The organism is Pseudomonas sp. G3-39 (genome assembly GCF_054790485.1).
The window spans coordinates 1,890,983-2,813,728 of record NZ_CP186497.1 but is presented as its reverse complement, the minus strand read 5'-3'; the positions used below and the strand labels follow the sequence as shown (position 1 = coordinate 2,813,728).

The following is a 922,746-nucleotide window of genomic DNA, read 5'->3' as shown; positions in this document are numbered from 1 at the left end:
ATCTGCTGGAATGGGGCCGCCTGAGTCCGTACGGCGAGTTCTTCGACATCCAGTGGCACTCACCGGACCCGTTGATGGAAGGCCAGTTGCTGTTGCCGTTTCTCGGCAGCGACTACGGTGGCGCGCTGCAGGAAGGCACGCTGAAACTGCATTTCGATGCGCAGCAAGGTCGCTTCCACGTCGAGCATTACGAGCATCACTTTCCGATCTGCCCGAATGACTACGGCGAGTTGCTTAAACCGGTCGAAGCGCTGAAATCCCTGGCCGATCGTTTCAGCGCCCTGAGCTACCAGACCGACGCCCATGCGCTGGCGATGCCGCTCAAGGCTGAACTGAAAGAGCTGGCAAGCGATCCGCAAATTCTCGCCGCGATCGAGGAAAGTCTCGCGCATTACGACTCCACGACTGCAGAAGGCTTCGACAAGCTGCACCAGTTGCTCGAACGCCAGAGCTACCGTCTTGCCAGTTGGCGCACCGCCGCGGACGACATCAACTGGCGGCGCTTCTTCGACATCAACGAACTCGGCGGCCTGCGCGTCGAGCGCCCGGCCGTGTTCGAAGCGACCCACGGCAAGATCTTTCAGTTGATTAGCGAAGGCCTGGTCGACGGTTTGCGTATCGACCACATCGACGGTCTCGCCGACCCGCGCGGTTACTGCCGCAAATTGCGCCGGCGCCTCGATTTGCTTGCGCCGGGTCGGCACTTGCCGATCTACGTCGAGAAGATACTCGGCGAAGGCGAAACCCTGCGCACCGATTGGGCGGTGGATGGCAGCACCGGTTACGAGTTCATGAATCAGCTGTCGTTGCTGCAACACGACCCCGATGGCGAACATGTACTCGGCGACCTCTGGCAGCGACGCACCGAGCGTCCGGCGGCGTTCATCGAAGAAGCGCAACTGGCACGCCAGCAGATCCTCAACGGCTCGCTGGCCAGTGACTTCGAAAGCGTCGCCCAGGCGCTGCTGCAAGTGGCCCGGGATGACCTGATGACCCGCGACCTGACTCTCGGTGCGATCCGCCGAGTGTTGCAGGCGCTGATCGTGCATTTCCCGGTGTATCGCACTTACATCAATGCGCTGGGTCGCGCGGCTCAGGATGAACAGTTCTTCCAGCAGGCCATGGACGGCGCGCGGCAAACGCTGGGCGAAGGCGACTGGCCGGTGCTCGACTGCGTCGCGGCCTGGCTCGGTGGCACGCCCTGGCGGCAAAAGCCGCGCGGGCGCTCGCGCAAGATCCTCAAGCACGCTTGCGTACGCTTCCAGCAACTGACGTCGCCGGCAGCGGCCAAAGCCGTGGAAGACACCGCGTTGTATCGCTCGGCGGTGCTGCTGTCGCGCAACGACGTCGGCTACAACACCGAGCAGTTCAGCGCACCGGTCAGCGACTTCCATGCGGTCAATCAGCAACGCCTGGATGCGTTTCCCGACAATTTGCTGGCGACTGCGACCCACGACCACAAACGTGGCGAAGACACCCGTGCACGACTGGCGGTGCTCAGCGAACGCAGCCACTGGTATGCCGAACAGGTCGAGTTGTGGCGCGCCCTCGCCCGGCCGCTGCGCGACGATGATCAAGTGCCGTCGTCCGGCGATGAGCTGATCCTGTATCAGGCGTTGCTCGGCAGTTGGCCGCTGCAATTGCGTGATGACGATCAGGCGGGTTTCAGCAACTACGCCGAGCGCATCTGGCAGTGGCAACAGAAAGCCCTGCGCGAAGCCAAGCTGCAAAGCAGCTGGAGCGCGCCGAATGAAACCTACGAAAACGCTGCACAGACGTTTACCCAGCGCCTGCTCACCGGTGACGAGGGCGAGCTGCTGCGCGCCGCGCTGAGCAAGACCGTCAACAGCATCGCGGCGGCCGGCTCCCTCAACAGTCTGGCGCAAACCTTGCTGCGCATGACCGTGCCGGGGGTACCGGATCTGTATCAAGGCAACGAGTTCTGGGACTTTAGCCTGGTCGATCCGGACAACCGCCGGCCGGTGGATTACGCCGCGCGCGCGCAAGCTCTGGACGGACACGCGCCGCTCCCGGAGCTGCTGGCGAACTGGCGTGACGGGCGCATCAAGCAAGCGTTGATCGCCGAGGTGTTGAACCTGCGCGCCGAACACGCCGAGCTGTTTCGCCGGGGCACGTATCAGGCCTTGGAGGTGCTGGGCGAGCAGGCGCACAACGTGCTCGCATTCGCCCGTGAGCACGAGGGCCGCTACGCCATCGTGATCGTGCCGATCCGCTGCGCGACGTTGCTGGAAAACAGTGCCGTGCCACAGGTGGATGCGCTGCGCTGGGGCGATACACGGGTGGTTTTACCGTTCGCCGCCTCTGACACAAACCTGAAGGGACTTTTTCACAGCAGCGCAGTCACAAAAAACAGGGAGCTGAACGTCAGCGCCGCGCTGGGGGATTTCCCGGTCAATCTGTTTACCCAACTCTTTACGTAACGACGAGTTCAGTTCAGGAGCATTGCGATGAGTACCGACGATAAACGCATCCGCGAGTTTGCCTATCAGATCTGGGAATCGGAGGGCAAACCTGAAGGTCATGAAGCGCGTCATTGGGAGATGGCGCGCAAACTGGCCGATGCCGAGGCCCTCGCGCCGAAGAAGTCGCCAAAGGCTGCGGGCAGCAAAACTGCCGGCAAGACTGCGACCGGCAAAGCCACCGAAAGCAAGACCCCGGCGGCCAAGCCCAAGGCGCCTGCCGACGCCAAAGCCAAGCCTTCCAGCGCCGCCAAAGTGATTCCACCGGGCGAAAAAGCCGCCGAGAAAAAGCCGCGCGCCCCACGCAAGCCCCCGGCCAACTGACACACCCGGATTATTGAACTGAATGATCGTGTGGCGGGTTCGCTCGCCACCGAGGACTCACTCGTCCTCAAGAAACATACAACCTTCCTGTAGGAGTGAGCCTGCTCGCGATAGCGATGTATCAGGCGAAATCGCGATTGAATGTCAGACCGCTATCGCGAGCAGGCTCACTCCTACAAGGTTTTGTATCAGCCGAGAATTTCCCCGATTTGCAGGAGCAATCATGACCCGTCCAAAGAATGCCGAGCCCGCAGCGCACGCTGAACCTTCGAGAATCCGTGAAGGCCTGCCCTTCCCGCTCGGTGCGACCTGGGATGGTCTGGGGGTTAACTTTGCACTGTTTTCCGCCAATGCCACCAAGGTTGAACTGTGCATTTTCGACGATGCCGGCGAAGTCGAACTCGAGCGCATCGAACTGCCGGAATACACCGATGAGATCTATCACGGCTATCTGCCCGATGCCCATCCCGGGCTGATCTACGGCTACCGCGTGTATGGCCCGTATGACCCGGCGAACGGCCATCGCTTCAACCACAACAAACTGTTGATCGACCCGTACGCCAAACAACTGGTCGGCGAGTTGAAATGGTCCGAGGCGCTGTTCGGCTACACCATCGGCCACCCCGACGCCGACCTCAGTTTCGATGAACGCGACAGCGCGCCGTTTGTGCCCAAGTGCAAGGTCATCGACCCGGCGCATACCTGGGGCAACGACCACCGCGTCAGCGTGCCGTGGGACAAAACCATCATCTATGAAACCCACGTACGCGGCATCAGCATGCGTCACCCTTCGGTGCCGGAGAACGTGCGCGGTACCTTTGCCGGTCTGATGGTCGACGACGTGCTCGAACACATCCGCAAACTCGGCGTGTCGAGCGTGGAATTGCTGCCGATCCATGCCTTCGTCAACGACCAGCATTTGCTGCACAAGGGCATGACCAACTACTGGGGCTACAACAGCATCGCCTTCTTCGCCCCAGACCCGCGCTACCTGGCCAGCGGCAAGATCGCCGAGTTCAAGGAGATGGTCGCGCACCTGCACGAGGCCAATCTGGAAGTGATCCTCGACGTGGTCTACAACCACACCGCCGAGGGCAACGAGCAAGGCCCGACCCTGTCGATGCGCGGCATCGACAACGCCTCCTACTATCGCCTGATGCCGGACGACAAGCGCTATTACATCAACGACTCCGGCACCGGCAACACCCTCGACCTCAGTCACCCGTGCGTGCTGCAAATGGTCACCGACTCGCTGCGCTACTGGGCCAGCGAGATGCATGTCGACGGCTTCCGCTTCGACCTGGCAACGATTCTCGGGCGCTATCACGACGGTTTCGACGAGCGTCACAGCTTCCTCGTCGCCTGCCGTCAGGACCCGGTGCTGCGTCAGGTGAAAATGATCGCCGAGCCGTGGGACTGCGGCCCCGGTGGCTATCAGGTCGGCCACTTCCCGCCGGGCTGGGTCGAGTGGAACGACAAATTCCGCGACACCGTGCGCGCGTTCTGGAAAGGCGACGACGGCCAGGTCGCTGACTTCGCCAGCCGCATGACCGCGTCCGGCGAGATGTTCAACCAGCGCGGGCGGCGGCCGTACTCGTCGGTGAACTTCATCACCGCGCATGACGGTTTCACCCTCAACGATCTGGTGTCGTACAACGACAAGCACAACGAAGCCAACGACGAGAACAACCAGGACGGCAGCAACAATAACCTGTCGTGGAACCACGGCGTCGAAGGCCCGACCGACGACCCGGAGATCAATGCGCTGCGCCACCGGCAGATGCGCAACTTCTTCGCCACGCTGCTGCTGTCGCAGGGCACGCCGATGATCGTTGCCGGTGACGAATTCGCCCGCACGCAGGACGGCAACAACAACGCCTATTGCCAGGACAGCGAGATCGGCTGGGTCAACTGGGACTTGAGCGAGGACGGCAAGGCGCTGCTCAAATTCGTCAAACGCCTGATCAAGCTGCGTATGGTTTATCCGATCCTGCGTCGCGGGCGCTTCCTGGTCGGCGAATACAACGAGGACATTGGCGTCAAGGACGTCACCTGGCTCGCGCCGGACGGCACCGAGATGACCACCGAGCACTGGCATGACGCGCACAACCGCTGCCTGGGCATGCTCCTTGACGGTCGCGCGCAGGAAACCGGGATCCGCCGCAAAGGTGCCGATGCGACGTTGCTGCTGGTGGTCAACGCCCATCACGACATCGTCAACTTCAGCCTGCCGGAGGTGCCGGAAGGCAGTTTCTGGACCTGCATGATAGATACCAATCAGCCGTCGATTCGCGGTCAGGAACGCTTCGAGTTCGGCCATGAGTATTCGGTCACCGGGCGTTCGTTGCTGCTATTCGAACTGCAACGCGAAGAAGAAGACTGATATGGACCTGCACAGTTATCTGGCGCGCCGCCCGCCGGACTATCACGACACCGCCGCACTCGGCCATTGCCTGCGGGCGCTGGTCGAGGCCGGTCTGGATCAGTTGCCGTTACCGGGCAGCGGCCGCACGCTGGAGCGTTTTCAGCGTCTGGCTGAAGTCGGCGGACATGATCTGGGCTTGTGCAAACTCTACGAAGGCCACACCGACGCATTGGCGATCATCGAACAGCTCGGTGGTTCGCCCACACCGGGCAGCACTTGGGGCATGTGGGCGGCTGAACCACCGCAGGCTCGGGTGCAGGTGCGACCGGCCGGGCACATGGTGCGCCTCGACGGGCGCAAGGCCTGGTGCTCCGGGGCGGCGGTGCTCAGCCATGCGCTGCTCACCGCGTGGGACGCCGAGGACCGTCAGCAACTGGTGGCAGTAGCGCTGGATCAACCGGGCGTGACCATCACCGATCAGGGCTGGCAGGCGGTCGGCATGGGCGCCACAGGCAGCGTCGAAGTGTTGTTCGACGGCGCTGAAGCCCAGGCCATCGGCGAACCCGGCGACTACCTGAATCGTCCGGGGTTCTGGCAAGGCGGGATCGGCATCGCGGCGTGCTGGTACGGCGCGGCGCGGCAGATCGCCGAGGCGCTACGGCAACACTGCGCGCAACGTCAGGAGCCGCACGCCCTCGCCCATCTCGGCGCAGTCGATACGGCGTTGTATGCGGCAGCCAATGTGCTGCGCTTCAGTACCTTGCACATTGATGCGCATCCCGAAGCCGATGCCGAACTGTTGGCCCGGCGCGCCCGCGCCGTGGTCGAGCAATCGGCTGAGCAAGTGATGCGCGAGACCGGACGGGCGCTGGGTGCCGGGTCGTTCTGCAAGGACCGGCACTTCGCCCGGCTGATCGCTGATCTGCCGGTGTTCCTGCGCCAGAGCCATGCCGAGCGTGATCTGGCGGCCCTTGGCCAAGCGCTGGCTGAACACCCCGAGGAGGCCTGGACGCTATGAATGTCGCCAATAAACCCGATCCGATCATCGGCCACCAAGGCACTTCACTGCTGCAATGGCAACATTCGCGGCACCTGGCGGCACTGGACAGCGTCGATGTCCTCAGTCTGGTGCCACCGGGCGCGCGGGCGGTGATCGTCGCCCCGCACCCGGACGACGAAGTGCTCGGTTGCGGCGGAATGTTGCAGTTGCTGGCCGCCGCCGGGCGTCAGTTGCAACTGATCTCGGTCACCGATGGCAGCGCCAGTCATCCCGGCTCCGAGCGCTGGTCAGTCGAACGCCTGAGCGTGGTACGGCCGCAGGAATCGGCCGAAGCCCTGCGCCGACTCGGCGTGCCGCTGCACCGGATGAAATGGCTGCGCGGAGGGTTCAGTGATAGTCAGGTCGCCGCGGATGAGCCGTCGCTGGTCGCGTTCATCGAACGCCACCTGCGCCCGGGCGACGTGGTGTTCAGCACCTGGTGCGAGGACGGCCACTGCGATCACGAAGCCGCCGGCCGCGCCAGTATCGAAGCCGCGCGGCGGGTCGGCGCCACTTGCCACGAATTGCCGGTATGGACCTGGCATTGGGCCTCCCCCGAAGACGCCTCGGTGCCATGGCAGCGCGCACGCAAGATTCTGTTGTCCGCCGAGCAAGTGGCGCGCAAACGCCATGCGGTGCATGCGTTCGCCAGCCAACTGGAAGGCGACCCGCAAGCCGGGCTGCAACCGGTATTGGCGCCGTACGTGCTGGATCGTCTGCTGCAACCGTTCGAAGTGGTGTTCCTATGAGTGTCGATGATCGCTACTTCGACGGATTGTTCAGCGCTAACGATGATCCCTGGGCGTTTCGCGAGCGCTGGTATGAACAGCGCAAACGCGCGATCACCCTCGCCGCCCTGCCCCGCGCGCATTATCGGGCGATCTTCGAACCCGGTTGCGCCAATGGCGAACTCAGTGCGGAACTCGCCGAGCGCTGCGACCGCTTGCTGTGTTGCGACACCGCCAGTGCCGCGGTGAATCTGGCGCGTACCCGGTTGAGCCTGTTTGACCATGCCGAGGTGCGCCAAAGTCGCCTGCCCGGTGACTGGCCGGAGGAAAAATTCGACCTGATTGTATTTAGCGAAATCGGCTACTACCTCGATGCCCAGGATCTGACAGAAGTGATCCGCCGCATCAGTGAATCCCTGACGGCTGACGGGCAATTGCTCGCTTGCCACTGGCGCCCGCCCATCGATGGCTGCCCGCTCAACGCGCGGCAGGTACATGACCTGATTCACGAGCAATTACCGCTACCGCGTCTGGCGCTGCATCAGGAGTCCGACTTTATCCTTGAAGTCTGGAGCCGTGAGCCGCGCTCGGTGGCCGCACTGGAGGGCCTGCGATGATCGGCATTCTGATTCCCGCGCATAACGAGGAAGATCTGCTGGAACAGTGCCTGACGGCCGCCGTGCGCGCCAGTAAACACGGGCTGCTGGCCGGCGAGCCGGTCGAAGTGCTGGTGGTGCTCGACAGCTGCACCGATCGCTCGGCGCAGATCGTCAGCGGCTTTCCGGTACTGAGCCTGCACATCGACGCGCGTAACGTTGGCCAAGCACGAGCCGCTGGCGCGCAGGTGTTGCTGGAACGTGGCGCGCGCTGGATCTCCTGCACCGACGCCGACAGCCGTGTGGCCGAGGACTGGCTGGTGGCACAGTTGGGGCTGGGTGCGGACGCGGTGTGCGGCACGGTGACCGTTGAACATTGGGATCCGACGTTCGACGAAAGCGCGCAAATCCGCTATCACAGCCACTATCAGGCGCGGGACGGGCATCGCCATATCCACGGCGCCAATCTCGGGGTCAGTGCCGATGCTTATCGCTGGGCCGGGGGATTCGCCCCCTTGACCTGTGATGAGGACGTGCAACTGGTGCGGCAACTGGAATTGCTCGGTGCCGACATCGCCTGGAGCCATCGCCCGCAAGTGCATACCAGCGCCCGTCTGGACAGCCGTGCACGGGGCGGATTCGGGGACTACCTGCGAAAATTGGTACAGTTAGACATAAAAAAAGCGGATCAGATTGATCTGTGACGCGACGAACCGGTTTTCATGAGCAATACTCTGCTGCGCGGCAATCCAGGGTTCGGAGCGTCGCACAGCAATCCATTCGCCTTCACGGGTCGAGCGCACCTGCCTTTCTACGGTGCAGATTCGATTGAGGGCCTGACTCGACAAGGACGTAGCACCCATGAAACCGTTATTCCTCAACGAAAACCCGCCGCCGGTACAGATCTGGAACAGTTCCCCGCAGTTGGACAACATTCCCGTCATCAACACCCATAGCCTCGTTCCCCCCGGTGCTCGCGCCGTCGTCGTCGCCCCGCATCCGGGTGATGAAGTGGTGACCTGTGGTGGGCTCCTGCAATTGCTCTCCAGCCTCGGTCATCCGCTGCAACTGCTGTCGATCACTGATGGCAGCGCCAGCCATCCCGGCTCGCGACAGTGGTCGGAAAAACGCCTGAGCGTGTTCCGTCCGCAAGAGAGCGTCGAAGCCCTGCGTCGGCTCGGCCTGCCGATGCACAGTCTGAAATGGGTGCGCGGCGGGTTCACCGACAACGCGCTGCTCGAGCGCGAGACGGAAATCAGCAGTTTCATCTCACGTTATCTGCGCCCCGGCGACGTGGTGTTCAGCACCTGGCGCAACGACGGCAACGACGACCACGAAGCGGTCGGACGTGCCAGCGCCAAAGCGGCAGCGCAAGCCGGAGCCACCTATCACGACGTGGCGGTCTGGGCCTGGCACTGGCCGGAGCGCGAGCAGAGCCTGATCCCCTGGGATCGTGCACGCAAACTGCGCCTCGACACCTGGACAGTGGCGCGCAAAAGCCACGCCACCCACGCCTATGCCAGCCAGCTCAAGGGCGAACCGGCGATCGGCATCGCGCCGATGCTGCCGCCGGTGATCCTGGAACGGATGCGCCTGCCCTACGAAATTGTCTTCATCTGAAACACCCATCCCCTGTGGGAGCGGGCTTGCTCGCGAAAGCGTCGGTTCAGACACCTGTGATGTTGAATGTGCCGGCCTGTTCGCGAGCAAGCCCGCTTGTGTCTGAGTAAGGGGATAAACTCTGGGGTGAGAGGGGTGGATGGCAAGCTGTGAGTCCGCGGTGCTTGAAGCACGAGTGGGAGCAAAGCTGCCATCCACCTTTCTACTCTGGCCCCTAAGCCCGAACAGTTGGACGAGCGCCACTCGAATCACAAGCGTGGGCAAAGCCAGAGCACTCTCACTTCTGAGTGTAAGAGGGTTTTGCCATGATTTCCTGGGTCGGCATCGATATCTCCAAATCCAATCTGGTCGTCTGGGTTCAACCACAGAAAGACGGCTTTGAAGTTCCCAATACCGTTGAAGGCTTTGATGTGCTGGTCGCGCGTTTAGGTCAGTACACGGTTGGCCGCGTGTTGCTGGAAGCCACAGGCGGCTATGAACGCAAGGTCATGGCGGCATTGCAGCAGGCAAGTTTCAGCGTGTTGAGGATCAATCCTCGCCGGGCCAGAGCCTTTGCCGTAGCAATGGGCAAGAACGCCAAAACCGATCCCATCGACGCGGCGGTTCTCGCCGATTTTGCCGAAGCGCTGCATGCGTCTCGCGAAAAGCCCATCTCGCCTGAGCGTGAAGCCCTGCGCGAGTTGATTCAATTACGCGAGCACTTCGTCCAGCAGCGCGACGACAACAAGCGTCGACTCCAGCAGGCCCAGTTGCCTGCGGTTGTAGAGGCGATCAAGGACCATATTCGCTACCTGCAAACCCAGATCAAGCAGCTCGGCAAAGCCATCGATCAAAGCATGCGTGAGCTGGATGCGGAAAAAGCCGATCGGCTTATCTCTGTCAAAGGCATCGGCACTGTGGCGACCGCCAGCTTGCTGGTTTATCTACCCGAACTCGGCGAGCTGGATCGCAGGGAGATCGCCGCACTGGCGGGAATCGCCCCCTACAACGACGACAGTGGAAATCACAGCGGGAAACGTCAGATTTACGGAGGGAGAGCGCGCGTCAGACGTGCGCTTTACATGTCGTGCTGGGTCGTTATCCGTTGCCAGGCCGACTTCAAGGCCCGTTATGAATCCTTAAGAGAACGGGGCAAGAGCGCGAAAGTCGCGCTCATCGCCTGTATGCGAATACTGCTGATCAGACTGAATGCCATGCTGCGAGACGGCACAGAGTGGCGGTGACGAACGGTGGTAGTAAGACAGTTGCTCCCACATTGATAGGCGGCGAGCAAGTGGCCAGGGCTCACGACCGTTCATCGCAAATACGTCCTTACCTGTAATTTCTGACAGTAGCCAGAGCCGTCATCTTCAGCGCTGAATAACTCCCTGCCCTTTGTCTCCCGACAGTTCGCACGGAGTTCCGACCATGCTCGTTCAGCCCAGGATGAAAATCTCTGCCCCCCATTCACTGCTGGACCCGATAGTGCTCGGGCGCCTCCTGCCTTCTGGCCAGTGGGGAATCAACCGGGCGGCGGTGTTCACTTTTCCCGACCTTGGCCTGCTGGTCGTGATCCCCGTCTGGGCCAACAAGGCTGTCGGCGACACCGTCAAGCTGCTGCTCAATGGCCGTGAGGTCGACGGGCGTCCCATCGTTGACGAGGCCGAGCTCAAGCAACCGACCCTCTTGTGGGTGGCTCCCCGTCATCTGCAGACCGCTTCTTACGAACTCACCTACGAAATCAAACAGCCCAATCAAAAAGAAGAGCGTCCGGACAAGCCCCTCAACCTCTTCGTCAAACTGGAACTCCCCGGTGGCCAGGACATCGACCCGGGCCCTGGTCACTCCAACCTGTACATGTACATTCCCCCGGAAATCGTCAACGGCGGGGTGGACAAAGACGTTGCCGAAGCGGGAGTGCCGATTGTCATCAGGTCCGCGTCCGGCAGCGGCTTGCCTTACCCTGACATCGCGAAGGACGACGTCATTCATCTCAGTTGGGGTGGCTTTTTTGAGTATTCCACACCGGTGACCCAGGCGCAGATCGACGATCCAGCGGCAAACCCGATATTGATCACGGTCTCCAAAGCCACCATTGAGCTCGTCGGTGACACCGACGACTCTGGTCTGGCGGTCACCTTCAAGGTGCGCGATATCGTCGGCAATGAGTCGGAAGACTGGTGCAAGGCAACCCGCATCGTCGTCACCACCGGCATCGACCGGCTGAGCGCGCCTATCGTTCAGGAGGCTGTCAACAATGAACTCGACGTCGATAAACAGGGCAACAACGATATTACGGTCGTAGTCACGGCCACCCGGCCAGGCTTCGAGCTTAATGACATCATTCACTTGACCATGCTCGGCACCACCGTGGATGGCGAAGAGGTCAGGGTCACCGCCCTGCCCCAGACCGTCGACAATATCCCGCATAACTACGCGTTCAAGCTGTCCATTGCCGACGTGCGCAAACTGGTCAATACCCAGGTCACTTTCTCTTATCAATTGGTACGCAACGGCAGCAGTCTTCCCCCCTCCAAAAGGCAGTTTGTACATTTCAAAGGCGCTGCCCACCGCCTGGCCGCACCGATCATCGAGGAAGCCGAGGGAGACTTCATCGATCCCACGACGACACCCATCAACGTCCGCATTCCGTTCGATCCGGCCATCGAGTACGGCATGGGCATTGAGCTGTTCCTGTTGGGTAAACGTCCGGACGGCAGCACCTTCCTGCCTGAGTTGAAGTGGCACATTCCGGAGGAGGATGAAGTCGAGAATCCCGAAGGTTTTGTCATCACCGTCGATGACTACAACCTCAAGCTCCTTGACGGCGGAACCCTGAAGGGGTGGTACGACCTGCTGATAGCCGAGGGCGACGAGATCCTCAGACGGGAATCGCTGCACACGAAATTGCTCAATGTGGGTGAACCGAAATTCGAGCTGGACGCACCCATTGTCCTCGGGGTGCAGAACGGCTTCCTCGACCCGGCCACATTGCCCGGCGGTACCAGTAAACTGACCATCCCCAGGCCTGTGGTGAAGCCATGGGTAGCCAACGACGTGGCCACCTGGAAGTGGGTGGGCGACATCTCCGGCGAGGAACCCGGATCCCGCACATTCAATGCCGTAACCGCCCAGCAAGACTGGGTCATCAACCTGGACGCCGCCTTCGTCGCCCAACACATCGAACCGAACCGCGGCAGCAAGATCACCGTCCGCTACCAGCTCTGGCGCCATGCCACCGATGAGACCAGCCTTTCGAACCCATTGGTGTTCACCGTGGGCGTCGCGCTGGAACTGCTGGCCCCCTCGATCAAGGAGAACAACGGCGACAGCGCACTCAACCCGCTGCTGGTCAGGGACACCTTGACCATCGTGGTGCCGGACAACAGCGCGTTGCTGCCAACTGATGAAATCATCGTCACCTGGACTGGCGCACAGGGTACGCCCGCAGGCGGTTCGCACACCTCTGTTCCTCGGCCGCTGGGCAGCAACCGGGAGTTTGCGATTCCGAATAGTGTGGTCGCGTTCAACCTGAACAAAGATGTGAAGGTGTCCTACGTCGTCATCCGCGACGACAAGCCGCTGCCGTCCCTCGTCTTTGATTTGACTGTGTTGAGCATGCCGCAGAATGAACTGCTCAAACCGATCATCAAGGACGCGGATAACAACGGCGAAGGCCCGGAGTTCAACGTAGGGAATCTGACCAGCAATGCCACCTATCGCATGGGCGTCTGGCCGTTGATTGCCACAGGCCAATATGTCTGGCTGCGTCTGAGAGGGACGAACGCGGATGGCAGCGACTACAACCTGCAGATTCATACGGCACCAGGCTCATACGTCACTGATCAATGGATCAATCAAGGTTATTACGAGCGAAGCATCGCCTTTGCAGGCTTGAGAAACCTTAAGGATGGCAGCCCGCTGACCATGGAGTTCAAAGCCGCGTTCGGCAAGAGCACGGATGAGAGCGAGGCGGTGGCCTTCTCCGTGCGTACCTACACGGTTGTGACCCGGGGAGATCTGGATCTGGAACAACCCACGATCAAGGAGAACAACGGCGACAGCGCACTCAACCCGCTGCTGGTCAGGGACACCTTGACCATCGTGGTGCCGGACAACAGCGCGTTGCTGCCAAACCATGCAATCAGCGTCACCTGGACTGGCGCTGACGGCACGCCGGCCGGCGGGTCGCACACCTCAGTGCCGCGTGCGGTAAGCGAAGGGCTTGAGTTTGCGATCCCCAACAGCGTGGTGGCGTTCAATCTGGGTAAGCAGGTAAAAGTCTCCTACGTCGTCATCATTGATGGTCATCCAACACCGTCCCGGGTATTTGACCTGACGGTGCAAGCAATGCCGCAGAGCGCGCTGGCCAGCCCCACCATCGAGCAGGCCGACAACGACGGCGCCGGCCCGGAACTGCATACCGGCAACCTGACCCAAGCTTCCGTACGCATGGGTGACTGGCCGCTGATCGCCCTCAACCAATACGTCTGGTTGCGCCTGCGCGGGATCAAAGCCGACGGCAGCGCCTACCTGCGCGAGATCTGGAGCGCACCGACGGCCTTCACCACCCCCGACTGGATTGCTGACCGGTTCTTCACTGCTCCGCTTCCAGCCGATGAGCTCAACGCTCTGCAGGATGGCAGCGGCCTGGCACTGGCGTTTAAAGCGGCGCTTGGTCAGAGCACGGTCGAGAGTGAGGCGGTGGAGTTTCCAGTGCGTACTTACACGATCAAAGCGTTTGAGGATGTGCGGCCAGAAATTACCCGTGTGGAAGACTCCAAAGGGGAAGAAATTCTCCCGGGCGCCACGACCGTTGACACTTCTATCAAGCTTAAAGGGAAAGGAGCTAAAGGTCAGAAAGTCCTGATCAAAGACGGCAACATCGAGATAGGCATTGCCGACGTCGATCCACAGAGTGGTGACTGGGAGTTCCCGGTGACGGGGCTGAGCGCCAACACCCATAGTTTCACCGCTACTGCGCGGTATGGTAATGAGGAGGTATCGCTTCCGCGGATCGTGGTCGTGACCGCTCCTACCGCGCCAACTATCACTCGGGTGGAAAACTCCAAAGGGGAAGAAATTCTCCCGGGCGCCACGACCGTTGACACTTCTATCAAGCTTAAAGGGAAAGGGGCTAAAGGTCAGAAAGTCCTGATCAAGGATGGCAATATCGAGATAGGCATTGCCGACATCGATCCACAGAGTGGTGACTGGGAGTTCCCGGTGACGGGGCTGAGCGCCGACACCCATAGTTTTACTGCCACTGCCCAGTACGGCAGTGGGGCTGTATCGGGGCCGCGAGTCGTGGTCGTGACCGCTCCTACCGCGCCAACTATCACTCGGGTGGAAAACTCCAAAGGGGAAGAAATTCTCCCGGGCGCCACGACCGTTGACACTTCTATCAAGCTTAAAGGGAAAGGGGCTAAAGGTCAGAAAGTCCTGATCAAGGATGGCAATATCGAGATAGGCATTGCCGACATCGATCCACAGAGTGGTGACTGGGAGTTCCCGGTGACGGGGCTGAGCGCCGACACCCATAGTTTCACCGCCACTGCCAAGTACGGCAGTGGGCAGGTGTCGAATCCGCCGAGGGTCGTGGTAGTGATTTCGGAGTTAATCTTGGATACTTCAACAGTTACATTAAATGGGAGAATTATTTCGCAGCAAGGCGTGGTACCTCAATTGACGCGTTGGGGGGGCTACATCCCCCCCAATACGAGAGTCGAACGTATAGCAACTGGAGGAAGACCTCCATATACATACACTTCCTCGGCACCACAAATTGCATCTGTTCTAGGCGGTAGTGTTGAAAGCGAAGGAAATGGTAGTGCGACAATCACCGTAACGGACTCTTCAAGCCCGCCTCAAAGAAAGTCTTTCATCGTTAATGCGTCGAATGTAATCCGACTCATCCAGTCTCCACAACCAATACTTGGCCCCGATTCAATACAGTGGGCTGCTAGCATAGGAGGAACTCCTATTGCCCCTGGATATGCTTCCGCGGTGGACGTTGATCTCTTTCTTTCCATGTTCTCGATGGGTTTCCATATTAGCTACCACGTGTGCGCCCCGTGCACCACAAGTTTCCCCCAGCCTGGAACTATGCAAGTGCTAGGCGACAATGCGCTCAGAGCGTTTTTGGACTGCTGGCCTAATGCACAACCGCAAAATAAATTTGCTTTATGCTTGAAAGTGGTTTAACGGCTGCTGATCTGGAGTAGCTTCATGTAAAAATATCAATGAATGATAAGGTTTTTACGGGGGTGATAGTGCTTGTCGAGGTATTTACTGTTTTGGAGGGCGTCGATGAACTGTATTTGATTTTTGAATAGTATTGCACTTGCTTTATCCTGAAGCTCAGTGCGCTAGGCAAATCTACTTCCCCCGATACCCTACGAGAGATACGTTTTCGTAGGGTGTTTTTTTGGAAAAGCCTGAGCGACATGCAGGTTGGCTTTGTGTCGGGATCTCTTGCCTTAAGAAACAGCTCGTTAGGTTATGCCGTAAAATTCAAGCTGTCGTTAGACTTTGCCAAATTTGAAGAAACGGCCAATCGATACCTTCCCAACTACCTGCTAAACCCCATCAATACCATTCTCCCAGAACTGGGTGGGCTGGCGTACCACCATAGATAAGGGTTGGATTTATTTAATGACAATCGCGAGCAAACTCACACCTACAAGGGATCTTTGCCGGTCACATAACCTGTGACCAACGCAGATCCACTGTAGGAGTGAGCCTGCTCGCGATGAGGCCATTACTGCTGTCGGCTATTCCTTGGGCACAACATTATCCAGCGCCTGATTCACCGCCAACTCCCCCAGCATCACTACCTGCGCAATGCCCAGCGCTGTATTGCGACTCGGCCCATCCAGCGTGCCGGCAAAGTCACCGAGCATCACCGTGGCCGAGGCCAGGGATTCGCAGGCGTTGGCCAGCAGGGATTCGGTGTCGGTTTGCGGGTTGACCAGGAACATGCTGCTGGGGGTGTACGGCGTTGCCATGATTTGCGCGGGTGCGAGGTAATGGTCGAGGGCGCGTTCGGCGGCTTCGTGGAGTTTTCTGGAGTTGAGGGATTCGTAGGGTGATACCGAGTCTGTGGCCGGCGGATTGGGTGGGGTTTCGGACATCAGCTGGAACTCCGATCAAGGTACTTTGGAAGAATGACTCCCTGTAGGAGCTGCCGAAGGTTCGGGCCGCGTTCGGACGATCTTTTGATGTTGCTTTTAAAAAACAAAATCAAAAGATCGCAGCCTTCGGCAGCTCCTACAGGGGGACCGGGCAGTTAGTTCGGCACGCGGCGGCCGTCCAGTACCCGGTTGACCATCAGTTCACTGAGCATGATCACCTGATGCAGCATCAGCATGGCCCGGCGCTGTGGGTGGTCGACGGTGTCGCCGATGTCGCGGGCCATGTCGCTGGCGGCGGCTAACGATTCGCAGGCTTCGACGAGCAAGGTTTCTTCGTCCACGGTGGGGTCGATGAGGAAGATTCTGTTCGCCTTGCATGACGAGGTTGAAGGGATCGAGATCTTCAGGGCGCCGGGGTTGAGGTAGAAGTTGATGGCGCGGTCGGTTGCCGCTTTTATCTTCTGCGGGTCGAGGGCCGGGTCGTACGGGATCGGGTCGATGTCTGGGGGGTTGGGTGTGGCTTTGAACATAAATATCTAATTCCTGATTGAGGGCCGCGACCGTTCTCTACTAAAAGAAGGGTGGCGGCTGTGCACAGGTTAGTAGACCGGAGGAATTAGCAAGACCGGCGCGCTCGAGAGCGCCCTGCGCACAACCACCATCGAAGTGCAGGCAATAGATACGCCTGGCTCAATGGGACTCATGCACTTACTAAAACCATACGGGCTACTAAACCCGACCACCGATGGGCAGTGGCAGGGAAACGATATAGCGCAGGGTATGGTCGTGTAAGCCGGCGGATTCTGGCGTACGCGTAGGTAACGGCGCAAGGCGTTGTAGCCGTTATGGCGTAACGATTCGTGTACTTTAAACGTGGTTGCGGGGGTGCGTTTATTGTGTGTGGAGAACCGGGATTGCTCCTGTAGTTTTGATGGTGCCTGGCAGGCCGCTTTCGCGAGCAGGCTCGCTCCCACAGTTGGAACGAGTGCATTCAGTTGGGAGGTTGGTCGGCTTGTGAGCCGTCATCGCTGGCAAGCCAGCTCCCACAGTTTGACCGAGTGCATTCAGTCAGAGATTGGTCGATCGGGAGGCCGCTTTCGCGAGCAGGCTCGCTCCCACAGGTTTCCTGACGGCTCTGGTGATTTGTATTACGGCCTGAGGCATCTGGAAGGAACTGCCCGCTTCCAGACCAGTCGCATGAACAGGAAGCCGTTTTTTCAGAGGAGTGAACGTGTCCAGCGATCCCAAGCGTCACGCCGTAGACGCACCCGTCATCCATCGCCTGCGCGTGTTGACGGTCAACACTCACAAGGGTTTTACCGCCCTCAACCGGCGCTTCATCCTGCCGGAACTGCGCGAAGCGGTGCGCAGCACCTCGGCTGATCTGGTGTTTCTGCAGGAGGTGGTGGGCGAACACGAGCGCCACTCCAATCGCTACCAGGAATGGCCGCAAACCTCGCAATACGAATTTCTCGCCGACAGCATGTGGAGCGATTTCGCCTACGGGCGCAACGCGGTGTACCCCGATGGCCACCATGGCAATGCCCTGCTGTCGAAATACCCGATCCGCGAATACCGCAACCTCGACGTGTCGATCACCGGCCCCGAGCGCAGAGGCCTGCTGCACTGCGTGCTGGACGTGCCGGGCCACGCCGAAGTCCACGCGATCTGCGTGCACCTGAGTCTGCTGGAAAGCCACCGCCAATTGCAGTTGCAGCTGCTTTGCCAGTTGCTCGAATCATTGCCCGACGATGCGCCGGTCATCATTGCCGGCGACTTCAATGACTGGCAGCTGCAGGGCAATGCCGCCCTCGCCCGCCGCGATTACCTGCACGAAGCGTTCGAACGCCACCACGGCCGCCCGGCCAAGACCTACCCCGCGCGTTTTCCACTGCTGCGCCTTGACCGCATCTACCTGCGCAATGCCAGCAGTCACGACCCGCAGATCCTCGGCAACAAGCCGTGGACGCACTTGTCGGATCATTTGCCGCTGGCAGTGGAAGTGCATTTGTAAGCACAGACAATGACTTGGATATGTGCAGAAAAACAAACGCTTGCAGCGCCTGATTTAGCTGTACCGCTCATCGTGCAGTTTCTTGACGCATGGGCATCACTCTTCTTATCTCTACCTTACTACCCCCGGAATCACTAACCGGGGCGACCCTTCCGGCACTCGCGAAATCGAGCGCCGCGGTTCGCCCCGCTCCATTCGGTCGCCCCTCGTTCGGGGTAGGAGAGACGCCAGAAAAGAGATCCCGCATGCGCTTGCAAGGTAGACCTCCATGAAAAGCTCATTCACCCCACAAGAGATCAAAGTGACGTTTTGCACAGTATCGAGTTCGATTCTGCTGTGCTCATCCATGGAGGCGCAGGCCGGACCTGCGGCGGATGAAACCACTCCCTGGTATCACCAGGACATGCCCGGTCTGACCCTGCCGGCGACCGTTGTCACCCCCGAGCCACAACGCCTGAGTCCACGTCCCGATTTGCGCGGCACCGACCTGATCACCGAAGATCTGGCGCCAGCAGCCTGGGACCGGTTGTACGGACAAAGCGCCCGGCAAGCGCAAACCGACGTACTTTCGCCAGGTTTTGCCACGCCCGGCAACGGCGACTTCAAAGGCCCGCCCGTGCTCACCGTGCAAAGCGCCAGCGGTCACACCCAGACGCTCGGCCTGATTGGCGGATACAACCAGATCCAGGCCAACAGCGCCGGCCTGATCAACAGCCGCGCCCTCGCCGATCCGACCACCGACACCCTGAACCTGCAAGGCCAGAGCCTCGGTGCTTATTACCGACTGACTGGCGCGCAGGGCTGGCATGTCGACCTGTCGGCCAGCGGTGGCCGGGTCAGCGGTTTCAGTCGCAACGAACAAGGCGCGCGCCAGGCCACCGAAGGCAGTGCGATGACCTTCTCGGTCGAAGGTGGGTATCCGATCGGCCTGGGCGGCAACTGGGTGGTTGAACCCCAGGCGCAATTGATCAATCAGCGCATCACCCTCGACACGCCGTACGCGGGTTCCGGCAATGCTTCCTCAACGGATCTGTCGGCGTGGAGCGGCCGCGTCGGCGCCCGCCTCAAAGGCAGTTACGATGTGAACGGTCTGCCGGTGGAACCCTACGTGCGTACCAACCTCTGGCATACGGTGTATACCGGCAACACGGTGACTCTCGATCAGGTCGACAAGATCAGCAGCAGTCGCAAGTCATCAACGGTCGAGTTGGGATTGGGGTTGGTGGCGCGAGTGACGCCGGCGGTCAGCCTGTATGTCAGCGCCGATTACAGCAGCGACGTGGATGACAATGACTTGAACGGGTTGATTGGCAGCCTGGGGGTGCGGATGCGTTGGTGATTTCGGCTTGAGGGGCGATGGCCTCTGAGCTGAAGCCATCGCGAGCAGGCTCACTCCTACAGGGAGACGCATTCCAAATGTAGGAGTGAGCCTGCTCGCGATGACAGCGACGCGGTTGCGGATCAACCCTCCGGCTTGAGAATCAACACCGCCAGCGGTGGCAGATTCAGCTCCAGCGACAACGACTGGCCATGGCTCGGCACCTCTTCGGTAAATGCCCCGCCGCCATTGCCATAGTTGGACCCGGCGTAAGTGTCGGCATCACTGTTGAGCAACTCCGCCCAGCGCCCGGCAAACGGCACGCCGACCCGGTACGACTGACGCGGCACCGGAGTAAAGTTGGCCACCACCAGCACCGGTTTTCCGTCCTTGCTCCAGCGCAGCCACGCGTACACGCTGTTGATCGCGTCATCGCCGATCAACCACTGGAAACCCTGCGGCGCATCATCCTGGTCGTGCAGCGCCGGCTCCTCGCGGTACAAACGGTTGAGGTCGCCGACCAGTTTCTGCACGCCTTTGTGTTCCGAGTATTGCAGCAGGTACCAGTCCAGTTGCTGATCGTGATTCCACTCGCGCCACTGGCCGAATTCGCAGCCCATGAACAACAGCTTCTTGCCCGGATGGGTCCACATGAAGCTCAGATAGGCGCGCAGGTTGGCGAATTTCTGCCAGCGGTCGCCGGGCATCTTGTCGATCAGCGAGTGCTTGCCGTGCACCACTTCATCGTGGGAGATCGGCAGGATGAAGCGCTCGGACCAGGCGTAGACCAGACCGAAACTCAATTCGTTGTGATGGTGCGCGCGGTACACCGGATCCTGCTGGATGTAGTGCAGCGAGTCGTGCATCCAGCCCATGTTCCATTTGTAGGCGAAACCGAGACCACCCTGCTGGGTGCTCTGGCTGACGCCCGGCCATGCGGTGGATTCCTCGGCGATCACCAGCGCCCCCGGGGCCTCCAGCTCGACCACGTCATTCAAGTGCCGGAGGAAATCGATCGCCTCGAGATTCTCGCGCCCGCCGTGACGGTTCGGTACCCATTCGCCGGCCTTGCGCGAATAGTCGCGATAAAGCATCGAGGCCACCGCATCAACGCGCAGACCGTCGATGTGGAAATGCTTCAACCAGTGCAACGCCGACGCCAGCATGTAGCCGTGAACTTCGGTACGCCCGAGGTTGTAGATCAGCGTGTCCCAATCTTGGTGAAAGCCTTCCAGCGGGTTGCCATATTCATACAACGCCGTGCCGTCGAACTGCGCCAGACCGTGAGTATCTGTGGGGAAATGCGCCGGCACCCAATCGAGGATCACGCCGATATCGGCGCGGTGACAGGCGTCGACGAACTCGCCGAACTGCTCCGGCGTGCCGTAACGGGCGCTCGGGGCGAATTGCGAGAGCAACTGATAACCCCATGAGCCGCCAAACGGGTGCTCCATGATCGGCATCAGTTCGATGTGGGTGAAACCCAGTTCCTTGACGTAAGGAATCAGTCGTTCGGCCAGCTCGGGCCAGGTGTACTGGCGAGCGACTTCGCCCAGATCGTCCAGTTCGCACTGCCACGAGCCGGCATGCAATTCGTAGATCGACAGCGGCGCTGAATGCTTCTGCCGTTCACGTCGGCCGTTCATCCAGTCCTGATCCTGCCAGTTGATCTGCAGCGGCGCGGCGACTTTCGACGCGGTGTCCGGCGGCAGACTGGTGGCCAAGGCCATCGGGTCGGCCTTCAGCGGCAGGATGCCGTGAGCGCCGAGGATCTCGTATTTGTACAACTCCCCTGCTTGCAGGCGCGGAATGAACAACTCCCAGACCCCGGACGGATGGCGCAGGCGCATCGGATGGCGGCGACCGTCCCACACGTTGAAATCACCGACCACCGACACTCGGCGAGCATTCGGCGCCCACACGGCAAAACGCACACCGTCGACGCCATCGACCGTGGTCAGTTGCGCGCCGAGGCAACTGCTGAGGTCGCGATGATTGCCTTCGGCGAACAGATACAAATCCATTTCGCCGAGCAACTGGCCAAAGCTGTAGGGATCTTCCGCGACCTGTTCGCCGCCGGCCCAACGAGTACGCAGCAGATACGGCCGCGCCTGATCGAAGTGACCGACAAACAATCCCGGCGTTTCGGTGGCTTGCAGTTCGCCGCGTTCTTCACCGCTGTCCTTGTCCAGCACTTCGACTTTCAATGCACCCGGCAGATAAGCGCGGATGAACTGCCCATCGGCACCATCACCGTGCGGGCCGAGAATGGAAAACGGGTCGTGGTGTTCAGCGCGCACCAGGGCGTCGATGTCCCGCGCCGCCGGCAATAACGCTTCTTTAGCGTGACCCTGTTCCTTGTTCGAGAAACTCATGACTACTCTCCACCAAGATCGGAAAAGGGTTTAAGCCCCGTCAATAACCCATACAAACCGTGCAACGGCACGGGCAGCCACGTGGGGCGATTTTCGGCTTCATAGGCCACTTCATAGGCCGCCTTCTCCAGGCCGAACAGCGCAAGCGCAGCGTCGGCACCTGCAGGATCCTGCCAGGCATGATCAAGACTAGCTGCCGCTTGGCGATATGCCTGAACAAATGCCTCGCGCGCCTCACGCAGATAGCGCTCGGCAACGCGATGGCGGGCCGCTTCCGACTCTGGACTGTGATCGACGTTGTGCACGTTGATCGTCATCGCCGCCGCGTAATCGAAGGAACGCAGCACGCCGCTGACGTCCTTGTACGGACTGTGTTTGCCACGCCGTTCGTGCAGCGGCCGCGCCGGTTCACCCTCGAAATCGATCAGATAGGCATCGCCCTTGATCACCAGCACCTGCCCCAGGTGCAGGTCGCCATGCACGCGGATCCGCAAGCCGCCCACAGCTTTCTGCGCAAGTTCCTGCACATGGCCGAGGATGACTTTTTTGTTGTCCAGCAGCCGCGCGACCATTTTCTGATCCGCCGCGCTCAGATGACTCTGATGCTGCTTGAGCAACTTCAACGCATGCTCGACCTGCGCCGCAACGTCCTTGCCAGTGGCTTGGGCGTCCTTGGCACTGGTGGTTTGCGGGGCGAAGTCAGCGTTGTCGCTTGGTGCCGCCAGTACTTGGTGCATTTCGCCGAGACGCTGGCCGAGCATGCCGGCAAAGTCCTTAAGCTCGCCGAGGGCGTTGTAATGCTGCTCCTGCTCGGACATCGCGTCCGCCAGCTCATCACGCAACGCCCGTTCGAGGTTGTTCTGCGTCCATTCCCAGGCATCGCCCTGATTGCTCAGATAGCCTTGGGCGATCATCAGCAGGTTGTCTTCGCCCGCGCCATCGCGGCGGATCACCGAGCCGAGCAGCGGCGAGATGTTGGCGAAACCGGCCTCGGTCAGGTACGCGCTCATTTCCAGTTCCGGGTGAACACCCGAGGCGACCTTGCGGATCAGCTTCAGCACCAGACTGTTGCCGATCACCACCGAACTGTTCGATTGCTCGGCCGACAGATAGCGCACTTCGGATTCGGCACCGAGGCCGAGTTTGTCCAGTTGCGCGGTCGGCGCAAAACGAATCTCGCCCTGTTCGGAGTTGAGCACGGTGTTGCTCTGCATGCCTTGCAGCACCGCGTGCACAAACGTTTCGAGGCTGAACGCGTCAGTGATCAGACCCACCTGACGCCCGCGACGAACCCGCGACAATGCCAGTTGCTGCGGCAACGCCGGGCCGACCTGATCTTCGGCGATGAAGCCGAACGGCAGTTGATAGCGGCTGGTCTGCCCGGCGCTGGTGACTTCGATCTCGCTGAGCAACACCGGATGTTGCGCATCGCCGAAGCGCACGCCATAGGCCAGATTGACCTGCTCAATGGCTGCGTCCTTGCCGGCGAACCAGCGGCGGTTCTGCAGCCAGCTCGGCAGGATGCTCTGCTCCAACGTGTTGCGGGTCGGCGTTTCGAGCAGTTCTTCCATGCGTTTTTTCAGCACCAGGGTGGTGAAGTCCGGCAGGCTCTGCGCCGGTTCCACGTGCCAGCTCGGCATCTGGTTTTCCGCAGCCAAGGCGAACCAGTAGAAACCATACGGCGCCAGGGTCAGGAGGAAATTCAACTGGCCGATCGGCGGGAACGCATTACCGCCGAGCATCTCCACCGGGACCATGCCGACGTAGGCCGACAGATCGAGTTCCGCCGCCTGCGCGCTGCGCGAGACGTTGGCCACGCAAAGAATTATTTCGTGCTTGCCGTCGGCGTCGGTGAACTCGCGGGTGTAGGCCAGAATCCGTCGGTTGCTCGGCGAAAGCATCTTCAGCGTGCCACGCCCGAACGCCTTGGACTGCTTGCGCACGGCGAGCATGCGTCGCGTCCAGTTGAGCAGCGAATGCGGATCGCCGGCCTGGGTTTCGACGTTGACCGACAGATAACCGTATTGCGGGTCCATGATCGGCGGCAGCACCAGACTGGCCGGATCGGCGCGGGAGAAGCCGCCGTTGCGGTCGATCGACCATTGCATCGGCGTACGCACACCGTCGCGGTCGCCGAGGTAGATGTTGTCGCCCATGCCGATTTCATCGCCGTAATACAACGTCGGCGTGCCGGGCATCGACAGCAGCAGGCTGTTGAGCAACTCGACGCGGCGACGATCACGCTCCATCAACGGTGCCAGACGCCGACGAATGCCAAGGTTGATCCGCGCGCGGCGGTCAGCGGCGTAGTAATTCCACAGGTAGTCGCGCTCCTTGTCGGTGACCATCTCCAGCGTCAACTCATCGTGATTACGCAGGAAGATTGCCCACTGGCAGTTGGCAGGAATCTCGGGGGTTTGCCGCAGAATGTCGGTGATCGGGAACCTATCTTCCTGAGCCAGCGCCATGTACATGCGCGGCATCAGCGGGAAGTGGAAGGCCATGTGGCATTCGTCGCCATTGACGCCTGCGGCATCGGTATCGCCGAAGTACAGCTGGGTGTCTTCCGGCCATTGATTGGCCTCGGCCAGCAGCATGCGATCCGGGTAATTGGCATCGATCTCGGCACGGATCTGCTTGAGGACATCATGGGTCTCGGGCAGGTTTTCGTTGTTGGTGCCGTCGCGTTCGATCAGGTACGGAATCGCGTCGAGGCGCAGGCCGTCGATACCCATGTCCAGCCAGTAACGCATCACCGACAGCACCGCTTTCATCACTTGCGGATTGTCGAAATTCAGGTCGGGCTGGTGCGAATAGAAACGGTGCCAGAAGTACTGACCGGCGACCGGGTCCCAGGTCCAGTTGGACTTCTCGGTGTCGAGGAAGATGATCCGCGTGCCGTCGTACTTCTGATCGTCATCCGACCACACATAGAAGTCCCGCGCCGCCGAACCGGGCTTGGCCTTGCGCGCCCGCTGGAACCACGGGTGCTGATCCGAGGTGTGGTTGATGACCAACTCGGTGATCACCCGCAAACCCCGCTTGTGCGCCTCGGCGATAAAGCGCTTGGCGTCGGCCATGGTCCCGTAGTCGCTGTGTACGCCGCGGTATTCGGCGATGTCATAGCCGTCATCGCGACGTGGCGACGGGTAGAACGGCAGCAGCCAGATGGTGTTGACGCCGAGTTCGGCGATGTAATCGAGTTTGGCGATCAGGCCGGGAAAGTCGCCGATCCCGTCGTTGTTTGAGTCGAAAAACGATTTGACGTGAACTTGATAGATCACCGCATCCTTGTACCAGAGCGGGTCTTTGATAAAGGTGGCTGCCTTGGGTTTCTTCGCCATGTGAAACTCCTGTTCAATTCTGGAAAAACCGTGAGCCGATGACCTGACTCGAAAACGCTGAGCAACCTGTGGGAGCGAGCCTGCTCGCGATTGCGGATTAACATTCAGCAAAGATGTCGCCTGCAAAAACGCATTTCGCGAGCAGGCTCGCTCCCACAGGGAATCGGTGTTCAGGCAGTAATCCGCCAAATCCCGAACGGCTGGTAAGCCGGGTCAATCCGCATGAACTGATACTTGCCATGCCAGTCCCAGCGATGCCCGTTCATCAAGTCCTCACCGTGGGTGGTCGCGTCGTCGGGCAGGCCCATCTCCCACAGCGGCAACTCGAAATTGGCTTCCTGCACGTTGTGCGGATCGAGGCTCACCGCCACCAGAATGAAATTGCTGCCGTCAAAGCTGCGCTTGCCGAAATACAGAATGTTGTCGTTCCACGCGTTGTAGATTTTCAACCCCAGATGCGTGTGCAGCGCCGGGTTCTGCCGGCGGATGCGGTTGAGCTGGGCGATTTCGGCAATGATGTTGCCCGGCGCATTGAAGTCGCGGACGCGGATCTCGTACTTCTCCGAATCGAGGTATTCCTCCTTGCCCGGCACCGGCGCCGCTTCGCACAACTCATAACCGGAATACATGCCCCACAGGCCCGAGCCCATGGTCGCCAGCGCCGCGCGGATCAGAAACCCCGGCCGCCCTGATTCATGCAGGAACGCCGGGTTGATGTCCGGCGTGTTGACGAAGAAGTTCGGCCGGTAGCATTCACGCCACGGCGACTCGTTGAGTTCGGTGAAATAGGTCGCTAGCTCCGACTTGGTGTTACGCCAGGTGAAATAGGTGTAGCTCTGGCTGTAACCGACCTTGCCCAGCCGCGCCATCATCGCCGGTGTGGTGAACGCTTCGGCGAGGAAGATCACTTCCGGGTGCAGCGCCCGCACATCGGCGATCAGCCATTGCCAGAACGGCAGCGGCTTGGTGTGCGGATTGTCGACACGGAAGATCTTCACACCTTCGTTGACCCAGCCGACGACGATATCGCGCAGTTCCACCCAGAGGCTGGGGATCGCATCCGGCGCATAGAAGTCGACGTTGACGATGTCCTGATATTTCTTCGGCGGGTTTTCCGCGTATTTGATCGTGCCGTCCGGGCGCCAGTTGAACCAGCCCGGATGCTGCTTGAGCCACGGGTGATCCTGCGAACACTGGATGGCGAAATCGAGGGCGATTTCCAGGCCATGCTCAGCGGCAGCGGCCACCAACCGGCGGAAGTCTTCGCGGGTGCCGAGCTGCGAGTGAATCGCCTCATGGCCACCCTCCTCGCTGCCGATCGCGTACGGACTGCCCGGATCATCGGGACCTGCGGTCAGGGAATTGTTGCGGCCCTTGCGGTGGGCGCGGCCGATCGGGTGAATTGGCGTGAAGTACAACACGTCGAAACCCATGTCCTGAATCATCGGCAGCCGCGAGTGCACGTCGTTGAATGTACCGTGACGCTTGGGATCGTCAGTAATCGAGCGCGGAAACAGCTCGTACCAACTGGCAAACTCGGCCAGTTCCCGTTCGACATCCACCGGGAATTCGGCGCTCAGGCTCAGATAGGCACGGTGATCGGCCTGCGCCATCAATTGCGCACTGCGCGAGTGCAGAAACAGCGCCACCTGCTCGGTTTCGAGCAGGCCGGACAATTCATGATGCAAGGCGGCGAGTTGCTCGCTGAGCTGACCGTCGCTGCGCTCGGCGGCCTGCTGCACCATGCTGCGGCCTTCCTGCAGTTCGAGCGACACCGGGACGGCGGCGTTGTGCTTCTTCTCCAGTTCGTACTGGAAACTAGCGAAATGGTCGATCCACGCTTCGATGCAGTACAGATAGCGACCCTGGCGGTCCGGACGAAACTGCCCCTGCCAACTGTTATTGCCCAGCTCGTTCATCACCTCGCTGTGCCAGCTCTCTTCGCCCTCCGCACGCCAGCGGATGCGCACCGCCAGCTTGTCATGGCCGTCGGCGAAGACCTTGCTGGTGACGATCACGTCACGCTCGACAATCGACTTCACGGCAAACTGCCCGCCATCGAGGGTCGGCATGGTGTTTTCGATCACGATGCGCGGCAGCAGCAACGCCTGCGACAGCGGCATGTGAGGGTTGTAGCTCTGCTCTGAAGGTTTTTCAGCAGACATCGAGCATCTCTCCTTAACGCCCCAAGGACGCTCTTGTGCCGGAACAGTGTTCACAATGAGGCACCGGCCCCGACTTGAACTCACTTAGGTTCCGAGCGACCGGCGCGGGGAAAAGTTCACAGGGATTTGTCTGGACAGAAAAGCGGATCGAATTCATCACACGGTGGTCAATCCACTTAAGCACTTCTCACGCCATGTGCCACACGGAGGTCTACAGATGAACATCCCGATCCCGGCCGAAACGCCTGATCCGAACATCGACAAACCCACCCTGCCCGAGACCGAGCCACAGCCGATCCCCGAGCAGGAACCCCCAGGCACCACGCCACCGCCGAAGGAAGAGCCGCCGACGACGATGCCACCGGTGATCGTCTAAGCACCCAGCCGATCGTTCCCACCATCATGGGAACGATCGGTTACAGGTGCTGGTTTTTCTCCCCATCCTTCTCAAACATCCTGACCACCCGTGGCATCACGCTGAAAATCCCCAACGCCAACAAAGTGCTGAGCAGCGCCGTCGCTTCCCTGCCCAACCCGGCCGCCACGCCGATCGCCGCCGTCATCCACAACCCGGCTGCCGTGGTCAGTCCTTTCACGTGCCCTTCGTCACCTTCCTGATTCTTCAAAATCGTCCCGGCACCGAGAAAGCCGATCCCGGCGATCACTCCCTGCAACACCCGGCTCATCGCATCGGATTCGGCCCCTGAGGTCTGCGGCACCAGCACAAACAGCGCCGCCCCCAACGCCACCAACATGTGCGTGCGCACCCCGGCGGCCTTGCCCTTGTGCTCCCGCTCGAAACCGAGAATTCCGCCCAGCACCGCCGCCATCAACAGGCGCACGGTGATGCGCGTCAGTTGCGAGGCATCGCCGACATCGGCGAACTCCGCTTGCAGCGTCACCCACACTTCATGCCACCAGGCGTTCATCGCTCCCTCCTTTCTTATTGGTCGTTAGTGGATGGACAGCAGCGACCATTAATCAGTTGCGCAGAACGATCGGCAAAGCGCGCGCCCTAACCTTTCAGGTACTCATGAAAAAAGGACAGCCTCATGCCCGTTCGAATCGATGAATCCAATCCCGAAGCAAAAGTGTGTTTTTTCACCGTCGAAAATGGTGAAGAAATTCGTATCTGCGACACGCTGGAAGTCAAAACCGATAGCGAAAAAGCCATGTCGTTCGTTGAGATTGAAGGCCGGCGCGTTTACATCACCGAAGCAGAGGCGGATGCCTTGACCGTCGCCGGCGCGAAAGACGGTCGCAAGCACCTGAAGGCCGACGAGAGTGATTCGGTGATTTGACTGACCCGGATCAACATCCGGCGCAGACGCCTGCGATAGGCGTTTGCGCCTGCGCCTGCGGGCTGCTTCAAGTTGTCGCAGGATGTGTACCAAACGCCATCTGATACGCTTTTTATTCAAATAGCTGAGTCTGTTATGCAAACAGATCGGCGCTCATAGTTCGTCCGCCTGATGGAGGCTGATGAGCGAATGACCATGAGCGAACAAATCCCCGTCCGAACCGTAGAAGCAAGCCCCACCATAAAAAATGTGCCTGGTCGCCCGATGAAGGCGAAGGCCGGCTCCACCGACAATCACATCCACACCCGCAGTTTCACCGGCCTGTTCCGCACCTTGCGCATCAGCGGCGCGGGCGTTCTGTTTCTGCTGTTCTTCGGCACCGTGTGGCTGAACTGGGGCGGTCGTCAGGCCGTGCTGTGGGACTTGGCCGAAAGCAAATTCCATATCTTCGGCGCGACCTTCTGGCCACAGGATTTCATCCTGCTCTCGGCGCTGCTGATCATCGCCGCGTTCGGCCTGTTCGCCATCACCGTGTTCGCTGGCCGGGTCTGGTGTGGCTATACCTGCCCGCAGAGTTCGTGGACGTGGATCTTCATGTGGTGCGAAAAAGTCACCGAAGGCGAACGCAACCAGCGGATCAAACTGCAAGCGGCGCCCTGGGGCCTGAACAAACTGGCGCGGCGCGCGGCCAAGCACACTCTGTGGCTGGCGATCAGCGTGATGACCGGGCTGACGTTTGTCGGCTACTTCACGCCGATCCGGCCGCTGGCCGAAGAGCTGTTCACCCTGCAGATCGGCGGGGTCAGTCTGTTCTGGGTGCTGTTCTTCACCGCCGCCACTTACATCAACGCCGGTTGGCTGCGCGAAGCGGTGTGCATGCACATGTGCCCGTATGCGCGGTTCCAGAGCGTGATGTTCGACAAGGACACCCTGGCGATTTCCTACGACGTCGCCCGTGGCGAAAACCGTGGCCCGCGCAAACGCGACGTGAAACCCGCCGAAGCCGGCCTGGGTGATTGCATCGATTGCCAGTTGTGCGTGCAGGTCTGCCCGACCGGCATCGACATCCGCGACGGCCTGCAGATGGAATGCATCGGCTGCGCGGCGTGCATCGACGCCTGCGATTCGATCATGGACAAAATGAGCTACCCGCGCGGCCTGATCCGCTACAGTTCCGAACGCGAATTGCAGGGTGGCAAGACCCATCTGCTGCGACCACGGCTGATCGGTTATGTCGCGGTGCTGCTGGTGATGATCGGCGCCCTGGCGCTGGCCTTGGTCGAAAGGCCCATGGTCTCGCTGGACGTGACCAAGGATCGCGGGCTGTTCCGCGAGAACGGTCAGGGCCAGATCGAAAACATCTACACCCTCAAGGTCATCAACAAGACCCAGCAGCGCCAGGACTACAACCTGAGCCTGGTGGACGGCGACGGCTTCCAGTTGCAGGGCAAGACCGAACTGAGCCTGGCGCCGGGGGAGATTGTCGATGTGCCGGTGTCGGTGGCGATGACTACCGAACGTCCGGCCAGCAGCTCGCAGACCTTGAGCTTCAAGATCGCCGACAGCGACGAGCCCGAGATTTATAGCGTGGCGAAAAGCAGGTTTGTGGCGCCGATGAATCGCTGATCCCTTAGACTGCGGCGCGGCCATTCGCGAGCAGGCTCGCTCCCACAGGGTTTTGTGGACACTGATATCCAGTGTGGGAGCGAGCCTGCTCGCGAATGAAGGCACCGCGGTCTTCCAGAATGAACCCAACCCGGACCCAAGATGAAACGCTACGAAAAATTCGCCGACGACATCGCTGAACTGATCCGCTCCGGCGTGCTCGGCCCCGGGCAACGGGTGCCGTCGGTGCGCTACGCCAGCCAGACTTACGGGGTCAGCCCGTCCACGGTGTTCCAGGCCTATTACCTGCTGGAACGTCGCGGTCTGATCCGCGCGCGGCCGCGCTCCGGTTACTTCGTCAACACTCACGCACCGAGTCCGTTCTCGGAGCCGGTGATCAGCAGCCACGTCAACGACTCCACCGAAGTCGACGTCAGCGAACTGGTGTTCTCGGTGCTGGAATCGATCAAGGACCCGAGCACCGTGCCCTTCGGCTCGGCGTTCCCCAGCCCGACCCTGTTCCCATTGCAGCGCCTGTCGCGTTCGCTGGCCAGCGCCGCACGGGAAATGGACCCGCGCATGGTGGTCACCGACATGTCGCCGGGCAATCCGCAATTGCGCCGGCAGATCGCCCTTCGCTACATGGTCGGCGGGCTGATGCTGCCGATGGAAGAACTGCTGATCACCAACGGCGCCCTCGAAGCGCTGAACCTGTGCCTGCAAGCGGTCACCGAACCGGGCGATCTGGTAGCCATCGAAGCCCCGGCGTTCTACGCCAGCCTGCAAGTGCTGGAGCGCTTGAAACTCAAAGCCGTGGAAATCCCCGTGCACCCGCGCGACGGTATCGACCTCGGCGTGCTCGCGCAGACCCTGGAGCGCCATCCGATCAAGGCCTGCTGGTGCATGACCAGTTTCCAGAACCCGATGGGCGCGACCATGCCCGAGGCGAAGAAACAGGAACTGGTGGAACTGCTGCGCCGGCATCAGGTGCCGCTGATCGAGGACGACGTCTACGCCGAACTCTATTACGGTCAGCAGGCACCGAAACCGGCCAAGGCCTTCGACACGGAAGGGCTGGTGATGCACTGCGGTTCGTTCGCCAAGAGCCTGGCCCCCGGCTACCGCATCGGCTGGGTCGCCGCCGGGCGTTACGCACAGAAAATCGAACGGCTGAAACTGATGACCTCGCTGTGTGCCTCAATGCCGGCGCAAGCGGCCATCGCCGACTACCTGCAACACGGCGGCTACGACCGCCATCTGCGCAAACTGCGCTACGCCCTGGAAGAACAGCAAAGCGCGATGCTCGCAGCGATTGCCCGCTATTTCCCGGCGCAGACCCGCGTCAGCCAGCCGGCGGGCGGCTACTTCCTGTGGCTGGAACTGCCACCGCAGATGGATTCCTTGAAGTTGTTTCAGATGGCATTGGCGCAGGGGATCAGCATCGCGCCGGGGCCGATTTTCTCGCCGACCCAGCGGTTCAGGAACTGCATTCGCCTGAATTACGGCAGCCCGTGGACCGAGGATTCGGAGAAGGCGATGGAGACGTTGGGGCGGATTGTGCGGTCGTTTTAGCTCAAAATCCGACCGACGGTAGGTAAAATAGGAAAAACCTAGTATTTCTGACAGTAGATAAAACGCTCAGGTCAAAATAGGCTGAAGATGAAGTTAAGTTGATCGGCTATTACCAAGCTCACCTCCAGTGACAATAAACTTAACATTATCTAGAGCAATTTATGCCAAGGAGTTCCCAATGAGCGAAAAAAGCTACCTAAACGACTACACGAATTTTCACTACAGATGGCTAAGTACGGCCGGCGAGAATGGCTACGTCGTAGACGACAAAGGAAAAATGGCCTTAGGGGTTAAACTAAGGCGATCAACTGAAGGACAATCCTTCCATCTCGACCTAAGGAAAAAGTTCCCTGACTTTTTCAAAAAGGAAGATATAACGATCACATTCAGAATGTCCGCTCCAGAAGGGGTTGAAATAAAAGAGTTTACGCTTCGCGCCATTGGAGGTAACCAGAGAGTTCATATTCCCTTTCCTCCCTCGGATGGGAAATGGCATCAAGTGCAGGCACGCTTGCCAATCAACGAGAGCGACTTGAAGGAACTTTGGATCCAGATGGATACGGCACCTATTTTATCTGAGCAGGTACTTGTCGGATTTAATGACATCCATGTAGTTCAGCATTAACAACTTCATATTAGAGTGAGTGCGGAATGTAACTTTGATCTTCCGCACCTCACTCAATCCGCCTCAACAATCGGATTTTTCCCTTTCAACTCCATCTCACTTTTACAGGCTCTACCGCCCTCCCCCCAGATCAACAAACGTCCCGGTCGCATACGAAGCCTTATCGGAAAGCAGCCAGATAATCGCCTCCGCCACTTCATCCGGCCGCCCACCACGGGCCATCGGAATCGCCGACTCAAGTTTGCTGACCCGATCCGGATCACCGCTCAATGCGTGGAAATCGGTGTAGATATAGCCCGGCCGCACCGCGTTGACCCGAATCCCCTCGCCCGCCACTTCCTTGGACAGACCGATGGTGAAGGTGTCGAGCGCACCTTTGGACGCGGCGTAGTCGACATACTCGTTGGGTGAACCCAGACGAGCGGCGACCGACGACACGTTGACGATGCTGCCACCCTGCCCGCCGTGTTTGGGCGACATGCGCAGGATCGCGTGCTTGGCACAGAGGATCGGGGCCAGAACGTTGGTCTTCATGATTTTGAGGATGCGGAATTCGGACATTTCATCGACTCGCGACTTGTGCCCGACGGTACCGGCGTTGTTCACCAGCGCAGTGACTCGCCCCAGCTCGGTATCGACCCGCTGAAACAGCGCGATCACTTCATCTTCGATGCTGACATCGGCGCGTACCGCAATGGCTTGCGCCCCCAGCGCCCGCACTTGCTCCAGCACGCTTTGCGCGGCTTGCTCATCCGACTGATAGTTGATGCAGATCCGATAGCCCTGCCCGGCAGCCAACAACGCCGTTGCGGCGCCGATTCCGCGCCCGCCACCGGTGATTACCATGACTTTATCCATGCTGGCCCTTCCCCCCAATGCACACGTAACAGTCGGGTTGAAGAATAACCGCCATTGGGCGGTTTTGCATGGGCTCTGTTAAAGACAAAACCCTGCATGGGACCGAGATGTTTTTTGTGGCGAGGGAGCTTGCTCCCGCTCGGCTGCGAAGCAGTCGTGAATCCTGCCGACACGGTACAACCGATAGAAAAAGAGGCCGCTTCGCGCCCCAGCGGGAGCAAGCTCCCTCGCCACATTCAGACAGCCGCCTGAGTCTCTCCACGGGTAATGTTCTGCATAAACGTATCTGCCGGCATCGGATGGCCCAACAGATAGCCCTGCAACGAATCACAGCCCAACTGCGTGAGGAAATCCTGCTGCACGCCGGTCTCCACCCCCTCGGCAACAATGCGCAAACCGAGTGCCTGGCCCAGCGCCACGATCGCCGAGACGATGGCCGCGTCATCGCTGTCATGCTCCAGATCGCGGACAAAACCGCGGTCGATCTTCAGCTCGTTGGCCGGCAAACGCTTGAGGTACATCAGGCTCGAATAACCGGTGCCGAAGTCGTCGATCGACAGGTCGACGCCCATGTCGGACAACTCCTGCAACACCTTCATGCTCGCATCCGCGTCGCTCATGGCCGTGGTTTCGGTGATCTCCAGGGTCAGGCTGTTGGCCGGCAGGTGGTGGGTCGCCAGCGCCTTGGCCACGCTCTGCACCAGCCCCGCGTGGCAGAACTGCAAGGCCGAGAGGTTCACCGCAATGCGCCAGTCGGTGTAACCGAGCACGTACCATTCGCGCATCTGCCGGCAAGCTTCATTGAGCACCCATTCACCGATGGCGATGATCAGGCCGGTCTTCTCTGCCAGATCGATAAATTTGTCGGGCAGCAACATGCCCTGGGTCGGATGCTGCCAGCGCAGCAGCGCTTCGGCACCGACCGGACGACCACTGATGGCGTCGAATTTGGGCTGGAAATACAGGCTGAACTGACTGTGTTCCAGCGCGGCGCGCAGATCTTGCAATAGCTGCAGCTGCTTGCGCGCGTTGCTGTTCATCGAAGCATCGAAGAAGCTGTAACCGTTTTTGCCGCTGCCCTTGGCGTGATACATCGCCGCGTCGGCATTCATCAGCAGTTCCTGGGCGCTCAGGCCGTTGCCCGGGTACAGGGCAATGCCGACGCTGGCAGAAATCTGCAAGTCGTGCTCGGCCACGCGGAACGCCTGACCGAGCAACCCGACCTGACGCGCGGCCAGCCCCAGAGCATCGTCGGGTTCGCTCAGACGCACCAGCAGCACGAACTCGTCGCCGCCAATTCGCGCGAGCGTATCCTGACTGCGCAGATCTTCGCGCAGGCGCACCCCGACTTCACGCAGCAACTGGTCACCCATGTGGTGGCCGAAGGCATCGTTGACCGGTTTGAAACCGTCCAGATCGATAAACATCAACGCAAAACAACCGCCCTGCTCCTCGACCTTCTTCATCGCCTGATTGATCCGGTCGTCCAGCAGCATGCGGTTCGGCAGGCCGGTCAGAGTGTCGTGCAATGCCAGTTGCGTCAGTTCACGGTTGGCCAGGGTCAGCGAATGCGCCAGATCGGCGGTACGCGCTTCAAGGCGCGCATCGAGAATCGAAGTGAGCAAGGCGATCGACAGCACCGCGAGCGTGGTGATCAGCACCAGATTGTCGAGGCCGTTGCCCTTGAGGCCGTCGAGCGTTGCACCGCAGAAACTGCCGTCAGGAAATTGCGCGGCGGCCATGCCGGTGTAGTGCATGCCGACAATCGCGATGCCCATGATCACTGCCGCACCACCACGAATCAGACGCACATAAGGCGAGTGCTGGCGCAGGCGGAAGGCGATCCATAACGCCGCCGCCGAGGCCCCGACCGCGATCAGCAATGAGGCGCCGAACAGGGTCGGGTCGTAATCGATGCCAGGCGTCATGCGCAGCGCGGCCATGCCGGTGTAATGCATTGCACTGATGCCGGCGCCCATGACCAAAGCGCCAAAGGCCAATTGCCAAATCGGCAGTTTCGGCTGGCTGACCAGCCACAGGGCAAACCCGCAGGACAGCACGGCAATCAGCAGCGACAGCGCGGTAATCGCAATGTCGTAGCCCAAGTCGATCGGCAGCTTGAAGGCCAACATGCCGATGAAGTGCATCGACCAGACGCCGACCCCCATCGCCAGTGCACCGCCGGCCGTCCAGAAATGCACTGCGCGCCCACGGGCGCTGGCGATGCGCCCGGTCAGATCGAGCGCGGTGTAGGACGCGAGGATCGCCACACACAAAGAAATGAAAACCAGGGTGAAGGAATAACTACCGATGAGCATGAAGATTCTCGCGACCACCCGCGCCGTACTGCGTCCATTCTCGGCCGGGCAAATGCGGCGATTGTACTGATTGCGCAGAAGAACGCACTGACAAAGTAATCATTTTGCCATCAAGCCGATGAAACGCTTGTTTGATGGTTTTGCGAGGCTCTGGCCCGGGCCTCGTTCCCAGGATTCCGGCAATCAGCGCGATTGATGTGGGAGCGAGCCTGCTCGCGAAAAAGCCAGCACGTTCATCGCAGATATCGACCGAACTGACGGCTTCGCGAGCAGGCTCGCTCCCACGGATCAGCGATTGTCGCTGACATCGAGTTGTCCGTCCCAGCCACCGCCCAGCGCCGCAATCAATTGCACGCTGGCGATCAAGCGGCTCTGCAGAATGTTCAGCACAGTCCGCTCGTTGCTCAGCGCCGTGGCTTGCACCACAACCACATCGATGTAGGCAATCAACCCGGCCTTGTACTGGTTCTGGGTCAGGCGCAGCGAGTCGCGTGCAGCATCCAGTGCTTCCTGACGCACCGCCGCCTCGTCTTCATACACCTTCAGTTGCACCAGATAGTTTTCCACTTCGCGGAAGCCGTCGAGCACGGTCTGGCGATACTTGGCGACGGTCTGGTCGTACGCCGCCTCGGTACGGTCAACCTCGGCCGAACGAATACCACCGTCGAATATCGGCAAATCCAGTTTCGGCCCGACCGACCAGAAACGGTTCGGCAGCGTTAACAGATTTTTCGAGGTACTGCTGCTGTAGCCGCCGCTCATGCTCAGGGTCAGGTCGGGGTAATACGCGGCTTTGGCTACGCCGATATTGGCATTGGCGGCGATTACCGAGCGCTCCGCCGAAGCGATGTCCGGACGCCGCTCCAGCAGTTGCGAAGGCAGACTCAAGGGAATCTGCGGCAGATTCGGAATGTTCTGGGTTTCAGCGATGCTGAATTCGGCCGGCGCCTGCCCGGTGAGCACGGCGATGGCATTTTCAAACTGCGCCCGCTGCCAGATCAGGTCGACCAGATCGGCCTGAGTGGTTTTCAACTGGGTCTGCGCCTGCGCCACCGCATCGCGCCCGGATATCCCCGCGCGGTACTGGTTCTGGGTCATTTGCAGGGATTTTTCGTAGGCCGCGACGGTGGCTTCGAGCAGGCGCTTCTGCTGGTCGATGACCCGCAGTTGCAAGTAATTCTGCACCAGCTCCGACTGCTGGCTCAGGCGCATCGCGGCCAGATCGGCGAAGCTCGCCTGGGCGCTGGCCTCGTTGGCTTCCAGACCTCGGCGCAATTTGCCCCAGATATCAGCCTCCCAACTCACACCCAATTGCGCGTTGTAGGTGTCACGAATGCCGCTGGCGGAACTGCTCAGGCTCGAACTGCTGCTGCCGGTGCCCTGGCTGGAACGGGTCTTGCCCACGCTCAAGTCGACACTGGGATAAAACGCCCCACGGGCACTGCGCACCAAAGCCTGGGCCTGACGGAACTGAGCTTCGGATTGCGCGACGGTCTGGTTGGAACTGTTGAGTTTTTCGATCAGGCCATTGAGCTGCTGATCGCCGTACAACTCCCACCAGGCGCCGCGCGCCAGCGAGTCGCTCGGATTAGCCTGACGCCAGCCTTCGGCCTCTTTGTATTGCGCGACCTCGGCGGTCTGCGGACGTTGATAGTCCGGGCCGACGGCGCAGGCACTGAGCATCGCCACGCACAGCGACAGGCTCAACAGGCGCGAACCGCGCGCAGTGGCCAGATTGAGAAGCGAACGGTCAGTCATAGCGGAGTTTCCAGAGCGGCGTCAGTACGCACGCCGCGCCACTTGTTGAAGCGGTGGCGCAGCTTGTCGAGATAGAGGTAAACCACAGGCGTGGTGTAAAGGGTCAGGACCTGGCTGAAGATCAGGCCGCCGATGATGGTCAGGCCCAATGGCTGGCGCATTTCCGCGCCCTCCGCCCGGCCAAGCAGCAACGGCAAGGCGCCGAGGATCGCCGCCAGGGTGGTCATCAGAATCGGCCGCAGCCGTTGCAGGCAGGCGCTGCGGATCGACTCCAGCGGCGACAGGCCCTGATGGCGTTCCAGTTGCAGTGCCAGGTCGATCATCAGGATCGCGTTTTTCTTCACCACCCCGATCAGCAGGAACAATCCGAGCAGGGAGATCAGGCTGAACTCGCCGCCCAGCGCATAGATCGACAGCAATGCACCGACCCCGGCCGACGGCAAGGTCGAGAGAATCGTCAACGGGTGAATGTAGCTTTCATACAGCACACCGAGCACCAGATACACCGCGAGCAGCGCACCGAGGATCATGAACGGCTGACTCTTCTGCGTCGCGGCAAAGGCATCGGCGGTGCCGGCCATTTTCGCGATCACGTCTTCCGGCAGACCGACCTTGGCAATCGCCCGCTCGATCGCGGCACTGCCCTGCTCCACGGTCACGCCTTCAGCCATGTCGAACGCGATGCTTTCCGAGGCGAACTGGCCTTCGTGGCTGACGCGGTCGTCTTCCAGGCTGTTTTCGTAATGGGCGATGGTCGACAACGGAATCCGCGCACCGTCAGCGGTAATCACCTGCACCTGATTGAGCGTCACCGGATCCTGCGCGTATTTCGGATTGACCTCCATCACCACCTGATACTGGTTGAGGCTGTCGTAGATCGTCGAAATCTGCCGCTGGCTGTAGGCGTTGTTCAGCACCGCCGTGACCATGTTCATGTCGACCCCGAGGCGCTTGGCCTGATCGCGGTCGACAATCAACGTCACCTGCTGCGCGCCGCGCCCCTCGCGGGCATCAATGGCGGTCAGCTCGGGCAGTGCGCGCAGCGCAGTCACCACTTTCGGGTACCACTCGCGCAACGCCCCCAGATCGCCGCTTTGCAGGATGTAGCTGTATTGCGAGGTGGTCTGCTCGCGACCCCCGCCGAATTGCAGATCCTGATCCGCCATCAGCATCAACTGGGCGCCGGGCACCTTGGGCATTTCCTTGCGCAGGCGTTCGATGACTTTCTGCGCCGACAGGTTGCGCTCCTTGATCGGCTTCAGGCGTACCAGCATGAACGCGTTGTTGGTGCCGTTGGTGCCGCCGATGAACCCGGCGACGCTTTCCACTGCTTCGTCCTTGAGCACGGCACGGCGGAAGGTTTCCATTTTCGGCTGCATCACGCTGAACGACAGACCGTCGTCACCCCGGACGAAACCGATCAACTGGCCGGTGTCCTGCTGCGGCATGAAGGTCTTCGGCACCACCACGTACAGCGCGACGTTGACCCCGACCGTAATGATCAGGCTGAGCAAAGTCAGACGGCGGTGGCGCAGCACCCAATCGAGGCTGGTCGCGTATTTGCCGACCATCCAGTCGTTGGCGCGGCGGCTCCAGCGTTGCAGGCGGTTTTCCTGGCCCGGCGTGTGCGGCTTGAGCCAGCGCGCGCAGAGCATTGGCGTCAGGGTCAGCGAGACCACCAGCGAGACCACGATGGCTGCTGCCAGGGTGATGGAAAACTCGCGGAACAGGCTTTCGACAATTCCGCCCATGAACAGGATCGACAGGAACACCGCCACCAGCGACACGTTCATCGACAGCAAGGTGAAACCGACTTCCTTGGCCCCGAGGTAGGCAGCCTTCATCGGCTTGACGCCTTCGTCGATGTGCCGGGAGATGTTCTCCAGCACCACGATGGCATCGTCCACCACCAGTCCGGTGGCCAGAATCAGCGCCATCAGCGACAAGTTGTTCAGCGAGAAGCCATAGAGGTACATCACCGCAAAGGTGCCGACCAGCGACACCGGCACTGCCAGCGTCGGAATCAGCGAGGCGCGGAAATTCCCGAGAAACAGGAACACCACCAGAATCACCAGCGCCACGGCGATCAGCAGGGTCATTTCCGCTTCGTGCAGCGTGGCCTTGATCACCGGCGAGCGGTCCATCGCCAGGTTCAGTTTGACGCTGGCCGGCAGCACCGCTTGCAACGCCGGCAACTGCGCCTTGATCTCGTTGACCGTCTCGATGATGTTGGCACCGGCCTGGCGGTTGATCACCAACAGCACCGCCGCGTCATCGTTGAAGAAACCGCTGTTGTAACGGTCTTCGACGCCGTCGCTGACTTTGGCCACGTCTTTCAGACGCAGGGCCGCACCGTCCTTGTAATGGATGATCAGCGACTCGTAATCCTTGGCTTTCTCCAACTGGTCGTTGGCCTGGATCTGCCACAGGCGCTCGCCGTCTTCGACCGAGCCCTTGGGCCGGCGCACGTTGGCCCCGGCGATGGTCTTACGCACATCGTCGAGCGCCACGCCGTACTGGTTCAGCGCCTGCGGTTCAAGTTCGATACGCACCGCCGGCAGCGAACTGCCGCCGATCTGCACTTCACCTACGCCCTGCACCTGGGACAGGCTCTGCGAGAGGATGGTCGAGGCCAGGTCGTAGAGCTGGCCTTTTTCCAGCACATCCGAGGTCAGCGACAGCACCATGATCGGTGCCTGCGACGGGTTGACCTTCTTGTAGGTCGGCATGCTGCGCATCCCGCTCGGCAACAGGTTGCGTGAAGCGTTGATCGCCGCCTGCACTTCCCGCGCCGCGCCGTTGATATCACGGTCGAGGTCGAATTGCAGAATGACCCGGGTCGAACCCTGGCTGGAGCGGCTGCTCATGGTGTTGACACCGGCAATCGCCCCGAACGAACGCTCCAGCGGCGTCGCCACCGTGGACGCCATCACCTCGGGACTGGCGCCGGGCAGACTGGCCTGGACCACGATCACCGGGAAATCCATTTGCGGCAGCGGCGATACCGGCAACAGGCCGAAACTGACACCGCCCAGCAGCATGATCGCCAGACTCAGGAGCATGGTCGCGACCGGGCGCTTGATGAAAGGACCGGAGAGGTTCATTGACCAAGATCCTTACTTTCACCGTACTCCCCTGTAGGAGTGAGCCTGCTCGCGATGAGGTCGGCACATTCAATATCGATAGGGACAGACACACCGCTATCGCGAGCAGGCTCACTCCTACAAGGGGTATGTGTACGGATAGTCATACCGATACCTCTTCGGCATTGGTCTTGCCAAAGCGCCGACCGAGACGGTCGAAGTACAGATAGATCACCGGCGTGGTGAACAGGGTCAGCACCTGACTCACCAGCAGACCGCCGACCATCACCAGACCCAGTGGTTGACGCAACTCAGCCCCGGAACCAGTGGCGAGCATCAACGGCACGGCGCCGAACAGCGCCGCCAGAGTGGTCATCAGAATCGGCCGGAAGCGCAGCAGCGCCGCCTGATAGATCGCCTGCTCCGGCGCCATGCCCTGGGTGCGTTCGGCGTCGAGGGCGAAGTCGATCATCATGATCGCGTTCTTCTTGACGATACCGATCAGCAGGATGATGCCGATGATCGCGATCATCCCCAGGTCATTGCCGCTGAGCAGCAACGCGAGCAAGGCGCCGACCGCCGCAGACGGCAAGGTCGAGAGAATGGTGATCGGATGAATGTAACTTTCGTAAAGCACGCCGAGCACGATGTACATGGTCACCACCGCCGCCAGAATCAGCAGCAAGGTGCTCGACAGCGAGGCCTGAAACGCTTCGGCCGCACCCTGGAACTGGGTCTGCACGCCAATCGGCATGCCGATGTCCTGCTGCACCTGTTCGATGATGTCCACCGCATGCCCCAGCGCCACGCCGGGTGCGAGGTTGAACGACATCATCACCGCAGGGAACTGACCGATGTGGGTGATCGCCAGTTGCGCCTGACGCTCCTCGACATGGGCCAGGCTCGACAGGCGCACCTGCGCACCGTCAGTGGTCTTGACGTGAATCTGATCCAGCGCCGCCGGGCCGATCTTCTCCCCGGCCTGCGCCTGCAGCACCACGCGGTACTGGCTAGCCTGGGTGTAAATGGTCGAGATTTGCCGCTGACCGAAGGCGTCATACAGCGCATCTGTGATGTTCTGCACCGAGACACCGAGGCGCGAAGCCGCATCGCGGTCGATCACCAGATAGACCTGCAGGCCTTTATCCTGCAAGTCGCTGGCAACGTCGGTCAGTTCCGGACGCTGGGCCAGGGCCTCGACCAGACGCCCGCTCCACTGGCTGAGCAGTTCGGCATCCGGTGAGGACATGCTGAACTGGTACTGGGTGCGGCTGACCCGATCCTCGATGGTCAGATCCTGCACCGGCTGCATGAACAGGCGGATACCGACCAGTTTGTCCAGTTGCGGTTGCAGGCGCGCGATCACCTCCGTGGCGCTCAGGTCACGCTGGCCATGCGGCTTGAGGTTGATCAGCAGGCGACCGCTGTTGAGCGTGGCGTTGTCGCCGTCGACACCGATGTAGGACGACAGGCTCTCCACCGCCGGATCTTCGAGAATCACCTTGGCCAGCGCCTGCTGGCGCTCGCCCATGGCGGCGAAGGAAATCGACTGCGGCGCCTCGGAAATGCCCTGGATCACCCCGGTGTCCTGCACCGGGAAAAAGCCCTTGGGCACCACCATATAAAGGAACACGGTCAGCGCCAGCGTACCGATAGCCACCAACAGGGTCAGCGGCTGGTGTTTGAGCACCCACTGCAACTTGCGCCCGTAGGCGGCGATCATCCAGTCGATGAAGCCGCCGCTGGCCCGGTAGAAGCGGCCCTGCTCGTGGGCTTCCGGCTCACGTTTGAGCAAGCGCGCGCACATCATCGGCGTCAGAGTTAGCGAGACCACCAGGGAAATCAGGATCGCTACCGCCAGAGTGATGGCGAACTCGCGGAACAGCCGCCCGACCACGTCAGCCATGAACAGCAGTGGAATCAGTACCGCGATCAGCGACAGGGTCAGCGAAATCAAAGTGAAACCGATCTGTTTGGCGCCTTTCAGCGCTGCCTGCATCGGGCTATCACCCTCCTCGATGAAACGCGCGATGTTCTCCAGCATGACGATCGCATCGTCGACCACGAAACCGGTGGCGATGGTCAGCGCCATCAAGGTCAGGTTGTTGACCGAGAAGCCGGCCAGGTACATCACGCCAAACGTACCGATCAGCGACAGCGGCACCGCAACCGACGGGATGATCGTCGCACTGGCACGCCGCAGAAACAGGAACGTCACCATCACCACCAATGCAATGGCGATCAGCAGTTCGTGCTGCACGTCGGTGACCGAAGCGCGGATGGTCTGGGTGCGGTCGGTGAGCACGGTAACGTCGAGACCGGCCGGCAGGTTGTCGGTGATGCTCGGCAGCAAGGCCTTGATCCGGTCGACCACCTCGATGACGTTGGCGCCCGGTTGACGCTGGATATTGAGCAGCACTGCCTGATTCTGGTTGGCCCACGCGGCGAGACGTTCGTTCTCCGCACCGTCGACGATTTCCGCCACATCCTTCAAACGCAACGGCGCGCCGTTCTTGTAGGCGAGGATCAGGTTGGCGTAGTCCTTGGGCGACGTCAGCTGGTCGTTGGCGTCAAGCATCGAGACCCGGGTCGGGCCGTCGAAGTTACCTTTCGGCTGGTTGACATTGGACGCGCCGATCAGGGTGCGCACGTCTTCCAGGTTCAGGCTGTTCGCCGCGAGGGCTTCCGGGTTGACCTTGATCCGCACCGCCTGCCGCTGACCGCCGGCAATGCTGACCATGCCGACACCGCTGATCTGGGCGATCTTCTGCGCCATGCGCGTATCGACCAGATCATTGAGTTTGGGCAGAAGCATGGTTTTCGAGGTGATCGCCAGGGTCAGCACCGGGGTGTCCGCCGGGTTGACCTTGTTGTACACCGGTGGTGCCGGTAAATCGGTTGGCAGCAGATTGGTCGCGGCGTTGATCGCGGCCTGCACCTGCTGCTCGGCGACGTCCATGTTGATGTCGAGGCTGAAGCGCAGGGTCAGCACCGAAGCGCCGCCGGAGCTGGTCGAAGCCATTTGCGTCAGGCCCGGCATCTGCCCGAACTGACGTTCGAGCGGTGCGGTGACGGCACTGGTCATCACGTCAGGACTGGCGCCGGGGTATAGGGTCATGACACGAATGGTCGGGTAATCGACCTGCGGCAAAGCCGAGACCGGCAGCAGGCGATAGGCAATCAGGCCGGCCAGCACAATGGCCAGCATGCTCAGGGTGGTGGCTACCGGACGGAGGATGAACAGCCGCGAAATGTTCATGCGCCCTTCTTGGCCTTGTCAGCCGCGGCAGCGTCCGGCGCACTGGCGGCGGGTTTGCCCTGCAGGTGCCCGGTCGGGGTGGTCGGCACGTCATTGCTGTCGTTGACCACTTCCACTTCGCTGCCTTCCTTGAGGCGGTCGGTGCCTTCCAGCACCACGCGATCGCCCGCGGCGAGGCCTTCGGTGACCACAGTGTTGGTGCCGTCACTGGCGCCGATTTTCAGTTGGCGGATGGTGACTTTCTTGTCGCCGTCCAATGCGTAAACGAACGTGCCGTTGGTGCCGAACTGAATCGCCGCCGACGGTGCCAGCACCACGCCTTTGAGGGTGTCGGCCAGCAGATGGACGTTGACGAACTGATTGGGGAACAGCGACTGGTCGCGGTTATCGTAACGGGCCTTGAATTTCAGGGTGCCGGTGGCGACGTCGATCTGGTTGTCGAGGCTTTGCAGCACGCCGCTGGCCTGGATCTTGGTATCGCCGCGATCCCAGGCCTCGGCCGGCAGTTTGGCGCCGCTGTGGTAGCGCGCCAATACGGTTTCGAGACTGTTTTCCGGCAAGGTGAAGACCACGCTGATCGGTTGGGTCTGAGTGATCACCGCAAGGAACGTGGTGTCGTTGGCGGCGACGAGGTTGCCGACGTCGACCTGACGCAGACCGACGCGACCGGCAATCGGCGCGCGGATCTTGGTGAATTCGAGATTGAGCTTGGCGTCGTTGACCGCTGCCTGATTGGTCTTGACCGTGCCCAGGTACTGGCCGACCAGCGCTTCGGCGGTGTCCAGGGTCTGCTTGGCGATGCTGTCTTCCTTGTACAGACCGCGATAACGCTCGACATCGACCTGAGCGTTTTTCAACTGCGCCTGATTCTGCAGCAAGGTGCCTTCAGCCTGGAGCAAGGCGTTCTGGTACGGACGCGGATCGATCTCTGCCAGCAGGTCGCCAGCCTTGACCATCTGCCCTTCCTCGAAGTTGATCTTCACCAGTTCACCGCCGACCCGGCTGCGCACATTGATGGTGTTGAGCGCGGTCACCGTGCCCAGTGCCTTGTAATACAGCGGGAAGTCCCCCGTGACCGCCGGCGCCACCCGCACCGGAATCGGCCCGGCCGCGCCACCGAAGCCCGGCCGCATCATCCCCGAACGTCCGGCATGGCCGCTCGCAGCCTTGTCGGCGCCCTCCTTGTGGGCCGAACCGGCGGGCCAGAATTTCCAGCACAGGACGGCGATGACCAACAGGACGAGCAGGCTGATCAGCCAGCGACGGGAGTTGCGAGGGGACGATTGCATGGATTGATTAACCATTGGGCGCGTGGGCTTCTTTTACGGGAGGCTGAACGATAAGCACTGATCGGATTTAAGCAAAGCAGCTTTACCGGCAATTTACCTTCAACTTACGTTTCAAGGTGTGAGGCAAAACACTGATACACAAATGAAAACGGCCTGGACAGGGCCAGGCCGTTAACAATTGTAAAAGCGCTTATTTCAGAACGGCGAGTGCTGCGTCGTAGTTCGGCTCTTCAGCGATTTCCTTGACCAGCTCGCTGTGCAGCACGTTGTCGTTCTCGTCCAGCACCACCACGGCGCGGGCGGTCAGGCCTTTGAGCGGGCCTTCAGCGATGGCTACGCCGTAGTTTTCGATGAATTCGGCACCGCGCAGGGTCGACAGGTTCTGCACGTTTTCCAGGCCTTCGGCGCCACAGAAACGGGCTTGGGCGAATGGCAGGTCAGCCGAGATGCACAGCACCACGGTGTTGGCCAGTTCGTTGGCCTGAGCGTTGAACTTGCGCACCGAGGTGGCGCAGGTCGGGGTATCAACGCTTGGGAAGATGTTCAGCACTTTGCGCTTGCCGGCGAAGTCTTTCAGGGTGACGTCGGACAGATTGCCGGCAACCAGGGAAAAGGCTGGCGCCTTGGAACCGGCTTGTGGCAACTGGCCGTTGACTTGAACCGGGTTGCCCTTGAGGGTGACTTGAGCCATGACTTTAGTCCTTCTTAACGTGGTTATTGAGCATGCAAGAGGCCGAAGTTAACCACGAAATTGTCCGACGACCTATGCCCTGACTGAAAATTGTCAGGGGCCTGCGCAAAAAATTGTATACAACCCCGCCCCCCCCTGTAGGAGCTGCCGAAGGCTGCGATCTTTTGACTTTATCTTTTCATCAAGATCAAAAGATCGCAGCTTCGTTTCACCGACAGCTAAAAGAATTGGTCAGTCGGGCATGGATCGGATGATGTCGGCTAGATCATCCTTGGTTATTTCATTGGCCTTGATAGCAGCGGCAATATCGGTTTTGGAGAGCGGAAACCGTTTGAAAATTTCTTTCAAGGTTTCCTCATCAACATTGGCCAGCCAGAGCGGATCTATAAATGAACCACCATACTCAGGCTTCATGGGTACTTCTTCGTGTGCAATTGCACCTTTATGATTGAGATACACTACATAACGGTCGTGCCCTTCAGGAAAGCTTTTATCGTGATAAAGGGTAGTACCCAAAGGCAGGACATAGTAATTCTCGTCGCCATTTGGCCCTTCAATCAGCAACGGTTCTTTAGTTTTGATCATTTTCATATTGTGCCCCTTCGCAATATCGCCAAAAATCAGAAAAGCCAAAAAAATCGCATTGACGGATAAAACTGCCACCAGCCATAGGCCAAGACGTCTATTTGTAAACATTTTTCTTATCATAGGGGGCCTCGGTATTCGCTTCGAGCATGGCTTGTAAATCCGCAGGCATGAAAATACCGTCCTTCGGACTACTTTGCGTACGCGCTGCCTGTCTTTCGATGAAAGAAAGACCTCGCATCTCATTGAATTTCCCCGGGTTCTGCACAATTGACTTTCCCGAAACCTTTGCTCCTGCAATTGTCACGGTTGTGCAGTTATTCGTAGTCGGATGATAGTTCGATGGCAAGACATACCGAGCTGATGAGGCAGTCTTTTTTCGCTGTTCTTTTTGCTGGGCGACAATACCGTCGAAATGAGCGATCACAGCCTCGGCTTTTGCATTTTCCAAAAAATAAACAAAACCTGTTGTTGTACGCCCCAAACTGTTTTCACCAGAGATATACGCTTTGAAGGACGTCCAGACGTTCAACACGCCTTCGCCCTCGCTATCGAACGTGCCCCAGGTTTTTCCATAGCGACCAAAGTCATAAGTAATGTCTTTGCTACCGACCACCACGTGTAAAGCCGCGTGCCCGAAAGGATGCTCTTCTTTATCGCGGGTGTAGGGACCACCCACCAGCACTTCCATATACGCACCGGATACGACCACCTGATTGGTTTTCGTGGTTTTCCCTGATGCGCCTGTATTTTTTGCTGCCTGGGTTGTGCTGGTAGTTTTAGTAGACTGAACCATTAAAGATGTTCCGTATCTTCAAGTTTCGGAAACTTTATGCTGCAACTCCCCCTGGGAATATTTGCAACATGCACAAAGCCATTTTCGTCGAGGACGCCAGTCATCAAGGTTCCATCGGGAAGCGTCAATTCATACGCCTCGTTGGCTACAGGTTCATCTCTTTCATTAAGCAACTGAAACTCGACGAAAGTCTTTTCTTTCAGAAACTGCGAGAAGAAGCTGGCGGGAGCACTACCAGAATCACCGACGAAGGTGTCGGGTGATCCAGCAGTAATCGTCGCTCCACACGCCGTTTGGGAACCGACATGGGCAACGTCCTTTCCCAACCCAAAAACATGGGGGGCGCCCGTTGTTATGGGATTACTGCCGTGAATCGGGCAGGAATAGATATCTCCTACCAAAGCTACGGGAGTCGAGTTAACAAAAATAGGACTTGATCCAGTGCTGATATTTCCACCATGACTACCTGGATCTCCGAGTCTTGCGACTGGCTTTCCTGCCATCGTTTCTCTCCATTGAATATCACGACCTGCGGATGTTACCCGATCTTGTTTTGGAAAACAGGGTATCCATGGCACCTCCGGACTGGATAGAAAATACGACCGGCTAGAGTCTTTTTTGGTTGGTCGTTGACCGTTCCAACGCGCGGTAAAGGAATGTAACAAGAGAGCTCTGTGCGCCAACTCACGAATCTGACGCAGAGCGTCAAGGGCTGCATTGCTTTGCTGCGCGCGGGAAGGGTCATGATCAATCAGTCTTTAAGTTCTACGTGATCCAGTGCTTGATTTACCGCTAACTCGCCCAGCATGACGACCTGAGCAATGCCCAGTGCTGTTTTGCGCTGGGAGGTTTCCAGCGAGGCAGCGAAGTTGATGAGCATCACGCTGGCCGAGCCGAGTGTTTCGCTGGCGTTGGCTAGAAGAGATTCGGTGTTGTACCTGGGATTGGCGAGGTACATGGACTCCGGCTCGTTGGCGCTAGACATGATACGGGCGGCGGGATTGAGGTAGTAGTCGAGGGCGCGGTCGGCGGCTTCGTGGAGTTTTTTACTGTCGACTGAGGCGTAAGGGGTTGTGGTGTCGGCGCCTGATTCTGGGGGGGGTTGGGTGTTGGTTTTTTCATGGTGTAACTCCACTGAATAGTCGGAGCTGACCCCTTCGGTTTCCGGACGAAGAGGTGGCAGCTGTACGCAGGTTGGAAACCCGGGCAGCGGCGACCCGGACGACCCGAAGGTCCCCCGCGCACAGCCGCCATAACGGAGTGCACACATTCGAAGTGCGCAAGGATACGTTATGAAAGGCGTGTACGCGCCACTAATACCCATCGGGGTTTCCAGTCCCGGTCGCTGAATTGGCAGCGACGAACACAGGCTAAAGACCCTACGTCCGACGGACAACCTGAAAACCTTGTGGGAACGTTCCGCAAAATCGAAACAACGTTTAAACATTCTGAATTGAAATACGCACGGGGAGCTGCCGCAGGCTGCGATCTTTTGATGTTGGTTTTTAACGACAAGATCAAAAGATCGCAGCCTGCGGCAGCTCCTACCTTGGCAGTGCAGCGTGTCGGATTGCGTTTGTTAAAACGCCGGACTGCATCTTTTATTCAGAGACGTGTCGATTCACGCCCTGCCCGTTCGACTAAGCAGTGAATCAACCCCATTCCCTGGAGAAACCACCATGCGATTCATGATCCTTGTCAAAGCCAGCGCCGATTCCGAAGCCGGCATCATGCCCAGTGAAGAGCTGATCACCGCCATGGGCAACTTCAACGAAGAACTGGTCAAGGCCGGCATCCTCATCGACGCCGATGGCCTGCACCCGAGCAGCAAAGGCGCCCGCGTGCATTTCTCCGGCGACAAACGCACCGTCATCGACGGCCCGTTCATCGAGACCAAGGAGCTGGTAGCCGGGTACTGGATCTGGGAAGTGAAGTCGAAAGAAGAAGCCATCGAATGGGTCAAGCGCTGCCCCAATCCCATGCCGGGCGACTCTGATATCGAAATCCGCCAGATTTTCTCTGCCGAGGATTTTGGCGCCGAGTTCACCCCCGAAGCACGGGCGCAGGAAGAGCGTGTTCGCGAGCAAGCAAAGAAAAATGCCTGATCCCATGCCGGGTTGAATTTGAAATTGCCATCGTGGGCAAGCCACGCTCCCACAGGTATTGAGTCGGTCACAGGATTTGTGAGCGCTTCACCTGTGGGAGCGTGGCTTGCCCGCGAAAGCGTCATCACTGACAACACACATTTAATTGATCAGTTCACCACTCGACTGCGAAGCCGTACACAAAACCAAAGAATTAATCCCTTCGACTGGCTAACTCCCCATTAGCTGCTAGCGTCATTCAGACGTGTCCTACAGGCTTGATAAGAAAGGGAATAGGTCCAACGGCCGAGAAGCGCCGGGACGTCCATGCAGTAGCCACCAGGGAAACGGGGATCATGTCGAAAAAATTGGGGATTCGCGCCTTGCTGCTGGCGAGTTCGCTGGCGCCTGTATTTTGTGCCCTGGCGAATAACGCCGAAGAGGCCAACAAAAGCAACAACCCGCTGAACCTGGCGCCCGGCGCCAACCTGCAGGATTACTACACGCCGAAGCTGTTCGACAGCAACCTGCACACCAACGATGCCTTGCTGCGCGGTACTTTGCCGATTGCGCCCAACGATTTCATCGGAGTACCGCAGCTACTGCGCGCAACGATGCCGATCAGCACCCGCCCCGATCCGCACGGCGGCTACAGCACGGGGATTGGCGACCTCAACCTGTTCGACATTTTCCTGCTCAAGACCGACGGCGTGCAGTTGGGCATCGGCCCGCAGATCACCGCGCCGACCGCTGCCGAGGATGAACTGGGTACCGGCAAATGGCAGGCCGGCCTCGCGGCGGTAGCGATCGATTCGTCGCCGCGCGGTCTGCTCGGTGCGCTGGTGCAGTACCAGAGCTCGTTCGCCGGTGACCACGACCGCGCGCATGTCGAAACGGCAACCCTGCAGCCGTTCATCATTCATAACCTGGAAAAAGGCTGGTACCTGCGCTCCACCGGCACCTGGACGTTCGACCTGAAGAACAACACTCACTACATCCCGATCGGCCTGGGTGCGGGCAAAGTCTGGAAGTCCGGGAGCAATATTCTCAACGCCTTCCTCGAACCGCAGTGGACCGTCGAACGCAAAGGCGATGGCGTGCCGCAATTCACCCTGTTCGCCGGGATCAACGTGACATTCGGAAAATAAGGACATCGCCATGCACATCGCTTTACGCGCTGCCGGTTTCAGCCTGATGACCCTGTTCGCCAGCTGCGGCGTCGGTGCCCAGGAGCTCGACACGCGTATCGGCAAGATCGCCATGGAAGGCGAACTGCCGGCCCATGAGTCGATTGCCAGACTCTACGCCGAGCTGGATTTCCAGCAGGCGACCCAAAGTTACCTGTGGGCCTTGCCACTGGTGTCCTACGCGCAGTGGCAGGAAGAGTTTCGCGACAAGCTTGGCGCACGCAACGGCGATCTGATGGTGCTCAACAGCTACGAAGACAAACTCGGCGTGATCACCGCCAACGCCACCACGCCGTACATTCTCGGCTTCGTCGACCTCAGCGAAACCGGGCCGCTGGTGATTGAACTGCCACCGGGACCGACCGCCGGCGGCATCGGCGATTTCTGGCAGCGGGCGATCATCGACATGGGCCAGACCGGCCCGGACAAAGGCCAGGGCGGCAAATACCTGGTGCTGCCGCCGGGCGCGGAGCCACCGGCCGATGCCGACAAGTATTACCTGGCCAAATCGGAAACCATGAACGTGCTGGTGGGCTTCCGGGTGCTGGATCCGGATCCAGCCAAGGGCAAGGCGCTGGTCGAGCAATTCAAAATGTACCCCTACGCCAAACGCGCCGAGCCGAGCAAGACCCGCCTGCTGTCGCCTGACGGTAAAAAGTGGTCGGGCACCCAGCCGCGCGGCATCGCTTACTGGCAGCGGCTGCATCAGATCATCCAGAAAGAACCGGTGAATGAACGTGACCGCTTCTACATGGCGATGCTCGCCAGTCTCGGCATCGAGAAGGACAAACCCTTCAACCCCAACACCCAGCAGCGTCAGGCCCTGGAGTCCGGCGCGCAGGTCGGTGAACTGATCGCCAAGGCCAACACCTTTGCCAAGCGCTTTCCTGACGCGCAGTACTGGCCCGACCGGCATTGGGACACGGTGCTCAACATCGCCGAACCGTCGCAACGCGTGGCCTATTACGACCAGTTGTGGGAACGCAGCGCCTGGTTCTACGAAGCGGTGACCAATACCAAAGGCATGGTCTCCAAGACCCCGGGCCTCGGCCAGACCTACCTCGGCGCCTACACCGATGCCAAGGGTGACTGGCTCGACGGTGGCAAGACCTATCGCCTGCACGTCGGCGCCAACCCGCCGGCCAAGCAGTTCTGGTCGATGACCGTGTACGACATCCACAGCCGTTGCCTGATCGACAATCCGCAGCGCAAGGCCGACCTGTCCTCGCGCCAGGATCTGAAGAAAAACGCCGATGGCTCGGTGGACCTGTACTTCGGCCCAAGCGCACCCAAAGGCTTCGAGAACAACTGGGTGCAAACCGTGCCCGGCAAGCACTGGTTCAGCTACTTCCGCCTGTACGCGCCGACCGAAGCCTATTTCGACAAGAGCTGGAAACTCGACGACATCACGGTCGTGCAATGAATAAGGACGCCGCATGAACACACGCAATCTATGGCTGACCGGTATCACCCTCGCCCTGAGCTGTAGCGCCTGGGCCGATTTCAGCGCCAGCCCCGAAGAAGCCCGAGGCATCGCCAGGGAAGCCTATCTGTATGGCTTCCCGGTAGTGGAAATGTACAAGACTCTGTACACCCAGGCCGTGGACAGCAAGAGCCCAAACTTCAAGGCACCGTTCAACCAGATCGGCAACACCGCCAAGGCCTTCACCGCCAAGGACACCGCGTTCGTCACGCCGAACGCCGACACGCCCTACTCGTTCGTCTGGATGGATCTGCGTAGCGAGCCGTTGATCCTGACCTTGCCGCCGATCGAAGAACACCGTTACTACTCGGTGCAACTGATCGACGCCTACACGCAGAACTTCGCTTACCTGGGCACCCGCAGCACCGGTAATAACGGTGGCCACTTCATGATCGCCGGGCCTGACTGGCAGGGTCAGCAACCGATCAACATCGAGCGGCTGGTGCGCAGCGAAAGCAACATCGCCTACGCGCTGTACCGCACGCAGCTGTTCGACGAAAAAGATCTGGGCAAGGTCAAGCAGATCCAGAAAGGCTACAAGGTCGAGCCGCTGAGCCACTACGTAAAACAGAAGGCCCCGGCGCCGGCGCCGAAAGTCAGTTGGCCGAAACCGACGCCGACCATGAGCGAAACCCCGGAGCTGTTCCGCTACCTGAACTTCATGCTCGCCTTCACCCCGCCGCAGGATGTCGAAAAAGACCTGCTCGCACGCTTCGCCAAAATCGGCATCGGCGCCGGTCAGCCATTCGACCTGAAAACGCTCAGCACCGAGCAACGCAAGGCCCTCGAAGACGGCATCAGTGACGCCAAGGCCGAATTCGCCGCGTTCAAGAAAGACAAGGTCGACACGCACGAAATCAGCAGCGGTGACCTGTTCGGCACCCGCGATCACCTCAAGGGCAATTACCTGTATCGCTACGCCGGCGCCAACATGGGCATCTTCGGCAACTCTGCCGAAGAGGCGAACTACATCGGCTATTTCGTCGATAAGGACGGCCAGCCGGCCAACGCAGCGAAACACGACTACACCCTGCATTTCGACAAAGGCGCCCTGCCCCCGGCCGACGCTTTCTGGTCGCTGACCATGTACGACGGCAAAAGCAAGTTGCTGGTGGCCAACCCGCTCAATCGCTACCTGATCAACTCGCGGATGCTGCCGGATCTCAAGCTCGATGCCGACGGCGGACTGACCCTCTACGTGCAGCACGACAATCCCGGCAAGGACAAGCAGGCCAACTGGCTGCCGGCACCGAACGGGCCATTCTACGGCGTGTTGCGCCTGTACCTGCCGAAACCGGAAGTGGCCAGCGGCGAGTGGAAGATGCCCTTGCTCAACCCCGTCAACTCAAAACAATAAACGGAGCCAGTGATGGTCAAGCCTTACGTTGTGCGTCCGCTGCTGGCGCTGTGCATGATCGGCAGTACTCAACTCTATGCAGCCGAGGGTGGCGTGGGCCGGCCGATCACCGGGCAACAGGTGTATTCCAACGCCGGGATCATCCCGCCCGAACCGGGCTGGGTAGTCTCGGTCACCAGCATCTGGTACGACGGATCGCTCAAGGGCAGTCGCGGCGCGCCGATTTCCGGTGAAGTCAGTGCCGGGATCGACATGAAAGTGTCCTACACCATGACCAACCTGACGCACATCTGGGACACCGGCAAAGGCCCATGGAATTTTGCCTCGGCAATCGGCGTTCCAGTGCAGTACACCGACATTGACGCGGCGATCACCGGTCCGCGCGGACGCACCCTCGGCACCAGCGATTCCGGGACCCAGTTCGCCGACGCGCTGGTCACGCCGATTGCCGCCGGCTACCACTTCGACGAGCTCAACCACATCGCGTTCTCCCTGCCGATCTACGTGCCGACCGGCGCCTACAACGACAATCGCCTGGCCAACCCGGGGCAGAACAATTACACGTTCATGCCCACCGTGGCCTTCACCCATCTGGACGGCAAGGGGGGCGAGTTCACCCTGTCCAGTGGCCTGGAGTTCTACACCGAAAACACTGCCACCGATTACCGCAACGGCAACATCTTCACCCTCGATGCCTTGTGGACTCACGGCTTCGGCAGTGGCTGGAGCGCAGGTCTCGCGGCCGGTTATATCCAGCAAGTCACCGACGACAAGGGCCAGACCGCCGACAGCCTGAATGGCTTCCGTGGCCGCTCCGTCGGCGCCGGGCCGGTGGTCGCCTGGAGCGGCAAATTCGCCGATGCCCAGGCCAACATCAGTGCGCGTTGGGTGCCGGAGTTCGACACCAAGAACCGCCCTGAAGGCAACGGAATTGCCGTCAACATGACCCTGGCGTTTTTCTAGACCGGCCACAAAGGACTGTCCCATGACCACACTCACCGACCTCAATGCCCTGCAAGCGAGCATCGCCGAAGCCGTACTCGGCCAGGATCAGGTCATTCGGCAGATCCTCCTTGGCCTGCTGGCCAACGGGCATTTGCTGCTCGAAAGCCTGCCGGGGCTGGCCAAGACGCGCACGGTCAAGGCGCTGGCCACGCATCTGGACGCGAAGATGAGCCGCATCCAGTTCACCCCCGACTTGCTGCCCTCGGACATCACCGGCGCCGAAGTGCTGCATCAGGTCGCCGGGCAAAACGAGATCCGCTTCCAGCCCGGTCCGCTGTTCGGCAATCTGATCCTCGCCGACGAGATCAACCGCGCCCCGGCCAAGGTGCAGGCGGCGCTGCTGGAAGCCATGGAAGAACGGCAGATTACCGTTGCTGGCACCAGTCACGTGCTGCCGGAACTGTTCATTGTGGTCGCCACACAAAACCCGATCGAGCAGGAAGGCACTTATCCGTTGCCGGAAGCGCAGATGGACCGGTTCCTGATGAAGGTGTTGCTGGATTACCCCAGCGCCGATAACGAGAGCCAGGTACTGCGCCTGTTGCGCGCCGAGGAGTTTGCCCAAGGCGCGAACACCGCGCCGGGCAAGGGCTTCAGCCTGTCACAGGAAGTGATCTTCGCCGCGCGCAAGGAGGTCAGCGCGGTGCATGTATCACCGGCCATCGACCGCTACCTGATCGACCTGATCAACGCCACTCGCCACCCGGCCGATTACGATGAAGACCTCGGACGCTGGATCAGCATCGGTGCCAGTCCCCGGGGCGGCATCGGCCTGGATCGTTGCGCGCGGGCCGACGCGTGGTTGCAGGGCCAGGATTTCGTCTCGCCGGACAACGTGCGCGCCGTGGTGCATCCGGTGCTGCGCCATCGCCTGCAATTGAGCTACGACGCGGTCGCGGATGGCGTAACTGCCGATCAGGTGCTCGACCGTTTGCTGGATAAAGTGGCGATTCCGGCATGAACACGAACGGTCTGGTCTACGTGTCTCTGGCGCAATTGATGGCGCTGGAGTTCAAGGCCCGTGACCTGAGTTTTCTGGCGCGCCAGCCCCAGGGCAGCATCCTTGCCGGAAACCATGCCTCGCGCCTGCGTGGCCGTGGTTTGAACTTCGATGAGCTACGCCGTTATCAGACTGGTGATGATTTGCGCCACCTCGACTGGCGCGCTTCCCTGCGTACAGGCAAACCGGTGGTTCGCACTTTTACTGAAGAGCGCGACCGCCCGGCATTGATCGTGGTCGATCAGCGCATGTCGATGTTCTTCGGCTCGCGACGCAGTTTCAAATCTGCCCTCGCCGCTGAACTCGGCGCACTGGCAGCGTGGATGGTGTTCAACGCCGGTGACCGGGTGGGCGGTCTGGTGTTCAACGATCAACGCATCGACAGCATCGCGCCGTTGCGCAGCCGCAAACGGGTCGAAGCCCTGCTCAGCCGCGTGGCGCAACAGAATCAGGCGCTGAACGCGGCCAATCCCGACGCCGAAGACGAGGATCAGTTGGACAAGGCCTTGCAGCGTTGCCTGGCGTTGGCCGGTCACGACCATTTGATCTGCATCGTCAGCGACTTCGCCGGGGCGGGTGAACGCACCTTGCAATTGATGCGGCAACTGCGCGCGCACAACGACGTGATTGCCCTGCAAGTCTACGATCCACTGGCCTTGAAGCTGCCGAGCGATGGCCGGCTGCTGGTCACCCAAGGCCAATTGCAGGTGGAACTGGCTGTCGAGAAACGCAGCGTGCATCAGCCATTGGGCGATTACCTCGGTGGCCGCCTTAAGGACGTCGCCACCCTGCTGCGCCGCAGTCAGGTGCCGCTGATGATGTTCAGCACCGCCGAAGAGGCCCACGCGCAATTGCGCGCCGAGCTTGGCAAGTCTGCCGGCCCACGGCGATGAACCCGAATATCCCGGACATCGGCCAGCTCAAGGAGCTGAGCCTGCCGGTGCCGGTGAGTTATGCGCCGCAGACCTGGGGCTGGTGGCTGTTGCTGGCGTTGTTGGTTGTGCTGGCGTTGATGGTTGGCGTGCGGCGTTATGTGCAGTGGCGACGGGATCAGTATCGGCGCGAAGCGCTGGTGCGGCTGGCGCAGTTGCGTGAGCGCAGTGATGATCTCAATGCCCTGCGCGAGTTGCCCGAACTACTCAAACGCGTGGCCCTTTCGATGCCAACCCAATCCCGAAACAGGAACACAACCCCTGTGGGAGCGGGCTTGCTCGCGAAGGCGTCGGCACATCCAACATTGATGGCGCCTGACACAGCGCTTTCGCGAGCAAGCCCGCTCCCACAGAGTCCTGCGGCGCTGGGGAGAGATGAGTCGCAAGGGCTGGCGCAATTACGTAGGCGCAGCGCTGATCTCAATGCCCTGCGCGAGTTGCCCGAACTGCTCAAACGCGTGGCCCTTTCGATGCCAACCCAATCCCGAAACAGGAACACAACCCCTGTGGGAGCGGGCTTGCTCGCGAAGGCGTCGGCACATCCAACATTGATGGCGCCTGACACAGCGCTTTCGCGAGCAAGCCCGCTCCCACAGAGTCCTGCGGCGCTGGGGAAAGATGAGTGGCAAGCCTTTCTGCAGCAGCACTGCAAAACCAGGCTGCCCGACGACTTCAGCGCACAACTGGCCCTACTCGCCTACGCCCCCGACGCCACCTTGCGCGCCCTCCCCGCCGAACAGCGCCAGGCGCTGTTCGACACCTGCCAACATTGGGTGGAGCAGCACCATGTGGCAGCTTGATTACCCGTGGTTGTTGCTCCTGCTGCCATTGCCGTGGCTGACCTTGCGTTATCTACCGGCGTATCAGGAGGCGCGCAGCGCCGTGCGCGTGCCGTTTTTCGGCGCCATGAGCCGCGCCGTCGGGGAAGCGCCGAGCCGGGTCGGCAATCGTCAGAACCCCTGGCAAATGCTGCTCAATCTTCTGGTGTGGACGTTGATCCTGCTCGCCGCCGCGCGCCCGGTGTTCGTTGAAAAACCCATCGAACGCCAGCAACCGGTGCGCGACCTGATGCTCGCCATCGACATTTCGCAATCGATGGAGACTGAAGATTTCAGCAATGCCGATGGCCAGAAAATCAATCGCCTCGCCGCCGTCAAACAGGTGGTGCAAGGCTTCATCGCCAAGCGCAAGGATGACCGCATCGGTCTGATCGTGTTCGGCAGCGGCGCCTATCCGCAGGCACCCCTGACCCTCGACCATGCCAGCCTTGCGCTGTTGCTGGCCGACACTGGTATCGGCATGGCCGGGCCCAACACCGCCATCGGTGATGCCATCGGATTGAGCCTGAAGCTGCTCGACCAGGCGCACGAACAGCAAAAGGTGCTGATCCTGCTCACTGACGGCAACGACACCAGCAGCGCGATCACCCCCGACCACGCCGCGGAAATGGCCGCCAACAAAGGCGTGGTCATTCACACCATCGGCATAGGCGACCCGACGGCGTCCGGCGAGGCGCAGGTCAATCTGCGCGGGCTGCAACAGATCGCCCAAACCACTGGCGGGCAGTTCTTCCGCGCCGAAGATCGTACGGCACTGGATCAGGTCTACAGCACCCTCGATCGCCTCACGCCGCATCAAGTGAAAACCCTTAGCCATCAGCCGCAACGCGAGTTGTTTCATTGGCCGCTGGGCGCGGCGCTGACGCTGTTGGCGCTGTATCACCTCGGTGCCCTGCTGCGCCCGCGCCTGGCGCTGGCCCGCCAGCGGCAGGAGGCCTGAGATGGAGATCAATCTCGGTGACTTGCATTTCCTGCGCCCGCTGTGGCTGCTGCTCGCACTGTTCGCCGCGCTGCTGCCACTGCTCTGGCGCCGCAGCCGCGACTTGCAGCGCCGGCTACGCAACAACATCGCCGAACATTTGCTGCCGCACCTTTTGGTCACGCCAAAGGATCAGCAGCGCCTGCGCCCGGTGCACTGGCTGTGCGCGGTGTTGGCCCTCGGGGCGCTCGCCGCGGCCGGGCCGACCTGGGAGCAGGATCGCCCGGACTTTCTGCAGAATCGCGCGCCGCTGATCGTCGCCGTGGATCTGTCGCCATCGATGGACGCCAGCGACGTGCCACCGACGCGCCTGGAAGCGGCCAAGCACAAACTCCACGACCTGATTCAGCGTCGCGCCGGCTCCCGCACCGCACTGATCGCCTATGCCGGCAGCGCGCATCTGGTGTTGCCGCCGACCGACGATCCGGCGTTGCTCGACACCTTCATTCAGGCGCTGGGCACAGGCCTCATCGACAAACCGGGCAAGGACGTTAGCGCCGTCATCGAGCAGGCCAAACGCCTGCTCAGCGCCGAGCAAACCCCGGGCAGCCTGCTGCTGATCACCGACGGTGCTGACGTTGCACAGCTCGATGGTCTCGACAAACAACTCGACGACAACCAATTGCAGGTACTGGTACTCGCGGTCGGCAACGCGGATGGCGGCGTGATTCAGGGCGCCAACGGCCAGCCGGCAGTCGACAGCAACGGGCGTCCGCTGCTAGGCCGTTTCGATCCGGCGGCACTCAAGCAATTGGCCGCCGCCCTTGACGCGCCGCTGGGCAGCCTCACCCTCGACGACGATGATCTGGACTGGATCGAGCTGCACGCCCAACAACATTTCCAGAGTGCCAGCGCTGAACAGCAGCGATTGCACTGGAAGGACGCCGGTTACTGGCTGTGCTGGCCTCTTCTATTGTTGGCGCTGCTCGGTGTGCGCAAGGGCTGGAGCATCAACTGGGTACCGGCGCTGCTATTGGCCACAAGCCTTGGCTGGCCTGCCGCACCCGCCCAGGCCAGTGCACTGACCGACGCGTTCTTCACCCGCGATCAGCAAGGGCGCTGGGCCGCCGAGCATGAGCATTGGCCGCAAGCGGCGGCGCTGTTTGTCGATCCGTACTGGAAAGGCGTCGCGGCCTATCATGCGGCGGACTACGACCTCGCACTGGCGACCTTTGCCCGGCTGGACACGGCGCAAGCGTGGTTCTACCTGGGCAACATTTACGTGCGGCGCTTCAAGTTCGATCAGGCGATTGCCGCCTACACCCAGGCCTTGCAGCGGCAACCGCAGTTCCCCGAAGCCACGGCCAATCTGGCGCTGGCGCAGGCGTTGCTCAAGGACACCGACAGCGCCGAAAAGAACGCCCCCGAGACCAAACCGGACGAAGTGAAATTCGACAAGGCACCGGGCAAGGGCCAGAGCAAAAAGGTCGAGACCGAACAGGCGACGTCCGATGCGTTGTGGTTACAGAACCTGAGCACCTCGCCGGCGAAGTTTCTCAGGCAGAAGTTCAGTTTGCAGGATCAGTCGGGGGCCAGACCATGAACCGGGTTGGCTTCATCGCTGGCAAGCCAGCTCCCACAAGGTTTTGCGCTGTTAACTCGATTGGCGAAAACACAGACACCCCCTGTGGGAGCTGGCTTGCCAGCGATGAGGCCAGATCTGCCAGCAAAAAAATCTGCACCTTGCTCATGACCGGCTTGCTCAGCCTGAATGCCTCTGCCGCCGAACCCCAACTGAAAATCCAGGCCCACCTGCAACCCGCCGAAGGCGCGATGGTCGGCGGACTGCTCGAGCTGCAAGTCGACGTGCTCACCGACACCTGGTTCACCAGCGCCGCCACCCTGCCCGAGCTGAAACTCGACGGCGCCCTGGTCACGCCGCCGGACGGCCAGGCCCAACACCTGAATCAGACCATCGACGGGCAATCCTTCAGCGGCTTGCGCTACAGCTACCAGATCACCCCGAATGTCGCCCGCCGCTTCGAGATTCCGCCGTTGACGGTGAGTGCGACACCGGGTCAGGCCAGCACAGCGATCAGCGCACACAGCCAACCGTTGCACTTCAGTGCCGCTCAGCCACCCGGCTTCAAACCCGGAGAAACACCGCTGGTGGCCAGCGGTGTGCGCCTGAGCCAAAGCCTGACCAACTCGGCAACCCCGTTGAAAACCGGTGACAGCATCACCCGGCAACTGATCCTGCAAGCCGATGGCGCACTGGCGATGGCGCTCCCGGTTCCGCCATTGGCTGACGTGGCCGGGCTGAGTCGTTATCTGCAGACCCCACAAGTCACTCACCTGGATGACGGCCGCGGCAACGTGCTCGGTGGTCAGCGCATCGACGCCGTCACCTACCGCATCGACAAGGCTGGCGCCTACACCCTGCCGGCCATCGCGGTGAAATGGTGGGACGTCAAAACGCAGCAGAGCCGCATTGCGCACGTGCCGGCAGTGACCTTCGAAGCCGCAGCCAACAGCGCCTACAAACCGGTGTTTTCGATCACCGACGATCTCCAGCAGCTCGGCCGCAACAACCCGCATTTTTCCACGCGCTGGTTGCTGTGGCTGGCGCTACTCGCCGTGTGTATTGGCGTCGGTTATTGGCTGCGTCCGGCGCTGATGCGCGCCCGGCACCAATGGCAGGCGCGCAAGCACGCGCGGCAACTGGCCTGGGAGCAATCGGCGGACTTCGCCTGGCAGCAGATCAACCCGCAACTGCAGGCTCAACCGGCGCAATTGAGCGCCTTGTATCTGTGGCTGCGCCGCAGTCGCCTCGGGCTGCAACTGGTGAATGCCGGCCCGCGACTGCAAGGCCTGTTGCGCGGGCTTTATGGACGTGATCCACAGACTGCACAAACACTCGCTCAACTGCATGAATCGTTGACTACGCTTCACAGTCAGGCCGCCCAACAGCAGCGCAAACCGGCTCCGGCCCTGCGCCCGCTCAACCCCGTTCATGAAAGGGATTTCCCATGACCCATCCACCGCAGCAGCGTCAACGTTTCAGCCTTGCGCTGGTGTTTGCGCTGGCATTGCCACTGCTGGCCCAGGCCAGCGAGCCACTGCCGTCATGGAACGACGGCCCGGCCAAAAAACACATCATCGAGTTTGTGCAAGCCGTCACCGATCAGTCCGGCAAAGATTTCGTCAAACCCGCCGATCGCATTGCCGTGTTCGACAACGACGGCACCCTGTGGAGCGAGCAGCCGATGTATTTCGAGTTGCTGTTCGCCCTCGACGAAGTCAAGCGCAATGCGCCGCAGCACCCGGAATGGCAAACCACCCAGCCATTCAAAGCCGTGCTGGAAAACGATCATCAGGCCCTGGCCGCCGCCGGCATGGACGGGATTATCAAGATCTTCGGCGCCACCCACACCGGCATGACCACCGAGGCTTTCGACGATTACGCCAAGACCTGGCTGAGCCAGGCTCGACATCCGAAAACCGGCAAGCCCTACACCGAGATGATCTTCCAGCCGATGCTGGAAATGCTCGACTACCTGCGCAGCCAGGACTTCAAGACCTACATCGTTTCCGGCGGCGACACCGGCTTCATGCGCGCCTTCGCCGAGAAGGTTTACGGCATCCCGCCGGAACAGGTGATCGGCACCACGTTCGTCACCGCGTTCCAGTTCAAGGACGGCCAGGCCTCGATCCTGCGCACCCGGAAACTGGCACACAACGACGACGGCCCGGGCAAACCGGAGAGCATTGATGCAGTGATCGGCAAACGGCCGATCCTCGCGTTCGGCAATTCCGACGGCGACCTGCAGATGCTGCAGTGGACCGCCGCCGGCCCCGGCAAACGCTTCATGGGGCTGGTGCACCACACCGACGCCAGACGCGAGTGGGCCTACGACCGAAAATCCGATATCGGGCGACTCGACAAAGCCCTCGACGAAGCAAATTCCCGTGGCTGGACCGTGGTGGACATGGCGACCGAATGGCGCCGGATCTACCCGTTCGAGCCACCGGCAACCGGGCAGGTGCAATAAGAAAAAGCGTGATGCAGGACTGCAAGAAACGTAAGTCGCAACAACGACCCCCGCGATAAGGAGCAAGTCAGATGACTCGCATACGCAAGTGGCTACCGAAACTCGCCCTGGTGGCAACCTCGGTGATGGCGCTGTCGGCAACGGCCACAGCGGCTGAGAAACCCAACATTCTCGTCATCTTTGGTGATGACATCGGCCAGACCAACATCAGCGCCTACTCCATGGGCGTGGTGGGCTACAAGACCCCGAACATCGACCGGATTGCCAAAGAAGGCATGATGTTCACCGACTATTACGCGGAGAACAGCTGCACCGCCGGACGATCCTCGTTCATCACCGGCCAGACGCCGCTGCGTACCGGCCTGTCGAAAGTCGGTGCGCCGGGAGCGACGGTGGGCCTGCAAAAGCGCGATATCACCATCGCTCAGGCGCTCAAGTCTCAGGGATACGCCACCGGTCAGTTCGGTAAGAACCACCTTGGGGACAAAGATGAATACCTGCCGACCAACCATGGTTTCGACGAGTTCTTCGGCAACCTCTATCACCTGAACGCCGAAGAGGAACCCGAACGCCCCTACTGGCCCAAGGATGACCCGGACTTTGTCAAAGCCAACTCGCCACGGGGCGTAATCCACAGTTTCGCCGACGGCAAGATCGAGGACACCGGCGCGCTGACCACCAAGCGCATGGAAACCATCGACGACGAAACCACCGCTGCCGCGCAAGCGTTCATCGAGAAACAGGCCAAGGCCGACAAGCCGTTCTTCGTCTGGATGAACACCACGCGCATGCACCTGTTCACCCACGTGCGTGACTCGATGAAGGGCCAGAGCGGCATGCCCGGCAACGAATACGCCGACGGCATGCTGGAACACGACGGAGATGTCGGCAAATTGCTCAAGACCCTCGACGACCTGAAAATCGCCGACAACACGATCGTGGTCTACACCACCGACAACGGCCCGAACCAGTTCTCCTGGCCGGACGCGGCGACCACACCGTTCCGTAACGAGAAGAACTCCAACTGGGAAGGCGCCTACCGTGTACCGGCGATGATTCGCTGGCCGGGCAAGATCAAGCCGGGGGAAGTCTCCAACGAGATGTTCTCGGGCCTGGACTGGTTCCCGACTTTGCTCGCTGCTGCCGGTGACACCGAGGTGAAAGACAAGCTGCTCAAGGGCTGGGCGCCGACCTCCGGAGGCAACAACTTCAAAGTGCATCTGGACGGTTACAACCAGTTGCCCTATCTGACCGGCCAGCAACCCAACGGTGAGCGTAAGGAGTTCTACTACTTCAACGACGACGGCATGCTGGTTTCAATGCGCTTTGGCAACTGGAAGGCCGTTTTCGCCGAGCAGCGAGCGCCGGGTGGTTTTGCGGTGTGGAGCAATCCGTTCACGCCCTTGCGCGTGCCCAAGATCTTCAACCTGAGAATGGACCCGTACGAGCGGGCCGACGTGGTTTCCGATCAATACTACGACTGGTCGACCAAAAACGTTTACCTGGTTGCCGTTGCGACAACCAAGGCAGCGCGCTTCCTGCAGACCTTCATCGAGTATCCGCCGAGCCAGAAACCGGCGAGCTTCAGCATCGACCAGATTCGTGCTGCGGTGGACGCGAAGATTGAAGAGAAAATGAAAGCGGCACCGGCTGCACAGTAAGACCGTTGAACTGCCGCCCGCCCTCATTGGCGGGCGGCCCTGTTTCCAATCTGGGATCGTATCGGCCCATTCGCGAGCAGGCTCGCTCCCACAGGGGATTTGTGGTGGACACAAGTCCAGTGTGGGAGCGAGCCTGCTCGCGAAGAGGCCGGCACCGACACAGCATTTTCCGAATTGAAATAAGGCAATCCGCATGTCCTCACGTATCGCCAGCAAGCCGTCGGCCATACCCACCACTCAAGCCGCCACCCCGGCGCTGCTGATCCCCGCCCTGCTGTTGTGCATCTCCGGCGCCGCCGCGCTGGTGTATCAGGTGCTGTGGATCAAGCAGTTGTCGCTGGTGGTCGGCGTCGAGGTTTACGCCATCACCACCGGCATCAGCGCGTTTTTCGCCGGGCTGGCCATCGGTGGCTGGCTGTTCGGGCGCTGGGCTGATCGCTTGCAGCAACCGGTGCTGCTCTACGCCGGGCTTGAAGTGTTGGTGGCGATTCTTGGCGTTGGCGCCACGGTTGCGATGAGCCTGGCGGCGAGCCCGTTTGCCTGGTTGCAAGGTCATATCAGCCTTCTCGCCTGGTGCTTGCCGTTCACGCTGGTGGGGATTCCGGCGGTGTTGATGGGCGGCACGCTCCCGGTATTGGTGCGCTCGCTGGCGGCTGACCCGGGCAAGGCCGGCGGTCAGTTGTACGCAGCGAACACGTTGGGCGCGATTGTCGGCACCTTGCTCGCCGCGTTCGTGCTGATCGCCACCCTCGGCGTGCGCGGCAGTGCGCTGTTTGCCGCAATGCTCAATCTGCTGGCCGCAGCCGGTGCGCTGTGGTGGCAGCGTCAACAGCCGACGCCGGTGGCGGCTGCGGTCAAACATCACACCGAGAAAGCCGCGGACCGCACCGCACTGTGGCTGTACTCCATCGCCGGCGGCGTGGCGCTGGGGTATGAAGTGGTCTGGTCGCAGTCGATCGTGCAGTTCATGAGCACCCGCACCTACGCGTTCGCCGTGGTGCTCGCGACGTACCTGACCGGGCTGTTCATCGGCAGCGCCCTGCTCGCCCGCCGCGTCGAGCGCATTCGCGATCCATGGGGCGTGTTCGGTCTGTTGATTGCCGGTGCCGGGCTGATCGCCTTGCTGGAAATTGCCCTGCTCGGGCGCTGGCTGGTGTTGGCCCAGAGTCAGGCCGAGAGCTGGCTGCTGGCCTTGGGCGCCAGCGAACTGGCCGGTATGAGCGCACGTTTCGCAGTGGCGGCGCTGAGCATCGTGTTTGTGCCGACGCTGTTGCTCGGCGCGGCGTTTCCACTGGCGCTGCGCTTGAGTGTCGGTCGTGAGCGGGTCGGCCGCGATGTCGGGGCCGTGGTTGCGTTCAACACCCTGGGCGGGATTGTCGGGGTGATGTTCTGCGGTTTTCTGCTGATCCCGCCGCTGGGGCTGGTGCGCACGCTGGGCTTGCTGGCGATCATCGCGGCCGGCATCGGCTACGTGGCCGTGCGCAAGGGGCATCACGTCAAAAAAGGCCGGCGTCAGGCGGTGGTCGCGCTGGGACTGGTATCGGTGGCGTTGGCCGTACTGACGCCAGTGGACAAACTCGCCAGTCTGCTGCCCGGTGCGCGTAACGGCACGCTGGCGTTCTACGAGGAAGGCCGTGGCGGCACCGTGGCGGTGGTCGCTCAGGGCCGTGGTGAGAACAGCTTCCACCGCCTGTACATTCAAGGCGTGTCCAACACCGGCGACGCCATGCCGTCGCTGCGCTACATGCGCATCCAGGCGCTGCTGCCGTTGCTGATCCACAACGGCGAACCACGTTCGACACTGGTGATCGGCTTCGGCACCGGGATCACCGCCGGTGCGATGCTGCGCTATCCGGGGCTGGAACATCGGGTGGTCGCCGAGCTGCTGCCATCGGTGGTCAAGGCCGCGCCTCTGTTCAAAGGCAACTTCAACGCCGCCAGCGATCCCGGGGTCGATGTGCGCCTGCGCGATGGCCGTCAGGAACTGCTGCGCAGCCCGCAAACCTACGATCTGATCACCCTCGAACCGCCACCACCGTCGGCGGCCGGCGTGGTCAATCTGTACTCGCGGGACTTCTATCAACTGGCAGCCAGTCGTCTTGAACAACAAGGCATCGTCGCGCAATGGCTGCCGTTGCCGACCCAAAATATTGATGACTCTCGCTCACTGGTGCGCAGCTTTCTCGACGTGTTCCCGTATGCCTCGCTGTGGACCAGCGAGTTCCACGAGATGCTGCTGGTCGGTTCGCTGCAACCGATGGAGCTGGACGCGGCGAAAATCACCGAGCGCTTCCAGCAGGCCAGCGTACGCAGCACCTTGCAAGATGTCGGGATTGGCTCGGCGCCAGCGTTGCTCGCAACCTGGGTCACCGACCGCGCAGGCCTTGAACGCTTTGCCGCAAACGCCCCGGCGGTGACTGACGATCAGCCCCGAATCGAATACGCGCCGTGGGTGCGCAGCAAGGAAATCACCCGGGTGCTGCCGGCGCTGCTGGATCTGTATGTGCCGCCGCCACTGGTGAATGCCGATACCGGGTTCACTGAGCGAATGGAGACCCACCGCCAGCGTCTGCTGCAGTTCTACCGCGCGAGCCTGCATGCCTACAACGGCGACCGCGATGCCTGGGGGCGGGACATGAGCGAAGTGATGCAGAGCGACGGCGGCAATCCATACTTCCGCTGGTTCGTCGGCAAATGAGCAACGGCTGAGGACTTTTCGACGCGAAACAGGTAGGGTGCGCAAAATCAAATTGCCATCACTGGGTCGCGTCGCAGGTTTTCATGGAGTTGTATACGCAATGAGTTGCTGGACCGTCCTGGGCCTGACGCCCGACGCCGATACGCGCAGTATCAAACGCCAATACGCTGCCCTCCTCAAAAAGACCCGTCCGGACGACGACGCCGAAGGTTTTCAGCGCCTGCGTGACGCGTATGAGCAGGCCCTCAACTACAAAGAATGGGCACAGTTCAACGACGACCAGCAGGATGACGACGGCAACTGGGACCTTACCGGTCTGACGGTAGTAGAAGTCGACGCGTTGCAGCAGGTGACGCGTTCGCTGGCGGGCATCAGCCTCGACGAACTGGTCCAGCGTCATGCGATGGCCGTTCAACAGGGTTGCGCGCATATCCTCGAAGACACTGTCCTGCAGCACTGCATCGAGCATCCCGATACATCGGAATCTCTGGTGGACTGGGCGATTCCCACATTTCACTGGTTCAGTGCCTGGCAGCGCCTTGAACTGGACGAGGAATCGATCACGCTTCTGCTCGCTCAGCAGCGCGAGCGTATCGCTCGCCCCCTGCGTGACGCCCTTGAACTAGAGGACGACGAAGATTTTCTGCAGGCGTACAAGTCTCGCACGCAGTACCTGTGGCTCGAAGCAGAAGTGCACCGGCAATGGCTCAACCTGCTCCTCAGTCAATTGCTGCTGGATAGCCGTTACTGGTCCTCAAACCTTTTCGAACAGGTATGCGCCGGCCAGGGCTGGCACCCAGGCCCAACCAACCGTTGCCCCGAGAGTGAATGGACGCGCCTGCTCGCCCGTCATGAAGCGCCGATTTTTCTCGCGCGGCAGCGCCAGCTTGCCGAGGCACCGCTCGCCACGCCTGAACACCGCGCCGCGCGCATGCTCCTGGGCAACGGCCCCTTCAATCAACGTCGCGCTCTGGCCCGACGCCTGCGCGAAGAAGACTGGGCGCAGTGCCGTAAGTTGAGCTCGGCGCTGTACGCCAATAACCCACAGGTCTGGGCGGAGATGCCCGGTGGCACCGCGTTCTTCTGGCGCGACTGGGAATTGAGTTTCAACGATTGGCCGACATACGTGGGTGTCGTGCTGGCTTGTCTGATCGGCTATTTTACCCACTTCATCCCGCAGGGCCTGCGCGTCAGCGGGCTGATCAACATTGTCATGATCACGACGGTCGTATTTGCCGTGATCGCAGCCGGGCTCAATTGGCTGGTGCATGACCTGGCCCATCGCTGGTGGTTACTGGATGACCGGCTCAGTGCACGCATTCGCCTGGGCTTGCGCTCCGACTCGCCGCCGTTCGGAGTTCTGCGCGACCTCATTCCCTGTGCGCTGATGGCAGCCGCACTCAGTTGGCTTTTCGGTCCGATCGCTGGCGTTGTATACACCGCAACCCTCGCAGTTTTCGGGCTGGTACGGCGGCGCCAGGTCAAACCGCAGGTCTCCTGGGAGCAGAGCAGCCCAATTCTGAAAATCTGCCTGACGAGCCTGGGGATAGTGGTTCTGGTCGTTGTGCTGGGTGTCATCAACGTGATCGCCAGCCAAGGCACGGTCAACCGTAATCAGGGGTTGCAACCCTGGACTGAACGTTCGTGCAGCCGTATGCCGGCGACCACCACCGAATGCAACGCACCGGCCACCGTTGAGCAGTGGTACGGCAAGGAGGCGCGACCGTGAAAAACGCGAACTTGTTGTTCCCCATTGGTCTGGTGATCGCCGTTGTCGTGATGGGATTGATGGGGGCCAGTCGGCCCTTCTCACAACTCGACCTCTGGCTGGACGGACGCGATGCGCCGATCACCGCCCAGGCCAATGCCCTGAGCCCGCTCATCAGCTGCGTCAACCGGGTCGACGTGCAATGGCGAGTGGCTTACGACCGTTACAAGAATCCCCAGCCGCCTCAGCCTCACAACCAGCAATGGATGCTTGGCCTCAAGGATTTCGACGACAGCGATGCGTTGAATGTGCGTGACATACAGCGCGACGTCTGCTCTCAAGGCCTCGCCGAAAAACTTCAATTACTGGCCTACCAGCCCGAATTGGCGCGAAAGGCAACTGAATACGCCCGCTCGCTGAATACACTCGCGACGGTGATTCCGGTCGGCCGGATTTACAGGGAAGCCAGCTTTTCGACCGGGTCGCAAAACCCGGCGGCCATCATTGTCGAATCTGCATTCATCGAGTCCGCTGCGAGCGGTTACATCAAGGCGTCAACGGCCCTGAGAGAAGCCTTGCTGCCACTGGACGCCGCGCAACGCCCCGAACAGCTGAAACGGATGGAAGCGCGTCTGGGCAAGGATATCCATTGGTATTTACTGGCATACATGATCCAGGCCCGAGAAACTATCGACTTGCTCGATGAAGGCATGAGAAACCGCACACTGACGCCACAATTGCTGGCCGACACCACGGCAAAGCTGCAGCAGGCATGGGATCGTCGGGCACCCTTCCTCGTCTCGCAAAACAACGCGTTCAGGACGAAGACGGACGCGGCGCGGGATCTGTGGTTCCACATCGGCGAGCCAGCGACCCGCTATCTGGCGGCGTTGAAAACACTGCACAAGGACTGGCAGGACCACGCACCACCGCAGCAACTGAGCGACGACTTCCACGCAGTCAACCGGAGTTACGACGGTCTGCTCAGTCATTACAACCGCCAGGCCCGAGCCGAGTTCTGATGAAACACGCACGGGATCGTTCGCCCTGAACGATCCCGCTGGCGGATCTTACTTCGACTTGAGCTTGAGATAGGACTGATGCATGTCCGCCGCCCAGCCATCGATCACCGCTTTGACGTCATCGGCTTTCATTACCTGAGTGTCGTTTGCCAATGGTTTGCCAGTGCCCTTGCGCACAACCTGGGCCACAACCTTATTGCTGCCGCCGTCGAGAAACACCGCTTCGGTGGCGAGTGTGGTTTCCTGATCGCGGATACCGCTGGCCGTGCTGACCGCTGCCGCAACCAGCGCAACCGGGATGATTTCATACGGTTTGAGGCCTTCGGTCTTGCTGCTCACGGCAGTAATCGCCGCACGTACCACGATTACACCGGGGCCAGGGCCGTTGGCCAATGGCAAGGACTTGCTGATTTCGCGCTTTAGCGCTTGATCGTAGTAGCTGGTGATGCCGTTGAGAGTCTGTTGCGGAATCTTCACCGTCGCTTGCGGCTTGGGATAGAGCTGGGTCGGCTCGACGTAGACGCTGGTAAACCGGTTGATGTCGAGCTTCGGATCGACCCAACGCATTACCTCGGCACCGGACGGTGATCTGGCTTCCCGGAGCTGGCTGTAGTCCTTGAGAAATCCGGAGTACTGGTCAGGCTCGACAACCTTACTCGAACACCCCGCCACTCCAAGCGTGGCGATGCAGAGGGTGCTCATCATCAGTGCAAGCTTCATGCTGTAACTCCTGTCAGAAAGCCGAAGAAATTGCTTGGGGGAGTTACAGTTATAGCCAATGCCCGCGGATTTGCCCTGCAAACATTGAAGATTCACACGTGGTTGCGCAGTTGATCACAACCGCCATTTGACAGACAGCGACTCATCCGGCAAAGCTGCATCGAGCTTGAACGCATGCCAGCAGGCCAATGCATCTGACCACGGAAGTCGTAATGCCCAAGCATAAAAATAAAGTCGTACAGCCTGATCCTGATTCATCCCGACAGCCCCTTTCACGTTACCTGTTCCCCCTCACCATCGGCGTGCTGCTGGCCGCAGTGGCGGGAATTGGCTGGTTTCTGTTCAGCCCCGCGCCCGCGCCGTACACGGCCCCGCCGATCAGCGCGGCGGCGCCTGTCGTCGCCAGACCGCGACCTCTGGCGCGGCAGCCCGCGACCATGGTCGATGAGCAACAATGCCAGGGCTGTCACACCGAGCAGGTCAAGGACTGGCAAGGCTCGCATCACCAATTGGCGATGCAGGCCGCGAATGCCGAAACCATGCTTGGCGACTTCAATAACGTCACCTTCAAGGCCGAAAACGAGACCACCCGTTTCTCACGCAAGGGCGACGAGTTCTGGGTCAATACCCCCGGCATCGATGGCAAGAACGCTGACTTCAAAGTGGCCTACACCTTCGGCATCGCCCCGTTGCAGCAATACCTGATCGAGGTCGGCGAAGGCCGTTTACAGGCGCTCGGCGTGGCGTGGGATACCGAGAAACACCGCTGGTTTCACCTCTACCCCGGCCAGGGCGTGAACTTCAAGAATCCGCTGCACTGGAGCAAGCCGAGCCAGAACGCCAACTTCATGTGCGTCGAGTGCCACACCACCGGCTTCAAGCGCAATTTCGATGCGGCCAGCAACACGTTCAACAGTCAGTGGAACAGCCTTGGCGTCGGCTGTCAGGCCTGCCACGGTCCGGCCTCGAATCACCTGCAATGGGCGCAGAAAAAAGACGACCTGATCCACAAGGGTTTCGTCGTCGACCTCAAGGACAAGAACGCCAGCGTCGAGATCGAAACCTGTGCCCGCTGCCATGCACGCCGGGCGCCGCTGGGCGATGGCTACACCGTCGGCAAGCGCTTGATGGACGACTACCTGCCGAGCACCCTCACCCGCGAACTGTATGCGCTGGACGGCAAGATCAAGGATGAAGTGTTCGAACACGGCTCGTTCCTGCAAAGCAAGATGTTCGACAAGGGTGTGCGCTGCAGCAACTGCCACAATCCGCACAGCACTGAACTCAAGGCGCCGGGCAACGCCGTGTGTCTGCAATGCCACAACACGGCGGGCAAGACTTCGGTCGCTGGCGTCGCCGGCAAGGGCCTGCAAGCGAAGAACTACGATTCCATCGAACACACCCGCCACACCCCGGGCCAGCCCGGCTCGCAGTGCGTGAATTGCCACATGCCCGGCAAGTTCTACATGGGCAACGACTGGCGCCATGACCACAGCTTCAGCATCCCCAACCCGGAACGCGCGCAAAAACTCGGTACGCCCGATGCGTGTCTCAGCTGCCATCAGGGCAAGGCCGGTGACAAGGTCAGCGCACAGTTCAAGTTGTGGAATGCCTCCGCCTCGACACTGCAGACACCACGCTATGACGAAAGCCTGTGGCTGATCCGCAACGGCCAGCCGGGTGCGGCGGACGCCTTGCATGAGCAGTTGCAGCGCAGCGATCTGCCGGCGATTCAGCGTGCGACGTTACTCGCCGAACTGCCGCTGTACCCAAGCGATCAATCGCTGAAACTGGCCACCCGGGATCTGCAGAATCCGGCGCCGCAGGTTCGCGAAAGCGCAGTGCGGGCGATCAGTGCCTTCCTGCCACCCATCGAGCGCGCATCGTTGTTGACGCCACTGCTCGGCGATCCGGTGAAAGCCGTGCGCATCGTCGCGGCGCGTGACCTGCTCAGCGTCGCGCGCAACAACGGCCTCGGCGCCGCGCAGGACAATTGGGACGCGGCGATTGCCGAGTATGAGGCGGTGCAGAACAGTCTCGCGGAACGGGCCGAGGCCAACCTGAACCTGGCGATGTTGTATCAGGCCAGTGGCCGCGCATCCGAAGTCGAAGGGTTGCTGCGCACGGCACTCAAACGCGATCCGGATTTCTACCCGGCACTGGTGACGCTGGTGCAATGGCTGGAGGCCAATGGCCGAGGTCAGGAAGCGCAGAGCCTGCTGGACGACAGCCTCAAGGCGCACCCGGAGGCTGCGTTGTTGCAGCACACCCGTGGCCTGTCCTTGATCCGCGCCGGCAAGACTGCCGGAGCCATGGGCGCGCTGCACAAAGCCGCGCAACTGGAGCCGCAGAACGCGCAATACGGTTACGTGCTGGCGGTGGCGTTGCACGACAGCGGCAAGGTGAGCGAGGCGTGTGCTGAGCTGGAGCGTTTGCTCAAGGTGCAACCGGCGAACCGCAATGCGCGGTTGTCACTGATCCAGTACTACCTGGAGAACGGCCAGGAGCCGAAGGCGCAGGTGCTGTTGCAGGGGTGGAAGAAGATGAACATGGGGGATCCGGCGCTGAAATAACCGCTGATCCCTTGTGGGAGCGGGCTTGCTCGCGAATGCATTCTCTCAGCCAACATCAAGGGTGACTGATGTACCGCATTCGCGAGCAAGCCCGCTCCCACAGGGTCAGTGATTGGTCCCATACACTGAGTGTTACCAGGACGACGTCGCCCCGCTCTTCAACGCCATCTCCCGGCGGCTGTTGGCGCGCATCGCCTTGATCAGCGACACCGAGCCCACCAGCAGAATCGCCGCGCCGAACAGGAAGTCGATGTTGTACAGCTGGAAGTCCTGCACCGGCCCTACCAGCAGCACCCGCACCACGGCAATCGTCACCAGCGTGGCGAGGAAGTCGATCCCCGGCTCGTCGCGATAGAACACGTGCAACAGCGGCAGGCACAGCACCAGCAGGAACAACAGCACCACGACCTTGAACGAGCCTTTGCGCTCGACGCTGAACGCGCATTCGTGCGGGCCGTAGGCCTTGTAATCCTCGTCGCGGATCATCGAGTTCTTCTCGTTGATGTACTCGACGCGGTTGTATTTCTGAATCGGCGTGAAGGTGTTGGACATCTCCATCAGCGTGGTGATGTTCTTGAAGCGCAGGTCGATGCGCTCGCTGCCCTTGAGGTAATACAGCACCGGTTTGTAGCCGTAGCGATAGGTGTCGAAGGGGAATTCGGTAACCTGGCCCTGGACGCCGATGGGCCGTGGCTCAAGCTCGGCGTAGGCGCTTTTGGTCGGTGAGGCGAGGTTGCGGCTCAGCGGCTGAACCTTGACCTGTTCGAGGAAGATCGGCGTCACGCCGTACGACCACTGCAACGGCTCCAGGCGCAGACGCAGTTCGTTGCGACCCAGATCGTAGCGGTTGAAGGTGCGTTCGGAGACCACCAGCGAGCCACTGAGCATGAACTCGCCGCGCAGGTTGTTGGTGACGCGCAAGGTCAGTTGATCCTTGCCCAACAGCGCCGCTTCGGTGGACGGCGGCGCGCCGCACCACGCGGTGCTTTCACCGGCACCGCCCAACTGGCCGTCACGGTTTTCCTTGAACACATAGAAGTAACTGGCCCACAGCGTCAGCATCAACAGCAACGCCGTGAGGCCCAAAATCTTTTTGCCCGCACTCACTACCCAGACTCCCTTCTTCGTTCCGTCGTCCAGCCGAAAACCCGCTGGCGACGGGGACTCTACCAAAAGGCCAGCATCGACCCAAGGAAAAATCCGGGAATGGTGCGGGATGTAAGGGTTTCCCCTGTATAGAAGGGGCCGCTAGACAATTGTGGTGAGGGGATTTATCCCCGACCGGCTGCGCAGCGGCCGCAGAACCAGCCAACAGGTTTTAGCTGAAGAAATGCTTCGGCAGATTTTAGGTCTGCTTCGCAGCCCATCGGGGATAAATCCCCTCACCACAAAGTATCTATCAAGCAATGGATATTCAGCGTCTGCGGAACAGCGGCCGCGGCTCGATCACCGAGCGGCCGTACAGCACGCTCATGCCGGCCAGTCCCTTCAGCGCATCCTCAGCCGATTTGTCCTCGCGCACCGCAAAGCTGTCGAACCCGCACTGGCGCATATGGCTGAGCTGATCACGCAAAACATCACCAATCGCGCGCAACTCGCCAGCCCAGCCAAACCGGCTACGCAGCAGATACGCCTGACTGTAGGCGCGACCGTCACGAAAGCTCGGAAAATCCAAGGCAATCAGCGGCAGCGAGGCCAGCCACGGCACCACGCTTTCAACTTCATCGTCCGGCCCCAGCCACACCGCGTGGGTCGAGGGCGATTGCAGCCAGTGCGCCAGCGGCAGGATCAGCAACCCTTGCGGCCTGCCCTGCTCCGGCTCGCGAACCAGCGTCCATGGGTCGTCCTCGATCAGGCGTGCGACACCTTGCTCCAGACGCAGCAGATTGTTCATGCCGACGCCTCCAGCACTTTCGGGTAGACGCGTTCCTTGAAAGGCTCCAGGCCAATGCGCGCCACGGTGTCGACAAACAGTTCCTCGCTTTCGCGGTATCGCACAAAAGTGCCGATGATCCGCTCGATCACCTGCGGCACTTCGGCCGCGCTGAACGATGGGCCGATGACTTTGCCCAAGGCGCTGTTTTTGCCCTGCGCGCCGCCAAGGGTGATCTGATACCACTCGCTGCCGTTCTTATCGACGCCGAGGATGCCGATATTGCCGATGTGGTGGTGGCCGCAGGCGTTCATGCAGCCAGAGATGTTCAGGCTGATGTCGCCCAGGTCGTGCAGGTAGTCGAGGTTGTCGAAACGCGCCTGAATCGCCTGGGCAATCGGGATCGACTTGGCGTTGGCCAGCGCGCAGAAATCGCCGCCCGGGCAGGCGATGATGTCGGTCAGCAGGCCGACGTTGGCGCTGCCCAGATTGCGCTCGCAGGCCAGTTGCCAGAGTTCATACAGATCGGACTTCTGCACATCGGGCAGGACAATATTCTGTTCGTGGGCAATGCGAATCTCGCCGAAACCGAAACGCTCCGACCAGTCGGCTACCGCCAGCATCTGCTGGCCAGTGACATCCCCCGGTGGTGCACTCAGACCCGGTTTGGTCGACAGCACCACGCTGGTGTAACCCGGTTTCTTGTGCGGCTGCACGTTGCGCGCGACCCAGCGGGCGAACGCCGGGCTTTCGGCCAGACGCGTGCCGAAGTCCAGATCGGTGTCAGCCAGAGTGTGATAGATCGGCGGCACGAAGGCACTGGCGACCCGCTCGTATTCAGCCTCGGTCAGCTGCGCCGGGCCGTCCTTGAGGTGTTGCCATTCTTCCTCGACCTCTTTGGCGAACGCCTCGATGCCCAGCGCCTTGACCAGAATCTTGATCCGCGCCTTGTACTTGTTGTCGCGCCGGCCATGGCGGTTGTAGACCCGCAGGATCGCTTCGACGTAGGACAGCAGATGCTGCCACGGCAAGCCTTCGCGAATCTGCAGACCGAGGATCGGCGTGCGCCCCAACCCGCCGCCGACGATCACCCGCAGCAGCATCTGCCCGTCTCGCCCCGGATAAAGATACAGGCCGATGTCATGCATCATGATCGCCGCACGGTCCTGCTTCGCCGAGCAGATGGCGATCTTGAACTTGCGTGGCAGGAAGAGGAATTCCGGGTTGATCGTCGACCATTGGCGGAGGATTTCTGCCAACGGGCGCGGGTCGATCAACTCGTCCGCCGCGACCCCGGCGAAGGCTTCGGTGGTGATGTTGCGCACGCAGTTGCCGGAGGTCTGGATCGCGTGCATGTTGACCTGCGCCAGGCGTTCAAGGATGTCCGGCACCTGCGCCAGTTCGATCCAGTTGAATTGCAGGTTTTGCCGCGTGGTGAAGTGGCCGTAGCCGCGATCGTAATCGGCGGCGATGCTCGCCAGCGTACGCATCTGTTCGGCACTCAATGTCCCGTAGGGAATCGCCACCCGCAGCATGTACGCGTGCTTCTGCAGGTAGAGGCCGTTTTGCAGACGCAGCGGCAGGAACTCTTCCTCGCTCAACTCTCCAGCCATGAAGCGCTCGACCTGATCGCGAAATTGCACAACGCGCTCGAACACCAACGCCCGGTCGTAATCATCGTATTGATACATTCAGCGGCTACCCCATCAGGTTTGATCCCAGATCAAAACTGTGGGAGCGGGCTTGCTCGCGAAAGCGGTGTGTCAGGCAACTGACTTGTTGACTGACACACCGCTTTCGCGAGCAAGCCCGCTCCCACAGGATTTTCCCCTGACTATGGACGAGCAGCGCAGCACGCAACAGATTCACCTGAAACGATAAAAACCATATCAGGGCGCGGCAGAACGCCGCAGGCAGCACTTCAATCTGATCCGTACAAATGAAAGATTCCTGAGCCTGTTTTGTTTCCGGCGCTGTTCCTACAGTGCAGCTCGTGCCAGACCGGGTGGCCTGGCAAGACTTTGCAACCGTGGAAGAACTGACCATGAGCACAGCAACAATCGGACAGGCGTATAACTACAAGGTCGTCCGCCAATTCGTTATCGCGACGGTTTTCTGGGGTGTCGTCGGCATGGCGATGGGGGTATGGATCGCCTCGCAACTGGTATGGCCGGACATGAACCTCGACCTGCCCTGGACCACCTTCGGCCGCTTGCGGCCATTGCACACCAGCCTGGTGATCTTCGGTTTCGCCGGCAGCGCGCAATTCGCCGCCAGTTACTACGCGGTGCAGCGCACCTGCCAGGTGCGCCTGTATTCGGACAAGCTCGCGGCCTTCACCTTCTGGGGCTGGCAATCGGTGATCGTGATCATGCTGATCACCCTGCCGCTGGGCTACACCACCACCAAGGAATACGCCGAGATCGAATTCTCCGGTGCGGTGTGGATGGCGGTGGTCTGGGTCGCGTACGCCATCGTGTTTTTCACCACCGTGGTGCAGCGCAAGACCAAACACATCTATGTCGGCAACTGGTTCTTCGGCGCTTTCATTCTGGTGATCGCCATGCTGCACGTGGTCAATCACCTGTCGATCCCGGTGGACTGGTTTAAATCCTATCCGGTGTATTCCGGGGCGACCGACGCCATGGTGCAGTGGTGGTACGGCCATAACGCGGTGGGTTTCTTCCTGACCACGGGCTTTCTCGGAATGATGTATTACTTCGTGCCGAAACAGGTGAATCGCCCGGTGTATTCGTATCGGTTGTCGATCGTGCATTTCTGGGCGCTGATCACCCTGTACATCTGGGCCGGCCCGCACCACTTGCACTACACCGCGTTGCCGGACTGGGCGCAGTCGCTGGGCATGGCGATGTCGCTGATCCTGCTGGCGCCGAGCTGGGGCGGGATGATCAACGGCATGATGATCTTGTCGGGCGCCTGGCATAAGTTGCGCACCGACCCGATTTTGCGCTTCCTGGTGCTGTCGCTGGCGTTCTACGGCATGTCGACCTTCGAAGGCCCGATGATGGCGATCAAAACGGTCAACGCCCTGTCCCACTACACCGACTGGACCATCGGCCACGTTCACGCCGGGGCCTTGGGCTGGGTGGCGATGATCACCTTCGGCGCGACGTATCACATGGTGCCGAAAGTCTTTGGCCGCGAGCAGATGTACAGCACGCCGCTGATCAACCTGCACTTCTGGCTGGCGACCATCGGCACCGTGTTGTACATCGCCTCGATGTGGGTCAACGGCATCACGCAGGGCCTGATGTGGCGAGCGATCAACGAGGACGGCACGCTGACCTACTCGTTTGTCGAGGCGCTGCAGGCCAGTCATCCGGGGTTCATCGTGCGCTTTGCCGGCGGGGTGTTCTTCCTCAGCGGCATGCTGCTGATGGCCTACAACGTCTGGCGCACGGTGCGGGTCGCCGACGTGGCGCTGGCACGCAGCCAGGCACAGATCGCCTGAGGCAGGGAGCCGCAGAGGATGGATATTTTCTTGAATGTGCTGGGGGTGGTGTTTCTGTGGCTGGCGGTGGAGTACTGCCTGCGCCATCAGACTTCAGAGAGCCTCGACGATGCGAGCATGGTGCCGTTTGCTGATGATCCGGAGGTGGCACGGCGGGTTGAGTTGGCCACCGGTAAAACCGTGAAAGCCGTGGCGCCGGAAGAGGCGAAACCGGGCTGGATCAACCTCGAGATGTAACCCCACCACCGCCCCTTTGTAGGAGTGAGCCTGCTCGCGATTGCGGTCATTCAGCCAACTGTATGGTGACTGATATACCGCTATCGCGAGCAGGCTCACTCCTACAGGGGACTTGTGCAAATCCTGAGATCTAGGCGCGATCGCGCGGGATCAGGCTCTGCAACTGCTGTGCGAGAAAATCCGCATCAAACACAAAGATGTCGGGATCCTTCAGGCCATTGGTCTTGCGCCATTGCCACTCGCCGTTCGGCAGCCCGACCAGCGAAATGCTGCCATAGCGCGCCGCCGTCAGGCCCATCACCGCCAGGGAGATTTGCCCGGCGCTGCCCATCACGTCTGGCACGAATTCCACCGGTTTGCCGGCAATCACGATGCTCAGTTTCTCGGTCTTGAAGGTCGAGGTTTCCACCGGCGTGCTCGGCCCGAATGCGACGTAAGCCTCGCGGCTCACCTCCAGCAGGTTCGGTGCCTGCACCGGTTCCAGCCATTGCTGGATCTGGCCGAACAGCTCGGTGATGCGGCTGGCCCACGCCTGTGACTGCGTTTCGAACAGTTGCTTCTTGTGCGCTTCACTCTCGGCATAGTGACGAAGCATTTCGCCCAGTTGTTGTACGTCGTTCATCGGTACGTTCCTCGGGGAGAGCCTGCGATAGTCGATAGTGACAGATCAAGGCGCCGGCGTACGTTAAACCTCGATCGCCGGCACCGGGACACTTGGCAACAGGATCAACGGTACAGTTGCTTTGTACTGGCATCCGTCATTGAACCGATGGACACTCGGCCAGAGCCCGACTTTTCCAATACGGGCCATTGTTCGAGGAATTTCAATGCGCACCATCGGCCTGATCGGCGGCATGAGCTGGGAATCCAGCGCGGAATATTATCGTCTCATCAATCAACAGGTTCGTGACCGGCTCGGCTCGCTGCGCTCGGCGCAAATCCTGATGTACAGCGTCGACTTCGGCCCGGTCGAACAGGCGCAGCACGCCGGGCGCTGGGACGATGCGGCGGCGATTCTGGTGGATGCCGCGCGCAGGCTCGAGGCCGGCGGCGCCGAATGCGTGGTGCTGTGTACCAACACCATGCACAAGGTCGCGGCGCAGATTCAGGCAGCGATCAGCATTCCGTTCCTGCACATCGCCGAACCGGCGGCGCAGGCAGCATTGGCCATCGATGCGCGCACGGTCGGTCTGCTCGGCACGGCGTTCACCATGGAGCAGGATTTTCTCAAGCAGCGCCTGATTGCGCAGGGTCTGACGGTACTGGTGCCGGACGACGCCGAGCGCAAGGACGTGCACCGGATCATCTACGACGAATTGTGCGTCGGGGTGATCAGTGACGAATCACGCAAAATCTATCAACAGGTGATCGAAGCGCTGACCGCGCGCGGCGCCCAGGCGATCATCCTCGGCTGCACGGAAATCGGCCTGCTGGTCAAACCCGAACACAGCGCCCTGCCCCTGCTCGACACCACCGAGCTGCATGCGCAGTCGGCGGTGGCGTTCGCTCTGGGCAACTGACTCCCACAGGATTTTTTGGCTTATCGACGACGCAGACGGGCCATGCTCAGGGTGTCGACCCATTGCCCGTCGCGCACGGCGTAGTCACGAAACAGGCCTTCGTTCTCGAAGCCGAACTTGCGGTAGAGACCGATGGCCGCCTGGTTGTCGGCGTACACCGAGAGTTCGACCCGGTGCAGGTTCATCCAGTTGTCGGCGACGTCCAGCGCCGCCGCCAGCAGTTTCGACCCGACACCTTTGCCCTGCCAGGCCACGGCGACCGCCATGCCGACACTGCCGGCGTGGGCGCGGCGGATCCGCGAATAGTTTTCCAGCCCCAGATTGCCAATGACCACACCCTCATGCAGCGCCACCAGTTGCATCACCCGTTCGTTATCTGGCGCAAGGCGTTTGCGCCAAACCTCAGTGGGCTGAAACGGCATCTGCAGCACCTGCCGGGTCACGGCCGGATCGTTGTACAGCGCGGTGATGCCCTCAAGGTGCGACTCATTGAAGCGTTCGATTTTGATGGTGGGAGCGTGGTCGGGCATGGCAGATCCTTCCTGGATCGATGGGTGGCCGCTTACTCTAAACCGTTGAGCCTCTGGCTGGCGAATATCAAAATGTGGGAGCGGGCTTGCTCGCGAAAGCGGTCTGAAATTCAACATCTCTGTCACCTGACACACCGCCTTCGCGAGCAAGCCCGCTCCCACAGGGGATTGGGGGTGTTGGCAGAATCGGATCAGGTCTGGAACCATTCCTGGCGTTCGTTGAAGGTGTGCTGGATCAGTTCGACCAGGGTTTGCACTTCGGCGACGTCCCGGGATTCAGCATTCACCGCCAGCCACGCCTGTAGCTGCATCGGCTCATCAAACAACCCCGGCAACGCCACCAGCCCCCGGTCGAAACGACTCATGTACGCCGGCAATAAACCAATGCAAGCGCTGCAACGGATCATTTCCAGCATCAGTTCATAAGACTGCATCTGCACCACGCCCGCCAGACGTTGTTCGACCAGTTCATTCCACGGCCGGAAGCTGTCGATCTGCCGGTCGTGCTGCCATTGCACCAGCATGAAATCGCTGAGGTCGTCGGCACTCGCCGGGCGCGCGGTGACCCGGGAATAGCGTTTGGCGATGTGCGGCAGGTAATCCAGACGCGCCAGGGCCTGCGGCTGACTGGTGGTGAAAGTCGGGCCGGGGCTGGGGGTTTCGCCGTGGGCCAGCCACAGCACCACGTCGGCACTGACCGCGCGCAACGCCAGTTCGCTGTCCAGCGCGATGATCTCCAGGCGCACGCTGGCATTGCGCCGCAGCAACGCGATCAGGTCGCGACCGAGGATGTCATGCAGGATCGATTCGGCCACCGCCAAACGCACCAGTGGCTGCTCGACCACCGGCAGTTTGCGTTCGTGGGCCAGCGCCACCAGTTGCGCCTGCAGTTGCTGGCCCTCGCGGGTCAGGCTCAGGGCGCTGCCCTGAAAGCTGAACAGCGAGTGCTGCAGCTCCTGCTCAAGCTGCGCCAACTGCTTGCGCAGCAAAGTCGAACGCACGTTGAGGCTGCGCGCGGCCTGCATGAAGCAGCCGCAGCGGGCACTGACCAGAAAATATTGCGCGACCTCGGCATCAATGGTCGCGGCTTGCGCCAGCCATGGTTCGCGCTCGCCCTGTGCCCAGCGATAGTCGGGGCTACCCTGTCGTCCTGCGGGTTCGGTGAATGACATCGATGACTCCCTGTCGATCTTTGTTGGTCTTGAGTGCACCACAATCCACTGTGGGAGCGAGCCTGCTCGCGAAGGCGCCAGCACATTCAAAAATTACGCTGCCTGACACACCGCATTCGCGAGCAGGCTCGCTCCCACAAGGTGGGTTATTGGTTGGTTTCGAGGACTTTGTTCAGCTCAACCCCATCGATACTCAGCGTCGCGGTATTGAGCATCCCGTCCAGATACGCCTGAGCAATCTGCTCCTGCCGTTGCGCACGCAAGGCCTGGGTCAGTTGATCGCGCAGTTCGTCGAGGGTCGCAGTACGTGCCGGTTGCTGTTCGGTGAGTTTGATCACATGGAAACCCGCCGCGCTCTGCACCGGCTCGGACACCGCACCGACCTTCAATTTCGCCACCGCACCCCGTACCTCCGGCACCAGTTGCTGCAACGGTTGCAGCCCGGTGTCGCCGCCACGTTCGGCAGTCTGCCGGTCCTGCGAATACTGAGTCGCCAGCGCGGCAAAATCCGCCGGCGTGCCCTGGGCTTTCTTGCTTAGCTCGGTCGCCTGCTTGCGCACGGCTTCCAGGCTCTGGGCATCCGGCACCGCGAGGAAAATCTGGCTCACCCGATACAACGCCGGCGTCTGCCAGTTGCCCTTGCCAGCGTCATACGCCTGCTGCAACTCGGCCGTACTCGGGTAGTCCGCCGGCACCGTGCTGACCGAGCGCAGGTAATCGCGAAAGACGATCTGCTCAGTGGCCGCGCGGGTTTGCCGCACCACGTCCGGACGCTGCGCCCAGCCCTGAGCATCGGCCTGTTCCAGCACGACTTTCTCCGCCAACCGCGTACGCAGCCAGCGCTCCAGCGCTTCACGGTTGCCGCGCAATTGCTCGCGAGTCGCCGGCGGGACGGTAGCCAGCAGCGCCTGCAATTCCTGCGGCGTCACCTGCTGATTGCCCAACCGCGCTACCGCAGGCCCCGCAGCAACCGCCGCCAACGGCGACGATTGCTGGGCGGCGACCGGGTCAGCACCCGGTCGCAGCACCAGCGCCACGGCTACCACCAACAGCGCCACTGCCCCGGCGCCGATCACCATGGCAGGCTTTTTCACAGCGCGACTTCCTCTTGCTCAGCGGTAGCGACTTTGGCTGTCGAAGCTTGCGCGGCCTGGCTGAAGTCACGCAGGTAGACGATGAACTCCTGCAACAGGCGATCCCACAACTCCAGATTGCCGCGCAGGTGATCGCTGCTCACACCGGCCGCCAGCACCACGTCCATTTCCATCACCAGAAACTCGCCCTGCAACGACAACCGCGCAAAACGCCGGGTGGCGTTCCACTGTTCGGCCACGCCCTGTGGCAACTCACCTTGCACCCGCAGCGCGCAGCTGAAAGTGAAATCGACGTAACTGCCCTGCTCCACCGCCGGGTTGCCGAAACGCACGGCATAACCGATGCCCTGACTGGCGCTGAGCAACTGCACGATGCCGTTCTGTTCGGTCTGGTTGACGCGATAACCGGCGGCTTGCAGGACGTCGGTCAGGGATTGTGGGGATACGTGGCTGATCAATTGAGTCATTGTTTCTTCCTTGTTTAACAGGCTTTTTAATCAGTGCGAGAGCGCAGCTTGCGGCGCGTCGAATTGAGTCTTGTAAAGCTCGTCACCAAACCCCTGGGCCAGCTCATCGAACTTGACCCGGGCGCTGCCCGCAAAGGGCTGGCGGATCTTCATCACCTCGGCCACATCGATGTTTTCGTAGGCGCTGAGGATCTGCTTGGCGACGCCATACATCTGCTGATTCTTGACTGAACATTGCTGCACTTGTGTGTCACGTTCAGCCAATTGCGCTTGAAGCTTAGACCGTTCTGCCTCTTTGGCACGGGCCATGACCAGCAACTCGTCGTAGGCTTTCTTGAACTTGCCGACCTGTTCGCTGCTGGCGGCGACTTGCGCTTGCGCCTGGTTGTGCAGGTTCTGCTGCTGGCCGGCCAACTGCTCGGCGACGCCTTTGGCCTTGGCCAGTTCAGCGGTCAATTGCTTGATCTGCGCCTGCGCGGCCTTGGCCTCGTTCTGCGCCGCCAGTTGCGCGGCGCTGGCCTGGGCCTGCTGACTTTGCAGGGCCTGCAACTGTTGAGTGGTGCTGCGCAACTGGGTACGCAGACGCTCCTCCATGCCTTCGGCGTGCGCGCCTTGTGCGATGAAAAAACTCAGCCCCAACAGAAAAACTCGTGCGTGCATGACCGTACTCCCGGCGCCTTAGAAGCGCGTGTTGATCTCAAGCTGCAAGACATCGATGTCGAACGGCGCGCCGTACACCGCCTCGGTGCTCAGCCAGCGGCCGGTGGCGTAGACGTTCTTCGCCAGACCGTAATTGCCACCGAGGAAATAGCCCTTGGCGTTGGTGCCGCCGAGGTGGAACGAGGAATCGTTGAAGCCGTCGGGCAAGGCGTCCGGCTGGATGTACTTGTAGCCGGCGAACATATTCCAGTCGCCCTGCTTCTTCAGGTCCAGCGCATTGCCGAGGGTGAACTGCACCATCCACGCATTGGCGCCGCTTTCGATGTCGCCGTTGCTGTCGAGGTTGTTGACGATCTGCCCCTCGGCGCGTTTGCGCATGTCGCCTTCGTCGTAACCGAGGTTGTGGATGTAGTTGCCCTGGCTGCGCAGCTTGAAGTCCTCTGGCAGATCGGCGTCCCACACCAGGTTCAGGTCGAGCAGGTTGAACTCCGACGCCAGGCCGACAAACTGCGGCTGCGGTGTGGTGGTCGGGTTGGCCGGGTTCGGCGTGATGTCGCGCAGCAGGAATACGCTGTTGCCCTTCTGCATGAACGCCGCACGGCTGCCATCGGTGTCGCAGCCCGGGGCGCCGGCCCACGGTTCGCAAGGGCTGGAGCGTTGGCCTTGAATGTCGTCGAAGCGGTAGTAGGCCAGCGCACCTTTGAGGCGGTTGTTGCTGTTGATCGCCCACTTGGCGCCGAGCTGCGCGCCGTAGAGCCACTTGTTGTCGCTTTCTTCCTTGTCGAAACCGTTGCTGGTGGTGGTGTCGTTGGTGTAATCCACCGGGAACGCACCAACGGTGCCGAACACGCCCCAGTCGCGGTTGAGCTTGTGGTCGAAAATCGCCGCCACGCCGTCGAAATTCAGGTCGTTGGAATAGAGCATGTCGGTGGACATGAACGGGTTGGCGAAGCGCCCGCCGGTCAGGGTCAGCTCATCCGTGGGTTTCCAGTTCAGGTAGCCCTGATCGAGCCAGATATCTTTCTTGGCGAAGCCGCCGCCGAGGTTCTGCGTGGTCGACACCGGGTTGTTGTCCGAGCCGGTGCCGATGCGGATGCCGGCGGTCCATTCCGGCGAAATCACCGCTTTCATGCCCAGGCGGGCGCGCAGGCGGAACTGGTTGGTGCGGTCTTCACGGGTGTTGAGCAACGGCGGCAGACTGGTGCTGCTGTTGGGGTTCACGTCGTATGGGCCGTTGTTGTTGAGTTTGGCGAAATCGACGATTTCGTTGCTGTTGCTGCCCGAGTAGTAGCGCGATTCATCGCGCAGGCGGATGTCGCCATCGAAGCTGATGCGCGAAGCCCAGTCCGGGAAGGTGTTGGGCGCCGCCCAGTTTTCCTGCTTGGCGGTGGCCATGACTTCGGCCTTGACCTGATCGCGGATCTGGTCGCGCACCGCGGCGGGCACGTACTGCACGCGCACATCGCCCGGTGCCGCCACCGGTCCGGCCGCTACCGCTGTCGAAGCCGCTGCCTGCTTGGCCTGGGCGGCTTCGTTCTGCGCCTGGGCGATCAGCGCGTCAGCCTTGTCCTGTTTCAGAATGCCCTGCTCGACCAGCAAGCGGATCAGATTGATCGTGGCGTTCTCCGAGGGCGCAGGCGCTGCCGCTGCCTGACCGACCAGGGTCGCGATGACCATGCCGACCGCCAGGGACAATCGATTCACGTTGGAAATCATCTGCACACAACTCCTTTTCATACAGCTTTATGAATTCGGTTAACCCGGACGCCGTCCTTGCAGGGACAGGCGCACAGGCAAGGTGATGGAGGCCGGTGGCCGTTCGCTCAGATGGGGCGCGTTACGCAATGCGGCCAGCACCTGGGTATCGATCTCGGGCTTGCCGCTGGACTTGACCAACTCGACCCGGGTGATTTCGCCGACGCTGCTCAGCCACACATCGGCCTGCAGCGAAAAAACCAGGTTGCGCAGATCGGAGTTCTCGCGCAGCAAGCGCTGAAAAGTGAACGCGAGGAACTGGCTATAGGTGCCGGTGCCCAGGCGTCCGCCACCCGCACCGGCCATGCCGCCGCCCTTGCCGGCGCCGATGTTGAAAGCGTCGTTGCCACTCTGCGCGTCACCGTCCATTTGCATCGGGTTGGCCAGATCGTCTGCTGGCGATGGCGGCGCCTCTTCCTCGGGCTTGACCTCTTGCGGCTCGGGCGTGGGCTCGGGCTCGACGACTTTTTCTTCCACCGGGGTTTCCGGCTCCGGTGGTTTTTCCGGAGGTGGCGGCGGCGGTGGCGGCAACGGAATGATCGTCGGCACCTTCGGCGCTTCACGGCGCACGCCGCTCATGTCATTGGCCCACTGCCACAGGAACCACGCGGCGAGCGCGCCGAGCAGCAGCCCGGCGCCCCACTTTACAAAGCGCATCGGCGACCTTTTCACCGGCAGCGGCTCGATCGGAAGTTGTGCGGTCATCACTCAGCCCTGCGTCGGTTTGCCGGTCACCAGACCGACCTGAGACAGTTCGAGCCGGCGCAACAGATCCAGCACTTCAATGACCTTCTGGTACTGCACCGTGGCGTCGCCGCGCACGATCACCGGGAAGTCCGGGTTCTGCGCTTTCTCGATACGCAGGCGTTCCTCCAGCTCGGCCAGGGTCACCGGGTAGGCGTCGAGGAACACCTGACCGCCGTCGTTGACCGAAATCGCCTTGGTCTTGGCCTCCGACAGCGACACCGAGGCGCTGGCCTTGGGCAGGTTGATCTGGATCCCGGAGACCTGCGCAGTGGCGGTGAGGATGAACATCACCAGCACCACCATCAGCACGTCGACCAATGGGGTGATGTTGATGCTGTCCACCGCTGCATCTTCGTCATCGTCGTGGGAGGCATTTACGGACGCCATGGCAGTGCTCCTCAGGCCGGTACGGAGTGGTTGGCGTGATGGCCGCGCTGATGCGCCGCTTCGCTGGACTGGCCTTCGCCGTGCATCTCCGCCAGACGCGTGATGAACTCGTCGACGAACACACGCATGTCGGCGCTGACTTCCTTGTTGCGGGTGATCAGGCGGTTGTAGCCAAACAGCGCCGGGATCGCGACGAACAGGCCCATGGCGGTGGCCAGCAAGGCTGCGGCCATACCCGGGGCGATGGCGTTGATGTTGACGTCGCCGGCCATGGCCGTGCCGAGGAACACCACCATGATCCCCAGCACGGTGCCGAGCAGGCCGATGTACGGGCCGCCGGCGATAGCGTTGGACAGGGTCGAGAGTTTCGAGCTGAGGGCCTGGTTCTCACGGGTACGCACGCCGTCCATCGAGCAGCGAATCGCTTCAATCGTCGCTGCCGACACCGAAGAGGTATCGGCGCCCTGCTCGCGGCGGGTACGGATTTCCTTGACCGCCACCGCGTACAGGCGCCACAGCGGCGAATGCTGCAGACGCTGGGCCAGTTGCGCGTCGTCGGCGAACATCTCCAGACGGGTACCGACCTTGGCGAACTGCTCGCGGAAGTCCTCGTTGGCCTTGCTCACGCGGCTGAGGGTGCGGTTCTTGCGCAGCATGATGATCCACGACTGGAACATCATCAGCACCAGCACGGCGATGATCACCCAGGCGTCCACCGGCACCGCGTTGAGCAGGAAACCGAGGCTGCCGAAGCCGAAACCGGACTGTTCTTCATCGACACCGTAGGCCACCAGTTTCGACTCGGCGCCTTGCGAGGTCGCATCAGCCAGCAGCAACGGCGCCGGACGCGCGACTTTCGACAGGCGCAGTTCGTCGATGGCGCCCCCGAACGGCTGGTACGGGCCAGCGGCCAGATCGCCGCCAATCGCCATAACCGAATTGAACGCCGGCATCGCCTGAGCGAGGGTCGCACTCTCAAGACCATTGATGTACAGGCTGACTTTCGAACCTTCGGCGGTCAGCGCAACATGCTGCCATTGCCCCGGATTCAGCGGCTGAGAGGCCACGGCGCGCTGGCCGTCGATCTCCACAAACGGCACACCTTGATTGACCCCGACCAGCAGACTGTTGGCGCCTTCACGGCGGGCCAAGATCAGTTGCTCGCCATTGGCCTGATCCAGACGCAGCCAGGCGCTGAAGGTGAACGCACTGCCAGCGCTGTGCTGCAACGATGGACTGGCCTGCAGCAGCAGCGGCTGACCGCTGAACTGCAAGGCGCGCCCGACCACGCCGTCAATCGCCGCGCCAGTGGCGCTTTGTGCGGTGTTGCCGTAGGCGGTGGTGTCCTTGGCCGGCGTGCCGGTGGCGCCGTCGAAGTGATACAGCGCGGTGTAATTCGGATCGAAGGTCAACTGGCCGTTGCCGGTGGCCGGGGCCTTCTGATTGCCGTAATACATCCAGATGTCCTGACGCTGGCCGCCCTCGACATTCGGTACATCGACCCAGATCAGCGCCATGCCCATCAGCGCGTCGAAGCTTTCGATCTGGTGGTTGAGCACGGTCTTGTCATCGGCGGCAACGAAGCGCAGGTCCGAGCCGTCTTCCTTGACCCCGTCGAAGGTGAAGTTGCCGGTGTGCAAGCGCACCAGAAGCGCGGTGCGACCGAGGGCCTGATTGATCCCGGCGCCCTGCGGCGTGGTGTCGACGGCGATCTGTTTGCGGTAATGCCAGTCGTCCTGCCACCAGGCCTGCGCCGTGGCCGGGAGCACGAAGCCCAGGCAGATCAACAACGAAAGAATGAGGCGCTGCATGAACGTGCTCCTTTAGAAAGTGGCTTGAAGGTTGAAGTGCAGGCGCGACTCCTGCTTCGAGGTGTTCGGCCCTTCGAGTAACGGGTAGCCCCAGTCGAGGCTGCCGGACAGCCATTTGCTGAGGCTGGCGCGGGTGCCGAGGCCGACGCTGGCCAGGGCGTAACTGGCGTCCTGATCCGGCAGTTCGTCGCGCAGGTACAGTTGCGCGCCTTCGGCAAAGGCGTAGAAGCGCCATTCCTGCATCCAGCTGCCGGCGTATTTCGCCAGCGACGGCGTGCGCAGTTCCTGACTGAGCAGCACGCCGTCATCACCGGTGCGCTCGGCCGCCAGATAACCGCGTACCGAAGTCGCGCCGCCGGCGGAAAACTGTTCGTTGGAGACCAGTGGCCCCGACGCCAGCTGGAACGCGCCTTTGCTCGCGCTCTGCCAGTCGTTGTCGAAGGTCCAGGTGAAGTTGCTGTCGCCCTTGAGCACGGCGAAACTCGGGTTGGCGCGGTAGCGTTTGTAGTCGAAGTCTTCGTCGGAGCTGCCGTAACCGAAAATGCTGCGGGTGGCCGCCACCAGGCTCAGACCGAGGCCGAGCTGGCTCTTTTCGGTGTAACGGAAGCCGTTGTAGGCGAAGGTGAACGGCGCGTATTTCAGCGGCACCTTGTCGCTCTCGCCGGACAGCGTCAGGCGCTCGTCGAAGTCCTTGAAGTCGATACCTGCCGACAGCGAGTTCGACCAGTTGCCGCTGGACGGCAGCGTGTAGATCGCCGACACGCCGTAGGAGTGCCCCTTGCCCAACACGTTACTGCCGCCGATGGTGGCGACGTTGCTGTCGGACTGATAACCGGAGAACTGCACGCTCCAGCGCTCGCTCAGCGGCGCGGTGTAGGAAGCCGACCAGACCTTGGCGTTGTCGGTGTCTTGCGGCGCGGTGAAGTACGTCAGGTTGATGCTGTGGCCGAGTTGCCAGAGGTTGTTGTAGCCGAGGCTGGTCACGGCGCGCAGCTTCTCGGTGTCGGCGCTGTAGTCGTTGTTGAGGCCGACGCTGGCGCTCCACGGGTTCTGGTCCTCGACCTGCAAATCGACGTCCATGGTGCCGGGGCGTTGACCTTCGCGCACCAGCGGCATGACCTGGCGGCCCGGGGTCTTGTTGAGCTGCGCCAGTTCGCCCTGTACCTTGGCGAAGTCCGGCACCTCGCCTTCTTTCAGCGCCGGGACGTTGTCGCGGATGTCCAGCGGCGAATAGTGTTTGGCGCCGACCACGCGCACCCGGCCGACCTTGGTTTCGCTGACTTGCAGATAGACGATGCCGTCCGCTACCGCTTGCTCCGGCAGTTCGACGAACACCGATTGGTAGCCGCGTTCCTGATAAGCCTTCTGCAAGGCATCGCGGGCGCCTTCGATGTCAGTCATGGCTTTTTGCGGGCCGAGAAACGGGTACACCGCCTCTTCAATTGCCCGGGCGTCGAGCACGGTGTTGCCGCGCACGAAGTATTCGTTGACGTCCACCAGACGTTGCGGCGCTACGCTTTCGGCGGCCTCTTCGGCGAATGCCGGTTGCGCGCCGGCCGTCACCAGCAGCCAGCCCCACAGCGCCAGCCGTGACGTGAAAATCTGATCCACACTACCCCCTGAATTCGCGATGACCTGGTGGCGCTGTCGCGCGCCTTGTGTGTTGCGTCAGTTGCTGACTGTCGAGGCACCGCTGTGCTTGCCGAGCCAGGTGTGCAGCAGCGCGAAGTTCAACGAGAACTCGGGCATTTGCAGCAAAGCACCGCAGAACACTTCGCCGATGATTTTCTGAATGAGCTGCACCGCACGCGGGTTGTTGAGCAGCGTGGCGATGTCGCGACTGAGGACGTTGAAGCTCCAGACTTTCTGGTTCAGGCCAAGACCGACGAACCAGCGGAAGAGCAGGTTGTAATTGAGTTGCTCATACAGTTGCTGCTCGCTGGGCACCGAATACAGCAGTTGCAGGAGCAGGATGTGCATGACGGTTTGCGCGGGGATGAGCATGCCGGGCTCGGCATTGAGCTCGTGCAACAGGCCTTGGTGGGCGTCGAGCAAGTCGTCGATCTGCGGGCGCAGCAATACCAGCGAATGGCCTGGCGGAATGTAGCTGGAGACCTCTTTCAAGGCGCCCTGCCAGTCATCCTGCGAGACGATCCAGACCCACGGCGCGCCGTAGCGATACACCGAAACCGGCTTCTTGCGCGCGGCCTCGACGATCTTCGACAGGCGCTGATCGAGTTCCTGCATGCCCACTTTCGAGTAGCGTTCCATAGTCCCCATTGCCTCACTCCCGGCGTCCCGCCTCGGCTTGTGAAAAGCGCCCCGTTGGGCCCCTCAAGCGCGTTACATAGGCATGACCGGACTGGCTATGTGCTACCGAACTTTTGTCATAAAAGCTTCATTACAGAATGTGGGAGATGGCGCGGGATGTCAGGTGTACATCAATCTAATGTAGGAGTGAGCCTGCTCGCGATGGCGTTGGATCAGCAAAATACAGTTCAGCTGACAGGACGCTATCGCGAGCAGGCTCACTCCTACAGAGGAAATTTGTGGTGGCTGCGGGTCAGGTGTAGACCGGCCAGGTGTCGACAATCTTGCCGCCACGCACTGCCAGCAGATCACCGAATAGCAGCAGCACGGCTTCAGTCTGGGCCGGGCGCAGGAACACTTGATCTTCGATGGTCAGGCCCACGGCGTTGGAGCCGTTGACCATCTCCTGATTCGAGCTGCGTCCGTACACACCATTGCTCTGTAACCCCGGCGGCGATTCGAACTCGGCCATCCAGTTGCCGCCATAGATGAAATAAGTCTGCCGCTGATTCGGGTCCCACCACGAAAACAATTTGGAATTGTCATCCAGCGCCGGAATGTTCACCGCCCCCGTACTCTTCAACACAGGCGTGGCGATGTAGGTCGCCGGCACGTGGTCAACCAGAGAAGGCAGGTCGTAATGCGTCGGCTTGAGCATCGCCGTGCCCACCGAAACCTCGGTGCTCAACTGCTCGTTTTCATGGATGCGATAACTCGGGCTGCCGGCGGTGTTCAGGCACAGGTTGTCATTCCACAACGTCGGATACTGCTGGCGGGTGAAATCGACGCAGCGCTGATAAATCACCATCACCTTGGCGAACAATTCCTCTGGCGATCCGAGAATCCCCGGCACGCCCATGCCCACAAACGGGTCGTAGCCCATGAACCCGGCGAACTGCAGATGCTGCGGGTTGGCGCTGATCAGCGCGAGCATCTGCCCCAACACATTCACATCACTGACCCCGCCGCGATGCAGGCCGACATCCAGTTCGATGTTGATGCGCATCCGCGTGCCCAGCCCTTGCGCCAACGCCAGGTATTGCTGCAGCCGTACAGGCCCGTCGAGCAGCCATTGCAGTTGCCTGGAAGGATCGAACGGGCCTTTGTGAGTCTGATAAAACAGCTCGGCCGAACGCACCGGCAACGGCTTGCCGAGCAGGATGTCGGACTGGGGAAACGTGACGGCGTCGTGATTGAGGAACGGCTGGTGAAACGACATGAGTTTTTGCGTCCCGGCCCGTTGCGCGATGTAGCTCAACAAGCCCGGCGACGGCAGGGATTTTTCCACCAGACGCAAATGCTTGCCGCCGCGTTTGACCGACTGCATCACCACGTCGATGTTGTGATCGAGGCGATCCAGATCGATCAACAACACCGGGCGCATCGGGCCGTTGTCCTTCAACTCTTTATTCAGCGCGCGAAAATACTCGCTGTACGGGCCGCCACGGTCACTCGGTCGCAGCCAGGCGCCCACGCCCACTAACAAAGCGCCGACACCCAGCGTGCCGAGGAGAAAATTGCGTCGATTGACCGCCATCAGCTCACCCCCAGAATCGACGACAGATGCGCATTGAGAAAGCGTCCGCTCGGGTCCAGCGCCTGACGCACGTCGACAAACTCGCGCCAGCGCGGGTACAGCGGTTGCAGATTCTTCGCGTTGAGCGTGTGCAATTTGCCCCAGTGCGGGCGTCCGTTGTACTTCCAGAAGATCGGCTCGACCGCGGCGAAGAAGTTGTGATGATCCATCTGGTAATGCTGGTGCACCGAGATCGAACAGCTGTCGCGGCCCTCGAACATGCTCAGCGGAATGTCGTCGGCCTTGACGTAGCGGTACTCGATGGGAAACCAGGTGCGCAGGTCCTTGTCCTGAATCAGCTTGAGGATTTCACGCAGACACGCCGGGCCGTGTTCGGCGGGCACCGAGTATTCCATCTCGTTGAAGCGCACGGTGCGCACGTTGGCGTAGATGTCGAACGAGTCGCCGACCCGGTCATCGAAACTTGCCATATGCCGCAGGCTGTTGAGCAGCGTGCGGCGCAGCTCGGGGAAGTCGCTGCCGTATTTGTCGATCTTCTCGATCAGGGTCACGAACTCATTGCCGCCCTCCTCTTCGGGCGGGATCGGCGGCGTGGCCGGGTCGCTGGTTTCGTTGAGGGCGATGGACAGCGCGTAGTCGGAATGGGTGACCACGAGCATTTCCCAGTGCTGGTTTTCCCGGGTGTTTTTGTCGAGGTCTTCCAGCAGCTCTTCGGTCTTGGCGATCCACTGGCGTTCGCGCAGGCGGTAGGCCGGGCGATTTTGCAGACGGATTTTCGTCGCCACGCCCAGTGCCCCAAGGGATACCCGCGCGGCATTGAACACTTCCGGGTGGCGCTGACTGTCGCAGTCCAGCACCTCGCCGTTGGCCGTCACCAGTTGCAGGCCGCAGACATGCGCCGAGTACGACTGAAAGGTTTTGCCGGTGCCGTGGGTCGAGGTGGAAATGGCCCCGGCGAGAGTCTGGTAATCGATATCGGCCATGTTCTGCAGGGCCTGGCCGACGTCCTTCAGCGGCACGCCCATGCGCGACATTGGCGTACCGGCGGCGAATTCGGCCTGCAGGGTGTTCGGATCGTGGTCGAGCAGCCCGGTGAAGTAGCTCAGCGACAGCAAAGTGCCGTCGGTGGGCACCAGTGCGCTGAACGAATGCGCCGAACCGACCGGGCGGATTTTGCCCTGGGCCTGACGAATCGCAGCGCTTAGTTCATCAAGATTCTTCGGCGCCAGCCGCGCCGCCGGCAGGCAACTCTGCCCGCCCGACCAGTTGCGCCAGGGAATCAGTCGCGGGGCGCGCAGCAACTGCCCCAGCGCGGGATTGGCCGCCAATGCGCTGAACGCGCCGACGATACTTGCCCGTTGCAACAACTGACGCCGTGTCAGATCCATGCTCATGCGCGCGCCCTTATTGTGGGAGGGGCTGGTCGGCCATGAAGCCGATCAGTTGCAGGAATTGCTCTTCGCTGCACTCGACGCACTGGCCCATTGGCGGCATGCCGTTGTAGCCGTTGATGGCGTGGTCGAGCAGCGTGTCGGCGCCCTGGCGGATGCGTGGTTCCCAGGCTTTTCGGTCACCGGTCAATGGTGCGTTGGCGGCGGGATTGGCGTGACAGAGCTGGCAGCTGTTGGCGTAGATCTGCGCCAGTACCGGGTCGGTGGGAGTAGCATTGTGAGTGGTCGCCGGCGGTGCGGATTTTTCGTCGCAGCCGCACAGCGTCATGAATAGCGCCAGCAGTAAAGTGAGTGGGATTGCCCGCATAACGATCCTCGAGGGTGGCATCGCTTTTTGTTGTGATCACACCTTAAGGCAGGCACGGCAGCGGGTTGAGGGCATTGCCGGACAACGATGGGGGCAAACGGGGCCAGTCAGGATTGAGCTCGGGCTCGGACAACACCACAAAACCTGTGGGAGCTGGCTTGCCAGCGATAGCGGAGTGTCAGCCAATGAAAGTCGCGGGAGTGCCGGCCTAATCGCTGGCAAGCCAGCTCCCACAGGGTAAACGGCATTGCTGATATCCCTCTGTTCCGCCTCTCTGCGTGACATTCGCGTGACATTCACGGGTTTAAATTCCCGCGCATTCAGGCGTATAACCTGTAAAGACTTTTTGATCTGTATACGGACATCAACACGGGGTAGCGACATGACCACAGCAAACATCCTTGGCAATCTGTTCCCTTCTGTCAGCGACATCCCGGAAAAATACCGCCTCGACGGTCAGGTCGAGCAACGCGAATACCTCGTCGATGGCCAACTGCGGCGCTGGGACGGCCCACTGGCCACGGTGCGCAGCCCGGTGTATCTGCACGGCGAAAACGGCGATGAACAAGTGATTCTCGGCAGCACCCCACTGCTCGACGCCGACACCGCCCTCACCGCCCTCGACGCCGCCGTGCGTGCCTACGATCGCGGTCAGGGCCTGTGGCCGACCATGCGCGTGGCCGAGCGCATTCAGCACGTCGAAGCGTTCCTCGGCCGGATGCGCCAGCAGCGCGAAGCCGTGGTCAAGCTGCTGATGTGGGAGATCGGCAAGAACCTCAAGGACTCGGAAAAAGAGTTCGACCGCACCTGCGACTACATCGTCGACACCATCAATGCACTGAAAGAACTCGACCGCCGCTCCAGCCGTTTCGAACTGGAACAGGACACCCTCGGCCAGATCCGGCGCGTGCCGCTCGGCGTGGCACTGTGCATGGGCCCTTACAACTATCCGCTGAACGAAACCTTCACCACGCTGATTCCGGCGCTGATCATGGGCAACACCGTGGTGTTCAAACCGGCCAAGCTCGGCGTGTTGCTGATCCGCCCGTTGCTCGAAGCGTTCCGCGACAGTTTCCCGACCGGCGTGATCAATGTGATCTACGGCAGCGGCCGCGAAACCGTCAGCGCGCTGATGGCCAGCGGCAAGATCGACATCTTCGCCTTCATCGGCACCAACAAGGCCGCCAGCGACCTGAAAAAGCTGCACCCGAAACCACACCGCTTGCGCGCCGCGCTGGGCCTGGATGCGAAGAACCCCGGCATCGTCCTGCCGGAAGTCGATCTGGATAATGCGGTCAGCGAAGCGGTCACCGGTTCGCTGTCGTTCAACGGCCAGCGCTGCACCGCGCTGAAGATCCTGTTTGTGCACGAGGACGTGGTCGACGCCTTCATCGAAAAATTCAACGCCAAACTCGCCACCCTCAAGCCGGGCATGCCATGGGACAGCGGCGTGGCACTGACGCCGCTGCCGGAGTCGGGCAAGGTCGACTACCTGCACGGTCTGGTGGCCGACGCGCAGAGCAAGGGCGCACAAGTGGTCAACCGGAATGGCGGCGAGAGTCGCGAGTCGTTCTTCTACCCCGCCGTGCTGTACCCGGTGACGCCGCAGATGCGCGTGTACAACGAAGAACAGTTCGGCCCGGTGGTGCCGATCGTGCCGTACCGTCACCTCGATACCGTGATCGATTACGTGCTGGAATCGGACTTCGGCCAGCAACTGAGCCTGTTCGGCACCAACCCGGTGGCGATCGGCCGACTGGTCGACACTTTCGCCAACCAGGTCGGGCGGATCAACCTCAACGCCCAGTGCCAGCGCGGCCCGGACACCTACCCGTTCAACGGGCGCAAGAACTCCGCCGAAGGCACGCTGTCGGTACACGATGCCCTGCGGGTGTTTTCGATCCGCACACTGGTGGCAACCAAGTTCCAGGACAGCAACAAGGACCTGATCAGCGAAATCATTCGCGGCCGCGATTCGAGCTTCCTGACCACCGATTACATCTTCTGACGAGGACTTTGCACTGAGCACCTTCAGCACCCAACGACTGCCACCGCTGCTGCGGCGAATCCTGCGTCCGTTGCTGGACCCGTACCGCCGCTACCAGCACGCCCGATTGATTCACGCGGTGCGGGTAGCGCTGGGGCTGCTGGCGACCATCCTGCTGACCACCGGCATCAACCTGCCCCACGGCGAGTGGGCGTCGGTGACCATGCTGGTGGTGATCGGCGGCCTGCAACACCACGGCAACATCGGCAAGAAAGCCGCCGAACGCGCCACCGGCACCCTGATCGGTGCCGGCGTCGGTCTGCTGCTGGTAGCGCAACAGGCATGGCTGGGCCTGCCGTGGCTGACCTACTTTGCCATGGCGGTGGTCTGCGGGTTCTTCTCCTATCACGCGATCGGCAAGGGCGGCTACACCGCCCTGCTCTCGGCAATCACCGTTTTCATTGTCGCCGGACATGGCGACAACCCGATCACCGATGGCTTGTGGCGCGGGGTCGACATCCTGATCGGCATCGCCCTGGCCCTCGCATTTTCCTTCGCCCTGCCGTTGTACGCGGTGTATTCGTGGCGCTACAACCTGGCTGATGCCTTGCGCGACTGCGCCACGTTGTACGGGCGGATCATTGGCGGCCAACCGGTCAGCGCCGATGAGCATCTGAAGCTGATGGGTCGCGTGACCACGGTGATGGTGCAACTGCGCTCGCTGATGCCTTCGGTGTCCAAGGAGGTAAAGATCTCCATGACCGAACTGGACGCGATTCAACGCAACCTGCGGATGTGCGTCAGCACTCTGGAGATCCTCGGCAACACCCGCCCGGATGCCAACGACCCCGAAGCCATGGCGCACCTGCAATCAGCGCTGCGGGCCGAACACCGGGCGATCCGCATACAGTTGATCGGCATGGCCCGGGCCTTGAAATCCGGCGCCACGCAACGCCTGCAGCGCCCGCTGGAGTTGCCTGACGCCAGCCTCGACACACCGGTCTACAGCACGCTGGACGGTTACCGTTTGCTGACCCGACAACTGGCCGCGAACATTGGTGAGCTGCGTCAGCGTCTGGCGATGACGGCGCCGCGCTGGAACATCTGAATCAACGGAAAAATCCATGTAACAAAGCCGATATCATCACTACAATGCGGCTCACAACGGACGTGTACATGGATGCAAAATGCAGTTCAGGACGAATATCAACGCGTTACGCGCGCTCGCCGTTTTGTCGGTGGTGCTGTTCCATTTCAAGGTGCCCGGGTTCGCAGGCGGATTCGTCGGCGTAGACGTGTTCTTCGTCATCTCCGGGTTCCTGATGACCGGCATCATCGTCAACGGCGTGCAACAGCAGAACTTTTCCCTCCTTGGTTTCTACGCCTCCCGCGCCCGCCGCATCATTCCCGCCCTGCTGGTTCTGTGCGTTGCGCTGCTGATCTTCGGCTATCTGTATCTGCCGCTGGACGATTTGCGCCAGACGATCCGCACGATCAAGAGCAGCCTGCTGTTCAGCTCGAACTTCAGCTTTGCCGAAAGCGGCAATTATTTTGCGGCACCGCTGCATGAAAACTGGTTGTTGCACACCTGGTCATTGTCGGTGGAGTGGCAGTTCTACCTGCTCTATCCCGTGTTGTTAATGGGACTGCACCGGTTCTTCGGTGCCGATAAAACCCGCTTTGCCTTGCTGGCCGTGGCGCTGATTTCGCTGCTGGCGTCCATCGTTGTGACCCGCTTCAACCCGACGTTCGCCTTCTACATGCTACCCACCCGCGCCTGGGAAATGATCGCTGGCGGGCTGGTTTTTATGTTTCCCCTACGATTGAGCCAGCGCGGCGGCGGGATTTGCGAAGGGCTCGGCCTGCTGGCGATTGCCGTCAGCGTGCTGAGCTTTTCTGAAGCGGATCTGTGGCCGGGCTACCTGGCACTGGTGCCGGTACTGGGGACGATGCTGGTGATTCACGCCAACACCCAATCCGTGTTCAGCACAAGTCCTGCGCTGCAGTTTGTCGGGAGCATTTCCTACTCGGTGTACCTCTGGCATTGGCCGCTGGTAGTGCTGCTTTACCTGTGCGGCCTGTTGAGCAGTTGGCCGCACGTGATCGGCGCAATCATTGCCTCGTTCGCCCTCGGCACCCTGTCCTTTTACCTGGTGGAATCGAAGGTGAGGAAAGGTACGAGCGCCACTCGAACAGTGATCAAGTTCGCGTCGCTGACGGTAGCGGTGGTGGCCGTGTCGGCAACGACGTCGTCGCTGGTCAAGCAACACCCCGACTGGCGCCCGGCACTGGTCGAGCTCGGCCAGCCGGAATACACCAGCAAGCTGTATCCGCAGGAGTGCTACCCGAATGCCTATGCGGCGGCGGATTGCAAACTGGGCACGGGTGATGTGTCGGTGATTCTGTACGGCGACAGTCATGCGCAATCCACCGCAGCGGCGGTGCAGATGGAAAATCCTCAGGCGGCGCTGTCATGGTCACGGGGCGGTTGCCCGACCCTGGCGCACTTCGCCATGCACGACAAGACTGTCGAAAGCCAGTGCCGGGGCTTCAATCAGGAAAAGCTGCAACAACTGAAAACCGCGTACGCCGGCGTGCCGGTGGTGCTGTTCAGCCGTGCGGCGCTGTACGCGGATTCAGGGCGGGAAAACAGCTATCGGATTTCCTTTCCTGAGCGCCAGACCGCGTTTGCCGAAGCCTATACCGAAGAGTACGTCAGCACGGTCTGCTCGATCGCTGAAAACCATCCGGTGTATATCGTCAAACCGATCCCGGAGATGCCCTTCAGCGTCTACAAAGGCCTGAATCTGAATCAGCGATTGTTCCGGCAAACCACGGACATTTCCCTGCCGTTGCAGGCATACGAGAAACGCAACCGCATCGCCATCGCAACCATCGAAGCCGCCGCCAGCCGCTGCAACGCGACGGTGATCGACCCGACGCCGTACCTGTGCCCCAACGGCAACTGCATGGGTTCCATGGACGGCGTGCCACTGTACTTTGACGACAATCATCTGGTGGATGCCGGCAATCAGCAGCTCAAGGGCCTGTTCAAGGATCTGATCAAACTGATTTGAGCTGGCGCCGGACTTTCAGGCCCCAGCCCTGTTGCATCCCGGCGGCGGCCAGCAGAATTGCTGCCACCCCGATCCATTGCAGGATCTGCAGGCGATGGCCGAAGGCGAACCAGTCGACGAAAATCGCCGCAATCGGGTAGATGAAGGACAGCGCACCGGTCAGGGCAGTCGGCAGTTTCTGGATCGCGCCGTACAGCAGCACGTACATCAGGCCAGTGTGGACGATGCCCAGCGTCACCAGACTGGCCCAGGCTCCATTGGTTTGCGGCAGGCCGTTGAAGTGCGCGAACGGCGCGAGCAACAGCACTCCGGTGCAGACCTGGATCAGCGCGATCAGATGCGGCGGCGTGCCAGTCAGGCGCTTGATGATCAGCGCCGCCATCGCGTAGAGCAACGCCGCCCCCAACGCCAGCGCAATCCCCAGCAGATATTCGCTACCGCCCTCGCCCTGCCCGCCATGGGCACTGACGATCGCCAGCATGCCGAGAAAGGAAATCGCCAGCCAGAACAGCTTTTGCAAGGTGATTTTCTCGCCGAGAAACAGCGCCGCCAAACCGACCAGCATGAACGGCTGCACGTTGTAGACCGCTGTGCCGATGGCAATCGAGGCCCGGGAATACGAGCCGAACAACAACACCCAGTTGCCGACAATCGCCACCCCACTGAGCACCGCGAGCAGGAACGTGGTGCGGGTCAGAATGCCCGGACGCAAGAAGCCGAACGCCGCGCATATCAGCAGCAAGGTGCCGGCGCCGAACACGCAACGCCAGAACACCACATCCAGCACCGGTTGCCCGGACACCAGCACGAACCAGCCGATGGTCCCGGAAATCAGCATGGCGGCGGTCATTTCCAATGAACCACGGCGGATTGTGTTGTCCATCATCGATCTCCCTAAGCGTTTGACGAAAGCGTGGCAAAAGTATGCCAAGCCGACACCCGGCGTCTCCAGCGCAAAAAGCAGGCTAAACTCGAATTCTGCCTTTTTTATCGCGGGTGGTTTCCCGCAAATGCCTAATACCGGAGTTGCTCTATGACCGACGATATTGACCAGATCCTCATCAGCGCCTTGATGGAAGACTCGCGCCGCTCACTCAAGGCATTGGCGCAGATCAGCGGCCTGTCCTCACCCAGCGTGGCCGAGCGCTTGCGCCGCCTGGAGGAACGCGGCGTGCTCAAGGGCTATACCGTCGAGATCGACCCCAAATGCTTCGGCTATCAGCTCCAGGCCATCGTCCGGGTGCGGCCACTGCCGGGTCAACTGCAGGAGGTGGAGCGGCAGATCATGTCGATCCCGGAGTTCACCGAGTGCGACAAGGTCACCGGGGAAGATTGCTTCATCGCCCGATTGCATGTGCGTTCGATGGAACAGCTGGACACCCTGCTCGACCGCCTCAATACGCTGGCCGAAACCAACACCGCGATCGTCAAGAAAACCCCGGTCAAGCGCCGGTTGCCGCCGATGGCATGAGTGCGTTTCGCGCAGGATTGGCGTAGATTGAGATTTTTCCGGCGAAGGATTGGCGGTAATGAAATTTCAGGCATTGATGCTGTTGGCAGTATTGCTCACCGGGTGCGGAACGGTGCAAACGGTTGCGTTCAACGACAAGTTTTCCGTGAACCAGCTGAAAACCAAGAAAACCTACTGTGGCGCCGTCCCACGCATTTACAGCGGTGCAACCTACGACTTCTGCATGCTGCACGCCGAAAAGCCGGATGACGTCGACGCGTTCAATTACAACAACGCCTCCCTTGGCCTGGTGGTCGATGCAGCAGTTTCGGGTGTGCTGGATACGTTTCTGCTGCCCTACACGATTTACAAGCAACAGGCCGATGGCAGCATCGTGATCAACTGATTGAAAACCTCCAGACGCCGAGACGTCTGGAGGCTGCTGCACTTTACTCAAGCAATTGCTGCAAACTTGGGTCACGCATGACTTTTTGCTGAGGCTGCGAATTGTCGTCGCCTGTCTTGAGCATTTTCAACTTGAGGTTCTGAACCTTGGCGCAGGCGTTCTTGCCATCGGCGTAGATCCCGCTCATGTCACATTTCCATTCGAAATAATTAACCAGACCGCCTGACAGTTGCAGACTGTAGTCCGTGCTCTTGGTGCCTGGCGTGAACGGATGACCCGCCGGAATATTCTGGAACCACTTCATCCATTCCGCAGAACCCGGGCTCGGTATTTTGTCCTTGGGCTGGAAGGTGGGATTCATGATCGCCACCTGTGGCGACTCACCCGTGGCGTGGCAGCTCAGGCAGGAACTGTTGGGGTTGTCTACAGGCCCGTTGAGGCGACCGTTCCAGCCCAGGTGGGTGGGCGGCAGTTCTTTGGTATTGGCGTTGATTGCCGTCTGCTGCAATGCCGGGTTGATTCTGGTTTCAGTCGGCGTCGGATTGGTGAAGTCATTGCCGGTTTCTTTCGGATCGTTACCCCACATGATCCCGACCGGAACGAGATTGTCCCAACCGGCTTTGCCGGTTTTAGCCCCGTTGTACTGGAAGGTGCCGAAAATCCAGCCGGTGTCGCTCATACGGGTATCACGCACGGCGATGTCCATCTGAATGAGCGCAACATCTTTGATCTTGCGATTTGCGGACGTGAAAGTTTCAGTGATATAGCCTTGCCACAACACCGGGTTGACGAGGAACGGTACGGTGGTGCGATCAATATCGGCAAACAATGCCTTGCAGACTACGGTGCCATTGGAAAAGCTTTTGGGTTGCGAAGTGAAGCCAGGATCCGGGTTGTTCGGATCTTTCCAGACCTCGCCAATGGTGTAGGCGCCAATGTCGTTGTAAATGCCCACGGCGTAGGTCTGGCCACTGGCGATCTGCGTCTGTGCCAGTTGTTTGACCGGAATCTGCGCTTCCTTGGTCAGACCATGAATACCTTCACGCCCCAGCGGGCCATAGTGCTGCCAAGGCATGTGGTACCACTGACGCAGCTTGTTCTTCTGTACATTCCAATCGACCTCGACATTGCCTTCCAGGCAATAGTGTTTCACCTCCTCCATGTAGGCACGCCAGGTTTCAAAGTTGTTGTCGGGTTTGGCCGGAAGTTTTTTGAAAAAATCCGGCAGCGCTCCTTGGGGAGCTTGGGTCGGGTAACTCTGGCTGAGTTCGAACAACGGGCCTGAATATTGGCTGGCGGGTGGCTGATAGCCAAAATCGGGGTAGACACCGGCAAGAGTCGAGGCACTGAACAGTGCTGTCGTGATAGCCAATACGGCACGCTTTCCTTGGGGCTGGTTCATCGATGATCTCCTTGATTGGGACAACGCCTGCAGCGACCCATGAATCGAGTCCGACCACCAGGGCCTCCATTATTTTTTTGATAATCAGGGACTCGGCTTGCAGGCCGAGAGCAACTCACGGTTGAATCTGGGTAGGCTGGTTTGGAGGACCTCCTGTTTTCCGGATGAACGAATACGACAACCCGGGCGAAGCTACGGGCTTGAACAGAAGAAGAAAAATGGGATGCGGGGGCTGTAGAAGGTGTTACTGCATGCCGACTCCTGTCGACCGCCTGCCGTTCTTCCTTGTCTTAGGTGTAGGCCAATTCCATAAAGGCGCCATGATTTCTTGAAAAAATCTCGGCCAAAGGCCACTACGCTTTCGCACGGGCAACAAAAAACCCGCCGAAGCGGGTTTTTTGTTAATTCACAAATAGCGATCAGTCGTCGCGGCTCATGATGCCGAAGATCTGCAACAAGCTGATGAACAGGTTGTAGATCGATACATACAGGCTAATGGTTGCCATGATGTAGTTGCGCTCGCCACCGTGGATGATCGCGCTAGTCTGGAACAGAATGCACACCGACGAGAACAGCACGAAACCGGCGCTGATCGCCAGTTGCAGGCCGCTGATCTGGAAGAACATGCTCGCCAGCGTTGCACCCAGCAACACGAAGAAACCGGCGGTGATGAAACCACCGAGGAAGCTCATGTCCTTGCGGGTGATCAGCACATAGGCCGAGAGACCACCGAACACCAGCGCGGTCATCGCGAATGCCGAACTGACCACTTCTGCGCCGCCCTGCATGCCCAGGTAACGGTTGAGGATCGGGCCGAGCAGGAAACCCATGAAACCGGTCAGCGCAAAGGCGGACACCAGGCCCCACGCGGAATCACGGAGTTTGTTGGTGAGGAAGAACAGCCCGTAGAAACCGATCAGCACCACGAAAATGTTCGGATAGCCGACGCGCATCTGCTGGGCCACGAAAGCCATCACACCGCTGAATGCGAGGGTGAGCGCCAGTAGACCGTAAGTGTTGCGCAGGACGCGGCTAACCTCTAGCTGCTCAGCCTGCACGCTGTTGTGAACTGCGTAATCCTGTTCGCGCATGGCGACACTCCTGTTGGTTTGAAACGTTCAGTGGCAAAGATCATAACAGACGCTCTGTAACAAGCCATGCACAGAGTTTGACAGTGTGTTTCATTCAGGTATTATGGCGCCCGCAACGCAAACGGAGGTGTGGCCGAGTGGTTTAAGGCAACGGTCTTGAAAACCGTCGACTGTAACAGGTCCATGAGTTCGAATCCCATCGCCTCCGCCATATTTGATACGAAAAAGCCCTGATTATTCAGGGCTTTTTCGTATCTGGCATTCAGGAAATCAGCTCCGCTCTCTATGGATCGTTTCCGCATCTTTTCGGCTATTTCCGCAACCCTTCCCTTCCGACATCACTGGTTCGACCTTGACACATCTGAAAATGTGGACGTTTTCAATGGACAGCTTTTGGCCAGAAACTGCCGGCCTCGTTGAATGTGTTACGTCGGTATTCGGTATTTATCGCAATCCCTTCGACTCGAACAATTCGATTAGCCAATCGACGAAGACCCGTACGCGTGCGCTGAGGTGACGGTTTGGGGAATAGACGATGTAAATGGGTTGGGCCTGACGAGGTCTGATTCGGCTACGAGCCATTGATCGACAACCCGCGGGCTATTTCTTCGCCCACGGTGCCTACGCGCGCACCCGTGTAATCGAGGCAGGAGCCTTGATCAAACTGCCTGACGACATCTCCAGTGAAGAGGCTGCGGGCCTGCTGGCGAAGGGGCTGGCCGCCTGGGCATTGCTCAAACGTGTCCACCCGGTCAGCCCCGGCGAAACGGTGGTGGTGCAGGGAGCTTCGGGTGGAGTCGGCTCAAGTGGCCAGGTGGGCGAAATCCATCGGCGCCAGGGTCATTGCGACGGTCGGCTCGGCAAGCAAGATCAGTACTGTCAAAAGGTGGGGACTGGACCATGTGCTGCATATCGCCGAGCCCCGATTGGCCGAGCCGATTTGCGCACTAACCGCGGGTGTCGGCGCAGATGTGGTGTACGACCTCGTGGGGCGACAGACGCTCGATTCCTCCATCGAGGCGCTGCGCGCGGGCGGTGTTCTGGTCCATGCCGGCAACGCATCCGGAGCGGTGACAGCCGATACACAGCGGTTGGCCGCGCGCAGCATCCGCTATCAGCAACCGGCTACCCCGCAGTACGTCACCCCACAGAACCAGGATGTCGCGGCATCCGAGTTGTTCGAGCGCTACGGGGAAGGTGCATTGGGGCCGCTGACGCTCACACGTTATCGGTTGGAGGAGGCGGCTGAGGCCCATCACGCGATTATCCAGCGCAAGCACAGCGGCTCGATCCTGCTGATGCTCTGACCGTGCGGCATGAGAGCCTCAGGGCCGGCACAAACCGTCCTTGGTAGCATGGCGCCCGGACAATTGGAACAGATGGACGCGCTGCTGCCTGCGGCAAACCCGCTGCGCTTGAGCAGCAATGGCAAAGCAGAGGCATTGGCCCCCTGATCTGCCGCCAGGCGCCCTTGGTAGTCGTTCCATCGACCATCTGATCCCGCACCAGCTCGCAACAACGGCGCCGATCAGTCCTGCGATCAGTAATTCCAGCCTGTCGAACTTGTCGAGCAGGCGCGGCAATAACTCCATGCGCTCGACTCCGTTTGCATGATGGAAACTAAAACCTCTACAAACGAATAGTTCACGTATAGATAAAATCACATTAAATGTGAGCAAAATCATCAATTTAGGAATTGTCAGACGATTCATTGAATTTTCTCTAACAGCAAAAATCACTATCTCATGAGCCAAAAAGGAGCGGTAACCCGTGAGTTCGGTAGATATTTTTGTGATTGAGTACAAGCTCCATGGAAGACCGAAGTCTTTTGTCATCCGCACCAAACTGATGAACAACGCAGAGGCTTGGCAGTGGGCGAGCTGCGACGCGGGTATTGCTCCGATACCCAAACCCGGACGCCCTCCTCTCAAGCGGTTCACAAAACCCATGGCAGAACGATTTGGAATCGCCGACGTAAAGTGGCGGGCCACTACTGCCGTCACCTGGGAGGACATCGGAGCGACGCAAATGGAGAAATAGTGAATCGCAGGAAGCGCTCTACATGTCGATAGAGCGCAGCTCAAACGAATGGGAGGACACATGAGATCCAGATTCATAACCACATCCGATTGGTACGCAGCGACCGGGCGCAGTAATGAACTGTTTCAAGAGGCTGATCGACTCAATGCCATCGCCTACGAACTGCTAACCCATGCGGCCGACTCCCCCGAGGCAATGGAACGCTACAAAGACGCCAGAGATGCCGCGGATGCCAAAACGCTGGAAGGCAAAAAAGCTTGGGACGAAGCGAGAGGGAGACTTGCCAGGCGTCAGTAAAAAAGCCCGCGCTGGGCGGGCAAAAGGGAATCCACTCGTTCAGGCCCCAGATTCAGGGTCGCTGGCGGGTATGCCGCGAGGCTCCTTCACGTCGCCGTCCTGGAAATCTGTTGTGCCAGTCGTCACAGACACCGGGGCACTTGCGCCACTCCCCGCTTCCGGGTGTTCTGCAGATACAGCGTTTGTCGCGGCTACTTCTGTCATATCTTCATCAACGGGTGCTTCGTCATCCGGCGGTAGCGGTACCGCCGAATCTTCAGGCCGAGGATCATGACCTGTTTCATTGTCAGTCGAGCGGGTCACTGCCTGTTGCGATTGATTGCCTGGTGCATTCTCGTCGATTTCCATAATGCCTCTCCGATCGGTGCACGGGAGTCCGTGCTTAAACGTGTGAGGAGTCAGGTCGCGACAAGTGCCGGTCATTGGACGAATGGCTGATCCGAGCGGCTTTATGCAAAAGGTCCTGATAGGAACGCTCGTCTTTCCGAGCTGTCGCCTGAGACCTTCTCAACCTCAACAACCTAATAGAAAAATTGAATTAGCAGCCTGATCACCCGGTCAAGAAAGATGAACGCAGTAAATCTGACGAGGTAACAGCAATGACTATCCAAGCAGAGACACTGGTACAACTGACCGAAGCGCTGCAGGAGCGTGGAATGACGCTGGTTTCAGATGTTCACTTCACGCGGGCGCCGTACCGCTACAACCATCGCCGGATCTGCATCGTCGAGTGACCATGCTCGCTGCCGGCGTTCTGGACGAAGACTCCAGCGCAGGCGCCTTTTCCCGCCGCGCCGCTTTTCTGCTGGTTCGGGATCCGAGCGGATCCCCCGGTGCACGACCATCCAGCGCAGGCATGGGATCAATTGAAATGCCCGCTACGGCGCTAATCCATTCCTTATAAGCAGCACTTTGACGCGAGAGCGCTTCATCCCACTGCGAGCCGGAAATCTCACCCACAACGACCAACATCATTAATTGCGTGGTCGTAGCATCGAGTTCGACCAGAAGGACGTGGGCGCGGAATCTGAAGTTGTCTGACGGAATCATGACTGTGCTCTATAACGGAGGCTGTCCTGGAGCCGGAGGGAAGATGGATTCTTGCCGGAGTTTCACGCAAAAACCTGTACATGCATGATTCTTTTGTACATCCGATACGCGGCAAGTTTCATCACCGAAACCGCAATCGACGAACTTTATCCGGCAATTTGCCAGCTTGTCGTTGTGCGGCGGGCGGGGAATGCGCAGGCCCAACGGCTCTGTCAGCGTAGGTAAGCAAAAGCCGTGATCATTCAAGGCTTTTCGCTTCCTACAGGCATCAAGTCTGTTCAACCTTTGCAGATCGTCTGGGCCTGATCAGCCCTTGCTGTGCTCCGGCGACGAAGGCCCTTTGGTAATGCCGCGCGGCCCCGACACGCCCCAGATCACCACGCCCAGCAACGGCACGAGGAAGATCAGCGCGGCCCAACCGGCCTTGGTCGCGGACGACTTGTCGCTGCGCATCACGCTGTTGAGTGCCCAAAGGTCCAACAGCAGGAGCAGGACCGCAGCGGCGATCCACAGATATTCGCTTTGCATGATGTTTTCCTCCATGTTGCTCTGAAACGCCACGGCATGCTTAATTGCCGTGGCGTTTTATATGGAGCGCTTCAACCCTCATTTTTTTTCGAGGGTCGCCGCCTGATTACCGCCCTGTTCGGCAATCTTCGTCAGCTTTTGATCGGCGCCCTTTTCTTCTACTAGCGTGGCTTGTAGCAAGGTGACGGCATCCTCGAGTTTCAGGTGTTTGGCCATCGCGATCAGCGTGCCGTAGCTGGCGATTTCGTAGTGCTCGACTTTCTGCGCCGCACCGATAAGCGCCGCGTCCAGCACCGCGCCTTTTTCGATTTCGTCGAGCAGCTCCTTGGACTCTTCGACCAGTCCTTCCATGGCTACGCACTTCATGCGTTTGAGTTTCAGCCCGGCCAGTTCCACCAGTTGGTCGATGCGTTCGATCTGGCCCTGGGTTTCCTCAAGGTGCGAGGTGAAGGCTTCGGCAAGCAGCGGATTGGTCGCGGCGCGCGCCAGGCGCGGCAAGGCTTTGGTGATTTGCTTCTCGGCGCTGTAAACGTCGGAGAGCTCATGGATGAACAGGTCTTCAACAGTTTTTCTAGCCATTTCTAACTTCCTTCTGATGGTTGGATAGTGTTCTGGGCGAGACGTTCAGCGTGTCCGCCAATGTGGCTTTCATTACAGGTGACTCACCCTGCCGAGCAGGTGTTCAAAGCATTTTTCGATTCATGGATGAAGTGTTATTGGTTCAGCTCAAAGCGGTATCGAGGAACATCATCACGCCGAACCCCAGCATCAAACCGAGCGTCGCCGGCGTCTCGTGACCATTGCGGTGGGTCTCGGGGATGACTTCGTGCGACACCACAAAAATCATCGCCCCCGCCGCAAGCCCCAGCGCAATCGGATAGCCCAAGGCAAAGCCACTCGACACGCCCAGCCCGACCACCGCCCCCAGCGGCTCCATCAAACCGGAGCCGATCGCGATCAGTGCAGCACGCCAGGCTGAGATCCCGGTGACGCGTAAGGCAAGCGCAACCGCGAGACCTTCGGGGATGTCCTGTATGGCAATCGCGGTGGTCAGTGGCAGTCCGACTTTCATGTCGCCATTGGCAAAACTGACGCCGATGGCCATGCCCTCCGGCAAGTTGTGCAGGGTGATCGCCAGGACAAACAGCCAGACGCGGTTGATGCGTTGTGCATCGGGCCCGCGTCTGCCGATCTGCTGATGTTCGTGAGGCACGAAGCGATCAAGACCGACCATCAAGCCAACGCCCAGGGCCAGGCCGCATACGACCACGCAGGCTGCCAGCAACGGATTGCCACACAGCGCTTGCGCGGCCTCGATACCCGGCAGGATCAGCGAGAAGGAACTGGCGGCCAGCATCATGCCGGCGGCGAAGCCGAGCATGATGTCCTGAGTGCGTGAGCTGATATCGCGCAGGATGATCGCCACTACAGCACCCAACGCGGTCGCACCGAATCCTGACAGGCCACCCAAGGTGGCCAGGCGCAGGTTTCCCTTGTCTGCGCCGACCAGCGCGGAGTAACCGCTAAACAACAGGAGGCCGCTGACCAGCAGCAGCGTTGCCCAGAACAACATGCCCGGCCAACCGCCGCTGGACGCCATGCTCCAGCCGTTGCGCTGCGGCGTTGGCGTCGACGATGAGCTGAGTGACATGTCGCCTCCTAGCGTCCGATAGAGCGTTTGCCGCTGGAGTCGAGCACGGATTGGCGCAACGTCTCGGTGATATGCTGCGCGGTTCGATCAAACGACGTGACGCTTGCGTTAAACCGACTGGACAGCGACTGCGCCAGGTCGCTGCTGGAAACCCCGGAGTTCTGATTCATGTGCGGTACCTCGGATCTTATCGATTGAAAAACCGCACGCCGTTGCGGCATGCGGTCCCGGTCATCACGCGTCGGGTTGCCCCTGAACATCCGCGCCCAGATCGGCGCCAGTGATCGGGTTGCTGTCCGGGTCGGACATGGTTCGCGCTCTCATATCCAGCAGCAGCGCCTCTTCCTCGGCACTGAGCTGAACGCTGGCGCTGCCGTCGCCGCCATCCACCGCAGGCTCTGGACTTTCCACGAACTCCCAGTCATCGCCCTGGTTCCAAGGACCGCGCGTGCTGCCCTCTCCTTGGGACATGTTGAAGTACACGTTGGTGAACTCCGGCATGCCGGGTTGTTTGCCCTGCGGGAAGTTTGGCTGGATCGCATGAAGGGCTTTTTCGAAGGACAACTGGTGCGCAATTTCGCGGGTCATCAGGAAGCCCAGCGCTTCCTTGACGCCGGGATCGTCAGTGACGTTCATCAGCCGTTCGTAGACGATTTTTGCCCGGGCTTCGGCGGCGATGTTCGAGCGGAAATCCGCTGTGGGTTCACCGATCGTATCGACATACGCAGCCGTCCATGGCACACCGGCCGAGTTGGTCAGCGGCGCGCCGGCACCGTACAGCAGACTGGTTATGTGCGAATCGTTGCCGGCCCCGTTGATGGCCCGGTACAACTCCCCCTCTTCTTCCACGCCTTCGGCCACTCGGCCTTTGGCGCCCTTGTTGAGCATGACGATGATGGAGCCGACGATTTCGAGGTGACTCAGCTCCTCGGTGGCGATGTCCATCAACAGATCCTTGCGACCCGGATCATCCTCGGCCAGCGCTTGAGTGAAGTAGCGCGAGGCTGCCGCCAGCTCGCCCTGGGCGCCGCCGAATTGTTCGAGTAGCAAGTTCGCCAGTCCCGGATTGGGTTCGGCAACACGCACGGTGTATTGAAGTCGCTTGTTATGTAAGAACATGACAATTCCCTCAGGCTGTGTGAGATGAGATTCGTTATAAATTGCGTCACACAGTTCTGAATCGATACCGCGAACTAAAATTTCATTTTTTTGATCAAGGGCGACGAGTGGCAAAACTGGAAAGTTCTATTTATTGCCAACTTGCTGAATCAATGAACAAATGGGCACTGCTTCTAACGTTCCAAAATTATTTCTATCGATAATATTCACCTCGAGTTGTACAAAAGCAAATTCACTGTACAGGAATAAGTCAGTAACTATGGCCCTTTGCCTTGATTCCGAAGTTTAAAATTTCGAAAAAATCAGGATGCAGACATGCCGCTTTCTTTCGATCCGCGCTTCAACGATCTTCTCCAGCGCCTCATTCTCATGGCTCCGCCCGTGGGCCAAATCAATCTGGACATGCTCGATTCCATTGAGCCTGAGGCGATTGTCGACCCGGACGAACTGGTTGCGACAATCATCGAAGTCAGCACCCGACTCGCTGCAAAAAAATCTGACGCGCCCGACCATTTTGTAGAACTATTGCTGAAGCTGGAAAGGATTAATGCGCTGCCTCATGACAAGGCACAGCACTTCACTGATCGTGTGCTGGCGTATAGCAGAGACAATTGATAAACACGCAAAGACAAGTCGAAACCGAGACTTTTTAATTGCACTCGGATAGACCTGCCTTGCGACTTATGAAGGCTATAAACAAGTCACCCGCAATTAAGCCTGCCAAGTGATTAGTCAAGTCTCGTTGGGAATCACCGAAATCTTCCCATTACGCTCAATGATCGCAAACTTGATCTGCTCAATTCGTTCGATACCCTGACTGGAACGCGCGGCTTCCATGACATCCGCCTCGATCAGCCGCGCATGCCGCAAACGCCGGTGCAGCAGTTTGCCGTTCTCGACGATGATCGTCGGTTCGCCGTCGATCAGCCGCGACACCCAGCCCGACCGCTGTTTGAGCAGAGAGAAACGGACGTCGATGGCGATCAGCGTCACGATCACCAGCATCGCGTTGGTCAGGGAGAAATCATCGCCCAGCAAAGCCTGCTGCGTGGCCTCGCCGATAATCATCAGCAGGACGAAATCGAAGGTGGTCAGGTCCGCCAGCGAACGCCGGCCGGCGATCTTGAACAGCACCATTAAAGCCCCGTACATCACCGCCGCACGCAGTACCGAGTCCATGGGTCACCTACGGAAAAATGAATTGAGAAAGCGTGACGCCGCTGGAGCCTGGCGTACTGATGTGGCTGCGATACAAACCCAGGCCGTCGCCGCGCAAGCTCAGGTAAAGACTCACCTGGCCTTGCCTGTCGGCCTGCAGCCAGAAGCGCATGCCATCGGCCGCACTGCGACTGCGCAGCGGTTCCGGTTGCAGAGTGTCGATGCTGAAGCCCTGCAGCAGATCACCGGCCAGCTCAAGCTCCACCGTCGCTTCCGGCGCCGCTGTGAGGCTGATGCGCATTGAGTTGGTCGAACCGTTACGGTGGAACATTTCATACTGCACCCGGACGAGGCCATCCTCGGAGCGTACGTCGCGGCTGCTGATCAGGCCTCTGGAAAACAGCCCCGCCATGGCCAGCACCATCAGCAGCACCAAGGCATACCAGCCGCAGCGCTCGAAGCGCCAAACCTTCAGTTGATAGGCCATGTCTTCGCGAAACGGCACGTCCCGGCTGCGCAGATCAGGGTGGTCGGCATCGTCAGTCATCAACCGGACTCCTCGTCTCCTGAAGTGCCGCACGGTGAAATTGCTGTATACCCTGCAGCGCGTACTCCGTGGCCTGGTTTTGCACCTCACAGCGACTGCCGGAAAAACGCATTTGCCGAGAGTAGACAAACTGCCCGGCTGCGCACTGAAAGGCCCAGGCGAAGCACACCGTTCCGGCAGGGATACCGTCGACGTCCTCCGGGCCGAGAATGCCGGTGGTCGCCACCGCCACATTCGTCGTGCTGTCATGCAACGCTCCCACCACCATCTCGCGGGCGACCTCGACGCTGGTCAGGTTGAAGCGCTCGATGGTCTGCGGGTTGACGCGCAACAGGCGCTGTTTGGCCTGCGGCGAGTACACCACGTAGCCACACTCAATGAATTCACCACTGCCTGGCACCTCGGACAATAACGTCACAATCATCCCCGCCGTACAGGACTCGGCGGTGGTCAGGAGCAGTGAATGTTCGCGCAGATAATCAACAGTCGCTTCAGCAATGGACATGGCAGACTTCCAAAAACAGAACTGTCCGGTTGACCGTGGCTAGCGTGTTTGAGTTTCGCTCGCTTATCCGCAAGCGCGATCAATTGTTCGACTCGGCCGCCTTGTCTTTCTGGATCTGCAGCGACGCCTTGCTTTTGTCGCCGTCCTTGTTCGGCGCATCATTGGAACCTTCGAAACAGCCCTGCAACAGCAGCATTGAACAAAGCCCCAGACAGGCACAGATGGTTTTCATGATCTTCTCCCGCTCGATGATCCTGTGGCGAGGGGATCTCGCCACAGGTCTGCTTGCTTACACGGCCGGCACCAGCGGCGCCGTGCCGTCCGCCTCGGCTAGCGGCACATCGCTGCGGCCCGGGGTCAGGATGACCTTGCGGCAGTCTTCCTGTTTTTTATCAAAGATCTTGTAGCCCTCGGCCGCCTGCTCGAGTGACAGCCGATGGCTGATGATCGCGTCCGGTTGCAGGCGCCCGGTTTCGATATACCCCAGCAGTTCGGGCAGATAGCGCTGCACATGGGTCTGGCCCATCTTGAAAATCAGCCCCTTGTCGAAAGCATCACCAAACAGGAAGCCGTGGATAAACCCGGTATACACCCCCGGCACACTGACCGTGCCACCACGGCGCACCGCTGCGATGCACTGACGCAACGCCTTGCCGCTGCTGCCTTCGAGCTTGAGCGTGGCCAGCACGGTTTCGGTGGTGCTGCCCTTGGCCTCGAAGCCCACCGCATCGATCACGCCATCCACCCCACGGTTGCCGGGCGTCTGGCTGATGATGGTATCCGCCGGGTCGTCGTCCTCATCGAAGTTGATCGGGATCACGCCGTAGGTGCGCTGCGCATAGGCCAGTCGGTAGGCATGGTGATCGACCATGAAGATGCGCTCGACGCCAAGCATGCGCGCACACGCCGCGCTGAGCAGGCCGACCGGTCCGGCGCCGTAGATCGCCAGACTCGAATCTTCGCCGACGCCGGTATTGATCACCGCTTGCCACGCCGTCGGCAGAATGTCGGACAGGAACAAGACCTTCTCGTCTGCCAGCGTTCCCGGCACCTTGAACGGCCCAGTGTTGGCCTTCGGCACTCGCACCAGCTCGGCCTGACCGCCCGGAACCCCGCCGTACATCCGGCTGAAACCGAACAGCGCCGCCGGCGGTGGAATACGCTTTTTATTCATCGCCGCGCCCGGCCCGACATTGGTGGTTTCACACGCTGCGTACAGCGCATGCTGACAGAAGAAACAGTCGCCGCAGGCAATCACAAACGGGATCACCACCCGATCGCCGCGTTGCACCGCCGTCACGGCCGAACCGGTTTCCTCGACAATGCCCATGAACTCATGGCCGAAGATGTCGCCGTGCTCGACCGTCGGGACCTTGCCCCGATACAGGTGCAGGTCCGAGCCGCAGATGGCCGTGGCGGTTACTCGCAGGATGATGTCATCGGGTGCTTCAAGAATCGGATCCGGCACGGTTTCGACTCTGACGTCGTGGGCGCCTTGGTAGGTCATAGCTCGCATGGTGGAATCCTCTGACGATGGAAGAATTGAAGAACAGCCTCTTCAAGTTCCGAAGGACTCACCCAGCGCGAGTTCACTCTGTTTTGCATATTTCTGGATCAGTGGGAAGGCGGCACCCGGACTTTGCCACTGAACACTCGGAAGCAATAGGTGTTGTAAATCAGGGTGACCGGCACCAGCAGCGCGAACCCCACCAGTACGAATATCTGACTGTTGCGACTCGAGGTCGCCGCTTGCAAAGTCAGGTCGGGCGGAATGATCAACGGGAACAGCGCGACCAGCATCAAGCCGAACGCCAGAACAAAAACGCCAAGCGCGGCAAACAATGGCAGGCAGTCAAAGCGGCTGCGAAACCCTAGGAAAAAACCTATCAGCAACGCGGCAGCGGCGAAGGCTGCCGGCAATCCGATCAAGGGCGAGATCAGGCGCTCGGCATATTGCGCATGCAGCGTCGATGTCCACAGCACCAGCACAATCAGCAGCCCGACCGTGACCCACGCCAGCACCCGCGCCTGACGTGCCGAGCGCTGCTGCAGTTCATCGACGGTGCGCCAATACAGCCAGCAGGCACCCAGCCACGTATAACCGCACACCAACAGCAGACCGCAAAACAACGGGAACGGACCGAGCCATTCCCAACCAGTGCCGCTGTATTGCCCGCCAGCGTGCGGAACGCCCTGCACCAGCGTACCGAGCACCACCCCCTGCGCCATGCCGGTCAGCAGCGAAGCGCAGAGCAGGCCGGCATCCACCAGACGTTTCATCCGTGCGCTCGCGGCGTGATCACGAAACTCCAGGGCCATCGCGCGCAAGATCAACGCCAGAAACATCAGAATGAATGGCAGATACAGCGCCGGCAGCAGAATCGCGTAGGCCTGCGGAAACAATGCCAGCAACCCGCCTCCCCCGAGCACCAGCCAGGTTTCGTTGGCGTCCCAGATCGGCAGGATGCTCACGGCCATGGCGCGTCGGTGATCGCGGCGGCGAGTCAATCCCAACAGCACGCCAACCCCGAGGTCAGTGCCGTCGAGCAGCACATAATTGATCACTGAGAACGCCAGGGCGCCGGCGCACAACAGCGTGATCGCGTCAGTGTCCATGAAAACTGTTCCTCAGGAGCGCCCGATTTCGTCGGGCAGGGTTGGCTGCGGACCGGGTTCGCCATGGTGCGGTGGCTCGCGCAACAGCCGCAGCAACACCCACAGCCCCACCGTGAAAATCACCAGATAGAAACCGAGGATCAGCCAGGTTGAGCCGAGCACCTGCGCCCGCGATACCGAGGACAGGGTATCCTCGGTGCGCAGCAGCCCGTAAACGGTAAACGGCTGCCGGCCGACTTCGGTCACCATCCAGCCACTGAGCATCGCCAGAAACCCCGCCGGGGTCAGGAACGCGCTCGCCCATAACCAGCGCCGCGAAACATACAATCGCTGGCGCCAGCGCAGCACCAGACTGACCACCCATTGCGCGAACATCAGACATCCCAGCCCCACCATCAGTCTAAAGGCGAAGAACACCGGCGGCACCGGCGGAATGTCCTGCGGCGCAAATTCGTCGAGCGCGGCGATGGTGCTGCTCAGGTCGTGGCGCAGGTACAACGACCCGATACGCGGGATCGCCAGCTCCCAGTGATTGCGGTGCTCGTCCATGTCCGGCCAGGCGAAAATCCGCAGCGGCTCGCCAGCGCCTTGCACCGGGCGCGTCCACGAGCCTTCGATGGCGGCGACCTTTTGCGGCTGCAGCTGCAAGCTATGGCGGCCGTGCAGATCACCGACCACGATCTGTACCGGCGTCAACAGCGCGATCACCCACAACGCCATGGACAATTGCACCCGGGCCCGCGGGTTATGCGCAGCCTTGAGCAACTGCCAGGCGCTGACGCCAGCGACGAATGTCGCGGTGCCGAGAAGCGCCGCCAGCGTCATGTGCGCCAGGCGATAGGGAAACGAAGGGTTGAAAATGATCGCCCACCAGTCCGCTGCGTGAAAGCGCCCGTTCGCGTCGAGGGCGTAGCCGGCAGGCGTTTGCATCCACGAATTGGCCGACAGGATCCAGAACGCGCTGATCAGCGAGCCGACCGCCACCGCGCAGGTGGCGAAGAAGTGCAGACGCGGGCCAACCTTCTTCATGCCGAACAGCATGATGCCGAGAAAACCGGCCTCGAGAAAAAACGCCGCAAGAATTTCGTAAAACATCAACGGCCCGATAATTTCCCCGGCCTGCGCCGAAAGCCGCGACCAGTTCAGCCCGAACTGGTACTCCAGAATCAGTCCGGAGGCCGTGCCGATCGCCACGGTCAAGGCAAAGACCTTGAGCCAGTAGCGGAAAATATCCAGATAGACCTCGCGCCCGCTCCTGAGCCACAAGCCTTCGAGCACCATCAGGAAATTCGCCAGGCCAATGGTGAACGCCGCCAGCACAATGTGGAAACTGATAGTGATCGCAAACTGCATGCGCGCGGCCATGAGTGCGGTATCGGCGGTTTCCATAGCACTTGCACCTCGCTGGTCAGCCTTGCTGCGCAATACCCACCGAAGCACCTGCCAGAGTGTTCCGGTCGAAGATGTCGACCATTTATCATGCACCGGAGCGTTTAATGCCGACCAGCTAAGAAGCAGAAAGGCTAAAAGATAACCTGTGGCGAGGGAGCTTGCTCCCGCTGGACTGCGCAGCAGTCCCTGCTCTTGAGACAAAGAGGGGCCGCTTCGCGGCCAGCGGGAGCAAGCTCCCTCGCCACAGGTACAGCGTTCATACTTAACTGACTGGCATTAGTCAGAGCGCTGTCTTTTCGAACCCTTCGTTAGGGTCTAGTCTTAGACCCGGCTTCGCCCGACGCCAGACGCCTCCGCCTGATTCAAGGACAATGATGAGACTGCACGAGTTCATCCTGACGCATATCGGACAGATTCTCTCTGCCTGGGAGCGCTTGCCCGCTCCGTGGAAACCGCTCTGCCGCCTATGGATTCCAAGGGTTTGCGCGATCATTCGGAGCACATCCTGAGAGCCGTCGTCGAGGATATGCAAAGACCTCAGAGCGAGCGGCAGCAGATCGCCAAATCACTGGGCCATGGTCCCGATACGGAAGGCGATTCACCGGCCCAGCCCCATGCAATGACGCGGTTTGTCGCGGGGTTTTCCATGGATCAGATGATGTCGGAATATCGCGCGCTGCGCTCGAGAGTGCTCAGGTTGTGGCTGGCCCAACAGCGCGTGGATGACGAGCACGATGTGCAAGACATCATCCGCTTCAATGAAGCAATAGACCAAGCGCTCGTGGTGTCGATTGCGAGATACGGTGAAGCCGTGGAGAGCACGCGCAAAACTGTTTTTGGCGTACTCGGTCATGATCTGCGATCACCGCTTGGGGCTGTATTGATGGCTAGTGACATGCTGCGTAAAAACGCCAATATGACTGACAGGGATCGGAGGCTGGCAGAGCAAATCAACGCGAGTATAAGCAGAGCCAATCACATGGTCGGCTATTTGCTGGACTTGGCTCGCTCCAATCTTGGCGCGGGCATACCAGTGAATCCAGAAGATACTGATCTATCGATTGTGTGCGCATCTGTTATAGAAGAATTACGCACCGCGTTCCCTCAGGCGAAGATGGTTTCGAATGTGAGTGAACGAGTCCGGGGCGGTATGATCCGTCGCGCATCGAACAAGTCTTCACTAATTTGATCAGTAATGCGGTCAGACATGGTGACTCGCTGCAACCTATACATGTGACCTTGTCTCAAGATGACGATTGCTCAGTCTTCAGCGTGCAGAATCGCGGCGAACCTATACCTGCGGGTTAATACCCCATCTTTCGATCCCCAGGCCCGTTACTCAAGCTATGCAGCAACCGAAAAAGGATCGACGGCCGGCTTGGGGCTGGGGCTGTTCATTGCGTCGGAGATCGTGACAGCCCACCGAGGAAAAATCGGAGTGGTTTCAACTCCTGAGCAGGCACCATCTTTAGGGTTCAGCTCCCAATCATTTAGTGATCCATCTCACTCTCTCTAGCGGGAAGCTCGTCACCGTCTACAGTCAAGTTTGACCCTCATGCCCCCTTCACACCCGCCTCCCCTTGGCGGGTTTTTTTCGCATATGACACCCAATCTCTGCTAATAACGCTCATTCGTGTGGAAGCTATTAGTCGATAGCTGCCACTCACGAACGGCGGCTTTCGGCCAATAGCTGCCTGTCACGATTAGCCCGGTTGTCGCGATCAGCCGATTTAGAACGCACTGCTCAGAGGTGTTTCCCACACCCGTTGAAGGTGCCCACTAAGGGCGCCTTTCTTCAGCTCTATCCCCAATGTGGCCAGACTTAAAGCAAGTCTTCAAGCTGCATCGTCAAAATGATTTTCCCGACGTTTTCGGAAGACTCCATCCGGCGATGCGCATCGGCAGCCCGTGCTAGCGCAAAGGTGCTATCGACAACCGGCTCAAGGCTTCCGGCACCCTCGAAGCGATCAAGCCAGTGCTCGCGGAAGCGCTTGATCATGGCGTGTTTCTCCGGTTGCGTGCGCGACTTCATGACCGTACCGATGATTTGCAAGTGGCGATAAAGAATGTCCTCCAGCGCCACCGTGACGTTGCCGCCACCGCCGAGAATCCCCACCTGAATGAGGCGGCCGCCGCGTGCAAGGGACGCGACGTTGCGGGCGAAGTAGGGCTCACCGATAAAGTCGATGATCACATCGACGCCGCGACCCTGGGTTTTGTCGGCGATCACTTCAGCGAAGTCCTGCGTCTTATAATCGATCGCCACGTCAGCGCCCAAATGCTCGACACGCGCCAATTTGCTGCCTTCGGTCGTCGCATACACCGTGGCGCCGGTGGCGTAAGCCAACTGCACAGCGGCAGACCCGACGCCGCCTGCGGCCGCGTGAATCAGCACCGAATCGCCAGCCTTGAGTCGAGCCAGGTGCATCATTGCTTCATGGGCCGTGACGAAGACCTCGGGAATGGCTGCTGCGTGTACATAGTCAAGCTGCGCGGGGATGTGCATCGCCATGCGGTAATCGATGCGTGCCAACTCGGCGTAGGCACCGCCGCCGACCACGCCCATGACTCGATCTCCGACCTCGAACCCTGTCACCGCGCTACCTTTGCCGGTCACTTCGCCGGCGATTTCCAGGCCGATAATCAGCGAGTCACCGAAATTTGGATGGCCGTACCCACCGGTCCGGTGAGTCAGATCCGCACGATTCACCCCGGCGGCATAGACACGCACCAGCAGGTCGTTAGGACGCACTTCAGGATTGGCAACTTCTGCGAGTTCCAATACGTCTGCTGCACCAAATTCTCTGATTTTGATGGCTTTCATTCAGTTGTTCTCCGTTTCGCTGAACGTGGCGTTGGCAATAGCAGACGCAGTGATGGCGCCAGGGAAGCCAACGTAGAACGCCAGGTGCGTGATGGCTGCCGCCAGTTCGTCTTGGGTCACACCGTTGCCAGCCGCACGGCGTAAGTGGGCAGGCAACTCTTCCGAGTGCCCAGCGGCAATCAATGCCGCCACGGTGATCAGGCTACGGTCGCGCGGGGAAAGCGCCGGGTCACTCCAGATCTGCGGATAAAGCGTCGAGTCGACGAATTGCGACAGCTTTGGCGTGAACGCGCGCGCGGCTTCGCGAGGACTGCTGAAGTTGAGCTTGAACATGGGCGAGTTCCTTAAACCTGGCTGATGAATTTGTGGGTGAGATAGTGTTCGATGCCTTCAATGCCGCCTTCGGAGCCGTGACCGCTTTCTTTCATGCCGCCGAACGGGAGTTCGGTCGCGACGATGCGGTATTGGTTGATGCCGATCATTCCGGCCTCCAATCCGTCGGCGACGTCAATGGCCGTGCGCGCGCTGGAGGTAAAGGCGTAAGCCGAGAGTCCGTAGGGCAGGCGGTTGGCTTCTTGCAGTCCATCGGCCAGTTCATCGAACGGCATCAGCACGGCGATGGGGCCAAAGGGTTCTTCGTGCATGACGCGGGCGTCCATCGGCACATCCGCCAGAACGGTGGGCTGGAAGAAGTAGCCTTCGCCGGACAAGGCCTCACCACCGACCAATACCCGTGCACCTTTCTCGACGGCATCGGCGACCAGCTCTTCCATTTTTGCCAATTGCCTTGGGTTGGCCAAAGGTCCAACCTGAGTATCCGGATGCAGGCCGTCACCGATTCTCAGGGCTTGGGTCGCCGCGACAAAGTGATCGGCAAAGTCTTGATAGGCGCCACGCTGGATCAGAAACCGAGTGGATGAAATGCACACCTGCCCGGTGCCGCGAAACCGGTTGGCGACGCCTTCGATAGCGGCTTTTTCAATGTCGGCATCTTCGAACACCAGCACCGGTCCGTGCCCACCGAGTTCAAGGGTGATGGGCTTCACGCCTTCGGCAGCGCGTGCAGACAGCAGGCGCCCGATCGGCACTGAACCGGTGAAGGTCACTTTGCGAATGATCGGCGAGGCGATCAAATGGCTGGACACTTGATCCGGCACGCCGAAGATCACTTGCAGCACACCCTTGGGCAATCCAGCATCGTCGAGTGCACGCGCCAGGGCCAGTGCTGTGGAGGGGCTTTCTTCACCGGGTTTGAGAATGACGCTGCAACCGGCGGCCAGCGCTGCCGAGAGCTTGCGTGCCGGGGTGATGGCCGGGAAATTCCACGGTGTAAATGCGGCCACTGGGCCGATGGCCTGGCGTTTGACCAGTTGCAACACGCCTGGACGGTTGGCCGGGACCACACGGCCATCAATACGCCGGGCGCTTTCGGCGAACCATTCGAAATATTCCGCCGCGCGGGTCACTTCATCCAGGCTTTCATTCAGCGGCTTGCCTTCCTCCAGGGTCATCTGCGCGGCAATCTGCGGCGCACGTTCGAGGATCAGGTCGGCGGCACGCTTGAGGATTTTTGCGCGGTTGTCAGGCACGGTCTGGCGCCATTGTTCGAAGCTCAGGCGAGTCACTTCAAGGGCGTGATCAAGGTCGTCTGCGGTGGCGAGAGGGACGCGGCCGATTTCCCGGCCGGTTGCCGGGTTGACGACGGCGGCAGTATCGCGCCCATCGGCGCTGATCCATTCACCAGCTATGAAAAGATAAAGCGGGTCGTAGGAGGTTTTCATGATGTGGCCTTCAGTTTGGTTGTCAGAGATTCGTAAGAAACCCGGCGCCTGCTCAGGCGGCCTGTGCAACCAAGTCTATGGAAGGAGGGCCCGTTGATTTAGTGGGGCCGAAGGGAATCATTGTTGTCGCCAGAGGTAATATCGAGTGGCGGGCCGAACGTGTAGCATCCCGAAAAAATGCGCGTTATCACGGGTGAGCGTCAGATTTACAGGAAGGTCGCGATGGATAAGCTTTCGAACATGTCGGTGTACATAAAGGTTGTCGAGATGGGCAGTTTCACGGCCGTGGCCAATCATCTGGACTCAACGGTCGGTAACGTATCGCGTGCTGTTTCCGCGCTGGAAAACGTGCTCGATGCGCGCCTGTTGCAACGCTCGACCCGACGCCTGTCGGTCACCGATGCGGGGCGACGGTTCTATGAGCGTTGCACGAAAATTCTGGCTGACCTGGAGAGTGCCGAAGCAGAAGCCAGCAATGCCGCACTGGAGCCTCGGGGAACACTGAGGGTGCATTGCGTTCCCGGACTAGCCCGGCATCTGGTCACCGGGGCCGTGCTGGAATACCGCCAGCAATTCCCGGAAGTGACCGTGGATTTATTGCTCTCGCAACGCATGCCTAACCTGTTGGAAGACCAACTGGATGTCTCGATTCTGATCGCCCGCGCGCTCCCCGATTCGGCGTATGTCAGCCAAAAGATCGGTGTCAGCCATTGTGTGCTGGTGGCGTCGCCAGAATACCTGGCTAGGCATGCGGCCCCGGAGACACCTGAAGACCTGCGTGATCATCAGTGTCTGCTATTGGGCACCGTGGACTATGTGCGGGATGAGTGGCAGCTTAAGAGTAAAGCGGGGGACGCGACATTTGTCCCGACAGGTCCAAGTTTCAGCGTCAACGATATGGATGCGATGGCGCTTGCCATTCGAGAGGGGGCGGGGATTGGCTTGCTGGCCGGTTTCACGGCCGTCGACGATTTGCGGTCCGGAAAGCTAGTGCGGGTTTTGCCTGAGTACCATACCTATGAGCGCAACGTGTATGCCGTCTATACCTCTCGGCAGTTTGTCGATGCAAAAATCACCCGCTTTATCGATACGTTGAAAGATCGGGTTGGCAGTCAGCTGGCAGCCACGGCCCAAGCACTGATCGATTGAAACACTGCTTGGCAAAAAGGTATTTGCGCCTCGATGAGACCACTCTCCGAGGCGCAATGATGGGCGAACATCTGACTTAGCCTTGGCTACAACGGCCCATGACGTTATAGGCCAGTACGTGCTGTTTGCCTTGTGAATCCTGGTAGGTCATGTGCGTCGGTACGACTGCGCAAACATCTGGCACCGGGTCTTCAGAGATGACCTTGGCGACATCAAGGTGGGTGCCATAACCGTATTGCTCGACAGGTTGAGTATTTGCAGCGCCGTCCTGTGCCGCTACCACAGAGCTGAAGCCCAAGAGTGCGACGATGATCATTGCCGTTTTCATAATGAGATTTCCTAAAGTAAGTGTGATGTTGCTGGCAGGACGTACTTTAGGTTTGAGGGTTTTCTGGAAACAGGAGCGAATCAGGGAAAGACTTTTCTAAATTCCGAACACAATGAGGGGATGTCTGACGTAAAGGCATTCGTCTGTGACCGTCCGCTATTGGCCGAAAGCAGACGGCCAAATAGCCAGCTTCTTGGCGTCGTTGTCACGGGACAGGTCCACAGATACTTTTAGCATTCACTCAATGCAAATCCGAAGTCGTCACTGGACACTTGAGCGGCTTCGTTAAGCCGCTGGCGTAGTGCAGCAGTCAGCTGTCGTTCGACTTCCCATGGATCCGACAGGGCGGCTAGCTGTGGTGCCAATTGTGGCGACAGACTCATCAGCGAATGATTGAGCGAACGTGCCGTTTCAAAAGCGGCTTTCCGCACAAAGCTGATTTCCACCAGTTCTCCCTGCGCTTTGCGAAACTCCATCTCAGCCATACGCGCCAGGTAATGCTCGCGATGCGCTCGTGCTTTCTGAAAGTCCGGGGTCTGCCCTTGCGCGGGATCAACGGGCGGGGGCGCAGCCATGTTAGTCGACTCGGATTGTGCAGCGACGTGGCTGTACACATCACGTTGAAGCCGCTCCTGTTGGTGGCGAGCAGCGACGGCAGTCTTGCTTGGGTCAGCGGTATCGCGGATCAATGCTTCGGTGGCCAGAACGTCGACCTGCTTGCCATTGGGAGACAGGACCAGTCGACCATTTTCCTTCAGCCAGGTGATGTAACTCGGTGACCGTCCGATGTGCGCAGCAAAGGCGCTCTTTGACAGGTACGTAGCTGTGCTCATAAGCCCTCCTTTTCAGCGGCTTTTCAATGAATCCTTTCAAGATTTCAGTGGATTGAAATTTCAGTAAGCTGGCGGGTCTCCCACTAACACGATCCCGCGGGTTTCCGACCCCGTGTCCTTTGGAAATCCCCAGGGTCCCCGACGCCGTCTGGCGGACCGGACCGCAGATCCTTGCAACTCGGCTAGTATCCGATGGCGATCCGTCAGCAGGAGAGAAGTCATGCAAATGATTGCCGTGTATTCAAGGGCGATAATCGCTATTGGCTACGATGCTGGCACGAAACAGATGAGGATCAGCTTTCATCAGGGACACTCCTACGATTTCTTCGATGTACCCTTAGCCATACACAACGGGTTGATATCCGCTGTATCCAAGGGCGCCTACTACAACCAACACGTACGTGATCGTTATCAGCGCTGAGCTGCCCCTGCCGTTTGGAAAGACGGACATCCCTGCGCGCGTTTCAGCTAGAGAGAATCCGAGAGTTCGATAACCCGTGTAGGGGGCGGCCCTTGGGGAGGACCCGTGAAATCTGCGCCCTACCCGGCCTGCCCGGCTCATGCCTTCGGCTCGGCCTCGCTCAGGTCCAGCCGCTTGGCCACCCAGCGTTCGTACAAGCCGATGGCGACATCCGCGCCGGCCATTGCGGTCAGGCAACCCAAGGCGCCCGCTGTCCAGATCGACAGGCCCGCACCGAACAGCAACATCATCGCTGACACGCCGCAGACGATGCAGGCACCGGAGCGAAGTGCGAGGCGGCGCAGTAACGCCCAGCCCCGTGCTCCGTCCTTGTCAGCGCGCCACATCTCGCCGGACACGCCGCCTACCAGGGACAGGGCAATCACCAACCAGATCGGCATCTCTGCCAGCGCCTGTTGCTCGTTCGTCATTGCCCTGCCCCTTAAACAAAAAGACCCGGCGCTATGGCCGGGTCAGGTGGTGGGTGGCCTGCCGCGCTTTGCGCTCGCACCCATCGAAGATGGCCCCTTTTTACAGGTCGATTCTGGTGGCAGCAAGACCGTTTTAATGCCATCCGGTGAATGTGTGGCTTACGTCCGGTGAACGGCTGGCGAATGTCGGTGAATATCTATCCCGGCTTTCTTTTGCTGTTATGGCGTCCCATGCGTCCCACCTCTCTAAAACAAGGTGGGACGTCTGAAAGCCCCGCAGATTGGGGCTTTGCCCCACCGTCCTACTTTTATCTCTCTTTTCTCGTGTATAGAAAGAAATTTAAAAAGCACGCGTGCGCGTAAACGCGCGTACCTGTACCCGCTACGCACACACGGGCGGGAGGCATGAAAAAGGTGGGACGGTGGGACAGCCCAACAACGACGCGGCCTGCGCCCGTCCCACCACCGCAAAAAGCGGTGGGACGGAGGCAGGCCGGTGGGACGGCGTGAGTCAGAGTAATGCCCACGATCAAGCCGCTTCCCCCAGGAGGAAGTGCTCGACCACGATGTGAGCGTCATGCAGGCGCTGGTAGTAGAGATTACGGGTGCAACCACTCTGAGCCAGACGCGCAGTCAAAGGCGCATCAGGCTGGAAGTAATGCACCTGGACCACCGTCATCAGCTCGGGATCCAGGCGTTTCTTGACGATCCGCTCGATGTCCAGAGAAGCCTCCAGCGGCACCCTGCTCCCACGCCTGCCTCGCACCAGCTGACCACCGCTCTCCATCATCATGGCGACCATGTTGCCGCCCGAGTAGCCGGCGGCTACCTCATCGCTGTGCAGCTCCTGCGCCCATTGCTTGAGAGCCATATCGATCGCTTTAATCATCGAAGCACGGCTCCTCGAACTCAGGTTGTTCTAGCGCAGGCGCCCTGCCCCAACCCTCTGGCTTCTTATACGCCCATGGCCGCTGGCCGCTCTTGCTCAGGGCGCCCAAACGGAACCGTCGCCAGCCCAGTCGATGCAAGATCGCACCCACGCGCATCTGCTCTGGTTTGCCCCAATGACCGGGATCGAGCTTGAGCGCCTGACTCATCACCTCACTGCCGGTGGTGGTCTCGCCGATCTGCGACTCTTCAAGCCAGGTCAGGATGGGCGTTTCCCATTCGTCCACCACAAAGCGTTCGTCCTGTTCCTCGCTGAACATCGGCGCTTCCTCACGTGTTACCCACCAGAGGTCGCCGGCCTCAAAGCAAAACATCGCTTCGGCCCACAGTTGGTCGCGGATCTCGCGCAGCAACGCCACGTCGACCTTGGTACAGGCCACCGGCCAATACCGGCGGTTGCCGGTGGCGTCCTTGAGGTACTCGTCCTGGTTGGTGGTACCGACGAAAACACACTGGCGTGGCACGTCCAGCGTTCTGCGGCCATAGCTTTCGCGGTAGGTGTCAGTCGATGCCGAGAAGAACTGCTTGGCCTTGGTGCTCTCGGCCTTGTTGAAGCTGTCCAGCTCGCCCAGCTCGACAATCCACTTACCGCGGATCGCCTGGAAACCATCCTTGTCGCCAAGGGCAAACGGCGTGTCCATGAACCACTCTCCGCCGAGCACGCTCATGGCGGTCGACTTACCGGCGCCTTGTACGCCTTCGAGGATCATCACCGAGTCAGCCTTGCAACCGGGCTTCATAACCCGAGCCACGGCCGAGATCATCCAACGCTTGCCGACCTTGGACGTGTAATCCGTTGTCTTCACGCCCATGACATCCGTCAGCCAACGCTCCAGGCGCGGCACGCGATCCCATTCGAGTTTTTTCAGGTACTCGCGCACCGGGTGAAAGGCGTGGTCGTGGGCCACGACGCTGACGGCTTCGATCACGTGCGACGACTTCACACGCAGGTTGTACTGCTGCGCGAGCCACTTCATCACGCGCACGTCGTCGATGTCGGCCCACTCGCCGGTGCCACCGCCATAAGGCGCAGCACGCAGCTTGACGATCTTCGAGCTGAAGGCGCAGTAGCTGATCACCCCGACCCAGCGTTCGTCGTGAGCGAGGATCAATTCGACGTTCTGCATGTGCGCGATCAGCGCGCCGCTTTCACTGCGAGCGAGCTGATCTTTCCAGCCACCGGCAGCCGGTGGACGGACCACTGCAAGCACTTGGCGGCGCACCGCGTCGAGGCCTTCGGCGACGTGCAGGTCGTTGAAGTCGGTCCACTTGTCGTGACGCTCGACCGAGAAGATCGGCGCAACGACCTGGGCACCGACGATCAGCGCGGCGTTGCTGGCCTTCTCCTCACCCGGGTTCCACGCATCACCGTTGGGCTTGGTGGTCTTCCAGTCGTCATCGCGGCAGATGATCAGCGGGCAACCGGCGAAGCGCTCGCGCATGACCTTGCACACGGCCAACAGGTTGCCCGCATCGAAGGCCACCGCCACAGCGAGCGACGTCGCCATGTGCAGGCTGGCGCCGGTGGCGTAACCCTCACAGACCAGCACCGGTTCGCCCGGTACCGGATGCGGACCGAGCAGGTGGAATGTGCCCTCCTTCGCCATGCCGTAAGGCCAGTAGGATTTGTCGCGGCCGGTGTCTTCCTGCTTGTTCGGGAAGATCACTTGCAGGCCCATGATCTGATCACGAGCGTTCTTCATCGGCACCAGTACCGCACCAGTGCGCGGCGCGTAACGGACATTGATACCAACGATCTGCTTGCGGCCCAAGTAGTCGCTGCGGCCGGTGGTCGGCATGCGCTCGAACAAACCCTGCGCCCTTTTCGCGGCCCGCCGCGCAGCGTTACTCGCGATTTCGGCGGCGCGGCGCTTGGCTTCTTCCTGGCGAGCGCGCATCACTTCGCGCTCTTCCGGCGACATGCGACCGGCCTTGACCTTGATCTTTTGCGTCTCGCCCGAACGCCAGTCACCGAAGGCGCCGAAAATCAGGGTGTCGCCCTTCTCCGTGCGCTGCTCGTGGACCACGTACCAACCGTTCTTTTCCTTGCCCTTGTCCTGCGATGTCTTGCAGCGAGTCAGTTTGCCGAACACCAGCGGTTGCGCTGGATCCAGACCGTAATCGGCGAATTGCCCCAATACCTCATCGAGCATGCTGAATCCCCCGCTCAGAGAGGGATTGGCAGCTGATGCACTGCGAGCAACCCGGTGAGGCCAGGCGACGGGCTTCCGGAATCGGATCGTCACAGGCTTCACAGAACAGCAAGGAATGGGCAGCGCTTTCGGCCTTGGCAGCGCTGCGCGCCGCCATGACCTGATCGATGCGTTCCTGCACCAGATCATTGGCGAAATCGGCGATGTCAGCCACGGTCAGCACCTCGCGTCGTCTGGTTGACGTAGGTGGCGCGGTTGAACAAACCCAGCAGCCCTTGAATGCCCCTGAACACCTGCAGGCGAATCGCCGCCAGTTCCTGGTCTGTGACGACGCCGTCGCCGATGCTCTTGGCCCAGGTCTCGGCCAGATCGGCGACCTGGCGGAAGTATTCGGCGATGCCGGTGGTCAAGGTCTCGGGCATGTCGTTGGTATAGGTGTCGGCCAGCTCCTGCCAGATCGTGTCGCCGACCAGCGCATGCACCGCATCCAGAATGCGGCGATCCTTGGTCAGTTCGAGGATCTCGCCGAATTCCTGAATGTTGATGGAGTGGCTCGGGTGGGTCGGCGACAGTTTATGTTGCAGCGTGGTCGGGTTACGACCGGTCGTGGCTGCGATGGCAGCAGCGCCGCCCGGGTAATCGCGAGCGGCGTGGTACAGCGCTAAATCGAGCGGCAGGATTTCCCGCTGCGCCCGTTCCAGAGAACTGAGAGCGATACGGCTCATGGCATTAATCCTAAAAGTTGCCAGTGCCGCGCGACAGAAGTTGGTGATACATTTGCCGCGTGGTCTGGAGAGGCCCAAACGCCGGTAACCCTTGCAGGGGACAACCGGCACCGTGCCGGGGCGAACAATCCGTTGTTCACCCCTGGCGCAACAGCTGCCAGCTCTGTGGTAAGAACGGCAGCTACACCAAGGCTTCCGAGCCTTGGAAGCGCGATGAAAGTCGGCGGCATGTGGTGTGCTCGCCTTCTGACATCGCGACCCGATAGCATTGTGGTGATGCTATCGGGAGAAACTGGGCGACCCTTGGGTCGCCTTTTTTCTATGCAGCTTGTATTTCAGCGTCGGATTCGGCTGGGAATATCTCGGGTAAATCCGGCCTAAGCTGATGAGGTAGCAGCGCTCCAGAAAGTGCTTTCGATAGATGTCGAACCTGTGCGACTGGAATACCTCGCCGACGCCAATTAAAGAATCTCTGAGGGCTGATTTTGCACTCTCGCGAAAGCTGGGAAGGGCTTTTGCCGGAGGCCTCAGCAACCTGCAGTACTAAATCGAATATCTGAGCAGGTGTACTCATGACGTTATCCATACCAAACAATTTGAACGGCAAGACCAAACAATACGTTTGTTATCATCTGAATGCAAGCGCTGTAACATTCTGTTTATGAGTAAACAAACGCAAAACCTCAAAGGCCAACGCTTCCGCGAAGCGCTCGAAGACTCCGGATTGACGGGGGCCCAGCTCGCTCGAATTCTCGATCTCGAGAACGACCAGAACATCACGAACTGGAAAGCTAGGGGCGTCCCCGCATACATGGTCGGCGAAGTTGCGCTGACACTTGTCGTGGAGCGCGAGTGGCTAGAAGGGAAAGATGTACCAATGCGGACCAAGAGCACTGAGCGAAGCCCATTACGCCGGGCTGCTAACGATTCGCCGCTTTACGTGCTGGAGCCAATGGCTCCTTGGGACTCAGAAACACCAATAGACAATGACGAGGTGGAGCTAAGGTTGTACAAGGAAGTGGAGTTATCCTCTGGACCTGGAAAGGTTGCGCGTACAGAGGTTCAGGAGATCGCTGGGCCCAAGCTTCGTTTTTCACGAGCTACGATGAGGACTTGCGGAGTAGATCCCTCAAACGCTGTATTTGCCACCAACAGCGGGAACAGTAATCACCCACTGATTCTTTCGGGAGCGACAGTCGGCATTGATACGGGAATGACGCGAATCGTTGACGGCGAAATGTACGCAATCGACCACGACGGGCATTTTCGGATTAAGTTTCTTCAACGTACTGCCAACGGCATCAAAATGAGGAGCTTCAATTCACAGGAATACGCTGACGAAGACTATGACTTCGATCAGATCATGGCTCAACGGGTGGTAATTCTTGGCCGCATATTTTGGTGGTCATCAATACGTCCATTGAAAGGCCCCTCTCTGATCTGACACCAAACAAAATGTGTTGACCAAAAACCAAACAGATTGTTTACTTGCCTCACTCTCCAACCACAGTGAGGCATCACCATGCGCGCCACCGCATCCCTACATGTCCATCCTGCATGCGTCAGCAATCGCAAACTGATCGAACAGCTGCAGCTCGCCACGGGCTGTCTGGTCGTCATTCATAACAGCAAACCAAAGCTTGTCGCCAAGTCCTGCCAGCCCTCTCCTATCGATCCGAACGGTGGAGGGCACGCAGCATGATCAAGTACAAGATCGACAACCGCACGCTCCAGTTGCTCAACGCCCAGGTCAACCTGACCGAGACCTTCAACCACGTCCTGCGCACAGCACCGAAGCGTGAATGCCTGGCATTCCGCCTGAAGGCAGAACGCGGCACCGTGGAAAGCACTTTTGTCGTCGAACTGGGCAGCGAACGCCACACGCTAACCCTGCCAAACGACAAGAAGATGCACCTCAAACTGGCCGATTTCATTGAAGAGATTGCCAACGGTCCGTTCGACGCGAGCAACTCCAGCGACCTGGTGCATCTCCCGCATGCCGATCGTCAATACGGTCGCTTTGAAGTCCAGGACAAGCAGCGCGTGTTCGAACTGGTGCACACCGGCGGCGTGCTGAGCCTTGACATGGGCTTTGAACTTCCCCTGCATGTGGCGGTGCATCGCACTCATACACGCCGCGGCGTCACCGCCATCTTGAGCATCGGCAACAAGAGTCCGCATACGCGCTGCTTCACTTTGTACGACCCCGATGCCGAGATCTACGCAAGGCTCATTGAGTCCATCAACCACCTTGCTGCAGCGGCCACTCCTGCTGCGCACGCGGCATGAGGAGGACGATATGGAACGCACCCTCGCCCAAGCAGCCACACAACTCGGCCTCACTCGCCCCAAACTGATTGCTCTCATGCGGAAAAAAGGCTTGCTCAAGGGAAACCTGCCGGCGGACCCGAAGCGCGACAAAGCGTACCTGCGTGTCAAGGACAGCCCCTGGTATGACGAAAAATGCGGAATGCAGTACAGCCAGTCGACCCGCGTCATGCAAGCCGGCATCCGCTGGCTGGCCGAGCAGTTGGACATCGATCTTCCTGCCATCCCGGCAGATCGCCGTGACGTGGCCTAGGGAGTACGCCCGCCAGATCGTTGCCATGCGCACACGCGAGGAGCGCAACGCCGCGCTCCTCGAAGTGCCCGAACATCTGCGCGAGCTGACAAGACGCCACTGCCTGAACGCCTGGAACCACCCAGCACGACAACAACGCAAGGAGGCTCGACAAGGCCATGAGTAACGCTGCACAGAATCCGCTTCGCCTGCATCCGGCGCCAGAATCGACCACCGTCGAACTGCTCTATCGAATCTTCGGTGACGTCCTGATCCCGCTGGAAAAAGTACGCGAGCAGTACTTTCGCAACCTCAACGAACAGTCGTTCGTGACAGAAATCAACAGCGGCCGGATCCAGCTCCCGATCACCACGCTGGACACCAGCCGCAAGGCCCTCAAATACGCCCACATCCGGCACGTCGCCTCGCTGATCGACATCCGCGCCTACAAGGCTGATGAAGACATGCAGCGACAGCACGACGGACAACGCCCTGTTGCCCCCACACCACTGACGGCTGTCACCACCAGCCAACGACAATCCCAGGAGCACACCACATGATGACCCCAATACAAATCGGTGCACTCATCACCCTGATAGTTCTGGCCGCCCTGTTGCTTTGGGGCGGTTACATCATGGGCCGTAGTGATGGTCTCGAGACAGGTCTGCGCGAGGGCGAAGACATCCAGCGCGCAGCAAGCGCCAAAACCATCCGCGAGCTTCAAGCCCCCCTGCAGTTCATCCGGGCCGATCACACGCGTCTGGCACACACCTGTAAACGACTTGAAGCGGGTCCGCTGTTCGGCCCGGCCGAGCACCAGACGTTGATCGCCATCGGCGAGCTGCTACGGATCGCCGCCGAAACCTTCAGCGCCTTTCGTACCGGCAAGAAGCTTGAGCGTGATGCCCGCTCCCTGCGCGAAGAGTTGCTTAGGATGGCTGCGCAGCTGCAACCAGGAATTCAGGACAACAAGGTCGGACAACCGCTCTCCGGCGCCGCGCAAGTCACTGTGGAGGCCGCGTGAATGAGTTGGCTCTTTTCGCAGGCGCTGGTGGCGGAATATTCGGCGGCCACCTCCTCGGCTGGCGCACCGTCTGCGCCGTTGAGCGTGATGCCTACGCCGCACAGATTCTGGCGCAACGACAAACCGATGGACTGCTCCCGCCTTTCCCGATTTGGTCTGACGTGTGCAGTTTTGACGGACGCCCATGGCGAGGCCTTGTTGACGTGGTTTCGGGAGGATTTCCTTGTCAGGACATCTCGGTCGCGGGCAACGGCCTGGGTATCGCCGGAGAACGCTCAGGACTGTGGCGGCAGATGGCACGAATTACCGATGAGGTACGACCGCGCTACGTCGACCTGGAGAACTCACCATTGCTTGTGGGAAGAGGACTTGCCGTGGTGCTCGGTGACCTTGCCGAAATGGGGTATGACGCGCGATGGGGTGTTATCGGAGCGGCTGACCTCGGTGCCCCTCATCAGCGGGATCGGATCTGGCTCATCGCAGAAGACACGCGTCAGACGGTGGCCAACACCGGTGGCGAGCATGGCAAAGGGATCCTCCCCTGCCGCACTGACTCGCCGATCAGGGGCAGACCGATCGAACGATCGCCTGGATCACGCCGTGATGGCATTGGATGGTGGTCATCTGAACCCGGAATGGGCCGAGTGGCTGATGGGGTGGACCGACTTAAGGCCATTGGCAACGGACAGGTTCCAATCGTGGCTGCAAGCGCATTCGAAGCGCTCTGTATTTCTCAGTAAGGAGGCCGCGTGAGCATCCAACGATCAACATCAGCGTCGTAAGCCGACGAGAGCATTCAACGTCACCAGATCCCCTTACAACATACAAAAGCAATGCAGCAAAGGAACAATATGGAAATTTATAGCGAAACTCTTGCCGAGGACGAGCTCGTTGCAATCACCGGATATCAACGACCCTCATTGCAACTTGAATGGCTCAATCGAAACGGTTGGAGATATGTGCTCACAGGGGCCCGTCGTCCCGTTGTCGGTCGCGTATATGCTCGAATGAAGTTATCTGGTGTAAAGCCTTCATCTGAAAATATTGCAGCTGAAGTCTGGTCACTCGATCTCGCGCGCGTGGGGTGAAAATGCGACCACGAAAGGCATCAAATCGAGATCTACCACCTCGTATGATAAGACGGGTCAGGTCGTTGAAGAGCGGCGTTGAATGGATCGGCTATTACTACGACGGGAGAGATGATCACGGTAAACGGAAAGAAATACCTCTTGGTACCGACCTAGATGTTGCGAAGGCGGAATGGGCGAAACTCGATTGCAAGCCAATTCCGCAGCAGAACACCCTGCTCGGGAAAGTTTTTGACCGATACGAAGCCGAGATCATTCCAGGGAAAAAGCCTCGAACCCAAAAGGATAACTTGCTTTCACTGACACAACTTAGGAAAGCATTTAGTGAAGCACCTATCAATGCGGTGACACCCCAGGTGATAGCCCAGTACCGCGACAAACGGACCGGGAAAGTCCGGGCGAATCGCGAGATCTCGCTGCTCTCGCACATCTATAACATCGCTAGGGAATGGGGTATCACTGACAAGGAAAATCCAGCCAGCGGTGTGCGCAAGAACAAAGAGAGACCACGTGATTTTTACGCTGATGCAACGATTTGGAATGCCGTCTACGGTGTCGCCGCGCCAGAACTCAAAGACGCCATGGACCTGGCCTATCTAACCGGCCAACGCCCTGCAGATGTCCTATCCATGCGCGCTACGGATGTCACCGAAAGCTTTCTGCAGGTTGCCCAGGGCAAGACCTCAAAAAAGCTCCGCATCCGCCTCGATGCTGGCGAGTTCATTAACGGTTTGGGTGAGCTGATAGAAAAGCTGCTGACGCAACGGAAGGCGCGCGCAGTGCGAAACCCTTACTTGATCATTACGGAGGATGGTCGCCGCGTGACAGCGCCAATGCTTCGCCTACGGTTCGACTACGCACGCAATGTTGCTATCGCGAAAGCTCTAGAGGACGAAGATGCGCAACTCGCTTCAAGCATCCGACAGTTCCAGTTCAGGGATATCCGGCCGAAGGCAGCCAGTGAGATTGACGATCTTGGTCATGCCAGTCGACTGCTTGGGCATACCGATAAACGTATAACAGAAACAGTTTATCGACGCGTCGGTGAGATCGTGAAACCCACACGATGAACCCAGCATCATCAGTTGAATTCGCTCAGGAGCGCTCCGACCGCTGACCTAGAATTTAAGAGCTGCTCACAGTGGCATACAGCTCTCGGCCAATTGCTCCCAGTTGAATCCGGCAGCAACAGGCCAAAAGCAGACTTTCCGTGCATCCATATTCGGCAAAGCTCTTGGCGGTACGGGCCTCGTAGAAAGCACCCGGAAAACAACTTTTTCAAACGCGTCATTTTTAGGTGGAACCAATAGTGTCACTTTGATAGCTTCCATACCCGTAGTTCGCCCCTTAAACAGGAAAGTTTTTTCAAGAAGGAATCATGGGCCCACAATACGAACAAAAGTCGCTATCTCCATTGGCGAACCTTATCGTTGATCGCGCGATCGAGAACACCAACCGAAAACTGATCGCCGGCTTTCGCAACAAGAAGAACTCCCGCCCGAACGCCAAGACATCCGATCCTTTGCAGGCCGGCAAAGACACCCTTGCCGCCACGTCGGCGAAAAGTGCGATGGATGTTGCTAATCGGGGGGTAGCGTGGAAGGAGATTCTGCTCAAAAGCTTGTCAGCGGGAATCGGTTCACTTGCTACCTTGCAGTTCGATGGAGAGATCGATCTCAACGCTGCCGACACCTCCAGTACCAGTCAGCTGCCCGAGAAGCCAGGCGTTTATGTGGTGTATGACATGAGCGGCAAGCTGGTCTATATAGGCGATAGCACCAACATGCGACAGCGTTGGCAGGACGGACACCTGAACGACCATCGCAATGGCAACAAAAAGGGCGAACCGTACAAGCTTTCCGAGCAACTGGAAGCGGGATGCAAGGTGAAATTCGTGACCATGGACTCGGCCGAAACAGCTGCTGCCTTGGAAGCACACCTCATCAAGACTGAAAACCCGCCCATCAACAAGCGCCAGGAACTGCATCAGGAACAAGGCATTCGCAGCAACATCGAAGCCAAAAAGCTCAAAGATACCCTGGGAAATGCCACTGACGTCGCTCTGGGTGCTGGTAAAGAAGCACTGAAAAACTCAGGCTGGCAGTTGCTAGAACAACTGACTTCAGCCGCGATCATGGCCGTTAAAGACGAACTGGTCGACGTGTTCATGGGTGGCGCTGCTCGCCTAAAACAGCGCGTGGAGCGCTTCCTCAAAAAGATCTGGGCGGTGATCGAAAAAATCGTTGAGGCGCCCCTGAAGCTGCTCAACGGCATCGTCGAATTCATCGTCAATGCCTTGTCCAAGGCGATCCGCCAAGTCTACAACCTCGCCCGCAACCTTTTCGACCTCGCTCACGGCGCCTGGCAATTGTACAAAGGCGCGCAATCCATTAGCCGGGAAGAGTTGATCCAGAAGATCGTCGAGACCGTAGTCGTCAGTGGCACGCTGGTGCTCTGGGACGGCCTGGAACCGGTGATCGAGTCGCAATTGATTCCGCTGACCGGGGTGGCAGCACCCTATATATCCAGCGTGTTGTCGGCCATCGGTTTCGGGCTTTGCAGTTACCACTTGCAGAACCTCGTGCCCCCTATCGTTGCCTACTTGGTGGATTTCAAGACCGGTTGGAGCGAGTCGCTGGAAGCCAAACGAGAGGCGGCGCTGCAGCTTATCAAGGTGCAGGAAAACGAATGGCTGATGGCCGAAGGGCTGATCGAATATGCGCATTCGGTAGATGTGCTGGCCAGGGAAGCAATAGACCACCGCGAACGGATGGCTCGGCACACCAGTGTGCGCGCAATCGATTTTTCGGCACTTTTGCCAACCAAACGTATTTCGCAGGAGCCCTGACGTGTTCAATTTTCTGGGTGGCAGAGTCGTACTTACCGTGTCGCCGGCCGATGAAGTAACCCTTCAACCCGTACAGCAGTTGCTGCCGGCCCCGCGCTCCGAAGAAAACCAGCTGAAAGACTTCCATGAAGGCTTGCAAAAGCTCAACGCCGCGATACAGCGTGGCTCGAAGACCAGAGCGCAATTGAAGGACTTTCAGAACCAGGGCAGCTGGGACTCTTTCTGGGGTGGCTTGTCGGGCAGGAATGACAAAGACCTGGCCAAATTGCTGGCCGAATTTGGCGCGAGCCTTGAGGTGACGCAGAGCGTGGTGCAACTGGTCACCCAGGTTCATACCGTGAACAACAATGTACTGCGCGGTTTCAATGATGCCTTGGTGCGCGAGATCGAACGCCTGCAAACGGATACACAGACCCTGGAAGGTAACCAGAACGGGGCGTTGGTGGTGCTCTACGAGTTCAAGCATCAGATCGACGAACTGTTGGCGTTGGCAGATGGATATGAGTACTGCAGGCATGCAGTGAACCAATTGGCCACCGCGCAGAATAACCATGAGACGGAGTTGCAGGCACTGAGCCTGGCCTTCTTGAACGGCACCCGGATGCAGGAACAACTCAACGCAGCGTCCTCGCGTCAGTTAGCCCAGCAAGGAGAGGTTCAGCGGGCCCTGCAGAAGCAGGTCGAGCGAGTGACCAAGCTGCTCGGTAGTGAAATCCAAGCGAGGGAACGCCTGTCGACGTCTATGACGGCGTCATTGAAAGAAGTGGGCGACGCAAGCGAGGCGCTAGCCCAGCGTCTGAAACGCGTCGAGTCGAAGATGGGCGAATTATTGGCAAACCAGCAACAAATCCAAGCTCGAATCGAGCAGATAGAAGCGCAGTTGCTAGCCAAACCGGGCTGGCTGCGGCAGCAGGCCGTGGCCCTTGTCGCGGTGGCGTTTTCAGGCGCGGCGCTCGCCTCGATGTTTGCCTTTTGAGGCTACCGCGTGCGGAGTTTCGATCTCGACGACTCTCACCATCTGAATCGATCCTGATGTCGTAGTCATCTCCAAGCCGCCGGTTTTTGGTGGTTCGTGGGGGCTTCTTTGGTTCGATTGCTGCCCTCCTCGACAGGCAGCAATCGGCCAAAAGCGGCCTGTTAGCGGAATGGATATGGCAGACATTTGTATCGAATTGACTAATCTATTGGAGAGACTCTCCCAGAGCGCTCGCAATATCTGAAGCTTGAACATGCAGACCGTACATCGAGCCCGAATGATATTTGATTTTTCGGATTCTTCGCCCCACCACCACCGGATTTCTCACACGTAGTTCATGACGATCCTTCAAAAGCTCCGTATTGATTGATCTGAAGATCGAATTTGGCCGCAACTGACCTGCAACGCTAATATCAATCTCTTCAAGGCATACCCTGACGAGCTTGATCAACGTAATCGTCTCACTGGGAGAAAAGGTTGTCGGAGATTTGCCTCCGAAAATCAGGCCGGGGATGGACGAGCGTGCCTCCCAGAATCTCTGAAGGTTTGGTGCGTCGTGTCTCAGGAGCTTCGAGTACTCGCTCGAAAGCTCAGTGGCCCCGTGGATTACGTGATTTCGTCTTAATCTCAGGTATTTAACCGTCTTCAATAATGAGGACTCTATTAGCACATTATGCGCCACAAAATGCTGATTCAAGGTCTCATCAATGGGATCAGCCAGTGTGAAAGGGGTTTCGGCCATATCTCCCCAGTGCCGTAAAACAGCCTCGATGAAGAGAAGCAATTGCTCGACAGCGAAAGCGAAGCTCACTCCCAGCGATGTATTAAGTTGAGTATCACGAAACGACAACAGGCGTGTCATAGGAACGTGTATTCGCTCGGCGAACTCGTTGTCAGGGAACACTTCGCTCGTGAATTCAGTCGGACGAGATGTCGCTAACTCCAGCCATCGCGCAGCGACATCTTCGTGCATAAACAGCGTAAGGCACAATTGGTCGTTGACGCTCGCTAATGCTCGCATATGAACGTTGCGAAGGGGCGTTTTGGTCGGTAGCGACATTCAGTATTCTCTTGAGTCTTAGAAGGTGACTGGCTTTAGATTGTCACGAATGAGCAGAGAGTTTCCAGGGTTGGGGTTGCTGATACGAATCGCTCCTGGTTTCGTAGACACCTCGAACGACTGCAAAGGGTCAATAGAAGCCGATCAGACTAGACCGCTAATGGCAGTTTTCAGCCCTTTGTGGCAGGGGGGATCGGTCATGAGCCACCCATCAGGTTTGTACGTAGATAAAAAACGCGGTTCTTAGAAACGTCTCGCAGCGTTCACTTTTGTAAATGCGGCTTAAAATTATTTCGCGCGAAAGCTATTTCTACTTTTCTTGCTTAGTTTTATTTTCTTTCCATCTTGGCTTCTTTCGACGACTACCAAACTCGAATGAGTGAAATATAGCAGTTCCGTTATTGATTGTTACAGTGTTCGACACATGAACCGGCGAAATCTTAGAAAATTCCGCTATCAAATCCGCCTGAGCCTCTGTATTTGAAATAACCGCCTCATAGCCGAACCTACAAGTCTGCGCATTGACATGCTCTACCCATTCTTCAGAACTCGTATCAGTATGCACTAAGCCTTGATGAAGAAAGGTCGCTCTATATTCTGAGGCACCTACCAGTAAAATTTTTGGGCTGATTGGAAACTGCGCAAGTATAGGGCCGTCTGGATTAACCACATACGGTTTTTGTTGATCAAACGGTAATGAAGAGTCGAACCAGGCCACCGGATTGTCACTTGTCAGGAAAGGCCTACTTGTTTTGTTGTGAAAAACCACCCAGCCCACACTGTCGATAATTTGGCCAATACCTCTGATTATGGCGACCATTGCATGGATGCTCTGGTGCGGATCTATAGATATCTGCATTTTATCCAGTAAATTCTCACCACCCATTGGCAGCGCTGGTAACTTACCGTCTCGATACATTGTTTTCGCTATACTTTTAACCGTTGCAGCCAATACCAGTTCAACAGCGTCGCGGCAGGCGGGGACCCGAGCGCGTTGCAAAGCCATAAAATTGAACAGAGATTCAAGGCTATCATTGATGTTTTCACGTGCCTCTAGCCTCTTCACTAATGGAGGCCACTCCCCCTCAAACTCGCAAAAAAAATCTTCTAATTTGTTATTATCCATGCCCCCATCCGGCTTAGGTTGAGAGTAATAATAGCCTTGAAACTGAGTTGCATCCGGAATGACTGGTAATGGTTGTCCATTGCCATCTTTACGATACACAAGCACACGCCCGGCTTCATTGCAGAAAGAACTCATATACGCTTTCGGGATGAAGTGATGCCTTTTTTTTTGATTCATTCTACAAACCTGCTCGTGTCCAAAAATGAATTTTAGCCCATCGACTATGCAGCATTCCCGCTTTCCTCTTGGGGTTTCGCTTTGACCGTCTACTTATGGCCGATAGCGGACATTCATGAGAAAAAAATGGGGGACTTAGCCTACGAAAACCAGACTATTCTTTACTTTGCGCACTTCATTTTCTTTGGTCATCATTGGCAACGATCAAGTGCCTGCCAATGGCGCTATTTTTGGACTCCATCAAAAGAAAATCCGACCACGTTTACTTGGCCGGCGTACTTGAATTTGTTTATCTCTTCGTACGAAGCTTTTACTGATAGGCAAAGATAATCAAGAAGTAAGCACTTTTCTTGTGAGCTAAGCTCTGCCGGGGTTACCAAGCTCAACGGGGTGGCGTGCAATAGTCTGCTAGTAAATGCATAGAGAAATTTATACTGAGACGCCATTCCTAGCTTTGATGCTCGATCCGCCCAATTCCAGCGCGGAGCTTTTTCTAAAAACTCAGGCTCGAGTAGCGGGTTGATATCGGCGGGCATTGACCTCAAAAGTTCCGCCATATGCTCCTTTAATATTTTGATGCGCGCCTCATGATGTGGAATAGCATCACTCTCAATGAGGTGTGCTTGATAGGCATAGCCGTTACGCTTCGCCTGTTGAGCGTAGATCGAAAATGCAGACCTCGCCTTTAAGTCAACCTTTTCCGTACAAGCTTTTACGCAATTACTAATAATGGCGAGTCTTTCATCCCTTGTTGTATTTTCATCAACCAAATCAACAATTGAATCAAAGTCCGGCTCATCTTCTGACTCAAGCTGCTTGAATAGTTCGATTTCTTCTCGCGCCTTTGCAATCGCCTGCATCTGACTGTCTAGCTGCTGTTGCAAAAGTTGTCGATAAAATACCAGCCCATAATATTTATCTTGGTTAAATAACTTTAGCCAAATTAAATTCTCAAATGCATTGCGCGCAATGGCAATGACAAGAACATCCTGTTCAAGTCCGACGAGCTTGATGATCTGCTGAAATTTTTCTATTGTGCCAAGTTGGGCTTTCAAGACCCAGGTTTCTGGTTTTATTTTGTGGTCTTGGCCTGAAAGCTGAATCCATTGTAGCTGGCCGTTCAGCTTCGCTTTTGTTAGCTCAGCCTGGTCATTTACTAATGCAAGTAGCTCCCCCGCTAGAAGCGCTTCTCTATGCTCACTCATTTTGCAATACTAACTTCTCAAAAATATTAATACTGTAATTTGGCGCCGACCACTTCAAGCCGGCTACATTAAGTGATGAAATAGCTGCTGTCGCTCCAATATTTCACCGCCAAACTGTGTTATTGCAATGGCACTTTCTAGTTGTTGCTTTTTACGAAACCAGAGCTGCTTGCCGTGTACTAATCCATATCAGGATGAATGGTGCGGTAATATTCATTGACCACAGCTCTATACCTTTCCAAGAGGTAATCATAGCCAAGAGCGCTTTGCCCAAACCAGTAGCTAACGCCTTCATATTCAAAATAGAAAGTGAGGCCATCATCCTCATCTCGAAGATCTTCCAATGGGCGCCATACTGCTTTGTGAAGCTCGATCCTACAGTTTGGAGGGGCAGAATAGGTTTCAATGACTTCCCTACTGCGACCTGGCAAGAGAATGCGTTCAGGGCCGTAGCCGCTGGTCAGCGTAGCGACGTAAAACAAAGCTTGATCGTGTGACTTCATTCTGTTAGCAACTCCTTGTAAAAACGTGAATAAGACTAGGCGTAATGCTGATCGGGGCTAGTCATCGACAGCGATGATTATGATGCCGTTATGACATCGTCTCGCGCAACATCGACTTCCAGCCATCTCGATTGATAGGAATCGCGAAATACTAGTCGCGTCGTGATAGGTAGCTTTTGGACGAGTGAACCGCCCCGGGTTTTATAGACGCTCTTGGTGCCAGTTCTTGGCCGGTAGCGGTCGCTTGTGAGGGGCCGCTAACGGCCAGAAGCAGCCACACGATCTGCGCACTACGCGCATTCGAGGTTGTTCCGCAGAAACTCAATAGACCTTTGCATCTTCGCTGGAAGCAAACGGGTCTCAGTCAGCGCGTAAACCGACACGGGCATGGCCTGCCATATCCGCCAGCATTACGGGACGTGGATCAGCGAGGACGGACCGGACGTGGTTGGCATGCTGCAACTGGCCCTAAAGCTTTCACCGGTCACAGCTCCAACCCCTTTGAGTCCCGACTACTCGACGAATTTGCTCACAGCTATCTAATCGCTGAACAGATCAAAAGCCGCGCACTTGTCGGGATTTTTTATGGGCAAAAAAAACCGCTCTAATCGAAATTAGAGCGGCGCATCACCAAGCGTTACCGGCCGTCAAAGTAGTCCTTTAACAGTTCGGCGACGTGCACTGCACGCACGCAAACCACTACAAAGTCCCAAACATGTTTCAAACGCCTCAACATGTTTTGGCCCTCCATTAGTTGGGCCAACCTCCAGCGCACTTATCGGAATTTGTGCGCCTTCGAGATCACGTCAATGCTCCCTGTGAGGCGGCTAAGCTGATGGGCACCTCCTGAGTCATCCGCACGGATTACTAGCCCGTGTCAGGCGGCCGTCGAACGGTTTTTTCTATCACCGTACGAGTGCTTGCATGGTAACGATAATTTTACTGTTGTGGTGCGGCGAAACGGTGCATTAAGCTGCTTTGCAGTGGCGTTTTTTCGCCAGAGCTAAGCGCCACAAGGCTCTGACCGGTGAATATTTTTTTTCCGTATTAATTGATTGATATGGTTTTTGCTCAAAAAACCAACAAAAAGGGACATTTTCTGCAAAAGAAGCAGGAGTCATCACTACATCTTGTGTTTTGAGTGAGTCCCACGGAACCGCCAATCGTTAATTATTGCGCCCCCTAGTGCCACCTTGTACCCTAAGGGTACGTCAATGCTCCCTGTGAGTACGTTAGCTAGGCCACTAACCTAGCTTTCGACGGAAAAGCCGCCCTTACTAGGTGGCTTTTTTTTGCCCAGAATTTACAAAAAATAATTCCGCGATTGCGCGGACGACACGTCACAGCTCTACACGGAACTCACTGAGGCCGACGCTTTCGGCAAAACGCCCCACGGCTGTCAAGCTGGCCCAAGTGCGCAGCTACTCACGCCGCGAGCGCACCGGCACCCAGCGGACGCCGCTGCCGCCCAGGCGAATCGACAGACCCCAGTCAGGACCGCGATCCTGGCCACCAGGCATTCGCGCACGGCGTGTTGCTCGACCAGCGCGCGCAGCACCTCTTCGTGAATGCCTTCACCGATCACTGTTCGTGCTCCTGACGCCGCGCCCCGGCAGCACTGTCGAAGACTTCATACAACGCCCCAATGCGCACCGCGTCCAACGCCTCGACCGTCTCCAGTCCCAGGACAATACCTTCGGCGCGATCACTGGCGCGGAACAGATCGTCCGCCGTGTGCGCCAGGGCAATCTGCTGCAGCAGTTTCAGGGTTGTACTTTGCACAGCCTGTGGCAGATCTAGCGCGGCCAACTCTTGCTCAGGGTTATCTGTTTGCGAACCGGGCTCGGCCGCCGCCGGCGCAAACTCCAGATCGCCGGGTTCGACGTCGATCAGCAACCAGCCGCCCAGCGGTGCGTTGTAGCCATCAACGATCGGGCCTTGCACCATCCGCCCTTCGGGCAGGATCACCCGCAACACGTTGGCCTCCTTGGGGCCTTCCAAATAGCGCGCGAGTTCAACGCGGGTGCGATCCGTGCCGGCCGTTTCCAACCGTACCGGACATTCGAATGTCGTCAACTCGGCCTGTGGCTTCCCCGCATAGCGAGCCATCACGGTGACAGTGGCCAGGCCTTCAAAGACGTGAGGCATGAGTCGGGTTCCGAAGCGAGTCAGTAGACTTCGAGGAGAAAGCCAGGGGGTACATTAATGGTAGACCAGCCTTGGGAGACCTGGTTTCCAAGGCCACGACAAAAGGCCCCCACACCGGCCAAGTGTGGGGGGTGATTGAACATAGGCTGGAATTCCATGTACCGGTCATAGAAGGTCGCTGCCTGCTATTCCTACGAAACGACGACGGATCCCTAGGGCTTCGCTACCAGATATTTCGGCCTATACGATGCGAAGCAGAACGATGGACACCCGCCCGAGCGAGCGATAGTGTGACATCAGCATCAGCATCGAATCGATTTTTTGACCACATTTCCTATCGTAAGGAGTCAAGGAACGACATGAGGCCAACTCTAGATACCCCAGTTGCTATTTCCTTTGCCTCGGCATAACTAGCCATCCGCCAAAATATTGGATAAATGCATGAATATCGATGATTTGAAATTCCAAACACTCACTAGCAAACACCTCAAGCCTTACGCGAAAAGATCGCCCACTGAAACAATGCAGTTTTTAAAGTGGATTCTTGAGAATATTTTTCGACTCGATGCGCAAGACGCGGATGATGCATGTGTTGACCAAAAGCAAGACAAGGGTGTAGATGCACTACTAGTAAATGACACTCTTGAAACAATCTATATTTTCCAATCAAAATTCCGGAACTCAGACAAGTCCACTCTCGGTGACACTGACTTAAAAGAATTCACCGGAACGCTTGCCCAGTTTAAGACTCCCGCGGCGATTGATACTCTTCTAGCAGGAAAAGCTCATGAGGGCTTGAAAGCGACTATCAGAAGAATCGGCTTGAAGGAAAAGCTTGCAGCAGGGTATTCGGTCGAAGGCATTTTCTGCACAAATGCGAGTTTGAACGGTGAAGGAAAAGACTACCTTAAGAATGTAGACGACATAACCGTTTACGATGCGGAAAAGATTGTTATTGACTTTGTCGATCTCGACGCAGATTCAGGCATTGATGAGACTTTCGAATTCAACACATCAGACACTGAAATAATAGACTATCAAACTGCTGATGGTGTTACAGCCAAAATATTCTTAGCAAATGCTCTCCAATTAACGCATATGCAGGGAATCTCTGACAGTAGACTATTTAGCCGAAATGTCCGTTACTCACTCGGAAACACAAAAGTAAATAAGAGCCTATTGTCGAGCATAAAAGACAAGAAGGAGCACAAAAACTTCCCCCTATACCATAACGGCATAACTGTACTTTGCGATCACATGGAAGCCACTAGCGCAGATAAATTATCAATATCTAAGTATATGGTGGTCAACGGCGCTCAAAGTCTTACCTCCCTGCTGAACGCAAAGAACAGCATTTCGGCCGACTTAAAAGTCCTAGTAAAAGTTATTGCGTTAGGAGGCGACGAAGAACTAACGGATAAAATAACTCAAAACAGCAACAATCAGAATGCGATCAAAGCTCGGGATATGCGATCAAACCACGGCATTCAGCAACGCCTTAAGAAAGAGGTTTCCACTGGCAAAGCTGGGAAATTCACTCTGCAAGTGAAACAAGGTGAATCCGTTCAGAAAGGCTGGACGGCAATTTCCAATGAAAATGCGGGACTCGCAATACTGGCACTTGATTTGGCTGAACCTTGGAGTTGCCACCAAAAGTACAAGGTGATGGATGACTCATACTCGAAGATCTTTGGAAGAGCTGACGTTACAGGATCTAAGATCATTGGACTCTACTCTGCATTAAATTCTATAACTGATACACTCGATTCATTCGACGACCAGCTTTTCGGACATTACACACTAACAAAATACTTTTTGGCATACGTTGTCGCTGAAATCATTAAGGACGACGATGTAGGTAAAAAAGTTTTTAGAAACCTCAACTTGATAGTTGAATCAGGCAAACTTGAACTTTTCTTGGATGTATTTACTTCGCTAGCGAACACCACCGTCTCCGACTTAAATGCTGAAGTAGAAGAGCTTCGGGAGAATGAGGAGGGTTTCGACTACAAACGTGACCTTAAAAGCCCTAAGTGGTGCCGGGCAATGTGCGGCAAACTTAAAGCGGCATACAATAAAGATGTTAAAAGAAAAAAGGCCGAGCCAGTTTCCGTTTTGATGTCAGACCTCATTTAAAAATAGGCCGCCCTCCAAAGGGCGGCTTGCCTTCCCCGAGTCAAAAATACTCCCTAGCACTGACGTAACCGTACAATCGCATCTGTAATCGCTTTCGCATTCGTGTCCAGGGTCTCCATGGCGATCAGTGCGTTATCGGCGACGCTCTTTACGCCATTCCCTGAAAGCCATTTCGTTATCTCCTCTATTGCCGCCCCCAGAGCATGCTGGTTGTGCAGAAGCAGTGTCAGCGCATCTGCCGTGGCGATATTGGAGTCTGGGCTATTTGGCATGAGCGTCTTCCTTGGCGAGGGGTTTGAAAAGCTTAGTTCATGCAACCGGATCACACTGCCTTGGGCACTCATTCATGGGGTGGCTGTCTCGCACCAAAATAGCGCGCCAGTCCCATCTCAGTCCCATATGGCCTTTTTTTAGACACCAGAAACCACAAACCCCCGACTTTCTCTAGGAAAATAAGGGGTTTGCGTTTACTGAATGTGGCGGTGAAGGAGAGATTCGAACTCCAACAAACTTTTGCCACCATCAATCTCTTCAAGATTCATCGTTACTGTCCGCTTATGGCCGGTAGTGGTCGCTCGTGAGTGTCCGCTATTGGCCCAGAGTGTGTAAAAACGCTTCGCCAAAATTGAAGTGTGCGCGTCTACGTTAAATCTGAAATTTATCGGCACGTCAGCAGATGTGGATTTCGCGCAGAAGCGCGATTTTCAGTCCGGTTTTCATTACCTGTCGCGCTCAAAAACGTTTTTACACAGCCTCGGCCGGTAGCGGTCGTTAGCCAACGCCTGTTTTTGGCCGTTTCCTGCATGTCACGACTGACAAGGTTGGCTGCAAAAATCCCACTTCAGATAAAAGTCGCTTTCCATCAAGAGCAGTTTCTCTGCAGCTATGAAATTTGGGACGACCATAAGCCTACTCAAAACGCCTAATAGCCGGCCAAATCGTTTCCGCAAATGAGTGTCCCCCCCTTGATTTCAGAGGCCTCCAAGGTATTAATAAATACTGCCTAGCGGAAACTAATACCACTTAAAGCATTGAAAAATAAGGATTAATCTTCGGACTTGAAAACCGTCGACTGTAACAGGTCCATGAGTTCGAATCCCATCGCCTCCGCCATATTTGATACGACAAAGCCCTGATTATTCAGGGCTTTGTCGTTTCTGGGGGTTGAGGAAATCAATCGGCCGTCTCGTTTGGCACGGAAGCGTTCTCTGGAAGGCGTAAATGCCCTCCCGCCAAGCTTAACCAGCAAATAAAGATCTGCCGAATCAAGCGGCATACGGAAAAACACGGATGACTTCTTTCAGAAATGCTGGTTTCTGGGGCAAAGTTTGGGCTTGTGCGTGAGTAATGTTCCTGCTGCTGACTTCCGGCGATTCCGGCGCTAACTGGATGGATATAAGCTCATCCGGCCGCAAGCGCGTCTTCAGTCCTGGCTTTCTCGTGCTGTGCGTTTTTGTAGCGGTGATTGAGTTGATACTGCTCAACCACTTCTACGGTGCGCAAAACTGAAGACGAGATAGAGCATTCTTTCCACGCGGCTCGGCGTCATCACGCGGTGTTGCCTTCCTGATGCGGCAGATTTATCAGGCTTCAGTTCTTCCTGTTTTCACAGCAGCGTGAAAAACTGCGCGTTCTTTGTCACCCATTTTTTGCCTGCATTGATGGAACGGCCGATGGACATCATGGATACCCAGCAAGAAAACACCCTCGAAAAGTCACTCAGACTGGCGGCGGATGAACCCGCCCACCGACCTGATTTTTTCAAGACGCTGCTGAATTCGGATATCTACGTCCTCGGCACCGCCGGCACTGGCGAAGGGCGAGTCAACCTTGAGGCAGGCAGCAACATCAGCATTGCGCACTGGCAAAAGCCCGACGGCTCCGCTGTCATCCCGTTTTTCACTTCGTTGCATACACTACGAAGATCCATAAACAGCGAGGAGTCCTATATAGAGATCCCGGCCAGATCGCTGTTTGAAATCACGCTGGGCACTCCTCTTTTCCTCAATCCAAAGTCTCCTTACGGGAAAGAGTTTTTCCCCGAGGAAGTGCGCTACCTGCTCTCCGATGAGATCGGCCAGGGACCGGTGCAGCGCACGGTCGAAAAGGACACTCAGGTACTGCTGGGACAGCCGTCGCAATATCCCTCGAAGATGGTCCATTCGCTCAAGCAACTACTCGCCAGACATCGCAATGTGAAGCGCGCGTTTCTGGCATTGATGCATGACGCTTCGTCTGACCAAAAGCCTCATCTGATCATCGGGATCGAAGCGGACGGCGATTTTGAACAGGTCATGCGCGAAGCGGGCAGCGTTGCCGCGGACTTGGCTCCGGATTGCGAACCCGTTGACCTGTACCGCGTTCATGACGCAGATTCAGGCCTTAGCGATTACTTGCTCAAGCAAACCACGCCCTTCTATGAACGGAAGTCGGCAGGTTGGCTGCGTTCATTGTTTGGTTTTGACAAAGCATGAAGGAAGTCCAATTGCACGACTCCAAATATCTGGAAGACCTCCGCTCCCGCTTCAACGCTGGAGAGGAGCTGAACTATGTCTTTTTCTGGGGACACCAGCGAAGCAGGCACGGAGTCAGCGCTTCGTGCTTCAGCCAGTGGTTCGAAGCCGAATTTGTTGTCGACGGGCAACGCTACGCGACTGCCGAACATTTCATGATGGCAGAGAAAGCAGCCTTGTTCGGCGATCAGGACATTCGCGCTCAAGTGCTAACGGCGCCTACGCCCAACGCGGCCAAGGCGCTTGGCCGCAACGTGCGCGGATTCAACGAGCACGATTGGTTGCAACACCGATATGCAATTGTCGTCCGGGCCAACCAGGCCAAGTTCTCGCAAAACCCGGAGTTGAATGCATTCCTCAAGAATACCGGTTCTCGCATCATCGTTGAGGCCAGCCCGGTTGACAGCATCTGGGGCATCGGACTCGCCCAGGATCACGTAAACGCGAATAACCCCAACCTGTGGCAAGGCCTGAATCTGCTGGGGTTCGCGCTGATGCAGGTCCGCGACGAAACATGATTCGCCCACGTCGCAGTGGCGAACACCGCGACGGGCGTACCGCACAGAAGCCGGGCAGCTTACGCGACCGCCCTCTCGTGCTCGCTTTTCCTTCGGGACGCTCAAACAATGAATGGGGGCGGACGCAGTTCCTGACGCGAAAGCTGGCCGGAGTGAGTGCGCTGATGAGCTTGAATGTTCTCGCCTACAACTTGAAACGGGTCATGAAAATCATCGGTGCCTACGGTTTGATGCAAGCGCTAATGGCCTGAAAAAGGCTGATTTCGGCCCATTCCAGAGGCTGTAAAAACAGCGTTGCCGTGTTCCAAGCTACGAACGATATGGCGCGTGACATGACCGTGCGATCTCTCGGTCAGCAAATGTCACTGCTCGACGACGATGAGGTTCATGGTGTTTTACACACTCTGGGCCGATGGCTGGCGCTCAGGAGCGACCGCATTCGGCAAAAGCGGTCATAGGATGTTTACAAAGCCGGGGGGGGATTCACTCACGCACCACCATGATTAAGAAACACTATGGCAAGCTGATCCCATCCAATGCTAAACAGATGACCTCGCATGTCTCAGAACCGATGGGATTTGGGAAGGGGCTGAAGCGGTAAGGAGGTAGCGGATTTTGCTCCCAAATTGTCCGTCTTATGCCCCCGAGGCGATTTGAGCATTAAAAAACAAAGAAAAACCCCTGTAACTCATTGAGCTACAGGGGGGGCTTATGTGGAGGGGAATAGGGATTCGAACCCGTTCCAGAATAGCACAGACGCACAAATAGCTAACACAGTCAATATGATACGCACCCACCACTGCACTACTTACTACTATATCGCACAGCTCTTTTGACATTCCACGCACGCCAAACTATATGCGTGCGCTTATACCAGTAAAGCAGAGCGCAAAGACAGGGGAACAGGAAGCAACTTCACAAGTTCTTGTCCCACCTCTATAAACTTCACTAACTGCTCCAAAGTTTTAGTAAATTTATCCAGATCACTGATAGTCTTTTTAATTTCAAAGTTTATATTACTTAAAGAATCCACCTTACTCTTAATTTGAGGCGTCGTCGTATCGAAATAAGCACGAACCAACTTCCTCTGAAAAACATCTAAATCATCACGTATATCATCTAAAATAAGTCGCTTTGGAACGCCAGGATCAAATTCGGTTGATAGCACATCAACCCTAACTATCAAGTCACCAACAGCCCTAATCAAATCAGTGTAAGAAATAATATCAGAAGACATAAATCATCACTCCTTCCCGGAACGTAAAACCTTAATGGAATCAGCTATCACCGTCGCACTAGATACAAAAGCATCGACAGCCTCCACTAGTTCAGAAAAATCCTGAGGGTTCTTTGGGCTTTTCGCATAAACGACTAATTCCTGATGGGCTTGAAGCATTGCATCAAGACCAGGTCCAGCACCTAGCATTAGTTGTAATCCGTCCCAATCCTCCTCAGCCTTTTTAATCCCTGAAATATTCTTCTTCAGCTTTTCCGCATCAGGAATTTTCTGAGTCAACTCTAGATTATAGGCATCAACAGCGGATTTTCTTGACAAACTCAAAGAATTGCGACGGCGCTCATATAAATTAGCCATATCATCTTTAATTGAAACTATTAGTCCTTCAACAGCACTTTCAGATGACTTTATTGCCGAATCTAGAGCCTTTTGAATTTTAGCTTCCAAAGTAAGTTTTGTTACCTCTGCCACCACGCCTGCAAAAGCAGTTGCTTTAGCATCTACCGTATCAGGAGCGGTATTATTATTAAGTGACAAACGAAGACCCTTGACAGCATCATCAAGTGAGTTTGCTGCGTCCTTTGCTCTGTCAGGAGCATCACTACTTGCAAGAGCCAACAATAACTTACCGTGTTTTGTCAAAGCGTCTAACGCAGACATACGAACAGCCAAAGCATCAGCGCTAATTACACGCCAATCTCCTTTATCAATTTCACTAAGCGAAATACGCTCTCGCTTAGCAAGATGAGCATTAAGTAGACTATCGTACTCTCTACTGTTTGCCAGACCATACTCAGTGCGCGCTCCTTCGATAACCACTGTCGACGCCTGCTGATATCTAACAATTGGCTCTCGATATAATGCAGGCTTGGGACAACCAGCAAGCATAAAAACAGTAGCCACTAGAAAAGCAAGTTTCGATCCAGAACTAAAATTAGGAGTTAATCGCATAAGATCGCTTCCTTGCACATTAATTTTATGGATATCTCTGCAAAGGCAAAATGACACTAGTCAATCAAAATCACACTGTCCAATATTTTTTTAAATAAAACGGAATAAAAACCTGGGTGGCCATTCCATAACGCACATACCGCACATCAAAAAAATGGTTCTTCATGGAATACGGAACAAAAAATGGCAAAAAATGGGGGCGCAAAAAAATGGGACCAAAAAAATGGGGACGGATTTATTTCTCAGAAAATAAATCAGTCCCCTTTTCTCTGAGGCACGGATGAACATTCGCCATCAAATGCTGATCGGCGACTACTTTCAGGTGGGTACACAGGTCATTTAAATCCGAGCACTGGTCAATGCTGCGTAAAAGGTGGTGGGGTGAGACGTGGTTTTCCAGATTGAACGAGTGCTGCTCCCCTTCCGGTAACAACCCAATCATGCTGTTCATCCCCGCGCTCACTGACAGAGAAACTCTGCCAGGGGAATGGAGAGGTGAAGCTATTTTTTGACAGAATCGGCCAATTGCAGACTATGGATACACTGCTAGGCTCCATGGTATGGCCAAAAGCTATGTCGCCTTTCTTGCTCACCGCATGTCGTTTTTCTGGCGCGTTACACAGATTGAACAGTGAGCTACGCACATGCAAGGAGCGCAACCAGACACAAGTAGCGGAAACTGTAATGCGCTTAACTGCCGCTCACTTCGTTCGCCCTTTGGCTTAATCGTTGCTCCTTATGAAAACGGTCCCACTTTTCAGTCGCCTAATCTAAGGCTCTGGGTGGAAGTTCCAACCGTACGCTCTGATGGTGGACAAGGCACATGGATAATCACGTTTTAGCGCGCATAAGCGTCGCACTCCTTTTTTCCGTTCTGACAGGATGCTACTCGACCATCCGAGTTCTGCCAGATTCTCCATCTGCCACGCCGATTGCCGGCGGCGACTTCCCCATGGCCGTTGTCTACTTCATGGCCGACAATCAGGAGAGAGAGCTGTTCGGCGATCCGACGTACTACTCCGCGCGCCTTGCGCAGGACACCAGCGACGTCGCCATCCGCTCCGTCGAGCAGGATCTCTACACCAAGTATGTTGCCGAGTCGGTGATGCGGAGAATTACTCAGCAAGACGGGACTCCACCGGTGATCCACCTAGGCGATCTTTTGGACTATTCATGCCACTCCGAATTTAAGCGCCTTAAGCGCTTGTCCTTTCTATCTGCTCCAAACGTCTACATTGCCAAAGGTAATCACGATGGAATTTTTCAGGGGAACATGAGTTATGGCGGCTGGATGGGAACGGCTTGGCTTTACATCCGAAAAATTACTGTCAACCACAGCATCGATCCCTCACTTGAGGGGCACTTCAACGCCGTTTGCGGCCAGCTGGATGACAATCCGCTTGCATCTGATGCCAACAGACTGCGCCCATTTCCAGATGCTCGCGAATGGCCGCACCAGTTCAACTGTGATTACCTGCGGTTGAAGAGCGGCGGAAAACTCCCACTTGCAATTGATACCTTCTGCAACGCCTCGGACTATCACCGACGCGTACTTGTGGCGGCGGGCAAAGCAACACCTCCGCTCGTTAATTCGCAGTTGACTGTCCACACCCCATACGAGTACACGGCAACAATGAACACCGGCAACTCGGTGAATAAATGGAACAAGGGCTCGCTGCTCCAATCCGTACGCGTCCCCCTTAAACAGCTTGGCAATGTCACCAGTGCGGAGCTTGGTGTGATCCTGCTCGACACAACTGATTGGCCCAGCGTGCCGAGCTTTAAGTTTCTGTCGAAAGAGTCGAACTCCAATGTCGGCACTATTCGCCAAGGCCAGCGTGACCTAGTCGTAGAGCAGCTCAAGTCATGGCGGGACGATCCGACGCGCAGCGTCAAGGCGGTAGTGCTGACCGGCCACTATCCGCTTCGCGCCCTTGACCGCAGTTCGGCACAGTGGATGCTAAAGCTGCACGACGAGTTTCCCTTCGTAACCCCTGTCTACTTCAGTGCACACACTCACGAGGGATACACCGCTGTGGGCGACGACCAAGAAGTGTCGAAGGGCGTAATCCGGGAGATCAACGTCGGCTCGCTCATCGATGCACCCGTCCACTACCGTAAGGCGATCTTCAGCTGGGACGCAGAACGTTCGCGTTTGCTGCTTACATCTGAACTGCGTACCCCCTGGACGGAATTGAACTGCGCGGCCGACGGGTCGCCACAAGCCAAAGCAGCTGCGGCAGGTCGGGTTTCAGCCGAAACATACGCCCACAGCAAACGCTTTCAGCCGCAGCAACAATGGTGCGAACGCCTAACGTTCGCCGGTAGGTCCATGCGTGACCTCGCGGGGCAGGCCGTCGAAGAAAAGGACTACGCCGAGTGCACAGGTAGTGCGCTGCGCCCGACACCTGATTTTTTGACCCGCTACAGAACCGCTCAAGCATCTATGGACGCTTCGCTCATTGGTAACATTGCCGAGCAGGAGCGCCTAGCATGCGCCGCTCTCGCTGGCGGAAAAGTTTTTTCGTTCAATAAGAACCACAAGCCGCCAGAGACCGTCAGCTATGCCTTCGATTTGGCAGGAGGTGTTCCGAAATGACTAAAATGGCGACCACTAAAATGGGAACTGATTTATATTTTGGAAATAAATCAACCCCCTTTTTTGTCCGTACCCTTTTTTGCTCCCTTTTTTATGCGCACAAAAAGGAGCCATAAGGGACGCCTTCGCCGCCTGCCTCAGTTATACCCTCCTGTCCACTGGAACCAACTGGCGGTTCAAGGATGCTGATGTCCCGATTTCCGAACGACTGCGTGTCAACTCGCCTGAGTGTATACGTGAGTATCGTCAATGCAGGATTGGGCATCGCGCAGGGGCCGGGGGCGAGCGAAGAAGAAATCAGTCAGCGCCTGCATCCTTCACGTCGATTTGCGTAATACCCACCAGACTGGCCTGCTCCAGTATCTCTTCAGCAGTCGAGTCAGCTGTTGGCATGATCAGACTGTTCTCAGCATCCCCAAAATGCAGTTCCAGCAGATGCATGGCAGCGTCGTGAATGGAGAGCTTCGACTGCTGCAACGCGAGTTGATGCGTACGGGACTCGCCGTTGAACAGGTACTCGATGGTGTAATTGCGCATTAATAACCTCAAAATCAGAGTGGCAGATAACTACCCTGACTTACCGGTCAATCGTTAGTTCAAGCGGATAAATGTTCTGCAGCTCAACTGCGAGAAAGTGTTTTCAGCCGCTCGACCAAAGCCGCTTCAAAAATGACGTACAGCTTTTCAGCATCGCCGGCACGCAGAACCTCGCTGGTTTCCAGCCCAAGCACGAAGCCATCCGCACGAGCCCCCGCCTTCACGGCGATGATCATCGAGTCTGCCCGGACAATCTGCGCCAGGAGCCGATCAGCTTCACGTTGCATCTTTTCGCTCAACACTACGCCTTCCACTTTCCTCACCTTTCATTCAATGCGACATCCAACATTTATGAGATCAAGGCTACGCCGCCGATAACGGCGCCTCAAGCCGCACGCCAATGACGCTTCGCTATTGCAGCCATCAGGAACCTTTGATGTGAACGAATCCATTTTGTTTAGTATCAAAATGAGCAGTTTCAAAAGCGTTTAGCAGTCGCCAACTTAAAAAAATCATGACCGGAGAACAATGCATGCCCCTCAGTGACACCATTGACAGAGCGTTGCTAAGCGCAGAGGAACGTTCCTCTATCGCTGAAATTGAAGCTACAACCAATATTCTGCAGCTTGTTACACGCATGACCGGGACGCGGTTCGCGGCGATCGCGAAATTCACCGAGACTGACTGGATCGTCTGTTCCGCCTACGATCCGATCGAGCTTGGGATCAACTCCGGCGACACGCTGGAATTGGAAACCACGCTGTGCAGTGAGTTTCGCAGAGACCCTCAGGTGCTTTTCGTGCCGCAGATAAGTCGCGACGGCAGATTTTCCACACGCCCCGTGGTGAAGCAATATTTGATTGAAAGCTACGCAGGCGCGCCCATTTTCCTTCCTGACGGACAACTTTGGGGCGCGCTGTGTGCGTTGGACTCCAGGGCGGTGATTTTCGACGACCCGGATCTGGCGGATACGTTAGGCCTGTTCGCGAGACTGATCGGCTGTATCTTTTACGCGAATCTGACGGAGGCCGGCAGCGGCTACAGCCAGAACGTTTCAAGCGTTATCGGATAATCAAGAAACAGCCCTGAATATTCAGGGCTGTTTCATTTGTGGCCTGTGAGAATTTTGCTCCACCCTGCTACAAGGTGTAGGAAACGCCGACCTGCACGGTTCGCGGCGCCCCCGGGTAGGCATAGACGTTGCCGAATGCGCCCTCTTCATAATCACGGTCAAAGAGGTTTTTCACGTCGAGATTGAGCCGCACCTTGTCATTGATCTTGTAGAAGCTGAGCAAGTCGACAACGGTATAGCTGCCCATCGAAAACGCGGTGTTGGCGGTTTGGCCGGCGCGCTCGTCGACGTACTTGAGGCCAGTGCCCAGGCCCAGTCCCTTGAAGGTGCCGTCCTGAAACTCATACATGTTCAGCAGGCTGAAGCTGTTCTTCGGGATGTTCATCAGCCGCGTGCCAGAGCGCAGCACGTTGTCCTTGGTTACCTCGGCATCGACATAGGCGTAGCCGCCAATCACCCGCCATTCGGGAGTCAGGTTGCCGGCAACGTTGACGTCGAATCCACGGCTGCGCACCTCGCCGGCCGCAACGCTGAAGGTCGAGTCAACCGGGTCGGTGGTCAGCACGTTACGTTTTTCGATCTGATAGATCGCCGCGTCGACGCTCAACTGCTGATCCAGCGCTTCCCACTTGATTCCCATTTCATAGGACTTGCCCTTTTCTGGCTCGAACCCTCCGCCCTGGCGACTGGCGCCGGTGTTCGGCTTGAAAGAGCGCGCCGTATCGGCATAGATCGCCAATGTCTCGGTCAGGTCATAGGTCACGCCGATGCGCGGAGTCACCGCGTTGTCACTGGCCTGCCAGCTCTTGCCACCGGGCACGTAAGTTTCGTAGTCATGTTCGAAGCGCTCGAAACGCGCCCCGGCCAACACCTTGAGTTTATCGGTCAACGCCACCTGATCCTGCACGAACGCGGCATACGTCTTGAGGTTTTCCTTGTCGTGTGTCGGCGTGCGGGTGAGCGCCGGGCGCGGCTGGCCGTAGACCGGGTCGAAGATGTTGATCGGGTACGCACCGACGGCGCCGCTGGAGCGCTGGATGATCGACTTGTAGTCGTAATCCTCGTACTCGATGCCGGTGAGCAATGTGTGCTGCAAACCCGCGGTATCGAAATGCCCGGTCAGGTTGAGCTGGGTATCCTTGTCGGTCCACTCCAGCTTGCGATAGTTGAAATTGCGCCCCAACGTGCGGCCGTCATCGGCAATGCCATTGGCCTCGATTGCGTTGCCCTTGAGCGAACCGTCGAGCCACTGGAACCCGCCGCCCAGGGTCCAGTCGTCATTGAGCATGTGCTCGAAACGCAGTTGGGCCATGTTGTTGTCGTTATGCAGTTTGCCAGCGTCTTTTTCGCCGAAAAAACTGTCGCGCGAAGCGGTTCCCGTCTGTTTTGCGTAACGGGTAAGGCCGCGATCCAGAGGCGCGTTGTTGCGCATGAAATCGCCTTCAAAAATCAGCTTGGTCGCGTCGGTAGCCTGCCAGGTGAGCACCGGTGCGATGCCGTAGCGCTCGGTTTCGACATGATCGCGGAAAGTATCGCCGCCCTCGCCCACAACGTTCAAGCGATAGGCCAGACGCCCTTCTTCGTCGAGCGGGCCGGAAGCGTCAAGCGTGCCGCGTTTCATGCCCTGATCGTTGAGTTGGCTGCCCAGGGTGACGCTGCTTTCAGGCAACGGCTGCTTGGACACCACGTTGAAGGTGCCGCCAGGATCACCTCGACCGTAGAGCATGGTGGCCGGGCCGCGCAGCACTTCGAGGCGTTCGATTGTGTTGGCATCCGGCATGTTCGGATAGCCGCGGTTGATCGGGAAACCGTTGCGATAGAACTCGCCGGTGGTGAAGCCACGCACGGTAAACGTGGTCAGGCCCTGACCACCAAAGTTGTTCGCCCGCCCCACGCCGCCGGCGTAGTCCAGCGCGTCCTGCAATCGGGTGGCGCCCAGATCTTCGACCGCATCCTTCGAGACGACACTGATCGATTGCGCAGTTTCATGGATCGAGGTGTCGGTACGCGTGGCGCTGGCCGAGCGCGTCGCGCGATAACCCTGCACCGGGCCGTCCGCCCTTTCGTAATTCGCCGTACCGATGACATCGGTTGCGTCCAGCTCCAGCGTTGAGGGTGATGCCCCCGTTTGATCAGCCCAAGAGGCAGGCGACAATGCTTGCAGCACACAAATGGAAAGCAGGGTTCGACGCATGGAGAGGGAAACCTTTACGAATAGGCCAATGCAGGGGGTGAATCCGCCAAAAAACTCCCGCGCATGCTATACAAAATTATTCGCAATTAATACAGATTCCCATTAACAACAGTTGCTGCTGTCAATGCGGCACCGTCGCTCTGCGCCCTGCCCCGCCAAATTCTCAGGTTCCGCCCGAAAGCCCCTCGGTGGCCTGGGCGAACCTCGCGCCGGCCTTGCGCACCAACTGGCGCCATTCTGTTGCTGTAATCAGCCCTTCCTGCTCCATGGTGTCGGCCATTTTCAGCAACTCGTCGTATTGATCCTCGGCGTCCATACGGATCTCTGGCTCTTCCAGTAATTTTCGCCAGGCGGCCAACGCCTGCTCTTTGCGAATGTCGCTCATGGTCATTACCCCCGGACTTGTAAGTCGGTAGAGGGCTGCGGTTCTGGAGTGTTCAGCGGCGGCGACTGACGGCGCGACAGATGGTTTTCGTTGCGGCCTCGATAAATGACTCGACGACGCCCGGGCACACCACCGTGACGCGGATCTTGTCCGTTTTCTGGCGCAAATCATCCGAGATAGCGCGGGCTGCGAGCTCGGCGAAGGGCTGGATGGGGCGAGTGCCTGCTATCGAGTGGGCTACGAAAGCCCGTCGCAATTCAGTCGCCAGTTCGGGTGTCCGCCATCAAGAGACACCCAGCGGGTTCGCCGCCCGGCGTGAAAGTCCGCCCGACGGCGATCTATCGGATTAATGCCCACCAATCACTTCACAAACCGGTTACGCCCCAGCGTCTTGGCGTTATACAGCGCCTGATCGGCGACCTCGATCAACCCTTGCAAGGATTGCAGTTGGGCCCCCGAGGCCGTAGCGATGCCGATACTCACACTCAGCCGGCCGAATGGGCTGGACGGGTGTGCGATGTTCGCTTGCTCCAAGCGTTCGAGGATCAACTGCGCGACCACTGCAGCACCGTCACTGTCGGTGGCCGGCATGATCACGCTCAGCTCCTCGCCGCCGTAACGCGCCACCAGATCCGACGGGCGCCGCACACAACCTTCGAGGATTGTGCCGACCTTCTGCAGGCAGGCATCGCCGGCGACATGCCCGAACGAGTCGTTGAACAGCTTGAAGTAATCGATATCGATCATCAGCAACGCCAGCGTCGTGCCGTCACGTTGTGCGCGTCGGGCTTCCATGGCGAGGCTCTCATCGAAGCAGCGCCGGTTGGCCAGGCCGGTCAGGGCGTCCTTCATCGCCAGTAACTCAAGCTGACGATTGGAGGAAAGCAACTGCTGCTGCGTCCCGCGCAATTGATCTTCAGCCCTGGTACGCCTGCGAATATCGAGAATCAGAAACCAGCCGATGAGCCCGGTAAGCCCCAGCAACCCCGCGACCACCACTGCCGACAGCCAGGCCTCCATGCGCCACGCAGCAAGGGCTTCGCGCTTGCCGAGGGCGACAGTGGTGATCAGCGGCAGCCGGTCGCTCTTGCGGAAGGCATAGAGCCGCTCGACGCCATCGAGGCTGGAAGTAAATGACGCGGTGCCGACCGATCGATCGACCAGATACTTCTCATAGATCGGCGACTTGGAAAAGTTACGCCCCATGTCCTGCTCGCGGAACGGATAGCGCACCAGCAACGTACCGTCGGTATAGGACAAGCCGATAGCACCCTCCTGGCCCACATCGATCTTGCCGAACAGGCGCAGGAAGTTTTCGATACCCAGGGTCACCGCCACCACACCGGCAAACTCGCCGTGCGCATCATTGAAACGGCGGCTGACGGTGATCACCCACTCCTGATTGGAGCGACTCTGGATCGGCGGACCGATAAAGGTCTCGCGGCTCGGGTCGTCACGATGATGGATGAAATAAACACGATCACTGCTGTTGGCCCCGGCCGGAATCGGTCGGTTGGAGGACATCAGCCAACGGCCCTGATTGTCGTAGATGGTGATGCCGCTGAGCTGCGGCATCAGCGGTTCCTGGCGATTGACCAGAGCGCTCAGACGCTGGATCTGCGCGGGGCCACTGCCTTCGGTTTCCAGACGTTCGACGATCCCGAGCAGCAGCAACGAACTCTGGCGAACGATCCCTTCGGAATAAGTCGCCAGCGCCTGGGTCAGGTTCAGGCCATGAACGTTTACCTCCTCCAGTGCGCGCTCTCGAGAGGCCAGCACTTTCCACACCGTCAGTGACCCGAGGGAACAACCGATCACCAACAACAAAAGCACAACCAGGCGGGTATCACGCTTCACATTACTACCTTTGGGAAAGTCCGGTTTCCGTTCCTGCGGCGGGTCGACCGACTCGATGACTGCGGCCGCGTGTCCTTGTCGCGCGCAAGGATACAAGCAGCACTGACTCGCTGCAGCAACAGATTATGTGACGCAAAAAACGTACTTCTGAATTGCACGGCGTCGTCCGGAAAAAAAGCGTGCTAAAGACTTCAGGAAGGACTTGCGCTTGGCGAAACAGCGACAAGAATGCCAGACCAAACCATCGCCAGGCTTTCAGAATCCGCTTGGCGCCCACCGTCAGAAGCCAACTTTCTGACGCCTGTTTCACGACCCTTTCGTGATGTGTTGCCAAGCATAAAATTTTGGCACTTTTGCACAACAAGTTGACATCCAAAAGCATGCCACGGGCCACCGATATCATTAGAGTATGCGCCCTTAAAAAGGAAAGGACTCTTGATGACTCAGTCACTCTCACGGCGCGTTGTGGCGATTACCGGCGCCCTGGGGAATCTCGGCGAGACCCTGGCGGACATGGCCGCAGCCCAGGGCGCGGATCTGGTGCTGATCGATCAGGCGACGATGGCGATGCCCAGTTCCCACAATCGACTGGTCCTGTCCGGCATCGATCTGACCTCCCTTGCCGATTGCCAGGCAGTCGCCCACCAGATCAACCGCTATTTCGGACGCCTCGACGCCCTGGTCAACGGCGCCGGCGGCTATGCGTGGGAGCCGTTGCTGGGCAGTGCGATAGAGGCCTGGGATCGGCTCTACTCGCTGAACCTTCGAACCGCATTGAACGCCAGCAAAGCCTTGCTGCCATTGCTGCTGCAATCCTCGGCGGGACGCATCGTCAATATCGGATCGAGCATGGCGGCGAAGGCCGGGCTGGGCATGGGCGCTTACGCCGCGTCGAAATCCAGCGTTTTGCGCCTGACCGAAAGCCTCGCCGAAGAACTCAAGGACATGAGCATCACGGTCAATGCCGTGCTACCGAGCGTGCTCGACACCCCGCAAAACCGTGAAGCCATGCCCGACGCCGAGCACCAGCGCTGGGTGACGCCCGCACAACTGGCGGCGGTCATTCTGTTTCTGATCTCGGAACAAGCGTCGGCCGTCACTGGCACCGGTATTCCGGTGATCGGGCGCATGTAGGGTCTATTGACGCCGCGCGCCTTGGCGACGTCGCTTTCTTCACCTTTCGGAAAAGCAAGATCACCGGATTACCGGACTTCCCCTCCCCCCATGCGACCCGCCACTTCCAGCGCTGCCTTCGTTAACCACGTCCTTGATGTCGCCGAACAATACGGCTGCGATGGCGACTGGCTGTTGCAGCAGACCGGACTCTCACGCGAGCAGTTGTCCGACTCGATCGTGCGCATTCCCATGCGCCAACTGCGTGCCTTGCTGGAACTGGCGGCGCTCAGCAGCAACCTGCCGCATTTCGGCCTGCTGGTCGGCGCCGCCGTACGCCCGGGCACCTACGGCGTACTGGGTTATGTGCTGATGACCAGCGCGACACTGGGCGAATCGCTGAATATGATTCTGCGTTTCGGCAAGATCGTTTACGACAGTCCGTCCAGCCAGACCCGAATCGTCATCGGCGACGGCCGCGTGACCCTCGAAGATCAACGCATCAGTGAACTGGAGCCCTATTGCGCCCTGCATCAGGAAGCGCTGATGGTCGGCTGGGCAGCGTTCGGCCGCTGGTTGATCGCGAGTAATCAGCCGATGCTGGAAGTCCGGATGATGCATTCGGCGGTGGGCGAACCGGCGCTGTATGAACACTTCTTTGGCTGTCCGGTGCAGTTCGAGGCCGGTTGCAATGCGCTGGTGTTCGCCGAGTCGACGCTCTCGACGCGGATCCAGGGTGCCGACCCGCGCATGCATCGCAGCATGTTGCTGGAGGCCGACTGGCAGTTGTGCCTGTCGTACCCGGCATTTTCCGTGACTGACCGCTTGCGCGCGCTGCTCACCGAACAATTGCCGACCGGCGATTTCAGCTTGAAAAGCCTGGCCCGGCAGCTGGCGATTTCGCCGCGCACCTTGCAGCGCAAACTGGCGGCCGAAGGGGAAAACTTCAATCAGGTGCTGGAAACCATGCGCATGGAACTGGCCGACCATTACCTGCGCCGCACCGAGACCAGCATCATGAACATCGCCCTGATGCTGGGTTACTCGCAGGCCAGTTCTTTCAGCCATTCCTTCCGTCAGGCCCGCGGGATTTCGCCGGTGGATTACCGCAAGTTGCTGCGCGCCAGATAAGCCCGATCACGGTTTCAGCTGCAGCAGCGGCTGGCCCTTTTTCACCACATAGGTCGCCAGTTCCACGCCTTGGTCCTGGCCGACGTTCTTCGCCACATGGGCCACGCCAGCCGGGATGAACAGCGAGTCCCCGGCCTTTAGCGTGACTGCCGGCCGCCCCTCCAGTTGATACTCCAGCGTGCCGCTGAGCACATGCGCTACCTCGACACCGGGATGCGCATGCCGCGGCGCGGTGACACCCGGTTCGAAATCGATACGTGCCTGTATCACCTCGCGATCCGCATCGCCCAGGTCCTGACGAATCAGGTCGGTACGGCTCAAGCCCTGCTGCCAGCTCATGGCTTGAGCGTCTGCCGCCTGCGCCAGGCCGGTGAATGAAACCAGTGCGGCCACAGTGGCCAGAATCAGTGTGCGTTGCATGCAATTGCCCTCTCGACAGTCATGGTGTGAAGGCCTGCACTGTGACTGCCGGGTGTAGCGGCCATGTGTCGAAAAACCCGCGTTTGGTCTCGCCGTGTATCACGTGCAGAGCTGGATACACGGCCATACAAAGCACACCGGCTGTGTATCACAGTGTGTACAGACACCCCGGCGATACATGAACTTGAATCACCGCGCTTTTTCGACATGGGCCAGATACGTCAAGGCGTTCAAATGCCTGCAAGGTTTGCCGGGCTCAGCCCGCACCTGCCCCCGACAGGATTGCCAAGGAGACTTCAGCATGAAAAACGCAGCATTCAACCGTATGCACATCCTCGCCGTGACGCTGTTCGGCGCACTGGCGGCGACGCAAATGCCAACGGCCGCCGCCGCGCAGCCGGCAACCGGCGACCACAACGTCAGCTATTCCGCGCCCTCGCCGTTCGGCCCGCTCAAGCATGTGAAGGCCGGGCTGCTGGAGGTGGCCTACGCCGAAACCGGCCCGGCGCAGGGGCCGGTGGTGATTCTGCTGCACGGCTGGCCGTACGACATTCATAGCTATGACAAGGTCGCGCCGTTGCTCGCCGCCAAGGGGTATCGGGTGCTGATGCCGTATGCGCGGGGTTATGGCGACACGCATTTCCTCTCCGATCAGACGCCACGCAACGGGCAGCCTGCGGCGCTGGCCAGCGACGTGATCGACTTCATGGATGCCCTGAACATCAAGCAAGCGGTGCTCGGTGGTTACGACTGGGGCGCGCGCTCGGCAGATATCGTCTCGGCGCTGTGGCCGGAGCGAGTCAAGGCATTGGTCTCGGTCAGCGGCTACCTGATCGGCAATCAGGCTGCCGGGCAAAATCCGTTGCCGCCCAAGGCCGAATTGCAGTGGTGGTATCAGTTCTACTTCGCCACCGACCGTGGCCGGGACGGTTACCGGAAAAACACCCACGACTTCGCCAAGCTGATCTGGCAGCTCGCCTCACCGAAATGGGCCTTCGATGACGCCACGTTCGACCGCAGCGCCAAAGCGCTGGAAAACCCCGATCACGTCGAGATCACCGTGTTCAACTACCGCTGGCGTCTGGGCCTGGTGCAGGGCGAACCGCAATACGCGGCGCTGGAACAGAAACTCGCCAGCGCCCCATCCATCAGCGTGCCGACCATCACCCTCGAGGGCGATGCCAACGGCGCGCCGCACCCGGCGCCTGAGGATTACGCCAAGCGTTTCACCGGCAAGTACCAGTTCCGCCTGATCAACGGCGGCATCGGCCACAACCTGCCCCAGGAAGATCCGCAGGCGTTTGCTCAGGCAGTGATCGACGCCGATCACCTCTGAGGTCGAAGGCAGAAAACGCCTCGGTCTATTTGACCAGGCGTTTTTCCCTGGACGGGCGATAACCGAAAAACGCGCTGTAGCACTTGCTGAAATGGCTCGGCGAAACGAAACCGCAGGCCACCAGCACTTCCATCTGCGACAGCTCGGTGTGCTGCAACAGGCGCCGGGCTTCGGTGATGCGCAATTCCAGGTAATAGCGCTGCGGCGTGGTACCGAGTTGCTCCTTGAACAAGCGCTCCAGTTGTCGCCGCGAGCGCCCGGCGTACACCGCCAGTTGTTCCAGCTCCAGCGGTTCCTCGAGGTTGGCGTCCATCAGCTTGACCACCTCGCGCAACGGTGCACTGACGCAGAGGTTTTCATCCGGTTTGATCCGCCGGTACCGCGACTCCTCGAACGCCAGAATATCCTCAATGCCTTCGACCAGCGCCTTGCCGTGCAGGCTCTTGATCCAGTCCAGCGCCATATGGAAAGCCCCGGACGGACTCGACGCGGTGAGCCGGTCGCGATCGATCACATAAGGTTCGCTGCTGACCTGGGTGGCCTTGGCAATTTCCGTGAGTGCGGGACGGTGTTCCGGGTGGATCGCGCAACGATAACCATCGAGCAGTCCGGCGCGGCCGAGAAACCACGCACCGTTCCACAAACCGGCCAGACTGACGCCGCGCTCCGCCGCCGCGCGCAGCAGGCTGTTCAACTCCTCGCTGGCCTTCAGCTCAGTGCGGTAGCCGCCACACACCACCAGCAAGTCCAGATCCGCAAGGCTGGCGGCGTCAATCCGCGCATCCGGGCGAATCACCAGCCCCAGATCGCTGATCACTTCACCCTCGCCCAGCCCGAACGTGCGCGAGCTGAACAGTCCGGCGCGCAACAGGTTGGCGGTGATGATGGTGTCCAGCGCCTGGGTGAAGGCCGGCAGCGAAAAGTGTTCCAGCAGCAGAAAACCGGTGCGGGTGATGCGGGTCTCGGCGGATTGCTCATTCAGATAGCGGAGGTTTTTGCCCTTCATGCCTCCGCTGAATTGACGTCGTTCGATCAAGGTCTGGCCCATCGGTCATGTTGTTATGCGCCGATAGTTGGCTTGATGGGCCAAAGAGTCAATCACGCTTGTGGCAACTGAATTGGCGGGACCTGATCCGCACGGTCAGACGACCGTGAGATAACCCGCACCGAGCCGGCCTTCCAGACGACCGAACAGCACGTAATGCTGATAACCGCTGGTGAACGCGCCCGTGGAAATCGCGTTTTTGACGTCCTGGTTCATATGCAGGTATTGCGCTTCGTCGAAGTTCTCCGCACTGACTTCGCCGGTTCGCCCAAGCTTTTCGCTTTCGACCGGCAGCCCCATGATCGTGCGCCGCTGGAAGTCGATAATGCGGTTGACGGCGTGACTTTCCAGCGGCCCCCGATTGGATTGGGTCGAGTAGATGTGCAAGCCGTTTTTTGCGCAGCGATTGCACATGTCGACGCAATTTTTCTGGGTGGACTTCAGGCCGGTCAATTGCGCCAGAGGCATGTCCAGATACTTGCCGACCTGGTATTCGGTCTGATTGAAAACGGAACAGCACAAAACGGTATTGCCGTTGCAGTCGAGCACCAGCCAGTCATCCTTGAGCGAGCACGCTTGCTTGGGATATTGACGGACCAGATTGACCAGATCGTCGAAGGGCGGCAGCGCCAGCCTTTTCAGGGTTTCATGATCGGTATCCGTCACCGAAGGGTCGCGCTCGATCAGCGCCAGCGTTTTTTCCAGCGGCATCATCACTGAATATCCGGTGGAGAACTCGAAACCCAGACTCTGGCTGAATTCGCGCATCAGCCCTTCTTCTTCCATGTTGTCCAGATAACGGTGGTAGTAAACCTCGATGCGCGTACTCAAGCCATGTTGCTGCTTGAGTTCATGCAGTTTGATCATGTTGGCCTTGACCACTTCAATGTCGCCGCCCACGTGCCCCTGCTGGTAAGTCTCCTGGTAAAACCCGGACAACGAAATACGGAAGAACCACGGGTTGGCCAGCATGGCGGTTTCCATGTTCTTGGCCAGGTTCAAGTTGGAGCTGATACCGCTCTGCAAACCGGCGGCATTGATGATCTCGACAAACTCACCGATTCGCGGATGGATCAACGGCTCGGTCCAGTTGTACAGAAAGATCGTCTCGACCCCTTCGTTGCGGGCCTTCTCGACGATCTTGCGGAACATGTCGACTTGCATGGCTTTCTTGAAGTTGACGTTTTCCGAGTTGCCCATCGGGCACGAAGGGCAGCTTAAATTGCACGCACCGACAATATCGATATACATATTCATGACGGGTGACGCTCCTTGAGTGAATAGCGGTGCATCCAGAGCAAGCGACTGTCATGGTTGGCGTTATTCGTTAGTTATTTGACAGTCCCGGAGCGCGGCTCAGCAAGTTCCGGGCCATTGCCATGGTGCGCCATCAATTCCACGATCCAATTGATAAATACCCTTAGCTTTTGGCTGATATGCCGGTTCGGCGGGTACGCCACGTAGAGCGGCATCGGCTCGAGTTGCCAGTCCTCGAACAGCGGCACCAACTCACCCCGAGCCTGATGTGCGTGCGACATGTACCTGGGTAACCACAGCACGCCCATGCCGGCCAGACCTGCCGCAAGGTATGCGTTGCCGTCATCGACGGCGAGCACGTGGCGGCCCTTGATCTGCAGGTGTTCGCTGCCATTGTGCAAGGCGTAAGGCACGGGTTTGCCGGTGCGCGCCCAGAGAAAACCGACCACCCGATGATGCGAGTCCTCCAGCTCGCGTGGATGCTGCGGCGTGCCGGCACGGGCCAGATAATCCGGCGCGGCGAAAACCCCGAGCTGAAGATCGGCGACCCGCCGCGCCATCAGTGACTGATCAAGCAATTCGCCGCCGCGCACCACGCAATCGACGTTCTCATCGATGATGTCGACGATGCGGTCGCTGACACCCATGTCGATCTGAATGTCCGGATAACGCGCATGAAACTCAGGCAATGCCGGCACCAGAATCAGCCTCGCCAGCGGGCTCGGCACATCTACGCGCAAGCGTCCTCTGGGCAATGCCGAGGCGCCGGACAGACTGGTTTCGGCGTCGTCCATATCGGCCAACAACCTAATGACCCGTTCGTAATAGATTGCGCCATCGGCAGTGACGTTGACCTTGCGCGTGGTGCGGTTGAGCAACCTGACCCGCAGCCGGGCTTCCAGTTGCTGCACGAGTTGGGTCACGGTGGTCTTGCTCATGTGCAAGGTCTCGGCAGCCTTGGTGAAACTGCCCGCCTCGACCACCCGGGCGAACGCCTGCATTGCATCGAAACGGTCCACTTTGCGCCCTCGAATTGTTTGGAATCTGCAAACAGTGAACGCCAAGCTTGCGCGTTTATCGCCACTGCGCAAGCCCCTACAGTCACTCCATCAGCAACCACCAAACAATGATGGAGACACCCATGACCCAGCGCGACGTCGTTTTCCCGCCAGCCCGCCATGCGCTTTACGAGCGCCATCGTTATTCGCCAGCGATTCGTTCCAACGGTTTTCTGTTTGTCTCGGGGCAAGTCGGCAGCCGTGTAGATGGTTCGCCCGAGCCGGATCTGCAGAACCAGGTGCGCCTGGCGTTCAATAACCTCAACGCGATCCTCGATGCCGCCGGTTGCAGCTTCGCCGATGCGGTGGACGTCACGGTGTTCATGATCGATCCACAATCGACCTTCGAAACCATCTGGGAAGTGGTACCGGAGTTCTGGGGCAGCGCACCGTATCCGACGATTACTGCGGTCGGCGTGACCTGGCTGGCTGGGTTTCAGTTCGAGATCAAGGTGATTGCCAAACTCCCGGAAACCCCATGATCGTAATCCGGGGTAAAACATCGTCGGACACCACTGCTGGCCTTTGACAGCGCGGCTGCGTATAACCTCGCCGTTTCGTCTAACCTGATTGAGCGCCCGATCGCGACACCTCGCGTCGCGGCGCTTAGAATGCGACGCTCATGAAACGGAGATTTCCATGCTCAAACGAACCCTGGCACTGACTGCTGGTCTGGCCCTGTCTTTTTCTGCTCTGGTGGCGCATGCCGCCGATGTGTTGCGGGTCAGCGCGATTCCCGATGAAGCCCCGACCGAATTGCTGCGCAAGTTCGAGCCGCTCGGTGCGTACCTGGAGCAGCAGTTGGGCATGAAAGTGCAGTTCGTTCCCGTGGCCGACTATCCGGCGGTGGTTGAAGCCCTGGCGACCGACCGCCTCGACATGGCCTGGCTGGGCGGTTTCACTTTTGTTCAGGCACGCCTGAAGACCGACGCCACCACCCCGGTGATCCCGCTGGTGCAGCGTGAGCAGGATGCGCAGTTCACCAGCAAGTTCATCACCGCCGACCCGAACGTCAAGAGCCTGGCCGACCTCAAAGGCAAGACCTTTGCTTTTGGCTCGGTGTCGTCCACCTCCGGCAGCCTGATGCCGCGTTATTTCATGCTGAAGAACGACAACATCAAGCCGGAAGCCTATTTCAGCCGCGTTGCCTACTCCGGCGCCCACGACGCCACCGTCGCCTGGGTCCAGGCCGGCAAGGTCGATGCCGGTGTGCTCAACGCCAGCGTCTGGCAGAAACTGGTGGACGCAGGCAAGGTCGACACCAGCAAGGTCCACGTGTTCGCCACCACCCCGGCCTACTTCGATTACAACTGGACCGTGCGCGGCACCCTCGACCCGGCGCTGGCGGCGAAGATCAAGAAAGCTTTCCTTGACCTCGACCCGGCCAACTCCGAGCAAAAGAAGATTCTTGATCTGCAGGCGGCCAGCCGCTTCATCGACACCAAGCCCGAAAACTACAAGGGTATCGAGGAAGCTGCTCGCGCTGCCGATCTGTTGAAATGACCCTGAGCCTCAAACAAGCCCGCCTGCACCACGCCAATGGAGTCGATGCGCTGCGCGGCATCGACCTGCAGATTGGCGCCGGCGAGCAGGTGGCGATCATCGGTCCTTCCGGGGCCGGCAAGTCGAGTCTGTTGAACCTGCTGGCCACCGCGTTGCGCCCCAGCAGCGGTGAAATCGAGGTGCTGGGCGAACGTCCCTGGCATCTCTCGGCCCGTCAACGGCAACGCCTGCGTGCGCGCATCGGCCTGGTGCATCAAGCCCCACCGCTGCCGCCGCGCCAGCGCGTGGTAACGGCGGTGCTGGCCGGCAAACTCGGCCAGTGGAGTTTAGGCAAGAGCCTGCTCAATCTGCTGCACCCGACGGATATTCCCGGCGCCCGTGCGGCCCTGGCACGACTGGATCTGGGCGACAAACTCTTCGCTTACTGCCAGCAATTGTCCGGCGGCCAATTGCAGCGCGTAGGCATTGCCCGGGTGCTGTATCAGGCACCGGAGATTCTGCTGGCGGACGAACCGGTGTCGGCGATGGACCCGGTACTCGCCGGGCACACCCTGTCGATCCTCTCGCAGCACGCGCGGGCACATAACGTCACGCTGGTAGCGAGTCTGCACGCGGTGGAACTGGCGCTGGCGCACTTTCCGCGCATCATCGGTTTGCGCGACGGCCAGATCCTGTTTGACAGCCCGGCCGAACAGGTCAGCCGCGAGATGCTCGACACGCTGTACGCCAACGAGCAATTGCAAAGCCCGACGACGCCCAGTGCGCCGCTGATTGTGCAGATCCCGAGATGCTGAGGGCTGATTCACGCGACCCTGCTGCCGCGCCGCGACTGCTGCTGACCCTGCTGGCAATTGCCCTGCTGTGGCCGGGCATCCAGCTCAGCGAACTGGACCTTGGCGTGCTGCTGCACAGCGACAGCCAGACCGAAATGGGCCGCTTCATCTCCGGATTCTGGCCACCGGCGCATGACCACGACTTTCTTCAGTTACTGTTCAAAGCCACCCTGCAAACACTGGCCATCGCCACCGCCGGTATGGCCCTCGCACTGCTGCTGGCGGTACCGGCGAGCCTGATTGCCAGTCGCGCACTGTCGTTGTCCGCCGCGTCCCGCGGCGGCATTCCCAGTCGGGTCGGAAGCTTGCTGCGCTGGCCGGTGCGCGGGCTGCTGATCTTCTTGCGCAGCGTGCCCGAGATTGTCTGGGCGCTGCTGTTTGTGCGTGCCGTGGGCCTAGGCCCGGCAGCCGGTGTGCTGGCGATCGCCATCACCTACAGCGGCATGCTCGGCAAGGTCTACGCGGAAATTTTCGAATCCACCGACCAACGCCCGGCGCACGCCTTGATGCAGGCCGGCAGCGGACGACTCGCGGCGTTTGCCTACGGGATTCTGCCGAATGTCGCGGCGGAGTTGCTGTCGTACACGGTATATCGCTGGGAGTGCGCGATTCGTGCGTCAGTGGTGATGGGGTTTGTCGGCGCTGGTGGCCTCGGCCAGCAGATCGACCTGTCGCTGCGCATGTTCGCCGGCGGTGAAGTGGCAAGCATGTTGCTGACCTTCCTGATTCTGGTGCTCGGTGCCGATCAACTCAGCCGCCTGCTGCGCTGGAGGCTGACATGAATCGTCTGATTAATCTGTTGCTGATTGTCGGCATTGGCGTCGCGGTCATCGCCTCGTTCGGCTACCTCGAACTCGACCTTGGTGAACTGGGCAGCGCCACCAGCCTCAAGCAGATGGGTGCCTACGCGCAGCGCTTTCTCAGCCCGGACCTGAGCGCCACGCATTTGCAGGCGATCCTCAAGGGCTCGCTGGAAACCCTCGCCATGTCGGCCCTCGGCACCCTGCTCGCGGCGGTGTTCGGCATCCTCCTCGCGCTGCCCGCCGCCGGACGTTTCGGCTGGCCGCTGCAAAGCGCTTCGCGCCTGCTGCTCAACGGTCTGCGGGCGATTCCGGAACTGGTGTGGGCGGCACTGATGGTGCTCGCCGCCGGCCTCGGCCCGAACGCCGGCACCCTGGCGCTGGCCCTGCACACCACCGGCGTGCTCGGCCGGTTGTTCGCCGAAGCGCTGGAAAACACCCCGCCGGAACCGGCTGAAGCGATCCGTTTGCAGGGCGGCAACCCGGTGCTCGCCTTCTGCTATGGCACCCTGCCCAACCTTGCCCCGCAATTGCTCGCGTATTGCCTGTATCGCTGGGAAAACAACATTCGCATGGCCAGCGTGCTGGGCTTTGTCGGTGCCGGCGGTTTGGGGCAGATGCTGTATGTCAGCCTCAGCCTGTTTCAGGAAGCGCAGGCGAGCACGGTGATTCTGGCGATGCTGATTCTGGTGCTGGGCGTGGATTCGCTGAGTGCCTGGAGCCGGCAGCGCTGGGTCAAGGCCTGACGCGCAAGCCTCAGGGCGTTGTCGCCAAGCGATACTGGCGCGGGGTAAATCCGGTCGAAGCCTTGAACTGCCGGGTGAACGCGCTGTGGTCGGTATAGCCGCACTGCAGCGCCACTTCGGTGATCGGCAACTCGCCGTGCAACAGCCGATGCGCGTGCTCAAGACGGACTTTCTGGATCATCTGCCGCGGCGTCAGGTGGAACACGCGCTTGCAGTAGCGCTCCAGTTGCGCCACTGAAATTCCGGCGATGCGCGTCAGTTCGCTCAGGCTGACGCGCTGATTGAAGTTTGCCCGGATGTACTCGTCCACCGCCGCCAGCCGCTGATACGCCGGATGGGTTTCGCTGGCGGTCTGCAAGTCGACGGAAATTCCCGCCAGGCCAATGATCCGATTATCCCGGTTGTACAGCGGACGCTTGTGCGTCAGGCACCAGCCCGGTTCACGGCTGCCGTACAGATGCAGCTCCAGTTGATCTTCCAGCACAAACCCTTCTTCAAGCACCCGCCGATCCTGCTCGGTATAGCCCGGGCCCAATTGCGCCGGAAACACCTCGGCGCTGGTCTTGCCCAGTAACGGTCGCAGGTCTTTCAAACCGCAGCGCTGCACCAGCGTCTGGTTGGCCATTACGTAGCGCGCCTGCAGATCCTTGATGAAGATCGCCGCGTTGGGAATCACGTCGAGCATCGGCAACAGCAGCGCCATGCTGGCGAGCAGATCGTCGAGGCATTGCGGTCGGCTCGCCTCGTTCTGCTGGCTCAGGATCGCAAACGCGTTCTGCGTCATGACTGTCACTCCCCACTGTGCGCATTGGCTTGCGCGCAGATTGCCCGATGGCCGACAGCCTGTCGAGCCGGGCCTTTGCCGTTGGCCACTGTGCTGATTTCGTCATCGTCACCGGCAAAAAACATCAATCGCCCATCGCCCGATGAGTTCACTGTAGCGCCACTGCACGCCCCTCCAACAACCAACAAGAAGGCGACGCTATGACAGGCCAAGGCAAGTTCAAGAAACAACTTTCACTGATAGACCTCACGTTCATCGGACTGGGGGCGATCTTCGGCTCGGGCTGGTTGTTCGCCGCCAGTCACGTGTCGGCCATCGCCGGCCCGGCAGGGATCTTTTCCTGGCTGCTCGGTGGTTTCGCCGTGTTGCTGCTGGGCATTGTCTACTGCGAATTGGGCGCCGCGTTGCCCCGTGCCGGTGGCGTGGTGCGTTACCCGGTTTACTCCCACGGGCCACTGCTCGGTTACCTGATGGGCTTCATCACGCTGATCGCGTTTTCCAGCCTGGTGGCGATCGAAGTGGTCGCCTCGCGGCAATATGCGGCAGCGTGGTTTCCCGAGTTGACCAAGGTCGGCTCCAGCGACCCGACCGTGCTCGGGTGGTTCGTGCAGTTCGGGCTGTTGTGCCTGTTTTTCCTGCTCAATTACCGCAGCGTGAAGACGTTCGCCATGGCCAACAATCTGGTCAGCGTGTTCAAGTTCATCGTGCCGCTGCTGGTGATCGGCGTGCTGTTCACCTTCTTCAAACCGGCCAATTTCGAAGTGCATGGCTTTGCGCCGTTCGGTCTGTCCGGCATCGAAATGGCCGTGTCGGCCGGCGGGGTGATCTTCGCTTATCTGGGCCTGACGCCGATCATCTCCGTGGCCAGTGAAGTGAAGAATCCGCAACGCACGATCCCGATTGCGCTGATCCTGTCGGTGCTGCTGTCCACCGCGATTTACGTGTTGCTGCAAACCGCTTTCCTCGGCGGCATCCCGACCGAAATGCTCGCCAATGGCTGGGCCGGCGTCGCCAAGGAACTGGCCCTGCCGTATCGCGACATCGCCTTGGCGCTGGGCGTCGGCTGGCTGGCGTATCTGGTGGTGGCCGATGCGGTGATCTCGCCCAGCGGCTGCGGCAATATCTACATGAACGCCACGCCACGGGTGATCTACGGCTGGGCGCAGACCGGGACCTTCTTCAAGATCTTCACCCGCATCGATGAAAAATCCGGCATCCCACGCCCGGCGCTGTGGCTGACCTTTGGCCTGTCGGTGTTCTGGACCCTGCCATTCCCGTCGTGGGAAGCGCTGATCAACGTTGTCTCTGCCGCGCTGGTATTGAGCTACGCCGTGGCCCCGGTGACGGTGGCCGCACTGCGCCGTAACGCGCCGGACATGCCGCGTCCGTTCCGGGTCAAGGGCATGAGCGTGCTTGGGCCGCTGTCGTTCATCATCGCCGCGCTGATTGTCTACTGGTCGGGCTGGGGCACCGTGTCGTGGTTGCTCGGCCTGCAAATCCTGATGTTTGTCATCTACCTGCTGTGTGGGCGCATGGTGCCGACCGCGCACTTGAACCTCGGCCAGCAAGTTCGCTCGTCGGCATGGCTGATCGGCTTCTACGCGGTGACCATCGTCCTCTCCAAGCTCGGCAGTTTCGGCGGTATCGGCGTGCTCAGTCATCCGTTCGACACGGTGATCGTCGCGGTCTGCGCGCTGGCCATCTACTACTGGGGCGCGGCCACCGGCGTACCGGCACGCCTGATTCGTCTGGAAACCGAGGACGACGAAAGCGAAGCCGCTGAATCCTCCACCCATTCGGCAACGGGCCAGCGCCCTGCTCACGCCTGACCTTCACTCAAGGGACGAACCATGAAACGACTGCACATCATCGATTCCCACACTGGCGGTGAACCCACGCGCCTGGTGATGAAAGGCTTCCCCGAGCTGCCCGGCAACAGCATGGCCGAGAAGCGCGATGCCTTGCGCGAGGGCCACGATCAATGGCGCCGCGCCTGCCTGCTGGAGCCCCGTGGCAACGACGTGCTGGTCGGTGCGCTGTACTGCGCGCCGGTGTCGCCGGATGCCACCTGCGGGGTGATTTTCTTCAACAACGCCGGCTACCTCGGCATGTGCGGCCACGGCACCATCGGCCTGGTCAACTCGCTGCATTACCTGGGGCAGATCGAACCGGGCGTGCACAAGATCGACACCCCGGTCGGCCCGGTCAGCGCCACCCTGCACGAGGACGGCGCGGTGACCGTGGGCAACGTCCCGGCCTGGCGCTACCGCGAACAGGTGCCGGTGGACGTGCCCGGCTACGGTCTGGTGTTCGGCGACGTCGCCTGGGGCGGCAACTGGTTTTTCCTGGTTTCCGAACACGGCCAGGACCTGCAGATGAGCAACGTCGAAGCCCTCACCGATTACACCTGGGCGATGCTCAAGGCCCTTGAGGCCCAAGGCGTTCACGGCGAGGACGGCGCACTGATCGATCACGTCGAACTGTTTGCCGACGACGCCCACGCCGACAGCCGCAACTTCGTCATGTGCCCGGGCAAAGCCTACGACCGCTCCCCCTGCGGCACCGGCACCAGCGCCAAACTCGCCTGCCTGGCCGCTGACGGCAAACTCGCCGAAGGCCAGGTCTGGACGCAAGCGAGCATCACCGGCAGCCAGTTCGAAGGGCGCTTCGAATGGCATGGCGAACGCGTGCGCCCATTCATTACCGGCCGCGCCTACATGACCGCCGACGCCACCCTGCTGATCGACGAGCAGGATCCTTTCGCCTGGGGCATCTGACCTGCCCCGTTTTTTTGACTTGAATGAATGTCCCGAGGAGCTACAACAATGAGCGATAACATCTTCACTGGCTGCATTCCCGCGCTGATGACTCCGTGCACCGCCGCGCGCAAACCTGACTTCGACGCACTGGTGGCCAAGGGTCGCGAGCTGATCGATATCGGCATGAGCGCGGTGGTTTACTGCGGCTCGATGGGCGACTGGCCGTTGCTGACCGAGGCCGAGCGTCAGGAAGGCGTGGCGCGTCTGGTGGCCGCCGGGGTTCCGACCATCGTCGGCACTGGCGCGGTCAACAGCCGTGAAGCGGTGTCCCACGCCGCGCATGCGGCGAAAGTCGGCGCCCATGGCCTGATGGTGATTCCCCGCGTCTTGTCCCGTGGTGCTTCGGCCACCGCGCAAAAAGCCCACTTCGCCGCGATCCTCAACGCCGCGCCGAACCTGCCGGCGGTGATCTACAACAGCCCCTACTACGGCTTCGCCACCCGCGCCGAGCTGTTCTTCGAACTGCGCCGCGAACACCCGAACCTGATCGGCTTCAAGGAGTTCGGCGGTGGCGCCGACTTGCGCTACGCCGCCGAAAACATCACCTCGCAGGACGATGCCGTGACCCTGATGGTCGGTGTCGATACCCAAGTGGTGCACGGTTTCGTCAACTGCAACGCCACCGGCGCGATCACCGGTATCGGCAACGCCCTGCCGCGCGAAGTGCTGCAACTGGTGGCGCTGAGCAAGCAAGCGGCCAAGGGCGACGCCAAGGCCCGGCGTCTGGCGCGCGAACTGGAAGCGGCGCTGGCGGTGCTGTCGTCGTTCGATGAAGGCTGCGATCTGGTGCTGTATTACAAGCACCTGATGGTGCTCAACGGCGACCGCGAATACGCCCTGCACTTCAATGAAACCGACGCGCTGAGCGATGCCCAGCGCCGCTACGCCGAGACCCAGTACGCGCTGTTCCGCCAGTGGTACAAAAACTGGTCCGCCGAACAGAACCTCGCCTGACCGCAGCCCCTGCCCCGGTGTGATGCCGGGGTTTCACCTGTTTTTTCAAGGAAGCGTCATGACTCTGACAGGCCACATGTTGATCGGCGGCCAAGCCGTTGCCGGCAGCCGTGAAGCGATCCGCGCGATCAATCCCGCCACCGACGCGGTGCTGGAACCGGCCTATGCCGGTGGCACTGCAGAACATGTCGAACAGGCCTGCGCACTGGCGTGGCAAGCCTTTGATCGTTATCGCGAGACGTCCCTCAACGCTCGCGCCGAATTTCTCGAAACCATCGCCAATGAGATCGAAGCCCTTGGCGATGCGCTGATCGACCGTGCCGTGGCCGAAACCGGCCTGCCACGCGCCCGTATCCAGGGCGAACGCGGGCGCACCTGCGGACAACTGCGCACCTTCGCCCGCACCGTGCGGGCCGGCGAATGGCTGGATGTTCGCGTCGATCAATCACAACCACAGCGCCAGCCGCTGCCACGTTCTGATTTGCGCCAGCGGCAGATTGCGCTGGGGCCAGTGGCGGTGTTTGGCGCCAGCAACTTTCCGCTGGCGTTCTCCGTGGCGGGCGGCGACACCGCGTCTGCACTGGCCGCCGGTTGCCCGGTAATCGTCAAGGCACACAACGCGCATCCCGGCACCAGTGAACTGGTCGGCCAGGCGCTGGCTCGCGCGGTGAAAAAATGCGGTTTGCCTGAAGGCGTGTTTTCGCTGCTGTTCGGCTCCGGCAACGAGGTCGGCATTGCGTTGGTCAGCGATTGGCGCATCAAGGCTGTGGGCTTCACCGGCTCGCGCAGCGGCGGCCTCGCTCTGAGCCGAGCGGCGCAAGCGCGGCCAGAACCGATTCCGGTGTACGCGGAAATGAGCTCGATCAATCCGGTGCTGCTGTTTCCCGCAGCGCTAGCCGCTCGCGGTGAGGCGTTGGCGCAGGGTTTTGTCGCCTCGCTGACTCAGGGCGCCGGGCAGTTCTGCACCAATCCCGGGCTGGTCATTGCTCGCCAAGGGCCGGCACTGGACAGTTTCATCGCCGCTGCCGCCGAAGGGGTCCAGCGCAGCCCGGCGCAGACCATGCTTACGCCGGGGATTTTCCGCGCCTATTCAAGCGCGGTCGCCGCGTTGGCCGAACATCCTCAGGCGCAACGCGTGGCGAGCGGTCTCGCGACTGAAGGGCCGAACCAGTGCCAGGCGCAATTGTTCGTCACTCAGGCGCAGGACTTCATCGCTGACGTGCGTCTGCAAGGTGAAATATTCGGCGCCGCGTCGCTGATCGTACAGTGCGCCAACGACGATGAAATCCGTCAGATCTGCGAACACCTCGAAGGCCAGTTGACCGCCACCCTGCACCTGGATGACGCCGATCTGGATCAAGCCCGGGCCTTGTTGCCGACACTGGAACGCAAGGCCGGACGCCTGCTGGTCAACGGCTGGCCGACCGGGGTCGAAGTGTGTGACGCGATGGTGCATGGCGGGCCGTTCCCGGCCACGTCGGATTCGCGCAGCACCTCGGTCGGCACGGCGGCGATCCTGCGCTTCCTGCGTCCGGTGTGTTATCAGGATTTTCCCGACAGCCTGTTGCCGCAGCCGCTGAAACAGGCGAATCCGCTGCAGTTACGACGCTTGCTCGACGGCCAGAGGGAAGCCTGAACATGCCCGACAACCTCACAACGGACAACGCCGATATCGCGGTGATCGGCGCCGGCATCATCGGTGTCGCCTGCGCCCTGCAACTGGCGCGTCAGGGTAAACGGGTGGTGGTCATCGACAAGCAGCCGCCCGGTCATGGCGCCTCGTTCGGCAACGCCGGGCATCTGGCCACCGAGCAGGTGTTTCCGATTGCCGATGCGTCAATCCTCAAGCGCCTGCCGGCAATGCTGATGGATCCGATGGGGCCGCTGCGCCTGGACTGGAAGTACCTGCCGCGCGCTTTGCCGTGGTTCAGCCGATTACTGTTGAACCTGCGCCCGGCTCCGTTTCAGCGCACCGTGGCCGGTTTGCGCGCGCTCAACGAAAGCAGCCTCGACGCCTGGAAGCGCCTGCTGCAGAGCATCGCCCGCCCCGACCTGCTCAAAGAGGACGGCTCGCTGCTGGTGTTCGAGCGCGCCGAGTCGCGGCAAGCGATCGACGCCTTGCAGGCGCGCATGCGTCAGCAACAGGTGCCGGTGGATTTCTGGTCGGCCAGCGCCGTGCGAGAAAGCGCGCCACAGCTCAGCGAACAGATTCAGGGCGGATTGTTCTACCCGCGCACCGGGCATTTTCTCGACCCGTATCAGGTGGTATGTGAACTGGTGAGCGCGGCGAAAACGGCCGGCGTGCAGTTCTTCCAGCAGGAGGTTCAGGGCGGCCAGTTGCAGGCGCATGGCGTGTCGCTGATCACCGATCAGGGGCGTTTCACCGCGCGGCAGGTGCTGATCGCCTGTGGCGCGCATTCGGCGAAGCTCACCACTGCGCTGACCGGTAAACGCGTGCCGCTGGACACCGAGCGCGGCTATCACCTGATGTTGCCGCATGAGCAAGGGCGCCTGCCGTTCGCCGTCACGTCGCTGGAGCGCAAGTTCATCATGACGCCAATGACCGGCGGCCTGCGCCTGGCCGGTACGGTGGAGTTCGCCGGCCTGCAACGCCCGCCGTTCATGGAACGCGCCTGGCAGTTGCATCGCTTGAGCAAAGGTTTGTTCCGTCGCGACTTGAACGCTGAAGACGCAACGCCGTGGATGGGCTTTCGTCCGTCGCTGCCGGACTCGCTGCCGGTCATCGACAAGGTCTGCGACGGCAAGGTACTGCTCGCGTTCGGTCATCAGCATCTGGGGCTGACGCAGGCGGCGGTGACTGCTGAGATGATTGCTCAGTTGGCGTCTCCCTCGACCAATGCCGGCGTGCCGACGATGGATGCCTATCGACTGGGGCGTTTCTGAGATATCGATGAAACGTTTTTGGTTTCATACTGAGCGCCGACCTTGGCCCCGCGCATATGGAACCGACTATGACTTCATCAATGGATACCCAGACACCCGAGCCACAAGCGATCTGCAACCCGATCACCAGCAGCGCGATCTTCATCGTCGCCACGCTGCTGCCCGGCAGCGACGCCGCCAGTCAGGTGCGCGGCTGGTGCGGCGACATCGCCGCCCTCACCCGTTCGGTTGGCAAACGCGTGCCCAGCGGTAACTTGTCGTGTGTCTGCGGGTTCAGCGCCAACGCCTGGGACGCCCTGTTCGGCAGCCCGCGCCCGGCGTCGCTGCATCCGTTCCGCGAGTTCGGCGTCGAGGGCCGTCGCGCCGTTGCGACGCCGGGCGACATCCTGCTGCACATCCGTGCCGACCAGATGGACCTGTGTTTCGAACTGGCGACCCAGTTGTGCAGCGCGCTCAATGGCGCGATCACCGTGGTGGATGAGGTGCAGGGGTTCCGCTACTTCGACATGCGCAGCATCATCGGTTTCGTCGATGGCACCGAGAACCCGGTGGGCCGCAAGGCAGACCACTTCACCCTGATCGGCAACGAAGACCCCGCGTTCGGATCCGGCAGTTATGTGCTGGTGCAGAAGTACCTGCACAAGATGGAGGCGTGGAATGCGTTGAGCGTCGAGGCTCAGGAGAAGGTGATCGGCCGCACCAAGCTGGCCGACATCGAACTCGGTGAGGAGGTTAAACCGAGCAACTCCCACAGCGCCCTGACCACCATTACCAAGGACGGCCAGGAGCAGAAGATCCTGCGTGACAACATGCCGTTCGGCCGCCCGGGGGCTGGCGAATTCGGCACCTATTTCATTGGTTACGCGCGCTCGCCGGAACCGATCGAGCAGATGCTGGAGAACATGTTTGTCGGCAACCCGGTCGGCAACTACGACCGTTTGCTCGACTTCAGCACCGCAGTCACCGGGGGGTTGTTCTTTGTGCCGTCAGCCGACCTGCTCGAAGAGCTGGCGGAGCGAGAGCCCGAGCAGGCGTGACACCGTAGCGCCACGCCCGCCCGTCACTCAGTGTGGCGCGCGCGGGATGGTTTTCAGCAGGTCTTCCGGGCTGATGTGGCCGACCACACTGCCCGGTTGCGGCATGTTGAGGATGTGGCCTTTCATCTTGCCGATGATGTGCATCTCGCACGGCTTGCAGTCGAACTTCAGGGTCAGCACTTCGTCGCCGTGAATCAGCTGCATCGGCGCGACTTTGGTGCGCACGCCGGTCACGCCTTTGGCCTGTTTCGGGCACAGGTTGAACGAGAAACGCAGGCAGTGCTTGGTGATCATCACCGGCACTTCACCGGCCTCTTCGTGCGCCTCGTACGCCGCATCGATCAGCTTCACGCCATGACGGTGGTAGAAGTCGCGGGCCTTCTGGTTGTAGACGTTGGCCAGGAACGACAGGTGCGACTCCGGGTACACCGGCGGCGGCGTGGTTTCGGCCTTGCGGCTGCCACGTGGATGCGCGGCGACGCGGGCGGCGGTCAGGGCTTCGATGACTTCACGGCGCAAGGCTTTGAGCTGCGAGTTCGGGATGAAGAACGCCTGCGGCGCATCGAGCTTGATGTCGGTGGCGTGGTACTGGGTAGTACCGAGCTGACCAAGCAGATCCTGCAATTGCTCCAGCGCCTGTTCCGGCTTGTTGGCGACACCGAACGGGCCGTTCAGAGTCACGCTGGCGCTGATGCCCTCTTCACTGGTCGCAGTCACTTCCAGTTGCTCTTCACGCAGACGTGCGACCCAGCTCAATGCGACACGACGCTCGGCAGAGGTCTTCTGCAGCGCCTGTTGCCAGTTGTGGTCGAGGTTGCGGTTCAGCGGATGATTCGGCCGCAGCTTGTACAGGCCTTCGGGCATTTCGTTCGGCTCGACGCGGTAGCGATAGCGCTTCTCGCCGTCTTCTTCGAACTCGCCCTTTGGCTCGGCGATGTTGGCGCGGAAACCCACAACTTCACGCTTGACCAGCACGTTGAGGCCATCACCGTTGGACAGCGGTTCCTGCGTCACCACCTGCAGGTCACGCTTGCCGACTTTCTCGACGGTGCCCACTGGCAGGCCGGTGAAGGTCGGCGAGTCGAACGCGCCGATGTCGATCTTGCGATCGGTGACAAAGTAGTCGGTGCTGCCACGGTGGAAAGTCTTTTCCGGGTCCGGCAGGAAGAAGTGCGCGGTACGGCCGCTGGAAGCGCGGGCCAGGTCCGGGCGGTCTTCGAGCACGTCGTCGAGGCGCTGGCGGTAATAGGCAGTGATGTTCTTCACATAGCCCATGTCCTTGTAGCGACCTTCGATCTTGAACGAACGCACACCGGCTTCGACCAGCGCGCGGATGTTGGCGCTCTGGTTGTTGTCCTTCATCGACAGCAGGTGTTTTTCGTAGGCGATCACCCCACCCTTTTCGTCTTTGAGGGTGTACGGCAAACGGCAGGCCTGCGAGCAGTCGCCACGGTTGGCGCTGCGCCCGGTCTGCGCGTGGGAGATGTTGCACTGCCCGGAGAACGCCACGCACAGTGCGCCGTGAATGAAGAATTCAATGGCCGCATCGGTTTCGTCGGCGATGGCGCGGATTTCTTTCAGGTTCAGCTCACGGGCCAGTACCAGTTGCGAGAAACCGGCCTGATCAAGGAACTTCGCCCGCTCAAGGGTGCGGATGTCGGTCTGGGTACTGGCATGCAGCTCGATCGGCGGAATGTCCAGCTCCATCACGCCCAGGTCCTGGACGATCAGCGCGTCGACACCGGCGTCGTACAACTGGTGGATCAGCTTGCGCGCCGGCTCCAGTTCGTTGTCGTGCAGGATGGTGTTGATGGTGGTGAAAATGCGCGCGTGATAACGGCGGGCAAACTCCACCAGCTCGGCGATTTCGCTCACCTCGTTGCAGGCGTTGTGGCGCGCGCCGAAGCTCGGGCCACCGATGTACACGGCGTCGGCGCCGTGCAGGATCGCCTCGCGGGCAATCGCCACGTCACGGGCGGGGCTGAGCAATTCCAGATGATGCTTGGGCAAGGACATAGTTTTTTTAGTCAGGCTGTCACGGTTAAGGCGCGCATTGTAGCCGCGAAACGCCCGAGCGGCACGCCTGTGCTGCCAAGTGGCAGATGACCTCGCTCCAATCCGACACGAGAGTCTCCTGTAGGAGTGAGCCTGCTCGCGATGATGGTGGCACAGTCAACGTTGATGGTGGCTGATTTACCGCTATCGCGAGCAGGCTCACTCCTACAGGGGGCGGTCAGGCCTTGGCGGCCATCGCGGTGACTTCCACGCGCATGCCTTCCACCGCCAGCGACGCCACGCCCACAGCGGCGCGCACCGGCCATGGCTTGGCGAAGAAGCGCTTGTAGACTTCGTTGAACGCCGCACGGTCGGCCATATCGGTGAGGTAGATGGTCAGGTGCATCACGCGATCCATCGAACTGCCCGCCCGCTCCAGCGCCACTTTCAGCGCCTGCAGGGTGCATTCGCTTTGCAGGGTGATATCGCCCAGCTCCAGACTGCCGTCGGCGCGGGTCGGGATCTGGGTCGAAACCAGAATGCCGTTGAAACCGACAACGTCGGAGGAAATGGAATCGGCATCCGGATCAGGGATGAAGCTGAGGTCTTGATTAGCCATGAAAGTCTCTTGTCTGGAGAGATTGAGGGTCGCCGGCCAGCAACGCGCCGGGACTTTTCGCCGGGGAGTTTACAACAGTCCCCCGCTTTGGCTCAGGCAACTGTCAGCCCCAGCCACAAATCGCGCGCATAAAAAAACGCCAGCCCTTTCGGACTGGCGTTTTTTCTGAATATGGCAGGGGCGGCTGGATTCGAACCAACGCATGGCAGGATCAAAACCTGCTGCCTTACCGCTTGGCGACGCCCCTGTATCTCAAGCTCTGTAACAAGCTCTGCGAGAATGGGCCGCAATTTACCAACCTTTTTTTGATCTGGGAAGCCCTGAGTGCAAAAAAATTTGTTTTAAAACAGCCAGTTATTTCTGAGCCAAAGCAAGCGCCACGATTCACTTCGACAAATTCAGCGCAATCGCCTCGCGAATCAGCGCTTGCAAGGCCTGTTCATCGATCGTGTCACCCTCATGAAAATCAATCGCCCGGCGGGTGTTGCCATCAAGGCTGGCGTTGAACAACCGCGCCGGATCGGCCAACGCTGCGCCCTTGGCGAAGGTCATTTTGACTGCCGCCTTGTAGGTCTCCCCGGTACAAATGATCCCGCCCCGTGACCACACCGGAACACCGCGCCACTTCCACTCCTCCACCACCTCGTGATCGGCCTGATGAATGACCTTGCGAATCTCGCTGAGAATGACGCCACGCCAATCGTCCAGTTCAGCGATTCGAGCGTCGATGAGTGCCGAGGCGTCGGTGGGTGGTATTTCGGATTTCATGGCAAGTGTTCTCTTCGATGTGGTTTACAAGCCGATTTGCTTGAGCCCCTCACGCATCCCTTGATCCGCTTGCTCGCACCATTGCTTGAGGCTCAGATCCGGCGGCAGGTTGCCTTGCAGACTCTTGTATTGACCGTCGGCCAACACTTCGCCTTTGCGACCGAGACTTTCGTTCTTGTCGCCATCAGCCTTGTCGAACGCGCCCGGCATATTCGCAACGAACGCCACCATCTTGTTGGCGTTTTCCGTGCTGTCCGCTTTCAGGTAGCCCTTGTCGACGCAATGCTTGATCAGGCCCGACATGTTGCGACCGCTGTCATACATGCTTTTCAGGGTAGCGGGATCTGGCGCTTCTGCGCGGGCCAGGGCGCCGAGGCCGAAAGTGGCGGTCAGTGCAAGGATCACAGCAGTGTTTTTCATGCTCATTTCCCAGATTTCCAGTGAAACTTCTCAATTCCAAACCCGCCGCTTACCAGACTTCCAGAGCTGGCGCACAAAACCCGGTAACGATATCCATCACCTCCAGAATCCGATCCTCCAACTCTTCATCGGCATCACCGCGCATTGACCCCAACAGTTCATTAACCGATATAGCCGAAAAACCCTTATCTCGATACTTCAGCAGGATTTCCCGTATCGAAAGAAGATCATCCCCCCTCCTCAATGCGCCGGACAGTTCATCGTCCAACGGTTTATCAAGCGTTTTCATCATTGTTTCTCCCAATGCTCAGCCGTCGACCCTAGTGCCTTCTGGTAATCAGAAAGTGGCATGGCCTTACTAGGCTGAATGGTTCCGTGAGTTTTTTTGTCTTGCACGTAACGAAGACTTTCCGGAAGTGAAGCGGTATTCAATTTGCAGGCGCTGTCTTTGCCGGTTCCGCCGGGTAACGTGGAGGGGCGCCGATGATCCGGCAGGTTTTGCGGAGTATCCGGCGCTACGGACATCCCACCGGTATTGGGATGAACGTTCCCATCTTTATCAACTGGAATATCGACAGGACGTACCCCTAGGCCGCGCGCGGTCGAGTCAGCAATGGGCTTTCCTTTTTCGTCGGTTTTCATGGCCCGATAGACATCGACCCCCGTCAGGCCCATCGGATCCACCCACCCTGTAGGGTTCGGACCATAGGTGTAGAAATTCAGACCGCCCGCATAACCGATCGGATCCTGGCTGACGAATCGCCCCACCGCCGGGTCATAGTAACGATGCCGGTTGTAATGCAGCCCGGTCTCATGATCATGGTACTGCCCCGGAAATCTTATAGGATTTCTCACATCACTTTGTCGGGCCGATTGCGATTGCTGCTCCGATATCGCCCCCCATGCCTTGTACTGAGCCGTCCAGACCAACTGCCCCTCAGAGTCGGTCAGTTCCTGAGGCGTACCCAGGTGATCGCACTGATACCAGAGCAAAACGTCAATTGGCTGAACCGTGACCTTGCGATTCCACAACGGATCGTCATCCAGGCTGTACTCTCCCTGATACTCAGGCTGATTCGTCAGTGTAATCGGGGCATGTCGTATGGCCTGTGCTACAGGAATGAAACTACCGGGCTCGAAAATGTAGTGCACCGTGCGTCCGGCACCGCCATCCAGTTGCGCGGCACTGCTTTCCCAGGCAAGTCGGTTACCGTCCCAGCCGTAGAGCGTGAAGCCACAGCCGTACTCTCGCTGTATGCGTGCATGCTCGTTCCGGTTCCAGTGCGACCCCGCCTCGGGACGCCCCTTGGAATGGGCGACAGAGTTTTTGTGAAGACGACGTCCAAGAGCGTCATAGGCGAATTCAACCGACAAGCGTTGATCTTCAAATCGCACCAAACGGTCAAACAGATCCCATTGCAGGAAGCTCCGCTGATTGTTTTGCAGACGCTCGACCAGGTTGCCGCGCTCATCGTACGTGAACTGATTACCTTCGTACTCGTGTAGCAGGTTGTCTACCTGCCTCTCCTGGCGCGGAGACCGGTCCAGTGGTCGTCGAATTTCACTCGCCTTTTCATCAAGCAGATTACTGGCCGGGTCAAAGGTGAATGTTTCAACCACCTGTCGTGTCGCTGCTTCCAACAGTCGACCGAGAGGATCGTAACGGTATGAAATCGCGCCTCTTCGGGTATCGTTGATCGCAGTCAGTTGACCCGCGGCATCGTATTGATATGTCCGTTTGACAAGCGTCGCACCGTCCTCACTGCGTCCCAGCACCTGCTCCTGCAAACGACCGGCAGAATCCCACTTTTGCGTCTGCTGCAGGTGGTTGCCCTGATGCCGGACAATCTCACGATGAAGGTCGTCGCGCTCCAGGCCAATCAGCTCGTGCTCGTCCAGGCGTAGCCCCAACAAATGACCACTGCCATAGGTGAGCCAGCTGACACGGTGCCCGTCCGGACGAACTGTCGCGACCCGATTGTTGAGCACATCGTACTCGTGCTGCCACACACCAACTACCGGGGGCTGGTCCAGCCCAAGGTAATGCTGATGCTCGCGCAGCACATTGCCGGCCAGGTCGTGAAACCACTGTAAACGACTGTCTGCGTTGGCGGCTTCGATCAGGTTACCGTTACCGTCATAAATGAAGCGCTCGCTTTGCGATTTCTCACCTTGACTGGCGCGTCGCTCAATCAGGCGTCCCATGGCATCAAAGCTCACGCAAATCACACGCTCGCCGTTGACGATATGACTCAAATGGCCCGTATCAGAATCATACCGATAGCGGGTGATACGACCATCAAAGCTCTTTTCTTCCAGCAGGCGACCTATCGGGTCGTAGAGGAAATGCGCCCGGCTCTCGTTTTCGTTGTCCAGCGCCTGCAAGCGCCCGAGACGATCCCAGCGGTAGACCAATGTATGCTCATCAGCATCGAGGCGCTCGGCTACAAGACCGGCAGCTGTATATTTCCAGGTAGTGCAGCGACCAAGACGATCCGTGTGCGCGAGCAACCGGGCTTCAGCGTCTCTTTCAAAATACTCCTCGGTCTTGTCCGGGTGCCTGATCCAGGCCAGCTGGCCCAGTCGATACCCGTACTCGGTACTCTGGCCGGCCGCGTCGGTAGAACAGATCATCTGTCCGAGTTCGTTGTACTCCCAGGCCCTGGTCTTTCCTGAGCAGTCGACATACTCGATCAGTTGACCGGCATCGTTGTAGTCGAGCTTCTTCTCATTGCCGGCGGCGTCTTTGATCGCTGTCGGCAACCCTGCCACGCTGTAGGCAAACTCCGTTACGTTACCAAGGGGATCGACTGCTTCCACAAGGTTGCCATGATCGTCATAAGCACGCTGCCACTGCCCCCCTTCTGCATCGCTGGTCTTGATCAGTTGATCCAGATCGTCGTAGGCAAAATGCAGCACGCTGTCGTCGGCACGCAAATGTTCGACGACGTTGCCACGCGCATCGTAGATGAAGCGATCAGTTGTGCCGTCAGCATGTACGTGTCGAATCAGGTTTTTCGCTTCGTCACGGAACAACCATTCGGAACGTTCATCCGGATGGCGAATGCGGTACGTATAACCAAGAATGTCGTAGTAGTGCCAGGTTTCGTTACCGTATGCATCGGTGACATAGGTCAGGCGAATATTCTCGTCCCATTCAAGCCGCGTGTCGAAACTGCCGTCGTCTGCCCACTCGCGAATGGCCCGCGCATCAGCGCCTGTGCCTTGCCATTCCAGATTCATGCCCCGTCCGGTCCGATCGGTGTAACGACGGATCAGATGATGCTGGTACTCATAGCTCCAGGCCGCCCCGTTCTCGTCCTGAGCCTGAATCAAATCACCGACACTGTCGTAGTGATAGGCACACAGTTGACGCTGAGGAACACCGTCGCTGATCAGCCAAAGCCCCTTCACGCGACCGTGCTCATCAAGCAGGGTGCCGAGGTGATATCTGACGTCGGCCATATCACCCTGATAGGTAATCAGGTCGGACAGCACCGGCATTCCTTCGTGGCGATGCTCGTAGTGCAGCATGATTCCCGCACCGTTGCGCAAAACCACGCCGACCAGCACGAAACGTTGTCCACGACGCAGATAGGTTTCCTTGCGTTCAAACCCTCTGCACAACAGAAGCTGGTCATCGGTCACCCGTACCAGCGTCATGTTTTCAATGGCATCGTAGTGAGTCTGCCCTGTCTCGGGCAGCACATAGTCGTGGCTGCGACCATCAGCGTCATGGAACACCAGACTCCCGCCAACACAGTCAAAACGGGTAGTCAACGACGTAATCCAGCGGGCGCCCATCTCGCTGGCGTCATACGCATCCAGACGCGAACAGTAGGTGCGTGTCCACTCGAGAGGGAATGCACCAGGCAGGTTGAAATCCGTATGGCTCAGCGATTCAGAGCCCAGGGCAAAACTGATGCTATGCGCCGTGCCCGGCATGACGCCGTTTTTACATGTTTTGCAGTTATGCGTCGCTGGCGCTTGTTGGCTGCTGGCTTCAAGCCGCCCCTCTCCAGCCCTGTGCTGAGTCTTTGAAGTAGTATCCGGCTTGACGCTGGCCCCTTGACCATGTGCTCGACGCTTGCGCCAGGTCATAACAGAACCTGCCAGCATCTGCAGCAGCCAACCGATTGAATGCTGAACAGCCGGATCACCCAGCTTGTTCATTTGAGTGCGCAACTCCACACCCATAGTACGAAGCATACCGGTATTGCTCAGCACCAAAGCCTTGGCACTGTCCGGCAACAGGTTCTTTGCCGCGCTGTTGGCAACACCTTTACCGGCAGCCTTGTAGGCGCTGAAGGCTGCGCCGAAAATATTACTGATGGCTGCCTTGGGGTCATGCAACAACTGACCTCCGGCCGCACTCATCTTGGCACTCGCCGACTTCATGTCGCCTTTTGCATCAAGCTTGCCGTTGACGACCGTTTCCAGTCCCTTGGCGATTTCGTTGACCGCGTTCTGGCCAAGCTTGCCGCCGTTGTCGAGTATTTCAGCCAGCTTCGGCTTGGCCTGCTCTACAAAGTCATCGATCGTACCGACAATGGTGGCATTCAAATGTCCGATCAGGACTTCGATCAGCGAATCGCCCAGCAGCATCTTGGCGCTGTTACGAAGTTCTTGACGCACCAGCGACAAGGTCGGACGCAAGGTCATACGCGCCGAGGCCATTGTGGGTGGGGCCGGTAAAACACCGATCAGATTGATACCCAGGCTGACCCAGTCCAGAATCTGGCGTTGCTTGCTTTTGGCAAGGACAACAATGTCTCCGAGCGCATCCACCAAGGCCATGATGTTGCCCACCACCGGCAACGCTCCGGCAACGTTCTTGACGCGCTCAAGAGTGACTACTCCACCACTGATCGATTGCAGCCAGGCATCGAATCTGGCTGCACCGCGTCCGACATCCTTGATGTCAATGGTGTTGAGCGGAACGATCGCCACTTGAGGTTCACGTACTTTCGCGACAGGCGTTTCAGTCGTCATGACTGCATCTCATCCGTAAGATAGTTCGAGACTTTAAAGAAATGATTGATAGCCTGGGCCTGCCAACACTCATGCAACAAACATCAGGTGATGCCCGGCATATGCCGATGCGGTACATGTTGATTCAACTGATCACAGCCCCTTTCGGGCCGCTTGCAATCAGCGCAGCGCCGCAAGCGGTTTTCATACCGTCCAGAGCGATGGGCGTGCCATCAACGGTGTAGGTGCTGCTGCCCTCTGCAATCGGGAAAACCCCTTTGCACAGTGGACAGCTGACCTTGTGACCGACTCCGGCAACAGGCTTGCCGTTGAGATCGGTCTGGGAGAAGGCTTCGAGCACCTTGCCACCGTGAGTGGTGGAGTCGCCCAAGCGAATGGCGTCTTTCATGTTGTCACTCCTTTGACTTGATCCTGGTCTCGCGACCCTGCCGTCCGCTGGCCTGTCAGTCAGCTCTGCAGCCACCAATTGAGCAGCGTTTCATCATCTTCATCATCAATGTTTTTATAGATATTGGCGTAATACCATTCGAGTCCGGTTTTCTCGCGGAACCGATCAAAAAACGCATTGATGCTGTCCATGCCATTGCTTGACGGCACAGCCAGTGACAGGTTGCCTTCGAAAACGCCATCCAGCGTTCCACCCAGTTCATTGCCAACATCAGTTTCCAGTTGTGCAATGACGTCCTCGGGGATGTAGTCGGCGTAAATATGAATACAAAAATTTCCTCCGCGCTTCAGGACTTCAGCGTGAGTGTTTTTGTTTTTTATCGAGATGATGTCACCTCGAGCTAAATTCAACGCAAGACCAGGTGAGGACAGCAGCTGATAAGTATCCTGCCCCATCGCGATTGCAGGGAGCTCCTCGAATACAGGGCCATCGTCATCTGATACAAACACCTGAATCAGTACAGGCAATTCTTTATCGTCCATATGGCGCTCCACAACTTCCACGTTCGACACACGACATCCCTTCTTTCACGTAACCGCTATTTCCCGCACTCAGGTTACACGAAGCGCCCTCAAGATCTACGTTGACATCGGCAAGGTTGCCCCCATTTGAGGTCGCCACATTCTTATGCCCCAAGTGCATGTCATCAGGATTGCTAGAGGTATGCCCGCACCGCCAGCACTTGTACACACCCACCGGTTTGCTTTTGGCAATAAGTTTTTTGCGACATGCCGCTTGTCCTTTCCGACTACCGCCGCCGACCTTGCTCGCAGCGATGTCTTTAGCGGAGGCTCCAGCACCGTCCTTCAGCGCGCGCTTGGATGGCGGTTTTCTGACCAGACCTAAAGGATCCACCCACTGCGTCGGGTTAGGCGCGTATTGATGAAGGTTGATACCGCCCATCAGACCTATCGGGTCTTTCGAGATGAAGCGACCTACATGGGGGTCGTAGTACCTGTAGCGGTTGTAGTGCAAGCCTGTTTCGTGATCGTGGTACTGACCCTGGAAACGAATGGGATTAGTCAGCCCGCGCCGCACTGCCGAGGCTGATGTCTGTTCTTTCACCTGCCCCCACGCTTTGTATTGAGCGCTCCAGGCGATCTCACCGTCTTGATCGGTAAGTTCCAATGGTGTGCCTAAATGGTCACACTGATACCAGGCCAGGGCATCGAACGGTTGTGCTTCAGGAGCGTGACTCCACAGCGGATCATCTTCAAGATTGTCGCCGCCGACATATTCAGGCTGACTCAACAGATCAATCGAGGCGTGTGTGAGGGCTTGAACCACCGGTACGAATGTGCCGGGTTCATAAACGTAATGGACGGTGCGACCTGTCCCCCCATCAATAGGGGCTGGACTGCTTTCCCAGGAAAGGTTGTCCCCGTCCCACCCGTACAAGGTCAAGCCACAGCCAAGCAAGCGCTGAATGCGCCCCTGCTCATTTTTATTCCAGTGCGAACCTGCTTCAGGACGGTTCACATAATGGGCTGTCGAGTGCTTATATAGCCGGCGACCCAAGGCATCGTAGGCGTATCTGACCGAAAGACGATCATCCTCAAAATGCACCAACCTATCGAACAGGTCCCATTGCAATCGACTGCGTTGACCATTATGCCAACGCAATGTCTGGTTGCCACGATCGTCGTACTCGTAATGGGTACCGACGTACTCACGTAAAAGATTGTCTACCAACCGACTACGTGTCGGGGCCTGATCAAGAGGCCGGCGCACTTCTGTCACCTTCTCGTCCAGCAGGTTGCTGGCAGGATCGAACGCGAAGTTTTCAACGCCGAGGCGACTTGCTGCGCTGATCAGTCGCCCGACCGGATCATAACGGTAGGTAAGCGGTCCGCGACGAGTATCGTTCAGCTCGGTCAACTGGCCGACAGCATCATATTGGTACTGGCGTTTGAGCAACGTCGAATTGTCATCGCTTCGGCCGAGCAGTTGCTCTTGTAGCCGCCCTGTCGGATCCCACTTTTGCGTCTGGTGCAGGCGATTCCCTTGATAACGAGCGACTTCGCGATGTAAATCATCTCGCTCATAGCCGACCAGTTCGTGATCATCCAGTTTTAACGCGAGCAAATGCCCACTGCCGTACGTCAACCAACTCACCCGATGGCCATCCGGACGAGTCGTGGCGACACACTGATTGAGGGCATCGTACTCATGCCTCCAGATGGCAACGAGCGGTGCATCCAGATCCTGATAATGCTGGTGCTCTCTGATCAGATTACCGGCCGAATCATAGAACCACAGCAACCGGCTCTGGTCGTTCGTGGCCAAAACCATGTTGCCATTACCGTCATACGCAAAGGATTCGCTTTGAGTCGCATTGCCCAGGCTCGCATGGCGTTCAACAAGCCGCCCCATTGGGTCAAACGCCATCGAAATGATGCGCTCACCGCTGATGGCGCTCGCCAACCGCCCGCTCTCAGCGTCGTATTGATAGCGTGTGGCAAGACCGTCGAAGCCTTTTTCCTCGAGCAATCTTCCGACAGGATCATAGTGAAACCGGGTGCGCTGCTCGTTTTCGTTTTCGAGTGCTATCAAACGGCCTAGCAGGTCCCAACGGTAACGAAGCGTTTGCTCGCAGGCGTCTACTCGCTCGGCAACCAGACCGGCCGCGTTATAGCTCCACGTCGTACAGCGATCCAGACCGTCAACATGAGCGAGCAGACGCCCTTCGGCATCACGCTCGAACCGCTCCTCGGTTTTATCCGGATGCGTTATCAAGGCGACATGCCCGGCCTTGTACTGATATTCGGTGCTTTGCCCTGCTGCATCGGTAAAGCAGATCATCTGACCGCGATCGTTGTATTCCCATTCGCTGGTCTTGCCGGAGCAATCGGTATATTTGAGAAGCTGACCGGCAACGTTGTACTCAAGCGTTTTCTCGTTGCCTGTTGCATCCTTGATAGCGATCAACTGACCTGCTTTGTCATAGGCGTACTCCGTCTTGTTGCCAAGCGGATCGACCGACTCCACCAGATTGCCGGCGTCATCGTAAGCTCGTTGCCACTGACCACCTTCTGCATCACTTACCTTGATCAGTTGGTCGAGATCATCGTAGGCGTAGTGAGCGACACTGCCGTCAGGGCTGATGTGCTCGAGCAAATTACCGCGCTCGTCATAGCTGTAGCGATCGGTGGTGCCATCTGTATGAACGTGACGAATCACGTTCTTCGCATCATCGCGAAAGAACCACTCTGAACGTTCATCGGCATAGCGAATCCGGTAGGTGTAGCCCTTGATGTCGTAGTAATGCCAAGTCTCGTTGCCATGGGCATCAGTGACGTAAGTCAGACGGATGTTTTCGTCCCATTCAAGGCGAGTATCGAAACTGCCGTCATCCGCCCACTCGCGCACAGCCCGGGCGTGCGAAGTGTGGCCATCCCACTGCAGATTCAACCCGCGGCCGGTGCGGTCGGTATACCGAGTCAGGAGGTGATGCTGATACTGATAACTCCAGGCCGCACCGTTTTCATCCTGCGCCTGGATCAAGTCGCCATGGATGTCGTATTGGTAATGGCACAATTGCCGTACAGGCGCGCCGTCACGAATCTCCCAGAGACCGGTCAAGCGTCCTTGATCATCAAGCAGCGTTCCGACGTGCAAGTGGACTTGCGTGACGTCACCTTGATAGGTGATCAGGTCGGATAATACGAGGGCGTCCCCATGACGATGCTCGTAATGCAGCATCAGCCCGGCACCACTGCGCATTTTGACATCCGTCAGCCAAAAGGAACGACCACGACGGACATAGGTTTCCTTGCGCTCGAAACCGAAGCAAACGAGCAGTTGATCCTCAGCGGAACGAACCAGCGTGAGATTTTCAACGGGGTCATAGTGAAAGAGGCCTGGCTTGGGCAGGGGGAAATCGATGCTACGACCATCGGCTCCAAAAAAAACCAGTCCATCGTCCTTGCAGTCGAATCGGGTCGTAAACTCTGTTACCCACCGTGCCCCTGATTCGCCATTGTCAAAAGCATCGAACCGGGAGCTGTAGGTGCGCACCCACTCGATAGGAAATGGACCCGGCAGGCTGAAATCGGTATGGCTCAGTGACTCGGATCCCAACGCAAAACTGATGCTGTTGCAAGTACCCGCACAAGCACCATTTTTTTTGCCATTGGCGTTGGCGTTCGCAGGAGCCTGATGGCTGCTGGCCTCGAGTCGTCCTTCACCTGCCTTGTTCTGAGCCTTACTGGTGACGTTGGGTTTAACGCTGGCACTCTGTCCATGCCCACGACGCTTGCGCCACGTCACCACAGCACCGCTGAGCATTTGCAACAACCAACCAATCGTGTGACGCGTTCCCGGGTCACCCAACTTGCTCAATTGGGTTTTGATCTCAGGCCCCATCGCTCTCAATGAACCGGTGTGCGTCATCACCAGTTTTTTAGCCTGATCCGGCAAAAGATTCTTCGCCGCGCTGTTGGCAACCCCTTTACCTACGGCTTTGTAGGCACTGAATGCCGCCCCGAAGATATTACTGATCGCCGCTTTGGGATCGCTGAGCAGTTGATTGCCCGCCGCCGTGATCTTTTGTCCAGCCGCGCGCGCATCGCCTTTTGAATCAAGCTTGCCATTTACAACGGCCTCAAGACCCTTGGCAATTTCGGTGACTGCGCTTTCGCCGAGTTTTCCTGCATCGGCGAGAATGCCCGAGAGTTTGCCTTGAGCCTGTTTCACGAAGTCATCGATCGTGCCGACGATAGTCGCGTTCAAATGCCCGACCAGCACTTCGATCATTGAATCGCCCAACAGCATCTTGACGCTGTTACGCAATTCCTGACGTACCAGAAACAAGGTCGGACGCAAACTCATACGAGCAGCCGCCATGGTCGGAGGCGCAGGTAAAACACCGATCAGGTTGATCCCCAGGCTGACCCAATCAAGCAACTCCCGCTGCTTGCTTCTGGTAAGCGTGACGATATCGCCCAGCGCATCGACCAGCGCCATGATGTTGCCGACAACCGGCAGCGACCCGGCAACTCCTTTGATTCGATCGAGCGTGACGACACCACCGCTGATGGATCGCAGCCAGGCATCAAACCGGGCGGCACCACGACCTACGTCCTGCACGTCCAGCGTGTTGAGCGGAACGATAGCGACCTGCGGCTCGCGCTTCTTGGCAACGGCTGTCTCAGTCATGAGAGCACCTCCCCATTTAGCAGGCCAGGCGTCTTAAGCGATGGTTTGGGCAAGGACGGGGCCGGGAGGCTTGGCAGTTTCCCTGCCTTGCTCGCTGCGCCGAGGATGCTCGATGCACTCGGCAGCGCCGCACTGGCAAGTTTCGGCAACCCGGCCACCCCGCCCTGCACCGCCCCTTTCACCTGCTGCGCCGTCTGCATCGCGCCCTGTGCGGTCTGCATGGCGCTCATGCCGCTCTGCGCCAGTTCCTTGCCCTTCTCCAACATGTCCCAGTTCTTGTTCGGCAGAACCTGCGCAACCATCGCCTGCACCTGACTCGGTACGTCTTCAGTGGCTGGCGGCTTCAGCGGCCATTCCGCTTTGCCGATGTAGCTGCCCTCACTCCAGGTGTCCGCCGGATCCTTGCCGAACACCACTCGCGCGGGGCCTGGGGCGGCGCCGGCGACGCTGGCGAAACCCTTGGCGTCGAGCTTGCCCTTGATGCTTTTGCCGACGGCGTCGATAACTTCGTAGTCGCCTTCCTTGATGCCCTGGCGCCCGGCGTACTGGTTGAACAGCTCCAGATTGCCTTTGCCCGGTTTCGGCGGTTCCGGGAATACCCCGGCGAGACTTTTCGCGCCGGTGTAGGCGAAGTTCGCCGCGTGCGCGGTGTACGGGCCGGTGGTGGCGTGGGTGATGCCGCCGGCGTTGTAGGTGGTCGCGCTGCCGCCGCCCTGAATCACCAGTTCGGTCTTGGCGGTGATGGTGATGCGGTCGGCGTTGGCAGTGATGTTGAGTTTGGCCAGCAGGTTGATGCTGTCCTTGAGGGCCTTGACGTCGATGTCGCCGGAGGCCGCGACCAGACGCCAGCCCATGCTTTGCACGAACAGACGCATGCCACGGCTGGCACTGGCCAGCAGGCGTTTGCCAATGGAAAAACTGGTATGCCCGGTGCTACTCAGCGCCAGGTGTTCACCGGTGGCGATATGGCTGGAGCGCGGCGTGGTCAGGGCGATGCCCGCGGGGCTGGCGAGCACCAGATGCGGCTCGGTGAATTCAGGGAATTCATTGGCGGTCATGTTCGCCGGGCCACTGCCCAGCACACCTTGATGCTGCGCGTGCAACGCCTTGGCCACATCGTCCTGATCGCCGGCCTCTTGCGCTTGAAGCTCTTTGGCCTGAGTGGCGAAACCGTCTTGCTGATCGCTGGCGGTGGCGAGGCGCTCGGCGGTTTCCGGCAGGTCTTTGTGGTGCTTCGATTCGTTCGGGCGCGGCTCGGTGGTGATCAACAGACCGGCGCCAGCACGCACCGCGCCATGGCGGTCGGTGCGCAACTCGAAACCTTCGCCACGCGGCTGCCCGCCGCTCGGGCGCGGGTGTGTCAGGTAGCCGAGGTTGATCGCACTGGCGCCGTGATCACTGCGCAGCGCAATACTGATCTCACTGGTGGTGTCGTCGATGCGCAGTTCGTTGGCGCGGCTGCCCTTGTATTCCTTGCTCTTGACCGTGGCCAGGGTCTTGAAGTCCGGCAGTTTGTACGGCGGCAGATTCGCGCCGTGGTACAGGCAACCGGTGATCAGCGGCTGATCGGGATCGCCTTCGAGGAAGGTGATCAACACCTCCATGCCGACCCGCGGAATGTTGATCGCGCCAAAGGTTTCCGCGGCCCAGTTCGAGGCCACACGCATCCAGCAACTGGTCTTGTCGTCGTGCTCGCCTTCGCGGTCCCAGAAGAACTGCACCTTCACCCGACCGTACTGGTCGCAGTAGATCTCTTCGCCCTCGGGGCCGCAGACCACGGCGCTCTGGGTGCCGAGGACTTTCGGTTTCGGGTGATCGAGCGGCGGCCGGTACGGCAAGTCCCACGGGATCGCGTTGAAGCGGTTGCGGTAGCCCTGGTGGAAATCGTCCTTGTTGTCGGTGGTGTCGCTGGTCACCGACTCTTCGAGCACTTGCGGCTGTTTGCCTTCGTGGAGGATCTCGGTCAACAGCCACAGATCGTTCCAGGTCGGGTTGGCGTGTTCGGTGAGGGCGAGGAAATGCCCGCTGACCAGAATCGGCTGATCGCTGTTGCCCTCGGCCAGACGATAGTCGCTGCGATGGCGTTCCAGTGCGCGATTGGCCAGATGCTTGCCGCGCTCGCGGTCAACGAATCGCCCCGGGTAATCGTAATCCTCCAGATTCGGCTGAGCGCTGCTCTTGGCATCGCTTTCGAGCTCGATCTTCGGTTTGACGAAGTCGTAATCACGGCGTGTGGTGCGGCTGGTGCGGGTCGCCAGACGCAGGCCGAAACGCTTGACCACTGGTTGATCGGCGACCAGTCCGGAGTCCTGCTGATAAGCCACTGGCGCCAGTTTCGGGAACACCGTCTGGTCATCGCCGAACATCAGTTTGTGGCCGCTGGCGCTGTGCTGGAAGTGGTAGTGAATCCCCTCCTCCTCACACAGGCGCTGGACGAAATGCAGATCGCTTTCGTCGTACTGCACGCAGTAGATGCGCTCCGGATAAATCGCGCTCAGTTGGAAGTGATAGTCACTGGCGAGAATGCCGTGTTCTTCCAGCACCTTGCTGATGATCTGTTGCACGGTCATCTGCTGGAAGATGCGCTGGTTGACCCGATGCGCGAGGTACGACAGCTGCGGGCGCAGGGAGATTTTATAGCGGGTCAGGCGCTTGCCGGCCTCGCCCTGGGCGATGCTGTAGATCAGCCCGTGAATCCCCGTGCCGCTGGGCGACAGCTGCAGGAACGCGAGTTTGTGCAGCAGGCTTTCGAGGTTGATCGAGGCTTTCTCACTGACCAGTTCCAGCTCGAACTCGAAGGGGGTGTTGAGCGCCTCTTTCCCGGTGAACGACAGCACCTGGAAATCGCTGTCCGCGCCATCGATGGTCAGATTGAAATGAGGCTGATTGGCCGGTGAGAACATCCCTTGTTCCTCGCGCAATGCTGCGACGGGCGCCATTCCATGAAGCGTGGCGCACGCAAAAAATTCTGTAGGTCAAAGCCGCCCCGGCCAGCCGCACTGGCCGGGGCAGTACAACCATCAGTCGCGATTAAACGACTGGAGCACGCCAGTCATCGGAGCCCGAAGTACCGGAGACTTCGTGGGTCCAGGTGATTTTGCGGTAGGTGAACTGCACTTCTTCCAGGTGGGTGAAGTGGGCGTTCGACGGGTCCTGGCAGTTGTGCATCTTGTTGTTGATGGCGACGATGATCGCGTCTTCCAGTTTGGTGGTGTAGTAGTGCTCCTGGGTACCTTGAGCCGAAGTGCGGTACCACTGGATAACGATTTCGCTCATGCGCTCGCCGGAGGTCAGAGCCGCTTGCAGCAGAGGCGAAGCCTTGTCGTAGACCTTGGTGATCACCACTGGCTTGTGCACGCGCTGACCGGTTGGCTGACCGGATTGCGGATCACGCGGAATGATCACGTCGTGGGTGAAGGCCTGAACCATGACCTGGTCTTCGTGGCCTTCCTGGAAGGTGTTGCCCACGGAGTCGGCGGTGAACGCGCCGGCAGTGATCAGACCTTGTTTTTCGCCAGTGACGGACATGTACGCTGGTGTTGCCATGGGGATGCTCTCCTTGCTCGAAAATACACAACCGACAGGCACCATTGCCTGCCCGGGTGCCTGCTCAGAGATCAAATTCCGTGCCAGCCATCATCTAGCCATTTCGGATCAATGGGTTGGCGGCAATACCTTCGCGTTCCGGCGTTTTAAACTTCGATAAACAGAAAAAAGTGCGCAAGAAGTTGCGCAGTACTGTGCAACTTCTTGCGCACTTGGCTGGAGGGCTTGATTTAGAGAGGCTTGAAGGGAATTCTCGGGTGAAATTGGCGAAGCAACTGCGCAACTTTTTGCGCAGTTGCAAAATCAACTCAATGTTTAGGTTTTCAAGGGCCTGCCAAGTTTCTGTGCTTTCAGTTCCATCAGCCGAAGCCGATCCTGCGCCAGAACTCTCTGTACATTTTCCACACTCCTGAAATCGGCGCGGTGATTGAAAGCCTCTTCCTGAAGATTTTCAGCAAAGGCGGCCATGCGCCTGTGGCCGATCAACCCTGCCAGCCAGCCGGTCAACTCACTATTGAAGAACGGATAGGCTCTATGGGAACCGAGGTGAACGGCGACAGCGCGCAACTCCGTCAGGCGCATAATATCCGCGAGGTCCTCATCGAAGGTGATCAACCGATCCAGGCAGAAATCAGCTCCCTTCAATCGTTGGGGATTAGCCAACGATTCCATGATTCTGAGTATGTACAGATCCCAGGCGCAATTATTGATAAAGAGCAACGGGTCTTTTTTGTCCAGAACCGAATTGAGCTTCCTGGACAGTGAGGTTTTTTGGGTATGAAAGAGAATATCCGCGCAAACAATCAGCTCACGCAGCATGAAGATGCGCAGTTCATCGTGCATGAATTTGAGCAACGCCTCCATCTTCGCTTCTGGCGATGCGGTTGAGCTGTTTTCCAGAATTTTCGCTCGCAGAATCATGCACTCGGCCGCAGCAACTTGCTGAGTCAGGGCAACATCCAGCCCCCCCTCCCGAGTCTGTTCAAAACCTGCGATCCAGTTCTCCGCCCAGGTTTCGGCCTGATCTTGGTATCGATTACGATAACGCGTCCCCCAGCCTTCACTTAGCGGGGCCTCATCAAGCGAGAGAGCGTATACAGCGGCGATCGTTTCCTTGCAGCGCTGGCGGGTTTTCGGTATCCATTTTTTCTGTGCTTCGCACAGGTAAATGTAAGAGTTCAACCGCGCGAGATCGTCTGCGCAGAATGTGCGTTGCAAGTCTGCACGAATGGCCTCGAGCTCCTCGGAAACAGACTCGACATATGACAGCTTCCGGATATAACTGGCCGTGTTTGAATCCATGAACAGCGAACTGACCAACATGTAGTTCACCCGCGTCTCGGACAATGCAGAAGTCTTGTCGATGATCCAGACGGATTTGCCACGCAGCATGGTAGAAACGAATCCCTGGCCACTGAATTGCTCTCGCTCCAATGCAAACGGCCCGCCTGATTCAGCCGATGCATACATGATGCGCCAGTCACCGAGCAACTCGACTTCCTCTTTGAAGCGCTCCAGTGCTTGCGTGTGACTTTCGGCCGAGCATACGTAATGCAGTGCCCGTTGAACTTCGTACTCCGCGTACTCTTTCGTCATCGATTCCTTCCCTTGAAATTGCAATAGACCATTACCCAATAGGCATATTGACATCAAACAGCCATCATGGAGAATCTCCTCTCTCTTTTTCCACCATGGATGGCTTACCTGTGTATCGACGCAATTTCCTGCAATCCGGCCAAGGCTACGGCGCCAACGTTCTGAGTCAGGATCGCGCACAGATGCCACGCGATGCGCTAGGCACTACCTGGATTTTCTCGAGCATCGGTGACGCCTTTTCCAAGGCGTACAACTCGACAAAAGAAACTGTCAGCGAAGTCGCTGACAAGGTCGTCGATACCGTATCCGATGCTTACGAGTCCACCAGCCGCACCGCGTCACATGCCGCTGATGTGCTCAGTGATGCCTACGACACAACGCGCGAGTCAGTCGGCAACGTTGCGGAGCTTGTCGCCGACGTCGTTTCCGAAACCGCTTCCAACGCCTATGAGGCCACCGTTGAAACGCTGTCCCAGGCAGCAGAAACCGTCGGGGACGCGGTCTTCGATGCCTATGACACAACACGTGAAACCGTGACAAAAGGCTTTGATGCCACCTGCGATTACGTCGATGACGTCGCGTCTGGCGAAAAGGAACTCAATTACTGGAAGGTGCTCGGTGGTGCGGCCATCGGCGTCGGTGCCGTCGCTGCTGCCCCGTTTACAGGGGGAGGTTCGCTCTTGGGTGCCGCGTCATTGGCTGGTTCCCTTGCAGGAGCAGGCACCCTTGCTGCCGCAGTGGGTGTCGGTGTCGCCGGTGCGATGGTTGGGGCAAACCTCGATGGTGACGCCCAGTTGCGCAAGGCGAGCTACGAGGAGGGTCGCAAAGACGCCAAAGCCGAGCACGTGGCAGAAGTGAGCGTACTTCAGGAAAATCTGGCCAGCGCCCTTGAGAGTCTCAAGGCGGCCGGCAAGCATTTCAACGCCATTATCGCCTTGCATGCCGTAGCCGTCGCAACCGCCCACTGCGACGGAGGCATCGGTGATGATGAGCGCGAAGGCATTGAACTGTTCATTGCCGGGCTTGCTTCGGGCACCACGCCGCCGGTCGTGCTTGAACGCATCGAATCGCTCTACCGCGAGCCTCCCACCGTCAGTGAAGCCTATGCCCTGGCGCAAGACTCAGGGGTAGATATTGCGATTTTCGACGAAATCATCAACCTCGTCGTGCACGCCGACTCCACCGTACATCCTCAGGAAGCTGCGTTCATGCAGGCCTGGAACGAACTGAAAAGCGCCTGAGGAACACGCCAGTGAGTAAACTCGAACAGTTTAAAAAGCAGCAAGCCTTGCGCACGCGACTTGCAAACCGCCCATTGATCCACGTCGCAGCAGCGCCCGAAGACGTGGCCGCTCTCCTCGCTGCCGAAGGTAACGCTTCGCGCTTCGCCAGCCTCGACTACCACGCGTCGCTGTCCGTCTCGATAAAATCAGCCCCTGATGAGGCACGCTTACTGCTCGAACAACTCGAGCAGCATTTCGAAAGTGCCCGGGTTGATGCCCTTCTGACCAAGGCGCAGAGGGATATCGTGGGTGCCATCGCCGGGCCGCTCGGTCTGGGTAAAGTACTGTCGGTGTACGACAAACAAGGCGGCAACGTGACGACCATTCACAATGCCCGGCAAGGCATTTATGCCCGTACCGATGACGAGTACAACCGCAAGGACTACACCCACACCAAGAACTCCCAAGAGAAGCAATTCGCCGGAAAATCGAAGCAATCCGTGGGCGCAACGTTCACCAAGGATCAGTTGGGTAAAGACGAAAATCAGTCAGACACTTACAACAAACTGGTTGATGGATATACCGGTGAAACGGTCCTTGGCAGCGAGACCAGCCCCGACCACATCGTGCCGTTGCACACCTATCACAAGGACGGCGGCTTCATGCAATCGAAGACCCGGCGCGCCGACTTTGCGACCGATACCGAAAACCTGATCTCGACCCGGCGCAGCATCAACCAATCCATGAGCGATGTCGAAAAGCAGGAATGGGCCAATAGGAAAGCCAATGGCCGCGATGAAACCAACGAAAAGCACTACGGCATCCAGGAAGACAACCTCAAGAAAGCCGTAGAGCGCGGTGAAGCGACCGCCGAGAAACACCAACCCACCACCGGCGAAAAAGCCGCTTTCTACACTACGCATGCCGCACAGACCGGCGTCACCGAAGGGTTGAAAATGGGCGCCCAGCAGGCTTTTGGCATGCTCATGGTCGAGCTTTTCAGCAGTGCCTTGGACGAGATCAAGGATCTTTACCGTAACGGTCGTCAGAACGAAACCCTGTTCGCCGACTTAGGTGAGCGACTGAAACGCGTCGGCGCGACTGTCTCTGCAAAATGGGAGCAAATGCTCGATAGCTTCAGCGGCGGTTTTGTCTCGGGTTTCGTTTCCAATGCGGTAACGGTGCTGATCAACCTTTTCGTCACCACCGGCAAGCGTGCCGTGCGAATGATCCGTGAAGGCATTTTCTCTCTGCTCAAGGCGCTGAAGACGTTCCTGTTTCCTCCCAAGGAACTGAGTTTTTCGCAGGCTGCGCATGAAGCGTTAAAGCTGCTCGCGGCAGGCGGTGTCGTCGTGGGAGGTGTAGCGCTTGAAGAAGCGGTCGAGAAGCTCATCCTGAGCGTGCCCTTGTTCACCCCCATCGCCGGGATGCTTACGGCCATACTCGTCGGCGCAGCCACCGCACTGAGTATGACGTTCGTCTGTTATCTGCTGGACAAGCTGGATCTGTTTGGTGCCATCCGTGCCGAGAGAGACAAGCAGATTATTGGAGAGTTGGATACACGGATCAGCGCACAACGGGCCGTATCGATGAGCGTTATCGACGAATTGGACAAATACCTGCTGGTATAGCTGCACCGGGCTGAGTCGCAAACCTTGCACTTGTACGGAACCGATTCATGCCCGGCCTCGCGAGCCGGGCCTGAATCCCGATCGCGCAGTTATTGGTGCTCTACCACCCTACGCAACTGCCGATAATCCACCACCAATTGTTCAAGCGTAAACGCGCGGTTCCGGCCGCTGGGATTGGGCAACACCCACACGTGCGCGCCACCGAAGGTCATTGCCTGCGCCCCCCACGCCACCACCTTCTGTCCCGACAACGCCGCATACGCAGCCTTGCCGAGAAACGCCACAAAGCGCGGCTCATGGCGGCTGATCTTCTGCTCAAAGCCCAAGGCGGCAGCGGCGAACTCTTGCGCCGCCAACTGATCCGCCCGCGCCGTCGGCCGCTCGACCACCGCCGTCAAGCCGCAGCCAAATTGCAGGAGACTTCGATCCTCCTCCGCCCGCACTTCATGCGGCGTGAACCCGGCCAGATGCAATGTGCGCCAGAAGCGATTGCCGCGCCCGGCAAAATGATGCCCCTGCGCCGCCGCGAGCAATCCCGGATTGATTCCGCAGAACACCACCGACAGCCCCGGCGCCAGAATGTCCTCAAGCCCTTCACCCGCCATGCGCGCGCCCCTCGTTCGCAAACATTTGCAACACCACCCACGGCAAACCCTAGAATGGCCATCCCAGCCACAGAGCCAACCACAACGATGGACGTCATTCAGACCCTGCGCTGCTTCGTCGCCGTGGCCCAGAGCGGCAGCTTCACCGCTGCGGCCAATGTGCTCGACACCACCACGACCAACGTCTCCAAAGCCGTCTCCAGCCTCGAAGCCCGGCTGCACACGCGCTTGATCAACCGCACCACCCGCCGCCTCGCCCTGACCGAAGCCGGCGTGCGTTATTTGCAGCGCGCCGAGAAAATTCTCGATGACCTGCGCGAGGCCGATGACGAAGCCGGCACCGCGCAGACTTTGCCGGTCGGACGTCTGAAGATCCACGCCATGGCCGCCATCGGCAACCACTACGTGATCAACGCGATCGCCCGCTACCGCGAGATTCACCCGACGGTGATGTTCGACCTGACCCTGAGCAATCGCCTGCCCGATCTGCTCGAAGAAAGCTACGACATGTCGATCGTCCTCGCCCGCGACCTACCGGATTCCGGCTTCGTCGCGCAACGCCTGGGCAGTACTTACAGCATCCTCTGCGCCTCGCCGGCGTACCTGGCCAAACGCGGCCACCCCGCCACACCCGCCGATCTCGCCGCGCACGACTGCCTGCGCATCGTCAACACGGTGATGCCCGCAGAAAACTGGGTGTTCGAAGGGCCACAAGGCATGGAAACGCAGAATATCCCCGAATCACCCTTCCACATCAACACCGCCGACGGCATGGCCACGGCGATCAAAAATGGCATGGGCATCGGCATTCAGCCGCTGGCATCAGCTGTCGAAGGATTGGTCGGAGGCACGCTGGTGCGGGTACTGCCGCAGTACCGCCTGGAGGAATACAACCTGTTCGCGATCTACCCGTCGCGCAAATTCGTCGACGCCAAAATCAAGACCTGGGTGGAGTTCCTGAAAACCGCCATCCCGCAACTGCTGGCATCCGATGAAGACATGGCCGGCGCCAAGGAACTTGCCAACGCTTAGTGCCGCAGACCCGGAGTGTCGACCCTCCAGCGCCGGCATCGACCATCAACCGTTGGAACAACCGCTACCCATCACCTGGTATTGCACGACATGCCGTGCACCGGTCGAGTCGTCATAAGTCATCTGCACCGGCACCGCGCCGCACTGATTGGCCGCTTCGGAGATCGACACCACATGGGCGATGTCTGCTTGAGCAGCGGCGTTGTAGGCCTCGACTTGCGCGGTCTCGTCAGCTGCAAACGCTTGCGCGCCGATACCACCGAAGACCAGAAGAAGAGCGATTTTTGCAACTTTCATGATGTTCACCGTCTCGTGGGGAACCGTGTTTGTTCACGGACTGGAGACGATGTTAGGGGTTCAAGCGCACGGCAAAAATCGGTCGGCTGGACAAACACTGTGTCCAGAATGGTGATGAATAAATCCACACACCGTGGATGCCCTTTTCGCGAGCAAGCCCGCTCCCACAGGTTTTGCGTCCGCCACACTATTCGCGAACACCGCCCCCCCCTGTGGGAGCGAGCTTGCTCGCGAAGAGGCCAGCCCAGTCAACAAAGATCCCGAGACGACCGTCACCTGCCTCCCCGGCTATGACTACTGGAGAGTTGCGGCGCTCTTGCACGCAGCCAGCGTAAATAACACTCGCGCACCCAACGGCAAATTGGCCTCCGCCCACAAGCGTCCACCATGGGCTTCGATGATGCTGCGGCAAATCGACAGGCCCATGCCCAGACCGGCCGATTTGGTGGTGTAGAACGCGGTGAACACTTCCTCCGCACGCTCGCAGGCGAATCCCGGCCCGGAGTCGCTAACCATGATCCGAACGTCATCTGCAACGGATTCGCTGGTAATCAGCAGTCTGCGCTCGCCCGCCTCCATCACCTCCATTGCTTCCAGGGCATTGATGATCAGGTTGAGCAGGACCTGCTGCAATTCGACCCGGTCGGCCAATACCGCAGGCAAATCGCTGGCCAATTGTTTGCTCACCACGGCCCCGCATCGCGCCGCCTCACCGCGCGTGAATCCGACCATTTCACCCACGACCGCGTTGAGGTTCAGCGCCTGGCGTTGCGGTGGCGTCTTGCGGATCAGTGCGCGGATGCGTCCGAGCACCTCGGCTGCGCGGTTGCCATCGTTGATGATACGTCTGAGGCCCTGCTTGACCTCGTCGATGTTCGCCGGTTGCGCACCGAGCCAGCGCAACGCGGCGTTGGCATTGGTCACGGTGGCGGCGATCGGCTGGTTGACTTCGTGGGCGATGGACGCCGCCAACTGGCCCATGGTCGCCACGCGATTGGCGTGGGACAGTTCCGCCTGGACCTGGCGATATCGGCGTTCGCTCTCGCGCACTTGTTCTTCAGCCTGTTTACGTTCGCTCAGGTCGAGGACAAACGCCACTCCCTGCTGCTGACTGGCTTCGAACGCGGCCAGACCGACGATCACCGGCAGGCGGCTGCCGTCCTTGCGGATGTATTCCTTTTCGAACGGCTGGGCACGCCCGGTGCGGATCGCGGTCACCAGCGCAACTTCACTTTCCGCGCGCGATGGCGGCGGGGTCATGTCCCGCCAGTGCACCTTGCGCGAGAGCAAATCTTCGCGTTCGTAACCGACCATGCGCAGAAACGCGTCGTTGGCTTCAATAATCTCCCCTTCAATATTCCAGACGATGATGCCGATGATGTTGGCGTCGACCAGTCGACGAATCTTCGCCTCACGCTCGGCGACGTCGCGATACAGCCGCGCGTTGTCCAGCGAGATCGCCGCCTGTGAAGCCACCAGTCGCAGCACGGCAAAACGCGCCGGGCTGAATACACCGGCAGACAGGTTGTTTTCCAGGTACAGCGCCCCGGCAATCCGCCCCTGATTCATCAATGGCAGGCACAGGATCGAACGCGCGCCGCGCTGATGAATGTACAGGTCAGCGGCGAAGGCCGGATCGGTGACGGCGTCGTCCAGGCACAGACTTTCGCCGGTGCGCAGGGTCTGATAGAGCACCGACTCGGCCAACGCTGTGGTGCTCACCGGCTCATTGCACAATTGCGTGCTGTCGTCGCCGACGCTGGTGCGTGCAGCGATATAGGGCGTCTCACCGTCAGTCAAAATCAGCAGGCCGTGCTCGGCGCCGGCCTGCTCGATGGCGGTGCGCATGACCATTTCGATCAGTCGATCCAGGACAATTTCGCCTGAAACGGCTTGGGACACCTTGAGCACCGTGGCCAGATCCAGATGCTCGACCGGGGTGATGATGGTCGCGGTCGGGCTGGGTGACGCCTCTTCATTGCGCAAATAGCGGTGGCATCGCTCCAGATGTCGCACCTTACCCTCGGCGCCCCAACGCCGATAACCGTAGCGCGCGTCCTGCATGTACAGGTGGGCGATCTTGTCCAGACCACGGGCGCTGTAGAAGTGCGCGGCGAGTTCGTTGGCCAAGGCTTCGACATGCACAAAACCGCTGTCCTGGGCCAGTTGAATCGCCTGCTCGTACAACGACTGTGCTTCGATCAACTGCCCTGCAACCCGAGCGATTTCAGCAGCGACCAGCGCCGTCTGACTGGCAAAAGTCTGCGCAGACTGTTGCGCCCAGACTTGCAGTTGATCGAGATGTTCACTCAGGCGTTGCCGTTGATCAGGGTCTGATTCGGCGGCAGCGGCCAGAGTCAAGGCGGCGTAAAAGTGATATTCGGCCTCTTCAAAAAACGAGGAAATCACCCACAACAGCGCCTGTGCCTGCGCTGCGCAGACGGCCGCCGCCGGATAATCCCCGGCCAGATAGCGCGCCTGCAGTTTGCGCACCCAATATTTGCCGCGAGCCAGTGCCAGATCCGGGGCAGCAAGGTTCGTCTCAAAACTTGCCTCGTCAAAGTGCTCGTCGTTGAAACAGCCAAACTGCGGCGTCTGCCCGCGCAGCATGCGAATCAGCGCGCGTTGGCAACTGATGAAGCTCACCACCAGACCGAAGCGAATCTTCTGCGCATAGGCCAGCCCCGTCTCGGCCTGATCCTGCACTTGCGCCAGCGGCTCGCCAATAAACAACAGATCGGAAATCAGGCTGTTGCCAGCATAGGCCGCATAAGGCAAATCGCCGATGCGGTTGCCGGCGCTGAGTGCTCGGCGCAGCAATTCGCGGCACTCACGCACCGGTCGCATCCAGCGCACCACAAAAATCGAGAAGCACAGGTAGGTACGCGCTTCGTATCGCGTCAGTCCACGGCGGTCGACCAGATCGCAGCCCAAACGGCCAAAGCGGTAACCGGCGGCATAGTCGCCGAAGCGCGGGCCGGCGACTCGCATCACGTTGGCGTAGAGCATGCAGGAGGCATCGCAGTTGCCGTGTTGCAGACTCAGACTGACGGCCTTGCAGATGGTCAGGCAGGCCAGATTGGCATCCGACTGCAACGCCGGTGCGAAGAGTTTGCTCAACGCATCCAGCGTGACCAGCGCGGCCGGGTCTTCCATCAGTGGCAGGTCGATCAACTGCTCGATGCTGCGCTCACCCAGTTGCGTCCAGATCTGTTCGTACTCGAAACGCACTTGCTGATCGTCCGGATGCGCCGTCCAGTCGATGCCAACCTGACGCAAATACGCCAGGCACACGCTAACTGCGCGATCACTGCGATCGAGCAGCAAGTAGACATCCATCTGCAAACAGGTGACTGCCGCCCGTTCCACGGTGGTTATGGCGCGCTCGGCCAGCGCGGTCAAACGCGCCTCGGCCAGCGGCAGTTGCCCGGTGAGGAACTCGCACTCGGCGCGGTTCAGCGCCAGGGCAAACCCCAGTTCATGGCGACTGTCACCGTCCTGCTCGCCAAGCATCGCCGCCCCCGCGCCCAGGTAAGTCAGCGCTGACGTGTAAGCGGTCGACGCCTTGGCGCGCTGGCCGGCGAGCAGGTTGAATTCGGCCAACTGTTCGCGTTCGGCGCGGGCGCTGATCAGGCTGGCGCCGCGATTGAGCTGGCCGACGATTTCGAAGATCGCCTCTTCGCGCCCTTCGCGTTGCGTTTGCAGAGCGAGCAAGCGGCCGATGCGCAGATGCCGTTGCGCGCGTTCAGCGTCGGCGATCAGCGAATACGCGGCCTCATGAATGCGGTCGTGAGCGAATGCACAGGTGCCTTCGTGAAACTCGACCAGTTCCTGACGCACCGCCGGCCACAGCACCGCGCGTACGCGCACCGTCGACAGGTCGAGCACGGTCGCCAACGTGTCGATCCGCGCCACGTTGCCCAGGCAGGCCAGTTGTTGCAGCGCCTGACGAGTGTCCAGCGGCAGGCGCGCCAGTTTGCCGAGCATCAGATCGACTACGTTATCGGTGTAGCCCTTGGCGTTGATGAGTGACAGATCCCAGCGCCAGCGGCTGAACTGATGGTCGTAAACCAGCAACTGCTCCTCGAACAGGGCGTGCAGAAACTGGATGACGAAAAAGGGATTGCCATAGGTCTTGTCCAGCACCAGCCGCGCCAATGCAACGATGCTTGCGGGAGGACAGCGCAGGGACTCGGCAATCAGTTGCTCGATGTGCACACCGGCGAGCGACGCCAGGCGGATCTCATCGATGTGCACGCCGGCAGTGCGCATGGCCTGGAGCTTGCCATTGAGCGGGTGATCGGCATCGACCTCGTTATCGCGGTAAGCCCCCACCAGCAACAAGTGCCCCAGCTCCGAGCGGGTCAACAGATCCTCCAGCAGATCGAGCGTCGCCGCATCCAGCCATTGCAGGTCATCAAGGAACAGCGCCAGCGGGTGCTCGGGCCGGGCGAACACGCCGATGAAACGTTGCAACACCGCCATGAAACGCTGCTGCGCTTGCTGCGGCTCAAGATCCGGCACCGGTGGCGGTTCGCCAATGATCAGTTTGAGTTCCGGGATCAGCTCGGTCATCAGCCGCGCGTTCGGTGAAAGTGCCTGCAACAACGCCGCTCGCCAGTCAGCGAGCACCTCACGCCGCTTGCCCAACAACGTGCGCACCAGTCCCTGAAAAGCCTGAACCAGCGTCGCATAGGGAATGTCACGCTGGTATTGATCGAACTTGCCGGCAGCGAACAACCCCCGCGACGGCACCAATACCTTGTGCAATTCACTGACCACCGAGGACTTGCCGATGCCCGAATAACCCGACACCAGCACCAGCCTCGGCGAAGAAGTCTTTACCACGTGGGCAAAGGCGTCGACCAGCGTTTGCACTTCGCGCTCACGCCCGTAGAGCTTCTCCGGGATCAACAAGCGGTCGATCGCGCCCTGCTCGTTCAGCGTGAACACCTGGATCTGCCGGGTCCGCCGCCACTCGTCCAGACAACGGCGCAGATCATGTTCGACGCCGGCGGCCGTTTGATAGCGCGCTTCGGCCGTCTTGGCGAGCAGCTTCATCACCACACGCGAGAGCATCACCGGTACCGTGGCGACCCGTTCACACGCAGGCATCGGCAGCCGTGCGATGTGGCAATGCACCCACTCCATAGGGTCATTGGCGCTGAACGGCAACGAGCCGGTGAGCATCTGATACAAGGTCACGCCGAAGGCATACAAATCGCTGCGTGAGTCGATCGAGCGATTCATTCGCCCGGTCTGTTCGGGCGCCATGTAGGCCAGCGTGCCGGCGATGGTTTCCGGCGGCGCAGGCGCCTGACGTTCGCGCGGCAGACGCGAGGCCAGACCGAAGCCAGTCAGACGAGCCTGCCCGTCGTGGCAATTGACCAGAATATGCTGCGGCTTGAGATCCTTGTGCACCAGCCCGCACTGATGCACATGGCCGAGCGCGACGGCGATGTTGATCGCGTGCAACAGGCAGGTTTCCGTGTCCAGCGGTGCGACCAGCAAGCGTGACAGCGGCTCGCCGCCGGGGTCGTCGAACACCAGGCGCGTTGTCCCGCCGGCACGCTCCAGGGTTTGCGGCGACAACGCCCATTGATCGCCGAGATAATCCCTGAGGCTGTATTCGTGTGCCAATCGGTCGAGAGTTGCAGGCAACGGCTGATCAAAAGTCGGGCGCATCACCAGCACACTGGGACTGCCCTCACCCTTACCGCGCCCACGGGAAAACACCCGCTCGCCGTCACTCCACAAAATCTGCTGTTTGCTGGCCATACGGGTCGACACCGTCAAAGGGTTTTTGCCACGCGGTGAATCTCCCCCGCGTATTCAGCTCAACTGGAGCGCCGCACCGGCTCGATGCCCAACGCCTCGGCGATACGCACCAGATCGGCCACCGAACGTACGGCAAGTTTCCTCATGACCTGGCCGCGATGGACTTTAACCGTCACTTCGCTGAGGTTGAGTTGAGCGGCAATCTGCTTGTTCATCAGCCCGCTGATGACGAAACCGAGCACCTCGCGCTCACGCACCGTCAGTGTCTCGTAGGCCAGGCGCAGGGCTGCGCCGGATTGTTCGGCGATCAGTCGCGCACTGTCACGGGCCAACGCGCTGGCCACGGCGTCGAGCATGTCCTGATCACGAAAAGGCTTGGCCAGAAAATCCACCGCCCCGGCCTTCATCGCCTTGACTGTCATGGCAATGTCGCCGTGGCCGGTCATAAACACCACGGGAATGCGCAGACCGTTTTTCTCCATCTGTTCCTGAACGATCAAGCCGCTTTCGCCGCGCAAACGCACATCGAGCACCAAGCAGCCGGGGGCATCACGTCTGGCCGACGTGAGGAAGTCCCGGGAGGTTTCGAACGTCTGCACCTGCAGCCCGATCGAGCGCAGCAAACCGTCGAGGGCCTGACGCATGGACGCGTCGTCGTCGACCACATAAACCACCGGCTCCCCCAACGCGGGCGGTGTTGTGCTGGGGCTGGAATGCGACCACAGGGTCATCGTGAGTCCTCGGCGAGATCGCAACGCGTGCGATGTGCAGGTGAATAAATCTAGTCCATGATGGCGAACGCAGCCAGAGGCCAGCCAAACGGTCGCGCAACAGGCTAGCAGCCGTAACGCATTGCCGACAGGCCAGAAACCCCTGAAAATCGGCCACGCCGCCGCCCCTCTGCCACCGTTTGAACAGGCCCGATTTCCATGTCCAGCGTTTCTCTGCAAACCCTCACCCGGCCCAAATCCGAGCCGCGCGACGTGGTGTTTATTGCCTATCCGCGAATGAGTCTGCTCGACCTCAGTGGCGCGCAAACCGTGTTCTGGGCGGCGAGCAAAGCCTTGGCCGAACGCGGCCAACCCGGTTATCAACTGCACACCGCCAGCCTTGAAGGCGGCCTGGTCAACACCATCGAAGGCCTGGCCGTGGACACCCGGGCGCTGCGCCAGCTCGACATGGCCGCGCTGGACACCCTGGTCGTGCCCGGCGCGCCCGATATTTGCCAGACCCTCGACGATCACGCCGGACTCACCGCGTGGCTACGGCATGAAAGCCAGGCCGCGCGACGTGTGGTTTCGGTGTGCAGCGGCGCCTTTCTGCTGGCTCAGGCCGGTTTGCTCGACGGTCGCCGCGCCGCCACGCACTGGGCCATGTGCGACACGTTGCGCGAGCGCTTTGCGGCGGTCGAGGTGGATGCCGATGCGATCTTCATTCAACAGGGCGCGGTCTGGACATCGGCCGGGGTCACGGCAGGAATCGATCTGTCTCTGGCGCTGGTCGAGGCAGATTGTGGCCGTGAAGTGGCGTTGCAGGTAGCCCGCGAATTGGTGGTGTACCTCAAGCGTCCCGGTGGTCAGGCGCAATACAGCACCTTGCTGCAATCGCAGATACACGGCAGCCCGCAGTTCGATTCGCTGCACCTGTGGCTGATGGATCACTCAAGCGATCCGAAACTGACGGTGGAACGCCTCGCCGAACAGGCCAAAATGAGCCTGCGCAATTTCACCCGGGTCTACAAACAGAGCACCGGTCACACGCCCTCCAGGGCCATCGAGCTGTTTCGCCTCGAAGCAGCCAGGCGTTTGCTGGAGACCTCGACGCACAACATCGACCAAGTCGCGCGTCTCAGTGGCTTCGGCGACGAAGAGCGTTTGCGCACCTGCTTCCAGCGTCATCTGTCGATTTCACCGCGTGACTATCGCAGCCGCTTCAGCCGCGAAGGCTGACGCCGTCAGCACTGACTGGCAAAGGGGCTGGCCGCGCTATACCTAGGTATAGTTTTGCGCCGCTGCCGACGGCGTATGGTGCAAGAACGACAGGAGTCGCCATGCGTGCCCATCCGGCCAGGGAGCCCTATGCAGCATAAAGTTGTCATTGCCGTGGTTGACGACGACGAGGCCATTCGCCGTGCGCTGGAAAGCCTGTTGCGCGCCAGTGATTATCAAGTGCTTGGCTATTCGGGAGGTCAGGCTTTCCTTGAGTCGGAAGGTCCGGCGCAGACGCACTGTCTGATTTCCGATATCCAGATGCCAGGCATGAATGGCCTCCAATTGCACGAAACGTTATGCGCACAAGGCTGGCGCATTCCGGTGATTTTTGTCACCGCCCGTCCCGATGAAATGAAGAATTCCCCCCCCGGCGTCATCGCCTGCCTGACCAAACCCTTCCGCGCCGAAGACCTGCTCAGGCACATTGACATCGCCCTGCACCGTACACCTCCCCTGTAGGAGCTGCCGAAGGCTGCGATCTTTTGACTTTGATCTTTAAAAACAAGATCAAAAGATCGCAGCCCTCGGCTGCTCCTACAGTTTGGCGTACCTGCCCGATACCTTCGTATAACCCCCTTCGACCCATGCGTAACCCGCACACACCGATGGACAACTGCGCCCGCAGCTTCTGCGCCATAGCATTGCTTTCGACAGCGGGCGATTAAGCGCCATGCAGTACGGCAAGCAGTTTGCGGCGGCCGGTGATCGTCACGCCAGAGTCGCAATCACGACTCGGTTTATCCATCCATCTGCGTCAGGGAGCACATTATGAAACAGCAATTATTGGTGATCGGTGCAGGGTTCGGCGGGCTGTGGAGCACGTTGAGCGCCGCGCGCTTGCTGGATATGCATGACCGCCACGATGTGCAGATCACACTGCTCGCACCGCAAGCCGAACTGCGCGTTCGTCCGCGCTTCTACGAGCCCGATGTTCAGAGCATGTACGCGCCGCTGGATGCGCTGCTCGATGCCGTGGGCGTGCGCTTCGTCAAAGGCAGCGCCGAAAGCGTCGACAGCCAGGCGCGGCGTGTCGGGTATCGCGATAAGGCCGGCCGCCCCGGTGAACTGACGTATGATCGCCTGGTGCTGGCCAGCGGCAGCCAACTGGCCCGTCCACCGGTCCCCGGCCTGAAAGAGCATGCGTTCGACGTCGACCAGATCGAATCGGCGGACCGCCTCGAGCGCCACCTCCACTCGCTGGCCAAGCAACCTGTCAGCGCTGCGCGTAACACCGTGGTAATCGCCGGTGGGGGCTTCACCGGTATCGAAACCGCGACCGAAATGCCCAGCCGTCTGCGTGCCATTCTTGGTACGGAGCAAGACGTTCGGGTGATCATCGTTGATCGCAGCAAAGACATCGCCGCAACCATGGGCGACGGTATTCGTCCGTCCATCATCGAGGCGTCAAAAGACCTGGGCATCGAATGGATCGTCGACGCGACGGTCGCCGCCGTGGATGCCAACGGCGTCACACTCGCTGACGGTCGCTACATCGAAAGCAACACCGTGATCTGGACCGTGGGTTTCCGCGCCAGCCCGCTGACCGAACAACTCGACGCCGAGCGCGATGGCCAAGGGCGTCTGCACGTCGATGGCAACCTCAAAGTACAAGGTCTCGATCACGTATTCGCGGCCGGCGATGTCGCCCGCGCCGCCACCGACGACGTCGGCAACTTCTCGGTCATGTCCTGCCAGCACGCCATCAGCCTCGGTCGGCATGCCGGCAACAATGCCGTCGCCGATCTGCTCGGTGTGGCGCCAACCACTTACCGTCAGCCCAAGTACGTGACCTGCCTGGATCTGGGTGCCTGGGGCGCGGTGTACACCGAAGGTTGGGATCGCCAACTGAAACTGGTGCGAGCCGAAGCCAAGGAACTGAAGACGCAAATCAACAGCGTGTGGATCTACCCGCCAGCCGCTGACCGGCGCACCGCCCTCGCCGCTGCCGACCCGATGATCCCGGTGGCCTGATCGCCCCCCGGATTACCTTGCCTGATAAAAAGGAGAACACCATGACCTTGCCTCTGGATTCCTTCACCGCCAACAACGCAACCCTGCAAACCCCGACCGAAGAACTGGTGCCGTCGCGCTATGCACTGCGCCTCGGTGACATCGACGTCATGGTCATCAGCGACGGCGTGCTGCCGCTGCCGACCCAGACCATGTCGACCAACGCCGATCCCGCCGACCGCGCCGCGTGGTTCAAAGAGATGTACCTGGGCCCCGACGCGTTCGACTGGGCACTCAACGTGCTGGTGGTGCGCAGCGGCGAGCAGGTCATCCTCGTCGACGCCGGCCTCGGCGGCCAGTTCCCCGGCTTCCCGCGCGCCGGGCAGTTTCCCAAACGCCTCGCGGCGGCCGGGATCGACCTCGCGGATGTCACCGATATCGTGATCACCCACATGCACATGGACCACATCGGCGGCCTGCTCGTCGATGCGGTGAAAACCCGTCTGCGCGACGATGTGCGTATCCACGTCACCGCCACCGAAGTCGACTTCTGGACCTCGCCGGACTTCACCTATACCGACATGCCCGCGCCGGTCCCGGACGTCTTGCGCTCCACCGCCAACGCGTTCATCGACCAGTACCAGAGCAAGCTGCGGATCTTCGAAGACCAATACCAAGTGGCGCCGGGCGTGGTCGCCAGGCTCACCGGCGGCCACACCCCGGGTCATTGCGTGATCTACGTGACGTCCGGCGCCGAACGCCTTACCTTTGCCGGCGACGCCCTGTTCCCGGTAGCCTTCGACCACCCGGACTGGCACAACGGCTTCGAGCACGACCCCGAAGAAGCGGTGCGCGTGCGCGTACGGCTGCTGCAGGAAGCCGCCGCCAGCGGCGAACTGTTTGTCGCCACGCACCTGCCCTTCCCTTCGGTTGGCCGTGTCTCCGTCAACGGCGAAGCATTCCGCTGGATTCCGGCAATCTGGGATTACTGATCGCGATGGCCCAAAGCATCTTCGCCCGGCGTCCGCCGAGCGAAGATGCGCTCCCCTCACTCCAGCCCAAGCCCCGCACGCCCCAGCGAATTCAAACTCTCCACAGCAAAACGCTCCACCCACGACCGCTCATAATCCTCACGCGAAAAATCATCCGGCGAAGCCCCCTGCTCAAACGCTCTGAACACATCCCGCGCATAAGCAGCGAGGCCCCCATGCAAACCCCGAGACAACGCGCCGCCGAAGTCAGTGTCGTCAACGAACAACACATCACCGTGCTCGAAGCCATCACCATCAGCGTCCTGGCCGGCGCAACCGAACGCGAATACATGAGACAACTGCTCGCCGAGGGCGACCCTGGCAACGGCGCGCGATGAAGCGTTTAAACAGTGTTGTTTATACGACACCCGGTGTTACGCCCCCGAGGCTACAACGCCTTGCGCCATTGCCTACGACTACGCCAGAATCCGCCGGCTTGTGCGCCCAGGGTGCGGGTTCTATCGTGGGTCGGTCGCTGAAAAGCAGCGATCGGGTTTGGTAGCCCGGTTTCACACATGGCGCAAAACGTCACCTTACGCAGATGCCTTCTGGCGCCTGTGTTTTATGGTGGCCATGCGCAGGGCGCTTTCGAGCGCGCCGGTTTTCCATGTGTCCGGTCTACCAACCTTCGTAATGGCCACCACCCTCGTTTGGTAGCGAATGTGATGGTTCCCTTAGCCACATATGGAGCGTCACTATGTTCAAAGTCACACCAAACCCGCCCGAAACCGAAACGGTCTCCCCCTACGAATCCCCCGATTCCCGAAAACTCAGCGAAGCCGCCGAACGCGCCCTCGATCACTACCTGAATCCCGCCAGCCAAATCATGGCCACGCCCTACACACCCAACGCCATGTTCCTCGCCAACCCCAAAATCGCCACCGAGGAACTGCTGGCGAACGCCAGTGAATCGCTGGGTTCGGCGACGGTGATGTTGGGGGATGTGGCTGCGCTGGTAGAGGGGCCGATTCGCAAGACGCTGCTGGGCATTGCGCAGGTGGTGATGCTGGGGGAACTGGCGGTGAATCAGGCGTTGGATAATGTTGTGCCGATGCAGTAACTCGTAAGGCCTCTGTGGCCGCTAGCTAGCCTGGTGCCACGGAGGGTATTGCCTAATGGACATCAACACTGTCATTGCGACAACTCCCGCTTCCGGGCAGGAAGCGGGGATGTACAGACTCGAAGACGCGCCTATTTCGTTAAAGCGCGCGACCACCATCAACAATAATTTCCGTTCCCACCGTCCAGCGAGACTCGTCCGACGCGAGGTACAGCACCGCCTTGGCTACTTCTTCAGGCGTGCCAAAACGGCCAAATGGGATAGTCGCGACAATCTCCTTATTGACCTGCTCGCGGTAGGCATCGGGTATACCCGCCTTGTCGTACAGCGGCGTGTCGATCGGACCAGGGCTGACCGCATTGACTCGAACACCACGCGGTAGAAGCTCGCCAGAGAGCGTTTTCGACATATTCAGGAAGGCAGCCTTGGTTGCGGCGTAAACGGATGAGTTCGCGGCGCCCAGATGTGCACTGATCGAGGTGTTAAGAACCACCGACGCAGGATTAGAGAAAGTCGGCAGCAGTGCTTGCAGAAGGAAGTAAGGGCCTTTGACATTGATGTCGAAGGAGCGATCAAACATCTCCTCGTTCCAGTCTTCGATTGGCCTCCAGACGGATACGCCAGCATTGAGGAAGGCAACGTCCAACTGCCCGTAATGAGACTGAACGGCCTGCGCCAGCTCCTTCTGGGCTGCGACGCTAGCTGAGTCGGCGCGCAACACCAGGACTTCGCTACCTAAAATTGCTTGAGCATTTGCCATGGACTCAGGATTGACACCGGTGACGATCACACGTGCGCCTTCGGCGAGAAATTGCTTCGCGGTCTCTAGACCGATGCCGCTTGTACCGCCAGTGATCAGGGTACGCTTGCCTTGTAAACGGGACATCTGAATTTCCTCTCTTTTTGGGCCGCCAAATGGACGACTGGCCCTCTGAGAGCAACTATGTATTCATGCCAGTGCACTGATAAGATGGGCAAATAGAATAGATCTCATGCGAAATCCGCATGAATTGGGGTATGATGGACCGGTTGTTACTGATGAGCTGTTTTGTGCGCGCTGTCGAGACAGGCAGTTTTTCTGCTGCGGGGCGTGATCTGGGACTAGGGCAGCCGAGCGTCAGTCGTTACGTCGCTGCGCTTGAAGACCATTTGCAAACCAGGCTGCTTCACCGATCCACACGAAAGCTGATGCTCACGCCCGAGGGTGAACGGTACTACGCAGATGCGCGGCGTATCCTGGACTCAGTGGAACAGTCCGAGTCCTCACTGAGAGGAAACGTAGCGCCGTCCGGGTTGCTGCGCGTCGCTTGCCCGACCGCATTGGCTCACACCTTCATCGTACCGCACGTCGCGAGTTTTCTAAGCCGCTACCCCGAACTGTCGCTCGATCTTCAAATCAATGATCGCTACGTCAATTTGGTCGACGAGGGGGTAGAATTCGCGATTCGTATCGGTCACCTGGAGGACAGTGCAATGCGAGCCCGGCCACTGGCTTGGTTCGAGCGTGTGTGCGTTGCCAGCCGTGCGTATTTGGAAAAACGTGGCACTCCCTCTTCGCCTGATGACCTGAAGAAACACGACTGCCTCATTTATACCCTTCTATCCACTGGAACCAACTGGCGGTTCAAGGATACGGATGTCCCGATCTCCGGACGACTGCGTGTCAACTCGCCTGAGGCGATCCGTGAGTACGTCAATGCAGGGTTGGGCATCGCGCAGGGGCCGCAATGGCTTTATGAGGAAGGGCTGAGAAGTGGCAATCTTCAATTGCTGCTTAACGAATACGTGGCGCCCCCCGTCCCGATCCAAATTGTCTACCTGGCTAATCGGCTGCTGCCTCAGCGAGCCATCGTTTTCATGGATTTCATGGCGGATATTTTTGCTGAATTCCATGAGCGCCCTGAATAGTTTTTTAGACCACGGCCAAGTTGCGAACGAAGCAGCATCAGCATGCGGCCCCTCCCTCGACTCAATTCCCGTCACAGACCTGTCACCCCAAGCTGCTAACCTCCCCTGCGACTAGCAATCCCCCTATCCAAGAGCCCCAACCAAAGGTGCCCTCAAGGTGTCCCCAAACCCCCGCCAAAAAATCATCCTCCGCTCCGAAAACCTCCACTCCGAAGACTTCGGCGCCCTCTTCTCCCGGCTCTTCGGCAATCGCTACGCCGACACCCCGCCGATCCCCTCCAACATCATTATCGGCGGCGTTTACGGCAGGCACGATGGCGTCAGTTTCCGTCGCATGCATTACCACGGCGATTTCACCGTGACCTTCCCCGACCCGCAGGACGAGATAACTTTCGTGATTCCCACGGCGGGCAAGATTGTGTTCAACCACCGTACCGAGTCCGTCGGTGTGGCGCAGGTGGGGTTGGCGATTGATAAGGCGGATATCCGTTCGATGCGGTTTCTCGACAATCATGCGCAGCACGGGATTTCGGTGAATCGGGGGCAACTGACTGAGCGGTTGGCGGCGTTGTTGGGGCGGCCGATTGTGCAGAAGATTGTGTTTGAGCCGGTGGTGGATCTGCACACGGCGGCGTTTGCTGGAATCAAGGCGTTGATTGATCTGGCGACGGGGACGGAGTTTGATCTGTTGCTCAATAGCGGCACGCTGATGCCGTCGCGGTTGCGCGAGATGTTGATCGATGCGGTGCTGGAGGCGTGGCCGCACAATTTTACCGAGGCGTTGCGCCAGCCCGCGCCGAGGGTCGCGCCGCGGCATGTGAAGTTGGCGGTGGAGTTTATTCAGGCGCATCCGGAGCAATTGGTGAGTGGGGTTGAGTTGGCGCGGTTGAGCAATGTCAGTCAGCGCGCGTTGCAAGATGGGTTTCGGCGGTTTGTCGGGACGTCGATTGTGGCGTATCAGCGGCAGGTGCGGCTGGAGCGGGCTTTCGAGGCACTGGGCCAGCGGCATTCGGTGTCGGTGACGGAGGTGGCGTTGCGTTTTGGCTTCAGTAATGTCGGGCGGTTTTGTCAGTATTTTCAGCAGGCGTATGGGGTGAGTCCGGCGCAGTTGAGGGGGCGGGGTTGATTGGTTTATCGGCGGGAATGCTGGTGGGTCAGTTGATGGTGATGTTGGCTGACATGACGCCTTCGCGAGCAAGCCCGCTCCCACAGGGTTAGTTGGTGGACTCAAGATCGGCGGCTGGTCGGTGCCATGGGGTTATGTGGCGGACTCAGGATTGACGGCTGGCGGGGATCAAAATGTGGGAGCGGGCTTGCTCGCGAATGCGGTGGGTCAGTTGATGGTGATGTTGGCTGACATGGCGCCTTCGCGAGCAAGCCCGCTCCCACAGGGTTAGTTGGTGGACTCAAGATCGGCGGCTGGTCGGTGCCATGGGGTTATGTGGCGGACTCAGGATTGACGGCTGGCGGGGATCCAAATGTGGGAGCGGGCTTGCTCGCGAATGCGCTGGATCAGTTGATGGTGATGTTGGCTGACATGACGCCTTCGCGAGCAAGCCCGCTCCCACAGGGTTAGTTGGTGGACTCAAGATTGCGGCTGGTCGGTGCCGTGGGGTTATGTGCTGGGCTCAGGGTTGGCGGCTGGCGGGGATCCAAATGTGGGAGCGGGCTTGCTCGCGAATGCGGCGGGTCAGTTGATGGTGATGTTGGCTGTCATGACGCCTTCGCGAGCAAGCCCGCTCCCACAGGGTTAATTGGTGGACTCAAGATCGGCGGCTGGTCGGTGCCGTGGGGTTATGTGCTGGGCTCAGGGTTGGCGGCTGGCCGGGATCCAAATGTGGGAGCGGGCTTGCTCGCGAATGCGGTGGGTCAGTTGATGGTGATGTTGGCTGTCATGACGCCTTCGCGAGCAAGCCCGCTCCCACAGGGTTAGTTGGTGGACTCAAGATTGGCGGCTGGTCGGTGCCATGGGGTTATGTGGCGGACTCAGGATTGACGGCTGGCGGGGATCCAAATGTGGGAGCGGGCTTGCTCGCGAATGCGGTGGGTCAAGCGAGGTGATCGTGACTGACACGGCCTCTTCGCGAGCAAGCCCGCTCCAACAGGTTTTTGCGATGACTCAGGGTTGGGCGTTCCCTGCTCCACCATATTTTGCTGGTGCTTTGTCAATGGTGGTCGTCCTTGACCTTGCGCTGTTGCCCCTGCTTTAGAACGCGTAACTGGCCTTCAGACTGCCGCTGAAACCGTGGCTGTCACCACCACCGCTGGCACCGACTTCTGCGCCGACGCTGACCGCGCCGAGGCTGGCCATCAGGTTGACGCCGCCGCTGAACTGGTCGCGGTTGTCGAAGGCGGCGCGTTGTTCGATGTCGAGGCCCAGCAGGTGGCCCTGGCTGTTGACGTCGTTGCTGCCCAGGGTGCGTTCGTAGCCGACTTCTACGCCCGGCACCAGTTGCCAGGCGCCCATCGCCACCGGGGCAAACGCCACGTTGAGGTTGGCGACGGCACTGCGGCGGGTGGCGGTGTTGTCGTCGACGTCGAGTGCCAGTTCGCTGCCCTTCTCTTTGAAGCCTTTAAGGTCGAGGTGGCTGATGCGCACGCCGAGGCTCGGTTCGAGGATCATGCCGTTGACCGGTGCGCGGTAACCCAGCGCCAACGTCGCGCCGGTGAGGTTGCCGTGAGTGTCGCCCTTGGCCTCGCCGAGACCGCCGCCCAGTTCGCGTTTGCTGTCGTAATCGACGTAGCCGGCGCTGGCGTTGGCGTCGACGAACAGCCCGCGTTCCAGGCTGGTGAAGCCGTAGCGCGCGCCGAGGTTGAAGAAGGTGAAGTCGGTATCGGCCTCGCCACCCGCGCCGCCGACGGTGCCTTTGCTGTAGCCGAAGCCGCCGCGCGCGCTGAGTTGTTCGGAGAAGCGCTGGGTGAGGCCGACCATCAGGCCCTGGCTGTGTTCGTTGCTGCTTTCGGCGTGGGACGAGCCGTCGGTGCCGAGGTAACCAGCCAGCGCGGTGATCCACAAACGGTATTGGCCGACTTTCAGATCGGAGCCACTGGCATAGGGCGCGGCGGCTTGCTCGATCATTGCATTCTGGCGCAGCAGGTAACTGGCGGCATCGGCGTGAACCTGGCCGCCGACCTGGGACTCGACACCGTCGAGGGTGCCAGCATCAATCGCCGATTGCAGGTAGTAGTTGTAGGCGCTGTAGGTGCCGGACAGGCTGGTGTTCTGCAACTCGCGCAACAATTCGGCACCGGCAGCGGCGTTGCCGATCAATCCGGCCTGACCCGGCAGGCTGTTGTACTCGACCAGTTTGCCGCGCAACACGTAGATGGTTTCCTGGGACAGGCCGAGGCCTTGTTTGAGGTAGTTGTCCATGCTGCCGTATTCGGCGGTGACCTCATCCAGACCGGCCTGGAGGTAACTGGCCTGCACCCCCAGCAGCGGCGCGTACACCGAAGCCATGCTTGGCGGCATTGCTTTAAGAGTCGCGGCGACGCGGGCGGCGGTGTAATCGTTGGTCGCCAGGTAGTTGGCCATGATGGTCGCGTTATCGACCCCGGCGATGCTCTGCAGCACGGCGGCGGTCCAGCCGGTGCGGTCCTTGCCGGCGGTGCAATGGAACAATTGTGCGCCGTCGGTGGTAGCCAGTTCGTTGAACAGCTTGCCGAACTGATCGCGCATCCCCGCGTCGCTGACGAAGGCGCGGTTGGTCTGCTCCATCATGGCGATGGCGTCGGCGGCGCTTTTGAACGACACGCTGGTGATGTTCGCGCCCGAGGTAGTGCTGCCGATAATGTCGATGTTCTGGTAGGTCGCACCGCTCAGCATCGTATCCGGCGTGCCGGCGATTTCGCTCGGCGTGCGCAGGTCGTAGACGGCTTTGATGCCGAGGATGTTGAGGGTCGCCAGATCCGTTGCCGACGGCGTGATCGCGTTGGAGCGGTAAAACACGCCGCTACGCATGGTGCCGTCGTGGGCGGTGGAATACGCAGTAGTCAGGCCGGCGACATCACGGAAGTTGTCGATGCTTTGCAGGCGCGGCGTGTCGAGCACCACAGGCTCGGCGGCGTGGGCAGCAGCGATGGACAGGCTCAGAACGGACAGCGAACACACAAGACGTTGAAACACAGTGCAGCCTCATTGGAATTAGCGTTGGGCTGGCTACTATCTGCAATCAACTGATACCGAATATGACAGAACGACTGCGCAAGGAAATGGCTGCGCGATCGGGCCGTGGGCTGCGTTTTTTGTCCGTATCTGCCGGAGAGCCACTGTAGGAGTGAGCCTGCTCGCGACAGCGGTGTGTCAGACAACGCAAATGTCAGCGATATACCGCTATCGCGAGCAGGCTCACTCCTACAGGGTTCGGTGATGAATGTGGAGTTTTCGGTTGAAGGCGATTCCGTCCATAATCCCTCCCCCAAATGGACTGACACAGGAAATGTGAAATGGACACCACTCAATGGCTCGGTTTGTTCGAGCGCGCCTTTCAAGGCATGGAGAAGAATCTTGAGCAAGTGCTGCAACTCAACAGTTGCCGCGAGCATTGGATTCAAGCCCAGATCAGTCTGCAAGCCTGGTTCGAAGATGAGATCGAGATCTGGACGGATCTGCCGATAGGCGACCGACGCAAAGCGGACCTGTACTCATTGGACGACAACGGCGCGCCGAGGATGGTCGCCGAAATCAAATGCCTGGGCGATGTCTCGCAGGCCAAGTGCCTGGAAGGCGATTGGTCGGTGCGGGCCGATGTTGACCGGTTGCGCTCTTTCGAGTGTCCGACCCGCCTGTTCGTCCTGGTCATCGCCAAAGGCGAGCGCGAAACCAATACCGGACGGCGCCTTCGCGAAGATGAATGGGTGGATGGCCGGACATGCGTCACTGTGGATCTGCAATTTGCCCTGGTTCGGATGTGGGCGTTGTAGGTCAAGTTCTTCATCCACTTCTGCACGCGACGTGGGCCGACATCGCGGCTCGCTCGGGAGCGCCGTTGCTCAACATCGAAGTGATTTGCTCGGATCGACGTGAGCATCGTCGTCGGGTTGAGCAGCGGCAATCAGACATCACGGGGCTGACATCACCGATGTTGGTTTTCTGTTGTGAATCACGAATATGAGGCCTGGACGCAGCCGATTCTGTGCCTCGACACCGCGAATGTCAGCGTGGATCAGGCGGTGGATATCATTGTGGGAGCTAGCCTGCTGGCGATTGGGGCGAGCCTGCCAAAGTGATGGCCACTGACACGGCCCCATCGCTGGCAAGCCAGCTCCCACAGTTTTTTGCGTTGAGCTCAGGGTTGGCGGCTGCCAGAGATCCAAAGTGGGAGCTAGCCTGCTAGCGATTTCCGTGCATGACGATCTCCAGCCCCTCGCCCACTTCCGGCACCTGAAAGTAGCTGGAGATCAAATCAAACTCCGCATCCGACGCCGCAAACTCATGTTCGGCCAGCGCATTGCGTGCATGTAGCCGGACGCGGCAAGTATCGTCATCCACCGCGAGATAGTGCAGGCAATGCGGCACTTTTGCAGTATCCGCCAGCCCTCGCAGCCACTGCCGATCCGCCACGGTATTGGCCGGAAAATCCAGCACCACACTCACCCCCGCGCTAAGCACATCGATCACCAACGGCCCCAGCACGCCGCGAATCTGCCGCGCACATCGAAGGTAATCCGCCACGGATTGGATCTGCTCCGGATACAGCCGCGACAGCCACTGATCCTCACTGAGCACCAGCGCGCGGTGCTCCTCAGTCAGTGATTTGGCCAGTGTCGATTTGCCCGAGGCGATCTTGCCGCACATCAGGTGTAGTGTGGGTGCACGCATTGGGGACGCTTCCTTATGTCGATTGCTGGATAATGCCCAACGCCTGTGGGCGAGGCAATTGATGCGCATGACCCAACGAGGAACCCAGATGACCACAATCACCGCACGCCAATGCTCGTCCTGGGTGCTACTTACCCTGCTCGCCACCACCCTGGCGCTGACAGTCGGCTGTTCGAGCAAGCGCTACGCCACCAACGGCTCGAACTGCTACGCCAAAGCCGTGCCCACTTCCGGCGAAGGGGGTCTGGCCTGGGGCGATACTTTGAGCATGGCGCGCAAGAAGTCGATGAATAACTGCATGCGTTATGCGAGCCGCTCCGGAGGGACGCCGAACACTTGCCAGGTGGTGCAGGCGCAGTGCAAGCGCTGACGGCACCGATAATGATGTTGGCTGAAACGGCCCTATCGCTGGCAAGCCAGCTCCCACAGGGTTATTGGGTGGACTCAGGATTGGCGGCTGCCAGAAATCCAATGTGGGAGCGAGCCTGCTCGCGAATGCGATCTGTCAGCCAAAGCGATGGCGACTGACACGCCCTCTTCGCGAGCAGGCTCGCTCCCACATGGGGTTGTGCAGTGGACTCAGAATTAGCGGCGGGTTCCCGCAGGTTTTGCGGCGGAGACGGGATTGGCGTCCAGTGTGCCGTCCTGATCCATGCGGTTCATGGCGTTCGCGCTCAAGTACACAGCAGTATTCGTGAGAGTCATTTTGCCGACTCCATGTCCCCACAATACTCACTTGTGGTGAGGGGATTTATCCCCGATGGACTGCGTAGCAGGCCCGCTTCTTTATTGGTTGAAGAAGCCGGGCCCGCTTCACGCGCCATCGGGGATGAAACCCCTCACTACAGGTTTACTCAGCAGAAGTGACCGTCTGCTATTAGCGCTTCAACGCCGCCGCATTAGCCCGCGCGGTGTGCAGCTTTTTATAACTGTCGATCAGACGCAGGTGACGATCCAGCCCTTCGAGTTTCATGCTGGTCGGGGTCAGACCGTAGAAACGCACACTGCCGTTGACCGAACCAATCGCCGCGTCCATGCGCTCGTCACCGAACATGCGGCGGAAGTTGGCCTCGTAGTCGGCGAGTTCCAGGTCTTCGTCCAGCTCCATTTCCAGACACACGTTCACCGCCTGATAGAACAAGCCGCGCTCGACGGTGTTGTCGTTGTATTGCAGGAAGGCTTCGACCAGATCCTTGGCCTGCTCGAATTTCTGCAGGGCGAGGTAGATCAGCAGGCGCAGTTCCAGAATGGTCAGCTTGCCCCACGGCGTGTTGTCGTCGAACTCGATGCCGATCAGCGTGGTGATGTCGGTGTAATCATCCAGCTCGCTGTTTTCCAGGCCCTGGGCCAGGTTGCGCAGACCGACCTTGCTCAGGCTGTGCAGATTGAGGATGTCGGCGCGGAATTGCAGGGCCTTGTTGGTGTTGTCCCAGATCAGGTCGTCCACCGGATAGATTTCCGAGTAGTCCGGCACCAGGATCCGGCAGGCATTGGCGCCGAGGTCGTCGTAGACCGCCATGTAGGCTTCTTTGCCCATGTCTTCAAGGATGCCGAACAGGGTTGCGGCTTCTTCGGCGTTGGAGTTTTCGCCTTGACCTGAGAAGTCCCATTCGACGAATTCGAAGTCAGACTTGGCGCTGAAGAAGCGCCACGACACCACCCCGCTGGAGTCGATAAAGTGCTCGACGAAGTTGTTCGGTTCGGTCACGGCCTGGCCCGAGAAAGTCGGCTGCGGCAGATCGTTCAAGCCTTCGAAACTGCGGCCCTGCAGCAGTTCGGTCAGGCTGCGTTCCAGCGCCACTTCCAGGCTTGGGTGCGCGCCGAACGAGGCGAACACGCCGCCAGTGCGCGGGTTCATCAGGGTCACGCACATCACCGGGAATTCACCGCCCAGCGACGCGTCCTTGACCAGCACCGGGAAGCCCTGCTCTTCCAGGCCTTTGATCCCGGCGAGAATGCTTGGGTACTTCTCCAGCACTTCCTGCGGCACGTCGGGCAAAGCCATCTCGCCTTCGAGAATTTCGCGTTTGACCGCGCGCTCGAAGATCTCCGACAGACATTGCACCTGGGCTTCAGCCAGGGTGTTGCCAGCGCTCATGCCGTTGCTCAGGAACAGGTTTTCGATCAGGTTCGACGGGAAGTACACCACCTCGCCATCCGACTGGCGCACGAACGGCAGCGAGCAGATGCCGCGCTGGGTGTTGCCGGAGTTGGTGTCGTACAGATGCGAGCCTTTGAGCTCGCCGTCGCGGTTGTAAATGTCCAGGCAGTATGGGTCGAGAATCTCTGGCGGCAGCTCGTCTTTCGGACCCGGTTTGAACCAGCGCTCGTTCGGGTAATGCACGAACTCGGCGGTGGCGATGTCCTCGCCCCAGAACTGGTCGTTATAGAAGAAGTTGCAGTTCAGGCGCTCGATGAACTCGCCCAGTGCCGAGGCCAGTGCGCCCTCTTTGGTCGCGCCCTTGCCGTTGGTGAAACACATCGGCGAATGCGCATCGCGGATGTGCAGAGACCAGACGTTGGGCACGATGTTGCGCCACGAGGCGATTTCGATCTTCATCCCCAGATCGGCGAGAATCCCCGACATGTTGGCGATGGTCTGCTCCAGCGGCAGATCTTTGCCGGCGATGTAGGTGCCCGCTTCAGAGGTCGAATGCGGCATCAGCAAGGCCTGCGCATCGGCGTCGAGGTTCTCGACTTCTTCGATCACGAACTCGGGGCCGGTCTGCACGACTTTCTTCACCGTGCAGCGATCAATCGAACGCAGGATGCCCAGACGATCCTTCTCGGAAATGTCTGCCGGCAATTCGACCTGGATCTTGAAGATCTGGTTGTAGCGGTTTTCCGGGTCGACGATGTTGTTCTGCGACAGGCGAATATTCTCGGTCGGGATGTTGCGGGTTTCGCAGTACAGCTTCACGAAATAAGCCGCGCACAAGGCCGACGACGCCAGGAAGTAGTCGAACGGCCCCGGTGCCGAGCCATCGCCCTTGTAGCGAATGGGCTGATCGGCGATCACCGTGAAGTCGTCGAACTTGGCTTCAAGTCGAAGGTTGTCGAGAAAGTTGACCTTGATTTCCATGCGGGTTTACCAGAGAGCAAAAACGAATTGGCGGCCATTATCCGGGTTTTCAGCCTGACGTCTTGTGCTTTTGCGTAATCGCCGCCGGGTGGGCTCTGCTGCGTCTTGGCGGGTGCGAACGACAAAAATGCCCTGAGCAGTGAATTTTTTCGTGTCTTCTTGTATCTGACGGAAAGAACCCATGCCAGCAAAACAATGGCATCGAATCCGTTCAGCTATGAGTGACCCGCATGAAATCAAGGAAAAACAAGGTCAATCCCATCGGATTGAAAGACATCACGATTGTCGACGACGCCAAGATGCGCAAGGCGATCACCGCCGCCGCACTGGGCAACGCCATGGAATGGTTCGACTTCGGGGTGTACGGCTTCGTCGCCTATGCACTGGGAAAGATCTTCTTCCCCGGCGCCGATCCTGGCGTACAGATGATTGCAGCGCTGGCGACCTTCTCGGTGCCGTTCCTGATCCGTCCGTTGGGCGGCCTGTTCTTCGGTGCGCTGGGTGACAAGTACGGGCGGCAGAAAGTGCTGGCCGCGACCATCGTGATCATGTCGCTGAGTACCTTCGCCATCGGCCTGATACCGTCGTATGAGTCGATCGGCATCTGGGCGCCGATCCTGCTGTTGCTGGCGAAAATGGCTCAGGGCTTCTCGGTCGGCGGTGAGTACACCGGCGCCTCGATCTTCGTCGCCGAGTATGCGCCCGACCGCAAGCGCGGTTTCCTCGGCAGTTGGCTGGACTTCGGCTCGATTGCCGGCTTCGTCCTCGGCGCCGGTGTGGTGGTGCTGATTTCGACGATCATCGGCGAAGAGAAATTCCTTGAATGGGGCTGGCGTCTGCCGTTCTTCCTCGCCCTGCCGCTGGGCATGATCGGCCTCTATCTGCGGCATGCGCTGGAAGAGACGCCGGCGTTTCAACAGCATGTCGAGAAACTCGAAGAAGGCGACCGTGAAGGTCTGGCGGGCGGGCCGAAGGTCTCGTTCAAGGAAGTCGCGACCAAACACTGGCGCAGTCTGATGACCTGCATTGGCGTGGTAGCGGTGACCAACGTCACCTATTACATGCTGCTGACCTACATGCCGAGCTACCTGTCGCACAACCTGCACTACAGCGAAAACCGTGGCGTGCTGATCATCATCGCGATCATGGTCGGCATGCTGTTTGTGCAACCGGCGATTGGTTTTATCAGCGACAAGATCGGCCGCAAACCTTTCATTGTGGTCGGCAGTATCGGTCTGTTCCTGCTGGCGATTCCGGCGTTCATGCTGATCAACAGCGGCAAGATCGGCCTGATCTTCTCCGGCTTGCTGATCCTCGCGGTGTTGCTGAACTTCTTCATCGGCGTCATGGCCTCGACCCTGCCGGCAATGTTCCCCACGCACATCCGCTACAGTGCACTGGCCGCCGCGTTCAACGTCTCGGTGCTGATTGCCGGCCTGACCCCGACCGCCGTGGCCTGGCTGGTGGAAAGCACCAACAACCTGTACATGCCGGCCTACTACCTGATGGTGATTGCCGTGGTCGGCCTGATCACCGGCGTGACCATGAAAGAGACCGCCAACAAACCGCTGCGCGGTGCCGCGCCGGCGGCGTCGGATCTTGAGGAAGCCAAGGAACTGCTCAAGGAGCACCACGACAACATCGAGCAGAAAATCGAAGACATCGACGCCGAAATCGCCGAGCTGGAAGCCAAGCGCAAGGAGTTGGTGCAGCAGCATCCGCGGATCAACTGATGTAATGACTGACGGCGGCCCTGCCCGGAGGCCGCCGTCGCTCAACGCGTCACAACACGAAGCCGTCACCGATCAAGCGCACCAGAACCTCCCCCGCCTCACTCAATTCACCCGGTGCCTGCATCAGGCGCAACTCGTGCAGCGGCAACTCGGGTAATCCCTCCTCACTGCTCAACACGCGCATGCCGGGGCGCACTTGCGCACGATCAACAATGCCCACCGCCAATCCGGCCTCGATGGCTGTTTCCAGCGCGCTGGCACCGGCGCTGACAATCACTGCGCGCCACCGGCGTCCCTGCTCGCTCAATGCATCCACGGCAACGCTGCGATAGGGACAACCCTTGCCGTGCAAGGCCAGCGGTACCGGCCGGGTGAGATCCTGCGTGTAATTGTGCGCGGCGACCCACACGGGCTGGGTCAGGCCCAGCATCCTTACGCAACGCGTCGATGGCGGCGCGTCTGCGACGACCACCAGCAACGCCAGATCCAGTTGTCCGCGTTCCAGACGCGCACTCAACCGACCGCTGGCACCTGTTTCGACTTCCAGCTCGATATGCGGAAAATCTGCCGACAGGTGCGGCAACGTACAGCCCAGTACCGCGCCGGCATACTCCTCGGAAATCCCCAGGCGAACCCGCCCGCTGGCCAGCGGCGTGCTGAAACTCGCCAGCAATTGATCGTGGTGGCGCAGCAATTCGGCGCTCTGCAGGGCAAAGCGTCGACCCAGTGGAGTGAGGTTGACCGTCTGGTTATCGCGCTCCAGCAAGCGCCCGCCCGCCAGCGCTTCCAGACGCCGCACATGCAGGCTGACCGCTGACGGGCTCTTGTTGAGGAAACTCGCGGCGGCGAGAAATTGCCCGAAGCGCACGATTGCCTGAAAGGTGCGCAACAGTTCGATATCAAGGGCTTCGGCCATGCTTGAGAATTCCTGCATCAGTGGTGCGGATCGTATCGTTTGAATGCATCAGTGCTTGATTCATATCATCGAACTCATTCCTCTGTCAGGTGCCATGCGATGAACGTCATGCCTGTTCGTTTTTTACTGCTGATGGCAATGGTGGTCAGCTGGAGTTCCGGGTTCATTGGCTATCGCTACGTCGCCGATCAGGGCAGCGTATACCTGGCCTCGTTGTGGCGTTTTGTATTGGCGGCATTGTTGTTGCTGCCGTTCGCCTGGGCAGGCTTGCGTGGTTTGCACGGAAAAGACATGTGGCATCAGGCACTGCTTGGGCTATTCGCGATGGGTGGCTACATCGGACCGATTGCCGCCTCGATTCAACTTGGCGTCACGCCTGGCACTGCGTCACTGTTTGCCAATCTGTTGCCGCTGACGATCGTGCTGCTGGCCGGCAGCGTCCCAGGCCAGCGCACACGTGGCTGGCAATGGCTGGGTGTGGCGCTGTGCGTGATCGGCATGCTGCTAGCCAGCGCCGCGAGTGTCGAATGGGCCGGTGCGGGGTTGTGGGCCTACAGCTTGCCGTTACTGGCGGTATTGTCGCTGGCGGCGGCCACCTTGTTTGAGAAAGCCCGGCCGGGCGTCGCGATGCCGGCCACCACGGCGCTGTTTATTCAGGTGTGTGCGGTGATTCCTGTGTTCGCGCTGCTGGCAGGTCTTGAGGGTGAATTGCGCCCGCCGATCAGTGCAGACTTCGTCAGTGGCGTGCTGTGGCTGGTGATCTTCTCGACGTTTGGTGGCTACGGATTTTATTGGCGGTGCCTTCAGCGTTTCAGCATGCAGCGCATCAGTGGCGCGCTGTTTCTGACGCCACCGCTGACACTGTTGTGGGCGTGGATGCAGTTCGGCGATCCGCTGAGTGCCAGCGCGCTACTCGGTATCGGTCTGACCCTGATCGGGTTGCCATTGCTGGGGCGAGCGCCGAGCGAAAAAGTATGTGCCGTCGGCATTCGCCAGGAAACTAAATCCGCTGGCGACAAGTCACTGACTTAGCGGAGGTTGAGGCATTTCGCCGAACCTCGTTTATTGAAGATGCCAGCGTGGTCACTCATACCGATCGTCGCAACAACCTCTCGCTGGACAGCCTGAATTTCTTCCTCGCCGATGTGCGCGATGGTCTCGGGCCGTATCTGGCCATTTACCTGCTGGCCGTTCATCACTGGGAGCCGGCCAGCATCGGGCTGGTGATGACCCTCGCTGGCATTGCCGCCCTTGTCACCCAGACGCCCGCCGGTGCCCTGGTCGACAACACACGCAGTAAACGAGCAGTGATCGCGATTGCCGCGTTACTGGTGACCGGCAGTTGCGTGGTATTGCCCTTCGTGACGTCCTTCAGTCTGGTAGCGATCACCCAAGCGCTGAGCGCCGCCGCGGCATCGGTGTTCGCTCCGGCCATTTCGGCGATCACCTTGGGCATCACCGGGCCGCGCGCGTTCACCCGACGCACCGGACGCAACGAGACCTTCAACCATGCCGGCAACGCCTGCGCGGCGCTGCTGGCCGGTGGATTCGCGTACCTGTTCGGGCCGGTGGCGGTGTTTTATCTGATGGCGGTCATGGCGCTGTGCAGTGTAATCGCCGTGAGCTTCGTCGATGCCAACGCGATCAACCATGATCTGGCCCGGGGCCTTGACCCCAGCGACGCTACTCACGCCAAGGCGCCTTCGGGATTGGCGGTGCTGCTGACCAACAAGGCGCTGCTGATGTTCGCCATCTGCTGCGCCCTCTTTCACCTGGCCAACGCAGCGATGCTGCCACTGGTGAGCCAGAAACTGGCGCAGGTCAACTTGCAGATGGCGACGCCACTGACCTCGGCCTGTATCGTTGCCGCACAACTGGTCATGGTGCCGGTCGCCTTGCTGGTCGGGGCCAAAGCCGATGTTTGGGGACGCAAGCCGCTACTACTCGCAGGCTTCCTGATTCTGCCGCTGCGTGGCGTGCTTTATACGTTATCCGCCGACCCTTACTGGTTGGTAGCGGTGCAGATGCTCGACGGCGTCGGCGCGGGGATCTTCGGTGCGCTGTTCCCGGTGGTAGTGAAAGACCTGACGCTGGGCACTGGACACTTCAACATCAGCCTAGGCGCTCTCTCGACGGTGTTTGGTCTGGGCGCAGCATTGAGTGCCAGCGTGGCGGGCATTGTGCTGCAGGAGGCCGGTTACAACGCGGCATTTCTGACCCTGGCGGTGATTGCCGGAGTGGCGTTTGTGCTGTTGTGGCTGGCGGTGCCTGAGACATTGCCGCAGGTGGGGAATATTGAGCCGGCGCTGCAATCTAAGGAGGAAAGATTTGGCTAAGAATGTGCTTGAGTTCAGCGATAGTGATCTGGCGCAGATGCAACGCTTCAATCGCAAGCTCGCCTGGCTGCCGCGTTTTCGCATCCGCAATCGGCTGACGCCGCGTTTGATCCAGGTACTGCTGCGTGCCAGTCAGATTGTCAGCGCGGACAAACCGCTCAAGCATGACCTGCATGCGCAAAACACTGTGGTGTATTCGCAAGGTGTGTCAGTGCCTGTCCGAATCATCCGCCCGCAAGGAAAGGCTCAAGGTGTGGTGCTGGATTACCACGGTGGCGGTTGGGTGATCGGCAATGCACGGATGAACGACGACCTTAATGTCGCCATGGTCAAGACATGCAACGTGGCGGTGGTATCGGTCGACTATCGGTTGGCAGTCAATACGCCAGTTGAGGATCTCATGCAGGATTGTCTGTGCGCTGCACGCTGGCTGTTGAACGATGATTGCACGGAGTTCGTCGGCCTGCCGGTAATCGTTGTCGGCGAATCGGCAGGCGCGCATCTGGCAGCTGCCACCCTGTTAGCGCTCAAAGCATCATCCGATCTGCTGCAGCGGGTCAGCGGCGCCCTGCTCTATTACGGCGTTTACGATCTCGCCGGCACCCCAAGCGTGCACGCAGCACCTGCTGAAACGCTGGTACTCGACGGCCCGGGAATGGTCGAGGCGCTACGCTTGTTGACTCCAGGATTGAGCGATGATGAACGCCGGCAGGCGCCACTGTCTCCGCTATACGGCGACTTGAGCGGATTGCCACCGGCGTTGATGTTCACCGGTGAACTGGATCCGCTGCGCGATGACACGCTGGAACTGGCTGAGCGCTGGCAACGATCAGCACCGGTTGAAATCCATCTGCTGCCCTCGTCCGCCCATGGCTTTATCCATTTTCCGACCACCATGGCTAGTCGTGTTTTGTCCTACAGTCGGGCTTGGATTTCGCGTCAGATCAGGGCAAAAACAAGCAGTTAGGGCCTGTATTGGCAGGAAAATACTTTCCTGCGGGCAAAACAAAACCCCAACTGCTTTCGCAATTGGGGTTTCGGAATTTAATCTTGACGATGACCTACTCTCACATGGGGAAACCCCACACTACCATCGGCGATGCATCGTTTCACTTCTGAGTTCGGGATGGGATCAGGTGGTTCCAACGCTCTATGGTCGTCAAGAAATTCGGGTACTGACTCGTGACCAACTGGCCTCGCTTCAGCAAATCGGGTATGTGATACAGGTGTTTTGTGAGCAGCGCGAACTTTCGGTTCATTGCGTCTTCACACACCGCAATCTGGTCTCTTTCGAGCATTCAGATTGCTTGGGTGTTATATGGTCAAGCCTCACGGGCAATTAGTATTGGTTAGCTCAACGCCTCACAGCGCTTACACACCCAACCTATCAACGTCGTAGTCTTCGACGGCCCTTCAGGGAACTCAAGGTTCCAGTGAGATCTCATCTTGAGGCAAGTTTCCCGCTTAGATGCTTTCAGCGGTTATCTTTCCCGAACATAGCTACCCGGCAATGCCACTGGCGTGACAACCGGAACACCAGAGGTTCGTCCACTCCGGTCCTCTCGTACTAGGAGCAGCCCCTCTCAAATCTCAAACGTCCACGGCAGATAGGGACCGAACTGTCTCACGACGTTCTAAACCCAGCTCGCGTACCACTTTAAATGGCGAACAGCCATACCCTTGGGACCGGCTTCAGCCCCAGGATGTGATGAGCCGACATCGAGGTGCCAAACACCGCCGTCGATATGAACTCTTGGGCGGTATCAGCCTGTTATCCCCGGAGTACCTTTTATCCGTTGAGCGATGGCCCTTCCATACAGAACCACCGGATCACTAAGACCTACTTTCGTACCTGCTCGACGTGTCTGTCTCGCAGTCAAGCGCGCTTTTGCCTTTATACTCTACGACCGATTTCCGACCGGTCTGAGCGCACCTTCGTACTCCTCCGTTACTCTTTAGGAGGAGACCGCCCCAGTCAAACTACCCACCATACACTGTCCTCGATCCGGATAACGGACCTGAGTTAGAACCTCAAAGTTGCCAGGGTGGTATTTCAAGGATGGCTCCACGCGAACTGGCGTCCACGCTTCAAAGCCTCCCACCTATCCTACACAAGCAAATTCAAAGTCCAGTGCAAAGCTATAGTAAAGGTTCACGGGGTCTTTCCGTCTAGCCGCGGATACACTGCATCTTCACAGCGATTTCAATTTCACTGAGTCTCGGGTGGAGACAGCGCCGCCATCGTTACGCCATTCGTGCAGGTCGGAACTTACCCGACAAGGAATTTCGCTACCTTAGGACCGTTATAGTTACGGCCGCCGTTTACCGGGGCTTCGATCAAGAGCTTCGCGTTAGCTAACCCCATCAATTAACCTTCCGGCACCGGGCAGGCGTCACACCCTATACGTCCACTTTCGTGTTTGCAGAGTGCTGTGTTTTTAATAAACAGTCGCAGCGGCCTGGTATCTTCGACCGGCATGAGCTTACGGAGCAAGTCCTTCACCCTCACCGGCGCACCTTCTCCCGAAGTTACGGTGCCATTTTGCCTAGTTCCTTCACCCGAGTTCTCTCAAGCGCCTTGGTATTCTCTACCCAACCACCTGTGTCGGTTTGGGGTACGGTTCCTGGTTATCTGAAGCTTAGAAGCTTTTCTTGGAAGCATGGCATCAACCACTTCGTCACCTGAAAGGTAACTCGTCATCAGCTCTCGGCCTTAAGATCCCGGATTTACCTAAGATCTCAGCCTACCACCTTAAACTTGGACAACCAACGCCAAGCTGGCCTAGCCTTCTCCGTCCCTCCATCGCAATAACCAGAAGTACAGGAATATTAACCTGTTTTCCATCGACTACGCTTTTCAGCCTCGCCTTAGGGACCGACTAACCCTGCGTCGATTAACGTTGCGCAGGAAACCTTGGTCTTTCGGCGTGGGTGTTTTTCACACCCATTGTCGTTACTCATGTCAGCATTCGCACTTCTGATACCTCCAGCAAGCTTCTCAACTCACCTTCACAGGCTTACAGAACGCTCCTCTACCGCATCACTTGCGTGATACCCGTAGCTTCGGTGTATGGTTTGAGCCCCGTTACATCTTCCGCGCAGGCCGACTCGACTAGTGAGCTATTACGCTTTCTTTAAAGGGTGGCTGCTTCTAAGCCAACCTCCTAGCTGTCTAAGCCTTCCCACATCGTTTCCCACTTAACCATAACTTTGGGACCTTAGCTGACGGTCTGGGTTGTTTCCCTTTTCACGACGGACGTTAGCACCCGCCGTGTGTCTCCCATGCTCGGCACTTGTAGGTATTCGGAGTTTGCATCGGTTTGGTAAGTCGGGATGACCCCCTAGCCGAAACAGTGCTCTACCCCCTACAGTGATACATGAGGCGCTACCTAAATAGCTTTCGAGGAGAACCAGCTATCTCCGAGCTTGATTAGCCTTTCACTCCGATCCACAGGTCATCCGCTAACTTTTCAACGGTAGTCGGTTCGGTCCTCCAGTCAGTGTTACCTAACCTTCAACCTGCCCATGGATAGATCGCCCGGTTTCGGGTCTATTCCCAGCGACTAGACGCCCTATTAAGACTCGCTTTCGCTACGCCTCCCCTATTCGGTTAAGCTCGCCACTGAAAATAAGTCGCTGACCCATTATACAAAAGGTACGCAGTCACCCAACAAAGTGGGCTCCCACTGCTTGTACGCATACGGTTTCAGGATCTATTTCACTCCCCTCTCCGGGGTTCTTTTCGCCTTTCCCTCACGGTACTAGTTCACTATCGGTCAGTCAGTAGTATTTAGCCTTGGAGGATGGTCCCCCCATATTCAGACAAAGTTTCTCGTGCTCCGTCCTACTCGATTTCATGACTAAGAGACTTTCGCGTACAGGGCTATCACCCACTATGGCCGCACTTTCCAGAGCGTTCCGCTAATCTCAAAGCCACTTAAGGGCTAGTCCCCGTTCGCTCGCCACTACTAAGGGAATCTCGGTTGATTTCTTTTCCTCAGGGTACTTAGATGTTTCAGTTCCCCTGGTTCGCCTCTTGCACCTATGTATTCAGTACAAGATAACCATCTTATGATGGCTGGGTTCCCCCATTCAGACATCTCCGGATCAAAGTCTGTTTGCCGACTCCCCGAAGCTTTTCGCAGGCTACCACGTCTTTCATCGCCTCTGACTGCCAAGGCATCCACCGTATGCGCTTCTTCACTTGACCATATAACCCCAAGCAATCTGGTTATACTGTGAAGACGACATTCGCCGAAAATTCGCAAAACTCTTAAGAGTCACTCACAAATTTTACCTTAGCCTGATTCGTTACCAGTGAAAGTAACGTTCAGTCTATCTTTCTATCACATACCCAAATTTTTAAAGAACGATCTAATCAAAAGACTAGAAATCAGCATTCACCATCTCAGCGATGGAATGCTCATTTCTAAGCTTTCAAACTTCAGAAGCAGTGGTGGTGGAGCCAAGCGGGATCGAACCGCTGACCTCCTGCGTGCAAGGCAGGCGCTCTCCCAGCTGAGCTATGGCCCCGTATTTCTACAGGTTTCCCACACAAAAATTGGTGGGTCTGGGCAGATTCGAACTGCCGACCTCACCCTTATCAGGGGTGCGCTCTAACCAACTGAGCTACAGACCCAATTTCGGGCTGCTTCTATCGTCTTCTTCAATGAATCAAGCAATTCGTGTGGGAACTTATGGAGCAGCTGATGTCGTCGATTAAGGAGGTGATCCAGCCGCAGGTTCCCCTACGGCTACCTTGTTACGACTTCACCCCAGTCATGAATCACACCGTGGTAACCGTCCTCCCGAAGGTTAGACTAGCTACTTCTGGTGCAACCCACTCCCATGGTGTGACGGGCGGTGTGTACAAGGCCCGGGAACGTATTCACCGCGACATTCTGATTCGCGATTACTAGCGATTCCGACTTCACGCAGTCGAGTTGCAGACTGCGATCCGGACTACGATCGGTTTTGTGGGATTAGCTCCACCTCGCGGCTTGGCAACCCTCTGTACCGACCATTGTAGCACGTGTGTAGCCCAGGCCGTAAGGGCCATGATGACTTGACGTCATCCCCACCTTCCTCCGGTTTGTCACCGGCAGTCTCCTTAGAGTGCCCACCATTACGTGCTGGTAACTAAGGACAAGGGTTGCGCTCGTTACGGGACTTAACCCAACATCTCACGACACGAGCTGACGACAGCCATGCAGCACCTGTCTCAATGTTCCCGAAGGCACCAATCCATCTCTGGAAAGTTCATTGGATGTCAAGGCCTGGTAAGGTTCTTCGCGTTGCTTCGAATTAAACCACATGCTCCACCGCTTGTGCGGGCCCCCGTCAATTCATTTGAGTTTTAACCTTGCGGCCGTACTCCCCAGGCGGTCAACTTAATGCGTTAGCTGCGCCACTAAGAGCTCAAGGCTCCCAACGGCTAGTTGACATCGTTTACGGCGTGGACTACCAGGGTATCTAATCCTGTTTGCTCCCCACGCTTTCGCACCTCAGTGTCAGTATCAGTCCAGGTGGTCGCCTTCGCCACTGGTGTTCCTTCCTATATCTACGCATTTCACCGCTACACAGGAAATTCCACCACCCTCTACCATACTCTAGCTTGCCAGTTTTGGATGCAGTTCCCAGGTTGAGCCCGGGGATTTCACATCCAACTTAACAAACCACCTACGCGCGCTTTACGCCCAGTAATTCCGATTAACGCTTGCACCCTCTGTATTACCGCGGCTGCTGGCACAGAGTTAGCCGGTGCTTATTCTGTCGGTAACGTCAAAATTGCAGAGTATTAATCTACAACCCTTCCTCCCAACTTAAAGTGCTTTACAATCCGAAGACCTTCTTCACACACGCGGCATGGCTGGATCAGGCTTTCGCCCATTGTCCAATATTCCCCACTGCTGCCTCCCGTAGGAGTCTGGACCGTGTCTCAGTTCCAGTGTGACTGATCATCCTCTCAGACCAGTTACGGATCGTCGCCTTGGTGAGCCGTTACCTCACCAACTAGCTAATCCGACCTAGGCTCATCTGATAGCGCAAGGCCCGAAGGTCCCCTGCTTTCTCCCGTAGGACGTATGCGGTATTAGCGTTCCTTTCGAAACGTTGTCCCCCACTACCAGGCAGATTCCTAGGCATTACTCACCCGTCCGCCGCTGAATCCAGGAGCAAGCTCCTTTCATCCGCTCGACTTGCATGTGTTAGGCCTGCCGCCAGCGTTCAATCTGAGCCATGATCAAACTCTTCAGTTCAAACATCTTTGGGTTTTTAAGAAACCCTAAACTTGGCTCAGCAATCGTTGGTTACATCTTTGATTTCTCGCGGAGTAACTTGTGATGCTGATAATCTTGTTGACTATCAGTCTGACTCCACAAGCACCCACACGAATTGCTTGATTCAGTTGTTAAAGAGCGGCTGGTTAAGATCTTTCGTCTCAACCGAGGCGCGCATTCTACAGCAGCCTCATTTGCTGTCAAGTGATTATTTTCAGAAGTTTTCGAAGAATTCTTCAACAACTTCAACCACTTGCGCTTCCGATCTCTCGTTAGCGGGAGGCGAATTCTACAGCGTTACACGCCGCTGTCAACACCTCTTTTTCTCCGCTTTCGACCGAGAAGATCGAACCGTCAAAAGAGCCAAACATCACCGCTCTTTCAACTTCTTCCAGACTTCGATGAACTGAAGCAAGCCGCCGTCGAAAACTGCGTAACTCATTGAATCTCAAGGAGTTTTCCGTTTCGACTGCGCCGGAAGTGGGGCGAATTATAGACCTCCTGAATCTGCCGTCAACCGTTAATTTCAGGTTTCTATCAATGCACCGAAAAAGCCTGCTTATATATAGACGCACCGTCAACAGATGCGCAGCATACGGTCCATCGCCTAAAACAACGCCTTCGGATGATGCCTCACAATGACAGCCCAACTTCCTGGACCCCGGCCCTTGCCCGGCTCCCGAATACGCCCTACCCCAGCGCCCCTGCTCAATCCAGGCGAGACCGTGGTGCTGTTCGACGGCGTCTGCAAGCTATGCAACGGCTGGGCGCGTTTTCTGATTCGCCACGACAACAAACAGCGAGTGCGCCTGGCGGCAGTGCAATCGCCGGAAGGTCAGGCCCTGCTGGCATGGGCCGGTCTCCCGGTGGACGAATTCGACACTATGGCGGTGATCCGCGACCAGCATTACTGGGTGCGCTCCGATGCGTTCTTCGAAGTGATTGCACAACTGCCGGCTCGTTGGTCGCTGGTCAGGCTTCTGCGAGTTTTCCCACGAGCACTTAGAGACTGGACCTACGACCGCGTGGCACTGAATCGCTATAAGATCTTCGGCAAGTACGACACCTGCCTGTTACCCGACCCCGATCACGAACGACGCTTTCTCAAGTCGCCAATGTGAATGCTCAGCTACATCAACTGCAGCCACTGCCCCGGCGTCATCTTCGTCACCATCATCAAGACAATCACGAACATCCCGAGAAACCCGCAAACGCCCATCCAGAACCACTGCCGATAAACAGCCCGGTAATCAGCATCAAGCCTTGCGCCACATTGCACCGCGTCCGCCGCCATCCCCAGCAAACGTTTCTGTAGCAACAGCACCGGCAACCAAAGCAAGCCCACTATAAAGAACAGGATCAGCGACATCAGCACCCAGTCCGTGGTCAAGGGCAACCCGGAAAACCTTGTCAGCCAATAACCCGTCGCGATCTGGATGAAGCCCGCCGGCGTGGTGATCCAGGCGTCATAGCGCACGACCATTCTCGCCACATGCGCAATCACTTGCGGATTGGCCGTGCGACTGGCGGCGATCAGGTACAGATAGGAACCCATGCCGAAGCCGAAGAGGAAAATCGCAGCGATGACATGCACGTACTTCACGCTCAGATAAAGCATGCTCAACGCATCCCGTCAGAGAAAATCACGGACAGGCCAAGATTCTGCGGATCGTTGATCGCTGCCATGTATTCGTCGACGCTGATCTCACCAACACATGGACGAGCCCCCGGTTCGGGCAAGTAACCTCGGGCGATCTTCGCGGCCAGAGCGACGGCAGCACAACTAGGGATCTCCGGCCCCTTGTCATTCAGCGCAGTCAGTTGCGCCGTCATCGACAACGGCTGGTCGTTCAAACCGACACCCTGCACGTCTATATACATTGCACTTTTGCCATCACCGAAACGCTCAAACCATGTCCCCCAGCGATGCAACCGGGCCGCCCACACCCTGTGGTCACGCACCAGCCCTTTCCTCATCGCCAGCGCAAACAGATAATTGGCTACGCCGCCGAGCTTGAGGCCAGCGCCTGCCTTGAAACTCAATGTGTGCGCACCAAACCGGCTGGCAAAGATGTCCATGTCCGGCACATCAACATTGGCCAGCGCACGAGTGCCCAGGTTCTGCAGCTTGCGCAAGGTCAGGTCTTCCCAGCCCATCACCTCATGCACTTGACCATTGCGCAGTTGGCGGATCGGTTTGCCCGCATACGCCAGCACGCCCTCGATTGTCGACAACCCCGGCATTTTCGCTGACGAGGAAATGCCGTGCTCGATCGAGTCGATGCGTTTGAAGTGATGGCGCTGCTCATCGATGATCGCCGACGACAGCGTCGGCACCGAACTGCAACCACTGAGGATGACGACACCGGCCTCTCTCGCCCGTGCATCGAGTACGCCGATGCCATTGACGAACGTCCGGCAGTCCGCCAGATCGCAATAGTTGACGCCCGCCTCGATGCAGCTTTCGGCCACCGCATAGGATTGCCCCTGGAACGGGCCGCCCGTGTGAATCACCAGTTGAATATTCATTGCGCGCAGAGCAGCGGTGAAACCGGCGCCCATCGCATCACCACACCAGCGCTCGCAGCTCGCCCCCAACTCAGCAACCTTGCGCTCCAGCTTCTGCGGATCGCGCCCCGAGATCGCCAGTTCGACGCCCGGCATGTCGATCAGATGCCGACAAACGATACTGCCAAAGTTTCCATACCCGCCAACCACCAACACCCTGAGTGCCATCAACGCTTCCCTGAACAATTCAACAACTGACCCGTAACCGGATTCGGCGCAGCTTCCCTGATATCACCGGGCCAGGCAAGCCTGCGTCAAAGGGCGGCGATGTAGTAACGTCAGCGCCTCGACAACGGAGGTTGATATGAGTAAACGAATCATCGTCATCGGCGCGGGAATCGTCGGCGCGTCAGTTGCGTATCATCTCGCCGCGAAAGGTGCACACGTCATAATGGTCGAGGCCGGTGAGATTGCGTCCGGTGTGACGGGCCGCTCCTTCGCCTGGATCAACACTTCGCACGGCGGACCGGATTCCATTGCGCCGTTGCGCGCAGCGGCCATCGCAGAATACCGCCGACTCGAATCCGAGCTGCCGGGGCTGAAGGTGCGCTGGGCCGGTGCGCTGTCTTACGGCGATGGCCGGTTTCAAGCGCCTTCTATATATAGCGCGCAGATTCTCGAGCTTGAACCCAACCTCAAACATCCTCCAGAACGGGCGTTCTTTGCCGCCGAAGAAGGCGCGCTGGATGCCGTGCAGGTAACGCGGGCCTTGATTGCAGGTGCGCAGGCGCATGGAGCGACTCTGCTTACCCAGACGCCAGTGCTCGGTTTGCAGATTCTGGACGGTATCGTCAGCGGCGTGATCACTGCGACGGGCAAGCACGATGCCGACGTTGTCGTACTGGCAGCCGGAACCGCCACCCCGCTGTTGGTGGATCAACTGAACGTCACCCTGCCCATCGACGCCTCACCCGCAATATTCATCCGTTACAAAACCCAACCCCAACGAGTGAACACGATCATCTCCAGCCCCGAAATGGAAATCAGGCAAGACACTGACGGTACGTTGCTCGCTGCAGAAGACTATGTAGATGAGGCACCGCTAAACAGCGCGCAAGCCATCGCACAGAGAACGGCCAAAGTCATCCAGCACGAACTGCACGGGGTGCTATCTATAGAGCCGGAACTGGCGTGCGTCGGCCTCAGGCCAATGCCTGTCGATGGCATTCCAGTCATTGGCTATCTGCCGAACCTCAGCGGTGCCTATGTTTGCGTCATGCATCCGGGCGTGACACTGGCGGCAGTCGTAGGACGACTGGTGGCCGAGGAGATCGTCGGGGGAGGCTTTGCGACCGCGTTAGCGCCGTGTCGGCCGGATCGATTCCAGTCACCGGTTTGAGTGATTCACCCGCGATAAAATGCAGCGCTGGCGGCGGCATGTCAGCTTGTACGATGTCTTATCAGAGGGTATTACTACGTCTCCTCAACAAAAATAAAACCACGGAGATCGCTACATGGACTCATTCCTGTCCGCCAAGCCTGAAAGCCTTGATCAAGCGAAAGGCAATACCCGCCGCAGTTTCCTGAAAAAGTCGCTCGCTGTTTCCGCCACGCTCGCCACTGTCGGCAGCGCCGCACTGCCCCGCTTCTCCGATGCCGCCGAACCCTTGAGTCAGCGCTACCCTGATCCACTGATTCATATCCTCGACGACAGTTTCCTGGAGCTACGCGTTTTCAACGCCAGTGTTGAAAAGCTCGCCACCGGCATGCGCTGGGCCGAAGGACCGGTGTGGGTCGGTGATGGCCGGTATCTGTTGGTCAGCGACATCCCCAATAATCGCATCATGCGCTGGGACGAAATCACCGACTCCTTCACGGTGTACCGCGAACACTCAAACTTCTCCAACGGCATGTGCCGGGATCGACAAGGGCGTCTGATCGTTTGCGAAGGCTCCACCACCACTAGCGAAGGGCGCCGCATCACGCGCACCGAACACAATGGCACGATCACCGTGCTGGCCGACAGTTTCGACGGCAAGCCCTTCAACTCGCCCAACGACATCGTCTGCAAAAGTGATGGCTCGATCTGGTTCACCGACCCGCCATTCCAGACCGGCAACAACTACGAAGGCCACAAAGTCACCCCGACCCAACCCCACGCCGTGTACCGCATCGACGGTGAGAGCCAAAAAGTCACTCGGGTAATCGACGACCTCAACGGCCCCAACGGCCTGTGCTTTTCTCCCGATGAAAAGACCCTGTATATCGTCGAAGGTCGCGCCAAGCCCAATCGCTTGATCTGGGCGATTACGGTGAAAGACGACGGCACCCTGGGTGAACGCCGCAAGCACATCGAAGGCTTGGACTATGCCGCGATTGACGGCATCAAGTGCGACGAAGCGGGCAACCTGTGGTGCGGCTGGGGCGGTAATGGTGATCCCAAGGCCGACCTGGAAAAACTCGACGGCGTGCGTGTTTTCAACTCGCAAGGCAAGGCCATCGGGCACATTTCATTGCCAGAGCGCTGCCCGAACCTGTGCTTCGGCGGGCGCGAAGGCAATCGACTGTTCATGGCCAGTAGTCACTCGATCTACTCGTTGTTTGTAAATACGCGTGGGACTACGTTTGCGTTGTAAAAGCGACGCCGGTCTCGCGACAGTTCCGTGAGTAGCGAAACAAGATCCTGCCGCGCATCCGAGGCTGCGCGGTGACGATCCTTGTCGCTGAATTGTCGTTCGATAGCATGCCGCCCTGTATCGACGGCGCCGCCCAAGGGAGAAGTCAGAGTGCCTGGTTCTTGGCTATGCAATACGCGTTGACGAACGTTGCCGTGTGCTGCAAAGCCTGACGTATATCCGGTTTGGCTATTCCATGCCTGTTGGCAAATTGCTCGACCGCCGCGGTGTTGAAACGAGTGGTCTGGATAAAGTCCAAGGCTTCGGGTTTTGTATTCAAAAACCACGCGACCGGAGGAATACTCAGTAGCCACTTCAGCAGTCGGAGTGAAATGTGATGTTTGGGAGACTTCAAGCCCAAAGGTTTAGCCACCTGTGCCAGGAGTTCTCGCAAGTTTGGCGTTTGATCATCAAGCACCAGCAGTTCCTCGCCCACCATGGCAGGATCAAAAGCACAAACAGCCACCAGTTCGACCAGATAATCCACGGTGACCAGTGGCAGCCAGTGCTCGGCGGTACCGGGCACTGCAGTCATCTTGCCCTGCACCAGGTTGCGTATCAGCGCCACCAGCGGCTGACCGTCAACGATATGCCCGGTGCGGCTGTGGCCACAGACCGTCGCAGGGTGGACAACGGTCATCTCACCACCCTTGGCGGACATGACCTGCTGGGTCGCAAAATGCGCCTCCAGCTTGCTTGCCTCGTATCCACCGACACGTCGGTAGACGGCGGGCCAGTTCGTCAACTCCGGCTGACGAGGATCAATGCCGATGCGTTGCAGATGTTCATGATTGTTCAGCATGTAGCCGCCGATCATCACTAAACGGCTTTTTTGCTCAGCCGCCAACAGCGCCACACGCTTTGCCCCCTCCACATTCACCGCACGAGACTGCTCCATCGAAAGCCCCCATGCGAAGTGAGCGCCCAGATGGAATATGACGCTGGCGCGCCTCAGCACCTCCTGATCAGCCAGGCTCAGCCCGAGATTGTCCTGTTCCAGATCGCCAGCCACGGCAAATACCCGTGTTGCGCACCCGCCTAAACTATCAACTTGCTCGCGCAACGCAGCCAGCCGCTCCGGGCGACGCATCAATACCCGAAGGGTGTGACCTTTTGCACTCAGGTTCGCCAGCAAATGTTGACCGATGAAGCCGGTTCCTCCCGTGACAAAGCACTCCACGCTCATTTCCCTGTTCCTTGTTGAAGGTGAGAAATCAAGCGTAAAGTATCGACCCAACTCTACAGTCAAGCGGTGTTTTCATGAAAATCGGCGAACTCGAGGCTCGCAGCGGCGCCAGCCGTCATACGTTGCGTTACTACGAGCAAATCGGCCTGATCTCACCGCTGCGGCAAACCAACAACTATCGTGTCTACACCGAGCAAACCCTGCAGGATCTGGACTTTATCCAGCGCGCGCAAAGCATGGGATTTTCCTTGGGGGAAATAGGCGAGATTCTGGATGCGCAGCGCAACAAGCTGATCGACTGTGCTGACGGCGCGAAGCTGATTGAAAAGAAGATGGCCGAAATCAAACAGAAAATTGCCAACCTCCAAAGCATCCATCGGTATCTGGATGTTGAGCGTGCGGCCCTCGAAGCGAGTGCTGCCAGGCAACTTGAGCTTCAACAGTTGAGCGACGCTGCCAATCATTGAGCCTAAGGCAAATGTCGTGGGGAGGCTCCGGCGCAAAGTGTGCTGTGCCTACAACATCCTGCGCCACAACGGTGTGCCGCTGAGCAAGGCGGATTATGTGCAGCACATGTTTGCGTATCTAAGGAAGTAATTGCAGCGCGAGCTTCGGGTCAATCAGGATTGACCCGGAGTTTTTGCAGAAGAAACGCCAGTGACTCCACCGCCCCGTGATAACTCTGCGTTGAAAGCTGCGTATCCCATGACATGGCATCGTCCACACAGAAATCGCCAACGCATTCCATGCTCAGATCCTCATCGAGCAGTCCGAGCGGAATCCACACGTAAGGCGATTCGCGAAGCGGGTTGGGCACGGTCGAGCCGCACTGTGCGCAGAAGTCGTTTCTGTAGCCGCTGGATTTGATCCAACTGTTGATCGAGTCCTGCCCTGCGTCCCAACGAAAGTCCCGAGCGCTGACCAGAGTAGCGAGGTTGAACCCGACACCGGTTTGTTTGCGGCACAGTGAGCAGTGGCAGCGATAGAAAAAGCGCGGTTCCACTGAGAGGGAAAAGCGTACCGCCGCGCAAAGACACTGCCCTGTTGTCATGGGGACCTCCTTGGAAAAACGATTGATCAGGCGCTGGCGTCAGGTTTAGAAACAAGCGCGCCGGCAGAACCTCAGGTTACAGACAGAATTTATTGCGCCAAGCGTTGACAGAGATTTGAATGGAATCGTCTATCGAGATGGCGATCCCTCCTTTTGCGCTCAAAGCCTAAATCAGCTTTTCGACCAAAACCGTGTCCGCCTCGATAGACATATCGCCAAAATCGCCCTCGAGAGATAGAACGTTTTCAACAAAGCTGATCCCTTCCAGCTCTCCGAGGACGCGAGAATTTTGAATGTGCAGAGCACCGAGACTGATGGGCAACTCTGCGCCATCGATATTCCACGCCGTCAGTTTGCATCGGCATCCGTCCTTCAGGCTGACGACCATTTCGAAACAGCGATGTGCCTGATCCAACGTGAACGATAAAACGTCGCTACTTTCGAGCGCTTGTACATCCATACTGAGCTTCTTATGTTTAAAAGCGCATTCTAACGATCTGCGAGGCCTCGGCCATGACTCAGATAAAAAAACCCGAAGACGCTCCCGCCGCATTCCAGGCAGCCTGGAACGCTCACGACATGGCGGCACTCGGAGCTCTGTTCGATCCGCAAGCGACGTTCGTCAATCGTTTCGGCCACTTCGTTCGGGGCGTCGAGCAGATCGGTGCGCTGCACGCGCCCATTCACCAGACGATCTATCGTGACTCCACTCTTGAGAATGAACTGATCGATATCGACCCTGTTGCTGACGGGGTGGCGATCATTCACTTCTGGAGTCGTTTGTCGGCCGGTGCTGCGCATCCGGCCGGAGCGCATGTGGTGGATACGCTGATTCTCGCGGTGCTGATCAGGCAGAACGAGGCTTGGCGCATCAGAGCGCTGGAGAATGTGACCCTGACCAACCCGCGCACAGGTGAAGCCACCTTGCGTGATTAGCAGTAATCCGTTTCAGCGCACCGCAAAAGGTTTTTCGCTGCATGCTGCATCCGTTTCACTCCCTGCTCCGTACATTCAACACCCTCATTCGAAGGGTCGAAGAATCAAGGAGACGCACCATGCACATGCTCATCAAACGCCTTGCTGTCGCTTGCTTTACCCTGCTCTGCCTCGGAGCCGGATCCAGCTTTGCTGCCGATACCGTGATGGTTGGCGGCGCGGCTATGTATCCGACCAAGACCATCGTCGAAAACGCAGTCAACTCCAAGGATCACACGACCCTGGTCGCTGCGGTCAAGGCCGCCGGGCTGGTGGATACGCTCAACAGCAAGGGCCCGTTCACCGTCTTCGCCCCCACCAACGAAGCCTTCGCAAAACTGCCCGCCGGCACGGTCGATACATTGCTCAAGCCTGAACACAAGGCGGACCTGACCAAGATCCTGACTTACCATGTCGTCGCCGGCACTCACACGGCTAAACAGTTGATGGACGACGCCAAAATGCACGGCGGCAAAGTGATGCTGAAAACCGTCCAGGGCGAATCGCTGACCGTGATGTTGCACGACGGCAAGCTGTGGGTACAGGACGCCAAAGGCGGCAAGGCGGCCATTACCATCGCGGACGTCATGCAATCCAATGGCGTGATTCATGTGGTCGATACGGTGCTGATGCCGAATTGATTGGCTGACGTTGGCGGGCTCTCGTCAGAGCGTCCGCCAACGTCAAGATTGAAATGCCTTGCGACTCACGCCGAACGCTTTTCCATCCAGCGCCGATATTGCCGAGTGCGAAACGCCATGGCGATCTGCTGCAAAATCAGCGCGCGTAACGGTGACACCCCCGGATCAGGCTTTTTCGCCCGACTGAGTTTACCCAGCTGAAACTTCACCACCGCCATGTTCGCCAAGGCCGCAATGGCCTTGTTTTTCCAGGTGATCGGCGGTAATTGCGGGGCGTTGTCCTTGCCCTGCAGCCAGTCACGCGGCAGGTACGGATCGATGGCCAACGCGGTACCGATGCCGACCATGTCCACACCACTCTGCACAACGCTTTCGGCCACCGGACGACGGCGGATGCCGCCGGTGACCATCACTGGCATTTTGGCAACGGTCTGAAGGTCCCGGGCAAATTCGACGAAATAGGCCTCGCGAGCCAGGGTTCGACCATCACGCGCCTCACCCTGCATGGCCGGAACTTCGTAGCTGCCACCGGACAGTTCCACCAGATCCACGCCCAGATCGTTGAGCAGTTCAACGACCTTTTTCGCATCGTCAGCGGTGAATCCGCCGCGCTGGAAATCGGCGGAATTGAGTTTGACCGCTACGGCAAACTCTGCAGAAACCACCGCCCTGACTGCCTTGACGATCTCGACCAACAACCGCGCGCGGTTCTGCAGAGAGCCGCCCCACTCGTCCGTCCTTTGATTGGTCAGTGGCGAGAGAAACTGGCTCAACAGATAGCCATGAGCGGCGTGGATTTCCACCCCAGTGAAGCCGGCCTGTTCACCCAGGCGTGCGGTATTGGCAAAGCGCTGGATGACGTCCTCGATCACACTGGCGGTCATGGCGTGGGGCGTGGCGAAACGCTTGGACAGTTTGCCCAGCTCCAGCGGCACCGCTGACGGCGCCCAGGTTTTCTGCCCGAGGTTGGACTGCATCTGGCGCCCCGGATGATTGATCTGCAACCAGAACTGCGCACCGGCAGAACGGCCGATCCGCGCCCAGCGCTTGAACTTGTCGAGTTGCTGATCATCCTGCAGCACCACGCCGCCCGGCCCGGTCATGGCGCGGCCGTCGACCATCACGTTGCCGGTGATAATCAGCCCGGCACCACCGTCGGCCCATGCCTGATACAGACGCATCAGTTCTGCAGAGGGCGCCTGGTCGGCGTCCGCCATGTTTTCTTCCATGGCGGCTTTGGCGATGCGGTTCTTGATGGTTGAACCGTTGGGTAAGGTCAGGGCGTCGAACACATTCATGGGGCAGTCCTCAACTGGAGATGAGGCCACCTTAAGATTGAAGTGAACTTGAAGGTCAACGACTTTTTTCAAGGTCATTCAATGTTGATTTCGCTCGACCCAGGCAAGTGCGTCACTAGATCCGCGCCCAGCAACCGCGCAGGTGTGTAGGCACCGCCGGGCGGACGTGCCTGCAACAGATAGCCGACCACCGCCAACGCAGCGTCGATCGTCAGGCTGTAAACGTTTGCGGTGTGCACGCGGGCGACTTTGCTTTCACCGCGCGCATTGCGGGCCTCGCCCCACACATAGGTGCCTTGGTCAGCACGCTTTGCCTGATCCGGGCCGGTCACTGTCTTGCCGATGCGCGCCTTGAGCAGCCGCTGCACAAACGACAGTCCCAGCAACGGACGAATCCAGTTGGCGAGCCTGGCGCCGCGAATCATCCCCGCCGAACCCGGTATGAACACCTCGATATTGGCGATGCCGGTGGTGTGCCAGGCGGTGGACACATCGCCCCAGGGGATGGTCATCGCCCGCTTCTCCCCGGCACCGAAATCGATACGCCGTACCCGATAGGCCAGCGGCACGGAAACGATCTTGCCGTCGCGTCGGACCTTGCCACCCTGCGCCAGGCCTTCGATTGAAGTCTTGGCAGTGCCGGGTGAAAAGCTCGAACGTGAATCGAAGCCCAGCGCCAGATGCGTCGCATCCGGCAGCGCGTCTTTCAGGGCGGCGGCGACACAATCGGTCGGGACTACATCGAAGCCGACGCCGGGGCAAATGACTGACCCCGCTACCCGCGCCCGCTCATTTAGAGACTGCGCATGTTCGAATACGGCAATCTCGCCAGTGATGTCCAGATAGTGTGCGCCGGCTCGCAGGCAAGCCTCGATCATCGGCGCGGCGGTCGCGGAAAACGGCCCCGCGCAATGCAGAATCAAACCGTGGCCCTTGATCTGCGCCAGCAACCGCGCAGGGTCGTCCAGACCGAACACCCGGGCTTCGAGACCCAGTTCCCGGGCCAACGCTTCGACCTTGTCGCAGCTACGTCCGGCCAACACCGGCCTGAGTCCACGCCTGACGGCATCGCGAGCGATCAGCTCGCCGGTATAGCCGTTGGCGCCATAAATCATCCATTTCATCGGTGTATCCGGTTGGTCTTGCTGACTCATGCCTGGCTCCTGAGTGGATTGATGACCGGCGTTATTGCCTTGCCCAATCAGCTTCAGACGCTAGCGTTAAAGTCAGGTTGAGGGTCAAGCAAAAGTCCGGTGGCATCAGCACAAATTATTCGCAGCAGCGGGGTTGACCTTAAAGCGAGGTTTAAGGTGAGCATGCGCTGACCTGCTTGCTCGATGGAGCCCGGAAGATGCTCAAGACCCTTGTTTCCTCTGCCCTGTTATTGATAGGTGGTGCTTTCATGACGTTTGCAAATGCTGAGTCGGCGGCTACCAAGGATCGCCAGATCCTGGTGATCATGACCAATCACGCCAGCTATCCCTCTCGAACCGATACCACCGGGTTGTGGCTGACCGAACTGACCCACTTCACCGATGTGGTGGAAGCCGCCGGCTACACCACTGTGTTTGCCAGCCCCAAGGGTGGCGCGGTGCCTCTGGACGAACGCAGTCTGGGCTGGTTGTACATGGACAAGGCTGCGCGGGAGCATTTGCAGTCCCCTGCGTTCCGCGCGCGCCTGGCCAATACGCTGCCGATCGCCGAGGTCGATCCGTCCCGCTTCGGCGTCATCTACTTCACCGGGGGCCATGGCGTCATGTGGGACTTTCCCGACAACCCTGACCTGCGCCGTGTCGCCGAAACCATCTACAACCAGGGCGGCATCGTGTCGGCCGTGTGCCATGGCGTAGCGGGTCTGCTGGATCTGAAGGACAGCCAAGGCCAATTGATCATCAAGAACCGAAACATCACCGGCTTCTCTGACCGCGAAGAGCTGCTCTCGGGCATGAAAAATCAGGTGCCATTCTTTCTTGAGGACCGCTTGGTGAGCCAGGGCGCGCACTACCGCAAGGGCTGGCTGCCGTTCACTTCATTTGCCATTACCGATGGAAGACTGGTGACCGGCCAGAACCCTCAATCGCCCAAAGCCGTAGCTGAAGCCGTGATGGCGGTGCTCAACGCCGACGAACGAACGCGCTAAATCTTTTTGTAGTGCCTACCCACCGGAGAAAGTCCGATTGAAACTCGCAAGCGCCGTTTTAACAGGATTGCTGATCACCACTTTTGCCAACGCTGCGTTGGCGGAGACACCTGAAATGCCCGACCTGACCGAGACCACCACCATCGACATTGCCGGCCATTCAGTACCCGTCGTCAAGGGTGGCCTCTATGACCGCTTTCGCTCCAATCCGCCGTTGTCGGTGATTGCCGCCGAAGTCCCGGGCGTTGATTTAAGCTGGTTCAAAGGACTGGAAAAGCACAAGGTCGACATTGGCTTCGAGTCCTATTCCCCAAACTTCTACTACCAGAACAGTCGTGTCACGGCGATCTATACCGCCGACCTCGACCGGCTCCGGGCGTTGATGCCGCCCGAAATACTGACCACCGTGCAACCGCTGCAAGTCTGGCCAGGACGTGGCTTGATCGCGTTCACTGCGTACACCTACGAGCATTGCGATAACGACGCCTATAACGAAGTTGCCGTGTCGATCATCACCAACAAACCCGGCAAAGCCAACCTGGGCCCGCTCACGTTGATTGGCCAGTCGATGTCAGAAGACTTCTGGGGTTATGTGCTCAAGTTGCCGGTCAATACCGAGCTGGCACGGGTGCGCGGAGTCGTCGGTTACAACCTGCCGAAGTGGCTGACCGGGATTGATCGCAAAGAAAACGGGCAATCCGTGATCTATGAGATCAGTGACAGCCAGACCGGCAAACCGGACGTGTCCTTCACTGCGAAGAAGCTCGACAAACTGTCGCGCGATGAGGATATCGTCACCAGCAGCTTTACCAACCTCGATCACCAGGGCCAACTGGCCTATGGCTACGCGGTGTCGCGCCAGCTCAGCCACGGTTCCAGCCGGGACGCGGATGCCGCCACGCTGACACTGGGCGATGGCAGCCTGTCGAACTACTTGCGCGACTTGAAGCTGGGGAAAATGCTCAAGTACGAATATGTCCCTGAGTTCCAGAGTGCGCTCTATGCGCCAAAACCGCTTGCCACGCTGGTTGGCAATCGCTGAAAGCGGTAACGCCCGTCAGGCTCTGGATGTCTGACGGGCGTTTGCTTTTCTTGCCGCAGCTGCTGGCTGCTTGTCGGGCGCAGAAGCCACGCCTTCTTCGCACAGCCGTTGGATCAGCCTCTGCGCATTGTCCGCACACGCCATCCCCGCAGGTTTGCCCTCGATCCCCTTGATGACCAGCAGTAGTTGTTCCTTGTTCTGCGCCAGCCGTTGCTGCAGCACCTCGATTTCTTCGACCTTTTGCTTCAAGCCACTGAGCAACTGGTCGTGCTGCCAGCCACTCGCGTTCATCGGCATCAACTGACGGATTTCCTCCAGGGAGAAACCTGCCGCCTGCGCGCCGGTGATGATATGCAACACCCACTGTGTGTCGGGGGCGTAATCGCGATAGCCATTGGCTTTGCGCGCGACCGAAGTGATCAACCCGCTCGCCTCGTAAAAACGGATACGCGATGGCGCCAGTCCGCTGATTTTTGCCAGTTCACCAATTCTCATGTCCGACTCCGCAGCACGTTAACCTTTAAGCTGACTTTAAACCTGAAGGGGTGCAACAGCCAACACAGCAAATCACGCCAACAGCTCAGTCAACCACTGCACCTGCCGTGCAACCTCTTCCAGCTTCTCCTCGGGCACAGCCTGGCGTGCCTGTTTGAAGCTGCTCAGGGTTTTCTGTTTCTGCCTTAACAAGCGCTGCCATTTGGCGATGAATGCCGGGCTGAGCGTCTGCATCAGCAACGGGCCGAAGTACAACTGTTCGGCGCTGTAGCTCAGCGGTGCGCCGCGCTCGGCGACGATGATTTCGTAGAAGAAACGGTTTTCCTGCAGCACTTCCTCATCGAGGATGCGGTAGCCGTTGTCCATCAGCCATTGGCGCAGGGGTTGCTCGCCGCCGTTGGGTTGCAGGATCAGTCGTTCGTGACCGTGCAAACGCGCCTTGCCGCTGTCGAGGATGTCGCGAATCGTCTCGCCGCCCATGCCGCAGAGGCTGATCGCGGTGATTCCGTCATCAGGTTCGATCGCCGCCAGGCCACTGGCCAGACGCACGCTGATGTGCTGCTGCAGATCGTTGTCGCGCACCGTGCGCACCGCGGCATGGAACGGCGTCAGCGCCACCTCGCCGGCCACCGCCGCAACGATGGCGCCACGGCGCATCAGGGCCACCGGCAGATAGCCGTGATCCGAGCCGATATCCGCCAAACGCGCGCCGGCCGGTACATGCGCCGCCACCCGCTCCAGTCGCATGGACAATGTGTGTTCGTTCAACTGCCGCCCTCTTCACCAGCCATCGCCGGCGCTGCTGGCCGGACAAGGGGCGCGACTCTAGCGGGCAATGGTGGGTATTTCAAATCCGGGCAAGCGCCTTACTGCGTTGGTGTGACCAGTGGCTGCAGAGACAAGGCTTCAACGGCTCAACCACCTAGCCACTGCGTCGATTCACGCTTACCATACCCACAACTCGTATTACTGCGGCTGCTGAACCCGGTACTCACGAGGAAATGAAGCATGGACAGAACCCGCGCCTGGAGACGTCATCAGGCCCGTAAACGGGGCAACGGCAAAGCGGCTGATCCGCTGAAGTTCAAACCGCCAAAGAACTGGAAGCTGATGTATACCCGTGCCGACAAACTCGCCAGGGCGCGCCAACTGGGCATGAGCTATCCCATCCGCACCACCCGCCAATTGCTGGATCAAGTGTGACCAATCTCCTGTTCGTGTGCAGCCGCAACCAATGGCGCAGTCCGACGGCGGAGGCGATCTGGCGCCGTCGGCCCGGTTTCGAAGCCCGCTCGGCAGGCACCAGCCCCAACGCCCGCAAACCCATCGGCCCGGCGGATATCCGCTGGGCCGATGTCATCTTTGTCATGGAACGCAAGCACCTCAATCGCCTGCAAGCCGAATACGCCCGATTACTTGAACACAAGCCGATCCACACGCTGGATATTCCAGATGACTATCGCTTCATGGATCCCGAGCTGGTGGATATTCTTGAGGACGCCGTGAAGCCTTATCTCGAGCCTTGGGCTTAGTGCTCAGGCTGCCATCCTCATCACCGTACTTTCAAATTGAGTAGAAACATGAACCGCCAAAAGAAACTGCAGCAGTTGTTCAAGGAAAAGGCCAAAAAGGCCAGCGCCAAACTCGCGCCGAAAAAGCCCAAGTACATCAGCAAGGCCGACCGCGCGAAACTGGCTGCCGAAGCGGCGGCCGAACCGGTTGAAACCCGTGAGAGCTGATTCGCTGCTTCAGGCGTCGATTAAACGTGCTTTACAGATACGCCTCGATGTTCGCGATCGCCCGATCGATGTAGAGCTCTTTCTCGCCAACGGGCGTCACATAATGAAACGCGTTGCGGGTGGCCTCCACACCGGCCAGACGGGCGATGAACCAGGCCGCCATATATTGTGAGGACAGGCAACCGCCAGCGGTGGCGACATTGCCCTTGGCCATGAACGGCTGATTGAGCACCGCCACACCGGCCTCCTCCACCCAGGGCTTGGTGATCAGATCGGTACAGGCTGGGACGTCATTGAGCAGGCCGAGCTTTGCCAGGATCAGCGTGCCCGAGCACTGGGCGCCCAAGAGCTGGCGCTGCGGATCGAACCGTAGCCGCGCCATCAGCTCGGTATCCGCCACGATATCCCGGGTCAGACTTCCGCTGCCCACCAGCACCGCGTCCGCGTCGCTCGCCTCCTCCAATGACACCTGAGCCTCGATCACCAGGCCATTCATCGAACGCACTTTTTCCGTCGGGCTGGCGATCGACACGCGCCAATCGGGCTGTTTGACCCGGTTGAGAATGCTGAACGCGATAAGCGAATCCAGTTCGTTGAAGCCTTCAAAGGTCAGGATGGCGATGTGCATGGTGAGTCTCTAAATGGGCGATGACTCATCGTAAAATCTGCCGCTTATCACAATCAAAAAATTGTCATGGGTACATTGCAGGCGACATCGACGGGCATTTGATACACCGGCTACGCGCCACGGAAAGGACGGCTGAACAACCGCGTCGTCTCGCCCTATACCTTCTCAGGCGACCACGCCTGCATGCCTGCCAGGAACGATCGGGCTGTAGCTTTCAGCCAGTGGCTGTAGGAAAGTGGCAAACACAAGGAGCGATTCGTCGGCATCGCCCGCAAAGGGCACCCGGCACTGGTCAAGCGCGGCAAACATTTGCATATGGAACTGGATGACTTCACGCGCCTGCCGCACGTTCTGATTTCGCCCCGGGGCGACGCGCGGGGTGCTGTCGATGACGCGCTGGAACAGCTCGGTCGCAGCCGCAAGGTCAGCATCACCTGCCCGAGTTTTCTCGCAGTGCCATTCATGGTTGGCGCATCGGAATCGATTGCCGTGGTCGCCGAACGCATCGCTTTACAGCTGCAGGAAACAGCACAGCTGAGCATTTTTGAATTGCCTTTGCCGCTACCGACCTGGGAGGTCTTCGTCGTCCGCGCACGCGGGCGCGCCAACGAGCCTGCGGTTGAATGGTTGACCAGAATGCTGATCGACGACTGATGATAGATCTCGTGCATCGAGAGGCTGCACCAATGCCATTGGATAGCGCGCCTCGGTACTCCTAGAGTGCGGACATCCGTTCAACATCCCTGGAATTCTCATGCAAACCGAGCCCACGCTGGTCATGGTCCCTTGCTTCGCCGGTGCGCCGTGGCAGCTCAACCAACTCAGCCACTTGCAGCACCGCGCCATGCGTACGTTGCGCTTACCGGACGACGTCGCTGATCTGGAAACGCTCGCCAACTTCATCGTTGATCAAGTGAAAGATCTCGAATGCTACGTGCTGGTGGGCGACTCCTACGGCGCGGTCGCCTCGATCGCGGTTGCAACGCGCCAGCCAAAAGGCCTCAAGGGCCTGGTGCTGTCCGGCGGTTTCGCCAAAAACCCGATCACCTCGCCCCTGCTGAAAACGCTGGCCGCGCTGGCGCCGTTCTTCCCCGGGCCGTTTTATCGACAGACCACCCTGCGCTTCCACGCCGCGCAACTGGCTTCGTCGTTCGACAAGGAAGGCGAAATCCCTTGGTCAACCGCCAACAGCCGCGCCTTCTTCATCAAGCAAACCCCACACAAGGCCTACGTCAACCGCGTGCGCTCGATCGAGACCGTCGACTACACCGCCCTGCTGGCAAAGATCGACGTGCCGACGCTGATCCTTACGCCCGAGGAAGACAAGCTGATCGGCAAAGAGGCTGCAGGGATTCTGCTGAAGGGGATAAAGACCGCGCAAGAAGTCGTCATGCCGAGAACCGGGCATATGTTCAGGTTCTCGCATCCGGGGGCGTATTCGCTGGAGGTCAGCAGGTTTCTGCAGCGGGTGGCGCTTTGAGTGATTTTGGGTCAGTCAGATGCTGCGGGCCATGATCTATCCGAATTGCCGTTTATTGTTGCAGCCGCTAGCCTCAGCAAAAGTCAAAAGCACAAATCAGAGACCCGCATGACGCTACGCCCCGCCACCGATAGCGACCAGCCAGCCCTCTTCGACTTGCATCGAGCAGTCTTCCGCGAACACATCGAGAAAATATGGGGCTGGGATGAGAGTTGGCAACGCGCAAATTTCGCAACGGAATTCGCCTGCGCAGCCACTTCGGTTATTGAACAAAACGGCCGGATTGTTGGCTATGTGCAGATTCTGGACAAGGAAGATCGAATCCATGTTCAGAACATCGCTATTTCGCCCGAGTACCAAGGCAAGGGTATTGGGTCGCGCATTCTGAAGAACCTCCAGCTGCAAGCCGCTGCCCGTCAAGTGCCCTTGCGATTAGGCGCTTTTCGCACGAACACTCTGGCGCAGAAGCTCTATGAACGGCTGGGCTTTCGCAGGACTGGGGCGACGGACACGCATATCGAAATGTCGTGGACAGGCCATGACAGACAGCAGCCGTGATCCGGATCCAACCGCGTAGCAGACCTTCCCCGATTCAACCTATCCGGGTTCGGGCACTCATGCCTGCCTGACATCAACTTCATGTTAGCCTGGCAACCGACCCTGTCGGCAATACCCCGTCCTTCTCAAGCGCAGTCAGTTTCGCGACAACTCGGGCACGCTCGCTTTCCGATGTTTCGCGGTCAGTAATCGAGTAAGTCTGGCCATAGACCCATGCACGCAACTGCTCAAGCACGGAAGGTTCAGCAGGTGTGCGAGACAGCTGCTGCAACAGATACCCGGCCTGTGTCCATTTGGGCATCAGTTCAAGCAGTGCCTGACGTCGAGAGGCGGACAGCGCTGGCCAGAGGGTCTCGAGCTGAGCGCTGAATGCTGACTCGATGACTTTCCATGGCTGCGGGCGCAGGCCGCGTACTCCGGCCTCGAACACCGGGCGTGACGGATCCGCGATCGCCGCGATCAGTAAATCAGGCCTGCCCTCTCCTTCGAGGCTCAGGACCAGTGACCGAACCTCGCCACTGTTTTGGCTGAGGGCCGCGTTCATCCACCCTTGCGGGATTGCCATGCCAAGCGACTGCGCCAACCCGAGTACGCCAAGCCAACGGGCTTTGGTGGCGGGAATCTCGCCTGCCAGTTGCGCTTGAAGTACCTGCAACGGGTCGACGCCATACTTTCTGGCGGCCCAGAGTGCAGTCGATCTTGCTGCAGACGATGGGTCGGTCAGAAAGTCTTCGATCAGTCGTGTGCGATCCGTTTGCAACTCAATGGCTTGCAGAAACGACAAGCGCCTGAGAATGCTGCTGTTGCTGGATAGTCCATAGGCGATGGCCTTCTGAGCCGATGCCAGAGGCAGCGCCATTGCCCTGCCGAGCGCAGCCCGACGCACACTGAAATCTGCATGATGAAGGCTCGCAACAAGAAACGCCTCCAGCTCATCTGCGCGCTTTGTCTGAGCGAGTACCCTGAAAAATAACCGCGTACAGGCGCCACGGCTGGTTTCGAAGGCCGCCGTGGTTTGCGCGAGGCACTCAGGTGTTGCCAGCAGCGCTTCAAGCTTTTGGATGGTAACGCCATGGTCTTCGCGTCGGCGCTGCTCAAGGGCAAGGATGGCGGGAGTCTTGGCGATCAGCCAAGGGCCATACTCGGGTGTCAGATAGTCCGCGAAAGCGTCTCTGGCCGCCGCGCGTACCTGCGGCACCCAGTCGTTGAGCCGCACGATAATGGACGCCAGCCGCTCGATCGACTGCGATGAGCGGATTTGCCGTAGACCGGCCTCCCGGTCGAATCCATCCCAGGACGTGACCAGCCACTTCCAGTCGCGCACTGGCAATACTTCTGGTGGATCTACTGGATCTACTGAGCGTTCGGCTTTTGCAGTGGTGGATGTTTTTCCGGTGAGCCTTCGCAACAAAACTTTCCACATGTAGCTGACTATCCCTGACGTCCGAACATTGGCGTGAGCCATAGCATGCCTGTCGCTGAGTTTTTTTGAAACGCATGCCCTGCTCCCCCGAAATTTTCCGCCGCGCCCGGTTCGATCACCTAACCTCATAGCTTGTGTGATCAACGAGAACCGGCCCCCTCTCATGCGCAACACATTGAAGTCATTGTTTTTTGTCGCGCTGCTCCTGCTCGCTCCAGGCGGTTCGGCGTTGTGGGCGGCGGATTTGCCGGCGTCTTCGGCGACGACTCCGGCGCCGCTGGTGGAGGTCTCGCAAAGTGATCTGCAAGCCCTGCAACTGCGCCTCGACGGGCTGAAGCAGCAGATTTCCGCTGCCAACAACTACAACCAGCTCGAAGGTCCGCAAGATCGGGTGCAGACCTTTATTCTGGATGTCGATCGGTTGTCGGCATCGTTGTTGCCGCAGCAGGCACAACTGGCGGTGCAACTGGGGGTGCTCGGCGCAGCACCGGATACGCAGATTGCCGCCGAACAGGCGGAAATCGCCGCGCAACGGGCGCAGCTCAACGAGCAGAAAAACAAGGTCGATGCCACGCTCAAAAGCCTTGCCGCGCTCAAACAAAGCGCCGCCGAGCTGATCACGCAAATCGCCGGCATTCGCCGCACACTGCTCGAAAGCGAACTGACGCTGCGCACCGACAGCATTCTGAGTCCGGCCTTCTGGTCGCCGCTGGTGGTGCCGGAGCCGGATGACCGTCAGCGCCTGAAGTTTTTCATCGATCAGGTCAGCATCACCTGGGCCACAGTCTGGGCACCGGGGCAGCGCTTTTTCACCTGTGTGCTGGTGCTGCTGGCGCTGGCTTTCTGGACTGTCGGCCGCCGATTCGCCGAGCGCGGGCTGACCTGGTTGTGCATCCACCGCATGCCGGAGGGTCGCCTGCGCCGCAGCGCGCTGGCATTCGCCTCGGCACTGGCGACCCTGGGCACCACGGCCATCGCCCTGCATCTGCTGTTCTATGCCTGCACCCGCCACGAACCTTTGACGCCCATGCTGCAGACTTTTTCCGAGGAGTTCGAAAAAGCCGTTTACGCCTGTGTCCTGATCACCGCGCTGAGCCGCGCGCTGCTGTCGACTCAGCATCCTTCATGGCGGCTGCCGGCGATAGCCGACTCGGTGGCGCTGGCGTTGCGGCCCTATCCAAGGATTCTCGCTGCCACTCTGCTGGTGCTGGTAACGCTGGTGCAGGTCAGCAACGCCACCGGCATGAGCAGCCAGATCGTGATCGCCCAGCGTGGGGTGATTGCCATCGTGGTGATCGTGATTCTGGTGCCGCTGCTGTTGCGCGTCGGCAAAGTGCGCAAAGCGTTGCTCACCGCCAATGACCCGGAGGCCGGCAGCACGTTCGCCGGGGCGATCTACAGCATTGCCACGGTGTGCATGTGCGTGTCGGCGCTGGCTCTGCTCACCGGCTATGTGTCGCTGGCCCGCTTCGTCACCTATGAATTGGTCTGGGCCTATATCGTGCTGGCCGGGTTCTATTTGCTGGTGCAGGTGGTCAAGGATGCCTGCGAATACCTGTTCTCGCCGCGCTACTCGGCCGGCAAGACCATCAAGCAGACTCTTGGCATGGGCGACCGGCGGCTGGAGCAGATTTCGATTGTGCTGTCCGGTGCCAGCCGCGCCGGGCTGCTGTTGCTGGCGGTGATCACCCTCTTCGTCGGTGGCATCGGCACCACGTTCGGGCAACTGACCACCAATGTCATGGGCATTCTCGGTGGCGCCGGGTTGCGCAAGCTGAACATCGTTCCGGCGCATCTGATCAATGCCGTGCTGGCGCTGCTGATCGGCATCTACCTGATCCGTGCCCTGCGCCGCTGGCTCGACAACGAATTCCTGCCCAAGACCGATATGGATCCGGGCATGTGCGCGTCGTTGAGCACGCTGTTTTCCAATATCGGTTATGCCACGGTCATCCTCCTGACGCTGTCGTCGCTGGGCGTGCGCTGGACCAATCTGGCGTGGATCGTCAGTGCGCTGTCGGTGGGGATCGGTTTCGGCTTGCAGGAGATCGTCAAGAACTTCGTCTCCGGGCTGATCCTGCTCACCGAACGCCCGGTGAAGGTCGGCGACCTGATCAGCATCAGCGGCGTGGAGGGCGACATCCGCCGGATCAACGTGCGCGCCACGGAAATCCAGCTCAGCGACCGCTCCATCGTAATCGTGCCCAACTCGCAACTGATCTCGCAGAACCTGCGCAACGTCACCCTCGGCGGCAGCGCCCAGGGGGTGGCAAGCCTGGAGCTGATGTTCCCGCTGGACATCGACCCGGAACAGGTCAAGGAACTGCTGCTCAATACCTACCGCGAAAACGAAAACATCCTCGACAAACCGGCGTCGTACGTGCGCTTCAGCAAGCTGTCGCCCGATGGCATCACCTTGACGGTGACCGGCTACGTCGGCAGCCCGCGGATTGTCGGCGGGACCAAGAGTGATCTGCTGTTCGAGATACTCAAGCGACTGGGGGATGCGGGGATTGCGCTGGCGAAACCAGCCGCCACGCCGTAGCAGACCACCCCCTGTGGAAGGTGACTTGCCAGCGACGGCGGTGGGTCAGTCTGAAGTGATGGCGGCTGACACGGCCCCATCGCTGGCAAGCCAGCTCCCACAGGGGTTTGCGGTTAACGCAAATGTGCCGGCTGGCCTAAAGCATTGTAGGAGTGAGCCTGCTCGCGATGGCGGTGGTTCAGTCACAGCGGGGGTGACTGACACGCCCCCTTCGCGAGCAGGCTCACTCCTACAGGGTTCTGCGGTGGGCGCGGAGTTGGCGACTGGCCGAGATCATTGTGGGAGCTGGCTTGCCAGCGATGGCGGTGTGTCAGTCAACGTGATGGTGGCGGGAAGAGGCTCAGGCCGGCGCCCAACGCCGATGCAGCCAGCGCGCAAACGCATCCAGCGCAAAGCCCAGCACACCGATCAGCAGCACCATCGCCATCAGTTCCGAATACGCCAGTCGATCACGCGTATCGAGGATGAAGTAGCCCAACCCGGCGCTGACCCCGAGCATCTCGCACGGCACCAGCACGATCCACAGAATGCCGATCGACAGCCGCACCCCGGTCAGCACATGGCCGAGCACGCCGGGCAGGATCACCTTGCGCAGGGTTTCCCAGCGGGTGGCGCTGAGGCTGCGGCTGAGTTGCAGCCAGCGCGGGTCGAGCTGGCGCACACCGGCCACGGTGTTGAGCAGGATCGGCCACACCGCAGCGAAGGTCAGCAGGAAGTAGATCGGCTGATCGCCAACGCCCATCAGCATCACCACCACCGGCATCCACGACAGCGGCGAGATCATCCGCAGAAACTGAAATGCCGGCGTGGTCGCCGCTTCCAGATGCCGGTGACTGCCAATCATCAAGCCCAGCGGCACGCCGATCAGCAGCGCCAGCAGCAGACCGACCAGAATCCGCTTCAGGCTGACCAGCACATGCTCGTACAGCTCCGGGCGCAGCAACAGTTCGCCAAGGCTGGCCAGGGTTGCCTCGGGTGAAAAGCGCAGCGCCAGGCTGTCGTTGCCGCCGAACACGTGTACGCCCAGCAACCACAGCAGCAACAGGCACAACAGCCCCGCCACACCCAACAAACCGTGTACGGTCGAAGAAGATCGCTGACGCATCAGAGGCTGAACTCCTCGCTGCGTTCGAAGCTTTCCGGCAGGCCAAAGGTCTGCATGCCGCCAACGGCCGCGATGGCATTGCGCACGAAGCGATCATCCACCAGATCCTTGGCGGTCTGCTGCGGATCAAGGCCGGCGAGGAAACCCTTGTCGCCCTCGATCAGCGTGTCCTTCAGACGTTTGACCAGTTCTTCGGTGTAGCTGGGGAACGGGTACGGCTGAAAGTCGATGCGCTGCTCGTCCCAATGGCTGTGCTGGATCGCGCCGCTGGCCAGATACTGCTCGCGGTCGCTGGTGGCCGGCGACAGCACCCGGTCGAGCACCGGTTGCGCGTGCGGCGTGTAGCGATTTTCGCCGTCCTTGGACAGCAGTTTCGCCGCCTCGGCGCGGTTGTCGCGGGTCCAGACCTGCGCCTTGACGATGGCGTTGACCACTTTCTGCGACCACTCGGGGCGGTTGTTCAGATCCTGCTCGTGCATGAACACCACGCAGCAGGCGTGATTGCGCCAGACGTCGCCGGTAAAGCGCTGCACGCGGCCAACCTTGAGTTCCTCGGCCAGGGCGTTGAACGGCTCGGCGACGATGTAGCCGGCAATGCGTTTGCTCGCCAGGGCTGGCGGCATGTCCGACGGCGGCAGCACCAGCAGATTGACCTCGTTCGGCGCCAGCGCGGCGCTCGCCGATTTGCTCACCGGCACCAGACCGTGGTCGCGGAACAACTGCTGCACCACCACGTTATGAATCGAATACCAGAACGGAATCGCCACCGACTGCCCGCCAAGTTGCTTGACCTCGGTGATGCCCGGCGCCACGGTCAGGCCCGAGCCGCCGACGTGGTTCCACGCCACGACCTTGGCCGGCACCTTGCTGCCGTAACGCGCCCACACGGTCATCGGCGAAAGCAGGTGAATCACGTTGACCTGCCCGGAAATGAACGCCTCGATCACCTGTGCCCAACTGCGCAGCAGCACCGGGCGCTCGGCCTGAATGCCTTCGGCCTCGAACAGGCCGTTGTTGTGCGCGACCAGCAGCGGCGTGGCATCGGTGATCGGCAGATAACCGATGCGCACCGGCGCGTTCGGCTCGGACGCGGCGCGGGCGTTCAGGCTGTTGAGCAACGGCAACGCGCCGCCAGCGGTCAGCAACGCGCTGAGTTTGAGGAAGTCACGACGTGTGTGAGTGAAGTCGTCCAGGCACATGGTCAATCTCCGACGTAGCGGGCACAGGTTGAATGAGGGGGTTGCGGCTCGCCCGCCGAAGGGTTTTGAGGATGTCGATGCGCAGCGCGCCCAGTTCCTCGACCAGCTCGGCACGCGGCTGAGGCAGGTCGATGCGCCACTCGCCGAGGATGTGCGCCGGGCTGTTACCCAGTAGCAGAATCCGCTCGGAAAGCAGCAGGGCTTCGTCGATGTCGTGGGTGATCAACACGGCTGCGGTGTGGTGCTCGGCAATCAGTTGCAGGAGCAACTGCTGCATGTCGGCGCGGGTGATTTCATCCAGCGCACCGAACGGTTCATCGAGCAACAGCACCTGCGGCTGCCGCGCCAGACAGCGGGCCAACGCGGTGCGCTGGGCCATGCCGCCGGACAACTGCGCCGGGTGCTGCTGACGTGCATGTTCGAGGCCGACCGCAGCAATGGCGTGGTCGATCCGCGCCTTGCGCTGCTCGGCCGTGAGGTGCGGCTGGCGAGCGAAATCGAGACCGAAGGCGACGTTCTTTTCCAAAGTCAGCCATGGCAACAGGCTCGGGTCCTGAAACGCCACCGCCACCCGTGGATGTGCGCCGGTCAGTGGCTCGCCAAGCAGGCTCACCCGACCCTGTTGTGGCGCCTGCAGACCCGCCAGCACTCGCAGCAGACTGGATTTGCCGACACCGCTGGGGCCGAGAATGGTCACCACTTCACCGGGCTGCAATTGCAGGTCGAAGTGTTCCAGCACGGTGTGCCAGCCCTGCTCCCGTGGGTAGCCGAGGCTGACGCCCTGCGCTTCCAGCACCGGCGCAATCATGCCGTCGCTTCCCGTTTCTGCCGCTGCAATTCAGCGCGCAATTGCACCAGGCTCGGGGTGACAATCGGCACGAACGCCGACTCGCGCCAGCGCCGGGCGAAACCGCTGCCGTGCTCCGTCAGATAGGCCTTGCCGCCGCTGGATTGCAGTTCCAGTTGCACGGCGTTGGCGGCGGATTCGGCCAGCGCGATGCGGATCTGGAACAAGGCGCCCGGCTGGGTCAGGAAACGTCCGTCGTGCAGACCCTGCTTGAGCGCATCGACGCTCTGCGCCAGTTGCTCGCGTTGTTCCTGCAACGGCTCCAGCAGAATCGAACGGCCGTCCTGCAAATGTCCTTCGACCTCGGCCAGCGCCCGTCGCGCCAGACCAATCGCCATGCCGCACTGCAAGCCAAGGAACGCCGGGCGCACCGCTGGCAGAAACTTGCGCGCATCTTCATGCAGCAGCCATTCGCGTCCGACCGCCACTTGCGCGAAATCGATTGCTGCGGTGTTGCTCGATTGCAGCCCCATCAGTTGCAGATCGGCGGAACGTTGTACGCCGGCAGCGTCATCGGCGATCGCCAGCACGAACGGCGAACCACCCTCCTCGTGCTCGATCGCCGCCGCCACCACGAAACCGCTTTTGCGCAGATTGGTCACCCAGTGCAGGCGCCCGTTCAAGGTCCAGCCTTCTGCGGTGTGGGCGGCACGCACTTGCAGTGCCTCGATGCCCGACAGGTATTTCATCGCGTTGGACAAACCGGTAGCCCCGGCCAGCTCTCCGCGGAGCAACGCCGGCAGCAGTTTTTCCCTCAGCGCCGCGTTGGGGCTGTGCAACAGATATTCGATGAAGGCCCGTTGGCCCCAGAACACAAACGCCGCCGCCAATGAATGGCTGGCGACGGCGGCCAGGGTTTCGACGGCATCACTTACGTGACCACCGCTGCCGCCCAGCGCCGGGCTGATGCCGACCCGTAGCACGCCGGCCTGCGCCAGTTGCGTCAGCACCTGTTGTGGATCGCCGTCGCCCGCATCCAGGGCCTGGGCGTTGTGTTCCAGCCATTGCGTCAATGCCTGATTGAGCATGTCGTTTCTCTCCTTGTACGCAGCCGCATCAACCATAGACGATGCGGCCTGAAGCGCTGGCCGATTACGCGCGATACGGCGCCAGCTCGGGGTTGAGCGGCGTGTCGGCGAACACGTTGGCGAAGTTGCACAGGGTCGCCAGGCTGATGCCGAGGATCACTTCCAGCGCATTGCCTTCGGTGTAGCCGGCAGCCTTGAATTGGTTGAAGGTCTGGTCGCTGACCTTGCCCCGGGTGGCAATCACTTCGCGGGCAAACGCGGCCAGGGTTTCCAGTTTTTCCGCGGGCACGGTGGCTTTCTCACGCAGCGCACTGACCACTTCCGGCGGCAGTTTGGCCTTATTCAGCGCCACGGCGGTATGACCTGCGACACAGAAATCGCAACCATGGTGGGTGGCCGCAATCAGTTGCACCACTTCGCGCTCGGCAAGGCTGAGTTCGGACTTGCCATTGAGCGCCGATACCGTAACGTAGGTTTCCAGCGCGGCCGGGGCATTGGCCAGCACGGCCAGCAGGTTCGGAATGAATCCGGAGTTTTTCTGCGCATTTTCCAGAAACGGTCTGGCGGCTTCGGGAGCGCTTTGCACGGTGTGAAGAGTGACGCGCGACATGGAGTGGACTCCTGTTGTTGAGTGTCCGGCCAGTCTGTTGGTTATAAAAATTTCGATCCATATTCTAAAGTAGCGATTACTTGCTCCTGAGTGTTTCCATTAGATGATTTCGTCCAGCCCCCTGGTTGATTGGTTATTAGAAAGCCTCGAACTCGATGCCAGCCTGTTTCACGTCGGGCGCTATTGCGGTGGTTGGCATGCAAGTACGCACGGACTGGCGCGCGCCAGTTTTCACTTGATCGTGCAGGGCCGCTGCTGGCTGCACATTGACGGGCAGGAGCAGTCGATAGTGTTGAACGCCGGAGATGCGGTATTTCTGCTGCGCGATCTGAACTACCGCCTCTCCAGCGCCGAAGAGCCGGCCCTCGCCCAAACGCTGCCGCGCAGGGCCATGACCGCGCTCGACAGTCAGGCACAGGATGGCGTCGGGCTGGTCTGCGGGTTCTTTCATTTCAAGTCCGGGCTGTCGTCGCTGATCATCGAAGGCCTGCCGGACTGGATCATCCTGCGCGCGGGCGATCCTTCTTCGAGCGCGGCGCGAGCCTTGTTCGAGTTGATCCTGCAAGAGTGCGAACGCTTGCCGGCGCCCTCCTCGGCGCTGCTCGAACGCTTGAGTCATCTACTGTTTTTGTATGTGTTGCGCCAACAGATGGCCGACAACCAGAGCCTCGGCGGCCTCGTGGCTTTGGCGCGCAATCCGCAGTTCGCGCCGTTGCTGGACCAGTTGATCGAACAGCCGCAATTACCGTGGTCGCTGGAGAGCATGGCGGCGAGTATCGGCCTGTCGCGCTCGGCGTTTTTCAAACGCTTCAACGAACTGGCCGGGCAATCGCCGGGGCAGGTATTGCTGGCGTTGCGCATTCGGCATGCCTGCCAGTTGCTGCGGGCCAATCACACGGTGGAACAGGTGTGCGCGGCCGTGGGCTATCAGTCGATCGCCGCATTTACCCGAGCGTTCGCCAAGTCGGTGGGGGTGCAACCGGGGGCTTATCGCAAGCAGCATGAGGGGCGCTGAGCGACGCGTTAGTACGCCGTCGCTGCTGGAAAGCACCGAGAGAAACTGTGGGAGCTGGCTTGCCAGCGATGGCGTTGGTGCATCCAACAACTTTATTGACTGAACCGGCGCTTTCGCGGGCAAGCCCGCTCCCACAGTGGATGATGCCGATCAGCGGATCTGTGTACACCGCAAAAACTTGTGGGGGCTGGCTGGCCAGCGATGGCGTTGGTGCATCCAGCATCTTTATTAGCTGAACCGGCGCTTTCGCGGGCAAGCCCGGCTCCCACAGGGGAGATGTGTGGATCAAGGGATTTATGCACGCCACGAGACCTGTGGGAGCCGGGCTTGCCCGCGAAGGCGGCGGTACATTTGGCATCCTGGCTTGGTTCGTTCCTTATTCCACTAATCAACCACAAAACCATTTTTTAATCTTTTATCGCTATTAACCTCGCCCTCTATAATTGCGCCCCTGTACTCAACTCATAAAAAGGGATGCTTCATGCAAAGACGCCTGTTACTGGCCGCACTGTTCGCCACTGTCGCCGGTTGTGCCAGCCCGCCGCCTGCCGCCGTTCACACCCATGACCCCGCCAGTTCAACCCTGCAAGGCGATGCCACACGTCCGGCGCAGGCGCAGTGGATCCGCACCGAGCTGTACTTCTCGGTGGGCACGGTGGATGGCAAGGAAGGCGCCGTCAGCCCGGCGCGCTGGCGCGCGTTTCTCGACAAGGAAGTGACGTCGCGGTTTGCCGACGGTTTCACCGTGTTCGATGCCTATGGGCAGTGGCGCGATCATGGGGCGCAGGAGCCGGAGCGGTTGAGCACCAAGGTCATCGTGATCCTGCACGAGAACAATCCGCAGAACGCCGGCAACATCGAAGCGATTCGTTTGGCGTACAAACGCATTACCGGTGACTTGTCGGTACTGCGTCTGTCGCAACCGGCCGACATATCGTTCTAATCGCTGATCTGCCCCAGAGCTTGCCGAGGCGTCGACGCCAGGCGGCTCAATCCCGCTAGCAGCAGCGCGCCCACCAGCAACACGCCAATCCCCAGAAACGCGCCCCACCCCACCACCGTCACGCTCGAATAGAGCATGTACAGGCACAGACCGAAAAACAGCAGCGGCACCAGCGGATACAACGGCACCCTGACCGGCCTCGGCACGTCGGGAAAGCGCCGCCGCAGAATGATTAGCGCCAGGCTGCTGAAGCTCAGAAACAACCAATACACCGGGGTCAGGTACTCGACCATGGTGTTGAAGCCGCTCTGGGTGAAACTGCCGAACAGCACCAGCAACAATGCCACCGCGCCCTCCGCCAGCAAGGCTTTGCGCGGCACGCCGTCGCGTTCGTGCCACTCGCCGAAGCGACGCAACTGCGGCACATCGCGGGCCGCGGCATAGGTGGTGCGGGCGCCGACCAGCAAGGTCGAGTTGATGCTGGCGATGGCCGCGATGCCCACCATCAGCAGAATCAGCAGCACCCCCGGCGCACCGAATGCACGGTTCAACAGTTCCACCGCCGGTGCGTTGCTCGCCGCCAGTCCGGCGAATCCCAGGCCTCGCACAAACGCCCAGTTCAGCGCCAGATAAATCGCCATCAGCAGCGTCAGCGCACCGAGCATGGCGATGAATATTCCGCGTCGACCATCGCGCACTTCCGCCGACAAGGTCGCCGCATCGCTCCAGCCGCCGAACGCCAGAAACACGAAAATCATCGCCGCCGAAAACCCGGCCATACCGGTGTTTTCCGGCACAACCGAAACGCTCGCTGGCTCCGCTTCGAGCCCCTGCCACGCCAGCCACACCCCGGCGCTGGCGATACTCAGAAAGCCCAGCGCCAACAAGCCGACCAACAAGGTCTGGGTGATGAAACCGATGTGCTTGCCAGTGAGATTGAGCAACACCAGCGCAGCGATCACCCCGCCGGCAAACAGCCCCGAGCCGTATCGACCGAGCGGCACCACGGCATTGACGTAATCGGCAAACATGAACGCCGACAAGGCGATCCAGCCGGTGTGCATCACCGAGAAGCGCGACCAGGCGAACAGGAACCCCATGCGCTCGCCATAGGCCGTGCGCAGAAAGTGATAGTCGCCGCCAGGATGTGGAAATGCCGTGGCCATCTCGGCGAAGCACAAGGCCCCGGCCATCGACGCGAGACCGCCGAGCACCCAGACCCAGTAGAAATATTCCGGCCCGACGTTCAGCGCCACGGTCGGCGCGGTCTTGAGGATGTCGGTGGTGATCACCATGCCCAGCGTGATCAGCAACGCCTGCAGCACCGGCAGATGGCGCTTGGGGCCATTAGAGTGATTCATGCAGAGTCCCGCAGAAGATCCGCCATCCATGGCGAATCGGCTCAGAAGCCGTAAGTGGCGCTGGCGTAGTAGTAAGCGCCGTTGGTGCCGATCGGCGACAGCACGTCATACGGCAAGTTGCCGCCGTAGTTGATCGCCGAGCCGGAGCGTTCCGGGTAGTTGTCGGTGAGGTTGTTGCCGCCCAGGGCGACGCTGAATTTCGGGGTGAATTTGTAGGTCACCTCGGCGTCCAGTTGCCACACTGCGCCATAGGTCTGCTCCGGTTGCGAGTCGCCGAAGTCGAATACGCGGGTGGTCTCGCCCTGCCGGGTCAGACGCCCGAGTAGGCCCCAGTGCTCGCTGGCCCAGTTGGCGGAAAACACGAAACGATCCTTGGGCGCAGCGTCAGTCAGGGTGTTGGTTTCTTCAACGCCGACCAGTGCATCGCTGCCGATCCCCAACGCCGTCAATTGCGAGGGTGTGCCTTTGGTGCTGGTGACTTTGGTGTGGTTGTAGGTGTACGCGGTGGTCAGGCCCAGTTGCCCTTCATACAGCGGCTGATGGTAGTTGAGCACCAGTTCGGCACCGTGGGTGCTGGTGTCGGCGGCGTTGGTGAAGAAGTTGACATCGTGCACCCCGGCCACGCCGAAGTTGTCGTTGATGTATTGCTCCATGGCGTCGCTGCCGATGCGCTGCGACAGGGTGATGCGGTCCTTGACGTCGATGCGGAACACATCGAGCGAGGCGTCGAAGCGTTCGTTGAGCTGGAAGGTCAGCCCCAAGCTGAAGTTCTTCGAGGTTTCCGGATCAAGCTTCTCGGCCCCCAGCGCGCGGGCGATCGGATCGTTGACCGAGAGCACACGAATATCGGTGAGCGTGCCGCCTTCGCCGAAGTTGCTGGTGGTGTTCTGGAAACCGCTCTGCGCCAGCGACGGCGCGCGGAAGTTGTTCGACACCGCACCGCGCAACGCCCACTGCTCGGTCAGTTTGTAGCGACCACTGAGCTTGCCGGTGAGTTTGCTGCCGGCATCATCGTAATGTTCCCAACGTGTGGCCGCGTCGACGAAGAAGCGGTCGGTGAGATCGCCCGACAACTCGGCGTAGGTCGCAAACACGTTGCGGTCCAGGTCCGACTCTTCGCTGGGGCGCAGACCGTTGGCACCGTCAGCGCCGGAGCCGATGTAGGAGACCTCGTCACCGGCGTAGGTCAGGTAGTTTTCATAGCGGTATTCACCGCCCAGCGCCAGTACGAACGAGCGTCCGCCGAGGCGCAGTTCGCGGCTGAAATCGAGATTGCTGGTGGTCTGGCGCAGCTCGTAATCGCCGGTGTCGAACCTGGTCGGCGAGTCCTCGCCGAGGCTGACGTTGAGGGTGCGGCGGGTGGAACCGTCGAAGCGGTTGCGGCCATGGGTGACGCTGCTGTCGAAGTCCCAGTCTTCGCCGATCATGCCTTTGAAACCGGCGGTGGCGGAGACGTCCTTGTTGTCGCCCAGCGACTGCGGCAGGTAGCCGTTGGGATAGAACTGCGGCTGCTCGTAGGGGTAGCGATAGAATTCGGCGCCGGTGGTGTGGCGCTGGTTGTAAGTGCCGAAGCTGTAGGCTTTGCCGCCGGCCAGCGGCAGCTCGCTGTTGAACCACAGGTTGACGTCGCGCGCCAGGCCGTCGCCCATCACGTAGTTGCGCTGGTCCGGGGTATCGGCAAAACCGTCGAAACCGGCGCGGTTGGTCGGGTTGCGATTTTTGTACTCGGTGCCGCCGCGAATGAACCCGCCCTCTTCTCCCAGGCGCGTGCCGATCTTCGCGGTGGTCACGCTGTTCTGGCCGTCGGTGGTGGTTCTGCCGATGGCGTCCTGATGGGTGTGAAACGCGCCGTAACTGGTGGACACTTCCCCGCCCTCGGGCGCGTCGTCGAGGATGATGTTGATCACCCCGGCAATCGCGTCGGAACCGTACTGCGCCCCGGCGCCGTCGCGCAGCACTTCGATGCGTTTGATCGCGCTGATGGGGATCGAGTTGAAGTCCACCGGCGCCGTGCCACGACCGATTTTCGACGAGTCGTTGACCACCGCCGAGGTGTGACGGCGCTTGCCGTTGACCAGTACCAGCACCTGATCCGGGCTCATGCCGCGCAACTGTGCGGCGCGCACGTGGTCGGCGCCACCGGAGTTGGACTGACGCGGCATGCTGAACGATGGCAGCAACGTCTGCAGCGCCTGGCCCAGTTCACCGTCGGCCGCGCCGGTGGACTTGAGATCGGCGGCGGTCAACACGTCAACCGGCACTGGAGAATCCAGAACCGTGCGAGCAGTGCCACGGGTGCCAGTGACCAGCACGGTACCCAGCCGTGTGTCATCGTCAACGCGGGTGGAAGTGTCTTCGGCTTGCGCCGGAACTTGCCAGATCGCACCGACCACCGCGATGGCCAGTAATGAACGGGAACGCTGATACATGGGACAGCTCCTTTATCGCAGCTAATACCCGGCCGTTGCCGACAATAAAGGGTCGGCAATCAATGCACGGCAATGTCTGCTGTAGTTTTAGAAATCAGGAAGGCGGTGAAGGCTGGTTAAACGTATTGAGTTGGTTAAGCGCAGAATCCCCAAAGTTAGTTATTTCCCCTTGAACACCGATGCTAGACGGGCTGAGGCTTGCCGTAAAAGAACCAATAACACTTAGGTTAGATCGGGCCGATTATTTGTTTTTAGAGCAACACAAGTGTTGCTGGACAAACACTTAAACCCTAACTAACACCCACTAATTCAAGATCAGACAAAGATCTTTTGTAGGAGTGAGCCTGCTCGCGATAGCTATCGTTCAGTCACCGAAAATATCGACTGGGCTGGCCCCTTCGCGAGCAAGCCCGCTCCCACAGGTTTGACTGGGTGAACACTGACTTCTCATCCACCACAGATCCAATGTAGGAGTGAGTCTGCTCGCGATAGCGGTGTATCAGCCACCAAATTAGTTGAATGTCCGGGCCCCATCGCGAGCAGGCTCACTCCTACAGGTTGATCGGGGTAAACGCATAGTTATCATCCATCACAGATCCAATGTAGGAGTGAGCCTGCTCGCGATAGCGGTATATCAGCCACCGAAGCAGTTGAATGTCCGGGCCCCATCGCGAGCAGGCTCACTCCTACAGGTTGATCGGGGTGAATACATTGCTTTCATCCACCGCAGATCCAATGTGGGAGCGGGCTTGCTCGCGAAGGGGCCAGTCCAGTCACCCGAGATGTTGACTGCAAACATGCGCAAACCTTTAGTCGAATTCCTTTTCCAGCCAGGCATCCTCGGCAATGTCCAGGGCCTGCGCACTGAAGCGTTGTTCCGCAAACGGGTCGGCGTGCAGGTGAAAGCCGTTGCGCTCCCAGAAGCCGGGTTGTTCTTCGTCGACAAACTCCAGACCGCGCAGCCATTTGGCGCTTTTCCAGAAGTAGCGCCCGGCGACCACCAGCCGCAGCGGCCAGCCGTGCTGGGCGGTCAAGGGTTGGCCGGCGTAATGGGTGGCGAGCAGGCTGTCCGGGTGCAGCAGGTCGTCCAGCAACAGGTTGGTCTGGTAATCGTGATCGGCGTGGGCCATGACAAAACGTGAAGCGGGCTGGATATCGAGCTCGCTCAGCAAATCCTGCAGATGCACCCCGCTCCACTGCGTGTCGAACTTCGACCAGCGTGTCACGCAATGAATGTCACATTGCAACTCGCGCTGCGGCAACCTTTGCAGGTCGGCAAAACTCAACTCGACGCCACGCCCGACCTTGCCGAACAGGCGCAGTGACCAGGTTGCCAATTCATACTCCGGCACCGTGCCTTCGTGGAGGATCGGGAAGCGCTCCGTCAACACCTGCCCCGGCGGCAAACGTTGACCGAGCGCCGGATCAGCCTTAGGTGCGCGGCTGTTGCGCAAACGCATGGCTTTGTTGTGCATGTTCACTCCCAAGCGCGTCAGGATGCCTACCGCGCATACAGCGCATCACCCGGTGATAACGACTGCATTCAGTTCGCCACAGGAATCCACTCGGCCCGCGCCACGTTGGCGGTATCGCCGAACGCCGGGAGTTTCTGCGCCAGGTCACGAACGTTTTTCACGTCCAGATCGAGCAACTGCTGACGGGTGATCAGGGTCGGTGGCACCAACACCTGATGTCCCGGATTTTCGCCGGCAATCAACATCGCCAGACTGCGCACGCTGATCGCCCCCGCCACTTGCGGATTGACCGCGGCGGTCGCCGCCCAGGCGCTGTCAGGTTCTTTCATGATCTGGATGTCGGCGGTGGAGATGTCGGCGCTGTAGATCTTCACCTTGCGCCCCAGCCCGGCCTCGTCGACGGCGATCTTCGCGCCTTTGGCAAACTCGTCGAACGGCGCGAAGATCACGCTGATATCCGGATTGGCGCGCAACACCGCGCTGGCCTGATCCGCCACCGAGTTAGCAATCGGCGGGTTGAGCGTGCCGAAGCGCGCCTTCTCGATGATGCCCGGATTGGCCTTTTTCACCTGACTCCAGATCTCGTCGCGGCGCTCCATCGGGGTGAAGCCGCTGATGTACACGTAACCGGCATCGAACCGCGTGCCGTTGTCCTTCACCGCCTGATCCAGCGCCAGTCGCGCCAGTGCATGGTGATCCTGCTCGACCTGAGTCACTTGCGGGCTGTTCAGATCGACGTCGAACGCCACCACCTTGATGCCTTTGGCGATCGCCCGGTCAATCGGTCCCTTGAGGGTTTCCGCCAGGCCCAGTTGCACGATGATCCCGTCGACGCCGAGGTCGATCGCCTGATCGATCATCTCGCCCTGACTCGCCGCCTGCTGCCGCGCATCGAACACCCGCAGATTGGCCCCCAGCGCCTCGGTCTGTTTCTCCACGCCGCGCAGGTACGCCTCGGGAAAGTCCCCGGAAAACAGATAGCCGACCAGCGCGATCTGCACCTGACCTTTATCGAACGGCGCCGGAGCACCTGGCAATGCCTTGGCCTGAGCACTCAAAGCCAATGCCGAGAGCACCGCGCCGGCGAGGCAATGGCGTGCGAACTGCTTGATTGAACCGTGCATAGATCTTCCTTGCAGCGACAAATGAACCAGCTCAGCGCGCCCGATGCGCGAGGCCGAAGGTGAACATCAGGGCCAGCACCAGCACCAGTCCCTTGACGAAATCCTGCGCGTAGTACGGCGCGTTGAGCATGGTCAGGCCATTGAGCAGCGACGCCACCAACAGTGCGCCGACCAACGTGCCGAACGCATTGGGCTTCTTCGCGCCGAGCACGGCAAAACCGATCAGCGCCGCACCGAGGGCGTCCAGCACCAGACCGTTGCCGGAGCTGACATCACCCCGACCCAGGCGCGCCGCCAACAGCAACCCGCCGAGCGAGGCGAGCAACGCCGAGAGCACGTAGGCAAGTAACTTGAAGCGCTGTACCGGCGCCCCAGCCAGTCGTGCCGCCTGCTCGTTACCACCGATGGCATAAAACAAGCGCCCGATGCGCGTGCGCTCGAGAAACAGCCACACCGCCAGTGCCACCAGCGCAGTGATCAACACCGGCACCGGCACCACTTCCCACAAACGCCCGCGACCCAACGCGAGAAACGCCGCACTGAACGTGCCTTCGGTTTCCACACCGCTGGGCAAGGTCATGCCCACCGCAATCGAGCGCCCACCCGTGGGAATCAGTTGCACGCCAATTACCAGAAACATGCTGCCCAGCGTCGCGAGAATGTCCGGCACCCGCAGCTTGACGATCAGCCAGCCATTGAGCAGCCCGACCAGTGCGCCACCGGCCAGACTGATCAGCACCGCCGGCACCGCGCCCCAACCGAGCACCACCATCACGTAACTGGCGATCATCAGGCTCATCGCCGCCACCGCACCAATCGACAGATCAAGTCCGCCGACGGCCATGGTCAGCGTCACGCCAAGGGCCAGCAGCGCGACGATCGACACCGACTGCAAGATGCTGAACAGATTGCCGACGCGCAAAAACGCCGGCTCCGCGACACTGAAAAACACCACGATCAGCGCCAGCAGCCACAACAGGCCGTAGCGGATCAGCGCTTGCAGCAGGCGCTCGGTGGGTGCCGTAGCGGACGACAACAGTGAACTCGAATCAGGCACTCGCTCTGCTCCTTGGCGTGGCATGAAAGGGATTTTCGCTAGCGTCGCTGCCGGCCAGCGCAGCGACCAGGGTCGCGCGCTCAAGACCGGCGCGCGGGTATTCGGCGACCACCGCGTGATCGCGCACCAACAGAATGCGGTCGGCGATTTCCAGAGCTTCATCGACATCGGCGCAAATCACCAGGGTCGCGCGGCCGCCGGCACTGTCGCGCAGCAGTTGGCCGATCTCGCGGCGGGCGCGCACGTCGACCCCCTGAAACGGCTCGTCGAGGATCAACGCCCGCCCTTCTCCGAGCAGCCAGCGGCCAAGCACGACCTTCTGTTGATTGCCGCCGGACAGCGCGCTCATCGGCACCTCGATGCCGGCGGTCTTGATCCCCAGCGCCGCGACTTGCGCCTCGACCGCTGCGGCTTCGGCGCGGTTGCGAATGAAACCGGCACGGGTGAAGCGCTCCAGAAACGGCAGCGTCAGGGTCCGGCGTAGGGAGAAATCCGCCACCAGCGACTGACTGGCGCGATCCTCCGCCGCGAGAAACACACCGCTGTGAATCGCCGCCCTTGGCGAACCCGGCAGCCAGTCCATGCCGTCCAGTTGCAGGCTGCCGGCCACCGCTTTGCGCAAGCCGAACAACACTTCGGCGATTTCGCTTTTGCCAGCGCCGAGCAGCCCGGTCAGTACCACCACTTCGCCTTGGTGCAGGTCGAAATCGAAACGCCTGGAGCGTGGCAAAATCTGCAAACCGCGCACACCAAGGACTTTTCGGCCCACGCTGCCGGGCGTGTAGACATGCCCGTCCAGCGCCTGTCCGAGCATGGAGTGCACCGCTTCCGGCAACTGCCGTGCGCTGAATTCCCCGGCCGGTCGACCATCGCGCAGGACAATGGCGCGGTCCGCCACCCGTTGCAGATCGGACAAGCGATGGGAGATGTACAGAATCGCCACGCCACGGCTACGCAGGGTGTCGATCAGCCCGAACAGCCGCTGCGCCTCGGCATCTGATAACGCTGCCGTCGGCTCATCGAGAATCAGCAGACGCGGCTGCAGGGCAAAGGCCCGCGCCAGCACCACCAACTGCCGTTCGGCCTGGCCAAGGTGTTCAATCGGTTGCTCCAGCGGCAACACCAGACCCAGCCCGGCGGCGATGCTCGCAGCGCGCTCCAGCAAGCGTTGGCGATTGAGCCAGAAGTCCGCGTCGGGCCGGCACAGTTCATCGAGCAGCAGGTTCTCCGCCACGCTCAAACCGGGCGCAATGCCCTCGTTGATCTGCTGATGCACCGCGATAATCCCGACCCGACGTGCCGACAGCGGCGAGCTGAATTGCCGGGGCTGACCGTCGATGTAAATCTCGCCGCTATCGGCGCACTGGCTGCCGGCGAGAATCTTCACCAGCGTCGATTTGCCGGCACCGTTGGCACCGAGCAACGCCACCACTTCGGCGGGATGAATCTGCAGGCTGACGCGATCCAGTGCGCGGTTCGAGCCGAAGGTTTTGCTTAGTTCACGCACCTGAATCAGCGGCGCGCGGGCCACGACGACACTCATAAAATTCCTTAACGTCGATGGGCCAGCGAACGTACCAGCCGGTCGCCCAGGCTCTGCACGCCCTGCACCAGAATGACCAGCACCACCACGGTGGCGACCATCACTTCATTGTTGAAACGCTGATAGCCATAACGGATCGCCAGATCACCGAGGCCGCCACCGCCAATCACCCCGGCCATGGAAGAAAAACCGATCAACATCACCAGCGTCAGAGTGACCCCCGCCAGTAGTGCCGGCAGCGCTTCAGGCAGCAGCACTTTGAAAATCACATGACGGATATCGCCGCCCATGGCGAGGATCGCTTCGATCCGGCCCTTGTCGACTTCATCCAGCGCGTTCTCGACGATCCGCGCAAAAAACGGAAACGCGCCAATGGTGATCGGCACCACCGCCGCGGTGCTGCCGAGGGTGGTGCCGACCAGCAGACGCGTCAGCGGAATCAGCGCAATCAACATCACCACAAACGGCAGCGAGCGCCCCAGATTGACCAGCGAACCCAGCGCGGCATTGAGCCGTGGCAGCGGCCACAGTCCGTCGCGCCGACTGACAAACAGCAACACCCCGAGCGGCAAACCGATCAGTAGCGTGAACAGCCCGGCAAGCAAGACCATGTACAGGGTTTCGCCGGTGGCGTTGAACACCAGTTGCAGGATTTCATCCCAGTTGATCGCGCGGTTCATGACTGGGCCGCCCGCACGCCGTATTGCTTGAGGAAGCTGAGACCGGGAATGTCGTGGCCCAGCGGCAGGCCGCAGGTCGGACGCAATGAAGTGCCGAGACTCGATTGCGCATCGGCGAGCAAACGCGGCACCGGGCCGGCCTCGACCAGGCGCCCGTCAGCCATGTACGCCGCGTGATCGCAGATCGACCTGACCACCTCCAGCTCATGGGTGATCAGCACAATGGTCACGCCCAGTTGCCGATTGATGTCGCGCAGCAGCTCAAGAATCGACGCCGTGGTTTCCGGGTCCAGCGCGCTGGTGGCTTCGTCCGACAGCAGATACGCAGGCTCGGCAGCCAGCGCGCGGGCAATCCCCACCCGTTGTTTTTGCCCACCGGACAACTGCGTGGGAAAGGCTTGCGCCTTGTCCGTCAAGCCGACCAGTTCCAGCAGTTCGCGCACCCGCACATGGCGCCACGGTTTGCCGACGTTGGCGATTTCCAGCGGCACGGCGATGTTGTCGAACACGGTGCGCGAGTGCAGCAGATTGAAGCCCTGGAAGATCATGCCGATGCGCTGACGCTGGCGGCGTAGGTCGCTGGCAGACAGCGTCAGCAGGTCCACGCCGTCGATCAGGATCCGCCCGCTGTCCGGGCGTTCAAGCAGATTGAGACATCGCAACAGGGTCGACTTGCCCGCCCCGCTGCGCCCGAGAATGCCGTAGATCGCGCCGTCGGGAATACTCAGCGACACCTGATCCAGTGCTGGTGCCGGCGCCGACGGGTAGGTCTTGCTCAACTGCTCGACGACGATCATGGCTTGCCATCCTCCACCGGAATCACCGACCCCTTGAAGTTATCGCTGATGTATTTCGCCACTTGCGGCGAGGTCAGGTCCTTGGCCAGTTGCGCAATGCGCGGATCGTTCTGCAGTGTCGGCGTGGTCACCAGAATGTTGGCGTACGGATTGTGCTCGGCCTTTTCCAGCCCCAGCGCATCCTGGGCCGGCACCAGTCCGGCTTCCAGTGCGTAGTTGCCGTTGATCACCGCAAGGTCGACGTCGTCCAGGGCCCGAGGAATTTGCGGCGATTCGATTTCAAGGATCTTCAGCTGTTTCGGGTTCTCGGCGATGTCTTTGGGTGTGGCCTGATCGGCTGCCGGATCCTTGAAGCCGGGCTTGAGTTTGATCAACCCGTTGTCCTGCAACAGGTACAGCGCACGGCTCAGGTTGGTGACGTTGTTGGGCACGGCGACGGTGCCTTTTTCCGGCACATCGGCGAAGCTTTTGTGCCGGCGCGAATAGATGCCCAGCGGCTCGATATGCACCGTGGCGGCCACCGCGAGTTTCTGCCCCAGCGCTTGTTCCTGGGATTTCAGATACGGCAGATGCTGGAAGTAATTGGCATCGACATCGCCATGCACCAACAGCTCGTTGGAGTTCACGCCGTTGGGAATCTCGATGACCTTGAGCTTGAGTTGCGGATCGATTGTCTGGATGTACGCGAGAATCTGCGCGTGGGGCACCGGGTCGGCAGCCACGCGCAACGGCTCCAGTGCCTGCGCGCCGAACGAAGTCACCAGCGCGCCGAGCACGGCCAGGGTCAAACCTGCTTTTTTCAACATGAGCGGAGTCCTTGAGCGAGTGATGAATCAGGCGTTGGCGGTTTTACGAGCCGGTGCGGCGGGCATCAGCGCGTCGGCATAGAAGCGCCGGGCGACGTCGGGGTGCGAACGCAACCGACCCTTGAGGTAGTTCCAGCCGACATCGCGAAACAACGGATTGAGCGGATCACTCGCCGGGCCACGCGCTTCGCGCAGCAGCGCGGTGGGCAACGGATACAGCGGCACCACGGCATCGAGTTGCGCGCCGAGGAAGAAGGCGATGGACAAGCGTTCGCTGCCTGCGGGCGGCGACACCACCCGATGCACCGTGGCGCGCAGATAGCCGTTGCTGGCCAGCTCCAGCAGTTCGCCGATGTTCACCACCAGCGTGTTGTCGCGGGGCAGCGCATCGATCCAGCGCCCTTCCTCGACCTCCACTTGCAGACCGGTCTGCTGGTCTTGCAGCAGAAAGCTGAGGAACCCGGAATCCTTGTGCGCGCCGACGCCTTGCTGGCTCGCGTTGGCGGCCTGGCCTGGATAGCGCATCAACTTGATGTGTTCGTTAGGCTTGTCGCCGTACAACTGATCGAACGCGTCCGCCCGCAGCGACAGGGCCTGGGCAAAGGCACGCAACAGACGCAACGCCATGCGCGTCATCGCCTGTTGCCATTCGAGCAGCAGCGGTTTCAGTTCTGGCAGCGCCGCCGGCCATTGGTTGGGCCCCTGCAACCGAGCCCACAACGGACTGTCCGCATCCAGCGACAACGCTTCGCGCTCGGCGCCGAGATCGAACTGTTCACGCCAGTCGGGTTGACCACGGGTGATCTCGGAAGCGGCACGGTTGTAACCGCGAAAATGCGGCGAATTGATCATGCCGACGGCGTTTTTTTCGTGCTCGGACAAGGCGAAGAACTGCCGGGCGTGATCCTGCACCTGCTTGAGCAGGTGGCTGTCGATGCCATGGCCGGTGAGATAGAAAAAGCCGACGTCACGCGCGGCGTGACGCAGGTTTTCAAGAAATTCATAACGCTGTTGCGCGGTGCCTTCGAACAACGAAAGGTCCAGCGTCGGCAGCGTAGTGATATCGAGGGTATGCGGCATGATTCACTCCCGTGTGAACCAAACCTGAAGAGCCTTTGATCGATTCAGCGTGTGCCGTCATGGCAATCGGGGGTCTATCGGTTTGATGCGTTTGATTCGTCGTGAGACAAAACTAAACGATCTTAAAAACCACGAACAAATACCCTTTTTGCATTAGCTTAGGCCTGACGCTCAAGTTCGCTGTCATCACGCGACAGCTCTCCCGCTTCAACTGATCAACGTGCCGGGTCATAAAACGGTTCGACTGCCACCCGGCTGCCGACAAAGAAACTGTCAGCCACCAGCCGCAGTGGCTGCAGATCGACGTCGCTGGCCCGATCGCCAATCAGTTGCTGAAAGTGCCGATACACCGCGGTGTACTCGCCCTCTTCCGATACCGCCTGGCGCACGCCGTCGATGCTCAGCAGCGCCCCGCCGTTATCCAGGCGCAGCACCCCTTCGGCGCAGCGAATCTCGATGCTCCAGAGTTCGTCGTGACCGTGGTCGAAATCGAACTCGGCCTGCACGTCGAGTCGGTTCGCGTCGGACATCTTGATCGACGCGGCAATCGGCGACTGGCAGTTGTCCGGTACGCGCAGTTCGGCGGCTTCGACAAACAATGGCTGCGCCAGCAAACGGGTGACAATCGATAAGGCATTGATGCCCGGATCGAAAACGCCCAGACCACCGGGTTGCCAGATCCACGTCTGCCCGGGATGCCACTTGCGCACGTCTTCTTTCCAGTCGATCTGCACGCTTTGCAACGTGCGGCTGGCGAGCCAGTCGCGGGCGGCTTCGATACCGGGGGCGTAGCGCGAATGCCAGGCGAACAACGCACTGACACCCTGTTGCTGCGCTTGACTGACCAAGGCCAGCGCCTCGCCCAGCGTGGCGCACGGCGGTTTTTCCACCAACACATGTTTGCCGGCGGCCAGCGCCTGCTGCACCAGTGCGAACCGACCTTGCGGCGGCGTACAAAACGCAATCGCATCCACCTCGGGGCCGTTCTCCAGCAACTCGCTCAACGAGTGAAAGTTCTCCACCCCGGCACAGGGTTTACCTTGCGTGGCGACCGCCACCAGACGAAATCCGGGATTGGCGTTGATCGCCGGCACATGTTGATCCTGGGCAATCTTGCCGTAGCCCACCAGACCGAGACGGATCGGTTGCATCAGTGACTCCTGTTTTTGTCTTGTTGTCGTCAGCGAGTGCGCAGATTAGCCGTAAACGTCTGGGAATACCCAGCTGAGTCTGATCAAAAAACTGTAGAGGCCAGCGCTCACTTCACCGCGCCGGGTAATAACGCTGATGCAGCGGCGCAAACAAAGAAAGCCTGCTTTTCAGGGCAGGCTTTCGCGTTCACAACGCTGCAGTCACTTCTGCTGCGCGGTCAACGCCGAGTAACTGTTCATCAGGTTCCGGTAGTTCGGAATCCGCTGCGACAGCAGATTGCCCAGCCCTTCGATGTCGTTGCGCCAGTCGCGGTGCAGCTCACAGGCGACCGAGAACCAGTTCATCATTTGTGCGCCGGCCTGGGTCATGCGGCTCCAGGCGGCTTGCTGGACGGTGGTGTTGAAGGTGCCGGAGGCGTCGGTGACGACGAAGACGTCGAAGCCTTCGGCCAGTGCCGACAGGGTCGGGAACGCTACGCAGACGTCGGTGACCACACCGGCGATGATGATCTGCTTGCGGCCGGTGGCCTTGATCGCCTTGACGAAGTCTTCGTTGTCCCAGGCGTTGATCTGGCCTGGGCGGGCGATGTACGGCGCGTCCGGGAACATTTCCTTCAGTTCCGGGACCAGCGGGCCGTTGGGGCCTTGTTCGAAACTGGTGGTGAGAATGGTCGGCAGGTTGAAGAATTTCGCCAGGTCGGCCAAGGCCAGGACGTTGTTCTTGAACTCGTTCGGCGAGAAGTCCTGAACCAGAGAAATCAGACCGGTCTGGTGGTCGACCAGCAGGACTACGGCGTCGTCTTTGTTCAGGCGGTTGTAGGTTGCAGTGCTCATGTTTGAATCCCTTTTCTTGGTTGAGGTAGTGGGCGTTGCGTTGAACATGGGCACAGATTACGGATACCGCCTGAACGGATAAATCGGTTGAAAAGCGTTTCACTGTCAACTCATAACGGACAATCCTGGCGACACAACACAGGCTTGCCAGCCTCCAACTCAATCCGCCTCGGGAATTGGTTTGGCGATCATCAAACTGTACGGTGCCCGGTTCAGGACCCTCTCCACCGTTGCGCCAATCAAGTTGAGGCCTTGCGGGTAGGCGGTGCCCCATAACTCTGTGGGAGCGGGCTTGCCCGCGAAGGGTTCATTCCAGGCAACATCTCAAATGGCTGACACACCGCTTTCGCGAGCAAGCCCGCTCCCACACTGGATCTCGGCAGGCCGTCATTCCTGAGTTCACCGCTCCCACAATGATCTCGACAAGCCGACAACCCTGGGTTCACCGCATAACCCTGTGGATGAAGTTATGAGCTAATAACACCTTCATTAAACCGTCTTTCAAACGTTGTACTAGGATAGGATCCACATCCTGACATTTGCGCCGACCAGGGAACATGCTCGACGCAGCTCAGGAATGGGACTGTTTCACCTGCAACTCATGGATGATGTTTATGAATTCACACCTGTTTCCCCACATCGGTAAAGTCATTGCGAGCACCGGCAGCCGGCACTTTCCGCGGATGCTGCATGACCTGATCCAGACACAACTGGCGGTCGACGCCACACACATTCGCCAGATGCGCGTCGAGCCGGTGGGCCGCCCCGCCCATCGCCACCCGCCGGAAACCGGCCAAGACTCGGCCCAGCAGGCTGAAACGGTATTCTGCGAACAGATTGCCGCACGCTCGAGCGAGCCAATGGAGCCGCCAGCCGGGGCCAGCGCCGACGCCTCACAATTGCACCTGACCCGGCGCAAGGACGGCTACCGCTACGTGATTTCGGTGTATCGCAACGACCAGTCGCAACGGTTCTCGGCTCAGGAGCAGAGTTTGTTGCAGGACATTTCTCCGGTGCTGTTGCCGATGGTGGAAAAACACATTCACGCCCTGCAACCCCAGCAGACCAACCCAGAAGACCCGTCGCCCGGCGCTGACGGCGCGCAACAGGGCCTGGAAAACCTGCGGCTGCGCTTCAACGAGCGTTTGCAGCAACTGGGCCTGAGGCTGTCCAATCGCGAAACCGAAGTGTGCATCGGCCTGCTCGCCGGGCGCACCGCGCCGGAACTGGCCGAGCAATTGCAGTTGAAGGTCAACACGGTGGAAAGCTATCTCAAGCGCGCCGCGATCAAGCTGGGGATCAGCGGCCGGCATTCACTGATGCGCTGGATGTATTCGCCTGAACATACCGCCACCCTGCCCGGCTCACCCCACGCCGCTTGATGGTGCCCGATCTGCAGGAACTGCCGCTGCGAGCAAGCCCGCTCCCACATCGAAATGCGCTGAGCCGATGGTTACAGCAACACCCGGTTGAAACTGTGGGAGCGGGCTTGCTCGCGAAGAGGCCGTATCAGGCACTTAAGGTGTTGGCTGGCACAGCGCATTCGCGAGCAAGCCCGCTCCCACATTGGTATGCGCTGAGCCAATGGTTACGGCAACACCCGGCTAAAACTGTGGGAGCGGGCTTGCTCGCGAAGAGGCCGTGTCAGGCACTTAAGGTGTTGTCTGGCACACCGCATTCGCGAGCAAGCCCGCTCCTACATTGGTATGCGCTGAGCCAATGGTTACAGCAACACCCGGCCAAAACTGTGGGAGCGGGCTTGCTCGCGAAGAGGCCAGAACTGTCAGCGCCTATTCCTTGGGCACAACATTATCCAGCGCCTGATTCACCGCCAACTCTCCCAGCATCACCACCTGCGCAATGCCCAGCGCCGTATTACGGCCCGGCCCCTCCAGCGTGCCGGCGAAATCACCGAGCATGAGCGTGGCTGAGGCCAGGGATTCGCAGGCGTTGGCCAGCAGGGATTCGGTGTCGGTTTGTGGATTGACCATGAACATGCTGCTGGGGGTGTATGGCGTTGCCATGATGTTCGCGGGCGCGAGGTAATGGTCGAGGGCGCGTTCGGCGGCTTCGTGGAGCTTTCTGGAGTTGAGGGATTCGTAGGGTGATACCGACTCTGTGGCCGGCGGGTTGGGCTTGGGTTCGGGCATCAGCTGGAACTCCGATCGGGGCACTTTGAAAGGATTACTCACTGTAGGAGCTGCCGCAGGCTGCGATCTTTTGATCTTGATCTTGAAAAACAAAATCAAAAGATCGCAGCCTGCGGCAGCTCCTACACGGGGACCGGGCAGTTAGTTCGGCACGCGGCGGCCATCGAGTATCCGGTTGACCATCAGTTCACTGAGCATGATTACCTGATGCAGCATCAGCATCGCCCGGCGCTGCGAGTTGTCGACGGTGTCGCCGATATCTCGGGCCATGTCACTGGCGGCGGCTAAAGATTCGCAGGCTTCGACGAGCAAGGTTTCCTCGTCCACGGTGGGGTCGATGAGGAAGATTCTGTTGGATTTGCTTGAGGGTGTTAAAGGGATCGAGATCTTCAGTGCGCCGGGGTTGAGGTAGAAGTTGATGGCGCGGTCGGTGGCCGCTTTTATCTTCTGCGGGTCGAGGGCTGGGTCGTACGGGATTGAGGTGTCCGGGGGGTTGGGTGTGGCTTTGAACATGGATGAAGCTCCTGCTTAGCAAAAGTAAGGAGCCATCACTCTCGCTACCAAACGAGGGTGGCGGCCATACGCGGGTTGGTAGACCGGTCTAAGCAGGAAAACCCGGCGCTCCCGAAGGAGCCCCACGCATGGCCACCATAAAAAATCGAGTCCCCCTGAAAAGGGACTGCATATGGCGTCGCCATCACACTTAGAAACGGGCTACCAAACCCGATCACTGATTTTCAGTGACAGGGAAACGATATAGCCCGACCCATAGTCGTGTAAGCCGGCGGATTCTGGCGTACCCGTAGGTAACGGCGCAAGGCGTTGTAGCCGTTATGGCGTAACGGTTCGTGTACTTTAAACGTGATTGCAGGGGTGCGTTTATGGTGTGTGTGGAGAACCGGGATTGCTCCTGTAGTTTTGATGGTGTCTGGCAGGCCGCTTTCGCGAGCAGGCTCGCTCCCACAGTTGGAATGTGTGCATTCAGGTGGGAGGTTGTCGGCTTGTAGGCCGTCCTCGCTGGCAGCCAGCTCCCACCATTTGACCGGGTGCATTCAGTTGGGGATTGGTCGGCTGTGAGGCCGCTTTCGCGAGCAGGCTCGCTCCCACAGTTGGATTGCGTGCATTCAGGTGGGAGGTTGGTCGGCGGGTAGGCCGCCATCGCTGGCAAGCCAGCTCCCACAATTTGACGAGTGCATTCAGTTGGGGATTGGTCGGCTGTGAGGCCGCTTTCGCGAGCAAGCCCGCTCCCACAGTTGGATTGCGTGCATTCAGGTGGGAGGTGGTCGGCTGGTAGGCCGCCATCGCTGGCAAGCCAGCTCCCACAATTTGATCGAGTGCACTCAGTCAGGGACTAGTCGACTGTGAGGCCGCTTTCGCGAGCAGGCTCGCTCCCACAGTTGGAATGCGTGCATTCAGGTGGGAGGTTGGTCGGCGGGTAGGCCGTCATCGCTGGCAAGCCAGCTCCCACAGTTGGAAAGCGAAAAACAGGGACGGGTTCATGACCCGTCCCTTTCGATTTGTGCGCTTCAGGCACAAGCCCGGCCAATCAGCTTCGGCAATTAGTCCCGCGCCAGCGCCTCTATCGGGTCCAGGCGCGATGCATTGCGCGCGGGGACGAAGCCGAAGACGATGCCGATCAGCGTCGAGCAGATCACCGCCGTCAGCACCGAGGCCATGGAGAACACCATCTCCCATTCCTTGATGAACAGCGAAAACAGGTGGCCGATGGCGTACGACAGGGAAATGCCGATCGCCCCGCCAAGCAGGCAAACCATCACCGCTTCCACCAGAAACTGCTGACGAATGTCCGACTGGCGTGCGCCGACCGCCATGCGAATGCCGATCTCGCGCGTACGCTCGGTGACCGACACCAGCATTATGTTCATCACGCCGATGCCGCCGACCACCAGCGAAATCACCGCGATCAGCGACAGCAGCAAGGCCAGCGAACGGCTGGTTTTCTGCACGGTCTGCATCACGCTGTCGAGGTTGTTGGTGTAGAAGTCCTTGATGCCGTGGCGTTGCAGCATCAATTGGGTGACGTGATTTTCCACGACTTTGCTCGACTGGCCGTCCTTGATCCGTACGCTGATGCTGTCGAGAAAGCGTTGGCCCAGGATACGGCCGGCGGCGGTTTCGTAGGGCACCCAGACGTTGAGAGTCTTGCCGGAGGCAAACAGGTTTTTGTTCTCCGCTGCCACGCCGATCACCGTGCACGGCAGGTTGCCGATCAGGATCACCTGGCCCAGCGGATCGACACCCTCGCCGAACAACCGATGCCGGGTGTTGTAGTCGATCACCACCACCTGCGCCTGGCGCCGCGCATCGCTCTCGCTGAAGGTGATGCCCGCCTCCAGTTTGATTCCGCGAACCTGGAAATACTGGTCACTGACACCGTTGATCTGCGCATCGAGGTCGATGTTGCGATAACGCAGAAGCATGCTGCGACCGACCACCGGGGTGGCGCTGTCGACGTAATACAGCTGATTCAGCGCGGTGACGTCGGCCGGCACCAGTGTCTCGATCGAGGCGGCGCGCTTGTCGCCGAAACTGCTGCCGGAATAGATATCGATGGTATTGCTGCCGATCGCCGAAATGTCCTTGAGCACGTAGTTTTTCGCGCCCTCACCGATCGCCGAAATCGACACCACCGAGGTGATGCCGATGACAATCCCGAGCATGGTCAGCAAGGTGCGCATGCGGTGCGAAATCAGCGCCACCCAGGCCATGTTGAAGGCCTCCTTGAACAGCCCGAGGCTGGCGACCAAACGGCGTGTCGCCGGTGGTTTGGGCGGCACCTCCTCTTCGTCCGACAGTTGCCCGGTGTCGCGCTGATTGCGCCGGTCGCTGAGGATTTCACCGTCGCTGACTTCGATGATGCGTTCGGCGTTGGCCGCGACTTTAGGGTCGTGGGTCACCAGAATCACCGTGTGCCCGGCCGCGTGCAGCTCCAGCAGAATACGCATTACCTCTTTGCCGCTGGCGGTGTCGAGGGCGCCGGTGGGTTCGTCGGCGAGGATCACTTCACCGCCGTTCATCAAGGCCCGGGCGATACTCACCCGTTGTTGCTGACCACCGGAGAGCTGACTCGGCCGGTGGGTCAGGTGCCCATCAAGGCCCAGCCGTGCCAGCAATTCGCGGGCGCGGGCATGGCGTTGCGGCGCCGGGATCCCGGCGTAAATGGCCGGCATCTCGACGTTGTGCATCGCGCTCAGGTGCGGCAGCAAGTGATAGCGCTGGAAGATGAAACCGAAGTAATCGCGGCGCAGTTCGGCCAGCGCCTGATCGTCGAGGTCGCGGGTCTCCTGGCCGTTGATCTTGTAACTGCCGGCGGTCGCATAGTCGAGGCAACCGAGGATGTTCATCAGGGTTGATTTGCCAGACCCGGACGCGCCGATGATCGCCACCATTTCTCCGGCATTGATCGTCAGGTTGATGTTCTTCAGTGCGAGAAATTCACGGTCGCCGGCGGTGAAACTGCGGGTGATGCCGGTCAGTTGCAGCAACGCTTGCGTCATGCTCAAGCCCCCGCCACGGCAGGCAGCGGATCACCGATCACCACCCGCTCGCCTTCGCTGAGGCCCTGATTGATCTGCACTTTGACGTTGTTGTTGATCCCGGTCTGGACGTTGCGCGACTGCGCTTGGCCCTTGGAATCGAGCACCCGCACCGGAAAGCTGCCATCGGCGTTGCGTGGCCCAAGCGCGGCCACCGGCACGGTCAGCACCGATTGCGCGGTATCGAGGACGATGCGCACTTGCGCGGTCATCGAGATGCGCAAGCGATGGTCGGGATTGGGCACCTCGAACAGCGCGTTATAGAACACTGCGGTGTTTTGCTTCGGGGTGCCGGCCGGCGGCGTTTCGAGGAAGTTCTGCGGCGCCGGCTCAGTGCCGCGCAGCTTGCCGTAATAGCGTTTGTCTTCGCCGAGAATAGTGAAATACACCTGCTGCCCCGGCGCGATATGAATCACGTCGGCCTCCGAGACCTGGGCCTTGATGGTCATGGTGTCCAGATCCGCCAGTTTCAGCAGGATCGGCGCCAACTGGTTGGCGATCACGGTCTGGCCTTCCTGGGTGACGATGCCGACCACGTCGCCATCGATCGGCGCGACGATCCGCGTGTACGCGAGGTTGACCTTTGCGGTATCGATCTGGATGTGCGCACTTTTGATCTGCGCGTCCAGCGACAGCAGGTTGGCCTGCTGCACCTCGTAGTCCGATTGCGCGGTTTCGAAATCCTGACGCGAGATCGACGCGTCTTCCTGCAGGTTCTGATAGCGCTGGTAAATCGCTTTGGTCTGTTTGAGCTGGGCCTGCGTGGCGCGCTTTTGCGCCTGCAGGTTTTCCTCATCGACCTGCGCCTGACGCAGGGTGTTCTGCAGCACCAGCGGATCGATCTCGGCCAGCCACTGGCCCTTCTTCACCTTGTCGCCAACCTTGACCTTGAGCGACTTCAACTGCCCCGACACCTGGGCACCGACGTCCACCTGCTTGACGCCTTCCAGCAATCCGGTGGCGAGCACGGTGTTTTCGATATCCGAGCGTTCGACCGGGGCGGTCTGGTACTTCGGCGCTTCGGCCGGTGCCTGCACCGTGTACAGCACCAACCCGGCCACCGCCGCCAATGCCAACCCCATACCGACTTTGCGCAACTTCGACTTTTCCATAAATAACCACAAGTCCGTTCAGGGATGAACCCGGCCAGCGGCCGGGTCTTGATAGAACAACCACACTCAGGACAGCACTTCGCCGACCGTCAGCGCCAGGCCGTCATGCCACCACGCGGCGAAACTGAAGACGTTGGGCGCCTTGAGAATCGTGAAGTGATTGCCCGGCCCGTACCACACCGCCAGATCGCTGACCTGCCGCTGCCAGCCTTCAAGCACCGCCGCCTGTTCGCGCTGATTGCCCCACTCGTCCAGCGTCGGGTCATCGACTAGTACCAGCCGCACCGGCCCGGTATAGGCCAGTCGCGGTTGATAGACCGTGCGCAAGGCGCTGGCGAAGGTGCGTACCGGGCCATGCATCGCGTCCGGCGCCGCGCGCTCCGACAACACCCCGGCGCGCACCATGCCGTCGTGCAGCATGCGCAATTGCGTGGTGTCGTCGGCGTCGGCGAACAGCACAGGATCGATGCCCAGCGACTTGCCACAGGACAGTTGCAGGGTGTCGATCAGCCGTTGCAGCGCGGCAGTGGCGGTGTATGGTTTGCCCGCCGTGCCGTCACCGCCCGGTGCCTCGCTGTCGATCAACGTCAGCGAAGCCACCACGCGCCCGGCCGCCTGCAACTGCGCGGCCATGGCATGCGCGACCCAGCCGCCGAACGAATGACCGATCAGGTGCAGCGGCCCCTGCGGGTGGATCTGCTCGATGGCTTGCAGGTAGAACGCGGCAGCGGCTTCGACCGCGCTGTGCGGCACACTGACGCCGTCCAGCCCGCGCGGTTGCAAGCCGATGATCGGCCACTCCGGGCCGATCGCCTCGGTCAGGTGAATGAACCCGGTGACGCTGTCACCCGCCCCCGGCACACAGAAAATCGGCGCATGCCCCGACTGCCCGGTCTGAATCGTCAGCAGCGGTTGATACAGCGCCGGTTCCGGCGTCACCAGGGTTTCCAGCGCCTGGGTAATGGCCTGGCCAAGCGCTTGGATGTGCGGGTGCTTCATCATGGTCCGGTGATCGCCGGGGATGTCGATGCAACGCAGCAAGCCAATGTTGAAGCGCTCTTCCCAGCCGCGCGTCGGGCTCGGCAATGACTGGCCTTCCATCAGTTCCTGTGCACGGAACAGGTGGATCGGCTGGCTCGCCGGGCTGACCCGGTAATGCGCCAGCGCCAGACGATGCGCCGCTTCGCGATCAAAGTAATGCCAGGCGTCCGCCGCGCTGACCGTGGCCAGTTCCGGATCGGTCAGTTGCTGCGCCTGACAGCGCTTGAACAGCTCGGGGAAATCCAGCTGTTCGACTTGCGCTTCCAGCACTTGCACCGCCGCCAGCGCCGCCTCGGTTTCGGCACCCAGCATCAGCGAACGCCCTCGGCAATGGCCAAGTAACTGGCGCTTGTCGAGGCCCTCGCCGCTCCACATTGCCTTGTCCTGGGCGAGCGGGTTTGGCGCGTAGCTGTCGAGCATGCCGATGAAATCCACCGGCTCATCGAGGCCGAGCAATTGCTGCGCGACCTCATGCGCCAGCACCCCGCCGAACGACCAGCCCGCCAGCCGATACGGCCCGTGAGGCTGTACCGCGCGGATGATTCCGACCATGCGCTGCGCCATGCACTCAAGCGTGCGCAATTGCGCTTGCCCCAGCGGCACACCGGGCAAACCGTAAATCGGGAACTCGCCACCGATGTGCTGGGCCAGCGTCGGGAAATACACGTCCCTGCCGCTGAATTCATGCAGCAGAAACAGCGGCGTACCGTGCGCCCCGGCACGCACCACGACCAGCCCGTCAGGCTGACTGAGCGCCTCGCCCTGACTGAGCAGCGCGGCGGCAGACTCGATGCTCGGATACTGGAACAGCTCGGCCAGCGACAGTGGCAGCCCGGCCCGTTGCAGCAGATTGACCAGCTTCACCGCCAGCAACGAATGCCCACCGAGTTCAAAGAAGTTGTCGTGCCGTCCGACCTGTTCGACGCCAAGCACCTCGCCCCAGATCTGCGCCAGCGCGGTTTCGACTTCACCCTGTGGCGCCACGTATGGGCGGTTGATCACCGCGTCTGCACCCGGTTCCGGCAAGGCTTTGCGATCAATCTTGTCGTTTGGCGTCAGTGGCAACGCGTCGAGCAGCACAAACGCGCCCGGCACCATGTACTCCGGCAAACGCTCCAGCACATGGCTGCGCAAGGTTTCCAACGATGGCGCGTCGATGCCGGCGCGCAAGCTGTACCAGGCCACCAGACGCTCATCGCGGACCATCACTACCGCTTGGCGAACCGCCGGATGTTCGATCAGCCGCGCCTCGATTTCCCCCGGCTCCAGACGCAAGCCACGCAGCTTGATCTGGAAGTCATTGCGGCCGAGGAATTCCAGTTCCCCATGATTGTTGTAGCGCGCCAGATCGCCCGTTCGGTACAGGCGATCACCCGCAACAAACGGGCTGTCGATGAAGCGCTCGGCCTGCATCTCCGGCAGTCCGTGATAACCACGCGCCACGCCGACGCCGCCAATGTGCAACTCGCCGCTGACGCCTTGCGGCACCGGTTGACCGTACGCATCGAGCACGTACAAACGCGTGTTACTCAGAGCCTTGCCGATCGGCACCACGTTTTCCGGCACTGGCATGTGCGGTTCCAGCGTCCAGCCCGTGCTGTCCACCGTGGTTTCAGTCGGGCCGTAAACGTTGTGCAACCGCACCCACGGCAGGCGATCGCGCACTTGGCTCGCCAGCGCTGCGCTGAGTTCGCCGCCACCGTTGAGCACATCGGTCAGGCTGGTGCACTGCTCGACACCGTCCTGCTCGATGAACTGCTGCAACAGCGCCGGAACGAATTTAACTACGGTGACCTGCTGCTCGCGAATGGTCTGCACCACATACGCCGAATCACGGTTGCCATCCGGTCGCGCCAGTACCAGGCGCATCCCGGAGCACAGCGGCCAGAAGATCTCCCACACCGAACTGTCGAAGCTGAACGGCGCCTTTTGCAGCAGCGCACCGTGTTCGGTCGGCGGACTGAGCTGCGAGCCCCAGTGCACCATGTTGCAGGCGCTGCGATGCTCGATCATCACGCCTTTAGGCAACCCGGTGGAGCCCGAGGTGTAGATCATGTAAGCGAGGTTCGAGGCGCTGAGACCAGGCACCTGCAAATCATGTTCCGGCAGGTGCTGCCAGGTGCTGCGGTCAAGGTCGATCACCGTGGCGGCCGCGTCATCGAACAACCCGCGAGTAGCGGTCTGCACCAGCACCGCGGTCGGCGCGCTGTCCTTGAGCATGTAGGCCAGACGCTCCGCCGGATACCCCGGATCCAGCGGCACATAGGCACCACCAGCCTTGAGGATGCCGAGCAGACCAACGATCAGATCCAGCCCACGCTTGACGCAAATCGCCACCCGCGCATCCGGCTGCACACCGAGTTCGCGCAGGTACTGGGCCAAGCGGTTGGCGCGCTGATTGAGCTCGCGGTAGGTCAGGTTTCCTTGCGCGGATTGCAGCGCGACAGCGTCCGGTTTGCGCCGCACCTGCGCTTCGAACAAGGCGTGCAACGGTTGCTCCAACGGACAATCAACAGCGCTGGCATTGAAATCGACCAGCAAACGCTGCTGCTCCTGCGGTGCGAGCAACGGCACTCGCGCAAGCACGGCCCGATCATCATTGATCAGCGCCGCCAGCAGTCGCTGGAAGTAGCCGACAAACCGCTGCACCGTCGCCTCATCGAACAACGCCGTGGCGTAGCGCAACGAACCGCGAATGCCGTCGGGCGAATCGCCGAGGCTCAGCGACAGATCGAATTTCACAAAATGGCTGTCGCCGGCCACGCCTTCCAGGGTCAGGTCGCCGAGGCTCAGGCTCGGGCCGTCGTTGTTGTCCCAACTGAGCATGGTCTGGAACAACGCGCTGTGCGACAGGCTGCGCAGCGGTTTACTGATGTCCACCACTTGCTCGAACGGCAGATCCTGATGCGCCTGAGCTTCCAGAGTCTGCGTCTTGACCCGTGCCAGCAGCACCTCGCCGCTCGGCTCGCCCGAGGTATCGATGCGCAGCGCCAGGGTGTTGACGAACATGCCGATCAGGCCTTCGATCTCGGCGCGGGTGCGGTTGGCCACCGGCGAGCCGATCACCACGTCGTCCTGCCCGGACAAACGACTGAGCAACATCGCCCAGGCGCTCATGATCACCATGTACGGCGTCACCGCGCGACGCTGACACAAGGCTTTCAAACCGGCGCTCAACTGTTCATCGAGCAGCATGTCGACGCGGCTGCCGGAATAGTCCTGCTGTGGCGGTCGCGGGCGGTCAGTGGGCAGGGTCAGCAAGGCCGGCGCGCCGGCCAGGGTCTGCTGCCAGTAATCGCTTTGACGCTGCAGCACCTCGCCGCTGAGCCAGCGCCGTTGCCACACTGCGTAGTCGGTGTATTGCAGCGCCAGCGGCGGCAGCGGATCGTCCTCGCCACGGCTGAATGCTTGATACAACGCCGCCAGCTCGCGGGTCAGCACGCCCATCGACCAGCCATCAGCGATGATGTGGTGCAGCGTCAGCAACAGCACATGATGATCGTCAGCCAGACGCACCAGACGTCCGCGCAGCAGCGCATCGTGCTGCAGATTGAACGAGGCGCAGGCCTGCTCCTCGATCAGGCCGCGCAAGGCATTGTCAGCCTGCGGGTGCTGGCGCAGGTCTTCTACCGCCAGCAACAGACCGCTCTCGGCCGGCAGAATCAGCACCTGCGGCTGATCGTCGATCTGGCTGAAGCGGCTGCGCAGGGTTTCGTGACGGGCGACGATGCGTGCCAGTGCCCGTTGCAGCGCATCTTCATCCAGCCGACCGCGCAGGCGCAGACCGACCGGGATGTTGTAGGCGCTGTGGCCGCCGTCCATCTGCGCCAGGAACCACAGGCGTTGCTGGGCGAAGGACAGCGGCAATAGCTGATCACGCGGCGCCGGCAAGATCTCCGGCATGGTGCTGCGCCCCGCCCGGCTCAGCACCTCGGCGACAGCGGCCAGCTCGGGGTTGGCGAACAGCTCGGCGAGTGTCAGCTCGACGCCCAACTGCTGGCGCACCTGCGACAGCATGCGCATCGCCAGCAACGAATGCCCGCCCAGTTCGAAGAAGTTGTCGTGACGACCGACCTGTTCGAGCTGCAGCAAACCGGCCCAGATCCGCGCCAAATGTTGTTCCAGCGCCGAGATCGGCGCGACATACACCCGACTGAGCAGCGCTGCCTGCGTCGGCGCCGGCAGCGCCTTGCGGTCGACTTTGCCGTTGTTGTTCAACGGCAGTAAATCAAGTTGCACCCACGCGCTCGGCACCATGTATTCCGGCAGTCGCGCCAGCAACTGCGCGTGCAGATCGGCACTGTCCAGGCGGCCGGCGTGGGCGGTGTAATACGCCACCAGACGGGTGATGTCCTGACCATCGCGGCGCGCCAGCACCACGGCTTCCTTGATCCCCTGGCAGTTGAGCAGGCGGTTTTCGATTTCGCCCAGTTCGATACGGAAACCGCGAATCTTCACCTGATCGTCGTTGCGCCCGATGCAATCGAGCTGCCCCGGCGCCAGCCAGCGCGCGAGGTCGCCAGTGCGATACAGCAGCGCGCCCGGCTGCTCGCTGAAAGTATCACGCAGGAACTTCTCGGCGGTCAGATCCGGGCGATTCAGATAACCCAGCGCCACGCCCTGCCCGCCGATGTACAACTCGCCGGTCACGCCCATCGGCACCGGTTGCTGATGCGCGTCGAGCACGTAAACCTGAGTGTTGGAGATCGGCGCGCCAATCGGCACGCTTTCGGCGTTTTCCGCCACCTCATGCACTTCAAACGTCGTGGCGTAAGTGGTGGTTTCGGTCGGGCCGTAGCAATGCACGATGCGCAACTCTGGCGCCTCGGCCAGCAGTCGGCGGAAGCTTGCCGGATCGCCACGTTCACCGCCGCACAGGACCATGCGCAAGCCTTTCAAGGCCTGCGGAATCAGTTGCACGTACTGGTTGAACAGCGCAGTGGTGACGAACAGCACCGTTGCCCCGGAGGCGCTCAACTCATGGCCGAACGCGTTTGGATCAAGCAGGGTCTGGTGATTGATCACCACCACGCGCCCGCCGTTGAGCAGCGGCCCCCAGATGTCCATGGTGCTCGCATCAAACGCCGGGTTGGAGGCGAACACCACGCGATCCTGCGGGTTGAAATCGGCATAACCGTTGTTCAACACCAGACGGCCGATGGCGCGGTGCGGCACCATCACGCCTTTCGGCGTGCCGGTGGAGCCGGAGGTGTACATGATGTACGCCAGCGCCTGCGAGGACTGCGCCAGGTTCGGGTTGTGCGTCGGTTGGCCGCTGAGGGTCAAGCGGTCGAGGTCGATACGTGGCGCAGCGTAGTCGATGACTTCACGGCTGAGGGTCAGCAACGCCGCCGCGTGACAGTCCTCGACCATGAACGCCTGACGCTCGCTCGGGGCATTGATATCAAGCGGCACATAGGCCGCCGCGCACTTGGCAATCGCCAGTTGCGCCACCAGCAGCTCCAGCGAGCGTGGCAGCAGGATCGCCACGTGGTCGCCGGGCTGCACGCCCTGGCTGAGCAAGTGATGCGCCAGACGGTTGGCCTGAGCGTTCAGTTCAAAGTAGCTCAGCGAATGCTCGCCATGCACCGCCGCCACCGCTTTGGGATGCGCCGCTGCCTGCTGCTGGAAAATCCCGTGCACGGTCAGAGTTTGCGGGTACTCGCGCGCCGTGGCGTTGAAGTCGTAGAGCAAGCGCTGACGCTCAGACTCGGTGAGTAACGGCACCCGCTCCAGCACGGTCTGCTCATCGTTGACCATCGCCGCCAGCAGGCGCTGCAGGTAGCCGACATAACGCTCGACGGTCGCTTGATCGAACAACGCCGTGGCGTATTCCAGCGAACCGCGAATCACCCCGTTGACCTCACCCAGGGTCAGGGTCAGGTCGAACTTGGACACCCGGCCCGGCGCGGCCACGCCTTCGAGGCGCAGATCGCCCAGCGTCAGGTTCGGGCCGACACTGCTGTCCCAGCTCAGCGTGCTCTGGAACAACGGGCTGTGCGCCAGACTACGCGCCGGCCGGACGATTTCCACCACCTGCTCGAACGGCAGATCCTGATGCGCCTGCGCTTCCAGCGTGCGCGCCTTGACCCGCGCCAGCAGTGTGGCCACGCTCGGCTCGCCCGAGGTGTCGATGCGCAGCGCCAGGGTGTTGACGAACATGCCGATCAGGCCTTCGATCTCGGCCCGGGTGCGGTTGGCCACCGGCGAGCCGATCACCACGTCGGACTGCCCGGACAGACGACTCAGCAACAGCGACCAGGCACTCATCAGGGTCATGAACAGGGTCACGCCGTGCCGCTGACTCAGGGCTTTTAGCCCGGCGCTCAGGCGCTCGTCCAGCCGTACTTCGACGCTGCTGCCGGCAAAATCCTGCTGCGCCGGACGCGGACGATCGGTGGGCAAGGTCAGCAAGGCCGGTGCGCCGTCGAGGGTCTGCTGCCAGTAATCGCTCTGCCGCTGCAGCACTTCACCGCTGAGCCAGCGCCGCTGCCACACGGCGTAGTCGCCGTATTGCAGCGCCAGTGGTGGCAATGGATCCGGCTGACCGTGACTGAAGGCCTGATACAGCGCCATCAGCTCACGGGTCAGCACACCCATCGACCAGCCATCGGCGACGATGTGATGCACGGTCAGCAACAGCACATGGTGCTCGTCAGCCAGACGCAGCAGGCGTCCGCGAATCAGCGGATCGTGCTGCAGATCGAAGGCAGTCGCGGCTTCCAGCGCGAGCAGTGCCTGCACCGTGGCTTCGGCCTGTGAATCCTGGCGCAGGTCTTCCACCTGCAACAGCAGGCCACTATCGACCGGTGCAATCGTCACCTGTGCCTGATCGTCGACGCTGACGAAACGGCTGCGCAGGGTTTCGTGCCGCGCAACGATCTGCGTCAGCGCGCGCTGCAAGGCTTCGACATCGAGTTGCCCGCGCAGACGCAAGCCAAGCGGAATGTTGTACGCCGAATTGCCGCCGTCCATTTGCGCGAGGAACCACAGGCGTTGCTGGGCGAAGGACAGCGTGCCGTCACGCGGCACCGCTACGATCTGCGGTTGGCTACTGACCTGCGCTACGCAAAGGCATTCGGCGACCGCCGCCAGTTCAGGATTGGCGAACAGATCGCCCAGCACCAGCTCCAGCCCCAGTTGCTGAAGCACCTGCGCGACCATGCGCATGGCCAGCAGCGAGTGGCCGCCGAGTTCGAAAAAGTGATCATGCCGGCCGACCCGTTCGACCTGCAGCACCTCGGCCCAGATCTGCGCCAGCGCGGTTTCCAGCTCACCTTGCGGCTCGATGTATTCGCGGGTGAATAGCGCAGTCAGGTCAGGTTTCGGCAATGCCTTGCGATCAACCTTGCCATTGGCGGTCAGGGGTAACGCGTCGAGCCGGACAAACGCCGCCGGCACCATGTACTCAGGCAATTGCGTGAGCAGGTGCGCGCGCAGATCAGCGACGCTCAACGATGCGCCCTGCTCGGTGTAATACGCCACCAACCGTGGCTGACCGGGTTCGTCCTCACGGGCCAGCAACACCGCATCCTGAACACCGGGGAGCTGATTGAGCCGGGTTTCGATCTCGCCCAACTCGATACGCACGCCGCGGATTTTCACCTGATCGTCGTTGCGCCCGAGGTATTCGAGCGTGCCGTCCTCGCGCCAGCGCGCAAGGTCACCGGTGCGGTACATACGTGCATTCGGCACGCTGCTGAACGGATCGCGCAGGAAGCGTTCGGCGGTCATCTGCGGACGGTTCAGGTAACCACGGGCCACGCCGGCACCTCCGACATACAACTCGCCGATCACCCCCAGCGGTACCGGGCGTTGCCGTGCGTCGAGCAGATACACCGTGGCATTGCTCACCGGTTTACCGATATGCAGCACCTCGCCCGCCGCAATCAGGCCCGAGGTAGCGACCACCGTAGCCTCGGTCGGGCCATAGTTGTTGATCACCCGGAACGGCTGGTTACGGTTGAACTGACGCAGTCGATCGCCGCCGATCAACAGGGTTTTCAGGGTTGGATGCGCCGGCTCCTGACTGAAGGCGTATTCGGCCACCGGGGTCGGCAGGAAGCTCACGTCCAGCGGCTGCGCACGCCACCAGGCAAGCAGTGCGTCGATGTCTTCGTTGCCTTCGTGACTCGGCGCCAGATGCAGCGTCGCGCCGCAGCACAATGCCGGCCAGACTTCCCAGGCCATAGCGTCGAAACCGAACCCGGCCAGGTTCGAGGTATGGCTGCCGGCGTGCAGATCGAAGGCCGCGCAGTGCCAGTCCACGAGATTGCTCAGCGTCTGGTGCTCGACCATCACGCCTTTCGGCAGACCGGTGGAGCCGGAGGTATAGATAACGTAAGCCAGATGCTGCGGGGTCAGGGCCGGCAGCGACGGGTTGTCGATGCGCTCGTTTGACCATTGGCGCAGATCAAGGTCGATCAGCGGCACCGTCAATGCCGGCAGGCGTTCACGCAGATCGCTTTGGCTCAGCACCGCGACGGGCGCACTGTCTTGCAGCAGATAGCTCAGGCGCTCTGCCGGGTGCGCCGGATCCACCGGAACATAACCGGCGCCGGCCTTGAGAATCGCCACCAGCCCGACCAGCGTATCAAGGCCGCGTCGGGCGACGATGGCCACGCGGTCGTCAGGCTGTACGCCCGATGCGAGCAGATGATGCGCCAGGCTGTTGGCCTGGCGGTTCAACTCGGCATAGCTCAGTGAAGCACCGGCAAAAACCGCTGCCAGCGCCTGCGGTCGTTCAAGCGCTTGATGCTCGAAACGCTGGGCAATCGTCAACCCCTGCGGGTAATCGGCGCGGGTCGTGTTGAAGCTGTGCAACAACTGCTCGCGCTCCGTGTCCGGCAGGATCGACAGCCGCTCGAAACCTTGATGCGGCGCGTGTTCCAGCGCATCCGCCAAGCTGTGCAAGGCGCATTGCAGATAGTTGCAGATGCGCTGTGCATCGATACCGACACCGGCCAGTGCGGTCAGGCTGAAGCCTTCGCCGAGATCGTCGACGCTGAGGGTCAGGCGATAGTTGCTGTGTTCCTCGGCCTCAAGCAATTGCATGCCTTGCCAAGCCGTTTGGGCCTCGGCAGAACCGCCCTGCGCCGAGGCACCATGACGATAATTGAACAACGAACTGAACAGCGGCGTGGTCGGCGCCATCGCGCTGCAGTGCTGGATGCGCGCCAGTTGCGCGTGTTCGTGTTGCAGCAACTGGCTCAACCGTTGATGCGTCGCCAGTGCCGCGCCCTTGACGCTGTGCGCACGCAGATCGATGCGCAATGGCAAGGTGTTGATGAACACCCCGAGCGCCCGTTCCGCGCCTTCGCCACCTTGCAACCGACCAAGCAATACCGTGCCGAACACCACGTCATCGCGACCGGACAACTGCCCCAGCACCTGCGCCCACGCCAGGTGCATCAGGCTCGCCGCGCTGACACCCAGACGCCGCGCCTGACTGCGCAGGTCGCGGCTCAGCGCGATGTCGAGGCTCAACTGTGCCTGCGTGGCCAGCCCTTCCGGCGCCGGGTTCTGCCCGTAAGGCAAGGTTGGTTCGTCGACGTCACCGAGCATCTCGCGGAAGAACTCTTCGTGCTGCTGGTCACTCAACCCGGACAGGGTATGCGCCACGTAATTGCGATACGGCACCGGCTCGGCCAGACGTTGCGGCTGGCCGCTGAGGAACGCCTGCATTTCATGTTGCAGCACCTCCAGCGCCACGTGGTCCATCACCAGGTGATGGAACAGCAACAACGCCACCACCCGCTGATGGGCGGCGTCCCAGGCGTGCACCACGCGCATCAGTGGTGCCTGATTGACGGCCATGCGGTACTGCGTGGTGTCGAAACACCGGCGCAATTGCTCCAGTACATCGCCGTCCGCGCCATTCAGTTCCAGCGCTTCGCACGCCAGCGGCGCCTCACGCCAGACCACTTGCACCGGGTCTTGCAGCCCGTCCCAGAACAGCGAAGTGCGCAGGATGTCGTGGCGCTGGATTACGTTCTGCAAGGCTTGGGTGAAGCTGTTCAGGCGTTGCTCATCGGCAAACGCGAACTGCGCCTGCAACACATACGGATCGCCCTGTGCGGCGGACAAATGGTGGAACAGGATGCCGGTCTGCAACGGCGCCAGCGGGTAAATATCCTGCACGTTGGCCACACCGCCGGGGATGCTGGCGACGATGCGGTCGATGCTCGGCTGGTCGAGCGCCACCAGTGGCAACAACTCGGGAGTGATGCGCGTGCAGTCCGCAGTGATCAGGTTGGCCGCGACTTCGGCCTCGGGCTCACCGCCCACGGCAGCGGCCAGCGCGGCGAGGGTCGGCTGGTTGAACAGCACGCGAATGTCGGCGCTCAGGCCGGCACGGCGCATCCGCGCCACCAGATTCACCGCCAGCAGCGAGTGGCCACCGAGTTCGAAGAAATGATCGTGGCGCCCTACCCGCTCAACCTTGAGCAATTCAGCCCAGAGCTGCGCGAGCGCGGTTTCCACTTCGCCGACCGGGGCTTCGTATTCACGGGCGGTCTGCGCCGCCAGATCGGGGGCCGGCAGCGCCTTGCGGTCGAGTTTGCCGTTGGGGCTCAGCGGCAGTGCATCGAGATGTACGAACAGCGCGGGCACCATGTAGTCCGGCAGGTTTTCCAGCAGATGGCTGCGCAGCACGTCGATTTCCAGGCGTGCCCCGGTGTAGTACGCCACCAGACGCTTATCGCCGGATGCATCTTCGCGGGCCAGTACGGCGGCTTCCTGCACGCCATCGATCTGGGTCAGGCGTGCCTGGATTTCACCGAGTTCGATGCGCAGGCCACGAATCTTCACCTGGTCGTCGTTACGGCCGAGATATTCGATATTGCCGTCCGGCAGATAGCGGGCGACGTCGCCGGTGCGGTACATGCGCCCATTGCTCTGGAACGGATCATTGAGGAAGCGTTCGGCGCTCAGTTCCGGGCGATTCAGATACCCACGTGCTACCTGCACGCCACCGATGTACAGCTCGCCGACCACACCGTGCGGCACCGGTTGTTGCTGGGCATCGAGGATGTACATGCGGGTGTTGGCGATCGGTTTGCCGATCGGTGTGTTGTCCGGAGTGCTTTCCAGCGGCCCGGCGCAATTCCACGCGGTCACGTCCACTGCCGCTTCGGTCGGGCCGTAGAGGTTGTGCAATTGGCTGCCCGGCAGTTGCTGTATGAAGCGTCGTACCACGCTGCCCGGTAACGCTTCGCCGCTGCACATGACTTGCCGCAGGCTGCTGCAACGTGCGGTGTCGGCGTGAGCGAGGAATACATCGAGCATCGATGGGACAAAGTGCAGCGTGGTGATGTTTTCACGCTCGATCACTTCACTGAGGTACTGCGGATCCTTGTGCCCCTCGGGCCGGGCCATGACCAATCGGGCGCCGGTCATCAGCGGCCAGAAGAACTCCCAGACCGAGACGTCGAAGCTGAACGGGGTTTTCTGCAACACCGTGTCGGCGGAACTCAGTTGGTAAGCGTCCTGCATCCACAGCAGACGGTTGACCACCCCGCTGTGTTCGTTGATCACGCCTTTCGGCTGGCCAGTGGAGCCAGAGGTGTAGATCACGTAAGCCGTGTGCTGCGGGCTCAATTCAGCGAGCGACAGATTGTCCGTTGGCAGCGACTGCCATTGCGGCTGATCCAGATCGATCACCGGCACTGCGACTTCGCCGAGCAACGAACGCGTCGAACCCTGCACCAACACCGCCAGCGGCGCGCTGTCCTCCAGCATGTAGGCCAGACGTTCCAGCGGATAAGCCGGATCCAGCGGTACATAACCGCCGCCGGCCTTGAGGATCGCCAGCAGCCCGACCACCATGTCCAGACCGCGTTCAACGCAGAGCGCCACCCGCGCATCCGGCCCTACGCCCAATTCACGCAGGTGCCGTGCCAGTTGATTGGCCCGGGCATTGAGCTCGGCATAAGTCAGTTGCTGTTCATCAGCAACCACCGCGGGAGCCCAAGGCGTACGCGCTACTTGCGCTTCGAACAGACCATGAATGGTCTGCTTAAGGTCGTAATCGACGTCCGTGGCATTGAACTCGACCAGCAAACGCTGCTGTTCTTCCGGCGCCAGCAGCGGCGCCTGTTGCAGCAGCGCCTGATCGTTGGCGACCATCGCCTGCAACAGGCGCTGGAAGTAGCCGACGAAGCGCTCGACCGTGCTCTGGTCGAACAATGCTGTGGCGTATTCCAGCGATCCGCGAATGATGCCGTTGGACTCACTGAGGCTCAGCGACAGGTCGAACTTGGCGAAGTGGCTCGGCTCGGCCACGCCTTCCAGCGTCAGTTCGCCGAGGGCCAGCGCCGGGCTTTCAAGGCCATCCCAACTGAGCAAGGTCTGGAACAACGGGCTGTGCGCCAGGCTGCGCACGGGCCGGGTGATTTCCACCACCTGCTCGAACGGCAGATCCTGATGCGCCTGCGCTTGCAGGGTTTGCGCCTTGACCCGCGCCAGCAACGCTTCGACGCTCAGCTCGCCCGAGGTGTCGATGCGCAGCGCCAGGGTGTTGACGAACATGCCGATCAGGCCTTCGATTTCGGCGCGGGTGCGGTTGGCCACAGGCGAGCCGATCACCACTTCCGCCTGCCCGGACAAGCGGCTGAGCAGCATCGCCCAGGCACTCATCAACGTCATGTACAGGGTCACGCCGTGGCGCTGGCCCAAGGCTTTGAGCCCGGCGCTCAAGCGTTCGTCGAGCACGACGGCAACGCTGCTGCCGGCATAGTCCTGCTGCGCCGGGCGCGGCCGATCGGTCGGCAGCATCAACAGCGCCGGGGCGCCAGCGAGGGTCTGTTGCCAATATTCGCTCTGGCGTTGCAGCACCTCGCCGCTGAGCCAGCGCCGTTGCCACACCGCGTAGTCGGTGTATTGCAGCGCCAGCGGCGGCAATGGATCCGGCTGACCGTGACTGAACGCCTGATACAGCGCCATCAGTTCACGGGTCAGCACGCCCATCGACCAGCCGTCAGAGATGATGTGGTGCAGGGTCAGCAACAGCACATGGTGATCATCCGCCAGGCGTACCAGTCGCCCGCGAATCAACGGATCGTCCTGCAAGTCGAACGGCCCGGAGGCTTCGCCCTGAATCAGCGCCTGCAGGGTTTCCTCGGGTTGCGGGTGCTGGCGCAGGTCCTCGACACGCAGCAGCAGACCGGTGTCCACCGGGGCAATCAGCACTTGCGCTTCGTCGTTGAATTGGGCGAAGCGGCTGCGCAGGGTTTCGTGGCGGGCAACGATCCGCGCCAGTGCGCGTTGCAGCGCCGCGTCGTCGAGACGGCCACGCAGCCGCAGGGCCACGGGAATGTTGTAGGCGGTGTTGGCGCCTTCCATTTGCGCGAGGAACCACAGGCGTTGTTGGGCGAACGACAGCGGCAACGCGCCGTCACGCGGGACCGGCACGATCTGCGGTTGTGCACAGCGTCCGGCCTCGTTCAGCACTGCCGCGACCGCCGCCAGTTCGGCGTTGGCAAACAGATCGCTCAGCGCCAGCTCGACACCCAGGCGCTGGCGCACTTGCGAGACCATGCGCATCGCCAGCAACGAATGCCCGCCGAGTTCGAAAAAGTGATCCTGCCGCCCGACCCGTTCAACCTGCAGCACGTCGGCCCAGATCTGTGCCAGCGCGTTTTCCACCTCGCCTTCGGGCGCTGCGTACTCGCGGGTGAACAGCGCTGCCAGATCCGGTGCCGGCAAGGCCTTGCGGTCGACCTTGCCGTTGGCGGTCAACGGCAGCGCGGCGAGTTTGACGAACGCGGTCGGCACCATGTACTCCGGCAACCGGCTGAGCAATTGCGCGCGCAACTCGCCCACCGGCAGCGCTTCGACCTGCGCCTGCTCGGTGAAGTACGCCACCAGTCGCGGCTGGCCGGGTTGATCTTCGCGGGCCAGCAGCACCGCTTCCTGAATCCCCGGCAACTGGTTGAGGCAGGTTTCGATCTCGCCCAATTCGATGCGCACGCCACGGATTTTCACCTGATCGTCGTTGCGCCCCAGGTACTCGATGTTCCCGTCTTCACGCCAGCGTGCAAGGTCGCCGGTGCGGTACATCCGCGCGTTCGGCAAGGGGCTGAACGGGTCACGCAGAAAGCGCTCGGCAGTCATGTCCGCGCGGTTCAGGTAGCCACGGGCGACCCCGGCGCCGCCAACGTATAACTCGCCAGCCACGCCAAGCGGCACCGGGCGCTGTTGTTCGTCGAGCAGGTACACCGTGGCATTGCTCAGCGGTTTGCCGATGTGCAGCGCGTCGCCGCTTGCTACCCGCCCTGAGGTCGCGACCACTGTGGCCTCGGTCGGGCCGTAGTTGTTGATCACGTCGAAATGCTGGTTGCGATTGAACTGCCGCAAGCGGTCACCGCCGATCAGCAGCGTGCGCAGGGTCGGGTGTTCGAGGTTCTGGCTGAAGGCGTATTCAGCCACCGGGGTCGGCAGAAAGCTCACGTCCAGCGGCTGCGCGCACCACCACGCGAGCAAGGCATCGATGTCTTCGCCGCCCTCGTGAGTCGGCGCCAGATGCAGGGTCGCGCCCACGCACAGCGCCGGCCAGACTTCCCAGGCCATCGCGTCGAAACCGAACCCGGCCAGGCTTGAGGTGTGACGCCCGGCACAGAGGTCGAACGCACTGCAGTGCCAGTCCACCAGATTACTCAAGGTGTGATGCTCGACCATCACGCCCTTGGGCAGGCCGGTGGAGCCGGAGGTGTAGATCACGTAGGCCAGATTTTCGGTACTCAGGCCGAGAACATGCGGATTATGGGTCACGCGCTGCGGCCAGTTGCAGCGGTCGAGTTCGAGTACCGGCACGGTCAGCGTCGGCAAGCGCTCGCGCAGATTGTTTTGGGTCAGCACCGCCACTGGCGCGCTGTCGTCGAGCAGGTAGTTCAAACGCTCCGCCGGGTGCGCCGGATCAATCGGCACGTAACCGGCGCCGGCCTTGAGGATCGCCACCAGTCCGACCAGGGTGTCCAGCCCACGGCGGGCGACGATCGCCACGCGATCATCCGGCTTCACACCCAAGCCGATCAGGTGCTGCGCCAAGGCGTTGGCCTGCTGATTGAGTTCGGCGTAGGTCAAATGCGCATCGGCAAACACTGCCGCCAGCGCGTCCGGCCGTTCGGCTACCTGTGCCTCGAAACGTCGCTGGATGGTCTGTGCAGCCGGGAAATCCACTTGAGTGGCATTGAACTCGAGCAGTACCTGCGCAAGCTCTGCCGCCGGCAGAATCGGCAGTTGGTTGACCGGCGTCTGCGGCGCCTGCTCCAGCGCGAGCACGAGGTTTTCCAGCGCGCTGTGCAGGTAATCGCAGATGCGCTGCGGATCGGTCTGGGTGCTGGCCAGCAGGGTCAGGCTGAAGGCGTCACCGAGGTCATCGACACTCAGGGTCAGCGGATAGTTGCTGCGCTCTTCGGAGTGCAACGTGGAGATACCGTCCCACGCCGCGAGGGTTTCGGCGCTGGCGGTGGCGACGTTGTGGCTGTGGCGATAATTGAGCAGCGTGCTGAACAGCGGCGTCGGCGCCACCACGTGACTGCAGCGCTGAGCCAAGGCCAGCGGTGCATGTTCGTGACGCATCAGCGTGGTCAGCCGGGCGTGGGTGGCGTTGACTGCCGCGCGCACGTCCTGCCCGTCGATGTTCACCCGCAACGGCAAGGTGTTGATGAAAATCCCCAGCGCCCGGTCAATCGCTTCGGCGCCCTGCATGCGACCCATCAGCACCGTGCCGAACACCACTTGCTGCTTGCCGGTCAGCGCGGCCAGTACCTGCGCCCAGCCGAGATGGAACAGGCTGGCGACACTGACGCCGAGCGTCCGTGCCTGCGCCCGCAGACGCTGGCCCAACAGCGCCGCGACCGGCACGCTGAGTTCGACAATTTCGCTGCCGTCACCTTGCACATCCTGCAGGCCGTAAGGCAGCGTCGGTTCGTCGATGTCGCTGAGCATCTCGCGGAAGAACGCCTCGTGCTCGGCCTCGCTGACGCCCAGACGTGCCTGCGCCACGTAGTTGCGAAACGGCACCGGGCGCCCGAGCAGTTCACGCTGCCCGGTGAGGCAGGCGCGCATTTCGTGGCGCACCACGTCGAGCGCCGAGTGGTCGAGGGCCATGTGATGGAACAACAGCGTGGCGATCACCCGTTGCCCGGCCTCATCCCAGGCGTGGGCCAGACGCATCAGCGGCGCCTGGGTAACATCTAGGCGGAAATGCCGGGCATCGAAGCGCTCGTGCAGATACGCCAGCACGTCGCCATTTGCATCAGGCAACGTCACCTCTTCCACCGGCAGTTCGGCCCGGCGCCAGACCACCTGCACCGGCGCGTCCAGCCCTGCCCAATGCACAGCGGTGCGCAGAATGTCATGCCGATCGATCACCGCTTGCAGCGCTTGAGCGAACGCTTGAAAACGCTCACGGCTGGCAAAAGCGAAATGCGACTGCATGACATACGGATCACCGTCACCACCACTCACGTGGTGATACAGGATGCCTTCCTGCAGCGGCGCCAGCGGGTAGATGTCCTGCACGTTGGCTGCGCCGCCGGGGACTTGTGCGACGAGGTGGTCGATGGTCGCCTTGTCGAGTTCGACCAGCGTCAGCATCGCCGGGGTGATGCGCGTGGTGCCCGAGACGATGCCATTGGCCGGCACCTCGACCTGGCCATGCTTGCTGGCCGAGTACTGCCCGGCCTGGATCAGCTCGATCAGCGCCGGTTTGTGCTCGCGCAACAGCGCCAGCAACGCCGGGTCGTTCAACGCCTGCTTGTTGCCGTTGACCCGCAATTGGTCGTCCGCGACCGCCAGCTGAATATCTTTAGCCTTCAATGTGGCCAACAGTTCGATCACGTTCACAGGACGATCTCCATTCGTTCGGTAATTGCGGCGTAGCCGGCCAGGGTCGGATGTTCGAACAGCGACCTGACATCGGCTTCCATGCCTTCCTGACGCAGCCGGCCAATCAGACTGACCGCCAGCAGCGAGTGACCACCCAGTTCAAAGAAATGATCGTGGCGCCCCACCCGCTCGACGTTGAGCAACTCGGCCCAGAGCCGTGCGAGGGTGATTTCGACGTCGCCCACCGGGGCTTCGTATTCGCGCACCGGCAATGCGGCCTGATCCGGGGCCGGCAGCGCCTTGCGGTCGAGTTTGCCGTTGGGGCTCAGTGGCAATGCATCGAGATGCACGAACAGCGTAGGCACCATGTAGTCCGGCAGGTGCTCCAGCAAGTGGCTGCGCAGCACGTCGATTTCCAGGCGTGCCCCGGTGTAGTACGCCACCAGACGTTTGTCGCCCGGAACGTCTTCGCGGGCCAGTACGGCGGCTTCCTGCACGCCATCGATCTGGGTCAGGCGTGCCTGGATTTCACCGAGTTCGATGCGCAGGCCACGGATCTTCACCTGATCGTCGTTGCGACCCAGGTATTCAATGTTGCCGTCCGGCAGATAACGGGCGACGTCGCCGGTGCGGTACATCCGCCCATTGTTCTGGAACGGATCATTGAGGAAGCGCTCGGCGTTCAGTTCCGGGCGATTCAGATAACCGCGCGCCACCTGCACGCCACCGATGTACAGCTCGCCGACCACGCCGTGCGGCACCGGTTGTTGCTGGGCATCGAGGATGTACATGCGGGTGTTGGCGATCGGTTTGCCGATCGGCGTGTTGCCCGGGGTGTATTCCAACGGCCCGGCGCAGTTCCACGCGGTCACGTCCACCGCGGCTTCGGTCGGGCCATAGAGGTTGTGCAATTGGCTGGCCGGCAGTTGCTGTTTGAAACGCCGCACCACGCTGCCCGGTAACGCTTCGCCGCTGCACATGACTTGCCGCAGACTGCTGCAGCGTGCGGTGTCGGCGTGGGCGAGAAAGACGTCGAGCATCGACGGAACAAAGTGCAGTGTGGTGATGTGTTCGCGTTCGATGATTTCGCTGAGATACAGCGGATCCTTGTGTCCCTCGGGCCGGGCCATGACCAATCGGGCGCCAGTCATCAACGGCCAGAAGAACTCCCAGACCGAGACGTCGAAGCTGAACGGGGTTTTCTGCAACACCGTGTCGCTGGCGGTGAGTTGATAGGCGTCCTGCATCCACAGCAGGCGGTTGACTACCCCGCTGTGCTCATTGATCACGCCTTTCGGTTGGCCAGTGGAACCGGAGGTGTAGATCACGTAAGCGGTGTGCTGCGGGGCCAGTTCGGTTATCGCAAGATTGTCTATCGGCAGCGCTTGCCAATGCGGCTGATCCAGGTCGATCACCGGCACGCCAACGTCACCGAGCAACGAGCGCGTCGTTCCCTGCACCAGCACCGCCAGCGGCGCGCCGTCCTCCAGCATGTAGGCCAGTCGTTCCAGCGGATACGCCGGATCCAGCGGCAGATAACCGCCACCGGCCTTCAGGATCGCCAGCAGCCCGACCACCATGTCCAGACCGCGCTCGACGCAGATCGCCACCCGTGAGTCCGGCCCTACGCCCAATTCGCGCAGGTGCCGCGCCAGTTGATTGGCCCGGGCGTTGAGTTCGGCATAAGTCAGTGGCTGTTCATCAGCGGCCACCGCTGGTGCCCAAGGCGTGCGCGCCACTTGCGTCTCGAACAAGCCGTGAATGGTTTGCTCAAGGTTGTAATCGACCTCCGTGGCGTTCAGGCCGAACAGCAGATGCTGACGCTCGGCATCCGCCAGCACCGACAGACGATTTAACGCCTGCTGCGGAGTCTGCTCCAGCGCTTCGACCAGCCCCGCCAACGCCTGCTGCATGTAGCCACACACCCGCGCCGCGCCAATCTGCGAAGGGGTCATCGCCGTAAGGTCAAAGCCCTGGCCCAGGTCATCGACGTTGAAGCTCAGCGGATAGTTGGTGCGCTCCTCGCTGGACAGGTTTTCGATGCCTTGCCAGGCCAGGCGATTGGCCTGCAACTGTTCTGCGCTGACGCTGTGCCGGTAATTGAGCATCGCGCTGAACAGCGGTGACGGCGCCGCCACCCCGCTGCAACGCTGGGCCAATGCCAGTGACGCATGTTCATGGCCGAGCAATGCGGTCAGTTGCGCATGGGTGGCGCGCACCCCGGCACGCACCGAAACATCACCCAGATCCACCCGCAGCGGCAGCGTATTGATGAACATCCCCAGACCGCGATCAGCGCCGGTACCGCCCTGCATCCGCCCCAACAGCACGGTGCCGAACACCACGCGCTCATGTCCGGAAGTCGCCGCCAATACCTGAGCAAACGCCAAATGGAACAGGCTCGCGACGCTCACGCCCAGCTGCCGCGCCTGGCTGCGCAAGCGCTGCGCCAAGACTTCCGGCACGCGCTGACGGACTTCTTCGATGTCATGGCCGTCACCGTGCACGTCCAGCAGACCGAACGGCAGCGTCGGCTCATCGATCTCGCCGAGCATCGTGCGGAAGAACGCTTCATGCTCCTGCTCGCTGACGCCCAACCGGGTCTGCGCCACGTAATTGCGATACGGCACGGCGGGTATCAGGGCTTCGCCGTGACCGAAGAGCAGCGCCTGCAGTTCCTGCTGCACCACTTCCAGCGCCGTGTGATCCATGGCGATGTGATGGAACAGCAGCATGGCGACCACTCGATCATTGGCCGGGTCTTCTGCATAGACCAGGCGAATCAACGGCGCCTGACTGAGGTCGATGCGGTAATGCCGCGCGTCGAAGCGCTCATACAACTGCGCCAGAACATCACCGCCCGCCGGATCGAATGCAACCTCCTGCAGCGGCAGCTCGGCTTCACGCCAGACCACTTGCACCGGCGTCGCCAGCCCTTCCCAGACCACACCGCTGCGCAGAATGTCGTGCCGGGTCATGACCTGACGCAGCGCGGCGGCGAAGGCCTGCAGGCGTTCAAGGCTGTCGAATGCCAGGCGCGATTGCAGCAGGTATGGATCGCCCTGCACGGCGCTCAAGTGGTGATAAAGGATGCCTTCCTGCAACGGCGCCAGCGGATAAATGTCCTGCACATTGGCGGCACCGCCCGGCACCGTGGCCACGATACGCTCGATGCTGGCCTGATCCAGTTGCAGCAGGGTCAGCATGTCTGGAGTGATATGTGTGCAACCAAACGGAATCAGGTTGTCCGGCACCGCGACTTCGCGACCGCTGCCCACTGCGGCGGCCAGCGCGGCAAGGGTCGGCTGGCTGAACAGCACGCGCACGTCGGTGCTCAGGCCGAGCTGACGCATGCGCTCGATCAGGGTCACCGCCAGCAGCGAATGCCCGCCCAGTTCGAAGAAGTTGTCGTGCCGCCCGACCTGTTCGACTTGCAGCACCTCGGCCCAGACCTGCGCCAGCGCGGTTTCCACCGGCCCTTGCGGGGCTGCGTATTCGCGGCTGAGCCAGGCGTCCTGATCCGGTTCGGGCAAGGCCTTGCGGTCGAGTTTGCCGTTGGCGGTCAGCGGCAGCGCCGGCAGGCGCACGTAGGCGGCGGGCACCAGTGCCTGCGGCAAACGTGCTTGCAGATGCTGGCGCAGCTCTTCGATTTCTACCGCAGTGCGCGCGGTGAACCAGGCGATCAAGAGCGCCTCGCGCACCAGCACCACCGCGTCCTGCACCGCCGGATGGCTGGACAGCGCGGCTTCGATTTCACCCAGTTCCACCCGCACGCCGCGCAGTTTGACCTGATCGTCGTTACGCCCCAGGTACTCGATATTGCCGTCGGCCAGCCAGCGCGCGAGGTCACCGGTGCGGTACATGCGCGCCTGCGGTTCGTCACTGAACGGGTCTTCGAGGAAGCGTTCGGCGGTCAGCTCGGGACGGTTCAGGTAACCACGGGCGACACCCGCGCCACCGACATACAACTCGCCCGCCACGCCAACCGGCACCGGACGCTGCTGCTCATCGAGCAGGTAGATCCGGGCGTTGCTGATGGGCCGGCCGATGTGCAGCAATTGCCCGGCATGGATTTGACCGGAAGTCGCAACCACCGTGGCCTCGGTCGGGCCGTAGTTGTTGATGACGTCGAACGTCTGCCCACGCGAGAACTGCCGCAACTTGTCGCCACCGATCAACAGCGTGCGCAAGGTCGGGTGCCCCAGTTCACGACTGAAGGCGTATTCGGCAATCGGCGTCGGCAGGAAGCTCACTTGCAACGGCTGCGCGCGCCACCAGTCGAGCAGTTCATCGAGGTGTTCGTTGCTGATCGACGGCGGCGGCAGGTGCAGGGTCGCGCCGACACACAGCGCCGGCCAGACCTCCCAGGCCATCGCGTCGAAACCGCAACCGGCGACGCTGGCGGTGTGGCTGCCGGCGCGCAGGTCGAAGGCCTCGCAGTGCCAGTGCACAAGGTTTTCCAGGGTCGCGTGTTCGACCATCACGCCTTTCGGCTGGCCGGTCGAGCCCGAGGTGTAGATCACGTAGGCCAGATGCGCCGGGGTCAGTGTTGGCAGTTGCGGATTGCTGTCCGGCAGATGCTGCCAGGTGTCATTGTCCAGATCTATCACCGGCACCCGGCCCAGCAGCTCGCGGGTCGATCCCTGCGCCAGCACCGCCACCGGATCGCTGTCCTGCAACAGGTAGGCGATGCGCTCCGCCGGGTACGCCGGGTCGATTGGCACGTAACCGGCGCCGGCCTTGAGAATCGCCAGCAGCGCCACCAGCATCTGCGGGCCGCGTTGCAGACACACGGCAATCCGGTCGTCCGGTTGCACGCCGAGGCCGAGCAAGTGCTGGGCCAGGCGATTGGCCTGCTGATTGAGTTGCGCATAGGTCAGTTGCTGCGAGCCCTGCACCACCGCCACCGCCTGTGGCTGCTGCTCGGCCTGCGCTTGCACCAGCGCCTGAATCGTTGCGCCGCGCGGGTATGCCGCCGCCGTCGGGTTGAAACCGATCAGCAAGCGTTCGTATTCCTCGACCGAAAGAATCGGCAAGCGGTTGAGCGGACGTTGCGGCGCCTGTTCCAGTGCGTGCACCAGATGCTCCAGCGCGGTGTGCATGTAGCCGCAGATCCGTTGCGCGCCGATCTGCGCCAACGCCAGCACGGACAGGGAAAAGTCTTCGCCGAGATCGTCGACGCTGAGGGTCAGCGGATAGTTGCTGCGCTCTTCGCCGCCAAGCAATTGCACGCCTTCCCAGATGCCCTGACCGTCACGCGGCTGCGCTTCGGCAGCGGTATGCCGGTAGTTGAGCAAGGCGCTGAACAGTGGCGCCCCGGACACCGCGCTGCAACGCTGGGCCAGCGCCAGTGGCGCGTGTTCATGGGCCAGCAACGCGGTCAGCCGTGCGTGGGTAGTCTTGACCGCAGCGCGCACGCCTTCGCTGACATCCACCCGCAGCGGCAAGGTGTTGATGAACACACCAAGGGTGCGATCCGCGCCCTCGCCGCCCTGCAAACGACCCAACAGCACCGTGCCGAACACCACGTCGCGGCGGTTGGCAAGCACGCCCAGCACCTGCGCCCAGGCCAGATGCATCAGGCTCGCCGGGCTGACACCCAACTGCCGCGCCTGTTCCCGCAGGCGCAGAGTCAACCCGGCATCGACGGCTTGCTGCGCCTCCTCGATGTCGCCGCCATCGCCTTGCACGTCGTGCAGACCAAACGGCAGGGTCGGTTCATCGATATCGCCGAGCATGTCGCGGAAGAACGTTTCGTGCTCCTGCTCGCTGGCGCCCAGACGCGCCTGCGCCACGTAGTTGCGGTACGGCATCGGCGTGCCGAGGCTGTCGGCCTGATTGAACATGAACGCGCGCATTTCCTGGCCCACCACCTCCATGGCGGTGTGGTCGAGAATCAAGTGCTGGAACAGGATGATCGCCACCACCCGTTGCTGCGCCGGGTCTTCGGCGTAGACGATGCGCATCAGCGGCGCCTGGCTCAGGTCGAGGCGGTTGTGCCGGGCGTCGAAGCGCGCGTGCAACTGTTCGAGGACGTCGCCCTGCGCCGGATCCAGCGGCACCGCTTGCACCACCAGCGGCGCCTGACGCCAGACCACTTGCTGCGGACTCGCCAGCCCTTCCCAGACCACACTGGTGCGCAGAATGTCGTGACGCGCGATGACCTGCTGCAAGGCTTGGCTGAAGGTGCGCAGGCGCTCGACGCTGTCGAAGATCAGCCGCGATTGCAGCAGGTACGGATCGCCCTGTTCGGCGCTCAAGTGGTGGTAAAGAATGCCTTCCTGCAACGGTGCCAGCGGATAGATGTCCTGCACGTTGGCAGCCCCGCCCGGCACGGTGGCGACGATGCGCTCGATGCTCGCTTGATCGAGTTCAGTCAGGCTGAGCATGTCCGGAGTGATGTGCGTGCAGCCCGGCGGAATGCGGTTGGCCGGCACCTCGATTTCGCGACCGCTGCCAACGGCGGCGGCCAGTGCGGCCAGGGTCGGCTGATTGAACAGCACGCGCACGTCGGCCGCGAGGTCGATCTGGCGCATGCGTTCGATCAGGCTCACCGCCAACAGCGAATGCCCGCCCAATTCGAAGAAGTTGTCGTGGCGCCCGACCCGCTCGACTTTCAGCACGTCGATCCAGATCTGAGCCAACGCGGTTTCCAGCGCACCCTGTGGCGCTTCATATTCGCGGCTTAGCCACGCGCCGTGCTCCGGCTCAGGCAAGGCCTTGCGATCAATCTTGCCGTTGGCGGTCAACGGCAACGCGTCCAGTCGTACGTATGCCGACGGCAACAGCGCATCCGGCAAGCGTGCCTGTAAATGCGTATGCAACTGTTGAATATCCACCGCCGTGCGCTCGGTGAACCACGCAATCAGCCGTCCATCGCGAACCAGCACCACCGCCTCTTGCAGCGCAGCGTGGCTGCCGAGCGCGGCTTCGATTTCACCGAGTTCGATTCGCACGCCACGCAGTTTGACCTGATCATCGTTGCGCCCCAGATACTCGATATTGCCGTCGGCCAGCCAACGCGCCTGATCGCCGGTGCGGTACATGCGCGCCTGCGGCTCATCGCTGAACGGATCGAAGAGGAACTGCGCCGCGCTCAGCTCGGGGCGATTCAGATAACCCCGCGCCACACCCGCCCCGCCGACATACAACTCGCCCGCCACACCCACCGGCACCGGGCGCTGCTCGGCGTCCAGCACATAGACTTTGGCATTGGCGATCGGCCGACCGATATGCAGCGGCTGATTCAGTTCGACCGGCCCCGAGGTGGCGACCACCGTCGCCTCGGTCGGGCCATAGTTGTTGATCACTTCGAAGGTTTGCGCACGACTGAACTGACGCAGTCGGTCGCCACCGATCAGCAGCGTACGCAAGGTCGGGTGCTGCAATTGCCGGCTGAACGCATATTCGGCCACCGGCGTCGGCAAGAAGCTGACCTGCAACGGCTGCGCGCACCACCAGTCGAGCAACTCGTCGAGGTGCTCGTTGCGGATCGACGGCGGCGGCAGGTGCAAGGTCGCGCCGACACACAGTGCCGGCCAGACTTCCCAGGCCATGGCATCGAAACCGAAGCCGGCGACGCTCGCGGTCTGGCTGCCGGCCTGCAAGTCGAAGGCTTCAGCGTGCCAGTGCACGAGGTTTTCCAGGGTCGCATGCTCGACCATCACCCCTTTCGGTTGGCCAGTGGAGCCGGAGGTGTAGATCACGTAAGCCAGATGGTTCGGGGTTAATGCCGGCACCTGCGGATTGGCATCCGACAGGTGCTGCCAGAGGTCGCGGTCCAGATCGATGACCGGCACGCCACCGAGCAGATCGCGGGTCGCTGCCTGCGCCACGACGGCCACCGGGGCGCAGTCCTGCAACAGATAGGCGATGCGTTCCGGTGGATACGCCGGATCGACCGGCACATAACCGGCGCCGGCCTTGAGGATCGCCAGCAGCGCGACCAGCATGTCCGGGCTGCGCCGGGCGCACAGGGCGACCCGGTCATCGGGCTGCACGCCCAGTCCGATCAGGTGATGCGCCAGGCGATTGGCCCGCTGATTGAGCTCGCCATAGCGCAACTGCTGCGCGCCTTGCACCGCCGCCAATGCCTCGGGGTGCGCGGCCGCCTGGGCCTCGAACAAACGCTGCACGGTTTGCGCCGGCGGGTATTGGCGACCAGTGATGTTAAACCCGACCAGGACCCGCTGGCGTTCGCTCGGCGACAGCACCGAGATCTGCCGCAGCGGCATTGCTGGCGTGTGCTCCAGCGCCGTCAGCAAATTGTGCAGCGCAGTTTGCAGGTAATCGCAGACCCGTACGCCGTCCACTTGCGGCACCGCCTGCACGCTCAGGCGGAAACCTGCGCCGAGATCATCGACGCTGACCACCAGCGGATAGTTGCTGCGCTCGCGCGAGCTGAGAATCTCGATCCCGTCCCAGGCCACGCCTGCCGGTTCGGCCGCGCTGTGGCGATAGTTGAGCAAGCTGCTGAACAGCGGCAGCGATGCGGCAACACCGCTGCAACGCTGGGCCAGCGACAGCGAGGCCTGCTCATGCGCCAGCAGTTGCGCCAGACGCTCATGAGTAGCGCGCACGCCTTGCTCCACCGCAGTCGCGCCAACACTGACCCGCAACGGCAAGGTGTTGATGAACATGCCGAGTGCGCGATCGGCGCCCTCGCCACCCTGCATGCGCCCGAGCAGCACGGTGCCGAACACCACCTCTTCGCGCCCCGAAACCTGCGCCAGCACCTGGCCCCAAGCCTGGTGCACCAGACTGGCGGCGCTGATGCCGAGGCGGCGCGCCTGCTCGCGCAAGCGCTGGGCCACGCTCGAATCCAGCGCCTGCTCGCTGTCGACGATGCTGCTGCCGTCGCCATGTACGTCCTGCACACCGAAGGCCACGGTCGGCTCGTCGATGTCGCCGAGCATGTCGCGGAAGAACGCTTCGTGCGCCTGAGTATCGGCGTGCTGTTGCGCCTGCGCCACGTAGTTGCGGTACTGCACCGGCATCGGCAAATCGGCGCCGCTCGGGTACAGGCTGTCGTTCATTTCCGCGAGCAACACTTCCAGTGCGGTGTGATCGAGCACGATGTGGTGCAGCAACAGGATGCCGACCCAGCGCTGCTGTTCCCGGTCTTCTGTGTAGGCCAGACGCATCAGCGGCGCCCGGCGCAGGTCGAGGCGGTAGTGCCGTGGATCGAACCGCGCCTGCATCTGCTCCAGCACATCGCCCTCAAGCAGGTCGGCATCGACCCGTTCCAGCGCCAGCGGCGCCTCGCGCCAGACCACTTGCACTGGCTCCTCAAGCCCTTCCCAGACCACGCTGGTGCGCAGAATGTCGTGACGCGCAATCACCGCATTCAACGCACGGACGAAGGCCTTGATCTGTGCCAGACCGGCGAAGGCGAATTGCGCCTGCAATACGTAGGGATCACCGGCGCTGGTCGCCAGATGGTGGTAGAGAATCCCCGCCTGCAACGGTGCCAGGCCGTAAATGTCCTGCACATTGGCGACGCCGCCGGGCACGCTGGCGACCACGCGGTCGATGGCGGCCTGATCCAGCGTGGCCAACGGCAGCATGTCCGGGGTGATCCGCGTGCAATCGAAAGGAATCAGATTGTCCGGCACCCGCAGGGTATGACTGTGACTCAGGGTCGCCGCCAGCGCCGCGACGCTCGGCTGGCCGAACAGCACGCGCACGTCGCACTGCAAGTCGTGCTGGCGCATGCGTTCGATCAATTTCACCGCCAACAGCGAATGGCCGCCGAGTTCGAAGAAATTGTCATGCCGCCCGACTTGCTCGACACCGAGCAGGCTCTGCCAGATTCCGGCGATCAGCGTTTCCACCGGCCCCAGCGGAGCTTCGAAGCCGCGCCGGGCGAACGCATCGCTGTCCGGTTGTGGCAAGGCTTTGCGATCAAGTTTGCCGTTGGTGGTCAGCGGTATGGCGTCGAGGCGCACAAAGGCGCTCGGCACCATGTAGTCGGCCAGCGATTGCAACAACGCGTCGCGCAATTGCGCGGCGCTCGGTTCAGTGCCTTCGGCGGCCAGCCAGTAGGCGACCAGACGCTTGTCACCGGGACTGTCTTCGCGAGCGATCACCAGCGCTTCGCGCACACCGTCGCAGGCTGCCAGACGAGCTTCAATTTCACCGAGTTCGATGCGGAAACCACGGATCTTCACTTGATCGTCGTTGCGACCGAGGTATTCGAGGCTGCCATCCGCTGACCAGCGCGCCAGGTCACCGGTCTTGTACAGACGCGCCTCGGCACGGCCGCTGAACGGGTCGGCGATAAAGCGTTCAGCAGTCAGCGCTTCACGATTGAGATAACCCCGGGCAACCCCGGCGCCGCCGACGTACAACTCGCCGATCACGCCGGCCGGCACCGGCTCGCGCTGCGCGTCGAGCACGTACAGCTGCAGGTCGGGAATGCCCACACCGATCGGGCTGCGCCCGACCAGTAGCGCGTCCGCTGCCTCCAGTGGCCGATAGGTCACGTGCACCGTGGTTTCAGTGATGCCGTACATGTTCACCAGCCGCGTACCGGCATTGCCGACCCGCGCGTACCACGGTTTGAGCAGGCCCGGTTCCAGTGCTTCGCCGCCGAAGATCACTTCGCGCAACGAGTGCTGCAACGGGCTGCGGCCCTGCGCCGCGATCAACTGGCGGAAGGCACTTGGCGTTTGATTGAGTACGGTCACGCCGCTGCGGCACAGCAATGCGTAGCAGTCGTCCGGCGAGCGGCTGACGGCCTGCGGCACCAGCAATAATTGCCCGCCAAACGCCAGCGCACCCCAGATTTCCCAGACTGAAAAGTCGAAGGCGAAGGAATGGAACAGCGCCCACACGTCCTGCGGGTTGAAGTTGAACCAGTCGTGGGTCGCCGAAAACAGCCGCACCACGTTGCGGTGTTCGACCATCACGCCCTTGGGCAGCCCGGTGGAACCGGAGGTGTAGATCACGTAGGCGAGGTGATTTGGGGTCAGCTCGGGAATCTGCGGATTGCTGCTGAGTTCAGCCTGCAACTGCAGGCTGTCCAGATCGATGATCGGCACGTTGAGCGCGCCAACCCGATCCAGCGTATCGGCCTGGGTCAGCACCGCCACCGGGGCGCTGTCCTGCAAGGTGTAGGCGATACGCTCCAGTGGATACGCCGGGTCGATCGGCACGTAACCGGCGCCGGCCTTGAGGATACCGAGCAGGCCGATGAGCATTTGGGGGCCGCGCTCGACACAGATCGCCACGCGCTGATCCGGACGAATCCCCCGCGCCAGCAGGTGATGCGCAAGCTGATTGGCGCGGCGATTGAGCTCGCCGTAGCTCAGCGTCTGCTCCTCGAACAGCAGCGCTGTGGCCTCGGGGCGTGCCGCCGCGTGGGCCTCGAACTGCTGGTGAATCAGCGGGGTTTCCGGGAACTGCGGCAACGGCGAGTTGACCCCGTGCAGCAGATATTCGCGCTCGGCCGCCGGCAGGATATTCAGGCGTTGCAGCGGTGCATCCGGGGTCGATTGCAAGGCCTGCAGCAGGCTGTGCAACGCGGTGTGCAGGTAAGCGGCGATGCGTTCGGCACCCAGCGCCGCATCCGCCAGCGCGGTGATGCGCAAGTCTTCGCCGAGGTCGTCGATGTTGATCGTCAGCGGGTAGTTGGTGCGTTCGCGGGCGCCCAGCACTTGCACGCCGGGGGCCAGTTCGCTGACCTCGGCGATCTCTTCACTGCTGCTGTGGCGATAGTTGAGGATCGCGCTGAACAACGGCGTCGGCACCGCTACCGCGCTGCAACGCTGGGCCAGGGCCAGCGAGGTCTGTTCATGGCCGAGCAACGCGGTCAGGCGTCGATGGGTGGCCAGCACCCCGGCACGCACGCCGTCCTGCCCGACATCCACCCGCAGCGGCAAGGTGTTGATGAACATCCCCAGCGCCTGTTCGCCGCCCTCGCCCGCCTCCATCCGCCCCAGCAACACAGTGCCGAACACCACGGTGGTGCGGCCCGACAACTGGCCGAGCACCCGCGCCAGCGCCAGGTGCATCAGGCTCGCCACACTGACGCCGAGCTGACGCGCCTGACCGCGCAGTTGCCGGCTGAAATCGGTGTCGAGCATCAGCAAGGCTTCTTCGATGCCTTGGCCATCGCCCTGCACATCCTGCAAACCACAGGGCAAGGTCGGCTCGTCGATGTCGGCGAGCATCTCGCGGAAAAACTGCTCGTGAGTCTGTTCGTCCAGACGCAGACGGGCCTTGGCCAGGTGATCGCGGTATGGCACCGGCGGCCCGACCTGCGCGGTCTGGCCCAGCAGATGCGCGCGGGTTTCACGGCGCACCACGTCGAGCGCAACGTGGTCCATGATCAGGTGATGGAACAGCAACAGCGCGACCACGCGCCCGTTGGCCGGATCCGTGGCGTACACCAGACGCAGCAGCGGCGCCTGCTGGATGTCGAGGCGGAAGAACCGTGGGTCGTGGCGCTCCAGCAGTTGCGTCAGGACATCCGAGCCCGGGTCGAGGGCGATTTCTTCGCAGTGCAGACGAGCCTGCCGCTGCACCACTTGCAGCGGTTCGTCCAGGCGTTCCCAGACGAACGAGGTGCGCAGAATGTCGTGGCGTTCGATCATCCATTGCAGCGCCTCGGCGAAAGCCTCCAGACGTTCGCGGCTGTCGAAGGCGAATCGCGCTTGCGACACGTAGGGGTCACCGGCGGGCGCCGACAGGTGCAGATAAAGCATGCCTTCCTGCAGCGGCGCCAGCGGGTAAATGTCCTGCAGGTTGGCGGCGCCGCCGGGTACTTTGGCGACCAAGCGATCGATGGTCGGCTGATCCAGCGTTACCAGCGGCAGCATGTCCGGGGTGATGCGAAACGCCGGGCTCAGCCAGTCGCCACCGTTTTGCGCGACCAGTTCCAGCAGTTGCGCCTTGTGTTCGCTGAGGCTGTCCCACAACGCATCGTCCAGCGCGTCGTCGCTGCCCAGAATGACCAGGTCTTCATCTTCCTGTTGAAGGCGGATCGCATGGGTGGAAAGAACAGCCATCAGTTCGCTGAAATGCATGGGATAACCTGCTGTAAATACGAGAAAAAGGAGCGCGCAGCGGCGAGTCCGTGCCTGCTGTGCGCAGCCTGGAAAAACTAAAACATCGGGGCTTGCGGGGCTGACATGGGAAGCGGGGACAAGCCGCCGGCTCGGTCACCGCAATACCCCTGTGGGAGCGGGCTTGCTCGCGAATACGGTGTAACAGTCGCCATCAACATCGACTGATCCACCGCATTGGCGAGCAAGCCCGCTCCCACAGGGTTTGGTTTACACAATCAGTTCCGGGTCAGAGCCGCCGTTTGCGGGTGAGGCTCGGGATGGTGGTTTGCGGAATGACCACGTGCTGCGCCTCTGGCGTGGTGCTGAGCGCCAGCGCCGCCAGCGTCGGCTGGCTGAACAGCGCTCGGGCGTCGGTGTGCAAACCGCTCTGACGCATGCGCGCCACCAGACTCACCGCCAGCAACGAATGCCCGCCGAGTTCGAAGAAATTGTCGTGCCGTCCGACCTGCTCGACGCCAAGCACCTCGCTCCAGATCCGCGCCAGCGTGGTTTCGACTTCACCCTCGGGCGCCACGTATGGGCGGTTGATCACCGCATCTGCCCCCGGTTCCGGCAGGGCTTTGCGATCGATCTTGTCGTTTGGCGTCAGCGGCAACGCGTCGAGCAGCACAAACGCGCCCGGCACCATGTACTCCGGCAAACGCTCCAGCACATGGCTGCGCAAGGTATCCAACGATGGCGCGTCGATGCCGGCGCGCAAGCTGTACCAGGCCACCAGACGCTCATCGCGCACCATCACCACCGCTTGGCGAACCGCCGGATGTTCGATCAGCCGCGCCTCGATTTCCCCCGGCTCCAGACGCAAGCCACGCAGCTTGATCTGGAAGTCATTGCGGCCGAGGAATTCCAGTTCCCCATGATTGTTGTAGCGCGCCAGATCGCCAGTGCGGTACAGGCGATCCCCCGGCACAAACGGGCTGTCGATGAAGCGCTCGGCCTGCATCTCCGGCAAGCCGTGATAACCACGTGCCACGCCGACGCCGCCGATGTGCAACTCACCGCTGACGCCTTGCGGCACCGGTTGTCCGTACGCGTCGAGCACGTACAGGCGTGTATTGCTCAAGGCTGTACCGATTGGCACCACGTTGTCCGGCACCGGCATGTCCGGCTCCAGCGTCCAGCCCGTGCTGTCCACCGTGGTTTCAGTCGGGCCATAAACGTTGTGCAAACGCACCCACGGCAGGCGAGTACGCACTTGGCGGGCCAGCGCCGCGCTGAGTTCGCCACCGCCGTTGAGCACATCGGTCAGGCTGGTGCACTGCTCGACACCGTCCTGTTCGATGAACTGCTGCAACAGCGCCGGAACGAACTTGACCACCGTCACCTGCTGCTCGCGAATGGTCTGCACCACATACGCCGAATCGCGGTTGCCGTCCGGTCGCGCCAGTACCAGACGCATCCCGGAACACAGCGGCCAAAAGATCTCCCACACCGAGCTGTCGAAGCTGAACGGCGCCTTTTGCAGCAGCGCACCGTGCTCGGTCGGCGGGCTGAGCTGCGAACCCCAATGCACCATGTTGCAGGCGCTGCGATGCTCGATCATCACGCCTTTGGGCAACCCGGTGGAGCCCGAGGTGTAGATCATGTAAGCGAGGTTCGAAGCGCTCAGGCCCGGCACCTGCAGATTGTCTGACGGCTGCTGCTCCCAACTGCCGTGATTAAGATTGATCGTCGTCACACCCGGCTCGCCGAGCAATTGCCGCGTGGCGTCATGCACCAGCAGTGCGACCGGCGCGCTGTCCTGCAACATGTAGTTCAGACGCTCCAGCGGATAGTCCGGATCCAGCGGCACATAGGCGCCGCCAGCCTTGAGGATGCCGAGCAAACCAACGATCAGATCCAGTCCGCGCTCGACGCAGATTGCTACGCGCGAGTCCGGTTGCACGCCGAGTTCACGCAGGTGATGGGCCAGACGATTGGCGCGCTGATTGAGCTCAAGGTAAGTCAGGGTTCCCTGCGCGGATTGCAGCGCGATGGCGTCCGGCTTATGCCGCACCTGCGCTTCGAACAACGCGTGCAGTGGCTGCTCCAGCGGACAATCGACCTCGGTGACGTTGAAGGTGATCAGCAAACGTTGCAACTCCTCGGCTTGCAGGATCGGCAAGCGGTTCAACAGTTGTTGCGGGGTCTGCTCCAGGGCCTGCACCAGGCCGCTCAACGCGGTTTGCATGTAGCCGCAAATCCGCTGCGCGCCGATCTGCGCCACGGCCCTGCCGGTGAGGCGCAACCCGTTGCCGAAATCGTCCACGCTCATGGTCAGCGGGTAATTGGTGCGCTCCTCGTTGGCCAGGGTTTCGATGCCTTGCCAAGCCTGACTGGACGGCTCCAGCAGTTCGGATTCGTCACTGTGCCGATAATTGAGCAGCGCGCTGAACAACGGTGACGGCGAGGCGACGCCGCTGCAGCGCTGAGCCAGTGCCAGCGACGCGTGCTCATGCCCGAGCAGCGCGGTCAGCCGCGCATGGGTGGCGCGCACGGCGTCGAGCACCCCGGCATCGACATCGATGCGCAACGGCAAGGTGTTGATGAACACGCCCAAGGCCCGGTCAGCGCCCTCGCCGCCTTGCATACGCCCCATCAGCACCGTGCCGAACACCACACGCTGCTGGCCGGATGTCGCCGCCAGCACCCGTGCCCACGCCAGATGAATCAGACTCGCCACGCTGACTCCGGCCTGTCGCGCTTGGGTGCGCAGACGCTGATAGACGTCAGCCGGCAACGCCTGCTGCGCTTCGTCGATGCCGCGCCCGTCGCCCTGCACTTCCTGCAGGCCGAATGGCAGGGTCGGCTCATCAATGTCCGCCAGTTGCGCGCGGAAAAACGCCTCGTGTTCCTGCTCGCTGACGCCCAGCCGCGTCTGCGCCACGTAATTGCGATACGGCACCGGCGGCGCCAGCGCCACGACCTGCCCCGACAGGCTGGCCTGCATTTCGCTGCGCATCACTTCGAGGGCGATGTGATCCATGGCCAAGTGATGGAACAACAGAATCCCCACCACCCGATCCAGCGCCGGATCACGCGCATACACCAGGCGCATCAGCGGCGCCTGGCTGACGTCGAGGCGATAACGCCGGGCGTTGAAGCGCGCGTGCAACTGCTCGATGACCGGGCCGTTGGCCGGATCCAGTTCGATCTCCTGCACCGGCAGAATCGCCTCGCGCCACACCACCTGCACCGGGGTAGTCAAACCTTCCCAGAGCACCGCGGTGCGCAAAATGTCGTGACGCGCCATGACCTCGCGCAGCGCTGTAGCGAAGGCCTCGACGCGTTCCAGACTGTCGAACGCCAGTTGCGATTGCAGCAGGTACGGATCGCCCTGCGCGGCGGTGATGTGGTGATAGAGAATGCCTTCCTGCAGCGGTGCCAGCGGGTAGATGTCCTGCACGTTGGCGGTGCCGCCCGGCACCGTCACAACGATGCGGTCGATGGTCGGCTGATCCAGTTGCAGCAGGGTCAGCATATCCGGGGTGATGTGTGTGCAATCGGCGGCGATGCGGTTGGCCGGCACTTCGATCTCTCGACCGCTGCCGACCGAAGCCGCCAGCGCCGCCAGGGTCGGCTGACTGAACAGCACGCGCACGTCGCTGCTCAGATCGAGCTGACGCATGCGCTCGATCAGAATCACTGCCAGCAACGAATGCCCGCCGAGTTCGAAGAAATGGTCGTGACGCCCGACCCGTTCGACTTGCAGGACTTCGGCCCAGATCTGCGCCAGGGCGATTTCGACCTCACCCTGCGGCGCTTCGTATTCGCGGCGGATCAGATCGTCCGGCCCGGGCGCCGGCAACGCCTTGCGATCGACCTTGCCGTTGGCGGTCAGCGGCAGCGCCGACAGACGCACATAGGCGCTCGGCAGCATGGCGCTGCTCAGGCGAGTTTTCAGTTGCGCGTGCAGCTCATTGATGTCCAGCGGCGCCTGCTCGGTGAACCACGCCAGCAATTGCCCGTCGCGCACCAGCACCACCGCTTCGCGCACCGCCGAATGGCTGGCGAGTGCGCTCTCGATCTCCCCCGGCTCGATCCGGATGCCACGGATTTTCACCTGATCATCGTTACGCCCCAGATACTCCAGATTGCCGTCGGCGCGCCAGCGCGCGAGGTCGCCGGTGCGGTACAGGCGCGCGCCCGGTTCAGCACTGAACGGATCACGCAGGAAGCGTTCGGCGCTCAGCTCTGCGCGGCTCAGGTAACCGCGCGCCACCCCGGCCCCGCCGACGTACAACTCGCCCGTCACGCCGAGCGGCACCGGTTGCTGCTGCTCATCCAGCAGATACACCGTGGCGTTGCTTACCGGTTTGCCGATGTGCAGCGCCTGCCCGGCATCGATGCGTCCCGAGGTCGCCACCACGGTGGCTTCGGTCGGGCCGTAGTTGTTGATCACTTCGAACGATGGCTGACGCGGGAACTGGCGCAGGCGATCGCCGCCGATCAGCAGCGTGCGCAATGTCGGGTGATCGAGCTGGCGGCTGAACGCGTATTCGGCGATCGGCGTCGGCAAAAAACTCACGTCCAGCGGCTGCGCACGCCACCAGTCGAGCAGCGCATCGATGTCTTCGCTACCTTCACTGGCCGGCGCCAGGTGCAGGGTCGCGCCCACGCACAGCGCCGGCCAGACTTCCCAGGCCATCGCATCGAAACCGAAACCGGCCAGGCTTGAGGTATGGCTGCCGGCATGCAGGTCGAAGACATCAGCGTGCCAATCGACCAGATTGCACAGGGTGCGGTGCTCGACCATCACCCCCTTGGGCAGGCCGGTCGAGCCGGAGGTGTAAATCACATAAGCGAGGTTGGCCGGGGTCAGCCCCGGCACCTTCGGCGCGTCGACCCGGCCAGCCGACCAGCTCGGCTGATCCAGCTCGATCACCGGCACCGACAACGCCGGCAAATGCCCGCGCAGCGCGCGCTGAGTCAGCACCGCGATGGGCGCGCTGTCCTCCAGCAGATAGCTCAGACGCTCGGCCGGATGCGCCGGATCCAGCGGCACATAAGCGGCGCCAGCCTTGAGGATCGCCAACAGCCCGACCAGTGTGTCGAGGCCGCGCCGGGCAACGATCGCCACCCGGTCATCCGGGCGCACCCCGAGATCGAGCAGATGATGAGCCAGCGCGTTGGCGCGTTGATTGAGTTCGGCATAGGTCAGGCTTTGCCCCTGATCAACCGCCGCCAGCGCCTGCGGCCGCAGCGTCGCCTGCGCTTCGATACGTTGCTGAAGGGTCGTCGGCGCCGGGTAGTCCACCCGCGTGGCATTCCACTGTTGCAGCAGCGCAGTTTCTTCCGGCGTGCTCAGATCGAAATCCGCCACCGCCAGATTCACCGCTTCCAGTCCCTGCTCCAGAATCAGCAACCAGCGTTCGGCCAGTGCCTTGACTTCATCGGCGTTGAAATACGCCTCGCTGTAGATCAGGTACAGCCGTGCGTCGTCATTGGCCAGATTGCTCAGCAAGTGCACCGCCAGCGGTGTGGCCTCTTCGACGTTCGAGGCCTTGATGATCCGTCCCGACGCCTCGCCGTAGCGATAATCGTGAGTGCCCTGCTCGTAGGAAACAGTGACTTCGAACAGCTGCGAGCGCTCCTCCCGCAGCAGGCCAAGGGCGCGGTTCATCTCACTCACGGGGAAGCGCTGATGGCGGAAATCCTTGCGCAGTTCCTCACGGATCGCTCTGACCAGTTCAGCGAACGTGCAGTGGCGACCGAAGCCCATACGCACCGCACTGACCTGGGCGAACAACCCAAGCGTGGATTTGAAGCGCGCGCCGGAGCGGTTGAGAATCGGCAATCCAACCACCCATTCGTCACGTTGTGCGGTGCGGCTGAAGTAGACATGCAGCGCCGCCAGCAACACATGGAACGCCGACGCGCCGAACGCTCGGGCCACCTGCTGCATGCGCTCGTGCAGCAACGCCGGCAAGGGCTGCGCGTAGACCTGCGTCTGCGCGGTTTGGCCGGCCAGGCTCTGCTGATGCCGTGGTAGCAACAGCGGCTCGGGCAATTGTCGGTACTTGTCCAGCCAGTAGGCGCGATCCTGCGCATAACGCGGCGACGCGTGATAGCGCGCATTGTCCTCGATGAAGTCGATGTACGACGGCGCCGCGACCGGTGTCGGTTGGCCGTGCGCCAGCGCGTTGTAGATCTCGTCCAGCGACTTGAACATTTCGCCGAAGCCCCAGCCATCGACGATCAAGTGATGCGCCTGCACGGACAGCCAGTGTCGCTGCTCATCGAGGCGGATCAACAGAAAGCGCAACAGGCAGCCGCCGTCCAGCACAAAGGGTTGATCGATGCGTGCTTGCACCAATGCCCGCGCCGCCGATTCCGGGTCGCTGTGCGCCGACACATCGTCGATCGGCATCGGCACCGCTACTGACCGGGCGAACTGCTGCAAAGGCAGGCCATCGGCGCCGGCGCCCGGCAGCAGAATCGTGCGCAGCGCGTCATGCCGGGCTACCAGTGCTTCCAGCGCAGCCTGCATCCGCGCCGGATCCAGCGGCCCGCTGAGGTCCAGGTAGCCGCCGATGTTGTACAGCGGCGAATCCCCGCGACTCAGCTGATCCAGCCAGATATCCAGCTGCGCAGCGGTCAGCGGATACGTCTGGAGCGATGCGGACGGCGTGGCCACCGCAGGGGCAGAAATAGGCGGCATAAGATCCTTCTCATGTGATTTTGCGCCTATTCAAGCATCGGCCCTGATGCCGACATGACACGTAAAACCCGGACAACCCCGCCCCGGGGGCTGGCCTGTCAGCGCTTGTAACCGCTGATTGGGTGGGAACCCACTAAAAGTTCGGAGAGGAAACACTGAAAATCCTGTAGGAAAAATGCCACACACCAGCGCTGCCATCGACCTGCGTTGTGACCTCAAAAAAACGCAACTGCCCCGGTTTTCAAGGTCTTGCCGTGACCAAACAGTCACGCGATGCGCAACACCTGTCGCAAATGGCGTCAGAAGCCCGGCGCCAACTTTCAGAAATGATGGCACTTTGTGTCCCTGTTTTCCCCTACAGACGTAGGACAAATCCATAGGCTTAAATCCCGCCCCAGATCAGTTTCAAGGAGAGACGATTGCGTGGGCGGCTTTTGCATAAACAGCGGACGACTCGGTGATGACTCGGAACCAGGGATGACAAGGATATGAATCTGACCGGCAGCATTCGCAACATGGAAAACCCGCATTTCTACTGGCAACTGGGGGAACTGATTGCCAGCACCGGCGACGATCATTTCGCCAGCAACCTGTTCCAGTTGGTCGACACCCTCGTGCCGGTCAATCGCGTCGATCTCAGTGAGTGGACGCTGGACGAACGTCAGGCCAGCGTGGTCGAGATCAAGGCGCTGGGCAGCGCCGGACTGCCGCAGACCTTCCCGCCACCGGACCCGTTGAAAAGTCCGGACGATCATCCGTTGTTGCAGAAGATGATCGAGATGAATGATTCCCTGCTGATTCAACTCAAAGCGTCGCTCCAGCCGCAACATCCGCAGCACAGCGTGCACCAGTGCAATCTGGTGTCCCGCACCTCTAATCGCCGCTGTGTCATCTCGTTCTACCGACCGCATACCCAACGAGTGTTTTCCTTGCCGGAGCTGTCGTTTCTCAAAAGCCTGTCCGACACCCTGCTGCCGCTGATTGAACGGCACGCGCAGCTCAGTCGGCAGATTGTCGCCAAACAGCCGCGCCTGCCCTTGGCCGATCTGGAGCAGGCGCCGTTGCAGCAGGTGTTCGACGAACGCCTGGCGCTGGGTGGCATCGTGCTGTCGGCGCGGGAAAAGGAAGTCTGCCTCGGTTTGTTGACCGGCGGTACCGTGCCGCAACTGGCCGAGAAGCTGCGGGTCAAGAGCAGTTCCGTCGAGACCTACCTCAAGCGAGCTACCGCCAAACTGGGGGTCAGCGGACGGCACGGTCTGGCGCGCTGGATGGCCGGGGCGTAGCGGCGGAGTCAGAGTTAAACGGTGTTCGATGATGGTGTGGGGACGCAGTGCCCGGCACGTGTTTTTTCTGCATGAGAGCGTTCGATGCTGCGCATTTCCCTGCTGTCCCTCGCCGTCCTGTTGGCCGGTTGTTCGTTGATTCCCGAGTACCAGCGCCCTGCCTCACCGAGCGCTGCGCAGTACCCGCAAGGCGCGGTTTACCCGGCACCGACACCCGCCGCAGCGCGCACTGAAGACTGGCGCACGCTGTTCAACGACCCGGCGCTGCAACAGTTGATCGAAAGTGCGCTGGTGAACAATCGCGACCTGCGGGTGGCGGCGCTGAACGTCGAGGCGTTTCAAGCGCAATACCGGATCCAGCGCGCCGATCTGCTGCCGGCGGTGTCGGCCAATGCAAGCGGGTCGCGCCAGCGCATGCCGCCCAGCGTGACTCGCAGCAAGGCGCTGATCAATTCGACCTATGCGGTGAATCTGGGTGTCAGCGCCTATGAACTGGATTTTTTCGGCCGAGTGCGCAGCCTCAGCGAGCAGGCGCTGCAGACCTGGCTGGCGACCGAACAGGCGCGGCGCAGTGCCGAGCTGAGTCTGGTGGCCAACGTCGCCAATGCCTATCTGACCTGGCGCGCCGATCAGGAGTTGCTCGAACTGACGCGCCAGACCCTGGCCGCGGATGAGCAAAGCCTGCGCCTGACCACGCGCAACCGCGACGCCGGTAAGTCTTCAGCGCTGGAACAGGCGCAGGCGCAAACCAGCGTCGACAGTTCGCGGGCCAATCTGGCGCGATACAAACGCCAGGTGGCGCAGGATCTGAACAGCCTGACGCTGCTGATCGGCGCGCCAGTCCCCGAGCAACTGCCGGCGCAACCACTGGCCAGCGATCTGGTCCAGCAATTGCCGGCCGGATTGCCCTCGGATCTGCTGCAACGGCGCCCGGACATTCTGCAGGCCGAGTACAAACTGAAAGCGGCCAACGCCAATATCGGCGCGGCGCGCGCGGCGTTTTTCCCCAGTGTCAGCCTGACCGCCAACGCCGGCACCTCCAGCCGCGATCTGTCCGGGCTGTTCAGCGGCGGCTCGGGCGCGTGGACGTTCCAGCCGCAAATCAACCTGCCGATTTTCAACGCCGGCAGCCTGCGCGCGAGCCTGGATTACTCGAAATTGCAAAAGGATGTGGCGGTCGCCGAATACGAGAAATCGATTCAAACCGCGTTTCAGGAAGTCGCCGACGGCCTGGCGGCGCGCAGCACTTATCAGCAGCAATTGCAGGCGCAACGCGATCTGGTACAGGCGACTCAGGACTACTACAACCTGGCGCAGCACCGATATCAGAACGGTGTCGACAGCAGCCTGGTGTTTCTCGATGCACAGCGTTCGCTGTTCAGTTCGCAGCAGGGGCTGATCACTGATCGCCTCGCGCAACTGGTCGCCGAGGTCAACCTGTACACCGCGCTGGGCGGCGGCTGGCGGGCCGATGAGGCGAATGTTCAGTAGTCCGTCGTCACTTTTTCTTACACCTTTTGTCGCCCGATCCTGCGCCGCGCGGCGATCCGTGGCCGGCGTCTGCCGTCAGTTTGGTATCATGCGCCGCTTTTACGGTTAACCCCCCGCCAGTCCTGCCGACTGACGGGCTGCAAAAGGCGGTATTAGATGACGGCTTTGTTGACTCGCCGCAAGGTGCTTGCGGGAATGGGCGTGCTGGGCCTGGGCCTGCTCGCGGGCTGCGACACCCGTGGCCAACTGTCGTACAAGTACGGCAAGGACCTGAGTGACAAGATCCTCGGGCGCACCTTCAAGCTGAAGAACACCGACGGCGAAACCATGACGCTGTCGAGCTTTCGCGGGATGATGCCGATGATCTTCTTCGGCTTCACCCAATGCCCGGCGGTGTGCCCGACCACCCTCGCCCGCGCTGCGCAAATCAAGAAGCTGATGGGCAAGGACGGCGACCGTCTGCAGGTGATCTTCATCACCCTCGACCCGGAACGCGACACGCCGCAGATCCTCGACGCCTACGTCAAAGCCTTCGACCCGAGCTTCGTCGCGCTGTACGGCACGCTGGAAGAAACCCAGGCCACCGCCAAGGAATTTGACGTGTTCTTCGAGAAGGTGCCGGCCGGCGACACCTATACGATTTCCCACACGTCCACCAGTTACGTCTACGACTCGCGCGGCCAGCTGCGCATGGGTCTGTCTGTATCGCTTTCGGCACAAGAGTGCACGGAAGATTTGCTCACCGTTATGGAGGTCTGCTGATGCACCCCGTTTTGAACAACATCAAACGCGCCGTTTGCGCTCTGTCGCTGCTGGGCCTGGCGTTTCAAGCCTCGGCTCAGACCAAAGTGGACGATGCCTGGGTGCGTGCGACCGTGCCGACCCAATCGGCCAGCGGCGCGTTCATGACCGTCACCGCGGACAGCGACAGCAAACTGCTGAGCGTTGCCTCGCCGGTGGCCAAAGATGTGCAGATCCACGAAATGAGCATGAAGAACGACGTGATGAGCATGGGCCCGGTCAAGTCGGTCGACCTGCCGGCCGGCAAAGCCGTCACCTTCGACCCGAACGGCTACCACGTAATGCTGATGGGCCTGACCGGCCAGCTCAAGGAAGGCGAAAGCGTACCGCTGACCCTGACCGTGGAAAACGCCAAGGGCGAGAAAGAAACCGTCGAAGTCAAAGCCGAAGTCCGTGCGCTGACGCACATGGAAGGCCACGATCACAGCAAGATGCATTGATCTGACTTGGCGGCAATAAAAAGGGGCGGCCTGATTGATGATCAGGTCGCCCCTTTTTTTGCGCATGTCAGCCGCGCTTGCGGGCCAGCGCATTACGCACGCTTTCTCTCGACATCCTCGAGCGCGATGCCGCCGCAGTTTTCTCCACGGGCGCCGCAGCCAACTGTTGCTTGCGCTTCAACACCTGACTCCAGCGATAACCGAGATAACCGGCCGCCGCGAAGAATCCCAGCCAACCAGTGATCAGGTTGACCAACGTCCACAGCCCGAGGGTGATCAGTACGGTTTTCCAGGTGAACAGCTTCAGGTTGTTGTCGACGGGCACCGTTTCAACCGGTGCCTGCTGCGCCACTGGAGTCTGCTGCACTCCATCCAGATCAAAGCGCAATGAGAAGTCCGCCCCCGGTACCTGGACATTTATCTGATTGCCTTCAGCGGTATGCACCCGCACTTCGCCATTGACGACCGACACCGAGCTGAAACTGATCTGGGTTTCGTGATGAATCTCGCCGTTGACCAAGGTCACGACCGTTCGTTGTTCGCCATTGGGGGTGTCGCGCATGTCGATTCCTTGAGAACTCCACGTCGGACGACGTGCAAAGGGAAAGTCCGTTGGGCTCGAATGCTACTGAGTGGCCATCAGGCTGTCCAGAAACAACCACAGGCTTCAACTCTTTGGCGAGCCGTTATCAGCTCCCCGCGCCGCCATGCGCCTCTTCAAAGAAGTAATCCTTCCAGCTGTCGGCCTTGTTCTTCAGCACGCCCAGCTCCTGCAATTTTTCGGCATAGATGAACGTGCGCTGCGGCACCACCGTGAAGTCGATTTCCGGGTCTTTGACGATCTGCTCGACCAGCGCCAACGGCAGCTTGGACTGTTCGACGCGGATATACGCCTGGGCGGCGGCGGGTTTGTCGGCCTTGATGATTTTTTCCGCTTCGACCAACGCGTCGTAGAACGCCTTGTAGGTCCTGGGATTTTCGTCGTGGAATTTTTCCGTGGTGTAGAGCACGTTGAACGTGGCCTGACCGCCAAGCACGTCGTAAGAACTGAGCACCTTGTGCACGTTGGGGTTTTGCAACGCCTGATACTGGAACGGCGGGCTGGAGAAGTGCGAGTTGATTTCCGAACCGCCGGCAATCAGCGCCGCCGTGGCGTCCGGATGCGGCAGGCTGACCGAGATGTCGTCAAATTTTTTGTACTGGTCATTGCCGAATTCCTTGGCCGTTTCGATCTGCAGGGTCCGCGACTGGAACCCCACGCCCGCCGCCGGCACGGCGATGCGATCCTTGTCGCTGAAATCCTTCAGGGTCTTGATGTTCGGGTTGTTGGTCAGCAGGTAATTGGGCATCGAGCCGAGCGAGGCAATCGCCTTGACGTTCTGTTTGCCCCGGGTGCGATCCCACACGGTGAGCATTGGCGGCACCCCGGCGGAGACCACGTCCAGCGCGCCGGTCAGCAGCGCTTCGTTCATCGCAGTGGCGCCGGAGATGCTGTTCCAGTCGACCTTGATCTCCAGCCCCTGCGCCTTGCCGTGTTTTTCGATCAACTGCTGATCACGGACCACATCGAGAATCAGATAACCGATGCCGAATTGCTGGGCGATGCTGATCTTGCCTTCGGCCTGGGCGCCGCCGCTGAGCAGCAGACTGCCTGCCAGGGATGCGGCCAACAGAATCAGCGCAGAACGTTTGAACGGTATGGCCATGACAACCTCGCAGCTGGGTGGATTGGCTGAAAGGCCGAACTCTATCGCTATAAAAAACAGAAATTAAATACCGTTATCGAATATCCATAGCACGCTCACGTTTGCCGTCATGCGCTGATTTAAACAGCCTGAAACAATAAATCTGCCATCGATTACACGCTGTGCGTCAGCCGTCAGCGCGCTGACACCAACGCCAGTCACGGCCTCAAGCCCTGCGCCGTGCCTGCAAGAGCGGATCAGCCGGTAGTTTAAAAGGGCGATCAGACAGCCCACCCTTGGTATCATCGCGCACACTTTTATGACGGTTTGATGGCTGGAAGGTCTTTGTTTGTGAGCGTTTTATTGCGTTGGTTGCGGCAGCCGCATGCCCGCCTGTTTTCCCTGATTCTGCTGGTGCTGATTGTACCGGTGTGCCTGCGCGCGGCGTTGGGCTGGTCGTCGTCGCTGGGCTATTTGTCTGACTTGGCCATTGGCAGTTTGCTGGTGCTGTTGCTTCATCGCCGTGCGTGGTGGCAGGCGTTGCCGTTGCTGCTGTTCTGGGGGTTGCTGGCGGTGGCGACGGCGGAGCTGGTCAGCGCTGTCGGCCGGTTGCCGAACCCATCCGACCTGCATTACCTGATTGACCCGCAGTTCGTGGAGAACTCCACCGGTGGCGGCTTTGCCCATCCGGCGCTGGGCGTGGCCCTGTTGCTGGCGCTGCTGCTCTGGTTGCTGACGCGTTTCGCCAATCGCGCGCAACCCGCTGCTGCTCTGCCCCGTGCCGTGTGGGCCGCACCGGCGCTGCTGTTCGCCGCGCACTGGGGCGTGCAAAACCAGTGGCCGAGCGAGGAGGATCCGTGGCGCATGTACAACCTGCCGCATCAATTGCTCGCCTCGCAAGTCGCCGATCTGCAGTTGCAGGCCGAGGAATGGCTGGACGGTGAGGTCGAAGAACCCGCGCCACAGATGGCCGGGCTGACCGATCTGGATCTCAATGGCCACAAGCTGCTGGCCGCACCGGGTCAGGCGCGCAATGTGCTGATCATCGCCCTGGAAGGCATTCCCGGCGCTTACATCCGCGCCAATCGCGAGGCCATCGGCAGTCATTATCAGGAAGACCTGATGCCCAACCTCAGCCGCTGGGCCGAGCGCGGCATGAACACCCCGGATTACGTGCTGCATACGCACCAGACCATTCGCGGCCTGTACGCCATGCTCTGTGGCGATTACGACAAGCTCAACAACGGCACGCCCAAAGGCGTGGAAATGCTCACCCAGCAGGAGCGCAATCAGGCCTGCCTGCCGGCGCAGCTGCGGCAGAACGGCTTCAGCACTCATTACCTGCAAGGCGCCGGTCTGCGTTTCATGGCCAAAGACAAGATCATGCCGCACATCGGTTTCGATGCGACCCATGGTCTGGAGTGGTTCAGCAACGCCAACTATCTGGAGTTTCCGTGGGGCAAGGATGACAAGGCGTTCTTCGAAGGCGCGCTGGATTACGTCGGCCAACTGAAGAAGCAGAAGCAACCGTGGATGCTCACTCTGTTGACCGTCGGCACGCACCAGCCCTACTCCGCACCGGAAGACTATCTGGCGCGCTACGAGACGCCGAAACAGGCCGCCGTCGGTTATCTCGATGATGCGCTGGAGCAGTTTCTCAGCGGTCTCGAACGCCAGGGCGTACTGAAAGACACGCTGGTGGTGATCACCTCGGACGAATCCCACGGCATCGACGGCGTGCGTCTGGCGTCGTCGTGGGGCTTCAATCTGACCCTGGCGCCGGAACACGAGCAGCTGCCACGGCTGAATGCCGGGGTCTACGGTCATGTCGATCTGAGCGCGTCGATCCTCGATTATTTTGACCTGCCGGTGCCGTCGGCGCTGAGCGGCCGTTCGCTATTCCGCGACTACGACAGCGGACGCGAAATCATGTCCTACACCAACGGCAAGCTGCGCTACCACAACGGCCAGGGAATCTTCTCCGAGTGCGACATGCCGCGCCGTTGCCGCTACTACGAAAGCCCCGGCTTCATTGCCGAGCGCGCCACCTTCAAAGGCAATGAAAGCAGCCAGCAGGCCCGGCAGATCGCCGCACGGGCGATGGCGCTGGACCTGTCGCTGTTGCGCACCCCGCTCAATCAGCGTTACCAGTTCGGCAGCAACAACGTGATCCCGCTGCAAGCGCAGATCAAGGACGACTGGGCCGACAACCTGATCGGTGCGCAATACCTGGAAATGCCCAAGGGCTCGCACACCCGCGTGCGCCTGACCGTGCGTTCGGTGGATCCGCAGCAGGCGGCGTACATTCAGCTCAAGGCCAAGGAGTTCGAACAGGACGTGCAACTGGGCCTGCCGACCGAGATGGTCGCCACGGCGGATCAGCCGCTGCAGATGGATTTCAGCTTTGATAACCCGCAGCAGCGCAAGGCTTTCTCGTTTCATTTGCTGGGTTATGGATTGGGTTCGGTCGAGGTCACGGATTTCAGTGTGATTACTGAATTGCCTGGGCAGGAAGATCCGTTGGATGCGTTGCCGGATGATGAGACTGTGCAATCGAGTTGAAATCAGGGAAGGGACGGATTGGCTGGATCCGTCCCTTTACGTTTACTCACGGAGCTTAATTTCAAATTTGCCTGTTATTTTCCCTACTCGAGGCAAACTAAAATCGATTTCACCTTTAACACCGTATTTATATTCGCCGCTTTGTAAGAACGTCACAGTTGCCACTCCTTGTTGAATCTCGTGAAAATCGCCATCCTTACTAACGCTCCAAACCAGACCACCTTTGTACCACTTCACCTCGTGAGGGCCTTCTTTTATAGCCCATGGAACACAGAAGGCTACGGAGTTTTTATTATCTCTATCAGCCCCAACAATGTAATATTCCTCTCCTGCCCTGTGAAACACCACGTTCGTATCCGCGAACATGAACTCTAAGTTATCAACGCTAGCTTTAAACGTGCCTTTATATTTACCGCGACCTTCATGAATCAGCTTAAGAATTTGCTCTTCTGGTTTAATTGAATTTTTCATGCAAATACACTCCCGACTCGATTGCCAACAAAGGTTTGTGATTCATCAGGCCCTTAACATGCAGCCAATATATTTTTTATTAATTCCTCCGCGCACTGTCAGAAATGACAGTCGTTTAGTCGATTTCGAGCTAAAAACCTTTCAACTCATTCCATAGCATCATTCATTGAAGAGTTTGCCTATCAGCCTCCAATAGTCGGCCTATTAGCTGACTGCCCAAGTCGGGTCTAGCCTTACTAGTCCGAAGTCGGCATGAGCCGGCCGCACAAGACCTGATAAGGACTCGAACATGGCAAACGAATCGAAATGCCCGTTCAACCACGCCGCCGGTGGTGGTACGACGAACCGTGACTGGTGGCCGAATCAACTGAACCTGAAGATCCTCAGCCAGCACTCGCCCAAGTCCGATCCGCTGGGCAAGGACTTCGACTACGCCAAAGCCTTCCAGAGCCTGGACTTCCAGGCCCTGAAACAAGACCTGCGTGCGCTGATGACCGACTCCCAGGACTGGTGGCCGGCGGACTTCGGCCACTACGGCCCGCTGTTCATCCGCATGGCCTGGCACAGCGCCGGCACCTATCGCACCGCCGATGGTCGCGGTGGCGCCGGCTCCGGGCAACAGCGTTTTGCCCCGCTCAACAGCTGGCCGGACAACGTCAGCCTCGACAAAGCGCGGCGACTGCTGTGGCCGATCAAACAGAAATACGGCCGCAATATTTCCTGGGCCGACCTGATCGTGCTCACCGGCAACGTTGCACTGGAGTCCATGGGCTTTAAGACCTTCGGCTTCTCCGGTGGACGTCCCGATGTGTGGGAACCGGACGAAGACGTGTATTGGGGTTCGGAGCGCGAATGGCTCGGCGGCGACAGCCGCTACGGCAAAGACAAGTCGGCCATGCAGGAACCGGGTGACGGTACGCTGGTGGCCGAACCGGACTTGCACGGCAAAGAGCAAAGCCGTACCGATCAGGGCGAACGTAATCTGGAAAATCCGCTCGCAGCGGTGCAGATGGGCCTGATTTACGTGAACCCGGAAGGCCCTGAAGGCAATCCCGACCCGGTTGCCTCCGGTCGCGATATCCGCGAAACCTTCGGCCGCATGGCCATGAACGACGAAGAAACCGTCGCGCTGATCGCCGGCGGTCACGCCTTCGGCAAGACCCACGGCGCCGGCCCGGCCGATAATGTCGGGCCTGAGCCGGAAGCGGCTGGCCTGGAAGAACAAGGCCTCGGCTGGCGCAACGCATTCGGCACCGGCAAAGGCGCCGACACCATCACCAGTGGCCTCGAAGTTACCTGGACCACCACTCCGACCCAGTGGAGCAACAACTACCTGGAAAACCTGTTCGGTTTCGAGTGGGAACTGTTCAAAAGCCCGGCCGGTGCGCATCAGTGGAAACCAAAAAACGGCGCCGGGGCTGGCACTGTTCCCCATGCGCACGATCCGAGCAAAAAGCTCTCGCCGACCATGCTCACTTCCGACCTGGCGCTGCGTTTCGACCCGATCTACGAGCCGATCGCCCGCCGTTTCCTGGCCAATCCTGATCAATTGGCCGACGCCTTCGCCCGCGCCTGGTACAAACTGATCCACCGCGACATGGGCCCACTGTCGCGCTACCTCGGCCCGGAACTGCCGAACGAAGAACTGCTGTGGCAGGACCCGATTCCTGAGGCCACTCACCCACTGATCGACAGCAACGATGCGGCAGCGCTGAAAAGCAAAGTGCTGGCGTCCGGTCTGTCGGTGTCGCAACTGGTTTCCACCGCCTGGGCCGCCGCATCGACCTTCCGTGGTTCGGACAAACGTGGCGGCGCCAACGGCGGACGTCTGCGTCTGGCCCCGCAGAAATTCTGGCAGGCCAACCAGCCGGAGCAACTGGACAAGGTGCTGAAGACCCTTGAGGGCATTCAGAACGAGTTCAACGCCGGATCATCCGGCAAGAAAGTCTCGCTGGCGGATCTGATCGTGCTGGCGGGTAACGCCGGGGTCGAGCAAGCGGCGAAAAACGCCGGGCACTCGGTCTCTGTGCCGTTCAATCCAGGACGCACCGACGCGACTCAGGAGCAAACCGATGTCGAGTCGTTTGGTTTCCTCGAACCGATTGCCGATGGTTTCCGCAACTACAGCAAGGGCAAATACACCGTGTCGGCCGAAGCGCTGCTGATCGACAAGGCGCAACTGCTCACCCTCTCCGCTCCGGAAATGACCGTACTGGTCGGTGGTCTGCGGGTATTGGGGGCGAATGTCGGGCAGAGCCGGCATGGCGTGTTCACCTCGCGCACGGAAACCCTGAGCAACGACTTCTTCACCAACCTGCTGGACATGGGCGTGGAGTGGAAGCCGACGTCAGCGGCAGCGGACGAGTTCGAAGGACGCGATCGCAAGACCGGTAGCGTGAAGTGGACCGCGACGCGGGTCGATCTGGTGTTTGGTTCCAACGCGATACTGCGCGCGCTGGCCGAGGTGTATGCGAGTTCTGACGCGAAGGAACAGTTCGTCAAAGACTTCGTGGCGGCGTGGGCCAAGGTGATGGAGCTGGATCGATTCGACCTGAAATAACCGAGTAACCGCGCTCCCATGTGGGAGCGGGCTTGCTCGCGAATACGGTATACCAGTCGACATCTCCGTGTCTGACACACCGCTTTCGCGAGCAAGCCCGCTCCCACATTTCGTTATGCGTTACGCCAGGCTTTTGCTCACCACTTCATATACATCGCTGGACAGCTGACCGGAAGCCAGAATCCGCTCCAGCTCAGCCTTCATCAACGCCTGACGGGCGCTGTCGTATTTGCGCCAGCGAGTCAGCGGCGCCAGTTGCCGCGAAGCGATCTGCGGGTTGAAGCCGTTCAGTTCGATCACCAGATCCGCGAGGAAGCGGTAGCCCGAACCGTCGGCGGCGTGGAAGTTGATCAGGTTCTGCCCGGCAAACGCGCCGACCAGCGCACGCACCTTGTTCGGGTTCTTGATATTGAACGCCGGGTGCTGCATCAACGCCTTGACCCGCGCCAGACCGCCCGGCAGTGTGCTGCCGGCCTGCACGCTGAACCACTGATCCATGACCAGCGGATTGTCCTTGAAGTGCTCGGCGAACGTCGCCAGCGCTTTGGCCTTGTGTTCTTCGAACGGCGAGTTGACCAGCACCGCCAGCGCGGTCAGGCGCTCGGTCATGTTGTCGCTGTTTTCGAACTGTTCCTGCGTAGCGGCCAGCACTTCCGGCTTGCCGCTGAGCATCAGATACGACAGCGCAATGTTCTGCAGCGCGCGACGGGCAAAGTGCTCGGCCTCGGCCACATACGGCGTCTGCTTCGACAAGTCGCGGTTGGCCTGATAACGCAGCCACAGCGCTTCGAACAGATTGTCCGCCAGTTGCTTGCGGGCAAACTCGCGAGCGGTGTGGATCGCCTCGACATCCGCCACTTCGCTGATTTCGGTCAGATACGCTTCGCTCGGCAGCGAAAGCATTTCGGCGACCATGGCCTGATCCAGCGACTCGTCAGACAGCACGGTTTTCAGCGCCGAGATCAGACGCGGATCGAGCACCAGGCTCTCGCCCTTCTGCTGCTGGGCGATCAGCTCCTGCAGGACCTGCACCGACAGCTGCTGACCGGCATCCCAGCGGTTGAAGCCGTCGCTGTCGTGTTGCATCAGGAACATCAACTGGTCACGGTTGTACGGGAAGCTCAGTTTCACCGGTGCCGAGAAACCACGCAGCAACGATGGCAGCGGCTGTTCAGCGATGTCGACGAAGGTGAAGGTCTGCTCAGCCTCGATCACCGAGATCACGCGGGTGGTGCCTTGCGCCGACGCTTCACCGGCCAGACGCAGCGCGATCTCGTTGCCTTTGCTGTCGAGCAGACCGAGTTCGACCGGGATCACGAACGGCAGTTTTTCCACTTTGTCCGGGGTTTCCGGGCAGCTCTGGCGGAAGGTCAGGCTGTAGGTTTTCGCCGCGGCGTCGTAGGACTCGCTGACCGCCAGACGCGGCGTCCCGGCCTGGCTGTACCAGCGTTTGAACTGGGTCAGGTCGACACCGTTGGCATCTTCCATGGCCTTGACGAAGTCGTCGCAGGTCACGGCCTGGCCATCATGGCGTTCGAAGTACAGGTCACTGCCCTTGCGGAAGCCTTCGGCGCCCAGCAGGGTGTGGATCATGCCGACCACTTCCGAGCCTTTTTCGTACACGGTCAGGGTGTAGAAGTTGGAGATCTCGATGAAGCTGTCCGGGCGCACCGCGTGAGCCATCGGGCCTGCATCTTCGGCGAACTGGTGGGTACGCAGGTACGCCACGTCCTGAATGCGCTTGACCGTGGCCGAGTTCATGTCCGAGGAGAAACCAGCGTCGCGGAACACGGTGAAGCCTTCCTTGAGCGACAGCTGAAACCAGTCGCGGCAGGTCACGCGGTTGCCTGACCAGTTGTGGAAGTATTCGTGGGCGACGATTGCCTCGACCCGCTGGTGCGCGGCGTCGGTGGCGGTTTCGGCGCGGGCCAGCACGGCGCTGGAGTTGAAAATGTTGAGGCCCTTGTTCTCCATCGCGCCCATGTTGAAGTCGTTGACGGCGACGATCATGAAGATGTCCAGATCGTACTCGCGACCGTAGACCTCTTCGTCCCAGCGCATCGACTTCTTCAGGCTGTTCATCGCGTGCTGGCACTTGTCGATGTTTTCCGGCTCGACGTAAATGCGCAGTGCAACATTGCGATTGGTCATGGTGGTGAACGTGTCTTCGACACACCACAAATCACCGGCCACCAGCGCGAACAGGTACGCCGGTTTCATGAACGGGTCTTCCCAGGTCGCCCAGTGTCGGCCGTCTTCGCCCGGGCCGGAGGCAATCGGGTTGCCGTTGGACAGCAGCACCGGATAGCTGTGCTGCTCGGCGACCACCGTGGTGGTGAACTTGCTCATCACGTCCGGGCGGTCGAGGTAATAGGTGATCTTGCGGAAGCCTTCGGCCTCGCACTGGGTACAGAACATCGTGCCGGACTTGTAAAGGCCTTCCAGCGCGGTATTGGTTTCCGGGTGAATCCGGACGCTGGTGTCGACCGTGAAGCTGGCGCTGGCCGGCTGCAGGGTCAGGGTGTTTTCGCTCAGCTGGTAATCACTGGCGCTCAGTTCCTGGTCGGCCAGGGTTACCGACAGCAGTTCCAACTGCTGGCCGTCGAGCACCAGCGGCGGCAGGCCCGGGCCACGCTCCGGGTTGCGGCGCATCACCAGTTGCGCGTGGACCAGGCTGTGGTCCTCGAACAGCTCGAAGGTCAGGTGCGTCTCGTCGATCAGGTACTCGGGCGCCTGATAGTCCTTCAGGTAAATCATCTTCGGTTGTTCGGTGCGCATGCTGGAATCCTTATTGATGCACGGCGAGCTGATAGGCCGTGTATTTACGAATGTTGATCACGCCGGTGTCAAAAATCAGGTACTGACCCTTGATTCCCAGCAGCGTGCCTTCGGCAATCGGGTTCTTGTCCAGGTTGAAGCTGACGATTTTGGCCGGGTATTGCTCGACCGGATAGCGGATTTCGAGAGGTTCTACATCGGCAATCGTCTGAATTGCTTGTAGGCCGAATCGCTGCTGCAGGCCTTGCAAGCCCTCGGCGCAGCTTTCAAACAGTTGATCGCGCACTTGCGCCAGATCCACCGCCGCCGCATCGCCCTTGAGCAAGGCGCGCCAGTTGGTCTTGTCGGCCACCTGGCTGCGGAACAGGTCTTCGACGAAGCCCGACTGCTGGCGCGTCGATACGCGCATGATCGGCAGCGCCTGACTTGCGCCCTGATCGAGCCAGCGAGTCGGCAACTGCGTGGCGCGAGTAATACCGACCTTGATCCCCGACGAGTTGGCCAGATACACCACATGATCAGTCATGCAGAACTTCTGCCCCCACTCCGGCTCCCGGCAGGTACCGGCCTCGAAGTGACAACGCTCCGGGCTCATGATGCACAGATCGCACTGCGCCAGTTTGGTCATGCACGGGTAGCAGTAACCCTGACTGAAACTGGTTTTGGTCTTGCGCCCGCAATGGGTGCAATGAATCGCCCCCAGGTACTCCAGACGCACCGTGGTGCCGATCATGGGGTTGACCGGGACCTCGACGTCATCCAGACGAAACGCGTATTGCACATTCGGCCCGTCCAGGCGCGCCGACATTTTGCTGATTGCACCGCGGCCAATCTCGATCAATGGATGGCATCCGACTTGAACAGGATGTTCGGCACTTCGATCGACTTCGACGCACATTCCTGCGGGCCCATGTAACCGGTGCGCTGGTCTTCAGGCAGGTTCTGGATTTCCCAGGCGATCATCGCCTGCAGCGAAAGCTCGCGCTGTTCGGCGGTGAGTTTGCCACCGTCGGACCACTTGCCGATTTCCACGGCCAGTTTCAGGCTCTCGTAGATGTCCGGGGTGATGTTTTTGATCATGTCGTTAAAAGAGGACATCAGGGTCTCCGTGCTCTTTATTCACTTAAAATTTCAGGCGGCCAGTTTACGGCGGTTATACAAACCGCCCAACAAACCGGTGAAGCATCCGATGAGTAACCCGCTGACGTGCGCGGCGTTGGCGATCTGGCCGAAACCGATCATCGAGACCAGTCCGGACATGCAAATCACCAGCCACACCAGCATCATCACCAGCACGCCTCGCGGCAGGCGATACGCCGGGTTCGGCGCCAGCAACTGGAAAATCCAGCAATGGCCGAGCAAACCGTAGAGCACGCCAGACAAGCCGCCAAACAGGCTCGGGCCGCTCCAGGCAAACTGCGCGTAGTTCGACACCAGGCTGAACAGCAGGGTCAGACCGAGCAGGTTGATGCTGCCCTGACGTGACTCGATGCGCCGCCCCAGTTCCCAGTACCACATGCCGTTCATGGCCAGGTGCAGGATGCCGAAGTGCAGCAGCATCGGCGTGAACAGGCGCCACCACTGCCCCGCCGCCAGGCTGTCGGCCAGCGGCGTGAACTGGATGTACTCGCCGACCACGCGGAAGTCGAGGAAGGTCAGCCAGCGAATGGTGTCGAGGTTGTCGCCCAGATAGGTCAGGCCACCGACCAGCAGGCTCAGCAGCAGGATCAACCCGGTGGCCTTGGCGTGTTTGAGTTGCTCGGCGAAGCTCGGACGCTTGAAAGTCGGCGCCAGCGGGATGTCCAGTTGCTGATCGGGGTCACCGGCCGGGAAGCGCTCGTACAGCGAACGTACGTCTTCGCTGATTTCCGAAGGTGCCCACAGCACCTGCTCGCCCGCCTCTTCGCTGACCCGATGCGGCACCTGCATCCGTTGCAGCAGCTTGACGAAACCGCTCAGGTCCACCGCCAACGGCAGACGCAATACCGCTACCGCACTCATTGCAGCACCTCCGGCCGCTCGACATCGACCCAGACAAATTTATGCGGATCCAGGCGTGTTTCCTGATCCAGACGATAGGCCACCAGTTTGCCGTAGAGCACCGCGCTGTAATCGAGACACGCGAGGTTCGGGCGGATCGGCGCCGGTTTGCCGCTGCGCCAGTAGTGGCCGACGAACAACAACGGCTCGTCAATGCCGTAGCGCAGCAGATTGTTTTTTTCGCTGGAGGTCAGCGGCTTCTGCGCCACCGGCTCCGGCAGCGCATCTGGCTGGAAGACGATGTCGCCGTAGGTTTTCGGGTCGTCTTCCCAGAATTTGGTGCGGAAGAACGAGCGCACCAGACCGTCGCCGCTGGTCATGGTCAAGCCATCCGGCAGGCGCATGTCGGTGCCGCGCAGCAAGCGGTCGAACACGGTGCAGGCGAAACTGCCGGGCACGGCCGAGGCCTGGAGAAAATGCTCGTCGATGCGCGCATCGGGAAACAGCCCGCGCAATGGTTCGATCAGGCTGGCATCCCAACAGGCGTGCACCACACGGAAGCGCCCGGCATCAACCACCAGCGGCAGCTCGTAGAACCAGTTGAGGAAGTCATGCCAGTCGCCCGGATGGTCTTCGAACTGGGTCAGGGTTTCCTGCAGCAGGCGTGCATGGCGCGGCGTGTGCTCTCGGACGAACTGCTTGCCGCTGCCCGGCAGCGCCGGCGTGCTCCAGCCCAGTGCGTTGAATTCGTGATTGCCCATGATGCACAGCGCCTGCCCGGCCTCGACCATGTCGTGGACGATGTGCAGCGCCTCGCGGATTCGCGGGCCACGGTCGATGATGTCGCCGACGAACACGGCCATGCGCGATGGATGCCGCCAGACCCCGCCCTGCTTGTGATAACCGAGTCGGTCAAGCAAGTGTTCGAGGGTCAGGGCGCATCCGTGCACGTCACCAATCAAGTCATAACTGCGCGCGGGATCGAGCATCAGTCGCCTCCACCACCCAACTTGCTGCCCCAGCCGAGCTTGGTCCGGCAGACTTCGTAGTAGTTGTGGTCGAGCGGGTGAATCAGCCGCAGCTTCTGGGCTTTCTTGCTGACGGTGATGGTGTCGCCCGGCGCGCAGGTGAAGTGGTTCTGCCCGTCGCAAGAGACTTGCGGGTAGATCTGCATGTTTTTCGACACGACGATTTTCAGCTCACTGTTGCCATCGACCACAATTGGCCGACTCGACAACATATGGGGGTACATCGGCACGATCACAATGGCATCGAGCTTGGGATGCATGATCGGGCCACCAGCGGACAGCGCGTACGCGGTGGAACCGGTCGGCGTGGCGACGATCAGGCCGTCGGCCTTCTGGCTGCAAACGAACTGGCCGTCGATGTACAGCTCGAACTCGATCATCCGCGTCGATTTGCCCGGGTGCAGCACCACGTCGTTCAACGCATCGCCCTGGCCGATGGCCTCGGCATGGCGGCGAACTTCGGCTTGCAGCAGGAAGCGGTTTTCCACCAGATAATGGCCGTCGAGCACCTTGGCCACTTCGACTTCCAGCTCATCGGGACGAATGTCGGTGAGGAAACCAAGGCTGCCACGGTTGATCCCCAGCACCGGAATATTGTGCTTGGCCAGCGCCCGCGCGGCGCCGAGCAGGCTGCCGTCACCGCCGACGACGATGACCATGTCGCAGACTTCGCCGAGCATCTTGCGCGACGAGGTTTGCAGGCCGTGGCCCGGCAGGACTTCGGCGATGGTGTCTTCGAGAATCACGTGCAGGTGACGATCGAGCAGAAAGCGTTTCAGTCGGCGGACGGTATCCAGCACCTGGGAACTGCCCAGGCGACCGATGATGCCGATATTACGAAATTGCTCCATGGGACCTCTGCGGACAATCGAAAACGCGAAAAACACGATTATGGGCGAAAGCCCGCGATAGACAAAATCCTTTCAGCCTCAAGGGTGCGCGCGTGTTTAAGGCTATGCTCGCAAGATGATCCTGTTTCCCGACCTGCTCCAGTTACCACACCAATTACGCCATCCGGAAGTGCGTGACCTGGCGTGGGTGATTCTCGCCCCTCCGATGCTGGCCGCAACGCCGTGGCCGCAGCGCCATCCGCTGGCCGGCAGCGACTGGGTCAGTGATCCGCAGCGCCTGGAGCACTGGCTGCGGCAACTCGATCGCGACAGTTATGGCTTGTTGCATTGGCTGTCGCAGGCGCGCACGCGGCGGCTGGGCCTGTATTACGAACGGTTGTGGCAGTTTGCCGTGGAGCATGCGCCGGGCATCGAACTGATTGCCGCCAACCTGCCGATCCGCCGCGAAGGCCACACCCTCGGTGAACTCGACATGCTGCTGCGCGACCGCGACGGCGTGCATCACCTGGAACTGGCGATCAAGCTCTACCTCGGCCCGCAGGAAGGCGACGGCCACGACCCGGCGCAATGGCTGGGGCCGGGTTGTCATGATCGACTGGACCGCAAACTGGCGCATCTGGCCGAACACCAACTGCCGATCTCGGCGCGCCCGGAAAGCCGTGAGGTGCTGGCGAAGCTGGATATCGAGGTGTTCAGTGCGCAGTTGTGGCTGGGCGGATACCTGTTGTACCCGTGGCCCGGCACGTCTGCATCACCGAGCGGCGCGCATCCGCAACATTTGCGCGGGAGCTGGCTGCATCAGAAGGACTGGTCGGCATTCGTCGCTCAGCGTCCGGCCGGGCGCTGGCAACCCCTGCCCCGCCATGCATGGCTGGCGCCGGCACACTACCCGGCGGATCAGACCTGGAGTGCTGAACATCTGCAGATGTGGCTGGACGACCTGGAACCGATGGCCCCGGCGCAACTGCTGGTGCGCCTGACCGAGAATGCGCAGGGCGAATGGGAAGAGGCGGAGCGGTTGTTTCTGGTGGCGGATCTTTGGCCGAATGTGCCGGGCCAGGCCTGAAAATTTCAATGCCTGACCCGGCCTCTTCGCGAGCGGGCTCGCTCCCACATTTGGACTGCATTTCAAATGTAGGGAGAGGTGCCACACTCCCTGTGGGAGCGAGCCTGCTCGCGAATGGGCCGACTCGGTCTAAAGGGATAACCGCAACGCCAAAGCCGCCAAAGTAATCAACAACACCGGCACCGTCAGGACAATCCCGACCTTGAAGTAATACCCCCAACCAATCCGGATATCCTTGCGCGCCAGCACATGCAGCCAGAGCAAGGTCGCCAGACTGCCGATCGGGGTGATTTTCGGCCCCAGATCGCTGCCGATCACGTTGGCGTAGATCATCGCTTCCTTGATCACACCGCTGGCCTGACTGGCATCGATCGACAACAAGCCGATCAGCACTGTCGGCAAGTTGTTCATGATCGACGACAACAGCGCGGTCAGCACCCCTGTGCCCAGCGCCGCGCCCCACACACCGTACCCGGCAAACACATCCAGCCAGCCGGCCAGATACCCGGTCAGCCCGGCATTGCGCAGGCCATACACCACCAGATACATGCCGAGGGAGAAAATCACGATCTGCCACGGCGCTTCTTTCAGCACCTTGCGCGTGGAAATCTTGTGGCCTCGGGCGGCGATCCCCAGCAGCAGGGCCGCACAGACCGCCGAAATCGCGCTGATCGGGATGCCCAGTTGTTCGAGGAAGAAGCAGCCGATCAACAGAATCACCAGCACTACCCAACCGGCATAGAACGTGGCCTTGTCGTGGATCGCCGTGTGCGGCTGTTCGAGCTGTTCGGGATCGTAAGCCTTGGGAATGTCGCGACGGAAAAACCACATCAGCACGCCCAGCGTCGCGGCCACACTGACGAAGTTGACCGGCACCATCACCGCCGCATAGCGGTTGAAGCCGATGTGAAAGAAGTCCGCCGAAACGATGTTGACCAGGTTCGACACCACCAGCGGCAGGCTCGCGGTGTCGGCGATGAAGCCGGCGCCCATGACGAACGCCAAGGTCGCCGCCGGGGAAAAGCGCAGCGCCAGCAGCATCGAAATCACGATCGGCGTGAGGATCAGCGCCGCGCCGTCATTGGCGAACAACGCCGATACCAGCGCGCCGAGCAGCACCATGAAGGCAAACAGCTTGCGCCCACTGCCCCGCCCCCAGCGCGCCACGTGCAGTGCGGCCCAGGCGAAGAACCCGGCTTCGTCGAGCAGCAGGCTGATGATGATCAGCGCGACGAAGGTGCCGGTGGCGTTCCAGATGATCTGCCACACCAGCGGGATGTCGCTCAAGTGCACGACGCCGAAGATCAGCGCCAGTACCGCGCCAAGCGTCGCGCTCCAGCCGACCCCGAGGCCTTTGGGTTGCCAGATGACAAGGGTAATGGTCAGCAGGAAGATCAGTGACGCAGCGAGCATTCGCGACAGCCTTCAATTATTCAATGAGTGGAGATCCAAACGTGGGAGCGGGCTTGCTCGCGAAGGCGGTGTGTCAGATGACAACTTTGTGTCTGACACACCGCCTTCGCGAGCAAGCCCGCTCCCACAGGATCTCTGTTTTATCGCAGCTCAGACCCGATTATTTCTTGTGTTGTTCCACAAATTTCCCATACGCATTGATGAAATTCTGCAGGAACGGTTTCACCGACTCGCTCAACTTGCCCGCCTCGTCAAACGCCGAACCCGCGCCCCCCAGATACGCTTCCGGCTGCTGCATGCACGGCACATCGAGAAACACGAAGGATTGGCGCAAATGCTGGTTGGCACCAAAACCGCCAATCGCCCCCGGCGACACACTGATCACCGCACCCGGTTTGCCGCTCCAGACGGCCTTGCCATATGGCCGCGAACCCACGTCAATCGCATTCTTCAAAGGCGCCGGCACCGAGCGGTTATATTCCGGGGTGACGAACAGCACCGCGTCGGAAGAACCGACTTCCTGGCGGAAAGTGCTGTAGGCTGCCGGCGGTGAATCGCCGTCGATGTCTTCGTTATAGAGTGGCAGGTCGCCAATCTCGACAATCTTCAGTTTGAGGTTCGCCGGTGCCAGCTCGGCCAGCGCCAGCGCGACTTTGCGGTTGATCGATGCTTTGCGCAGGCTGCCGACGACTACAGCGACGTTGTAGACATTGCTCATGGAAGACTCTCGACTGTCGGTGGGAAGAGCCAGTAGTTATAGATGATTCGATGACAGTTTCACCAGCGAGCAAGGGAAATTCCTGCGCGCTGATTATTTTTTTCCTGTAGGAAAACTTACAGGGCTTGATGACGGTCTACCAAGCCGCAAATCAAGCGTTTTATCTCCAGAGGTTCTAAGCAGATGGCAGCAGTACTCGTCGGTCAGTTCCATGCAAGAGATGCGGAAGGCCGCGTTTATTCCGTGCATGAGTTCCAGGAATCCACCCCGTCGGCAGACGGTTCCACTGGCTCGGAGCCGATTTACAAACTGGCCATTGGCGATCGCGTCAACAAAGTCAGTGACACCGAGTTTCTCCTGGTTCAGTCAGGTATCACCCTGACCCGCGAGCCTGAGACAACCGTCGCTTCATAACTGGCCGTTATGAGCAGAAGTCATATGCGCAGACTTGGGGTAGGATTCAGCCACTGACCCCACCTGCTGAACATGGACTTCACGCATGCGTTTACGTCATATCGAAGTGATTCAGGCGCTCTTGCAGACCGGTCACCTGGGCACCGCCGCCGAATGGCTGCAGCTCCCGGTGACCGAGGTCGAAGAGCGTTTGCGCGAAGCCGAGAGCGAGTTGGGGTTCATGCTGTTCGCCAGCGTACGCGGCCGGCTGCAATCGACGCCTGAAGCGCGGGCGTTGCAGGTGGAAATCGCTCACGTCTATCAGGCGCTGGAGCCGGTGCAGCGTCTGGCCAGCAGCCTCAAGCAATACCTCGCCCCGCCCCTGCGCATCATCGGCACCCCGCCGCTGGCGCAACAGCTGTTGCCGCAAAGTATCGCGCTGCTGCGCCGACGCTTGCCCGACGCTCCTTGCCGTTTGCTCAGCTCTCCCACTTGCGACATCGTCCGCAGCCTGCTGCTGCGCGAAAGCGATCTGGGCCTGAGCCTGCACGATCCGGAACACCCCGACATCCACTGCCAGCCATTGGCCCACGGCAAGCTGCAACTGCTCGCGCCCCACGGCTGGCTGCAACCGAAGCAGAAATACATTTCCCTGCAGGATCTGGCTGGCCAGGCAATGGTTGGCCTCGAAGGCCACGACCCATTGAGCCCGGCGCTGGAAAACAAACTCCAGGCCCTACGCCCGGCGCCGAGCATCCAGACCCGAGTACAAACCCATCAGATGATGCGCAGCATGGTCGAGGCCGGCGAAGGCCTGGCTATCGTCGACCCGTTCACCGCCCTCGGCGCGCGGGCGAACGGGCTGGATGTCTGCCCGTTGTCACCGGCGGTGCCGATCAGCCTGTATGCCCTGACCTACCGACACAGCGCCACGCCGACAGCGATTCAGACCCTGCTGACGATCGTCACGGAACAAGCCGAGGCGATGCTGGCGAGCTGAGCGAATGTTCCAGCGGGTTATCGAACAGTCGATACCAGAACAACGCAATTTCCGCGGTGTTCGGATCAATCCCGCGATAACGTAGATGGTCGATACCGCCAATCTCGTAGCCACAACGCTCATACAAACGACAGGCGCCGAGGTTGTTGTTCTGGGTTTCGAGCATGATCCCCGGCAGTTTTTTCTTGCGACTCCAGAACTGCGCGACATCCAGCAGCGCCTTGGCCACACCATGCCGGCGCGCCGGTGCGTGTACCGCCAGCTCATCGATATGGGCAAAGCCGTTCCAGTTGGTGCTGATCACCAGATGACCGACCGGCTCATCATCGAGATACGCCATGAAGATCGCGCTGTCGGCGGCATCGCGATAGCTGCTGAACTCTTCAGGATCAATGCCGTAGCACTTGCGATACGGCACGATCGGCGTCACCGCCCAGCGCTCGACCGGTTGGCCAATGACGGCGGCACCGTACGCGGCGACCTCGAAACTGAAGTCGCTGCCCCAGATGTACGCCGCGAAACCATCGTCGGCGACGCGCACCGACAGCCCTGGGTATTTCGGATTCATGACCGGTTGCATACTCGGAAAAGTCCTCATTCCTTGACGCAATCGACGGTGTACTGCCGTCCATTGCCCTCGTCTTCATGTTGCAGTCCATGCACATCAGCGACAAAACCGGGGAAGCTGCTATCGAACGTGCGGGCGAACTTCAGGTAGTCAATGATCGAGCGGGTTGCCTCGGTAAAGCGCTCGCCGGGCATGATCAATGGAATTCCCGGTGGATACGGCACCAGCATCACCGCCGCGATCCTTCCTTCCAGCTCATCGATCGGCACCGCCTCGACTTCGCCGCGCACCAGATGATCATAGGCATGGGCCGGCTTCATGGCGATTTCCGGCAGCACCGTGTACATGCGTTTCAGATGTTTGGCGGTGGCGTTGCTGCGGTAACAGGCGTGCAGTTGATCGCACAGGTCACGCAGGCCCATGCCGCGATAGCGCGCGGTGTCTTGCTGCGCCACGCACGGCAGGCAGGTCGCGAGACTGATGTTGGCGTCGTAACTGCGCTTGAACTCCAGCAACTCGGTGAGCAGCGTGCTCCACTTGCCTTTGGTGATGCCCATCGAGAACAGCACCAGGAACGAATACAGCCCGGTCTTCTCCACCACCAGCCCGCGCTCCCAGAGAAACTTGCTGACCACCGCTGCCGGGATGCCCTTCTCGCTCAGCGCGCCACCGGCATTCAACCCGGGCATGACTAGGGTCACTTTGATCGGGTCGAGCAGCACATAGTCGTCACTGACTTCGCCGAAGCCGTGCCAGTCGGCGTCCGGCTGCAGCAGCCAGTCTTCGGTCTGCACCCGGTCGATGCCTTCGACGCCGGGCGGCTGCCAGATCGAGAACCACCAGTCATCCGCCACAATGTGCTCGCGCAGATTGGCCAGCGCCCGGCGAAAACTCAGCGCTTCATCGAAGGTTTCCTGCAACAGCGAACGCCCGGCCGGGCCTTCCATCATGGCCGAGGCCACATCCAGCGAAGCGATGATGCTGTACTGCGGCGAAGTCGAGATGTGCATCATGAACGCTTCGTTGAAACGGTCACGGTCCAGTTGCCGCGCTCCGCCGTCCTGCACATGAATCATCGAGGCCTGGCTGAATGCGGCGAGCAGCTTGTGCGTGGAATGGGTAGTGAACACCAGCGGGCTGTCTTCGGTGCGCGAGGTGGCCATGCCATAACGCCCGGCGAAGAACTCGTGAAACGCCGCGTAGGCGTACCACGCCTCATCGAAATGCAGCACTTCCACGCTATTGCCCAGGCTCTGTTTGATCAGCTCGGCGTTGTAGCACAGGCCGTCGTAGGTCGAATTGGTCACCACCGCCAGTTTGACTTTCGGCGCCCGGCCCTTGGTCAGCGGGCTGGCGTCGATCTTCGCCTGAATCGATTCGCGACTGAATTCGCTCAGCGGAATCGGGCCGATGATCCCCAGCTCATTGCGCTCCGGGCACAGATACAGCGGGATTGCGCCGGTCATGATGATCGCGTGCAGCACCGACTTGTGGCAGTTGCGATCGACCAGCACCAGATCATCCCGACCGACCATCGAGTGCCAGACGATCTTGTTGGCGGTCGAGGTGCCATTGATCACGAAAAACGTGTGATCGGCGCCGAAGTTGCGCGCGGCGCGCTCTTCGGCTTCGGCCAGCGGCCCAGTGTGATCGAGCAGTGAACCGAGTTCCGGCACCGATACCGACAAGTCCGAACGCAGGGTGTTTTCGCCAAAGAACTGATGAAACGCCTGCCCCACCGGACTCTTGTGATAGGCCACGCCACCGCCATGCCCGGGGGTGTGCCAGGAATAGTTGGAGTCGGCGGTGTGCTGCACCAGCGCCTTGAAAAACGGCGGCAGCAGACCGTCCAGATACTTGCGCGCCGCCCGCGCCACTTGCCGCGCCAGAAACGGCACAGTGTCTTCGAACAGATAGAGAATGCCGCGCAGTTGATTGAGCTCGGCCATGGCATCGGCGGGGGCGTTTTCCAGAGTGACCTGTTCGCCGAGGGCAAAGATCGGCAGATCCGGCGCGCGCACCCGGGCCAGACCGATCAGTTCGGCCATGTTCTGCAGCAGATGCGAGTTGGTGCTGGCGTCTTCGGCAGCGATCAGCATGCACGCCAGACCATGATGGGTGGAGGCCACCAACCGCCCTTCGGTGTAGTCGATGGCCGAAACGATATTGAAACCTTCCTGCTCCAACTCCCGGGCGATGCCACGGATACGGTCACCGGCGACCGTGTCGGCCTTGATGTCGCGGTGGACGATCAACACCGGAAACTTCAAATCTTTGTACATGAGGCTCAGTGTCCCGAGGCGGCGGATCAAAGTCTGCCAATGCACTCAGGGTAGAGGGTTGCAGCGAAAGTGGCGAGGGTGGCCAGTTGGCTTCATTCAGCCAAAAGCAAAAGATCGTCCGAACGCGGCCCGAACCTTCGGCAGCTCCTACAGGGATCGCATTCCAATGTAGGAGCTGCCGAAGGCTGCGATCTTTTGATCTTTTGATCTTTCAGGCTTGAGCATCAGCCTCGGCAATCTGCGTCCACAGCGCCGGACCGCCCGCCGACTTGGCGATGATTTCCAGCCGCGCCATATGCGCCGCCAGTTCCTCTTCCGTCGCCCGAATGATCCGCGCAGGCTGACGACTCGCCGGCAGACGACGGATTTCGGTGGCGGAGTTGTCCGCGCCCTCGCCCGTGCCATTGCCGTCGGAAGCGTTGCCGGCCAGCGACAGACTGGTCTGGCCACCGGTCATGGTCAGGTAGACGTCGGCGAGAATCTCCGAGTCGAGCAAGGCGCCGTGCAGTTCACGGCCAGAGTTGTCGACGCCATAACGTTTGCACAAGGCGTCGAGGCTGTTGCGCTGCCCCGGGTGACGTTCCCGGGCCATCATCAGGGTGTCGAGGATGGTGCAATGCTGGGTGATGTCAGCGCGATCGTGCTGACCCATCAAGGCAAATTCGTTGTTGATGAAGCCAACGTCGAACGCCGCGTTATGGATGATCAGTTGCGCGCCGTTGATGAACTCGAAGAACTCGTCGGCCACTTCGGCGAAGCGCGGTTTGCCGACGAGGAATTCGTTGGTGATGCCGTGAACGCCGATCGCGCCCTCGTCACTCTCGCGATCCGGTTGCAGGTAGACGTGAAAGTGCCGGCCCGTCAGGCGCCGACCGATCAGTTCGACACAGCCGATCTCAATGATCCGGTGACCATCGGTCACCGGCATGCCGGTGGTTTCGGTATCGAGTACAACGGATCTGGTGGCCATCAGTGTTCAATTCTCAACGGGGTCAATCGTGCAAAAGCGGCGATGTTAACACGCTCGGTGGGGGTGTTTCAGTCAGACCGTGTCGCCCCATTCGCGAGCAGGCTCGCTCCCACAGGGAAGCGCATTCCAATGTGGGAGCGAGCCTGCTCGCGAATGGGCCGTACCACAGTGCAGCGCCGTTAATCAGCTCTGCTTGTACCCGCGAACCTCATCCACCCCACGGTTGGCCAACTGGTCAGCCCGTTCGTTACCGTGATGGCCAATGTGCCCGCGCACCCACTTCCAGGTGACCTTGTGCCGGTTGACCTGCTCGTCCAGCTCTTTCCACAGGTCAGCGTTTTTCACCGGTTCTTTCGCCGCCGTCTTCCAGCCGCGCTTTTTCCAGTTGGCCATCCACTCGTTGATGCCCTTCATCACGTATTGCGAGTCGGTCACCAGCAGCACTTCGCACGGACGCTTCAAGGCTTCGAGGCCACGGATGGCGCCGAGCAGTTCCATGCGATTGTTGGTGGTGTTGGCTTCGCCGCCCCACAGTTCCTTTTCGACGCCCTTGCACACCAGCAAGGCGCCCCAGCCGCCCGGGCCGGGGTTGCCCTTGCAGGCACCGTCGGTGAACAGTTCTACGCTATCGACGCTTTCGCTCATGCCACTCTATCCAGAAAAATGCCTGGCCCCGTCAATCGCGGATCGACGATGGCCGCGGCCGGAACAAGTCCGGCCACTATAAAAAGAAGGTTTACGGTTCGATACGACGGCGGTTGACCTTGGCCATCGGCAGCGGAATCAGCTTGCCCATCGGCTCGCGACGCTCCTGACGCACCGGGCGCAGGCCGACCACGATCTTGCGCGCGACCAATAAATAGAAGCCACCGCCCGACAGTTGCCAGTCGCCGGCCTTGCGTTCCCAGCCGGCCAGTCGGGCCTGCCACTTGGGCGACGCGAGCGGCGGACGATAGCACCCGAAGCGGCGTTTCTCCAGCGCAAAGCCCAGCAGATTGAGCCAGTCGGCGACCCGCGATGGCGAGATGCAGCGTGCCTGGCGCAAGGCGTCGTGGGCAAATACGTGGCGCAAACCCCAGGTGCTCCAGGGGTTGATGCCGATGATCAGCAGATGCCCGCCGGGGCGTACACTGCTTGCCGCTTCGCGCAGCAAACCGTGGGGCGACAGACAGAAATCCAGACCGTGCTGCAACACCACCACGTCGGCGGCGTGCTCGCTCAACGGCCAGGCCTGTTCCTCGCAGACGATCTCGACACCCGGCAACGGCGCGCCGAGCCGCACGTTGCGCTGCACCTGCGGCGCCGACGGCGGGGTCTGGGCCGACGGCCCGTAATGCACCAGGTAGCCGCCGAAGAACCGCCCCAACTCGTCTTCGAGCATGCGCCGTTCTTCATCCAGCAGAAATTGCCCGAGCGGGCCGGCCAGCCATTCACGGGCCGCGCCGATCAACGCCAGCCAGTCGGGATCGGCCTGAGCGAACGCTTTATCGGTCATGTCATTCTCCAACGCCGCTAGAAGCTCTAAGATGCGCCAATGTTTTCCGCTTGGCGAATTCCGACGATGATACAGATCAGTGCCCTGCCCGCGTTCACCGACAACTACATCTGGTTGTTACAGGATCACCGCACCCAGCGCTGCGCCGTGGTCGACCCGGGCGATGCCGCGCCGGTGCAGGCCTGGCTGGCCGCGCACCCGGGCTGGGTGTTGAGCGACATTCTGATCACCCATCACCATCACGATCACGTCGGCGGCGTCGAACGCCTGAAAGCGGCGAGTGGCGCCAAAGTCTACGGCCCGGCCAGCGAAAACATCCCGGGGCGCGACGTGGCGCTCAAGGACAACGACAAGGTCAGCGTGCTCGGCTGGGATTTCGATGTCTATGCGGTGCCCGGTCACACCCTCGGCCACATTGCCTATTACCACCACGGCCTGCTGTTTTGCGGCGACACCCTGTTCGCCGCCGGTTGCGGACGCCTGTTCGAAGGCACGCCGGAGCAGATGCACCACTCGCTCGGCCGTCTCGCCGCTTTGCCCGAGGATACGCTGGTGTATTGCACCCATGAATACACCCTGAGCAATCTGAAGTTTGCTGCGGCAGTCGAACCGGGCAACCCGGACATTGCCGCCCGTCTGGAAAAAGTCACCCGGCAACGGGAAAAAGGCGTGATGACCCTGCCCTCTACCCTGGCCCTGGAAAAGCTCACAAATCCGTTTTTGCGTACAGCTGAAACATTAGTTACACAAAAAGTGGACGAACGGGCAGGCGCTCAAAACCGGGCGCCGAGTGAGGTTTTTGCGGCTCTGCGGGCATGGAAAGATAAGTTCTAAGTGACTCACCAGTTGGTACAAAAATTCTGAATGGTTGACCGCAGGGGGTGCGCTTTCTAGAATCGCCCGACATTTTTGCCCGGAACTTACTTCCAGCCAATGTCGTCATCCATACGTAAGTCCGTCAATTCAGACACGCTGACCCGCCTGGCGCAAGCCATCGCGGTGGCTGTGTCCGCCACGTTGGCGGGCTGTTCCAGCCATGCTCCGCAACCTGAAGCGAGCCATACGCCGAACATTGCTGCGCGAGCCAAGCAGAAACCGATCTGGCTCAGCGAAAAGCCTAGCCCGCAGGTGCCCCAGGACATCTGGGAGCGCATGCGCGGTGGTTTCCAGCTGCAGGACGGCCTGGGCGTCAACCCGCGCATCGAGCAGCAGCGGCTGTGGTTTGCCAGCAACCCGTCCTTTCTGGAGAACGCCGGCGAACGCGGCAGTCTCTACATTCATTACATCGTCGAGCGTCTCGAAGAGCGCAACATGCCGCTGGAGCTGGCCCTGCTGCCAGTGATCGAGAGCGCCTACAACCCGATGGCCTATTCACGGGCCGACGCTTCGGGCCTGTGGCAATTCATTCCGTCCACCGGTCGTTACTACAACCTGCGCCAGACCCGCTTCTATGATGGCCGTCGCGATATCACCGCCTCGACCACCGCCGCGATGGACTACCTGACTCGCCTGCACGACATGTTCAACGGTGACTGGCTGCTGGCCCTGGCGGCCTATAACGCCGGTGAAGGCACGGTCAGCCGCGCCATCGAGCGTAATGAGAAGCTTGGCCTGCCGACCGACTACTGGAACCTGTCGTCGTTGCCGGCGGAAACCCAGGCCTACGTGCCGAAGCTGCTGGCCCTGTCGCAAGTGGTGCTGGCCCCGGAAGCCTACGGGGTGAACCTCAACCCGATCGCCAACGAACCGTATTTCCAGGTCGTCGAAATCAACCAGCGCATGGACCTGTCCAAGGTCGCAGCGGTGGCCAACATCGACGAAGACGAGCTGTTCCAGCTCAACCCGGCCTTCAAGCAGCGCACCACCATCGACGGCCCTCAGCATCTGCTGGTGCCGACGTCGAAGGCGCAATTGCTGACCGCCAGCCTGCAGACCATGCGGCCTGAAGAGCTGATCAGCCCGCGTTCGCTGAAGCCGGTGTTCGACGGTGCCGACCCGACTGAAGTGGCGAAGCTCAAGCGCGCCTATCGGGTCAAACGCGGCGACAATCTCGGCTCCATCGCCAAGGCCAACAAGGTCGAAGTCAAGGACCTGCAGCGCTGGAACAAGCTGACCGGCAAAAACCTCAAGGTCGGCCAGACCCTGGTGATGCAGGACAACACCAAGCGCACCCCGGCGCGCAGCGGTGGCCGGGTCAACACGGTGATCGCTGCCAACAGCAAGCCCAAAGGCAAGGCCGACAGTCAGCAGCAGACCCAGTACAAGGTCAAGCGTGGCGACACCCTGTACGTGGTGGCCAAGCGTTTCAACGTCGAGATGCAGCATCTCAAGCGCTGGAACCCGGGTGCCGGCAAGGCCCTCAAGCCTGGGCAGATGCTCACGGTCTACCAGCCGCACTGACAGAAGAGCCCCTGAATTTTCAGGGGCTTTTTTATTGCCAGAATTTTTGTCCCCGATGGATTCCTTGTGGTGAGGGGATTTATCCCCGATGGGGCGCGAAGCGGCCCCTGCCTTCCAAAAACCACGGGGACTGCTGCGCAGTCCATCGGGGATAAATCCCCTCGCTACAATGCAAACCGGGCAAGCATTGCACGCCGATTAACAGCCCATTAACCCGCTATCTTTTTCCTGTCCAGACAAGCTGTTACTGTACGGCCCACAAAGCCCAAGCCGCCTGGATCGGATCTGACTTGAAGCGTCCCCTCCTCCTGCTCCTGATCAGCCTGGCCTTGAGCTCACCCGCAAGCGCGACGATTACCGAAAGTCACGGTTATGCGCAGTTCGGCACGCTCAAGTACCCGGCCAGATTTACCCACTTCGACTGGGTCAACCCGCAAGCGCCCAAGGGCGGTACGTTGCGGGTGATGGCGTTCGGCACCTTCGATACGGTCAATCCATACACGTTCAAGGGCACCAGCCCGGTCACCACGCCGAATTTCCTGCAGTACGGCATCAACGAGCTGAACGAGCCGCTGATGGTCGGCACCGGCCAGTATTCGCCGTCCGGTGACGAACCGGCGTCCAGTTATGGCTTAATCGCGCAATCGGTGGAGTACAGCGAAGATCGCAGCTGGGTGGTGTTCAATCTGCGCCCGGAAGCGCGCTTTCACGACGGCACCCAGATCACCGCCTACGACGTGGCGTTCTCCTACCGCACACTGCTCAAGGACGGCCACCCGCTGTACCGCACCGCCCTGCAGGAAGTCTCGCGGGTCGACATCCTCAACCCGCAGCGCATTCGTTTCGTGATGAAACGCTCGGGCAATCCGTTACTGATCCTGCGCCTCGGCGAGTTGCCGGTGCTGCCGCAGCATTACTGGAAGGATCGCGACTTCAAGGCCACCACCTTCGAGCCACCGCTGGGCAGCGGCCCGTACCGCATCACCTCAGTGACGCCGGGGCGGCAGCTGATTTTCGAGCGGGTCAAGGATTACTGGGGCAAGGACCTGCCAGTCAATCGCGGCAAGTACAACTTCGATCGCATGGAAGTCGAGTTCTACCGCGACAGCGACGTGGCCTTCGAAGCCTTCAAGGCCGGCGAATTCGACATCTACATCGAGCATCAGGCGAAGAACTGGGCCAACGGCTACAACTTTCCGGCCGTGCGCCGTGGCGAAGTGATCAAGTCGCAGATTCCGCACCAGATCCCGACGCAGAGCCAAGGCCTGTTCATGAACACCCGGCGTGTAACCTTCAGCGACGTCAAGGTGCGCGAAGCGCTGGGCCTGATGTTCGACTTCGAATGGACCAATCGTGCGCTGTTCAGCGATGCCTACCAGCGCACCACCAGCTACTACCCTAACAGCGAGTTTTCCGCGACGGGGCTGCCGGTCGGGCATGAATGGCTGATGCTCAAGCCGTATAAAGATCAGTTACCCGCGAAGCTATTCACCGAGCCGTTCACCCTGCCGCAAACCGATGGCCGTGGCATCCCGCGAGAGACCATGCGCAAGGCCCTGGCCCTGCTCGCCGAGGCCGGCTGGAAACTCAACGGCCAGCGCCTGCAAAACACCGCAGGGCAGCCGCTGAGCTTCGAACTGTTGCTGGTCAATCCGAACCTTGAGCGGATCCTCCAGCCCTATATCGAGAACCTCAACAGCATCGGCATCGACGCGCGCCTGCGCACGGTGGATCGCGCTCAATACAAACAGCGCCTGGACCAGTTCGATTTCGACATGATCCTGATGACCCTCAACCAGACCCTCAGCCCGGGTCTGGAGCAATGGCAGTACTTCCATTCCAGTCAGGTCGGGGTCAAGGGCAGCAAGAATTACGCCGGTATTGCCAACCCGGTGGTCGATCACCTGCTCGAACAATTGCTCGCCGCGCAAACCCGCGACGAACAGGTCGCCGCCGGCAAGGCGCTGGACCGCGTGCTGCTCTGGCAGCACTACAGCATTCCCAACTGGTACCTCAATTATCACCGACTGGCCTACCGCAACCGGTTGGCCTTCGTCACCACGCCGCCCTACACCCTGGGCCTGAGCGCGTGGTGGCTGAAATCTTCGGAGAACAATAAATGACGCCCATCCGCGCCCTGCTCGTGCAGGCCAGCGGTCTGCTGTTCGCCGGGCTGGCGATTGCCGCCCCGCAACACGCTGTGACCCTGTACAACGAGCCGCCGAAATACCCGGCGGACTTCAAGCAGTTCGATTACGTGAACCCCGACGCGCCCAAGGGCGGGATCTTCCGTCAGGCCGGGTTCGGCGGCTTCGACAGCCTCAACCCGTTCATCAGCAAAGGCGTGCCGGCCGATGACGTCGGGCAGATCTACGACACCCTGACCAAGCACAGTCTCGACGAACCGTTCACCGAGTACGGCCTGATCGCCGCGAAGATCGAGAAAGCCCCGGACAACAGCTGGGTGCGTTTCTACCTGCGCCCGGAAGCGCGTTTTCACGATGGCCATCCGGTGCGCGCCGAAGACGTGGTGTTCAGCTTCCAGACCCTGACCAAGGACGGCTCGCCGCTGTTTCGCGGCTACTACAGCGATGTAGAAGAGGCCATCGCCGAAGACCCGCTCAAGGTGCTGTTCAAGTTCAAGCACACCAACAATCGCGAGTTACCGCTGATCCTCGGTCAGCTCCCGGTGCTGCCGAAACACTGGTGGGCCAATCGTGATTTTTCCAAGGGCAATCTGGAGATCCCGCTGGGCAGCGGCCCGTACAAGGTCGCCGAAGTGAAAGCCGGGCGCTCGGTGCGCTATGAACGGGTCAAGGACTACTGGGGCAAGGATCTGCCGGTCAATCGCGGGTTCTACAACTTCGACGTGATGACCACCGATTACTACCGCGACAACACCGTCGCCGTCGAAGCGCTGAAGGCCGGCCAGTTCGATTACTGGCTGGAAATGACCGCGAAGAACTGGGCCAACGCTTACAACATCCCGGCGGTCACCGAAGGCCGCTTGATCAAGGAACAGATCGCCAACAGCAACCCGACCGGCATGCAGGGCTTCGTCTTCAACCTGCGCCGCCCGCTGTTTCAGGATGTGCGGGTGCGTCAGGCGCTCGGCCTGCTGTTCGATTTCGAGTGGACCAACAAGCAGCTGTTCAACGGTGCCTACTTCCGCACCCGCAGCTATTTCGAGAACTCGGAAATGGCTGCCACCGGCCTGCCCGACGCCGAGCAACGGGCGATCCTCGAACCGTTTCGCAGCAAACTGCCGGCGCAGGTGTTCAGCGAAGCCTTCGAGAACCCGAAGACCGACGCCAGCGGCATGATCCGCGCACAGCAGCGCGAGGCCTATCAATTGCTGCAAGAGGCTGGCTGGAAGATCGTCGACGACAAAATGGTCGACGCCAGCGGCAAACCGGTGGTCATCGAGTTCCTTCTGGCGCAGACCGAATTCGAACGCGTGCTGCTGCCGTTCAAACGCAATCTGGCCGACCTCGGCATCGATCTGGTGATCCGCCGTGTCGACGTTTCGCAGTACATCAACCGCGTGCGTTCGCGAGACTTCGACATGATGGTCGGCAGCTTTCCGCAATCCAATTCGCCGGGCAACGAGCAGCGCGAATTCTGGATGAGCGCCGCCGCCGACAAACCGAGCAGCCGCAACACCATGGGCCTGAAGGATCCGATCGTCGATCAACTGGTGGAGAACCTGATCAACGCCGACTCGCGCAGCAGCCTGGTGGCGCACGCCCGGGCGCTGGATCGGGTGCTGCAATGGGGTTACTACGTGGTCCCCAACTGGCACATCAAGACCTGGCGCGTGGCGTACTGGAACCACATCGGTCACCCGAAAGTCTCGCCCAAATACGACATCGGGATTAACACCTGGTGGGTCAAGCCTGACGCGAAGCCCGCCATAGAAGTCGAAACCAAACTGCAAGCCGACCCTGTGGGCACGGAGTAATCAGATGCTGGCGTATATTTTTCGGCGACTGCTGCTGATCATCCCGACCCTGTTCGGGATTCTGCTGATCAACTTCGTGATCATCCAGGCCGCGCCCGGCGGCCCGGTGGAGCAGATGATCGCCAAGCTCGAAGGCTTCGAAGGCGCCACCAGCCGCATCGCCGGTGGCGGTGCCGAAGTATCGGTGGCCGGCTCCGCGTATCGTGGCGCGCAAGGCCTGGACCCGGCGCTGATCAAGGAAATCGAGCACATGTACGGGTTCGACAAGTCGGCCCCGGAACGTCTGTGGATCATGGTCAAGAACTACGCGAAGCTGGATTTCGGCGACAGTTTTTTCCGTGACGCCAAGGTCATCGACCTGATCAAGGAAAAGATGCCGGTGTCGATCTCGCTCGGGCTGTGGAGCACGCTGATCATGTACCTGGTGTCGATCCCGCTGGGGATCGCCAAAGCCACCCGACACGGCAGCCACTTCGACGTCTGGACCAGCTCCGCGATCATCATCGGCTACGCGATCCCGGCGTTCCTCTTTGCGATTCTGCTGATCGTGGTGTTTGCCGGCGGCAGTTATCTGGACTGGTTCCCGCTACGCGGGCTGACCTCGAACAACTTCGATGAACTGAGCCTGGGCGGCAAGATCCTCGACTATTTCTGGCACCTGGCGCTGCCGGTGACCGCGCTGGTAATCGGCAACTTCGCGACCATGACCCTGCTGACCAAAAACAGCTTCCTCGACGAGATCAACAAGCAGTACGTGGTCACCGCCAAGGCCAAGGGCCTGACGCGCAATCGCGTGCTCTACGGCCATGTGTTCCGCAACGCCATGCTGCTGGTGATTGCCGGGTTCCCGTCAGCGTTCATCGGCATCTTCTTCACCGGCTCGTTGCTGGTGGAAGTGATTTTCTCCCTCGACGGTCTGGGTCTGATGAGTTTCGAAGCGGCGATCAATCGCGATTACCCGGTGGTGTTCGGCACTCTGTTCATCTTCACCCTGCTCGGTCTGGTGGTGAAACTGATCGGCGACCTCACTTACACCCTGGTCGATCCGCGCATCGACTTCGCCAGCCGGGAGCATTGAGATGAATCTGTCCCCTCTCAACCGCCGCCGGTTCGAACTGTTCAAGGCCAACAAGCGTGGCTGGTGGTCGCTGTGGCTGTTTCTGATCCTGTTCGGCCTGAGCCTCGGCGCCGAGCTGATCGCCAACGACAAGCCGCTGGTGGTGCATTACGACAACAACTGGTACTTCCCGGCGATCAAGCGCTACCCGGAAACCACCTTCGGCGGCGAGTTCCCGCTGGAAGCCAACTACAAGAGCCCGTACATCCGCGAACTGCTCAAGGCCAAGGATGCGTGGGTGTTGTGGGCGCCGATCCCCTACAGCTACCAGAGCATCAACTACGACCTGAAAGTCCCGGCCCCGGCCCCGCCCTCGGCGGACAACCTGCTGGGCACCGACGATCAGGGCCGCGATGTGCTGGCGCGGGTGATCTACGGCTTCCGCATTTCGGTACTGTTCGCGCTGACCCTGACTGTGCTCAGCTCGATCATCGGCGTGATTGCCGGCGCGCTGCAGGGTTTCTATGGCGGCTGGGTCGATCTGGCCGGGCAACGCTTTCTGGAGATCTGGTCGGGATTGCCGGTGCTGTACCTGCTGATCATCCTTGCCAGTTTCGTCCAGCCGAATTTCTGGTGGCTGCTGGGGATCATGCTGCTGTTCTCGTGGATGAGCCTGGTCGACGTGGTGCGCGCCGAGTTCCTGCGTGGCCGCAACCTCGAATACGTACGTGCGGCACGGGCGCTGGGCATGCAGAACGGTGCGATCATGTTCCGCCACATCCTGCCCAACGCGATGGTCTCGACCATGACCTTCATGCCGTTCATTCTTACCGGCGCCATCGGCACCCTGACCGCGCTGGATTTCCTCGGTTTCGGTTTGCCGGCCGGCAGTCCGTCGCTGGGTGAACTGGTGGCCCAGGGCAAATCCAACTTGCAGGCACCATGGCTGGGCATGAGCGCGTTCGCGGTGCTGGCGCTGATGTTGAGTTTGCTGGTGTTTATCGGCGAGTCCGCTCGCGATGCCTTCGACCCGAGGAAGTGAAATGAATCAGGACAATCTGATCGAAGTGCGCGACCTCGCCGTCGAGTTCGGCTTCAACGAGCGCCTGCACCGGGTGGTCGAGGGCGTGAGCTTCGACATCAAACGCGGCGAAACCCTGGCCCTGGTCGGCGAGTCCGGCTCGGGCAAATCGGTGACGGCGCACTCGATCCTGCGCCTGCTGCCCTACCCGCTGGCCCGCCATCCGGCCGGCAGCATCAACTATGCCGGGCAGAATCTGCTGGGGCTGAGCGAAAAGACCATCCGGCATATTCGCGGCAACCGCATCGCGATGATCTTTCAGGAGCCGATGACCTCGCTCAACCCGCTGCACTCGATCGAGAAGCAGATCAACGAGATCCTCGGCATCCACAAGGGTCTGAGCGGCAAAGTCGCGACCAAGCGCACTTTGGAGCTGCTGGAGATGGTCGGCATTCCCGAGCCGCACAAACGCCTCAAGGCCCTGCCCCACGAATTGTCCGGCGGCCAGCGCCAGCGGGTAATGATCGCCATGGCGTTGGCCAACGAGCCGGAACTGCTGATCGCCGACGAGCCGACCACCGCACTGGACGTGACCGTTCAGCTGAAAATCCTCGATTTGCTCAAGGAACTTCAGGCTCGATTGGGCATGTCGCTGCTACTGATCAGTCACGATTTGAACCTGGTGCGAAGAATTGCGCATCGCGTATGTGTCATGCAGCGCGGTTGCATCGTCGAACAGGCATCGTGCGCAGAGCTGTTCCGTTCGCCGCAGCATCCGTACACTCGGGAATTGCTCGGCGCGGAGCCCAGCGGAGGCCCGGCGACCAATAAAATCGGGGCGCCGCTGCTCGAAGTCGAGAACCTCAAAGTCTGGTTCCCGATCAAGAAAGGCCTGCTCAAGCGCACGGTGGATTACGTCAAGGCAGTGGACGGCATCAATTTCAGCCTGCCTCAGGGACAAACGCTGGGGATCGTAGGGGAAAGCGGTTCCGGCAAATCCACCCTCGGTCTGGCAATTTTGCGGCTGATCGGCAGCAAAGGCGCGATCCGCTTTGAGGGCAAGCAGCTAGACTGCCTGACGCAGAATGAGGTTCGCCCGTTGCGGCGGGAGATGCAGGTGGTGTTTCAGGACCCGTTCGGCAGCCTGAGCCCGCGGATGTGCGTGAGCGACATCGTTGGCGAAGGCCTGCGGATTCACAGGATGGGCACCGCCGCCGAGCAGGAAGCGGCGATTATTGCGGCATTGAAGGAGGTAGGTCTGGATCCGGAAACCCGGCACCGCTACCCTCACGAATTTTCCGGTGGGCAACGGCAACGTATCGCCATTGCCCGGGCTTTGGTGCTGAAACCGGCGCTGATCCTGCTGGACGAGCCGACTTCCGCGCTCGACCGCACGGTGCAGCGGCAAGTGGTGGAGCTGTTGCGTTCACTGCAAGCCAAGTACAACCTGACGTATTTGTTCATCAGCCATGACCTGGCTGTCGTCAAAGCGCTGAGCCACCAACTGATGGTGGTCAAGCATGGCCAAGTGGTCGAACAGGGAGACGCGCAAGATATTTTTGCCGCCCCCAAACATCCGTATACACAGCAGTTGCTGGAAGCCGCTTTTTTGGCACCAGCCACTGCGCAATAACCTGAAAGAGGAGCAACACATGGGTTTTCTCGCCGGTAAGCGCGTACTGATCGTCGGTGTCGCCAGCAAGCTGTCCATCGCATCCGGCATCGCTGCCGCCATGCATCGCGAGGGCGCTGAGCTTGCCTTCACTTATCAGAACGACAAACTGAAAGGTCGTGTTGAGGAATTCGCTCAAGGCTGGGGTTCGAGCCCTGAGCTGTGCTTCCCGTGCGACGTGGCCAGCGATGAAGAAATCGCCAAGGTCTTCGAAGAGTTGAGCAAGAAGTGGGACGGCCTGGACTGCATCGTGCACTCCGTCGGCTTCGCCCCGGGCGACCAACTGGACGGCGACTTCACCGAAGCCACCACCCGTGAAGGTTTCCGCATCGCTCACGACATCAGCGCCTACAGCTTCGTGGCCCTGGCCAAGGCTGGCCGCGAAATGATGAAAGGCCGCAACGGCAGCCTGCTGACCCTGTCGTACCTGGGCGCCGAGCGCACCATGCCGAACTACAACGTGATGGGCATGGCCAAGGCTTCGCTGGAAGCTGGCGTACGCTACCTGGCCGGCTCCCTGGGCCCGGACGGCACCCGCGTCAACTGCGTATCGGCTGGCCCGATCCGTACCCTGGCAGCCTCGGGCATCAAGAACTTCCGCAAGATGCTGGCCGCCAACGAAGCGCAAACCCCACTGCGCCGCAACGTCACCATCGAAGAAGTCGGCAACGCCGGCGCCTTCCTGTGCTCCGACCTGGCGTCGGGCATCAGCGGTGAAATCATGTACGTGGACGGCGGCTTCAACACCACCGCCATGGGCAACATCGAAGAGTAATCTTCGGTCTGCCGATAAAAAACCCGCCAATCGGCGGGTTTTTTTGTGCCTGCAAAGTCTTCAACAACCCAAATCCCCTGTAGGAGTGAGCCTGAATTTCGTGAACAGCGGATAAACCTGTGGGAGTGGGCTTGCTCACGAAGAGGCCGGCACATTCAACATGGATATCGCCTGACCGGACGCTTTCGCGAGCAAGCTCGCTCCCACACTGTTTTTACGATGTGCCTGAATTTTATGGGCAGCCGACAAACCTGTGGGAGTGAGCTTGCTCACGAAGAGGCTGGCACATTCGACATGGATATAGCCTGAGCGGACGCTTTCGCGAGCAAGCCCGCTCCCACAGGGTTCTGCGGTGTATCTGGATTTTGTGGGCAGCCGACAAACCTGTGGGAGTGGGCTTGCTCACGAAGAGGCCGGCACATTCAACATGGATATCGCCTGACCGGACGCTTTCGCGAGCAAGCCCGCTCCCACAGGGTTCTGCGCTGCACCTGAATTTTGTGAGCACCCGATAAACCTGTGGGAGTGGGCTTGCTCACGAAGAGGCTGGCACATTCAACATGGATATCGCCTGGCCGGACGCTTTCGCGAGCAAGCCCGCTCCCACACTGTTTTGCGATGCGCCTGAACTTTGTGGGCAGCGGACAAACCTGTGGGAGTGGGCTTGCTCACGAAGAGGCTGGCACATTCGACATGGATATAGCCTGACCGGACGCTTTCGCGAGCAAGCCCGCTCCCACAGGGTTCTGCGGTGTGCCGGGATTTCGTGGGCAGCCGCTAAATCTGTGGGAGCTGGCTTGCCAGCGATGAGGCCTGAATCAGCGCCGTTTCAACGCCTGCTTGTGCGCATACATCGCCTCGTCGGCATCGGCCAGCAGTCGATCCACCGTTTCATGGCGTTGCGGATCGTATTCGATCTGGCCGACGCTGAAGCGAATCTCGTAGCCGCGCTGCAACATCGCATTGCGCTCGTCGAGGATTTCCTTGAGCCGCGCCATGATCGCTGTGGTTTCAACGTGACTGGAGCCGGTCAGCAGCGCCACGAACTCGTCACCACCCAAGCGCCCGACCACATCGCTCTCGCGAAAAGCGATGCGCAGCACATCGGCAAAGGTCTTCAGCGCACTGTCGCCCTCGGCATGGCCGTAACGATCGTTGATCTGTTTGAAGTCATTGAGATCGAAAAACAGCAGCGTCGCCGGTTTGTCCCGGTGTTTGCAGGCGTCCAGCGCATGCTGGGCCAGGGTCTTGAAGCCGCGGCGGTTGGACAGCAGCGTCAGCTCGTCCATGCTCGCCATCTGCACCGCCATCAACTCCTGCTCGGCCATGCCGGCCAGATCGCGCAACAGCCCGCGCTCCTCGTCGTCGAGTTCGCGTGGCTGGGTGTCGATCAGGCACAACGTGCCCATTTTGTTGCCGTTGGGCACGGTCAGCGGGTAGCCCGCGTAGAAACGGATGTTCGGCTCGCCGGTGACCAGCGGATTGTCATGAAAGCGTTTGTCCCGCTTGGCATCTGGCACCAGCAGCAATTCGTCCTGAAGAATCGCGTGCCCACAGAACGACACATCACGCGGGGTTTCGTTGACGTCGAGCCCGACGCAAGACTTGAACCATTGCCGATCCTTGTCCACCAGCGTGACCAGCGCAATCGGCACGTTGAACAGGCGTTTGGCCAGACGGGTCAAACGGTCGAAACGTTCTTCGGGCGCCGAATCAAGTACATTCAAGCCGTGCAGCGCTTGAATTCGGGTGGCTTCATTGGCGGGTTTGATCGGGGCCAGCATCACGCACTCCATCAGGGTCAACGACCCTTAGAGTAGCTTGATTCGCCAGCGACTCACACACTCAACCGCCCGCAACCGGACATGGTCCGCCAGCGTCGGCCCAAAGCTTGAACTGGGCCACAAAAATGTCATGCGGTACCGGCACCGGCGCACGCCCTGCCCCGGGATTCCAGCCCCACAGCACCAGTTTGTCGTCGCTGACATGTTTGATCAGCGCGGCGAAGTCACGGTCACCATTGCTCGAACGATCCTTGATCATCGCGCACAACTTGTCCGGCGGCAGGCCGATCCAGGCCATCTTGTGCGCCGCCGGCGGCAGGCTCCAGTGCGGCGCCCCCGGTGGCGCATGCGGGCCATAACTCTCCGGCGGATTGCTCTCGGCGTGGCAGGTGGCGCAAGGCAAACCGGCGGCGCCCTTACCGTCCATGCCGCGCACCACATTCATCGCGTGCGGTTTGCCCGCATCGAACTGCAGCGGCGAGTCGCCGGGGATGTGGCAGTTCTGGCAGCGCGGGCTCTGGAACACCTTCTGCACCGTGCCGAACGCCTTGAGTGCCTCCTGATCGTCGGCGAACAGGTCCGAGGCGTAGCCGCCCAAACCCAGCAAAATCACCGTGCCCAACAGCAGATGTCGTTTCATCTCACACCCCCGACAGTTGCAGCGGCAGTTCACGCAGGCGTTGCCCGGTCAGCGCATACACGGCATTGGCCACCGCCGGCGCGGTGGGCGGAACCCCGGCTTCGCCGATGCCGCCGGGTTTGTCGCTGCTGGGTACGATATGCACCTCGACCAGCGGCATCTCGTTGAGCCGCAGCACCTGATAGTCGTGATAATTGGATTGCACCACCGCACCGTCCTTGACCGTCAGCTTGCTGTGCAGCGCCATGCCCAGGCCAAAGGTGATGCACGATTCCATCTGCGCCGCGATGCTCTGCGGGTTGACCGCGATCCCGCAATCCACCGCACACACCACGCGGTGCACGCGGATCGCCAGATTGTCCTGCGAGACCTCGGCCACCTGCGCCACATAACTGCCGAAGGATTCGTGCACCGCCACGCCCAACGCATGGCCGTCCGGCAATGGCGCTGTCCAGTTGGCCTTCTCCACCGCCAGATTCAGCACGCCGAGATGCCGCGCATGATCCTTGAGCAAGGTGCGTCGGTACTCCACCGGATCCTTGCCCGCCGCCGTGGCCATCTCATCGATCAGCGACTCCATGACGAACGCGGTGTGGCTGTGCCCCACCGAACGCAGCCACAGCACATTGATCCCGGTCTGCGGCGAATGCAGCTCGACCTGTTGATGGGCCAGGCCCTTGATATACGGGCTGTCGGCCACGCCTTCGACCGAAGTCGCGTCGATGCCGTTCTTGACCATGGTCTGTTCGAGCATGGTGCCGGCCATGATCGACTGACCCACCAGCACATGCTGCCAGCTCAGCGGCATGCCCTGCCCGTCCAGGCCTATGCGCGCCTGATGCAGGAACATCGAGCGGTAATAACCGCCGCGAATGTCATCCTCGCGCGACCACACGGTTTTCACCGGCATCCCGGCGGCTTTCGCCACTTGCACCGCTTCGGCGACGAAGTCCGAGGTCGGATTGGCCCGCCGCCCGAATCCGCCGCCAAGAAATTCGGTGTGAATTTCCACCTGTTCCGGTTTGAGTCCGGTGATCTTGCCGGCGACCATCTGGTCCAGGGTCTGGAATTGCGTGCCGGTCCAGATCTCGCACTTTTCGGCGCTGATCTTCACCGTACAGTTCAGCGGTTCCATCGGTGCGTGCGCCAGATACGGCACACTGTATTCGACGTCGATTTTCTTCGCCGCCTTGTCGAAGTTGCCTTGCGGATCCCCGGCCTGACTGGCGGAAGTGCCCGGTGTCGCCGCCAGTTTGCGGAAGCTGTCGAGCAGCCCCTGGCTACTCAAGTCAGTGTGCGGCCCCATGTCCCAATCGACTTTCAATGCATCACGACCGAGTTTCGCCGCCCAGTAATGCTCGGCAATCACCGCCACGCCGGTCGGCACCTGCACCACTTTGTGCACACCCGGCATCGCCAGCGCCTCGGCGCCTTCGAAGGATTTGACCGTGGCACCGAACACCGGCGCACGGGCGACCATCGCGGTCATCAGGCCTTCGAATTGCACGTCCATGCCGAACCTGGCGCGGCCGGTGATTTTCTCCGGGGTATCGAGGCGTTTGGTCGGTTTGCCGATGACTTTCCAGTCCTTGGCCTCTTTGAAGGTGATCGACTTTGGATCTGGCACTGGCAGTTGCCCGGCGGCGTCCGCCAGTTCGCCGTACGTCGCGCGTTTATCGCCGGCGATCACTACGCCGGACTCGGTGCGAATCGTCGACGCAGCGACGTTGAAGCGCTTGGCCGCCGCTTCCACCAGCATCTGCCGCGCCGTGGCCCCGGCGAGCCGGTAGCGGTCGAATTCCATCCAGGTCGAGGTCGAGCCGCCAGTAATCTGCATCCCGCCAAACGCGGGCATGCCGTAATTGGCCGCCGAGGCCGGCGAGTGTTCGACGCGAATCGTCGACCAGTCGGCGTCCAGCTCTTCGGCGATCAGCATGGTCAGGCCGGTCCAGATGCCCTGGCCCATTTCAGAATGCCCGAGCAACACCGTCACGCTGTTGTCGGCGGCAATGCGCAAAAACGCATTCGGCGCGAAGACCTTGCCTTCATTCTCCGCCGCCAGAGCAAAACGATGGGCACCGGGGACGACAAACGCCACCACCAGACCGCCACCCAGCACGGCACTGCCCTTGAGAAATCCGCGACGCGATACAGGACTGTTCATCAGCCTTCTCCCAACATGCCTCAGCCGATTTCGGACGCGCGCTTGACCGCCGCGCGGATCCGGGGATAGGTGCCGCAACGGCAAATATTGCCGGAGAGCGCCTGATCGATATCGCTGTCGGTGGGTTTGGGGATCTTCGCCAGCAGCGCGGCGGCCGACATGATCTGCCCCGACTGGCAGTAGCCGCACTGCACCACATCAAGTTCGGCCCAGGCCTGCTGCACCGGGTGCGAGCCATCGGTCGAAAGGCCTTCGATGGTGAGAATTTTCTGCCCGTTGGCCACGGCGGTGGCGGGCGTGATACAGGCACGCAATGGTGCGCCATCGACGTGTACGGTGCAGGCGCCGCACTGGGCCATGCCACAGCCGAATTTGGTACCGGTCAGGTGCGCAACGTCACGCAGGACCCAGAGCAACGGCATGTCGGCCGGCACATCGAGCTCCTGATCCTTGCCATTGATATTCAAGGTCAGCATCGGGGGATTTCCTCAGACTCACGGTGTTCTGAAGGGGCGCCGCTACGGCCGTGGAAGCCTGTGCGCGCCTCGGCTTATCCCTTTCAGCAAAGCCTAATTTGCGCGTGAAGCCAGACGTGGCGACCACCGGTCATGCCCTATCGCAAAAATGTCGACTTTAATCTTCTGGCTGATAACGGCGCTTATCCGAACCCTCACGACCGGTCTGCGACAAGCGCGGTAACCCATCACAAAGGTCAGGAGTCGCGAACATGGGATTTGTCACCACCAAAGACGGCGTCGATATTTTCTACAAGGACTGGGGCCCGAAGGACGCCCCGGTGATCCACTTCCACCACGGCTGGCCGCTCAGCTCGGATGACTGGGATGCGCAGATGCTGTTCTTCCTGGGCCAGGGTTTTCGAGTGATCGCCCATGACCGCCGGGGGCACGGAAGGTCGAGTCAGGTCTGGGACGGCCATGACATGGACCATTACGCCGACGATGCGCTGGCGGTGGTTCAGCACCTGGGGGTGAAGAACGTGGTGCATGTCGGCCACTCCACCGGCGGCGGCGAGGTCATCCACTACATCGCCCGGCATGGTCAGGACAACGTCGCCAAAGGCGTATTGATCAGCGCGGTGCCACCGTTGATGGTCAAGACCGAAAGCAATCCGGGTGGTTTGCCGAAATCGGTGTTCGACGATTTTCAGGCGCAACTGGCGGCCAATCGTGCGCAGTTCTACCGCGATATCCCCAGCGGGCCGTTTTATGGCTATAACCGCCCCGGGGCCAAGCCGTCTGAGGGGATCATCGGCAACTGGTGGCGTCAGGGCATGATCGGCGGCGCCAAGGCGCATTACGACGGGATCGTTGCGTTCTCGCAGACCGATTTCACTGAAGACCTGAAGAAAGTCACCGTGCCGGTGCTGGTGATGCATGGCGAGGACGATCAGATCGTACCGTATGCGAACTCGGGGCCTTTGTCGGCGAAACTGCTGCCAAATGGCGCGTTGAAGTCGTATCCGGGGTTTCCGCACGGGATGCCGACGACTGAGGCGGAGACGATCAATGCGGATCTGCTGGCATTTATTCGCGGCTGACAAACATCATTGTGGGAGCTGGCTTGCCAGCGATGGCGGTGGATCAGGCAACATCAATTGTGGATGTGCCAGCCTCATCGCTGGCAAGCCAGCTCCCACAGGTTTTCAGGTGGTTGCTGAATACTCGGTCACACCAGGGACCGTGTGGGAGCCAGCCTGCTGGCGAAGGCAATCGGTCAATCAATGATGGGTTGGCTGACCCAGAGCATTCGCGAGCAAGCTCGCTCCCACAGGGGGCTGGGTGGCTGTCTTGACTGTGTACTACGCCTCGGTGCGCCCCGTGCGTTCGCGATCACGTTCATAGTGGTGCACCAGTGGCAGCGCCGGCAACCATGACTCACGCCGTACAGTCCACAGTTCATAAGTCGGCTTGAACTGGTTCGGCGCGTCCAGCGAGCCGACATTCACTTCAATTTCATCCCCCGAACGCGCCAGTACCGGCGAACCACAGCGCGGACAGAACACCCGCCCTTGATATTCGCCGGTCTTGCCACTGACGGTCAGCGCATTCTCGGGAAATATCGCCGAGGCATGAAACAACGTGCCGTGGTGTTTGCGGCAATCGAGGCAGTGGCAGATGCCGACACGGTAAGGTTCGCCTGATGCTTCGAAACGCACATCGCCGCACAGGCAGCCGCCAGTTAATGGGCTCATGGTGTCTATCCTCTGCCAGACTCTGTTCAGCCTTTGACCATAGCAGTCGTACAAGCCAACGCCCACATTCTGCCTTTGCCGGAGACCGCGCCATGCCCTCCCCTGAATCCACCTTGTTACAGAGCTGGCACGCCAACGCTGATGCCTGGATCGAAGCGATCCGCAGCGGTGCCATCGAAAGCCGTCAGCAGGTCACCGATCAGGCGATCCTGCTGGCGGTCATGGGCCGCCAACCGGAGTGCGTGCTGGATCTGGGCTGCGGCGAAGGCTGGTTGTTGCGGGCGCTGGCGGATCGCGGTATCGATGTAGCAGGCGTCGATGGCGATGCGACGTTGATCGAGGCGGCACGGGCGGGCGGTTCAGCCAATGTGCATGTCGCCAGTTACCAGACGCTGGTCGAGGCCGAAGTCGACATCGGTCGTGATTACGATTTGATCTGCGCCAACTTCTCGCTACTGCATCAGGACATCATTCCATTGCTCGCCGCGATGCAGGCGTTGCTGGTTCCCGGCGGCGCCATGATCATTCAGACCCTGCATCCGTGGGCCGTGGCGGCCGGCGATTATCAGGATGGCTGGCGTGAAGAGTTCTTCGCCGGGTTCAAGGGCCAGTGGCAGCCGATGCCGTGGTATTTCCGCACGCTGTCGAGCTGGTGCAACGCGCTGGACATGGCCGGGTTTCAACTGGTCAGCCTGCAGGAGCCGCAGCATCCGCAAAGCCCGGTGCCGCAGTCGCTGTTGATGATTGCCGAGCGGCGCTCCTTGTAGGAGTGAGCCTGCTCGCGATGGCGTCGTCGCAGCTTGCATAGGCGTTGCCTGACCCTACGCCATCGCGAGCAGGCTCACTCCTACAGGGTTTGGCGGCAAGCGACGCACTTGTCGATCTACGGCACCGCCATTCGACCAAGGACTGACTACGCTGTAAATCCTGCGTGTCTAACCTGCCGAGGATGACTGCCATGCAACGCTTTCAAAAACTCACACCGTGCCTGTGGTTCGATGATCAGGCCGAAGCCGCCGCGAAGTTCTATTGCTCGATCTTCGACCATTCGAAAATCACCGGCCTGACCCACTACAGTAAGGTCGGCCAGGAATTTCACGGCAAGCCGGAAGGCGCGGTGATGACCGTCAGTTTCGAACTCGACGGCCAGACCTTCACCGGCCTCAACGGCGGGCCGATGTTCAAGTTCAGTGAGGCCATTTCGTTTCAGGTCAATTGCCAGAATCAGGAAGAAGTCGACCACTTCTGGGGCAACCTGTCGGCAGGCGGCCCGGTCGAGGCCCAGCAATGCGGCTGGCTCAAGGACAAGTTCGGCGTGTCGTGGCAGATCGTGCCGGTGGCGTTCATGCACATGATGCTGGACCCCGACACCAGCAAGTCGCAACGGGCGATGCAGGCCATGTTCAAGATGAAAAAACTCGACATCGCCGAACTGGAGCGGGCCTTTGCCGGCCAGAGCTAATACACTCCGGTTCTGGCCTGCCTGGAACCATAACGATGAAACACGCTGCCGCCAAAAAACCTGAAAAAGCCCCTCGCTTCTGGCGCGACGATGCCCTGCCCTTCATCGAAGCGCGGGCCATCGCCGATGGCCGTGAGGTCTGCTACTCACGCCATTCCCATGCGCATTTTTCGATTGGCGCGATCACCGCCGGGCGGAGCATTTATGTGCATGAGCAATCGACGTTCGAAGTCGCCGCCGGCACCGTGGTGCTGATGAATCCCGGCGACGTGCATGCCTGCAACCCGCTCGATGATCAGCCGTGGTCGTACTTGATGCTGTATGTCGAGACGCCGTGGCTGACTGATCTGCAGCATCAACTGGGGTTCAGTGCCGAGCTGGAGTTTCGGCGGTTTTCCACTACTCATCTGGATGACCCGCGACTGTTTCGTGACCTGCAAGGGCTTTACGCCACACTGGTCGACGAGCAGCAGGACGTACTGCGCAAACACAGCGCAGCGGTGGAGTTTTTCAGCGATCTGCAACTACGCTTGAACCCGGCTGAACCACCGTTGCGCGAACCGAATTTCAAGCTCGAACGCGCCGCCGACTTCATCCGCGAACACTGCACCGACCTGCTCAGCCTGGAGGACATCTGCACGGCGGCGCAGTTGTCACCGTCGTATCTGATCCGTACGTTCAAGCAGCATTACGGCATGACTCCGCATGCCTTTGTGGTCAACCAGCGCATCCAGTTCGCCCGCGAACGTCTGCGCAGCGGCCAGTTGATTGCCGATGTCGCGCTGGAAGCAGGGTTTGCCGATCAGGCGCATTTTCAGCGCGCATTCAAACAGCATCTGGCGGCGACTCCCGGCCAATATCGCGGCTGATCCTGGCGCCGGGCTCACGGCAACAGCAGATAACCCGCGCTCGCCGCCAGCAACAAGGCCATCAACCGATTGAACAGGCGCATCCCCTTCGGATTGCCCAGATACCCACGCAGAAACGTCCCGGCATAGACCCAGCAACCGACCGACAGATAACAGATCACCAGATACACCGCGGCGAACTGCCAGACCAGCCGCGCCTCGCCATCGGCGACAAACGCGCCCATCCCTGCCACACACGCCAGCCAGGCTTTCGGGTTGAGCCATTGCATCACCGCGCCGTACAACATCGACGGCGCCCGACCCGCCTCGCCGGCATGCAACTGGCCGTCATCGGCCGCCAGTTTCCAGGCCATGAACAACAGAAACGCCACCCCGGCCAACTGCACCACCCGGGTCAGGAACGGCCACAGTTTCAGGACTTCATGCAATCCCAGGCCCATCAGCACCAGCAACAGCACAAACCCCAGCGTCGCTCCCGCCACGTGCCGCTGACTGGCCCGAAAGCCGAACTGCGCACCGGAACTAAGCGCCACTATATTCACCGGCCCCGGGGTTATGGACGCCACTAGCGCGAACGCCGCCATCGACACAATCAGACTCATAACGCACCTGCCGCAGAGTGGGGAGAAAGAGACTCAGGCTAACTAAGGCATAGCCTCCTGTATTGAACAAAATTGCCCTCGTATCGACCGACAGGAAACATACATTGAAACCAATACTGCAGAACAAACCCTGACTGCGCCGATATAGTCGCCATGCGAAAACAAAACTTCGCTATACCCGTTTATTGACCCACCTATATAGCCATGGATGGACTGACACCCAATGACGACTTTAACCAATCTTTTTACCCCAGCACCTCTATCAAGTGAGCAACTTGAGCGACGTGCTATTGCGCAGGCAATGAGAGCCATGCTCGAAAAGTGGGAAAAGGCCAAGGCCAGCGACAACTATGCCTACCCCACCAACCGTGTTAATAACAAACAACTGTGCATATCGACTCTTGAGGGAAGTCTATTCAATCAAGCGCATTTTTCGGCACACATCGTCCTGCGCCAACTGGTACGTCAGCCACAATTCGTTGCAATCGTCGATACGTTAGAAATCAATGATGACAACTGGACACTGGTCAATAAAAAGGGCGAAATCTTTCAAGTCCATGAAATCCAAACAACTGTCGGGACGTTTATCGAGCGCATTGATATCACCCAGCAGATCAACGAGATTGATTCGTTGAAAGCCGACCTGCAACTGCTGGCCAGCAGTGCAGTCATGACAGGTGGCATCGTGTCTTCAAGCGACCGTCTGCCCTTGCTCAACTGGCTGCAGTTCCAGCAACTGAACCTGCCCGAGACCGCAGACCACTTGCAAAACCTGATTGCCTGGCTCGAACTGACGTTGCCGCTGCCACCGACACATGGCAACTACTGGGGGATATCGAACGAAACCGGCGCAACAGAGCTGTGCATCGACGAAGATCAGCAATCGGCTATCTACCAGGTCATCCATAAGTTGATGGACAAGGGCGAGCCGCGCGCGGAACCGCTGATCAATTATCTGGCGGGCGCACTGCTCAAGAAAGAGACGCCGACAGCCCTGCGTGAATACCCGCGTCGCGCCTGGGCACTGCTGATCGAGACCGAAGAAGCCAAAGCTTTCGCCCAGTCCTGCTTCGAAGCGTTGAACGAGCCGTCCATGGCCAATGCGACTGTGCTGAGCACAGAGCAGCGCAGTCGCCTGCTGGTCGCAGCGGTCATGCTGGATTTGTCGTTGGGTCGCGAAGACAAGAACCAGAACTTCATCGAGCAGAATATCTATAACCCAGGTTACGTGCAGGCTACCTCCCATGAGGTCAACCTGGCACTGGAACAGGCACTCGGGCGCCGACGTATAAAGGAGTATGCAGTTCCAATGACGCTGGAACTGATCCTCGCCGGACTTGCGCCCGAATTCCTGGTCAGAACACCCACGACGCTACAGATCGGCACGCCAGGCTGGGTAATTCTGCGCAAATCGGTAAGTCTGGCCGAGACCATCGCGCCTGGCCTGTCCAGTCAGATGTCCTATGACAAGCTGCTTGAATTGGGCGCGATCTTGCCCACTAGTGCCCAACAGCAGACCCTGCATGACTGGGCGAACCTGCAAGGCATCATGGACTGGTCGATGCTGAATGGCCTGGAACCGGAGAATGCCAATGACCTGCCAACCCAGGAACTGTTCAAGCAGGCAGCCAGCCAATACAACGCCCACCTCGAGGCGATCAACGCCGCACTGACAACGATCGCCACCCCACCGGTCAGTCGGCGCAAGCTGGCGAAAGCCGAGCTGTACGACGTAGGTTGCGATCCGATGATGCAAATAGCGTTGCCGGTCGAATACGGATACGAACGCCATTATCATTCCGTACTTGATGTTTATATGACCCGCAACTTGCTGTTCAAAAAGGGCTATGACAGGCAATCCGGCACAAGTATCTACAAGGCGTATCCGGATCTGCTGACACTCGAACCAATCAACGACATTTACGAGGCAAAAGTAAAAGAACACTTCAAGCAATACAAAACAGCCATCAATACCACTGTGCGTCTGACACTTTCACGATTGTCACTGGAAGAACGGATGGCACTTGAATTCGGCAAGGTGGCCATATTCACCGTTCGCGATTTCTCCATACAAACCCCGATAAACAGCAGCTTTGTGCCGTTTGATCCACGTAAGACAGCGCACTTCGGCAACATGCTGTTTTGCAAGTATGGATTGCAGTTCTACTGTTTTGAAATATTCCCCCTGCAAGGCATTTGCCGCAATAATCCGGCTCTTGCTGAAGCCTACATCCGCGGCCAGACACTCGATGAGATCGGATGGTTTACCGAGGGACCGAACGGCGACAAAGACTTCAAGTCGCTGACGTATCTTCATGCGCGATTCGAGAAAACCGCCTACTTCGAAGGCCAGCCCCCCTTGAGCGAGGAGCTGCGAGACAGGCCGGGCATCATTCTCGAACGCTTTGCCGAATTCGATGAACCTGACGACGCGCTACCCCTTACGCGTAGCCCTATGCACAGTTTCAACTCGGAACGTTTCGACAAGATCGGCGAAATCATTGCCGAACATAATCCCCCGACCCATTACGATCAGTTTTATGCAATCAGTTACGACAGACCCGCCCTGGAGAAGAAACATGATGACTGGGACAACGTCACCGAAACCATTCTCGACATCGTCATCCCGTTCCGCCAGTGCATCAGGGGCCTGTCCTCCAGTGACCCGGATCTTCGCAGCGGCGCCATATTCAGCTGTGTGATGGACCTGACCGCGATCCTCTTCGTCTTTGCCGGAGCGCTGGGGCCGTTCAGCAAGGCGCTGGGCAGCAGTACAAGACTGTTAAGCCTGAGCAAGGTCGGCGCAAGCGTAGCGCTGTCGGTGTTCAATCCGCTCGATGGCGTTCCGAAGCTGGTTTACGGTGGCGCCAGACTGGTCGGCAAAGGCGTGATGAAACTCAGCCATTTCGGCCATACCGTCATCCGGGCCGGAGCCGGACAACTTCGAGCGCTGAGCAGTACCAGCAGCGGCTCGTACGACCTGGTCAAGGCCCTGAGCAAGACCGGGGTTGCAGCGGAGATTCGCATGACGTTGCCGACGCTGGCGCATGCACGGGCATTGTTCAAGGATGATGCACTCGAAACAGTCGAACAGCTCGTCACACGCCTGAGCCAGGACGTTGTTTCCATACCCAAGGGCGGCAATGCGACAGAACTGCAGCATCTGTTCAACGCTGCAACGAGGGAAGCGACTCAGTCCTCAAAGGGATTCCAGCAACTGGAATCGTTAATCGGTCATGCCGCGGCGAACGACGTACTGATCAGCTTCACCAAAAGCAGAGGCCCCCGGTTCAACGGCACAAAGTTCACTACAAAAGCTGGTGACTATTCGGAAATACTTGGATCAATGGCCGAGCTTGAATCCAGGAAAGTCATCTATCTGAAGAATCATCAGCAAAGCATCTTGAAGACGGATCTGGGCAAGCCACCCTACAGCGACGTGATGCCCGAAACGGCGTTCAACCCGCAGGGTTTCACCGACAATGCGCAGAGAGCCGGAGCCTGGATGGTCAAGGGTTCGTCCTCCGACAACGAACTGGAGCACATTGTCGCGATCCTGCGCGAGTATACGAGCAACAATAAATCGCTCACCGATGCGAACGTGGTCAAAGAGATCCACGCTCGACTGGTGCCTCAACTGGCGGAGTCTGTGCGCGAGGTAGGACAGCCAACAAAATATGGTGGCAGCATCAGCGGTTATGCTTCGCTGGAACAACATCTGAAGACGCTCGATGCCGCCCATGAGCATGTCGACAAACACTTGCTGGCGGCCATCGCCGGTTTTCAAGGCTTCGGCGACGGCAATGGTCGTACCGCCAGCGCGGTGTATGCGATCAGCCAACTGCGCAACAATCGATTTGTACCGATGCCGAAACACGTGTTCATGTCGTTGAGCGATCTGGGCTAACCACTCAAAATCCGTGCCCCGTTTAAGGTGGCACGGATTTTTTCATTCCCCGGAGAGCATCGCCGGCACGGTAAACCGAAACTCCGTGCCCTCACCCGGCTCACTGCTGGCCTCGATGCGCCCGCCGTGGGCTTCAACAATCCCCTGCGTGATGTACAAGCCCAGTCCGGTTCCGGTCGGGTTACCCTCCTTCACCGTCCAGTAGCGGTCAAACACCCGCGCCAGGTTTTCCTTGGGAATGCCTTCGCCGGTATCGCGCACGGTAAACACGATCTCTTTGCCGTCAGACTTGGCCAACACGCCCACCGAACCTTTGCGCGGGGTGAACTTGATCGCGTTGCCGATCAGGTTCGACAGCACCTGAAACAGGCGCTCCGGGTCGGCGTGGATTTTCAGGTCGGGATCGGCCTCGAACGAGATATTGATGTCCTTGTCCAGCGCCAGTGGCCCGAGCAGCGACTGGGTTTCCTCGAACATCTGCCCGACATCCAGGGTCTGCGGGGCGATGGTGTAGCGCCCGGCGTCGATCTTCGAGGTGTCGAGCAGATCTTCCAGTAGCGTGTTCATCCGCCCAGCTGCCTGCTGCATGGTGTCGATAGCCGTGGAGATGCGCCGCGAGGTGTGCGGGCCGTCGGAACTGAAGGTCTTCTGCATCATGCCGCAGAGCATGGAAATCACGGTCATCGGGTTGCGCAGGTCATGGGAAACCACCGCCACCAGTTCATCACGGGCGCACACCGCCTCCTGCTCGCGGCGTACCTGTCGCGCCAGGTCGTTTTCCAGTGCCGAACGGCGCAAATCGTTGGCCGCGAACAGATCGCCATGACTCCATTTGGTGGAGATCCCGGCCATCTCGACTTTCCAGATTTCGAACGAAGTACGCGGACGCAGACGCAGGCCGGCGTCGGAATTTTCCAGATCCAGCGGTTTGCGCGGGTCGCCGCTCCAGTTGATGTTTTCCTTGACCTCGGGACGGAACCACAGCACCCCGTTGTCCACCGGTTTGGGCAGGCTCATGGCAAGCACGCCGCTGGCCACTTGCTGAAACTGCGCGGCTGGCGGATAAACGCTCGCCAGATGATGGCTGGCGAATACCGGCTCGCCGGTGTTCTGCAACCACTTGTGCAGGGCGCGAATGTCTTCCGGCTCCGGGCAGTTGCCATAACGGTGCAATTGCTTGTCTTCGATGATCGCAATGCCCCCGGCCCCGGCCAGCGCCATAAGCACTTGGGGTTGTTGCGCCAGACCGTCGAAGACGTTTTCCGGCGAGTCGATCATGGCCTGATTGAGCAGCGCCAACGCCTCGACTTTCTCCTCGCGCTGGCGGCTGATTTCCAACGCTTCCATCGCGCTGATCTGCAGCGACAGCACCTGACCGATGGTCTGGCACGCGCTGCGCAGTTCATGCGGCACGTGCAGCGGCTGGCGGTTGCCGCAGCTGATCAGGCCCCAGAGTTTGTCGCCCTTGAGCAGCGAGATGCTCATCGACGACAGCACGCCCATGTTCTTCATGTACTGGCAATGAATCGGCGAGACGCTACGCAGAGTGGCAAAACTCAGGTCCAGCGGGGTCTGGGTGTCCGGGCGCAACTTGGGCACCAGCGGCACCGGCTGGTAACCGGCATTCGGGATGATCCGCAGCCAGTTGGTGCGGTACAGCTCGCGCGCCTGCTCGGGGATGTCCGAGGCCGGGAAAAACAGGCCGTTAAACACTTCCATTGACGGGTCGGACGCCTCGGCGATCACCTGACCGTGGCCCTCCTCCTCGAAGCGGTAGATCAGCACCCGATCGTAACCGGTCATTGCCTGGATTTCCTTGACGCTGATGTCGTACAGCGCCTGCAGCGAAGTGGCCGCTTGCAGTCGCTGGAGCATGCGCCCCAGATGGGTCTGGTTGCCGGCGACGTTGCGCGGCTGGAAGTTCTCGACGTGGATTTCCAGTTCCAGAATCAACACGCCTTGATGACGGTGCAGCAGACCTTCGAACGCGGTGCCGTTGAGGCGAAAGTGCAGCGGTGCGGCATCGGCAAATACCGGTTGTTGCAACGCCTCGCGCACGGCCGCCGCGTGCGTCTCACCCAGCAATTCGTGCAGCGGCTGGCCGATCAGTTCCTGCGCCGGGCGTGCCAGCAGGGTCTCGACATTGGCGCTGATCTGAATGATTTCCAGCGTCGGCTCGCTCAGGGTCAGCAACAGGCCATGAGGCTGGATCGCCCCGGGAAAGCGGATCGGTTCGTCGGCACAGTTGGCCAGCAGTTCTTCAAAAGCTTCTTGGTCTTGCGGGTTCATGCCAGTACCTCCCGGCTTTCGAGCCAGCGCTCGAAACAACTGAATGTGGTTCGGGCCGCCGCAACCACGGCTTCACGTTCGCTCGCATCCAGCGATCGACTGCCCAGGTATTCAATGAAAGCGCGCCAGCGGCGGCCAGTGGCGGCGCCATAAATGTCGAGGAACGCCGCGCCATTGTCGGCGTTCAGGCTCAACCGCGAGGCGATTTCGCGGCGCAGGATCTGCCCGCCGAGGGTTGCCCCTTCCAGCACGTACGTCACTCCCAGACAGGCAGCGCTGGAGTCGATCACGGGCAGCGCCTGACACAGCGGCAAACGGGCGATAGCCTCGACCGACAGACCCTGGGCCCTCAGATCATTGAACAGGGTCGGCGCCTTGAGACGTGGCGCAAGATCGAAATCGACCGGGATTGCGCCGCTGTCGAGCAATGCGCTTTCCAGCGGTCGATAAAAGCCGTAGTAGGCCTGCATCAGCCGTACAAAAGCGTTGGAATCGAGGGTATCGGAGAAAAAAGGAAGACGTTTTTCCAGTGCGATGTGCAGTTCGGCAGTGCCGGCTCGCAGATCTTGCAGCACCGGTGGCACATAAACTTCACGGGCCTTTGCTTGCATGTAGATCGCTCTTGGTGGGGCCGCTTCGGGGCCGGCAGGGTGTTTGCAGCTTTGGAAGGATATTACACGGCAAAAGCCTTTTTCTGACTTGGCGCACAGATTTTTCTGACGAAACCATCGCCTTCAGACCTTTGAGAGTTTCGGCCAACCGGAAAAGTTCGACTCGATGGACGGGCTGCTGATGCTGTACCGCGACAGCACCACGTGACTGTACGGGTCAAGGCGCCCGCAGCCTGTGATAAAAAAGCACCATCGTTTCCGGAGCCCAAGCCCATGGATCTCGCCACGCTCTCGCTGTTTCTCCCGGCCTGTTTCGCCCTGAACATGGCCCCCGGCCCGAACAACCTGCTGTCGGTGAGCAATGCCACCCGCTACGGCTATCGTCGGGCCTGCGCCGCCGGTATCGGGCGAATCGTTGCATTCGCCGCAATGATTGCCCTCGCCGGCGCGGGATTGTCGGTGGTGCTGCAGACCTCGGAATGGCTGTTCCATGCGATCAAGATCATTGGCGCGGCGTATCTGCTGTACCTGGCCTGGCAACTGTGGCGGGCCAATCCCGAGGCCGAGCAGCAGGTCGCAGGAGCGTCGGTGGGGTTCTGGCGGCTGGCACGTCAGGAGTTTCTGGTGGCGGCGGGCAATCCGAAAGCAATCCTCCTGTTCACCGCGTTTCTGCCGCAATTCGTTGACCCGGGCCGCCCGGTGCCGGCGCAATTCGCCGTGCTCGGCGCGTTATTCCTGCTGCTGGAGTGGATCGCCATCGGCGCCTACGCGTGGATGGGCCTGCACATGCGCCGCTGGTTCGCCGAGCCGCGCGGCAAACGGATCTTCAACCGTTGTTGCGCAGGGCTGTTGTCGGCGGCAGCTTCGGTGTTGTTGATGACGAAACGCGCTTAAACCTCGGAAGGGCCTTTGAGCTCGACCTGATTGCCGTCCGGGTCAAAGCAATACAACGACAGGCCGTAGCCCTCGGCACCGAAGCGTCGAGCGGCTTTTTCCACGGTCAGACCGTGCGCCTGCAAGTGTTCGATCAACGCCGGTTCATCAAAGGGCTCGATACGCAGGCAGAAGTGATCGACGTTGCGCCGCTCGGTGCCGGCCGCCCCGCCACCCTTTTTGCCAAGTTCGCCTTGCAAGTCGACGAGGTCGATCATCGAGGTGCCGGCGCGCAGGTGCACCAGACCCAATGGTTCGTTGTGCCTGACCACCTCGGCGCCGAAGACCTGGCGGTAGAAATCGATACTGCGTTGCAGATCGGCGACACGCAGGACGATGTGATCGATGTGTTGAATGATGAACGGTGGCATGGTTGGCTCCAGCGAATCGGCGATCCGCTGATTGTGGTGCAGAATCGAAAAAATTCACTGTCGATTTTTCGGTGGAGCCATCGAAATCCTGGATTTAAGCTCTGCCCATGAACATACAAACCGCACTCCTGCCGCCCCACGCCGAGATGGTTCGCGCCATGCTCGAACGCGACACCGCCTACGAAGGGGTGTTCTTCACGGCCGTGAAAACCACCGGGATCTTCTGCCGCCCCAGCTGCACGGCGCGCAAGCCGAAACCGGAGAACGTCGAATTCTTCGCCCATGCCGATGAGTGCTTGAGCGCCGGTTATCGCGCCTGCCTGCGCTGCAAGCCGCTGGACGCCGCAGCCATCGCCCCCGACTGGGTGCAGCGCCTGCTCACCGCCGTCGATGCCGACCCGGAAATGCGCTGGAGCGATGCGCAACTGCTGGCCGAAGGCATCGAACCGCTGAAGCTGCGGCGCTGGTTCAAGCAGCATTTCGGCATGACCTTTCATGCGTGGCTGCGCACGCGCCGGCTCGGCATGGCACTGGGCGGCATTCGCCAAGGTACCTCGATTGATCATGCGGCGTTCGATTCCGGCTACGAATCGCTCAGCGGTTTTCGCGATGCGTTCCAGAAGTCGTTCCACATCACCCCGGGCCGCGCGGCCAACAGTGAACCGTTGCTGTTCACCCGCCTGACCACGCCGCTGGGGCCGATGATCGCCATGGCCGAACGTCGCGGACTGGTGTTGCTGGAGTTTCTCGATCGCCCGGCGCTGACCCGCGAAGTCGAAGAGCTGCAAACCCGTCATGGCTACGTGGTCGCCCCGGGACACAACGCGCCTTTGAGGCAGATCGAAGAGCAACTCAACGAATATTTTGCCGGGACGCGCAGTGCATTCAGCGTCCCGCTGCATCTGCCCGGCAGCGCGTTCGACCGGCAAGTCTGGGAGCAACTGCTGCAAATTCCTTATGGCCAGACCAGCACCTACGGCGCCATCGCCTCACGCCTGGGCAAACCCGGCGCCAGTCGCGCGGTAGGTTTGGCCAATGGGCACAATCGGCTGTCGATCGTGGTTCCGTGCCATCGGGTGATCGGTGCGGACGGTTCGCTGACCGGCTATGGTGGTGGACAGCCGCGCAAGGCGTTTTTGCTGAGGCTAGAAAACGCTGCGGTGCAGCTCACGCAACCACTGGCTTTCTGACACTTCGCTCCACTTACAAGAAGGGATTTCGATGAACGCGCTCGACACTCGGTTCCACCAGTTACACCAGGAAGGTCTGCTGATCCTGACCAACGTCGCCGACGCCACCGGTGCGCGGCTGGTCGAGCATGCGGGCGGGCAAGCGGTCGCCACCAGCAGCGCGGCAGTCGCTTGGGCGCATGGCTATCCAGACGGCAACACCCTGCCCCTCGAACGGCTGATTTCAACCGTGGAATCCATCGCGCGGGTGATCCAGGTGCCGCTGAGCGTGGACATCGAGGCGGGTTATTCCGATGACCTCGAGCGCGTGGCCGAAGTGATCGACGCGGTGCTTGCCGCCGGTGCGGTCGGGATCAATATCGAGGACGGCAGCGGCGCCCCGGAACTGTTGGCGCGCAAGATCGAAGTAGCACGGCAGATCGCTCAGAAGCGTGGTGTGAAGCTGTTCATCAACGCACGCACTGACGTCTACCTCAAGGGCCTGGTACCGGCCGAGGATCGCGTCGCCGAAACCCTGCACCGTTCAGCGTTGTACCAGGCCGCCGGGGCCGATGGCTTGTTTGCCGCTGGCGTGACCGCCGCTTATGAAATCGAGGCAATCTGCAAGGGCACGTCACTGCCGGTGAACGTGCTCGGCTTCGCCTGCCTGCCGTCGCCGACCGAGCTGCAAGCTCTGGGCGTGCGGCGCTTGAGCGCCGGGTCCGGGATCGCCGAGTTCCTCTACGGCGCGATGGGTTCGCTGGTGAAAAGCTTCCTCGCCAGCGGCAAGCTCGACACCCATGATCTGAAGGCGCTGACCTACGGCGAAGTCAACGGACTGCTGAAATAGCATGCCGGATCGTTATCAGGCGGCCAGCGAATTTCTGGCCGCGCTCGACGAGGACTGGCAGCGCCACGTTGCAGCCGTCGGCCAGTGCCTGCATCAACCGCACCCGGCGCGTGACCCTTACGAATCGCTGGTGCGGGCAATTGCTTATCAGCAACTGCACGCCAAGGCTGGGGATGCAATTGTCGGGCGTCTGGTGGCGCTGTTTCCGGGGCAGACGTTTCCCCGGCCTGAACAGATTCTCGCGACCGACTTCGATCAACTGCGCGGCTGCGGTTTTTCGGCGGGCAAGATTGCGACCATTCAGGGCATCGCCCGGGCAACGCTGGACGGTGTGGTGCCGGATTATCCCACCGCGCTGGCAATGGAGGATGAAGCGCTGATCGAACGCCTTGTCAGCCTGCGCGGGGTTGGCCGCTGGACCGTGGAGATGCTGCTGATTTACAGCCTGGAGCGCATGGATATTCTGCCGGCGGATGATTTTGGCGTGCGCGAGGGCTATCGCCGATTGAAGGCGCTGGAGGTACAGCCGACGCGCAGGCAGATGATCGAGATCGGCTTGGCGTGGAGTCCGTATCGGACGGTGGCAGCTTGGTATTTGTGGCGCGTTGCCAAGGTCTAGACCGCGTTATCGTTCTTCGCGAGCAAGCCCGCTCCCACAGAGGAACGCATTTCAAAATGTGGGAGCGGGCTTGCTCGCGAAGGCGCCCGTCGACTCAACCTCAAATCAAAGACCTGACTTCAACTTGCTGAACGCCCGAATCAAAGCCCGATTGAACGCCTTGCCATTGTCATTCTTGCTGTACAGCGAAGCCCGCACCGCCTCCGACGGGTACGTCCCCGGATCATTACGGATCGACGCATCCACCAGACTATCCGCCGCCGTGATCGCATTGGCGTAGTGGATGGTGTCGGTGATCGGCGCGATCACCTCAGGCGTCATCAGATAATCCATCAATGCCAGCCCGGCCTGTGGATGCGGCGCATCCTTGGGAATGACCATGGCGTCAAACCAGATCAACGTGCCTTCTTTGGGGATGCGGTAACTGAGCTGGAACGGTTTGCTCGCCGCTTGCGCCTGCCCCGCCGCAATCGCCACGTTGCCATTCCACGACATCGCCACGCAGGTGTTGCCGTTGGCCAGGTCGCTAATGTTCAGATCGTTGTCGAAGTAGCGAATGTACGGGCGGATCTTCGCCAGTTGCTGCTCGGCGAGTTTCAAGTCATCGAGGTTCTGGCGGTTGATGTCCAGGCCCAGGTACTTCATGACCGCCGCGAACACTTCGTTCGGATCGTTGAGCAGACTCACGCCACAGTCGGCAAATTTCGCCACCACCGCCGGGTCGAACAGCATCGCCCAACTGTCGGTCGGCGCGTTTGGCAGACGCCGCTTGATCGCCTGTTCCTGATAACCCACGCCGGTGGTACCCCAGGCATAAATCCCGGCGTAACGGTTGCCCGGATCGAACACCGCCATGTGCTGGCGGAACTCCTCGCCAACCCCGGCAAAGTGCGGCACCCGCGCCTTGTCCAGCGGCTGGATCGCACCGCTCTCGATGGCTCGCGACAGGTGTTGCCCGGCGGTCAGTACCAGGTCATACCCGCTGCGCCCGGTGAGCAGTTTGGTCTCTACGGTTTCCAGCGAATCGAAGTGATCGGCGACCACCTGAATCCCGGTTTTCGCCTCGAAATTCTTCAGGGTATCCGGGGCCAGGTACTCGCCCCAGATGTACAGATTGACCACCGGTTTCGCCGTTTCGGCAGCCTGCACACACAGGGGTGCAAGCACCAGCAATAACGCTTTACTCAGTTTGTGCAGGCCCATGGTCAGGCTCCTTTTTTCTGGCCGGCGTATTGCGGCATGGTGATGCACGCGACGTTGCCGCCACCGAGGAGGATTTCCCGGGAATTCTCGATGCCGACAATCTTGTGCTGCGGGAACAGTTCGGCGAGGGTCGCCAGCGCCACCTGATCGTTGCGATCACCGAACAGCGGCACCACGATCGAGCTGTTGCCGGCGTAGTAGTTGATATACGACGCGCAGATTCGGGTGCCGGCCTGACGGGTGTGGGTACTGTCCTGCTGATCGAGGCCTTCGGCTTCTTCGGCGGTCCACTCCAGCACGTCCGGTTGCGGCAGCTTGTGCACGATCAACTCGCGACCACGGCTGTCGCGGGTGCTACGCAGGATGTCGTAGGCCTCTTGATAGATTTCCCATTGTGGGTCGTCGCGGTTGTCGGTCCATTGCAGCACCACTTCGCCGGGACGCACGAAGCACGCGAGGTCATCGACATGGCCATCGGTTTCGTCGAACTTGCAGCCACGTGGCAACCAGATCACTTGTTCGGCGCCGAGGTAATCGGTCAGGCGCCGAGTGACCTCGTCCTTGCCCAGATGCTGGTTGCGATTGCGGTTGAGCAGGCACTGTTCGGTGGTGAGGATGCTGCCCTGGCCGTCACTCTGGATGCCGCCGAGTTCGGCTATCAGCGGTGCGCGGTAACGGTCGAAACGTTCGACTTCGAGGATCTTGCTGGCGATCTGGTCGTCCTTGTCCCACGGGTAGTACAGCCCGCCGTCGAGGCCGCCATAGGCGTTGAATTCGAAGTCGACGCCGCGCACTTCGCCGCTCTGGTCGTTGACCACGAAGCACGGGCCGCTGTCGCGGAACCAGGTGTCGTTGCAGGTCATCTCGACCACGCGCACTTGCGGCGGCAACTGGCGGCGGGCGGTGGCGAATTGCGCGGCGGAGGCGCAGACGGTGACCGGTTCGCTGTGGGAGATGGCGGTGACGATCTGCACCCAGACTTTCTGCGCCGGTTTCGCGCCGTTGCGCCATACGTCGGTGCGCTCCGGCCAGCCGAGCCAGCAGCCGGACTTGGCTTCAAATTCGCCGGGCAGACGGAAGCCGTCGCGCTTGGGGGTGGAGTCGAGCAAACGTGCCATGGTCAAACCTCGTCTTGGGGTTGGGAATGACCACAGGCTACGATCGCGGGCGGCTGGCCCGCCAACGATGAATATTGCGGAACAGTTGAATTCAACTCATCAATCGGCCAGTTGATCGTTGAACCATTCAAGCATCTGCGCCACCGCCGGCCGCTCCAGGCGCAGCCGTTCGCAGACCAGCGCGTATTGGCCGAGCGCGGTCATGCTCGAGGTGAATGGCCGCACCAGCCGCCCGCTCAGCAAGTCCTCCTGCGCGGTGAGGTTGTCGCCCATCGCCACGCCCTGCCCCTGCGCCGCCGCTTCCAGCGCCAGACCGGCATGGGCGAAATACAACTGGCGCTGCGGGCGCAGATCGCCGGCGTGACTGGTCAGCCATGCGGTCCAGGTCTTGCCGTCCTGATCGTCGTGCAGCAGGCAGTGGCGCGCCAGGTCTTTCGGGGTTTTCAGGGTGCCCTGGTTGAACAGCCCCGGGCTGCATACCGGGAAGAATTGCAGCGCAGGCAACGGCCGTACGAAGTAGGCGCTGCTGTCCACCGGGCCGGTGCCGTAGGTGATCGCCAGGTCGATGTCTTCGCCCGGCGCGCTGGCGTCGATCGGCTGTTCGTAGAGATGCAGGGTGATGTGCGGATAGCGCACGTAGAAATCGGTGAGGCGGTTCATCAGCCACTTTTGCGCCAGCTCGGCGGTAACCGCCAGGCGCAACACCGCCAGCGAGGAAGGATCGCGCAGTTCATCACAGGCCTCGCCGATCAGTTCGAAGGCCTGCTGCAGGCTCTGCATCAGGCGTCCGGCGGCGATGGTCGGGCGGATCTGCCGGCCTTCGCGAATGAACAGCGAGACGCCGAGCTGCTCTTCGAGCTGCCGGATCTGGTGGCTGACCGCGCTGTCGGTGACGCACAACTCGGCGGCAGCCCGGCCGAAATGCGCGTGGCGGGCGGCGCATTCGAAGGTTCGCAGGGCCGCCAGTGAGGGGAGTCTTCGCATGGGTTGGAGTGCCTTTTTTTGGGACATGCTGACCGGGCTGGCGGTGGGCGTCCAGTGCGACAGAGCTATCGTTCTTCGCGAGCAGGCTCGCTCCCACATTCTCGAACGCGCTTCCCTGTGGGAGCGAGCCTGCTCGCGAAAGCGTCTGCATGATCGCCACAAATCTTCTAGGCTCAACCGCACCCCTTCAGCCAACCGGAGGCCCCTCATGCACCTCGAAGGCTCCTGCCATTGCGGCGCCGTCACTTTCAGCCTGACCAGCGCCCATCCCTACCCCTATCAACGCTGCTACTGCTCGATCTGCCGCAAGACTCAGGGCGGTGGCGGCTATGCAATCAATCTCGGTGGCGATGCGGCCAGCCTCAAGATTCAGGGGCGCAAGCACATCAGCATCTACCACGCGAAGATGAAGGAAGCAGGTGAAAAACGTGCCCATCGCAGCACCGCCGAGCGGCATTTCTGCTCACAGTGCGGCAGCGGCTTGTGGCTGTTCAGCCCGGAATGGCCGGAGTTGATTCATCCATTCGCCTCGGCCATCGATACGCCACTGCCGGTGCCGCCGCAGCACACACATTTGATGCTGGGGTCGAAGGCGCCCTGGGTCGAGGTGGATGCGAAACCCAAGGACAAGCAGTTTGCGGTATATCCCGAGGAGTCGATTGCGCAGTGGCATGAGCGGTTGGGGTTGGTCAAATGAGCAGGGGGTTGTGTTGTGATTGATGGCTCTATCGCGAGCAGGCTCACTCCTACAAGGGAATGCATTCCAAATGTAGGAGTGAGCCTGCTCGCGATAGGGCCCAACCTGTCTACACAAATCAGTCCAGATGCGCCCAGGTCATCCGGAACGACGCCCCACCCCACACCGATTCCCCGACCTCGACCTGCCCGCCATGAGACTGCGACACCCGCCGCACCAATGCCAGACCCAGCCCAAAGCCACCGGTACGACGGTCGCGACTGGCATCCAGCCGCGAGAACGGCTCGAAGATTTTCTCCCGACCTTCCACCGGCACACCCGGACCGTCGTCGTTGACCCGCACTTCGTAGTAATCGCCGCTGCGCACCAGCGTCACTTCGACACGGCGCTCGGCATAACGAATGGCGTTGCGCAGCAGATTGATCACTGCGCGCGCCATAAAGCGCGGCTCGATGCGTACGGTGTCGAGCAGGCAGTCACCAATCAGCAACTGCACCCCCGCCGCTTCCGCCTCCAGCGCCACGCTGCCGACCACGCTGTCGAGCCAGTTGGCCGCTTGAATGTTTTCGCACTTGATCACCGTCGCGCCACGTTCGAGGCTGGCGTAGGTCAGCAGCTCGGAGACCATTTCTTCCAGCTCGCCAAGGTCGGCGTACATGTCGGCGATCAGTTCGCGGTTCTGGCTGGCGTCCGGTTGCTGCTTGAGCTGGTCGAGTTCGAACGACAATCGCGCAATCGGCGTGCGCAGTTCGTGGGAAACCGCGTTGGTCAGCTCACGCTGATTGGCGATCAAACTCTCGATGCGCGCCGCCATCAGGTTGAAGTGTTCAGCCAGATCGCGAATGTTCGAGCGCTTGGACAGTTGAATGCGCACCGACAGGTCGTTGTCGCCAAAGCGCTCGGCGGCCAGACGGAGTTTTTCCAGATCGCGCCAGTGCGGACGCACCCAGAAAAACAACACACAGCCGATCAGCACGGCGATCATCAAGTAGGCACCGGCAATGTAGAACGGCATCAGGCTGGGTTCGGCGGGCAAGCGAATGCTGAGCAGTTGCGAGCCGCCGTCGATGGCTGAAATGTATTGGGTGTATTTGTCGCGGATCACCAGCAAGCCTTGAGCAAGCTCGGCTTTTTCCTCGTCGCTGAGCGCCAGTTGATCGGCGTCGACCAAGGTCAACCCCAGGCCATAGTGCGGGCGCAGGGCCTGCAATTGTTTTTCACGGGCCGGGCCGTCGAGGTTGCGCAGCAACTCCCCCAGCGTCCAGGCCTGACCACGCACCGCCTCGCGGTTGTAGTCCTGCATCTGATAGTCGAGCAAGGCATCGAACGTACGCTCGACAGTTTGCAGGGCCAGGACCAGGCCCACCGTCATCACCAGAAACAGCCCGAGGAATAACCGCAGCATCTACAGCTCCCACGCGAACGGATTGAACAGATACCCCTTGCCCCACACGGTCTTGATGCACACCGGTTCGCGGGGATTGTCCTTGAGTTTGTTGCGCAACTTGCTGATGTACACGTCGACGCTGCGGTTGAGCCCGTCAAAAGCGATACCGCGCATGCGATTGAGGATGTCATCGCGGGACAGGGTCTTGCCGGCGGCGCTGGCCAGCAACCACAGCAGCTCGAATTCCATGGTGGTCATTTCGATGATCTCGCCGGCCAGACGCACTTCGCGACAGCTGCGATCGATGCTCAAGCGCCCGAACTCCAGCGCACTGACCACGCCAGCTTCCGGCATCTGCCGCCGCTGCAAGGCGCGCAGCCGAGCGAGCAGTACCGGCGGTTTGATCGGTTTGATCACGTAGTCGTCGGCGCCGGATTCCAGGCCGAGAATATGGTCGAGGTCGTCTTCCTTGGCGGTAAGGATGACAATTGGCGTGTCCGACACGCTGCGGATTTCCCGGCACACGTGCAGGCCGCTCTGCCCCGGCAGCATCAGGTCGAGCACCACCACTTTGGGCTGGAACTCGAGAAACGCGGCCACTGCCAGATCACCGCGATGCACCGCGCGCACCTCGTAGCCATGTTGTTCGAGAAAGTGCGCAATCAACGTGGCCAGACGCTCATCGTCTTCGACCAGCAGGACTTTGCCAAAACCCAGGTTATCCATAACGACCGTCTGCCAACCCATGTGTGAAGTGGGCGATAGTATGGCGGGATTCGTCGGCGAGGCGTTGTTTCGGGCAGCAAAAACCGGCCGCAGGGGCCGGTTTTCGGTGATATTTCATACTCTTAAGAGTTTTTAACAGTTTGTGTTTCAGGCCGCGGCCGGCACACCACTGTGGAAGCGGAACTCTTCGTCCGGCGACTCGATCAGCTCCTGCTCGGCAGCGCGGACCTTGTCGATCACCTGAGCGATGTCCTTCGCGTCGCCGTACTGGTAAGCCAGTTTCAGATAACCCTGAAAGTGCCGCGCCTCGCTTTTCAGCAGACCGAAATAGAACTTGCCGAGTTCTTCGTCCAGATGCGGCACCAGCGCTTCGAAACGCTCGCAACTGCGCGCTTCGATAAATGCGCCGACCACCAGGGTATCCACCAGTTTCACCGGCTCATGGCTGCGCACCACTTTGCGCAGGCCCGAGGCGTAACGCCCGGCATGCAACTGGCGCAGCTCGATCTTGCGGCGTTTCATGATGCGCATGACTTGTTCGTGGTGCACCAGTTCTTCCCGGGCCAGACGCGACATCATGTTGATCAGGTCGACGTGGGAATGGTACTTGGCAATCAGGCTCAACGCGGTACTGGCGGCCTTGAACTCGCAGTTCTTGTGGTCGATCAGCAGGGTTTCCTGATCGGCCAGTGCCGCCTGGACCCAGGCGTCGGGCGTGCGGCAGCCAAGGAATTCGTGGATTTCGGGAAGGATCATGGGGCTCACGGTAAAAAGTGTACGAGCAAAGGCCGCCGATTATACCGGCCTGCCCGCAGACCACCAGTCGCAGGCGTTGATATGTATCAAGTCGCAGGCGCATGAGCAGCAACTATAGTTGTGCAACGCCGTGCCTTTTCTTTGCTGGAGACTCCGCTCATGCAAGCCATTCGCAGCATTCTGGTGGTCATCGAACCCGAACATTCGGAAAGCCTGGCGCTCAAGCGCGCCAAGCTGATCGCCGGCGTGACCCAGGCCCATCTGCACCTGCTGGTGTGCGACCGCAAGCACGACCACGCCGGCATGCTCGGCGTGCTCAAAGCCGCGCTGCTGGCGGATGGCTACAGCGCGACCACCGAACAGGCGTGGAACGAGAGCCTGCATGAAACCATCATCGATGTGCAGCAGGCCGAAGGCTGCGGACTGGTGTTCAAGCAGCACTATCCCGACAGTGCGCTGAAAAAGGCTCTGCTGACGCCGGCGGACTGGAAACTGCTGCGCCACTGCCCGACCCCGGTGCTATTGGTAAAAACATCCACTTCCTGGAAAGACCGGGTGATTCTTGCGGCCGTGGACGTGGGCAATGCCGATGGCGAACACCGGCATTTGCACACCACGATCATTGATCACGGCTACGACATTGCCAGCCTCGCCAAGGCGCATCTGCATGTGATCACGGCGCATCCGTCACCCATGCTCTCGGCAGCGGATCCGACCTTTCAACTCAAGGAAACCATCGAGGCGAAATACCGCGAACAGTGCAAGGCGTTTCAGGCCGAGTTCGATGTGGACGACGAACACCTGCACATCGAGGAAGGCCCGGCGGATGTGCTGATTCCGTTCATGGCGCACAAACTGCAAGCGGCAGTGACCGTGATCGGCACCGTGGCGCGGACCGGGTTGTCGGGCGCACTGATCGGCAATACCGCCGAAGTGGTGCTGGATGCACTGGAAAGCGACGTGCTGGTGCTCAAGCCGCAGGAGGTTGAGGATCATCTGGTGGAGTTGGCGGTGAAGCACTGAGGATTACGGTGCCTGAACCGGCGCCTTCGCGAGCAGGCTCGCTCCCACAATTGGAATGCAATCTCCTGTGGGAGCGGGCTTGCTCGCGAAGCTTTTGATCTTCAGGCGCCGAAGGCGTCTTTCAGGAAGCCAGGGGCGATGTAGCGCTGATAATGCGCTTCCGACAGCAGGAAAAATTCCCGATCAATGGCATCGCGCAACTCCGGCAGGTTCCAGTCGCGGAACTCCGGCAGCAACACCATCCCGTAGGCTTCCAGATTAATGATCACCCGCGCCCCGCGCGCAATCAGCTGATAGGCCCAGCAATATTCCGACTGATGCGGCACGAAGCGGATCTTGCGCTGCTCCAGCTGTTGGCGAAGGCGCGCCGGATCGAAGATCTCGACCTTGCTCGCCATCACTTGTGACAGCAATTGCTCCAGACGCAACCACACCGCACGCTTTTCCTCCTCGCCGTAACCATTCCAGTGGATCACTTCGTGGTGGAAACGCTTGCAGCCACGGCACACCAGATCTCCGTAAACAGTGGAGCAGAGGCCGACGCAGGGGGTCTTGATGGTCTGATTGGGCATAAATTGGCAAAACACTGAAACGCGGAACAGGCCGGCATGTTAGCCCTTTGTCGGGCATTGATCACCCCTCAAACGTCAGGGGCAAGCGCTGGCTCGCGGTTTGCCTCGCCCGCGCACAACGCCACCAAAGTCCAATAGAGCGCGACTTACCTTTAAATTTTTTTTGCCGTAGAATCAGCCAGCCTTTTAAGGCGCCAATGTCCGTTAGAAGCTGTTTTCAAAGCGTCACGAGCACAGTCGTTCCTTCAGAGCGGTGTTGGCGAAGGGTTTTTCCAGCGGGGAAAAGCCCAACGCCAACCCTCATCAGCTCCCCGTTCTGCAGGCGTAAAACTTTGAAAGCAGCTTCTGTAAGGAATTGCCGGTAATTCTGGCCAAACGACCCACAACGTCGTGCGGTGCATGAGTACGGCAATTTCGGGATGAGCGTCCCGGACACCCATTTGGGACCACTGATGAGGGTAATAACTGTGCTTGAAGCCTACCGCAAACATATCGAAGAGCGTGCAGCCCTGGGTATCGTTCCCCAGCCGCTTAACGCCGAACAAACTGCAGGCCTGGTCGAGCTGCTGAAGAATCCTCCGGCTGGCGAAGAAGCTTTCCTCGTTGACCTGATCACCAATCGCGTACCACCAGGAGTGGACGAAGCCGCTTACGTCAAAGCCGGTTTCCTGTCGGCCCTGGCCAAAGGCGAAGTCACCTCCCCTCTGCTGGACAAGAAGCGCGCTGTAGAACTGCTCGGCACCATGCAGGGCGGCTACAACATCGTGACTCTGGTTGAACTGCTGGACAACGCCGAGCTGGCGCCAGTGGCTGCCGAAGAACTCAAGCACACCCTGCTGATGTTCGATGCCTTCCACGACGTGGCTGAAAAAGCCAAGAACGGCAACGTTCACGCCAAGGCCGTGCTGCAATCCTGGGCTGACGGCGAGTGGTTCAAGAAGCGTCCTGTCCTGGCCGACAAGATCAGCCTGCGCGTATTCAAGGTCACCGGCGAAACCAACACCGACGACCTGTCGCCTGCACCAGACGCCTGGTCGCGTCCTGACATCCCGCTGCACGCCCTGGCCATGCTGAAAATGGCCCGTGACGGCATCGTTCCGGACGAGCAAGGCAAGACCGGCCCGATGAAGCAGATCGAAGAAATGCGCGGTCAAGGCTTCCCGATCGCCTACGTCGGTGACGTGGTCGGTACCGGTTCCTCGCGTAAATCGGCGACCAACTCGGTGCTGTGGTTCTTCGGCGACGACATCCCTTACGTGCCGAACAAGCGCGCTGGCGGTTTCTGCTTCGGCAGCAAAATCGCTCCGATCTTCTACAACACCATGGAAGATGCCGGCGCACTGCCAATCGAGTTCGACGTGTCGAACATGAACATGGGCGACGTGATCGACCTGTACCCGCACGCTGGCAAAGTCTGCAAGCACGGTACCGACGAAGTCATCACCACCTTCGAAATGAAGACCCCTGTGCTGCTGGACGAAGTCCGTGCCGGCGGTCGTATTCCGCTGATCATCGGCCGTGGCCTGACCGAGAAGGCTCGTGCCGAACTGGGTCTGCCGGCATTCGATCTGTTCAAGAAGCCGGAAGCACCGGCTGAAAGCACCAAGGGCTTCACCCTGGCGCAGAAAATGGTCGGCAAGGCGTGCGGTCTGGCAGAAGGCAAAGGCGTTCGTCCTGGCACCTACTGCGAACCGAAAATGACCACCGTCGGCTCTCAGGACACCACCGGTCCGATGACCCGTGACGAACTGAAAGACCTGGCGTGCCTGGGCTTCTCCGCTGACCTGGTGATGCAGTCCTTCTGCCACACCGCGGCGTATCCGAAGCCGATCGACGTGACCACCCACCACACCCTGCCTGACTTCATCATGACCCGCGGCGGCGTTTCCCTGCGTCCGGGCGATGGCATCATCCACTCGTGGCTGAACCGCATGCTGCTGCCGGACACCGTAGGTACCGGTGGTGACTCGCACACCCGCTTCCCGATGGGCATCTCGTTCCCGGCCGGTTCCGGTCTGGTCGCGTTCGCCGCTGCCACCGGCGTCATGCCGCTGGACATGCCGGAATCGATCCTGGTGCGCTTCAAAGGCAAAATGAAACCTGGCATCACCCTGCGTGACCTGGTTCATGCCATTCCTTACTTCGCCATCCAGAACGGTCTGCTGACCGTCGAGAAGAAAGGCAAGAAAAACGCCTTCTCCGGCCGCATCCTGGAGATCGAAGGCCTGGAAGGTCTAACCCTGGAACAGGCGTTCGAACTGTCCGACGCCTCGGCCGAACGTTCGGCTGCCGGTTGCACCATCAAGCTGTCGAAAGAGTCGATCACCGAGTACCTGCAGTCCAACATCACCCTGCTGCGCTGGATGATCGGCGAAGGCTACGGCGATGCGCGTACCCTGGAACGTCGCGCGCAAGCGATGGAAGCCTGGATCGCCAACCCTGAGCTGATGGAAGCCGATGCCGACGCCGAATACGCCGAAGTCATCGAAATCGATCTGGCCGACATCAACGAGCCGGTACTGTGCGCGCCGAACGATCCGGACGACGCCCGTCTGCTGTCCAGCGTGGCTGGCGAGAAGATCGACGAAGTGTTCATCGGTTCGTGCATGACCAACATCGGTCACTTCCGCGCTGCCGGTAAACTGCTGGATCAGGTCAAGGGTCAGCTGCCTACCCGTCTGTGGCTGTCGCCGCCGACCAAGATGGACGCTCACCAACTGACCGAAGAAGGCTACTACGGCATCTACGGCAAGGCCGGCGCACGCATGGAAATGCCAGGCTGCTCGCTGTGCATGGGTAACCAGGCACGCGTTGAGCCGAACAGCACCGTGGTCTCGACTTCGACCCGTAACTTCCCGAACCGTCTGGGCGACGGCGCGAACGTCTACCTGGCTTCGGCCGAGCTGGCGTCCGTGGCTTCGATCCTGGGTCGCCTGCCGACCGTCGAGGAGTACATGGAATACGCTGGCAAGATCGACAGCATGGCGGCCGATGTCTACCGCTACCTGTCCTTCGACCAGATCGCCGAGTTCCGTGAAGCTGCTGCGAACGCCAAGATTCCAGTCGTTCAAGCCTAACGTTACAAAGCAATAGAAAACGCCGCCCATCGTGAGATGCGCGGCGTTTTTTTATGTCTGGGGACCTGTGGGAGCAGGCTTCAAGGCCTGCTGCACCGCACCATCGACGCTCAGCCCGCTGAGTATCACCCCGTTGGCCGTTACCTCCGGCAACGCCTCCAACACGGCCAGCGCCTCATGCTTGAGTCGCGCCAGAATCAGGCGCTTGCCCTCCTGATGCACCCGCAGGAAGAACTCCTGGATCGCCTCAATGCTGGTGCCGTCCAGATCCGGGGTTTCCTCCAGACTGAGAATCACCGTGTGCAGCGCCACGTCCGAATGACGAATCAAGTGCAAAGCTGCACCAAGAACTCGCTCGACGTTAGCAAAGAACAACGCCTCACTTGGCCGCACAATCAGCACTCCCGGCTCAGTCACCGCCGTTGGGTGACGCTGCAGGTCGACAAAATCATGCCCGCCATCAATGCGCCCGAGCACCTGAATGTCCGCCGCCGACATCTGTTTGAGCATCAGCAACACGCTGATGGCCACCGACACCAGCAAGCCGTCGAGAATGCCCAGTACCAGCACCGCCCCCACCGCGCACAGCACCAGCAGCCGATCCCGGCGCCAGACGAAATAGCGCCCCAGCGGCTGCAGACTCAAGCCCCGCGCCAGCGCATGAACCACGATGGCCGCCAGAATCGGCTCCGGTGTCAGGGCGATCCACGGCAGCACCGTCAGCACGATCACCAGCACCACCAGCGCCGCCACCCCACCGGCCCAGCGAGAAGTCGCGCCAGCGGCCTCGTTCGCCGACGTTGCCGAATACCCGGCCCCCGCCGGCATGCCATGGAACAATCCGGCCAACAAGTTCGCTGCGCCGAGCGTCAGCAGATCGCGGTTGGAGGTCACACGATCACCGTGCTTGAGGGCGAACGAACTGATCGAGCCGTACGACTCGGCGTACAGAATCATCACCAGCGCAAACCCCACCTCCCCCAGCCGCAGCCAGTCGGCAAACGGCAGCACCGGCAGGCTCGGCACCTCCAGGCTCAGGTCGATCAAACCGATCATGCTCACGCCATGAGCCGGCAGGTTCAGCCATTGCCCGGCGACGATGCCGATCACCACCACCAGCAAACCGCCAGGTACCCGTGGAAAGCGCGAGAACAGTCCCAACAGCACCAGCGCCACCGCTGCGACGGCCGCCGCCGGCCAGTTCCACTGCGGCAGTTGTTCGAGCAGTTGCGGGGCGAAGCGCACCAGATTGGCATCGGTCAGGTGCACGCCGACCACGCTGGCGACCTGCTTGAGGATGATGGTCAGCGCGAGGCCGAAAGCGAAGCCGCGCAGTACTGGTTTGGCGATAAACGCAGTGACGCTGCCGAAACGAAAGATCCCCGCCAGCAAGAACAGCCCACCGGTGACCAGCACCAACCCGACCGCCAGCGTCGCGCGTAACTGCGGGTCGCCATTGGCCATGGTCGCGGTGGCCGCCGCCAGCACCGCTGCTGACGAAGACGTGGCCGAGACAATGGCAAAGCGGCTGGTGCCAAACAACCCATAGCACAGCAACCCGGCAAACAGCGCAATCACCCCGGCCTGGGGCGCCAGTGCGGCGATGGTCGAATAGGCGACCGCTTCGGGTAATAGCAGGCCGGCAATCGATAGACCGGCGAGGATGTCCTGCCAGCGATTGGGTGGCTCTACTGATTGGGGCGCGCTCGACAATCCACTGTCTCCAGACGAAAAAAAGCCGCTGTGCGTATCACGCACAGCGGCCACTGTAGCTGAGTCTCTGGCGCTTTGGCTTACGCCGTCAGCGAATAAATCACCGCCGAAATGGCCACCAGACCGACCAGGGTAACGAATACGTTCGACGCCTGACCGCGATAGCGCGCCATCGCCGGTACTTTACGAATCGCGTACATCGGCATCAGGAACAGGATCGCCGCAATCACCGGACCGCCGACGGCCTCGATCATCCCGAGAATGCTCGGGTTCAGGGTTGCAACGATCCAGCACACCACCAGCATGAACGCCGCCACGATACGATCCAGCGCTTTGGCGCCCGGACGCTTGCCGCTCTTGACGATCAGGCCCTTGAGGCCTTCGCTGGCACCGATATAGTGGCCGAGGAACGACTTGGAAATCGCCACAAAGGCAATCAACGGCGCCGCAAAAGCGATGGCCGGATTGCTGAAGTGGTTGGCCAGGTACGACAGGATCGACAGATTCTGCGCCTTGGCTTCGGCCAGTTGTTCCGGCGACAGGGTCAGCACGCAACTGAAGACGAAGAACAGCACCATCACCACCATCAGCAGGTGGGCGCGGCAGAGGATCTGCGAGCTGCGCTGCTCCGCATTGGCACCGTAACGACGCTTCTGATCCACCGCGAAGGCCGAGATGATCGGCGAGTGGTTGAACGAGAACACCATCACCGGAATCGCCAGCCACAGTGTGTGCAGCAGTGCCGACGGTGCCGGCACTTGCGAAGCGGTGGTGAGAATGCCGCCATTCCAGTGCGGAATCAGATACACCGCGAGGAACAGCAACGCGACGATGAACGGATACACCATCAGGCTCATCGCCTTGACGATCGCCTGCTCGCCGCAACGCACCACGGCCAGCAGGCCGAGGATCAGCACGAACGACAGCAGCGCGCGCGGTGGCGGCGTGATGTGCAGTTGGTGTTCGAGGAAGCTGGCGACCGTGTTGGTCAGGCCGACACTGTAGATAAGCAGGATCGGGAAGATGGCGAAGAAGTACAGCAGGGTGATCAGCGCGCCGGCCTTGATGCCGAAATGCTGCTCGACCACCTCGGTGATATCGGCGCCTTCGCGACCGGAGAGCACGAAGCGGGTCAGGCCGCGATGAGCGAAGAATGTCATCGGGAAGGCCAGCAGCGCGAGGATCACCAGCGGCCAGAAGCCACCCAGACCCGCGTTGATCGGCAAAAACAGGGTACCGGCGCCAATGGCCGTCCCGAACAGTCCCAACATCCACGTGGTGTCATGGCGATTCCAGCTCGACAGTTCAGCTGGTGCTGCCGCTTCATAGCGTGCGTCGACGCTATTGGCCTGATCATTCATCCGGTCGGATCTCCGCATTCCGGTCACTTGCCACTCGGTCAGGACGCGTCGGAAAAAACCGACAGACATGCTCCGGCCGAAACAGGGGCGCGATTCTCCGCGATAAATGAGCAGAAGCAAAGACTTAGCTGAGGAATGGTTGTACGGAGCAGATCAGCGGGTTGTCGTTTTCGGGAAATTGGCTGTCGGCTCCGGATACGTGAGATGTCGTTTTCCGGCAAGTTTCAATGTAATACGAGCGGGAAGACTGGATCAGATCGATCGAGCCAGCATGAATCCGAGTGACATGCAAAACAGGCCGAACACCAGCATTCCCCAGATTGGGTACATATCGCCCTTGTTTTTGATGCGCATTCTTTCAACGTCCTCATCGTATTCTCGATCTGCCCGTTCAATCATGGCCTGACGGTCAAATGTACTCATGGTGATTTCCTTTTTTAGAGAGGGGTCTGAATGGTACAAACGCGAACACTTAAAACTTGAGTGAAAGTCCTACTACGGCTGCTGTTGCGGTCAACACCCCAGTGACTACCGCAAACGGATAAAAATACGTATCCCACCTCAACTTCTTTTCTTCCGCTATAAGCTTTTTTCTCTCGGCCGCCAGTTTCCGTATTTCACTCATTATCCTTTCGAGTTCCAGGTGTTCTCGATTGTTTTGAAGCATTTGCCTTCCTTGGCTGTTGGTAGTCACTGCCCAAGCTACTTTGTGCCCCCATGATTTCGCGTTCATCACCATTCCGGTAGCAGACGCATCCGCCAAATTCGTAGGCAAAATCCGCGAAAAACGTAGGTAGCCTCGTACAAAAACAGCGGCGAGCTCCTCACCCCACACTTTCAATCTGGCCGACATGTTCTAGCGTGAGACAAGTCCCCTACCCAACGGAGTCTCTGCCCATGCCCCTCGTCCGCGTCGAAATCAAAAAACACTCTGACCCCACCTTCGCCAAACGCATCGGCGAGCAGATCTACGCCGCCATGCGCAGCACCATCAATGTGCCGGAGCACGACAACTTCCAGATTCTCAACGAGCACGACGGCGAGCATTTCATCTTCGACCCGCAGTACCTGGGCATCCAGCGCAGCGATCGGTTGGTGATCATCCAGATCACCCTCAATGAAGGTCGGACGCTGGAGCAGAAAAAAGCCCTGTACCAGACCATCGCGCACAGCCTGAACACCCAACTGGGCATTCGCATGGAAGACGTGTTCATCAATCTGGTGGAAGTCAAAAAGGAGAATTGGTCGTTCGGCAACGGCATCGCTCAATACGCCAGTTGACAGCCCTTCGCCGCCGCCAGCATGATCGGCGGCATGAACGTTCGCCCGCTGCACCTCACCCGTACCACCACGACCACCACCGGCGGGTCGTGGTGTTGCTGCCTGAGGTGAATCCAGCGCAGTGAACCCAAGGCCCCGCCAGCAATGGACGGGGCCTTGTTGTTTCTCCCGTCCGTGCGCTTTTGCAGCCCTCAAGGAGAAACTTCATGTCCGCAGCATTGTTGATCATCGATATGCAGGTCGGTCTGTTCCATGGCCCGGAAAAACCCCATGACGGGGAGCGCGTGCTCGCCAACATCCAGCAGCTGATCCGCCAGGCACGCCAGCAACACGTGCCGATCTACGCCGTACGCCACACCGGCCCGGCAGGCTCGCCGATTGCCGCCGGCAGCCCCTTCTGGCAATTGCTGCCGGAACTCGATCTGAATGCCAAGTCCGACCATGTGTTCGACAAATCCAGACCCAACGCATTCCACGGCACGAATCTGGCGCAGCAGCTCAACGCTGCGCAGATCGACGACCTTTACCTGGTCGGCATGAAGACCCAGTTCTGCATCGACGCCACCTGCCGCGCCGCTGCCGATCAGGGCTTCAAACCGTTGCTGGTGGCCGACGCCCACACTTGCATGGACACCCCGGCATTACCCGCCCACATCATCATTGAGCACCATAACGCCACCCTCGGCGGAGCATTTGCACGGCTGATCAACAGCGCCGACGTGAGCTTCTGACGAAGCGCCCGCGCGCTCCCCGTTTCAGCTCCTACACTGGCTGAAGCGGGGCTGCGGCCACCATTGCCAAACCGCTCTGGAATCAGCACTCTGACACGACTTTCGCGACCACACCGTCATAGATCACAGGAGCCGCGCAATGCCCGCCACCGTTCTGGTACTGGTTGAAACCATCAATGACTATTTGCCGATTCTCGAGCATCAGGGTTTTCACCTGATCCTCGCACCAACCCCTGCCGAACGTGCGCAAGCCATCGCCAGCCACGGCGCACGGATCGACGCGGTGCTGACCCGTGGCCCGCTGGGACTGACCGCTGAGGAAATCGCCGCCCTGCCGGCGCTGAAAATCATCACCGTGATCGGCGCCGGCTATGAACACGTTGACCTGCAGGCTGCCAGCGATCGCGGGATCACCGTGACCAATGGTGCCGGGGTCAACGCCTCGTCGGTGGCCGATCATGCGATGGCGATGCTGTTGGCGCTGGTGCGCGACATTCCGCGCTGCGACGCGGCGGTGCGCCGGGGTGAATGGCCGAAGATCATGCGCCCGTCGCTGGCCAATAAACGCCTGGGGATTCTCGGCCTGGGCGCGGTGGGCATGGCGATTGCCAAGCGTGCTCACCTCGGTTTCGACATGCAGATCAGTTATCACAACCGTCAACTGCGCAGTGATGTGCCCTATGCGTTCTGCTCGACGCCAACCGAACTGGCGCGGGCCTCGGACTTTCTGATCGTCGCCACGCCGGGCGGGATTGGCACCCAGCATCTGGTGACTCGCCCGGTGCTCGACGCCCTTGGCCCGAACGGTTTCATCGTCAACATCGCGCGGGCCAGTGTGATCGCCACAGCGGATCTAATCACTGCCCTTGAGCAACGACGGATTGCCGGGGCTGCGCTGGACGTGTTCGATCACGAACCGCAGGTGCCGGATGCGCTGAAAACCCTGAGCAACGTGATTCTCACGCCACACGTCGCCGGCCTGTCACCCGAGGCCACCCAAGGCACGGTGGAACTGGTGGGAAAAAACCTCGTGGCGTTCTTCTCCGGGCAACCGGTGCTGACGCCCATCGCCCTGCCCCCCAGGCTCAACAACCAGCGCGTGCATTGAAAAAAGCCGGCAGCGCCCTGCTGCCGTACCTATTCGAAACGCTGATTATCCTGCAACACGCTAACCTATAAGACCGCTGCGCGCTTGTGGCCGCCCGAGTGCGCCATTAGATTAGCCAATGATGTCTGGCCTCCAAAATAAGCAGAAGGGATAAGCATGGCGCTTACTGACCAGTCCACCCGGATCCGCTCTGGCGAAGAACTCGATGCCAGCCTGATCGATCCGTATCTCAAGGCGCACATTCCGGGCCTGACCGGCACCCCGCAGATCAGCCAGTTTCCTGGCGGTGCGTCAAACCTGACTTACCTTCTGGAGTACCCGCAGCAGGAGTTCGTGCTGCGCCGGCCGCCGTTCGGCCACAAGGCCAAATCCGCCCACGACATGGGCCGCGAATTCCGCATCCTCAATCAACTGCGCGATGGTTTCCCCTACTGCCCGAAAGCCTACGTGCACTGCACCGACGAGTCAGTGATCGGCGCCGAGTTCTATGTGATGGAACGGGTCAAGGGCATCATCCTGCGCTCCGACCTGCCACCAGAACTGGGCCTCGATGCAGCGAAAACCGAAGCGCTGTGCAAGAGCTTCATCGACCGTTTCGTCGAACTGCACCGGGTTGACTACAACGCCTGCGGCCTCGGCGATCTGGGCAAACCTGAAGGCTATGTCGCCCGCCAGATCAAAGGCTGGAGCGAACGTTACGAAAAAGCCCTGACCCCGGATGCGCCGCACTGGGAGAAAGTCAAAGCCTGGCTCAACGACAAGATGCCGGCCGACCATCCGACCTCGAGCATCGTCCACAACGACTATCGCTTCGACAACGTGATCCTCGACCCGGACAACCCGATGCAGATCATCGGCGTGCTTGACTGGGAACTGACTACCCTCGGCGATCCGCTGATGGATCTGGGCAACACCCTCGCCTACTGGATTCAGGCCGATGATCCGGCACCGGTGCAACTGATGCGCCGCCAGCCAAGCCACGCCCCGGGCATGCTGACCCGCCGCGAATTCGTCGATTACTACGCCGAACGCTCGGGCATCCAGATCGACAATTTCGACTTCTACTACACCTACGGCCTGTTCCGTCTGGCCGGCATCGTGCAGCAGATCTACTACCGCTTCTACCACGGCCAGACTCAGGACAAACGCTTCGCGCAGTTCATTCACATGAACAAACTGCTGGAGCACATGAGCCTGCAGGTCATTGCGAAATCGAGCCTCTGACGGCCCACACCAAGGAACCTTTATGTCCAAGACTCAGTTGTTCGACCTCGACGGCAAAATCGCATTCGTCTCCGGCGCCAGCCGTGGCATCGGCGAAGCCATCGCCAAACTGTTGGCCCAGCAAGGCGCCCACGTGATCGTCTCGAGCCGCAAGCTCGAAGGCTGCCAGCACGTCGCCGACGCGATCATCGCCGCCGGCGGCAAGGCCACCGCCGTGGCTTGCCACATTGGTGAAATGGAACAGATCAGCCAGGTCTTCGCCGGGATCAAGGAACAGTTCGGTCGCCTCGATATTCTGGTGAACAACGCGGCGACCAACCCGCAGTTCTGCAACGTGCTGGACACCGATCTGGGTGCGTTCCAGAAGACTGTCGACGTGAACATCCGTGGCTACTTCTTCATGTCGGTGGAAGCCGGCAAGCTGATGCGCGAAAACGGTGGCGGCAGCATCATCAATGTCGCCTCGATCAACGGGATTTCACCGGGCGTGTTCCAGGGCATCTACTCGGTGACCAAGGCCGCCGTGATCAACATGACCAAAGTCTTCGCCAAGGAATGTGCGCAATTCGGCATCCGCTGCAACGCCTTGCTGCCGGGCCTGACCGACACCAAATTCGCTTCGGCCTTGGTGAAGAATGACGCGATCCTCAAGCAGGCGCTGACGCAGATCCCGCTCAAGCGCGTGGCCGATCCGAGTGAAATGGCCGGGGCGGTGCTGTATCTGGCAAGTGATGCATCGAGCTACACCACCGGGGTTTCGCTGAATGTGGATGGTGGGTTCCTGTCCTGATCTCTCTGACAACCCTGTGGGAGCGGGCTTGCTCGCGAAGTCGGAGTGTCAGGCAGCATTGCCTTGAATGACACACCGCATTCGCGAGCAAGCCCGCTCCCACAGGGGTTATCCGTAAGACAGTGACTTTGGGTAATGGCCTGACAAAGTGCACCGGCAAGCACCCCTACAGCACTACTGCGTGACACACCGGGTGGTGGTGATATGCCGAGTGACCTGCTCGTCAACATACATATCGCCCGACACCTGAGTGTTTTCCAGGGTCTGACAGGTACGCACCGGCGGTGGTGGCGGTGCAGCAGGAGGCGGTGGCGGAGGACTGGCGCAGCCGCTCAATAGCGCGACAGAGAAAGCCAGCGACAACGGCAGATACACGCGTTTCCCAGGATTATTCATAGGACGACCCGCGATGAATGGAAGAGCCACTTCCGCTATCGCGCACGAATACCGCGGATGACGGAAGACCTGACCACTCATTCTTTATAGCCGACTACCCTGCAAGCGCCAGTGAAATGGAGGGGGATAAGGGAATTGGCTGTCGATTTTGCGGGGAGTAAATCTGTGTGGGAGGGGTACATCAACAAGAATTTTTTTGACTGGAAGGCCGCCATCGCTGGCAAGCCAGCTCCCACAGGGGTTGAGTATTCCTGACTGAAATGGGTCGGCTGTCAGGCCGCCATCGCCAGCAGGCTGACTCCTGCAATTCAGAGAGCGAGCCCCCCATGCGGCGAAGCCGCCCCACTCAACACAATGAGCGTTAGCTCGAGTACCGCTTTTGATCTGAGGGCCCGTCGGCAGGCTGAGTGGAGGGATTTATCCGGGGGTGGGAGCGCAGCGACCGTTTGGCGCAGCCAAACACAGCGAGAGGAGGTGCAGCGAAGCAAACCGTAGGCGCTGCCCCCCGGATGAATCCCGCAGCGAAGGAACCCGAGCCCAGGCGAGGGCCGAACGTCAGGGTAAAGCCTTTTTGGTTACTTTTTCGGCGTCTGGAAAAAGTGACCCGCCGTAAGGGCGGAACCCTAAGTGGCCGTTACCGCAGCAACGGATATACACCCAAAACAAACCAACACCAAAACCCTAGGCCATATCCGGATCCCGAGCAGCCCGCAAAGAATTGCTCTCCAACTCATACCGCAACTCATCCACCAGCGCCGCCACCGACTCAGGCGTACGCAACGCATTGAGCTTCAACCCACTGATCACCAGATCCACCTGCCCCGAATCCGGGTGATACAACTTCACCGTCAGCGAATGATCCCCATCCACTGAACACTCGCACGCCAATGGCGAAAAACTCTGTTCGAGGCTGGCGCGCAACTGCGCAAGATTCATCATGGAGCCTGTTCCTTTAGCTGTTTCGAAGGGAGACGATCCCAAGCCAAACAGGCTCGTATCGCACCCCAACAGACTAAGAACTGCCCTATCTCACCAGAACCTGCATTTGCACCGCATCAGCTAGTGCATTTGCACCTACCGCTGACCCTTCGCGCCGCGCTCGCCAGAAAACAGACCACGTTCCCGCGCCCAGACAATCGCCTCGCTGCGGCTGTGTACATCAAGCTTGGAATACACGGTCGCCACATGATTGCGCACCGTATTCGGTGCGAGCTTCAGGCGGGCGGCGATCTCCTTGTCAGCCAGGCCTTCGCAGATCAGCCCCAGCACGTCGCGCTCACGCGCCGTCAGGTCAGTGAACGACACGCTCGGCAGTTGCGGCGAGTTGACCTTCTTCACATTGGCCAGTTTTTCGATCAGCGTCCGGCTGAACCACGAAGCGTCTTTCATCACCTCTTCAATCGCCGCCACCAGCTCCAGCTCGGTGCGCTTGCGTTCGGTGATGTCCATCAGCACCAGCAGATAGCACGGCGTGTCCTGAATATTCACGGTGTCGGCAGACACCGCGCACTCCAGCAGATCCGCGTCCTTCTTGCGCACCCGCACATCGACCCGATCCACTCGTCCGCTTTTCGCCAAGGCGGTCAGCAGTCGGGTCCGCGCACCATCGTCGTCAATGAAATTCAGCTGCGTCACGGTTTTGCCGACGACGTCGTCACTCTCGTACGCCAGGGTGTCGAGGAACGCCTGATTGACATCGATCACCTGCTGTTCGTCGGCGGTACAGATCAGAATCGGCACCGGAGTCAGGCGGAACGCCTTGGCAAAGCGCTCTTCACTCTGACGCAGCGCGACTTCGGCCTTGTGGCGCAGCTCCATGTCGACGAAGGAAAACAGCATGCAATCCTCATCATTGAGCACTAGAGGCTGCCCGGCGACGATCACTTGCTTGCTGCCGCCATCGGGCAGGCGCAGTTGAGCCTGCATCTGCGGAATGGTCGCCACATCGCGCAGGCGCTGGATCGCCAGATCCTTTTTTTCGGCCTGTTCGAAGATGTCGATTTCATAGGCCGAGGTGCCGATCACCTGCTCGCGGGTGTAACCGGTCATCTCCAGAAACCCCGGATTGACCTTGATGTAGCGCAAATCGCTGAGGCGGCAGATCACCGCCGGCGCCGGGTTGGCATTGAAGGTCTTTTCGAAGCGCTGCTCGGCGTTGGCCCAATCGGTGACGTCGCTCATGATCAGCACCAGTGACTCCGGCTGCCCTTCGCGATCAGTCAGGATCATGCTGCGCACGCTGTGCACCCAGACGTGTTCGGGATCATTCACGGCTGACACTTCGATCAGCACGTCGTTAAAGGCTTCGCAGCGTGCAGCGCGGCTGATCGGGTAGTGTTCCGGGGGCACCGTATGATTGTTGCGATAGCGCAGGCTGAAGCGCTTGGCATACTCATCGGCATTAGTGCCCAGCTCACCGATCCGGCTGACACCGTGCATCGCCAGCGCCGCCTCATTGGCCCAAAGGATGCTCTGATCGAGCTCCAGCAGAATCACCCCGTCGGACAGCCCGGCGATGATCTGCTGCAGCTGGCGACGGTTGGTTTCAGTGGTCAGGACTTCCTGGCTCATTGGATCTCCACAGGGAATTCGCGTGTGAAGATTACGACCGCAGGCGTTCGTGATCGTGCCGAACTCTTCAACAACACCACAAATCCCTGTAGGAGTGAGCCTGCTCGCGATAGCGGTCTGTCAGCCACATCAACGCTGACTGACACACTGCTATCGCGAGCAGGCTCACTCCTACAGGGGATCAATGGTGATCTGAGGTTTCCACCAACTCCCGCAACGTATCGAGAAACAGCTTGAGCACCGGCGAGGCATCATCCGCCCGGTAAGTCGCATACAACGGCACCTCCGGCAGCGCCGGTGTCAGCTTGCGAAACACCAGCCCTGCCGGCGCCAACTGCTCGATAGAAGCAGGCAACAGCGCCACCCCGAAACCGGCGCGCACCAGACTGAGCAAGGTCTGCACCTCGATCACCTGCTGGCGGATCTGCGGGGTGAATCCGGCCTGAATGCAGCACTGATAAAGGAAGTTGGCGAACCGCGACTGCTTCAGTTCCAGCGCGACAAACGGCTCCTGCGCCAGATCTGCCGGCGCCAATATCTCGCGGCTGGCCAGCGGATGATCGGCCGGCATCACCACATGAATCGGCTCGTAGATCAACAACTCGTTGCGCAGCAACGGATCGTCATAACCCACGCGAAACACGCAGGCATCGATACGTTTTTCCTTCAACGCCTTGACCTGCGCCGCCGGGGTCATTTCATGCAGGCGCCAGTTCACCTGCGGATAGCGCTCGCGAAACAGGTGCAGGGCCTTGGGTAGCACGCCGACCATCACCGAGCTGATCATGCCGATTTCCAGCTCGCCAAGCTGCCCGCGCCCGGTCTGGCGCGTCAGGTCCAGCGCCCGTTCAAGTTGTTCGAACACCAGCGGTGCCTGCTCCTTGAGCATCTGCCCCGCCGCTGTCAGTTCGACCCGGTGGTGACTGCGCTCGAACAACGGCGTGCCCAGCTCCTCCTCCAGCAGGCGAATCTGCTGGCTCAGCGGCGGCTGGCAGATGTGCAAACGCTCCGCCGCCCGACCGAAATGCAGCTCATCGGCCAGGGCCATGAAATACCGCAGCAGACGCAGGTCCATGGCGCTTACCCCAGACTCAGCGGCGTTGAGCGCTGGCGCACGCCGGTCAGCGCAAACAAGGCGTTGGCAATCGCCGGCGCCACCGACGGACTGCCCAACTCGCCTACGCCACCGGGCTTGCCCGGCTCGCCATCCAGCACCACGATGTCGGTGGCCGGCATGTCCGACATGCGGGTCACGCGGTAGTCGTGGAAATTGCTCTGCACCACCCTGCCCTGTTGAATGTCGAGGCGATCAAACAACGCATGGCCCAAGCCCCACATCAGGCCGCCGTAGATCTGCTCCTCGACCCCGCCGGGCGAAACCGCCAGACCGCAATCGACAACGCAGGTCAGCTTCTCCACTTTCGGCTTGCCATCGACCATCGCGACCCGCGCCACCACCGCAATAAAACTGCTGTAACCCTGATGGGTCGCAATGCCCAACGCAGTGCCGGGCGGTAACGGCTGGCCCCATCCGGCGCGTTCGGCAGCCTGTTTCAGCACCGCCACATGCCGTGGCCGCTCCTGCATGTTGGCCAGACGGAACGCCAGCGGATCCGCGCCTGCCGCATGGGCCAGTTCGTCCATGAAACTCTCGACGGCAAACACATTGGGAATAAAGCTCACCGAGCGATACCAGCCGCTGGGCACATGGCTTTCGTGCTTGACCCAGTTCAGATCCAGATGCGGCGGACGGTAGGCGAAGTCCCACGCGGTGATCGCTTCGGTGGTGCTGTAATCCATGTGATCCGGGCGTTCGAAATAGCCCGGCTCCCACTGCTCCGGCGAGGCCGGTGACACCGCGTGCAGTTGCAGTGCGTTGAGTTTGCCTTGGGCATCCAGCGCGCCTCTGACCCGGTGCAGCGTCGCCGGGTGATTGAATAGTGCGTGCATTTCGTCTTCGCGGCTGTTGAGCAACTTCACCGGCACACCCGTCTGTTGCGCCAGATAAGCCACTTCGAACAACCAGTATTTGGCCTCCCGCGCGCCGAAGCTGCCGCCGGACACCAGTTCATTGATGGTGACCTTGTCCTTGGCAATGCTGCATACGGTTTGCGCCGCTTCCAGCGCCGACGACGGCACCTGCACGCCGCCCCAATAGGTGATCGCCTTGTCCTGCACGTGTGCGGTGATGCAGATCGGTTCCAGCGGGTTCTGCACCTTGTACGGCATGCGGTAATCGGCTTCGATCAGTTGCGCCGCGTGCGGCCATTGCGCGCCGACATCGCCATGCGTCATGGCTTTGATGGTTTGGCTGTTCGGGTCGGAAATAGCGGCCGCTTGGGCCTTGGCCAGTTCCGCGCTGTCGAACCCGGCCAGCGGCGAATCGCTCCATTTGATCTCCAGCACTTTGCGCCCCTGCTGCGCCGCCCAGAACGTGTCGGCCAGCACCGCGACGCCTTCCAGATTGCCGCCGAGCACGTCCGGGCGCCCGGGGACTGCAAGCACCTGGCGCACGCCCGGCACCTGCAATGCCGCCGCCGAATTCACGCTGACGACTTTCGCCCCGACCACCGGCGCCCGCTGAATCACTGCCACCAGCATCCCCGGCAACTGCACGTCGATGCTGTACTTGAAGCGCCCGCAGACCTTGGCCGTGGCATCGCGCTTGTGCCGCAGTTTGCCGATGTATTTGAACTGCGTCGGATCCTTCAGCGTGACACTGGCCGGCGCCGGCAAATGCGCCGCCACGCCGACCAGTTCGCCGTAGCTGAGGCTGCGTTTGCTGGGCAGATGAACCACCCGACCTTCTTCGGTGCTGCAGCTGTCGGGGCTGACTTTCCATTGCTGCGCTGCCGCCGCGATCAGCAGCGCCCGCGCCGTGGCCCCGGCCATGCGCAAGCGTTCGTATTCCAGCGAAACACTGGTGCTGCCGCCGGTGGAGAAGACTTTCCAGACCGGGTGAATGTAGGTCTCGAAGAACGGATCTTCCGGGGTGATCACCTGCACGGTCATCGGGTCCACATCCAGCTCCTCGGCCACACACGCAGCCAGTGCGGTTTGCGTGCCGGTGCCAGAATCGTGTTTGTGCACCACCAGTTTCACTGTGCCGTCGGGGAAGATCCGCACCCAGGCGTTGGGCTCGAATTCGGTGGCCGGCGCCGGAGCTTTCGGGTCGCTGGCGGCGCTGCCGGAGGGCAGATACAAGGCAATCGCCAGGCCCGAAGCCACCGTCGCCGCTTGCTTGAGAAAGACCCGGCGTGACGGTTCGAGCAAGGTGTCGTCGCGCAGGCTCATCACGCCTCCTTCGGCGCGTTCGCCGCGCGCTTGATCGCTTTGTTGATCCGCGCGTAAGTGCCGCAACGGCAGATATTCCCCGACATCGCATTGCGGATCGAATCGTCAGTCACCGCCGCGCCGGTGTTGAGCAGCGCGGCGGCGGACATGATCTGCCCGGATTGACAGTAGCCGCATTGCGGCACATCTTCGGCGACCCAGGCCAGTTGCAGCGGATGACTCTCGCTCGGCGACAAGCCTTCGATGGTGGTGATGCTGTGGCCCGCGACGGCGGCCAGCGGCAACTGGCAGGAACGCACCGCGACACCGTCCAGATGCACGGTGCAGGCGCCGCACAGGCCCATGCCGCAGCCGAATTTGGTGCCGGTGAGTTTCAGTTGATCACGCAGTACCCATAACAAGGGCATGGAGGGGGACGCCTCATCCAGCTCGCGTCGTTCGCCGTTAACCGTGAATGCGATCATTGTCAGGCTCCAAAAGAGCGGCCCGTCTTTGTGCGGGCCTGGTGACCGATTATTGGAAGCCCACGCAACACGCGGCCAGCGACGATTTCTGCCAACCGGTGTAAGCAGGACTAACAACATGTACAAGCGATACCCGTCGGTGCAGTCCATGAGCGCGTTCATCCAAGCGGCGCGCAGCGGCAGTTTTTCCAGCGCGGCGCGCAAGCTCGACCTGACCCACAGTGCGATCAGCCAGCAGATTCGCGCACTGGAAGATTTCATCGGTCAGCCGTTGTTCGTACGTGAGGGCGGCGGCAGCAACCTCACCGATGCCGGGCAGTTGTTTGCCAGCGTGCTGGCGGACGGACTGGCGCAGATCGACCGGGCCCTGTCCTCGGTGAAAAACCGCAGCGTGGCGCAGCGCCTGACCCTGGACGTCGACAGTGAACTGGCGCAGAGCTGGCTCAATCCACGCCTGCCGGATTTGCTCGACGGACTGCCGGATTACGAGGTGACGCTGCTGTCGATGCCGCGCAGTGATCGCAGCACGTTTGAGCGGGTCGATCTGGCGTTGCGTTACGGCTATGGCGATTGGGATGACTGCGAGATGACGCAGATCTGCGGCGACCGGGTGCTGGCGGTGGCTTCACCGGCGCTGCTTGAGCGCTATGGTTTGCAGTTGCCGCTGAGCCCGGCGCAGATTCTTGAATTGCCGCTGTTGGGCTATACGCGGCGCTCGTGGATACCGTGGCTGGATGCGGCCGGAATGCCCCCGGTAGAGCCAGCGGCGCGGGTGATTTTCGATAATGCAGCGAACCTGATTGCGGCGGCTGAAGCCGGGGTTGGTGCCGGGCTGGTACGCGGCTTACTCGCCGCCGATGCGTTGCGCAATGGGCGGCTGGTGGCGTTGAACGAGGCGCAGATTGCTGCGCATTACAACCTGTATGCGGTTTGGCCGCATGGGCAGGCCGAGCGGGTGGCGCCGGTGGTTGAGGTGATCCGGCAGTTGGCTTTGCGTACGCAACACTGACGCCTTCGCGAGCAGGCTCGCTCCCACAGTTTGACCGCATTTCTCCAGCTGGAATGCATTCCCCCCTGTGGGAGCGAGCCTGCTCGCGAAGGGGTCGGCACAACCACCACAAAAACCAAAACCATATCGCCCAAGTATCACCACCGCGCCCAATTAATATTGTACGAACCCCTCCGCCCTTTCCAATACTCGCCCTCAGCAACCACCCACCCGGGCCGGATGCGAACAGGCGAGGGAATGCGCGAGTGCTGCGCATAGAAATGGCCGATAGCCCGGGGCGTGGATGCCGAGAGCCGCAAGGCTCCCTTCCCCGCTATCAGGAGATCGACTTCAATGATCATCGATATCAGCTGCTATCCCACGGATCTCGTGGACCTCGCCTGGAGGCATGACGGTGACCCGTTCACCGGCGAGCGTTTGCTGGAGATGATGGATGGCCCGTACATGGTCAACGGCAAACCTCGCCGGATCGACAAAGCCTTCATCCAGCCGCCGCAGGGCAACACCATTTATACCTGGACCGACGGCGAACTCTCGGGCCGTGAATCCATCGACGCCTACATGGCCTACACCCTGAAAATGGTGCAGACCTACCCCGATCGTTTCATCGGCTGCTTCGTCTACAACCCGCGCTGCGGCGTGGAAAACGGCGTCGAGGCGATCGAGCGCTACGTCAAGGAGCACGGTTTCAAGATGGTGCAGATGCAGGCCAACATGCACGCCTACCGGCCTGATCGTGCATTGGACTGGGTGCGCCCGTGCTTCGAGAAGTGCGCCGAGCTGGGTATTCCGGTCAAGCTGCACACCGGTGACGGGCCGTACAGCATCCCGTCGGAATGGGTGCCGATGATCAAGGAATTCCCCAACGTGAATTTCATCATGGCCCACTTCGGCGTGCAGACCGGCGGGGTCTACGTATTCGAACCGATGCAATGGGCGATGGAACTGCCCAACGTCTATTGCGAATCCGGCTGGTGCCTGCAATCGCGGATCGTCGAGTTCGCCAAGGTCTTGCCGACGCACAAGATCCTGTTCGGCACCGACACCCCGCCGAACGAACCGGGCATGTGGCTGCGCCTGCTCGAAGTGTTGTGCCACGAGCCGCCGCAAGGCCTGAACCTCGACGAAGACACCCTCGAAGAATATCTGGGCAACAACACCGCGCGGATGATCGGCCTCGAACCGACCCCGCCGCCGCGTTCCGTTTCCGAAGCAGAGGCGCAACTCAAGCGTCCCGTCACCACGCAACTGGCCAGGAGCTGAACCGATGATCATCGACACCCATCTGCACCCCACCAATCTGGTCGACGAAGCCTGGCGCCACACCGGCGAACCGTTCACCGGCGAGCGCATGCTCAAACTGATGGACGGCCCGTACATGATCAACGGCAAACCGCGCCGCATCGACATGGGTTTCATCCAGCCGCCACCGGGCAACACCGGTTATCGCGACGGTAACCGCCGTGGCCGCGAGGGCGTGCGTGACTACATGTCGTACGTCGCCGAACTCTGTGTGAAGTACCCGGATCGCTTCATCGGCAACTTCAACTTCAACCCGCGCTGGGGACCGGAAAACGGTGCGGCGGAGCTGGAATTCCACATCAAGGAATACGGCTTCAAGATGCTCAAGCTGCACGCCAACATGCACGGCTATCGCCCGGACCGGGCACTCGACTGGTTGCGCCCGGCAATGAAAGTCTGCGCCAAGTACAACATCGTGGTGCTGATCCATACCGGCGACGGCCCGTACACCATTCCGACGATGTTCTACCCGATCATCCGTGAGTTCCCGATGGTCAATTTCATCATCGGCCACTTCGGCATCCAGACCGGCGGCAACTACTCGTTCGAGGCGTTCTGGATGGCGATGGACACGCCGAACGTGTACTGCGAATCGGGTTGGTGCTTCCAGTCGCGGATCGTCGAGTTCGCCAAGGAACTGCCGCGCAACAAGATTGTGTTCGGCACCGACTCGCCGCCGAACGAACCGGGCATGTGGCTGCGCGAGCTGGAGGTGTTGTGCTCGCCGGCACCGCAGGGCTTGGGCATCGATGAGGATCATCTCGAAGACTACCTGGGCAACAACATCGCCCGGTTGTGCGGGATCGAGCCGACGCCACCGCCGAAGGATCTGGTTGAGGCGGATATTCGCCTGACCACCACGTACTTGTAGCCACACACAATCCATGTGGGAGCGGGCTTGCTCGCGAAAGCGGTGCGTCATTCAACAATGAAGGTGGCTGATCCACCGCATTCGCGAGCAAGCCCGCTCCCACATTGGGGCCGTGTTACGACAGTTACACAGCGACTTTACAGGCACGAAGATGACCCGGCGTTCCCTCGACCGGCAGGCCAACGGCTGCTCGATCGAACGCCCTCTCACCCCTGCGTGCCTGCTTTTTACGAGGTGAAACCATGACCCGTTCGACGCTCGGCGATTCTCAGGATTTTCACGTGTTCATCGACGCCTATCGCCGTGAGTACCCGGACGATGTGCTGACCATCAGCCAACCCGTTTCTGCCGATCAGGATATCACCGCCCTGGTCGATGCCCTCGCCGCACAGGGTCGCGATCCGTTGCTGATCTGCGAAAACGTCGGCGGCCTCAAGGTACCGGTGGCGACCAATCTGTTCGCCTCCCGCACCCGCATTGCCCGGTTGTTCGGTGTCACCCCGGCACAACTGCACGAAACCTTCCAGCGCCGCGCCAACCAGCCCATCGCCCCGCGCTACGTGGAAAGCGGCCCGGTGCTCGATGAAGTGTTCGAAGGCGAAGCCGTGGATCTGGCGCTGCTGCCGATGCTCAAGCACTTCGACAGCGATCGCGGGCCGTACATCACCAACGCGATCATCATCGCCGAGGACCCGCTGACCGGCATCGCCAACATGAGCTACCACCGCTCGATGCGCCACGCTCGCCAGTCCCTGGCGACCAGCCTGCACTCGCGCGGACACCTTTGGCGGATGCTGCAGACCGCCCGTGAGCGCGGCGAAGAATTGCGCGTGGCGATGGTGGTCGGCGCGCATCCGCTGTTCATGCTCGCGGCGGCAGCGCGTTTGCCCTACGGCAGCGATGAACGTGCCGTCGCCGGCGGCTTGTTCGGCGCGCCGTTGGAACTGGTCAAGACCCCGCGCTACGGCATTGGCGTCCCGGCATACGCCGAGTTCGTCCTCGAAGGCGCCATCTACCCGACGGCCTACGCCGAGGAAGGCCCGTTCGGCGAGTTCAGCGGTTACTCCTCGGATCGTTCGACCAACAACGTGCTGCGCGTCGACACCCTGTTGCGGCGCAAGGACGCCTGGCTGGTGGACGTGATGGGCGGCCGCTACGCCGAGCATCTGACCCTCGCCCGGCTGCCGCGCGAAGCGGAAATGAGCGAGAAGCTAAAGGCGCGTTTCCCCGCCGTCACCGCCGTGCATTACCCGAACTCCGGCACGCATTTTCATTGCTACGTGGCACTGGATCAGAGCCGCGACGGTGAGGCGCGGCAAATCATGCTGGCCCTGCTCGGCTGGGATCCTTATCTGAAAAGCGTGATCGCGGTGGACAGCGATATCGACATTACTGACGACAGCCAAGTGTTGTGGGCGCTGGCCACGCATTTCCAGCCGCATCTGGATCTGTTCATGATCGACGGCTTGCCCGGCAGCCCGCTGGATCCGTCGTCCTCGGTCAACGGCACCACTTCGCGCATGGGCCTGGACGCCACCCGTGGCTCGGGCTTCGACGGGATCAAGGCGCAGCTCGATCAGGACGTGCTCGAACGTGCCCGGCAACTGCTCAAAGGGCTGGCATCGTGAACCGCCAGCGGATGGTGGTGGGCATCAGTGGCGCGTCCGGCTTCATCTACGGCGTGCGCCTGCTGCAATTGCTCGCCGAACTGGACATCGAAAGCCACCTGATCATCAGCCGCGCCGCGCTGCTGACCATGGCCCATGAAACCGACTACAAACTGGCCGAGGTCACCGCACTCGCCAGCCACTACCACCGCGCCGATGACGTCGCGGCCGGGATCGCCAGCGGTTCGTTTCGCTGCCTGGGCATGGTGGTCGCGCCGTGTTCGATGCGCACCCTGGCGGAGATCGCCACCGGCACCTCCTCCGGGCTGATCGGCCGCGCCGCCGACGTCACCCTCAAAGAACGCCGCACGCTGGTGCTGATGGCCCGCGAAACCCCGCTGACCCTCGCCCACCTGCGCAACATGACTGCCGTGACCGAGATGGGCGGAATCATCGCCCCGCCGGTGCCGGCGTTCTACGCCCGGCCCGAAAGCCTGGCGCAGATGGTCGATCACAGCCTCGGCAGAGTGCTCGACCTGTTCGGCCTCGATGCCGGCGTTGCCACCCGCTGGAAAGAACACAAATCCCCCTGTAGGAGTGAGCCTGCTCGCGATGGCGGAATGTCTGTGAAGTAATTCTCAGCTGACATACCGCCATCGCGAGCAGGCTCACTCCTACAAAAAAGCAGCATCACCCGAATTCAGTGTGCACCGGTCAATCAAAGGAGCTGCATATGAACACCCCCTTCAACGCCCCAACCCCCAACACCAAAATCCCCGTGACCATCCTCACCGGCTTCCTCGGCGCCGGCAAAACCACCCTGCTCAACTACATCCTCAAGGAAAACCACGGGCGCAAGATTGCCGTGATCGAAAACGAGTTCGGCGAGGTCGGCATCGATGGCGATCTGGTGCTCAGCTCGGAGACCGAAGAAATCTACGAAATGGTCAACGGCTGCGTGTGCTGCACCGCCGAGGTTCGTGAGGACCTGGTGCGCATCGTCCGCGAGCTGGTGGCGCGCCCGGCGCGCCTCGATCACATCCTGATCGAGACCAGCGGCCTCGCCGATCCGTACCCGGTGGCGCAGAGCTTTTTCATCAATGACCCGATTGCCGAAGAAGTCGAACTCGACGCGATCGTGACCATGGTCGACGCCAAGCACATCGCCCAGCACCTGGAAGATCTGCAACTGGATGGCGTCGACAATCAAGCGGTGGATCAGATCGTCTGCGCCGACCGCATCGTCATCAACAAGGTCGATCTGGTCAGCCCTGAAGAGGTGGACATTCTGCGCGGCAAGATCCGGGGTTTGAACGCCACCGCAGATCTGGTGACCTCCACCCACGCGCAGATCGACCTGACGAAAATTCTCGGCATCGGTGCGTTCGAGTGCACGCAGAAGCTTATGGAAATCGGCGCGGAACCTGAGCATCACGACCATGACCACCAGCATGAATCGGAAGACCACGAACACGATCCGAGCGTGTCATCGGTGGGCATCGCCGTCGACGGCGCGGTCAATCTGATGGCGTTCCACCGCTGGATCAGCGAACTGCGCTCGTCCCAGGCCGACAACCTCTATCGCATGAAAGGCGTGCTCGCCGTGGCCAACGAAGACCAGCGCTATGTGCTGCAAGGCGTGCACAGCCTGGTGGAGTTTCGCGCCTCGACCGCATGGGGCACGGAGCCTCGTTCGAGCAAGATCGTGTTCATCGGCCGCGACCTGGACCGCGCGGCGCTGAACCAGGGCTTTGCCGCCTGCCTGGCAGGCTGAACAAGGCATCGGAGCCGGTGGATGGCGGTTCCGGGCACGAATGACTGATGTTGATCAGCGAAACGCTGCAAAACCTGTGGGAGCGAGCCTGCTCGCGAAGGCGGTGGGCCATTGAACAGTGATGTCGGCTGACACAACGCTTTCGCGAGCAGGCTCGCTCCCACAAGGGATTTTCAGTGTTCCTGAAACCTGAGGCATCAGACGAATACCCCTCTCTACCGCATAAAAACAGCCAGAGGTGATTCCATGTCGTCAGCCACTCCTTCCTCCACCGTGCACCCCGTCGACCGCGTCCTGCCGGTGCGACAGATGCTCACCCTCGGCCTGCAACACATGGCCGTCTCGTACATCGGCGCCATCGCCGTGCCGTTGATCGTCGCCAGTGCCCTGAAGATGTCCCACGCCGATACCGTGGTGCTGATCAGCACCACGCTGTTCTGCTCCGGCATCGCCACCCTTTTGCAAACCGTCGGTTTCTGGAAATTCGGCGTGCGTCTGCCGATTCTGCAAGGCGTGGCGTTCAGCAGCGTCGGCCCGGTGATCGCCATCGGCAGCAACCCCGACGTGGGGTTTGCGGGAGTCTGCGGCGCGGTGATCGGCGCCGGGATTTTCACCCTGCTGATGGCGCCGTTCGTGGGCCGATTACGGCGGTTTTTCCCGCCGGTAGTCACCGGTTGCATCGTCACAGTGATCGGTTTGCAGCTGTTCCCGATCGCCTATGAATGGGTCGGTGGCGGACGCAACGCGAGCAACTTCGGCGCCCCGGCATTTCTCGCGGTGGCGGTGGTGGTGCTGCTGACCATTCTGCTGGTCAATCGCTATGGCAGTCCGCTGCTGCGCAACATGGCGGTGCTGGTGGGGATGCTGATCGGCGCCGGTCTGGCCTACGGTCTGGGCATGGGCAATTTCCACAGCGTCGAAGAGGCGCCGTGGCTGACCGTGCCCTACCCGTTCTACTTCGGCCTGCCGACGTTCAGCCTGATTCCCATCGCGACCATGGTGGTGGTGATGATCGTGCAGATGGTCGAGTCGATGGGGCTGTTCGTGGCCATCGGCGACATCGTCGACAAACCGGTGGAAGACCAGCAAGTGGTCAATGGCCTGCGCGCCAATGGCCTGGCCAGCACCATCGCCGGGATGTTCGCTGCTTTCCCGTTCATTGCCTTCATGGAAAACGTCGGTCTGGTGATCCTGACCGGCGTGCGCAGCCGTTGGGTGGTCGCCGTCAGCGGCCTGCTGATGTGCTCGATTGCGCTGGTGCCCAAGGCTGGGGCGATTATCGCGTCGATGCCGACCGCGGCGCTGGGCGGCGCCGGTATTGCGATGTTCGGCGTGGTCGCGGCGGCGGGCATCCAGACCCTGGCCAAGGTCGATTACGAGCGCAATCGCTACAACGTATTGATCGTCGGTTTCACCATCGCCGCCGCGCTGGTACCGGTGCTCGCCCCCACCCTGTTCAAACAAATGCCCGAGTGGTCACAGCCGTTCCTGCACAGCAGCGTGGTCATCGCCTGCCTGGTGTCGGTGCTGCTCAACGCGGCGCTCAACGGCGTCAGCGTGCCAGAAACCACACCCGGCAAATCCGCCTCGCACATTCTCTGACTGGAGCCTGCCCATGACTCGACTTCAAAACATCCTGATCAAAAACCCGCTGGCGGTGATGACCGGCCTGCGCGGCCCGCGTGCCCGGGCCGGTGCGGTGGACATTCGCGTGGTCAACGGCCGCATCGCCGAAATGGCCGCCGACCTTCAAGCGCAACCCGGCGAGCGCGTGATCGATGCACGCAACTGCGTGGTCTATCCGGGCTGGATCAACACCCACCATCACCTGTTCCAGAACCTGCTCAAAGCCGTGCCCGAAGGTTTGAATCAGGATCTGCAAGGCTGGCTGGCGAGCGTGCCCTACCCAAGGTTGAACCGCTTCACCCCGCAACTGGCGCGGATTGCCGCCCGTCTTGGCATGGTCGAGTTGCTGTTGTCCGGGGTGACGACCTGCGCCGATCATCATTATCTCTACCACGCCCACGGCACCACCGAGACCGGGGACCTGCTGTTCGATCTGGCCGATGAGTTCGGCCTGCGCTTCGTGCTGTGTCGCGGTGGCGCGCTGGAATCCGCCAGCGCGCACCCGGGTTTCTCGAAAACCGCGCTGCAACCGGAAAGCCTCGAACAAATGGTCGGCGATATCGAGCGACTGAAATCGCTGTATCACCAGGACACCCCGGATGCCCTGCGCCGGGTGGTCGTCGCGCCAACCACACCGACCTTTTCGCTGCCGCCGACCCTGCTGCGCGAACTGGCGCACACCGCGCGCGGCCTCGGTTTGCGTCTGCACACGCACCTGTCGGAAACACAGAACTACGTGAATTTCTGCCGCGAGAAATACAACTGCCTGCCGGTGGAATTCGTCGCCGAACACGAATGGCTCGGCCCCGACGTCTGGTTCGCCCACGCCGTGCACCTGCAACCCGGCGAAATCCGCATGCTCGCCCAGACCGGCACCGGCGTTTCCCATTGCCCGGTAAGCAACGCCCGTTTGGGCAGCGGCGTCGCACCGATTCCGCAAATGTACGAGGCCGGCGTGCCGATTTCCCTCGGCGTCGACGGCGTGGCGTCCAACGAATCCGGAAGCATGGTCGGCGAAGCCAACACCGCGTGGCTGATCCACCGCGCCGAACAGGGCGCCTCGGCGACCACTGCCGAGGACGTGATCCACTGGGGCACGGCGGGCGGCGCGCAGGTATTGGGACTGGGCGCGGTCGGTACGCTGGAAATCGGACAAGCGGCGGATCTGGTGATCTACAGCCTTGATCACCCACGCTTCTTCGGTTTCCACGACAGTGCGGTTGCACCGGTGGTCGCGGGAGAACCGATCACGGTGAAGTACAGCCTGGTGGGCGGCCGGATCGTGGTCGATAACGGCGTGATTCCGGGGCTGGATATCGAACGGATGCGCGCCGAAGCGTGGGAAGGTGTGCAGGCGATGATGAATATCGACGATTGACTTGCAGGCGATACGAAAACCTGTGGGAGCGAGCCTGCTCGCGAAAGCGATGTGTCAGCTGACATTTGCGCTACTGACGCACCGCTATCGCGAGCAGGCTCACTCCTACAGGGAACAACGGCGCATTCGCGGATTCGGGGTTTGTCGACTAAGGTTACCCCCTCATCGGATTGAGCCCCTGCCAGATCCACCGGGCTCTTGATCAAGGAGAGACTGATGACGTCGCGTCGCAACATCGAACAGACTTATCGCACCTGGTCCAGCCCGATTCTGCTGGAGCTGAAAAAGCGCGAACACCAAATGGCGCCGGTCGAGCGTCAGGCGCTGGAGAATGTGCTGGTAGAACGACGGTTGCTGGATATCGGCAATCCAAATGGAAGTGATCGCCGCCAAGGGGGCGCGAACAAAAACGAGCATCCCGGCTGATCACTTAAAAAAACCTGTGGGAACTGCTCCCACAGGTCATGCCGCGTTTTCAGGCCGCGCGCTGCCCCGCTGCCACCATCGCCGAAGCCGCCAGCATCGCCCGCAACAACACCGCACACCCGGCCGCCAGATCATCCGGCGCGGCATTCTCGATTTCGTTGTGGCTGATCCCGCCTTCGCACGGTACGAAGATCATCCCCGCAGGACCGAGTTCGGCGAGGAAGATCGCGTCGTGGCCGGCGCCGCTGACGATGTCCATGTGCGACAGGCCAAGGCCTTTTGCCGCGCCGCGAACCGCCTCGACGCAGCCCTTTTCGAAGTACAGCGGCGGAAAGTCTGCAGTCGGGGTCAGCTCATAGGTCAGGCCGTGTTCCTCGCAGGTCGCCTCGATGACTTGTTTCACCTCGCTGATCATCGAATCCAGTCGCTCCGGTTGCAGATGGCGGAAGTCAAGGGTCATGCGCACTTCGCCGGGAATGACGTTGCGCGAGCCGGGGTAGGCTTGCAGGCAACCGACGGTGCCGCAGGCGTGGGGTTGATGGCCGAGGGCGGCGCGGTTGACCGCACCAACGATGACCGAGGCGCCGACCAGCGCGTCCTTGCGCAGGTGCATCGGGGTTGGCCCGGCGTGGGCTTCGACGCCGCGCAGTTTCAGGTCGAACCACTTCTGCCCGAGGGCGCCGAGCACCACGCCGATGGTTTTCTGTTCGTCTTCGAGGATCGGGCCTTGCTCGATATGTGCCTCGAAATAGGCACCGACCTTATGTCCGCTGACCTTGCGTGACCCGGCGTAACCAATGGCATTCAGGGCTTCGCCGACGGTGACGCCGTCGGCATCGACCTTGGCTAGGGTTTCTTCGAGGGTGAATTTCTCGGCAAACACCCCGGAGCCCATCATGCACGGGGCGAAGCGCGAGCCTTCTTCGTTGGTCCAGACCACCACTTCCAGCGGCGCTTCGGTTTCCACACCGAGGTCATTGAGGGTACGCAGCACTTCGACGCCGGCGAGCACGCCGAAACAGCCGTCGAACTTGCCGCCGGTGGGCTGAGTGTCGATGTGGCTGCCGGTCATCACCGGCGGCAGGTTCATATTGCGCCCGGGACGGCGGGCGAAGATGTTGCCGACTTCATCCACCGTGACGCTGCATCCGGCGCCCTTGCACCAGTGCACGAACAGGTCGCGGGCCTGACGGTCGAGGTCGGTCAGGGCCAGACGACAGACCCCGCCCTTGACCGTCGCGCCGAGCTTGGCCAGTTCCATGAGCGAGGCCCAGAGGCGGTCGCGGTTGATGTGCTGATGGGTGGATTGCAGAACGTCTACGGCTGCGTTCATGTTGATCTCCTCAGGCAGTTTTTTTATGAGTTTCTTCAGGCAGTTCTTGTGTGTATTTGAGGCCGTCTTCGCGAGCAAGCCCGCTCCCACATTTGGAATGCGTTCACCCTGTGGGAGCGGGCTTGCTCGCGAAGGGGCCATTCCTCACACCGAAGATTTCACAACAGAGGGGCTGCTTCGCATCGAACACAACCCGTAATAAATCACCCCGCCCAGCGCCGAACCGGTAAACCAGCCATAGCTGTAAAACCAGCTGAACGCATCGCTGCCCAGCGACAGCAAGGTCAGCACCACCGGCACGCCAAACGCGGTAAACCCGGCCCAGTTCCACGCCGGATACACGTCGTCGCGGTACAACCCGGCCAGGTCCAGCTGCTGTTTCTTGATCAGGAAATAGTCCACCACCATGATCCCGGCGATCGGCCCGAGCAGGCTCGAATAGCCCAGCAGCCAGTTGGAATACACGGTTTCCAGGCTGACATCGGAAACGATCAGCCCGAGCTTTTTCAGCAGCTCGTGGGCCATCAGCGCGAGCCCGACGAAACCAGTGAGCAACACCGCTTTGGTGCGGTTGATCACCTTGGGCGCGATGTTCTGGAAGTCGTTGGTCGGCGAGACAATATTCGCTGCGGTGTTGGTCGACAGCGTGGCAATGATGATCAGCGCCATGGCCACCGCCACCCACAGCGGGCTCTGGATATGGCCGATCAGACTGACCGGATCCGACACGGTGACACCGACCAGTTTCACCGACGCGGCAGTCATCACCACACCCAGCGAAGCGAACAGGAACATGGTCAGCGGCAGACCGAAAATCTGCCCGAGGATCTGGTCCTTCTGGCTCTTGGCGTAACGGCTGAAGTCAGGAATGTTCAGCGACAGCGTGGCCCAGAAGCCGACCATCGCCGTCAGCCCGGCGGCGAAGTAACTGACCACACTGGCGCCCTCAGGACGCTTGGGTGGAATCGCCAGCAGCTCGGTCATCGACACATTGGGCATCGCCCACATCAGCAGGCCGATGCCGACCGCCACCAGCAACGGCGCGGACAGGGTTTCCAGCCACTTGATCGACTCGGCGCCGCGGATCACCACCCACAGATTCAGCGACCAGAAGATCATGAAGCCGATCACCTCGCCCGTGCCGCCGAGGGATTTCCAGCCCTCGAATACCGAGCCGAGAAACAGGTGAATCGCCAATCCGCCAAACATCGTTTGAATCCCGAACCAGCCGCACGCCACCAGCGCACGAATAAGGCACGGCACGTTGGAACCGAGCACGCCGAACGACGAACGCAGCAGCACCGGGAATGGAATGCCGTACTTGGTGCCGGGGAAAGCATTGAGGGTCAACGGGATCAGCACGATGACGTTGGCCAGCAGAATCGCCATCAGCGCTTCGCCGACGGTCAGGCCGAAATACGCGGTAAGTACGCCGCCGAGGGTGTAAGTCGGCACGCACACCGACATGCCGACCCACAGCGCGGTGATGTGCCATTTGTTCCAGGTTCGTTCGCGCACCTTGGTCGGTGCCATGTCGTGGTTGTAACGGGGACTGTCGAGGACGTCGCTGCCGGCTTCGAGTTCGAACAAGCCGTCGCGCTCGGTCACTTGCGATCTGTTCTGTTGCATGGCCGCTCCACTGTTCTTCTGATTATTTTTTTGCTCATCAGGCGGCTGCACACGGGGTGCGAGCCGGACGATGGCCGGAGGAACTGACAACTTTCGTGTACCGGCCATGGTGTCAGCGGCGGCATCAATAAACGTGCCGGGTGCCCCGCTTAACGGTAGGGCCGTGGTTCAAACACATTGCAACTTTCTGATATTGCTCGGTTTTAATTATTCACCGAAAGAGTCCGCGAAAACTTGTCTGCACGCTCAGGCCAAACGTTTGCCAAGTTGTTCGAACTGTCAGGACTCAATCTGGTGCACTGCACTTTTTTTCATCACGGGCGCTCAACCGCAGCTCAACTTCAAGCGGCTGATTTCACATAGGAAATCTTGCTCATATTTCCATCCTGTCAAGTGCGTCAAAATGGTGAACAGCCTCACCATTTTGGTGATTTACGTTTTTTATCGTTATTTTTCATACAGTTAAAACAGACATAAGCATATAAAAAATAATCTTGATCAATTGAAGAACTGCGACTAGCTTCTATTCCTGACAGCGCTGACAGGAATACGCCGATCAGCGTTGTACATCAATAAAACATTTAGAACCGGCACAAGTCGGTCATGCCTGCGAGGAACTCGGAATGTCTCTGTTGATCCGTGGCGCCACCGTTGTTACCCATGATGAAAGTTATCGCGCCGACGTCTATTGCGCCGACGGCGTGATCAAAGCCATTGGTCAGAACCTGGATGTTCCCGCCGGCGCCGAAGTGCTCGACGGCAGCGGCCAATACCTGATGCCCGGCGGCATCGACCCACACACTCACATGCAACTGCCTTTCATGGGCACCGTGGCCAGTGAAGACTTTTACAGCGGCACCGCTGCGGGTCTGGCTGGCGGGACCACCTCGATCATCGACTTCGTGATTCCCAATCCGCAGCAGTCGTTGATGGAAGCGTTTCATCAGTGGCGCGGCTGGGCCGAGAAGTCGGCATCGGACTACGGCTTCCACGTCGCGATCACTTGGTGGAGCGAGCAAGTGCGTGAGGAAATGGCCGAGCTGGTCAGCCATCACGGGATCAACAGCTTCAAACATTTCATGGCCTACAAGAACGCGATCATGGCCGCCGACGACACGCTGGTGGCAAGTTTTGAACGCTGCCTGGAACTCGGCGCGGTGCCGACCGTGCATGCGGAAAACGGCGAACTGGTCTATCACCTGCAACGCAAGTTGATGGCCCAGGGCATCACCGGGCCGGAAGCGCATCCACTGTCGCGGCCATCGCAGGTGGAAGGTGAAGCGGCGAGCCGGGCGATTCGCATCGCTGAAACCATCGGCACGCCGTTGTATCTGGTGCACGTTTCGACCAAGGAAGCGCTGGACGAAATCACCTACGCCCGCAGCAAGGGTCAACCGGTGTACGGCGAAGTACTGGCCGGGCATTTGCTGCTCGACGACAGCGTCTACCAGCACCCGGACTGGCAGACCGCCGCCGGTTACGTAATGAGCCCGCCGTTCCGCCCGCGCGGGCATCAGGAAGCCCTGTGGCATGGCCTGCAAAGCGGCAATCTGCACACCACCGCCACTGACCACTGCTGCTTCTGCGCCGAGCAAAAAGCCGCCGGGCGCGACGACTTCAGCAAGATCCCCAACGGCACCGCCGGCATCGAAGACCGCATGGCGGTGCTGTGGGATGAAGGGGTCAACAGCGGACGTTTGTCGATGCAGGATTTCGTTGCCCTCACTTCCACCAATACCGCAAAAATCTTCAACCTCTACCCGCGCAAAGGCGCGATCCGCGTCGGCGCCGATGCCGACCTGGTGCTGTGGGACCCGCAAGGCACCCGCACCATCTCCGCCAAGACCCATCATCAGCAGGTGGACTTCAACATCTTCGAAGGCAAGACCGTGCGCGGCGTACCGAGCCATACCGTCAGCCAGGGCAAAGTGGTCTGGGCCGACGGCGACCTGCGCGCCGAGCGTGGGGCCGGGCGGTATATCGAACGGCCGGCGTATCCCGCGGTGTTTGACTTGCTGAGCAAGCGGGCTGAGCAACATCGCCCGACTGCCGTTAAGCGCTAAAGCGAGGCCTTCGGCCTCATCGCGAGCAGGCTCACTCCTACAGATGTACGCATTCCAATTGTAGGAGTGAGCCTGCTCGCGATAGCGCCAGTTCAGACACCACAAAAACCACTGCCCATCAGAGGCAGAGACCCTCAATAACCGTGAGGCAAAAAACCGTGATCGAGACCCTGAACCATCTCCCGCATCCGCACGAAAGCGCGGCCGCCCTCGCCGGTCATTTCACCGATCTGGCGCCACCGCTCAACGCCCGGCAGGCACATCTGGAAGCCTCGCGCTGCCTGTATTGCTACGACGCGCCATGCGTCAACGCGTGCCCAAGCGAGATCGATATTCCGTCGTTCATCCGCAATATCCATCAGGACAACGTGCCCGGTGCGGCGCAGAAAATTCTTTCGGCGAACATCCTCGGCGGCAGTTGCGCCCGGGTCTGCCCGACGGAAATCCTCTGCCAGCAAGCCTGCGTGCGCAACAACGCCCAGGAATGCGCGCCAGTGCTGATCGGCCTGTTGCAACGCTACGCCGTGGACAACGCGCACTTCACCGAGCACCCGTTCCAGCGTGCGGCGAGCACCGGCAAGCGCATCGCCGTGGTCGGCGCCGGGCCAGCGGGTTTGTCCTGCGCCCACCGCAGTGCGATGCACGGGCATGACGTGGTGATTTTCGAAGCACGGGAGAAGGCTGGCGGCCTCAATGAATACGGAATCGCCAAGTACAAACTGGTCGACGATTACGCGCAGAAGGAGCTGGATTTCCTCCTGCAGATCGGCGGCATCGAAATCCGTCATGGGCAGAAACTCGGCGAGAATCTGACCCTCAGCGAACTGCATCAGCAGTTCGACGCGGTGTTCCTCGGCCTCGGCCTCAACGCCAGCAAACAGCTCGGTCTGGCCCACGAAGACGCGCCCGGCCTGCTCGCCGCCACCGACTACATCCGCGAACTGCGCCAGGCCGATGACCTGACGCAACTGCCACTGGCCGAACGCTGCATCGTCCTTGGCGCCGGCAACACCGCGATCGACATGGCCGTGCAAATGGCCCGCCTCGGAGCGCGTGACGTGAATCTGGTATATCGCCGGGGTGCGGCGGACATGGGCGCCACCGGTCACGAACAAGACATCGCCAAAGCCAATCAGGTGCGCCTGCTGACCTGGGCGCAACCGGAGGAAGTCTTGCTCGACGAGCTGGGTCGCGTGCGCGGTATGCGTTTCGCCCGTACACAACTGGTCGACGGTCGCCTGCAAACCACTGGCGAGACCTTCGAACTGGCCGCCGACGCGATCTTCAAAGCCATCGGTCAGGCCTTCGACAGCAGCGCCCTCGCCGACCCGCTGGCCCGTGAACTCAAGCGTCAGGGCGAACGGATTCAGGTCGATGACAACCTGCGCACCAGCATTCCCGGCGTGTATGCCGGTGGCGACTGCACCAGCCTTGATCAGGACCTCACCGTGCAAGCCGTACAGCACGGCAAACTCGCCGCCGAGGCGATCAACGCGCAACTGATGCTCAACGTGGAGGCTGCGTAAATGGCCGATCTCTCGATAGTCTTCGCCGGTATCAAAGCGCCCAATCCGTTCTGGCTGGCCTCCGCGCCACCGACCGACAAGGCCTACAACGTGGTTCGCGCCTTCGAGGCCGGCTGGGGTGGCGTGGTCTGGAAAACCCTCGGCGAGGACCCGGCAGCGGTCAACGTCTCGTCGCGCTACTCAGCACACTACGGCAACAACCGAGAAGTGCTGGGGATCAACAACATCGAACTGATCACCGATCGCTCGCTGGAAATCAACCTGCGCGAGATCACACAGGTCAAGAAGGACTGGCCGGATCGTGCGCTGATCGTCTCGCTGATGGTGCCGTGCGTCGAGGAGTCGTGGAAACACATCCTGCCACTGGTGGAAGCCACCGGAGCCGACGGTATCGAGCTGAATTTCGGTTGCCCGCACGGCATGCCCGAACGCGGCATGGGCGCGGCGGTCGGTCAGGTGCCGGAATACGTCGAGCAGGTGACGCGCTGGTGCAAGACCTATTGCTCGCTGCCGGTGATCGTCAAGCTGACGCCGAACATCACCGACATCCGTGTCGCCGCCCGCGCGGCCCATCGCGGTGGCGCCGATGCGGTGTCGCTGATCAACACCATCAACTCGATCACCAGCGTCGATCTGGAACACATGGTCGCCCTGCCCACCGTCGGCAGCAAAAGCACCCACGGCGGTTATTGCGGTTCGGCGGTCAAGCCGATTGCACTGAACATGGTCGCCGAAATTGCCCGTGATCCGCAGACCCAAGGCCTGCCGATCTGCGGTATCGGCGGCATCGGCAGTTGGCGTGACGCGGCGGAGTTCATGGCGTTGGGCAGCGGCGCGGTGCAAGTGTGCACGGCGGCGATGCTCCACGGTTTCCGGATTGTCGAGGAGATGAAGGACGGCCTGTCGCGCTGGATGGACAGTCAAGGCTACGCCAACATCGCCGAGTTTTCCGGGCGCGCAGTGGGCAATACCACCGACTGGAAGTACCTCGACATCAACTATCAGGTGATCGCCAGGATCGACCAGGACGCGTGCATCGGTTGCGGGCGTTGCCACATTGCCTGCGAAGACACTTCACACCAGGCGATCAGCAGCCTGAAACAGGCCGACGGCACGCATAAATATGAAGTGATCGATGATGAGTGTGTTGGCTGCAATCTGTGCCAGATCACCTGCCCGGTGGCGGACTGCATCGAGATGGTGCCGATGGAGACCGGCAAGCCGTTTCTGGACTGGAATCATGATCCGCGCAATCCGTACCATGTCTCAGCTTAGGGCAGGTAGCGTCTGAACTGACGCCTTGGCGAGCAAGCCCGCTCCCACATTTGGAATGCATTTCAAAACAGTGGGAGCGGGCTTGCTCGCGAAGAGGCCAGCCGCTTCAACTCATATATCAGGGCTCCAACCCGATCCCGCGCAAAATCACACTGGTCACCGTCTGCACCGCCCGCTCGAACTGCATGTCCGACAGCGGTTGATGCTCGTTGAGAATATTCACCTGATGGTCGAAGTCGGCGTAATGCTGGGTCGAAGCCCAGATCATGTACAGCAGGCTCGACGGCTCCACCGGCAGAATCCGCTTGTCTTCGACCCACTGGCGGATCTTCGCTTCCTTCATTTTCGCCCAGTCGTACAGGCTCAGATCCAGCGCTTCACCCAAGGTCGGGGCGCCGTGGATGATCTCGTTGGCCCAGACTTTCGAGCCGTGCGGCCGGCTGCGCGAATGGTTCATCTTGGCGCGGATGTAGCTGCTGAGCACCACCCGTGGATCATCGAACATCTCGAAGCACAGCGCATCCTGCTTCCACACTTCCAGCAGGTCGAACAGCACCGCGCTGTACAGTTCGCTCTTGGTGGAAAAGTAGTAATGCAGGTTGGAACGCGGCAGCTGCACTTCGGCGGCGATGTCGGCCATGGCGGTGCCGCCGAAACCTTTTTCGGCGAAGACTTTTTCCGCCGCGAGCAGGATTTTCTCGACGTTACTGCGACGGATCTCGATCTTGTGATTGCCCATGAGGGCTCCCTGACAACGACGTTGTTGAAGACTAGCATCCGCTCTGGCCTCGGGGCGACCGCTGCAAACAAAACTTCGTATGAAGGTCGGTGCATGGCTAAACTGGCGCTTCTTTGTCCTGCCTCAGAGGTATCCGCGATGCTGTTCAAGAACGTCCTGACCACCACTGCCCTGCTCGCTTCGCTGTTCGCCGCATCTTCGGTTTTCGCCCACGCCCACCTGAAAAGTGCCACCCCGGCCGCCGACAGCACCGTCGCCACGCCGGTAGATCTGCGCCTGAACTTTTCTGAAGGCGTCGAAGCCAGTTTCACCAAAGTCAGCCTGACCCACGACGGCGCCCCGGTCGCGATCAAACCGCTGACCACCGAAGGCGACAAGAAAACCCTGATCGTCACCCCCGCCACACCTCTCGCCGCCGGTGAATACAAAGTCGAATGGCACGCGGTGTCGGTCGACACACACAAGAGCGAAGGCGCCTACCAGTTCAAGGTTGGTCAGTAATTCATGAGTGAAGCGCTGGTGCTGTGCCGCTTTGTGCATTTCAGCGCGGTGTTGATGCTGTTCGGCGCCTGGTTGTTCCGGCCGTTGCTGCTCAAGGCACCAGTGCCGACATTGGATCGGCATCTGGCGCGACTGGCGCGTTGGCTGACCGCGATTGCGTTGGTCAGCGGCGTGACCTGGGCGCTGTTGATCACCGCGAGCATGGCCGGTTCGGCGGCGGCAGCGTTCGATCCGGACACTGTTGGCGTGGTGCTCGGCAACACCTTTTTCGGCCAGGTCTGGCGCTGGCATCTGCTGATCAACGCGCTGTTGCTGGCATTGCTGTTCACGCCGTGGCGTTCGAATGTGCTGCTGCGCCTGGGCTTGAGCGCGCTGCTCTTGGCGACCCTGGCGCCGGTCGGTCACGGCGCGATGCTCGACGGCCTCAGCGGGCAACTGCTGATCCTTAACCAGATCGTTCACCTGACCTGCGTCGCTGCATGGCTGGGCGGCTTGTTGCTATTGGTGTTGATCCTGCGTCAGCCGAGCACAGCGATGGGGCGGATCCTGCAACGCTTCAGCGGTGTCGGTTATGCGATCGTTGGCGGCCTTCTGATCACCGGGCTGATCAACGTGCGCGTGCTGACCGGGCAATGGTGGCCGACGCCGCTGTTTGCAGGGTTTGCCTTGATTCTGCTGATCAAGGCCTTGCTGGTGCTGGGCATGCTCGCGCTGGCGCTGTTCAATCGCTTGCGGATTGATGATTGCGAACAGCGGATGGGCGCGCTCAAACGCAGTGTGGTGCTGGAGTGGTTGTTGGGGATGGGTGCTGTGGCGGCCGTCTCCCTGCTCGGTACCCTGCCGCCGATGATTGCTGCCTGAAACCCCGCGACTCCCTTGTAGGAGTGAGCCTGCTCGCGATAGCGGTATATCAGTAAACACTTCCGTGACTGACACAACGCTATCGCGAGCAGGCTCACTCCTACAGGGGCTCTGTGGAGGTCAATGCGGTTGTGTGTCGCCCGCCGCGGTGTCGATGCTGACCACCACCGACATCCCCGGACGCAAGCGTTCCTCTTCCTGCTGCCCCTCATCAATGGTGATCCGCACCGGCACGCGCTGGGCGATTTTCACAAAGTTGCCGGTGGCGTTGTCGGCCTGCAACAGGGCGAATTCCGAACCGGTGCCGGGCGAAATGTGCTGCACATGGCCGGTGAACTTGCGGTGGTTCAGCGCATCGACGGTGAAGCGCACCGGCTGCCCGACGCGCACATTGTTCATCTGGGTTTCCTTCATGTTGGCGATCACCCATTTCTGGTTCGGCACCAACGCCATCAACTGCGCCCCGGAGTTGACGTAAGCGCCGAGGCGCACGCCGATCTGCCCGAGCTGGCCGTCACGCGGGGCGACGATGCGGGTGTTCGACAAGTCGATCCGCGCCAGTTGCACCGCCGCTTCAGCGCTGGCCACCGAGGCTTCCAGCGAACCGCGATTGACGATCACTGTCTGCAGATCCTGCCGGGCGATTTCCAGATTGGCCTTGGCCTGCGCCACCGCCGCAATGCTCTGCGCATTGGCCGCGAGCGTCACGTCCATCTCGCGTTTCGACACCGAACCGTCACTCACCAGCTCCTTGTTACGGCGCAGATCCGCCTCGCTTTTGCGCAACTGCGCCTCGCTGTCGGCCACCACCGCCTGACGCAGTTTGATCGTCGCTTCGGCGCTGTTGCGTTGCTGCACCACGTTGGCCAGCGCGGCTTTCTGCACCGCCAGTTGCGCCAGCGACTGGTCGAGGCGCTGCTGATAAATCCGGTCGTCCAGGCGCACCAGCAGGTCGCCGGCCTTCACGTACTGGAAATCCTGCACCGGCACCTCGAACACGTAACCGCTGAGCTGCGGGCCGATGATCGTCACCTGGCCACGCACCAGGGCGTTTTCAGTGGTTTCGACCGCACTGCTGAACGGCGGCAACTGCCAGGCGTAGAGCACGATCAGCACACCGACGATGGCAATCGCGGCAAAGCCCAGCGACGAGATGATCCGCACCCGCAGCGAGCGCGGCTCGGTGTTCGGCGAGGACGGCGGTGCCACGCCTTCCGGGGTGGCGGCGATGGCATTGGTGGTTGTGGTGGTGGGTTCGGTCATGAATTGGAAGCACCGCTAGGAGGTACGGAAGGCGCGGGGTCGACGGCTTTGGTGGTGCTCATCAGCCACAGCGCACGAATGGACAGCCAGATCATGGTCAGCACCGCAATCACGGCGATCAGCATGAATACATCGTTATAGGCCAGCACGTTGGCTTCGCGAGTGGCCGCGTTGGACAGGCTGCGAATCCCGGCCAGATTGCGCAGGCTCGGGTCGGCCAGCAAGGAACCGTAAGCCGACCCGCCGCTCTGCACACGGGCAGCCACCAACGGATCGGACAACGTCAGATGCTCGACCAGGTGACTGGAATGGAATTTCTCGCGCACGATCTGGAACGTGCCCAACAACGCCGCGCCGAGCAGGCCGCCGAGGTTGTTGCAGATCCCGAACAACACCGAAAAACTCACCAGATTGCGCGGATTGGTCAGCACGTTGCGGGTGCCGAACACCATGGTCGGTCCCAGAAAAAACGTGCTGCCGAAGGCCAGCAGGAACTGGCTGAAATACAGGTTTTGCGGGCGGGTCAGGTTGTTGGAAAAACTGTCCATCACCGAACCGGTGGCCATCAGCGCCAGCGAGATGATCAGCGGCATCAGCAGGTGCTTGGGGTCGATGGTCAGGGCGCTGGTCGCCAGCCCCGCGACGCTGCCGATCAGCATCACCACATACAGGCTGTGCAACTGCTCATAACCCATGTTGAGGTTCTGCATGAAACCGACGGCGCCGGTGGATTGCTCCGAAGTGACCATGCGAATCAGGGTCACCGCCAGCGCCAGGCGGATCATCGTGCCGCTGCCGAGCCAGCGGGTCATCAGCATCGGGTTGCTGCGATTGTGCTCGATCGCCAAGCCCGCGAGGATCAGGGCAATCGAGGCCGCCAGCGCATAGCCGATCCAGTTGGCCTCCAGCCACCAGTCGATCCGCCCCAGCGAGAGCACCGCGCAAAGCAGTGCCACGCCGCTGGCGAGAATAGCGAAGGTCAGAAAGTCCAGCGGCTCGAAGGTTTTGAAGCGGTCACCGGGCGGCAACTTGAGCAGCAGCACGCAGCCCAGCGACAGCAAGGCCATGCCCAATTCGAACAGGTACAGGCCGCGCCATTCGGCAATCTGCAGCAAGTCTTCGGAGAACAGGCGCGCCAGCGGCAGCGCCAGTTGCGAGGCACCGAGACCCAGCACCAGCGCTTTCAACCGCCATTTGGCCGGAAACGCCTGAACCATGTAATACAGACCCAGCGAACTCAGCGCCGCACCGACCATGCCGTGCGCCGCCCGCACCGCGATGGCCGAGCTCAAGTCGTTGACGAACAGATGACCGAACGTCACTAGCGCATACAGCACCAGAAACACTTCGGTGAATGCACGCAGGCCAAACTGCTGGCGAAACTTCACCAGCAGCAGGTTCATCGACACGTTGGTCATCACGTAAGCAGCTGGCAGCCAGGCCATCTCCGCCGTGGTCGCGCCCAGCGCGCCTTGCAGGTAAGGCAGGTTGGCGACCACCAGCGAGTTACCCAAACCACCGGTCACCGCCACCAGCAGCCCGACCAGCGCATAGGCCAGGCGCTTGGGGTTGGAGTGCAGCGGCGTCGAGGGGGAACCGGGCAGACTGGGCTTCTCGTGAGGCTGCCAGTCGCGCGGGGCATATCGATCCATTGAAAGGCCTTGTGCTTGTGTTGCCGGGAGTTTGCCGCAAATCCTTCGGCAAACCCACAATCCTGTGGGAGCTGGCTTGCCGGCGATGACGGCAGTCGGCTCGGCAACAGGCTGACTGGCAGACCGTTATCGCGGGCACGCCCGCCCCCACAGGGTTCGTGGTGGATTCGTAAATTCTGTTTAAAGGTCCTCTCGCCCGCAACGGATTTTTCCCGCGCCGGGCAACTGCCACCCTTGCAGCCCTTCTCAACCTGCAAGGTGCCCGTTATGACCACGCCCCACTGGCAACGCTCCCCACGCCTGCTGAAAAACCTTTTGGCCGCCGCCCTGTTGCTGCCCGCCCTCGCCTTCGCCCAGGAACGCCCGTGGCCGGACGGTTCGCAACTGGTGATTTCAGTGTCGATGCAGTTCGAAACCGGCGGCCAGCCCGAGGGTGCGGAAAGTCCGTTCTCCGGCAGTCCATTGCCCAAGGGTTACCCTGATCTGCCGGCGCAGACCTGGTTTGATTATGGCTACAAGGAAGGCTTGTGGCGGATGCTCGACCTGTGGGATCGCACCGGGATCAAGGTCACCTCGCATGTGGTCGGCGATGCGGCACTCAAGCACCCGGAACTGGCGAAAGCGATTGCCGAGCGCGGCCACGAACTGGCAGCCCACGGCATGCGCTGGGCCGATTCCTACAACATGAGTTACGACCAGGAAAAACAGTTCATCGGCGACGGTGTCAACGCGGTCGAGAGACTTACCGGCCAGCGCTCGGTGGGCTACAACGCCAACTGGCTGCGGCGCAGCCCCAACACGCTGAAGGTTCTGCAAGACCTCAACTTCAGCTACCACATCGATGACGTCAGCCGCGACGAACCGTTCGTGACCATGGTTCGGGGACGCAAATTCGCCGTGGTGCCGTATACCTTGCGCAACAACGACATCGTGTTGATCGAGGGTCGGCACTTTTCCGCCGAGCAGTTCTATCAGCAACTGGTGCTGGAATTTGATCGCCTGTACGCGGAAGGCGCGAGCCAGCGGCGGATGATGTCAGTGAGTCTGCACGACCGCATCGGCGGCACCCCGGCGATGGTCGAGGCGATGGAGCGTTTTATCCGCTATGCGCAGTCCCATCCGAAAGTGACATTCATGCGCAAGGACCAGATCGCCCGGATCGTCCTGACCGAGAAAAACCCGCTGATCGACAACACAGAGGCGCTCTATAACCGGTAAACCCGCCGAAAACAGCCCTCTTCGCAGCATTTGGAGGGCTGCCACCTCGCGCAAAATAATCGTAAAAAGCCCTGTTGACTTTTACGGAAAACCTCGCAACTATCCGCAACCATGTTGTACGACGACGTATGACAAATAATAAAAACAACAACAGGGAGCGTCACAGTGAGCACACTCGTCTGCAATTCCGTTCGCACGTCCCGTATTTCCTTCCCCCGCCCGTGTTCCACCCTGAGTTTGATCGGCTGCAGCAGCCTCGCCCTGGTTTTGCCGATGAGCGCCGACGCCGAAGGCTTCCTCGAAGACAGCAAAGCCACGCTGAACCTGCGCAACGCCTACTTCAATCGCAACTTCGTCAACCCGAACTACCCGCAGGGCAAGGCTGAAGAGTGGACGCAAAACTTCATCCTTGATGCCAAATCCGGCTTCACCCAAGGCACCGTCGGCTTCGGTCTCGATGTACTGGGGATGTATTCGCAAAAACTCGATGGCGGCAAGGGCACCGGCGGTACGCAACTGTTGCCGATTCACGATGACGGGCGTCCGGCGGACAACTTCGGTCGCCTCGGCGTGGCGCTGAAGGCCAAGGTGTCGAAGACCGAATTGAAGGTTGGCGAATGGATGCCGGTGCTGCCGATCCTGCGCTCGGACGATGGCCGCTCGTTGCCGCAGACCTTTCGCGGTGGCCAGATCACCTCCACCGAAATCAACGGCCTGACCCTCTTCGGTGGGCAGTTCCGTGGCAACAGCCCGCGCAACGATGCCAGCATGGAAGACATGTCGATGAACGGCCGCGGCGCCTTCACCTCCGACCGTTTCAACTTCGGCGGCGGCGAGTACACCTTCAACGACAAGCGCACTCTGGTCGGCGTGTGGTACGCCGAACTCAGCGACATCTACCAGCAGCAGTATTTCAACCTCAGCCACAGCCAACCGCTGGGCGACTGGACGCTGGGCGCCAACCTCGGGTTCTTCACTGGCAAGGAAGACGGCAGCGCCCAGGCCGGCGACCTCGATAACAAGACTGCATTTGCCATGCTGTCGGCCCGCTATGGCGGTAACACCTTCTATGTCGGCCTGCAAAAACTCAGCGGCGATGACGCGTGGATGCGGGTCAACGGCACCAGCGGCGGCACCCTGGCCAACGACAGCTACAACGCCAGTTATGACAACGCCAAAGAGCGCTCCTGGCAGTTGCGGCATGACTACAACTTCGTCGCCCTCGGCATTCCCGGCCTGACCCTGATGAACCGTTACATCAGCGGCGACAACGTGCACACCGGGACGATTACCGACGGCAAGGAATGGGGCCGCGAGTCGGAACTGGGATACACCGTGCAGAGCGGGCCGCTGAAAAACCTCAACGTGAGATGGCGCAACGCGACGATCCGCCGGGACTTCAGCACCAATGAGTTCGACGAGAACCGGGTCTTTATCAGCTATCCGATTTCGTTGTTGTAAAGCCAGTACTCACACCGGGTTTCCCTGTGGGAGCGGGCTTGCTCACGAAGGCGTCGGGTCAGTCAATTCATCTTTCAATGACACACCGCTTTCGCGAGCAAGCCCGCTTCCACAAGGGGATTGCATTGCAACGAAGGCGTCGCGGTGATTGAAAAGTGAATGAGCCCCTTCCGTCATTTACCCCAAAAGTCGCGTTGACAAGTTCCGGAAAGCCTACCGATACTTCAGCGCAGTCATACGACAACCTACAACAAACCTAATAACAACGTGTAAGGGATTGCCATGACGTCTACCTCTATTCCCCGCGCCCCGTTCAACCGTCTGCTGCTGACCGGCGCTGCCGGTGGCCTGGGCAAAGTCCTGCGCGAACGTATGCGCCCTTATGCCCATGTCCTGCGCCTGTCGGACATCGCCGCCCTCGCCCCGGCCGTTGATGATCGCGAAGAAATCGTCCCCTGCGACCTTGCCGACAAACACGCCGTGCACCGACTGGTCGAAGGCGTCGACGCAATCCTGCATTTCGGCGGTGTCTCCGTGGAGCGGCCCTTCGAAGAAATCCTCGGCGCCAACATCTGCGGTGTCTTTCACATCTACGAAGCTGCTCGCCGCCATGGTGTGAAGCGCGTGATCTTCGCCAGTTCCAACCACGTCATCGGCTTCTACAAACAGGACGAGCCGCTCGACGCCAGCTGCGCCCGCCGCCCCGACGGCTACTACGGCTTGTCCAAGTCCTACGGCGAAGACATGGCCAGTTTCTACTTCGATCGCTACGGCATCGAGACCGTCAGCATCCGCATCGGCTCCTCGTTCCCCGAGCCGCAGAACCGCCGAATGATGCACACCTGGCTGAGCTTCGACGACCTCACGCAATTGCTCGAACGCGCGCTGTACACGCCAAACGTGGGCCATACCGTGGTCTACGGCATGTCCGCCAACAAGGACGTCTGGTGGGACAACCGCTTCGCCAGCCACCTCGGTTTTGAAGCCAGGGACAACTCCGAAGTGTTCCGCGAAAAAGTCGAAGCGCAGCCTATGCCCGCCGCTGATGACCCGGCGCGGATCTATCAGGGTGGCGCGTTCGTCGCGGCCGGCCCCTTCGGCGACTGACCACTCTGCCAACGACGCAAAGGAATGAGTATGCAAGCCGAATTGATCGTCGATGCTCGCAACGCCGTGGGCGAAAGCCCGGTCTGGGTGCCGCAGGAAAACGCGCTGTATTGGGTCGATATTCCCAACGGCGGACTACAACGCTGGAGCGCTGACACCGGCCATGTGCATGCCTGGAAAACCCCGCAAATGCTCGCTTGCATCGCCCGTCACAGCAGTGGCGGCTGGGTTGCCGGCATGGAGAGCGGCTTTTTTCATCTGCACCCGCACAGCGATGGCAGCCTCGACAGCGAATGGCTCGCCACCGTCGAACACGGCCGAGCAGGCATGCGCCTCAACGACGGTCGCTGCGACCGCCAGGGCCGTTTCTGGGCCGGCAGCATGGTGCTGAACATGGGCCTGAACGCATCCGAAGGCCGGCTCTACCGCTACGGCGCCGGGCAGTCTGGTGTAATCGAAGCGCAGCTCGACGGCTTCATCGTGCCCAACGGCCTCGGCTTCAGCCCTGACGGCAAGACGATGTACCTGTCCGATTCACATCCAGACGTGCAATTGATCTGGGCCTTCGATTACGACACCGAGACCGGCACCCCGTCGAATCGGCGGATCTTCGTTGACATGAAGCACTTCCCCGGCCGGCCGGATGGCGCTGCCGTGGATGCCGAAGGCTGCTACTGGATCTGCGCCAACGACGCCGGACTGATTCACCGTTTTGGCCCGGACGGGCGCCTCGATTTCTCGCTGGAAGTGCCGGTGAAGAAACCGACGATGTGTGCCTTCGGCGGCAGCCGCATGGACACCCTCTTCGTGACCTCGATTCGTCCCGGCGACGATCGCGATCCGCAATCCCTGGCCGGCGGCGTGTTCGCCCTCAACCCCGGGGTCAAAGGCCTGGAAGAACCGCTGTTCGACGATTCCCTGTAACACCCTCCTCTGCTGCACCGCTGCGCCTTGAACACAACAATAACAAGACTGGAGACTCACCCCCATGAACTTCAAACGCACCTTGCTGGCCGCTGCACTCCCGCTGATGTTCACCTTCACTGGCGCCGCCCAGGCCCTGCAACTCAAATTCGCTGACATCCATCCCGCCGGTTATCCCACCGTGGTGGCCGAAGAAAACATGGGCAAGACCCTGACCCGGGAAACCAACGGCGAGCTGACCTTCCAATACTTTCCCGGCGGCGTGCTGGGCTCGGAAAAGGAAGTCATCGAGCAGATGCAAGTCGGCGCGGTACAGCTGTCTCGCGTCAGCCTGGGTATCGTCGGCCCGGTAGTGCCGGATGTGAACGTGTTCAATATGCCGTTCATCTTCCGCGACCATCAACACATGCGTAACGTCATCGACGGCGCAGTGGGCGACGAGATCCTCGACAAAATCACCAACTCCGAATTCGGCCTCGTGGCTCTGGCCTGGATGGACGGCGGCACGCGCAACGTCTACACCAAGAAACCGGTACGCAAGCTCGAAGATCTCAAGGGCATGAAGATTCGTGTCCAGGGCAACCCGATGTTCATCGACATGATGAACGCCATGGGCGGTAACGGTATCGCCATGGACACCGGGGAAATCTTCAGCGCCTTGCAAACCGGCGTGATCGACGGCGCGGAAAACAACCCGCCGACCCTGCTCGAACACAACCACTTCCAGAACGCCAAGTTCTACAGCCTGACCGGTCACTTGATCCTGCCAGAGCCGATTGTGATGTCGAAAATCACCTGGGAAAAACTCACCCCGGATCAACAGGCGCTGGTCAAGACCGCCGCCAAGGCTGCCCAGGCTGAAGAGCGCGTGCTGTGGGACAAGAAGTCCGCTGCCAGCGAAGAAAAACTCAAGGCCGCTGGCGTCGAGTTCATCGAGGTCGACAAGAAACCCTTCTACGACGCCACCGCACCGGTGCGGGAAAAGTACGGTGCGAAGTACGCCGACCTGATCAAGAAAATCGAAGCCGTTCAGTAACGCCTCCCGCTCCGTCCTCATTAACCAGGCCCGGCGCACCTGATCACTCAGGCGCGCCCGGTTACGGTGGAACCCGATGAAGAATCTACTGCTGCGTATCAACGACAAGATCTACATGACGTGCATCTGGGTCGCCGGCCTTTCCGTCCTGGCGATTTCCCTGATGATTCCCTGGGGCGTGTTCGCCCGCTACGTGCTGGGCACCGGTTCGAGCTGGCCCGAGCCCACGGCGATCCTGCTGATGATGGTGTTCACCTTCATCGGTGCCGCCGCCAGTTACCGCGCCGGTGCGCACATGGCCGTGGCCATGCTCACCGACCGTATGCCACCCCGGCTGAGATCTGCGGCGGCGATATTCTCGCAACTGCTCATGGCGGCGATCTGCATTTTCATGACGATCTGGGGCGCCAAGTTGTGCATGTCCACCTGGAACCAGTTCATGGCGGCCCTGCCCGATCTGCGGGTTGGCGTGACCTATCTGCCGATTCCCGTGGGCGGCTTGCTGACGCTGGTTTTCGTCCTGGAAAAACTCTTGCTCGGTGACCAGAGCAAACGGCGGGTCGTGCAGTTCGATCTGGTTGAAGAAAGTGAAGGTGGCGCTTAATGGACGCTCTGATTCTGCTAGGCAGTTTTATCCTGTTGATCCTGATCGGCATGCCAGTCGCCTATGCGCTGGGCGCCGCCGCGCTGATCGGTGCATGGTGGATCGACATCCCGTTCCAGGCGGTGATGATCCAGGTCGCGTCGGGGGTGAACAAGTTCTCGCTGCTGGCCATTCCGTTCTTCGTCCTGGCCGGTGCGATCATGGCCGAGGGCGGCATGTCCCGGCGTTTGGTGGCGTGTGCCGGGGTGCTGGTGGGTTTCGTGCGCGGTGGCCTGTCGCTGGTCAACATTGTTGCTTCGACCTTCTTCGGCGCGATCTCCGGTTCCTCGGTGGCCGACACCGCGTCGGTGGGTTCGGTGCTGATTCCGGAAATGGAACGCAAGGGCTATCCTCGGGATTTCTCCACCGCGGTGACCGTCAGCGGCTCAGTGCAAGCCCTGCTCACGCCACCCAGCCATAACTCGGTGCTCTACTCCCTGGCCGCCGGTGGTACGGTTTCGATTGCCTCGCTGTTCATGGCGGGCATCGTGCCGGGGTTGCTGATGAGCGCCTGCCTGATGGTGCTGTGCCTGATCTTCGCGAAAAAACGCGACTACCCCAAGGGTGAAGTCATCCCGATGCGCCAGGCGTTGAAAATCGTCGGCGAAGCCCTCTGGGGCCTGATGGCGATGGTGATCATCCTCGGCGGCATCCTCTCGGGGATCTTCACCGCCACGGAATCGGCGGCCATCGCCGTGTTGTGGTCGTTCTTCGTGACCATGTTCATCTACCGCGACTACAAGTGGCGTGAACTGCCGAAGCTGATGCATCGCACGGTACGCACCATTTCCATCGTGATGATCCTGATCGGCTTCGCCGCAAGCTTCGGCTACATCATGACCCTGATGCAGATTCCGGCGAAAATCACCACGCTGTTCCTGACCCTGTCGGACAACCGCTACGTGATCCTGATGTGCATCAACGTCATGCTGCTGTTGCTCGGCACGGTGATGGACATGGCGCCGCTGATCCTGATTCTGACGCCGATCCTGATGCCGGTGATTCTCGGCATCGGTGTCGACCCGGTGCAGTTCGGCATGATCATGCTGGTCAACCTCGGGATCGGGCTGATAACACCGCCGGTGGGCGCGGTGCTGTTTGTCGGCTCGGCGGTGGGCAAGGTCAGTATCGAGAGCACCGTGAAGGCGCTGCTGCCGTTCTACGCGGTGCTGTTCCTGGTGTTGATGCTGGTCACTTACATCCCCGCCATTTCCCTGTGGCTACCGCATTTGGTGTTGTAACAACCTGAAAGATCGCAGCCTCGTTTCACTCGACAGCTCCTGCATGGGAATGCGATTCCTGTAGGAGCTGCCGAAGGCTGCGATCTTTTGATCTGCCAACATTCAGGCACGCAACAACATATACCCCGCCACCACCAGACACACGCTGGCAAACCCCACCTGCAACGTCCGCGCCGGCACCCGGGCGCAGAGTTTGCGGCCGATGATCATGCCGACGATGCTGGCCACGATAAACGCCGCGCCCTGAGCGTCGATGCGCACTCCGGCATGGAAGGAGCCGATCACGCCAATCGCCGAAATCAGGCTGATCACCATCAGCGACGTCGCGACAATTCCGCGCATTTGCACATCGGTCAGTTGCTTGAACGCCGGCACGATCAGGAAACCACCGCCAACGCCGAGCAAGCCCGAAACCACACCGGTCACAGCACCCAAAGCAGCGAGGGTCGCGGTGCATTTGGCGGTCCAGTCGAAACGCCCGGTCTGCTCATTGAGCATGCAGTTTTTCTGCCCCCAGCTCGCGTGGCCGTGGTCGCTCGGCCCCTCTTGCGCACGCTCGCGGCGCAGCATGCGCCAGGCCACCATGACCATCAGCAGACTGAAGAGGATCATCAGGATCTTCTCCGGCAACTGGTGCGCGAAATAAATGCCCAGCGGCGAAAACAGCGCACCGAGCGCGGCAATCAGCAACGCCGCGCGATAGCGCACCAGGCCATGACGCAAACCGTCGATCGCCCCGACTGCCGCCGCACTACCGACGGCGAACAACGCCACGGGCGCGGCCTGGGTCATGCTCCAACCCAAACCAAGCACCAGCGCCGGCACCGCGAGAATCCCGCCGCCCGCCCCGGTCAGCCCGAGAATCAGCCCCATCAACACGCCAAACAGACTTGCCAGCAACATAGGGAGTTCTCAGTCGACTTTGGACAAACCGGTCAGCCACTCGCGGCCCTTGAGCATGCCGTTCCAGTAGAACCACGGCAGCAGCGTCGCCTTGAGAAACCAGGCCGAGCGGCGCGGCACGGTCGCGTCAAGGGCGAAGGTCGGCAGCAACTTCCCGCCGTAACCGAACTCGGCGAGGATCACCTTGCCCCTCTCCACTGTCAGCGGGCACGAACCGTAACCGTCGTACTTCAGTGGCAGCGGTTGTTGTTTGCGCAGGGCCAAGAGGTTTTCGGCGACTACGACGACCTGCTTGCGCACGGCGGCAGCGGTTTTCGCATTGCTGGTGCCGCAGATATCACCGAGGCCGAACACCTCGGGGTAACGCGGATGCTGCAGGCTGTGCGGATTGACTTCGCACCAGCCAGCAGCGTCGGCCAGCGGGCTCTGGGCGATGAAATCCGGCGAGACTTGCGGCGGCACCACGTGCAGCAGATCGAAGGTTTTCGCCTGTGTGGTGAGGTTGCCGTCGGCGTCCTTGATCTCGAACCACGCGGTTTTCGCCAGGCCGTCGACCTTGACCAGGTTGGAGTTGAAGGCCAGTTGCGCGTTGTACTTTTCGATGTACTTCATTAGCGGCGGGACGAAGGTCGCGACACCGAACAGCGCGGGGCCGGCCAGGTTGAACTCGACATTGATGTTGTTCAGCACAGCGGTTTTACGCCAGTGATCGCACGACAGGTACAACGCCTTCTGCGGCGCGCCGGCGCATTTGATCGGCATCGCCGGCTGGGTGAACAACGCCTTGCCACCACGCAGTTTCTGCACCTGATCCCAGGTGTATTGCGAATGCTGATAGCTGTAGTTGGACGTTACGCCGTGCTGACCGAGGCTTTCCTGCAGGCCTTCGATCTTCTCCCAGGCCAGCCGCAGGCCGGGGCAGACGATCAGGTTCTGGTAAGTGACGCGGCGTTGATCGTTGAGGGTCAACTGGCGCATATCGGGATCGATACCGGTCACCGCCGCCTGAATCCAGGTGGCCTGACGCGGCATCACTTTGCTCATCGGCCGCACGGTGTCCTTGACGTCGTAGGCGCCACCGCCGACCAGCGTCCACGCCGGTTGGTAGTAATGCTGGGCGCTTGGCTCGATCACGGTGACTTTTAGAGTGGGATCACGCTTGAGCAGACTGGCGACGAAGCCGATGCCGGCGGTGCCGCCGCCGATGACCACGATATCGGCACTGATGGATGGGCCCCAGTGTTGATCGTTCATTGCTTGTTCCTTATTGCTGCATGCAAGGATTTCCGGCCATCGCACAAATCCATTGTAGGAGTGAGCCTGCTCGCGATAGCGGTATGTCAGTCTATGAAGATGTTGGCTGATACACCGCTATCGCGAGCAGGCTCACTCCTACAGAGATTGTGTGGTGGCTGACATTTATTGATGGCCCAGGCTTTTCAGCACCGCTCCGCAATACAACCCGGACAGGGTCTTCATCACCTGAATCACTTCAGGACTGGCCAGACCGTAAAAGATGTATTTGCCTTCGCGACGGGTCGCCACCAGCCCTTCATCGCGCAGGATGCCCAGTTGCTGGGACAGGGTCGGCTGGCGCACGCCGGTCATTTTTTCTAGCTCGCCGACGTTGCGCTCGCCCTGGGTCAGCTGGCACAGGATCAACAGGCGATCCTCATTGGCCAGCGCCTTGAGCAGCGCGCAGGCCTTGGAGGCGGACGCCCGCAACTGGGCGACTTCACATTCGGTCAGACTGGATTGCATTTGCACGATGCCTTCAACGTCACTTAAGCTGCGAACATTATGTTTTTAGATAAAGTGTTGCAACCCATTTCCCTGGTTCAGGTTGGTGACCATGCCCGCGCAGATTGAAGCTTTCCTCGACCCCGCCTCCTCGACCTACAGCTACGTGGTCTATGAAGCCGATGGCGGGCAGTGTGCAATCGTCGATCCGGTACTCGATTACGACGGCGCTGCCGGTCGCACCTGCACCGCGCAGGCCGACAAAATCATCGCCTTCGTCCGAGAACACCACTTGCAGGTGCAATGGCTGCTGGAAACCCACGCCCACGCCGACCACCTGTCCGCCGCGCCGTACCTGCGCCGCGAGCTGGGCGGCAAAATTGCGATCGGCCAGTCCATCAGCAAGGTGCAGAACGTGTTCAAGGCGCTTTTCAACCTGGAACCGGAATTCTGCGTTGACGGCTCGCAGTTCGATCACCTGTTCGCGCCGAACGAATCGTTCAAGATCGGTAACCTCAAGGCCACCGCCCTGCACGTCCCCGGCCACACTCCGGCAGACATGGCTTACCTGATCGACGGCGAACAGATCCTGGTCGGCGACACGCTGTTCATGCCCGATGTCGGCACCGCCCGCTGCGACTTCCCCGGCGGCAACGCCCATCAACTGTTCAACTCGATCCACAAACTGCTGGCCTTCCCGGCCAGCGTCAAACTCTACGTCTGCCACGACTACCCGCCCGAAGGCCGCGCGGCGCAATGCCAGACCACCGTCGGTGAGCAGCGTCTGAGCAATATTCATGTGCATGACGGGATCGATGAGGCGACGTTTGTCGAGATGCGCACCAAACGTGACGCCGGGTTGGGCATGCCAACGCTGTTGCTGCCGGCGATTCAGGTGAATGTGCGGGCGGGGAACATGCCGCCGGCCGAGGACAATGGTGTGGTTTATTTGAAAGTGCCGATCAACAAGCTCTAAAAGCAAAAGATCGCAGCCTTCGGCAGCTCCTACAGAAACACGGTTAATGCGTGCTCTGTGTAGGAGCTGCCGAAGGCTGCGATCTTTTGATCTTCAGGACCCGAGGGTCAACCCATTCGCCGGCAACGGCAACGCCGTCTTGTAGCGCACCTGCTTCAAGGCAAAACTCGAGCGGATATTCGCCACCCCCGGCACCTTGGTCAGAAAGTCCATCATGAACCGCTCCAGCGCCTGAATCGTCGGCACCAGCACCCGGATCAGATAGTCCGGGTCGCCGGCCATCAGGTAGCACTCCATCACCTCGGGGCGGTCGGAGATCGCCTCTTCGAAATGCTGCAACGCCTCCTCGACCTGCTTCTCCAGGCTGACATGAATGAACACATTCACATGCAGGCCCAGCAGATCGGCATCCAGCAGCGTCACCTGCTCGCGAATCAGCCCTAGTTCTTCCATCGCCTTGACCCGGTTGAAACACGGCGTCGGCGACAGATTCACCGAGCGCGCGAGGTCGGCGTTGGTGATGCGCGCGTTCTCCTGAAGGCTGTTGAGAATGCCGATGTCGGTACGGTCCAGTTTGCGCATGAGACAAAACCACCTGTTTTTTATGTTTATGCAGAATTTCTATCTGCAAATCGTCTCCAGCGCAACGAAACAGAGAGAAATATTCTTCTTGGCCGGGCCTATGATTGTTGTAGGACAAGATTTCTTTCACCCAAGAATGATTGCCAGCTCACTACAAGAAATTCACAAGATCGAGCGTAGAAGCCATGACCCAAGCGTATGAACCGCTGCGTCTGCACGTCCCTGAACCCTCGGGCCGCCCAGGCTGCAAAACCGACTTCTCCTATTTGCATCTGACCGATGCCGGCACGGTGCGTAAACCTTCCATTGACGTCGAGCCCGCCGACACCGCCGACCTGGCGCGTGGGCTGATTCGGGTGCTCGATGATCAGGGCAACGCCCTCGGCCCCTGGGCTGAAAACGTGCCGGTCGAGATCCTGCGCAAGGGCATGCGCGCCATGCTCAAGACGCGGATCTACGACAACCGCATGGTGGTCGCCCAGCGCCAGAAAAAAATGTCGTTCTACATGCAGAGCCTTGGCGAAGAAGCCATCGGCAGCGCCCAAGCCCTGGCCTTGAACATCGACGACATGTGCTTTCCGACCTACCGCCAGCAAAGCATCCTGATGGCCCGCGAAGTGCCGCTGGTCGACCTGATCTGCCAACTGCTGTCCAACGAGCGCGATCCACTCAAGGGCCGGCAGTTGCCGATCATGTACTCGGTCAAGGACGCCGGTTTCTTCACCATCTCCGGCAACCTCGCCACCCAGTTCATTCAAGCCGTCGGCTGGGGCATGGCCTCGGCGATCAAGGGCGACACGAAAATCGCCTCGGCGTGGATCGGTGACGGCGCCACCGCCGAATCGGACTTCCACACCGCCCTCACCTTCGCTCACGTTTACCGCGCGCCGGTGATCCTCAACGTGGTCAACAACCAGTGGGCGATCTCGACCTTCCAGGCCATCGCCGGCGGTGAAGCCACCACTTTCGCCGGACGCGGCGTCGGTTGCGGTATCGCCTCGCTGCGGGTCGATGGCAACGATTTCTACGCGGTCTACGCCGCTTCCGCCTGGGCTGCCGAACGCGCCCGGCGCAACCTCGGCCCGACCATGATCGAATGGGTCACCTACCGCGCCGGCCCGCACTCGACCTCCGACGATCCGTCGAAATACCGTCCTGCCGATGACTGGAGCCACTTCCCGCTGGGCGACCCGATTGCCCGCCTGAAGCAGCACCTGATCAAGGTCGGCCACTGGTCGGAAGAAGAGCACGCCGCCGTCAGCGCTGAGCTCGAAGCCGAAGTGATTACCGCGCAGAAACAGGCCGAACAGTACGGCACCCTCGCCGGCGGGCAGATTCCAAGCGCCGCAACCATGTTCGAAGACGTCTACAAAGAGATGCCGGAGCACTTGAAGCGCCAGCGTCAGCAGTTGGGGATCTGACATGAACGATCACAACAACAATATTCAGTTGGAAACCGCCATGACCACGACCACCATGACCATGATCCAGGCCCTGCGCTCGGCCATGGATGTGATGCTTGAGCGTGACGACAATGTGGTGGTGTTCGGTCAGGACGTCGGCTACTTCGGCGGCGTGTTCCGTTGCACCGAAGGCCTGCAGACCAAGTACGGCACCTCGCGCGTATTCGACGCACCAATCTCCGAAAGCGGCATCGTCGGCGTAGCTGTGGGCATGGGCGCCTACGGTTTGCGTCCGGTGGCCGAGATTCAGTTCGCCGACTACGTCTACCCGGCTTCCGACCAGATCATTTCCGAAGCGGCGCGCCTGCGTTATCGCTCGGCCGGCGAGTTCACCGCGCCGATGACCCTGCGCATGCCATGCGGCGGCGGCATCTACGGCGGTCAGACCCACAGCCAGAGCATCGAGGCGATGTTCACCCAGGTGTGCGGCTTGCGCACGGTCATGCCGTCCAACCCGTACGATGCCAAAGGCCTGCTGATCGCCTCCATCGAAAACGATGACCCGGTGATCTTCCTTGAGCCGAAACGCCTGTACAACGGCCCGTTCGACGGCCACCACGACCGTCCGGTAACCCCGTGGTCGAAACACCCGCAAGCCCAGGTGCCGGACGGTTACTACACCGTGCCGCTGGATGTCGCCGCGATCACTCGTCCGGGCAAGGACGTGACCGTATTGACCTACGGCACCACCGTGTACGTGTCGCAAGTTGCCGCTGAAGAAAGTGGCGTTGACGCCGAAGTCATCGACCTGCGTAGCCTGTGGCCGCTGGATCTGGAGACCATCGTCAAGTCGGTGAAGAAAACCGGCCGCTGCGTGGTGGTGCACGAAGCCACCCGTACCTGCGGTTTCGGCGCCGAGCTGGTGTCGCTGGTGCAAGAGCACTGCTTCCATCACCTGGAAGCGCCGATCGAACGCGTTACCGGTTGGGACACCCCCTACCCGCACGCGCAAGAGTGGGCGTATTTCCCAGGGCCGTCCCGAGTGGGCGCGGCGTTGAAACGGGTCATGGAGGTCTGAATGGGCACGCACGTTATCAAGATGCCGGACATCGGCGAAGGCATCGCAGAAGTCGAACTGTCGCAGTGGCACGTCAAGGTCGGCGACCTGGTGGTTGAAGACCAGGTGCTGGCGGACGTGATGACCGACAAGGCAATGGTCGATATTCCATCGCCGGTCCACGGCAAGGTGATTGCGCTCGGCGGTCAGCCGGGTGAAGTGATGGCGGTCGGCAGTGTGCTGATCAGCATTGAAGTTGAAGGCGCCGGGAATCTGAAAGAGTCCGCCGCGCCAGCACCGGTTGCTGCGCAAGAGCCGCCTGCTGCTCCGAAAGTTGAAACAGTTGCCGAGAGCAAACCTGCCGCTGCTGCTGGGCCGCGCCCGGCACCGGTTTGCCAGGGCCCGATGGTTGCCCGCGAGGCCGATGAACGTCCGCTGGCCTCGCCGGCCGTGCGCAAACATGCGCTGGATCTGGGCATTCAATTGCGTCTGGTGCGCGGTTCCGGCCCGGCCGGTCGTGTGCTGCACGAAGACCTCGAAGCCTATCTGGCGCAAGGTCAGTCGAACGCTTCGGCGCCGGCAGCTGCCGCGTACGCCCAGCGTCACGATGAAGAACATATTCAGGTTATCGGCATGCGCCGCAAGATTGCCCAGCGCATGCAGGACGCCACCCAGCGTGCCGCACACTTCAGCTACGTCGAGGAAATCGACGTTACCGCGATTGAAGAACTGCGCGCGCATCTGAATGAAAAACACGGCGCCAGCCGTGGCAAGTTGACCTTGCTGCCGTTCCTCGTCCGCGCACTGGTCGTCGCCCTGCGTGACTTCCCGCAGATGAACGCCCGTTACGACGACGAAGCCCAGGTCATCACCCGCCTCGGCGCAGTGCATGTCGGTGTCGCCACGCAAAGCGATGTCGGCCTGATGGTGCCGGTGGTGCGTCACGCCGAAGCGCGCAGCCTGTGGGACAGCGCCGCCGAGATCTCGCGTCTGGCCAACGCCGCGCGCAATGGCAAGGCCAGCCGCGATGAATTGTCCGGCTCGACCATCACCCTGACCAGCCTCGGTGCGCTGGGCGGCATCGTCAGCACCCCGGTGCTGAACCTGCCGGAAGTGGCTATCGTCGGCGTGAACAAAATCGTCGAACGGCCGATGGTCATCAAGGGCCAGGTGGTGATCCGCAAGATGATGAACCTCTCCAGCTCCTTCGATCACCGCGTGGTCGACGGCATGGACGCGGCGCTCTTCATCCAGGCCATTCGTGGCTTGATCGAACAACCCGCAACCCTGTTTGTGGAGTGACGCCATGCAAACCTTGAACACCACGCTGCTGATCATCGGCGGCGGCCCCGGCGGTTACGTCACGGCGATTCGCGCCGGACAACTGGGCATTTCGACGATTCTGGTCGAAGGCCAATCGCTGGGTGGCACTTGCCTGAACATCGGCTGCATTCCGTCCAAAGCGTTGATTCACGTGGCCGAGCAGTTTCACCAGACACAACATCACAGTCAGCATTCTGCGCTGGGTATCAGCGTTTCGGCGCCGAGTCTCGACATCGGCAAAAGCGTCGAGTGGAAGGACGGCATCGTCGATCGCCTGACCACCGGCGTCGCCGCACTGCTGAAAAAGAACAAGGTCCAGGTCATCAATGGCTGGGCCAAAGTCATCGACGGCAAAACCGTGGAAGTCGGCGATACGCGGATTCAGTGCGAGCATCTGGTGCTGGCCACCGGTTCGACCAGCGTCAACCTGCCGATCCTGCCAATCGGCGGGCCGATCATCTCCTCCACCGAAGCGCTGTCGCCGAAGTCCGTGCCCAAACGTCTGGTGGTGGTGGGCGGCGGTTACATCGGTCTGGAGCTGGGCATTGCTTACCGCAAGCTCGGCGCCGAGGTCAGCGTGGTCGAGGCGCAGGATCGTATCCTGCCGGCCTACGATGCCGAGCTGACCCAACCGGTCCACGAAGCACTGAAGCAACTGGGCGTGAAGCTCTATCTCAAGCACAGCGTGCTGGGTTTCGACGGCACCTTGCAGGTGCGTGAGCCGAACGGCGACACCCTCAATCTGGAAACCGATCAGGTGCTGGTGGCAGTCGGGCGCAAGCCGAATACGCAGGGCTGGAACCTTGAAGCGCTGAACCTGGACATGAACGGCTCGGCGATCAAGATCGACAGCCGCTGCCAGACCAGCATGCGCAACGTCTACGCCATCGGCGACCTCAGCGGCGAGCCGATGCTCGCCCATCGCGCCATGGCTCAGGGCGAAATGGTTGCCGAGCTGATCAGCGGCAAATCCCGCGAATTCAACCCGACCGCCATCGCCGCCGTGTGCTTTACCGACCCGGAACTGGTGGTGGTCGGCCAGACCCCGGACGAAGCCAAGGCTGCCGGGCTGGACTGCATCGTTTCCAGCTTCCCGTTCGCTGCCAATGGCCGGGCGATGACCCTGGAATCAAAAAGCGGCTTCGTGCGGGTGGTCGCGCGGCGCGACAATCATGTGATTGTCGGCTGGCAGGCGGTCGGGGTTGGCGTGTCGGAGTTGTCGACCGCGTTCGCGCAAAGCCTGGAAATGGGTGCGCGCCTCGAAGACATCGGCGGCACCATTCATGCGCATCCGACCCTGGGTGAAGCGGTGCAGGAAGCGGCGTTGCGTGCTTTGGGGCATGCGTTGCACCTGTGATGGTGGGTGGCTGTAATGGCCCCTTCGCGAGCAGGCTCGCTCCCACAATGGGAATGCATTTCAAATGTGGGAGCGAGCCTGCTCGCGAATTCTCAGGCGCAACCGGAATTATCTGTCTGTCATCCGATAGTCCGGGCTGCGAAACCGCTCAAGAATGAAGTATTGTTGTGCCCATCCAAAAAACGTCAGAAGCCTTGAACCGTTTCGACGGTTGTTCAGTGATAGAGGGTGTCATGGGTAACGAGAGCATCAATTGGGACAAGCTGGGTTTTGACTACATCAAGACCGACAAACGCTATCTGTCGTACTTTCGCAATGGCGAGTGGGACAAAGGCACCCTGACCGAAGACAACGTGCTGCACATCAGCGAAGGCTCGACTGCCCTTCACTATGGCCAGCAGTGCTTCGAAGGCCTGAAGGCTTATCGTTGCAAGGACGGCTCGATCAACCTGTTCCGTCCTGACCAGAACGCCGCGCGCATGCAACGCAGCTGCGCTCGCCTGCTGATGCCGCACGTGTCGACCGAGCAGTTCATCGAAGCGTGCAAGGAAGTGGTTCGCGCCAACGAGCGCTTCATCCCGCCATACGGCACCGGCGGCGCGCTGTACCTGCGTCCGTTCGTGATCGGCGTGGGTGACAACATCGGCGTGCGTACCGCGCCGGAGTTCATCTTCTCGGTATTCGCGATCCCGGTCGGCGCCTACTTCAAGGGCGGCCTGACTCCGCACAACTTCCAGATCTCCAGCTTCGACCGCGCCGCCCCACAAGGCACTGGTGCGGCCAAGGTCGGTGGCAACTATGCCGCCAGCCTGATGCCGGGCTCCCAGGCCAAGAAAGCGCACTTCGCTGACGCCATCTACCTGGATCCGCTGACTCACAAGAAGATCGAGGAAGTCGGTTCGGCCAACTTCTTCGGTATCACCCACGACAACAAGTTCATCACCCCGAACTCGCCGTCCGTGCTGCCAGGCATCACCCGTCTGTCGCTGATCGAACTGGCGAAAACCCGTCTGGGTCTGGAAGTGATTGAAGGCGACGTGCTGATCGACAAACTGTCGGACTTCAAGGAAGCCGGCGCCTGCGGTACCGCGGCGGTGATCACCCCGATCGGCGGGATCAGTTACAACGACCACCTGCACGTGTTCCACAGCGAAACCGAAGTCGGCCCGGTCACCCAGAAGCTCTACAAAGAGCTGACTGGCGTACAGACCGGCGACATCGAAGCGCCAGCGGGCTGGATCGTCAAGGTTTGATCCTCTCGCGTTAATCGCTAGAAATGTGTGCCCCCTAAAGGGCACACATTTCTTCTGCACCCGTTTTACTCGCGATCAAGTAATGACTCGTGAAGTCCTCTTGCACGGAAGCCCCATCATGGAACGATACATCTTACCGAGTGTTGTAAATCGCGGCCTTCATCGTCTAGTTACGGGTTCATTGGGCTTTGGAAATCTTCTGCCACCTCAAGCAATTTGTTTGGGAACAGTACCTCAGAGCGAACAGATTCGTGAAGTTGCGGAGCTGCTCAGCCATGAACTAAAAATCCCACTCTCAGATGGCTTATTGAAAAAAATAGCGGGAATCCCGCCCTGCGCCTGCTACTTGCTGGGCGAATCCAGAGAGGCAAGCGAAGATTATTTATGGGGCCACAAAGCAACTAATAATGTTTTTATCAGAGGAATATTCTCTGCATTGGCATTTGCCGAGCTGGAATTTTGTGAGCGTGACTTACCTCAAAACTCACACGAGGAAAGGTTAACAGGGCATTTACTAAGCAAAATGTACTCCAGCGTACTTTTTTGCTCTGACTCGCTGACTTCATTTTCAAAAGAACTTTATGGCGAGGAGGTGCCCGTAAACGTCGCCTATCACGACCTTTCGGCAAACAATAGAGAAAAGGTAACAGGCAGTGACTTTGGCATCATTGTTCATACCAACCTACCTGGAGAGAGGGAGCGCGTACAGGCTGTGGCTTTTCAAGCAAAAAAACTTTATGACAAAAAGGCGTACTTGCCTATTGCACAAGCCTCCGCGCAGACCAACTACTTTGCCGACGGCGCTTATACCTGCCTGTATGATGTAAGTCAAAAAAAAGATCTTCTCAAACTCCCTCCTGCAATTCTCCAAACGAAACACGCTAGCCGAGCGCCTAAAACTCAACATAACTACGCGATAAATCGCAAAGACCTTCCGCCAGCGACAACCGCACTGTCGTTATTTTTGATAAAAATAATTCAAAACGAAAACATGAACATTGGGGCGAAAACCTTCAATTCTCTAGCGCAAGCAGCGGCATTTATGAGAGGAACGCCAGCCAGCAGAGAAACAAACGATATATCAAGAGTTCTTACCATCTCAATTGGACGGATGACAAACCAACAAGAGTTGAATAGCCTGACTGATCTTTTCCCGCCTACCCCTTCAGAAGAGCCACGCTTGAATGATCTCTGATCCTGACAGTTTTTTCAGGCTCTTAGTTTGTTCATGCTAATCGTGAGATTGACTGAGGCTAAACACTCATCCGGGACCTCGCTCCTCTAGCGACGAGCGAGTTTCAATGCTCTTTAGTACAACCCGCTTGCCTCCTCGCCCCGCAATACCGCTCGCCTGTCCGTTCTGCTGCTTGCCCGTGCGCGCCTGGGTAATCAGCCCGGGAATCAACTCCCCTTCCGGCAGATTCTTCCAGAACCGCACCGGCAAATGCCCTTGCATGACCTTCTCGTTCAACCGCGCCGGATTGAAGATGTGGCTGTAATAGGTCAGCCATAGCTCGCCATGCGGGTCATCGACGTTCTGCGCCAGTTGCTGCCATTCCACCGGGCACTGGCGCTGATGAATCAACTGTTCGCCATCGTAATAAACCCCGTCACGCGGCGTGGCGATCAACCAGCGATGCCGGCCCATGCGTCCGATGAAATGTTCGCTGGCACTGTGCAGGATGTCGTGGGCAGGTTCGTGCCACGCGACGTATTGCGGGCCTGGCTGATCCTGCGGGCGTTCGATGAAACGCACGAACGCATGCAAATGGTGGGCTTCGCGCTGCACCTGCTTGATCCGCCGCTGCAACTCGCTGCCAAGCTTGTCGCCGGCCATCATCGCCGTGCGGTCGCCATGGCTGACTCGCCACAGCACTTCATACAACAGACTCCAGCGCTGGTCGCCCCGGTAGCGCGCGGCTTGCTCCAGGGTATCGAGCAGTGCACGGGGGATACGTGCCTGAAACGGCCCCTGCCCCTCCGGTACCGAGACGTCACTGGCAAACAGATCGCTCACCCCTTCCGACGCCCAGCTCACCAGACTCGGGTCGACTTCATGGCTGAGCAGCCAGCGTGCCTGCTGGCGCCAGGTGTCGAACAGGTCGTCGCAATCGAGATTGATCATCCCCACAACCCCATCTGCTGCGGCTGCGGCCGGTCGCGCAGTTGCTGATAGAGCATGTGGCTGGTGACTTCGGCCTGTTGCGGGTGGTAGTCGCTGGTGATGATGAACGGCTTGGCCTTGGCCAGCACACAACGCATGCGCGCCACATCTTCGTAGCGGATGCGCCGTTGCTGGCGCAATTGCACCAGACGTTCGGTGGTACGCAGACCGATGCCGGGGATTCGTGCGATCAGCGACGGCTCGGCGCGATTCAGGTCCAGCGGAAACACCTCGCGATTCTGCAGCGCCCAAGCCAGTTTCGGGTCGATGTCCAGCGCTAGATTACCCGGGCCCTTGAGCAGCTCATCGGCGCTGTAGCCGTAACTGCGCAAGAGGAAATCGGCCTGATACAACCGGTGTTCGCGCATCAGCGGTGGCGCGGCCAGTGGCACGCTTTTCGGGCTGTCGGGAATCGGGCTGAAGGCCGAATAGTAGACGCGCCGCAAGCGGTAGTTGCCATACAGCGACTGAGCGCTGTGCAGGATCGTGCTGTCGTCGGTGTCATCGGCGCCGACAATCATTTGCGTGCTCTGCCCGGCGGGAGCGAATTTTGCCGAACGCGGTTCGTTGAGCACCGTTTGTACGCCGGTGTAAATGGTGTTGATTGCCTGCTTGATCGAACCAATCTGCTTCTCCGGCGCCAGGGTTTGCAGGCTGGCGTCGGTGGGCAGTTCGATATTGACGCTGAGGCGATCGGCGTAGCGCCCGGCCTCCTCGATCAATGCCGGATCGGCCTCGGGAATGGTCTTGAGGTGAATGTAGCCGCGAAACTCGTGCTCTTCGCGCAACAGCTTTGCCACGCGTACCAGTTGCTCCATGGTGTAATCCGCCGAGCGGATGATCCCGGAGCTTAGAAACAGCCCGCTGACGCAGTTGCGCCGGTAGAAATCCAGAGTCAGCGTGACCACTTCCTCGGGGGTGAAACGTGCACGCGGCACATCGCTGGAGCGGCGGTTGACGCAGTACTGGCAGTCGTAGAGACAGAAATTGGTCAGGAGGATTTTCAGCAGCGACACGCAACGGCCGTCCGGCGTGTAGCTATGGCAGATACCCATGCCATCGGTCGAGCCCAACCCGCTCTTGGCCTCGGAGCTGCGCTTGGGCGCACCGCTGCTGGCGCAGGAGGCGTCGTACTTGGCGGCGTCGGCGAGAATGCTGAGCTTGTCGATGATTTGCATGGCGCGGGCTCTTTACTGTGTGGATATACAGTATAGGTCCGAGCACGGGGTTACAAGGTGGTAGAAGCGCACCTCGTCGGGCAGAAGCTCAAGATCAAAGGATTGCAGCCTTCGCCGGCTCCTACAGAGATTGGGCAGGGTCGAGAATTAGCGGGTGTACGCGATTACTGTAGGAGCTGCCGCAGGCTGCGATCTTTTGATCTTCGCGTCTAAAGGCAACTCAAGACCAAACCGCTTACCCATTTCCTTTCGCCCCGCCACGGTGAGCGCCAACGCCCGACTATCAAGATCCTGCGTCACCCACTTGCGTTTCAATGCCATCTGCAACAACGCCGCGCCCAACGAACCGCCCAGATGCGGCCGGCGCATGCTCCAGTCCAGGCACGGGCAAGCAAACTTGCGGCGCAAGGTACTCAAGTCCTGCACCTCAATTCCCAAGCTCGCAAACAACGCGTCGCCGGTGCCGCTCAAGCGATAAACCCGCTCGTCGGTTTCCACCAGCCACCCCGCCTCGAGCAAACGGTCGTGGAGCAACACCGCCAGCGTGCCGGCCATGTGGTCGTAGCAGGTGCGGGCGAATTGCAGGCGATCCGGGGTGTGCGGCTTGAAGCTAGGTGCGGCGTTCTGTCCGATCACCATCAACGCTTCCAGCGCCTGAGCCACGCGCTGATCGGCGAGGCTGTAATAACGATGGCGGCCCTGCACGTGCAGGCGCACCAGTGTCAGATCCTTGAGCTTGGCCAGATGTGCACTGGCGGTGGAGGCGCTGACTTCCGCCACGGCCGCTAATTCAGTGCTGGTGCGGGCGTGGCCGTCCATCAGCGAGCAGAGAATTTTCGTGCGTGCCGGTTCGGCGATGGCGGCCGCCACCTGCGAAACGCCGATGTCTTGATGTTCTGCGTGCATATTTCGCTCCCCGACGAATCGTCGTCGCTGCGGACTGAAGATACTCGCATCACTTTCCCGACGACAAGGCTGTGAACCATGGACCCGATCATCGCTGCGACGCATGCCGATCCCTACCCCTACTACGCCAAACTGCGCGCCGAGGGCGGACTGACCTTTGATCATGGATTGAAGCTGTGGGTCGCCAGCAGCGCCCGAGCGGTGCGTGCGGTGCTGACGCATGCCGATTGTCGGGTGCGACCGTTGCAGGAACCGGTGCCCAAGGCGATTGCCTCGGGGCTGGCCGGCAAGGTGTTCGGGCAGTTGATGCGGATGAACGATGGCGAACGTCAGCGCTGTCCGCGTGCGGCAATCGAGCCGTCACTGCAGTTGATAGATGAGGAGCAAGTACGCGCACTGGTGGCCGCGCGTTTGATTACAGCGGACGCCGACGGCTTATATAAGGCGATGTTTCGCGGCCCGGTGTGCGTGGTCGCGGCGCTGCTCGGCTTCTCCCCGGCGCAAGGCCGGGCAATCAGTGAGCTGACCGCGGATTTCGTCGCCTGCCTGTCGCCGCTGAGCAATGACCTGCAACTGGCGGCGGCGCATGCGGCGGCGGAGCAATTGCACGGCTATTTCATCGAGTTGCTGGCCGAAGCCGATAGCGAGTTGCTCAAGGCGATCGAGCAGCGATTTACAGGAGACGAAGAAACCCTGATCGCCAACCTGATCGGTCTCTGTTCGCAGACGTTCGAGGCCAGTGCGGGACTGATCGGCAATGCACTGATTGCGCTGCGACGTCAGCCCGAATTGCGCCATGCCTCAGTGGACGCACTGTTGGCCGAGGTTCAGCGCTTTGATCCGCCAGTGCAGAACACTCGGCGCTTTGTCGCGCAGACTTGCGAGATCGATGGCGTGCGGCTCGAGGCCGGAGAGGTGATTCTGGTACTGCTGGCCTCGGCCAACCGCGATCCATTGTTGAATGCAGAGCCCGAGCGGTTTCTGCTGGATCGTCCTGACCGGGGCAGTTTCAGCTTTGGCAGCGGCCGGCATCAGTGTCCGGGGCAGACGCTGGCGCTGAGCATTGCCGCTGCGACTGTCAGAGAAATCCTTGATCAGGGTGTGAATCTGCAACAACTGACGTGGCATTACCGCCCATCGCTCAATGGGCGGATTCCACTGTTCAGCGCGGCACAGCCTTAGGCACTGTGGCTCAGCGCTTGGGGTTGAGGCTCATGATACGCGTGCCCTGCTCTAATCCCCTGTAGAAGCAAACTGGCGATGTCGATACCGAATATCAGATAAAGAAAATCAAGCTTGATTTATATCGGTTTCGATATAGCCTGCTGATAGGTGACCTCTGCCACTCTTTGCAACACACCGCCGCAACGCATTTTCGTCGGAGCCATTACGCTTATCCTTTCAACAAAGGAGAAGTCGATGCCAAGACACAAGGATGTGGTGTTTGTCGCAAGTGCACTCAAGGATCTGAGAGCTTTTCCTTTGGATGCTCGCAGAGCTGCGGGATTTCAATTGGATCTGTTGCAACAGGGCGACGAGCCTTTTGATTGGCGCCCCATGAAAACCGTAGGACGGGGTGTCAATGAAATCAGAATCACCGAAGACTCAGGAGCGTTTCGAGTGTTTTATGTGGTCAATCGGCCTGACGCGATTTATGTGCTGCACGCCATGCAAAAGACCACTCGCAAAACTGAAACGCGAGATATAGAACTGGCACGCGCCAGATACCAGGAAATAGGTTAAGCCATGAAGGATCATCAACACCCTTCCCAGCATTTCTCAAGCATCTGGGACGCGCTGGAAGACACGCCGCAGGACGCGGCCAACATGCGCCTGCGGGCCAAACTCATGCGCACGCTTTGCGAGACGGTTCGTGCCTGGGAGCTTCCTCAGAAGGAAGCCGCCAAGCGCTTGGGGATTACTCAGCCACGCCTCAATGACGTACTCAACGGTAAAATCGACAAATTTTCTCTGGATGCGCTGGTCAATCTGTCGGCCGCAGCGAAACTGGAAGTAGACATCTGTTTCCCCCAGGCCGCACCGCTGCACTGGGCTTGAAGGCAGCTCGGATTCTTAGGCCAAGAGGCGATGTCGTTACTGCATCCGCCTCAATCCTCCCGCGTCAAAACCTCCAACAATTCAATCTCAAACACCAGATTCGAATTCGGCGGAATCTTGCCCATCGTCCGCTCGCCGTACCCCAAATGCGCCGGCACCAGCAGTCTGCGCTTGCCGCCCACTTGCATGCCCATCAGCCCCTGATCCCAACCCTTGATCACCCGGCCCGTGCCAATCACGCACTGGAAAGGTTTGCCACGGCTGTGAGAAGAATCGAACTCGCTGCCGTCTTCCAGCCAGCCGGTGTAATGGGTGGTAATCAGCGCGCCTTTGACGGCAGCCTTGCCCTCGCCCACCTGAAGATCGATTACCTGCAATTCATCATTCATGACATTCACTCAATTGCTTAACTGGCGGGCGTTTTCCCAGAAATGGCAGCTGTTCGCAACTCATTAACCAATGATTGGCGGTTTATCGAGTGGAAACACTCAATCAGGAGGCAAGCCAAACACAACGCCATTGAAAGTATGGGTGCAACACTGGCAATGGGGTTTCATCTCCTCGGCCTTCAAGTCCGGGTTGACGATTTGCAGACGCTTTTGCTCATCGACGTACAGGCCATTGAAGTAGCTCGACTCACCCAGTCGCACAATGTCCTCGCGATCATCTTCATGGATGGACACCATCCAGAACACTGGCTCCGGACGATCAAGGCGCGCCAGCGCCTCACTGTAAATCTCATCCCAGTTACCTCCGACGCGAGATAACAGAAAGCGAAATAATGGCGTGTAATCGTAGCCGTGATGCTTGATTCCATGCATCGAACCCCGCGTCGCCTCGCTACGCCTCTCGGCTTTGGTATTACGCTCATACCGATAGTGACTGCCCTGATTGCTGCGCCAGACGTTGTGAGCAGTGGTATTTACTTTGCGATAAAGCGGTTTCTTTTCCAACGATTGCTCCTGACATCCAGTCACTCGAAACGCCCGTCGCGTTTTACCCGAATAGCGCCCGAATGCAATCGACCGTCCATGGCCAATTGTTACCGAAGTGCTTAACGCTCGACAGGTTGCATCTCGACAATGGTGCCATTGGTGATCATGACCATCACGTACTTGTCATTGATCTGCACCCACTGCGCCTGATCGACCGGTGCTTTCAAGCCTTTCTGTTTCCAGTTTTTCAACGCTTTGTCGCTGCGCTGATAAATGTCTGGAGCCCGGTCGTTGACCTTCAATTCGCGGTCGCTGGTCGGCGACTGGACCGTGGGTTCGCTTGAGGTTTGCGCCGCTTGAACAAGTGGGCTGATCCCGGCAATGCCGGCGACCAGGGCCAGGCTGGCGATTAGGGTTTTGCTGTTCATCGGTGAACCTCCTTCAGATGTGTGATACCTGAACTCCGACTGCGGAGGACTGGAATCATTCCTTGTTTTTGCGTGGACTGGCCAGGGATTGTAGTTGTCTGTGAGGCCGCTATCGCTGGCAAGTCAGCTCCCACAGGTTTGCTTGGTGTTGCAGGGACAACGGGTACACCGCAAAAACTGTCGGAGCTGGCTTGCCAGCGATGACATCGGTACATGCAGCATTTTCATTACCTGAACCACCGCTTTCGCGAGCAGGCTCGCTCCCACAGGAAGTGGTGTTTCAGGGGATTGATCCGCTTTGCGCATCAATCCATGCCAACAATGCAATTAACATCCTGTTACAGCTGCGCGACCATCCGCCGCAATAACAACCGTGCGCCGCTTCCACGTCGCGCACGTCATAAAAGCGGTGGAGATTTTTCTATGACAGCCTCAATCCCACACGGCGGCTCGCGGGCCGGCGCCATTTTCCGGGTCACCTCGGGCAACTTCCTCGAACAGTTCGACTTCTTTCTGTTCGGCTTCTACGCCACGCAGATCGCGGCGGTGTTCTTCCCGGCGAGCAGTGAGTTCGCTTCCCTGATGATGACTTTTGCCGTGTTCGGCGCAGGCTTTCTGATGCGTCCGCTCGGCGCCATCGTGCTGGGTGCGTACATCGATGACGTCGGTCGGCGCAAAGGGTTGATCGTCACCCTGTCGATCATGGCCAGCGGCACGATCCTGATTGTGCTGGTGCCCGGATACGAGACCATTGGTCTGTTCGCGCCGGCGCTGGTGTTGATCGGAAGGCTATTGCAAGGTTTCTCTGCCGGTGCGGAACTGGGCGGTGTTTCGGTGTACTTGTCGGAAATCGCCACCCCTGGCCGCAAGGGCTTTTTCACCGCTTGGCAGTCGGCCAGTCAGCAAGTGGCGATCATCGTCGCGGCAGCTTTGGGCTATGCGCTGAACGCGTGGATGGCGCCGGATGTGGTTGCCGATTGGGGCTGGCGCATTCCGTTTTTCGTCGGTTGCATGATCGTGCCCTTCATCTTTTTCCTGCGGCGTAACCTGGCGGAAACCGAAGAGTTCGCCGCACGCAAACACCGCCCGAGCATGAAGGAAGTGTTCCGCACGCTTGGCCAGAACTGGGGCGTGGTGCTCGGTGGCATGTTGATGGTCGCGCTGACCACCACCGCGTTCTACCTGATCACCGTGTACGCGCCGACCTTCGGCAAGACCGTGCTGCACCTGAGCACTTCCGATGCGTTGCTGGTGACCTTGCTGGTTGGCGTGTCGAACTTCTTCTGGCTGCCGATTGGCGGCATGTTGTCCGACCGTGTCGGCCGGCGCCCGGTGCTGATCGCCATGGCGCTGCTGGCACTGGCCACCACCTATCCGGCCCTGTCGTACCTGGTGCAGGCGCCGAGCTTCAGTCACATGTTGCTGTCGCTGCTGTGGCTGTCGTTCATCTACGGCATGTACAACGGCGCGATGATTCCGGCGCTGACCGAGATCATGCCGGTGGAAGTGCGAGTAGCCGGTTTCTCCCTCGCCTACAGCCTGGCGACCGCGATTTTCGGCGGTTTCACCCCGGCGATGTCGACCTTCCTGATCCAGTACACCGGCGACAAAGCGGCGCCGGGTTACTGGATGAGCGTCGGCGCACTGTGTGCGTTGTGCGCCACGTTGTACCTCTATCGCCGCGCAGGCGGCCGTTTGCAACCGGTTGCCGCATAAGGAGCAATCACCTTGAAAAAACTGATCAATCTCAGCGCCATCGCCCTCTTCGCTTTCAGCGCCCTGGCCCATGCTGAACAGCTGAATGTGATGACGTCGGGCGGCTTCACCGCCGCCTACAAAATCCTCGGCCCGAAATTCGCGGCCGCCACCGGCAACACCCTCGACACCCAGCTCGGTCCGTCGATGGGCAAAGCCCCGGAAGCCATTCCTAATCGCCTCGCCCGCGGTGAGCACGCCGACGTGGTGATCATGGTCGGCTATGCCCTCGATGACCTGATCAAACAAGGCAAGGTCGATCCGGCCTCGCGGGTCGAACTGGCGGATTCACGGATCGGTCTGGTGGTGCGTGAAGGTGCGCCGAAGCCGGACATCAGCAGCGTCGAAAGCCTGAAGAAAACCCTGCTCGACGCAACATCGGTGGCCTACTCCGACAGCGCCAGCGGCGTGTACATCGAGAAGGAGTTGTTCAACAAACTCGGCGTTGAAGATCAGTTGAAACCGAAAGCGAAAATGGTCCCGAAAGTCCCGGTCGGCTCGGTGGTTGCCACCGGCGATTACCAACTGGGCTTCCAGCAGGTCAGCGAATTGCTGCCGGTGCCGGGGGTGACGTTTGTCGGGAAGATTCCGGAGTCGGTGCAGTCGGTGACGCGCTTCGCCGCCGGCATCCCGGTCGGCGCACAGCATCCAAAAGAGGCCAAGGCCCTGCTCGACTATCTTGCCGCGCCTGCCGCCCAGGCTGACGTGCAAGCCACCGGGCTGGATTCGGTCAAGCGCTAAGCGTTGGTGGCTGGACTTTCATTTCCACTACCAGCCGCTCCAGTTCCAATGCCGCCGGGGTCAACGTGCGACCCCGGCGCTTGAGGATGCCGACACTGCGCATCACTTGCGGATCTGTCAGCGGCACCCGCGTCAGGATCGGATGATCCGGCCCGGGCATCGCCATCAGCGGCACCGCCGCCACCCCCAGCCCCGCCTCCACCAGACCAATCATGGTCGTCACATGCCGCGTCTCGCAGATGCTCGGGCGCTGCGGCACCACGCTGCTCAAGGCCTGATCGAGCAGAAAACGGTTGCCCGACGTCTTGTCCAGCGAGATGTAATCCTGCTGATAGAACTCGTCCCAGGTCACGCTGCTGCGTCCGGCCAACGGGTGATCGCGCCGGCAAGCGACGACATAGCACTCCTGCACAAGCGGTTCGAAATCGACCTTGGCATCCTGCGTGCCCAGAAAACTCAACCCGAAATCCGCCTCGCCGTTGACCACTGCGCTCAACACGTCGTGGGCGCTGGAGTCGAGGACTTTGACCTTGATTCGCGGAAACTGCTGGTGATAGCGAGCGACCACCCGCGGCATGAAGTAGTACGCCGCCGAGGGTACGCAAGCCACGGTGACATGACCGAGTCGGGTCGATGCGACTTCACTGATGCCCAGCAGCGCCACGTCCAGATCATCCAGCAAACGCTCGACGCTGGGCATGAAGCCACGCCCGGCCTGGGTCAGGCTGACTTTGCGCGTGGTGCGCTCGAACAGCTTTACGCCGAGGGCGTCTTCAAGCTTCTCGATGCGTCGGCTCAGGGCCGGTTGTGACAGGCGCACGGTGTCGGCGGCCTTGCGGAAACTGCCCTGCTCGACCACGGCGCGAAAGGCTTGCAGGTCGTTGAGGTCGAAGTTGATGGCCATGGCGGACTCGAAAAGATTGATTCGAGAAGGCTATCAATGTAACCAAATGATGCAACTTATTACAGATTTGATGATATCGCACTTGTGGGAGCGGGCTTGCTCGCGAATGCGGTGTCACAGTCGCCATCAACATGGACTGAACCAGCGCTTTCGCGAGCAAGCCCGCTCCCACAGGGTTTTGTGGTGGATTGACGAGCGGCGCAGCCCTTATCCTTGTCACCCCCCGCCGTACCGCTGTCAGGAGTCAACCCATGCCCCATGAAGGCAACCTGTTACAAGCCGCTGTCGTGTTTCTCTTCGCAGCCGTGCTCACCGTGCCACTGGCCAAGCGTCTGCAACTGGGCGCGGTGCTCGGTTATCTGTTGGCGGGGGTGATCATCGGCCCGTCGGTGCTCGGCCTGATCGGCAATCCGCAGAGCGTTGCGCATATCTCGGAACTGGGCGTGGTGTTGCTGTTGTTCATCATCGGCCTTGAGCTGTCACCCCGTCGCTTGTGGGTGATGCGCAAGTCAGTGTTCGGCGTAGGTCTGGCGCAGGTGCTGCTGACGGCGGCAGTGATCGGCGTGCTGGCGTTGTACGTGTTCGGACAGCCGCTGAACAGTGCGATTGTGCTCGGCCTTGGTCTGGCGCTGTCGTCCACCGCATTCGGCCTGCAAAGCCTGGCCGAGCGCAAGGAACTGACCAGCCCCCACGGGCGGCTGGCGTTTGCGATTCTGCTGTTTCAGGACATCGCCGCGATCCCGTTGATCGCGCTGGTGCCGATGCTCGCCGGCAGCGCCCACGCCAGCAGCAACGCGGAAAGCCTGAACCACGGTTTGCAAGTGCTCGGCGGGATCGCCGTGGTGGTAGTCGGTGGACGTTATCTGCTACGCCCGGTGTTTCGCGTGGTGGCGAAAACCGGTCTGCCGGAAGTCTCTACCGCCACCGCATTGCTGGTGGTGATCGGTACGGCGTGGCTGATGGATCTGGTCGGCGTGTCGATGGCGCTCGGGGCTTTCCTCGCCGGCCTGCTGCTGGCGGACTCGGAGTATCGCCATGAACTGGAAGCGCAGATCGAGCCGTTCAAAGGCCTGCTGCTCGGGCTGTTTTTCATCAGCGTCGGCATGGGCGCCAACCTGAGTCTGCTGCTGAGTGCGCCGATCACCGTGCTGGGCCTGACGCTGCTGCTGATCGGCTTGAAGTTGCCGCTGCTGTTTGTGGTCGGGCGTCTGGCCGGTGGGCTGACCAAAGTCAGTGCGATTCGCTTGGGTATCGTGCTCGCCGCCGGCGGTGAATTTGCCTTTGTGGTGTTCAAGATCGGGCGCGATCAGAGCCTGTTCGAACCGCGCCTGTATGACTTGCTGGTACTGACCATCACTCTGTCGATGGCCTTGACGCCGTTGCTGCTGTTGATCTGTGCACGATTGGTCAGCCCGAAAGTGCAGCCAGTGGAGGTGCCGGAGAAATTCCGCGAAATCGACACCGAGGCACCGCGCGTGGTGATTGCCGGCATGGGCCGGATGGGCCAGATCGTGGCGCGGATTCTGCGGGCGCAGAACATCAAGTTCGTGGCGCTGGACACCTCGGTGGAAACCATCGAACTGTCGCGCAGTTTTGGCGGCGTGCCGGTGTTCTACGGCGACCCGATGCGCCCGGAAATCCTCAATGCGGCGAAGGTTGGCGAGGCGGAGTATTTCGTGATTGCCACGGATGATCCGGAGACCAACATCAAGACCGCCGAGATCGTGCGCAAGCTGTATCCGCACATGAAGATCATCGCTCGCGCACGTAACCGTCAGCACGTGCACCGCCTGGTCGATGTGGGCGCCGAAGCGATTCGCGAGACCTATTACTCCAGCCTGGAAATGAGCCGCCGTACCCTGGTCGGCCTCGGTCTGACCCAGGCCCAGGCCGATGCGCGGATCAAGCGTTTCAAACACCATGACGAACAGGTGCTGGAAGCCCAGCACGCGGTCTACGACGACGCCGCCAAAGTCCTGCAGACCGCCCAGGAAGCCCGGGCGGAGCTGGCGCGGTTGTTCGAGTCTGATCAACTGGAAGAGGAAGCGCGCAAGGTCTGAATTCACCACAATTCCAATTGTAGGAGTGAGCCTGCTCGCGATTGCAATCTATCAGTAGCCATCTCTGTTACTGACACACCGCCGTCGCGAGCAGGCTCACTCCTACAGGAATTGTGGATGGACTTAGGCCATTTCCAATTCACGTTCTTGCTTGACCGGCGTCACCTCAAACCGATCCGCGAGGAACGGTGTGATATCCAGCGGCAGCGCCTCCTGATTGACCAGTTTGTCCAGCAGCACGCCGGTGATCGCTGAGGTCAGAATACCGGTGCGGAAATGTCCGCAGGCATTCAGGTAACCCTCCACCCCACGCATCGGCCCGAGGATCGGCAGCTCATCCGGCGAGCCCGGACGCAATCCGGCCCAGGTGCGCTTGAGGTTGACGTCCTTGAGTTCCGGCAGGCATCGCACCGCGCCCTGCACCAGTCCGGCGATTTCCGGGTAGGTGGTGGTGACGTCGAAGCCTTTGTCTTCGGTGGTGCTGCCGATCAGGATCTCGCCGTTGTCCTTCTGTGCCACATAACAATCGCTGGTAGTCAGGCAACCGTTGAGGATTTTCGGCATGCGCTCGGTCAGCAGGATCTGGCCTTTCACCGGTTTCACCGGAATCCGCACACCGGTGGCCCACTCACTCAAGTCCGCCGCCCAGGCACCAGCAGCATTGATCAGCGTCTTGCAGTGGAACACGCCCTCCTCGGCCGTCTGCACGCCAGTCACGCGGCTGCCGTGGTGCAACACACCGGTGACGTTGGTGTTGACGAAGATGTCGACGCCATTCTGCCGCGCGCCTTCCATGTAGGCGTCGGCGAGACGGAATGGGCTGACCTGGTGATCGCAAAGAAACTCCAGCGCGCCACGGGCCTCATGGCTGACGCTCGGTTCCGCTTCACGCAGCGCCGCCTGATCGAGCCAGCGTACCTGATCGGCCAGATGCGGAATGCAACTGACGATGTGCTCGGCGTAGAGGCGGTCTTCGTCGTCATAGATGACGAACTTCAGCCCGGTCTTTTCGAACTTGAAATCCATCCCGTGCCTGTCCTTCAGCTCGCGATGCAGCGCCGGGTACAGCGCATTGGACTGCAAGGCGAAATCGAAGAAGGACTCCGGCAGGATGTGCGGCGTGCTGGCGTCCACCGCGACCGCCGCGCCCTGGGTTTCGCGCTTGCGGTTGGCCGACATCATGCGGAAGAAAATCACCCCGCAGCCCAGCCCCACCGACTCGCCGATGGCCCACAAGCCTCCGGCCGAAGCGCGGGTCGCGTTGCCCGGGCGCTTGGCGTCGATCACCGCCACCTTGAGGCCCTGGCGCTTGGACAATTGATAGGCGCAGGACGCCCCGATCACGCCGCCGCCGGCAATGATCACGTCATAGAACTTACTCATGGGATGCGGCCTCCGTGCCGACGGACTGGAACGCGGAAAAAGGGATCGGATCAATCGGGAAGCGCGGACGCAGCCAGCCGACGTCCTTGCGCCCGGTGGCCTGACGCAAGCGGTCGCTGCAGTAGCCGACACACATCCGCCCCTGACAATCGCCCATGCTGACGCGGGTGCGCATTTTCAAGCTGGCGATGTCTTGCACACCCTGCTCCAGTGCCAGATCGATGTCCGCGCGGGTGGCGTGTTCGCAGCGGCAGATCACGGTGTCGGCGGCCGGCAAAGCGGTCTGGCCGACACCGCGTTCGGTGTAACGGTCGACGGCCGCACGGAAGCGCACGATGGATTTGAGTTTGCCCAGATAACGATCGCGGCGTACCCGTGCCAGTTCTTCTTCGATCACCCCGCGTTGCAGCAGGATCGAGGTGGCGGCGATCTTGCCGGCGAGCATCGCCGCTTCACCACCGCGAATCCCGCCCATGTCACCGGCCAGATGCACGTGCGGCTCGTTGCTTTGCTGCCAGTTGTTCGAATTGGCGCGCAGGTAACCGTCGTCGCTGAAACCGTGATCGAGGCCCATCTGCTGACTGAGCTGGGTGCGCGGAATGAAGCCGTAACCGACCGCCAGGGTCTGCGCTTCGAAGCGCTCGATGCGCTTCAGGTCCGGCTCCCAGGTGGCCGAGTAAGGTGCCACGGTGACGCTTTTCAGCTCGCCGTCGCCGTGGGCTTCGACCACGCCCCAGCCGTAGTTCATCGGGATGCCGTGGAGTTTCAGGTAAGCGAGCATGCTCAAACCGTCGAGGAACAGCTGCGGCTTGTTCAGCAACGCCAGGCTTTCGCGGGCGATCTTGCCGAAGGCGCAGGCTTCGTACACGCCCGCGACCTTGACGCCGGACGCGTGCAGCTGCGTTGCCACCAATGGCAGCAACGGCCCGGTACCGGCGATGACCACCGGCCCCTGCGGCTTGACCACGCCACTTTTGATTTGCAGTTGCAGGCCGCCGAGCATGATCACCCCCGGCAGGGTCCAGCCGGGAAACGGCACGCTGCGTTCGTGGCAGCCGGCGGCCAGCAGCAATTGCGGATATTCGATCTCGTGCAGCTGCTCGTCGCCGTCGAGCACCACCAGCGCACGGGTGCCTTCGGCGCCGACCACGCGATGATTGAGGCGCACGTCGATCAACCCGGACTGTTCCTGGAAATCACCGTGCAGTTTGCTCAGGGCTTCGGAATAGCGCGGCCCCAGATAATCCAGTTGCACGCCGTCGCGCAGCGGCCCGCGATAGACCACGCCACCAAGACGCGAGGCCTCTTCGAGCAAGGTGCAGCGCACCCCATGACGCGCCAGCTCGATGGCCGCCGCCATTCCCGCCGGACCACCGCCGACGATCACCGGTTGCAGGCTCATACGACCTCCTGCTCGTTGATGCGGTTGACCTGGGTTTCGATCTGCATGCCGTCGCGCACCACGGTCTGGCAGGCACGGCGCTTGTGGCGGCCGTTGATCTTCACCAGGCAGCACTGGCACACACCCATGCCGCAGTAGGCGCCGCTGATCTGGCCATGGTCGTTGCGTGCGACCTGGCGCACGCCAAGGGACTGGATAACGCTCAGGACGGTTTCGCCAATGGCCGCCGTCACCGGTTGACCATTGATGTGGACGGTCATATCCGCCTGGGTCAGGGGCTGGATATCGAAAGTGCGTTCTAGGCAGTGCATTACGAAGTTCATCCGTGAAAAGGTTCAGGGGGAAGGTATTGCGTCAGCTCCTTGCTGCTCTACACCGTGCGGCCCGTTTAATTGTTCGATTACAGGCGGGCTCGCGGGTACTTCGTCAGCGCAGCAAAGTGCGCGTGAAGCACTGTAGTTCAAACCTCAGCGAAGGCCTGGAACATTTACGTTAGGGGAAGTTACAAACGCGAATATTGATCCAGGCCAGTGAAAGCGGTCGGATTGTTCAACGATTCGGTTGAAGAAGACGAATGGTGCACGCCAGAAAGCAAAAAGCCGCTTTCACCGTGAAGTGAAAGCGGCCGAGGCATGGGCCTCAATGGAGCATTGGAATCAGTGTACGAACAGGGCGATCAGGATGATGATCGGGATTGGCACACCGAGGAAAAACAGTAATAGAGAGCGCATGGTGATTCTCCTTGTTAACGGACTGGAGGCAGAGTGGTCGTGGTGGCGTAGGTCTCGACTTCAACGTACTCGACCGCATCCCGGCGACGACCGCCGAAGGTGGCGGCGAGACTGGCGAAGAACGCACCGGCCAGCAACGCGATGAACATCCACAGCGAGGTCCAGGCAGCAACTTTCGCAGCGGTGTCGGCAGCCTGTTGGGCTTTGACTTTGGCGTCGGCGATGGCCTTCTGAGTGCGGGCATACACTTCATCGACACGCTTCTCGGCGTCGGCCTGACTCAGATTGGTTCGTTGTGCGACCAGTTGCGCGAGGTAGGTACGGTCTTCCGGACTGAGTTGGCCGTTGGCCAGGCTCTGGGCGAAGATCCGCGCTACGGCGCCATGGGCGGCATCATCACTGACCGATGCTGGACGGTCATCGCGGAACAGATTGTCGATGTAGTAACCGTACTGATTGCTGTCAGTGTTGGCCGCTGCGCTACCGGCAGCCTGAGTCGCGGCTGCCGCTGCGCCACCGGCGACACTGGCACCGGCCTGCACACCGCCACTGATCACACTGCTGACCGAGCCGACTACCAATACTGCGGTGACCAACGTGGCCACACACCAGGCGAGGAAGCCATGGGCAGTATCACGAAAATACACTTCATCCCCGTGCATGTTGGCCCACTTCACCCGCAGGCGACCGGCGATGTAGCCACCCAGACCGGAGGCGATGATTTGCGTCGCCGCCAGCCAGACAATCGTCGAAATCCCCAGACCCTTGGCGCTGATGCCCTCCCCGGCCCAAGGTGAAACGGCAGAGAATCCCAAACCGAAGCCAAGCAGCACTAAAATCATCGACAGTGCTGCGGCCGCCGCTGCGCCCGCGAAAATCGCGCCCCAGGACACGCCTGACACGTTGCTCGACTCTCCTTCGAAGGCAGGATAAAACCCATCAGAGGATCTATTCATTGTTGTAGTGCTCCAGGCATGAAAAATGGTGTTACAACTCGTCACGAGATGAATTGCAGCGACCGTGCCAGTCGAGAGCCCGAAATAAATTCTTCAATTTCAATGATTTAAAAAGACTGAACTTCTACATTCATTGCAATTTGCAACAATGGACGGAAAGCAGCGGGTTTTATGCATTGACGCCAACGCCGCGAAGCGCCCCGAATTGACGTTTGTGACAGGCTATACATGAAAGTTAATTTAAAGCGCGACGCAAAATACTTGGCAAAATGCAGCCATTCCGTTTGAACCGATCAAGGCCTGCCCTATGACGCGTATTTTGACCATCGAAGACGACGCCGTGACTGCCCGTGAAATCGTTGCCGAACTCAGCAGCCACGGCCTGCAAGTGGATTGGGTCGACAATGGCCGCGAAGGCCTCGACCGCGCCGTCAGCGGCAACTACGACCTGATCACCCTCGACCGCATGCTGCCGGAACTCGATGGCCTGGCGATCGTCACCACCCTGCGCACCATGGGCGTGGCCACGCCGATTCTGATGATCAGCGCGCTCTCCGATGTCGATGAGCGCGTGCGCGGCTTGCGCGCCGGTGGCGATGATTACCTGACCAAACCGTTCGCCACCGACGAGATGGCCGCACGCGTGGAAGTGCTGCTGCGCCGCCAGAACAGCGTTGCCACCCAGGCCACCACGTTGCAGGTCGCCGACCTCGAACTGGATTTGATCAGCCACGAAGCACGTCGCGCCGGGCAGGTCCTGACGCTGCTGCCCACCGAATACAAGCTGCTGGAATTTCTCATGCGCAACAGCGGGCAGATCCTGTCGCGGATGATGATTTTCGAAGAAGTCTGGGGCTATCACTTCGACCCGGGCACCAACCTGATCGACGTACACATCGGTCGTCTGCGCAAGAAGATCGACGCGGCGGGCAATGTTCCGCTGATTCGCACGGTACGGGGCTCGGGTTATGTCATTGCCGAACCCGTCTGACGGCTGGCGCTCCTCCAGCAGTCGGCTGCTGGCGCTGTACAGTTCGCTGTTCGTGGCCTGGAGCGCGATCCTCATGGGGGTCATGTATTTCGAGGTCTCCAGCTATCTCGATAACCTCGCCAAGCATTCGTTGATGCAACGTCAGCATCTGTTTTCGCACTTTCGCGGTGAACAACTGGAAGAAGCACTCGCCGCCAGCATGACCTTTGACATCCGCGGCATCGACGCCTATGGCCTGTTCGACGCCCAGGGCGTTTACCTCGGCGGCGCCTTGCAGCAACTGCCCGAAGGCCTGCCGCTGGATGGCAAGATCCACACCCTGGATGACTGCGCCGATTCCGATGACCCGACCCTGCCCGCCGACAGCTGCGACGCGGTGGCAACCCAGACCCGCGACGGTCGCTGGCTGGTGTTGTTGCGCGATAACGGTTCGTTGTTCGCCGTGACGCGGATCATTCTGCACGCGTTGTTCTGGGGGGTATCACTGACGATTCTGCCGGGGATTGCCGGTTGGCATCTGCTGCGCCGCCGACCAATGCGCCGCATCCGCGCGATTCAGGACAGCGCCCAGGCGATTGTCGCTGGCGACCTGACCCACCGTTTGCCGCTGTCCAACCGCCGCGACGAACTGGACATGCTCGCCGCCATCGTCAACGCCATGCTCGATCGCATCGAACGGCTGATGCATGAAGTCAAAGGCGTGTGCGACAACATCGCTCACGACCTGCGCACCCCGCTGACACGCTTGCGTGCGCAGTTGTATCGCATGCAACAGCAGGCCGGTGAGGGTTCGCAGGAAGCGGCGCAACTGGATCTGGTGCTGGCCGAGGCCGATACGCTGATGGCGCGGTTCCGTGGGTTGCTGCGGATTTCCGAGCTGGAAGACCGTCAGCGGCGCTCAGGTTTTGTCGAGCTCGATCCGGTGCAATTGCTCGAAGAACTGCATGAGTTTTACCTGCCGCTGGCCGAGGAAGGCGAGCTGCTGTTCGTGCTGAACATGCCGGAAACCCTGCCGCCGCTCAATGGCGACCGAGCGTTGCTGTTCGAGGCGCTGGCGAATCTGTTGAGCAACTCGATCAAGTTCACCCCGGCAGGCGGTACGGTGATTTTGCGCGGAGTGAATGACGGTGGGCATACGCGGATCGAAGTCCACGACTCCGGCCCCGGGATTCCCGAAGCCGAGCGTGAGGCGGTGTTCCAGCGTTTCTATCGTGCCGAGGGCGGGCAACCGCAGAGCGGCTTTGGCCTGGGCTTGTCGATTGTCGCGGCGATTGTCAGCCTGCATGGCTTCAATCTTGAGGTGGGCAGCAGTGAGCTGGGCGGTGCAAAACTGGTGCTGGATTGTCGGCAGAGTTTGATCGCCAACTCCTGATCCCCTGTGGGAGCGAGCCTGCTCGCGAATGCGGTGTGACAGTCAATGCAGATGTTGACTGATCCGACGCCTTCGCGAGCAAGCTCGCTCCCACAGTTTTTGCGTTTTGCCTGTCAGGTCGGGTAATTGGCCCGCAGCGCCTCAAGGCCACCCTGATAGATGCCATTGAACAGCGCGACCACTTCCTCTTCGCTCACGCCTTTGGCGTTGAAGCGTCCCGACCACGTCACTCGAGCGCCCTGCCCCTGAGCTTCAACCTTGATCGTCGCCAGATAGTCAGTCGCCGGGAACGGTGCCTGTTCGATCGAGTAGCTGTAGGTCCTGGCAGCGTTGTCGAACGCTTGCAGACGCTCGATCACCACCGCGCCATCGGCGGTTTGCAGGGTGCGCACGCGTCCGCCTTCGCTCAGTTCACTCTTGGGAATCAACGGCAGCCAGTCCGGCAGCGTGTTGAAGCCGCCGATCAATTGCCAGACCTGATCGGCCGAAGCCGGGATGTCGATGGTTGCTGATGCAGTTGCCATAAATAAACGCTTCTCCAGAGTCTTCGCGGTTCAGATCGCCATACTGTCGACTACACCGCCATCCACGCGCAAGGCCGCGCCAGTGGTGGCGGAGGAAAACGGCGAAGCGATGTACGTGACCAGATGCGCCACCTCGGCAACATCGGCCACCCGCTGGATGATCGACGTCGGCCGCGCTCTGCGCACAAACGCATCAGCCTCTTCACGCAGATTACGGCCGGACTCGGCGGCGGCGTCCTTGAGCATCTGTTCCACGCCACCGGTAAACGTCGGCCCCGGCAGGATCGCATTGACCGTCACACTGGTGCCCGCCAGACGCTTGGCCAGGCCATGGGACACCGCAAGGTTGGCGCTTTTGGTCACGCCGTAATTAAGCATGTCGGCCGGGGTCGCCACACCGGATTCCGAGGACAGGAAAATCACCCGTCCCCAGCCCTGCTCGACCATCGCCGGCACATAATGCCGCGACAGACGCACGCCGGAGATCACGTTGATCTCGTAGAAACGCGTCCACTCGCTGTCCGGGGTGTCAAAGAAATCCACGGCGTCGAAAATGCCGAGGTTGTTCACCAGAATGTCTGCGCGCGGTTCAGCGGCGAACAGTTTTTCCGCACCTTCGGCAGTGCCCAGGTCGGCCGTCAGTCCGCGCAGTTGCGCACCCGGCACCTGCTGGCGAATGCTCGCCAGCGCTTGCTCGACCTTGGCCGTTTCACGCCCGATCACCACAACCGTGGCTCCGGCCTCGGCCAGTGACTGACTGATGCCCAGACCAATGCCACCCGTGCTGCCGCTGACGATGGCCAGTTTTCCACTCAAGTCGATTTTCATGGGTTCACCTCTTTGATGGGCAATACACGGACAAATAGAAGGAATGGATCAGCGTAGACGCGATATTGGCCGGATGAAGGCGTTGCCGACCAAAGACTGGTCACGACCGATCCGACGCCTACGCGAGCAAGCCCGCTCCCACTTGGGATTGTCGGTGGATGGAGATTCTCGGGCTGGCCCGGATCAAGGGTGGGAGTGGGCTTGCTCACGAAGGGGCCGGGACATCTGGCTTCAATGCTGACTGATCCGGTACCTACGCGGGTTCAGCGGCGTCCTACACTGAAAGGATCAGCCGCTTTTCAAGAGATGACCATGAAAATGTCTGCGCAAATGACCGTGGTTGCGGTGCTCGCCACCCTCGCCTACCTGGGCCTGGCGGTGTGGGGCATTGGCGGGCCGGCGGTGTTCTTTTCGCATGGGGCGCTGGTGCTGGTGGCGCTGGCCACGGTGCTGATGGTGGTGGCCTCGCTGTTCACCGATGTAAACATGAGTTCGGGCGAGCGCGAGGACCGCGCCAATCGCTGGGTGATTCCGGCGTTCGGCGTGATCGGTCTGGTCAGCGGATTTCTCCCGGCGTACTGCGATCGCATCGACTTCTGGACCTTCGGCGCTGAAGACGTGCGCTGGCTCGGCGCGCTGTTATTTATCGTCGGTGGCACGCTGCGGCTGTGGCCGGTGTTTGTGCTGGGCCGGCGGTTCAGCGGTCTGGTGGCGATTCAGCCGGGGCATCGGCTGGTCACCGACGGCATTTACACACGCCTGCGCAATCCGAGCTATCTGGGGTTGGTGGTCAACGCCGTGGGCTGGGCGATGGCGTTTCGCTCCAGTGTCGGGTTGATTCTGGCGGCGCTGACGCTGATTCCACTGATCGCACGTATTCACTCGGAAGAGGCGCTGCTGCGCGGGCAGTTTGGTGCAGAGTACGAGGCTTATTGCGCGCGTAGCTGGCGATTGTTGCCGGGGGTTTACTGACGCCATCGCCAGCAGACTGAACTGGCTCCTGCAGTGTTGGATAGCGGGCAACATTTACGGCCCGACATTGATCGAATGTGGGAGCGGGCTTGCTCGCGAATGCGCTGAATCAGTCGACATCGCATGCAACTGAAAAACCGCATTCGCGAGCAAGCCCGCTCCCACAGGGGATTGTGTTGTGTCAGGTTTTTTGCAGGTGCAGTTGGCCTTGGCTGTCGACGGTGACGCTCAGCGCCTCATAACTGTCGATAGTCGCGTGGCGGGTTTCGAGGGGATGCTGGTGCGTCGTGGTGATGATCATCAGCGCTGCACCTGCCGCTTCAGCGGCCTGAATACCGACAGTGGCATCTTCGAAAATCAGGCAATCGGCGGGATCAACCCCCAGACGTTGCGCGGCCAGACGATAACCCGCTGGATCAGGCTTGCCAGCCGTCACATCCTCCGCCGTAATCATTACCGCAGGTTCGCCAATCCCCGCCGCCGCCATCCGCCGCAACGCCAGATCCCGTGGCGCCGAAGTCACCATCGCCCAGCGCTCACTCGGCAAGGCTTCGAGAAACGCCGCAGCCCCAGGTATCTGCACAATCCCTTCGACATCATCGATTTCCGCCTGCGCGATAAACGCCGCTTGCGCCTCGGCGTCCACTCCCGGCAGGTTCAGCCGGCGGATGGTGTCGATGGCACGAGCACCGTGGATGGTCGGCAGCAAACTCTCGACATCAACCCCGTGGCGCTCAGCCCACGCTGCCCAGACTCGCTCGGCAGCAGCGATGGAATTGAGGACGGTGCCGTCCATGTCGAACAGGAACGCGCCGAACGCGCGATCAAAGACGTTATCGTGAGCAGACAAAAGGTCGCATCCTTTGACAGAACTGGGCGGATTGGCCGGGCAATGTAGCATTTTTACCCGGCAGTTCGACCCGCCATCTCAGTGCAGACGTGGCGCCTTGGACTTGAAAGCGCTGTCGACACAGTCAAGCAACTGGCCGATCGCCCAGGGCTTTTTGATGAACGCCACCGGATGCTTGACCCCGGAAGTTTCCGGGGTTTCATAACCGGACATGACCATCACCGGTTTTTCCGGCCAGCGCTCGCCGACCAGATTGGCCAGACCTGCGCCGTTGATTTCGCCGGGCATGGTGATGTCGGTCAGCAGCAACGCGACATCCGACGCGTGCTTTTCCAGATACAGCTTGGCGGCATCCGCGCTGGTTTGCGGCTCGACCTTGAAACCTTCCTCCTGAAGAATTTCGCAGAGAAACTCCAGAATCAACGGGTCGTCCTCAACCACCAGAATCAACCCGCCAGGAAGGAGCGCGCTCGGTGTCGGTGTTGGACTCATGAACTGGCACTCCCTGAATTGCATTAACGACTTAGCGGCTCGAATCCGCTGCTTATCTGGTATGAGCAGCGCGCCCTGCATAAATTCATTTTTGATACAGGTCTTTTCTTAACAGTGGTCAATCGCCTTGGCTGACGGGCGTTCGTCAGGCGGTTTTTGTGGTTAAAATGCCGGCCCTTTTGCTTGCCGACCGTGACTGATGAACCCTGAAGCCCTCGCCACCCTCCGCGCCCATCTGCTGCCTGCACTGGCGGCCGCACCGAGCGAAACCCGTCGCCTGTTCCATGGGCGCGGGCGTTGCTGGCCGGGGCTGGAACAGTTGACGGTGGACTGGCTGCAAGGCGTGGTGCTGGTGTCGCTGTTCAAGGAGCCGCAGCCCGAACAGCTCGAAGCGCTCAAGCAATCGCTGCTCGACCTCAGCACCTCGGCGGAATGGCAAGAGTCCGGTGCCCACACCTTGTTGGTCCAACATCGTTACCTGCCGCAGAGCACCGCCGAATGGCTGCTGGGCAATGAAATCGAGGAGATGAGCATCGTCGAGGGCGGCTTGCAGTACCGCGTCGACTTGGGCCGCAAGCAAAACGCCGGGCTGTTTCTCGACATGCGCTACGGGCGCAACTGGGTGCGTGAGCAGGCAGCGGGCAAACGCGTACTGAACCTGTTCGCCTACACCTGCGGGTTTTCCGTGGCAGCGATCGAAGGCGGCGCCAGCCATGTGGTCAACCTCGACATGTCCCGCGCCGCCCTCAGCCGTGGCCGCGACAATCATCGCTTGAACGGGCATGACCTGAGCAAGGTGAGTTTCCTTGGCCACGACCTGTTCAAGTCGTGGGGCAAGGTGATCAACAGCGGCCCGTACGACCTGGTCATCATCGACCCGCCATCGTTCCAGAAAGGCAGTTTTCTGCTGACCAAGGATTACCAGCGCGTATTGCGTCGTTTACCGGAATTGCTCACGGCAGACGGCACGGTGCTGGCGTGCATGAATGATCCGTCGTTCGGTTCGGATTTTTTGATCGATGGCGTGACGCAAGAGGCGCCAAGCTTGCGCTTTGAGCAGCGGCTGGAGAATCCGCCGGAGTTTCCGGATATTGATCCTGAGAGCGGTCTGAAGGCGCTCGTCTTCAAACGCCTCGACTGACCCGACATCCCGCGAACCCCGCTCATCCCTGTAGGAGTGAGCCTGCTCGCGAAGACTGACTCACCGGCAACCCATTTCTTCAGAAGGACAAAACCCGCCGCCCCGATCAACCGGGGCGGCGGGTTTTGTCGTTCAGGTCTCGATCAAACCGTCCCCGTCTTCAACGAATGATCATTGAGCACGCTGCTGATGATTGCCGCGCTGTCCTGCCCACCCGCAATCACCCCAGCCCTCTCGACCGTTCATCGCAAATAGGTCCTCACCTGTAATTTCTGACAGTAGCCAGAGCCGTTATCTTCAGCGCTGAATAACTCCACGCCCTTTGTCTCCCGACAGTTCGCTTGGAGTTCCGACCATGCTCGTTCAGCCCAAGAAGAAAAGCTCTGCCCCCCATTCATTGCTGGACCCGATAGTGCTCGGACGCCTCCTGCCTTCCGGCCAGTGGGGGATCAACCGGGCGGCGGTGTTCACTTTTCCCGACCTCGGCCTGCTTGTCGTCATCCCCGTCTGGGCCAGCAAGGATGTCGGCGATACCGTCAAGCTGCTGCTCAATGGCCGTGAGGTCGACGGGCGTCCCATCATTGACGAGGCCGAGCTCAAGCAACCGACCCTCTTGTGGGTGGCTCCCCGTCATCTGCAGACCGGTTCTTACGAACTCACCTACGAAATCAAACAGCCCAATCAAAAAGAAGAGCGTCCGGACAAGCCCCTCAACCTCTTCGTCAAACTGGAACTCCCCGGTGGCCAGGACATCGACCCGGGCCCTGGTCACTCCAACCTGTACATGTACATTCCCCCGGAAATCGTCAACGGCGGGGTGGACAAAGACGTTGCCGAAGCGGGAGTGCCGATTGTCATCAGGTCCGAGTCCGGCAGCGGCTTGCCTTACCCTGACATCGCGAAGGACGACGTCATTCATCTCAGTTGGGGTGGCTTTTTTGAGTATTCCACACCGGTGACCCAGGCGCAGATCAACGATCCAGCGGCAAACCCGATATTGATCACGGTCTCCAAAGCCACTATTGAACGGGCTGGTGACACCGACCTCTCTGGTCTGGCGGTCACCTTCAAGGTGCGCGACATCGTCGGCAATGAATCGGAAGACTGGTGCAAGGAAATTCGCATCGTCGTCACCACCGGCATCGACCTGCTGGCCGCACCGATTGTTCAGGAGGCTGTCAATAATGAACTCGACGCCGATAAACAGGGCGATAACGACATCACGGTGCATGTCACGGCCACCCAGCCAGACTTCGAGATGGGTGACATCATTCACTTGACCATGCTCGGCACCACCCTGGAGGGCGAAAAAGTCGAATTTACCGCCCTGCCCCAGACCGTCGACAATATTCCGCATAACTACGAGTTCAAGCTGCCCATTGCCGACGTGCGCAAACTGGTCAATACCCAGGTCAGTTTCTTCTATCGGCTGGAACGCAGCGGCAGCAGTGACCCGTTACGCTCAAAAAGGCAGTTTGTAAAAGTCACCGGCGCAGCCCACCGCCTGGCCGCACCGATCATCGAAGAAGCCGAGGGAGAATTCATCGATCCCTCCGAAACTCAAATCAACGTCCGCATCCCGTTCGATCCGGTCATCGAGTACGGCATGGGCATTGAGCTGTTCCTGTTGGGTAAACGTCCGGACGGCAGCACCTTCCTGCCTGAGTTGAAGTGGCACATTCCGGAGGAGGATGACGTCGAGAATCCCGAAGGTTTTGTCATCACCGTCGATGACTACAACCTCAAGCTGCTTGACGGCGGAACCCTGAAGGGGTGGTACGACCTGCTGATAGCCGAGGGTGACGAGATCCTCAGACGGGAATCGCTGCACACGAAATTGCTCAATGTGGGTGAACCGAAATTCGAGCTGGACGCCCCCATTGTCCTCGGGGTGGCGAACGGCTTCCTCGACCCGGCCACACTGCCCGGCGGTACCAGTAAACTGACCATCCCCAGGCCTGTGGTGAAGCCATGGGTAGCCAACGACGAGGCCACCTGGAAGTGGGTGGGCGACATCTCCGGCGAGGAACCCGGGTCCCGCACATTCAATGCCGTAACCGCCCAACAAGACTGGGTCATCAACCTGGACGCCGCCTTCGTCGCCCAACACATCGAACCGAACCGCGGCAGCAAGATCACCGTCCGCTACCAGCTCTGGCGCCATGCCACAGATGAGACCAGCCTTTCGAATCCATTGGTGTTCACCGTGGGCGTCGCGCTGGAACTGCTCGCCCCCTCGATCAAGGAGAACAACGGCGACAGCGCACTCAACCCGCTGCTGGTCAGGGACACCTTGACCATCGTGGTGCCGGACAACAGCGCGTTGCTGCCAAACCATGCAATCAGCGTCACCTGGACTGGCGCTGACGGCACGCCGGCCGGCGGGTCGCACACCTCAGTGCCGCGTGCGGTAAGCGAAGGGCTTGAGTTTGCGATCCCCAACAGCGTGGTGGCGTTCAATCTGGGTAAGCAGGTAAAAATCTCCTACGTCGTCATCATTGATGGTCATCCAACACCGTCCCGGGTATTTGACCTGACGGTGCAAGCAATGCCGCAGAGCGCGCTGGCCAGCCCCACCATCGAGCAGGCCGACAACGACGGCGAAGGCCCGGAGTTCAACGTAGGGAATCTGACCAGCAATGCCACCTATCGCATGGGCGTCTGGCCGTTGATTGCCACAGGCCAATATGTCTGGCTGCGTCTGAAAGGGACGAACGCTGATGGCAGCGACTACAACCTTCCGATCCATACGGCACCCACCTCACAGGTCAATGATACGTGGATCAATCAAGGTTATTACGAGCGGAGCATCGCCTTTGCAGGCTTGAGAAACCTTAAGGATGGCAGCCCGCTGACCATGGAGTTCAAGGCTGCTTTCGGCAAGAGCACGGATGAGAGCGAGGCGGTGGTCTTCCCTGTGCGCACTTACACGATTAAAGCGCTTGAGGATGTGCGGCCAGAAATTACCGGTGCGGAAGACTCCAAAGGGAATGAGATTGCCAAAGGCGGATTCACCGTTGATACCCAGATCACGTTGTCAGGGGCCGGGGCCAAAGGTCAGAAAGTCCAGATCAAGGATGGCACCACCGTCAAAGGTGACGCCACGGTTAACCTGACGACCGGCCTGTGGGAACTGACCCTGACAGGCTTGAGCGTGGCCGCTCACAGCTTCACCGCCATCGCGCTGTATGGCGGTGGTCAGGTGTCCGCAGCGTGGACGTTGACGGTGACGGCCAATAACCCACCGACCATCACCAAGGCCATCGACTCCAAAGGGGCAACGATTGCCAAAGGCGGATTCACCGTTGATACCCAGATCACGTTGTCAGGGGCCGGGGCCAAAGGTCAGAAAGTCCAGATCAAGGACGGCACCACCGTCAAAGGTGAAGCGACGGTTAACCTGACGACCGGCCTGTGGGAACTGACCCTGACAGGTTTGAGCGTGGCAGCTCACAGCTTCACCGCCATCGCGCTGTATGGCAGTGGGCAGGTATCCGCGGCGTGGACGCTGACGGTGACGGCCAATAACCCACCGACCATCACCAAGGCCATCGACTCCAAAGGGGCAACGATTGTCAAAGGCGGATTCACCGTCGATACCCAGATCACGTTGTCAGGGGCCGGTGCCAAAGGTCAGAAAGTCCAGATCAAGGACGGCACCACCGTCAAAGGTGAAGCGACGGTTAACCTGACGACCGGCCTGTGGGAACTGACCCTGACAGGCTTGAGCGTGGCCGCTCACAGCTTCACCGCCATTGCGCTGTATGGCAGTGGGCAGGTATCCGCGGCGTGGACGTTGACGGTGACGGCCAATAACCCACCGACCATCACTCGTGCGGAAGACTCGAAAGGAGTAGAGATTCTCCCAGATGGCACGACCTTCGACACCACGGTCACGCTCAAAGGAAAAGGGGCTAAAGGTCAGAAAGTCCTGATAAAGGACGGCAACATCGAGATAGCCACGGCCGACGTCAATCCACAGAGTGGTGACTGGGTGTTCACGGCAAGGAACCTGAGCGCCGCCTCCCACAGGTTCACCGCCACTGCTCTGTATGGCAGTGGGGAAGTGTCGGATCCGCCGCGTGTCGTTAATGTTGCCAGTTTATTCACTCCTCGCATCACCATGGTCACCGACTCTAAAGGAACCGTAAACCCTGGTGCTACTACTTATGACACTAACGTAACTGTAAGCGGCGAAGGTCCGGCAGGACAACAACTGCAAATTTATGATAATGGCGTCCAAGTGGGGCCAGTTATCTCTGTGGACAGTAACGAACTATGGTCTCTTCACATCTCGGGCCTAACGATCGGAGGCCATAGTCTGATTGCACGCGCATTGTACCCAGTTAACCCTGTGGACAGTCAGCCTAGAACTTTCACTGTAGCCGCCTCGATAACTAAAGAGGATTTTGAAAGTGAGGCTAAATGGACCATATATATGGGGCAAACGAAAAGACTCAGCACAATGGAGATCACGGCAATTACAAGTGCGGAACATTATATGGGGACCGTGATGCCTTATGGGAGACCAGGGGTCGGTTTAAGTGGGGGTGTGCTATTTATCTCAAAAGTACGTGGTGACGGCGTGCCCGGCTCATTTAACTTCAGGATTCGCTTTCTGAAAACGTACCGACGAGTAGATTTTTGGTATGAATTCGCCATAAACCAATCTCCAAATGCAAGTGCTCAATCTGATTACTTTGATAGCAACGGAAGAAAACTAGGATCAAAGAGCTTTAATGCTATAGATGGTCCTCAGCAGCAACTTTCTTTCTCAAATGAAGGAATTGCATCCATGGAAATTCGTGGAGTTTTGGGGCAGCACTTGTATTTTGATAAATTCGAGCTATACGGCTGACCAAAAAAATTCAATACAACAGAAATAATTCAGCGTTCCGCAGCTCATGGGAGGCGTGGTCATACTGAGGTGCCATATGACGGATTCATTAATTCGTCCCCTGGCACCTATTGCTATGGCACAACATTATCCAGCGCCTGAATCACCACCGTCCAGTACCCGGTTGACCATCAGTTCACTGGGCATGATCACCTGATACAGCATCAGCATGGCTCGGCGTTGTGAGTTGTCGACGGCGTCGCCGATGTCGCGGGCCATGTCGCTGGCGGCGGCTAATGATTCGCAGGCTTCGACGAGCAAGGTTTCTTCGTCCACGGTGGGGTCGATGAGGAAGATTCTGTTCGCCCTGCATGACGAGGTTGAAGGGATCGAGATCTTCAGGGCGCCGGGGTTGAGGTAGAAGTTGATGGCGCGGTCGGTTGCCGCTTTTATCTTCTGCGGGTCGAGGGCTGGGTCGTACGGGATCGAGGTGTCCGGGGGGTTGGGTGTGGCTTTGAACATGGATGTACTCCTATTGCAGTTATTCAGGAGCCATCACTCTCGCTACCAAACGAGGGGTGGTGGCCATACGCGGGTTGGTAGACCGGCTGCAATAGGAACCCGGCGCTCACGAGTGAGCCCCACGCATGACCACCATAAAAACGAGCCCCACAAAGGGACTGCAAAGGTGTTGCCATACAGCTATTACAGACGGGCTACCAAACCCGATCACTGATTTTTAGTGACAGGGAAACGATAAGCCCATCGCATAGCCGTGTAAGCCGGCGGATTCTGGCGTACGCGTAGGTAACGGCGCAAGGCGTTGTAGCCGGTATGGCGTAACGGTTCGTGTACTTTAAACGTGGTTGCGGGGTTATGTTTATGTGCGGCGTTTGCTCTGTTGTTTTGATTTTGTCTGGCAGGCCGCTTTCGCGAGCAAGCCCGCTCCCACAGTTGGAATGAGTGCATTCAGGTGGGAGGTTGGTCGGTTGGCAGGCCGCCATCGCTGGCAAGCCAGCTCCCACAATTTGACTGAGTGCATTCAGTTTGGGATTGGTTGGCTGGTGAGCCGCCTTCGCCAGCAGGCTGGCCCTTACAGTTGTATTGGGTGTATTCATTTGGGGATTGGTTGGCTGTAAGGGCGTCATTGCTGACAAGCCAGTTCCCACAGGTTCAGGCAGTGGGTGGGCGCAACACCAGCGCAAACAGTTCGCCATGCCCGGTCACATTGAGCTTGTGATAGAGATTGCGCCGATGCACCTTCACCGTCTCCGGCGAGATGCCCATCTGCTGGGCGATGGCCTTGCTGGAAAAGCCCTGCAGAATCAGCCGCGCGGTGTCGACTTCGCGGGTGGTCAGGCGCGCATCGAAGCGATCGAGCAGCGTTGCCAAATCCCCCGCCACCGGCTCGGTGCCGGTCCCTTGTGGCGGCAACAGCTGCACGTGTCGGCGCATCGCCGCCAACACCCAGTCGCGCACACACAGCAGACGGCCCTGCTCGGCCAGGTCGAAAGCCGTCGAGCGCCCCAGTGACAGGCCAAGCACGCCGCCCTCGATGTTGATCATGAACTGCAACTCGTCCTCACCGACCACCGAGCGAAAGTAGCTCTGGTAATACTCGCTGTGCAGAAACTGGTCCGGCGCCACCGAAGCCAGGCTGTGCAGGCCGTCGGCGATGCCGGTCGAGGCGGTTTGGTAGAACGGATCGAGCAGGTACATGCCAGCGGTGTAGCTGGCCAGTTCTTCCTGCTCGTCGGCGCGGCCCTTGCTGTCGAAGTCGATCAGCAATTGCGGTGCCTGCCCCGCTTTCATCAGTGCCACCAGCGCGTTGTCCAGCGGCACCAGCAGGCGCAGCGTGTCGACCAGCGCGCGCCAGAAAGCGTCCTGGCCGACGGCGGCAAACACCCGCGCCAGACTTTGATGCACCGGCAACTCCTGCAACAACGCGTCCACGCTCTACCCCTTTTGAGTAACCCATGATGGGAATGGGTCAGGCGTGCCCGCCCCGATAGGCTGAGCACTCCTGTCAATCACCGGCCTGCCGCAGGCCAGGAGTGCCGCATCATGCGTTGTCGTCGTGGCTATATCAACCGGGGCATCAACCTTGGCCTGCTCGCCTGTTTTGGCGTCGCATCCGTCGCCAGTGCCGCCGACGCACCGAGCGTGCACGTCTACAACTGGTACGACTACATCGGCCCCACGACCCTGGCTGACTTCAAGCGCGACAGCGGCATTCAGCCGGTTTACGACACCTTCGACAGCGCCGAAGTGCTCGAAGGCAAACTGCTGACCAGCCGCAGCGGTTACGACGTGGTGGTGGCGAGCAACTTCAGCCTGCCGACGCTGATCAAGGCCGGCGCCCTCGCCCAGCTGCCTCGCGATCAACTGCCGGGCTGGAACAATCTGGACAGCGATCTGCTGAGCAAACTGGCCAACAACGATCCCGGCAATCAATACGCCGTGCCTTATCTGTGGGGCACCAACGGCATCGGCTACAACGTCGACAAAGTGCGCGCCGCGCTCGGCGACAACGCGCCGCTGGATTCGTGGGATCTGGTGTTCAAGGAAGAGAACCTCGCCAAGCTCGGCCAGTGCGGGGTGGCGATGCTCGACTCGCCGTCGGAGATGCTCCCGGTGGCCCTGCACTACCTGGGATTGCCGCCCAACAGCACCAACCCCGAGGACTATCAGAAAGCCGAAGCGCTGCTGCTCAAATTGCGCCCGCACATCGCGTACTTCAACTCGTCGAAATTCATCAGTGACCTGTCCAACGGCAACATTTGTGTGGCGGTGGGCTGGTCCGGGGCGATGCTCGAAGCCAAGACCAACGCCGAGCAGGCGCACAACGGCGTGAAGATCGCCTACAGCCTGCCCAAGGAAGGCGCGCCGGTGTGGTTCGACACGCTGGTGCTGCTCAAGGACGCGCCGAACCGCGCTCAGGGTCTGGCGTTCATCGACTACCTGCTGCGCCCGGAAGTGATAGCGCCGGTCAGTGATCACCTGTCGTACCCCAACGGCAACCGCGCCGCGACGCCACTGGTGGCTGCGGCCACGCGGGATAACCCGGCGGTGTATCCGTCGGCCGCGGCGATGGCCACCTTGTACACCCTGGAACCGCTGCCCAAAGCCACCGAACGCGTGCGCACGCGGGTGTGGAGCAAGGTCAAGAACGGCCAGTAACCCCAACACATTTCCCTGTGGGAGCGAGCTTGCTCGCGAATGCGTCGGGTCAGTCAACATCTCCTTTGAATGACACACCGCCTTCGCGGGCAAGCCGCGCTCCCACAGGGTTTCGTGTTCAGCCCCGCTCATTCATTTCTGCCTTTTTAAAGAGAGACATCCCATGAAACCTCGTGCCCGTGACCTCAACATCCGCATCGGCCAGTTGCAACCCGGCCCGCTCAACGCCATCACCGACGTCCCCGGCGTGCGCGTCGGCCACAGTAACGTGCGTGGCCGCAGCGACAGCGGACGTGACATCTGCACCGGCGTCACAGTGATCGAACCGCGCCGCGGCTCGACCAACCAGCAACCGTGTTTCGCCGGGGTGCATGTGCTCAATGGCAATGGCGATGCCACCGGCCTTGAGTGGATTCGCGAGGCCGGGCTGCTGACCAGTCCCATCGCCTTCACCAACACCCACAGCCTCGGCGTCGTGCGCGATGCGTTGATTGCGCTGGATCGCCAACAGCAACCGGACGACGGGCGCCTCTACTGGAACATGCCGGTGGTGCTGGAAACCTTCGATGGCTTGCTCAACGACATCAATGGTTTTCACGTCAAACCCGAGCATGTCGCCGAGGCACTGAATTCTGCGCATGACGGTGCCGTTGAAGAAGGCGCCGTCGGCGGCGGCAGCGGCATGATCTGCCATGAATTCAAGGGCGGCATCGGCAGCGCGTCACGCCGTTTGAGCAGCGCTCAGGGCGGCTGGACGGTGGGCGCGATCGTCCAGGCCAACCACGGCATTCGCAGCGAGTTGCGGGTCGACGGTTATCCGGTGGGTCGCTACATGGAGCAGGTGGATTCGCCGTTCCTGCGGGCTTCGCTGCCGCATCCTGGCATGGGTTCGATCGTGGTCTGCCTGGCCACCGACGCACCGCTGCTGCCGCATCAATGCACGCGTCTCGCGCAACGCGCCAGCCTCGGTCTGGCGCGCAGCGGCGGCGGTAACGAAGACCACAGCGGCGACATTTTCATTGCCTTTGCCACCGGCAACGAGCAGGTGCCATCCGCCGCTTACGAGGGTAAAGGCGCGCCAACCTGCGACGGTTTGCGCATGGTCAACAATGACCACATCAGCGAGCTGTTCCTGGCCGCCACCGAAGCAGTCGAAGAAGCGATCATCAACGCCCTGCTCGCCAGCGAGAGCACCGCGGGCAACGGGCATGCGGTGCAAGGGCTGGATTCAGAAACGCTGCTCGCCGCCCTCGCTAAGGCTGGCTGGCCCGGCGCCCGCTGACCTGTAGGAGCTGCGGCACGCTGCGATCTTTTGATCTTGCTTTAAAAAAATCAAAAGATCGCAGCCTTCGGCAGCTCCTGCAGGAGGTGCGACTCAGGTGAACATCTGGGCGCCGAGGTGCCGTGCCGTCTGCAGATGCTCCTGCGGATCACGCACCTCCGATTCCACCATCAGCGTCGAGCTGACCACCGTCGCCCCGCTGTAATCGAAAATCCCGTGTTCGATCTGCGCCTTCATCGCCGGGCCATAACCGTGACGTTCGTAGGCGCGTTCATCGGCCCCCGCAAGCCCGACCAGATGCACGCGCAGGCGCTGCAGCTTCTTCACATGCTTGAGGTCGCCAGCGAAATCAAACGCCCAGCCATTGCTGAACACCCGATCAATCCAACCCTTGAGCAACGCCGGCATCGACCACCAGTACACCGGGAATACCAGCACCAGAGCGTCGGCCCGATCAATCCGTGCCTGTTCCGCCAATACGTCGGCTGGCGGCCGCGCCTCACGGTGATGCACGGCGAAATCCGCTGCGCTGAACACCGGCTGAAATCCCTCGGCGTAAAGATCGGCGATTTCCCGGGTATTGGCGGGGTTGGCGCGGGTCAAGCCCTCGGCAATCTGCGTTGCCACGCTGTGGGTCAGCGAACGCGGTTCGTGATGCGCCACAACAATCAATGCGTGCATGGTCATTCTCCTGTAAGTTTGCGCTGACCAAGGGCTATGTACTCTTGGTAAGTTACGAACAGTAAGTTACGTTTGGTATATAACCGATGTCAACCACAGAAATGACCGAAGCCGATTCCCCTGCCCAACCGCGACGTCGCTTGTCGCGCGAAGATCGCAACCGCCAGTTGCTCGACGTCGCCTGGCAGATCATTCGGGCCGAGGGCACCGATGCCCTGACCCTGGGTTATCTGGCGGACAAGGCCGGGGTGACCAAACCGGTGGTCTACGACCACTTCACCACGCGCTCGGGCTTGCTCGCGGCGCTGTATCGCGACTTCGATACTCGCCAGACTGCGGTGATGGATGCAGCGATCGACCAGTGCCCGCCAACGCTGATCGACACCGCGACGGTGATCGCCACGGCGTACGTCGATTGCGTGTTATTGCAGGGCAATGAGATTCCGGGGGTGATTGCCGCGCTGGGCAGCACGCCGGAGCTGGAAAAGATCAAGCGCGACTACGAGGCAATCTTCCTCGAAAAGTGCCGCAGTGTGCTGCAACCGCTGGCTGCTGGCGGGGAAATCACCCAGGCCGGTTTGCGCGCGATGCTCGGTGCCGCCGAGGCGTTGTCGAATGCTGCCGCCAGTGCTGAAATCAGTGCCGGGCAAGCGAAGGACGAGTTGTTCGCGACCATCATCGCGATGGTGGAACGGGCCGCCGCCCGTGCGACTAGCGGTACTTGAGTCGGCCCCCGCGCGTTCCCATGATGAAGGTACGCAGGCGCTTCACTCCTGAGCGACTGCGTAGGGAACGGGTGTTCTGAACCCCAAATCAAGCCTGTTCCCTGTTTCATGCGCAGCTTGAGCCTCATGGGCTCTACTTCTCCCCATCAAAGAGCCTTGAGGCTCTTTTTTTGTCCGTTTTTTGCGCCGGACTCAGGACTCAGTGCAGCGTCAGGCGCTGACGGACAAATTCTTCGACGTGACGGGTAGTTTGATCCAGATGCCGGTCGCGCTGTTTTTCGGCATCGAGCATCGCGCGCTTGCCGTTTTTCTGCAGCAGGTAGGTGTGGATCTGCTGCACTTCCAGCGAGCGATAGATCGGTGTGGTGTCGATGAAACCGCGCAGGCCATTGCTGCGGTAATGCCGGGTGCTCATCAACACGTGGGTTTCGCGCGCGCCGATCACCTCGAAACCCAGCGCCTCGAAGTACGGCACCTTGCCGACGCTGCAGGTCAGTTCGGCATGCGGATAACGGCTGACCATCTCGCCGATCATCGCCCGCGCCACGCCCTGGCGCCGATAGCCTTCGCGCACGGCCATGTAGGCGACGCTGCACGCTTCCCAATCGCCTTGCACTGGCAGGTACAAGAGGAAACCTATGACCCGCTCCGGGTCGTCCTCAGCCGTCGCCACCAGCAATTCCACCTCAGTGCCCTTCTCGCCATTCAGCGCCTCCAGATACAGATGCACCTCATAGCCGACCGCGTACTGATAGACGTTGTACAGCAGATTGCTCGGGCCAAGACCGACCGCGCTGATGTCGGTCAGGTAATCGACCACCAGTTGCAGAATCTGGCTGTTGACGCTTTCGGGGCATGGGGATTTGTAGTGGGTGATGCGTGGCATGACAACTGAACTCCGGCGGAAAACCGCGACATCATACCGTGTCCCGACGCCTGCCACCGTCGCAGGAAATACCGAAGCAAGCTGACGGTTGACCTGAAGAAAATTTCATCTGCCAAGGCTCGGATCTTTCGCCGATTTAGCGTCCAATTCTTCAGCTGCGTTCACTTTTTTAACGCAGGCCTTGAGGAGTTCACATGAGCGTTTTGCGTTCACTGTTCAAATGGCGGCAAGCCTTGTTGCTGGTGCCGCTGACCCTGGCAGCGCTGGCCAGCACCCCGGTGTTTGCACAACCCCCGGTTTACATTCAGCAGGCACCGCCGCCGATGCGCATGGAAGTGATGCCCGGCCCGCGCCCCGGTTATGTCTGGGATCAGGGCCATTGGCGCTGGGAAGGACGCGGCTACGTGTGGATGCCCGGTCATTGGCAACCGGTGAGGTACGGCGCGCACTGGCGACCAGGCCACTGGCAGGCGCGCGGTCCTAACTGGTACTGGGTCGAAGGCCACTGGGCCCGTTGAAACCGCCTCGCCTGCAAACTTCATCTACCGGGAAGACCACCATGTCGCGAAACCTGAAAACCCTGCTCGCCGCCTCACTGGTCGCGATCACCCTGTCGGGCTGCATTGTCGAACCGGTACGGCCGCATCGGCCACCGCCGCCGGTGGAAGTCGTGCCGGTCATGCCAGCGCCCGGTTATCACTGGGTCGCCGGTCACTATCGTTGGGATGGACTTGAATGGCGCTGGGCACCGGGACACTGGCGCGCCTATTGACCTGAGCGGCTGGCGTCACTGCTGTGGCGCCACCACCTTGAACTTGATCGCGATGTCGTTGGACACCACAGTGTCCGCCCACTCCCCCGCCCCGAGTCCGAACTGGTCACGCTTGAGCACCAGTTCACCGTCGAAAATGCCGATCGAACTGTCCGGTTTCAGCTCGACCGGCACCTGCACCTCGCGGGTGATGCCCTTGAGGGTGAGCTGACCGGCGATCAAATAATGATTGCCCGTGACCCGGGTAAAACGGCTGGACTCGAACACCGCCACGGGAAAGCGCTGCGTATCGAACCACGCCGGTTTCACCAGTTCGGTGTTGGCGTCGGTGCTGCCGGCGTCGATGCTGTTGAGGTCGATGTGCAATGTGGTGTGGGCGTCGGCGAGGTTGTCGCTGTCGAACTGCAATGTCGCGTCGAACTTGCCGAAGGTGCCGTACATCTGCGAGCCCATCTGGCTGTAGGTGAAACTGATCTGGCTGGCGGTGGTGTTGACGCGGTTGTATTCAGCGGCCTGCGCCGCGCTCGTGACGCACAGGCAGGCAAACAGGGCCACAGCGGTGAATCGAGCACGCATGGGATTCTCCGGACAGGGCAAACCTTCGAGGCCTCGACTGACTTAAGCAAACAACCGGCGAATGCGCCATGTCATTTGTCTGCCGATGTGGCTCGGGCTCAGACCAGCCGCTCGATCTTCTGATGCTGCCAGATCAGTTTGTAATACAGCGTCTGCAACACCAGCATGCCCAGATACGCCACCGGGAACGCCATCCAAACGCCCTGCAAACCGTACTGACCGTCCAGCCAGTAAGCTGCCGGCAACTGCACGCCGACCACGCAGACAATCGCAATAATCACCGGCACCAGCACCGTTCCGCTGGCGCGCATGATGCCGCCGATGATCGCCTGGAAGCCGAACACCAACAGGCTCCACAGCATGATGTGCAGCAAGTGCTCAGCCATCGCCCGGGTCGAATCTTCGGTCAGGAACAATCCCAGCAACCAGTGCGACAACAGGTAACCGAGCACGATCAAACCGCCGGTCAGGCACACGTTGATCAACAGCCCGGTGCGCAGGATCGCTGCCAGGCGCTGCAGTTGCCCGGCACCAATGGCCTGGGCGCCAAGGATCGAGGCGGTGATGGCAATCGACAGCGCCGGAAACTGTACGTAGTTGACGATCTGCGTCACCGCGCCATAGGCCGCTGTCGCCTGCGAGCCGTGCTGGTTGACCAGCGCCAGAATCACCAGCTCCGACAGCGACAACACGATCATCTGCACCCCGGTCGGCAGGCCGATGCGCAGCACCTTGCCGAGAATCGCCGCGTCCAGGCGCAGTGCCGCGAAGAACTCGCGGTCCGGCGCCAGCGGATGGTCCTTGCGAATCAGCCGCCACGCCAGCCACGTCATGGCCGACAGGTTACCGGCCAGTCCGGCGAAGGCGGCACTCTGAATGCCCAACTGTGGCAGACCGAACCAGCCGCGAATCAACGCCGGGGTCAGCGCCAGCCCGACCGAGGTCGACACGATCAGCGCCAACAATGGCGACACGGTGTCGCTGACTCCGCGCAGCAATTGCGTGAACAGCACAAACACCAGCATCGACGGCAGAATCCACATCATCACATGCGCATACGCCACTGCGTCGTCCAGTACATCCGCCGGCGTCCCCAGCCCCTGCAAGGCCTGCCGCGCAAACACGCTGCCGAGTACCGCCGCCAGCAAACCGATCAACACCCCCAGCAACAGCGTTGCCCCGGCGATCGCCTTGACCATGTGTGCCTCGCGCGCGCCCCACGCCTGGCCAATCAACACCCCGGCGCCCGCGCCCAGGCCGATCACCAGCGCGATAAAGAAAAAGATCACCGGAAACATCCCCGACACCGCCGCCAGCGCTTGCGTACCGAGCATCTGCCCAATGTAAATGCTGTTGACCGTGCCCGACATCGATTGCAGGAAGTTGGACAACACCATCGGCGCAAGGAACAGCAGGTAGGTTTGCCAGAGCGGTTTGATGGTGCTGGGGGTTTGCATTGAGGATCGTTCTCGGGGTGGGAGATGCGAGGGATATTACGCTAGATGGGCGGGATAAAGTCGGTCGACATCGCCGCTGCTCAAGGCTTAAATGTCGGCACTATTTTTTGTGGAACGCGCCTGCCCATGACTCCGTTGCGAAATGCTCTGACCTGTTCCCTGCTGGTTCTGTTCAGCCACGCTGCCGGCGCCGCCGAGCCCCCGGTTTCCTCCGAATCGTTGCGTCCGTTGCTGACAACCTTGAACGAACGCCTGAACATCGGCGACCTCGTCGCCCTGACCAAATGGGACAGTGGCAAGCCGATTCAGGACAGCCCGCGCGAAGCCCAGGTCATCGCCAATGCCCGCACCCTGGCGACCGAACACCAGCTCGACCCCGAAGAAGTCGCCCAGTTGATCGCTGCACAAATGGAGGCGAACAAACTGGTGCAGTACGGATTGCTCGCGCAATGGCAGGCGGCTGGTGCGGCGCCGGACACGCCGCGACCGGATCTGGCCGGGCAGATTCGTCCGCGTCTGGACGAGCTGCAAACCCGCCTGCTGCGCCAGTACGCCGACTTCGCGCCGCATCGCCGCGACCCGGATTGCCCGGTCTGGCTGGCCAAGGCCCGGCAGGGTCTGACCCACGATGCGCTGCATGATCTGGCCCTGATCCGCGCCACCGGAGAGCTGTGCATTCGGCCGCCGAAGCTTTAAATCAGGGGTTCTGGCACACATCGCTGGCGTCGATAGTCACCATCACGTCAATGAAGTTCTCATAAAAAATCCGCGGCGTAACATCAGCTCCATACCAACCCAATACACCCCGGAGCACACGATCATGAAACGCCAAACCATCCTCGGCATCGCTTTCTCGGTTCTTGCAGTCAACGCTTTTGCAGCAACACCCGTTCACACCCTGGTCGCTGAAGGCGGCTCGGACAAGTTGATTGAAAGCCGTCTGGCTGAAGGTGGTTCTGATCGTTTGCTGGAGCGCCGTGTTGCCGAAGGTGGCTCGGATCGTCTGCTGGAGCGCCGCGTCGCTGAAGGTGGTTCGGATCGTCTGCTGGAGCGCCGCGTCGCTGAAGGTGGTTCGGATCGTCTGCAAGAACGCCGCGTCGCTGAAGGTGGCTCGGATCGTCTGCAAGAACGCCGTGTCGCTGAAGGTGGTTCGGATCGTCTGCAGGAACGCCGTGTCGCTGAAGGTGGCTCGGATCGTCTGCAGGAACGCCGCGTCGCTGAAGGTGGTTCGGATCGTCTGATCGAAAGCCGCAATGCATAAAACAACGGCTCTAAAGCAGTCAAAGAAGCCCGGCCTGATCAGCCGGGCTTTTGCATTTCGTCGTTTGCCGGAGTGGTTCTTTTCAACAACCCGCGTCAGAAAGGATCTTGCCTTGTAGGGCATTGGCGAAACTTCCGACGGTGCTTATCCGAAGCGACCGACTGGCAGCCCGACGCTTAATGCGCATACCATGCGGCCACAACGTCCAAACAGAATTTGCCTGCCCATGCTCAAAGCCAGTCTGCGAAGTCACCTGACCCTCTGGTTCGCCGGTTTGTCCCTGCTGACCCTGGCAAGCGTCGGCTTCTATGTCGGGCATATCGCCACCGAACAGATGAAACAGGTCAGCGGCAATTCACTGCTCAATACCGCGCGTTCTGCGGCAACGTTGCTCGGTGACCAATTACGCGAGCGCCAGCTGGAGGTCTACCTGCTCAGCCGTGCGCCGCATCTGGAACGCGGCGACCTCGACAACCCGGCGATTCTCAAATCGATGCAACTGCGCACCCAGGCCCGGGCCGAGTATGCGTGGATGGGCGTGACCGATGCCGAGGGCCATGTGCATCAAGCGGTGAATAATTTGCTGGTCGGGCAATCGGTACAGCAGCGGCCATGGTTCCAGGCAGGCCTGCGCGGTGAGTACACCGGTGATCCGCACGAAGCGGTGTTGCTGGCCAAACTGCTACCGGGAACGCCCAACGGCGAACCGCTGCGTTTCATCGACTTCGCCGCCCCGATCCGCAACGCCGACGGCCAGGTGATTGGCGTGCTGGGCGCGCACGCGCACTGGAGCTGGGTGACGCGTATCGTCGAATCGGCAGCGTTCTCGCATAAAAATGCGTCGCCGGATATCGAAGCGCTGATCATCGATCACGACGGCAAGGTGCTGTACCCGGAAGCCCTGATGGGCCAGCAACTGGCGGTGAATGATTCGAAGTCGCCGGGCTGGTCGGTCGGCAACGGTTACCTGACCAGCATGGTCACCGTACCGACGCCTTCGAGTACGGCGTTGTCCTGGTCGATTGCCGTGCGCCAGCCACTGGACACCGCTCTGGAGCCGGCGCGCCTGCTGCTCTATAAATTGTTGCTGCTGGGTGTGGCCGCCGCCGTGGCATTCGGGCTGGTGGCGTACTATCTGGCGCAGTATCTGAGCCGGCCGATCGAGCAACTCGCGCACTCGGCCAAACAGGTGCAGAACCAGCAGCCCGGCGCACACTTCCCGCTGCAGCACCCGGTGCGGGAAATCGCCCAGCTTGGGCAGTCGATCGACGCCATGACCCGGTCGCTGCTGGCCAAGGAGCGCGAACTGCAGGAAGCCAACGCCTCGCTGGAAGCCACCGTCGCCCAGCGCACCGCGGCACTGATGCAGGCCAATGCCGAGCTGTTGAACCTGGCGACCCACGACGCCCTGACCGGCGTCTACAACCGTCGCCGCTTCGATGAAAAACTCAGCGAATACAGTCTGCTGTTCCGCCGCACCGGGCGACCGTTTGCCCTGCTGCTGATCGACGCCGATCACTTCAAGCGCATCAACGACACCTACGGCCACGCGATTGGCGACGACGTGTTGCAGCAATTGGCGCAACTCATTCAGGTCAGCGTGCGTGCCACCGATTTCGTCGCCCGTTACGGCGGCGAGGAGTTCGCCGTACTGCTGCCGGAAGTCGCCCAGCCTGATACTCCAGAGGTGGTCGCCGAAAAGATCCGTGTCGCCGTGGCCCAGGCGCACTTTCCCGAGATCGGACAGGTCACGGTGAGCATTGGCGTCGCGCTGGCCGACCCGTCGGACAACAGCCACCCGATGCTGATCAAACGTGCCGACCAGCAGCTGTATCTGGCGAAAGCGGCGGGCCGTAATCAGGTGGCTTGATCAGCCCTCTTTGACTTCGCAAATGCCGTTGGCCTGGTTTGCCGGGCCGGCCGAGCAAAATCTTTAATTGGAGAACTGCTGCAGATACGCCAGCAAATTATCGATCTTCTCCTCGTCACTCAGCCCCCAGAAAATCATTCGTGTGCCCGGCACCACGCCCTTTGGATCTTTCAGATACGCGGTCAGCGTTTCGCGGTCCCAGGTCTTGCCCGAGTTTTTCATCGCCTCGGAATACACGTAATTGGCCGAGGTTCCGGCCGCTCGACCGATGATGCCGTTGAGTTGCGGGCCGAACCCCGGGCGCGCATCCGGGCCAACCTGGTGGCAGCCGCCGCACAGGCGCGGGAAGATCTTTTCGCCGGCCTGCGGATCGCCTGCGGCGCGGGTGGTCGAGCTGAACAGTACGGCGGTGGCGGTCAAGGCAAGCAAGAGTGCAACGGTGTTTTTCATCTAAGGTTCCGGAACGGCTTGAATCTGGCTGCGCAAGGGTAACATCTGTCCCCCAGGCCTTGTTTTACAGGTAAGCGGCAATGACCTTCCTGACGGTGGTCAAGGCCTGCCGCAACACATCCATTTCCACCGAACCCAGGGCCAGTCGAATCGCATGCGGCACATGCGCCGATACGGCGAACGGCTCGGCCGTGGTGACCGAAATCTGCTTCTGCATCAGCTCCACCACAATCTGATCGGCACGCACGTCTTCCGGCAAGGGCAGCCACAGGAAATACGAGTTCGGATGGGCGACGCATGGCAACCCTTTGAGCAACTCGGCAGCCAGTGCCTGGCGCGCCTGAGCATCGTGGCGTTTTTGCGCTTCCAGTTCGATCACGGTGCCGTCGTCGAGCCAGCCGCAGACGATCGCGGTCATCAGTCCCGGGGTGTTCCAGGTGGTTGCGCGAATCACCCGCTCCAGTGCCGGAACGTGGGCCGCAGGCGCAGCAATGAAACCGACGCGCAGGCCGGTGGCGATGTTCTTCGAAAGGCCCGAGACGTACACCGTGCGCTCAGGCGCCAGGTCGATCAGAGGACGCGGCGGGTCTTCCACCAGAAAAGCGTAGGCCGCGTCTTCGATAAGGGTCAGATCATGCCGCCGCGCGATGGCAGCCAATTCTTCGCGCTGCTCGATTGGCATCACCCAACCAAGCGGGTTATGCAGGGTCGGCATGCTGTACACCGCACGCACCGAGCGACTGCGGCAGAGCTTTTCCAGCGCGGCCAGATCCGGCCCCTGCTCGTTGACCGGGATCGCCACCACTTCCAGATGCAACGCCTCGGCCAGCACTTTGAACCCGGAATAGGTCAGCGCATCGGCGGCGATCACATCGCCGGGCTTGAGCAACGCCATCAGCGTCACCGCCAGCCCCTGCTGGGCGCCGTTGACCAGCAGCACTTGTTCGGCTTCGACGCTGACACCGCGACTGAGCAAATGGCGCGCGACCGAAGCCCGTTCGTGGGCCCGGCCGGCATGGGGCTGATAGCGCAATAACGCTTCCAGATCTCCCGACAACGCTAACTGGCGCAGTGCGGTGCGCAACAATTGCGTCTGACCGGGCAAGGACGGGTAGTTGAAATTCAGGTCGATCATGCCGACGGCCACGTCTTTCTGGTCGATGCCCTGCCCCGGCGACAACGAGGTTTCGCGCACGAAGGTGCCGCGCCCGGTTTCGCCGCTGACCAGCCCCATGGCTTCGAGTTCGGCGTACACCCGCGAGGCCGTGACCAGCGCCAGGCCTTCCTGCGTGGCCAGTTGCCGGTGCGTCGGCAGACGGGTGCCGGGCGCCAGACGTCCGGTGCGAATGTCGGCGGCGTAAGTGTCGACGAGGGTCTTGTAGCGAGAGCGGGACATGTCGGGATGTATCCATGACAATTTTTTGATTGTCCTGATTCTCAATCATAGGATTCTCTCAAAGCAACCCACAATGAGTGTGAATCGTATGGAACGGACTTCAAACGTGAGCAACCCGGCACTGGAAAAAACCAGCGGCTGGATCAACGGCTTTATTGGCGTGGTGTGCTTCAGCGGCTCGCTGCCGGCGACGCGCCTGGCCGTGCTGGAGTTTGACCCGGTGTTTCTCACCGTCGCGCGCGCCGCCATTGCCGGCGTCCTGGCCGTTGCCCTGTTGTGGTTGTTCCGTGAGCGGCGACCGTCCAGAGATCAGTGGTTTTCGTTGTTGATCGTGGCATTAGGCGTCGTGCTCGGTTTCCCGCTGCTGACGGCGTTGGCATTGCAGCACGTGACATCGGCGCATTCGATCGTCTTTGTCGGCTTGCTGCCATTGGCCACTGCGCTGTTTGGCGTCTTGCGCGGTGGCGAGCGTCCGCGCCCGGTATTCTGGTTCTTCTCGATCCTCGGCAGTGCTCTGGTGGTGGGGTTCGCCTTGTCACAGGGATTGTCCGCCTCGCCCACCGGTGACCTGCTGATGCTCGCCTCGATTCTGGTCTGTGGTCTGGGTTATGCCGAAGGCGCAAAACTGTCGCGCACCCTGGGTGGCTGGCAGGTGATCTGTTGGGCGCTGGTCTTGTCGCTGCCCCCGATGGCAATTGCGAGCCTGTGGCTGGCCCCGCCGTCGTTCAGCGGCATCAGCGTGTCGGCATGGGTCTGTCTGGGCTACGTTTCGCTGTTCAGCATGCTGATCGCGTTCGTGTTCTGGTATCGCGGCCTGGCCCAGGGCGGGATTGCCGCGGTTGGTCAACTGCAGTTGCTGCAACCGTTTTTCGGCCTGGCGCTAGCAGCGACGCTGCTGCATGAGCAAGTCAGCATCGGCATGCTGGTGGTGACGGTGGGCGTGATTCTTTGTGTGGCCGGGGCGAAGAAATTTTCCCGATAGTGATCTTTGGCATCGCCGCTGTGGGAGCGGGCTTGCTCGCGAAGGCGTAATGGCAGTCGATACCGTTTCATCGACATACCGCCTTCGCGAGCAAGCCGCGCCCACAACTGCACTCAGTGGTGTTCGACGCCGGCGCGCTTCAACAGCTTCTTGCAGCGCTCGGACAGATGAAACACCTGCAGCTCCTTGCCCGCCTTTTCGTAACGCTCGCGCAGGGTCTTCAACGCGGCAATCGCCGAGTAATCGACGAAGCTCAAATGCCGACAATCAAGAGTCACTCGGGCCGGGTCATTGGCCGGGTTGAACTGGTTGAGGAACGGCGTGGTCGAGGCGAAAAACAGCGTGCCGTGCAGGCGGTAGAGTTTGCTGCCGTCGGCTTCCAGATGCTCATCGGCGTACAACTCGCGGGCCTGCTGCCAGGCGAAATTCAGCGCGGCGATGATGATCCCGCAGAGTACGGCAGTGGCCAGATCGGTGAACACGGTGATAGTGGTCACGGCGATGATCACCAGTACATCGTTGAGCGGCACTTTGTTCAACACCCGCAACGAAGCCCAGGCGAAGGTCTGCTGCGAGACCACGAACATCACCCCTACCAGTGCCGCCAGCGGAATACGCTCGATCAGCGGCGACAGAAACAGGATGAACAGCAGAATCAGCACCCCCGCCACCACCCCGGACAAACGCCCGCGGCCGCCGGAGCTGAGGTTGATCACGGTCTGGCCGATCATCGCGCAACCGCCCATGCCACCGAATGCGCCGGAGACCACGTTCGCCGCGCCCAGCGCCACGCACTCGCGATCCGGGTAGCCGCGGGTTTCGGTGATTTCGTCGGTGAGGTTCAGGGTCAGCAGGGTTTCCAGCAGACCGACCAGCGCCATCAGAATCGCGTACGGGGCGATGATGCGCAGGGTTTCTAGCGTCCACGGGATGTCAGGCAGCGCGAAAGTCGGCAGACCGCCGGCGATGTGCGCCATGTCGCCAAGGGTGCGCGTCGGCAGACCGAACAGGTAGACCAGCAGGCCCACGCCGAGGATCGCCACCAATGCCGGCGGCACCGCGCGGGTCAGGCGCGGCAGGATGTAGACGATGGCCATGGTCAGCAGCACCAGCCCGGTCATCAGGTACAGCGGCGTGCCGCTGAGCCAGTGTTCACCGCTCTTGAAATGCTCCAGTTGCGCCAGTGCAATGATGATCGCCAGGCCGTTGACGAAACCGAGCATCACCGGATGCGGCACCATGCGCACCAGTTTGCCCAGGCGCAACAAGCCGAACGCCATCATGATCAAACCGCCGAGCAACACCGTCGCCAGCAAGTACTGCACGCCGTGCTGCACCACCAGCGCGACGATCACCACCGCCATCGAACCCGCCGCCCCGGAGACCATTCCCGGCCGGCCACCGAACAACGCGGTCAGCGTACAAATGATGAAGGCGCCGTACAGGCCCATCAGCGGATTGAGATGCGCCACCAGCGCGAACGCAATGCATTCGGGCAACAGGGCAAATGAGGTGGTGAGTCCGGCCAGGACATCGGCGCGCAGACGTTTCGGTTTCATGGCTTACCTGACTGACGGCCGACGAGTACGGCCGCTGATGTTCGTAAAAAAGCGGGGAGCGGATGTTACGGAATAGTTCGGAATCGGGCCAGTGATCGCTGACACCCGTCGACGCGCGATTTATCCTGACGCGCTTATGCCTCCACCGGGTAAGACCATGACTGAATTGCTGACCGCCCGCGACGTTTGCCAGCGCTTGCGCGAGGCTGCGCTGGGCGTGCTGATGTTCAACAGATCCAAGACACCCAGTGATGCCGGACTGATCGCGGTCGATATCGAGGGCTGGCGCCTGTTGCTTGATTTTGAGGGTGGGCACTTGCATCACTGTGAACAGTGCCGCTGCCCGGATGGCCGCGAATGGCAATTCAACAGCCGTTACGGCACCGACCCGGTGAATCTGCTCAGTACCTGGGAACTGGCGCAGATCGAGAATCTGTTGAAGCTCTGAGCGCTTCCCGGTGAAGTCGGTTGCTCAATGATGGCACTCTGCCCATAATTCGCCCCCCCTTATTCCTCACGCAAGGAAACGCCGTGAAAAAGTCTCTGTTGTTGATCCCGATGCTGGCAGTGCTGCTGCAAGGTTGTGGCATGACCATGACCCGCTATGAGCCGAGCTTCGAAAACGTTCAGAAGCTCAAGCAGACCCCGCCCCTGCAAGCGATCAGCAATCCTCAGGTAACTGCCGAGTCTGGCGAAGGTTCGCTGACAGTTCGAGCCAACCCGGTGCGCTCGCCATCCGGCAGCATCCCGGCGCATATCCAGGACGCGATCACCGAAGAACTGCGCAAGGCCGGTCTGCTTGATCCGCAGGCTCAGCGTCAGTTGAAAGTGCTGGTGGTGAAGAACAACCTGTCGGCCGGCATGGGTACGGGCGATGGCGAACTCGCGGCACGCTTCACCCTGCTTAATGGGCAGAACGTGGTTTACGACGCGACCAAGCATGTCAGCAGCCAGTGGAGCAGCAGCTTCTTTGGTTTCATCGCGATTCCGAATGCGGTCAACGCCTATAACCCGATGCTGCGTGATCTGTTGAAGGAACTGTACAGCGATCCGCAGTTCATCCAGGCCCTGAAGTAAGGGCGAAAAAAAGAGCCGCGATTGCGGCTCTCTTTTTTTGGCATCAGGCCCGCGGAGTGCGGGTCTCGAGCGCCGAGTATTTCAGGTTGTTGTTGTCGATCATCTGCTTGAGCAGCGCGTTGACCTGACGGGCGAATGTGTCGTTGACCGCCGCCTTCGGAGTGTTGCCCATCAGCGGAATGAACCAGATGCCGATCCAGGTACCGACCGCATCATGGTTGCTCGCGGTGGTCAGGGCCTGGCCTGTGCCGTCCACGGCTTCGAGACTCATGGTGTACTGATCGGTGCCGTATGCCGGGATCACCCCCAGGCTGAAACCACTGATGAAGCCCAGCACCATCGAACCGGCATTCGGCGGATGGTTGTACATTTTCAGACGCAGGCTGTAGTCGCCCGGTTGCTTCTGGAACTCGTCCAGGGTGACACGGCCGAAAAGGCCTGAATCGCTCAGAATCTTTTGCAGCTCAGGCTTGAGCTGGTCACGCGCCTGCGGCACTTCTACGGCCGAAGCGCTTTTCGGCTCGCCCTGATAGAAGTCGAAATCCACATACACATTGGGTTTGTTGGCGTAGCTGGCCATCGATGGCAGCTTGACCGGCGCGACTTCGTCTTTGGTGAAACTGGCACAGCCACCGAGCGCAAGCACTAGGCCCAGCGCCAGGATTTTCCCGAATTGCATGTTGTCTTCCCTATGTGAACCGAGCCAAATGATAGCAATGAGCCTCCATTGCGGAGGCGGGGCGGATTCTAGAGAGAGCGGTCGCGTGAGGAAAGACTGAATCAGAAAATTTACACAAAAATATCCGCTCAGCTTTGCCGCAAATCGAGCAGTTTGCTGGTCTCATCGCTATATAGTTTTGTATATTGCGAAACCGAATTTGCCCGAATCTGCCCATGCCTTCTATTCACACCGTGTTCCCATGAGCGCCATCCGCGTACGCAACGAGCAACTGATCCTCGCCGCCGCCAGCGAAGAGTTCGCCGCCAACGGCTTCGACGCGACCCAGACCCGCGACATCGCCGCCCGTGCCGGCGTGCCCAAGGCCAACCTGTATTACTACTTCCAGACCAAGGAAAACCTGTACTCGAAAGTCCTCCTGGGGTTTGTCGAACCGCTGCTGGAAGCCTCGGCAGCGTTGCGCGAAAGCGACGATCCCATGATCGGCCTGCGCGCCTACATCGCCGCGCGCATCCGCATCGCCCGTGAACACCCGGCGATTGCCAAGGTATTCAGCGGCGAGCTGCTGCTCGGCGGGCGCCAGTTGCCAGACGAATGCCGCGACGTGCTGCACGCCGAAGCCCGACGCAACGTCGAGTGCCTGCGCAGCTGGATCGAGCGCGGCCTGCTGGCCCCGGTGGACCCGGAACACCTGATGCTGTTCATCTGGTCGGCAACCCGCACCTACACCAATATTGGCTGGCAAATGGGCTGCATCACCGGGCGCGCAGTGCCGCAGGATGAGGATTACGCGACGGCAGCCGAGACCATTACGCGCTTGGTGCTGGAGGGCGTCGTGGCCCCGCGGGTTGGGGAGATTCGTGGGGTTTTGTTTGCGACTTGAGGAATGAGGGCCGCTACGCAGCCCAGCGCGAGCAAGCTCGCTCCCACAGGGGATTTGTGCTGGACATGGGAATCTGTGAACACCATCAATCATTGTGGGAGCGGGCTTGCTCGCGAAGGCGTCGGGTCAGCCAACGCATGCGTCACAGGCACACCGCTTTCGCGAGCAAGCCCGCTCCCACAGGGGATTTGTGCCGGACGTGGGAATTGGTGAACACCATCAAGCAATGTGGAAGCGGGCTTGCTCGCGAAGGCGTCGGGTCAGCCAACACATGCGTCACAGACCTACCGCTTTCGCGAGCAAGCCCGCTCCCACAGGGGGTTTGTGCTGGACGTGGGAATTGGTGAACACCATCAAGCAATGTGGAAGCGGGCTTGCTCGCGAAGGCGTCGGGTCAGCCAACGCATGCTTCACAGACCTACCGCTTTCGCGAGCAAGCCCGCTCCCACAGGGGGTTTGTGCTGGACGTGGGAATTGGTGAACACCATCAAGCAATGTGGAAGCGGGCTTGCTCGCGAAGGCGTCGGGTCAGCCAACGCATGCTTCACAGGCCCACCGCTTTCGCGAGCAAGCCCGCTCCCACAGGGGGTTGTGCTGGGCAAGGGAATCTGTGAACACCACCAATCATTGTGGGAGCGGGCTTGCTCGCGAAGGCGTCGGGTCAGCCAACACATGCGTCACAGACCCACCGTTTTCGCGAGCAAGCCCGCTCCCACAGGGGGTTTGTGCTGGACGTGGGAATCTGTAAACACCCTCAATCATTGTGGGAGCGGGCTTGCTCGCGAAGGCGTCGGGTCAGCCAACGCATGCGTCACAGGCCCACCGCTTTCGCGAGCAAGCCCGCTCCCACAGGGGGGTTGTGCTGGGCGTGGGAATTGGTGAACACCTTCAATCATTGTGGGAGCGGGCTTGCTCGCGAAGGCGTCGGGTCAGCCAACACATGCGTCACAGGCCCACCGCTTTCGCGAGCAAGCTCGCTCCCACAGGGGTATGCGCTGGTTTTAGAAAGTGATCTCGGCTGCGGGTTTGACGTCGACCCGGGCCGTCGCGCCGGTCAGGTGCGCCAGGTCCTTGTTGTGTTCGGCGATGATGTCTTCGGCGCTCATGGTGCCGTTGTCGACGGTGGAGTGAGCGTCCGCGACGAGCACCACGTCGTAGCCCAGTTCGTGCGCCCTGCGCACGGTGGCGTTGGCGCAGTAGTCGGTCTGCAGGCCGCAAATGATCAGGCGTTCGAAGTCTTCGCTGGGCAGCAGTTTGCCCAGCTCGGTCTGGTAGAACGAATCCGGGGTGGTTTTACCTACGCGCAGGTCTTCGGCGGTCGTCAGCAATCCGGCGGCGAGTTGCCAGCCTTCGGCCCCATGGGCCAGCGGGCTGTCCTTTTCCTCATGCTGGATCAGCACCACCGGCACACCCGCCTTGCGCGCGCGGGTGCTGAGCTGGTTGATGGTGTCGATCACACGGTGGATGTCGAAGCACTGATACTCGCCTGAGCAGAGAGCCTGTTGGACGTCGATGATCAGCAATGCGCTAGACATGATGGGCCTTCCTTGATCGATCCTTGAGACAGGGGGCGGAGCCAAGCCCCGCCGCCCTTTTTTACGCCGCTCAATAACCCAATGACAACCCGGTATTACGCCGTGGATCGTTGGCCCCGTAGAAACGGTTTTTGCCCACCGGTTTACCGCCCAGTGACGGTGCGCCGACCAGGATCGCGGCGATGTGGTTGGCATCCTGCGGCCCGGCGAACTTGTGGCCCCAGCTCTCGAGGATCTTCTTCGTATCCGGGCTGGCGGCGAAATCTTCGAGGTTGGTTTCTTCCGGCATCCATTGCTGGTGGAAGCGTGGCGCGTCGACCGCTTCCTGCAGGCCCATGCCGTAGTCGATGACGTTGAGCATGGTCAGCAAGGTCGCGGTGATGATGCGGCTGCCACCCGGCGTACCAACCACCATCACCACTTTGCCGTCCTTGGTGACGATGGTCGGGCTCATCGACGACAGCGGGGTTTTGCCCGGGGCGATGGCGTTGGCCTCGCCCTGCACCAGACCGTACATGTTCGGCACGCCGACCTTGGAGGTGAAGTCGTCCATCTCGTCGTTGAGGATCACCCCGCTCTTGCTCGCCATCACCCCGGCGCCGAACCAGTCGTTGAGGGTGTAAGTCACCGACACTGCGTTGCCCCACTTGTCGACGATCGAATAGTGCGTGGTGTTGTTGCCTTCATGCGGGGCGACGCCGGGTTTCAGCTCGGCGGAGATCCCGGCCTTCTGCGGCTGGATCGCGTTGCGCAGCGTGGTGGCGTAGTTCTTGTCCAGCAGGTGCTCGATCGGATTCTTCACGAAATCCGGGTCGCCCAGATAGCTGTTGCGATCCACATAGGCGTGGCGCATCGCTTCGATCTGATAGTGCATGCCCTGGGCCGAATGGAAGCCCAGATCCTTCATCGGATAGCCTTCGAGGATGTTCATGATCTCGCAGATCACCACCCCGCCGGAGCTTGGCGGTGGTGCCGAGACCACATGGTAGCCACGGTAATCGCACTCCACCGGGGCCAGTTCGCGGGTCTTGTATTTGTCGAGGTCGGCCTGGGTGATGATGCCCTTGTTGGCCTGACTGGACGTGACGATTGCGTCGGCCACCCAGCCTTTATAGAAACCGTCAGCGCCTTTTTCGGAAATGGTGCGCAGGGTTTTCGCCAGATCCTTTTGCACCAGTTTCTGCCCGACCTGCATCGGTTCGCCGTTGTGCAGGAAGATCGAGCCGGAATCACGCATGTCCTTCTTGAACACATCGGTGGCGTAGTCCAACAGATCGACGTCGCCCTGCTCCAGCTCGAAGCCGTCTTCCGCCAGTTTGATCGCCGGAGCGATCATGTCCTTGCGCGGTTTGGTGCCGTACTTGCTCAGCGCCAGCTCCATGCCCGACACGGTGCCCGGCACCGCCACGGCGAGGTGACCACGGGTGCTCAGATCCGGGACGACGTTGCCGTCCTTGTCCAGGTACATGTTGGCGGTCGCCGCCAGCGGGGCTTTTTCACGGAAGTCGAGGAAGGTCTTGCGCCCGTCCGCCAGTTGAATGGTCATGAAACCGCCACCGCCGAGGTTGCCTGCGGCGGGATACACCACCGCCAGCGCATAGCCCACAGCGACCGCCGCATCCACCGCGTTACCGCCGTTTTTCAACACATCGACACCGACATGCGAGGCCAGGTGTTGAGCGGTGACCACCATGCCGTTTTCGGCGGCGACCGGGGCCACGGAAGCGGCGTGGGCCATGAGGCAGCTCAGTGCCAGTGACGTCGCAATCAGCGTTTTGGCCAAAGGTTCGTACTTCATGAGTCGATCTCTTTTTTGTTTTCGGGTTCTGTGCAGAACAGAGGGGAACGCAGCAAAAGCACCAAGCAGTATGGTCGCTATTGCGATTTGCGCCTCCCCGCTCAGGCAGTATGCTGGGCGCTCTCGCCGTACCGATCCGGAGTTCTGCCCATGTCGTACACGTTCATCACCCTGCCCTCACCGGTCGGCGAATTGAAGCTGGTGGCGAACGGCTCACGACTGGCGGCCATCCTCTGGGAAAACGACAAACCGGGCCGGGTGCGCCTCGGTCCGATGAGCGAAGCGCCGGACAATCCGCTGCTGCAGCGAACCGCGCAGCAGCTTGAGGAATATTTTGCCGGCAAGCGTGATCGCTTCGACCTGGAACTGGATTTTGTCGGCACCGATTTTCAGAAGAAGGTCTGGGCGGCGCTGCTGACCATCCCCTTTGGCGAGACGCGCACCTACAGCCAGATCGCCGAGCAGATCGGCAACCCGACGGCGGTGCGTGCGGTGGGCGCGGCGAACGGGCGCAACCCTATTTCGATTGTGGCGCCGTGTCATCGGGTGATCGGCGCGTCGGGGAAGTTGACCGGGTTTGCGGGTGGGCTTGAGGCAAAAGAGCGGTTGCTGGTGCTGGAGGGTGGTAGCTGGTCGGCGGTGGGCAGGACTGGGGATTTGTTTTAGAAGATCAAAAGATCGCAGCCTGCGGCAGCTCCTACATGAGAATGCGTTCCCTGTAGGAGCTGCCGCAGGCTGCGATCTTTGCTTTATCGGACAAACAGGTTATTCATAGCCGCATACTGCAACAGCATGATGGTCTTGGCGTCGCAGATCTCGCCGCGCTGAAACGCCGCCAGTGCCTCATCGAAGCGCCACTCCAGCACTTCCAGTTCTTCGGTTTCCTCTTCCAGGCCGCCGCCCTCGCTGACCTTCGACTTCGCGTCGTATTCGGCGATAAAAAAGTGCAGTTTCTCGGTCACCGAGCCGGGGCTCATGTAGGCCTCGAAGACCTTCTTCACCTCATGCACGCGGTAACCGGTTTCCTCTTCGGCCTCGTCGCGGATCCGCTGTTCCGGCGCCGCACCTTCCAGCAGCCCCGCCGCCACTTCGATCAACAAGCCGTCGTGGCCGTTGACGAACACCGGCAAGCGAAATTGGCGGGTCAGCACCACCGTGCGCTTTTCGCGGTTGAACAACAGAATCGCCGCGCCATTGCCACGGTCGTAGACTTCGCGAGTCTGCCGCTGCCAGTCACCGTTGTTGCGTAGATAGTCGAAGGTGATTTTCTGCAACAGATACCAGTCGTGGGACAACACCTGAGTATCGACAATGTTGACCCGCTCGGCTGTCTTGGTCATGACGCCTGTTCCTTGTGCCATCGGAAAACGCCCATAGTCGAATAATCGCGCGCACAAAAAAAGCCCGGCAATGCTGTCGGGCTTGTTTACTGGTGTTCGCGGATGGTGTCAGAGATCGACCAGGTGCCGGTCGATGCGCATGAGCACGCCTTTGATCAGGTTCATCGCACTGTCGGCGCGAAACGGCAGGTTAAGCGAAGGCTCGCAGATCTCCATTTCCATGATCATCGGCCGACCGTCATAGTCGCGGATCACATCGACCCGGCCGTAGAGCAACGGCAGCTCAAGCCCGAGCACCTCGGCAGAAGCCACCAGCGCCGATAGCGCCACCGCCTGCTCCTCGGCATCCGCCTCGCGCGGCTGGCGAAATTCGGGGGTTGGCACGTTCACCGTACCGTCCGCCATGAGCATGGCACCCTTGCGAATGGAATGGCTGAAGGTGTTATCGAAGAAGGTCAGGTCCGTCTCGCCGTAAGTGTCGATGGTGGTGATGTACGGCTGGATGATCACGTGCGAACCGCGCTTTTGCAGCGCGCGAATGTGCGCCAGCGCGGCCTCGGAACCGCCGCGGACAAATCTTTTCACTCCGCGCGAATACGAGCCGATCGTCGGTTTGACGACAAATTCATGGCTGTCGGTGTTCGCGTCGAGGAACTCAGCCAGATGACCCTCGGGAGCGTCGTCGGGCGCCAGGAACACACTGGGAATAATCGGCACGCCGCGCGCAGCAATGTCCTTCAGGTACAGCTTGTTCAAGCCCCACCGGGCCACGGACGGCACGTTCAACAGGCAGGTCAGTGCATGCACCTTGTCGCACCAGGCAAAGAATTCGTCGAGGTTTTCAATGCAGTCCCACGGTGAACGGATCAATACGGCGGTATACGCCGCCCAATCGATTGACGGATCGTCCCAGAAACACACATCGGCGTTGATCGACAGTTGCTTGCAGGCTTCAAGCAATGGCGGCATGTCGTAGTCAATGTGCAGGTTCGGCTTATCGGTGACGAGTGCAAGCTTAATCATGATGAATCCTTTCTACTGAACAGTTGGAAGCAGAAAAACAGCGACGACTCACCAGGGAATCACGCGGTCCTGATGGCGGTAAGTGCCCGTGGGGCCATCGGCACCGATCAATGCCAGCGCGACACTGGTCCGCGCGCCTTCCTGCACATCGAGATCACCGGCGCCATCATTCATGCCGGTTTTGGTGTAACCGGGGTGCACGGCATTGACCTTGACGGGCGTATCGCGAAGCTCGTAAGCCAGATGAACCGTCCACGAATTCACCCCGCTTTTACTGGCGCTGTAGCCCGGCAAGGATTTGAACATCGGTGAATAGGCGTAGGAATCGACGTCCGTATGGGTGGTGAGCGATGCCAGCAGACTGGATACGTTGACGATGCGTCCGGCCGCAGACTGGCGAATCAGCGGCAGACAATGTTGGGTCACCGCGACCATGCCGAACAGGTTGGTTTCAAACGTCTGGCGCCACTGTTGAAGTGGTTGTTGCGAAGGGTTCAACCCGTAGGATTCGATACGGATCGCGGCGTTATTGATCAGGATATCCAGTCGACCAAACTTCGCCTCCAGCAATTTGACCGCCGAGGCGATGCTGTCTTCATCCGTGACATCCAGCAGGCACGGGAACGCCTTCAAGCCCATGCCGGTCAGCTCATCGGCCGCCTGAGCGACAGCCTGATAATTCCTGCCACTGAGCACCACCGTCACGCCCTCGGCGGCCAGTTGTCGCGCCACCTCGAAACCGATGCCACGGTTGGCACCGGTCACCAATGCAACCTTGTCAAAATCGTTCATCGTGCAACTCCAGACAACGCTCCGCCCTGCCCGCAGGAAGGACGGAACCAATACGATTCATGAAATGTTCCAACAGCGGCCCGAACGCCCGCAGATCGGTCAGAAAGGCGTCGTGGCCGTCCGGGCAATCGAGCCGGACAAAGGTCACCTCGGCACCATCCTGCTCGAGCCCTTGAGCGATGTGCTGCTGTTGCGCAACAGGAAACAGCGTGTCGCTCTCGACGCCGACCACCAGAACCTGCTCCAGCCCGGCAGTCTGAAAACCGCCCTGCGGCGGCGTCAGACAGGCATAAAGATCAATTGCGCGGCTTAGCTGCAGATAACTGTTGGGGTCAAAATCCCGCGCGAATCGCCAGGCATTGGCCTGCAGATAATCCTCGACTTCAAAGTCGTGGGTCATGCCGGCGGATTTCCCCGCCGCCTGATCGCCGCGGCTGAAACGGCGATTCAATTGCGCGCCGGAGCGATAACTCAACAGGCCGATCTTGCGAGCCAGCGTCATGCCATGGATCGGGCGCGCATCCGGCGAATACTCGCCACCGGCCCACAGCGGATCACTGCGGATGGCTTCCCGCTGCAATGAACGCAAGGCTGTGGACACGGGAAGCGAACTGGCCGCGCCGCACAGGTTGATGTGATGCCGGACAAACCCCGGATGCCGGGTCAACAGGGCCAGCGCACACATGCCACCCATCGAAGCGCCGATCAGGCAGGTCACTTGCGCCATGCCCAGCGCTTTCACGGCCATGACGATCGTGTCGACGATGTCTTCGATGCTCAGCTCGGGAAAGCGCGACTGGTAAGGCCTGCCACTCGCCCGCTCGGTGGACAGCGGCCCCGTCGAGCCCTTGCACCCCCCCAGATAGTTGAAACAGATCACATACCAGCGGTCTGTATCGATCGGCTTGCCTGAACCGGCAAAGTCCTCCCACCAGCCCGCCTCAGGATCGCGGGCGACACTGCAAACGTGGCTGTTGGCGGACATGCCGGGCAGCACCAGGACGATGTTGTCGCGACGATCATTCAGTTGCCCGAACGTCTCATACGTCAGCCTGAAATCTTCCAGTACACCTCCACGATGCATTGGAAACGGGCGCGCGAACTCGATGTAATCTGCTGCCGGAAGAGTTTCCACCATGATGCTAATCCCTTAGAGCGCCTGCTTCGCCAAGTAACCGGTTGCCTGTTACGGCTCGAGCGACTGCAACCAGTCATCGTCGGAACCTTCGGCGATGCCGTCCATCAGGAACGTCGAGAGATAACGTTCACCGGTATCCGGCAACATGGCCAGCAGCACCGAACCGGCCGCTGCGGTCTCGGCAACCTTCAACGCTGCGGCGACCGAGGCGCCCGAAGAAATGCCGACGAAGATCCCCTCCTCCCTGGCCAGGCGCTGCGAAGTGTCGCGCGCCTCGTACTCGTTCACGGTCAGGACTTTATCGATGACGGTCTTGTCCATGATGGTCGGCGTGAAGTTGGGCGCGAGTCCCTGAATCTGGTGCACGCCCCAGGTGCCGCCCGACAGCAACGCAGCATTTTCCGGTTCTGCGGCAACGATCTGCACCGCAGGTCGCGCGACTCGCAGCATCTGGCCAACGCCGGTCAGCGTGCCGCTGGTGCCGAAACCGGTGACAAAGTAGTCCAGGCGTTTACCGGCAAAATCACCGAGGATTTCGGTGGCGGTGGTTTCGCGGTGATAGGAAGGGTTGGCCGGGTTATCGAATTGTCGCGATCTGAACCAGCCAAACTTCTGCGCCAGTTCATCGGCAATCTGGTTGCCGCCGCTGCTGCCCAGGTGAGCAGGAAACAGCAGAACCTTGCCGCCATAGGCACGAATCAGCTTGCGCCGTTCGATCGAGTAACTGTCGGACATGATCGCCACAAAGTTATAGCCGCGCGCCGCGGCAACCATCGCCAACGCAATGCCGACGTTGCCGGAGGTGCATTCGGCGATCGTATCGCCAGGCTTCAACAGGCCTCTGGCTTCGGCGTCGAGTACCACCGCCAGCGCCAGCCGGTCCTTGACCGACCCACCGGGGTTGAACGACTCGACCTTCACATAAATGCTGACGTGTTCCGGGGCGAGCCTTTGCAGCTTGACGATTGGCGTACGGCCGATCGTGTCCAGAATGCTTTCATACAACGGCATGAGCGAGTTCTCCATCAAATACGAATTCAGCAGGGCCGGAGAGGTACATCGCGGACAAGTCACTCTCCCATGTCACTTCAAGGGTTCCGCCGGGCAGTTCGACATCGACCGAGCGGTCGACCCGCCCGGCCCGCGCCAGCACCGCGACCGCCGCGCAGGCACCGCTGCCGCAGGCCAGCGTCTCGCCTGCGCCGAATTCGTAGACCTTGAGTTTTATCCTGTTGCGCGATTGCAGCTGTACAAACCCGACGTTGACGTCAGGGGAGAAATACCCGGAGTTTTGCAGGGCGCTGCCGACAGCTGGAATCTCATACTGATCACGTTCGGCTTCGATCACCGCATGCGGGTTGCCCATCGATACCGCCGAACACGCCAGGTGTTGCCCGGCGAGTTCGAGTTGATAAGCCGACTGCGCCTGGTCGAAGCCGAACACCGGGATGGCGGCGGGCGAGAAATTCGGTGCGCCCATGCTGATCTGATAGTTGCCGTCCTCCATGACCCGGACCCGGTGGGTACCGGAGGGACTGTCGAGGGTGAACTCGGACGCCTCCGTCAGGCCTGCCCGAACCAGCCATGCGGCGACACACCGCGCGCCGTTGCCGCATTGCCGGGAGGACTCGCCCTGCGCCGTCCAGATATCGAACGAGGCCACGGACGATGGATTGCGCGCCGCCTTGACGCCCAGGACCATATCGGCGCCGATACCTTTATGGCGGTTAGCCAGGTACTTGCACAATTCGCGCGACGGATCCTGCGCATCACGCAGATCGAGAATGATCATGTCATTGCCCGCACCGTGCATCTTGCTGAAACGCAGCCGGGCAGCAGCAGGCGGCTTATGCATGGCACACACTCGCCTCAAGACACGCTTTGGACAGGAGCGGGTCAACGATATCGATGATGCACTGGGTCGCACGCTGTGCCGTCGCCGCATCGCAGGAGGCGTTGAACTCGGCGATTTCCAGGCCGACGATCTGCTCCAGCGGAATTGCTCCCAGGATCGCCGCGAGCTGTTGCGGCAGCAGACCGTCAGGCACTGCGTAGTCGGCGGGCACGTAGCCAGGCTCAAGAGAGTCCCAATCGATGTGCACCCAGACCTTCGATTGGCCGATCGCGCTGCGCACCGCTTCGGCGGTTGCCTGCTGCGGGGAAAGCGTGCGCACATTATTGGCGCTCAGCAGACGCTGCTCTTGCCCGTCGATGTCACGCGCGCCGACCAGAATGACGTTCTCCGCACGCACGCCGGCGCCACAGCCGCTGTCCCAGAGGCCACATAATGCCGACACCACCATCCCGCCCAGGTAGCCCGTGTCAGTGGTCGTCGGAATATTGAAGTCACCATGGGCATCGACCCACACCAGACAAAGGTCCGGGTAATGTCTGGCAACCGCAGGTACGCTGCCCAGGCTGGCCGGGCAGGTGCCGTTGATGACCACTGTGAGTTGCTGCTCCTCTACCGCACAGGCCACGGCGCGATACAGCGAATCGATCTGCTCACGTCCTGCCGGCAGACTGACTGTCCAGTCATCGGCCGCCGGCTCGCAGCTGCCGTCACCGATATACAGCGGCGCTACACCGTACTTTGCTTCAAGTGCCGACGCGGCCTTCAACGCGCCGATACGGGTAAATGCCGTGCGGTCTGCCACTCTGCCGTTGGATACAATCAACTTGAACATCAGGCTTCCTCTTTATTTTCATGGCTGGAATGTTTGAACGGGCAAACATCCGTGCGCTCTGCATTTTCTTCAATCAAACCGTATTGCCACCACTCTTTGGCGTCAGAGCCAAACCCGCCCAATTGCAAGGCGTGGGGCACCGAATCATATTTAAGGATGCGCTTGCGAATATTGGCGCGAACATTACGTCCGCCCACGGTATCGCCGGCAAATACATCGAAGCGTTCACGCGGATTAATCACCAGCGCAAATCTCGACCCGAGATTTCTGCTCTTGCGAAGTTTGTGTGCGGGAGAACTCATATTCACAAACAATTGCATTCCCGCGAAGCACATCGACCAGAACGGTGACTCCGGGTCGACATCGACGCTGTCCGGCCACGGGCTTTCATCCAGCCAGTGCAGGCTCTGCAGCACGCCCCACCCGGCGGCCTGATACTCCTGCGCGGTACTCGCCGATATCGCATCGGTTGAAAAGAACACGATGAGCGGATAAGCGTCTTCGATTGAACCACTCCATGTTCTGGAAAGCGTTACATACTCTTTTAACCCTTCAGCCAGTTTCGCCAGCCCTTGAGCATCCAAAGTGTCGACAAATACAAATTTGATCGAAGACTTCTTGAATGCATTCTTGGAAAAGATGCAGGGAAAGTCGGACCCTGCTCCAAGTCGCTCTTCCAGTTCATTCAAGGCCTCTTTCTCCCAATCGGCCCCATGATGATTGACCTCATCCTGAGAAAGCATGACCCGATAAGAAACCTGCGCATCAAAGTTCCGCATACTCATTCCTTTATGCTGCACAACTTAGAGAGATGGCCGAGTGTGGCATCCAGCCGTCTGGCACTTTGCGCTGTCACACCTGCCACGAACTTACGTCAGGCATGACAACTTGCTTACTTGATCTGCGTCTGGAATCAGAAGACCGGCCACAGGTCCCGGGCGTTATTCGCCACTCGACGAACGCTCAGGTTGTTGACTGACCTGCTGCTGATGAATCGATGAATCCGCGCCATGGCGTCTTCGATGTCCGGCAATGCCGGCAACGTGACCACGCGAAAATGGTCGGGTGCGGGCCAGTTGAACGCGGTTCCCTGAACCACCAGCAGCCTTTCCGACATCAGCAGTTCGAGGACAAACTTCTCGTCATCCTTGATCGGGAAAATTTTCGGATCGATCCTTGGAAATGCGTACAGCGCGCCCATCGGCTTGACGCAACTGACGCCAGGAATAGCGTTGAGCAGTTCATGCACCCGGTTGCGCTGTTCGAGCAGGCGCCCCTGAGGCAAGACCAGGTCATTGATACTCTGGTAACCCCCCAGCGCGGTCTGGATCGCATGCTGGGCCGGAACGTTGGCGCACAGGCGCATGTTCGCCAGCATGTCGATGCCTTCGATGTAGCCGGCGGCATGCTGCTTCGGCCCGGAAATCACCAGCCAGCCGGAGCGGAACCCGGCCACCCGGTACGACTTGGACAACCCGTTGAAGGTCAGGCACAGCAGGTCCGGCGCCAGCGAGGCGGTGCTGATGTGCACCGCCTCGTCGTAGAGAATCTTGTCGTAGATCTCGTCGGAGAACACCACCAGATTGTGCTGGCGCGCGATCTCCAGCATTCCCAGCAGCACGTCTCGCGGATACACCGCACCGGTGGGATTGTTGGGGTTGATGATCACCAGCGCTCGGGTGTTGGGGGTGATTTTGGCCCGTATGTCATCGAGGTCCGGCCACCAGTCCTGATGCTCGTCGCACATGTAGTGCACCGCATTGCCCCCGGCAAGACTCACCGCGGCGGTCCACAACGGATAATCCGGAGCAGGCACCAGCACTTCGTCGCGGTTGTTCAGCAGCGCCTGCAGTGACATCACAATGAGCTCGGAGACGCCATTGCCCAGGTAGATATCGTCGACGCCGACGCCCTCGATCTGCTTCTGCTGACAGTACTGCATGACGGCCTTGCGGGCGCTGAACAAGCCTTTGGAGTCACTGTAACCTTGCGCCGTCGGCAAGTTACGGATCACATCCTGGAGTATCTCGTCGGGCGCCTCGAAACCGAAGGGCGCGGGATTGCCGATATTCAACTTGAGAATGCGCTGGCCGTCCTCCTCCATCTTTCTGGCCTGCTCCAGTGCCGGGCCACGAATGTCATAACACACACTGTTCAACTTCAGCGATTTCAGATACTGCACGACTACACATCCTTGTTTTTTTTATCAGGGTCGCAGCAACAGCAAACTCAGGTCCGAGAGACTGCCTTCAACTGTTCTTCCGGGGACTTCGACAGTGCCCGCGACATATTCAGGAAAACGAACAACACGACCATCGGAATGGCGATAAACAGTGCCAGGCCACGAACGCCCAGTTCGGAAAAGGAACTGACCAGCAAACCGTAACCGGCCCCCGCCGCCATCTGGAAAAAGAAAAACTGCCCGGAGGAAATACCGATATCACGACTGACACTCTTCAATAGCCCGGCCTGAGTCGCGGGAATCACCATCCCGACCGACAACAGAATGAGCACCATCGGAATCAGCAGCGCCGGCAGCACACTGCCAAACACCGACAGCAGAATGCCCAGCAACATGCACCCGGCCATGCCTACCCTGCTTCCAAGCAGCAGGATCTCGTTCAACGCCCACCTGGCGCTCAATGCTCGCGCCAACGTACTGCCAATCACATAACCGACGGCGCACAGGGAGATCACCGCGCCGTAACCCAGGCTAGACATGCCCAGTTCCGTCTGCAACGCATAAGTCGAACAGGACAGGAACACGAAGTAACTCATCCACACCAGACTGATGCCGGCGGCATAAGCCAGATAATCCGCATTTCTGAAGTTGGCGGCATAAACGGCAATGATGCTGCGCCCCGTCGAATCCGATGCCCCCGGGGAGGTGTCGACCTGCCAGAAAAGCACCAATGCCGCGAGATTGAACATCCCCACGCCGCCCATCATCCAGCGCCATCCCAGCGAAGGTAACAACATGCCGCCGAGCAACGGTGCGATACACGGCGTGAGCGCTATCGCCGAGGCAAGGGTGGTGAGAATTCGCAGGCGTTTGCTTTCCGGATAATCGGATTTCACGATCAGCCTGGTGGTTACGGTCCCTACACACCCTCCGAGGGCCTGCATGAAACGCGCAACCGCAAACAGGTAAAAGGAGTCCGAGAACGCTGCAAGCAGGCACCCGGCAGCACAAATCAGCAACCCCGAAATCTGTACGCGACGGGCTCCGATACGATCGGCAAGAATCCCCGCCAATACCACGGACAACGCATACCCGATCATGTAAACAACAAACGTTTCCTGAATCGCCTCATGGGGGACTCGAAACTCCTCCGCCAGTTTTGCAACGGTGGGCGTCATCAGACCGAGTCCGAGCTGCGGCACGATTACGGCCGACAACAACGCTGCAGGTAACAGGATTCCGGGGCGGCTGGATTTCACGCAGAAAGCTCCTTGAGGTATTGATCAGTCGTCAGCAAATGCGGCAGAACCCGGTCGATCTGACGTGTGATCATGGCCAGTGAACTGGTGTAGTAATGGTTACCGGCAGCCAGTTGGCCCAAGGCATAAATAGCGTCGCTGGCCTTGCCACTGCGGTCGATGACCTTGTGCGAGCCGAATGACACGTGCAGTCCACCAAACGGATGGTGCTGAGCGACGCCATTGTTGACCATCGAAGACACCAGCTCGGTACCGGTCTGCCCGACACCACCGGTTTCAGATCGAGTGGCGTTGATGACCCAGTCGGCATGACAGGCGCCTGCCTGGTAATTCAGGACGAAACCGCCACCGGGACTCAGTTCCACGCCCTTCAGGCCAGGACGAATCACGAGGTGTCCGGATTCGAGCATGTTGCGCAACTTGTTGGCCGTTGCCGGAGGCATCGGGTTGCACAGGCTCATGAAAATCGAGTGATAGTTGGCCATGTAATAACTGCGATCGCCCGCACTCAGGCTGTCCCAGGCCAGCTCGACGTAGTCGTTGGCAATATCAATCAGGATGGACAGCCACTTTTCGCCACGGGCCGATGCTTGAAGATGGCGCTCCAGGCGCTCGAACGGCAGTTGACCTGGCGCCAGTTCAGCCTTGAGCTTCTCCAGATCCACGCCTTGGGCCGTCAGTTCGAAGGTGATCAGGCCAAGCCATTTCGACCAGGAGATCATCCCCGCTTCATCACGCAGCTCTTCGATACGTTCGCGGGTGATGACCTTGTAAGTGAAGTCGTGATGCGGCATGCGCACCGCTGGCAGCAGCGCATTGCGCGACAGCATGACGATCTTGCCGCGGTGTCCCTGGGCATTCAGGGCCAGGACTGCATCGACAGCGGAGAGGCTGGAACCAATGATCGCCACCTGATCGTCGCCGCCAATCGCGGAAAACTTGGTCCACATCGGATACGGATTGCCGATGTAGTTTTGGGAGCAGGCCAACGAGAAGATATCCGCCGGCTCTGCGGTACCGATGCACAGAATCACCCGGTCGAACACTTGTTGCGGCCCGTTTTCGACACCGACGACCGCTTTGTCATCGTGCATTGTCAGGCTGGTGACCTTTTGCCCGATCACCCGAATCGGCCGCTTGAGGTCGCGCGCCAGCGCCACTTGCTCGGCAAAACAATCGGACAGGTACTCACCAAAATAGTGACGCGGCAAGAAATCAAGTTGCGCCAGTGCACTTCCATATTTATGAGTGACCCATCCTACAAAGTGCCGGGGATCGTCACTTTTCACGGACATGAATCGGGCCTGGCGATTAATCAATCCATAATCACCATCGTTTTGATAAGCGCGACCTGGACCTATTTTCTTGTCAGGCTCATAGAGGGTAATTGCAACATCCATATTTTTCAGCTTAACGTCGCGCTGCAACGCATCAATTACACTAATCGCTGTTGCACCCCCTCCGACTATCGCAATCTTTAGTTGCGGCTCGCGATGATTAGTCTTATTGAGTGTTGACAGTTTTTCAAAAGCAGTCATTGCCGACGATATCCCTATACCAATCCAGTTTCTCTTGACCCCAATGACTCGCGCGCCACCCCTCAACGCGTTAGCTTGAGCGGCGTTGAGCGTATTTGTATGCCGCGCTAAGATGAAGATCCATTAAATGGATTTTGGTGTGTACCACTATGACCAGAGGTAAGCGGCCAGTTGGCCTCGACCTAGTCTTGCCGTTCGAATTGACCGAACATTCGCTGTCCACCAAACATCAGCTTCTGTGCCGTTTCCTTGAACACCTGATCAGTTCCGGTCGGCTCCAATCCGGCGAAGCGCTGCCCTCCACGCGTACGCTTGCGCAAAGATGGGGAGTTTCCCGAGGGACCCTGGAAACTGTTTTCGATCAATTGCGCGAAGAAGGTTTCATCATTCGCAAGCGAGGTGCCGGCTCGGTAGTCTGCGCAACATTGCCGGATAATCTGATCGCCGCCGCCAGAACTAAGGAACTGCAAGTCGAACTTGATACTCACCGGTCATCCGATTCACCTGCTCCCATTACTTATTTACAGCCGTATGTACCGTTTATTGCCAGACTGGCCGATCCGGGATTGCTCGAAGAAAAAGATGTAAAGTCGTTATGCACACCTTCCGCCAAAGACCTCGCCACCGCAGTATCGGCCTCGTCACTCGGCGGTGACGAGAACTTGCGCAAGTCCATTTGCGACCATATCCAGATCTACCGGGGAATTGACTGCTCACCTCAGGACATCGTGATTACCCACGGCATCAGGCACTGTCTCGACCTTATCAGCCGGGTATTGGGAAAAGAGGCCGTCGTTGCCATGGAAGATCCCGGCTATTACTGGGCCCGGCGGATATTCAATTGTTCCGGCAACACAATCATCGATATTCCAGTGGACGATGCAGGTCTGATCGTTGAAGCGCTGTCACCCGCCAGTCCGGTTCAGGCCATTTATGTCACGCCCTCTCACCAGGCTCCTTTGGGTGTCTGCATGAGCATGGCACGCCGCAAGGCCCTGCTGGCCTCGGCGACCGCAGCCAATGCGATCATCATCGAGGACGACTACGACAGCGAGTACAACTATGGCAGTGCTCCCCTGCCCGCCATCAAATCAATAGATACAAACGACCGGGTGATTTTCTGCGGCAGCTTCAATAAAACCCTGTTCAGCAACTTTCGTCTGGGCTTCATGGTCATTCCCAAACATTTACAGAAGAAAGTCATCAACCTCATCGAAGACACCGGCCAGACGCCCGGCATACTGGGTCAGCTCGCACTCAACCAGTTTCTCTGCACCGGAAAATATGTACGGCATTTGCGCATCTCGCGACAGACGTATCAACATCGACGCGATTTGCTGATCTCAAAGCTGCGAGAAAACCCTGATCTGCAGATTTCCGGCGAGCAATCCGGATTACATTTTGTGCTCTGGTTACCCGCAGACATTGATGAAAGAGAATTCTGCGCACGGGCTGCCCTCTTCAATCTTTGCCTGCAACCGGTATCCGCATTCACCAGCAGTCACGCGGTCAAACCTGGCGTGCTGATTGGCTACGCGGCGCTTACCGATACGCAGATCAATCAGGCGGCTGCCTGCTTGCTGGATCTCGTCAAGTCATTCAATGTATCGAGCGCGTCCCGATCGGATAAACAACCCGCTCCGCTATGACTCACATCCGGGCATTGTTTGCCTGGCCCACGCAAAAAAGCCCGGCAGCGCTACCGGGCTCTTTAATTGCTGCTAACGGGCGACGCGCGACAACGTGTCATCCGTTTCCTGCGCCGCTGTTTTCGCTCCGTGAATCAGCGGTCCATAACGCCGACTGAACTCCCAGCCATACGGCACGCGATCCTTGCTGACGCCGTTGTCCCAGTTTACCGACCAGGTCATCAGGCCCTTGATCGGCAGCCCTTTGATCGCCAGACGTTTGAGCGCATTGCCGACGGCGGTGCTGTCGATCACGTAACCGGTGGCCGCCGCATCGACGTTGGCCGGCAGGCCGATGACGAATTTGTCCGCCGGGATTTTGGTGAAGCCCCGGGTGCCGGTCACCAGACTTTCGGTCAGGTAGTAGAGGAAGTCCTCTTTCAGCGCATCGTTGTTCTGCGCGATCCACGCGCCGTTGCCATTATTGGCTTCCGGCACCCAGACCCCGTCGCCGCCCTGGTTGTAGAACTGCGGCGCGATGAAGTCGTAATAGCCTTCCAGTGCCTGCAGGTAACCGACGTATTTGCCATTGGTGGTCAGGTACGGAAACTCCGGGGCCATGCTGATGATGAAGTGCTTGCCCTGGCCTGCGTAGTGATCCTTGACCAGTTTCAGCGCGGCCGGCAGCACGGTCTTGTTGGCGGCGAAATCAATCGCGCTCTGTTCAAGATCGATGTCCAGGCCATCGAAGCCGTAGACTTCCACCAGACGGATGATTTCATTGGCCAGCGGTTGTTCCTGCCCGCTGCGCAACTCGATGTGCGCATCGGCGCCCCCCAGGGACAAGAGCACCACCCGCCCCTGGCTGTTGAGCACGCCGACCTGACGCCGGAACTCGGCATCGGAGACGTTGTACGGCTTGAAGGTTGGAATCCCGCTGCCCTTCATGAACGCCACCGCGACCACGTTGTACTCCTTGGGCACCGCTTCCAGAGCGATTTCGGCGAAGCGGCCCTGACGATAGCCGTCACTTGGACCCGCCGGCCAGTTGTGCCAGAAGCCCATGAGTATTTTTTTGCCGGCGATGCTCGGCATCAGCGCGGCCGCGTCGGCCGCCTGGTTTTGCACTAGCGTGAAGTCGATATTTGACATGTTCTAATCCTTCAGAACCTGTGAGTTGAGCGTAACGCCGTTATTTGAAGTCGACGTCGAACGCCTGATAGAACGCGTTGCCGGTGTTGGCGACGATCCACATCAGCACGATGACGTGACGGCCCTTTTTGGTGGCCGGCAATTTCACCGAATGATTGACCTTGGCCTTCAATTCCCCCGGATAGCTGTAATACGGCACTTGAGTGTAGAAGTCTTCGGCGAAAGGCTGCGCTTCGAGTTGTGCACGGGAAATACGCTGTTTCGGATCCCAGCCATCCTTGGTGATCAGCCAGCGATAACCACGGGTGGTGTGTGGCGCGGTGTATTCCCACTTCACTTCCAGCGTCTGGCCCGGGGTCACACTGAGCAGTGGCCAGCTGAACGGACGATTGAGCTTTTTGCTCATTTCCTCGTCGGTGAAGTTCACGCAGTCACGGGCATCGGTCTTGCCACCGCTGAGGATGTAACCGTCGGCGGGCGGCGTGACACTGTCACTGTCGCTGCCATAGGGAGCAGGAAAAGGTCCTGCCGTCAGCGCCGGGAAGTTCTTGCCGCCTTCCATTTCGTTGACCTGCCAGGCACCGAGCAATCCTTGCTCGATGGCTACCGCACCGCGGCTGGCTGGAGAGGTGACGCGACCGTGTCGCAGTTGGGTTTGAGCTTGTGGTTGATTCATGTTTTTCACTCCGTTGATTTAAGAACTCTCCTGTCCGAGGAGAGGCCTTCAAGCTAACGGAGGTGGTTTTTTTGTCCATCGGCGGTTTTGTCGCAGTCAATCGGCGTCTCAAGTCAAAAACGCCGAAAATACTGGATGAATATACAGCCTATTACGACAAGACCCACCCAACGCATGGCCAAAGGCCTACACGCCGACACTGCAAAAACTGGCATTCAGTACTCATGGCAGTTGCGCCTGGTACTCCCTTTCGTACTGGCCAGCGAGTTGTTCCTTTTGCTTGTCATCGAGCAATTTGCCGGCCATCTGGAAGAACTTCTGCTCTTCTTCCTTGAGATGGTGATGGACTTTGTCGGAGAGCTTCTTCGCCGTAGCCAGCCACGCCGGGCTGGACATCTCGGTCTCGTCCAGCTCTTCCATCATCTCGTCCATTTCATGGTGCTCGGAAATGGCGTGGCGACTGAGGTCAACACCGTTGTCGAACTCCATCAGCGGGATGTAGAAGTGGCGCTCTTCGGCGGTTTCATGGGCCTGAAGTTCAGCCTTGAGCTGTTTGTAGGCCTCAACCCGCTCCGGAGTATCACCGCTGGTTTCGACCAGGGCTTTGGCGTAACTGCGCTGGCGGTCGTGGCTTTCGCGAAGGGCTTCGAAAATATTCATGGGGGATCCTCATCAACCGCGTTCGGAATGACGCTGTAAAAGCTAGACCCCGGCGCGACAGCCGCGGTTCCAAAGGGATGAGGAAGGACTTGGAAGACGCTCCCCGGGCAGGATAGGCTGGCAGTTCATCTCACAAGGAAGTTGCACATGACGTTGCGAATCGAGCTGTCGCAGAACCCTACGGAAGAACAGCGCAAAGCCATTCTCGAGCCTTTGATTGCGTATAACGACGCCCGGACCGGTGGTTCCACCTCTGAACCTTTCGCCCTGCTGGTGCGCGATGAACACGACGCGATTCTCGGCGGTTTGTACGGCCGGGTGATATTCCAGTGGATGTACATCGAGTTGCTGTGCGTCCCGGAACAGGGTCGCGGGCAACGCATCGGCTCGGAACTGATGGCCATGGCGGAAAATCTGGCCAAGGAGAAGAACTGCCTCGGCATCTGGCTGGACACCTTCGACTTTCAGGCGCCGGCGTTCTACGAGAAGCTGGGATTCAGCCAGTTTGGCGAGATCGTTGATTACCCGCCGGGGCATAGCAGGCACTATTTCCAGAAGCGCTTGAAGGGTTGAACCTCAAGGGCCCTTCGCGAGCAGGCTCGCTCCCACAATGGAATGCATTTCAAAAGTGGGAGCGAGCCTGCTGGCGATAACGGCAGCCGCTTCAACGCATGATCAGAGGCAGGTCGCCAACGCCGCCAACCGGCGCTTGGCAACAAAATCGTCCTTCTGCGCGTAGTAGTTGAGCACGGTTCCCGACGCATCGCTGGTCACGTCGACAAATGACTCTGCGGAACGGGTGTACACCGTCGAGCCACCCTTCTTGCCCGGTTGCAGATACGCTCCGGCGTCCACGCCAAACACTGCTTCGTCCTGCCAGCCGAACTGTACGCACTGAGCGACAACTTTCTCCGGCTTGTCCGAGGTCAGAACCTTGTACGGGGCTTTGGTGCGAGAATCGTCCATCACCGAACCCGCGCAGCCAGCCAGCAGGGTCGCGGCCAGCGCTACCATCAGAATTCGCATTGCATTCGCTCATTCAGAAAAAAGCGGACTGTATCACCGCAACAGGCAAAATCGTTCTGCTTTACTGCATTTATAGCGCGACATGCGGCAGCCGCTCCGGCACCCTAGGGTCATCAGCCTCACAAGGAACACACATGGCGCCCACCGACCAGCGACATGAACAAGCCCTGAAACTGTTTCTCGACGCGCGCCCCGAATTGCGCGAAACCCTCGATCATCTCAATCCGCTGCAGGCCCAGGCCAAGGGTGAAACCGCTGCGCAGTATCGTGAAGAACGTCTGCACGAAGCCTTCGAGGCCGAGGCGGAGAATCAAGGCCTGTTCGCCTGGGAACTGACCTTGCTCCTGACGGCCGCAACGCCCGAGGACTATCAGGCCCAGCGCATGGAGGTGCATCGCGAGGTAGCGGAAATGGCCCACATGCGCTGGGAAGATTACTGCGATCTGTATGGGCTGGAACCGTAAACGCCGCTGAAGGATATTGTCGCCGATGCTGCCCTCCACTTCGACTCACCGCGCCACTTCCGGGCATCTGCATCGGCAGAAATGGCGCGGGCGCATCGGTCTGGCGCTGGTGGCCAGCCTGTCAGTGCTGGCGGGCATGACCGACGCGATCGGCTTCATGGCCAGCGGCGATTTCGTTTCTTTCATGAGCGGCAACACCACGCGGCTGGCGGTGGCGATCAGTGACGGCGACCTCGGACTGACCTTGCGCCTGATCATCCTCGTCGTCACCTTCGTGATCGGTAATGCCTTGGGGATCGTGATCGGGCGCCTCGGTGGCCGGCGCACGCTGCCCTTGTTGCTGTGCATCGCCACCCTGCTCTGTCTGGCGGCCGCCTGGCCGTATGACACGCAACTACCGGCGCTGCTGGCGGCGATCATCGCGATGGGCATGCTCAACGCGGCGGTCGAGGAAGTAAACGGTCTGCCAGTGGGCCTGACATACGTGACCGGAGCGCTGTCGCGGTTCGGCCGTGGACTGGGGCGCTGGATGCTCGGCGAGCGGCGTAATGGCTGGCGGGTGCAACTGGTGCCGTGGAGCGGGATGTTCATCGGCGCGATACTCGGCGCAGTGCTGGAACATCATTTCGGACTTCGGGCATTGTTCGCCAGCGGCTTGCTGGCGGCGGTGCTGGGCGTGCTGTCCCTGAGCATTCCGCGGCGTTGGCAACTGGGCTATATGCCGCGCTGATCGATACCACATCGGCTCCTGTGGGAGCGAGCCTGCTCGCGAAGAGGCCGGTACATTCAACCTCTTCATCGCCTTATCCGCCGCTTTCGCGAGCGGGCTCGCTCCCACACAAAACACCACGCTTCACTTGGGTTTCGCGGCTGCCTTCATAAAGCTTTATCATGGCCGCAGTTTTGCTGATCGAGTCCGTCATGAAGTTCGCCATTGCGCTGTTTTCCGCCGCCCATGCGCCCTCCTCGCGCCGTGCCCTGCTGTTTGCGCAGGCTGCGCTGGCCGGCGGGCATGAGATTGTCCGGCTGTTTTTTTATCAGGACGGCGTCTACAACGCCTCCGACGCGGTGGTCACCCCGCAGGACGAACTGGACCTGCCCAAACAGTGGCGCGCGTTCATCAGCGAGCAGCAACTGGACGGTGTGGTGTGTATCGCCGCCGCCCTGCGCCGTGGCGTGCTGAATGACGAAGAAGCCAAACGCTACCAGCGTGATGCCGTCGCGGTCAGCGCGCCATGGGAATTGTCCGGCCTCGGCCAGTTGCACGACGCGGTGCAGGACGCCGATCGACTGATCTGTTTCGGAGGCGCGTGAAATGGCCAAATCCCTGTTGATCATCAGCCGCCAGTCGCCATGGTCCGGCCCCGGCGCCCGCGAAGCGCTGGACATCGTCCTCGCCGGCGGCGCGTTCGATCTGCCGATCGGCCTGCTGTTTCTCGACGATGGCGTGTTGCAACTGGCCGCCGGGCAGAACGCCAAGGCCCTGCAACAGAAAGACCTCAGTGCCAATCTGCAGGCGCTGCCGATGTTCGGCGTTGAAGAACTGTTCTACTGCACCGACAGCGCCAGCGCCCGTGGCCTGAGCACGCTGTCGCTGGACGAAGCGCAGCCGCTTGGCGCCAGCGAAATCACCGCCCTTATTGACCGTTACGACCAGGTGATCACCCTCTGATGTCGACTTTGCATGTGTTGTCTCATTCCCCGTTCGGCGATGATCGCCTGAGCAGTTGCCTGCGCGTGATCGGCGCTGCCGACGCCTTACTGTTATCCGGTGATGCGGTTTACGCCCTGCAACCGGGCACTGCGCCATTCGCCACGCTGAACGAGCGCCGGGTCAAGCTGTTCGCCCTCGTCGAAGACCTGCAGGCCCGTGCCATCGTTGCTCCCGACTGGGCCGAAGCCATCGATTACCCGGCCTTCGTCGAACTGTCGATCCACCACGACAAGGTCAACAGTTGGCTATGAACTCGATGACTGTCGGCGCCCGCGCCATCGAACTGGACAAGGACGGCTTTCTGGTCGACCTCGACGACTGGTCCCATGACGTTGCCAGCGCCCTCGCCGCCGCTGAAGACATCGAACTGACTGCGGAACACTGGGAAGTCCTCGAACTGCTGCGCAGCTTTTACGCAGAATTCCAGTTGTCGCCAGCCACCCGCCCGTTGATCAAGTACACCGCACTCAAACTCGGCCCGGACAAAGGCAACAGCCTGCACCTGAACCGACTGTTCAAAGGCACCCCTGCCAAACTCGCCGCGAAACTGGCGGGCCTGCCCAAACCGACGAATTGCTTATGACCGACTTTCCAGCGCTGACCCTCGAAACACCCACCGAGCACCCGTTCGCGCAGTTCGTGCGGATCCTCGGCAAGGGCAAACGTGGCGCCCGCGACCTGACCCGTGAAGAAGCGCGGGAAGCCATGGGCATGGTGCTCGACGACAAAGTCGAAGACACCCAGCTCGGGGCTTTTCTTATGCTGCTGCGGCACAAGGAAGAAAGCGCGGAGGAAATGGCCGGTTTCACCGAAGCCTTGCGCGAGCGCCTGTCAGCGCCAACGCTGAATGTCGATCTGGACTGGCCGACCTATGCCGGCAAGAAACGCCATCTGCCGTGGTACCTGCTGTCGGCCAAGTGCCTGGCGCAAAACGGCGTGCGAATTTTCATGCACGGCGGCGGCGCGCACACCGCCGGACGTCTGTACACCGAACAACTGCTTGGCGAGCTGAACATCCCGCTGTGCCGCACCTGGGCGCAGGTCGGCAGCGCGCTGGACCACGGCGGTCTGGCGTTCATGCCGCTGATCGACTGGGCGCCACAGTTGCAGAAGATGATCGACCTGCGCAACACCATGGGCCTGCGCTCGCCGATTCACTCGCTGGCACGCATCCTCAATCCACTGCGCGCCCGTTGTGGCCTGCAAAGTATTTTCCACCCGGGCTATCAAGCGGTACATCGCGAGGCCAGCGGTCTGCTCGGCGACACGGCGATCGTGGTCAAGGGCGATGGCGGCGAAATCGAGATCAACCCGGATGCCGACAGCCACCTCTATGGCACCACAGGCGGCGAGAGCTGGGACGAGGAATGGCCGCAACTGTCGAGCCAGCGCCACGTCAAACCGGCCTCGCTGGATGTCGAGCATTTGAAAGCGGTGTGGCGCGGCGAGGTGGTCGACAGCTATCCGCAAATGGCCCTGATCTCGACCATGGCCCTGGCCCTGCGCGGCCTCGGTCAAAGCCGCGAGCAAGCGTTCGCAACCGCCGAGCAATACTGGGCGGCGCGCAACAAATCGATTTAACCGATCATAGACGCCCGATCTTTGCGCTTTTTGTTCGAACTCATCGGAATAGACTCGGCTCCAACGCTTATTGGAATCAGGAGTCTTGATCATGGGTTTACTCGTCGACGGCCACTGGCAGGACAAGTGGTACGAAAGCAGCAAAGACGGCGCCTTTCAGCGCGAACAGGCGCAACGGCGCAATTGGGTCACCACTGACGGCCAGCCCGGGCCGAGCGGTGAAGGCGGTTTCGCCGCCGAAGCCGGGCGCTATCACCTTTATGTGTCGCTCGCCTGCCCGTGGGCGCACCGCACGCTGATTCTGCGCAAGCTCAAAGGTCTGGAAAGCCTGATCGACGTGTCCGTGGTCAGCTGGCTGATGCTGGAAAACGGCTGGACCTTCGACAAGGCCCTTGGCTCGACTGGCGACAAGCTCGATCACTTCGACTTCATGCACCAGCGCTACACCGCCGACACGCCGGACTACACCGGCCGTGTCACTGTGCCGGTGCTGTGGGACAAAAAGCTCAAGCGCATTGTCAGCAATGAGTCGGCGGAAATCATCCGCATGTTCAACAGCGCGTTCGATGGCCTGACCGGTAACGAACTGGACTTCTACCCGGCACCGTTACGCGGCGAGATCGATGCACTGAACGAACGGATTTATCCGGCGGTGAACAACGGTGTGTATCGCGCCGGCTTTGCCACCTCGCAACAGGCTTATGAAGAGGCGTTCGATGAGGTGTTTGCCGAGCTGGATCACTTGGAACGGCTGCTGGGCGCCAATCGCTATCTGACGGGCGAATACCTGACTGAAGCAGACGTGCGTTTGTTCACCACGCTGATTCGCTTCGATGCGGTGTACCACGGGCACTTCAAGTGCAATCTGCGGCGGATTGCCGATTACCCGAACCTGTCGAACTGGCTGCGAGAGCTGTATCAGTGGCCGGGGATTGGCGAGACGGTGGATTTTCAGCACATCAAAAACCACTACTACGGTAGCCACAAGACCATCAATCCGACGGGGATTGTGCCGAAGGGGCCGAAGCAGGATTTCAGCGGGGCGCATGATCGGGCGCGGCTCAACGGGAAAGGGGTTTGGCGTAGAGGCTGATTGATTCGGTGTGTTTGAGGGCCTCTTCGCGAGCAGGCTCGCTCCCACAGGTGATTTGTGCATGACACAGATCCAGTGTGGGAGCGGGCTTGCTCGCGAATGAGGGCAACTCGGTTTTCAGACCTGCGCCTGAGCCCCTTCGAACCACGCCAGTTTCTCGCGCAGCTGCACCACTTCACCGACGATCACCAGTGTCGGCGCATGCACTTCATGCTCCGCCACCAGACGCGGCAGGTCGGCCAGCGTGCCGGTGAAGACTCGCTGATTGACTGTGGTGCCCTGCTGGATCAACGCCGCCGGGGTATCCGCGCTGCGACCGTGCTTGATCAACTGCTCGCAGATCACCGGCAAGCCGACCAGGCCCATGTAGAACACCAGCGTCTGCGCCGGGGCGACGAGGTCGGCCCACGGCAGATCGGTGGAACCGTCCTTCAGGTGCCCGGTGACGAAGCGCACCGACTGCGCGTAATCGCGGTGGGTCAGCGGAATCCCGGCATACGCCGCGCAACCGCTGGCCGCCGTGATCCCCGGCACCACCTGGAACGGAATCCCGTGGGCCGCCAGCTCTTCGATTTCTTCACCACCGCGACCGAAGATGAACGGGTCACCGCCCTTCAAGCGCACCACGCGTTTGCCTGCCTTGGCCAGATCCACCAGTTGCTGGTTGATCTGATCCTGTGGCACCGCATGATCAGAGCGACGCTTGCCGACATAGACGCGCTCGGCATCGCGACGGCACAGCTCAAGAATCGCCGGAGCGACCAAGCGGTCGTACAGCACTACGTCGGCTTGCTGCATCAGGCGCAAGGCGCGGAAGGTCAGCAGATCCGGATCACCCGGCCCTGCCCCCACCAGATACACCTCGCCGGTAGTAACAGTCGCTTCGCCATCAATCTTGGCCTGCAATAGCCGCTCGGCCTCAGTGCCCTGCCCGGCCAGTTGCCGGTCGGCAATCGGGCCCTGAAACACGTCTTCCCAGAAACCACGGCGCTGCTGCACATCCGGAAACAGGTTTTTCACCTGATTGCGGAAACGCGCGGCAAGACCGGCCAGTTGGCCGTAGGTCGAAGGAATCCAGGTTTCGAGCTTGGCGCGAATCAGCCGCGCCAGCACTGGCGCATCGCCGCCGCTGGACACCGCGATGATCAGCGGCGAGCGATCGACGATCGCCGGGAAGATCACGCTGCATAGCTGCGGCGCGTCGACAACGTTGACCGGCACGCAACGCCGATGGGCATCGCTGGAGACCTGCGCATTCAGCGTTTCATCGTCGGTGGCGGCAATGATCAGCCCGCAACCGTCCAGATCCGCTTCCACGTAGCCACGCAGCAGACATTCGCCACCGCTGGCGCTGACCAGTTCGCGCAGTTGCGCTTCGATTTCAGGTGCGACCACCCGCAGCAGCGCACCGGCATCGGCCAGCAGGCGGGATTTGCGCAAGGCAATTTCCCCCCCACCGACCACCAACACACGACTGCCGCGCAGGTTGTGAAACAGCGGCAGATATTTCATTTAACCGATGACCTCAAGGCCACCCATGTACGGCTTCAGCACGTCCGGCACACGGATCGAACCGTCGGCCTGCTGGTAGTTTTCCAGCACCGCCACCAACGTACGACCGACCGCCAGGCCGGAACCATTCAGGGTGTGTACCAGCTCAGGCTTGCCAGTTTCCGGGTTGCGGAAACGCGCCTGCATGCGGCGGGCCTGGAAGTCGCCGCAGTTGGAGCACGACGAAATTTCGCGGTACTTGTCCTGGCTCGGAATCCACACTTCGAGGTCATAGGTTTTCACAGCACTGAAGCCCATGTCGCCGGTGCACAGCGCCAGGGTGCGGTAAGGCAGACCCAGCAGTTGCAGGACTTTTTCGGCGTTGGCGGTCAGGCCTTCCAGCGCTTCCATCGAAGTCGACGGCTCGACGATCTGGACCATTTCAACCTTGTCGAACTGGTGCTGACGGATCATGCCGCGAGTGTCACGGCCCGACGCACCGGCCTCGCTGCGGAAGCATGGGGTGTGGGCGACGAACTTGATCGGCAGCAGTTTCGAGTCGACGATTTCACCGGCCACAATGTTGGTCAGCGACACTTCGGCCGTCGGGATCAGGTACAGATCGGCTTCGCCTTCGCGAGCGATCTTGAACAGGTCTTCTTCGAACTTCGGCAGCTGACCGGTGCCTTGCAGCGCCGGGGCCTGGACCAGATAAGGCGTGTAGGCCTCTTCGTAGCCGTGCTCGTTGACGTGCAGGTTGATCATGAACTGCGCCAGAGCGCGGTGTAGACGGGCGATCGGACCGCGCAGCAGAGCAAAACGGGCGCCGGACAGCTTGGCGGCGGTTTCAAAGTCCAGCCAGCCGAACTTCTCGCCCAGCGCGACATGGTCTTTCACTTCGAAATCGAAAGCAGTCGGCGTGCCCCAGCGGCGCACTTCAACGTTATCGTCTTCGTCTTTGCCAACCGGTACCGATTCGTGCGGCAGGTTGGGGATACCCAGCAGAATCGAGTCCAGCTCGGTCTGGATCGCGTCCAGCTCGACTTTACCGGCACTCAGCTCGCCCGCCATGCGCTCGACGTCCGCCATCAGCGGCGCGATGTCTTCGCCGCGCTGCTTGGCCTGACCGATGGATTTGGAACGCGCGTTACGCTCAGCCTGCAGTGCTTCGGTGCGGGTCTGGACGGTCTTGCGCTGTTCTTCCAGCGCTTCGATGCGCGCGGTATCCAGGGCAAAGCCACGGGAAGCCAGGCGGTCCGCTACGTCCTGAAGGTTGCTACGTAACAGTTTGGAATCGAGCATGTCGGTTTCTCGTTATCAAAGTTTGGTCAGGGACAGGCCGGCCCACGTCGCGAGCAGCCCGCCGAATACGCTGATCGCCGCATAGCCCAGGGCCAGCGGCACTTGCCCGCTTTCCAGCAGGCGCACCGTATCCAGTGAAAAGGATGAAAAAGTCGTCAGCCCCCCGAGGAAGCCGACCATCAACCCGGCACGCACCTCGATCGGCACCTCCGGGCGTATCAAAAACAGGCCGTACAACACGCCAATCAGCAGACAGCCCACGATATTAACGGCCAGCGTCGCGGTATAGAAGTGCCGCGGCCAATTGGCGTTGACCCAATTGCCGGTGGCGAAGCGCAACAGGGTGCCGGCAATCCCGCCGACGGAGACCGCAACGATCAATGGAAGCACTATTTTCTCCGCTGTCTTGGGCTTAAACGGTCGAGTTGGGCGAGGTGGTTGAGCTTCTCGCCGATCTTCAATTCCAGGCCACGGGGCACCGGTTGATAGAACGGGATCGGCTCGAGCTCTTCCGGGAAATAATCTTCGCCGGCGGCATAGGCATCCGGTTCGTCGTGGGCGTAGCGGTATTCGTCGCCATAGCCCAATTGTTTCATCAGCTTGGTCGGTGCATTGCGCAAGTGCAGCGGCACTTCCAGCGAACCGTATTCGGCAGCGGCGCGCAGCGCGGTCTTGAAGCCCATGTACACCGCGTTGCTTTTTGGCGCGCAAGCCAGATAGGTGATGGCCTGAGCCACCGCCAATTCGCCTTCCGGGCTGCCGAGGCGCTCCTGCACCTCCCACGCCGCCAGGCACAAGCTCAGGGCGCGCGGGTCGGCGTTGCCAATGTCTTCGCTGGCCATGCGCACCACGCGCCGGGCCAGGTACAGCGGATCGCAGCCGCCGTCGATCATCCGCGCGAACCAGTACAGCGCGCCGTCGGGGTTGGAGCCGCGTACCGATTTGTGCAGCGCGGATATCTGGTCGTAGAACGCTTCGCCGCCCTTGTCGAAGCGCCGTCGGGTATCGCCGAGCAGGCTTTGCAGCAGCTCGGTGCCCATCTCGCTGTTGTCTTCGGCCAGATCCGAGGCGTTCTCCAGCAGATTGAGCAGGCGCCGGCCATCGCCATCGGCGGCCGACAGCAGCATCTGGAAGCCTTCATCACTGAGGGTCAGGTTGCGCTTGCCCAGCCCGCGCTCTTCGGTGAGCGCGCGATGCACCAGTTTGCGCAGCGCGGTCTCGTCGAGGCTTTTCAGCACATAGACACGGGCCCGCGACAACAGCGCGTTGTTCAATTCAAATGAAGGGTTTTCGGTAGTGGCACCGATGAAAATCAGCGTGCCGTCTTCGACGTACGGCAGGAACGCATCCTGCTGCGATTTGTTGAAGCGGTGCACTTCATCGACGAACAGGATCGTGCGCTTGCCGTACTGCCCGGCCTGCTGTTTAGCGATTTCAACGGCCTGACGGATCTCCTTGACCCCGGCAAGCACCGCCGAGACCGTTTCGAAGTGCGCATCCGAGACTTCCGCGAGCAATCGCGCCAGGGTGGTCTTGCCCACGCCCGGCGGCCCCCAGAAGATCATCGAATGCAGGGCACCCTGCTCCAGCGCCTCACGCAGAGGCTTGCCGCGAGCGAGCACGTGCTCCTGACCGACATACTCATCCAGATTGGTCGCACGCAAACGCGCGGCCAGTGGCTGGGCAATCGGTGCACTGCGAAACAGATCCATCACGTAGCGTTGAAACCTCTATTTGATCAGGTCGATCACTTGCCCTTGTGGGAGCGAGCCTGCTCGCGAATGCGGTGCACCAGTCACCGTCAATGTTGAGTGAACCATTGCATTCGCGAGCAGGCTCGCTCCCACAGGGTTTTGGATTTATTCCTGGATAACGTCAGCACCCTTCGGGATGTCGAACTTGAACTTCGACGCCGACACCGCTTCGTTGGCCTTGACCCCGGTGAACAGGATGTTGGTGCGCTGACCAACGCTGTCGATCAGTTGCATGTCATTGACCAGGCCGTTGCGGAACGACAGGCGCAGGCTGTCGAACAGGGTGTCTTTGGTCTTCGGCTTGAGGGTGAAGTCGATCACGCCGCCCGCCTCTTTCGCGCTGATCTCGAAGCTCTGGCTGATCTTCGACACGTCACCGGACAGCAGCAGCGCCGGGGTCTGGGTCAGGCGCTCGTCGAGCTTCTTGATGGTGGCTTGTTCCAGGTCCGGGTCCCACAGGGTGACCTTCTTGCCGTCGGAGACCATGGTCTGCTCGTTTGGCGCTTCGGTGTGCCAGTAGAACAGGCCCGGACGCTGCAGAACCATATCACCGCGAGTTTCCTGCAACTGCGTGCCGCTGCCGTCGAGGGTCAGCTGCGAGAAGTTCGCGGTCAGGGTTTTCGATGTTTCCAGCAATTGGGTCAGACGCGCCACGTCCTTGTCATCGGCGTGGGCCGTGAACGTGGTCAGCGCCAGTACTGGCAACAGCATGCGGATAAGACGCATGGGAGTCCTCTTGAATACTCGTTGGGAGAGCGGCGGCACATCATTGTCCCGCCCTTTGCTTTTGCAATCAGTCGCGAACCGGGCCCGGGGCCAGAACTTCACGCGAACCGTTGGTGTTCATTGAGGTGACGACCCCGGCCATTTCCATGGCTTCGATCATGCGCGCAGCGCGGTTGTAACCAATCTTCAGCTTGCGCTGTACCGCGGAAATCGACGCCCGGCGGCTTTCCAGGACGAACTGTACGGCTTCGTCATACAGCGCGTCGGCTTCCGGATCATCACCGTCACCACCACCGCTGCTGCCTTCGAAACCGCTGCCCGCCTCTTCAACACCGTTGAGGATGTCATCGTTGTATTCCGGTGCGCCACGCAGTTTCCAGGCTTCGACCACGCGGTGCACTTCATCGTCGGAAACGAACGCGCCGTGTACCCGGATCGGCAGGCTGGTGCCCGGTGGCATGTAGAGCATGTCACCGTGACCGAGCAGTTGTTCGGCGCCACCCTGGTCGATGATGGTCCGCGAGTCGATCTTGCTCGACACCTGGAACGCCATACGGGTCGGAATGTTGGCCTTGATCAGACCGGTGATCACATCCACCGAAGGTCGCTGGGTCGCGAGGATCAGGTGAATACCGGCGGCACGCGCCTTCTGCGCGATACGCGCAATCAGTTCTTCAACCTTCTTGCCGACGATCATCATCATGTCGGCGAATTCGTCGACCACCACGACGATGGTCGGCAGCTTCTGCAGCAGCGGCGCTTCGTCGTGAATGCTTTCGCGCTTGTACAGCGGATCGCTCAGCGGCTCGCCGGCGTCCTGGGCTTCCTTGACCTTGGCGTTGAAGCCGGACAGGTTACGCACGCCCATCTTCGCCATCAGCTTGTAGCGACGTTCCATCTCGGCAACGCTCCAGCGCAGGGCGTTGGCGGCGTCCTTCATGTCGGTCACGACCGGACACAGCAGGTGCGGAATGCCTTCGTAGATCGACAGTTCGAGCATTTTCGGGTCGATCATGATCAGTTTGGCGTCGTCCGGGCCGGATTTGAACAGGATCGACAGGATCATCGCATTCACGCCCACCGACTTACCGGAACCAGTGGTACCGGCGACCAGCAGGTGCGGCATCTTCGCCAGGTCGGTGATGACCGGTTTGCCGCCGATGTCGTGACCCAGGGCCAGGGTGACCGGCGATTTGAAGTTGTCGTACTCGGGAGTCGACAGCACTTCGGAGAAACGCACGATCTGCCGGTCTTCATTGGGGATCTCGATACCGACCGTGGTCTTGCCCGGAATCACCTCGACCACCCGCACACTGGTCACGGCCAGCGAACGTGCAAGGTCTTTCGCCAGGTTGGCGATGCGGCTGACTTTGACGCCGGCTGCAGGCTGGATTTCGTAACGGGTAATCACCGGACCCGGATGGATCGAGTCCACGGTGACTTCGACGCCGAACTCCTTGAGCTTGATCTCCAGCAAGTGGCCGACCGCTGCCAGTGACTCAGGCGAATAGTTGAGTTGTTTCTTTTCCGCAGGATCGAGGATCGAGATCGGCGGCAAGGTGCCTTCCACGGCGCTGTCGACGAACAACGGCACCTGTTTCTCTTTCTGCACACGCTTGCTTGGCTCCGGCGCCTTGGCCGGGGCCGGGGCGATGACCGGCGGTACCTGCTTCTCGCGATCAGACATGTGCTTGCTCAGGGCCTGCTCGCGCTCGATCAGACGTTCCTTGACCTTGGCCTGTTCACGCTTGTCGGTGACAGTCGGGGCGACCACATCGTGAACGCGATCATCGACTTCACGCAGTTGCGCAACCAGTTGCTTACGCTCGGTTCGGGCCGACCACCAGCGGTTGACCGCGCCCTGAAACAGTTCGAACAGGTCGAGAGTGATCTTGCCGGTGACGTCCATCACCTTGAACCACGACAGGTCGGTGAACACCGTGAGGCCAAACAGGAACAGCGCAATGAACAACAGCGTGCTGCCCTGAATATTCAGGGCATTGCGCGCCAGATCACCGAGACTTTCGCCCAGCGCCCCGCCCGCGCCCGCCGGCAGGCCGGTGGCCGCATGAAAATGGATATGCGCCAGCGCGGCGCCGGACAGCACCAGAAACACCAGACCGATCAGGCGCCAGGAGAACAGCCAGCCGCTCCACTGCCACGGCTCGTGACGTTGACGGAAGATCTGATACGCCTTGACCGCCAGCAGCAGCGGGAAGATGTACGCGAAGTAACCCAGCACCATGAACAGGATGTCGGCGCTGTAAGAACCGGCGGGGCCGCCGAAATTCTGCACGTCGTCAATCTTGCTGTTGTGGCTCCAGCCCGGATCATCCTTGCCGTAGGTCAGCAAGGCCATCATCAGGAACAGGCACAAGGCACCGATGGCGATCAATGCACCTTCCTTGAGCCGGTAGTGCAATTGCTGGCGCCAGAGCGGAACGACTGTTTTTGGTGCTGCGGTGGATTTCTTCAAAACGCTTCTTTTCCTGCGCCTGGGGCGCGTCCATCTATTGAATGTCGATAAAAAACTGCCCAATCCAGGCAGGTAAAAAAGTGAACCGGCGCATCTGAGACTACTTTTAACACTGTGCCGCAGCTTTTATAAACACAGCCATAAACACAGCGCTCTACAAATATTCTGTAACAGCCCGGCATTGTACGGGTTTGTGCGGCTGATGCCATGCTTCAAACCCCATAGCTGAGCATAGCCAAGCGCACAAATCCTGCGGTTCAATTTGAGCATGCATTGCCTTTTGTGACAAAGGCTTATGAGGTGTATTTGATGAACGCAGCGAAGCATTCACGCCTGATCATTCTCGGTTCCGGCCCCGCCGGTTACAGCGCCGCCGTGTACGCCGCCCGCGCCAACCTCAAACCGGTGGTAATTACCGGGCTGCAGGCCGGTGGTCAGCTCACCACCACCGTCGAAGTCGACAACTGGCCTGGCGACGTCGAAGGACTGACCGGTCCGGCGCTGATGGAGCGCATGCAAAAACACGCCGAGCGCTTTGCCACAGAGATCGTTTACGACCACATCCACACCGCCAAGTTGCAGCAGCGCCCGTTCGAGCTCATCGGCGACAGTGGCACTTACACCTGCGACGCCCTGATCATCGCCACCGGCGCTTCGGCGCAGTATCTGGGCCTGCCTTCGGAAGAAGCCTTCGCCGGCAAAGGGGTTTCGGCTTGCGCGACCTGTGACGGCTTCTTCTATCGCAATCAGGTGGTCGCCGTGGTGGGCGGTGGCAACACCGCTGTCGAGGAGGCGCTGTATCTGTCGAACATCGCCAAAGAGGTGCACTTGATCCACCGCCGCGACAAATTGCGCTCGGAGAAAATCCTCCAGGACAAACTGTTCGAAAAAGCCGCCAATGGCAACGTTCGCCTGCACTGGAACCAGAATCTGGACGAAGTGCTGGGCGATGCCAGCGGTGTGACCGGCGCGCGCCTGCGTGACAGCCATACCGGGCAGACCCACGAACTGACACTGGCCGGCGTGTTCATCGCCATCGGCCACAAACCCAACACCGACCTGTTTCAGGGCCAATTACCAATGCGCGACGGCTACCTGCTGGTCAAGGGCGGCAGCGACGGCGACGCCACCTCCACGGAGATCCCCGGCGTCTTCGCTGCCGGCGATGTGGCCGACCACGTCTACCGCCAGGCCGTGACCTCGGCCGGCGCCGGCTGCATGGCGGCACTGGACGCGGAGAAGTATCTAGACGACATTCCTGTCATTTAACGGCACACTTTAGCGCGGGCCTGATGCCCGCACTGCCCTCCCCTTCTGCAAGCCTGGACGCCATGCTGACTTGGTTACAACGCAATTCCCTGACTTTCCCGCCCCTGGATAAGGCCATGCGCGATCCCAATGGATTGCTGGCTGCCGGTGGCGATCTGTCCGCCGATCGGCTGGTGCAGGCTTACCGGCACGGCTGTTTTCCGTGGTTCTCCGAAGGCCAGCCGATCCTCTGGTGGTCGCCGGACCCACGCACCGTGCTGTTTCCCGACGAACTGCATGTCTCGCGCAGCCTCGGCAAATTGCTGCGCAAGCAACGCTACCAGGTGACTTTCGATCAGGATTTCGACGCCGTGATCCGTGCCTGCGCCGCCCCCAGGGATTACGCCGACGGCACCTGGATCACCGAAGCCATGCAGGACGCCTACCTCGAACTGCACCGCCGCGGCTTCGCCCACTCGGTAGAGGTCTGGGATCATGGCCAACTGGTCGGCGGCCTGTATGGCCTGGCGATGGGTCAGCTGTTTTTCGGCGAATCGATGTTCAGCCGCGCCGACAACGCCTCCAAATTCGGCTTTGCCACGCTGGTGCAGCATTTGAAAGACGCTGGATTCGTTCTGATTGACTGCCAGATGCCGACCGATCATCTGCACAGCCTCGGCGCCCGCGCGATCCCCCGCCACGAATTCGCCGACTATCTGGCTCGCCACCTGGATCAACCGAGTCGTGCCACCTGGGTTTGCTGAGCGACTTTTGCGCGCGTGGCTTACACTTAATTCACCAGCTTATCCCGAGGGTTGATCATGACCGAGTTGGCGCGCTTGAAGTTCTATGCCACTCAGCCTCATTCCTGCAGTTATCTGCCCGAGGAGCAGGCGACGACGCTGTTTCTCGACCCGAGTCAGCCCATGGATGTGCACGTCTACGCAGACCTGTCGGAAATGGGTTTTCGTCGCAGCGGCGATCATCTGTATCGGCCCCATTGCCAGAATTGCAATGCGTGCGTGCCTGCACGCATCCCGGTGGCGCAGTTCCTGCCCAACCGCCAGCAGAAACGTATTTTCAAACGCAATGCCGATCTGCAGGTACGCCCGGTAAAACCGCACTTCAGCGAAGAATATTTCGATCTGTACCAGCGCTACATCGAGCAGCGCCATGCCGACGGCGACATGTACCCGCCAAGTCGTGACCAGTTCTCGACCTTTCTGGTGCGCGATCTGCCCTTCTCGCGCTTTTATGAATTTCGTCTCGACGGACGGTTACTCGCCGTCGCGGTGACCGATCTGCTGCCCAACGGCCTGTCGGCGGTCTATACCTTCTACGAACCTGACGAGGAACGCCGCAGCCTGGGGCGTTTCGCAATCCTGTGGCAAATCACCGAAAGCCAGCGCCTGGGGCTAGAGGCGGTGTATCTCGGTTACTGGATCAAGAACTGCAAAAAGATGAACTACAAGACCCAGTATCGCCCCATCGAATTGCTGATTAATCAGCGCTGGGTGATCCTGAACTAATCGCAAGCCGTAAACCCCTTGGCTTGAACCCCCTTTTTCGGGCACAATGCACGCCGCTTTTGCCTGGCGCAGTTGCACCGGGCCATTCATTGGATACCGAGGGCTTTACTGCATGTCGAAAGAAGACAGCTTCGAAATGGAAGGCACTGTCGTCGACACCCTGCCCAACACCATGTTTCGTGTGGAGTTGGAAAATGGGCACGTCGTAACCGCGCATATTTCCGGCAAGATGCGCAAGAACTACATTCGTATTCTTACCGGTGACAAAGTGCGCGTCGAGCTGACGCCCTATGACTTGAGCAAAGGGCGCATTACTTACCGCGCTCGTTAATCAAGTCAATACAAGACGCCCGGCTTTGCCGGGCGTTTTTGTTTGTCTGCGATTTGGGTTTGGGTTTGGGTTTTGGGTGTATATCCGTTGCTGCGGTAACGGCCTCCTATGGTTTCGCTCTTACAGCGAGTCACCTTTTCCAAACGCCGAAAAGGTAACCCAAAAGGCTTTGCCCCGGCGTACGGCACTTCGCTGAGGCTCAGTGTTCCCTCGCTACGGTGCCCATCAGGGCGCATCGCCTCCGGTTTGCTTCGCTGCACCTCCTCTCGATGTATGCGGCTTCGCCGCATGGCGCTGCGCGCCTACCCCCTGATGGACACCTTCGCTCGGCCTGCCGAAGGGGCTGAAGATCAAAAGCCACATCAAGAGCCAAAGCCAGAGCCAGAGCCAGAGCCAGAGCCAGAGCCAGAGCCAGATCAAAAGATCGCAGCCTTCGGCAGCTACATGGGATTGGGTGTTTTCATTTGGAGTTTGGTCGGCTGACAGGCCGCCTTCGCGAGCAAGCCCGCTCCCACAGTGGATTGGGTTAGGCAGTTGGAGATTGGTAGGCTGGTCGGCCGCCATCGCTGGCAAGCCAGCTCCCACAATTGGGCCGGGTGCATCAGCAAGAGATTGGTCGGCTGTCAGGCCGCCATCGCCAGCAGGCTGGCTCCTACAATTTAGAGAGCGTGCACCCATGCGGCGAAGCCGCCCCACTCAACACAATGAGCGTTAGCTCGAGTAAAGCTTTTGATCTCAGGGCCCGTCGGCAGGCTGAGTGGAGGGATTTATCCGGGGGTGGGAGCGCAGCGACCGTTTGGCGCAGCCAAACACAGCGAGAGGAGGTGCAGCGAAGCAAACCGTAGGCGCTGCCCCCGGATGAATACCGGAGCGAAGGAACCCGAGCCTAGGCGAGGGCCGAACGTCAGGGTAAAGCCTTTTTGGTTACTTTTTCGGCGTCTGGAAAAAGTGACCCGCCGTAAGGGCGGAACCCTAAGTGGCCGTTACCGCAGCAACGGATATACACCCAAAAACATCAGCCAACAAAAAGGCGCCCGAAGGCGCCCTCTAAACCAACAACCAAGCAGTCAGGCCATCTCCGCCGTAGTCTCAAAGTCAAACGTCAACTCACCATCCTTGATGTCGATGTGCACTACACCGCCATGCTCGGCCAGCTCGCCAAACAGAATCTCCTCCGCCAGCGGACGCTTGATCTTGTCCTGGATCAGACGCGCCATCGGACGTGCGCCCATCGCCGAGTCATACCCACCGGCCGCCAGCCAACTGCGCGCCGCATCGGTAACCTCCAGCAACACACGCTTGTCTTCCAGCTGCGCCTGCAGTTCGGTAAGGAACTTGTCCACCACGCTTTTGATGACCTCATGGCTGAGGCGACCAAACTGGATAATGGTGTCCAGACGGTTACGGAACTCCGGCGTGAAGCTCTTCTTGATCACTTCCATCGCATCAGACGAGTGGTCCTGATGGGTGAAACCGATCGAAGCACGCGCCGCGGTTTCGGCGCCGGCGTTGGTGGTCATGATCACGATCACGTTGCGGAAATCCGCCTTGCGCCCGTTGTTGTCGGTGAGCGTGCCGTGGTCCATCACCTGCAGCAGCAGGTTGAAGACTTCCGGATGCGCCTTCTCGATTTCATCGAGCAGCAATACACAGTGCGGCTGCTTGGTGATCGCTTCGGTCAACAGACCGCCCTGATCAAAGCCGACATAGCCCGGAGGCGCACCGATCAGACGCGATACGGTGTGGCGCTCCATGTACTCGGACATGTCGAAGCGCACCAGTTCGATACCCAACGCCTTGGCCAGTTGCCGCGCGGCCTCGGTTTTACCGACACCGGTAGGACCTGCGAACAGGAACGAACCGACTGGCTTGTCAGGCGACTTGAGGCCGGCACGGGACAGTTTGATCGCGGTCGACAGCGAATCGATCGCCGCATCCTGACCAAACACCGTCAGCTTCAGGTCGCGCTCCAGGTTACGCAGCAGTTCCTTGTCGGAGCTGGTGACGTGTTTCGGCGGAATCCGCGCGATTTTCGCCACAATGTCTTCAACCTGCGGCACTTCGATACGTTTGACGCGCATCTCGACCGGTTGCAGGCGCTGGTAGGCACCTGCCTCGTCGATCACGTCGATGGCCTTGTCCGGCATATGCCGGTCATTGATGTAGCGCGATGCCAGCTCGGCAGCGGCGCGCAACGACTCATCGCTGTATTCGATGTTGTGGTGCTGTTCGAAGCGCCCTTTCAGGCCGCGCAGGATACCGATGGTGTCTTCCACCGACGGCTCGACAACATCGACCTTCTGGAAGCGTCGTGCCAGCGCACGATCCTTCTCGAAGATGCCGCGAAATTCCTGGAACGTGGTCGAGCCGATGCAGCGAATGTCGCCAGACGACAGCAGCGGCTTGAGCAGGTTCGAGGCATCCATTACGCCACCGGACGCAGCGCCCGCACCGATGATGGTGTGGATCTCGTCGATGAACAGGATCGCCTGCGGACGTTTTTTCAGTTCATTGAGCAACGCCTTGAAGCGCTTCTCGAAATCACCGCGATACTTGGTGCCCGCGAGCAGAGCACCGAGATCGAGCGAATAGACGACGCTGTTGGCCAGCAGATCCGGCACCTGGTTGTCGACAATGCGCTTGGCCAGGCCTTCGGCAATCGCGGTTTTACCCACGCCTGCCTCGCCGACCAGCAACGGATTGTTCTTGCGCCGGCGCGCAAGAATCTGCGCGACACGCTCGACTTCCGATTCGCGGCCGACCAGCGGGTCGATCCGACCCTGGCGCGCGAGTTCGTTGAGATTGCTGGCATAAGCATCCAGCGGATTGCCTGAAGAAGAAGACTCACCGCCCTCGTCGTCCTGCATATCTTGTTCACCTTCAGAGTGATCGCCGTGCCCTGGCACTTTGGAAATGCCGTGGGCGATGTAATTGACGACATCAATGCGCGCAACGCTCTGCTGTTTCAGCAGGAATACGGCCTGACTCTCTTGCTCACTGAAGATTGCAACCAGCACGTTGGCGCCGGTTACTTCGCGTTTGCCCGAGCTCTGCACATGGAAGACAGCACGTTGCAATACACGCTGGAATCCCAGGGTTGGCTGGGTTTCGCGATCTTCGTCGTGGACGGGGATCAATGGCGTGGTGGAGTCGATGAACTCCTGCAGGTCGTGCTTGAGTTTGTCGAGGTTTGCGCCGCAGGCACGCAATACGGTGGCGGCAGCCTCATTGTCCAATAGGGCCAGCAGCAGGTGTTCGACGGTCATGAATTCATGACGCTTCGAACGAGCCTCCTTGAAGGCAAGATTGAGGGTGACTTCGAGCTCGCGGTTTAACATAGCTTCACCTCATACCCAAGTGGTCGGCGATTAACCGTCCTTCTCGATTTCACAGAGTAGCGGATGCTGGCTTTCCCTGGCGTACTGGTTGACCTGCATGGCCTTTGTCTCGGCGATGTCGCGGGTAAACACTCCACATACTGCCCGTCCTTCTGTGTGAACGGCCAGCATGACCTTGGTCGCCAGCTCGCGATTCAGGTTAAAAAACACCTCGAGCACTTCGACGACGAAATCCATCGGTGTGTAGTCATCATTGAACAAAACCACCTTGTACATCGGCGGCGCCTGTAACGCAGGCTTTGCTTCCTGAACAGCAACGCCTGCCGAATCGTCGTCGTGCTCCTCTGGATGATCCTTTTGGAGAAGCGGGCGATCCTGATTGAATGTTAGTCGAATCTGGCTGATTGCATGCATGGAAAGAAAGGTTCGTCAGTTGTGCAAATACAGTGGTGGGGGCGGCTGTACACCTTTTCAACTCCGACTGCCCGGTCACCTTGACTATCGGGAAAACGGTGTTACAACCAATAGAGCCCACAGTGGGTAAAAAAGATCCGCGGAGTCAATCCTTTTAACGGATTAGATTGCGGATGTCCTGGATGATACTCCAGCGATGGAGTCTGTTGCAGAGGGATTTGAGCATGGCTGTCGGCAAGGTCAAGTGGTTCAACAATGCCAAGGGATTCGGCTTCATCAACACCGATGCCCGCGAAGGACGAGACGAGGATGGCAAGGACATAGATTTCTTTGCGCACTACTCGGCTATTGAGATGGTCGGGTATAAAACCCTCAAGGCCGGGCAGGTCGTCAGTTTCGACATCGTTCAGGGCCCCAAAGGCCTGCACGCGGTAAAGATCACAGCGGCGCCCGTGGCAAGCGAATCGGCTACGCCTGCCCCTCATAAAGAAAAGGTGTCGGGCTGACATAACCGTCACCCGGACATGAAAAAACCGCCCGAAGGCGGTTTTTTTGTACCTGCATGGCTTACATGTGCTTGATGATCGCCTCACCGAAGCCCGAAGAAGACACCAGTGTGGCACCTTCCATCAGACGCTCGAAGTCATAGGTCACGGTCTTGGCCTTGATGGCGCCGTTGGTGCCCTTGATGATCAGGTCAGCCGCTTCGGTCCAGCCCAGGTGACGCAACATCATCTCGGCCGACAGAATTACCGAACCCGGGTTGACCTGGTCTTTGCCGGCGTACTTCGGCGCGGTACCGTGGGTCGCCTCGAACATGGCCACGGTGTCGGACAGGTTGGCGCCCGGCGCGATACCGATACCGCCCACTTCCGCCGCCAGGGCGTCGGAGAGGTAGTCACCATTGAGGTTCAGCGTGGCGATCACGTCGTACTCGGCCGGACGCAGCAGGATCTGCTGGAGCATGGCGTCGGCGATGGCATCCTTGACGATGACTTCACGGCCGGTTTTCGGGTTCTTGAATTTCATCCATGGGCCGCCATCGAGCAGCTCGGCGCCGAATTCTTCCTTCGCCACCTCGTAGCCCCAGTCCTTGAAGGCACCTTCGGTGAATTTCATGATGTTGCCCTTGTGCACGATGGTCAGCGACTTGCGGTCGTTGTCCACCACGTATTGCAGGGCCTTGCGCACCAGACGTTTGGTGCCTTCCTTGGAAACAGGCTTGATGCCGATACCGCAATCCTGGTCGAAACGGATCTTGGTGACGCCCATTTCTTCTTTCAGAAACTTGATGACCTTGGTGGCCTCAGGGGAGCCGGCCTTCCATTCGATACCGGCATAAATGTCTTCGGAGTTCTCGCGAAAAATCACCATGTCGACGTCGCCAGGCTTTTTCACCGGGCTTGGCACACCTTCGAACCACACCACGGGACGCAGGCACACATACAGATCGAGTTGCTGGCGCAGGGCTACGTTGAGGGAGCGGATGCCACCACCGACCGGGGTGGTCAGCGGGCCCTTGATGGAGACCACGTAATCCTTGACGGCGTCCAGGGTTTCCTGGGGCAGCCAAGTATCCTGGTCGTAGACCTGGGTCGCTTTTTCGCCAGCATAAACCTCCATCCAGGAAATCTTGCGCTTGCCCCCATAGGCCTTGGCCACGGCAGCATCAACCACTTTGATCATCACCGGGCTGACGTCGACGCCAATGCCGTCACCTTCAATGAAGGGGATGATCGGGTTATCAGGAACATTGAGAGAATGGTCTGCATTGACGGTGATTTTGTCGCCGACGGCTGGAACCTGAATCTTCTTGTAACCCATGCTGAACTCCATTGTTTGGATTGAACATCTGGCTTGGTTCGAGCGTAACCCAGTTAAATCAACACGCAAACCCTCTGTTCACGGCGCGGGCACATCTGGTCTCGTACAAGCCTGAAAGCAAAGGGAAAAGCGCCAAACTCAAGCATTCGCAGCGACTCTACGCCCCACCCGCCCCTGCGACCTTTAGACCAATGGACGAGAATCGTTGCATATGAACCATCGGCAGATTGCCAGCTACCTATGTATAATGCCGCCCGCTGACCAAAGGGTCACGACGGCTGGCCTCTCTAGCACGAGACTTTCCGCCTGATTGGTCGGGTTGTTACCGCAGTCCGACTGCTTGACGCTCTACTGATGCACCCAACATCACCGCGAAGAATCTCGACATTCGGTTCATGGATGACTTTGAACGAACGCGCTTACCCGGCGCCCCTCGAGTTTCTGCGCACGCTTTAGCAAAGAAGAGAGAGTTAATCCGAATATGCCCACCCGCTCGAAGATCATCTATACCTTCACCGACGAAGCTCCAGCCCTCGCCACCTATTCCCTGCTGCCGATCATCGAGGCTTACACCGCCTCGGCCGATATCGCCGTGGAAACCCGCGATATCTCTCTTGCAGCACGCATCCTGGCCAGCTTCCCCGAGCAACTGGGCGACAAAGCCGTAGCCGACCACCTCGCCGAACTGGGCGACCTGGCCGTTACGCCTGAAGCCAACATCATCAAGCTGCCGAACATCAGTGCTTCGGTGCCTCAGCTGCAAGCGGCGATCAAAGAACTGCAAGCCCAGGGTTACAACCTGCCGGACTACCCGGAAACCGTGACCAACGACGCCGAAAAAGAAGCCAAGGCGCGTTACGACAAGGTCAAGGGCAGCGCCGTGAACCCGGTTCTGCGTGAAGGCAACTCCGACCGCCGCGCTCCGCTGTCGGTAAAAAACTACGCTCGCAAGCACCCGCACAAAATGGGCGCCTGGGCCAAAGACTCCAAATCCCACGTCGCTCACATGAGCACCGGCGATTTCTACGGCAGCGAAAAAGCTGCCCTGATCGACGCCGCTGACGCTGTGAAAATCGAGCTGATCGCCAAAGACGGCACCGCGACCGTCCTGAAAGAAAAAACCAGCGTTCAGGCTGGCGAGATCCTCGACTGCGCCGTGATGAGCAAAAACGCCCTGCGCGCGTTCATCGCCGCTGAAATCGAAAGCGCCAAGGCCCAGGGCGTGCTGCTCTCGGTTCACCTGAAAGCGACCATGATGAAGGTCTCCGACCCGATCATGTTCGGCCAGATCGTTGCCGAGTTCTATAAAGACGCCCTGACCAAGCACGCTGACGTGCTGGCCCAGATCGGCTTCAACCTGAACAACGGCATTGGCGATCTGTACGCGCGCATCAAGGCCCTGCCGGCCGAGCAGCAAGCACAGATCGAAGCTGACATCGCAGCGGTCTACGCTGCTCGCCCATCGCTGGCGATGGTCAACTCCGACAAGGGCATCACCAACCTGCACGTGCCGAGCGACGTCATCGTCGACGCCTCGATGCCAGCGATGATCCGTGACTCCGGCAAGATGTGGGGCACCGATGGTCAGCTGCACGACACCAAGGCTGTGATCCCGGATCGTTGCTACGCAACCATCTACCAGGCTGTGATCGAAGATTGCAAAGCCAATGGCGCGTTCGATCCGACCACCATGGGCAGCGTGCCAAACGTTGGCCTGATGGCGAAGAAAGCCGAAGAGTACGGCTCGCACGACAAGACCTTCCAGATCAAGGCTGACGGCGTGGTTCGCGTTACCGACAGCAAGGGCAAGCTGCTGATGGAGCAGGCTGTTGAAGCCGGCGACATCTTCCGCATGTGCCAGACCAAAGATGCGCCGATCCAGGACTGGGTCAAACTGGCCGTCAACCGTGCTCGCGCCAGCAGCACCCCGGCGATCTTCTGGCTGGACCCGATGCGCGCCCACGACGGCGTAGTGATCGAGAAGGTTCAGGCTTACCTGAAGGATCACGACACCAGCGGCCTGGACATCCAGATCATGGCGCCGGTCGATGCCATGAAGTACACCCTGCAGCGCACCCGCGAAGGCAAGGACACCATCTCGGTGACCGGCAACGTACTGCGCGACTACCTGACCGACCTGTTCCCGATCATGGAACTGGGCACTAGCGCCAAGATGCTGTCGATCGTGCCGCTGATGAACGGCGGTGGTCTGTTCGAAACCGGCGCCGGTGGTTCGGCTCCGAAGCACGTGCAGCAATTGGTTGAAGAGAACTTCCTGCGCTGGGATTCGCTGGGCGAATTCCTGGCTCTGGCAGCCTCCCTCGAGCATTTGGGTGTGAACTACAACAACCCGAAAGCGCTGGTTCTGTCGAAAACCCTGGATCAGGCCACCGGCCAGTTCCTCGACACCAACAAGTCGCCATCGCGCAAGGTCGGCAACATCGACAACCGCGGCAGCCACTTCTACCTGGCGCTGTACTGGGCTCAGGCCCTGGCCGCCCAGACCGAAGACGCTGCACTGCAAGCGCAGTTCGCGACCCTGGCCAAAACCCTGACCGAGAACGAGGCGACCATCGTTGCCGAGCTCAACGCCGTGCAGGGCAAGCCAGTGGACATCGGCGGTTACTACCACGCCGACGCCGAGCTGATCAGCAAGGCCATGCGCCCAAGCGCAACCTTCAACGCGGCGATTGCTGCGCTGGTTTAAGGTTGTAGAGGGAACATCACAAACCCCGGCCGTGTGCCGGGGTTTGTGTTTTCAGAATTCACAAAAATCCCATGTGGGAGCGAGCCTGCTCGCGAATGCGGTTTATCATTCACCACCTTCGTTGACTGACCCACCGCTTTCGCGAGCAGGCTCGCTCCCACAGTTGACCGCGCTACCATCGAGGAAACCCTATGGAATGGCTCCCCCACATCACCGTTGCCACCATCGTCGAAGACAACGGCCGCTTCCTGATGGTCGAAGAGCACAAAGCTGGGCGTAATGTGCTCAACCAGCCCGCCGGCCATCTCGACCCGAACGAGACCCTGATCGACGCCGCCATCCGCGAAACCCTTGAGGAAACCGGCTGGGACGTCGAACCCACCGGCGTAATCGGCATTTATCTGTATACCGCGCCGAGCAACGGCGTGACGTATCAACGCGTGTGCTTCAGCGCCAAAGCGGTGAAACACCACCCCGACTATCAACTGGACGACGGCATCGTCGGCGCCAAGTGGTTGACCCGTAGCGAATTAATCGCTCAGCGCGACAACTGGCGCAGCGAGCTGATCATCCGTTGCATCGACGACTATCTGGCCGGCCATCACTTCAGTCTCGAACTGATCCGCCCTTCTCTTTAGCCTTGAGGCCGTGAGCCTGCTAGAATCGCGTCCTTTTTCAAGACACTCATTGAATCCCTATGCGTGATCCAGCCCCTTCTGACACATCCAAGAAGCGCGTCATTGTCGGCATGTCCGGCGGCGTGGACTCTTCCGTTTCCGCTCTCCTGCTGATCGAGCAGGGTTACGAGGTGGAAGGCCTGTTCATGAAGAACTGGGAAGAAGACGACGGAACGGAATACTGCACCGCCATGGACGACCTGGCGGATGCCCAGGCCGTGTGCGACAAGATCGGCATCAAGCTGCACACCGCCAACTTCGCCGCCGAGTACTGGGACAACGTGTTCGAGCACTTCCTGGCCGAATACAAGGCCGGTCGCACGCCGAACCCGGACATCCTGTGCAACCGCGAGATCAAGTTCAAGGCGTTCCTCGACTACGCCATGATGCTTGGCGCCGACCTGATCGCCACCGGCCACTACGTGCGCCGTCACGACATCGATGGTCGTACCGAACTGCTCAAGGGCCTCGATCCGAACAAGGACCAGAGCTACTTCCTGCACGCCGTCGGCGGCGAACAGATCGCCAAGACCCTGTTCCCGGTCGGTGAACTGGAAAAGCCCGAAGTGCGCGCCATTGCCGAGAAATACGAGCTGGCGACCGCCAAGAAGAAGGATTCCACCGGGATCTGCTTCATCGGTGAGCGACGTTTCAGCGATTTCCTCAAGCAATACCTGCCGGCGCAACCGGGCGAAATCAAAACCACCGAAGGCGAAGTCATCGGCCGTCACCACGGCTTGATGTACCACACCATCGGTCAGCGTCAGGGCCTGGGCATCGGCGGCCTGAAAGATGCGGGCGACGAGCCGTGGTACGTGCTGCGCAAGGATCTGGACACTAACGAGCTGATCGTCGGCCAGGGCAACAACCATCCGTGGCTGTTCTCCAGCGCCCTGCTCGCTTCGGAAATCTACTGGGTCAATCCGATCGACCTGAGCCAGCCACTGCGCCTGACCGCCAAAGTGCGTTATCGCCAGAGCGATCAGGCTTGCACCCTGGAAAAAACCGCAAACGGCTACCGCGCCGTGTTCGACGAACCGCAACGCGCGGTAACCCCGGGTCAGTCCGTGGTGTTCTATGACGGTGAAATCTGCCTCGGTGGCGGCGTGATCGAAGTGGCCGAGCCGTGGAGCGGCCAGGCATGAGCCCGACTCAGGAGCAACTGACGGCGCTGGGCGGCGTGTTTCTCGCCGCCGTGCTGGTCGACCGCATCGCCAAGACCGGCCAGACCAGCGAGGCCGGCCTGAGCTGCATGCTCGGCAGCCTGCTGGTACGCGACCCGAAGGACACACTGGACGTGTACGGCGGCGACGACCTCAATCTGCGCGAGGGTTATCGGGCATTGATCGGCGCCCTCGAGCGCGACCCGAGCACCCTGCAACGCGAACCGCTGCGCTATGCCCTGTCGATGCTCGGCCTGGAACGCCAACTGGCCAAACGTGACGACATGCTCGACACCATTGGCAAACGCCTGCCGCAGATCCAGTCGCAGGTCGAACACTTCGGCCCGGCCCACGAAAACGTGATCGCCGCCTGCGGTGCGCTGTATCAGGACACCCTGAGCACCCTGCGCCAGCGGATTCAGGTGCATGGCGACATGCGCAACCTGCAGCAACCGAGCAACGCCTCGAAGATCCGCGCCCTGCTGCTGGCCGGCATCCGTTCGGCACGCCTGTGGCGACAGCTCGGCGGCCACCGCTGGCAGTTGGTGATCAGCCGGCGCAAGCTGCTCAAAGAGCTGTATCCGTTGATGCGCAGCGAGTAAATCGTCGCGCAATAAAAGTTTTGTAGTCTGTAGCGCGTAATACGCCGGTCAGTTGGCAACGGACCGGCGGATTTTTTCATGTATGATACGCGCCCCATTTCGTTGCCCGACTGTCCGAGAACACCCCATGCAGCTCTCTTCGCTCACTGCGGTTTCCCCTGTTGACGGCCGCTACGCCGGCAAAACCCAGGCCCTGCGCCCGATTTTCAGCGAGTACGGCCTGATCCGTGCCCGCGTCCTGGTTGAAGTGCGCTGGCTCCAGCGCCTGGCCGCCCACGCCGGTATCCCGGAAGTGCCAGCCTTCTCCGCCGAGGCCAACGCCGTTCTCAATGAACTGGCTGAAAACTTCTCGCTGGAGCACGCTGAGCGCGTCAAAGAGATCGAGCGCACCACCAACCACGACGTCAAGGCGATCGAATACCTGCTCAAGGAGCAGGCGGCCAAGCTGCCGGAGCTGGCCAAGGTCAGCGAGTTCATCCACTTTGCCTGCACCAGTGAAGACATCAACAACCTGTCCCACGCCCTGATGCTGCGCGAAGGCCGTGACGACGTGATGCTGCCGCTGATGCGTCAGACTGCCAACGCCATCCGCGAACTGGCGATCCGTTTCGCCGACGTGCCGATGCTGTCGCGCACCCACGGCCAACCGGCCTCCCCGACTACTCTGGGTAAAGAGCTGGCGAACGTGGTTTACCGTCTCGAGCGTCAGATCGCTCAAGTCGCTGCCGTGCCGCTGCTGGGCAAGATCAATGGCGCCGTAGGCAACTACAACGCGCACCTGTCGGCCTACCCGCAGATCGACTGGGAAGCCAACGCCCGCGCCTTCATCGAAGACGAACTGGGCCTGGGCTTCAACCCGTACACCACGCAGATCGAACCGCATGACTACATCGCCGAGCTGTTCGACGCGATCGCGCGCTTCAACACCATCCTGATCGACTTCGACCGTGACATCTGGGGCTACATTTCCCTGGGTTATTTCAAACAGCGCACCATCGCTGGCGAAATCGGTTCGTCGACCATGCCGCACAAGGTCAACCCGATCGACTTCGAAAACTCCGAAGGCAACCTGGGCATCGCCAATGCACTGTTCCAGCACCTGGCGAGCAAACTACCAATTTCCCGCTGGCAGCGCGACCTGACCGACTCCACCGTACTGCGCAACCTCGGTGTGGGCTTCGCTCACAGCGTGATCGCCTACGAAGCCAGCCTCAAAGGCATCAGCAAGCTTGAGCTGAACGCTGACAAGATCGCTGCCGATCTGGACGCTTGCTGGGAAGTATTGGCCGAGCCGATCCAGACCGTGATGCGCCGCTACAACATCGAAAACCCGTACGAAAAGCTCAAAGAACTGACCCGCGGCAAGGGCATCAGCCCTGAAGCGCTGCAGACTTTCATCGACGGCCTGGACATGCCAGCCGAAGCGAAAGCCGAGCTGAAACAGCTGACCCCGGCCAACTACATCGGCAACGCTGTGGCGCAAGCCAAACGCATCTGATTCACCGCTTGACCCGTTTGAGACGCCCGGCCGCGCCGGGCGTTTTTATTCCCGTCTGAAAAATGCTTTTTTTCAATAGGTTACACATGAATCCTGATACTCCTCTTCAACTTCTGGGCGGTCTCACGGCGCGCGAATTCATGCGCGATTACTGGCAGAAAAAGCCGCTGCTGATCCGTCAGGCCATCCCTGACTTCGAAAGCCCGATCGACGCCGACGAACTGGCCGGCCTGGCCCTGGAAGAAGAGGTCGAGTCGCGCCTGGTGATCGAGCACGGCGAGCGTCCGTGGGAGCTGCGTCGCGGCCCGTTCGCCGAAGACGAATTCAGCAAGCTGCCGGAAAAAGAGTGGACCCTGCTCGTTCAGGCCGTTGATCAATTCGTCCCGGAAGTCAGCGAGCTGCTGGAAAACTTCCGCTTCCTGCCGAGCTGGCGCGTCGATGACGTGATGATCAGCTTCGCCGCCCCGGGTGGCAGCGTCGGCCCGCACTTCGACAACTACGACGTGTTCCTGCTGCAAGGCCACGGCCAGCGCAACTGGAAGATCGGCCAGATGTGCGACTCCGAAAGCCCGCTGCTACAACACGCGGATCTGCGCATCCTCGCCGAATTCCACGAGACCGAAGAGTGGGTGCTGGAACCGGGCGACATGCTCTACCTGCCGCCGCGCCTGGCCCACTGCGGTGTCGCCGTGGACAACTGCATGACCTACTCGGTTGGCTTCCGCGCCCCGAGCGCCTCGGAGGTACTGACCCACTTCACCGACTTCCTCAGCCAGTTCCTGACTGACGAAGAACGCTACACCGACGCCGATGCGAAACCGGTCAGCGATGATCCGCATCAGATCCAGCACGATGCACTCGGTCGCCTGAAAAGCCTGCTCGCCGAGCACATGAGCGACGAGCGCCTGCTGCTGACCTGGTTCGGCCAGTACATGACCGAGCCGCGCTACCCGGAACTGGTGGTCGGCCCGGAAGACGTTGAAGAAGACGACTTCCTCAACGCCCTGCAAGACGGCGCCGTGCTGATCCGCAACCCGAGCGCGCGCCTGGCCTGGTCGGAAGTCGATGACGATCTGCTGCTGTTCGCCAGCGGCCAGAGCCGTTACCTGCCGGGCAAGCTGCGCGAGCTGCTGAAGATGATCTGCGCTGCCGATGCGCTGCATGTCGACAACCTCGGCGAGTGGCTCAACGACGAAGACGGTCGCGGCCTGCTGTGCGAACTGGTCAAACAAGGCAGCCTGGGATTTGCCGATGAATAAGATTCGCGTACGTGTCGCAGACTGGCAAAAGGACAACGCCGAGATCCGGCGCATTCGTGAAACGGTGTTCATCGCCGAACAATCGGTGCCACCCGAGCTGGAATGGGACGCCGATGACGCGACCGCCGTGCATTTTCTGGCGTTCGAAGGCGACTTTCCGATCGGCACCGCCCGCCTGCTGCCCGACGGGCACATTGGCCGGGTTTCGGTACTGAAGGACTGGCGCGGGATGAAGGTGGGCGACGCGCTGATGCAAGCGGTCATCGCCGAAGCCGAAGCCCGCGGCCTGCAGCAGCAGATGCTCAGCGCCCAGGTACAGGCCACGGCGTTCTATGAGCGCCTGGGCTTCAGCCTGGTCAGCGAGGAATTCCTCGAAGCCGGGATTCCGCATGTCGATATGGTTCGGCATTCGGCCTGACCTGAAGTGATCCTGTAATTTCTGGAGATTTTGTGATCTCTGGAGATCCTGTGGTGAGGGGATTTATCCCCGATGGGTCGCGGAGCGGCCCCAAAATTTCAGGTCTGCTTCGCAGCCCATCGGGGATAAATCCCCTCACCACAAAGGCTCTTGAGCCCCCCTCAAAACGCCCCGCCATTTTCCGATGCCGGGGCGTTTTGCTGTCTACGATTCAACTTGCCCCACCCCGGGCCGACAAACTGGCAATATCAAGCCTTTCGAAAGCGGAGATAACGGACATGTCCCTACGCACCCTGCTCACCACCCTGCTGCTCGGTTGCAGTTTTTCGGTGATGGCAGCCACAGAAATCGTGCCCCTCAACTACCGCACCAGCGCCGACATGCTGCCGATGGCGCAAGACTTTATCGGCAAGGACGGTCAGGTCAGCGCCTATGGCAACCAACTGATCATCAAGGCCGAGCCGGACAAGATTCAGGAACTCAAGGCGCTGATTACCCAGCTCGATACTGCGCCCAAACGCCTGTTGATCACGGTTGATACCAATGAAAACAACGGTCGCGGCGATGAAGGCTACTCGGTCAACGGCGCGCAGCCGAATCAGACCCGCATTATCAGCCGCAGCACCGCCAGCCGTGACGGCGGCGTGCAGCAAGTACAGGCTACCGACGGCATGCCGGCGCTGATTCAGGTCGGCCAAAGTGTGCCGATCACCAGCAGCCAGACCAACTCCTACGGCGACTACAGCAGCCAGACCCAATACCGTAACGTCACCCAAGGCTTCTACGTCACCGCCAGCGTCACCGGCGACATCGTTCACCTGGCAATCAGTACCAACCGTGACCGCATGAGCCAGGAACGTCCCGATGTAGTGAACGTGCAAAGTACCGACACAACGGTCAGCGGACGCCTGGGCGAATGGATCACCCTCGCCGGCGTAAACCGTGAAACCCAGGCCGACAAACAGGGCCTGACCCGCAGCTACTCGACTCAAGGCCGGGATGACATGACTTTACGGGTCAAAGTCGACGCCCTGGACTAAAGCACCGAAAACTGACTGATTAGTCGTATTAGACGAAAGATGTAGTGCTTGAAAAAAAGCACTACAAAACGTTTGACGAGCCAAAAAAGCGAAGGCATGATGGCCTCGCTCCCGCTAATCAGAGGCCCTGGCAAGGGCCTTCGAAGCGACGTTCGCACCTACCCCGCGAACCGCTTCGTGTCTGTACCGCCCACAAGGTGTGTTTGACGAGGTTGCCGACTGGAACGAAGTTGTCCCGAGGGACGGAAGCGTATTTAGGTAACCCGGCTTCACGCTGTAGTCCGTATAAAGGCCCACGACGCCCGAATGCGCCCGCAGTCCGCCACTACCTGCTCACTTCCCCTCGAGCCCATCGTTCATCCCGTCGCCTCCCCCGCCGAACCCGACTTGACCAACCTAAGCTTCTGGTCAGCGAGCGCAGGAATTTTCCACCGCAGAACAACTTTTCATAAAGACGCGACGAGGTTTATCTCCATGGCACTGACACGCGAACAGCAAATTGCAGCCCTTGAAAAAGACTGGGCTGAAAACCCGCGCTGGAAAGGCGTGACTCGCACTTATTCCGCTGCTGACGTCGTCCGTCTGCGTGGCTCGGTTCAACCTGAGCACACCTTTGCGAAAATGGGCGCCGAGAAGCTGTGGAACCTGGTGACCCAGGGTGCCAAGCCGTCCTTCCGCCCAGAGAAAGATTTCGTCAACTGCATGGGCGCCCTGACCGGCGGCCAGGCTGTTCAGCAGGTCAAGGCCGGTATCCAGGCGATCTACCTGTCGGGCTGGCAAGTGGCTGCGGACAACAACTCCGCAGAATCCATGTACCCGGACCAGTCGCTGTACCCGGTGGACTCGGTGCCAACCGTGGTCAAGCGCATCAACAACTCGTTCCGTCGTGCTGACCAGATCCAGTGGAAAGCCGGCAAGAACCCGGGCGACGAAGGCTACATCGACTACTTCGCGCCAATCGTGGCTGACGCTGAAGCCGGTTTCGGCGGCGTACTGAACGCCTACGAGTTGATGAAGAGCATGATCGAAGCAGGCGCCGCCGGCGTTCACTTCGAAGACCAACTGGCTTCCGTGAAAAAATGCGGCCACATGGGCGGCAAGGTACTGGTTCCAACTCAGGAAGCTGTACAGAAGCTGACCGCCGCCCGTCTGGCTGCTGACGTTGCCGGCACGCCGACCATCATCCTGGCGCGTACCGACGCCAACGCGGCTGACCTGCTGACTTCCGACTGCGATCCGTACGACCAGCCGTTCGTGACTGGCGAGCGTACTCAGGAAGGCTTCTACAAGGTACGCGCCGGTCTGGATCAGGCGATTGCCCGTGGCCTGGCCTACGCACCGTACGCTGACCTGATCTGGTGCGAAACCGCCAAACCGGATCTGGAAGAAGCCCGTCGCTTCGCTGAAGCGATCAAGAAGGAATACCCGGACCAACTGCTGTCGTACAACTGCTCGCCTTCCTTCAACTGGAAGAAAAACCTGGACGACGCGACCATCGCCAAGTTCCAGCGCGAACTGTCCGCCATGGGTTACAAGCACCAGTTCATCACCCTGGCTGGCATTCACAACATGTGGCACAGCATGTTCAACCTGGCGCACGACTACGCCCGCAACGACATGACTGCCTACGTGAAGCTGCAGGAGCAGGAATTCGCTGACGCCGCCAAGGGTTACACCTTCGTGGCTCACCAGCAGGAAGTGGGCACCGGCTACTTCGACGACATGACCACCGTGATTCAGGGTGGCTCGTCCTCGGTGACCGCGCTGACCGGTTCGACCGAAGAAGAACAGTTCCACTGATTCGACTTCGCTGAGCAAACGGCCTTTGCGGATCGTATAGAAAACTAACCGCAAAGCCGCAAAACTGACGCCCCGACTGGTTCGGGGCGTTTTTTTTTGCGCGCCGATTCCCCAAACACCACAGCCCCCCCTTGTGGGAGCGGGCTTGCTCGCGAAAGCGTAGTGTCAGCTTGCACATGCGCGACTGACCCACCGCATTCGCGAGCAAGCCCGCTCCCACAGGTTTAGCGCCCGCCGCGCGACAAAACATTGATCCAGACCAGTACTCAGGTCAGAAAAATCAGCTAAAACGGGCGCCACCGCTACTTGCAGTAACAGGCATATAAGACAACTTTCTGTTTACTGCACCGCTAAACAGTTACAAAACCCCTGCAAACGATATCAATTATCATTTAGCCGCAACTATGTTCGTTACATTCCCTAAAAAACATTATTTGCATAAACCCGGCTAATGCCCGCAACGCATGGGCTGCAGGGCATTGGAGGTACGCTATGTCCTTATTCCAATAAATAATTTCGCTATAGGAATTTTACTTGCCGGGTGTTTAGCCATAAAATCAGCGCGATTGATTGCTGCGACATATCGTCACTGCCTATTTCTTTATCAAGCTCAGAGACCTTTGCTCTCTGTTAAGGATTACCAGCATGCCCGAAGCGACAGGACTCATGGCCCACAACTGGGGCTTTGCCATTTTCCTTCTGGGTGTCGTCGGCCTGTGTGCCTTCATGCTTGGCGTCTCCAGCCTCCTCGGGTCAAAAGCCTGGGGCCGCAGCAAAAACGAACCGTTCGAGTCCGGCATGCTACCTACAGGTGGCGCCCGCTTGCGGCTCTCAGCCAAATTCTATCTGGTCGCGATGCTGTTCGTGATCTTCGATATCGAAGCCCTCTTTCTCTTTGCATGGTCTGTGTCCGTCCGCGAAAGCGGCTGGACCGGATTCGTCGAAGCTCTCGTTTTCATAGCAATTCTGTTGGCAGGTCTTGTCTACCTGTTCCGAGTGGGCGCCCTTGACTGGGCTCCGGAAGCTCGTCGCAAGCGGCAGGCGAAGCTGAAACAATGAGGCTTTGGCAATGCAATACAATCTCACCAGAATCGACCCCGATGCTCCTAACGAGCAGTATCCGATCGGCGAACGGGAAACCGTTTCCGATCCGTTAGAGGATCAAGTTCACAAAAACATTTTCATGGGCAAGCTCGAAGACGTGCTGAGTGGCGCGGTCAACTGGGGGCGTAAAAACTCCCTGTGGCCGTACAACTTCGGCCTTTCGTGCTGCTACGTGGAAATGACCACCGCCTTCACGGCGCCCCACGACATCGCGCGCTTTGGCGCCGAAGTTATCCGGGCATCACCGCGTCAGGCCGACTTCATGGTTATCGCCGGTACCTGCTTCATCAAGATGGCGCCGATCATTCAGCGTCTCTACGAGCAGATGCTCGAGCCTAAGTGGGTTATCTCCATGGGTTCGTGCGCCAACTCCGGTGGCATGTACGACATCTACTCCGTGGTTCAAGGGGTGGACAAGTTCCTGCCCGTGGACGTCTACGTACCTGGCTGCCCGCCTCGTCCAGAAGCATTCCTTCAAGGCTTGATGCTGTTGCAGGAATCGATTGGACAGGAGCGTCGTCCGCTTTCCTGGGTCGTTGGCGACCAAGGCGTTTATCGCGCCGACATGCCTTCGCAAAAGGATCAGCGCCGCGAACAGCGAATCGCAGTCACCAACCTGCGCAGCCCTGACGAAGTCTGATCCAGTCTGTTTCAAAGAAACGAGAAGCTGGCTTCATTCTTTACGTTGACCGAAAGCGAAAAAATAACCATGACTACAGGCAGCGCTCTGTACATCCCGCCTTATAAGGCAGACGACCAGGATGTGGTCGTCGAATTGAACAACCGTTTTGGCGCCGAAGCGTTCACCGCTCAGTCGACCCGCACCGGCATGCCGGTGCTGTGGGTGGCGCGCGCCAGACTCGTCGAAGTCCTGACCTTCCTGCGTAACCTGCCCAAGCCGTACGTCATGCTCTATGACCTGCACGGCGTGGACGAGCGTCTGCGCACCAAGCGTCAAGGGCTGCCATCGGGCGCCGACTTCACCGTGTTCTATCACCTCATGTCGCTTGAGCGTAATAGTGACGTGATGATCAAAGTCGCCTTGTCCGAAAGCGACCTGAGCTTGCCGACCGTCACCAGCATCTGGCCGAACGCCAACTGGTACGAGCGTGAAGTCTGGGACATGTACGGCATCGACTTCAAAGGCCACCCGCACCTGTCGCGCATCATGATGCCGCCTACCTGGGAAGGTCACCCGCTGCGCAAGGACTTCCCGGCGCGCGCCACCGAATTCGATCCGTTCAGCCTCAACCTCGCCAAGCAGCAGCTTGAGGAAGAAGCTGCGCGCTTCCGTCCTGAAGACTGGGGCATGAAGCGTTCCGGGGCCAACGAGGACTACATGTTCCTCAACCTGGGCCCGAACCACCCTTCGGCCCACGGTGCGTTCCGCATCATTCTGCAGTTGGACGGTGAAGAGATCGTCGACTGCGTGCCGGACATCGGTTACCACCACCGTGGTGCCGAGAAGATGGCCGAGCGTCAGTCCTGGCACAGTTTCATCCCGTACACCGACCGTATCGACTACCTCGGCGGCGTGATGAACAACCTGCCGTACGTGCTCTCGGTCGAGAAGCTGGCCGGCATCAAGGTGCCGGAGAAGGTCGACGTCATCCGCATCATGATGGCCGAGTTCTTCCGGATCACCAGCCACCTGCTGTTCCTGGGGACCTACATCCAGGACGTCGGCGCCATGACCCCGGTGTTCTTCACCTTCACCGACCGCCAGAAGGCGTACACGGTGATCGAAGCCATCACCGGTTTCCGTCTGCACCCGGCCTGGTACCGCATCGGTGGCGTCGCCCACGACCTGCCGCGCGGCTGGGACAAACTGGTGAAAGACTTCGTGGAGTGGCTGCCAAAGCGCCTCGACGAGTACACCAAGGCTGCCCTGCAGAACAGCATCCTCAAAGGCCGGACCATCGGCGTCGCCCAGTACAACACCAAAGAAGCCCTGGAATGGGGTGTCACCGGTGCCGGCCTGCGTTCGACCGGTTGCGACTTCGACCTGCGTAAAGCGCGCCCATACTCCGGCTACGAGAACTTCGAGTTCGAAGTACCGCTGGCCGCCAATGGCGATGCCTACGATCGCTGCATGGTGCGCGTCGAAGAGATGCGCCAGAGCATCAAGATCATTGACCAGTGCATGCGCAATATGCCGGAAGGCCCGTACAAGGCGGATCACCCGCTGACCACGCCGCCGCCGAAAGAGCGCACGCTGCAGCACATCGAAACCCTGATCACGCACTTCCTGCAAGTTTCGTGGGGTCCGGTCATGCCGGCCAACGAATCCTTCCAGATGATCGAAGCGACCAAGGGCATCAACAGTTATTACCTGACGAGCGACGGCGGCACCATGAGCTACCGTACCCGGATCCGTACTCCGAGCTTCCCGCACCTGCAACAGATCCCTTCGGTGATCAAAGGCAGCATGGTCGCGGACTTGATTGCGTACCTGGGTAGTATCGACTTCGTTATGGCCGACGTGGACCGCTAAGCATGAACAGCACGCTTATCCAGACAGACCGTTTCACCTTGAGTGAAACAGAGCGCTCGGCCATCGAGCACGAGCTGCATCACTACGAAGACCCGCGCGCGGCGTCGATCGAAGCCCTGAAGATCGTTCAGAAGGAACGCGGCTGGGTGCCGGATGGCGTCCTGTACGCGATCGGCGAGATCCTCGGCATCCCGGCCAGCGACGTTGAAGGTGTGGCGACGTTCTATAGCCAGATCTTCCGTCAGCCGGTCGGCCGTCACATCATTCGCGTCTGCGACAGCATGGTCTGCTACATCGGCGGCCACGAGTCGGTGGTCAGCGAAATCCAGAACAATCTGGGCATCGGCCTGGGTCAGACCACCGCCGACGGTCGTTTCACCCTGCTGCCTGTCTGCTGCCTCGGCAACTGCGACAAGGCACCGGCGCTGATGATCGACGACGACACCTTTGGCGACGTGCAGCCTGCCGGCGTGGCCAAACTGCTCGAGGGCTACGTATGACCCTGACATCTTTCGGTCCTGCCAACCGCATCAAGCGTTCGGCCGAGACTCACCCACTGACCTGGCGTCTGCGTGACGACGGCGAAGCCGTGTGGCTCGACGAATACCAGGCCAAGAACGGTTACGCCGCTGCGCGCAAGGCCTTCGCCGACATGGCTCAGGACGACATCGTCCAGACCGTAAAAGACGCCGGCCTAAAAGGTCGCGGCGGTGCAGGCTTCCCCACTGGCGTGAAGTGGGGCCTGATGCCCAAGGACGAATCCATCAACATCCGCTACCTGCTGTGCAACGCGGACGAGATGGAACCGAACACCTGGAAAGACCGCATGCTGATGGAGCAACTGCCCCATCTGCTGATCGAAGGCATGCTGATCAGTGCCCGCGCACTGAAAACCTACCGTGGCTACATCTTCCTGCGTGGCGAGTACACCACCGCCGCCAAGCACCTCAACCGTGCCGTGGAAGAAGCCAAGGCAGCAGGCCTTTTGGGTAAAAACATTCTGGGCAGCGGCTTCGATTTCGAGCTGTTCGTCCACACCGGCGCCGGGCGTTACATCTGCGGTGAAGAAACCGCACTGATCAACTCCCTCGAAGGCCGCCGCGCCAACCCGCGCTCCAAGCCGCCCTTCCCTGCCGCCGTCGGCGTGTGGGGCAAGCCGACCTGCGTGAACAACGTGGAAACCCTGTGCAACGTGCCGGCGATCATTGCCGACGGCGTTGAATGGTACAAATCGTTGGCCCGCGAAGGCAGCGAAGACATGGGCACCAAACTCATGGGCTTCTCCGGCAAGGTCAAGAATCCGGGTCTGTGGGAGCTGCCATTCGGCGTCACCGGTCGCGAACTGTTCGAAGACTACGCTGGTGGCATGCGCGACGGTTACAAGCTCAAGGCCTGGCAGCCAGGTGGTGCCGGTACCGGTTTCCTCCTGCCAGAACACCTCGACGCGCAAATGTATGCCGGCGGCATCGCCAAAGTGGGCACCCGGATGGGTACCGGCCTGGCCATGGCGGTGGACGACAGCGTCAACATGGTTTCCTTGCTGCGCAATATGGAGCAGTTCTTCGCTCGCGAATCCTGCGGCTTCTGCACCCCGTGCCGTGATGGCCTGCCATGGAGCGTCAAGCTCTTGATGGCCATCGAAGAAGGCCGCGGTCAGCCAGGCGACATCGAGACCCTGCTGGGTCTGGTCGGCTTCCTCGGCCCAGGCAAGACCTTCTGTGCTCACGCACCGGGTGCCGTGGAGCCGTTGGGCAGTGCCATTAAATACTTCCGTCCAGAGTTCGAAGCCGGTATCGCGCCCGCAAGCGCCGCCGTCCCGCCTCTGGCAAGGCCGATCGTAGTCGGCGCGTAAACGCTTAAAAAGGCGAAGGGTCCGTGCCCTTCGCCTTTCGTCCGATGACGCCTTTCGGGGCTGACTGGATTCGGACGGATAACAAGATTCCATTAGCCACGCCCGCTGACACCGGGCCAACGAAGACCTTTGAACCATGGCCACTATCCACGTAGACGGCAAAGCGCTCGAAGTCGACGGGGCAGACAACCTGTTACAGGCATGTCTGTCGCTGGGCCTCGACATCCCTTATTTCTGCTGGCACCCCGCGCTTGGTAGCGTCGGGGCCTGCCGCCAGTGCGCGGTCAAGCAGTACACCGACGAGAACGACACCCGTGGTCGCATCGTCATGTCCTGCATGACCCCTGCCACCGACAACACCTGGATCTCCATCGACGATGAAGAATCCAAGGCGTTCCGCGCCAGTGTTGTCGAATGGCTGATGACCAACCACCCGCACGACTGCCCTGTGTGCGAAGAAGGCGGTCACTGCCACCTGCAAGACATGACGGTGATGACCGGCCACAACGAGCGCCGTTATCGCTTCACCAAACGCACCCACCAGAACCAGCAACTGGGCCCGTTCATTTCCCACGAAATGAACCGCTGCATCGCCTGCTACCGTTGCGTGCGTTTCTACAAGGATTATGCCGGCGGCACCGACCTCGGTGTATTCGGCGCCCACGACAACGTGTACTTCGGTCGCGTTGAAGACGGCACCCTCGAAAGCGAGTTCTCCGGCAACCTCACCGAGGTCTGCCCGACCGGTGTGTTCACCGACAAGACTCACTCCGAGCGCTACAACCGTAAATGGGACATGCAGTTCTCGCCGAGCATCTGCCATGGCTGCTCCAGCGGTTGCAACATCTCCCCGGGCGAGCGTTACGGCGAACTGCGTCGCATCGAAAACCGTTTCAACGGTTCGGTGAACCAGTACTTCCTGTGCGACCGTGGCCGTTTCGGTTATGGCTACGTCAACCGCACCGACCGTCCACGTCAGCCACTGCTGGCCGACGGCACCAAGCTGGGCCTGGATCAGGCGCTGGACAAGGCGGCCGATCTGCTGCGCGGGCGCAACATCGTCGGTATCGGTTCGCCACGCGCCAGCCTCGAAAGCAACTACGCGCTGCGTGAACTGGTAGGCGCCGAGCATTTCTACTCCGGTATCGAAGCCTCCGAACTGGAGCGCATCCGTCTGGTCCTGCAAGTGCTCAAAGACAGCCCGCTGCCCGTGCCGAACATGCGCGACATCGAAGACCACGACGCCGTGTTCGTCCTCGGTGAAGACCTGACCCAGACTGCTGCGCGTATGGCTTTGTCCCTGCGTCAGTCGGTCAAGGGCAAAGCTGAAGACATGGCCGAAGCCATGCGTGTTCAGCCGTGGCTCGACGCCGCGGTGAAGAACATCGGTCAGCACGAACTGAACCCGCTGTTCATCGCCAGCCTGGCGGAAACCAAGCTCGACGACATCGCGGAAGAGTGCGTTCACGCCGCTCCGGACGATCTGGCGCGCATCGGTTTCGCCGTGGCTCACGCGCTGGATGCCAGCGCACCGGCCGTTGAAGGTCTGGACGCCGAAGCACTGGAACTGGCTCAGCGTATCGCTGACGCCCTGCTCGCGGCCAAACGTCCGCTGATCATCGCCGGTACTTCGCTGGGTTCCAAAGCCTTGATCGAAGCCGCTGCGAACATCGCCAAGGCCCTGAAGCTGCGCGAGAAGAACGGTTCGATCAGCCTGATCGTGCCGGAAGCCAACAGCCTTGGCCTGGCCATGCTCGGTGGCGAATCGGTCGACGCGGCGCTGCAAGCCGTGATCGACGGCAAGGCCGACGCCATCGTCGTGCTGGAAAACGATCTGTACACCCGCACCTCGAAAGCCAAGGTCGATGCCGCGCTGAACGCTGCGAAAGTAGTGATCGTTGCCGACCACCAGAAGACCGCCACCACTGACCGCGCGCAACTGGTTCTGCCAGCGGCGAGTTTCGCTGAAGGCGACGGTACTTTGGTCAGCCAGGAAGGCCGCGCCCAGCGCTTCTTCCAGGTTTTCGATCCGCAATACATGGATGCGAGCATCCTGGTTCACGAAGGCTGGCGCTGGCTGCACGCCCTGCGCTCGACCCTGCTGAACCAGCCGATCGACTGGACGCAACTCGACCACGTCACCGCTGCCGTGGCTTCGAGCACCGAGCAACTGGCGCGTATCGTCGACGCCGCGCCGTCTGCCGCGTTCCGCATCAAGGGTCTGAAACTGGCGCGTGAGCCGCTGCGTTATTCCGGTCGCACCGCGATGCGCGCCGACATCAGCGTTCACGAACCGCGCACCCCGCAAGACAAAGACACCGCGTTCGCCTTCTCCATGGAAGGTTACTCGGGCTCGGCCGAACCGCGTCAGCAAGTGCCGTTCGCCTGGTCGCCGGGCTGGAACTCGCCGCAAGCCTGGAACAAGTTCCAGGACGAAGTCGGTGGTCACCTGCGTGCTGGCGACCCGGGCACCCGCCTGATCGAAAGCTCCGGTGATTCGCTGAACTGGTTCGCTGCTGCTCCGCGCGCATTCAACCCGGCGCCGGGCACCTGGCAGGCCGTGCCGTTCTACCACCTGTTCGGCAGCGACGAAAACTCGTCGAAAGCCGCACCGGTACAGGAACGCATCCCGGCTCCGTACGTGGCGCTGGCCAAATCCGAAGCGGATCGCCTGGGCGTCAACGACGGTGCTCTGCTGAGCCTGAATGTGGCCGGCCAGACCCTGCGTCTGCCGCTGCGCATCAATGAAGAACTGGGCGCTGGTCTGGTGGCCTTGCCTGCGGGCATCGCCGGCATTCCACCGGCATTCGCCGGCCTGTCCGTCGACGGTCTGCAGGAGGCAGCGCAATGACCTGGTTCACCCCTGAAGTGATCGATGTGATCCTGACGGTCATCAAAGCCATCGTGATTCTGCTGGCCGTTGTGGTCGCGGGCGCGTTGCTCAGCTTTGTCGAACGTCGCCTGCTGGGCTGGTGGCAGGACCGTTACGGTCCGAACCGCGTTGGCCCGTTCGGCATGTTCCAGATCGCCGCCGACATGCTGAAGATGTTCTTCAAGGAAGACTGGACCCCGCCGTTTGCCGACAAGGTGATCTTCACCCTGGCACCGGTGGTGGCCATGTCCGCCCTGCTGATCGCGTTCGCGATCATCCCGATCACCCCGACCTGGGGCGTCGCGGATCTGAACATCGGCCTGCTGTTCTTCTTCGCCATGGCTGGTCTGTCGGTCTACGCGGTGCTGTTCGCCGGCTGGTCGAGCAACAACAAGTTCGCCCTGCTCGGCAGCTTGCGTGCTTCGGCGCAGACCGTGTCCTACGAAGTGTTCATGGGCCTGGCCCTGATGGGCATCGTGGTGCAGGTCGGCTCGTTCAACATGCGCGACATCGTCGAGTACCAGGCGCAGAACCTGTGGTTCATCATTCCGCAGTTCTTCGGCTTCTGTACCTTCTTCATCGCTGGCGTCGCCGTGACTCACCGTCACCCGTTCGACCAGCCGGAAGCGGAACAGGAACTGGCAGACGGTTACCACATTGAATATGCCGGTATGAAATGGGGCATGTTCTTCGTCGGTGAATACATCGGCATCATCCTGATCTCGGCGCTGCTGGTCACCCTGTTCTTCGGTGGCTGGCACGGTCCGTTCGGCATCCTGCCGCAACTGTCCTTCGTCTGGTTCGCACTGAAGACCGCGTTTTTCATCATGCTGTTCATCCTGCTGCGCGCTTCCATCCCGCGTCCGCGTTATGACCAGGTGATGGATTTCAGCTGGAAATTCTGCCTGCCACTGACCCTGATCAATTTGCTGATAACCGCTGCGGTTGTGTTGTGGAACACACCTGCGGTTGCGGTTCAGTGAGGATTTGACCCATGTTCAAATATATTGGCGACATCGTTAAGGGTACCGGTACCCAGTTGCGCAGCCTGGTCATGGTCTTCGGCCATGGCTTCCGCAAGCGCGACACCCTGCAATACCCGGAAGAGCCGGTCTACCTGCCACCACGCTACCGTGGTCGCATCGTCCTGACCCGTGACCCCGATGGTGAAGAGCGTTGCGTAGCCTGCAACCTGTGCGCCGTGGCTTGCCCGGTAGGTTGCATCTCGCTGCAGAAAGCTGAAACCGAAGACGGTCGCTGGTACCCGGACTTCTTCCGTATCAACTTCTCGCGCTGCATTTTCTGCGGTCTCTGCGAGGAAGCCTGTCCGACCACCGCAATCCAGCTAACTCCGGATTTCGAGATGGCCGAGTTCAAACGTCAGGACCTGGTGTACGAGAAAGAAGATCTTTTGATCTCCGGCCCCGGCAAAAACCCTGATTACAACTTCTATCGTGTTGCAGGTATGGCAATCGCTGGCAAGCCGAAAGGCTCTGCGCAGAACGAAGCCGAACCGATCAACGTGAAGAGCTTGCTGCCTTAAGGAAGAACGATGGAATTCGCTTTCTATTTCGCATCGGGTATCGCGGTTGTGTCCACGCTACGTGTGGTCACCAACACCAACCCTGTGCACGCCCTGCTCTACCTGATCATCTCGTTGATCGCCGTGGCCATGACCTTCTTCGCACTCGGCGCACCGTTCGCCGGCGTGCTGGAAGTGATTGCCTACGCCGGCGCCATCATGGTGCTGTTCGTGTTCGTGGTGATGATGCTGAACCTGGGTCCCGCCTCGGTTCAGCAGGAACGCACCTGGCTCAAGCCCGGCATCTGGGCGGGGCCGGTGATTCTCGCCGCCCTGCTGCTGGCCGAACTGCTGTATGTGCTGTTCGCTCACCAGAGCGGTCAGGCCATCGGCCACACCACCGTCGATGCAAAAGCCGTGGGCGTCAGCCTGTTCGGCCCGTATCTGCTGGTGGTCGAACTCGCCTCGATGCTGCTGCTCGCTGCAGCCGTCACGGCGTTCCATTTGGGCCGTAACGAGGCGAAGGAGTAAGACATGCCTGCTATCCCTCTCGAACATGGATTGGCCGTTGCCGGCATCCTGTTCTGCCTTGGTCTGGTCGGCCTGATGGTCCGCCGCAACATTTTGTTCGTGTTGATGAGTCTGGAAGTGATGATGAACGCCTCTGCCCTGGCCTTCATCGTTGCGGGCGCCCGCTGGGCGCAACCGGATGGACAGATCATGTTCATCCTGGTGATCAGCCTGGCAGCCGCCGAGGCCAGTATTGGCCTGGCGATCCTGCTGCAACTGTATCGCCGCTTCCACACGCTCGATATCGACGCTGCCAGTGAGATGCGCGGATGAACCTAATCTTTCTGACTTTTGTATTCCCTCTGATCGGTTTCCTGCTGCTGTCGTTCTCCCGTGGACGCTGGTCGGAAAACCTCTCGGCGCTGATCGGCGTGGGTTCCATCGGCCTGTCGGCGATTGTCGCCGCCTACGTCATCTGGCAATTCAACGTCGCGCCGCCCGAAGGCGGTCACTACACCCTGGTGCTGTGGAAGTGGATGGCGGTCGAAGGCTTCAAGCCTGACTTCGCCCTCTACATCGATGGCCTGTCGATCACCATGCTCGGCGTGGTGGTGGGCGTAGGCTTCTTGATCCACCTGTTCGCGTCCTGGTACATGCGCGGCGAAGCGGGTTACTCGCGCTTCTTCTCGTACACCAACCTGTTTATCGCCAGCATGCTGTTCCTGGTACTCGGCGATAACCTGTTATTCCTGTACTTCGGCTGGGAAGGCGTGGGCCTGTGCTCGTACCTGTTGATCGGTTTCTACTACAGCAACCGCAACAACGGTAACGCCGCACTCAAGGCCTTCATCGTGACCCGGATCGGCGACGTGTTCATGGCCATCGGCCTGTTCATCCTGTTCCAGCAAGTGGGCACGCTGAACATCCAGGAACTGCTGGTGCTGGCACCGCAGAAATTCCAGGTCGGCGACTTCTGGATCACCCTGGCGACCCTGATGCTGCTGGGTGGTGCGGTCGGTAAATCGGCGCAACTGCCACTGCAAACCTGGCTCGCGGACGCGATGGCGGGCCCGACCCCGGTGTCGGCACTGATCCACGCTGCAACCATGGTAACTGCCGGTGTCTACCTGATCGCCCGTACCCACGGTCTGTTCACCCTGGCGCCGGAAATCCTCCACCTGGTCGGCATCGTTGGCGGTGTGACGCTGGTTCTCGCAGGTTTCGCCGCACTGGTACAAACCGACATCAAACGTATCCTCGCCTACTCGACCATGAGCCAGATCGGCTACATGTTCCTGGCGCTGGGCGTGGGTGCCTGGGATGGCGCGATTTTCCACCTGATGACCCACGCCTTCTTCAAGGCCCTGCTGTTCCTTGCTTCCGGTGCGGTGATCGTTGCCTGCCACCACGAGCAGAACATCTTCAAGATGGGCGGTCTGTGGAAAAAACTGCCACTGGCCTACGCCAGCTTCATCGTCGGTGGTGCTGCACTGGCCGCCCTGCCACTGGTCACCGCAGGCTTCTACTCCAAGGACGAAATCCTTTGGGAAGCGTTCGCCAGCGGCAACCACGGTCTGCTTTACGCAGGTCTGGTCGGCGCGTTCATGACTTCGCTGTACACCTTCCGCCTGATCTTCATCACGTTCCACGGTGAAGCCAAGACTGAAGCCCACGCCGGTCACGGCATCTCGCACTGGCTGCCACTGTCGGTGCTGATCGTGCTGTCGACTTTCGTCGGCGCCATGATCGTCCCACCGCTGCACGGCGTACTGCCGGAAAGCGTTGGCCATGCCGGTGGCGAAGCCAAGCACAGTCTGGAAATCGCCTCGGGCGCCATCGCCCTGGCCGGTATCCTGCTGGCGGCCCTGCTGTTCCTCGGCAAGCGTCGCTTCGTGACGGCGATCGCCAACAGCGGCATCGGGCGTTTCCTTTCGGCCTGGTGGTTCGCTGCCTGGGGCTTCGACTGGATCTACGACAAACTGTTCGTCAAGCCGTACCTTGCGATCAGCCATGTACTGCGCAGAGACCCGCTCGACCAGACCATCGGTCTGATCCCGCGTATGGCCAAAGGCGGTCACACCGCCCTGAGCCGCACCGAGACCGGTCAACTGCGTTGGTATGCCGCCTCGATGGCTGCTGGTGCCGTGCTGGTAATCGGCGCCATCGTGCTGGTAGCGGTCTGATATGAACCTTGCGAATTTGCGAAAGGAAACGAGCCCGTCATGATTCTGCCTTGGCTAATCCTGATCCCCTTCATCGGCGGCCTGCTGTGCTGGATGGGTGAGCGCTTCGGCGCTACCCTCCCCCGCTGGATTGCGCTGTTGACCATGACCCTGGAACTCGCCCTCGGCCTCTGGCTGTGGGCCCACGGTGACTATTCATTTGCTCCGGCGCCTGGCGCCGATCCGACCTGGGCGCTTGAGTTCAAGCACGTCTGGATCCAGCGCTTCGGCATCAACGTGCACCTGGCCCTCGACGGCCTGTCGCTGTTGATGATCCTGCTGACCGGCCTGCTGGGTATCCTCTCGGTACTCTGCTCGTGGAAAGAGATTCAACGTCACGTTGGCTTCTTCCACCTGAACCTGATGTGGATCCTGGGCGGCGTTGTCGGCGTGTTCCTCGCCCTCGACCTGTTCATGTTCTTCTTCTTCTGGGAAATGATGCTGGTGCCGATGTACTTCCTCATCGCGCTCTGGGGTCACAGTTCTTCGGACGGCAAGAAAACCCGGATCTACGCAGCGACCAAGTTCTTCATCTTCACTCAGGCTTCCGGCCTGATCATGCTGGTGGCGATCCTCGGTCTGGTGCTGGTCAACTTCAACAACACTGGCGTGATTACCTTCAACTACGCCGACCTGTTGAAGACCAAGATGTCGATGACCACCGAGTACATTCTGATGCTCGGCTTCTTCATCGCCTTCGCGGTCAAGCTGCCAGTCGTACCGTTCCACTCGTGGTTGCCTGACGCGCACGCCCAGGCGCCGACTGCCGGTTCCGTCGACCTCGCCGGTATCCTGCTGAAAACCGCTGCCTACGGTCTGCTGCGTTTCGCCCTGCCGCTGTTCCCGAATGCTTCGGCCGAGTTCGCGCCGATCGCCATGACCCTCGGTCTGATCGGGATCTTCTACGGTGCGTTCCTCGCGTTCGCGCAAACCGACATCAAGCGTCTGATCGCCTTCTCGTCCGTTTCCCACATGGGCTTCGTGTTGATCGGCATCTACTCCGGCAGCCAACTGGCGCTGCAGGGCGCCGTGATCCAGATGCTGGCGCATGGTCTGTCGGCCGCGGCACTGTTTATCCTCAGCGGTCAGCTGTATGAGCGTCTGCACACCCGTGACATGCGTGAGATGGGCGGTCTGTGGTCGCGTATCGCCTACCTGCCGGCGATCAGCCTGTTCTTCGCCGCCGCTTCGCTGGGTCTGCCGGGTACCGGTAACTTCGTCGGCGAGTTCCTGATCCTGATCGGTACGTTCGCCAGTGCGCCATGGATCACCGCGATTGCCACCTCCGGCCTGGTGTTCGGTTCGGTCTACTCGCTGATCATGATCCACCGTGCCTACTTCGGTCCGTCGAAATCGGATTCGATCCTGCACGGCATGGACGGTCGCGAACTGACCATGGTGCTGGGCCTTGCGGCGCTGCTGATTTACCTCGGCGTCTACCCGCAACCGTTCCTCGACACTTCCGCCGCCACGATGCATGGCGTGCAGCAGTGGCTCGGCACCGCCTTCACTCAACTCGCTTCGGCCCGGTAAGAGCGCTATGGAATTCACGATTCAACACTTTATTGCGCTAGCGCCACTGTTGATCACCAGCCTCACCATTATCGTGGTGATGCTGGCAATCGCCTGGCGCCGCAACCACTCGCAGACCTTCCTGATCTCGGTCGCCGGTCTGAACCTGGCCCTGCTGTCGATCCTGCCAGCCCTGAAAGTCGCGCCTCTGGCCGTGACCCCGTTGCTGCAAGTCGACACCTTCGCCTGCCTGTACATGGCGCTGATCCTGGTCGCCACCCTCGCCTGTGTAACCCTCGCCCACGCCTACCTCGGCGATGGCGGTTCGGGTTACCCGGGCAACCGTGAAGAACTGTACCTGCTGATCCTGATGGCCGCCGCCGGTGGTCTGGTTCTGGTCAGCGCGCAGCACCTGGCCGGTTTGTTCATCGGTCTGGAACTGCTGTCGGTGCCGGTCTACGGTCTGGTGGCTTACGCCTTCTTCAACAAGCGTTCGCTGGAAGCCGGCATCAAGTACATGGTGCTGTCGGCCGCCGGTTCCGCGTTCCTGTTGTTCGGTATGGCCCTGCTCTACGCTGACGCCGGCACCCTGAGCTTCGTCGGTATCGGTCAGGCGCTGGCCACCACCAACCTGCCGAGCTCGCTGGCGCAGCTGGGTCTGGGCATGATGCTGATCGGTCTGGCGTTCAAGCTGTCGCTGGTACCGTTCCACCTGTGGACGCCGGACGTGTACGAAGGTGCTCCGGCACCGGTCGCCGCGTTCCTCGCCACGGCGTCGAAGGTTGCCGTGTTCGCGGTGATGGTGCGTCTGTTCCAGATCTCCCCTGCCGCGAGCAGTGGCGTGCTGAGCGACGTACTGAGCGTGATCGCCGTCGCCTCGATCCTGTTCGGTAACCTGCTGGCCCTGACCCAGAGCAACCTCAAGCGTCTGCTCGGTTACTCGTCCATCGCGCATTTCGGCTACCTGCTGATCGCCCTGGTGGCGAGCAAGGGTCTGGCGGTGGAAGCCATCGGCGTGTATCTGGTGACTTATGTGATCACCAGCCTCGGCGCGTTCGGCGTGATCACCCTGATGTCCTCGCCGTACAACGGCCGTGACGCCGACGCGCTGTACGAGTACCGCGGCCTGTTCTGGCGCCGTCCGTACCTGACCGCGGTACTGACCGTGATGATGCTGTCGCTGGCCGGTATCCCGCTGACTGCCGGCTTCATCGGCAAGTTCTACATCATCGCCACCGGTGTCCAGTCGCATCAATGGTGGCTGGTCGGTTCGCTGGTACTGGGCAGCGCCATCGGCGTGTTCTACTACCTGCGTGTGATGGTCACCCTGTACCTGATCGAACCGAACCTGCGCCGCCACGACGCCCAGCTGCACTGGGAACAGAAGGCAGGCGGCGTAATGCTGCTGGCCATCGCCGTGGTCGCGTTCTTCCTCGGTGTGTACCCGCAGCCATTGCTGACTCTGGTTCAGCAGGCGGGTCTGGCGGGCTGATATTCGGCTGGCTGGAAACGGAAACGGCACCTTCGGGTGCCGTTTTTGTTTTACGGATTCTATGTAGCAACAAATAACCTGTGGCGAGGGAGCTTGCTCCCTCGCCACAATGGCATCACAGTTTCTTCACCATCGGTACACACGCCAGTTGCAGACCCGAAGGTGATTGATAAACCGCGCTCTCCTCCCCGACGTAACCGCAGCGCCGGTAAAAATCGGCAGCGTTCAACGTTGCGTCCAGACACACCTCGGTCAGCCCGAGATCCCGCGCCAAATCTTCGAGAAAGTACAGAACACGCTTGCCCAGCCCACGCTGCATGAAATCCGGGCGAATGAAGATCGCGCCGATTTCACGGTAATCCAGATCGAGCATGCCGGTCGCTACGGCTTCACCCTCGATGCAGCCCAGATAGAAATGTCTCTCCATCAGCGTGTCGTAGCCGTCTTCGGCCGCTCCTTTGGTCCAATCGAGCATTTGCTGCTCGCTATAGGCACCGATGCACTGATGCCGAATCGCTAGTCGCCGGATATCGAAGGCAATCTGGGCATCGTCCGGGGTAGCTCTTCTGATGTCGAACATTTCTCTCTCCATGAGGTATGTGCGGACGGGGCATGAAAAAGCCCCGTCCATTGCTGGCGGGGCTTTGGGTAACACGTCAAATGACAAACACGTATGACCTCATGGCCCGCCGGAAGCGGTCATGGAGAAGCACATCATGTTCATTCGAAGTTGGACAGTCATGGGGCGATAGTGCTGCGGATTGTTCCGACACGTCAATTGCTAAGCCTCCTCTCTACTCAATCGAACGTTCTCACCACACTCGTCGATTCGTCCTACAGGTGTTTTTACGACCGGCGTCTACCGTTGAAAAAGGGACGAAAAGCAAGGCCAGGAAGCCTTGACCGATTCGATTATCGAGACAACACTATACGTAGGTAACGTACAGAACATGGATGCTCTATTTATCGAATTGCCTGTGTTTCAGAAGCACCGAGACGACTATCTGGATGACGATCTGTTTCGCAGCTTTCAATTGGAGTTGCTGAAAAATCCGGAAGCGGGCGATCTCATCGAGGACACAGGCGGGCTTCGTAAAATTCGCTTCAGCGACCAACGAAGAGGGAAAGGCAAGCGCAGCGGATTACGAGTGATTTATTACTGGTGGTCAGGCTTCGATCAGTTCTGGCTCTTTACCGTCTTCAACAAAAACGAGCAGGACGATTTGACGCCTGCCCAGAAAAAGCTTTTCAGAAAAACACTGGATAGAGAACTCAACGCGAGAAGCCACTATGAAACGTGACATTTTTTCCGAACTGATGGATGGACTGGAAGCACTGGCCGATGAACGCCAAGGCAAAATCACCTTGCGTACCCACAAGGTTCAGCTGCCAAAACTGATGCCGATCACTGCTGAGGAAGTGGTAGCCATCCGTCAGCAACTTAATCTCTCCCGGTCAGTATTCGCGATGTATCTACGCACCAATACGCGAACGCTCGAGAACTGGGAGCAAGGACGAGCTACGCCCAATGCTCAGGCCACAACCCTGATCCGTCTGGTCGAGCGTTTTCCACAGACAATCGAACAACTCGCAGCCCTGACCTGACACGGGGTTTTGATTCCAGCCACATGACGAAATTGTAATTCCCCCATCACCTTGGCGTTATCCGCAGCTTGCAACGATGTGACCCGGCGACCAATGCCGGCGGGCCCTGCCCCGCCGAACAATAAAACCACGCCGACGCACGTTCCCGTTCTGCCGACCCCAAGGAGTGTTTGATGGTTAACAATACAAAAATGTCAATGGCCGCTTTAGCGGTGGTGGTCGGCTCCGGGCCGTCCATGGTGTTTGCAGAAGACAAGCCCGAAGGCTTTGTCGAAGGCAGCAGCCTGACGGTGCTCAACCGCAACTTCTACTTCAATCGTGATCATCGCAACGGCCAGTCCAGCCCCACCGGCAACGGTTATTCCGAAGCCTGGGCGCATGCGGTGATCAGCAAGTTCGAATCCGGCTTCACTCAAGGCACCGTTGGGGTCGGGGTGGATGCGTTTGCCATGATCGGTTTGAAACTCGACACCGGTGATGGCCGCAACGGCGGGCGCAGTTCGTTCGATGTGTTGCCGGTCAACCGTGACGGCCAGGCGCGGGATGAGTACACCAAGGTCGGTGGCGCCGCCAAAGTGCGGGCCTTCGATACCGTGGTCAAGGTCGGTGATGTGTTCCCGGCCAACCCGGTGGTAGCCGCAGGTGATTCGCGCCTGCTGCCGGAAAGCTTTCGCGGTGTGACGGCGACCAACACCAGTATCGACGGTCTGTCGATTCAGGGCGGTCGTTTGCATGCGATGAGCCAACCGGTGTCCAGCGACATGCGCGAAAATTTCGCCACGTTCTACGCCGGTCCGGTCAATTCGCCGTGGATCGCTCATGGCGGGGGCGACTACGTGCTGAACAAGAACCTCAGTTTCAGCCTGTACTCCAGTCGCCTCAAGGATGCCTGGAATCAGTATTACGCCGGCACCGCTTGGACCTATCCGCTGGCGGACGAGCTGTCGCTGTTCGGCGGCCTGAACTATTACAAGGCGGTCGACGAAGGCAAGCAACTGCTTGGCCAGTTCGACAACAACATCTGGAGCGGCCGCGTCGGCGTGAAACTCGGTGCGCACTCCGTTGCCCTCTCCCACCAGCGCAACAACGGCAACGACGACTTCGATTACCTGCGCCAGTCCGACTCGATCTTCCTCGACAACTCGATCCAGTACAGCGACTTCAACTCGCCGAAAGAACGTTCGTGGATGGTGCGTTATGACCTCGACATGAGCACTTACGGCGTACCCGGTCTGTCGTTCATGACCCGTTACGCACGTGGCACCGACGCCGACTATTCCAACGCCAACGCCGTGTACATGCGCCGCGATGCCGAGGGCAATCCGCTGACCGATCAGAAACGTTGGGAGCGTGATATCGAAGTCAAATACGTGGTGCAAAGCGGCTCGATGAAAGACCTGTCACTGCGCTTGCGCCAAGCCACTACCCGCGCCACGGCGTTCGAGTCGGATCTGGATGAAGTGCGGGTGATCGTCGAGTATCCGTTGGCGATTCTCTGAGTTTCCCGAGCAATACCATTCACCTTTAGAAGCTCCTTGCTCCTTTGGTCATAGGTGAATTTTTTGGCGCCCTTCGGGGCGCCTTTTTTATGCCTTTCCGAAATCACGCCGCAGAAAACCGTGGGAGCGGGCTTGCTCGCGAAGGGGCCATGTCAGTCAACATCAGTGCTGAATGACACACCGCTTTCGCGAGCAAGCCCGCTCCCACAGGGTTATGCGCTGGCTTCGACGTTATCCAGTGCCTTGCTCACCGCCAATTCGCCAAGCATGACCACCTGCGCAATCCTCAGCAGCGCATTGCGACCCGGGTTTGAAATACAAAACGTCTGGCTCATCAGCCACCGCTATTGCGGCACACGCCTGCCACGCTGTACTTGAGCGTATTGAGTTGCCCTTGCGAGTCCTCGTAGGTCATCGCCGTCGGCACCACCGAGCAAGCCGGCTGCGGCTTCACCACGCTGACGATTTTCACCACGTCGAGCTTCATGCCGTATTCGTATTCCTTGACCACCGGCGCCGCTTTGCCGCGCTCAGCCGCGTATTGCGCCATGGCTTTGGCGTTGGCGCTGAAAGCACGTTCGAAAGTGCGATCGCCGCCGCCTTCAGCCAGTGCATTTACCGACATCGCCATGACGCCGGCGAAGGTCATCCATTTGATCAACTGCATGTTTACTCCTCCGTAAAAAAGCCCGGCATCGGCACACGACAACGGGCTTGTTCCAGTGCGCCGGGCTTACAGGTCTTTGGTGCTGGCGTCTTTCTTCTCGTTGACGACGACCGGGTCGCGGGCCTGTTCCTTGGCCACGAACAGCTCCACGGCGCGATCATTGGCGGTCATCATCCGGTCGAACGTGCGGTCACCACCGCCTTCGGCCATGGCCAGGGACGACAACATCAGAGCGGCTGCGAAGGTGCTGATCTGGACGAATTTCATGGTTGATTCCTCGTTTAAGTAACTGACGGGATCAAGGTAACAAGGCGCACCTTTCGTGACGGTGGCGGGGGAATTACATATCCGTTATCTGCCGGATCAGTGCACGGAACCCATGTGGGAGCGGGCTTGCTCGCGAAAGCGGTGTGTCATCCAACATTGATGTCGACTGACACGGCCTCTTCGCGAGCAAGCCCGCTCCCACAAGGGATCACCTATTCAGACGGTACGGTGTCCTCATCCCGGCGATGGGCGATCTGGTACAGCGCGGGCAATATCAGAAGCGTGAGGATCGTCGAGGACAGAATCCCGCCGATCACCACGGTTGCCAGTGGCCGCTGCACCTCGGCGCCGGTGCCGGTTGCCAGCGCCATCGGAATAAACCCCAGCGACGCCACCAGCGCGGTCATCAACACCGGCCGCAAGCGCGTCAGCGCGCCGACGTTGATTGCCTCCGTCAGTGAGCGCCCTTCCTCGCGCAAATTGCGAATGAACGCGATCATCACCAAACCGTTGAGCACCGCCACCCCGGACAACGCGATAAACCCCACGCCCGCCGAAATCGACAACGGAATATCCCGCAGCCACAGCGCCATCACCCCACCGGTCAACGCAAACGGAATCCCGGTAAACACCAGCAACCCGTCCTTCAGATTGTTGAACATCATGAACAGCAAGCCGAACACCAGCAGCAGCGCCACCGGCACCACGATCTGCAAGCGCTTGGCCGCCGACTGCAGTTGCTCGAACTGCCCGCCCCAACTGGTCCAGTATCCGGCCGGCACCTGCACCTCGCGCTCGATCAGCGCACCGGCCTCGCTGACGAACGAGCCGATATCCCGCCCGCGCACGTTTGCGCTGACGATCACCAGACGCTTGCCGTTTTCGCGGCTGACCTGGTTCGGCCCGAGCACCAGATCAAGGCTGGCGACGTCCTTCAGCGCGATAAAACCGATCTGATTCGCCGCACCGCTCAGCGCCGGCACCGGAATCAGCAACGCCGACAAGCCGTCGATGTCCTTGCGCATGGCATCGGACAACCGCACCACCATGTCGAAGCGCCGATCGCCTTCGTACAAGGTGCCGGCCTGACGCCCGCCCACTGCCACAGCGATGGTGTCCTGCACATCGCCAACGTTGAGGCCATAACGCGCCGCCTTGTCGCGGTCGATGTTGATGGTCAGCACCGGCAACCCGGTGGTCTGCTCGACCTTTACTTCAGAGGCGCCGTTGACCTTTTGCATCGCCGCCGCGATCTTCGCTGCCGTGGCGTTGAGCACGTCCATGTCATCGCCGAACACCTTCACCGCGACATCGCTGCGCACACCGGAGATCAGTTCGTTGAAGCGCAACTGGATCGGCTGCGACAGTTCATAGTTGCTGCCCGGCAACGTCGCGGCGGCTTGTTGCAACTCGGCCATCAGGGTTTCGCGGGACTTTTTCGGGTCTGGCCATTGGTCCTTCGGCTTGAGCATCACGTAGCTGTCAGAGATGTTCGGCGGCATCGGATCGGAGGCGATTTCCGCCGTACCGGTGCGGGCGAACACCCGTTCAACCTCCGGCACTTTGGCCAGGATCAGCGTTTCCAGGCGCTGCTGCATATCCACCGATTGCGTCAGGCTGGTGCCCGGCACGCGCAGCGCTTGCAGGGCAAAATCCCCCTCACTGAGGCTCGGTACAAACTCGCTGCCCATGCGGCTGGTGAGCGCGCCGCTGAGCACGATCACGCCCAACGCCACGCCCACGGCCACCGTGCGATGGGCCATGACCCAGGCCAGCGCCGGCGCATACACCCGACGTGCACCGCGCATCACCACGCCCTCTTCTTCCTTGACCTTACCGGTGACGAACAGCGCAATCGCTGCCGGCACAAAGGTCACCGACAGCAGCATCGCACCGAGCAGCGCGATGACCACGGTGAACGCCATCGGGTGGAACATTTTCCCTTCGACGCCGCTCAGGGCGAAGATCGGCAGGTACACCACCATGATGATCAACTGGCCGAAAATCAGCGGTCGGCGCGCCTCTTTCGCCGCCGCGAACACTTCCTTGAAACGCTCGGCACGAGTCAGCAAACGGCCGTGATGCTGCTGTGCGTGAGCCAACCGGCGCAGGGTGTTTTCGACGATCACCACCGCACCGTCGACGATGATGCCGAAGTCCAGCGCGCCGAGGCTCATCAGGTTGGCGCTGACTTTGTTGCTGAACATGCCAGTGAAGGTGAACAGCATCGACAGCGGAATCACCATCGCCGTAATCAGCGCGGCGCGGATGTTGCCGAGGAACAGGAACAGAATCGCGATCACCAGAATCGCGCCTTCGATCAGGTTCTTTTTCACCGTGGCGATGGCTTTGTCGACCAGGTGCGTGCGGTCGTACACCGGCACCGCGATCACGCCTTGCGGCAGGGATTTATTGATCTGTTCCAGCTTGCTGGCCACCGCTTGCGAAACGGTGCGGCTGTTCTCGCCGATCAACATGAACACCGTACCCAGCACCACTTCGCGACCGTTTTCGGTGGCTGCACCGCTGCGCAACTCACGGCCGATTTCCACGGTGGCGACGTTCTTCACCCGGATCGGCGTGCCATCGACATTGGCCATGACGATGTTGGCGATATCCTCGGTGCTCGCCACTTGCCCCGGCGCGCGGATCAGCAACTGCTCGCCGCTGCGCTCGATGTACCCGGCGCCGACGTTGGCGTTGTTGCGCTCTAGCGCGGTGATCAGATCGGTGAGGGTTAGCTTGTACGCGGCGAGGCGTTTCGGGTCCGGCGCGATCTGGTATTCCTTGGCGAAACCACCAATGGTGTTGATCTCGGCGACGCCCGGCACGTTGCGCAATTGCGGTTTGATGATCCAGTCCTGAATCACCCGCAGATCGGTCGGCGTGTAGGCAGTGCCGTCGTCCTTCAACGCGGCCTCCTGCGCCTCGACCGTCCACAGAAAGATTTCACCGAGGCCGGTGGAGATCGGTCCCATCAGCGCTTCGGCGCCTTCGGGCAATTGCTCCTTGGCAATCTGCAGACGCTCGTTGACCAGTTGGCGGGCGAAGAACAGGTCGGTGCCGTCCTTGAAGATTACCGTGACCTGCGACAGCCCGGAGCGCGACAGCGAGCGGGTCTGCTCCAGCGCCGGCAAACCGGCCATCGCGGTTTCAATCGGGAAAGTGATGCGCTGCTCGGTTTCCAGCGGTGAGAACCCGGCGGCGCCGGTGTTGATCTGCACCTGGACGTTGGTGATGTCGGGCACGGCGTCGATCGGCAGTTTCTGATAACTGGCGATGCCGAGGCCGGCCATGAGCAGAACGGCGAGCAGCACGATGATGCGCTGCTCGATGGCAAACTGGATCAGGCGTTCGAACATGGGGACCTTCCAGAATTAATGACTGTGCTCGGCTGAGGCTTTGCCCAGCTCCGACTTGAGGACGAAGCTGCCGGCGCTGGCGACTTGCACGCCCGGTTCCAGCCCTTGAGTGACTTCCACGTGGCCGGCGGCACGGCTGCCCAGTTCCACCGCCTGCGCCTTGAAGCCGTCGTCGGTACGCACGAACACCGTGGGTTTGTCCTCGACGGTCTGGATCGCGGTTTCCGGTACGGCGACTTTGGCCTGGCGGCTCTCGGTGGCGACCAGTGCGGTGACGAACAGCCCCGGACGCCATGAGCCCTGCGGGTTTTCCAGGGTCACGCGCACGGTCGCGGTGCGCGTTTGTTCGCCGAGCAGGCTGCCGACGTACGCCACGCTGCCAGTCACTTCGGCCTTTAACTCAGGCGCGCTGACAGTCACCGGTTTGCCCACCTGCACTTTGGTCAGATCCTTGGGCGAGACACCGAACGTGACCCACACCCGCGACAGATCCGAGAGGGTGAAAGCCGCGGTGGTTTCATCGACCACCTCGCCCGGCGTCAGGTGTTTTTCCACCACCACACCGTCGAACGGCGCGCGCAGTTCGTAGCGATTGCCGCCGGTGGCGACCACGCTGCCGCTGAGTACGCTGATTTTCTGCCGGGCGTTGTTCATGGCGATTTCCGCCTCTTCCAACGCCTGCTTGGCCTGGAGGAAATCCTGTTCGGCGGAGATCTTGTCCTGCCAGAGCTTTTTCTCGCGCTCGTAAGTGGTGCGCGCCAAGGCCAGACGCCGTTGTGCGGCGGCCTGTTCACTGCGCTGATCGGAGATCTGCTGACTGGCAATCACCGCCAGCAACTGACCCTTTTTCACCGGTTGCCCGAGGTTGACTGCCACCGACTCGACCACCCCCGGCACGCGCGGCACGACGTGTGCCGTGCGGTCCTCGTCGAGGCGCACTTCGCCGGGAAACGACAGGCCGAGACTGATGCTCTGCGCCCGCGCCTCGGCCAGTTGAATGCCCGCCGCCGCGATCTGCTCGGTGCTCAATTCGATGTGGCCTTCTTCGGCATGTTCGCTTTCGGCGGCAGCACCCTCCTCGGCGTGATCGGCATGCTCGGAAGCCTCATCGGCATGCGCGTCGATAGTTGAATTGGCCGGCCACATCGAACCGAGGCCAATGCCTAGCGCCAAGGTCGCCACCGCGACCACCATCAGTTTTTTATCCATGGAAACTCCTCTGCGCCGTGCCATCGCGCAGTTGTCTGAAAATGAAATTCAAGGGCTGACGCTGAGGTCGCCGAAGATCCGTTCGAGGCGCACGCGGGCGTCGGTCGCCTCGCTGACGGCCTGGATGTATTGGCTGCGCGCGGCGATCAGGGTGCGTTGGGCATCGAGTACGTCGAGGAAACCGAACTTGCCCATTTCGAAACCGCGCGTGGCGCTGTCCACTGCGCTTTGTGCGGCGGGCAGGATGGTCTGGTTGAACGCGTTGACTTCGCCGTTGGCGGTCTGCCATTGCTCAAGGCTGGTCTGGACTTCGGTGCGCAAACGCAGCTCGGTGGCGTTGCGCAGATCCCGCGCCTGATCGGTGCGGCGTGCGGCGGCGAGCACGTTGCCCTGATTGCGATTGAACAGCGGAATCGGCATCGACAGCCCGACCACGTTGACCCGTTCGCGCTCGGTTTCGCTGTACTGGCTGCCGATGCTCACGGTCAGGTCGGGAATGCGTTGGGACTTTTCCAGGCCCAACGAGGCTTCGCGCTGATCGATCTGCAGTTTCGCCAGACGCAGCTCGGCAGTCTGGTTCAGACGCTCGAGCAAACGGCCGGGCGGCGGCAGCGTGGCGAGGGTTTGCGTGGCGGCCTGGACGTTGGTCGAGGTCGGCAACGGTGCGCCCATGACTTGCGCCAGTTGCTGATAGGCGTTGGCCTGATCGCGCTCGGCGCGGCTCACCTCCAGGCGCACTTCCGAGAGCTGCACCTGTGCTCGCGTACCTTCGACCGGCGACGATTTACCGGCCTCGATCCGCCCTTGGGCCACGCGCAAGCCGTGCTCGGCTAGTTGCAGCGACTGGCGCGTCAGCTGCACGCGTTGCTGCGCGGTTTGCGCGCTGTTGAACGCTTGAATCACATCGGCGCGCAAGGCATTGCGCTTGCGCTCCAGCTCGATGCCGGCGGCGTCCTGCGCGCGGCTGGCGACATCGATGCGCGCGCCGCGTTTGCCGCCCAGTTCAATCGGCTGACTGAGCATCACCGTGGTGGTGCGCGAGTTGCGCCGGGTGTCTTCGGCCTCCCACGACACCTCGGGATTGGGGATCAGACCAGCCTGCTGGCGATCGCCCTCGGCAATACCGATTTCCCATTGCGCGGCAGCGAGATCGGGGTTACCGGCGAAGGCACTTTGCAGCGCCTGATCCAGTGTCAGGGTCGATGCGCTGGCCAGGCTGCTGCACGCCAGCAACAAGAGGCCGCTGGCGGTTTTGTTCAGGCGTGATCGCGCCGTCAGTTCGATTAAACCGGGCAATGGAGGACTTCCTTTAATTCAGGATTTTTCGATGCCGCCACGTTAGGGTTTTGAACTTATCGACAAGGTGACTGGAACATTACAAATCCGTTATCCACGGTTCAGCAAAGTTGTTTTGTTCTAGGATGCGAAGTGCAATCGGCTTTGCCGCAATACATGGAAACAAATACTCGGTAGTTATCTGCCGAACAGTACTTGCCTGAATGCAATAGATGTCTACTGACGCTTCCAGGCTGCGACAGGCTGTCGCGGATGGCCGTTTTAAAGGCCTCCGCGATTGACCCTGTAGCCACTACAGCCTTTACCGTGCTTGTCATTCAGTGATTGAACTACGTCCGGATCCCTTACAAAAACCATAACTTTCCCGGCCACCTTAATTAAATATCCCTCAAATAAAAGTGGTGATAGATCATGCGAATCCTTGTCGTCGAGGACGAGCTTAAAGCTGCCGAATACTTGCATCAGGGTTTGACCGAAAGTGGTTATATCGTTGACCACGCCGCCACCGGTGCCGATGGATTGCATCTGGCACAACAGCAGGCCTATGACCTGATCATTCTCGACGTGAACTTGCCGGAACTGGACGGCTGGGGTGTGCTGGAGCAACTGCGCCGCACCCACTCGACGCGGGTAATGATGCTCACCGCGCGCGGGCGGCTGGCGGACAAGATTCGCGGTCTGGACCTGGGCGCCGACGACTACCTGGTCAAGCCGTTCGAGTTTCCCGAACTGCTGGCGCGGGTCCGCACCCTGATGCGCCGCAGCGAAAACATACCAGTGCCGCAGGTGTTGAAAGTCGCTGATCTGGAACTGGATCCGGGCCGGCATCGGGCGTTTCGGGGTGCGCAGCGCATCGACCTGACCACCAAGGAATTCGCCCTGCTGCACTTGTTGATGCGCCAGTCCGGCGAGGTGCTGACCCGTACGCAGATCATCTCGCTGGTGTGGGACATGAATTTCGACTGCGACACCAACGTGGTCGAAGTGTCGATCCGGCGCTTGCGGGCGAAGATCGATGACCCGTTCGACAACAAGCTGATTCACACCCTGCGCGGTGTCGGCTACGTGCTGGAGGCGCGGGAATGAAGCCGGCCAGCCTGTCGATGCGTCTCGGTCTGACGGTAAGTATTCTCGGCGCGCTGTTGGTGGTATTCCTGGCGATCCTCGCCTATTTCGCCCTGACCCATGAGCTGAATGCGCTGTCCCGCGACAGCCTGCAAAAGAAGATGGCGCAGGTGGAACACAGCCTGTCGCTGTACATCGACGCCAACGAAGTCAGTGGCAAGCCGCACATTCTGCTTGATCAGGTCATGGGCCATGACAACCTGACGCTGACGATTTATGACCGTTCGAACCTGCGTACGCCGCTGCTCAAATCCGGCTCTGGACTCAAGGATCCACGCGCCGAATTGCGCGCAGTGCGAGACACCACCGAACAATTGGCCTATAGCGACAGCATCGATGACGAGGGCGCGAAGTTCCTTACCGCGTCGAAGCTGATTCGGCTCAAGGACGGCAGCAGCGTGCCGGTGCTGTTGTCGATGGACAACGCGCATGATCAGGCGCTGCTCAGCGCCTATCTGCGCTCGACGCTGATTGCCTTGCCGCTGTTGCTGGTGTTCATCGGCCTGACGGCGTGGGGCGCGGTGCAGCGTGGACTGGCGCCGCTGCGCGAGTTTCGCAAAGTGGCGGCGAGGGTCTCGACGCAGGATCTGGAGCATCGGCTGTCGGTGGTGAACATGCCGCAGGAGTTGAGCGAACTGGCGCAGGGCATCAACTTCATGCTGCATCGGCTGGATGCCGGGGTGCAGCAGTTGTCGCAGTTCTCAGATGACCTGGCGCATGAGTTGCGCACGCCGATCAACAACCTGATGGGCAAGGCCCAAGTGACGCTGTCTCGCGAGCGCACGAGTGAGGAATACCAGGATGTGCTGGTGTCCTGCACCGAAGAGCTGGAGCGCGTGGCGCGGATTGTTTCGGACATGCTGTTTCTGGCGCAGGTCAGTCATCCGTCGGCACTGGCGCCATTTGAAACGGTGCCGCTGGAGGCGGAAGCGGCGAAGGTTGCGGAGATGTTTTCGCTGGCGGCGCAGGACAAGCAGATTCATTTGAATGTTGTTGGCAGCGCATCGGTGTTGGGCGATCGGCTGATGATCCAGCGGGCGATTTCCAATCTGCTGTCGAATGCGCTGCGTCATTGCCCGAACGGCAAAACCATCACCTTGCTGATCGAGCAAGGCGCAACGCAGGCTTCACTGCTGGTGAGCAATCCCGGCGCCGGCATCGAGGCGCAGCACCTGCCGCACCTGTTCGACCGCTTCTACCGCGTCGACAGCGCCCGCTCGCGCTCACAGGGCAGCACCGGGCTGGGACTGGCGATCGTGCGCTCGATCATGAGCCTGCATCAGGGCGTGGCGGAGGTGAAGAGCTTGCCCGGCGTCATGACCGTATTCCGCCTCGGTTTTCCTGCGGTGACACCCATGGCCCCATCGCTTGCAGGCAAGCTCCCACAGGGACAGTAGTCATTCACAAAATATGTGGACGCCGCCAAAACCTGTGGGAGCGAGCTTGCTCGCGAAAGCGGTAGATCAGGCAACAAAAAAACGGCACCTTACGGTGCCGTTTGCCTTTCACACATCAACCATCACTTGCGCGCATCCGCCCACGATTTCAGCAGTTCGTTGTAGCTCACGGTCTCGCCCTTCGGCTTCTCGTTGGCCAGTTTCGGTTTTGGTGCGCCTGGCTGGTCGAACCAGTACTGTGCGTCGCGCTCCGGGTTCATTTTCGGGGCGCATACTGCTTGCGCCTTGGAGCGTTCGAGGCGCGACATGATTGCGTCCTGATCCTTGGCCAGGCCGTCCAGCGCCTGTTGCGGAGTCTTCTCGCCGCTGGCCGCTTCGGCGATGTGGCTCCACCACAATTGCGCCAGGCGCGGATAGTCCGGCACGTTGGTTCCGGTCGGGGTCCATTGCACGCGGGCCGGACTGCGGTAGAACTCGACCAGGCCACCGAGTTTCGGCGCCAGATCGGTCATCGCCTGCGAGTTGATATCCGACTCGCGGATCGGCGTCAGGCCGACAATGGTTTTCTTCAGCGACACGGTTTTCGAAGTGACGAACTGCGCGTACAGCCACGCCGCGAGCTTCTGTTTCTCAGGCGTGGACTTCATGAACGTCCACGAACCCACGTCCTGATAGCCGAGCTTCATGCCCTCTTCCCAATACGGCCCGCGCGGCGACGGCGCCATGCGCCATTTCGGCGTGCCGTCGGCGTTGACCACCGGCAGGCCCGGTTTGGTCATGTCGGCGGTGAACGCGGTGTACCAGAAGATCTGCTGGGCGATGTTGCCTTGGGACGGCACCGGGCCGGACTCGGAGAAGGTCATGCCCGCCGCTTCCGGTGGCGCGTAGGCCTTGAGCCAGTCGACGTATTTCTGCGTGGCGAACACCGCCGCCGGGCCGTTGGTGTCGCCGCCGCGGGTCACGCTGGAACCGACCGGGTGGCAGTCCTCGACGCGAATCCCCCACTCGTCCACCGGCAGACCGTTGGGCAAACCCTTGTCGCCGCCACCGGCCATGGAGAACCAGGCATCGGTGAAGCGCCAGCCCAGCGACGGGTCTTTCTTGCCGTAGTCCATGTGACCGTAGACGCGTTTACCGTCGATTTCCTTGACGTCTTCGCTGAAGAATTTGGCGATGTCTTCATAGGCCGACCAGTTCACCGGCACGCCCAATTCGTAGCCGTACTTTTCCTTGAATTTGGCTTTCAGATCGGCGCGTTCGAACCAGTCGGCGCGGAACCAGTACAGGTTGGCGAACTGCTGATCGGGCAATTGATAGATCTTGCCATCCGGCGCGGTGGTGAACGAGATGCCGATGAAGTCCTTGATGTCGAGGGTCGGCGAGGTGAAGTTCTTGCCTTCGTTGGCCATCAGGTCGGTGATCGATTCGGTTTTGCCGTAGCGAAAGTGCGTACCGATCAGGTCCGAGTCGTTGACCCAGCCGTCGTAGATGTTCTTGTCCGACTGCATCACCGTCTGCATTTTTTCCACCACGTCGCCTTCTTGCAGCAGGTCGTGGGTGAGCTTGATCCCGGTGATTTCGGTGAAGGCCTTGGCCAGCACCTTGGACTCGTATTCGTGGGTGGTCAGGGTCTCGGAAACCACTTTGATTTCCATGCCGCGAAACGGCTCGGCGGCCTTGATGAACCACTTCAATTCTTCGAGCTGCTGATCGGCCGTCAGGGTCGACGGCTTGAATTCACTGCCGATCCATTTTTTCGCCGCGTCTTCGTAGGCATCGGCCCAGGCAGATGCGCTCAAACCGCTGAGTGCCAGCATGGCTGCCAATGAAATGCTATGTCGCAGCTTATTGTTTTTGTCGAACATAGAGACCTCCAGTTTGAGTTACGGAGCAGGATTGCCGAGCGACTCGACTAGCCCCAGCGCATCACAACCAACAGCCACACCAGAGACAGCGCGGACGCTACCCAGATGCTCCAGTCGGTGACGCCGATTACCAGCAGATGCAGGTAGGCGCTGCCGAGAAGACCGATGAACAAGCGATCGCCACGGGAGGTGGCAATCGGCAGAAAACCGCGCCGCAGGATGCTCGGCGAGCGCAATTCCCAGGTGGTCATGCCCACCAGCAACAGGCCGATGGCGATAAAGAACCCCGCCGTGGGGGTGGTCCAGCTCATCCATTCCATCATGCGTTCCTCAGACCCGACCCAGGGCAAAGCCCTTGGCCACGTGGTTGCGAACAAACCAGATCACCAGCATGCCCGGCAGGATGGTCAGCACCCCCGCCGCCGCCAGCACGCCCCAGTCGATGCCCGAGGCCGACACCGTGCGTGTCATCACCGCGGCAATAGGTTTGGCGTTGACCGAGGTCAGCGTGCGCGCCAGCAGCAGTTCGACCCAGGAAAACATGAAGCAGAAGAACGCCGTGACGCCGATGCCCGAGCCGATCAGCGGGATGAAAATCTTCACGAAGAACTTGGGAAAGCTGTAGCCGTCGATGTAAGCGGTTTCGTCGATTTCCTTGGGCACGCCAGACATGAAGCCCTCCAGAATCCACACCGCCAGCGGCACGTTGAACAGGCAATGCGCCAAGGCCACAGCGATGTGCGTATCGAACAGGCCAATCGACGAATACAACTGAAAGAACGGCAACAGAAACACCGCCGGTGGCGCCATGCGGTTGGTCAGCAGCCAGAAGAACAGGTGCTTGTCGCCAAGGAAGCGATAGCGCGAAAACGCATAGGCCGCCGGCAACGCCACACTCAGCGAGATCACCGTGTTCAGGCTGACGTAATACAGCGAATTGAGATAACCGGTGTACCAGCTCGGGTCGGTGAAAATCACCTTGTAGTTGTGCCAGGTGAAATCCTGGGGGAACAGGGTCAACCCGCCGAGGATTTCGGTGTTGCTCTTGAACGACATGTTCAACAGCCAGTAGATCGGCACCAACAGGAACAGGATGTACACCAGCAACGGAACAAGCTTTCTTTTGCTCATGGCCGGGCCCTCAGCGGTTGGCGTCGGAATGGGTCATGGCGGTGTAGAACAGCCACGAAACCAGCAGGATGATCAGGAAGTACACCAGCGAAAACGCCGCTGCCGGCCCCAGATCGAATTGGCCGACGGCCATCTGGGTCAACGTCTGACTGAGGAAAGTCGTGGCATTGCCCGGCCCGCCGCCGGTGAGCACGAACGGCTCGGTGTAGATCATGAAACTGTCCATGAAACGCAGCATCACCGCGATCAGCAGCACGCTCTTCAGCTTCGGCAACTGAATATGGCGGAACACTGCCCACGCCGAGGCGCGGTCGATCCGCGCCGCCTGGTAATACACGTCGGGAATCGCCCGCAGCCCGGAGAAACACAGCAACGCCACCAGCGAAGTCCAGTGCCAGACGTCCATCACCAGCACCGTGACCCAGGCGTCCATGGTGTTGGCCGCGTAGTTGTAGCTGATGCCCAGCGCATTCAGGCTCGAGCCGAGCAGACCGATATCGGCGCGGCCGAAGATCTGCCAGATGGTGCCGACCACGTTCCATGGGATCAGCAGCGGAATCGCCAGAATGATCAGCACCACTGATGACCAGCGGCCCTTGGTCGGCATGGTCAGGGCGACGGCGATACCCAACGGAATTTCGATCAACAGCACGCACGCCGAATAAATGAACTGACGCAGCAACGAGTCATGCAGACGCGGATCGAGCAGCACCTGTTTGTACCAGTCGGCGCCGACGAAGTAGCGGCTGGACTGGTCGAAAATGTCCTGCACCGAATAGTTGACCACGGTCATCATCGGGATCACCGCACTGAACGCCACCAGCAGAAATACCGGCAACACCAGCCACCAGGCCTTGTTGTTCTGCACCTTGTTCATGGCTGCACCTCGTCGTCGGCTTCGAGCAGAAACTCATCGGCATAAACCATCAGCCACTGCGCCGGAAAACTGATGTACGCTTTGCCCTGCGGTACCGGTTTGTCTTCGGCCAGACGCACCTTCAGCGGCGCGCCATCGAGGTCGAGGGTGAGGATCTTGTAGGTGCCGAGGTCTTCGACGTGGACCACCCGCGCCTGCATCGCCTCGTCAAACGGCTCGTCCCAGACATGGATGAACTCCGGGCGGATGCCGACCTTCAGATTTTTCCACTGACCGTGTTCGATATGCCGCTGCAAGGCGTCGGACAACGGCAGGTGGGTCGAGGCGAAACCGACCCCGCCAGGCTGCGGCTGCACTTCGATCAGGTTCATGCCGGGGCTGCCGATGAAGTAGCCGACAAAGGTATGGCTCGGCCGCTCGAACAATTCCCGTGGCGTACCGAACTGCACGATCTGTCCGCCGTACATCACCGCGATCTTGTCGGCGAAGGTCGAAGCTTCGAGCTGATCGTGGGTGACGTAGACCATGGTGATGTTGAACTGCTCGTGGATCTGCTTGAGCTTGCGTCGCAGCTTCCATTTCAGATGCGGGTCGATCACCGTCAGCGGTTCGTCGAAGAGAATCGCCGAGACATCGTCGCGCACCAGACCACGGCCCATGGAGACTTTCTGTTTTTCGTCAGCGGTGAGGTTGCGCGCCTTCTTGCTCAGCAGATTTTGCAGGTCGAGGACTTCGGCGATTTCCTGCACCTTGCTGTGCACTTTCGCCTCGGCCATGCCCTGATTGCGCAGGGGGAATGCCAGGTTATCGAACACGGTCATGGTGTCGTAGACCACCGGGAACTGGAACACCTGAGCGATGTTGCGCTTCTCCGGGGTCAGGTCGTTGACCGCTTTGCCATCGAACAACACATGCCCTTGCGAGGGGCTGAGCAGGCCGGAAATGATGTTGAGCAAGGTCGACTTGCCGCAACCCGAAGGGCCGAGCAAGGCATACGCGCCGCCCTGCTCCCAAATGTGGTCCATCTCGCGGATCGCGTAATCGTCAGGCCCGCTCGGGGTTTTGCTGTAGCTGTGGGCGAGGTGCTGCAAACGGATTTCGGCCATCAGGCAACCCTCGCGACACGTTGGCCCGGTGCCTGCACCAGACGGCCCTGCGCATCGAACACGAACAGTTTGTGAGTCGGGATGTAGATGCGGATCGGCGCATCAACGTCGTATTCGTGAACGCCCGGCAGGTGCAGCACCAGCAGGAAATGCTCGTTGCGCACGTGCAGGAAGGTTTCCGAGCCGCTGATTTCCGCCACTTCGACGGTCACCGCCAGCTCCAGATCGTCATCGTTGCTCGGCACCAGCGAGATATGGCTGGGGCGCACGCCAAAGCGAAACTCGCCCTCGCCTACAGGACGCAGGTCGACGTTCAGCGGAAAGTGCACGAAATTGGCGAAGCTGACTTCGTTGCCGGCAATGCGCCCGGGCATCAGGTTGATCGGCGGTTCGGAGAACAGCTCCGCCGCCAGCACGGTTTGCGGCTGGTGGTAAACCGAGGTCGACGGGCCGCTCTGGATCACCCGGCCCTCGTGCAGAATCGTCGTGGTGCCGCCCAGCGCCAACGCTTCGTTGGGTTCGGTGGTGGCGTAGATCGCAATGGTGTGGCGCAGCTTGAACAGCTCGCGCATTTCCTGGCGCAGTTCTTCGCGCAGCTTGTAGTCGAGGTTGACCAGTGGCTCGTCGAACAGGATCAGCTCGGCGTCCTTGACCAGCGCCCGGGCCATCGCCGTGCGCTGCTGCTGACCGCCGGACAGCTCCAGCGGATAGCGCTGCAGGAACTTCTCGATGCGCAGCATCTTCGCGGTTTCCAGCACTTTGCTATGAATGATTTCTTTGGAAACACCGGCCTGACGCAGCGGCGAGGCGATGTTCTCGAACACGGTCATGGTCGGGTAATTGATGAACTGCTGATAAACCATCGACACGTTGCGCAGGCGCACCGGGCGCTGGGTGACGTCGACGCCGTTCATCAGGATCCGGCCACTGTCGGGCTTGTCCAGGCCTGCCATCAGGCGCATCAGGCTGGTCTTGCCGGACAGCGTGCGGCCGAGCAGAACGTTGAAAGATCCGGGTTCGAATTTCAGGCAGGCATCGTCGATCCAGGTCTGGCCCTCGACGGTGCGGCTGACGTGCTCCAGGGTGAGTGACATGGCTCGGCCTTTTTATTATTGGAGTCAAGCGACCTGTGCAGCAGAGCGACATTCGTGCCAGAAATGGCAAGTGGTTGATTTGTCGTGAAAAGGGCTGAAAACGCGGGGATCGGGCGTTCATTGCTGAACACATTTGAACAGTTGGGCGATTGACAATGAACAATAGTGAACAACACTCTATGAACGCTTTTTGCCCAAATTCTGTGAACGATGAAAATCCAATGTGGGAGCGGGCTTGCTCGCGAAGGCGGTGTGTCAGTCGATGTAAATGTGTCTGATATACCGCTTTCGCGAGCAAGCCCGCTCCCACAGTTTTGATCTGTGTTGGTTTTGAAAGCAGTGCCATAACAACAATAAAATGCCCTTCAGAGGCCCACCACCATGGCCGCACCTGCCCCGCCGCTGTCCCACGACGCTATTGTCCAGACCTCCTGGCAACGTTGCCGCGCCTTCGGCCTTGACCACCAGAGCGCCCCGGCCTTCGATCAATTGCCCGCCGCCGGGATCGCGCAGCTGCTCGACCGTCACCACGCGCTGGTGCAGACCACCCATCAGGAAGTGCTGCCGTACTACGAGAACATCCTCAGCAACTCCAATTGCCTGATCATGCTCGCCGACCATCAGGGTCAGGTGCTGACCTCGTGGGGCACTCAGCGCTTTATCGAGCCGAACCTGGCCCGAGGGTTTAGCGCCGGGGCGAGCTGGATGGAACGCTGCAGTGGCACCAATGCGATCGGCACCGCGCTGGCCTGCGAACAGGCGGTGCACATCGAGCACGATGAACACTTTCTGAAAGCCAACCGTTTCATGACCGGTTCCGCCGCGCCGATTTTCGATGCCGAGCGCAAGGTTATCGCCGTGCTCGACGTGTCCAGCGACAGTTACCTGCCGCCCTCGCACACGCTGGGCATGGTCAAGATGATGAGCCAGACCGTGGAGAACCGGCTGATCCTCAACCTGTTCCACGGCCAGCACTTTCAACTGACGTTCAACACCGGGTTGAACAACCTCGACAGTCAGTGGGCTGGTTTGTTGATTTTCGACGAGAGCGGGCAGGTGCTGTCGGCTAATCGCCGGGCGGACAATCTGCTCGGCGTGCGCCTGTCGCGGGTCAGTGTCGAGAGTCTGTTCAACGTATCGCTGCTGGAGTTGATCAATCAGCCGGAGGGGTCGCCGTTCGCCCTGCAGACCTCCGGGCGCAACCGTTTTCAGTGTTTGCTGAAGCGGCCGAAACAGGCAGCGGTTCAGCCCCGGATATTTGCCGAGCCTAAAACTGCGCCGACCAAACTGCCGGGTACGATCAGCCTCAATTCCCTGCACTTTGGCGACAGCCGCGTCGAGAAAGCCGTGCGTCAGGCCGAACGCCTGCTGGAAAAAGACATCCCACTGCTGATCCACGGCGAAACCGGGGTCGGCAAGGAAGTCTTCGTCAAAGCCCTGCACCAGGCCAGCTCGCGCAGCAAACAGGCATTTATCGCCGTCAACTGCGCGGCGATCCCCGCCGAACTGGTGGAATCAGAACTGTTCGGCTATGAAAAAGGCGCGTTCACCGGCGCCAACCAGAAAGGCAGCATCGGCCTGATCCGCAAAGCCGACAAAGGCACTCTCTTCCTCGACGAAATCGGCGACATGCCGCTGCCCACTCAGGCGCGGTTGTTGCGGGTATTGCAGGAGCGTTGCGTGCAACCGGTAGGCAGCAGCGAATTGTTCGCGGTGGATCTGCGGATCATCTCGGCGACCAACCGCTCTTTACGCGAGCAAGTGCAATTGGGCCGATTTCGTGAGGACTTGTACTACCGAATTGGCGGTTTGACACTGGAACTGCCGCCGCTCAGAGAGCGCAGTGATAAAGAGGCGCTGTTCAAACGCCTGTGGGAGCAGCATCGCGAACCGACGCAATGGGCCGGACTCAGCCGCGAAGTGCTGGAGCTGTTCGAGCGGCACCCGTGGCCGGGCAATTTACGTCAGGTCAGCAGCGTGATGCAGGTGGCACTGGCAATGGCCGAGGAGCAGCCAGTGCGGCCGGAGCATTTGCCGGATGACTTTTTTGTCGATCTGGAGATGGAGCCGGTGGAGAGCGTGCAGCCGCTGGGGCTGGATCTGAATGATGTGGAAGCGTTGAACCGGGAGTTGAAAGCAGCCGGGGGGAATATTTCGCATCTGGCACGCAGGCTTGGGGTCAGCCGCAATACGCTCTACAAGCGCTTGCGTCAGGCGGAGAGCTGACTGCTGCGCAGTCAATCGCGAGCAGGCTCGCTCCCACAGGGGATGTGTGTCGCGCAAAGATCCACTGTGGGAGCGAGCCTGCTCGCGAAGGCATCAGCCCTGGCACTGCAGTAATTAAGCCATGCGCAGAAACAAAAACCCGCACAAGGCGGGTTTTGTTTTATAGCAGATCAAGCAATCAGTCAGCCAGACGCCAGGTCGTACCACCCTTGCCATCTTCCAGCACCACGCCCATGGCGGTGAGCTGGTCGCGGATGCGGTCGGATTCGGCCCAGTCTTTGCCAGCGCGTGCCGCCAGACGTGCAGCAATCAGCGCGTCGACTTCAGCCGCATCGACACGCCCTTCGGCGCCCGCTTGCAGGAAGTCATCGGCTTCCAGCTGCAACACGCCCAGCACGCTCGCCAGTTCTTTCAGACGTGCCGCCAGACCGGCCGCCGCGTCGAGATCGCTGTCGCGCAGACGGTTGATCTCACGCACCATCTCGAACAGCACCGCGCAGGCTTCCGGCGTGCCGAAGTCGTCGTTCATCACCGTGGTGAAACGCTCGACGAAGGCTTCGCCGCCAGCCGGAGCAACGCTCGGCAGGCCTTTCAACGCGTGGTAGAAACGCTCGAGTGCGCCCTTGGCGTCCTTGAGGTTGTCTTCCGAGTAGTTGATCGCGCTGCGGTAGTGGCTCGACACCAGCAGGTAACGCACGACTTCCGGGTGGTACTTGTCGAGCACGTCACGAATGGTGAAGAAGTTGTTCAAGGACTTGGACATCTTCTCGCCATTGATACGGATCATGCCGCAATGCATCCACGCGTTGGCGTAGGTCTTGCCGGTGGCCGCTTCGCTCTGGGCGATTTCGTTTTCGTGGTGCGGGAACTCGAGGTCGCTGCCGCCGCCATGAATGTCGAAGGTTTCACCGAGGCAGCAGGTGGACATCACCGAGCACTCGATGTGCCAGCCCGGACGCCCGGCGCCCCACGGCGATTCCCAGCTCGGCTCGCCCGGTTTGGCGGCTTTCCACAGGACGAAGTCCAGCGGATCTTCTTTCGACTCGTCGACTTCGATGCGTGCACCGATGCGCAGGTCTTCGATCTTCTTGCGCGACAGCTTGCCGTAGCCCATGAACTTGGCGACGCGGTAGTACACGTCGCCATTGCCCGGGGCGTAGGCGAAGCCCTTGTCGATCAGGGTCTGGATCATCGCGTGCATGCCCGGAATGTGATCCGTGGCGCGCGGCTCCATGTCCGGCTTCTTGATGTTCAGGCGCGCTTCGTCTTCGTGCATCGCCGCGATCATGCGCTCGGTCAGCGCGTCGAACGACTCACCGTTCTCGCGGGCACGATTGATGATCTTGTCGTCGATGTCGGTGATGTTGCGCACGTAGGTCAGGTCGTAACCGCTGAACCGCAACCAGCGGGTCACCAGGTCGAACGCGACCATGCTGCGGCCGTGGCCGAGGTGGCAGTAGTCGTACACGGTCATGCCGCACACGTACATGCGCACCTTGTTGCCATCCAGCGGCTTGAAGACTTCTTTGCTCTTGGTGAGCGTGTTGTAGATCGTCAGCACTTTATATTTCCTTGACGCTAAATCACTGGCCCCACGAATCACGCAGGGTCACGGTACGGTTGAATACCGGCTGACCTGGTTTCGAGTCCTTGATGTCGGCGACGAAGTAGCCTTCGCGCTCGAACTGGAAACGGTCTTCCGGCTGTGCATTGCCAAGCGATGGCTCAGCACGACAACCGGTCAGCACTTGCAGTGAGTCAGGGTTGATGTTGTCGAGGAAACTCGCGCTGTCTTCGGCCTTCTCCGGGTTCGGAGAACGGAACAGGCGATCGTACAGACGCACTTCGCACTCGATGCTGGCAGCGGCCGGCACCCAGTGGATCACGCCTTTGACCTTGCGGCCTTCAGGGTTCTTGCCGAGGGTGTCCGGGTCGTACGAGCAACGCAGCTCGACGATGTTGCCGTCGGCGTCCTTGATCGCTTCGTCGGCACGGATCACGTAGCTGCCACGCAGACGCACTTCGCCGTTCGGCTCCAGGCGCTTGTAGCCCTTTGGCGGTTCTTCCATGAAGTCATCGCGGTCGATGTAGATCTCACGGGCGAACGGCAGCTGGCGCACGCCGAGTTCTTCTTTCTGCGGATGACGCGGCAGTTCGAGGTTTTCGACCTGACCTTCCGGGTAGTTGGTGATCACCACTTTCAACGGACGCAGCACGCACATGGCGCGCGGCGCGTTGGCGTCCAGGTCCTGACGGATGCTGAACTCGAGCATGCCGAAATCGACCACGCCGTCGGACCGGTTGGTGCCGATCATGTCGCAGAAGTTGCGGATCGACGCCGGCGTGTAGCCACGGCGACGGAAGCCGGACAGCGTCGACATGCGCGGGTCGTCCCAGCCATTGACGTGCTTTTCATCGACCAGTTGCTTGAGCTTGCGCTTGCTGGTGATGGTGTAGTTCAGGTTCAGGCGGCTGAACTCGTACTGGCGCGGGTTGGCCGGCACCGGCAGGTTTTCCAGGAACCACTCGTACAGCGGACGATGGCTTTCGAATTCCAGGGTGCAGATCGAGTGGGTGATGCCTTCGATGGCGTCCGACTGACCGTGGGTGAAGTCATAGTTCGGGTAGATGCACCACTTGTCACCAGTCTGATGGTGATGAGCGTGGCGGATGCGATACATGATCGGGTCGCGCAGGTTCATGTTCGGCGAGGCCATGTCGATCTTCGCGCGCAGCACGCGGGCGCCGTCCGGGAACTCACCGGCACGCATGCGCGCGAACCAGTCGAGGTTCTCTTCTACCGAACGGTCGCGGAACGGGCTGTTCTTGCCAGGCTCGGTCAGGCTGCCACGGTATTCCTTGGCCTGTTCAGGGGTCAGGTCGTCGACGTAGGCCTTGCCGGCCTTGATCAGCTCGATGGCCCAATCGTGCAACTGGTCGAAATACTGCGAGGCGTAGCGCACTTCGCCGGACCACTCGAAGCCCAGCCATTTGACGTCGCTTTCGATCGCGTCGATGTATTCCTGGTCTTCCTTGGCCGGGTTGGTGTCGTCGAAACGCAGGTGCGTGACGCCGCCGAACTCCTGGGCCAGGCCGAAGTTCACGCAGATCGACTTGGCGTGGCCGATGTGCAGGTAGCCGTTAGGCTCAGGCGGAAAACGGGTGACGATCTGGGTGTGCTTGCCCGAGTCCAGGTCTGCCTGGATGATCGGCCGCAGGAAATTGACCGGCACGGCAGGGCCGGACTTGGCATTCGAGGTAGGGTCGACAGTGGGCTTGCTCATAGGATCCTTGACTTACATGTGCGCGGCCGCAAAGGGGGCCAGACAAAACAAAGCCGCTATCATAGCCGATGCTGTCAAGGGGCTGACAGAGCGCGGCCTATAAAGGAGCGCATTTAATCGCCGGGTTTTGGAAAAACAGCCTCGAAATTCGCGCCTGTCACGCTAAACTGCGCTCCTTGGCCGAAGCAGGCTGAACCGGTTGTGGGGCTGAATGTCCCAGAACCACGAATTCCTTATAAAGAGTAGCGATCATGACTCAAGTCAAACTGACCACCAACTACGGCGACATCGTCATCGAACTGGACGCGGAAAAAGCGCCAATCACCGCTGCCAACTTCATCGAATACGTCAAGAAAGGTCACTACGAGAACGTAGTGTTCCACCGCGTGATCAAGGGCTTCATGATCCAGGGCGGCGGTTTCGAGCCTGGCATGCAGGAAAAGAAAGACAAGAGCCCAAGCATTCAGAACGAAGCTGACAACGGTCTGAAGAACGAGAAGTACACCGTTGCCATGGCCCGCACCATGGACCCGCATTCGGCCTCGGCGCAGTTCTTCATCAACGCCACCAACAACAGCTTCCTCAACCACACCGCCAAGACCGCTCAGGGCTGGGGTTATGCCGTGTTCGGTAAAGTGGTTGCCGGTACCGACGTGGTCGACAAGATCGAAGGCGTTGCCACCACTTCCAAGGCCGGTCACCAGGACGTGCCGAAAGACGACGTGATCATCGAGAAAGCCGAGATCATCGAAGCGTGATATTGCTGATTTCAGACCTGCATCTGGAAGAGGAGCGCCCGGACATTACCCGGGCGTTTCTGGATTTGCTCGCCGGACGCGCCCGCTCGGCGAGTGCGTTGTATATCCTTGGCGATTTTTTCGAGGCGTGGATTGGCGACGACGCCATGACGCCCTTCCAGCGTTCCATCTGCCAGGCCCTGCGCCATTTGAGCGACAGCGGCACGGCGATCTTTCTGATGCACGGCAATCGCGACTTCCTGCTCGGCAAGGCCTTCTGCAAAGAAGCCGGCTGCACGCTGTTGAAGGACCCGAGTGTCGTGCAGTTCTATGGCGAGCCGGTGCTGCTGATGCACGGCGACAGCCTGTGCACCCGCGACGTGGGCTACATGAAGTTGCGCCGCTACCTGCGCAACCCGATCACCTTGTTCATCCTGCGCCACCTGCCGCTGAGCACCCGCCACAAACTGGCGCGCAAGCTGCGCAGCGAAAGCCGCGCGCAGACGCGGATGAAGGCCAATGACATCGTCGATGTCACGCCGGAAGAGATTCCGCGGATCATGCAGCAATACGCGGTGAAAACCCTGATTCACGGCCACACCCATCGCCCGGCGATCCACAAGCTGCAGCTCGGCGAGCAGGCGGCGAAGCGGATTGTGCTGGGGGACTGGGATCGTCAGGGTTGGGCGTTGCAGGTCGATGAGAACGGGTATGCCCTGGCACCGTTCGACTTTGCTCCGCCGCCGGCCCTGCCCGCTCACGCAATCTAAAAGTCAAACACAAACCACTGTAGGAGTGAGCCTGCTCGCGATAGCGGTGTACCAGTCAACGAAGATGTTGAATGTGATACCGATATCGCGAGCAGGCTCACTCCTACAGTTTGACCGCGTTCTGATCAATGACCGCTGGCGGCCGGCCCGGCCTTCGCCGCAAACGGCGGCTTCGCCAGCCACACAATCAGAATCAGCCCCATAAAGCCCCAGCCCAACAACGTGAAGTAATCCACGGTGGAGAGCATGTACGCCTGACTGGTGAGGATCTGATCCATCTGCGCGTACGCCGATTGGCTCGCGCCGCCTAAATGGTTCAAGGTCTCGCGGGTCGCCGGTTCGAAGGTACTGATGCTTTCGCTCATGTACGCATGATGCTGATCGGCGCGGCGGATCCAGATCCATGTGGTCAACGATGCCGCAAAGCTGCCGCCCAAGGTGCGCAGGAAGGTTGCCAGGCCTGCGCCGTCGGCGATCTGGCTTGGCGGCAGGTCGGACATCAGGATGCTCAGGGTCGGCATGAAGAACAGCGCCACGCCAATCCCCATGAACAGCTGCACCAGGGCGATGTGCTGGAAGTCCACCTCGTTGGTGAACTCGGCGCGCATGAAGCAGCTCAGGCCAATCGCCAGGAACGCCAGACCAGCCAGCAGGCGCAGGTCGAACTTGTTCGCGTACTTGCCGACAAACGGCGACAGCAACACCGGCAGAATCCCGATCGGCGCCACCGCCAGACCGGCCCAGGTCGCGGTGTAACCCATCTGGGTTTGCAGCCACTGCGGCAGGATCAGGTTGATGCCGAAGAAACCGGCGTAACCCAACACCAGCACCAGCGTGCCGATGCGAAAGTTGCGGTGCGCGAACAGGCGCAGATTCACCACCGGGTGCTGATCGGTCATTTCCCAGATGACGAACACTGCCAGGGCGATTACGGAAATCGCCGCGCCGATGATGATGAAGTTCGACTCGAACCAGTCCAGGTCATTGCCCTTGTCGAGGATCACCTGCAACGCGCCGACGCCGATGATCAGCGTGATCAGACCGACGTAGTCCATCGGTTGGTGACTGGTCTCCACCGGGCGCTTGGCCAGTTGCGAGCGCACCACCATCACCGCAAAGATGCCGATCGGTACGTTGATGAAGAAGATCCACGGCCAGCTGTAGCTGTCAGTGATCCAGCCACCGAGAATGGGACCTGCAATTGGCGCGACCACCGTGACCATCGCCAGCAACGCCAGGGCCATGCCGCGTCTCGCGGGGGGGTACACGGCAATCAACAGCGTCTGCGTCATCGGGTACAGCGGCCCGGCCACCAGGCCTTGCAGCACACGGAAGCCGATCAGTTCCGGCATCGAGGTGGAGATACCGCAGAGAAACGAGGCCAGCACAAACAGGATGGTGGCCCAGAGAAACAGCTTCACCTCGCCGAAACGCCGACTGAGCCAGCCGGTCAGCGGCAGCGCGATGGCGTTACTCACGGCAAACGAAGTGATCACCCAGGTGCCCTGCTCCGAACTCACCCCGAGGTTGCCGGAAATGGTCGGCAGCGCCACGTTGGCGATGGTGGTGTCGAGCACTTGCATGAACGTCGCCAGCGACAGGCCGATGGTGCTGAGCAACAGGCTGGGCGGCGTGAAAGAGGCGTTATTGCTCATTGTGAATCCTATGAAACCTGATGGTCGCCGCAGCCCTGTAGGAGTGAGCCTGCTCGCGATAGCGGTGTGTCAGACCCAATTTTCTCGACTGATACACCGCTATCGCGAGCAGGCTCACTCCTACAAGGTCAGTGCAGGTCAGCGTTGCGCGGTCTTGCTCACCGCAGCGCTGTTGTCGTGGATCAGTTGCGCAATCATCGCGTCGGCTTCAGCCAGTTGGCGGTCGTAGACGTTGGTGCTGAACGAGGCCTTTTGCGGCGGTTGCTGCGCCAGCACCGGGCCACTCTGGTCGTGCAGGTTCACTTCAACATTGGTCGACAGGCCGACCCGTAGCGGGTGCTTGGCCAGTTCTTCGGCGTTGATGTGAATCCGCACCGGCACACGCTGCACGATTTTGATCCAGTTACCGGTGGCGTTCTGCGCCGGCAACAGGGCGAACGCGCTGCCGGTACCGGCGCCGAGGCTGTCGACGGTGCCGCTGTACTTCACGCTGCTACCGTAGATGTCGGACTCGATGTCCACCGGTTGGCCGATGCGCATGTCACGCAATTGGGTTTCCTTGAAGTTGGCATCGATCCACAGTTGATCCAGCGGAATCACCGCCATCAGCGCGGTGCCCGGCTGCACACGCTGACCGAGTTGCACGGTGCGTTTGGCGACGTAACCGGTGACCGGCGCGATCAGGGTGCTGCGGGCATTGGTCAGGTACGCCTGACGCAGATCGGCAGCGGCCGACATCACGTCCGGGTGCGACGAAACCACGGTGTCATCGACCAGCGCGCTGGTGGTTTTCAGTTGCTGCCTGGCGTTGGCCAGGGCGTTTTGCGCCGAGGTCAGGTCGTCGCGGGCGTGGGACAGTTCTTCCTGGGAAATCGCCCCGCCAGCAGCGAGGTTTTTCCGGCGGTTGTAGTTGTCCTGTGCTTTCTGTACTTCTGCCTGTTGCGCGTTGACCTGGGCTTTCATGCCATCGACGTTGCTGTACAGGCCGCGCACCTGACGCACGGTACGCGCCAGTTTTGCCTGAGCACTTTGCAGGCCGACTTCGGCGTCGTTCGGGTCGAAGTTGATCAGCACCTGCCCTTCGTGAACCAGATCGCCGTCGTCGGCGCCGATGCTGACCACGGTGCCGGTGACCAACGGGGTGATCTCCACGACGTTGCCGTTGACGTAGGCGTCGTCGGTGCTTTCGTTGAAGCGCCCGATGAATTCGTGATACGCCCACACGCCAGCACCAGCGAGCAGGACCACGACGGCCAGCACCAGCAGCATGAATTTGCGCTTGCGCGGATTGCCGGTGTCGGGGGTGTTGGTTTGAGTTTGGGTGTTTTCGGCAGTGGCCATGACAAATACCTGAATTAGTTGTGCGACGTGGCTGGGGTGGCGTTGGCTGCGGTCAGGGTTTCACCCTGAAAGCCGCCGCCCAGCGCTTGCATCAGTTGAATCGACAGGTCGATCTGCTCGGCATTGAGGTTGGCCAGCTGACGCTGGGCCTGCAGCAATTGCTGCTCGATGCTGAGCACGTCCAGGTAGTTGCCGATGCCGGAACCGTAACGCTGGACGACGGTGTTGTAAGAATCCTGAGCAATCTCGGTGGCGTGTTGCTGCGCGCCGATCTGCCGGCCGATGTCACGCAACTGGTTGATCGTGTCGCTGACATCACCGAGGGCTTTCACCAGGCTTTTGTTGTACTGCGCCACCGCCAGATCGTAATCGGCGTCGCGCGCATCGAGGTTGGCGCGCAGGCGCCCGCCGTCGAAGATCGGCACCGAAATGGTCGGGGCGATGCTGAAGAAGCGACTGGCCGACCCGAACATCGCGTCACCCAACAAGGATTCGGCACCGGCCGAAGCCGTGAGGTTCAAGTTGGGATAGAAGCGGGTTTTCGCCGAGTCGATGTCTTTGCTCGCCGCCTCTACGCGCCAGCGCGCAGCGACCAGATCCGGACGCCGACCCAGCAGCTCCGCCGGCAATACCGAGGGCACCGCCACGGCGCTGGCTTGCAGAACTTTCGGTCGAGCAATTTCGTTGCCGCGATCCGGGCCTTTGCCGAGCAGTACGGCCAAGGCGATTTTCGCGCTGTTCAGACGTTTTTCAGCGTCGATCAGGCTGGCTTCGGAACTGGCCTCAAGGCTTTGGGTTTGCTGGAACTGGTACTGGCTGTCGATCCCGGCACTCAAGCGGCGCTGGCTCAGATCAAGCATCTGTTTGGTGCGCTTGAGGTCGTCGTTGGCCAAGTCGTAGACGATGTGCGCCTGACCCAGATCGCTGTAGGCCCGGGCCACGTCGGCGGCGAGGGTCAATTGCGCGGCCTGACGGTCGACTTCGGCAGCGCGAGCCTGACCGAGTGCAGCTTCCCAGGCATCACGCTGGCCGCCCCACAGGTCGAAGTTGTAATTGAAACCGGCGCTGACGTTACGCACGGTGGCGTAGGCATCGCCCTGCCCTCGTGGGTCCTGATCCTTGGCCAGACGCGAACGGCTGATGCCGGCGCTGGCGTCGAGGGTCGGATAGCGCTCGGCATCGGCGGCATAGGCGGCGGCGCTGGCCTGATGCGCGCGTGCTTCGGCGATCTGCATGTCCGGGCTGTCTTGCAGGGCTTCGCGGATCAGACCGTCGAGTTGTGGATCGCCGAGGCTGGTCCACCAGTCGCTTTTTGGCCACGCGGCCGGCGACAGGGTCACGCCGTTGAGCGACTGGCCGACTTTCAGGCTTTTCGCGTCGAAATTTTTGCCCTGAGTATCGAGGCCGCTGTAGTTGGCGCAACCGGCGAGGATCATTGCCGACAGCACCAGGGTCAGACTGCTGCGCAAGGTTTTACCGCTCATTGTGTTCACCTAACCGCTGGATAGTGATCGGGTCACCGGCTGCCAGCAGGATTTTCTTGAGGATGTATTCCAGGGTTTTCAGCTCTTCACGAGAGATGGCGCCGGCCAGTTCATTCATTGCATCGGCACCGATGTAGGGCAGGCGATCGGCCAGTTGCTGGCCCTGCTCGGTGAGCTTGAGTTGCACCTGACGGCGATCGCCTTCGCTGCGTTGGCGAGCCAGGAAACCTTTCTGCTCCAGACGATCGAGCATGCGTGTCATCGAACCGCTGTCCAGCGACAGATGCCGGCACAGCTCGGCCGGGGTGTCGACGCCGAACTGGGCCATGATGATCAACACCTTGAACTGCGCAGCGGTGATGCCGTGGGGTTCCATGTGGGTGTCGATGATCCGGTCCTTGAGCAGCGCGGCACGGCCGAGCAACAGGCCGAGATGGCAATGTTTGAATTCGTCCGGGGTGAAATGCTTCATGTGCTCACCTAATAACTGCCTAGGCAGTGAATGTATGTCGAGATGTTACTGCCTAGGCAGCGAATGTCAACGTAATAGTTAGGTTGCTTTGTAATTAGTTGACCAGTGGACTGGGTTTTTGTGTTGCCCGCACTGACGCTTTCGCGAGCAGGCTCGCTCCCACAGGGATCTCATGCATACATGGATCAATGTGGGAGCGAGCCTGCTCGCGAAGGCAGCGACTCGGTGTAACGTCGGTCAGGATTTGTCGGAAGGATGCACAGCCGGCGGCTGGAGGGGATGCACTTCACGCCCGCGCAAAGCAGTCACTGCATAACCGCAGGCGCGTTTGATCACCGCATACATGCTGTGCCAGCCCGGCGGTGCCGGCTCGATGGCGGCATGCAGCGCCCGTGCGTAATCGAGCACCAGACCGGGCGTCCAGGCCATCACTTCAGCGCGTTTACGCACCTGCGCCGCCACCCAGAACTCGGGGCTGAGGACCACTCTGGCGAAATCGAGCATGCTCGAATGCCCGCGATTCATCGCCCCTTCAAGGGCTGCTTCGAGGCTGTGAGCGACGGCACTCGAGCAGTTGCGGCTGGTGAGGTTGTATGTGCTGTTCTGCCGATATTCGCTCCAGAACGCCTGCAACCGCCGGGCGTCGTAGTGAGCAAAACTGACCCGAACCGAAGACGGGCACCAGTCCGCCACCTCCCCCGCATAGTCAGGCAGAAACCGCCCGGCGACATCGTTGTTCGGCGTCGCCCGCAGTAACCGCACGAAATCCCCCGCCGAACGATCGATGTCGTCCAGCGGGTAATGGCTGATGTAAATCTCCGGGCCACATTCCAGTGCCGCGTGGCCAGCCGAGATCACGCCGTTGATATCGACTGCGGCGATATAGCGATTGAGCAGACGGTTGCGCACCAGAGTGTCATCAACGGTGCCGCTGGGGGTCCAGACATGAATGACCAATGCGTCGCTGCTGGCCGGCGCACTGGGCGCAACAGGGTTTTTCAGCGGCGGCAGGTGCCTGAAGCGCACGGCTTGGCGCAACAACGCGCAGCCCGAGAGAAACAGGCTCATGCCGATGCAGAACGGCACCGTGCCCTTGTATAGCGTCGGATACGGCTCAAGGATAAACACGCCAAAGCCGAGTTCGAACAACCCCGCCAGCAGCGACACCTGCCAGCCGACAAAGCGCACCACCACCGCAGCCGCCAGCCTGAAGACCCCATCGACGATGAAAGCCCCGCCAAACAGCACCGCCAGAATCAGCCCGGCAGCATGTTGCCGGTCAACGATCAGCAGCCCCAGCAAGAGAAACGCCAGACCTCGCGCTTTACGCAGGGCCGCAGCGGTCCCGGTCTGCGGTGCAGGCACCAGCAGCAGGATCAGCGCTTCGAGCAACAACAGATAGCCGAAGAGATGCAGCGGGAAATACAAAACGCCATCCAGCGCATCGATGAAGATCGCCACCCCGGCCGCGCCCCAGACAATGCCGGTCAGCGCCAGTGCCGACCAGCGTTTGCGGACAAAGTCGTTACCGAGCAAGACCATACTCAAGCGGACCATAGGCGCAACCGGCAAGGTTTTGAGGGTTCGGTGAGTCTAATACATCCTGGAAAAACCGGATCGCAGCGTCACGACCCGGCTATTGGCCACGTTCTCAGAAATCGCGCTTGTAGAAGATATCCAGCGAACTGGCGACACCGCTGGCGGCTTCGACATATACCTTCTTGCTCAGCTTGTAACGCAGCGCGATGGTGTTGGCTGGCTCGAACACGCCAACGCCATAACGCAGGCTGAGTTTCTCGGAAATATTGCCGCTGGCGACCACGCTGGTGGTGTTGCCGCTGCCCTGGGTGTCGAGCTGGAAGTCCTGAATCCCCAGGTCTTTGGCCAGGCCGCTGGTGACCCCGGAACTGCCCATCAAGCCCAGGCCCAACGCCGCTTGCGCGAGCATGTTGTTGTCTTCGCCGTTGGTGCTCAGCGGACGCCCCAGTACCAGGTAGGACAACGCCTGCTCCTGACTCATGGCCGGTTCGGAGAAGATTTGCGTGGTCGGTTGCTCGGCGCTGCCGCTCAGGCGGATACCGGCGATCACGTCGTCGGTCTGGCGGATCGCTTCGATGTCCAGATACGGCTGATCGATCGGGCCGGCAAACAACAGACGCGCACGGCGCACGTTCAGGCGCTGGCCGTAGGCGCGGTAACGGCCGTCGTTGAGCCACAGCTCGCCACGGGTGTCCATGTTGTCGCCGATGTGCACGTGACCTTGCAGGTTGGCGGTCAGGCCGAAACCGGCGAAGCTCAGTTTGTCTTCGCCGACCACCACGTCGATGTCCATTTTCATCGCCAGCGGCGGTTTGCCCTCTTCGGTCTGCGCGCCAACGATGATCGTGTCGTCGGAAACCTTTACCGTCGATGGCGGCAGTTCACGCACGGTGATTTCGCCTCGCGGCACCAGCACCTTGCCGGCAATCTTCAGCTCATCGCCGGCCATGGAAATCTTCAGGTCCGGTGCCACTTCAAGCTTGGCATAGGGCTCGACGGTGACCGGCAATTGCGTGCCCTTGAGCGCCAGATCGACTATCAGCGCCTGCCCCCACGCGACGTTGCCATTGAGGCTGCCCTGGCCGGTCTTGCCGCTGTTCCAGCCGCCGTCCAGACGTACCGACTCACCGGCAATCACTGCTTGCAGTTGCAGATCCTTGAGTTCCATCGGCAGCTCGGCGCCGGAGACTTCGCCGTCACTGAGTTTCACCGTGCCGTTGACCAGCGGCGCCAGCAGTCCGCCGGAAATCGTGCCACTGCCGTTCAAGCGCCCGGTCAGTTTCTCGACCATCGGCACAAACGGCCGCGCCACCGACAGGTCCAGTCCGGAGAGACGGAACGAGCCGCTCAGCGGTTTGTTTTTCGGCAGCGGATTGAGCTGTGCCTGCACCATCAATTCGCCGAGCTTGCCGCCGACGAAGTTGAGTTCAGTATCGACGCGCTTCGGTGTGAGTTTGCTGGTGAGCTTCAGGGTCTGGTACGGGAAGTCCAGCCACTGATCCTTCTCCTTCATGCGCAAGGTGCCGCCGCTGGCGTCGACGCTGACCACACCGTTGGGGCCGCTGGCCGGCAGGTCCAGTTGCAGGTCGGCGTTGAGCTTGCCCTGCCAGGCGAAGTCTTTCGGTAGCCATTGTGCGAGGCTTTCAATCGGGAACTGCTTGAGGTGGTAACGCAGTTTCGGCTCCGGCAGCAGGCGCTGATCTTCACCGCACAGACTGGCATTGCCGGACATCCAGCAATGCGCGCCGAAGTTGATCTTGCCGTCGGCGAGGCGTTCGAGTTTGGCCGGGCTCTGCAGTTTCCAGTCCTGGCCGCCGGCCTGAATATCGCCGCTGGCCAAACGACCGCGCCAGTTGCCCTTGTCCAGATTGCCGTCCAGACCGAGCGCCAGTTTCAGCTTCGGCCCGAGCAGGTCGAGGTTGAGTTTCTGACTCTTGATGTCGCCCTGCGCGCTGGCGGTCAACACGCCGAGGTTGGTGTCGCCGGCCTGAATCCCGCTGCCCTTGAGGTCGATCTTCGCCCGTTGCGCGCTGTCGAGCGTGGCATCGAGGTTGAGGCTTTGCAGGCGATTGTCCTGGAACGCCAGTTGCGAACCTTGCAGGCCGAGTTTGCCTTGCGGTGCTTTCAGCGTACCGGCAACGTTGACCTGACCCGTGACCTGCCCGCGCAACTGCGGCCAGAGCTGGGCCAGACGCGTCAGTTTGATGTCGATCTGGCCGGTGAGTTTCTGTTGCAGGCTGCCCTTGCCGCTGATGCTGTTGTCGCCGAGGCGGATTTGCAGGGCGTTGAGGTTCCATTGCTCACCGGCACCGTCGGCCTTGGCCTGGAGGATTGCCGGTTGCCCGCGCAATTTGCCTTTGAGGTCGAGGTCGGCGCTGAGGCTCAGGCGCTCGTTCTTCATTTCGCCTTTGCTGCGCAGCGGCCCGGCCAGGGTGCCCGGCAACTCCGCAACCCAGTACGCCGGGTTCAGCGCAGACAGATCCAGCGCGGTGTCCCAGGCGATGCCATCGGCGAACTTCAGGTTGACATGGCCTTCGGCCTTGCCCTGCCCGGCTTCCATCTTCAATTGCGGCAGCGCGATCTGTTTAAGGCTGCCGCTGAACGGACTGCTCAGGCTGAACGCCCCCGCCGGGCCATCGAGGTCGGCGGCGAAGTTACCGAGGTACTGACCGTCGGTGTAGGAGACTTCGCCGGTGAAGGTGCGCAAGGCGACTTGCGGCTCGTCGATTTCGTTATACAGCCGATGCCACGGGAAATCCTGCCAGTTGATGTTGGCCTGAGCCGTGAGGCCCTTGCTCCAGTCAACGCTGCCGGTGAGCTTGAGGCTTTGTTTGTCGTTAGCCGTCAGGTCGAGGCCGGCGATCTGCGCACCGCTGGCATCGACCTTGCCTTTGAGCAGCAGCGCCACCGGGCCTTTATCGGCGGGCAGCGTGGCATTGCCGTTTAACTGGTAACCGTTTTTCAGGTCACCTTCGCCGGTCAAAACCAGTTGATTGAGTCGCAGGGTGTCCGGCAGATCGGCACTCGGTTTGAATGCCTCGGAGGTGATGCGCACCTTGGCCGGCAGGTTTTCTGCCAGCGGCTGCAGTTCGCCGCTCAACTGGCCGTCGAGGTAACCGTGGCTGTCGGCGTGCAGGTTGAGGGTTTTCAGCAGATCGCCTTCGACTTTCAACGCCAGCGTCCATGGGCCAGTGCCTGGGGACGGCAGGCTCAGGTCACCGGCGATGTTCAGCGGCCAGTTGCCGGTCGGTTGCAGCAGGCCGGAGAGGTTCAGGCTGAGGTCGTCGCGCTGCAGTTTCACGCTGTCGATCTGCATGCCCTGGGCGGTCCAGTGCGCCGCCAGTTGCAGGCCCTTGAGCTGCTCGCTGCCGTTGAACAGCAGGCTGCCGACTTGTACGTCACCGAGTTCGATGGCCACCGGCAGTTGCAGATCCGGCAGTTTGATCGGGCCGCTGTCGGTGGTTTCCTCACTCGGCGGGAATTGCAGAATCACCTGATCAGCCTTGAGCTGCTCGATGCACAGGGTCATGCGGGTCAGGCACAGCGGCGACCAGGCAAAAATCGCCTTGTTCAGCTCGACGCGACTGCTGTCCTGCTGCCACAGCAGATGATCGGCGCTCCACTGACCACCGAGACGGCCCTGGAAATTCTCCACGCTCAAACCCGGCACCAGGCTCAGCGCCCAACGGCTGCCGGCCTGCGTCCCGAGTACCGCGCTGATGCTCAATACAATCAACAACAGCAACGCCAGCAGCGTCAGTGCTGCTATTTTCAAACCACGCTTCACAGCTCAGGCCCCATGGAAAAGTGCAGCCGGATGCCGCCGTCGTCGTCCAGCGCGTGGGCCAGGTCGAGGCGGATCGGCCCCACCGGCGAGACCCAGCGCACACCGATACCGACCCCGGTCTTGAGGTTCGGCAGTTCGAGTTTGTTGAAGGAGTTGCCCTGGTCGACGAAGGTCGCGATCCGCCATTTCTCGGCAATCGAGTACTGATACTCGACGCTGCCGGCCACCATGTAGCGGCCGCCGATGCGGTCGCCCTTGGAGTTTTCCGGGGACAGGCTCTGGTAGTCGTAACCGCGCACGCTTTGATCGCCGCCGGCGAAGAAACGCAGCGACGGCGGTACCGAGTTGTAACCGTTGGTGGCGCTGCCGCCGACCTGCACCCGACCGAGGAAGCGGTGGTTGTCGAACACCGTGGTCAGGCCTTTGATCAACGCCGTGCCATATAAAAGGTTGTTGTCCGAACCGAGGCCTTCCTTCGCCACCTTGCTTTCAAAGGTCAGGCGATAGCCGTTGTGCGGATCGATGCGGTTGTCGCTTTTCAGGTACGAGTAACTGATGCCGGGCATCAACAAGGTACTCAGGCCGGAGTCGTCGCCGAGTTCATATTCTTCGCGCTGCCATTTCAGCGAGATCACTCGCTGCCAGCCGCTGGGCAACTTACTGTGCCATTCCGGGCCGAAGGTCAGCAGCTTGCTCAGGGTGTCGGAGCCGTCGATGTTTTCAAATTGATAACCACCGGCCCAACGCAGTTTGTCGGTCAGCGGTGGGTCGAGCGGGATGTCATAGAACAACCCGACGTTCTGCCGTGGCGCCGACAATTCGGCTTCCCAGCCGTAACTGTCGCCCTGCGGGTTGACCCAGTGGCGTGTCCAGTTGGCCTTGATCCGTGGGCCGACATCGGTCGAATAACCGAGGCCCAGGCCCATGGTGCGTGGTTTGCGCGTGTCGAGTTTGACGTCTACCGGAATCACATCGTTCTTCGCCGCCGTCGGCGCCGCATCGACGCGCACGCCTTCGAAATAGCCACTCGATTGCAGGTCGCGGTTGAGTTCGGCGATCAGCTCGGAGTCATACGGATCGCCGGCCTTGAACGGCACCATGCGTTGCAGCAGGTCTTCGTCGAACGGCGTATCGCCCTCGAAACTGACTTTGCCCAGCGCATAACGCGGGCCGCTGTCGTAGATCAATTCAACGTCGGCCACCCCGGCACGCGGGTCGACCAAAAGTTTCTGGCTGGTGAAATGGCCACTGAAAAAGCCGAAGCGCGAGGCCTGGTTCTGGATCAGGCGTTTGGCGTCTTCATAACGCCCATGGTTGAGCACGGCGCCGGACTTGAGCGTGTCACTGCTCGGCACACGAAAGGATTTGAGGGAGGCGGCAGGCCCGTCGACGCGGATGGTGACGTTGCGCAGACGAATCGGCTCGCCAGGATCGATGTTCAGCACCAGGCGCGGCTTTTCGCCGCCCTTCACGTCACTGTCGATCTGCGGCTGGTAATAACCCAAGGCCTGCGCCGCTTTGCGCGCCTGCTCCTCGGCCCCGCGACTGAAGCGCAGCAAGGCTTGTTCGTCACGATCGCCAAGGCTGCCGATATAACCTTCTATATTGGCCTTGAGTTCATCGTTGGACGGTTTGATCCGCACGTCCAATTCACTTTGCGCCAGCGCCGCGCAGCTGGTTAACAGCATGAGCACGCCACTGGTAAATCTTCCTGGAAACTTCATAGGCGCGGATGCTATCACGGGCTTGGGAGCGTGATAGAACAGGAAATTTCCTGAAAAGTTCTATGGCTAAGCCGTTGCAGTTTGTAACACCTGCGGATTGGCGTGGAAAAACACGTGCTCGCGCACCGGGCCGACGGCCACTTCGCCGATCTCTTCGTAGCCCTGGCGTTTATAGAATTCCAGGTAACGCGGGTTGCCGGTGTCGAGCACCACGCCTTGCGAAGTTTCGTCCACTGCGCACCAGTTATGCACGGCGGTCAGTAACTGCTCGCCGAAGTGTTTGCCCTGAAACTGCGGATGAATCCCCAGCAGCGGCAGCATGTGCACCGAATCGCTAGGCACGCAGGCGGCCACCGCATCGTGATATTCCAGATAGCGCCGGGTGCAGCGGAATCCGGTGCTGAGCACCATGCGCAGGCGCCATGCCCAACTTTCGGTGATCCCCAGACGCCGTTGCGGCGGCGCGATCAGGGCGATGCCGATCAGCCGGTCGTTGACCAACAGGCCGATGGCCGGCTGATCCTGCAGAAAATGCTGTTTGACCAGTTCGCGCACCGTGGCCCGCACGCGCTGCTCGTAACCCGGCCGCTCGGCCTCGAACAGGTAACCGAAGGTCGGCTCGTGGCGATAGGCCTGATACAGCAGTGATCGGGCTTCGCGCGAGTAACCGCGGTCGAGCATGTGGATGTCGGCGATGGCGGTCTGGGTTTCAGGCATAACGGTGATTCTCCCCCGGGGCGCGGCTCAAATGACTGCGCTCTTGATGGTACGAACCTTTTGCGGGTGGCGCAGTTCCCCACAGGTATAGACCAAGCCGTGAGCTTCATCGACTGGGCGGGCCTCTTCGCGAGCAGGCTCGCTCCCACATTTGGAATGCATTCCCCTGTGGGAGCGGGCTTGCTCGCGAAGAGGCCGGTTCAGACAACATCTATCTGGCAGACAAAAATGATTTCTCCCACCCCACACTGGCCCCCATCCCACATGTCAGCTAGCATCGCCCTTTTGCCAGGACTGCCGACCATGAAGATTGTTTCCTTCAACATCAACGGACTGCGCGCCCGTCCGCATCAGCTGGCAGCGCTGATCGAAAAGCATCAGCCGGACGTGATCGGCCTGCAGGAAACCAAGGTCCACGACGACCAGTTCCCGCTGGAAGAAGTGCGCGCGCTGGGCTACCACGTTTATTTCCACGGTCAGAAAGGCCATTACGGCGTCGCCCTGCTGTCGCGCAAAGAACCGATCGCGATCCACAAAGGCTTCGCCAGCGATGAAGAAGACGCGCAGCGCCGCTTTATCTGGGGCACTTTCGCCGACGCCAATGGCGTGCCGGTGACCATCATGAACGGCTACTTCCCGCAGGGCGAAAGCCGCGACCACCCGACCAAATTCCCGGCCAAGCAACGCTTCTACAGCGACCTGCAAACCCTGCTGGAAAGCCAGTTCCACAACGAGCAGCCGCTGGTGGTGATGGGCGATGTGAACATTTCCCCGGAGGACTGCGACATCGGCATCGGCCCGGACAACATGAAGCGCTGGTTGAAAACCGGCAAATGCAGCTTCCTGCCGGAAGAGCGCGAGTGGATGGCCCGCCTGAAAAACTGGGGCCTGACCGACAGCTATCGCCACTTGAACCCGGACGTGACCGACATGTTCAGCTGGTTCGACTATCGCAGCCGTGGTTTTGAAGACGAACCGAAACGTGGCCTGCGCATCGACGTGATCCTCGCCTCCCACGGCTTGCTGCCGCGGGTCAAGGATGCGGGCGTGGACTATGAACTGCGCGGCATGGAAAAACCGTCGGATCATGCGCCGATCTGGCTTGAACTGGCCTGATCTCAAGCTTTAAGAGAACCTTGTAGGAGTGAGCCTGCTCGCGATGACGGTGGATCAGTCGATGTGTTTATTGGCTGATACTCCGCCATCGCGAGCAGGCTCACTCCTACATTGGATCACTGTCATGTTTTGGTCATGCGCCTGACTTAATCTCCCCGGCAATCCCCTTGGCTTGATTCGGTGCCGGCATGACCCTGCGTGTTCTGTTCGCTTTTCTGTCGAGTGCATGGCTGACGGTCAGTGCCGCCACCCTGCCCATCCCTGAAAACGGCCCGGCATTGCGCATTCAGGGTTCCAACACCATTGGCGCCGACCTTGGCCCGGCGTTGGTTGAAGGCTTTCTGCAGGACCAGGGCCTGCTGAAAATTCACCGAGAGAACCCCGACGCCGCCAACGAACAACACATCGTCGGCCAGACTGCCCAAGGCAAACGGGTGGTGATTGAAGTCGCCGCCCACGGTTCCAGCACCGGTTTCACTGCGCTGAAAAGCGCCAGTGCCGACCTCGCCGCCTCCTCCCGACCGATCAAGGACAGCGAACTGCTCAGCCTGCAAGCGCTCGGCGATCTGAAAAGCGCCGCCGCCGAGCAGGTGATTGCCATCGACGGCCTGGCGATCATCCTTCACCCCGGCAACCCACTGCAGCAACTGGACACCGAGCAACTGGCGCGGATCTTCAGCGGTGAGCTGAAAACCTGGGAAGACCTCGGCGGTCGCGGCGGCGCGATTCATTTATATGCGCGGGATGATCAGTCCGGCACTTACGACACGTTCAAGGAACTGGTGCTGGGTCGGCGTGGGAAAAGTCTGAGTTCCAGTGCGAAACGCTTCGAATCCAGCGAGCAATTGTCCGACGCGGTGAGCAGTGATCCGCAGGGTATCGGTTTCATCGGTCTACCGTATGTGCGTCAGGCCAAAGCCGTGGCGATTGCCGACGGCGCATCGCAATCGATGTTGCCGCTCAACAGTCTGATTGCCACTGAGGACTATCCGCTGTCGCGGCGCCTGTTCTTTTATCTGCCGCCGGGCAACCAGAATCCGTGGGCATCGGCACTGGTGGCGTTTGCGCAAAGCCCACAGGGCCAGAAGATTGTCGCGGCCAACGGCTTCATCAGCCAGACCGTGCACGCGATGACCGTGACACCGAATGCGCTGATGCCCGAGGGTTATCAATCCCTCAGCCGCCATGCCCAGCGTCTGACGGTGAATTTCCGTTTCGAGGAAGGCAGCGCCAGCCTCGACAACAAGGCGCGGCAGGATCTGGCGCGGGTGCTCGACTATATACAGCGCCACGACAAGACCGAGCGCGCGGTGACGCTGGTGGGTTTTGGCGACGAGAAAGACGATCCGGCCCGCGCCGACCTGCTGTCAAAGCTGCGGGCGATGGCGGTGCGCCGTGAATTGGTGAAGAACGGCGTGGTGATGCGCGAAGTGCGCGGGTTTGGCGCGTTGATGCCGGTGGCGGCGAACAGTGCGGATGAAGGCAGGATCAAGAATCGGCGGGTTGAGGTTTGGGTGTATTGAATCTGATGTTGATGGACTGAATGGGCTGGCCCCTTCGCGAGCAGGCTCGCTCCCGCAGTGATCGCATTCTTCCATTTGGTATGCGGTCTAATGTGGGAGCGAGCCTGCTCGCGAAGCCGGCGACGCGGTCTTAATGACCGCTGCGCAGCATTTCCTTCGGCACATACTTGCCGATCTCGAACTTGCCGATCGCCGCGCGGTGCACTTCGTCCGGGCCGTCGGCCAGGCGCAGGGTGCGCTGCATGGCGTACATATAGGCCAGCGGGAAATCGTTGGAAACCCCGGCCCCGCCGTGGATCTGGATCGCCCGGTCGATCACCCGCAGCGCCACGTTCGGCGCGACGACCTTGATCTGCGCGATCTCGCTCTTCGCCACTTTGTTGCCGACGGTGTCCATCATGTACGCCGCTTTCAGGGTCAGCAGGCGCGCCATGTCGATTTCCATCCGCGAGTCGGCGATCTTGTCGACATTACCGCCCAGACGCGCCAGCGGTTTGCCGAACGCGGTACGGCTCACCGAGCGTTTGCACATCAGTTCCAGTGCGCGTTCAGCCATGCCGATCGAGCGCATGCAGTGGTGAATCCGCCCTGGACCTAGGCGACCCTGAGCTATTTCGAAGCCGCGACCTTCGCCGAGCAGAACGTTTTCGTACGGCACGCGCACATTGTCGAACAGCACTTCAGCGTGACCGTGCGGTGCGTCGTCGTAGCCGAATACCGGCAGCGGGCGGACGATTTTCACCCCGGGGGTGTCAACCGGCACGAGGATCATCGAGTGCTGCGCATGGCGCGGTGCGTCAGGGTTGCTCAGGCCCATGAAGATCAGAATCTTGCAGCGCGGGTCGCAGGCGCCGGAAGTCCACCATTTCTTGCCGTTGATCACCCATTCATCGCCATCACGCACGGCGCGGGCAGCCATGTTGGTGGCGTCGGACGAGGCCACGTCCGGCTCGGTCATGGCGAACGCCGAGCGGATCTCGCCGCGTAGCAGCGGTTCGAGCCAGCGCTGCTTCTGCTCTTCGTTGGCGTAGCGCACCAGCACTTCCATGTTGCCGGTGTCCGGCGCCGAGCAGTTGAACGGCTCCGGCCCCAACAACGAACGGCCCATGATTTCCGCCAGCGGTGCATATTCAAGGTTGGTCAGGCCGGCGCCGAGTTCCGATTCCGGCAGGAACAGATTCCACAGCCCTTCGGCCTTGGCCTTGGCTTTGAGCTCTTCCATGATCGCGGTCGGCTGCCAGCGATCACCCTCGGCAACCTGGCGTTCGAACACGGCTTCGGCCGGGTAAACGTAAGTGTCCATGAACGCGGTCACGCGCTCACGCAGTTCTTGCACCTTGGGCGAATAAGCGAAATCCATGAGCAATTACCTTCTATGGGCAGAGGTTGTTCAAATCATGCAATCGATGCTAGAACAGCACTGATAATTTACCTAGCCTATTCTCGGCGTGTATAAACATTCATCACCGATATATGATCCGCTGATCGTCAGCCCCTAGAACAAGAGAAGCCGCGTTATGAATCTGAGTAAGGTCGACCTCAACCTTTTCATCGTCTTCGACGCGATTTACACCGAAGCCAACCTGACCCGCGCCGGGCAGATTGTCGGGATTACCCAGCCGGCGGTGTCCAACGCGCTGGCGCGGTTGCGCGAGACCTTCAACGATCCACTGTTCGTGCGCACCGCGCAGGGCATGGTGCCGACGCCGATGGCGCAAAACATCATCGGCCCGGTGCGCAACGCGCTGTCGCTGCTGCGGGTGTCAGTCCAGGAGAGCCGGATTTTCAACCCGGCGCAGGCGGTGAAGACTTACCGCATCAGCATGACCGACCTCACTGAGGCGGTGATTCTGCCGCCACTGTTCCAGCGTTTGCGGCGTCTGGCGCCGACGGTGATCATTGAAAGTTTCCTGTCCAAACGCCGCGAAACCACCAAGGAACTGGCGGCCGGACGCCTGGATTTTGCCGTCGATGCCCCGCTCAACACCGACCCGCAGGTGCGCCACGTCAAGCTGATGGAAGACCGTTACGTCTGTGCGATGCGCAAGGGGCATCCGCTGGCGGGCAAGGAAAAGCTCAGCCTCGACGACTACCTGTCGCTGACCCACATTCACATCTCCAGTCGCCGCAGCGGGCTGGGCTATGTGGATCTGGCGCTGGGCAAAATGGGCATTCAGCGCAAGATCGCCCTGCGCTCACAGCATTATCTGATGGCGTCGCAGGTCATGCAGCAGACCGACATGGTGATGACGGTACCCGAGCGCTTTGCCCGGCGTAACGACTTGCATGCGTTCAACCTGCCGGTCAACGACGTGCCGCCGCTGGAGACTCACCTGTACTGGCATGAAAGCACCGACCAGGACCCGGCCAATCGCTGGATGCGCGAGCAGATCATCGAGTTGTGCCAGCAGGTGGCAGCGCAGGAGAAGAAGCTGGAGAAGGTGTAAGTCTTTGCACCGAGTCGCTGGCATCGCGAGCAGGCTCACTCCTACATACGACCGCGTTTCAATTGTAGGAGTGAGCCTGCTCGCGATGAGGCCCACAAGAACACCGCAGATCATCCTGCTTGACGTAAACGTCAACTCGCCATTAGCTTAGCGTCAAGACCTTTTTCCGAGCGCTTTCATGAGCAGCCAGACCTACAGCATTTCCGACCTCGCCCGCGAGCTGGACATCACCACCCGGGCGATCCGCTTTTATGAAGAACAAGGCCTGCTCAGCCCCGAGCGTCGTGGCCAGGAACGCATCTACTCGCCGCGCGACAAGGTCAGCCTGAAGCTGATCCTGCGCGGCAAGCGCATCGGTTTCTCCCTGGCCGAATGCCGTGAGCTGATCGAGCTCTATGACCCGTCCAGCGGTAACACCAAACAGCTCAACAGCATGCTGGCAAAAATCGGCGAGCGCCGCGAACAGCTCGAGCAGCAGTTGCTCGACATCGAACAGATGAAGCTTGAACTCGACACCGCTGAAGAGCGCTGCGTGCAGGCGTTGGAGCAGACGCTCAAGGGCCAGCAGATAGCGCAGTAATCAGCCACAACTCATTCCCTGTGGGAGCGGGCTTGCTCGCGAAGGCGGAGTGTCAGGCGACAAATTTTGTATCTGATACACCGCCTTCGCGAGCAAGCCCGCTCCCACAGGGACCTCATGTAATTCCGAAAATGAGCAGGTCAACCCATGTCCCTCCCCTCCAAAGTACGCCTGATCGAAGTCGGCCCGCGCGATGGCCTGCAGAACGAAGCCCAACCGATCAGCGTGGCTGACAAGGTGCGACTGGTCGACGCCCTGAGCGCCGCCGGCCTTGGTTATATCGAAGTCGGCAGTTTTGTCTCGCCGAAATGGGTGCCGCAGATGGCCGGATCCGCCGAAGTGTTTGCGCAGATCCAGCGCAAACCCGGCGTGACCTACGGCGCACTGGCGCCGAACCTGCGCGGTTTTGAAGATGCACTGGCGGCCGGTGTGAAAGAAGTCGCGGTGTTCGCTGCGGCGTCCGAGGCGTTCTCGCAGCGCAACATCAATTGCTCGATCAGCGAAAGTCTGGCGCGCTTCGCACCGATCATGGAGGCCGCGAAACAGCACGGCGTTACCGTGCGCGGTTACGTGTCCTGCGTGCTCGGCTGCCCTTATGAAGGCGAGGTCGCGCCGGAGCAAGTGGCGATGGTCGCGCGCGAGTTGTACGCGATGGGCTGCTACGAAGTGTCCCTCGGCGACACCATCGGCACCGGCACCGCCGGCGCGACCCGACGGTTGTTCGAAGTGGTGTCGGCGCAAGTGCCACGGGAGAAACTCGCCGGACACTTCCACGACACCTACGGCCAGGCGATGGCCAACATCTATGCCAGCCTGCTGGAAGGCATCGCGGTGTTCGACAGCTCTATCGCCGGCCTCGGCGGCTGCCCGTACGCCAAAGGCGCGAGCGGTAACGTCGCCACCGAAGACGTGGTGTACCTGCTCAATGGTCTGGGCATCGAGACCGGTATCGACCTGGACGCCCTGATTGCAGCGGGTCAGCAGATCAGCGCGGTGCTCGGTCGCCCGAGCGGTTCGCGCGTGGCCAAGGCCCGTAACGCCCAGTGAGGGTGAAGGTGTTACCGCTGTGTCGGAAACGTGGGCGTGGTCGAGTAACACGGAAACAAATTGTCTGGTTTGCCCAGAAGGAAAAATCCTTCAAAAATCTCAAATCATTGATTTAAAAGGATTTTAAAAAGTTGGCACGGCTTCTGCTATCTCTATGGCATAACAAGAATAAAAAGCAGCAAACCAATAAAAATAAGACGTACCGACTCTGACATAACAAAAACAACACGGCAGAGACGCAGCTAACAGATTTTTTTGGAGAAGGTGTGCTTTTCAGGGTGCTCTCAGGAGTGACCCGCAACCGGGCAGAGAACAATAAAACTACCTTCAGGTAGCTCCCGAATCGGTTGGGTCGTTTAACGAGAAAGCAGATCAGCGCTCAAAAAAATACGTTTGCTCTTGACCCCGGATGGGGGTCGCCAAAAACAGCGGTAAAGGGCCACGGTTGCCAAAAACAACAACAGACCGCCCCTCAATAATAAAAAAGAGCACGCGACGACAAAATTAAAGGGGAGCCTCGGCTCCCCTTTGTGCTTTCTGTGATTCCTGTTTTCACTGCGCATCCCTTGTGGGAGCGAGCCTGCTCGCGAAAGCGGTGTATCAGACACATCTGCGCTGAATGACACACTGCATTCGCGAGCAGGCTCGCTCCCACATTTGATCTTCGTCAGGCTTGCTTTTCGCGTAGCTCTTCGATGCTTATTTCCCGCATCCTGAACTTCTGGATCTTGCCCGTCACCGTCATCGGAAACTCCTCCACAAACTTGAAGTAACGCGGCGTCTTGAAGTGCGCGATGCGCTCCTTGCACCACACTTGCAGCTCTTGTTCGGTGGCATTGTGACCGGGGTGGAACTTGATCCAGGCAACAATCTCCTCACCGTAACGCGAGCACGGAATGCCGATCACCTGCACATCCGCCACCGCCGGGTGGGTGAAGAAAAACTCTTCCAGCTCACGCGGATAAACGTTCTCGCCACCACGGATGATCATGTCCTTGTTGCGCCCGGCGATGTTCACGTAACCCTCATCGTTCATGCTCGCCAGATCGCCGGTGTGCATCCAGCCGGCCTCATCGATGGCTTCCGCCGTGGCTTGCGGGTTGCTCCAGTAACCGAGCATCACACTGTAACCGCGGGTGCACAGCTCACCGATGGTGCCGCGCGGCACCAGGTTGCCCGCCTCGTCGATGATTTTGCTTTCCAGTTGCGGCTGGGTGCGGCCGACGGTGGTGACGCGCAGTTCAAGTTCATCGTTGGGTCCGGTCTGCAGCGACACCGGACTGGTCTCGGTCATGCCGTAGGCAATCTGCACTTCGCTCATGTGCATCTCGCTGATGACCCGGCGCATTACCTCGATCGGGCAAGTGGCGCCGGCCATGATCCCGGTGCGCAGGGTCGACAGGTCGAACTCGGCCCGCTGCGGCTGATCGAGCATGGCGATGAACATGGTCGGCACGCCATAGAGGCCGGTGGCTTGTTCTTCGGCGACGGTTTGCAGGGTCAGTAACGGGTCGAACGCGTCGTTGGGATAAATCATGGTGCTGGCGTGGGTGATGCAGCCGAGGTTGCCCATGACCATGCCGAAGCAGTGATACAGCGGCACGGGGATCACCAGGCGGTCGCTCGGGGTCAGGCCGATGCTTTCGCCGACCATGTAACCGTTGTTGAGGATGTTGTAGTGACTGAGGGTCGCGCCCTTGGGGAAACCGGTGGTGCCGGAGGTGTACTGGATGTTCACCGGTTGATCGAAGTGCAGGCTGTCGCTGCGTTCACGCAGTTGTTCGGGCGAAACACTGCTCGCCAGATCGGCCAGTTGCGACCACGGCAGGAAGCCCGACGGTGGCTGTGCGTCGAGGCTGATCACCCCGCGCAAATCCGCCAGACGTTCGCTGCGCAACTGGCCGATGGATTGCTCGGCGAGTTCCGGCACCAGCCCTTGCAGCATGGCGTGGTAGTTGGAGGACTTGAAAGCGCCGGCGCACACCAGCCACTGGCAACCGGACTGCTTGAGCACGTATTCCAGTTCGGAACTGCGGTAGGCCGGGTTGATGTTGACGAGGATCACGCCGAGCTTCGCGGTGGCGAATTGAGTGATGCACCATTGCGCGCAATTCGGTGCCCAGATGCCGAGCCGATCACCGGCCTGCAAACCCAACGCCAGCAGGGCTCTGGCATGCACGTCCACCGCGTCGGCCAGTTGCCGCCAGGTGTAGCGCAACTGCTGATGCCTTACGACCAGCGCCTCGCCGTACGGGTGTTGCGCGACAGTCTGATCGAACTTCTGCCCGATGGTCATCGCCAGCAAGGCTTTGTCCTGTGAGCCACGGGTGTAGCTGCGCTGCGGGTTTGCACTGGGTTGATCCATGATGACCCCTATTGTCTTTATTAGTGGGTTTACCGGGATTTTGCTTTTGGCGGGAGTCAACTGTGGCGAGGGGATTCATCCCCGATGGTGTGCGAAGCGCACCCTCAGTTTTTCCTGTTGAACCGCATTCACAGGTTTTGGGTCGGCTTCGCCAACCATCGGGGATGAATCCCCTCACCACACAAGCCCGCTCCCACCAAAAGCACTCCGCTTTCAATCCTGAACTGCCCCTACTCTCGCTCAAGTTGACGTTAACGTAAAGGGTGATTGACAGCCAACCATCGCAGGCTTACGTTAACGTAAAGGTGAGAGCCATTGACCGCCCTCCCCACCCTACAAAAAAGCCAAAAGGTGACCCATGAGCTACCCATCCCTGAACTTCGCCCTCGGTGAAACCATCGACATGCTGCGTGATCAGGTTCAGTCCTTCGTCGCCGATCAGATCGCCCCACGCGCTGCGCAGATCGACCGCGATAACCTGTTCCCGGCCGACATGTGGCGCAAATTCGGGGACATGGGCCTGCTCGGCATCACCGTGCCGGAAGAGTACGGCGGTGCGGGTCTGGGTTACCTGGCGCACGTGGTGGCGATGGAAGAAATCAGCCGCGGCTCGGCTTCCGTGGCGCTGTCCTACGGCGCGCACTCCAATCTCTGCGTCAACCAGATCAACCGCAACGGCAACCACGAACAGAAATCCAAATACCTGCCGAAGCTGATCAGCGGCGAACACGTTGGTGCACTCGCCATGAGCGAGCCGAACGCCGGTTCCGACGTGGTCTCGATGAAACTGCGCGCCGACAAACGCGGCGACCGCTTCGTGCTCAATGGCAGCAAGACCTGGATCACCAACGGCCCTGACGCCAACACCTACGTGATCTACGCCAAGACCGACCTGGAAAAAGGCCCGCACGGCATCACCGCGTTCATCGTCGAGCGCGACTGGAAAGGCTTCAGCCGCAGCAACAAGTTCGACAAGCTCGGCATGCGCGGTTCCAACACCTGCGAGCTGTTCTTCGATGACGTCGAAGTGCCAGAAGAAAATATCCTCGGCGTGCTCAATGGCGGCGTGAAAGTGCTGATGAGTGGCCTCGATTATGAACGCGTGGTGCTGTCCGGCGGCCCGACCGGGATCATGCAGTCGTGCATGGACCTGATCGTGCCGTACATCCACGATCGCAAGCAGTTCGGCCAGAGCATCGGCGAATTCCAGCTGATCCAGGGCAAAGTCGCCGACATGTACACCCAGCTCAACGCCAGCCGCGCCTACCTGTATGCAGTCGCTCAGGCCTGCGAGCGTGGCGAAACCACGCGCAAGGACGCCGCAGGGGTGATCCTCTACACCGCCGAGCGCGCCACACAAATGGCCCTCGACGCCATCCAGATTCTCGGCGGTAACGGCTACATCAACGAATTCCCGGCCGGGCGTCTGCTGCGTGATGCCAAGCTTTACGAAATCGGCGCCGGCACCAGTGAGATCCGGCGCATGCTGATCGGCCGCGAACTGTTCAACGAAACCCGCTAAAACGGAGCTGCACATGGCTATCCTGCATACCCAGCTCAATCCCCGTTCAGCGGAGTTCGCCGCCAACAGCGCGGCGATGCTTGAACAGGTCGACGCCCTGCACACCCTGCTTGCCCAAGTGGCGCAGGGCGGCGGCGCGAAAGCCCAGGAACGTCACACCTCGCGGGGCAAGTTGCTCCCGCGCGAACGCATCAACCGCCTGCTCGATCCGGGCTCGCCGTTTCTCGAGATCAGCCAGCTCGCCGCGCACGCGGTGTACGGCGAAGACGTGCCAGCCGCCGGGGTGATTGCCGGGATCGGCCGGGTCGAAGGCGTCGAGTGCATGATCGTCGCCAACGACGCGACGGTGAAAGGTGGCTCGTACTACCCGCTGACCGTGAAAAAACACCTGCGTGCGCAGACCATCGCCCAGCAGAACCGCCTGCCGTGCATCTATCTGGTGGACTCGGGCGGCGCCAACCTGCCGCGTCAAGACGAAGTGTTCCCGGATCGCGAACACTTTGGTCGGATCTTCTTCAACCAGGCCAACATGAGCGCGATGGGCATTCCGCAGATCGCCGTGGTCATGGGCTCGTGCACCGCGGGCGGCGCCTATGTGCCGGCAATGGCGGACGAAGCGATCATGGTGCGCAATCAGGCGACGATCTTCCTTGCCGGCCCACCGCTGGTGAAAGCCGCGACCGGTGAAGTGGTCAGCGCCGAGGACTTGGGCGGTGCGGATGTGCACTGCAAGATTTCCGGCGTGGCCGACCATTACGCCGAGAGCGACGAACACGCCCTCGCCCTCGCCCGCCGCAGCGTCGCCAACCTCAACTGGCGCAAGCTCGGCGAAGTGCAGCAGCGCACGCCGATTGCGCCGCTGTACGCCAGCGACGAGTTGTACGGCGTGGTTTCGGCCGACGCCAAACAGCCATTCGACGTGCGCGAAGTGATTGCGCGGCTGGTCGACGGTTCGGTGTTCGATGAATTCAAGGCGCTGTTCGGCACCACGCTGGTCTGCGGTTTTGCGCACCTGCATGGATACCCGATCGCGATCCTCGCCAACAACGGCATCCTCTTCGCCGAAGCCGCGCAAAAAGGCGCGCACTTCATCGAACTGGCCTGCCAGCGCGGCATTCCGCTGCTGTTCCTGCAGAACATCACCGGCTTCATGGTCGGCCAGAAATATGAGGCCGGCGGCATCGCCAAACACGGCGCGAAACTGGTGACCGCCGTGGCTTGTGCCAAAGTGCCGAAATTCACCGTGATCATCGGCGGCAGTTTCGGCGCCGGCAACTACGGCATGTGCGGGCGCGCTTACGATCCGCGCTTCCTGTGGATGTGGCCGAATGCGCGCATCGGCGTGATGGGTGCCGAGCAGGCGGCGGGCGTGCTGGTGCAGGTCAAGCGCGAGCAGGCCGAACGCAGCGGCCAAGCCTTCAGCGCCGCGCAGGAAGCCGAGATCAAACAACCGATCCTCGACCAGTACGAAGAGCAGGGTCACCCCTACTACTCCAGCGCACGCCTATGGGACGACGGCGTCATCGACCCGGCGCAGACCCGCGATGTGCTGGCCTTGGCCTTGTCCGCGTCGTTGAACGCGCCTATCGAACCGAGCCGCTTCGGCGTGTTCCGGATGTGATGCTTTTTTTGTGGGAGCGAGCCTGCTCGCGAAGACGGTCTGTCAGCTCCGGATACTTCGACTGATACACCGCTTTCGCGAGCAGGCTCGCTCCCACAAGAACCGTGGAGACGGAAGAATATGAGCGACTTCAACACCCTCGAACTGCAGAGCGACCCAAGGGGTTTCGCCACCCTGTGGCTCAATCGTGCGGAAAAGAACAACGCGTTCAACGCCGAAATGATCCGCGAACTGATCCTCGCACTGGACAAGGTTGCCAGCGACGCCAGCCTGCGTTTCCTGTTGGTGCGCGGGCGTGGCAAGCATTTCAGCGCCGGCGCCGATCTGGCGTGGATGCAGCAATCGGCCGAACTCGATTACCACACCAACCTGGACGATGCCCGCGAACTGGCGGAGCTGATGTACAACCTCGCCAAGCTGAAAATCCCGACCGTGGCCGTGGTGCAGGGCGCGGCGTTCGGCGGCGCGCTGGGGCTGATCAGTTGCTGCGACATGGCAATCGGCGCCGATGACGCGCAATTCTGTCTGTCGGAAGTGCGCATCGGCCTGGCACCGGCGGTGATCAGTCCGTTCGTGGTGCAGGCCATCGGCGAACGTGCCGCGCGTCGTTATGCGCTGACTGCCGAGCGCTTCGGCGGGCAGCGTGCGCGAGAAATCGGTTTGTTGTCCGACAGCTACCCGGCCGCCGAGCTTGATCAAGCCGTCGAGCAATGGATCGACAACCTGCTGCTCAACAGTCCGGCCGCGATGCGCGCCAGCAAGGATCTGTTGCGCGAAGTCGGTAACGGCGCGCTGACCCCGGCGCTGCGCCGCTACACCGAAAACGCCATCGCGCGCATCCGCGTCAGCCCTGAAGGCCAGGAAGGCTTGCGCGCCTTTCTGCAAAAACGTGCGCCAAGCTGGCAAGCCGCAACCACCCCCAAGGAGCCGCGTTGATGAGCGCACCTGTTCTCACCACCCTGCTGGTGGCCAACCGTGGCGAAATCGCTTGCCGGGTCATGCGTACCGCCAAGGCGCTGGGCCTGACCACCGTCGCCGTGCACAGTGCCACCGACCGCGAAGCGCGGCACAGCCGGGAGGCGGATATCCGCGTTGATCTCGGGGGCAGCAAAGCCGCCGACAGCTATCTGCAAATCGACAAACTGATCGCAGCGGCCAAGGCCAGCGGCGCGCAGGCGATTCACCCGGGTTACGGTTTCCTGTCGGAGAATGCCGGCTTCGCCCGTGCCATTGAACAGGCCGGGCTGATTTTCCTCGGCCCGCCCGCTTCGGCCATCGACGCGATGGGCAGCAAATCCGCAGCCAAGGCGCTGATGGAAACCGCCGGTGTGCCGCTGGTGCCGGGCTATCACGGCGAGGCGCAGGATCTCGAAACCTTCCGCGATGCCTGCGCACGCATTGGCTATCCGGTGCTGCTCAAGGCCACGGCCGGTGGCGGCGGCAAAGGTATGAAAGTGGTTGAGGACGTCAGCCAACTGGCCGAAGCGCTGGCCTCGGCGCAGCGTGAGGCGCAGTCGTCGTTCGGCGATTCGCGGATGCTGGTGGAGAAATACCTGCTCAAACCACGCCATGTGGAAATTCAGGTGTTCGCCGATCAGCATGGCAACTGCCTGTACCTCAACGAGCGTGATTGCTCGATCCAGCGCCGGCACCAGAAGGTCGTCGAAGAAGCCCCGGCCCCGGGCCTGACCCCGGAACTGCGCCGCGCCATGGGCGAAGCGGCCGTGCGTTCGGCGCAGGCGATCGGTTACGTCGGTGCCGGCACCGTCGAGTTTCTGCTCGATGCGCGTGGCGAATTCTTCTTCATGGAGATGAACACGCGCTTGCAGGTCGAGCACCCGGTCACCGAAGCGATCACTGGCCTCGATCTGGTGGCGTGGCAGATTGTTGTGGCGCGCGGTGAAGCGCTGCCGATCACCCAGGATCAGGTGCCGCTCAATGGCCATGCGATTGAAGTACGGCTGTATGCCGAAGACCCGTCGAATGATTTCCTGCCCGCCACCGGACGCCTGGAGCTTTACCGTGAATCGGCCACCGGGCCGGGGCGTCGGGTCGATAGCGGGGTTGCAGAAGGCGATGAAATTTCGCCGTTCTACGACCCGATGCTCGGTAAGCTGATCGCCTGGGGCGAGGATCGCGAGCAGGCGCGCCTACGGCTGTTGAGCATGCTTGATGAGTTCGCGATTGGCGGCTTGAAGACCAACATCAACTTCCTGCGGCGGATCATCGCGCATCCCGCGTTTGCTGCGGCGGAGCTGGATACCGGGTTTATTCCGCGTTATCAGGAAACGCTGCTGCCCGCTCCGGGTGAGCTGAGCGATGAGTTCTGGCAGACCGCAGCGCAGGCTTTCGCGCAGAGTCTGCCGGGCGCTGTTCGGGCGGATGACCTGGGTTCGCCGTGGGCGTTGAACAGCGGGTTGCGCGCAGGGTTGCCGGCGGAAGTCACCTTGCACTTGAGCTGCGAAGGTCAGGATCGGGCGTTGACCTTGGGCAGCACCGACAACGCCAAACTGTCGGATGAAGCATTGGTCGTCGAGCACGATGGCGTACGTCGCAACTTGCGTGCCATTCGTCAGGGCGATTCGCTGTACCTGCAATGGGAAGGCGAGTTGCGGCGTATTCAGATGTTCGACCCAATCAGCGCCGTCGACGCCAGCCACAGCCATCAGGGCGGTCTGACTGCGCCTATGAACGGCAGCATCGTGCGGGTGTTGGTGGAGGCCGGGCAATCGGTCGAGGCCGGTGCGCAACTGGTGGTGCTGGAGGCGATGAAGATGGAGCACAGCATTCGCGCGCCCCATGCGGGAGTGATCAAAGCGCTGTATTGCCAGGAAGGCGAAATGGTCGGCGAAGGCAGCGCTTTGGTGGAACTGGAAGCCGAGTAAATGGGAGATCGATCCTACGCCGAGCGAGGATCGATCTGACTAGAAACGCGCCGTGGCCTGAACCACCACGCCGATGATTCGACACTCATCGGTGAACAGGGCTTTGGGCCAGGTCGGATTGAGCGGTACCAGATAACGCTGGCCGCCCTCTTCGTCGAGCTTGCGGAAGATCGCTTCGTCGCAGCCCTGCCACTGGGCGATCACCAGTTTGCCGGGCAGCGCCTCCACCTCCGGGTCCACCAGGATCAGCATGCCTTCGGCGATGCTCTGACCTGAAGGTGCGGTCATCGAATTTCCCGTCACGGTCAGCCAGAACGCTGCGCCACGGGCGTGATAGTCCGTCAGTTCGAAGCGCTGCTTGTCATGTGACGGGGCGTAAGCGGCGGTTGCACTCTCACGCGATTCGCACGGCGTGTGCCAATCGCTGACCGGATAGCGGAAATACGGGTTGTACTTCTGCGCCAGCGGCATCTCGTCATCGTCGGTCTCCTGCGGCTCGCGAATCACCAGCACCACTTCAAGGAAGTCCATCCCCAGCGCCTGCAATACGCGGTTCATTTCCGTAATACCCGGCTCGCGACGTTTGTTCAGCCAATGGCCGATCCCGCCCTGGGACATGCCGACGCGCTCTCCGAGCTCTGTTTGAGTGATTTTGAGTTCACTCATCTTGGCCTTGACCAACTCAATCCATTTATCCATGTGCGGCACCTTACTTGCCCCGCCTTCGGCCGGCAAAACACATATTGTAGTATTTAAATCCTCGTCACAACTACGCATCGTACTATGCTGGAAGCACGGACTTTCAATCGAACAAGGAGTGCCCCTTCACCATGAATATCAGCAGCAAAGACTTGCCCGATCTGCAAATGGACACCACGTTCACCTCCCCTCAAGGCAACGCGGCAGCGCAGCGAGCACTGGACTATTACTTGAAACCAGCTGTTTCAGAACCCGAGGTCGAGGAGCGATTTTTCAATGTAAAACGCCATCTCAGCGGCGAAGAGGCCCTCGTGCACGCGTCGGATCTGTTGCGCTGTGCAGCGGCCACGGCCTTCAAGGCAGCAGAAAACCTGCAGGGCGCGAGCCGCGACCTGGCATTTTCGGTGGTGCATATGGTGGATATGGCGCGGGCGATGGTCGACCATTCAATTGATGGCGAACAGCTCTGACGGACACGGGAAGCGGACGGACAGAAAAGAATTTTCCGATCGCGCAGATAAAAACATTTGACTTGCAAATGATAATGATTATTATTGCAATCAGCTGGTCGCGAGATCAGTCGATGGACCAGAGACCTTAGGTCGGTCTTCTGGACTATCTCCTCATCAGGCTAATCACGGTTTTTGACCCGGCTTTTTGCCGGGTCTTTTTTTGCCCGTTTTTCGGGCTTATGGCTTCAGGCTAATGAAGTCTTTGGGTGCTGCAAATTCGATGGCGCGGATAATATCAAAAGAATATCGCTTGGCAAGCAAAGCCCGGCCCGATTGGGGCAAACTAATGACAATTAGCACTTGAGAATCAATCGCACAGTCTCTAAGCTGCTTGCGCGTCACGGAAGACGCCCCCCACCGCAACCCGCAATTTCCCTCGGTTTCAGCCCTGTCTTGCGTGTAAAGTAGCCGCCATAAAAATCATATTCAGGAACCGATTATGACCGTGGCCAAATCTTCGTTCGACATCAGCGCCAACTTCGACAGCGGCAACATTCAAGTCATCGACATCTCCAATCCGCTCAACCCGGTTCTGGCCATTCGCCCGGATACCCGGAGCGCGCATTTTCAGTGGTTCCACTTCAAGGCCAGCGGCCTGCACGTTGGCCAAGAGCATTGGTTTCGTCTGAATAACGCCAGCCAATCCTCGTACAACAAAGCCTGGACCGGTTATCAAGCCGTGGCGTCCTACGACCATGTCAACTGGTTCCGCGTACCAACGATTTTCGAAGGCGACTGTCTGCGCTTCTCCCTCGAAGCCACGCAGACCCACGCCTGGTTCGCCTACTTCGAACCCTACAGCCGAGGTCGTCACGACTGGCTGATCGAGCAAGCGCTGACCAAGGCCGGCACCGAACTGCTGGCCACCGGCAAAAGCGTCGAGGGTCGTGACATTCAGCTGCTGCGCAAGGGCAGCGGCGCCGAAGGCCAGCGCAAAATCTGGATCATCGCGCAACAGCACCCGGGCGAACACATGGCCGAATGGTTCATGGAAGGCGTGATCGAACGCCTGGAGCGCCACGACGACCCGGTGCTGAACAAGCTGCTGGCCAGCGCCGATCTGTATCTGGTACCGAACATGAACCCGGACGGCGCCTTCCACGGGCATTTGCGTACCAACGCCATGGGCCAGGACCTGAACCGCGCCTGGCAGAGCGCCAGTCAGGACATCAGCCCAGAGGTACTTTTCGTACAACAGCAGATGGAAAAGTACGGCGTCGATCTATTCCTCGACGTACACGGTGATGAAGAAATTCCCCACGTGTTCACCGCCGGTTGCGAAGGCAACCCGGGTTACACGCCGCGCATCGAGAAGCTCGAAGAGCATTTCCGCACGCACCTCAAGCACACCACGAAAGACTTCCAGACCAAATATGGCTACACCCGCGACGAACCGGGTCAGGCCAACATGACCCTGGCCTGCAACGCGGTCGGCCAGAAATACGACTGCCTGTCGCTAACCCTGGAAATGCCGTTCAAGGATCACGACGACCATCCGAACAAAGAAACGGGCTGGTCGGGCAAGCGCTCGAAACAGTTGGGCAAGGACGTGCTGACCACCATCGCCGACATGGTCGATACCCTGCGCTGATCCCTCCCCCGCTCCCCCCAAAGATCGCAGCTGTGTCTGCGATCTTTTTTTTGCGCAATCACACGCCATGACCAACAAGGTTGCAAATTAAAACCAGAATGCTTACCGTGATTCTGGTTTTAATTTGAAACCCAAAAAGGAAACAGGGCATGCAACCTCAACCTCTCAAAAGCAGCGTGGTGCTGCTGTTTGCCGTCGCCTGTGGACTGGCGGTGGGCAACGTGTATTACGCGCAGCCGCTGCTGGACGCCATGGCCGATGCCTTCGCCATGTCACCGGCAACCATCGGCATCGTCATTACCCTGACGCAAATCGGCTATGGCATCGGTCTGGTATTGCTGGTGCCACTCGGCGACCTGCTCAACCGACGGCGACTGATCGTCACCCAGACCCTGCTCTCGGCCGCCGCGCTGTTGATGATCGCGCTAGCACCCAGCAGTGTGTGGTTGCTGCTCGGCATGACCCTGACCGGTTTGCTCGCGGTGGTGACGCAAGTGCTGGTGGCCTACGCCGCGACCCTGGCGATCCCGGCGCAACGCGGCCGGGTGGTCGGCGTCGTCACCAGCGGCATCGTCGTCGGCATTCTGCTCGCGCGCACCATTGCCGGGGTCATGGCTGATCTGGCGGGTTGGCGGGCGATCTATCTGCTGTCGGCGGGGCTGACGCTGCTGATGGCACTGCTGCTGTTGCGCGTCTTGCCCAGGGATGAAGCCGCGCAGCCCGCAAGCCGTTACGGCGCGCTGATCGCTTCGGTATTCAGCCTGTTCAGGCAAGAGCCGGTGCTGCGCCAACGGGCGATTCTCGCGCTGCTGACCTTTGCCAGCGCCATGGTGCTGTGGACGCCGATGGTGCTGCCGCTGGCCGCCCCGCCGCTGTCGTTATCCCATAGCGAAATTGGCCTGTTCGGCTTGGCCGGCGCCGCCGGTGCACTCGCCGCCGCGCGCGCCGGACATCTGGCTGATCGCGGTCTGGGCCAATGGGTCAGCGGTCTGTCGCTGCTGCTGATGCTCGCCTCGTGGCTGCCGATCGCCCTCACCCAGTCCTCGCTGTGGGCGCTGTTGCTCGGCGTGATCACCCTCGATCTGGGCTTGCAGGCCGTGCACGTCACCAGCCAGAGCATGATCTACAGCGTACGCCCTGAAGCGCAAAGCCGCCTCACCGCCGGCTACATGCTGTTCTATTCGATCGGCAGTGCATTGGGTTCGATTACCTCGACGGCGATGTACGCCTGGGCCGGCTGGACCGGCGTGTGTCTGCTTGGCGCCGTTATCAACGCAGTGGCGCTGGGTTATTGGTGGCTGACCCTGAGAAGTGGCGCACCGCAGCGGTGCGCCACACAGACGGGTTAATCGCGATCGCGACCGCGCAACATGCTGTCGAGCACCTCGTCGCGACGCACCCAACCATGGAACAGCGCCGCTGCCAGGTGCAACAGCACGGTCAGGAACAACAGGTACGCCAGATAGCCATGCGCCTTGCGCAGCAGGGCAAATACTTGCGCATCGGCCGGCAGGATCGACGGCAACTGCAAGGTATTGCTGAGCATCACCGGCTCCCCCGAGGCACTGATCATCGCCCAACCGAGCAGCGGCAGCACCAGCATCAACGCGTACAACAACACATGCGAAGCCTTGGCCGCCATCACCTGCCAGCCCGGCAGATCCGCCGGCAGCGGCGGCTGTCGAGTGGAAAACCGCACCAACAGGCGCACGACCACCAGCAGCAGAATCGCAATCCCCAGCGGTTTGTGCAGATGAATCAGCCATTCATGCCGCTGTGAAACCGAAGTGACCATGCCGGCGCCGATGAACAACATGGCGATGATCATCAGCGCCATCAGCCAGTGCAGCAGCCGCGCCAACAGCGCGAAATGAGTCGGTTGCGTGCTCATGGGCGAGCCTCCTGTCTGGCGGCGGGCAATTGGCTGACTTCACTGGTGCGCCGTAGATAGGAATCGGCGTAACCGGCGGAACGCGCCGCGAGCAGCGGGTCGTCGGAGCCTTCGATCCCGGCTGGCAGCACCAGCGGATCGTAGTTGATGTCGCGGCATTCGCCGCTGAGCTGCGGCTGGGTCTTCTCCAGCACCAGCGTGCCGGCGTTGATCACCTTGCGGCCCTCGGGCCAGGTTTTACTGGCATCGTTCACCGGATCACCGGGGTTGGCCAGGGTGATGTTCAGCTGCCAGCGCAACGGCCCTTCGGCCAGACGCTGCACCAGATCCTTCTCGAGAAAATCCGCGCCCTCCGGCGCCGAGGCTCCGGCGGTATCGCGCGCCAGTGGCGTGACACTCCAGCGCACCGCCTGCTTCTGCCCGCTGGCGTTGACCAGATAGAACGCATTGATGCTGTTGTAGGTTTCGGTGGCATAGCTGGCCGACGGTTTGGCGGTCTTCACCCAAGTCAGGAACGGTACGGCTTCCGGGTGCGCGGCGAAGAATGCCGGCACTTTCGACGGATCCGGTTTACCCGTGGCCGGGTCCGGCGACTGCGCCTGCTGCAACTGATAGAACGCCTCTGGAGTGCCAACCGGGAACACCGGCATGCTGTTCATCCCGGTGCGCCATTGCTGACCGTTGGCCTGGGTGAAACGCAGCGCCAGACTGCGGATCGGCACACTGCTGTCCGGGGCGTAGGGATTCCCTGCCGGCAATGCGAAGCGCCCGACCACCGGAGTCTGCGCCTCGTTGAACACCTGTGCGGAAGAAAACGCCCGCGCCTCGCCACTGCTCTCGAAATGCCCGATCACACACACGCCCTTGGCGTGGTTGCGCCGGAACCCGGGATGCACACCGTTGTTTTTCTCCAGCACATCAACCAGCGCCTTGGGCGTCAGACGTTGTGGGTCAAGATTACCGTGCACGTAGGCAAACGCCCCGGCCACTGCGGCAACCACCACGGCAATCGCCGTCAGGCGCAACACTGTGCTCGCGGCACTCAAGGGCGGGCGCGACGGCCTGCCCGGCGGTGAAGTGCGATCAACCATGAATAACTCCAGGGCCATCGGCCACAAGTAGGAAGAATCAGCAAGACGCGCCCCAGCGGGATTTATTCCATGGCCCGGTATTTATTTTTCCGAACGTGGAATAACCTCGAACGGCAGACGTCTCCCTAGTCCACAGCGTAGTGACTAGCAGAAATTCATGAGCGAATTCGACGAACAGTTGAGAGAAATCATTCCCAGATTGCGCCGCTTTGCCGTGTCGTTGACCCGCAACAGCAGCAGCGCCGACGATCTGGTGCAGGCCAGCCTCGAGCGGGCCCTGTCCGGCTGGAGCGCGAAACGCGCCGAGGGTGATGTGCGCGCGTGGCTGTTCGCGATCCTCTATCGGCAATTTCTCGACGCCCACCGACGCTCCCGTCGTTATGCGCGGATGCTCGAATTCTTCACCGGTCGCGACGACGCCGAACCCTCGGTCGAGCGCACCGTGATCGCCCAATCGACCCTGCAAGCCTTCGATCGCCTGCCCACCGAACAACGCGCGCTGTTGCTGATGGTCTCGGTCGAAGGCCTGAGCTACAAGGAAGTCGCCGAAATCCTCAACATCCCCACAGGCACGGTGATGTCGCGCCTGTCCCGCGCCCGCCAGGCCTTGCGCCAGCTCAGCGACGGCGAAATCAGCAGCCCTTCTTTGCGGATACTCAAATGATCAGCATGCCCCCCAGCGAGCGTGACCTGCACGCGTACGTCGACCATCAACTCAAAGAGGCCGACCGGCGTCTGGTCGACACCTGGCTGACCACTCACCCGGAAGCCGCCGCGCAGGTGCGCGCCTGGCAGCACGACGCCCAGTTGTTGCGCGCAGCCCTGGGCGGTGCCTTGCAGCAACCGGCCAATCCGGAACTCGATCCCACGCTGATTCGCCAGCGCCTCAAGCGTCAGTCGCGTCGTCACCTGGCCAGCGCGGCGGTGTTGCTGATCGCGGTCGGCATCGGCGGTTTCAGTGGCTGGCAGGCGCGGGAAATGACCCTCGTGCGCTCTTCCATGCTGCCGATGACCGATGCCTTGCAGGCCTATCGTTTGATCGCCCAGCAAGGGATTTTGCCGGCGGACTACAAGGTCGACACTGACGGCGATATGCAGCGTTGGCTCGACCGTTATTTCACTCAGGCCAGTCGCTTGCCGGATCTGAAATCCGCCGGTTTCGAACCGGTCAGTGGCCGCCTGCTCAGCACCGATGAAGGCCCAGCGGCGATGGTGGTGTATGAGGATCGCAGCGGCCACAAGGTCAGTTTCTACGTGCGGCCACCGGGGCCGAAGAACACCTTCCTGCCTCGCGGTAGCCGCAGCGACGGCGATCTGCAGGCCGATTACTGGTCCGGTGGCGGGTACAACTATGCGATGGTCAGCCCGACGGATTCGCCGGCGGCGCAGCAATTGAGGCAGTCACTGCCATTGTGAAAACTGCGCAATTCCCCCTTGTGGGAGCGGGCTTGCTCGCGAAAGCGGTAGATCAGCCACCATCATTGCTGAATGACACACCGTATTCGCGAGCAAGCCCGCTCCCACAGGGGGCATCGTATGAGTCAGAACCCTACATCGAGCACCACATTGTCCAGGTAAGTCCCCGCCGGCGGCGTGGTCTGGTCGGTGTAGATTTTCGCGTTGTAATTGAAGATCTGACTTCCGGTGCCCAGCCCATTCCCCGGATTGACCTCGGCGTCAGTGCTCGACCGGCGTGCGCTGCCGACACTGCCCCAACGAGTGGTGCCAGCGCTTTTGAAGATGTCGTAGGCCAGATAGTTGCTCCCGGAAATCATCCGCCGCCGACCGCCGACACTGACCGGGTTCTGTCCGTCGCTCAAACCGACGGTGTAGGCACTGCCCTTGGTGCAGGCCAGGTTGATCGTCTGCCCCGTCACCGGGGTAAAAGCGCTGATCACCGGTGCACTGCCAAAGGCAATGTTCGGCGCAGTAATCGTGCAGTCGTTGGACACGGTCAGGTTCACCGTCAGCGTCGCCGTACCGCTATTGATGTCACGCCCCAGACAAACACTGCCGATACCGATCCCGGAGCAGTAATTCCAGTTCCAGAAAATGCTCAGGGTTTCCGTATAAACCCCGGCGGCGACGTTACTGCCAATGGTCGTGCCCAAGTACAGCGGCACGGTTTTCGGGGTGGTGCCGTTGAGCAATCCCAAGGCATCGATAATGCCGTTACGGGCGAAGTCGAAGGCGCTGCCACGGGTGACCGGGTAGCTGGTGCTGTTGTTGGCGTAGATCGTGTAGCCGATGACGTCGCCGGTCGGCCCGAGCAAACCACTCTGGGTCGAGGTGATGGTGGCGTAGAAATGGTCGTTGCTGGTCAGCAATGACAGCAGTGAGCCGGTACAACTCAACCCGGCATTGAGCGTGGAACTGGGCTGCGTCGTGGTGCGCACGGCAATCGAACTGATCGAACCGAACGCCGCCGGCGTGGTGCTGACCACCGAACACAAGGCCTGCGCCATCCCCGGCAGCAGCAACGCCAGACACAGGCAAATCCGCACCGCGTTCATTGGCACACCAACGGGCCGATCAGCGGCACCTGGCTTTGCTGCATGTCCACGGCGAATTGCGCCTTGCAGGTCTTGCCGTCGGCCAGCGAAACCTGCAACGAGTTCTGCACCTGGAGGTTTTCCAGATAGACCAAGCCATCCCAACCGACCACCGTGCGCGTACCGCTCTGCTCATGAAGCACCCCCGCACCCAATGGCAATTCACGCTGGTGCGCATCCACCAGCACAATACTCGCAGCGATCACCCGGGTCAGTGGAAACTCCAGCAAATAACCGCTGCCACGGCGTACGGCGATGCGCTGTTCGACGTTGGGGCTGCGCACGTTGGCCGGCAGATTCAGCGGATCGATTTCGTATTTGCCGCGGTAGTACGCGCTGCTCCACGGCACCAGCAAGTGGCCGTTTTTATCGGTTTGACCGACCTGCTGGTTTTCGTAGCGCACCGGAATGTCGGCGAAACCATCGGTGCTGACCACCACAAACGCGTCGTCGATGCGATTGGCGGCGAACACCTGGCGGTCCATCCACACCAGCGAGCCACTGGCATCGGCCCAACGGGTCTCGGCGTCTGAGGTGCCGTAAACCCCGGCCTGCAACTGCACCGATTGCAGACGCCAGGTCACGTCGGCCTGACGATAATCGGGGCCATCACCCTTGGCATACCCCAGATTGAAACCGACCCCGCCCTCGGTCGGCACCGAACGACTGTAATTGACCCGCTGCTGACTCTGCCCGGTCTTGCTGCGCTCGCTGCTGATCGCCAGGCTGCCGCGCAGATCGAACGGGATCACCAGTTGCGCTTGCACCGCCCAGTGGCTGTCGCCGATCTCGCGGTTGGCCGACAGATAGAAGCTGCTGTTGCGCCACAGCGGTTTGCTCCAGCTAAGGTTGAGCAGACGCGTGCGCGAATCGTCCGCCGCGCGCACATCGAAATAACCGGCACCGAGGCTGCCCCAGCGCTCTAGGTTGACGCTCAGGGTCGCCTGCTCGCTGCTCCGGCTGAGGCTGATATAAGGGCTGTCGATCACGCTGAGGTCGGCGTACTGATCGCGGCGTTGCAGGCGCTGCCAGGAAAAACTGTAGCGCTGGCTGCTGTACTGATAACCGAGACTCAACTGCTCGCCGCCGTCGCCGTCGAATCGGCTCTGACTGATGGCGCTGTTGAGTACGCCGAAATTGCCCAGACGCCAATTGCCGCCGATCCCGCCGAGGGTCAGCGAGTCAGCCGCTTCGGCGTGGCTTTCCAGGGTGAAGCTGTCGCTGACACCGTAGCGCACGCTGCCGGAGGTCACGCCGGGGCCATAGCTGAAGTCCTTCAAACCGTAATCGCGGCGCAACGTACCGGCCGCCACCGAAAAATCACTCAGGCCTTTTTGCAGCAGACTGCTGGTGACATAGAACGGCACCGTGGTCGACACCTGCCGCCCCAGCGCATCAGTGGTCACCACCACTGCCTCCCCGGCGCCGTTGATGAACGGAATGTTGGTCAGGGTATACGGCCCCGGTTGCAGGTCGGTGCTGCTCGACTTGTAGCCGTTGATAAACAGATCAACCGAGGACGGTACCGCGGCCTCACCGGCGAACTGCGGTAACGGATAAGTCACCAGATCCGGGCGCACGGCAAAGTCCCGCGAGAACTGCACACCGCCCAGACGCACCGAGTTGCTCCACGGCAACGCGCCGCTGATCACGTCACCGCCCTCGTAGGTGAGCATTCGCTCGTCGTCGGAGTAACGCCAGGTGGTGTCGTAGCGCAGGTAGCCGTTGTCCAGTGTGCTGACCGAATCGCCGGACAAGGTGCGCCGGTACTGCCCGGTGTTGGACAACGTGCCCCAGCTATCGAACAGCCGCACCTCGTTCCACGCCGCCAGATAAGTGCCGGCATCGTCGGTGTCGTTGAGGTACAGGTCATAGTTGAACAACGCGCCGAAACTGCTCAGCGCCGGGGTGCGCGGATAGTTCTCGCGATTACCGATGAACTGATCCGGCAGCCACTGCGGCGGCACATCCAGAAGCAGGCGCTGGCCGACACTGTCGTAATCGCTGTGCAGTCCAGGCAGGCCGTCGAGATCAACTTCGGCACCAGGATTGCCCGGCAATTTCATCCCGGTTTCAGCCAATACGCTGGCCGGCAAAAACAGATGCCCGTCACGTTGCTGCACCGCCACCACCCGCCCGGTGTTCATCTGATTGACCACCAACTCCAGAAACAACTGTGCATCACTCACGGCCTCCATGCCGCTGGGCGGTGGCGGCAGTTCGCCGGCCTCGGATGGTTGCACGAACATCAGGCAACACGCGCCGGTCATGAGCCACAACGGACGCTGAATACGACGAGCCCATCCCGGGCTCATACACGCTTTACGTCCGTCAATGGACTCGATCCTCCTGATGCCACTCTTGCCAAAGCCAGTTATCTTTCTCTGGAATTTTGACGACACGATGCATTCATTGTGGCGAGGGAGCTTGCTCCCGCTCGGCGGCGCAGCCGTCGTCAGAACTGTTTGAGCGGACTACCTGACACGGCTTGGGGCTGCTTCGCAACCCAGCGGGAGCAAGCTCCCTCGCCACAAAAGTCCACTCGGCATGGCTCCCTTTTCAGCGTCCCGGCGCAATGCTCTGCACCTGGACCCCGCCATTGACTCGCACTTGCAACGCCGACTCACTCGCCAACGCCCCAGGTGCCGGCCAGCGCATCACCGCGCCCGGCAGCACATAACCCAACAACCCCTCGGCTAATGGCTTGCTCTGTCCACCCTGTTTGATCGCCACGTCGGTCAGCCGCGCATGCACCGCGCCCTGATTGCGCACTTCGATATACGGTCGACCGTCCACCGCCACCGTGCGCCAGCTCAGCTGCGGCACACCGATACCTTTGGGGTCACGCGGGCGGGTGCTGTCTTCCTTGCTCCACAGCCCCGCGCCGTAGGCAAACAACGGCACCGAATAGCGCATCTGAAAGCGGATCGCGGCCGCGGTTTTGCCGCCCTCGGCGGCCGGCGGCTGGGCAGAAGGGATTTCGTCGATGATGATCCGGTAGGCCAGTTCCTGCCCCGGCGGCACATCCTTGGTCCGGGTCAGGCGCACCAGTTGTTTTTGCCCCGGCTCGATCTTCGCCACTGGCGGGCTGCCGATCACGTCGCGCTGGTTCTGGTATTGCTCTGCAAAGCCGCTCTGGCTCCAGCCGAACACGCGGATCTGCAGGTTGGCGGTTTCCGTGCCACGGTTTTCCAGCCATAGCGCACTGGCCTGTTGATCGGCCTCCAGCACCGGATCGATCGGCCAGATCAGCACCGAACTGGCGGCCTGCGCATGGCCGGCCCCGAGCATGACCAGCGCCAGCAACGCGCCCTGCAACAACGAATGCCCAGACGTAACTGCCCCCATGAACCTGCTCCTTGTCGGCCATTCAAATGTCGCTTTACCACGACAGCTGCACCTGCAACACGTCGCTGTACGTCCCCCCGGGCTGATTGCCCGGCAATTGCACCTGACCGTAAATCGGCAGGCTGATGTTGTTCGCATCGCTATAGGCCACCGCCACGCTCTGGCCGATGCCCAGGCTCTGGCTGTAAGCCGCATCGCGAAACAGCGCATACGCGACCCGCGCACTGCCGCTGTTGATCTGCATGTGGCGACCGCTGCTGTTGTACTGGCCGCCATCGACCGTCATGTTCAGTGCCACCCCCGGCGTGCATTGCAACTGCACGCCGCCGGTCAATGCCACTTGCACCGTGCCGGTCGCGAGGGCCGAACTCGAACCGAAATTCAGTCCGCCGTAATTCGACACCCCGCCGACTACCAGACACCCCGGCGTGATGGTCGCGCTGACCTGAAAGCTCTGGCTGGTCGCCGCCCCCAGCGGCAGCGGCACACTGCCCGCACAGAGCAGGAGCAGCGCGGCACAGCCTTGGCGGCGCATGGCATCAGAACGTCAGTTCAACAGCGACGGTGTCGGTGTACGTCCCCGCCGGCAGTCCAGCCTTGCCCACCGCCTGACCGTAGATATTCACCGTCTGCGCCACGCCAGTGCTGGTCGCCAGGTTGATCGTGCCGTCGATCGGCAGCAGTTGCGAATGCCCGGCATCGGTGTAGAAGTCGTACGGCACGTAGTTGGCGACACCGTCGTACAGCGCGCGAGCGCCGCCCGGCGACTGCCCATCGTGAGCACCCGCACGCACCTTGACCACCGGGGTCGTGCCGCTGGAGCAGAGAATCGACAGCGCCCCGCCGCCACCGCCCAGAACCTGCCCGCTAGCGGTGGTGAACAGGCTGTTGGCGGTGCCGAAGTTCAGCGCACCAAAGTTCAGCCCGGTGGAGCCGCCGGCACCGTTGACCTGACAGCTGCTGATCAGGGTCAGGCTGGCGGTGATCTGGCCGGTGACCGTGGTGGCGGCGTGGGCACTGGAAACCAGCGTCAGGCCGAGCAACGACAAACCTATCCTTGATGCAAACTTGCGCATGGTGTCCGTCCTCTACGGGGTTACCAGTCGAGCGTCACCGTCAGCGTGTCGGTGTAGACACCTGCCGGAACCGCGCGGGTATTCGCCACCACCGTGCCAAACACCGGAATCGGTATCTGCGCACCGCTGGTGACAGCGAAATTGTGTTGTTGGCCAATGCTGTAGCGTTGGCTGCCGGAGGCATCCAGAAAGAGTTGATAAGGCAGGGTCTGGCGCCCGTTGCTCAGGCGGCGGGTGGTGCCGTCACCGTGGCTGCCGCCGTCGATGGTGACGGTGAAACCGGTGACCGAGGGATTGCAGGCAACGTTCAGCTTGCCGCTGCTGTCGCCGTCGAGACTGGCCTTGATCGGCGCGTTCCAGGTCGGCCCCTGCTGACCGAAATCGAGGGTGCCCAGATTGCTCACCGGGATCGCCGGGGTGGCGCTGTTGGTGACTTCGCACCCGGCGATCAGGATCAGCCGCGCATTGATCTGCCCACTGATCGCCGCCTGTGCGTCGTCAGCGAGCAACAGCAACGTACCCGTGGCGATAACCATCCAGTGCTTGCCTGTCATAGCGTCCGTCCTACTCCTTCAGGATGCCTGCGTACCTTGCGTTCAGCATTGAACGCCCCTTCCCTGCGCAATCCGCCTCCAGCGGATTGCCTGAAATCCTGCACTCACCAGGTCACGGTGACTTTCACCAGATCCGAATAGCGGCTGACCTGCGGCACCTGCGCCAGACGCTCGATCCGCGCATACAGCGGCAGCTCCACCGTGCCGGTGTCCGGCACCCGGCCGCTGACCGGCACGTTCACCACCAGCGGCACCCGGCGCGCCGCGTCCTGATACAGCCGATATGGAATCGGCTGGCTCCCCGCCGCCCCCGCCATGTAGCGAACCTCGCCAACGCCACCATGCAGGCCACCGTCGACCCGCAGTTGATAAGGCGTGTCGGGGTTGCACTCCAGGCGCGGCAGACGCTGATTGGTCAGCGCCGCACCCAGTGGCCCGGTCGGATCATCGAGACGCGCAGCACTGCCGAAATCCAGCACGCCCAATTGTTCGATACCCGCCTCGCGCTGCTGGCCGATCAACTGGCAGCCACGCTGCACGTCAACGCGGACTTCGACCTGAAGATCCGCCGCATGCACCGAGGCCCCAAGCACCCCGAGCAGGCCCATCACCACACGTACAATCACTGTCCCATTCCTTGTGAGGGAACATCCTGGATGACGTTACTGTGTTTCAGGGTAGCAACGGACGACGAATCCGCCAGTCGATTGGATCCATGGATCTGCCGGGATATGTTTCGAAAGTTTGGCAACACGGCGAATTACATCGCTGAAAATAGCTGTACGTCCCGCACAAATCTGTTCAGTGATCGCCCACAGTCGACGAGCCGCGATGGAAGCCGGGCGCAGCCTCTGGTTACACTACGGCGCCGCGCTCCCGGGCGCCGGTCTGATGAACACGGAGTGACTGCACTGTGCCCTCTCGAGCGCCCAAACGATCGCCACTGACCCTACGCTGGTCGGCGCTGCGCCGCTGGTTCGCCAAGGGCCGGCCCGCGCATGCCGGGCATGACGCGAATGCCCAGTCGATCCGCGACTATTTCCGGCACAAGGCCCATAGTCAGGGTTACACCCTCAGCCACAGCCAACAGCGGGTGATCGATTGCATGGCGCAGCAGGCCAGCCTGTTGTTCGGCGCCAAGCCGCAAATGCCGCCGAGCCTGTACCTGCATGGCGCGGTCGGACGCGGCAAGAGCTGGCTGCTCGACGGTTTTTTCCAGGCACTGCCGACCGCGCAGAAACAGCGCGTGCATTTCCATGAATTCTTTGCCCGGTTGCATCAGGGCATGTTCCACCATCGCGAACAAGACGACGCTCTCGGCGTCACCCTCGACGAGCTGTTAGCCGATTGCCAGGTACTGTGTTTCGACGAATTTCATGTGCATGACATCGGCGATGCGATGCTCATAACCCGCCTGTTCAAGGCCTTGTTCCAGCGCGGGATTCTGCTGCTGGTGACTTCCAACTATCCGCCGGAAGGCTTGCTGCCCAACCCGCTCTATCACGCGCGCTTCAAACCGGTGATCGAATTGATCAACGCCCGAATGCAAGTGATGGAGGTCGGCGGCTCGCACGATTACCGCAGCCAGGCGAGCAACCATGCGCATCAGGTTTTCACGCAGGGCCACTATGTGTGGCCAGCCACCGCAACCCAGCGCCAGGCGCTGAACCTGCCGCCCGAAGGTGCCCCGGCCATTGCGTTGCCAGTGGGCAGCCGACACGTTCAGGCGCGCCTGTGCGATGGCAGCCGGGTCGCTTTCGCCTTCAGCGACGTGTGCGAGCAACCGACAGCGGTGATGGATTATCTGGAGCTGTGTCGGCGTTTCGACCAGTGGATCATCGACGACCTGCCGGAACTCGGTGAGTGCTCGATCGCCGCACAACAGCGCTTCATCAACCTGATCGACGTGCTCTACGACCAGGACAAGCACCTGACCCTGCTCAGCCGCTTGCCACTGCGCGAGGCCCTTGGCGGGAATGCCATCGATCTGGCGCGCACCCGCAGTCGCCTGGGGCAGTTGCAAGAAATCCACTGATCCACTCAAGTCCCTTGTGGGAGCGAGCCTGCTCGCGAAAGCGTCCTGTCAGCCAATATTTCGCCAACTGACACTCCGCCTTCGCGAGCAGGCTCGCTCCCACAGGAATTAAAGGGGCCTCCAGTTCAGATCAATGCAAATCCCGGCTTTGCCGTTATCATGTCGCCCATTCCGAGCGCCCGGCGCTTCTTTCCTTTGATAGTGAACATCCCCATGCACACCCTTGCTCAATTGCGCGCCGGCGAGTTGTCGGGCATTACCCGGCTGGATCTGTCTTGCGGCCTGACCGAGTTCCCCCGGGAGATTTTCGAACTGGCCGATACGCTGGAGGTGCTCAATCTCAGCGGCAACGCCTTGAGCAGTCTGCCCGATGATCTGCATCGCCTGACCAGGATGCGCATTCTGTTTTGCTCGGACAACCACTTCACCGAGGTGCCGGAATGCGTCGGAAAATGCGCGGCGCTGACGATGATCGGCTTCAAGGCCAACCGCATCAGCCACGTGCCGGGCGCAGCACTGCCGCCGCTGCTGCGCTGGTTGATCCTGACCGACAACTGCATCGAAAGCCTGCCCGTCGAACTGGGTGAGCGCCCGTATCTGCAAAAACTGCTGCTGGCCGGCAATCGCCTGCAAGCGCTGCCCGCCTCAATGAGCCAGTGCCATCGCCTGGAGCTGATCCGCATCGCCGCCAACCAGATGCGTGAACTGCCGCAGTGGCTGCTGACCTTGCCGAGCCTGACCTGGCTGGCGTATGCCGGCAATCCGCTGGAAACCGAAGCCGATGCCGCCGCGCTGGAAGCCACGCCGCTGATCGATTGGTCGGCGCTGCGTCTGGAACAGCGCCTGGGCGAAGGCGCCTCGGGGGTCATTTCCCGGGCGCAGTGGCAGCGCGCCGACGGCTCGCAGGTGCCGGTCGCGGTGAAGCTCTATAAAGGTGAAATGACCAGCGACGGTTCGCCGCTGCACGAGATGAACGCCTGCATCACCGCCGGCCTGCACCCGAACCTGATCCGCGTGGAAGGCCGTATTCACGGGCATCCTGATGGCCAACAGGGGCTGGTGATGCAACTGATCGACCCAAGCTTTCGCAACCTCGCGGCATTGCCGAGCCTGGCGAGCTGCTCGCGGGATGTGTATGCCGAGGACTGCCGCTTCAGTGCCGAAGTGGCGCTGAACATTGCCAAGGGCATCGCTTCGGCGGCTGAACACTTGCATCAACAGGGCATCACCCACGGCGACCTCTACGGCCACAACATTCTGTTGAACGATCAGGGCGATTGCTTGCTCGGGGATTTCGGCGCGGCGTCGTTCCATGCCACCACCGACAACCTGGAAACCCGGGCACTGCAACGCATCGAAGTGCGGGCGTTCGGGGTTCTGCTCGGGGAATTGCTGGCGCGCGTCGACTCGGGGTTGAGCGATGAACAACGCGAGGTGCTGGAGGCGCTGGAACAGCGTTGCTGTCAGCCGGACGTGCTGGCGCGGCCGGGGTTCAGCGAAGTGATTCAGGTATTGCACACACAATGACAAAAAGATCGCAGCCTGCGGCAGCTCCTACAGGGTTATGTGTACACCTGTAGGAGCTGCCGCAGGCTGCGATCTTTTGATCTTAGCCCGCCAGACCGACAAACATGTCCTGCACGTCGTCGTGGTTGTCGAGGCCTTCGAGGAACGCTTCAACTTCAGCCATCTGCTCGGCGCTCAGGCCGCTGACCGGGTTCTTCGGCTGGTAGCCGAGTTTGGCCGACAGCACCGTGAAGCCTTGCTCAGGCAGGGCTTTCTGCACGGCGTCGAGGTCGGTCGGATCGGTCAGGAACAGGGTCGCGCCCTCTTCGCCCGGCTCGAAGTCCTGGGCACCGGCCTCGATCGCGGCCATTTCCGGATCGGCGTCCGGGGTGTCCGGCGACGCTTCGATCATGCCGACGTGGTTGAAGTCCCAGGCCACCGAACCGGAAGCGCCCAGTTGACCCTTGCGGAACGCCACGCGGATTTCCGCGACGGTGCGGTTGATGTTGTCGGTGACGCACTCGACGATCAACGGAACCTGATGCGGTGCGAAACCTTCGTACGTCACGCGGTGGTACTGCACGGTTTCGCCCAGCAGGCCGGCGCCTTTCTTGATGGCGCGGTCCAGGGTTTCCTTGGGCATCGAGGCTTTCTTGGCCTGCTCGACCACCAGACGCAGGTGTGCGTTGGTGGCGGTATCGGCACCGTTGCGGGCAGCGATGGTGATTTCTTTCACCAGTTTGCCGAAGATCTTGCCCTTGGCGTTGGCTGCCGCTTCTTTGTGTTTAACCTTCCACTGTGCGCCCATTACTCACTCTCTTGATCTGTGGCGCCGAGACATCTATTGGCCGACGCGTGGCGCCAAGTTTATACGGCCTAAAGTCGGCAATCGACCAAAAAAATCATTGTTGAATCGACATCGTCACCACGACTTGTAGGGCGATTCTGAAAAGCCCACCAGCCATGACCATTCGTGCTCGCGTTTTCGTACCCTCTGCCGTCCGTATTGCCCACAGAGCCCGTACGAATGCTCAATGATAAGGAAACCCCGTTCACCCTGACCCTGACCGACGGCCCGCTGTGCCTGCCGGTCTTGCGTTTCAGTGGCAAGGAAGCACTCAATCAGCCGTTTCGCTTCGAGATTGAAATGATCGGTCTGGCACCGGCGTTGCCCCCAGGCAGTCTGCTGCGCCAACCGGCGTTCCTGCGCCTGGGCGCCGATCACGGGATCCACGGTCTGATCCACAGCGTCAGTTGCGAGCATCGCGCCAGCCACCGCATCGGCTACCGGCTGATCCTCGTCCCGCTGCTGATGAGTCTGGACCAGCCGCCCCGGCGCCGGGTCTTCGTGCAAACGAGCGTGCCGACGATCCTCGCGCAATTGCTCGGCGAGCATGAGTTGCCGGCGGACAGTTACCGGATCGAAATGAGCATCGGCCAATACCCGCCGCGGCCCTTTTGCATCCAGTACGAAGAAAGTGACCTGGCCTTCGTGCAACGGCTGTGTGAGGAGGAAGGCATCCACTATCACTTCGAACATCACCCGAACGGGCATGTGCTGGTGTTTGCCGATGACAACCTCAGCCTGCCGCAGGAACCGTTGCCGGTGCCGTTTGGCATCACCGACGACACACCATCACCGCGCGTCAGCACGCTGTTTCAGCGCCATGACGCGCCACCGGTGATGGCTGCGCACGGCATTCGCAACCGCGGGCAGGAGGCCATCGCCACCGACGCGGCCAACCATCCCGTGCCCGCACTCGCACCGCAGAACCTGTCCGGCGAACAGCGTCACGCCGAACAACGCAGCCGTCGCCATCTGCAGCGCCAGCGCTGTCAGTCGCGCTCGATCCGGGGCACCTGCGATTGCAGCGCGTTGCGCAGCGGGCATCTGTTACAGATCAGCGAGCATCCGATCAATACCTTCAATGAACAATGGCTGATCACCGAACTGCACCACCAGGGCCAGCACCCCTCGATCCTCGACCCGACCACTGATGTGCATCGCTATCGAAACGACTTCACTGCCCTGCCCTGGTCAAGCGATTTTCGCCCGCCGTTGGCACAGCCGCGCCCGAACATCGGCGGCTACCATCTGGCACAAGTGCTGGGATCGCCCGGCCAGCCCGCGCAACTGGATGATCGCGGGCGCATCGGCGTCAACCTCTGGCCGGCGCAGACAACTGAGTCTGCATGCCTGTGGCTGCCAATCGCACTGACCGGCGCCGGCCGGCTCGCCACCCACCAGTTGCCCCGCGCCGGCAGTGAGGTGTGGGTCAGCTTCCTCGACAGCGACCCGGATCGACCGATTCTGTGCCTCGCCAACACGCGTCCCGCGCCACCGAGTGAAACACCACCACCGCGCGACAGCAGCCTGTTGCTCGATTGGCTGCTGCACGGTGCCGATCCCTAAGCGCCGCAGACATTGGCATTGAGTACACCTGGAAGAAACTGGGTGGTTGTGAGGTCGCTATCGCTGGCAAGCCAGCTCCCACAGTTGGATTGGGTGTGGGCTGTTGGAAGTGGGTCGGCTCGTAGGCCGCCTTCGCGAGCAAGCTCGCTCCCACAGTGGATTGGGTGCGGGCAGTTGGAGGCTGGTCGGCTCGTAGGCCGCCTTCGCTGGCAGGCCAGCTCCCACAGGGAGCTAAAGCCAAGCGCATGCTTTTCACCACTCAAATGGCCGAGTGTCAGCTCGCCGAAAGCTCTTGATCTTGCCGTGCCGGCCCCATCGGCAGGCTGAGTGAAGGGGTTTATCCGGGGGTGGGAGCGCAGCGACCGTTCGACGAAGTCGAACACATCGAGAGGAGGTGCAGCGAAGCAAACCGGAGGCGCTGCCCCCCGGATGAATCCCGTAACGAAGGAACCCGAGCCTAGGCGAGGGCCGTACGCCGGGGCCAAGCCTTTTGCTTACTTTTCGGCGTCTGGAAAAGTGAGTCGCTGTAAGAGCGAAACCATAAGAAGCCGTTACCGCAGAAACGGATATGTACTCGGTAACCCAAAAGAACGCAGCGCTCGCCAGCCCCCAATCACCCCTTGTCAGCCTTCCCCGCCGCCGCCGCAAACTTCGCCAACCGCACATCCAGATGCCGCGGCCGCCGCCCATGATCCTCTGCCCGCTCCTTGCGGCGAATCGCATTACGCACCATCAACGACCCCAGATACCGAATCGGCTCCGGCGGAAAATACCCCAGCGGCCCGTTCACCAACGGCGAACGTGTCCAGGGGTTATCGAGCCCCTGCACCAACGAGGCAAGAATCTGCCCGCCCATGTGACACGGCCCGACGCCACTGCCGGAATAACCAAAGCCATAAAACACATTGCCACTGGCACTCATCTGCCCGAAAAACGGCAACCCGGTGATCGATCGATCCGACGGCCCATTCCACGTTGCGTCGATCTTTACATCGGCAAACGCCGGGAAGAAGTCGCCGAGACTGCGCTTGAGCAAATCCGCATAGGGCGATGGCTTATCGAACACCGGCAGCATCCGCCCGCCAAACGCGAAGGTATTCCCCCCCTTGCCAAGCATGATCCGGCCGTCCGGCGTGTTGTGGTAGTAGTGCACGAAAATCCGCGAATCGAGCACCGTAACGCCGCTGGTCAAACCGATTTTCTGCAGCAGATCCGGGCGTGGCTCGGTGATCAGCATGTCACTGGAGACAATCGCCACGCTACGTTCGAACTGTGGAAACGCCCGGGCCATCCACGCGTTCATCGCCAGTACCACACGGTCGGCTATCACGCAGCCCCCAGCGGTGTGAATACGCGCCGGACGGCCCTCCTCCAGGCCGGTCATCGCCGTGTTCTCGTGGATCTTCACGCCCAGTTGTAACGCCACCCGACGCAGCCCGCGCACCAGTTTGCCCGGTTGCACACTGGCCGCCGCCGGCGAAAACCAGCCCTCCAGATGCTTGCTGGAACCGGCCATGCGCTGCACATCGGCCAGCGGACGCTGGGTGAACGAGTTGATGCCGTTACGCTCAAGCGCCGCGATCACGGCGTCGGTCGAACCGACCTGCGCCTTGTTGGTGGCGGTGTACAGCGTGCCGTCGAGGCGATAATCGGCATCGACGCCGTACTGTTCGCAGAACTCGCCGATGGCGTGGATGCTGCGCTCGGATTCCTTGACCAGACGCACTGCCTCCTCGACACCGAACAGGCGCTCGAGGGTGAAATACTTGGCCGACCACGACAACGCGCAACCACCGTTGCGGCCACTGGCACCGGCGCCGCAGATGTCGGCTTCGATCAGCAATACGTCGAGTTCAGGGTTCTGCTGCTTGAGCATGATCGCCGTCCACAACCCGGTGTAGCCGCCGCCGACGATGCACACGTCAGTGCGCACTTCGCCTTGCAGCGGCGGGCACGTCGCGGATGGATCGGCCTGCAAGGCTTGCTCTAGCCAAAACGGTCGCATGGGATTCTCCAGTCAGATGGCCACGACACAGCCTGCCGCGAACGCCGCAGCAGGCCGCGAGGCAAGGGTTTTCAGTTACGCAGGGGTTTGATGGATGGTCAGCGGGCAATTGGGAATGGACGCGCGCGGTTCCATCACCCCGACCGGGCGGCTGTTCCAGTGCGGAATCAGCACCAGCGCCGAGAACAATGCGCAGCCGGCGAAGACGATGAACACCGTCACCGAATCGAAGTAACCCGGCAGCAATCCGCCGAGCACCGCGCCGACCGAGCCGCAGCCGTTGACGAAGCCGGCCGCCGTGGCACCGGCCTTGGCCTTGCCGAAGTCGATGGCGGCCGCGCCGCTGATCATCGAATCCGGCCCGTACAGGGTCAGGCCCATGACGAACAGCAGCGCCACCACCAGCATCACGCTGCCGGTGTGCAACGCGCCCATGAATAGCGCCAACGTTACGGTCAGTGCCAGCAGACTGAGGACGCAGGCCGGCATGCGCCGGGCGCCGAACAGTTTGTCCGAGGCCAGACCGATCATGATCGGCCCGAGCAGACCGGCCAGTTCGAACGAGGTGGGAATGATCGCCGCGCCGACCTTGCCGACACTTGGCATCTGCTCAAAGACGATCACCGGCCCCCACAACAGAATCGCGTAACGCGCCGGTTTCAACATGAAATACGCCAGGCCCAGCACCAGCACCGTGCGGTTGCGCAGGATTTCCTTCAACGGCTCCCAGACGCTGAGCTTGCTGTTGGCTTCGGTTTCCGCGGCACTGAGTTCCGGCTCCGGTTCAACCGCCGGCAGGCCGACGTCTTCGGGTTTGTTGCGCTGAAAAATGAAGAACAACAGCGCCACCACCGCGACCACTGCCGCGCTGGAAATGAACGCCGCGTGCCAGGTGCCCATCAGCGTATACGCCCACCAGCCGGCAAACGGCGAGGCCACCAGACCGCCAAACGCGTAGCAGGAGCTCCACAATCCGAGCACCCGCCCACGCTGCTGCGCCGGGAAGAAACTCCCAAGGTTTTTACACAATCCCGACCAGCCGGTGGACTGCGCCAGCCCCTGGATCAGCATGCAAGTGGCGAAGATCGGCAAGGTCGCGAAACTGCCCATCACCAATGCCGCACCAGCGGAAATCAGCAGCCCGCCAAGCACCACGACCCTTGGGCCGAAACGGTCGGCGAGCATGCCCCAGGTGAATTGGCCGATGGCGTAGGCCGCCAGATAGATCGCATCGAGGTTGGCCATGGCCATCTTGTCGAGCATGAAGGTCGGGTCTTCGGCGATGCCCAGTTTGGCCACCGAAAATGCTTTGCGGGTGAAATAGAAAGCGGCGTACGCGAGCCAGGTGACAGCGAAAATCTGCATGCGCCAACGCGCAATGGTGCCGATGTGCTTGTTCATTGTGGTTCTGACCTCAGGGTGTGAGTGTGCCGGCAGAATCGTTAAGTAAACGCCTGTGTTTTTTATTGTTGAGCACTGCGCCAGCGCCCCATCCCTGATGGCGATAGCGGTCAGATGAGTCCTGTTGTTGCACGCACAGGCTCATCGCCGACGCTGCTGTCCGAGCGGACAGTCAGCGCTGGCGTGAGCGGATCAAAGCAATTACTGTTTAATAAATAAAATCGATTTATCGTATTTCACACATAAGCTCAGCTTGTTACTGGAGGCTGCATGTCGGTGTCCCACGCCCAGCTCAAAGCCTTCCACGCCGTGGCCGTGCATGGAAGCTTTACCAAAGCCGCCGAACGGCTTTTTCTCACGCAACCGGCAATTTCCGACCAGGTGCGCAAACTCGAAGAGCGCTTTGGTGTGTTGCTGTTCCATCGCAACAAGCGTTCGGTGCGCCTGACCGATCTCGGTGAGCGGCTGCTGGCGATTACTCAGCGGCTGTTTGTGATCGAGGCTGAAGCCCAGGAACTGCTACAGGAATCCCAGGCGTTGCAGACTGGCAGCCTGATTCTCGCAGTGGACGCACCGATACACGTGCTGCCGCAGATCGCGCGGTTCTGCGAGCGGTATCCGGGGATCAGCGTGAAGATCGAGACCGGTAACACCGATGAATCGCTGTTTCGCCTGTTCAACTATCAGGCCGATCTGGCGCTGCTCGGGCGCGATGTCACTGATGAACGTCTGCTGTGCGTGCCGCTACGCAACGACCCGATGGTGGCGTTCGTCTCGCGCCATCACCCGTGGGCCGAGCGCGAGTCGATCTGTCTGGCCGATCTCGATGACACGCCGCTGGTGCTGCGCGAGCACGGCTCGGTAACCCGCCAGACTCTGGAAGAAGAAATGGCCCGCGCCGGTTTTCGCATTCGTCCGGCAATCCAGGTCGAGGGCCGGGAAGCCGCGCGCGAGGCGGTGGTGGTGGGGATCGGTGTGGGGGTGGTGTCGGCGGCGGAGTTTGGCGCGGATTCGCGGGTGTGTGCGTTGCCGATCACCGATTGCACCCGGCGGTTGACCGAGACGCTGGTGTGCTTGCGCGAGCAGAGTTCGCGGCGGGTGGTGGCGACATTTCTCGAGATGGTGCGCGAGAGTCTTGGGTAAACCGGTCTGGTCCCTTCGCGAGCAGGCTCGCTCCCACAGTTGAAATGCATTCCAATGTGGGAGATTCTATGTTGCTCAGCAACCCTAGAATCTCAAACTGATCGGTATTCGCCCTGATTCTTCATCAGGGTGAATGCCACTCGGCAGAGCTTGCGAGCAAGAGCTACCAATGCCTGTGTTTTCGAGAAGCCTCTGGCCAAGTATGACTCGTAAAAAGGCTTCCACTTGGTTGAGCGACACGCCGCCATTGCGGCGTTGTAGGCTAATCGACGGATCTCCGGATCTCCTTTTTTGCTCAGGAACCTCGGGCCGTTCTTTTTCCCCGAATCGTCCACCGTCAGATCCATACCCAAAAACGCGATGAACGCGTCGCTGTTGGCAAAGTCACCGCGCATATAGGTCGTTGCCAACCCAGTCGCAGTCAGCTCTCCCACGCCCTCGATTGCTTTGCAGCGGTCAATATTGTCATCAATACCGGCCTCTTTGCTGACTTTGCGCAGCAGTTTTTGAATGACCTTGTCGGATCGCTCGAATGCCTTTTGCTGAGCCGTACGTTCTTTCTTCAGCAAGGGTTCGTCGGCCCAGCTCAACATCAGACCCGTATGGTTCTGAATCAGCGTCGCGCGTCTGTGCAGCAAGCTTTTCAGTACGGTGTAGGCTTTAGGAGGCGGGTTCCAAAGCCGCAGTTTGCTTTGTTCATTCGTCAGATAGCGTGCGAGCACGCGTGCATCGCAGGGATCATTTTTGGCTCGCTGACCGACACCGCGACGATAGTGGCTGACTCGATAAGCATCCACCACATAGACCTGATGTCCCATCGCATGAGCCAGATCAACAGTCTCCAAATGGTAGATATTGGTGGCTTCGACAGCGATAGCGCTTTGCGCGGGCAGAGTTTTGAGCCAACGTTTGAGGGCGGCACGATCATTCTTGACCGCTTCAATGGTTTCCAAGTCGGCGCGATAGACAACGATTTCGGCCTTGGCGATATCGATACCAACAACCGTCTGCGAAGTAAGGATTGTCATGACGAATCCTCGGAGCTAGGGTTTAAGAGCTTGTTGGGGTCTACCGTTGCGCTGGCTTGTCTCTATCGTCGGTTTACCGATGAATTCCTTATTGGCGCTTTGGGTAGAAGGGGCGGGACGAGAAGTCTCCCACGGTCTGTACTGGTCAGAGTCAGAATCGAGTCTGTAGTCCCGCCCACCCCTTCAAGTCTAAACATACAAGCGAGCCTGCTCGCGAAGGACGCACCACGGTGTATCAGCCTGGCGCCAGACCGAAGAACGCTTGAATCAGGCGCAACTCCCGCCGCCGCTCCATGCAGCCAATCATGTGCCGATTGACCAACCCGTCGCCGACGATCGGAATCGCCACCACCCGCGGGTCATGGCTGACCTCCACCGAAGACACCACACCCACCCCCAGCTCCGCCGCCACCGCTTCGGTCACCGCCTCACGGCTGTCCAGTTCCAGCAGCACCCGTGGAATGACCGTCGCCTGCGCACACGCCTGATCAAAGGTGCGCCGGGTGATCGAACTCGGCTCGCGCAACACCATGATCACCTGATCCAGCTCCTTGAGCTTCACTTCGCCGGCACGCTGCGCCCACGCATGCGCCGCCGGCACCAGCGCGCAGATCCGCGATTCGCTCAACGCTTGCAGATGCAGGCCCTTGCGCGGTTCGACCTCGGTCAGCACCGCCACGTCCGCATGCTCGGACAACAGCGCGGCGAGGGTTTCCTGCGCATTGCCCAGACGCAAATTCACCGTGATCCCCGGATAGCGCGCACGCAGGCTGGCGAGCATCGGCATGACCATGTGCGGGCCGTCCGCCGCCACTTCGAGGCGCCCGGTGAGCAACTGACGATTGGCTTCGAGCAGGGTTTGCGCTTCTTCGGCCAAACCGAACATGGCGCGGGTGATCGCCGCCAGTTTGGTGCCCTCCTCGGTCAATTCCACCCGGCGTGCGGTGCGACGCAACAAGGTGATCTGGTAGTGCTCCTCCAGCGCCTTGATGTGTCCGGTGACCGCCGGCTGACTGATGAACAGGCGCGCGGCGGCGCGGGTAAAGCTGCCTTCCCGGGCCACGGCGTCGAAGGCGCGCAGCTGGAACAGATTCATGGATAACCCTCACTGATGGCTGGAATAACAACAAACAATTTGATTGATAGACCGCCGAATTGCAACGTATGCCCCGTAGCTTCATCCCACAGCGCTATCGCGAGGACACACGAATGAGTACTGCCGCACCCATCCTGCTCACTCCCGGCCCGTTGACCACGTCGGCCCGCACCCGCCAGGCAATGATGATCGACTGGGGGTCATGGGATGACCGCTTCAATCAACTGACCGCCAGCCTCTGCGAGCAATTGCTGGCGATCCTCAACGGCGCCGCCACTCACCACTGCGTGCCATTGCAGGGCAGCGGCACCTTCGCTGTCGAAGCCGCCATCGGCACCTTGGTACCGCGTGACGGCAAAATCCTCGTGCTGATCAACGGTGCCTACGGCAAGCGTCTGGCGAAGATCTGCGAAGTGCTCGGGCGCTCGTTCAGCACCTTCGAAACCGCCGAAGACGAACCGACCACCGCTGCCGACGTCGACCGCCTGCTGCGCGCCGATGGCGACATCACCCATGTCGCGCTGATCCACTGCGAAACCAGCACCGGCATCCTCAACCCTTTGCCGGAAATCGCCGAGGTCGTTGCGCAACACGGCAAGCGCCTGATCATCGACGCCATGAGCTCGTTCGGTGCGCTGCCGGTGGATGCGCAAAAAGTCCCATTCGATGCGCTGATCGCCGCTTCCGGCAAGTGCCTGGAAGGCGTGCCGGGGATGGGTTTTGTCTTCGCCCGCAAAGAATCACTGGCTGCAGCCGCCGGCAACTCGCATTCGCTGGCGATGGATCTGCATGACCAGCACAGCTACATGCAGAAGACCGGCCAGTGGCGTTTCACCCCGCCGACCCACGTGGTCGCGGCGCTGCACGAAGCGTTGCTGCAATACAACGAAGAAGGTGGCCTGCCTGCTCGCCATGCGCGCTACGCCGCCAACTGTCAGGCGCTGATGGAAGAAATGGGCAAACTCGGCCTGCGCAGCTTCCTGCCGGCGGCGATCCAGGCCCCGATCATCGCCACCTTCCATGCCCCGCAAGATCCGCGCTACCAATTCAAGGACTTCTACGAACGGGTCAAGGCCAAGGGTTACATCCTCTACCCCGGCAAACTGACCCAGGTCGAAACCTTCCGCGTCGGCTGCATCGGCCACGTCAACCCGGACGAAATGCGCCAGGCCGTGGCGGCAGTGGGTGAAGTGCTGCGCGAGATGGAAGTCCTCGATATCTGAAACACCACTAATCCCCTGTGGGAGCGGGCTTGCTCGCGAAGGCGGAGTGTCAGCCGCCATCAATGTTGAATGTGCCGCCGCATTCGCGAGCAAGCCCGCTCCCACATTTGAACTGTATTACCAACTCAGGATTTTGATTGCCATGAACTACACCAACCCAAGCAAACTGCAAGCCGCGATCCTCGACTGGGCCGGCACCGTGGTCGATTTCGGCTCGTTCGCGCCAACGCAGATCTTCGTCGAAGCCTTCGCCGAATTCGACGTTCAGGTCTCCATCGAAGAGGCCCGTGGCCCGATGGGCATGGGCAAGTGGGACCACATCCGCACCCTGTGCGATCAGCCGCAGGTCGCCGAGCGTTATCGCAAAGCTTTCGGCCGCACCCCGACCGACGATGACGTGACCGCGATCTACAACCGCTTCATGCCGCTACAGATCGAGAAGATCGCCGAGCACTCGGCGCTGATTCCCGGCGCGCTGGAAACCATTGCCAACCTGCGTCAGCAAGGGATCAAGATCGGTTCCTGCTCCGGCTACCCGAAACAGGTGATGGACAAGGTCGTGGCGCTGGCCGCTACCAACGGCTACGTCGCCGACCATGTAGTCGCCACCGACGAAGTGCCGAACGGTCGCCCATGGCCGGCTCAGGCCCTGGCCAACGTGATCGCCCTGGGCATCGACGACGTCGCGGCCTGCGTGAAGATCGATGACACCGTGCCGGGCATCCTCGAAGGTCGTCGCGCCGGAATGTGGACCGTGGCGCTGATCTGCTCGGGTAACGCGCTGGGCCTGGACTACGCCGGCTACCGGGCGCTGGGCAGCGACGAACTGGCCAGCGAACGCAAACGCATCCACGCGCTGTTCGCCGATTCGCGCCCGCACTACATGATCGACACCATCAGCGACCTGCCGGAAGTGATTGCCGACATCAACAAGCGTCTGGCCAACGGTGAGATGCCGCAATCGAGCTGATCGCGCCTTTTCGTCAAAACAATAGAAAACGCCAGGGTCTTCGCGACACTGGCGTTTTTTTTTGGCTAAAGCCCTGACTCAGCGCAGTGAAACTCCGATCAGCCTCAGGCAAATCTGCCAAAGGGGATTACAGTTAAAGCATGCCGTCGCACAAGAACGGCACGTGGCGACCCTGATCTGTGAGGAAACACCGTATGCCGTGGACAAGTTCCGAATCCCGCTACAGCACCGTGTCCGTGCTGCTGCACTGGCTGATGCTGGTCCTATTGATCCTGGTGTATGCCAGCATGGAGTTGCGCGGGATTTTTCCCAAAGGCAGTGGCGGCCGCTCGCTGATCCGCGAAGTGCACTACATGCTCGGCCTGACCGTGTTCGTGCTGGTGTGGTTTCGCCTGGTAGCGCGCAGCATCGGCCCGGCACCGAAAATCTTCCCGGCCTCGCCCCAATGGCAGACTCTGCTGGCGCGGGTGATGCACTGGTTGTTGTACCTGTTCATGATCAGCATGCCGATTCTTGGCTGGCTGATTACCAGCGCCGAGGGGCATCAGGTGATGTTCTACGGTTTCGATCTGCCATTGCTGGTGAGCGAGGACAAAGCGTTCGCCAAACAAGTTGAAGGCTGGCACGTGCTGATTGCCACCGCAGGTTACTGGCTGATCGGTCTGCATGCCTTGGCGGGGCTTTATCACCATTATGTGGTGGGCGATAACACGTTACTGCGGATGATGCCCAAGCGCGCGCCACGCTGACGCCAAGTTTTGACCCTTGTGTAGTGAGGGGATTCATCCCCGATGGGCTGCGAAGCGGCCCCAAAACCTGTGCACACGGTGGATCAGACTCACTGCGTGTTCAATGAGGGGCCGCTGCGCTGCCCTCGGGGATAAATCCCCTCACCACAGGGTTACTCATTCATCTTGTGGTGAAACCTCGCCGCCCCTGCAAACCGCCCGTGTGCACAAAGATCAGCCGGGTGCCTGACTCAAATCCGCCCGCTTCAACCTGCTCCTTGAGCGCCAACAACGCCTTGCCGGTATACAGCGGCTCTAGCGGTAGGCCGCCGGCCCGCTCGGACAGTTGAATAAACTCCCGCAACAACGGATCAACCTTGGCAAAACCACCACGGCTGGCATCGAATAATTCATAACCTGCATTGGCCATTCCGGCTTCGCGCAAAATCGCCTCCACCTGCGGCGCCACGCCATGATCTTCCGGCACCGCCAGCGCGCCGTACACCGCACGCTCTCCCGCCTCGGCGAGTACCAGCCCTGCCAGAGTCGTCCCGGTGCCGCACGCCAGCCACCAGCCGTGGTAATCGCTCCAGCCTAGCGAGCTCAGTCGCGAACCCACCTGCTCCTTGAGCGCTTTGCAGCCCAGCGCACCGGCCAATCCGCCGCCACCCTCTGGCACTGCGTGCAGATTCGGGAACTGCGCCTGCCAAGGCTCCCAGAATCCGGGCTCATGCCGCGCCCGATAGCCGCCGTAACCGAGCCAGTGCAGTTGCATGCCGAACGCCTGCAAGTCCTCAACCGTGGGCGTCTGCTGTGGATGGCCACGCAACAGCCCAACGGTTTCGAAACCCAGACGCTTGCCAGCCGCAGCCAGCGCATGCAGATGATTGGAATGCGCGCCACCCAGGCTGATGATGCCCTGCGCGCCGGCACGGTCGGCGGCCTTGAGATGCTCGACGAGCTTGAACCATTTGTTGCCGCTGATCAGCGGGTCGATCCGGTCCAGACGCAGGATCGCGACCTCGATTCCGGCGTTGGTGAGCCAGTCGAGTTGAAGCAATTCGAGGGGGGCTTGGGGTAGCCAGTTGGCGGGAGGAAGAAGCATGGGCGACTGATCATTCTGGGCAGAGCCGGCATTCTAGTCGCTCACAGGACGCCATCGCGAGCAGGCTCACTCCTACAGGATCCGCGCCATCCATAAATGTTGCGCACACCGCCAAACCACTGTGGGAGCGGGCCTGCTCGCGAAGGCGTCGTGTCAGTCGACATGTGTATTGGCTGACACTCCGCTTTCGCGAGCAGGCTCGCTCCCGAAGGGGGGATTCGTGGTGGTTAAAGTTCAGCGGCGAGGCGCGAACCCTGGTTGATCGCGCGCTTGGCATCCAGCTCCGCCGCCACATCGGCGCCGCCGATCAGGTGCACGTTCTGCCCCGCCGCGACCAGACCTTCCTGCAGCTCGCGCAGTGGATCCTGGCCGGCGCAGATCACGACATTGTCCACCGCCAGCACTTGCGGCTCGCCGGTTTCGCCGATGCGGATGTGCAGGCCTTCGTCGTCGATTTTCAGGTATTCGACGCTGTTGAGCATCTGCACCTGCTTGTTCTTCAAGCCCGTGCGGTGAATCCAGCCGGTGGTCTTGCCCAGGCCATCGCCGACCTTGGTTTTCTTGCGCTGCAACAGGAACACTTCGCGAGCCGGCGCGTGCGGCGCAGCTTTGATCCCGGCCACGCCACCGCGCGCTTCCAGGTTCGTGTCGATGCCCCACTCTTTCCAGAACGCGGTGCGATCCAGACTGGTGGCCACGCCTTCGTGCACAAGGAATTCCGAGACGTCGAAACCGATACCGCCCGCGCCAATCACCGCGACGCGCTTGCCCACCGGTTTGCGCTCGAGGATCACGTCCAGATAGCTAAGCACCTTGGCGTTGTCCACGCCCGGAATCGCCGGCACACGCGGCGCGATGCCGGTGGCGAGGATGATTTCGTCGTAACCGCCCTCGACCAGCTTCGCCACGTCGACGCGAGTATTCAGGCACACCTCGACATTCGTGGTCTGCAGCTTGCGCTTGAAGTAGCGCAGGGTTTCGAAGAATTCTTCCTTGCCCGGCACACGCTTGGCGATGTTGAACTGGCCGCCGATTTCGCTGGCCGAATCGAACAGGGTTACCTGATGACCGCGCTCGGCGGCCACGGTCGCGGCGGACAGACCGGCAGGGCCGGCACCGACCACGGCGATCTTCTTGATCTGTTGCACCGGCAAATAGTTGAGCTCGGTTTCATGGCAGGCACGCGGGTTGACCAGGCAACTGGTGAGTTTTCCGCCAAAGGTGTGATCGAGGCACGCCTGGTTGCAGCCGATGCAGGTGTTGATTTCGTCGGCGCGGCCTTCTGCGGCTTTGTTGACGAAGTCCGGATCGGCGAGGAACGGCCGCGCCATCGAGACCATGTCGGCATCGCCTTCAGCGAGGATCTGCTCGGCGATTTCCGGGGTGTTGATGCGGTTGGTGGTGATCAGCGGAATGTTCACCGAACCACGCAGTTTGGCGGTGACCTTGCTGAACGCCGCGCGCGGCACCTTGGTGGCGATGGTCGGGATCCGCGCTTCGTGCCAGCCGATGCCGGTATTGATGATGGTCGCGCCGGCCTGCTCGATGGCTTTGGCCAGGGTCACGATCTCTTCCCAACTGCTGCCGCCCTCGACCAGATCGAGCATCGACAAACGGAAAATGATGATGAAGTTCGGGCCGACGGCTTCGCGTACGCGGCGGACGATTTCCACCGGCAGGCGCATGCGGTTTTCATAGCTGCCGCCCCAGCGGTCGGTGCGGTGGTTGGTGTGCGCGGCGAGGAACTGGTTAATGAAATAACCTTCCGAGCCCATGATTTCCACACCGTCGTACTCGGCGCTCTGCGCCAGTACCGAGCAGGTGACGAAATCGCTGATCTGTTTCTCGATGCCGTCCTCGTCCAGCTCTTTGGGTTTGAACGGGTTGATCGGCGCCTGAATCGCACTCGGCGCCACCTGTTTCGGGCTATAGGCATACCGCCCGGCGTGGAGGATCTGCATGCAGATCTTGCCACCCGCCTCGTGCACTGCGCGGGTGACGATGCGGTGCTTGAGCGCTTCTTCCTCGGTGGTCAGCTTGGCTGCACCGGAGTACACGCCGCCCTCGTCGTTCGGGCCGATACCGCCGGTGACCATCAGGCCGACGCCGCCACGGGCACGCTCAGCGAAGTACGCCGCCATGCGTTCGAAGCCACCCGGTTTTTCTTCAAGGCCAGTGTGCATCGAACCCATCAGGGTGCGGTTGCGCAGCGTGGTGAATCCCAGGTCCAGCGGGGCCAACAGGTGCGGGTAATGAGCGGCGGTCATCGGTAACTCCACAACGTGCGATCACGGAAATTGCGGGAGCTCTGCGTCCCCCGTCAGTCATGTTCGACAGACTAAGAGTCGCACTGCTGTCACTCAATGACCGAAACTGACAACTTATTGATCCAAATGCGCAGCGCCCCTTGGCAAGCGCAGGTATGCGCCCTACCCTAGTCGCCACACCCTGTACCCGGTTGTTGTTGGTTTTCATGCGCAAACTTCTGTATCTGTTTTTCTCCATGGCCATCGTTGCCGCCCTGACCACCTACGCCATGTGGGCGGCGGACCGGCCGGCGGGGCATTACCTGTCGGACCTGCGCATCAAACTGGCGGTCGATCAGGGCACGCCCGCCGACCGTGGCAATCTGCTGGGCATCCAGCCGGAACTGTTTCCCACCGACTACCAAAGCCCCGAGCGCCTGCACCGCAAACTCGCGGCCTATCTGCAGCAGGCCCAGGATCAGGGGCTGCTCAACGAAAAAACCGTGGTGGTACTGCCCGAGCATGTCGGCACCTGGCTGATGATCAGCGGCGAGAAAGACGAGCTGTATCAGGCCCCGACCCTCGTCGAAGCGATGAACTGGCTGGCGGCGAGCAATCCGTTGCTGTTCGCCCGCGCCTGGCTCACTGCCAAGGGCGAAAATCGCCTCGACGACGCGCACCTGCGCATGAAGTCCAAAGCCATGGCCAAGGATTACCAGACGTTATTCGGTGGTCTGGCCAAGGAATTCCACGTCACACTGGTGGCCGGTTCCATTGTCCTGCCCGAACCGAGTATTCGTGATGGCCGGCTCAAGCCCGGTAGCGGCGCGCTGTTCAACAGCAGCGTGGTATTCGGCCGTGATGGCGTGCCGCTGGGCCAGCCCCAGCGGCAGATGCACCCGATCTTCGAACAACGTGACGTGATCGGAAGCGAAGACGAGCACGCGATCAACGTGATCGAGACCCCGGCCGGGCGTCTGGGTGTGCTGATTGGCAGCGACAGCTGGTACCCCGACAACTATCGCCGACTCGACGAGCAAGGTGCGCAACTGGTGGCGGTGCCGGCCTTCGTCGTCGGCCACGGTGCCTGGGATCAGCCGTGGGCCGGCTATAAGGGTTCGAGTACACCGGGGTCGGTCAGCCTCAAGCCCGGAGAAATCAGTGAAGGTCAGGCCTGGCATCGCCTGACACTGACCGCACAGCCACCGAGCAGCCGTGCGATCGCCGGCATGAGCGTGTTCCTGCGCGGCCAGTTCTGGGACAAGCCCGGTTCGGGGCAAAGCTTCCTCAGCAGCAACGGCCAGCAATTCGCCGATGGCGAAGCCCGTGGCGCGCGTCTGCTGAACATCTGGTTGTAAGCCATGAAGCCGCTGCCGATGCGTCTGGGGGATCTGTCGGTAGGTTTCGTGCACAGCCTCGCTGATGCCGTGCGCAGCCAAGGTGCCGATCCGCAACCGCTGCTCGAACAATATGGGCTGGATGCTGCGCGACTGGCCGAGGCCGGCGCGCGGTTGTCGATTCCGCGCTACATGCGTCTGGGGCACAGCGCGATTCAGTTGACCGGCGATCCGGCACTGGGCTTGCGCATGGGCCAGCTCAGCCGCTTGAGTCAGGCCGGGCTCGCCGGGGTCACTGCCGCGCAGGCGCCGACCGTGCGCGAGGCCGCCCGTTGTCTGATCCGCTTCGAGCCGCTGTACGGCTCCAACTATCGCGGGCAGTCGAGTTTTCACGAAGACGCTCATGGCGCGTGGCTGCGCTTCTATTCGATCAGCCCGTACAACGCCTATAACCGTTTTGTAGTGGATTCGATCATCGCCGGCTGGCTGCATCAGCTGTCCAGCGTCGGTCGCGAGCCACTGCGCGCCGAGCGCATCGAGATCGAATTTGACGCGCCGGACTATCGCGACGCCTACAACGTCTTGGGCGACTGCCCGATCCAGTTCGGCGCCGAACGCAATCAATTGCGCCTGAGCCTGAACAGCCTTGCACTGCGCAACCCCGAGCACTGCCCGAGTACCTGGAAGCATTTGCTGGCGTTGTGTGAACGGGAACTGGAGCAATTGACCCGCACCCGCAGCCTGCGTGAACGTATTACTCAGCTGTTGGGGCCGTTGCTCAATGGGGGCCGGGAGCCCGACCTGGAAGAAGTGGCGGCGCGCCTGAAGCTGCCAACCTGGACCTTGCGCCGTAAACTGGCCGAAGAAGGCACACAGTTTCGCGCGATCCTCAACGACACCCGCCGTGATCTGGCGATGACCTACATCCGCGACACCGAACTGGCGTTCGGCGAAATTGCCTACCTGCTGGGCTTTGCTTCAGCCGAGGCGTTTCAACGCGCCTTCAAACGCTGGAGCGGCCAGCCCCCCGGCGAGTTTCGCCGCAGTCACCGCAAAACCGCCTGACACCTTACAGCTCGGTGGCGTCTTCGGCCGGCTCTGGCTGATCCAGTTCATACGCCTGGAATTCGAGCAGTTCTTCTTGATAGTCGTCCATCGTGTGATCCCCCTGCTGCCCGTTTGAAAATAGCCCGGTCAACTGACCAGTGCCTCGAGCCTATCGTGCCCGTATGAAAGAAAAGTGACATCCCGCCTTCATGAATAAAACGTAGCAGGTGGTCAGGAATTTATCGCAGGATTTTTGTCGGGGGAATGTAACGAGATTTGAGTACACCACAAAACAAATGTGGGAGCGGGCTTGCTCGCGAAAGCGCAGTGTCAATCAACATATACATTGACTGATACTCCGCTTTCGCGAGCAAGCCCGCTCCCACAGGAGGGCTGCGCGCAGCTTATTGCATCGCCGGAATCGGCTCCGATGGCGGCGGGATATTGGTCGGGTTGGCCGGCGGCGTGATCGTTTCGGTAGCCGGTGCAGGCTCTGCACTCGGTGCCGGGGTGATCGGCGCTGACTCGGCCGGCGGCACCACTGGCTCAGAACCCGTTGGCGTCGGCGCAACCGGGGCCGGGGTCGCTGCCGGGGCTGCCGGCGTCATGCTTTGGGCAGGCTCGACAATCCCGGCTGGCGGCGGTGCAGGCGTTGCCTCTACCGCCGGTGCAGGTGTAACCGGCGCTACAGCGGCAGGCTTGGGTTCAGGCACACCGAGATCGGTTTTGGGTTTTTCTTCGATGTGCGCGGCTTTCTTCGCATCGGCTGGCAGGAACAACTCAACCAGCGTGAAGAACCGCTCGTAGAACTTCTGCGAGGTCACGGTTTCGCTGGCGACCTTGACCATCGAATCGTCCGAAGAACCGATCGGCATCGACACCGAACCCAATACGCCAACCCCGAGACTGGCGGAGTTGTTGGTCTTCTTCAGCGCGTAGCGATCCTGCAGGGCATTGGCGAACACCGTGGCATGGTGCTTGGCACTGCCATCTTCGGCACACACCACATTGAAGCTGATTTCCAGGTGGGTTTCCCCGGTCTGCTGGAAACTCTTGTGGCCACTGACCAGTTTCGGGTCACTGCTGGTGATGATGTAGCCCTGGCTGAGCAACGCACGACGGGCCGCCTCGCAACTCGCGGTGTCGGCCACCGGATAATTGCGCGAGAACGTGCCGGAATCATCGAAGTTCTCATGCTCATAGATCGGCTTGTCCTTCGAACAGCCAGCAACAGCGGTCAACAACAGCGCCAACCCAACGACACGCATGGGAGTTGAAATCAACATTGAACATCCTGAGGAAAAACAGTCCGGGGCGTATTGTGCAACAGAACGTGGCCCTGCGGCGCATGGATTGTGTCTTAAAGCCGTTACAACCCTATTGACCCTTGTTTGCCGGAAAAAGTCGCAGCGACAAGTGATCGATGAAGACGCGCAATTTGGCGGTGGCATGGCGACTGGAGGGCCACAATACCCAGAACTGACCGGTGTGCTTCATATGCGCATCCAGCACTCGCTGCAAGCGCCCCTGCGCCACATCCTCATGGGTCATGAAATCCGGCAGGCAGGCGATACCCATCCCTGCCAGCGCCGCATGATGGACGGCTTCGATGGAGGTGGTGACCAGCCGCGCCGGCAAGCTCGGCTCCGGCGCGCCCTCCTCGCCAATCAATGGCCACGGCTCCAGCTTGCCAGTGGCATGAAAGGTGTGCCGCAAGCAGGCGTGCTCTGCCAGATCGGCGGGGATTTGCGGCACGCCGCGCTGCTGCAGATACAACGGGCTCGCCACCAGCACCATGTGAAACTCGCCCAAGGGCCGCGCCATCAGGCGTGAATCACGTGGCTGACCGGTACGAATCACTGCATCAAAGCCCTCCTCAACCACGTCAACCATGCGATCAGTCAGGTCCAGATCCAGCTCGATCTGCGGGTACAGCGCCATGAACTCGTTCATCACCGGCATCACCAGGCCGTGCACCTGCGGCAGGCTGATGCGCAGTTTGCCATGGGGCTGGGATGCGGAATCGCAGAGTTCGAACTCGGCGGCTTCCACCTCGGCGAGAATTTTGCGACAGCGTGCGAGGAACAGCGCGCCCTCGCTGGTCAGGGTGATGCTGCGGGTAGTGCGATGAAACAGCCGCACGCCCAATCGCGCCTCCAGCCGGGCGATACTTTTGCCCACCGCTGAAGCCGACACGCCCTGCAGCCGCCCAGCCTCGGTAAAACTGCGGGTCTCGGCGACTTGAACAAACACCGAAATACTGCCCAGACTGTCCATTCCGCCCCTCCGATTCACGACATCCATGTCCGATATGTTCGGAACCGTAACCCATTTTTCTCCAATGCGCAGCGCCCTAGCCTATGGCCTTCACCCACTTCGGCACATGGACGCTGACTCATGAACGACGCACAACTGACCTCGGCCCTCACCCAGCCAGTCGACACCCGCGAACGATTGCCCCTCGGCGCCCTGCTGGCGCTGGCTACCGCCGGTTTCATCACGGTGCTGACCGAAGCCATGCCCGCCGGCCTGCTGCCACAAATGAGCGCGGGGCTGAATGTCTCCCAGGCACTGATCGGGCAACTGGTCACCCTGTACGCGATTGGCTCGATGCTCGCCGCCATCCCGCTGACCATCGTCACCCGCAGCTGGCGTCGTCGGCCATTGCTGCTGTCAGCCATCGGCGGCTTCGCCATCGCCAACAGCATCACCGCCGTGTCGGAATGGTACTGGCTGACTTTGACCGCACGCTTGCTCGCCGGGATATTTGCCGGGCTGCTGTGGGCGTTGCTGGCAGGCTACGCCAGCCGCATGGTTGCCCCACACCTGCAAGGCCGAGCGATCACTGTCGCCATGCTTGGCGCGCCGCTGGCACTCTCGCTGGGCATCCCGGCCGGCACACTACTCGGCACGCTGGTCGGCTGGCGCCTGAGCTTCGCCATCATGACTGCGCTGACGCTGTTGCTGGTGATCTGGGTGCGCTGGCAAGTGCCGGACTTTGCCGGAGAACACGCAGGAAAACGCCTGCCCCTACATCAGGTCTTCACCCTGCCCGGCGTACGCTCGGTGTTGTTCGTGACCTTGACCTACGTGATCGCCCACAACCTGCTGTACACCTACATCGCGCCATTCCTGCAACCGTCGGGACTGGCCAGCGACATCGACCGGGTGCTGCTGGTGTTCGGCCTCGCCTCAGTGCTGAGCCTGTGGATCGTCGGGAGCCTGATCGATCACTGGCTGCGCGAACTGATGCTGATCAGCACGCTGCTGTTCATGCTCTCCGCCATCGCCTTGGGCCTGTGGCGAGAATCGGCGACCGTGGTCTACCTCGCCGTCGCCGTGTGGGGACTGGCGTTTGGTGCGATGCCTTCGCTGCTGCAGACTGCCTCGGCGAAAACCGCTGGAGAGGCTGCCGATACGGCGCAGTCGATGCTGGTGACCCTGTGGAATGTCGGAATTGCCGGGGGTGGTTTGGCGGGTGGTTTGCTGCTGGGGAGTCTGGGGGTTGGGGGTTTTCCGTGGGTTGTTGTGGGGTTGCTGGTTTTGACTTTGAGTGCGGTACTCAGGGCTCGGGGCTATGGGTTTGTGTGATTGGGATGTTTGTCTGTGAGGGGTCGGGCGACTAGTCGGCCGTCTTCGCTGGCAAGCCAGCTCCCACAGTGGGATTGAGTGCAGGCAGTTGGAGATTGGTCGGCTGTCAGGCCGCCATCGCGAGCAGGCTCACTCCTACAGAAAAGCAAAAGCCGACCGCACGCTTTTCACCACTCAACAGGATGAGCGCAAGCTCGGCTGCAGCTCTTGATCTTGCCGTGCCGGCCCCATCGGCAGGCTGAGTGGAGGGGTTTATCCGGGGGTGGGAGCGCAGCGACCGTTTGGCGAAGCCAAACACATCGAGAGGAGGTGCAGCGAAGCAAACCGGAGGCGATGCCCCCGGATGAATCCCGTAACGAAGGAACCCGAGCCACGGCGAGGGCCGAACGCCGGGGCCAAGCCTTTTGGGTTACCTTTTCGGCGTCTGGAAAAGGTGACTCGCTGTAAGAGCGAAACCGCCAGAAGCCACACCCGAAGCAACGGATATTCACCCAATCCCCAAGAGCATGGTCGGCCCAAAGGCCGCCAAGCCCCAAAAACCAAGCGAAAAAAAAACCCCGACCATAAGATCGGGGCTTTCCAGTTACCACTCAGTCAACCATCAATACCGCTTGATGTCCGCCTGACTCTCCAACTGCTTACGGAACGCCGCAAAATCCTGCTGACCTTCACGCGAAGCAAGGAAGCGACGGTACTGCGCCTTCTCTTCATCAGTCGGCGCTACCGCTTCATTCACACCGTCCAGACGCACAATCATCAGACTACCGTCCTGCAAGGTCACGCTGCTGAACGTCGGCTTGCCCTTGGCCGCCGGTTTCGGCATGCGGAACAACGCCTGCAGCACAGTCGGGTCAACCCCTTCCTGAGCACGAGTCGCCGCCGTCACAACCTTCCAGCTCTGGCCGTCAACCGCCTTGTCCTGCGCAGTCTTGCCATCGCGCAGACCAGCAATCAACTGATCAGCCTTGGTCTTGGCCGCAGCGCTGGCGTGCTCTTTGGTCAGTTGGGCACGGATCGCCGTGTTCACCGCTTCCATTGGCAACTGCTCAGGCTTCAGATGCTCCTTGGCGCGCAGCACGACCACGGTTTCCGGGTCCAGCTCGATACCGGTGCTGTTGGCGTTTTCTTCCAGGACTTCCTGGCTGAACGCAGCGGTCACCACAGCACGGTTGGCGGCGATGCCTTCGCCACCTTCACGGCCGAATGGCTTGGAGGTGTGCACAGTCAGTTTCAGATCTGCCGCAGGCTGGGCCAGGTCAGACGCTTCGAACGCCGAGTCTTCCAACTGCTTGGTCGCCTCGACAAAACGCTGCTCGACCTGTTGAGTCTTCAGCTCGCGGGTCAACTTGTCTTTCAGGCTGGCCAGGGTCGGAACTTCCGGCGCTTCAACACCCAGCAGCTTGATCAGGTGGTAACCGAAGTCGGTACGCACCGGCTCGGACACCTGGTCCTTGTTCAGCGAGTACAGGGCTTTTTCGAAAGCTGGATCATAGACGCCAGGACCGGCGAAACCGAGGTCACCGCCATTGTTGGCCGAACCCGGATCCTGCGAGAACTCCTTGGCCAGCGCTTCGAATTTCTCGCCCTTGGCCAGACGCGCCTGGACTTCTTCGATCTTCGCCTTGGCCTGAGCGTCGGTGGTCTTGTCGTTGACTTCGATCAGGATGTGCGCCGCACGACGCTGTTCCGACAGGTTGGCGATCTCTTTCTGATACGCCGCCTGCAGGTCTTCATCCTTGACCGCAACCTGGTCGAAGAACGAAGACTTCTTCAGCTCGACATAATCGACGACCACTTGCTCAGGGGTCATGAACTCCTTGGCGTGCTCGTCGTAGTAAGCCTTGACCTCATCGTCGGTCAGCTTGACCGCGGCCGGGTCGGCCTTGACGTTCAGCGAAGCGAAATCGCGGGTCTGTTTTTCCAGACGGGCAAATGCCAGCACTTCGGCGTCGGTGACGAAACCGCTACCGGCAACACCGGCGCGCAACTGACCGATCAGCATTTCCTGAGCCAGCATCTGGCGGAATTGCATGCGGGTGTAGCCCAGTTGACGAATCACCTGGTCGAAGCGCTCGGAGCTGAACTTGCCGTCCACCTGGAATTCAGGGGTCTGCAGGATCACCTGATCCAGTGCACCTTCGGAGAAAGCGAATTTCGATTGTTCTGCGCCTTGCAGCAGCAGCTTGCGATCGATCAGGCCCTTGAGGGCCGATTCGCGGAGCATTTTTTCGTCAAGCAAGGAAGCATCGAAGTCCTTGCCCAGTTGTTGCATCAGCTGACGGCGTTGCATGTCAACGGCCTGGCTCAGCTCGTTCTGGCTGATTTCTTCACCATTGACCTTGGCCGCATCGTTGGTGTGCGTCGTGGCCTTGAAAATGGCATCGAAACCGGTCAGAGCCATCAGTGCAACGATGACCCCGATAATGGTCTTGGCAATCCAGCCTTGTGAATTGTCCCTGATATTCTGCAGCATGCGTCCCCCAGAAACGGTTGAACTTCAAAAATTAGGCAACCGTGGAGCGTGGGTAGAATCCGGATAGAAGAAAGGCGCATCCGAGGATGCGCCTTCTCGTAACTGGCGGAGCGGACAGGGCTCGAACCCTCGATCCCGGCGTTACAGGCGGCTGTTCCAGCGACCTGCTCTACCGCTCCGCTGCCAAGTCAGGCATGACCCCGACCCGGATGGGTAAAAACCTGAAACAAACTAACTTAGTTAACAGCTTCTTTCAGTGCTTTACCGGCTTTGAAACCTGGCTTTTTAGCAGCAGCGATTTGCAGCGTCTTGCCGGTCTGTGGGTTACGACCAACGCGAGCTGGACGATCAGTCACGGAGAAAGTGCCGAAACCAACCAGAACAACGGAGTCGCCAGCCTTGAGAGCGCCAGTGACGGATTCGATTACAGCGTCCAGCGCACGGCCAGCAGCAGCTTTCGGGATATCAGCGGATGCAGCGATAGCATCAATCAGTTCCGACTTGTTCACTCTAAGTCCCCTTATATCTATTTTGAGATGATTCTAAGTTTTTTGGTGAAAGCAAAAACGAGTGCTGAATGGCCTACAGACACTTAAGAGCCGCTTTATAACAAGGGCTCTAAAAAGCTGTCAAGGAAGCCCCCCAGGCAAAAACGTATTAATGCGTGCTAATTCTTTCCTTTGAATCAGACTCACGTTTTTCGTCCTTGGAAACTATCTCCGGAGCCACATCCGGCAAGGGCTCCGGAGCGTATTGCAGCGCAATTTGCAGGACCTCGTCAATCCATTTAACCGGTTTAATCTGCAGATCCTGCTTGATATTGTCAGGAATCTCCTTCAGATCGCGCACGTTCTCTTCCGGAATAATCACAATCTTGATTCCGCCACGGTGAGCCGCGAGCAGTTTTTCCTTCAGACCACCAATCGCCAACACTTGGCCACGCAGGGTAATTTCGCCGGTCATGGCGACATCGGCGCGCACCGGAATCCCGGTCAAGGCTGACACCAGTGCCGTGCACATGCCCACACCCGCGCTAGGACCGTCCTTCGGGGTCGCCCCTTCCGGCATGTGAATGTGGGTGTCGCGCTTTTCATGGAAGTCCAGCGGAATGCCCAGGCTTTTGGCACGGCTGCGCACAACGGTCAGCGCCGCAGTGATCGATTCGACCATTACATCGCCCAGCGAACCGGTCTTGATCAGCTGACCTTTACCCGGCACCACAGCCGCTTCGATGGTCAGCAATTCACCGCCCACCTGCGTCCACGCGAGGCCAGTCACCTGACCGATCTGATCCTGTTGCTCTGCCAGACCGTAGCGGAATTTACGCACGCCGAGGAAATGCTCCAGCAGGTCAGCTGTCACTTTTACCGAGAAACGTTTTTCCAGCGCATGTTCTTTCACGGCCTTGCGGCAGACTTTGGCGATCTGACGTTCGAGGCCACGCACACCGGCTTCACGGGTGTAGTAACGGATGATGTCGCGGATCGCTTCCTCGTCGAATTCCAGCTCACCCTTCTTCAGACCATTAGCGGCAATCTGCTTGGGCGACAGGTACTTTACGGCGATGTTGATCTTTTCGTCTTCGGTGTAGCCCGGCAGACGAATGACTTCCATCCGGTCCAGCAATGCCGGCGGGATGTTCATCGAGTTCGAGGTGCACAGGAACATCACATCGGACAGGTCGTAATCGACTTCCAGATAGTGATCGTTGAAGTTGTGGTTCTGCTCCGGATCGAGCACTTCCAGCAACGCCGACGCCGGGTCGCCACGCATGTCGCTGCCCATTTTGTCGATTTCATCGAGCAGGAACAGCGGGTTGCGCACACCCACTTTTGTCATCTTTTGAATCAATCTTCCTGGCATCGAACCAATGTAAGTCCGACGATGACCACGAATTTCCGCTTCATCACGCACGCCACCGAGGGCCATACGCACAAATTTACGGTTGGTGGCGTGGGCAATCGACTCTGCCAGCGAGGTCTTACCCACGCCAGGAGGACCCACCAGGCACAACACCGGACCACGGATCTTCTTCACGCGCTTCTGCACGGCGAGGTATTCAAGGATGCGCTCCTTGACCTCTTCGAGACCGTAGTGATCGGCGTCGAGAATGTCTTCAGCACGCGCCAGGTCGAGGCGTACCTTGCTTTGCGCCTTCCACGGCACCTGCACCAGCCAGTCGATGTAGGAGCGCACCACGGTGGCTTCAGCGGACATCGGCGACATTTGCTTGAGCTTGTTCAGCTCGGCGGTGGCTTTGGCCAAGGCATCTTTCGGCAGGCCGGCAGCATCGATGCGCTTTTTCAGCTCTTCGATTTCATTGTGACCTTCGTCACCGTCGCCCAGCTCTTTCTGAATGGCCTTCATCTGCTCATTCAGGTAGTACTCGCGCTGGCTGCGCTCCATTTGCTTTTTGACGCGGCCGCGAATGCGTTTTTCAACTTGCAGCAGATCGATTTCGGCATCCAGCAAGGCGAGCACGTGCTCGACCCGGGCCGACAGATCGATGATTTCGAGGATTTCCTGTTTCTGCTCGATCTTCAGCGCCATGTGCGCGGCCATGGTGTCAACCAGGCGACCAGGCTCATCGATGCTGTTGAGCGACGACAGGACTTCAGCCGGGACCTTCTTGCCCAACTGCACGTATTGTTCGAACTGCGACAGCAGGCTGCGCACGAACACTTCGGATTCGCGCTCGGCGGCGTCGACTTCGTCGATCAGCGAGACTTCGGCACGGCAATGCCCGTCGACTTCGCTGAAGCGCTCTACAGCACCGCGCTGCTCACCTTCGACCAGAACCTTGACGGTGCCGTCCGGCAGCTTCAGCAGCTGCAACACAGTGGCGATAGTACCTACGCGATAGAGAGCGTCTTCACCGGGATCATCGTCAGCCGGGTTTCTTTGGGCCAGCAGCAGGATCTGCTTGTCGCCCGTCATCGCGGCCTCGAGGGCTTCGATGGATTTCTCGCGCCCCACGAACAGCGGGATAACCATGTGCGGATAAACCACGACATCACGCAATGGCAGGAGAGGCAATTCGATGGTTGTCTTCATGATTTCGCCTCTACGGCGGCCATATGGCCGTAATCAGATGGAATTAAACTTGAAACCAAGATGGGGGCTGCCTTGAAAAAAAACAAGCGCAAAGCGGATGTAAAAAACGACATAAAAAAAAAGAGGCCCGAAGGCCCCTTCTTTGTTCCGGCAGTGTGGACGCTTACGCGTCCGGCGCTGCCTTGGCCGTCGGCTCACTGTTTTCGTAGATATACAGTGGCTTGGACTTGCCTTCAATCACGCTTTCATCGATGACGACTTTGCTCACTTCAGACTGCGAAGGGATTTCGTACATCGTGTCGAGCAGCACACCTTCGAGAATCGAACGCAGGCCACGGGCACCGGTTTTACGTTCCAGGGCACGTTTGGCGACCGATTTCAGTGCGTCGGTCCGGAACTCCAGATCCACGCCTTCCATCTCGAACAGCTTGGCATACTGTTTGGTCAGAGCATTTTTCGGCTCGGTGAGGATCTGCATCAACGCAGCCTCGTCGAGCTCGTCCAGCGTCGCAAGAACCGGCAGACGACCGACGAATTCCGGGATCAGACCGAACTTGACCAGATCGTCAGGCTCGACTTCACGCAGGGATTCACCGACTTTCTTGCCTTCTTCCTTGCTGCGCACTTCTGCGTTGAAACCGATGCCGCCTTTGGTGGAACGGTTTTGGATAACCTTTTCCAGACCAGAGAACGCACCACCGCAGATGAACAGGATGTTACGGGTGTCGACCTGCAGGAATTCCTGCTGCGGATGCTTGCGACCACCTTGCGGCGGAACGGAAGCGACCGTGCCTTCGATCAACTTGAGCAAGGCCTGCTGCACGCCTTCACCGGAAACATCGCGGGTGATCGACGGGTTGTCGGACTTGCGGGAAATCTTGTCGATTTCGTCGATATAGACAATGCCCATCTGGGCCTTTTCCACGTCGTAATCGCACTTTTGCAGCAATTTCTGAATGATGTTCTCGACATCTTCACCTACGTAACCGGCCTCGGTGAGGGTGGTTGCGTCAGCGATGGTGAACGGAACGTTCAGCAGGCGGGCCAGTGTTTCGGCCAGCAGGGTTTTACCGGAGCCTGTCGGGCCGATCAGCAGGATGTTGCTCTTGCCGAGTTCGACGTCGTCAGCCTTCTTGTCACGCTGATTCAGGCGCTTGTAGTGGTTGTACACCGCTACGGCCAGAACCTTTTTCGCACGCTCCTGACCGATTACATACTGGTCAAGGATGCCGCTGATTTCTTTAGGCGAAGGCAATTTATGCGCGCTGCTTTCGGCCTGTGCTTCCTGCACCTCCTCGCGGATGATGTCATTGCACAGGTCGACGCACTCGTCGCAGATAAAGACCGAGGGGCCGGCAATCAATTTGCGCACTTCATGCTGGCTTTTGCCACAGAAGGAGCAATAGAGCAGCTTGCCGTTGTCCTCGCCGTTGCGGGTGTCAGTCATTCGTTCGATCCAAATCCGATAGGCTTGCAACACAAGATGAAGGCTATTGCGGGCTTTTTCAAGCCCGCTGGTGGTCGGACCTGCCGACCCACCTTATTTTGAGCTGCTTATTTTACGCAGGACGCTGGTTGATGACTTCGTCGATCAGGCCGTATTCCTTCGCAGCTTCTGCACTCATGAAGTTGTCGCGGTTGGTGTCACGCTCGATTTCTTCAAGCGTACGACCGCTGTGCTTGGCCATCAGCGTGTTCAGACGCTCGCGAATGAAGAGGATTTCCTTGGCATGGATTTCGATATCAGAGGCCTGGCCCTGGAAACCGCCCAGTGGCTGGTGAATCATCACACGCGAGTTCGGCAGGCAGAAACGCTTGCCTGGAGCACCGGCCGTCAGCAGGAATGCACCCATGCTGCACGCCTGACCAATGCACGTCGTCGAGACGTTTGGCTTGATGAACTGCATGGTGTCGTAGATCGACATGCCCGCTGTCACCGAACCGCCCGGGGAGTTGATATAGAGATGGATGTCCTTGTCCGGGTTTTCCGCTTCAAGGAACAGCAATTGCGCACAGATCAGGTTGGCCATGTAGTCCTCTACAGGACCCACCAGAAAAATGACGCGCTCCTTCAGAAGGCGCGAGTAGATGTCATAGGCGCGCTCGCCACGAGCAGATTGCTCGACAACCATCGGGACCAGGCCGCCAGCGGCCTGGATATCAGAGTTCTGCTGAATATACGAATTACGGAACATGCTCTGCAGTCACTCCCAAATAGTTATGTCTTGAATACGCATAAGCCAGCTCGAAGGCTGGCTTATGTGTGTACTTCTTAACGCAAAAACAATCAGTCGGCTTTTGGAGCTTCTACCGGCTTGACCGCTTCTTCGTAAGAGACCGATTTGTCGGTCACGCTAGCTTTCTGCAGAACAGTATCCACAACTTGTTCTTCCAGCACAACCGAACGAACTTCGTTCAGTTGCTGCTCGTTCTTGTAGTACCAGGACACGACCTGCTCAGGTTCCTGGTAAGCCGAAGCCATTTCCTGAATCATTTCGCGAACGCGGGCTTCGTCAGGCTTCAGGTCGAATTGCTTGACCACTTCGGCCACGATCAGACCCAGCACTACACGGCGCTTGGCTTGCTCTTCGAACAGCTCGGCCGGCAGTTGGTCAGGCTTGATGTTGCCACCGAACTGCTGAACCGCCTGCACACGCAGACGGTCAACTTCGTTGGACAGCAGAGCCTTCGGCACTTCGATCGGGTTGGTGGCCAGCAGACCGTCCATTACCTGATTTTTCACCTTGGACTTGATGGCCTGACGCAGCTCACGCTCCATGTTCTTGCGAACTTCGGTGCGGAAACCGTCGATGCCGCTTTCCTTGATGCCGAATTGAGCGAAGAACTCTTCGTTCAGCTCTGGCAGCTTAGGCTCGGAAACGGTGTTGACCGTCACGGTGAACTCGGCGGTTTTGCCGGCCAGGTCCAGGTTCTGATAGTCCTCAGGGAAGGTCAGGTTCAGAACGCGCTCTTCGCCCGCTTTAGCGCCCACCAGGCCTTCTTCGAAGCCCGGGATCATGCGACCGGAACCCAGCACCAGCTGAGTGCCTTTGGCCGAGCCGCCAGCGAAGGCTTCGCCGTCAACCTTGCCAACGAAATCAATGTTCAGCTGGTCTTCGTTCTGAGCAGCACGATCGGCCACTTCAAAACGGGTGTTCTGCTTGCGCAGGATGTCCAGCATCTTGTCCAGATCGGCGTCAGCCACTTCAGCGCTCAGACGCTCGACAGTGATGCCGTCGAAACCGGCAACGGTGAACTCAGGGAACACTTCGAATACGGCAACGTATTCCAGGTCTTTGCCAGCTTCCAGCGACTTCGGCTCGATCGAAGGCGAACCGGCAGGGTTCAGCTTCTGCTCAACCACGGCTTCGTAGAAGGAGGACTGGATGACATCACCAACAGCTTCCTGACGAGCGTCAGCACCGAAACGGCGCTTGATTTCGCTCATTGGCACTTTGCCTGGACGGAAGCCAGCAATCTTGGCCTTTTGGGCAGTCTGCTGCAGACGCTTGTTGACCTGGCTCTCAATGCGCTCAGCCGGCACGGTGACGCTCATGCGGCGCTCAAGAGCAGTAGTATTTTCAACAGAAACTTGCATGGATATTCCTCGTTGCACAGACGTTAGCCGGCCGTTTCCGACCCCAGAATCAAGGGCATGCATTCTAGTGGGTCAAACTCAAGAAGTCACCCTACTGAAAACGGGTAAAAAAACAGCAGGCCATTTATAGGTGCGAATGCAGCAATGCACTCCACCTCGAAGACGAATAAAGACCATCACGCCAAGGCTCTGCTTCAACCGCTTCTATATATAGAAGAGACTGCGAGCCATCTCCCTGACGGCTGATCCCGCGAACATGGCCGGCGGTCGGCACGCTGACAGCAAGCCCCTGAACACGACGAAACGCCCTGCCCTTCGACCCGAATCGCTGCGCGACAAACCACCAGCCGTAAAACAAAAAAGGCGCCAGACTGTTAAATCTGGCGCCTTTCGAAATATGGGGTGGACGATGGGGATCGAACCCACGACAACGGGAGTCACAATCCCGTGCTCTACCAACTGAGCTACGCCCACCATATTGCGTCACAAAAAAGCCATTCAACTTCTTTGCTGAACTTCATCAGGCCTGCGGCATGAATGAAGCTTTAATTGGTGCGGATGAAGAGACTCGAACTCTTACGCCTCGCGGCGCTGGAACCTAAATCCAGTGTGTCTACCAATTCCACCACATCCGCAGATGAAGCTTTTTAAAGCAAAGGCGCCAGATTGTTACATCTGGCGCCTTTCGAAATATGGGGTGGACGATGGGGATCGAACCCACGACAACGGGAGTCACAATCCCGTGCTCTACCAACTGAGCTACGCCCACCATATCGCGCTACTTGTGCCAAAGCTGCCTAATGGCGCACCCGGCAGGACTCGAACCTGCGACCATCCGCTTAGAAGGCGGATGCTCTATCCAGCTGAGCTACGGGCGCCTTATTAATCTGTACTCTTGGAGGACTACAAACTAAATGCTTTCCAGCTTCGCAGAACGCTAATTCCGCTCAACCTTCTTAACCAGTGCTAGGCTGTGCCCGACAAGTGCGACGAATAGTATAGAGCGCTCCCAAGGTCGTCAAATCCTTTTTGAAAAAAATTCATTTAATTAAAGGAGTTAGGGGAATTTGCTGACCAAGCGCCTTTGCCCTCACCGTCTGACATGCGAGAATGCGTTCTCTTTTTTTCCCCTCTCGATGGTTAATCACGCGCAATGACTGCACAACTAATCGACGGCAAATCGATCGCCGCCAGCCTGCGCCAGCAGATCGCCCAACGAGTTGCCGAGCGTCGCCAGCAAGGCCTGCGCACTCCCGGCCTCGCGGTGATCCTGGTCGGCAGCGATCCTGCCTCTCAGGTTTATGTCTCGCACAAGCGTAAAGACTGTGAAGAGGTCGGCTTCCTCTCTCAAGCCTACGACCTGCCTTCCGAAACCACTCAAGAAGCGCTGACCGATCTGATTGATCGCCTCAACGACGACCCGGCCATCGACGGCGTGCTGCTGCAACTGCCGCTGCCCGAGCACCTGGACGCCTCCAAACTGCTGGAGCGCATTCGCCCGGACAAAGACGTCGATGGCTTCCATCCTTATAACGTCGGCCGCCTGGCCCAGCGCATTCCGCTGCTGCGTCCGTGCACACCAAAGGGCATCATGACCTTGCTGGAAAGCACCGGCGTTGACCTTTATGGTCTGGATGCGGTGGTGGTGGGTGCGTCGAACATCGTCGGCCGCCCGATGGCGATGGAACTGCTGCTGGCCGGTTGCACCGTGACCGTCACCCACCGCTTCACCAAGGACCTGGCCGGCCACGTCGGTCGCGCTGATCTGGTGGTGGTCGCCGCCGGCAAGCCGGGACTGGTCAAGGGTGAGTGGATCAAGGAAGGCGCGATCGTGATCGACGTCGGCATCAACCGTCAGGACGACGGCAAGCTGGTCGGTGACGTGGTGTATGAAACCGCCCTGCCCCGCGCTGGCTGGATCACTCCGGTCCCCGGCGGCGTTGGCCCGATGACCCGTGCTTGCCTGCTGGAAAACACCCTCTACGCGGCAGAAACCCTGCACGCCTGAGGCGTTTTTGCGCGGTAAAAGAACCCCGCCTTGTGCGGGGTTTTTCGTATCTGAGAAAAAACACTAACCGTTCGCCGGAAACCCCTCTTTTCACAGGCCTTTTCACGAGATTTTCAGGTCATTCAAACAACCATCGACAGATCTTCAGCCATACTCCTAGAATGCGACGCTTTGAAGAAATAACCCGTTACAAACTAACGGAATATCCAACCTTTATGAGTTCGCCCGCGTGAAAATTCGTCTTTCGATCCTGAGCCTGTTATTTGCTGTTTCAGGCACATTCGTCACGCCAACGGTCAACGCCGCAGAAACTACCGCCGCGCCACGCGACGCTTCACAACTGAAGATCGCCTCCGGCAGCGCCCTGCTTATGGATTTGCAGACCAATAAAGTCATCTATTCGAGCAACCCGGATGTGATCGTACCGATCGCCTCGGTGAGCAAGCTGATGACCGGACTGGTGGTGGTTGAAGCGCACCAGAACATGGACGAATGGATCGACGTCGACATCAGCCACACGCCGGAAATGAAAGGCGTGTTCTCCCGAGTCAAACTGAAGAGCGAACTGCCGCGTCGCGAGATGCTGCTGATTGCCCTGATGTCTTCGGAGAACCGTGCGGCCGCCAGCCTCGCGCATCACTATCCAGGCGGTTACGCCGCGTTCATCGCCGCAATGAACGCCAAGGCCAAAGCGCTGGGCATGACCAATACGCACTATGTCGAGCCGACCGGGCTGTCGGAACGCAACGTGTCCACCGCCCGCGACTTGAGCAAACTGCTGGTCGCCGCGAGCAAGCATCCGATCCTCAGCGAGCTGACCACTACCAAGGAAAAAACCGTATCGTTCCGCAAACCCAATTACACCCTGGGTTTCCGCAACACCGATCACCTGGTGAACAAGGCTGACTGGGACATCAAGATCACCAAAACCGGCTTTACCAACCCGGCGGGTCATTGCCTGGTGCTGGTGACGCGGATGAGCAATCGTCCGGTCGCCCTGGTGATTCTCGATGCGTTCGGCAAGTACACGCATTTTGCCGATGCCAGTCGTATCCGCAGCTGGATGGAAACCGGTCGTAGCGCCAGCGTTCCGGCAGTTGCGCAGCAATACAAGGCCGAAAAGAACCTCAAGGCGCGCCAGAGCGGCGTGGTCGAAGCCTCCAAGTAACCAGAAATATCCAACTGTGGCGAGGGAGCTTGCTCCCGCTGGGGCGCGTAGCGAACCTTTTTTAACCAGAAAGGCCTGCTGCGCAGTCCAGCGGGAGCAAGCTCCCTCACCACAGAGGTATTCAGCCAGTGGTTAAATACCCGTTATTCAATCATTGGGTAACGGCATTTTGTCGTCGTCCGGAATGCCGTCACCAGCGCTCGGATCTGGCGTCAGCACATTAGGTCGCGCCAGCGGATCGCGCAGCGGGCTGTCCGGATCCAGCACAGGGTCCACGTCGTCCTCAGGCGTGGTCGGCACGCTGTCCGGTTTTTTATCGTCGAAGGTGGAATCGGTACTCATACGCACCTCACTTCAAGGTTTGAGATCGGCCAACGGATCATAAGGTTTGGCTGGCCGCTGACTGTCGTCGTCCGGTTGCACGTCTCGCGGCGCCTTGGCGGGGCCGACCGGATCAACTTGCGGATCGTCGAGATCCGGTGAATCCGGATCGAAACCCAGATCATGACCGGACGAATGCTCGCTTGAGTGTGGGCCTTTCGGGGATGGGGAATCTGCCATGCTCGCCTCCTGATTCACCCGCACATTCGGGCTCTATCAGTGAGAGGCCTGCCGGGCGTGAGGGTGCCCGGCAGATGACGAACGGAGCCTTAATGTGCGGCCAAGGCCTGTCTGGCTTGCGCCGCTTCACGTTCCTGCCCGGCCTGCGCCAGCTCGTCCGCGGCCTTGAGCCAGCGCTGGCGGTCGACTTCGGCAGGAATCTGCGACGGTTTCTGGATCAGTACCGCCCAAGCGCCGGATTTTTCGAAGGCGGATTCAAAGGAGCTGAAACTCATCAGTTCGCGGCGATTCATCCCGGCGCGCAACAACACCTTCTGTTTCAGCCGGTCGTAACCGGAAAGGATCGCGTAACGCGGTTCGGCCCAGAACGCCGAGCCTTCACTGAAGCGCACCATTACCGGATAACCTGCCGCGACCTGGGTCAACAGGGCAGGCAAATTCTTGTCCAGCGGATAGACCACCATGCCGTAATCGCGAGCCAGGCTCTGCAGATTCTGCTGCAACTGCTCTTGTGCATCCGGCAGATGCAACGGTTTTTCCAGCAGGCCCGGGGTGATCATGATGCCTTGCTGCGACAACAGGCTGGCCAGCACTTGCGGACCACTTTGATTGGCTTCGCCGCGATAGAACGTGCCGCTGAGTTCGACCCGTTCCGGCAGACGCTTGACCTGCGGCGCGACACTGCCCGCACACCCGGCCAACACCGCCGCGCAACCGGCCACCAGCAACGCCCCTCGCAATCGAGAAAATACCTGCACCATCATCACTCTCGTCAGACGCCGGTCATCGTGTTCCGGCAACGCCTGCGATCATAGGGCGGCGCAGGCCTGCGGTATAGCCTTAAACCGCAGACCGATCGTTTGCATAGAGCGAACTGATTGGTCATCACCGACCTTTGGTCAATAGTCTGAAACACCCCATTGTCTAGACTGTCACTGAAACAGAGCGAATTGAAAAAGTGAGTGCCCGACGCAGGGCAAAGAGGAGGCACTGATGAGCCTGACCATGACTATCGTAATGCTGATCGCCGGCTGGCTGGCCGTGGCCACTGCCATGTTGTGGGGCGTGCTGCGGATTTCGCGGCGCCACCATCACCCGCAGCCACCTGTGGCGGTCGAAAAACCGCAAAAGCACAACGCACGGCACGCGACCGCACATTGATACTGCAAACGTTGATACTGCAAACGTTCCGCCCATAAAAAAGCCCCCTGAACGCTTGGCGCTCAGGGGGCTTTTGGCTGGTCAGCGCTTACGCCTGCTGCGCCAGTTTCTTCTGCTTCGCCCGGCGCGACATCATGTTCAGCACCTCAATCGCTGCCGAGAACGCCATGGCGGCGTAGACATAACCTTTCGGTACGTGGGCGCCGAAGCCTTCGGCGATCAGCGTCATGCCGATCATGATCAGGAAGCCCAGCGCCAACATCACCACCGTCGGGTTGTCGTTGATGAACTTGGCCAGCGGTTCAGCCGCGAACAGCATCACCATTACCGAGACCACCACTGCGATCACCATGATCGGCAAGTGCTCAGTCATGCCCACCGCGGTAATGATGCTGTCGATCGAGAACACCATGTCCAGCATCAGGATCTGACCGATCGCAGCCGCAAAACCCAAGGTCACGGTCGATGTCGCGGATTTCGGGTCTTCCGGCGCCGGGTCCATGCTGTGATGGATCTCGGTTGTGGCTTTCCACACCAGGAACAGACCACCGGCAATCAGGATCATGTCCTTCCAGGAGAACGCCTGGCCCATGATTTCGATCACGGGGGCAGTCAACTGCACAATGAAGGCGATGGTGCTCAACAGAGCCAGACGCAGAATCAGCGCCATGCCGATACCGATGCGCCGCGCCTTCTGCCGATGCTGCACGGGCAGTTTGTTGGTCAGGATCGAAATAAAGATCAGGTTATCGATGCCGAGCACGATTTCCATCACCACCAGTGTGGCCAAAGCAACCCAGGCGGCGGGGCTGGCGGCGAGTTCTAACAGATATTCCATGGGTCAGTCCTGACTCTGTGTAAGACGGTTTAGATGGTCTTGGAGGAAGATTCGGATTTTTCCGCGTCTTTTTCCGGTGTTTCTTTTTTCTCGATCAGGCCGCCGGTGGCGTCGCTGAGCGCTTGTTCAGCAGCCTTGTGCGTATCGTCGATCGCCTGTTTGGCGCTTTCGGCGGCCTTGCCCATCAACTGCTGGGCGCTTTTCTCGGCCTGATCGCAACCGGCCATAAGCAGTAAAGACGTAAACATCAACGCTGGAATTGTGTATTTCATGGGACTTCCTTCGAATGAACAGACAGGGTCACAGACCGCCCGTCGATGGCTGGGCATTCTAGGGAGACAAACACTTCAGTAAAATTCGTATTTTTAGCGGCTATACTTCGGTTTTTACGAATCCAGCACCTTCAAAACAGAGGTCGTGGCTCGATGCTCAACTACCGACAACTGCATTACTTCTGGGTGGTCGCCAAAACCGGCAGCATCGTGCGTGCCTGCGAGCAGCTTAACCTCACGCCACAAACCATCAGCGGGCAGATTTCGCTGCTCGAACAAACCTACGGCATCGAACTGTTTCAACGGGTCGGCCGCCAACTGGAGCTGACCGAAGCCGGACGCCAAGCCCTGCCCTACGCCGAGCAGATGTTTCAGTTAGGCGGCGAACTGGAGTTGATGCTACGTGCCCAGCCCAACGAACAGCAGATCCTGTTTCGCGTCGGCGTGGCGGATGTGGTGCCCAAATCCATCGTCTACCGCCTGATCGCGCCGACCATGGAACTGCACGAGCCACTGCGCATCACCTGCCGCGAAGACAAACTCGAACGCCTGCTGGCGGATCTGGCCATCCAGCGCCTGGATCTGGTGATTTCCGACAGCCCGATGCCGTCGCACCTCGACATCAAGGGCTACAGCCAGAAGCTCGGCGAATGCGGGATCAGTTTCTTCGCCACCACGAAGTTGGCAGCGCAATACGGGCAGGATTTCCCGCGCAGCCTCAACGGCGCACCGCTGTTGATCCCAGGCGCGGAAACCGTGGTGCGCAGCCGTTTGCAGCGCTGGTTTGCCGAGCAACAGATCCAGCCGCGAATCGTCGGGGAGTTCGATGACAGCGCCCTGATGCAGGCCTTCGGCCAATCGGGCAGCGGGATCTTCATAGGTCCGAGCGTGATTGCCGATGAAGTCAAACGCCAGTACGGCGTCGAAGTGATTGGCCAGACCGATGCGGTGACCGAGTCGTTCTATGCCATTTCGGTGGAGCGCAAGGTCAAGCACCCCGGCATCGTTGCGATTACCGAAGGTGCCCGACGCGAGCTGTTTACCGCGTTATGACACCTGAGCGCACGCGTCGCGCGGCTTGAGCGTCATCAACACCATGGCGAGGAACACCGACAACAGAATGAACCCGGCAGCGGCGAACCCCAGAAAACCGAGGCCGGCACTGTCGATCACTCGACCGCCGATCATCGCTCCGAGGCCGATCCCGAGGTTGGCCCCGGCGATATTCAGCGAGGCGGCAAAGGCTGGCGCTTCCGGTGCGGCCTTCATCAGGCGTACATGGCTGACCAGGAACAACGCAGCCTGGGTGATACCCCAGATGCCCATGGCCACCGCCAGCCCCACCGTCGAGTGAATGTTCGGCACCAGCGAGACCATGCCGGCAATCATGAACGCGCAGAACAACACCGAGGCGCCCAGTGGATGACGATCCACCGCGCGACCGCCCAGTGAGTTGCCGATCAGCCCGACCGCACCGAAGCCCATCAGGCACCAGCCAACCACCGTACCGTTGAACCCGGCCAGACGCTCAAGAATGTCGGCCAGATAGGTATAAGCGGTGAACATGCCGCTGAATACCAGAATCGACAACAGCACATGGCCGATCATCAGCGGGTTGCGCAGGATCTTGAACTGCGAAGCAAAACTGACCTGATGCTGGTGCAGACTGGTTTTCGGCAGGTAAACAAACAGCAGCAAGGCCTTGGCGAAAGCGATCACCGCCAGAATCGCGAACGCACTGCGCCAGCCGAACGCATCGGAAATCAAGGTGCCCACCGGAATGCCGAACACCGTCGCGCAAACAATGCCGAAGCCGATCTTGGCAATCGCGCGGCCGGCGTGATCCGGGCCGACGATGTCCACCGCCGTCTCACTGGCCAAGGCCCAGAACACCGGCAGGCCGAGCGCCGGGATCAGCCGGGCGATGGCCATGACCCAGATGTTCGGCGCCAGCGCCGCAACGGTGTTGGCCAGGCCGAACATGATCAAAATCGTGATGAACAACTTGCGCCGCTCGAACCGGGCGAAATACGCGGTCAAAAATGGACCGAACATCGCCACCGTGAAAGCGAATAGAGTCACCAGCAAACCGGCCTGCGGAATGCTTACCGCCAGGTCGCGGGCAATGGCCGGCAACAGGCCGACGATGACGAACTCTGTGGTCAGCACCGTGAATCCGGCGGCGGACAACAGAAGAATGGGCAACAGCATGAGCAACTCCAGCAAAACGACGACACCAGCGATGACCAAGAGGCCCGCTGGCAGACTATGAAAATGAGGATGGCGAATCTTAACAGAGTGTTTCCGGGCTGACTTGCACAAACCTGCCGACTTGCCGATCAATCCGGTGGCAGATCGTCACAGGCCTGAAGGATGACGCCTACGCTGTGATAAAGTCCGCGCCCTGAAAAACGTACACCCTATTCAGCGGCCTGTTTAACAGCGTTGATGGCGCGTCAGCCCTTTCGGTTCGTGCCGGTGACCTGCCCCCCGATGTATCACCGGTTTCACGCAACCTTGCACCCTATAAAAAATCAGAGATGCCGTTATGACCGCTTCATCCCCTTCTCTATTGCAACGCCTGAAAAACCTCAGCCTGGTCACGCAGATCCTGATCGGCCTGATTGCCGGTATCGCTCTGGCGCTGTTCGCCCCGGAAGCGGCGAAAGGCTCGGCGTTCATCGGCAAAGTGTTCGTCTCGGCGCTGAAAGCCGTGGCCCCGATTCTGGTATTCGTGCTGGTGATGGCGTCGATTGCCAACCACAAGCACGGCCAGGAAACCCACATCCGGCCGATCCTGTTTCTGTATCTGCTCGGCACCTTCGCTGCGGCGGTGGTCGCGGTGGTGGCCAGCATGGCGTTTCCCTCGCATCTGGTGCTGTCCACCGACAACGTCGCGGTGACGGCGCCGGGCGGGATCACTGAAGTCCTGCAGAGCCTGCTGTTGAGCGTGGTCGACAACCCGGTCAGCGCCCTGATGAACGCCAACTTTATCGGCATTCTGGCCTGGGCGATCGGCATGGGTGTGGCGATCCGCCACGCCGGTGACACCACCCGCGAAGTGGTTGGCGATCTGTCCAACGGCGTGACGCTGATCGTGCGCGTGGTGATTCGCTTCGCCCCCCTGGGCATTTTCGGCCTGGTGGCTTCGACTCTGGCCACTTCGGGCTTCGGTGCACTGATCGGTTACGCGCATCTGCTGGGCGTGCTGCTGGGCTGCATGCTGTTCGTCGCGCTGGTGATGAATCCGCTGATCGTGTTCTGGAAACTGCGCCGCAACCCGTACCCGCTGACCCTCAAGTGCCTGCGCGAAAGCGGGATCACCGCGTTCTTCACCCGCAGCTCGGCGGCGAACATTCCGGTCAACCTGGAACTGAGCAAGCGCCTGGGCCTGCACGAAGACACCTACTCGGTATCGATCCCGCTGGGCGCAACCATCAACATGGCTGGCGCGGCGATCACCATCACCGTGCTGACCCTGGCCGCTGTGCACACGCTGGGGATTGCCGTGGACATCCCGACCGCGATCCTGCTCAGCGTTGTCGCGGCGATCTGCGCCTGTGGCGCCTCGGGCGTGGCCGGCGGCTCGCTGCTGCTGATTCCGCTGGCGTGCAGCCTGTTCGGTATCCCGAGCGAGATTGCCATGCAGGTGGTGGCGGTCGGTTTCATCATTGGGGTGTTGCAGGACTCGGCGGAGACGGCGTTGAATTCGTCGACTGATGTTTTGTTCACCGCTGCGGCATGCCTGGGTGAAGAAGCGAAAGCCCAACGCACCGCATAAACCTGTAGGAGCGAGCCTGCTCGCGATAGCGGTGTGTCAGTCACATCGTCTCGGTATGACACACCGCTATCGCGAGCAGGCTCACTCCTACAAAAAAAAAGCCCGCCAAGGCGCAAACCTTGGCGGGCTTTTTTGTAGCTGGGTGTTTTAGTACGCGCCCATGTAATCGCGTTTACCCACTTCAACACCGTTGTGGCGCAGCAGCGCGTAGGTGGTGGTGACGTGGAAGAAGAACTGCGGCAGACCGTAGCTCAGCAGGTAAGCCTGGCCGCTGAAGCGCTTCTCTTTCGGGGTGCCCGGACGAGTAACAATCTCGATGCCTTCCTTGCCATTGATCTGCTCCGGCTTGATCTCGCCGATGTAGGCCAGGACCTTGGCAATCAGCGCCTGCAGCTCGGCGAAGGTGGTTTCGGTGTCGTCATATTTCGGGATTTCGACTTCGGCCAGACGCGAGGAAACGCCCTTGGCGAAGTCGACGGCGATCTGCACCTGACGCACCAGCGGGAACATGTCCGGGTACAGGCGCGCTTGCAGGAAGGCGTTCGGGTCGATGTTTTTCTCAGTGGCGTGGGCTTCAGCCTTTTTCAGGACATCGCTCAGGGCGTTGAGCATTTGTTGAAAAACCGGGACGGATGCGGCGTACAGGGAAATGGTCATGGCAGTCTCGTGTAGTGGCTGGGTGGAACGTGGAGGCGATTATAGCCATGCTTGATGACCACACGGCTTGCCTTTTGTTAGCCAAGGATTAGGCTAGGCGCCTTCGACTGCTGAGGGAACGCGCGATGACCACCGAACTTGCAACCACCACCGACGAACCACGGCTCAATGCCACGGAAATCCGCATCCTGGGTGCGTTGATCGAAAAACAGGCCACCAGCCCGGAAACCTATCCGCTGACCCTCAATGCGCTGGTGCTGGCCTGCAATCAGAAAACCAGCCGCGAGCCGGTGATGAACCTGACTCAAGGTCAGGTCGGCCAGAGCCTGCGTGCGCTGGAAAGCCACGGTTACGCCAAACTGGTCATGGGCAGTCGCGCCGACCGCTGGGAGCACAAGCTCGACAAGGCGCTGGAGCTGGTGCCGGCCCAGGTGATTCTCACTGGCTTGATGTTCCTGCGTGGCCCGCAGACAGTGAATGAGCTGCTGACCCGCAGCGGCCGGATGCATGACTTCGAAGATGCCGAGCAAGTGGTGCATCAGCTGGAGCGCCTGATCGCGCGCGGACTGGCGGTGTTGATTCCGCGTCAGGCCGGGCAGCGCGAAGACCGCTATACCCATGCGCTGGGCGATCCGGCAGATATCGAGGCGATTCTGGCGGCGCGGCAGAATCCTGGAGAGCGCGCGACCAGCGGCGTTTCCGTGGAGAGAATCGAAGAGCTGGAAGCACGGATTGCCGCACTGGAAGAGCGCCTGGCGCGCCTCGAATAATCACCCCCAATCCTATGGTGGGAGCGGGCTTGCTCGCGAAGGGGCCGTGTCAGTCGAATCACTGTGAATGACACACTGCATTCGCGAGCAAGCCCGCTCCCACAGGGTCTACACCAAGCCGAAGATCTCTATTTACTCCCCATCCCAGTAATCCACACCATCCGCCAGCCGCGCCACGGCAACAAAACCTGACGCATTACCCTGGTCATCGACTTTGAAGTTGTCCATCACCGCGTATTTGTTGGAGTCCGGGTACTCACAGATATCCGGTTGCTGCTGGGTGCTGACCGCCAGGTAACGCAGTTCCGCGTCGCTGGTGTTGATGATCTGATGCGCCGTTTCCGGGCCGCCCGGCGGGCAGGCGATCACGTCGCCCGCGCGGATCGGAAAGCGTTCGGCCCCCAGCCGCACTTCGCCCTCCCCGGCCACCACATAGAACATCTCTTCATTGACCCGATGGCTGTGAAACGGACTACCGCGCATGCCTGGCGGTAGTGCGTACAGGCGATAACCGAGTTTTTGCGCGCCGAGTTGCTGGCCGATGCGCGCCATGCGTTGTTGATAGCGGCCAGCGGTTTCGCCCTCCGGAGCAAGGGCTTCGGGCAGGGATTCGAGTTCGACCTGGTGCAGGTTGAGGATGGGCGGATGCATGGGGAGCCTCGATCAGGTTTTTTATGAGGGGCAAGTCTTGGCTTGCTGAGGTCGCAGTATAGGCAACCGACTAACAACCGAGTCGCGGCCTTCGCGAGCAAGCCCGCTCCCACAGGATTTGTGGTTGCTCACCTGGTTGTGTTGCAACCTGACACCAGTGGGAGCCGGCTTGCTCGCGAAGGGGCTCGATGGTTTAGCGCAAAACTCAATGATCAGCTACGAGCAAATGCCACCGCCGCCGCAAACTGCTCTTCATTTGGCCGCACCCCGGTGTACAGCACAAACTGCTCCAGCGCCTGGATCGCAATCACTTCAAGCCCGGTAATCACCTTCTTGCCCTCGGCCCGCCCCCGCACGATCAGCGGCGTTTCCGACGGAATCGCTACCACATCGAATACCGTGTCGGCGGCCTGGATCACTTCAGGCTCGAACGCCAGTTGCCCGGCCTCCGGCCCGCCGTCCATGCCCACCGGGGTGACGTTGATCAGCATCTGCGGCCGCTCTTCGCCGAGCTCCGCCTGCCAGCGATAGCCCAGCGAGTCCGCCAGTGCCCGTCCGGCGCGCTCGTTACGCGCAACGATCAGGCCGTTCTTGTAGCCACCATCGCGCAAGGCACTGGCCACCGCTTTGGCCATGCCGCCGCTGCCGCGCAGGGCGAACGTCGTGTCTTGCGGTACCGCGTGGGTTTCCAGCAATTGCGCGATGGCGATGTAGTCGGTGTTGTAGGCCTTGAGATGGCCGTGGGTGTTGACGATGGTGTTGATCGACTGGATCGCCGCCGCCGACGCATCCAGTTCATCGACCAGCGCGATGCAGGCTTCCTTGAACGGCATCGACACCCCGCAACCACGAATCCCCAGCGCACGAATCCCGCCAACGGCCCCCGGCAGGTCCTGACTGCTGAACGCCTTGTAATAGAAGTTCAGGCCCAACTGCTCATACAAATGGTTATGAAAGCGCAGACCGAAATTCCCCGGGCGCCCCGACAGGGACATGCACAGCTGGGTATCTTTGTTGGGATTCATCTGCATGAAACTTCTCCTTCAAAACGGACTTTCGGATGGACGGAGTTAGCCATTCCATCGGGTTCTGGACGATCATAAGCGCCTGTCTGCAACGGGCTGCGAGCCCCTTTGACCTGCCGGTAAAGAAGCCGGTACAGACCTTACACAAAATTTACCCAGCGGCTGTGCTGATTTTCAGAATTTCGCTGTCATAGAAGTATCCCCGCGACAACTTTGGGCCTGGTGCAGGCCCGGACGCCGGGTCGAAGAACCGAGGAATTATCATGATTCGTAAACTCCCCATCGTGGCCTTGTTGATTGGTGCATTCGCTATCACAGGTCAGGCAGAAGCCCACGGCGGTGGCTGGCAGGGTCCGGCAGTGTTTGGTGCGATCGTCGGCTCGGCCATCATCGGCTCCGCGTTGATCAACCAGGACCGGCCGGTCTACGTGCAACAGCCTGTTTACGCTCAACCGGCACCGGTTTATGTGCAACAACCGCCGCCACCGGTCTACTACCAGCCGGCGCCGGTCTATGTGCAACAACCGGTCTACGTGCCTGGCCCGGTCTACTACGGCCCACCACGCGGCTACTACGGCCGGCCACACGGCTACTACGGTGGCCCGCGCTGGTAATCGCAACCAACAAGCCCCGCTTTATAGCGGGGCTTTTTTATGACCGTCGGTCGGGCAGAGTCTGAAAAAATCTCGCCAAGGTCGCTGTGAGGACAGTTCCAGCAGCTAAAGTCGGCATGATGGACTTGACCGTTGGGGGCAAAACACAGAACGGTCATCTATTTGTCATGACGGAACCGCAATCTGAATCCGTCCGTAAACAACAGGTTGATAAAAACAAGGACGACCCATGCCTACACAAAATCCGCACCGCATCGTCGGTCTGTGCACTTCAAGCAAGGTGTACAGCGCGTTGACTGAACTGAAACACCTGGAAGGCCACCGCTGCGCCAAGTTTCTTTCGCTGCTGGCGGAGAATCTCGTGCACAAGGGCCTGCTCAATGAGCGCGAAGTGGTGCACATGCTCGACCAGGTTGTCGACTGATGCAGTCCTCACTGTGATCAATGACCACTATCGAAAGCGTTGATTGTCCCTGAGCGCAACGAATCCATAAGGTAGCTCCACAGATTGATGGAGGTACTTGTCATGGCTCAGGTTCAAATCATGTCGGTAATCGGCAGCGCTGTTCCCGCATCGCTCAGAGCGTCGGGATTGCTCGCCTGCTGGTATCTGGTGCGCGATGGCGAGCCGATCAGCGGCCCGCTCACTTCGCTGCCCGCGGCGCAGGCCCTGTCGCAGAAAATCGTCAGCCGCCCATTCCACGCTTAAGGCAACTGGACTTTCGGTTTGGTCTCGATGAACAGCGCCCAACTGGACATGAACAGCGCCGCGATCAGCGGCCCGATCACGAAACCGTTGAGGCCAAACACCGCGAGGCCGCCGAGGGTCGAGATGAGGATCATGTAATCCGGCATGCGCGTGTCCTTGCCGACCAGAATCGGGCGCAGCACGTTGTCCACCAGACCGATCACAAACACCCCGAACAGCCCCAGCACCACGCCCTGCCAGATCATCCCGCTGAGCAGGAAGTACACCGCCACCGGCGCCCAGACGATTCCCGCACCCACCGCCGGCAACAGCGACAGAAAGCCCATCAGCACCGCCCACAGCAACGCGCTGGGGATGTCGAGAAACCAGAAAATCGCCCCACCCAATGCGCCCTGAGTGACCGCCACCACCAGGTTGCCCTTGACCGTCGCGCGTACCACCCGATTGAACTTCAACTGCAAACGGCGTTTGTGGCTCTCTTCCAACGGCACCGCAGTGCGTACCTTGCGCACCAGCTCGGCGCCATCACGCAAAAAGAAAAACAGCAGGTACAGCATGATGCCAAAGCTGACCACGAACTCGAACGTACCCTGGCCGAAACTGAACGCCTGGCTCGCCAGCACCTGACTGCCCTGCATCGACGCCTTGACGATTTTCTCGCGCAGACCGTTGAGTTCGCCCATGCCGAAGCGATCGAGCAAATGCTGAAAGTAAGGGGGCAAACTGTGTTTGAACTGTGCCAGATAGGCACCGATGTCCAGTTGGCCGCTTTCGATGTTGTTGTACAGCGTCGCGCCTTCCTGGACCAACAGGATGCTGAGGATGATCACCGGCAGAATCGCGATCACCAGGCAGATGCCCAGAGTGCAGAGCGCTGTCAGGTTGCGCCGCCAGCCGAATTTGAGCTGTAACTTGCGCTGCATCGGCGCAAACAGAATGCCGAGAATCACCGCCCAGAACACCGCACCGTAAAACGGCAACAGAATCCAGATGAAGGCGACCGTCACCAATAGCAACAGCACGGTGAGGGATTTGAATTGCAGGGTTTTTTCGTTCATGTCCGATCCATGTCAGTCAGGCGTCTCGCACGCCCCGAACCTTAGTCAGCCGGGGCGCGCGCGAGTGCCATCTTTGTTCATGGAGCATAGATTGCCTGGACGATGCAGCCCGGCTAATCAGCGCACCGGCAGTTTGACGATCTGCGCAGTGCTCAACACGTCGCCGAAGGTGTCTTCGACTTCCGCCAGCGCGGCCTTGTGCAGCGAATCCTTGTCGATAGACACGCCGTTGGCGCGAGTGATGGCGCGGGTCGCCGAGGCATCGGACGCGACAATCACGTTGTAGCCCAAAGGCGCGGCGTCCCGTGCGGCACCCGCCACACAGGCGTGGGTCATCAGGCCGGAAATGATCAGGGTCTGGATGCCGGCCTTTTTCAATTGCTGGTCAAGGTCGGTGCTGGCGAACACGCTGACGGTGCTCTTTTGCAGCACCACGTCTTGCGGGCGCGGCTGCATGTCCGGGTGAAATTTAACGGTCTGGCCATCGATGGCAAACACTGGCGAGCCGGCCGGGGCAACGTGCTGCACGTGATACACCGGGATCTTGTGACTGTCGGCAAAGGTGATCAGCTCTCGGGTTTTCGCCAGGGCAGCGGCACCGTCCGGGATCGGCATCCGGCCGCTGAAATATTCATTCTGGAAGTCGATCACCACCAGCGCAGACTTGCCCGCTGGCAGATGATCGACCGGTGTAGCGCCGGACAATGCCCGAATGGTCGGGTGGTTGTCGGCCATCGCTGCGCTGCTGGCCATTACACCGGAAAATGCACAAGCGGTGAGAAAGCGGCGAGTAAAGTTCTGCATGGGAAAGTCCTGCCTCGGTTGATTTGACAAGCGAATCTTAAGCAGCCACCGCCGCACCGAACACAGTGAAACCGGCACATGATCTGTGCCCTTTCTGCACAGATAAAGTCCACGCACTCAAACGTAGATCCAGATCAATAAACCGCACTTGCCACTGCACTACCCTGCCGCGCTTTTGCGACCGATGCCGCCATGAAGCCAGACCTCCCCCTCGCCGCCCCGGAATTGCTCGCCCCTGCCGGCACCCTGAAGAACATGCGCTACGCCTTCGCCTACGGTGCCGACGCGGTCTATGCCGGGCAGCCGCGCTACAGCCTGCGGGTGCGCAACAACGAATTCGACCACGCCAACCTCGCCCTCGGCATTCGCGAGGCGCAGGCCCAGGGCAAGCGCTTCTACGTGGTGGTCAACATCGCCCCGCACAACGCCAAACTGAAGACCTTCCTCAAGGATCTGGCGCCAGTGATCGAGATGGCGCCGAACGCGCTGATCATGTCCGACCCCGGCCTGATCATGCTGGTGCGCCGGCATTTTCCGCAGATGCCGATCCACCTTTCGGTGCAGGCCAACACGGTGAACTGGGCGAGCGTCGAGTTCTGGCAGCAACAAGGTCTGAGCCGGATCATTCTGTCGCGGGAGCTGTCGCTGGAAGAAATCGGTGAAATCCGTGAACAGGTACCGGGCATGGAGCTGGAGGTGTTCGTCCACGGTGCGCTGTGCATGGCCTACTCCGGGCGCTGCCTGCTGTCGGGCTACATGAACAAGCGCGACGCGAATCAGGGCACCTGCACCAACGCCTGCCGCTGGAAGTATTCGGCGCAGCAAGCCACGGAAAACCAGCTCGGCGAGATCGTGCAGACCTTCCAGCCGGAGCCGACCCTGGGCATCGGCGCGCCGACCGATCAGGTGTTTCTGCTGCAGGAAGCCAATCGCCCCGATGAACTAATGCCCGCTTTTGAAGACGAGCACGGCACCTACATCATGAACGCCAAGGATCTGCGCGCGGTGCAGCATGTCGAACGCCTGACGCGCATGGGCGTGCATTCGCTGAAGATCGAGGGCCGGACCAAATCGCACTTCTATTGCGCGCGCACCACCCAGGTCTATCGCCGGGCAATTGATGATGCGATGGCCGGGCGCGAGTTCGACCGCAGTCTGATGACCGATCTGGAATCACTGGCCCAGCGCGGCTACACCGAAGGTTTCCTGCGTCGCCATGTACATGACGAATACCAGAATTATCAGAACGGCAGCTCGGTGTCAGAGCGTCAGCAGTTCGTCGGCGAACTGACCGGCGAGCGCCGCGACCGGTTGGCCGAGGTCAAAGTGAAGAACCGTTTTGCCTTGGGCGATCATCTGGAACTGATGACACCCAAGGGTAATTTCCACTTCGACCTGCACCAGTTGCAGAGTGCCAAGGGTGAAACCATTGAAGTCGCCCCCGGCGACGGGCACACGGTTTACCTGCCGATTCCGGATGCGGTGGATTTGCGCTTTGGCCTGCTGATGCGCGACCTGACTCCTTGACCCCCTCCCAAGTAGGAGCTGCCGAAGGCTGCGATCTTTTGACTTTGTTATTGAAGAACAAGATCAAAGGATCGCAGCCTTCGGCAGCTCCTACACAGGGAATGCGGGTGTAGCGGGGTCAGAGGAATTCTTCGCGCAACATCGCCACGAACGCCTCACGCGCCGGGTGTACCCCGGCGTTTTCGTGCCAGTAAAACAGGTTGTCGATCGCCGTCAGTTCGGGAAACTCATAGCCCACGCAGCCAGCGCCTTTGGCGTATTGCTCGAACACGCCTTTAGGCACCAAGGCCACCCCGGCGCCAGCACTCACGCAACCGACAATCGCCCCGTAACTCGCCAGGCTGACAATCGGCAGCGCCTGCCCCTGACGCAACAACCAGTGCTCCAGCGCCGCCCGATACGGGCAACCCTGCGGCCACATGAACACGGTTTTATCCTGCAAGTCGTGGATGTCACGCACCGGGCCGAACGACGTCGAAGCAATCAGCAGCAGCTCCTCGCGGTACATCGGCGTGCGTTTCAGTTGCGAGCGCTCGACGTCCACCGCGACGATCGCACCGTCGAGGCGATGGCTGACGGTGTCGTCGAGCAATTGGCCCCAGGTGCCAGTGGTCAACTCCAGCGCCACCTGCGGATAGCGTTGGTGAAACTTGGCCAACAGCCGCGGCAAACGCCCGGTGGCCGAGGACTCGATCGCGCCGATACGCAGCGGGCCGGACGGTTCGGCGGCGGGATCCACCGCGCGCTTGGCTTCGGCGGTCAGCGCCAGAATCCGCTCGGCATACGCAAGAAACGTCTGCCCCGCCGGGCTGATCCGCAGCCCGCGTCCTTCGCGCAGAAACAGCGCCACACCGAGTTCAGCTTCCAATGCCTTGATCCGTGCGGTGATGTTCGACGGCACACAAAACAATTTTTCCGCGGCGCGGGCAATGCTGCCATCGTCAGCCACGGTCTTGAACATGCGGATCTGCGCCAGCTCCATACTCATCACTCAAAGTGAACATTCAGCGCAGTATAAGTCAGTTGTGGAGACTTGTTGACCGCCCGGATACTCGGCGCATCAACCCTTGCGGTGCGCCGATCATGCCGTCTCCTTCTCCCTTGAAAATCATTCTGGCCATGGCCTTCGTGGTCGGCTGCTGGGCCTATTCACCCACCGGCATTCACATCGGCCTGCAAGCCTACGACCCCGGGCATCTGGCATTGCTGCGGTTTCTCCTGGCGTCGTTGTTCATGGCCGTGATCGCGGCGTTCAAGGGCATTCGCCTGCCGCAACCGCGCGATGTGCCGCTGTTGTTCGCCCTGGGATTTTTTGCCGTCAGCCTGCATCACGTGGCGCTGAACATCGGCCAGCAAAGCGTCAGTGCCGGCGCCTCCAGCGTACTGGCGCAGTCGAGCCCGCTGTTCAGTACGCTGCTGGCGCGTTACGTGTTCAAGGATCAGGTCAGTGTCTGGCGATGGGGCTGCGTGTTGCTGGGACTGGTCGGGGTAGTGATCGTGGTCAGCGCCGATCGGGGCCTGGGGCAGATCGACGCGCATGGCTTGCTGATTCTGCTGGCGGCGCTGTCATGGAGCATTTACTTCGCCCTGCAAAAACACCACGCCCGGCGTTATGACGGCTTCAGTCTGGCGTGTTATGCGGTGTGGTCGGGGACGCTGCTGTTGCTGATTTATCTGCCGGGGCTGGGTGCGGCGGTGTTGCAAGCGCCGCTGCAAGTGCAGTGGGCAGTGCTGGCACTGGGGGTATTTCCCAGTGCACTGGCCTATCTGGCCTGGGGCTTTGTGCTCAAACATGTGGACTTGAGCCGGGCGACGATGACGTTGTACCTGATACCACCGACGGCGATGGGGATTGCTTCGCTGGGATTGGGCGAGCGACCGACGCTGATGGTGCTGGCGGGGTCGGCGGTGGTGTTGATCAGTGTGCTGGCGTTGAATCTGGAGCGGCGGGTGGAGGGTCGACCAGTTGAGGTCTGATCGAGGTTTTTACTGAGGCTGATGACCCCATCGCGAGCAGGCTCACTCCTACAGGGGGATGCGTTCTACCTGTGGGAGCGAGCTTGCTCGCGAACGGGCCGGCGCAGACTATAAATATCTCGTGCCGGGTTAGCCTCAGCGCCTGTCATCCGACAACGGAGTCGGCTCATCCGCTGGCGGCACATCATCATCGTCAGCCGCCGGGTCCTTCCAGTCTTCCGGCCGATCGGCATCACTCAACGGATCACGTCCCGGGCTCATGCCCGGCGGCGCATCGTGATCGGCCAGTGTCGGCTCATCCGTGCCGGGCACCGGACGGGTTGGATCGGTCGGCAGCACACCACCCTGAAACAGCAAATCATTAGCCATGACACACCTCACCAAGGAGGTCCGGAGAACCCGGGCCATACAGCTTGGAAGCGTGCCTCTGCACGCCGTGCTATCGAGCAGACCAACGGCAATCAGCCTTGAGCACTGAAACGGTCGCGGCTGTTGGTCAGGTGCAGCCACATGGCCGCGCGCGCCGCGTCCGGATCCTGACGCTTGATCGCATTCAGGATCGCTTCGTGCTCCAGATGGGCCAACTGCCCCAGCTTGCTCAGATCCGCCGCGCCACGCTCGGCGGCATTGAGCCGCTGACGTGGAATCATCGCGCTGCCCAAGTGCTGCATGATTTCGCTGAAGCAGACGTTGCCGGTGGCCTCGGCGATCAGCAGATGAAAACGTCGATCAGCCTCAACACAACTGTCATTGCTGTCCAGCAGACGCTGATAGTCATCCAGCGCCTGACGCATCTGCAGCAATTGCTGTTCGCTGCGCCGTAGCGCCGCCAACGCCGCAGCTTGCGTCTCCAGGCCCATGCGCAATTCAAGAATGCTGCGCACGCCGAGCGCGGTGTCGACATTCAGGCGCAAGCCCTGCTCGGCAGCGCGCTCGATGACAAAACTGCCGATGCCGTGCCGCGTCTCGACCAGGCCCGACGCCTGCAACTTGGAAATCGCCTCGCGCACCACCGTGCGACTGACACCGTGCTCCTGAACGATGGCGTTCTCCGACGGCAGCTTGTCGCCGGGCGACAACTGGCCAAGCAGGATGCTCTGGGTAAGCTTCTCCACCAGATCGTGTGCGAGGTTGTGCGCGCGTTTGGGCGCGGGGGCGTCGAGGTCTTCTTGCATGTTCGGTTCCGGTCTTCGGGGCTTGCCGATCGTAGCACTGCGTGATGGCTGACGAGTCGATTTTAGCGCCGAAACCGCCTTCAACTTGTATGACAACACTCAATAAAACGAAAAAAACCGGAGTAGGTACGGTGGCTGATCTGTTTGAACCTTGACATGAAAAACTATGAAACGCGTCTGACACAAGCAATCTATCCCAATAAAAACGGGGGAAATCGCTAAAAAGAAATAAGAAATCTACCCACCAGACAAATTTAATCGCTACGCCCCACTTGTAGGACAAAAAATCTCAGTTGTATGATGTCTATCAACAACGCAGCACCCAGTCCTACCCCGCATAAAAATAATCAGTGGGAGAAAACCAAGTGAAAACCTCCGTCTCCGGGATGAACGAGGGCGTCGATTCGACACTCGCGTCCGCCATCTCGAAAGTGAAACGCCACGTCCTGCCGCTCTTCGTGATCATGTTCATCGTCAATTACATTGACCGGGTGAACATCGGTTTCGTCCGCACTCACATGGAACATGACCTGGGCATCGGGGCTGCCGCCTACGGCTTCGGCGCCGGTCTGTTCTTCATCGGTTACGCGCTGTTCGAAGTGCCGTCCAACATGCTTTTGCAAAAAGTCGGCGCGCGTATCTGGCTGACCCGCATCATGCTCACCTGGGGCCTGGTCGCCGCCGGCATGGCGTTCATTCAGAACGAAACGCACTTTTACATCCTGCGCTTTCTGCTCGGCGTGGCCGAAGCCGGGTTCTTTCCCGGGGTGATCTACTACTTCACCCGCTGGCTACCCGGCGCCGAACGCGGCAAGGCCATCGCGATTTTCCTCAGCGGGTCGGCAGTCGCCTCGCTGATCTCCGGCCCGTTGTCCGGCCTGCTCTTGCAGATCAACGGCCTCGGCATGCACGGCTGGCAATGGATGTACTTCATCGAGGGCATGTTTTCCGTGGGGCTGTGCGTGTTCGTCTGGTTCTGGCTCGACGCCAAACCGCATGACGCGAAATGGCTGACCCGCGCCGAACAGGACGCACTGGTCAACGCCATCGACGATGAACAGAAGGCCCGCGAAGCCGCGACGCCGATCCGCCCATCAATGGGCAAACTGCTCAGGGACCGGCAAATCGTCCTGTTCTGCCTGATCTACTTTTTCATTCAACTGACGATCTACGCCGCGACGTTCTGGCTGCCGAGCATCATCAAGAAAATGGGTGAGATGAGTGACTTCCAGGTCGGGCTGTTCAACTCGATCCCGTGGTTGCTGTCGATCGTCGGCATGTACGCCTTCGCCGCTTTCTCGGCCAAGTGGAAGCACCAGCAAGCCTGGGTCGCCACCGCGTTGTTGATCGCCGCAGCAGGGATGTTCATGTCCACCACCGGCGGGCCGATCTTCGCCTTTGTCGCGATCTGTTTTGCCGCGCTGGGCTTCAAGTCCGCCTCATCGTTGTTTTGGCCGATTCCGCAGGCCTATCTGGATGCACGGATCGCCGCGGCAGTGATCGCACTGATCAACTCGGTAGGCAACCTCGGCGGCTTCGTCGCGCCGACCACCTTCGGCCTGCTCGAAGAACACACCGGCTCGATTCAGGGCGGCCTCTACGGCCTGGCCGCGACCTCGATCATCGCCGCGATCATCGTCTTCGCTGCACGCACCACCCCGAAACCCGCTGCTGACCTCGCCGTGGCCGAGGCCGCGCCAAAGCACGCATGACTTCCTTTTTAAAGATGCTGACAAGGATAAAAACATGACCGCACACGACACTGCCAAAGCGCCAATCATCACTGACATGCAGGTGATTCCAGTGGCCGGCCACGACGGCATGCTGCTCAACTTGAGCGGCGCCCACGGGCCGTTTTTCACCCGCAATATCGTCATTCTCAAGGACAACGCCGGCCACACTGGCGTCGGTGAAGTGCCCGGTGGCGAGCGCATCCGCCAGACGCTGGAGGATGCCCGCAGCCTGGTGCTCGGCAGCACAATCGGCAACTATCAGAAGATCCTCAATCAGGTGCGCCAGACCTTCGCCGAGCGTGACGCCGGCGGCCGTGGCCTGCAGACGTTCGACCTGCGCATCACCATCCACGCGGTCACCGGACTCGAAGCCGCCCTGCTCGACCTGCTCGGGCAACACCTCGACGTGCCGGTCGCGGCGTTGCTCGGCGAAGGCCAGCAACGCGACCAAGTGAAGATGCTCGGTTATCTGTTTTATGTCGGCGATCAACGCGAGACCAACCTCGCCTACCGCAGCGAACCGGACGCCGACAACGACTGGTTCCGCGTGCGTCACGAGAAGGCCATGAGCGCCGAGGCGGTGGTGCGTCTGGCTGAAGCGGCCCAGGCAAAATACGGTTTCCAGGACTTCAAACTCAAAGGCGGCGTGCTTAGCGGCGACGCGGAAATCGAAGCCGTGACGGCACTGGCCGAACGCTTTCCCGAGGCACGCATCACCCTCGACCCGAACGGCGCGTGGTCACTGAAAGAAGCGATCCGCCTGTGCCGCGATCAACATCACGTGCTGGCTTACGCCGAAGACCCCTGCGGTGCGGAAAACGGTTACTCGGGGCGCGAAGTCATGGCCGAGTTCCGCCGCGCCACCGGGCTGAAGACGGCGACCAACATGATCGCCACCGACTGGCGCGAGATGGGCCACGCCATTCAGTTGCAGTCGGTGGACATTCCGTTGGCCGACCCGCACTTCTGGACCATGCAAGGCTCGGTACGTGTCGCGCAGCTGTGTCATGAATGGGGCCTGACCTGGGGCTCACACTCCAACAATCACTTCGATATCTCGCTGGCGATGTTCACCCATGTCGCGGCGGCGGCACCGGGCGACATCACCGCCATCGACACGCACTGGATCTGGCAGGACGGCCAGCGCCTGACCAAGGCCCCGCTGCAAATTGTCGACGGTTACGTGCAAGTGCCGCAGAAACCTGGGCTGGGGGTGGAGCTGGACATGGATCAGCTGGCCAAGGCCCACGAACTGTACAAAGGCATGGGTCTCGGCGCGCGGGATGACAGCGTGGCGATGCAGTTTTTGATACCGGGGTGGACGTTCGATAACAAGCGGCCGTGTCTGGTGCGCTGACATTCTCAAGCTCACCGTACTTCAAATGTGGGAGCGGGCTTGCTCGCGAAGGCTGAGTGTCATTCAACTCAAATATTGACTGACACACCGCCTTCGCGAGCAAGCCCGCTCCCACAGGGTGGGATTTGTGTCAGGCAGAGATTTGCAGCAGCCAGTTTTTGAACGCCGTCATCGCCGCCGTCTCCGGCCGTGACTGCAAGCGCGTCAGCCAATAACTGCCGGTGGTGATTTCAATCGCAAACGGCTGACGAATCACGTCCGCCGCCAGTTGCCGGGCGAACATCAGCGGCGGTGCCAACGCCACCCCGCTGCCCTGCAGCGCGGCCTCCATCATCGCCAGCGATGAGTCGAACACAATGCTTTGCGGCGGCGCCGCGTGGGTCGCCAGGCCGGCGGCGTGAAGCCACTCCGGCCATTCATCGGTGCGATAGGAACGCAGCAAGCGCTGTTGCAGCAGATCACCCGGGGTGTGCAACTGCCGGGCAATTTCCGGCACGCACAACACCGACAATGGCGCATCGAGCAGGCGCGTGGCCTCGATGCCGTGCCACGCTCCGGCGCCAAAACGAATCGCGTAATCCAGCCCCTCAGCGGCGACGTCGACCCGGTTGTTGTGAGTCGACAGCCGCAAATCTATGAGCGGATGTTTCGCCTGGAAGTCTGCCAGCCGTGGCAGCAACCAACCGACCGCAAAGGTTCCGACGGCACCCACGGTCAACATTTCCCGATACTGACCGCCGGCCAGCCGCTCGAGCATCTGCGCGATATGATCGAACGACGTGGTCAAAACCGGCAACAGGGTCTCGCCTTCACTGGTCAGCATCAGCCCGCGGGGCAGGCGTTTGAACAGGGTGACGTTGAGTTGCGCTTCGAGGCTTTTCACCTGATGGCTCACCGCCGCCTGAGTCACGCATAACTCCACCGCGGCACGGGTAAAGCTCAGATGACGCGCCGAAGCTTCGAACGCGCGCAGTGCATTGAGCGGCAGTTGAGGTCGAATCATGCCCAGTCCCAAATTTTTCTAATGGCTCATCCGAAATATCATCGTTTGTCGACGAGTGCCAGACTGCCTAAATTGTCGGCGCTGATCAGCTGCCCAACAACAAAATCGCCCGCAGTGTAGCGGGATATCACCCTCAACACTCATGGAGAGTGGTTCACTCATGTCCTTCATCAACCCGAGCAAAGTCATTTGCTGCAGCGCTTTCGGCCTGTTTTTCGGCGCCACCGCGTGCATGGCCGCCACACCCGGCGACGAGCAACTGCAAGCGCTGGTGAACAAAGCCGTCACCCCGGTGATGCAGCAGCAGAACATCCCCGGCCTCGCCGTCGCCATCACCATCAACGGCCAACCGCATTACTTTAATTACGGCGTCGCCGCCAAGGACACGGGGCAGAAAGTCAGCGAAAACACCCTGTTCGAAATCGGCTCGGTGAGCAAAACCTTCGCCGCGACCCTGGCCGGCTATGCGCAGGCGACGGGCAAACTGGACCTGTCGACCAAAGCCAGCCAGATCTGGCCAGAACTCAAGGGCAGCGCTTTCGACAACATCAGCGTGCTGCAACTGGGCACCTACAGCGCCGGCGGCCTGCCGCTGCAATTCCCTGGCCAGTGGGATTCGGCGGAGAAGATGCTCGGCTACTACCAACAGTGGAAACCGAGCTTCCCGGCCGGTAGCCATCGCCTGTATTCCAACCCGAGCCTGGGCCTGTTCGGTTATCTGGCCGCCAAGACCCTCGGTCAGCCCTATGATCAGGCGATGAGCGAAACCCTGCTGCCGAAACTCGGCCTGCAGCACACTTATCTGCAGGTGCCGAAGGCGCAAATGAACCTGTATGCGCAGGGCTACGACAAGAACAACCAACCGGTGCGCGTCACCCCGGGCGCCATGGATTCAGAAGCCTACGGCGTGAAAACCAGCGCCGCCGACATGCTGCGTTACGTGCAGGCCAACCTGAAACCGGCAAGCCTTGAAACGCCGCTGCAACAAGCCATCGCCAACACCCACACCGGCTACTACAGCGTCGGCAACATGACCCAGGGCCTGGGTTGGGAAATGTACCGTTACCCGATCAGCCTCGACCGCTTGCTGGCCGGCAACAGCACGGAAATGGCCATGCAGCCGCACAAGGTGCAATGGCTCAACCCGCCACAGCCGCAGGCGAAAAATGTGCTGATCAACAAGACCGGCTCTACCGGTGGCTTCGGGACCTACGTGGCGTTTGTGCCGTCGAAGGAGGTCGGCGTGGTGATTCTGGCGAACAAGAACTTTCCGATTCCGGAGCGGGTGAAGATTGCTCACACGATCCTCAGCGCTTTAGCCGACTGAAAATCAAATGATCGCAGCCTTCGGCAGCTCCTACACCGATCCCATGTAGGAGCTGCCGCAGGCTGCGATCTTTTTGGGCGGGCAATAAAAATGGGCGACCTGCAGAGGTCGCCCATTTTTTTTGATTCAGGCCATGCCATCAATCATCCGGCATTTCCGGTGGCTTGCTCGGTTTCGCCGGTTTGCTCGCCTTGGCGCCCTTCTCGCCTTTCTTGGCTGCCGGTTCGGCGGCGGTGGCCTTGGTTTCAGCGACCGTCGGTGCGCTGATTTCCTTTTCGCTGGCCGGCAGTGCATCAACCGTGTCGAAGATTTTCTTCAGGTCCACCGATTTCGCTTCATCGCCCGAGGCCGACAGTTTGGTTTCGCCGTCCTTGCCCAGCAGGAACACTTTCGGATACGCACCAGCACCGAGTTTCAGCGACCGCAGCAAAGCCATGGTGTCTTGCTGGCCGAGATCCTTGCCATCGAGTTGTCCGGCCATATTGAGGATGGTGTAGACCTTGATGTTGCGGTCGGCGACGCCCTTCTTGTTCGCCGGATCTTCCAGCGACTTTTTCAACCCCACCCACACCGGGTCGACGGTGCTTTGGGCGATTACAATCAACGGTCGGGCCCGTCCCATATCCCCGGCTATGGGCGAGTCATTGTCAGCGGCGAACAAGGGGCCGGCAATCGCCAGCAAGAGTGTCAGGGTCAGTGACCTGATGAGCATGCGCATCTCCTTTTGATATCCACGCTCTAATGATTGCGCATCGCGGCGATTGTTCCGGGGTCGTGCCCGGCAAATATGTTTCGCCTTGTCAGAAGCTTAGGTCAGCCACGTCATTGCGCAACTGCATCGGCATAATCGTGACGCGGATTTGATTACCTTTTATGAGCGCATTAGGGTGGTCATTCTGCCCACGAAATGGAGTTCAACCCATGCACATCGACTACCTTTGCGATCACCCGCATTTGATTGAGGAACTCGCCGAACTCAATTTCAAGGAATGGGGCGAATTCCGTGACGGCGACACCCTTGCAGCCCGCACCGAGCGGATGCGCGCGGCCTGCGGCAAGGGTGCGGTTCCCAGCGTGGTGGTGGCCATTGAAGACGGCAGATTGCTCGGTGGCGCGCTGCTGATCGACAGCGACATGAAGATCCGTCCCGAGCTGACGCCTTGGCTGGCCGGGGTTTATGTGAAGGCCGAGGAACGTGGACGCGGTGTTGCTTCGCAGCTGGTCAATCGGATTGTCGAAGAAGCCAGGGCGTCGGGCGTACAGACGTTGTATCTGTACACCGATGCGGCGCAAGCACTGTATGCGCGGTTGGGTTGGGAGGTGGTCGAGGATCTGGTCTACGAAGACCTGCCGGTGACGATCATGAAGTACACCTTTACGAGCTGAGATTCCTCCACAGGTTTTGTCCGGCTCAAAGATCGAGCCGGGATCAGAACGCCAGTTTGTAGCCGATCAACAGCAACATGGTCGCCAGGCACGGGCGCAGCAATTCATCGGAAATGCGCCCGGTCAGGTGACTGCCCAGCCAGATGCCCGGCAACGAACCCATCAGCAGGAAGCCCAGCACGCCCCAGTCCATGTTGCCCATGCTCGCGTGGCCCAGACCGGCAACCAGGGTCAACGGCACGGCGTGGGCGATTTCGGTGCCGACCAGGCGCCGGGTTGGCAGCAGCGGATAAAGGATGAACAGCGCGACCGTGCCGAGGGCGCCGGCGCCGATCGAGGTCAGGGCGACCATGGTGCCGAGGATCAGCCCGGTGATCACCGTCATTACATTCAGGCGCGCGCCGCTCGGGTTGTAGTTGCCGCCCGCGCGTTTGTGGGCGAATTCGAGCAGGCGCTTCTTGAACAGAATCGCCAGCGCCGTGGCGAACAGCACGAAGCCCAAGGCCTGTTTGATGATCGCGTTCATCGCCTCGGGCGCGGTGTGCAGGGTGCTGAGAAACCACAAAGTCATGGCGACTGCCGGCACGCTGCCGAGGGTCAGCCATCCGGTGATGGCCCAGTCGATGTTGTTGTTCTTTTTGTGCACCAGCACGCCACTGGATTTGGTAATGGCCGCGTACAGCAGGTCGGTGCCCACCGCTGTTGCCGGGTTGATGCCGAACCACAGCAGGATCGGCGTCATCAACGAACCGCCGCCGACACCGGTCATGCCGACAATAAAACCCACCACCAGCCCGGCAATCACCAGGCCGAAATTTGCCAATTCCATTAAGACGTCCAGAAAAACGACAGGAAAAATCTGGCCCGCAGCATAGCGATTTTTCATATAACCACATATATCGATGCGGTCTATCGTTATGCCTTCCAGCCACACCGCCTTTATCTGAGTGGGAGCGGGCTTGCTCGCGAAGGCGGCGTGTCATTCACGTAGATATCGACTGACACGCCCTTTTCGCGAGCAAGCCCGCTCCCACAGGGGTTCTATGGTGCCAGGTAGATCAGTGCACGCGCCGGCCCGGTTTGAAACTGTGATGCCGGTTGATCCACACCGTCGCCAGCGCGATCAGCGACAGGATCAACAACGCCCACGGAAACGACATCGCGCCCGCCCGATCCAGCAACAACCCGCCAAACAGGCCGCCGCCGGCAATCGCCACGTTCCAGGAGGTGGTGAGCATCGCTTGCACCACGTCCACATGCTCGCCGGCCGAATCCGCCGCAGCGGTCAGCAGCAACGTCGCCGAACCACCAAATGACAGGCCCCACACGGCCATGCAGGTGTAGATCAGCCACGGTGACGGGGATATCAGCGCCAGCACCAGTGCGGTCACGGCAAACACCGCGAGGCTGATCAGCGTCAGCCAGCGCAACCAGCGGTCCACCAGCAGGCCGATGATCCAGATCCCGATCAGCGAACACAGGCCGAACACCAGCAGCACTAGATCGACGCGCTCGGCCAGCCCGGCCTGCATCAGGAATGGCGCGATGTAGGTGTAGAGAATGTTGTGCCCAAGCATCCAGGTCAGCACCACGAACAGCACCGGCCGTACGCCCGGCAGACGCAGCGATTGCAGCAACGGCAGGCGTTCGGCGCTGGCCTGACCCGGACGATCCGGCACCGCCAGCACAATCCACGCCGCCAGCACCAACGCCAGCGCCGACATGATCCCGAACGAAGCGCGCCAACCGATCAGGTTGCCCAGCCAGGTTCCCGCCGGGGTGCCCAGCGACAGCGCCACCGGGGTGCCGAGCATGGCGATTGCCAACGCCCGTCCCTGCTGGTGCACCGGCACGATGCCACGGGCGTAGCCGGCCATGATTCCCCACGACAGCCCTGCCGCCATCCCGGCCAAGAACCGCGACGCCAAGGTCAAGCCGTAATGGCTGGAGAACGTAGTCACGGTGTTGAACACCAGGAACCCGCCAACCGTCATCAACAGTACCCGCCGCCGTGGCCAGCCCCGGGTGGCGACGGTCAGCGGAATCGCCGCGACAATCGAGCCCAGCGCATACAGCGTCACCAGTTGCCCGGCGAGCACTTCGCTGACCCCAAGCCCGGCGCCGATCTGCGGCAGCAGCCCGGCCGGCAGGGTCTCGGTGAGGATGGCGATGAAGCCGGTCATGGCGAAGGCCAGCAACGCGGCATAGGGCAGTTTTTCTGTGCGGGTGGCGCGGTCGATACGGTTGAATTCGGTGCTTGCGGAGTCGGTCATGACAGGTGCAGCTCCCTTTGGATCAATAGTAGCGATGGATTGTATACAAAAATCCCACGCACAATTTGATCAATGTGGGAGCGAGCCTGCTCGCGAATGCGGTGGATCTATCAGAGATTCAGCGCCTGGTAGATCGCTTTCGCGAGCAGGCTCGCTCCCACATTGGATCTCCGCACTTACTGCACCGGAAGGAAATTCAGGAACAGCAGACTCTGCGCGTAGTTCAGGCCGATGCGCCGGTAGCGCTCATCAAGCATCTGCGCCAGCAGGTCGAGCCGCGCGACGATCTTGCCGAACTCGGTGGCGAAACTCAGGTTGCTGCCCTCCTCCGAGATTTCATTGGAGAACAGCAGCGGCTGTCCCTCCTTGTTCTGGCGCTGGGCCAGAATCCACGTGGCTTTCTCGATATTGCGCGCGGCGTTGTGGACGAAGGTCGGGTTGATTGCATCGGTCATGTAGAACTCGATGCGATTGCCGTGGGCGGTAACCAGCATGCTGCCGATGGCATAGATGAAGGCGCCGACCCGATCCCCGAGAAACTCCGGACTCATCGCATAGCTGAGCGCCGCCAGATCTTTGCGCCCGCCCAACACCGGTAACGGTTGCTGCTGCTCGACGGCAAGGCGCACCTGTTTCACCGCCGTGTTGATGTCGAGGAAGCCCGACTTGCGCAGTTCTTCCGGGTTGCGCAAATACAGCTTGCCCATCAACCGATAAAGGCTGTTGAGGTTGTCGCGCATCGCCAACGTGGCCATACGATCGACGCTGGTCTGCAGGAATTCCTGCGGTTGACCGTCACGCATCTGAGCGATGAAACCGTTGCCGGTCTGGTGCGTGCAACCGCTGACAAACAGCGATGACAGACAGGCCAGCAACAGGCACGGGCGGCGAAAAAATCGGGCGATCGGGTGAAAAACTCTCGGCATGAATTCTCGAACGGGCACATTCCTGTGCGGCGGGCGTCGCCGCATCCTGGCCATGGATAGAGCCGCCGAATCCGGAAAAGTGCAGCGCAGGCACGATTTCCCGACCTTCGGCAACTATTTAGTATGACTTTATATTTGCACTAAACCTTTAACCGGCTATAAATTCTGACTCAACCCACAATTAGCATGACTATTACCCTGTTTTGAAAACAACAACAAAAAGGAAGGTCAACCATGCTTCAATCACGTCACCTGCTCTCCGGCCTCGGACTGTCCCTGATGATCGCCACCCTCTCCGCCAACGCGGCCGGCCTCAGCGCCGAACACAAAGCCTTTGGCAAAACCAATGACGGCACGCCCGTCGAGCAATACATCCTGCGCAACAGCCACGGCATGCAGGCGACCGTCATCACCTACGGCGCCACCCTGCAATCGCTGCTGGTGCCGGACAAACACGGCAAAGCAGCCGATGTGGTGCTGGGTTTCGACGATGTTCAGGGTTACCAGAAAGGCACGGCGTATTTCGGCGCGACCATCGGCCGTTTCGGCAATCGCCTCGCGGACGGCGCGTTCGAACTCGACGGCAAGCGCTATCAGGTGCCGCAGAACGACAAGTCCAACGCCTTGCATGGCGGTACTCAGGGTTTCGACAAGAAGGTCTGGAAAGCGCAGGAAACCAAGGACAAGGATTCCGTCGGCGTGACCCTCACCTATCTGTCGGCAGACGGTGAAATGGGCTTCCCCGGCAATCTCACAACGCAGGTGACCTATCGCCTGACCGACAGCAACGAGTTGCGCATCGACTATAAGGCCAGCACCGATAAACCGACCGTGCTCAACCTGACCAACCACAGCTACTTCAACCTCGCCGGTGCCGGCAATGGCGACATCCTCAAGCAGGTAGCCACCTTGCACGCCAGCCATTACACCCCGGTCACCGGCAAACTGATCCCGACCGGCGAACTGGCGCCAGTGGCCGGCACACCAATGGACTTCACCAAACCCACCGCCATTGGTACGCACATCAAGGCCGATCACCCGCAGCTGAAATTCGCCGAGCCGAAACAGGGTGGCTTCGATTTCAACTGGGTGCTGGGTACCAAAGGTGATGTGAGCAAAGTCGCCGCCGAGGTCAGCGATCCGCAGTCAGGGCGGCATTTGCAGTTGTTCACCAGCGAACCGGGTGTGCAGTTCTATACCAGTAACTTCCTCGACGGCACGGTCAAGGGTAAGGGTGGCAAGGTTTATCCGCACTGGGGTGCGTTTACCCTGGAGACCCAGCACTATCCGGATGCGCCGAATCAGCCGGACTTCCCGAGCACGCGGCTGGATCCGGGGCAGACTTACAACCACAGCGTAGTCCTGAAGTTCTCCGCTAAGTAACACCGGTCTTGTGGTGAGGGGATTTATCCCCGATGGATTGCGCAGCAACCCTACTTCTTGGGGGCGCTACGCGCCCATCGGGGATAAATCCCCTCGCCACAGGTTCATCGACCTCCATTGGAACCCCTGCGCTATCCTGCTGCCCACTAAGGTATCGACCATCAGCACAGGAGGTTTGAATGCGTACCCTTGAACTGGCAGGCGTGCAGGTTCCAGTGATCGGCCAGGGCACCTGGCGCATGGGCGAAGATCGCTCGGCGCACCCGCGTGAAGTGTCCGCGCTGCGCCAAGGCATCGAACTCGGCATGACTCTGATCGACACGGCGGAAATGTACGCCGAGGGCGGTGCCGAAAGCGTGGTCGGCGAAGCCATTGCCGGTCTGCGTGATCAGGTGTTTCTGGTGAGCAAAGTCTATCCGCACAACGCCAGCCGCAAAGGCATCCCGCAAGCCTGCGAGCGCAGTCTGCGCCGGCTCGACACCGACTACATCGACCTCTATCTGCTGCATTGGCGCGGCCAGTATCCGCTGGAAGAAACCGTCGAAGCCTTCGAACGCCTGCGCGAGGACGGCAAGATCGGCCGTTGGGGCGTGTCGAATTTCGACGTCGATGACCTCGAAGAGCTGGCCAATCCTGCCTGCGCCACCAATCAGGTGTTGTACAACCTGGAAGAGCGCGGCGTCGAATTCGACTTGCTGCCATGGTGCCAACAACAGCGTATGCCGTTGATGGCGTACTGCCCGATCGGTCAGGGCGGCGCGATGCTCGCCGAACCGGTACTGAACAAGATTGCCGCTCGTCACAACGTGACCCCGGCACAGGTTTCACTGGCGTGGATTCTGCGTCAGGATGGTGTGATTGCGATTCCCAAGGCTGTGCGACCGGAACATGTGCAACTCAATGCACAAGCGGCGCAGTTGCAACTGGATGCCGGGGATCTGGCGGCGCTGGATCAGGTATTCAAAGCGCCACAACGCAAGCAGCGGCTGGCGATGGTCTGAGTCGCTGGCCGTTGGCGAGGGCTTCGTCATGAGAAGCACTGATCAGTACGACCCGTTCAATCTGCAGCGTTTCGTCCAGGCGCAGGACCCGGTTTTCGAACGGGTCCAGCGTGAACTCGACGAGGGGCGCAAGCGTAGCCACTGGATGTGGTTTGTGTTCCCGCAGTTCGCCGGGCTGGGCGGCAGCGAAATGTCCCGGCGCTTCGCCATTCAATCCGCCGACGAGGCGCGGGCCTATCTGGCCCACGACCTGCTCGGTGCGCGGCTGCGCACCTGCACGCAGCTGGTGCTGAACATCCGTCAGCGCTCGATTGCCGAGATTTTCGGCCACCCCGACGACCTGAAATTCCACTCCTCGATGACCCTGTTTGCGCAGTTCAGCGCCGAAGATTGCCCGTTCGCTCAGGCGCTGGAGCGCTACTTCCACGGCATCCTCGATGAATGGACCCTGCAACTGCTGGACTCAAAACAGGCCCAGTTGTCCCCCGATCAGGGTTGAGAAATCGTCATCGACGAACGGCAGAATCGCGTCCGCCACCGGTTGCAGCTGGCGGGTGATGTAATGGTCGTAGTCGATCGCCGCGCGGCGCACTTCCAGCGGTTCCGGCCCGGCCAGGGTGATCACGTAACTGATCCAGCCGCCGTTCTGGTATTGCCGCGGGCGCCCGTGCTGCGCGTTGTAATCGTCGGCCAGCCGCGCCGCACGCACATGCGGCGGCACGTTGCGTTCGTAGTCGTCGAGGGTGCGGCGCAGGCGTTTGCGGTAGACCAGTCGTTCATCGAATTCGCCGGCCAGGGTCTTGCGCACGTAATCGCGCACGTAATCCTGATACGGCTTGCGCTGGAAGATCCGCTCGTAGAGTTCCTGCTGGAACTGCCGAGCCAGCAGCGACCAGTCGGTGCGCACGGTTTCCAGGCCCTTGTAGACCATTTCGTCACTGCCATCGGCGCGCGTCACCAGTCCGGCGTAGCGCTTTTTGCTGCCCTCCTCGGCACCGCGAATGGTCGGCATCAGAAAACGTTTGTAGTGGGTTTCGTACTGCAATTCGAGAGCACTTTGCAGGCCGTATTCCTCACGCACATGCTCGCGCCACCAGTCGTTGACGTGCTTGACCAGCGCCTGACCGATCTGTGCCGCTTCCTCCTGACCGTGCGCACGACGCAGCCAGACGAAAGTCGAGTCGGTGTCACCATAGATCACCGCGTGGCCCTGCGCTTCGATCAGCTGACGGGTGCGCAACATGATCTCGTGGCCGCGCAGAGTGATCGACGACGCCAGACGCGTATCGAAAAACCGGCAGCCGCTGGAACCGAGCACGCCGTAGAAGGCGTTCATGATGATCTTCAGCGCTTGCGACAACGGCGCGTTGTGCTCGCGCTTGGCGGTCTCGCGGCCCTCGGCGACCCGCGCGACAATCGACGGCAGGCAATGCCGGGTGCGCGAGAACCGTGCGCCGCGAAAACCCGGTACCGAATCGGCATCGTCCGGGTGTTGCAGGCCTTCGATCAGGCCCACCGGGTCGATCAGAAAAGTGCGGATGATCGACGGATACAGGCTCTTGTAATCGAGCACCAGCACCGACTCGTACAGCCCCGGCTGGGAGTCCATGACGAAACCGCCGGGGCTGGCCTGTGGCGGATTGGTGCCCAGATTCGGCGCGACAAAACCCTGGCGATGCATCAGCGGCATGTACAAATGGGTAAACGCCGCCACCGAGCCGCCGCTGCGATCCGCAGGCAGGCCGGTAACGCTGGCGCGTTCGAGCAAAAACGTCAGCAGCTCGGTCTTGGCGAAGATCCGCGTGACCAGCTCACAGTCCTTGAGGTTGTACTTGGCCAGCGCCGGTTTGTCCTCGGCGAACATGCGGTTGATTTCATCCATGCGCTGGTACGGGTTGTCGATCGCCTTGCCCTCGCCGAGCAAGGTCTGGGCGACGTTTTCCAGGCTGAACGAGGGGAAACTCCAGGTCGCCGAACGCAGCGATTCGATGCCGTCGATGATCAGCCGCCCCGCCGCCGAAGCAAAGTAGTGCGTGCGACTGCCGTGTTCGCGCCACTGCATCTCTTCACCGCCACGGCCGATTTTCAGCGGTACACCGAGGCGTCGCGCGTGTTCGTGAAGGATGCGCAGGTCGAACTGCACGACGTTCCAGCCGATGATCGCGTCGGGGTCGTGGAGGGCGAACCAGTCGTTGAGCTTCTTCAGGATCACGGTGCGCGAGTCGCAATATTCCAGATCGAAGTCGACAATGCTGGCGTCACCGTTGGGCGCGCCGAGCATGTACACCTGACGCTGGCCGCAACCTTCGAGGGCGATGGAATACAGCTCGCCGGTTTCGGTGGTTTCGATATCCAGCGAGACCAGGCGCAGTTGCGGTCGGTATTTTGGATCAGGTTTGAGTTGAGCGTTGAGCAATACGCCGTCAGCGTCGGCGCTACCGCCGAACAGCACTGGTGCGGTGATGAAACGCTCCATCAGATAGCGCTCGGGCGGACGCACGTCGGCTTCGAAGACATCGACACCGGCGCGGGACAGCGCGGTTTCCAGGCGCATCAACTGGCCGTGTTGCTGGCAATACAGTCCGAGCACCGGGCGATGTTCGAAATCCTGCAGGGCCAGCGGGCGCAGTTCGACGTTCTTTTCGTCGTGCAGCAGGCGTTCGGCCGCTTCGCGTTGAGCAGCGGGGATAAACGCCACTGACGTCTGCGGCGCCAGGCGCACACGGCGCGGCCCGGCATCGGTCGCCAGCCAGAACTCGACTTCGGTGCCCGCCGGGGTATCGCGCCAATGCCGGGTCAGGACGAAGCCCTGCTGTAAATCCACCACTGCAACCTCAGGAATTGAATCAGAGGGGCATTCTACGCTGCCGTTCAAGGGATAACCCCATTCCCTGTGGTGAGGGGATTTAGCGAAACGTCGCACCGCCCCGATGGCCTGCGTAGCAGGCCCAAAGCCATCCAGTGATATATGTCAGAAAAATCCGGCTTCATGAGTTTGGGGCTACTTCGCAGCCCATCGGGGATAAATCCCCTCACCACAAGGTTTCCCTTTGCACAGGCTCAGGGGTAGGTATTTTCGGGAAATGACGTTTTTTGCGTGCTATCTGCCGCTTTGCCACCTTGCCCTGCGCGCAAGGGTCTACGATGCTTGAATAACAACGACAACACCTGAGTAACCGCCATGAAGACCGTCGCCCAACTGCTCAAGCTCAAAGATCAGAAAAATCAGGAAGTGCACCATATCGATCCCGGTCACATGGTGCTCGAAGCGCTGATGAAAATGGCCGAGAAAAACGTCGGGGCCTTGGTGGTGATGGAAGATGACAAAGTGGTCGGCATCATCAGTGAGCGTGATTACGCACGCAAACTGGTGCTGCACGGGCGCTCGTCAGTGGGCACACCGGTGCGCGACATCATGGTCAAGGACGTCATCACCGTGGACACCCACCAGACCGTCGACACTTGCCTGGGCATCATGTCCGACAAACGCCTGCGCCACTTGCCGGTGGTGGAGAACGGCAAGCTGATCGGTCTGCTGTCGATCGGCGACCTGGTGAAAGAGGCGATTGCCGAACAGGCGGAGCTGATCAAGCAGTTGGAGCAGTACATTCGCGGGGAATAAACCCTTCCCACTTACAGGAGTGAGCCCTGTGGCGAGGGGATTTATCCCCGATGGGGCGCGAAGCACCCCCAGAAAAGCCGGGACCGCTTCGCAGTCCATCGGGGATAAATCCCCTCACCACAGAGTTCACTCCTACATTTTGGTTTATCGGGTGATCAGGACGGCCAATGCCGGGCGAAGACAGGCGCCAGCACCGGGTGCCGGTCGATGCGCTGCAACCACGCATAAAACCCCGGACGGGTCTGGCGCAGGTGTTCGCGGCTCCCCGCCCAACGCGTCACCACGGCCGCCAGCACGTCCAGCGCGCCGGGTGTTTCGTCGTCCAGGTACAACTCGGCGGAAAACTGATCGGCAAACACTTCCCAGCTCCAGTGCAGGCGCTCACGTGCGCCGGCCATCAGGTTCTGCCGTGAGGCTTCGTCCGGCATCACCAGCCAGCGCTCGGGGTAATCGATGACGCCGATGGCTGCATAGCAATTGCTGGCGATGTAGACCATGCCGCGAATCGCCTGATCGCGATCAGCCGCCTTGGCCGGCAACAGACCGGACTCGGGAAAACTCAGGCCCAGATGAATCAGAATCGCCACACTCTCGGTGATCGCACTGCCATCGGGCAATTGCAGGGTCGGCACCTGCTTCAGTGGATTGAGGCGCGCCAGTGCCTCGGCGGCTTCGCTTGAGGCTTCGATATCGATAAAGCGATAGGCGATCTGGCATAACTCCAGCGCTGCCTCGATGGCTGCGGCACCTGAATTGCGATGTCCGTACAGTTGATACATGCCCCCTCCTCGATCTCGACAGATCTGTGTAGCCCTATTTATAGCGGGTGTATCCGCTTTGGCACGTTTTTCCCATGCATTGGCGACTTGCGAATTCAAACCTCGCAAAACAGCGCTGGCGGTGCCCATCCCGCACCAAGAGCAATCATCGAACGCTATCCGCGTTCTTGTAAGGTGCGATACCGAACCAAAAGTTCGCGTATCCGAGCTGGCAACAAGGAGTTCACCGCGTGAATCTTCAAACGCTCTGCCGCATCAGCCTCTGCTTGCTTGTTTATCAACAACGCCGAGTTCATTCGAACAGTCCCGGCGGCCAGTGCCTCTACTTTATTACCTGACTCCATGACCACACACCGTGATTGGCGATGACGCTTCGCCGACAACGGCGTGTTATTTATTTTTTAAATACAACTGCAAAAATTCCTGCACCAGCGCCGTATTAATGAACGCAGGCGGGATTGTCGGACAATAACTTTCAGCGACTTTGCAAGTGCACCAAAACGGCTCCAGTGAGTTGGATTATTCAGCACTGGAAACATTGACTTCATTTAAACAAGAACAAGGAACATACGCCGTGACCCGCTAAAACACAGACCCGCACCAAATCAGTCCGCCGCGCACCAGCAAGTGCCCGGGCCGTTAGCCAAGCCGCCGCTCTATCCCGCCGATCAGCGTGATACCGCGTAGAGCCTGACTCGCCTATGAAAAAACTCCACTCAAAGGAGTTTCGGGAAACTGTTGGCCGGAGAAATACACGACCAAGGCAAAACTTATATAAATGCGACATGGGTAACACTGATGAAATAAGACCTATACATTTCGGCAACATCTGGCACAGCGGTTGCTACATGCAAAAAGCACAAGCATGAGACACCAACACTGATCTCAAGCAATAGAAGAACAACCAGGGAATGGCCAATGAACACTCGAAGTCGATGGCTCTAAGCCAGTAACTGTAAGCAAGCCCTGTTCTATAGATAGTTCAACTATCGGCCTGCGTACACCTTGAAGAAAGTTACACCCACCCACTCGAACATCACCCCAATGTTCGGACGGCACCTTATTGCCCTTCATCAACCCGAGGGAGCTTTAATGAACGATGCGGTAAAGCACAGAACCCTGCCGGGGTCATTACGGGAAGCGCCAATCCCGCTGTCACCGAACAGGCCAGCCTTCACGGCCAATACCTCGCACCCCGGCGGGTTGAACAAACAGCAAATGCTGTTGCTGGTGGCGGTATCGGCGCTGATACACGGCGGCGCCTGGTGGTTTTTCCAGCAGACCCGGCCCGAGCCACTGCCGACTCCGCCGCAGATTCCGGAAATGACCGTCGAGTTGAGCAGCCCGACGCCGCCGGCACCGCCCACACCGGAACCGCCACCGCCACCGCCGCCCCCTCCACCTCCGGAACCGGAACAACCGGTGGAAGACGAAGACGCGGTCAAGCCACCGCCAAAACCGGTGGAAAAACCCAAGCCGATCGAAAAACCGAAACCGGTCGAGAAGCCCAAACCGGTGAAGAAAGTCGAGCCGCCGAAAGCTCCGCCCGCCCCGGCACAACCGGCCGCTCCCGCTGCGCCGGCGACACCGAGCGCGCCACCGGCCCCGGCCGCAGCGCCTGCCCCGGTCAAGGAATCGGCAGCGATTTCCGGTCTCGCCAGCCTTGGCAACCCGCCGCCGGAATACCCGTCGCTGGCGCTGCGACGCAATTGGGAAGGCAGCGTGGTGCTGCGCATTCAGGTGCTGGCCAACGGTCGCGCCGGCTCGGTGACAGTGACCAAGTCCAGCGGCAAGCCGCAACTGGATGACGCCGCCGTCGCGGCGGTAAAGAACTGGAAGTTCATTCCGGCCAAACGCGGTGACACGCCGATTGACGGCTTCGCCACCCAGACCATCGATTTCAAATTGCCGCAATAACGGCACAACCCGACGAACTCACAACCGACTTAATGCAAGCGAGGTGTAGCGATGAACAATTCACTGTCTTCGATGATTGTCCCCGGTGTGCTCTGGGGCCTGGTGCTGTTTTCCGTGGTCAGCTGGGCGATCCTGCTGGTCAAGTCGGCGCAATACCTGCGCCAGAAAGCCCAGAACAAACAGTTCAGCAAAGCCTTCTGGGGTGCACCGGATCTGCTCACCGCGGCCGAACACGCCAGCCAGTATCCGGGCTCGCTGGCGCGCATCGCCAGCAGCGGCTTCGAAGCCTTGCTGGTGGAAGAGTCGCCGCGCACCACGCAACAACTGGCGCACACCATCAACCGTTCCGATCGCCTGGAGCGCAACCTGCGCCAGCAGATCCAGAAGGAACGCCGCTCGCTGGAAAACGGTCAGGCGATTCTCGCCAGTATCGGCAGCACCGCGCCGTTCATTGGCCTGTTCGGTACCGTGTGGGGAATCATGGAAGCCCTGCAAAGCATTGGCGAAACCGGTTCGGCCAGCCTTGAAGCGGTCGCCGGCCCGATCGGTCATGCACTGATCGCCACTGGCGTGGGGATCGCTGTCGCGGTCCCGGCAGTGCTGATTTACAACTTCTTCCTGCGCCGCCTGAAACTCGCCTCGGCGGACATGGATGACTTCGCCCACGACTTCGACGCCCTCGCCTCACGCAGCGCGTTCTCCATCAGCCGCCAGGCCATCGCCAGCAAAACCGCAGCCGCCGTGCGGGAGGCCAGCTGATGTCCTTTTCTACCCAAGACAGCGATGAAGTGCTCAGCGAAATGAACGTCACGCCGCTGGTGGACGTAATGCTCGTGCTGCTGGTGGTGTTCATCGTCACCGCGCCGCTGATGACCAACGCGATCAAGGTCAACCTGCCGAAAACCGACGCCGTCGCCCCCGCCGAAAAGAAAGACCCAGTGGTGGTCAGCGTCGATCAGGACGGCAAGTTCTACCTGGCGAAAACCGAACTGGCGCCGGAATCGCTGGAAGCCAGCCTCAAGGAGGTCAAGGCCAAGGACGCCGAAGTACGCGTGCAGTTGCAGGCCGACGCCAACGTCAACTACGGCCAGGTGGCCAAGGCCATGGCATCCATCGAACGCTCGGGCATCAGCAAGATTTCGGTGATGACCACCCACTGAGTGCGGTGCCGGGCGCGCGTTGAGAAGCGCGCCCGGCACCGCTGAAGCATCCCGTCGCAATCAGCCGACCGAAAAAACGCCAGGCGTCTTCGGAGGGGATCGGCTTGCTTGAAGAAAGTGGTTTTCCGCACGCGGTATCACCGAAAGCGGAGCAATGAGGGGCTCACAAGGCCAATTCGATAACGTCTGACAAGTCGGAAACAACCATGCTGATGAACACTCCACGCTTCACGCTCAAACCTTTGGTGGCAACGATCTCTCGTCACCGTTTTGTCCCGTTGTATCTGGTGGCCATGGGGATGGGCGCCGGGACTGTGCAAGCCGCCGAGGATGACAACGCCGCCGTGCCCGCTGCGGCGGCGGTGGTGGCGCCGACCACGCAACTGCAACGGGTGGAAGTGACGGGTTCGGCGATTCGCCGGGTCGATGCGGAAACGGCGGTGCCGATCACCATTCTGAAAGCCGATGAGCTGCGCAAACAGGGCGTGACCACCACCGCCGAACTGGTGCAGCGGATCACCGGCAGCCAGTCGATCAACAACAGCGCCGGCTCGGTCGGCGCCGCCACCGGTGGCGCTTCGTTTGCCGACATGCGTGGCATCGGCGCGAACAAGACACTGGTGCTGCTCAACGGTCGACGCCTGGCGAACAACGCCTTGTCGGGCACCAACTCGGCCGGCGGCGCGGTGGATCTGAACATGATCCCGTTTGCCGCGATCGAGCGCGTGGAGGTTCTGCGCGACGGCGCATCAGCCTTGTACGGCACCGACGCCATCGGCGGCGTGATCAACTTCATCACCAAAAAATCCCTGACCGACGGCCAGCTCACCCTCGGTGGCGAAACCCCGACCCACAGCGGCGGCGGTGCCACCAAAGACATGAGCGCCAGTTGGGGCTACGGCGACCTGGAGCAAGACCGCTTCAACGTCCTCGGCGTGTTCAACTACAACAAGCAGCAGAACCTCGACGCCAACGACCGCTCCTTCGCCCGCGACTATGTGCCCGGCCGTGGCCTGGACCAGACCTCCGGCACCGCATTCCCCGGCAACTACAGCCAGAACGGCAACGCCACCAACCCGTTGGCCAACAGCAATTGCAACGGGCCGAACCTGGTGGCGCGTGACGGCTTGTGCCGCTTCAGCACCCGCGAATACATCGACCTGATTCCGCAAACCGAAAAGACGTCGTTCTTCGGCAAGACCACCGGCAAGCTGGCGGATGACCACAACGTCAACCTCGAATACTTCTGGTCGCGCAACAACAACGCCACGGCGGTCGGCCCGGCCCCGCTCACCGGTTTGAGCCTGGACTCGTCGTCGCCCTACTACCCCGGCAACGGCATCACCCCCGGCCCGACCGGCTTCGCCCTCGACCCGACGCAACCGGTCGATGTCAACTGGCGCGAAACCGCCGCCGGCCCGCGTGAATCAAAAGACCAGAACACCAGCCAGCGCTTTCTGCTGAGTTTTGACGGTCTGGTCGGCGGTTGGGATTACAACGTCGGCGCCTCGTACAACCAGAACAAAATCGTCTCCAGCGTCACCAGCGGTTATGTCAGCGATCAGGCGATGATCGATGGCCTGGCCAGCGGTCTGCTCAACCCGTTCGGCCCGCAATCGGCCGCCGGTCAGCAGTACATCGACCAGGCCATGTATCACGGCGCCTATTCCACCGCCGTCGGCCGCGTGGCCGGTTTCGACGGGCGGATCAGCCGCGAGATCGGTGACTGGTTCGGTGCGGGACCGTCGGGTCTGGCATTGGGCGGCGAGTACCGCAAAGAGAAATTCCACCAGGACTTCGAACAGTTTGCCGGTGACATTCAGAGCCTCGGCATCGACCCGGCCGGTAGCGTCGAGGGTGACCGCAGCGTGAAAGCCGCGTACGCCGAAATCAACGTGCCGGTGCTCGACAGCCTGGAACTGTCCGCCGCTGTGCGTCACGACAAATACAGCGACTTCGGCAGCACCACCAACCCGAAATACTCGTTCCGTTATCAGCCGCTCAAAGAGCTGGTAGTGCGTGGCGCGTACAGCGAAGGCTTCCGTGCGCCATCGCTCTACGAGCTGTATTCGCCGCGCAGCATCACCTACACCCAGGGCTACTACAACGACCCGGTGCTGTGTACCGGTGGCGTGGTGCAACCGGGCGGCAACGGCGGGCGCGATTGCGGCCAGCAGTTCCTCAATCAGATCGGCGGCAATGAAGATCTGGCTCCGGAGAAGGCGCGCAACGTGACGCTGGGCTTCGTCTATCAGCCGGTCAGCAACCTGTCGGTGGGTCTGGATTTCTGGTGGATTCACATTTCCAACCAGATCCAGCCGTTCCCTGAATCCACCGTGTTCGATCAGGCCGGCAGCTACCCGGATCGCTTCGTGCGCAACGCCGACGGTACGCTCAACTACATCGTCACCGGCAACGCCAACCTCGGCATCGTCGAAACCAACGGTGTCGATGTGTCGCTGGACTACCGCTTCCCGAACACGCCTTACGGCCAGTTCGGTCTGGGCCTGCAAGGCACCTACGTGGACGAGTACGACTTCCAGAGCACCATCAAAGGCCCGTTCACCGACAAGGTCGGCGACTTCGAAGGTGACGGCGTGATCGCGCGCTGGAAGCACAACCTCACCGGCAGCTGGACCTTCGGCGCGGCTCGCGCGTCGCTGACCAACCGCTTCACCACCGGTTACAACGACTACGACCGCGATACCCATGCGCGCGTGGCCTCGTATTCGGTGTGGGACCTGTCGGCCGGCTACACCTTCAACAAGGTGCTGGACGTCGATGCCGGGATGAAGAACATGTTCGACCGCAACCCGCCGTTCTCCAACCAGGCCTACAACTTCCAGAGCGGCTATGACCCGCGCTACACCGACCCGCTGGGCCGCACGCTGTTTGCGCGCATGACGTATCACTTCTGACCGAGAGCACCGGGTGTCTCTCCTGTGGGAGATGTTTCCACTGTGGGAGGGGGCTTGCTCCCTCCCACAGTAGATCTCCCACAGGTTGAGCTGAGCTTTTCCAGGGATTTTGAGGAGTGATTGCATGAGTGTTTTGCGCAACATGGCTAGCCTGCTGCTCGGCAGTGCACTGCTGTGCACCGGCCCCTCAGCACTGGCCGCCGCCAGCTACGCACTGACGGTATACGGCGAGGCGCCGAAGTATCCGGCGGGTTTCGAGCATTTCGATTTCGTCGATCCGCACGCGCCCAAGGGCGGTTCGCTCAGCCGTGCGTCGATGGAAATCGGCCAGTACAACTACATCACCCCGTATGCCGATCAAGGCATTTCCGTGGTGCAGGTCAACGACTGGGTGTATGCGCCACTGGCGTTCCGTTCGCTCGACGAGCCCTACACCGTTTACGGTCTGGTCGCGCAACAGATGGAACGCGATCCCGAAGGCCTCTGGGTGCGCTTCACCCTCAACCCCAACGCCCGCTTCGCCGACGGCACGCCGATCACCGCCGAAGACGTGCGCTACACCTTCAACCTGCTGATGACCAAGGGCAGCCTGAGCTATCGCCAGCAATACGCCGATGTGCAGGACGTGCTGATCGAAAACCCACGGCAGGTGCGCTTCACCTTCAAGAACAACCTCAACCGCACCCTGGCGCTGGACCTGGCGACCCTGCGCGTGGTGCCCGAACACTGGTGGAAGACGCGCGATTTCGCCAACGGCGGCGGCTTCGAACCGCCGCTGGGCAGCGGCCCGTACCGCGTGAGCAAAGTCGATGCCGGACGCAGCATCAGTTTCCAGCGCGACCCGGACTGGTGGGGCAAGGACCTGCCGGTCAGTCGCGGGATGTACAACTTCGACACGCTCACGGTGAATTTCTACGGTGACACCGACGTCGCGCGTCAACTGTTGCAGGCCGGCGCTTTCGACTACAACCGCGAGTTTTCCTCGTCCGGTTATGTGGTGGGTTACGACAGTCCGGCGCTGCGTGACGGTCGCTTGCAACAGGCGATCCTCGCTCCGGAAAAACCCACCGCCGCCCAAGGCTTCGTGTTCAACCTGCAAAACCCGATCTTTCAGGATCGCCGTGTGCGTCAGGCGATCAGTCTGCTGTGGGATTTCGAATGGACCAACAAGCAGATGATGCGCGGCTTCTACGTGCGCCAGAACAGCTTCTGGCCGAAGAGTGAAATGGCCGCGACCGCCCTGCCTGATGCCGAGGAACTGAAGATCCTCGAGCCGTTGCGCGGGCAGATTCCCGACGAGGTGTTCACCACGGTGTATCAGGCGCCGAAAACCGACGGCAGCGGCTACATCCGCGACAAGCAGTTGCAAGCCCTGAAGCTGCTCGCCGAGGCCGGCTGGACGCCGCAACACAGCCGACTGGTCAACGCCGCCGGTGAGCCTCTGGAGTTCACCTTCCTCGACGGTCAGGGCGGTTTTGATCGCATGCTGCTGCCGTTCAAACGCACCCTCGCGCAGATCGGCATCACCCTCAATCTACGGCGGATCGACTCGGCGCAATACGTCAATCGGCTCAACGCCCGGGACTACGACATGATCGTCACCAGTTTCCCGCGCAGTGGCGATCCGATCGTCTCCCCCGGCCGCGAGTTGTACAGCCTGTATGCCTCACAAAGTGCCACGCAGGTCGGCAGTTCGAACTCGATGGTGCTGGCCAACCCGGCGGTCGATCAACTGATCGACGGGCTGGTCAAGGCCGACACCCGCGACGCCATGGTGCATTACGCCCGCGCCCTCGACCGGGTGCTGCAATGGGGTTACTACATGATTCCCAACTACTACTCCAAGGGCACGCCGACGGTGTATCAGAACCGCTTCGGCATGCCGCCGGTGCAACCGGCGTACGACGAAGGCCTCAACACCTGGTGGGAGGTCTCGACCAAGCCGTTGACCACGCAACAGATGCACACCCAGCTCGCGGGGGGCCAGTGACATGCTGCGTTATCTGAGTCGACGTTTGCTGCTGATCATCCCCACGCTGCTGTGCATTCTGGTGGTCAACTTCGTGATTGTGCAGGCCGCACCGGGCGGCCCGGTGGAGCAAGCCATTGCCCGCCTGCAAGGTTTCGGCGGGCACGGCATGAGCGGTGGTGGCGAAGTCGCCGCGACGGGTGGTGCCGGGCGCAGCAGTCGCGGGCTGGACCCGGCGCTGATCGAGGAAATCAAACACCACTACGGCTTCGACAAGCCGATGCACGAACGCTTGTGGCTGATGCTGAAAAACTACGCCCAGCTGGATCTGGGCAGCAGTTTCTTTCGCGGCGCCAAGGTCACCGATCTGATCCTGCAGAAACTGCCGGTGTCGCTGTCGCTCGGCCTGTGGGCAACGCTGATCACCTACCTGATTTCAATCCCGCTGGGCATCCGCAAAGCGATCAGCAACGGCAGCGCGTTCGATGTCTGGAGCAGCACCGCAATCATTATCGGCTATGCGATGCCAGCGTTTCTGTTTGCGATGCTGCTGATCGTGGTGTTCGCGGGCGGCAGCTACGTCAACTGGTTCCCGGTGCAGGGGCTGGTGTCGGATAACTTCGACAGCCTCAGCACCTTGGGCAAGGTCGGCGACTACCTCTGGCATCTGGTGTTGCCGGTCACGGCGCTGGTGATCGGTGGTTTCGCCACCCTGACCATCCTCACCAAAAACAGCTTCCTCAACGAGATCAGCCGCCAATACGTGATCACTGCGCGGGCCAAGGGTTTGACCGAGCGCCGCGTGCTCTACGGCCACGTGTTTCGCAACGCGATGCTGCTGGTGGTGGCCGGGGTGCCCTCGGCGCTGATCGAGGTGTTTTTCGCCGGTTCCTTGCTGATCGAAACCATCTTCAACCTCGACGGCCTCGGGCGCATGAGTTACGAGGCGGCGGTGTCGCGTGACTACCCAGTGGTGTTCGGCGCGCTGTTTCTGTTCACCCTGTTTGGCCTGCTGATCAAGCTGATCGGTGATCTCTGCTACACCCTGCTCGACCCGCGCATCGACTTCTCGGCGAGGACTGCCTGATGTTCACACTTTCTCCTCTGGGTCAGCGCCGGGTCGCACAGTTCAAGGCCAACCGCCGTGGACGCTGGTCGCTGTGGCTGTTCATTGGCCTGTGCCTGATCTGCCTCGGCGGCGAACTGATTGCCAACGACAAACCGTTGGTGATCCGCTACCACGGCGCCTACTACTTCCCGATCCTCAGCGAATACCTGGAAACCGATTTCGGCGGCGAACTGCCGTTCCAGCCGGATTACGCCAGCGCTTACGTGCACGGGCTGATCGAGGATCAGGGCGGCTGGATGCTGTTTCCGCCGATCCCGTTCAGCTACGACACGGTCAATTACGACCTGACTGAACCGGCACCCAGCCCACCCTCTTCGAGCAATTGGCTGGGCACCGACGATCAGGCGCGGGACGTATTGGCACGGGTGATTTTCGGCACACGGATTTCAATTCTGTTTGCGCTGATCCTCACCGGCATCAGTGCGCTGGTCGGCATCGTTGCCGGGGCGCTGCAGGGTTATTACGGCGGTTGGGTGGATTTGCTTGGGCAACGGGTACTGGAGATCTGGTCGGGGCTGCCGGTGCTGTATCTGCTGATCATTTTGTCCGGGTTCGTCTCGCCGAGTTTCTGGTGGTTGCTGGGGATCATGGCGCTGTTTTCCTGGCTGGCATTGGTGGATGTGGTGCGCGCCGAGTTTCTGCGTGGCCGCAATCTGGAATACGTCAAAGCCGCGCGGGCGCTGGGCCTGACCGACAGCGAACTGATGCTGCGGCACATCCTGCCCAACGCGATGACCTCCACCCTGACCTACCTGCCGTTCATTCTGACCGGTGCCATCGCCACCCTCACCGCGCTGGATTTCCTCGGTTTCGGCATGCCCGCCGGGACCGCTTCGCTGGGTGAACTGATCGGCCAGGCCAAGCGCAATCTGCAAGCGCCATGGCTGGGGCTGACGGCATTTTTTGCCTTGGCGCTGATTCTGTCGTTGTTGGTGTTCATCGGTGAGGCTTGCCGTGATGCGTTTGATCCAAGATCTTGATCCGAGGGGCTGACATGAGCGACAACCTGATTGAAATCCGCGACCTGCGTGTCGCCTTCGCAGGGCAGGAAGTGGTGCACGGTCTGAACCTCGACATTCGTCGTGGCGAGTGTCTGGCGCTGGTCGGCGAGTCCGGCTCGGGCAAGTCGGTGACGGCGCATTCGATTTTGCGCCTGTTGCCGGGCAAAACCGTCAGCAGCAACGGTTCGATTGCTTACAACGGGGTGAACTTGCTGCACGCCAGCGAGCAACAGATGCGCGGTTTGCGCGGCAACCGGATCGCGATGATTTTCCAGGAGCCGATGACCTCGCTCAATCCTCTGCACACCGTGGAGCGACAGGTCAGTGAAGTGCTGGAGATTCACAAGGGCCTCAAGGGCCGCGCAGCCCGTGAGCGCACGTTGGAGCTGCTGGAACTGGTGGGCATTCGCGAGCCGTTGCAGCGTTTGAAAGCCTATCCGCATCAGCTCTCCGGCGGTCAGCGGCAACGGGTGATGATTGCGATGGCACTGGCCAACGAACCGGAACTGCTGATCGCCGATGAGCCGACCACGGCGCTGGACGTGACTGTGCAGCAGAAAATTCTCGAACTGTTGATCGAGTTGCAGCAGCGGCTCGGCATGTCGATGCTGCTGATCAGTCACGATCTGAATCTGGTGCGGCGCATCGCGCAACGGGTGTGCGTGATGCGTCACGGTGAAGTCGTCGAACAGGCTGACTGCGAGACGCTGTTTCGTGCCCCGCAGCATCCTTACAGCCGCTTGTTGATCGAAGCTGAACCGAGCGGTGCGCCGGTGCCGAGCCCGTACCAGCACAACCTGCTGGAAGTCGATGATCTGAAGGTCTGGTTTCCACTGCCCAAGGGTTTGTTGAGTCGTTCGCAGGCGTACATCAAAGCGGTGGACGGAGTCAGTTTCCGCCTGCAACGCGGCAAAACGTTGGGGATTGTCGGCGAATCCGGTTCGGGCAAATCGACGCTGGGCCAGGCGATCCTGCGGCTGGTGGAATCCGAGGGCGATATCCGCTTCGGCAACAAGCAACTGAGCCTGCTCAATCAACGCTTGATGCGCCCCTTGCGGCGACAGATTCAGGTGGTGTTCCAGGATCCGTTCGGCAGCCTGAGTCCAAGGATGTCGGTGCAGCAGATCATTGCCGAAGGCTTGCTGACCCACGGCATCGGCACCGAGGCCGAGCGCGAAGCAGCAGTGATTCGCGTACTCGAAGAAGTCGGCCTCGACCCCAAGAGCCGTCATCGCTACCCCCACGAGTTTTCCGGCGGCCAGCGTCAGCGCATCTCCATCGCCCGCGCGCTGGTGCTGCAGCCGGCGCTGATCCTGCTCGACGAACCAACCTCGGCGCTGGATCGCACGGTGCAGAAACAAGTGGTGGACTTGTTGCGGCAACTGCAGATCAAGCATGGGCTGACCTATCTGTTCATCAGCCATGACCTGGCAGTGGTGCATGCGCTGGCGCATGACTTGCTGGTGATCAAGGATGGCAAGGTCGTGGAACAGGGTTCGTCGCGGGAGATTTTTGCTGCGCCAACCCACCCCTACACCCAGGAACTGCTGAAAGCCTCCGGCCTCAAGCCTGCTGAAGCCCCCTGTGGGAGCTGGCTTGCCAGCGATGGCGTCGTGTCAGTCGACACTCATTTCACTGATACACCGCTATCGCTGGCAAGCCAGCTCCCACAGGTCCACAGGTAATTGAACAATATTTTTCAGGCACTGCATCCAAACGCCTCCGCCACGGGTAGTCCCTGTAACAGCCCTCTTCGGCTGTCAGCGGTCTACCCCTTTCGGAGATAACACTGATGAACATCACTCAACTGATTGGCCTCACCGGTTTGCTCGCCCTGTCCTCGACAACCTTCGCCCAAAGCAGCTACCCCGATGCGATCAAAGTCCCGGAAGGCCACAAGATCGCGATGGAAACCACCGGGGTCGGCGAGATCACTTACGAATGCCGCGACAAGCCCAATGCCGCCGGGCAGACCGAATGGACCTTCATCGGCCCTAAAGCGGTGCTCAATGATCGCAGCGGCAAGCAGGTCGGCACCTACTTCGGCCCGCCCGCCACCTGGCAGGCCAAGGACGGTTCGAAAGTCACCGGCACGCAACTGGCAGTCGCCCCGTCGAGCCCGGGCAACCTGCCCTATCAACTGGTCAAGGCCAACCCGGCTGAAGGCAAAGGCGCGATGAGCGGCGTGAGTTATATCCAGCGTGTCGCGCTCAAGGGCGGCGTGGCGCCGGGCAGCGAATGCACGGCGGCGAACAAGGGCAAGCAGGAAGTGGTGAAATATCAGGCCGATTACATTTTCTGGGCGGCGAACTGAGTTTCTGGCCCACTCAAATCTTTACTTGTGGGAGGGGGCTTGCTCCCGAAGGCGGCGTGTCAGCCAGCATCTGTTTCAATGACACAGCGCCTTCGGGAGCAAGCCCCCTCCCACAGAGGAGTCCACAGCGGGCCCCGGGTTGTCTGGATGTTTGCGGAATGTGAGCTAGATTGCACGACATGTCCTTACCCGAATCTGAATTCGATTACGAAGCCCGTCTCGCTGCCTGTGCCCGCGGCGAGCAGTCGGCCCTGCGCGATTTGTACGTGCAGGAAGGCCCGCGCCTGCTCGGCGTGGCCAAACGGCTGGTGCGTGACACGGCGCTGGCCGAAGACATCGTGCATGAGGCGTTTATCAAGATCTGGAACGGTGCGGCGCAATTTGATCCGGCGCGCGGTTCAGCGCGCGGCTGGATGTTCAGCGTGACCCGCCATCTGGCGTTGAACCAGCTGCGTGATCAAAGCCGGGAGACGCCGTTCAACGAAGAACAAGATGCCGAGCCTGACGAGGACGCCTTCGATGTGCAGGGGCATTCGGCGCGGATCCATCGTTGTCTGGAACAACTCGACCCGCAGCGCCGAAGCTGCATCCTCCACGCCTATGTCGACGGCTACAGCCACGCGCAGATTTCCCAACGGATGGGCACGCCGCTGGGCACGGTCAAAGCCTGGATCAAACGCAGTCTCAACGCTTTGCGGGAGTGCATGGGATGACCACTGAATCGGCGCAGGAACGTGATGAACTAGCCGGCGAATACGTGCTCGGCACACTCTCTGCTGAACAGCGGATCGAGGTGCAGAAACGTCTGCCGCATGAGCCGGATCTGCGCGCGGCGGTGGACGCCTGGGAACGGCGGCTGCTGGAGCTGACGGACTATGCCGAAGCGCAGCAACCGTCGGCGTTCCTGTGGCCGCGAATCGAGCGCAGCGTCGAGCGACTGACGCCTGAAACGCCCACCACCTCGTGGTGGAATCTGCTGCCGCTGTGGCGCGGGCTGAGCGCTGCCGGACTGGCTGCGACATTGGTCCTGGGTTCAATTCTGCTGACCCAGACCCAGACCCCGCCGAAGCCGAATTATCTGGTGGTGCTGGTCGCGCCGCAGGACAAGGCGCCAGGCTGGGTGATTCAGGCCAGTAATCCACGGGAAATTCAGTTAATCCCGCTGGGCGTGGTCGAAGTGCCGGCGGACAAGGCGCTGGAGTTCTGGACCAAGGCTGACGGCTGGCAAGGGCCGGTGTCGCTGGGGCTGGTCAAACCGGGGCAGACACTGTCGGTGCCGCTGGACAAATTGCCGCCGCTGCAACCGAATCAGCTGTTCGAGCTGACGCTGGAAGGCGCCAATGGCTCGCCGATCGGTAAACCAACCGGGCCGATTCAGGCCATTGGCCGAGCCGTCAAAGTGCTTTGAACCGGCGTCAACCGGCCTTGGCCATGCAGCGCTTGTAGCGCTCATCCACGCGTTTGGCGAACCACGCCGTGGTCAGCTTGCGGGTGATTTTCGGGCTCTGCAAAACGATCCCCGGCAACACCGCGCGTGGCAAGGTCTTGCCTTCAGCCTTCTCGGCCAGTTCGAACACGCGCTGGTAGAGTTTGGTTTCTTCGAACTCCAGGGTTTTGCCCTTCTCCAGTTGATCGCGAATGGTCGGGTTACGCATGCCCAGCGACTTGCCGAGGGTGCGCACCGCCAGTTCGGTGCTGCCAGGCATGATCGAGTCGTAGCGAATCAAGTCGCCATCCAGCGCCAGCGGGATCCCCGAAGCTCGGCTGACGGCGTTCTGGAACGCGGCATTGCGGCTGGCGTACCAGCCGGCATTGAAGTCGGCGAAGCGGTACAGCGGCTCGCGGTAACTCACCGGGTAGCCAAGTAAATGCGCGATGCCGAAGTACATGCCGCCACGGCGGGTGAACACTTCGTGGCGGATCGTGCCGTCTACCGGATACGGATACTCCTTGGCGTGCTGCTCGGCGAATTCGATGCTGACCTGCATCGGTCCGGCGGTGTGTACCGGGTTGAAGCCGCCGAACAAGGTGCGGCCCATCGGCACTCTGCCGATGAAGTCGTCAAAAATGGCGCTGAGTTCTTTTTCACTGCGTGCCGCGTTCAGGCGTTCGCTGTAGGTCTTGCCGTTGGTGGAGCGCACTTGCAGAGCGCCACTGACCAACAGACTGGGAATATGCACTTTGGCGGCACGACGGTCGATTTCGTCGCGGGCGATCTTGCCCAGGCCCGGCACCGTGGGGTCTACCTGGAAGGTGGATTCCTGCTCGGCCACGGCCAGCACCGAACACAGATTCTGCGTGGTCGGGCTGATGTTCTGTGCGGCGAACGCGGCATAGATGTCGGTGGCCCAGCCTTGACGGTCGGGCACTTTGGCCGGCATCAACCGCACTATTTCGGCTTTCACTTCAGCCGGCGCACGCGGTGCCGGCTCCTGGCTGCGCTGGCCGGCGCAACCGGCGAGCGCCAGCAGCGTGGCGAGGGTAATGACTAATCGAGGGGTGTGCATGGCGCTCCTTGGCGTGCGTTGAGGCGGGTTCACCATACGATCAAAGGGGTGACGCAGGCTAGGACTGTGACCTTTGTGGTGAGGGGATTTATCCCCGATGGACTGCGCAACAGCCCTCCAACATCAAAGCGGCCCGCTCCGCGCGTCATCGGGGATAAATCCCCTCACCACAGATTTCCGTTCGGACCTGAAAATTCAGCAAGATAAACAGTTTGCAAAACGTTACTGCGAACTCCTATCATTTGCACCTGGAGTCGTATTTGCGCAAGGAGTTCCCCGCGCCGTTCTAATTTTCTCACCGGCCGTACGCCTCCAGGTATCGACATGCCCGCTCCAGCTCGACTCGCCGTCCCGTTTCGCCCGACGCTTCTCGCCTTGCTGTGCTCCCTGACTGTCACCGCTCACGCTGCCGATGAAAACGGCAAGGAGCTGGTGCTCGACAACGTCAACATCAACGCCCAGGCACCGACGCCCAACGCCCTGCCCCCGGTCTATGCCGGTGGTCAGGTCGCCCGTGGTGGTCAGCTCGGGGTGCTCGGCAATCAGGACATGATGGACGTGCCGTTCAGCGCCGCGTCGTACACCGAACAGCTGATTCAGGACCAGCAAGCGGAAAACGTTGCCGACGTTCTGCTCAACGATGCCTCGGTGCGTCAGGCCTCGGGCTTCTCCAACCAGGCGCAGGTGTTCATGATCCGCGGCCTGCCGCTGAACGGTGACGACATTTCCTATAACGGCCTGTACGGCGTGCTACCGCGGCAGATCATTTCCACCGACGCCCTGGAGCGCGTGGAAGTGTTCAAAGGCCCCAACGCCTTCATCAACGGCGTGACCCCGACCGGCTCCGGCATCGGTGGCGGCGTCAACCTGCAACCCAAACGTGCCGGCGACGAGCCGCTGCGCCGCTACACCACCGACATCAACAGCGAAGGTCGCATCGGTCAGCACTTCGATATCGGCCAGCGATTCGGCGAAGACAACCGCTTCGGCGCGCGGATCAACCTGTCGCAGCGCGAAGGCGACACCGGCATCGATCACGAAAACCAGCGCTCGAAACTGTTCAGCATCGGCCTCGATTATCGCGGTGACGCGCTGCGTATTTCCGGCGACTTCGCCTATCAGAAGGAACGCGTCAACGGTGGCCGCAACTCGGTCAACCTCGGCACTGCCACGCACATTCCGGACGCGCCGTCGGCAGACACGAATTACGCGCCGAAGTGGGGTTACACCGACATCGAAGACACCTTCGGCATGCTCCGCGCCGAATACGACCTGAACGACAACTGGACCGCGTACGTCGCCGGCGGCGCCAAACACACCCGCGAAGTCGGGCGCTACAATTCGACCACGCTGGTGGGCAACAACGGCGCCTCCTACACCACCGGCTCGTTCATCCCCCACGACGAGGACAACACCAGCCTGATGGCGGGTCTCAACGGCAAGTTCAACACCGGCGCCGTCAGCCACAAACTCAACTTCGGCCTCAGCGGTCTGTGGGCCGAACAGCGCAGCGCCTATGATTTCGACCTGACCAAGTACGCCAACAACATCTACCACCCGGTGCAAACGCCGTCGCCGGTCGGCAATTTTTCCGGCGGCGATCTCAATGACCCGGGCATCGTCGGCAAGACCTTCAACCGCAGCCTCGCGCTCTCCGACACCCTCGGTTTCTTCGACGACCGCCTGCTGATCACCGCCGGCCTGCGTCGTCAGCAACTGGTGGTGCAAGGCTACAACTACGCCAGTTACGGCAGCGGCAGCCGCAAGTCGAGCTACGACGAATCGATCACCACGCCGGTCTACGGCATCGTGTTCAAGCCGTGGGAGCATGTGTCGTTCTACGCCAACCACATCGAAGGCCTGGCCCAGGGGCCGACCTCGCCAGCCAGCACTGGCGGCTTGCGCGTGACCAACGGCAACGAGGTCTACGCACCGGCCCGCTCCAAGCAGACCGAGGCCGGGGTCAAGGTCGACATGGGCACTTACGGCGCGAGCCTGGGCGTGTATCGCATCGAGCAGCCGAGCGATGGCTACTGTGAAATCAACAGCGCCACCACCTGCACCTACGTGCGTGAAGGCGAGCAGATCAACAAAGGGGTAGAGATGAACGTGTTCGGCGAGCCGATCAACGGCCTGCGCCTGATCAGCGGCCTGACGCTGATGGACACCGAACTGCGCAACACCCAGAACGGCGCCAACGACGGCAACCGTGCCATTGGCGTGCCGAGCTTCCAGTTCAACGCTGGTGCCGACTGGGATGTACCGGGCCTGCAAGGCGTGGCGCTGAATGCGCGGATGCTGCGCACCGGTGGCCAGTATGCCGACGCGGCCAACAACCTCAGCCTGCCGAGCTGGAACCGCTTTGACGCGGGTGCGCGTTATGCGTTCAAGGTCTCGCAGAAAGACGTGACCCTGCGTCTGGGCGTGGAAAACCTGGCCAACAAGAAGTATTGGGAATCGGCGCAGGGCGGCTATCTGACCCAGGGTGAGCCACGGGTGGCGAAGTTGTCGGGCACCATCGATTTCTAAACCTCGCCGTGAAATGAAAAGGCCCCGCAGCTTTACCGTTGCGGGGTCTTTTTTTTTCTGCGGCGAGTTATAAGCCCCCTTCGCGAGCAGGCTCGCTCCCACCTTGGAATGCGTTCGACTGTGGGAGCGGGCTTGCTCGCAAAGGGGCCGGCACTGGCTACCCTTTCCATCTGATCCATACTTGCTCCACAGCAAACGGAGGAGAGGCCCATGAACCGCAGCGACGTACTGATCATCGGCGCCGGCCCGACCGGTCTGGTGCTGGCCCTGTGGCTGAGCAAACTCGGTATGCGCGTGCGCATCATCGACAAGACCTCCGCGCCCGGCACCACCTCACGAGCACTGGCGGTGCAGGCGCGCACCCTGGAGTTGTACCGCCAGCTGGACCTGGCCGACACCGTGGTGCGCAACGGCCACAAGGTCGCGGCGGCGAATTTCTGGGTAAAGGGCAAACCGGTCGCGCAGTTGCCGTTGCAGCGCATCGGCGAAGGCCTGACGCCCTACTCGTTCATCGAAATCTTCCCCCAGGACCAACACGAACAGCTCCTGCTCGAACGCCTCGGAGACTATGACGTGACGGTTGAGCGCAACACCGAGCTTGAGAGTTTCGAAGAAACCGGCGACGGCCTCACCGCGCACTTGCGCCTGCCCGATGGCGAACAGGAAATCTGCCAGGCCTGCTATCTGGCGGGATGTGATGGCGCCCGCTCAGTGGTGCGCAAAACCCTCGACACCGGTTTTCCCGGCGGCACCTATCAGCAGATTTTCTACGTCGCCGACGTCAAGGCCAGCGGCCCGGCGATGAACGGTGAGCTGCACCTGGATCTGGATGAGGCGGACTTCCTTGCGGTGTTTCCACTGGCCGGCGAAGGCCGTGCCAGACTGATCGGCACCGTGCGTGACGAACGTGCCGACCGCGCCGAAACCCTGCAATTTGCCGACGTCAGCCGCCGCGCCATCGAGCACCTGAAAGTGCACATCGACGAGGTCAACTGGTTCTCCACCTACCGCGTGCATCACCGCGTGGCCGAGCACTTTCGCAGCGGTCGGGCGTTTCTCCTCGGCGACGCCGCGCATGTGCACAGCCCCGCCGGCGGCCAGGGCATGAACACCGGCATCGGCGATGCGATCAACCTGGCCTGGAAACTCGCCGCCGTGCTCAACGGCAGCGCCACGGCGAAGCTGCTCGACACTTACGAAACCGAGCGCATCGCCTTCGCCCGGCGGCTGGTGTCAACCACCGACAAGGTGTTCAGCTTCGTCACCGCCGAGGGGCGCATCGCCGATTTGCTGCGCACGCGTCTGGCACCGTTTCTGATCCCGAAAATGGCCACGTTCGAGGCCAGCCGCGAGTTCCTCTTTCGCACCGTCTCACAGGTCACCCTCAACTATCGCGGCATGCCGCTGAGCCAGGGCACGGCAGGCCACGTCCACGGCGGCGACCGCTTGCCGTGGGCGCATGATGGTGAGGGGGATAACTACGAACCGCTAAGGCAGCCTTGCTGGCAGGTGCACGTGTACGGCGACACCAGCGACGAGATGATCGCCTGGTGCAACGAACACCATCTGTCGCTGCACGTGTTCGACTGGCGGCCGGCGTTTGAAACGGCGGGATTGGGGCGTAACGGTTTTTACCTGTTGCGCCCGGATACCTATGTGGCGATAGCCGATAACAGCGCGGATCCGAAGGTGATCGAGCGGTACTTTCGCGATCACGGTATCCGCCCCTACTTCAACTGCCCCTGACCCAAGAACACCCTGAGTTCCTGTGGGAGCTGGCTTGCCAGCGATAGCGGTGGATCAGCCACCATTGATTTTGACTGTACCGACGCAATCGCTGGCAAGCCAGCTCCCACAAGGGTTCTGCGGTGTTGAATCAGATCCCGGCCAGCGCCAGATCCATCGCAAAGTAGGTGAAGATCAGGTCCGCCCCCGCGCGCTTGATCGCGCCCAGGCTTTCGCGCACCACGCGATCCTCGTCGATTGCACCGGCCTGCGCGCCGAACTTGATCATCGCGTATTCGCCGCTGACCTGATACGCCGACAACGGCAGGTTCGAGGCTTCACGAATGTCGCGGATGATGTCGAGGTACGCACCGGCCGGTTTGACCATCAGCGCATCGGCGCCTTCCTGCTCGTCGAGCAGCGATTCGCGCAGGGCTTCGCGGCGGTTCATCGGGTTCATCTGGTAGCTTTTGCGATCACCTTTCAGCGCACTGCCACCGGCTTCGCGGAACGGACCGTACAGCGCTGAGGCAAATTTGGTCGAGTAAGCCATGATCGGAATCTGGGTGAAACCGGCGGCGTCCAGCGCCTGGCGAATCGCCCGCACCTGGCCGTCCATCGCCGCCGACGGGGCGATCACGTCAGCGCCGGCACGCGCCGCCGCCACAGCTTGCTTCCCGAGGTTGATCAGGGTCTGGTCGTTGTCGACTTCGTGGTTGTGCATCACGCCGCAGTGGCCGTGATCGGTGTATTCGCAGAAGCAGGTGTCGGACATCACGATCATTTCCGGCACGGCGTCCTTGGCAATCCGCGACATGCGCGAGACCAGTCCCTCTTCGCGCCAGGTGTCGCTGCCGTTGGCGTCCAGGTGATGGGACACGCCAAAGGTCATTACCGACTTGATCCCGGCACGGGCATAACGCTCGATTTCACTGGCCAGCTTGCGCTCGGGAATGCGCATCACCCCCGGCATGCTCTTGATCGGCACGAAGTCGTCGATCTCTTCTTCGACGAAAATCGGCAGCACCAGATCATTCAGGCTGAACTCGGTTTCCTGGAACAGGCTGCGCAGGCTCGCATTGCGGCGCAGACGGCGGGGACGTGCTTCGGGGAACTGGCTGGACATGGATCTTCCTGAAAACGGCAGATGAGACGAAAGTCGTAGGGGGCGAAGCTTATGCCTTCGGTGGGCGCAGGTACAAACCTGGATCAATCAACAGTGCGTTACCGAGGACGCAATAATCTGCGGGCGTCATCACTATTCCTGTGGGAGCGGGCTTGCTCGCGAAGGAGGTGTATCAGAAAAAGACGTGTTGACTGACACGACGCCTTCGCGAGCAAGCCCGCTCCCACAGGGTTAAGTGTGGCCTCAGGAAGGAATGGTCAACCCGCGCACCACAGCCGGGCGAGCCAGAAAGCGCTCCAGCACCCGGGTCACGTTCGGGAAGTTGCTGATGCCCACTAGATCCCCCGCCTCATAGAACCCGATCAGGTTACGCACCCACGGAAACGTGGCGATGTCGGCGATGGTGTAGCGCTCGCCCATGATCCAGTCGCGACCTTCCAGGCGTTTGTCGAGCACGTTGAGCAGGCGCCTGCTCTCCTCGACATAGCGGTCACGCGGACGCTTGTCCTCGTAGTCCTTGCCGGCGAATTTGTTGAAGAAACCGAGCTGGCCGAACATCGGGCCGATACCGCCCATCTGGAACATCAACCACTGAATCGTCTCGTAACGCAGCGCGCCTTCCTGGGCGAGCAACTGGCCGCTCTTGTCGGCGAGGTAGATCAGGATTGCGCCGGACTCGAACAGCGGCAGCGGCTGGTCTTGCGGGCCGTGGGGATCGAGGATCGCCGGGATCTTGTTGTTGGGGTTCAGCGACAGGAACTCGGGGGACAGCTGATCCTGGGTATCGAAGCCCACACGATGCGGCTCGTAGGGCAGGCCGATCTCTTCGAGCATGATCGAGACCTTGACGCCGTTGGGGGTCGGCAGGGAATAGAGTTGAATCCAGTCGGGGTACTGCGCCGGCCATTTCTGGGTGATGGGGAACGCGGACAGATCGGTCATGGGAAACATCCAGTCACATGGGAAGCGCTGATCATAATCCAGGAACCGTAACATTCTGCAGCTAGTGTGCAGAAGCCAGGATCGAACCAAGCGGCCTCAGTGGACTCTGAGCTATGTCTTTGCAAGGGAAGTACGACACGACATGGACAACACCCGGTGCTGGGAGCCCGCGGTGTAAGGGTTGGTCAGCCCCAACCGAATTTGCTGAAGAATCCTATATTCAATGACGAACCTCATGAGTTTCGCCAAACGCTTCAAACATCGCGCCTATGTGGCCCTGCCCTCCCTGCTGGCAGTCAGTGCGCTGACCTTGTCGCTCGAATCGAGCCAGATTCGCGCGCAACCGGTGGACGGTACGCAGACACTGATCTTCCTGCGCCACGCGGAAAAACCCGAGGGCGGTCTCGGCCAGCTCAACTGTCAGGGTCTGAACCGGGCGATCGAGCTGTCGACCCTGCTGCCGGAAAAATTCGGCAAGGCCGATTACGTGTTCGCCGCCAACCCGACACGCAATGTCGAGGAAGGCGAACTGGACAACTCCTACAGCTACATCCGTCCGTTGATGACCATCAGCCCCGCCGCGATCAAGCTCGGCCTGCCGGTGAACATCGAGTTCTCCGCCAACGACACCAGTGATCTGGCGCGCGAGCTGATCGAGGACAAGTACCACAACGCGACGATCTACACTGCCTGGTCGCACGGCTATTTGCCGGAGCTGATCAACAAGGTTGCCGGCAAGGCCGTCGGCGAGAAGCAGACCATCACCGATGACTGGGCGTCGGGCGATTTCGATTCGCTGTACGTGCTGACCCTGACCTGGCACAACGGCAAGGCCAGTTTGCAGAGCCACAGCTACAAGCAGGGGCTGGATAACGGCAAGGCGACCTGTCCGACTTGAGTTTTGCGCTGCCTGTACCGGCCCTTTCGCGAGCAAGCCCGCTCCCACAGGGGATCTGCGTCAGGCAGAAATTTCTGCCCAGTGGAGACCCAATGTGGGAGCGGGCTTGCTCGCGAAGAGGCCCGCAACAACACCCTCAAACCCGCTGATTCACCCGCTCACGCAGATACTCAAGCACCGCCCCGCGCTCCCCGGCAAATTCAATCCGCCCGCCCTTCTTCTCACGCTGGAACGCATACATCGGGTCGTAATATTCGCGCAGCAACACGCTGATCCAGTCACGGAACGCCTCGACCGAACCGCTGCGCGCCTGCTCGGCCAGGGCCTCTTCCATCTGCAGGAACATCCGCTGATGGCGTTCGCCGCCCAGCCGGCGCTGGATATTGTTCAAACTCGCAATCAACCGCTCGGCATACAGCGCAAAGCCCTGCTCGCCATGCACCGCGACAAACTCAGCGTGCAGGTTGATCACGTAATCCTGCAGAATCCGCTCGACCCGCTGCTCCAGGCTGTCTTCGAGCCAGACCATCGGCGCCACTTGCATGCCTCGGTACAGCGGCAATGGCAAGGCACAACTGCCGACTACCCGGCTCTCGTCTTCCAGCACAAACTGCTGGATTCCGCCGGCGCGTTTTTTCAGCACATCAACGGCCAGACGGTTTTCAAAATCGATGTTGGTCGGTTGGCCGGTGGCGCGCTTGCCGAAACTCGAGCCCCGATGATTGGCGTGGCCTTCCAGATCCAGACCATTACTCAACTGCACCAACAGTTCGGTCTTGCCGGTGCCGGTCATGCCACCCAGCAGCACCATATCGCACTCGGCCACGGCCTGATCGATCGTCTCCAGCAGGAACGTACGCATCGCCTTATAGCCACCGCCGACACGCGGGTAATCAATCCCGCCCTCTTCCTTGATCCATTGCTGGACGATCTGCGAACGCAGGCCGCCGCGAAAGCAATACAGATAGCCGTCGGGGTGTGCCCGGGCAAACTCGACCCAGCCTTGAATGCGCTGCTCCCGCACTTCGGCAGAAACCAGCCGCTCACCCAGGGCGATGGCGGCTTGTTGTCCATGCTGCTTGTAGCAAGTCCCCACCTGCTCGCGCTCGCGGTCGTTCATCAGCGGCAGGTTGACCACGCCCGGAAACGCGCCGTGGGCAAACTCGATCGGCGCACGGGCATCCATCATCGGCCGGTCGTTGAGGAAAATATCGCGGTAATCGGTGCAGTCGCGTGACATCAGTTCACCTCGACTGCGTGGGTCTGTCGCTCGACCAGCTCGCCGATCGGCGCCAGGTTCAGGCCCAGTTCGGCAGCCACGGCGAGGAATTCGGCGTTGCCTTCCGGTGTAACTGCAATCAACAGACCGCCGCTGGTCTGCGGGTCGCACAGCACGCGCTTGTGCAACTCCTGCAGACGGCCGAGCTTGCTCGAATAGCTGTCAAAGTTACGCAAGGTGCCACCGGGCACACAGCCCTGTTCGAGGTAGTACTCGACGCTGTCCAGACGCGGCACGTGGTTGTAGCCGATGCGTGCGGTCAGGTGGCTGCCGTCGGCCATTTCCACCAGATGCCCGAGCAGGCCGAAACCGGTAACGTCGGTCATCGCGGTGACGCCGGCCAGTTTGCCAAAACGGCTGCCGGGTTTGTTCAGGGTGCACATCCAGTCACGGGCCACGCCAATGTCGCTGGAACGCAATTTGCCTTTCTTCTCGGCGGTGGTGAGGATGCCGATGCCCAACGGCTTGGTCAGGTACAGCAGGCAACCGGCGGTGGCGGTGTCGTTGCGCTTCATGTGGCGCTTTTCCACCAGACCGGTCACGGCCAGGCCGAAAATCGGCTCCGGCGCATCGATCGAATGCCCACCGGCTAGCGGAATGCCGGCGGCGTCACACACCGCGCGTCCGCCGCGAATCACTTCCCGCGCCACTTCCGGCGCCAGCACATTCACCGGCCAGCCGAGGATCGCAATCGCCATCAACGGATCGCCGCCCATCGCATAGATGTCGCTGATCGCGTTGGTCGCGGCGATACGGCCGAAGTCGAACGGATCGTCGACAATCGGCATGAAGAAGTCGGTGGTCGACACCACACCACGCTCGGCGTCGATCTCGTACACCGCCGCGTCATCACGCGAGGCATTGCCGACCCACAGTTTCGGGTCAAGGTTCTGCGCTCCGCTGCCGGCCAGAATCACTTCCAGCACCTGCGGGGAAATCTTGCAGCCACAACCGGCACCGTGGCTGTATTGGGTCAGGCGAATCGGCTCGCTCATGGGAGAGTCTCTGGCAATTGATGGGGCGGATTCTAGCAGAGCGCGGGCCGGCTGATTCTTGCGCTGAATGTCCGGGCCTCTTCGCGAGCAGGCTCGCTCCCACACGGGATCTCCAGTGGACACAGAGTCGGTGGGTGACAGAGAGCAAATGTGGGAGTGAGCCTGCTCGCGAAAGCTATCGAGCGCTCACCGCCACTTCATCGCCGGACATATAAAGCCGCTCTATCCTGCCTCCCAAAAAAAACCGCCCTTTCGGGCGGCTAAAGTACTTCGACCATGATTCAGAAGCTTTGACTGAAGCTGATGTTGAACGCGCTGTCGTTGTTGTCGCTCGACACCTGGCCTGAGTAGCCGATGCCCAGCTTGCCGGTCGGGGTGACCTGGAAGTCGATGCCGGCTTCGAGCAATGCGCTGTCCTTGGCGATGGGTACGCCCTGGGTGCTGAACGAGGCGCCGCCGTCGATGAAGGTCAGGTCGGCGTCAGGTTTGGTGTCGCCGTAGGCATGCCGCCAGCCGATGGCCGCGCGTGGCGTCAGTTGGCTGCCGTTGGCCAGGGTCACCAATTTGCCGACACGCACACCGAGGGTCGAGTAGGTGATGTCCTGATCGGCGTCGGCCTTCAAGCGCCCCACCCCACCTTTCTCCTTACCGGTGTCGCTGTCGTAGTTGACGTAGGCCAGCCCGGCGAACGGTTCGATGGCAACGCCTGCCGCGTTGATCGCGTAACCCACTTCACCGAACACCTGCGCACTGCGCGCGTCGTAATCGGCCTTCAGGCGATCGTTGTAAGTACCGACGCTGACATCGCGTTTGGTCTCGATGCTGTGCCAGCTGTAAGCCGCGCCGAGGCGCACCGCCAGTGCATCGAATTGCGAGTTCAGATAACCGGCGAGGTGGTAGCTGTCGACCTTGGCATCGGAGTTGCGATCATGCGCGTTGAGATTGCTGCGGGTATAGCCGGCCGCCATCCCGGCACGCCAGGTGTCATCCAGCGCCTTGTCGGTGCCGAGCATGAAACCGCCGAGGTTGCGATCAACTTTTGCCGTGTTGCTGTCGCCGCCCATGTCGCCCCAGGCACCGATAGCCCGGATCCAGCCGACCATTTCCCCGTGGCAGCCGTTGCTGCTCAGTTGCGTGTCGCTCGGTGCCAGGGTTTTGCGTGGATCATCCGCAGCGCTGCACGACGGCTGGCGCATGCGGTCATTAACCGCCTCACGGATGAAGCGCGAGTCCTCAAGCATGGCGCTGGCAGTGCTGGCGTGGATTTCCCCGGAGAGGCTGTCGAACGCATTGCGTGCACCGGCCACGCTGAGGTTGACGATCTGGTTCTGCAACGCCGCGCCGGCCGCTCCGTTATTGGACAGTGCCGTGGCGGTGCCGCGCTGGTTGCCCGTGGCAGCGACATCGGCGAACGAGTTGCCGTTGCGGCTCACGGCCAGGGTCACCGAATCGGCACCGTAGATCAGCGAGCTGTCGAGGAACGCGTACTGCGGCAGATCGGCGGCACTGAAGGTGCCAGTCACACCACCGCCCGCGGTGATCAGCGAGTAAGTGGTGTTGCCGGTGAACGGCGCCAGGCTGTTGACCACCAGACCGCCGCCCAATGCCGCCGTACCACCCACCGCCAGTGGCGTGGCGGTTGGCGAGCTGACGGTCAGCGCCAGTACACCATCGCTGCTGTTGGTCAGGTTGCCGGCCACGCTCAAGGTGCCGTCAGCGCCACCGGAAGCCACCACACCGTGGTTGACCACCGAACCGACGCTGCCGTTACCGCTCAGGCCTGCGCCGTTGGCGACCGTGACTTGTGCGCCCAGCGAAGCCCGGGCCGCACGGCTGCCGACTTGCAGCAGGCCTTGATCGACGGAAACCGTACCGCTGAACGGTTGATTGCCGACCATCAACAGGCGACTCACGCCGCGTTTGAACAGCGCGCCGGTGCCGTTGAGCACACCATTGAACTGGCCATCGGTGTTTTGCTGGAACACCAGCGTGGCGTTGTCGGTGATGTTGCCTTGCAGACTCGTGGTGTTACCGATCAGCGTACCGCCACTGACGGTGGTGCCACCGCTGTAGGTATTGGCGCCAGTCAGCACGAGGGTGCCGGAATCGAGTTTCTCGATACCGCCGGTGCCGATCAGCGGCACGTCGATTTCAGCACTGGCTCCGGCATTGACCCGCACCGGCGCCAGGCTGCCGTCCGCACCGTTGACTGGCGTCAGCGTACCGCCAGCGCCCGGCACCAGGCTGTAGCCGCCGGTGAGGAACTGCAGACCGGTGAAGTTCTGATTGCCCTGCACAGTGACGGTACCGGCCTGGCCACCAAACACTGCGAACTGACCATTGGACGCCAACGCCTGCGTGCCGCTCGGATCGGTCCAGTTGGTGCCCGGGCCCCACACGCCACTGCCGCCACCGATGCTGCCATCAGGGTTGGTAGTGCCGCCGTTCCAGAACTGCACCTCACCCGGCGTGCCTTGTACCAACAGGTTGACCTGATTGGCGATCGCGGTTTGCAGGGTCAGGTTGGCCGCCGATACCGGCAGGCTGCCGTAGACCAGCCCGTTGTCGGTCAGGCTGCCACCGTAGCGGAACAGTTGATAGACCCCGGTGCCGAAACCGCCGGCGTTGCTGATATTCAGCGTGCCGTCGAGGGTCAGGTTACCGGCGACGTTGACCACCGTGGTGGAGCTGGCGGCCAAGCCGAGGCTGAAGTCCAGGTTGGTGCCCGAGGACAGCGCCAGCGAGCCGACCGACAACGGTGTAGCCGTGCCGCCACCGGTCAGCGTCGCACCGCTGGCCAGTTGCACGTTGCCACCCAGTTGCCCGCTGCCGCCGATTTGCGCGCCGCTGGCGACGTTGACGTTGGCGCTGTTGAGCACGCCGTTGACGATCAGGTTGCCGGCCTGCACCGAAGTGTCACCGGTGAAGGTGTTGTTGCCGGTCAGGAGCAATTGGCCGGTGCCGGTTTTGTTCAGCGTGCCGGCGCCGGTGAGGTTGCCGGTGTAGCTGCCGTCGGCGTTCTGCGCGAAGGTCAGTGCCGCGTTGTTAACGATGGCGCCTTGCAGGCTGCTGGTGTCGCCGGTGGTAGTGCCAACGTTCAGCGTGGTGCCGCCGCTGTAGGTGTTGGCGCCGCTAAGCACGAGGTCAGCGCTGCCGTTTTTCACCAGACTGCCTGTGCCGGTGATGGCGCCGAGCAGCGTGGTGTTCTGGTTGCCGGCCAGGGTCAGTTGCGACCCCAGATTGATCGCGTTGGCCAGTTGCAGCGCCGAGGTGCTGTCGAGGCTGGCGTTGCCGGTCACGCTCAGTGCACCGCTGCTGATTGCGCTGTTGTTGCCCAGCACCAGCGTACCGCCAGCGAGCTGAGTACCACCGCTGTAGGTGTTGCTGCCGTTGAGGGTCAGGCTCGAAGCGCCAGACTTGATCAGGCTGCCCGCCCCACTGACTACACCGTCGAGGGTCAAGGCGTTACTGCCAGCGACAGTCAGGCCACCGTTCACCACCACATCGTTGCCCAGCGTGACGGCCGCGTTGCTGTCCAGCGCGGTGCCGTCCGCAGCGGTCAACACACCGCTGCCGAGCGCTGCGTTGTTGCCCACGACGATCTTGCCGCCATTGAGCGCAGTGCCACCGGTGTAACCGTTGGCAGCGTTGAGCACCAGCGTGCCGGTGTCGTATTTGCCGAGGGTGCCGCTGCCGTTAAGCGCAACGCCGACGGTCGCGGTGGCGTTCGGATCGACTCGAACTGTGGCGTTACCCAACGAACCGTTGACCAGATTCAGCGAACCCGCGGTGCCGTCCTGCAGGCTGTAGCCATCGGTGACGAACTGCATGCCGGTGATGGTTTGTGCGCCGTTCACGGTGACCGTGCCCGCCGTTCCCTGGAACACCGCGAAGTTGTTGGTCCAGGCCTGATTGGTGGTGCCGTTGACATCGGTCCAGTTGGTAGTGCCGGTGCCCCAGGTGCCGTTGCCGCCATCGACCGAGCCGTTGGCCACCAGTTGGTTGCCGTCCCAGAACTGCACGGTGACGCCCGGTGCAGTGACCAGCAAATTGATCTGGTTGGCCAGCGCGGTTTGCAGGGTCAGGTCGCCCGGGGTGACGCTGCCCGGCACCGTGCCGATCAGCATGCCGTTGTCGGTCAGGCCGCCGGTGTAGTTGATCAACCGGTACACACCGCTGCCGAAACCACCGATGTCGCTGACATTGAGGTTGCCGTCGAGGGTCAGGTTGCCGCCGACATTCACCAGCGCATTGCCGCCACCGGAAACCGGCGTGCCCAGTCCGACATCGAAATTGGAGTTGGCGTTGAACACCAGCGAGTTGACCGACAAGGTGCTGCCGGTGGCGCCGGCCAGATGACCGCCATCCGCCACGGTTACCGCCCCGCCGAGCGAGCCGCCGCCGGTCAGGGTGCCGCCGCTGTTGACCAGTACGCTGGCGCTGTCCAGCGAGCCACTGACGTTCAAGGTGCCGGCGTTGACCGTGGTGTTGCCGGTCAGGCTGTTGAGGCCGGTCAGGGTCAGCGTACCAGTGCCGAGTTTGCTCAACTCGCCGGTGCCGGTGAGCACGCCGTCAAAAATGCTGCTGGCGTTGTTGCCGCCGATGCTCAGGGTGTTGCCGCCGCCGATCAGCGCTGTACCGCTGCCGGTCAGACTGGCGAGGCTGCCCGAGCCGCCGAGATTGAGAGTTGCCGCAGCGCCGAGGTTGACCCCGGCATTGCTGCCCAGTGCCGAGTTGCCCAGTGTCGTGAGGCTGCCCGATTGCACATCAAAGGTGCCGCTGAAGGTGTTGTTGCCGGATAGCGTCAGGTCGGCCAGACCATTCTTGGTCAGGGTGCCCGCCCCGGCGATCACGCCACCGAGCGTCAGGTTGTTGTTGCCAGCCACGCTCAGGTTGGCATTGACGTTGACGTTGTTGGCCAGCACCAGCGGCGCGGTGGTGTCGAGGGTCGACGCACCCGCCACGGTTACCGCGCCGGAGCCCAGGCCCGCAGAGGTGCCAAGGGTCACGGTGCCGGCGTTCAGTGTGGTGCCGCCGCTGTAAGTGTTAATGCCGTTGAGGGTCAGGTTGGACGCGCCGTTCTTGATCAGACCGCCGGTGCCGCTGACCACGCCGCTGAGCGCTACGTCGTTGCTGCCGGTGTTGCTCAGATTGGCGTTGAGCACCACGTTGTTGCCCAGACTCACTGCTGCGCTGCTGTCCAGCGCCGAAGCGCCGGCCACGGTCAGGTTGCCCAGGCCGAGTGCTGAGTTGCTACCGGCGGTCAGGGTGCCGGCGTTCAGGGTAGTGCCGCCGAGGAAGTTGTTATTGCCGCTGAGGGTCAGATTGGCCGCGCCGTTTTTGCTCAGACTGCCGGCGCCGTTGACCGTACCGGCCAAAGTCAGATCCGCTGTGCCACCGATGCCGAGGTTACCGGCCAGATTCACCGCGTTGTTCACCGAAATCGCCGTGCTCGCATCCAGCGTGCTGCCGCCCGCCGCGTTCAACGTGCCGGAACCCAGCGCCGAGTTCGACGCCAGAACCAATCCGCCAGCGTTCAGCGCCACCGGCCCGAGGAAGGCGTTGTTGCCGCCGAGGGTCAGGTTGGCCGCGCCATTCTTGATCAGGCCACCGGTGCCACCGATCACGCCGTTGAGGGTCAGCGCATTGCTGCCGACCACGGTCAGATTGCCGTTTAGCGTCGCAGCGTTGCCGAGGGTCACCGCAGTGTTGCTGTCCAGTTGTGTGCCGGCGTTGGCGGTCAGTGTGCCGCTGCCCAGCGCGGTGTTGCTGCCGACAATGATCTTGCCGCCGTCCAGCTGCGTGCCGCCGCTGTAGGTGTTGGCGCCATTGAGCACCAGGGTACCGGCGTCGAGTTTATTGAGGATGCCGCTGCCATCGATATTCACGCCGATGGTCGCAGTAACGCCCGGATCAACCCGCAGCGCTGTGGTACCGCCAGTGCCGTTGACTGCGGTCAGTTGCCCCGCCGCGCCGTTGACCAGGTTGTAGCCGTCGGTGAGGAATTGCATACCGGTGAACGCTTGCGTACCGTTCACCGTCACAGTGCCCGCAGCACCCTGGAATACCGCGAAGTCACCGGCCCATGGCTGGTTGACCAGACCATTGGCATCGGTCCAGTTGGTGCCGACAGCATTCCACGTGCCGCTGCCGCCATCGACCACGCCGTTGGCGATGGTCTGGCTGCCGTCCCAGTAACGGATGTTGCTGTTCGGTGCCGACACTTGAATATTGATCTGATTGCCCACGCCGGTCTGCACCACCAGATCGCCAAGGCCATAGCCGACCGGCACGCTGGCGACGTCCAGACCGAGATTGGTCAGGGCACCGGTGTAGTTGAACAGGCGATACACACCGACGCCGAAACCGCCGGCATCGGTGACGTTGAGATTGCCGTCAAGGGTAAGGTTGCCGCCGATGTTCATCAGCGAACTGGTCGACGGAGTCCCCAGCGCCACATCCACGTTGCTACCGGCACCGAGGGTCAGGCCACTGGCTGACAAGGTATTGCCCGATGACAGCGCCAGATGGCCCCCGCTATTAATGTTCACTGTGCCAAGCGCCGAGCCGGTACCGGTCAGGGTACCGCCGGTGTTGACGTTGACCTGTGCACTGCCCAGCGAACCGCTCAGGTTCACGATACCGCCATCGATCGCGGTATTGCCGGTAATGCCGTTGATGCCAGTGAGGTTCAAGGTGCCGGTGCCGACTTTGGTCAGGCCACCGCTGCCACTGAGATCACCATCAAAGGTGCTGGTGACGTTGCCGCCACCGACGGTCAACGTGTTGCTGCCAGTCAGTTGCACACTGCCGCTGCCGGTCAGCGCGCCGAGGCTGGCATCGCTACCGAGATTCAGGCCGGCACCGGCACTGATGTTGACGCCAGAAGTGTTGCCCAGTGCGTTGGTGTTGAGGGTAGTGACGCTGCCGGAGACGATGTTCACGGCGCCGGTAAAGGTGTTGTTGCCGGCCAGAGTCAGGTCCGACAGGCCGTTTTTGGTCAGGCTGCCGGCGCCGTCGATGATGCCGTTGAGGCTCAGGTCGTTATTGCCGGCCACCGTCAGCCCGGCGTTGAGGGTGATCGCGTTGCCGATGCCGAACGAGGCGCTGTTATCGAGAGTCGCCGCGCCGCCGACGGTCAAGCCACCACTACCCAGACCGTTGGCATTGCCCAGGGTCAGGGTACCGGCGTTGAGGGTGGTGCCGCCGCTGAAGGTGTTGTTGCCGTTGAGTGTCAGATTCGCTGCGCCATTCTTGATCAATTGGCCGCTGCCGCTGGTGACGCCACCGAGGGTCAGATTCTGCGTGCCGCCGACGGTCAATCCAGCGTTGAGAGTGACGCCGTTATTGAGGCTGACCAGCGGCGAATTGCTGTCCAGTGTGGCAGCGCCAGCGACGGTCAGTGCGCCGGAACCCAGCGCCGAACTGTTGCCGACGGTCAGCGTACCGGCGTTCAACGTGGTGCCGCCGAGGTAGTTGTTGGCCGCATTGAGAATCAGATTGGCCGCGCCGTCTTTCACCAGACTGCCGGCGCCGCTGACCAGACCGGTCAAGGTCAGATCTGCCGTGCCACCGATATTCAAGGCTCCCGCCAGGCCCACTGCGTTGTTCAGGCTGACGGCGGTGTTGGCGTCCAGCGTGGTATTGGCCGCCGCATTCAGCGTACCGACGCCCAGCGCGGTGTTGCTGCCGACAATCAGCTTGCCGGTGTTCAGTGCAGTGTTGCCGAAATAGGTGTTGGCGCCGTTGAGGGTCAGGTCGGCCGCGCCGTTCTTGGTCAGCCCACCGATGCCGGCGACCACCCCGCCGAGGGTCAGCGCATTGCTGCCGCCGACGGTCAGCGTGCCGCCGAGGTTGACGTTGTTGGCCAGGGTCGCCGCCGTGCTTGCATCCAGCGTGGTGCCGTTCGACGCGTTCAGTGCGCCCGTACCCAGAGCGGTGTTGGAGCCGACCACCAGCGAACCGGCATTCAGCGCCGTGGTGCCGGTGTACGTGTTGTTGCCGGTCAGGGTCAGGCTCGATGCGCCGGTCTTGATCAGGCCGTTCGCGCCACTGATTACCCCGCCGAGGGTCAGCGCGTTGGCGCCGCCTGCGGTGAGGTTGGCATTGAGAATCACGTTGTTGTTCAGGGTCACGGCGGAACTACTGTTGAGGGTGCCCGCGCCTTCCACCGACAAGGCGCCGGTGCCCAGTGCCGCACCGTTGCCGACGGTCAGGCTGCCGGCATTCAGGGTGGTGCCGCCGCTGTAGGTATTGGTGCCGTTGAGGGTGAGATTGGCGGCGCCGTTTTTCACCAGTTGGCTGGTACCGCTGATCCCGCCACCGAGGGTCAGCGCGTTGCTGCCGCCAATCCCCAGACTGTTATTGAGAATGACGTTGTTGTTCAGTGTCACCGCCGCATTGCTGTCGAGCGTCGCCACGCCGCCGACGGTGATGTTGCCGCTGCCGAGCGCCGCATTCGCGCCGGCCGTAATGGTGCCGGCGTTCAACGCGACGGCACCGAGGAAAGTATTGGCGCCATTGAGAATCAGATTGGCCGCGCCGTTCTTGGTCAGCCCGCCGCTGCCGCTGACGATACCGCCGAGGGTCAGGTTGGCGCTGCCGCCGATGTTCAGATTGCCACCGAGTGACACCGCGTTGGTCAGCGCCACCGCGGTGCTGGCATCAAGCGTGGTGCCCGCCGCCGTGGTCAATGCGCCAGTGCCCAATGCGGTGTTGCTGCCGACAATCAGCGTACCGGCGTTGAGCGCGGTGCCGCCGGAGAAAGTGTTATTGCCGCTGAGGCTGAGGCTCGCAGTGCCGTTCTTGATCAGATTGCCGGCGCCGCTGACGACCCCGCTCAGGCCCAGTGCCTGGGTGCCGCCAATGGTCAGATCCGCCGCCAGCGCGACAGCGTTGGCCAGGGTCACCGCCGTGGTCGCATCCAGCGTGGTGCCGGCCGCGGCGTTCAACGCGCCAGTCCCCAGTGCGGTGTTGCTGCCGACGAACAGGCTGCCGGCGTTGAGAAGCGTGTTGCCGGCGTTGGTATTGTTCCCCGTCAGGGTCAGGCTGGCGGTACCGGATTTGGTAATCCCGCCAGTACCGGACAGGACGCCGCCCAGGGTCAGGGCATTGCTGCCGAGCACGTTGAGCGCGCCGGTCATGGCGATGTTGTTGGCCAAGGTAACGTTGGCGGTGCTATCGAGACTGGTGCCGGCAGCGGTGTTCAGCGCGCCGCTACCCAGCGAGTTGTTGTTGGTCACCAGCAGGCTGCCGGCGCTCAAAGTGGTAGTGCCGGTATAGCCGCTGTTGGCGCCACTGAGGGTCAGGCTGCCGGTGCCGGTCTTGGTCAAACCGCTGCTGCCTGTGATCAAGCCGCCGAGGGTCAGAGCGCCGGAGCCGCCGGCCGTCAATGTGCCGCCGAGGCTGATGGCGTTGTTCAGGTTGATCGTGCCGGGCGCGCTCAAGGTGGTCGCGCCGGTGACGTTGACGGTACCGGTGCTCAGCGCCAGGTTGTTGCCCAACTGCACGGTGCCGCCGTTGAGTGTGGTGTTGCCCAGATAGGTGTTGGCAGCGCTGAGGCTCAGTTGCCCGGAACCGACTTTGCTCAGGCCGCCGCTGCCGGAAATCACCCCACTCAGGGTGGTGGCGTTGGTGCCCTGCACGGTCACACCACCGGCGCCGAGGGAGATCAGATTGCTGAGGTTCAACCCGGCGTTGCTGGCCTGGAGGATCCCGCCGTTGGAGGTGAGCACCCCGCTGCCGAACGTGGCGTTGTTGTTGAACTGGGCGACACCGCCATTGAGCGTGGTCGCGCCGCTGACCAGTGGCCCTTGCAAGGTCCAGGTGCCGCTGTTGATGGTCAGGTTGTTGAAGTTGACGTAGGTGGCGCTGGACGCCGTGCCCGTCCCGGTGGTGCCGCCGCCGACACCGACCGGGTTTTGCAGGATCAGGCTGTTGGTACCGCCCGCGCCGCCATCGACAGTGCCGGTCGGGGCGAAGGTCAGGTTGATGCCGATCAGTCCGCCGAGGCCGACGCTGACCTGCACGCCGTCACCGACCTGCACCGAAGAGCCCGTCACCGCCGTAAAGGTGTTGGTGCTGCTCGCGCCCATCGACACGCCGCCGGTGATCGCACCGGCGTTAGTGAAGGTGTTGCCCGCCGCCGAGGTCTCGAAGGCGATCCGGCCGTTGATCACGCCGGTGCTGCTGTTGGTCATGTTGACCTGCGAGCCGCCGTACACACCGACCACCGGGGTGTCGGCCAAGGTGATGCCACCGACCGAGAGTCCGGTCGAGGTGATGGTGCCATTGTTGGTGATGCTGGTAGTGCCGGCCGCAGCGTTGTTCACCGCGATGCCCAGGCCGTCAACGCTGGTCAGGTTGAGCCCGAGCAACATGCCGGTACCGCGAATGATCCCGCTGGCATTGTTGAGCACGCTGACCGTACTGGTTGCGCCCGTACCGATGAAGGCACCGCCGCTCAACACCGAGACCAGCCCAAGCAGCGCCGGGTCGATCGTCCCGGAGTTGTTCAGGCTGATGTTGACCCCGGTCAGGTCCATCACATGGCCGCCGAGCGTCGCGTTCATCTGCGCCCCGGAGTTGACGTTGACCGTCAGACCGTTGGTGGCACTGGCAAAATTGTTGAGAAACAGCGGCAGACTCGGCACGCCGGTACAGGTCACCGTGGAGCCTGCCGTGGAGCATGTGGCCAGTGCCGGTGCGCTGACCCCACCGAACAACAGTCCGGCAACGCTCAGGTGCACAGCAAGGGAAAGTGGGGAAAAACGCGAAACGAGGGCGACACCAAACCTTGCTTCCACGGGCTACTCCTTGTCGTGGCCAAATTCTTCCTTGAAGGCGTGGGAGACGTGCTTATTCCACACGCGAATCAAGACTGCGACGGTCATCACAAAACCGCGTCTTGGCTGACAAGCTAGTAGACGCCCCGCGATGGGGCACTGATTAAATGGTGTTAATACTTTAATACTAGAACCGTCTAGAACGCGGGTTTCGGCCAGTAAACACTGGGTTTGGCGACACCTGACTAACCCTGTGGGAGCGGGCTTGCTCGCGAAAGCGGTGTATCTGAGAAGGATGTGTCACCTGACCCGACGCCTTCGCGAGCAAGCCCGCTCCCACAAGGGGAAATGGGTGTATCTGGAAAACTGGTACGCCTTGTGCAAACGTTTGCGACCTGCCTATCACGGCTTTTTCGTAACAAAACCGTACAGACCCGCAGAACCCGGGCCTCGATCCGCAAAAAAAGGACTTTGAATGCACGTTGCTTCCCTTCTTCGCGCCCCGTTTGCGCGCACGTTTGCTGTTTCCTTGCTACTGACCGGCGTTACCGGAGTTCTCAGCCACAGCGCGTTGGCGCAACCGGCCCTGCCCGACGAATCCGCTCAGGGCGAAGCCCTCAGCCCGGAAGCTGCCCCGCCGAAAAAAGGCGCGTATCTGTCGGACTGGTATAACCAGGACCTGACGCTGATCGGCAGCAAGGACATCAGCTTCGGGCCGCAACCGGCCGACGATATCTACCTGGAATACGAGTACTTCGGGCGCAAGGGTCCGTTCGAGCTGTACGGCTACGTCGACATTCCGAAGATCTTCAACATCGGCAACAGCCACGACAAAGGCGTGTGGGACCACGGCTCACCGGTGTTCATGGAACACGAGCCGCGCATCTCCATCGACTACCTCGCCGGCCGCAGCCTGGCCATCGGCCCGTTCAAGGAATGGTACGTGGCGTTCGACTGGATCTACGATCACGGCAGCCGTAAAGAGAACCGCGCCAACACGCTGTACAGCGGCTTCGGCACCGACATCGACACCCATTCGCGGGTCAACCTGTCGGCCAACCTGTACGGGCGCTACCAGTGGGAAAACTACGGCGCGAGCAATGAGTATTCATGGGACGGCTACCGCGCGCAGCTCAAGTACATCGTGCCCATCGACAAATTCAGCAACGGCGCGTCGCTGACCTACATCGGTTTCACCAACTTCGATTTCGGCTCGGACATTCACAAGGACAATCCGGCGCGCACCGCCAATGCCACGGTGGCGACCAACGTGCTGTTGTACTCGTTCACCCACCTGCGTTTCACCCTGGTCGGCCGTTACTTCCACAACGGCGGCAATTGGGAAGACGGCAGCGAGCTGAACTTCGGCGACGGCAATTTCCGCGCGCGCTCCAACGGTTGGGGTTACTACGCCGGCATCGGCTACCAGTTCTGAAATCAGGAGATTCTCATGCAAGCAATGACGCGTCTGACCCTGGCCGCTGCGGCCCTGCTCTCTTCCACTGCGTGGGCGGCTGAAGCGCCGATCCAGCCGAAAGTGGTGCTGATTACCATGTTCGCCCCCGAGGCACAGAACTGGATCGAGCGCCTCGACCTAAAACAGGAAATCCGCGTACCGGGGCTGTCCGCCGAGTACCCGACCATCCGCTGCAACACGCACCAGGTGTGCCTGCTGACCACCGGCATGGGCCAGACCAACGCCGCCGCCTCGACCTTGGCACTGGCGCTGTCGCCGAAATTCGACCTGCGCAAAAGCTGGTTTCTGATTGCCGGGATCGCCGGCATCAGCCCGAAACACGGGACCATCGGCACCGCGGCGTGGGCGCATTACCTGGTGGAATTCGGCACGCAATGGGAGCTGGATTCGCGCGATGCGCCGGCGAGCTGGCCGACCGGCTACCTGGGCATCAACACCAAGGGTCCGACCGAAAAGCCGCCGCTGGACTACAAGACCGAAGTCTTCGAACTCAACCCGACACTGCAGGCCAAAGCCTTCGCCCTGAGCCACAAGGTCGAACTGAGCGAGAGCAAGGAATCGGCGGCGTGGCGCCGGAAATACCCGTCGGCCCCGGCCAATCAGCCGCCCGTGGTCACGCGCTGCGACACGCTGGCGGGCAACACCTGGTTCTCCGGTACACGCCTGAGCGAACGCGCCGAGGTCTGGACCAAACTGCTGACCGATAACAAGGGTGAATACTGCACCACACAACAGGAAGACAACTCCACCTATGACGCGCTGCTGCGTGCCAGTCGCGAAGGTCTGGTGGATGTGCAGCGTCTGGCGGTGGTGCGTGCCGGCTCTGACTTTGATCGTCCGGAGCCGGGCGGCAGTGAAGTGGATAATCTGCTGAAATACGCCGATCAGGGCGGGTTCGTGCCGGCGCTGGAAAACCTCTATCGTGCCGGCAACCCGCTGGTGCAGGACATTCTGAAAAACTGGTCGGCGTGGGAAAACGGCGTCCCGCAATCCTGAGTACAACACGGTAAAAATGTGGGAGCGGGCTTGCTCGCGAATGCGGTGTATCAGCCAATACTTGCTTCGCTGACACACCGCTTTCGCGAGCAAGCCCGCTCCCACAGTTGTTTTGTGGTGTCAGGGAATAAGGATAATCTTGTCGCCACTGCCCTGATTCACCTGCGCGTAGCTGTCCAACCCCTCCGCCAGCGGCACCTCCACCAACCCCTGCGGCAACGGCAACAGATCCTCATCAAAGAACCGCCCAAACTGCTCGAGCATCGCCGCACAGGCTTGCACGCCGTACAACAGCGAGTTGATCCCGACCACCGAACCGCCCTTGCGGTACAACGCCAGCGCCGGCAACTGCACATGGCCGTCGACCGGTGCGGCGATGATCGCGATGCGCCCGAAGGCTGCCAATGCCGCGACCGAGGCCGGCAGCCAGAAGCCGGTGGTGTCGAAGATCACGTCAGCGCCACCGCTGTACACCGCGTTGACCTGCGCGCCGAGGTCTTCGGGTTTATCCAGCTGAATCGTCTGGAAGCCCTGCGCCTGCAACTCCTTGACCTGCTCCGGCCGCCGCGCTGCCGCGAGGATCTGCGCACCGCGCACCTTGGCCAACGCCAATGCCGCCGTGGCCACCGCGCCGCCGCCGATCACCAGCAAACGGGTTTCAGCGCTCACCAGACTGCGCTCCAGCGCATCCCACGCCGTGGTGTACGGCACGCCGAGGCTGGCCGCCTGGGCGAAACTCAAGTGCGACGGTTTGTGCGCCACGCCATTAGCCGGCAGTTTGACGAACTGCGCGTGCGAGCCATCGGCGAAAAAGCCCAGCTCACGCCCGGTGCCCCAGACTTCCTGACCGAGCAACGCCTGCGGGCCTTCGACCACGACACCGGCAAAATCACGCCCGGGAATCCGTGGCAACGTGGTGTACGGAAATCGTCCGAGCACGTTCTTCACATCGCTGGGGTTCAGACCGGCCGCCTTGATCTCCACCAGCACTTCATCAGCGCCGGGCAGCGGGGTCGGTACGTCGACGAAATGCAGGGAAGACAGATCGCCGGTTTTATCGAATTGCAGTGCTTTCATGAGGACATCCATCAAAGGGAAAAAGGAATTCAGGACAGCCAACCGGCGACCAGTTGCCGGCCCATCGGCCACAGCTGCTCACCCGCGAGCATGCCCAGCAGCCCCACCAGCGCGATGGCCGGAGGTGCCGGGGAACGAAAATCCAGCGCGCCATAGAGCAGGCCGACACCGAGACCGATGGCCAGCGAAATCAGGTAGTTCATGGAGGAAACTCCGCCGCGTGAAAGGAATGGGCAAAGTCTAGGGAAGGATCGGCAGAGGTGTCGGCCAAGGACTTCTGAATTTCGGCCAATTCCCCGCGTTCACTGTCGTCCCCTGTGGGAGCGGGCTTGCTCGCGAAGGCGGCGGGTCAGTCACCTTATGCTTCACAGACAAACCGCTTTCGCGAGCAAGCCCGCTCCCACAGGGATTGCGTTCAGGTGGCCGTAAATTGCGAAGGCGCCACGCCCAGCTCGCGCCGGAACATGTCACTGAAACTGCTCGGCGAATACCCCAGCTCGCGAGCGATCGCGCTCACCGGCACGCCCTGAATCAACTCGGCCACCGCCGTCGCCAGTTGCACCTGCCGCCGCCATTCGGCGAAGCCCATGCCCAGACTGTCCTTGAACAGCCGCGCCAGCGTGCGCACGCTGGCCCCGGCGTTTTCCGCGTGCTGTTCGAACGGAATGTCCAGCGACGGTGACGCCATCACCGCCTGGCACAGATTCATCAGGCGCCGGTCGGAATCGTCCGGCAGCGGGATCTTCAATTGCGAGCGCCGGGCACGCTTGAGCTCCAGCAACGCCAGCCCGACCAACGCGTCGTAATAGGCCGGCTCACCGCTATCGCCCTGCTCCACCAGCCCGACGATCAACTCGCGCAACAGCCCTCCGACTTCAATCACCTGCACTGTCGGATCCAGCGTTGCCGCCAGCACCGGGCGCAGGTAGATATTGCGCATTTGCAAGTCCGAGACCACGCGAATTCCATGCGGCACCCCGGGTGGCAACCACACCGCGCGCTGCGGCGGCACCACCAGTGCCTCATGCGGGGTTTCAACCCACATCACTCCGCTCATCGCATACAGCAACTGCCCCCAGACATGCTCGTGCGGCTCGATGAACAACCCGCGCGGATAAGTGCGCGCCAGCGGTTGTACCGGCACATCGGTATCCGTGAGATCGGGGGGTGCGGCGAGGGCCATGGCGAGCATTCATTGGGGTTGGCGGAAGGCGCATGGTAACCAGTCGGTCACAGCGTCGACAACGATAGATACCGTCGGACAATCCGAGTGAATTTTCCCGACGCGCCGCGATCCTTCTAATACCACAGGGAGGATTACGGGCTTTATGAACAACGCAAAACTGTTTGTCATCGATTACACCCTTCACGGCACGCCTAAGTCGTTCATTATCCGCTCGGACAGAATGGACAACGCCGAGGCGTGGCACTGGGCAAGCTGCGATGCCGGTGTGGGTCGCATCCCGCGTTTCGGCCGGGAAAAAGTGCAAAAGACCAGCAAACCGATGGCGGAGAAATTCGGCGTGGAAAATGTCACATGGCGACCGGCGAGCTAGACTCTCGTCAGGCGATGGGGACTCTTTGGGGGCGTACACAATGACCAGCATCTTCAGCCCGGCGCATCTGGATTACGGACTGGACACCCTGTTCGGACGTATCACCAAAAGCGTGGACTGTCGGGTGGGTCTTGAGGCTGTCGAAGACGACCCGTATAGCTTCGCCCTGCGTGTGCCGGCGCCGTTACCGGAAGACCTCGACCAGGCGAAAACCGTGGTGGTCATGGTTGACGGGCGACGGCTGCAAGGCACGGTGCGCCATACCGAACGGCTGGATGATGAAAGCCTGAAACTGCAAGTGGAGCCTGATTAGGCTCCACTTTTTTTGCGCGCGGTTATTTGGGGTGGGCGCAATGGCAGCCTTTGCTTGAACACTCTTCACCACCCTTGTGGTGGTGAGCGCAGGCTTCACAGCAATAGTGTTTACCGTGCACGGCGTAGGCGTGGTCGCCTTCCTTGATCGTGCATTTGCAGTTGGGGCAGTCGCATTTTCTATCGGGCATGGGGGCAGACTCCTTTTTTTGGTGGTTGTCTGGGGCTTGCGAGGGCAAGCCGTAGAGAACAGTGTAGGAGCTGCCGAAGGCTGCGATCTTTTGATCTGGTTTTTTTCGGGAATTGGGTGAATATCCGTTTCTTCGGGTATTGGCGATATCGGGTGAATATCCGTTTCTTCGGGTATTGGCGATATCGGGTGAATATCCGTTTCTTCGGGTGCTGCCGCTGGCGGTTTCGCTCTTACAGCGAGTCACCTTTTCCAAACGCCGAAAAGGTAACCCAAAAGGCTTTGCCCCGGCGTACGGCACTTCGCTTAGGCTCAGTGTTCCCTCGCTACGGTGTCCATCCGGGGGCATCGCCTCCGGTTTGCTTCGCTGCACCTCCTCTCGATGGATGCGGCTTCGCCGCATGGCGCTGCGCGCCTAACCCCCGGATGAACACCTCCGCTCGGCCTGCCGAAGGGGCTGAAGATCAAAAGCCAAATCAAGAGCCAAAGCAAAGCCAAAGCAGATCAAAAGATCACAGCCTTCGACAGTTTCTACATGGGATGGGGGGGTGCTTTCAGTTAGAGATTGGTCGGCTGGCAGGCCGCCTTCGCGAGCAAGCCCGCTCCCACAGTTGGAATGGGTGGCTTCAGTTGGAAATTGGTCGGCTGTCAGGCCGCCATCGCCAGCAGGCTAGCTCCTACAATTTAGAGAGTGTGCGCCCCATGCGGCGAGGCCGCCCCACTCAACACAATGAGCGTTAGCTCGAGTACCGCTTTTGATCTGAGGGCCCGTCGGCAGGCTGAGTGGAGGGGTTTATCCGGGGGTGGGAGCGCAGCGACCGTTTGGCGCAGCCAAACACAGCGAGAGGAGGTGCAGCGAAGCAAACCGTAGGCGCTGCCCCCCGGATGAATCCCGCCGCGAAGGAACCCGAGCCTAGGCGAGGGCCGAACGTCAGGGTAAAGCCTTTTTGGTTACTTTTTCGGCGTCTGGAAAAAGTGACCCGCCGTAAGGGCGGAACCCTAAGTGGCCGTTACCGCAGCAGCGGATATACACCCAAAACTCAATCAGAAGCCCGAACACTACTCCGATACATAAAGACCAAAGCCAACCCCAGACACACCATCGCCAACACCCGCGAGGACGAAAGCTCGATCGCCGGATTCCCCAGCCAGCCAAAATTATCGATCAACATCCCCATCCCAAGTTGGCCAACAATCACCGCAACAGTCGCCACCGCAGTCCCCACAACAGGCACCGCGCCAACCATGACCATCATGTAAACCACGCCAAACAGCGCCCCGCAGACCTGCCACTTCGGCACATCGAGCAAACTCACCGCATGCGCCGGCTCAAAAAACACAATCAACAATCCGGTGACCACAGCCCCGACGAAAAACGTCAGCAAACTGCTGCGCAACACCCCGACGCTTTCACCGAGGCGTCCATTGATCGCCGCCTGGACGCTCAACACCGCGCCAGCCAACACCACCACTGCCAACAAAATAACCAGACTCATATTCTCAACCCCGCGCAATCAGAACCAGTGCCACCACTATCAACCCCAACGCCAGCCACCGCTCGGCATTGACCTTCTTGCGCGTCGCGCCGAACCAGCCGAAATGGTCGATCAGCACACTCTTGCCGACCTGCCCGGACAGGATCGCGATCATCGTCATCGCGATCCCGATATGCGGCGTTGCCAGGGTCAGCACCACCACGTACATCGGCCCGAGAAAGCCGCCGATCAATTGCCAGCGCGGCAGATCGGTCAGCGCCGGGCCTTTCTGCGGGCCGGCGAACAACAGCAGCAAAAACAGAATCGCCGAACCCACGCCGAAGATGCTCAAGGTCGCCCACAGATGCCCGACCTGCTCCCCCAGCGGCCCCAGTAACCCGGCCTCCACCGACAGGCCCATGCCGGCCAGAATCACCAGCGGCAGCAACAACAGGCGCAACCACGACCGGGTCGCCGGCGCCGGCACACTCACTTCATCCAATGTCTGCATCATCCAAAACCCACGCAAGTAAACGATGGCGCGGATTATCGGCTGGCGTAGCTGTGCGATAAATGGGAGCATCCGGACAACACTTTTGCGTAACTCGCACAGCAGGAAGATCCATGCACGGGCTGAATGAACTGGGATTCAAGGCGCTGAGGCTGTTTGTGGCAGTGCTCGACCACGGCAGTTTTTCCGAAGTCGCCCGGCGCGAGGGCGTGGCGCCCTCTTCGATTTCACGGCAGATCCAGTTGATGGAGCAGGCGCTGAACCAGCAATTGCTCTACCGCCACACCCGCGCCGTGACGCCGACCGAGGCCGGGCGCATGCTCGGCCACCATGCGCGGCTGGTGCTGGTGCAACTGGAAGAGGCCGAGCAGGCGTTGCAGGAACAGCAAAGCGAACCCACCGGGCTGGTGCGGATCAACGCGCCGGTGGTGTTCGGCCAACGGCATCTGACGCCGTGGCTCGGTCAGTTGTGCGCGCGCTATCCAAAGCTGCAACTGGACATCCAGCAGACTGACCATTACGTCGACCCGTTGCAGGAAGGCGCCGACCTGCTGTTTCGCATCGGCCCGATGCACGACTCAAGCATGCAGGCGCGGATTCTGGCGCCGCACCGTTTCCAGGTCGCGGCCAGCCCGACTTATCTGAAGCGCCACGGCACGCCGCAGCATCCCGACGAACTCGCGCAACACCAGTGCCTGGCCTACAAAGGTGCGACCGGTCAGCAACGCTGGTTTTTCCGTAAGGATCAGGGCGACTGGACGCCTTACTCGGTCAAAGGCCCGATCACTGGCAACCACGCCGACACCCTCACCCAGGCCGCCGAGCAAGGCCTGGGGCTGGTGATGTTTCCGTCCTGGCTGATTGGTGAGGCGGTGCGCGAAGGCACGCTGGTGCCAGTGCTGGGCGAATATCAGGTGTCGAACAGCCTGGAGCCGCAGCAGATCGCAGTGCTGTGGCCGGGAAGTCGAAGGTTGTCGGTGAAGGTGCGGACGGTGATCGATTTCTTTGTCGAGTGCTTTGGCGAAGTGCCGTACTGGGACAGACCCTAAGTCCTACACAAAACCCAATGTGGGAGCGGGCTTGCTCGCGAAGGCGGTGTGTCAGATACAAGAATACTGACTGACATGACGCCTTCGCGAGCAAGCCCGCTCCCACAATGAGGTTTTACAGACTTTTTAAATGCGGAACTGGCCCACCAGTTTGCCCAATCGCTGGCCAAGTTCCGCCAGACTGCGCGAAGTCTGCGCGCCCAACTGGGTCTCATCCGCCACGCTGTCCACCGCCACCGCGATCTGATGCACGCTGCGGTTGATCTCTTCGGCCACTGCCGTTTGTTCCTCAGCAGCACTGGCGATCTGCGCGTTCATCGAGTTGATCGTCGCGATCAGGTCAGCCATGGCATCCAGCGACGCCCCGGCCTGATTGGCCTGCGCCGAAGTGCCATCGCCCGCTTCACTGGAACGGCGCATCGCCTCGACCGCCGACTGGGTACCCGCTTGCAGGCGATCGATCATCCCTTGAATCTCCTGGGTGCTGATCTGCGTGCGGCTGGCCAGTGCCCGCACTTCGTCCGCCACCACTGCAAAGCCGCGCCCGGCCTCCCCGGCGCGCGCCGCTTCAATCGCCGCGTTGAGTGCCAGCAGATTGGTCTGCTCGGCAATCGAACGAATCACCCCGAGCACGCCGACAATCGACGACACGTCCTGCTGCAGGCTGTCGAGCGACACGCCGCTGCTGCGAATGTCATCCACCAGCGCATGAATCTGCTTGATGCTGCCGGCCACCACGCGCTTGGCGCTCTGGCCTTCTTCATCAGTCTGCTGCGCGGCGACCGCTGCGTTCTGCGCGCTCTTGGCGACTTCCTGGGCGGCGGCGGACATCTCGTTGATCGCCGTGGCGACCTGATCGGTCTCGTGGCGCTGACGCTCCATGGCCTGATCGGAACGCTGAGCCTGATCGGAAACCTGGGTCACCAGGCCGGTGAGTTGCGTGGTCATTTCGGTGATCTGCCGCACCAGACCGTGGATCTTGTCGACGAAGCGGTTGAACGAGCCGGCCAGTTCGCCGAGTTCGTCCTGGCTGGTGATGTTCAACCGGCGCGTGAGATCGCCCTCGCCCGCCGCGATGTCGTCGAGGTTGGCTTTCATCAGGTTCAACGGCCGCAGAATGGTGTTGGCCAGCAGCATCCCCGCGATGGCAATCACCAGCAGCACCAGCACCGCCACGCCGACGATGCTGAGGATCACGCCTTGCATGCGCTCCTGCACTTGCGCCTCGACCACTGCCACTTGCGCTTCAATGCCGTCGAGGTTGACCGAGGTACCGACCGCCATGTCCCACTTCGCCAGGTACTCGGTGTAGCCGAGTTTCGGCACCAGCACACTGGCATTGCCCGGCAGTGGCGAGCTGTATTGCAGATAGTGGGTGCCGTCCTTCGCCACTTTCACCAACCCGAGGTTGACGTAGACGCCATTGGGGTCGCGGTTGTCCTTGAAGCTTTTGCCCACACCTTCGGGGTCGTTGGCCTTGAACAGGCGCACGGTCTCGGAGTCGTAGCCGAAGAAGTAGCCGTCCTTGCCGTAGCGGATGCCCGACAGCAGCTTGATCGCCTGCGCCCGCGCCGCGTTGTCACCGGGGGCGGCAGCGTCGTACAGCGGTTTGATCGTGGTCATCGCCACGGCGACGTAACTTTGCAACGTGGCCTTGGCGTCGGCGAGCAGGCGTTCGCGGGTCTGTTCGACCTCGGTGTGCGCCTGTTGCTGGAGGATAAACAGCGTGGTCAGGCTGATGACCAGCGCAAAGAGCAGCACCGGCAGGACGGCAAGGGACAGGACTTTGGCCTTGAGACTCAAGCGCATTGGGGGGGCTCACTCTTTTGGTTTTATTGGCGTGGTTAAAGGCGTTAACGGCACGCAAAAGCAAAAGTTGAGTCTGCAGACACTGTATCTCCCTGTGGGAGCGAGCCTGCTCGCGAAGGCGTCGTGTCAGCCAGCCTGTTTTTAGCTGACACACCGCTTTCGCGAGCAGGCTCGCTCCCACAGGTGATTGGCGGGTTTAGAGAACCATCGCCGCCACCCAGCCGAACGCCAGCAACGGCAGGTTGTAGTGCAGGAAGGTCGGGACCACAGTGTCCCAGATGTGGTGATGCTGGCCATCGACGTTCAGACCCGAGGTCGGGCCCAGCGTCGAGTCCGAGGCCGGCGAGCCGGTATCGCCCAATGCACCGGCGGTGCCGACGATGCACACGATGGCCATCGGGCTGAAGCCCAGCTGCACGCACAGCGGCACGAAAATCGCCGCCAGAATCGGTACCGTGGAGAACGACGAGCCGATACCGATGGTCACCATCAGGCCCACCAGCAGCATTAACAACGCGCCGATCGCCTGGCTGTGATCGATCCACGCCGCCGCGCTTTCCACCAGCGAGCGCACTTCGCCGGTAGCCTTGAGCACTTCGGCGAAACCCGAGGCCGAGATCATGATGAAACCGATCATCGCCATCATCTTCATGCCTTCGGTGAACAGGTCGTCGGTCTCACGCCACTTGACGATGCCCGAGGCCGAGAAGATCAGGAACCCGGCCAGTGCGCCGATAATCATCGAATCCAGCAGCAACTGAATGATGAACGCGGCGGCAATCGCCAGACCGGCAATGCCAATGGTCTTCGGGTTGTACGCCACGCTGACCTGCTCGACCTGTTCGATCTTCTGCAGATCGTAGACGCGCTTCTTGCGATAGCTGAAAAACACCGCCAGCAACAGGCCGAAGACCATGCCCAGGGCCGGAATCGCCATGGCGTGCATGACGTTGATCTGGCTGATATCGACCCCGGCCTTGCTGACGTTGGCCAGCAGGATCTGGTTGAGGAAGATGTTGCCGAAACCCACCGGGAACACCATGTACGGGGTGATCAGGCCGAAGGTCATGACGCAGGCGATCAGCCGGCGATCCAACTGCAACTTGGTCAGCACATATAACAGTGGCGGCACCAGCAGCGGAATGAACGCAATGTGGATCGGCAGGATGTTCTGCGAAGCAATCGCCACCACCCACAGCAGGCCGATCAGCAGCCACTTGACGCTGCCGCCGCCGGTCGAGTGCTGACGATCGACCATCGCCAGGGCCTTGTCGGCCAGCGCATGGGCCAGGCCGGACTTGGCAATCGCCACGGCGAAAGCGCCGAGCAATGCGTAGGACAACGCCACCGTCGCCCCGCCACCCAGGCCGCTGTTGAACGCTTTGAGCGTGGCGTCGATGCCCAGACCACCGGTCAGGCCACCGACCAGCGCACCGACGATCAGGGCAATCACCACGTGCACGCGGGACAGGCTGAGGATCAGCATGACGCCGACCGCAGCAATCACTGCATTCATTTCACTACCTCAAAAACACTGCGATGAAATATCACCGCCAGACAGGATGAGTCCGCCAACGGTTAACCGGCGGATTTGCAAAGAGGGTCTTATTAGAAGGGCGCGCACTGTGCCGCAGAGTGGCGGCGGTGTCAAAGCGAGCGGCTGAACTGAAATGTAACTGGCAATGCAGAACCCTGCGGTAAGGAGATCAATGTAACGGGCAATGGAGAACCCTGTGGCGAGGGGATTTATCCCCGATCGGCTGCGCAGCAGTCGCCAAACCTGACTATGCAATTTCTCTGAACGATTGTGAGGGCGGCTTCGCCCCCCATCGGGGATAAATCCCCTCACCACAGGTATCTGATCGCCAGCATGCGGCAATTGGTCATATTGTGTTTGAACGATAAAGAAAGCTGAAACGCGGCCGTTACAGTGCAAAGTCTCAGATATTTATCGAATAAGGACGTCTCCATGTCGCTCAGACAACTTTCCATTCAATGGAAAATCACCCTGCTCGCCGGCCTGTGCCTGGCGGGCATCGTGACCCTGCTGGTGGGTCTTTCGCTGTATCGCATGGAGCACAGCTCCGAGCTGGTGAAGGCTTCGAGCATGGAGATGCTGACCGAGTCGGCCCAGGCGCGCATTGAGTCGCAGGGTGAGGTGCAGGCTGCCGGGATTCGCCAGCAGTTCATGGACGCCTATCAATATGGCCACGGCTTCTCGCGGCAGGTGCTGTTCCTGCGCGAACAGGCCGAGAAGCGCTTCCTCGATGCCTTCGACCTGCGCGAAGACATGACCCGTCAGGTCAAGTCCGCGCTGCAAGCCAACCCGGATCTGCTCGGTCTGTCGCTGGTGTTCGAAGCCAACGCCTTGGATGGCAAGGATGAACTGTTCGCCGGTCAGGCCGAACTGGGCAGCAACGACAAGGGCCGCTTCGCCCTGTACTGGTCGCAGCCGACTCCCGGCAAAGTCACCTCGATGGCCCTGCCGGAAAGCGACATGGCCGACACCAGCACCGGCCCCAGCGGTCAGGCGGCCAACGCCTGGTTCACCTGCCCGCGCACCACGCTCAAACCGTGCGTGATCGAACCGTACTTCTATGTGATCGACGGCCAGAACGTGCTGATGACCAGCATCGTCTTCCCGCTGATGGTCAACGGTAAAGTCATCGCCTCGCTGTCGGTGGACATCAACCTCAACAGCCTGCAAGCGATCAGCCAGGGCGCGAGCAAAAAACTCTACGACGGCCAGACCGCCGTGAGCATCATCAGCCCCACCGGCCTGCTCGCCGGCTACAGCCCGGACGCCAGCAAACTGAGCAAGCGCCTGGATGCCGTGGATACCGTCAGTGGCGCTGAACTGCTGCGTCAACTCGCCGCCAGCAGCAGCGTCAGCAGCCTGCACAGCAACGGCCAGTTGAAAGTCCTGTCGCCGTTCCAGCCGATCCCCGGCGGGCCGTCGTGGGCCGTGTTGCTCGACGTGCCGGAAAAGGTGCTGGTCAGCCGCGCCGAAGCGCTCAAGCAGCAACTGGATGCGAGCAACAACTCCGGCACCCTGATCGAGCTGAGCCTCGGCGTGCTGGCGGCATTGGTCGGCCTGCTGCTGGTGTGGCTGATGGCGCGCAGCGTGACCAAACCGATCCTCGGCGTGGCACACATGCTCGAAGACATTGCCAGTGGTGAAGGTGATCTGACCCGCCGTCTGGCGTATGACAAGAAAGATGAACTCGGTCAACTGGCCGGCTGGTTCAACAAGTTCCTCGACAAGTTGCAGCCGATCATCGCCGAGGTGAAACGCTCGGTGCAGGATGCGCGCAACACCGCCGACCAGTCCTCGGCCATCGCCACCCAGACCAGCGCCGGCATGGAGCAGCAATACCGTCAGGTCGATCAGGTCGCCACCGCCTCTCACGAAATGAGCGCCACCGCGCAGGACGTTGCACGCAGCGCCGCGCAAGCCGCCGAAGCGGCCAAGGACGCCGACCGCGCCACCCGTCAGGGCCTGACCGTGATCGACCGCACCACCGCGAGCATCGACACCCTCGCCGCCGACATGAGCGCGGCGATGGTTCAGGTCGAAGGGTTGGCTGCCAACAGCGAGAAGATCGGCACCGTGCTGGAAACCATCCGCGCCATCGCCGAACAGACCAACCTGTTGGCGCTCAACGCGGCGATCGAGGCCGCTCGCGCCGGTGAAGCCGGGCGTGGTTTTGCCGTGGTCGCCGACGAAGTGCGCAACCTCGCCCGTCGCACCCAAGAGTCGGTGGAAGAAACCCGTCAGGTCATCGAGCAACTGCAGACCGGTACCCAGGATGTGGTCGGGTCGATGGGCAACAGCCATCGTCAGGCGCAGGGCAGTGTCGAGCAGGTCGGGCAAGCGGTGACCGCACTGCGCCAGATCGGCGATGCAGTGACGGTGATCAGCGACATGAACCTGCAGATCGCCAGCGCGGCGGAAGAACAGAGCGCGGTGGCCGAGGAGATCAACAACAACGTCGCGACCATTCGTGACGTGACCGAATCGCTGTCCGGGCAGGCCAACGAGTCGGCGCGGGTGAGCCAGTCGCTGAACAGCCTGGCGAATCAACAGCAGAGTCTGATGGATCAGTTCCGGGTTTGACAGCCCATTGCCAAACCCAATGTGGGAGCGAGCCTGCTCGCGAAAGCGGTATGTCAGTCAGCGATGATGTGTCTGATCCAGCGCATTCGCGAGCAGGCTCGCTCCCACAGGGGATTTATGGTGTTGGGGAGATCAGCGTTTAGGCAACTCGATCACCACCTTGAGCCCGCCCCACTCACTCTCGCCCAACACCAGCAACCCGCCCCACGTCTCGACGATATCACGCACAATTCCCAGCCCCAGGCCATGCCCGTCAGTCTGCTCATCGAGCCGCGTGCCACGGCTGAACACCTGAGTGCGTTGCTCCTCAGGAATTCCTGGCCCGTCATCTTCAACGCTCAGGGCGTAACCGTCAGTACGTTCGATCACACTCAGACGCACCTCGGCATCCGCCCATTTGCAGGCGTTGTCCAGCAGGTTGCCGAGCAGTTCCAGCAAGTCCTCGCGATCCCACGGCAGTTGCAGCCCCGGCGGCGCGACGTAACTCAACGCCAGATGCTCGCCGTGGATCATGTTCAGCGTTGCCAGCAATCCCGGCAGTTCCGCATCGCAATCAAACAGCGCACCGGGCAGCGCATCACCTGACAACCGCGCGCGATTAAGCTCGCGATTGAGCCGCTGTTGCACCTGCTCCAACTGTTCCTTGAGGAGCTTGCGCAGCTCCGGGTGGGCATCGAGTTTTTCGCTCGACGCCAGACTCAAAAGCACCGCCAACGGCGTTTTCAGCGCATGCCCCAGATTGCCCAGCGCATTGCGTGAACGCTTGAGGCTGTCCTCGGTGTGCGCGAGCAAATGGTTGATCTGCGCCACCAGCGGCTCCAGCTCCACCGGCACCTGATCGTCCAGTTGCGAGCGCTGGCCCTGCTGCAACTGGGCGATCTGCTCGCGCGCCCGCTCCAGCGGCTTCAACGCGCGGCGCACCGTCAGCCGTTGCAGCAGCAGAATCAGCAGCAAACCGGCCAGGCCCAGCCCGAGGCCGATCTGGCGCATGCGCTGGAAACTCTCGCGCACCGGGGTGTAATCCTGGGCGACGCTGATCGAGATCGACTGCCCCAGACGTCGATAGTCCGAGCGCAATACCAGCAACTGCTGACCGTCCGGCCCCAGTTGCAGGTTGCTGTGCAAACCCGGGTGCTCCAGCAGCGGCAGATCCTGATCCCACAGCGAACGCGAGCGCCAGTGGCTGTCGGCAAAATCGATGCGGAAGTAATGCCCGGAAAACGGTCGCTGATAGGCCGGCGACAGATGCCGCTCATCCAGTTGCAAACCTTGCGGGCCACGCACCAGCGCGACCAGCAGGCTTTCGCTGTCGTTGCGCAGACCGGCCTCGAGATAACGCTGCAACCCGACTTCAAACAACCACAGACTTGTTTGCGCCAACACCAGGCCGACGATCACCATCACGCTGATCAACCCCAGGCTCAAGCGGCGCTGGATCGACCTCACGAAGCTTGCCCGCCGAACAGGTAACCCTGGCCGCGACGGGTTTCGATCACCGCTTTACCCAGCTTGCGCCGCAGGTGGTTGACGTGAACTTCGAGGACGTTGGAATCGCGCTCGGTTTCGCCGTCGTAGAGGTGCTCGGCGAGGTGGGTTTTCGACAGGATCTGTTCCGGGTGCAGCATGAAATAACGCAGCAGACGGAATTCGGCGGCAGTCAGCTGAATCTCGCTGCCGTCGCGGATCACGCACTGGCGACCTTCATCCAGATGCAGGCCGGCCGCTTTCAGCGTCGGCTGATTGGCCTGGCCCTTGGAGCGACGCAGCAACGACTGCACCCGCAAATGCAGCTCTTCGGGATGAAACGGTTTGGTCAGGTAATCATCAGCGCCGGCCTTCAGGCCTTCGATGCGCTCGGCCCAGGAATCGCGGGCGGTGAGGATCAGCACCGGGGTCGACAGGCCACCGGCACGCCATTGCGCCAGCACCTCCAGCCCGGGAACGCCGGGCAGACCGAGGTCGAGAATGATCAGGTCATAGGGCTCGCTGCTACCCTGATAGACCGCATCGCGTCCGTCCGCCAGCCAGTCCACCGCGTAGCCCTGGCGCTGCAGGCCGGCGATCAGTTCGTCGGCGAGCGGCACGTGGTCTTCCACCAGAAGCAAACGCATCGGTCAATCTTCCTTGTCTTTGAGTAATTGGCCGGTATCGGCTTTCAGGTGCAGCTCGCGCGCCACGCCCTCGACCGTCAGCAGCTCGACTTCATAAACATAGACGTCGTGCTTTTCCTCCAGCTCGACCTCCAGCAGTTTGGCCCCCGGATAGCGATCCAGCGCCTGTTGCAGCACCTGCTCCAGCGGCAGGATCACGCCCTGCTGACGCAGCTTCAGCGCCTCGTCCTGATCGAGGTCGCGGGCCATCGCCGCCGAGCAAACAATCACAAGCGCCAACGCCGTGCGGCTGGTGGCGCGAACATTAACCTTCATTACGTATCCTGATGATCCTTGAGAACCTGCCCAGTGACCGCGTCTAATTCCAGATCCCACTCCAGCCCTTGCGGATCACGCATTTCGACCTGGTAGACGTACTTGCCGTACTCCTCTTCCAGCTCGGTTTCGGTGATGGTCGAGCCCGGGTGTCTGGCCCGCGCCGTGGCGTTGAGCTTCTCGAAGGAGACGATAGTACCAGCGTCGCGCAGGCGCAGGGCTTCATCGGGGCCAAGATCGCGGGCGTGGGCGAGGCTGGCGGTCAGGCCGATGATCGAGGCAATGGACAGGGCAGTCAGGGTTTTCATGGGTGTCTCCGTATTTTTATGTGCAGCTACGGTCGGCACCATAGCGGTGCGAACTTAACTGAAACTGAATTGCCATCATTGCCCCTGACACCAACCTCATTTGCAGATTCATGCAAAACCCTGTGGGAGCGGGCTTGCTCGCGAAGGCGGCTGGTCAGCAATAATGATGGCGACTGACACACCGCTTTCGCGAGCAAGCCCGCTCCCACAGGGTCAAGTAGTGCGCCTATAATCCAAAGCTTGCTAACGATCGAGACCGGTATGACTGCCATCCACATCAAGTTCCCTGCCCTTACCCTCAAGGCCGGCCCACGGGCCATGGCGCGCATTCGTGCCCAAGGCCTGAACGCCGCTGACGTCGGCACCCTGCCCGGTGCGGCTGGTGGGCCGAAGGCATTGGGGATTCAAGGGCTGGACCTGGCGTTGTTCGGTGAGTGGCTGCCGAGCGCGCCGCGTGAGCGCTCGCTGATCGGTGCTTCAGTCGGCTCCTGGCGCTTCGCCAGCGCCTGCCTGCCGGACGCCGCTGAAGGCATCCGCCGCCTCGGTCAGTTGTACGCCGAGCAGAATTTCAACAAAGGCGTGACCATGGCCGAGATCAGCCAGAGCTCGCAGCGCATGCTCAATGACCTGCTCGACGGCCGCGACGCCAGCATCCTCAACAACGCCGACTACCGCCTGAACATCATGGTGGTGAAAAGCCACGGACGCCTGGCCGACGATCATCGTGGCCGCCTCGGTCTGGCGCTGGGTTCGGTGATCGCCGATAACCTGCGCGGTCGCGCGCGGCTGTCGCGGCATTTCGAGCGGCTGATCATTCACGACCCGCGCCTCGCCCCGCCGTTGAATGCGCTGAATGACTTTCCGTCGCGCTTCGTCGCCCTCGACGCCGGCAATCTGCGCCAGGCGCTGCTGGCCTCGGGATCGATCCCGATGGTCATGGAAGGCGTGCGCGACCTGCCGGGCGCCGGTGCCGGCACGTTCCGCGACGGCGGCCTGCTCGACTATCACCTCGACCTGCCCTACAGCGGCGACGGCATCGTGCTCTATCCGCACTTCACCGACCGGGTGATTCCGGGCTGGTTCGACAAGACCCTGCCGTGGCGCCGCGCCTCGGTGGAGCGCTTGCAGGACGTGTTGTTGCTGGCACCGTCGAAGGAATATCTGGCGCGCCTGCCCTACGGCAAACTGCCGGATCGTAACGACTTCAAGCGCTTCATGGGCGATGCGCCGAGCCGCCAAAAGTATTGGCACGCGGCGATGGACGAAAGCCGCCGTCTCGGCGACGAGTTTCTTGAACTGACCGCCAACGGTCGCCTCGCCGAACGCTTGCTGACCCTTTAGTCAGTGTTTTCCCGCATCGCCAAACACAAGCTGGTAAACTCGCCGCCTGCCCGAATCGCTGCGGCGAACGCCACCTGAACAGAGCCGAAAATACTGTGGAAATCTTCAAGGAATTTACTTTCGAATCCGCCCACCGCCTGCCGCACGTCCCGGACGGCCACAAGTGCGGACGCCTGCACGGTCACTCGTTCAAGGTGGCGCTGCACCTGAGCGGCGACCTCGATCCGCACACCGGCTGGATCCGTGATTTCTCCGAGATCAAGGCGATTTTCAAGCCGCTGTACGAGCGTCTGGATCACAACTACCTGAACGACATTCCCGGCCTGGAAAACCCGACCAGCGAAGTCCTGGCCAAATTCATCTGGAATGAAATGAAGCCACTGCTGCCGGAACTCAGCGCGATCCGCATTCACGAGACCTGCACCAGCGGTTGCATTTATCGCGGTGAATGATCCAACACAAATCCCCCTGTAGGAGTGAGCCTGCTCGCGATAGCGGTTTGTCAGACACATTGATTTCGGATGTGCCGACGCTATCGCGAGCAGGCTCACTCCTACAAAGGATCGGTGTTTGTCAGGAAAATAGAGAACAGCCTTCACGGCTGTTTTTTTATGCCTATGCTTTTTGGCTCAACCCCGCCAAGAGGACAGGTCGATGACGGACTGGTTGCTGGATCAGGTCTTCGATTTCAATGGGCATCCCATACGCCACACCGTGCGCGGTGACGGCCCGCCGCTGGTGTTCGTGCATGGCACGCCGTTTTCATCGTATGTGTGGCACCGCATCGCACCGCATTTTTTCGCCAGTCACCGGGTGCATTATTTTGACCTGCTGGGTTACGGGCGCTCCGCACAACCGGATGCCGATGTTTCCCTCGGCGTGCAGAATCAACTGCTCGCGCAGTTGCTCGATCACTGGAACATCCAGCGCCCGGACGTGGTCGCCCACGACTTCGGCGGCGCCACCGCGTTGCGCACGCATTTGCTCAATGACAGGGACTACCGCAGCCTGACGCTGATCGATCCGGTGGCGCTGACGCCGTGGGGTTCGCCGTTCGTGCAGCATGTGCGTCAGCATGAAGCGGCGTTCAGCGGCCTGCCCGATTACATTCAGCGCGCGATCGTTCCGACTTACATTCGCGGGGCGATTCACCGCGACATCCCCGACGCTGAACTGGCGCCCTACGTGCAACCGTGGCTCGGCGATCCGGGACAAGCGGCGTTCTATCGGCAGATCGCGCAAATGGACGAGCGCTACACCCGCGAGGCCGAACCGCTGTACCCGAGCATCCGCTGCCCGGTGCAGATTCTCTGGGGTGAAGCCGATCAGTGGATTCCCATCGAGCGGGGTCTGGCGTTGCACCAGATGATCCCCGGTTCGCAATTTCACCCCATCGCCAACGCCGGCCACCTGGTCCAGGAGGACGCGCCGGAAACCATCGTCGCCGCCCTGCTGCGCTTCCTCTGACCCCCAACACAGTTCAAAACGGTGGGAGCGGGCTTGCTCGCGAAAGCGCTGCATCAGTCGCCACCTGCAATGGCTGACCCGGCGCCTTCGCGAGCAAGCCCGCTCCCACATTGGGCCTGTGTGCGTTCTGGTGCACTGCTTTCGCGCCGAAATCCCTGACTCGGCTATACATAATCCGCATAACGGTATTTGGCACGACCACTGCAACTTGCTTCGCGTCTCCCCAATCCAGCAAGGAACGCCCCATGACGCAGAACGATCCCGGCAACGACTACCCGCTCAGCGAAGTGCCGATGCATGCCCGCAAAGGTCTGGCCTCAACCGCCATGGTGCTGCTGGGTTTCACCTTCTTCACCGCAACCATGTTTGCCGGCGGCAAGCTTGGGGTCGCCTTCAGTTTTGGCGAGATGCTGGCGGTGATCGTCGTCGGTAACCTGCTGCTCGGTCTGTATGCGGCAGGCCTCGGTTATATCGCCTTCAAGAGCGGACTTAACTCCGTGCTGATGGGGCGTTTCTGTTTTGGTGAAGTCGGCAGCAAGCTCAGTGACCTGATCCTCGGTTTCACCCAGATCGGCTGGTACGCCTGGGGCACTGCGACCGCCGCCGTGGTGCTCGGCAAATACTTCGATCTGGGGCAAGGCACAGTGCTCGGCTTGATGGTGCTGTTCGGCCTGGTGTTCTGCGCCACGGCGTATATCGGTTATCGCGGCCTGGAGATCCTGTCGTACATCGCGGTGCCGGCGATGATGTTGCTGCTGATGCTGTCGATGTGGGTCGCGACGGTAAAAGTCGGTGGCCTCGAAGGTTTGCTCAGCGTGGTGCCGACGGGTTCGCTGGACTGGTCGACCGCGATCACGCTGGTGTTCGGCACCTTCGTCAGCGGCGCGACCCAGGCGACCAACTGGACACGCTTCTCGCGCTCGGCACGGGTTGCCGTGCTGGCGAGCCTGATCGGATTTTTCATCGGCAATGGCTTGATGGTGCTGATCGGTGCCTACGGCGCGATCGTCTATCAGCAGCCCGACGTGGTTGAAGTGTTGCTGCTGCAAGGTTTCGCCATGGCCGCAATGGCCATGCTGCTACTGAATATCTGGAGCACCCAGGACAACACCATCTACAACTTCGCCGTCGCCGGCTGCAACCTGCTGCGCACCGGCCGACGCAAAACCGTGACCCTGGCCGGCGCGGTAATCGGCACCCTGCTCGCCCTGCTGGGCATGTACGACATGCTGGTGCCGTACCTGATTCTGCTGGGCACGGTGATTCCGCCGATTGGCGGGGTGATCATGGCCGACTTTTTCTTCCGCTGGCGCGGGCGCTATCCGCGTCTGGCCGACGCACGGCTGCCGGCGTTCAACTGGCCGGGACTGGGGGCTTACGCGGTCGGCACGCTCACTGCGTTCCACTCGCCGTGGGTCGCGCCGCTGGTAGGGATTGCCGCCGCCGCGCTAACGTATGTCATCGTCACCAGCCTGCTCGGCGCCCGTCGCGCCAGTGCGCCACTACCAGACCTATAAGAAGGATTCGCCTGATGCACATCATCAACGCCCGACTGCGCAACCAGGACGGTTTGCACGAATTGCACCTGGAAGACGGCCTGATCCGCAGCATCGGCCGCCAGACCGAAGCCCCGACCCTCAACCCCGGCGACCTCGACGCCGGCGGCAATCTGGTGGTGCCGCCCTTCGTCGAGCCGCACATCCACCTCGACGCCACGCTGACCGCTGGCGAGCCGCGCTGGAACATGAGCGGCACGCTGTTCGAGGGCATCGAGTGCTGGGGTGAGCGCAAAGTCACCATCACCGAAGAAGACACCAAGACCCGCGCGAAAAAGACCATCCAGGCCCTGGCCGCACACGGCATCCAGCACGTGCGCACCCACGTCGACGTCACCGATCCGCAACTCACCGCGCTCAAGGCGATGCTCGAAGTCCGCGAAGAATCCCGGCACCTGATCGATCTGCAAATCGTCGCGTTCCCGCAGGAAGGCATCGAGTCGTTCCGCAACGGTCGCGAGCTGATGGAAGAAGCGATTCGCATGGGCGCCGATGTGGTCGGCGGCATTCCGCATTTCGAGTACACCCGTGATCAGGGCGTCAGTTCGGTGAAGTTTCTGATGGATCTGGCCGAGCGCACCGGGTGCCTGGTCGATGTGCATTGCGACGAGACCGACGACCCGCACTCGCGCTTTCTTGAGGTGCTCGCCGAAGAGGCGCGCAGCCGCGACATGGGCGCGCGGGTCACCGCCAGCCACACCACGGCAATGGGTTCTTACGACAACGCTTACTGCGCCAAACTGTTCCGCCTGCTCGGGCATTCCGGGATCAGTTTCGTCTCGTGCCCGACCGAAAGCATTCACCTGCAGGGGCGCTTCGACAACTTCCCGAAACGCCGTGGCGTGACGCGCGTGAATGAATTGCTTGAAGCCGGGATGAACGTGTGTTTTGGCCAGGATTCGATCGTCGATCCTTGGTATCCGCTAGGCAACGGCAACATCCTGCGGGTGCTGGAAGCCGGGTTGCACATCTGCCACATGCTCGGTTACCGCAACCTGCAGAACGCGCTGGACCTGGTCACCGACAACAGCGCCAAGGCCATGCACCTGGGCGAGCGTTATGGCCTGGTAGAGGGGCGCCCGGCGAACCTGCTGATTCTGTCGGCGGACAGCGACTACGAAGTGATCCGCAGCCAGGGCCTGCCGCTGTATTCGATTCGTGGCGGCAAGGTGCTGATGCAGCGGCAGATGCCGGTGGTGGCGTTCAGCAGCGGACAAATCTGAAACTTTTGTCAGGCTGATGGCCTCATCGCTGGCAAGCCAGCTCCCACAGTATTCAGCAGTGAACGCGTGATTTGTGTTCACCACATAACCCTGTGGGAGCTGGCTTGCCAGCGAAGGCGATTGCCGCTTCAGTCGATCAATCGAGCCGTACCAAACAACCTGACCCGCACCAATTCGCCCTGCTCTTCTTCGAGCAACACCGGCGCCGTCCCGCCCGGCATGACGACGTGCACTTCGCCGCTCGCCACCCAACCCACCGCCCATGCGGCACACGCCACCGCACTGGCACTGGTGCCGGAAGACGCCGTCGGCCCTTCGCCACGCTCGAATACTCGGGCGACGATGCGCTGCGCGGACTCAAGCGCGGCCCATTGCAGATTGATGCCCGCCGGGCATGGCTGGCCGGCGCCGGTCGGCATCGCGTAGGCGATTCGGGTCAGGCCTTCAGCCCAGTGCGATTCGCGCATTTGTGAGTTGCTCGGCAACACGGCAACGTCGGTGAGCAAGGTCACGCAATGCGGATTGCCGATGCGCACGAACTGGCTGTGCTGCCACGCGGGATCGAGCTGCGCCAATGGTTTTACATGGCTCACTTCATGACCATTGAATTCGCGGTTTTCAACATTCCGGGCGGTCACCGCTGAAGGCCCGAAGCCCGGTTGACCGAGATCCAGCCAGAAGCCGTGAACGCCTTCGACTGCAGCTGGTTTCACCGAAGTTTCCACGGCGTCGCCCTTGTCGTGATGCACCTTCAGCAACGCGCCTTCTTCCCGCATCAGCCCCTGCTCAAGCAACGCTTGGGAAAAGATCGTCAGACCGTTGCCACTGCGCTCGGCCAAGGTGCCGTCGGTGTTGACGATCAGCACGTCGAACGGCGCTGCCGACTGAAACGGGCCGATCAGCAGGCCATCGCTGCGATGGGATTTGCTCCCCGCCGGACGCTGCCCCTCAGGCCAGTCGCAGCACAGCGCAATGGCTGCCTGACTCCATGCCTGTCTCGACAAGGCACACTGCGCGGCACCGACAGGCAAATCGATCCCCGCCTCACGAAGTGCCTGAGGCGAAACCACCCCGTAGATATTGCCCCGTGCATCGTAAAACTGCGTCATCACTAGCCTCACTCACCTTGTCGAGCCATCACTGTAAACCGCGATCCCTTGTAGGAGTGAGCCTGCTCGCGATAGCAGTGCATCAGCCGCCATATTGATTAGCTGATACACAGTATTCGCGAGCAGGCTCGCTCCCACATTGGATGACTGGCGCTCACAAATGTCCGTTCTGTGCAAAACCCTGTGGGAGCGAGCCTGCTCGCGAAAGCGGCGTATCAGCCACCAATCTCATCGCCTGAACCACCGCATTCGCGAGCAAGCTCGCTCCCACAGGTTAGGATGTCGGCTGCACCGCCCCCGAGACTTGCGATCGAACCTCGACGCGCTATCACTGTCATTCGGGGACGCGACGTTTTTTGCCAAGGATCGATATGACCAGCCTCAACCCCCAAGACACCTTCGTCCCCGGACGCCTGCAACAGATGTCGACGCGCATCGCTTTTTTCATCGCCGGCCTCGGCATTGCCGCATGGGCGCCGCTGGTGCCGTACGCCAAGGCCCGCGCCGGACTCGACGAAGGCACGTTGGGCCTGTTGCTGCTGTGCCTGGGAGTCGGCTCGATTCTGGCGATGCCCTTGGCGGGGATTCTCGCCACGCGCTTCGGCTGCCGCAAAGTCGCCACCGGCGGCACCCTGCTGATTTGCGCGGCGCTGCCATTGCTGGCGACGCTGTCGTCGATACCGGCGCTGATCGCCACGCTGTTCATGTTCGGCGCCGGGTTGGGCACGGTGGATTCGACCGTCAACCTGCAAGCGGTGATCGTCGAACGGGCCAGCGGCAAGAATATGATGTCGGGCTTTCATGGCCTGTTCAGTCTCGGCGGGATTGTCGGCGCGGCCGGTGTCAGCGCCCTGCTCGGTCTCGGGTTGACGCCCCTGGCGGCGATGCTGGTGGTGGTGGCGGTATTGATCGGCGCGCTGTTCAAAGCGGTGCCGCACATGTTGCCGTACGGCAGTGAAAGTTCCGGCCCGGCATTCGCCATTCCCCACGGCATCGTGCTGTTCATCGGCGGGATGTGTTTCATCGTGTTCCTCACCGAAGGCGCGGCGCTCGACTGGAGCGCGGTGTTCCTCGCCCAGGAACGCGGGATCGACACGGCGTACGCGGGTTTGGGTTACGCCGCATTTGCCCTGACCATGACGGCGGGACGCCTGCTGGGTGACCGGATCGTGCGCAGTGTCGGGGCTACGCGGATCATTCTGTTTGGCGGGCTGTTGGCAGCGGCAGGCCTGTTTCTGGCGACCTTCGCCCCGAGTTGGGAAGCCGCGCTGCTCGGGTATGCGCTGGTCGGCGCCGGCTGTTCGAACATCGTGCCGGTGCTGTATACGGCGGTGGGCAAGCAGACGGTGATGCCGGAAAGCATTGCGGTGCCGGCAATCACCACGCTGGGTTACGCAGGGATTCTGGCGGGGCCGGCGGTGATCGGTTTTGTCGCGCATGCCAGCAGTTTGAGTTTTGCTTTCGGGTTGATGGCGCTGCTGTTGGTGGCAGTCGCCATCGGCGGGAAGGTGTTGAAAGTCTGAAGCAAAAAGATCGCAGCCTGCGGCAGCTCCTACAGGAAACGCATTCCAATGTAGGAGCTGCCGCAGGCTGCGATCTTTTGATCTTAAGCTTTAAAAACCGACGCTGGCCTGCACAAAGAACGTCCGCGGTGCGCCCACATACATCCCCGAATTGTTGTCGCTGGAACGGGTGAAATACTGCTTGTCGAAGACGTTTTTCACCCCGGCGCCGAGCTTCAGGTTCGACACCTGCGGTCCGAAGTCATACCCGCCGCGCACGTTCCAGGTCACATAACCCGGGATGTCGCCGTACTGCCCGTCGGCCGTGCCTTCGGTGATGTAGTTGCCGTTGAAGCTGCCATCGGCGTTGACCCCGGTGCCCGGCGAGCGTTGTTTCGATTGGGCGAAACCATCGATGTTGTAGGTCCAGCGATTGACGTCGTAACGCAAGCCTACGGTCGCCACCTGCCGCGAATAGAACGGCAGATCACGGCCCTTGAAGCCCGGAATCTCGCCTTCGTAAGTCGCACGGGTGTAGGTGAAACCGGCGTTGGCGGTCAGACCGTCGAGACGCGGATCGAGCGCTGCCATGTCGTAGTGCACCGACGCTTCGATGCCCTGGTGCTTGGTCGCGCCGAGGTTGGTCCAGCCGACATCGTTGCTGATGTATTGCAGTTCGTCATCGAAGTCGATGTAGAACAGCGTCACTTCCCCGCCCCACACGTCATCGTTGTAGCGCGTACCGATCTCGTAGGTCTTGGCTTTTTCCGGTTCCAGGCCGTTGGCGGTCTGGTCACCCGAACCGCCCTGGCCAAGCTGGAAATACTGCAGGCTGCCGAACGAGGTTTCGTAGTTGGCGAACAGTTTCCACGCGTCCGACAGGTGATACATCACGCTCAGCGCCGGCAGCGGTTCGTTGCTTTCGATGCTGCGGTTTTTCTCCGGCACGCGTTTGCCTGCAGTGTCGAGCACGGCGCGGTCATGCCAGTCGGTGCTGATGTGTTCGAAGCGAATGCCCGGAGTGATTGTCCAGTTGCCGACGTCGATCTTGTTGTCGACGTACACCGAGTTGGCCTCGGTGCCGCCGGTGCGGTCCTGGAACACATGGCCGTCGGACGTCGGCGTGACCACCGGCTGATTGTTGACCAGCGCCAGACGGCTCGACTGTTCGTGCATTGCCTCTTTCAGGTAGCGATAACCGACGCTGACTTCCTGCGTGGTCGGGCCGACGTCAAACACCCGCGACACACGCGGTTCGACACCGAGGGTGTAGTAGGAACGCGGGTAAGAGCTGAGGGTTTTCTGGTCGCGGGCGGCGATGGTGCTGCCGCGAAAGCTGTCGGTGTAGTAGGTGAGAATTTCTGCCTGGGTGCGCTCGTCGATCTGCCGGATCCACTTGAACGACACGTCTTTGCGCCGACCGCTGAAGTTGTCGTAATCGCGCACCGAATCATACGGTTTGTCGTCGTACTGCTTCTGCGTCAGGCCGCCGGGCATGTCGGCGCTGGCGTCGTAGTAATGGAAGTTGAGGCTGAAATCGTCCTGATCGGTCGGCGCCCAATGGGTCTTGAGCAGCACGTCGTCGATGTCGTTACCGTTGTTGCGCTCGCGGTAACCGTTGCCGTTGACCCCGGAATACAACAGCGCCACGCCCATGCCGTTGTCGGCGGTGCCGCCGAGGAACGCCGTGTCGATGTGCTTCCAGCCGCCGTAACGGGTGGTTTCCAGGGTGGTGCCGATTTCCCCGGTGGCTTTTTCCGGGATGGCGCGGGTGACGAAGTTGATCACCCCGCCGACGTTTTGCGGGCCGTAACGCACGGAACCAGCGCCGCGTACCACGTCGATGCTGTCGAGGTTGCCCGAGGAGATCGGCGCCATCGACAGTTGTGGCTGGCCGTACGGTGCGAATGCGGCCGGCACACCGTCGATCAGCACCGTGGAGCGTGGCGACAAGCGCGAAGTCAGGCCCCGCACGCCGACGTTCAGCGCGATGTCGCTGCCGCCGGTGCCGTTGGAGTCCTGCACCTGTACGCCCGGCACACGCTTGAGCACATCACTGACGTTCATCGCGCCCTGCTCGACCATGGCTTCGCGGCGGATCACCGTGCGTGCGCCCGGGTGGTTCTGCACCACGGCGGCGTCGGCGTCACCGAGCCAGTCGCCGACCACTTTGATGTCGGTCACGCCCAGTTCCAGCGGGCCATTGCTGGCGGCGGTCGCGACTGGAGCCAAAGTCACCGAGCCTTCGTTGATCTGATAGTCGAGGCCGCTGCCCTGAAGCAATTGGCGCAACGCCTGCTCGGGGGAAATGTTGCCATCGACCGCGGGTGCCTGTTTGCCGGCCACCAGTTCCGGGCTGAAAAACACTTGCAGCGAAGTTTGCTGGCCCAGTTCACTCAGGGCCTGGCCCAACGGCTGGGCGCGGATGTGAATGGCTTCAGCGGCGAAGGCCAGCGGCACGGCGGCGTTGACCGCCAACGCCAGGGCCAGCGGTAACCAGGGGGATTTTTTGTTGTTGGTTGAGGTGTTTTTCACGTCGAACGTAGTCCTGTGGAGCGCAAGAGTGTGCGTCTGTTAATGCAAACCAGTTGCAGTTAAACAGGAAGACGATGAACTCGAAAAAAACCTGAATGTTATTTTGAAATTATTTCCTGACTGCCATCGGCCAGGGTTCGGACGGCCACCGGCAGGATGTTTGGCAGGGCCTTGAGCAAGGCGTCGGTGTTGTCGGATTTGAACACGCTGGTCAGGCGCAGACTGGCCACGGCCGGGTTGCTGACCGTCAGTGGCTTGTCGCGATAACGCGAAACTTCCGCTGCCACTTCGCCGAGGCTGGCGTTGTTGAACACCAGTTTGCCGCTGCGCCACGCCGTCAGTTCGGCGGGGTTGACCGCATATGCGGCGGCGACGCGACCCTCGGCATCGACGTGGGTACCGAGACCTGCCGTCAAGTTGATGAACTCGTTGTCCGGCGCATTGCGCCCCTGCACCTTTACCGTGCCCTGCTCCACAGCGACCCGGGTTTGCATGACGTCGCGGCGCACATCGAACCGCGTACCGGTCACGGTGACCTTGCCACTGCCGGCCTCGACCACGAACGGGCGCGCGGTGTCGTGCTGAACGCTGAACAGCGCCTCGCCTTCACTCAATTCAATGAGCCGCCGATCCTTCTCAAAACGCACCTGCAGACGGCTGCGGCTGTTCAGGTCGATCACCGATCCGTCCGGCAGCGCCACGTGCTTGCGCTCACCCAGCGCCGTCGCGAACTCGGCGCTGTAGCCGTCGGGGAGATTCAGACCGCTGAACAGACCGAGGCCGAGCGCCACCGCGAGCACACTGGCGGCCACGGCATAGCGCAGCAGCGGGCGACGTTCGCGACGGGCCGGCGGGGTTTCGACGAGGGACTTGAGACGTGGCGCCGGCAGCAGATCGGCCGCCGTCCACAAGCCTTGCAGCAACTGGAATTCGTCACGATGCTGCGGATGCTGATTCAGCCAGACGTCGAAGCGCTGCTGTTCGTCGGCACTGATCAGCGGTTCCTGCAAACGCACAAACCAGCGTGCCGCCTCATCGCGCACCATTGTTTGCCCGCACGCGCAATCACGGGTATCCATCATGGAATGTCCTGTCGGGCTGGGGATGAAAAGCGGTGGCCGCTCATGACTGCATGCCGTCAAGGCGATCGCGCAAGTGGCGCAGGGTGCGGATCATATACTTTTCGACCATGTTCCTCGACAGCCCCAGGCGTTCGGCGATTTCCGCCTGGGTCAGGCCTTCGATCTTCTGCCAGACGAAAATCTTCCGGCAGTTGAGCGGCAGTTCCTGCAGCGCCCGTTCGATGGAGTCGGCCAACTGGATCGCCTGCATGTAATGCTCCGGGTCGCCGGTGGACGACACACTGTGATCGATCGCCTGCGACTCCATGGCTTCCCGCCGATCCTCACGCCGATAACCGTCGACCGCGATGTTGCGTGCGGTCTGGTGCAGATACGCCCGTGGCTGCTGCACCGCTGCCGAATCGGATTCTAGCACCCGCACAAAGGTGTCGTGCGCCAGATCCTCGGCCTGCGCGCGATTGCGCAGACGCCGGGTCCAGGTGCCGATCAACTCTTCGTAATGCTCGAAAAAGCCGGGTCTGCGGGGCAGCATGGGGTTCATAACGGCGTGCTGTGGAAAGGGCGTGAATAGTAATGCTTCCTATTAAGGCCGGCAATTCATTCCTTGGAGACCCGATCCGCCGTTCATCTCCAGGTCATCGTGCTTTTGCAATAACCTCACTCATGTATTGATGCAGATCGCGAAAATCCTGAACGCTCCAGGCGTGCGGCGCGATCTTCACGCCGTTGTCCTGCAAGGTTTTTGGAATCAGGTTTCCATTGGGACGAAGGATGATCGAGGACACGATGACGCCCGGATAATCCTTAAGGCGTTTCTTGAAGGTGGCTGTTGTCAGGTCAGGCGTTGGCGGATTGCTTTTATTGGCCAATGGCCCGGTTGCCTTGATATCGGCGCCGTGGCACACAGCACAGCGCTGGACATAAAGATTTTTGCCGTTGGCATTTTCTGCCACGGACAGGGAGGTCTGAATGACTGATAACAAAGCGAATAAGGCGACGAGGGTTGTTTTCATTTTTATAAAGGGTCAGAGGCTGAAACGGACGGCGCACAGCTAAGCACACATCAGGAAGCCAATTTCCACGTATCGAGAAATTGCCGGGCAGCGACCCACGTCGTCGAGTTTTTCGCAGCCGTCCCACCTATTGTGTAAAATGCCGCCCGGGTGCCACCGCAACAACGCGGCAGGGCAGGTTTAATTCAGCGCAGGTCGGGCCGCCGCGCGGAGTTGCTGTGCCTATGAGCCACGATCCGTCACGCCTGCAGACTGCCCCTGCCCGCCAGGAGTCGCCTTCTGCCCTGGCCTTTCTCTCGCGTTTTTTCGCTGCCGAATCCGCCGGTGGCCTGATTCTGATGGCCGCTGCCCTGGCCGCGCTGCTGGTCGCCAACTCGCCTTGGGCGGCCACGTATTTCTCGACCTTGCACATCAAGATCGCCGGTCTGTCGATCGAGCATTGGGTGAATGATGGCCTGATGGCGATCTTCTTCATGCTGGTGGGCCTGGAGATCAAGCGCGAATTGCTCGCCGGTCAGTTGTCGACCTGGGGTCAGCGCGCGCTGCCGGGCTTCGCCGCGCTGGGCGGGATGCTGGTCCCGGCCCTGATCTACGTCGCGATCAACTGGGGCAATCCGCAGACCCTGAGCGGTTGGGCGATCCCCGCCGCCACCGACATTGCTTTCGCCCTGGGCGTGCTGTCGCTGCTGGGCAAACGGGTGCCCGTGTCGCTGAAAATCTTCCTCTCGGCGCTGGCCATCCTCGATGACCTGGGCGCAGTGGTGATCATCGCGATTTTCTACACCAGCGGCCTGTCGGTGAGCATGCTGCTGGCCTCGTTGGCAGTGATTGCACTGCTGGTGATCCTCAACCGCTGCGGTGTCAGAAAACTTTGGCCATACCTGATCGCCGGCGCCTTCCTGTGGTTCTTCATGCTGCAATCGGGGATCCACGCGACCCTCGCCGGGGTGATTCTGGCCCTGTGCATTCCGCTGGGAAATCCCGAAGACGAGCACAACTCGCCGCTGCTGTACCTCGAAGAAAAAATGCATCCGTGGGTGGCGTTCGCCGTGGTGCCGATTTTCGGCTTCGCCAACGCGGGTGTGTCGCTGACCGGCATTTCTCCGAGCAACCTGCTTGAGCCGGTACCACTGGGCGTGGCGCTGGGGCTGTTGTTCGGCAAGCAGATCGGTATCCTCGGCCTCGGCGCCCTGGCGATTCGCAGTGGTCTGGCACAACTGCCGCAAGGCGCGAGCTGGCTGCAGCTGTACGGCGTCGCCCTGCTCTGCGGGATCGGCTTCACCATGAGCCTGTTCATCGGCGCGCTGGCGTTCCCGGGCGCGCCGCATCTGGTCGACTCGGTGAAAGTTGGGGTGTTGCTGGGTTCGATCCTGTCCGCGCTGCTGGCGGTGGTCGTGCTGATGAGTGGGGGTAAGGCGAAGGCTTCGAGCTGACCCTCTGCGGCAAGCAGTCCCGGTCAACTCGCGTTGACTGGGACTGAGGCGATTGCAACCGAGCTACGCGATCCGGAACTGTTGCGCCCCGACGGTTCTGGATCCTTCAGTGACCTCAAGACGTTGCGCCCGCAACAGATCCCGCTTCACTGTGCAAATCAGCCTTTTTGCACCTCAAACTTCGTCGCATGACTGCCCTGCAGCATTTAACAATCTTACCTGGACCAGTGCATCCCCCACCTCGCCACCATTGATTGCATAGGTAGCACGGGCCGATCCATCTTTAATAGGCTTGATATGCTTTGACCAATCACCGACTGTTATTACAACACCCTCGGAGATGTCCTCCGAAGTGATAGCGTGCTTGAGCGAAGTCTCGGTATCGAAAATGGGTTGCTCGCCCGCTTGATCGGTATATCCCTGCCAGTTCAGTTTCAATACGGCCCCGATCTGCGTGTCTGGCAACAGCCTCACTTTAACCCTTACACCGCCCATTGGATTCGAACGGCAATTGATGACGCCGTTTTCTGCATCCGGAAATGTGATATCGCTCATTTTTGCAGCTCCTTGAAATGACCTGATAAAGGCCGGGATAAAACCAATCTGGTTTGAAGTACCGGAACCTGATCTTCAGTTTTCAAGGAAACTCTCACAACTGTTATAAATGACAGTTTTTTAAAACTCTTCGCTATGCCGAATATTCATTTTTGATATATATATTCGACTTGCGTATTTGCATGCGATGGTTGCGCAGCGACTATCTTCGCGGTAATGCGACAGATCAAAACGAGCGAGCTTGCTCGCGAAGGCGCTGGTAGTCAACAGCCTCGCTGACTGAACTGACGCCTTCGCGAGCAAGCCCGCTCCCACAGTTTTTACAGCGGTGCTGCTCAGCCTTTTTCGTCGATCCCGGCCTGTAGGGTCTGGCTGTCCAGATTCCCGCTCAGGGTCACCGGACCGACTTTCAGATTGCCGTTATCGAACGACACCTTCGGTGCGTTCTCCTCGGTTTTCTGCGGCAGGTCCAGTCCGGCTTTCACCCCGTAGTCACGGTTGACCAGATCGCTGCCAACGACCTTCAAAGCGCCCAGATCGACCTTGCCGTCCGTCGATGAAATCCGTGCGCCGGTCAGCTGCGTACCACCACCAACGTTCAACTTCACACCCTGATTGCCACTGATGCCGGACGCCTGCGCGACGCTGTCCTTGTGCGCGTATTCGCCCTGCGCTTTCAACGTTGGTTTGTAGTCAGTGCCGGCGAGCTTTTCCTTGTCGCTCGGTGGATTTTTCTTCGCCGTCAGGCCCAGATCAACATCGACCTTGGCCTGCGTCTTCGAGTCCTGGCGGACTTCGACGGTCAGATCACCAGCGACCTTGCCACTGACATTTTTCGCGTCGATCCGCGCACCTGACATCTGTGCATCGCCAGCGCTGTTAAGCACCACGCTGTCAGCCTTGATCTGGCTGTTCTGCTGGGTGGTGCCTTGCAGGTAATCGACGCCGACCTTGGCCCCGGCGTTGAAGCCGTGGTCACTGCTGGCCTTTTCATCGGCTGCGGTCGGGGTCTTGCTGCTCAGGTTGCCGCCGGCATTCAGCGCGACGTTCCAGTTGTTGCGGCTCTCGGTGGACTGCGCCGATTCCTGAACCAAACCACCCTTCTGCGCATTGATGCTGACGTTCGGCGCGCTGACTTGCGTGCCTTGCAGGTGCACCGCGTCACCGCTCAAGGCGACGTTGCTCTGGCTGTTGAGCTGGCCACCGGTCAGGGTTTGCGAGTTTTCGTTGACCCGACCAATGTTGAAGTTACCGCTCAGATTACCGCCCTGATCGCGACTCTTCTCGCTGCTGGATTTGCTGCCGCCGCCCTTCAAACCGCCGCCGAGATTGCTGCCAGTCGCGGTGTGGGTATCAACGGCCGCTTGCAGATCGAGTTTGCCGTCAGCGTGCAGCTCAATGCCGCCGGCGCTGTCGATCTGCGTGCCTTGCTGGACCTGATTGCCACCGCTGCTCAGTTGTACCGGGCCGTTGCCGCTGATGCTCGCCACGTGAGCCTGAGTGTCAGAGGTCTGCTTGCCGGTGTGGTCAAGCTGGAAGCCAGCGCCGAGGTCGACGTTGGTGCCGTCGGTGCCCGGCAAGGTGCCGACGGTCAGCGAGCCGTTGCCGCGCAGGCTGGAGTCGCTGCTGCTCTGACGGTCGTTTGCCTGATTCAGCGCCAGATCGCCGTCAGTCTTGATGCTCACACCGCCCTGCCCGCCGTCGAAACGGCTGCCGGCGAACTGCGCATCACCGCCCACCTTGATGTTCACGCCTTGGCTGCCGGCAAAACCGCCGACCACTGCGGTGCTGCTGTCCTTGCTGCTGTAGCTGTTGCCACCGGCGCCGCTGCCGGCGACGTTCACGTCCTCGCCGGTCTTGGTGTAGACGCGCACGTCGACCTTGGCGTCCACCGAGTTATCGGTGCTGCTGTGAGTGTTGCTCGCGGCATCGGCAACCAGTTTGTCAGCGCTGATGTTGACCATGCCGTTGCTCGCACTGTACTGGGTGCCCTGGTCGTGCAGGGTGCCGGCGGTTTTCACGTCGACACTGCCGCCGTCGAAACGGCTGACCACAGCGTTGCTGCTCTGCTCGGTCTTGTCGGCGCTGCCGTGACCGATCGCCACGTCGAGGCCGACGTTCGGCTGGCCGAGATTGCTCAGGGCTTCCTTGTCCGGCACCTTGGCGTTGAGCACATCCTTGACCGCACCGGCAATCGGGCGGGCGATGTCCTTGTATTCGACGTTGGCGCCGATGTCCGCCGACCAAGTGCTCTGATTGTGAGTGCTGCTTTCGGTGTTGCTCGCCGCGCGGTTGTCGACCTCGTTGGCCGCGACGTTCAGACCGTTGCCAGCCTTGACCTGCGCGCCTTCGGTCAGCAGTTTGTCGGCATTGATGTTCAGGCTGCCGCTGCTTTGCACATTGGTGGTTTGCGCGGTGGTTTTGCTGCTGCTGTCTTGCGTGGTGCTGTGGGCAAAATCGACGCCACTGCCGGCGCGGTCGAGGCCGCCGGTGTAGTAGAAACCGCCGCCAGTACTGGAGGTGTCGGATGAGGTTTTGTGGCTGTCCTGTTCGGCCAGCAACGACACATTTTTGCCGGCCAGCGTGGTGTCGCCGGCCGTGGATTTGACTTCACCGCCCTTGATCGTCAGATCGCCGCCGGCCTTCACCTGCACGCTGCCGCCGCTGAGGCTCGAGCCTTGCTGGTTGACGTCGTTGCGGGTGACGGTCTGCTGCTTGTCTTCGTAGTGCACCCCGGCGCGGTATTGCTCCGGCGTTTGCTCCTTGGCGTAGGCATCGAAGCCACGGGTCTCGCTGGTCGAGCTGCTGTCGTGGGTGTTCTGCGTGGAATGCACGTTCACATCACCGGCGGCGTCCGCCGTCAGCGCGCCGCCGGCCTTGACCGTGGAGCCGGCGACTTCGATGTCCTTGGCACTTTTGAGCTTGAGATTGCTGTCGGAAACCAGCTCGCTGCGCAGCGTGGTGCTGTCTTTGGCGTTCTGCCGTGACTCGTCCTTGCTGATGCCGAAGAACTTGCTGTCCTTGTCGTGGTTGTTGCTGTGCGAAGTGTCCTGCACACCGTCGATCACCAGCGAACCCTGATCGCTGATCACGCTGGCCTCGGTGCCGCCACGGACCTGGCTGCCGCTGATGCGCACGTCGTCAGCCTTGACGATCAGTTTGCCCGCCGCATTGATTTTGCTGCCCTGATGCCGGGTCTGGCCCTTGTCAGCGTCACCGGTCTTGCCGAAGAAACCGCCACCCACCAGGTCGCCGGAGTAACTGTTGTTGTTGCTGCGACTGGTGCGCGTGGCGGTGGTGACGTCCACTTGCTTGCCCGCCAGTTTCACATCGCCGGTGCTGTTCAGTTCGGCACCTTCGGCGCGCAACAACGCGGCGGTCTGCAGCGCGATATTGCCGCCCTTCAACTGGCTGCCGATGCTGTGCTGTTCTTCGCTGCTGTTGTTCCAGTCAGCCTTCCACAGATGCTTGCGATGGTTGCCCTGATCGGTCTGGATATGGCTTTCGCTGGCCGCAGTCAGGCGCAGATCACCGCCACTCTGCACATCGAGATTTTTCGCCGCTTCAACCTTGGCGGCTTTGAGTTCGGTGTCTTTGCCGGAAGTCAGCTTGACGTCGCGGCTGGCGACGATCTGGCTGCCGTGCTGGCGAGTTTCACTGTCGGTCTGGGTGCGGTCGTAGGTTTCCCAGGTGATGCCGATGGTGCTGTTGCTCCAGTTTTCGCGCTGCTCCTGGAGCTTGCGGCTTTCGACGCTGCTCAGGGTCAGATTGCGCTTGGCATTGACGCTGACGTCGCGAGCACTGACATCGGTGGCGACCAGGTTCAGGTCGTTGCCGCTGTGCAGCCCGACATCACCCTGACTGCTGCGAATGCCGGCACGGGTCACATCGAGGCTGTTGGGGATGGCTTCACCGCTGACGCTGAGGTCGCCAGCGGAACGGATCTGCACCCCGTCACGCCCGGCCACTTGCACCGCCCCCACACGCACGCCCGCGCCTTCGGCGGTGCTGACGATGTTGATGCGCCCGGCCTGCATCGCACCGAACAGGCTGGCGTCAATGCGTTGATCCTGGGTGTTGCCCGCCGGATCCACGGCTTTGACCTGACCGCTGGCGTAATCGATCTGATTGCGTCCGACCGTGAGGTTCAACTGATCGCGGGCATCGATGCGGCCCTGGCTGTCGATACGCGGGGCGATCAGATTGACCGAACCCTCGGCGTTACGCAGGCCGCCACTCTGGATCTGCAACTGACCGCTGGCGTCGCGGGTGTTCAAGGCTTGCAGTTTGCCGTCGTTCAATTCCGGACGACCGACCAGCAGACTGGCGTTAGGCGTGTTGATGAAACTGCCGCCGTTCACCGAAATGCCGTTGGGGTTGGCCAGCACATAATCGGCCGCGCGGCCGAAGATTTCCTGGGCGCCGTTGATCGCCGAAGGGTTGCGGCTGATCACCTCGTTGAGGATCACGCTCGCCGCTTGGCCCTGCAGTTGCGGGTTGGCTGCCAGTTGCCCGGCGAGCTGCGATTGCCCGGCCTGCAAGGCGTTGTTCAGCACCAGACCCTGACGGTCGACGTTGTAGTCGAGGAACTGGTTGTGCGACAGGCCCGAGCCGTTGGGCGCGACGATATTGACGATGGGCACGCCGCCCTGCGTCTGCAATTGCGCGGTGCCGCCGGGGCCGGGAGCGACCACCACACCGCCGGCGATGGCGCTGGGCAGGTGCACGGCGAAGAACAGGCTGGCGATCGCCCAGCGCAGTTTGCCCCGAGGAGAAAGATGGAATGCAAAGGTGTGTGCTGGCATAAAAACGTCTCCATGTAAGTACGGCATCACGGCGCGCGATTTAGTCTTGGCCGTGGCTGTCGCGCTCAGATCCGACGGCTGTTTGTTCACTGCTTGATGAGTCTCGCTGGTGCTCATATCTGCAACCCCACGCGCATCAGCCAGGTCTCCGGCTCGTGCTGCAAACCTTTGGGGGTGTTGAGGGCGCGTTGGTAATCGACGTCCACTTGCAGATTCTTCCAGCCCAGATTCAGCCCGACGCTGGCACCGCTTAGGCGTTGGCCCTGGGCGCCGTGGTCAGCCTTGAGCCAGCCGTTGTCCAGGCCCACGCGCGGGGTGATCTGCACCGGCCAATCGCTGCGCAGCGGCAGACGCAAGGTGTTGCGCCAGATCGCGCCGCTGGCCCCGGATGCGCTGCTGACCCGATAGCCGCGCACCGCAGAATCGTCGGTGCCGAGCAACTGTTCGATGGCCGGTAACGGGTCAGGGCTGTATTGCAGATTGAGCTGGCTCTGCCACTGCCACGCTTGCGCGCCGAACTGGCCGTTGCGCCATTGGCTGAGGCCGGCGCGGTACTTGCGAAACTGCGCTTTGGGCAAATTGTTGACCGCATGATTGGCGTCGTCATCGGCGCCCAGCCAGCGCAAGCCTTGTGAGTAGCTGAAGTCGAGATTCCACACCGCACGGTCGAGCCAGAACAGATTGAGTCCGGCTTCGGCCACGGTCAGGGTCGGGCTTTGAATGCCCAGACGGACATTTTCCAGATAGCTGTCGACGTCTTTGTGCGCCAGTTGCAGGTTGGCGCTGAGCTGGCGACTCTGGTCGCGCCACAACACGCGGTCGGCGCGCAGGCTCAGTTGATCGGTGATGCCGGTGCTGTACAAGGTCGCGCTGGGCAGTTTGAACGGCGCGCGATATTCGGCGTGGCTGGCGAATGCGCTGTAGGTCCAGTAGCCGTAGGGAATCGCGTAATACAGGCTGGCGTTGCGACTGTAGCGGTCGCCCTGATTCAACGTGTCGCTGGCACTGAGGCTCAACAGATCGTTGAGTTGCAGCGGGCTGTCGAAGCTCAGGCTGACGCTGTCGCGATCACGCCCGGTGCTGGCGCTGCCAAGGTTGTCCATGCCCAGGCCCAACGCCCAGCGCGACTGCCCGGAAGTGCGCGAGCGCAGGATGATTCGCGACGCGCCGGGCTGGCTGCCGGGGGCGATGTCGGCGGTCAGGTCAATCGAGCGCAAACGGTTCAACTGATCCAGACCCTGCTCCAGATCGCGCAGGTTCAGCGGCTGGCCGAGCATGTGCGGGAACGCGCCACCCAGCGAAACGGGCAGGCTCTGATCGGCCAGCTCGATGGACTCGATGTAGCCCTCGTCGATCATGATGTCCAGCGACTGCCCCGCCGCTGGCGCGCTCAACAGGTACGGGCGGCTGGCGATGTAGCCCTGCTCGACGTAGGCCGCGGTGATGGTCGCCAGCAGATGGTTGATCTGGCCGACGCCCATGCACGGCGCCAGCAGCGGTTTGATCCGGGCGTTGAGCTTGGCGCTGTCGATCAGCGTGACGCCACCAATGCGCGTGCCGCTTAGCGGCCAGCAGCGTTCATCGGGGGTGACGGTCTGCGGGAGCACTGGGGTGGCGGGCGCAGGACCGAACGCACCGCGCTCCAGTTGGCGCTTGCGTTGTTCCATCTGCAGTTGTTGCAGATCGCGCTGTTGCTGTTGCTGCTGGCGCAGCACTTCCTGGCCCGGCACAACAGGATCAGCCGCTTGAATCGAGGAGGCACACACACTCAACACAAAGGCCGACAACAGCGGGCAAAGCGTGGAACGACGACGGAAAACAGCGCAAAGCAAATACGGCACGCAACATCCTTGCAATCATAAAGTAGCGTAATGCCACCTCATCAATGCGAGTGATAGTCAGAGCCTTCCTACACAAATGCAAGACGCTTCCTACAACGCTTACATTTCTTAAACATTTGATTTTACTGCGTTCAACGTCACCGCCTCAGGGGTTCCCCGAGGGCTTTCATCGAGTTCTCGAAGATTTGCCCCCGTATTACGGGCGCTGTCGTTTGTCGAAACCGCTCCAAACCCCGAGGCCGGGTAAGCAACTGACGATCGGCACAAAAACATAATTGCCACAAAATATTACTTGCGTCATATTACAGCCGTAATAACAGCCCGTTTCCGCAGGTATTACGCCATGACCAGCATGCCAACCGTTGAGCCAGACCTGTCTGCCCCGGTCACCTCCGCCAAGCCGCCACTGCGCAAACGCCTGCTGCTGACCGGCTCTGGCCTGGTCGCGCTGGTCGTGGTCGGCATGTATGCCGCGCACTGGTGGGGCACCGGGCGATTTCTTGAAGAGACCGACGATGCCTACATCGGTGGCGACGTCACGGTGATCGGGCCGAAGGTCGCCGGTTACATCGAAGAAGTGCTGGTCAGCGACAACCAATTGGTGAAGGCCGGTGAGGTGCTGATCCGCCTCGACGCACGTGACTATCGCGCCAGCCTCGCCAAAGCCGAGGGCGCCGTTTCCGCCGAGGAGGCGCTGCTGGCCAACCTCGACGCCACTGAACAACTGCAGCAAGCGGTGATCGGCCAGGCCCGCGCCGGCATCGATGCCGCCGGTGCCGAAACCGCCCGCTCGCGGGATGACAATGCGCGCTACAAACGTCTGGTGAGCACCAATGCCGTGTCGGTGGAAAGTGCCCAGCGTGCCGACGCGACGTTCAAGACCGCGCAAGCCCTGAGCGCTCGCGCCCAGGCTGAATTGCTCGCCGCCCAGCGCCAACTGGCGGTGATCGACACCCAGAAACAACAGGCCCGCGCCGCCCTGCAACAAGCCCGCGCCGAGCGTGATCTGGCGCAATTGAATCTCGGCTACACCGAACTGCGCGCGCCGGTCGATGGCGTGATCGGCAACCGTCGCGCACGGGTCGGCGCCTATGCCCAGGCCGGGTCGCAACAGTTGTCGGTGGTACCGGCCAGCGGTCTGTGGGTAGATGCCAATTTCAAAGAAGACCAACTGGCGCGGATGAAACCCGGGCAACGGGTGAGCATCCGCGCCGACGTACTCTCCGGCCAGGAATTCCATGGCCGCCTCGACAGCCTCGCCCCCGCCACCGGCTCGCAATTCAGCGTGCTGCCGCCGGAGAACGCCACCGGTAACTTCACCAAAATCGTCCAGCGAGTGCCGGTGCGAATCCTGCTCGATCCGGCCGACGGCGTGCTCGGGCATCTGCGGCCGGGGCTGTCGGTGACCGCTGAAGTCGACACCCGCGCACAAGCCGAAACCAGCGCCGTGGCCATCGCGCCATGAGCACCGCCCTCACCGCCCCGGCGCAACCGTTCAATGCCGCCGACATGGCCACCGCGACCAAGGTCTTCGCCTTCGCCACGATGTGCATCGGCATGTTCATTGCGCTGCTGGACATCCAGATTGTCTCGGCGTCGTTGCGCGATATCGGCGGTGGGCTCTCGGCCGGCACCGATGAAACCGCGTGGGTGCAGACCAGTTATCTGATCGCCGAAATCATCGTGATCCCGCTGTCGGGCTGGCTGTCGCGGGTGTTCTCCACACGCTGGCTGTTCTGCGCCTCGGCCGTCGGTTTCACCCTGGCCAGCCTGCTCTGCGGCGTGGCCTGGAACATCCAGAGCATGATCGCCTTTCGTGCGCTGCAAGGCTTTCTCGGCGGTTCGATGATTCCGCTGGTGTTCACCACCGCGTTCTTTTTCTTCACCGGCAAACAACGGGTGATCGCCGCCGCAACCATCGGTGCGGTGGCGTCGCTGGCGCCGACCTTGGGGCCGGTGATCGGCGGCTGGATCACCGACATTTCCTCATGGCACTGGCTGTTCTACATCAACCTGGTGCCGGGAATTTTCGTTGCGGTGGCCGTGCCGATGCTGGTGAAAATCGACCAGCCGGAGCTGGCGCTGCTCAAGGGCGCGGACTACCTGAGCATGGTGTTTCTCGCGCTGTTTCTCGGCTGCCTGGAATACACCCTCGAAGAAGGCCCGCGCTGGAACTGGTTCAGCGATCAAACGATTCTGACCACGGCATGGATCAGCGGTCTGGCGGGTCTGGCCTTCATCGGACGCACCTTGCACGTGGCCAATCCGATCGTCGATCTGCGCGCGCTCAAGGATCGCAATTTTGCCCTGGGCTGTTTCTTTTCCTTTGTCACCGGGATCGGCCTGTTCGCAACGATTTACCTGACCCCGCTGTTTCTCGGCCGGGTGCGAGGCTACAGCGCACTGGACATTGGTCTGGCGGTTTTTTCCACCGGGGTGTTCCAGATCATGGCGATTCCGCTGTACGCCTTTCTCGCCAATCGCATGGATCTGCGCTGGATCATGATGATCGGCCTGGGCTTGTTTGCCGTGTCGATGTGGGAGTTCAGTCCGATCACCCACGACTGGGGTTCCGGCCAGTTGATGCTACCGCAAGCGCTGCGCGGGATCGCTCAGCAACTGGCGGTGCCGCCGGCGGTGACGCTGACCTTGGGGGGCTTGGCACCGGCGCGCTTGAAGCACGCTTCGGGGCTGTTCAACCTGATGCGCAATCTGGGCGGAGCGATCGGCATTGCTGCGTGCGCGACCATTCTCAATGACCGCACCAACCTGCACTTCACCCGCTTGGCCGAGCATTTGAACAGCAGCAACGAGGCGATGAATCAGTGGCTGGCGCAGGTCGGTGGCAACCTGGCGACACTGGGTCAGAGTGGTGACGTCGGCGTCACCGCAGGCCTGCGTCAACTGTGGCTGCTGACCTACCGCGAGGCGCAGACCCAGACCTATGGCGACACCTTTTTGATGATCATGCTGTGCTTCATCATCGCCACGGCGATGGTGCCCTTGATGCGCAAGGTACAACCACCGGCCGCGCCGAGTGCGGATGGGCATTGATCCAGATCTGCAATGCATGCCCCCTGTAGGAGTGAGCCTGCTCGCGATGGCGCCAGTTCATTCAACATTAATGTTGAACGGATAATCGCTATCGCGAGCAGGCTCACTCCTACAAAAGATTGTGTCTGGGGCTTAGAGCTGCGGGATTTTGCGGAAGCCCACGGCCAGACGGTTCCAGCTGTTGATGGTGCTGATCGCCACGCTCAGGTCGACCATTTCCTTGGGCGTGAATTGCGCCGCGACGATGTCGTAGTCTTCGTCCGGGGCGTGGGTCAGGCTCAGTTGGGTCAGCGATTCGGTCCACAGCAGCGCAGCGCGCTCACGCTCGGTGAAGAATGGCGCTTCACGCCACGCGGTGACGGCGAACAGTCGACGCGGGGTTTCGCCGCCCTTGATCGCGTCAGCGGTGTGCATGTCAATGCAGAACGCACAGCCGTTGATCTGCGAAGCGCGCAGCTTGACCAGTTCGACCAGGGTCTTTTCCAGCGGCAGTTTCGAGACCGCGGTTTCCAGGGCGATCATCGCTTTCAGGGCGTCTGGGGAGGCGGTGTAGAAATCGGTACGAGCTTTCATGATTGAGTTTCCGGGGCCAGTGAATGTGTGACTAAGGTAGTCCCGCACTTGCCCCGGACAAATAGCCAATCTCCCGGAAGACGAGTAGACCACCCTGTCACACGCGATTGCGCAACCAGTGCAGGAACCCGGTTTTCGCCACCACGGTCGGCACGTCCTGAGTCAGGGTCTGGGCCTTGTGCAGGCGATAATCGAGCAAGGCTTTCATCGCCTCGTTGATGTCGTGGCGGGCATCCAGGCACGGCTTCAGATAGGTCTTCTCGATGCGGTACAGCGCACAGAAGGTTTTCGCCGCGAAGGTCGCCGGCACAGACGAATCGGAGAGGATGCCGGCCTCGCCGATCACCTCCCCCGGTCCCATACGCCCGGATTCAAACGGGCTGCCATGGCGAGTCAAGGTCACGCTGACCACGCCCGATTCGATGATGAACAAATGATCGCTGACCTCCCCGGCTTCGAGGATCGTCTCGCCGGCACGGAAGGTTTGCAGGGTCATGTTCTGGCTGAAGGTGTCTTTCTCTTCCTGGCGCAGCGTGGAGAAAATCGGCGAACTGTCGAGCAGCGCCCGTGGCCGCGAGAGGTTGCCGGCGACGATCGGTTCGACACTCGACAACAGATTGACACCGGACGCCTGCAGATGCCGGTAAGCCAGATCGAACAGCTGATTGCGCACCGAGCGCTTCTGATCCATCGACGAGACAAAACCGCTGATTTCATATTCCGCACCGGCGCTGCTGGAGCTTTTCAGCGCGACGCTTGGCGAGGGATTGTCCAGCAGCGGACGGCAGCCCTGCATCGCCCGTTCCAGCGCGTCGATCACCGTATTGGGCCGGGCATGCGGGCTGACCTGGACACTGACGGCCACCCCGAACATGTTGCTCGGACGGCTGAAGTTGATGATCTTGGCCTTGGCCGCCAGCGAGTTGGGAATCACTGCCATGCTGCCCTGACTGGTTTGCAGGCGCGTGGCGCGCCAGTCGATATCGACGACCCGGCCTTCGGTGCCGTCGATCGAGATCCAGTCATCGATCTGATAGGGCTTGGTGGTGTTGAGCACGATCCCCGAGAACACGTCGCTGAGGGTGCTCTGCAACGCCAGACCGACGATGATCGCCAAGGCCCCGGACGTCGCCAGCACACCTTTGACCGGCAGATCCAGCACGTAGGCCAGGGCCGCGATAATCGCGATCAGGAAAATCACCGCACCGAGCAGATCCTGCAACAGCCGCCCGGTGTGCCCGACGCGCTGCATCATCACCGCACCGATCAGCACCGTCAGGGTGCGCGCGCCGAACAGCCACCAACCGATCTGCAAGCCGGTCGCCGCCAGGTGCAGCGGCACGTTGTCGGCCCATGGCGCCGGCTCCATCGGATTCAGGCCTTCGTTGAACAACAGCACGCTGAACAGGCTGAAAATCAGCACCCGCACCAGCAGCTTCCACTCGCTGCCACGGGAGCTGATCAGACGCCACAGCCCCAAATCGAGGAGGATCAGGATCAACGCGCAAAACAACGGATGTTCGGTCAAAAAAGACAACATCAAAGCACTCCGACAGGGCCCGGTCGCGAGAAGATCGCACAGATTGGGCAAGTGTAGGAGTAATTGATTTCAGAGGCAGAACACCAGCACAAAAACACCGGAAAACCCCTGTGGGAGCGAGCCTGCTCGCGAAGGCGGTGGATCAGTCAGACATGCATTGACTGGCACTGCGCTTTCGCGAGCAAGCCCGCTCCCACAGGGGTGAAATTTACCCGTGCATTTGGCCAAAACGCCCGGACTGGAAGTCGGCGAATGCCTGATGAATTTCCTGCTCGGTGTTCATCACGAACGGGCCATGGCCGACAATCGGTTCGTCGATCGGCTCGCCGCTGAGCAGCAACACCACCGCATCTTCACTGGCCTCAAGGGTCAACTGACGACCGTCGCGCTCGAACAGCACCAACTGCCCGACACCCGCGGTTTCCACGCCGTTGATCTGCACCGAACCTTTCAACAGCACCAGCGCGGTGTTGCGCCCTTCGTGCAGATCGAGCGTCAGCAACTTGCCGGCGTTCAGCCGCAGGTCCCAGACGTCGATCGGCGTGAAAGTGTGCGACGGGCCTTGATGCCCATCGAACTCACCAGCGATCAGCCGCAGCCGGCCGGCATCGTCCTTCAGCGCGATATTCGGAATATCGCCGTCGAGAATGGTCTGGTAGCCGGGCGCAGCCATTTTGTCCTTGGCCGGCAGGTTGACCCACAGCTGCACCATTTCCAGCTTGCCGCCGGTTCTGGCGAAATCATCCGAGTGGAACTCCTCGTGGAGGATCCCGGACGCGGCGGTCATCCACTGCACATCGCCGGGGCCGATGGTGCCGCCGCTGCCGGTGGAGTCGCGGTGCTGCACTTCGCCGTCGTAGACGATGGTCACCGTTTCAAAACCACGGTGCGGGTGCTGGCCGACGCCGCGACGCTCGGTGGTCGGGGTGAATTCGGCCGGGCCTGCGTGATCGAGCAGCAGGAACGGGCTGATGTGTTTGCCCAGGTTGTCATAGGAAAACAGAGTGCGCACCGGGAAACCATCGCCGACCCAATGGCCGCGAGGGCTGGTGTAGATACCGATGATGTTTTTCATGGTTGCCTCCAGAAAAGGTGGGTGACGCAATGGATTGAGCATAAATCCATGACGGCTGAAGGACTAGACGGTAAAAACCGGCCTTACTGTTCCACTTATAGAACAGTGCTGCACCTATCCACAAAGCCCTGTAGGAGCTGCGGCACGCTGCGATCTGTTGATCCTGAAAAACAAGATCAAAAGATCGCAGCGTGCCGCAGCTCCTACAGGAGTGTTGCCGGCGGCAAAAGATTCATGACTTCTGCTCAACAGTGCTTTGCCCCACCAGCGGTTTTTCTCAAGGACACAGACGCGGATACTCCTGCCCATTCCCACTGCAACCCTGGAGTCATCAATGTCTGTTCCCGCTTTTGGTCTGGGTACGTTTCGCCTGCAAGGTCAGGTGGTCATCGATTCGGTGCGCACCGGCCTTGAACTCGGTTACCGCGCCATCGACACCGCGCAGATCTACGAGAACGAAGCCGAGGTCGGCCAGGCCATCGCCGCCAGCGGCATTGCTCGCGAAGAGCTGTTCATCACCAGCAAGATCTGGATCGCCAACTTCGCCAAGGATCGTCTGATCGAGAGCCTCAAGGAAAGCCTGCAGAAACTGCAGACCGACTACCTCGACCTGACGCTGATCCACTGGCCGTCGCCGGAAGATCAGGTGCCAGTCGCCGAATTCATGGGCGCGCTGCTCGAAGCCAAGCGTCTGGGCCTGACCCGGCAGATCGGGGTGTCCAACTTCACCATCGAGCTGATGCAACAGGCCATCGCCGCGGTCGGCGCGGAAAACATCGCCACCAACCAGATCGAGCTGCACCCGTACCTGCAAAACCGCAAAGTGGTCGAGTTCGCCCGCAGCCAGGGCATCCAGATCACCTCCTACATGACCCTCGCCTATGGCGAAGTGCTGAAGGATCCGGTGATTCAGCAGATTGCTGAACGCCTGCAAGCGACCCCGGCGCAAGTCACTCTGGCCTGGGCGATGCAGTCGGGTTACGCGGTGATTCCATCGTCGACCAAACGCGCCAACCTGCAAAGCAACCTCGGCGCCACCACGCTGACCCTGAGCGAATCCGACATGGCGCTGATCGCCGGTCTGGAGCGCGGCCATCGTCTGACCAGCCCGAAAGGCATTGCCCCGCAGTGGGATTGATCGCTCAGTCCTGAAGCCGCTGCGCGAGGTCGAGCATGGCCGTGCGCAGCGCATCCGCCGAGCGGTGGACAGCCAGGGTTTCGGCGTCGTGGCACGCCTGTTCGAGCTCCGCGCACGCCGCCGCCACTCGCGCGGCACCGACCATTTGCGCACCGCCCTTGATGTGATGCGCCAGGGTGCTTAATTCGCTCAGATCCTGTGGCTGGCGCGCAGCGTCCAGCCGTTGCAGATCCTCTTGCAGACTGCGCAGCACTTGTTCGCGCAGGCGTTGCATCACTGCAGGATTGTCCCCGGCCATCTGCTCAAGCGCGCTCAGGTCGATCTCGGGCAGCGGCGGTGTCGGGTTCGACAGCTGATCACTGTCGCCGCGGCTGGCCGTCTTCAATGCCTGTTGCAGATCGTGCAAGCGAATCGGCTTGAACAGACAATCGTCCATGCCGGCCTCAAGACAACGGACTTTCTCCTCGACCTGCGCGTTGGCAGTGAAGCCGAGGATCAGGCAGCGTGCCCGACCGCTCGCCGCCTCTTCTTCACGCAGTGTCCGAGCGAGTTCGTAACCGTTGCGCCGGGGCATGTTGCAATCGGTGATCAGCACATCGAAAGCCTGTGTTCGCCAGCGCTGCAAGCCCAGCTCACCATCCTCGACATCGACCGTAGCGTGGCCCAGTTCACTCAGTTGCCGGCACAGGAGCAAGCGGTTGACCGGATGATCGTCCACCACCAGCACGCTCAGCGAACGCGCTGGCGTGTCCGCCACTTGCGGGCCTGCCGTCTCGGGTTCGAGCGCGGTCAACAGCGGCAGCTGCATGTTTACCTCAACCCGCGTTCCATGCCCCGGCTCGCTGTCCAGGTGCAGTGTGCCGCCCATCATTTCGCAGAGGTTACGGCTGATCACCAGGCCCAGTCCCGAGCCGCTACGCGCTGACTGGCCCTGGTTAGCGGCCTGGACGAACGGACTGAACAGGCGTTTGCGGTCATCGGCACTGATGCCGATTCCGCTGTCTGCAATCACCACCGCGACCGCCAGGATCCCGGACGGCATCGCAGAGCATGACAAACGCAGGCTCACCTGACCCTGCTCGGTGAACTTGATCGCGTTGCTCAACAGGTTTGACAGCACTTGCTTGAAGCGTGTCGGGTCGAGCATGACGTCGACGTCACTGTGCGCATCCAGTTCGACCTGCCACAGCAGGCGTTTCTCCCGCGCCAGCCCTTCGAATACGCGGCACACCGCGATCACTTGTTCGCGCAGATTGGCCCGCTGCGGCGCGAGGGACAAATGCCCGGACTCGATACGTGCGATATCGAGAATGTCACCGATCAACGCCAGTAATTGCTGGCCGGCAGCGGACGCGACCTCGATTGCCAGCTTGTCGGTGACGCCCTCCTCGGCACGCTTGAGGGCCATTTCGAGCATGCCGATCAGGGCATTCATCGGCGTGCGGATTTCATGGCTCATGGTCGCCAGAAACGTAGTCTTGGCCCGATTGGCGTCGTCGGCGGCATCCTTGGCCTGCTGCAACTGCTGCAGCCACTGTTGACGCTGACGCAACTGCGAGCGCTGAAAACCGATCCAGGCCAAGGCCAGCAACAGCAGCCCTGCCGCACCGGCAAACGCCAGCAGGATTTCGCGGCGATGACGCTGCCAGTAGCTCTCTTCCACGACCACGTCATGGCTCCAGCGCTCGACCAGTTCGTCCATCTGTTGTGGCGCGATGCTCAGCAGCGCCTTGTTCAGAATCGTGTGCAGCGCCGTATCCTGCGTTGCGGTCGCCAGGGCAATGCGTGCCGGCTGATCGCCGATCGTGTTGGTGATGCGCAGGCGCTCGCGGTAATGACGGGCAATCAGAAACCGCGCCACCAGCAGCGAGCTGACGGTCACGTCGGCCTGGCCTTTGGCGATCTGCTCCATGCCCTCGGCCGGACTGCGCACCTCCACCAGGCGAATCCCGGGCACCTGCTGCAGAATAAAGTCGTGCAATGGATGACCGCGATAAATCGCCAGCCGCTTGCCCGGCAGATCGGCGAGGCTGCGCGGGCTGCCGGCCGTCGTCGCGCTGACCAGCACAAACGGATTGTTCAGGTAGGCACGGGTAAATTGCAGCTCGGTTTCCCGTTCGCCGCTCGGGGTCACCACCGGCAACACGTCGAGTTCACCGGCCTTGAGCTGCTCAATCTGACGATCCAGCGAACGCCCCCGAACCAACTCGAATTGCAGCCCGGTACGCTGACTGATCAGGTTGAGCAACTGCGCCGACAGCCCGTTGAATCGTCCGTCGGCATCAAAAAACGTCAGCGGTGCGAAGTCTTCGATCACGCCGACCCGCACCCGCGGATGTTGCTCCAGCCACTGCTGCTCGCTGGCACTGAGGCGCACCTGCGACTGCGCGGCCATTTGCGCGCGCCCTGCGCTCCAGCGCTGCTCGATCAGTTGACGACGCTCCATGGGAATCGCCGCCAGCGCCTTGTCGATAATGCGTTTGAGGCGCACCTCACTGCGCAGCAGGGCGAAACCGAAGGGATTGGCATCCAGGCCCGAGGGCCCGGCCAGTTGCAGGTCATTGCGGTAATTGGTGTTGATCAGGTAATTGGCACTGATCAGATCGCCGAGATAGCCGTCATCGACACCAAACGCTACCGCACCCAGCGCATCCATTGCCGAGGAGTAACGCTGCACCTTCGCGTCGGGGTAGAACGCCTGCACGCTGGTCAGCGGCAGATAGTCCTCGACCATGGCGATGCGTTTGCCTGTCAGGTCGGCCGGTAACGTTTCGTCGAGCCGGGTCACCAGCATCGGTTGGTCTTCGGCATAGGGGCGCGACAAGATGAAATCTGGATCGGCCAGCTCGAAATTGTTCGAGGTGCCCAGCAGATCGAGTTCGCCGCGCTTGAGTGCGCTCATCACCGCGTCGCGGTTTGCGTAGCGTTGCACCTCGATCCGCACCCCGAGCAGTTGCGCCAGCAACTCGGCATAGTCGGCGGTGAGGCCTTCCAGCTCCTGCCGATTCCGCGTGATCTCGAACGGTGGATAATCGGGCCCGGAAATCCCCATGCGCAACGTCGGATGGCGGCGTAGCCACTGTTGATCCTGGGGGTCGAGCGGGACCTGAATGTTCTCCAGTGCTGCCTGGCTCAATAACTCCAGAGGCTGCGGCGAACCACTGGCCCAGCAGCTCGCCGTGAAGCTCAACCACAGCACGCACCACCAGCGTCGCAGATTCACTGTGCTACTCAGATCAAATGGTTGCGCTTGGCGAATTCGCGCAAGTACACCGCTGACTTTGAGTGCAGCCCCAGTTTTTTTATCAAGCGGGTTTTGTAGGTGCTGACGGTCTTGTGGCTGAGGAACATTTCAGCGGCGATTTTCTTGTTGGGCTTATCCAGAGCCAACTGCACGAGAATGTTCAGTTCTCGGTTGGAGAGCTCGTCGATCAGCTGTTTTTCGCTGCGGTGCGACGGGGTCGACACAAGGCCGCTATCAGGCAGTGCAGCAAAATAGGAGTAGCCCGACATCAGGGCCTGGACAGCCTTGTGCAATTGCAGCAACTGGTTGGTTTTAGCCACGTAACCCATGGCGCCGCCACGCAGACAACGATCCTGATAGTGCAGCGGATCCTGAGAAGTAAAGATCAGCACTCTGCAGTCGGGGTCGGTGGCCTTGAGCCGCTCCAGCACCTCCAGTCCGCCGACTCCCGGCAGCTTGAGATCGAGTACCACCAGTTTCGGCTTGTGCTCACGGCTCAGCGCCATGGCTTCGCTGGCGCTGGATGCTTCGTGAATCACCTTGAATCTTTCGGCTTCGAGTACGAGTTTCACGGCAGCCCTTACCACCGGATGATCGTCGACGATCAGCGCTGACTTCATGACCGCTCCCAGTGCAAAAACAGGACGATGGCGCCACCGGCATCAGCTGTTACTCACCGGGTTGGCTGCGCAAAGACTGTTACACGGGAAGCAAAGCGTATCTACCTGTCAGATCTGACAGTTGCGCGAAAGGATAATCCGTGCTCAGGCCCGGCGTTGCGCGGCTGGCGCCGGGTTCCAGGCATTTACTGCGCACAACGGGGCAACGTCGACCCGCGCCATCAGGTGCTTGATCGCGGCCGCATTGGGCAAGGCGACATGGCTGATCTGCAGGTTTTCCTGAGCGAAACCGGCGGGTGTCAGCGCCGGTGCCGTGGGTTCGTTATAGATCAGGACGTGGCGCACCTGCGGGTTGTTGAGGAAAAACCCCTGCAGGTCCAGCGATCCGGCCGCCAGCTCGGCGTTGATGACTACGACGTCGAACGGTGCGCAGCCGTAGTCCACCAGGGTCAGCAGCTCAAACAGACTCTGTACCGGAGCAACCCGGAAGTATTCGAGGCCATTGAACAGGCGCTCGATTTTCATCCGGTGAAAATGCTGCGAATCGGCAATCAGGATACGCAGGGCTTTATTGATCATGCTCGATCTCGTGAGGTGGATGGGTGCGCCAAGACTACGCAAGCCTCAGGAGCAGTTCTGTAGGACTTTTCCTAAAAAACCGGTCATTCATCCGCACCCATGAGCCATGCCGAATGGCTGCCCGACGTTGTGGCCTTATTCGGTGGTACTCGGACTCCAGAACGCCTGCACCACCAGCGCTGAAGTCGAGATCCGCGCCACCAGCGCATCGAGTTCATCGCCGTCGACCGAAGTGGTCGCCAGCGTGGCTTCTATCTCGATTTCGTCGGCACCGAAGGCGTGCACATCGACGTCGCTGGCCGGGTAGTTGCTGCGTTCCAGCTCGGCTTCGAGCAGGGCGAACACGGCTTTCTGCTGCGAGCGCCGGGCGATCACGTAAACGATGTTGGTGACTTCGGCCGAGACCACGTCCAGTGGCTGGCGGTTGATGTTGTTGACGATCGGCCGCAGCAAGGTGTTGGCGGCCAGAATGAACAGCGTGCCGAGCACCGCTTCGGCCAGCAGGTCGGCACCGGCGCAGGCGCCAACGGCGGCTGACGTCCACAAGGTCGCGGCGGTGTTGAGGCCGCGCACGTTGCCTTCTTCGCGCATGATCACCCCGGCACCGAGAAAGCCGATGCCGGAAACCACGTAGGCGACCACCCGCACCGCGCCTTCAGCACCGCCGAGACGGTTGGCCATGTCGACGAAAATTGCCGCGCCGACCGCCACCAGCACGTTGGTGCGCAGGCCGGCGGTGCGTTGCCGGTACTGGCGCTCGAAACCGATCAGGCCACCGAGGATGAACGCTGCGCTGAGGCTGACCAGCGTGTCGAGCAAAGAAGTCAGGTTGAGGTTGTTGATGGCTTGCATAGTCTTGTCCTTGAAAACATCCGAATCCCCTGTAGGAGTGAGCCTGCTCGCGATAGCGGTGTGTCAGTCGTTGAAATTTTGACTGACGGATTGCCATCGCGAGCAGGCTCACTCCTACAGAGGGAACAGCGTTGTCCTGCTGTTATTGCCAGCCGAACCGGCGGATGTAGAAGCCTTTCACCGCCTGGGTCAGCGCCATGTACGCCAGCAGGATCATCGGCAGGAACACGAAGTACATCGACGGCAGCGCCTGCAGTTTGAAGTAGTTGGCCAGCGGCCCCATCGGCAGGAAGATTCCGACCGCCATGATGATCCCGGTCATCACCAGCAGCGGCATCGCTGCACGGCTTTGCAGGAATGGGATCTTCGGCGTGCGGATCATATGCACGATCAGCGTCTGGGTCAGCAGCCCCACCACGAACCAGCCGGACTGGAACAGGGTCTGGTGATCCGGAGTGTTGGCATCGAACACATACCACATCAAGGCGAACGTCAGGATGTCAAAGATCGAACTGATCGGGCCGAAGAACAGCATGAAGCGCCCGACATCCGCCGGCTGCCAGCGCTGCGGCTTCTTCAGCATCTCCTTGTCGACGTTGTCGAACGGAATCGCGATCTGTGAAATGTCGTAGAGCAGGTTCTGTACCAGCAGGTGCATCGGCAGCATCGGCAGGAACGGAATGAACGCACTGGCGACCAGCACCGAGAACACGTTGCCGAAGTTGGAGCTGGCGGTCATCTTGATGTACTTGAGCATGTTGGCGAAGGTGCGGCGCCCTTCGAGCACGCCCTCCTCCAGCACCATCAGGCTCTTCTCCAAAAGGATGATGTCGGCGGCTTCCTTGGCGATATCCACCGCACTGTCTACCGAGATCCCGATGTCGGCGGTGCGCAGCGCCGGGGCGTCGTTGATGCCGTCACCCATGAAGCCGACCACATGCCCGTTGCCCTTGAGGATGCGCACGATGCGCTCCTTGTGCGACGGCGTCAGCTTGGCGAACACGTTGGTTTTCTCCACCGCCACCGCCAGCTCGGCGTCGCTCATGCGCTCGACATCGTTGCCCAGCAGCAAGCCCTGTTGTGCCAGACCGACTTCGCGGCAAATCTTCGCGGTCACCAGTTCGTTGTCACCAGTCAGCACTTTGACCGCCACACCGTGCTCGGCCAAAGCCTTGAGTGCCGGCGCGGTGCTTTCCTTCGGTGGATCAAGGAACGCCACGTAACCGATCAGCGTCAGTTGCTGTTCATCCGCCAGGCTGTAGGTGTCGCGACCTTCCGGCATCGAGCGGGCAGCCACTGCCACCACGCGCAAGCCTTCAGCGTTGAATGCTGCGGTGACCTGACGAATCCGGGTCAGCAATTCATCGCTCAAGGCTTCCTCGACGTCACCGTGCTGCACACGGGTGCACACCGCCAGCACTTCTTCCACCGCACCTTTGCAGATCAGCAAATGCGGCTCGCCACGTCCCTCGACCACCACCGACATGCGCCGGCGATTGAAGTCGAACGGGATCTCATCGACCTTGCGAAACGCCGTGCCGACCTTCAGTTCACGATGGATTTCCACGTGTTCCAGCACCGCCACGTCGAGCAGGTTTTTCAGCCCGGTCTGGTAGTAGCTGTTGAGGTAGGCCTTTTCCAGCACGTCATCGGAGTCTTCACCCCAGACATCGACATTGCGCGCGAGGAAGATCTTGTCCTGAGTCAGGGTGCCGGTCTTGTCGGTGCACAGCACGTCCATGGCGCCGAAGTTCTGGATCGCGTCCAGACGCTTGACGATGACCTTTTTGCGCGACAGGAACACCGCACCCTTGGCCAGGGTCGAGGTGACGATCATCGGCAGCATTTCCGGGGTCAGGCCCACGGCAATCGACAGCGCAAACAGCAGCGCTTCGGTCCAGTCGCCCTTGGTGAAACCGTTGATGAACAGCACCAGCGGCGCCATGACGAACATGAAGCGGATCAGCAGCCAGCTGACTTTGTTCACGCCCAGCTGGAACGAGGTCACCGCGCGGTCAGTCGCGCCGACCCGCTGCGCCAGCGCGCCGAAATAGGTGCTGTTGCCGGTGGTGAGAATCACCGCCACCGCCGTACCGGACACCACGTTGGTGCCCATGAACAGAATGTTCTCCAGCTCCAGCGGATTGCGCGTGTCGCGGTCGGCCTGACGGGCAAATTTTTCCACCGGCATCGATTCACCGGTCATCGCCGCCTGGCTGACGAACAGGTCCTTGGCGCTGAGCACCCGGCAGTCGGCAGGAATCATGTCGCCGGCGGACAGCACGATCAGGTCGCCCGGCACCAGCTGCTTGATCGGCAGTTCGATCCGCGGCTCGTCGCGGCGCATCACCGTGGCGGTGTTGCTGACCATCGCCTTGAGCGCGTCGGCGGCCTGGTTGGATTTGCTTTCCTGCCAGAAGCGCAGCAGCGTCGACAGCACCACCATGGAGAAAATCACCGTGGCGGCTTTCAGGTCTTCGGTCAGCCACGAAATCACCGCCAACAGGGTCAGCAGCAGGTTGAAAGGGTTTTTGTAGCAGTGCCACAGGTGGGTCCACCATGGCAGCGGCTGCTCGTGCTCGACTTCGTTGAGGCCGTACTGCGCACGCAGGGCGTCGACTTCAAAGTCAGTCAAACCGTCGGTGTGAGTGCCCAGTGACGACAGCAGCTCACCGCTGTCGCGCTGGGCCGCATCGACCAGGGTGTTGGCCAGGGTGGGCGGCACTTCACGGCTGACCGTGGTGTCGGTGATCGATTCCAGCAGCGCCAGACGGCGGAAGTGCCGGGCGATGTGGCGTGTACGCAGGAAGCCTGCGAAAAATTCCTTGAGCGTAAGTTTCATGGCTGTTGCCCCTATGGTCAGCCGGGAAACCGTCGAGCAGGTACGACCGCGCCTCGTACGCCGGAAAATCCGGCACGGCAAGGCTTGGCGCGCCGATCACAAAGGACAGGCGTGTCGATAGGTTTGCGATCACGACCACACGGTCGAAACCACGCACATTCAGTGTCGATGAGAAGGACGTCGGGACATGGTCTCAACTGACCATGATCGGGATGCCGCTGCTCGCTTTACGGCGAGACAACGGCAGAGAAAGGCTGCGCGTTATCTTGCCGAGAATCTGCCGGTTACCGAGACCGGCCGACAACTGTCACTCGAACAAGTACCCACTGTGGGTCTCCGCTATTGATGAAAACGCGCGAAGCTTACGCCTCGATGATTTGAGAGTAAACCCGCAAAAGGAAGTGTGTCGGGGAATGTGGCGGGTGTTCAGGAAGGGTTCAGGATTCAGATTTTTCGCCGGCCTTCAGGGCCCTATCGCGGGCAAGCCCGCTCCCACAAGAATCTCCAGTGAATACAAGTTTTGCATCCGACACAGATCTTGTGGGAGCTGGCTTGCCAGCGATTGCGGTGTATCAGGCAAAGCAGATTCAGCTGGCAGTCGCCAACAACAGATCCGCCACCGAACGATGCCCACGGTTCTTGCCATGCTCATACAGCGAGCCGGCAATCTCGTCAGCACGCACCGGCAACACCGACAGCAACGTATCACTCAGACCATGGCTGGCCTGGCAGAAGCCCTGCATGTACAGACCGGCCTTGCAGCGTTCGTCGGTGATCAGTTTGTAGTTGCGATCGACCTCGAAATCACCGAGGTATTCTTCCAGCGGTGCCAACAGTTTGCGGTGCATCTGCCGCTCGTAACCGGTGGCCAGGACCACGGCGTCATAGAGGCGCACGGTGACTTCGCCGGTGGCGTTGTTGCGCACCGCCAGTTCGATGCCGCGCTCGGTGGCGGTGGCACTTTCCACTGTGGTCAGGGTACGGAACGCATGACGGGCGATGCCCGAGACTTTCTGCCGATAGAAGATGCCGTAGATGCGCTCGATCAGGTCGATGTCGACCACTGAGTAGTTGGTGTTGTGGTACTCGTTGACCAGCCGCTCACGCTCGGCGCTGTTTTGCTGGAACACCAGATCGGTGAACTCCGGCGAGAACACTTCGTTGACGAACGGGCTGTCGTCCGCAGGCTTGAGGGCCGAACCGCGCAGGATCATGTCGACCTGCACCGACGGGAACGAATCGTTCAGATCGATGAAGGCTTCCGCCGCGCTCTGCCCGCCGCCGATGATCGCGATGCTCATCGGTTGGTTGTTCACACACGGCTGTTTGGCCATCTGCGACAGATACTGCGAGTGGTGGAACACGCGGCTGTCACCCTTCAGCGCCTTGAACGCTTCGGGAATCCGCGGCGTGCCACCGGCACTGACCACCACCGAACGCGCAGTGCGCACCAACTGCTGGCCTTCGCTGTCGCGGGAGATCACGCGCAGCGCTTCAACCTGATGGTTGTGCAGCACCGGTTCGATGGTCAGCACTTCTTCGCCATAGCGGCTCTGTTCGGTGAACTGCCCGGCGACCCAGCGCAGGTAGTCGTTGTACTCCATGCGGCACGGGTAGAAGGTGCCGAGGTTGATGAAGTCGACCAGACGGCCGTGGGCCTTCAGGTAATTGACGAACGAGTACGGGCTGGTCGGGTTGCGCAGGGTCACCAGATCCTTGAGGAAGGAAATCTGCAATTCGCTTTGGGTCGACAGGGTGTTGCCGTGCCAGCTGTAGTTGGCCTGCTTGTCGAGGAACAGCACATCCAGCTCGCCGTGGGTCGGGCCGCGCTCTTGCAGAGCGATGGCCAGCGCCAGGTTCGAAGGGCCGAAACCGACGCCGATCAGGTCGTGAACGATGGGCGATGCAATTGCCTGAGTCATTTCCAGTGTCCTCTGGATGAACCCCTCAACAAGGGGAAAGGAGAGCCTAAGTGACCCGACTGGCCTTGAGCAGGACAGCAGGTCGTCTGTTGAGTAGGAACGAGGACAGTGAAATAAAATTTAGCGATGGCGGCTCAATGGGCATCCCATTGTTTGATGCGCAGGCGGCAATGCTTCATCGCATTGACGATGTGTTTTTCCACCAGTGCCTTGGAAATTCCCAGCTGTTCGGCGATCTGCGGGTGCGACAGGCCTTCGATCTTGCGCAGCAGAAAACTGTCGCGGCACAGCGGCGATAATTCCGCCAGGGCGCGCTGGAGCATCTCCAGACGCTGGCCGTGATCGAGAGTGCCATGGGGCGACGGGGTGAAATAGCGCTCTTCGCTGTCGAGCACTTCCAGTGGCTCGACCTGGCGCAAGGCGTTGCGCCGATGATCGTCGATCACCAGATTCAACGCAGTGCGATAAAGAAAGGCTCGGGGCTGCTCGATGGGCGTGTCGCTGGAGCGTTCCAGAACCCGCACATAAGCGTCATGCACCACATCTTCGGCGACCTGACGGTTGCCGAGCTTGGCGTTCAGGAAACACACCAGCTCGCGATAGTAGTTTTCCAACATGACTCCCGGCCGCATCGATGCGGATTCGATCCTTGAGCACACTGATCGACGGCCCGCGAACACGGGTAGCAAGATAGTGGCAACTGAGGTGCGTAATTTATAGTAATTCTCATATAGATTTAAAGTGGCGTTTGTCGTTGCCCGCTAAATAGTGCCGTTCTATACCTGTAACATCCTGTGTCTTCGCTTAAATTCCCCCGCGTATTCATCGTTTACAGGACAGCTCCCCGTGTCTGTCGCGCCCTGCGACAGCGTTCTGCGGCTGCGCGCTGTGGCGTGCAGCCGGACGACGGGCCGAATTCCACTGGCCGGAACCCTGCATGAAACGTCCCCGCCCCGCTCGACGCGCCCTGCTCGCAGTCCTTTGTCTGATTCCTGTTGTTGCCTACGCCGCGTGGCAAATCATGCCGCCGGGCCGCGAGCGCTTCGCCACCGTGCAAGTCAGCCGTGGCGACATCGAGAGCAGCGTCACCGCGCTGGGCACCCTGCAACCGCGCCGGTATGTCGATGTCGGCGCGCAGGCCTCCGGGCAGATCCAGAAAATCCACGTCGAAGTCGGTGACGTGGTCAAGGAAGGTCAACTGCTGGTGGAAATCGATCCGTCCACGCAGAAGGCCAAACTCGACGCCGGACGCTTCTCCATCGAAAACCTCAAGGCGCAATTGCAGGAGCAACGCGCCCAGCATGAACTGGCGCGGCAGAAATATCAGCGCCAGCAGAATCTCGCCGCCGGCGGCGCCACCCGTGCAGAAGACGTGCAGACCACCCGCGCCGAACTGAAAGCCACTCAGGCCCGCGTCGACATGTTCCAGGCACAGATCCGCCAGGCCGAAGCGAGCCTGCGCAGCGATCAGGCCGAACTCGGCTACACGCGGATCTACGCGCCGATGGCCGGCACCGTGGTTGCCCTCGACGCCCGCGAAGGCCAGACCCTCAACGCGCAACAGCAGACGCCGCTGATCCTGCGCATCGCCAAGCTGTCACCGATGACCGTGTGGGCCGAGGTTTCCGAGGCTGACATCGGTCACGTCAAACCGGGCATGACCGCCTACTTCACCACCCTCAGCGGCGGCCAGCGGCGCTGGAGCAGCACCGTGCGGCAGATTCTGCCGGTGCCGCCCAAGCCGCTGGACCAGACCAGCCAGGGCGGCGGCAGCCCAGCCAGCAGCAGTAAAAGCGGCAGCGCCCGCGTTGTGCTGTACACGGTTTTGCTCGACGTCGATAACGCCGACAACGCCTTGATGGCCGAGATGACCACTCAGGTGTTTTTCGTCGCCAATCAGGCCAAAGGCGTGCTCACCGCGCCGGTCGCCGCGTTGCAGGGCAGCACCACGGCCAACCTGCAAACCGCGCAGGTGGTGGCGGCCAACGGCGACATCCAGCAACGCGAGGTACGCACCGGCATCAGCGACCGGCTCAAGGTGCAGATTGTCGACGGCCTCAACGAAGGCGATCACCTGTTGATCGGCCCGGTCGACGGCAGCGGAGGCTGAATGCAAACGCCTCTGATCGATCTGCAGGACATTCGCAAATCCTACGGCGGCGGTGACGCGCCTGAAGTTCACGTGCTGCGCGGCATCGACCTGTCGATCCACGCCGGTGAATTCGTGGCGATTGTCGGCGCTTCCGGCTCCGGCAAATCGACCCTGATGAATATCCTTGGTTGCCTCGACCGGCCGACCTCCGGCGAGTACCGCTTTGCCGGGGAAAACGTCGCCGGCCTCGACAGCGACGAGCTGGCCTGGCTGCGTCGCGAAGCCTTTGGATTTGTGTTCCAGGGCTATCACCTGATTCCGTCCGGCTCGGCCCAGGAAAACGTCGAGATGCCGGCGATCTATGCCGGCACCCCGGCCGCCGAACGTCACGCCCGCGCCGCTGCCCTGCTCGACCGCCTCGGTCTGGCCTCGCGCACCGGCAACCGCCCGCATCAGTTGTCCGGTGGCCAGCAGCAACGGGTGTCGATTGCCCGGGCGTTGATGAACGGCGGCCACATCATCCTCGCCGACGAACCCACCGGCGCCCTCGACAGCCACAGCGGCAAAGAGGTGATGGCGCTGCTCGACGAACTGGCGAGTCAGGGCCACGTGGTGATCCTCATCACCCACGACCGCGAAGTCGCGGCCCGGGCCAAACGCATCATCGAAATCCGCGACGGCCTGATCATCAGCGACAGCGCCCGCGACAATCCCCACGCCCAGACCAGCGCCAACCCCGGCGCCCTGCAAGCGGTGGATCTGCGCCAGCGTCTGGCCGACGGCGCCGAAGCCACTGGCGCGTGGAAAGGTGAACTGGTCGATGCCCTGCACGCCGCGTGGCGGGTGATGTGGATCAACCGCTTTCGCACGGCGCTGACCCTGCTCGGGATCATCATCGGCGTGGCGTCGGTGGTGGTGATGCTGGCGGTCGGTGAAGGCAGCAAACGCCAGGTGATGGCGCAGATGGGCGCTTTCGGTTCGAACATCATTTATCTGAGCGGCTCGGCGCCCAACCCGCGCACGCCGCCGGGGATCATCACCCTCGACGATGTGCACGCGCTGGCCAGCCTGCCGCAAGTGCAGCGGATCATGCCGGTCAACGGCGCCGAGGCCGGCGTGCGTTACGGCAACGCCGACCACCTGAGTTACGTCGGCGGCAACGACACCAACTTCCCGGCGATCTTCAACTGGCCGGTGGTGCAAGGCAGTTACTTCACCGAGGTCGATGAGCAGAATGCTGCAGCCGTCGCGGTGATCGGCCACAAAGTCCGCAGCAAACTGCTCAAGGATGTGCCGAACCCGATCGGCCAATTCATCCTGATCGAGAATGTGCCGTTCCAGGTGGTCGGCGTGCTCGCGGAAAAAGGCGCCAGCTCCGGCGACTCCGACAGTGATAACCGCATCGCCATCCCTTATTCGGCGGCCAGCGTCCGGCTGTTCGGCACGCGCAATCCGGAATACGTGGCCATCGCCGCCGCCGACGCGCGCAAGGTCAAGGACACCGAGCAGGCCATCGAGCAACTGATGCTGCGCCTGCACAACGGCAAGAAGGATTTCGAACTGACCAACAACGCCGCGATGATTCAGGCCGAGGCGCGCACCCAGAACACCCTGTCGCTGATGCTCGGCTCGATTGCCGCGATCTCGCTGCTGGTTGGCGGCATCGGCGTGATGAACATCATGCTCATGACCGTGCGCGAGCGGACTCGCGAGATCGGCATTCGCATGGCCACCGGCGCACGTCAGCGCGACATCCTCCGGCAGTTCCTCACCGAAGCGGTGATGCTCTCGGTGGTCGGCGGCATTGCCGGGATCGCCCTGGCGCTGATCGTCGGCGGCGTGCTGATCCTCAGCGAAGTGGCCGTGGCTTTTTCCTTGATGGCGGTACTCGGCGCATTCGGCTGCGCCCTGGTCACCGGTGTTGTCTTCGGCTTCATGCCTGCCCGCAAAGCTGCCCGGCTCGACCCGGTCACGGCCCTTACCAGTGAATGATCGATCTATGAAACCGCGCCTCAGCCTGTTGACCGTGTGCCTGATCCTCAGTGCCTGCGGCAGTCCCGTTCAGCGCCCCGACAGCGGTGTGCAGGCGCCTGCTGCCTGGCAGTCGCCCCATGGCGCCAGCGTTGCCCGCAACAACCCGCAATGGTGGACGCAATTTGGCAGCCCGGAACTGGATCGTCTGATCGAACAGGCTCGCGTCGGCAGTTTCGACCTCGCGGCCGCCGTTGCTCGCGTGCGTCAGGCGCAGGCGGCCACCGTCATCGCTGGCGGCTCACAGTTGCCGGAGGTCAAGGCCGGTCTGAATGCCAATCGGCAGAAACTGCTGCGCGGCAATGGCTACAGCCAACTCGATGCCAACAGCAGCAACAAGGCGGTGGACTATTTCGATACCAACCTGAGCGCCACCTACGAAATCGATTTCTGGGGCGGCAAACGCGCCTCGCGCGACAGTGCGCAGTTCGCCCTGCAGGCCAGCGAATTCGACCGGGCGACGGTAGAACTGACATTGCTCAGCGGCGTTGCCAGCACGTATGCGCAAACCTTGTCGCTACGCGAGCAGAGCCGCATCGCCGAACTCAATCTGGCCAACGCGCAAAGCGTGCTGAAACTGGTGCAGACGCGGTTTGATTCAGGCTCAGCCACCGCGCTGGAACTGGCGCAACAGAAGAGCCTGGTCGCCGCCCAGCAATGGCAATTGCCGCGCGTGCAACAGCAAGCCCAGGACGCGCTGATCAGCCTCGCCGCCCTCCTCGGCCGACCGGTGCAGCAACTGTCGGCGACAGAGTCCTTCGAGCACCTGCAATGGCCAGACATCGCCGCTGGCGTGCCCAGCGAGTTGCTCACGCATCGTCCGGACATCGCACGCGCCGAAGCCCAACTGGCCGCCGCCGAAGCTGACGTCAAAGTCGCTCGCGCGGCCATGTTGCCGGCACTGACCCTGACCGCCCAACTCGGCTCGGGCGCCAATCAGTTCGACGATTTGATCCGCAGCCCTTTCTACAACCTGACCGCCGGACTGGTCGCACCGATTTTCAATAACGGTCGCCTCGGCGCGGAACGCGACAAGGCCTCTGCGCGCCAGCAAGAGCTGCTGGAAACTTACCGTGGGGCGATCATCAACGGTTTCGCCGATGTGGAAAAAGCGCTCAATAGCATTCGCCGCCTGGATGAGCAGCGGTTGTGGCAGAACGAAGAACTGAATCAGGCGCAGACCGCATTCGACATCGCGCAGAGCCGTTACCAGGCCGGCGCTGAGGACTTGCTGACTGTCCTCGAAACCCAGCGCACCTTGTACGCAGCGCAGGATCAGAACGTGCAACTGCGCCTGGCGCGGATGCAGGCGAGCATTGCGCTGTACAAGGCGCTTGGTGGCGGGTGGCAGACCTTGTAATTGCGGCGACTGACAGATCGCCTTCGCGAGCAGGCTCGCTCCCACATTTGAACGCGTTCCATCAGTAAGAATGCGTTCTCATGTAGAAGTCAGTCCGGACATTGTGGGCTGACACCTGAACCTGTGGGAGCGAGCCTGCTCGCGAATGATCGATGACGCAGCCCTCAAGTCGGGCTGGTTTTAGCCTTCAGATTGCGCGCATACCATGGCCGTTGCGGCACGCGGCGGAACAGGCCGGCGAGTTTTTCCTCGTCGGTGATGAAGGTGATGCGCAGCGCCAGTTTCATGGTTTCCGGATCCATCTCCACCGACTTGCCCATCTGCAATCCCGGCGTGGTGCTGCAGCCATGGGTGATCGGCCCGAGCCACGGGTCGTCGACTTCCACCCAGTGCCCCGGGGCAAACCATGGCACGCCATTGACCTGCAGCCGCGTGACTTCGCCCGGATGGAAACGCTCATGGGCGCGGAACCAGTCCTCGATGCGATCATCGATCCAGCCATGGAAACGCCAGAACGTCGGGTTGACGTGGGAAGAAAACGGATCGCCGAGGAAATCATTTTCGGCGTTGTACCAACGGGCCGCGAAGTCCGCCGGATCGCGGGCAAACGGCACCGGCTGACCGTTGGACGGATCGCGTGGCACGGAGGCCCAGCGCATGTGCAGCCAATCATGCAGGCCCAGCTCGACTTCGGAGCCGAACTGGCCGAGGGTGAGCCGGGCCAGATACGCCGGATCGCGGTACTGCGACTCCCAGACCTGGAAGTTGCTTTCGTAGGTCTCGGCAGTTTTGATGTCGCTGACCCACTGACTGAATTCGTCATCACCCGCCGCCGTCCAGGTCGGCGGCAAGGCCGTACCGTCGTGGTTGTCGAAATAGCGGGCGAAGCCTACGCGGTCGCGGATCAGCTCCGGCTGCGGCAGCGGGAAAAACGCCCAGGATGGCAATTCCTGCATCGAGCGCGCCGTCCCGAGCATGTGCCGGTGCATGAAGAAAAAGTCCACGCCCGAGCCATTGCGATCCTTGCGCGGGCCACGGGCATCGCGCTCCTTGTCGCGCGGGCCGGGCTGCCAGCCAATGCCGCGCAAGGCTTCGCGTTTGTCCTCGGGCAGTTTGTGCCACTTGTCCCGGGTCGCATGCCACAACTGGTGAAACAGGCGATGCTCGGGAGAGATCAACCACGCCAGCAACGTCGGGTTGAGCGGCGTGCGCTCGCGCGCTTCGGGAAACAGCCGCTTGACGGCGACGAAGCGATTGTCCTGCGCCGGCAAGGCCAGCGACCGATCCAGGCGCAAGGCCTTGCCGCTGAGCGTGCCACTGCCGGCATTGCCGAAGTCGGCCCAGACCTCATCGAGGATCATCTCCAGCTCATAGCTGATCTGACCGTCAGCGCCGATCAGGCGCCAGCTCAGTTTCGCCGCATCGGCTTTCGCGAGGTCGCCCAGAATTCGATAACGCGGTGTTTCAGCGGAGCGCAGGCGCTCGGGCGTGTCGAGAAAACCGCACACGCCGCGTCCCTTCTGGCCGATGTCGAGAAACACTTGCAGGCCCTTGAGCGGCAAGCCTTCGAGGCCGGCATCGGCACCTTCGAAACGGATATCCCACACCCCGCGCAACGCATTCGCCAGGCGCTGCCCGGCCATGTCGGCGACATCGAAAGACGCTTCGCCCGGGGTGATCGTCGGGTCCGGCTTCGTCCATTCACGATGCCCGAAATACGCCGCAGGCACGGCAGCGCCGGTCAGCGCCAGGCCCGCCATGAACCATCGTCGAGAAATCTTCATTGCCCTACCTGTGTCAGCCATGAAGCAGGCTTTATCCAAGCTAGAACGTTTGTTGCCCCGACAAATTTAACGCGCCCGGCGATGATGACTTGTGGCGAGGGGATTCATCCCCGATGAGTTGCGAAGCAACTCCCATCCGACGCTGGCGGCGACACCAGAAGGGACAGCGCTGGCAGGCTTTGCGAGCGCTTCGCACTCGATCGGGGATAAATCCCCTCGCCACAGCACCAGGCTTAAATTTTGCCGCCAACCACTCGTTCTTCCCAGATAGCGAAGGCCCCCGCGCCTGCACCTCGATGGCGAACCTGACTGAGATGGCAATGACAAAACCACGTTCGAAAAAGGCTCTATTCATCGGCCTGCCGTTGGCCCTGGCGATCAGCGCCGGCGCAGGCTTTGCCGTGTGGCATCACTGGTTCAAGGACGACCTCGGCTACCCGGCCAAAGTCATGAAGCAGGCCGATGAGCTGCACGAACGCATGCTCTCTTTCGACAGCCATGTCAGCCTGACGCAAAATTTCGGCACCGATGGCCACGAAGCCGACAAAGACGGCGACGGCCAGTTCGACCTCGCCAAGGCCAACCGCGGGCGCCTGTCAGGCGCCGCGCTGACCATCTTCGGCTGGCCGGAAATGTGGAACGGCCCGAACGCCCCGCACAAGCCAACCCCCGGCTTCGTCGACGAGGCGCGCAACCAGCAGGAAATCCGCTTCAAGATCATCTCCGGGATGGTTCGCGACTACCCCAATCAGGTGGCCATCGCCTACACCCCCGATGACTTCCGGCGCTTGCATGGCGAAGGCAAATTCGCGATTTTCATCAGCATGCTCAACGCCTATCCGCTGGGCCACGACCTCAACCTGCTGGACCTGTGGACCGCGCGCGGCATGCGCATGTTCGGTTTCAGCTACATCGGCAACAACGACTGGGCGGATTCGTCGCGGCCGCTGCCATTCCTCAATGATTCGCCGGACGCCCTCGACGGTCTCTCGGATCTGGGCAAGCAGGCGGTCAAGCGCCTCAACGATCTGGGCGTGATCATCGACGTCTCGCAAATGTCGACCAAAGCCCTCGAACAAGTTGCGCAGCTGAGCCGCACGCCGCTGGTGGCCTCGCATTCGGCGCCCCGTGCGATGGTCGACATCCCGCGCAACCTCAGCGACAAGGAAATGCAGCTGATCAAAAACAGCGGCGGCGTGGTGCAGATCGTCGCGTTCTCGCAGTACCTGCGTCCGCTCACCCAGCAAACCCAGGACAAGCTCAACGAGATGCGCAAGGACTTCGACCTGCCGCCGCTGCCGAACCTGGCGATGGCGCTGATGCCGGGCGACCCGATCATTGCGGCGTGGTCCGAGCAGAAGTTTGGTCAGTACGCCAGCCGCCTGTACGGCATCCTTGAAGAAGAGCCGAAAGCCAGCCTCAAGGATCTGGGCGATGCCATCGATTACGCGGTGCGCAAGATCGGCATCGACCATGTCGGCATCAGCTCCGACTTCAACGAAGGTGGCGGCGTCAAAGGCTTCGAGAACGTCGGCGAAATTCGCAACGTCACCGCCGAGCTGATCTCACGCGGTTATTCCGAAGCGGACATCGCCAAGCTCTGGGGCGGCAACTTCCTGCGGGTCTGGGATCAGGTCGAGAAAGCCGCGAAACCGGCCCTGGCCGCCGCGCCGGGAACTGCCAAGCCATGAGCAATCGTCGTGAGTTCTTGAAGCAGGCGGGGATTCTCGCCGCGGCTCTGCCACTGGGCGCGAGCCTGCCGAATGTCGCCGGTGCCGCGAACGCCGCGCCCGCGACCGTCAACAAGTGGGCGCGGTTGCAGCAGCTGTTCGATCAGGATCCAGCGTATCTGCACTTCTCCAACTTTCTGATCACCTCGCACCCGAAACCGGTGCGCGAGGCGATTGAACGGCACCGCGCCGCCCTCGACAAAAATCCTGGCCTGGCCATGGATTGGGACCTCGGCGTGATCGAACAGCGCGAGGAGAACGTGCGGGTCTGGGCCGGACGCTACCTGCAAGCCGACGCCAAACAGATCGCCCTGACCGGCAGCACCACCGAAGGTCTGGCGACGATCTACGGCGGCGTGCACGTGCGCCCCGATCAGGAAATCCTCACCACCGAGCACGAGCACTACGCGACCCACACCATCCTCGCCCTGCGTAGCGAACGCGACAGCACCCGGGTGCGCAAAATTCGCCTGTTCAAGGATTCGTACAGCGCCAGCAAGGCAGAAATCCTTGCTGCCATCGACGGCGCCATCCGCCCCGAAACCCGGGTGCTGGGCATGTGCTGGGTGCATTCGGGCAGCGGCATGAAACTGCCCATCGGTGAAATCGGCGCCATCGTCGACCGGCACAACCGTGGTCGCAGCGACGCCGACCGCATCGTTTACGTGGTCGATGGGGTACATGGCTTCGGCGTGGACAACCTGAACTTCGCGCAGATGAACTGCGACTTCTTCATCGCCGGCACCCACAAATGGATGTTCGGCCCACGTGGCACCGGCATCGTCTGCAGTCGCTTCGCCGAGGTCAGGTACATCACCCCGATCATTCCGACGTTCTCTGAAGCCACGGCGTTTTCCACCACCATGACGCCCGGTGGCTACCACTCGTTCGAGCACCGCTGGGCGCTGGACGAAGCGTTCAAATTGCATCTTGAGCTGGGCAAGGCCGAGGTCGAGGCGCGCATTCACGCGCTCAACAGCTACCTGAAACAACGCCTGCAGCAACGGCCGCAGATCGAACTGGTCACGCCACTGAGCCCTGAGCTGTCCGCCGGTTTCACCTTCTTCCGGGTCAAGGGCAAGGACAGCGACAAGATCGCCGCGCACCTGATGGCCAACCGCGTAGTGGCCGATGCCGTGCACCGCGACGTCGGCCCGGTGATCCGCACTGCACCGGGGCTGCTCAACGACGAAGAGCAAATCGACCGCTTGCTGGCCGTGCTCGACCAGGCCCTTTGACCCGGACGCTCCCTTTTTTCTTTTAGCGAGACTCGCAATGAACAGTGAACTGCGTCGATTTTCCTTGAAGGCGCTGCCGGCGCTGATGCTCACCGCCCTCGCCGCCGGCCTGCTGCCGGGTGCCGCGCAGGCCGCCACCCCGCCTGCACCGGGCAAAGTGTTCAAGGACTGCAAGGACTGCCCGGAAATGGTCGTGCTGCCCACCGGCACGTTCACCATGGGCACCCCGGAGGATGAGGTCGGCCGCGAGCCGGATGAAGGACCGATGCACCCGGTGACGTTTGCCAAACCGCTGGCGATCAGCCGTTTCCAGATTCTGCGCGGCGAGTGGGACGCCTACCTCAAGGACAGCGGCTACACAATGCCCGACGGCGACACTCGTCCCGGTCGCGCCTGCAAGGCCGGGATCCCGGATTATCAGGGCAGCGACCCGCGCAAGCAGTACACCGACAAGCACCCGGCGGTGTGCATGGATTTCCCGGAGGTCGAAGCGTACGTGGCCTGGCTGTCGAAGAAGACCGGCCAGCAATACCGGCTGGTCAGCGAATCGCTGCGTGAATACGCCGCCCGCGCCGGCAGCACCGGGCCGTTCCCTTTCCCGTTTGACGAAGGCAAGGAATACAGCATCGCCAAACACGCCAACACCTATGGCGCCGCCGATGGCTACAACTTCACCGCGCCGGCCGGCAGCTTCCCGGCCAATGCCTTCGGCGTCTACGACATGCACGGCAATATTTATGAGTGGACCGCCGATTGCTACAACGAGAACTACGTCGGCGCGCCAAGCGATGGCAGTGCCTGGTTAAGCGGCAAGTGCGACGTGCGGCGCATCCGTGGCAACGACTGGGGCGAGGCCCCGGTGTTCTCGCGCTCGGGCAACCGCAACGCCACTTACACCGACACCCGTGGCGACTGGATCGGCTTCCGGGTCGCCCGTGATCTGTAACGCCATCGCCCGGCTAAATTAGCCGTCCTGCCAGTCGTTCTAAAAGTGGGCGCGATCCTCCATGGCGCGCCCACCGCCCTCTACGTCATCCAGGCGAACCCACGCGCAGTGCCGGTGTTCGCCGCTCCTTCAAGCAGGGAACCTCCATGAGCAAACCAACACGCGGGGTGATCAATGAATTGTTCGCCCTGCTCAAACCCTTTCGACTGATCGTCAGCGTGTCGATCCTGCTCGGCATGGTCGGTGGCCTGAGCGTCACCGCGCTGCTGGCGACCATCAACAATGTGCTGCACGCCGAGGGCGCACTGACCAGCACCATGGTCGCGGTGTTTGCCGGCCTGTGCCTGCTGGCCCTGACCAGCTCGATCTTTTCCGACATCGGCACCAATTTCGTCGGCCAGCACATCATCGCCAAATTGCGCAAAGAGCTGGGCGAGAAAGTCCTCTCGGCGCCGATCGAGCAGATCGAGCGCTATCGCAGCCATCGGCTGATTCCGGTGCTGACCCACGACGTCGACACCATCAGCGACTTCGCCTTCGCCTTTGCGCCGCTGGCGATTTCCCTGACCGTGACCCTCGGTTGCATGGGCTACCTGGCGATGTTGTCGTGGCCGATGTTCCTGATGATGGCGGTGGCGATCCTGATCGGCACGGTCATTCAGTACATCGCACGCGGGCGCGGCATGCAGGGCTTCCTCAAGGCTCGCGACTACGAAGACGAGTTGCAGAAGCACTACCACGCGGTCGCCGAGGGTGCCAAGGAACTGCGCATCCACCGCCCGCGCCGGCATCGCATGTTCGTCTCGGGCATCGAAGGCACGGCCGACAAGATCTGCGACACGCAGGTGCGTTCGGTGAACATTTTCGTGGTCGCCAAGACCTTGGGGTCGATGCTGTTCTTCGTGGTGATCGGCTTGGCGCTGGGCCTGCAATCGCTGTGGCCGAGCGCCGACAAAGCGGTGATGAGCGGCTTCGTGCTGGTGCTGCTGTACATGAAAGGGCCGCTGGAACACATCATCGGCACCCTGCCGATCGTCAGTCGCGCGCAAATCGCGTTCCGCCGGATCGCCGATCTGTCCGAGCAATTCTCCTCGCCCGAGCCGCACCTGCTGCTCAGTGATCAGGGCCATCAAAAGACCCCGGTGCACAGCCTGGAACTGACCGATGTCTCGTACAGCTTCCCGACGGTAGAAGGCGCCAAGCCGTTCCGGCTGGGGCCGGTGAACCTGAAAATCGAACAAGGCGACATCATTTTCATCGTCGGCGAAAACGGCTGCGGCAAGACCACGCTGATCAAGTTGCTGCTGGGCCTGTACGCGCCGCAGCAAGGCGAAATCCGCCTCAACCAGCAGCTCGTCGATGCCGCCAACCGCGACGATTACCGTCAGTTGTTCACCACGATCTTCGCCGACTATTACCTGTTCGACGACGTGGTACAGGGCGATACGCATATCCCGGAAGACGCCAACCAATACCTGGAGCGTCTGGAAATTGCGCACAAGGTCAGCGTGCGTGACGGCTCGTTCACCACCACCGACCTGTCCACCGGCCAGCGCAAGCGTCTGGCCCTGATCAACGCCTGGCTGGAAGAGCGTCCGGTGCTGGTGTTCGATGAGTGGGCCGCCGATCAGGACCCGACCTTCCGGCGGATTTTCTACACCGAGCTGCTGCCGGACCTGAAGCGCCTGGGCAAGACCATCATCGTCATTTCCCACGACGATCGTTACTTCGATGTCGCCGACCAACTGGTGCGCATGAGCGCCGGCAAAGTGGTCACTGAGCTGCAACCCGCCTGACTGTGAAAATTTTGTAAAAAATTTGCGTTGAGCTTTCCGGTTTTCGGAAGGCTCAACGTCTTACTAACAGTTAATAGAAATAGTTCTCAGTCAACACTTTGAAGAGTAGAAGAACAATGCCCGCACCGCACGGACTCCACCCGCTCGCCAAGGCCCTGCTGATCCGCCGCTCCTTCCGTTGCACCTTGCCCGCGTTCTGCGCCATGGCCCTGACTATGCCGATGATCGGCCAGGCCCAGGCCGCCGCCGTGGCGATCAATATTCCTGCACAGTCGCTGGGGAGCGCGTTGCAGGAATTTGGTCGCCAGACCAACCTCCAAGTGCTTTACAGCCCGGATGAAGTCAGCGGCCTGCGCAGCAGCGCCGTCAGTGGCAACCTGGAACCGACCGCCGCCATCGCGCAACTGCTGCAAGGCACCAACATCGCCTACAGCGTCGAGGGCAACAACGTCGCCTTGCGTTCACGCAGCAGCGGCGGTGCCAGCCTCGATCTGGCCCCGACCAGCATTTCCGCCACCGCCGAATCGGCCTGGGGCCCGGTAGACGGGATCGTCGCCAAGCGCAGCGCCACCGGTTCGAAGACCGATTCGTCGCTCAAGGAAATCCCGCAGACCATCAACGTCGTCACTCAAGACGAAATCAAGATGCGCGGCTCGAAGACGGTCACCGAAGCTCTGCAGTACACGCCGGGCATGACCGGCGGCGGTTTCTCGGACCGGGTGAAGATCTTCGACGAACCGACATCCCGTGGCTTCTCCCCTACTCCGCTGTACCTCGACGGCCTGCACATGCCTTACGGCGGCGGCAGCACCGGCGGTTCGCTGCAGATCGACCCGTACACCCTGGAGCGCGTTGAAGTGCTCAAGGGTCCGGCCTCGGTGCTGTACGGCCAGAACCAGCCGGGCGGTATCGTCAACATGGTCAGCAAGCGTCCGACCGCGACCCCGCTGCACGAAGTGAAGCTCGGTGGCGGCAGCTATGACCGCAAGTACGGAGCCTTCGACCTCGGCGGTCCGATCGACGATCAAGGCGAATTTCTCTATCGCCTGACTGGTGTGGTCAACGACAGCGGCTCGGCCATCGACTACGCCAGCCAGAACCGCATGCTGCTGGCGCCAAGCCTGACCTGGCTGCCCAACGACCAGACCACCATCACCGTGTTCGGTCAGTACCAGAAAGACCACGATGTACCGGAAGCCCAAGGCCTGCCGGCCAACGGCACGGTGCATCGCAGCCAGGCCGGGCGCATCAGCCGCAGCCTGTTCCTCGGCGAGCCGGACGTGAACAAGTACCACCGCGAGCAGTTCGTCGTCGGTTACGAGATCGCTCACGAACTCAACGACGTCTGGACTCTGAAGCAAAACGCGCGTTACGCCGACATCAACGACCAGTACGTGGCGCCGCTGCACGGTTATGCGTTCCCGACCAACCCGGTTACCGGCCTCAACGACGGCAGCTACCAGAGCCGTTATGCGGTGGACTGGTCGCAGCACAACAAGGTCTACGGCATCGATAACATCGCCCAGGCCAAGTTCCACACCGCCGACGTCGAGCACACCGTGCTGCTGGGCGTGGACTACTACCACTACAATTCGAAATTCCTCGGCCTGTACGACCGCACCGCTCCAGGTCTGGATCTGTACAACCCGGTGTATGGCAGCCAGATCAATTTCCGTCAGCCGTACAAATGGGACAACACCATCACCCAGACCGGCCTGTACGCTCAGGATCAACTGCGCTGGAACCAGTGGTTCCTGACCCTCGGCGGTCGGTATGACTTCGCCGAAACCGACAACAAGCAACCGCTGAGCGGCGGCCACAGCAACCAGAAAGACGAGAAGTTCACCGGGCGTGCCGGCCTGGGCTACGAGTTCGACAACGGCATCACGCCGTACGTCAGCTACGCCGAATCGTTCCTGCCGCAAACCGGTACCGACATGAGCGGCGGCGCCTTCGAACCGACCACCGGCAAGCAGTACGAAGTCGGCGTCAAGTACGAGCCGAAGTCGATCGACGGCTTCATCCAGCTGTCGGCGTACCAGATCGACCAGGACAATATGCTCACCACCGACCTCAACAACCCGGGCTTCAGCACCCAGAGCGGCTCCGTGCGTTCGCGCGGTATCGAGCTGGAAGGCAAGGTCAACGTCACCCGCAACCTGCGCGTGCTGGCGGCGGTGTCGCGTAACCAGACCAAGTGGGAGAAAGACAACGACGGTCGCGAAGGTCGCACTCTGGCCATGCGTCCACCGCTGACCGCCTCCGCGTGGGTCAACTACGACTTCGACATCTCCACCGCCCTCGCCGGTTTCGGCATGGGCCTGGGCGCCCGTTACGTGCGCAGCAGCTACGGTTCGGATTACGAGTCGGACTCGTTCCAGATTCCGTCCTACACCGTGTATGACGCCATGGTCTCTTACGACCTGGAGAAATCACCGCTGCATGTCAAAGGCGTGAAACTGCAAGCCAACCTGCAAAACCTCACCGACGAGAAATACGTGGCCGCGTGCAACGGTACCCTCGACTGCTATTACGGCGAAGGCCGGACCATGACTGCTGACGTGACCTATAACTGGTAATACGTTTAGCGCGCACTGAAACGCCGGCATTTGCCGGCGTTTTTTTGGGGACTTGGCGGCCTTTGGGCCGACCAGGCTCTTGGGGGTTTGGGGGGATATCCGTTGCTTCGGGTGCTGCCGCTGGCGGTTTCGCTCTTACAGCGAGTCACCTTTTCCAGACGCCGAAAAGGTAACCCAAAAGGCTTTGCCCCGGCGTACGGCACTTCGCTTAGGCTCAGTGTTCCCTCGCTACGGCGTCCATCCGGGGGCATCGCCTCCGGTTTGCTTCGCTGCACCTCCTCTCGATGTATGCGGCTTCGCCGCATGGCGCTGCGCGCCTAACCCCCGGATGGACACCTACGCTCGGCCTGCCGAAGGAGCAAAAAATCAAGAGCCACATCAAGAGCCAAAGCCAAAGCCAAAGCCAAAGCCAAAGCCAAAGCCAAAGCAGATCAAAAGATCGCAGCCTTCGGCAGTTCCTACAGGGGATTGGGTGTATTCAGTTGGAGTTTGGTCGGCTGTCAGGCCGCCTTCGCGAGCAAGCTCGCTCCCACAGGGGGATGGGGTGTGGTCAATTAGAGACTGGTCGGCTCGCAGGCCGCCATCGCCAGTAGGCTGGCTCCTACAGAAAAGCAAAAGCCGAGCGCTCGCTTTTCCACCACTCAACACAATGAGCGTTAGCTCGAGTACCGCTCTTGATCTGAGGGCCCGTCGGCAGGCTGAGTGGAGGGATTTATCCGGGGGTGGGAGCGCAGCGACCGTTTGGCGCAGCCAAACACAGCGAGAGGAGGTGCAGCGAAGCAAACCGTAGGCGCTGCCCCCGGATGAATCCCGGAGCGAAGGAACCCGAGCCTAAGCGAGGGCCGAACGTCAGGGTAAAGCCCTTTGGTTACTTTGGGGCTTTTGCCAAAGTGACCCGCCGTCAGGGCGGAACCCTAGGCGGCCGTTACCGCAGCAACGGATATTCACCCACTCACCCCCCCACCCCGTCAAGCCAAATCAAACACCTCTACCAAGCGCCCAGCAATCAACCCCAGCGCCTCTTCAGCCTCATCAACAATCGCCCCCATCCGCATAAAGTCATGGGTCATGCCCGAGTACACCTGCAAATCCACAACAACCCCCGCCGCCTGCAAATGCCGGGCATAAGCCACCCCCTCATCGTGCAACGGATCACACTCGGCCAACACCATCAACACCGGCGCGACATCGGCCGGAACTTCGCCGAGCAACGGCGAGAAACGCGGATCGAGACGATCGCTGGCATCACGCTGATAGTGCGCATAGAACCACTGCAGCGAAGCCTTCTCCAGCAGATAACCTTCGGCAAAACGCTCGATCGAAGGCGTAGTGCGACTGGCATCGGTGACCGGATAAATCAGCACCTGCAAACGCGGCTGCACAGCGCCATCCGTCAGTTGCGCAGCCAGCACCGTGGCCAGGCTGCCACCAACGCTGTCACCGGCAATCGCCAGCCGCGCCGTGTCGATGCCCAAGTCAGCAGCACTCGCCACCAGCCAGTCCCAGGCATCGCGGGCGTCGTCGGCCGCTGTCGGGAAACGATGTTCCGGTGCCAGTCGATACGCCACTGACAGCACCACACAATCGGCTAGCGCGGCCAACGCGCGGCACAGCGAATCATGCGAGTCGAGGCTGCCGACCACATAGCCGCCGCCATGGAAATACAACAGTGCCGGACGTCCGGCGCCCGCCTGCAACGGATGATTGCTGTAGATCCGTGCGTTCAACAGTGCACCATCACGCACCGGCAATTGCAGCTCATCCACCACGGCCAGTTCTTCACCGCCGGCGTCCATCAGCAACGATGACTGATCGAACTGTTCACGGGCCTCGCTCGGGCTCAACTCGTGCATGCCGACGCGTTTGCCACTGGCCCGGCCGTTGCCGACCAATTGCAGAAATGCGGCGATATCAGGATTCAATGACATTCAAATCTCCAAAGCGATCGGGCGCCATCAGCGCCCGATCGGTTTTACTTGGGTTTCACAGCAGGTTTCAGGACATGACTACTGATTCAACGATCTGGCCGAGCATTTCTTCAGCCTCGGACAGGAAAGTTTCATCGCGCGGGATTTGGAAGTGCCCGCAATCCAGCCATTCACCGCCCATGCCCGGCTGGTCGAGTTGCGCCGCCAGCTCCAGTGCCTCGGCTTCGCGCCCCAAGGTCCACCAGCACGTCGGGTTGACGGTCAGCGGCGCACAGCGCTCAAGCTTGAGCGACAACTGCTTGAGCCGGCGCGCCACGCTGAACACCTGCGCCAGTTCTTCGGCACCCAGCGCCACATAAGTCGACGCCCCGCGCTCGGCGCTCATGGCACGCTGGAACAGCGCGCGCAGGTTGTGCGGCGTTTCCTCACCGTCGATAGACAAGTCCGAAGCGGCGTCCGGCAGCGTCACCTGCAGGAAATCGCGCAGGTCGGCTTGCCAGTCATCGACAGCCCCGGCGTCGACCGCCGCCGACGGCACGAAGCTGTCGACCAGCCCGACAAACTTGACCTGTTGCCCGGCCTGCTCCAGTTGCGCGGCGATCAACATCGCCAGCGTTCCGCCCAGCGACCAGCCCAGCAGGTGATACGGCCCCTGCGGCTGTTTCTGACGAATCTGCGCCAGGTAATCACTGGCCATCTCCTGCAGCGAGGTGTCGTTGAACACCGGATCCAGCAACATCCGCGACTGAATCGCCAACACCTGGCGTTGACCGCTCAAGCGCCGCGCCAGCGGTTCGTAGTCGAACACCGTGCCGAAACCGGCGTGCAGGCAGAACAGCGGCGCCACGCCCTTGACCTCGGCGTTCATCGCCAGCAACCCGGAGGCTTTTTCCGCCGTGCCCTGAACACTCGCTACCAGTTCGCCGATGCTCGGTTTCTGCATCAGATCGCGCAGTTTCAGGCTCAGGCCCTGAGCCTTGAGCACACGGCTGCGGGCCACCACTTGCAGGCTGAGGATCGAGTCGCCACCCAGTTCGAAGAAGTTATCGGTGAGCCCGACCCGTTCGATTTTCAGCACCTCCTGCCAGATCTTCGCCAGGGCTTTTTCCAGCTCGGTGCGCGGCTCGACGTAGGCCAGGCGCTGTTCGGCGTCCGGATTCGGCAGGGCCTTGCGGTCGAGTTTGCCGTTCGGCGTCAGCGGCATGCGCTCAAGCACCATCAGGTGTGCCGGCACCATGTAATCCGGCAGGCTGGCCTTGAGTTGCTCGCGCAGACGCTCGCCCAAACCGTCGGCCGGCGTCTCGGCAGCGGCCAGTACGTAGCCGAGCAGTTGCTTGCCGCTGACACCCTCGCGGGCCACTACGGCAGCGTCACGCACGCCCGGCTGCTGCTTGAGGCGCGCTTCGATTTCACCCAGCTCGATGCGGAAACCACGGATTTTCACCTGATGGTCGATCCGCCCGAGATAGTCGACAGTGCCGTCGGCACGCTGGCGCACCAGGTCGCCAGTGCGGTAGAGGCGACTGCCATCGGCACTGAACGGGTTGGCAACGAAACGTTCGGCGGTGCCACCGGCACGCCCCAGATAACCGCGCGCCAACGCACCACCCAAGTACAGCTCACCAGCGATGCCGGCCGGCAGCGGGTTGAGGTCGCTGTCGAGCACATAACCGCTACGCTCGCCGACCACGCTGCCGATCGGCGCATAGGCCGCGCCGCATTGATCGTCGACCGCGGCCTTCCAGATCAGCGGCGTGACCACCGTCTCGGTCGGGCCATAGCCGTTGATGATGTACTGCGGTTGCAGTGCGCGTTTGGCCAGTTCGAAACTCGCCACCGGCACCGCGTCCCCGCCGAAGCAGTAGATCCGTACCGGCGGCGGATTGCCGTGCTGCTCAGCGTGTTCGGCCAGTTGCTGCAGGTACACCGGCGGGAACGCGGCCACGGTCACGCCATACTGATGCAGGGCGTCGTAGGTTTGTTCGGCCGTCCACAGGCTGTCGTCGCGAATCAGCAAACGCGCGCCGTGCGTCAGGGTGGTCAGCCAGCGCTCATGCGCGCCGTCGAAGGCGAACGACATGAAGTGCAACTCGCAATCGGCTGCGCTCATTTCGTAACGCTGACCGATCGCCTGGCAGTGCATCGCCAGCGGCCCGTGCGCAACGCCGACACCTTTCGGTTGACCGGTCGAGCCGGAGGTGTAGATCACGTAGGCCAGATTGCCCGGCTGCACTGCCACCTGCGGTGCCGACGGCGGCTGAGCGCGCAGATCCAGCTGATCGAGTTCCAGCACATGCAGGTTGTCCTGCGTTGGCAGCACCTGACGCAGACTCGAATCGCTGAGCAGCAAGGCGATGCCCGAATCGTGCATCAGATAACTCAAGCGCTCGCGGGGATAGGTTGCGTCCAGCGGCACATAGGCGCCACCGGCCTTGAGCACCGCCAACAGCGCGACGATCATGTTTTCGCTGCGTGGCAGGGCCACACCGACCCGCACTTCCGGACCGACACCTTCGGCGATCAGCGCATGTGCCAGACGATTGGCCCGCGCTTCGATCTGGCCGTAACTGAAGGCCTGCTCATTGAAGATCACTGCGGTTTGTTCGGCACGCTGCGCGGCCCACCCGGCAACGCGCTGGTGCACCAGCGTGGTCTGCGCTTGCGCGACAACGTCCGGCGCGGGCGCGACTTGCCCGGTCGGCAGACCGATGCGTCCCAGCGCCTGCCCGGCGTCCTGAACCAGTGCGGTGAGCAGGCCTTCCATGTTGCTGCGGATGCCTTCCACAGTCGCCAGATCAAAATGTTCGCGCAGGAACATGTACTCGATCACCAACCCGTCTTCGAGGGTGACCATCAGGTCCATCGGGAAGTTGGTCAGGCCCGAGTTATTGATCTCGCCAAACTTCAGCGAATCATCGCGCCACTCGCGCAGCGCCTGGTCGATCGGGTGGTTCTCGAACACGATGATGCTGTCGAACAGCGACTGCCCGGCACGCCCGCCCCAACGCTGGACGTCGGTCAGCGGGGTGTACTCGCGCTCGCGCAGTTCCAGGTTGAAATCCTGCAACTCGCGCAACCAGGCGCCCACGGCCTGCTCGGCCGGCACGTCCTTGATCACCGGCAAGGTGTTGATGAACAGGCCGAGGATCGATTCCGACGCCGGCAGACTCGCCGGACGCCCCGCCACCGTGGCGCCGAACGCCACGCAACGCTGCCCACTGTACCGGCTCAGCAGCACCAGCCACGCGCCCTGCACCAAGGTGTTGAGGGTGATCTGCTGCGACTGGGCAAAGGCTTTCAACTGCTCGGTGCGGGTTGCGCCCAGACGGCTGTACAGCGCCTGGTGACCGCGACCACTGCCGGTACGCGTCACCGCGTCCGCCAGATAGGTCGGCTCGTCGAGCAGGCTCAGGTGCTGACGCCAAAAACCTTCGCTGGCATTCGCGTCCTGCTGCTGCAGCCAGTTGATGTAACCGCGGTACGGCACCGCGTCGGCCAGTGGTCGCCCTGAATACTGGCTCAGCACCTCACCGATTAACTGCGAACTGCTCCAGCCGTCGATCAGGATGTGATGGTAGGTCCAGATCAGTTGATAGCTGTGCTCGCCGACTTGCACCAGCGTCAGGCGTTGCAGCGGTGGCTGGTCAAGGTCGAAGCCCTTGGCCCGCTCGGCATCCGCCAGGCCTTGCAAGGCTTCGGCCGAATGATCCTGCTCACGCCAGTCGAGCAGACTGAACGGCAACTGCGGATCGGCGAGCACAAATTGCAGCGGCTCGGCCATATCCTGCCAGAGGAAACCGGTGCGCAGAATGTCGTGGCGACGGCTGACGGTTTCCCACGCGGCTTGCAGACGCAGCGGCTCAAGGCCCTGCACCGGAACGCTCAACTGGTTGACGTAGAGATCCGCTTCCGGCGAATTCAGGCCAAGGAACAGCATGCCCTGCTGCATTGGCGACAAGCGATAGAGCCCGTCCAGTTGCCCGGCCGGCAGTGGCAGTTGCGCCACCTGCGCCTCGCTCAAGCCGTGCAGCGGCAGGTCGATCAGCGCCGGCTCCGGCACCACACGCCCTTCGGCAGCCTGCACGCACAGGGCCAGTTGCTGAATGGTCGGTTGCTGGAACAGGTCTTTCGGGCTCAGCTCCAGCCCTTGCTGACGGGCGCGACTGACCACCTGAATCGAGATGATCGAATCGCCGCCCAAGGCAAAGAAACTGTCATGGGTGCTGACCTGCTCAAGGCCCAGCACTTCTTTCCAGATCTCCACCAACATTTGCTCGGTGGCATTCGCCGGTTCGACGTGCAACTGCGCGGCACTCAGCTCCAGTGCTGGCAGGCGCTTGCGATCGATCTTGCCGTTGGGGGTCAGCGGCAGCTGCGCCAGCCACAGGCGGTGGCTCGGCACCATGTAGTCCGGCAGGGTTGCGCTCAGCCAGTTGCCGAGGGTTTGCTGCAGTGCGGCCTGTTGCTCGACGCTGGCCTCGATGATCGCCGGATCGCTCGGCACCAGATAAGCAATCAGTTGCTGACTGCCCGAGACTTCGCTGGCCACGACCACCGCTTCACGCACGGCGGCATGCGCCAGCAGACGCGCTTCAATTTCGCCCAGCTCGATACGCAAGCCGCGAATTTTCACCTGATGGTCGATCCGGCCCATGTACTCCAGTTCGCCCTCCTCACGCTCTCGAATCAGGTCGCCGGTGCGGTACATGCGCTCGCCGTTGCCGACGAAAGGATTCGGCACGAAGCGCTCGGCGGTCATCGCCGCACGCCCCAGATAACCGCGCGTGATGCCGGCGCCGGACAGGTACAGCTCGGCCGAAACACCCTGCGGAACCGCGTGCAAATCGGCATCCAACAGATGGCTGGCGCTGTGCTCGAGCGCGCGACCAATCCGTGCCTGACCGCCAGCGCTGCGGCGGGTCCAGGTCGAATAAGTGGTGTCTTCCGACGGGCCGTACAGGTCGTAGACGTGCTCGACCGTCGACTGCTGATACAACGCCTCCACCAGCGCTTGCTTCAGCGGTTCACCCGCCAGATTGATGATGCGCACGCTTGGCGGAATCTGCCCGGCACGCTGTAGCGCAGCAATCGCCGACGGCACGGTGTTAATCAGACGCACCTGATCGCGGGCCGGCAGTTGCGGCAGTTCCAGCGCATTACGGGCGATGATCAGCGAGCCGCCGTTGGCCAACGTGACGAACAGCTCCCACACCGACAGGTCGAAGCACACCGACGTCGAGGCCAGTACGCCTTGAATGTCGTCGCGGCTGTAGACCCTGGCGGACCAGTCGATCAGCGCCATGACGTTGCGATGGGCAATCGCCACGCCTTTTGGTTTGCCGGTGGAACCGGAGGTGTAGATCACGTAGGCGAGGTTATCCGGCTGCACCGCAGTCTGTGGTGCAACAGCCGAATAACCGCCCAACGAAACCTGATCCATCAGCAGCACTTGCGTATCGCCCGGCACGCTCAGGGTCGCGGCAACGGCCTGCTCGGTGAGCAACACCCGAGCGCGGCTGTCTTCGAGCATGTAGGCAACGCGATCCGCCGGGTAATCCGGGTCCAGCGGCACGTACGCACCGCCAGCCTTGAGCACCGCCAGCAAGGCAATCAGCAACTGCTCGGAACGCGGCATCGCCACGCCCACGCGCACTTCCGGGCCGACACCCAGCTCGACCAGTTTGTGCGCCAGACGGTTGGCCTGGGCATCCAGTTCGGCGTAGGTCAGTTGCTTATGGGCGAAGGTTACCGCCAAGGCATCCGGGATCGCCGCTACCTGACGGGCGATGGCTTGATGGATGCACTGCTCGGTAACGAAATCGCTGTTCACTTGCGGGCTGTGCTCGATCAGGTTCAGCTCACTGAGCGAACGCTCCCCCGACTCGCTCATTTGCCCGAGCAAGCGCTGCAGATACCCGGCCAGTTGCACCACGCTGTGCGCGGCAAAGCTTTCGCACTGGTAGCTGAAGTGCATCGACAATTCGTCGCTCAAGTGCACCAGCAGCGTCAGCGGGTAGTTGGTCTGCTCATGATTGTGGATTTCACCGAAGCGCAGTTCTTGTGGTGCGCCCTGCGCCAGCGCCTCGGACACCGGGTAGTTCTCGAACACCAGAATGTTGTCGAACAGCGCCTCACCGTTGCGCTCGGCCCAGCGCTGAATGTCGAACAGCGGGGTGTGCTCATGCTCTCGCAAGGCCAGGTTCTGCGCCTGCACGCTCTGCAACCATTCGCCAACGCTCGATGGCGACTGCGGACTAGCGATGACCGGCAAGGTGTTGATGAACAGACCGATCTGCTGCTCGACGCCTTTGAGCTCGGCCGGACGCCCCGCCACCGTGGCGCCGAACGCCACACACGGCTGGCCGGTCAGGCGCTGCAACAGCAGCAGCCATGCCGCCTGAATCAGCGTGTTGAGGGTGACTTTCTGCTGGCGCGCAAACTCGCCCAGACGCCGCGTCTGCTCAGCATCGAGTACGCAGAAATGTTCACCGTGGCCGTCGCGCGGTGCATCGCCGCGCTGCGCCTGCAACGCTTGCGCCAGCAAGGTCGGCGCTTGCAGGTCAGCCAGTTGTGCGGTCCAGTAACGCTCGCTGGCCTGCACGTCCTGGCGCTGCAGCCATTCGATGTAATCGCGATAACGTCCGGCCAGTGGCGGCTGGGCAACCCCGCTGTAGCGCTGCAGGACTTCGCCAAGCAACTGCGAGTTGCTCCAGCCGTCCATCAGGATGTGGTGGTTGGTGTAGATCAAGTGGCAGCGCTGCTCGTCCAGACGCACCACGACCATGCGCAATAGCGGCCCCTGGCTCAGGTCGAAACCTTGCGCCTGTTCGGCAGCCGCCAGTGCATTCAGATCGCTGTGGCAATCGTCACGATCACGCCAGTCGAGGACGCGGAACGGCATGTCCAGTTGCTTGTGCACCACCTGCACTGGACGCGCCAGTTCACCCTGCCAGACAAAGCTGCTGCGCAGGATGTCGTGGTTGTCCACCGCCGCTTGCCAGGCCTGCTGGAAGCGTTGCGGATCGAGGCCTTCGACATCGAGCCGGACCTGGTTGATGTAATCGCCGGTGGCCTGCTCGTAGAGGCTGTGGAACAACATGCCCTGCTGCATCGCCGACAGCGGATACACATCGGCGACCTGGCGTGGCGCCAGCGGAAACTGATCGAGCTGCGCCTGCGTCAGGCCGGCCAACGGGAAGTCCGACGGGGTCAGGTCTTCGATGCCCGGGGTCAGGCAATGGCCGATCAACGCTGCGAGTTCTGCAGCGTAATCTTCGGCCAGGGCTTCGATCACCGCGCCGTCGAAACGCTCGCGGCTGAACGTCCAGCCCACCCGCAGCTCGCCGCCATACACTTGACCGTTGAGAGTCAGCCAGTTGCCCAGCGGCGCCTCCGGGCTCTGATCGAGGCCGGCGTTATCCGGCGACGGCACGAACAGCGCAGCCTCGTCGCCAGCGAAACTACCGTCGAACTGCCCAAGGTAGTTGAAGGTGATGCGCGGGCTCGGCAAGGCCTGCAAGCTCTGCTGCGCGCGGGCATCACCGAGGTAACGCAAAGCGCCGAAACCGATGCCCTTGTTGGGGATCGAGCGCAGTTGTTCCTTGATCTGCTTGATCGACTCGCCAAGCGTCTCTACCGGCGTCAGGCGCACCGGGAACAGGCTGGTGAACCAGCCCACCGTGCGGGTCAGATCGACACCGTCGAACAGTTCTTCGCGACCATGGCCTTCGAGCTGGATCAGCGTCGACGCCTGCCCGCTCCAGCGACCGATGACCCGCGCCAGTGCCGTCAGCAACAGATCGTTCACCTGGGTGCGGTACGCCGCCGGGGCCTCTTGCAGCAGTTGGCGGGTCAGCTCGGTGCCGAGCCGGGTTTGTACGGTCTGGGCCAGACGATTGTCCTGACTGGCGTCAACGCGTTTGCACGGCAGATCGGTACTTACATCGCTCAGGCAGGCCTGCCAATAATCCAGTTCGGCCTGCAACGCCGGGCTGTTAGCGTAACGCTGCAAATGCTCGCTCCAGTCCTTGAAGGCGCTGGTCCGGGACGGCAGGCTCAACGGCTGATCATTCAGCAATTGCTGATAAGCGTTCTGCAGGTCTTCCAGCAGAATCCGCCACGACACGCCGTCCACCGCCAGGTGATGAATCACCAACTGCAAACGCTGAGTGCCATCGGCCAGATTTGCCAGCACCGCACGCAGCAACGGCCCGTGTTGCAGATCGAGGCTGCGCTGGGCGCGGTTACCCAAGGCTTCAAGGGCGGCGGCATCCGCGACCTGTTCCTGCCAAAGCAGGTTCTGCGGCAGCGCTTCGACCGCGCGATGCTCGGCCTGCCACACGCCATCGCGCTGGGTGAAGCTCAGGCGCAAGGCATCGTGATGAGCGACCAGTGCGCGCAACACCTGCTCGACCTTTTCAGCGTCCAGCGCCTGACGTGGTTGCAGCAGTACCGACTGGTTCCAGTGATGACGCTGCGGAATCTCGTCGGCGAAGAACTGCTGCTGGATCGGCAGCAGCAACGCCGCACCGCTCGCAGCTTGCTGATCAATCGTCGATTCGTCGCCGCCCCACTGCGCGACCAGCGCCAGACGCTGCACGGTCTGGTGCTGGAACAAGTCTTTGGGATTGAGGCGGATGCCGGCCTGACGGGCGCGACTGACCACCTGAATCGAGATGATCGAGTCACCGCCCAATTCGAAGAAGTTGTCGTGGATGCCGACCTGCGGCAGCTTCAGCACGTCTTGCCAGATCGCGGCCAGCCCCTGCTCCATCGCGCTTTGCGGCGCCTGATAGGTCTGCTGCGCCTGGCTGGCGTCCGGTGACGGCAAGGCATTGCGATTGAGTTTGCCGTTGGCGGTCAACGGCAATTGCGCCAGCAGCAACAGGTGCGCCGGGACCATGTGATCCGGCAGACTGGCCTTGAGTTCGGCGCGCACGCTGTCGCGCCACAGCGCCTGTTCGGCCGGGCTTGCGTCGAGCAGCGCGGCGTCGCCTGGCACCAGATACGCCACCAGTTGCTGACCGCTGAGGCCCGGCTGCGCCAGCACCACGGCCTGGCGCACGGCAGCCTGTTCCAGCAGTTGCGCTTCGATCTCGCCGAGTTCGATACGGAAACCGCGAATTTTCACCTGATGGTCGATCCGGCCGATGTATTCGATCACGCCGTCGGCGCGATAGCGCGCCAGGTCACCGGTACGGTACAGACGCCCGCCATCAGCGGCGAACGGGTCGGGAATGAAGCGCAGGCTGGTCAGATCCGCACGGTTCAGGTAACCGCGAGCCAGGCCGGCACGACCGACGTACAGCTCACCGATGCAGCCTTTGGCGACCGGATTCAGATCACCGTCGAGCAAGTACCAGGACAGATCGGGAATCGGTTCGCCGATCGGACTGCTGGCGTCACGCTGCAAGTCGGCCAGCGAAATCGGCCGGTAGGTCACGTGCACGGTGGTTTCGGTGATGCCGTACATGTTGATCAGTTGCGGTGCCTGATCGCCGAAACGCTCGAACCATGGACGCAGGCTTTTGACCTCCAGCGCCTCGCCGCCGAACACCACATAACGCAGCGCCAGTGCTTGCGCCGCATGCTGCGGGGCGCAAGCCACTTGCATCAATTGCTTGAACGCCGATGGCGTCTGGTTGAGCACGGTGACGCCTTCGCGGCAGAGCAAGGCGAAGAAATCTTCCGGCGAGCGGCTGACCTCGTAAGGCACCACCAGCAGTTTGCCGCCGTACAGCAGCGCCCCGAAAATCTCCCACACCGAGAAATCGAAGGCGTAGGAGTGGAACAGGCTCCAGACATCCGCGGCGCCGAAATCGAACCACGCATCAGTGGCTTCGAACAGGCGCAGCACGTTGCGATGGGCCAGCAATGTGCCCTTCGGCTGACCGGTGGAACCGGAGGTGTAGATCACGTAAGCCAGGTTGTCCGGGCTCATGCGTACCTGCGGATTGCTGTCGCTGTAGCCTTCCAGACCGTCACGTTCCTGATCGAGCATCAGGCTGCGCAGCGAATCGGGTACCGGCAGACGACCCAGCAGATGACTCTGGGTCAGCAACAAGGCGATGCCGCTGTCGCCGATCATGTAGCTCAGGCGTTCTTCCGGGTACGTCGGGTCCAGCGGCACATAGGCGCCGCCGGCCTTGAGAATCGCCAGCAGGCCGACCAGCATGTCGAGGCTGCGCTCCACCGCCAGACCGACGCGCACGTCCGGGCCGACACCGCTGGCAATCAGCTTGTGGGCCAACTGGTTGGCGCGACTGTTGAGCTCGCCGTAGCTCAGGGACTGCCCGGCACAGCTCACGGCAATCGCTTGCGGGGCGCGGGCGGCTTGTTGTTCGATCCGTTGATGCAGGCACTGTTCGCTCGGGAAATCGCGGATGTCCGGGTTCCACTGCTGCAAGGTCGCCGAGCGTTCGGCCGCGTCATGCAGCGGCAGTTCGGCGATGCGCTGAGCGCTGTCGGCAACGATGCCTTGCAGCAGACGGGTCCAGTGTTGCGCCAGGCGTTCGATGGTTTCGACGTCGAACAGGTCGGTGGCATAGGTCAGCTCGGCCCAGACGTTGTCGCTCGATTCAAAAGTGTTCAGGGTCAGGTCGAACTGCGCGGTACTGGACGCCCACGGCAAGCCTTCAATCGCCAGTTTTGGCAGACGCGTGGCGCCCTGCGCCTGACGCACCTGGCTCTGGTGGTTGTGCATCACCTGGAACAGCGGGCTGTGGCTGAGGCTGCGCTCCGGTTGCAGCGCGTCGACCAGTTGTTCGAACGGCAGATCCTGATGCGCCTGGGCAGCGAGCACCGTATTTTTCACTTGCTGCAGCAGGCTGCGGAACGTCTGCTGACTGTCGAACTCGGTCTTGAGTACCTGGGTGTTGACGAAGAAGCCGATCAAGCCTTCGGTCTCGACCCGGTTGCGGTTGGCCACCGGCACGCCGACGCGGATATCGGCCTGACCGCTGTAGCGATGCAGCAAGGTCTGGAACGACGCCAGCAACAGCGCAAACAGCGTGACGTTCTCGCGCTGCGCCAGTTGCTTGAGCGCGGTGGCCAGTTCGCGGCTCAGCGGGATATCGCGACGGGCGCCACGATAGCTCTGCTCGGCTGGACGCGGACGGTCGATCGGCAACTCCAGCAGCGGTTGATCACCATCGCCGAGTTGTGCGGCCCAGTAGCTCAATTGCCGCTCGCGTTCACCGGCGTCCATCCACTGTTTCTGCCACACGGCGTAGTCGGCGTATTGCACCGGCAGCGCCGGCAATTGCACGCTCTGGCCCTGGCTGTAGGCGGCATACAACGCCACCAGCTCATCGACCATGACATTCATCGACCAGCCATCGGAGACGATGTGATGCAGAGTGATGACCAGTGCGTGGTCATCGGCGGCCAGACGCAGCAGTTTGACCCGCAGCAACGGGCCTTGCTGTAGATTGAACAGGTGCAGGGTTTCGGCGGCGACCAGCGCTTGCAGCGCCGCCTCGTCGAGCTCCGCCGCCACGTCCTGCACCTGCAGATCGAGCGTGCCGCGAGCCTGGATCACTTGCAAGGTCTGACCCTGCTGTTCGACGAAGCAGGTGCGCAGCGATTCGTGGCGCTCGATCAGCGCGTCGAAGCTGCGCTGCAACGCCGGCAGATCCAGCTCACCGCGCAGACGCAGCGCCGCCGGCACGTGATAAGCGGTGCTGGTCGGTTCCAGTTGCCAGAGGAACCACTGACGCTCCTGGGCATAGGACAGCGCCAGCGGTTGCAGGCGTGGCAAGGCAACAATCGGCGGCTCCCGGTGCGCCTGATCGACACCCAGCGCGGCGACGAAGTCTTCCAGCGTGCTGTGTTCGAACAACGTGCGCAGCGGCACCTGCACGTTCAGCGTCTGACGCACCCGCGAGACCACTTGCGTGACCAGCAACGAGTGGCCGCCCAGTTCGAAGAAGTTATCGCTCAGGCCCACGCGATCAAGCTTGAGCACCGCTTGCCAGATCTCGGCGACACTGTGCTGAGTGGCGGTTTGCGGCGCGAGGTAAGTCGATTGCAGCTGGCTGGCGTCAGGTGCCGGCAAGGCTTTGCGGTCGACTTTGCCGTTCGGCGTCAGCGGCAGTTGCGCGAGGAACAACAGGTGCGCCGGCACCATGTATTCCGGCAGCTCGGCCTTGAGGCTGGTTTTCAATGCGGCGCGCAGTTCGCCTTCATCAAAAGCCTCGGCGGTCGGCACCACATAGCCGACCAGTTGCGGGCCGGTCGGGCCATCCTGAGCGACTACCACGGTTTCGCGCACGCTATCGAGGGCGAGCAAACGCGCTTCGATCTCGCCGAGTTCAATCCGGAAACCACGGATTTTCACCTGATGGTCGATCCGCCCGATGTACTCGATCACGCCTTCGGCGCGGTAACGGGTCAGGTCGCCGGTGCGGTACAGGCGCGCGCCGGTTTTCGAAAAGGGATCCGGGACAAAACGTTCGGCGGTCAGGCTCGGGCGCTGGAAGTAACCACGCGCGAGGCCGTCGCCGCCGATCAGCAGCTCACCCGGGGCGCCGAGCGGATTGAGCTCAAGGTCGCTGCCGAGGATGTACAACGCGGTGTTGTCGATCGGCGTGCCGAGGAATGGACGGCTGTTGTCCACACTCAAGGCGTGCTGCGCCGACCAGATAGTGGTTTCGGTCGGGCCGTAGAGGTTCCACACGCTCGGCGTCAGTGCGAGCATGCGTTGCGCCAGTTCCTGCGGCAGCGCTTCACCGCCACAGAGGAACGTGCGGCCCGCCAGGATTGGCGCCTGTTCATTGTCCAGCAGCATGCGCCAGGTCGAGGGCGTGGCTTGCAGCGCCGTCACGCCATGACGCGCAATCAGTTCGAGCACCGCTTGCGGGTCTTGATGCACATCCTTGCCGGTCAGCACCACACAGGCGCCGGCCAGCAATGGGCCGTAGATTTCCAGGCCGAAAATATCGAACGAGAACGTGGTCAGCGACAGCATGCGATCCGTGGCCACGATACCCGGCTGCTTGATCATGCTCGCGACAAAATTGCTCAGCGCCGCGTGGCGCACCATCACGCCTTTGGGTTTGCCAGTGGAACCGGAGGTGTAGATCGTGTAGGCCAGATGCTCGCCATTGACGGCCAATTCCGGCGCGGTCTGTGGATAAGCCGCCAGCCACTCGTGTGGTTGATCCAACAACAGCGCTTGCACGCCCGGCGGGATCGGCAGCTGCGTCTGCAAATGGCTTTGGGTCAGCAGCAATTGCAGGCCGCTGTCCTCGATCATGTAGGCCAGACGATCCTGCGGATACGCCGGGTCCAGCGGCACATAAGCACCGCCAGCCTTGAGGATCGCCAGCAGGCCGACGATCATTTCCACGCTGCGCTCGACGGCGATACCGACCAGTTGATCCGGGCCGACACCGGCCTCGATCAGCTTGTGCGCCAGTTGACTGGAGCGGGCATCCAGCTCGCCGTAGCTCAGCACGTCTTCGCCGATGATCAGGGCCGTGGCCTGCGGCGTTTGCTGCGCACGCCGGGAGAAATCCTGCTGCACGCATTCGGCTTGCGCGGTGCGGTCGGCGCTGCGCAACCAGTCCTGCAACAGCACGCCGTGCTCGGCGCTTTCCAGCAACGGCAATTCGCCGACGCGCTGGCTCGGCGCGGCGACGATGCCACGCAGCAGGTTCTGCCAATGACGTGCCAGACGCTCGACGGTTTCAGCTTTGAACAGGTCAGTGGCGTAGGTCAGCTCGGCGGCAAAGCCGTCGCTGGATTCGTAGGTATTCAGCGTCAGGTCGAACTGCGCGGTGCGCCCTTCCCACTGCACATCCTCGACACTCAGCTGCGGCAACTGCGCCGCGCTACGTCCCTGATCACGGCTGGTCTGGTGGTTGAACATCACCTGGAACACCGGGCTGTGGCTCAGGCTGCGCTCCGGTTGCAGGGCTTCGATCAGTTGCTCGAACGGCAGATCCTGATGCGCCTGCGCGGCCATAGCCGCCTGCTTGACCTGAGCCAGCAACTGGTTGAACGGCAGTTGCCCGCTGACCTCGGCACTCAGCACCTGCGTGTTGACGAAGAAGCCGATCAGGCCTTCGGTCTCGACCCGGTTACGGTTGGCGGTCGGCACCCCGACGCGAATCTGCGCCTGACCGCTGTAGCGATGCAGCAACGCCTGGAACGACGCCAGCAGCAGCATGAACAGGCTCGCACCTTCGCGCTGCGCCAGCTGTTTGAGGGCGTCACCGAGGTCAGCCGGCAGGTTCAGTTCCAGCCGCGCACCGCGCAGGCTTTGCACGGCCGGACGCGGGAAATCGATCGGCAGCTCCAGCACCGGCTGCTCGCCGCCCAGGGTCTTGACCCAGTAGGCCAACTGGCGCTCACGCTCGCCCGCTTCCAGCCAGTGCCGCTGCCAGATCGCGTAGTCGGCGTACTGTATTTCCAGTTCCGGCAGGCTCAGCGGCTGCCCGGCGGTGTCGGCGGCGTAATGCTGGATCAGCTCGTTGACCAGGACTTTGATCGACCAGCCATCGGAGATGATGTGGTGCTGGATCAGCACCAGTACATGATCGTTCGGTGCCACTTCGAGCAGCGCCACCCGCAACAGCGGACCCTGCTGCAAATTGAACGGGCGCGCGGTTTCGCTTTCGACGAAGGCCTTGATCGCGGCGTCTTCCCCGGCGGCGTCGAGGCCCTCCGGCAATGCCGCCAGGCTGATGCTCAGCGGCAGCTGCGGATGAATTACCTGGCAAAAGCTTTCACCCTGCTCGGCGAAAGTGGTGCGCAGGCTTTCGTGACGCGCCGCCACCGCGTTAAAGCTGCGCTCCAGCGCCGCCACATCCAGCCGCCCCTTGAGGCGCAGGGCGCTGGGGATGTGATACGCGGTGCTGTGCGGGTCCATTTGCCAGAGGAACAGTTGCCGTTCCTGAGCGTACGACAGAGGAATCGCCGCAAACCCGGAACGTGTTTCCGGGATCGGCAGGTTGGCCGGAGAGACGCCCTCTTCGAGCATCTTTTCCAGGTACAGCTTACGTTTGTCCAGCGGCAGAGTGATAAAGCGCTTGGCTACCCTCAAAGCAACACTCTTGTCCATCAGACTTCCTCCATATCGTCAAGCAGGGCTTCCAGCTTGCTCAGTTTCTGTTCGTTGATTGCCCCGCCTCCTGTATCGAGTCGAGCGACAAAATCGCTCAGGACGGGGTGCTGGAATAACAGTTGCGGGGTCAGCGTCAGGCCCAGTTCAAGAGCCATGCGCGACACCACGTTGACCGCCAGCAGCGAGTGCCCGCCGAGTTCGAAGAAGTGATCGTTCAGACCGATGCGTTGCACTTCGAGCACTTGCTGCCAGATCGCCGCGACCTGCTGCTCAAGCTCACTGTGCGGCGCGACATACGCGGCCTGCATCTGGCTGGCATCGACCGCCGGCAGGGCCTTGCGGTCGAGTTTGCCGTTGGGGGTCAGTGGCAACTGCTCAAGGAACAGCAGGTGCGCGGGAATCATGTAGTCAGGTAACGAAGACTTGAGGCCAGTCTTTAGTCCCTCGCGCAGTTGGCGCTGCGCGTCCCCGTCGTGCATCTCCAGTGACGGGGCAACCACATACGCCACCAGTTGCGCGCCGGTGTCGCTCTCGACGGCCAGCACCGCGGCCTCAGTGACTGCCGGTTGCGCGAGCAATCGCGCCTCGATCTCCCCCAGTTCGATGCGGAATCCACGAATTTTCACCTGATGGTCGATCCGGCCCATGTACTCCAGCTCGCCCTCCTCGCGCTCTCGAATCAGGTCGCCGGTGCGGTACATGCGCTCGCCGTTGCCGACGAAAGGATTCGGCACGAAGCGCTCGGCGGTCATCGCCGCACGCCCCAGATAACCGCGCGTGATGCCGGCGCCGGACAGGTACAGCTCGGCCGAAACGCCCTGCGGCACTGCGTGCAGATCAGCATCCAGCAGATGGCTGGCGCTGTGCTCGAGCGCGCGACCAATCCGCGCCTGGCCACCAGCACTGCGGCGGGTCCAGGTCGAATAGGTGGTGTCTTCCGACGGGCCGTACAGGTCGTAGACGTGCTCGACCGTCGACTGCTGATACAACGCCTCCACCAGCGCTTGTTTCAGCGGTTCACCCGCCAGATTGATGATGCGCACGCTTGGCGGAATCTGCCCGGCACGCTGTAGCGCAGCAATCGCCGACGGCACGGTATTGATCAGGCGCACCTGATCGCGGGCCGGCAGTTGCGGCAGCTCCAGCGCATTACGGGCGATGATCAGCGAGCCGCCGTTGGCCAAGGTGACAAACAGCTCCCACACCGACAGGTCGAAGCACACCGACGTCGAGGCCAGAACGCCTTGGATGTCGTCGCGGCTGTAGACCTTGGCCGACCAGTCGATCAGCGCCATGACGTTGCGATGGGCAATCGCCACGCCTTTTGGTTTGCCGGTGGAACCGGAGGTGTAGATCACGTAGGCGAGGTTATCCGGCTGCACCGCAGTCTGTGGTGCAACAGCCGAATAACCGCCCAACGAAACCTGATCCATCAGCAGCACTTGCGTATCGCCCGGCACGCTCAGGGTCGAGGCAACCGCCTGTTCGGTCAGCAACACCCGCGCCCGGCTGTCCTCCAGCATGTAAGCCACGCGATCGGCCGGGTAATCCGGGTCCAGCGGCACATAGGCGCCACCAGCCTTGAGCACCGCGAACAAGGCAATCAGCAACTGCTCGGAACGCGGCATGGCCACGCCCACCCGCACTTCCGGACCAACACCCAGCTCAAGCAGCTTGTGCGCCAGACGATTGGCCTGCGCGTCCAATTCACCGTAGCTCAGTTGCGTATGGGCGAAGGTCACCGCCAAGGCATCCGGAGTCGCCGCCACCTGACGGGCGATGGCTTGATGGATGCACAACTCGGTGGCGAAATCGCTGTTCACCTGCGGGCGGTGTTCGATCAGGTTCAGCTCGCTGAGCGCACGCTCACCGCCATCCGCCATCTGGCTCAGCAGACGCTGCAGATGCGCGCCCAACTGCGCCACGCTGGCCGCCGCGAAGCTGTCGCGCTGATAACTGAAATGCACCGACAGTTGCGCGCCCATGTTCACCAGCAGGGTCAGCGGATAGTTGGTCTGCTCCTGATTGGCCACCGCGCCGAAGCGCAGACCTTGCGGCGCACCGCGTTCCAGTGCTTCGCCGATCGGGTAGTTCTCGAACACCATCAGGCTGTCGAACAGCGCGTCACCGCCCTGCCCGGCCCAGCGCTGAATATCCGCCAGCGGCGTGTGTTCGAACTCGCGCGAGGCGAGGTTCTGCGCCTGCACCGCTTGCAGCCAGGCGATCACGCTCTGCTGCGCGGGCGGTGCGGCGATCACCGGCAGCGTATTGATGAACAGGCCGATCTGCGCTTCGGCACCCGGCAGGTCCGCCGGGCGCCCGGCGACGGTGGCACCGAACGCCACGCAATCCTTGCCGGTGTAGCGCTGCAACAGCAGCAGCCACGCCGCTTGCACCACGGTGTTGACGGTGACTTTCGCGGCCCGGGCAAACTCGCCCAGGCGCTGGCTCAGCTCAGCGTCCAGCACCTGGTAATGATCGCCATAACCCACGCTCGGCAAACCGGCGTGCGGCCGCGCGATGGCATTGGCCAGGCGCGTCGGTTCCTGCAGATTGCCCAGCGTCGCCAGCCAGTAGGCTTGCGCCGCCGCGCCATCCTGACATTGCAGCCAGGCGATGTAATCGCGGTAGCGACCCGCGCCACGGGCGACCGCTTCGCCGCTGTAGTGCTGCAACACTTCGCCGAGCAACTGCGCGCTGCTCCAGCCGTCCATCAGGATGTGATGGTTGGTGTAGATCAGGTGATAACGCTCGGCTGCAGTGCGCACCAGCACCAGGCGCATCAGCGGTGCACAGCTCAGGTCCAGACCAAGTGCGCGCTCCTCATCGGCGAGGGTTTGCAGCGCTGCCTCCAGATCAGTCCTGCCGTGCCAGTCGAGCACGCTGAACGGCACCTCGACCTGACGCTGCACCACTTGCACAGGTTGCGGTAGATCGCCTTGCCAGAAGAAGCCGCTGCGCAGGATGTCATGTGCATCCACCACCGCCTGCCACGCTGCGCGGAAGCGTTGCGGATCGACGCCGTCGACGTCCAGGCGCATCTGGTTGATGTAGTCGCCGTTGCCGTGTTCGAGCAAGGTGTGGAACAGCATGCCCTGCTGCATCGGCGACAGCGGATAAATGTCGTCGATGCCTTGCGGCTCCAGCACCAGCGCATCCAGTTGCGCTTGCGACAGTTGCGCCAGCGGGAAGTCCGACGGCGTCACGCCACGGTTGGCACTGTCGCAGCAGTGGCCGATCAGCGTGGTCAGTTCCTGCACATAGTCGTCGGCCAGACGCTGGATGGTGGCGGTGTCGAACATCGCGCCGCTGTAGGTCCAGCTCAGGTCCAGCTCACCGCCGAATACCTTGCTGTTGAGCGCCAGCGGATTGCCCAGCGGCCCTTGCAGATTGACCTCTGCGCCGCCGGACTCGCTGGTCGGCACGAACAGGGCATCGCTGGCAGCGTCGAAGCTGCCGTCGAACTGGCCGAGGTAGTTGAAAGTCAGGCGCGGCGCCGGCAAGGCTTGCAGGGTGGCACGCGCCGGCTCATCACCAAGGTGCGCGAGTGCGCCGAAGCCGATGCCCTTGTGGGGAATCGCCCGCAGCTGCTCCTTGATCTGTTTGAGCGAGGCGCCGAGTTCGGCGGCCGGTGCCAGACGCGCCGGGAATACGCTGGTGAACCAGCCCACGGTGCGGGTCAGATCGATGTGTTCGAACAGGTCTTCGCGACCATGGCCCTCAAGCAATACCAAGGCATTGTCGTCCCCGGTCCAGCGCACCAGCACCCGCGCCAGCGCGGTCAGCAACAGGTCGTTGACCTGGGTGCGATAAGCCGCCGGAGCTTCCTGCAACAGCTGACGGGTCAGGGTCTGATCGAGTTTGCTGCGCAGGGTCAGCGCCTGATCGTGTTGCTGACCACCCTGCGGCCGGTCGTAAGGCAAGGCCGCCGAAGCGCCCTGCAATTGCTGCTGCCAGAAGCCCAGCTCGGCCTGCAACGCAGGGGTTTGGGCGTAGTCCTGCAACGCTGCCGCCCAGGCTTTGACCGCACTGGTCTTGGCCGGCAACTGCACGGCGTTACCGGCGAGAATCTGCCGGTAAGCACGTTGCAAATCTTCGAACAGAATCCGCCACGACACGCCATCGACCACCAGGTGATGGACGATCAGCAGCAGGCGCTGACTGCCATCAGCCAGGTTCGCCAGCACCGCGCGGATCAGCGAACCGCCGCTCAGTTGCAGACTGCGCTGGGCCTTGTCGCCCAGTGCCTCAAGGGCGGCGAGATCAGCGACCTCGACTTGCCAGAGAATGGTTTCACCCGCTTGCGTGGCGACGTCGCGGTAGTGCGCCGACCAACCCGCAGCCTGCTCGACAAAGTCCAGACGCAAGCTGTCGTGCTGCACCACCAACGCATCCAGCGCTTGCTCCAGTACCTGAGCGTCCAGTGCCTGAGTCGGCTTGAGCATCACCGACTGGTTCCAGTGGTGACGGTCGGGAATCGCTTCGGCAAAGAATGTCTGATGAATCGGCAGCAGCGCGGTTTCGCCGGTTTGCGCATGCTGATCGATGGGCTGCACGGCTTCGCCGGTCTGCGCGACTGTAGCGAGGGCCTGAATGGTCTGGTGCTGGAACAGGTCTTTGGGGCTGAAGCGAATCCCGGCCTGCCGCGCCCGGCTGACCACTTGAATCGAGATGATCGAATCGCCGCCCAGTTCGAAGAAGTTGTCGCTGACACCGACTTGCTCAAGCTTGAGCACGTCTTGCCAGATCGCCGCCAGTTGCTGTTCCAGCGCCGTCTGTGGCGCGAGGTAGGCCTGTTGCAGTTGGCTGACGTCCGGTTTTGGCAGGTTCTTGCGATCGAGCTTGCCGTTCGGCGTCAGCGGCATGCGTTCAAGACGCAGGACATACGCCGGCACCATGTGCGCCGGCAGGCTGGCCTTGAGCTGCGCGCGCAGGTGGTCGGTGAACTCGGCACTCGCTGAATCGCCGACCACGTAGGCCACCAGACGCTTGCCACTGCCGGCACTGCCTTCCTGCGCCACGACCACCGCTTCACGCACGCCGTCGAGGGCTTGCAGCGCCGCTTCGACTTCGCCCAGTTCGATACGGAACCCACGAATCTTCACCTGATTGTCGATGCGATCCAGATAGTCGAACGTGCCGTCGACGCGCTGGCGCACCAGGTCACCGGTGCGATACAGCAAGCCGCCATTTGCGCTGAACGAGTCGGCGACAAAACGCTCGGCGGTCAGCCCCGGACGGTTCAGATAACCCCGCGCCAACCCGGTACCACCGAGGTACAGCTCACCGGCCATGCCTTGTGGCAGCAGGTTCAGATCGGCGTCGAGCACGTAGGCGCTGCGGTCGCCGATCCGGCTGCCGATCGGCGCGTAAGCGGCACCGCATGGCTCTTCACGGCCAGCCTTCCAGATCAATGGCGTGACCACGGTTTCCGTCGGGCCGTAGCCGTTGATGATGTAGTCCGGATCGAGCGCGCGTTTGACCCGTTCGAAACTGGCGCTCGGCACCGCATCGCCGCCGAAGCAATAGATCCGCACCTTCGGCGGGCTGCCGACACGCTCGGCGTGTTCGGCCAGTTGTTGCAGGTACACCGGCGGGAACGCAACCACGCTCACGCGGTGTTCGATCATCGCGTTATAGGTCTGCTCCGGCGTCCACAGCGTGTCGTCGCGAATCAGCAGCGAAGCCCCGTGGGTCAGGCTGGTCAGCCAGCGTTCGTGGGCGCCGTCGAAGGCGAACGACATGAAGTGGAATTCGCAGTCGCTGTCGCGCATTTCGTAGCGCTGACCGATGGCCTGGCAATGCATCGCCAGTGGGCCGTGGGCAACGCTGACGCCTTTCGGATTGCCGGTAGAACCGGAGGTGTAGATCACGTACGCGAGGTTGTGCGGATCGACTGGCACCTGTGGCGCCGTGATCGGCAATTCGCGCAGGTCGAGACGATCCAGTTCCAGCAACGGTACCGACTCGTCGACCGGCAACTGCGCCGACACCGACGAATCGCTGATCAGCAGCGCCAGCCCTGAATCCTCGATCAGATAGGCCAGGCGTTCACGCGGATAACTGGTGTCCAGCGGCACATAGGCACCGCCGGCCTTGAGCACCGCCAGCAGCGCGACGATCACCGCCTCGCTGCGCGGCAGGGCCACGCCGACCCGAGTCTCGGCGCCGACACCACGGGCGATCAGCGCGTGAGCCAGTTGATTGGCACGCTGCTCGATCTCGCCATAACTGAAATGCTGACCGTTGAAGATCACCGCGGTGCGCTGCGGACGCTCGGCCGCCAGCGCAGCAATGCGCTGATGCACCGCGATGTCCAGCGGGTATGGCTGCGGCTGGTTTTCGGCTTGCTGGCGGGCATGCTCGTCAGCACTGGCCAGAGCGATTTCGCCGAGGTTGCGCTCGGCCGACACGGCAAACTGCTCAAGCAATTGCAGCAGATGGGCACTGATGCCTTCGATCACCTCACCGGCAAACTGGCTGCGGTCGAAGCTGTAGTGCAGCGCCAGTTGCTGACCGAGGGTGACCGCCACGCTCAGGGCGTAGTGGGTCTGCTCAAGGTTGCCGACATCACCGAATGTCAGGCCTTGCCCGGCCTGGCTCAGCGCCTGGGCGACCGGGTAGTTTTCGAACACCAGAATGTTGTCGAACAGCGCTTCCCCGCCCTGCCCGGCCCAGCGCTGGATGTCCGCCAGCGGCGTGTGTTCGAAGTCGCGCAGGCTGAGGTTTTGCGCCTGCACCGCTTGCAGCCATTGGCCAACGCTTTGGTCCGGACGCGGCGCGCCGATCACCGGCAGGGTGTTGATGAACAGGCCGACTTGCTGCTCGATGCCCGGCAAATCCGCCGGACGCCCGGCCACGGTCGCACCGAACGCCACCGCCTCGTGACCGGTGTAGCGCTGCAGCAACAGCAGCCACGCAGCTTGCACGAGAGTGTTGACGGTGACTTTCTGCTGCCGGGCAAACGCTTCCAGCGCCTGAGTGCGCGGCACGTCCAGCGTCAGGTAATGGTCACCGTGGCCGCTGTCGCCTTCGCCGCCGGTAGCGGCGCGGGCCAGTCGGGTCGGCTCTTGCAGCGCGGCCAATTGACCGCTCCAGAAGTCCTGACTGAGCTGGCCGTCCTGACGTTGCAGCCAGGCGATGTAATCGCGATACCGTCCGCCGCCATGGGCCGGGGTGCGACCGCTGTAGCGCTGCAAGACTTCGCCGAGCAACTGCGAGTTGCTCCAGCCGTCCATCAGAATGTGGTGATGGGTGTAGATCAGGTGCCATTGCTCGGCAGCGGTCTGCACCAGCACCAGACGCAGCAACGGTGCATGGCTCAGATCGAATCCTTGCTGACGCTCGGCATCGGCGAGCGCCGCGAGGGCTGCCGGCTGATCGACGCGCTGGCGCCAGTCGAGGATGCTGAATGGCAACTGCACCTGCTTATGGACGATCTGTAGCGGTTGCGCCAGTTCGCCCTGCCAGACGAAACCGCTGCGCAGAATGTCCTGCGCATCGACGGTAGCCTGCCATGCGGCGCGGAAACGCTCAGGGTCAAGGCCTTGCACATCCACGCGCAACTGGTTGATGTATTCCCCCGCCGCTTGCTCGTAGAGGGTGTGGAACAGCAAACCCTGCTGCATCGGCGACAGCGGATAGACATCATCGAGCTGACCGGCCGGCACCGGCAGCGCATCCAGTTGCGCCTGGGTCACCCGAGCCAGCGGGAAGTCCGACGGCGTCGCTTGCGCGGTTTGCAGGCTGCAGCAGTGTTCGATCAGCGCCTGCAATTCGCTGGCGTATTGATCAACCAGGTGCTGCACCGTGGCGCTGTCGAACATCTCGCGGCTGAAGCCCCAGCTCATCGACAGTTCACCGCCATACACCTGACCTTCGACGGTCAGCCAGTTGCCCAGAGGCGCCGACGGATCCTGCGCCACGCCGCTGGTTTCAACAGCCGGCACGAACAGCGCCGCTTCGTCGAACTGGCGGTCGAACTGGCCGAGGTAGTTGAAGGTGATGCGCGGTTGCGGCAGCGCGGCCAGTTCGGCGCGCACCGACGGTGCGGCCAGATGCCGTAGCACGCCGTAACCCAGACCTTTGTCCGGCACCGCGCGCAGTTGCTCCTTGATCGCCTTGATCGAACCGTCGAGATCAGCGCTGGCGGTCAGGTTGACCGCGAACAGACTGGTGAACCAGCCCACGGTTCGGGTCAGGTCGACATCATCGAATAGGTCTTCGCGGCCGTGGCCTTCCAGTTCGATCAGCGTGCCCGGCTGCTGGCTCCAGCGGCTGATGGTGCGCGCCAGTGCGGTGAGCAACAGATCGTTGACCTGGGTGCGATAGGCGGCGGGCGCCTGTTGCAGCAACTGGCGGGTGCGCTCGGCGTCGAGACGCCATTCGATTTTCTCGCCATGCAGGTTGTGTAGGCTGCCATCCGGGCGGTCGCACGGCAGATCTTCGGCGCCCTGATGCTGGGCTTTCCAATAACTCAATTGCTCATCGAAGCGCGACGCTTCCTGCGCCAGACGCGCCGTCCAGCTCTGGAACGCGCTGGTCTTCGCCGGCAACTGAATGCCGCCACCCGCCGCCAGTTGCTCGTAAACCTGCTGCAAGTCTTCCAGCAGCACCCGCCAGGAAACGCCATCGACCGCGAGGTGATGAATGATCAGTGCCAGTCGTTGTGAGCCATCGGCCATCGTCACCAGCAACGCACGCAGCAGCGGGCCGTTTTGCAGGTCGAGGCTGCGCTGGGCTTCGTTGCACAGCGCCTGCAACTGTTCGGCAGATTTGGCATCGCGTTGCCACAGTTCAGCGCTGCTCAGCAGCGGGCCGTGGCTTTGCTGCCAGCCTTCGGTGCTTTCGACAAAACGCAGGCGCAAGACGTCGTGGTGATTGATCAGGTACGTCAGCGCCGCATCGAGCCATTGTGCGTTCAATGCCTCACGCGGGGTCAGCAGCAACGACTGGTTCCAGTGCTCGCGCACCGGCATCGCGCGGCTGAAGAAATCCTGCTGGATCGGCCCGAGCACGGCGTCGCCGGTCACCGGGCCCTGATCCACCGAGGACAGATGATCGTGGCTCGCGACCAGCGCCAGACTGCGCACGGTCTGGTACTGGAACAGGTCACGCGGGCTGATGCGGATCCCGGCCTGTCGCGCACGGCTGACCACTTGAATCGAGATGATCGAATCGCCGCCCAGTTCGAAGAAGTTGTCTTCGAGGCCGACGCGGTCGAGGCCGAGCACAGCTTCCCAGATCGCCGCGAGGGCTTTCTGCATGGCGTCCTGTGGCGCCACGAATGCCTGTTGCGGCGCGGCATCCGGTTGTGGCAAGGCCTTGCGGTCGAGCTTGCCGTTGGCGGTGACCGGCAATTTGTCGAGGGTGATCAGGTAGGTCGGCACCATGAACTCCGGCAAACTGCCGAGCAGCCACGCCTTGACCTCTTGCTGCCACTGCTCGTCTGCCTGCGGGTTTTCCAGCACCAGATAAGCCACCAGATGCTTGCCGCCCTGCACCAGCACCACCGCCTCACGCACCAGCGAGTGCTGCATCAGGCGGGTCTCGATTTCGCCCAACTCAATGCGCAAACCGCGCAACTTAACCTGATGGTCGAGACGCCCGAGGTATTCGATCACGCCGTCGGCACGCTGCCGCACACGGTCGCCGGTGCGGTACAGGCGCGCGCCGTCATGGAACGGGCACGGCACAAAACGTTCGGCCGTCAGCGCCGGGCGCTGGTGATAACTGCGCGCCAGCCCGGCGCCGCCCAGATACAGCTCACCGGCGACACCGCTCGGCACCGGCAGCAATTCGGCATCGAGGACATGGGTGCGCAGGTTGGCGATCGGCCGGCCGATCGGCACGCTGTCCGCGCCTTCATCGACACAGGTCCAGTGGGTGACGTCGATGGCCGCTTCGGTCGGGCCGTACAAGTTGTAGAGGCTGGCGTTCGGCAGTTTGGCGAAGACTTGCAGTTGCGCATCCAGCGGCAACGCTTCACCGCTGCAGACAATCCGCTTGAGTCCGCTGCAGCTTTCCACGCCCGGTTCGTGGATGAACGCCTGCAACATCGACGGCACAAAGTGCAGCGTGCTGATGCCGTGGCGGTTGATGCTATCGATCAGTTGCAGCGGATCACGGTGCGCGCCCGGCGCGGCCACCACCAGCCGTGCGCCGGTCAGCAGCGGCCAGAAGAACTCCCACACCGACACGTCGAAACTGAACGGGGTTTTCTGCAGCACCGAATCACTGGCATCCAGCGCATAGGCTTCCTGCATCCAGCACAAACGGTTGACCAGCGCCGCGTGGCTGTTGCCAGCGCCCTTCGGTTTACCGGTGGAACCCGAGGTGTAAATCACGTACGCCAGGTTCAGCGGATCGACGCTGACGTTGGGACGGCTATCGCTGTAACGGTCGAGCAGCCCCGGCTGATCCAGGGTGATGAGTTTCACTCCATCAGTCGGCAGCGCTGCCAGCAGCGCCTGTTGCGTCAACAGCAAGGTGATGCCGCTGTCCTCGATCATGTAGGCCAGACGCTCCTGCGGATACTCCGGATCCAGCGGCACGTAGGCGCCGCCGGCCTTGAGAATCGCCAGCAGCGCGACGACCATTTCCACCGAACGCAGGGCACAGACGCCGACCAGGCTGTCCGCCTGCACACCCTGTTCGCGCAACAGATGCGCCAGACGATTAGCTCGGGCATCCAGTTCGGCATAACTCAGGGTCTGTTCGCCGAATACCAGTGCCGGTGCCTGCGGCGTGCGCGCGACCTGTGCTTCGATCAACTGGTGAATCGGCGTGTCGCTCGGGTATCGCGCGTGGACGTTGTTCCAGTCGTGCACCAACGTGCGCTGCTCGTCAGCCTCCAGCAGCGGCAACTCACCGATGCGCTGCGACGGATCAGCGACCATCGCCGTCAGCAGGCGCAGCCAGTGCCGCGCCATGCGTTCGATGGTCGGTGCATCGAACAGGTCGCTGGCGTAGGTCAGCGCGGCGTGCAGCTTGCCGCCCTTCTCCCAGGTGTCCAGCGTCAGGTCGAACTGAGTGGTGCGGCTCTGCCAGTCGAGGCTGTCGAGTTGCAGGCCGGATGCGGTGCTAATGGTGGCGATATCGGCGACGTGCGGCTGATGGTTGTACATCACCTGGAACAGTGGCGTGTGGCTGAGGCTGCGTTCCAGCTTCAGCGCTTCGACCAGTTGCTCGAACGGCAGATCCTGATGCGCCTGGGCACCCAGCGCGGTTTCCTTAACCGCCCGCAACAGTTCATCGACCCGAGTCTGTCCGTGCAGCTGCGTGCGCAGCACCTGGGTATTGACGAAGAAGCCGATCAGGCCTTCGATCTCGCCGCGATTGCGGTTGGCGATCGGCACGCCGACCCGCAGGTCGGTCTGCCCGGTGTAACGGTGCAGCAGCGCATTGAAGGCGCCGAGCAGGAACATGAATAAAGTGACTTGATGCTGTTGCGCAGTGCTGCGCAGTTGCTCGGCGAGTTGGCCGTCGACCGCAAACTCGTAACGAGTGCCGCGATAGCTCGGCATCGCCGGGCGCGAATGATCCAGTGGCAGCTCCAGCACCGGGTGTTCGTCGCCCAGTTGCGCCTGCCAATAGTCGAGCTGGCGCGCCTGTTCACCGGCCTCCAGCCAGCGGCGTTGCCACAGCGAATAGTCGCTGTACTGGATCGGCAGTGGCGGCAATTGCGGCGTCTGACCGGCGTCGAACGCGTCGTAGCAACGGATGAATTCGTCGATCAACACGTTCATCGACCAGCCATCGGAGACGATGTGGTGCAGGGTCAGCAGCAGCACGTGTTCCTGCTCGGCAAGCTTGAGCAAGGTCACCCGCAGCAAGGGGCCGACCGCCAGATCAAATGGCAACACCGACTGCTGTTCGGCGGCACGGATCACCGCCTGCTCGCGCTCGCTGGCCGGCAGTGCGCTGAAGTCTTCCCGGTTAATCAGCAGCGGCGCGGTGGCTGGCACTTGCAGCAGGCTGTCATCGGCCTGGCGCTGGAACACCGTGCGCAGGGTTTCGTGGCGCTCCACCAGACTGGCGAAAGCTTGCTCCAGCGCCGCCAGGTTCAGTCGACCGTTGAGCCGCACCGCACCGGGCAGGTTGTAGGCGCCGCTCTGCGGATCGAGTTGCCACAGGAACCACATGCGTCGCTGCGCGTAAGACAGCGCCTGACGATCCTCGGCTGCGATGCCGGCGGGTATCGGGAACCGCGCGAAATCCACGCCCTCCTTGTGCAGGGCCGCGAGGAACATCTGGCGCTTTTCCAGGGGCAACCCGATAAACCGGCGAGCAAGTTTCAAGGAGTCTTCAGCATTCATTTCTCAGCATCCGGATCAGTAGGCAGGAAGCACAAAGGCACGTCGTCCCTATAAAACGAATGCAGACCGGAAAAATTAGCGAATGAGAACAACTGTCAGACAGACAAAACCCTGTGGGAGCGAGCCTGCTCGCGATAGCGACCTGTCAGTCAATGTTGCAGTGACTGATCTATCGCTATCGCGAGCAGGCTCGCTCCCACAGGGTCTCGGATGAATCCGCAGAATCGGTTTACACGACGGCCATCAGGCTGTGCCGACGATGATGGCCCTCCAGCTGATCCTTGATCACCTTGAGCACTTTGGCCTCATGCTCATGAATGAAGAAGTGCCCGCCGGCGAGCATGTCCACCGAAAAGCTGCCGCGGGTTTCCTTGCTCCAGCCGATCAGTTGTTCGGTGGTCGCGCGATCCGCCTTGCCGCCCAGCACGTGCACCGGGCAGTTGAGCAACGGCCGCTGCAACGGCTCGAATTTGCCGCAGAGCAGAAAATCCGCGCGCAGGATCGGCAGGGTCAGGCTCATCAGCTCGGCATTGGCCAGCACTTCTTCGCTGGTGCCGTTGAGCGTGCGCAATTGATCGATCAGCTCGGCGTCGGTTTTCGGCTCGGCAAAACCGCGATCGTAATCGGCGCGCATCGTCGGCGCCGCCGTGCCCGAGGCAAACAGCGCCACCGGTTCCGGACAGCCCAATGCGCGCAGCGCGTGAGCGATTTCGCAGGCCAGCAGCGCGCCCAGGCTATGGCCGAACAACGCATACGGCGCTTTGAGATTCGGCCGCAATTCCTTGGCCAGTTGCATCGCCAGCGCACGCATATCCGTGTGCAGCAGCTCGTCGAAACGTGCACCGCGCCCCGGCAGTTCCACCGGTTGCAGTTGCAGCCATTGCGGCAGTTTTGGCCGCCAGCGGCTGTAGACCATGGCGCTGGCGCCGGAGTACGGCAGGCACAGCAGGGTCAGCTTGTTCACCCGGCTTTCCTCGAAAAATTTGTCTGTAGAGATAAACGGATTACGCCCCCGGCAAATTAGTCGCGCGCCGGTAAATTGCGCCAACAGGCGCTCGTTAACTGTTCAGGCCAAAACCAATAATGAGGATTCACCGTGGACCTGCAGAGCATCCTGGGCAAGTTGTTCGCCAACGCCGGTGCCGTCGGCATCGAAGGCGTTTTCCAATTCGTGTTTGGCCCGCAGCAGGCCTACTGGTCGGAGGTCAAGGCCAGCAGTCGCACCGCGCCCGGACGCCATCCCAGCCCCGACGTGACCATTGAAGTCGCAGAGAGCGATTTTCTCGGGATCATGGGCGGCCGAGTCAATGTCGAAGAACTGTTCGCCAGCGGGCGCCTGAAAATCGGCGGCAACATGGGCTTGGCGACGCTGCTGCCGCAGATCATCGAGCATGCGATGCACGGTGGCGCAGTGGCGCAAAAGGTCGACATGAACAAGCGCTACCCGACCCCGCCACGCTTCAGCGAACAACTCACCGCCGGGCTGCCGGTGCAGACCCACATCGAGCGCCATGCGCGCGATGATTTGTCGGTCAGCGAATTCAAAAGCAAGTATTTGCCCAACGGCATCCCGGTGGTGATCAGCAATGCTCTGCAGGACTGGCCGCTGTTCAAGCTCAGTCGCGAGGAATCACTGGTGCATTTCGCCGAACTGCAGGGCATCACCCGCCACGGCGATTACGTGAAGAAAACCTTTTCCACCGAACGTGATTTCCGCTCGACGTCGATGGCCGAGTTCATTGCCTCGCTGGACCAACCGGCAGTCAAACGGGCTGACGGCGAACCGCCAGCCTACATGGGCAACAACATCCTGCCGGCGCAATTGCTGCAGCAGATCAAGTACCCGCCCTACTTCGATGCCTCGCTGTTCATCCCGCCACGCATCTGGATCGGCCCCAAAGGCACGCTGACGCCGCTGCACCGCGACGACACCGACAACCTGTTCGCGCAGGTCTGGGGCCAGAAGCAGTTTACTCTCGCCGCCCCGCATCACCGCGAGGCGCTGGGCACCTGGTCGACAGCGCCAAAGGGTGGCCTGGATGGCTGCGACTTCAACCCCGACGCGCCGGACTACGAGCGCTTTCCCGCAGCACGCGATGTGACGTTCCTGCGCGTGACGCTGGAGGCCGGGGATCTGCTGTTTTTACCGGAGGGCTGGTTCCATCAGGTGGAATCGGTGTCGACGTCGCTGTCAGTGAATTTCTGGGTGAATTCGGGACGGGGTTGGTAACCCATCCGCTGTCTGTGTGGATAACTCTGTGGCGAGGGGATTTATCCCCGATCGACTGCGCAGCAGTCGCAAACTCACCCGGCACGCTTCTTCTGAAGGAAAGAGCTGGCTGGATTTGGGGCTGCTTCGCGGCCCATCGGGGATAAATCCCCTCACCACAACAGCTCATCAATGCCGGGTTATTTCAGGTGCCGATAACTCTGAAACGCCGACGCCAACACCACCGCCCCCGCCACAATCGCCAGCCAGAATCCGCTGCGTGCACCGAAAGCATCCACCAGAGCGCCCGAGCCGGCGGCGCCGATCGCCACGCCGATGCTCAAACCCGTCACCAGCCAGGTCAGGCCTTCGGTCAGTTTGGCCGGCGGCACGATGCGCTCGATCAACGCCATCGCCACAATCAGCGTCGGCGAGAAGAACAATCCCGCGACAAACACCGCCAGCGACAAACCGAAAATATTGCTCGCCAGCAACAGCGGCAGCGTGGTCACCGCCGTCGCCACGCCGCCGTACAGAAACAGGCGCGGCAACGGCAGTTTCGAACGCATCGCGCCAAACGCGATACCGGCCAGACACGAGCCGATGGCGTACACCGACAACACGATGCTCGCCGCCGCCGGCTGGCCCTGCTGCTGGGCGAAGGCGACGCTGACCACATCGACCACACCGACGATAACGCCCATGGCGAGCATCAACGCCAGCAGCCATTGCACGTCGGTCGAGCGAATGATCGAACCCTGATGCTTTGATTCCTGTGGGTGCACCGCCGGCTCGGTGCTGCGCTGGGCGACAAACGCCGTCACCCCGATCGCCAACGCCAACAGCGCGGCCAACGGCCCGGCCTCGGGAAACGCCACCACGCACAATCCCACTGACAGTGGCGGGCCAACGATGAAACAGACCTCATCGAGTACCGATTCCAGCGCATAGGCGGTCTGCAATTGCGGCTGGCCGCGATAGATCTCGGTCCAGCGTGCGCGCACCATCGCCGACATGCTCGGCATGCATCCGGCCAGCGCGGCGAAGATGAACAGCGTACAGGTCGGCGCCTGCAAACGCGTGCACAGCAGCAACATCAACAGCGCCCCGCCACCGATCAATGCCGACAGCGGCAGCACTTTGCCCTGGCCGAAACGATCCACCAGACGCGAGACCTGCGGCGCACAAAACGCCGTGGCCAGGGCAAACGTCGCCGCCACCGCACCGGCCAGCGCGTACCCGCCCTTGAGCTGCGAGAGCATGGTGATCACGCCAATGCCGGTCATGGAAATCGGCATGCGCGCGATCATCCCGGCCAGTACAAAAGCCCGGGCGCCGGGGGCGGTGAATAATTCGCGGTAAGGGTTTGCCATGGATTGCAGCCTCATCAGGGGCCGCCAAGTTGCCATAAAGGTTGATAAGCGTGGAAGCGCACAATTGTTGGTGGAATGTGAAGGCCCCTTCGCGAGCAAGCCCGCTCCCACGGGGCCAGCGCATTCTAACCGTGGGAGCGAGCCTGCTCGCGAAGAGGCCGGCATATTCACCACAACACCGCACCGTCGAATGAACTCTCATGGCTTGCGACCAGTCAGCTAAATAGGCCCTCACTCAAGGCGCGACCCTGCATGCAAATATCCCTCGCCCGCCAAGTAGCACTGGTCACCGGCGCCAGCTCCGGCATCGGCCACGCTGCCGCCAAAGCGCTGGCCGCTGCCGGCGCAGCCGTCGTGATCAATTACAACCGTCAGGCCGAACCCGCCGAAGCGCTGGCCCGGCAGATCATCGCCGATGGCGGTCAGGCACTGGCCATCGGCGCCGATGTGTCGAAGGAAGACGAGGTTGAACGGCTGTTCGCCGAGACCCTTGAGGCCTTTGGCTCGCTGGATATCCTGGTGGCCAACTCCGGCCTGCAAAAGGATGCCGCTGCGGTCGACATGACCCTCGAAGACTGGAACACGGTGATCGGCGTCAACCTCACCGGCCAGTTCCTCTGCGCTCGCGCCGCGCTGCGGATTTTCAATCGCCAGGGTGTGCGTGAAGGCGTGTCCCGCGCGGCCGGCAAGATCATTCACATGAGTTCGGTACATCAACGCATTCCGTGGGCCGGGCACGTCAACTATGCGGCGTCCAAGGGCGGCGTCGATCAGTTGATGCAGACCCTCGCCCAGGAAGTCAGCCAGCAGCGCATCCGTATCAACGGCATCGCGCCGGGGGCGATTCGCACGGCAATCAATCAGGAAGCCACTGAAGGCGCGGCCGGTGAAAAGCTGCTGGAGCTTATCCCCTACGGGCGCATCGGCGATGTCGAGGACATCGCCAACGCGGTGGTGTTTCTCGCTTCCGACGCCGCCGACTACATCGTCGGCACCACCCTGTTCATCGACGGCGGCATGAGTCTTTATCCGGAGTTTCGTGGCAATGGCTGAGCATCATCCTGAACGACAAAGCCCGATCGACGCCCACGGTATCATCGGCGACCTGCGCAGTGCCGCACTGGTCAACGACAAGGGCAGCGTGGATTTTTTCTGCTGGCCGGAATTCGACAGCCCGTCGATCTTCTGTTCGCTGCTCGACACGCCCGAGGCAGGGATTTTCCAGCTCGCCCCGGACTTGCCCGATGCCCGGCGCGAGCAAATCTATCTGCCGGACACCAACGTTCTGCAAACGCGCTGGCTCAGCGAACAGGCCGTGGTGGAAATTACCGATCTGCTGCCGATCGGCGACAGCGTTGATGACCTGCCGTTGCTGATGCGCCGAGTGCGGGTGGTCAGCGGTGAAGCGACGTTTCACATGCGTTGCGCGGTGCGCCATGACTACGCGCGTGCCGACACCCGGGCGCAGATGGATCAACAATCGGTGATATTTAGCGCCGAGGGTCAGCCATCGTTGCGGCTGGTGGCGGATCAGGCGTTGCACATCGACGGCGAGTCGGCCGTTGCTTCCTTCAGCTTGAAACAGGATCAGCACGCCGAATTCGTCCTCGGTGGCGCCGACGATCCGCGTTTCAAGGATGACGGCGCGAAAATGTGCCTGGAGCGCACGTTGAAGTTCTGGCGCGACTGGATCGGCCAGTCCAACTACCGCGGGCGTTGGCGGGAGATGGTCAATCGTTCGGCCCTCGCGTTGAAGCTGCTGACCTCGCGCAAGCACGGCGCAATCCTCGCCGCCGCCACCTTCGGCCTGCCGGAAACTCCCGGCGGCGAGCGCAACTGGGATTATCGCTACACCTGGATCCGCGACGCCTCGTTCACCGTCTACGCGTTCATGCGCCTGGGCTTTGTCGATGAGGCCAATGCCTACATGGGCTGGCTGCGCGGGCGGGTCAGCGATTGCTGCGGCCAGCCAACGAAACTGAACATTCTGTATGCCATCGACGGTCGTCAGGAACTGCCGGAAACCGAACTCTCTCACCTCTGCGGTCATGGCGGCGCGCAACCAGTGCGCATCGGCAATGGCGCGTACGACCAGATTCAGCTCGACATCTTTGGCGAACTGATGGACGCGGTGTATCTGGTCAACAAGTACGGCGACGCGATTTCCCACCAGGGCTGGAAACACGTGCGCGAAGTGGTCGATCAGGTGTGTGAGACCTGGCAGACAACCGACGTGGGCATTTGGGAAATGCGCGGTGAGCAGCATCACTTCCTGCACTCGCGACTGATGTGTTGGGTGGCGCTTGACCGGGCCATCCGCCTGGCCTCGAAACGCTCGCTGCCGGCGCCGTTCGTCCAGTGGGATCAGACCCGGCAGGCGATCTACGCCGACATCTGGGACAACTTCTGGGATGAGGAGCGCGGGCATTTCGTCCAGTACAAGGGCGGTACCGCGCTCGACGGTTCGATGCTGCTGATGCCGCTGGTGCGTTTCGTCAGCGCCAAGGACCCACGCTGGTTATCGACTCTGGAAGCGATCGAAAAGTCTCTGGTGCGCGACGGCATGGTCTACCGCTACCGTAACGATGACGCCAATATCGACGGTTTGGCCGGCATCGAAGGCGCCTTCGCCGCTTGCTCGTTCTGGTACGTCGAATGCCTGGCCCGGGCCGGTCAGGTGGAAAAGGCGCATCTTGAGTTTGAACAACTGCTGCGCTACGCAAACCCGCTGGGCCTGTATGCCGAAGAGTTCGACAGCAAGGGCCGCCATCTGGGCAACACCCCGCAAGCGCTGACGCATCTGGCGCTGATCAGTGCGGCGAGTTTTCTTGATCGGCGTCTGAGTGGGGAGAAGAGTGTTTGGCAGCCGTAATTTCGTCAGTGTCTGTAGGAAATATGCCGCATCAGCGCGCTTCGCCGGCCTAACCCCTACACAGAAATAAACAGAATCAGATCCCCTGTGGTGAGGGGATTTATCCCCGATCGGCTGCGCAGCAGTCCTGATTTTTCCGGTGCATTTCGTCAACAGCACCGCGTTGCTTGGCTTTGCGCCTGCTGCGCAGCCGATCGGGGATAAATCCCCTCACCACAGTTTGCGTGGTTTGTTCCTGCTTCTTCTAAACAACACCCAGGCAAATCCCTCCCCCGCAACCTGCACTTACACCCTGAAATACCCTGTTGCCAGCTGTTACATCCCCCCCTACCATCCACCGCAACGGGCACAGCGGAGCTGTCCAATAAAACCCGAATTCAAGGAACCAGAATGACCCAGCACGTCCACCGCCCCATCGCCACGCCCCTGCGCAGCGGCCTGACCCGCACCCAACTCTGGGAAGCCGCCGACAAAGGCCTGATCAAGTGCTGGGAAATCGGCCGCCAGCGCGCCACCCGCTTCCCCGACCTTGCCCATCAGTGCCTCGCCGGCGAACTGCCGGTGCTCGGCTGGAAAGGTGGCGTGAACCGCAGCCTGAAGAAGAACGAAAAATACGGGTCGCTGAAATACCTGGCGCAGTGGCAGGGGTTGCGTGGCGAGGATCTGGATATTGATCTGGCTGAAGAACGCTCGCTGACCTGCTCGCGGACCAAGATGCGGGTAACGTTTACCCCGGATCGGACGAAGTATTTCAATCAGGTGGCGGAAGCCGAGGCTTAAGGAGAAGCACCGATGGTCGATTTGCATCAGGAATTTCAGAGCAGCGCTTTCTTTCATCAGGCAAGAATCGAGCGGCGCTCGGTCGATGCTCTCATCGGCATCGCAGCCGGGCTTGCCGCAGACGGCACGATCAACCAGCAAGAAGCCGAGTTTCTCAGAAACTGGATTGAAACCCATTTGGTGCACCTGGATGATCCGGTTGTGAACATCCTTTACAGGCGTCTTGCCGACATGCTCAGCGACGGAGTTCTGGACGCCGACGAGTCTGCGGAGCTGCTGGAAATGCTGCATCAGTTCACCGGCCTGCCAACCGCACCAACACAAACACCAACGTTTGCCGCGCCGGCCAGTCTTCCTCTCGACCACCCTGCCCCACAGTTATGCCTGGTTGATCGGGTCTTCCTGTTTACAGGCGTCATGGCCTATGGGCCACGTAAAGAATGTGAGTCACAGATCCTCGAACGCGGCGGCCTTATTGGTGGTTCCGTCAGCAAAAAGATTCACTATTTGGTAGTGGGCAGCATTGGCAATGATCAGTGGCTTCACAGCTCTTACGGCACCAAGATCAAGAAAGCCGTTGAGCTGAGAGACAGCGGCGTGCCGATTGCGATCATCAGCGAAGATCATTGGCAGAAGGTTCTGTTCGGGTAATAGCCCCTAAGGGCATCGCTGAATCTGCTTCGCCAGCACTGACCGAAAACCGCTCCCGATACGCCTGCGGCGTCACGCCAATCGCGCGCAGAAAACTGCGGCGCAAGGTTTCTTCACTGCCAAACCCGCAGTTGGCCGCAATCCGTTTCACCGGCAGCCCGGTGTCACTGAGCAGACGCCGGGCGGTTTCGACGCGGATCAGTTCGATGGCGCGGGCCGGGGTCTGGCCGGTGTCGGCGCGGTAGTGGCGGACGAAACTGCGTTCGCTCATGCCGGCCTGTTCGGCCAGGGTCGGCACGCCGAGGTCGCAGGTGAGGTTTTCGGCGATCCAGGCGTGCAGTTCATCAAAACGATTGCCCTGATTCTGCAGGGCCAGGGTCACGCTGAATTGCGATTGCCCGCCGGGGCGTTTGAGGAACACCACCAGATGCCGGGCGACGTCGAGGGCGATGTCGCGGCCCAGATCTTCCTCGACCATCGCCAACGCCAGATCGATGCCGGCGGTGACGCCGGCCGAGGTCCAGACCGGGCCGTCGTTGATGAAGATCGGATTGGCTTCGACCTGCAGCTTCGGGTGCTGCTGCGCCAGTTGTTCGCAACGGGTCCAGTGGGTGACCACGCGACGTCCGTCGAGCCAGCCGCTCGCCGCCAGTAGAAATGCCCCCGTACACACCGAGGCGACGCGTCGACATTTCGCCGCATGCTCGCGCACCCAGTCCACCAGTGCCAAATCCTCCGCCGCCGGGTAAATGCCCCAGCCACCGGCGATGATCAAGGTATCGCTGGCCTGATGCGGCAACGGTTCGGCCAGCACCGCCAGCCCCGCCGAGGACATCACCGCCCCACCCTCACTGGCGATCACCGACGGCGCATACGGCACCGGCAAGCCGCGTTGGCGGGCGATGTCGTTGGCCGAGGCGAATACTTGCAGAGGGCCGGTGACATCGAGAATCTGCATGTTGGCAAACGCGAGTACATGGATGACTTTGGGCATTTGGCGTAATTCGTGGGGTTATTGGCGTATACGCCAGAACCTACGCGCCTACAGTGAGGCCGTCCACCCCTCAAATGGAGAAAAACCCCATGACGTTGCAGATCGGTTTTCTGTTGTTTCCGCAGGTGCAGCAACTCGACCTGACCGGTCCCTATGACGTACTGGCCTCGCTGCCGGACGTGCAGGTGCATCTAATCTGGAAAGATCTGGTGCCGATCACCGCCAGCACCGGCCTGCTGTTGAAACCGACCACCACCTTCGACGACTGCCCGAATCTGGATGTGATCTGCATACCCGGCGGCGCCGGGGTCGGGCCGCTGATGGAAGATGAGCAGACGCTGGGGTTCATCAAGCGTCAGGCAGCGCAGGCCAGGTATGTGACGTCGGTATGCACCGGTTCGCTGGTGCTGGGCGCGGCGGGACTGTTGAAAGGCAAACGCGCGACCACCCACTGGGCCTATCACGAACTGCTGCCGAAACTCGGCGCGATGGCGGTGCAGGACCGGGTGGTACGCGACGGCAATCTGTTTACCGGTGGCGGCATTACCGCAGGCATCGACTTTGCGCTGGTGCTGGCCGCCGAACTGGTGGGAGCCGAGGCGGCGCAGTTGATTCAGCTGCAACTGGAATATGCGCCGGCACCGCCGTTTGAATCGGGCAGTCCGCAGACGGCGCCGAGTGCTGTCGTCGATGAGGCTCGGCACCGTGCAGCGCCTTCGTTGAAACTGCGCACGGAAATCACCGAGCGCGCGGCGGCGAAACTCGATCTGCGCTGATTCCTCAGCCACACACAGATCTACTGTGAGAGCGGGCTTGCTCGCGAATTCGGTGTATCCGTCGAGATTGTTATCGCCTGACACACCACATTCGCGAGCAAGCCCGCTCCCACAATGGGTTTTGTGGATAGCCTCAGGTTGGGAGCCTGTCCCCGCATCCCGCCACAGCTTTACTTGTCCCGACGCCCTCACCCGTGTAGAAAGCCCTTCCACAAAATTCTGCACAAGGACTTTCGATGAAGGCGTTGCCATGGCTCTATCTGGCACTTCTCAGCCTCGGTTATGGATTGGCGTTAAGCTTTGGCCAACTCGGCTGGCTCGCGCTGATCTCCGTGGGACTATTGCTGTTGACCGGTTTCGCCGTGCGCCAACAGCAGGTGCCGGTGGCGCGCCTGTTGGGGCATGCCGTGTTCATCTTCCTCGCGCTGTCGCTGGCGCTGCACTGGTTGCCGGGATTCGCCAACGGCCGGGCCATCGCCCCGCTGCGTTTTACCGACGACGCCGTGCCGTTTGCGATGTACCTGAATCTGGACAAACCCTTGATCGGCTTCTGGCTGTTGCTCGCCTGCCCGTGGATTGTCGCGGCACGCTCGCTGCGTCCGACGGTGTACGCCAGCGTCCTCGCCCTGACCTTGAGCGCCGTCCTGGCGCTGGGCGGCGCACTGTTGTTCGGCATGATTGCCTGGGCGCCGAAGTGGCCTGATCAGGCATGGCTGTGGCTGCTGAACAATCTGCTGTTGGTGACGCTGGTCGAGGAAGCGCTGTTTCGCGGCTATATACAGGGCGGTTTGAGCCGCCTGTTCAAGCACCTGCCGCACGGCGACAACCTCGCTCTGCTGCTGGCGTCGCTGATCTTTGCCCTGGCGCATGTGGGTGCCGGCTGGCACTGGGTGTTGCTGGCGGGTCTGGCGGGTGTCGGCTATGGTCTGGCCTACCGTTTCGGTGGCCTTGCGGCGGCGATCGCCACACATTTCGGGCTGAACCTGCTGCATTTTGCGCTGTTCACCTATCCGATGCTGGCCGGTTGAAGCAAGAGCGGTTTTGCGACGCCGTACTTATATCTGAAAAAAAACTTCAATAATTTCCTGACAGCGCCGACAACCTTTCAAAGCCTTGCGGATTGAAAAACCATGCGTAATAACCAGCCCATTACACAACGCGAACGGACTTTCCCGGCTCAGCAGCGGTTGATTTCCACAACCGACGCTAAAGGCGTGATCACTTACTGCAACGACGCTTTCGTCGAAATCAGCGGGTTTTCGCGTGAAGAGCTGATCCGTGCGCCGCACAACCTGGTTCGTCACCCTGACGTCCCGGCTGCGGTGTTTTCGCACATGTGGGGCACACTGAAACAAGGCTTGCCATGGATGGGCATTGTCAAGAATCGCTGCAAATCCGGTGACCACTACTGGGTGAATGCCTACGTGACACCGGTGTTCGACGGCAATCAGGTGATCGGTTACGAGTCGGTGCGGATCAAACCCACCGCCGAACAGATCCGCCGTGCCGAAGCGCTCTACCAACGCATCAACCAGGGCAAGTCGGCAATTCCTTCCAGCGACAAATGGCTGCCGGTGCTGCAGGACTGGCTGCCATTCATACTGGTCAGCCAGTTGAGCTTCGTGATCGGCGCAACCCTGAACTCGCACTGGGGCTTCGCCCTGGCAGCGGGCCTCTCGGTGCCGCTGGGCCTGATGGGTCTGCAATGGCAGCAACGCGGGCTCAAGCGCCTGCTGCGCCTGGCCGAGCAGACCACTTCCGACCCGCTGATCGCGCAGATGTACACCGACAGCCGTGGCGCGCAGGCGCGTCTGGAAATGTCGATCCTCAGCCAGGAAGCGCGCCTGAAAACCTGCCTGACCCGTCTGCAGGACACTGCCGAGCACCTGACCGATCAGGCCAAACAGTCCGACGCCCTGGCGCACAACAGCTCCAGCGGTCTGGAGCGCCAGCGCGTGGAAACCGAACAGGTCGCCACCGCCGTCAACCAGATGGCCGCCACCACGCAGGAAGTGGCCAGCCACGTACAGCGCACAGCCGACGCCACCCAGGAAGCCAATCGCCTGACCGGTCGCGGCCGCGACATCGCCGGGGAAACCCGCGAAGCCATCCAGCGCCTGTCGGTGGTGGTCGGCGAAACCGGCCTGACCGTCACCCAACTGGCCAAGGACAGCGACGAAATCGGCGGCGTGGTCGACGTGATCAAAGGCATCGCCGACCAGACCAACCTGCTCGCGCTCAACGCCGCCATCGAAGCAGCACGTGCCGGCGAGATGGGCCGTGGCTTCGCCGTGGTAGCTGACGAAGTGCGCCAACTGGCGCAACGTACCAGCGAATCCACCGGCCAGATCCACGCCCTGATCGCCAAGCTGCAACAGACCGCGTCCAGCGCCGTGCAAACCATGGAAGCCGGCCATCGCCAGGCGGAAGAAGGTGTGGCGCGGGTACTGGAAGCGGATCAGGCACTGGTCGGCATCAGCGAAGCAGTGGCCAACATCACCGACATGACCACCCAGATCGCCGCGGCGACCGAAGAGCAAAGTGCGGTGGCTGAAGAGATCAGCCGCAACATCAGCAACATTTCGGAACTGGCGGATCAGACCTCGGAACAGGCGCATAACTCGGCGTTGCTGAGTGAAGAGCTGACCAAGACGGCGAATACTCAGTATTCGTTGGTGGAGCGGTTTAACCGCTAAAAGCAAAACTCTTGCTGGTCTCCCCGCAAAAAACCCGGACAGCGAAAGCTTCCGGGTTTTTTTTGCTTGTGCACCTGTCAGATCTGACAGTAGACGCACCGTTATCCGAGCGGGTATCAAGAGAAATCGTAATTGCAGTCGGTTGTAACACCTCCTCTTACTCGAAAAGGCAGGTTTAACAATGACCACTCACGTTATGTTTCTCCCGAAAAAACCACTCGTCAGTGATGACAGGTTTCAATGGAGATTGGGCGGTAAACGGAACACAGCGAAATTCAGATCTTTCTATCAGGACGAGTTCTTGGGTCAGCGGTATTGGTCCATCAGTGGTGGAACAGGAAATTTCGACGATGAAAGCTATTTTTCGTTCTCCATGACGCTGCCCTACCAATCCGATGAGGCACTCACGGGCGTCTATAACCTCGACGACGGGCTGACATTTGTCCACAGCCATTGGATCCCTGCGCCGCCGGGATTTATCGGAATGGCTTCGGTGGACGCCGACTCGGCGATCCTCAGCGTTAAATATGATGCTGAAACGGATATCGCTACGGGATCATTCGAGGCCGTGTTCAAAAGTCATCGCTATCGCCTGAATCCCAAGGGGACTTTCACCATGACGAGACTGAGACCGTCGGATGCTGGCTAGATCTGGCAGGGGTGCTCGCTGCAACTCCGGAGGAGTACCCCTTCAATGTAATTTGCAAGAATGACTCCTTGAAGCTGCCGCAGGCTGCGATCTTTTGATCGTGAAAAACCGGTTAGCGAAAGCCTCCGGGGTTTATTGCTTGTTTGAAATGGATGGCGCTTGGAAGACAGCTTTCGCGAGCAGGCTCGCTCCCACAGTAGGGCCGGGTACTTCAGTAAGGAATTGGTCGGCTGTCAGGCCGCCATCGCCAGCAGGCGGGTTCCCACACAAAAGCAAGAGCAGAACGCGCACCGCTCTTGCTCCTCACCACTCAACACGATGAGCGTTAGCTCGAGTACCGCTTTTGATCTTGATCCACAGGCGACATCGGAAGGCTGAGCGGAGGGATTCATCCGGGGGTGGGAGCGCAGCGACCGTTTGGCGAAGCCAAACACAGCGAGAGGAGGTGCAGCGAAGCAAACCGTAGGCGCTGCGCCCGGATGGATCCCGGAGCGAAGGAACCCCGAGCCCCAGCGAGCGGGCCGAACGTAGGAGCAAGCGTTTTTTTGCTTACTTTTTTTAGGCGCTTGTAAAAAAAGTGAGTCGCCGTAAGGGCGAAACCCTAAGTCGCCGTTACCGCAGCAACGGATATACCCCCCAACCAAACCTCAACGAAGAAACCCGGCAACCTTCTCCACCGCCGAAGCCAAATGGTCCGAATGCGTAAACCCGGAAACCTTGAGCGGCTTCAAATCATGATCCCCAGAGGCTAACCAAAACACCTCAATACTCGGCGATAGATCGTAAGCCTCGACAGCGTCCCGATTTCCGAGAGCATCCCGCTCGCCCTGAACAATCAACGTCCGAGTCCGCAAAGAAGCCAAATGCTCAACCCGCGGTTTCTCAGGTTTCCCAACCGCATAAAACGGATATCCAAGACAGACAAGCGCATCGGCGCCCAACTCGTCAGCTAAAAGACTGGCCATCCGCCCGCCCATGGACTTACCACCGATGGCCAAAGTCCCAGCGACATGACGTCGCACTTCAGCGAACACTTCGCGCCAGCACTCAAGCAGTTTCGGCGCCGGATTAGGCGGCCGTTTACTGCCATCCACCCGCCGCTGCGCCATATACGGAAACTCAAACCGCAACACATTCACCCCAAGTGCAGCAAGGCGCCCAGCCATATCCGTCATCCACTCACTGTCCATCGGCGCCCCTGCCCCATGCGCCAGGATCAAAGTCGCCGAAGCCTCGCCCGACGCGGCATCCCACAACCACCCATGATCCCGCACGCACTGCGCCCATTGATCCCCGTCAATACTGGCCTTGTGCTGTTTGTCCATGCTTGCCTCGCTTTTAGTCTGCCTATAACTCCAGGCGAAGGATTCGCGGCGTTTTCTGCGCGCGCTCACTTCGGCTGAACCGTGGATGGGGAACCATGAACACTTCTATCAGTACCGCCTACAACTACAAGGTGGTCCGCCAATTCGCCATTATGACGGTGGTGTGGGGCATCGTCGGCATGGGGCTCGGGGTTTTTCTCGCGGCCCAATTGGTCTGGCCGGAACTCAACTTCAATTTGCCCTGGACCAGTTTCGGCCGCCTGCGCCCGCTGCACACCAACGCGGTGATCTTCGCGTTCGGCGGCTGTGCCTTGTTCGCCAGTTCGTTCTACTCGGTGCAGCGCACCTGCCAGACGCAATTGTTCGCACCGAAAATCGCCGCGTTCTGCTTCTGGGGCTGGCAACTGGTGATTCTATTGGCGGCGATCAGCCTGCCACTGGGTTACACCAGCTCCAAGGAATACGCCGAGCTGGAATGGCCGATCGACATTCTGATCACCATCGTCTGGGTCGCCTACGCCATCGTGTTCTTCGGCACGATCATGCAGCGCAAGACCAAGCACATCTACGTCGGCAACTGGTTCTTCGGCGCGTTCATCATCACCGTGGCGATCCTGCACATCGTCAACAACCTTGAGTTGCCGGTGAGCCTGACCAAGTCCTACTCGGTGTACGCCGGTGCAACCGACGCGATGGTGCAATGGTGGTACGGCCACAACGCCGTGGGCTTTTTCCTCACCGCCGGTTTCCTCGGGATGATGTACTACTTCGTGCCGAAACAGGCCGAACGTCCGGTGTATTCGTATCGCCTGTCGATCGTGCACTTCTGGGCGCTGATCACCCTGTACATCTGGGCCGGCCCCCACCACCTGCACTACACCGCGCTGCCGGACTGGGCACAGTCGCTGGGGATGGTGATGTCGCTGATTCTGCTGGCACCGAGCTGGGGCGGCATGATCAACGGCATGATGACCCTCTCGGGCGCCTGGCATAAGCTGCGCAGCGACCCGATCCTGCGCTTCCTCGTGGTGTCGCTGGCGTTCTACGGCATGTCGACCTTCGAAGGTCCGATGATGGCAATCAAGACCGTCAACGCCCTCTCCCACTACACCGACTGGACCATCGGCCACGTACACGCCGGCGCCCTCGGCTGGGTGGCGATGATCTCGATCGGCGCGCTTTACCACATGATCCCGAAAGTCTTCGGCAAAGAGCAGATGCACAGCATCGGCCTGATCAACGCGCACTTCTGGCTCGCGACCATCGGCACCGTGCTCTACATCGCCTCGATGTGGGTCAACGGCATCGCCCAGGGCCTGATGTGGCGCGCAGTCAACGAGGACGGCACGCTGACTTACTCCTTCGTCGAAACCCTGGTGGCCAGCCACCCTGGCTTCATCGTGCGTCTGGTGGGTGGGGCGATCTTCCTCAGCGGCATGTTCCTGATGGCTTACAACACCTGGCGCACCGTGCGGGCCTCGCAGCCTGCTGACGTCGTTGCTGCCGCGCAGATGGCCTGAGGAGTCCGCCATGAAACACGAAACGATTGAAAAGAACGTCGGCCTGCTGATGCTGCTGATGGTGTTCGCCGTGAGCATCGGCGGCCTGACCCAGATCGTCCCGCTGTTCTTCCAGGACGTCACCAACAAACCGGTGGAAGGCATGAAGCCCTACACCGCGCTGCAACTGGAAGGCCGCGATATCTACATCCGCGAAGGCTGCGTCGGCTGCCACTCGCAGATGATCCGCCCGTTCCGCGCCGAAACCGAACGCTACGGGCACTACTCGGTGGCCGGTGAGAGCGTATGGGATCACCCATTCCTCTGGGGTTCCAAGCGTACCGGGCCAGACCTGGCCCGGGTCGGCGCGCGTTACTCGGACGACTGGCACCGCGCGCACCTGTACAACCCGCGCAACGTGGTACCGGAGTCGAAAATGCCGGCCTACCCGTGGCTGGTGACGCAAGCGGTCGACAGCAGCCACACCGAAACCAAGCTCAAGACCATGCGCACCCTCGGCGTGCCGTACACCGACGACGACATCAGCGGCGCGGTCGCCAGCCTCAAGGGCAAGACCGAAATGGACGCCCTCGTCTCCTACCTGCAAGTGCTCGGCACTGCGATCAAGAGCAAGAGGTGAGCCATGGTCATTGAAATGAGCACAGGCCTCATACGTGGCCTCGGCACGGTCGTGGTGTTCGTCGCCTTCGTCGGTCTGACCTTGTGGGTGTTCAACCGCAAGCGCACCCCGGAATTCGCCGAAGCGCGCCTGCTGCCGTTCGCCGACGAGCCGCAACCCGACATTACCCAAGCACCTGAAACAAGGAGTACCCGGCCATGACCACCTTCTGGAGTACGTGGATCTGCGTACTGACCATCGGCAGCCTGATCGGCCTGACCTGGCTGCTGATCGGCACCCGCCGGGGCGAGACCAAGGGCAGCGTCGACCAGACCATGGGCCACAGCTTCGACGGCATCGAGGAGTACGACAACCCGCTGCCGCAGTGGTGGTTCATGCTGTTCGCCGGCACGCTGGTGTTTTCCGTGGGCTATCTGATCCTGTATCCGGGCCTCGGCAACTGGAAAGGTATTCTGCCCGGCTACGAGGACGGCTGGACCGGCGTGCACGAGTGGGAAAAGGAAATGAACAAGGCCGACGCCAAATTCGGGCCGATCTTCGCCAAATTCGCCGCCATGCCGGTGGAGGAAGTAGCGAAGGATCCGCAGGCGCTGAAAATGGGTGGCCGGTTGTTCGCCTCCAACTGCTCGGTGTGCCACGGCTCCGACGCCAAAGGCGCTTTCGGCTTCCCTAACCTAGCCGACAAGGACTGGCGCTGGGGCGGTGACGCCGAGACCATCAAGACCACCATCATGGGTGGGCGGATGGCGGCGATGCCGGCCTGGGGCGAAGTGCTCGGCGAAGCCGGGGTGAAGAACGTCGCGGCGTATGTGCGTCACGAACTCGCGGGCCTGCCGCTGCCTGCCGACAGCAAGGCTGACCTGCAAGCCGGACAGCAAGCGTTCAGCACCACCTGCGTAGCCTGTCATGGGGCAACCGGCCACGGCACTGAAGCCATGGGTGCGCCGAATCTGACGCACCCGGCCGGATTTATCTACGGCACCAGCCTGACACAGCTTGAGCAGACCATACGCCACGGTCGCCAGGGCCACATGCCAGCGCAGAACGAACTGCTGGGCAACGATAAAGTGCAATTGCTAGCTGCCTATGTGTACAGCCTGAGCCATGGATTGAATACAGATAAGCTGATTACTGAAGACAACAAATAGTAATCATTGCACACACCTCTGCCGCACCATTCTCGGTGCGGCAGCATCCCGCCCCTTTGCGACGCATTGTCGCACCCCGTCACACCCTCTCCTTTCGGTTCCCCGGATTCGGGTCTACGCTTGCTCGATGCGGACTGGCTTGTGCTGGTTCCAGGTCAACGCTGACTGCTGTGTTCTGCGAACCGGCTGACTGATGTGGCCGCAAACGCCGGTAGATACCGGCTGTCGTGCCATTTACCGTCCGTCACCCGAACTGAGCGTTTGAACACACCCCGTTACAAGCGACCTGATCCCCTCGCTTTTTTCGTCCGCTGCGACATTTTGTCCGAGGCCAATTTTGACCTTACGCGGCGTATGGAAAGGCCGCAGAATCAGCGTTGGAAAGCATTGACCCAGGTCATGGCGCGTTGCAATGACCCCCTGCTCTCTGCATACTTGCGGCCGATTTTAATCCTAATAAAACACCCAAACCGTGGAACCTTAGAATGAGCACAGCAATCAGTCCGACTGCTTATAACTATAAGGTAGTCCGCCAGTTCGCCATCATGACGGTGGTCTGGGGGATCCTTGGCATGGGGCTCGGTGTCTTCATCGCCTCGCAACTGGTCTGGCCGGAGTTGAACTTCGGTCTGCCGTGGACGAGCTTTGGACGCCTGCGCCCGTTGCACACAAACCTGGTGATTTTCGCCTTCGGTGGTTGTGCACTGTTTGCCACTTCCTACTATGTCGTGCAGCGAACCTGCCAGACGCGACTGATCTCCGACAGCCTTGCCGCCTTCACCTTCTGGGGCTGGCAGGCGGTCATCGTCGGCGCCATCATTACCTTGCCGCTGGGTTACACCACCACCAAGGAATACGCCGAACTGGAATGGCCGCTCGCCATTCTGCTGGCCATTGTCTGGGTCTCCTACGGGCTGGTGTTCTTCGGCACCATCACCAAGCGCAAGACCAAACACATCTATGTCGGTAACTGGTTCTACGGCGCGTTCATCGTCGTGACCGCAATGCTGCACATCGTCAACCACGCCTCCCTGCCGGTGAGTTTCTTCAAGTCCTACTCCGCCTATTCGGGCGCGACCGACGCGATGATCCAGTGGTGGTACGGCCACAACGCCGTGGGCTTCTTCCTGACCACCGGCTTCCTCGGGATGATGTACTACTTCGTGCCGAAGCAGGCCGAGCGTCCGATCTACTCGTATCGCCTGTCGATCGTGCACTTCTGGGCGCTGATCACCCTGTACATCTGGGCCGGTCCGCACCACCTGCACTACACCGCACTGCCGGACTGGGCACAGTCGCTGGGCATGGCGATGTCGATCATCCTGCTGGCGCCAAGCTGGGGCGGCATGATCAACGGCATGATGACCCTCTCGGGCGCCTGGCATAAGCTGCGCACCGACCCGATCCTGCGCTTCCTCGTGGTGTCGCTGGCGTTCTACGGCATGTCGACCTTCGAAGGTCCGATGATGGCGATCAAGACCGTCAACTCGCTCTCGCACTACACCGACTGGACCATCGGCCACGTCCACGCCGGCGCTTTGGGTTGGGTGGCAATGATTTCGATCGGCGCGATCTACCACATGATCCCGAAACTGTTCGGTCGTGCGCAGATGCACAGCGTCGGCCTGATCAACGCGCACTTCTGGCTCGCAACCATCGGTACCGTGCTGTACATCGCCTCGATGTGGGTCAACGGCATCACTCAGGGTCTGATGTGGCGTGCAATCAACGATGACGGCACCCTCACCTACTCGTTCGTCGAAGCGCTGCAGGCCAGCCACCCGGGCTACATCGTCCGTGCCCTGGGCGGTGCTTTCTTCGCCAGCGGCATGTTCCTGATGGCTTACAACGTCTGGCGCACCGTGCGCGCCTCGAACGCGGCTGAAGCCGAAGCCGCCGCCCAGATCGCTGTTGTTGGAGCTCACTGATGAAGCATGAAGCTGTCGAGAAGAACATTGGCCTGCTGGCCTTCTTCATGGTCATCGCCGTCAGCATTGGCGGCCTGACCCAGATCGTTCCGCTGTTCTTCCAGGACGTCACCAACAAGCCGGTCGAAGGCATGAAGCCGCGTTCGGCACTGGAACTGGAAGGCCGCGACGTCTATATCGCCAACGGTTGTGTCGGCTGCCACTCGCAGATGATCCGTCCGTTCCGCGCTGAAACCGAACGCTACGGCCACTACTCGGTCGCCGGTGAAAGCGTCTGGGACCACCCGTTCCTGTGGGGTTCCAAACGGACCGGCCCGGATCTGGCTCGCGTGGGCGGTCGTTACTCCGATGACTGGCAGCGTGCGCACCTGTACAACCCGCGCAACGTGGTACCTGAGTCGAAAATGCCGGCTTACCCGTTCCTCGTGGAAAACAAGCTCGACGGCAAAGACACGGCCAAGAAAATGGAAGTGTTGCGCACGCTCGGCGTCCCTTACACCGACGAAGACATCGCCGGTGCAAAAGATGCCGTGAAGGGCAAAACCGAAATGGACGCGCTGGTGGCCTACCTTCAGGGCCTGGGCACCATCATCAAAAGCAAACGGTGATTCTTCATGGATATCGGGATGATTCGCGGCCTGGGCACCGTCGTCGTGATGGTGGCCTTCATCGGTTTGGCGTTGTGGGTATTCAGCCCCAAGCGCAAGTCGGAGTTTGAAGACGCAACCTTGCTGCCTTTTGCGGATGATCCCGAAGCCATCAAGCACGTCGAGCAAGCTTCTAGGAGTAACAAAGAATGACTACATTCTGGAGTCTGTACGTCACAGTCCTCAGTCTCGGTACGATCTTCGCCCTGACCTGGCTGCTGCTGTCGACCCGCAAGGGCCAGCGCAGCGAACAGACGGACGAAACGGTCGGCCACTCCTTCGACGGGATCGAGGAGTACGACAACCCACTGCCGAAATGGTGGTTCATGCTGTTCGTGGGCACCATCGTGTTCGCCCTGGGTTATCTGGTGCTGTACCCGGGCCTGGGCAACTGGAAAGGCCTGCTGCCGGGCTACAACTACCTCGATAACGACAAGCAGACCGCGTTCGCCAACGGCCAGACCGGCTGGACCGGCGTGCATGAGTGGGAAAAGGAAATGGCCCGCTCGGACGCCAAGTTCGGTCCGATCTTCGCCAAGTTCGCGGCGATGCCAATCGAAGAAGTGGCCAAGGATCCGCAAGCACTGAAGATGGGCGGCCGTCTGTTCGCCTCCAACTGTTCGGTATGCCACGGTTCCGACGCCAAGGGCGCCTATGGCTTCCCGAACCTGACCGACGCCGACTGGCGCTGGGGCGGCGAGCCGGAAACCATCAAGACCACCATCATGGGCGGTCGACACGCGGTGATGCCGGCCTGGGCCGAAGTCATTGGCGAACAAGGCGTAGCCGATGTCGCAGCCTTCGTGGTGACCCAGCTCGATGGCCGCAAACTGCCGGAAGGCACCAAGGCTGACCCGGCCAACGGCCAGAAACTGTTCGCCGCCAACTGCGTGGCCTGCCACGGTCCAGCAGGCAAAGGCACCCCGGCCATGGGCGCGCCTGACCTGACCCACCCGGCCGCGTTCATCTACGGTTCGAGCTTCGCCCAACTGCAGCAGACCATCCGTTACGGCCGTCAGGGCCAGATGCCGGCGCAGGAACAACTGCAAGGCAATGACAAGGTGCACCTGCTGGCAGCGTACGTGTACAGCCTGTCCCACGGTGAAAAAGCGCCGGAGGCCGAGGCGCAATAAGGCCAGGGCTTGATGTAATGAAGAATCCCCCGCCAGTGCTCTGGCGGGGGATTTTTTTATGGGTTACTGGCCCAGATCGACTTCACCGGCACGGTGGCCACCGGCGTACGTTTGCGCCACTGATTGTCCTCGACCAGACTCACCTCCAATTGCTTGCGATCCTTGGAAAAAGTGGCGGTCAGGTACGTCTGCTGAGAAGCTGAACCGCTGAGAAACATCGGCACGCTCCCCATATAGGTTTGGCTACCACCCTCGTCGTGGAAGTGGCCGGCGAACATCGCCGTCACCTGATACTTTTCAATCATTTCGCGAAAGCGCTTCTCTTGATCCCAACTGCCTTTCCACTCATAGGGCTTGTGCATGTTGATAATGATCGCGTAGCCCTGCGCTCGCGCTATTCGCAAATCATTTTCCAGCCAGTCCAGCGACGCCGTGATATCGAATGTGGTCGGATTCAACGCGTGAGAAATCTTCACCGCATAAGTGGGTTCATTGTTCAACTGCACCAGATGCACTTCACCCACATTCTTTGAATAAGCCAGACTACCCAGATAGTGTTTATTCACAAAGCTGCCGGTGACTTCCAGATCAAATTCATCGACTTTACCGACATGATGATCACGGTAATCAACAATACTGCCCGCTGCGCAACTTTCACTGAAACAGTCATTCACGTTGTTCTGGTAGTCGTGATTGCCCAATCCGTAGAGCACGTGATCGCCAAAGTGTTTCTTAAGCATCGAACCGATGAAAGAGCGCTGCCAGCCGTGGCCAAACGCGGTCATGTCACCGTTGATCATCAATGGCACCGCAGCCTGCCCGCCCATCTCGGTGCGGAACTGGGCAATGCTCGCGAACTGGGTTTCCACCAGCCATTTCGCGCGTTTTTCGAAATCCGCGCTCGATTCATCCTCGCCACTGTCCGACTTTTCTGTCCACGGGTATTGCGGGTCTGATGCAAATACCATGTGCTGCGGCATACCTTCATTGGCACTGGTGAGAGAAGTCAGGGACACCAGACACAGACAAGCGAAAAGCTTTTTAACTTCCTTGGTTTTCATAACACTCCATTATTTCGTTAAATTTCAAAACATAAACATGCAACTAGCACGCTGCAGAACAGCCACTAAGCTATTCGAAAAAAACAAGAAAGCAAAACCCATCAATTAACTAATTATATTTCTGGAATATTGAAATCGCCTTCGAAATTAATACTTTGAGACACATGCCTGATGGACTCGATTCGCTATGCTCTGTAGGGTCGTCCACAGCCCGTTGACCCTCATCGGAGCCACTTCAAGGATGAAGCCGCTATGTTGAATGACAGCAAAAACCCTCTCCCGGTTGATCAGAAACTCACAGACAACGATCAGACAATCGATCCATCGAACCACCCCGTGGAATCGATTGCCGTGACACTGGGTAATCCGTTGCAACCCGACTCCAGAAGCACCACAAAGCCCCACAGAAATACCGGCAGTCTCGAGAGCCTGGGCGGCGGCAGACTTCCCTGAGTATTGAAGCCACGTCTGAATCAATCCGAGCCGGCCTGCGCCTTTTGCGAGGCTGGCTCGACTATGCCAGCCACGGACCGACCCACGGACGGCTGAGTTCTGTCTTCCTTGATTGCCGCCCCCAAGGCGAAGTAGTAACGTTGCTACATCTGTTTTGCGAGAGGTCAACCATGATGGCAATCACCACCATCTCCAGCCGTGAATTCAATCAGGACACCAGCAGCGCCAAAAAGGCTGCGCGTCTGGGTCCAGTGATCATCACCGACCGTGGCAAGGCCTCTCATGTCCTGTTGAGCATTGAGGAATATCAGAAACTGAGCGGCGCAAACACGAGCATTGTCGATTTGTTGGTCATGCCGGAGGCTGCCGACATCGATTTCGAAACCGAGCGCGCAGTCATCATTCATCGTCCCGTGGATCTGTCCTGATGTATTTACTCGACACCAATGTGATTTCCGAACTTCGCAAGCCGCAGGCCGATGCCAATGTGGTCAGTTGGGCCAAAGGCGTCATCGCCCCGCGCCTGTACATTTCCGCCATTACTTTGAAAGAACTGGAAACCGGAGTACTGCGAATGGAACGGCGTGATCCTGCTCAAGGAAAGCTGTTGCGCAGTTGGCTGACGCGTCACGTCATTCCGGCATTCGAAGCCCGAATCCTGCCGGTTGATGCCGCGGTGGCACTGCGTTGTGCCAGCCTGCATGTACCCGACCAGGCCAATGAAAGCGATGCATTGATCGCTGCCACGGCCCTGGTGCATGGACTCACGGTGGTCACGCGCAATGTCGGTGATTTCCGCTTGAGCGGCGTCGCCCTGATCAACCCATGGGAACATTGAATTAGCCGCCACCCCAAAACCGTCCATACTCAACAAGTCAATTGATCTGCATCAGGCTTTGCTGCATTCGCTACACCAATAATGCTTTTTCCCCAACGCGACCAAAGGTCGCACCCTTGAGTTAGAGCGACAGGCGTATCATTGCGCCACTGCGACACCCCTTTCTGACCGCGGTCGGCACGTATCGACCGAGGCATTTGTCCACTGCCGTGGGATGCAATGATGAGCAACCAGATTCCGGTACACGACGTCACACCACCGAGCAAAAACGCGAACAACAGCGTCGATCTTTACGCCTCTCGAGAAAAAATCTACACCCGTGCTTTCACCGGCCTGTTCCGCAATCTGCGGATGATCGGCGGCGCTGCGCTGTTCCTGTTGTATTTCGGTACGGTGTGGCTGAACTGGGGCGGGCATCAGGCGGTGTGGTGGAACCTGCCGGAACGCAAGTTCTTCATCTTTGGTGCGACCTTCTGGCCGCAGGACTTCATCCTGCTGTCGGGGCTGCTGATCATCGCGGCGTTCGGCCTGTTCTTCATCACCGTTTACGCTGGCCGCGTCTGGTGCGGCTATACCTGTCCGCAAAGCGTATGGACGTGGATTTTCATGTGGTGCGAGAAAGTCACCGAAGGCGACCGCAACCAGCGGATCAAGCTCGATAAAGCGCCGATGAGCGGCAACAAGTTCCTGCGCAAGCTCGCCAAGCATTCATTGTGGCTGCTGATCGGCTTCGTCACCGGCATGACCTTCGTCGGCTACTTCTCGCCAATCCGCGAACTGGTGTTCGAATTCTTCACCGGTCAGGCCGATGGCTGGTCGTATTTCTGGGTCGGTTTCTTCACCCTCGCCACCTACGGCAACGCCGGCTGGCTGCGCGAGCAGGTGTGCATCTACATGTGCCCCTACGCACGTTTCCAGAGCGTGATGTTCGACAAGGACACCCTGATTGTTTCCTACGACCCGCGTCGCGGCGAAAGCCGTGGCCCGCGCAAGAAAGGTGTCGACTACAAGGCCATGGGTCTGGGCGACTGCATCGATTGCACCATGTGTGTTCAGGTATGCCCGACGGGTATCGACATCCGTGACGGCCTGCAGATCGAGTGCATCGGTTGCGCCGCGTGTATCGACGCCTGCGACGCGATCATGGACAAGATGGACTACCCGCGCGGCCTCATCAGCTACACCACCGAACACAACCTGTCCGGCCAGAAAACCCATAAACTGCGGCCACGCCTGATTGGCTATGCGGTGGTGCTGCTGGCGATGATCAGCCTGCTGGTGACCGCGTTCTTCATGCGCTCGCTGGTCGGTTTCGACGTCAGCAAGGACCGCGTGCTGTACCGCGAGAACGCCGAGGGCCGGATCGAAAACGTCTACAGCCTGAAGATCATGAACAAGGATCAGCGCGACCACACCTACGTGCTGGAAGCCGCCGGCCTGCCGGATCTGCGCCTGCAAGGCAAACGCGAGATCAAGGTGCCGGCCGGCGAAATCTTCAGCATGCCGGTGGAGTTGTCGAGCGCACCGGAACAATTGCCGTCGAGCACCAACGAGGTGAAATTCATCCTCAAAGATGCCGACGATGATAGCGTCCACGTTGAAGCCAAGAGCCGATTCATCGGCCCACAAACCCGTTGAGAGAACTGAACATGCCCGCAGCAAACGCCGCCAGTCCTTGGTACAAGCACCTTTGGCCATGGATCATCATCGGGATTCTGGCCTGTTCGGTGACCTTGACCCTGTCGATGGTGACCATTGCGGTGAACAACCCGGACAACCTGGTCAACGACAACTACTACGAGGCCGGCAAAGGCATCAACCGCTCACTGGATCGCGAGCTGCTGGCGCAGGAGCTGAAGATGCGCGCCAGCGTGCATCTGGATGAGCTCACCGGCGAAGTCGACCTGCGCCTGAGCGGTGACAGCCAGCCGAAAACTCTGGAACTGAACCTGATCTCGCCGACCCAGCCGGAGAAGGATCGCAAGATCGTCCTGACCCGCAGCGAAACCGAAACCGGCCGTTACATCGGTCAGTTGGGCGACAAGGTCGAAGGCCGACGTTTTGTCGAATTGCTGGGCACGCAGGACGACCACGTGTGGCGCATGTTCGAAGAGGAACAGGTCAGCCACGACAAGGATCTGCTGCTCGGTGACGAACCGCTGCAGGGCGCCGAAGACCTGGATAAATAAATAAACTGCAGAAGCCCCTCACCCTAACCCTCTCCCGGAGGGAGAGGGGACTGATTTCGGCCGCTCGCATGCCTTGTGTATGGCAGTGACGATATCCGTGGATGCACCTCTTTTCCGGCCTCCATCAATCGGCTCCCTCTCCCTCCGGGAGAGGGCTGGGGTGAGGGCAAGCGGACAACCCCAATGCAAGGGCTTACCCCCTCAACGATGCCATGACCACCCCACTCCCATGCTACCACTGCGCCCTGCCCGTCCCGTCATGCAGTCGCTTCACCGCCGTCGTGCTCGGGGAGTCCCGCGAGTTCTGCTGTCCCGGCTGCCAGGCCGTGGCCGAAGCCATCGTCGCCGGTGGTCTGGAAAGCTATTACCAGCATCGCAGCGAAGCTTCGGCCAATCCCGAAGCCTTGCCGGTGCAATTGACCGATGAACTGGCGCTGTACGACCGCGCCGACGTGCAAAAACCCTTCGTCCGTCACGAGGGCGAACTCGCCGAAACCACCCTGTTGATGGAAGGCATCAGTTGCGCCGCCTGCGGCTGGCTGATCGAGAAACACCTGCGCAGCCTGCCGGCAGTGGCCGAGGCGCGGCTGAATCTGTCCAACCATCGCCTGCACGTGCAATGGGCCGACGCACAATTGCCGCTGAGCCAGATCCTCGCCGAGCTGCGCCACATCGGTTACGCCGCCCACCCCTATCAGGCCGACCGCGCCAGCGAGCAACTGGCCAGCGAAAACCGTCTCGCGTTGCGTCAGCTCGGTGTCGCCGGGCTGCTGTGGTTTCAGGCAATGATGGCGACCATGGCGACCTGGCCGGAATTCAACATCGACCTCAGCCCCGAACTGCACACGATCCTGCGTTGGGTCGCGCTGTTCCTGACCACACCGATCGTGTTCTACAGCTGCGCGCCGTTCTTCAAAGGCGCGATGCGCGATCTGCGCACCCGCCACCTGACCATGGATGTCTCGGTGTCGCTGGCGATCGGCAGCGCCTACATTGCCGGGATCTGGACCTCGATCACCGGCGTCGGTGAGCTGTATTTCGATGCGGTCGGGATGTTCGCGCTGTTCCTGCTCGCCGGGCGCTATCTGGAACGCCGCGCCCGCGAGCGCACCGCCGCGGCCACCGCGCAGCTTGTGAACCTGTTGCCGGCCTCGTGCCTGCGCCTCGACGCCGATGGCCAGAGCGAACGCATTCTGCTCAGCGAATTGCGCCTTGGCGATCGGGTGCTGGTGCAACCGGGTTCGATCCTGCCGGCGGATGGCAAGATCCTTGATGGCCAGTCGAGCATCGACGAATCGCTGCTGACCGGCGAATACCTGCCGCAACCGCGCACGCTGGGCGATGCGGTCACCGCTGGCACGCTGAATGTCGAAGGCGCGCTCACCGTCGAGGTTCTGGCGCTGGGTCAGGACACACGCCTGTCGGCCATCGTCCGTCTGCTTGATCGCGCCCAGGCCGAGAAACCGCGATTGGCGGAAATCGCCGACCGCGCGGCGCAGTGGTTCTTGCTGTTGTCGCTGATTGCAGCGGCGGCCATCGGCCTGTTGTGGTGGCAGCTGGATGCGTCGCGGGCATTCTGGATCGTGCTGGCGATGCTGGTGGCGACCTGCCCTTGCGCGCTGTCGCTGGCAACCCCGACGGCGTTGACCGCCGCCACTGGCACCCTGCACAAACTCGGCCTGTTGCTGACGCGCGGCCATGTACTGGAAGGCCTGAACCAGATTGACACGGTGATTTTCGACAAGACCGGCACGCTCACCGAGGGGCGGCTGGTTTTGCGTTCGATCCGTCCACTGGGCACGCTGAACAGCGACCAGTGCCTGAGCCTTGCCGCCGCATTGGAAAATCGTTCGGAACACCCGATTGCCCGCGCCTTCGGTCGTGCGCCACTGGCGGCTGAAGAAGTGCACAGCACGCCGGGACTTGGCCTCGAAGGGCTGGTTGGCACACAGCGTTTGCGCATCGGTCAGGCAGAATTTGTCTGCGCCCTCAGCGGTTCGCCGCTGCCGGCGATGCCGGATGAACCGGGTCAGTGGCTGCTGCTCGGTGATGACTCGGCAGCGCTGGCGTGGTTCGTTCTCGACGATCGCCTGCGCGACGATGCGCCCGCCCTGCTCGCCGCGTGCAAGGCGCGTGGCTGGCGCACACTGCTGCTGTCTGGCGACAGCTCGCCGATGGTCGCCAGTGTCGCCGCCGAACTGGGTATCGACGAGGCCCGTGGCGGTCTGCGTCCGGACGACAAATTGCAGGTGCTGCAACAGCTTCATCAAGAAGGACGCAAGGTGTTGATGCTCGGCGATGGTGTGAACGACGTGCCGGTGCTGGCTGCTGCCGACATCAGCGTGGCCATGGGTTCGGCCACCGATCTGGCGAAAACCAGCGCCGACGCGGTGCTGCTGTCCAACCGCCTCGACGCGCTGGTGCAAGCCTTTACCTTAGCGCGCAGAACCCGTCGGGTAATCATCGAGAACCTGCTGTGGGCGGCGCTGTACAATGGCCTCATGTTGCCGTTTGCCGCCCTCGGCTGGATCACCCCGGTGTGGGCTGCGGTCGGCATGTCGATCAGTTCGTTGACCGTGGTGCTCAACGCCCTGCGCTTGACTCGCCTGCCGAGCGCGCCGGTCGCCGGCACCCGTTCAGAAACCCGTCCGTTGCCGGCCTGAGCCGCTCGGGCCTGGAGTACCGATGCCAGCTCTTTACGTGATGATCCCGGCCGCCCTGCTGATCGTGGCCATCGCCGTGTACATCTTTTTCTGGGCGGTGGACAGCGGACAGTACGACGATCTTGATGGTCCGGCCCACAGCATCCTGTTCGACGATCAGGACCCGAACCACACCGCCGCCGTGGACGAAGCCAAAGCCGACAAACCGCAGGACAAGGCGCCACCCCATGCTTGAGCTGGCGCCGCTGCTGGTTTCCGCGCTGATCCTCGGCCTGCTCGGTGGCGGGCATTGCCTGGGGATGTGCGGCGGCCTGATGGGCGCGCTGACCCTGGCGATCCCCAAGGAGCAGCGCAGCCGACGCTTTCGTCTGCTGCTGGCCTATAACCTCGGGCGGATTCTCAGCTATGCCACGGCCGGTCTACTGACCGGGTTGGCGGGATGGGCGGTGGCCAACAGTCCTGCGGCGTTGTTCATGCGCGTGCTTGCGGGTTTGCTGCTGATCGCCATGGGCCTGTATCTGGCGGGCTGGTGGAGCGGCCTGACACGCATCGAAAGCCTGGGCCGTGGTCTCTGGCGCTACATTCAACCTGTCGCCAATCGGCTGTTGCCGGTGTCGAGCCTGCCCCGCGCTTTATTGCTCGGCGCGCTTTGGGGCTGGCTGCCGTGCGGGCTGGTTTACAGCACATTGCTGTGGTCGGCCAGCCAGGGCAATGCACTCGACAGCGCGTTGCTGATGCTCGCCTTCGGGCTCGGTACCTGGCCGGTGTTGCTGGCCACCGGCCTCGCCGCCGAGCGGGTCACGGCGCTGCTGCGCAAACGCAGCGTGCGCATGGCCGGCGGTCTGCTGGTGATCCTGTTCGGCATCTGGACCCTGCCGGGGCCGCACCAGCACTGGCTGATGGGCCACTGACCGGCGGCGCGGCCTTCGCGAGCAGGCTCGCTCCCACAGGTTTTGTGTACGCCACAAATCTCCTGTGGGAGCGAGCCTGCTCGCGATGGGGCCGCGTGACTTATACGAATCCTCCCCGTTGATACAAATCAAGATGCCCCGCCGCGCCCTCCCCTAGACTCGCCACACTGCCAGCCTATCCGGGGGAATGCCCGCATGCTCGACGCCATTCGTTGGGACACTGATCTGATCCGCCGCTACGACCTGGCGGGGCCGCGCTACACCTCGTATCCGACGGCCGTGCAATTCAACAGCCAGGTCGGCACCTTCGACCTGTTCCACGCCCTGCGCGACAGCCGCAAGGCGTTGCGCCCCTTGTCGCTGTATGTGCACGTGCCGTTCTGCGCGAACATTTGCTACTACTGCGCCTGCAACAAGGTCATCACCAAGGATCGCGGTCGCGCACAGCCGTATCTGCAGCGGCTGGAGCAGGAAATCCAGTTGATCGCCTGTCACCTGGAACCGGCGCAGAAAGTCGAGCAACTGCACTTCGGCGGCGGCACTCCGACCTTTCTCAGCCACGACGAACTGCGGCAGTTGATGGCGCACCTGCGCAAACACTTCAATCTGCTGGATGACGATTCCGGCGACTACGGCATCGAGATCGACCCACGCGAGGCCGACTGGTCGACCATGGGTCTGTTGCGCGAACTCGGCTTCAACCGGGTCAGCATCGGCTTGCAAGACCTCGATCCGGCGGTGCAACGGGCGGTCAATCGCCTGCAAAGCCTGGAAGAAACCCGCGCGGTGATCGACGCCGCGCGCACCCTGCAATTTCGCTCGATCAACATCGACCTGATCTACGGCCTGCCCAAACAGACACCGGAGAACTTTGCGCGCACCGTCGAGGAAGTCATCAGCCTGCAACCAGACCGGCTCTCGGTGTTCAATTATGCGCACTTGCCGGAGCGCTTCATGCCGCAGCGGCGGATCAACAGCCACGAGCTGCCGAGCCCTGCGCAGAAACTCGAAATGCTTCAGCGCACCATCGAACAACTGACCGCCGCCGGCTACCGCTACATCGGCATGGATCACTTCGCCCTGCCCGACGATGAGCTGGCGATTGCCCAGGAAGAACAGACCCTGCAGCGCAACTTTCAGGGCTACACCACCCACGGTCATTGCGACCTGATTGGTCTTGGGGTGTCGGCGATCAGCCAGATCGGCGATCTCTACTGCCAGAACAATAGCGATCTGAACCAGTACCAGAACACCCTCGCCGCCGCGCAACTGGCGACCAGCCGTGGCCTGGTGTGCAATGCCGACGATCGCCTGCGCCGCGCGGTGATCCAGCAACTGATCTGCAATTTCAGCCTGGAATTCGCCGAAATCGAGCAGGCGTTCAACATCGATTTTCAGGGTTACTTCGGCGCGCTGTGGCCGCAACTGCAAGGCATGGCCAACGATGGATTGATCACGCTGGAACGCGAGCGCATCGAGGTGTTGCCGGCCGGGCGTCTGCTGGTGCGTTCGGTGTGCATGGTGTTCGACGCGTATCTGGAACAGCAGAACCGTCAGCGTTTCTCGCGGGTGATCTAGTTTTTCGTCAGCAGTGAGCCGAGTTTGAGGTTCTGCTCGGAGGTGAGGCCGGACTGATCCATGACTTTGGACAGGGCCAGATTGGCGCTGATCAGCCCGGTATTCAGGGCGGCGATGGCACCGCGCAGCGCGGCGAGCATATTGACCTTGGCTTCGTTGGTCAGTGTTCTGTCGGACATGACGGCCGCCATCCGGGCTTTCTTCTCGGCGATCTCTTTTTGCAGTTTGCGGATCATCTTCAGCAACTGCTGGACATTCTCGGGCAAGCCGCTGTCTTCGATGTCGCTGTTCTCACCACCGACGCTGAAGGATTTTTCGATGGAGGCGCCGGACAGCGACACTTTGACGCCCTCGACCAAGGTCGGGGTTGCCAACGGCGCAGAGGCGGCATTCTGCTCGCTGTCGGTGTCTGTCCTGGCGATGCTCGGCACAGACGCAACGCCGCTGTTACCGGGGTTCAGCGTGTCAATGGCGGCCATCGAAGCGATTCCTTGCATGCGTGTTGATACCTGTTTATCGGCCACTTGCCCTGCGGCTTTACGCCCGTGGGACAAACTCGCCGCAGACTGGCCTGAATGTCCTCCCGTGGGTTACCCTTACGGCTTATGTGTGTTTTCCCACAAGGATTTAAGAAATGTCCGAGCCAGTCAAACTGCGCGCTCACAACCAGGCCCATTGCAAGGATTGCAGCCTGGCCCCTCTCTGCCTGCCACTTTCTCTGAATCTGGAAGACATGGATGCGCTGGACGAAATCGTTAAACGTGGCCGCCCGTTGAAAAAGGGTGAGTTCCTGTTCCGTCAGGGCGACACCTTCGATTCCGTTTATGCAGTACGCTCCGGCGCCCTGAAAACCTTCAGCCTGAGCGACAGCGGCGAAGAACAGCTCACCGGTTTCCACCTGCCGAGCGAACTGGTCGGCCTGTCCGGCATGGACACCGAGAAACACCCGGTGTCGGCCCAGGCCCTGGAGACCACCTCGGTCTGCGAAATTCCGTTCGAACGCCTTGATGAACTGGCCCTGCAACTGCCGCAGCTGCGCCGTCAGTTGATGCGGGTGATGAGCCGCGAGATCCGTGATGACCAGCAAATGATGCTGTTGCTGTCGAAGAAAACCGCCGACGAGCGCATCGCCACGTTCCTGGTCAATCTGTCGGCCCGCTTCCGGGCTCGCGGGTTCTCGGCCAACCAGTTCCGCCTGAGCATGTCGCGTAATGAAATCGGCAATTATCTGGGCCTGGCGGTGGAAACCGTGTCACGGGTATTCACCCGCTTCCAGCAGAACGAACTGATCGCCGCCGAGGGCAAAGAGATCCACATCCTCGACCCGATCCAGCTCTGCGCCCTGGCCGGCGGCTCGCTCGAAGGCTGATCTCGATCCGCGGTTGAGCGAAGCGTTTCAGCCGCGGGTATACTGCGCCGTTTGCAGCCCTGCCAGGACACCTCGACGATGGTCTTCGACTCCTTCGACATCAAATCCCTGATCCGCCCCGTGATCGACTTCCCGAAACCGGGCGTGATCTTTCGCGACATCACCCCGCTGTTCCAGTCGCCCAAGGCCCTGCGCCTGGTGATGGACAGCTTCGCCCACCGTTATGTGGAAGCCGATTTCACCCACATCGGCGCGATGGATGCGCGCGGTTTCCTGATCGGTTCGGTGCTGGCCTACCAGTTGAACAAGCCGCTGGTACTGTTCCGCAAGCAGGGCAAACTGCCGGCGGACGTGCTGGCCGAAGGTTACGCGACCGAGTACGGCGAAGCGTTCCTCGAAGTGCACGCCGACAGCCTGTGCGAAGGCGATTCGGTGGTGATGTTCGATGACCTGATTGCCACCGGTGGCACGCTGATCGCAGCCGCCAACCTGATCCGCCGCATGGGCGCGCGGGTGCATGAGGCGGCGGCGATTATCGATCTGCCGGAGTTGGGTGGGTCGCAGCGTCTGGAAGATATGGGCATCCCTACCTTCTGCCTGACGCAGTTTGCCCTGACTGATAAGTAAGTAGCGCCTGTCAGACCGCTTTCGCGAGCAGGCTCGCTCCCACATTTGGAATGCATTCTCCTGTGGGAGCGAGCCTGCTCGCGAAGGGGCCGGCCGCCTCAACGCAGAACCTAAAGCCCCATCTGCTTGCTGATAATCTCGTTCATCACCTCCCGCGTCCCGCCGCCAATCGACAGAATGCGGTTATCCCGATACAGCCGCTCCACCAGGCTTTCGCGCATGTAACCCAGGCCGCCAAGAATCTGCACTGCCTCGGTGGTAATCCGGTCCGAGGTGTCCGTGGCGACGTTCTTGGCCATGGAAATCTCCTTGATCACGCTCTGCCCCGCCGCCATTTTCGCCGCCTGGCGGTAGGTGAACTCGCGCGATACTTCCAGCGCCGTGGCCATCTCGGCCAGCCGGTGCTTGATCACCTGAAACTTGCCGATGGGTTTGCCGAACGCCTCACGCTCACGCGCCCACTTCAGCGCCTCTTCGAGCGCGAGCTGCGAGGTCATGTTGGCCATCAGCGCCAGCGCCAGCCGTTCACTCTGGAAATTGCCCATGATGCAGGCGAAACCCATGTTCTCGGCGCCGACCAGATTGCCCACAGGCACCCTGCAATCGTCGAAGAACAGCTCAGCGGTGTCCGAGGCCCACCAGCCCATTTTCTTTAGCTGGCGGCCTACCGTGAAGCCTGGGGTGCCCTTCTCGATCAACAGCAGGCTGATGCCACCGAAACCCGGCGCTCCGGTGCGCACCGCGACAGTGTAGAAATCGGCACGCACGCCGCTGGTGATGAAGGTTTTGCTACCGCTGACCCGGTAGAACTCGCCGTCACGCACGGCGCGGGTCTGCAGGTTGGCGACGTCGGATCCGCCGCCGGGTTCGGTAATCGCCAACGCGCTGATCTTCTCGCCGCTGAGCACTTGCGGCACGACGCGGTCGCGCACCTCGGGCCGGGCCCATTTGACGATCGGTGGCAGGCCGATATCCAGCGAACCGAGGCCCGCGACCAGCCCACCGGAGCCGCAGCGCATCAGTTCTTCGCTGGCGGCAACCTTGGCGAACACATCACCTTCGTGGCTGCCGCCCAGCACTTCGGGATAACCGATACCGAGAATCCCCGCCGCCCCGGCCTTCAGGTACAGCTCACGGGGAAAGCTTTCGGCTTCTTCCCACGCATCGATGTCCGGCAGGACCTCGCGCTCGACGAAACGTCTGACGCTGTCGCGAACCATTTGGTGGCTGGGGTCGAAGTATTCCTGGAAGGCAGGCATCGGCGAACTCCATCGAAGGGTTGGCCGACGTTAACCGAGCGCTTGCTTGGTTTTCAATATGTTTGTGTGTATCAGTCAGACCGAGGTGCGCCATTCGCGAGCAAGCCCGCTCCCACAGGAGAATGCATTCCAATGTGGGAGCGGGCTTGCTCGCGAAGGCGCCAGTCAAAGCACCGCTGAACTCAGAGGGAAATCGGTTTACGCCCGGCGAACGAATGCGCCAGCGTTCCGCCATCCACCAACTCCAGCTCCCCACCCAGCGGCACGCCATGGGCAATCCGCGAAGCGATCAGGCCCTTGTTGCTGAGCAGTTGGGCGATGTAATGCGCGGTCGCCTCACCTTCCACCGTCGGGTTGGTGGCGAGGATGACTTCAGTAAAGCTGCCCGCCTCTTCAATACGCGCCATCAACTGCGGAATACCGATGGCCTCCGGCCCCAGGCCGTCGAGCGGCGACAGGTGGCCCTTGAGCACGAAGTAGCGCCCACGGAAACCCGTTTGCTCCACCGCATACACGTCCATCGGCCCTTCCACCACGCACAGCAGCGTGTCGTCGCGGCGCGTGTCGGCGCATTGCGGGCACAGATCGTCTTCGGTCAGCGTGCGGCACTGACGGCAGTGACCCACCCCTTCCATGGCCTGGCTCAAGGCCTGGGCCAGGCGCGTGCCGCCGCTGCGATCACGCTCGAGCAACTGCAACGCCATGCGCTGGGCGGTTTTCTGACCCACACCCGGCAAAGTGCGCAGGGCGTCGATCAGTTGGCGAATCAAAGGGCTGAAGCTCATGGGTAAAAAGTCCGACAAAACAACGAGACGCGGTTTATACCCGCGCCTCTGGCCAGCGTCAAATGCTCAGTCCTGGGCAACCTTCACCACCAGTTTGCCGAAGTTGCGCCCCTCCAGCAGCCCGATGAACGCCTCGGGTGCCTGCTCCAGACCTTCCACCACGTCTTCGCGGAATTTGACCTTGCCGTCGCGCACCCACGGCACCATGTGGCTGATGAATTCCGGCTGACGGTCGCCGTAGTCATCAAACACGATGAAGCCCTGAATCCGCACACGCTTGGTCAGCAACGTACGCTGCAGCATTGGCAGACGATCCGGGCCATGCGGCACCTCAGTGGCGTTGTAACCGGCGATCAGCCCGCACAGCGGGATCCGCGCCTTGGGGTTGAGCAGCGGCACCACGGCATCGAACACATGCCCGCCGACGTTTTCGTAATAGATGTCGATGCCATTCGGGCAAGCCTTGGCCAGTTGTTCGGCAAAGTCCGGCGCCTTGTGATCGATGCAGGCATCAAACCCCAATTCCTCGACCACGTATTTGCATTTGTCGGCTCCACCGGCCACACCCACGGCGCGCAGGCCCTTGATCTTCGCCACCTGACCGACCACTGAACCGACCGCACCGGACGCTGCAGCCACCACCAGGGTCTCGCCTTCTTTCGGCTGACCGATGTCGATCAGCCCCATGTACGCGGTCATCCCCGGCATGCCCAGTACACCGAGGGCCATCGACGGGCTCGGCAGGCCGGACGGAATCGGCATGATGTTGCGGCCGTCGCTGATGCTGTGGCTCTGCCAGCCGGTGAGGCCGACCACCAGATCGCCCTGATGGAATTTCGGATGACGGGAATTCTCGACACGGCTGACAGCGCCACCGGTCATCACTTCGCCGATTTGTACCGGCGCGGCGTAGGACGGTGCATCGCTCATGCGCCCGCGCATGTACGGGTCCAGCGACAGGTACAGGGTTTTCAGCAGCACCTGGCCGTCTTCGAGATCAGGCAACGCTTCGCGCTCCAGACGGAAGTTTTCCGGAGTCGGCGCGCCGACCGGGCGCGAGGCGAGGACGAAGCGTTGGTTGAGGGTCAGAGGGTCGGACATGTCAGCGTCTCCTGTGAATGATGAACTCGGGGGTATAGGGAGCAGACCTTTGTGGCATTGGGGCGTTCGATGTTTATTCAGTTGTACCGAGGTGAGTTCATTCGCGAGCAGGCTCGCTCCCACAGGGAAATGCATTCCAAATGTGGGAGCGAGCCTGCTCGCGAAGGCGGCATCAAAGACACCGCACCTCCAGGAGCCAGAAACAAAAATGCCAGGCGCGATGCCTGGCATTTTGTGTAGCTCATCCAACCCGCATTGGCGAATCAGAATGGCAGTTTCATACCTGCTGGCAGGTTCATGCCGGCGGTCATGCTGCCCATTTTTTCCTGGCTGTTGGCTTCGATCTTGCGCACGGCGTCGTTGACGGCGGCGGCGACCACAGCTTCGAGCATTTCCTTGTCGTCTTCGCTCAGGCCTTCAACCAGGCTTGGATCGATGCTGACGCTTTTCACGTCGTGACGACCGGTCATTACCACGGTGACCATATCGCCACCAGCCTTGCCGGTGACTTCGGCGTTGGCCAGTTCTTCCTGCATCTTGGCCATTTTTTCCTGCATCTGCTGTGCCTGCTTCATCAGGCCGGCCATGCCACCTTTCATCATGGGAATCACCTCAAAAGTACTTGGATCAAAACAGCGCCCGGCACTTAACGCCGAACGCCCTCAGTTATTAGCCTTGGGCGACCAAGGCGTCGACAGGTTCAATAGTATCGTGTCGCACCACTGCACCGAACTGCTGGACCATCTGCTGGATGAACGGATCACCGTGGATCGATTCTTCCGCCTCGCGCTGACGGTTGGCCCGGCGACGGGACGCGGCCTGCGCCGGGGTTTCCTGCTCGGGCTTGATCAACTCGATGGTCAGGGTCAGCGTGCGACCGTGGAACTGGTTCAACGCATCGTTCAGGCGCCGCTGTTGCGTGGCGTTGAACAGCGCGCTGTGCGCCGGGTCCAGGTGCATCAGCCAGTGGTCGCCATCGACCGCGATCAGCGTGCAGTTGGCGGCGATGCTGCCGGTCATGCCCGAGATCGGCAATTGCGGGAACAGCTCCAGCCATTGCAACGCGAGACCGGTGGCCGGCGCGGCGGCAGGCTCCGGCTCGGGTTCCGGGGCCGGCTCGGCGGTGTGTTCGCTGGCCAGATCGTCGAGGTAGCTGTAGGCCGAATCCATGTCCGGCTCGATGTAGTCTTCGTCCAACGGCGGCTCGTCGTCGAGGTCCATGCCTGGAGTGGCGGCATCGACGTCGGCGACCGACGGCTCGGGAATCGGCGCAGCGGCCCACTCCGGTGCATCCGGCACCACGCTGTCCGGGGTCGGCAGCGGCATCGGCGGCAACTCGGGCTGCTCGCTGGCGGTTTCCAGTACCGGCTCGACGGCTGGTTGCTGCACCGGCTCAGGTTCTGGCTCGGGTTCGACCGGGTCGTTCCACGGCAGGTCGACCACCGCTTCGGCGGCGACTGGCTCTGGTTCCGGTTCTGGCGCATGGGCCACCACAGGCGCTGGCTCTGGAGCCGGCGTTGGTGCTGGAACAACAACCGGTGCAGGCGCAACAGCCGCAGCGACTACCGGCGCAGGCTTGGGCGCGGCAGCCACTGAATTTGCGGAATCAACTGTGGCCTGGCTGATCCCCACTGGCTTTAGCGGTTGCCTCGGGGCGTCCGCCGTATCCGCCGGCCGGAAGGCCAGCATCCGCAGCAGGACCATTTCAAAGCCACCACGGGGATCCGGCGCCAGCGGCAAGTCGCGGCGACCGATCAGGCCCATCTGGTAATAGAACTGCACGTCTTCGGCCGGCAGCGCCTGAGCCAATGCCAATACGCGGTCACGGTCGCCATGACCGTTGTCGACACCTTCAGGCAAGGCCTGGGCGATGGCGACGCGGTGCAGCACGTTGAGAATTTCCGAGAGCACGCCGTTCCAGTCCGGGCCTTGCTCGGCCAGGTGGCGCACGGCTTCGAGCAACGCCTTGGCGTCACCCTCGATCAGCGCGTGCAGCACGTCGAAGACCTGGCCGTGATCCAGCGTGCCGAGCATCGCCCGCACGTCGGCGGCCAATACCTTGCCTTCACCGAAGGCGATGGCCTGGTCGGTCAGGCTCATGGCGTCACGCATCGAGCCGTCAGCGGCGCGGCCCAGCAACCACAGCGCGTCGTCTTCGAACGGCACGTTTTCGGCGCCGAGCACGTGGGTCAGATGCTCGACCACGCGCTCGGGCGTCATGTTCTTCAGCGAGAACTGCAGGCAACGCGACAAAATCGTTGCCGGAAGTTTCTGCGGGTCGGTGGTCGCCAGGATGAACTTGACGTACGGCGGCGGCTCTTCGAGGGTTTTCAGCAGCGCATTGAAGGAATGGCTGGAGAGCATGTGCACTTCGTCGATCAGGTAGACCTTGAAGCGCCCACGGCTCGGCGCGTACTGCACGTTGTCGAGCAGCTCGCGGGTGTCTTCGACCTTGGTCCGGCTCGCGGCGTCGATCTCGATCAGGTCGACGAAGCGGCCTTCGTCGATCTCGCGGCACACCGAACACTCGCCGCAAGGGCTGGAAGTGATACCTGTCTCACAGTTCAGGCATTTGGCAATGATCCGCGCAATGGTGGTCTTACCGACCCCGCGGGTACCGGTGAACAGGTACGCGTGGTGCAGCCGCTGGCTGTCCAAGGCATTGATCAGAGCCTTGAGCACATGGGTCTGGCCGACCATTTCGCGGAACGAGCGCGGACGCCATTTACGTGCAAGAACCTGATAACTCATCGAAAACCGTCGCAACGAAGGAAGCTGAAGCGGCTAATGCTAGCGGAGCAAGGGCAAAATTGCATCCGGTGTGCTCGTCTAATCTGGCTAAGCTGCTGTTGGCGGGGAAATTTCGCTCGTGATCGGGACTCATCGGAGCATGTATGCGTTGGGCCTTGGGAGCTTTGTTGGGGATCAGTCTGAGCGTGAGCGCGGCCGAACCGCCGCTGCGCTTCGTCGTGGCCGACAGCTGGGCGATGCCGATGGTGCAGATCGACCATGGCCGCCCGACCCAGGGCATCCTCCACGACATCATGCTCAGCCTTGCGACGCAGGTCGGCGTGCCGGCCGAATTCCACGTCCTGCCGCGCGCCCGGGTGCAGAACGCCATGGAGCACGGCGAAGTCGACGTGCGCTGCTATGCCGCACAATCGTGGCTGCCGAATCAGTCCGGGGACTATATCTGGAGCCTTCCGCTGCTGTTCCAGCGCGATTTGCTGATCAGCCGCGACGCTCAGCCGCCCCGCGTCGACCCTGCCGACCTGCCCCGCCAATCGATCGGCACCGTGCTCGGCTATACCTATCCGACCCTGCAACCGCTGTTCGACGCCGATCGCCTGCAACGCGAGGACGCGCGTAATCAGGAACAAGTGCTGGAAAAACTCCTGGCCGGCCGCTACCGCTATGCGGTGAGCAATCAATGGACACTGGACTGGTTCAATCAGCGCCTGCTGCCCGGGCAGCAACTGCACGGCGTCGCGGTGCTGCAGGAGCAGCATGTGGGCTGCTACGTGAGGAATGACCCTCAGGTGCCGGTGCAGCGGATCTTGCGCACGTTGTTGCGGATGAAAATGTCGGGGGAGATTGATGACATCATCCGGTTGTATACCGGGTCCACTGAAGCCACCCCATAACCCATTGTGGGAGCGGGCTTGCTCGCGAAGGCGGTGTGTCAGTCATCTGATTCGTTAACTGGCACACCGCCTTCGCGAGCAAGCCCGCTCCCACAGGGGGATATTTCCGACAGAGAGTTATTCAGTAGCCGTGCGACTCACGGAATTTCTGGTAGTCGTGAAATTCGATCCACTCGACCACGTCGTACGGCAGGTAAAGCTGCTGCCGGGCGCGGGAGATGGCGATGTACACGGCGCAGATCCGCTGATCGAACGCGTAGGCGTCCTTGAACTGCACGTTGGTCAGCAGCTCGGGCGTCAGCAGAACGCGGTCGAACTCCATGCCGCCCGCCTCGTGCGCCTGCATCAGCAGGCAGCTTTTGCCGGGGCCGCCGATCATTCGGTTGAGCCGGGTCAGGTCAGCGACCTTGAAGCCCTTCTCCAGCTCGGCCTCGACCCACAGAAACGCCTCGTCGAACTGGTTGGCATCGCGCACCTGCTGCCACTTGGGCAAGTCGCTGAAATAGCGATGCGGCCCCTTCTCACTGTGCGCGGAGCTGTAGTAATCGACCTTGAACAACTCGATGGCGCTGGTCATGAAGTGCTCGAGGTCGCGCTGGGCTTTCATGTCGGCAAAGCTGAACAGGCAATTGGCATCGTGCAGTTGCATGGCCCACTTCATCGTGTCCCAGGGGGACGCGGTCAGCACCACGCAACCTTCGGGCGGGACAAAGCCCTGCGGATAAAACTCGATGCCGACGTCAGCTTCACGCGCGCCTTCGAAGGGCACCTTGCTCTTTTCCGAGTGCCGGGAAATCAGCGGATTGACCAGACGCTCGACGTTACGACCCGAGCGTACCGAGTAGGTGATATCGCTCTGGCGCACCTCACGCTTTCTCTTCACCAGATCGCGCTCGGCGTGCTGGTACTCATCGCCCAGCGTGATCAGCACCTGTCGGCCACGCTCGATAATCTGCAGCAGCGAAGCGGGAATGTCCTGGCTCTCGTCGATCAGCACGTGGGTATAACGCGGCGGCACCACGCAGCCCGCAAGGCTTGCCCGCTTGATCAGCAACAAGGCTTCGAAGCCGCTCTGCCGGCCCCACGCCGGATTGGCCTCAAGGTAAGTCCAGACGCGGCTCGAATACTCCAGCAGCACTTTGGACTCAAGACCGGACAAGGACAGTTTGAAATACGGCAGATGATGCGCCGACAGGCTGTAGTCCCGGGAGTGGCAATAGCGCTCGAGGGTTTCCAGGCAGACGTTCAGGGTGCGTTGCGCGTCATGCTCGCGAAAGCCGAGGATGTTCAGCTCCTGCGCCAGACTCTGTTTGCTCGCGACTCGGCCAGCGGCGCTTGCCGGCTGCGGCTTGCGCCCATAAATCAGCCCGCGTGCGAACGCCTCAAAGGTGATGCCGGGCTTGCGTTCACTGACAACGCCCATGCGCTGGCACAGGGTCGCGAGTTTTTCCGGGGTGCGTGCCAGCAACAGGGTTTTCCCGGGGTCCAGGCACTCGGTCAAGGCACCGACCAGGAGGCTTTTGCCGATCCCGGCATAGCCTTGCACATGCAGGTCTTCATCGAGGTTGGCGCGGAAGGTTCTGACCAGTTTGTCCTGCGCGGCGCTGAGCCAGCGCTCGCGGTGTGCCGGGCTGATCATCTGCTGGCTGAACGGATTGTTGATCGCGTGGTGGCGCGTCTTGAACTCGTCATCCCACTTGCCATCGGGCAGCAGGTAATCCTGCGCCGCCACCTCTTCGGCCAACAGCAATCGCAGGTTCAATCCCCTGATGGCGTTCAGGCCGAAGTACAACTGGCGCGGGTCGAACAGCCGTTGCGCCTCGGACAGCAGCCCTGCCCCGCCATCGACCGCCCAGGCGATCAGGCGCGCCAGCACCTTCTCCGCCGCTGCGGCGGTGAGATCCTTTTCGGTGGCCTGAGCCAGATTCTGGATGACCAGCACGGCGGCCAGCTGCGCATCCGTCAACTCGCCGAGGGTTTTTGCGCCATCGGGCTGCAACAGGCTGGCGCAGGTCTCATCCGTCACGGGCAAGTACACGGCGGTGGATAAATCGTGATGTTCCGGGTGCATACAACCTCGTAGCCAGGGCGCGAACTTGTCAACGACGCGCGCAGCAAGACGGTGGAGTATGCCACTGTTCAACCTTGGTGACTGAACAGGCATCGGGGGGCAGCCTTCGCGAGCAGGCTCGCTCCCACAGGGGCTGGCGTGAAAGCCCAAATCGCGGGCATAAAAAAACCGCAGTGGGCGAAACCCATGCAGTTCTGTTGAAGCGTTCTTCGTTCGTTAAGGTGGTAACCCCACCAGCCACACCCCGGCACACAATGTTCCCGCTGTGGCTGCTGCCTTCCGGCTCTGACCAGGTTCACGGGTAATCGTTGCGGGGGGACCGATGGGGTCACCATAACGACACTCACCTGTCGGCGAGCCGCGCCATTGTACCTATCTGAAGCGAAGTTACAACCGTTGGTTTCAGATTAAAAATATGAAGGGCTTCAAGCACTTGCTATTGCGCCTGCAACACCTCGTCCGCCTTGCCGCCCGCCTGCTGGATCACCAGATGGATGAAGTGCAACTTGGCAATCGCCGCCGCCGGCAGCACGAACGGGTAGAAATCCGGCTGCCCCATGCTGCGTGACAGCTCGTTGAGCATGCCCGCCAGTTCGATCCACGCATTGACGAACGACAGGAACGCCGCGCCGCCGGGGTGCTCCGGGTCGTACAGCGTGCTGGACGGGAACGGCTGGTAGTCGAAGTCCATTTCCCGCGCGCTCATGCCGAAACCCAGCGCGGTATCCACCGCATCCATCATGTGCAGGTAATGCGCCCAGGTTTCGGCCCAGTCTTCCCATGGGTGCATGGTCGCGTAGGCGCTGACGTAGTGTTGCGGCCAGTCCAGCGGTGCGCCCTGTTGATAATGACGGTCGAGCGCTTCGGCGTAACTGGCGCGCTCGTCGCCGAACAGGTTGCGGAAAGGTTCAAGCCACGGCCCATTGGCGATCAGACGATCCCAATAATAATGCCCGACCTCATGCCGGAAATGCCCGAGCAGCGTGCGATAGGGTTCATGCATTGCCGCCCGCACCTGCTCGCGATGGGCGTCGTCGGCTTCTTTGATATCTAGGGTGATCAGACCGTTGGCGTGGCCGGTCATTGGCGCGTTGCCTTCGAGATCGACGCCGATGAAGTCGAAGGCCAGACCGGTGGCCTCATCCACGGTTTTCGGGATGACCGGCAGGCCGAGGGTGATCAGTTGCGCCACCAGCCGACGCTTGGCGATTTCGACTTTGCGCCAGCGTTCGGGGTTTTCCGGCACTGAGAGGTCGGGGATGGTGCGGTTGAGGCTGCAGGCGATGCACAGGCTGTCGTGGCCGTTATCCGGCAGCAGCCAGTTGCACGCGGCGGGCGTGTCGAGGTTGGCGCAGCGACGAAACAGCCCGGCGTCGGGATCGGCATCGAGTGTCCAACTGCCGTCCTGTGGCCCGGGTTGCAACGAGGTCAGGCGACTTTCTTCAGGCTGATAGCCCAACATGGCGCTGCAAGCCAGACACTGACTGTTGCGAAAGAACAGCGACTGGCCGCAGCGGCACGGCCAGATTTTGCTGTTGCGTGAAGATTCGCCCATGAACGGCGCGACGATGCGAGAACTGAGCTGCTCGAAAAAGCGGTACATGGCGATCTCTCCCTGGGGCTTGCCAAGACTAGATCATTGCCGAGCCGACATCGTTCCGAATACTCCACGGCTATTGGCCGATACCACCCTTGTGGTGAGGGGATTTAGCGAAACGTCGCACCGCCCCGACGGGTTGCGAAGCAGCCCCAGAACCCTACCACTCAGTTGAATCAGACAAACTGTGTGCTCAGGCTTTACGACTGCTGCGCAGCCGGTCGGGGATAAATCCCCTCACCACAGGTTTGGGTTCACCCAATGACTCAGGCCGAGATGCCATGGGTTTTGAGGAAAGCGATAAACGCCTCTTCATCCATCACCTTCACCCCCAGCTCATTGGCCTTGGTCAGCTTCGAGCCAGCACCCGGCCCTGCGACCACACAATGAGTTTTCGCCGATACCGAGCCGGCGACCTTGGCGCCGAGGCTCTCCAGGTGCTCTTTAGCGACATCACGACTCATCAACTCGACCTTGCCGGTCAGCACCCAGGTTTCGCCGGACAGCGGCAGGCCCTCAACGACTTTCTTCTCGCTCAGCCAGTGCATGCCGAAATCCCGCAGCTGTTTCTCGGCGGCCTCGGCGATCTGCCGATGCTCGGGCACAGCAAAAAACTCGCGCACCGAATTGGCCTGCTTCTCCGGCAGCGCCTGACGCATGTCCAGCCAGTCGGCATTCATCACCGCCTCCAGCGAACCGAACCTGTCCGCCAGTTTCTGCGCGCCGCCCGGGCCGACAAAGGGAATGTGCAGCTTGTCGAGCAGACCACCGAGGGTGGTGCTGGCGGCAAATTCGGCGCCGAGTTCACCCTGATCCTGAATCTGCAGGCCATGCCCCAACAACTCGGTGATCACCTGCTGGTTGTGTGCATCTTCAAAGAAGCTGTGAATCTCGTGCGCCACTTCCAGGCCGATGTCCGGCAGGTAGGTCAGCACTTGCGGCAGCGCCTGCTGCACGCGCTCCAGCGAACCCAGCGAGCGCGCCAACACCTTGGCCGTTTCCTCACCGACATCGGGAATGCCCAGCGCATAAATGAACCGCGCCAGTCCCGGTTGCTTGCTGTTCTCGATGGCCGTCAGCAGCTTGTTGCTGGAGACCTCGGCAAAGCCTTCCAGATCGACAATGTCGTCGAACTTCAACGCGTACAGATCGGCCGGCGAGCTGACCAGACCTTCATCGACCAGTTGCTCGACGCTCTTGTCGCCAAGGCCCTCGATGTCCATCGCCCGGCGCGAGACGAAATGAATGATCGCCTGCTTCAGTTGCGCACCGCAGGCCAGACGGCCGACGCAGCGGTACACCGCGCCTTCGCTGATGGTCTCCTTGCCCTTGCTGCGTTTGACCAGTTGCGTGCGCTCGACATGGGACCCGCAGACCGGGCAATTCTCTGGAATCGCTACAGGACGGGCATTCTCCGGGCGACGTTCGGTGACCACTTGCACCACCTGCGGGATCACGTCACCGGCGCGACGGATGATCACCGTGTCACCAATCATCAGGCCCAGGCGCGCCACTTCATCCATGTTGTGCAGGGTCGCGTTGGCGACGGTGACGCCTGCGACCTTGACCGGTTTCAGCCGCGCCACCGGAGTGACCGCGCCGGTACGGCCGACCTGGAATTCCACGTCGAGCAGTTCGGTGAGTTCTTCCATGGCCGGGAATTTGTGCGCAATCGCCCAGCGCGGTTCGCGGGCCCGGAAGCCCAACTCGCGCTGATCGGCGATGCTGTTGACCTTGAACACCACGCCGTCGATTTCGTAGGCCAGCGCGTTACGCCGCTCACCGATGTCGCGGTAGTAATCCAGGCACTCGCCGATGCCTTTGGCCAGCTTCAGCTCGTGGCTGATCGGCATGCCCCACTTCTGCAATTGCTTGAGGTTGCCGATGTGAGTATCGGAGATATCGTGGGAGACCTGACCGATGCCGTAGCAGCAGAATTCCAGCGGGCGATTGGCGGTGATCTTCGAATCCAGCTGACGCAGGCTGCCGGCAGCGGCGTTGCGCGGGTTGGCGAAGGCCTTGCCGCCGACTTCCAGTTGCGAGGCGTTGAGGCGCTCGAAACCGGCCTTGGACATGAACACTTCCCCACGCACTTCCAGAGTCGCCGGCCAGCCTGTGCCATGCAGCTTCAACGGAATGTTGCGCACGGTGCGCACGTTGACGCTGATGTCCTCACCGGTGGTGCCATCGCCACGGGTGGCGCCGCGCACCAGCACGCCGTCCTGATACAGCAGGCTGACCGCCAGGCCATCGAGTTTCGGCTCGCAGCTGTATTCCACCGCCGCACCGCCACCGAACAGATCGCCGGCCGGCAGATCCAGACCCTCGGTCACCCGACGGTCGAACTCGCGCATGTCGTTTTCTTCGAAGGCGTTGCCGAGGCTGAGCATCGGTACTTCGTGACGCACCTGGGTGAACGCGGTCAGCGCCACACTGCCGACACGCTGGGTAGGCGAGTCACTGGTGATCAATTCCGGATTGGCCGCTTCCAGCGCCTTGAGCTCGTGGAACAACCGGTCGTACTCGGCGTCCGGAATGCTCGGCTCGTCGAGAACGTGATAACGGTAGTTGTGCTGATCGAGTTCAGCGCGCAGCTCTAGAATGCGGTTTTTGGCGGCGGTCATGGGTGTTCTCTCATAAAGCAAAAGAGCAGCCGAGGCTGCTCCAGTTTCATCATTCAAAGATCGCAGCCTCGTTGCACTCGACAGCTCCTACAGGGATCGCGTTCCTCTGTAGGAGCTGCCGAAGGCTGCGATCTTTTGATCTTGGCCTTAGCGCTTCTGGGTCAGGGCGCGGCGTTCGAATTCGACGATGCGCTGACGGTAGTGCTCGATGGTTTGCGCGGTCAGCACGCTGCGCTGGTCGTCTTTCAGCTCGCCGTTCAGTTCCTGCGACAGCTTGCGTGCTGCCGCCACCATCACGTCAAAGGCCTGCTTCGGATGACGCGGGCCTGGCAGGCCGAGGAAGAAACTCACCGCCGGGGTGCTGAAATGGTCGATGTCGTCCAGATCGAAGATGCCCGGCTTGACCGCATTGGCCATGGAGAACAGCACTTCACCGTTGCCGGCCATGCTTTCGTGACGGTGGAAAATATCCATCTCGCCAAAACGCAGACCGCTTTCCAGAATGTTCTGCAACAGCGCCGGGCCTTTGAAGCCGGCGGCGTCGCGGCAGATCACGCTGATCACCAAGACTTCTTCGGCTTGCGGCTGATCCTTGTCGGCCACCGCTGGCGCAGGCTTGCTGTCGTCGACGAAGTCATCATCACGGCTGCTGAAGCTCGGGCCGCCGTCCAGATCCAGATCGAGGTTCAGGTCGCCCTGGGCCGGACCATTGCTGCCGCGCTTGCCACGTTTCGAAGCGGATTCGCGAGGCTCGCGTGCTTCGCGGGCCGGCATGCTCACCGACGGCAGATCGTGTTCGTCCAGTTGCGGCTCTTTGTGCGTATCCAGCACGCGGGCCGGGCCCAACAGCTCGGCGCTGGTGTCCTCGTCCGGCAGGTTGGACAGACTTCGGTCAAGACGGAATTTCAGTTTTCCCTTGCCGCCGCGCATACGGCGCCAGCCATCGAAAAGAATACCGGCTATCACAATGATGCCGATGACGATCAGCCACTCGCGCAGACCGATTTCCATGTAATCCCGTGCCTCTATAAAAAATGCTGAAAAATAAGGGGTTTACATTGTGCAAACCGCTTTAAAACGTGGCGCCAACTCTATGTTCTGACAGGCGTTTTGCCCACGTATACGAAAAATTGACATTAAACTAGCACGACCAAAGACAACTTTACACCGTCTGTCACATTGGCTTGCGCGAATATGTCGATTGGCCAGCAAGTCGAAGTCGGTAAAAAAGTCCTACAGACTACTCATACCCTTCCGACACCACGCTGACTCAGGCGTCCACCATCGCCATCGCCTCCTCGACATCCACTGCAACCAGTCGCGAACAACCCGGCTCGTGCATCGTCACGCCCATCAGTTGATCGGCCATTTCCATGGCGATCTTGTTGTGGGTGATATAGATGAACTGCACGGTCTGCGACATCTCTTTAACCAATCGTGCGTAGCGTCCAACGTTAGCGTCATCCAGTGGCGCGTCAACTTCATCGAGCATGCAGAACGGCGCCGGATTCAATTTGAAGATCGCAAAAACCAGTGCCAGTGCGGTCAGGGCTTTTTCCCCGCCAGAGAGCAAATGGATGGTGCTGTTCTTCTTTCCTGGCGGCCGCGCCATGATCGTCACCCCTGTATCGAGTAGATCTTCGCCCGTCAGTTCCAAATACGCGCTGCCACCACCGAAAACTTTCGGGAAAAGCGCCTGTAATCCGCCATTGATCTGATCAAAGGTATCTTTGAAGCGGTTACGGGTTTCCTTGTCGATCTTGCGAATGACGTTTTCCAGGGTCTCCAGTGCTTCGACCAGATCGGCGTCCTGCGCATCCAGATAACGTTTACGCTCGGATTGTTGCGTGTATTCGTCGATGGCCGCGAGGTTGATCGCACCCAGGCGCTGAATCCGCGCATTGATCCGTTCGAGTTCTTCTTCGGCGGCGCGTTCACTGGCCTCAGGCGTCAAGGTCGCGAGCACGCCATTGAGATCGTAGCCGTCTTCGAGCAATTGATCCTGCAACGCCTTGCGCCGCACGGTCAGCGCTTGCCATTCCATGCGCTGCTGTTCGAGCTGGCCACGGATCAGTTGCGATTGCTGCTCGGCCTGGGTCCGGCGCTTTTCCGCCTCGCGCAGTTCGCGGTCGGCGTCTTCCAGCGCAATCTGCGCAGTCTTCAGTTCTTCGTCGACGGTCATGCGTTTGTCGAGCAGCTCTTCGAGTTTCAGGCGCAGCTCTTCCAGCGGTGCCTCGCCCTCCTCCAGATTCAGACTCAACTGCTCACGCTTTTCGGTCAGGCGCTCGGCCTGCATCTCCAGACGTTCCAACGCCTGGCGCGTGGAATCGTGCTGCGCGCGCAACGAGCCGAGACGCACCGCCAGTTGATGGGCATGATCCTTGTGCTGGCGGGCTTCCTGGCGCACGCGATCAAGGCGTTCGCGCAGGCTGTCACGCTGGGCCAGCAGCAACTCGCGCTGCTCGGTGTCCAGCGCCATGGCGTCGAGCGCTTCCTGCAATTGCATGCGCGCTTCGCCGATCTGCTCGTGTTCCAGTTCGCGTTGCTCGCCGAGTTCGATCAACTCTTCATCAAGGCGGGTGCGGCGCAGCGTCAGCTGTTCAGCCTTGGCTTTACCGGCGGACAACTGGGCTTTCAATTCACCTTGGGAGCGGGCTTCGTCCTGCAGCAAACGGCGCAAATGCTCACGGCCGTTTTCCTGCTGCCGCTGTTGCGCCCGCAGGGTTTGCAGACGGGTTTCCATGGCTTCGACCGTGGCTTCACGCTCTTCGCGTTCGGCCTGCAACGTCTCGATTTCCTGGCCACGGGCGAGCATGCCGCTCTCGGCTTCACTGGCGCGACGCACCCGCAGGAAGTGTCGGCCTACCCAGTAACCGTCGCGACTGATCAGGCTCTGCCCGGCACTCAACTGGCCGCGCAGGGCCAACGCTTGCTCAAGGCTATCGACCGGTTTGACCTGGCCGAGCCATGGCGACAGATCGATCTGCGCCTCGACTTTATCCAGCAGGCTGCCCGCCACTCGCACACCATCGCTGGCGGGGCTGAGCAGGCGCAGATCGCCTTGGGTGAAACCGGACAGATCGAAACCGTTGAAGTCGTCCACCAGCACCGCTTGCAGATCGGCGCCGAGCACGGTTTCCACCGCCAGCTCCCAACCGGCCTCGACCTTCAAGCCTTCGGCCAGACGCGGCCGTTCGGCGAGGTTGTGTTCCTTCAGCCATTCGGCGGTGCCGGTGCCCGGATCGAGTGCAGCCTGCTGCAAGGCTTCCAGCGACGCCAGCCGCCCGTTGAGCCGTTGCAGATCGCCCTGCGCCTGCTGCTGCGCGGTCAATGCCTGCTGCAGTTCCTGACGCAGTTGTTCCAGTTTTTCGACCTGCGCTTCTTCGCTGGTCTGCAAATCTTCGAGGGTCGCTTCGGATTCGGCGAGCTGCTCGTTGAGCGCCATGATCGCCGCGTCTTCCGGGTCGGCGGAAAGCAGATCGCGCTCTTCGGCGAGACGCTTTTGCCGATCGGCCAGACGCTCCATGCTGGTTTCCAGCTGCTGGATCCGCGACTGCTGCACTTCGGCCTGGCGCCGTGGTTCGGCAGCGGTCAGGTTGAAAGTGTCCCACTGCTCCTGCCAGCCGTGCATGACGCTTTCGGAATCTTCCAGCGCAGCGGCGGCTTCTTCGGCAGCGGCGCTGGTGACTTCCTGCTCGGGGGTGAGCATGTCCAGCTCTTCGCCGAGGGTCAGCAGCAGCGTGCGGTCGTGGCCCAGGTGCGATTCGGTTTCCAGACGCGCGCGCTCGGCTTCTTTCAGATCGTCCTGCAACTGGCGCAAGCGCTGCTGGCCGTGCTGGATGCTCTGCTCGACCCGGGCGATGTCGCCGCCGACCGAATAGAAGCGTCCCTGCACCAGATTGAAGCGCTCGGACAGCTCATGGTGCCCGTCGCGCAGGCGCTCGATGGCCGCATCGGCGTTGCGCTGCTCGGCGACCAGCGCTTCGAAACTGACTTCCTGGTTGCCGATGATCAACTCGCGCTGGCCGACCTGATCGTTCAGATCCTGCCAGCGCAAAGCCGACAGTTGCGCCTTGAGCTGACGCTCTTCGGATTTGTATTCCTGATACTTCTTCGCGGACTCGGCCTGCCGGTGCAAACGTTCGAGCTGACGCTCAAGCTCTTCGCGCAGGTCGGTCAGACGCGCCAGGTTTTCGTGGGTGCGGCGGATGCGGTTTTCGGTCTCGCGCCGGCGCTCCTTGTACTTGGAGATGCCCGCCGCTTCTTCAATGAAGTTGCGCAGGTCTTCCGGTTTGGCTTCGATCAGCTTGGAGATCATCCCCTGCTCGATGATCGAGTAGCTGCGCGGGCCGAGGCCGGTGCCGAGGAAGATGTCGGTAATGTCGCGACGACGGCACTTGGCGCCGTTGAGGAAATAGCTGTTCTGGCTGTCGCGGGTGACTTTGCGGCGAATGGAGATCTCGGCGTAAGCCGCGTACTCGCCGACCAGGGTGCCGTCGGAGTTGTCGAACACCAGTTCGATGCTCGCCTGGCTCACCGGTTTGCGGCTGGTCGAGCCGTTGAAGATGACGTCGGTCATCGACTCGCCACGCAGGTTCTTCGCCGAACTCTCGCCCATCACCCAGCGTACGGCGTCGATGATGTTCGACTTGCCGCAACCGTTCGGCCCGACGACCGCCGCCATGTTACTGGGGAAGTTCACCGTGGTCGGGTCGACGAAGGACTTGAACCCCGCCAGTTTGATGCACTTCAGCCGCACGCTCAGGCAACCGTCAGGGCGGAGACCACCAGATCGCAGCTGCGCTGGGCGTAAGCCGTCAGCACGATGCGGATCTGCGGCAAATCACGGGCGAGCACAGCGGCCAGCAGGCGTTCGAACAGTTCGAGGAACTCGCTCATTTCGGCCTTGCGCTGTTCGAGGGCGAGGAAATACGCACGGCTCATGGCCGGCTGCAGGTTCTCGACGGTCTCTTGCAGGTACGGGTTGTTGGCAAACGGGTACGCAGCGCGCATCACGGCGAAGCTGTCGTCGACGAAGGTGCGGATGTCCTGACGCTCGTAGCTGGCGGTCAGGCGCTGCTGGATCTGCACGAACGGCGCCATGTCGGCCTGGGTCTGCCAGCCATTGGCGACCGCATTGCCGAGCAGGATGTACAGCTCGCTCATCAGCGTGCACAGGCTCTGCACCTTGTGTGCGGTGAGTTCGGTGACATGGGCGCCACGTCGCGGCAGGATCGCGATCAGGTGACGGCGTTCGAGGATCAGCAGGGCTTCGCGGACCGATCCGCGGCTGACATTGAGGGCCAGCGTGACCTTCTGTTCCTGAATGCGCTCTCCCGGCTTCATTTCGCCGCGAATGATGCGTTCGGCGAGGTGGTGAGCGATTTGCTCGGCGAGGCTGTCCGGCGCCTTGAACGTCATGGTTGTCCTTCAAACTCTTCGATCTGCACAAGCGGCGCAGTGTAGCGCAAATGCAGGTGCATGGCGGAGTGCCCGCACGGCGCTTTTTGGCACGATTCAAGCAAAAAGGCAGTGAATCCGCTCAGGGTCAATACTCAATAGAGCACGCGTTAATCGACAAAACCGTTTTTCCTGACCTTTAAGTCAGAAAACCATTGACCGAAAAGTCAGACCTGCTAAATTCGGTTGAAGTCGGTTAACAACAATAATGAGTCTGCGAGGCCTTCCGTGATCCAGTTTTTACTTAACCAGGAACTCCGTAGCGAGCACGCCCTGGACCCTAATCTGACCGTGCTCAATTACCTGCGCGAACACGTGGGCAAATCCGGCACCAAAGAAGGCTGCGCCAGCGGCGACTGTGGCGCCTGCACCGTGGTGGTCGGCGAGTTGCAAACGGATGACGCCGGCCGCGAACACATTCGCTATCGCAGCCTCAACTCGTGCCTGACCTTTGTTTCGTCGCTGCACGGCAAACAACTGATCAGCGTCGAAGACCTCAAGCACCAGGGCGAACTGCACAGCGTGCAGAAAGCCATGGTCGAGTGCCACGGCTCGCAGTGCGGCTTCTGCACCCCCGGCTTCGTCATGTCGCTGTTCGCCCTGCAAAAGAACAGCGATGCACCGGATCCGGCCAAGGCGCACGAAGCGCTGGCCGGCAACCTCTGCCGCTGCACCGGCTACCGGCCGATTCTCGCCGCCGCCGAGCAATCCTGCTGCGGCAAACAGCCGGACCAGTTCGATGCCCGCGAAGCCGAGACCATCGCCCGCCTCAAAGCCATCGCCCCGACCGATATCGGCGAACTCAACAGTGGCGACAAGCGCTGCCTGGTGCCGCTGACCGTCGCCGATCTGGCCGATCTGTATGACGCTTACCCACAAGCGCGGCTGCTGGCCGGCGGCACTGATCTGGCGCTGGAAGTCACCCAGTTCCATCGCACCCTGCCGGTGATGATCTACGTCGGCAATGTCGCCGAAATGAAGCGCATCGAAACCTTCGACGACCGCATCGAAATCGGTGCCGCCACCGCCCTCTCCGACTGCTATGAAGCGCTGACCGCCGAATACCCGGACTTCGGCGAACTGCTGCACCGCTTCGCTTCTCTGCAGATCCGCAACCAGGGCACCCTCGGCGGCAACATCGGCAACGCCTCGCCGATTGGTGATTCGCCTCCGCTGCTGATCGCCCTCGGCGCGCAGGTGGTGCTGTGCAAAGGCGAAACCCGCCGCACGCTGAACCTGGAAGATTACTTCATCGACTACAAGGTCACCGCGCGTCAGGAAAGCGAGTTCATCGAAAAAATCGTCGTCCCGCGCGCCACCGCCGAACAGCGTTTCCGCGCCTACAAGGTTTCCAAGCGTCTGGACGATGACATCTCCGCCGTCTGCGCCGCATTCAACCTGCGCGTGGAAAACGGCGTGATCACTGATGCGCGCATGGCTTTCGGCGGCATGGCCGCAATTCCGAAACGCGCCGCCCATTGCGAAGCCGTGCTGCTCGGCCAGCCGTTCAACAACGCTGTGATCGAACGCGCCTGCGCTGCGCTGGCCGAAGACTTCACGCCGCTCTCGGACTTCCGCGCCAGCAAGGAATATCGCCTGCTCAGCGCGCAGAACCTGCTGCGCAAATACTTCATCGAACTGCAAACACCGCACATCGAGACTCGGGTGACCGCTTATGTCTAACCATCACGCCGTAGAGAAGACTCAAGCCGAACTGGCGGAACTGTTCGCCAGGGACCTGACCACCGGTGTCGGCCGCAGCGTCAAGCACGACAGCGCCGCCAAGCATGTGTCCGGTGAAGCGCAGTACATCGATGATCGTCTGGAATTTCCCAATCAACTGCACGTTTACGCACGGCTGTCGGACCGCGCCCACGCGAAAATCATCAGCATCGACACCAAGCCCTGCTACGCCTTCGAAGGCGTGCGCATTGCGATCACCCACGAAGACGTGCCGGGCCTGAAAGACATCGGCCCGTTGCTGCCGGGCGATCCGCTGCTGGCCATCGATGACGTGCAGTTCGTCGGGCAACCGGTGCTGGCCGTGGCCGCGAAAGACCTGGAAACCGCACGCAAAGCGGCGATGGCGGCGATCATCGAATACGAAGATCTCGAGCCGGTGCTGGATGTGGTCGAAGCCTTGCGCAAACGCCACTTCGTGCTCGACAGCCACACCCATCAGCGCGGCGATTCGGCCAATGCCTTGGCCACCGCAGAACACCGCATTCAAGGCACGCTGCACATCGGCGGCCAGGAACACTTTTATCTGGAAACCCAGATCTCCTCGGTCATGCCCACCGAAGACGGCGGCATGATCGTCTACTGCTCGACGCAGAACCCCACCGAAGTGCAGAAGCTGGTGGCCGAAGTGCTCGACGTGTCGATGAACAAGATCGTCGTCGACATGCGCCGCATGGGCGGTGGTTTCGGCGGCAAGGAAACCCAGGCCGCCAGCCCGGCGTGCCTGTGCGCGGTGATCGCGCACCTCACCGGGCAGCCGACCAAGATGCGTCTGCCACGGGTCGAAGACATGCTGATGACCGGCAAGCGCCACCCGTTCTATGTCGAGTACGACGTCGGCTTCGACAGCACCGGGCGCCTGCACGGGATCAATATGGACCTGGCTGGCAACTGCGGCTGTTCGCCGGACCTGTCGGCGTCGATCGTTGACCGGGCGATGTTCCACTCGGACAACTCGTACTACCTTGGGGACGCGACCATCAATGGTCACCGCTGCAAGACCAACACCGCGTCGAACACTGCCTACCGTGGTTTCGGCGGCCCGCAAGGGATGGTCGCCATCGAAGAAGTGATGGACGCGATTGCCCGTCACCTCAACCTCGATCCATTGGCCGTGCGCAAGGCCAACTACTATGGCAAGACCGAGCGCAACGTCACTCACTACTACCAGACCGTCGAGCACAACATGCTCGAAGAGATGACCGCCGAACTGGAAGAAAGCAGCCAGTACGCCGAGCGCCGCGAAGCGATCCGTCGCTACAACGCCAACAGCCCGATCCTGAAAAAAGGCCTGGCGCTGACCCCGGTGAAATTCGGTATCTCCTTCACCGCCAGTTTCCTCAATCAGGCCGGCGCGCTGATCCACGTCTACACCGACGGCAGCATCCACCTGAACCACGGCGGCACGGAAATGGGCCAGGGTCTCAACACCAAAGTCGCGCAGGTGGTGGCCGAAGTGTTCCAGGTGGAAATGGATCGGGTGCAGATCACCGCGACCAACACCGACAAAGTGCCGAACACCTCGCCGACTGCGGCCTCCAGCGGCGCTGACCTCAACGGTAAGGCCGCGCAGAACGCCGCCGAGATCATCAAGCAGCGTCTGGTGGAATTCGCCGCGCGGCACTACAAGGTCAGCGAAGAAGACGTGGAATTCCACAACGGCCATGTGCGCGTGCGTGACCACATCATGACCTTCGAGGCGCTGATTCAACTGGCGTATTTCAATCAGGTCTCGCTGTCGAGCACCGGCTTCTACAAGACCCCGAAAATCTACTACGACCGCAGCCAGGCCCGTGGTCGGCCGTTCTACTACTTCGCCTTCGGTGCGGCGTGCTGCGAAGTGATCGTCGACACCCTGACCGGCGAGTACAAGATGCTCCGTACCGACATCCTCCACGACGTCGGTGCCTCGTTGAACCCGGCGATCGACATCGGTCAGGTCGAGGGTGGTTTCGTCCAGGGCATGGGCTGGCTGACCATGGAGGAGCTGGTCTGGAACAACAAGGGCAAGCTTATGACCAACGGCCCGGCCAGCTACAAGATCCCGGCCGTGGCGGACATGCCGCTGGACCTGCGGGTGAAACTGGTGGAAAACCGCAAGAACCCGGAAGACACGGTGTTCCATTCCAAGGCTGTGGGTGAGCCGCCGTTCATGCTCGGGATTGCTGCGTGGTGCGCGATCAAGGACGCGGTGGCCAGCCTCGGTGACTATAAGCATCAGCCGCAGATCGATGCACCGGCGACCCCGGAGCGGGTGCTGTGGGGGTGTGAGCAGATGCGCCAGCTCAAGACTGTGAAAGCGGTCGAAGCTGAAACCGAGTTGGCTCCGCTCTAACGACCGAGGCGCGGCCTTCGCGAGCAAGCCCGCTCCCACAGGGATATGTGCTGACTGTTGGACTTGTGCAAAACCAATGTGGGAGCGGGCCTGCTCGCGAAGAGGCCCGAACAGACAACGACAGATGTCGAGGTGAACATGTACAACTGGATCGACGCCCTCGCCGACCTGCAGAACCAGGGCGAACCCTGTGTTCTGGTGACGATCATTGAAGAACTCGGCTCGACCCCGCGCAACGCCGGCTCGAAGATGGTCGTCAGCGCGAAACAGACCTTCGACACCATCGGTGGCGGGCATCTGGAATACAAAGCCATGCAGATCGCCCGCGAGATGCTCGCCAGCGGCAAGCAGGACACCCATCTGGAGCGCTTCAGCCTCGGCGCCAGCCTCGGCCAGTGCTGCGGTGGCGCCACCGTGTTGCTGTTCGAACCGATGGGCCAGGTGCAGGCGCAGATCGCGGTGTTCGGCGCCGGGCATGTCGGCCGCGCGTTGGTGCCGTTGCTCGCCAGCCTGCCGTGCCGGGTGCGCTGGATCGATTCGCGGGAAGAGGAATTCCCCGAACAGATCCCCCATGGCGTGCGTAAAATCGTCGCCGAAGAGCCTGTGGATGAAATTGACGACCTGCCCGCCGGCAGCTACTGCATCGTCATGACCCACAACCATCAACTCGACCTGGAACTCACTGCCGCGATCCTCAAGCGCAACGACTTTGCCTACTTCGGCCTGATCGGCTCCAAGACCAAACGGGCCAAGTTCGAACATCGCCTGCGTGATCGCGGCTTCGACAGCGGCGTCGTGCAACGCATGCGCTGCCCGATGGGCATTGGCGACGTCAAAGGCAAACTGCCTGTGGAAATCGCCATCTCCATCGCCGGCGAAATCATCGCCACCTATAACGCCAATTTCGGCCAGCACAGCGCCAGCGCCGAACCGATTGCCAGACTGCTGCCGGTTTCGCGGCGCAGTCAGGCCGCCAAACTCAAAGCCTCAAACTGATTAGAGAACCCTCATGCCTCTGACTCGCAAAGCCTACCGCGCCGCCATCCTGCACAGCATCGCCGACCCCGCCGAAGTCGGGATCGAAGCCTCCTACGAATATTTCGAGGACGGCCTGCTGGTGGTCGATGGCGGCAAGATCAGCGCCCTCGGCCACGCCAGCGAACTGCTGCCGACCCTGCCGGCGGACATCGAGATCACCCACTATCAGGACGCGCTGATCACCCCGGGCTTCATCGACACCCACATCCACCTGCCGCAAACCGGCATGGTCGGGGCCTACGGCGAGCAACTGCTGGACTGGCTCAACACCTACACCTTCCCGTGCGAAAGCCAGTTCGGTGACAAGGCCCACGCCGACGACGTGGCCGATATCTTCATCAAGGAACTGCTGCGCAATGGCACCACCACCGCGCTGGTGTTCGGCAGCGTGCACCCGCAGTCGGTGAACTCGTTCTTCGAAGCGGCCGAGAAGCTCGACCTGCGGATGATCGCCGGCAAGGTGATGATGGACCGCAACGCGCCGGACTACCTGACCGACACCGCCGAATCCAGCTACGTCGAGAGCAAGGCGCTGATCGAACGCTGGCACGGCAAGGGCCGCCTGCACTACGCGGTCACCCCGCGTTTCGCCCCGACCAGCACCCCGGAGCAACTGACCCTCGCCGGCCAACTGTTGACCGAATACCCGGATCTGTACATGCAGACCCACATCAGCGAAAACCTCAAGGAAATCGAGTGGGTCAAGGAACTGTTCCCGGAGCGCAAGGGCTATCTGGACGTTTACGATCACTACAAGCTGCTCGGCGAGCGCTCGGTATTCGCCCACGGCGTGCACCTGTGCGACGACGAATGCGCGCGGCTGGCGGAAACCGGCTCGGCGATCTCGTTCTGCCCGACCTCGAACTTCTTCCTCGGCAGCGGCCTGTTCAACCTGCAGATGGCCGAGAAGCACAAGCTCAACGTCGGTCTCGGCACTGACGTCGGCGGCGGCACCAGTTTCTCGCTGCTGCAAACCCTGAACGAAGCCTACAAAGTCATGCAGTTGCAGGGCGCGCGGTTGAGTCCGTTCAAGTCGCTGTACCTGGCGACGCTGGGCGGTGCGCGGGCACTGCGCCTGGAAGACAAGATCGGCAACCTGCAGCCGGGTTCAGACGCCGACTTCCTGGTGCTGGATTACAACGCCACGCCACTGCTCAGCTATCGTCTGAAACAGGCCAACAACATTGCCGAAACGTTGTTTGTGCTGATGACGCTGGGCGATGACCGCACGGTGCAACAGACTTATGCAGCGGGGGCTTTGGTGCATCAGCGCTGAGTTTTCTCAAGGCATAAAAAATCCCCCGGCGGTGTTAGCCCCGGGGGATTTTTGTTGCCTATCAGACCGTATTCGCGAGCAGGCTCGCTCCCACAGGGGATATCAGTCACCCACAAATCTTGAGTTCACTGAAGATCCAATGTGGGAGATCCAATGTGGGAGCGAGCCTGCTCGCGAAAGCCGCGACTCGGTGTCAGCTCAAAGCTTGGCCGCCGGGCGCCCAGTTTTTTTGGTCTGCAACAAATGCGAGAACACCGCATGCAGATCATCCGACGCACTTTCCTCATCGAGGTTGAGCTTGCTGTCGATGTGATCCATGTGATGCATCATCAGGTCCACCGCCAGCTCACCGTTGCGCGCTTCGATGGCGTCGATCAACTGGGTGTGCTCGTCGTAGGAGCAATGCGAGCGGTTGCCGCTCTCGTACTGGGCGATGATCAGCGAGGTCTGCGAGACCAGGCTGCGCTGGAAGCTGATCAGTGGCGCGTTCTTCGCCGCTTCGGCGAGCTTCAGGTGGAATTCGCCCGACAGACGGATACCGGCGCCGCGATCTCCACGGGAGAAGCTGTCGCGCTCGTCGTTGACCATCTGACGCAATTCGGCGATCTGCTCGGCGGTGGCGTGCTGCACGGCCAGCTCGGTGATCGCGCGCTCCACCAGACGGCGGGCCATGAACACTTGACGCGCTTCTTCAACGCTCGGGCTGGCGACTACAGCGCCGCGGTTCGGTCGCAACAACACCACGCCTTCATGAGCCAGACGCGACAACGCGCGGCGAATGATGGTGCGGCTGACCCCGAAGATTTCCCCCAGCGCTTCTTCGCTCAATTTTGTACCGGGCGCCAGACGCTGTTCGAGGATGGCCTCGAAGATATGCGCGTAGACAATATCGTCCTGGGTTCCGCTGCGGCCGGCTTTGCCTGCTCGCGGTTGTTTCTTGAGGGGTTGCAACTGTTCGTTCATGGGCACTCGAGTCGGGAGAACTGCGGCGAATAGACCGTGACTGTAATACGGCACAGTAGGTCGCTGGCAAGTATCGCGTAAAAAACAGCGCGATTGTACACAATGGATGGTGGCAACACGACTGTATGGCTGTTTGTGACCACGGCTGTATTGCAACGATCCGTCAGGTTTGAGTTTAGGCTTGATCGCAGAATCCGCAGCCAGAACACAAATCCCCCTGTGGGAGCGGGCTTGCTCGCGAAAGCGGTGTGTCAGACCACATCTGCTTTTACTGACCCACCGCTTTCGCGAGCAAACCCGCTCCCACAGGGGTTCAGGTAATTGCGGGGATCTTCATCTGTATAAGGAACACCGCCGTCATGAACGACGCCACCTACACCCGCCTGCGCCCCCTCGCCGACACTTCGCCTTCGGCGATCGTTGCCGGTTTCATCGCGATGATGACCGGCTACACCAGTTCGCTGGTGCTGATGTTCCAGGCCGGGCAAGCGGCGGGCCTGAGCAGCGCGCAGATTTCCTCGTGGATCTGGGCGATCTCGATCGGCATGGCGGTGTGCTCGATCGGCTTGTCGCTGCGTTATCGCACACCGATCACGATTGCCTGGTCGACACCGGGTGCAGCCCTGTTGATCACCAGCCTCGGTGGCGTCAGTTATGGCGAGGCTATCGGTGCCTATATCACCTGCGCGGTGCTGGTGACGATTTGCGGGCTGACCGGCAGCTTCGAACGCTTGGTGAAGAAGATCCCGGCGTCGCTGGCGGCAGCGTTGCTGGCGGGGATTCTGTTCAAGATCGGCAGCGAAATCTTCGTCGCCGCGCAACACCGCACCGGGCTGGTGCTGGGGATGTTCTTCACTTATCTGCTGGTCAAACGCCTGTCACCGCGTTACGCGGTACTGGCTGCGCTACTGATCGGCACTGCGCTGTCGGGCTTCATGGGGCTGCTGGATTTCAGCGGTTTCCATCTGGAACTGGCGACGCCAGTCTGGACCACGCCGCACTTCTCGCTGGCCGCAACCATCAGCATCGGCATTCCGTTGTTCGTGGTGGCGATGACTTCGCAGAACATGCCCGGCATCGCCGTACTGCGCGCCGACGGCTACAACGTGCCCGCCTCGCCACTGATCACCAGCACCGGCATCGCCTCGCTGTTGCTGACGCCATTCGGCTCCCACGGCATCAACCTCGCGGCGATCAGCGCAGCCATCTGCACCGGGCCGCACGCCCATGAAGATCGCAACAAACGCTACACCGCCGCGGTCTGGTGCGGGATTTTCTACGGGATTGCCGGGGTGTTCGGCGCCACATTGGCGGCGCTGTTTGCCGCGTTGCCGAAAGAACTGGTGCTGTCGATTGCCGCGCTGGCGCTGTTCGGCTCGATCATCAACGGCCTGAGCATTGCCATGACCGAAGTGAAGGAACGCGAGGCGGCGCTGATCACCTTTATGGTCACGGCGTCGGGGTTGACGCTGTTTTCCATCGGCTCGGCGTTCTGGGGGATTGTCGCGGGGGTTTTGACGTTACTGATTTTGAATTGGCGCAAAGCCCAGGCATAAAAAAACGGCGACCCTCAGGTCGCCGTTTTTTTCAGTATCACTTGGCCGCGTTGATCGGCTTTTCCGGATACCAGACGTCCAGCAGCGGGCTGACGGTCATGCCGGTCAGTTCGCTACGGTTTTTCAGCCAGGCTTCAACGGCAGCGCGCTGCTCTTCGTTGACCGAGCCACGCTTCTGCAGGCAAACCAGACCGAAGTCATCGCCGCCAACATAACCCAGACCGTTGGCTTCCATGGCTTCTTTGATGAATGCTTCGAGGAAAGCGTCAATGGCTTCTTCGGACAAGTCTTCTTTGAAGTCCAGGTTCAGTTCGAAACCCAGCTCTTGGAATTCATCAACGCACAGTTTTTTGCGCAGACGCTGGGAACGGTTAGTCGCCATTGGAACAATCCTCTTAAGTAATAACGGCCGGCACTTTACCAGTTTAAGCGGTCAATTGCCCGACTCTCTGGGCGCGGTGGTCGACCGCCTGTAAAAAAATAACGAAATGGCCGCCTCGGGCAAGGCACAAGCTGTTACACCTTGGGGCATAATGCCGACACTTTCATGACCACTGAGGGCTTTTTCATCCATGCCCTCGTTATTTCTCCCCTCTTCTGCAGGGTTTTATTTCATATGATCAAATCGTTGCGTCCTCTGTTTCTTGCCGGCCTTCTTCTGCCCCTGGCCCTGCCGGTTGCCGCTGCCACTATCAATACCGCCCTCACCCCTAACGTCGAAAAAGCCCTCAAGGCCAGCAAGCTGCAGCCCACCGCACTGTCACTGGTGATGATCCCGCTCGACGGCCCGGGCAATCCGACCGTGTATAACGCCGACGTCTCGGTCAACCCGGCCTCGACCATGAAACTGGTCACCACCTACGCCTCGCTGGAAATGCTCGGCCCTAACCATCAGTGGAAAACCGAGTTCTACACCGACGGCGACCTCAGTGGCGGCATTCTCAACGGCAACCTGTACCTCAAGGGTGGCGGCGATCCGAAGCTGAACATGGAAAAACTCTGGCTGTTGATGCGCGACCTGCGCGCCAACGGCGTGACCCAGGTCACCGGCGACCTGATCCTCGACCGCAGCTTCTTCATCCAGCCGCAACTGCCCGAGTTCAACGACGACGGCAATGACGAGAACAAGCCGTTCCTGGTCAAACCCGACTCGCTGCTGGTCAACCTCAAGGCCCTGCGCTTCGTCGCGCGCAATGACGGGGGCCGGGTGCTGATCTCGGTGGAGCCGCCGATTGCCAGCGTGCGCATCGAAAACACGGTCAAGGCGCTCAACTCCAAGCAGTGCACCGGTGGCGTGCGCTACAACCCGGTGACCCAGCCTGATGGCAGCGTGACCGTGACCGTCGCCGGTCAGTTGGGCGAAGGCTGCAGCTCGCAGACTTATCTGTCGCTGCTCGACCACGCGACCTACACCGCTGGCGCCGTGCGTGCGATCTGGAAAGAACTGGGCGGCAGCATCCAGGGCAAGGATCGCCTCGCCGCGACCCCGAGCAGCGCCAAGCTGCTGGCCCGCGCCTACTCGCCGGATCTGGCGGAAATCATCCGCGACATCAACAAATACAGTAACAACACCATGGCTCAGCAGCTGTTCCTGAGCCTCGGTCAGAAGTACCGCAACGAAGCCGACGGTGACGACGCCAAGGCCGCACAACGCGTAGTCCGCCAGTGGCTGGCGAAGAAAGGCATCACCGCGCCGCACCTGGTGATGGAGAACGGCTCCGGGTTGTCCCGCGCCGAACGCGTCAGCGCCCGCGAGATGGCCAACATGCTGCAAGCCGCCTGGCACAGCCCGTACGCCGCCGAGTACATCAGCTCGCTGCCGATTGCCGGCACCGACGGCACCATGCGCAAACGCCTGAAGACCACCGCGATGCGCGGCGAGGCCCACGTCAAGACCGGCACCCTGAACACCGTGCGCGCCATCGCCGGCTTCAGCCGCGACGTCAACGGCAACACCTGGGCGGTGGTGGCGATCCTCAACGACAAGGCGCCGTTCGGCGCGTCGTCGGTGCTGGATCAGGTGCTGCTGGACCTGTACAAGCAGCCGCGCCTGCCGCAGACGGCTTCGGCCCTGTAAAAACACAGCCGCTCTCATGTTGGAGCGGGCTTGCTCGCGAAGGCGTCAGATCAGTCAGTATTTTTGCTGGCTGACACACCGCTTTCGCGAGCAAACCCGCTCCCACAGGTAGATCGTGCCAAGGCTCAGCTCATCTGCTCGACCCGATCGCGCCCGCCCTGCTTCGCCGCATACACCCCCGAATCCGCGCGCAGCAGCAGCGCATCCGCGCCTTCCCCCGGGCGCCAGCTGGCGATGCCGAAACTGGCCGTCACCACCCCGACCACATCCACCGGCGCACTGCGCAGGCCTTGCCACAACTCCACCGCCAGCATGTACGCATGCTCGCCGTCGATGTCCGGGCACAGCACCATGAACTCTTCACCACCGAGACGACAGAACACATCAGTCCGCCGTAAACGATGGCCGATGCGCTCGCACACCGCTTGCAGCACCCGGTCGCCCACGGCATGGCCGTACTGGTCGTTGATGCGTTTGAAGTGGTCGATGTCGAGCATGATCACCGACAGCTCACCGCCGCCGCGCTCGACCCGGGCCATTTCGGTAGTCAGGCGTTCCTGGAAGTAGCGGCGGTTGTGGATACCGGTCAGCGAGTCGGTGACCGACAGCGCCCGCAATTCCTCTTCCACCCGTTTCAAGTCGGAAATGTCCGAGATGTAGCCGTGCCACAGCACGCCGCCGCCCGGCAGCTCTTCCGGCGTCGCCTCGCCGCGCACCCAGCGCAGGCCGCGCTCGGGCAACTGCACACGGTATTCCTCGCGCCATGGGCTGAGGCTGTCTGCCGAAGCACGGATCGAGCTGCGCACTCGCGAGACGTCTTGTGGATGGATGCGGGTGAAAATCGCCTCGGCATTGAGCAGCAACACGTCCGGCTCCAGCTCGTAGATCTCGCGGATGCCATCGCTGGCGTAGATCACGCTGAAGCGCCCGTCGAATTCCATCTTGAATTGATAGATGCCGCCGGGCACGTGGGCGCTGAGTTTTTTCAGCAATACATCCCGCGCCGCCAGCGCTTCGTGCACGCGCTTGCGCTCGGTGATGTCGATGCAGATCGCCAGATGCCCGACCCACAAACCCTGCTCATCGAGCACCGGGGTGGCGAGCATGTTCACCGGCAGATGACTGCCGTCGCTGCGCACCAGCGTCCACTCGCGCGCCTCATGACCGCCGACCTCGCCGCCCTCGACCAACATCGCGTGGCAGGTCGGAATGCTCTTGCCGTAACGCGCACTCAACTCTGCCGAACGCGCCGCCAGCTCTCGCGGCAGATGCAGGTTTTCCAGGGTCATGTGCCCGACCACATCGGCGCTGCTGTAGCCGAGCATCTGTTCGGCGCCGGGGTTGAAGGTGTTGATCACCCCGCGCAGGTCGGTGGCGATGATTGCCACCTGGGTCGCGGCATTCAGTACCCCGCGCAACTGACCGTGGGTGCCGCGCAATTCCTGCTCGCGGGCGTGCAGTTCCTGGGTGCGCAGTTCGACCATGCGCAAGGCGCGCTGGCGTTGACTGACCAGCACGTAAAGCAGTGCGCTGAGCAACAGACTCAGCAGCGCCCCCAGCACCACCAGGCTGCTGATTGACGAATGGTTGGCCTGCAGAAACGCTTCGCTGGGCTGCATGTCCACTTGATAGTCATGGTCGGCCATGCGCAACAGACGTGTGGCGGACAGATCACTGGCCCCGGCCTGGTTGGCGGACTCGTAGAGCACTTCATGCTGTTCATCGGTGGACAGGTCGAGAATGCGTACATTGAGGAAATCCTGATGCTCCTCCGGCAGTCCGTCGGCCAGCAACTGCTGCATGCTGATCACCGCCATCACATAGCCTTGCGGCGGCCCTTTCGGCGCCCCTTCACGAGTGACCGGCGCCAGCAGCAAGACGCCCCGGGCATACGCCGGATCAATCCCCACCAGATGCAATGGCTGCGACACCACCATGTGCCCGGTGCGGTCGGCGCGTTCCAGCGTCGCCCGGCGCAACGGTTGCGCCAGCAAGTCGTAACCCAGCGGCGTGGGCAAGCGACTGAGGCTCTGGGTGTAGATCACCGGTACGTATTCGGGGCGATCAGCGGCGGTCTGCAACTGATCGTCAGCGTTCAGTTCACGAAAGGTGAAGGTACTGAAGCCTTCGTTACGCACGGCCTGTTCGACCGCCGGGCGTTCGGCACGGCTGATCCGTGGCGCATAGGAATAGGCCTGGGTGCGTAATAGAAGCGGTTTGGCATAGCCGTCGAATTCGTTGCGTGAGACCGAATCGGAGTTGGCGAAGAAACGGCGCAGGCCATCGAGACGCTGTTCCTGATCCTGGAAACGTTCTTCGATGCGGCTGTAACGCTCATTGGCCAGCAGCTGGAAGCGTTGGCGCAGTTGATGGTGAAACTGATTGAGGGTAGCCCAGGCGAGCAGCCCCGTGAGAATCCCGCCGGCGAGCAATACCAGCAGCGCGACCAGCCAGGCCGAGACGTCTTCGCTGATAAAACCCAGAATCTTTGGGCGCACGGGGTGCAACGACATAGGGGCAACTCACGACGCCATTGTTTCGGGGGGAAAACCCCATTGGCCATGAGTTGAGTTATAGCTATTAGCCATTAATTTGGCTAGCGCTGATCGGATCCAAGAGCCTTTAAAAATCAAGGCTCTGTGGATCCAACCCGCCCAAGCGTCAACGAGCCGTGATTTTCCAGGCGCGGTGGATCTTGGTGTTACGCGCAAAATCCGGATCGATGGTCTGCGCGCTGATTTCCTCGACCGCGTAACGTTCGGCCAGGTTCTCCTCCAGCTGGAACTTGCGGAAGTTGTTGGAGAAATACAGCACGCCACCCGGCGCCAGACGTGCCATGGCCAGGTCGATCAACTGCACCTGATCACGCTGCACGTCGAAGATGCCTTCCATGCGCTTGGAGTTGGAGAAGGTCGGCGGGTCGATGAAGATCAGGTCGTACTCGTCGCGGCTGCTTTCCAGCCACGCCATCACGTCGCCCTGCTCCAGACGGTTCTTGTCGGAGAAGCCGTTCAGCGACAGGTTGCGCCGCGCCCAGTCGAGGTAAGTCTTCGACAGGTCGACGCTGGTGGTGCTGCGGGCACCGCCCTTGGCCGCATGCACACTGGCGGTCGCGGTGTAGCAGAACAGATTGAGGAAGCGCTTGCCGGCCGCCTCTTTCTGAATGCGCATACGCATTGGCCGGTGATCGAGGAACAGCCCGGTGTCGAGGTAGTCGGTGAGGTTCACCAGCAGCTTGACGCCGCCTTCGCTGACCTCATTGAACTTGCCCTGCGCCGCCTGACGCTCGTATTGCTTGGTGCCGCTCTGCCGCTCGCGGCGTTTGACCACCACGCGGCTCTTGTCGACGTTCAGCGCCTGCGGGATTGCCGCCAGGGCATCGAACATGCGCGCCGAGGCCTTTTCCGGATCGATCGACTTCGGCGCGGCGTATTCCTGCACGTGCACCCAGTCGTGGTACAGGTCGATGGCCATGGCGTATTCCGGCATGTCGGCATCGTAGACGCGGTAGCAGTCGATGCCTTCGCGCTTGACCCACTTGCTCATCGCCTTGAGATTTTTCTGCAGGCGGTTGGCAAACATCTGCCCGCCTTCGCTCAGGCGCGGCTGCTCGACCACCGGCGCCGGGGCTGGCGTCGGTTTGATCGGGTTGCCGTTCTTGTTGAACTTGCGCTCTTGCGGCTCGTTCGGGGTCTGATCGTAGGCTGCTTGCTCGCGCTCGGCCTGACGCTGTTCCGGAGTCCGCCGCTCGCCGGTGACGAACTGGTCCGGCAGCACCTTGATCAACAACAGCTTGCACGGCAGCGCGCCGTTCCAGAACGAATACTGTTTGTGGCTGCGAATGCCCATGCGCTTGCCCAGATCCGGGGCGCCGGTGAATACCGCCGCTTCCCAGTTCAGGCAGGCCTGACGCAGGCGCTCGCCAAGGTTCTGATAGAGGTAAAGCAGGCTGGCTTCGTCACCCAGACGCTCACCGTACGGCGGGTTGCAGATCACCAGACCTTTCTGGTTCTGGTCCGGACGCGGCTCGAAGGTCGCGACTTCGCCCTGATAGATCTTGATCCACTCGCTCAGACCGGCGCGTTCGACGTTATTGCGGCCCGGCTGAATCAGCCGCGGGTCGGCTTCGTAACCGCGAATCCACAGCGGCGGCTTGGCCAGACCGGCAGCGGCGCGTTCGACCGCTTCTTCATGGAGTTTTTTCCACAGCGCCGGAACGTGGCCGAGCCATGCGGTAAAGCCCCACTGCTCGCGGCGCAGGTTCGGCGCCATGTCGGCGGCGATCATCCCGGCTTCGACGAGGAACGTACCGACACCGCACATCGGGTCAGCCAGCGCGCCGCCTTCGGCCGCAATGCGCGGCCAGCCGGAACGGATCAGGATCGCTGCCGCGAGGTTTTCCTTCAGCGGCGCCGCGCCCTGCTGCAGGCGGTAACCGCGCTGATGCAGGCTGTGGCCGGAAAGGTCGAGGGACAGGATCGCTTCGCCGCGATCCAGGCGCAGGTGAATGCGCAGATCCGGGTTGAGCTTGTCGATCGACGGACGGTCTCCTTGCGGGGTACGGAGTTTGTCGACGATGGCGTCTTTGACTTTCAGCGCACCGAAGTGGGTGTTGTCGATGCCCGAGCCGTGGCCGCTGAATTCGACGGCCAGAGTGCCGTCGGCGAGCATGTGATCCTGCCACTCGACGTCAAGCACGCCGTGGTACAGGTCTTCAGCGTCTTTCATCGGGAAGCGCTTGAGCACCAGCAACACCCGGTTGGCCAGACGCGACCACAGGCACAGGCGATAAGCGGTTTCCATGGTCGCCATGCCACGCACGGCGGAGGTGTGCTCGCGGGCGTCTTCAAGGCCAAGCCCGACGGCTTCCTCGATGAGCAGGCCTTCAAGGCCTTTGGGGCAAGTGAGGAAGAGTTCGAAACGGTCGGACATGGTATTTCCAGAGCCTTTGGCTAGTGAACCGGCAACGCATTGCCGATCCGGTTTTCAATCAGGCGCTTTTCTAAAAGAGCGCCCGCGTGGCACGAAGGTGTGCCGTTCCATCCCCGCTGCTCGGGTTAAAAGAGCTTAGATGCAAGGACAGGTATTAAAGTTGATGAAACAAAATGACTCAAAGCAACCCTTCGTCGAATATTACCCCAGCGTAAACGTGGGTCATTCTCACTAAAGGATTAACCCCATCATCCAGTGCGGGGCCGATCATACCGGGGTTTTCTGAAAAAACGTTCATGAAACCCGTCGTTACTTATGGCTGTAGCACTATTTTCGTTACGTCCTTATGACAAAACGATCATTCCCTCGGTGTGACTCATTGGTTAGAACTGACCACAGGTTGACGTCGCAACGGCGTCAACACCTTGGCTCGCCACGCCGGCAGCGAGCCGCCCAACGGCAGAGTTTTTTTCTGCCAGACCTCGGTTGAGGTCAACGCGACGAAAACAGTCAACAAGTGAGGGAAACACCCTATGAGAAGACTTAAGCGTGATCCGTTGGAAAGAGCATTTTTGCGCGGATATCAATATGGCGTTGGTGGCAAATCCCGCGAGCTTTGCCCATTTACTCTACCGTCGGTACGTCAAGCCTGGATCAACGGCTGGCGAGAAGGACGCGGCGACAACTGGGACGGTATGACCGGCACTGCGGGAATCCACAGACTCAACGAACTTCACGCCGTCGGCTGACACAGGGCACTTATTGCAACACGACAATCTGAATTTTTAGCGACTTACCATGCACGTCCTTCCCGGACGGCGGGCTACGGCCCAGGGGCTCCTTCGAGGAGCCCTTTTTTATGCCTGCCCCGGACGATACAGACTCCCTGTGGCGAGGGGATTCATCCCCGATGGGCTGCGAAGCGGCCCCGAATCCATCCACCCAAGTGTGCCAGGCGAACGGCGGAAGCAAATTTTACGACTGCTGCGCAGCCGATCGGGGATGAATCCCCTCGCCACAGAGCCCTCAGAAAACCTCAGCGTAAGGCAGCGATCGCGTCTACCGATTCACGAATCAGCGCCGGGCCCTTATAGATGAAGCCCGAGTAAATCTGCACCAGGCTCGCACCCGCCATGATCTTCTCGGCCGCATGCTTGCCCTCAGTGATGCCACCGGCCGCGATGATCGGCAACCGACCACCCAGCTCAGCCGCCAACACCTTCACGGTATGCGTGCTCTTGTCACGCACCGGAGCGCCGGACAGACCACCCGCCTCGTCACCGTGCTCCATGCCTTCGACGCCGACGCGACTCAGGGTGGTGTTGGTCGCGATCACTGCGTCCATTCCGGTTTCGATCAGTGCCTGAGCCACCTGCGCCGTTTCTTCGTCGGTCATGTCCGGGGCGATCTTGATCGCCAGCGGCACATGTTTGCCGTGACGCAGGGCCAGTTCGGCGCGGCGCGTGGCCAGATCCGCCAGCAACTGCTTGAGCGAATCACCGAACTGCAGACTGCGCAGGCCCGGGGTGTTCGGCGAGCTGACGTTGACCGTGACATAGCTGGCGTGGGCATACACCTTGTCCAGGCAAATCAGATAGTCGTCCACCGCGCGCTCGACCGGAGTGTCGAAGTTCTTGCCGATGTTGATCCCCAGCACGCCCTTGTATTTGGCCGCCGCGACCCGCGCCAGCAGGTTATCCACACCGAGGTTGTTGAAGCCCATGCGATTGATGATCGCCTCGGCTTCCGGCAGACGGAAGATCCGCGGTTTCGGGTTGCCCGGCTGCGGACGCGGGGTCACGGTGCCGATTTCGACGAAACCGAAACCCAGTTGCGAGAAACCGTCGATGGCCGCGCCGTTCTTGTCCAGACCGGCCGCCAGACCCACCGGGTTCGGGAAGTCCAGGCCCATGACCGTCACCGGCACATTCGCCGGCTTCTTGCACAGCATGCCGTTGAGGCCCAAACGCCCACCCGCGCCGATCAGATCCAGCGACAGATCGTGGGAGGTTTCCGGGGAAAGTTTGAACAACAGCTGACGGGCCAGGGTGTACATGGGCGGCGATGACTCGGGCGGCGAAAAGAGGCGGCGATTATAGCCGGGCAACGTCCCCCGGCGCGAGGCACACAGGTAAATCAGCCTGACTGGCATATGCCTTGCACTTTCAGGGGTATCAGCCCACAGGCCAATGGCGGCGTGCGGGCACGGACAATGGCGTCGTTCGGAGGTTTTGCCTTGGCAAAGCCTGGGACGGCGTTTTTTTTGAGGGTGGCTTTATATGAGTGATTCGTCCGTCGGGCCGCTGGCCTGGGTCAACGGCAGTGATGCTCCGGAAAAAAGCGTGATCAACCTCGGCTTCATGGCCCTGAGCGATTGCGCTTCGGTAGTCGTGGCCGCGACACAGGGCTTCGCCCAGCCCTACGGCCTGACGATCAACCTCAAGCGCCAGGCGTCCTGGGCGACCTTGCGCGACAAACTGGTCAGCGGTGAGCTGGATGTGGCCCACAGCCTGTACGGGCTGATTTACGCGGTGCACCTGGGCATCGGCGGCGTCGCCCCGAGCGACATGGCGGTGCTGATGGGCCTGAACCAGAACGGCCAGAGCCTCAACCTGTCTCACGGCTTGCAGCAACTGGGCGTGACCAGTCCTGAAGCACTCGATCGGCAGGCGCACCAAACCCGCGCAAAACTGACCTTCGCCCAGACCTTCCCCACCGGCACCCATGCGATGTGGCTGTATTACTGGCTGGCGAGTCAGGGCATTCACCCGTTGCAGGACGTCGACAGCGTAGTGGTACCGCCGCCGCAAATGGTTGCGCATCTGCAAGCCGGGCGTATCGATGGCTTCTGCGTCGGTGAGCCGTGGGCGGCCAGCGCCGAGCAACAGGATCTGGGGTTCACCCTCGCTACCAGCCAGAGCATCTGGCCTGACCACCCGGAAAAAGTCCTTGGCTGCACCCGCGCGTTCGTCGAGCAATACCCCAACACCGCCCGGGCGCTGGTGATGGCGATCCTCGAGGCCAGCCGCTTCATCGAGCAAAACCCGGAAAACCGCCGCAGCACCGCGCAGCTGCTTAGCGCCCCGGAATACCTCGACGCCCCGCTGTCCTGCATCGAACCGCGTTTTCTCGGTGATTACGCCGATGGCCTCGGCAATCGCTGGCAGGACCCGCACGCCTTGCGCTTTCACGGCAACGGCGAGGTGAATCTGCCGTACCTGTCCGACGGCATGTGGTTCATGACCCAATTCCGCCGTTGGGGCCTGTTACGCGAGGATCCCGACTACCTCGCGGTGGCCCGCCAGGTTCAGCAACTGGACATTTACCGCGAAGCAGCCACCGCCGTCGGTGTCGCCGCGTGGGGCAAGGAGATGCGCAGCAGCCAGTTGCTCGATGGCAAAGTCTGGGACGGCAGCGATCCGGCTGGTTACGCCCGCAGCTTCAAGTTGCACGCCCTAAGCGACAGCGCCCCCCTTCTCGCCCGCCGCTGACAGGAGACCGCCAACATGCTGCGCATTCTGCTGATCAACGACACCGCGAAAAAAGTCGGGCGCCTGAAAGCCGCGCTGACCGAGGCCGGTTTCGAGGTCATCGATGAATCCGGCCTGACCATCGATCTGCCGGCGCGCGTCGAAACGGTGCGCCCGGACGTGATCCTGATCGATACCGAGTCACCGAGCCGCGATGTCATGGAGCAAGTTGTGCTGGTCAGCCGCGACCAGCCCCGGCCGATCGTGATGTTCACCGACGAACATGACCCGGGGGTAATGCGCCAGGCGATCAAGTCCGGGGTCAGTGCCTACATCGTCGAGGGCATCCACGCCCAGCGCCTGCAGCCGATTCTCGATGTGGCGATGGCGCGCTTCGAAAGCGATCAGGCCTTGCGCGCGCAGCTGCTGGCCCGCGACCAGCAATTGGCGGAGCGCAAACGCATCGAACTGGCCAAAGGGCTGCTGATGAAAATGAAGGACTGCAACGAGGAAGAGGCCTACACCCTGATGCGCCGCCAGGCCATGAGTCGCCAGCAGAAGCTGATTCAGGTGGCGGAGCAGATCATTGCCATGAGTGAGTTGCTTGGCTGAATTCTATCAGAGCCCGTAAGCCCTCTTCGCGAGCAGGCTCGCTCCCACGTTGGAAATGCATTCCCCTGTGGGAGCGAGCCTGCTCGCGAATCGCCGCCCCCCCCCCCCCCGTCAAGGACTGTTGGCACAAATCTGGCTAAGTATTCCGCACAGGTAACCAACGGCGGTTGCCCCACCCACGACAAAGACGTCGCTCACCCCGCTCGCCCACATCGGCGAACCAGGTAGCGGCGTTTTTGCGTTTTGGCCCCACAGCCCGGGGCCGGTGGTGCGGCCGTGGCGGCGCGCCACCTGCTGTGACTCCTTTCGAGACTCTTTTCAGCTGAGGTGCGCGATGAATTCAAGCTTCTGGAAATCCGGCCACACCCCGACCCTGTTCGCAGCGTTCCTGTATTTCGACCTGAGCTTCATGGTCTGGTACCTGCTCGGTCCGTTGGCGGTGCAGATCGCCGCCGACCTGCACCTGACCACGCAACAACGTGGTCTGGTGGTGGCGACACCGATTCTCGCCGGCGCGGTGCTGCGCTTTGTGATGGGCATGCTGGCCGATCGTCTGTCGCCGAAAACCGCTGGCCTGATCGGTCAGGTGATCGTGATCTGCGCGCTGTTCGGCGCGTGGAAACTCGGCATCCACAGTTATGAACAGGCGCTGATTCTGGGACTGTTCCTCGGCATGGCCGGTGCTTCGTTTGCTGTGGCCCTGCCGCTGGCCTCGCAGTGGTATCCGCCGCAGCATCAGGGCAAGGCCATGGGTATCGCCGGCGCCGGTAACTCCGGCACCGTGTTTGCCGCACTGATTGCCCCGGTACTGGCTGCGGCGTTCGGCTGGAGCAACGTGTTCGGTTTCGCCCTGATTCCGTTGATCCTGACGCTGGTGCTGTTCGCCTGGCTGGCAAAAAACGCCCCGCAGCGGCCCAAGGCCAAAGCCATGGCCGACTACTTCAAAGCCCTCGGCGACCGCGACAGTTGGTGGTTCATGTTTTTCTACAGCGTCACCTTCGGCGGCTTCATCGGTCTGGCCAGCGCCCTGCCCGGCTACTTCAACGACCAATACGGCCTGAGCCCGGTGACCGCCGGTTACTACACCGCTGCCTGTGTGTTCGGTGGCAGCCTGATGCGTCCGCTCGGTGGTGCATTAGCTGACCGCTTCGGCGGCATCCGCACTTTGCTGGCGATGTACACCGTGGCGGCAATCTGCATCGCCGCTGTCGGTTTCAACCTGCCCAGTTCCTACGCCGCACTGGCGCTGTTCGTCTGCACCATGCTCGGTCTCGGTGCCGGCAACGGCGCGGTGTTCCAGTTGGTGCCGCAACGTTTTCGCCTGGAGATCGGCGTGATGACCGGGCTGATCGGCATGGCCGGCGGCATTGGTGGTTTTGCCCTGGCGGCCGGCATGGGCGCGATCAAGCAAAGCACCGGTAGCTATCAACTGGCGCTGTGGTTGTTCGCCAGCCTCGGCGTGTTGGCGTGGTTCGGTCTGCACGGGGTCAAACGTCGCTGGAGAACCACCTGGGGTTCGGCCGCAGTGACCGCTGCGCGGGTCTGAAGCCTCCATGCCCCTGCAACTGAGCTTTGCCCAGGCCAGCGCCACCGGCCCGCGCGCGGAAAATCAGGACGCCCTGCGCCTGGTGACGCCCGCCCCGGCGCTGGCCGCCAGCAAAGGCTATCTGGTCGCCATCGCCGACGGTGTCAGCCAATGCGCCGACGGCGGCTTAGCCGCACGCTCGACCCTGCAAGCACTGGCGCTGGACTACTACGCCACGCCACAGACCTGGAGCGTGGCCCAGGCGCTGGATCGCCTGCTGCTCGCGCAAAATCGCTGGTTACAGGCCAGTGGCGGCGGGCAACCGCTGCTGACCACGGTCAGCGCGCTGGTCCTGCGCGGTCGGCGTTTCACCCTGGCCCACGTCGGCGATTGCCGGGTCTATCGCTGGCAGGCTGACGGTTTGCAGCGGATCTCGCAGGATCATGTCTGGGAGCAGCCGGGCATGCAGCACGTGCTCAAACGCGCGCTGGGGCTGGATCAACATCTGGTGCTGGATTTTCTCGACGGTGAATTACGCGAGGGCGAATGTTTCGTGCTGCTCAGCGATGGCGTGTGGTCGACTCTGGGCGATACCGCGATTGCCGCGATTCTGCGCGATCAACCGGATCTCGACAGCGCCGCACACACGCTGGTCAATGCCGCGCATCTGGCCGGCAGCCAGGACAATGCCAGTGCGCTGCTGGTGCGGGTCGACGCGCTCGGCGAAGCGAACATCGGCGATGCACTGATTCACTTACAGCAATGGCCGCTGCCGCCAGCGCTGAAAACCGGGCAGATGTTCGAAGGCTGGCAGGTGCAGGGCGTTGTCGCTCAGAGCCAGCAATCGCTGTTGTATCGAGTGCTGGATGGCCAAGGTCGGGGCTGGTTGTTGAAAACCCTGCCGCCACGGCTGGCCGATGATCCTCATGCCGGGCAAGCCTTGCTGTCGGAAGAATGGTTCCTCAAGCGTGTCGCCGGTCGGCATTTTCCTGAAGTCCATGCCGGCACTCAGCGTCAGCATTTGTACTACGTGATGCGCGAATATTCCGGGATGACGTTGGCGCAGCTGTTTCAACACCACCCTGCATTGCCGCTGGCGCAGTGGCAGGACATTGCCGAGCGTTTGCTGCGGGCGGTGGGTCTGCTGCATCGGCGGCAGATTCTGCACCGCGACATCAAGCCGGAAAACCTGCATCTGGGTGACGATGGCGAGTTGCGCCTGCTGGATTTTGGTCTGGCGTACTGCCCCGGTCTGTCCGAAGACACCCCGTCAACGCTGCCGGGAACGCCCAGCTATATCGCCCCGGAAGCCTTTCGCGGCGAGCCACCGAGTGCGCAACAGGATCTGTACGCGGTGGGCGTGACCCTGTTTTTCCTGCTGACCGGGCATTTTCCCTATGGCGAGGTCGAAGCGTTCCAGCGGCCGCGATTTGGCCTGCCGGTGAGTGCTGGTCGCTACCGCCCGGACGTGCCGGAATGGATTGCGCAGAGCCTGGAGCGTGGCGTGGCGGCGGATCCGCAACAGCGCTTTGAAACGGCTGAGGAATGGTTGCTGGTGCTGGAAAAAGGCGAGCGGCGCAGTTTGAGTGTGCGACCCAGGCCTTTGCTGGAGCGTGAGCCGTTGACGGTCTGGCGGACGGTAGCATTGCTGGCTTTGCTGGGGAATCTGGTGCTGCTGGTGGTGTTGTTTCATCGTTGATACCGCGTCGCGCCCTTCGCGAGCAAGCCCGCTCCCACAGGGGATTTGTGAACGACTCGGTTCCACTGTGGGAGCGAGCCTGCTCGCGAAGAGGCCAGCCCAATCACAACAATTCTGTCTGCCTGAATGCCCCGCGAACGAGCAACCCGCGTCGATTCGGTGCAAAAAATCCCCGTCTATAACCGCTTCCGCCTAATAAACACGCCATTCTCCCACTTGGCACAACCACTGCATTACCCGTTTCACCATACATAAAGCCCAACCTTCAACGACGAAGGCTGCGCTTCCCGAGAGAACGGGACCAGGACAAAGGCGTCCTCGCTAGGCAACTAGCGGGACGCCTTTTTTTGTTTGCGCAACATTTGTCGAGCACGGCCTGACTGCCCGCAAGAGGCCAGCCACCGCTCCCCGGAGAACCTGATGAAAAAACTCAAACTGGTGATGATCGGCAATGGCATGGCCGGGGTTCGCACCCTGGAAGAACTGCTCAAGTTGAGCAACGAGCTGTACGACATCACGGTCTTCGGTGCCGAACCGCACACCAACTACAACCGCATCCTGCTGTCGCCGGTGCTGGCCGGTGAACAGACCTTCGAAGAGATCGTGCTCAACGACCTCGACTGGTACCTGGAAAACCACATCAAGTTGCTGCTCAACCGCAAGGTGGTGCAGATCGACCGAGTCAAACGCCGGGTGATCGCCGAGGACGGCACCGAGGCTGAATATGATCGCCTGCTGATTGCCACCGGCTCGACGCCGTTCATCCTGCCGATTCCGGGCAATGACTTGCAGGGTGTGATCGGTTACCGCGACATCGCCGACACCCAGGCGATGATCGACACCGCCAAAACCCACAAGCACGCGGTGGTCATCGGCGGCGGCCTGCTCGGCCTCGAAGCCGCCAACGGCCTGATGCTGCGCGGCATGCACGTCACCGTGGTGCACATCGGCGAATGGCTGCTGGAGCGACAGCTGGACAAGACCAGCGGCCAACTGCTGCAAACGGCGCTCGAAGCCCGTGGCCTGCATTTTCGCCTGTGCGAACAGACGCAGGCCCTGCACGATGCGGGCAATGGCCGGGTCGGCTCGGTGCAGTTCAAGAACGGCGAGATCATCCCTGCCGATCTGGTGGTGATGGCCGCTGGCATCCGCCCCAACACCGAACTGGCAGAACGCGCCGGCATCCCCTGCAATCGCGGGATTCTGGTCAACGACACCCTGCAGACCTACGATCCGCGCATCTATGCCATCGGCGAGTGCGCCAGTCATCGCGGCATCGCCTATGGCCTGGTGGCACCGCTGTTCGAACAGGCCAAAGTCTGCGCGAACCACCTCGCACAACTGGGTTTCGCCCGCTATCAGGGCTCGGTGACCTCGACCAAATTGAAAGTCACCGGCATCGACCTGTTTTCCGCCGGTGATTTCATGGGCGGCGAAGGCACCGAAACCATCACCCTCTCCGACCCGATCGGCGGCGTGTACAAAAAACTGGTGATCAAGGATGACGTGCTGGTCGGCGCCTGTCTGTACGGCGATACGGCAGATGGCGGTTGGTATTTCCGACAGATTCGTGAGAATCACGCCATCGGCGAGATCCGCGATCACCTGATGTTTGGTGAAAATTCTATCGGCGACGTAGGACATCAGGGCCAGGACAAAGCCATGAGCATGGCCGACACTGCCGAAGTCTGCGGCTGCAACGGCGTGTGCAAAGGCACCATCGTCAAGGCGATTCAGGAACACGGCCTGTTCAGCGTCGATGACGTGAAGAAGCACACCAAGGCTGCCAGTTCCTGCGGCTCCTGCGCCGGGCTGGTCGAGCAGATCCTGATCAACACCGTCGGCGGCGCGGCGGACGTCAAACCGAAAAGCGAAAAAGCCATCTGCGGTTGCAGCGACCTCAACCACGGGCACATCCGCCAGGCGATCCGCGAACACCATCTGCTGACCATCGCCGGCACCATGAGCTACCTCAACTGGCGCACCCCGAATGGCTGCGCCACCTGCCGGCCGGCGCTGAACTATTACCTGATTTCCACCTGGCCCGGCGAAGCCAGGGACGATCCGCAATCGCGCCTGATCAACGAACGCGCCCACGCCAACATTCAGAAGGACGGCACCTATTCGGTGGTGCCACGGATGTGGGGCGGCGTGACCAACCCCTCGGAATTGCGCCGGATTGCCGACGTGGCCGACAAGTACAACGTACCGATGGTCAAGGTCACCGGTGGTCAGCGCATCGACCTGCTGGGGATCAAGAAGCAGGACTTGCCGGGCGTCTGGAAAGACCTCGACATGCCCTCCGGCCACGCCTACGGCAAATCCATCCGCACCGTGAAAACCTGCGTCGGCAGCGAGTTCTGCCGCTTCGGCACGCAGAACTCAACGCAGTTGGGCATTGAGCTTGAGCACGACCTGTTCAACATGTGGTCGCCGCACAAAGTGAAACTCGCTGTCTCCGGATGCCCACGCAACTGCTCGGAAGCGGGGATCAAGGACGTAGGAATCATCGGTGTCGACTCCGGCTGGGAGATGTACATCGGCGGCAACGGCGGGATCAAGACCGAAGTCGCCGAGTTCTTCGTCAAGCTGAAAACCGCCGAGGAAGTTCGTGAATACAACGGCGCGTTCCTGCAGCTGTATCGCGAAGAAGCCTTTTACCTCGAACGCACAGTGCACTACCTGCAACGGGTCGGCATGGAGCACATCAAGCAGGCCGTGCTTGAAGATCCGGAGCGGCGCAAGGCCCTGAACGAGCGTCTGCAGTTCTCCCTGTCGTTCGAACAGGACCCGTGGAAAGAGCGTCTGGCGCAGCCGCAACTCAAGAAAGAATTCGAGGTGATCCCCGTGAAAAACCTGGAGGTGCCGGCATGAATTGGCTCGATATCTGTGCCCTGGAAGAGATCAATGCCCTCGGTTCGCGGATCATTGCAGGGCCGAAAGGCGACATCGCGATTTTTCGTACAAGCGACGACGAAGTTTTCGCCCTCGACGATCGCTGCCCGCACAAGGGCGGGCCGTTGTCACAGGGTTTGATCTACGGCAAACGTGTGGCCTGCCCGCTGCACAACTGGCAGATCGACCTGCAAACCGGCGAGGCTCAGGCCCCGGACATCGGCTGCGCGCACCATCATCCGGCCCGGGTCGAAAACGGCCGCGTGCAGCTGGCACTGCGGGATGCGGTCTGATGAACCGCCAGACGACCGCCTCGACCTGCTGTTATTGCGGCGTCGGCTGCGGCGTGCTGATCGAGCATGACGGCGAGCGCATTCTCGGTGTCAGCGGCGATCCGGCGCATCCGGCCAACTTCGGCAAATTGTGCAGCAAAGGCTCGACCCTGCACCTGACCGGCGACCTGGCCGCCCGGGCGCTGTATCCGGAACTGCGTCTGGGCAAAGGCCTGGCACGCAGCCGTTGCGACTGGGATACGGCGCTGGATCACGCGACCCAGGTCTTTGCCGAGACCATCGCCGAACACGGCCCGGACAGCGTGGCGTTTTACATCTCCGGCCAGTTGCTGACCGAGGACTACTACGCCTTCAACAAATTGGCGCGAGCACTGGTCGGGACCAACAACATCGACAGCAATTCCCGACTGTGCATGTCGTCAGCGGTGGTCGGTTACAAGCGCAGCCTCGGCGCCGATGCGCCGCCGTGCAGCTATGAAGATCTGGAGCTCAGCGATTGCGTGATGATCGCCGGCAGTAACATGGCCTACGCCCACCCGGTTCTTTTCCGACGCCTTGAACAGGCAAAATCGCGCCGACCGCAGATGAAGGTCATCGTCATCGATCCCCGACGCACCGACACCTGTGAGTTGGCGGACCTGCATCTGGCGATTTTGCCCGGCACCGATGTCGCTCTGTTCCATGGGATTTTGCATCTGCTGCTGTGGGAAGACTGGATCGACCGCGACTTCATCAAGGCGCACACCGACGGTTTGCCTGAACTGAAAAATCGGGTGCGCGATTACACCCCGCAAATGGTCGCGCAACTGTGCGGGATCAGTGTCGAGCAATTGCAGCAGTGCGCGGAATGGGTGGGCACGGCGCCAAGTTTCCTGTCGCTTTGGTGCATGGGCCTGAATCAGTCCACCGCTGGCAGCGCGAAAAACAGCGCGCTGATCAATCTGCACCTGGCCACCGGGCAAATCGGCCGTCCAGGCGCGGGACCTTTCTCACTGACCGGTCAGCCGAATGCCATGGGTGGGCGGGAAACCGGCAGCCTGTCCAATTTGCTGCCCGGTCACCGGGAGGCAGCCAACCCCGAGCACCGCGCCGAAGTGGCAGCCTATTGGGGCGTCGATCAACTGCCTGAAAGCAGCGGCCTGAGCGCCATCGAGCTGTTCGAACGGATGCGCAGCGGCCAGATCAAGGCACTGTGGATTGCCTGCACCAACCCCGCGCAGTCCATGCCCGATCAACACGCGGTTCGCGAAGCACTGCAAGCTTGCCCGTTCGTGGTGTTGCAGGAAGCCTTCCGCACCACCGAAACCGCCGCCTTCGCCGACCTGTTGTTGCCTGCTGCCAGTTGGGGCGAGAAGGAAGGCTCAGTGACCAACTCCGAACGGCGCATTTCCCACGTGCGCCAGGCCATTCTCCCACCGGGCGAAGCGCGGCCGGACTGGGCGATCACCGTGGATTTCGCACAACGGCTGGAGCAACGTCTGCGCCCGCATCGCCCGAGCCTGTTTGCTTTCGAGCATCCGG

Annotated in this window: 741 protein-coding genes, 8 tRNA genes, 3 rRNA genes, 1 other RNA gene and 15 pseudogenes (2 of these 768 only partly in view); 378 read left to right on the top strand and 390 right to left on the bottom strand. The window is 60.7% G+C overall.

What is annotated here, in order from left to right; translation table 11 throughout:
* The 10 genes from ACOYXG_RS12440 to ACOYXG_RS12395 all read left to right on the top strand — a co-directional run.
* Window positions 1–2,441: the 3' portion of a malto-oligosyltrehalose synthase gene (locus tag ACOYXG_RS12440; RefSeq protein ID WP_460358080.1), read on the top strand. Its footprint begins 328 nt before the window's first position; 2,441 of the gene's 2,769 nt are visible here — the last part of the coding sequence; its start codon lies off the left edge, out of view; its stop codon occupies window positions 2,439–2,441.
* Between the two features lie 27 nt (window positions 2,442–2,468).
* Window positions 2,469–2,804 carry a DUF2934 domain-containing protein gene (locus ACOYXG_RS12435; RefSeq protein ID WP_097089613.1) on the top strand — a complete coding sequence of 112 codons (336 nt, stop codon included), beginning with the start codon at window positions 2,469–2,471 and terminating at the stop codon, window positions 2,802–2,804.
* A gap of 223 nt (window positions 2,805–3,027) precedes the next feature.
* Window positions 3,028–5,187, top strand: a complete 2,160-nt coding sequence (gene glgX, locus ACOYXG_RS12430) for a glycogen debranching protein GlgX (RefSeq protein WP_460358077.1) — start codon at window positions 3,028–3,030, stop codon at window positions 5,185–5,187.
* A gap of 1 nt (window position 5,188) precedes the next feature.
* A complete protein-coding gene (locus ACOYXG_RS12425) occupies window positions 5,189–6,187 on the top strand; it encodes an acyl-CoA dehydrogenase (protein ID WP_460358075.1) in 999 nt (332 codons plus the stop codon).
* A complete protein-coding gene (locus ACOYXG_RS12420; protein ID WP_460358072.1) occupies window positions 6,184–6,957 on the top strand; it encodes a PIG-L deacetylase family protein in 774 nt (257 codons plus the stop codon). Before ACOYXG_RS12425 ends, ACOYXG_RS12420 begins: the two co-directional genes overlap by 4 nt.
* Window positions 6,954–7,553 carry an SAM-dependent methyltransferase gene (locus ACOYXG_RS12415; RefSeq protein ID WP_097089609.1) on the top strand — a complete coding sequence of 200 codons (600 nt, stop codon included), beginning with the start codon at window positions 6,954–6,956 and terminating at the stop codon, window positions 7,551–7,553. Before ACOYXG_RS12420 ends, ACOYXG_RS12415 begins: the two co-directional genes overlap by 4 nt.
* Complete coding sequence (locus ACOYXG_RS12410; protein WP_460358069.1) at window positions 7,550–8,236, top strand: glycosyltransferase family 2 protein; 687 nt, start codon at window positions 7,550–7,552, stop codon at window positions 8,234–8,236. The genes ACOYXG_RS12415 and ACOYXG_RS12410 overlap by 4 nt, the downstream gene beginning before the upstream one ends.
* A 157-nt stretch (window positions 8,237–8,393) precedes the next feature.
* Entirely contained in the window at window positions 8,394–9,152 is a 759-nt protein-coding gene (locus ACOYXG_RS12405; protein WP_103369514.1) for a PIG-L deacetylase family protein, read from the top strand.
* Window positions 9,153–9,457: 305 nt separating this feature from the next.
* Window positions 9,458–10,375 (top strand): IS110 family RNA-guided transposase, encoded by a 918-nt coding sequence (locus ACOYXG_RS12400; protein ID WP_460352749.1) that lies wholly within the window; start codon window positions 9,458–9,460, stop codon window positions 10,373–10,375.
* A gap of 184 nt (window positions 10,376–10,559) precedes the next feature.
* The gene (locus ACOYXG_RS12395) at window positions 10,560–15,335 is read left to right on the top strand and encodes a hypothetical protein (protein WP_460358067.1); all 4,776 of its coding nucleotides are present in this window, start codon (window positions 10,560–10,562) and stop codon (window positions 15,333–15,335) included.
* Between the two features lie 569 nt (window positions 15,336–15,904).
* Here the strand turns inward: ACOYXG_RS12395 and ACOYXG_RS12390 are convergent.
* The gene (locus ACOYXG_RS12390) at window positions 15,905–16,264 is read right to left on the bottom strand and encodes a DUF6124 family protein (RefSeq protein WP_460358065.1); all 360 of its coding nucleotides are present in this window, start codon (window positions 16,262–16,264) and stop codon (window positions 15,905–15,907) included.
* A gap of 155 nt (window positions 16,265–16,419) precedes the next feature.
* A complete protein-coding gene (locus ACOYXG_RS12385) occupies window positions 16,420–16,794 on the bottom strand; it encodes a DUF6124 family protein (protein WP_460358062.1) in 375 nt (124 codons plus the stop codon).
* A 701-nt stretch (window positions 16,795–17,495) separates the two neighbouring features.
* Between ACOYXG_RS12385 and ACOYXG_RS12380 the strand changes: the two genes are divergently transcribed.
* Together ACOYXG_RS12380 and ACOYXG_RS12375 are read left to right on the top strand one after the other, a co-directional pair.
* Window positions 17,496–18,278 (top strand): endonuclease/exonuclease/phosphatase family protein, encoded by a 783-nt coding sequence (locus ACOYXG_RS12380; protein WP_027613718.1) that lies wholly within the window; start codon window positions 17,496–17,498, stop codon window positions 18,276–18,278.
* Window positions 18,279–18,546: 268 nt separating this feature from the next.
* Entirely contained in the window at window positions 18,547–19,617 is a 1,071-nt protein-coding gene (locus ACOYXG_RS12375) for an autotransporter domain-containing protein (protein ID WP_460358059.1), read from the top strand.
* Window positions 19,618–19,739: 122 nt separating this feature from the next.
* Here ACOYXG_RS12375 and glgB read toward each other — a convergent pair whose 3' ends face one another.
* From glgB to ACOYXG_RS12360, 3 genes are all read right to left on the bottom strand, one after another.
* Entirely contained in the window at window positions 19,740–21,971 is a 2,232-nt protein-coding gene (gene glgB / locus ACOYXG_RS12370) for a 1,4-alpha-glucan branching protein GlgB (RefSeq protein ID WP_460358057.1), read from the bottom strand.
* Window positions 21,972–21,973: 2 nt separating this feature from the next.
* Window positions 21,974–25,315 (bottom strand): maltose alpha-D-glucosyltransferase, encoded by a 3,342-nt coding sequence (treS, locus tag ACOYXG_RS12365; RefSeq protein ID WP_460358054.1) that lies wholly within the window; start codon window positions 25,313–25,315, stop codon window positions 21,974–21,976.
* Between the two features lie 170 nt (window positions 25,316–25,485).
* A complete protein-coding gene (locus ACOYXG_RS12360) occupies window positions 25,486–27,480 on the bottom strand; it encodes an alpha-1,4-glucan--maltose-1-phosphate maltosyltransferase (RefSeq protein WP_460358051.1) in 1,995 nt (664 codons plus the stop codon).
* A gap of 217 nt (window positions 27,481–27,697) precedes the next feature.
* Here ACOYXG_RS12360 and ACOYXG_RS12355 point away from each other — a divergent pair, with 217 nt between their 5' ends.
* Window positions 27,698–27,856, top strand: coding sequence for a hypothetical protein (locus ACOYXG_RS12355; protein ID WP_003224520.1), 159 nt, complete (start codon window positions 27,698–27,700; stop codon window positions 27,854–27,856).
* A gap of 40 nt (window positions 27,857–27,896) precedes the next feature.
* On the opposite strand, the gene ACOYXG_RS12350 is transcribed toward ACOYXG_RS12355, so the two are convergent.
* Window positions 27,897–28,409, bottom strand: a complete 513-nt coding sequence (locus ACOYXG_RS12350; protein ID WP_027613723.1) for an MgtC/SapB family protein — start codon at window positions 28,407–28,409, stop codon at window positions 27,897–27,899.
* Window positions 28,410–28,532: 123 nt separating this feature from the next.
* Here ACOYXG_RS12350 and ACOYXG_RS12345 point away from each other — a divergent pair, with 123 nt between their 5' ends.
* The 4 genes from ACOYXG_RS12345 to ACOYXG_RS12330 all read left to right on the top strand — a co-directional run bounded on the left by ACOYXG_RS12345 (window position 28,533) and on the right by ACOYXG_RS12330 (window position 32,583).
* The gene (locus ACOYXG_RS12345) at window positions 28,533–28,781 is read left to right on the top strand and encodes a DUF3203 family protein (RefSeq protein WP_027613724.1); all 249 of its coding nucleotides are present in this window, start codon (window positions 28,533–28,535) and stop codon (window positions 28,779–28,781) included.
* Between the two features lie 195 nt (window positions 28,782–28,976).
* The gene (ccoG, locus tag ACOYXG_RS12340) at window positions 28,977–30,407 is read left to right on the top strand and encodes a cytochrome c oxidase accessory protein CcoG (RefSeq protein ID WP_460358046.1); all 1,431 of its coding nucleotides are present in this window, start codon (window positions 28,977–28,979) and stop codon (window positions 30,405–30,407) included.
* Window positions 30,408–30,548: 141 nt separating this feature from the next.
* Window positions 30,549–31,958 (top strand): GntR family transcriptional regulator MpaR, encoded by a 1,410-nt coding sequence (mapR, locus tag ACOYXG_RS12335; protein WP_008087199.1) that lies wholly within the window; start codon window positions 30,549–30,551, stop codon window positions 31,956–31,958.
* A 178-nt stretch (window positions 31,959–32,136) separates the two neighbouring features.
* Window positions 32,137–32,583 (top strand): hypothetical protein, encoded by a 447-nt coding sequence (locus ACOYXG_RS12330; protein ID WP_460358042.1) that lies wholly within the window; start codon window positions 32,137–32,139, stop codon window positions 32,581–32,583.
* Window positions 32,584–32,694: 111 nt separating this feature from the next.
* Here the strand turns inward: ACOYXG_RS12330 and ACOYXG_RS12325 are convergent, their stop codons facing one another.
* From ACOYXG_RS12325 to ACOYXG_RS12275, 11 genes and pseudogenes are all read right to left on the bottom strand, one after another.
* Window positions 32,695–33,441 carry an SDR family oxidoreductase gene (locus tag ACOYXG_RS12325; RefSeq protein ID WP_247269112.1) on the bottom strand — a complete coding sequence of 249 codons (747 nt, stop codon included), beginning with the start codon at window positions 33,439–33,441 and terminating at the stop codon, window positions 32,695–32,697.
* Between the two features lie 236 nt (window positions 33,442–33,677).
* On the bottom strand, window positions 33,678–35,759 hold the full coding sequence (locus ACOYXG_RS12320; RefSeq protein WP_460358040.1) for a putative bifunctional diguanylate cyclase/phosphodiesterase: 2,082 nt from the start codon (window positions 35,757–35,759) through the stop codon (window positions 33,678–33,680).
* A 288-nt stretch (window positions 35,760–36,047) separates the two neighbouring features.
* Entirely contained in the window at window positions 36,048–37,517 is a 1,470-nt protein-coding gene (locus tag ACOYXG_RS12315) for an efflux transporter outer membrane subunit (protein WP_096797345.1), read from the bottom strand.
* Window positions 37,514–40,621, bottom strand: a complete 3,108-nt coding sequence (locus ACOYXG_RS12310; protein WP_333991657.1) for an efflux RND transporter permease subunit — start codon at window positions 40,619–40,621, stop codon at window positions 37,514–37,516. The genes ACOYXG_RS12315 and ACOYXG_RS12310 overlap by 4 nt, the downstream gene beginning before the upstream one ends.
* A 142-nt stretch (window positions 40,622–40,763) precedes the next feature.
* Window positions 40,764–43,859, bottom strand: a complete 3,096-nt coding sequence (locus tag ACOYXG_RS12305; protein WP_460358036.1) for an MdtB/MuxB family multidrug efflux RND transporter permease subunit — start codon at window positions 43,857–43,859, stop codon at window positions 40,764–40,766.
* A complete protein-coding gene (locus ACOYXG_RS12300) occupies window positions 43,856–45,163 on the bottom strand; it encodes an MdtA/MuxA family multidrug efflux RND transporter periplasmic adaptor subunit (protein WP_027613731.1) in 1,308 nt (435 codons plus the stop codon). The genes ACOYXG_RS12305 and ACOYXG_RS12300 overlap by 4 nt, the downstream gene beginning before the upstream one ends.
* Before the next feature lie 175 nt (window positions 45,164–45,338).
* The gene (gene tpx / locus ACOYXG_RS12295) at window positions 45,339–45,839 is read right to left on the bottom strand and encodes a thiol peroxidase (protein WP_027613732.1); all 501 of its coding nucleotides are present in this window, start codon (window positions 45,837–45,839) and stop codon (window positions 45,339–45,341) included.
* A gap of 231 nt (window positions 45,840–46,070) precedes the next feature.
* Window positions 46,071–46,535, bottom strand: coding sequence for a hypothetical protein (locus ACOYXG_RS12290; protein ID WP_236645243.1), 465 nt, complete (start codon window positions 46,533–46,535; stop codon window positions 46,071–46,073).
* Window positions 46,522–47,220, bottom strand: coding sequence for a hypothetical protein (locus ACOYXG_RS12285; protein WP_096797342.1), 699 nt, complete (start codon window positions 47,218–47,220; stop codon window positions 46,522–46,524). The genes ACOYXG_RS12290 and ACOYXG_RS12285 overlap by 14 nt, the downstream gene beginning before the upstream one ends.
* The gene (locus ACOYXG_RS12280) at window positions 47,220–47,723 is read right to left on the bottom strand and encodes a PAAR domain-containing protein (protein WP_096797341.1); all 504 of its coding nucleotides are present in this window, start codon (window positions 47,721–47,723) and stop codon (window positions 47,220–47,222) included. The genes ACOYXG_RS12285 and ACOYXG_RS12280 overlap by 1 nt, the downstream gene beginning before the upstream one ends.
* Window positions 47,724–47,971: 248 nt before the next feature.
* Window positions 47,972–48,342 (bottom strand): annotated as a pseudogene (locus ACOYXG_RS12275) (DUF6124 family protein).
* A gap of 557 nt (window positions 48,343–48,899) precedes the next feature.
* Here ACOYXG_RS12275 and ACOYXG_RS12270 point away from each other — a divergent pair.
* The 17 genes and pseudogenes from ACOYXG_RS12270 to ACOYXG_RS12190 all read left to right on the top strand — a co-directional run bounded on the left by ACOYXG_RS12270 (window position 48,900) and on the right by ACOYXG_RS12190 (window position 69,167).
* Complete coding sequence (locus ACOYXG_RS12270) at window positions 48,900–49,325, top strand: YciI family protein (RefSeq protein ID WP_096797339.1); 426 nt, start codon at window positions 48,900–48,902, stop codon at window positions 49,323–49,325.
* A gap of 335 nt (window positions 49,326–49,660) precedes the next feature.
* Window positions 49,661–50,452 carry a hypothetical protein gene (locus ACOYXG_RS12265; RefSeq protein WP_247269106.1) on the top strand — a complete coding sequence of 264 codons (792 nt, stop codon included), beginning with the start codon at window positions 49,661–49,663 and terminating at the stop codon, window positions 50,450–50,452.
* 10 nt (window positions 50,453–50,462) lie between these two features.
* The gene (locus ACOYXG_RS12260; RefSeq protein ID WP_460358031.1) at window positions 50,463–51,914 is read left to right on the top strand and encodes a DUF1254 domain-containing protein; all 1,452 of its coding nucleotides are present in this window, start codon (window positions 50,463–50,465) and stop codon (window positions 51,912–51,914) included.
* 13 nt (window positions 51,915–51,927) lie between these two features.
* The gene (locus tag ACOYXG_RS12255; RefSeq protein ID WP_097090090.1) at window positions 51,928–53,331 is read left to right on the top strand and encodes a DUF1254 domain-containing protein; all 1,404 of its coding nucleotides are present in this window, start codon (window positions 51,928–51,930) and stop codon (window positions 53,329–53,331) included.
* Between the two features lie 12 nt (window positions 53,332–53,343).
* Window positions 53,344–54,294 carry a transporter gene (locus tag ACOYXG_RS12250; RefSeq protein ID WP_115989893.1) on the top strand — a complete coding sequence of 317 codons (951 nt, stop codon included), beginning with the start codon at window positions 53,344–53,346 and terminating at the stop codon, window positions 54,292–54,294.
* 22 nt (window positions 54,295–54,316) lie between these two features.
* On the top strand, window positions 54,317–55,297 hold the full coding sequence (locus ACOYXG_RS12245; RefSeq protein ID WP_027613737.1) for an AAA family ATPase: 981 nt from the start codon (window positions 54,317–54,319) through the stop codon (window positions 55,295–55,297).
* The gene (locus tag ACOYXG_RS12240) at window positions 55,294–56,229 is read left to right on the top strand and encodes a DUF58 domain-containing protein (RefSeq protein ID WP_150368087.1); all 936 of its coding nucleotides are present in this window, start codon (window positions 55,294–55,296) and stop codon (window positions 56,227–56,229) included. The genes ACOYXG_RS12245 and ACOYXG_RS12240 overlap by 4 nt, the downstream gene beginning before the upstream one ends.
* Window positions 56,226–56,666: pseudogene (locus ACOYXG_RS12235) on the top strand (DUF4381 domain-containing protein); the annotation flags it as partial. The gene ACOYXG_RS12240 and the pseudogene ACOYXG_RS12235, both read left to right, overlap by 4 nt.
* A pseudogene (locus ACOYXG_RS12230) lies at window positions 56,658–57,068 on the top strand (DUF4381 family protein); the annotation flags it as partial. The pseudogenes ACOYXG_RS12235 and ACOYXG_RS12230, both read left to right, overlap by 9 nt.
* Window positions 57,055–58,047, top strand: a complete 993-nt coding sequence (locus tag ACOYXG_RS12225; RefSeq protein ID WP_460358026.1) for a vWA domain-containing protein — start codon at window positions 57,055–57,057, stop codon at window positions 58,045–58,047. The pseudogene ACOYXG_RS12230 and the gene ACOYXG_RS12225, both read left to right, overlap by 14 nt.
* A gap of 1 nt (window position 58,048) precedes the next feature.
* Window positions 58,049–59,629: a VWA domain-containing protein gene (locus ACOYXG_RS12220; protein ID WP_460358023.1), complete on the top strand. Its 1,581-nt coding sequence runs from the start codon at window positions 58,049–58,051 to the stop codon at window positions 59,627–59,629.
* Complete coding sequence (locus ACOYXG_RS12215; RefSeq protein WP_460358021.1) at window positions 59,626–61,059, top strand: hypothetical protein; 1,434 nt, start codon at window positions 59,626–59,628, stop codon at window positions 61,057–61,059. Before ACOYXG_RS12220 ends, ACOYXG_RS12215 begins: the two co-directional genes overlap by 4 nt.
* A complete protein-coding gene (locus tag ACOYXG_RS12210) occupies window positions 61,056–62,078 on the top strand; it encodes an HAD family hydrolase (protein ID WP_460358018.1) in 1,023 nt (340 codons plus the stop codon). Before ACOYXG_RS12215 ends, ACOYXG_RS12210 begins: the two co-directional genes overlap by 4 nt.
* 71 nt (window positions 62,079–62,149) lie before the next feature.
* Complete coding sequence (locus tag ACOYXG_RS12205; protein WP_096797328.1) at window positions 62,150–63,739, top strand: arylsulfatase; 1,590 nt, start codon at window positions 62,150–62,152, stop codon at window positions 63,737–63,739.
* A 193-nt stretch (window positions 63,740–63,932) separates the two neighbouring features.
* Window positions 63,933–66,437 (top strand): spermidine synthase, encoded by a 2,505-nt coding sequence (locus ACOYXG_RS12200; RefSeq protein WP_460358015.1) that lies wholly within the window; start codon window positions 63,933–63,935, stop codon window positions 66,435–66,437.
* Window positions 66,438–66,537: 100 nt separating this feature from the next.
* Window positions 66,538–68,166 (top strand): J domain-containing protein, encoded by a 1,629-nt coding sequence (locus ACOYXG_RS12195; RefSeq protein ID WP_460358012.1) that lies wholly within the window; start codon window positions 66,538–66,540, stop codon window positions 68,164–68,166.
* Entirely contained in the window at window positions 68,163–69,167 is a 1,005-nt protein-coding gene (locus ACOYXG_RS12190; RefSeq protein WP_223849580.1) for a DUF3829 domain-containing protein, read from the top strand. Before ACOYXG_RS12195 ends, ACOYXG_RS12190 begins: the two co-directional genes overlap by 4 nt.
* Window positions 69,168–69,215: 48 nt before the next feature.
* Here the strand turns inward: ACOYXG_RS12190 and ACOYXG_RS12185 are convergent, their stop codons facing one another.
* Entirely contained in the window at window positions 69,216–69,887 is a 672-nt protein-coding gene (locus ACOYXG_RS12185) for a DUF3313 domain-containing protein (protein ID WP_103367474.1), read from the bottom strand.
* 212 nt (window positions 69,888–70,099) lie between these two features.
* Here ACOYXG_RS12185 and ACOYXG_RS12180 point away from each other — a divergent pair, with 212 nt between their 5' ends.
* Window positions 70,100–72,460 (top strand): tetratricopeptide repeat protein, encoded by a 2,361-nt coding sequence (locus ACOYXG_RS12180; RefSeq protein WP_460358009.1) that lies wholly within the window; start codon window positions 70,100–70,102, stop codon window positions 72,458–72,460.
* A gap of 132 nt (window positions 72,461–72,592) precedes the next feature.
* Here ACOYXG_RS12180 and ACOYXG_RS12175 read toward each other — a convergent pair whose 3' ends face one another.
* The 3 genes from ACOYXG_RS12175 to ACOYXG_RS12165 form a co-directional block, all read right to left on the bottom strand.
* Window positions 72,593–73,567 carry a hypothetical protein gene (locus ACOYXG_RS12175; protein ID WP_098963910.1) on the bottom strand — a complete coding sequence of 325 codons (975 nt, stop codon included), beginning with the start codon at window positions 73,565–73,567 and terminating at the stop codon, window positions 72,593–72,595.
* Window positions 73,568–73,874: 307 nt separating this feature from the next.
* Window positions 73,875–74,354: a DUF934 domain-containing protein gene (locus ACOYXG_RS12170; protein ID WP_096797324.1), complete on the bottom strand. Its 480-nt coding sequence runs from the start codon at window positions 74,352–74,354 to the stop codon at window positions 73,875–73,877.
* The gene (locus ACOYXG_RS12165; protein ID WP_460358005.1) at window positions 74,351–76,024 is read right to left on the bottom strand and encodes a nitrite/sulfite reductase; all 1,674 of its coding nucleotides are present in this window, start codon (window positions 76,022–76,024) and stop codon (window positions 74,351–74,353) included. Before ACOYXG_RS12165 ends, ACOYXG_RS12170 begins: the two co-directional genes overlap by 4 nt.
* Before the next feature lie 353 nt (window positions 76,025–76,377).
* Between ACOYXG_RS12165 and ccoN (ACOYXG_RS12160) the strand changes: the two genes are divergently transcribed.
* Together ccoN (ACOYXG_RS12160) and ACOYXG_RS12155 are read left to right on the top strand one after the other, a co-directional pair.
* Complete coding sequence (gene ccoN, locus ACOYXG_RS12160) at window positions 76,378–77,805, top strand: cytochrome-c oxidase, cbb3-type subunit I (protein WP_460358003.1); 1,428 nt, start codon at window positions 76,378–76,380, stop codon at window positions 77,803–77,805.
* An 18-nt stretch (window positions 77,806–77,823) separates the two neighbouring features.
* Window positions 77,824–78,042 carry a hypothetical protein gene (locus ACOYXG_RS12155; RefSeq protein ID WP_027613752.1) on the top strand — a complete coding sequence of 73 codons (219 nt, stop codon included), beginning with the start codon at window positions 77,824–77,826 and terminating at the stop codon, window positions 78,040–78,042.
* A 130-nt stretch (window positions 78,043–78,172) separates the two neighbouring features.
* On the opposite strand, the gene ACOYXG_RS12150 is transcribed toward ACOYXG_RS12155, so the two are convergent.
* Window positions 78,173–78,664 (bottom strand): hypothetical protein, encoded by a 492-nt coding sequence (locus ACOYXG_RS12150; protein ID WP_460358000.1) that lies wholly within the window; start codon window positions 78,662–78,664, stop codon window positions 78,173–78,175.
* Window positions 78,665–78,869: 205 nt separating this feature from the next.
* On the opposite strand from ACOYXG_RS12150, the gene ACOYXG_RS12145 reads away from it, so the two are divergent.
* On the top strand, window positions 78,870–79,562 hold the full coding sequence (locus tag ACOYXG_RS12145) for an aspartate/glutamate racemase family protein (protein WP_096797628.1): 693 nt from the start codon (window positions 78,870–78,872) through the stop codon (window positions 79,560–79,562).
* A gap of 20 nt (window positions 79,563–79,582) precedes the next feature.
* Here ACOYXG_RS12145 and ACOYXG_RS12140 read toward each other — a convergent pair whose 3' ends face one another.
* From ACOYXG_RS12140 to ACOYXG_RS12075, 14 genes are all read right to left on the bottom strand, one after another.
* Entirely contained in the window at window positions 79,583–80,092 is a 510-nt protein-coding gene (locus ACOYXG_RS12140) for a GNAT family N-acetyltransferase (protein ID WP_460357997.1), read from the bottom strand.
* 191 nt (window positions 80,093–80,283) lie between these two features.
* Window positions 80,284–81,264, bottom strand: coding sequence for a LysR family transcriptional regulator (locus ACOYXG_RS12135; RefSeq protein WP_096797630.1), 981 nt, complete (start codon window positions 81,262–81,264; stop codon window positions 80,284–80,286).
* A 146-nt stretch (window positions 81,265–81,410) separates the two neighbouring features.
* Window positions 81,411–82,358 (bottom strand): peptidylprolyl isomerase, encoded by a 948-nt coding sequence (locus ACOYXG_RS12130; RefSeq protein ID WP_460357994.1) that lies wholly within the window; start codon window positions 82,356–82,358, stop codon window positions 81,411–81,413.
* Window positions 82,355–82,825, bottom strand: a complete 471-nt coding sequence (locus tag ACOYXG_RS12125; RefSeq protein WP_027613758.1) for a YbjN domain-containing protein — start codon at window positions 82,823–82,825, stop codon at window positions 82,355–82,357. The genes ACOYXG_RS12130 and ACOYXG_RS12125 overlap by 4 nt, the downstream gene beginning before the upstream one ends.
* A 30-nt stretch (window positions 82,826–82,855) precedes the next feature.
* Entirely contained in the window at window positions 82,856–83,485 is a 630-nt protein-coding gene (locus ACOYXG_RS12120) for a DNA repair protein (RefSeq protein ID WP_258674553.1), read from the bottom strand.
* An 18-nt stretch (window positions 83,486–83,503) separates the two neighbouring features.
* Entirely contained in the window at window positions 83,504–85,201 is a 1,698-nt protein-coding gene (locus ACOYXG_RS12115; RefSeq protein WP_460357990.1) for a putative porin, read from the bottom strand.
* A 39-nt stretch (window positions 85,202–85,240) separates the two neighbouring features.
* Window positions 85,241–85,945: an energy transducer TonB family protein gene (locus tag ACOYXG_RS12110; RefSeq protein WP_460357987.1), complete on the bottom strand. Its 705-nt coding sequence runs from the start codon at window positions 85,943–85,945 to the stop codon at window positions 85,241–85,243.
* A gap of 3 nt (window positions 85,946–85,948) precedes the next feature.
* Complete coding sequence (locus ACOYXG_RS12105; protein ID WP_127646955.1) at window positions 85,949–86,374, bottom strand: ExbD/TolR family protein; 426 nt, start codon at window positions 86,372–86,374, stop codon at window positions 85,949–85,951.
* Between the two features lie 11 nt (window positions 86,375–86,385).
* Entirely contained in the window at window positions 86,386–88,185 is a 1,800-nt protein-coding gene (locus ACOYXG_RS12100; protein WP_460357984.1) for a DUF2341 domain-containing protein, read from the bottom strand.
* A gap of 12 nt (window positions 88,186–88,197) precedes the next feature.
* Window positions 88,198–89,796, bottom strand: coding sequence for a ShlB/FhaC/HecB family hemolysin secretion/activation protein (locus ACOYXG_RS12095; protein ID WP_460357981.1), 1,599 nt, complete (start codon window positions 89,794–89,796; stop codon window positions 88,198–88,200).
* Window positions 89,797–89,853: 57 nt separating this feature from the next.
* Window positions 89,854–90,465 (bottom strand): transposase, encoded by a 612-nt coding sequence (locus tag ACOYXG_RS12090; protein WP_007969141.1) that lies wholly within the window; start codon window positions 90,463–90,465, stop codon window positions 89,854–89,856.
* Between the two features lie 283 nt (window positions 90,466–90,748).
* Entirely contained in the window at window positions 90,749–91,957 is a 1,209-nt protein-coding gene (locus ACOYXG_RS12085) for a DSD1 family PLP-dependent enzyme (protein WP_460358437.1), read from the bottom strand.
* 74 nt (window positions 91,958–92,031) lie between these two features.
* Window positions 92,032–93,360 (bottom strand): D-arabinono-1,4-lactone oxidase, encoded by a 1,329-nt coding sequence (locus ACOYXG_RS12080; RefSeq protein WP_460358434.1) that lies wholly within the window; start codon window positions 93,358–93,360, stop codon window positions 92,032–92,034.
* 76 nt (window positions 93,361–93,436) lie between these two features.
* Window positions 93,437–93,790: a c-type cytochrome gene (locus ACOYXG_RS12075; protein WP_027613767.1), complete on the bottom strand. Its 354-nt coding sequence runs from the start codon at window positions 93,788–93,790 to the stop codon at window positions 93,437–93,439.
* 382 nt (window positions 93,791–94,172) lie between these two features.
* Between ACOYXG_RS12075 and ACOYXG_RS12070 the strand changes: the two genes are divergently transcribed.
* The 3 genes from ACOYXG_RS12070 (at window position 94,173) to ACOYXG_RS12060 (ending at window position 98,854) form a co-directional block, all read left to right on the top strand.
* The gene (locus ACOYXG_RS12070) at window positions 94,173–95,798 is read left to right on the top strand and encodes an NADP-dependent glyceraldehyde-3-phosphate dehydrogenase (protein WP_097090064.1); all 1,626 of its coding nucleotides are present in this window, start codon (window positions 94,173–94,175) and stop codon (window positions 95,796–95,798) included.
* A gap of 46 nt (window positions 95,799–95,844) precedes the next feature.
* Window positions 95,845–96,885, top strand: coding sequence for an FUSC family protein (locus ACOYXG_RS12065; RefSeq protein ID WP_460358432.1), 1,041 nt, complete (start codon window positions 95,845–95,847; stop codon window positions 96,883–96,885).
* A gap of 79 nt (window positions 96,886–96,964) precedes the next feature.
* Window positions 96,965–98,854 carry an acyltransferase family protein gene (locus tag ACOYXG_RS12060; protein ID WP_460357977.1) on the top strand — a complete coding sequence of 630 codons (1,890 nt, stop codon included), beginning with the start codon at window positions 96,965–96,967 and terminating at the stop codon, window positions 98,852–98,854.
* On the opposite strand, the gene ACOYXG_RS12055 is transcribed toward ACOYXG_RS12060, so the two are convergent.
* Window positions 98,841–99,737 (bottom strand): DMT family transporter, encoded by an 897-nt coding sequence (locus tag ACOYXG_RS12055; RefSeq protein ID WP_460358429.1) that lies wholly within the window; start codon window positions 99,735–99,737, stop codon window positions 98,841–98,843. The genes ACOYXG_RS12060 and ACOYXG_RS12055 overlap by 14 nt on opposite strands.
* Window positions 99,738–99,887: 150 nt before the next feature.
* Between ACOYXG_RS12055 and ACOYXG_RS12050 the strand changes: the two genes are divergently transcribed.
* The gene (locus ACOYXG_RS12050) at window positions 99,888–100,325 is read left to right on the top strand and encodes an Lrp/AsnC family transcriptional regulator (protein WP_038368669.1); all 438 of its coding nucleotides are present in this window, start codon (window positions 99,888–99,890) and stop codon (window positions 100,323–100,325) included.
* 58 nt (window positions 100,326–100,383) lie between these two features.
* Window positions 100,384–100,710 carry a YceK/YidQ family lipoprotein gene (locus tag ACOYXG_RS12045; RefSeq protein ID WP_097090060.1) on the top strand — a complete coding sequence of 109 codons (327 nt, stop codon included), beginning with the start codon at window positions 100,384–100,386 and terminating at the stop codon, window positions 100,708–100,710.
* A gap of 43 nt (window positions 100,711–100,753) precedes the next feature.
* On the opposite strand, the gene ACOYXG_RS12040 is transcribed toward ACOYXG_RS12045, so the two are convergent.
* Window positions 100,754–102,112 (bottom strand): hypothetical protein, encoded by a 1,359-nt coding sequence (locus ACOYXG_RS12040; protein ID WP_414888041.1) that lies wholly within the window; start codon window positions 102,110–102,112, stop codon window positions 100,754–100,756.
* 419 nt (window positions 102,113–102,531) lie between these two features.
* Window positions 102,532–103,203, bottom strand: a complete 672-nt coding sequence (locus ACOYXG_RS12035) for a Bax inhibitor-1/YccA family protein (RefSeq protein ID WP_027613775.1) — start codon at window positions 103,201–103,203, stop codon at window positions 102,532–102,534.
* A gap of 123 nt (window positions 103,204–103,326) precedes the next feature.
* Here ACOYXG_RS12035 and ACOYXG_RS12030 point away from each other — a divergent pair.
* Window positions 103,327–103,414, top strand: a tRNA-Ser gene (locus ACOYXG_RS12030).
* Between the two features lie 580 nt (window positions 103,415–103,994).
* On the top strand, window positions 103,995–104,510 hold the full coding sequence (locus tag ACOYXG_RS12025; protein ID WP_460357972.1) for a zinc-binding dehydrogenase: 516 nt from the start codon (window positions 103,995–103,997) through the stop codon (window positions 104,508–104,510).
* An 18-nt stretch (window positions 104,511–104,528) separates the two neighbouring features.
* On the opposite strand, the gene ACOYXG_RS12020 is transcribed toward ACOYXG_RS12025, so the two are convergent.
* On the bottom strand, window positions 104,529–104,915 hold the full coding sequence (locus ACOYXG_RS12020) for a hypothetical protein (RefSeq protein WP_254616375.1): 387 nt from the start codon (window positions 104,913–104,915) through the stop codon (window positions 104,529–104,531).
* A gap of 58 nt (window positions 104,916–104,973) precedes the next feature.
* On the opposite strand from ACOYXG_RS12020, the gene ACOYXG_RS12015 reads away from it, so the two are divergent.
* On the top strand, window positions 104,974–105,243 hold the full coding sequence (locus ACOYXG_RS12015; protein WP_085654122.1) for a DUF6555 family protein: 270 nt from the start codon (window positions 104,974–104,976) through the stop codon (window positions 105,241–105,243).
* A 60-nt stretch (window positions 105,244–105,303) separates the two neighbouring features.
* Window positions 105,304–105,540 (top strand): hypothetical protein, encoded by a 237-nt coding sequence (locus ACOYXG_RS12010; RefSeq protein WP_460357968.1) that lies wholly within the window; start codon window positions 105,304–105,306, stop codon window positions 105,538–105,540.
* Window positions 105,541–105,579: 39 nt separating this feature from the next.
* On the opposite strand, the gene ACOYXG_RS12005 is transcribed toward ACOYXG_RS12010, so the two are convergent.
* Entirely contained in the window at window positions 105,580–105,888 is a 309-nt protein-coding gene (locus tag ACOYXG_RS12005; protein WP_460357965.1) for a hypothetical protein, read from the bottom strand.
* A gap of 251 nt (window positions 105,889–106,139) precedes the next feature.
* Between ACOYXG_RS12005 and ACOYXG_RS12000 the strand changes: the two genes are divergently transcribed.
* A complete protein-coding gene (locus ACOYXG_RS12000; protein WP_302480355.1) occupies window positions 106,140–106,274 on the top strand; it encodes a hypothetical protein in 135 nt (44 codons plus the stop codon).
* A gap of 622 nt (window positions 106,275–106,896) precedes the next feature.
* Here ACOYXG_RS12000 and ACOYXG_RS11995 read toward each other — a convergent pair.
* The 5 genes from ACOYXG_RS11995 to ACOYXG_RS11975 form a co-directional block, all read right to left on the bottom strand.
* Window positions 106,897–107,118, bottom strand: coding sequence for a PLDc N-terminal domain-containing protein (locus ACOYXG_RS11995; RefSeq protein WP_108224713.1), 222 nt, complete (start codon window positions 107,116–107,118; stop codon window positions 106,897–106,899).
* Window positions 107,119–107,196: 78 nt separating this feature from the next.
* Complete coding sequence (locus ACOYXG_RS11990; RefSeq protein WP_460357962.1) at window positions 107,197–107,697, bottom strand: YciE/YciF ferroxidase family protein; 501 nt, start codon at window positions 107,695–107,697, stop codon at window positions 107,197–107,199.
* A 142-nt stretch (window positions 107,698–107,839) separates the two neighbouring features.
* Entirely contained in the window at window positions 107,840–108,769 is a 930-nt protein-coding gene (locus ACOYXG_RS11985; RefSeq protein WP_460357959.1) for a ZIP family metal transporter, read from the bottom strand.
* Window positions 108,770–108,777: 8 nt separating this feature from the next.
* On the bottom strand, window positions 108,778–108,939 hold the full coding sequence (locus ACOYXG_RS11980; protein ID WP_460357956.1) for a hypothetical protein: 162 nt from the start codon (window positions 108,937–108,939) through the stop codon (window positions 108,778–108,780).
* A 64-nt stretch (window positions 108,940–109,003) separates the two neighbouring features.
* Window positions 109,004–109,888: a manganese catalase family protein gene (locus tag ACOYXG_RS11975; RefSeq protein WP_460357953.1), complete on the bottom strand. Its 885-nt coding sequence runs from the start codon at window positions 109,886–109,888 to the stop codon at window positions 109,004–109,006.
* A 315-nt stretch (window positions 109,889–110,203) separates the two neighbouring features.
* Between ACOYXG_RS11975 and ACOYXG_RS11970 the strand changes: the two genes are divergently transcribed.
* Window positions 110,204–110,503, top strand: a complete 300-nt coding sequence (locus ACOYXG_RS11970; protein ID WP_108224717.1) for a hypothetical protein — start codon at window positions 110,204–110,206, stop codon at window positions 110,501–110,503.
* Between the two features lie 117 nt (window positions 110,504–110,620).
* On the opposite strand, the gene ACOYXG_RS11965 is transcribed toward ACOYXG_RS11970, so the two are convergent.
* From ACOYXG_RS11965 to ACOYXG_RS11935, 7 genes are all read right to left on the bottom strand, one after another.
* On the bottom strand, window positions 110,621–111,067 hold the full coding sequence (locus tag ACOYXG_RS11965) for a DUF421 domain-containing protein (RefSeq protein ID WP_460357950.1): 447 nt from the start codon (window positions 111,065–111,067) through the stop codon (window positions 110,621–110,623).
* Between the two features lie 7 nt (window positions 111,068–111,074).
* Window positions 111,075–111,593: a hypothetical protein gene (locus ACOYXG_RS11960; RefSeq protein WP_460357947.1), complete on the bottom strand. Its 519-nt coding sequence runs from the start codon at window positions 111,591–111,593 to the stop codon at window positions 111,075–111,077.
* Window positions 111,586–112,098, bottom strand: a complete 513-nt coding sequence (locus ACOYXG_RS11955) for a CinA family protein (RefSeq protein ID WP_108224720.1) — start codon at window positions 112,096–112,098, stop codon at window positions 111,586–111,588. The genes ACOYXG_RS11960 and ACOYXG_RS11955 overlap by 8 nt, the downstream gene beginning before the upstream one ends.
* A gap of 79 nt (window positions 112,099–112,177) precedes the next feature.
* On the bottom strand, window positions 112,178–112,330 hold the full coding sequence (locus ACOYXG_RS11950) for a hypothetical protein (RefSeq protein WP_174377022.1): 153 nt from the start codon (window positions 112,328–112,330) through the stop codon (window positions 112,178–112,180).
* A 57-nt stretch (window positions 112,331–112,387) separates the two neighbouring features.
* Window positions 112,388–113,614: a zinc-dependent alcohol dehydrogenase gene (locus ACOYXG_RS11945; RefSeq protein WP_108224721.1), complete on the bottom strand. Its 1,227-nt coding sequence runs from the start codon at window positions 113,612–113,614 to the stop codon at window positions 112,388–112,390.
* Between the two features lie 98 nt (window positions 113,615–113,712).
* Complete coding sequence (cydB, locus tag ACOYXG_RS11940; protein WP_174377024.1) at window positions 113,713–114,714, bottom strand: cytochrome d ubiquinol oxidase subunit II; 1,002 nt, start codon at window positions 114,712–114,714, stop codon at window positions 113,713–113,715.
* A gap of 12 nt (window positions 114,715–114,726) precedes the next feature.
* Window positions 114,727–116,103, bottom strand: a complete 1,377-nt coding sequence (locus ACOYXG_RS11935; protein WP_460357941.1) for a cytochrome ubiquinol oxidase subunit I — start codon at window positions 116,101–116,103, stop codon at window positions 114,727–114,729.
* Window positions 116,104–116,551: 448 nt separating this feature from the next.
* On the opposite strand from ACOYXG_RS11935, the gene ACOYXG_RS11930 reads away from it, so the two are divergent.
* The gene (locus ACOYXG_RS11930; protein WP_460357938.1) at window positions 116,552–117,295 is read left to right on the top strand and encodes a sensor histidine kinase; all 744 of its coding nucleotides are present in this window, start codon (window positions 116,552–116,554) and stop codon (window positions 117,293–117,295) included.
* Window positions 117,292–117,414, top strand: a complete 123-nt coding sequence (locus ACOYXG_RS11925) for an ATP-binding protein (protein ID WP_254616376.1) — start codon at window positions 117,292–117,294, stop codon at window positions 117,412–117,414. The genes ACOYXG_RS11930 and ACOYXG_RS11925 overlap by 4 nt, the downstream gene beginning before the upstream one ends.
* Window positions 117,415–117,928: 514 nt before the next feature.
* On the opposite strand, the gene ACOYXG_RS11920 is transcribed toward ACOYXG_RS11925, so the two are convergent.
* Genes ACOYXG_RS11920 through ACOYXG_RS11910 form a run of 3 tightly spaced genes read right to left on the bottom strand, consistent with a single transcriptional unit; the run spans window position 117,929 to window position 120,711 of the window.
* On the bottom strand, window positions 117,929–118,930 hold the full coding sequence (locus tag ACOYXG_RS11920) for an NAD(P)H-quinone oxidoreductase (RefSeq protein ID WP_460357935.1): 1,002 nt from the start codon (window positions 118,928–118,930) through the stop codon (window positions 117,929–117,931).
* Window positions 118,931–119,263: a carboxymuconolactone decarboxylase family protein gene (locus ACOYXG_RS11915; protein ID WP_460357932.1), complete on the bottom strand. Its 333-nt coding sequence runs from the start codon at window positions 119,261–119,263 to the stop codon at window positions 118,931–118,933.
* 11 nt (window positions 119,264–119,274) lie between these two features.
* Window positions 119,275–120,711 carry an NAD-dependent succinate-semialdehyde dehydrogenase gene (locus ACOYXG_RS11910; RefSeq protein WP_460357929.1) on the bottom strand — a complete coding sequence of 479 codons (1,437 nt, stop codon included), beginning with the start codon at window positions 120,709–120,711 and terminating at the stop codon, window positions 119,275–119,277.
* Window positions 120,712–120,933: 222 nt separating this feature from the next.
* Here ACOYXG_RS11910 and ACOYXG_RS11905 point away from each other — a divergent pair, with 222 nt between their 5' ends.
* A complete protein-coding gene (locus ACOYXG_RS11905; RefSeq protein ID WP_460357926.1) occupies window positions 120,934–121,860 on the top strand; it encodes a LysR family transcriptional regulator in 927 nt (308 codons plus the stop codon).
* 76 nt (window positions 121,861–121,936) lie between these two features.
* Here ACOYXG_RS11905 and ACOYXG_RS11900 read toward each other — a convergent pair whose 3' ends face one another.
* Both ACOYXG_RS11900 and ACOYXG_RS11895 read right to left on the bottom strand, forming a co-directional pair.
* The gene (locus tag ACOYXG_RS11900) at window positions 121,937–122,188 is read right to left on the bottom strand and encodes a DUF2790 domain-containing protein (protein WP_460357923.1); all 252 of its coding nucleotides are present in this window, start codon (window positions 122,186–122,188) and stop codon (window positions 121,937–121,939) included.
* Window positions 122,189–122,418: 230 nt separating this feature from the next.
* On the bottom strand, window positions 122,419–123,021 hold the full coding sequence (locus tag ACOYXG_RS11895) for a terminase small subunit (protein ID WP_108224727.1): 603 nt from the start codon (window positions 123,019–123,021) through the stop codon (window positions 122,419–122,421).
* A 220-nt stretch (window positions 123,022–123,241) separates the two neighbouring features.
* Here ACOYXG_RS11895 and ACOYXG_RS11890 point away from each other — a divergent pair, with 220 nt between their 5' ends.
* On the top strand, window positions 123,242–123,442 hold the full coding sequence (locus ACOYXG_RS11890; protein ID WP_460357920.1) for a KTSC domain-containing protein: 201 nt from the start codon (window positions 123,242–123,244) through the stop codon (window positions 123,440–123,442).
* Between the two features lie 137 nt (window positions 123,443–123,579).
* Here the strand turns inward: ACOYXG_RS11890 and ACOYXG_RS11885 are convergent, their stop codons facing one another.
* The 5 genes from ACOYXG_RS11885 to ACOYXG_RS11865 form a co-directional block, all read right to left on the bottom strand.
* Entirely contained in the window at window positions 123,580–123,912 is a 333-nt protein-coding gene (locus tag ACOYXG_RS11885; RefSeq protein WP_008080174.1) for a phage holin family protein, read from the bottom strand.
* A gap of 529 nt (window positions 123,913–124,441) precedes the next feature.
* Complete coding sequence (locus tag ACOYXG_RS11880; protein WP_075948740.1) at window positions 124,442–124,801, bottom strand: PA0613 family protein; 360 nt, start codon at window positions 124,799–124,801, stop codon at window positions 124,442–124,444.
* A complete protein-coding gene (locus ACOYXG_RS11875) occupies window positions 124,794–127,013 on the bottom strand; it encodes a VapE domain-containing protein (protein ID WP_460357916.1) in 2,220 nt (739 codons plus the stop codon). Before ACOYXG_RS11875 ends, ACOYXG_RS11880 begins: the two co-directional genes overlap by 8 nt.
* Window positions 127,003–127,227 carry a TraR/DksA family transcriptional regulator gene (locus tag ACOYXG_RS11870; RefSeq protein WP_460357913.1) on the bottom strand — a complete coding sequence of 75 codons (225 nt, stop codon included), beginning with the start codon at window positions 127,225–127,227 and terminating at the stop codon, window positions 127,003–127,005. Before ACOYXG_RS11870 ends, ACOYXG_RS11875 begins: the two co-directional genes overlap by 11 nt.
* Window positions 127,220–127,738, bottom strand: a complete 519-nt coding sequence (locus ACOYXG_RS11865) for a phage regulatory CII family protein (protein ID WP_009049401.1) — start codon at window positions 127,736–127,738, stop codon at window positions 127,220–127,222. The genes ACOYXG_RS11870 and ACOYXG_RS11865 overlap by 8 nt, the downstream gene beginning before the upstream one ends.
* A 661-nt stretch (window positions 127,739–128,399) precedes the next feature.
* On the opposite strand from ACOYXG_RS11865, the gene ACOYXG_RS11860 reads away from it, so the two are divergent.
* From ACOYXG_RS11860 to ACOYXG_RS11815, 10 genes are all read left to right on the top strand, one after another.
* A complete protein-coding gene (locus ACOYXG_RS11860; RefSeq protein WP_460099346.1) occupies window positions 128,400–129,182 on the top strand; it encodes a S24 family peptidase in 783 nt (260 codons plus the stop codon).
* Between the two features lie 254 nt (window positions 129,183–129,436).
* Window positions 129,437–130,027 (top strand): hypothetical protein, encoded by a 591-nt coding sequence (locus tag ACOYXG_RS11855; protein ID WP_460357909.1) that lies wholly within the window; start codon window positions 129,437–129,439, stop codon window positions 130,025–130,027.
* Window positions 130,028–130,037: 10 nt separating this feature from the next.
* Window positions 130,038–130,319, top strand: coding sequence for a phage antirepressor KilAC domain-containing protein (locus ACOYXG_RS11850; protein ID WP_460357907.1), 282 nt, complete (start codon window positions 130,038–130,040; stop codon window positions 130,317–130,319).
* Between the two features lie 158 nt (window positions 130,320–130,477).
* Complete coding sequence (locus ACOYXG_RS11845; protein WP_460357905.1) at window positions 130,478–130,858, top strand: pyocin activator PrtN family protein; 381 nt, start codon at window positions 130,478–130,480, stop codon at window positions 130,856–130,858.
* A complete protein-coding gene (locus ACOYXG_RS11840) occupies window positions 130,855–131,322 on the top strand; it encodes a hypothetical protein (RefSeq protein WP_460357903.1) in 468 nt (155 codons plus the stop codon). Before ACOYXG_RS11845 ends, ACOYXG_RS11840 begins: the two co-directional genes overlap by 4 nt.
* Entirely contained in the window at window positions 131,319–132,062 is a 744-nt protein-coding gene (locus ACOYXG_RS11835) for a DNA cytosine methyltransferase (protein WP_460357900.1), read from the top strand. Before ACOYXG_RS11840 ends, ACOYXG_RS11835 begins: the two co-directional genes overlap by 4 nt.
* Before the next feature lie 111 nt (window positions 132,063–132,173).
* A complete protein-coding gene (locus ACOYXG_RS11830; RefSeq protein WP_460357897.1) occupies window positions 132,174–132,410 on the top strand; it encodes a DUF4224 domain-containing protein in 237 nt (78 codons plus the stop codon).
* Between the two features lie 2 nt (window positions 132,411–132,412).
* Window positions 132,413–133,480: a tyrosine-type recombinase/integrase gene (locus tag ACOYXG_RS11825; protein ID WP_460357894.1), complete on the top strand. Its 1,068-nt coding sequence runs from the start codon at window positions 132,413–132,415 to the stop codon at window positions 133,478–133,480.
* A gap of 308 nt (window positions 133,481–133,788) precedes the next feature.
* On the top strand, window positions 133,789–135,258 hold the full coding sequence (locus ACOYXG_RS11820) for a GIY-YIG nuclease family protein (RefSeq protein WP_460357891.1): 1,470 nt from the start codon (window positions 133,789–133,791) through the stop codon (window positions 135,256–135,258).
* Between the two features lies 1 nt (window position 135,259).
* Complete coding sequence (locus tag ACOYXG_RS11815; RefSeq protein WP_460357888.1) at window positions 135,260–136,234, top strand: hypothetical protein; 975 nt, start codon at window positions 135,260–135,262, stop codon at window positions 136,232–136,234.
* Window positions 136,235–136,439: 205 nt separating this feature from the next.
* On the opposite strand, the gene ACOYXG_RS11810 is transcribed toward ACOYXG_RS11815, so the two are convergent.
* The 8 genes and pseudogenes from ACOYXG_RS11810 to ACOYXG_RS11775 all read right to left on the bottom strand — a co-directional run bounded on the left by ACOYXG_RS11810 (window position 136,440) and on the right by ACOYXG_RS11775 (window position 142,453).
* Window positions 136,440–137,294 (bottom strand): hypothetical protein, encoded by an 855-nt coding sequence (locus tag ACOYXG_RS11810; RefSeq protein ID WP_460357885.1) that lies wholly within the window; start codon window positions 137,292–137,294, stop codon window positions 136,440–136,442.
* A 310-nt stretch (window positions 137,295–137,604) separates the two neighbouring features.
* Window positions 137,605–138,597 carry a DUF4238 domain-containing protein gene (locus ACOYXG_RS11805; RefSeq protein WP_460357883.1) on the bottom strand — a complete coding sequence of 331 codons (993 nt, stop codon included), beginning with the start codon at window positions 138,595–138,597 and terminating at the stop codon, window positions 137,605–137,607.
* A gap of 224 nt (window positions 138,598–138,821) precedes the next feature.
* Complete coding sequence (locus ACOYXG_RS11800) at window positions 138,822–139,802, bottom strand: hypothetical protein (protein ID WP_460357880.1); 981 nt, start codon at window positions 139,800–139,802, stop codon at window positions 138,822–138,824.
* A gap of 179 nt (window positions 139,803–139,981) precedes the next feature.
* Window positions 139,982–140,305: a hypothetical protein gene (locus tag ACOYXG_RS11795; RefSeq protein ID WP_008080789.1), complete on the bottom strand. Its 324-nt coding sequence runs from the start codon at window positions 140,303–140,305 to the stop codon at window positions 139,982–139,984.
* 290 nt (window positions 140,306–140,595) lie between these two features.
* Window positions 140,596–140,703 (bottom strand): annotated as a pseudogene (locus tag ACOYXG_RS11790) (LysR family transcriptional regulator); the annotation flags it as partial.
* A 570-nt stretch (window positions 140,704–141,273) separates the two neighbouring features.
* Window positions 141,274–141,426 carry a hypothetical protein gene (locus ACOYXG_RS11785; protein WP_460357876.1) on the bottom strand — a complete coding sequence of 51 codons (153 nt, stop codon included), beginning with the start codon at window positions 141,424–141,426 and terminating at the stop codon, window positions 141,274–141,276.
* 219 nt (window positions 141,427–141,645) lie between these two features.
* A pseudogene (locus ACOYXG_RS11780) lies at window positions 141,646–141,890 on the bottom strand (hypothetical protein).
* Window positions 141,887–142,453 carry a hypothetical protein gene (locus tag ACOYXG_RS11775; protein WP_460357873.1) on the bottom strand — a complete coding sequence of 189 codons (567 nt, stop codon included), beginning with the start codon at window positions 142,451–142,453 and terminating at the stop codon, window positions 141,887–141,889. Before ACOYXG_RS11775 ends, ACOYXG_RS11780 begins: the two are co-directional and overlap by 4 nt.
* Window positions 142,454–142,894: 441 nt before the next feature.
* Here ACOYXG_RS11775 and ACOYXG_RS11770 point away from each other — a divergent pair, with 441 nt between their 5' ends.
* Entirely contained in the window at window positions 142,895–144,589 is a 1,695-nt protein-coding gene (locus tag ACOYXG_RS11770) for an AIPR family protein (protein ID WP_443532867.1), read from the top strand.
* 53 nt (window positions 144,590–144,642) lie between these two features.
* Here ACOYXG_RS11770 and ACOYXG_RS11765 read toward each other — a convergent pair whose 3' ends face one another.
* Window positions 144,643–144,861, bottom strand: a complete 219-nt coding sequence (locus ACOYXG_RS11765; RefSeq protein ID WP_460357870.1) for a hypothetical protein — start codon at window positions 144,859–144,861, stop codon at window positions 144,643–144,645.
* 773 nt (window positions 144,862–145,634) lie between these two features.
* Window positions 145,635–145,877, bottom strand: a complete 243-nt coding sequence (locus ACOYXG_RS11760; RefSeq protein ID WP_460357867.1) for a hypothetical protein — start codon at window positions 145,875–145,877, stop codon at window positions 145,635–145,637.
* Window positions 145,878–145,936: 59 nt separating this feature from the next.
* On the opposite strand from ACOYXG_RS11760, the gene ACOYXG_RS11755 reads away from it, so the two are divergent.
* The 4 genes from ACOYXG_RS11755 (at window position 145,937) to ACOYXG_RS11740 (ending at window position 147,871) form a co-directional block, all read left to right on the top strand.
* Entirely contained in the window at window positions 145,937–146,098 is a 162-nt protein-coding gene (locus tag ACOYXG_RS11755) for a hypothetical protein (RefSeq protein ID WP_414888042.1), read from the top strand.
* Window positions 146,099–146,262: 164 nt separating this feature from the next.
* A complete protein-coding gene (gene sseB / locus ACOYXG_RS11750) occupies window positions 146,263–147,063 on the top strand; it encodes an enhanced serine sensitivity protein SseB (protein WP_460357865.1) in 801 nt (266 codons plus the stop codon).
* Window positions 147,064–147,074: 11 nt separating this feature from the next.
* A complete protein-coding gene (locus tag ACOYXG_RS11745; protein ID WP_027613778.1) occupies window positions 147,075–147,620 on the top strand; it encodes an NADAR family protein in 546 nt (181 codons plus the stop codon).
* Window positions 147,617–147,871 carry a hypothetical protein gene (locus tag ACOYXG_RS11740; RefSeq protein WP_414888068.1) on the top strand — a complete coding sequence of 85 codons (255 nt, stop codon included), beginning with the start codon at window positions 147,617–147,619 and terminating at the stop codon, window positions 147,869–147,871. The genes ACOYXG_RS11745 and ACOYXG_RS11740 overlap by 4 nt, the downstream gene beginning before the upstream one ends.
* A 617-nt stretch (window positions 147,872–148,488) precedes the next feature.
* Here the strand turns inward: ACOYXG_RS11740 and ACOYXG_RS11735 are convergent.
* The 3 genes from ACOYXG_RS11735 to ACOYXG_RS11725 form a co-directional block, all read right to left on the bottom strand.
* On the bottom strand, window positions 148,489–148,857 hold the full coding sequence (locus tag ACOYXG_RS11735; protein ID WP_097089995.1) for a hypothetical protein: 369 nt from the start codon (window positions 148,855–148,857) through the stop codon (window positions 148,489–148,491).
* Between the two features lie 6 nt (window positions 148,858–148,863).
* Window positions 148,864–149,808, bottom strand: coding sequence for a hypothetical protein (locus tag ACOYXG_RS11730; protein WP_143503126.1), 945 nt, complete (start codon window positions 149,806–149,808; stop codon window positions 148,864–148,866).
* A 235-nt stretch (window positions 149,809–150,043) separates the two neighbouring features.
* Entirely contained in the window at window positions 150,044–150,259 is a 216-nt protein-coding gene (locus ACOYXG_RS11725; protein WP_097089993.1) for a hypothetical protein, read from the bottom strand.
* Between the two features lie 372 nt (window positions 150,260–150,631).
* On the opposite strand from ACOYXG_RS11725, the gene ACOYXG_RS11720 reads away from it, so the two are divergent.
* On the top strand, window positions 150,632–152,407 hold the full coding sequence (locus tag ACOYXG_RS11720) for a metallophosphoesterase family protein (protein ID WP_097089992.1): 1,776 nt from the start codon (window positions 150,632–150,634) through the stop codon (window positions 152,405–152,407).
* A gap of 133 nt (window positions 152,408–152,540) precedes the next feature.
* A pseudogene (locus ACOYXG_RS11715) lies at window positions 152,541–152,703 on the top strand (LysR family transcriptional regulator); the annotation flags it as partial.
* A gap of 1 nt (window position 152,704) precedes the next feature.
* Here ACOYXG_RS11715 and ACOYXG_RS11710 read toward each other — a convergent pair.
* Both ACOYXG_RS11710 and ACOYXG_RS11705 read right to left on the bottom strand, forming a co-directional pair.
* Window positions 152,705–152,944 (bottom strand): hypothetical protein, encoded by a 240-nt coding sequence (locus ACOYXG_RS11710; RefSeq protein ID WP_027613842.1) that lies wholly within the window; start codon window positions 152,942–152,944, stop codon window positions 152,705–152,707.
* A gap of 83 nt (window positions 152,945–153,027) precedes the next feature.
* Window positions 153,028–153,258: a hypothetical protein gene (locus tag ACOYXG_RS11705; RefSeq protein WP_027613841.1), complete on the bottom strand. Its 231-nt coding sequence runs from the start codon at window positions 153,256–153,258 to the stop codon at window positions 153,028–153,030.
* Window positions 153,259–153,476: 218 nt separating this feature from the next.
* Between ACOYXG_RS11705 and ACOYXG_RS11700 the strand changes: the two genes are divergently transcribed.
* Window positions 153,477–154,016, top strand: a complete 540-nt coding sequence (locus tag ACOYXG_RS11700) for a GAF domain-containing protein (RefSeq protein WP_460357858.1) — start codon at window positions 153,477–153,479, stop codon at window positions 154,014–154,016.
* Window positions 154,017–154,083: 67 nt separating this feature from the next.
* Here the strand turns inward: ACOYXG_RS11700 and ACOYXG_RS11695 are convergent, their stop codons facing one another.
* From ACOYXG_RS11695 to ACOYXG_RS11685, 3 genes and pseudogenes are all read right to left on the bottom strand, one after another.
* Window positions 154,084–156,210, bottom strand: coding sequence for a TonB-dependent siderophore receptor (locus ACOYXG_RS11695; RefSeq protein WP_460357856.1), 2,127 nt, complete (start codon window positions 156,208–156,210; stop codon window positions 154,084–154,086).
* 163 nt (window positions 156,211–156,373) lie between these two features.
* On the bottom strand, window positions 156,374–156,595 hold the full coding sequence (locus tag ACOYXG_RS11690; protein WP_027613838.1) for a hypothetical protein: 222 nt from the start codon (window positions 156,593–156,595) through the stop codon (window positions 156,374–156,376).
* A gap of 106 nt (window positions 156,596–156,701) precedes the next feature.
* Window positions 156,702–156,785 (bottom strand): annotated as a pseudogene (locus ACOYXG_RS11685) (oxidoreductase); the annotation flags it as partial.
* 3 nt (window positions 156,786–156,788) lie between these two features.
* Between ACOYXG_RS11685 and ACOYXG_RS11680 the strand changes: the two are divergent.
* A pseudogene (locus tag ACOYXG_RS11680) lies at window positions 156,789–156,914 on the top strand (AraC family transcriptional regulator CmrA); the annotation flags it as partial.
* A gap of 41 nt (window positions 156,915–156,955) precedes the next feature.
* Here the strand turns inward: ACOYXG_RS11680 and ACOYXG_RS11675 are convergent.
* Entirely contained in the window at window positions 156,956–158,452 is a 1,497-nt protein-coding gene (locus ACOYXG_RS11675; protein WP_027613832.1) for a sensor domain-containing diguanylate cyclase, read from the bottom strand.
* Window positions 158,453–158,890: 438 nt separating this feature from the next.
* On the opposite strand from ACOYXG_RS11675, the gene ACOYXG_RS11670 reads away from it, so the two are divergent.
* Window positions 158,891–159,586 carry an SDR family NAD(P)-dependent oxidoreductase gene (locus tag ACOYXG_RS11670; RefSeq protein ID WP_027613831.1) on the top strand — a complete coding sequence of 232 codons (696 nt, stop codon included), beginning with the start codon at window positions 158,891–158,893 and terminating at the stop codon, window positions 159,584–159,586.
* A 90-nt stretch (window positions 159,587–159,676) separates the two neighbouring features.
* Window positions 159,677–160,696, top strand: a complete 1,020-nt coding sequence (locus ACOYXG_RS11665) for an AraC family transcriptional regulator (protein WP_027613830.1) — start codon at window positions 159,677–159,679, stop codon at window positions 160,694–160,696.
* A 6-nt stretch (window positions 160,697–160,702) separates the two neighbouring features.
* Here ACOYXG_RS11665 and ACOYXG_RS11660 read toward each other — a convergent pair whose 3' ends face one another.
* Window positions 160,703–161,116: a cupin domain-containing protein gene (locus ACOYXG_RS11660; RefSeq protein ID WP_150367870.1), complete on the bottom strand. Its 414-nt coding sequence runs from the start codon at window positions 161,114–161,116 to the stop codon at window positions 160,703–160,705.
* A 301-nt stretch (window positions 161,117–161,417) separates the two neighbouring features.
* Here ACOYXG_RS11660 and ACOYXG_RS11655 point away from each other — a divergent pair, with 301 nt between their 5' ends.
* Complete coding sequence (locus ACOYXG_RS11655; RefSeq protein WP_460357850.1) at window positions 161,418–162,452, top strand: alpha/beta fold hydrolase; 1,035 nt, start codon at window positions 161,418–161,420, stop codon at window positions 162,450–162,452.
* 25 nt (window positions 162,453–162,477) lie between these two features.
* On the opposite strand, the gene ACOYXG_RS11650 is transcribed toward ACOYXG_RS11655, so the two are convergent.
* From ACOYXG_RS11650 to ACOYXG_RS11640, 3 genes are all read right to left on the bottom strand, one after another.
* Window positions 162,478–163,500 carry a GlxA family transcriptional regulator gene (locus ACOYXG_RS11650; protein ID WP_460357847.1) on the bottom strand — a complete coding sequence of 341 codons (1,023 nt, stop codon included), beginning with the start codon at window positions 163,498–163,500 and terminating at the stop codon, window positions 162,478–162,480.
* A 93-nt stretch (window positions 163,501–163,593) separates the two neighbouring features.
* On the bottom strand, window positions 163,594–164,754 hold the full coding sequence (locus ACOYXG_RS11645) for a radical SAM protein (RefSeq protein ID WP_027613826.1): 1,161 nt from the start codon (window positions 164,752–164,754) through the stop codon (window positions 163,594–163,596).
* Between the two features lie 74 nt (window positions 164,755–164,828).
* The gene (locus tag ACOYXG_RS11640) at window positions 164,829–165,773 is read right to left on the bottom strand and encodes a LysR family transcriptional regulator (protein ID WP_460357844.1); all 945 of its coding nucleotides are present in this window, start codon (window positions 165,771–165,773) and stop codon (window positions 164,829–164,831) included.
* A gap of 122 nt (window positions 165,774–165,895) precedes the next feature.
* On the opposite strand from ACOYXG_RS11640, the gene ACOYXG_RS11635 reads away from it, so the two are divergent.
* The 5 genes from ACOYXG_RS11635 to phnE all read left to right on the top strand — a co-directional run bounded on the left by ACOYXG_RS11635 (window position 165,896) and on the right by phnE (window position 169,694).
* Window positions 165,896–166,294 carry a RidA family protein gene (locus ACOYXG_RS11635; protein WP_285375766.1) on the top strand — a complete coding sequence of 133 codons (399 nt, stop codon included), beginning with the start codon at window positions 165,896–165,898 and terminating at the stop codon, window positions 166,292–166,294.
* Window positions 166,295–166,451: 157 nt separating this feature from the next.
* The gene (locus ACOYXG_RS11630; RefSeq protein ID WP_460357840.1) at window positions 166,452–167,315 is read left to right on the top strand and encodes a putative selenate ABC transporter substrate-binding protein; all 864 of its coding nucleotides are present in this window, start codon (window positions 166,452–166,454) and stop codon (window positions 167,313–167,315) included.
* Entirely contained in the window at window positions 167,312–168,109 is a 798-nt protein-coding gene (locus tag ACOYXG_RS11625; RefSeq protein ID WP_460357837.1) for a phosphonate ABC transporter ATP-binding protein, read from the top strand. The genes ACOYXG_RS11630 and ACOYXG_RS11625 overlap by 4 nt, the downstream gene beginning before the upstream one ends.
* The gene (locus ACOYXG_RS11620) at window positions 168,103–168,930 is read left to right on the top strand and encodes a PhnE/PtxC family ABC transporter permease (RefSeq protein ID WP_460357834.1); all 828 of its coding nucleotides are present in this window, start codon (window positions 168,103–168,105) and stop codon (window positions 168,928–168,930) included. Before ACOYXG_RS11625 ends, ACOYXG_RS11620 begins: the two co-directional genes overlap by 7 nt.
* On the top strand, window positions 168,927–169,694 hold the full coding sequence (phnE, locus tag ACOYXG_RS11615; protein WP_003224391.1) for a phosphonate ABC transporter, permease protein PhnE: 768 nt from the start codon (window positions 168,927–168,929) through the stop codon (window positions 169,692–169,694). Before ACOYXG_RS11620 ends, phnE begins: the two co-directional genes overlap by 4 nt.
* A gap of 10 nt (window positions 169,695–169,704) precedes the next feature.
* Here phnE and ACOYXG_RS11610 read toward each other — a convergent pair whose 3' ends face one another.
* Window positions 169,705–170,478: a PAS domain-containing protein gene (locus ACOYXG_RS11610; protein ID WP_460357831.1), complete on the bottom strand. Its 774-nt coding sequence runs from the start codon at window positions 170,476–170,478 to the stop codon at window positions 169,705–169,707.
* A gap of 200 nt (window positions 170,479–170,678) precedes the next feature.
* On the opposite strand from ACOYXG_RS11610, the gene ACOYXG_RS11605 reads away from it, so the two are divergent.
* The 6 genes from ACOYXG_RS11605 (at window position 170,679) to ACOYXG_RS11580 (ending at window position 178,192) form a co-directional block, all read left to right on the top strand.
* Window positions 170,679–172,307: an APC family permease gene (locus ACOYXG_RS11605; RefSeq protein ID WP_103367580.1), complete on the top strand. Its 1,629-nt coding sequence runs from the start codon at window positions 170,679–170,681 to the stop codon at window positions 172,305–172,307.
* Between the two features lie 21 nt (window positions 172,308–172,328).
* Window positions 172,329–173,255, top strand: coding sequence for a 4-hydroxyproline epimerase (locus ACOYXG_RS11600; protein WP_103367581.1), 927 nt, complete (start codon window positions 172,329–172,331; stop codon window positions 173,253–173,255).
* Window positions 173,256–173,303: 48 nt separating this feature from the next.
* Window positions 173,304–174,251 (top strand): dihydrodipicolinate synthase family protein, encoded by a 948-nt coding sequence (locus ACOYXG_RS11595; protein ID WP_041072540.1) that lies wholly within the window; start codon window positions 173,304–173,306, stop codon window positions 174,249–174,251.
* A 58-nt stretch (window positions 174,252–174,309) separates the two neighbouring features.
* Entirely contained in the window at window positions 174,310–175,887 is a 1,578-nt protein-coding gene (locus tag ACOYXG_RS11590) for an aldehyde dehydrogenase (NADP(+)) (RefSeq protein ID WP_460357827.1), read from the top strand.
* Between the two features lie 2 nt (window positions 175,888–175,889).
* The gene (locus ACOYXG_RS11585; RefSeq protein ID WP_460357823.1) at window positions 175,890–177,155 is read left to right on the top strand and encodes an NAD(P)/FAD-dependent oxidoreductase; all 1,266 of its coding nucleotides are present in this window, start codon (window positions 175,890–175,892) and stop codon (window positions 177,153–177,155) included.
* Window positions 177,156–177,223: 68 nt separating this feature from the next.
* Window positions 177,224–178,192: a Dyp-type peroxidase gene (locus tag ACOYXG_RS11580; protein ID WP_460357821.1), complete on the top strand. Its 969-nt coding sequence runs from the start codon at window positions 177,224–177,226 to the stop codon at window positions 178,190–178,192.
* Window positions 178,193–178,219: 27 nt separating this feature from the next.
* On the opposite strand, the gene ACOYXG_RS11575 is transcribed toward ACOYXG_RS11580, so the two are convergent.
* From ACOYXG_RS11575 to ACOYXG_RS11515, 13 genes are all read right to left on the bottom strand, one after another.
* Window positions 178,220–180,208: a peptidase U32 family protein gene (locus ACOYXG_RS11575; protein WP_047602089.1), complete on the bottom strand. Its 1,989-nt coding sequence runs from the start codon at window positions 180,206–180,208 to the stop codon at window positions 178,220–178,222.
* Window positions 180,209–180,425: 217 nt separating this feature from the next.
* Window positions 180,426–180,806 (bottom strand): RidA family protein, encoded by a 381-nt coding sequence (locus ACOYXG_RS11570; RefSeq protein ID WP_460357817.1) that lies wholly within the window; start codon window positions 180,804–180,806, stop codon window positions 180,426–180,428.
* 172 nt (window positions 180,807–180,978) lie between these two features.
* A tRNA-Gln gene (locus ACOYXG_RS11565) sits at window positions 180,979–181,053 on the bottom strand.
* A 137-nt stretch (window positions 181,054–181,190) separates the two neighbouring features.
* Entirely contained in the window at window positions 181,191–181,574 is a 384-nt protein-coding gene (locus ACOYXG_RS11560; protein WP_333991784.1) for a DUF1801 domain-containing protein, read from the bottom strand.
* A 24-nt stretch (window positions 181,575–181,598) separates the two neighbouring features.
* A complete protein-coding gene (locus tag ACOYXG_RS11555) occupies window positions 181,599–181,994 on the bottom strand; it encodes a hypothetical protein (RefSeq protein WP_333991787.1) in 396 nt (131 codons plus the stop codon).
* A 49-nt stretch (window positions 181,995–182,043) separates the two neighbouring features.
* Window positions 182,044–182,286: a hypothetical protein gene (locus ACOYXG_RS11550; protein WP_007969247.1), complete on the bottom strand. Its 243-nt coding sequence runs from the start codon at window positions 182,284–182,286 to the stop codon at window positions 182,044–182,046.
* Window positions 182,283–186,986, bottom strand: coding sequence for an RHS repeat-associated core domain-containing protein (locus ACOYXG_RS11545; protein WP_460357814.1), 4,704 nt, complete (start codon window positions 186,984–186,986; stop codon window positions 182,283–182,285). The genes ACOYXG_RS11550 and ACOYXG_RS11545 overlap by 4 nt, the downstream gene beginning before the upstream one ends.
* 124 nt (window positions 186,987–187,110) lie before the next feature.
* Window positions 187,111–187,374 carry a PAAR domain-containing protein gene (locus ACOYXG_RS11540; RefSeq protein ID WP_007969244.1) on the bottom strand — a complete coding sequence of 88 codons (264 nt, stop codon included), beginning with the start codon at window positions 187,372–187,374 and terminating at the stop codon, window positions 187,111–187,113.
* Between the two features lie 59 nt (window positions 187,375–187,433).
* Window positions 187,434–187,916: a DUF4265 domain-containing protein gene (locus ACOYXG_RS11535; protein ID WP_103367590.1), complete on the bottom strand. Its 483-nt coding sequence runs from the start codon at window positions 187,914–187,916 to the stop codon at window positions 187,434–187,436.
* Window positions 187,906–192,591 (bottom strand): RHS repeat-associated core domain-containing protein, encoded by a 4,686-nt coding sequence (locus ACOYXG_RS11530; protein WP_460357810.1) that lies wholly within the window; start codon window positions 192,589–192,591, stop codon window positions 187,906–187,908. The genes ACOYXG_RS11535 and ACOYXG_RS11530 overlap by 11 nt, the downstream gene beginning before the upstream one ends.
* Window positions 192,588–195,494, bottom strand: coding sequence for a type VI secretion system Vgr family protein (locus ACOYXG_RS11525; protein ID WP_460357808.1), 2,907 nt, complete (start codon window positions 195,492–195,494; stop codon window positions 192,588–192,590). Before ACOYXG_RS11525 ends, ACOYXG_RS11530 begins: the two co-directional genes overlap by 4 nt.
* A 127-nt stretch (window positions 195,495–195,621) precedes the next feature.
* A complete protein-coding gene (locus ACOYXG_RS11520; RefSeq protein ID WP_027613808.1) occupies window positions 195,622–196,137 on the bottom strand; it encodes an Hcp family type VI secretion system effector in 516 nt (171 codons plus the stop codon).
* Between the two features lie 315 nt (window positions 196,138–196,452).
* On the bottom strand, window positions 196,453–197,733 hold the full coding sequence (locus ACOYXG_RS11515; RefSeq protein WP_049827939.1) for a hypothetical protein: 1,281 nt from the start codon (window positions 197,731–197,733) through the stop codon (window positions 196,453–196,455).
* 110 nt (window positions 197,734–197,843) lie between these two features.
* Between ACOYXG_RS11515 and ACOYXG_RS11510 the strand changes: the two genes are divergently transcribed.
* Together ACOYXG_RS11510 and ACOYXG_RS11505 are read left to right on the top strand one after the other, a co-directional pair.
* On the top strand, window positions 197,844–198,974 hold the full coding sequence (locus tag ACOYXG_RS11510; protein ID WP_460357804.1) for a hypothetical protein: 1,131 nt from the start codon (window positions 197,844–197,846) through the stop codon (window positions 198,972–198,974).
* 11 nt (window positions 198,975–198,985) lie between these two features.
* Window positions 198,986–200,587 carry a hypothetical protein gene (locus ACOYXG_RS11505; protein ID WP_027613806.1) on the top strand — a complete coding sequence of 534 codons (1,602 nt, stop codon included), beginning with the start codon at window positions 198,986–198,988 and terminating at the stop codon, window positions 200,585–200,587.
* An 89-nt stretch (window positions 200,588–200,676) separates the two neighbouring features.
* Here the strand turns inward: ACOYXG_RS11505 and mug are convergent, their stop codons facing one another.
* Complete coding sequence (gene mug, locus ACOYXG_RS11500; protein ID WP_096796881.1) at window positions 200,677–201,192, bottom strand: G/U mismatch-specific DNA glycosylase; 516 nt, start codon at window positions 201,190–201,192, stop codon at window positions 200,677–200,679.
* Between the two features lie 87 nt (window positions 201,193–201,279).
* Here mug and ACOYXG_RS11495 point away from each other — a divergent pair, with 87 nt between their 5' ends.
* Window positions 201,280–202,224, top strand: coding sequence for a LysR family transcriptional regulator (locus tag ACOYXG_RS11495; RefSeq protein ID WP_460357801.1), 945 nt, complete (start codon window positions 201,280–201,282; stop codon window positions 202,222–202,224).
* 45 nt (window positions 202,225–202,269) lie between these two features.
* Here the strand turns inward: ACOYXG_RS11495 and ACOYXG_RS11490 are convergent, their stop codons facing one another.
* The 3 genes from ACOYXG_RS11490 to ACOYXG_RS11480 form a co-directional block, all read right to left on the bottom strand.
* Entirely contained in the window at window positions 202,270–202,521 is a 252-nt protein-coding gene (locus ACOYXG_RS11490) for a DUF2790 domain-containing protein (RefSeq protein ID WP_330207461.1), read from the bottom strand.
* A gap of 294 nt (window positions 202,522–202,815) precedes the next feature.
* Window positions 202,816–208,299, bottom strand: a complete 5,484-nt coding sequence (locus tag ACOYXG_RS11485; RefSeq protein ID WP_460357797.1) for a trifunctional serine/threonine-protein kinase/ATP-binding protein/sensor histidine kinase — start codon at window positions 208,297–208,299, stop codon at window positions 202,816–202,818.
* A gap of 59 nt (window positions 208,300–208,358) precedes the next feature.
* Complete coding sequence (locus ACOYXG_RS11480; protein WP_097089959.1) at window positions 208,359–209,030, bottom strand: response regulator transcription factor; 672 nt, start codon at window positions 209,028–209,030, stop codon at window positions 208,359–208,361.
* 198 nt (window positions 209,031–209,228) lie between these two features.
* Here ACOYXG_RS11480 and ACOYXG_RS11475 point away from each other — a divergent pair, with 198 nt between their 5' ends.
* The 6 genes from ACOYXG_RS11475 to ACOYXG_RS11450 all read left to right on the top strand — a co-directional run bounded on the left by ACOYXG_RS11475 (window position 209,229) and on the right by ACOYXG_RS11450 (window position 214,331).
* The gene (locus ACOYXG_RS11475) at window positions 209,229–210,248 is read left to right on the top strand and encodes a GlxA family transcriptional regulator (protein ID WP_027613800.1); all 1,020 of its coding nucleotides are present in this window, start codon (window positions 209,229–209,231) and stop codon (window positions 210,246–210,248) included.
* Window positions 210,249–210,377: 129 nt separating this feature from the next.
* Window positions 210,378–210,749 carry a response regulator transcription factor gene (locus tag ACOYXG_RS11470; protein ID WP_049827937.1) on the top strand — a complete coding sequence of 124 codons (372 nt, stop codon included), beginning with the start codon at window positions 210,378–210,380 and terminating at the stop codon, window positions 210,747–210,749.
* Between the two features lie 309 nt (window positions 210,750–211,058).
* Window positions 211,059–212,261, top strand: a complete 1,203-nt coding sequence (locus ACOYXG_RS11465; protein ID WP_460357793.1) for an NAD(P)/FAD-dependent oxidoreductase — start codon at window positions 211,059–211,061, stop codon at window positions 212,259–212,261.
* A 41-nt stretch (window positions 212,262–212,302) separates the two neighbouring features.
* Window positions 212,303–213,232 (top strand): MBL fold metallo-hydrolase, encoded by a 930-nt coding sequence (locus ACOYXG_RS11460; RefSeq protein WP_097089958.1) that lies wholly within the window; start codon window positions 212,303–212,305, stop codon window positions 213,230–213,232.
* A 215-nt stretch (window positions 213,233–213,447) separates the two neighbouring features.
* Window positions 213,448–213,609: a hypothetical protein gene (locus tag ACOYXG_RS11455; RefSeq protein WP_190953386.1), complete on the top strand. Its 162-nt coding sequence runs from the start codon at window positions 213,448–213,450 to the stop codon at window positions 213,607–213,609.
* A 359-nt stretch (window positions 213,610–213,968) separates the two neighbouring features.
* Window positions 213,969–214,331 carry a DUF6124 family protein gene (locus tag ACOYXG_RS11450; RefSeq protein WP_027613796.1) on the top strand — a complete coding sequence of 121 codons (363 nt, stop codon included), beginning with the start codon at window positions 213,969–213,971 and terminating at the stop codon, window positions 214,329–214,331.
* Between the two features lie 139 nt (window positions 214,332–214,470).
* On the opposite strand, the gene ACOYXG_RS11445 is transcribed toward ACOYXG_RS11450, so the two are convergent.
* A complete protein-coding gene (locus ACOYXG_RS11445; protein ID WP_096796887.1) occupies window positions 214,471–215,217 on the bottom strand; it encodes an SDR family oxidoreductase in 747 nt (248 codons plus the stop codon).
* Window positions 215,218–215,351: 134 nt separating this feature from the next.
* Between ACOYXG_RS11445 and ACOYXG_RS11440 the strand changes: the two genes are divergently transcribed.
* Both ACOYXG_RS11440 and ACOYXG_RS11435 read left to right on the top strand, forming a co-directional pair.
* Window positions 215,352–216,239 carry a LysR family transcriptional regulator gene (locus tag ACOYXG_RS11440; protein WP_460358426.1) on the top strand — a complete coding sequence of 296 codons (888 nt, stop codon included), beginning with the start codon at window positions 215,352–215,354 and terminating at the stop codon, window positions 216,237–216,239.
* Between the two features lie 157 nt (window positions 216,240–216,396).
* The gene (locus ACOYXG_RS11435) at window positions 216,397–217,365 is read left to right on the top strand and encodes an AraC family transcriptional regulator (protein WP_460357790.1); all 969 of its coding nucleotides are present in this window, start codon (window positions 216,397–216,399) and stop codon (window positions 217,363–217,365) included.
* Window positions 217,366–218,445: 1,080 nt separating this feature from the next.
* On the opposite strand, the gene ACOYXG_RS11430 is transcribed toward ACOYXG_RS11435, so the two are convergent.
* Window positions 218,446–220,365: a tyrosine-protein phosphatase gene (locus ACOYXG_RS11430; RefSeq protein WP_460357788.1), complete on the bottom strand. Its 1,920-nt coding sequence runs from the start codon at window positions 220,363–220,365 to the stop codon at window positions 218,446–218,448.
* Window positions 220,366–220,685: 320 nt separating this feature from the next.
* Between ACOYXG_RS11430 and ACOYXG_RS11425 the strand changes: the two genes are divergently transcribed.
* Window positions 220,686–221,162, top strand: coding sequence for a hypothetical protein (locus ACOYXG_RS11425; protein WP_027613790.1), 477 nt, complete (start codon window positions 220,686–220,688; stop codon window positions 221,160–221,162).
* Window positions 221,163–221,336: 174 nt separating this feature from the next.
* A complete protein-coding gene (locus ACOYXG_RS11420; protein ID WP_460357784.1) occupies window positions 221,337–221,468 on the top strand; it encodes a hypothetical protein in 132 nt (43 codons plus the stop codon).
* A gap of 103 nt (window positions 221,469–221,571) precedes the next feature.
* On the opposite strand, the gene ACOYXG_RS11415 is transcribed toward ACOYXG_RS11420, so the two are convergent.
* Window positions 221,572–222,060 carry a P-loop nucleotide/nucleoside kinase family protein gene (locus tag ACOYXG_RS11415; RefSeq protein ID WP_027613789.1) on the bottom strand — a complete coding sequence of 163 codons (489 nt, stop codon included), beginning with the start codon at window positions 222,058–222,060 and terminating at the stop codon, window positions 221,572–221,574.
* 88 nt (window positions 222,061–222,148) lie between these two features.
* Between ACOYXG_RS11415 and ACOYXG_RS11410 the strand changes: the two genes are divergently transcribed.
* Window positions 222,149–222,430 carry a hypothetical protein gene (locus ACOYXG_RS11410; protein WP_027613788.1) on the top strand — a complete coding sequence of 94 codons (282 nt, stop codon included), beginning with the start codon at window positions 222,149–222,151 and terminating at the stop codon, window positions 222,428–222,430.
* Window positions 222,431–222,937: 507 nt separating this feature from the next.
* On the opposite strand, the gene ACOYXG_RS11405 is transcribed toward ACOYXG_RS11410, so the two are convergent.
* Window positions 222,938–225,142 (bottom strand): OsmC domain/YcaO domain-containing protein, encoded by a 2,205-nt coding sequence (locus ACOYXG_RS11405; RefSeq protein WP_027613787.1) that lies wholly within the window; start codon window positions 225,140–225,142, stop codon window positions 222,938–222,940.
* 230 nt (window positions 225,143–225,372) lie between these two features.
* Here ACOYXG_RS11405 and proP point away from each other — a divergent pair, with 230 nt between their 5' ends.
* Window positions 225,373–226,875, top strand: a complete 1,503-nt coding sequence (proP, locus tag ACOYXG_RS11400; protein ID WP_027613786.1) for a glycine betaine/L-proline transporter ProP — start codon at window positions 225,373–225,375, stop codon at window positions 226,873–226,875.
* A gap of 49 nt (window positions 226,876–226,924) precedes the next feature.
* Here the strand turns inward: proP and ACOYXG_RS11395 are convergent, their stop codons facing one another.
* On the bottom strand, window positions 226,925–227,791 hold the full coding sequence (locus tag ACOYXG_RS11395) for a LysR substrate-binding domain-containing protein (protein ID WP_096796894.1): 867 nt from the start codon (window positions 227,789–227,791) through the stop codon (window positions 226,925–226,927).
* Between the two features lie 99 nt (window positions 227,792–227,890).
* Here ACOYXG_RS11395 and ACOYXG_RS11390 point away from each other — a divergent pair, with 99 nt between their 5' ends.
* Genes ACOYXG_RS11390 through ACOYXG_RS11380 form a run of 3 tightly spaced genes read left to right on the top strand, consistent with a single transcriptional unit; the run spans window position 227,891 to window position 231,094 of the window.
* Complete coding sequence (locus ACOYXG_RS11390; RefSeq protein ID WP_257012800.1) at window positions 227,891–228,823, top strand: DMT family transporter; 933 nt, start codon at window positions 227,891–227,893, stop codon at window positions 228,821–228,823.
* Between the two features lie 47 nt (window positions 228,824–228,870).
* Complete coding sequence (locus ACOYXG_RS11385; RefSeq protein ID WP_096796895.1) at window positions 228,871–230,127, top strand: MFS transporter; 1,257 nt, start codon at window positions 228,871–228,873, stop codon at window positions 230,125–230,127.
* 37 nt (window positions 230,128–230,164) lie between these two features.
* Window positions 230,165–231,094: an alpha/beta hydrolase fold domain-containing protein gene (locus ACOYXG_RS11380; RefSeq protein WP_460357779.1), complete on the top strand. Its 930-nt coding sequence runs from the start codon at window positions 230,165–230,167 to the stop codon at window positions 231,092–231,094.
* 81 nt (window positions 231,095–231,175) lie between these two features.
* Here the strand turns inward: ACOYXG_RS11380 and rrf are convergent.
* From rrf to ACOYXG_RS11355, 5 genes are all read right to left on the bottom strand, one after another.
* A 5S ribosomal RNA gene (gene rrf, locus ACOYXG_RS11375) occupies window positions 231,176–231,291 on the bottom strand.
* A gap of 154 nt (window positions 231,292–231,445) precedes the next feature.
* A 23S ribosomal RNA gene (locus ACOYXG_RS11370) occupies window positions 231,446–234,337 on the bottom strand.
* Between the two features lie 247 nt (window positions 234,338–234,584).
* A tRNA-Ala gene (locus tag ACOYXG_RS11365) sits at window positions 234,585–234,660 on the bottom strand.
* A 29-nt stretch (window positions 234,661–234,689) separates the two neighbouring features.
* Window positions 234,690–234,766, bottom strand: a tRNA-Ile gene (locus ACOYXG_RS11360).
* 81 nt (window positions 234,767–234,847) lie between these two features.
* Window positions 234,848–236,384 (bottom strand): 16S ribosomal RNA (locus tag ACOYXG_RS11355).
* Together the 16S, 23S and 5S rRNA genes with 2 tRNA genes alongside form the textbook arrangement of a ribosomal RNA operon.
* Window positions 236,385–237,073: 689 nt before the next feature.
* Between ACOYXG_RS11355 and ACOYXG_RS11350 the strand changes: the two genes are divergently transcribed.
* Window positions 237,074–237,526: a thiol-disulfide oxidoreductase DCC family protein gene (locus ACOYXG_RS11350; RefSeq protein WP_247843112.1), complete on the top strand. Its 453-nt coding sequence runs from the start codon at window positions 237,074–237,076 to the stop codon at window positions 237,524–237,526.
* A gap of 8 nt (window positions 237,527–237,534) precedes the next feature.
* Here ACOYXG_RS11350 and ACOYXG_RS11345 read toward each other — a convergent pair whose 3' ends face one another.
* The gene (locus tag ACOYXG_RS11345) at window positions 237,535–238,023 is read right to left on the bottom strand and encodes a DUF2269 family protein (protein ID WP_247843113.1); all 489 of its coding nucleotides are present in this window, start codon (window positions 238,021–238,023) and stop codon (window positions 237,535–237,537) included.
* 2 nt (window positions 238,024–238,025) lie between these two features.
* Complete coding sequence (locus ACOYXG_RS11340; protein WP_285374015.1) at window positions 238,026–239,141, bottom strand: saccharopine dehydrogenase family protein; 1,116 nt, start codon at window positions 239,139–239,141, stop codon at window positions 238,026–238,028.
* A 136-nt stretch (window positions 239,142–239,277) separates the two neighbouring features.
* Between ACOYXG_RS11340 and ACOYXG_RS11335 the strand changes: the two genes are divergently transcribed.
* Both ACOYXG_RS11335 and ACOYXG_RS11330 read left to right on the top strand, forming a co-directional pair.
* Window positions 239,278–240,312 carry an NAD(P)/FAD-dependent oxidoreductase gene (locus tag ACOYXG_RS11335; protein ID WP_460357775.1) on the top strand — a complete coding sequence of 345 codons (1,035 nt, stop codon included), beginning with the start codon at window positions 239,278–239,280 and terminating at the stop codon, window positions 240,310–240,312.
* A gap of 115 nt (window positions 240,313–240,427) precedes the next feature.
* A complete protein-coding gene (locus tag ACOYXG_RS11330) occupies window positions 240,428–241,549 on the top strand; it encodes an SMP-30/gluconolactonase/LRE family protein (protein ID WP_460357773.1) in 1,122 nt (373 codons plus the stop codon).
* 145 nt (window positions 241,550–241,694) lie between these two features.
* Here ACOYXG_RS11330 and ACOYXG_RS11325 read toward each other — a convergent pair whose 3' ends face one another.
* Window positions 241,695–242,774, bottom strand: coding sequence for an SDR family oxidoreductase (locus ACOYXG_RS11325; RefSeq protein WP_460357771.1), 1,080 nt, complete (start codon window positions 242,772–242,774; stop codon window positions 241,695–241,697).
* Between the two features lie 74 nt (window positions 242,775–242,848).
* Here ACOYXG_RS11325 and ACOYXG_RS11320 point away from each other — a divergent pair, with 74 nt between their 5' ends.
* Together ACOYXG_RS11320 and ACOYXG_RS11315 are read left to right on the top strand one after the other, a co-directional pair.
* Window positions 242,849–243,241 carry a MerR family transcriptional regulator gene (locus ACOYXG_RS11320; protein ID WP_027614191.1) on the top strand — a complete coding sequence of 131 codons (393 nt, stop codon included), beginning with the start codon at window positions 242,849–242,851 and terminating at the stop codon, window positions 243,239–243,241.
* On the top strand, window positions 243,234–243,371 hold the full coding sequence (locus ACOYXG_RS11315; protein WP_414888590.1) for a DUF1993 family protein: 138 nt from the start codon (window positions 243,234–243,236) through the stop codon (window positions 243,369–243,371). The genes ACOYXG_RS11320 and ACOYXG_RS11315 overlap by 8 nt, the downstream gene beginning before the upstream one ends.
* 19 nt (window positions 243,372–243,390) lie before the next feature.
* Here the strand turns inward: ACOYXG_RS11315 and ACOYXG_RS11310 are convergent, their stop codons facing one another.
* The gene (locus ACOYXG_RS11310; RefSeq protein WP_460357768.1) at window positions 243,391–243,825 is read right to left on the bottom strand and encodes a GFA family protein; all 435 of its coding nucleotides are present in this window, start codon (window positions 243,823–243,825) and stop codon (window positions 243,391–243,393) included.
* Window positions 243,826–243,991: 166 nt separating this feature from the next.
* Window positions 243,992–244,285 carry a hypothetical protein gene (locus ACOYXG_RS11305; protein WP_041074690.1) on the bottom strand — a complete coding sequence of 98 codons (294 nt, stop codon included), beginning with the start codon at window positions 244,283–244,285 and terminating at the stop codon, window positions 243,992–243,994.
* 53 nt (window positions 244,286–244,338) lie between these two features.
* Here ACOYXG_RS11305 and ACOYXG_RS11300 point away from each other — a divergent pair, with 53 nt between their 5' ends.
* On the top strand, window positions 244,339–244,761 hold the full coding sequence (locus ACOYXG_RS11300) for an SgcJ/EcaC family oxidoreductase (protein WP_150368002.1): 423 nt from the start codon (window positions 244,339–244,341) through the stop codon (window positions 244,759–244,761).
* A gap of 119 nt (window positions 244,762–244,880) precedes the next feature.
* Complete coding sequence (locus ACOYXG_RS11295; protein WP_150368003.1) at window positions 244,881–245,441, top strand: fasciclin domain-containing protein; 561 nt, start codon at window positions 244,881–244,883, stop codon at window positions 245,439–245,441.
* A gap of 65 nt (window positions 245,442–245,506) precedes the next feature.
* Here the strand turns inward: ACOYXG_RS11295 and ACOYXG_RS11290 are convergent, their stop codons facing one another.
* Together ACOYXG_RS11290 and ACOYXG_RS11285 are read right to left on the bottom strand one after the other, a co-directional pair.
* Complete coding sequence (locus tag ACOYXG_RS11290; protein WP_414888566.1) at window positions 245,507–246,739, bottom strand: NADH:flavin oxidoreductase/NADH oxidase family protein; 1,233 nt, start codon at window positions 246,737–246,739, stop codon at window positions 245,507–245,509.
* A 74-nt stretch (window positions 246,740–246,813) separates the two neighbouring features.
* On the bottom strand, window positions 246,814–247,893 hold the full coding sequence (locus ACOYXG_RS11285) for a saccharopine dehydrogenase family protein (protein ID WP_460357763.1): 1,080 nt from the start codon (window positions 247,891–247,893) through the stop codon (window positions 246,814–246,816).
* A gap of 248 nt (window positions 247,894–248,141) precedes the next feature.
* Here ACOYXG_RS11285 and ACOYXG_RS11280 point away from each other — a divergent pair, with 248 nt between their 5' ends.
* Window positions 248,142–248,879: a type 1 glutamine amidotransferase domain-containing protein gene (locus ACOYXG_RS11280; RefSeq protein ID WP_414888568.1), complete on the top strand. Its 738-nt coding sequence runs from the start codon at window positions 248,142–248,144 to the stop codon at window positions 248,877–248,879.
* Window positions 248,880–248,916: 37 nt separating this feature from the next.
* Entirely contained in the window at window positions 248,917–249,921 is a 1,005-nt protein-coding gene (locus ACOYXG_RS11275; protein WP_460357760.1) for an acetoacetate decarboxylase (ADC), read from the top strand.
* Between the two features lie 15 nt (window positions 249,922–249,936).
* Here ACOYXG_RS11275 and ACOYXG_RS11270 read toward each other — a convergent pair whose 3' ends face one another.
* Both ACOYXG_RS11270 and ACOYXG_RS11265 read right to left on the bottom strand, forming a co-directional pair.
* Entirely contained in the window at window positions 249,937–250,416 is a 480-nt protein-coding gene (locus tag ACOYXG_RS11270) for a MerR family transcriptional regulator (RefSeq protein ID WP_096797692.1), read from the bottom strand.
* Between the two features lie 72 nt (window positions 250,417–250,488).
* Window positions 250,489–251,184, bottom strand: a complete 696-nt coding sequence (locus tag ACOYXG_RS11265; RefSeq protein ID WP_460357757.1) for a tRNA (adenine(22)-N(1))-methyltransferase — start codon at window positions 251,182–251,184, stop codon at window positions 250,489–250,491.
* Between the two features lie 240 nt (window positions 251,185–251,424).
* Between ACOYXG_RS11265 and ACOYXG_RS11260 the strand changes: the two genes are divergently transcribed.
* From ACOYXG_RS11260 to ACOYXG_RS11250, 3 genes are read left to right on the top strand one after another with little or no spacing between them, the layout of a single operon-like run.
* Window positions 251,425–251,619 (top strand): hypothetical protein, encoded by a 195-nt coding sequence (locus ACOYXG_RS11260; RefSeq protein WP_003224293.1) that lies wholly within the window; start codon window positions 251,425–251,427, stop codon window positions 251,617–251,619.
* The gene (locus tag ACOYXG_RS11255; RefSeq protein ID WP_027614182.1) at window positions 251,616–251,948 is read left to right on the top strand and encodes a low molecular weight protein tyrosine phosphatase family protein; all 333 of its coding nucleotides are present in this window, start codon (window positions 251,616–251,618) and stop codon (window positions 251,946–251,948) included. The genes ACOYXG_RS11260 and ACOYXG_RS11255 overlap by 4 nt, the downstream gene beginning before the upstream one ends.
* Before the next feature lie 48 nt (window positions 251,949–251,996).
* A complete protein-coding gene (locus tag ACOYXG_RS11250) occupies window positions 251,997–252,155 on the top strand; it encodes a DUF2986 domain-containing protein (protein ID WP_081730283.1) in 159 nt (52 codons plus the stop codon).
* A gap of 31 nt (window positions 252,156–252,186) precedes the next feature.
* Here the strand turns inward: ACOYXG_RS11250 and ACOYXG_RS11245 are convergent, their stop codons facing one another.
* Window positions 252,187–252,783, bottom strand: a complete 597-nt coding sequence (locus ACOYXG_RS11245; RefSeq protein ID WP_103369725.1) for a DJ-1/PfpI family protein — start codon at window positions 252,781–252,783, stop codon at window positions 252,187–252,189.
* Between the two features lie 258 nt (window positions 252,784–253,041).
* On the opposite strand from ACOYXG_RS11245, the pseudogene ACOYXG_RS11240 reads away from it, so the two are divergent.
* From ACOYXG_RS11240 to ACOYXG_RS11230, 3 genes and pseudogenes are all read left to right on the top strand, one after another.
* Window positions 253,042–253,437: pseudogene (locus ACOYXG_RS11240) on the top strand (LysR substrate-binding domain-containing protein); the annotation flags it as partial.
* 100 nt (window positions 253,438–253,537) lie between these two features.
* Window positions 253,538–254,263, top strand: a complete 726-nt coding sequence (locus ACOYXG_RS11235) for an alpha/beta fold hydrolase (RefSeq protein ID WP_460357752.1) — start codon at window positions 253,538–253,540, stop codon at window positions 254,261–254,263.
* The gene (locus ACOYXG_RS11230) at window positions 254,264–254,821 is read left to right on the top strand and encodes a GNAT family N-acetyltransferase (protein WP_460357749.1); all 558 of its coding nucleotides are present in this window, start codon (window positions 254,264–254,266) and stop codon (window positions 254,819–254,821) included.
* A 79-nt stretch (window positions 254,822–254,900) separates the two neighbouring features.
* Here ACOYXG_RS11230 and ACOYXG_RS11225 read toward each other — a convergent pair whose 3' ends face one another.
* Window positions 254,901–256,286, bottom strand: coding sequence for a hypothetical protein (locus ACOYXG_RS11225; RefSeq protein ID WP_460357746.1), 1,386 nt, complete (start codon window positions 256,284–256,286; stop codon window positions 254,901–254,903).
* 121 nt (window positions 256,287–256,407) lie between these two features.
* On the opposite strand from ACOYXG_RS11225, the gene ACOYXG_RS11220 reads away from it, so the two are divergent.
* Window positions 256,408–258,789, top strand: a complete 2,382-nt coding sequence (locus tag ACOYXG_RS11220) for a DUF3772 domain-containing protein (protein ID WP_460357743.1) — start codon at window positions 256,408–256,410, stop codon at window positions 258,787–258,789.
* 340 nt (window positions 258,790–259,129) lie between these two features.
* Here the strand turns inward: ACOYXG_RS11220 and ACOYXG_RS11215 are convergent, their stop codons facing one another.
* From ACOYXG_RS11215 to ACOYXG_RS11195, 5 genes are all read right to left on the bottom strand, one after another.
* On the bottom strand, window positions 259,130–259,894 hold the full coding sequence (locus tag ACOYXG_RS11215) for an ABC transporter permease (protein WP_460357740.1): 765 nt from the start codon (window positions 259,892–259,894) through the stop codon (window positions 259,130–259,132).
* Complete coding sequence (locus ACOYXG_RS11210; RefSeq protein ID WP_346833878.1) at window positions 259,894–261,093, bottom strand: ABC transporter substrate-binding protein; 1,200 nt, start codon at window positions 261,091–261,093, stop codon at window positions 259,894–259,896. Before ACOYXG_RS11210 ends, ACOYXG_RS11215 begins: the two co-directional genes overlap by 1 nt.
* Window positions 261,059–261,901: an ABC transporter ATP-binding protein gene (locus ACOYXG_RS11205; RefSeq protein ID WP_460357737.1), complete on the bottom strand. Its 843-nt coding sequence runs from the start codon at window positions 261,899–261,901 to the stop codon at window positions 261,059–261,061. Before ACOYXG_RS11205 ends, ACOYXG_RS11210 begins: the two co-directional genes overlap by 35 nt.
* Window positions 261,898–262,968 carry an acyl-CoA dehydrogenase family protein gene (locus tag ACOYXG_RS11200; RefSeq protein ID WP_460357735.1) on the bottom strand — a complete coding sequence of 357 codons (1,071 nt, stop codon included), beginning with the start codon at window positions 262,966–262,968 and terminating at the stop codon, window positions 261,898–261,900. The genes ACOYXG_RS11205 and ACOYXG_RS11200 overlap by 4 nt, the downstream gene beginning before the upstream one ends.
* Window positions 262,969–263,032: 64 nt before the next feature.
* Entirely contained in the window at window positions 263,033–263,578 is a 546-nt protein-coding gene (locus ACOYXG_RS11195; RefSeq protein WP_460357733.1) for a carboxymuconolactone decarboxylase family protein, read from the bottom strand.
* Window positions 263,579–263,681: 103 nt separating this feature from the next.
* On the opposite strand from ACOYXG_RS11195, the gene ACOYXG_RS11190 reads away from it, so the two are divergent.
* A complete protein-coding gene (locus tag ACOYXG_RS11190) occupies window positions 263,682–264,593 on the top strand; it encodes a cupin domain-containing protein (RefSeq protein ID WP_460357730.1) in 912 nt (303 codons plus the stop codon).
* A gap of 481 nt (window positions 264,594–265,074) precedes the next feature.
* The gene (locus tag ACOYXG_RS11185) at window positions 265,075–265,536 is read left to right on the top strand and encodes a DUF3574 domain-containing protein (protein ID WP_460357727.1); all 462 of its coding nucleotides are present in this window, start codon (window positions 265,075–265,077) and stop codon (window positions 265,534–265,536) included.
* Here ACOYXG_RS11185 and ACOYXG_RS11180 read toward each other — a convergent pair.
* The 12 genes from ACOYXG_RS11180 to ycaC all read right to left on the bottom strand — a co-directional run bounded on the left by ACOYXG_RS11180 (window position 265,533) and on the right by ycaC (window position 279,873).
* On the bottom strand, window positions 265,533–266,897 hold the full coding sequence (locus ACOYXG_RS11180; RefSeq protein ID WP_460357724.1) for an APC family permease: 1,365 nt from the start codon (window positions 266,895–266,897) through the stop codon (window positions 265,533–265,535). The two genes, ACOYXG_RS11185 and ACOYXG_RS11180, sit on opposite strands and share 4 nt — an antisense overlap.
* Window positions 266,898–266,938: 41 nt before the next feature.
* Complete coding sequence (locus tag ACOYXG_RS11175; protein ID WP_460357722.1) at window positions 266,939–269,326, bottom strand: TonB-dependent receptor plug domain-containing protein; 2,388 nt, start codon at window positions 269,324–269,326, stop codon at window positions 266,939–266,941.
* Window positions 269,327–270,135: 809 nt separating this feature from the next.
* Entirely contained in the window at window positions 270,136–270,801 is a 666-nt protein-coding gene (locus tag ACOYXG_RS11170; RefSeq protein WP_460357720.1) for a sulfite oxidase-like oxidoreductase, read from the bottom strand.
* A 68-nt stretch (window positions 270,802–270,869) separates the two neighbouring features.
* Window positions 270,870–271,925, bottom strand: a complete 1,056-nt coding sequence (locus ACOYXG_RS11165) for a substrate-binding domain-containing protein (protein ID WP_007966380.1) — start codon at window positions 271,923–271,925, stop codon at window positions 270,870–270,872.
* A 31-nt stretch (window positions 271,926–271,956) separates the two neighbouring features.
* Window positions 271,957–272,982 (bottom strand): ABC transporter permease, encoded by a 1,026-nt coding sequence (locus tag ACOYXG_RS11160; RefSeq protein ID WP_150368019.1) that lies wholly within the window; start codon window positions 272,980–272,982, stop codon window positions 271,957–271,959.
* A complete protein-coding gene (locus ACOYXG_RS11155) occupies window positions 272,975–274,525 on the bottom strand; it encodes a sugar ABC transporter ATP-binding protein (RefSeq protein WP_460357715.1) in 1,551 nt (516 codons plus the stop codon). The genes ACOYXG_RS11160 and ACOYXG_RS11155 overlap by 8 nt, the downstream gene beginning before the upstream one ends.
* Window positions 274,526–274,533: 8 nt before the next feature.
* Entirely contained in the window at window positions 274,534–275,205 is a 672-nt protein-coding gene (locus tag ACOYXG_RS11150; RefSeq protein ID WP_460357712.1) for a methionine ABC transporter permease, read from the bottom strand.
* Window positions 275,202–276,002, bottom strand: coding sequence for a methionine ABC transporter ATP-binding protein (locus ACOYXG_RS11145; RefSeq protein WP_460357709.1), 801 nt, complete (start codon window positions 276,000–276,002; stop codon window positions 275,202–275,204). The genes ACOYXG_RS11150 and ACOYXG_RS11145 overlap by 4 nt, the downstream gene beginning before the upstream one ends.
* The gene (locus ACOYXG_RS11140) at window positions 275,999–276,808 is read right to left on the bottom strand and encodes a MetQ/NlpA family ABC transporter substrate-binding protein (protein WP_460357706.1); all 810 of its coding nucleotides are present in this window, start codon (window positions 276,806–276,808) and stop codon (window positions 275,999–276,001) included. The genes ACOYXG_RS11145 and ACOYXG_RS11140 overlap by 4 nt, the downstream gene beginning before the upstream one ends.
* Before the next feature lie 27 nt (window positions 276,809–276,835).
* On the bottom strand, window positions 276,836–277,888 hold the full coding sequence (locus tag ACOYXG_RS11135) for an isopenicillin N synthase family dioxygenase (RefSeq protein ID WP_460357703.1): 1,053 nt from the start codon (window positions 277,886–277,888) through the stop codon (window positions 276,836–276,838).
* A 215-nt stretch (window positions 277,889–278,103) separates the two neighbouring features.
* Entirely contained in the window at window positions 278,104–279,039 is a 936-nt protein-coding gene (locus ACOYXG_RS11130) for a Gfo/Idh/MocA family protein (RefSeq protein ID WP_460357700.1), read from the bottom strand.
* 201 nt (window positions 279,040–279,240) lie between these two features.
* Window positions 279,241–279,873: an isochorismate family cysteine hydrolase YcaC gene (ycaC, locus tag ACOYXG_RS11125; RefSeq protein ID WP_007966399.1), complete on the bottom strand. Its 633-nt coding sequence runs from the start codon at window positions 279,871–279,873 to the stop codon at window positions 279,241–279,243.
* A gap of 614 nt (window positions 279,874–280,487) precedes the next feature.
* Here ycaC and ACOYXG_RS11120 point away from each other — a divergent pair.
* Window positions 280,488–281,255 carry a helix-turn-helix transcriptional regulator gene (locus ACOYXG_RS11120; protein ID WP_460357697.1) on the top strand — a complete coding sequence of 256 codons (768 nt, stop codon included), beginning with the start codon at window positions 280,488–280,490 and terminating at the stop codon, window positions 281,253–281,255.
* 408 nt (window positions 281,256–281,663) lie between these two features.
* Here the strand turns inward: ACOYXG_RS11120 and ACOYXG_RS11115 are convergent, their stop codons facing one another.
* The 7 genes from ACOYXG_RS11115 to ACOYXG_RS11085 form a co-directional block, all read right to left on the bottom strand.
* Window positions 281,664–282,023 (bottom strand): DUF6124 family protein, encoded by a 360-nt coding sequence (locus ACOYXG_RS11115; RefSeq protein ID WP_460357694.1) that lies wholly within the window; start codon window positions 282,021–282,023, stop codon window positions 281,664–281,666.
* Window positions 282,024–282,164: 141 nt separating this feature from the next.
* Window positions 282,165–282,536, bottom strand: a complete 372-nt coding sequence (locus tag ACOYXG_RS11110; protein WP_183785163.1) for a DUF6124 family protein — start codon at window positions 282,534–282,536, stop codon at window positions 282,165–282,167.
* Window positions 282,537–283,582: 1,046 nt separating this feature from the next.
* Window positions 283,583–285,541, bottom strand: a complete 1,959-nt coding sequence (locus ACOYXG_RS11105; RefSeq protein WP_333990030.1) for a MacB family efflux pump subunit — start codon at window positions 285,539–285,541, stop codon at window positions 283,583–283,585.
* 2 nt (window positions 285,542–285,543) lie between these two features.
* Complete coding sequence (gene macA / locus ACOYXG_RS11100; RefSeq protein ID WP_027613123.1) at window positions 285,544–286,692, bottom strand: macrolide transporter subunit MacA; 1,149 nt, start codon at window positions 286,690–286,692, stop codon at window positions 285,544–285,546.
* A gap of 66 nt (window positions 286,693–286,758) precedes the next feature.
* Window positions 286,759–304,581, bottom strand: coding sequence for a non-ribosomal peptide synthase/polyketide synthase (locus tag ACOYXG_RS11095; protein WP_460357690.1), 17,823 nt, complete (start codon window positions 304,579–304,581; stop codon window positions 286,759–286,761).
* Window positions 304,578–317,591: an amino acid adenylation domain-containing protein gene (locus ACOYXG_RS11090; protein ID WP_460357688.1), complete on the bottom strand. Its 13,014-nt coding sequence runs from the start codon at window positions 317,589–317,591 to the stop codon at window positions 304,578–304,580. The genes ACOYXG_RS11095 and ACOYXG_RS11090 overlap by 4 nt, the downstream gene beginning before the upstream one ends.
* 268 nt (window positions 317,592–317,859) lie before the next feature.
* Window positions 317,860–324,273, bottom strand: a complete 6,414-nt coding sequence (locus tag ACOYXG_RS11085) for an amino acid adenylation domain-containing protein (RefSeq protein ID WP_460357685.1) — start codon at window positions 324,271–324,273, stop codon at window positions 317,860–317,862.
* 488 nt (window positions 324,274–324,761) lie between these two features.
* On the opposite strand from ACOYXG_RS11085, the gene ACOYXG_RS11080 reads away from it, so the two are divergent.
* The 4 genes from ACOYXG_RS11080 (at window position 324,762) to ACOYXG_RS11065 (ending at window position 328,288) form a co-directional block, all read left to right on the top strand.
* The gene (locus ACOYXG_RS11080) at window positions 324,762–325,556 is read left to right on the top strand and encodes a helix-turn-helix transcriptional regulator (protein WP_098968297.1); all 795 of its coding nucleotides are present in this window, start codon (window positions 324,762–324,764) and stop codon (window positions 325,554–325,556) included.
* An 84-nt stretch (window positions 325,557–325,640) separates the two neighbouring features.
* Window positions 325,641–327,047, top strand: a complete 1,407-nt coding sequence (locus ACOYXG_RS11075) for an efflux transporter outer membrane subunit (protein WP_103369010.1) — start codon at window positions 325,641–325,643, stop codon at window positions 327,045–327,047.
* Window positions 327,048–327,203: 156 nt separating this feature from the next.
* Window positions 327,204–327,809: an SCO family protein gene (locus ACOYXG_RS11070; protein WP_047599796.1), complete on the top strand. Its 606-nt coding sequence runs from the start codon at window positions 327,204–327,206 to the stop codon at window positions 327,807–327,809.
* The gene (locus tag ACOYXG_RS11065; protein ID WP_460357680.1) at window positions 327,809–328,288 is read left to right on the top strand and encodes a copper chaperone PCu(A)C; all 480 of its coding nucleotides are present in this window, start codon (window positions 327,809–327,811) and stop codon (window positions 328,286–328,288) included. Before ACOYXG_RS11070 ends, ACOYXG_RS11065 begins: the two co-directional genes overlap by 1 nt.
* Window positions 328,289–328,355: 67 nt before the next feature.
* Here ACOYXG_RS11065 and ACOYXG_RS11060 read toward each other — a convergent pair whose 3' ends face one another.
* Both ACOYXG_RS11060 and ACOYXG_RS11055 read right to left on the bottom strand, forming a co-directional pair.
* On the bottom strand, window positions 328,356–328,850 hold the full coding sequence (locus ACOYXG_RS11060; protein WP_460357677.1) for a hypothetical protein: 495 nt from the start codon (window positions 328,848–328,850) through the stop codon (window positions 328,356–328,358).
* Window positions 328,851–328,977: 127 nt separating this feature from the next.
* Window positions 328,978–329,994, bottom strand: a complete 1,017-nt coding sequence (locus tag ACOYXG_RS11055) for an ABC transporter substrate-binding protein (RefSeq protein WP_346651298.1) — start codon at window positions 329,992–329,994, stop codon at window positions 328,978–328,980.
* Between the two features lie 309 nt (window positions 329,995–330,303).
* Between ACOYXG_RS11055 and ACOYXG_RS11050 the strand changes: the two genes are divergently transcribed.
* Window positions 330,304–332,535, top strand: coding sequence for an LTA synthase family protein (locus ACOYXG_RS11050; RefSeq protein ID WP_460357674.1), 2,232 nt, complete (start codon window positions 330,304–330,306; stop codon window positions 332,533–332,535).
* Window positions 332,536–332,577: 42 nt separating this feature from the next.
* On the opposite strand, the gene ACOYXG_RS11045 is transcribed toward ACOYXG_RS11050, so the two are convergent.
* On the bottom strand, window positions 332,578–333,006 hold the full coding sequence (locus tag ACOYXG_RS11045) for a hypothetical protein (RefSeq protein ID WP_460357671.1): 429 nt from the start codon (window positions 333,004–333,006) through the stop codon (window positions 332,578–332,580).
* Window positions 333,007–333,295: 289 nt separating this feature from the next.
* Between ACOYXG_RS11045 and katG the strand changes: the two genes are divergently transcribed.
* Entirely contained in the window at window positions 333,296–335,566 is a 2,271-nt protein-coding gene (katG, locus tag ACOYXG_RS11040) for a catalase/peroxidase HPI (RefSeq protein WP_460357669.1), read from the top strand.
* Window positions 335,567–335,686: 120 nt separating this feature from the next.
* Here katG and pepN read toward each other — a convergent pair whose 3' ends face one another.
* From pepN to ACOYXG_RS11010, 6 genes are read right to left on the bottom strand one after another with little or no spacing between them, the layout of a single operon-like run.
* Entirely contained in the window at window positions 335,687–338,344 is a 2,658-nt protein-coding gene (gene pepN / locus ACOYXG_RS11035; protein ID WP_460357666.1) for an aminopeptidase N, read from the bottom strand.
* Between the two features lie 10 nt (window positions 338,345–338,354).
* On the bottom strand, window positions 338,355–339,185 hold the full coding sequence (locus tag ACOYXG_RS11030; protein WP_027613137.1) for a DUF2797 domain-containing protein: 831 nt from the start codon (window positions 339,183–339,185) through the stop codon (window positions 338,355–338,357).
* A complete protein-coding gene (locus ACOYXG_RS11025) occupies window positions 339,182–339,442 on the bottom strand; it encodes a YeaC family protein (protein ID WP_003224178.1) in 261 nt (86 codons plus the stop codon). The genes ACOYXG_RS11030 and ACOYXG_RS11025 overlap by 4 nt, the downstream gene beginning before the upstream one ends.
* 33 nt (window positions 339,443–339,475) lie before the next feature.
* The gene (locus ACOYXG_RS11020) at window positions 339,476–340,345 is read right to left on the bottom strand and encodes a rhomboid family intramembrane serine protease (protein WP_027613138.1); all 870 of its coding nucleotides are present in this window, start codon (window positions 340,343–340,345) and stop codon (window positions 339,476–339,478) included.
* A complete protein-coding gene (locus ACOYXG_RS11015) occupies window positions 340,342–341,316 on the bottom strand; it encodes a metallophosphoesterase (protein ID WP_371917819.1) in 975 nt (324 codons plus the stop codon). The genes ACOYXG_RS11020 and ACOYXG_RS11015 overlap by 4 nt, the downstream gene beginning before the upstream one ends.
* Entirely contained in the window at window positions 341,313–342,203 is an 891-nt protein-coding gene (locus ACOYXG_RS11010) for an NAD(+) kinase (RefSeq protein ID WP_003224174.1), read from the bottom strand. Before ACOYXG_RS11010 ends, ACOYXG_RS11015 begins: the two co-directional genes overlap by 4 nt.
* A 115-nt stretch (window positions 342,204–342,318) precedes the next feature.
* On the opposite strand from ACOYXG_RS11010, the gene ACOYXG_RS11005 reads away from it, so the two are divergent.
* Window positions 342,319–343,269: a DUF1853 family protein gene (locus tag ACOYXG_RS11005; protein WP_460357660.1), complete on the top strand. Its 951-nt coding sequence runs from the start codon at window positions 342,319–342,321 to the stop codon at window positions 343,267–343,269.
* A 129-nt stretch (window positions 343,270–343,398) separates the two neighbouring features.
* Here the strand turns inward: ACOYXG_RS11005 and ACOYXG_RS11000 are convergent, their stop codons facing one another.
* Together ACOYXG_RS11000 and ACOYXG_RS10995 are read right to left on the bottom strand one after the other, a co-directional pair.
* Entirely contained in the window at window positions 343,399–344,682 is a 1,284-nt protein-coding gene (locus ACOYXG_RS11000) for an arsenic transporter (RefSeq protein WP_115990072.1), read from the bottom strand.
* Between the two features lie 160 nt (window positions 344,683–344,842).
* The gene (locus ACOYXG_RS10995; RefSeq protein WP_027613142.1) at window positions 344,843–345,400 is read right to left on the bottom strand and encodes an NADPH-dependent FMN reductase; all 558 of its coding nucleotides are present in this window, start codon (window positions 345,398–345,400) and stop codon (window positions 344,843–344,845) included.
* Between the two features lie 183 nt (window positions 345,401–345,583).
* On the opposite strand from ACOYXG_RS10995, the gene ACOYXG_RS10990 reads away from it, so the two are divergent.
* Entirely contained in the window at window positions 345,584–345,814 is a 231-nt protein-coding gene (locus tag ACOYXG_RS10990) for a hypothetical protein (protein ID WP_007965845.1), read from the top strand.
* 85 nt (window positions 345,815–345,899) lie between these two features.
* Entirely contained in the window at window positions 345,900–346,793 is an 894-nt protein-coding gene (locus ACOYXG_RS10985; RefSeq protein WP_460357655.1) for a LysR substrate-binding domain-containing protein, read from the top strand.
* Here the strand turns inward: ACOYXG_RS10985 and ACOYXG_RS10980 are convergent.
* From ACOYXG_RS10980 to ACOYXG_RS10960, 5 genes are all read right to left on the bottom strand, one after another.
* Window positions 346,759–347,373, bottom strand: a complete 615-nt coding sequence (locus tag ACOYXG_RS10980; protein WP_103369374.1) for a GNAT family N-acetyltransferase — start codon at window positions 347,371–347,373, stop codon at window positions 346,759–346,761. The two genes, ACOYXG_RS10985 and ACOYXG_RS10980, sit on opposite strands and share 35 nt — an antisense overlap.
* 14 nt (window positions 347,374–347,387) lie before the next feature.
* Complete coding sequence (locus tag ACOYXG_RS10975; protein WP_460357651.1) at window positions 347,388–349,643, bottom strand: Orn/Lys/Arg family decarboxylase; 2,256 nt, start codon at window positions 349,641–349,643, stop codon at window positions 347,388–347,390.
* A 211-nt stretch (window positions 349,644–349,854) separates the two neighbouring features.
* Window positions 349,855–350,613 carry a DNA polymerase III subunit epsilon gene (dnaQ, locus tag ACOYXG_RS10970; RefSeq protein WP_027613146.1) on the bottom strand — a complete coding sequence of 253 codons (759 nt, stop codon included), beginning with the start codon at window positions 350,611–350,613 and terminating at the stop codon, window positions 349,855–349,857.
* Between the two features lie 183 nt (window positions 350,614–350,796).
* Window positions 350,797–351,258, bottom strand: coding sequence for a ribonuclease HI (gene rnhA, locus ACOYXG_RS10965; protein ID WP_003224162.1), 462 nt, complete (start codon window positions 351,256–351,258; stop codon window positions 350,797–350,799).
* A 91-nt stretch (window positions 351,259–351,349) separates the two neighbouring features.
* On the bottom strand, window positions 351,350–352,108 hold the full coding sequence (locus tag ACOYXG_RS10960) for a methyltransferase domain-containing protein (RefSeq protein ID WP_003224159.1): 759 nt from the start codon (window positions 352,106–352,108) through the stop codon (window positions 351,350–351,352).
* Window positions 352,109–352,174: 66 nt separating this feature from the next.
* Here ACOYXG_RS10960 and gloB point away from each other — a divergent pair, with 66 nt between their 5' ends.
* The 8 genes from gloB to fabI all read left to right on the top strand — a co-directional run bounded on the left by gloB (window position 352,175) and on the right by fabI (window position 362,994).
* Window positions 352,175–352,942: a hydroxyacylglutathione hydrolase gene (gene gloB, locus ACOYXG_RS10955; protein ID WP_460357647.1), complete on the top strand. Its 768-nt coding sequence runs from the start codon at window positions 352,175–352,177 to the stop codon at window positions 352,940–352,942.
* Between the two features lie 99 nt (window positions 352,943–353,041).
* Window positions 353,042–354,508, top strand: coding sequence for a LysM peptidoglycan-binding domain-containing protein (locus tag ACOYXG_RS10950; protein ID WP_096795960.1), 1,467 nt, complete (start codon window positions 353,042–353,044; stop codon window positions 354,506–354,508).
* 290 nt (window positions 354,509–354,798) lie between these two features.
* The gene (locus ACOYXG_RS10945) at window positions 354,799–356,631 is read left to right on the top strand and encodes an extracellular solute-binding protein (RefSeq protein ID WP_460357644.1); all 1,833 of its coding nucleotides are present in this window, start codon (window positions 354,799–354,801) and stop codon (window positions 356,629–356,631) included.
* Window positions 356,628–358,469: an extracellular solute-binding protein gene (locus ACOYXG_RS10940; RefSeq protein WP_460357641.1), complete on the top strand. Its 1,842-nt coding sequence runs from the start codon at window positions 356,628–356,630 to the stop codon at window positions 358,467–358,469. Before ACOYXG_RS10945 ends, ACOYXG_RS10940 begins: the two co-directional genes overlap by 4 nt.
* A gap of 4 nt (window positions 358,470–358,473) precedes the next feature.
* Entirely contained in the window at window positions 358,474–359,547 is a 1,074-nt protein-coding gene (locus tag ACOYXG_RS10935) for a microcin C ABC transporter permease YejB (RefSeq protein WP_003224148.1), read from the top strand.
* A 1-nt stretch (window position 359,548) separates the two neighbouring features.
* Complete coding sequence (locus ACOYXG_RS10930; protein ID WP_064587187.1) at window positions 359,549–360,568, top strand: ABC transporter permease; 1,020 nt, start codon at window positions 359,549–359,551, stop codon at window positions 360,566–360,568.
* A 1-nt stretch (window position 360,569) separates the two neighbouring features.
* Complete coding sequence (locus ACOYXG_RS10925) at window positions 360,570–362,180, top strand: ABC transporter ATP-binding protein (RefSeq protein WP_460357637.1); 1,611 nt, start codon at window positions 360,570–360,572, stop codon at window positions 362,178–362,180.
* A gap of 19 nt (window positions 362,181–362,199) precedes the next feature.
* A complete protein-coding gene (gene fabI, locus ACOYXG_RS10920) occupies window positions 362,200–362,994 on the top strand; it encodes an enoyl-ACP reductase FabI (protein WP_003202751.1) in 795 nt (264 codons plus the stop codon).
* An 818-nt stretch (window positions 362,995–363,812) separates the two neighbouring features.
* Here fabI and ACOYXG_RS10915 read toward each other — a convergent pair.
* The 4 genes from ACOYXG_RS10915 to ACOYXG_RS10900 form a co-directional block, all read right to left on the bottom strand.
* A complete protein-coding gene (locus ACOYXG_RS10915; RefSeq protein WP_097087927.1) occupies window positions 363,813–364,778 on the bottom strand; it encodes a sensor domain-containing diguanylate cyclase in 966 nt (321 codons plus the stop codon).
* A 61-nt stretch (window positions 364,779–364,839) separates the two neighbouring features.
* Entirely contained in the window at window positions 364,840–365,418 is a 579-nt protein-coding gene (locus ACOYXG_RS10910; protein ID WP_097087928.1) for a hypothetical protein, read from the bottom strand.
* Window position 365,419: 1 nt separating this feature from the next.
* Entirely contained in the window at window positions 365,420–367,582 is a 2,163-nt protein-coding gene (locus ACOYXG_RS10905; RefSeq protein WP_460357633.1) for a xanthine dehydrogenase family protein molybdopterin-binding subunit, read from the bottom strand.
* Between the two features lie 20 nt (window positions 367,583–367,602).
* Complete coding sequence (locus tag ACOYXG_RS10900; RefSeq protein ID WP_083366193.1) at window positions 367,603–368,058, bottom strand: (2Fe-2S)-binding protein; 456 nt, start codon at window positions 368,056–368,058, stop codon at window positions 367,603–367,605.
* 251 nt (window positions 368,059–368,309) lie between these two features.
* Between ACOYXG_RS10900 and ACOYXG_RS10895 the strand changes: the two genes are divergently transcribed.
* Window positions 368,310–369,140, top strand: a complete 831-nt coding sequence (locus ACOYXG_RS10895) for an alpha/beta fold hydrolase (protein ID WP_460357629.1) — start codon at window positions 368,310–368,312, stop codon at window positions 369,138–369,140.
* 261 nt (window positions 369,141–369,401) lie between these two features.
* Here the strand turns inward: ACOYXG_RS10895 and ACOYXG_RS10890 are convergent, their stop codons facing one another.
* Window positions 369,402–369,794 (bottom strand): GFA family protein, encoded by a 393-nt coding sequence (locus ACOYXG_RS10890; protein WP_460357626.1) that lies wholly within the window; start codon window positions 369,792–369,794, stop codon window positions 369,402–369,404.
* A 92-nt stretch (window positions 369,795–369,886) separates the two neighbouring features.
* On the opposite strand from ACOYXG_RS10890, the gene ACOYXG_RS10885 reads away from it, so the two are divergent.
* From ACOYXG_RS10885 to ACOYXG_RS10875, 3 genes are all read left to right on the top strand, one after another.
* Entirely contained in the window at window positions 369,887–370,561 is a 675-nt protein-coding gene (locus tag ACOYXG_RS10885) for a class I SAM-dependent methyltransferase (RefSeq protein WP_460357623.1), read from the top strand.
* A 191-nt stretch (window positions 370,562–370,752) separates the two neighbouring features.
* Window positions 370,753–371,256 (top strand): VOC family protein, encoded by a 504-nt coding sequence (locus tag ACOYXG_RS10880; protein ID WP_096795948.1) that lies wholly within the window; start codon window positions 370,753–370,755, stop codon window positions 371,254–371,256.
* A 35-nt stretch (window positions 371,257–371,291) separates the two neighbouring features.
* Window positions 371,292–372,125 (top strand): AraC family transcriptional regulator, encoded by an 834-nt coding sequence (locus ACOYXG_RS10875; protein ID WP_135295520.1) that lies wholly within the window; start codon window positions 371,292–371,294, stop codon window positions 372,123–372,125.
* A gap of 14 nt (window positions 372,126–372,139) precedes the next feature.
* Here the strand turns inward: ACOYXG_RS10875 and ACOYXG_RS10870 are convergent, their stop codons facing one another.
* A complete protein-coding gene (locus ACOYXG_RS10870) occupies window positions 372,140–372,727 on the bottom strand; it encodes a LysE family translocator (RefSeq protein ID WP_095139638.1) in 588 nt (195 codons plus the stop codon).
* Between the two features lie 223 nt (window positions 372,728–372,950).
* On the opposite strand from ACOYXG_RS10870, the gene ACOYXG_RS10865 reads away from it, so the two are divergent.
* On the top strand, window positions 372,951–376,634 hold the full coding sequence (locus tag ACOYXG_RS10865; RefSeq protein ID WP_460357619.1) for a hypothetical protein: 3,684 nt from the start codon (window positions 372,951–372,953) through the stop codon (window positions 376,632–376,634).
* A gap of 42 nt (window positions 376,635–376,676) precedes the next feature.
* Here ACOYXG_RS10865 and ACOYXG_RS10860 read toward each other — a convergent pair whose 3' ends face one another.
* Both ACOYXG_RS10860 and ACOYXG_RS10855 read right to left on the bottom strand, forming a co-directional pair.
* Window positions 376,677–378,923 (bottom strand): ATP-binding protein, encoded by a 2,247-nt coding sequence (locus tag ACOYXG_RS10860; RefSeq protein WP_460357616.1) that lies wholly within the window; start codon window positions 378,921–378,923, stop codon window positions 376,677–376,679.
* Window positions 378,920–379,534: a biliverdin-producing heme oxygenase gene (locus ACOYXG_RS10855; RefSeq protein ID WP_097087943.1), complete on the bottom strand. Its 615-nt coding sequence runs from the start codon at window positions 379,532–379,534 to the stop codon at window positions 378,920–378,922. The genes ACOYXG_RS10860 and ACOYXG_RS10855 overlap by 4 nt, the downstream gene beginning before the upstream one ends.
* 273 nt (window positions 379,535–379,807) lie before the next feature.
* On the opposite strand from ACOYXG_RS10855, the gene ACOYXG_RS10850 reads away from it, so the two are divergent.
* Window positions 379,808–380,428, top strand: a complete 621-nt coding sequence (locus ACOYXG_RS10850; protein WP_460357612.1) for a LysE family translocator — start codon at window positions 379,808–379,810, stop codon at window positions 380,426–380,428.
* On the opposite strand, the gene ACOYXG_RS10845 is transcribed toward ACOYXG_RS10850, so the two are convergent.
* Window positions 380,425–380,838, bottom strand: a complete 414-nt coding sequence (locus ACOYXG_RS10845; protein ID WP_115990090.1) for a VOC family protein — start codon at window positions 380,836–380,838, stop codon at window positions 380,425–380,427. The two genes, ACOYXG_RS10850 and ACOYXG_RS10845, sit on opposite strands and share 4 nt — an antisense overlap.
* A gap of 107 nt (window positions 380,839–380,945) precedes the next feature.
* Here ACOYXG_RS10845 and ACOYXG_RS10840 point away from each other — a divergent pair, with 107 nt between their 5' ends.
* From ACOYXG_RS10840 to ACOYXG_RS10830, 3 genes are read left to right on the top strand one after another with little or no spacing between them, the layout of a single operon-like run.
* On the top strand, window positions 380,946–382,028 hold the full coding sequence (locus ACOYXG_RS10840; protein ID WP_460357608.1) for a bifunctional transcriptional activator/DNA repair enzyme AdaA: 1,083 nt from the start codon (window positions 380,946–380,948) through the stop codon (window positions 382,026–382,028).
* A 31-nt stretch (window positions 382,029–382,059) separates the two neighbouring features.
* The gene (locus tag ACOYXG_RS10835; protein ID WP_460357604.1) at window positions 382,060–382,857 is read left to right on the top strand and encodes an isocitrate lyase/PEP mutase family protein; all 798 of its coding nucleotides are present in this window, start codon (window positions 382,060–382,062) and stop codon (window positions 382,855–382,857) included.
* 1 nt (window position 382,858) lies between these two features.
* A complete protein-coding gene (locus ACOYXG_RS10830; protein ID WP_460357601.1) occupies window positions 382,859–383,476 on the top strand; it encodes a DNA-3-methyladenine glycosylase family protein in 618 nt (205 codons plus the stop codon).
* Between the two features lie 105 nt (window positions 383,477–383,581).
* Here ACOYXG_RS10830 and ACOYXG_RS10825 read toward each other — a convergent pair whose 3' ends face one another.
* The 3 genes from ACOYXG_RS10825 to ACOYXG_RS10815 all read right to left on the bottom strand — a co-directional run bounded on the left by ACOYXG_RS10825 (window position 383,582) and on the right by ACOYXG_RS10815 (window position 386,781).
* Complete coding sequence (locus tag ACOYXG_RS10825) at window positions 383,582–384,679, bottom strand: extracellular solute-binding protein (protein WP_115990094.1); 1,098 nt, start codon at window positions 384,677–384,679, stop codon at window positions 383,582–383,584.
* A 2-nt stretch (window positions 384,680–384,681) separates the two neighbouring features.
* A complete protein-coding gene (aguA, locus tag ACOYXG_RS10820) occupies window positions 384,682–385,797 on the bottom strand; it encodes an agmatine deiminase (RefSeq protein WP_115990095.1) in 1,116 nt (371 codons plus the stop codon).
* A 99-nt stretch (window positions 385,798–385,896) separates the two neighbouring features.
* Window positions 385,897–386,781, bottom strand: coding sequence for a LysR substrate-binding domain-containing protein (locus ACOYXG_RS10815; RefSeq protein ID WP_096795938.1), 885 nt, complete (start codon window positions 386,779–386,781; stop codon window positions 385,897–385,899).
* A gap of 208 nt (window positions 386,782–386,989) precedes the next feature.
* On the opposite strand from ACOYXG_RS10815, the gene ACOYXG_RS10810 reads away from it, so the two are divergent.
* Entirely contained in the window at window positions 386,990–387,478 is a 489-nt protein-coding gene (locus tag ACOYXG_RS10810; RefSeq protein ID WP_115990096.1) for a GFA family protein, read from the top strand.
* A 118-nt stretch (window positions 387,479–387,596) separates the two neighbouring features.
* On the opposite strand, the gene ACOYXG_RS10805 is transcribed toward ACOYXG_RS10810, so the two are convergent.
* The 3 genes from ACOYXG_RS10805 to ACOYXG_RS10795 form a co-directional block, all read right to left on the bottom strand.
* A complete protein-coding gene (locus tag ACOYXG_RS10805) occupies window positions 387,597–388,883 on the bottom strand; it encodes an ATP-binding protein (RefSeq protein WP_027613171.1) in 1,287 nt (428 codons plus the stop codon).
* Window positions 388,884–389,591, bottom strand: coding sequence for a response regulator (locus ACOYXG_RS10800; RefSeq protein ID WP_027613172.1), 708 nt, complete (start codon window positions 389,589–389,591; stop codon window positions 388,884–388,886). It lies immediately after the preceding gene.
* 147 nt (window positions 389,592–389,738) lie between these two features.
* Window positions 389,739–390,347 (bottom strand): MiaE family protein, encoded by a 609-nt coding sequence (locus ACOYXG_RS10795; RefSeq protein WP_007965776.1) that lies wholly within the window; start codon window positions 390,345–390,347, stop codon window positions 389,739–389,741.
* Between the two features lie 159 nt (window positions 390,348–390,506).
* On the opposite strand from ACOYXG_RS10795, the gene ACOYXG_RS10790 reads away from it, so the two are divergent.
* Window positions 390,507–391,370, top strand: a complete 864-nt coding sequence (locus tag ACOYXG_RS10790) for a universal stress protein (RefSeq protein ID WP_460357596.1) — start codon at window positions 390,507–390,509, stop codon at window positions 391,368–391,370.
* A 101-nt stretch (window positions 391,371–391,471) separates the two neighbouring features.
* On the opposite strand, the gene ACOYXG_RS10785 is transcribed toward ACOYXG_RS10790, so the two are convergent.
* Entirely contained in the window at window positions 391,472–391,942 is a 471-nt protein-coding gene (locus ACOYXG_RS10785) for a DUF1289 domain-containing protein (protein WP_007965774.1), read from the bottom strand.
* Between the two features lie 467 nt (window positions 391,943–392,409).
* Between ACOYXG_RS10785 and acnB the strand changes: the two genes are divergently transcribed.
* Entirely contained in the window at window positions 392,410–395,019 is a 2,610-nt protein-coding gene (gene acnB / locus ACOYXG_RS10780; RefSeq protein ID WP_027613175.1) for a bifunctional aconitate hydratase 2/2-methylisocitrate dehydratase, read from the top strand.
* A gap of 51 nt (window positions 395,020–395,070) precedes the next feature.
* On the opposite strand, the gene ACOYXG_RS10775 is transcribed toward acnB, so the two are convergent.
* The 4 genes from ACOYXG_RS10775 to ACOYXG_RS10760 all read right to left on the bottom strand — a co-directional run bounded on the left by ACOYXG_RS10775 (window position 395,071) and on the right by ACOYXG_RS10760 (window position 398,946).
* Window positions 395,071–396,732: a SulP family inorganic anion transporter gene (locus ACOYXG_RS10775; protein ID WP_460357593.1), complete on the bottom strand. Its 1,662-nt coding sequence runs from the start codon at window positions 396,730–396,732 to the stop codon at window positions 395,071–395,073.
* Window positions 396,733–396,812: 80 nt separating this feature from the next.
* Window positions 396,813–398,093: an HAAAP family serine/threonine permease gene (locus ACOYXG_RS10770; protein WP_027613177.1), complete on the bottom strand. Its 1,281-nt coding sequence runs from the start codon at window positions 398,091–398,093 to the stop codon at window positions 396,813–396,815.
* Between the two features lie 252 nt (window positions 398,094–398,345).
* Complete coding sequence (locus tag ACOYXG_RS10765; RefSeq protein WP_171061925.1) at window positions 398,346–398,516, bottom strand: hypothetical protein; 171 nt, start codon at window positions 398,514–398,516, stop codon at window positions 398,346–398,348.
* 49 nt (window positions 398,517–398,565) lie between these two features.
* Window positions 398,566–398,946, bottom strand: a complete 381-nt coding sequence (locus ACOYXG_RS10760; protein WP_460357589.1) for a hypothetical protein — start codon at window positions 398,944–398,946, stop codon at window positions 398,566–398,568.
* 44 nt (window positions 398,947–398,990) lie between these two features.
* Here ACOYXG_RS10760 and ACOYXG_RS10755 point away from each other — a divergent pair, with 44 nt between their 5' ends.
* The 5 genes from ACOYXG_RS10755 (at window position 398,991) to ACOYXG_RS10735 (ending at window position 403,227) form a co-directional block, all read left to right on the top strand.
* Complete coding sequence (locus ACOYXG_RS10755) at window positions 398,991–399,374, top strand: tautomerase family protein (protein WP_103367856.1); 384 nt, start codon at window positions 398,991–398,993, stop codon at window positions 399,372–399,374.
* Between the two features lie 206 nt (window positions 399,375–399,580).
* Complete coding sequence (locus ACOYXG_RS10750) at window positions 399,581–400,105, top strand: cysteine hydrolase family protein (RefSeq protein ID WP_460357586.1); 525 nt, start codon at window positions 399,581–399,583, stop codon at window positions 400,103–400,105.
* A gap of 139 nt (window positions 400,106–400,244) precedes the next feature.
* Window positions 400,245–401,213, top strand: coding sequence for a 2-hydroxyacid dehydrogenase (locus tag ACOYXG_RS10745; RefSeq protein WP_460357584.1), 969 nt, complete (start codon window positions 400,245–400,247; stop codon window positions 401,211–401,213).
* A gap of 156 nt (window positions 401,214–401,369) precedes the next feature.
* The gene (locus tag ACOYXG_RS10740; RefSeq protein ID WP_460357581.1) at window positions 401,370–402,437 is read left to right on the top strand and encodes a phosphotransferase family protein; all 1,068 of its coding nucleotides are present in this window, start codon (window positions 401,370–401,372) and stop codon (window positions 402,435–402,437) included.
* Between the two features lie 22 nt (window positions 402,438–402,459).
* The gene (locus ACOYXG_RS10735) at window positions 402,460–403,227 is read left to right on the top strand and encodes an SDR family oxidoreductase (RefSeq protein WP_007965755.1); all 768 of its coding nucleotides are present in this window, start codon (window positions 402,460–402,462) and stop codon (window positions 403,225–403,227) included.
* Window positions 403,228–404,304: 1,077 nt separating this feature from the next.
* Here the strand turns inward: ACOYXG_RS10735 and ACOYXG_RS10730 are convergent.
* From ACOYXG_RS10730 to ACOYXG_RS10710, 5 genes are all read right to left on the bottom strand, one after another.
* Window positions 404,305–404,562 (bottom strand): DUF1652 domain-containing protein, encoded by a 258-nt coding sequence (locus ACOYXG_RS10730; protein WP_096795930.1) that lies wholly within the window; start codon window positions 404,560–404,562, stop codon window positions 404,305–404,307.
* A 135-nt stretch (window positions 404,563–404,697) separates the two neighbouring features.
* Window positions 404,698–406,194 (bottom strand): helix-turn-helix transcriptional regulator, encoded by a 1,497-nt coding sequence (locus tag ACOYXG_RS10725; RefSeq protein ID WP_096795929.1) that lies wholly within the window; start codon window positions 406,192–406,194, stop codon window positions 404,698–404,700.
* A gap of 181 nt (window positions 406,195–406,375) precedes the next feature.
* Window positions 406,376–407,269 (bottom strand): LysR substrate-binding domain-containing protein, encoded by an 894-nt coding sequence (locus ACOYXG_RS10720; protein WP_460357576.1) that lies wholly within the window; start codon window positions 407,267–407,269, stop codon window positions 406,376–406,378.
* Between the two features lie 5 nt (window positions 407,270–407,274).
* The gene (locus ACOYXG_RS10715; protein ID WP_460357573.1) at window positions 407,275–409,488 is read right to left on the bottom strand and encodes a xanthine dehydrogenase family protein molybdopterin-binding subunit; all 2,214 of its coding nucleotides are present in this window, start codon (window positions 409,486–409,488) and stop codon (window positions 407,275–407,277) included.
* On the bottom strand, window positions 409,488–409,952 hold the full coding sequence (locus ACOYXG_RS10710; protein WP_183782805.1) for a (2Fe-2S)-binding protein: 465 nt from the start codon (window positions 409,950–409,952) through the stop codon (window positions 409,488–409,490). The genes ACOYXG_RS10715 and ACOYXG_RS10710 overlap by 1 nt, the downstream gene beginning before the upstream one ends.
* Before the next feature lie 118 nt (window positions 409,953–410,070).
* Here ACOYXG_RS10710 and ACOYXG_RS10705 point away from each other — a divergent pair, with 118 nt between their 5' ends.
* The 9 genes from ACOYXG_RS10705 (at window position 410,071) to ACOYXG_RS10665 (ending at window position 419,945) form a co-directional block, all read left to right on the top strand.
* The gene (locus tag ACOYXG_RS10705; protein WP_460357570.1) at window positions 410,071–410,961 is read left to right on the top strand and encodes a LysR substrate-binding domain-containing protein; all 891 of its coding nucleotides are present in this window, start codon (window positions 410,071–410,073) and stop codon (window positions 410,959–410,961) included.
* Between the two features lie 333 nt (window positions 410,962–411,294).
* Window positions 411,295–412,224: an amidohydrolase family protein gene (locus ACOYXG_RS10700; protein ID WP_007965237.1), complete on the top strand. Its 930-nt coding sequence runs from the start codon at window positions 411,295–411,297 to the stop codon at window positions 412,222–412,224.
* 4 nt (window positions 412,225–412,228) lie between these two features.
* Window positions 412,229–413,134, top strand: a complete 906-nt coding sequence (locus ACOYXG_RS10695; RefSeq protein ID WP_003224037.1) for an amidohydrolase family protein — start codon at window positions 412,229–412,231, stop codon at window positions 413,132–413,134.
* Window positions 413,135–413,376: 242 nt separating this feature from the next.
* On the top strand, window positions 413,377–414,762 hold the full coding sequence (locus ACOYXG_RS10690; protein WP_460357567.1) for a UbiD family decarboxylase: 1,386 nt from the start codon (window positions 413,377–413,379) through the stop codon (window positions 414,760–414,762).
* An 11-nt stretch (window positions 414,763–414,773) separates the two neighbouring features.
* Window positions 414,774–415,376, top strand: coding sequence for a UbiX family flavin prenyltransferase (locus tag ACOYXG_RS10685; protein WP_460358422.1), 603 nt, complete (start codon window positions 414,774–414,776; stop codon window positions 415,374–415,376).
* 98 nt (window positions 415,377–415,474) lie between these two features.
* A complete protein-coding gene (locus ACOYXG_RS10680) occupies window positions 415,475–416,515 on the top strand; it encodes a CobW family GTP-binding protein (RefSeq protein ID WP_097087982.1) in 1,041 nt (346 codons plus the stop codon).
* Window positions 416,516–416,761: 246 nt separating this feature from the next.
* Window positions 416,762–418,117 carry a nucleobase:cation symporter-2 family protein gene (locus ACOYXG_RS10675; protein WP_460357565.1) on the top strand — a complete coding sequence of 452 codons (1,356 nt, stop codon included), beginning with the start codon at window positions 416,762–416,764 and terminating at the stop codon, window positions 418,115–418,117.
* Between the two features lie 13 nt (window positions 418,118–418,130).
* Window positions 418,131–419,519, top strand: coding sequence for an amidohydrolase family protein (locus ACOYXG_RS10670; protein WP_460357563.1), 1,389 nt, complete (start codon window positions 418,131–418,133; stop codon window positions 419,517–419,519).
* 216 nt (window positions 419,520–419,735) lie between these two features.
* Window positions 419,736–419,945 (top strand): hypothetical protein, encoded by a 210-nt coding sequence (locus ACOYXG_RS10665; RefSeq protein ID WP_460357561.1) that lies wholly within the window; start codon window positions 419,736–419,738, stop codon window positions 419,943–419,945.
* 49 nt (window positions 419,946–419,994) lie between these two features.
* Here ACOYXG_RS10665 and ACOYXG_RS10660 read toward each other — a convergent pair whose 3' ends face one another.
* Window positions 419,995–421,278: an allantoate amidohydrolase gene (locus ACOYXG_RS10660; RefSeq protein ID WP_460357558.1), complete on the bottom strand. Its 1,284-nt coding sequence runs from the start codon at window positions 421,276–421,278 to the stop codon at window positions 419,995–419,997.
* Window positions 421,279–421,422: 144 nt separating this feature from the next.
* Window positions 421,423–422,907, bottom strand: a complete 1,485-nt coding sequence (locus tag ACOYXG_RS10655) for an NCS1 family nucleobase:cation symporter-1 (protein WP_460357556.1) — start codon at window positions 422,905–422,907, stop codon at window positions 421,423–421,425.
* A 623-nt stretch (window positions 422,908–423,530) separates the two neighbouring features.
* Here ACOYXG_RS10655 and hydA point away from each other — a divergent pair.
* From hydA to preA, 3 genes are all read left to right on the top strand, one after another.
* Entirely contained in the window at window positions 423,531–424,970 is a 1,440-nt protein-coding gene (gene hydA / locus ACOYXG_RS10650; RefSeq protein WP_204894748.1) for a dihydropyrimidinase, read from the top strand.
* Window positions 424,971–425,128: 158 nt separating this feature from the next.
* Window positions 425,129–426,496: an NAD(P)-dependent oxidoreductase gene (locus tag ACOYXG_RS10645; protein ID WP_460357554.1), complete on the top strand. Its 1,368-nt coding sequence runs from the start codon at window positions 425,129–425,131 to the stop codon at window positions 426,494–426,496.
* The gene (preA, locus tag ACOYXG_RS10640; RefSeq protein WP_336840226.1) at window positions 426,497–427,771 is read left to right on the top strand and encodes an NAD-dependent dihydropyrimidine dehydrogenase subunit PreA; all 1,275 of its coding nucleotides are present in this window, start codon (window positions 426,497–426,499) and stop codon (window positions 427,769–427,771) included.
* A 118-nt stretch (window positions 427,772–427,889) separates the two neighbouring features.
* Here preA and ACOYXG_RS10635 read toward each other — a convergent pair whose 3' ends face one another.
* The gene (locus ACOYXG_RS10635; RefSeq protein ID WP_096795914.1) at window positions 427,890–428,510 is read right to left on the bottom strand and encodes a TetR/AcrR family transcriptional regulator; all 621 of its coding nucleotides are present in this window, start codon (window positions 428,508–428,510) and stop codon (window positions 427,890–427,892) included.
* 138 nt (window positions 428,511–428,648) lie between these two features.
* On the opposite strand from ACOYXG_RS10635, the gene copC reads away from it, so the two are divergent.
* Together copC and copD are read left to right on the top strand one after the other, a co-directional pair.
* Complete coding sequence (copC, locus tag ACOYXG_RS10630; RefSeq protein WP_460357551.1) at window positions 428,649–429,011, top strand: copper homeostasis periplasmic binding protein CopC; 363 nt, start codon at window positions 428,649–428,651, stop codon at window positions 429,009–429,011.
* Between the two features lie 3 nt (window positions 429,012–429,014).
* A complete protein-coding gene (gene copD / locus ACOYXG_RS10625; protein WP_460357549.1) occupies window positions 429,015–429,872 on the top strand; it encodes a copper homeostasis membrane protein CopD in 858 nt (285 codons plus the stop codon).
* Window positions 429,873–429,992: 120 nt separating this feature from the next.
* Here the strand turns inward: copD and ACOYXG_RS10620 are convergent, their stop codons facing one another.
* Complete coding sequence (locus ACOYXG_RS10620; protein ID WP_027613204.1) at window positions 429,993–431,135, bottom strand: HlyD family secretion protein; 1,143 nt, start codon at window positions 431,133–431,135, stop codon at window positions 429,993–429,995.
* Window positions 431,132–432,787, bottom strand: coding sequence for an MFS transporter (locus ACOYXG_RS10615; RefSeq protein WP_097088000.1), 1,656 nt, complete (start codon window positions 432,785–432,787; stop codon window positions 431,132–431,134). Before ACOYXG_RS10615 ends, ACOYXG_RS10620 begins: the two co-directional genes overlap by 4 nt.
* Before the next feature lie 267 nt (window positions 432,788–433,054).
* Here ACOYXG_RS10615 and ACOYXG_RS10610 point away from each other — a divergent pair, with 267 nt between their 5' ends.
* The 7 genes from ACOYXG_RS10610 to ACOYXG_RS10580 all read left to right on the top strand — a co-directional run bounded on the left by ACOYXG_RS10610 (window position 433,055) and on the right by ACOYXG_RS10580 (window position 440,417).
* Entirely contained in the window at window positions 433,055–434,005 is a 951-nt protein-coding gene (locus tag ACOYXG_RS10610; protein WP_460357546.1) for a polysaccharide deacetylase family protein, read from the top strand.
* A 165-nt stretch (window positions 434,006–434,170) separates the two neighbouring features.
* Entirely contained in the window at window positions 434,171–435,466 is a 1,296-nt protein-coding gene (locus ACOYXG_RS10605) for an OprD family porin (RefSeq protein WP_285374970.1), read from the top strand.
* Window positions 435,467–435,748: 282 nt separating this feature from the next.
* A complete protein-coding gene (locus ACOYXG_RS10600; protein ID WP_460357543.1) occupies window positions 435,749–436,573 on the top strand; it encodes an NAD-dependent epimerase/dehydratase family protein in 825 nt (274 codons plus the stop codon).
* Window positions 436,574–436,603: 30 nt separating this feature from the next.
* Complete coding sequence (locus ACOYXG_RS10595; protein WP_460357540.1) at window positions 436,604–437,497, top strand: SMP-30/gluconolactonase/LRE family protein; 894 nt, start codon at window positions 436,604–436,606, stop codon at window positions 437,495–437,497.
* A 64-nt stretch (window positions 437,498–437,561) separates the two neighbouring features.
* On the top strand, window positions 437,562–438,533 hold the full coding sequence (locus ACOYXG_RS10590) for a TRAP transporter substrate-binding protein (RefSeq protein WP_135295485.1): 972 nt from the start codon (window positions 437,562–437,564) through the stop codon (window positions 438,531–438,533).
* Window positions 438,534–438,609: 76 nt separating this feature from the next.
* Entirely contained in the window at window positions 438,610–439,137 is a 528-nt protein-coding gene (locus ACOYXG_RS10585; RefSeq protein ID WP_285374960.1) for a TRAP transporter small permease, read from the top strand.
* Complete coding sequence (locus tag ACOYXG_RS10580) at window positions 439,137–440,417, top strand: TRAP transporter large permease (RefSeq protein WP_027613212.1); 1,281 nt, start codon at window positions 439,137–439,139, stop codon at window positions 440,415–440,417. Before ACOYXG_RS10585 ends, ACOYXG_RS10580 begins: the two co-directional genes overlap by 1 nt.
* A 102-nt stretch (window positions 440,418–440,519) precedes the next feature.
* On the opposite strand, the gene ACOYXG_RS10575 is transcribed toward ACOYXG_RS10580, so the two are convergent.
* The 3 genes from ACOYXG_RS10575 to ACOYXG_RS10565 form a co-directional block, all read right to left on the bottom strand.
* Window positions 440,520–441,320: a sulfite exporter TauE/SafE family protein gene (locus ACOYXG_RS10575; RefSeq protein WP_103369163.1), complete on the bottom strand. Its 801-nt coding sequence runs from the start codon at window positions 441,318–441,320 to the stop codon at window positions 440,520–440,522.
* Window positions 441,321–441,329: 9 nt separating this feature from the next.
* Entirely contained in the window at window positions 441,330–442,574 is a 1,245-nt protein-coding gene (locus ACOYXG_RS10570; RefSeq protein ID WP_460357535.1) for an NAD(P)/FAD-dependent oxidoreductase, read from the bottom strand.
* Between the two features lie 165 nt (window positions 442,575–442,739).
* On the bottom strand, window positions 442,740–443,081 hold the full coding sequence (locus ACOYXG_RS10565) for an ArsR/SmtB family transcription factor (RefSeq protein ID WP_007965280.1): 342 nt from the start codon (window positions 443,079–443,081) through the stop codon (window positions 442,740–442,742).
* 91 nt (window positions 443,082–443,172) lie between these two features.
* Here ACOYXG_RS10565 and ACOYXG_RS10560 point away from each other — a divergent pair, with 91 nt between their 5' ends.
* Entirely contained in the window at window positions 443,173–444,036 is an 864-nt protein-coding gene (locus ACOYXG_RS10560; protein ID WP_097088015.1) for an MBL fold metallo-hydrolase, read from the top strand.
* Window positions 444,037–444,129: 93 nt separating this feature from the next.
* On the opposite strand, the gene bkdR is transcribed toward ACOYXG_RS10560, so the two are convergent.
* Window positions 444,130–444,618 (bottom strand): Bkd operon transcriptional regulator BkdR, encoded by a 489-nt coding sequence (gene bkdR / locus ACOYXG_RS10555; protein ID WP_027613216.1) that lies wholly within the window; start codon window positions 444,616–444,618, stop codon window positions 444,130–444,132.
* Window positions 444,619–444,803: 185 nt separating this feature from the next.
* Between bkdR and ACOYXG_RS10550 the strand changes: the two genes are divergently transcribed.
* The 6 genes from ACOYXG_RS10550 to ACOYXG_RS10525 all read left to right on the top strand — a co-directional run bounded on the left by ACOYXG_RS10550 (window position 444,804) and on the right by ACOYXG_RS10525 (window position 452,206).
* A complete protein-coding gene (locus ACOYXG_RS10550) occupies window positions 444,804–446,039 on the top strand; it encodes a 3-methyl-2-oxobutanoate dehydrogenase (2-methylpropanoyl-transferring) subunit alpha (RefSeq protein WP_097088017.1) in 1,236 nt (411 codons plus the stop codon).
* A 1-nt stretch (window position 446,040) separates the two neighbouring features.
* Window positions 446,041–447,099 carry an alpha-ketoacid dehydrogenase subunit beta gene (locus ACOYXG_RS10545; protein WP_003224000.1) on the top strand — a complete coding sequence of 353 codons (1,059 nt, stop codon included), beginning with the start codon at window positions 446,041–446,043 and terminating at the stop codon, window positions 447,097–447,099.
* Window positions 447,100–448,380, top strand: a complete 1,281-nt coding sequence (locus ACOYXG_RS10540; protein WP_097088018.1) for a dihydrolipoamide acetyltransferase family protein — start codon at window positions 447,100–447,102, stop codon at window positions 448,378–448,380. It abuts the gene before it with no gap.
* Between the two features lie 4 nt (window positions 448,381–448,384).
* The gene (lpdA, locus tag ACOYXG_RS10535; protein WP_097088020.1) at window positions 448,385–449,758 is read left to right on the top strand and encodes a dihydrolipoyl dehydrogenase; all 1,374 of its coding nucleotides are present in this window, start codon (window positions 448,385–448,387) and stop codon (window positions 449,756–449,758) included.
* A 233-nt stretch (window positions 449,759–449,991) separates the two neighbouring features.
* Entirely contained in the window at window positions 449,992–451,011 is a 1,020-nt protein-coding gene (locus tag ACOYXG_RS10530) for a branched-chain amino acid aminotransferase (RefSeq protein WP_027613221.1), read from the top strand.
* A gap of 118 nt (window positions 451,012–451,129) precedes the next feature.
* Window positions 451,130–452,206 carry a hypothetical protein gene (locus ACOYXG_RS10525; protein WP_143503082.1) on the top strand — a complete coding sequence of 359 codons (1,077 nt, stop codon included), beginning with the start codon at window positions 451,130–451,132 and terminating at the stop codon, window positions 452,204–452,206.
* Window positions 452,207–452,272: 66 nt separating this feature from the next.
* Here the strand turns inward: ACOYXG_RS10525 and ACOYXG_RS10520 are convergent, their stop codons facing one another.
* The 3 genes from ACOYXG_RS10520 to ACOYXG_RS10510 form a co-directional block, all read right to left on the bottom strand.
* Window positions 452,273–453,136 (bottom strand): TIGR03915 family putative DNA repair protein, encoded by an 864-nt coding sequence (locus ACOYXG_RS10520; protein ID WP_096795900.1) that lies wholly within the window; start codon window positions 453,134–453,136, stop codon window positions 452,273–452,275.
* Complete coding sequence (locus ACOYXG_RS10515; protein WP_460357527.1) at window positions 453,133–454,353, bottom strand: putative DNA modification/repair radical SAM protein; 1,221 nt, start codon at window positions 454,351–454,353, stop codon at window positions 453,133–453,135. The genes ACOYXG_RS10520 and ACOYXG_RS10515 overlap by 4 nt, the downstream gene beginning before the upstream one ends.
* 147 nt (window positions 454,354–454,500) lie before the next feature.
* A complete protein-coding gene (locus ACOYXG_RS10510) occupies window positions 454,501–455,259 on the bottom strand; it encodes an ArsR/SmtB family transcription factor (protein ID WP_460357524.1) in 759 nt (252 codons plus the stop codon).
* A gap of 78 nt (window positions 455,260–455,337) precedes the next feature.
* Between ACOYXG_RS10510 and ACOYXG_RS10505 the strand changes: the two genes are divergently transcribed.
* The 3 genes from ACOYXG_RS10505 to ACOYXG_RS10495 all read left to right on the top strand — a co-directional run bounded on the left by ACOYXG_RS10505 (window position 455,338) and on the right by ACOYXG_RS10495 (window position 457,317).
* Window positions 455,338–456,441, top strand: coding sequence for a cytochrome P450 (locus ACOYXG_RS10505; RefSeq protein ID WP_097088025.1), 1,104 nt, complete (start codon window positions 455,338–455,340; stop codon window positions 456,439–456,441).
* A gap of 237 nt (window positions 456,442–456,678) precedes the next feature.
* The gene (locus tag ACOYXG_RS10500) at window positions 456,679–457,002 is read left to right on the top strand and encodes a type II toxin-antitoxin system RelE/ParE family toxin (RefSeq protein ID WP_027613227.1); all 324 of its coding nucleotides are present in this window, start codon (window positions 456,679–456,681) and stop codon (window positions 457,000–457,002) included.
* 3 nt (window positions 457,003–457,005) lie between these two features.
* A complete protein-coding gene (locus ACOYXG_RS10495; protein WP_095139682.1) occupies window positions 457,006–457,317 on the top strand; it encodes a helix-turn-helix domain-containing protein in 312 nt (103 codons plus the stop codon).
* Window positions 457,318–457,367: 50 nt separating this feature from the next.
* On the opposite strand, the gene ACOYXG_RS10490 is transcribed toward ACOYXG_RS10495, so the two are convergent.
* From ACOYXG_RS10490 to ACOYXG_RS10480, 3 genes are all read right to left on the bottom strand, one after another.
* Window positions 457,368–457,706, bottom strand: a complete 339-nt coding sequence (locus ACOYXG_RS10490; RefSeq protein ID WP_247268555.1) for an FKBP-type peptidyl-prolyl cis-trans isomerase — start codon at window positions 457,704–457,706, stop codon at window positions 457,368–457,370.
* A gap of 99 nt (window positions 457,707–457,805) precedes the next feature.
* The gene (locus ACOYXG_RS10485) at window positions 457,806–458,270 is read right to left on the bottom strand and encodes a hypothetical protein (RefSeq protein ID WP_097088029.1); all 465 of its coding nucleotides are present in this window, start codon (window positions 458,268–458,270) and stop codon (window positions 457,806–457,808) included.
* A 101-nt stretch (window positions 458,271–458,371) separates the two neighbouring features.
* Window positions 458,372–458,680, bottom strand: coding sequence for an RcnB family protein (locus ACOYXG_RS10480; RefSeq protein ID WP_027613230.1), 309 nt, complete (start codon window positions 458,678–458,680; stop codon window positions 458,372–458,374).
* Window positions 458,681–459,103: 423 nt separating this feature from the next.
* Between ACOYXG_RS10480 and tcuC the strand changes: the two genes are divergently transcribed.
* A complete protein-coding gene (gene tcuC / locus ACOYXG_RS10475; protein ID WP_027613231.1) occupies window positions 459,104–460,396 on the top strand; it encodes an MFS transporter in 1,293 nt (430 codons plus the stop codon).
* 12 nt (window positions 460,397–460,408) lie between these two features.
* Window positions 460,409–461,176 (top strand): substrate-binding domain-containing protein, encoded by a 768-nt coding sequence (locus tag ACOYXG_RS10470; protein WP_096795895.1) that lies wholly within the window; start codon window positions 460,409–460,411, stop codon window positions 461,174–461,176.
* On the opposite strand, the gene ACOYXG_RS10465 is transcribed toward ACOYXG_RS10470, so the two are convergent.
* The gene (locus tag ACOYXG_RS10465; RefSeq protein WP_097088034.1) at window positions 461,166–462,080 is read right to left on the bottom strand and encodes a LysR family transcriptional regulator; all 915 of its coding nucleotides are present in this window, start codon (window positions 462,078–462,080) and stop codon (window positions 461,166–461,168) included. The genes ACOYXG_RS10470 and ACOYXG_RS10465 overlap by 11 nt on opposite strands.
* Window positions 462,081–462,331: 251 nt before the next feature.
* On the opposite strand from ACOYXG_RS10465, the gene ACOYXG_RS10460 reads away from it, so the two are divergent.
* Window positions 462,332–464,140, top strand: coding sequence for a monovalent cation:proton antiporter-2 (CPA2) family protein (locus ACOYXG_RS10460; protein WP_460357515.1), 1,809 nt, complete (start codon window positions 462,332–462,334; stop codon window positions 464,138–464,140).
* 123 nt (window positions 464,141–464,263) lie between these two features.
* Here ACOYXG_RS10460 and hcnC read toward each other — a convergent pair whose 3' ends face one another.
* From hcnC to ACOYXG_RS10440, 4 genes are all read right to left on the bottom strand, one after another.
* Window positions 464,264–465,523 carry a cyanide-forming glycine dehydrogenase subunit HcnC gene (gene hcnC, locus ACOYXG_RS10455; RefSeq protein ID WP_346651245.1) on the bottom strand — a complete coding sequence of 420 codons (1,260 nt, stop codon included), beginning with the start codon at window positions 465,521–465,523 and terminating at the stop codon, window positions 464,264–464,266.
* Complete coding sequence (gene hcnB / locus ACOYXG_RS10450) at window positions 465,516–466,925, bottom strand: cyanide-forming glycine dehydrogenase subunit HcnB (protein ID WP_460357511.1); 1,410 nt, start codon at window positions 466,923–466,925, stop codon at window positions 465,516–465,518. Before hcnB ends, hcnC begins: the two co-directional genes overlap by 8 nt.
* Complete coding sequence (gene hcnA, locus ACOYXG_RS10445) at window positions 466,922–467,236, bottom strand: cyanide-forming glycine dehydrogenase subunit HcnA (protein ID WP_027613237.1); 315 nt, start codon at window positions 467,234–467,236, stop codon at window positions 466,922–466,924. Before hcnA ends, hcnB begins: the two co-directional genes overlap by 4 nt.
* 434 nt (window positions 467,237–467,670) lie before the next feature.
* Window positions 467,671–468,612 (bottom strand): hypothetical protein, encoded by a 942-nt coding sequence (locus ACOYXG_RS10440; RefSeq protein WP_027613238.1) that lies wholly within the window; start codon window positions 468,610–468,612, stop codon window positions 467,671–467,673.
* Window positions 468,613–468,919: 307 nt separating this feature from the next.
* Between ACOYXG_RS10440 and ACOYXG_RS10435 the strand changes: the two genes are divergently transcribed.
* Window positions 468,920–469,603 carry a response regulator transcription factor gene (locus ACOYXG_RS10435; protein WP_027613239.1) on the top strand — a complete coding sequence of 228 codons (684 nt, stop codon included), beginning with the start codon at window positions 468,920–468,922 and terminating at the stop codon, window positions 469,601–469,603.
* Complete coding sequence (locus ACOYXG_RS10430) at window positions 469,581–470,975, top strand: sensor histidine kinase (protein ID WP_097088039.1); 1,395 nt, start codon at window positions 469,581–469,583, stop codon at window positions 470,973–470,975. The genes ACOYXG_RS10435 and ACOYXG_RS10430 overlap by 23 nt, the downstream gene beginning before the upstream one ends.
* 113 nt (window positions 470,976–471,088) lie before the next feature.
* On the opposite strand, the gene ACOYXG_RS10425 is transcribed toward ACOYXG_RS10430, so the two are convergent.
* Together ACOYXG_RS10425 and ACOYXG_RS10420 are read right to left on the bottom strand one after the other, a co-directional pair.
* On the bottom strand, window positions 471,089–471,499 hold the full coding sequence (locus ACOYXG_RS10425; RefSeq protein WP_027613241.1) for an SRPBCC family protein: 411 nt from the start codon (window positions 471,497–471,499) through the stop codon (window positions 471,089–471,091).
* Between the two features lie 30 nt (window positions 471,500–471,529).
* On the bottom strand, window positions 471,530–472,327 hold the full coding sequence (locus ACOYXG_RS10420; RefSeq protein WP_460357506.1) for an SDR family NAD(P)-dependent oxidoreductase: 798 nt from the start codon (window positions 472,325–472,327) through the stop codon (window positions 471,530–471,532).
* 312 nt (window positions 472,328–472,639) lie between these two features.
* Between ACOYXG_RS10420 and ACOYXG_RS10415 the strand changes: the two genes are divergently transcribed.
* Window positions 472,640–473,299, top strand: a complete 660-nt coding sequence (locus ACOYXG_RS10415; RefSeq protein WP_460357504.1) for a methyltransferase family protein — start codon at window positions 472,640–472,642, stop codon at window positions 473,297–473,299.
* A 181-nt stretch (window positions 473,300–473,480) separates the two neighbouring features.
* On the opposite strand, the gene ACOYXG_RS10410 is transcribed toward ACOYXG_RS10415, so the two are convergent.
* Window positions 473,481–474,149, bottom strand: a complete 669-nt coding sequence (locus tag ACOYXG_RS10410; RefSeq protein ID WP_460357501.1) for an HAD-IA family hydrolase — start codon at window positions 474,147–474,149, stop codon at window positions 473,481–473,483.
* 78 nt (window positions 474,150–474,227) lie between these two features.
* Window positions 474,228–474,641, bottom strand: coding sequence for a response regulator (locus ACOYXG_RS10405; RefSeq protein WP_346651596.1), 414 nt, complete (start codon window positions 474,639–474,641; stop codon window positions 474,228–474,230).
* Between the two features lie 199 nt (window positions 474,642–474,840).
* On the opposite strand from ACOYXG_RS10405, the gene ACOYXG_RS10400 reads away from it, so the two are divergent.
* Both ACOYXG_RS10400 and ACOYXG_RS10395 read left to right on the top strand, forming a co-directional pair.
* Complete coding sequence (locus ACOYXG_RS10400) at window positions 474,841–475,782, top strand: class I SAM-dependent methyltransferase (RefSeq protein WP_460357498.1); 942 nt, start codon at window positions 474,841–474,843, stop codon at window positions 475,780–475,782.
* 355 nt (window positions 475,783–476,137) lie between these two features.
* On the top strand, window positions 476,138–480,640 hold the full coding sequence (locus tag ACOYXG_RS10395; RefSeq protein ID WP_460357495.1) for a hypothetical protein: 4,503 nt from the start codon (window positions 476,138–476,140) through the stop codon (window positions 480,638–480,640).
* A gap of 126 nt (window positions 480,641–480,766) precedes the next feature.
* Here the strand turns inward: ACOYXG_RS10395 and ACOYXG_RS10390 are convergent, their stop codons facing one another.
* Both ACOYXG_RS10390 and ACOYXG_RS10385 read right to left on the bottom strand, forming a co-directional pair.
* Window positions 480,767–481,141: a DUF6124 family protein gene (locus ACOYXG_RS10390; RefSeq protein WP_027614721.1), complete on the bottom strand. Its 375-nt coding sequence runs from the start codon at window positions 481,139–481,141 to the stop codon at window positions 480,767–480,769.
* 651 nt (window positions 481,142–481,792) lie between these two features.
* Complete coding sequence (locus ACOYXG_RS10385) at window positions 481,793–482,572, bottom strand: helix-turn-helix transcriptional regulator (RefSeq protein WP_097088050.1); 780 nt, start codon at window positions 482,570–482,572, stop codon at window positions 481,793–481,795.
* A 111-nt stretch (window positions 482,573–482,683) separates the two neighbouring features.
* Between ACOYXG_RS10385 and ACOYXG_RS10380 the strand changes: the two genes are divergently transcribed.
* Together ACOYXG_RS10380 and ACOYXG_RS10375 are read left to right on the top strand one after the other, a co-directional pair.
* Window positions 482,684–483,799, top strand: coding sequence for a polyamine ABC transporter substrate-binding protein (locus ACOYXG_RS10380; protein ID WP_247268641.1), 1,116 nt, complete (start codon window positions 482,684–482,686; stop codon window positions 483,797–483,799).
* Between the two features lie 163 nt (window positions 483,800–483,962).
* A complete protein-coding gene (locus tag ACOYXG_RS10375; RefSeq protein WP_027614718.1) occupies window positions 483,963–485,081 on the top strand; it encodes a DmpA family aminopeptidase in 1,119 nt (372 codons plus the stop codon).
* Window positions 485,082–485,174: 93 nt separating this feature from the next.
* On the opposite strand, the gene ACOYXG_RS10370 is transcribed toward ACOYXG_RS10375, so the two are convergent.
* Complete coding sequence (locus ACOYXG_RS10370; protein ID WP_097088055.1) at window positions 485,175–485,762, bottom strand: NAD(P)H-dependent oxidoreductase; 588 nt, start codon at window positions 485,760–485,762, stop codon at window positions 485,175–485,177.
* 86 nt (window positions 485,763–485,848) lie between these two features.
* Here ACOYXG_RS10370 and ACOYXG_RS10365 point away from each other — a divergent pair, with 86 nt between their 5' ends.
* Window positions 485,849–486,487 carry a TetR/AcrR family transcriptional regulator gene (locus ACOYXG_RS10365; protein ID WP_096795609.1) on the top strand — a complete coding sequence of 213 codons (639 nt, stop codon included), beginning with the start codon at window positions 485,849–485,851 and terminating at the stop codon, window positions 486,485–486,487.
* Window positions 486,488–486,686: 199 nt separating this feature from the next.
* Here ACOYXG_RS10365 and ACOYXG_RS10360 read toward each other — a convergent pair whose 3' ends face one another.
* On the bottom strand, window positions 486,687–487,373 hold the full coding sequence (locus ACOYXG_RS10360; RefSeq protein WP_460357488.1) for a GNAT family N-acetyltransferase: 687 nt from the start codon (window positions 487,371–487,373) through the stop codon (window positions 486,687–486,689).
* A 194-nt stretch (window positions 487,374–487,567) separates the two neighbouring features.
* Here ACOYXG_RS10360 and ACOYXG_RS10355 point away from each other — a divergent pair, with 194 nt between their 5' ends.
* Window positions 487,568–487,891: a YXWGXW repeat-containing protein gene (locus tag ACOYXG_RS10355; RefSeq protein ID WP_223008049.1), complete on the top strand. Its 324-nt coding sequence runs from the start codon at window positions 487,568–487,570 to the stop codon at window positions 487,889–487,891.
* 41 nt (window positions 487,892–487,932) lie between these two features.
* Window positions 487,933–488,145: a YXWGXW repeat-containing protein gene (locus tag ACOYXG_RS10350; protein ID WP_460357485.1), complete on the top strand. Its 213-nt coding sequence runs from the start codon at window positions 487,933–487,935 to the stop codon at window positions 488,143–488,145.
* 15 nt (window positions 488,146–488,160) lie between these two features.
* Here the strand turns inward: ACOYXG_RS10350 and ACOYXG_RS10345 are convergent, their stop codons facing one another.
* Both ACOYXG_RS10345 and ACOYXG_RS10340 read right to left on the bottom strand, forming a co-directional pair.
* Window positions 488,161–488,721 (bottom strand): YceI family protein, encoded by a 561-nt coding sequence (locus ACOYXG_RS10345; RefSeq protein ID WP_333989086.1) that lies wholly within the window; start codon window positions 488,719–488,721, stop codon window positions 488,161–488,163.
* Between the two features lie 98 nt (window positions 488,722–488,819).
* On the bottom strand, window positions 488,820–490,178 hold the full coding sequence (locus tag ACOYXG_RS10340; protein ID WP_115990155.1) for an MATE family efflux transporter: 1,359 nt from the start codon (window positions 490,176–490,178) through the stop codon (window positions 488,820–488,822).
* Window positions 490,179–490,304: 126 nt separating this feature from the next.
* On the opposite strand from ACOYXG_RS10340, the gene ACOYXG_RS10335 reads away from it, so the two are divergent.
* The 3 genes from ACOYXG_RS10335 to ACOYXG_RS10325 all read left to right on the top strand — a co-directional run bounded on the left by ACOYXG_RS10335 (window position 490,305) and on the right by ACOYXG_RS10325 (window position 493,309).
* Window positions 490,305–490,874, top strand: coding sequence for a chorismate mutase (locus ACOYXG_RS10335; RefSeq protein ID WP_460357481.1), 570 nt, complete (start codon window positions 490,305–490,307; stop codon window positions 490,872–490,874).
* Between the two features lie 124 nt (window positions 490,875–490,998).
* Window positions 490,999–491,439, top strand: a complete 441-nt coding sequence (locus tag ACOYXG_RS10330; RefSeq protein WP_097088061.1) for a phage infection protein — start codon at window positions 490,999–491,001, stop codon at window positions 491,437–491,439.
* A gap of 226 nt (window positions 491,440–491,665) precedes the next feature.
* A complete protein-coding gene (locus ACOYXG_RS10325) occupies window positions 491,666–493,309 on the top strand; it encodes a sensor domain-containing diguanylate cyclase (protein ID WP_460357478.1) in 1,644 nt (547 codons plus the stop codon).
* 63 nt (window positions 493,310–493,372) lie between these two features.
* On the opposite strand, the gene ACOYXG_RS10320 is transcribed toward ACOYXG_RS10325, so the two are convergent.
* Both ACOYXG_RS10320 and ACOYXG_RS10315 read right to left on the bottom strand, forming a co-directional pair.
* Window positions 493,373–493,759, bottom strand: a complete 387-nt coding sequence (locus ACOYXG_RS10320) for a c-type cytochrome (protein ID WP_027614707.1) — start codon at window positions 493,757–493,759, stop codon at window positions 493,373–493,375.
* A gap of 64 nt (window positions 493,760–493,823) precedes the next feature.
* A complete protein-coding gene (locus ACOYXG_RS10315) occupies window positions 493,824–495,155 on the bottom strand; it encodes an aminotransferase-like domain-containing protein (RefSeq protein ID WP_460357475.1) in 1,332 nt (443 codons plus the stop codon).
* A gap of 88 nt (window positions 495,156–495,243) precedes the next feature.
* Here ACOYXG_RS10315 and ACOYXG_RS10310 point away from each other — a divergent pair, with 88 nt between their 5' ends.
* The gene (locus tag ACOYXG_RS10310; RefSeq protein ID WP_096795618.1) at window positions 495,244–496,137 is read left to right on the top strand and encodes a DMT family transporter; all 894 of its coding nucleotides are present in this window, start codon (window positions 495,244–495,246) and stop codon (window positions 496,135–496,137) included.
* A 113-nt stretch (window positions 496,138–496,250) separates the two neighbouring features.
* Here the strand turns inward: ACOYXG_RS10310 and ACOYXG_RS10305 are convergent, their stop codons facing one another.
* On the bottom strand, window positions 496,251–497,696 hold the full coding sequence (locus ACOYXG_RS10305; RefSeq protein ID WP_460357473.1) for a SulP family inorganic anion transporter: 1,446 nt from the start codon (window positions 497,694–497,696) through the stop codon (window positions 496,251–496,253).
* A gap of 157 nt (window positions 497,697–497,853) precedes the next feature.
* Between ACOYXG_RS10305 and ACOYXG_RS10300 the strand changes: the two genes are divergently transcribed.
* The gene (locus ACOYXG_RS10300) at window positions 497,854–498,144 is read left to right on the top strand and encodes a DUF7693 family protein (RefSeq protein ID WP_460357470.1); all 291 of its coding nucleotides are present in this window, start codon (window positions 497,854–497,856) and stop codon (window positions 498,142–498,144) included.
* 83 nt (window positions 498,145–498,227) lie between these two features.
* Window positions 498,228–498,773 (top strand): hypothetical protein, encoded by a 546-nt coding sequence (locus tag ACOYXG_RS10295; protein WP_047601640.1) that lies wholly within the window; start codon window positions 498,228–498,230, stop codon window positions 498,771–498,773.
* 43 nt (window positions 498,774–498,816) lie between these two features.
* Here the strand turns inward: ACOYXG_RS10295 and ACOYXG_RS10290 are convergent, their stop codons facing one another.
* Window positions 498,817–499,452, bottom strand: coding sequence for a hypothetical protein (locus ACOYXG_RS10290; RefSeq protein WP_150369646.1), 636 nt, complete (start codon window positions 499,450–499,452; stop codon window positions 498,817–498,819).
* Window positions 499,453–499,693: 241 nt separating this feature from the next.
* Between ACOYXG_RS10290 and ACOYXG_RS10285 the strand changes: the two genes are divergently transcribed.
* Complete coding sequence (locus ACOYXG_RS10285; protein ID WP_460357466.1) at window positions 499,694–500,335, top strand: TetR family transcriptional regulator C-terminal domain-containing protein; 642 nt, start codon at window positions 499,694–499,696, stop codon at window positions 500,333–500,335.
* 1,001 nt (window positions 500,336–501,336) lie between these two features.
* On the opposite strand, the gene ACOYXG_RS10280 is transcribed toward ACOYXG_RS10285, so the two are convergent.
* Together ACOYXG_RS10280 and ggt are read right to left on the bottom strand one after the other, a co-directional pair.
* Complete coding sequence (locus ACOYXG_RS10280) at window positions 501,337–501,870, bottom strand: cysteine hydrolase family protein (RefSeq protein ID WP_460357463.1); 534 nt, start codon at window positions 501,868–501,870, stop codon at window positions 501,337–501,339.
* A gap of 70 nt (window positions 501,871–501,940) precedes the next feature.
* A complete protein-coding gene (gene ggt / locus ACOYXG_RS10275; protein WP_460357460.1) occupies window positions 501,941–503,668 on the bottom strand; it encodes a gamma-glutamyltransferase in 1,728 nt (575 codons plus the stop codon).
* A gap of 150 nt (window positions 503,669–503,818) precedes the next feature.
* On the opposite strand from ggt, the gene ACOYXG_RS10270 reads away from it, so the two are divergent.
* Entirely contained in the window at window positions 503,819–504,334 is a 516-nt protein-coding gene (locus tag ACOYXG_RS10270; RefSeq protein WP_097088078.1) for a methylated-DNA--[protein]-cysteine S-methyltransferase, read from the top strand.
* A gap of 83 nt (window positions 504,335–504,417) precedes the next feature.
* Here ACOYXG_RS10270 and ACOYXG_RS10265 read toward each other — a convergent pair whose 3' ends face one another.
* From ACOYXG_RS10265 to ACOYXG_RS10215, 11 genes and pseudogenes are all read right to left on the bottom strand, one after another.
* Window positions 504,418–505,008, bottom strand: coding sequence for an NUDIX domain-containing protein (locus ACOYXG_RS10265; RefSeq protein WP_460357457.1), 591 nt, complete (start codon window positions 505,006–505,008; stop codon window positions 504,418–504,420).
* Between the two features lie 108 nt (window positions 505,009–505,116).
* Entirely contained in the window at window positions 505,117–506,031 is a 915-nt protein-coding gene (locus ACOYXG_RS10260; RefSeq protein ID WP_460357454.1) for an ATP-grasp domain-containing protein, read from the bottom strand.
* 48 nt (window positions 506,032–506,079) lie between these two features.
* On the bottom strand, window positions 506,080–506,823 hold the full coding sequence (locus ACOYXG_RS10255) for an SDR family oxidoreductase (protein WP_096795626.1): 744 nt from the start codon (window positions 506,821–506,823) through the stop codon (window positions 506,080–506,082).
* Window positions 506,810–507,961: a homoserine O-acetyltransferase MetX gene (gene metX, locus ACOYXG_RS10250; protein WP_460357451.1), complete on the bottom strand. Its 1,152-nt coding sequence runs from the start codon at window positions 507,959–507,961 to the stop codon at window positions 506,810–506,812. Before metX ends, ACOYXG_RS10255 begins: the two co-directional genes overlap by 14 nt.
* A 48-nt stretch (window positions 507,962–508,009) precedes the next feature.
* Window positions 508,010–508,972, bottom strand: coding sequence for a cysteine synthase A (gene cysK / locus ACOYXG_RS10245; RefSeq protein ID WP_027614693.1), 963 nt, complete (start codon window positions 508,970–508,972; stop codon window positions 508,010–508,012).
* A complete protein-coding gene (gene dapF, locus ACOYXG_RS10240) occupies window positions 508,959–509,816 on the bottom strand; it encodes a diaminopimelate epimerase (RefSeq protein ID WP_167797070.1) in 858 nt (285 codons plus the stop codon). Before dapF ends, cysK begins: the two co-directional genes overlap by 14 nt.
* On the bottom strand, window positions 509,809–510,648 hold the full coding sequence (locus ACOYXG_RS10235; RefSeq protein ID WP_096795628.1) for an arginase family protein: 840 nt from the start codon (window positions 510,646–510,648) through the stop codon (window positions 509,809–509,811). The genes dapF and ACOYXG_RS10235 overlap by 8 nt, the downstream gene beginning before the upstream one ends.
* A complete protein-coding gene (locus tag ACOYXG_RS10230) occupies window positions 510,648–511,427 on the bottom strand; it encodes a YqcI/YcgG family protein (protein ID WP_049827967.1) in 780 nt (259 codons plus the stop codon). The genes ACOYXG_RS10235 and ACOYXG_RS10230 overlap by 1 nt, the downstream gene beginning before the upstream one ends.
* A 209-nt stretch (window positions 511,428–511,636) precedes the next feature.
* Window positions 511,637–512,830, bottom strand: a pseudogene (locus ACOYXG_RS10225) (pyridoxal phosphate-dependent aminotransferase); the annotation flags it as partial.
* A 47-nt stretch (window positions 512,831–512,877) separates the two neighbouring features.
* Entirely contained in the window at window positions 512,878–514,089 is a 1,212-nt protein-coding gene (locus tag ACOYXG_RS10220) for an MFS transporter (protein ID WP_460357446.1), read from the bottom strand.
* Window positions 514,086–515,627, bottom strand: coding sequence for an FAD/NAD(P)-binding protein (locus ACOYXG_RS10215; protein ID WP_081730309.1), 1,542 nt, complete (start codon window positions 515,625–515,627; stop codon window positions 514,086–514,088). The genes ACOYXG_RS10220 and ACOYXG_RS10215 overlap by 4 nt, the downstream gene beginning before the upstream one ends.
* A gap of 188 nt (window positions 515,628–515,815) precedes the next feature.
* Here ACOYXG_RS10215 and pdxR point away from each other — a divergent pair, with 188 nt between their 5' ends.
* On the top strand, window positions 515,816–517,276 hold the full coding sequence (gene pdxR / locus ACOYXG_RS10210) for a MocR-like pyridoxine biosynthesis transcription factor PdxR (protein ID WP_460357443.1): 1,461 nt from the start codon (window positions 515,816–515,818) through the stop codon (window positions 517,274–517,276).
* A gap of 108 nt (window positions 517,277–517,384) precedes the next feature.
* Here the strand turns inward: pdxR and ACOYXG_RS10205 are convergent.
* The 3 genes and pseudogenes from ACOYXG_RS10205 to ACOYXG_RS10195 all read right to left on the bottom strand — a co-directional run.
* Window positions 517,385–518,407 (bottom strand): annotated as a pseudogene (locus ACOYXG_RS10205) (chitinase); the annotation flags it as partial.
* 40 nt (window positions 518,408–518,447) lie between these two features.
* On the bottom strand, window positions 518,448–519,083 hold the full coding sequence (locus ACOYXG_RS10200) for a lytic polysaccharide monooxygenase auxiliary activity family 9 protein (protein WP_027614688.1): 636 nt from the start codon (window positions 519,081–519,083) through the stop codon (window positions 518,448–518,450).
* A gap of 222 nt (window positions 519,084–519,305) precedes the next feature.
* Window positions 519,306–519,743: a hemerythrin domain-containing protein gene (locus ACOYXG_RS10195; RefSeq protein WP_460357440.1), complete on the bottom strand. Its 438-nt coding sequence runs from the start codon at window positions 519,741–519,743 to the stop codon at window positions 519,306–519,308.
* 147 nt (window positions 519,744–519,890) lie between these two features.
* On the opposite strand from ACOYXG_RS10195, the gene ACOYXG_RS10190 reads away from it, so the two are divergent.
* Entirely contained in the window at window positions 519,891–520,316 is a 426-nt protein-coding gene (locus tag ACOYXG_RS10190) for a GNAT family N-acetyltransferase (protein WP_027614686.1), read from the top strand.
* A 102-nt stretch (window positions 520,317–520,418) separates the two neighbouring features.
* Here the strand turns inward: ACOYXG_RS10190 and ACOYXG_RS10185 are convergent, their stop codons facing one another.
* Complete coding sequence (locus tag ACOYXG_RS10185) at window positions 520,419–520,769, bottom strand: hypothetical protein (protein WP_097088098.1); 351 nt, start codon at window positions 520,767–520,769, stop codon at window positions 520,419–520,421.
* 134 nt (window positions 520,770–520,903) lie between these two features.
* On the opposite strand from ACOYXG_RS10185, the gene ACOYXG_RS10180 reads away from it, so the two are divergent.
* The 8 genes from ACOYXG_RS10180 to ACOYXG_RS10145 all read left to right on the top strand — a co-directional run bounded on the left by ACOYXG_RS10180 (window position 520,904) and on the right by ACOYXG_RS10145 (window position 525,621).
* A complete protein-coding gene (locus ACOYXG_RS10180; protein ID WP_183782672.1) occupies window positions 520,904–521,233 on the top strand; it encodes a DUF6388 family protein in 330 nt (109 codons plus the stop codon).
* Between the two features lie 25 nt (window positions 521,234–521,258).
* Window positions 521,259–521,963 carry a YoaK family protein gene (locus ACOYXG_RS10175; RefSeq protein ID WP_027614683.1) on the top strand — a complete coding sequence of 235 codons (705 nt, stop codon included), beginning with the start codon at window positions 521,259–521,261 and terminating at the stop codon, window positions 521,961–521,963.
* 191 nt (window positions 521,964–522,154) lie between these two features.
* Window positions 522,155–522,547, top strand: coding sequence for a sulfurtransferase complex subunit TusD (gene tusD / locus ACOYXG_RS10170; RefSeq protein WP_027614682.1), 393 nt, complete (start codon window positions 522,155–522,157; stop codon window positions 522,545–522,547).
* A 1-nt stretch (window position 522,548) separates the two neighbouring features.
* Window positions 522,549–522,905, top strand: coding sequence for a sulfurtransferase complex subunit TusC (gene tusC, locus ACOYXG_RS10165; RefSeq protein ID WP_047295096.1), 357 nt, complete (start codon window positions 522,549–522,551; stop codon window positions 522,903–522,905).
* A complete protein-coding gene (gene tusB / locus ACOYXG_RS10160; RefSeq protein ID WP_333991230.1) occupies window positions 522,905–523,198 on the top strand; it encodes a sulfurtransferase complex subunit TusB in 294 nt (97 codons plus the stop codon). The genes tusC and tusB overlap by 1 nt, the downstream gene beginning before the upstream one ends.
* Window positions 523,195–523,530 (top strand): TusE/DsrC/DsvC family sulfur relay protein, encoded by a 336-nt coding sequence (locus tag ACOYXG_RS10155; RefSeq protein WP_003223861.1) that lies wholly within the window; start codon window positions 523,195–523,197, stop codon window positions 523,528–523,530. The genes tusB and ACOYXG_RS10155 overlap by 4 nt, the downstream gene beginning before the upstream one ends.
* A complete protein-coding gene (locus ACOYXG_RS10150) occupies window positions 523,527–524,528 on the top strand; it encodes a glycosyl transferase family protein (RefSeq protein ID WP_460357433.1) in 1,002 nt (333 codons plus the stop codon). The genes ACOYXG_RS10155 and ACOYXG_RS10150 overlap by 4 nt, the downstream gene beginning before the upstream one ends.
* A gap of 91 nt (window positions 524,529–524,619) precedes the next feature.
* Window positions 524,620–525,621 (top strand): glutathione S-transferase family protein, encoded by a 1,002-nt coding sequence (locus ACOYXG_RS10145; RefSeq protein WP_460357431.1) that lies wholly within the window; start codon window positions 524,620–524,622, stop codon window positions 525,619–525,621.
* Window positions 525,622–525,738: 117 nt separating this feature from the next.
* Here the strand turns inward: ACOYXG_RS10145 and cysG are convergent, their stop codons facing one another.
* From cysG to ACOYXG_RS10115, 6 genes are all read right to left on the bottom strand, one after another.
* Window positions 525,739–527,133 carry a siroheme synthase CysG gene (cysG, locus tag ACOYXG_RS10140; protein WP_460357428.1) on the bottom strand — a complete coding sequence of 465 codons (1,395 nt, stop codon included), beginning with the start codon at window positions 527,131–527,133 and terminating at the stop codon, window positions 525,739–525,741.
* A complete protein-coding gene (gene serS / locus ACOYXG_RS10135) occupies window positions 527,134–528,414 on the bottom strand; it encodes a serine--tRNA ligase (RefSeq protein WP_007908080.1) in 1,281 nt (426 codons plus the stop codon).
* 15 nt (window positions 528,415–528,429) lie between these two features.
* A complete protein-coding gene (crcB, locus tag ACOYXG_RS10130; protein WP_027614675.1) occupies window positions 528,430–528,804 on the bottom strand; it encodes a fluoride efflux transporter CrcB in 375 nt (124 codons plus the stop codon).
* Window positions 528,804–530,126, bottom strand: coding sequence for a replication-associated recombination protein A (locus ACOYXG_RS10125; protein ID WP_003223849.1), 1,323 nt, complete (start codon window positions 530,124–530,126; stop codon window positions 528,804–528,806). Before ACOYXG_RS10125 ends, crcB begins: the two co-directional genes overlap by 1 nt.
* A 147-nt stretch (window positions 530,127–530,273) precedes the next feature.
* Window positions 530,274–530,894 carry an outer membrane lipoprotein chaperone LolA gene (gene lolA, locus ACOYXG_RS10120; protein WP_007966612.1) on the bottom strand — a complete coding sequence of 207 codons (621 nt, stop codon included), beginning with the start codon at window positions 530,892–530,894 and terminating at the stop codon, window positions 530,274–530,276.
* Between the two features lie 67 nt (window positions 530,895–530,961).
* On the bottom strand, window positions 530,962–533,370 hold the full coding sequence (locus ACOYXG_RS10115; protein WP_027614674.1) for a DNA translocase FtsK: 2,409 nt from the start codon (window positions 533,368–533,370) through the stop codon (window positions 530,962–530,964).
* Window positions 533,371–533,679: 309 nt separating this feature from the next.
* Between ACOYXG_RS10115 and trxB the strand changes: the two genes are divergently transcribed.
* The 4 genes from trxB (at window position 533,680) to infA (ending at window position 536,478) form a co-directional block, all read left to right on the top strand.
* The gene (gene trxB, locus ACOYXG_RS10110) at window positions 533,680–534,639 is read left to right on the top strand and encodes a thioredoxin-disulfide reductase (RefSeq protein WP_027614673.1); all 960 of its coding nucleotides are present in this window, start codon (window positions 533,680–533,682) and stop codon (window positions 534,637–534,639) included.
* Window positions 534,640–534,701: 62 nt separating this feature from the next.
* Window positions 534,702–535,382 carry a leucyl/phenylalanyl-tRNA--protein transferase gene (gene aat, locus ACOYXG_RS10105; RefSeq protein WP_460357422.1) on the top strand — a complete coding sequence of 227 codons (681 nt, stop codon included), beginning with the start codon at window positions 534,702–534,704 and terminating at the stop codon, window positions 535,380–535,382.
* A 57-nt stretch (window positions 535,383–535,439) separates the two neighbouring features.
* Window positions 535,440–536,147, top strand: a complete 708-nt coding sequence (locus ACOYXG_RS10100; protein WP_027614671.1) for an arginyltransferase — start codon at window positions 535,440–535,442, stop codon at window positions 536,145–536,147.
* Between the two features lie 112 nt (window positions 536,148–536,259).
* Complete coding sequence (infA, locus tag ACOYXG_RS10095) at window positions 536,260–536,478, top strand: translation initiation factor IF-1 (protein ID WP_002553999.1); 219 nt, start codon at window positions 536,260–536,262, stop codon at window positions 536,476–536,478.
* Between the two features lie 1,067 nt (window positions 536,479–537,545).
* Here the strand turns inward: infA and clpA are convergent.
* Window positions 537,546–539,816 carry an ATP-dependent Clp protease ATP-binding subunit ClpA gene (gene clpA, locus ACOYXG_RS10090; RefSeq protein WP_007964841.1) on the bottom strand — a complete coding sequence of 757 codons (2,271 nt, stop codon included), beginning with the start codon at window positions 539,814–539,816 and terminating at the stop codon, window positions 537,546–537,548.
* 30 nt (window positions 539,817–539,846) lie between these two features.
* On the bottom strand, window positions 539,847–540,230 hold the full coding sequence (gene clpS / locus ACOYXG_RS10085; protein WP_027614670.1) for an ATP-dependent Clp protease adapter ClpS: 384 nt from the start codon (window positions 540,228–540,230) through the stop codon (window positions 539,847–539,849).
* A 224-nt stretch (window positions 540,231–540,454) separates the two neighbouring features.
* Between clpS and ACOYXG_RS10080 the strand changes: the two genes are divergently transcribed.
* On the top strand, window positions 540,455–540,736 hold the full coding sequence (locus ACOYXG_RS10080; protein ID WP_097088214.1) for a cold shock domain-containing protein: 282 nt from the start codon (window positions 540,455–540,457) through the stop codon (window positions 540,734–540,736).
* Window positions 540,737–540,797: 61 nt separating this feature from the next.
* Here ACOYXG_RS10080 and icd read toward each other — a convergent pair whose 3' ends face one another.
* On the bottom strand, window positions 540,798–542,054 hold the full coding sequence (gene icd, locus ACOYXG_RS10075; protein WP_003223831.1) for an NADP-dependent isocitrate dehydrogenase: 1,257 nt from the start codon (window positions 542,052–542,054) through the stop codon (window positions 540,798–540,800).
* A 481-nt stretch (window positions 542,055–542,535) separates the two neighbouring features.
* Between icd and ACOYXG_RS10070 the strand changes: the two genes are divergently transcribed.
* From ACOYXG_RS10070 to nuoN, 22 genes are all read left to right on the top strand, one after another.
* Complete coding sequence (locus ACOYXG_RS10070; RefSeq protein WP_460357417.1) at window positions 542,536–544,761, top strand: NADP-dependent isocitrate dehydrogenase; 2,226 nt, start codon at window positions 542,536–542,538, stop codon at window positions 544,759–544,761.
* A 191-nt stretch (window positions 544,762–544,952) separates the two neighbouring features.
* Complete coding sequence (locus ACOYXG_RS10065) at window positions 544,953–545,399, top strand: NUDIX hydrolase (protein ID WP_007964846.1); 447 nt, start codon at window positions 544,953–544,955, stop codon at window positions 545,397–545,399.
* Between the two features lie 59 nt (window positions 545,400–545,458).
* Complete coding sequence (gene mnmA / locus ACOYXG_RS10060) at window positions 545,459–546,583, top strand: tRNA 2-thiouridine(34) synthase MnmA (protein WP_460357414.1); 1,125 nt, start codon at window positions 545,459–545,461, stop codon at window positions 546,581–546,583.
* The gene (hflD, locus tag ACOYXG_RS10055) at window positions 546,580–547,203 is read left to right on the top strand and encodes a high frequency lysogenization protein HflD (RefSeq protein ID WP_003223824.1); all 624 of its coding nucleotides are present in this window, start codon (window positions 546,580–546,582) and stop codon (window positions 547,201–547,203) included. The genes mnmA and hflD overlap by 4 nt, the downstream gene beginning before the upstream one ends.
* Window positions 547,204–547,330: 127 nt before the next feature.
* Window positions 547,331–548,701 carry an adenylosuccinate lyase gene (purB, locus tag ACOYXG_RS10050; protein WP_027614666.1) on the top strand — a complete coding sequence of 457 codons (1,371 nt, stop codon included), beginning with the start codon at window positions 547,331–547,333 and terminating at the stop codon, window positions 548,699–548,701.
* A gap of 86 nt (window positions 548,702–548,787) precedes the next feature.
* Complete coding sequence (locus ACOYXG_RS10045; RefSeq protein ID WP_003223820.1) at window positions 548,788–549,960, top strand: ribosomal protein uL16 3-hydroxylase; 1,173 nt, start codon at window positions 548,788–548,790, stop codon at window positions 549,958–549,960.
* Window positions 549,953–550,378, top strand: a complete 426-nt coding sequence (locus ACOYXG_RS10040; protein ID WP_003223818.1) for a GNAT family N-acetyltransferase — start codon at window positions 549,953–549,955, stop codon at window positions 550,376–550,378. Before ACOYXG_RS10045 ends, ACOYXG_RS10040 begins: the two co-directional genes overlap by 8 nt.
* A gap of 278 nt (window positions 550,379–550,656) precedes the next feature.
* Window positions 550,657–551,418: a secretin N-terminal domain-containing protein gene (locus ACOYXG_RS10035; protein ID WP_103369318.1), complete on the top strand. Its 762-nt coding sequence runs from the start codon at window positions 550,657–550,659 to the stop codon at window positions 551,416–551,418.
* 474 nt (window positions 551,419–551,892) lie between these two features.
* Window positions 551,893–553,218 (top strand): isocitrate lyase, encoded by a 1,326-nt coding sequence (gene aceA / locus ACOYXG_RS10030; RefSeq protein ID WP_003223815.1) that lies wholly within the window; start codon window positions 551,893–551,895, stop codon window positions 553,216–553,218.
* A gap of 645 nt (window positions 553,219–553,863) precedes the next feature.
* Window positions 553,864–554,277, top strand: a complete 414-nt coding sequence (locus ACOYXG_RS10025) for an NADH-quinone oxidoreductase subunit A (RefSeq protein ID WP_003223812.1) — start codon at window positions 553,864–553,866, stop codon at window positions 554,275–554,277.
* Window positions 554,278–554,287: 10 nt separating this feature from the next.
* Entirely contained in the window at window positions 554,288–554,962 is a 675-nt protein-coding gene (locus ACOYXG_RS10020) for a NuoB/complex I 20 kDa subunit family protein (protein WP_336840716.1), read from the top strand.
* Between the two features lie 69 nt (window positions 554,963–555,031).
* A complete protein-coding gene (gene nuoC / locus ACOYXG_RS10015; RefSeq protein ID WP_027614664.1) occupies window positions 555,032–556,816 on the top strand; it encodes an NADH-quinone oxidoreductase subunit C/D in 1,785 nt (594 codons plus the stop codon).
* 2 nt (window positions 556,817–556,818) lie between these two features.
* The gene (nuoE, locus tag ACOYXG_RS10010) at window positions 556,819–557,316 is read left to right on the top strand and encodes an NADH-quinone oxidoreductase subunit NuoE (protein WP_460357407.1); all 498 of its coding nucleotides are present in this window, start codon (window positions 556,819–556,821) and stop codon (window positions 557,314–557,316) included.
* A complete protein-coding gene (nuoF, locus tag ACOYXG_RS10005; protein WP_097088119.1) occupies window positions 557,313–558,668 on the top strand; it encodes an NADH-quinone oxidoreductase subunit NuoF in 1,356 nt (451 codons plus the stop codon). Before nuoE ends, nuoF begins: the two co-directional genes overlap by 4 nt.
* Window positions 558,669–558,804: 136 nt before the next feature.
* A complete protein-coding gene (gene nuoG / locus ACOYXG_RS10000) occupies window positions 558,805–561,519 on the top strand; it encodes an NADH-quinone oxidoreductase subunit NuoG (RefSeq protein WP_460357404.1) in 2,715 nt (904 codons plus the stop codon).
* The gene (gene nuoH / locus ACOYXG_RS09995) at window positions 561,516–562,523 is read left to right on the top strand and encodes an NADH-quinone oxidoreductase subunit NuoH (protein ID WP_007964859.1); all 1,008 of its coding nucleotides are present in this window, start codon (window positions 561,516–561,518) and stop codon (window positions 562,521–562,523) included. The genes nuoG and nuoH overlap by 4 nt, the downstream gene beginning before the upstream one ends.
* A gap of 11 nt (window positions 562,524–562,534) precedes the next feature.
* Complete coding sequence (gene nuoI, locus ACOYXG_RS09990; protein WP_003223795.1) at window positions 562,535–563,083, top strand: NADH-quinone oxidoreductase subunit NuoI; 549 nt, start codon at window positions 562,535–562,537, stop codon at window positions 563,081–563,083.
* 9 nt (window positions 563,084–563,092) lie between these two features.
* Complete coding sequence (gene nuoJ / locus ACOYXG_RS09985; protein ID WP_003223793.1) at window positions 563,093–563,593, top strand: NADH-quinone oxidoreductase subunit J; 501 nt, start codon at window positions 563,093–563,095, stop codon at window positions 563,591–563,593.
* A 3-nt stretch (window positions 563,594–563,596) separates the two neighbouring features.
* Entirely contained in the window at window positions 563,597–563,905 is a 309-nt protein-coding gene (gene nuoK / locus ACOYXG_RS09980) for an NADH-quinone oxidoreductase subunit NuoK (RefSeq protein ID WP_003180046.1), read from the top strand.
* Window positions 563,902–565,755 carry an NADH-quinone oxidoreductase subunit L gene (nuoL, locus tag ACOYXG_RS09975; protein ID WP_007964862.1) on the top strand — a complete coding sequence of 618 codons (1,854 nt, stop codon included), beginning with the start codon at window positions 563,902–563,904 and terminating at the stop codon, window positions 565,753–565,755. Before nuoK ends, nuoL begins: the two co-directional genes overlap by 4 nt.
* 39 nt (window positions 565,756–565,794) lie before the next feature.
* Window positions 565,795–567,327 (top strand): NADH-quinone oxidoreductase subunit M, encoded by a 1,533-nt coding sequence (gene nuoM / locus ACOYXG_RS09970; protein ID WP_027614661.1) that lies wholly within the window; start codon window positions 565,795–565,797, stop codon window positions 567,325–567,327.
* Window positions 567,328–567,334: 7 nt separating this feature from the next.
* The gene (nuoN, locus tag ACOYXG_RS09965) at window positions 567,335–568,798 is read left to right on the top strand and encodes an NADH-quinone oxidoreductase subunit NuoN (RefSeq protein ID WP_414887979.1); all 1,464 of its coding nucleotides are present in this window, start codon (window positions 567,335–567,337) and stop codon (window positions 568,796–568,798) included.
* Window positions 568,799–568,913: 115 nt separating this feature from the next.
* On the opposite strand, the gene ACOYXG_RS09960 is transcribed toward nuoN, so the two are convergent.
* Window positions 568,914–569,378, bottom strand: a complete 465-nt coding sequence (locus tag ACOYXG_RS09960) for a GNAT family N-acetyltransferase (protein WP_096795643.1) — start codon at window positions 569,376–569,378, stop codon at window positions 568,914–568,916.
* Between the two features lie 370 nt (window positions 569,379–569,748).
* Here ACOYXG_RS09960 and ACOYXG_RS09955 point away from each other — a divergent pair, with 370 nt between their 5' ends.
* From ACOYXG_RS09955 to ACOYXG_RS09945, 3 genes are all read left to right on the top strand, one after another.
* A complete protein-coding gene (locus tag ACOYXG_RS09955) occupies window positions 569,749–570,099 on the top strand; it encodes a type II toxin-antitoxin system RelE/ParE family toxin (RefSeq protein WP_027614658.1) in 351 nt (116 codons plus the stop codon).
* The gene (locus ACOYXG_RS09950) at window positions 570,089–570,403 is read left to right on the top strand and encodes a helix-turn-helix domain-containing protein (RefSeq protein ID WP_007964870.1); all 315 of its coding nucleotides are present in this window, start codon (window positions 570,089–570,091) and stop codon (window positions 570,401–570,403) included. The genes ACOYXG_RS09955 and ACOYXG_RS09950 overlap by 11 nt, the downstream gene beginning before the upstream one ends.
* Window positions 570,404–570,576: 173 nt before the next feature.
* The gene (locus tag ACOYXG_RS09945) at window positions 570,577–571,902 is read left to right on the top strand and encodes an OprD family porin (RefSeq protein ID WP_460357396.1); all 1,326 of its coding nucleotides are present in this window, start codon (window positions 570,577–570,579) and stop codon (window positions 571,900–571,902) included.
* A gap of 212 nt (window positions 571,903–572,114) precedes the next feature.
* Here ACOYXG_RS09945 and ACOYXG_RS09940 read toward each other — a convergent pair.
* The 6 genes and pseudogenes from ACOYXG_RS09940 to ACOYXG_RS09915 form a co-directional block, all read right to left on the bottom strand.
* A pseudogene (locus ACOYXG_RS09940) lies at window positions 572,115–572,219 on the bottom strand (DUF6124 family protein); the annotation flags it as partial.
* Between the two features lie 17 nt (window positions 572,220–572,236).
* Entirely contained in the window at window positions 572,237–572,569 is a 333-nt protein-coding gene (locus ACOYXG_RS09935; RefSeq protein ID WP_346651632.1) for a DUF2790 domain-containing protein, read from the bottom strand.
* Window positions 572,570–572,635: 66 nt separating this feature from the next.
* Window positions 572,636–572,836, bottom strand: coding sequence for a co-regulatory protein PtrA N-terminal domain-containing protein (locus ACOYXG_RS09930; protein ID WP_460357393.1), 201 nt, complete (start codon window positions 572,834–572,836; stop codon window positions 572,636–572,638).
* A gap of 212 nt (window positions 572,837–573,048) precedes the next feature.
* Complete coding sequence (locus tag ACOYXG_RS09925) at window positions 573,049–576,198, bottom strand: CusA/CzcA family heavy metal efflux RND transporter (protein ID WP_460357390.1); 3,150 nt, start codon at window positions 576,196–576,198, stop codon at window positions 573,049–573,051.
* A 15-nt stretch (window positions 576,199–576,213) separates the two neighbouring features.
* Entirely contained in the window at window positions 576,214–577,407 is a 1,194-nt protein-coding gene (locus ACOYXG_RS09920; protein WP_460357387.1) for an efflux RND transporter periplasmic adaptor subunit, read from the bottom strand.
* A gap of 48 nt (window positions 577,408–577,455) precedes the next feature.
* Entirely contained in the window at window positions 577,456–578,703 is a 1,248-nt protein-coding gene (locus ACOYXG_RS09915; RefSeq protein ID WP_460357383.1) for a TolC family protein, read from the bottom strand.
* Window positions 578,704–579,114: 411 nt separating this feature from the next.
* Here ACOYXG_RS09915 and ACOYXG_RS09910 point away from each other — a divergent pair, with 411 nt between their 5' ends.
* Both ACOYXG_RS09910 and ACOYXG_RS09905 read left to right on the top strand, forming a co-directional pair.
* The gene (locus ACOYXG_RS09910; RefSeq protein ID WP_027614650.1) at window positions 579,115–579,789 is read left to right on the top strand and encodes a heavy metal response regulator transcription factor; all 675 of its coding nucleotides are present in this window, start codon (window positions 579,115–579,117) and stop codon (window positions 579,787–579,789) included.
* The gene (locus ACOYXG_RS09905) at window positions 579,786–581,225 is read left to right on the top strand and encodes a heavy metal sensor histidine kinase (protein WP_460357380.1); all 1,440 of its coding nucleotides are present in this window, start codon (window positions 579,786–579,788) and stop codon (window positions 581,223–581,225) included. The genes ACOYXG_RS09910 and ACOYXG_RS09905 overlap by 4 nt, the downstream gene beginning before the upstream one ends.
* A 122-nt stretch (window positions 581,226–581,347) precedes the next feature.
* Here ACOYXG_RS09905 and ACOYXG_RS09900 read toward each other — a convergent pair whose 3' ends face one another.
* Genes ACOYXG_RS09900 through ACOYXG_RS09875 form a run of 6 tightly spaced genes read right to left on the bottom strand, consistent with a single transcriptional unit; the run spans window position 581,348 to window position 587,298 of the window.
* Complete coding sequence (locus ACOYXG_RS09900) at window positions 581,348–583,090, bottom strand: ABC transporter substrate-binding protein (RefSeq protein ID WP_460357378.1); 1,743 nt, start codon at window positions 583,088–583,090, stop codon at window positions 581,348–581,350.
* A 47-nt stretch (window positions 583,091–583,137) separates the two neighbouring features.
* Window positions 583,138–583,410 (bottom strand): DUF2160 domain-containing protein, encoded by a 273-nt coding sequence (locus tag ACOYXG_RS09895; protein WP_150369878.1) that lies wholly within the window; start codon window positions 583,408–583,410, stop codon window positions 583,138–583,140.
* 10 nt (window positions 583,411–583,420) lie between these two features.
* Complete coding sequence (locus tag ACOYXG_RS09890) at window positions 583,421–584,221, bottom strand: carbohydrate ABC transporter permease (RefSeq protein ID WP_096795652.1); 801 nt, start codon at window positions 584,219–584,221, stop codon at window positions 583,421–583,423.
* Between the two features lie 10 nt (window positions 584,222–584,231).
* Window positions 584,232–585,098 (bottom strand): carbohydrate ABC transporter permease, encoded by an 867-nt coding sequence (locus ACOYXG_RS09885; protein WP_007961995.1) that lies wholly within the window; start codon window positions 585,096–585,098, stop codon window positions 584,232–584,234.
* Window positions 585,095–586,204 carry an ABC transporter ATP-binding protein gene (locus tag ACOYXG_RS09880; RefSeq protein ID WP_460357374.1) on the bottom strand — a complete coding sequence of 370 codons (1,110 nt, stop codon included), beginning with the start codon at window positions 586,202–586,204 and terminating at the stop codon, window positions 585,095–585,097. Before ACOYXG_RS09880 ends, ACOYXG_RS09885 begins: the two co-directional genes overlap by 4 nt.
* Window positions 586,204–587,298, bottom strand: coding sequence for an ABC transporter ATP-binding protein (locus ACOYXG_RS09875; protein WP_095138884.1), 1,095 nt, complete (start codon window positions 587,296–587,298; stop codon window positions 586,204–586,206). Before ACOYXG_RS09875 ends, ACOYXG_RS09880 begins: the two co-directional genes overlap by 1 nt.
* 381 nt (window positions 587,299–587,679) lie before the next feature.
* On the opposite strand from ACOYXG_RS09875, the gene ACOYXG_RS09870 reads away from it, so the two are divergent.
* Window positions 587,680–589,524, top strand: coding sequence for a sigma-54-dependent Fis family transcriptional regulator (locus tag ACOYXG_RS09870; RefSeq protein WP_460357371.1), 1,845 nt, complete (start codon window positions 587,680–587,682; stop codon window positions 589,522–589,524).
* Window positions 589,525–589,702: 178 nt separating this feature from the next.
* Here ACOYXG_RS09870 and cysS read toward each other — a convergent pair whose 3' ends face one another.
* Window positions 589,703–591,085 (bottom strand): cysteine--tRNA ligase, encoded by a 1,383-nt coding sequence (gene cysS / locus ACOYXG_RS09865; RefSeq protein ID WP_115990196.1) that lies wholly within the window; start codon window positions 591,083–591,085, stop codon window positions 589,703–589,705.
* Window positions 591,086–591,107: 22 nt separating this feature from the next.
* Complete coding sequence (locus ACOYXG_RS09860) at window positions 591,108–592,808, bottom strand: glutamine--tRNA ligase/YqeY domain fusion protein (protein WP_027614640.1); 1,701 nt, start codon at window positions 592,806–592,808, stop codon at window positions 591,108–591,110.
* A 251-nt stretch (window positions 592,809–593,059) separates the two neighbouring features.
* Here ACOYXG_RS09860 and ACOYXG_RS09855 point away from each other — a divergent pair, with 251 nt between their 5' ends.
* A complete protein-coding gene (locus ACOYXG_RS09855) occupies window positions 593,060–593,566 on the top strand; it encodes a peptidylprolyl isomerase (protein ID WP_027614639.1) in 507 nt (168 codons plus the stop codon).
* Window positions 593,563–594,315 (top strand): UDP-2,3-diacylglucosamine diphosphatase, encoded by a 753-nt coding sequence (gene lpxH / locus ACOYXG_RS09850; RefSeq protein ID WP_460357367.1) that lies wholly within the window; start codon window positions 593,563–593,565, stop codon window positions 594,313–594,315. Before ACOYXG_RS09855 ends, lpxH begins: the two co-directional genes overlap by 4 nt.
* A gap of 125 nt (window positions 594,316–594,440) precedes the next feature.
* Here lpxH and ACOYXG_RS09845 read toward each other — a convergent pair whose 3' ends face one another.
* The 8 genes from ACOYXG_RS09845 to ACOYXG_RS09810 all read right to left on the bottom strand — a co-directional run bounded on the left by ACOYXG_RS09845 (window position 594,441) and on the right by ACOYXG_RS09810 (window position 607,034).
* Complete coding sequence (locus ACOYXG_RS09845) at window positions 594,441–595,970, bottom strand: DHA2 family efflux MFS transporter permease subunit (RefSeq protein ID WP_460357364.1); 1,530 nt, start codon at window positions 595,968–595,970, stop codon at window positions 594,441–594,443.
* A gap of 138 nt (window positions 595,971–596,108) precedes the next feature.
* Complete coding sequence (locus ACOYXG_RS09840) at window positions 596,109–597,311, bottom strand: HlyD family secretion protein (RefSeq protein WP_103369473.1); 1,203 nt, start codon at window positions 597,309–597,311, stop codon at window positions 596,109–596,111.
* Window positions 597,312–597,325: 14 nt separating this feature from the next.
* A complete protein-coding gene (locus ACOYXG_RS09835) occupies window positions 597,326–598,795 on the bottom strand; it encodes an efflux transporter outer membrane subunit (protein ID WP_103369471.1) in 1,470 nt (489 codons plus the stop codon).
* On the bottom strand, window positions 598,785–599,267 hold the full coding sequence (locus tag ACOYXG_RS09830) for a MarR family winged helix-turn-helix transcriptional regulator (protein WP_027614634.1): 483 nt from the start codon (window positions 599,265–599,267) through the stop codon (window positions 598,785–598,787). Before ACOYXG_RS09830 ends, ACOYXG_RS09835 begins: the two co-directional genes overlap by 11 nt.
* 237 nt (window positions 599,268–599,504) lie before the next feature.
* Window positions 599,505–600,824, bottom strand: a complete 1,320-nt coding sequence (locus ACOYXG_RS09825) for an HdeD family acid-resistance protein (RefSeq protein WP_027614633.1) — start codon at window positions 600,822–600,824, stop codon at window positions 599,505–599,507.
* A 94-nt stretch (window positions 600,825–600,918) separates the two neighbouring features.
* Window positions 600,919–604,593 carry a translocation/assembly module TamB domain-containing protein gene (locus ACOYXG_RS09820; protein WP_460357360.1) on the bottom strand — a complete coding sequence of 1,225 codons (3,675 nt, stop codon included), beginning with the start codon at window positions 604,591–604,593 and terminating at the stop codon, window positions 600,919–600,921.
* Complete coding sequence (locus tag ACOYXG_RS09815; protein WP_346651646.1) at window positions 604,590–606,317, bottom strand: autotransporter assembly complex protein TamA; 1,728 nt, start codon at window positions 606,315–606,317, stop codon at window positions 604,590–604,592. The genes ACOYXG_RS09820 and ACOYXG_RS09815 overlap by 4 nt, the downstream gene beginning before the upstream one ends.
* A 66-nt stretch (window positions 606,318–606,383) precedes the next feature.
* Window positions 606,384–607,034 carry a GNAT family N-acetyltransferase gene (locus tag ACOYXG_RS09810; protein ID WP_007961094.1) on the bottom strand — a complete coding sequence of 217 codons (651 nt, stop codon included), beginning with the start codon at window positions 607,032–607,034 and terminating at the stop codon, window positions 606,384–606,386.
* Between the two features lie 303 nt (window positions 607,035–607,337).
* Here ACOYXG_RS09810 and xthA point away from each other — a divergent pair, with 303 nt between their 5' ends.
* Together xthA and ACOYXG_RS09800 are read left to right on the top strand one after the other, a co-directional pair.
* Window positions 607,338–608,150: an exodeoxyribonuclease III gene (gene xthA / locus ACOYXG_RS09805; protein ID WP_095138861.1), complete on the top strand. Its 813-nt coding sequence runs from the start codon at window positions 607,338–607,340 to the stop codon at window positions 608,148–608,150.
* Between the two features lie 188 nt (window positions 608,151–608,338).
* Window positions 608,339–609,673, top strand: coding sequence for a substrate-binding domain-containing protein (locus ACOYXG_RS09800; RefSeq protein WP_460357357.1), 1,335 nt, complete (start codon window positions 608,339–608,341; stop codon window positions 609,671–609,673).
* Between the two features lie 130 nt (window positions 609,674–609,803).
* On the opposite strand, the gene ACOYXG_RS09795 is transcribed toward ACOYXG_RS09800, so the two are convergent.
* Window positions 609,804–611,033, bottom strand: coding sequence for an acyl-CoA dehydrogenase (locus ACOYXG_RS09795; RefSeq protein ID WP_003223710.1), 1,230 nt, complete (start codon window positions 611,031–611,033; stop codon window positions 609,804–609,806).
* Window positions 611,034–611,190: 157 nt separating this feature from the next.
* On the opposite strand from ACOYXG_RS09795, the gene ACOYXG_RS09790 reads away from it, so the two are divergent.
* From ACOYXG_RS09790 to ACOYXG_RS09780, 3 genes are all read left to right on the top strand, one after another.
* Window positions 611,191–612,120 (top strand): LysR family transcriptional regulator, encoded by a 930-nt coding sequence (locus ACOYXG_RS09790; RefSeq protein WP_097088160.1) that lies wholly within the window; start codon window positions 611,191–611,193, stop codon window positions 612,118–612,120.
* Window positions 612,121–612,298: 178 nt separating this feature from the next.
* The gene (locus ACOYXG_RS09785; protein WP_096795666.1) at window positions 612,299–612,700 is read left to right on the top strand and encodes a MerR family transcriptional regulator; all 402 of its coding nucleotides are present in this window, start codon (window positions 612,299–612,301) and stop codon (window positions 612,698–612,700) included.
* Between the two features lie 147 nt (window positions 612,701–612,847).
* Window positions 612,848–613,747, top strand: a complete 900-nt coding sequence (locus ACOYXG_RS09780; RefSeq protein ID WP_336840767.1) for a hydroxymethylglutaryl-CoA lyase — start codon at window positions 612,848–612,850, stop codon at window positions 613,745–613,747.
* A gap of 667 nt (window positions 613,748–614,414) precedes the next feature.
* Here ACOYXG_RS09780 and ACOYXG_RS09775 read toward each other — a convergent pair.
* Window positions 614,415–616,112 (bottom strand): AMP-binding protein, encoded by a 1,698-nt coding sequence (locus ACOYXG_RS09775; protein WP_460357352.1) that lies wholly within the window; start codon window positions 616,110–616,112, stop codon window positions 614,415–614,417.
* 358 nt (window positions 616,113–616,470) lie between these two features.
* Here ACOYXG_RS09775 and ACOYXG_RS09770 point away from each other — a divergent pair, with 358 nt between their 5' ends.
* The 4 genes from ACOYXG_RS09770 (at window position 616,471) to ACOYXG_RS09755 (ending at window position 622,140) form a co-directional block, all read left to right on the top strand.
* Entirely contained in the window at window positions 616,471–617,634 is a 1,164-nt protein-coding gene (locus ACOYXG_RS09770) for an isovaleryl-CoA dehydrogenase (RefSeq protein WP_007961115.1), read from the top strand.
* Between the two features lie 13 nt (window positions 617,635–617,647).
* Window positions 617,648–619,255 carry a carboxyl transferase domain-containing protein gene (locus tag ACOYXG_RS09765; protein WP_139054542.1) on the top strand — a complete coding sequence of 536 codons (1,608 nt, stop codon included), beginning with the start codon at window positions 617,648–617,650 and terminating at the stop codon, window positions 619,253–619,255.
* A 120-nt stretch (window positions 619,256–619,375) separates the two neighbouring features.
* The gene (locus tag ACOYXG_RS09760; protein ID WP_460357348.1) at window positions 619,376–620,191 is read left to right on the top strand and encodes a gamma-carboxygeranoyl-CoA hydratase; all 816 of its coding nucleotides are present in this window, start codon (window positions 619,376–619,378) and stop codon (window positions 620,189–620,191) included.
* Window positions 620,191–622,140, top strand: coding sequence for an acetyl/propionyl/methylcrotonyl-CoA carboxylase subunit alpha (locus tag ACOYXG_RS09755; protein WP_460357345.1), 1,950 nt, complete (start codon window positions 620,191–620,193; stop codon window positions 622,138–622,140). The genes ACOYXG_RS09760 and ACOYXG_RS09755 overlap by 1 nt, the downstream gene beginning before the upstream one ends.
* A 39-nt stretch (window positions 622,141–622,179) precedes the next feature.
* On the opposite strand, the gene ACOYXG_RS09750 is transcribed toward ACOYXG_RS09755, so the two are convergent.
* Entirely contained in the window at window positions 622,180–622,839 is a 660-nt protein-coding gene (locus ACOYXG_RS09750; RefSeq protein ID WP_027614618.1) for a LexA family protein, read from the bottom strand.
* Window positions 622,840–622,970: 131 nt separating this feature from the next.
* Here ACOYXG_RS09750 and ACOYXG_RS09745 point away from each other — a divergent pair, with 131 nt between their 5' ends.
* From ACOYXG_RS09745 to ACOYXG_RS09735, 3 genes are all read left to right on the top strand, one after another.
* Window positions 622,971–623,309: a DUF6124 family protein gene (locus tag ACOYXG_RS09745; RefSeq protein WP_027614617.1), complete on the top strand. Its 339-nt coding sequence runs from the start codon at window positions 622,971–622,973 to the stop codon at window positions 623,307–623,309.
* A 481-nt stretch (window positions 623,310–623,790) separates the two neighbouring features.
* Window positions 623,791–624,942 carry a M14 family metallopeptidase gene (locus tag ACOYXG_RS09740; protein ID WP_097088171.1) on the top strand — a complete coding sequence of 384 codons (1,152 nt, stop codon included), beginning with the start codon at window positions 623,791–623,793 and terminating at the stop codon, window positions 624,940–624,942.
* Window positions 624,943–625,091: 149 nt separating this feature from the next.
* The gene (locus ACOYXG_RS09735; protein ID WP_150369685.1) at window positions 625,092–626,291 is read left to right on the top strand and encodes an MFS transporter; all 1,200 of its coding nucleotides are present in this window, start codon (window positions 625,092–625,094) and stop codon (window positions 626,289–626,291) included.
* Here the strand turns inward: ACOYXG_RS09735 and ACOYXG_RS09730 are convergent.
* Window positions 626,288–626,833, bottom strand: a complete 546-nt coding sequence (locus ACOYXG_RS09730) for a cytochrome b (protein WP_027614614.1) — start codon at window positions 626,831–626,833, stop codon at window positions 626,288–626,290. The genes ACOYXG_RS09735 and ACOYXG_RS09730 overlap by 4 nt on opposite strands.
* Window positions 626,830–627,924, bottom strand: coding sequence for a catalase family peroxidase (locus ACOYXG_RS09725; protein WP_460357340.1), 1,095 nt, complete (start codon window positions 627,922–627,924; stop codon window positions 626,830–626,832). The genes ACOYXG_RS09730 and ACOYXG_RS09725 overlap by 4 nt, the downstream gene beginning before the upstream one ends.
* Window positions 627,925–628,081: 157 nt before the next feature.
* Here ACOYXG_RS09725 and ACOYXG_RS09720 point away from each other — a divergent pair, with 157 nt between their 5' ends.
* Both ACOYXG_RS09720 and ACOYXG_RS09715 read left to right on the top strand, forming a co-directional pair.
* Window positions 628,082–628,588, top strand: a complete 507-nt coding sequence (locus ACOYXG_RS09720) for an RNA polymerase sigma factor (RefSeq protein WP_460357337.1) — start codon at window positions 628,082–628,084, stop codon at window positions 628,586–628,588.
* Entirely contained in the window at window positions 628,585–629,340 is a 756-nt protein-coding gene (locus tag ACOYXG_RS09715) for an anti-sigma factor family protein (RefSeq protein ID WP_460357335.1), read from the top strand. Before ACOYXG_RS09720 ends, ACOYXG_RS09715 begins: the two co-directional genes overlap by 4 nt.
* A 125-nt stretch (window positions 629,341–629,465) precedes the next feature.
* Here the strand turns inward: ACOYXG_RS09715 and ACOYXG_RS09710 are convergent, their stop codons facing one another.
* From ACOYXG_RS09710 to ACOYXG_RS09680, 7 genes are all read right to left on the bottom strand, one after another.
* On the bottom strand, window positions 629,466–630,437 hold the full coding sequence (locus ACOYXG_RS09710) for a Csu type fimbrial protein (protein WP_460357332.1): 972 nt from the start codon (window positions 630,435–630,437) through the stop codon (window positions 629,466–629,468).
* Entirely contained in the window at window positions 630,434–632,791 is a 2,358-nt protein-coding gene (locus tag ACOYXG_RS09705; RefSeq protein WP_460357329.1) for a fimbria/pilus outer membrane usher protein, read from the bottom strand. The genes ACOYXG_RS09710 and ACOYXG_RS09705 overlap by 4 nt, the downstream gene beginning before the upstream one ends.
* 244 nt (window positions 632,792–633,035) lie before the next feature.
* Window positions 633,036–633,824, bottom strand: coding sequence for a fimbrial biogenesis chaperone (locus ACOYXG_RS09700; RefSeq protein WP_027614608.1), 789 nt, complete (start codon window positions 633,822–633,824; stop codon window positions 633,036–633,038).
* Between the two features lie 34 nt (window positions 633,825–633,858).
* Window positions 633,859–634,359, bottom strand: a complete 501-nt coding sequence (locus ACOYXG_RS09695; protein WP_095138831.1) for a Csu type fimbrial protein — start codon at window positions 634,357–634,359, stop codon at window positions 633,859–633,861.
* A 4-nt stretch (window positions 634,360–634,363) separates the two neighbouring features.
* A complete protein-coding gene (locus tag ACOYXG_RS09690) occupies window positions 634,364–634,900 on the bottom strand; it encodes a Csu type fimbrial protein (protein WP_027614606.1) in 537 nt (178 codons plus the stop codon).
* Window positions 634,901–634,920: 20 nt separating this feature from the next.
* The gene (locus tag ACOYXG_RS09685) at window positions 634,921–635,454 is read right to left on the bottom strand and encodes a Csu type fimbrial protein (RefSeq protein WP_096795681.1); all 534 of its coding nucleotides are present in this window, start codon (window positions 635,452–635,454) and stop codon (window positions 634,921–634,923) included.
* A gap of 104 nt (window positions 635,455–635,558) precedes the next feature.
* Window positions 635,559–636,080: a Csu type fimbrial protein gene (locus tag ACOYXG_RS09680; RefSeq protein ID WP_460357325.1), complete on the bottom strand. Its 522-nt coding sequence runs from the start codon at window positions 636,078–636,080 to the stop codon at window positions 635,559–635,561.
* A 287-nt stretch (window positions 636,081–636,367) separates the two neighbouring features.
* Here ACOYXG_RS09680 and zapE point away from each other — a divergent pair, with 287 nt between their 5' ends.
* Both zapE and ACOYXG_RS09670 read left to right on the top strand, forming a co-directional pair.
* A complete protein-coding gene (zapE, locus tag ACOYXG_RS09675; RefSeq protein ID WP_460357322.1) occupies window positions 636,368–637,489 on the top strand; it encodes a cell division protein ZapE in 1,122 nt (373 codons plus the stop codon).
* 213 nt (window positions 637,490–637,702) lie between these two features.
* Window positions 637,703–639,016, top strand: a complete 1,314-nt coding sequence (locus ACOYXG_RS09670; RefSeq protein WP_460357319.1) for a protein kinase — start codon at window positions 637,703–637,705, stop codon at window positions 639,014–639,016.
* A gap of 82 nt (window positions 639,017–639,098) precedes the next feature.
* On the opposite strand, the gene ACOYXG_RS09665 is transcribed toward ACOYXG_RS09670, so the two are convergent.
* Window positions 639,099–639,803: a YebC/PmpR family DNA-binding transcriptional regulator gene (locus ACOYXG_RS09665; protein ID WP_027614601.1), complete on the bottom strand. Its 705-nt coding sequence runs from the start codon at window positions 639,801–639,803 to the stop codon at window positions 639,099–639,101.
* A 219-nt stretch (window positions 639,804–640,022) separates the two neighbouring features.
* Here ACOYXG_RS09665 and ACOYXG_RS09660 point away from each other — a divergent pair, with 219 nt between their 5' ends.
* Complete coding sequence (locus ACOYXG_RS09660) at window positions 640,023–641,408, top strand: type VI secretion system Vgr family protein (RefSeq protein ID WP_460357316.1); 1,386 nt, start codon at window positions 640,023–640,025, stop codon at window positions 641,406–641,408.
* Window positions 641,409–642,021: 613 nt separating this feature from the next.
* On the opposite strand, the gene ACOYXG_RS09655 is transcribed toward ACOYXG_RS09660, so the two are convergent.
* Window positions 642,022–643,413: an FAD-dependent oxidoreductase gene (locus ACOYXG_RS09655; protein ID WP_460357312.1), complete on the bottom strand. Its 1,392-nt coding sequence runs from the start codon at window positions 643,411–643,413 to the stop codon at window positions 642,022–642,024.
* Window positions 643,414–643,488: 75 nt separating this feature from the next.
* Window positions 643,489–644,814, bottom strand: coding sequence for an MFS transporter (locus ACOYXG_RS09650; RefSeq protein WP_460357309.1), 1,326 nt, complete (start codon window positions 644,812–644,814; stop codon window positions 643,489–643,491).
* Window positions 644,815–645,084: 270 nt separating this feature from the next.
* Between ACOYXG_RS09650 and ACOYXG_RS09645 the strand changes: the two genes are divergently transcribed.
* Window positions 645,085–645,957 carry a LysR family transcriptional regulator gene (locus ACOYXG_RS09645; protein WP_097088195.1) on the top strand — a complete coding sequence of 291 codons (873 nt, stop codon included), beginning with the start codon at window positions 645,085–645,087 and terminating at the stop codon, window positions 645,955–645,957.
* Between the two features lie 92 nt (window positions 645,958–646,049).
* On the opposite strand, the gene ACOYXG_RS09640 is transcribed toward ACOYXG_RS09645, so the two are convergent.
* On the bottom strand, window positions 646,050–646,985 hold the full coding sequence (locus tag ACOYXG_RS09640; RefSeq protein ID WP_103369841.1) for an IS110 family transposase: 936 nt from the start codon (window positions 646,983–646,985) through the stop codon (window positions 646,050–646,052).
* A gap of 235 nt (window positions 646,986–647,220) precedes the next feature.
* Window positions 647,221–648,081, bottom strand: a complete 861-nt coding sequence (locus ACOYXG_RS09635) for a LysR substrate-binding domain-containing protein (RefSeq protein WP_097088196.1) — start codon at window positions 648,079–648,081, stop codon at window positions 647,221–647,223.
* A 113-nt stretch (window positions 648,082–648,194) separates the two neighbouring features.
* Here ACOYXG_RS09635 and ACOYXG_RS09630 point away from each other — a divergent pair, with 113 nt between their 5' ends.
* From ACOYXG_RS09630 to ACOYXG_RS09620, 3 genes are all read left to right on the top strand, one after another.
* The gene (locus ACOYXG_RS09630; RefSeq protein WP_460357305.1) at window positions 648,195–649,304 is read left to right on the top strand and encodes a 2-aminoethylphosphonate--pyruvate transaminase; all 1,110 of its coding nucleotides are present in this window, start codon (window positions 648,195–648,197) and stop codon (window positions 649,302–649,304) included.
* Window positions 649,305–649,446: 142 nt separating this feature from the next.
* A complete protein-coding gene (gene phnX / locus ACOYXG_RS09625) occupies window positions 649,447–650,274 on the top strand; it encodes a phosphonoacetaldehyde hydrolase (RefSeq protein WP_007961173.1) in 828 nt (275 codons plus the stop codon).
* Window positions 650,275–650,468: 194 nt separating this feature from the next.
* The gene (locus ACOYXG_RS09620; protein ID WP_460357302.1) at window positions 650,469–651,023 is read left to right on the top strand and encodes a cytochrome b; all 555 of its coding nucleotides are present in this window, start codon (window positions 650,469–650,471) and stop codon (window positions 651,021–651,023) included.
* A 160-nt stretch (window positions 651,024–651,183) separates the two neighbouring features.
* On the opposite strand, the gene ACOYXG_RS09615 is transcribed toward ACOYXG_RS09620, so the two are convergent.
* Together ACOYXG_RS09615 and ACOYXG_RS09610 are read right to left on the bottom strand one after the other, a co-directional pair.
* The gene (locus ACOYXG_RS09615; protein ID WP_460357299.1) at window positions 651,184–652,107 is read right to left on the bottom strand and encodes a 1-aminocyclopropane-1-carboxylate deaminase/D-cysteine desulfhydrase; all 924 of its coding nucleotides are present in this window, start codon (window positions 652,105–652,107) and stop codon (window positions 651,184–651,186) included.
* Window positions 652,108–652,334: 227 nt separating this feature from the next.
* On the bottom strand, window positions 652,335–654,374 hold the full coding sequence (locus tag ACOYXG_RS09610; protein WP_460357296.1) for a 2,4-dienoyl-CoA reductase FMN-binding domain-containing protein: 2,040 nt from the start codon (window positions 654,372–654,374) through the stop codon (window positions 652,335–652,337).
* A gap of 206 nt (window positions 654,375–654,580) precedes the next feature.
* On the opposite strand from ACOYXG_RS09610, the gene ACOYXG_RS09605 reads away from it, so the two are divergent.
* Entirely contained in the window at window positions 654,581–655,711 is a 1,131-nt protein-coding gene (locus ACOYXG_RS09605) for a nitrilase-related carbon-nitrogen hydrolase (RefSeq protein WP_414887948.1), read from the top strand.
* Between the two features lie 3 nt (window positions 655,712–655,714).
* Entirely contained in the window at window positions 655,715–656,755 is a 1,041-nt protein-coding gene (locus ACOYXG_RS09600; protein WP_460357293.1) for an AraC family transcriptional regulator, read from the top strand.
* 4 nt (window positions 656,756–656,759) lie between these two features.
* Here ACOYXG_RS09600 and ACOYXG_RS09595 read toward each other — a convergent pair whose 3' ends face one another.
* The 3 genes from ACOYXG_RS09595 to ACOYXG_RS09585 form a co-directional block, all read right to left on the bottom strand.
* On the bottom strand, window positions 656,760–656,888 hold the full coding sequence (locus ACOYXG_RS09595; protein ID WP_265331916.1) for a hypothetical protein: 129 nt from the start codon (window positions 656,886–656,888) through the stop codon (window positions 656,760–656,762).
* A gap of 253 nt (window positions 656,889–657,141) precedes the next feature.
* A complete protein-coding gene (locus ACOYXG_RS09590) occupies window positions 657,142–658,023 on the bottom strand; it encodes a DUF2242 domain-containing protein (protein ID WP_460357289.1) in 882 nt (293 codons plus the stop codon).
* Window positions 658,024–658,114: 91 nt separating this feature from the next.
* The gene (locus ACOYXG_RS09585; protein WP_346650848.1) at window positions 658,115–659,014 is read right to left on the bottom strand and encodes a LysR family transcriptional regulator; all 900 of its coding nucleotides are present in this window, start codon (window positions 659,012–659,014) and stop codon (window positions 658,115–658,117) included.
* 120 nt (window positions 659,015–659,134) lie between these two features.
* Between ACOYXG_RS09585 and ACOYXG_RS09580 the strand changes: the two genes are divergently transcribed.
* Window positions 659,135–660,328, top strand: a complete 1,194-nt coding sequence (locus tag ACOYXG_RS09580) for an MFS transporter (RefSeq protein ID WP_460357287.1) — start codon at window positions 659,135–659,137, stop codon at window positions 660,326–660,328.
* Between the two features lie 601 nt (window positions 660,329–660,929).
* Here ACOYXG_RS09580 and ACOYXG_RS09575 read toward each other — a convergent pair.
* The 10 genes from ACOYXG_RS09575 to ACOYXG_RS09530 all read right to left on the bottom strand — a co-directional run bounded on the left by ACOYXG_RS09575 (window position 660,930) and on the right by ACOYXG_RS09530 (window position 670,331).
* Window positions 660,930–662,801 carry a SurA N-terminal domain-containing protein gene (locus ACOYXG_RS09575; protein ID WP_460357285.1) on the bottom strand — a complete coding sequence of 624 codons (1,872 nt, stop codon included), beginning with the start codon at window positions 662,799–662,801 and terminating at the stop codon, window positions 660,930–660,932.
* 236 nt (window positions 662,802–663,037) lie between these two features.
* Entirely contained in the window at window positions 663,038–663,310 is a 273-nt protein-coding gene (locus tag ACOYXG_RS09570) for an HU family DNA-binding protein (protein ID WP_008077714.1), read from the bottom strand.
* A 148-nt stretch (window positions 663,311–663,458) separates the two neighbouring features.
* Entirely contained in the window at window positions 663,459–665,855 is a 2,397-nt protein-coding gene (lon, locus tag ACOYXG_RS09565; protein ID WP_003223634.1) for an endopeptidase La, read from the bottom strand.
* A gap of 163 nt (window positions 665,856–666,018) precedes the next feature.
* A complete protein-coding gene (gene clpX / locus ACOYXG_RS09560; RefSeq protein WP_003223632.1) occupies window positions 666,019–667,302 on the bottom strand; it encodes an ATP-dependent Clp protease ATP-binding subunit ClpX in 1,284 nt (427 codons plus the stop codon).
* A 112-nt stretch (window positions 667,303–667,414) separates the two neighbouring features.
* Window positions 667,415–668,050, bottom strand: a complete 636-nt coding sequence (clpP, locus tag ACOYXG_RS09555) for an ATP-dependent Clp endopeptidase proteolytic subunit ClpP (RefSeq protein WP_007951559.1) — start codon at window positions 668,048–668,050, stop codon at window positions 667,415–667,417.
* Window positions 668,051–668,142: 92 nt separating this feature from the next.
* The gene (gene tig / locus ACOYXG_RS09550) at window positions 668,143–669,453 is read right to left on the bottom strand and encodes a trigger factor (RefSeq protein WP_027614582.1); all 1,311 of its coding nucleotides are present in this window, start codon (window positions 669,451–669,453) and stop codon (window positions 668,143–668,145) included.
* Window positions 669,454–669,851: 398 nt separating this feature from the next.
* Window positions 669,852–669,927, bottom strand: a tRNA-His gene (locus ACOYXG_RS09545).
* A gap of 76 nt (window positions 669,928–670,003) precedes the next feature.
* A tRNA-Leu gene (locus ACOYXG_RS09540) sits at window positions 670,004–670,088 on the bottom strand.
* A 58-nt stretch (window positions 670,089–670,146) separates the two neighbouring features.
* A tRNA-His gene (locus tag ACOYXG_RS09535) sits at window positions 670,147–670,222 on the bottom strand.
* A gap of 32 nt (window positions 670,223–670,254) precedes the next feature.
* A tRNA-Arg gene (locus ACOYXG_RS09530) sits at window positions 670,255–670,331 on the bottom strand.
* Between the two features lie 275 nt (window positions 670,332–670,606).
* Between ACOYXG_RS09530 and folD the strand changes: the two genes are divergently transcribed.
* Both folD and pbpG read left to right on the top strand, forming a co-directional pair.
* Window positions 670,607–671,461, top strand: coding sequence for a bifunctional methylenetetrahydrofolate dehydrogenase/methenyltetrahydrofolate cyclohydrolase FolD (folD, locus tag ACOYXG_RS09525; protein WP_003223627.1), 855 nt, complete (start codon window positions 670,607–670,609; stop codon window positions 671,459–671,461).
* 229 nt (window positions 671,462–671,690) lie between these two features.
* A complete protein-coding gene (gene pbpG / locus ACOYXG_RS09520; protein ID WP_460357280.1) occupies window positions 671,691–672,629 on the top strand; it encodes a D-alanyl-D-alanine endopeptidase in 939 nt (312 codons plus the stop codon).
* A gap of 147 nt (window positions 672,630–672,776) precedes the next feature.
* Here the strand turns inward: pbpG and ACOYXG_RS09515 are convergent, their stop codons facing one another.
* From ACOYXG_RS09515 to ACOYXG_RS09505, 3 genes are all read right to left on the bottom strand, one after another.
* Window positions 672,777–672,971, bottom strand: coding sequence for a hypothetical protein (locus ACOYXG_RS09515; RefSeq protein ID WP_414887944.1), 195 nt, complete (start codon window positions 672,969–672,971; stop codon window positions 672,777–672,779).
* 12 nt (window positions 672,972–672,983) lie between these two features.
* The gene (locus tag ACOYXG_RS09510) at window positions 672,984–673,190 is read right to left on the bottom strand and encodes a DUF6021 family protein (RefSeq protein WP_047597456.1); all 207 of its coding nucleotides are present in this window, start codon (window positions 673,188–673,190) and stop codon (window positions 672,984–672,986) included.
* A gap of 89 nt (window positions 673,191–673,279) precedes the next feature.
* Window positions 673,280–673,951 (bottom strand): peptidase C39 family protein, encoded by a 672-nt coding sequence (locus ACOYXG_RS09505; protein WP_336840900.1) that lies wholly within the window; start codon window positions 673,949–673,951, stop codon window positions 673,280–673,282.
* A gap of 244 nt (window positions 673,952–674,195) precedes the next feature.
* Here ACOYXG_RS09505 and ACOYXG_RS09500 point away from each other — a divergent pair, with 244 nt between their 5' ends.
* On the top strand, window positions 674,196–674,351 hold the full coding sequence (locus tag ACOYXG_RS09500; RefSeq protein ID WP_179353273.1) for a hypothetical protein: 156 nt from the start codon (window positions 674,196–674,198) through the stop codon (window positions 674,349–674,351).
* Between the two features lie 88 nt (window positions 674,352–674,439).
* Here the strand turns inward: ACOYXG_RS09500 and ACOYXG_RS09495 are convergent, their stop codons facing one another.
* Window positions 674,440–675,189 carry a TerC family protein gene (locus ACOYXG_RS09495; protein ID WP_027613902.1) on the bottom strand — a complete coding sequence of 250 codons (750 nt, stop codon included), beginning with the start codon at window positions 675,187–675,189 and terminating at the stop codon, window positions 674,440–674,442.
* Window positions 675,190–675,218: 29 nt separating this feature from the next.
* Entirely contained in the window at window positions 675,219–675,461 is a 243-nt protein-coding gene (locus ACOYXG_RS09490; protein ID WP_007965379.1) for a hypothetical protein, read from the bottom strand.
* 153 nt (window positions 675,462–675,614) lie between these two features.
* Here ACOYXG_RS09490 and nhaR point away from each other — a divergent pair, with 153 nt between their 5' ends.
* A complete protein-coding gene (nhaR, locus tag ACOYXG_RS09485) occupies window positions 675,615–676,514 on the top strand; it encodes a transcriptional activator NhaR (protein ID WP_134785956.1) in 900 nt (299 codons plus the stop codon).
* Here nhaR and ACOYXG_RS09480 read toward each other — a convergent pair.
* Window positions 676,509–677,672, bottom strand: a complete 1,164-nt coding sequence (locus ACOYXG_RS09480; RefSeq protein WP_460357275.1) for an MFS transporter — start codon at window positions 677,670–677,672, stop codon at window positions 676,509–676,511. The two genes, nhaR and ACOYXG_RS09480, sit on opposite strands and share 6 nt — an antisense overlap.
* Window positions 677,673–678,009: 337 nt before the next feature.
* Here ACOYXG_RS09480 and sstT point away from each other — a divergent pair, with 337 nt between their 5' ends.
* The gene (gene sstT / locus ACOYXG_RS09475) at window positions 678,010–679,242 is read left to right on the top strand and encodes a serine/threonine transporter SstT (protein ID WP_096795703.1); all 1,233 of its coding nucleotides are present in this window, start codon (window positions 678,010–678,012) and stop codon (window positions 679,240–679,242) included.
* Between the two features lie 147 nt (window positions 679,243–679,389).
* Here sstT and ACOYXG_RS09470 read toward each other — a convergent pair whose 3' ends face one another.
* On the bottom strand, window positions 679,390–679,899 hold the full coding sequence (locus ACOYXG_RS09470) for a DUF1993 domain-containing protein (RefSeq protein ID WP_007965386.1): 510 nt from the start codon (window positions 679,897–679,899) through the stop codon (window positions 679,390–679,392).
* Window positions 679,900–680,024: 125 nt separating this feature from the next.
* Here ACOYXG_RS09470 and ACOYXG_RS09465 point away from each other — a divergent pair, with 125 nt between their 5' ends.
* Window positions 680,025–680,669 carry a YceH family protein gene (locus ACOYXG_RS09465; RefSeq protein ID WP_460357271.1) on the top strand — a complete coding sequence of 215 codons (645 nt, stop codon included), beginning with the start codon at window positions 680,025–680,027 and terminating at the stop codon, window positions 680,667–680,669.
* A gap of 132 nt (window positions 680,670–680,801) precedes the next feature.
* Here the strand turns inward: ACOYXG_RS09465 and ACOYXG_RS09460 are convergent, their stop codons facing one another.
* Complete coding sequence (locus ACOYXG_RS09460) at window positions 680,802–681,320, bottom strand: cupin domain-containing protein (protein ID WP_247268566.1); 519 nt, start codon at window positions 681,318–681,320, stop codon at window positions 680,802–680,804.
* Between the two features lie 212 nt (window positions 681,321–681,532).
* The gene (locus ACOYXG_RS09455; RefSeq protein WP_096797752.1) at window positions 681,533–682,351 is read right to left on the bottom strand and encodes a shikimate 5-dehydrogenase; all 819 of its coding nucleotides are present in this window, start codon (window positions 682,349–682,351) and stop codon (window positions 681,533–681,535) included.
* A gap of 257 nt (window positions 682,352–682,608) precedes the next feature.
* Between ACOYXG_RS09455 and ACOYXG_RS09450 the strand changes: the two genes are divergently transcribed.
* The 3 genes from ACOYXG_RS09450 to ACOYXG_RS09440 all read left to right on the top strand — a co-directional run bounded on the left by ACOYXG_RS09450 (window position 682,609) and on the right by ACOYXG_RS09440 (window position 683,668).
* Entirely contained in the window at window positions 682,609–682,959 is a 351-nt protein-coding gene (locus tag ACOYXG_RS09450; protein ID WP_007965394.1) for a hypothetical protein, read from the top strand.
* Between the two features lie 229 nt (window positions 682,960–683,188).
* Complete coding sequence (locus tag ACOYXG_RS09445; protein ID WP_025108897.1) at window positions 683,189–683,383, top strand: hypothetical protein; 195 nt, start codon at window positions 683,189–683,191, stop codon at window positions 683,381–683,383.
* Window positions 683,384–683,485: 102 nt separating this feature from the next.
* On the top strand, window positions 683,486–683,668 hold the full coding sequence (locus ACOYXG_RS09440) for a hypothetical protein (protein ID WP_027613895.1): 183 nt from the start codon (window positions 683,486–683,488) through the stop codon (window positions 683,666–683,668).
* On the opposite strand, the gene ACOYXG_RS09435 is transcribed toward ACOYXG_RS09440, so the two are convergent.
* Together ACOYXG_RS09435 and ACOYXG_RS09430 are read right to left on the bottom strand one after the other, a co-directional pair.
* Window positions 683,665–684,726 carry an AI-2E family transporter gene (locus tag ACOYXG_RS09435; protein WP_460357265.1) on the bottom strand — a complete coding sequence of 354 codons (1,062 nt, stop codon included), beginning with the start codon at window positions 684,724–684,726 and terminating at the stop codon, window positions 683,665–683,667. The two genes, ACOYXG_RS09440 and ACOYXG_RS09435, sit on opposite strands and share 4 nt — an antisense overlap.
* A gap of 117 nt (window positions 684,727–684,843) precedes the next feature.
* On the bottom strand, window positions 684,844–685,530 hold the full coding sequence (locus ACOYXG_RS09430) for a cysteine hydrolase family protein (RefSeq protein WP_460357262.1): 687 nt from the start codon (window positions 685,528–685,530) through the stop codon (window positions 684,844–684,846).
* Window positions 685,531–685,722: 192 nt separating this feature from the next.
* Between ACOYXG_RS09430 and trhP the strand changes: the two genes are divergently transcribed.
* Complete coding sequence (gene trhP, locus ACOYXG_RS09425; protein WP_460357259.1) at window positions 685,723–687,057, top strand: prephenate-dependent tRNA uridine(34) hydroxylase TrhP; 1,335 nt, start codon at window positions 685,723–685,725, stop codon at window positions 687,055–687,057.
* Window positions 687,058–687,175: 118 nt separating this feature from the next.
* On the opposite strand, the gene ACOYXG_RS09420 is transcribed toward trhP, so the two are convergent.
* Entirely contained in the window at window positions 687,176–688,039 is an 864-nt protein-coding gene (locus ACOYXG_RS09420) for a LysR family transcriptional regulator (RefSeq protein ID WP_460358419.1), read from the bottom strand.
* A gap of 101 nt (window positions 688,040–688,140) precedes the next feature.
* On the opposite strand from ACOYXG_RS09420, the gene ACOYXG_RS09415 reads away from it, so the two are divergent.
* A complete protein-coding gene (locus tag ACOYXG_RS09415; RefSeq protein WP_460357256.1) occupies window positions 688,141–689,034 on the top strand; it encodes a DMT family transporter in 894 nt (297 codons plus the stop codon).
* Window positions 689,035–689,169: 135 nt separating this feature from the next.
* Here the strand turns inward: ACOYXG_RS09415 and ACOYXG_RS09410 are convergent, their stop codons facing one another.
* On the bottom strand, window positions 689,170–689,403 hold the full coding sequence (locus tag ACOYXG_RS09410) for a hypothetical protein (protein ID WP_097087777.1): 234 nt from the start codon (window positions 689,401–689,403) through the stop codon (window positions 689,170–689,172).
* Between the two features lie 92 nt (window positions 689,404–689,495).
* Window positions 689,496–690,209 (bottom strand): FadR/GntR family transcriptional regulator, encoded by a 714-nt coding sequence (locus ACOYXG_RS09405; protein WP_258679336.1) that lies wholly within the window; start codon window positions 690,207–690,209, stop codon window positions 689,496–689,498.
* Between the two features lie 365 nt (window positions 690,210–690,574).
* Between ACOYXG_RS09405 and ACOYXG_RS09400 the strand changes: the two genes are divergently transcribed.
* Window positions 690,575–691,921 carry an MFS transporter gene (locus tag ACOYXG_RS09400; protein ID WP_096797759.1) on the top strand — a complete coding sequence of 449 codons (1,347 nt, stop codon included), beginning with the start codon at window positions 690,575–690,577 and terminating at the stop codon, window positions 691,919–691,921.
* 34 nt (window positions 691,922–691,955) lie between these two features.
* Complete coding sequence (gene gudD, locus ACOYXG_RS09395) at window positions 691,956–693,299, top strand: glucarate dehydratase (protein WP_460357252.1); 1,344 nt, start codon at window positions 691,956–691,958, stop codon at window positions 693,297–693,299.
* 130 nt (window positions 693,300–693,429) lie between these two features.
* On the opposite strand, the gene ACOYXG_RS09390 is transcribed toward gudD, so the two are convergent.
* Window positions 693,430–694,302 (bottom strand): LysR family transcriptional regulator, encoded by an 873-nt coding sequence (locus ACOYXG_RS09390; protein ID WP_460357249.1) that lies wholly within the window; start codon window positions 694,300–694,302, stop codon window positions 693,430–693,432.
* Between the two features lie 160 nt (window positions 694,303–694,462).
* Here ACOYXG_RS09390 and ampC point away from each other — a divergent pair, with 160 nt between their 5' ends.
* On the top strand, window positions 694,463–695,629 hold the full coding sequence (gene ampC, locus ACOYXG_RS09385) for a class C beta-lactamase (protein ID WP_460357246.1): 1,167 nt from the start codon (window positions 694,463–694,465) through the stop codon (window positions 695,627–695,629).
* Window positions 695,630–695,768: 139 nt separating this feature from the next.
* Here ampC and ACOYXG_RS09380 read toward each other — a convergent pair whose 3' ends face one another.
* Complete coding sequence (locus ACOYXG_RS09380; RefSeq protein ID WP_027613884.1) at window positions 695,769–696,341, bottom strand: DUF4174 domain-containing protein; 573 nt, start codon at window positions 696,339–696,341, stop codon at window positions 695,769–695,771.
* Window positions 696,342–696,550: 209 nt separating this feature from the next.
* Between ACOYXG_RS09380 and ACOYXG_RS09375 the strand changes: the two genes are divergently transcribed.
* Complete coding sequence (locus tag ACOYXG_RS09375) at window positions 696,551–697,015, top strand: GNAT family N-acetyltransferase (protein WP_460357244.1); 465 nt, start codon at window positions 696,551–696,553, stop codon at window positions 697,013–697,015.
* 43 nt (window positions 697,016–697,058) lie between these two features.
* On the opposite strand, the gene ACOYXG_RS09370 is transcribed toward ACOYXG_RS09375, so the two are convergent.
* From ACOYXG_RS09370 to ACOYXG_RS09360, 3 genes are all read right to left on the bottom strand, one after another.
* Window positions 697,059–697,844 carry a sulfite exporter TauE/SafE family protein gene (locus ACOYXG_RS09370; RefSeq protein WP_064586898.1) on the bottom strand — a complete coding sequence of 262 codons (786 nt, stop codon included), beginning with the start codon at window positions 697,842–697,844 and terminating at the stop codon, window positions 697,059–697,061.
* 229 nt (window positions 697,845–698,073) lie between these two features.
* Window positions 698,074–699,288 carry an MFS transporter gene (locus ACOYXG_RS09365; protein ID WP_460357241.1) on the bottom strand — a complete coding sequence of 405 codons (1,215 nt, stop codon included), beginning with the start codon at window positions 699,286–699,288 and terminating at the stop codon, window positions 698,074–698,076.
* A gap of 176 nt (window positions 699,289–699,464) precedes the next feature.
* Entirely contained in the window at window positions 699,465–700,214 is a 750-nt protein-coding gene (locus tag ACOYXG_RS09360) for a hypothetical protein (RefSeq protein WP_027613880.1), read from the bottom strand.
* 234 nt (window positions 700,215–700,448) lie between these two features.
* On the opposite strand from ACOYXG_RS09360, the gene ACOYXG_RS09355 reads away from it, so the two are divergent.
* The 3 genes from ACOYXG_RS09355 (at window position 700,449) to ACOYXG_RS09345 (ending at window position 703,097) form a co-directional block, all read left to right on the top strand.
* Window positions 700,449–701,597 carry an aldose epimerase family protein gene (locus ACOYXG_RS09355; protein WP_460357239.1) on the top strand — a complete coding sequence of 383 codons (1,149 nt, stop codon included), beginning with the start codon at window positions 700,449–700,451 and terminating at the stop codon, window positions 701,595–701,597.
* Window positions 701,598–701,776: 179 nt separating this feature from the next.
* A complete protein-coding gene (locus ACOYXG_RS09350; RefSeq protein WP_139055752.1) occupies window positions 701,777–702,598 on the top strand; it encodes an aldo/keto reductase in 822 nt (273 codons plus the stop codon).
* Between the two features lie 28 nt (window positions 702,599–702,626).
* Window positions 702,627–703,097, top strand: a complete 471-nt coding sequence (locus ACOYXG_RS09345; protein WP_007966638.1) for a DUF1810 domain-containing protein — start codon at window positions 702,627–702,629, stop codon at window positions 703,095–703,097.
* On the opposite strand, the gene ACOYXG_RS09340 is transcribed toward ACOYXG_RS09345, so the two are convergent.
* Window positions 703,062–705,422, bottom strand: coding sequence for a DNA polymerase II (locus ACOYXG_RS09340; protein WP_460357236.1), 2,361 nt, complete (start codon window positions 705,420–705,422; stop codon window positions 703,062–703,064). The two genes, ACOYXG_RS09345 and ACOYXG_RS09340, sit on opposite strands and share 36 nt — an antisense overlap.
* A gap of 357 nt (window positions 705,423–705,779) precedes the next feature.
* Here ACOYXG_RS09340 and ACOYXG_RS09335 point away from each other — a divergent pair, with 357 nt between their 5' ends.
* Window positions 705,780–706,220, top strand: a complete 441-nt coding sequence (locus ACOYXG_RS09335) for a CBS domain-containing protein (RefSeq protein WP_027613875.1) — start codon at window positions 705,780–705,782, stop codon at window positions 706,218–706,220.
* Between the two features lie 155 nt (window positions 706,221–706,375).
* Here ACOYXG_RS09335 and ACOYXG_RS09330 read toward each other — a convergent pair whose 3' ends face one another.
* Window positions 706,376–706,999, bottom strand: coding sequence for a glutathione S-transferase N-terminal domain-containing protein (locus ACOYXG_RS09330; protein WP_096797379.1), 624 nt, complete (start codon window positions 706,997–706,999; stop codon window positions 706,376–706,378).
* 1,092 nt (window positions 707,000–708,091) lie between these two features.
* Here ACOYXG_RS09330 and ACOYXG_RS09325 point away from each other — a divergent pair.
* The 11 genes from ACOYXG_RS09325 (at window position 708,092) to ACOYXG_RS09275 (ending at window position 720,815) form a co-directional block, all read left to right on the top strand.
* Entirely contained in the window at window positions 708,092–708,916 is an 825-nt protein-coding gene (locus ACOYXG_RS09325; protein ID WP_460357232.1) for an energy transducer TonB, read from the top strand.
* A gap of 51 nt (window positions 708,917–708,967) precedes the next feature.
* The gene (locus ACOYXG_RS09320) at window positions 708,968–709,675 is read left to right on the top strand and encodes a MotA/TolQ/ExbB proton channel family protein (RefSeq protein ID WP_115990252.1); all 708 of its coding nucleotides are present in this window, start codon (window positions 708,968–708,970) and stop codon (window positions 709,673–709,675) included.
* The gene (locus tag ACOYXG_RS09315) at window positions 709,675–710,076 is read left to right on the top strand and encodes an ExbD/TolR family protein (protein ID WP_003223575.1); all 402 of its coding nucleotides are present in this window, start codon (window positions 709,675–709,677) and stop codon (window positions 710,074–710,076) included. Before ACOYXG_RS09320 ends, ACOYXG_RS09315 begins: the two co-directional genes overlap by 1 nt.
* Window positions 710,077–710,282: 206 nt before the next feature.
* Window positions 710,283–712,994: a TonB-dependent receptor gene (locus tag ACOYXG_RS09310; RefSeq protein ID WP_460357228.1), complete on the top strand. Its 2,712-nt coding sequence runs from the start codon at window positions 710,283–710,285 to the stop codon at window positions 712,992–712,994.
* 124 nt (window positions 712,995–713,118) lie between these two features.
* Entirely contained in the window at window positions 713,119–714,984 is a 1,866-nt protein-coding gene (locus tag ACOYXG_RS09305; RefSeq protein ID WP_460357225.1) for an extracellular solute-binding protein, read from the top strand.
* Between the two features lies 1 nt (window position 714,985).
* Window positions 714,986–716,050, top strand: a complete 1,065-nt coding sequence (locus ACOYXG_RS09300) for a microcin C ABC transporter permease YejB (RefSeq protein ID WP_460357222.1) — start codon at window positions 714,986–714,988, stop codon at window positions 716,048–716,050.
* Entirely contained in the window at window positions 716,050–717,072 is a 1,023-nt protein-coding gene (locus ACOYXG_RS09295; RefSeq protein WP_096797383.1) for an ABC transporter permease, read from the top strand. The genes ACOYXG_RS09300 and ACOYXG_RS09295 overlap by 1 nt, the downstream gene beginning before the upstream one ends.
* A 14-nt stretch (window positions 717,073–717,086) precedes the next feature.
* A complete protein-coding gene (locus tag ACOYXG_RS09290) occupies window positions 717,087–718,778 on the top strand; it encodes an ABC transporter ATP-binding protein (protein WP_460357218.1) in 1,692 nt (563 codons plus the stop codon).
* 107 nt (window positions 718,779–718,885) lie between these two features.
* Complete coding sequence (locus tag ACOYXG_RS09285; protein WP_460357216.1) at window positions 718,886–719,407, top strand: DUF3455 domain-containing protein; 522 nt, start codon at window positions 718,886–718,888, stop codon at window positions 719,405–719,407.
* 179 nt (window positions 719,408–719,586) lie between these two features.
* Window positions 719,587–720,120, top strand: a complete 534-nt coding sequence (locus ACOYXG_RS09280) for a sigma-70 family RNA polymerase sigma factor (protein ID WP_460357214.1) — start codon at window positions 719,587–719,589, stop codon at window positions 720,118–720,120.
* Entirely contained in the window at window positions 720,117–720,815 is a 699-nt protein-coding gene (locus tag ACOYXG_RS09275) for an anti-sigma factor (RefSeq protein WP_115990257.1), read from the top strand. The genes ACOYXG_RS09280 and ACOYXG_RS09275 overlap by 4 nt, the downstream gene beginning before the upstream one ends.
* Window positions 720,816–720,822: 7 nt before the next feature.
* Here ACOYXG_RS09275 and ACOYXG_RS09270 read toward each other — a convergent pair whose 3' ends face one another.
* Entirely contained in the window at window positions 720,823–721,914 is a 1,092-nt protein-coding gene (locus tag ACOYXG_RS09270; protein WP_460357211.1) for a DUF1615 domain-containing protein, read from the bottom strand.
* 324 nt (window positions 721,915–722,238) lie between these two features.
* On the opposite strand from ACOYXG_RS09270, the gene ACOYXG_RS09265 reads away from it, so the two are divergent.
* Entirely contained in the window at window positions 722,239–724,443 is a 2,205-nt protein-coding gene (locus ACOYXG_RS09265) for a TonB-dependent receptor (RefSeq protein WP_097087749.1), read from the top strand.
* Between the two features lie 210 nt (window positions 724,444–724,653).
* Window positions 724,654–726,189, top strand: a complete 1,536-nt coding sequence (locus tag ACOYXG_RS09260) for an FAD-dependent oxidoreductase (RefSeq protein ID WP_460357207.1) — start codon at window positions 724,654–724,656, stop codon at window positions 726,187–726,189.
* A gap of 130 nt (window positions 726,190–726,319) precedes the next feature.
* On the opposite strand, the gene hemB is transcribed toward ACOYXG_RS09260, so the two are convergent.
* Together hemB and ACOYXG_RS09250 are read right to left on the bottom strand one after the other, a co-directional pair.
* Window positions 726,320–727,294, bottom strand: a complete 975-nt coding sequence (gene hemB, locus ACOYXG_RS09255; protein WP_027613860.1) for a porphobilinogen synthase — start codon at window positions 727,292–727,294, stop codon at window positions 726,320–726,322.
* A 243-nt stretch (window positions 727,295–727,537) separates the two neighbouring features.
* Window positions 727,538–728,236: a glutathione S-transferase family protein gene (locus ACOYXG_RS09250; RefSeq protein WP_098968051.1), complete on the bottom strand. Its 699-nt coding sequence runs from the start codon at window positions 728,234–728,236 to the stop codon at window positions 727,538–727,540.
* A 223-nt stretch (window positions 728,237–728,459) separates the two neighbouring features.
* On the opposite strand from ACOYXG_RS09250, the gene ACOYXG_RS09245 reads away from it, so the two are divergent.
* Entirely contained in the window at window positions 728,460–729,134 is a 675-nt protein-coding gene (locus ACOYXG_RS09245; protein WP_027613858.1) for a hypothetical protein, read from the top strand.
* Window positions 729,135–729,270: 136 nt separating this feature from the next.
* Here the strand turns inward: ACOYXG_RS09245 and mnmH are convergent, their stop codons facing one another.
* The 3 genes from mnmH to ACOYXG_RS09230 all read right to left on the bottom strand — a co-directional run bounded on the left by mnmH (window position 729,271) and on the right by ACOYXG_RS09230 (window position 742,213).
* Entirely contained in the window at window positions 729,271–730,374 is a 1,104-nt protein-coding gene (gene mnmH, locus ACOYXG_RS09240) for a tRNA 2-selenouridine(34) synthase MnmH (protein WP_096797392.1), read from the bottom strand.
* A complete protein-coding gene (selD, locus tag ACOYXG_RS09235; protein WP_096797393.1) occupies window positions 730,374–731,408 on the bottom strand; it encodes a selenide, water dikinase SelD in 1,035 nt (344 codons plus the stop codon). The genes mnmH and selD overlap by 1 nt, the downstream gene beginning before the upstream one ends.
* Window positions 731,409–731,689: 281 nt before the next feature.
* Window positions 731,690–742,213, bottom strand: coding sequence for an autotransporter-associated beta strand repeat-containing protein (locus tag ACOYXG_RS09230; RefSeq protein WP_460357204.1), 10,524 nt, complete (start codon window positions 742,211–742,213; stop codon window positions 731,690–731,692).
* 454 nt (window positions 742,214–742,667) lie between these two features.
* On the opposite strand from ACOYXG_RS09230, the gene ACOYXG_RS09225 reads away from it, so the two are divergent.
* Together ACOYXG_RS09225 and ACOYXG_RS09220 are read left to right on the top strand one after the other, a co-directional pair.
* A complete protein-coding gene (locus ACOYXG_RS09225; protein ID WP_096797785.1) occupies window positions 742,668–743,627 on the top strand; it encodes a nucleoside-specific channel-forming protein Tsx in 960 nt (319 codons plus the stop codon).
* A gap of 15 nt (window positions 743,628–743,642) precedes the next feature.
* Window positions 743,643–744,665, top strand: coding sequence for a purine-nucleoside phosphorylase (locus ACOYXG_RS09220; RefSeq protein WP_460357201.1), 1,023 nt, complete (start codon window positions 743,643–743,645; stop codon window positions 744,663–744,665).
* A gap of 120 nt (window positions 744,666–744,785) precedes the next feature.
* On the opposite strand, the gene ACOYXG_RS09215 is transcribed toward ACOYXG_RS09220, so the two are convergent.
* The 3 genes from ACOYXG_RS09215 to ACOYXG_RS09205 form a co-directional block, all read right to left on the bottom strand.
* Entirely contained in the window at window positions 744,786–745,742 is a 957-nt protein-coding gene (locus ACOYXG_RS09215; RefSeq protein WP_460357198.1) for a quinone oxidoreductase family protein, read from the bottom strand.
* Between the two features lie 29 nt (window positions 745,743–745,771).
* Window positions 745,772–745,945, bottom strand: a complete 174-nt coding sequence (locus ACOYXG_RS09210; protein ID WP_007969534.1) for a DUF1427 family protein — start codon at window positions 745,943–745,945, stop codon at window positions 745,772–745,774.
* A 212-nt stretch (window positions 745,946–746,157) separates the two neighbouring features.
* Window positions 746,158–746,934, bottom strand: coding sequence for an AraC family transcriptional regulator (locus ACOYXG_RS09205; protein WP_460357195.1), 777 nt, complete (start codon window positions 746,932–746,934; stop codon window positions 746,158–746,160).
* A gap of 136 nt (window positions 746,935–747,070) precedes the next feature.
* Between ACOYXG_RS09205 and ACOYXG_RS09200 the strand changes: the two genes are divergently transcribed.
* Window positions 747,071–747,298 (top strand): DUF6555 family protein, encoded by a 228-nt coding sequence (locus tag ACOYXG_RS09200; RefSeq protein ID WP_027613849.1) that lies wholly within the window; start codon window positions 747,071–747,073, stop codon window positions 747,296–747,298.
* Window positions 747,299–747,338: 40 nt separating this feature from the next.
* Complete coding sequence (locus ACOYXG_RS09195; protein ID WP_097087736.1) at window positions 747,339–747,611, top strand: hypothetical protein; 273 nt, start codon at window positions 747,339–747,341, stop codon at window positions 747,609–747,611.
* A gap of 22 nt (window positions 747,612–747,633) precedes the next feature.
* On the opposite strand, the gene ACOYXG_RS09190 is transcribed toward ACOYXG_RS09195, so the two are convergent.
* The 3 genes from ACOYXG_RS09190 to ACOYXG_RS09180 all read right to left on the bottom strand — a co-directional run bounded on the left by ACOYXG_RS09190 (window position 747,634) and on the right by ACOYXG_RS09180 (window position 749,786).
* Window positions 747,634–747,801, bottom strand: coding sequence for a metallothionein (locus ACOYXG_RS09190; RefSeq protein ID WP_081730276.1), 168 nt, complete (start codon window positions 747,799–747,801; stop codon window positions 747,634–747,636).
* 1,039 nt (window positions 747,802–748,840) lie between these two features.
* Window positions 748,841–749,296, bottom strand: a complete 456-nt coding sequence (locus tag ACOYXG_RS09185) for a DMT family transporter (protein WP_460357190.1) — start codon at window positions 749,294–749,296, stop codon at window positions 748,841–748,843.
* A gap of 4 nt (window positions 749,297–749,300) precedes the next feature.
* A complete protein-coding gene (locus ACOYXG_RS09180; RefSeq protein WP_097087815.1) occupies window positions 749,301–749,786 on the bottom strand; it encodes a DMT family transporter in 486 nt (161 codons plus the stop codon).
* 113 nt (window positions 749,787–749,899) lie between these two features.
* On the opposite strand from ACOYXG_RS09180, the gene ACOYXG_RS09175 reads away from it, so the two are divergent.
* The gene (locus ACOYXG_RS09175; protein ID WP_460357187.1) at window positions 749,900–750,835 is read left to right on the top strand and encodes a LysR family transcriptional regulator; all 936 of its coding nucleotides are present in this window, start codon (window positions 749,900–749,902) and stop codon (window positions 750,833–750,835) included.
* Window positions 750,836–750,961: 126 nt separating this feature from the next.
* Here the strand turns inward: ACOYXG_RS09175 and ACOYXG_RS09170 are convergent.
* The 3 genes and pseudogenes from ACOYXG_RS09170 to ACOYXG_RS09160 form a co-directional block, all read right to left on the bottom strand.
* Window positions 750,962–751,555, bottom strand: a pseudogene (locus tag ACOYXG_RS09170) (methyl-accepting chemotaxis protein); the annotation flags it as partial.
* A 312-nt stretch (window positions 751,556–751,867) separates the two neighbouring features.
* A pseudogene (locus ACOYXG_RS09165) lies at window positions 751,868–752,644 on the bottom strand (cache domain-containing protein); the annotation flags it as partial.
* A 196-nt stretch (window positions 752,645–752,840) separates the two neighbouring features.
* Window positions 752,841–754,160, bottom strand: coding sequence for a Na+/H+ antiporter family protein (locus ACOYXG_RS09160; protein WP_027613996.1), 1,320 nt, complete (start codon window positions 754,158–754,160; stop codon window positions 752,841–752,843).
* Window positions 754,161–754,613: 453 nt separating this feature from the next.
* Here ACOYXG_RS09160 and ACOYXG_RS09155 point away from each other — a divergent pair.
* Both ACOYXG_RS09155 and ACOYXG_RS09150 read left to right on the top strand, forming a co-directional pair.
* Window positions 754,614–755,903: pseudogene (locus ACOYXG_RS09155) on the top strand (cache domain-containing protein); the annotation flags it as partial.
* 102 nt (window positions 755,904–756,005) lie between these two features.
* Complete coding sequence (locus tag ACOYXG_RS09150; RefSeq protein WP_371262551.1) at window positions 756,006–756,761, top strand: methyl-accepting chemotaxis protein; 756 nt, start codon at window positions 756,006–756,008, stop codon at window positions 756,759–756,761.
* Between the two features lie 132 nt (window positions 756,762–756,893).
* Here the strand turns inward: ACOYXG_RS09150 and ACOYXG_RS09145 are convergent, their stop codons facing one another.
* Genes ACOYXG_RS09145 through ACOYXG_RS09130 form a run of 4 tightly spaced genes read right to left on the bottom strand, consistent with a single transcriptional unit; the run spans window position 756,894 to window position 759,495 of the window.
* A complete protein-coding gene (locus ACOYXG_RS09145; RefSeq protein WP_460357184.1) occupies window positions 756,894–758,207 on the bottom strand; it encodes a sensor histidine kinase in 1,314 nt (437 codons plus the stop codon).
* Window positions 758,204–758,872: a response regulator transcription factor gene (locus ACOYXG_RS09140; RefSeq protein ID WP_003223514.1), complete on the bottom strand. Its 669-nt coding sequence runs from the start codon at window positions 758,870–758,872 to the stop codon at window positions 758,204–758,206. The genes ACOYXG_RS09145 and ACOYXG_RS09140 overlap by 4 nt, the downstream gene beginning before the upstream one ends.
* A 3-nt stretch (window positions 758,873–758,875) precedes the next feature.
* Window positions 758,876–759,187 (bottom strand): PepSY domain-containing protein, encoded by a 312-nt coding sequence (locus ACOYXG_RS09135; protein ID WP_027613999.1) that lies wholly within the window; start codon window positions 759,185–759,187, stop codon window positions 758,876–758,878.
* A complete protein-coding gene (locus tag ACOYXG_RS09130) occupies window positions 759,187–759,495 on the bottom strand; it encodes a PepSY domain-containing protein (RefSeq protein WP_460357179.1) in 309 nt (102 codons plus the stop codon). Before ACOYXG_RS09130 ends, ACOYXG_RS09135 begins: the two co-directional genes overlap by 1 nt.
* Before the next feature lie 261 nt (window positions 759,496–759,756).
* On the opposite strand from ACOYXG_RS09130, the gene ACOYXG_RS09125 reads away from it, so the two are divergent.
* The 5 genes from ACOYXG_RS09125 to codA all read left to right on the top strand — a co-directional run bounded on the left by ACOYXG_RS09125 (window position 759,757) and on the right by codA (window position 765,082).
* Window positions 759,757–760,836 carry a patatin-like phospholipase family protein gene (locus ACOYXG_RS09125; protein ID WP_103369073.1) on the top strand — a complete coding sequence of 360 codons (1,080 nt, stop codon included), beginning with the start codon at window positions 759,757–759,759 and terminating at the stop codon, window positions 760,834–760,836.
* Between the two features lie 95 nt (window positions 760,837–760,931).
* On the top strand, window positions 760,932–761,288 hold the full coding sequence (queD, locus tag ACOYXG_RS09120; protein ID WP_007915588.1) for a 6-carboxytetrahydropterin synthase QueD: 357 nt from the start codon (window positions 760,932–760,934) through the stop codon (window positions 761,286–761,288).
* Between the two features lie 202 nt (window positions 761,289–761,490).
* Window positions 761,491–762,303: an alpha/beta fold hydrolase gene (locus tag ACOYXG_RS09115; RefSeq protein ID WP_460357174.1), complete on the top strand. Its 813-nt coding sequence runs from the start codon at window positions 761,491–761,493 to the stop codon at window positions 762,301–762,303.
* A 245-nt stretch (window positions 762,304–762,548) separates the two neighbouring features.
* On the top strand, window positions 762,549–763,820 hold the full coding sequence (gene codB, locus ACOYXG_RS09110) for a cytosine permease (RefSeq protein WP_460357171.1): 1,272 nt from the start codon (window positions 762,549–762,551) through the stop codon (window positions 763,818–763,820).
* 14 nt (window positions 763,821–763,834) lie between these two features.
* Window positions 763,835–765,082, top strand: a complete 1,248-nt coding sequence (codA, locus tag ACOYXG_RS09105; RefSeq protein WP_027614004.1) for a cytosine deaminase — start codon at window positions 763,835–763,837, stop codon at window positions 765,080–765,082.
* A 128-nt stretch (window positions 765,083–765,210) separates the two neighbouring features.
* Here the strand turns inward: codA and ACOYXG_RS09100 are convergent, their stop codons facing one another.
* Window positions 765,211–766,191, bottom strand: a complete 981-nt coding sequence (locus ACOYXG_RS09100; RefSeq protein WP_460357168.1) for a diaminopimelate epimerase — start codon at window positions 766,189–766,191, stop codon at window positions 765,211–765,213.
* Window positions 766,192–766,562: 371 nt separating this feature from the next.
* On the opposite strand from ACOYXG_RS09100, the gene ACOYXG_RS09095 reads away from it, so the two are divergent.
* Window positions 766,563–767,714, top strand: coding sequence for an MFS transporter (locus ACOYXG_RS09095; RefSeq protein WP_460357165.1), 1,152 nt, complete (start codon window positions 766,563–766,565; stop codon window positions 767,712–767,714).
* A 90-nt stretch (window positions 767,715–767,804) separates the two neighbouring features.
* Here the strand turns inward: ACOYXG_RS09095 and ACOYXG_RS09090 are convergent, their stop codons facing one another.
* The 4 genes from ACOYXG_RS09090 to ACOYXG_RS09075 form a co-directional block, all read right to left on the bottom strand.
* Window positions 767,805–770,228 carry a TonB-dependent siderophore receptor gene (locus tag ACOYXG_RS09090; RefSeq protein ID WP_460357162.1) on the bottom strand — a complete coding sequence of 808 codons (2,424 nt, stop codon included), beginning with the start codon at window positions 770,226–770,228 and terminating at the stop codon, window positions 767,805–767,807.
* 98 nt (window positions 770,229–770,326) lie between these two features.
* The gene (locus tag ACOYXG_RS09085; protein ID WP_460357159.1) at window positions 770,327–771,310 is read right to left on the bottom strand and encodes a FecR family protein; all 984 of its coding nucleotides are present in this window, start codon (window positions 771,308–771,310) and stop codon (window positions 770,327–770,329) included.
* A 40-nt stretch (window positions 771,311–771,350) separates the two neighbouring features.
* Complete coding sequence (locus ACOYXG_RS09080) at window positions 771,351–771,851, bottom strand: sigma-70 family RNA polymerase sigma factor (RefSeq protein ID WP_003223490.1); 501 nt, start codon at window positions 771,849–771,851, stop codon at window positions 771,351–771,353.
* A 94-nt stretch (window positions 771,852–771,945) separates the two neighbouring features.
* Complete coding sequence (locus tag ACOYXG_RS09075) at window positions 771,946–772,323, bottom strand: c-type cytochrome (RefSeq protein WP_027614010.1); 378 nt, start codon at window positions 772,321–772,323, stop codon at window positions 771,946–771,948.
* 224 nt (window positions 772,324–772,547) lie between these two features.
* On the opposite strand from ACOYXG_RS09075, the gene nhaA reads away from it, so the two are divergent.
* Window positions 772,548–773,756, top strand: coding sequence for a Na+/H+ antiporter NhaA (gene nhaA, locus ACOYXG_RS09070; protein WP_103369062.1), 1,209 nt, complete (start codon window positions 772,548–772,550; stop codon window positions 773,754–773,756).
* 174 nt (window positions 773,757–773,930) lie between these two features.
* Here the strand turns inward: nhaA and ACOYXG_RS09065 are convergent, their stop codons facing one another.
* From ACOYXG_RS09065 to ACOYXG_RS09055, 3 genes are all read right to left on the bottom strand, one after another.
* Window positions 773,931–774,311 (bottom strand): hypothetical protein, encoded by a 381-nt coding sequence (locus ACOYXG_RS09065; protein WP_103369061.1) that lies wholly within the window; start codon window positions 774,309–774,311, stop codon window positions 773,931–773,933.
* A 335-nt stretch (window positions 774,312–774,646) separates the two neighbouring features.
* A complete protein-coding gene (locus tag ACOYXG_RS09060; protein ID WP_460357154.1) occupies window positions 774,647–779,116 on the bottom strand; it encodes a hemagglutinin repeat-containing protein in 4,470 nt (1,489 codons plus the stop codon).
* A gap of 113 nt (window positions 779,117–779,229) precedes the next feature.
* Window positions 779,230–780,957, bottom strand: coding sequence for a ShlB/FhaC/HecB family hemolysin secretion/activation protein (locus ACOYXG_RS09055; protein ID WP_460357151.1), 1,728 nt, complete (start codon window positions 780,955–780,957; stop codon window positions 779,230–779,232).
* Window positions 780,958–781,300: 343 nt separating this feature from the next.
* On the opposite strand from ACOYXG_RS09055, the gene ACOYXG_RS09050 reads away from it, so the two are divergent.
* Together ACOYXG_RS09050 and ACOYXG_RS09045 are read left to right on the top strand one after the other, a co-directional pair.
* Window positions 781,301–782,422, top strand: coding sequence for an HlyD family secretion protein (locus tag ACOYXG_RS09050; RefSeq protein WP_460357148.1), 1,122 nt, complete (start codon window positions 781,301–781,303; stop codon window positions 782,420–782,422).
* The gene (locus tag ACOYXG_RS09045) at window positions 782,419–784,011 is read left to right on the top strand and encodes a DHA2 family efflux MFS transporter permease subunit (RefSeq protein WP_027614016.1); all 1,593 of its coding nucleotides are present in this window, start codon (window positions 782,419–782,421) and stop codon (window positions 784,009–784,011) included. Before ACOYXG_RS09050 ends, ACOYXG_RS09045 begins: the two co-directional genes overlap by 4 nt.
* A gap of 132 nt (window positions 784,012–784,143) precedes the next feature.
* Here the strand turns inward: ACOYXG_RS09045 and ACOYXG_RS09040 are convergent, their stop codons facing one another.
* The 3 genes from ACOYXG_RS09040 to ACOYXG_RS09030 all read right to left on the bottom strand — a co-directional run bounded on the left by ACOYXG_RS09040 (window position 784,144) and on the right by ACOYXG_RS09030 (window position 787,199).
* Entirely contained in the window at window positions 784,144–784,584 is a 441-nt protein-coding gene (locus ACOYXG_RS09040) for a carboxymuconolactone decarboxylase family protein (protein WP_115990283.1), read from the bottom strand.
* 97 nt (window positions 784,585–784,681) lie between these two features.
* Window positions 784,682–786,124, bottom strand: coding sequence for a mechanosensitive ion channel domain-containing protein (locus ACOYXG_RS09035; RefSeq protein ID WP_460357143.1), 1,443 nt, complete (start codon window positions 786,122–786,124; stop codon window positions 784,682–784,684).
* Between the two features lie 208 nt (window positions 786,125–786,332).
* Window positions 786,333–787,199, bottom strand: coding sequence for a pirin family protein (locus tag ACOYXG_RS09030; RefSeq protein WP_460357140.1), 867 nt, complete (start codon window positions 787,197–787,199; stop codon window positions 786,333–786,335).
* A 334-nt stretch (window positions 787,200–787,533) separates the two neighbouring features.
* Between ACOYXG_RS09030 and dkgB the strand changes: the two genes are divergently transcribed.
* The gene (gene dkgB, locus ACOYXG_RS09025; RefSeq protein WP_247268317.1) at window positions 787,534–788,337 is read left to right on the top strand and encodes a 2,5-didehydrogluconate reductase DkgB; all 804 of its coding nucleotides are present in this window, start codon (window positions 787,534–787,536) and stop codon (window positions 788,335–788,337) included.
* Between the two features lie 4 nt (window positions 788,338–788,341).
* Here dkgB and ACOYXG_RS09020 read toward each other — a convergent pair whose 3' ends face one another.
* The 7 genes from ACOYXG_RS09020 to ACOYXG_RS08990 all read right to left on the bottom strand — a co-directional run bounded on the left by ACOYXG_RS09020 (window position 788,342) and on the right by ACOYXG_RS08990 (window position 799,013).
* Window positions 788,342–791,560 carry a transporter substrate-binding domain-containing protein gene (locus ACOYXG_RS09020; protein ID WP_460357136.1) on the bottom strand — a complete coding sequence of 1,073 codons (3,219 nt, stop codon included), beginning with the start codon at window positions 791,558–791,560 and terminating at the stop codon, window positions 788,342–788,344.
* Window positions 791,561–791,568: 8 nt separating this feature from the next.
* A complete protein-coding gene (locus ACOYXG_RS09015; protein ID WP_460357134.1) occupies window positions 791,569–792,201 on the bottom strand; it encodes a response regulator in 633 nt (210 codons plus the stop codon).
* 144 nt (window positions 792,202–792,345) lie between these two features.
* Entirely contained in the window at window positions 792,346–792,780 is a 435-nt protein-coding gene (locus ACOYXG_RS09010; RefSeq protein WP_103369052.1) for a chemotaxis protein CheY, read from the bottom strand.
* 135 nt (window positions 792,781–792,915) lie between these two features.
* Window positions 792,916–793,632 carry an MgtC/SapB family protein gene (locus ACOYXG_RS09005; RefSeq protein WP_007968289.1) on the bottom strand — a complete coding sequence of 239 codons (717 nt, stop codon included), beginning with the start codon at window positions 793,630–793,632 and terminating at the stop codon, window positions 792,916–792,918.
* A gap of 142 nt (window positions 793,633–793,774) precedes the next feature.
* Entirely contained in the window at window positions 793,775–796,474 is a 2,700-nt protein-coding gene (gene mgtA, locus ACOYXG_RS09000; protein WP_460357129.1) for a magnesium-translocating P-type ATPase, read from the bottom strand.
* 587 nt (window positions 796,475–797,061) lie between these two features.
* Window positions 797,062–798,396, bottom strand: coding sequence for a lysine N(6)-hydroxylase/L-ornithine N(5)-oxygenase family protein (locus ACOYXG_RS08995; RefSeq protein ID WP_135295340.1), 1,335 nt, complete (start codon window positions 798,394–798,396; stop codon window positions 797,062–797,064).
* A 134-nt stretch (window positions 798,397–798,530) separates the two neighbouring features.
* Complete coding sequence (locus ACOYXG_RS08990; protein ID WP_027614027.1) at window positions 798,531–799,013, bottom strand: sigma-70 family RNA polymerase sigma factor; 483 nt, start codon at window positions 799,011–799,013, stop codon at window positions 798,531–798,533.
* A gap of 320 nt (window positions 799,014–799,333) precedes the next feature.
* On the opposite strand from ACOYXG_RS08990, the gene ACOYXG_RS08985 reads away from it, so the two are divergent.
* From ACOYXG_RS08985 to ACOYXG_RS08975, 3 genes are read left to right on the top strand one after another with little or no spacing between them, the layout of a single operon-like run.
* The gene (locus ACOYXG_RS08985) at window positions 799,334–800,506 is read left to right on the top strand and encodes an efflux RND transporter periplasmic adaptor subunit (RefSeq protein ID WP_460357125.1); all 1,173 of its coding nucleotides are present in this window, start codon (window positions 799,334–799,336) and stop codon (window positions 800,504–800,506) included.
* On the top strand, window positions 800,507–802,480 hold the full coding sequence (locus ACOYXG_RS08980) for a MacB family efflux pump subunit (RefSeq protein WP_460357123.1): 1,974 nt from the start codon (window positions 800,507–800,509) through the stop codon (window positions 802,478–802,480).
* Between the two features lie 7 nt (window positions 802,481–802,487).
* A complete protein-coding gene (locus tag ACOYXG_RS08975; RefSeq protein WP_460357120.1) occupies window positions 802,488–803,879 on the top strand; it encodes an efflux transporter outer membrane subunit in 1,392 nt (463 codons plus the stop codon).
* Between the two features lie 164 nt (window positions 803,880–804,043).
* Here the strand turns inward: ACOYXG_RS08975 and pvdP are convergent, their stop codons facing one another.
* Window positions 804,044–805,663 carry a pyoverdine maturation tyrosinase PvdP gene (gene pvdP / locus ACOYXG_RS08970; RefSeq protein WP_460357117.1) on the bottom strand — a complete coding sequence of 540 codons (1,620 nt, stop codon included), beginning with the start codon at window positions 805,661–805,663 and terminating at the stop codon, window positions 804,044–804,046.
* A 320-nt stretch (window positions 805,664–805,983) separates the two neighbouring features.
* Here pvdP and pvdM point away from each other — a divergent pair, with 320 nt between their 5' ends.
* From pvdM to ACOYXG_RS08945, 5 genes are all read left to right on the top strand, one after another.
* On the top strand, window positions 805,984–807,354 hold the full coding sequence (pvdM, locus tag ACOYXG_RS08965; protein WP_103369045.1) for a pyoverdine-tailoring dipeptidase-like protein PvdM: 1,371 nt from the start codon (window positions 805,984–805,986) through the stop codon (window positions 807,352–807,354).
* The gene (pvdN, locus tag ACOYXG_RS08960) at window positions 807,351–808,631 is read left to right on the top strand and encodes a pyoverdine-tailoring periplasmic protein PvdN (protein ID WP_460357113.1); all 1,281 of its coding nucleotides are present in this window, start codon (window positions 807,351–807,353) and stop codon (window positions 808,629–808,631) included. Before pvdM ends, pvdN begins: the two co-directional genes overlap by 4 nt.
* A gap of 37 nt (window positions 808,632–808,668) precedes the next feature.
* A complete protein-coding gene (gene pvdO, locus ACOYXG_RS08955; RefSeq protein ID WP_460357110.1) occupies window positions 808,669–809,577 on the top strand; it encodes a dihydropyoverdine dehydrogenase in 909 nt (302 codons plus the stop codon).
* 146 nt (window positions 809,578–809,723) lie between these two features.
* A complete protein-coding gene (locus tag ACOYXG_RS08950) occupies window positions 809,724–811,373 on the top strand; it encodes a cyclic peptide export ABC transporter (RefSeq protein ID WP_007968743.1) in 1,650 nt (549 codons plus the stop codon).
* 116 nt (window positions 811,374–811,489) lie between these two features.
* Window positions 811,490–813,952, top strand: a complete 2,463-nt coding sequence (locus ACOYXG_RS08945) for a TonB-dependent siderophore receptor (protein WP_460357107.1) — start codon at window positions 811,490–811,492, stop codon at window positions 813,950–813,952.
* A 968-nt stretch (window positions 813,953–814,920) separates the two neighbouring features.
* Here the strand turns inward: ACOYXG_RS08945 and ACOYXG_RS08940 are convergent.
* The 4 genes from ACOYXG_RS08940 to ACOYXG_RS08925 form a co-directional block, all read right to left on the bottom strand.
* Entirely contained in the window at window positions 814,921–815,880 is a 960-nt protein-coding gene (locus ACOYXG_RS08940) for an alpha/beta hydrolase (protein ID WP_460357105.1), read from the bottom strand.
* A 67-nt stretch (window positions 815,881–815,947) separates the two neighbouring features.
* Window positions 815,948–830,944, bottom strand: coding sequence for a non-ribosomal peptide synthase/polyketide synthase (locus ACOYXG_RS08935; RefSeq protein WP_460357103.1), 14,997 nt, complete (start codon window positions 830,942–830,944; stop codon window positions 815,948–815,950).
* Window positions 830,944–843,264: a non-ribosomal peptide synthetase gene (locus ACOYXG_RS08930; protein ID WP_460357100.1), complete on the bottom strand. Its 12,321-nt coding sequence runs from the start codon at window positions 843,262–843,264 to the stop codon at window positions 830,944–830,946. The genes ACOYXG_RS08935 and ACOYXG_RS08930 overlap by 1 nt, the downstream gene beginning before the upstream one ends.
* 229 nt (window positions 843,265–843,493) lie before the next feature.
* Window positions 843,494–844,228 (bottom strand): thioesterase II family protein, encoded by a 735-nt coding sequence (locus ACOYXG_RS08925; RefSeq protein ID WP_096797563.1) that lies wholly within the window; start codon window positions 844,226–844,228, stop codon window positions 843,494–843,496.
* 132 nt (window positions 844,229–844,360) lie between these two features.
* Here ACOYXG_RS08925 and ACOYXG_RS08920 point away from each other — a divergent pair, with 132 nt between their 5' ends.
* Complete coding sequence (locus tag ACOYXG_RS08920; RefSeq protein WP_027614203.1) at window positions 844,361–845,494, top strand: cupin-like domain-containing protein; 1,134 nt, start codon at window positions 844,361–844,363, stop codon at window positions 845,492–845,494.
* Between the two features lie 179 nt (window positions 845,495–845,673).
* Here the strand turns inward: ACOYXG_RS08920 and ACOYXG_RS08915 are convergent, their stop codons facing one another.
* Window positions 845,674–846,846 carry an MFS transporter gene (locus ACOYXG_RS08915; protein ID WP_460357096.1) on the bottom strand — a complete coding sequence of 391 codons (1,173 nt, stop codon included), beginning with the start codon at window positions 846,844–846,846 and terminating at the stop codon, window positions 845,674–845,676.
* A gap of 252 nt (window positions 846,847–847,098) precedes the next feature.
* Between ACOYXG_RS08915 and ACOYXG_RS08910 the strand changes: the two genes are divergently transcribed.
* The 4 genes from ACOYXG_RS08910 (at window position 847,099) to ACOYXG_RS08895 (ending at window position 851,149) form a co-directional block, all read left to right on the top strand.
* Window positions 847,099–847,899 (top strand): glucose 1-dehydrogenase, encoded by an 801-nt coding sequence (locus tag ACOYXG_RS08910; protein ID WP_460357093.1) that lies wholly within the window; start codon window positions 847,099–847,101, stop codon window positions 847,897–847,899.
* Entirely contained in the window at window positions 847,892–849,718 is a 1,827-nt protein-coding gene (locus ACOYXG_RS08905) for a glycoside hydrolase family 15 protein (protein WP_460357090.1), read from the top strand. Before ACOYXG_RS08910 ends, ACOYXG_RS08905 begins: the two co-directional genes overlap by 8 nt.
* A gap of 390 nt (window positions 849,719–850,108) precedes the next feature.
* A complete protein-coding gene (locus ACOYXG_RS08900; protein WP_460357088.1) occupies window positions 850,109–850,498 on the top strand; it encodes a hypothetical protein in 390 nt (129 codons plus the stop codon).
* A 12-nt stretch (window positions 850,499–850,510) separates the two neighbouring features.
* The gene (locus ACOYXG_RS08895; RefSeq protein ID WP_460357086.1) at window positions 850,511–851,149 is read left to right on the top strand and encodes a BRCT domain-containing protein; all 639 of its coding nucleotides are present in this window, start codon (window positions 850,511–850,513) and stop codon (window positions 851,147–851,149) included.
* On the opposite strand, the gene ACOYXG_RS08890 is transcribed toward ACOYXG_RS08895, so the two are convergent.
* Window positions 851,112–852,143, bottom strand: a complete 1,032-nt coding sequence (locus ACOYXG_RS08890; RefSeq protein ID WP_460357083.1) for a GlxA family transcriptional regulator — start codon at window positions 852,141–852,143, stop codon at window positions 851,112–851,114. The genes ACOYXG_RS08895 and ACOYXG_RS08890 overlap by 38 nt on opposite strands.
* An 89-nt stretch (window positions 852,144–852,232) precedes the next feature.
* On the opposite strand from ACOYXG_RS08890, the gene inhA reads away from it, so the two are divergent.
* The 4 genes from inhA (at window position 852,233) to ACOYXG_RS08870 (ending at window position 856,264) form a co-directional block, all read left to right on the top strand.
* Window positions 852,233–852,919, top strand: coding sequence for an isonitrile hydratase (gene inhA, locus ACOYXG_RS08885; protein ID WP_460357081.1), 687 nt, complete (start codon window positions 852,233–852,235; stop codon window positions 852,917–852,919).
* Between the two features lie 236 nt (window positions 852,920–853,155).
* On the top strand, window positions 853,156–853,947 hold the full coding sequence (locus ACOYXG_RS08880; protein WP_460357078.1) for a lysostaphin resistance A-like protein: 792 nt from the start codon (window positions 853,156–853,158) through the stop codon (window positions 853,945–853,947).
* Between the two features lie 102 nt (window positions 853,948–854,049).
* On the top strand, window positions 854,050–855,615 hold the full coding sequence (locus ACOYXG_RS08875) for a methyl-accepting chemotaxis protein (RefSeq protein ID WP_400758582.1): 1,566 nt from the start codon (window positions 854,050–854,052) through the stop codon (window positions 855,613–855,615).
* A gap of 181 nt (window positions 855,616–855,796) precedes the next feature.
* On the top strand, window positions 855,797–856,264 hold the full coding sequence (locus tag ACOYXG_RS08870; protein ID WP_097087656.1) for a hypothetical protein: 468 nt from the start codon (window positions 855,797–855,799) through the stop codon (window positions 856,262–856,264).
* 647 nt (window positions 856,265–856,911) lie between these two features.
* Here ACOYXG_RS08870 and ACOYXG_RS08865 read toward each other — a convergent pair.
* On the bottom strand, window positions 856,912–857,589 hold the full coding sequence (locus tag ACOYXG_RS08865; protein WP_027613247.1) for an alpha/beta family hydrolase: 678 nt from the start codon (window positions 857,587–857,589) through the stop codon (window positions 856,912–856,914).
* A 95-nt stretch (window positions 857,590–857,684) separates the two neighbouring features.
* On the opposite strand from ACOYXG_RS08865, the gene ccoN (ACOYXG_RS08860) reads away from it, so the two are divergent.
* From ccoN (ACOYXG_RS08860) to ccoP (ACOYXG_RS08825), 8 genes are all read left to right on the top strand, one after another.
* Window positions 857,685–859,109, top strand: a complete 1,425-nt coding sequence (gene ccoN / locus ACOYXG_RS08860) for a cytochrome-c oxidase, cbb3-type subunit I (RefSeq protein ID WP_047293096.1) — start codon at window positions 857,685–857,687, stop codon at window positions 859,107–859,109.
* A 10-nt stretch (window positions 859,110–859,119) separates the two neighbouring features.
* The gene (ccoO, locus tag ACOYXG_RS08855; RefSeq protein ID WP_003223389.1) at window positions 859,120–859,728 is read left to right on the top strand and encodes a cytochrome-c oxidase, cbb3-type subunit II; all 609 of its coding nucleotides are present in this window, start codon (window positions 859,120–859,122) and stop codon (window positions 859,726–859,728) included.
* 3 nt (window positions 859,729–859,731) lie between these two features.
* Entirely contained in the window at window positions 859,732–859,929 is a 198-nt protein-coding gene (locus ACOYXG_RS08850) for a cbb3-type cytochrome oxidase subunit 3 (RefSeq protein ID WP_097087655.1), read from the top strand.
* A complete protein-coding gene (gene ccoP, locus ACOYXG_RS08845; RefSeq protein ID WP_097087653.1) occupies window positions 859,926–860,876 on the top strand; it encodes a cytochrome-c oxidase, cbb3-type subunit III in 951 nt (316 codons plus the stop codon). Before ACOYXG_RS08850 ends, ccoP (ACOYXG_RS08845) begins: the two co-directional genes overlap by 4 nt.
* A 485-nt stretch (window positions 860,877–861,361) precedes the next feature.
* Entirely contained in the window at window positions 861,362–862,804 is a 1,443-nt protein-coding gene (gene ccoN / locus ACOYXG_RS08840) for a cytochrome-c oxidase, cbb3-type subunit I (protein ID WP_007969186.1), read from the top strand.
* Window positions 862,804–863,412 (top strand): cytochrome-c oxidase, cbb3-type subunit II, encoded by a 609-nt coding sequence (gene ccoO, locus ACOYXG_RS08835; RefSeq protein WP_024164411.1) that lies wholly within the window; start codon window positions 862,804–862,806, stop codon window positions 863,410–863,412. Before ccoN (ACOYXG_RS08840) ends, ccoO (ACOYXG_RS08835) begins: the two co-directional genes overlap by 1 nt.
* 6 nt (window positions 863,413–863,418) lie before the next feature.
* Window positions 863,419–863,604: a CcoQ/FixQ family Cbb3-type cytochrome c oxidase assembly chaperone gene (locus ACOYXG_RS08830; RefSeq protein ID WP_003175465.1), complete on the top strand. Its 186-nt coding sequence runs from the start codon at window positions 863,419–863,421 to the stop codon at window positions 863,602–863,604.
* Entirely contained in the window at window positions 863,601–864,584 is a 984-nt protein-coding gene (gene ccoP, locus ACOYXG_RS08825) for a cytochrome-c oxidase, cbb3-type subunit III (protein ID WP_096797659.1), read from the top strand. The genes ACOYXG_RS08830 and ccoP (ACOYXG_RS08825) overlap by 4 nt, the downstream gene beginning before the upstream one ends.
* Window positions 864,585–864,640: 56 nt before the next feature.
* On the opposite strand, the gene ACOYXG_RS08820 is transcribed toward ccoP (ACOYXG_RS08825), so the two are convergent.
* Window positions 864,641–865,645: a metallophosphoesterase family protein gene (locus ACOYXG_RS08820; protein WP_097087651.1), complete on the bottom strand. Its 1,005-nt coding sequence runs from the start codon at window positions 865,643–865,645 to the stop codon at window positions 864,641–864,643.
* 626 nt (window positions 865,646–866,271) lie between these two features.
* Between ACOYXG_RS08820 and ACOYXG_RS08815 the strand changes: the two genes are divergently transcribed.
* The 8 genes from ACOYXG_RS08815 to hemN all read left to right on the top strand — a co-directional run bounded on the left by ACOYXG_RS08815 (window position 866,272) and on the right by hemN (window position 874,277).
* A complete protein-coding gene (locus tag ACOYXG_RS08815; protein WP_047599120.1) occupies window positions 866,272–866,526 on the top strand; it encodes a type II toxin-antitoxin system Phd/YefM family antitoxin in 255 nt (84 codons plus the stop codon).
* Window positions 866,526–866,936 carry a type II toxin-antitoxin system VapC family toxin gene (locus tag ACOYXG_RS08810; RefSeq protein ID WP_097087649.1) on the top strand — a complete coding sequence of 137 codons (411 nt, stop codon included), beginning with the start codon at window positions 866,526–866,528 and terminating at the stop codon, window positions 866,934–866,936. The genes ACOYXG_RS08815 and ACOYXG_RS08810 overlap by 1 nt, the downstream gene beginning before the upstream one ends.
* A 222-nt stretch (window positions 866,937–867,158) precedes the next feature.
* Window positions 867,159–868,574, top strand: a complete 1,416-nt coding sequence (gene ccoG, locus ACOYXG_RS08805) for a cytochrome c oxidase accessory protein CcoG (RefSeq protein ID WP_027613255.1) — start codon at window positions 867,159–867,161, stop codon at window positions 868,572–868,574.
* Between the two features lie 11 nt (window positions 868,575–868,585).
* Window positions 868,586–869,125 (top strand): FixH family protein, encoded by a 540-nt coding sequence (locus ACOYXG_RS08800; protein ID WP_097087648.1) that lies wholly within the window; start codon window positions 868,586–868,588, stop codon window positions 869,123–869,125.
* Between the two features lie 212 nt (window positions 869,126–869,337).
* The gene (locus ACOYXG_RS08795; protein ID WP_460357067.1) at window positions 869,338–871,788 is read left to right on the top strand and encodes a heavy metal translocating P-type ATPase; all 2,451 of its coding nucleotides are present in this window, start codon (window positions 869,338–869,340) and stop codon (window positions 871,786–871,788) included.
* Between the two features lie 22 nt (window positions 871,789–871,810).
* On the top strand, window positions 871,811–872,023 hold the full coding sequence (gene ccoS / locus ACOYXG_RS08790; RefSeq protein WP_007965536.1) for a cbb3-type cytochrome oxidase assembly protein CcoS: 213 nt from the start codon (window positions 871,811–871,813) through the stop codon (window positions 872,021–872,023).
* Window positions 872,016–872,699 carry a sulfite exporter TauE/SafE family protein gene (locus tag ACOYXG_RS08785; protein WP_285374603.1) on the top strand — a complete coding sequence of 228 codons (684 nt, stop codon included), beginning with the start codon at window positions 872,016–872,018 and terminating at the stop codon, window positions 872,697–872,699. Before ccoS ends, ACOYXG_RS08785 begins: the two co-directional genes overlap by 8 nt.
* 195 nt (window positions 872,700–872,894) lie before the next feature.
* Window positions 872,895–874,277: an oxygen-independent coproporphyrinogen III oxidase gene (gene hemN / locus ACOYXG_RS08780; RefSeq protein WP_103368392.1), complete on the top strand. Its 1,383-nt coding sequence runs from the start codon at window positions 872,895–872,897 to the stop codon at window positions 874,275–874,277.
* Here hemN and ACOYXG_RS08775 read toward each other — a convergent pair.
* A complete protein-coding gene (locus ACOYXG_RS08775; protein WP_027613260.1) occupies window positions 874,274–874,756 on the bottom strand; it encodes a hypothetical protein in 483 nt (160 codons plus the stop codon). The genes hemN and ACOYXG_RS08775 overlap by 4 nt on opposite strands.
* A gap of 155 nt (window positions 874,757–874,911) precedes the next feature.
* On the opposite strand from ACOYXG_RS08775, the gene fnr reads away from it, so the two are divergent.
* On the top strand, window positions 874,912–875,646 hold the full coding sequence (fnr, locus tag ACOYXG_RS08770; protein WP_003223347.1) for a fumarate/nitrate reduction transcriptional regulator Fnr: 735 nt from the start codon (window positions 874,912–874,914) through the stop codon (window positions 875,644–875,646).
* 78 nt (window positions 875,647–875,724) lie between these two features.
* The gene (locus ACOYXG_RS08765; RefSeq protein WP_003223345.1) at window positions 875,725–876,273 is read left to right on the top strand and encodes an adenine phosphoribosyltransferase; all 549 of its coding nucleotides are present in this window, start codon (window positions 875,725–875,727) and stop codon (window positions 876,271–876,273) included.
* Window positions 876,274–876,383: 110 nt separating this feature from the next.
* Here the strand turns inward: ACOYXG_RS08765 and ACOYXG_RS08760 are convergent, their stop codons facing one another.
* The 5 genes from ACOYXG_RS08760 to dnaX form a co-directional block, all read right to left on the bottom strand.
* Complete coding sequence (locus ACOYXG_RS08760; RefSeq protein WP_336841178.1) at window positions 876,384–877,532, bottom strand: acyl-CoA dehydrogenase family protein; 1,149 nt, start codon at window positions 877,530–877,532, stop codon at window positions 876,384–876,386.
* Window positions 877,533–877,714: 182 nt separating this feature from the next.
* Entirely contained in the window at window positions 877,715–878,317 is a 603-nt protein-coding gene (gene recR, locus ACOYXG_RS08755; RefSeq protein WP_027613263.1) for a recombination mediator RecR, read from the bottom strand.
* A gap of 66 nt (window positions 878,318–878,383) precedes the next feature.
* Window positions 878,384–879,418: an NADP-dependent oxidoreductase gene (locus ACOYXG_RS08750; RefSeq protein ID WP_460357062.1), complete on the bottom strand. Its 1,035-nt coding sequence runs from the start codon at window positions 879,416–879,418 to the stop codon at window positions 878,384–878,386.
* 263 nt (window positions 879,419–879,681) lie between these two features.
* The gene (locus ACOYXG_RS08745) at window positions 879,682–880,020 is read right to left on the bottom strand and encodes a YbaB/EbfC family nucleoid-associated protein (RefSeq protein WP_003223337.1); all 339 of its coding nucleotides are present in this window, start codon (window positions 880,018–880,020) and stop codon (window positions 879,682–879,684) included.
* A 67-nt stretch (window positions 880,021–880,087) separates the two neighbouring features.
* Window positions 880,088–882,169 (bottom strand): DNA polymerase III subunit gamma/tau, encoded by a 2,082-nt coding sequence (gene dnaX / locus ACOYXG_RS08740; protein ID WP_027613265.1) that lies wholly within the window; start codon window positions 882,167–882,169, stop codon window positions 880,088–880,090.
* A 143-nt stretch (window positions 882,170–882,312) separates the two neighbouring features.
* Here dnaX and ACOYXG_RS08735 point away from each other — a divergent pair, with 143 nt between their 5' ends.
* Window positions 882,313–883,062, top strand: a complete 750-nt coding sequence (locus ACOYXG_RS08735) for a substrate-binding periplasmic protein (protein ID WP_097087634.1) — start codon at window positions 882,313–882,315, stop codon at window positions 883,060–883,062.
* A gap of 121 nt (window positions 883,063–883,183) precedes the next feature.
* On the opposite strand, the gene ACOYXG_RS08730 is transcribed toward ACOYXG_RS08735, so the two are convergent.
* From ACOYXG_RS08730 to ACOYXG_RS08700, 7 genes are all read right to left on the bottom strand, one after another.
* Window positions 883,184–885,133, bottom strand: coding sequence for a hypothetical protein (locus ACOYXG_RS08730; RefSeq protein ID WP_460357057.1), 1,950 nt, complete (start codon window positions 885,131–885,133; stop codon window positions 883,184–883,186).
* Window positions 885,134–885,361: 228 nt separating this feature from the next.
* An RNA gene (gene ffs, locus ACOYXG_RS08725) (signal recognition particle sRNA small type) lies at window positions 885,362–885,458 on the bottom strand.
* A 111-nt stretch (window positions 885,459–885,569) separates the two neighbouring features.
* Complete coding sequence (locus tag ACOYXG_RS08720; protein ID WP_027613268.1) at window positions 885,570–886,736, bottom strand: zinc-binding metallopeptidase family protein; 1,167 nt, start codon at window positions 886,734–886,736, stop codon at window positions 885,570–885,572.
* Between the two features lie 260 nt (window positions 886,737–886,996).
* Window positions 886,997–889,354 carry an NAD-dependent DNA ligase LigA gene (gene ligA / locus ACOYXG_RS08715; protein WP_460357053.1) on the bottom strand — a complete coding sequence of 786 codons (2,358 nt, stop codon included), beginning with the start codon at window positions 889,352–889,354 and terminating at the stop codon, window positions 886,997–886,999.
* 147 nt (window positions 889,355–889,501) lie between these two features.
* Window positions 889,502–890,365 (bottom strand): cell division protein ZipA, encoded by an 864-nt coding sequence (gene zipA, locus ACOYXG_RS08710; protein WP_096797077.1) that lies wholly within the window; start codon window positions 890,363–890,365, stop codon window positions 889,502–889,504.
* Between the two features lie 259 nt (window positions 890,366–890,624).
* A complete protein-coding gene (gene smc, locus ACOYXG_RS08705; RefSeq protein WP_460357049.1) occupies window positions 890,625–894,113 on the bottom strand; it encodes a chromosome segregation protein SMC in 3,489 nt (1,162 codons plus the stop codon).
* Between the two features lie 2 nt (window positions 894,114–894,115).
* Window positions 894,116–894,775: a GntR family transcriptional regulator gene (locus ACOYXG_RS08700; protein WP_007961062.1), complete on the bottom strand. Its 660-nt coding sequence runs from the start codon at window positions 894,773–894,775 to the stop codon at window positions 894,116–894,118.
* A 267-nt stretch (window positions 894,776–895,042) separates the two neighbouring features.
* Here ACOYXG_RS08700 and xdhA point away from each other — a divergent pair, with 267 nt between their 5' ends.
* The 4 genes from xdhA to guaD all read left to right on the top strand — a co-directional run bounded on the left by xdhA (window position 895,043) and on the right by guaD (window position 901,203).
* The gene (gene xdhA / locus ACOYXG_RS08695) at window positions 895,043–896,497 is read left to right on the top strand and encodes a xanthine dehydrogenase small subunit (RefSeq protein ID WP_115990322.1); all 1,455 of its coding nucleotides are present in this window, start codon (window positions 895,043–895,045) and stop codon (window positions 896,495–896,497) included.
* Window positions 896,490–898,889 carry a xanthine dehydrogenase molybdopterin binding subunit gene (gene xdhB / locus ACOYXG_RS08690; protein ID WP_460357045.1) on the top strand — a complete coding sequence of 800 codons (2,400 nt, stop codon included), beginning with the start codon at window positions 896,490–896,492 and terminating at the stop codon, window positions 898,887–898,889. The genes xdhA and xdhB overlap by 8 nt, the downstream gene beginning before the upstream one ends.
* 138 nt (window positions 898,890–899,027) lie before the next feature.
* The gene (gene xdhC, locus ACOYXG_RS08685; RefSeq protein ID WP_095138654.1) at window positions 899,028–899,885 is read left to right on the top strand and encodes a xanthine dehydrogenase accessory protein XdhC; all 858 of its coding nucleotides are present in this window, start codon (window positions 899,028–899,030) and stop codon (window positions 899,883–899,885) included.
* A 13-nt stretch (window positions 899,886–899,898) separates the two neighbouring features.
* Window positions 899,899–901,203, top strand: coding sequence for a guanine deaminase (guaD, locus tag ACOYXG_RS08680; RefSeq protein ID WP_460357041.1), 1,305 nt, complete (start codon window positions 899,899–899,901; stop codon window positions 901,201–901,203).
* 198 nt (window positions 901,204–901,401) lie between these two features.
* On the opposite strand, the gene ACOYXG_RS08675 is transcribed toward guaD, so the two are convergent.
* On the bottom strand, window positions 901,402–902,166 hold the full coding sequence (locus ACOYXG_RS08675) for a GntR family transcriptional regulator (RefSeq protein WP_027613276.1): 765 nt from the start codon (window positions 902,164–902,166) through the stop codon (window positions 901,402–901,404).
* A 359-nt stretch (window positions 902,167–902,525) separates the two neighbouring features.
* On the opposite strand from ACOYXG_RS08675, the gene ACOYXG_RS08670 reads away from it, so the two are divergent.
* Window positions 902,526–903,722, top strand: coding sequence for a benzoate/H(+) symporter BenE family transporter (locus ACOYXG_RS08670; RefSeq protein ID WP_460357036.1), 1,197 nt, complete (start codon window positions 902,526–902,528; stop codon window positions 903,720–903,722).
* Between the two features lie 37 nt (window positions 903,723–903,759).
* On the opposite strand, the gene ACOYXG_RS08665 is transcribed toward ACOYXG_RS08670, so the two are convergent.
* A complete protein-coding gene (locus ACOYXG_RS08665) occupies window positions 903,760–904,104 on the bottom strand; it encodes a YggL family protein (RefSeq protein ID WP_003223308.1) in 345 nt (114 codons plus the stop codon).
* A 234-nt stretch (window positions 904,105–904,338) separates the two neighbouring features.
* Here ACOYXG_RS08665 and dacB point away from each other — a divergent pair, with 234 nt between their 5' ends.
* Window positions 904,339–905,799 (top strand): D-alanyl-D-alanine carboxypeptidase/D-alanyl-D-alanine endopeptidase, encoded by a 1,461-nt coding sequence (gene dacB, locus ACOYXG_RS08660; protein ID WP_225138144.1) that lies wholly within the window; start codon window positions 904,339–904,341, stop codon window positions 905,797–905,799.
* A gap of 125 nt (window positions 905,800–905,924) precedes the next feature.
* On the opposite strand, the gene ACOYXG_RS08655 is transcribed toward dacB, so the two are convergent.
* The gene (locus tag ACOYXG_RS08655) at window positions 905,925–908,312 is read right to left on the bottom strand and encodes a sensor domain-containing diguanylate cyclase (protein WP_027613279.1); all 2,388 of its coding nucleotides are present in this window, start codon (window positions 908,310–908,312) and stop codon (window positions 905,925–905,927) included.
* A gap of 148 nt (window positions 908,313–908,460) precedes the next feature.
* Window positions 908,461–910,731: a bifunctional 23S rRNA (guanine(2069)-N(7))-methyltransferase RlmK/23S rRNA (guanine(2445)-N(2))-methyltransferase RlmL gene (gene rlmKL, locus ACOYXG_RS08650; RefSeq protein WP_097087615.1), complete on the bottom strand. Its 2,271-nt coding sequence runs from the start codon at window positions 910,729–910,731 to the stop codon at window positions 908,461–908,463.
* A gap of 533 nt (window positions 910,732–911,264) precedes the next feature.
* Between rlmKL and rmf the strand changes: the two genes are divergently transcribed.
* The gene (gene rmf, locus ACOYXG_RS08645) at window positions 911,265–911,480 is read left to right on the top strand and encodes a ribosome modulation factor (protein WP_003223300.1); all 216 of its coding nucleotides are present in this window, start codon (window positions 911,265–911,267) and stop codon (window positions 911,478–911,480) included.
* Between the two features lie 287 nt (window positions 911,481–911,767).
* Here the strand turns inward: rmf and ACOYXG_RS08640 are convergent, their stop codons facing one another.
* Window positions 911,768–912,787: a quinone-dependent dihydroorotate dehydrogenase gene (locus ACOYXG_RS08640; protein ID WP_027613281.1), complete on the bottom strand. Its 1,020-nt coding sequence runs from the start codon at window positions 912,785–912,787 to the stop codon at window positions 911,768–911,770.
* Window positions 912,788–913,010: 223 nt separating this feature from the next.
* Here ACOYXG_RS08640 and ACOYXG_RS08635 point away from each other — a divergent pair, with 223 nt between their 5' ends.
* From ACOYXG_RS08635 to ACOYXG_RS08605, 7 genes are all read left to right on the top strand, one after another.
* Window positions 913,011–914,222: a CmpA/NrtA family ABC transporter substrate-binding protein gene (locus tag ACOYXG_RS08635; protein WP_460357030.1), complete on the top strand. Its 1,212-nt coding sequence runs from the start codon at window positions 913,011–913,013 to the stop codon at window positions 914,220–914,222.
* Between the two features lie 15 nt (window positions 914,223–914,237).
* Window positions 914,238–914,813 (top strand): ANTAR domain-containing response regulator, encoded by a 576-nt coding sequence (locus tag ACOYXG_RS08630; protein WP_027613283.1) that lies wholly within the window; start codon window positions 914,238–914,240, stop codon window positions 914,811–914,813.
* 334 nt (window positions 914,814–915,147) lie between these two features.
* Entirely contained in the window at window positions 915,148–916,359 is a 1,212-nt protein-coding gene (locus tag ACOYXG_RS08625; RefSeq protein ID WP_027613284.1) for a nitrate/nitrite transporter, read from the top strand.
* 7 nt (window positions 916,360–916,366) lie between these two features.
* Complete coding sequence (locus ACOYXG_RS08620) at window positions 916,367–918,037, top strand: protein kinase domain-containing protein (protein WP_460357026.1); 1,671 nt, start codon at window positions 916,367–916,369, stop codon at window positions 918,035–918,037.
* Between the two features lie 420 nt (window positions 918,038–918,457).
* Window positions 918,458–920,911, top strand: coding sequence for a nitrite reductase large subunit NirB (nirB, locus tag ACOYXG_RS08615; RefSeq protein ID WP_096797090.1), 2,454 nt, complete (start codon window positions 918,458–918,460; stop codon window positions 920,909–920,911).
* Window positions 920,908–921,225: a nitrite reductase small subunit NirD gene (gene nirD / locus ACOYXG_RS08610; protein ID WP_027613287.1), complete on the top strand. Its 318-nt coding sequence runs from the start codon at window positions 920,908–920,910 to the stop codon at window positions 921,223–921,225. Before nirB ends, nirD begins: the two co-directional genes overlap by 4 nt.
* On the top strand, window positions 921,225–922,746 hold the 5' portion of the coding sequence (locus ACOYXG_RS08605) for a nitrate reductase (protein ID WP_460357021.1). 1,190 nt of this gene lie beyond the right edge of the window; the window shows 1,522 of its 2,712 coding nt (coding positions 1–1,522); the start codon lies at window positions 921,225–921,227; its stop codon lies beyond the right edge, outside the window. Before nirD ends, ACOYXG_RS08605 begins: the two co-directional genes overlap by 1 nt.

Excerpts from the sequence above, each read along its gene's own strand:
- ACOYXG_RS08775 (WP_027613260.1), bottom strand. The coding sequence starts at position 874,756 with ATGGCCGCCATTGACACGCTGAACCCCGGTAACAGCGGCGTTGCGTCT.
- ACOYXG_RS10960 (WP_003224159.1), bottom strand. The coding sequence starts at position 352,108 with ATGACCGATAAAGCGTTCGCTCAGGCCGATCCCGACTGGCTGGCGTTG.
- ACOYXG_RS10435 (WP_027613239.1), top strand. The coding sequence starts at position 468,920 with ATGACGCGTATTTTGACCATCGAAGACGACGCCGTGACTGCCCGTGAA.
- ACOYXG_RS09245 (WP_027613858.1), top strand. The coding sequence starts at position 728,460 with ATGACGAACCTCATGAGTTTCGCCAAACGCTTCAAACATCGCGCCTAT.
- pepN (WP_460357666.1), bottom strand. The coding sequence starts at position 338,344 with ATGCGCACCGAACAACCGAAGATGATTTACCTGAAGGACTATCAGGCG.
- dnaQ (WP_027613146.1), bottom strand. The coding sequence starts at position 350,613 with ATGGCCACCAGATCCGTTGTACTCGATACCGAAACCACCGGCATGCCG.
- ACOYXG_RS12390 (WP_460358065.1), bottom strand. The coding sequence starts at position 16,264 with ATGTCCGAAACCCCACCCAATCCGCCGGCCACAGACTCGGTATCACCC.
- ACOYXG_RS11090 (WP_460357688.1), bottom strand. The coding sequence starts at position 317,591 with ATGCATTTCAGCGAACTGATGGCTGTTCTTTCCACCCATGCGATCCGC.
- ACOYXG_RS10830 (WP_460357601.1), top strand. The coding sequence starts at position 382,859 with ATGCCGGATCGTTATCAGGCGGCCAGCGAATTTCTGGCCGCGCTCGAC.
- ACOYXG_RS12355 (WP_003224520.1), top strand. The coding sequence starts at position 27,698 with ATGAACATCCCGATCCCGGCCGAAACGCCTGATCCGAACATCGACAAA.
- ACOYXG_RS11075 (WP_103369010.1), top strand. The coding sequence starts at position 325,641 with ATGCTGCGCATTTCCCTGCTGTCCCTCGCCGTCCTGTTGGCCGGTTGT.
- ACOYXG_RS11280 (WP_414888568.1), top strand. The coding sequence starts at position 248,142 with ATGACGTTTGCAAATGCTGAGTCGGCGGCTACCAAGGATCGCCAGATC.
- ACOYXG_RS11585 (WP_460357823.1), top strand. The coding sequence starts at position 175,890 with ATGCCCGACAACCTCACAACGGACAACGCCGATATCGCGGTGATCGGC.
- ACOYXG_RS10670 (WP_460357563.1), top strand. The coding sequence starts at position 418,131 with ATGACTCGACTTCAAAACATCCTGATCAAAAACCCGCTGGCGGTGATG.
- ACOYXG_RS10300 (WP_460357470.1), top strand. The coding sequence starts at position 497,854 with ATGACTGAATTGCTGACCGCCCGCGACGTTTGCCAGCGCTTGCGCGAG.
- ACOYXG_RS12375 (WP_460358059.1), top strand. The coding sequence starts at position 18,547 with ATGAAAAGCTCATTCACCCCACAAGAGATCAAAGTGACGTTTTGCACA.
- ACOYXG_RS11270 (WP_096797692.1), bottom strand. The coding sequence starts at position 250,416 with ATGAGAATTGGTGAACTGGCAAAAATCAGCGGACTGGCGCCATCGCGT.
- ACOYXG_RS11800 (WP_460357880.1), bottom strand. The coding sequence starts at position 139,802 with ATGAGTGAGCATAGAGAAGCGCTTCTAGCGGGGGAGCTACTTGCATTA.
- xthA (WP_095138861.1), top strand. The coding sequence starts at position 607,338 with ATGAAGATTGTTTCCTTCAACATCAACGGACTGCGCGCCCGTCCGCAT.
- ACOYXG_RS11445 (WP_096796887.1), bottom strand. The coding sequence starts at position 215,217 with ATGTCCCGTTTACAAGGCAAGCGTACCCTGATCACTGGCGGTACAAGC.
- fnr (WP_003223347.1), top strand. The coding sequence starts at position 874,912 with ATGTCCGAGCCAGTCAAACTGCGCGCTCACAACCAGGCCCATTGCAAG.
- ACOYXG_RS11880 (WP_075948740.1), bottom strand. The coding sequence starts at position 124,801 with ATGATTAAAGCGATCGATATGGCTCTCAAGCAATGGGCGCAGGAGCTG.
- ACOYXG_RS11550 (WP_007969247.1), bottom strand. The coding sequence starts at position 182,286 with ATGATGAAAACGCTTGATAAACCGTTGGACGATGAACTGTCCGGCGCA.
- ACOYXG_RS10900 (WP_083366193.1), bottom strand. The coding sequence starts at position 368,058 with ATGCTGACCTTGAATATCAATGGCAAGGATCAGGAGCTCGATGTGCCG.
- ACOYXG_RS08815 (WP_047599120.1), top strand. The coding sequence starts at position 866,272 with ATGGCAATCACCACCATCTCCAGCCGTGAATTCAATCAGGACACCAGC.
- ACOYXG_RS11395 (WP_096796894.1), bottom strand. The coding sequence starts at position 227,791 with ATGGCCGAAGCCCTTGATATCGAACTGTTGCGCACCTTTCAGGCAATC.
- ACOYXG_RS08655 (WP_027613279.1), bottom strand. The coding sequence starts at position 908,312 with ATGTCGTTGCACCCCGTGCGCCCAAAGATTCTGGGTTTTATCAGCGAA.
- recR (WP_027613263.1), bottom strand. The coding sequence starts at position 878,317 with ATGAGCTTCAGCCCTTTGATTCGCCAACTGATCGACGCCCTGCGCACT.
- ACOYXG_RS09345 (WP_007966638.1), top strand. The coding sequence starts at position 702,627 with ATGAGAAGCACTGATCAGTACGACCCGTTCAATCTGCAGCGTTTCGTC.
- ACOYXG_RS10190 (WP_027614686.1), top strand. The coding sequence starts at position 519,891 with ATGACGTTGCGAATCGAGCTGTCGCAGAACCCTACGGAAGAACAGCGC.
- ACOYXG_RS10490 (WP_247268555.1), bottom strand. The coding sequence starts at position 457,706 with ATGAATGATGAATTGCAGGTAATCGATCTTCAGGTGGGCGAGGGCAAG.
- ACOYXG_RS09380 (WP_027613884.1), bottom strand. The coding sequence starts at position 696,341 with ATGCTCATCAGGTCACTGACCCTGACACTCTTGCTGGCGATTGCCGGC.
- ACOYXG_RS11950 (WP_174377022.1), bottom strand. The coding sequence starts at position 112,330 with ATGAAAACCATCTGTGCCTGTCTGGGGCTTTGTTCAATGCTGCTGTTG.
- ACOYXG_RS09720 (WP_460357337.1), top strand. The coding sequence starts at position 628,082 with ATGAGCGAATTCGACGAACAGTTGAGAGAAATCATTCCCAGATTGCGC.
- ACOYXG_RS12345 (WP_027613724.1), top strand. The coding sequence starts at position 28,533 with ATGCCCGTTCGAATCGATGAATCCAATCCCGAAGCAAAAGTGTGTTTT.
- ACOYXG_RS09115 (WP_460357174.1), top strand. The coding sequence starts at position 761,491 with ATGACGGACTGGTTGCTGGATCAGGTCTTCGATTTCAATGGGCATCCC.
- ACOYXG_RS09635 (WP_097088196.1), bottom strand. The coding sequence starts at position 648,081 with ATGAATCTGTTCCAGCTGCGCGCCTTCGACGCCGTGGCCCGGGAAGGC.
- ACOYXG_RS11595 (WP_041072540.1), top strand. The coding sequence starts at position 173,304 with ATGAGCGATAACATCTTCACTGGCTGCATTCCCGCGCTGATGACTCCG.
- tusC (WP_047295096.1), top strand. The coding sequence starts at position 522,549 with ATGGCCAAATCCCTGTTGATCATCAGCCGCCAGTCGCCATGGTCCGGC.
- ACOYXG_RS11630 (WP_460357840.1), top strand. The coding sequence starts at position 166,452 with ATGCTCAAACGAACCCTGGCACTGACTGCTGGTCTGGCCCTGTCTTTT.
- ACOYXG_RS12155 (WP_027613752.1), top strand. The coding sequence starts at position 77,824 with ATGGATATTTTCTTGAATGTGCTGGGGGTGGTGTTTCTGTGGCTGGCG.
- ACOYXG_RS11045 (WP_460357671.1), bottom strand. The coding sequence starts at position 333,006 with ATGAAAAATTCAATTAAACCAGAAGAGCAAATTCTTAAGCTGATTCAT.
- ACOYXG_RS10620 (WP_027613204.1), bottom strand. The coding sequence starts at position 431,135 with ATGACCGAACCCACCACCACAACCACCAATGCCATCGCCGCCACCCCG.
- ACOYXG_RS11670 (WP_027613831.1), top strand. The coding sequence starts at position 158,891 with ATGACTCAGTCACTCTCACGGCGCGTTGTGGCGATTACCGGCGCCCTG.
- ligA (WP_460357053.1), bottom strand. The coding sequence starts at position 889,354 with ATGACCGCCGCCAAAAACCGCATTCTAGAGCTGCGCGCTGAACTCGAT.
- ACOYXG_RS10315 (WP_460357475.1), bottom strand. The coding sequence starts at position 495,155 with ATGTCCCGCTCTCGCTACAAGACCCTCGTCGACACTTACGCCGCCGAC.
- ACOYXG_RS11580 (WP_460357821.1), top strand. The coding sequence starts at position 177,224 with ATGACTTCATCAATGGATACCCAGACACCCGAGCCACAAGCGATCTGC.
- ACOYXG_RS12020 (WP_254616375.1), bottom strand. The coding sequence starts at position 104,915 with ATGAATCGTCTGACAATTCCTAAATTGATGATTTTGCTCACATTTAAT.
- ACOYXG_RS10740 (WP_460357581.1), top strand. The coding sequence starts at position 401,370 with ATGGCGCTTACTGACCAGTCCACCCGGATCCGCTCTGGCGAAGAACTC.
- ggt (WP_460357460.1), bottom strand. The coding sequence starts at position 503,668 with ATGAAGTACGAACCTTTGGCCAAAACGCTGATTGCGACGTCACTGGCA.
- hemN (WP_103368392.1), top strand. The coding sequence starts at position 872,895 with ATGCTCGACGCCATTCGTTGGGACACTGATCTGATCCGCCGCTACGAC.
- ACOYXG_RS11975 (WP_460357953.1), bottom strand. The coding sequence starts at position 109,888 with ATGTTCTTACATAACAAGCGACTTCAATACACCGTGCGTGTTGCCGAA.
- ccoG (WP_027613255.1), top strand. The coding sequence starts at position 867,159 with ATGAGCAACCAGATTCCGGTACACGACGTCACACCACCGAGCAAAAAC.
- ACOYXG_RS09130 (WP_460357179.1), bottom strand. The coding sequence starts at position 759,495 with ATGAAAACCCTGACTGCCCTGTCCATTGCCTCGATCATCGGCCTGACC.
- ACOYXG_RS09740 (WP_097088171.1), top strand. The coding sequence starts at position 623,791 with ATGACCGTGGCCAAATCTTCGTTCGACATCAGCGCCAACTTCGACAGC.
- ACOYXG_RS10885 (WP_460357623.1), top strand. The coding sequence starts at position 369,887 with ATGCCCTCCCCTGAATCCACCTTGTTACAGAGCTGGCACGCCAACGCT.
- ACOYXG_RS09730 (WP_027614614.1), bottom strand. The coding sequence starts at position 626,833 with ATGAGCACGCAACCGACTCATTTCGCGCTGTTGGCGCGGCTGCTGCAC.
- ACOYXG_RS09605 (WP_414887948.1), top strand. The coding sequence starts at position 654,581 with ATGCGCAAACTTCTGTATCTGTTTTTCTCCATGGCCATCGTTGCCGCC.
- ACOYXG_RS10065 (WP_007964846.1), top strand. The coding sequence starts at position 544,953 with ATGGAATGGCTCCCCCACATCACCGTTGCCACCATCGTCGAAGACAAC.
- ACOYXG_RS10195 (WP_460357440.1), bottom strand. The coding sequence starts at position 519,743 with ATGAATATTTTCGAAGCCCTTCGCGAAAGCCACGACCGCCAGCGCAGT.
- clpA (WP_007964841.1), bottom strand. The coding sequence starts at position 539,816 with ATGTTAAACCGCGAGCTCGAAGTCACCCTCAATCTTGCCTTCAAGGAG.
- ACOYXG_RS08875 (WP_400758582.1), top strand. The coding sequence starts at position 854,050 with ATGCGTAATAACCAGCCCATTACACAACGCGAACGGACTTTCCCGGCT.
- ACOYXG_RS11660 (WP_150367870.1), bottom strand. The coding sequence starts at position 161,116 with ATGCAACGCACACTGATTCTGGCCACTGTGGCCGCACTGGTTTCATTC.
- ACOYXG_RS09725 (WP_460357340.1), bottom strand. The coding sequence starts at position 627,924 with ATGGTTGATCGCACTTCACCGCCGGGCAGGCCGTCGCGCCCGCCCTTG.
- ACOYXG_RS10045 (WP_003223820.1), top strand. The coding sequence starts at position 548,788 with ATGAATCCTGATACTCCTCTTCAACTTCTGGGCGGTCTCACGGCGCGC.
- ACOYXG_RS12200 (WP_460358015.1), top strand. The coding sequence starts at position 63,933 with ATGTCCTCACGTATCGCCAGCAAGCCGTCGGCCATACCCACCACTCAA.
- ACOYXG_RS12290 (WP_236645243.1), bottom strand. The coding sequence starts at position 46,535 with ATGTTTACAAATAGACGTCTTGGCCTATGGCTGGTGGCAGTTTTATCC.
- ACOYXG_RS12400 (WP_460352749.1), top strand. The coding sequence starts at position 9,458 with ATGATTTCCTGGGTCGGCATCGATATCTCCAAATCCAATCTGGTCGTC.
- ACOYXG_RS10910 (WP_097087928.1), bottom strand. The coding sequence starts at position 365,418 with ATGAAACGACATCTGCTGTTGGGCACGGTGATTTTGCTGGGTTTGGGC.
- ccoO (WP_024164411.1), top strand. The coding sequence starts at position 862,804 with ATGAAGCATGAAGCTGTCGAGAAGAACATTGGCCTGCTGGCCTTCTTC.
- ACOYXG_RS09955 (WP_027614658.1), top strand. The coding sequence starts at position 569,749 with ATGGATGCTCTATTTATCGAATTGCCTGTGTTTCAGAAGCACCGAGAC.
- ACOYXG_RS11200 (WP_460357735.1), bottom strand. The coding sequence starts at position 262,968 with ATGCTCAATCAGGCATTGACGCAATGGCTGGAACACAACGCCCAGGCC.
- ACOYXG_RS12105 (WP_127646955.1), bottom strand. The coding sequence starts at position 86,374 with ATGGCGTCCGTAAATGCCTCCCACGACGATGACGAAGATGCAGCGGTG.
- ACOYXG_RS10935 (WP_003224148.1), top strand. The coding sequence starts at position 358,474 with ATGCTGGCGTATATTTTTCGGCGACTGCTGCTGATCATCCCGACCCTG.
- ACOYXG_RS10585 (WP_285374960.1), top strand. The coding sequence starts at position 438,610 with ATGAAGAATCTACTGCTGCGTATCAACGACAAGATCTACATGACGTGC.
- ACOYXG_RS12280 (WP_096797341.1), bottom strand. The coding sequence starts at position 47,723 with ATGGCAGGAAAGCCAGTCGCAAGACTCGGAGATCCAGGTAGTCATGGT.
- ACOYXG_RS09390 (WP_460357249.1), bottom strand. The coding sequence starts at position 694,302 with ATGATTCGACCTCAACTGCCGCTCAATGCACTGCGCGCGTTCGAAGCT.
- ACOYXG_RS11085 (WP_460357685.1), bottom strand. The coding sequence starts at position 324,273 with ATGCCGCCTATTTCTGCCCCTGCGGTGGCCACGCCGTCCGCATCGCTC.
- ACOYXG_RS09095 (WP_460357165.1), top strand. The coding sequence starts at position 766,563 with ATGACCAGCCTCAACCCCCAAGACACCTTCGTCCCCGGACGCCTGCAA.
- ACOYXG_RS11920 (WP_460357935.1), bottom strand. The coding sequence starts at position 118,930 with ATGAAAGCCATCAAAATCAGAGAATTTGGTGCAGCAGACGTATTGGAA.
- ACOYXG_RS09610 (WP_460357296.1), bottom strand. The coding sequence starts at position 654,374 with ATGACCGCCGCTCATTACCCGCACCTGTTGGCCCCGCTGGACCTGGGA.
- ACOYXG_RS12395 (WP_460358067.1), top strand. The coding sequence starts at position 10,560 with ATGCTCGTTCAGCCCAGGATGAAAATCTCTGCCCCCCATTCACTGCTG.
- ACOYXG_RS09100 (WP_460357168.1), bottom strand. The coding sequence starts at position 766,191 with ATGACGCAGTTTTACGATGCACGGGGCAATATCTACGGGGTGGTTTCG.
- ACOYXG_RS08735 (WP_097087634.1), top strand. The coding sequence starts at position 882,313 with ATGCGTTGGGCCTTGGGAGCTTTGTTGGGGATCAGTCTGAGCGTGAGC.
- ACOYXG_RS10730 (WP_096795930.1), bottom strand. The coding sequence starts at position 404,562 with ATGATGAATCTTGCGCAGTTGCGCGCCAGCCTCGAACAGAGTTTTTCG.
- ACOYXG_RS09375 (WP_460357244.1), top strand. The coding sequence starts at position 696,551 with ATGCACATCGACTACCTTTGCGATCACCCGCATTTGATTGAGGAACTC.
- ACOYXG_RS09135 (WP_027613999.1), bottom strand. The coding sequence starts at position 759,187 with ATGAAGGTTAATGTTCGCGCCACCAGCCGCACGGCGTTGGCGCTTGTG.
- ACOYXG_RS10560 (WP_097088015.1), top strand. The coding sequence starts at position 443,173 with ATGCCCGCGCAGATTGAAGCTTTCCTCGACCCCGCCTCCTCGACCTAC.
- ACOYXG_RS10695 (WP_003224037.1), top strand. The coding sequence starts at position 412,229 with ATGATCATCGACACCCATCTGCACCCCACCAATCTGGTCGACGAAGCC.
- ACOYXG_RS12385 (WP_460358062.1), bottom strand. The coding sequence starts at position 16,794 with ATGTTCAAAGCCACACCCAACCCCCCAGACATCGACCCGATCCCGTAC.
- ACOYXG_RS10755 (WP_103367856.1), top strand. The coding sequence starts at position 398,991 with ATGCCCCTCGTCCGCGTCGAAATCAAAAAACACTCTGACCCCACCTTC.
- ACOYXG_RS12310 (WP_333991657.1), bottom strand. The coding sequence starts at position 40,621 with ATGAACCTCTCCGGTCCTTTCATCAAGCGCCCGGTCGCGACCATGCTC.
- ACOYXG_RS11010 (WP_003224174.1), bottom strand. The coding sequence starts at position 342,203 with ATGGAGCAATTTCGTAATATCGGCATCATCGGTCGCCTGGGCAGTTCC.
- nuoK (WP_003180046.1), top strand. The coding sequence starts at position 563,597 with ATGCCTGCTATCCCTCTCGAACATGGATTGGCCGTTGCCGGCATCCTG.
- ACOYXG_RS09470 (WP_007965386.1), bottom strand. The coding sequence starts at position 679,899 with ATGACCATTTCCCTGTACGCCGCATCCGTCCCGGTTTTTCAACAAATG.
- ACOYXG_RS11795 (WP_008080789.1), bottom strand. The coding sequence starts at position 140,305 with ATGAAGTCACACGATCAAGCTTTGTTTTACGTCGCTACGCTGACCAGC.
- serS (WP_007908080.1), bottom strand. The coding sequence starts at position 528,414 with ATGCTCGATTCCAAACTGTTACGTAGCAACCTTCAGGACGTAGCGGAC.
- ACOYXG_RS10895 (WP_460357629.1), top strand. The coding sequence starts at position 368,310 with ATGGGATTTGTCACCACCAAAGACGGCGTCGATATTTTCTACAAGGAC.
- gloB (WP_460357647.1), top strand. The coding sequence starts at position 352,175 with ATGATACAGATCAGTGCCCTGCCCGCGTTCACCGACAACTACATCTGG.
- ACOYXG_RS10545 (WP_003224000.1), top strand. The coding sequence starts at position 446,041 with ATGAACGATCACAACAACAATATTCAGTTGGAAACCGCCATGACCACG.
- dapF (WP_167797070.1), bottom strand. The coding sequence starts at position 509,816 with ATGCATAAGCCGCCTGCTGCTGCCCGGCTGCGTTTCAGCAAGATGCAC.
- ACOYXG_RS09065 (WP_103369061.1), bottom strand. The coding sequence starts at position 774,311 with ATGAGCGATATCACATTTCCGGATGCAGAAAACGGCGTCATCAATTGC.
- ACOYXG_RS09350 (WP_139055752.1), top strand. The coding sequence starts at position 701,777 with ATGCGTACCCTTGAACTGGCAGGCGTGCAGGTTCCAGTGATCGGCCAG.
- nuoF (WP_097088119.1), top strand. The coding sequence starts at position 557,313 with ATGACCCTGACATCTTTCGGTCCTGCCAACCGCATCAAGCGTTCGGCC.
- ACOYXG_RS10375 (WP_027614718.1), top strand. The coding sequence starts at position 483,963 with ATGAAACCTCGTGCCCGTGACCTCAACATCCGCATCGGCCAGTTGCAA.
- ACOYXG_RS10735 (WP_007965755.1), top strand. The coding sequence starts at position 402,460 with ATGTCCAAGACTCAGTTGTTCGACCTCGACGGCAAAATCGCATTCGTC.
- tig (WP_027614582.1), bottom strand. The coding sequence starts at position 669,453 with ATGCAAGTTTCTGTTGAAAATACTACTGCTCTTGAGCGCCGCATGAGC.
- ACOYXG_RS12055 (WP_460358429.1), bottom strand. The coding sequence starts at position 99,737 with ATGGACAACACAATCCGCCGTGGTTCATTGGAAATGACCGCCGCCATG.
- ACOYXG_RS10310 (WP_096795618.1), top strand. The coding sequence starts at position 495,244 with ATGGAACGGACTTCAAACGTGAGCAACCCGGCACTGGAAAAAACCAGC.
- ACOYXG_RS09445 (WP_025108897.1), top strand. The coding sequence starts at position 683,189 with ATGCCTACACAAAATCCGCACCGCATCGTCGGTCTGTGCACTTCAAGC.
- ACOYXG_RS10415 (WP_460357504.1), top strand. The coding sequence starts at position 472,640 with ATGAAAATGTCTGCGCAAATGACCGTGGTTGCGGTGCTCGCCACCCTC.
- ACOYXG_RS09315 (WP_003223575.1), top strand. The coding sequence starts at position 709,675 with ATGTCCTTTTCTACCCAAGACAGCGATGAAGTGCTCAGCGAAATGAAC.
- ACOYXG_RS09270 (WP_460357211.1), bottom strand. The coding sequence starts at position 721,914 with ATGCACACCCCTCGATTAGTCATTACCCTCGCCACGCTGCTGGCGCTC.
- ACOYXG_RS08760 (WP_336841178.1), bottom strand. The coding sequence starts at position 877,532 with ATGCCTGCCTTCCAGGAATACTTCGACCCCAGCCACCAAATGGTTCGC.
- ACOYXG_RS11515 (WP_049827939.1), bottom strand. The coding sequence starts at position 197,733 with ATGACGAAAGAGTACGCGGAGTACGAAGTTCAACGGGCACTGCATTAC.
- ACOYXG_RS10020 (WP_336840716.1), top strand. The coding sequence starts at position 554,288 with ATGCAATACAATCTCACCAGAATCGACCCCGATGCTCCTAACGAGCAG.
- ACOYXG_RS11945 (WP_108224721.1), bottom strand. The coding sequence starts at position 113,614 with ATGCGAGCTATGACCTACCAAGGCGCCCACGACGTCAGAGTCGAAACC.
- ACOYXG_RS11730 (WP_143503126.1), bottom strand. The coding sequence starts at position 149,808 with ATGCGATTAACTCCTAATTTTAGTTCTGGATCGAAACTTGCTTTTCTA.
- ACOYXG_RS08945 (WP_460357107.1), top strand. The coding sequence starts at position 811,490 with ATGCCCGCACCGCACGGACTCCACCCGCTCGCCAAGGCCCTGCTGATC.
- macA (WP_027613123.1), bottom strand. The coding sequence starts at position 286,692 with ATGGAAAAGTCGAAGTTGCGCAAAGTCGGTATGGGGTTGGCATTGGCG.
- katG (WP_460357669.1), top strand. The coding sequence starts at position 333,296 with ATGGCAAACGAATCGAAATGCCCGTTCAACCACGCCGCCGGTGGTGGT.
- ACOYXG_RS11320 (WP_027614191.1), top strand. The coding sequence starts at position 242,849 with ATGAAAATCGGCGAACTCGAGGCTCGCAGCGGCGCCAGCCGTCATACG.
- ACOYXG_RS10355 (WP_223008049.1), top strand. The coding sequence starts at position 487,568 with ATGAGCGTTTTGCGTTCACTGTTCAAATGGCGGCAAGCCTTGTTGCTG.
- trhP (WP_460357259.1), top strand. The coding sequence starts at position 685,723 with ATGAAGCCAGACCTCCCCCTCGCCGCCCCGGAATTGCTCGCCCCTGCC.
- ACOYXG_RS12325 (WP_247269112.1), bottom strand. The coding sequence starts at position 33,441 with ATGGATAAAGTCATGGTAATCACCGGTGGCGGGCGCGGAATCGGCGCC.
- ACOYXG_RS11970 (WP_108224717.1), top strand. The coding sequence starts at position 110,204 with ATGCCGCTTTCTTTCGATCCGCGCTTCAACGATCTTCTCCAGCGCCTC.
- ccoP (WP_097087653.1), top strand. The coding sequence starts at position 859,926 with ATGACCACCTTCTGGAGTACGTGGATCTGCGTACTGACCATCGGCAGC.
- ACOYXG_RS10260 (WP_460357454.1), bottom strand. The coding sequence starts at position 506,031 with ATGATTAAGCTTGCACTCGTCACCGATAAGCCGAACCTGCACATTGAC.
- hydA (WP_204894748.1), top strand. The coding sequence starts at position 423,531 with ATGTCTCTGTTGATCCGTGGCGCCACCGTTGTTACCCATGATGAAAGT.
- ACOYXG_RS09435 (WP_460357265.1), bottom strand. The coding sequence starts at position 684,726 with ATGAACGAAAAAACCCTGCAATTCAAATCCCTCACCGTGCTGTTGCTA.
- ACOYXG_RS10580 (WP_027613212.1), top strand. The coding sequence starts at position 439,137 with ATGGACGCTCTGATTCTGCTAGGCAGTTTTATCCTGTTGATCCTGATC.
- clpP (WP_007951559.1), bottom strand. The coding sequence starts at position 668,050 with ATGTTCCGTAATTCGTATATTCAGCAGAACTCTGATATCCAGGCCGCT.
- ACOYXG_RS10930 (WP_064587187.1), top strand. The coding sequence starts at position 359,549 with ATGAATCTGTCCCCTCTCAACCGCCGCCGGTTCGAACTGTTCAAGGCC.
- ACOYXG_RS11205 (WP_460357737.1), bottom strand. The coding sequence starts at position 261,901 with ATGATTGCGCCGGTGCTGGAAGCGCAGGGCGTCAGCCTCGGCTACCCA.
- ACOYXG_RS12110 (WP_460357987.1), bottom strand. The coding sequence starts at position 85,945 with ATGACCGCACAACTTCCGATCGAGCCGCTGCCGGTGAAAAGGTCGCCG.
- ACOYXG_RS11810 (WP_460357885.1), bottom strand. The coding sequence starts at position 137,294 with ATGTCGCTACCGACCAAAACGCCCCTTCGCAACGTTCATATGCGAGCA.
- pvdP (WP_460357117.1), bottom strand. The coding sequence starts at position 805,663 with ATGAAGATTTCTCGACGATGGTTCATGGCGGGCCTGGCGCTGACCGGC.
- ACOYXG_RS12040 (WP_414888041.1), bottom strand. The coding sequence starts at position 102,112 with ATGAACCAGCCCCAAGGAAAGCGTGCCGTATTGGCTATCACGACAGCA.
- ACOYXG_RS12250 (WP_115989893.1), top strand. The coding sequence starts at position 53,344 with ATGGTCAAGCCTTACGTTGTGCGTCCGCTGCTGGCGCTGTGCATGATC.
- ACOYXG_RS10770 (WP_027613177.1), bottom strand. The coding sequence starts at position 398,093 with ATGAATGATCAGGCCAATAGCGTCGACGCACGCTATGAAGCGGCAGCA.
- ACOYXG_RS11345 (WP_247843113.1), bottom strand. The coding sequence starts at position 238,023 with ATGCTTTATCTGAGCGTGAAGTACGTGCATGTCATCGCTGCGATTTTC.
- ACOYXG_RS12260 (WP_460358031.1), top strand. The coding sequence starts at position 50,463 with ATGCACATCGCTTTACGCGCTGCCGGTTTCAGCCTGATGACCCTGTTC.
- ACOYXG_RS10480 (WP_027613230.1), bottom strand. The coding sequence starts at position 458,680 with ATGAACAGCAAAACCCTAATCGCCAGCCTGGCCCTGGTCGCCGGCATT.
- ACOYXG_RS11955 (WP_108224720.1), bottom strand. The coding sequence starts at position 112,098 with ATGTCCATTGCTGAAGCGACTGTTGATTATCTGCGCGAACATTCACTG.
- ACOYXG_RS10905 (WP_460357633.1), bottom strand. The coding sequence starts at position 367,582 with ATGAACAGTCCTGTATCGCGTCGCGGATTTCTCAAGGGCAGTGCCGTG.
- ACOYXG_RS11845 (WP_460357905.1), top strand. The coding sequence starts at position 130,478 with ATGAGTAACGCTGCACAGAATCCGCTTCGCCTGCATCCGGCGCCAGAA.
- ACOYXG_RS09885 (WP_007961995.1), bottom strand. The coding sequence starts at position 585,098 with ATGAACAAGGTGCAGAACAACAAGGCCTGGTGGCTGGTGTTGCCGGTA.
- ACOYXG_RS10035 (WP_103369318.1), top strand. The coding sequence starts at position 550,657 with ATGTCCCTACGCACCCTGCTCACCACCCTGCTGCTCGGTTGCAGTTTT.
- ACOYXG_RS10700 (WP_007965237.1), top strand. The coding sequence starts at position 411,295 with ATGATCATCGATATCAGCTGCTATCCCACGGATCTCGTGGACCTCGCC.
- preA (WP_336840226.1), top strand. The coding sequence starts at position 426,497 with ATGGCCGATCTCTCGATAGTCTTCGCCGGTATCAAAGCGCCCAATCCG.
- ACOYXG_RS08990 (WP_027614027.1), bottom strand. The coding sequence starts at position 799,013 with ATGTTGGAAAACTACTATCGCGAGCTGGTGTGTTTCCTGAACGCCAAG.
- ACOYXG_RS12170 (WP_096797324.1), bottom strand. The coding sequence starts at position 74,354 with ATGAACAATCTGCTGCGTCTGGAGCAAGGTGTCGCACGCCTGATCGAG.
- nuoE (WP_460357407.1), top strand. The coding sequence starts at position 556,819 with ATGAACAGCACGCTTATCCAGACAGACCGTTTCACCTTGAGTGAAACA.
- ACOYXG_RS09200 (WP_027613849.1), top strand. The coding sequence starts at position 747,071 with ATGAACAACGCAAAACTGTTTGTCATCGATTACACCCTTCACGGCACG.
- ACOYXG_RS10975 (WP_460357651.1), bottom strand. The coding sequence starts at position 349,643 with ATGTACAAAGATTTGAAGTTTCCGGTGTTGATCGTCCACCGCGACATC.
- ACOYXG_RS10305 (WP_460357473.1), bottom strand. The coding sequence starts at position 497,696 with ATGAAACCGAAACGTCTGCGCGCCGATGTCCTGGCCGGACTCACCACC.
- ACOYXG_RS09935 (WP_346651632.1), bottom strand. The coding sequence starts at position 572,569 with ATGCAGTTGATCAAATGGATGACCTTCGCCGGCGTCATGGCGATGTCG.
- ACOYXG_RS08640 (WP_027613281.1), bottom strand. The coding sequence starts at position 912,787 with ATGTACACCCTGGCCCGTCAGCTGTTGTTCAAACTTTCCCCGGAAACC.
- ACOYXG_RS10725 (WP_096795929.1), bottom strand. The coding sequence starts at position 406,194 with ATGAGCCAGGAAGTCCTGACCACTGAAACCAACCGTCGCCAGCTGCAG.
- ACOYXG_RS10330 (WP_097088061.1), top strand. The coding sequence starts at position 490,999 with ATGAAACGCCAAACCATCCTCGGCATCGCTTTCTCGGTTCTTGCAGTC.
- ACOYXG_RS10285 (WP_460357466.1), top strand. The coding sequence starts at position 499,694 with ATGAGCGCCATCCGCGTACGCAACGAGCAACTGATCCTCGCCGCCGCC.
- ACOYXG_RS09790 (WP_097088160.1), top strand. The coding sequence starts at position 611,191 with ATGAATCTGAGTAAGGTCGACCTCAACCTTTTCATCGTCTTCGACGCG.
- ccoS (WP_007965536.1), top strand. The coding sequence starts at position 871,811 with ATGCCAGCTCTTTACGTGATGATCCCGGCCGCCCTGCTGATCGTGGCC.
- ACOYXG_RS09415 (WP_460357256.1), top strand. The coding sequence starts at position 688,141 with ATGCCGTCTCCTTCTCCCTTGAAAATCATTCTGGCCATGGCCTTCGTG.
- glgB (WP_460358057.1), bottom strand. The coding sequence starts at position 21,971 with ATGAGTTTCTCGAACAAGGAACAGGGTCACGCTAAAGAAGCGTTATTG.
- ccoG (WP_460358046.1), top strand. The coding sequence starts at position 28,977 with ATGAGCGAACAAATCCCCGTCCGAACCGTAGAAGCAAGCCCCACCATA.
- ACOYXG_RS09905 (WP_460357380.1), top strand. The coding sequence starts at position 579,786 with ATGAAGCCGGCCAGCCTGTCGATGCGTCTCGGTCTGACGGTAAGTATT.
- ACOYXG_RS10440 (WP_027613238.1), bottom strand. The coding sequence starts at position 468,612 with ATGAATAGATCCTCTGATGGGTTTTATCCTGCCTTCGAAGGAGAGTCG.
- ACOYXG_RS09175 (WP_460357187.1), top strand. The coding sequence starts at position 749,900 with ATGCACGGGCTGAATGAACTGGGATTCAAGGCGCTGAGGCTGTTTGTG.
- ACOYXG_RS09785 (WP_096795666.1), top strand. The coding sequence starts at position 612,299 with ATGAGCAGCCAGACCTACAGCATTTCCGACCTCGCCCGCGAGCTGGAC.
- ACOYXG_RS11480 (WP_097089959.1), bottom strand. The coding sequence starts at position 209,030 with ATGACCCTGTGGTCGCATTCCAGCCCCAGCACAACACCGCCCGCGTTG.
- ACOYXG_RS11135 (WP_460357703.1), bottom strand. The coding sequence starts at position 277,888 with ATGCCGCATACCCTCGATATCACTACGCTGCCGACGCTGGACCTTTCG.
- tusB (WP_333991230.1), top strand. The coding sequence starts at position 522,905 with ATGTCGACTTTGCATGTGTTGTCTCATTCCCCGTTCGGCGATGATCGC.
- ACOYXG_RS11410 (WP_027613788.1), top strand. The coding sequence starts at position 222,149 with ATGACCACAATCACCGCACGCCAATGCTCGTCCTGGGTGCTACTTACC.
- ACOYXG_RS12270 (WP_096797339.1), top strand. The coding sequence starts at position 48,900 with ATGCGATTCATGATCCTTGTCAAAGCCAGCGCCGATTCCGAAGCCGGC.
- ACOYXG_RS12350 (WP_027613723.1), bottom strand. The coding sequence starts at position 28,409 with ATGAACGCCTGGTGGCATGAAGTGTGGGTGACGCTGCAAGCGGAGTTC.
- ACOYXG_RS10495 (WP_095139682.1), top strand. The coding sequence starts at position 457,006 with ATGAAGGATCATCAACACCCTTCCCAGCATTTCTCAAGCATCTGGGAC.
- ACOYXG_RS09040 (WP_115990283.1), bottom strand. The coding sequence starts at position 784,584 with ATGAAAGCTCGTACCGATTTCTACACCGCCTCCCCAGACGCCCTGAAA.
- ACOYXG_RS09330 (WP_096797379.1), bottom strand. The coding sequence starts at position 706,999 with ATGTATCAACTGTACGGACATCGCAATTCAGGTGCCGCAGCCATCGAG.
- ACOYXG_RS09460 (WP_247268566.1), bottom strand. The coding sequence starts at position 681,320 with ATGCATCCGCCCATCCTCAACCTGCACCAGGTCGAACTCGAATCCCTG.
- ycaC (WP_007966399.1), bottom strand. The coding sequence starts at position 279,873 with ATGAGCACTGCAACCTACAACCGCCTGAACAAAGACGACGCCGTAGTC.
- trxB (WP_027614673.1), top strand. The coding sequence starts at position 533,680 with ATGAACGCAGCGAAGCATTCACGCCTGATCATTCTCGGTTCCGGCCCC.
- rlmKL (WP_097087615.1), bottom strand. The coding sequence starts at position 910,731 with ATGTCCGACCGTTTCGAACTCTTCCTCACTTGCCCCAAAGGCCTTGAA.
- icd (WP_003223831.1), bottom strand. The coding sequence starts at position 542,054 with ATGGGTTACAAGAAGATTCAGGTTCCAGCCGTCGGCGACAAAATCACC.
- nuoN (WP_414887979.1), top strand. The coding sequence starts at position 567,335 with ATGGAATTCACGATTCAACACTTTATTGCGCTAGCGCCACTGTTGATC.
- ACOYXG_RS11985 (WP_460357959.1), bottom strand. The coding sequence starts at position 108,769 with ATGTCACTCAGCTCATCGTCGACGCCAACGCCGCAGCGCAACGGCTGG.
- ACOYXG_RS11625 (WP_460357837.1), top strand. The coding sequence starts at position 167,312 with ATGACCCTGAGCCTCAAACAAGCCCGCCTGCACCACGCCAATGGAGTC.
- ACOYXG_RS11530 (WP_460357810.1), bottom strand. The coding sequence starts at position 192,591 with ATGACTGAGACAGCCGTTGCCAAGAAGCGCGAGCCGCAGGTCGCTATC.
- ACOYXG_RS09650 (WP_460357309.1), bottom strand. The coding sequence starts at position 644,814 with ATGAACAAGCACATCGGCACCATTGCGCGTTGGCGCATGCAGATTTTC.
- ACOYXG_RS10855 (WP_097087943.1), bottom strand. The coding sequence starts at position 379,534 with ATGCAAGCAAAGGCCCGTGAAGTTTATGTGCCACCGGTGCTGCAAGAT.
- ACOYXG_RS10680 (WP_097087982.1), top strand. The coding sequence starts at position 415,475 with ATGAACACCCCCTTCAACGCCCCAACCCCCAACACCAAAATCCCCGTG.
- ACOYXG_RS10990 (WP_007965845.1), top strand. The coding sequence starts at position 345,584 with ATGGCAGCAGTACTCGTCGGTCAGTTCCATGCAAGAGATGCGGAAGGC.
- ACOYXG_RS12210 (WP_460358018.1), top strand. The coding sequence starts at position 61,056 with ATGACCCATCCACCGCAGCAGCGTCAACGTTTCAGCCTTGCGCTGGTG.
- ACOYXG_RS12225 (WP_460358026.1), top strand. The coding sequence starts at position 57,055 with ATGTGGCAGCTTGATTACCCGTGGTTGTTGCTCCTGCTGCCATTGCCG.
- ACOYXG_RS09280 (WP_460357214.1), top strand. The coding sequence starts at position 719,587 with ATGTCCTTACCCGAATCTGAATTCGATTACGAAGCCCGTCTCGCTGCC.
- mgtA (WP_460357129.1), bottom strand. The coding sequence starts at position 796,474 with ATGAAACTTACGCTCAAGGAATTTTTCGCAGGCTTCCTGCGTACACGC.
- ACOYXG_RS09815 (WP_346651646.1), bottom strand. The coding sequence starts at position 606,317 with ATGAAGTTTCCAGGAAGATTTACCAGTGGCGTGCTCATGCTGTTAACC.
- ACOYXG_RS10795 (WP_007965776.1), bottom strand. The coding sequence starts at position 390,347 with ATGATCCTTCCCGAAATCCACGAATTCCTTGGCTGCCGCACGCCCGAC.
- ACOYXG_RS09685 (WP_096795681.1), bottom strand. The coding sequence starts at position 635,454 with ATGACAGGCAAGCACTGGATGGTTATCGCCACGGGTACGTTGCTGTTG.
- ACOYXG_RS10790 (WP_460357596.1), top strand. The coding sequence starts at position 390,507 with ATGCAAGCCATTCGCAGCATTCTGGTGGTCATCGAACCCGAACATTCG.
- ACOYXG_RS09480 (WP_460357275.1), bottom strand. The coding sequence starts at position 677,672 with ATGCTGTTGCCCATTCTTCTGTTGTCCGCCGCCGGATTCACGGTGCTG.
- ACOYXG_RS12205 (WP_096797328.1), top strand. The coding sequence starts at position 62,150 with ATGACTCGCATACGCAAGTGGCTACCGAAACTCGCCCTGGTGGCAACC.
- bkdR (WP_027613216.1), bottom strand. The coding sequence starts at position 444,618 with ATGCGCAAACTGGACCGTACCGACATCGGCATTCTCAACAGCCTTCAG.
- ACOYXG_RS10880 (WP_096795948.1), top strand. The coding sequence starts at position 370,753 with ATGCAACGCTTTCAAAAACTCACACCGTGCCTGTGGTTCGATGATCAG.
- ACOYXG_RS10320 (WP_027614707.1), bottom strand. The coding sequence starts at position 493,759 with ATGAAAAACACCGTTGCACTCTTGCTTGCCTTGACCGCCACCGCCGTA.
- rnhA (WP_003224162.1), bottom strand. The coding sequence starts at position 351,258 with ATGAGCGAAAGCGTCGATAGCGTAGAACTGTTCACCGACGGTGCCTGC.
- ACOYXG_RS10070 (WP_460357417.1), top strand. The coding sequence starts at position 542,536 with ATGCCCACCCGCTCGAAGATCATCTATACCTTCACCGACGAAGCTCCA.
- ACOYXG_RS12145 (WP_096797628.1), top strand. The coding sequence starts at position 78,870 with ATGCGCACCATCGGCCTGATCGGCGGCATGAGCTGGGAATCCAGCGCG.
- ACOYXG_RS12305 (WP_460358036.1), bottom strand. The coding sequence starts at position 43,859 with ATGAACATTTCGCGGCTGTTCATCCTCCGTCCGGTAGCCACCACCCTG.
- ACOYXG_RS09190 (WP_081730276.1), bottom strand. The coding sequence starts at position 747,801 with ATGCCCGATAGAAAATGCGACTGCCCCAACTGCAAATGCACGATCAAG.
- ACOYXG_RS11245 (WP_103369725.1), bottom strand. The coding sequence starts at position 252,783 with ATGCACATCGCCATCCTGACCTTTGAAGGCTTCAACGAACTGGATTCG.
- ACOYXG_RS09490 (WP_007965379.1), bottom strand. The coding sequence starts at position 675,461 with ATGAAATACACAATTCCAGCGTTGATGTTTACGTCTTTACTGCTTATG.
- ACOYXG_RS09510 (WP_047597456.1), bottom strand. The coding sequence starts at position 673,190 with ATGGCAGATTCCCCATCCCCGAAAGGCCCACACTCAAGCGAGCATTCG.
- ACOYXG_RS12185 (WP_103367474.1), bottom strand. The coding sequence starts at position 69,887 with ATGAAGCTTGCACTGATGATGAGCACCCTCTGCATCGCCACGCTTGGA.
- ACOYXG_RS12265 (WP_247269106.1), top strand. The coding sequence starts at position 49,661 with ATGTCGAAAAAATTGGGGATTCGCGCCTTGCTGCTGGCGAGTTCGCTG.
- ACOYXG_RS08890 (WP_460357083.1), bottom strand. The coding sequence starts at position 852,143 with ATGCCCAAAGTCATCCATGTACTCGCGTTTGCCAACATGCAGATTCTC.
- ACOYXG_RS10510 (WP_460357524.1), bottom strand. The coding sequence starts at position 455,259 with ATGCACGCAGAACATCAAGACATCGGCGTTTCGCAGGTGGCGGCCGCC.
- ACOYXG_RS12010 (WP_460357968.1), top strand. The coding sequence starts at position 105,304 with ATGAGATCCAGATTCATAACCACATCCGATTGGTACGCAGCGACCGGG.
- ACOYXG_RS11155 (WP_460357715.1), bottom strand. The coding sequence starts at position 274,525 with ATGAGTGTCGTCGTGGCCCGCGCGCCGCTGATTCAGGTGCGTGAACTA.
- ACOYXG_RS09705 (WP_460357329.1), bottom strand. The coding sequence starts at position 632,791 with ATGAGCCCGGGATGGGCTCGTCGTATTCAGCGTCCGTTGTGGCTCATG.
- ACOYXG_RS12125 (WP_027613758.1), bottom strand. The coding sequence starts at position 82,825 with ATGACTCAATTGATCAGCCACGTATCCCCACAATCCCTGACCGACGTC.
- ACOYXG_RS11260 (WP_003224293.1), top strand. The coding sequence starts at position 251,425 with ATGGACAGAACCCGCGCCTGGAGACGTCATCAGGCCCGTAAACGGGGC.
- ACOYXG_RS10540 (WP_097088018.1), top strand. The coding sequence starts at position 447,100 with ATGGGCACGCACGTTATCAAGATGCCGGACATCGGCGAAGGCATCGCA.
- dacB (WP_225138144.1), top strand. The coding sequence starts at position 904,339 with ATGATCAAATCGTTGCGTCCTCTGTTTCTTGCCGGCCTTCTTCTGCCC.
- inhA (WP_460357081.1), top strand. The coding sequence starts at position 852,233 with ATGACGTTGCAGATCGGTTTTCTGTTGTTTCCGCAGGTGCAGCAACTC.
- ACOYXG_RS11325 (WP_460357771.1), bottom strand. The coding sequence starts at position 242,774 with ATGAGCGTGGAGTGCTTTGTCACGGGAGGAACCGGCTTCATCGGTCAA.
- ACOYXG_RS08980 (WP_460357123.1), top strand. The coding sequence starts at position 800,507 with ATGCAAACGCCTCTGATCGATCTGCAGGACATTCGCAAATCCTACGGC.
- ACOYXG_RS10395 (WP_460357495.1), top strand. The coding sequence starts at position 476,138 with ATGCTCGTTCAGCCCAAGAAGAAAAGCTCTGCCCCCCATTCATTGCTG.
- ACOYXG_RS11895 (WP_108224727.1), bottom strand. The coding sequence starts at position 123,021 with ATGAGCACAGCTACGTACCTGTCAAAGAGCGCCTTTGCTGCGCACATC.
- ACOYXG_RS10155 (WP_003223861.1), top strand. The coding sequence starts at position 523,195 with ATGAACTCGATGACTGTCGGCGCCCGCGCCATCGAACTGGACAAGGAC.
- ACOYXG_RS08900 (WP_460357088.1), top strand. The coding sequence starts at position 850,109 with ATGACCCAGCACGTCCACCGCCCCATCGCCACGCCCCTGCGCAGCGGC.
- ACOYXG_RS08910 (WP_460357093.1), top strand. The coding sequence starts at position 847,099 with ATGCAAATATCCCTCGCCCGCCAAGTAGCACTGGTCACCGGCGCCAGC.
- zipA (WP_096797077.1), bottom strand. The coding sequence starts at position 890,365 with ATGGAAATCGGTCTGCGCGAGTGGCTGATCGTCATCGGCATCATTGTG.
- ACOYXG_RS11305 (WP_041074690.1), bottom strand. The coding sequence starts at position 244,285 with ATGGATGTACAAGCGCTCGAAAGTAGCGACGTTTTATCGTTCACGTTG.
- ACOYXG_RS10335 (WP_460357481.1), top strand. The coding sequence starts at position 490,305 with ATGACTCCGTTGCGAAATGCTCTGACCTGTTCCCTGCTGGTTCTGTTC.
- hcnB (WP_460357511.1), bottom strand. The coding sequence starts at position 466,925 with ATGAGCCTGCAACCGGTGATCGTCGGCGGTGGTCCGGCGGGAATGGCG.
- ACOYXG_RS08670 (WP_460357036.1), top strand. The coding sequence starts at position 902,526 with ATGAACGACGCCACCTACACCCGCCTGCGCCCCCTCGCCGACACTTCG.
- ACOYXG_RS09220 (WP_460357201.1), top strand. The coding sequence starts at position 743,643 with ATGCAAGCAATGACGCGTCTGACCCTGGCCGCTGCGGCCCTGCTCTCT.
- ACOYXG_RS10185 (WP_097088098.1), bottom strand. The coding sequence starts at position 520,769 with ATGCGAATTCTGATGGTAGCGCTGGCCGCGACCCTGCTGGCTGGCTGC.
- ACOYXG_RS09735 (WP_150369685.1), top strand. The coding sequence starts at position 625,092 with ATGCAACCTCAACCTCTCAAAAGCAGCGTGGTGCTGCTGTTTGCCGTC.
- ACOYXG_RS11720 (WP_097089992.1), top strand. The coding sequence starts at position 150,632 with ATGGATAATCACGTTTTAGCGCGCATAAGCGTCGCACTCCTTTTTTCC.
- ACOYXG_RS11700 (WP_460357858.1), top strand. The coding sequence starts at position 153,477 with ATGCCCCTCAGTGACACCATTGACAGAGCGTTGCTAAGCGCAGAGGAA.
- ACOYXG_RS09760 (WP_460357348.1), top strand. The coding sequence starts at position 619,376 with ATGAGCGACTTCAACACCCTCGAACTGCAGAGCGACCCAAGGGGTTTC.
- ACOYXG_RS10365 (WP_096795609.1), top strand. The coding sequence starts at position 485,849 with ATGTCAACCACAGAAATGACCGAAGCCGATTCCCCTGCCCAACCGCGA.
- ACOYXG_RS11525 (WP_460357808.1), bottom strand. The coding sequence starts at position 195,494 with ATGTTCTCACCGGCCAATCAGCCTCATTTCAATCTGACCATCGATGGC.
- ACOYXG_RS09835 (WP_103369471.1), bottom strand. The coding sequence starts at position 598,795 with ATGAGCGGTAAAACCTTGCGCAGCAGTCTGACCCTGGTGCTGTCGGCA.
- ACOYXG_RS11065 (WP_460357680.1), top strand. The coding sequence starts at position 327,809 with ATGCACCCCGTTTTGAACAACATCAAACGCGCCGTTTGCGCTCTGTCG.
- ACOYXG_RS11425 (WP_027613790.1), top strand. The coding sequence starts at position 220,686 with ATGGACACCACTCAATGGCTCGGTTTGTTCGAGCGCGCCTTTCAAGGC.
- ACOYXG_RS12140 (WP_460357997.1), bottom strand. The coding sequence starts at position 80,092 with ATGCCCGACCACGCTCCCACCATCAAAATCGAACGCTTCAATGAGTCG.
- ACOYXG_RS11635 (WP_285375766.1), top strand. The coding sequence starts at position 165,896 with ATGACCCAGCGCGACGTCGTTTTCCCGCCAGCCCGCCATGCGCTTTAC.
- ACOYXG_RS09015 (WP_460357134.1), bottom strand. The coding sequence starts at position 792,201 with ATGAAGTCAGCGCTGATCGTCGACGATCATCCGGTGGTAAGGGCTGCC.
- ACOYXG_RS10525 (WP_143503082.1), top strand. The coding sequence starts at position 451,130 with ATGGAACGATACATCTTACCGAGTGTTGTAAATCGCGGCCTTCATCGT.
- ACOYXG_RS09150 (WP_371262551.1), top strand. The coding sequence starts at position 756,006 with ATGGAGCAGCAATACCGTCAGGTCGATCAGGTCGCCACCGCCTCTCAC.
- ACOYXG_RS09305 (WP_460357225.1), top strand. The coding sequence starts at position 713,119 with ATGAGTGTTTTGCGCAACATGGCTAGCCTGCTGCTCGGCAGTGCACTG.
- ACOYXG_RS12320 (WP_460358040.1), bottom strand. The coding sequence starts at position 35,759 with ATGCTCATCGGTAGTTATTCCTTCACCCTGGTTTTCATTTCTTTGTGT.
- ACOYXG_RS09585 (WP_346650848.1), bottom strand. The coding sequence starts at position 659,014 with ATGGACAGTCTGGGCAGTATTTCGGTGTTTGTTCAAGTCGCCGAGACC.
- copD (WP_460357549.1), top strand. The coding sequence starts at position 429,015 with ATGAGTGAAGCGCTGGTGCTGTGCCGCTTTGTGCATTTCAGCGCGGTG.
- ACOYXG_RS11490 (WP_330207461.1), bottom strand. The coding sequence starts at position 202,521 with ATGAAAGTTGCAAAAATCGCTCTTCTTCTGGTCTTCGGTGGTATCGGC.
- ACOYXG_RS11120 (WP_460357697.1), top strand. The coding sequence starts at position 280,488 with ATGAATTCACACCTGTTTCCCCACATCGGTAAAGTCATTGCGAGCACC.
- ACOYXG_RS10865 (WP_460357619.1), top strand. The coding sequence starts at position 372,951 with ATGACGACTTTAACCAATCTTTTTACCCCAGCACCTCTATCAAGTGAG.
- ACOYXG_RS12090 (WP_007969141.1), bottom strand. The coding sequence starts at position 90,465 with ATGGGGACTATGGAACGCTACTCGAAAGTGGGCATGCAGGAACTCGAT.
- ACOYXG_RS11180 (WP_460357724.1), bottom strand. The coding sequence starts at position 266,897 with ATGAATCACTCTAATGGCCCCAAGCGCCATCTGCCGGTGCTGCAGGCG.
- ACOYXG_RS10530 (WP_027613221.1), top strand. The coding sequence starts at position 449,992 with ATGGGTAACGAGAGCATCAATTGGGACAAGCTGGGTTTTGACTACATC.
- ACOYXG_RS09945 (WP_460357396.1), top strand. The coding sequence starts at position 570,577 with ATGGTTAACAATACAAAAATGTCAATGGCCGCTTTAGCGGTGGTGGTC.
- ccoN (WP_460358003.1), top strand. The coding sequence starts at position 76,378 with ATGAGCACAGCAACAATCGGACAGGCGTATAACTACAAGGTCGTCCGC.
- ACOYXG_RS09370 (WP_064586898.1), bottom strand. The coding sequence starts at position 697,844 with ATGGAATTGGCAAATTTCGGCCTGGTGATTGCCGGGCTGGTGGTGGGT.
- ACOYXG_RS09080 (WP_003223490.1), bottom strand. The coding sequence starts at position 771,851 with ATGAACCCCATGCTGCCCCGCAGACCCGGCTTTTTCGAGCATTACGAA.
- ACOYXG_RS10215 (WP_081730309.1), bottom strand. The coding sequence starts at position 515,627 with ATGACTGCTTTTGAAAAACTGTCAACACTCAATAAGACTAATCATCGC.
- ACOYXG_RS09365 (WP_460357241.1), bottom strand. The coding sequence starts at position 699,288 with ATGACCGACTCCGCAAGCACCGAATTCAACCGTATCGACCGCGCCACC.
- ACOYXG_RS10805 (WP_027613171.1), bottom strand. The coding sequence starts at position 388,883 with ATGCTGCGGTTATTCCTCGGGCTGTTTCTGGTGATGACGGTGGGCCTG.
- fabI (WP_003202751.1), top strand. The coding sequence starts at position 362,200 with ATGGGTTTTCTCGCCGGTAAGCGCGTACTGATCGTCGGTGTCGCCAGC.
- ACOYXG_RS11725 (WP_097089993.1), bottom strand. The coding sequence starts at position 150,259 with ATGAACAGCATGATTGGGTTGTTACCGGAAGGGGAGCAGCACTCGTTC.
- ACOYXG_RS12240 (WP_150368087.1), top strand. The coding sequence starts at position 55,294 with ATGAACACGAACGGTCTGGTCTACGTGTCTCTGGCGCAATTGATGGCG.
- ACOYXG_RS09035 (WP_460357143.1), bottom strand. The coding sequence starts at position 786,124 with ATGTTGTCTTTTTTGACCGAACATCCGTTGTTTTGCGCGTTGATCCTG.
- codA (WP_027614004.1), top strand. The coding sequence starts at position 763,835 with ATGCACATCATCAACGCCCGACTGCGCAACCAGGACGGTTTGCACGAA.
- ACOYXG_RS09160 (WP_027613996.1), bottom strand. The coding sequence starts at position 754,160 with ATGAATGCAGTGATTGCTGCGGTCGGCGTCATGCTGATCCTCAGCCTG.
- ACOYXG_RS10995 (WP_027613142.1), bottom strand. The coding sequence starts at position 345,400 with ATGAGCAATGTCTACAACGTCGCTGTAGTCGTCGGCAGCCTGCGCAAA.
- lpdA (WP_097088020.1), top strand. The coding sequence starts at position 448,385 with ATGCAAACCTTGAACACCACGCTGCTGATCATCGGCGGCGGCCCCGGC.
- ACOYXG_RS11545 (WP_460357814.1), bottom strand. The coding sequence starts at position 186,986 with ATGACGACTGAAACGCCTGTCGCGAAAGTACGTGAACCTCAAGTGGCG.
- ACOYXG_RS11605 (WP_103367580.1), top strand. The coding sequence starts at position 170,679 with ATGACAGGCCAAGGCAAGTTCAAGAAACAACTTTCACTGATAGACCTC.
- ACOYXG_RS10420 (WP_460357506.1), bottom strand. The coding sequence starts at position 472,327 with ATGAAAATCGACTTGAGTGGAAAACTGGCCATCGTCAGCGGCAGCACG.
- ACOYXG_RS10635 (WP_096795914.1), bottom strand. The coding sequence starts at position 428,510 with ATGGGCAATCACAAGATCGAGATCCGTCGCAGTAACGTCGAGAAAATC.
- ACOYXG_RS09260 (WP_460357207.1), top strand. The coding sequence starts at position 724,654 with ATGAACCGCAGCGACGTACTGATCATCGGCGCCGGCCCGACCGGTCTG.
- selD (WP_096797393.1), bottom strand. The coding sequence starts at position 731,408 with ATGAGCGAGCCGATTCGCCTGACCCAATACAGCCACGGTGCCGGTTGT.
- ACOYXG_RS09800 (WP_460357357.1), top strand. The coding sequence starts at position 608,339 with ATGACCCTGCGTGTTCTGTTCGCTTTTCTGTCGAGTGCATGGCTGACG.
- ACOYXG_RS10040 (WP_003223818.1), top strand. The coding sequence starts at position 549,953 with ATGAATAAGATTCGCGTACGTGTCGCAGACTGGCAAAAGGACAACGCC.
- ACOYXG_RS09695 (WP_095138831.1), bottom strand. The coding sequence starts at position 634,359 with ATGCGCCGCCAAGGCTGTGCCGCGCTGCTCCTGCTCTGTGCGGGCAGT.
- ACOYXG_RS11025 (WP_003224178.1), bottom strand. The coding sequence starts at position 339,442 with ATGTCCTCTTTTAACGACATGATCAAAAACATCACCCCGGACATCTAC.
- phnE (WP_003224391.1), top strand. The coding sequence starts at position 168,927 with ATGAATCGTCTGATTAATCTGTTGCTGATTGTCGGCATTGGCGTCGCG.
- ACOYXG_RS09710 (WP_460357332.1), bottom strand. The coding sequence starts at position 630,437 with ATGAACGCGGTGCGGATTTGCCTGTGTCTGGCGTTGCTGCTGCCGGGG.
- ACOYXG_RS08785 (WP_285374603.1), top strand. The coding sequence starts at position 872,016 with ATGCTTGAGCTGGCGCCGCTGCTGGTTTCCGCGCTGATCCTCGGCCTG.
- ACOYXG_RS09600 (WP_460357293.1), top strand. The coding sequence starts at position 655,715 with ATGAAGCCGCTGCCGATGCGTCTGGGGGATCTGTCGGTAGGTTTCGTG.
- ACOYXG_RS09420 (WP_460358419.1), bottom strand. The coding sequence starts at position 688,039 with ATGGAGCTGGCGCAGATCCGCATGTTCAAGACCGTGGCTGACGATGGC.
- ACOYXG_RS09855 (WP_027614639.1), top strand. The coding sequence starts at position 593,060 with ATGACTCAAGTCAAACTGACCACCAACTACGGCGACATCGTCATCGAA.
- ACOYXG_RS09030 (WP_460357140.1), bottom strand. The coding sequence starts at position 787,199 with ATGAAAAACATCATCGGTATCTACACCAGCCCTCGCGGCCATTGGGTC.
- ACOYXG_RS10370 (WP_097088055.1), bottom strand. The coding sequence starts at position 485,762 with ATGCACGCATTGATTGTTGTGGCGCATCACGAACCGCGTTCGCTGACC.
- ACOYXG_RS11470 (WP_049827937.1), top strand. The coding sequence starts at position 210,378 with ATGCAGCATAAAGTTGTCATTGCCGTGGTTGACGACGACGAGGCCATT.
- ACOYXG_RS10615 (WP_097088000.1), bottom strand. The coding sequence starts at position 432,787 with ATGGATCGATATGCCCCGCGCGACTGGCAGCCTCACGAGAAGCCCAGT.
- ACOYXG_RS09895 (WP_150369878.1), bottom strand. The coding sequence starts at position 583,410 with ATGGAATGGATGAGCTGGACCACCCCCACGGCGGGGTTCTTTATCGCC.
- pvdN (WP_460357113.1), top strand. The coding sequence starts at position 807,351 with ATGAGCAATCGTCGTGAGTTCTTGAAGCAGGCGGGGATTCTCGCCGCG.
- ACOYXG_RS10835 (WP_460357604.1), top strand. The coding sequence starts at position 382,060 with ATGAACGCGCTCGACACTCGGTTCCACCAGTTACACCAGGAAGGTCTG.
- ACOYXG_RS09660 (WP_460357316.1), top strand. The coding sequence starts at position 640,023 with ATGCTCAATGATAAGGAAACCCCGTTCACCCTGACCCTGACCGACGGC.
- ACOYXG_RS11570 (WP_460357817.1), bottom strand. The coding sequence starts at position 180,806 with ATGGCTAATCAAGACCTCAGCTTCATCCCTGATCCGGATGCCGATTCC.
- lon (WP_003223634.1), bottom strand. The coding sequence starts at position 665,855 with ATGAAGACAACCATCGAATTGCCTCTCCTGCCATTGCGTGATGTCGTG.
- ACOYXG_RS10685 (WP_460358422.1), top strand. The coding sequence starts at position 414,774 with ATGGTGGTGGGCATCAGTGGCGCGTCCGGCTTCATCTACGGCGTGCGC.
- folD (WP_003223627.1), top strand. The coding sequence starts at position 670,607 with ATGACTGCACAACTAATCGACGGCAAATCGATCGCCGCCAGCCTGCGC.
- ACOYXG_RS08940 (WP_460357105.1), bottom strand. The coding sequence starts at position 815,880 with ATGTCATTGAATCCTGATATCGCCGCATTTCTGCAATTGGTCGGCAAC.
- ACOYXG_RS09910 (WP_027614650.1), top strand. The coding sequence starts at position 579,115 with ATGCGAATCCTTGTCGTCGAGGACGAGCTTAAAGCTGCCGAATACTTG.
- ACOYXG_RS10850 (WP_460357612.1), top strand. The coding sequence starts at position 379,808 with ATGGATCTCGCCACGCTCTCGCTGTTTCTCCCGGCCTGTTTCGCCCTG.
- ACOYXG_RS09750 (WP_027614618.1), bottom strand. The coding sequence starts at position 622,839 with ATGGATAAATGGATTGAGTTGGTCAAGGCCAAGATGAGTGAACTCAAA.
- ACOYXG_RS10270 (WP_097088078.1), top strand. The coding sequence starts at position 503,819 with ATGTCGTACACGTTCATCACCCTGCCCTCACCGGTCGGCGAATTGAAG.
- ACOYXG_RS09355 (WP_460357239.1), top strand. The coding sequence starts at position 700,449 with ATGCTTCAATCACGTCACCTGCTCTCCGGCCTCGGACTGTCCCTGATG.
- ACOYXG_RS09845 (WP_460357364.1), bottom strand. The coding sequence starts at position 595,970 with ATGAGCAATAACGCCTCTTTCACGCCGCCCAGCCTGTTGCTCAGCACC.
- ACOYXG_RS08975 (WP_460357120.1), top strand. The coding sequence starts at position 802,488 with ATGAAACCGCGCCTCAGCCTGTTGACCGTGTGCCTGATCCTCAGTGCC.
- ACOYXG_RS12360 (WP_460358051.1), bottom strand. The coding sequence starts at position 27,480 with ATGTCTGCTGAAAAACCTTCAGAGCAGAGCTACAACCCTCACATGCCG.
- ACOYXG_RS11335 (WP_460357775.1), top strand. The coding sequence starts at position 239,278 with ATGAGTAAACGAATCATCGTCATCGGCGCGGGAATCGTCGGCGCGTCA.
- ACOYXG_RS10460 (WP_460357515.1), top strand. The coding sequence starts at position 462,332 with ATGCCCCATGAAGGCAACCTGTTACAAGCCGCTGTCGTGTTTCTCTTC.
- ACOYXG_RS09765 (WP_139054542.1), top strand. The coding sequence starts at position 617,648 with ATGGCTATCCTGCATACCCAGCTCAATCCCCGTTCAGCGGAGTTCGCC.
- ACOYXG_RS12060 (WP_460357977.1), top strand. The coding sequence starts at position 96,965 with ATGCAGTTCAGGACGAATATCAACGCGTTACGCGCGCTCGCCGTTTTG.
- ACOYXG_RS12180 (WP_460358009.1), top strand. The coding sequence starts at position 70,100 with ATGCCCAAGCATAAAAATAAAGTCGTACAGCCTGATCCTGATTCATCC.
- tpx (WP_027613732.1), bottom strand. The coding sequence starts at position 45,839 with ATGGCTCAAGTCACCCTCAAGGGCAACCCGGTTCAAGTCAACGGCCAG.
- ACOYXG_RS10425 (WP_027613241.1), bottom strand. The coding sequence starts at position 471,499 with ATGGCAACTGCATCAGCAACCATCGACATCCCGGCTTCGGCCGATCAG.
- ACOYXG_RS10175 (WP_027614683.1), top strand. The coding sequence starts at position 521,259 with ATGCTGCCCTCCACTTCGACTCACCGCGCCACTTCCGGGCATCTGCAT.
- ACOYXG_RS09950 (WP_007964870.1), top strand. The coding sequence starts at position 570,089 with ATGAAACGTGACATTTTTTCCGAACTGATGGATGGACTGGAAGCACTG.
- ACOYXG_RS12150 (WP_460358000.1), bottom strand. The coding sequence starts at position 78,664 with ATGAACGACGTACAACAACTGGGCGAAATGCTTCGTCACTATGCCGAG.
- mnmA (WP_460357414.1), top strand. The coding sequence starts at position 545,459 with ATGCGTGATCCAGCCCCTTCTGACACATCCAAGAAGCGCGTCATTGTC.
- aat (WP_460357422.1), top strand. The coding sequence starts at position 534,702 with ATGCTGACTTGGTTACAACGCAATTCCCTGACTTTCCCGCCCCTGGAT.
- infA (WP_002553999.1), top strand. The coding sequence starts at position 536,260 with ATGTCGAAAGAAGACAGCTTCGAAATGGAAGGCACTGTCGTCGACACC.
- ACOYXG_RS10575 (WP_103369163.1), bottom strand. The coding sequence starts at position 441,320 with ATGTTGCTGGCAAGTCTGTTTGGCGTGTTGATGGGGCTGATTCTCGGG.
- ACOYXG_RS11225 (WP_460357746.1), bottom strand. The coding sequence starts at position 256,286 with ATGGCTCACGCCAATGTTCGGACGTCAGGGATAGTCAGCTACATGTGG.
- ACOYXG_RS08950 (WP_007968743.1), top strand. The coding sequence starts at position 809,724 with ATGAGCAAACCAACACGCGGGGTGATCAATGAATTGTTCGCCCTGCTC.
- ACOYXG_RS11610 (WP_460357831.1), bottom strand. The coding sequence starts at position 170,478 with ATGACGCAGAACGCGTTTGCGATCCTGAGCCAGCAGAACGAGGCGAGC.
- ACOYXG_RS11710 (WP_027613842.1), bottom strand. The coding sequence starts at position 152,944 with ATGCGCAATTACACCATCGAGTACCTGTTCAACGGCGAGTCCCGTACG.
- ACOYXG_RS11600 (WP_103367581.1), top strand. The coding sequence starts at position 172,329 with ATGAAACGACTGCACATCATCGATTCCCACACTGGCGGTGAACCCACG.
- ACOYXG_RS09580 (WP_460357287.1), top strand. The coding sequence starts at position 659,135 with ATGAACGACGCACAACTGACCTCGGCCCTCACCCAGCCAGTCGACACC.
- ACOYXG_RS12005 (WP_460357965.1), bottom strand. The coding sequence starts at position 105,888 with ATGGAAATCGACGAGAATGCACCAGGCAATCAATCGCAACAGGCAGTG.
- ACOYXG_RS11115 (WP_460357694.1), bottom strand. The coding sequence starts at position 282,023 with ATGCCCGAACCCAAGCCCAACCCGCCGGCCACAGAGTCGGTATCACCC.
- guaD (WP_460357041.1), top strand. The coding sequence starts at position 899,899 with ATGCCTCTGACTCGCAAAGCCTACCGCGCCGCCATCCTGCACAGCATC.
- ACOYXG_RS11740 (WP_414888068.1), top strand. The coding sequence starts at position 147,617 with ATGATTCGCCCACGTCGCAGTGGCGAACACCGCGACGGGCGTACCGCA.
- ACOYXG_RS09930 (WP_460357393.1), bottom strand. The coding sequence starts at position 572,836 with ATGAAATTCGTCCAGATCAGCACCTTCGCAGCCGCTCTGATGTTGTCG.
- ACOYXG_RS08880 (WP_460357078.1), top strand. The coding sequence starts at position 853,156 with ATGAAGGCGTTGCCATGGCTCTATCTGGCACTTCTCAGCCTCGGTTAT.
- ACOYXG_RS09225 (WP_096797785.1), top strand. The coding sequence starts at position 742,668 with ATGCACGTTGCTTCCCTTCTTCGCGCCCCGTTTGCGCGCACGTTTGCT.
- ACOYXG_RS08720 (WP_027613268.1), bottom strand. The coding sequence starts at position 886,736 with ATGTACCGCTTTTTCGAGCAGCTCAGTTCTCGCATCGTCGCGCCGTTC.
- ACOYXG_RS11465 (WP_460357793.1), top strand. The coding sequence starts at position 211,059 with ATGAAACAGCAATTATTGGTGATCGGTGCAGGGTTCGGCGGGCTGTGG.
- ACOYXG_RS09640 (WP_103369841.1), bottom strand. The coding sequence starts at position 646,985 with ATGACAATCCTTACTTCGCAGACGGTTGTTGGTATCGATATCGCCAAG.
- ACOYXG_RS08630 (WP_027613283.1), top strand. The coding sequence starts at position 914,238 with ATGCTGCGCATTCTGCTGATCAACGACACCGCGAAAAAAGTCGGGCGC.
- ACOYXG_RS10705 (WP_460357570.1), top strand. The coding sequence starts at position 410,071 with ATGTACAAGCGATACCCGTCGGTGCAGTCCATGAGCGCGTTCATCCAA.
- ACOYXG_RS11885 (WP_008080174.1), bottom strand. The coding sequence starts at position 123,912 with ATGACGAACGAGCAACAGGCGCTGGCAGAGATGCCGATCTGGTTGGTG.
- phnX (WP_007961173.1), top strand. The coding sequence starts at position 649,447 with ATGAACTACACCAACCCAAGCAAACTGCAAGCCGCGATCCTCGACTGG.
- ACOYXG_RS10255 (WP_096795626.1), bottom strand. The coding sequence starts at position 506,823 with ATGAACGATTTTGACAAGGTTGCATTGGTGACCGGTGCCAACCGTGGC.
- ACOYXG_RS11150 (WP_460357712.1), bottom strand. The coding sequence starts at position 275,205 with ATGAACCGCGCGATCAACTGGGATGAAATCCTGCAACTGGTGTTCAAC.
- ACOYXG_RS09890 (WP_096795652.1), bottom strand. The coding sequence starts at position 584,221 with ATGAGCAAAAGAAAGCTTGTTCCGTTGCTGGTGTACATCCTGTTCCTG.
- ACOYXG_RS10890 (WP_460357626.1), bottom strand. The coding sequence starts at position 369,794 with ATGAGCCCATTAACTGGCGGCTGCCTGTGCGGCGATGTGCGTTTCGAA.
- ACOYXG_RS11450 (WP_027613796.1), top strand. The coding sequence starts at position 213,969 with ATGTTCAAAGTCACACCAAACCCGCCCGAAACCGAAACGGTCTCCCCC.
- ACOYXG_RS10715 (WP_460357573.1), bottom strand. The coding sequence starts at position 409,488 with ATGAGCCTGCGCGACGACACCTTGCTCGAACCGTCACGCCGGGTCTTT.
- ACOYXG_RS11805 (WP_460357883.1), bottom strand. The coding sequence starts at position 138,597 with ATGAATCAAAAAAAAAGGCATCACTTCATCCCGAAAGCGTATATGAGT.
- pvdO (WP_460357110.1), top strand. The coding sequence starts at position 808,669 with ATGAACAGTGAACTGCGTCGATTTTCCTTGAAGGCGCTGCCGGCGCTG.
- ACOYXG_RS09430 (WP_460357262.1), bottom strand. The coding sequence starts at position 685,530 with ATGCAGAACTTTACTCGCCGCTTTCTCACCGCTTGTGCATTTTCCGGT.
- cysK (WP_027614693.1), bottom strand. The coding sequence starts at position 508,972 with ATGCCGTTGTATGAAAGCATTCTGGACACGATCGGCCGTACGCCAATC.
- ACOYXG_RS09645 (WP_097088195.1), top strand. The coding sequence starts at position 645,085 with ATGTCGGTGTCCCACGCCCAGCTCAAAGCCTTCCACGCCGTGGCCGTG.
- ACOYXG_RS09960 (WP_096795643.1), bottom strand. The coding sequence starts at position 569,378 with ATGTTCGACATCAGAAGAGCTACCCCGGACGATGCCCAGATTGCCTTC.
- hcnA (WP_027613237.1), bottom strand. The coding sequence starts at position 467,236 with ATGCACTGCCTAGAACGCACTTTCGATATCCAGCCCCTGACCCAGGCG.
- ACOYXG_RS11965 (WP_460357950.1), bottom strand. The coding sequence starts at position 111,067 with ATGGACTCGGTACTGCGTGCGGCGGTGATGTACGGGGCTTTAATGGTG.
- ACOYXG_RS10690 (WP_460357567.1), top strand. The coding sequence starts at position 413,377 with ATGACCCGTTCGACGCTCGGCGATTCTCAGGATTTTCACGTGTTCATC.
- ACOYXG_RS08930 (WP_460357100.1), bottom strand. The coding sequence starts at position 843,264 with ATGAATGCTGAAGACTCCTTGAAACTTGCTCGCCGGTTTATCGGGTTG.
- ACOYXG_RS09575 (WP_460357285.1), bottom strand. The coding sequence starts at position 662,801 with ATGCTGCAGAATATCAGGGACAATTCACAAGGCTGGATTGCCAAGACC.
- ACOYXG_RS11215 (WP_460357740.1), bottom strand. The coding sequence starts at position 259,894 with ATGCGTCAGCGATCTTCTTCGACCGTACACGGTTTGTTGGGTGTGGCG.
- aceA (WP_003223815.1), top strand. The coding sequence starts at position 551,893 with ATGGCACTGACACGCGAACAGCAAATTGCAGCCCTTGAAAAAGACTGG.
- ACOYXG_RS11460 (WP_097089958.1), top strand. The coding sequence starts at position 212,303 with ATGACCTTGCCTCTGGATTCCTTCACCGCCAACAACGCAACCCTGCAA.
- ACOYXG_RS11590 (WP_460357827.1), top strand. The coding sequence starts at position 174,310 with ATGACTCTGACAGGCCACATGTTGATCGGCGGCCAAGCCGTTGCCGGC.
- ACOYXG_RS09500 (WP_179353273.1), top strand. The coding sequence starts at position 674,196 with ATGACTATCGTAATGCTGATCGCCGGCTGGCTGGCCGTGGCCACTGCC.
- ACOYXG_RS09780 (WP_336840767.1), top strand. The coding sequence starts at position 612,848 with ATGTCCCTCCCCTCCAAAGTACGCCTGATCGAAGTCGGCCCGCGCGAT.
- ACOYXG_RS10200 (WP_027614688.1), bottom strand. The coding sequence starts at position 519,083 with ATGAATCAACCACAAGCTCAAACCCAACTGCGACACGGTCGCGTCACC.
- ACOYXG_RS10125 (WP_003223849.1), bottom strand. The coding sequence starts at position 530,126 with ATGGATCTGTTTCGCAGTGCACCGATTGCCCAGCCACTGGCCGCGCGT.
- ACOYXG_RS09215 (WP_460357198.1), bottom strand. The coding sequence starts at position 745,742 with ATGAAAGCACTGCAATTCGATAAAACCGGCGATCTGTCTTCCCTGCAT.
- ACOYXG_RS11485 (WP_460357797.1), bottom strand. The coding sequence starts at position 208,299 with ATGGCCAGCAAACAGCAGATTTTGTGGAGTGACGGCGAGCGGGTGTTT.
- ACOYXG_RS12220 (WP_460358023.1), top strand. The coding sequence starts at position 58,049 with ATGGAGATCAATCTCGGTGACTTGCATTTCCTGCGCCCGCTGTGGCTG.
- nuoH (WP_007964859.1), top strand. The coding sequence starts at position 561,516 with ATGACCTGGTTCACCCCTGAAGTGATCGATGTGATCCTGACGGTCATC.
- dnaX (WP_027613265.1), bottom strand. The coding sequence starts at position 882,169 with ATGAGTTATCAGGTTCTTGCACGTAAATGGCGTCCGCGCTCGTTCCGC.
- treS (WP_460358054.1), bottom strand. The coding sequence starts at position 25,315 with ATGGCGAAGAAACCCAAGGCAGCCACCTTTATCAAAGACCCGCTCTGG.
- ACOYXG_RS09795 (WP_003223710.1), bottom strand. The coding sequence starts at position 611,033 with ATGGATTTCGCTTATTCGCCCAAGGTGCAAGAACTGCGTGAGCGCGTG.
- ACOYXG_RS09075 (WP_027614010.1), bottom strand. The coding sequence starts at position 772,323 with ATGAAAACAACCCTCGTCGCCTTATTCGCTTTGTTATCAGTCATTCAG.
- ACOYXG_RS11165 (WP_007966380.1), bottom strand. The coding sequence starts at position 271,925 with ATGCACGGTTCAATCAAGCAGTTCGCACGCCATTGCCTCGCCGGCGCG.
- ACOYXG_RS10570 (WP_460357535.1), bottom strand. The coding sequence starts at position 442,574 with ATGAACGATCAACACTGGGGCCCATCCATCAGTGCCGATATCGTGGTC.
- ACOYXG_RS09715 (WP_460357335.1), top strand. The coding sequence starts at position 628,585 with ATGATCAGCATGCCCCCCAGCGAGCGTGACCTGCACGCGTACGTCGAC.
- ACOYXG_RS11655 (WP_460357850.1), top strand. The coding sequence starts at position 161,418 with ATGAAAAACGCAGCATTCAACCGTATGCACATCCTCGCCGTGACGCTG.
- ACOYXG_RS11190 (WP_460357730.1), top strand. The coding sequence starts at position 263,682 with ATGATTTCGTCCAGCCCCCTGGTTGATTGGTTATTAGAAAGCCTCGAA.
- ACOYXG_RS11170 (WP_460357720.1), bottom strand. The coding sequence starts at position 270,801 with ATGCACAACAAAGCCATGCGTTTGCGCAACAGCCGCGCACCTAAGGCT.
- ACOYXG_RS10025 (WP_003223812.1), top strand. The coding sequence starts at position 553,864 with ATGCCCGAAGCGACAGGACTCATGGCCCACAACTGGGGCTTTGCCATT.
- ACOYXG_RS09290 (WP_460357218.1), top strand. The coding sequence starts at position 717,087 with ATGAGCGACAACCTGATTGAAATCCGCGACCTGCGTGTCGCCTTCGCA.
- ACOYXG_RS10340 (WP_115990155.1), bottom strand. The coding sequence starts at position 490,178 with ATGCAAACCCCCAGCACCATCAAACCGCTCTGGCAAACCTACCTGCTG.
- ACOYXG_RS09140 (WP_003223514.1), bottom strand. The coding sequence starts at position 758,872 with ATGCGTTTGCTTCTGGTGGAAGACCACGTGCCGCTCGCCGACGAACTG.
- ACOYXG_RS08750 (WP_460357062.1), bottom strand. The coding sequence starts at position 879,418 with ATGTCCGACCCTCTGACCCTCAACCAACGCTTCGTCCTCGCCTCGCGC.
- ACOYXG_RS08800 (WP_097087648.1), top strand. The coding sequence starts at position 868,586 with ATGCCCGCAGCAAACGCCGCCAGTCCTTGGTACAAGCACCTTTGGCCA.
- ACOYXG_RS09300 (WP_460357222.1), top strand. The coding sequence starts at position 714,986 with ATGCTGCGTTATCTGAGTCGACGTTTGCTGCTGATCATCCCCACGCTG.
- ACOYXG_RS11340 (WP_285374015.1), bottom strand. The coding sequence starts at position 239,141 with ATGGCACTCAGGGTGTTGGTGGTTGGCGGGTATGGAAACTTTGGCAGT.
- ACOYXG_RS11820 (WP_460357891.1), top strand. The coding sequence starts at position 133,789 with ATGGGCCCACAATACGAACAAAAGTCGCTATCTCCATTGGCGAACCTT.
- ACOYXG_RS10180 (WP_183782672.1), top strand. The coding sequence starts at position 520,904 with ATGGCGCCCACCGACCAGCGACATGAACAAGCCCTGAAACTGTTTCTC.
- ACOYXG_RS10265 (WP_460357457.1), bottom strand. The coding sequence starts at position 505,008 with ATGACCAAGACAGCCGAGCGGGTCAACATTGTCGATACTCAGGTGTTG.
- ACOYXG_RS11520 (WP_027613808.1), bottom strand. The coding sequence starts at position 196,137 with ATGGCAACACCAGCGTACATGTCCGTCACTGGCGAAAAACAAGGTCTG.
- hflD (WP_003223824.1), top strand. The coding sequence starts at position 546,580 with ATGAGCCCGACTCAGGAGCAACTGACGGCGCTGGGCGGCGTGTTTCTC.
- ACOYXG_RS09875 (WP_095138884.1), bottom strand. The coding sequence starts at position 587,298 with ATGTCACTCACCCTGGAGCACGTCAGCCGCACCGTCGAGGGCCAGACC.
- ACOYXG_RS09745 (WP_027614617.1), top strand. The coding sequence starts at position 622,971 with ATGAATATCAGCAGCAAAGACTTGCCCGATCTGCAAATGGACACCACG.
- ACOYXG_RS10150 (WP_460357433.1), top strand. The coding sequence starts at position 523,527 with ATGACCGACTTTCCAGCGCTGACCCTCGAAACACCCACCGAGCACCCG.
- ACOYXG_RS09405 (WP_258679336.1), bottom strand. The coding sequence starts at position 690,209 with ATGCAAGAAGACCTCGACGCCCCCGCGCCCAAACGCGCGCACAACCTC.
- ACOYXG_RS11935 (WP_460357941.1), bottom strand. The coding sequence starts at position 116,103 with ATGGAAACCGCCGATACCGCACTCATGGCCGCGCGCATGCAGTTTGCG.
- ACOYXG_RS11295 (WP_150368003.1), top strand. The coding sequence starts at position 244,881 with ATGCACATGCTCATCAAACGCCTTGCTGTCGCTTGCTTTACCCTGCTC.
- ACOYXG_RS10800 (WP_027613172.1), bottom strand. The coding sequence starts at position 389,591 with ATGGATAACCTGGGTTTTGGCAAAGTCCTGCTGGTCGAAGACGATGAG.
- ACOYXG_RS10870 (WP_095139638.1), bottom strand. The coding sequence starts at position 372,727 with ATGAGTCTGATTGTGTCGATGGCGGCGTTCGCGCTAGTGGCGTCCATA.
- ACOYXG_RS10750 (WP_460357586.1), top strand. The coding sequence starts at position 399,581 with ATGTCCGCAGCATTGTTGATCATCGATATGCAGGTCGGTCTGTTCCAT.
- ACOYXG_RS11210 (WP_346833878.1), bottom strand. The coding sequence starts at position 261,093 with ATGTGCCTGGACGACTTCACTCACACACGTCGTGACTTCCTCAAACTC.
- codB (WP_460357171.1), top strand. The coding sequence starts at position 762,549 with ATGACGCAGAACGATCCCGGCAACGACTACCCGCTCAGCGAAGTGCCG.
- ACOYXG_RS11860 (WP_460099346.1), top strand. The coding sequence starts at position 128,400 with ATGAGTAAACAAACGCAAAACCTCAAAGGCCAACGCTTCCGCGAAGCG.
- ACOYXG_RS08830 (WP_003175465.1), top strand. The coding sequence starts at position 863,419 with ATGGATATCGGGATGATTCGCGGCCTGGGCACCGTCGTCGTGATGGTG.
- ACOYXG_RS11285 (WP_460357763.1), bottom strand. The coding sequence starts at position 247,893 with ATGAGTCAGCAAGACCAACCGGATACACCGATGAAATGGATGATTTAT.
- sstT (WP_096795703.1), top strand. The coding sequence starts at position 678,010 with ATGACCGCTTCATCCCCTTCTCTATTGCAACGCCTGAAAAACCTCAGC.
- ACOYXG_RS08850 (WP_097087655.1), top strand. The coding sequence starts at position 859,732 with ATGGTCATTGAAATGAGCACAGGCCTCATACGTGGCCTCGGCACGGTC.
- ACOYXG_RS12120 (WP_258674553.1), bottom strand. The coding sequence starts at position 83,485 with ATGCACGCACGAGTTTTTCTGTTGGGGCTGAGTTTTTTCATCGCACAA.
- ACOYXG_RS10380 (WP_247268641.1), top strand. The coding sequence starts at position 482,684 with ATGCGTTGTCGTCGTGGCTATATCAACCGGGGCATCAACCTTGGCCTG.
- ACOYXG_RS10400 (WP_460357498.1), top strand. The coding sequence starts at position 474,841 with ATGAACCCTGAAGCCCTCGCCACCCTCCGCGCCCATCTGCTGCCTGCA.
- ACOYXG_RS11250 (WP_081730283.1), top strand. The coding sequence starts at position 251,997 with ATGAACCGCCAAAAGAAACTGCAGCAGTTGTTCAAGGAAAAGGCCAAA.
- ACOYXG_RS11105 (WP_333990030.1), bottom strand. The coding sequence starts at position 285,541 with ATGACGCAAGCGTTGCTGCAACTGACCGGCATCACCCGCAGTTTCACC.
- ACOYXG_RS11785 (WP_460357876.1), bottom strand. The coding sequence starts at position 141,426 with ATGACTCCTGCTTCTTTTGCAGAAAATGTCCCTTTTTGTTGGTTTTTT.
- ACOYXG_RS10765 (WP_171061925.1), bottom strand. The coding sequence starts at position 398,516 with ATGAGTACATTTGACCGTCAGGCCATGATTGAACGGGCAGATCGAGAA.
- ACOYXG_RS12075 (WP_027613767.1), bottom strand. The coding sequence starts at position 93,790 with ATGCGGGCAATCCCACTCACTTTACTGCTGGCGCTATTCATGACGCTG.
- ACOYXG_RS10815 (WP_096795938.1), bottom strand. The coding sequence starts at position 386,781 with ATGCGAAGACTCCCCTCACTGGCGGCCCTGCGAACCTTCGAATGCGCC.
- ACOYXG_RS10810 (WP_115990096.1), top strand. The coding sequence starts at position 386,990 with ATGCACCTCGAAGGCTCCTGCCATTGCGGCGCCGTCACTTTCAGCCTG.
- ACOYXG_RS09310 (WP_460357228.1), top strand. The coding sequence starts at position 710,283 with ATGCTGATGAACACTCCACGCTTCACGCTCAAACCTTTGGTGGCAACG.
- ACOYXG_RS08745 (WP_003223337.1), bottom strand. The coding sequence starts at position 880,020 with ATGATGAAAGGTGGCATGGCCGGCCTGATGAAGCAGGCACAGCAGATG.
- ACOYXG_RS12035 (WP_027613775.1), bottom strand. The coding sequence starts at position 103,203 with ATGCGCGAACAGGATTACGCAGTTCACAACAGCGTGCAGGCTGAGCAG.
- ACOYXG_RS10660 (WP_460357558.1), bottom strand. The coding sequence starts at position 421,278 with ATGAACGCAGCCGTAGACGTTCTGCAATCCACCCATCAGCACATCAAC.
- ACOYXG_RS12405 (WP_103369514.1), top strand. The coding sequence starts at position 8,394 with ATGAAACCGTTATTCCTCAACGAAAACCCGCCGCCGGTACAGATCTGG.
- ACOYXG_RS11110 (WP_183785163.1), bottom strand. The coding sequence starts at position 282,536 with ATGTTCAAAGCCACACCCAACCCCCCGGACACCTCAATCCCGTACGAC.
- ACOYXG_RS09410 (WP_097087777.1), bottom strand. The coding sequence starts at position 689,403 with ATGGCTAATGATTTGCTGTTTCAGGGTGGTGTGCTGCCGACCGATCCA.
- ccoN (WP_007969186.1), top strand. The coding sequence starts at position 861,362 with ATGAGCACAGCAATCAGTCCGACTGCTTATAACTATAAGGTAGTCCGC.
- ACOYXG_RS10235 (WP_096795628.1), bottom strand. The coding sequence starts at position 510,648 with ATGTTCAAGTTGATTGTATCCAACGGCAGAGTGGCAGACCGCACGGCA.
- ACOYXG_RS10665 (WP_460357561.1), top strand. The coding sequence starts at position 419,736 with ATGACGTCGCGTCGCAACATCGAACAGACTTATCGCACCTGGTCCAGC.
- aguA (WP_115990095.1), bottom strand. The coding sequence starts at position 385,797 with ATGGCACGTTTGCTCGACTCCACCCCCAAGCGCGACGGCTTCCGTCTG.
- ACOYXG_RS10940 (WP_460357641.1), top strand. The coding sequence starts at position 356,628 with ATGACGCCCATCCGCGCCCTGCTCGTGCAGGCCAGCGGTCTGCTGTTC.
- ACOYXG_RS11220 (WP_460357743.1), top strand. The coding sequence starts at position 256,408 with ATGCGCAACACATTGAAGTCATTGTTTTTTGTCGCGCTGCTCCTGCTC.
- ACOYXG_RS11620 (WP_460357834.1), top strand. The coding sequence starts at position 168,103 with ATGCTGAGGGCTGATTCACGCGACCCTGCTGCCGCGCCGCGACTGCTG.
- hcnC (WP_346651245.1), bottom strand. The coding sequence starts at position 465,523 with ATGAGTAAGTTCTATGACGTGATCATTGCCGGCGGCGGCGTGATCGGG.
- ACOYXG_RS10845 (WP_115990090.1), bottom strand. The coding sequence starts at position 380,838 with ATGCCACCGTTCATCATTCAACACATCGATCACATCGTCCTGCGTGTC.
- ACOYXG_RS09125 (WP_103369073.1), top strand. The coding sequence starts at position 759,757 with ATGACTGCCATCCACATCAAGTTCCCTGCCCTTACCCTCAAGGCCGGC.
- ACOYXG_RS09870 (WP_460357371.1), top strand. The coding sequence starts at position 587,680 with ATGGCCGCACCTGCCCCGCCGCTGTCCCACGACGCTATTGTCCAGACC.
- metX (WP_460357451.1), bottom strand. The coding sequence starts at position 507,961 with ATGGTGGAAACTCTTCCGGCAGCAGATTACATCGAGTTCGCGCGCCCG.
- ACOYXG_RS11735 (WP_097089995.1), bottom strand. The coding sequence starts at position 148,857 with ATGTCTTCTGATATTATTTCTTACACTGATTTGATTAGGGCTGTTGGT.
- ccoO (WP_003223389.1), top strand. The coding sequence starts at position 859,120 with ATGAAACACGAAACGATTGAAAAGAACGTCGGCCTGCTGATGCTGCTG.
- ACOYXG_RS09050 (WP_460357148.1), top strand. The coding sequence starts at position 781,301 with ATGACCAGCATGCCAACCGTTGAGCCAGACCTGTCTGCCCCGGTCACC.
- ACOYXG_RS08635 (WP_460357030.1), top strand. The coding sequence starts at position 913,011 with ATGAGTGATTCGTCCGTCGGGCCGCTGGCCTGGGTCAACGGCAGTGAT.
- ACOYXG_RS09295 (WP_096797383.1), top strand. The coding sequence starts at position 716,050 with ATGTTCACACTTTCTCCTCTGGGTCAGCGCCGGGTCGCACAGTTCAAG.
- ACOYXG_RS09205 (WP_460357195.1), bottom strand. The coding sequence starts at position 746,934 with ATGCTCGCCATGGCCCTCGCCGCACCCCCCGATCTCACGGATACCGAT.
- ampC (WP_460357246.1), top strand. The coding sequence starts at position 694,463 with ATGTCCTTCATCAACCCGAGCAAAGTCATTTGCTGCAGCGCTTTCGGC.
- ccoP (WP_096797659.1), top strand. The coding sequence starts at position 863,601 with ATGACTACATTCTGGAGTCTGTACGTCACAGTCCTCAGTCTCGGTACG.
- ACOYXG_RS12135 (WP_096797630.1), bottom strand. The coding sequence starts at position 81,264 with ATGTCATTCACCGAACCCGCAGGACGACAGGGTAGCCCCGACTATCGC.
- ACOYXG_RS10230 (WP_049827967.1), bottom strand. The coding sequence starts at position 511,427 with ATGCGGAACTTTGATGCGCAGGTTTCTTATCGGGTCATGCTTTCTCAG.
- nuoL (WP_007964862.1), top strand. The coding sequence starts at position 563,902 with ATGAACCTAATCTTTCTGACTTTTGTATTCCCTCTGATCGGTTTCCTG.
- ACOYXG_RS12050 (WP_038368669.1), top strand. The coding sequence starts at position 99,888 with ATGACCGACGATATTGACCAGATCCTCATCAGCGCCTTGATGGAAGAC.
- ACOYXG_RS08665 (WP_003223308.1), bottom strand. The coding sequence starts at position 904,104 with ATGGCGACTAACCGTTCCCAGCGTCTGCGCAAAAAACTGTGCGTTGAT.
- ACOYXG_RS10290 (WP_150369646.1), bottom strand. The coding sequence starts at position 499,452 with ATGCAATTCGGGAAAATCCTGGCGCTGGGCCTAGTGCTTGCGCTCGGT.
- ACOYXG_RS10745 (WP_460357584.1), top strand. The coding sequence starts at position 400,245 with ATGCCCGCCACCGTTCTGGTACTGGTTGAAACCATCAATGACTATTTG.
- ACOYXG_RS09360 (WP_027613880.1), bottom strand. The coding sequence starts at position 700,214 with ATGCCGAGAGTTTTTCACCCGATCGCCCGATTTTTTCGCCGCCCGTGC.
- mapR (WP_008087199.1), top strand. The coding sequence starts at position 30,549 with ATGAAACGCTACGAAAAATTCGCCGACGACATCGCTGAACTGATCCGC.
- ACOYXG_RS10100 (WP_027614671.1), top strand. The coding sequence starts at position 535,440 with ATGACCGAGTTGGCGCGCTTGAAGTTCTATGCCACTCAGCCTCATTCC.
- pvdM (WP_103369045.1), top strand. The coding sequence starts at position 805,984 with ATGACAAAACCACGTTCGAAAAAGGCTCTATTCATCGGCCTGCCGTTG.
- ACOYXG_RS11775 (WP_460357873.1), bottom strand. The coding sequence starts at position 142,453 with ATGCCTCACGTCTTTGAAGGCCTGGCCACTGTCACCGTGATGGCTCGC.
- ACOYXG_RS09275 (WP_115990257.1), top strand. The coding sequence starts at position 720,117 with ATGACCACTGAATCGGCGCAGGAACGTGATGAACTAGCCGGCGAATAC.
- dkgB (WP_247268317.1), top strand. The coding sequence starts at position 787,534 with ATGTCTGTTCCCGCTTTTGGTCTGGGTACGTTTCGCCTGCAAGGTCAG.
- ACOYXG_RS08865 (WP_027613247.1), bottom strand. The coding sequence starts at position 857,589 with ATGGACAAACAGCACAAGGCCAGTATTGACGGGGATCAATGGGCGCAG.
- ACOYXG_RS10565 (WP_007965280.1), bottom strand. The coding sequence starts at position 443,081 with ATGCAATCCAGTCTGACCGAATGTGAAGTCGCCCAGTTGCGGGCGTCC.
- ACOYXG_RS10080 (WP_097088214.1), top strand. The coding sequence starts at position 540,455 with ATGGCTGTCGGCAAGGTCAAGTGGTTCAACAATGCCAAGGGATTCGGC.
- ACOYXG_RS09440 (WP_027613895.1), top strand. The coding sequence starts at position 683,486 with ATGGCTCAGGTTCAAATCATGTCGGTAATCGGCAGCGCTGTTCCCGCA.
- clpX (WP_003223632.1), bottom strand. The coding sequence starts at position 667,302 with ATGACTGACACCCGCAACGGCGAGGACAACGGCAAGCTGCTCTATTGC.
- purB (WP_027614666.1), top strand. The coding sequence starts at position 547,331 with ATGCAGCTCTCTTCGCTCACTGCGGTTTCCCCTGTTGACGGCCGCTAC.
- ACOYXG_RS11310 (WP_460357768.1), bottom strand. The coding sequence starts at position 243,825 with ATGACAACAGGGCAGTGTCTTTGCGCGGCGGTACGCTTTTCCCTCTCA.
- xdhC (WP_095138654.1), top strand. The coding sequence starts at position 899,028 with ATGTACAACTGGATCGACGCCCTCGCCGACCTGCAGAACCAGGGCGAA.
- ACOYXG_RS08870 (WP_097087656.1), top strand. The coding sequence starts at position 855,797 with ATGACCACTCACGTTATGTTTCTCCCGAAAAAACCACTCGTCAGTGAT.
- ACOYXG_RS08995 (WP_135295340.1), bottom strand. The coding sequence starts at position 798,396 with ATGACTCAGGCAATTGCATCGCCCATCGTTCACGACCTGATCGGCGTC.
- ACOYXG_RS09320 (WP_115990252.1), top strand. The coding sequence starts at position 708,968 with ATGAACAATTCACTGTCTTCGATGATTGTCCCCGGTGTGCTCTGGGGC.
- ACOYXG_RS10590 (WP_135295485.1), top strand. The coding sequence starts at position 437,562 with ATGAACTTCAAACGCACCTTGCTGGCCGCTGCACTCCCGCTGATGTTC.
- ACOYXG_RS08675 (WP_027613276.1), bottom strand. The coding sequence starts at position 902,166 with ATGAACGAACAGTTGCAACCCCTCAAGAAACAACCGCGAGCAGGCAAA.
- ACOYXG_RS11665 (WP_027613830.1), top strand. The coding sequence starts at position 159,677 with ATGCGACCCGCCACTTCCAGCGCTGCCTTCGTTAACCACGTCCTTGAT.
- ACOYXG_RS11755 (WP_414888042.1), top strand. The coding sequence starts at position 145,937 with ATGTTCCTGCTGCTGACTTCCGGCGATTCCGGCGCTAACTGGATGGAT.
- ACOYXG_RS09590 (WP_460357289.1), bottom strand. The coding sequence starts at position 658,023 with ATGTTGATTTCAACTCCCATGCGTGTCGTTGGGTTGGCGCTGTTGTTG.
- ACOYXG_RS11765 (WP_460357870.1), bottom strand. The coding sequence starts at position 144,861 with ATGCCAAATAGCCCAGACTCCAATATCGCCACGGCAGATGCGCTGACA.
- ACOYXG_RS11540 (WP_007969244.1), bottom strand. The coding sequence starts at position 187,374 with ATGAAAGACGCCATTCGCTTGGGCGACTCCACCACTCACGGTGGCAAG.
- ACOYXG_RS08820 (WP_097087651.1), bottom strand. The coding sequence starts at position 865,645 with ATGAAAACCAAGGAAGTTAAAAAGCTTTTCGCTTGTCTGTGTCTGGTG.
- ACOYXG_RS10950 (WP_096795960.1), top strand. The coding sequence starts at position 353,042 with ATGTCGTCATCCATACGTAAGTCCGTCAATTCAGACACGCTGACCCGC.
- ACOYXG_RS09670 (WP_460357319.1), top strand. The coding sequence starts at position 637,703 with ATGCACACCCTTGCTCAATTGCGCGCCGGCGAGTTGTCGGGCATTACC.
- ACOYXG_RS12165 (WP_460358005.1), bottom strand. The coding sequence starts at position 76,024 with ATGTATCAATACGATGATTACGACCGGGCGTTGGTGTTCGAGCGCGTT.
- ACOYXG_RS11475 (WP_027613800.1), top strand. The coding sequence starts at position 209,229 with ATGTCCAGCGTTTCTCTGCAAACCCTCACCCGGCCCAAATCCGAGCCG.
- ACOYXG_RS09085 (WP_460357159.1), bottom strand. The coding sequence starts at position 771,310 with ATGATGGATACCCGTGATTGCGCGTGCGGGCAAACAATGGTGCGCGAT.
- ACOYXG_RS10500 (WP_027613227.1), top strand. The coding sequence starts at position 456,679 with ATGCCAAGACACAAGGATGTGGTGTTTGTCGCAAGTGCACTCAAGGAT.
- ACOYXG_RS11695 (WP_460357856.1), bottom strand. The coding sequence starts at position 156,210 with ATGCGTCGAACCCTGCTTTCCATTTGTGTGCTGCAAGCATTGTCGCCT.
- ACOYXG_RS09455 (WP_096797752.1), bottom strand. The coding sequence starts at position 682,351 with ATGCAGATGAATCCCAACAAAGATACCCAGCTGTGCATGTCCCTGTCG.
- ACOYXG_RS09285 (WP_460357216.1), top strand. The coding sequence starts at position 718,886 with ATGAACATCACTCAACTGATTGGCCTCACCGGTTTGCTCGCCCTGTCC.
- ACOYXG_RS11690 (WP_027613838.1), bottom strand. The coding sequence starts at position 156,595 with ATGAGCGACATTCGCAAAGAGCAGGCGTTGGCCGCCTGGCGAAAATTA.
- ACOYXG_RS12000 (WP_302480355.1), top strand. The coding sequence starts at position 106,140 with ATGACTATCCAAGCAGAGACACTGGTACAACTGACCGAAGCGCTGCAG.
- ACOYXG_RS09045 (WP_027614016.1), top strand. The coding sequence starts at position 782,419 with ATGAGCACCGCCCTCACCGCCCCGGCGCAACCGTTCAATGCCGCCGAC.
- ACOYXG_RS11140 (WP_460357706.1), bottom strand. The coding sequence starts at position 276,808 with ATGTTGAAAAAAGCAGGTTTGACCCTGGCCGTGCTCGGCGCGCTGGTG.
- ACOYXG_RS09925 (WP_460357390.1), bottom strand. The coding sequence starts at position 576,198 with ATGTTCGAACGCCTGATCCAGTTTGCCATCGAGCAGCGCATCATCGTG.
- ACOYXG_RS11905 (WP_460357926.1), top strand. The coding sequence starts at position 120,934 with ATGGATAAGCTTTCGAACATGTCGGTGTACATAAAGGTTGTCGAGATG.
- cydB (WP_174377024.1), bottom strand. The coding sequence starts at position 114,714 with ATGGACACTGACGCGATCACGCTGTTGTGCGCCGGCGCCCTGGCGTTC.
- ACOYXG_RS09495 (WP_027613902.1), bottom strand. The coding sequence starts at position 675,189 with ATGGAATATCTGTTAGAACTCGCCGCCAGCCCCGCCGCCTGGGTTGCT.
- ACOYXG_RS11855 (WP_460357909.1), top strand. The coding sequence starts at position 129,437 with ATGATCAAGTACAAGATCGACAACCGCACGCTCCAGTTGCTCAACGCC.
- ACOYXG_RS09450 (WP_007965394.1), top strand. The coding sequence starts at position 682,609 with ATGATTCGTAAACTCCCCATCGTGGCCTTGTTGATTGGTGCATTCGCT.
- ACOYXG_RS11390 (WP_257012800.1), top strand. The coding sequence starts at position 227,891 with ATGAACGTCATGCCTGTTCGTTTTTTACTGCTGATGGCAATGGTGGTC.
- ACOYXG_RS10985 (WP_460357655.1), top strand. The coding sequence starts at position 345,900 with ATGCGTTTACGTCATATCGAAGTGATTCAGGCGCTCTTGCAGACCGGT.
- ACOYXG_RS12245 (WP_027613737.1), top strand. The coding sequence starts at position 54,317 with ATGACCACACTCACCGACCTCAATGCCCTGCAAGCGAGCATCGCCGAA.
- ACOYXG_RS12315 (WP_096797345.1), bottom strand. The coding sequence starts at position 37,517 with ATGACTGACCGTTCGCTTCTCAATCTGGCCACTGCGCGCGGTTCGCGC.
- ACOYXG_RS09185 (WP_460357190.1), bottom strand. The coding sequence starts at position 749,296 with ATGAGTCTGGTTATTTTGTTGGCAGTGGTGGTGTTGGCTGGCGCGGTG.
- ACOYXG_RS11455 (WP_190953386.1), top strand. The coding sequence starts at position 213,448 with ATGCAAACCCCGAGACAACGCGCCGCCGAAGTCAGTGTCGTCAACGAA.
- ACOYXG_RS10600 (WP_460357543.1), top strand. The coding sequence starts at position 435,749 with ATGACGTCTACCTCTATTCCCCGCGCCCCGTTCAACCGTCTGCTGCTG.
- ACOYXG_RS12215 (WP_460358021.1), top strand. The coding sequence starts at position 59,626 with ATGAACCGGGTTGGCTTCATCGCTGGCAAGCCAGCTCCCACAAGGTTT.
- ACOYXG_RS11850 (WP_460357907.1), top strand. The coding sequence starts at position 130,038 with ATGGAACGCACCCTCGCCCAAGCAGCCACACAACTCGGCCTCACTCGC.
- ACOYXG_RS11535 (WP_103367590.1), bottom strand. The coding sequence starts at position 187,916 with ATGGACGATAAAGAATTGCCTGTACTGATTCAGGTGTTTGTATCAGAT.
- ACOYXG_RS11830 (WP_460357897.1), top strand. The coding sequence starts at position 132,174 with ATGGAAATTTATAGCGAAACTCTTGCCGAGGACGAGCTCGTTGCAATC.
- ACOYXG_RS08620 (WP_460357026.1), top strand. The coding sequence starts at position 916,367 with ATGCCCCTGCAACTGAGCTTTGCCCAGGCCAGCGCCACCGGCCCGCGC.
- ACOYXG_RS10595 (WP_460357540.1), top strand. The coding sequence starts at position 436,604 with ATGCAAGCCGAATTGATCGTCGATGCTCGCAACGCCGTGGGCGAAAGC.
- ACOYXG_RS08765 (WP_003223345.1), top strand. The coding sequence starts at position 875,725 with ATGGTCTTCGACTCCTTCGACATCAAATCCCTGATCCGCCCCGTGATC.
- nuoG (WP_460357404.1), top strand. The coding sequence starts at position 558,805 with ATGGCCACTATCCACGTAGACGGCAAAGCGCTCGAAGTCGACGGGGCA.
- lolA (WP_007966612.1), bottom strand. The coding sequence starts at position 530,894 with ATGCGTCTTATCCGCATGCTGTTGCCAGTACTGGCGCTGACCACGTTC.
- ACOYXG_RS09265 (WP_097087749.1), top strand. The coding sequence starts at position 722,239 with ATGCCCGCTCCAGCTCGACTCGCCGTCCCGTTTCGCCCGACGCTTCTC.
- ACOYXG_RS12195 (WP_460358012.1), top strand. The coding sequence starts at position 66,538 with ATGAGTTGCTGGACCGTCCTGGGCCTGACGCCCGACGCCGATACGCGC.
- ACOYXG_RS08730 (WP_460357057.1), bottom strand. The coding sequence starts at position 885,133 with ATGCACCCGGAACATCACGATTTATCCACCGCCGTGTACTTGCCCGTG.
- ACOYXG_RS09825 (WP_027614633.1), bottom strand. The coding sequence starts at position 600,824 with ATGGTCCGCTTGAGTATGGTCTTGCTCGGTAACGACTTTGTCCGCAAA.
- ACOYXG_RS09770 (WP_007961115.1), top strand. The coding sequence starts at position 616,471 with ATGAGCTACCCATCCCTGAACTTCGCCCTCGGTGAAACCATCGACATG.
- ACOYXG_RS10655 (WP_460357556.1), bottom strand. The coding sequence starts at position 422,907 with ATGCAACAGAACAGATCGCAAGTGACCGAGCGCGACGGCTTGTTCGAA.
- ACOYXG_RS09840 (WP_103369473.1), bottom strand. The coding sequence starts at position 597,311 with ATGGCCACTGCCGAAAACACCCAAACTCAAACCAACACCCCCGACACC.
- ACOYXG_RS10675 (WP_460357565.1), top strand. The coding sequence starts at position 416,762 with ATGTCGTCAGCCACTCCTTCCTCCACCGTGCACCCCGTCGACCGCGTC.
- ACOYXG_RS08915 (WP_460357096.1), bottom strand. The coding sequence starts at position 846,846 with ATGGCAAACCCTTACCGCGAATTATTCACCGCCCCCGGCGCCCGGGCT.
- ACOYXG_RS11555 (WP_333991787.1), bottom strand. The coding sequence starts at position 181,994 with ATGAAAAACACTGCTGTGATCCTTGCACTGACCGCCACTTTCGGCCTC.
- ACOYXG_RS08985 (WP_460357125.1), top strand. The coding sequence starts at position 799,334 with ATGAAACGTCCCCGCCCCGCTCGACGCGCCCTGCTCGCAGTCCTTTGT.
- ACOYXG_RS10760 (WP_460357589.1), bottom strand. The coding sequence starts at position 398,946 with ATGTCGGCCAGATTGAAAGTGTGGGGTGAGGAGCTCGCCGCTGTTTTT.
- ACOYXG_RS10405 (WP_346651596.1), bottom strand. The coding sequence starts at position 474,641 with ATGAGTCCAACACCGACACCGAGCGCGCTCCTTCCTGGCGGGTTGATT.
- ACOYXG_RS09630 (WP_460357305.1), top strand. The coding sequence starts at position 648,195 with ATGAGTACTGCCGCACCCATCCTGCTCACTCCCGGCCCGTTGACCACG.
- cysG (WP_460357428.1), bottom strand. The coding sequence starts at position 527,133 with ATGAAATATCTGCCGCTGTTTCACAACCTGCGCGGCAGTCGTGTGTTG.
- tcuC (WP_027613231.1), top strand. The coding sequence starts at position 459,104 with ATGACAGCCTCAATCCCACACGGCGGCTCGCGGGCCGGCGCCATTTTC.
- ACOYXG_RS11840 (WP_460357903.1), top strand. The coding sequence starts at position 130,855 with ATGATGACCCCAATACAAATCGGTGCACTCATCACCCTGATAGTTCTG.
- mug (WP_096796881.1), bottom strand. The coding sequence starts at position 201,192 with ATGGCGGGTGAAGGGCTTGAGGACATTCTGGCGCCGGGGCTGTCGGTG.
- ACOYXG_RS11145 (WP_460357709.1), bottom strand. The coding sequence starts at position 276,002 with ATGATCGTCGTCGAGCAGTTGAGCAAGACCTACCCGTCGGCGCCGGCA.
- ACOYXG_RS11020 (WP_027613138.1), bottom strand. The coding sequence starts at position 340,345 with ATGAGTGCGGTAGCGGTATTGCGTCTGCCGTTGGCGGTGGACCTGAGC.
- ACOYXG_RS11980 (WP_460357956.1), bottom strand. The coding sequence starts at position 108,939 with ATGAATCAGAACTCCGGGGTTTCCAGCAGCGACCTGGCGCAGTCGCTG.
- ACOYXG_RS10520 (WP_096795900.1), bottom strand. The coding sequence starts at position 453,136 with ATGATCAATCTCGATTGCGACGACCTGTTCGACACCTGGCGCCAGCAG.
- ACOYXG_RS10515 (WP_460357527.1), bottom strand. The coding sequence starts at position 454,353 with ATGCAAATCATCGACAAGCTCAGCATTCTCGCCGACGCCGCCAAGTAC.
- ACOYXG_RS11440 (WP_460358426.1), top strand. The coding sequence starts at position 215,352 with ATGGACCGGTTGTTACTGATGAGCTGTTTTGTGCGCGCTGTCGAGACA.
- ACOYXG_RS10360 (WP_460357488.1), bottom strand. The coding sequence starts at position 487,373 with ATGCCACGCATCACCCACTACAAATCCCCATGCCCCGAAAGCGTCAAC.
- ACOYXG_RS12410 (WP_460358069.1), top strand. The coding sequence starts at position 7,550 with ATGATCGGCATTCTGATTCCCGCGCATAACGAGGAAGATCTGCTGGAA.
- ACOYXG_RS11300 (WP_150368002.1), top strand. The coding sequence starts at position 244,339 with ATGACTCAGATAAAAAAACCCGAAGACGCTCCCGCCGCATTCCAGGCA.
- ACOYXG_RS11645 (WP_027613826.1), bottom strand. The coding sequence starts at position 164,754 with ATGAATATGTATATCGATATTGTCGGTGCGTGCAATTTAAGCTGCCCT.
- ACOYXG_RS10980 (WP_103369374.1), bottom strand. The coding sequence starts at position 347,373 with ATGCAACCGGTCATGAATCCGAAATACCCAGGGCTGTCGGTGCGCGTC.
- ACOYXG_RS12330 (WP_460358042.1), top strand. The coding sequence starts at position 32,137 with ATGAGCGAAAAAAGCTACCTAAACGACTACACGAATTTTCACTACAGA.
- ACOYXG_RS12435 (WP_097089613.1), top strand. The coding sequence starts at position 2,469 with ATGAGTACCGACGATAAACGCATCCGCGAGTTTGCCTATCAGATCTGG.
- ACOYXG_RS12255 (WP_097090090.1), top strand. The coding sequence starts at position 51,928 with ATGAACACACGCAATCTATGGCTGACCGGTATCACCCTCGCCCTGAGC.
- clpS (WP_027614670.1), bottom strand. The coding sequence starts at position 540,230 with ATGCATGCAATCAGCCAGATTCGACTAACATTCAATCAGGATCGCCCG.
- ACOYXG_RS09060 (WP_460357154.1), bottom strand. The coding sequence starts at position 779,116 with ATGCCAGCACACACCTTTGCATTCCATCTTTCTCCTCGGGGCAAACTG.
- ACOYXG_RS09690 (WP_027614606.1), bottom strand. The coding sequence starts at position 634,900 with ATGCGCAAGTTTGCATCAAGGATAGGTTTGTCGTTGCTCGGCCTGACG.
- nuoM (WP_027614661.1), top strand. The coding sequence starts at position 565,795 with ATGATTCTGCCTTGGCTAATCCTGATCCCCTTCATCGGCGGCCTGCTG.
- nuoC (WP_027614664.1), top strand. The coding sequence starts at position 555,032 with ATGACTACAGGCAGCGCTCTGTACATCCCGCCTTATAAGGCAGACGAC.
- ACOYXG_RS10550 (WP_097088017.1), top strand. The coding sequence starts at position 444,804 with ATGACCCAAGCGTATGAACCGCTGCGTCTGCACGTCCCTGAACCCTCG.
- ACOYXG_RS09775 (WP_460357352.1), bottom strand. The coding sequence starts at position 616,112 with ATGGATCAACCCAGTGCAAACCCGCAGCGCAGCTACACCCGTGGCTCA.
- ACOYXG_RS11865 (WP_009049401.1), bottom strand. The coding sequence starts at position 127,738 with ATGAGCCGTATCGCTCTCAGTTCTCTGGAACGGGCGCAGCGGGAAATC.
- nirD (WP_027613287.1), top strand. The coding sequence starts at position 920,908 with ATGAATTGGCTCGATATCTGTGCCCTGGAAGAGATCAATGCCCTCGGT.
- nuoJ (WP_003223793.1), top strand. The coding sequence starts at position 563,093 with ATGGAATTCGCTTTCTATTTCGCATCGGGTATCGCGGTTGTGTCCACG.
- ACOYXG_RS09615 (WP_460357299.1), bottom strand. The coding sequence starts at position 652,107 with ATGCTTCTTCCTCCCGCCAACTGGCTACCCCAAGCCCCCCTCGAATTG.
- nuoI (WP_003223795.1), top strand. The coding sequence starts at position 562,535 with ATGTTCAAATATATTGGCGACATCGTTAAGGGTACCGGTACCCAGTTG.
- ACOYXG_RS09515 (WP_414887944.1), bottom strand. The coding sequence starts at position 672,971 with ATGAGTACCGATTCCACCTTCGACGATAAAAAACCGGACAGCGTGCCG.
- ACOYXG_RS11380 (WP_460357779.1), top strand. The coding sequence starts at position 230,165 with ATGCAACGCTTCAATCGCAAGCTCGCCTGGCTGCCGCGTTTTCGCATC.
- ACOYXG_RS09665 (WP_027614601.1), bottom strand. The coding sequence starts at position 639,803 with ATGGGCGCACAGTGGAAGGTTAAACACAAAGAAGCGGCAGCCAACGCC.
- ACOYXG_RS11900 (WP_460357923.1), bottom strand. The coding sequence starts at position 122,188 with ATGAAAACGGCAATGATCATCGTCGCACTCTTGGGCTTCAGCTCTGTG.
- ACOYXG_RS11055 (WP_346651298.1), bottom strand. The coding sequence starts at position 329,994 with ATGGCCATACCGTTCAAACGTTCTGCGCTGATTCTGTTGGCCGCATCC.
- ACOYXG_RS08625 (WP_027613284.1), top strand. The coding sequence starts at position 915,148 with ATGAATTCAAGCTTCTGGAAATCCGGCCACACCCCGACCCTGTTCGCA.
- glgX (WP_460358077.1), top strand. The coding sequence starts at position 3,028 with ATGACCCGTCCAAAGAATGCCGAGCCCGCAGCGCACGCTGAACCTTCG.
- ACOYXG_RS09900 (WP_460357378.1), bottom strand. The coding sequence starts at position 583,090 with ATGTTCGACAAAAACAATAAGCTGCGACATAGCATTTCATTGGCAGCC.
- ACOYXG_RS10925 (WP_460357637.1), top strand. The coding sequence starts at position 360,570 with ATGAATCAGGACAATCTGATCGAAGTGCGCGACCTCGCCGTCGAGTTC.
- ACOYXG_RS11050 (WP_460357674.1), top strand. The coding sequence starts at position 330,304 with ATGGCTGGAAGGTCTTTGTTTGTGAGCGTTTTATTGCGTTGGTTGCGG.
- ACOYXG_RS11175 (WP_460357722.1), bottom strand. The coding sequence starts at position 269,326 with ATGTATCAGCGTTCCCGTTCATTACTGGCCATCGCGGTGGTCGGTGCG.
- ACOYXG_RS09880 (WP_460357374.1), bottom strand. The coding sequence starts at position 586,204 with ATGGCCGAAATCCGTTTGCAGCACCTCGCCCACAGCTACAGCAAAACC.
- nhaR (WP_134785956.1), top strand. The coding sequence starts at position 675,615 with ATGCTCAACTACCGACAACTGCATTACTTCTGGGTGGTCGCCAAAACC.
- ccoN (WP_047293096.1), top strand. The coding sequence starts at position 857,685 with ATGAACACTTCTATCAGTACCGCCTACAACTACAAGGTGGTCCGCCAA.
- sseB (WP_460357865.1), top strand. The coding sequence starts at position 146,263 with ATGGACATCATGGATACCCAGCAAGAAAACACCCTCGAAAAGTCACTC.
- nhaA (WP_103369062.1), top strand. The coding sequence starts at position 772,548 with ATGAGCCACGATCCGTCACGCCTGCAGACTGCCCCTGCCCGCCAGGAG.
- ACOYXG_RS12045 (WP_097090060.1), top strand. The coding sequence starts at position 100,384 with ATGAAATTTCAGGCATTGATGCTGTTGGCAGTATTGCTCACCGGGTGC.
- ACOYXG_RS11130 (WP_460357700.1), bottom strand. The coding sequence starts at position 279,039 with ATGCAACCGATCCGTCTCGGTCTGGTGGGCTACGGCAAGATTGCCCAG.
- ACOYXG_RS08700 (WP_007961062.1), bottom strand. The coding sequence starts at position 894,775 with ATGACGTTCAAGGCGCCGGACAGCCTCGCCGAGCAAATCGCTCACCAC.
- ACOYXG_RS09810 (WP_007961094.1), bottom strand. The coding sequence starts at position 607,034 with ATGCCTGAAACCCAGACCGCCATCGCCGACATCCACATGCTCGACCGC.
- ACOYXG_RS11060 (WP_460357677.1), bottom strand. The coding sequence starts at position 328,850 with ATGCGCGACACCCCCAATGGCGAACAACGAACGGTCGTGACCTTGGTC.
- ACOYXG_RS10345 (WP_333989086.1), bottom strand. The coding sequence starts at position 488,721 with ATGCGTGCTCGATTCACCGCTGTGGCCCTGTTTGCCTGCCTGTGCGTC.
- ACOYXG_RS09465 (WP_460357271.1), top strand. The coding sequence starts at position 680,025 with ATGACCACCGAACTTGCAACCACCACCGACGAACCACGGCTCAATGCC.
- ACOYXG_RS12425 (WP_460358075.1), top strand. The coding sequence starts at position 5,189 with ATGGACCTGCACAGTTATCTGGCGCGCCGCCCGCCGGACTATCACGAC.
- ACOYXG_RS10610 (WP_460357546.1), top strand. The coding sequence starts at position 433,055 with ATGACCACGCCCCACTGGCAACGCTCCCCACGCCTGCTGAAAAACCTT.
- ACOYXG_RS10785 (WP_007965774.1), bottom strand. The coding sequence starts at position 391,942 with ATGCCCAATCAGACCATCAAGACCCCCTGCGTCGGCCTCTGCTCCACT.
- ACOYXG_RS11890 (WP_460357920.1), top strand. The coding sequence starts at position 123,242 with ATGCAAATGATTGCCGTGTATTCAAGGGCGATAATCGCTATTGGCTAC.
- ACOYXG_RS08895 (WP_460357086.1), top strand. The coding sequence starts at position 850,511 with ATGGTCGATTTGCATCAGGAATTTCAGAGCAGCGCTTTCTTTCATCAG.
- ACOYXG_RS10720 (WP_460357576.1), bottom strand. The coding sequence starts at position 407,269 with ATGGACCTGCGTCTGCTGCGGTATTTCATGGCCCTGGCCGATGAGCTG.
- ACOYXG_RS12070 (WP_097090064.1), top strand. The coding sequence starts at position 94,173 with ATGACCACAGCAAACATCCTTGGCAATCTGTTCCCTTCTGTCAGCGAC.
- nirB (WP_096797090.1), top strand. The coding sequence starts at position 918,458 with ATGAAAAAACTCAAACTGGTGATGATCGGCAATGGCATGGCCGGGGTT.
- ACOYXG_RS12100 (WP_460357984.1), bottom strand. The coding sequence starts at position 88,185 with ATGCAGCGCCTCATTCTTTCGTTGTTGATCTGCCTGGGCTTCGTGCTC.
- ACOYXG_RS11185 (WP_460357727.1), top strand. The coding sequence starts at position 265,075 with ATGCAAAGACGCCTGTTACTGGCCGCACTGTTCGCCACTGTCGCCGGT.
- ACOYXG_RS11650 (WP_460357847.1), bottom strand. The coding sequence starts at position 163,500 with ATGGGCCAGACCTTGATCGAACGACGTCAATTCAGCGGAGGCATGAAG.
- ACOYXG_RS09755 (WP_460357345.1), top strand. The coding sequence starts at position 620,191 with ATGAGCGCACCTGTTCTCACCACCCTGCTGGTGGCCAACCGTGGCGAA.
- ACOYXG_RS11195 (WP_460357733.1), bottom strand. The coding sequence starts at position 263,578 with ATGTCGCGCGTCACTCTTCACACCGTGCAAAGCGCTCCCGAAGCCGCC.
- ACOYXG_RS11960 (WP_460357947.1), bottom strand. The coding sequence starts at position 111,593 with ATGACTGACGATGCCGACCACCCTGATCTGCGCAGCCGGGACGTGCCG.
- ACOYXG_RS11415 (WP_027613789.1), bottom strand. The coding sequence starts at position 222,060 with ATGCGTGCACCCACACTACACCTGATGTGCGGCAAGATCGCCTCGGGC.
- ACOYXG_RS10860 (WP_460357616.1), bottom strand. The coding sequence starts at position 378,923 with ATGAACCCGCAAGACCAAGAAGCTTTTGAAGAACTGCTGGCCAACTGT.
- rmf (WP_003223300.1), top strand. The coding sequence starts at position 911,265 with ATGAGAAGACTTAAGCGTGATCCGTTGGAAAGAGCATTTTTGCGCGGA.
- ACOYXG_RS09325 (WP_460357232.1), top strand. The coding sequence starts at position 708,092 with ATGAACGATGCGGTAAAGCACAGAACCCTGCCGGGGTCATTACGGGAA.
- ACOYXG_RS08810 (WP_097087649.1), top strand. The coding sequence starts at position 866,526 with ATGTATTTACTCGACACCAATGTGATTTCCGAACTTCGCAAGCCGCAG.
- ACOYXG_RS11235 (WP_460357752.1), top strand. The coding sequence starts at position 253,538 with ATGCAAACCGAGCCCACGCTGGTCATGGTCCCTTGCTTCGCCGGTGCG.
- ACOYXG_RS11560 (WP_333991784.1), bottom strand. The coding sequence starts at position 181,574 with ATGAAATCCGAAATACCACCCACCGACGCCTCGGCACTCATCGACGCT.
- ACOYXG_RS11915 (WP_460357932.1), bottom strand. The coding sequence starts at position 119,263 with ATGTTCAAGCTCAACTTCAGCAGTCCTCGCGAAGCCGCGCGCGCGTTC.
- copC (WP_460357551.1), top strand. The coding sequence starts at position 428,649 with ATGCTGTTCAAGAACGTCCTGACCACCACTGCCCTGCTCGCTTCGCTG.
- ACOYXG_RS10465 (WP_097088034.1), bottom strand. The coding sequence starts at position 462,080 with ATGGCCATCAACTTCGACCTCAACGACCTGCAAGCCTTTCGCGCCGTG.
- ACOYXG_RS11330 (WP_460357773.1), top strand. The coding sequence starts at position 240,428 with ATGGACTCATTCCTGTCCGCCAAGCCTGAAAGCCTTGATCAAGCGAAA.
- ACOYXG_RS09620 (WP_460357302.1), top strand. The coding sequence starts at position 650,469 with ATGCCGTGGACAAGTTCCGAATCCCGCTACAGCACCGTGTCCGTGCTG.
- ACOYXG_RS09920 (WP_460357387.1), bottom strand. The coding sequence starts at position 577,407 with ATGGATAAAAAACTGATGGTGGTCGCGGTGGCGACCTTGGCGCTAGGC.
- ACOYXG_RS09830 (WP_027614634.1), bottom strand. The coding sequence starts at position 599,267 with ATGAAGCATTTCACCCCGGACGAATTCAAACATTGCCATCTCGGCCTG.
- ACOYXG_RS11000 (WP_115990072.1), bottom strand. The coding sequence starts at position 344,682 with ATGCTCGCTGCGTCACTGATCTTCCTGCTGACCATTACCCTTGTCATC.
- ACOYXG_RS11290 (WP_414888566.1), bottom strand. The coding sequence starts at position 246,739 with ATGAATGTGTTCGACGCCCTGACCTTACCCAACGGTTCAACCATCAAG.
- ACOYXG_RS10390 (WP_027614721.1), bottom strand. The coding sequence starts at position 481,141 with ATGTTCAAAGCCACACCCAACCCCCCGGACACCTCGATCCCGTACGAC.
- ACOYXG_RS11770 (WP_443532867.1), top strand. The coding sequence starts at position 142,895 with ATGAATATCGATGATTTGAAATTCCAAACACTCACTAGCAAACACCTC.
- ACOYXG_RS11575 (WP_047602089.1), bottom strand. The coding sequence starts at position 180,208 with ATGTCCTTGCCCAAGCATCATCTGGAATTGCTCAGCCCCGCCCGTGAC.
- ACOYXG_RS11825 (WP_460357894.1), top strand. The coding sequence starts at position 132,413 with ATGCGACCACGAAAGGCATCAAATCGAGATCTACCACCTCGTATGATA.
- ACOYXG_RS10325 (WP_460357478.1), top strand. The coding sequence starts at position 491,666 with ATGCTCAAAGCCAGTCTGCGAAGTCACCTGACCCTCTGGTTCGCCGGT.
- xdhB (WP_460357045.1), top strand. The coding sequence starts at position 896,490 with ATGTCTAACCATCACGCCGTAGAGAAGACTCAAGCCGAACTGGCGGAA.
- ACOYXG_RS11995 (WP_108224713.1), bottom strand. The coding sequence starts at position 107,118 with ATGCAAAGCGAATATCTGTGGATCGCCGCTGCGGTCCTGCTCCTGCTG.
- ACOYXG_RS09210 (WP_007969534.1), bottom strand. The coding sequence starts at position 745,945 with ATGAACTACCTGATTTCGCTGGCCATCGGTCTCGGTGTCGGCCTGCTC.
- ACOYXG_RS09335 (WP_027613875.1), top strand. The coding sequence starts at position 705,780 with ATGAAGACCGTCGCCCAACTGCTCAAGCTCAAAGATCAGAAAAATCAG.
- ACOYXG_RS11070 (WP_047599796.1), top strand. The coding sequence starts at position 327,204 with ATGACGGCTTTGTTGACTCGCCGCAAGGTGCTTGCGGGAATGGGCGTG.
- ACOYXG_RS10145 (WP_460357431.1), top strand. The coding sequence starts at position 524,620 with ATGGGTTTACTCGTCGACGGCCACTGGCAGGACAAGTGGTACGAAAGC.
- ACOYXG_RS11405 (WP_027613787.1), bottom strand. The coding sequence starts at position 225,142 with ATGGAAATCAAGGTCAACTTTCTCGACAACCTTCGACTTGAAGCCAAG.
- ACOYXG_RS10915 (WP_097087927.1), bottom strand. The coding sequence starts at position 364,778 with ATGCTGGCCCCGATCAAACCCGCCAATGAAGCCACCCGAATTCAAGCG.
- ACOYXG_RS09250 (WP_098968051.1), bottom strand. The coding sequence starts at position 728,236 with ATGACCGATCTGTCCGCGTTCCCCATCACCCAGAAATGGCCGGCGCAG.
- ACOYXG_RS12285 (WP_096797342.1), bottom strand. The coding sequence starts at position 47,220 with ATGGTTCAGTCTACTAAAACTACCAGCACAACCCAGGCAGCAAAAAAT.
- ACOYXG_RS09195 (WP_097087736.1), top strand. The coding sequence starts at position 747,339 with ATGACCAGCATCTTCAGCCCGGCGCATCTGGATTACGGACTGGACACC.
- mnmH (WP_096797392.1), bottom strand. The coding sequence starts at position 730,374 with ATGTCACGCGACTGCACCGATTACCGCGATATTTTCCTCAACGACCGG.
- ACOYXG_RS08935 (WP_460357103.1), bottom strand. The coding sequence starts at position 830,944 with ATGGACAAGAGTGTTGCTTTGAGGGTAGCCAAGCGCTTTATCACTCTG.
- hemB (WP_027613860.1), bottom strand. The coding sequence starts at position 727,294 with ATGTCCAGCCAGTTCCCCGAAGCACGTCCCCGCCGTCTGCGCCGCAAT.
- ACOYXG_RS11910 (WP_460357929.1), bottom strand. The coding sequence starts at position 120,711 with ATGAAAACCTCCTACGACCCGCTTTATCTTTTCATAGCTGGTGAATGG.
- ACOYXG_RS11875 (WP_460357916.1), bottom strand. The coding sequence starts at position 127,013 with ATGCTCGATGAGGTATTGGGGCAATTCGCCGATTACGGTCTGGATCCA.
- ACOYXG_RS09010 (WP_103369052.1), bottom strand. The coding sequence starts at position 792,780 with ATGATCAATAAAGCCCTGCGTATCCTGATTGCCGATTCGCAGCATTTT.
- ACOYXG_RS09005 (WP_007968289.1), bottom strand. The coding sequence starts at position 793,632 with ATGCAAGCCATCAACAACCTCAACCTGACTTCTTTGCTCGACACGCTG.
- ACOYXG_RS11990 (WP_460357962.1), bottom strand. The coding sequence starts at position 107,697 with ATGGCTAGAAAAACTGTTGAAGACCTGTTCATCCATGAGCTCTCCGAC.
- ACOYXG_RS10825 (WP_115990094.1), bottom strand. The coding sequence starts at position 384,679 with ATGGGCCTGCACAAACTGAGTAAAGCGTTATTGCTGGTGCTTGCACCC.
- ACOYXG_RS09860 (WP_027614640.1), bottom strand. The coding sequence starts at position 592,808 with ATGAGCAAGCCCACTGTCGACCCTACCTCGAATGCCAAGTCCGGCCCT.
- ACOYXG_RS12300 (WP_027613731.1), bottom strand. The coding sequence starts at position 45,163 with ATGGTTAATCAATCCATGCAATCGTCCCCTCGCAACTCCCGTCGCTGG.
- ACOYXG_RS10840 (WP_460357608.1), top strand. The coding sequence starts at position 380,946 with ATGAACATACAAACCGCACTCCTGCCGCCCCACGCCGAGATGGTTCGC.
- ACOYXG_RS09655 (WP_460357312.1), bottom strand. The coding sequence starts at position 643,413 with ATGCGACCGTTTTGGCTAGAGCAAGCCTTGCAGGCCGATCCATCCGCG.
- ACOYXG_RS11495 (WP_460357801.1), top strand. The coding sequence starts at position 201,280 with ATGGACGTCATTCAGACCCTGCGCTGCTTCGTCGCCGTGGCCCAGAGC.
- ACOYXG_RS12415 (WP_097089609.1), top strand. The coding sequence starts at position 6,954 with ATGAGTGTCGATGATCGCTACTTCGACGGATTGTTCAGCGCTAACGAT.
- ACOYXG_RS10350 (WP_460357485.1), top strand. The coding sequence starts at position 487,933 with ATGTCGCGAAACCTGAAAACCCTGCTCGCCGCCTCACTGGTCGCGATC.
- ACOYXG_RS10430 (WP_097088039.1), top strand. The coding sequence starts at position 469,581 with ATGTCATTGCCGAACCCGTCTGACGGCTGGCGCTCCTCCAGCAGTCGG.
- ACOYXG_RS10710 (WP_183782805.1), bottom strand. The coding sequence starts at position 409,952 with ATGATCGCATTCACGGTTAACGGCGAACGACGCGAGCTGGATGAGGCG.
- ACOYXG_RS12420 (WP_460358072.1), top strand. The coding sequence starts at position 6,184 with ATGAATGTCGCCAATAAACCCGATCCGATCATCGGCCACCAAGGCACT.
- ACOYXG_RS11005 (WP_460357660.1), top strand. The coding sequence starts at position 342,319 with ATGATCCTGTTTCCCGACCTGCTCCAGTTACCACACCAATTACGCCAT.
- ACOYXG_RS10875 (WP_135295520.1), top strand. The coding sequence starts at position 371,292 with ATGAAACACGCTGCCGCCAAAAAACCTGAAAAAGCCCCTCGCTTCTGG.
- ACOYXG_RS08905 (WP_460357090.1), top strand. The coding sequence starts at position 847,892 with ATGGCTGAGCATCATCCTGAACGACAAAGCCCGATCGACGCCCACGGT.
- ACOYXG_RS09505 (WP_336840900.1), bottom strand. The coding sequence starts at position 673,951 with ATGGTGCAGGTATTTTCTCGATTGCGAGGGGCGTTGCTGGTGGCCGGT.
- ACOYXG_RS09700 (WP_027614608.1), bottom strand. The coding sequence starts at position 633,824 with ATGGGGGCAGTTACGTCTGGGCATTCGTTGTTGCAGGGCGCGTTGCTG.
- gudD (WP_460357252.1), top strand. The coding sequence starts at position 691,956 with ATGACCGCACACGACACTGCCAAAGCGCCAATCATCACTGACATGCAG.
- ACOYXG_RS10505 (WP_097088025.1), top strand. The coding sequence starts at position 455,338 with ATGGACCCGATCATCGCTGCGACGCATGCCGATCCCTACCCCTACTAC.
- tusD (WP_027614682.1), top strand. The coding sequence starts at position 522,155 with ATGAAGTTCGCCATTGCGCTGTTTTCCGCCGCCCATGCGCCCTCCTCG.
- ACOYXG_RS09180 (WP_097087815.1), bottom strand. The coding sequence starts at position 749,786 with ATGCAGACATTGGATGAAGTGAGTGTGCCGGCGCCGGCGACCCGGTCG.
- ACOYXG_RS10280 (WP_460357463.1), bottom strand. The coding sequence starts at position 501,870 with ATGTCTAGCGCATTGCTGATCATCGACGTCCAACAGGCTCTCTGCTCA.
- ACOYXG_RS11080 (WP_098968297.1), top strand. The coding sequence starts at position 324,762 with ATGAATCTGACCGGCAGCATTCGCAACATGGAAAACCCGCATTTCTAC.
- proP (WP_027613786.1), top strand. The coding sequence starts at position 225,373 with ATGAAATCAAGGAAAAACAAGGTCAATCCCATCGGATTGAAAGACATC.
- ACOYXG_RS08795 (WP_460357067.1), top strand. The coding sequence starts at position 869,338 with ATGACCACCCCACTCCCATGCTACCACTGCGCCCTGCCCGTCCCGTCA.
- ACOYXG_RS12115 (WP_460357990.1), bottom strand. The coding sequence starts at position 85,201 with ATGATTTCCAACGTGAATCGATTGTCCCTGGCGGTCGGCATGGTCATC.